Genomic DNA, 922,746 nt, shown 5'->3' with positions numbered 1-922,746 from the left:
GCGCCACTTATTACCAACTAATAAATATGTCTTGAAAAACAATAGAAAGGGTAAAGAGAATAGATGCGACATAACAGGAGGTAATTATTTATGAAAAATAATGTTATTGGAGTATATGAAAGTGAGCAGCAAGTGAAAGAAGTAGTTGAAGGTTTAAAAGAGAAAGGATATACTACTGAGGAAATTTCAGTTATTGCTAGAAATTCAAACAGGGATTCTGAAGTGACACAAGAAGTAAAACCTTCTACTAAGGATGGAGCTATTGCAGGTGCTGTAACAGGAGGTGCCATTGGTTTAGCTGGCGTACTAGTAGGGCTATCGACTGTATTGATACCTGGGTTCGGTGCTGTGTTGGCTGCAGGGCCAATTATGACAACTATAGGAGGAGCAGTAGTTGGAGCTAACTCTTCTGCTGGCGGATTAAAGCATGCACTCATGGAAATTGGAGTGACAGATGATGAAGCGGAACGCTACTCTTCTGATGTAGAAAACGGCAAAATACTGGTACTCATTCATCCAAAAGAGTGATTTTGTATAATAACTAGCAGAGATTCAGTGAAAAAATATGATAGCTTCCCCAATATGTAGATGGGAGCTGTGAACGAAAATATTAAACGATTCTATATGAGTTCCTATGTGAGTACTTTTACGATCATAGGGGCTCTTTTTATATGGTATAGACTTTTTAAAGCTCTTAGAGTTTGATTGTCGTAAACTCATATAGGATTGTAGTAACTTTTAAGTCGATTGTCGTAAACTACTGACCCATTGTCGTAAATCTATCTTGGATTGGTGAGACGAAAAGGAATTGTCGTAAATTTTGGGTTGATTGTAGTAAAGTATTGCTCGATTGTCGTAAACTACTGACTCATTGTCGTAAATCTTTCTAGGATTGGTGAGACGACAAGGGATTGTCGTAAACTTTGGGCTGATTGTCGTAAAGTATTGCCTGATTGTTGCAAACTGTTGACCCATTGTCGTAAATCTTTCTAGAATATAAGTCAGCAACCATGGGATTGTAGTAAATCTTGGGCTGATTGTCGTAAAGTATTGCTTGATTGTCGTAAACTACTTTCCCATTGTCGTAAATCTTTCTAGGATTGGTGAGACGATAAGGGATTGTCGTAAATTTCGGCTTGATTGTCGTAAAGAATTGCTTGATTGTTGTAAACTACTGACCCATTGTCGTAAATCTCTTTTAGGACGAGCTCGCCTCAGAGGGATTACAGTAATCTATGGCTCGATTGTCGTAAATTTTCGTGGGATTATAAAAATAGCGAGTAAGTAAACGATTAATCGCCCACTCACTCGCTATAATAAGACGTTACTCAGAAGACACGTTTTTCTCCGCTTCTTCTTTTCTTGCCTGTAATACACGATCTTCTATTTCCTTCGCTTTTGCTGCATCTTTTGCAGATTTCTTTTTAAACCATCGGAATAATAATACACAAAGGATAAATACCATGATAAATTCTAAGACTACTGGTATATACTCTGTTTTATCTTCTGGAAAGTATAAATACAAAAAGCCTAATGAAAGAAAGTTTAACAAAGCAAACACTTCCCTACTTTATTTTTGAATAACCTCTATGGACTGAATAAGGATATCCTCTACCGGCTTATCATTTTCACCAGTTTCCACTTTAGCTATTTCATTTACTACATCCATGCCCTCAATAACTTGCCCGAAGACTGTATGCTTTTGATCTAAATTTGGTGTTCCACCTTTTTCTTCATAAGCCTTCGCTACTTCCTCAGGCCACCCACCTTTAATAAGCTGTTCAGCCATACCTGCTTGTGGTGAAGCTTGTACAATAAAAAATTGGCTGCCGTTTGTATTTGGTCCCGCGTTGGCCATGGAAAGTGCACCATTAAAGTTGAATAGGTTCATCGTGAATTCATCCTCAAATGACTCACCATAAATACTCTCTCCACCTGCTCCAGTTCCAGTAGGGTCTCCACCTTGAATCATAAAGTCTTCAATGACCCGATGGAAGATAACACCCTCATAGTAGCCTTCTTCTGCTTTAGTTAAAAAGTTTTCCACCGTTTTCGGTGCTTCTTCTGGAAACAATTTAATTTTAATTGCTCCTAAAGAAGTGTTCATTTGGACTAAAGCTTCATTTTTCGCCACTTCTGTTGAAAGTTGCGGATATGTGATTAATTCGCCCTCTTGTTGGGTATCAGTAGTAACAGCAGATTCTTCTTTTGTTGTTTCTTTTTTATTGTCTTTTTCAGTCTCAGCTGAATCACTTCCACAAGCTGAAACGAAGAGCATAGTAAATAAACATAAAATAATTAATTTTTTCAACATAATCACCCCAAAACAGTTTATCATAATTAAACACACTTTTCAGTGACAAACTTTTAACATTCAACTTCCTTAGTCACTCGAAATGTTTTATAATCTAAATAAGAGTACGTGTCAAAAGAAAGAAGGGATTTTCAATGAGCGTACAAAAACGTAACTTTATTATTATGTGGTTCTCCATTTTCTTAGTATCTAGCACCATGACGATGATCATGCCTTTCCTTTCCCTATATATTAATACGATGGGTGATTTTACAGATGCCTACGTGCAAAAATGGTCTGGTCTAGTATTTGGAGCTACCTTTGTTTCTGCACTTATTATGTCTCCTATATGGGGGAGAATAGCTGACAAATATGGTTATAAGCCAATTTTAATCATAAATGGATTCGGAATTGCGCTCAGCGTACTTTTAATGGGATTCATAAATTCGGTAGAAGCATTCTTTGTTCTTCGATTGTTTATGGGTGTTGTAACTGGTTTTATTCCAACTTCACTGGCATTTATCAGCTCTCAGACAGCAAGGGATGTTGCAGGCAAGACCATGGGCACGTTACAAATGGGTAGTGTATCTGGTACATTATTCGGGCCTGTCATAGGCGGGTTTATGGCTGATACGTTTGGTTTTCAATACACATTTATTATTACAGCTACAGCAGTATCTATAGCTGCACTCCTAGTTATTATAGGGATTAGAGAACAACGTCGGGTTAAAGCGAAGGATGAGCATGAATATTCTAGAAAGACGGTCGTTTCTGGTATTTTTCATCATCGTCTAATACTTAATGTCCTAATGATTACGTCTTTAATACAAATAGGACTTTTTAGTATTCAGCCTCTTCTCTCCCTATATGTCTCCCATTTAACTGACTCCAGTGAAGTTGCTCTTTTAGCCGGCATAACCTTTAGTGCTACTGGTGTAGGTAGTCTTCTTTTCGCCAGAACATGGGGCAAGCTTGGAGACTCGATTGGCTATGAAAAGGTTCTATCTATGCTACTACTTATTGCTTTTGTGTTCATCGTTCCGCAAGCCTTTGTTACCGAGCTGTGGCAACTGATGGCTCTACGCTTCCTATTTGGGATTGCTTCAGGTGGTCTAATACCAGTGACTACTGCCTTGATTCGACGAGAAGCACCAATCGAAGTTCAAGGAGAGCTTATGGGATACAACACAAGCTTCCGCTTCTTAGGTAATATTATAGGTCCGATGTTTGGTGGATTTATTAGTGGGTTTATCGGTATATCCTCTGTTTTCTTCGTTACGGGTGCCCTATTCCTGATAGCTTTCTTCATACTCTATTTCGCCGGTAAGAAACCCGTCCAAGACTTTGAAGAAGTGCTTCATGAGGAAGAACTACACGCTAATACACAATAAGTGTAAGGCTTTCGACGCTAAATGGTCGAAAGCCTTTTTGTTTTATATAGTGATCCCGATTATCCTTCAAACGGCAAAGGTTGAGTTCCATTGACATCAGTAAATCCATATTTTTTTGCTAGTTCTGCCACCATTAGCGTTTCTCCAGAAAACTTAGATACTGTGGTGTCTGTTGCTAGAGCCAAAACAGCACGACCTACATATGCTGTTGTTTCTTTAGCTCCATCCTTGGGTCCAAAACCTGAATCTATCACTCTTTCCGTCCTCATCCAACCTGGGCAAACTGCAACGGCTGAAACATTGTATTCTTGTAATTCCTTTGCCATTCCTCGTGTCATTCGATTAATAGCATTCATAGCTAAGTCGTAATATAAATTACTAGAGATTTGGTCTTTTATAAAAAATGTGAGATTTACAATTAATCCTTTTTGGTGCTTTGTCATTAAAGGCACAGCGTATCGAGTAGTTAGTAAATAGGCTTGTGGCCCAGCAACCATCATAGCATCCCAATGTTCCAATGGGCGTTCCCAAAAATGCCGTCCATCCCCTGATGGTAGCGAGCTTTCGGATCCGCCAAATACACTATTAACTAAAATATCAATCCGACCCTGTTCCCTTCCAATTCTCTCAAATAGCTTTCTTACGTCACTACTACGCGTATGGTCACATTGTATCGCAATACCTTTACCCCCTCTTAAAGTGACACCGTCGGCAGTTTCCTCAATGGTTTCCGGACGGTTATCGGTTGTACTCCCCTTTACACTACGCCCTGTTACGTATACTGTTGCACCTGCACTGCCTAGTTGATAAGCAATCCCCCGACCCGCACCACGGGATGCTCCTGTAACAACAGCAATTTTTCCTTGTAATGGCTTCATATTTTACTGGCTCCTCTAACTGTACCTTTTAAAGTTTTTTACGATTCTCCCCCATAAATTTTAACATAAATATCCATTTCAAGAAGCAGTCTTACCATCCGTTAGTGTCTGCGCAGTGCATTTACGAATAATCAACCTTTTCTTTTACATAGACCCAATTTTACACTTCACACCTCATATTATTTGGTCGATAGAATAAGCATGGAATATGCTATTCTTTAAATAGATTACAAGAACTGGAGTGTAAAATGATGCGACAAGGTATAGGATTTTTAGTCATCTTGTTATGTTTTCCCATACTGTGGATTTTATATTCCTTTATCCATACAGAGGTGCTATCTGCAGCCTCCTTTAATTCGGATTTAGAACGTTCCATTCAACTATCAAATCCTACCATAACCTCCCCTGTAGTGCTCTTAGATAACAAAGGAAAACTATTCTCAGAGGATTATATCGAATGGAGAGAGCCTCTTTCTTTAGAAGAGATTCCCTTATTTGCTCAGGAACTCTTTCTTCAAAGTGAAGATGAAGAATTTTATCAGCATATCGGCTTCAATTTCACCGCTATTTTTAGGGCTGTCTTTGCAAATGCATCTGCCCAGCAAATGGAACAAGGAGGAAGTACTATTACTCAACAGCTTGTCCGCCTCCGCTATTTGTCTACTGAGAAAACGTATGAAAGAAAGCTAACGGAGTTACTATATGCGCATGAAATGGAAAAACAAACGAGCAAAGAGGATATTTTTACAAATTATTTAAACGAAATTTATTTCAGCAATCAAGTATATGGAATAGGAGCAGCCTCCACATTCTATTTTGGACGCTCAATCGATCAATTGAGTGAGGCAGAACTAGCTTTTATAAGTGCAATACCAAATAATCCAACCATTTATAATCCGCTCACCAATTTTGAAGCAACAAAAAATCGCCAGGAGCTTCTAATTGATGTCCTCGTTAAAAACGGTAGACTTACTGTCGAACGAGCAAATGAAATAAAACAAGCACCAATTAAATTAGTGACGAAAACGAAAAAGCAATTATATCCTGCATATAGCACGTTTGTGTTACATGAATTAGAAAGCCTTATTGCTCATAAAGAAGGCTTTAAGGACAAAATAGCAAATGCTCAAAATGAACAGCAAAGGCAATTTATTGAACATGAGCTAAAGACTCGTGTTGATGAGGTTATTTCCAATGGAATAACCGTGCATACTGCACTGGATCCTCTGAAGCAAGAAGATGATGAGCGGTATATTAATAGTCTATTAAGTAAAAAGTCGAATCTACAAGCTGCTTCTGTAGTTATTAACAATGATACAAGGGAGATAGTAAGTATTTATGGTGGGAAGGATTACAAGAAACTAGACTTCCATAGAGCCTATCAGGCAATTCGTCAGCCCGGCTCTGCCTTTAAGCCGCTACTAGTATACGCACCATTGTTTGAAACAACTACGTATACTCCCAATAGCTCTATAAACGCCGGAAAACTGTGCATAGGCTCTTATTGCCCGCAAAATTATGGTGGTGCAGTATATGATTATGTAACCATTCAAGAGGCATTTCGTTTAAGTCACAATACACCAGCTGTTAGATTATTAGATACAGTCGGCATTGAAAATGCTTTTGCGAGAATCTCTCCTTTTCAGTTTGAAAATATAGAGGAAAAAGATCACACGTATTCTGCTGCGCTAGGTGGATTAACAAAAGGGGTCACTGTGTTAGAAATGGCAGATGCCTATACTAGCTTTATCAATGGGACCTATAAGCCTGCACGTGCAATTCAGAAGGTCGCAGATAAAGAAGGAACTGTTTTATATGCTTGGGAGGATGATTTCCAAGAAGTATGGTCTTATAAAACAGCTCAAACAATGAGGGGCTTGCTTGCGCAGGTAGTAACAAACGGAACTGGAAAAGGGATTTCTGTCAATTCTTCCTATGTCGGTGCTAAAACAGGGACCACAAATGAGTATTATGATTACTGGCTAGCTGGCCTAACCGATACATATACTTCAGCAGTATGGATTGGTTATGATTTACCTAAAAATATGAAAAGCATAGAGTCCAACAAAATACACCATCGAATTTTTAATCGAATTATGGATAAAAAAAATTGAGAAGCCAATGTTGAGCTTCTCTTTTTTTTATACACTTTTTATGAAGTTCAATATTTTCAAGTATAAAACAGCTACCTCTTCTGGCGTTTCTCGATGTGTATGTGAAAGCCATTGCTCTATAAGACCTAATATGGCTGAAGCTGCAAATGCAGACAAATAATCTGTGGGAATCGTTGGATCGATAGATGACATTTCCGTTGTTTGATAATTTTCCTCGAATTGCTCTACAAAGAATTTTTTTAGTCTTAAATGAAAGCCAGAAGTATTATTTTTTGACAGTAAAACGATAAATTGGTCCACATGCATTTCGATATATCGGAATACTTCCATGGAAAAGCCTGCAACTTGTAATTGTTTCACCATTTCCACTTTATACTCGGAATCTATAGATGTAATATGTAGTCGGAGCCCTTCCAAAAGCTCTTCTTCTACTTTTTCGAGCAAGTCGTATTTATCAAGATAATGTAAATAAAAAGTTCCTCTGTTTATACAAGCACTATCTGTTATATCTTTTATCGATATCTTTGTAAATTCCTTTCCCTTTAATAGGGAAAGGAACGATTGTTGTATTTTTTTCTTTGTTTGCATATTCATCTTATCAAATACAGTATCCAAACCCTTGCCCCCTCGCGATACATCTATTTAAAGATTACATGTACACATCATTCAATATTTCCTAGGCAATATTTGTCGATTATAAAAATGGCAGACTTGCAATAATTCCATTATAAAGTTTAATAATTACATAAATAACTAACGCAAGAAACAAACTCCACACGATTATTTCAAACATAACCAGCCCCAACGTTCCAATGAGTGTCATCGAGTTGCTTAGCTTAAATACAACATATATAAAATAAATGAAAGCTGTAACTAAAAAGACAAGCATAAGAATTTGTATGGATTGAAAGCCGACAGCTGAAATAATTGCTCCACCTAGAAAAATGACATAGCCCCCTCGGGCCTGCGCCATCGTTTTCCCCTCATAATCCTTTGAAAAGAATAACATTCCGATCTCATGAATAGTCTCTGCAATTAATTTTAGGGCGGAAAAGAGCATGAAATAAATAAGGGCAAATACAATTAGAACGAACAGCTTTATCTCAAAATCAGTAAGAAATTCTTTCATTCCACTGTACACACCAATAACCTTAAACAATTCAATTGCTTTAAACATAGTGTAGGTAGAAAAGGTTAAACTAAACAAAATGATCGTAATTAACGGAAGAAAGCCAAACACATAAGGGTTTTTCATTGTTGCTCCTCTAATCTATAGGAAATTCTGATACTTAGTATGATATCGGATGGCATCTCATTTTCGCAAGAGCCTATCAAAATATTCTCCATAATTTAGAATAAGCGAATAATAATTTTCCATAAAAAACTGCAATACCTTTCCCCCTTCTATTTTTAAGTAAACCAACTTCTATTTACTGTCGCTTATATATAGGAAGGAAGTAATATGCCATGCAAACGCTTCATATTTGGAGTATAATTTTATTTATATACATAAATATATTGTTGGAAGGAGGATTCTCATGTCCATGATTTTTGCAATATTCTTGCCTATTATTTTGGCTGTTTTTATCCCTTTATTGTATAAAAAAGCAAAAAGAATCCATACTGGCTGGTTTGTTCTAATCGCACCTTTACTTTTAGTAGTTTTATATGCAATGTATATTCCTTCAGTAATGGATGGAAAAACTTTTTCAGAAGAAATGCCTTGGATTCCATCACTCGATATTTCGTTTGTCTCGTACATAGATGGCCTTAGCTTACTATTTTCTTTATTAATAACTGGGATAGGATCCCTCGTGGTTCTCTACTCTATCTTTTATTTAGATAAGGATAAAGAGAATCTAGGAAATTTTTACGTATACTTATTAATGTTTATGACAGCTATGCTTGGCGTTGTCCAATCTGACCACTTAATTGGGCTCTATTTTTTCTGGGAGCTAACTTCAATTTCATCATTCTTACTCATTGGCTACTGGTATACTCGCGATCGTTCTCGCTTCGGTGCATTGAAATCGATGATGATTACTGTATTTGGTGGATTGATGATGCTAGGTGGCTTCTTACTGTTAGGCATTATGGGAGAGACTTTCTCTATTAGGGAACTCATCTCACAAGCAGCTACTATTGCCGAGCATGATCTATTCGTCTGGGCGTTAGTGCTAATATTGCTTGGGGCATTTACAAAATCTGCTCAATTCCCTTTTTATGTTTGGCTTCCAGATGCTATGGAAGCACCAACACCTGTCAGTGCCTATCTACACTCAGCAACTATGGTTAAAGCAGGATTATATTTAGTTGCACGACTTACTCCTATTTTCGCACTTTCGGAGGTGTGGGTATGGTTAGTTACTGGTGTCGGTATCCTCACACTATTCTGGGGATCGTTCTTTGCAGTTAAACAGACTGATTTAAAAGCAATTTTGGCTTTTTCTACAGTAAGTCAGCTTGGTTTAATCATGTCGTTACTAGGAATTGGCTCTATTGCGTATCACGTTACAGGTGATTTAGTAACGACCTACACATTTGCTACATTTGCTGCCATCTTCCATCTGCTAAATCATGCAACCTTTAAAGGAAGTCTCTTTATGATTGCTGGAATTGTAGACCATGAAACCGGCACACGTGATATTCGTAAGCTTGGAGGGCTAATGAGTCTAATGCCAATTAGCTTTACGATTGCAATGATTGGTAGTCTTTCTATGGCCGGTATTCCCCTATTCAATGGATTTTTGAGTAAGGAAATGTTTTTAGATGCGACCCTGTCGTTACAGCATGTTGGTCTATATTCAATGGATACTTGGTGGATATTGATACCAGTCGTTGCTTGGATTGCAAGTGTCTTTACATTCGTTTACAGCCTGTACTTTGTCCTACACACGTTCCGCGGAAAGCATACACCTGAGTTGCTGCCGAAAAAAGCGCATGAGGCTCCTATCGGAATGCTTATTTCCCCTGGAATATTAGCAACACTTGTAATCGTGATATTTTTCATCCCAAATTTCTTTGGAAATACATTTATTAAGCCTGCGGTAGCAGTTATTCAACCGAGCACCTATGCTCTACCTTCTGACGTAGGATTCAAAATAAAAGCTTGGCATGGATTTGATTCGCCCGCGTTATATATGACGTTAGGAATATTCCTTGTCGGCTATCTTTTATACAGAACACTCCCTAAGTGGAGCGTTGCCTACTCGAAGATGCCAGCCAAGGTTACATTGAACGGCGTTTATGATTGGTTAATGATGCTTTCAGAGAGTGGTGCCAATCAAGTGTCCTCTTTATACATGAAAGGTTCCATCCGCTCCTACTTAATTTATATTTTTGGAGCAATTATCATTTTACTTGCAAGTACTATGTGGATAAAGGATGCATTTGTCATTAGCTTTGATAACTTGGCACCTATCAAGTTTTTTGAAGTACTGTTATCGTTATTAATTATTATTGGAACACTTACAATATTAATTACTAAGTCTAGACTTACAGCAATCATTGCATTGGGAGCTGTCGGATATACAGTGGCATTGTTTTTCATCATATTCAAGGCACCAGACCTAGCTCTTACTCAGCTAGTAATAGAAACAGTTTCTGTGGCATTGTTCCTTGGTGCATTCTATCACCTACCTAAATTAAACAAGCATGAAAAAGGTAAGGAAGATCGTAAATTCCGTTTAACTAACTTTCTAATAGCCCTTGGTGTTGGAATTATGGTTACCTTAATTGCTATTTCTGCACATTCTCAAAAACTCGTTCCTTCTATATCGGAGTACTACAAAAAGACCGTATATAGCGAGGCGGGAGGCGGGAATATAGTAAACGTAATTTTGGTAGATTATCGTGGTTTTGATACATTATTTGAAATTAGCGTACTTACTATTGCATCTCTAGGAATAATAGCAATGATCACACTGAGATTGGCAAAAAAGAAAGGAGAAAGAAAAGTTGAAAACAAATGATTTAATCATCCAAACAACAACAAAAGTAGTCTTTTTTATCATTTTTCTTTTCTCCATCCATATCTTTTTTGCAGGTCATTATACACCTGGTGGAGGCTTTGTCGGAGGTCTGTTAATGTCTAGCGCAATAGTCCTCCTTTTGCTGGCATTCGACTTAAAAACAGTCCAGGATATGCTTCCTTTAAATTATACCGTTGTCACTGCAGTTGGGCTTGTTATAGCCCTGGCTACCGCTGCAGGTTCTATTTTCTTTAATGTTCCATTCTTCACTCATGTATATGATTATTTCAACCTTCCTTTACTAGGGAAAACATCCATCCATACTGCTATGTTTTTTGACACAGGAGTATATTTGGTTGTTGTGGGTGTTACAATGACAATTATTCAAATGATAGGAGGAGATGAATAATGGAAATTATGATGTCCATTTTAATCGGCTTTCTATTTATGGCTGCTGTGTATTTAATCCTCTCACGAAGTTTAATTCGGATTATTATTGGAACAGGTTTACTGAGCCATGGAACCCATTTGCTTCTTTTAACAATGGGAGGCCTTGGAGGAAAATCTGCTCCTGTCTTAGCTGATGGAGTAACCGATTATGCCGACCCACTTCCACAAGCCTTAATATTAACGGCTATTGTAATAGCTTTCGGTGTTACAGCATTCTCACTAGTTTTAGCCTATAGAACGTATAAAGAAGTGGGAACGGACAATATGGAACTTATGAAAGGATCTGAAGACAATGATTAATCTATTATTATTCCCAGTCCTCATCCCTTTCTTGTTTGCGGCAATTCTTTTATTTTTCCCTAAAAGAATAAAAGCGCAGCGAACGGTCACTATTATTGGATTGCTGACGGCGCTAGTATCGGCCTTTACATTACTCTTTAAAGTAAAGACGGATGGTGTACAAACCCTTACCCTAGGTAGCTGGGCTCCACCATTTGGGATTACAATGGTTTCAGATATGTTTTCAGCTCTTTTAGTTACCTCTTCTCTTATCATCACTTTATTTGTTGTATGGTATAGCTTTACTTACATGGATGAAGCGAGAGAAAAGTCGTTTTACTATCCAGCGATCTTATTTATGTTAACAGGTGTTAACGGAGCATTTACAACAGGTGATATTTTTAACCTATTTGTATTTTTTGAAGTATTGTTAATGGCTTCGTATGTACTAATTGTGTTGGGTGGAGAAAAAGTACAATTAAAAGAATCTATTAAATACATAATAGTTAATATTGTCTCTTCGTCCTTATTCGTTATTACAGTAGGATACTTATATTCCGTAGTCGGGACATTAAACATGGCTGATATTTCCGTTAAATTGACCGAGATTGGCGAGGTAGGAATTGTAACACTAATCGCTGTATTATTCTTGATCGTATTCGGGATAAAGGGCGGTATTTTCCCTCTTTTCTTCTGGCTACCAGGCTCTTATGCAGCACCGCCAGTCCCTATACTTGCTTTGTTTGGCGCATTGCTTACTAAAGTCGGCGTATATGCTATCATGCGTACCTATACTTTGTTCTTTACAACCGACGTTGGATTCACTCATGAACTGCTCATGATACTCTCAATTGTTACGATCATCGTTGGATGTATAGGTGCACTTGCTTACTTTGATTTAAAGCAAATTATTATTTATAATATCGTCATTGCAGTAGGGGTCATCTTATTCGGGGCTTCTATTATGAACGAAAATGGAATGATTGGTTCTGTCTTTTATTTAATCCATGATATATTGATAAAAGGTGCTCTGTTCCTATTAATTGGCATTGTCATTAAAATTACAGGCACGTCCAATTTACGAAAAATGGGTGGATTGATGAAGAAATATCCACTTCTTGCTTGGAGTTATTTAATCGCAGCATTTGGTTTAGCTGGAATTCCTCCGTTAAGCGGCTTTATTGGTAAGATGTTAATCGTTCAAGGTGGCTTCGAAGGGGAATTATTATGGCAAAGTATTTTTATCCTACTTTCCAGTCTCATCGTATTACTATCCGCTATCCGGATTTTCATCTATGCATTCTGGGGTGAGCCAAAAGGCGAATCCTCTTACTTGGACGCTACATCCTATAATCGTTTATTAGTTCCAACAATAGCTCTAGTTGCTGTTACTGTTTTTTATGGCGTTGGAGCCGAATTCTTAGTGCCACTTATGACTGATGCATCCAATGTGTTATTAGATCCTTCCTTATATGTTGATGCTGTCTTTGAAGGGGTGAAATAATGGCTTTTCAGATTTTGTTAAATGTATTTATAGCCCTTACGTGGATGTTTCTATCCATATCGTTTAAACCTACTACTTTTATAGTAGGATATCTGCTCGGCTTGCTAATGCTTTTCATGCTTCGAAAATCCTTTAAGTCACGATTCTATATGGATCGTGTATGGGCTGTTATAAAATTAGCATTCTTATTTTTAAAGGAGCTAATACTTTCTAACTTCTCTGTTTTAAAATTAATCGTGAAGCCAGAAATGCCTATCCGTCCGGCAATCTTTGCGTTGGAAACAGTATTGACTGAAGACTGGGAAATAACCTTGCTGTCCAGCCTTATAACGTTAACACCTGGTACGGTAGTTATTGATGTTTCGGATGACAATAAAACGTTATATATACACTCTATTGAGTTTAGCAATATAGACGAAGCAGTGAACTCCATACGCGATACCTTTGAGAAAGCAATATTGGAGGTGAGTAGATCATGATAACTTTTTTATGGGTAATTGTCGTGCTTATCAGCGCTGCTTTACTAGGCTTCATTTATCGTCTTGTAAAGGGGCCTACTACTCCAGACCGAGTTATTGCCTTGGATGCAATTGGAGTTGGCCTGATCTCATTAATCGGTCTGATTTCAATCTTATTTGACACTCCATTCTTTTTAGAGGTCATCCTCTTATTGGCCGTACTTTCCTTCATTGGGACTGTAGCGTTTTCTAAGTTCACGGAGAAGGGAGAGATCATTCAACGTGACCGTAATAGCTAATATATTCATCGTAGGTACTATATCCTTTGGAACTATTTTCATCTTAGTGACCGCAATAGGCTTGTTTCGTTTACCAGATGTTTACACAAGAGCCCATGCTGCTTCCAAAAGTGCAACGCTCGGAGTGATGAGCATCTTAATAGGAGTGTTCCTTCACTTTTGGTTAATCGAAGGTACATTTAATTCGCGAATTTTACTTGGTATCTTATTTCTCTTCATTACTGGTCCAGTCGGAGGTCATATGATGGGAAGAGCCGCGTATTATTCTGGCGTGGAATGCTGTGACCTTACAGTGCGAGATGATTTAGAAGAAGTTGTGGAAGAGAAAAGAAAGAATATGAAGGTAAAAACAGATACGAACTAGCTTCGAATTATGCTTAACAAAAAGTGCAAGCAAAGTTGGTTAACGCTTTGCCTGCACTTTTTAGATTTTGTAAAACTTAGCTCCATCGCTCATCTTTTATATTCGAGGTGAAATACCTTCCATAAAAAAAAAGCTTTTGCAAAACGTGATCCTCCACGAATTGCAAAAGCTTTTTTATTTATACTAGTTAATAGTACGGGGAATATGGTGAACCATAGTAAGGATAAGGTTGGTATGGATAAGGTTGATATGGATATGGTTGTCTTGCACCAAATCCAATAATAGAAGAACCTAAAAGTCCTCCTACAAAGCCTCCTAATAGAGGAGCTCCAAATCCACCAAAGCCACCACCAAAACCTCCGTAACCTCCAAATCCACCTGGGCCACCTGGGCCACCTGGACCCCGTGGACCTCCTGGACCTCTTCCCCCATAACCACCGCGTTGATATCTAACCATAATGTCCCTCCTTTCAACACAGTGTATGCTATGTGGGATAAGTGTCCTGTGCGTTTATCCTACTCCTCGTCTGCCATTCTTTCAATAAGCGTTGCTAAAGTACGAACCATAACACCAGTACCGCCTTTTGGTCCAAAATCATATGCTGCTTTTGCATCGGATGTACCTGCAATATCTAAGTGAATCCATGGTGTATCTTCTACAAATTCTCCAACGAAACCACCACCGAAAATCATATGACCATCTCCTCCAGGGGAGTTGTTCAGATCTGCAACGTCACTTTTACGAATGCGTTTCTTATCATTTTCAGTTAACGGAAGTCTCCATACAAATTCTCCTGTTTCCAAAGAGGATTCCATAAAGGTTTCAAAGAATTCTTCATTATTAGTTAGTGCTCCAGTTTTATCGAATCCTAATGCGGTGATTACTCCACCTGTTAAAGTAGCCACATCGACGATATAATTAGCTCCTTGCTGTTTTGCATACGTTACTGCATCTGCAAGAACTAAACGTCCCTCTGCATCAGTATTAAGAATTTCAATTGTTTTTCCGCTCATAGAAGTAATAACATCATCTGGCTTAAATGCATTTCCAGAAATCATATTGTCCGTTGAAGCAATTACAGCTATAACGTTTTTATTTGGACGAAGCTCACCAATAATTTGCATAGCACCTAAAACTGCTGCTGCTCCACCCATATCGCCTTTCATGCCAACGATACCAGTTTTTGTTTTAATAGAGTAACCTCCTGTATCGAAAGTGATTCCTTTCCCTACAAGTGCTACTACATCATCCCAGTTATCTGTTGCTTGATATTTCAAAGCGATTAAACGTGGTTCTTCAACTGAGCCTTGGTTCACAGCCAATAAAGCTCCCATACCTAGCTCTTCTATTTCTTTCTTACCTAATATTTCTGTTTCAAAGCCATATGTCTCACCAAGCTCTCTTGCATACTCTCCTAGTTGTGTAGAAGTCAGCACATTCCCTGGTGTATTCACTAAAATTCTAGCTTCATTAACAGCATCCGCATAAATACTTCCTACTTCAAAGTAAGTTGCAGCTTCTTCTAAGTCAGTATCTGTTAAAAGCTCGATAGCTGGTAAATAATAATCCGGAACGTTAGAGGTTGTTTTATAGCCCTCATAAACAAAAGCTCCCATACCAATCCCCTCACCGGCTAAATAAGCTACATCAGCTTCTGTAGCGCTCTCAGAGGTAAATGATGGAACCCACACTGCAAGGGATTCAGGCTTGCTAGAAAGTAGCTCTTTCCCTACTAAACCAAATGCTTCTCGAATATTTTCTTGTGTTAACTTTTTACGATCTCCAAGCCCTACAAATAATATTCTTTTAACAGTTTCTTGACCTGCTATTGGGACTTTAACTATTTTTTTCGAGTCTGATGATATGTCACCACTTTTTATCCAATCAAGAATGTGATTTCCATACACATTTAATAATGCATCCCATTTCTCTGTATTTTCAGGATGCTTAGGAATTCCTACCACTAGTGTTTCGGATTGTACTTCTTCGAATGTTACATTGTTAGTGCTAATAATCATCATTTTTCCCCCTACATAATTTGGATACATTCTTATTATATAGCAACGAGAATGATTTTTCGAATAGTGAGAATATGTTATACTAAAAGTAACAAAGTTTTACAAGGAAGGCGGTGTCTGCTGTGGCAATTCTCCAAAATACTCCACTATTAGCTGCTCTTTTCTCCATCTTCTTTGCCCAGTTCGTGAAAATACCAATACATTTTCTGGTCACTAAAAAGATAGATTGGAAATTATTCACTTCTACAGGTGGAATGCCAAGCTCTCACTCGGCTGCTGTAACTTCATTGTGTACAGCTATTGCTTTTGAAACGGGATTAGACTCTACCCTTTTCGCAGTTGCTACAGTGTTCGCAGTTATAGTGATGTTTGATGCAACAGGTGTTAGATTTCAAGCCGGTCAGCAAGCCATCATTATCAATCAGATGCGTGTAGATTTTCAAACTTTTGTTAATCAGACAAAGGATTGGGGACACAAGAAGAGCGAGGAAAAGCTAGAAGAACTAAAAACTTTACTTGGACATAAGCCTATTGAAGTTTTTATGGGGGCATTAACCGGTATTTTAATATCCATAGTTATTTATACGGTTATTTTATAAGGCTATCAAGGTGAAAGTTGAATAAATTAAAGCTTTGTTAAAGTTATCGGTTGATTTTGACTAACAATTCTTTTTTATAGTGACTGTAAACATTATAAAAAGTCAAATGGCTATTAAGAACTTAAATAGTTGATGAATTGGGGTTGTTGACAGTTTTTCTACTTTATTTATGCGAGTAAGTTTATAAGCGCTTTATCGATGCTAAAGCTGTTCCCGTTTATTGATTGGAGCGCCAGACGGCGACTCCTACGGGATGAGTGAGACAGATAAGACATCACAACCACGCGCGTAAGCGATGGGTGATGGCTTATCGCTCACCCCGAGGAAAGCGTCCGGCTGGGGCGGAAATCAATTCTACTCTCTGATCTAAGATTTCTTTGCATCATAAATCAACCCTAACCTTTAACATAGCCTAAATTAAAATGAGCTGGGATATTTTCTCCAAGCTCATTTTTATTTGATTTCTTTTTTTAAAGGGTTTTATTTATAGATTTATCATTTAACTGAACTCATTTTTTTACTTATGAACCAGAATAATATAGTAAGAACAAGTAGTATGACAGGAGTTAAACCAACATATTTCCAAGCATTATTCGCCCCTAAAAAATAATATGCTATCGGTATGAATGTAAACGTACTAATTAATAAAAAGACCCAAGACCTTTTAACAAAACCAACTAATAAAGTTAAAATTGAAACAAATAATGAAAGTTGCCATAATAATAACATTTTCCCACTCCCATTTAACTTATTTGTTCTCAGCAATATAAACCTCATAAGAGGAAGCACACAATAGATAAGAGAATAACGATCTTCGTAGCTTTCCAAAGGAATAATAGAGTGGATATCGCTAAAGCTGAAACCTCTGCATATAACTAGGAAACTGTTTATGTATATTTATAAAAATCTTTTGTTAAACAGATTTAAGTAGAGTGGCTCTACAACAAAAAAAGACAGCCTAGATAGGCCATCTTTCTAAAACATCTGATATCCACTTTTACGTAGCATTTTAATTACAATTCCAGCTAGAATTGCACCGACAAAACCACTTGATAAAATAACGATATCTGCCATATGTAGTGACATGAATTTTTCTCCTAGCGCAGAGAAGGAAGAACCCGGTTTTGTAAAGTAATCAAAAATTCCGACCTCATCAATAATAAATATCACTATAAGTGGATAAAGAATAGCTACAAACCAAGACATTCTAAGCAACATATTTAATAGGAAGGCGATTCCAAAAAACATTACTAGAAATATTAAAACTGAAAGAATCATCTGTGTAATTGTAAAATTCATAGTCATTAACCTCCGTTACATCTTTAAATAGTTTACCTTAACGGAGGCAGGTATTCAATCCAGTTATCTCTTTTCACATTTTTGTCAAAAAGCCTTACTATTATTTCTTGCCAGTGCCCTGACAACAGCCACATGTTTCGGATCCTCCAAGCCTTAATTGAAAGTACCCTTCCCCTTTGCAATACGGACATGATTTTGAAGTTACTTCTTGTAATTTAGTCATTTTTAGCGCCTCCTCATTCATTTATTTATAATATTCAGATAATATATCACGTATTAATATATTTGTAAATGAACATCCTCTACTTTTTTAAATAAATGTGTCTAAATAATGAAATTATTCTAATTATTTAATTTATTACTAATTAAATCGTTTATATTTATTCCATTTTGACTGAAAAAAACCAACCATTGAAAATGAATATTAGGGTTTATATGCTTTTATTAATACAGCTAATTATTTTCGGCTTATTTAGCGGATGCTTTTTATGGGGGGAGCGTTAATTAAGCCATCACTCGTCACTTGCCCTACAATCATAAAAAAATGATTTTTCTTGTTTGATACGGCAGCTATTATATATCATTAACACATAATATTAATACGGCATAAAAAGCTATGCAAGCCCCTTATGCCGTATTAGTTTCAGCTTTTATTTTATGAATAATTTATAACTCGTATAACCAAATATATCTCCTGGATCTACACCATCTATAGTTGGAAAACCAACCTCTAAGGAAGCTGCTGCTAGCTCATGTAACATAACGGAGGCTGTCTCATCGAGCAATAAGTCTGTAGGATGAATCCACTTTGCTTCATAAAGCTCTGAAAGCTGTACCTGGATAATTGGCTCATCTGTTGTTGGTTCAAGAAGAAAAATAGCCATATTATCACTTATTTTTCCTTGCAATACACCACTTCTAAACCCGATCATATTGATGACTCTACAATTTACCGCTGTCTCCTCTAATACCTCTCTGAGCACAGCCTCGTCAACTGTTTCATTGCCATTTACAAAGCCAGCTGGAAGCGACCATTTACCTTCCAACCCACCGTATCGCTTGTTAACAACCAACCATTCACCTTTACTATTTAAAACTAACCCAGCTACTCCTAGCCATACGCTACCTCTTTTATCTCTAGACATTAAACCAACTCCCTTAAGATAAGTGTAAGCGCCAATTTCCTTCAAGACAAGAAAATGGGGAGAAAATTAAAGGGAAAGTTCTTGTTACGGTTATTTGTTAATGGGTCTCAATTATCTTGTTTTTTATTTGTTCTATTAAAACCAAAAACAGCAGAAGATTTTGCACTGGCATCTATCCCCTTCACCTTATTACAATGCACTAAAAGTTAAGCTTAAAACCTTTTATTATCCACCAAGTATAATTATAATTGGATGTGATTAAGCTGAAAACGCTTCTCCAAGCTTTTTTGTATTTTCCTCCACAAAAAAATCTCCCACTGAATAATTCAGTAGGAGATTTGGTTATATTAATATTATAGTTTGAATTTACCTTTTTTGATCATCAATGGAACTCCACCGATCATGTAAAGAGCACGGTTATCAATAACCTTTTTCATAATAGAAGCTTTTGTACCAGTTAGCTTTCTACCCATTACGTCACCAATTGCATCATGCTCACCTAGAGAACATACTGTTCCTTTAAGCTCAGGAACGAATTCTTTCGTATTTTCACCCTTCATAAGAGCTACGATATTTTGAGCTACTGTTACAGCTTGTTGCATAGCAATTTGAGCTGTTGGTGGGTATGGACGATTAATCTCTTCATTAATCATTAATGCACAGTCCCCAACGATGAATACATCTGGGAATCCAGGAGCACGCATATCTTTTTCTACTTTAACGCGAGCACGCATATTTTCGATACCAGAAGTTTCGATTAAACGGTTTCCACGGACACCTGCTGCCCAAACAACTGTTCCAGCTTTGATGAATTCAAATTCCTCTTCACCTTTTTTAATCTTAACGCCTTCAGGAGTTGCTTCTACTACTGGTGTTCCAATAGAGAATTCAATTCCTTTTGCTTCTAGTTGGCGAACAGCATATTCAACTAGCTCAGGATCGAATCCTGGTAAAACCATAGGTGCTGCTTCAACACAAACAACACGTACTTTTTCTTTTGGCACATCATATTCCGCACAAAGCTCAGGAATACGATTCCCTAACTCTCCTAAGAATTCGATACCAGAGAATCCAGCCCCACCTACAACGATTGTTAAACGAGCATCATCTCTTGTTTCTTCTGTAGACCATGTAGCAAATTGGTACTCGATATGGTCACGGATTTGACGAGCTGCATTTACGTTTGCAATAGATAAAGCATATTTATCTAAACCTGTAATTCCAAATGTTTCTCCTTCAAAGCCTAATCCAATCACAAGGTAATCATACGTGTATTCCCCAGCACTTGTTGCTACTTTTTTAGAGTTTACATCAATTCCTTCAACTGTAGCTTTTACGAATTGAACTTTTCCTTTATTGATAACGTCTTTAATATCGTAACGTACTTGATCTGGACTTAACGTACCAGCCGAAGCCTCATGTAACCAAGTTGATTCGTAATGATAATCGTTTTTATTTATTAAAATTATATCTGCTTCATCTGTACCTACTAATTTTTGAAGGTTTACTACAGTAGATAATCCACCGTAACCTGCTCCTAATACTAGAACTGTTGGTCTTTTCACGAAGATCGCAACCACCTTTTTTTATTTTTTATAACAACCGAATGATTCATAAATCTTGTTCATTCGTTTTTAGCTTGTCATTTTTCCGACAAATTTCACACTATACCTATTTTAGACCTTTTAGAATAGGATTTCAACACTATTTAACAACATTCTAAAGGTAGGAATATACAGATAATTGTTAGTATTTATTAAAAAGTTCAAATGCAAGTTTAACTAGCATGCAAATAAGGAAACTATTCAGTCCTTTTAGCTTTCTCCTTTTAAGAGCGTATATGCTTTTTATTTATAAAAAAGAACATTTTCTAATTCAAGAAAATGTTCTTTCATTTATTTAACAGCTTTCAGGTGTGCCTTCTTTTTTAGCAGTTCTAAACGATGAACCACAGCCACAGGAAGCAATTGCATTCGGGTTATCGATCGTAAAGCCTCCACCCATCAACGATTCTTTATAATCGATGACCGTTCCAGTAAGTATAGATGCATCTTCCTTGGAAACAATGATGTCTAGTCCATGCTGATGCAAAACTAAATCATCTTGGTTTTTCTCTTTTTCAAATCCCATACCATAGGAAAGTCCGCTACATCCACCACCGTTAACGGAAACACGTAGAAGTGAACCTTCCTCCTCATTGTGGACCATCATCTCTTTAACGCGGTAAGCTGCCGCTTCAGACAAATTAACTACTTCTGTCATGTAGATCACATTCCTTCCTTATGTATATATAATATCAATGTTTCCACTATCTATACAAGGAAAACTACTCGAAACTGACATCGCTTTCTACATATTTTTACAGTATAATAAAAGAAATAATAGGCTTCAAAGGGGAAAAAGTAATGGAAATACTTCCGTATTATCAAAAAGAGGTAGTATGCTTACACTGTAAGAATAAATTTAAGTCAACTAAAATTCGTTCGAAATTTATAAAGCTAGAAACCCATGATACAGACTTTCAACCAATCTACCAGAATAAAGAAATCAATCCATTACTTTATAATGTATTTGTATGTGAGCACTGTGGCTTTTCGTTTACAGATGATTTCACAAAATATTTTGCTCCAAGTGTAAAAAACGCGATCAAGGAGAACATAACCAAACAATGGACATCACGATCGTACGGCGGTGAAAGAACAATTCAAGAAGGGATCACTGCTTATAAGTTAGGAATATTATGTGCATCTTTAAAGAAAGAAAAATTTGTATCCATAGCCGGCTTAGCATTGCGAGTAGCTTGGCTCTACCGTATATTAGGACAACAAGATGAGGAAAAAAGATTTCTAGAAATAGCAAGAGATCGCTATATCGATTCATATTCTAGGGAGGATTATAGTGGAACCCAAATGTCTGAGATACGAGTTCTCTACATGATAGCAGAGCTATCTAGACGAATTGGAGCAAGAGATTTAGCTACACGTTATTTTTCGATGATCCTAGAAAAACAAAGCTCTTCTGTTGAACCTTCACTTATTGAGATGGCCAAGGAACGCTGGCAGGAAATGCGTACATAAAGAAAAAGAAGCCAGTTAGGCTTCTTTTTTCATATTTTTTTGGATTAAAATACTTGTTCTACTTCTACGATACCAGGTACTTCCTCTAGTAAAGCGCGTTCTATACCAGCTTTTAAAGTGATCGTAGAACTTGGGCAGCTTCCGCATGCTCCTAAAAGTCGTAGTTTTACAATGCCGTCTTCAACGTCAACAAGCTCGCAGTCCCCACCGTCTCGTAGTAAGAATGGGCGCAATTTATCTAAAACTTCTTGAACTTGTTCATTAATTGTATCAGTCATATAGATCGACTCCTTTCACTACAATCATTATAGAATAATTGCTGATTAAATGGAAGTGTTTACTTCCCGTAAAACATCTACGGTAAATAGTCTGCCCAAAGATGAATGAATATTACATACTGTGATCTCTGCATGACACTCATAGAATGGCTCCAGGTAGTTTTGAACGTCTAAAAATGAGCATTTGTCATCTCATTGAGTAAAAAGGCCATCAATTTATGCCATTTTTATTAACTTATGTCACTATCTTTACAACACTTATTTTAGAAAAATTGTACAATTTTGTATTTCGTTATAAAATGTCACTTAATGACATAGCAGGAGGGTAATTAATTGAAAAAATTACTATCGTTGACATTCATTTCAATCATGATGGTCGGTTGTTCAGATGAAAAAGACCTTGCGGATCACGAGAAAAAAATCGAAGCGCTGGAAAAAGAGAATCAAGAGCTAAAAGATAAACTAAGTGAGGACAGAGCTGACTACAACGGATTCCTACAGGAAACCGATAGAACGTCGAGGCGCTTCATGGATCTACTTGCAGCTGAGGATTTCGAAACGCTAAAAGCCGAGTTCCCGGTCAAGTTCGAAGTAAAGAACAATGCGATACACCTAGCGGAACCAGAGGGTAATCTACCGTTCGAGGTCGAACTGGCCAAGCAGTCGAAACACATCGGTTTCTTCAACAAATTTGATGACATGACCGAGATAAGCTATTACATGTATAACCCGCAGCACGACAGCAACAGTCTCGTCGTGTTCCATTACGACAAGGACAACCAATTGGAGTACGTCTCATTAGGTGGCAGATAGAATAAGAGAAGAAGTATCGTATATCCCTATCGCTCCTTATTGGGCTAGTAAATTAATCCAGTCCTGACTTTGCTCATGAAGCCTCCTATTAAAATGAAGAGGTGTGGACCTTTTGACAGCTTTTCAGTAACCCCTTTATAATGTAATGTGTAGGGGATAAGGATTAAACAGATAAAGGGGACAAGTAAATTATGGCACAAGAAAAGCTCACTGTAGAAGTTTACGGTGCCGATATAGTATGTGCAAGCTGTGTGAATGCACCTTCATCAAAGGACACATACGAATGGTTAGAAGCCGCTATCAGCAGAAAATTTCCAGAACATCAAATAACATTTTCATATATTGATATAGAGCAGCCTCTAGAAGATGAAAAACAACAATCGATTGCCAATCAAATTGCCAATGATGAGTTTTTTTATCCACTAATCATGATTAACGAGGAAGTAATAGGTGAAGGATATATTCAATTAAAGCCAGTATTCTCGGCTCTTGAAAAGTATGGGTATATAGCAAACTAAATAATCGCAAAAAGCTTAGTAACGTATTCTTTACGTTCCTAAGCTTTTTATTTTAACCGTTATGTCGTTTATACATCCATAGTAAGCCTGACTTCATTAATCTCGCAATGCGACCAGTAACTGAGATATCTGCCAAATAGGCAAATCCTTGTTTTTTCCCTAATGATCCCATGAAGCCTTTTAGTTTAATCTCTGGCATTTTCTCTGGAAGCGGTTGGCCCTTCCAGCGTGCTTGTAGAACCTTTACTATTTGTTCTGCCTGTTCTTCGGCAAGCTGAGCACTTGGTGCAAAAGGTAAAGAAGCGCAATCTCCCACTACAAATACATTTTCATAGCTTGGCAAATCGTGATATTGAGTTAGAATAATGCGTCCTGTCTTATCCTTTTCACCTGGTAAAGCTCGGACTGGTGCTGCAGGCTGAATACCAGCAGTCCACACTACTACATCCACAGGGATTATTTCATCATGATTGTATAATTTATTTGGCTCGACCTTCGTTATATTCGAGTTGCTAATAACGTCAACATCATTTGTATCAAACCATTTTTGCACAAAATTACTTAAGCGCTCAGGAAAGTCTCGTAATACACGAGGACTACGATCAAATAATTTAATCTTAAGGTCCGGTCTACTTTCGCGAAGTTCACTTGCAAGCTCGATTCCGCTTAAGCCTGCTCCAACAATACCTACTATAGATCCAGCTGGAAGTCCACCAATCTTATTATAAGTGTCTCTTGAACGTCCTATTGTTTGAATACTATAAGTGTATTCCTCTGCACCCGGAACGTTATGATATTTATCCTCACAGCCTAACCCAATGACTAAATCATTGTAAGGAACAGTTTGTTCTCCTTGTAGAATGACTTGCTTGTTTTCTACATCGATTTTCTCAACTTCCCCATAAACAATATTTAGTTTGTTACTGTCTGGAAAAGCAACTCTTATATTTTGGTCAGATGAAGTTCCTGCTGCTAAAGCATAGAATTCTGTTTTTAAGCTATGAAATGGCGTACGATCTATTAATGTTATTTCTACATCATCCGGTAAATTATTTGGCAATAGGCGTAATAATACGCGCATATTACCGTATCCACCACCTAATAAGACTAATTTTCGCATAAATATTCTCCCTTTTCTTTCAATGTCTCCTCAAATTATAAATGATTGTGACAGTTTTCACAATACAACTTCTCAATTGACCTTTTAAAAAAAATAGAGTAGCATGACGATGTAGTGAGGTGACAGCTATGAATCCAATGGTTGAATTTTGTATAAGCAACCTTGCAAATGGTTCACAAGAAGCTTTTGATATATTAGAACAAGATCCAGATTTAGACGTACTAGAATATGGCTGCCTCAGCTATTGTTCTCTATGCTCTGAAACGCTATTCGCCATCGTAAATGGGGATGTCGTCGAAGGTAATTCCTCTGAAGAATTAGTATCTAATATATACAAATATATTGAAGAAAATCCTTTGTTTTAAGAGCAGCCGCAAATCTGATTTTAAAATATTTTTTAACTAATAGAAAAAAAGGCACTCTTCTGTTCAAACGAACAGGAAGTGCCTTTTTTTCATTTTTTAATACTATTTATTTTATCCAATCATGTAAGGTTTCTAAGAAATGAGTCGGTTTTTTCAATAACATCTGTAGCTCTTCCGTACGATTGACACCTGTATTGACGTGAGCTGTATCAATGCCCATGTGTATCCCTGTAAGGATATCTGTTTGATAGTTGTCTCCGATCATAACCATCTCTTCTTTTTTAAAGCCATATTTTTTTTGAATAAACTCCAGCATAAATGGCTGTGGCTTTCCAGTAAAAATTGGCTCAACACCAGTAGAATGCTCTACTAATTTCGTGAATGCACCATTCCCAGGAAGATACCCTCTCTCGCTTGGAAACGCATGGTCACTATTAGTAGAAATAAATGCCGCTCCTGCTCTCACTGATAAACAAGCCTGCGCAAGCTTCTCATAATTGACCTGATGGTCTATTCCCATTACGACAACTTCCGCTAGCTCATCAGTCGTCTCAATCCCAACGGAGGCTAGAGCATCGCTTAGTCCCTCTTCCCCGATCATGAAAACACTTTTTGCAGGATAATGCTCTGCAATATAATTTGCTGCAGCAATACTAGAAGAAATGATTTGCTCCTCAGATGTTTGAATTTCCATCTTTGCGAGCTTCTGCTGTAATTGCTTTTGAGTCATCGATGAATTATTTGTTACAAAGAAAGGCTCGATTCCTTTATTTTGCAAATAATGAACAAAATCGACAGCTTCACGAATTGGTGTTTGTCCCTTATAAACAGTTCCATCTAAATCTAAAAAGTACCCTTTATAGGCGGACATCGGAGTCCTCCGGTAAAAATGCCGAAACGGGTCCAAGTTCGTTAATCAAATAATTTTCTACTCTTTCTGGGAACTGTTTTAAATAAGGAAGGTTTTCCACCAATACGCTTTCTAATTGCTTATGGTCAACGGAAAAGAAATGTCTTACAAGCTCTTTTCTCATTTCAATCACAGCTTTTAAAGGGGCATCCATTTCAGGTGTAATAACTTTTTCATCGGTTAAAATATCAATTATATCGTCATAGCCACCCGGATCTCTCATGATGAAGCCATCAATCATAGAATTACCTACATCTATAACAGACTCAATCATATTTTGTCCAACTCGCTCCAGGGCTAACTTGGTAATTTCATTTTCATTCCAGTCTTTATTGCCATCAATTAACACTAACAATTCTCTCATATGCTTTAGTGTCAGTGCTATACTTTTACGGTCCACAAAATACATGGTACAGCCTCCTAATTTCTTGTTTTCGTTGATATCTACTTCTATTCTATAGTACCATAATTGTTAGGTAAGGAAGGAGTGTCAAGGGTGGAGCGATTCTTTTTATATGATGATGTCGAAGATACAAAAACAAGGTTTGTTGGATTTACAGGCGAGTCTCAGCGTTACGACTTAGCGATCGTACAGAGCTCTCGATTTTTTGGAAAAGTTCTTGTAATGGATATACAATACAATCGGTCAGCCATCATAGGTTCAGATGATGTAGAAGAACCGGGCTACCTAGAGCATATTTTTAATAGATCCGAAGAGGAAGCATTAGAGCTTAGAGAATATTTAAGAGAATTACTGAGTTAATGATGTCCCTGACATAATCAGAAAAGTTCTCTGTACACGCTTGGGAGAAAGCATTTCTTAAATGGTTAAGTTATAATGCACAAAAAAATGAGCTGGAAGCTATGCTTCTATGCTCATTTTACTTATTTACCCCATCACGCTCACGATTGTTTAAGTCCCCTGTGTTCTATAATCAAATTTATCCCTATCAACCTCTAAATATTTTTCTTCAATCTTTAAAGTGTCTTCCTCTACCCACATAATGTCTAACGCTTTATCTACATAGTCATAATAAATCATTTCTTTCTTTTTCGTTTCATTGTTAATTATATCTACTCTTACATTTTTATAATCTATAAATCCAGACATATGATATACCTGTGCTTTAAAATCACCATTTGGAGATTGAAGAGTTTGACCAGGATGTCCCTGAGGCAAGAAATTAGGATTAACAATCCAACTACTCCAAAAAACAGCCGATACTGTGCCTAAAATACTCATAGAAACAAATACTTTTTTAGGAAAGCCTTTTGGTTTCTTGCGAATATATTTAATTGTAAATAGTGCTATTAAAAGCACGATAGTAAAAAGGGTAGAACCCAGTCCTATAAAAACGAATAGGTTAAAAAGCGTATTGTTCAATATTGAGCACCAACCTCATTAATAATAAGTCGTATATTTCCACCTAAGCACGGTTACCTATAGTTAATTCTAATCTTCTTTTGACTCAAAAGTATTTTCTATCTCATTCAAAAAGGTTAGGACAGCTATTTTCATCTGTTCGACACCAGGTTGTTCTACAGGAAAATGACCGGCTCCTTCTAAAATTACACATCTCTTCTTACATTTCAGTCGTTTATAAAAAGATTCACTTAATTTAAATGGCGTCATCGGATCTACTTCAGGATGGACAAGTAATATAGGACAAGCATCAAAATATTCAGGTTCAATAATTGGTTTCGCATTTAAAAAGGTTCTTAGAAATCGCAAAGGAATTTTTGTCCCCGCAGCTCGAGAATCTTGAATAATTAGTTTCGTCAGCTCATAATTATTTGTGATTAACTTCATTCTTGATACTTTAGAAACGGAGATCAGAAACGAATCTAATACAAGAGGGAAGCGATCCAACGTGAATTTACCTAGTCGGCTAATTAACTTATTGGGGGCAATTTGATCACGAACCCTCTGATTACTTGTATCTACAAAAGTCGTAACAATCAAACCTTTCACTTGCTTACTCATACTAGCCACATGATATGCTAGCATGCCTCCGATACTTGCCCCTAATAAAACAATTGGCTTACCGTCTCGATTGAATTCCTGTTTAATAAACTCTGAAATTATTTCTATCCAATCATAGTATTCCATAGATTTCACTGACTCGGTGTAACTAAGACCATAAGGAGGAAGGTCTAGAGATACAACATCATATCCATATGCTTGTAACATCAGAGCATAGGGAGCCAATAGTCGCCCGTTTCCACCTGCACCATGTAGTAAAACAACTTTAATGTTCGAATCCAAAGCAGTCATTCGATCTAGATGTATATGATAGTCATTCCAAACCCACCATTCTTCATCAGGTAGATTATTGTCATTTATACGCAACTCTTCAGGAAAAAATCTCTGATAATTCTTCCAATAAACTTCTGTTTCATTGTATGCTAAACGGTTAGTGTTTGAATTCACTCTCTTTCCTCCAAACAGTATTTTAATAGCGATTACTATTTCTCTTATATCATATTAACACACTAAATATTTCCAAACATAGATATGGAAAGATTATTGAGCATCTCAACTTGTTGTGTTTGAACCTTATCACCTTCATATGAGCGGAAATCATTTTTTCCTTTCAATTAGGTAATTGAAAGAGGTATAACCAAAAGAATAGAGAATTAATATTTATTACTGCTATATAGGAGGAAATAATAAAATGAGAGGACTTTTACTGGGAATCGTATGCTTAATAGGTATACTTGTTGGTTGCGCTGATCAGTCAGACACAGATCAAGCCAACGAAATTAACAAGCTTAAAAAGCAACTAGAACAACTTTCATTAGAAAAAGACACTCTAAAGGAGGAAAAAACCACACTGGAGCTGGCGATGAATGAAGAAGTGAATAAAGATTATTCTATGATTCTCGCAAAAGATATTGAAAAGTATCCTGTTGCACTTTATAAAACAACTAAAATCGACATCGATGGCGATGGTGAAGATGAAATAATTGAATTGCATGTAGATGCAGGAAAAATGGAGAACGGCCGTTATGCATGGGATGATGGGCAGAAGTGGTTGTTGGTCGTTAAAGACGGTGATAAAACCTATCCTCTTTTTGATGAATATGTTCAATTAGGCTATATAGATTTTAGTACAACCATTTTTGAAAGAAAACCATTAATCGTCATGATTAAAGCGCAGCACTCTGATAGAACTGTACAGAGTTTCAAATTTGATAAAGATGAACACGGATACTTGAAAGAAACATTTTATAAGAAAGAAAACACAAATAATCACTATAATGAGACCGCATCTTATGCCTTTTTTCAGGAAGCATTTCAATTCATAGACATGGCTTTTACAACTAACGCTTCCTTTATTCAAGAAAGTGAGAAAGATCTTCAAGATGAGGAAAAGAGATGGCTGGCCATCGGTCCAATGCTAGAGGATATTAGTAATGCAGAGAGATTGTTGGAGATGGCCACTGACCTAAATCCAAAGCTAAATGTCTCTTTAGCGGACTTAATCAGCTTACTTTACCAAATCGATAACAAGCCACCAACAACCGATCAGATGAATCAATTAAAATCAATACAAGGTGTGTTCAAGGAAATAGATTCAGCTAATTTAATCTTAGAAGAAGAGAATAGAATACACCCTGAGATTGTTGAAATGGTAGAAAAAGTTAATCTTATTCTTAAGAAAAATAACAGCGAAACTGAGTCTTGATAGCTTATTCTCTTTGCTCACCTCAAGAAGCTTGTTCTGCAGAAAGCCAAAGGGTATTATTATGACTCAGAACCCTACTTTTCATGATAACTCTACTACAGAAAAAAACCTTGAGCTAGATCATAACTGATCCTGCTCAAGGTTTTCTTGTTTATCTTTTACTAGCTCTAAAACTACTGGTTTTGGAGCCACACCTGTTTTTTTAACAAGGAAATAAGCACAGCCAAAATTGCAATACTCGTACAAATAATCCTTCATCGTACTAATTTTCGTATCGAATGTTGCCTTTTGGTTCCGATCCTCGAAAAATCCTTTTAGGCGAAGCTGACCATATCCCCAGTCTCCCATAATATAATCGTACTTTGTTAAAATCTCGCTGTAACGCTCCAAAAAAGCTTCCTCTTTAAACGCATCACGGTAATCTTCTATTACTTCATAAGTGAAGCCTTCTGCTATTATCATACATTCACCATCCATTAGCTATTACTCTTGAACAGCTAGTAATTCCTCACCTTGTTGCTGTCTTTGCTTCGCAGCTGCATTTACTTGCTCATCTGCATGATAGCTACTTCTAACAAGTGGGCCTGCCTCACAATGTGAAAAACCCTTACTCATTGCTATCTTACGCAGTTCTCCAAACTCAGCTGGAGAATAATATTTTTGAACCTTTAAATGTTTTTTCGTAGGCTGCAAATATTGACCAATTGTCATAATATCAACGTTATTTGCACGTAAATCATCCATAACCTCAATGATTTCTTCAAACGTTTCCCCTAAACCTAGCATTAACGAAGACTTTGTAGGAATGCTTGGCTGCATTTCCTTTGCACGCTTTAATAATTCTAAAGAACGGTCATATTGTGCACGTGCTCTAACTCTAGGAGTTAATCGACGTACCGTTTCAATATTATGATTCAGGATATCTGGCTTCGCATCCATAATGTTACGGATGTTTTGCTCAATGCCCCCCATATCCGATGGAAGCACTTCAATTGTAGTAAAAGGATTTTTTCTTCGAATTGCACGGATCGTTTCTGCAAAAACTTCTGATCCGCCATCTTTTAAGTCATCCCTTGCTACAGCCGTCACTACCGCATGCTTAAGATTCATAATAACAACTGAATCTGCCACACGTTCTGGCTCCGCTAAATCTAGTTCATTTGGAAGTCCAGTCTTTACTGCACAGAAGCGACATGCTCTTGTACAAACTGCGCCAAGAATCATAAATGTAGCAGTACGACGAGATCCCCAGCACTCATGAATATTAGGGCATCTTGCCTCTTCACACACAGTGTTTAAGTTGTTTTCGCGCATTAGTTTTTTTAAGCCTTTATAATCTTCATTCGTATTTAGCTTTATTTTGAGCCATTCAGGCTTGCGCTCATGCTGTTCTTTTGGTGGCTTACATGATGTCACGATTCCATCCCCCATTTCAAATAATCTGACTTCACTGTTGTCAATGTACCATATTATTTGAATTCAAACAACCTTCTAAAAAAGCTAAATAGAATGCTTGTTCCCACTTTTATTACTAAGGGTCCAAAACCCAAATAATAGAATGAGGATTCCTACTACTGTTATTAATCCTATCATGACAGAGCCTGTCAATCCTAATACTAAGTATCCGATTGCAGCTATGATTGCACTAATAATTGCGTAAGGCAGCTGTGTCATCACATGATCAATGACATTAACTCCAGCTCCCGTAGCTGACATGATCGTAGTGTCCGAAATCGGTGAACAATGGTCTCCGAAAACCGCCCCTGCCAATACTGCTGCTAATACTGGTAGCAATAGCTGCGGATCGATTGCCATGATAATACTTGCACCAATAGGAAGCAAGATACCAAACGAACCCCAGGAAGAACCTGTAGCAAAAGCCATAAATGCAGTCAACACAAACATTAAAACTGGTATGATACCTACCGGAACATTATTTTCCGTAACGATTGTAGCTAAAAATGCACCTGTTTCTAATGCCGTGATTAAGTAAGACAATGCCCATGCAAACACAAGAATCATAATAGCTGGAAGCATAGATTGAACACCTGTACGTAAAGCCTTCCACACGTAGCTCATATTAGCATCTGGGTTCACTTTGAATTGGCGCGCATACAACAGGAAGGATAAAATACTTGCTACCAATCCACCTATAAATAAGGACAAAGGAACATCTGTATTTTCAAAGATGACAAAAATATCTAAAATTCCTCCAGACAACTGATAGCCTGTCCAGAACATCAATCCTAACGTTACCACTACTAAAGAGATGATTGGAAGCAATAAATCGATCACTTTACCATACTGATTGTCTGGAAAATCTCCTTCCATATCTCCTGGGTTTGTTTTATTTGGATCAAATAATACTCCTGTTTCCTTCGCACGTTTTTCATGCTTTTTCATTTCAAACAGATCAAAATCTGTCCATGCGGCAAAGAACACCATCGCTAAAGTAGCTATAACATAGAAATTCATTGGTGCCATTGTGATAAAAGCTTCTAACGGAGTATATTCTGTCACAGCATGTGTTGTGAAAATAACACCTAGCTGGCTGATCAAAAATGCTCCCCAGCTAGAAACTGGTGAGATTACACATATCGGTGCTGATGTAGAATCGATGAAATAGGCTAGCTTTGCACGAGAAACCTTATGCGAATCCGTAATTGGTCTTGCAATTTGCCCTACTGCTAATGCATTAAAATAATCGTCCACAAAAATAATGATTCCTAAAAAGGCTGTTAATAGTTTAGAGCCTCTTTTCGTTTTAATTCGCTTAATCGCCCAATTAGCGAAAGCCGTGCTTCCTCCTGACAGGCTGACAAAAGCGGTAACTACACCTAACAAGAGAATGAACAATAAAATATAAATGTTATATACATTTAATCCCCCATCCCAAAAAGAGATTTTAAAGGAATTCCATAACATTAACAAAGATCCAACAGGGCTAAATTCCTCTACTAGTAAGGCTGCAGAAAGAATACCTGCTCCTAACGATAACAAGACCCTTTTTGTCAATAAAACCATGATGATTGCCAATAGCGGTGGCACTAACGAAAAAATTGTATTCTCCAAAACTGTTCCTCCTTGAAAATAGAAAAGCCAACCTATAGTATTTTATAGGTTGGCTTATACATGAAATTTTAGTTATAACACTTTGTTTCACTTTTGTAGCTCCCCATCTATATGTCCCCATATACATGACAGTGTTATTCTTGTTCAAAATAACCCCAACTAAGCATCCTTGACTAGACATACTTAGTTTCGGCAAAACTTCCTTTCTATTACGATCCTTGGAGTCACCCTCCCGTAACATACTATTAAGCAATGCGGCCTCTACCTATTTATTATTCATTTTTATCTATTCTAACAGTAATTTAAGAAAAATGAAGTTTTTTTAATCTTCCGGTAACGGTATAGGTACCTCCACCGATGGAGCAGCCGACCCATCCCCACCTGTATAAATGTGAGGAACCTGCCCTTGTACTAGACCCATGGCTACTGGTATATTCTGTTCCACTACACTCATTTTACTAGCAAGCGGGACGATGATTTGTACATTCACCTTAATGTGGATACTAATTTCTACATACGCATTATTAATACCGAACTCGGTAATAGTAGGCACCACATTTGACTGAACGTTTCCGATCACGTGGAATCGAATTGGTATTTTCGGACCAAGGTTACCGATCAAAGGTATATTCGTTGCTTGCCCCATCGGAACAAAAAATACGACTCCACCTTGGTCTTCCATTGTTTGCTTATCATACTCAATATCATCCAAGTAAGGAAGACTTGATAAATTCCCTTGTTCAGCCTGTTCTAAATGGGATTGTACTAAACTATTTGTATCAGATAGCACTCGGTTAATAATTTCTGTATTGAATTTGGTTGTGACCATATTTTTGCTATCCGAAGGAACCTCTTCAATAATATCGTTTACATCTAGAACATTTGCCGTACGCGAGTTAATCGCCTTACTTATTACCATAGATGCAATCTTGTTCGTTTGCACTTCAGCATATTGTAAGTAAGTGGGAGTTAGTTGCGCATTTATATAATAGAATACCCAAGCCACTGACAATAGAAAGCATGTTAAAAAGATGGCTAATTTGCGTTGAGTGCTAAAAAATATGAAACGCTTCTTCTTTTTGCGATAAAACAACGAAAAAACCTCCTCATTACTTTTATGTAACGAGGAGGTCTATTATGCCCTACATTTATGCTCTTCCTTTATTCCATACCATTTTATAACGTCCCGAATAGTTTCTGGCATAATATATTGTTTCTTCGCGGTCTTAAAAGAAGGAAAGAAAAATCCAAAAGTAAACATGTCTAGCGTCGCCAGCCGGTACGTATGATGTAACGTTAATGGCTCACCTTTAATCAAAAGCTGCCCATGCATATCTTGTTCAACCTGTTCAAATAAAATAGCCCCTAAATACTTACCACGAAATCCGAGACCCTTCACTTCTAAATTTGGCCATTTTTCGTTTTTCGAAAGCTCCATCACCTCTAGCAGCTCAGCTCCACTTAATGTAACGATACATGGATTAATGGGGTGAGGCAGGCATTGATGTAGATCCCAAGCAGTGACAGGTCCCTCCGGTAAATCCTTTAAGAAAATTCCTGCAGGGAACATGGCACAATCTGCATTCGTGTATGCTAGCAATGCCTTTCCAAAGAAATTCGCTAACTCAGACCCATTGAACCACTCTTTTTTTAACAAGGAATTGTTTGTAAAAACAGGATAAGATAGCTTTTCTTTACCGATTCGCTCCCAATTTCCCATCGTGTGTCCTGCATTTTGAGGGACTGGCAACGCGTCTGTAGGATAGACAACAGCCTGTTTAGAAACAACTCTTTTCATGGAATGGTCATATTCAAGACTCACATAGCCCACATACATCCCAAATTTCCCTGTAGCGGCCTGCAATGTATTCCCAACCATTTTCCCTTCCTCGAACAAATGATGCGTGTGTGCTCCTAAAATTAAGTCCAGAGACGGTATCAGCTCACATAGCTCTTCATCCTTAGACTTTCCTAAATGAGACATACAAATAAGGACATCGACATGAGGAGAAATCTGCTCAGCAACTGCCTGCAATCTAGGAAGAGGATCCTGCAATCTCCACCCAAGCTTTTCATAATAAACACGATAATCCGCAGTAGCAGCTATAATCCCAATTCGAATTCCAGAGGCCGTCTGATGAATTTTATAAGGCTTCACCCACCTAGGAATATTCCCTTCCAAATCCGTAAAATTGGAAACTATGACCTCGAATTTAGCCTGTTCATATAACGAATCCAATTCTTCGTGACTCAATGTGATTCCTTCATTGTTTCCAATCGTGGCATAATCATATTGGGCATCATTTAAGAGCTTCACGTTCCCCTTCCCAAGTGTTCCCTCTGTGTATATATTCGAGCGATCCACATGATCACCGATATCTAATATTAGAGAGGAATCGCTTGCATGCTTTTTACGTCTTTCAGAGAGAAAGTGATGGATAGACGGCCAATTTTCTAAATGACTATGTAAATCATTTGTATGATAAATATGAATGGTCTCTCTCAGCTTTCTCACCTCTTTTTTATGCGGGCTATCGCTCGCCTTTATTAAAATAGCCCATCTATAATAGATCTTATTCCTAGCAATAGCAGTACTATTCTAAGTGCTGTCACAAGCGTTTCCGAGTTTAGCTTTTTATTGAGCTTAGCACCTATCTTAGCGCCAATATAGGCAGCAGGGATGACAGGTATCGTATATAGCCATGGTACGTTTCCTAAAGAAATATGGGTTGCAGAATTGACGATCGACGTTAGAAATACCATGAACATAGAAGTTCCCACTGCCACATGAGGTGGAAACAGAAACAACAGAATCATGGCCGGCACAATCATCGAGCCTCCACCAATTCCAAACAACCCGGAAGCAAAACCTATAAAAAAGGTTAAAGCTAGTGCAAACCAGACTGGATATCCATATACATATGTATTTTCCCCATCCTCAAAGGTACGCTTCTTGCCATGCTTGACAAACCATTGAACGGGCTTCAAATATTTACGAACTAGTAAAAGAACGGATAAAATGACAAGCAATATACCAAAGTATAGGTTAAACGAAGGGAGATCTAATCCTTTGTTTACCCAAGCACCTAAAATGGTTCCCGGGATACTTCCTATAAAAAATATAAATCCACTTTTAAAATCCACCGTCTTAGACTTCATATAAGAAAGCGTAGAAGACAGACCAATAAAAATCATCATAACAACAGATAAACCTACAACACTCTGAGGCGTAATATTTGGAATCAAATCCAGCGTCGTACCAAGGAATAGCACGGCTGGTACTAAAATAACCCCGCCTCCTAATCCCACTAGTGCACCGATCGTCCCTGAAAAAAGCCCGCTCAGTACTAATAAAAACCATTCCATTTAAAAATCCCCTTCGAAAAGATTTAATTGCTTAGGCGCAAGTCCATCAAATTCTATATTAAGCATTTGCTGAAAGGCTTTAGCATTTTTAGCAGCATGACCACCAGAGTTATTATTGAATACAACAAGCACCTCGGAAGCCTGCTTAGATAAAACCTCACAAACTGACTGAATATAAGCAAGCTCCTGCTCATTATAATCATATAAATAGCGGACTTCTCTCCACTTTTCGTTGTTCCCTGGATTCTTCCACCCATAAAAGTTTCTCCCATGTAGACGGACCAACACTTTATCAGAAGTAGCAACCGGCACTACAGGAATGCTGCCTTCACCATTTTGTGGCTCATCGCAGACACTATGATGAAAATGATTATCCTTTAAAAATTGAAGAGTCGAATCCTTATACTCCGGAAGATACCAGGACTGGTGGCGAAACTCAATGACCACCTCAAAATCCTTTAGCTCCTCTCGAATTCTTCTCATATACTGCATATTATCCTTCTCACACTCAAACCAAGGTGGAAACTGAACAAGCACCATCGCAAGCTTCCCCGCATCCTTAAGCGGCCCAAGCATCTGACGATAGCTTTCAAACATTTCCTCTGGAGATTTAAAAGGATTCTCCCCTCTCAAATGCCCTGTCATCCCTTGATAGGCTTTCACGATAAACTGAAAATTATCAGGCGTCTCCCGAATCCACTTTTCTATATTTCGCTGCGGCTGAATGGCATAAAACGATGCATCCAACTCGACAATCGGAAAATGTGCACTATAATCCTGCAGCTTCTCCCTAGGCGAAGAAACATAAAGATCTGGATGATCCCCCCAACCAGTTAACCCAATTTTTATCATTAAACCACCTCTTCGTTATTACTAATTATCATATCATTTCCCTCATCAAACAGACAAAAAAATGAGTTGAGAGGAAGTGTTGCGGATAATTTCAAAAGTGTTGCGCTTTTCTCAGTAAGTGGTGCGGGTAATCACTAAAGTGTTGCACTAAATTTGAAAGTGTTGCGGGTATGGGTCTAACTGTTGCACTAAATTTAAGTGTTGCGTAAACGGCCTCAAGTGTTGCGTAAAAAAACATTGTGCGACCTAACTACGGACTTTAGCTTATTTATTTTTACCCCGTTAGCTCTATTTTGACACTTTCGCTTGTTCGCGGTAGTTAAAGCTCCATCGCAAAAGCCTTTCTTACAATCTCATAAAAATTAGCCTCTACTCTTCGACAGATGTATAAGTCCTCATGCCAAATCTCTACAATTGCCCACTCTTCATTTGTTAAAAATCCCATTGCATCTCCTGAGAATTTATCTCCAAATAATAATATGTTTTTGATTTCAGGATTTTCTTTTGCATCATAAATCTCATCGGCCTCTATTAACCCAGAATAGAACATAAAATAGCCATCTGAAACTGCTCCAAATCCCATTTCCATTAAAAAATCCTTATATTCCTGTGGAGCATCTTTTAAAAAGCCTACATATTTTTCATTGGAAATTCCTTTAAAACTATACTCTTTTGCTGCTTCCTTAAATTCCATGTATCTTCCCATTAAATTCTCCTAAAAAGAACTTTCTTACTACAGTTTATATAAACCTCGACATCTTTACCAATCACGAATAAAACACTTTTATTAGTACAAAATAAAACATGCACAAAATTAAAACCTAATATAAGAAATGAGGAATTTGATGTATTACTACAAAGAGGAACTAATAAATCCTATCATGCCAGACCGTCCGGATCCGGAAGCAGCTAAAGTTTTACAAGAAATACTAGGCGGCCATTATGGAGAAATGAGAACGATGATGCAGTACTTCTTTCAAAGCTCGAATTTCCGAGGTAAAGATACTCAATTTAGAGACTTGCTTCGTGGTGTTTTCTTGGAAGAAATTGCACATGTAGAGCTTGTACAGAATACAATAAATCAATTACTCAATGACTCAGGGCAATCTGCTGTTCCTGGTAATGCTGGGGTAGATGGAGCACCATTAAACGATGCTGTAAAAGATGCTAACCCGCACCATTTCATTATTGGAGCACAGGCATCCTTACCTGTTGATGCTGCAGGTAACCCTTGGAATGGATCCTGGGTATACTCGCACGGAAATCTAATCGCTGATTTACTCAATAACCTTGTCCTAGAGTCAACAGGCGTGCTTCAAAAAACACGTATTTATGAAATGAGCTCTAACAAAACCTTCAGAGAGACCCTAGCTTTTCTTATTGTTCGAGATAATGCTCACCAAAATGCATTTGCTAAAGCATTGGAAACATTAGGCGTGGATTGGGGCAAGCTATTCCCTGTTCCGAACTACGATATAAATAAATATCCGGAATGTAGAAAATATGTAGAGATGGGATATCATAATGCCCAATTCAATTTTAGATTAGACCCTACACGCATAGCTGAAATATTCCAAGGTCAGAGCCCAAGTCGAAATGACGGAACACTTTCCGTAGTTGACCCACCAAAAGGATTCCCAGTTCCAGTGATGCCTGATATGCCAAACGAACATAGTCCTGGCATTCAAGATATGAATAACTAAATAATTACGTCCTCCCTAGTTACTTATGTAATTAGGGAATTTTTATATTGTATTTAAATTAATAAAAAAAGCAAAGAAATCTTCAAGAGAGTAGAATTGATTTCCGCCCCAGCCGGACGCTTTCCACGGGGTGAGCGATAAGCCCTCACCCCGTAGGAGTCGCCGACTGGTGCTCCAATCAATAAATGGGAACAGCTTTAATGTATCGATAAGTGCTAATAAATTTTTTCGCATAAGCAGCACAGTTGAAAAACTGTCACCAACACCAATTTCATCATCTATTTATGTTCTTAATAGCATTTGAATGTTCCATTGTTAATGTTTACAGTCACTATAAAAAAAATTCTTAGTCAAAATCAACCATTAACTTTAACCTAGCCAAATTTAATAAAAAAAGAAGACGAACTATAAAGTTCGCCTTCTTCTAAAACAAATCGCCACAAACTTGAGACGACTAATTATTGAATTATTAACCGATAGAACCTTCCATTTCGAACTTGATTAGACGGTTCATTTCTACCGCATATTCCATTGGAAGTTCTTTTGTGAATGGTTCGATGAAGCCCATTACGATCATTTCAGTTGCTTCTTCTTCACTTAGACCACGACTCATCAAGTAGAATAATTGTTCCTCTGACACTTTAGAAACTTTCGCTTCATGCTCTAGAGAAATATTATCGTTCAAGATTTCGTTGTATGGAATTGTATCAGAAGTAGACTGATTATCCATGATTAACGTATCACACTCAATGTTAGCACGTGCTCCTGTTGCTTTACGTCCAAAGTGAACGATACCGCGGTATGTTACTTTACCACCTTGTTTAGAAATAGATTTCGAAACAATAGTAGAAGAAGTATTTGGAGCTAAATGCATCATTTTAGCACCAGCATCTTGGTGTTGTCCTTTACCAGCGATAGCGATAGAAAGTGTCATTCCACGTGCGCCTTCACCTTTAAGGATAACTGCTGGATATTTCATTGTAAGCTTAGAACCAATGTTACCATCAATCCATTCCATCGTTGCGTTAGCATCACAAACAGCACGTTTTGTAACTAAGTTATATACGTTGTTTGCCCAGTTTTGGATAGTAGTGTAACGGCAATAAGCATCTTTTTTGATAATAATTTCAACTACTGCACTGTGAAGTGAGTTCGTTGTGTAAACAGGAGCTGTACATCCTTCAACATAATGTACAGAAGCACCTTCATCAACAATGATCAGTGTACGTTCGAATTGACCCATATTTTCTGAGTTAATACGGAAGTATGCTTGAAGTGGAGTATCCACTTTTACGCCTGGTGGTACATAGATAAATGATCCGCCTGACCATACTGCAGAGTTAAGTGCAGAAAATTTGTTGTCAGAAGACGGGATTACTGTACCAAAGTGTTTTTTGAAAAGATCTTCGTTTTCACGTAGGGCAGAGTCAGTATCTTTAAATACGATTCCCAAGTCTTCAAGTTCTTGCTTCATGTTATGGTAAACAACCTCAGATTCATACTGTGCAGAAACACCAGCAAGGTATTTTTGTTCTGCTTCAGGGATACCTAATTTATCAAAAGTTGCTTTGATTTCCTCTGGTACTTCATCCCAAGATTTTTCAGTTTGTTCAGATGGTTTTACATAATATGTGATTTCATCGAAATTTAATGGCTCTAGATCTCCGCCCCATTGTGGCATTGCTTTAGAGTAGAAAATTTCTAATGCTTTTAATCGATAGTCTAACATCCATTGTGGTTCATTCTTCATACGGGAAATTTCTTCAACGATTTCTTTCGTTAAACCACGTTTTGAACGGAAAATGGATACGTCTTTATCGTGGAAGCCATATTTGTAATCACCAATTTCAGGCATTTTTTTTGCCATCGTATTTCCTCCGTTCTGATTTTATTTCTTTTCTTCTGAAACGCCTTTTTCCATTGCTTTCCATGCAAGAGTTGCACATTTGATACGTGCTGGAAATTTAGATACGCCGTTTAAAGCCTCGATATCTCCAAGGTCAATAGAATCGTCATATTCCTTTCCAAGCATCATATCAGAAAAGATTTGGGAAAGCTTAAGTGCTTCATCTATATTTTTACCTTTGATCGCTTGCGTCATCATAGATGCAGAAGACATAGAAATGGAACATCCTTCACCATCGAATTTTGCGTTTTGTACAACGCCATCCTCCACTTGAATAGTCAAGTGGATACGATCTCCACAGGTAGGGTTATTCATATCTATTGTCAATGCGCCATCCTCAATACTACCTTTATTGCGAGGATTTTTGTAATGATCCATAATTACTTGTCGATATAATTGATCTAAATTAGAAGACATCTCCAAAATACTCCTTAGCAGTGCGTAAGCCGGCAACGAGAAGATCTACATCCGCTTCAGAATTATAAATGTAGAAGCTTGCTCTAGCAGTTGCAGTAGCTTTTAACCACTTCATAAGTGGCTGCGCACAGTGATGTCCTGCACGAATAGCAATACCATTCATATCAAGGACTGTTGCAACATCGTGAGGATGTACTTCATCTAAATTAAAGGTAACGATTCCAGCTCGCTTCAATGGATCTTGAGGTCCGTAGATTGTTAAGCCTTCAATTGTAGACATTTTTTCCATGGCATAGGCAGCAAGCTCATGCTCATGCTTTTCGATTTCGGACAAGCCGATTTCTTCCAGAAAATCTATAGCAGCAGCTAAACCGATTGCTCCAGCAATGATTGGTGTTCCACCTTCAAACTTCCAAGGTAGCTCTTTCCATGTAGACTCTTGTAAGCCTACAAAGTCAATCATTTCTCCACCAAATTCAATTGGCTCCATTGCATCAAGTAAAGCCTCTTTCCCGTAAAGAACACCGATACCGGTTGGACCACACATTTTGTGCCCAGAAAAGGCTAGAAAATCACAATCTAACGCTTGTACATCGAGCTTCAAGTGAGGAGCAGCCTGTGCCCCGTCCACTACCATAACAGCTCCATGGTCATGTGCGATTTGAGTAATTTCTTTAATAGGATTCATCGTGCCTAATACATTAGAAACGTATACGACAGATACAATCTTAGTCTTATCTGTAATTGTTTCACGAACTTTTTCCAAAGATAATGTACCGTCTTCTTCTAAGTCGATATATTTAAGCGTCGCTCCCGTTATCTTCGCCAATTGCTGCCAAGGAATAATGTTAGAGTGATGCTCCATATACGTGATTACAATTTCGTCGCCTTCTTTTACGTTTGCAAGACCATAGCTTTGTGCCACTGTATTAATTGCAGTAGTAGTCCCACGAGTAAAGATAACTTCCTTCGACGATTTAGCATTTATAAATCCACGAACCTTCTCACGTGCGCCTTCATAGCTTTCCGTTGCACGGTTACCAAGTGTATGCACACCACGGTGAACGTTGGAATTATCAAATTCGTAATACTTCTTAATAGCTTCAATCACTTGAATCGGCTTTTGAGAAGTAGCACCGCTATCTAAATAGACCAGTGGATGACCATTAACTTCTTGATTTAAAATTGGAAAATAGCTTCGAATCTCTTTTGTATTGAGCATTAGCGAACTTTCCTTTCAATTACCTCCGTCAGCTGTTTCTTCACGCCTTCGATTGGTAGTTCATTAACTACTGGTGCAAGGAATCCATGAATTACTAGACGCTCTGCATTTTGTTTAGAAATACCACGACTCATCAAGTAGTACAGCTGAAGTGGGTCAACGCGACCAACCGATGCAGCATGACCTGCAGTTACATCGTCCTCGTCGATTAATAAAATCGGGTTAGCATCTCCGCGAGCTTTTTCGCTTAACATAAGAACACGAGATTCTTGTTCAGCGTTAGCTTTTGTAGCACCAAATTCAATTTTACCAACACCGTTGAAAATAGAAGATGCAGCATCCTTCATAACACCATGTTTAAGGATTTGTCCTTCCGTATGTTTACCCCAGTGAATAACTTTTGTTGTAAAGTTTTGTTTTTGAGTTCCACGACCTACAACAACCATTTTTACATGACCTTCTGAATTGTCCCCAACTAAATGAGTAACATTTTCAGAAATAGTATCACTATCGTTCATCATTCCAAGAGCCCATTCAATTACAGCATCACGGCTAGTTACTCCACGACGGTTAACATAAGTAGTAAATCCTTCTGCAAGAACGTCTACTGTACCGAAAGTAACTTTTGCATTATCCTTCACAATTACTTCAGAAACAATGTTAGCTAAACCGTTTGAATGTTCTACTGTAGACAAATAGTTTTCTACATAAGTCACTGAACTGTTTTCATCCGCCACAAGCAATGTGTGGTTGAATAAAGAAGCAGTTTCGTTGTCGTGTAGATAAATAACTTGAACAGGTTCTTCAATTACAACATTTTTCGGTACGTATACAAATACTCCACCGTTTAATAATGCAGCATGAAGTGCAGTTAATTTATGTTCATTAACTTTAACGCCATCTGTCATGAAATATTTTTGTACTAGCTCGCCGTGTTCGCGTGCAGCAGTATAAATATCAGTAATGATCACACCTTGTGCTTTTAAATTATCTGTTACTGATAAGTAAGCAGGTGTATTGTTGTGTTGAATATAAATATTTTTTTGCTCATCTGCATGAACAAGCGCCTTCACTTCTTCAGGAAGTTCATCCAATGAAGAGAATGTAGTGCTTTCTACAGTATGAGCAGGAAATTCAGTGAAATTCCAATTAGTAATTTTAGTTTTGTCTGGTGTTGGCATTGGAAGTGTTTCCACTTGACCTAAAGCAGAAAGACGAAGTTCCGTCATCCAGCTTGGTTCTTGGTGACCTTCTGAAAAGGAGCGAATATCCTGTTCGGTTAATGCCAATTTCGTTTCAACCGTCATGTCATGCGTCCCCTTTCTTATGCTTCTTGTCCAACTGTCTCGTCTTCAATTCCTAATTCTTCTTTAATCCAGTCATAACCTTGAGCTTCTAATTTTTGAGCTAGCTCAGGACCGCCAGATTTAACAACGCGACCTTGCATCATTACGTGTACATGGTCTGGAGTGATGTAGTTAAGTAAACGTTGGTAGTGAGTGATGATTAAGCTACCAAAGCCTTCTCCACGCATTTCATTGATTCCTTTAGATACAACTTTAAGTGCATCGATATCTAGACCAGAGTCAATTTCATCTAAAATAGCGAATTTAGGCTTAAGCATCATTAATTGAAGAATCTCGTTACGTTTTTTCTCTCCACCTGAGAATCCTTCATTTAAATAACGTTGTGCCATATCAAGATCCATTTCTAGGAATTCCATCTTGCTGTCTAATTCGCGGATGAATTTCATAAGAGAAATTTCATCGCCTTCTTCACGACGAGAATTGATAGCGGAACGCAAGAAGTCTGCATTAGTTACTCCAGTGATTTCACTTGGATATTGCATTGCAAGGAACAAACCAGCTTGAGCACGCTCGTCCACTTCCATTTCTAATACATCTTCACCATCTAATTCAACTGAACCAGAAGTAACTTCATATTTAGGATGACCCATGATAGCTGAAGCCAAAGTAGACTTACCAGTACCGTTTGGACCCATGATAGCGTGAATTTCATTTGTGTTAAGGGATAAATTAACACCTTTTAAGATCTCTTTACCGTCGATAGCGACGTGTAAATCCTTAATAACTAAAGTCGACATTTAATAACCTCCATTAAGTAACTAGAAATGTATAACCATTCTAATTTATTATCATTCTAATCTTAACTCAAACTGAAGTCCCTTGCAAATCTTTTGAAACACTTTCTTATTGATAATATATAACAATTATAAGAGAAAAATTAGGTTCATCCGCATGGTACTTTATGACACTATCATTTTCAATAAGATAACTCTAATTGAGAATGCATATCACTACGGCGATAGTGTTAACTAAAAAATCCATGCAGCCTAGACTGCATGGATTTTTGTCTTCTATTTAAATTAACCTCGGAAAGCACGAGCATCGAGCTTAGCTGCAAGCTGCATACTTTTTTCGTGATCTGCCTGACGACGTTTCTCAACTTTTGCTCTCAATGTTTGACTATTTCTTAATTCATCGTAACCGAAACCATGTACTCCTCTGAATGCGTGGTCCATCTGTTCTGTATAGGGTAACTCTCCCGAACTGATAATGAATCATTCCTTTCCTTTTTAATGTTTTCTATACTACACTACATACCACCTCATGTTAAGTTCAAACATCCTTTTTATTCTGAAAATTCATTTCGTAAATATTGAATTGATACATATGTCACACGAATCATTTTTTTCATTTCACGTAACATATCGGCGTAAAATAAAAGCCAGTCTACTATTTTAAATCCCCCCCTCATGCGCCTGAGAGGAATTAGCTTCCAGCTGATCGTTTTCGATAATTAGAAGTTTATTTAATTGGAAATAATTTAGGTGAAATTAAAAAGGGGAGAAATGAATCATTTTAAAAAAGTTTTGTGCAGGGAAGTTAATTCTTTCTTTTATACTGTGTAGTTTTATATTTTCCTAATTTTAAGAGGTTTGCTTTCCTTAATAGCCTCTTCACCTCATAGCGACTGTCTAAGAGTAAAAATTTTCTACAAGCTTTATTGGTCAGAAGGTCATCATATAGCCAAAAATAATGCTGAAGTGATTTTAGCGAAGCATATTTGTCAGCATACTGACAGCTTTTACAATACCAAATATTTTTAATTTTATTCATACCTACCTGTCCACAGCCTTCACAAGCTACGCCTGAGATTAAATCACTTACTTCTATTGAATAATGTTTCGTTAAGGGAAAGAATTCAAATGGGGAATTATGTTTTAAAATCAGATTTTTTACCTGATTAAGTTTAGAATCGGGTACTATAGTAGATTTATTTTGGAGATTTCGAAGGAATGAATAGACCTCATTCTTATAAAGAATGGTCGTATCATTGTTTGTAGCTTTAACATGGCTATTTTTAGAGGCAAAAACAATAGCGCCAAAGACTGGTATCGTAAGATTATGATGTGTAAAGAAATTAGACAATAAATAGGAATACTCATTTAACTGATTAACGGGGCAAGGGTACTTTTTAATCTCGCCATTATCTTTGGTTTGTATTAATTGAGAAGGATTCACTTTAAATTCGAGCGATCCAATAATGTTTTTTATTTCAAGAATAACTGCACCAAAAGGGGTTAGTAATAGAAAATCAATTTCAAATAACTTTTCCGTACGCAGCATTACCTTATGTAATAAGAAATAATTATAAGGTAAACGCATCCTCTCCAATTCTCTATAAACCATTTCCTCGCCATAATCACCTGCCATCGTTGTCTGTATTTCTGTGGCTAGCTTGGGATAAAACGGGTGCCTCAAAGGTAGTCGATTCAATAATAATCTCATTGCTTTCAGTTGTTCCGATTCCGCATATTTTTTGATAATCAATAGTCATCACCTCAATTTTAGATTAGCAAAATTACCTTAAGAAAGATACCATTAATTTGGTAATTAAACCTATTTGTGATGAAACATTTAAGAGAGTATATGTAGGTTTTTATGGGTTCGATCGAGGGATTAGTTTAACTGGTTTATGGGCGGTTCTGACGTTTATGGGCACTTTTCTTTCATTTATGGGTCAGTTTCAACTGGTTTATGGGCGCTTTCACACCCTTTATGGGACACTTTGCACTAGTTTACGGGCGATCCTCGCGTTTATGGGCGCTTTTCTTTCATTTATAGGTTAATTCCAACTGATTTATGGGCGCTTTCACACCCTTTATGGGACACTTTCCGCTAGCTTATGGGCGGTTCTCACGTTTATGGGCGCTTTTCTTTCATTTATGGGTCAGTTTCAACTGGTTTATGGGCGCTTTCACACCCTTTATGGGACACTTTCCGTTAGTTTACGGGCGGTTCTCACGTTTACGGGCTTTCTCCCCCTTAACCCACACCTCTCCCACCCCACAAAAAAAAAGCAAGCACACCAGGTGCTTGCTTCACTCTACAACTATATCAATTATTTCACCGGAACTACTGCTCCGCCCCATTCTTCTAAGATGAAATCTTGAATTTCTTTGGATTGTAGTGCTTCTACTAGTGCTTTGATGCGCTCGTCTTTTTCGTCACCTGCGTTTACCGCTACTAGGTTTACGTATGGAGATTCTGAGTCTTCAATTGCGATTGCATCCTCTAGTGGATTTAAGCCAGCATCGATTGCGTAGTTGGAGTTGATTAGCAATGCGTCGCCTTCATTGTTTTCATATAGCTGAACCATTAAAGCAGCTTCGTAGTTTGGATCGAATTCTAGGTTTTTCGGGTTGTCTATAATGTCATCAATTTCTGCTTTTGTTTTATCTATTCCCTCAGCAAGTGTAATTAGCCCTTCTGCTTCTAGCATTGCTAGCACACGGCCATGGTCAGCAACCGAATTACTCATTAGGATCGTTGCTCCTTCAGGAAGCTCTTCAATCGAATCATACTTTTGAGAGTAAAGACCAATCGGCTCGATATGGATGCCACCAGCATTTACGAAGTCATAGTCGAAATCATTCATTTGTGATTCTAGATAAGGAGCATGTTGAAAATAATTGGCATCTAGGTCGCCATTATTTAAGTCTTTATTTGGTAGTACGTAATCTTGGTACGTTTCAATTTGAAGCTCAATGCCTTGTTCTTCTAAAATAGGTACTACCTGCTCTAAAATTTCTGCGTGCGGTACGTTAGAGGCACCAACAACTAATTTGTCGCTATCCTCATCACCACAAGCAGCAAGCGTTAATGCACTAACAGATAATAAAACCCCAGCCAATAATTTTTTCATTTTCAATCTCTCCCTATCTTTTATCAATTTTTGTAGTAATAATATCGCCAATCCATTGTAGAATAAAGACGATGATTAATATTAAAATAGTAGCAATAAGCGTTACATCTCCGCGTCCACGTTGGAATCCATCTAAAAATGCTAGATTCCCAAGTCCTCCAGCTCCAATAATTCCCGCCATTGCTGTATAACCAACTAGTGATATACAAGTTACGGTAATACCAGATACTAAGGCTGGCATCGATTCTGGCAATAAAACCTTCCAAATGATTGTAGAGGTTTTAGCACCCATCGATTTAGCTGCCTCTAAAACACCCTTGTCGATTTCTCGTAGTGCGATTAAAACCATACGGGCATAAAATGGAGCCGCTCCAATTACTAATGCAGGGATGGCCGCATTCGGACCACGCATCGATCCCGTCAACAACGTTGTAAATGGTATCAACAAAATGATTAAAATAATAAACGGAATAGAACGGAAAATATTGACTACTCCACTGGTCAACCAGTTTGCTATTTTATTTGCCCATGCTTGGTGTGGGCTTGTCAAAAATAATAATAGTCCTAAAATTAGTCCAAAGATTGCTGTTAGGACTGTAGAAATTGCAGTCATATAAAGGGTTTCTATAGTGGCTTCCCACATTTTAGGCCAATCAACATTTGGAAATAACGATTCAATCATTGTTGATCACCTCAGTTTTAACTTTTTGCGAGTGGATAAATTGAATGGCATCTTCCACCGCTTGTTCATTTCCATCGATTTGCAGGATTAGTGTCCCGAACGCTCCACTTTTCGTGTGAGAGATATTCCCTTGGACAATGTTTACCTCTAAATCGAACTGTTTGATTAATCTCGAAAGAATTGGTTGCTCTGTAGTATCTCCAACGAAAACGAGCTTAACTAGCTTGCCGTTTGGATAAAGCTTAACTAGGTTTTGAATGGTTTGAATTGGCTCTTTAGAATCTGAAATTTGAGAAACGAAACGCTTTGTAATAGGCTGTTGTGGCTTTTGGAATACCTCAAGCACATCTCCCTCTTCTACAACTTGCCCATTTTCCATAACCGCTACTCGGTTACAGATCTTTTGAATAACTTGCATCTCATGGGTGATTAACACAATGGTTAATCCTAGTTTTTCATTAATGCTTACGAGCAAGTCTAAAATGGAGTCGGTTGTTTCAGGGTCAAGAGCTGATGTTGCCTCATCACAAAGCAATACCTCTGGACCATTAGCCAACGCTCTTGCAATTCCTACGCGTTGCTTTTGTCCTCCAGATAATTGAGATGGGTAAGAGTCTCCTCTTCCTTCCAATCCAACAAGGCTTAAAAGCTCCTCTACTCTAGCTTTTCTTTTTTCCTTTGGAACTCCTGCAATTTCTAATGGGAATGCTATATTTTCAGCGACTGTTCGCGACCATAGTAAATTGAAATGCTGGAAGATCATGCTTACTTTTTGACGAAAGCTTCGAAGCTTGTCCTCATTAATAGATGTAATTTCCTGGCCATTCACTGTAATATGACCGTCAGATGGCTTTTCTAGCCCATTCAACAAACGTATTAGCGTACTCTTGCCCGCTCCGCTGTATCCAATAATCCCGAAAATTTCTCCACGCTGTATGTCCAGATTTACACTATCAACTGCAACGATTTCTCCTTGCTTTGTAATAAATCTTTTCGAAACTTCTTTTAAACTAATCAAGTAAATCTGACCACCTTTCCTAATAAAAAACCCCTTCTGCAAAAGAGCAGAAGGGGTGTATGTTATCTATTTAAAATAACGTTCATCCATTCTCTCATTTCCCAAAGCTATAGCTTTGCGTGACTTGGCACCATTTCACTTTCATGACGGTTGCCGGGCTTCAAAGGGCACTTCCCTCCACCTCTCTTAATAAGAGCGACACTATTAAATTGTGTTTTCAACATAACGAATATTATCATAGGTTTCCATCTTCGTCAATAGCCTTTATTGTTTCCAATAAGTAAGGAACTGATTGAAAAGCATAGATTTTCTTTTCCACTTTCCCATGTTTTGTAATAAGAAGACAAGGGACGCTTTCAATTTCCTGTTCTATCGCCAAATCACCTAGAAAATTAATATTTGCCTGACCAATTGGATAGGTAACCATTTCTTTAATAACATTCATCATTTTACTTGCTACCTGACACGTTCCACACATAGGCGTATAGATATAAAACAAGGTAAGTGTTGAATTGTTTTTAGCGCTATCCCATTGTTCTCTAGTCCATTCATTCATACACATCATCCTAAGGTAAAAATTCTTTTTTCACCTTAATATTAACACGTTTTAATATAGATGCCAAAACCTTCGCCGGTGTGTTTGCTACTTCGCCATACGTCGGGTTCGTATACAAATGAATTGCCTCTGGATACTCCTTCCTAACGACCGATCGAATTTGTTCCCCGGATTTGTCTGCATCTAGAAAAGCATAAATCGGCAAGCCATCATAAGGGCTTAATAGCTCCTCCAATTTTACATCGGATATCGTTCCATTAGTACATATAATTTCTGGAGATTCATCGAGAAGGCTTAATAATTGCAGCTTATCAGACCTACCCTCAACGATAATAATTTTATCACTAAATACATGTGCCATTTAGCTTCTCTCCCAACTTATCCTTTCCTTTATTATATGAAAAAAACGCCGATTATTAACCGGCGTTTTCATTATTACTCTGCTATTAATTCTTCGTACTTTTCAGGAGATAATAAGCTGTCCACTTCTGATACGTCAGAAGGCTCAACCACGATCATCCATGCATTTTCATAAGGTGATTCATTAACAAATTCGGGGCTATCTTCTAGCTCAGTATTTACTTCTACTACTTTACCACTGATAGGTGCATATAATTCTGAAACAGTTTTTACGGATTCAACGCTACCAAAAGCGTCTCCTGCCTTGATCTCATCGCCAACTTGTGGAAGTTCAACGAATACGATATCTCCAAGTTCAGATTGTGCAAAATGAGTAATTCCAATACGGACATTTCCGTCCTCATTTTTTACCCATTCATGTTCAGCTGAGTACTTAAAATCTTTAGGTACGCTCATAAATAAACCCCTCTCAAATAATTAATCCATTCTATTTAATATTCACATATTTTCATAGTAAATACAAGGTGCTTTAAGAGGTTTTCCACATGTCTTCAAACTGCTCTTCTTTAAAACCAAGCGTTAGCTTATGTCCATTATATACAAGAGGTCGTTTAATCAATTTTCCATCCGAAGCAAGCAGCTCTAACTGCTCATCCTCCGACATTGTAGGAAGCTTGTCCTTCAATTGTAATTCACGATATTTTACGCCGCTAGTATTAAAGAATTTTTTCAGTTCATAATCGCCTTGTGCCACCATTTCCTTTAAAAGTTCCTTTGAAGGCGGTGCGTCAACGATATGATGGTTCTCAAATGGGATATCGTTATCTTTCAGCCATTTGCTTGCTTTGTTGCATGTACTACATTTTGGATATCCATAAAATTGGATTGTCATTTATATCTCACCTTTTTCTTTTTATCATAATAATATTTTGTTACTCATGCAAGAGAAAGAGAAGCAAAAACACTATTATATAAAAAGAGATGCTTCTAACAAGATTTCGACGATCTCTCAAACAGATTTATCGTGAATTTCCTTAAGCGGTGATATTTTTTCTCTGAACGATGATAAACAACGTCTAAGCAGTGATAATCTCATCCCCCCTTAAACAAAAAAGCCATCTGGAGTCCCAGATGGCCAATGCTGTTATTAAACTACAAATTTTTCAGCTTCGATTAGCTTAACGGAAGCTTCGCGTTTTTTCTCGATCACGTTGTATGGTGTGTAGCGAGTTAACTTGCGAAGTGCAGAAATCATCATACGTAAGTTATCGCCATCAACTGAAGCAATTAGTGTTTCTTTTGCTGCTGCTTCGATTTCATTGAAGGCTTCTTGGCAGAAGATTTGAGTGTAAAGAAGCTTTTGCGTTGCTTTTTCTTCTCCACTGCGTGCGATCGCTTTTTCTGTACGAAGTACTGCTGATTCCATTGCAAAGATGTTGTTCGCAATGTTTGCGATGTGTACAAGTACTTCTTGCTCTGCTTCTAATTTTGTCCCGAAACGTTGAGCAGCCATACCAGCAGCTAAAATACCGATTTTCTTAGCGTTTGCAACTAGCACTTTTTCTTGGGCTAATGCTTCATCGCCAACTTCCTCTGGCATCATCATTAATAGCTCTTCTTGCAGACCTTGTGCTTTTTGAAGAAGTGGTAATTCACCCTTCATTGCTTTTTTCAGGAATGTACCTGGAACGATTAAGCGGTTGATTTCATTTGTACCTTCGAAAATACGGTTAATACGTGAGTCGCGGTAAATGCGCTCTACTTCATATTCTTGCATAAAGCCGTACCCACCATGTAATTGAACCGCTTCGTCCGCGATGTAATCTAGAACCTCAGACCCTACTACTTTGTTAATAGAGCATTCAATCGCATACTCAGCAATTGCAGCTGCAATTTTTGTTCCGTCTTTTTGATCTTCTTCGCTCATTTGGCTCATGCGATCCTCAAAGTAACCAACTGTACGGTAAATTAAGCTTTCTGTTGCATATAGCTTAGACGCCATAGTTGCTAGCTTTTGCTTTGTTAAATTGAATGAAGAAATAGGCGTCTTAAATTGTTGGCGTTGATTAGAATAAGTAATTGCTAGCTCTAATGCACGTTTAGAACCACCAATCGTACCTACACCTAATTTGTAACGACCGATGTTCAGGATGTTGAATGCAATAATATGGCCACGGCCAATTTCCCCTAATAGGTTTTCAACAGGTACCTGTGCGTCTTCTAGGATCAACGTACGTGTAGAAGAAGATTTGATACCCATTTTCTTCTCTTCTGCACCTACAGATACTCCTGGGAATGTTCTTTCCACGATAAATGCAGAGAATTTGTCTCCGTCCACTTTTGCGTAAACAACGAATACGTCTGCAAAGCCTGCGTTAGTGATCCATTGCTTTTCACCATTAAGGACATAGTGAGTTCCTGCTTCATTTAATTTAGCTGTTGTTTTAGCTCCAAGTGCATCTGAACCTGAGCCTGGCTCTGTTAAAGCGTATGCAGAGATTTTTTCTCCTGACGCTGAGCTTGGAAGGTATTTTTTCTTTTGTTCTTCATTACCGAAAAGAACGATTGGAAGCGTACCGATTCCTACATGCGCTCCGTGAGTGATAGAGAATCCACCTGCTACTGATAGCTTTTCAGCGATTAATGCAGAAGAGATTTTGTCTAATCCTAGGCCATCATATGCCTCTGGAATATCAGCTGCTAAAAGACCTAAGTCACCAGCAGATTTCAATAAACGTACAGAGTGATCAAACTCATGATTTTCTAGGTTTTCCACAACAGGTAATACTTCGTTTTTAACATAGTCTTCTGCTGTTTTAGCAATCATTTTTTGCTCATCATTGAAATCCTCTGGTGTAAATACGCGGCTTGCCTCAATATCCTCTACTAAAAAGCTTCCACCTTTAATTGCATCTTGAACTTGTGTCATTTCCTTCTCCTCCTATTGTGTGTAAACGTTTGTTTAATTGATTGTGAAATGCGCCCTTCAATCAAAGCGCATTTCCCTCTTTAAATTAAAGAAGTTCAAATACTCCAGCTGCTCCCATGCCTCCACCAATACACATCGTCACAACACCGAATTGCTTCCCTTGTCTTCTAAGTTCGCTCATCATTTTTAGAGTTAAGATAGAACCTGTTGCTCCAAGTGGATGCCCTAGTGCGATAGCTCCACCATTTACATTTACTTTATCTAGATCGATACCTAAATGACGAACGACTTGGATGGATTGAGAAGCGAATGCTTCATTGATCTCCCATAGATCGATATCTTCAATAGATAGACCTGCAATTTTCAATGCTTTAGGTACCGCAACAATTGGTCCGATCCCCATTACGTCCGGAGCTACGCCGCCAACTGCGAATGAACGGAATTTTGCTATCGGCTTTAAGCCCTGTGCCTCTGCAACTTCACGATCCATCACTAATACTGCGCCTGCACCGTCCGAAGTTTGAGATGCATTACCTGCAGTTACAGAACCACGCACGTTGAATGCTGGACGTAATTTTGCAAGTGTTTCTACTGTTGTTCCTGGACGTACACCCTCATCCATTTCGAACATAAATTTTTTCGATTGCGCTTTGTTGTTTTCATCTACGAAATGCTTGATCACTTCAACCGGAACGATATCATCGTTAAATTTACCAGCTGCAATTGCCGCTGCAGCAAGCTGATGTGAACGAACAGCAAATGCATCCTGGTCTTCACGGCTCACATTATACTTATTCGCCACCTGCTCTGCTGTATGACCCATTCCCATATAATATTGAGGCGCTGTTTCTGCTAAATGAGCATTTGGTCGAATGACATTACCCATCATTGGAACCATACTCATAGACTCTACTCCTCCGGCAATAATTGCCTCGGAGTGACCTAGCATAATACGTTCAGCCGCATATGCGATGGATTGTAAGCCAGAGGAACAGAAACGATTGATTGTGATTGCTGGTGTTGTATCTGGAAGTCCAGCAAGTGCACCGATATTACGAGCTACGTTCATTCCTTGCTCTGCTTCTGGCATTGCACATCCTAAGATTAAATCATCTATTGGGCCATCGTATCCGCCCGCTCTTTTTAATGTCTCTTTTACTACCAATGCCCCGAAATCATCTGGGCGTACATTGGCTAGAGATCCTTTTTTCGCTTTACCAACTGGTGTTCTTGCACCTGCTACGATAACTGCTTCACGCATGAGTTCTCCTCCTTTTACCTAACGCAGTCTAGTTGCGTAATGGTTTACCTTTCACTAACATGTGCTGCATTCTTGCCTGAGATTTAGGATCTGCAACTAAGCTTAAGAAAGCTTCGCGCTCTAAGTTCAATAAATATTGCTCATCTACTAACGTACCGTATGGAACCTCTCCACCAGCAATCACATAGGCAAGCTTTTTAGCAATTTTCAAATCATGCTCACTAATATATCCTGATAAGAACATGCCTTCAGCTCCTAATAAAAGTGCTGCATATCCCGGGGATCCTACAACAGGTACCTTTTCACGAATCGGCGCCTTATAGCCTGCTTCTGCAAGAGCTAGTGCGGCTTGCTTCGCATCATAGATTAAGTGATCTGGGTTAACGCTAATGCCGTCAGCCATGCTTAAGAAATTGTTCTCACGTGCCTCTTCACCCGAAGTGGATACCTTAGCCATAGCGATTGTTTCAAAAACCTTGCTAGCTACATTTAAGTAATCTATTTGCACTCCGTTTGGAATTCCTTTTAGGTGTTTCATGTAAAGCTCTTTATTACCCCCACCACCAGGGATTAGACCAACGCCCGCTTCCACAAGTCCCATATATGTTTCAGAAGATGCCTGGATATGAGCTGCTGGTAGAGTAACCTCTGCTCCTCCGCCTAATGTCATTCCAAAAGGAGCAACTACTACTGGCTTCGAAGAATATTTAATTTTCATTGTCGCATTTTGGAATTGACGAACAACGAAATCAAGTTCAAAAATATTGTCATCTTGCGCTTCCATTAGAATCATGCCAAGGTTTGCTCCAACGCTGAAGTTTTTACCTTGGTTACTAATAACAAGACCCTTAAAGTTTTTCTCTACTTCATCGACAGCAAAGTTAATCATTTGAAGAATATCTAACCCAATAGAATTGGACTTAGAGTGGAATTCAAGCAATGCAATCCCGTCTCCTAAATCAATCAGGCTAGCTCCTGAATTCGACTTAATGACACCATGCTTTTTCTTGTAGCTTTTTAGGTTAATCATTTTTTCATTGACTGGTACCGCCTGGTAATCCGCTCCGTCAAAGAAGAACAATTCACCGTTATCTTCTTTATAGAAGGAATCGAATCCTTTATCTAATAAGGACTGAACGAAAGCAGGTATTTCATAGCCCTCTGACTGCATTTTTTCAACAGAGGTTTTTACTCCGATTGCATCCCAAATTTCAAACGGTCCTTGCTGCCAGCCGAAGCCCCATTTCATGGCATTGTCAATCGCAACGATATCATCTGCAATTTCACCGTGAAGCTGCGCTGAATAGACAAGCGTCGGACTTAAGATACTCCATAAAAGCTCTCCCGTGCGATCCTTTGCGTATGTTAACGTTTTCACTTTAGCCGCTAACCCTTTTTGCTGCTTCGCCATTTCCATAGATGGCGTTTTTAGCTTTTTCATTGGGCCGTATTCTAGTGTTTCTGGGTCAAGTTCTTTAATTTCTTTGCCTTCTTTTAAGAAGAAGCCTTGCCCTGTTTTAGCACCAAGCCACTTGTTTTCAAGCATTTTTTGCATGAAAGCGGGTACTTCAAAAACCTTTTGCTCTTCCCCTGTTGTTTGGTCATACACGTTCTTTGCTACGTGAGCAAATGTATCAAGACCTACTACATCAAGTGTACGGAACGTAGCAGACTTCGGACGGCCAATAAGTGGACCAGTAACAGAATCTACCTCTCCAACCGAGTAGCCTCTTGCTTGCATCTCACGAAGGGTTACAAGTAAACCGTATGTTCCAATTCGGTTGGCTATGAAGTTAGGCGTATCCTTTGCAAGAACAACACCTTTTCCAAGCACATCCTCACCAAAGGTTTGCATAAATTCTACTACTTCAGGAGCAGTTGTATTAGCAGGAATCACTTCTAGTAGCTTCAAATAACGAGGTGGATTGAAGAAATGAGTACCTAGGAAATGCTTGCCAAAGTCTTCTGATCTACCTTCTACCATTGCATTGATACTGATTCCTGATGTGTTAGAGCTTATAATTGTGCCTGGCTTACGAACTGCATCTATTTTGTCATATAAATTTTTCTTAATATCTAAGTTTTCTACTACTACTTCAATAATCCAGTCCACATCTTTTAGCTTTTCAAGATCATCCTCTAAATTCCCTGCCGTGATTAATTGCAGGTTCTTTTTCGATGTTAATGGTGCTGGTTTTTGCTTTAATAATTTCTGTACGGCAGTTTCCGCAAAACGATTACGTACGGAAGGATGCTCCAATGTAAGTCCTTTTGCTTCATCCTCTTTACTAACTTCTTTTGGTACGATATCCAGCAAAAGTGTTGGTATACCGATGTTTGCTAAGTGAGCTGCAATCCCAGATCCCATTACCCCTGAACCAAGTACAGCTGCTTTTTTAATTTGATATGTCACGTGCAAAGCCTCCCCTTCATCTTGAATGAACGCTCATTCATTTTAATTACAAAAAAAATAGAAGCAATCTCTATATCTATTATTCTAGTGCAATGTTTAAATTTTCGCAATAATAAAATGAATAATTTAATACATTTTTCTTTCTCCTATTTGGGAAACAGTGTAAACTGTAAGTATTATCATTGGAGGTATCTTATAATGAAAAAAATTACTACAACTGAGCAATTTAATGAAATCATTTCTGGTGATCAAGAGGTATTAGTAAAATTTGAAGCAGGCTGGTGTCCTGATTGTCGTCGCATGGAAATGTTTATCGATCCTATCATGGAAAAGTATAATAATTACGCATGGTATGAAGTAAATCGTGACGAGCTACCTGAAATCGCTGAAAAATATGAAGTAATGGGGATTCCTAGCCTACTTATATACCAAAACGGCGAGAAAAAAGCTCACCTGCATAGTGCAAATGCGAAAACACCGGACCAGGTAGAAGAATTTTTACAAGCGCAAACTAAATAGATACTATTTAGAACAGCTACATATAGGCATAATATTCAAAACTGAATAGTCTATACTTTCTTTAGAATAAGCCAAGGTAACCTTAGAAAGTATGAAAGGAAATAGGACTGCTCTTAACGACAGTCCTCTTCTACTTTCTTACCATAATAAGAAAAACAGAGGTGTTATATTTGTCGCAAGATAACGAAATTCTGGAATTAAAAGAGAAAGTCGCTTACTATGAACGAATTATAAAAGCAATGTCAACCCCAATCATTCCATCTATTGTGCCTAAAACAATTTTGATGCCGATTGCCGGCTATATGTATAAGGAACGGTTTGAAAATATTGAGACGGAAACACTACAATATATTGGCGAGCATAAAGAAGTAGAACACGCTATTTTCGATTTTACCGGGGTAACTGTGGAGCATATTGAGGAATTCGATTACAATGAATTGGCCATATCTATATCCCGACTGAATAGCTCTCTTCGTTTAATGGGAATCCGTCCAATCTATGTTGGCTTTAACCCAAAATTTATTCGAGAAATTGTCCATGCAGATCTACATGTTAATATCGAAACATATAAAAATTTCCGAGAAGCATTGAACCGCCTACTGCAAGAATCCAATAAAACAATCGCTTCTAAATAAAAAAAGGATTAGGGATTTCTCCTAAACCTTTTTTCTAGCGACAAAGGAAACGAGAAATTGTTCTCGCATCTCCCTTTGTCTTTTTTATCATGTTAACTTAAAAATTTGTCATACAAATTGGTGCTTTTCGTGGCTTAAACCAGTCATCTAAATCCTCTGGGCTACAACCCTTCACTACTACTTCACCATAGCTATCCAAATCCTTAATCGATACACAGCCCATCCACCATGCACTTAAATCTTGAATTCCTATTTCGATATTCACCTGACCGATATTCTCTCCAACTTTTTCAATATCCCATTCTCCACCCAAAAATGAAAGCTTATAAAAGCCTGACTGCTCCTCGATAAAGGTGTCCTCGACCTTCACAATAATTTCTGGTTGGCCGGCTGGCTTGCGAAGTGTTTGAAAATGCATTTGCTTAAAAAAGAGTGGAATATCTGAAATCCGATACATTAAACCCGATCCAGTGGTGGCCACCTCATGATAGACACTAGGTATTAAGTGATTAGAGTCATTTGGTGGATTGTTTAAGCTATAAACAAATGCGGGGTTGTTCGTTCCATATATGATTCGATCAACCTGGTCCTGCTGGGAATGAACCCATGCCTCTAGCTGCTTAAAGCCCTTCTGGCTACTCCATACCCACTCATGAATCATCATATTTTGATGCAGGAAGTGACTATCCTTCACTGGCTGAAGGCTAAAAGCCAAGGCCCCTATCAGCTTGCCGTCTTCTCGGACCCCTACATAACGAGATGCTGCATTTTTAATATGCTGACGCTCACTCCATGTCCGTTTGATCATACCATGATGCATTTGGGCAAAGTGGTTATATAAGACTGTAATTTCTTCTACATCTGTAGGAGATAACAGCTCTACCAAGTCCTTCTGTCCATTACTATTTAAAGCACCCGGTTTTATCCTAAACTCGTACTTTAATGGACCGTAGCCATAGCCCATTTTGCGGTAAAAACTAGAGCTAAAAGGATATAGAGCCACAAGAGCCACATTTTCCTTTCTTGCTTCTTGGTGAAAATGGTTCAACAGCTCAAATGCTACCTTTTCCTTCTTATGTAAAATATGTACTGCCACCATGCCTATCCCAAATAGACGTTGAAACTCACCATTAATATTACATTCAAAATCACTTCGTCGGTAGATTCCTACTAATTCTTCTTTCGCGTTAAAGCTTCCATAAAAAAGAATACCGTTTTCTTCCCTTTGCTCTCGTTTCAGTCTTTCCTCATATTCCTTCTTCTTTTCCTCTGACTGAATGCCCATTCCTGGATATGCCATAGACGCTAGGTCAGCTGCTGCCTCAAAATCCGTTTCCTCTAATACTCTAATCAAACCATCCATCCCCTTAGTAATTAAATTAGAATTGCTATTTATATAAAAAACACGAACAATAATTGATTTTAGCTACTGGAAACCGTTCTGCTAGCGACTGATACACAAGTCTAATTGCAACGCCTTGTCTATCATGCCGCATTCAATCAAATAATTGTTCGTGTTAAAAATGGAAAACGTTATTTAGGAAATTAACTTAATTTAATGCTTTTAGTAAAAACTTTTAGGGTAACATAAACGTACTGTATATAGTAACCAGAAAGGAGAATTAACTTGAAAATCCAATTGCCGGTTAAAGGCTTTTCCCAGTACGATGTTTCCATTAATCCAAAGCTACAATCTTCTGCATGTGGACCGGTCACAGTATATGTGCTCCTAAACTATCTTTTACCGAACCACTCCTACATTCCTAACGATTTGTATAAACATTTAAAAGGAACAAGAATCGGTCTATTTACATATCGATTTATTAGGCGATTAAAAAAGCTTCTTGGTCCTGGTTGGACAATCCAAAAATGCTCCATAGAGGAGTCCTTAGGTGAGCTGCAACAAGGTAGACCAGTGGCATTAAAGTTTGATAAATATTTTTCTTTTAAATGGAAACAGAAATTCTCTTTTTCCTATCACTGGGTACCATTAATTGGGTATGAAAAAAATAACGATGAACTCTATTTAATCGTTCATGATAATGGTGGAAGAGGACGAGAAAGTTCTATACGCAAGATAAAATATACAGAAAATGCCCCTATCCTCACATTTATTAAAGTTGTCCCACCGGCTTCTGTTTCCCTTGCAGCTGACGAGCTAAAATAGTGTAGCCATGCTCATATAAAAAATCGAATTTGTTCGTATCAATATTCGGTATGACTAAGTGATCGAGCTCCGCTTCAATTGGTACATCTCTACTGATGGTAGCAAGCTGCTTCGATAAGTGAAGCATTTCTAAATCAGCCTCAATTTTTGTTCGCTGTCCCTTTGTTAAGAGATGCAGTGAGTCTATTACCTTTTCAACTGAACCATAGGCTTGTATAAGCTGAAGAGCAGTTTTCGGTCCAATACCCTTCACACCTGCATAGCCATCACTGGAATCTCCCATAAAAGCCTTCACATCCGGGAACTGCAGTGGAGAGATACCGTATTCATCTGTGAATCTTTCATGATTATAGTAGTCATATATCGTAAAGCCCTTTTTCGTGAATGCAATTTCAGTAGAAGGATCTAAAAGCTGAAGTAAATCCTTATCGCCACTGACAATCGTGAAATGGGCTTCGTCTTTCCATTTATGTGTGATAGATGCAATCGTATCGTCTGCTTCCATTCCAACTATCCCAAAGTTTTGCCATCCTAAATGCTCCGACAGCTCCTGGGCCATATCAAATTGAGGAATCATCTCCTCTGCTGGCTTTGGCCGATTCGCTTTATACCCATCAAATAAATCATTTCTAAACGTTTTCATTCCTTTATCCCAGCAAACCGCCATATGAGTAGGGTTCATTAGCTCCTGTGCTGCCAATACATGACGAGCAAAGCCCTGTACTGCATTCGTTGGAATCCCCTTTTCATTTTTAAAATAGTTTCCTGACATAGCAGTTGCAAAGAAAGAACGGAATAATAATGCCATACCATCTATAACTAATACACGAGGTTTTTCCTGTGTCATATACATCATCCTTTAGTTTATTAAAAGCACCTAAACAAGCAGTTTAATACTTTTATCACATATTATTATAACATGGATTGAAAATAAAAATTAAGGGTATATAATTCTAAAAAACTCTTTGGAGGTACATATGAATCTACATAACGGGTCTCTTTATTGGCCAACTACAACAAAACCATTTACTCCAACATTCATTGAGCCTTTAGATATATACGATGTCGTTATTGTCGGTGGAGGAATGTCTGGCTCCTTAACTGCGCTATCGCTTGCGAATACAGGATTGAAGGTTGCAGTATTAGATAAACGTATGATGGGTACCGGCAGCACTAGTGCGAATACAGGATTACTTCAGTATTCAAATGACATTATGCTTCATGAACTAATTGACCAAATCGGCGAAAAGGATGCTGTTCGCTTTTATCAGCTCTGTTATGAAGCAATGGATGAATTAGAGCTTGTGGCTAAAAGTCTCGATGAGGATTCGGATTTTATACGACGCCCTAGCCTGTGTTTTGCTAGCGAAGAAAATGATGTCGAGAAGCTAAAGGCGGAATACATAACACTTCAAAAATATAACTTTCCTTGTGATTATTTAGGAAGAAACGAGATAGCCAAAAAATTTTCCTTTTCCAAGGATGGCGCCCTACTAACTTTAGGTGACGCAGAGGTTAACCCGTTAAAGTTTGTACAGGGGGTTCTTCGAAAAGCGGAAGAGCTAGACGTTCATCTATATCCATATACAGAAGTTATAAATGTGATAGATAGAGATGATGATCTGGAAGTTCGAACAACTGGAAAATCGTTCTATGCTAAAAAAGTTGTATATACGACTGGATATGAGGATGTCCCTGTTGGAAAACGTAGGGGAGCTGATATCAATCATTCTTATGTGTTCGTCAGCAATCCTATTAGTAATTTAAGTGGCTGGCATGAAAAAGCTTTAATATGGGAGACAAAGCGACCTTACTTATACGCTCGTACATGCAAAGAAGGTAGATTAATTATAGGTGGTATGGACAAAGACCAACCTGAGGCACCACAATCGGAAGAGCTGATGATGAAGAGAGTAGAAAATCTTCTTTTCCAAGCAAAAGAACTATTCCCCCAATACGATATAAGCATTGATTATGCATATGCTGCGACTTTTGGAGAATCTACTGATAATCTTCCATTCATTGGAGAACATCCAACGAAAGAAAATCATTATTACCTATTAGGTTATGGTGGAAACGGAACCGTTTATAGTATGCTCGGATCTCATATATTGAGAGATTTAATAACCGGTCATAAGAATGAGGATGCTGAGATTGTACAGTTGAATAGGCTAAGTAAAAGCAAAGAAGCGACTAATCAATAATTAGTCGCTCCAAACTTTAGATAAACACCAGGAATTGTGATGTTTTGTCTAAAGTTTTTTCTATTAAAGTAACGATATGTGCTCTCCTGGATCTTCAGCTCGCACTATTCTCGTTGAAAGTCTCCACTCTGCCCTCCAATCAAAAGTCGACTCCTTCTATTTGTGGGTCAAGCCTAGTAATTAGACTTTGCACGCAGAGAAAAAACCTTCTCCTAGCTAGGAATCAAAATCTTATCTCTAATTTGAAATCCAAAAAGCATTAATTTTTTGATTTGATTTTTGTTGTCTTTATTAACACGTACTAATATATTCCGTACTCTGTAGTTTGTTTGTGTAAAGCATAGTATCTTTTCTAGCTCCTCAGACTCCCACCCTTCTATAAATAGAGTTCCTTCAGATAGCTTTTCTTTATGATTTAGTTCATCAATATAAAGCGATGTTGAATTGATCCAAAAAGTGTTTTGGGGATTTCCAGAATGATAGCCCTCGAAACCTCGAAGGTAATTGAGAAGGAATCTTTGTCGGTTACCTGACCATATCTCTGTGTTAGAAATACTTTTAAAGTTACAATTGGGGGCTTTGATGTGGATATCGTTGAGCTCAGCAATAAGAATAGAATGCTTTTTCTTAAATGCCTTCTTCTTAGTAGGATTCAATTGTTTTCTTTCATATTTTGCTATATGACGCTTTTCCAGGATAAGACCAAGCTTACCCCTAAAATTTTTAGTTGAAAATAGGATAGACACAGTGCCTGGAGCATGTATGGGCATAGCCTCGCCAAGCAGCTTCTCAGCATGAAAAAGATCCTTTAGTTTTCCGTTTCCGTACTCCATGTATTTATCCAGCCACTGAAAACCATAAGAAAACGCTATTAATTCATTATTAAGATGTATTACCTTTGCGCTGACATGAGGCCGATCACCTTCAAACTTTTTCATAAAATCCAATCTATCGTTACTGGAGTGATTAAATTTGTCCATGTTTCCCTCTAATAAAGACTGCAATTGGTCAAATGTCACTACCTCTTCCTGTAGATCACCTATTGCCCTTAGCTTTACTTCCATCATTGGAGTTATAGCATGTAAAATTTCTACTGGATTATTTTTCTTTTCTATACATTTGTAGCTTCTAGCATTCATGTAATTCCTTAATTTTAGATGTGTATGATTGTCATAACTTAACGAATTAATCAAGAATACTGCCTGCTGCTTATCTAAAATAATTCCGTCCATCACAAACATAAGCACCCTATCTAAATCTCTCTTCTTTACTACGAAGTCTGTATAAGGACAGGATTGAATAGCTAATGTTTGCACAATTTTAACATTGTTCTTTTTACTCACTATAAAGGGAAAAAAAGCAATGACTTTCTGGTTTTCTCTAACACTATAAATCTCAATTTTCTTATCGTCTGAAAAATATCTCCACCAATTGTATATAAAATGAAATTCTAGAAATGGATTAGAATTTTGATTTGCTGCTAAAATAGTGGACCATTCTTTTTCATACAAACTAAGATGTTTAAATGACTTGATAAGGAATAGCTCCAAATAATACTCCTTTCTTTTATCATATAGTCGTTCTAGCAAAGAAGTCTTGTACTAAAAATTAGTTTATCCGCAAACGATTCTGTTCAAAGAATCCTCTCTAAAATAATATTAATAGGCAGGCTGTTTCATTCCTATTTGCTGCGAATTAAACAATATAGATTATACAAAGAAAAAGCCATCACTCCAGTAACTGAACTGGTAGCGTGGCTTTGTTCCACCTTTTATTCCCCATCACTATCAACCTCATGCGCTTCCTTCTCTTTCCCTCTTGGAGGTAGAAGTCTCATCTTCTCTAATACCCTTGGAAGGTTCATGGCGATAAACATGAGGAAAACTGTGAGTATTGCTAAATCATATGCGCCATAACCGATTGTTAATCCTACGCATGCGGTAATCCAAAGATTTGCTGCTGTTGTTAGACCTCGTTTCACGTTATCCTTATCCACCCAAATAACTCCTGCGCCTAGAAAGCCGATACCGCTAATAACTTGGGCTGCTAATCGCATGGGATCCATATAAGGCCCTTGGTTTAAGGTAGATAAGCTCATCGCCAGTGTAGAGCCGAGACATACTAAAATATGCGTACGAATCCCTGCAGGCTTGTGCTTAATAGCCCTCTCTAGTCCTATTAACAGACCTATGAATGTGGCTACTGCTAATCTTATATATAGATCATAATGTGAGTTAAATAATGATGTGACAAAGTCCAATGTGCATTCCACCCTTTAAAAGTTGTTCTTTTTACTATATATCTTTTAGAGCATCCTTATTTCCAGTAACAAATTTGAGATTTGTTCCCATCTACGTCGAACAGCTCAAAATAGGTGTTAAGGCCATCCTGCTGTATATCTGTGACCTTTACTCCTCGACTGGATAATGTTTTATGCGCTTCATCTATAGAAGAAGAGAAAAAGATTGGATATGTACTATTCCCTCCACCATTTGGCTCTCCCTTTTCAAGAGTTAAGGGTACACCACTTTCTCCAATTTTCAAAATGGCATAGTGTTCCTCCCTATACTGTTCCTCCAGTCCTAGCATCTCCTGATACCAGCTGCTTGCGGTATTAATATCCCGAACCTTTAAGCAGACCGTATCTATTCGTTCGATTATACTCATATGCTCCCTCCTATATAAACTGTACTCTTTCTTTTATTCGCTATCGGACGCTTAAGTCCTTTTTAAAGCTTACTCCCAATAATTCAGCATTAATTCAGTTGACCATTTTGGCTGCTTCACTTTCCCCTTCGGCAGAAATTCGCTCATTACGGGCTTAATGTCTAGCACTGGAGTCCCATCTATCGCATCTAACCCTTTGACAAAGATCGATGACCCGTCCCGTTCAATCAATTCAACCGTAGTAAGTCCGATTTTATTTGGTCGATTCTTACCTCGCTGCGCGAATATACCTACCTTCGGATAAGTCGTATTGTTTCTTGGATGCCTAGCAGTATATTGAACGTGATCGTCAGAAACTAGGTGAAACAAGAAAATGATTTCCACATGACTAAAAGCATCAATACCATCTAGACTGCTCTCGTCCCAATCATTGTTTAACCTGATTTCAGAAACTACCTCCCCCCAATAATCATCCTCTGGAGTTTTTCTAGTGTTATGTACTGTTCCAATAGAGCTAACGTGAAATGTATGCATAAATACGCCCCCTTTAAACAAGCATAGCAAACTATACATAAGTGATACATTACTAATTTGTTATGCGAGGTGATTGTTATTTTAAATGAGTCATTAAAGGATTATGACCAAATCTTGTGGAAATAAAATAGAATAAAGGGGGATTTATATGATTACAAAAGCAACGAAAGAGGATATGGAATTTATTCTTTCCCATGCAGTAAACTCTGCATCTGATGCAACGCAACTGGAGATTAGTGAAGAGAAGGCATTAGCCATGTTTCAAGGGGTTATAGATAAAGGAGGCTTCTACTTAGTGATTAAAGAAGAGGAAGCTATTCAAGGCTGGATCATGTTAGATGAAAATACAGACTATTTTACTGACAACAAGTATGGGTTTATATATGAAATTTATGTTCTCCCCGCCCATAGAGGAAAAGGGCTTTCTAAAATCCTCATTAATGAAGGAAACTCCTATTTTAAAGAACAAGGCTATGAAGCGGTCCGATTAAATGTGTTTGCCTCCAACTTTGCCAAAGAGATTTATAAGCAGGTTGGATTCCAAGAGGTTAATTGTATAATGGAAGTTAAATTATGACGTACTGTTAAACTATTTCACCTAAAGCTCCAAGCGATCCATGCTTGGAGCTTTTTGCATCTCACCGACTTACCATACTTGAGGCCGGGAATCTTTCTGCTCACTTTTCGGCTCACTCACCTTAAGTATGACATCCGTTTCAGCCCCTGGTCTTAGTAACAATTCATCCTCACGAACAATGTGATATTCTTGCCATTTTTATACAATTATAAAGAAATTACATCAAGAGCACTCATACACATTGTTTTCATTTAAAAGGAGGAGTCAAGTGTGTCATTGTTAACCAGGTGGGCATTTAGCAACAAAGCAGCAATAGCTGTATTGACCGTATTAGTTTTAGTAATTGGGGTGATTAGTTACTTTCGTTTGCCAATGGAGTTCTTACCTTCAGCGGATAATCCACAGGTCACCATTATAACAATGGGTTCAGGAACAGATGCAAAAACAATGGAAACTGAAGTAACAAGTCCGATTGAAAGCGCAATAAACGGTATAAATGGGAAGTCTTCCATCTATTCCAGAACTGGGGATGGATATTCACATGTAGACATTGTCTATGAATCTGGATATGATATGAAGCTGGCAAAACAGGAGGTACAAGAGGCTTTAGCACACATTTCCTTCCCTTCCGGTATAGCGAAGCCAGTAGTTTCCCAGCTGCATACGTCTATGATCCCTATTGTGAATATCGCTGTTACGTTTGAGGATGGACTTTCCACTGAAAATGTGGAGTTTGCAAGGAACAAGCTCATCTCACGCTATGAGCAAATCAAAGGGATTTCCAACGTAGATTTATACGGGGCACATGATACAACCATTTCGGTTCAATTGGATATGGAAAAAATGCAGGAGAATCAAATTCCCATTGAATCAGTATTAACTATACTTCAAGGACAAAATGTTGCGGTGTCTGTTGGAGAGAAGACGGTAAACGGTCAAGTCAGTAATATTAAGGTCATCGGCGATGTAACTAGCTTAGATAAGTTAAAGCAAATGACCATTGTACCTGAAGTAACACTGGAGGACATTGCTAATATTCAGGAAGCAACCGATTCAGCTTTTATGAGTCACTTTAATGGCAAGGATACACTGGATATTAGTATTACAAAGGATAGCACATCCAATGCAGTGACGATCAGCAAGGAAGTTGAAAAAGTAACAAAGGAATTAAACGAAAAGTATACGCAGCAAGAATCCGTCATTTATGTTTCTTCCTCGGACTTGGTTCAAAATTCTGTCCATACGATGATGAAGGAAGTTTTACTTGGAGCATTGTTTGCGACTATTGTGATCATGATATTCCTTCGTAACATTCGGTCTACCTTTATTACGATTATTTCGATTCCTCTATCGCTATGCCTGACCTTATTTTTGCTATCGCTATCTGGTGTGACATTAAACATATTGACGCTTGGTGGTGTCGCTGTTGCAGTTGGGAGATTAGTGGATGACAGCATAGTAGTCATAGAGAATATTTTTCGGAAGATGCAGTCCGAGAAGTTTAGTGTTCAAATGGTTGTGGATGCCACAAAGCAGGTTGGAGTTGCCATTACAGCCTCGACATTAACGACTGTAGCTGTTTTTCTTCCCATGAGCTTGTTAAATGGTTCCTTACAGGATTTTTTACTTCCCTTTGCTCTAACGGTTACCTATTCGCTGTTAGCCTCTCTATTAGTTGCTTTAACAGTGGTCCCTATCATGAGTGCTAGCTTATTGAAGAACACGAAGTTACCGGAGCATAAGGAGGCTACTCGTTTTCCAAAGCTTGTCACCTGGTCGTTGAATCATAAGTGGGTCATCTTTTTGATTTCCGCAGCATTATTTTTCGGTTCCATCGGCACATACTTTTTAATACCAAAAGGAGCAGTCAATAGTTCCTCTTCCGATTATATAACCGTCACGTTAACCTATCCAACGAGCACAACTGCCGAGGAAGTGCAGTCAAACATGATGGATATGGAATCTTATATTCTCGAAATGGATGAGGTAGAACATGTTTTTGCGCAAGTAGGTACTCCTTCGGAGGCAGCACAATATGGAGCGGTGGGCTCTTCAACGGAAGCTTACTTCAGTATCTTATTACATGATAAGAATGATATCCCAATAGTGATGGAGTCGATTGAAGGAAAAAGAGAAATGTTTGCAGGGGCCGCATTTGAAATGACAGAAGCCTCATTTATGATGGGTGGCTCCAGTACTAATATTAATATTGATTTAGTCGGAGAGAATATCGAAAGCTTAGAAAAGCTTGCGCCGACTATTCAAGAAAAAATTCAACCTATTACTGGCGTAAATAAAGTAACTACAAATCAAGATGAAAAGAAAACGGTCTACTCACTTATTGTTGACCCTTCCAAAGGTAATACAGAGCAAATTGCTCAACAATTAGGTGTAATGTTAAATAAAACACCGATCGGAACCATTAATATAGATGGCAAGGAAAAAGCAGTTATGCTCGAGCCACTGTTAAATATAGAAAAACCAAATGATTTAGAATCTATCCAGATCATGACTAACGAGGGAGCTGTTCCGGTAGCTTCTGTGGCAACCCTACAGTCTGAAAAGCTTGCCACTACCCTACTGCACAAGGATGGGGAAACCTATCTAAGAATTACTGCAGATGTCGATCCAGCTAGACTTTCTGAAATTGCTAGTGAAATAAACGTGGCGATATTCGGAAATGGTGAGGGTAAAAAAGGGATAGAAATATCAAAGGATATAGAAGTGTTTGTAGGTGGCTCTAGTAGTCAGCAGGCAGATGAATTTGAGGATCTCTTTTTAGTGATGCTCGTCTCCATTGGATTAGTATTTTTAATCATGGTGATAACCTTCAAATCCATTCGCACACCAATTGCAATTCTCTTCTCGCTACCATTAGCAGCAATTGGAGCTGTACTTGGAATCGTAATAAGTGGTATTTCCATTGATATAACTGCTCTACTTGGTGCACTTATGCTAATTGGAGTTGTTGTAACGAATGCTATTGTCTTGCTAGACAGAGTGAAGCAAAATGAACAGAAAATGACGATACGGGAATCATTGGTTGAAGCTGCCACCACTAGAATGCGACCAATTTTTATGACAGCCATCGCGACCATCTGTGCCATGCTCCCACTGTTACTAAAGCAAGCCGAGTCAGGTATCCTTGTATCACAAAGCCTTGCAATCGTTGTAATTGGAGGATTGGCAATGGCTACCCTACTAACCTTAATTGTAATTCCATGTATTTATGAGCTTCTCTACTTTAGAAAATCTAAAAAGCAAAGACTGGCTAATACTATGGATTGAGGAATGACTTGATTAAAAAAATTCTATAGTGAAACTAATGGCTTATCACTCCCTTGTCAGAGACGACAAGTTCGAGCGATAAGCCATCTATTGTTAATGCTATCCAAATACAACAAATGAATTTCTTTAATGATTTAATAATGTCAGTTTTAGTATGTTATTATTTTTTTAGCCTCTACCTCATATATCTCTACATCATAATGATAAGCTTCTGCAAAATAACGACCTTTTTCGATAAGTTCATCAGCAAATGATCTTTCTCCAGCTTCTGCAAATTGTACAGCATAATATAAGTAATCATTTGGATTAAACAACAGCTGTTCAAGTGGTTTAAAATATGTACTAGCTAAACTTACATCATTTACTTCTAAGGCCGCAGTAACTAGATATGGCAAAACGAAGGGGGAGTATGGATTTATGCTCGATTGATCTGCTAGCAGTTGCTCTCCCATTGTTATTACTTTTTCTGGGTCTAAATTTTTGTCCGCTATCATATTGATTTTATTTTTATTTAGGCGAAAGCTTTCATGATACGCCACATATTCTTCGTCAGTTACTGCCTCAAAAGCTGTGGCAAAATCACCAGACTCTTTATATGCCAAAATGACTTTAGTAATTACATCTTCCCCATAGGTTTCAATTAAGTCATAAATGGCATAAAAGCCTTGAAGATATATAGTATTTACATTTTCATTATGGTTTTCCTGTAATTTTTCAAATGGAAAAGTATCGAAATAATAGGAATATAAAACTGGGAAAGCTTGTTCCACTTGAAATGCAAAGTATTCCGATATTCCTTCTGTGAACCAGGCAGGTAATTCTTGAATAGATATTTCGTGCTCTCTTAAATATAAATCAAATAAAAAATGGCTATATTCATGAAGTGTTGTATATGATGCAAACTGCTCGTTTTCTCCATTGATTAAAATACTACCCATTTCATTTAAATACACTCCTGTATTTGTATCCATTCGTTCATGACCTTTATATCCAGGTAAAGTAACAAAAATAGGAAGTGAATCGTGCGATGTAAATTCCATTTTAAATAAATCTTGTGCTAATTGTCTTGTCGATGCTAACTGTTCTAAAACTGCTTGCGAATCATACAAAACTTGCGGGGATTTATAAATTGTTACGTCCCCAACTTGTGTTTTTACATAACTCTCATTAAATTTGAAAAAGTATTCAAAAGCTTTTTGTTGATTGAAGTAAAAATAAATGCTGACACTTATAGCTACTAACAAAAACAAAGTAATTATAGTTGAACCTCTTTTTCTCATATTGTACCTCCACTCATGTCATTATTTATCTAGTTTCCTTGTATCAACAATTCGCTTATCTTTTGGAAATTATAACATTAAATTCTTATCCTTTTTTATTTAAAAATAGATTAGGGTGAACTTCTAATTTATTTAATTAACGTAAGTAAACATATAATCTTACTAAAGGGGGAAATTAATATTGAGAATTACTATATATTTTATTACTTTCATAGGAATCATTTTATTATGTATACCGGGTTGTTCGAATGCTACAAAAGACGAAGTTCAAAATATAGAAGGTCAAAAAATAGAAGTTCAAAAGCGTGTTGGGGATGAAAATAAATACGAGGTTTTCAAAGATATCACGAATGACGAGGATGTTGAGAAAGTTAAAGAGATTATAGATATGATGGATTGGGAAAATGCAAAAGTAGAAATGGTACGTCCTCCCGATTACCGATTTTCTTTTCTAACTCCAAAAGCAAAAGGATTAGTTTATAGCCTGTGGATCAGCCCAAACTCTACAGTGGAAATTATTATTTACGGAGAACATAAGTATTCTCAACTAGACAAGAGTAAGTCAACAGAACTGATTGAAATCCTTTCTAGGGAGTGAAGCTACGAGAAAAGTATCTCTTACTGTGACTATACACATTTCAATTAATCCATTTTTCTAGAAACAATAAGAAAAGCGCAGTCACCTATGTCTGCCCCGACAGGCAAATGGGAAAATGCGAGGAGGCAGGTCCACAGCCACCGCAAACGCTCTTGTTTGCGACGAGCTTGCGCAGGAGCAGTATTTTCCCATTTGACCCCGAGGGGCAAGGTGCCGGAGCTAGACATCAATTTATCCACAGGTTCAGAATTTTATAATTTCCTAAACAATAAGAAAAGCCAGACCAGCTAAACTCGCTTGGTCTGGCTTTTATATTATTTGAACGAAATTAATTCAGCATCTAAGATTCCATCGCTGCCTATCATTTTAATAATTCCAACACCAGGAGCTAAGTAATAAGTGTAACCCGCGTAAGTCTTGAATATCACAACATTTTGGAATGTGCCTGCCTTTACTGTGACAGTGCTAGTTGTACTGATTACATTGATGTTATGGATTATACTCACATTTCCATCCCAGTCTATCTCTTTCGTTTGCTTTCCTTCAATTAAAGGATATTGTACATTAAATAGGCCCCAATCTGTATAATTTACACCAAATCCTATAGAAGAAACTCCCTCGTCAGAAGTATATTCGTTATACACATATCCACCGATTTCCTGGCCCGGTATAGTCAGAAGAGTGCGAGTTGCACCAAATTCATTTTCAACTTTTGTAATAAATTCTCTTTTTGTAGGCTCTGTAAAGCTTGGAGAATATGTTAGCTTCATACCTGCTTTTGGGGTAATTCCACCGTGTACTTCCTTGTTCAACAAGGCAAGCTTGCTTTTAGATGGTGTTTCGTATTTTAACTTTGTACTTTTTTGCACGAAGCTACTTGCACCTAATCCATATAAGCCGCCGTTTGACCCCTTATACGTATAAACTCTATATTCATCGCCCTTTTTAAGAGTGCGAACCTTGCTAAGTGATCCATTTGAACCGATTTTAACTAAATCCGTGTCTGCTAAAATGGTTACCTTACCAATTTGTCCTGCCTTTAATTCTGTTTTGCCCCACATAACCTTATGTGTAGCTGCTTCAGCAGATATGTTAACGGTCGCCGTAATTCCCAATGCCAACACACCTACTAATACTAATTTAATCATTTTTTTAATCATTTTTAATCTCTCCCTTTCCTCTCTACTCTAACATAATTACTGTAAAATAGTATTCATTATTGGATAAATAGGTAATAAAATGTATTCTAAAAATATTTTTGTATTTATTTAACATTAAATGTTAAAATAGACTTTCATCCTACCCGCAAATTTTTTAATGTATGGACTTTTTATCCATAAAAAAAGAACTGCCAATAAAGCAGCTCTCTTCCTAATTAACGTGATGGTTTTATTGGGGCACAGTCTGTACAGCTTTTCTGGTTACTCCCTTTAAACTTTGTTAAAGTCTTTTCAAAGACATTTCCACAGGAACATTTAAACTGTAATTTTTGAGAGAAACCTTTATATTCTGTCGACAGTAATTGACTGGTTGAATTCTTTTTCACATACTCACGGATTTCTTCAATCGTCCATCTTTTATTCATCATGACACCTCCGACATAGCTTCCGAATAGACATAAAGGAAGAAGCTTCGGAAACTTCCTTTCAACCGGGATCATCTGGTCCTAATCTACCTAAGGCTCCTATTATAGCATAGAACGTGCTTTCTTCACTACTTATACTAGCTCAAATACTGCCCCTTTTGGATGCAAGGAGACATAGCTTCCCTTCTCAGCCTCATAAGCAATCTCAACGCCATCCGTTAACTTCTTTTCCGTTAGCAATTTCCAAATAGAGTTATAAGCAATCTCGACATCTATTACATAGAATATACTCGTTCCTGTACCTGCTCCAATTTCTGATCCATATCCATAGCCGTTTCCAGAGTACATAAGTTCTTCTTCCACTATTTCTTCAACCATCAGGCTTTTATCCTCTGTCATCTCAAACTCTTCCTCGTTCTCTTCATTGTACCGGTATTGGATATAGACTTTCTTGAGATCCTTTTCTTCCACCAGCTGATAGCCTTGATTGGCCTTTTCTGCTGCTAGTCTTTTCATGAACTTTTTAGGGCTCTGCCAAAATCTCAGCTTATGCTCTTCTCCCTTACCTTCGATTCCAAGTGTGCCACTCACAATAGTAATTGGACTTCTAAATTGATATTCGAATATATTCCAAAATAGCGTTTTGTTACCCGACTTCTTAATCATTAAAATTTTCAATTGTACACATCCCCTTTGTATATAGTCGCCAAAACTATCCCCTTGTTTTTAATAGATTGATATCTTCTACATTCCTTTCATATAAGAAGATATCATTATTATCTATTAGCTTCTGCATTGAAATTACACGTCGAATTTTTTCAACTGCTATATCCAGATCATCTACCATGCAAAATATATTCACCATCTGATCGTCACCTATACCCACACCATCGGTAAATCCAACACCAGTTTCATCTAGTTCTTTTTCTATCAGCTTACAAAGCTCCATACTCGCATTTTGTAAATCTTCATGTGACCAACTTCCATTATTATAGATATGAATGATAAGCTCCTCTGGCCCCATGCTATCCACAAACCCTTGATTTCTTTTTTCCTCTACTAATCTTTCAAGACGCTTCTTACCGTTTTCAAAAAGTCCAAGCTGAATCTCTTCCTTATTCTTATTAACCCCAATGATTCCAGATTCCACATACAATTTCTTTCGATACACCCATGCCTTCCAATAATGGGTATCATTCGCACTCTTTTTATGTAGCTCAGCCATTCCTTAAACCTCCTCACAAAATAATAAATACACCTTATAACAATTATATCCTTTTTTTGCATTTGGTGATGTTATTTAAGAGAAATGGAGATGACACCATGATTTCCGTACTTACCAGTTTTGAGTTTTATGATTTATGGACGGGCCATACGGGTATGGGCCGTTTTCATTGCTTTATGGGACACTTCTGACCTATTTATGGGCACTTTTCACCCTCTTTATGGGACACTTCCAGCCTGGTTATGGGCGGTTTATTACTTTTACGGGCGCTTTTCTTTGGTTTATGGGACACTTTCAGGTAGTTTATGGGCGGTACTCACTGGTATGGGCGCTTTACATAACTTTATGGGACACTTCTGACCTATTTATGGGCACTTTTCACCCTCTTTATGGGACATTTCTTGCCTGGTTATGGGCGCTTTATTACTTTTACGGGCGCTTTTCTTTTGTTTATGGGACACCTTCAGGTAGTTTATGGGCTCAACTCAATAACCCCTTCCAAGAAAACCCTTTCCCTAGCTGCCACCAAAGCCTAAAGCGTCAACTTTCATCAACTAATCCTTTATGGTTTCCAACGCTTTTTTGAATAAATTTGTCACATTTACAATTGTGTAAAAGAACGTTCAAATCTTCTTGAAGAATTTGTGAAGTCCGGTTTTATTGTTCGTTTTTTTAAATGGAAGGTAATAAGATAGAGGCACAGAGAGAAATTCTTTGAACCAATACTAGTTATTTGAGCTTTTTATAATAGATTGGAAAGGAGTACAACAATGAAATTAAAATGGAAGTGGGCTCTTTTGACGATGGTTTTCACTATTGTCACTGTGTTAACAGGCTGTGAGCCATTACTTGTTTTAGATCCTAAAGGTCCACAGGCCGAAACACAGGCAAATGATATTATGCTATCTATTTTCCTGATGTCCGGGATCGTAATTGTCGTTTTAGCTATTTTAGTATTTGTGTTAATAAAATACCGTGCTTCTAAGCAAAGTGAGGATTATGAGCCACCTCATATAGAAGGAAATCCAATTGTGGAAGCAATTTGTGTCGGGGTTCCTATTTTAATCGTTATTTTTCTTTCCATCGTATCGGTAAGAAGTAACTATATCGTTGAGTCGACACCTCAAGGCTATGAGGATCAAGAGCCGTTAATCATTTATGCTTCTTCCTCCAACTGGAAATGGCATTTTAGTTATCCAGAACAAGATATCGAAACAGTTAACTACTTATATATCCCCGCTAATCGGGCGATTGAGTTTAAATTATATTCACATGGACCAATAACTAGCTTCTGGATTCCACAGCTAGGCGGACAAAAGTATGCAATGTCTGACATGGTTACTACCTTACACCTAGCAGCTGATGTGGAAGGCGAATTCATGGGAAGAAATGCGAACTTCAGTGGATCCGGATTTGCAGAAAACATCTTTGACGTTACCTCTATGTCTCATGCTGATTTTGAGGAATGGGTAGAGGAAGTACATGAAACTGCACCAGCACTTACAGAAGACAAGTTTGAAGAGTTATTAGAGCCAGGACATCTTGGACGCTCTACGTATACAGGAACACATTTAGAATTCTCCCCTGCTCCTAGTCACGACCATGATTCAGACGAAGAGGATGCAGATCACGAGCATCATGACATGGAGGAATCCGAGCATGAGAATCATGAACAAACGAATACCGATGAAGAATCCGAGCATTCTCATCATTAATAGAAGGTTTACCAGATTACTATAGTCCAAGCTATAGATTCCTGAAAGGAGAAACAAAAGTATGGATTTCTTTGATCGCTTTGCCGTACCACATCCAAGCTTTTTGATATATGCATCCATGGTCGGTATCGGCCTTACGATGCTTGCGATAGTTTTAGGTATTACCTACTTCAAGAAATGGGGATACCTGTGGCGCGAATGGATCACTACTGTAGACCATAAGCGTATTGGTATTATGTACTTGCTATCTGCATTACTAATGCTTTTCCGCGGAGGCGTAGACGCAATTATGATGCGCTATCAGCTTTCGGTGCCAGAAAACACATTTTTAGATTCACAGCATTACAATGAAGTCTTCTCCACGCACGGAGTAGTAATGATTTTATTCATGGCAATGCCGTTTATCATCTTTTTCTTTAACTACGTTATTCCATTACAAATCGGAGCTAGAGATGTTGCGTTTCCACGTTTAAATGCACTTAGCTTCTGGTTGTTCTTTATGGGTATGGGATTATTCAACATTTCCTTCATCGTAGGTGGATCACCTGATGCAGGATGGACTTCCTACTTCCCACTAGCAGGTAACGAGTTCAGTGCCTCTGTTGGTACGAACTACTATATGATCGCAATACAAATAGCTGGTCTGGGTACGTTAATGACTGGTATTAACTTTATTACAACGATACTGAAAATGAGAGCACCTGGTATGACACTAATGAAGATGCCAATGTTCACATGGTCAGCATTTATCGCTAACGTAATTATCGTGTTCGCTTTCCCTGTATTAACTGTATTACTTGCAATGGGAACGATGGACCGACTGTTTGGAACGAACTTCTTTACAACAGACAATGGTGGTATGGATATGCTCTGGGCCAACCTGTTCTGGGTTTGGGGACATCCAGAGGTTTACATCCTAATCCTGCCGGCATTCGGTATATTCAGTGAGATTATTTCCACCTTTGCACGACGCAATCTATACGGCTATAAGTCGATGGTTGCTTCTATGGTAGTGATCTCTCTTCTATCCTTTGTCGTTTGGGCCCATCACTTCTTTACAATGGGTCAAGGTCCACTGTCTAACAGTATCTTCTCCATCACAACGATGGCAATTGCTGTTCCAACAGGGGTCAAGATCTTTAACTGGCTATTCACCCTTTGGAAAGGGAAGATCGAGTTCACGACACCAATGCTTTACTCAATCATGTTCATTCCACTGTTCACACTAGGTGGAGTTACAGGAGTAATGCTTGCTATGTCAGCAGCCGACTATCAATATCATAATACGATGTTCTTAGTAGCCCATTTCCATAATGTAATTATTCCTGGTGTTGTTTACGCAATGCTAGCTGGTCTTACTTACTATTGGCCGAAAATATTCGGTTTCATGTTAAACGAGCGATTAGGAAAATGGACTGCTTGGTTAATGTCTATTGGATTCGTTCTTGCCTTCATCCCAATGTATATTACGGGATTAGACGGTCAAGCACGTCGTATGTACACATATTCAGAGTCAACAGGCTTTGGAATGTGGAATATGGTTTCGTTCATCGGAGCCGGTGTAATGGCAATTTCATTCGCGTTACTTGTTTACAATATCTACTGGAGCATCCGTTATGCTTCTCGCGATATCGGAGACGATCCATGGGATGCACGTTCACTTGAATGGGCTACTCACACTCCAGTACCTGAGTATAATTTCGCAGTTACACCACAAGTTGATTCAACACAAGCATTTTGGGATTCTAAGAAAAACGGCTATGAGTTATTCCAAGGAAAAGTTGAGAAAATTCACATGCCGAATAATAGCGGTTTACCATTTATCATGAGCTGTATCTTCTTCGTCTTTGGATTTGCGATGGTCTTCAGTATATGGCCACTTGCCATTGTTTCATTGATTGGTATTTTAGGCTGTCTAGCTTACCGTTCGTTTGAACAGGATCACGGAAGATATATTTCGGTAGAGGAAATCGAAGAAACGGAAAGAAAATTGCGAGGTGCTAAAAAATGAAGGTAGATAAGTCACTTCCACTAGAATACAGCACAGAAGAAAATAGCTTAAAAATATTAGGCTTTTGGATTTTCATCGGAGCGGAAATTATGCTTTTCGCAACACTTTTCGCCTCCTACTTCACCCTAGAGAACCGCGTAGGTAGCGGTCCCTCTGGTGCAGAAATTTTTGAAATAACACCAGTGTTAATCGAAACACTTTTACTTTTAACGAGTAGCTTTACAATCGGACTTGCTATTCATGCAATGCGATTGAATCGTACGAAAGCAACGATGACTTTCTTTGCGATCACTCTTCTTCTAGGAGCAGCGTTCCTTGGAGTAGAAATTTATGAGTTTATGCACTATGTGCATGTTGGAGCTGGACTTCAAACTAGTGCCTTCACTGCGATTTTATTGACGACGCTAGGAACACACGGCTTGCACGTAACATTCGGTTTGTTCTGGGGATTATTTATTCTCCTTCAAATCAAAAAACGTGGCTTGACTCCGGAAACGGCTAATAAGTCATTTATCTTCTCACTATATTGGCATTTCCTAGATGTGATTTGGATTTTCATCTTCAGCTTCATCTACTTGAAAGGAATGATGTAATATGAAAGAATTATTCCCTCTTAAACAAGTAATGGGCTTTGCGTTTTCATTAGTGCTTACAGCAGTAGCACTGTTGGTGTACTTCATGGATATGTCATTCGGAGTTGGAATGACCGTCTTACTACTAACAGCGTTTACACAGGCTGGCTTACAGCTTGTCGTATTCATGCATGCCGGTGAATCGGAAGACAAAAAATCCATTTACGTCAATGTGTATTATGGCTTGTTGCTCGCATTATTTACGATTTTAGGTACGTTACTCGTTATGGTGTGGGATATGTAATAAAAGAAAGAGCGTCTATTAGGCGCTCTTTTTTTATTTGTAAATTTTAAGTGTGGGAAAGGACCATAGGTAAGACAAAGATATAAGCGCTGATGACATAAATAGATCCTAGAAATAAATATCCAAGCTCCACTTTACTCATGAAAAAAAGGCATCTAGAGTGGATCCTCTAAATACCTTTACAAGCATCTCTTGTTTAGATACTCTCTTTTTTCAATTGTTTGGAGATCATTTCCTCTGAAGCAACCAATATCATGCCGATGATAAATGTGAAAACTGCTCCCATGACGATTCCGATACCAACGCCCATTACCGTGCTATATTCACTTACGAATGTTCCATATAAAAAGACAGCAATTCCTATAGTTAACAAGGCTGCACCTACAACTTTTGTAGCGTGTAACATTTTTACGTATGATTCCATTTGAAATACACCCCTCTTAACTATTATTATTCACCTCGTTCACATTTTTGTCAATACTTTTTGTCCGAAATGTGAACAAACTGGTTGTGAAGAAGGGTTTGGCTTTATTAATGAAAGAGTTAGTTTGAGGTTAGACTTCTAAATCATTGAATCGGTCGGTTTGTGCCGATAATCGGTCGGTTTTCCGAAATAATCGGACGGTTCTTCCCCATAATCGGTCGGTCCAGCACGATAATCGGTCGGTCCAGCCAGATAATCGGTCGGTCACCGAATGATATGCCCCCTAGCGTATGCATAAACAGAAAAAAACTCCCCAGTAAGCTACTGGAGAGTTCTCTTTATCATTTATTACTGTGCAGTCAATCCACCATCGATGACAAATTCAGAGCCTGTTGAGTAGCTTGCTTCGTCAGATGCTAGGAAAAGGACTAGGTTAGAAACCTCTTCTGATTGGGCTACGCGTTTAAGTGGAATGTGCTTAGCGAACTCTTTAATAAGCTCCACTGCATCTCCTTGGCTAACCATTGGTGTTTCGATGACGCCTGGATGCACTGAGTTCACGCGAATGCCAAGGTGAGCTAATTGTAGAGCTGCAGCTTTCGTCATACCACGTACTGCGAATTTAGTGTCTGTGTATCCAACTGCTCCGCCAACTAATCCGTTCATGGAAGAGATGTTCACGATTGAGCCACCACCAGCTTTTTCCATAGAAGGAACAACTGCCTTTGTTCCAAGGAATACGGATACTTGGTTGATGTCTACGATTTTACGGTAATCCGCTTCTGTCATTTCCATTAGAGGAGTGGACAGGCTAATACCTGCATTGTTAACTAAAATGTTAGCTGGGCCAAATGCTTTTTCTGTTTCCTCGATCACAGTTGTCCAGTCAGCTGCTTTTGTTACGTCTTGCTTGACGAACAATACGTTTTCTCCTAATTCTTTTGCTAGCGCTTGTCCGCCTTCTTCGTTTAGGTCAGTGAAAACAACCTTCGCGCCTTCTCTAACAAACGTACGTACGTGTGATTCACCCATTCCACGTGCTCCACCTGTAATAATAGCTACTTTATCTGTTAAACGTCCCATTATAAATTCCTCCAAGAATCATATTTTTTATTAATAAATGAAAACGATTACAATCCTATTATAGCCCTCTTTTCTTCAAAACCAAAGAGATGCTATAATGTCAAAAATACTGTATTAGTCTTAGCCATTTAACTAAGAAAATACCTTCACTAATGTAAATAACTACTGCTCAAGTTCAATATATACTACTTGAACGTACATGAGCAATGATATTAATCACACAGTATCTATTGAATCGTTCCCGTGCTTTTTAAGGAGACATCAACAGTCAAGTCAAATGGTAGGTTAGGATAAGCTTGCTTCCATTTATCAAATATGTCCTTCTCGTACAGCTGCATGGTTCTATATTTAAGTCCAAAGCCAAAAGGATCTAGCTCTTCTTTTTGTAACGTAGTAAATAGCTCTTTTAACCGCGTCTCTATTTCCTTGGTGGCTAGCTTACTATACTCATCTAGGTTTTCCACATTCAATCTCTTATTGGACTGGCTTACTACACCAGACATTTTAACATCGACCTTAATAGATGAAGGCTGATCATTTTTTTTAACTACTTTGTATTTCATGTTTACATCAATTAGATTCAGTACTAAATTTAATTCATCTGTTTCCAATTTGACACTGTAACCGCCTATATTATTGGCAAGGGCATTAAAATCACTAGTGAGGTTAGAGGATAAATGATATGAATCCTGTTTTTCCTTTACGATGATTGATTTATTTACAATCAGCTGAGTGCCTGACTCATTGGACTCGACGATTGGTAGAACCGCGTCAATACCTTCACTATAAAAGCTCCTTCTAAATTCATATAAGTACGTAGAGACAATATAAGGGCTTTCGGTGCCTACATTCCCAAAAAATTTAGAGAGAGGTGAAATGACTGCGGATTCGCCTTTAGGCTCCGTTCGTAGTATTTCCTCAGCAGTTGGTTTCGCTGCACCGACCCAGGCAATCGTTTGAATATCACCTCTTCTGAAAAGGTAGTCCATGAACTCCTTAATATCACCCTCTAAGAGCTTTTCATTGACGAGAATTATTTTAGTATGACCAAATTCAAGCGTCTTGTCGGTATGTGTTTCCAATATGCGGACAGCCTCTTCTATATTATCGCCTTCATGAACCAAATACTGATAGCTGGGCTCCTTTTCCTGCTGAATGGTCGAAACTGGGATAGCAAGCTTCAGTGTTACTTTATATTTACCTTCCTCTTTCTCGGAAGGATCAATCCCAATTCCTGTCACGAATATCCGATTATCGATATCTTTAAAACCACAGCCTGTAAGGAAGCAAGCCATCCCTAAAGTTGTTATAAGAAGTTTAATATTTAGCTTCATGTCTTTAACCTCCTCTTAGCGATGAGTAGACTGCCGATTAAAATACCATAAAAGATTGGGAGGATATTATAAAAAAAGAGGGTAAGCTTCAATAGCTCGTATTCGCTAATTTGCCTCGTTACAAGAATCCCGATTACTCCAAAAATAATAACAAGCACGTAGGAAGTCAGGTTTATTTCCTTCCATTTCAATCGTTTTATCTGAACAATACTTTCAAATAGCTTGAGAGAAACGTGCCAATGTATGAGCAGACTAATAAATGCCACCCCTAAAAAGACAATTAAAAAAATAAAGATGAGACGCTCAATTATTCCAAATTTCAAACGTACAGCATCACTCGTTGTCACCCAAGGGAAGGTGAAGTTTTCAATTTGCTCAAAGCCATTAAAGCCAATCGGAACAAAATACGTTGTAAAGAGAGTAAATACTCCAGCAAGTGCTAGGAGGAGCATATGTTTTAACCCAAACTTTTTGTTAAAATTCATATATTTATTAAAGATTGACAAATTTACTACACCAATAAAAATAAAGGCAGCTGCCGAAATTGCATTATAGCTTGGTAGCTCCTGAATATGGGTGGCGGCTACCTTGATATAATCCCATTCCAAACGAGGATCGGTATATACTTTCATGATTAAAAAGAAAATAATAGGTAGGAACATAACTAATACTATCTCGGTTGTATAAAGAACACTTTTTTCCTTCATCAGCATCCCAAAGGAAATGATAATTAGGAATGCAAGAGTCGTGATGACAATGGAGGTCTCCGAAGAAATAAACGTATTAAAAAGCAGGACATATGTGACAAGTGTTATTAGACCTGCCAGATACCAGGAAATTGCAAAGTAGAGTAACACCGGATAGTAAAACCATTTAGATGTACTTTTCTTTAGAATTTCAGGAAGGGACATATTCGGAAAGTGACGAAAAAGGTTTACAAGGACACTGACCAGAATCGGTCCAACAATGACGGCAATGACCATGGAAAGGATTACGCCATTTTTACTTTCTCCCATTAAAATCCTCGGGACAGACGCAATGATGTTGGTGACCATCGTGACAATGATGAAGTAATACAGATACCTATTCATTTTTTGTTGTCACCCCTATTTCCTTTTTCTCACCTTTCCAATACATTTTTAAGTAAGGCTCTCCAAAGCTTCGCTTGTTGGTTAAGAACATCAAAAGCCCTAGCGCTCCTAGTATGAGGCCTATCGTGCCGAAAAGCGTTGTATAGAAAATGAGCAAGTAACGACAGATCCGAATAGCGAAGCTCATCTCACTAATGGGAATAACAAAGCTGGTAATGGCAACCGCCGAGACGATGATAATCATAATGTTAGAGGTTAAGGCTGCCTCTGTAGCAGCAGTACCTAGAATTAAACCACCAACTGTGGTAGCTGTTGCACTGATTGCCTTAGGCAGACGCATACTTGCCTCTATTAGAAACTCCATAAATAGCAGCATGAAAATTACCTCGACAAAGGAGGGATAGGGAACTCCAAGCCTGCTCCCCGCTACCGTGAGGGCAAGCTCCGTTCGTAGGACATCTGGTGTATAGGACGTAACCGCTACATACATAGCAGGTAACACCAAACAAATAACTAAGCCCAAATATCGTAGCACCAACGTAAAGGTAGTAATCCAAAAGGTATGATAGCTATCCTCCATAGACACCATAAAGTCAAAAAATACAATAGGAGCTATTACTGCCTGTGGACTCCCATCAATCATCAGTACAACCTTTCCTGCTGCAAGATTATAGGTTATCCGATCAGGGCGCTCCGTCAATATTAACGTCGGAAAAAGAGAAACCTTAGAGCCATTCAACTGCAGCTGCAAATCTCCCGCTGATTGGATAAGTGGAGCTTCTAAGCTGTTTAATTTTTTCTTAATATTACGTAGAACAGACTTTTTCACTGTCTTCTCATCATACATAATCGAAACCTGTGGACGTGACTTTTCCTTCATATCATGCATTTCAATCATCAGGGTAGGCGCATGATACCGCTGTCTAATGATGTTCAGGTTTGTATCTAAATCCTCACTTAACGCTAACTGTGGACCATAAACAGTCGGCTCGATCAGAGTTTGCTGTACAGCATCTGAGTTGACCAGCTTAATATCCAGCAGATAAAACCGGTCCTCTATAGAAACGAGGACAGCACCTTTTGTCAGCTTGATCTGCAGCTCTTCTCCTGACGTCATCTCAACCTGCTCTGGTAGCGATTCGATATAGGACTGAAAGCTTTCATTAGATTTCATTTCAAAAAATGGCTTAATTACGATAGTGTGGAGTTTATTGCCGTCTACCACTGTCTTCAAATAAAAGAGGTAAACCTTGTTATCACCAATCTGCAAGGGCTTCAGCATGATATCACTAGAAGGCTCAAACTTTTTGGATAGCTCATCCATCAATGTAGGAGGATTTGATTTTGCCATGTTATCCAATCTGTTACACCTCCACGTTCATTTAGTACATTTAGGGTAACCGAGAAGAGACATTTTTAACCGTTGTACCAAGCCTTCAGCATCAAAAAAACACCCGTATGAAGCACTCTAATGCAAGAGTGCTCCATGAACGGATGTTTATCATTTAATAGATATCTGGTACAGCAGACAATTCGATTCCTGTCATAGTGGCAAAAGCCTTATTAAAGCTCTTTTCCTCTTCGGTTTTTATAAGAATTTCATTGATATTGCCAGGACCAAACTCATCTACAAGGTATTTAATCGTTAAGTGGGACTGAACATAGCCATTATACTTGGCGTTTTCATCACCATCTCCAAGTCCAGCTATTTTGGAATTAAGAGAGCTTAAACGAACTGCTTCCGCATCCAAAGGAGGTGTCTCCTTACCAACGTTACTAATATACTCCCCCACCCCTACAATGAACCAAGTAGGAATATAGCTAGCAGATAGCGATAGCTCATCCAATCTCTGGTTAATTACAAATTGCGTATAATCATGAATCACATTTTTGTATAGTAAATCAGCTGGTGCCATGTCTGGAAAGATTTCCTCTCGATCCGCTGGAAATATATTTACCGTATTATAATAAGGATTATCATTATTATTTATAAAATGACCTATGCCAAACAAATTAATCCGATCAGCTCTATTAGGAAAAATGATTAAATCGACCGAATCATTGAACTGTCCTAGTATTTCATTGTTGAGCTCAATCCCCCGCTCTAGTGCGACCTTCGTCGTTTGCAATAGCTCCGCATCAAAATCCATGTAGTAGATGGTCACATGCGCTACATCCACCTTTTGATAGTCCTTTAAAAATTCAGCTAACCTCTCTTTTTCCTTCTTATCCTGTATATAGCCTACAACTGCATTAGGGATTAATCCAAATAACGGCTGATGAATATAAAAAGCAACAAAACAAACGAAAATGAGATAGAGAACATATTTGCGCATCATCATTTAAAATCAGTCCTTTAAATTTTGGTACGTTGAAAGAGTTTTTTCCTCCAACCAACCTATAGCCGATGGTATCATGCCATCTATTATTCTATCAGCGCTCACCTTTGTCAATTTTTACAAATAAAAAAACCCCTATCTCAATGGAAACAGGAGTGTGATCTACGTTTATAAGTCGGCATTCTTTTGAACAGACTTTCTAAGAGAGATAGAATTCATCACGAACCATAGTATCCCAGCAATGAGGGGAACCATCACACTATCGAGCATCGATCTTCCCATTAAAATAGAGAGAAGACTCATCCCTACACAAAAGGCTATGGAGCTTAATAGATTCCGCTTTTTAGCAGCTTTTATCTCATCTTCTGTAAAGACATTTGCAAATTCAATGCCTGAAAATATGTACCTAGCTAAAGAATAAAATAAAAATACAGCAAAAGGGATCAGCAGTAAAAATAGAGGCTCCATGTCTGTAAATAGATAGACAGCAATCATAACAAAGGAAAGGATAAATTGAAGGATTGCCCCCTCTACTAATATCTTGGAAATCACCTTTTGTTTATATTCATCCGTCGAAAGCCATTGTAATATATGCATCTCTATTCCTCCCAAAATAAATCATTTAATGTTTGATCCAGCTCTTTCGCAATCGCAATACATAATTGTAACGTTGGATTATAATCCCCTTTTTCAATCAACCCCACTGTTTGACGAGTTACCCCAATTTTACTTGCTAGCTCAGATTGCGTTAAGCCCTTTTCCATCCGAGCAATTTTCATACGATTAACCATAAATGCCTCCGAGTTGAATGTAATGTATATCTGTCATTTGTAATTTATATGTTACATTTAGTAGTTTGGAATGTCAAGGTTATCCTGAGAAAGGAAGAGGTGATGAATTTATCCTTACTATTTCGAACATCATATTACTTTCCCTACAAAATAAAAGCCCCTTCAAGTCTATTCACCAATCATCTTCACCATCTAGAAATATCTACTTAGCACTTTTCCATTGTTCAGAGTCTAAATAAGCAAGTACAGCTTTTTCTATAAAGCTAGCAAAAGTATACAAATTGAATCACAATATATTATTGTTGGAAGTCAATACAGAGACTCAAAGTCTGAAGATACATTTGAATAAAATAGTAATTTAATATACACTTTCATTATCTTAATAAATGGGAGATGAACTCATGATGGCATCTATTGCACTAGAGGTTTTAAAAGGTTTAAAACAACAAAAACTTCGCAAGGGTTCAGTAGAATAACCCTTACTACTAACCCCTGCACTAAATTTGGGGGAAATAAAAATGATAAATCAATATAGTAAAAGGTTTCTAAAGGGAGACAAAGTCGCTTTACGTAAAATTACAAAAGAGGATTATCAAGATTACTTTGCAATGGAAGATTTAATGGAAAGTCGGTTACTAATGAATGATGAAATACCATTTCCACCTACAGAAAGAGACCATGAAAAATTCCTTAGTGAAATAAATCCTGAAAAGGATGAATATATATTTGGGATTGAACTTAAAGATGAAAAAATCTTTATTGGTACAATATCTGTTTACGCAGTGAATTGGAAAAACGGTACTTGTCACGTTGGTGTATCTATAGGAGCCGACTACCAAGGGAAGGGCTATGGAACCGACTCAATGAAAGTATTGATAGACTTTATTTTTAATTATATGAATTTAAATAAAGTGAAACTTCAAGTATTTAGTTATAACAAAAGAGCAATTGCTTCATATGAAAAATGCGGATTTTTCTTGGAAGGAACTTTAAGAGAAGAACTATTCAGGTTTGGAAGCTATCACGATATTTGTACTATGGGTATACTTAGAACAGATTGGAAAAATACTCAAGTCTAATTAATATAAGTTGTTCTTATTCAATTAACGAGTGCGTTGTCCCTACCGTCGAACGCGGATTTTTGTTTGTATGATGCTGATTGATTTGGATAGCTGGCGACAGATTTGATATATGATCTACCCCTGGCTTTTGGATGCCTTGGTAGCTTGTTGCCTATCATTGTTATTTAACCAATATAACATAAGGATACTCAGGTTTTCGTTACTGGTGTTATAGTGGAAGGTTACTGATTGCCAACAATAAAAAGAGAGTATTCAAACGACAATCGTTTAAATACTCTCTTCTATAGTTTAGAAATTACTTCCGAAAATTATCTATCACAACCAATGCCATCTCCATCACGATCAAGATGCTTACCATACCCTGGTTCTCCTTGATGAACTGGTGCGGCACCAGCTTCTCGAGCTTGCTTACAGTTTTTATAATATACATTAGTCGTTCGTTCTTTTTCCGCTCGGGCAGCCTCTTCTTGCTTACGTTGTTCCTCTGCTAAACGTTCTGCTTCTTCCTGTTTGCGTTGCTCTTCAGCTAGTCGATCTGCTTCTTCTTGTTTTCGTTGCTCTTCAGCTAAACGTTCTGCTTCTTCTTGTTTAGCCTTTTCCTCTGCTAAACGATTCGCTTCTTCTTGCTTGCGCTGCTCTTCAGCTAGTCGATCTGCTTCTTCTTGCTTTTGCTGCTCCTCTGCTAAACGCTCTGCTTCAGCATCTGTTTTATTGGATTGCTCATCAGCTGTTTTCGTATCTGGAGTAATAGCGTCTGTTTCTGTAGTGTCTTCTCCAAAAATCATTGCAAGAATGATTATAAAGCCGAATACATACATAAACGAGGCAACTGCTCTTTTCCACCACTTCCCACTGCGGAAGCCAAGCACCTTCTGATACCATTTTCTCTCTTTTGACTCGAAAGCTATTTTAGCATCCACTAAAAGCCCAACAAACTTCTTACCCGAGCTAGTTAAAACTAACTCTCCTTCTTCTCTGCTTATTACAGTTTTCATCGCAAACTGATCAACGACTGCATGAGAAAAGAACGTAAAAGGCCATCTATTCATTAAAGTTGCTGTTCGTTCCTTATCGTCATATTCATAAACTAAAATATCCGTATCTTCTACTAAAACAAAGTTGCCCTTTTTCTTTGTGCTTTGATAGTAGCCTTCCGCAATTAGCTTCGCATCTCTATGTTTTTCTCTTAGCAGTCTTTCTCCATTTTTCGCATGACCAAGATTATCACGCTTCATAACAAATGCTGTTATTTTCACGTTATTAGATCGCAAATCATTTAATCTATCTGCGTGTAAGAAATTATCAAAATTATGGGTAACTGTCGTAAGTACATTGGCTGATTTGTGATGGACAATATGCTCAAGGATTTCAATAAACTCCTTGCTGTCATCGTTAATTTTAATATCATCAAATATACGTGGCGTATACCCGATACTCAATTTTAATTGCCACTCATTTTTATCATTGCCATCTTTCTGAACACGAAAATCATTCACTTGATTATATGTATATACCGTATTTTCACTTCTAGAAAGAAATAGAATAGAGGTCGTTGTTAATACCAATACTCCCTTTACATCTCTACCACTTTTCTTATCAAACTCCGCCTCTATCACTTTTAAGACAGTATCCGTTGAATCTATAACGGTATGTCGTGCCTGCTCTAGAACTTTTCCATACACCGTCACTAAGGCTTTCTGACCTAATGTTGGTCGATTTCCTATCCACTTCTGCATACATGTACCTCCGTCTAAAATATCATTTTCTATTATAAACGGGTTTTCCAAATTCAGAGGTTTATGTAATTTTCAAATTTATTTAGACCCTTTGGCACAAACAAATTGTCCCTTACAGTAAATATTTCCTCTCCCTTTACCATTAATCTATCTAAAAAAATAATCACTATAAAATATTCTGAAATTTTAGATTCATAAAAATTATATGATAAAATTAAATAAAATTTATTCCATAAAAAGTAATAAAATTACATTTTTATCTTAGTCATATAAATGAAATATGTACAAAAATAAATAGATGAAGAGGTGTTGTGATGTTAATAACGGAAAAGAAAGAGCAAACGATTTTTGATCACGTGGGACATAAAATAACGACAGATAGAGAGATTGATATAGTTGCTAGATTAGAGGAACCATTAGTAGTGGTTTTAGGAAATATGTTAAGCCACGAAGAGTGCGATGAGCTAATCAGATTATCAATGGACCGAATGAAACGATCCAAAATTGGAGCGACACGCGAAGTAAATGAGCAGAGAACAAGCAGTGGTACGTTCATTGAAGAAAATGAAAACGCAATTGTTGCTAGAGTCGAAAAAAGAATCTCAGCTGTCATGAATATACCGATCGAACACGGAGAAGGCCTTCAAATCCTTCAGTATACCCCTGGTCAAGAGTATAAATCTCATTTTGATTTCTTTTCATCAACAAGCAAAGCAGCAAACAATAATAGAATCAGTACCCTCGTTATGTACTTAAACGATGTAGAGGAAGGCGGAGAAACCTTTTTTCCTAAGCTGAACTTTACCGTAACCCCTAAAAAAGGGATGGCAGTTTATTTCGAGTACTTCTATAACGATCAAACTTTAAATGAATTGACCCTACATGCGGGAGCACCAGTAATTAATGGTGAGAAGTGGGTTGCAACGCAGTGGATGAGGAAGCAGAAGGTTAGATGAGATTGGTTTGGCTGAAATGAAATTTTCATATTAAAAGGTGTGGTTAAGTGATTGGATAATCCTCACTTAACCACACCTTTTTAATAACGCTCTACTTAAGAATTAGCAATCTTATCAAACAATTCAATACTCCATATATTTTTGCAAATTTCTTTGTATAACTCTTGTCTTTCAATTAAATCAGCTTTGTTAAAATTGTGATGTGGTTTAAATAACAAATTGGTATTCTGTATAAATCGTAAAAACGAAGGATTATTGCTATAACAGTGAGAATTTAAAGATCTTGCCAATAGATTTTCACTATCATACTTCATAACTTTTTTACTGTATTCCATATCCTGATAACTTCTATTTTTATCTTTTGGCAAAATCAACAAACCGCCAAAGCGATTTCTAAAGGTTTTAAATTCTTCTTCTGTCTGAAATTCGCTTTGATAATTATCTTGAGTATAATCGTCTGCCCATATATGCTCAATATCGTAAGGATTCTTTTGCTGACGGTTAATATAGGTTGTAAAACTACTGTTAATCCCACAATTATATTCTACGTAGTAGGTCATTCTAGATAAAATATGAAGCATATATCTTCTTGTAAATTGATTCAGATAGAAGCTATCAATCCCTTCTAAAGATTGCTCCATTCCAGATATATAGTCTTTAAAAATAGTTACAAGTTCATCAACACTTTTTCTTCTAATTTTCTTTGTCAGATTAAATACGGTGTATTTTATAGAAGAATAATCCACTGTTCTAAAGTTAAATACTCGTATCGCTATGAACTGATCAATAAAACACGACACTAACTTTATCTTTTTATTGATAATTTCTGTTGTATCATCCTTATCAATCGATGCAAGTATGATTTGATACTGCAAGGTAAATCCTCTATCAGCATTGTGAAAAACATATTCGTATTCTTTATTAAAGTTATTGGAGTAATTCTTTAATCGAAGATAGATGTTAGAGAACAAATTAAATTCTTTTACAATGAAACGTTCAAAGTCTGAACTTTTTTCCAAATTTATAAGCAATTTATTTTCTCTAACCCATTTGTGAAAAGTTGTCCCGATAATTTCAAAATCCTTATTATCAGAATCCCTTTTCCCTTCCCTGATAGAATCAGCATACTGTGCTCTGAGCCAGCTTTTAATCAAGTCTGTATCTCCATCTTTGTCCATCTCTTTTAATGCCAAAACCCTTTCTTTCCATAAATCGTTTGCCTTATTTCTCACACTGTTGTCATTAATTTCAGAAAGTAAGTAGCCTTTAAGCATTTCCGTTGGAGTAAGTCTTAGGCCTCTATCGTTCATTGTAACAAAAATTCTATGAGCATCTTGTTCAGAAGTAGTTTTTATTTCAATGAAAACAAGTTTATCAATTACCCATTCAATGAAGACTGGCAGTACCTCTCCCTTAATTTCAACTGGAAAAAGTTCTTCAATATCTTTATACCGATTATATAGATTAATAACGCTCTCCGATGTTTCGTTAGTAATATCGTATGTTCCATTATCAAAAAATCCAGCTAAACAGGATTCTCGCTCTTCTACATTGATACAAAAGGTTTTCTGTCCATACATCTCCGAATAAATTAAGTTATCAATGTTCACTTTTGGATAAGTAGAGTTTTTCTGCAAATTATTTAGAAAGATAAGTAACAATGTCAATGAAGAAAGACGTTGCTGACCATCTATAATAGCATTATCATTGGTTAGGATGATAGGACCTAAAAAATAGCTCCCATATCGTATAACATCCCTTTGAGTGTCACCTTGCTGGTAAAACTCCAAGAATTCACCCGTTAAGTCTTCCATTAATTCTTCAATTTGTTTCCGTTCCCAATTATACTCACGCTGGTAATACTGGACCGTATATCGGTTGTTGAAAAGTGTACGGACTATAATTGCATTCCCTGTTATCTGTGTCATTTCTTTTTCTCCTTTAAACCAAGCTAACCTCATTGCAAACTCGACTAATTATCCTTTTCGCGAAATTTAAGATAAAAATATGGATTACATTACTCATCGATGCTTGAGAGTAGGGATATATTTTCACAAAAAATTTGATTCTCAAGTTATTACTATTTTACTGCACATACTTTACATATTAATAAGTAATTTAAGGATTTTAATCAATAACTAGGAAAACAGAATTATAAGCTTTCAATTATAATGTCTAACCCTCTAGCTATATCTGGATATAATTCGTGGCTACTCTTTGACTACGTTCTATTGAAACTCATTGAAACTAGATGATACAGACAAATAGAAAAAACTTGAATACCAAGGGTTTTGATACTGTATAAAATCATATGATTTCTTAGTATGAACGGTGTAAACGCTAAAATAAAATGGATAGCTTCTGCTAAATTACGAAGAGTGTGACGAACTCATCCGGTTGTCTAAAAACCGAATGAAACGATCCAAAATTGGAGCAACACGCGAAGTAAATGAGCAGAGAACAAGTAGTGTTACGTTCATCGAAGAAAATAAAAACACGATTGTTGCTAGAGTCGAAAAAAGAATCTCAGCTGTTATGAATATACCTATCGAACACAGAGAAGGCCTACAAATCCTTCAGTATACCCCTAGTCAAGAATATAAAGCCCATTTTGATTTCAGCAACAAGCAAAGCAACAAAGAATAATAGAATAAGTACGCTCGTCATGTACTTAAATGATGTAGAAGAAGGCGGAGAAACCTTTTTTCCTAAGCTGAATTTCACAGTAACACCTAAGAAAGGGATGGCCGTTTATTTCGAGTACTTCTATAACGATCAAACTTTAAATGAATTGACTTTGCATGGTGGAGCACCAGTGATTACTGGTGAGAAGTGGGTTGCTACTCAGTGGATGAGGAAGCAGAAGGTAAGATGAAAAAGAAAAAAGAACACACTGTTATTCTTTTGTAAAACAGTGTGTTTTTTTCTTTGAGTATAGCTCGCTTAGCAACCATTAACTCAACTATGTTATATCAGCTTCTTAAAAATTTTATTTACTCTTCCTTAAAATCTTAAAAGCAAGACCACCAGCTTTAGTACCTCCATAGATCTATCTATACAATGAAATATATTTCCTAACAAGTAATTAAGGATGTTGAACTCCTAACTTCTGAGGAATAATTCTCTATTCTAATTCTTTGCTTATTTTCTCAGCACGTTTATCGAAAAAAGCTTCATAATCATCATTCCAAATCCCATCCCCACTTAGATCTTCTATGAAATGGGTTTTCATTGTTTTAGGTTTGGGATTATGCAGAATCGAGTTTCGAAAAAACAAAAAAGCTTGCCGAAGCAAAAGGGGCAACCGTAAAAACTGAACTTGTTGACTTAAATGAAGCTCAGTGGAGAACTAATCATTGGGATTAAATTGTCTGTAGTTTTTGGACATTTCCCGAAAGAATTATGTATGCAAACACTTAGTGGAGTAAAGGAGGGAGTAAAACCAGGTGGATACTTTGTGACCGAAGTTTATTCACACTTTCAAATACCTTATAATAGTGGAGAACCACAAAAAGTGCAGGAGTTAGTTTAGATTTCGCGCCTCAGTTGGATTTATTAACTTGGTAACGAGCTTGCACCTCTTCTGGTGAGCAGTTTGAATATCGATGTAACTCCCTTGAAATAGTAGAAGGACTTCTTTTCAACCGTTCTGTAATTACCCGGATGGAACGTATGCAGACTATGGCGGATGGGGTCATATTGGATATTTTTATCAAGCTACAAATTGGCAAAATGATTTTGTTTGTTTTAGGCAGCCTGTTATCTAGATTGTACTTTCTTTTTCTGTACTGGATTCAGATGTTTACGGATCATTTGGGCAAGACGATGGAGCTAAACAATATTAAATTAGTATCATATCCTTTCTTCTTATTCTTCAAGAAAAAGCCAATTACTATGGATTTAATAGTAACTGGCTCTAATAAATTCTTTCGCTTTTGAAAAATCAATCGAATGGGATTTCATTCGACTCCATTAATTCTTTAAGCAACAACAGCTTTAGTTATATGTCTGGATCATAAGTACGATTATTACTATCGCCTTCATATACTTTTACAGGAACATTGTGAATGATATATGCCTGTTGGTCGATCTCCCAGTTCACATCTTTTTATATTTCATGTTCTTCTGACCATAACTGACCTCCTTGAATTATCATTACTAACTCCAGCGAAAACTGGAAATTGGATTGGTACCAAAAATTCAAACTTATCGTAAATCCTCTAGCAACAAATGCAGCCAACCTTCTTGATATGCAGCACGCTGATCGGTTTTCATTCTTTCAACAACCGTAGGCAAAATTTCTACCTTTTGCAATTTCAATAACCGCTCATTCGGTAGCAGTTCTTCAGACTTTCCTAGCATATAGCTTTTTTCATCCATATGCCAAAGCTCAGCGCGCCCTGGATAACGCTTCACAATTTTTTGCGCAATGTGTAACCCTTCCGGATCCAAATCCCCTGAATAATGCAGCACAACATCTTCGTCTTGCATGATTAAATCTAACAATCGCCAGCTTGCCATTCGAAGTTGACCATGTGTGCAAACGATCGGTGCATTCGGATTGAGATCCATTAATGTAGAAGCAACGCTTGAATTTTCAACAATCCATACATGCCGACCTACATTTGGTTCCACTCGGTTAACCTTCATGAGCTCACGCATCGGCATATTCAACGCGCTACAAGTCTCAACCGCTGCTTGCCAAACAGGATGTACCGTTTCACCTATATAGCCGTGGAAGCCTTGGCATGTGACAAAATTCCACAAGTCATCTTGGACAATTTGTAACTTCGCCAGTAAATCGACACGTTCCTCAGTCGTTCTCGGAAATGCCACTTCCTCATCGCTCAGACTAAAGGCAGCATGCACTAGCAGCTTACCTGCTAAAGTGTTCGTATCAAAGGCATGTGGATTTCCCGTCGTACGTTGTGCAAAAATCGGTAGCCGTTCAAATACATTTTCATCTAAACGCTGAAGGACAGCTTGTGCAACCCGCTCTATTTCTGGTAAAACACTTTCTTGCAACTGCCAAATAAAACGGCTATCCGAGGTGCGCTTTTCAATTTGCGCAAACCACCTCGGACAATCAACTAAAATATCACGCAACCGATCCACAAAGTCGGCTTCTGCTGTGTTTTTTTCTGCTAACGCCTGCTCCTTCGTCTGTAGCTTCTCCTTTAAAATTGCTTCCACAAGTTCTACTAATGAAATATTTGCAAAAGCTGATGTCGCTAACTGCTCTTCAAACTGCTTTAGAGACAACGAACCTTTTCTTGCTAGATGCACCAAGGGTACACCTAAAAAGCCAGCAATCTCCTCGATTTCTTCAGCAGTGAAATCCTTCAAAGAAATCGTTCCACGCATAGCACCTAGCGAATAATATTTTTTCTTGAACAATTGAAACAGCTTCACAAATGCTTTATGCTCAAATGCAGCTAATCTATTCAATTAACACACGTTCCTTACCATTCCACATATAATTTAAGACGGTTACGAAATCGGCATTTTTTGGTCGAACAAGCTCTGCAATTGCCAAGCTCGATACCGTATCATAATCCCCCCAAATGACCTGTGAGTTCATAATATAATTAAAGCCAAGCTGCTCCACTACCTCAAACATATCTCGAATATTTTGCTCATCGACACCTGCAAACGCTTCATCTAAAGAAATAATGTACGGTGCCATGTCATCCGCTTCCTTATATCGCGAATAAGCAGCTGTAAACAATGGGATATACATCGCCATCGCCTTCTCACCTCCACTAAACTTATAAAACGCATTGTTCGTCAGCTCTTTTTTCGTTTCGTTTTGGCGTGTATAAGACAGCACGAACGAGAACCACTTACGATAATCCAGCACTTCTTTTAGCACTTGATGCAATGTGTTCCCCTCATTACGTAAGCCAATGGTTTCCTTTGCGCTTTCAATACGCGAGCGGAAATGCTTCGTAATTTTTTGCAAATCGGTATCACTTAAAAAATTACTTTTACGTTGAAGAAGCTGCACAAGCTCCTTCGTATCCAGTTCATCCTCAGCCTCGGCTGTACGCGGCTTCCAGCTTACAGAGAAAATTAAACCAGAGGAATTATCCCGCTTGGCCATAATTTCATCCATCTGCTTGACCCACTGCTCTGCACGGGCAATACGCTGACGTAAAATACGACCAACAGAGTTAACAATAATATCCTCATATAACTCACGGTCCTGTTCATCTAAATAATGACGGCTCTCCTCTAAATCATTATTTAGCGCATGTTCAATCGTATAAGGGCTTACACGCTGCCCCCGATATTCTAACTCGATCATACGACGACCTTTCAATTGAATGAACGCTTCTAATCGTTCGTCATCCAACTCTGCAAGCTCTTCAAGCATTTCAGTTTCCTTTAAATAGCTGCTAACATGATATTCCGCTAAGTTATTCATTTCATCCTGGATAACTCTCGATAAACTCTCCTGCAGTTTGGAACGCTCCAGCTGCTGAAGCCTATCTTTTAATTGGCTAAAAATATCCTTCGCCACATGGCTATCTACTGGAACAAATTCTAAATCAAGCTCATTCTGCAATGCTCGCTGCCACTGCTGTAGCAGGAGCTGTGCAAATTTCACTTCTCTTGTAGAGCGCTCAAGCTCTACTTTCAGTCTTTCCATTTCCGATTCCTTACGTGGTAAATCAGTGCGGATTTTGTCATCTCGCTCTCTTAAACGCCTTAATACATCCTGCAACTGCGCAATTCGTTGCTGGATTTCATCCGCACCTTCAAGCTGAAGCTGTTGCTTTTGAGATTCGATTTCTGCCTCTTGCTTCGCCTGCTTGTTTTGAGATTCAATTAGCTCATCTTGATATTCCGCTAATGTATCCTCTAATTCCTCCAGTTGATGCTGTAATTCTTCCACTCTTGTTTTTGCATTCATTTGCTCAATTAATGTCCGGCGCAATTTATTGAATTCTTTGAGGTACTCATCCATTAATTGTAGTGCTTCGTTAATGGCTTCCTTTGTTTGAGCTATGTTTAGCATGTCCTGTGCTTGATGCAGCTTTTGACGCACTACTTTTAATTGCTGGCGCACTTCATTCCATTTGGCGTCGTTTTTCCTCCACTCTTCTTTTAACATACGTTGTAGAGTACTCGTCCCAAGCATTTCAGTATGAATATCATGAAGCGTTTGATCTGTTGGAATTGCCGCTTCCCATTCCTTCGTTACTTCAAAAGATTGCTTTAAATCTGCCAAATGCTGTTGCAGCTCTAGCAGTTCATTTTGCAATTGCGAAATGCTCTCCATTGTTATGGCAATTTGCTCCTGCTGATATCGTTTACGAGACGTTCGGCCGATGTACTTGGAAGGTCCTTGCTCTGGTGCATGCCCCTTCACAATTCCTAGATGGTAAAAGCCGCGCTCATCTACTGAAAATGCACCGTCGTTTTCATCAATCGGAATGCTGCGTAAAATTTCATCCACCAATCCAGGAGTAATTCCTTCTACCTCTACATCCGGCTGAAGGAAATCTGCTAATGTGTAGCCTAACAGCTGGGCATTGGGAATTAAAAGCGAATCCTCCTGTACCTCAAATACCTCGGAAGAAATGAGACTATCTAAAACACCTGTCGCTGAAAGCACCGCCTCCAGCCTCGCTTTTTGCTGGTCTGTCACATGCGCCTGATACTCCACTGCCGCATAAAACGGTACAAACGGAATTTCCTTCTCAGTAAGCTGCTGTCTGAATGCAATGGTCCCTTGCATACGCCCTGGCTCAGCCAGCTCCTCAGCACGTAATTTTTCAACCCGTTCCTCCAGCAGCCAAATGTCCTCGCGAATTTTCTGCTGAGCTTTTTCATTTTCTTTCCTTTCCGCCGTTAATTCACCGCGGTAGGTATTCAAACCACTATTTAAAATATTCATTGCCTCACGGTAAGTAGTCTTTTCATATAATTGATCTAAAATATGAGAGATTTGCTGTTGTTCCTCAGTCGAATAATCCAATTTCTCGTACTCTTGCATCCATGCAAAAATAGATGTTTTTAACTGATGTAACTCTTCATTAAACCAATGCTGTGCCTGGTCTAACTCCTTTTGCTTACTATCAATTTCTTTGCTAAATTCAGAGGATTTGCGCTCAAGCTCCTTATCTTGTTGCTGTAAGTGACTATGCTCTGTCACAAGCTTTTCCACTTGGCGCAGCTTCTCCCTATGTCCTGAGATTTCTCGCTCCCAATAGTCCAATTGCACAGAGTTTCGTGCCAAGCTATCTACATTTAAAGCATGAGCTGTAAAATCTGTATCTGTCGCTAAAGTAAGCATTTCCTGTAAGATTGCTCGCTGCTCTGCTTCCTTCATCTCTAGCTCTTCCTGTTTCTTGCGTTTATTATCTAACAAATGAATTCTTTTACTTTCAGCCGCATCCTTACGCTTTTGCTGTTTCTCGATATTTAAAACAACTCTTTCTAGTGACTGCTCGTTTTCCTTTAGCTTCTCCTGTAAATCCCATACTCGATGCTTCGAAAGAGAGATTCTTTCCTTTTCAGCTACTTCTAAATCTCGCTTTACGGTGATCTGCTCATCCGCCAGCTGCTGAGCCATTTGCGTCGCTTGGTTTAAATGCTGAGTCTGCTCTGCTTTTTTCGCTTCCACATCAGCTAAACGCTGCTCTGCCTTTACTACACGGTCCGCCCGCTCTGCTAAAATATACTCATTGTATGTTTTGTAGCGCTTCAAAATCTTTTGATTCGCCTCGAACTCTAGTGTCAGCTGCTCCAATTGCTGCTGCGTCTGGTCCATGCTCTCAATCGTATCCGATAAATGGCGCAATTCATCATCCGTTAAAGGTGGTAATGCTGACTCTAAAATTTCATAAATAACTGTCGGCTTAAAATCCTTTGATAACTTCGGAGCGCGCAACTGAATAAGCAGCTTCACTAAATCCTCATATGCCTCCATCGTTTCAAAGCCGAAAATATATTTATTCACAAGCTCTGCATATTCCTTTTGGGAATCAGTTACAACCCCACCGACCCCAATCCGATTTTGCAATTCCTTGTGTGAATACGGAATAATCTCTGTTTTATTGCGATGCGCTAAGTCAAAATCAAAGCCTATTCGGCGATTATCCGTAATAACGAAATACCACGACTTCAAATCCTTTTTGCGACGCGCCTGCATACCAATCCCGGTCGTCACGTACTGCTCTGTACCTTTCATTTTATATTCTATGAATAAATAGCCTGTACGCTCCTCGCGATTCGTAATTTCCTCTTCCCCAAGCAAATAATCGCTCATCTTACGGGCCTTTGAACCAAATGGATCTAAGCGGTCCGGTGTTTTTCGTCCATCTAACAGGACCGGAATAAAGCTTTGCATCGTCACCGATTTACCAGAGCCATTCGTCCCGCGCAAAAGCAGCTTCCCATCTTCAAATTCAAATGTTTCATCATCGTAATACCAAAAGTTTAGCAGCCCTGCTCGGTTTATTTGCCATTTGTTCATGCATATTCCTCCTTCTTATAATCTGATGGATATGCCCCTGCAAGTACACCAAGTAATGCATGAAGCTCAATAAACCCTTCCTCCAGAGAAGCCATACGCCAATTCACCATTTCCTCTACAACATCCTGGCGTACCCCAGCAATAGACTTTTCACGATATAGCTTCGCCCAGCCTTCACCAAACTCTTCTCGAAGTTCTTCTAAAATTCCATTTAACTGGCCTTCCGTCAACACAATATTGCCATTTTCCTGAGGTCTATACTCCTCTAAATGAGCATGTAAATAGTTAGAAAGCTGCAAAATAATATCCGTTACAGACTTCGTATTTGGAAATAGCTCATAGTATCTTTTGGGCTCTGTCACCGATAAAAAGGCCACATTTTTAAACACATGTAGCTTTAAATCACTATGCTTTTCAATGTCGTCACTAATGCGGTTGCGGTAATTTCGAATATAGGCGAAATCCTGGTCTTGACTGTCTCTTCTGAACATCGCAGGCGTTGTAAATAGCTGACGATATACTCGCTTTCGTCGCTCATCCTCATTTGTATATGTATGCTCCATGGACAATAGCTGCTGTGCATTTTCAACCGCTGTAAACTCCTCTGGGTGCACCCGCATAAAATAGCGACTATAAATCGTCACCTCATACAGTACTTCCTGTTCCTCATGATGATCAAAGTGCTGCACATCCCCATCTATCGTTTCGATTAAATGCAGATCAACAAGCACCTTCATCACCCGAATTAATGACTTACGATGCTGATAGAGCGTCCAGTCTAGTTCATCCAGCTCGTCGCTAATCGCACGAATTTCCTCACATAGCTCCGACAGCAAAAACTGCTCTTCGATACTCTTCTCTTCGATAAATGCAAGTGCATAGCAAAAAATCATATAATCCATCGGCGTCTGAAAATCTTGAATCCCCATCCAGCTTTCCGGGTGAATCGGTACCTTTTCAAGTTTTATAAAATGCTGGCGCACATGTATCTGTAATCCTAGTTTGTCATTCACATAACGCTGCAGCACTTTTTGCCGCTCACGAATCAGCTGATACATCACCGGCTCTTCTTTACGCAGCACCCAAAAATGATGCAATAAATAATCGAGTCCTTGTATCGCCTTCTCATCAAAACGCTCGTCCATCAGGCTTGTCCCTCCTCAACCAATTCAAAAATAACATCTTGCATATGTAAATCGCCATCTTGCGCTCGCATAACAACCTTTTCTTTTAACAGTTTCACACGCAGCAGCATACCAGATTCTGTCGTTACAAACCCTTCCTTATTCGTCCGCGCCTTTGACATCCAACTAAGCAATAGTTTACGCATAAAAGGTTCCACCCGCTCTAACTGTGAAAGCTGTACAAACCCATCTTTGAAATAATCTTTTACAGCCTGCTCCTGCTCCTGACGTTCCTTCAAATATAGTGCCCGCTGTTCTCGCTTCTTCTCTGTTTGTAATTCGGTGCCAGTTGCCTTTGTTTTTTCACGGTATTTACTCGTCCGCGGCTTAATCGTCACCTTCTCCGGCTGCTCGCTCCACGTATCCGCATGCAAATCATCCGTTGTATAGGTTTTTAACTGCACATGCTTCACCTGCATAGCTCCAAACACGATGGCCGAAACTTTATGGGCCTCCTCCATCGTTTCACACCCTTTAAACCACTTAGCTAAATGTAAATAATCGTTACGACGGCTTTTAAAATGATGCTGGCGTTCGCCTAGCCTTTGCACATAGCGCGTAATACGACGAATCATTTCATTCGTTTGCCACTGCAGCATTTCTAGCTCACTTTTTTGCCCCTCGATTTCTAAAAACCAGCGCTTCATCGAATAAAAATAAGCTGCATATTGCTCCATATATTCCTCATCCTTTTTGGACACATCCTCCAACCTCGGAATCGACTTTTCCTTAATAATGAGCAGCTTAAAAAACGGCTGCATCTTCGCATTCGTATGCTTATGCAGTAGCTCAATAATTTGAATGGAAGTACGCTGCAAAGACACGATAAAGTCACGCAAATAATTAGTAAACTGAGCCTTATATACAAGAAAAGCCTCCGTTTGCATTCGCTGATCTGTCTTTTCACTATTAATATAGGCGATATAATCGGCTGTGCTCGTACGAATCGTTTTAAAATAACGCAATAAATCCTCCCATACATGCATGCAAGCATCCGGTGTCATTGGTGGATTTTCTAGCTTTTGTAATACCTCTAGCAAACGTTCAAACTGCGAGCGTTCAAGTGACCCTTTGAAGGTGTCATCCACCTTACGCTCCAGCTCAATCAGCATCCGTTCAATTTCAATCGTATACGGCGTCGGTTGATAGCGAAAACGCTTCTTCTTATATTCCTCAATCGTGCGGGCATTTGTCATGTCCTGTCGTGCCGTTAAGTTATTCCACTTCACAAGCTGCGTCAACTGCTGATGCAACTGCTCCTCTTCATAATCAGCAAACTGCGGAATTGTACACAAATGCTGCAACACTTCCTCTGGTGTTATAAAATCCCGCATTTTCTCATGCTGCAAATAAAAATACCGGAGGATCGTTCGGTACTGTGCCGCTGACTGCGCCGTTAAATAAGATGCCTCTATAACTGCCTTCATCATGAAATTCATTTACCAACCTACTCTCCTATGTATTTGTATGTATAGTATCAAGTGCATAAACTATTAACTATTTAAATAAAGCCAATATATCATAAGGTGAATTTCCATTATAGTGGATGAATTGTAGCCCCTTCACTGGTTTATATAGAAAAAACCCTTGAGCAACAAGGGTTTTAAAACTAAATTATATTATAGTATATAGTCCAATGTGGAAGTCTAACATTTCCAAATTTCAAATACCTAACTAAACTCATTTTATAATAACTTGTCGTTCTAGGGAAGATGCTCCACCTGTTTTTTGGTAATAGAATAGCAAACTTTTTATAACAAATGCTAATCACTTTTATTTTGCTTTTATTCTTATGGCTTAGGAACCTAGATCACTACGCTGGTACACAAAGAAGGTTGATCTAATAAAAGAGTTTTTTTGAAGTATGTAACATTTTAATGTTTGGGAGAGTTCCTGTAAGTATTAATCACTATTTCCGATTTACACGTAAGTTTATTTAAATTTATTTACACAAACAGATATAATAAAACTTAAAGTAACTTTTATTAACGAAATAGCCCTAGCTAGGAGGATATATAAATGGGTGACATTAAATTTTTTAAAATAAATGGAGAAGATGTGTGGGAGTTGCGTGGTCATTCGGTTGCTTTAGAAAAATCACTACAGCACTTAATTGAGAAGCATCTAGAAGCATTTCTCGGTATAAAGTTTTTGGCTTCCGAGTATTCTACAGGTAAACGACACGGTGGAAGAATCGACACACACACTTGGTTTAGATGAAAATAACTCACCTGTCATTATCGAATATAAACGAGCTAGGAATGAAAAAGTGATTAACCAAGGTCTTTATTATTTAGATTGGCTACTGGACCTTAAGGCAGAATTTGAATTAATGACCTTAAGAAGATTCGGTCCTTCAATAGCAGAAAATATCGATTGGAGCAGCCCACGCCTATTATGTATAGCTGGTAATTTTACAAAGTTTGATGAACATGCCGTTCAACAGATCATCGGAACATCGAGCTTTATCAATACAAACACTATATTTATGGTTTCTTAATGTTAGACCTATGAATGCAACAACAGTGCAGACTGTCTATATTGATGATGAACCTGCTGGTATTACACACAAAACTAATAATAAAACATCCAAAACTGTTTCAGATTACGTAGCACAAGCAAATGAAACACTCACAGATCGCTTCGAGAATTTAAAAGCTTCTATGATTGCCTTAGGCGACGACGTACAAATGAAGACGTTAAAAAACTATTTCGCCTTCAAACGAATTAAAAACTTTGCCTGCGTTGAAGTCCATCTAAATTCCAATACCATACTACTGTATCTAAAGGTAGACCCTTCCACTATATCTCTAGAACCAGGCTTTACACGTGATGTATCTAATATTGGGCATTACGGTACTTGAGATTTAGAGATAAGGATTAATAAAGATGAAGACCTAGAGAAGGCGAAACACTTTATAGAGCAGTCTTATGATGTTAGTTTAAAAACTTCCTATTGAGTACGTTTGTACTCAATAGGAAGTTTTTCCCGTATAAAAGGAGATTAAAGTTTAGACGGATCTTTAAATTCTATAGAATATACTCAAACCAGTAAAATATTTAGAATAAATATTTTATTAAATCACACCCAACTCCCTCAACTGCTCTATCTTCTCATCAGACAGCCCCACCTGCTCCTTCAATATCTGAATCGTATGCTCTCCCTTATCGGGTCCCAATGTGCGTACTTCCCCAGGTGTAAGAGAAAACTTCGCTACGACGTTTGGTATTCGCATTTCTCCAAAGTCTTTATCAGGAACATGTATGAAGGATTCTCTATGCTGATAGTGAGGGTCTTCAAATAGCTGGGCAATGTTATACATTGGGCCTGCGATAGCACCACATTCGTCAAAGCGTGCAACTACCTCTTGTAATGTGTGCTTTCGAACCCAGTCTCCTATAATACCATCTAATTCTGCTACATACTGAACTCGTTGTTCATTGGTACAGAACTTTGGATCTGTAATTAGGTCCTCTCGTCCAATTGCTTTGAATATATTTTCGGTGATAGATTGTGAGGAGCCTGGTAGGGCGATCCATGTATTATCCTTTGTTAGATAGGCATTTCGTGGAGCTGTTTGTAGGCTGCTATTTCCGATAGGGACAGGAATTTTGTTTAATTGATCGTATGCGGTTATTTGGGGCTCCAGTAAGAGCATTAATAGCTCGTAATGATTGATATCAATCCGCTGCCCTTCTGATATACCATTCTTTATTTGCCCATATAGCGCAATCATGATGGAAAGTGCGCCAAATATACTGGAAACACCGTCTGCCAGTACCGTGCCGGTAAGGTAGGGTTGCCCCCCTTCTCCCCATTAATAGAGGTGAAGCCACTCATTGCCTCTACCACAGTACCAAATCCTGCTTTTTTGGCGTATGGTCCGGTTTGTCCAAAGCCTGAGGTACGAAGTAAGATGAGCTTTGGATTAGCCTCTTTCATTACTTCCCACGTTAAGCCCCATTTATCTAGTGTGCCTGGGCGGAAGACCCCTTATATTCAGATTAAATAAAATTGGATGAACCAATTTTCCAATATAAAAAGATTTGTGTCAATCCATACTTTTCAGTTAACTTAAAAGAATAATAAAAAAGATATTAAACAGGGTTTTACCTATGTTTAATATCTTCATATCTTCTATATTTTATATAAGACTGTGTATAGACGGCGGGAGTTGAACCACTAGTTCCTAAAAATGCTTTTAAACCAGCGTTTATAAGGGTGTATGGATGCTGCAAGAAATATTTGACTACGTTTTAGACTACGTTTGAATAAAAAATAACGTTGTGGGGGCAAAGTTTTTCTAGGTTTTTTTATTCCTATATAATAGAAGAAATTAGTTCCACACTTTCTAGAAGGATGAAACAACAATATATATCAGTGAACAAAGTCTGTGACTTTCATAAATGATAACTCTATTTATAAGTGACTAAGTTCTTTTACGTGCAAGAGTCATTAGCACAAAGGCAGAATAATATGAAAAAAAATTCAACTATCCCTTTAGTAAAAATAATTCACTGGGTTACGAGAGACATCTCAATCCGTACTGAGCTTTTAGTTCAATATCTTTTCTCCGGATGATTTCGATGTCTATACCCAGATTCACTTAATTCATCTTTCCCTATTTATTTCCTGTTTGTTAAAAGCATTCAGTTTTTCGGAGACTCCTTTGAAAGTTGATACCAAGTCATAGGGATAAATATCTAGGAAGTAAATATCCCCGTTCTGTTTGTAAAAGGCATTTTTCCTACAGGTTTTCTCGCAATAATCTTGGAAGAAAGAATCGGTTAAATTAGGATTGTACAATCCATAATATTCCATTATGAGAGGCTTATCTAGCTTTATATTATTGATTTTACTGATTACAAAGTCCGGAATATACGACTCATTATGTTCTTCATTCCAAAATTTATAAAATCGTTGGTTTCCTACATAAGTAATAGAAATCCCACATTCTCTTTTTAAATATTCATAAATCAAACATTCTTCATTGGAATCAAACACAACGCCATCGAAGGAGATACTTAATTTGAAATTTTCAGGTTGAAGACCCCACTGTGGAAATATATAGGACAACCATTCATAGTAGCTCCCATAGTGATCATATTCATGCAAACAACGGTTCAAACGATGTTCTCCAATTATTCTTAATGAGGAAACTGTAAAAATTTTAGGGATATCCCTGTTGATATTTAATTCGTTGATATTCAACCTGGTTTCAACAAACCATCGAAGATATTCATCTGCGTGTTGTTTCTCACTCCAAAAATCCCCTGGAACCAACCGGAATTCCCAATGTTTGAAGTTGTATTCTGAAAATACATCGTTTAAAATGTCGCATATATTATTTCCAAGAAGAAAATATGTGATTTTGTACCTTCGGATGTCATTGTAATTCAATTCAATGATATCTTCTCTGCTTTCCTTTTTTAGCAATTCCTTTATGATGTGAACAATGATTTCATTTCTCTTCACATGTGAGTCGTATATTTCTTGAGGCAATTTACTAATACGACCATCCAAATACATATGATACCATTCGATGGCTGTAAAGGTATTAAACATCTTTTCGAAATCTAGCGTAATTCCGTATTTTAACCTATATTTTGTAATGTTGGTGATTTTGTTTCTGCAATTAATGCAAGTGTAGTAGTTTATGTTCAAGTTGAAGTTTTCTTCTGTATATTCCTTTAACTCACCGCATTTAGGGCATGTGATTTTATTGTCTATTATATCACTTGCCATCACGACCTTCTTCTTAAATGTCAATTTCTCCTCTTTGATTTTCGTCCAGATAGCGTTACTGCTTCTGTCCAGCATTGCAGCCAATTCGTCGAGTGTTTTGTCTGGATTGTTTATCAAAACCTGTCTTTCATTCTCTGACCAGGGTCTGTTCATCAATCTGATATCTACCTTTAATGCACCGGCTTTATAAAGAATTTGACTATAATCCTTATGAGGGAATAATGGGAGGATTTCATTCATACTTAGCCCGTCGCACTCTTTTAGCATTCGTTCTTCATCTTCACTCCATACTTCCTCCCTGAAAAATCCCAGTGAATTTAATTTGTGTGAGATTTTGTTCTCATTGTATTTACCTTTAAAGAATTGATAGATTTCGCCAAGTTTTTTGCCTTCATTTCTTAAACGGATCAAATCCCTGACTTCTTCTTCCTCCCATCTCTGCCAACGGTTGATGTCCTTATAGATCCCCTCAGCATTAATAAAATTCAGGACCGTTTGTTGTGAGCAATTAAATGCCTCACCAATCTCCTTCAATGTCTTGTTTTGCTGAATGTACATTTCCGTGATTTTTCTTTTGTTCTTTAATAACTCTTTTTGTAAATTTCCTCTTAGTTCAATTCCGTGCTTCTTTATCCAATATCTAAGAGTTGACACACCGCAACCCAATTGGACGGCTAATTGGTTATAGGATAACTTTTCCACCTTTAACTTTTGAATCAAGAACTCCTTATTTTTGTATTTTTCCATAAAAACACCATCTTTCTCATTCAAAAGGACGTACATTAACTGCCGTAATTGAAGATCGTGAATAGCCATTTATTTCTTTAAACCATTTAAAAAGGGTACAAAATTAGATGAAAAAAATCCGATATAAAAAATATCGGACCAAAATAATTTATCATTTATATTATAAATAAAAATAAGTTAAATAACCACCCTATGCGGATAGCTATTACTTAATGAATTCCGGTCGTTATTTGTTTCTTTTAAATGTTGTGAATAGTCGCAGTTAAAGTAAACGGGTTCTTTAGTTAAAAATCGTTGGATTGCTCAGGCAGCTCTTATTCTTATTCTTATTCTTATTCAACTTCCGGGATAGAATTGTATAAAGAGATTAGTAAAGAACATATCCTCACTAATATATTTCTTCGTCAAGAACCGAGAAATAATTTACAGAAAGATGAAACTATTATTTCATACTAACCGTATATCCTAGATAGATTGCTATTTTCTTTTAATGAAAAAAATTCAGTTCCTTTGAGAAGATAGTCAATTAATAAAGGAGGTCATACGATGAGAAGGGAACAAAAAAATAAACAGAACACCTGGGAGGCAACTGAAATGAATTTAATAAAATGGTCATTACTCATTAAGTTAGGGGGTAATTTGCATGGCTAGATGTACGGCTCCAGTAAGGGGGCATCAATCAGCCAGTGCACGAGCCAACTGCCCAGCGTGCGGTGGGAGATACAGTAGCAACTATAGGTCGTACTCACCCCCATCTTATAGAAGTGGAGGCAGCTTAAGTAGTAGCGGAGGGTCCGGCAGCAGTGCAAAACCACGTTGGTCGGGAGCAGGTTCGTCTGTGGTGTACACGATTCAAGAAGTTAGGGCACTCACACCAATCCGTAACAGCGTCGAAAAGCTGGCTGAGCGAGATGATCTTGACCTTAGGGACGTCTTCCTCTGCCATGCTTGGGACGATCGGAAGGGAGTCGCCAAGGATCTGCACGACCTGCTTGAGGCACAAGGTGTCTCCGTCTGGTTCAGTGAAAAAGACGTTGGCCTCGGCGTGCCGCTACTTCGTGCAATAGACAAGGGGTTGGCGAAATCGCGAGTTGGGCTTGTGCTGGTGACCCCTGCGTTGCTAAGTCGCCTCCAAACAGAGGGTATTGCCGACAAAGAACTTTCGGTACTCCTCTCTGGCGAGCGTCTCATTCCGATTGTGCACGGCACTACGTATGAAGCTCTACGCGAAGTCAGTCCTTTGCTTGGTTCACGAAGTGGTCTGAGTACTGCCGAAGAACCGATAGAAGACGTCGTGACCAAACTTACAGAACTTGTCACCATTTGAGCTCTATTTTTCTATTCAATTTTGTTAATAAACTACTATATTTTAATTGAACAGAAAAAGCCTTCCGATATTTATAGTTGCTGGTAGGCTTTTTCTTTATTAGATTTACTTCTATTTATATACATGCTACCGGCAAAATTTAGGTGATTTGAGGTGCGGTAGTAGCATCATATCTATCTCTTTAAAAAAAGTAATCACCATTACTTTACACATCGCTAACCCCACCTATAACCTTCAGACTCCTCTATCCAATCAAACATCTTCTGTATAAAAAAAGCCTCGTTCAAATATGAACGAGACTAATTAACTCCTAACGCTTTAAACACTGCATCTATAGGATCTGCATAAAACACTGGTTGTACCTTTACTAGTAAGTCTGGTGGAACCGTCTGCAAATCCATTACAGATGCTGCTGGTATCAACACTTTTTTAGCACCAGCATCTACACATACTTGTAATGTATTCGCAAATTCTTCAACCTTTGCAATCGTTCCGCCAACAGTCATGTTTCCGATAATAACCATACTCTCTTGGACCGGTTTCTCTAGTGCTCCAGAGCATAAACCAATTAGTTCAGCTACAGCAAGTTCACTTGTAATACCAATCCCCTGCAGGTCACTTATGTGCATTAGGTAATCTTTAGTTTTTGTGCTGATTAAATTACTAATACTTTTGCTATTGGCAGTGAAATACCTGAAAGCAGTATCAAGACTTTCTTTAGCGTCTCTCGAGGATCCTAAGCCGGACCTATCAAACTTCCCAGTTCCACTTACAACTTGGTTCTCTAGCTTGTAAACACCTATCATACCCGTCTGACCGTGTCCTACCACGTACACATGGCCTGGTTTACCCATTCCTTCTGGTATGAGCTTTCCTCCACCTTGTTCTGGAACAGATACATATTCTTCGTTCAACGACTCTTTATCGATATACGAAAACATCACATCATAAAACTCCATGCCACCGATTTTCTTAAGCTGTTCCTTAACACGACGACGACCTTCAAGAGCATATTGTAAGATTTCCTCTACATCTTCTTTCGTGAATTCACCATTCGGATAAATGAGTTTTACCATACCAGAAACAGTCTTTCGAACTGCGACTGTATCTCGTTGATTCAAGTTGTTTCCAAGCTTGAAATAACGGTCTATTGAATCTGCATACTGTCGTTTACGCATTTCACGGAAAAATTCAGCAAGATAATCAACAATAAATCCATACTTATCAGTAAATAAATCAGGTCGCATCTTAGGAATTTCCCAACCAGGCATATAATAGTGCATACGATCAAAGAAAGCAGTGTCATTTGCCATTTCTGGTGGGAAGGGGGCGAATAGATGTGAAGTTTTCAATAATACATCTACACTTTGATTAATATTTCCGACAAACACCATAGAAGCCGAAGCATTTTTCTCTTCTTTGCCACGAGCGAAACTTCCCGATGCCATATAATCCTTCATAATTTGGATTCCGTCTTTATCTTTAAAGTGAATCCCTGCCACTTCATCAAAAGCCACGGTATCCCACATACCTACCAATCCTACCTTACGGGTAGTCATGTTATAAAAGAGATTAGCTACGGTAGATTGTCCACCTGAAACTAATATAGAATTCGGACTAATTTCTTTGTAAACATGCGATTTACCTGTACCACGAGGGCCGAGTTCACACATGTTGTAGTTATTTTCCACTAAAGGCACGAGTCTTAACAGCAGATGCCATTTCACACGTTCCTCTAATTGTGTTGGTTCCATTCCAGTTGAACGAATTAAAACATCAATCCACTCTTTTTTAGTGAACTGTTTTCGCCCTTCAAACACCTCTTCCATATCCATATTCGGCATTTGAATTGGTTGCAAACTACAGACACTAAAAGGATTCATTACCTTTGTTTCTTCATCATAAAAATAATCAATCTTGATCATGCACCAAATACCACCAACTAAGAGCTTATCGAACTCTTTCACTAAGTTAGAGGAAATAGGAACACCTTTTAATCCAAGATTAGAAAACTCTGCTTCATAAGTGTCAATCTTGGGATTCAAGGCCACTGTCACCTTATCAATAATTGAATATTGACCAAGCTCACGAATACGTGATTTAATTTTCTCTGCTTCATCTGGACGAACAAAATTATCAGAGAGAATCTTTTTAACACGGTCTACACCTTGTTGAATACTTTCTTCATCATCTGTGGCAGCATACATGCCAAGCAAGTATTCCAGCACATATATAGGCACGTTTGCCCCTTCTTTGATAAGTTTCGTCAAGTCTTTACGGACGACACGACCTGCAAATGCTTCATTCAGCTTTTTATCAAGATCAAGCGTCAACGTTTCTTCCACTCTCTCTTCCATGATTTCACCCCCTCAATTAAAAATCAAAATCGCTAACAATTCCTAAGTTAATTGTAAACGGTATTTTTTCAGTAATAACACCAGTTTCCATATCTTTAATTATTAAATAATACGTCTTGCTTCGATCATAAGATATGCTTTTCAAGACAAACTGAAGCTTAAATGTACGTTCTGCAGGATTATCATAAGAGCGATCCCCTATTATCGTTTCTTCGTTCGATAGTATATTTCCTTCATCATCGCCCATATAAATGAGAACTGTACGAGATACCATTTTTTCTTCTACTTTTTCTGTTTGGAAGAACTCTAAGTTAAAGATACTATTCGTAATTTTGCGTGTCGTGTTGGTCAGCCTAATGTCTACTTTTTGGATTGCTTGCGAACCTTTTTGACCTGCTCGTTTATTTTTAAAGGACAGCACTGGTACAACGATTTCCTGAAGGCTTGCACCACCGTGGACAAAGTTTACTCCAGAGCCTTGCATCCGATTGCGAATTGTTCCGTTTGGTACATAAGCTGTCAATTGTTGTTCGTTATCCACGATTGTTGACAAATCAATCGCAAGTTGCCCTGAGATCTCACGTTTTTCTTTTGAAAGTAAGTAGCGACGTTTCACTTCTATAACATCTATTGACTCCTTTTCAATCTTATCACTTTCTGGAAGCGTATCTCGTTGATAAAGAAAACCGTGATCTGCAGTAATGTATACATTTGTTCCACTCAAATCATCTCGAATGATTTTCACTAAGTCATACAACTGATTCAAGGCAGTTTCTACTGCATTAAAGGTGTATATCTCCGTAGATGCCTTATCACCCATCGCATCAATTGTATCGTGGTATAAGTAGATAAGTTTCTTTCCTTTAAACGTTTCACGTCTACCTGCTTTATTCATATCAAACACATCTTGAAAATGCATCACAACACTATCTTCCACATATGACTCGATAATCTTCTTACGACTTTCGAGTCCTGACGAGTCTCTGTCATTTACAAGTACACGTCCATTCTCATCAAAATCCAAGTTTCGATGTGGGAGGAGTGAAGCCATGCCTAGTTTTGTGACAGATGGCAACACACCAAGTTGCGTCTGTATATCACAAATCCCCATCGTTTCAGAATTCAATCGCTCAGCAAGTTCAACTCCTACTTCATATCGCATAGCATCTGAAATGATAACAAACGCACGCTCACCTCTACGGATATGCGGTGCAATGAAAGACGAATAGAAACTTTGTTGATTTTGCAGACCAGGAAGTGTCCAATTATTCATCATTTCACTTTTTACTGCCTGTGACCAGTGAGAGCTTAACTCACCCATATACCAATTTGTGTACATGTTTTCCACAAGTTCTTTTAACTTCTTCAATAACTCATGGTTACTTTCTTCATCGTATGCAACATAGAACTTACGATAATATGTATCCATTTTAGAGAACTCGTTTACATAAGCCTGATACAGATCAATAGCTTGCCCTTGTGGCATTCCTTTTTGATGCTCTTTATAAAATGCATGCATTTTCACCGTATAATAAAGTGCATTATAAACGGACGCATATTGCTCATAGTAATGTTTCGCACGTCTTAATTTAATCAGCTTCGAATATTCCTCATAATCTTCTAACTTCTCCATAAGGCTGTTCGCAATATAAATAATAATGGCTTTATCGATATATGAGAATGTATCTGCTTGTTTGAATTCTTCTAATGGAATAGATTGCATGATATTAGAAAGTTGAATTTCTTGTTCAACCATATCAGCATATTCATCAAACACAGAATAATCCGTTTTATGATGCATCCAGTGGTCAATAAATACTAATGCATTTGTTTTATTTCGCACTGCAATAAATTCTTTGACGGCCGTTAAAGAATTCTCACTAATGGAGTGACTTAATGCCGTCACAGTTAAATGCATAAATAAAGTCTTTAATGTCTTTGTTTCACGCTCATACCCGTATTTATTCGCAACATACTTCCAGAACACGATTATATCAAAATATTTATCCATATGTGATAAATACTTGTTATCACTATCATTCAGCGTATCCATCAGAACAGCCTTTAACACACCTTCAAAATCAGGTGTCTTCTCGTTACACAAAACACTCATTATTGCTAACTCGATTTTTTCTTCTGTAAAACCTTCTATACCGAGTGCCTGAAATTTTTTAAAACGTTCCTTATTATTGAAAAAACGCTCATATTTTTTAATTACAGCTCTAAGGGATGGGTCAATCTGAAGCTCACTCAAAATAAGCGATACCCGATCCGCAAAAAACGTCTTCGAATACAAAACTGTATCTGCCAACCAGTTATCCTCTACACCTAACTCCAAATTTGTATAGATTAAATAGGAAGAGATCGGATCTTCTACCTCCAACAAATGCTTCATGTAAAATTGGTTCTGATTAGATAATGTTTGGACTCTAACACCAGCAATCTTCAATTGCTCAATCTCTTCAATAAATTCTCCGTCCTTGTCCACCCAGAATACAATCTTTCGCTGTTCACCGTCTTTTAGCGGTTCATTAAAAATATCCTTTAGTGCGGATTCAATTTGACTAATATTCATTGACCTCACCTACTTTCATAAACCAATATTGCCCAAGCTCTCATTCATTTTCAGCAAGTAAAAAATCATATAGATAATGGAACGCAATTTGGTTCAAGTTCTGTCCTATTTCTTTAAATTTTTCAACAAAGTTCTCTAAATCTACGACAACATTATCAAATGTTTCTATATAGAAATGCGATACATACTTCGTATCAAAAGGATATCTGGAAAAATCCATGTTACCTTTCTTTTTTCCACCATCTTCTGTTTCAATTTTTAAAAATAGTTCCTTAATATAATTCTCCAGATTGCTTATCAACTCTTTGAAAGTTTTCTTTCGATCCTTATCCATCTCAAATTCATTAACTCTTGATTTAACTACATTAAGGATTTGCTGAATATCATGTCCGCCTTCTACTTTTTTATCATTATGGAGAAGTATATTAACTGTCCATCCAATTGCCTTCAAATACAATTCAATTGCATGGTTAGCATTAAAAAGGATAGGGTAGATTATGATATCTGCTTTTTTATCCCTATTATCTTCTAAAGCCTGTTCTGCTAATATAATAGAAGATTCCATAAAACCATCAGCTATGGTCAACATATTTTTAATAGGATTATGTTTTTCAATCCGCCAATTTATATAAGCATTTTTGTTAATGTCAATGTTATTTGAAAAAACATCTTCCATCTTTTCCCCTCTTTTCAATTGTTTAGATTTTCTTTATCTCGTAAGTTGAAACGAAGCAATTCAACATACGAATTGCCCCTCGTTGCAAAGTCAAATCTTCGCCACTAACCCATTAAACTTCTCATAATTCACTTTCACACCGTCATCCAAATCAATCTCAATCTGCATATCTGCCATATGATGCAACAGCTCGTCATAATCTTTCAACTCGTCGATTTTTTTATTGAGTGATTTCAATTCTTTTTTCGCATCGCTGATTTCCTTCGTTGTGGAATCCCCTTCAATGATGTCAAGCAAGTCCTTTTTCTCCGCATCCAAGCGAGTCTGAACCTCATGCAAATAGTCAGTCCTAATACGAGAAAGCGTCGTTTTGTCATAGCGATGCATATATATGAGACAATTAAACGCTTTTTCCTTGCCGGATGTAAACAGCCAGTAAATAGGACGCTTGCTATACACTTGTACATGATTTTTATAAAAATCATTCAAGAAGTAACGACGCAATACTTCCCTCGCTGTTTCATTCTTCTTCCGACCAACAGCATCCGCCACAAAATCAAGATTCTCTTGAAGCGTTTCTTCACTAAATGTGACACGAACGAAATCAACGAATCTTGTTACAATGTCATCTTCGAAATAAGTACCTGGCAAGATCGGAAGGATATTATCTTCATCTGCTGGGAATGTTTTATAACGTGAAATATCAAATTCACCACCTGCATAGATAAGCCCTTCTTCGTCAAGTGAATAACGGCCGAAAGAACACCCGACAGCGTAAGAGATGAAACTTTTGATGTCACGTTCTAAATCTGCTTTATGAATGGTGACATCTTTTTCTTCAACTTGAGGTGTAAGTTCGTTTTGTAAACCGTATATTTCAATTAGGATATGGTTAATTTCTTCTTCATTTAATTTGAGATTCCTAAACTGTTCCTCACTTGATTCTTTCCATTCATTGAATGCTAATTCAACTTTTGAAGAAAGTTTTTTTACGAAAGGATGTTTACCAAAATCCCATGATGTTTCTCTGGAATCCCATTCGTTCTTAGAAATCAAGATATTTTGACGAACAATATTGTTTAGTGTAGGTTGTATGTCTTGCTCAAACACAATAGGAATTTTAGAAATATATCCAGCTTCAAATCCTATAGTCGGCGAAAGTAATTGCAAAATATATTCTGTTACTTTAGAGTTCAGTATTCCTAATAATGTAGTATCATTTTCTTCATTTGTCGAATTTATGCAGGGCCCCTTGTTATTATATAAAAACCCTTCAGGTGAATACCTAAACGAGCTTTTCGAACTAATAACAGTCCATGAAATTCCAGGCACAAAACAATCCCTTAGATTTTGCGGACGGGAACGGAGCTTACCAAAATTATCTTTAAAATTTCTAATTTCCTCCCCGTCATTTTGCCAATTTACAACGAGGTCATTGTTACCATACCATTTCCTATAACTTCCTCCTTTGTTCATTGGAAACCATTTAATATTACTTAGTTTTGCTTCCTCTCTTGAACTCATATTGAAAGCTGTATTTTCTTTACTTACCTCAAACCATTCCCTCATAAATCTATCATTATCTCCAGTTGCTAAACCCAGTCTTGCACTTGCCACCTCTGAAACATTAGGTGTAGTTTTGAATAATTGGCCTATTCTATCACTCATCCAATAAGCTACAGGACTACCTGGGATATTACTAAAGTTTACTTGGTCAAATAAGTATCGATATGAAACAGAAGGATTTTGAACAGCTTTCACCACTTTTTCTTTCTTTTCACTTGCTGTTTTTTCTTTAATCAACCTTAAATAAGTTCCTTTGCTATCTGGAACTTCAGTATTTCGTAGTACAAACGCTGTCGATTGTACAACTTCCCCACCGATTTCCTCGAACGCTCTTGGGCCTAAGTGCAACATTGAGTCGATAAATTTGGTTTTAATAACTTTTTCCCGCAACTTCTCAAAACTAGATAAGAACATCCACGAATGTTGATTGATGGCCGCATAGAAACTGTTTTGTTTTAAATAGTGATTGACTTCCATGAATGAGGCAAACAGATCTGATTTCGAATCAGGATAGTTAATTCTTAAAAAATCGGACAATACTTTGTTCATACTTCCCGAACCCATGTAGGGTGGATTCATAATGACAATGTCGTATTGCTTCTTCATAATATTGGTCTGTTTAATTAGTTGTGGGAACAATGCTAATGCTCGCTCACGCTTTTCTGTTTGGAAAATATCTTCGACAGGTGATAATTTGATTTCATGAAGTCTATTTTCTAAAATAGATAAATCAGATTGCCTTACTTTAATAAGGGATCCGAATGTTTTGGCATTATTAAATTGGTCAATAAATGCTTTAGTATGCTCAAATTTAACACCATTACCTTGGCCCGCTACATATTCAATCTCATCTTCAGTCCATCCATTCGTTTCTTGCACAGATGCCAAATTAATCGTTAATCCATCTTTTTCGATACTTCTCAAGAAACGTCTATTATATTGTAATCCTTTCATGACAACTGAAAAGCTTGCCAATTGATAGGCTCGATCATCAATGTCTAATCCATATAAATTATTCTCGATGATAAGTCGGGGGATTTCTCTTTCCATGTAACCACATTTGCTATAAATCTCGTAGAGTACATCAAACATATACACAAGAATATGTCCACTCCCCATAGCAGGATCGAAACATTTGATGTCTTCCACGTTTATTTCTTTGTTTACATACTGAGCGATTTTATCTTGAAAGTCTTCTTGTTTGTTTTCCAAGTAAAACTCCCAGCCATCAAGCAAGTCACGATGTTCAGGGTGGGCTTCTACCCAGTAACGTCCGAGCGAATTCTGCACCATATATTGAACAATCCAATCGGGTGTAAAGAGCTGGGTAGCAAAAGGTATTTCTTCAGTTTTATATTTTGTTTTCGCTTTGAAAACACGGTCTTTTTCTTCGGCAATATAGTATTGATAAAGCCATCCAATTACCTCAATTTTTTCCCAGTTACCTTCAGGAATTTCCTCTATATTTGTCATCTGACGGACAAACGAATCCGTCCCAAGTAATCCCTCTGGAAAGAGAATTTCAGTATAGTCTTCAATTGTTTCAAACATAAATGGCAAGTAACGGTTCAAATCGTTACAATGCATTTTAATTAGATATTTGAACAGTTCATCCGTTTTGTTATTCACCTTTAAATCGTAAACATATTCTTTGTCTAACTCTAAATCCAACGATAATGCTTCTTTCATCATATCTGGTTCGGCACTGCCTGAATTTGAGGAAAGAACACGTACTTTAGTTGGCAAATAATCGTTGACTTCCATGTAACGAAGTGCGATAAAACGGTTGAACCACGTGTAGGATGTTTCTTCCATTACACGGTTAAAGCCTATTTCATTTATTCGGGCAATAAGTTTGTTACGTTGTCTTCTTTCTGTATCTAAAAGCTGTTTTCCGTCAATAAAGACGGCATCCGAACTTTCTATATTTGCTGTTTGAATGGATTCGGCTGTAATTCCAAGTTTTCGTGCTTGCAGTTCTACTCTTTCAAGCAATTCTTTTCTTGCACTTGTTGCAAAGTTTTTCAATGCTGTTTTATTCATAACCGTATCAGCCTCCTATTCTATAAATTCAATTTGTTTATTCGACTTGATGATTTTTTTCAATTTATTGGATAGTGTATTGATATATTGATCCACTTCTTCCTCAGTTGATAGTGTTTTAATAGTAACGAGTTCTGTTACTTTTACATTTTGTTTCTGAATAACAGATTCAATGATTGGTGGATCCACCACTTCTCCACCAGGTTTGTTTTTCTGCTCTTCCGCTTTCTTGCGTTGCCATTCAATGATTTCACGTCTAATTTCTATTTCTGTTCGTTCTTTGTAGCTTGTACTTTGTGAAATAGTCGCATCTACTTTGAAAATATCTGTAAAAGTATTTAAATTGGCTTTTAATTCATCATAGTAATCGTCTACACGCTGTTTCGTTGCTTTGGATACACCATATTGCTTCGCATGTAATGACAATTCGTCGTAGTCTGAATTTAATTTTTTGTGAGCATTTCCTTTTTTCTCTAATAAAACGAGATTGCTTTGTTCTTCTAATACATGAACTAGTTCAGGAATCTCTTTAATTTTTTTATATGGAACTGGATCACTAATAATTGAACGAAGTTGATCCATTGCTCCGACTACCTTTTGCACTGACAAGTATGCTTTATTTTCCTCATACTTGTTCAGTCCCGCCAACCCTTGGTCGAATATTTCTTTTTGATTAGTACCAAAGAAGCTTTTCACATACACAATATCTTCTTCCCAGTCCGCTAAATCATCTTCTAGCTCATTCAGCTTCATAAAGAAGGAAGCATTATCAAGTTTGTTATCGAATTGTCCAAAATACTCCAACCCTTTATCGAGTAAGCTTCTACCTGGATACTTTCTTCCTTCATAGCGTGCTTTATAAGCAACTATTTCTGCTATTTGTTTTTCAATCAATACTCGAATATCTTTAACAAGACCATCTTCATCATCCGATAAATCTGTTGTATTAAAGACCTCTTTACACACTCTTTTAGCTGTACGAATTAGAGATTCGTCTACTTTTACTCGCTTAATAATGATTCCTTTATCAGCTTCAGAGGTTTTAGCAAATATAGTGAGCAATTTGTTCGTATCTGTTTCTGGCTCCAGATATTCAGCATTGTAACGGATACGAATGCGTTGCTCTTTCAGTAATTCCGCAATTAGACCTGCGATGTCAAGTTGTTTCCACCCATATGGTTTGTCTTGGAAGCGATCATAGATAAGTTTTACTCTAACCTGTTTTTGGATTTGATCTTGTAAATCGATAAAATCAAAGATTTCTCTCTTAGCAAGTTCATTCGGATTGGTACCAAGTTTGTCGTCAAAAGAAATCTGATCTTTGTCTAAGGTTAAAATAGGAATCAATGCTCGTTCATTTTCCAGATGCTCGTTCACATAACCGAGTCTTGTATACACATTATCGACCAACTGTTTGAAAGAAGAATTGATTTTTTCCTTAACAGAAGAACCTTTGATATCCATTTTATCTCCATTGATAAAGAAAACTCCACCCTTAATAGCATCCTCCAGTAATTCACGCACTCTACGTCTACGTTCACGAACTTCTGCTTGCTTGTTGTTCAAGATATTTTGAATGTTTTCTGGAAGCTGTGTTATATTCTTTTTCTTTCGGAATTCTTCTATTCTTAATGCTTCTTCCATTTCCTCGACATATATCCCGTTTCCACCAAGCTTAATAAGCATTTCACCACTACCAGAAGTCATCATCATCATTTCCTGATCAGATTTTTGATAATGGTCAGATAATGGAGAAACGATGTTCAATCCAATACTTGATGTCTGATTGCCATAATTTTTTTCATCCATTTTTTGATTGTAGGAGAATGCATACTCTTTCGAATAATTGAATCTTTTATCATCAAACATGTCTTGGAAGATGTAGTTCGCCAATTCTCTTTTTACAATATCTTCATCTATGTTCATTTGTTTAATTTCTCGATTTATATCCTGTTCATCATCCGTTAAGAAAACAAAATAGTCCCCGTTTTTCTGAATCAGTGTTTGCGAAGTAAGTTTTCGTACAGCAACCTTTATTTTTTCTTTTAGCTGTAGTTTGTCTTCATCCATGTTTCTCACCATTAGTGTTGCGATATTGTCAATGTTCGAAGGTAATTCTTTAATATATTTAATCATGAACAATACTTTTAGTAAGTTGATGTTAAATTCATCGTTTTTTAATGCAGGATTTTCCTTTGCTCCCTCAATAACTCTTGAAATGGCAGGGTTAAGAAATTCTTTTATCGTATCGTAGAACGCATAGAACGGAATTAGCGTCCCTTCTTCAGCATCTTTATAGCTAAGTCCTGCTTCTTTAAATGCCGAAAGCATAGAGCGTTCCCCTTCAGATAAGTGCTTACCTGATGAACCATGTTTTCTCACTTGCTCGAAAACATTTTGCAGAAGTTTAAATTGATACGGAATGAATGGATATACATCCGCAAATTCATGTTCATTATCGTAACCCCTTAAATCCGCCGTACTTTCTCGGAAGCTAATGAGATTTTTCAAGATGGCACTCTTTTCAGGGAAGAGAACTTTTAGTTTGTCATTAACATGCGAATGCTTCTTCAAAATCCGCTTCTTGATTACTTCATCTACAGAAATAGAAGACAGTGATAGTCTTGTATCGAAGCGTCCTTGTATACGAGAGAAGTCATCACCTTTAACTTTTACAATAGAATCTATACTTTCCTGTGAAGTCACCATGATCCATACCTTACCGTGTGCATGTGTTCCAAGATCTTCCGCAAGTGTTTGCAAGTTAAGCATTAGATTACGGCTGTCACCGATATATTGACCTATTTCATCTACAAGGAAGACTAAGTGGAAATTCGAGCCTTTTTCATCAATGTATTCTTTTACGTCCTTGGAGAACTTCTCGATGCTAATTTCAAAGTTGTTCACACCATTTTCAAACCAATTTCTTGCCGATTCTTCCGACATATCTGTCACTTTCGTCAATGCTCCAATAACAAAATCTGCATCGAAATAGAAACTGTTGCGACGACTCTCCCATGATTCACCGGCTAATGCCTTAAATTCTGTTTTAAACGCTTCGTACACGCCTTGCTTGTCTAAATACTTCTCCATCTCTGCAACGCCTGGAATGTCCCCATAATAGCCTCTATGCTCGTAAAACACCTTCATGAAGACACGTAAAATTGCATCTTCTTTGGATTTATTGTCAAGGGAACTTTTGGAATCAATGTTGAACAAAATGACTTCTGTATCGACATCTGCAGTTCGCTTCATATTTGCATAGACAAGTGAATCCTGCACTTTGTTCTCAAAGAAATCAATCGGTTGCTTCCCTTTCACTTCCTTGTTCTCTAACAGGTAAGCGAGGATTTTGAGAAAGTGGGACTTACCCGATCCGAAGAACCCGCTAATCCAAACGCCCATTTTGTCTGTCTTGCCGTTAATTCCTTTTTGGTAATTATCATAGAACTTCGATAAGTGCTTATGTAGCTCTTGCGTCACAACATATTCATCAAGCTCTTGGTAAATGTCCTCTTCATTTGTTTGTGCAACTTTAATTACCCCACGTATATCACGTTCAATATCCTTTAAAAACATATCTTTCAGTATCATCTAAATTCCCCCTTTTCTCTAATCTACTAAACGAAATGCTCTATAGTAGTTGTCATCTTTGAATTTGCTAAACAATTGTAATGACTGTCCATCGTATTGCCCTGGGAAGAACATGATGACAGGCGTTTTATCCAATACTTCTTGTAGATTGTTAAGGATATTATGTGACCGTACGAATGGATACACCTTTCCTATTCCAGTAAGGAAGACAACATTATGATCTCCCATTTGTTCCTTTATTTTATGTAAAAAAACTTCTGGTTTAGCAAACGTCGTCATTGCTTTGAACAAAGCTTCTTTCCCTTGTCTTTCCTCCATGTCAAAAATACGATCAAAAATTCTCTTTTCTTTCGTGATATCGAGTAGAATTTTATATAAATCGAATTCAATAATTCGTCTGTTTGAACCTTCATAACTGAATTCTTTTTTGATGTGTTTTATATAATCCCTCACGACAAGTTCACCCTCTGGTTCGTAATCGAAGACATAAAAGCTGATCTCGTTTCCAAGTCCACGTCCTTCGATAAACTTGTCCTCTTTGATTTTTGGTATGATTTGATCCAGTCTTGCATTCAAATTTGCCATGTTGTCACCCCTCACTCACCCATTGCTCTTAAGTAACGGGTATCTCCTATATGTATTAAATGGTTTTTAATTTGCTCGTCGATAATCAAACGATTCAATTCCTTACCTCGTCGATCCTTTAGCATGCCACTTTCGAATAGCACTTGCAAAAATGCCCGCTTTAACTTCTCGGTATTAATAATACTCCAGCTTGCAACCTTGTCACTTTGTTCGGATTTAGCTGTAAAAAAGAGATTGATATCCTTCTTTTCAATTAAATAGTCGCTGTTTTGCAGTTTTTCACTAATCACTTCATTCATGAATTCGTAAAAGAGCAAATCCGTTTTCATGATGGCGTACAAATTAATGACTTTACCCACTTCAACTGATCCTTCCGTCAAAAGGGATGCTAATGTTGAATCAATCACTTTAGCTCTTCTCATTACAGATGGTAACGTTCGAGTAATTCTTCCTTTGTTCTCAAACTGGAATACGTTTTCATCAACTACTATGTTTCGAATTTCTTGGGTGGATAAACCCTTTTGTTGTAATTTAACAACTTGCTTTAGCTCGAACAGCAAATATGATGCACCGTTCAAACTTGAAGAATATTCTAATTCTATAACCATCTAATCCAACCTTTCACACAAGACTTAAAATCTATTTTATATCCAATATTCTTTCAACAATTGTTAATCGCCGTTTTCCACATTGCTGATGTATAACAGTTGTAAATTGATTGTTTTTCATCAGTTTATCCTGATTATTCAAATACATACTTTTTATTCCTTCTATCAATTCGTCTTCTTTAATTTCCTCTGACCAATACGCGTCAACAATGTGATTTAACGCAGTAGCCAAATCACGCTGAGTACGGTAAAAAAGCTTTACTTTCACAAACGTCACCTCGTATCTAATTTATACTTAGTTCTTATTTTACTGTTACTAGATAGCTAATACAATGGGCAACGGCAAACAGATTATTCTGACTTTTAAAAACGAATATCTCATTTTTTTCTGAGACTTAATAAAAATTCTTTTCCATTATTCTTTTTTAATTTCTATTCATTAGTGTAGTATTTTATAAACTTTATTCCTCTTTATTATTATTTTTTCATGTTTGCTTGGCTAATGGAGCCGCTCTCTTAACGGAACCGGGTTTCCTATTTATTGTTCCTAAATGCGAAGTTCCTCTTAAAGGAACCCGAAGAACCCTAGAATAGTACATAACTGTTAGTAAACCTTATTAAAAGCAGGGTCAGAGGGGGCATTTTCTTTGATATTCTTAATAATTATGTGATTAGTCAATTGGAATGGTGAAGAGTAATAAAAAAAGAGGGCAACCATTAATAGTCATCCTCTCGTTTATATTAGAAGCTACATGAATTAAACTCTTTTTCATCATCTAGTAAATGATATGACACATAATAGTGGATATTTCCTTCTCTCTCAAATAAATCTGCAGATATAATCTTGCAGTAGTTTCTGAGTGCATGTGAAATTGTATAACGGTAATCCTCTTTATACCATTTCTCTAAATACTCGCCTATCTCAGTATTATCATCAAGGTCAATCTCATCTTCTTCCAGTGAATTTGTTAAACTTTCTATGAAGTTCCCACTCACCTCATTGATAACTTCATCTATTTCTGCGTGTTTTTGTTTCATTTTAATTCCTCCTTTTCTTTGTTTTTTCATTATAATATAATTAATATTAATTTATATTCAAATTGTGTCGTACTACGTCTGACTAAGATATTTGGCGACTATGTTGGATAAATTAGCTTCGATGACTTTTTAGGAACATCACCAGAGGGGGTATTTTCTGTTATATTCCTGGCTATTATCTGATCAGCGTGCATCCATTATAAAAGTTTTTCAACTGGTGTTTTTCATGTTTTATTCAGACTAATTTACCTAATTAGAGAGTGTCTGAATTATATTTTCTCTAATGTTTTTAATGTTTTTTGTAATTTATAACGAACTTTTTGCACTTTCTGACCTTTTCGTCCAAACTTTTCTTACTTCCAGTACTTATTACGATAATTATTTGAACTATTTTTGATTAGACATTTATTTTTAAGACAACCTTCTTGTACTCCACCTAGATTTTCTTCTCAATTAAATGAATATGCTTAATCCAAAGTAGCTGAATGGTCGACCATTCCCCACTATTTACCTCTATTTCTTTCCTCTATTGTTTACTTCTATAATTCTACATTTTATCTGATTAAAATCAGTCTACTTTTCCCTTACTTTGCAAGTGCAAAGGGGTTCATTTATCCAGATTTTTCATGGGTTTCTTCTATAAAAATGAAATTAACTTAAGTGGTCCAGCTCCTTATCCAAACTTTATGTTGTTCTTTTTCTTCTTTTGGATATCTCTTTTTAAATGATTGCTCGGCTAGTTTTGGAGCAGCTCTATTAACCGAACCAAACTGAACTGAGCTTTCTATTTCTTTAACATTAATGGAATGAACGTAAATACCTTTTTCCTTAGCAAGTTTAATTTATAATTATAAAGTTAGAGATTTATTATGGATCTACGTCAATATCCTGGACATAAAAAAGTTAAGTCTCTGTCAGAACGGCATCCAATCATGGAGCGTCCTGTACCCAGCGAAACCAGTCAAGTGAAAGACCGTACTTGACAGCTTTCGCTGGGTACAGGAAATACAAGCCATGGATGTCGTCCTGAAAAAATGTGTAGGTAGGGGTAAATCTGGAAAACTAGATGCCTTTGCTCTCAAACCGCTTCTTTTCGGCATAAGTCCTCTAATTGTTGAGGTGTTAGATAGTTAATAGCTCCATGAATTCGTTTTCGGTTGTACCACGACTCGATATAATGGAATAGGGTCAATCGGGCTGTTTCAAAATTGATATAACTAGATTGATATACCTCTTCTTTTTTCAAAATCGCATGAAAAGACTCGATACATGCATTGTCATATGGGCATCCTTTACGACTGAAAGATTGTTTGAATTTTGCTTCTTTCACTGCTTTTTCAAAGTCTTCACTAGTATACTGGCTGCCTAAATCGGTATGTAAGATTAGTCCTTCTTCTGGTTGTTGAACATCGATTGCGTTCGCTAAAGCTTGTAAAACAAGTTCTGTTGTCATCGATTTGGAAAAGGAATAGCCAACAATTTTTTTCGTGTGTAAATCTAGGACGGAAGCTAAATAACACCAGCCGTCTCTTAATGTATGAATATACGTAATATCTGCAACCCATTTTTCATTAATGGTCGTCGTTTCAAAATTTTGTTCTAACAGGTTTTCACGTTCCACCACTTGTCCAGTGGAGGAAGTTGGTCGGTACTTCTTCACGATCGTTGATCGAATTCCAGCCTTTTTCATGATTCGCTGCACTCGATTTAAGCTGAAATCGACCTTTTCTTGGGTTAACAGATAATGAATTTTTGGTGCACCATAGCGACCTTTACTCTCCGCATGTATAGTTTGTATGCGTGCTAAAACCGCTTCGTTTTCCATGGCATACGAAGATTTTACTTTATGGAACGACTGGTAATACGTACTTCTTGGCACTTTTAGCACATCACACATCAATTGGATAGGAAAGTGTTCTTTCTCCTTTTCGATATGGTCAATAATCTCTTGGTCTGTTACTTTCTTGCGAATATGGTCATAGCCTTTTTTAGGATGTCTACCTCCTGTTGAAGCCGAAGGTTTTCCTTTTGGATTTCTGCGATTTGTGACGGTGTTAAACCCCCACTGTTTTCGATTGGGGAATGTGTTTTAATCCATTTATAAATAGTTACTTCAGAAATACCATATTCGCTACTGAGATTACTCACAGGTGTACCAGATCTGTGGAGTTCGACAATTGTTTGTTTAAATTCTTGGTTATACCGTTTTTGTTTCATTCCGGACACGTCCTCTCTATTTATAGGATAGAGACTTAACTAACTTGTGTCCATACATCCATACTAGCATCATTATATATGTTTTGTGGAATAGTTGAGTAATTGTTGTGTATCTTTTAAAAAACTGAATCCTTAGAAGCCTTTCTAAACTTAGAAGAACGATATTTATACATAACTGTTAGTAACCCTTATGCAATAGTTGTGTAAGATTTACTTAACTAATCACGCTTTTTAAAGTAAAGAATTGTTTATAACCTACGCTTTCTCTACATCGAACTACTTTCCTTAATCTTTTTAAGAAAATAGGATGAAAAATAGAGATTTTAGTGGAAAATAAAGTGCTAACTGCGTGTTAAAGAGAGATTTACTTCGAAAGCAAAATATGGGTACATCATCGGAGGGGGTATTTTCTGTTGTTTAGTTATAGTTATCTGATTATTCTTCTTGATCGAATGGGAAAGATGAAGAGTAACAATTTTAAAACTTGAATTATAGGGTGCTCTCGGTCGGGGGGTTATTAATGTTATTTACATAGGGAAATTATGCACGTCTTTTGGCGTATTCCGTCTGAACATAATTTAACCTCCAATGTTTTTGCTATTTTACACAGAATTACTGGAACTTTTAGCACTTTTTGACCTTTTTCCTCAAACTTTTTCTACTATTTCATACTGATGTGAATGTAGAAGTTTAAGACTGTGGTTAATATTACACCATATTATCAGGACACATAAGGAAATCATGTGACACTTACAAAAAGGGATTTATTATTTTGTTTCTCTGTAAATAGCCCCTAGTTATTTAGAGTTGGAGCGGAAAGGCATACCTCCTGTATAGTAAAGAAAAAATAAGAAAAACCCTCTTACTTTGTAAAATTAAAGATAAGTGAATGTATATTTTTATTATTAGAACAGTAACTTAACTTTAATGTCACACAGTATATGATAATTTGTACATCACTTATATTTTTGTGGTGTACTTTTTTATTTTGTAGACCTCTTAAATGACCTCATTTACTACCATAACAATAATCTGAAAATTGTTGAAAATACAACAACATTTAGTTACACTAAAAAAGAACGTATATTCTTAATTAATATTCTCTCTTAAAGGTGGTGTAGGTATTGAAAGAGTACACTGTTAAAGAGGTAGCTGATCTCTTAGGAAAACATGAAGAAACCATTAAACGTTGGATTCGATCAGGTAAGCTACCTAATTCATACAGGAATAGTGACAAAGAAGGTTGGAGGATTATTGAATTAGATTTATTGCAACTAAATCATGTCATCGCTATCAATATTCCTGAAAAAAAAAATGATAATAAGAAAAGTGTTTCTAATGAAACAGAATTAGTTAAATTAGCGTATCAGGCTGTTACTCTTAATTCACCTACAGATGAAATTCTATCTATCCTTTCTGTTGTAGGAATAAAAAGAACCTTAGATATACTGCTGATTATGCAACAATCAGTTACCAAGGTTAAAAACCCTGACGGGTTTATCCGTAAAGCCATTCGAGAAAATTGGAGCCCTACTTCAATGCCTATTAAACTGCCAAAAGAACAAAGTAAGCGATTTTATGAGCTAACTCAACAAGATAATGAACAAAAAACTATTGTGCAAAATCAACAATCAAGGGTTGTTCCTTTTTATAACTGGCTTGAAGAACGAGAATAATAAGTAGGTGTTGTCTATGTTTAAATATTGGTATGATTATTGTCCTGATAGTGTTAAAAGTCGATTTGAATTATTAGTTTTTGATAGACAAAACCAACCTTTTCTGCCATTAACGGAGCATTATCATGATTGTATTGGGAGAATTAGTAAAAGTTCTGCCCTTTCGTATGTTCAATGCCTTCTTCCTTTTTTCACATGGTTGGATCAATTTAGTAATTTTCAAGGAAAACAAGTTAAATGGGATGATTCACCTGACATTATACGAATGGCTGTTGAAGATTACCTTATGGATGAAATGGCTTGTAAAGTAAGAGAAAAAGATACTTTTCGATTTGTAAATCGAACAAATAAGAGTCCGAATACAGTTAATCGTTTTCTTTCAGCTTTAAAGTCATTCTATAGATCTCTAATTCATTTAAAGCAATATAGGTATTCAAATCCTCTAATAGATTCATATGCAATTTTAAATGACTATAAGAGTAATACCGAAGGTGTCAGAAAAGATAAACCTCGGATGCCATCAGAAGCAGGAACAGAGGATACCACAACGCATAGAAGATTAACGGATTCTTATTTCAAACTAATCAATGAAGAATGGCAACCTGAAATCATTGGCGATATTCACCTTCCTTATCAGGTTTATCAAGCAGGAAAAAAAGTAAATTGGTCATTAAGAGAAATAGTAATTGCTCGTCTACTTTTTGAAACAGGTGCAAGAGTATCCGAAGTTATTGAATTAACGATTGGGGACTATCGTTCTCGAAAATCATTTCAGGAAGCCAATACATTCAATAAGGGGAGTCATGGAAAAAGGGTGAAATTCCTTCGATTTAGCAAAGATACGGTCAAGTTACTTATGCAATATATCAATACAGAACGAAAGAAATTTGATGAATTACAACGTAATTTTAATACCTTGCCAGATGAAGCAACGATATTCCTTACTGAACTCGGCTCTCCATTAACTTATGAGTCATGGTATTACCATTGGGATAAGGCGATGAAAGAATGTGAGATTAAACTAAATCCACATAAAACAAGACATTGGTTTGTTACTTCAAGATTACGTGAAATCTATAATACTTCTACCACAGAAGCAGAGATCAAACAAAAGAAGAATGAATTGACTAAATACATTAAGTGGAAAGATGAAGAAACTATTAAAGTTTACGAGCATTTCTTTGACGAAGAAAGCCATCGTAAAGCCCATGATGGTATGTTGGAGAGCATGGCTCAACAAGAACAAGAATACTTGGAACAAAAGAAAAAGAAGCTTAAAAAGAAACCTAACTTAACAGTCATAGAAAATAACTTTGATGGGATTGAGGTAGATGACGAAATTCAAGAATTATTCGATGGATTGGAGTGATGACACTGACTGTATTAACAGATAAGCCACAATCACCATTTTATGAGCAATTAATGGGGCGAGTTGATGAACAACTTCTTTATTTGCATGATACAAGAGGAGCATTTTTTTTAGATAAAGTTCATGAAACAAACTTAAAATATTATACGAACCTAGTTATAGACAAACCTTGGAAGAATCATCTTTTGCTTTCGATTTTTGTATATGTTGACAGAAATTCAGATGTTAAAACAATAACAGATTTAATATATACAGTTAATGCAAGGTTAAGGAACTTGTTCGAAGCATTTCAATTAAGCAACATGGCAGAGTTTAATGTTGAAACAGATATGTATCAATACCTAAAAGGCTCAATCTTTCAAGAACATTCGGATGATATGAGAGCAAGTTTTTTATCACGGTATAGGTCAGTTTCCTATTTTACAAAGAAATGGATAACATCAAAATTAAACAGTGACCAACAATCATATTTTGATCAATACTTATTTCATATGCCATCTTACGATTCAAGTGATTTCTCTTTTACAAAATCATCTAAGGAGCAGGCTAAAAACACTCGAAAGAGTGAAACAGATGCCATCGTTCCTCTGCTTCCACAAATCCGAGCAGAAGGACATTTTCGTTGGAATCAATTAAATAGACTACGTCAAGCCTATTTAAAGGCATGTGAACAGGTTAAAACCACAAATTGTGAACTTCCCTTAGATTTTCACTATGACGAACCGGAACGGGTGGGAGAACGCTTTTATTTTCGCCTGTGGGACAAGTCTTCGTTTGTTTTGAATCACCAAGACCAGTTCCCTGCTTCGTCGTTAAAATCAGCGTATAAACGTACAGGTGCTTATTTAGAGGAAAACAATCAATGCTTCGTAGAGTTTATAAAAGCTGAACGAGCAATTGATGACGAGGAAGCCGAAGGTCTTTGGTTTCTGGAACTCTTTGAAAAAGGGGTTATTGGAAGTTGGAATCAAAATGCCAGTGATGAAGAAATAAAACAAAAACGTAAGTTGTTATATTCATGGGGATATGGAAAGGAAAGTTTAAGTGAGAATTCTAAACCTTTTGAGTCACAACATAAAGGGATACTTACATCAAGCACCTTTGTTTCTAGAAACAAACATAAAGCGGAAGGAACTTTGTTTACAGTAGAACCACTATATGCAGCTGCAACCTTCGGTTTATTAGCTGCAGACATTTTTACTACAACCGGTGCAAGGCTAAATGAATTATTGCAAATAAGTAATACAAGAGAGTGTATCCGAAAAGTTAAGGTTGAGGACAAATTAAAGTTTTCCTTTTACGCTATTCCAAAAGGTCGAGATGAAGTAGAACCTTTTTATATTAGTGAACAAACGATGAAGTTAATTCAATTGGTGGCAAAACTTTTGAAGGAGCATTATGGTACTAAAAAAATACCAAGTGTTAAATATCGTGGTGAACGAAGCCACCTATTTCCTGAACCTAAACCATATTTCTTCCAGTATCATAAACTATCTTTAAATAAATTTCCTGTTTGGACATGTCTACGCTTTTTACTTCATGGACTAAACTTCGAAACACAGGAAGGCAAGCCAGTTGTAATTAAAACACATTTATTACGCCACGCGTTCGCTACCGAAGCTGTTCAGCGACAAGGGCTACATATCGACATTGTAGCTAAGATTCTGCATCAACGTGATACAGGAGTTACAGAATATTATTCAGAACCTACACCAAGCCAAGTTGCTCAATCCGTCAGTGATTTGCACGATGTTATCTCGGATTATGTTGACTTAGATGAAGCTGTTTTGCGAAGTCCTGAAGAACTTGAAAAAGAACTGGAAGAATACAAACAACAAGTTGGAGTATTTAATAATGTTTTAGGTGGAACGTGTGTTACAGCTTTTGTATGTCCTACTAAAATGCAATGTTTAGGTTGCCAAGCCAAAATTCCACAACCTGAAAAGAAGCATGAATTAGAAGAAGTAATAGAACTATCAAAAGACATGGAGAAACGTTTCACTGCAATGAACTTGCCAGTAGAAGTCAAGAAAGCAAAGGCAATGCGTAAGCACGCACGAAATGAATTAAAAGAGATTGAACAGATTGAGAAATATAGGGAGGAAGAAAAGTATGAGCCACACATTAAATTCGACAAATGATAGGTCGTGGCTAAGAGAAAGTCATCAAAAACGTAGTAACCGTTCGGTTGAATTAGGTAAACAAGCGATTAATTTATTGATTAAGAATGGAGAATCAGTAACATACTCAAACGTAGCCAAAACATCAAAAGAAATTGATCCCGAAGGGAAAGGAATTCATTCCAATACTATAAGGACAAACGAACAGTTGTATGAATATTACAAGCTAAACAGCAAAACGTATAAGCAAAAAATTAGTGGTCAAAACAAAAAAACTAATTATAATGATACTACTGATGAAATTGATTTTCGGAAGATTAAACCTAATCGTAATTTGGAAAACACACATAGAAAATACATGAAGTTATCAAAAAAAGAACTCGTACACCGCTTGATCAATGCGGAAAAATATATTGTAGAAAATAATACAAAATGGGTGGCAAAACATTTTGAAATGTTTAAGTAGGTAATACCACCTCTAATTCATTGAAGCAGGTTAGTTTAACAAGAAATTAATGTAAAATTAGGTAGGGTTTTTAATTAATCTGAGGTTTTTTAAAGAATTAAAATAAATAAGGAAGTACTCATTATTTAGGGAACCTCCTTATTTTTATCAACTTTACTTTATCAAGCGTTAACTTTTTATTCTTAAACCTAATTTAAAATCTGTTCTATCTTTGGAAAATCCGGATTTTCCAAGAGGTCTTTACCACCATGCACTAGATATAAGTATAGATTACCGTCTGGAACAATCGTTGCTTTTAAAAGCTGACCAGTCTCCTTGGAGTAGAAATAACGGTCATTATTAGTCGTCGAAGTTAGAAATTTAAACCCATCGTAATCATTAAATAATTTGTCAAAGTAAATTTTATCAACTTTCATGAATATTATTGAATCTAATTTATCTTGATAAAAATAGAATCTCGCGATACCATTATAATCCAATATGAAGTCTGCGACACTGCCATCCTCGTAGTCACCTATTGTATAATTTTCACCTAAGCGTTCTATTACTTTTGATTCTGAGTCACCTAACGTTACACCATGAAGATGTAATAAACCTTGATCTTCGGAGAATGTAGGTTTGGTAAAATCCAGTTGTATTGCGGTTGCAGAATGTTGTTCATTTTCTATTAGTATTTGGTTGAAGACAAAGAGTATTGCACTTATTGTTAAAACAGCAGTGATCACTACAAATCGCCATTTATGTTTTGGTCTTCTAGAAGTATTTTCTATCTCATTAATTACGTTTCGCATTACACGTTGTTTATTTGTAGTTAAATCTTTGACTTCATTAGGAATATAGTTATTCATTTAAAAGTACCTCCCATTCTATTCCTTTCAGATGATTTCTTAATAGTTCTTTGCCTCGCCTTAATCTAGTTTTTACTGTCCCTTCTGGAATAGATAAAATATGTGCAACCTCCGTAATAGTCATTTCATTGAAATAAAAATAAATGAGAACTTCTCGCTGTTTTATGGGCAATGTAAGGATTGCTTCTCCAATTATTCCTTGCTCGTCTCTTCTGACCAATTCGTCTGATTTACTTTTATCAGCTGGCGAAAATAATTTGTTTTGTAATCGGACCTTTCTATAAGTCCAGCTCTTTAAATAATCTTTGCTTTTATTAATAGTCATTTTTGTTAAAAATGACTTTAACTCACCACGTTCTTCATAATGATGGTTATGATAAAATTTGATGAATACTTCTTGTACAATATCCTCAGCCGCTTGGAGGTCCTTCACGTAGTAATAAGCCAAACGTATTAAGGGCTCTGTATATTGAAACATTAATTCTTTTAGTTCATTAATATTTGACAAAACCACAACTCCTTTCTTTATATATTAAACGATTTCCAAATCACTAAAGTTTGGATTTTTCTAAAAATATTCGAGAAGGAAAAACTTAACAGAATTTACCCAGAAATATTGAATACTTGAAAATCAGGTGTTATAACGTAGTTACCTTCTTCAACTCCCATGAAAATTAAAAAACGCTCCAAATCTATATAATTGCAAAAAAAGACTCAGAAAAAGTTTTTTTAAAAAAAGGCTGAGCCTTCAGATTGGTTATATTAAGCTGAAAGTTAAAACAGGAACCAACTCCATTCTTGTTAGAATTAAGGCAGGCTGGTGCAATAACCAGAGTAGAATTAATCTCCCATGAGTGCTACTCGTATTGAGTGCGACAGTCTGTGATGCACCGTGATCGTTGGAGTCAGACTAACGGAAGGGCTCTAAGGCACCATAGTTCATCAACCTTCTTCGGCAGCCATACTAATCTATATCCGTTCTGAAACAATTTTTATCCTCTGCGGTGCAGCTTTTTTTTCTGCATGGATGGCTAACGGGGCATTAGTTGAAGAAGGAATTCTCCAGAATTTATAGAAGATATATATAAGTTAAAAAATAATACTTAAAGGGTGAGTAAATATTGGGTTCAAGAATAATGCACTTGGTAATTGCTAATAGAATTGCAGAGAGTCTATTAATAGAAGATAGAACTTCATTTTTACTTGGAGGCATTGCAGCAGATGCTGTTTCCACTAATAAAGACTTATCACATTTTTTTAAAGGTGAGGTACAAGATTATTCAAGAAGCGTTGATTATAAAGGGTTTTTGCATAAATATAGTTCACAAGTAGAAAATCTATATATTTTAGGATATTTTACACATTTAATCGCTGATGATATTTGGCTAAAAGGTTTTTATCTTCCTTGGTTGAAAAACAGGATGGAAGAAAATAAAAAAATACTTAATTTATATCATAATGATTTCCGATTACTTAATGGAAAATTATTAGAATACTATGGTTTTACCGATGAATTAAGAAAAACCCTTAGTAAGTTTCCTACAATCTTAGATTTGGAAGAAGTTAGGTCTGAAGAGGTAAAAAAATTCGTTCCTTATATTTTAAGCGATATGGAATATGATAAGGAAGTTATAAATGAAAAACTTGATGTTTTTACGTTTAATCAGATAGTTGGTTATATAGAGACATCAGTTGATATGGGTTTATCAAATATAAAACCTTTACTTACTTAATATCTTTTTAAATATAATTTTCAACGAATAAGATGTTTTACTAAAGGGTTGCTTTAGTTGAAGAAGCATATGGAAAAGCTGTTGTGGTAAACATTTTGTTGTTGTAGTAAATGAGGTCATATGTTGTACAAAAGGATAGATGTATACAGGTATATTCTCCTGTTCATCTATCCTTTCCTTTTAACCTATATAATGTGTGACATTACATTAAATTATTTAGTTATAGAGTCTTATAATTATTTATTTGACTTTTAATAAAACTGGTGACATAGAGAGGGTTTTTCTTGTAATGTTTGATTTCACTGTTATTGAGATTCGCCGCTCTTTTTAATTATAGCATAGTGAATTACCTAAAGGTTTACTCATTATTGTCTCCACTCTCCAGCAATACAATTGGCACACAGATACTCTATATTAGCATACTAATTTAAACTTATTTACTTTACAAATGGACAGTTTTGTTAGGGAGATATTCGCTTCTATGATAATCTTAAAAATATGTGGACTCACGTATGGGGTATTTTATGTTATATAATTTAAAGTTAGGCCAAACAGGAATGTGAGAGAGTTTAGAGTATGCAAGTATGAGAAACAAAATAGTGAGTTTTACTATCAAAAGGAGCTTTCGCCTGAATTTTAACTCCAATCTTTTTGCTCTTTTCTTCTGTTTTTCTTGAACATTTTGTACTTTCATACTTTTTTTTCATACTTTTTTTGAATTTAAGTGAATTTTAGTTAAATGCAAGTGTAAATATACTACAAACAATTTCAAATTAAAAGAGGAAACCGTTACGGATTCCTCAATTCGAAAAATTATAAAATCGTTTCTAAGTGATTCTTAGGCCTTTAAAATAGATTATCAATTCTGAAAGGGTTCCTGATTTTCAAATAGTAATTACCATTTACTTAATGTAGAACGCAGCAATACTAAGCAACTCATCCAAGTCATTCAATAAGGTCTGGGCCAATTCACTTCTTTTAGTTGAAGAAGATTTAGTTGTAATTTGCCATCTCTCTCTATTCATGGTTGGAGGTTCTAAAAAGAAGGTTAACGGTAAATTGAGAGATTCTGTTATTTTTCTCATATTTTCATGATAGTGATTATGTTTAGACATTTTGCCTTCTATAATAAAGTGTAAAGTAGATGCTGATATGCCAGATATTCTTGAAATTGATGTTAACGTATATCCCTTGCAACGAATATAAGATAACATGTTTTGTCCAATTTCTTTTCGAATTTGATAAGGATATAAAGTCAATTGAATACCTCCCTAATCTTTTATGATGCTTTTAATCTAATCCAAATTAGAAGTTGCCATTATGTAAAGGCATCTGGAAAAATTCTCTTTCATATTTTCTTCATCATTTGACCAATTCATTTCCCAATTTTGAAGGTCTTTATTAATCGTTTTGTCCAAAAAAGTCATTAGAACTTTAGCAAGTAAATAACTTTCACTTTCATCTTCAAAAATTCTTTTGGTTAACTCCGGAATACCCTTAATGAAATCCTTTCTTTCGATGTTAGTAATCATTACCATCCAAACTTTCATCATTTATAGGTAAAAATCTATATTGACCTTGTACAACTTCAGTAATAGGAAATATAAAGCAGTTAGCATTGACATCTTTATTTCTAGCTTTGAAAACCAAAACCACTTGTAGTATTGAATCATCTAGATTAAGTCCATAAAAACTGATTGTTGTAAGCTCTGTATTTAAGTTATCTCTTGTTATAGTACCTTCTAGGGTAAAATCATTAGAGATAAAGCTAAAACCTCTTTCAGAGGTTACTCTTAACGTGTTCAAAGAACTCTCTTGAGTTATCCAAAAATTTTTCGCTGGCCCTATCCACCCGTCAAATAACATTTGATCCTTTTGTAATAGTAAGAAATTGGACATTCTTAACTCCTTCAGTAAATGCCTATATACATCCTGGTCTATATAGGGAAACTCTATTACAACTGCTACGCCATAATCCTTTGCATCCCCCCCCCAATAAATCAAATTACTTTTTGTATAGACATCCATATTTACACTCCTTTTTTGACAATAAAAAAAGCCATTGACTATAGGTAACAAAATGTTTTTTTTTTTAAAACATCGTTACCCATAGTCAATGGACTTCAAGAATTATTGTTATGTTATTATTATATCGTAAAACTTTTATCAACATTATGCAAGGAGTTAAAAAAAGCCTTTATAATTAAAATTGTTAGAACTAATTTATAATTCAATCTTATTAGCAAAAGTATTACATTGTTTGCCTAGTTAGAATGTCGATTATGAGTCAATCATCGAACAGCCGAAATCTAAATTAAAATCGGCTTTATAATAGCTTATTGGAATCTTAACTATACTTTGAAGTTAAAACATAGTTGCTACTAGTTCGTTTCTTTAACCAAATTGCTTTTTCCATTGTTCTATTTTGGCTAACAACTCTTTGTTTCTTTTACTCAACCTTGAAGGGCTAGTGATTTTCGTAATTCTTTTTGAAGTTGGCAAATTCAGTTTTCCATCTTTTTTCATTCACTTTTCCTCCTATATTTTCTTTTCCTCTTCATTTATACGCATTACCATAGAATCCATTTACCCTTGATTTTCTATTACATTTGTAAACATGTTATGTCTAATAAACTTGGCAATTTATCAATCTTATAAGCTTGAGGAATAGTGATCGGGTTTAAATTTAATTCTTTGAAATTCTGAAGTCTCTTATTATACGCATCTTTTTTAATTGAGTCAGGGTAAAATTTATTTAACGGAGTATCTAAATTTCCTTTGGACACTTTTCCCAAAAAATGTTTCAATCGTCTCCTAACTGTTAAACTGTATTTGCTTGAACTTATCAACTCTTCCGCCAAATCATAACAATAAAAGTCCCCTGATGGGAATATTTGTAGTAAATACTTTTGAACATACTCTTGAAAGACATCTATCTTAAAAAAAGAATATAAACATTTAATTTCCCCAGTCCCTTTAACCCTATTATAAATATGCGGATTTTTTAAACGAATTTCAAATCTGATCATGTCACGTTCCCATTCCATCGGCTCTCTATTTTGGTATTTACAATGTTCATTTTTGTCATAAATAGTTGTCTGAATACTTTTACAGGAATGATAAATGGTAGTTTTGTAGTTATTTTGTTTTTTTAGTCGTTTGAAATTACTTTTAGTTTTATTATATAGAAGTAAATATAATTCTCTGTCAATGGCTTTAGGGACTTTTCTATCAATCCTATAATCTATTCTGATTAAATTATGATGGTCATAAAGTGATTCGTCCCCATACACCATTTTTAATGATAACTTTACAAAGCGTTTAATTCGCCAATAATCTGCTTCCACGATAAAACCACTATTTAATATTTTAGTTACATCAATAATTATACTACACCTATAAACACCATGTGATTTGTACTGTCTAGCAGAAATACCGATAAAATTGTTTAGTTTCATAATTTGGTTAAAGGACATCCATTTCCCGTGATTGCTATCTTTATGATATACATGTTCTGGTGTTAATTCTATGAATAAATGAGCTGTATGTATCATCATCTATTTCCCCCTCTTATTTTGTGTACAAATGCTAAAATCTACTGTATTATCAATGGTTTTAGAAATAAAAGTCGTCTTTATAAGAGCTATATTTATTTCTTTCAAAGAGGAGATCTTAGTCAATCATGAAAATTGCTAACTCTCTTCCATCGTCACCTCTACAAATGTTTAATTACATGATGCTATACAATACGTACTTAAATAATTCCATTCCTAAGAAAGTAGGAGAAGTAATACATAAAGTATTTCAACGAACTTCCTCTACTAAAGAATTTATTGGTTTATTTCTTAACAGCTAACATATTTTGAATAATTCTAGTAAAAGATGCTTAGCATATATTGTTCAATTAAAAAGGAGCGATTTATCGCAATTAATAAGGGGGATTTCGATGTTAGAAGAAAATCAGATAGTACGAACTTTGGGAGGAAACTTAAAAATAGCCAGAACAAAAAAAGGGATGTCAATCAAAGAACTAGCGGAAGCGATTGATGTTACAGCACCTTATTTGGTTCGTATAGAAAACAATCTCATTAATAATATTGGAATAATCACTTTCTCAAAAGTTTGTTATGCATTAGATTTATCAGATACACAAGTACTGGATATAATTAAATTCTTTAAATAGTTAGATTAATAACATAAACAAAAAGTAGCTTCTATTATATTAGAAGCTGCTTTTTGTTTATTTACATATTCTTTCGCTCCCTAAGGTACAAATATAAAGTTTATTGGTAATTGAGGTCAGACAGGGTACGACCGTTTTTTACACTTTCAAGGCTTGCTTTCCTTTATTCTTATATTGACCAAGTTGCTAGTACAGGGTCAAACAGGGTTCGCCCACTTTTTCTACTTACAAGACTTGCTTTCTTTTATTCTTGTAGTAGGGCCCAGTTGCTCGTACAGATTCAAACAGGCTTCAACAGCTTTTCTTACTTCTGGTGAATCAGTTCTTTTATTATAGATTCATGAATGAAATTTAGCATAAGATTACGCTGGTTGAATCGCACACCGTAAGAATTTAGATAAACCAAATATAAATTAAAAGGAGAGGTTTTAATGAATGGCATTGAAGATCACATAATCGAAAGTATTAACAAAATGGAAGAATTAATCATGAGTTTTGCAAACCAAAAGTCTCATTTTCCGAAAGATAACGAACCAATTAGAGAATGGATGACTCTAGCCGAAGCTGCTAAATATGCTGGTGTGTCTAATAATACTTTTTCAAAATTCAGGCTATTAGGGTTAAAAGTATCCCATGTAGAGGGCATCAAAAGAGTATCTCGGAAGGAAATTGATAATTTTTTAGAAAAAAATAGTTTTTAGATAATTGAGTTGGAGAGTAATCATCTATGGAGTAGTTTATATAACACAAAGAATCATTTATAATAACCCTAGAGGAATACCTCTCCTTTTATTTTTGTCCCCACAACAAATAGGAGGAATTGACATGGCAAAGAAAAAAGTATCACCTATCAAAAGCTACAAAATGAAAAATGGTGAGACACGATACAAGTTTCCAACATATTTAGGTGTTAATCCACTAACCGGTGAACAAATGCGTTCATCAAGGAGTGGCTTTAAAACACGTAGGGAAGCTGAGTTAGCATTAGCTCGCATTAAGCTAGAAGTTTCAAATGGCACATACCAACAACAACGTGCGGAAACATACCAAGAAGTATACGACTTGTGGGTAAAGCAATATGAAAAGACTGTAGAAGAAAGCACATATGTAAAAACTATTGGCCTTTTTAAAAATCATATTTTACCTAAAATGGGTAGTTATAAAATTGCAAAGATACATGTAGATGTATGTCAAAAACATGTGGATGAATGGGCAACGAAGTTAAAGAAGTATCGCATGTTAAAATCTTATGCTGCTAAAGTGCTAGACTTTGCAATTAAGCGGGACTATATACAAACGAATCCGTTTGCACTTGTAGACTTACCCACTAATACTTCTAAAAAGGCTAAAGGAGGAGATGAAGATAAAGTGGAAAACTTCTACACACGGGAGCAGCTTATTGAGTTCCTAGCATGCTTAGAACGTGATAGTAATCAAAAAGCGTATGTCCTTTTCCGCTTACTCGCTTTCAGTGGAATGCGTAGGGGCGAAGCCTTGGCTCTTACATGGAATGACCTAGACTTCACAACAAACGAATTACGCATTAACAAGGCTCTCTCACTTGGTAAAGATAACCGACTATATGTTAAATCTACGAAAACAGGTATTGCCCGTACAATTAAAATGGACGACAAGACAATGGCTATTTTAAAAGAGTGGAAGAAGAAGCAAAAACAAGATTATTTAATACTTGGCTTCAATACAATGCAACCAAAGCAACTTGTATTTAGTAATGAACGTAACGAACACATACAACTTACAAAAATTCGTAAATGGATTGTGCAAGTACAGGATAAATATAAGCTAGGCACAATCACAACGCATGGTTTACGCCATACACATTGTTCATTATTATTTGAAGCAGGTGCTAGTTTGAAGGAAGTACAAGATCGTTTAGGACATACTGATGTAAAAACCACAATGAACATTTATGCTCATGTTACCAAAGCAGCAAAAGAAGGAGCAATACAAAAGTTCGCAAACTATATTGAAATATAGTTTGTAGATAACAACGTTTTAAACTACGTTCGATTGATATTCATTAAAATTATATGAATATACAAAAAGAAAAAACCCTTGATTACCAAGGGTTTTGACGTTCATTGAAACTCAATGAAATTGATATATGGAGACGGCGGGATTTGAACCCGCGTCCAGAAACTCTAACACTTAAGCTTCTACGCGTGTATCTTACCTATTTGAAGTTTCGCGTAGCATTATGCCGATAAGCGGGCGTCCTGTACGCTAACTTGGAAATCTCTTGCTGACAGCTCAAGTGGCACTGCCAACTGTATCCCACTAAGAGTGAGCTCTACCTAGCCACATGGGCGATGGATAGATAAAGCAGATCCGAGCTTACGCTGCGAATGCTAAGTTGTTGTTTGTTTTGCCTGTTATTATAAGGTCCGTTTTTACAGAGCCGAGCCTCTGACGCGCAACTCAAGCTTAGACTATCCCTGTCGAATCCATAACGTCCCCGTTTATGGAATAATGTAAGCTTCGTTACATTGATAACTATACATCAAATTAGGTCAAAATTCAAGTGGTACGTACTTCCACTCCAGATAACGAGGAAGTGCCTTAGCGTTGTGCATCCTTGAATGCTCGTTCGATGTCTCGTTTTGCTTCTTTTTTCTTTAATGTGTCGCGCTTGTCGTAATCCTTTTTCCCTTTACCGATGCCGATTAGTACCTTCGCGTAGCCGTTCTTCAAGTACATCTTGAGCGGTACGATGGTGAAGCCCTCACGTTTTGTTTCGCCGATCAGCGAACTGATTTGCTTCTTGTGTAGCAATAGCTTGCGAGAACGCAGCGGATCGTGGTTGAAGCGGTTACCCTGCTCGTATGGGCTGATGTGCATGTTGGAGATCCACGCCTCGTTGTTGCGGATGCGCACGAATGCGTCCTTTAGCTGCACCTTCCCGTTACGAATGGATTTGATCTCGGTCCCTTGTAGGACGATACCCGCCTCGATTGTTTCCTCGATAAAATAGTCATGATTGGCCTTCTTGTTTTGTGCTAGTGGCTTGTCGTCATGCTTTTTTGCCATTCTATTCACCCCTGTCTAAAGCTAGGTGGAGCGACCTAGGCCGCTCCCTCTTTATTTTTTCTTTGGTCGCTTGCGTTTTTGAGATTTCTTCGCAACGCCCTCGTAGAATTTCTTTTTCTGATTTGGTCCTTTTTTCGGTCCTGGCTGTGATTTGTCTTTTCTATCCTTGCCAGAGCCTTTTTTCGATGCATGGATGACCTTAGGGCTTTCCTTACGCGTGCTACGGCCAAACGCTTTCTTCATGCCGACTACCTCGAAGTCGATGGCAGCTTCCTCTGGTTTTACGCCAGAGACTTTTACCGTCACCTCGTCACCGATACGGAACTGCTTACCAGAGCGCTCCCCGATCATCATCATTTGACGGTCGTCAAAGCGATAGTAGTCGTCTGTCATGTTCGTTACATGGACAAGACCCTCAATCGTATTTGGAAGCTCGATGAACATACCGAAGTTCGTAACTGAGCTCACGATACCCTCGAATTCCTCACCGATTTTATCAGCCATGTATTGCGCTTTTTTCAGTGCATCCGTGTCACGCTCTGCATCTACTGCGCGGCGCTCGCGTTTGGATGTATGCTCTGCGATGTCATCGATGATCGCACCCCAATGGTTAACCGTTGCGGATGAAACATCCCCATTCACTAAATACGTACGGATCAGACGGTGTACGATCAAGTCAGGGTAACGACGGATCGGAGAGGTGAAATGTGTATAGAACTCGGTCGATAAACCAAAGTGACCTAGACATTCTCCGTAATATTTTGCCTGCTGTAAAGAGCGAAGAAGCATCGTCGAGATAACTGGCTCCTCTGGCATTCCCTCGATGCTTTCAATGATTTCTTGAAGTGCTTTCGGGTGAATGTCATTGCCGGTTCCTTTTACAACTAAGCCGAAGTTCGTTAGGAAGCCGAAGAAACGCTGAAGCTTTTCTGGCTTAGGATCTTCATGGATACGGTAAATGAACGGCACATCCATCCATTTAAAGTGCTCTGCAACGGTTTCATTGGCAGCTAGCATGAATTCCTCGATTAGCTTCTCAGCCACCGTACGCTCGCGAATAGCGACCTCTGTTGGCCAGCCATCGTCATCTACTAAAATTTTAGCCTCTGGGAAGTCAAAATCGATTGCTCCGCGTTCCTCGCGTTTCTTTCTAAGCACTGCTGCAAGCTCTGCCATGTTCTCGAACATTGGCACAAGGTCCTTATAGCGCTCGATTAAGTCCTCATCTTTTTCTTCTAAAATTTTATAAACGTCTGAGTAAGTCATTCGCTCCGTTGTGCGGATCACACTTTGGAAAATCTCATGGGATGTCACCATACCAGAGCCGTTGATGATCATTTCACATGAAAGCGTTAAACGATCGACCTGTGGATTCAATGAACAAATACCATTCGATAGACGGTGTGGAATCATTGGAATAACACGGTCTGTTAAATACACACTCGTTCCGCGGTCATATGCCTCGCGGTCAAGCGCTGATCCCTCTGTTACATAGTGGCTTACGTCTGCAATATGTACGCCAAGCTTATATGTACCGTCAGGCAGCTTCGTTACGGTAACTGCATCATCCAAGTCCTTCGCGTCTGCTCCATCAATCGTCACAATCACTTCATCGCGAAGATCTCTGCGTCCTTCTAAATCACCTTCTGCGATTTGGTCCGGCACCGCTTCTGCTTGGTCGATTACCTCTTTCGGGAAGTCGATTGTGATTCCGTGCTTGTAGATAATCGATAGAATATCGACACCCGGATCATTTTTGTGACCAAGAATTTTCGTTACGATTCCTGTTGCAGACTTTCTTTCATTCGGCCAGTCCGTGATTTCTACGACTACCTTGTGACCGTCTACTGCACCTAATGTGTCGCCTTTAGCGACGAATACGTCCATTGGCACTTTCTTGTCATCCGGTATTACGAAGCCGAAGCCTTTATTGTCCTGGAACGTTCCGACAACCTGAGACATTCCACGCTGCGTGATTTTGATGATCGTACCTTCTCTGCGGTCTCCAGATGATTCCTTCGATACGCGTACAAGCACCTTGTCACCGTTTACTGCTCCGTTAATTTCCGTAGGGGGAATAAAAATATCATCCATTCCACTTTCCTCCGGTGTCACAAAGCCGAAGCCTTTTGCGTGACCGATGAAGCTCCCGACGATTAAATTCATGCGAGATGGGACACCATAACGATTAGATCGTGAACGGACAACTGCTCCAGCGTCCTCCATGGACACTAGCGTTTTGACTAGCTCCTTGAAGTCGTCGGCCTCGGTCATTTCAAAATGGTCCTCTAGCTCCTTCGTGGTCATCGGTTTATATTCTTCTGAATTCATTAATTCTAATAATTGTTCTTTCATATTTTCCATCTAAACATCCCTCCCTTTTCAGCGTGTGCGGAAATGGCCTATTTTACACATTCCAATCCAGCGATTCTAAAAAGTTTAATATATCTTCATGTAGCGTTTCCTTTTCTGGTCCTAGCGTAATAACGTGGCCAGATTCCTCGTACCAGTTCAGCTTTTTCTCTAGTGATTCTGACTGCTCGTAAATATAGTTCGCAGAGTTTATATCAATCACCGAGTCCTTTTTGCCCTGTGTCACGAGAAGCGGAGCATATATATGATCCACATGATCGCGGACCTCGTAGACGAATTCACGCAGCTCGCCCAATGTCTGCATCGGGTTTTGGCGAATCTTCTCTACTTCTTCTTCTATTTGCTCGTCGCTTTTACCTTCATATTTCTTGTATTCCTTGGCATATTTTATGACGCCCTCGAACATAACGTCCGTCGTTTTCATTGTCATCGGTGAGCACATCGTTACGATTCCCTTTACAGGCACTGTATACCCCAATTTCAACGAAAATACGCCTCCAAGCGATAATCCGGCTACCGCAATCTCGTCATAGCCAGCTGCCTTTAAGCGGTCGTATGCCTTCATGACGTCCTTCCACCAGTCTTTCGGACCTGTTTCGAGCAGCTCCTCTGGCGGCACACCGTGTCCCTTATAGTGCGGCGCAAGTGAGGTGTAGCCATTCTTTTCTAAAAAACGTCCAAGCATTCGAACGTCTGACGAATTTCCCGTGAATCCATGTAATAATAATACCGCTCGCTTTCCAGCCTCAAAGAAGAACGGTTTTGGTGTTGTGATGCGCATTCCAATAAAACCTCCTGTTTCCATCAACACTGCTATTTTACTAGTATATACCTTTCCCTTATTAATTTTATCTTATGTATGCCCAAATATAAAAGAAAACGCCTAACCATTTGAAAGTATGGTTAGGCGTATACATTCGTTTTTTAAAATTTAGTAACAGCTATCGTTAATACGAAGAATAATACAGCAAGCACGATAGTCGCTCTATGTAAGATCAAATCCATACCACGAGCTTTCTGTTTTCCAAAGAGTTGTTCAGCTCCCCCGGAGATGGCTCCTGATAGCCCAGCACTTTTCCCTGATTGTAATAATACTACTACGATCAAAGCAAGCGAGACGATGATTAATAATGTCATTAATAATGTATTCATTGTTACACCTCCCGATTAGAACATCACAACAATATAATTTTACCAAATTTAAATAGAACTGACAACAGTCTATCAACTTTAAAGTAGTTATCTAAATAATATCATATATTTTCTCATAATCTAGCGTTAAAATGAAATAAGAAAGATTTAATGGTTTATATTGTCAAATACATAGAGAATGGGAAAGATTAATCGTGAACAAAAAATTATTTGCTATGACAAGCATTATCCTAGTAGCGTTAATCGCTATCGTGTATTGGTTTACATTAAAGGAAGAAACGAGACTACCATCGGACAATTGGAGCAGAACCTTTTCTGTGGAAACTCCTGCACACAATTATTCCAGCTTTCAAGTTTTGAACGAGGAAAATGGCTATGTGATCACGCTTCGAAACTTCAAGGAGCAGGCTATTCTCTCCTGTGATTTAGATTTGAATTGTAAGGAGTCTCGTAACCTCGCTTTATCTAGCTCAAGCACGAATGTCTGGAGCAACGAGGCGGAATCTTATTTTATTAAAAATTATATGTTAATGCATGACGACACGGAAATCGCTCAGGACGTACAAAACTTCGTGAAATCTGGGGATGTGCTTGTCTATTGGACAAAGGACCACCAGCTAACCGTTTTGGATAACGGACAGGAGAAGTCTTACGAAGTGGCCGAGCCCATCTACGATGTAAAAATTATCGGGGATCACATATTGGCCATTACAAAGGAAAGCCAAGGAGATCGCTTCGCCGTCTATCATCTAGCAAACGAGCCGGTTCAGCTGTTCAAGCTAACGAGCACCGCAAGTCTAGTATCCTCTATTCAAATGATCGAGCAGTACCCAGGAGCATTCCTGCTGCTCATGGATACAACCATGGTTTCCGGTGGTGCGAAGACAAAGGTCATCCAACAAGCTGCCTTTGACCTGTCACCAAACCAAGCCATCCAGCTGTCGAAGCTATCGTTCCATCACGAGCAGGACGGTCGCACACTAGATGACATTACGCACGCCACGCTGTTTCAGCAGGACGGACAAACGCTAATCGCCTTTACCGCGACCCGTGCCGGCAATAAAAACCAAGTATTCCTCGGTGAGCTAGCTGGCGGTAAAGTGCTTGCCACCTCCTTAACGAAGGCAGGTACAAGATACGAGCGTCCAGTGATCCTCAATAAAGACGAGGTCGCTTTTCTAGAAATGAACGGCTCTCAAAGGGAATTAGTTTATACCTCCTCTGAACCTAGTAAAATAGAGGAAAGTAAACAAATCGCAAAAGAGGACTACAAGCAGGCAGCCTACACCCAGTTCAGCAAATCCTTTAACGGCTTAATGCTCGTCCTGTTCGGCTTCGCCTGGATCATCCTAGCCTTTGCGATCTCGTATATAAGTACAGCGGTTTTAAATCGTTTTAGATTTGAAAGAACGTATACGCTTGGATTTATCATTCATGTCGTATCTTTGTTGATATTACAGATTTTCTTCCTATATCGCTTCACGAAGGTCGAGACAACAATTGCGAACATCCCTTTCATTACAGAAAGCTGGCATTTCGTTGTTTTATTGATCGCCGGAAGCTTGCTGTCGACCGTACCATTACTTCTTGCCCGATATAAGCCGGAAGAAGATGATTACACGTATATGGTAATATACGCGACCTTTATGAATCTAGCCGTCCTATTTTTCTTGGTCGGACCTTATATATTTTAATAGAAAGAGAGCAGGAGTGGATTCCTGCTCTCTTTTACTTTGGATAGGCTACTATGACCTCTCCATCCTTTGAAATAGCCTGATAGGAAAAGGAATTCCAAGTACCTTTTACGTCTAATAAAACAAATTTCTTTTCATCGAATTCTATAAAAGAAATATTATTATATATCTTTCCATTAGCTGTTATCACTAAATCATCAATGAGAGGATCTTCTATGGACATGAGAAGAATGTACCCATTTTCATATCCGCTTGCTTGCCAAGGAATTAGGTCATCTGTTTCTGAAAGAATCTCACCCACACTTGCTATAACCCCTCTTTGCCCGGAGTAATTAATCATCTTCCATGTACCCATCCAATTTTGCTTTAGCCTAGCGACGACCGTGATAGAATGCGGAATCCTATAAAACGCTAACCACTCACCATCTTGCTGTATAATACCGTAAACCTCTTCCACGCTCGACGACCAATTTTTCGTGTTCCGCAAGACATCTTCCTCCGTGGGATCCTGGCTCCAATTGTAAATTACATAAACGATAAAGAAGGCAAATAAGGTACTCGCAATGAGAAGCTTTTTTATAGCTTTCACTCTCCTATTTATAACTCTAATTTGTTAAATAATACTAAATTAGCGTATGGAAGTATATAAGAGATTTTGATGAGGAGAGTGGGAGTGGGATTTACTCCGTATTTGGACGGGATTTAGGCTTTCCGCAAGGTTTGGCTTCATCTCCGCAAGGTTCTTCTCGGTCTCCGCAAGGTTTCAATTCATCTGTGCAAGGTTCCGCTCCGTCTCCGCAAGGTTCTCCAAGTTGCCGATGCATCCTCCCTTTTTGCGCAACACTTTGCCCCGTTTCTGCAACACTTCACCCCTTTGGCGCAACACTTACCTCATTTCCCGCAACACTTATATTTCCCGCAATACTTCCTCCCGTTCGCGCAACACTTTGCCCCATTTCTGCAACACTTCACTCCTTTGGCGCAACACTTACCTCATTTCCCGCAACTCTTTTATTTCCCGCAATACTTCCTCCGGTTCGCGCAACACTTTGCCCCATTACTGCAACACTTCGCTCCATTCGCGCAACACTTCCCCTATTCCTCGCAATACTTTCTCCCTCCTACTCTCCTGCTCCATACTCTCTTTTCCACAAAAAAACTCCTCAACACAAATGTGTTAAGGAGTTTTCACTAATCATTATTTTTTCAAGTTATAGAATGTATCTTTTCCTAGGTATTGAGCTGTGTTGTACAGTTGGTCCTCGATACGTAGAAGTTGGTTGTATTTTGCTACGCGGTCGGAGCGGGATGGTGCTCCTGTTTTGATTTGGCCAGCGTTTGTTGCTACTGCTAGGTCTGCGATTGTTACATCTTCAGACTCTCCTGAACGGTGGGAGATTACTGCTGTGTAGCCAGCGCGTTTTGCCATTTCGATTGCGTCGAATGTTTCTGTAAGTGTACCGATTTGGTTTACTTTCACAAGGATGGAGTTGCCTACGCCTTGCTCGATACCTTGTGCTAGTTTTTTCGTGTTTGTTACGAATAGATCGTCTCCAACTAGCTGCACTTTTTTGCCGATTCTATCTGTTAGAAGCTTGTGGCCAGACCAGTCGTTTTCGTCTAATCCGTCTTCGATTGAGATGATTGGGTATTTATTGCTAAGCTCTTCGTACCAATCTACCATTTCTTCTGAAGTTTTCACTACGCCTTCTCCAGTTAGGTGGTATTTGCCGTCTTCTTTGTTGAATAACTCAGAAGCTGCAACGTCCATTGCAAGAAGGACTTCTTCACCTGGTTTGTAGCCAGCTTTTTCGATGGCAGTCATGATAGTAGAAAGAGCTTCTTCGTTTGATTTTAAGTTTGGTGCGAATCCGCCTTCATCTCCAACAGCTGTGTTTAAGCCAGCATCTTTTAATACTGATTTTAAGCTATGGAAGATTTCAGCGCCCATGCGTAATGCGTGACGGAATGATTCTGCTCCTACTGGCATGATCATGAATTCTTGGATGTCTACGTTGTTGTCAGCATGCTCGCCGCCGTTTACGATATTCATCATCGGAACTGGAAGTTGCTTTGCGTTAAACCCGCCTAGGTATTGATATAAAGGTACATCTAAATAGTCTGCTGCAGCGTGTGCTACTGCGATAGAAACTCCTAGAATAGCGTTAGCTCCTAGGTTACCTTTGTTTTCTGTACCGTCTAGCTCGATCATGGCATGGTCGATTTCAACTTGGTCTAACACTGAGAAATTTTCTTCTAATTCTGCCGCGATTACGTTGTTCACGTTTTCTACCGCTTTTAATACACCTTTTCCAAGGTATCTTGATTTGTCGCCATCGCGAAGTTCTACCGCTTCGTATTCACCAGTAGATGCACCAGATGGTACGATTGCGCGGCCATATGCTCCGCTTTCTGTGAATACTTCTACTTCAACTGTTGGGTTCCCGCGTGAATCTAATACCTCACGAGCTTGAATTTGTGTAATAATTGGCATTTTCAACTCTCCGTTTCGATTAATGTTTTACCTGTCATTTCAGGCGGTGCTTCTATACCTAATAAGTGTAACATGGTTGGAGCCAAATCGGCTAAAATTCCATCTGTTCGAAGTGTTGCTCCTTTTTCGGTCACAATCACTGGAACAGGGTTGGTTGTGTGAGCAGTCATCGGATTCCCCTCGAGGGTCGTTACCTCATCTGAGTTCCCATGGTCTGCTGTAATGATGGCCTGGCCACCTTTTGCTAAAATAGCATCTACCACTTTGCCAAGGCAAGTATCCACTGCCTCGATTGCTTTTATAGTTGGCTCTAGCATACCGCTATGGCCGACCATATCTGGGTTAGCAAAGTTTAAGATGATTGCGTCGAATTTATCTAATGCAATTTCACCTAATAAAGCATCGGTTAGCTCGTAAGCACTCATTTCAGGCTTCAAATCATAGGTTGCCACTTTAGGAGAATTAATAAGAACTCGCTGTTCTCCAGGGAATGTCTCCTCACGGCCACCGCTCATAAAGAAGGTGACATGTGGATATTTTTCCGTTTCGGCAATACGTAGCTGTGTTTTATCACAAGCTGCCAGTACCTCACCGATCGTGTTCGATAAATCGACTGTTTCAAATACTACATCCGCGACCACGTCATCACTGTAATGTGTGAATGTCACTAATTTAAGATTTTTCGGATGCTTCTCGCTTAATGGGAAGCTATCGAATGAAGGTGTGTTAAGTGCCATCGATAATTGGATTGCACGGTCTGGTCGGAAATTAAAGAAGATGACCGCATCATTCGTATCAATTGTCGTAGCCGGCTGTCCATTTTCCTCGATGACAAATGGCAGGACAAATTCATCCGCAATATCTTCCTCGTACGATTTAAGAATCCCTTGCGTCGCGCTTTCCGCCGTTTTACCGACTCCATCAACCATTGCCTGATAAGCAAGGATGACACGCTCCCAGCGACGGTCACGATCCATTGCGTAGTAGCGTCCACTAATAGATGCAAACTTACCGATTCCGATTTCCTTCATTTGCTTCTCTGTTTCCGCAACATAAGCGACAGAAGTACGTGGTCCAACGTCACGGCCATCTAAAAAGCCATGTACAAGTACATCGTCTAGACCTTGCGCCTTAGCAAGCTTCAACAAAGCAAATAGATGAGAATAATGACTATGAACACCGCCATCTGATAGTAAGCCCATTAAATGCAGCTTACCACCTGTTTGCTTTACATGCTCAATTGCCGCTAACAGCTTTTGCTCTTGGAAAAATTCCCCGTCTCGAATCGATTTATGAATACGAGTCAGATTTTGATAGACGATTCTACCGGCACCGATATTTAAGTGACCAACCTCTGAGTTACCCATTTGTCCATCGGGTAGACCAACTGCCTCACCTGAAGCGATCAAGGTTGCATTCGGAAACTGGTTCCAGTAGCGATCGAAGTTTGGTTTTTTTGCATGAAACACGGCATTACCATACGTTTCGGGTCTTAGTCCGAAGCCGTCTAGAATAATGAGTGCAACTGGACTTTTAGGCATTTGCACCAGCCTCCAGTAATTTCACAAACGAATCTACCTGTAGGCTTGCCCCACCAACTAGTGCACCATCGATATCTTCCTTAGAAAGCAGCTCCACGATATTTTCAGGCTTCACGCTGCCGCCATATTGGATACGCACTGCGCTTGATACTTCTTCTCCAAAGCCATCTAAAATAGTCTCACGAATTGCACGACATACATCGTTTGCATCGTCAGCCGTGGCTGTCTTACCAGTTCCGATAGCCCAGATCGGCTCGTAGGCGATGATCGTGTTTTTCACTTGCTCCTCTGTTAAGCCTTCAAGAGCTGCTGTTGTTTGAGCGGAAACAATGCTTTCTGTTTCGTTGCTCTCACGCTGCTCCAATGACTCTCCAACACAAATGATTGGCGTCAAATTATATTCGAAGGCTGCCTTCGCTTTTTTATTGACGGATTCATCGGTTTCGTTGAAATATTGACGTCTTTCCGAGTGCCCAATCACGACATAGCTTACGCCGATATCTTGTAATTGGTGGCCGCTCACCTCACCAGTGAACGCACCTTCTTTTTCCTCATGCATGTTTTGTGCACCGATGGAAATGAAGGACCCCTTCGTCTCGTTCACTAATGACTCTAGGAATAAAGACGGAGCGCAGATTACGGCTTCTACATTCGTCGTGTCAATCTGTTTTTCTTTTAATTCGTTAGCAAATTGCTTTGCATCTGAAAGTGTTTTGTACATTTTCCAGTTTCCTGCGATTACTTGTTTACGCATAATAAAATCTCCTCCAATTACTTATCGTTTAGTGCCGATACGCCTGGTAAGTCCTTACCTTCCATAAACTCTAAGGAAGCTCCTCCACCAGTTGAGATATGGTCCATTTTATCTGCTACATCAAATTTTTCTACTGCAGCGGCTGAGTCTCCTCCGCCAATGATCGTATAGCCAGCAGTTTCTGCCATTGCAGTCGCAACACCCTTCGTTCCGTTTGCAAAAGCATCCATTTCAAACACACCCATTGGTCCGTTCCAAATGATCAGCTTGCTGTCTTTAATAACTTGATCGTACAGCTTAACTGTTTCAGGTCCGATGTCCAAGCCCATCCAGTCAGAAGGAATTTGGTCTACCGGCACGACCTTCGTGTTGGCATCCTTTGAAAACTCATCCGCAACGACTACATCGATCGGCAAATAGAAGTTCACACCTTTTTCCTTCGCCTTTTCAAGGAAGGACTTCGCTAGGTCGATTTTGTCTTCCTCTAAAAGAGAGGTTCCAATTTCATGGCCTTGCGCCTTCGTGAACGTGTAAGACAATCCACCACCGATTAGGATATTGTCTACCTTGTCCAATAAATGATCGATGACACCGATTTTATCCTTTACTTTCGCTCCACCAATGATCGCCGTGAAAGGTCGTTCAGGTGTGGATAAAGCCTTTCCTAGCACATCTAATTCCTTTTGCATCAAGAATCCAGATACTGCAGGTAAAAGCTTCGCAATACCTTCTGTTGTGGCATGCGCACGGTGAGCTGCACCGAATGCGTCATTGACATACACATCTGCTAACGAAGCAAAAGCTTTTGCTAGCTCTGGATCATTTTTCTCTTCTCCAGCGTGGAAGCGTACATTTTCTAATAAAACAATATCTCCCTCATTCATTGCTGAGATCGCTTGTTCTACTTGTTCTCCAATTGATTCATCTAATTTAGTTACAGGCTTATTCAATAGCTTAGCTAAATGCTCGCCAACCTTTGTCAAACGTAGCTCTTCCTTTACTTCCCCTTTTGGGCGACCCATATGGCTTGCAAGAATCACTTTCGCTCCTTGCTCGATTAAATATTGGATCGTAGGTAGTGCTGCACGAATACGAGTATCATCTGTAATGACACCGTCTTCTACTGGTACATTGAAGTCTACACGACAAAAGACGCGTTTCCCCTTTAACGTTACAGCGCTCATTGTTTGTTTTTCCTTCATGAAATAAGCCTCCTTATGTAATTGAATTGCCTACTAAAAAAAGAAGGAGCAAAAGGGGTAACCTTTGCTCCTTTACCCTCTTTTATTATAGAGGTTATTATACTTAAACGCTATCCAAACACTAATGTTTCTCGGTATCTAGCGAGAAATTATAACCCTTTTTTTGCCATTAATAATGCAAGGTCGATACAACGTGCAGAGTATCCTGATTCGTTGTCATACCAAGCTAATACTTTAACAAGGTTATCTTCTAATACCATTGTAGATTGACCATCTACTGTAGAAGAAGCAGTGTTGCCGTTATAGTCGATTGATACTAATGGAAGCTCGTTATATTCAAGAATTCCTTTTAGTTCATTTTCAGCAGCTTTACGAAGCACGCCGTTTAACTCTTCTACTGTTACTTCTTTGTCTAGCTCTGCTACAAAGTCAACTAGAGATACGTTTGGTGTTGGTACACGAACAGCCATACCATCTAATTTACCTTTTAGCTCAGGAAGAACCTTCGCCACTGCAGCTGCTGCTCCAGTTGTTGTAGGAATCATAGATTCAGATGCTGCACGAGCACGACGGTAGTCGCTATGTGGCAAGTCTAAGATACGTTGGTCATTTGTGAATGAGTGAATTGTTGTCATCATTCCGCGTTTGATACCGAAGTTATCTTGTAATACTTTTGCCACTGGTGACAAGCAGTTTGTTGTACAAGAAGCGTTTGATACTACGTGATCTGTTTCTGGGTTGTATCTATCTTCATTTACACCCATTACGAATGTTGGCATATTGTCTTTTGCTGGAGCAGAAAGAATAACTTTTTTAGCTCCTGCTTCGATATGCTTACCAGCTTTTTCAACTGTGCTGAATACGCCAGTAGATTCGATTACGATGTCTACTCCAAGGTCTTTCCAAGGCAGTACAGAAGGATCCTTTTCTGCGAATACTTGAATGTTTTTCCCGTTAACCACTAGGTATTCACCCTCTGAAGTGATGTCAGCATTTGAGATGCCGTGTACAGAATCATATTTTAATAAATGAGCAAGCATCGCTGCATCTGTTAAGTCATTGATTGCTACTACTTCTAAATCCTTTTGCTCTAATGCTTCTCTGAAAACTTTACGTCCGATACGTCCAAATCCGTTAATAGCTAATTTTACTGTCATTATAAAATTCCTCCTAAATGTTTTTTGGGATCACTTTCATCATTTCATTGGCCGCACCTTCATCTGTTACGAGAACAGTTTGCAATGGAGCCTGCTTGAAATAAGAAATAAGCGCGTTGGCTTTTTTTGCCCCGCCTGCGACTGCAAGCAGATGCTCTATATGCTGAAGCTGATTTAATTGAACACCGATTGTGCGAATATGGTGAACAGCTTCACCGTGATTGTTGAAATAATAGCCAAACGATTCACTGACTGCACCTCTACTTGTTAGAAGCTCAATCTCCTCGTCACTCGAATTTCTTCTCTTGGCCATCTCTAATGCATCGCCTATTCCATGAATAATGATGTTTGTCCTTTCATAAAGGTCCATCATTTCTTGGATAAAAGGCTCCTTCTTCATCGTCATATATGCCTCTTCGCTTAAGCGATCCGGTATATATAACGTCCGGTAGGTTCCATTCATCTTGCTAGCAAACAAAGACGCAATGGTATTTGCTTGTAGCCTGACATCCTTCCCTACCCCTCCTCTTGCCGCAATAAACAACAAATCCTTCCATCTGGACGATTCGGTCATGGCATGGGAGATGGATGCAATCGTTGATCCACCAGTAACTGCAACGATGTATTCATCCAGTAAAATACTCTCTAAATACTTTGCTGCCTCCTGGGATAAAAGCATAGATGTGTTAGTATCAGTATCTACATTTCCCGGAACAATAATCACATCTTTTATATTTAAATATTTCTTTAACATTAGCTCCATTTGTGATCGACCAGACCACATACGGACTACTTCTTTTAAATCTATTAAAACCTCATTGCCCTCTGCTGTAATAGCCGCTCCCTCACGAGAAACTTCTATTAAGCCTTTAGTCCTTAGAGCGTCCAATTCCTTACGAGTTTCACGCTCCGTTAAGTCTAGCTGTTCTCCAAGAACCCGACGGCCAATACCTCTGGTCAGCTGGATAGTTTGGAGAATACGATACCTCTTCTGAAGCAGCTCACTCATCTCTGGCATTAGCTTTAGCTGTGCACTTAGAAAAGAATCCATTTGTCACATCCCACGCTAGTGGTGACATATTTGTCCCACATGTATTAAAAATGTCCCATCTACTTAAAAAAAATTTAATTTCTATAATCATAATACTTTAATATATTCCAAATAGCAATATATGTGTTTGGAAGCATTATTTTTCTAATGCTTCCAGCAGTGTCACATAGTCGAGATTCCCGTACTGTATGATTTCTCCATGATATTCCACAACCGGAATCATGAGCATAAATTTTTCGTGCAGCTGATCATCTTCTTCTATATTATGCTCCACTATTTGAAATGGCACGTCCTCCTGCACCAGCTTCAGCATCATTCTTCCGTCCTCACATAAATGACAACCTGGTCTTGTATAGAAATGGACAATCATTTTCTGTGTCCCCCCATCGTTTAGCTTCTCTTATTATAAACTTTTAACCTATTAAAAGCGTGCCGAATGTTTTGCATACAAAATATTCCTTAAAAGGTAAAATAGAAGAGGATGTATTTCATTTTTAAAATACGAACTAATTAAAGAGAATAATGAAGTGTAAATGATGTTTTATGAGAATGTAGAGTTGATTTCCGCTCTAGGCGAACGCTTTCCGTGGGGTGAGCGATAAGCCATCACCCATCGCTTACGCGCGTGGTTGTGATGTCTTATCTGTCTCACTCATCCCACTGGTGTCGTCGCCTGCCGCTTCAATCAATAGAAAGAAAATGTTCGTGTTTGATTGGTGAAGGGCTATTCCACTAGGACTTTATTGGATAATTCACATTCTATTTAATAAAAGCGATACTTTTCATTTATTCGTTCGTCTATTGCACTAAGGGGGTCAGGAGATGGAAATGGAACAGCTATATAGAGATCACAGCGACCGGGTTTACAGCTATATTTACTTACTTGTCCGTCATAAAGAAAGTGCTGAGGACCTTACACAGGAAACCTTTTACAAAGCATTTAAAGGATTTAAAACGTTTGATAAGCAAGCATCGACTGCTACGTGGATCCTAAAAATTGCTCGCAATGTTACCTATGATTATTTCAGAAGAAAACGAGTGGTTCAATTTTTTTCATTTGAAAAGAATCATGATATAGAAACAAAGGGGCTTTCCCCAGAAAGTCACGTCGAACAAAAAGAAAAGCTGACACGGATGTATGATTCCTTGCGCCTGCTAAAGAAGGATTATCAAGAGGTAATCATCCTGCGAAAAATCCAGGAATGCTCCATCCAGGAAACTGCCTACATTCTCGGATGGACCGAGGCAAAGGTCAAGATGAAAATGATGCGTGCACTCGAGGCGCTAAAAAAGGAATTTCATCAAAAAGGGGGTTATGTAAATGGAACCGTCAAAGGAATTTGATGAGCTTTTTGAGGAAATGAAGCATGTTGAACGTTCTAATGAAGCAAGACGAAATACATGGCTAGCGATAAAGGAACGAATGGAAAAGAAAAAAAGTAGAATATTTCCCGCCATCCTTGCATTAGCAGCAATTGCCATCGCCTCCTTTTTCCTGTTCACAAATATGATTCCAGCAGAAACTGAGCAAACAGCACAACCTCTTACGAATGAGGAAGTGATTATGGCCGTCATTGAAAAAGAATATAATGGGCCGGATATGGAACTTGAAAGGTTACTAAGGGCATGGTTTGAACTGCAAAGTAAAACCCCTACAAAGAACCAGGATGAGTACAATAAGCTGCTACAATCGAAGGAAAGTACAGATTATACTAATTATTTTTACAAAAGCTTTGGTGATTATTTCACAAAAGATATGATGGAACAGGCTATTAGCACTGTAATGGTGTTCAAATATAATTCCCAATTAATAGACAGCAATTTAGACATGCAATTAGAGAAGGTCCAGATAACACAGGATAAGGATCATCCAACTATTTATCGAGCTACCGTGGAGGTTTCCTTGACAAACGATAAAGACCAGAAAATCTTTCACACGTTAAAAGAAGAATATATCTTTTCTAAAACAGAGCCTGGAAAAATAGGGAGATATAACTTAATGTTAGCTACAGATGGCAAACATCTATATGATATCATCCCAAATTTTGATGCCTATTTTAATAACAGGAAGCCAGTTATCGACGTTTCGTTCGATTCCATTTGCTTCAATGGAAGAACTGGCTCCAATCAAATAAACGGCTGTACAACTGACACAGTTCAAATAAATGAAATAATGGAATCCATTAACGATTTACCTATTCAAGAGGTTACCGAGGAGGAAAGCAGCTGGAGAGCTGAATTGTTGTCTCAAAGGAACAGCTATCAAATCTATTTAACAAACGAAGCAAATCAAGAAAAGACATTATACACGGTGACTCTATACGATGATGGCAAGCTAGTGTACGCTCCTGGCTTGGACATGGGGATTACTGGCGATATCACGATAGGCTCTCATCGAGATGTCTACAAGAAGGTTATTCAGATGCTTCAAACATTTAAAGAAGTAGACTAGCAGAGAAAATGATTCCTGATTGAAACGAGCTGGTTATGACTAGCTCGTTTTATCTTTGTTTTTCTTCCGATAAAAATAACGCCAAGTATAAAAAATCACCCAAAATGCTAAAAGAACAACAAACTGATAGTTTGTATCACTATAATTAACCATAAGGATTATTATAATAAATGTTGGTATAGCTAAATAACACCACATTCTTACTTCCTTGTTTTTAAAACTTAATTCAAACCGTTCACTCATAGACCCCAACCCTTTTGCCGCCTACCTTCACCAGCTGGCTAGTCTACCTGAGATTCCTAGCGTTTTAATTTACGACAATCACTCCATGGATTACTACAATCACTGCCTAGTTTACGACAATACCCTCGAAGATTACTACAATCCAATCCCATGGACTCTCTCTGATGAATTTTTACGACAATCACAGCGTAGTTTACTACAATACCTCATAACGAAAGATAATAGCCTTTATCTTCACAAAAAAAAATGAAAAAAACGATTCGTTTTCTTCATTTGTTTTTTATTTGATTGCCTCTTAGGCTCTACATTTTTTTGCTTTGCTGGAGAATTTGTGATTCTCCTGTACGTTCCCATTCTTCTACTGTTTCATATGCTTTTTCAGGAGAATATCCCTTTCCAACAAGAACTCCCATTAAAATAAACTCTTGAAGGATATGTGTCATATTAATTCCTCTTTCAACGTCTTCCATGCCTTCTTTAACCAGAAATTCTGTGTGCTTAACCCACTCATCTGGAGTCTTCCCATAATATTTTGTATTTCCATTTCCATGTTCCATCTCCATTGCATCCGCTTTAGTTTTATGAACTGTACCAAATGGGTGGTTTGGCGGGGCATAGATGGAATATAGTTTCAAAGGAACATTTCCGGTATTTGTAAGATTATGCCACGTTCCAGCGGGTATTACAATTGCTGTGTCATCGAATACACTCCATTGCAAATTTAGATTATCTTTACTGTTACCCATTTGAACTATTCCTTGACCTTGTTCAATACGTAGAAATTGATCCACCTCAGGGTGTATTTCCAAACCAATATCTTCCCCTACATTAAGGCTCATTAAAGTGACTTGCAAACGACTTCCTGTCCATAGTGCAGTACGAAACGTCTGATTTACTTTGGTTGCTTCATTAATATTAATAACAAAAGGGTTTGCTCCATAGTCTTTTAACACGTTCTCATAATAAGAATGGTGTGAACCAAATGCCACCTCATTCGGAACTGCCCAATAACCATGAGTGTTTCCGTAGATATACTGTGGAGAATTTGCATAATAAGGATATTGATACATATAAGGTGCATAATACATTTTTATCAATCCCTTCACTTCATTTTATTAATAATCCATCTTATGTGTGGTGGCAGCAGGGTATACTAAATGTTGTCATAAGAGAACAATTTGAGATTAAAAACGACGACAATTACTCCACGTTTTCCTACAATCAACGTTTCTTACTCCCCCTACCACTACCCCCAAAAGAGCAGCGTGTTCTAACGGATTCGTTTGATGAGAAGAAGACACGAGAACGTAATCAACGAGTAATAAACCAGAATGATCACAAACATGAGAAAAGAAAGTCATTCTTGCTGATGAAATGCTCTTGATTAGAAAACGTCAAAAATTTATTGAAGCTAGCTCTTCCATAAAGGTTAAAAACGGGATGCCGTTGAATATAATAATTTATCGTTTAACGATAGCTTTATTGCATTTTGAAACTCATACATTCCTTATTAAAATTTTCTGGTTGCTGTGAAACACAAGCTTAGATGAAAAGGGGAAACAAAATGAAAACAAAATGGCTTTTGAGTAGTAGTGCCGTAGTGATGGGCTTGTTGGGGTTGGCAGGAACCTTTGTTCCCGAAGAAATTTCAAATATATTAGAAATTGAACCCTCGCCCATTACTCTGATTCTTCTGCAAATCATTGGAGGACTATATTTAGGTTTTGCAATGCTGAACTGGTTTACACGTTCTTCCCTAATCGGCGGCATCTATAACAGACCTGTCGTATTGGGAAATCTGATACATTGCCTCGTTGTCTTTTTTGCCCTAATACGGCATCTGGCAGAGGATTTTCATTTCATATTTGTTATTTTGACATTAGTTTACCTTGGGTTTGCCATCTGGTTCACATTGGTGATGCGCTCGAATCCATTAAGAAATCAATCAAAAATGTCTGCCTAACATATATAAACGGGAATTTATATAGGGCGTCTCACTTTTTAAGTTCACCATGCGGAACTAGTCTTTTAAGCAATACAAAATATATTAAAACAATAAAAATTCCTACTTTATAAAAGAAGGAATTTTTATTGTTTATTCCATTATGAGAATCTAAGTGGAAGATTACTCGATATTTATGGGTCAAATTTTTTAAAATTGAGAAGGGTTATGAATTTAATATCATTGTTCCAGTGATTTCAAAACAATTTTCTTCCTCCAATTAACAAAATTATTAGCAGTGCAATTAGAAGAATTGTATCCCCATTTGCTTTGCTTTTTTACGTGCTCTCCCCGTGTACAGAGCCAGTTAATCTATTTCTCCCACCTTAATTTCTCTAAACCTTTAACACAAACTCTGCTTCGCCTTCGTTAATGTTGCCCGTTTTCTGGAAGCCGAGGCTTTCATAGAGCTTGATGGCTATTTCGTTTTCCGGCTCCGTTGATAAATAGATGGAATTGCAGCCGTCCAATTGCTTCATTTCATCCAGCACTAGCTCTACTGCTTTTCTGCCATAGCCTTTTCCTTGGCTTTTATGATCGATCATAAAGCGGCAGATCCAGTAGTTTGCAGTTTCTTCATCAAACCCGTACATGGCAAAGCCAATGAGCTTGTCCTCTGCTTCGACACCTTTTATAGTCCATCCAGTTTCATAGACTGATTGGGTGATGGATAATGCGTTGGAGGCAACAAATTTCTCTACTACGGTTCCTTTGCCATCCTCGTTAGTTGTTAGAAGGACTGTTTTCAGCCAGTTATCCTTATTTATTTCTACTAGTTTCATTCTGCTTCCCCGTTTCTTTTATTAATCTCTCTGCTTTTTTCTTTTACCATTTACCATTCTAGATAGGAGGAAGATGACTAAAAGGATAATGATTATGGTTGGGATAGAGATACTGTCCTGTAGGCTGTTACTCGTATAGGGCTGTGGCTTCGTTAGCCCCTCCGTAATACCGTAATGCTTGGAAACCTCATTGGACAATGCCTGATAGGTGGAGATTACAGCCTCATCGATTAGACCCTGGTTTAAATAAGGCATTGTATACCGATCGATTATCTGATCTATTTTGGCATCTGAAAGTGCTTTTTCCAAGTCACGGTCCACTGTAATCTCTACTGCCGGACCTCCTCCGTTAACCGGATCCGTCTCGATTAAAAATAGTAAGCCATTCTTATTTCGTACACTTCCTATTTGGTTTTCTCGAATGACGTCCATGTTAAACTCACTTGCCGACTGGTCTCCTACATGCTCGATAATCATCACAACTAGCTGAGCAGTCGTTCCTTTTTTTAATTTATCTCCCAGTATTTTTACTTCCTGCTTCGTTTCTTCTGTTAAAAAGTTCTCTTCATCTACTAAATAGGTATCCTTTGATATATCCCCAGCAGCCCCTGTACTTAAAGGAGAGAACAACAAAATAAGGAAGGTTATAACTAGCAGATGTATTGTTTTTTTCAACAGTGCCATTCCCCTTTCAGCCTGCAGTCTCATCATTTTTATTTTATTCTGATAAGTTAATTATATTATACATGAATTATGACTATTAGAAGTCCCTTTTACGAGTTTAATATAGGAAAAGAGTGGTAATGATATAGATTAGACAGTAAATAAAGGAGGTAAACAAATGGACCAAGTACATAACGAGGATTTAACACCAAAAGAAGCCATTGATGCACTGGAGAAGATTCAAGGAAAATTCCCTGGAGCGAGGCGCGCACACGCTAAGGGGGATATGTATGAGGCAACATTTCTTCCGAATGGGAATGCTGTACCCTATACGGTTGCACCCCATCTTCATAGAGAAGCAATTCCTGCTACTGCTCGTTTTTCCAATAGCCCCCCTAACCCTGCCTCCGTCGATTATCTTGTTCCTGCCAAAGGGCTCGCCGTTCAATTTCAGCTACCCGATGGAAGCTTCACCAATTTAGTGAGCTCTACTGTACCGATGTTCGTCACAAGCAGTCCTAGAGAGTTTATCGATATGATCGAAATATTTACGGATAAAAAAACTGGGATTAAAACGATTGACCGGGCCATTAATATGGTGGAGCTAGTTTCTAAAAAATATCCACATAGCAAAGAGGTCATTCAAATCATTAAGGAGCAGGCAAAGCAGCCACCAACGAGCTACGCTGAGCTTCACTACTATCCTATCCACGCCTTCTATTTCGTTAATAAAGACGGCGAACGCCAAGCAATCAAATACGAATGGGTCCCAGTTGATGAAACAAAAGATTCTACTCTAACAAGCAAATCGATTTCAGCCAACTATTTGACGGAGGAGCTAGACGACCGATTAAAACGGGGGCCAGTCCAGTTTGATCTGTTCATCCGCTTAGCAGAGGAAGGGGATAACCCAAACGATGCGACGGATATGTGGCCAGAAGATAGAAGAAAAGTGAATATAGGTCGTTTGGAAATTAGAAATAAAATACATCCTAAGGAAGACATTGTTTTCGACCCAACGATTGTTCCAAAGGGAATCGAGCTAACAGACGATCCCATACTACACTTTCGAAGTGGAGCATATGCTGAATCATATGAGAGGAGAAGTAAGAATGAATAAGAAAGCCCCAAACACATAGTAAATGAGCATAAAAAAACACTCGAACGAATTCGAGTGTTTCTAACTGTTATGGACGCCCCTGGAGGGAATCGAACCCCCATCTCAAGAACCGGAATCTTACGTCATATCCATTAAACTACAGGGGCAAGCGACCTTTCTATTATACAAATGGTATAGGAATAATTCAAGTAAACATTTCAAAGCTTAATATTTGACCTTCCTTGACCATTCCATGTATGATAAAGTTACAACTGAGGCAGAATTTCTCAGTACACACTAAAAAAACACTAACAATTACCTTGAAGGAGGCAATCCAGGATGAATTTAATCCCTACAGTTATTGAACAAACAAATCGCGGCGAGCGTGCGTATGACATTTATTCTAGATTATTAAAAGACCGCATCATCATGCTTGGTAGCGCGATTGATGACAACGTATCAAACTCGATCGTTGCCCAGCTTTTATTCCTAGAAGCAGAGGATCCAGAAAAAGATATCTCTATCTATATCAATAGCCCAGGCGGAAGTATTACAGCAGGTATGGCTATCTACGATACAATGCAATTCATTAAACCAGACGTACAAACTATTTGTATCGGTATGGCAGCATCAATGGGTGCTTTCTTACTTACAGCTGGAACAAAAGGCAAACGCTATGCACTTCCAAATGCTGAGGTTATGATTCACCAACCACTTGGTGGAGCTCAAGGGCAAGCAACGGAAATCGAGATTGCAGCAAAACGTATCTTATACCTACGCGACAAGCTAAACCAAATTATGGCTGAACGTACTGGTCAACCGATTGAAGTCGTTTCAAAAGACACAGATCGCGATAACTTCATGCCAGCAGAGCGTGCATTAGAATACGGTCTAATCGACCATATCATCTCACGCAGCGACATGAAAAAAGATGTAAAATAATATAATATAAATCCAAGGCGGTCATTCTCTGCCTTGGATTTTTTTATAAAAAGATGAAAGGTTGTGTTCCATTTGCTATATACAATAAGTTCTCTGTTAATCATATTGTCCTTAGTCATTTACATCGTAAGTCTACAAAGCAAAATAAAAAAATTAGAATCACAACAGGCCCTTCCGTTTAAAGGAGACAAAGCCTTAGAAAAACAAATCGTAGAGATGAATAATAATGACAGCAGCCAGGTTGAAATGGTCAAGCTTGTTCGGAATGAAACAGGCTTAGGACTAGTACCAGCAAAGAAATATGTAGATAAGGTGCTTAACCATATTTAATGTCATTCTACAAAAAAAAGCTGTTATCTAATCCAAGCGGACTAGATAACAGCTCTCTTTATTTATTCAGCATTAGAAATGAACTTAACTAATGATTCCACAGCTTCCTCTTCATCAGAGCCTTCAGCACTCAAAGTAACAGTAGCGCCCTTGCTAATCGCAAGGCTCATGATTCCCATGATACTTTTAGCGTTTACCTTTTTGTCATCTTTTTCAAGAAACACATCTGCTATAAAACGATTCGCTGCTTGTACAAATAAAGCTGCTTGTCTCGCTTGTAGTCCTGATTGTAATTTTACTTCGACCTGTTGTTCCGCCATAATCCTTAGCCCCATTTCTTTAAATTGATTCGCCTCTTCTTAAAGCATCTGCTATTTCATCCAGCTTACGCAAGCGATGGTTAACACCTGATTTACTTACAGTTCCAGTGGATACCATGTCGCCTAGCTCCTTTAGGGTTACATCCTGATACTCGACACGAAGACGGGCAATTTCTCGAAGCTTCTCAGGCAATTGATCCAGCCCGATTGCATTATCGATAAAACGGATGTTATCCACTTGTCGGATAGCTGCACTGATGGTTTTGTTCAAATTGGCCGTTTCACAGTTGACCAAGCGATTAACACTGTTCCGCATGTCTCGGATGATTCGCACATCCTCAAATTTTAAGAGGGCACGATGTGCTCCAGCGATGCTTAAAAAGTCAGAAATTTTTTCTGCTTCCTTTAAATATGCCACAAAACCTTTTTTACGTTCAATGGTTTTTGCATTTAATTCATAAAAGTTCATTAAATCGACTAATGCGTCGCTATGTGTTTTATATAAGGAGTAAATTTCTAAGTGATAAGAGGAAGTTTCTGGATTATTGACAGAGCCTCCTGCTAAGAAAGCTCCACGTAGGTAAGCTCTTTTACAGCAGTTCTTTTTGACAAGCTCCTGTGAAATCGAATACTCAAATTCAAAGCCTTCCTTCAAAATCATTAAATCCTCTAGTAGCCTCTTGGAGCCTTCTCTTACTCGGCAAATATAGACATTATTCTTTTTAAGACGCATCTTTTTACGAACAAGTACTTCCACATTCAGCTTATACAACGATTTGATCAACGTGTACAGCCTTCGGGCAATCGCCGCATTTTCGGTTTGAACATCCAAGCTAAGCATTTTGTTGCTAAAAGAAAGAGAACCATTCATACGGATGAGCGCTGAAAGCTCTGCCTTCGAACAGCAAGGCTCAGCCTCCTCCTGTGTCATCTCTTTTTTTGTTTCAGAAGCAAACGACATATAACGTTTCCCCCTTTCTTGCAGAGCCTCTCTATTGTTTGAATCCTTTTTGGCCTGCATATTCGTAAAGCCATTTCGCTACTTTTATCGCATCATGACGGACAGCGCCATTATATACGATGGAAATGTCCTTCTTAACGATTTCTATGTCTAGTGTTTCTAATTTCTCTATATCAATTTTAACGGGAGAAGCCTTCTCCTGCTTATATAAATACTGAACATTTTCAGGAATTTCCTCATTACTTATCAACAAAGAATCTATAAAGTTCTCGCCTACATGGTCGATCAATGCTTCTACATGATCATACGCCGTATAGTTATTCGTTTCTCCAGCTTGTGTCATCAGATTGCAAATGTACACTTTTTTAGCCTTCGAACGGATGACTGCCTTACGAATATCTTCGACTAAGAGATTAGGCAAAATACTAGTATAAAGGCTACCTGGTCCAATTGCTATAATATCCGCTTGGCGGATTAGGTTAATTGCCTCTGGCAGTGGCTTTACATCGTCAGGAGTAATAAATACCTTTTCTATCTTTTTCCCATAGTCCGGTATTTTAGATTCCCCTGTAACAATAGTTTTATCCTCAAATTGTGCATGGAGTGTGACTAGCTGATTGGCAGCAGGAAGCACTTTTCCATGAATATTTAAAACACGGCTCATTTCCGTGATTGCATGTGCGAAATCTCCTGTAATCGAGGTTAAAGCAGTAATCATTAGATTGCCTAAGGAATGTCCCTCGAGTTCGCTGGAATTAGTAAAGCGAAACTGAAACATTTCTTCTACGAGCGGCTCTACCTCTGATAAGGCTGCTAAGACGTTACGGATATCACCAGGTGGTGGAATATCATAATCATCTCTTAATCTACCGGAGCTCCCTCCGTCATCTGCAACTGTAACAATGGCAGTAATATCTAATGGAAGTTTTTTAAGTCCTCGAAGCAAGGTAGATAAGCCAGTACCACCACCAATGATGACTATTTTTTTACGGTGTTTTGTACGACCCATTAAGTCATTCCTTCCTGATAGTAACATCTCTATGAGTTATTACTGTTTCATCGTCTTCCTTAAAAACCTTACCGAAATATTCTGCTAGTGTTACAGAACGGTGCTGACCGCCCGTACAGCCAAAGGCAATAACAAGCTGCGTCTTGCCTTCTCGCTTGTATTGCGGAATCATAAAGGCAAACAAGTCTTTTAGTTTTTCGATAAGCGTCTTCGTATCTGCCCATTTTAAAACGTAGCTAGAAACCTCTTCATTTAGTCCTGATTTTAAGCGAAGCTCCTCGATATAATACGGATTTGGAAGAAAACGAACGTCAAAAACCAAATCTGCATCAATAGGAATTCCGTGCTTAAATCCAAAGGACATAACGTTCACTGTAAAGACCTGGCTTCCATTTGTCGAAAATTCCTCTTGAATTTTTTCTCGAAGCTCGCGTGGCTTCATCTTGGATGTATTATAAATAAATTGTGCTCTGCCTTTTAAGTCAGAAAGAAGCTCTCTTTCCTTTTTTATACCTTCTAATGGCAATCCTGCATTTGCTAACGGATGGGAGCGTCTAGTTTCCTTATATCTTCGGACAAGAACCTCATCCTGTGCATCCAAAAACAACACCTTTGGAGTTACCGAGGTTGCTTCTTGAAGCTGGTTAACGGAGTCAACGAGTGAATGAAACATTTTCCCTCCACGCAAATCCATTACCGCTGCTATATTTCGCGGTTGCTGATTTGACTCAATCATTAGCTTGATAAAAGTGCTTAGGAGCTCAGGAGGAAGATTGTCTATGCAATAATAGCCTAGGTCTTCAAAGCTTTGGATAGCTACTGTTTTTCCTGCTCCTGACATTCCAGTAATGATGACTACTTCTGTTTCTGGCTTCTGCTGAGTTTCCACTATCTATTTATCCTCCCATGAATGTTGAATAGTTTCACTGATTAATGCGAAATCTGGAGTATATACAAAAGTACCGTATTGCATACCCTTTTCCTTTACAGCAAACAATAGATTTGTTCGATCTCCCTCTGCCATCGGTAGATGTGCTAAATCTTCAACCGGGTGCCATTCGAGCACACCTTCTTTAGTTTCTTTATATGGAGTTCCTTCTATATCTGTGCCGATAAAGGTAAATAACATCCATTCATCTAGACGTTTCCCATCCTCTTCAATGAGCATTGTATAGATTCCCTTTAAATGTGGATTGATCGGTACAGTGTTTGTCTCTTCCGTAAACTCACGAACAGCAGAAATAAGAATAGATTCTCCTTCTTCCATTTTTCCGCCTGGTGCAACATACCAGTTTCTACGTGGTTTCTTTAATAACAAAACTTTGTCGTCTTTACAAATAAGTAAATTAGCGATTCTTTGCACGTATGGTCACTCCATCTGTCTGTAGTTACCTTATATTATACATGAATTTGCACAAAAAGAGGCTGCTTCACGATTTAAATCGCAAAACAGCCTGTTCAAATCTTGCATATATAAAAAGGGGGTCAATTTATATACTTTACTATACACTTAATATGTTTCAGAACAGTTACAGTTAAATTAAGATAAAATTAAATTAAATATTTGATGTGTTTTTATCTTTTAAATGCTCAATATAGTGCTGAGCTGATAAAGCTGCTACACTACCATCACCTGTTGCTGTGACAATTTGACGAAGCATTTTATCACGAACGTCCCCTGCCCCAAAGATACCAGGTACTGCTGTTTCCATTTTCTCGTTTGTAACGATATAACCATTTTCATTTAAGATGCCCAGGCTATGAAATGGTTTTGTAAGTGGTAGCATTCCAACATATACGAATACGCCGTCTGTTGAAAATTCTTTTTCGGAACCATCAACCGTAGACACTAAAGTAACGCTAGAAACCTTACCGTCTGTTCCGTGTATTTCTTTTAATGTTGTATTCCAAATAAAGTCTATTTTTTCGTTAGCAAAAGCTCGGTCCTGTAGAATTTTTTGAGCGCGAAGCTTATCTCTACGATGTACGATTGTTACCTTGTTCGCAAACTTAGTTAAGAAAGCACCCTCTTCAACTGCAGAGTCCCCGCCTCCAACAACTACTAGGTCTTTCCCTTTAAAGAAAGCACCATCACAAACTGCACAATAGCTTACGCCACGTCCACCAAGCTCTGTTTCGCCGGGAATACCCATTTTTTTGTACTCAGCTCCTGAAGAGATGATAACAGCTAACGCTTTATATTCTTTACCGCTTACTTTTACGGTTTTATAGTCTCCGTTATCGACTACTTCGGAAACGTCACCATATGCATATTCTGCACCAAATTTTTTCGCATGATCGAACATTTTAGTAGAAAGCTCAGGTCCTAAGATTGTTTCAAATCCTGGGTAGTTTTCTACCTCTTCTGTATTAGCCATTTGGCCGCCTGGAATTCCACGTTCAATCATTAGAGTGGAAAGGTTTGCACGGGAAGTATATACAGCTGCTGTCATACCTGCTGGGCCCGCTCCTATAATAATCACGTCATATATATTTTCAGTTGTCATCGATAATTCCTCCTACGTACTACATACCAACAATCTAACTAATTTTGTACCCTTCATCAACTAATATGCTTAGGAGTCAGAAAAAGGTAAGAATTGGATTAGCTCGTTGACATATTTCGTGAGCGTTGCTGTAGTGATTCCGTATTGCTCCGCATATTGTTTTTTCGTCACGTTTTTCATTCGTGAGGATACGAACATATACTCAGTCGCTGCTGCCAAAGCACGCGGATTTTTAAAGCCATACCCTTTTTCTAGCGCACGCTCTACTAGCACAAACCACATTTGTAATAACAGTGTCTCTGACTGCTCCAGTGACTTGTTGTTGTCATAAAGTAAATCCGTAGCTGCAATGGCTCTCAAAAATGCTTTTTCTGCCGGAGATTTCTCATCGAATTTATGCCCAAGAGAATTAGCTAAAAACAATTTCTCCATTGTAGTCAGTTCCTCCACTACAATCCACTTAGGGTGTGCGATAATTTCCTGGCGATGACGAGACTTCCCTAACAGATAGAAGCCAAAAATACGTTCACTAATATTTTTGTTTTCTAGCTTTTCTAAGATTAAATTCTTTTGTTCCTCGTTATTTGGCTCTACTAGCTCCTTCATTTGTGGGAGCCACGGCTCGAAGCCTGCTTTTTCCGGATCCAGCTTTAAAAGCGCTTTCCACGCATTACGCGCCACTTCCTCATGCCCTGCAAAATAAGCAGAATGCGAAAGCCAAAAATAGAAGCCTGGATCTGCTTCAAATCCTTTTCGTTGAATGCTTCTCAACCATTTGAAGGCTTGTTCATATTTCCCTATTAACGCAAAAGTTGCCCCTAATTTATAGCGATGCTCGATAAAATAAGGATTTATTTTAGATAAAAGAGCTGTGATTTCCTCAAGCTCCTCGTTATTTTTTTCATAGTAGTGAATAACAGCCAAGTTACATAATGCATGGATATTCCCTTGGTTCTCTCGTAATACCTGATGCAGTAATGCTTTAGCCTGTTCTTCCTCTCCTAAATAAAAATAAGCAAGCGCTAGGTTATTGAACGCTGCCCAAAAATCCGGATGGTCTGCAATGATCGATTCTAGCAGCTCAACTGCTTCTACAAATTTACCCTGCTCCATAAAGCGTCGGGCTTTTTCTTGAAGGAAAAGCGCCTCACTAGAGGGGGTATCCAGCTGAAGGTTTACGATATCCTCCTGCTCGGTGAAATCAATGATTTCCATTGCTTCCTCCATATATTCTCCGTTAACTTCCTTTTCTAAATAGATTTTGGCAAAGCGATTTGCCTCTATAAAGTTTCCCAAATGAGCGTTTACCTCAGCTAAAAAGAAAATGATATCTCCTTCGTTCGGATCTAGTGAATACGCGCTTCTCAATAGCTCATGAGCGTAATCATAGTTATCGAACTCCATTTGGAGGATCCCATATTGCAATAAGATCATTGGTTCGTCTGGGCTTAAATCAGTTGCTCGCTTTAAATATTTTTGTGCTTTTTGTAACTCATCTTTTTGAAGCTCATCTAATGCTTTTTTATAGTAATATTCGCCAGTCGGCAAAAATGAAATTATATTTTCTTTGTCTAGTTTCTTACTTCTTTTTTTATTCAAGATACTCCTCCGAAAAATAATAAGGAACGTTACGGAAACGCTCCTTATTAGTATATTTTCAGTATATCATAAAGTATTATTTTTTATCTGCTTTCGCTTCATGTCTTTTTTGTAACACCTGTAATAAATCATAGTAGCTGACTTTTTGGTTTTGCAATAAAACAAGCAAGTGATAAATGAGATCTGCAGCTTCCCATTTCAGCTCCTCTGCATCATTGTTCTTAGAGGCTATGATTACCTCTGAGGCTTCCTCCCCGACCTTCTTGCAAATTTTATCGACACCTTTTTCAAACAAATAAGTAGTATAAGCACCTTCTGGCATTGTTTGTTGACGTTCTTCGATTGTTTTAATCAATTTAGTCATTACATTATAGCCAGACGCCTCCTCGAATTGTTCTAGGCTCTTATGGAAGCATGTCTCTTCTCCCGTATGACAAGCAGGTCCACTAGGCAGCACCTCTAGTACGAGTGCATCGGAGTCACAGTCCGTTTGAATGGATACAACACGCTGAGTATTTCCAGACGTTTCACCTTTGTGCCAAAGCTCTTGTCTGCTTCGGCTAAAGAACCATGCCTCTCTCGTCTCCACTGTTTTTTCATATGCCTCTTCATTCATATATGCAAGCGTTAAAACCTCTCTTGTAACGGCATGCTGTACAATTACTGGGATTAGTCCTTTATCGTCAAATGTTAATGTAGCCATATTCTTACTCCCCTTCAAGGCTTGCTCAATTACTTATTGTTTGTAGCGCCTCTTTTAATGTAAAACGATTGTTGTATAACGCTTTTCCTGTGATTACTCCGCTAACGCTAGAAATTTTAGAGAGTTCCGCTACTGCCTCGATGTCTTCTAAGGAGCTGATTCCTCCCGAGACAATAATCGACAGTCCGGTTGCTTCTGCTAGCTCTTTGTTCGCCTTTAAGTTGGGACCTTGCAATGTTCCATCCGTCGCAATGTCTGTAAAAATAACGTGTTTCGCACCTTTTGAGGCAAAGTATTGCCCTACTTCAATGGCTGACTGGCTAGACGTTTCTAACCAGCCATGTGTTGCTACCATGCCGTCCTTCGCATCTAACCCAATGACGATTCGATCACCGCCATACTCTTGAATCAGATCGGCAACAAGCTCTGGCTGTGAAATGGCAAGACTACCTATAATGACACGATTGACCCCGTGATCAAGATAGTAGCTCACATCCTCGCTAGATCGTATTCCTCCGCCTATTTGAACGTTAACCGGTAGCTCTTTCGCAATACGGATGACCTCCTTGGCATGAATCTTTTCGCCATCCTTTGCCCCGTCTAGATCAACCAAATGAATCCAGGCTGCCCCTTCATCGACAAACTTTTTTGCCATATCAAATGGAGAGTCTCCATATATAGTTTCTTGTTCATAATCCCCTTGATACAGGCGTACACATTTACCGCCCTTCATATCGATTGCGGGATATACTTGTATTGAGCTCATGAAATTCCTCCTTATGTAAGTAGACCCTTTGTAGAAGGAACACCCTTCACTCGATCATCTATTGTAATGGCATCGTCGATCGCTCGAGCTAGTGCCTTGAAAATCGCTTCGATCATATGGTGGGTATTTGCTCCGTAATGTACGATGACATGGACGTTCATACGAGCCTCTAATGCAAATTTCCAAAGAAATTCGTGAACCAGCTCTGTATCAAAGTTCCCTACCTTTTGTGTCGGAAACTGTGCTCTGAACTCTAAATGAGGTCTGTTTGAAATGTCAATTACAACCTGGGCTAATGCATCATCCATTGGAACAAAAGCATTTCCATAGCGCTTGATACTCTTTTTGTCTCCTAGTGCCTCTTTTACTGCTTGCCCTAATACAATACCGATATCTTCCGTTGTGTGGTGGTCGTCTATATGTGTATCGCCATTTGCTTTAATCGTGGCATCGAACAGGCCATGCTTCGTAAACAGGTCCAGCATATGATCCATAAAAGGAACGCCAGTCTCAATATCCGCCTTGCCCTCTCCGTCCAGATTAATATCTACATAAACCTTTGTTTCATTTGTCATTCTATCTATTTTAGCAATTCGATTTGGTTTCATTTTGCATTCCCCTTCTCCCAGCTTCTTGATTCGACAGATCGAGCGTGTCCCTCTAATTGCTCGAGTCTAGCCAAACGAGCGATTTTAGGATATTGCTCCTGCCACATTTCCTCCGAATAATACACGACACTCGTTTTCTTTACAAAATCGTCTACATTTAAGCCACTCGAAAAACGAGCCGTACTGTTCGTTGGAAGCACATGGTTCGTACCGGCAAAATAGTCGCCGACTGGCTCACTGCTATATCGACCAATGAATATAGCTCCAGCGTGCTTGATCTGCTCACTCAGCTCTTTTGCATTTTCCGTAATAATTTCTAAATGCTCAGGGGCCAGCTCATTTGTTGCCTTGACCGCCTCTTGAAGTGATTGTGCCAAATAGATACGACCGTAGTTTTCTATAGAGGCCCGTGCAATTTCTTCACGAGGAAGCTGCTTTAGCTGTCTCTCTACTTCTATTGAAACCTGCTTGGCTAAACGCTCACTAGTGGTAATTAAAACCGAACTCGCAAAGGCATCATGCTCCGCCTGTGCCAATAAATCGGCTGCTACCTCATCTGCATAGGCAGTGTCATCGGCAATAATCGCTATTTCACTTGGCCCAGCAATCATATCGATTGCCACCTTGCCAAACACTTCTCGTTTCGCAAGTGCCACATAGCTGTTACCTGGTCCAGTTATTTTATCCACAGGTTGAATAGATTCTGTTCCGTAAGCCAGCGCCGCAATCGCTTGAGCGCCTCCTACCTTATAGATTTCTGTTATTCCAGCTATTTTTGCTGCGACTAGAACCGAAGCAGGAAGCCTGCCATCCTTAGAAGGCGGCGATACGATAACTACTCGAGTTACACCTGCGACAATGGCTGGAATAGCATTCATGAGTACGGACGATGGATATGCCGCTGTCCCACCTGGCACATATAAGCCGACTGCATCTAATGGTGAGATTCTATATTGAATATACGAGTTTTTTTCTAGAGCCAATTCAATATTTTGTCTCGCCTGCTTCTCATGAAATGTACGAATATTATTCGCTGCTTCCTTCAAATCCTCTATCAGCTGAGGATCAAAGCCGATGAAGGCCTCTTCGATCTCCTCTGGGGAAACTCTTAGGCTTGAAAGCTTCACTCCGTCCCACTTTTCCGTATAGGCGAGTAATGCTTGGTCTCCATTTGCTTGTACCTCTGAAATAACCTCTCGAACGGTTGTGAGGTGGTTCATATTAGCCTGCTCCACCGAACGCTGTAAGGAGATGGTTTCTGTTAGCTTTTCTATTTTCATCATGGTATTCCCTACCTTTTTTGAAGTTCTTTATTTAGCTTGGCAACGAACTCTCGAATCCGCTCACTTTTTACACGATAGCTTACAGGATTCACGATTAATCGAGAGGATATATCCACGATCCTTTCGTATTCGACTAAGCCGTTTTCTTTTAGTGTTTGTCCTGTCGACACGATATCCACGATCCGGTCGGCTAGGCCAATCATTGGAGCCAGCTCTATCGAACCGTTCAGCTCAATGATTTCCACCTGCTCCCCTTTTTCCTTATAGAAATTAGTAGCTATTGTTGGATATTTAGTTGCAACACGAGGGGCAATCTCATTCATCACCGTATTCGGCAGCCCCGCAGTTGCAATATAGCAATTACTAATATGTAAATCTAATAATTCATGCACATCTCGATGCTGCTCCAGTAAAACGTCCTTGCCAGCTATTCCAATATCAGCGACCCCGTGCTCGACGTAAACCGGGACATCCATTGGCTTCGCTAGGATGAACTGGATACGCTCATCCGGCGCTTCTACGATCAGCTTGCGAGAATCGCTAATTTCAGCTGGTAAATTAAACCCTGCTTCGACAAATAGTTGATAGGCTTCCTCAAAAATGCGCCCTTTCGGCATCGCAATCGTTAATTCATTCACCTGCAAAACCACCTTCTACTACCTTAATTATTTCCTGAAAGCTATATTGGTAGGCCTCTAAATCATGGACACTGCCCTCATATTGAAGCGTTACGCGCTCCCCAATACTACGTCTTGCCTCTGCTAGAACATTAGCTTTTAGGAAGGAGCCTTTATCAAATAAAATAAGTGTATGTTTTTCATTTTTCTCTTTTTTAGGGAGAACCTCTAGCAGCCGATCTACTCTTAATCCAAAGCCGGTTGCCCCTACATTTTGTTCAAATTGCTTAAATAGCTCGTCATACCTTCCACCATTTCCAAGAGGAAAGCCACTGCCAGCAGCATGTATCTCAAACAGCATGCCTGTGTAATAGCTCATATGGCTTGCTAATGAAAAGTCGAAGGAATAAACAGAGGGATCACTCAACTGAAGCTCTAATAGCTGCTGGAGCTGTATAATCTGATCTACTAAATATTGCTGCTCGTTTGTCAAAAGCTGTCTAAAATCTTCCACGGATTTCGCTGCCATCGTATGATCCACCAGCATAGTCAAATTCTCTTGTTGAAAAGCGGATAGCTCTAAGTCATCCAGCATTTTCATAAATCCTACAAAATTCTTTTCGACTAGGAGCATTCTTAGCGTTTCCACCTGCTCCGACTTGTTTGTATTATTTGAGAGAATAGCTGTCAAAAGCCCCGCGTGCCCAATCGTAATTTGAAAATGTTCCACGCCTAACGCTTTAATGAGCTCCACAGCCGTATAAATAATTTCACTGTCTCCGTAAGGACTAAAATCACCGATCAGCTCTAAGCCTAGCTGTTCAAATTCCGCTGGCCTTCCACCCTCCCGTTGCTGCGCACGAAATACATTGGCATAATACGCAAGGCGAAGTGGATTCTTTTCTTTTAATAGCTTGGATGCTGCTATTCTAGCGATAGGAGTCGTCATATCAGGTCGTAAAACGAGCATCTCTCCTTGGTTATCCACCAATTTAAATAATGAGGACTCATCAATTGCCGACGCCTTCCCAATCGTCTCAAAATACTCAACTGATGGTGTTTTTATAAAATCATATCCTTTGGTGCGAATAAACTCTCTCGCAACGGATCTTATGTATTCTTTTTGCTCATTAACCTCTGGGAACGAATCTCGCATACCAAGCGGCTTCTCAAACATTTGAATTTTACTCATTGTCCCACCCCTAATTCACTTCACTGTAGTAGAGTGCTAATATAATAAATTAAATAAATTTTATACTATTTCAGACTATTCGTCAACTTCATAAGCTTATAGATTTCAGAGCCCTTTTAATTCACTCAACCACTCCCCAGCAGGTTCAGCGTTTGGCGCAACAGTTAGCGGGTTATCTGCAACACTTTTGAATTTCGCGCAACACTTCTACCCGTTTCTGCAACACTTTAATTTCGTGCAACACTTAACTCGTTTTCCGCAACACTTTTGAATTTCGCGCAACACTTAACCCGTTTTCTGCAACACTTTGGATTTTCGCGCAACACTTCTACCCGTTTCCGCAACACTTTAATTTCGTGCAACACTTAACTCGTTTTCCACAACACTTTTGAATTTCGCGCAACACTTCTACCCGTTTCCGCAACACTTTAATTTCGCGCAACACTTAACTCGTTTTCCGCAACACTTTTGAATTTCGCGCAACACTTCTACCCGTTTCTGCAACACTTTCTATTTTGACGCAACACTTTGCCTCGTCCCGGACATTTTCACCGGATTCCTCCAAATACTTTTACTTATCCCCAGGGTTTCATTCATTTTAAATGTAAAATTCATCTAAATTTGGAACCTGCACTATTCTCAACCGTATTAAAGTAAAACCAAAGTTTAGTTTGGGTGATCTATATTCTTTTATTGTCCGGGGGGAAAACAAAATGATAGGCGAAATCTTCATCCTAGTAGTCTTAATGATACCGCTTTATGCCTTCTTTATTTGGACTTACAATTTTCCTGAAGAAAGCTTTTTATGGGGAAAACGCTGGATGTACGAAGAAGAACCTGAGGTTTCCCCAAAAGTTGTCCGCTATATGAAGTTTGTTTCCATTTTGGCTATGATTGGCACACCTATTGTTTTTATTAGGTATTTTTCAAATCAGTCAGTTTTTAGTCTTTTACTAATAATTTTAATAGGTGTTTTTTTAGCTGGTGCAATCATAATTTTTACAAGAGATTAGCTTAAAACTACAAAAAAACAGTTCCAATCTTACAATAAGTAAAATTGAAACTGTTTTTTATTATGCGGCCGGCTTTGCGCTGCCCTCTTTTTGTTTAAATATATCTTACTATTTGTTCAAGAGGAAGACGTGAAGATCCATAAGCAGGAGCTGCTGCTTCACCAATTGCAATAAGTAAAATAGGGATTTCATTTTGAGGTAAATTAAATTTCTCCGCAAATTTCACTTTGTCAAATCCGCCCATTGGAACTGTGTCATAGCCCATGTCCTTCGCTAATAGCATGATCTGCATGGATACAAGTCCTGCATCAAAATGAACAATATTTTTCATGACTTCTTCAGGAAGATTACCGTATAAAGAAAGTGAGCTTTCTATCATGAAATTAGCTATTTCTCTACTCATATAGCCCTTTTCAAAATTTGTATTATAAATTTTTTCTGTATTCTTGTACATTTCTAGGTCACCGAGTACAGCGATAATAGCCGATGATGTCTCTACTTGTTCTTGATTATTAGCGATTGGTCGCAATTCCTTTTTAACCTGCTGGTCCTCAATAACTAGAAAGCGCCATGGCTGCATATTACTTGAGGAAGGTGCAGTAATTGCTTTTTGTAACAAAGTTTGAAGATCCTCATGTGGAATAACGACATTTTCTTTATATTTACGAACTGATTTTCTTTCATGAATCAATTGGTCGATTGTTGTATGTGTTTTTTGCATATAAAAAACCCCTTTTCAAATTTTAATGATTTTTTTAGTTCGTGTTATCAATCAATTTCTTGACTAGTGTTTGAAGCTGTTGAATCTCTTGATCGGTAAATCCATTAAATAATTCGTCTATGAATTCATTTTTACCTAAATCACAGTCTTCCAAAGTAGCGATACCAGTTTCCGTGATTTGGACAATGACTTCTCTATTATTTTGCTTATTACGATTGCGAACGACAAAGTTTTTCTCTTCAAGTATTTTTAAATGTCTTGTGATTGCCCCTTGATCTATTTTCAACGTTTGCTGTAGCTCTATTTGGGAAAGCTGTGCGCGTTCAAATATGGTGTTCAGCATTTCATATCTAGTTAGGCTAATACCTGTCTTCTTTTCAAAGTTTTGAGCTATGCGCCTATCCAAACTTTTAAGCATAAGTAATGTTTGTTTTATTTCTTTAAAGGACTTAGCCATCTTTCCACTCCTAACAGACTGAACTCTTGACCAGTCAACTGTTGATTCGTCAATTATAATTTATTAAAATAATTAATCAAGTATTTTGATTCGCACAAAAAAACTGACGACCATGTTAGTTAGTAGCTAACAAATAGTCGTACAGTTTTAGTTCATACTTATTTTGCATTGCGCTCTAGCATTTCTTCCTTTGTATAGATAATGCGCATCGGATTGCCTCCAACAAAGCAGCCCTCTGGTACGTCCGCATTTACTAATGTTGCCGCAGAAATAATGGCATCGTTACCGATTGTTACTCCAGGCAAAATCGTAGAATTCGCACCTATTAAAACACGATCTCCGATAATAACATCACCAATTCGGTATTCATCGATTAAATATTCATGTGCTAAAATCGTTGTGTTATAGCCGATAATCGTATTGTTCCCCACTTTAATCCTTTCAGGGAACATCACATCGACCATGACCATTAAAGCAAAGGAGGTTTCTTTGCCGACCTCCATACGAAGAAAGGTACGGTAAAAAAAGTTTTTCCAGCTTAAGAAAGGAGAATATCTCGCAGCTTGAATAAAAATAAAGTTTTTAATGACCTTCCAAAACGGCACGGTATCGTATACATGCCAAAGTGAATTCGCACCTTTTACAGGAAATCTCTCGGTTTTCCTCATAGCAGCTGTCCTTTTTTAATAGAAAGTAAGTCATTTATATGATGGAGCATGTACGTTGGATTGTATGTGGACAAGAAATCCTCGCCTTTTATAGACCAAGCGACCCCGGCAGTGTCCACTCCAGCATTTTGTCCGCCCACTATATCATGAAAATTATCTCCTATCATAAGGGCATCCTCTTTTGAGACATTCAAATGCTCTAAAGCAAGTAATATTGGTTCTGGATCTGGCTTTGTACGAGAAACATCTTCCAATCCAACAATCGTGTCAAATAATGACTGACACCCCATCAGCTGAAGTCCTCTATCAATCATTTCTCTTCTTTTAGTCGAAACGATTGCTAGCTTATAGCCGTCATTCTTTAATTTATGAAGCGTTTCGACAACTCCATCGAATGGTGCAACCATTTGGTCATGATGCTCCAGGTTCCATTCTCTGTATGACAAAATGAGCGAATCAGTTTGCGTAGGATCAATCGCTTCACAGGTTTCCTGAAGGGACGGTCCTAAGAAAGGAATGACTGAGTCTCGATCATATTTCCCAGGAAATTTATCTCCTAAAATATGTAAATAACTTTCGATAATGAGCTCATTGGTATCTAATAACGTGCCATCAAAATCAAAAAGCAAAGCCTTGTATGTTACTTCGTTCATGTCGTAAGCACTTCCTTGGTTTTTTTCTGTTCTGATTTACGCCAAATATAAGCGACAATAATCGTCAAGACAAAAGCCGTGATTAGTCGAATGAGCAAGAGCGGTAAAATTGGGATACCTAATGGAACAAAGATTAACGTATCCTCCACGACCGCATGACAGGCTACTAGGAAGATAAAGGCTAATGTTGCATCTTTCTTACTAACGCCGTCCTCCTGAACTGCCTGTATCATTACTCCGGCTCCATAAGCTAAGCCGATAACAAGACCAGCAACTAGAGTCATAGATGCATTTGGCTGCACCCCAATTACTTTTGTGAATGGCGCCAGCTTCTCTGAAAACTTTTGTAAATAGTTTCGGTCTTTTAAGAATTGAATAATCACCATTAGTGGGATGACGATCAGCGCAAGCTGCAACACACCAAAGGTAGCCTTTTGAACACCAAGTAATATGATCTCAAGCCAGCCATCTGGTACACTTTGTGTAGCTGTAACTACTCCATACTTAGCCACTTCGCCTCCGCCCTGCCACACTAGGTTAATAATAACTGCAGAAATAATAGCGAGCCCAAAACGGACGAGTAATACGACCCACAGCTTCACTCCAACCTTTAGTGCCACTCCTGTTTCAATGAAAATATTGTGGGAGAACGATAACATCGTTGCTAATATAAATACTTCTTTTACAGTTAACTCTAATGACAAAATTCCTGCTATACCTGCATACAGATTTAAGGCATTACCTAAGACAAGAGGAATAGCCGCTTCCCCTCGCAAGCCAATCAAACCCATAAATGGTTCTATAAATTGTATAATCCACGGCAAAACAGGAGTATATTGCAAAATAACTACGATTAATGTAATTGGAAAGATAACCTTGCTTAATGTCCATGTTGTCTTTAGACCAGCGGACAATCCCCTTTTAAGAGTTCCCATTTCCATACCCGATCCCATCTTTCTTACTTATCTTGATAACGCACCACTGGCTTAACCATTTTTCTTCTATAAATAAATATAATAACTGCGACTGCAATCGTCACTAGTGACACTACTTGTGCAGTACGCAAATCTCCTATTAAATAAAGGCTATCCGTACGCATTCCCTCAATAAAGAAACGTCCCACCGAATACCAAGTTAAATAGAAGAGGAACATCTCTCCACGGCGAAGGTTTACCTTACGAAGCAGCAATAGAATAATGACACCAATCAGGTTCCAAACAGACTCATAAAGGAACGTTGGGTGATAATACTTTCCGTCGATATACATTTGCTCTATGATCCAATTAGGAAGGAATAGATTTTCTAAGAAGGTTCTTGTTACCTCTCCTCCATGTGCCTCCTGGTTCATAAAGTTACCCCAACGACCGACTAGCTGGCCGATTAGAATACTTGGAGCTAATATGTCCGTAACCTTCCAAAATGAGCTCTTTCTTTTTTTCGTAAAGAAGTAAGCGGTTAAAAACGATCCAATTAAGGCACCGTGAATCGCTATTCCACCCTCCCATATTTTTATAATATTCTCCGGGTGCTGACTATAGATATCCCATTTAAAAATTACATAGTAAATACGTGCACTAATAATAGCGATTGGAACGGCCCAAAGTAGTAAATCAGTTAAATAATCAGGGTGAAACCCTCTTTTTACCATTTCACGCTGCCCGACTATAAAAGCAAGCACAATTCCAAACGCAATAATTACTCCGTACCATCTTACTTCTAACGGCCCTAAGGAAAAAGCGACCGGGTCAATTGCTTGTAGAATATTCATAAAAGCTCCTTTCCACTATGTACATCATTTAAAATTCTCCATTTTGGCTTATTACATCATCTAGCCGCTTTGCAAAATCCTCCGCTGCATTTACACCCATTCTTTTCAATCGGTGATTCATAGCTGCAACCTCGATGATAACTGCCAAGTTTCGCCCAGGACGGACTGGCACTGTGAGTTTAGTCACTGCGGTGTTGATAATCTCCATCTTCTCTTCCTCGAGACCTAGTCTGTCATAGCTTTTCTTTTCATCCCAGATTTCTAGCTCAATCACAAGCGTAATTCGCTTATAGCTGCGAATGGCACTAGCGCCAAACAACGTCATAATATCTATTATACCTAATCCACGAATTTCCAAAAGATGCTCTATTAATTTTGGAGCACTTCCTACTAAAGTGTCCTCGCCCTCCTGCCTAATTTCCACGCAATCATCGGCTACTAATCGGTGGCCCCTCTTCACTAGTTCAAGTGCCGTTTCACTCTTACCTACACCACTTTTTCCTGTGATTAGTACACCTACTCCGTAAATATCAACCAATACTCCATGAACGGCAGTAGTCGGAGCTAGCATACTCTCCAAATAATTTGTCAGCAAGCTTGAGAATCTAGTGGTCGGCATACTAGTAGTAAGAACAGGGACTGATTTCTCGTTAGATGCTATAATTAGCTCATTAGGAACTTCCATGCCATGGGCAACAATAATAACTGGTGTGTCCTGTGCACAAAGCTTCGTCATCCGATCTGTTCTCTCTTTCGGCTTTAGTAATTCAAAAAAAGAAACCTCTGTTTTCCCCAATAGCTGAATTCGATCGGAAGGATAGTGCATAAAGTAACCAGCCATTTCTATACCAGGTCTTGAAATATCACTGATAGAAATGTGTCGTCCAATACCCTCTTGTCCGCTAACTAAGGACAAATTAAATTTCTCTTGTATATCTTTACTCGTCACATGAGACACATTTCCCACTCCTTTAACCTCTGATAAACTTAGTTCTTATTTTAGCATGAATAAACATTTAATTAGTATCCATTTATCTTTTCTCTACCTATTTATTAATTAAAAGGAGGAAGTTTAATGAAGATTATTTTAGATGCAGGTCATGGCCCTAACACCGCAGGAAAAAGAACGCCAGATGGAAAGATGAAGGAATATGAGTTTAACAGCACAGTCACGAGATTAATAAAGAAGGAGCTAGATCGCTTCGGAATAATAGTAATTTTTAGTCATTCTGACGAAAAAGATGTGCCTTTACGCGAACGAACCTCCCTTGCCAACAAATTAAAAGTGCAAGCATTTATCTCCATCCATGCTAATGCTTATGGTTCAAACTGGAACGATGTTAATGGTATAGAAACCTTCACTTACACAAAGCCTTCTGCCGATTCTGTCATACTTGCCAAGCATATTCAGGAATCTCTCTGCACCGCTGTGGAAAGGAAAGATCGAGGGGTTAAAAAGAAGGATCTAGCTGTTTTACGAGATACGAACATGCCAGCTGTTCTAGTGGAATGCGGATTCATGACTAACCAAGAGGAAGCAAGACTACTACAAACGGATGATTACCGTCTAAAATGTGCCACTGGAATTGCAACAGGCATAAAACTTTGGGTTAAAAAGTTTCAATTAGAAGAGGTATAGGGGGTGCTCCCTATACCTCTTTTTTGTTCAGCCTAAGTGCAACTCAGTAATGCTTTTTAAAATTTCTACTTATTGTTAGTTGGTTTCTAACAATAGAGATTAGCAATTGAGCATATGGAAAATTTATCTATACATGGAACCTATATTTACTTAGGTCGTATATAATTAAAAGACAGAGGGAGTGAAAGGTTTGAAGAAACTATTTGTATTAGGATTATTGGTCAGTTCGATTTTATCTGCCTGTAGTTCATCCACATTAAGCTTTAGTGAAATTGAAAATGTTCCGGATCATGTGCAAGACAAAGTCGATCCCAACTTAACCCTTCAATCCATCACCAATGATGCAGAAGGTAAATATATTATTTTTCATTCAAGCGGAAATGTTAAGTCAGACTTAGAAACAAAGGGAGATACTGTCACTATAAAGTTCAATGTAACTAATCTGGATGATGTTGTTAAGCAGCATACCTATTATTTTACATCAGACCCGAAGCATGATGTGTTAGATGTTACATTGAATGGTGAATCAATACCTTTTGATAATGCAACAATTGACTAAATCGAATATTTATTTTAGTTTATCCATGCCATTTAGGGTGTTCAACTATTAATCCCTGTATTTTGAATTCCTATTATAGTAATCATTCTTACCAAAGGGGGGTTAGATAAGTTGAATCAAGTAGTAGCAAAGATTATCTATTTTGTATTTACCATATTTATTTTCACCACACTTTGGAGACTTATGGGCTTATTTTGGAATGCTTTTGTGCCTTGGAATGTTCAAACCGATCTATTAACCATCTTTGTTGTAACTCCGGTGCTAATAGTTGTGTCGTTTATATTATCGAGCCTGTCCTTTAAGGTTATAAGAAGCACTAAATAATATTGCGGTTCCTAAAGTTATTATTGGACTAATATTACTTGATATAGAGCTTCCCAGTAGAAAATCTGTGCTTTGAAAGTTGTCTCATATATTCGTGACTTTAACCCTAAAAGGATTAATTTCCTGTAGTTTAGTGAAAGAATATCTTTAGTTAATTTTCCTTAAGAGGTGAGGGTGTTGGCGAAGGTAGACCAATTAACCTTCTAAAAAACACACATTGTATAGGAGGTTAATCAAATGAAATTTAATATAATTGATAGAGAGAATTGGGAGAGAAAAGAATACTTTGATCATTTTATTAGTCAACAATGTACTTTTAGCATAACAACAAATATTAACATCACAGCATTGCTAACACAGCTTCAGAATAAGGGATTTAAATTATATCCCGCATTTATTTACATGGTCACCCGTACAGTAAATTCGCATAAAGAATTTAGATTTAGCTTTAATGAGGAGGGAATCTTGGGATACTGGAATGAAATGATTCCAAGTTATACAATTTTCCATCAGGATAGCAAGACATTCTCAAGCATATGGACTGTGTTTTCTAATGAATTTAGTGCCTTTTATAAGAGCTGCCAAGAGGATATACAGCAATATACGAATGTTAAGAAACTGGAATCAAAAGATAATGTACCAACAAACAATTTTAATATATCAAGTATTCCATGGGTTTCTTTTACTGGTTTTAACCTTAATATGAATAATGACAACGACTATTTATTACCTATAATTACAGGTGGAAAATATTTTCACCAGAACGGTCAAACATTGTTGCCTATTACCCTACAAATTCATCATGCAGTTTGTGATGGATACCACGCAAGTCTATTTTTTGAGGAGTTACAGAAATTAGCTAATAATTGTCATGATTGGCTGCCTTAAAGATTAATAGTAAAAATGAATCCATTAAAAAAGACCAAATCCTAATCGATTTGGTCTTTCTTTTTTATGCTTCTGTTGTATATCTTACTACTACGGATCCTGTTTTAGCGTCTCCATATATTCTTAACGGCTCTTTTTCAGAGTCAACAACCTTTGTGAAAGCAACACGTTTATTGAGCACTTGCTCTGACTGATTTATTTGAGTTACATCTGTAAGCTGTACATCGATACGACCTAGCTGAGTAGTAGTCTCACCTTTTAAGGAAATATCTTTAGGCACATAGATTTCTACCGTGCCAGCTACAGCTGTCCCTTCAATTTTACGAGCCTCTTTGTCTTTCGTTGTTAAAATAACATGTCCACTAACGGATGAACCTTCAATTTCCTTCAGTTTACCATCTACATAAATGCGGCCATTCATTGTTTCTACTTCTACAGTATCACCTTCGACATGTTGAAGCTGAACAGAGCCATTTACTGTTTCTATATCTGCACGATGGAACTTACTGTTTTCTAATTCAACCTTACCATTTGTTGTTTTAATCTTGAATGTATTAGCCTCTAGATTTTGTGCTACAAAATCACCGTTAAACAAACGAGCAGAAATATGGTTATACTCTTTTTCTGGAACAAACAAAGCTACTTGTACGGAAATAGTTTTCATATCGCTATAAACGCGTAGCTTGTTTCCTTCAGTAGTAAATATAAACTCTTCTTGGAATCTCTTTCTTGCCTCTTCCTCTGTAGAGTTCTTAAAGGATTTGACTTTCACCGTAGCATGAGCAAATGGCTCCTCCGATGGAAAGATGTTCACTTTACCATTTGTAAGGTTAATCGAGATATCGTCAAATTGCACATCTTGTTTTACAAACTTCTCTTCAAAAGTAACAGGATCATTGAATTTCATTTCAAACTCGAAATCCTTCATTTTATCTACAGTCCCTTGCATGAACTGCATAAAACGATCTCCTACCATTGTAAAATCACGTTTTAAGTCCTCGATAAAATCTGCGCTACCTTGTTTGACTTGCTCTGTTTTTTTCTCTTCTTCAAACTTTTGAGTATTTACTTGGGGAGTTACAATTGTTGCTTGCTTACCTAGCTCTTCTAAAAGTGCCAGTGCTTCCTGTGCAGTAATCGTGCCGTTTTCAACCATATCCAAAATACGTTTACGCTCTTCTTGCATAGTTAAAGGCCTCCTCATAAATTTAAAAGTATATTACAAATATCTTCCTACTAGTTATACGTTCTGTGAGCCAAAAGGTTTCACTTACGTTTTTTTAGGCTTTAACTTTTTGTTGTTGCTTTATTAATGCCTTCTTCCATTCTTTTACGATCTCGCTCTAAAATAGGCTTTAAATAGTTTCCAGTATAAGAGCCTTTTGCTTCTGCAATTTTCTCGGGTGTCCCTGTTGCTAAAATGGTTCCGCCCTTGTCTCCACCCTCAGGCCCCAAATCGATTAAGTGATCTGCCGTCTTAATCACATCTAGGTTATGCTCAATCACTAAAACTGTGTCTCCATTTTCAACTAAGCGTTGTAACACGCCAAGCAGTCTCGCTATATCATCTACATGTAATCCAGTAGTTGGTTCGTCTAGAATATAAAATGACTTACCATTAGAACGCTTATGCAGCTCCGATGCTAGCTTCACTCGTTGTGCTTCTCCACCTGAAAGAGTAGTAGCTGGTTGTCCCAGCTCCATGTATCCCAAACCTACATCAAAGATTGTTTGGATCTTGCGACTTATTTTTGGATGATTTTCAAAGAATGCTAAAGCATCCTCAACCGTCATCTTCAAAATGTCTGCAATACTTTTTCCTTTATACAATACTTCAAGTGTTTCCCGGTTGTATCGTTTTCCATGACAAACCTCACAAGGTACATAGACATCTGGTAAAAAGTGCATCTCTATTTTGATAATACCGTCTCCGCGACAGGCTTCACAACGTCCACCTTTTATATTGAAGCTAAAGCGCCCCTTTTTATATCCTCGAATTTTCGCCTCGTTTGTTGAGGCAAAGAGATCTCTTATATCGTCAAATACCCCTGTATAAGTTGCAGGATTCGAACGAGGAGTGCGCCCAATAGGAGACTGATCGATTTCAATTACCTTATCAAGCATTTCAATTCCTTCTATTGTTTTATGTGCACCTGGCTTCGTTCTAGCTCGATTAATTTGATGTGCCAATGATTTATAAAGAATCTCATTCACCAATGTACTTTTTCCTGATCCGGATACCCCTGTGACTGCTGTAAATACTCCTAACGGGATATCGACACTCACATTCTTCAGGTTATTTTCAGTAGCACCTTTAATCTTGATATAACGACCATCTGGCTTTCTTCGTTCAATAGGTAGCGGAATATACTTTTTACCACTTAAGTATTGTCCAGTTAGTGAATTACTATCTTTCATTACTTCCTCTGGTGTTCCAGCTGCAACAATTTCCCCACCGTGGACACCAGCACCTGGTCCCACATCGATTAAATAGTCTGCTGCCATCATCGTGTCCTCATCGTGCTCAACTACGATTAACGTATTTCCTATATCTCTCATATCCTTGAGTGTTGCAACTAAGCGATCATTGTCCCTTTGGTGGAGACCAATAGAAGGCTCATCCAGAATATAAAGTACACCCGTAAGCCTTGAGCCTATTTGAGTTGCTAATCGAATGCGTTGAGCCTCACCCCCAGATAATGTTCCAGATGCGCGATTAAGCGTCAGGTAATTTAACCCTACATTATCAAGGAAGCTCAGACGTTCATCAATTTCTCTTAAAACTAGTCGAGCTATTTGCATATCCTTCTCTGATAGCTTTAATTCCTTAAAGAACTTATATGCTTCTTCGATGGAAAACTCAGATACTTGCCCGATATGCATAGAATCCACTTTTACGGCCATTGTTTCTTCTTTTAAACGATATCCCTTACAAGTAGGACAGTCATGCTCTGCCATATACTTTTCCATTTGTTCACGTGTGTAGTTGGAAGATGTATCTCTATAACGTCTTTCTATATTTGCAAGCACGCCTTCAAATTGAATTAGATTATCTCTCATTTGGCCGTATTCGTTTTGGTAACGGAAACGAATTTTGTCCTTACCCGAACCGTACATAATTTTGTTCCATTGATCAATTGGTAACTTTTCGACTGGTACATTCATTTTTATTTTGTAATGCTTGCACACTGCCTCTAGTAGCTTCGGATAATATTGAGAGCTAGTTGGCTGCCATGCGACAATGGCGCCTTCTTCTAAAGTTAAGCTTTTATCTGGAACGACTATATCCGGGTCAACCTCTAATTTGACACCTAATCCATCACAATCGTTACATGCACCAAATGGACTGTTAAATGAAAACATTCTAGGCTCTAGCTCTCCAATCGAAAAACCACAAATTGGACATGCATGATGCTCACTAAATAGCAGCTCCTCTTGCTCCATTACATCTATTAAAACTCGTCCATCTCCAAGTCTCAATGCGGATTCTAAGGAATCGCTTATTCGTGCAGCAATCCCTTCTTTTATAACAATTCGGTCGATGACTACTTCAATATTATGCTTCTTATTTTTGTCTAAAGTTATATCGTCATCTAAGTCTATTAAATCTCCATTAATGCGAACACGTACGTATCCTTGCTTTTTCATGTCCTCAAGCAATTTCACATGTGTCCCTTTGCGTCCAGAAACAATCGGGGCAAGAATTTGCATTTTTGTTCTTTCCGGATATTCAATGAGTCTATCAACCATTTGCTCGATTGTTTGGGAGGAAATCTCTATCCCATGTTTTGGACAAATCGGTTTCCCTACGCGAGCATATAATAATCGCATATAATCATAAATTTCCGTAACTGTTGCGACAGTAGATCTTGGATTCTTACTTGTTGTTTTTTGATCGATTGAAATAGCAGGAGACAGACCCTCTATAGAATCCACATCTGGCTTATCCATTTGGCCAAGAAATTGTCTTGCATAGGCTGACAAGGATTCGACATAACGTCTTTGCCCTTCCGCATAGATCGTATCAAAAGCTAATGATGACTTACCAGAACCAGATAAACCTGTCATGACGACAAGCTTATCTCTTGGTATTTTAATACTTATATCTTTTAAATTATTTGTTCGAGCACCTTGAATATTAATTTCTTGGTTTTTCACCAATCATCATCCTTCCAGCTTGAGCTCTAGAATTGCGTCACGTAATTCAGCAGCTCGTTCAAAGTTAAGCGCTTTTGCAGCATCTTTCATCTCTTTTTCGAGTTTGTCTAATAGTTTACCCTTTTCTTCCTTCGTTAAGACTTTTCCGCTAGTTAATTGCTGTACATAGCTTTCTTCGTCTTCCGCCACTTGAGAGGCTCGTATTACTTCTCTAATTTTCTTCTCAATCGTTTTAGGTGTGATGCCATGCTTTTCGTTATATTCCATTTGAATGGTACGACGACGCTTCGTTTCACTAATGGCCTTTGTCATAGAATCTGTCATTTTATCGGCATACATAATAACTTCACCGTTAGAGTTTCGGGCAGCTCGCCCAATAGTTTGTATTAATGAACGCTCTGAACGTAGGAAGCCTTCTTTATCCGCATCCAAAATAGCGACCAGTGAAACCTCAGGTAAGTCTAATCCTTCTCGCAATAGGTTAATTCCTATCAGGACATCATACGTTCCTAAACGAAGCTCTCGAATAATCTCAATTCGCTCTAATGTTTTTATCTCTGAGTGCAGATATTGTACTTTTATACCAATTTCCTTTAAGTAATCCGTTAAATCCTCGGACATTTTCTTTGTTAAGGTTGTTATTAAGACTCGTTCATTCTTAGCAGATCGTTCATATATTTCATTAATTAAATCATCTATTTGTCCTTCAATCGGCTTCACTGTAATAATAGGATCTAATAATCCCGTAGGTCGGATAATCTGCTCGACCATTTCTGGTGTATGCTCTAATTCGTATGGTCCCGGAGTTGCGGATACATAAATAGCCTGGTTCACATGCCCCTCAAATTCCTGGAAAGTGAGCGGACGGTTATCTAATGCAGAAGGTAACCGGAAACCATGATTTACTAGCACAGATTTCCGCGCCTGGTCTCCATTAAACATTCCTCTAACCTGTGGTAATGAAACGTGGCTTTCATCTACTACCAGTAAGAAGTCCTTCGGAAAATAATCTAATAATGTATAAGGGGTTGCCCCCGCTTGTCTTAATGTTAAGTGACGAGAGTAGTTTTCTATCCCTGAACAGAAGCCCATTTCCTCCATCATTTCTAAATCATAATTCGTTCGCTGCTCGAGTCTTTGAGCTTCTAATAATTTATCCTCACTACGAAGAATAGTGAGCTGCTCCTCTAGTTCCTGACGAATATTATTTATGGCTATTTTCATCTTTTCTTCTCGTGTTACGAAGTGGGATGCCGGGAAAATAGCTACATGATCTCGTTCACCCAATATTTCTCCTGTTAACGCATCCACTTCTCGAATCCGATCTATTTCATCACCAAAAAATTCTACCCTTAGACATCTCTCATCACGAGAGGCAGGGAAAATTTCCACTACATCTCCACGAACTCGAAATGTTCCACGAGTAAAATTAATATCGTTTCGTTCATATTGCACATCCACTAGCTTTCTTAATAGCTGGTTTCGATCGATTTCCATGCCAACTCTTAGTGACACAACCATTTCTTTATATTCCTCTGGATTTCCGAGTCCATAAATACAGGAAACAGAAGCGATAATAATGACATCCTTACGTTCGAATAATGAAGAAGTGGCTGAATGTCGCAATTTATCAATTTCTTCATTAATGCTAGAATCTTTTTCTATATACGTATCCGTTTGTGGCACATATGCCTCTGGTTGAAAGTAGTCATAATAGCTGACAAAGTATTCTACTGCATTGTTAGGAAAGAATTCCTTGAACTCACTATATAGCTGCCCTGCAAGTGTCTTGTTATGGGCCATGACAAGGGTTGGCTTATTGATTTGTTGGATTACGTTTGAAATAGTAAAGGTTTTACCAGTACCTGTGGCCCCTAGTAATGTTTGATGCTTTTTGCCCTCATTTACTCCTTTTACTAGCTCTTTTATTGCTTCTATTTGATCCCCTGCTGGCTCATACGGAGATTGTAAATCAAAAATTTGTTCCATATGTATGCCTCCCGTGTTCTTATTAAATTTAGTTTAACATAATCATTTTTCTAACACTATTAAAACGAACATACGTTTTTAAAATAAATTTTCAGAGTAGGTTCAACCTTTGTCATATCAATGACTTAGTAGTAAAAATCTCTTCCTATCTGTTACTACCCTCTTTTACAGAAAAAGCTACATTTTATCTTGCAACAATATAAGAATGTTAGTTTTTTAACATCAAAAGAATAGACTTTTTATCAAAACTAAAAGCAGTTCAAATTTCACTCATTGTAAAATTTGAACTGCTTTATTTTTATATTTTCTTCATAGCCGTTGTTTTTATTAAGTTCGCCGCCTTATCTCCGAACTACTTTTTTGAAAGACATTTACCCAAATTAAATGCAAAAAGTGAGATTGCATATCGCAATCTCACTTTTTGGGGGCATGATTAGATTATCTCAGCCCCATCCTCAACATATATTAACTATTAATTCCTCACGAATTCCCGGCCCATTAGCAACTTAATTTTTCAGATGAAGTAACACGTTCGTGTACTCGTTAAATGCTTCTTTATCCTTGCGATCCAATGCCTCGTCAATTAAACCCATTAGCCGAAAACTTCTCTGCTCCCGGTGGACAACATTTAAAAACATATCAAGATAAATCTCGTTTAACAACTTTTCTGCAGAGCTTTCTTTCCCTGTTTGTCCCATTGCTTTCATAAAATCTGTATATGAATATTGTTTGTCCATTTCAATCACCCCGATGCCTTTTTTATATTATATAAAAGCTTAAGGCTAGTTGCAATCATTTTGAGAAAATTTAGATTATACAGTAAATAGAAGTATTTTTTAATTTTTAGATACATTAGCTTGATTTATTTCCAAAATTAACTATAATTTAAATTATAATATACTAAGGAGTGAAATTTTCTGACTAATAAAATTGAAAATAAATCCCATCTTATCTCCTTCGAGACCGCGTTACTTCAACCTTCTGTAGTAAATAACAAAGTTTACACGAAAGTTACTAATTTTTCTGGTGAAACCTCCATGGTAAGTAAAAAGCCATACGAAATCGTTCGTTATTCCTGCTCCTTCTACGGTTCTTCCTTTCAACACGCAGTAAACCTTTCCCGAGAAACGATTGGCAACTATTTTAAGCTACCAATCATACTAGCTCATGACTTTGGATCACCTTGTATATGGATTCCGGTTCTTTCTCCAAAGTCAGATTTAAATATATGGTTTTCCTATCAGGCCATCGAAACTTTTTACCCAAATAAAAAGGGATCTACCGTTGTTCTTTCTAATGGGGATACCATTGATGTTCCTGTTTCGCCTAACACTATGAATCGTCAAGTGGCGTATGCCAACATATTAAGCACCCAATTCCTAAAACGAATGAGCCATCTTTTAAACAACGGATATGCCACCTCTAGACAAGCATCTATGCGTAAAAACATTCGCAACTGATTAGGTAATGGTTAAGTACATAGAAAGCAGTTCTTCTACGCGGTTACGAAGACGGACGTTCAGATAACGACGGTGCTCCTCGTATCCTCCATGAAAAAACACGTACTCTGTGAACATATCATCTCCTTCTCCTCTAATCACTTTCATACTATGCCTTCTCATGTAGACATGTGTGTCTTTTAGCTCTTTTTGAACTTGCTTTGCTGCTCCTTCTACGAGAGTCAAATAAGGTCTGTTTAATTTGAATGGGGCTTTTTCAATAATGGTTCGATCCTTTTCCAAGATGGTAAATACCATGGGAAGATAAATCATTTTTTCGAAATATGGAATTGCCTCTTCTGGTATTAAGGGCATCTTCATTCACCTTTCTTTTAAAAGAACATTTGTTCTTATATTTTACAACTTTTAAAAGAAAATGCAATGGAAAGAAAAGAACTTCAATCAAAAAACTGCCAATCCTAAGAATGGCAGTTTAATTACTGTGTTACTATGTCAGTTGCCCACTTACGAGCTTCCTTATAAAAATTATTAAGACTTGGAAAATCGATTTCTAGATTATTAGCTCCTTCGAGCATATCGTTCCAACGAACTTCATCATAGGCAATGGTTAAATCTAAGAAAGGCGTCATCTCTGTGCTGGACCCAACCAAAGTAGCCGCTACATCATCAGAAAGAGGTAACTCTTTAACTAGCTGATCCATCTTCTTATGTAAGATGGTGTCCATTAGAGAGAACATGCCTACTAATAAATATTCAGAGGAATTTGTCAGGTTTTTCTGTTTAGCAAGTAGCTCACAAAATTTCGCTCTAAATAAGGATGCTTCTACAATAGCTAGTCCATCCCCTTTGTAGTTTTGATGTACCTCTCGCAGTAACAAGACATGAAGCCAATGATTAATCTCCTCCAGCCCTAACATTAAAACACCCTGTTTAATCGAGCGAACCTTGGAACGTGGTCGAGCAACTGGAGAATTGACCATTTTTAACACTTTAAAGGTCAAGGAAACGTCTCTCTCTATTTCTAACGCAATTTCATCCATAGAAGCTTCTTCCTTGCGTAAAAGATTGATCAGTCTAATGTATTGCACTACGTTAGCAGGTATATCAGTGGCCTTAATAATTTCAGGCTTAGCAAAGAAGTAGCCTTGGAACAATTTATAGCCAGCAGATTTAGCTTCGTAAAAATCTTCTCGTGTTTCAACCTTTTCAGCTAGCAGTACAATATTGGGATAGTTGGTTTGGACAATTTTCTCGACCGATTTTCTCTCTTCCACTGTAGTGGCAAGAAAATCTATCTTAATAAAGCTAACTAAGCTAAACAGTTCATCATAATAGTCAACATTTTGTTTTAAAACAAAATCATCCAATGCAAGAAGAAAGCCCATTGCTTTTATTTGTCTAATTTGTTTAATAAGACGGGGAGTTATCGTAATATTTTCTAATATCTCTACCACTATCCTGTTAGATGGGAACTTTCTTAATACCGCCTTATCCAGAAGGTTTTCAGTGAAATTAATAAAGCATAGCTTATCGCCTGCAATTTCATTTATTCCTATGGTCAGAAATGAATGTGTCAGCACATCAATCGTTGCCATATCCGCATCCACGTCAGGGAAAGAATTGTCTTCATTATTCCTATAAAGCAATTCATATCCATATAATGACTCGTTCATATTAAAAATTGGCTGCCTTGCAATAAAAATCTCCATTTAATTTCCTCATGTTCTTAAGAAATGTAATTGATACTATTGTATCAAAGATAAGGATGAAAAACGACCTATTTTTTCCTTTGATGACAGGATTATCATAAAATGATATGTTTAATAGTGAAGAATTTTAGCGTATTAGGGGGAGATATAATGGAAACTATTACTTATGAACAACAGGGGAATATTGGAATTGTCACATTAAACCGACCTACAGCTTTGAACGCTTTCAACTATGAAATGTTATGTGAATTAGGAGAAATTGCAGAATCGATCCGTATCAATCCGGACATTAGAGTAGTAATCTTTACTGGATCTGGTGAAAAATCGTTTAGTGTCGGAGCAGATTTGAAAGAACGCCGAACGTTAACTGAACAAAGAGTCAAACGTAATATATATAAAATAGGTGAAGTATTCTCTTTAGTCGAAAGCTTACCTCAGCCAACGATTGCCATGTTAAATGGTTATGCGTTTGGCGGAGGGACAGAGCTAGCGCTTGCATGTGATTTCCGAATTGCAGCAGACGATATACAATTGGGACTAACCGAAACAAGCCTCGCAATTATCCCGGGCGCAGGAGGTACACAACGTTTACCTCGCCTCATTGGGGAATCCAAAGCTTTAGAGTTAATCTTAACTGCTAAACGATTAACGGCTCATGAAGCCTTTACGTATGGACTTTTAACTAAAATTGCGAGTCGAGAAACATTAAAGCAAGAAACGGAAAGCTTCGCAGCACTTATGTTAGCGAACGGACCAATTGCACTTCAACAAGCCAAGTTTGCTGTTAAACAAGGGATGAATGTGGACTTGCAAACTGGATTGCAAATTGAACGTAAGGCGTATGAGATTACGATTCCGACAGAGGATCGAGTAGAAGCATTAAATGCATTTAGTGAAAAAAGAAAACCTGTATTTAAAGGGAAATAATTTTAAAAGGAGGATGTTGTGAATAGTTCACGATCATCCTCCTTTTTAACCTTAGCTATGTTAATGCTAAAGGTGACTTATAATACACATAAACATGAGCTAGGATATTTTCTCCTCGCTCATTTTACTTTGATATTATTTTTGGCTTACGTACCTCGTTCGTGTACTCATTCCGCAATCGAGCGCTATTACCGAACGCTCATTAAATAGTTTTACTTGAAATGATGAAAGATTGCATTCTTTGGCATAAATTTTTTAAACATTATAATTTCTTTTTCAGAAGGATTTTCTATATTAATTTCAGAGCCCCAATGTGATGATTCAAAGAAACAATTACCATTATATTTCAAAAAAAGTGAAAACCATTTTATTTCTCCATTCTGACTTAAACTCTCTTGTAAAATGAAATTAATTATTTTTTTGTTTATATCCCCTTGAAAACAGACCATTTTCATAGGGTGCAAATCAATTTTTTCAAGATTAGTTTTCAAACTTAATTCTTCAATTGTTTCAACTTCTTCATTCCACACATGGAATTCTATAAAATTTGCAGATGTTATGAAATAATCAATTAAAGAAAACCAGTAATTATAACTTTGGAAATCAACATTACTTTCTGTTAAATTAATGTTGATAAATAAATTATTCTTCATCCAATCCCACCCCATTTACTAATGTCTACATAAGTAAAACATCTTTCTTCAACTATCCTGTGGCGCTACTATCCTGTTTTCTGATCCATCTAGAATTCTTTTTATATTTTGTCGATGAAGAATGATGATCGATACGCTTATTAATAGAGAAAGTCCTATGATAACTTTATCTTCAAATATTAGACTGTAAACAAATAAAGCTATACAAGCTAACATTGAACTTAGTGATACATACTTTGTTAATACCAAAGTTAGCACAAACACAAGAAAACCAACAAAAACACCTAAAGGGGTTAAAAATAAAAAAACTCCAGTTGCTGTCGCAACAGCTTTTCCACCTTTAAAACTAGCAAACACAGAAAATACGTGACCTAATATAGCTAATAAGCCACATACAATTGGATTAATAGTAGAACTTAGTATTAGGGGAAGAAAACAAGCAAGTGTGCCTTTTAATATATCAGCAATTGCAACAATTACTCCTGCTTTAATGCCTAAAACTCTGTAAGCATTAGTTGCACCAAGATTACCACTACCATAATCACGAATATCTTTCTTATATAATATTTTACCGACGATTAAAGCAAATGAAATGGAACCGATTAAATAACTTAAAATCAGAGTTAAAATGTTCAAAGTAATGTTATCTCCCCACTCAGTTTGTTATTTAAGTATTTCTCTTTGTTGTATACTTTTTCCTTCAAACCTTTCGGCTATGTTAATGCTAAAGGTGGACTTAAAATACATATAAAATGAGCTGGATATTTTCCAAGTTCATTTTTATTTGGTTCTTTTATTTTACTAAAGCCCACATTACAGAATATAGGTAATTTTAAACAATTTTACTCCATTTAAAATATGTTCAGTTAATAATTTCACCCTTGTTGTTGGCTAAATTTTTGCGCCATTTACTTCGCTCCGTTGTTGTCAGTTTCGCCCACTCAGTTTCTTCGCCAATAATTCTTAAAGGTTCTTGAGAACGATAAGATCGTGTTAAGTTACCCGGGAACTTTTTGTCAGTAACATTTGGGTCGTTTTCAAATTTACCTGTTGGTTCTATTCTATAAACCCGTTCTCTTCCTTCTCCTTTTGCTAATGCTGCTGCAAGTCCTGCACCATTGGCATTAGCAGTGAAATAAATGTGGTTCATTTTAAGCCCAGGTTTGTAATTTGAATTTCCACCCGCTGTCAGCAAATCACCAACCTGTATATCTGCCTTTGTCCCATGATAAAATGGTCCTTCATCAGAAGGTGTATCGTTATATGAGTTTGATAATTCATAATTTCTTTTTGCATTATCAAAATCACACAACTCCTCATAGCATTTGGCAATGTTTAAATATAACGTTGAGTATGCACTCTTAACATTATCATCATTTATATTTAGTGCACACTGTAAAGAGGTTTCCATCCATTTCAATTTCCCTGTAATACTCTTTTGTTTACGAGCCAAATGATATGCTGCAATAAACCTTTCATAGTCGTCTTTTGCTTCGTGCCATGCTTGATGAAACATGGTGGTTGCACCTTCAACATTTCCGCCATCTTCCATGTTCATTCCATTCATACAGAGTTTAATAACGACGTTGTTTTGGTCAAATTTTATACTCATCTAATCTTACCTCCCAATTAATGAAATAACATTTTTGAAATACATTTCTCCAAAACTCTTATTTAAACGACCATATCTTCTCATTAAAAACAACTTAATTTCCTTTGAACCTGTGTCTTGATTCGTCGCTGTTCTTAGACTTATTTCTATTTCCTTTTTACTGTAATTAACCAATATATTTTGAAATTCAGAATCGTGTAAGTGAGTGTCTTTTAATTTTCCGTAATTATTTATTGAAATAAATAGCCACTTTGAATCCCTTTCTTATAACATTCTCATATAAAAATATAGTACTTTTAACAAATTTTCTTATTCAACTAAACTAAACCGTTAGTTCAATAAGAAAAAAGGGTACCTATTACTTTTAAATTGTCTCAAACCATTCTATTGCATAACCAATACGATCTTCAACGAATTTATTTGTAACAAAATCAGCAACATTTTTCATTTTTTTGTTTGCGTCCCACCTCGTTTTACCGATTCCTACTAGCAACTTGATTTAAACAGACATAAAGTTCTCTCAATCTTACAACAACTGTAAGAGTAATTTGCAGTTTTTTTGTAGTAAGGTATTGCTAGGAATGAAAATGGGAGGCTATACAGATGAATGCTTCGAATAAATTACTTGAAGTGAAAGCAGTACGAAAAGTTTTTGGTGAGGGGCAAAATGAAACAATGGCATTAAAAGGCGTAACTTTTGATGTTTTACCAGGGGAATTTCTTGGCATTATGGGTGCGAGCGGTTCAGGCAAGACGACGCTACTAAATGTAATCGCCACAATGCAAAAGCCAACATCAGGGCAAATATTGCTAGACGGGCAAAATATTTCGTCGTTCAAAGGATCACAACTCGCAGCATATAGAGGCAATCAAATCGGATATTTATTTCAGCAATTTGAACTGATTGATAATTTAACGGCGAAAGAAAATATCATGTTGCCGTTAGCAATTCATGGAATTAATATAAAGGCACAAGAACAAGAGTTGCTGCAATTAGCAAAAATATTCGATATAGAAGAACTGCTAAATAAATTTCCGTCACAATTATCTGGAGGGCAAAAGCAACGGATTGCAGCAGCGAGAGCGCTAATTTCAAATCCTAGCATTGTGTTAGCGGATGAGCCGACTGGTGCGTTAGATACTAAAAACGCCAAGATTTTAATGAAGAAGCTGTCTGATCATAATCAAAAACAGGCATCTACTATTTTAATGGTGACGCATGATGCGAATGCGGCTAGCTACTGCTCAAGAATTTTGTTTATCCAAGACGGTGTCATTTTCCATGAACTACGTAGAAATGTACCGGGAGAATCTCAGGAGACATTTTATGAGCGAATCGTTATGGTGATGGCGCAACTTGCTGGAGGTAGTAGTAATGTTCTTTGAATTTGTGAAGCGTAATAGCCGCAAAATCCGGAAGGAAAACGGTGTGTATTTTGCATCGCTTGTCGTGTCAATTGTGGCGTTTTATGTGATTTTGTCACTAGGTGAGCAAGATGTCATGTTATATTTGAAGACGATTGAAAGCGATGCAGTCGAGCGATTGTTGTTATTAATTCCAGTGCTTTATGCAGTTTCATTATTGTTCGTATTCTTCCTCGTGTATTTTGCAAATCGCTACCAGCTTCAGCGTCGCAGTCATGAGTTCGGTTTGTATTTAATGATGGGGATGAAGCAAAGTAAGCTGTTTCTCATGATTACGGGCGAAACGATTTGGAACGGGATTGTGGCCCTGAGTATTGGTTTGCCGATTTCATTGTTTTTAACAGAGCTGATCAATTTAGCGACATCACGGTTAGTTGGCATGGGGATTATAGGTCATGCGTTCCGTATTTCATGGACAGGTATTGGCTTGACGATCTGTGGTTTCTTCCTTGTGCAACTGCTAGCGATGCTTATTTTAAGCTTTACAATGAGTCGAAAAGAGCCGATTGAATTACTTCATGAGGATAAGGAAAAGTCACAAACTACAATGACGCCTAAATGGGGAGCCGTGAGCTTACTATCTGGAGCGGCTTTATTATTCGGGACGATTTTTTTAAGCATCGCTTATGGTATGGCGATTTTATATTTACGAAATTTTGATTACCGCGTATTTGCGTTGATTTTGTTTGTTGGTGTGTGTGGGACATTTATTTTATTTCGTGGCTTAGGAAGTATGATTGGTGTTTATGTGAAGCAAAAAGGAAGTTCTTCGACAGGTTTATCGATATTTTCGGCGAGACAGCTACAAGAAAATGTATTGCATCAATGGAGTTCACTCGCTATATCATCCTTACTGATTCTAATGGCGATGGTCTGCTTCGCTTTTGGTACATCGACAGCGTTAATGAATAGCGCTGTAGCTAATCGAACTGTTGATTATACGTTTAATGGTAATGAAGATGAAATTAACCCTTTGATTAAATCCGATGAGCTAGCACCTTATGTTGATAGTTATTATGGGATGGAGTTACATAATTTCTACACACCTGCAGATGAATCAGTATTAAATTATTATTTTGCATGGACGGGCTTAATAGAAACAGTATCGAGTCAAGCTGATTCAGAGCCAAAAGAGATTTTATTAAACAACTTATCGATGCAGCACACGCCGTATTTTATTTCATTATCGAGCTATAACACGATGCTTGAGACAGCTGGAAAGAATCCAATTCAGTTAGCTGATAATGAAGTGGCCATGTATACAAGTGACGATACAGGAGCGCCATATGATATATTAAAAGACACATTGAAAAAAAATCCAACAGTCGAAATTGCGGAAAATGAATACACATTATTGCCGACGTTATATTCGGATCAAATTGTGGCAGATCGAGCTATTACGTTAATGTATTCGTTGATTGTACCTGATGCATTATATGAGCAATATTTTGACGCTGAGGAAACTTGGCTTTGGAATATGACGTTAAAAGACGAGTTCATTGAAGAAAAAGGGCTTATGCAGGCGATGCTTGAAGTCGATCAAGTACTTAATTCGACAGGCTTGCAATATGAGAGCTATCTTGCGAGCATGGGTAGACAGTTATTTTATACGGTAGCAAGCAGTTATACAACGTTTTATTTAGGCGTGATGTTTTTAATTATTGCTAATACTGTACTAGGTCTAAACTTTTTAATGCAGCAAATAAGCACGCGTAGTCGCTATCAAACATTAGCAATGCTCGGTGCAGATGTGGAATCAATTTGTAAATCTGCTCGCAAGCAAATTTGGTTATACTTCATCTTAGCTATTTCGGTCGCGTTGGTTAGTGGAATTTTTGGCATTTGGTCTTTATTAAAAGCAATGCCGGCTACTATTTTCAGTCTTCAAAATGGAATTATTATTGGTTTAGTAGTGCTATTATTTATTGTAATTGAAGTTGGCTATATTCGAATGATTCAACGAAAAAGTGATGAGGAAATCAGGAAGTTAAAAGAAATTGAGTAGAGGTGATGGTATGGCGAATATTGTCATTGTAGAGGATGACATTTTCCTCCGCGAAGAATTACAAAATATTTTACAAAAGGAGGGGTACTTTGTAGTAAGTATCTCTTCTTTTAATACACCTGTTGAAGATATCATCGCTGCCAAACCGGGGTTAGTATTGTTAGATTTAAATTTACCTAACTTATCAGGTTTTCAAATTTGTCGTACTTTGAAAATGAAAGGAATTGGTCCGATTCTAATTTTAACTGCTCGCAATCAGATACGAGATGAGTTGCATGCATTAGAGTTAGGAGCCGATGACTTTTTAACGAAGCCATGTCATCCGAAACGTCTCATTGCAAGAGTACAAAAGTTACAACAACTATATGCCAAAATGCCGATGCTTTTAAATTGGGGGAAATTCCAATTAGATGTGAAAACGAATGAATTATATATTGGTCACAATTCACTTTCATTATCTGAAAATGAAAGTGCCATTATGAAGCTTTTAATACAATATGCACCGGCTGTTGTGGAAAAGGAGAAACTTTTCCATGAATTGTGGGGAAGTAGTGAATTTGTGGACGAAAATATACTACAAGTAAACATGACCAGACTTCGTAAAACATTAGATAAAGTAGGCGTATCATCACAGATTAAAACGGTCAGAGGCGTTGGCTATCAATTGATAGAGGGTGAGTCCTCTTGAGGCAACTAAATTGGCTCCCTAGTTTACAGCAATCGCGGCAATGGATTTTGCTTCTATGTGTAAATAGCGGTTTTTTTATTTTTTTAGCCTGGGTTGCATATCCAGAGTCATTTAAATTATTAATATTGACGATGCTCATTTTTACTTTTGTAACCATTTTGATTGGTGTGCTTTTTACATGGAAAAAACAACGAAAGCAAAGAAACACATTTTATCAATTTTTAAGAGAGCCTTCCGCTGAGCATGAGGCTAAGTTGCTACAAGTTTTAGGTGACACACATAAGGAACCACTGCATGATTTGGCTAATCAATTACGTCATCTATCTGATGAATTACAAGGTGCAAAGTACCAGTCAAAAGAATATGAAACCTTTATCGAAAGCTGGGTGCATGAAATTAAAACACCACTATCGTTACTTCATTTTGTCTTACAAAATCGTCAAGATGAAATGTCCCCGTTGGTTTATCAACGGCTAAATCATGCAAATATAACGATTCATGATCACGTAGAACGCATATTATTTTATGCAAAGCTACAAGCTGCACATGTTGACTATAGCTTGAAAAAGGTCTCTATTGTGGAATGCTTTGAAGATGTATTACTAGAGCTACAATCGTTATTGGAAGAGCAGCATGTACTTGTTCATAGAGAGATAAAGGACATACCCGTTGTATCTGATGAAAGAGTGCTTCATTTTATTTTGATCCAATTACTTGTAAATGCAATTAAATATCGAAACGTAAATAGTGAAAGTTTCATTTGGATAGAAACAGGTTTTGACCATACAAAAGACAGCTATTATGTTAAAGTAGCTGACAATGGACTAGGCGTCTTACAATCAGATTTACCATTTATATTTGATAAAGGTTTTACAGGAGATGCTAGTAATCAAAAGCGGTCTACAGGGTTGGGATTGTTTTTAGTGAAAAAATTATGTGACAATCTGCAGATTGAAATTGAGGTTAAGTCAGAACACAAACGTGGTTTTACCATTCAGCTGCTTTTTCCGAAGGTTTAAAGGTTTTTCTGAAATCTTAATGAATGAGTAAGCAATGTCACCAAACCCTAGTTTAGAAATCTTTTATAAAAGTTCCCTTAACGCTACCTTAACTTTTAATACCTCACTTAATTAGCAATAATAAAAACAACCAAGGAAACTCATTCCTTAGCTGTTTCATAAAGCATTTTAACAAACTCATAGCTCCCACCATTAGTAGTCTGATTAAAAGTCTCAAGCTCTTTAAAGCCTATCTGTTTATACAACGCTATAGCTCGTTTGTTAAAGGTAGCTACGGATAAAGTAATGGCTGCCGGTTTGAACATACTTTGAGCAAACTGTAAGCCTGCCTTCAAGAAATCGATTCCTTTACCCTTACCCGTTAAATTTGGCTGCATTCCCAGTCCAATATCCATTACTTGAGGGGCTACGAAAGTAAAACTAAAGAAGCCTATCAGCTTCTCCTTCTCCATAACGACGTAGTATTCGTCCTTACGGCTTACCGGGTCTAGAAATTCCTCCAGGTCCTCCTCGTCTGCTTCCATATTATAAAAGGAATACGGCTCCTCGTAGTGCCAGTTATAAGCTATGTCCTCGGCCTGCTCCTGAGTCATCGGTTGAAGTATATAGCTCAAGCGCTTCCTCTCCTTTTCTCCAGTCTAAAAGAGTAAATAAGAAGATTTAATATACTCAACAGTGTAATAGCAAAAAACATATACAAAGAAGCTGGGTCACCTGATAAATTAAGCTCATCTACAATAATTCCTTCCAAAAATAAAAGTTGAGCACAAACTACAATAGAAATAATAGAGACAATAGAAATGGTGAAGGCTGTTATCCATTTTGGAGTTTTAAAGAGCACTACCGCTATAAGTAAAATTACAGCTAAAACTAGAAACGTTATAAAGACTGGTCTCATTAATGTGAACGTACTAAAAGCTTCAATACTGTACATTTGATCCCTCCAATAGAAAAAGAGTAAGGAAAAATAATAGAATGAATAGAATTACTGCACCCAGTACTTTTTGATTGTGATAATTTTTACCATCTTTTAATTTTTGTAGCAGTGTAATTATATTTAAAAATAACAGCACTCCAAGTGCGGGAATGATTAAAAGCCATATCATTTTTCTTTCCCCTCTTGTATTAACTTACTTACAAGCTCTTCCCTTCTCAAGTCCTTTCCCATAATGACATATGGTCCATCATTTGCAGAAGGAAAGAAATTTTCTTTTACCACTACCCATCCTGATTTTGCATATAAAGCTTGAGCTGCTAAATTACTAGCCTTGGTTGTTAATACAGACGTCTTCATCGAGCAATTGTTCACTAATTTTTCTAATAATCTTTTACCTAATCCATTCCCACGATAAGAGGGGTGAACTAATAGCTCTACAAATTCAAAGCAATCTGTTAACCATTCGTTTGCTTCTTCCACGGTTAGTTCCTGCTCCAGAAGTCCTCGGTAATACTGTCCATCCTCTGATTTATAACCATAGGCAAATCCAATGCATTCGTTGGTATCGGAATATGCTACAATTCCAAGAAAACCATCATAATTGGCATGCTTTTGTATTCTTTCGAAGAAGTCATCCTCTTCTTTTTGCCATACTGCTTGATAAAGCATAGCCATTTCTTCTGCTACATGGACGCTATGATCAAATTGCTTAATAATAATCATTCCTTTACCCCTCCTGTAAACTTTTCATTACACTATCTCCAAAGGTCCTTATGTCCGCAAGAAAATCATGGTTCTCTGGTGACCCATAGCTATTGACCATCCGAACTGCCACGATTTCGTGTTCAGGTACGACTAGCACTGCAACACCTGTGAATCCTAAAATTTGATACGAGCCACGCGGAACTAATTCTCCAAGCTCCGTTTTACTTGCCGGTAAATCCTTTACAAACCAAAGGAAACCATGCTGAGGCAAATCCTTATCAATTGTACTCGGACTTATAAGAGACGTAGATAGCTGAATAACTTCTTTTGGTATTACTTGCTTGTTATCTATGTATCCCCGCTTTAAATGAAGGTAACCCCAATAGGCTAAATCTCTTGCAGAAGTGAACATATTAATTTGATCGCCCTTTGTACTGTTTGTTGGTATTTGTTTTGGTTGGCCGGACGGATCAATGACCTCTGCAAGCTTAGGTTGAATTTCTGTGTACCAGTCACTCTCATTCAAGCTGAGTGGTCGAAATACTTTTTCTTTTAGTAAATCTGCTACTGTTTGGCCTGTTGCAACCTTTACTATTTGAGTAAGCAGGTTTATATTAACTTGTCTATAGGCCCAGCTCTCCCCTGGTAAAAACTCTCGAATAACTTTACCTTCTAGCTCCGTTAACCCATGCGTATGTGTCAATAAATGTCTAATTGTAGTTCCACGAAAAACTTCTTCCTCCAAATCCGCAATATATTTTGTCACTTCATCATCTATCGAATCGATATAACCATGATGCACCGCATATGCGACTGCAAATCCTATATAGCTTTTGCGAACAGATGCCACGTGAAACTGGGTATCCTCCTGTACTTCCCTAGCTTCTGGTCTGCTAGATTGAGTGCCCCAATATCTTTCTGCCACAATCTCATCTTTATGAATGACTATAACTGCCGCTCCAGTAGCATAGACGGAGTTATATGTATTTTTTACATGATCAATTACTGGATTAAATCTAGCCTGTATATTTTTATTCAGTTGCATTTTTTCACCCTCATTTCTTGAGCCTATTTTTTCTCCTCCCTAATTTATTCTTTGTCACTTACATAAAGTCCTTTATGGTAATCTTATAAGGAGGTGAGATAATGAAAAATAAACCAATTTATGTAGAGACTAGTATCTCTAGCGATATGGAAAAGGTATGGGAGGCATCTCAAAATCCCGAGCTACATGAACAATGGGATTTACGTTTTTCTTCTATCACCTATTTACCCAAAAAAGAAAATGAACCACAGCTATTTGAATATAAAACGAATATAGGATTTGGATTTAGTATTGCAGGTTGGGGGAAAAGTGTCGGTACCTTTCATGCGAAGGACAACTCTAGAACATCCTCACTGCATTTCGGTACTGCCCAAAAGATTTCTCCTATAAAAGAAGGCAAGGGATATTGGAAGTATGAGCCTGAGCAAGATGGCGTTAAATTTTTTACGCAGTATGATTACGATGTTCGTTTTGGAACACTTGGAAAAATGATAGATCGCGTCCTATTTCGCCCGATAATGGGATGGGCCACTGCTCTTAGCTTTGATGTATTTAAGAGGTGGCTTGAAAAGGGAGATACTCCCTCTAGTCAGTATGTACGATTCTTCAGTCACTGGCTTATTACCATTCTGTTCTTTTTTGTTTGGGTGTATCACGGCCTCGTTCCAAAATTACTATTGATGCATCCCGAGGAAGTATCAATGACCCAAGGCATGCTCCCCTTAACGGTGAACGAAGCTCAAAATATCGTATCAACAGCAGGCGTTATTGAAATAGTATTTGGTATTCTGTGGGTACTTTATAGTAATAAGCGAAGATTACTGAAAATCCAAGTCGTTGTTTTTCCATTACTTACACTCTCCACTTTAATAGGAGACGCCACCGTATTTGGTGATCCATTTAACCCCCTTACATTTAACTTAACGCTGTTTGTTCTATCCGTTATCGGATTGCTGGTTAGTAAAGACATTCCAACTGCCAAAAGCTGTAAGCGTTCAAGATAAGGAGTTTTTCATATGTCTATTTATAAAGAAATGCTTGGAGAACAATTCGAGCGACTGCAGCCAAAGCTCAAGCGGCGGTATACTATTTCTTCTGAAAAGGCCTTCCAGGCAACAGGAGTCATGACAAAAATAACTAGTGGTCCGAAATGGTTGTCACCTTTCTTTCGTATAGCCACTCGTTGGAAGTTATTATTTCCTGAGCAAGGAGAGAATGTACCATTTCAAATCGTAAACAAAGGGAAGCTTGGTCCAAATGGGGAGCAACAGGTCCACTGGGAAAGAACATTCTTCTTCCCAAACCAAACAAGGCATTTCAATGCGCTTATGAGCTTAGATCAGAGTAAGCGTGTAGTAAGGGACTATCTTGGGGAGCCGAGCTTGTTCTATTCTGAGCTCGTATTCATTGTCACAGAGGAAGGACATCTTCAAATTGAATCTAGTAAACAGCGTCTTGTATTAGGCAAGCTGGAAATCCCCTTACCAAGGCTGTTAAAAGGAAATGTTCTTGTTAAAGAGTGTTATGTAGAAAAGAAAGACGTATTTTCCATTCATGTGTTAATTACTAATCCTTTACTTGGTACATTATTCGAGTATAAAGGGGTGTTTCAAACAGATGACCTATAAAAGAATTGCAATCTCCCACACTATTTTATTTCTCATAGTTGCTGCTTTTAGCGTAGAGCCCTGGTATTTTCTTATGCTATCCGTAGCTCAGATATTATTTGTTCCACTCGTCTTAAAATTAGTTTTGAAAGATGATCATCTGATTTATTACTTTGTCATTCCAGCTGTGATAGCTGTTTCTATTTTACAGATTACCGAAGATTCAAGGATTGATTCCTTGCTCGCACTTATCTATCTACTTTTTACTTTTATCATTGCCATGGTTGGATTTAAACGTTTTATTAACAGAGGCTTCACCAATATAGAAGAGTTTGCGATTGATATGGGGATGATGTATTTATTCATCGGAGGACTTTGGTTTGTTGCTTCTGTTCTTGAAATAGATACAGGATTTACTCCTATTTTAACGTGGCTGACAGGAATTCACTTTCATTATTCTTCCTTTTTATTGCCTGTTTTTATAGGTTTTTTAGGGAGAGTTTATAAACCTGCCAGCTACCCTTGGCTTACAGCTATCATTTTAATATCTCCTTTAGTCGTTGCAATCGGAATCACTTTTTCTACACTTTTAGAATTTATATCCGTACTTTTATATATGATTGGCATATATGGTTCTATCGTTCTAGCTATTAAGGCAACATATAAAAACGGGTATCAGAAAAGCCTGATTGTTACTTCCTTTGGAGCTCTAGGTGTAACAATCCTGTTCTCCCTTTTGTATGCAACAGGGAATGCGTTTGGTATTTTTGGCGTAACGATAGATTTCATGCTTAAGTTTCATGGATTCTTTAATTGCCTAATATTTGCGTTCGTCGGTATTGTCGGCTGGTCCATTTGGACACCACCGGAACTTTATAAAAAGTTGCAGTTTCCTATTAGCAAGATCAAAGGTAAAGGAACTGTTGGTGAGAAAGTTTTAGGTGCCTATCACTTAAATAAAAACTATACGGGCTTAGTCGATGATATGAGCATTTTTGTAGATAAAGAGTCACTCCCTCCTATGATTAGTAATTTTTATGAGCAAACAATGCATTACCGACTATTTTCCACTGTTCATTGGCATGCTTGGTTCAAGCCTTTTGCCGCTTTATATAGATTGTTTAGTTCCAGGCTGCAGCAGCTGAATCTACCATTTACCTCTAGGGAGATGGAAATGACTGGAGATATAGTAGCTATCGAGGATGGACGTACCAATACAAGAGCTTGGATACGAAAAATTGAAACAAGCACCATCTTTGTTGCACTATATTCCATACATACTCGAGAAGAGAAAACCTTTATGAATATCTCCCTCCCTTTACCATGGTCGTCGATGGTTGGCGTATTAGCATTAGAAGAGCAAGAAGGAAAGCTTCTCTTAACTAGCAAAAGTACCTTAGGGTCTGATGCTGGGATTTACTTGGCCTTTAGAGGAACCATCTTTAAGCTTCCTTTGGAGGAGCAATTTCTTTTAGAGGAGAATAATGAAACTCTAACTGCCAAACATGAGATGCGTATTTTCAGTATTCCATTTTTGACGATTAATTATCGGATTTTTTTAAAGGAAGATTTGGAAACCTGAAAATAAAGGAATATAAAGATACGCATTCTAGAATTCTTACGAAACTGTGTAAAGACTTCAATAGCTTTTTACTTTTTTCTATAGCCCTTATAGATACTACTAGAGCAGAATAATTTCCTATAGCTGCATAGCCATAAAACCAACCCATAAAAAGGCCTGTAATAATATGATCGCGATGCTGATAAACACATAAATGAAAAGTCCTAGTGGCAAAGCTACAAGAGAAATATGTGAATTATTACACTTAAAGTAACGCGGCAGGTTAGTTGAAGAATGTTGTTTAACTTGTAAGAAAATCTTTTGTTTAAAAAAACAGTTTTAAGAAGGTGAAAGGTCTTGGAAAGAAAAGTTGAATTAAAACACTTTTTACTAGGTGGGTATACAATTGGTTTTGTGGTAGGATGCTTAACATCTCTTCTGTCAAAGATTAGCACTACCGTTAATCTCAGTTTTTCCTTTGAAAGTATTTTTTGTATTGTAGTAGTTTTACCAATAATTTATTGGATGTATCGTTATTCAGGAATGGTTTTCGATGACCAAACAATGAAAATGAAGTTGTTATATGCTTTTATATTACTATTAGGTTTTTCTTTCGGAATATTCTTTTTTGAATTACTTTTAAGTTAATAATTTGTCTCTAATAATAGAGTATTGTAAAAGTGCTTTTAAACAGAGAGAGCCCCTTTTTCTATTCAACTAACGAGGTGCTTTAGTAAAGATCATAGGGTTGCTTAGGCAACTCTTTTTACTTATTGAATTAAGGAGACAGTTTAGTTGAAGAGTGTTTTTAACTTGTGTTCAACAATCTTGCCATTTAACAGAAAAGGAAAGCTTAGAAAGTGAGCAATTGAAATCCACAATAAGGGGGACAATATGAAATTTTATCTTTCATCTTTTAAAATTGGAAACGAAGAACGGAAGCTAATCGAATTAACGAAAAATGGGAATAAAAAAGTAGCATATATCAATAATGCATTAGACTTTGCGACTGATTTAGAAAGAAAAAATAAAAGTGATGTTGCAGACGTAAGTGAACTGCAAAGAATAGGTTTCACAGTGGATATTTTAGATTTAAAAATGTACTTCCATAAACCCGAAGGATTGAAAGAAAAGCTTGATCAATACGATGTTATTTGGGTAAGAGGCGGCAATACTTTTATTCTTGCTCAAGCAATGAGATTAAGCGGTTTTGATGAAATCATTAAAAAGTATTTTAAAGACGGTGTTTGTCAATATAGTTGTCGCATTTAGCTAGTTTAGTATTTTAAAAATACATGTTCTTATAATCTTGTAACCCCTAATTCAGTCTAGGCTACCGCGCTGTGCTTGCTGGCCTGTTGATTGGAATGGAAAGGAAGAGCGTTCTTTCCATTCCAACCAACAGGGTAACGGGGGATTACGGTTTAACTAATACTTCTTTTTTAGCCTCATCCCGCATGGGATTAAGCGCTACTTGTTCATGTGGTGCCCAGTTTCTCGTTTTCCGAGCCCATCGCTCAGGATGCTTCTCTTTCGCAACTTCGTACACATCTTTTCGCCTTTCTAATATCGCCAAATGTGCTCCCGTATGGCACTGTACTGGCGTTACGTAATTGAGCCCACTGTGTAAGTGAACCTCATTGTACCAATGGACAAACTTTTGCGCCCATTGTCTTGCTTTTTCGAGTGTTTCAAAGCCTTTATGCGGGAAATCAGGTCGATATTTTAGCGTCCGAAACATCGCTTCTGAATACGGATTATCATTACTCACACGTGGTCTTGAAAAGGAACTTTGAATGCCCAGTTTCTCGAGTAACACTAGGAATGTCGCAGCTTTCATCGGGCTACCATTGTCCGAATGTAGAACAAGTGGCGTTCCTTGAATTTTTTCACTGATCACTGCTTTTTTCACGAGTGCTTCCGCATGTTTGGATTCTTCTGTTTCCCATACTTCCCAGCCGACTGCTTTTCTACTAAACAAATCTAGAATCAAATAGAGTCGATAAAATAAACCTTTCACGGGTCCACCCAACCAGGTAATATCCCATGTCCACACTTGATTGGGAGCCGTCGCAAGATGGCTTTCTGGGATTCTTCGCTGTGGCTTACCACTACGTCCCCGATGATTTTGCATCTTTTCTTCTTTTAATACACGATAAAAGGTGGATTCAGATGCAATATAAGTACCTTTATCTGCGAGCTTCGGAACGATTTGTGTTGGTGGTAAATCCGCGTAATCTGCTTGTTTCACAACGGTGATAATTTCGTCTCTTTCTTCTGGTGATAATTTATTTTTCGGTACGGGACGTTTTGTAAGTGGTCGCTGATCGACTTTCACTCCGCCATCGGATACCCAACGCTCATACGTACGTACGTTGATGTGTAGCTCCTGACAAGCCTTCGCTATTCGTGCACCATTTTGATTGGCTTCTTGTATTAATTTCACGGCTAGTGTGCGATTTGCCGGGTCAATCATTCGTCCTCGTCGTCCCCCCAAATCGCTTGGGCCTTTTTTCTTAGAAGTAGTAATGCCGCAGCTTCCGCCAACGCTTTCTCCTTCTTTTGTAAATCTTTTTCTAATGCTTTTGCACGTTTCTGTTCTTCTTTTAGTTGAACATTCAACTGCTTGGACTGATCAAATGCTTGCCCATTTGCCTGAAGGCAAACACTCTTCCATGCTTCAATCTGTTCCAGATACAAACCCTTTTTACGGCAATACTCCGCAAGCTCCAGTTCATTCATCGCAAATGTTTCCATCACGATTAAAAACTTATCTTGACTGTTCCATTTGTCGCTTGTTTGTCCATTACCTGGCGTTGCAGTTCCAGCTACGCGAGCTTGCTTTCGCCACTTATATAGCGTCACTTCTGAAATACCTTCCGCTTTGGAAATTTGCGAAACCGCTTCGTTGTTAGGTGGCATCATACGCTTCAAAATTTCTGCTTTTCGTTCTTGTGTGTAACGTGTTCCATTTTGTTTTGTCATTAACGATCGACCTCCGTGTATTTTACTTAATCATATCACGTTAGCCTCGTACGACTTCTATCCTAACAGAGGGGGGAAATCAATATGGTAAAGTTGAGTAATAGCTGTTTTAAGGAGGGTATTGCATTTGGGATTTGATGTTGTTTTATATAATCAAGAAGGTAGTGAGATTGGATTTTACGAATTAAGAGAAAGTCTACATAATGAAATATTTAATTCTAAGAAACTGTGGCGTAGTTATTTGGAACTCAGAAGATTAAGCGATTTTTATCTTACTAATGAGACTTTTTCAGGCGAGAGACTTTCCAACCTAATAACAGACCTTAATAATTACAAAGTATTTATTTCGATAAATAAAATCAACGAATATGAAGGATTTATAAAACAATTGTCCAGTTCGGAAATAGGCAAGGTACATATTGCTGGGGACTAAACTATATCTATTCTTGTTCAACTAACGGGTGCTTTAGTCAAATAGAGCAACGTCCCTTATGACGTTGCTCCTTTTGCATTTAAAAGTACTTCTGGTAATACTCTTTTCTTAACCTTCCGCTTAGCTGAGCATAGATCTTGGTGGTTTCACTCTTCTCATGCCCCATAAGACTTTGTATGACTTCAATAGGAGCTCCATTATTCATCAAATGAGTTGCGTAGCTGTGCCTAAGTTGGTGTGGATGAATTTCTTTATTAATTTCTGCACGATTGGAGATCCGCTTGATGATATATCTCATCTGGGCGACACTCATTTTATGCGGCTGTCTTGCTGTCACAAAGATAGCAGGATTATGGTCATTCCGACTTTCTATATAACGTTTAAGCCATATGTCACAACGTGTATTAAAATATACCTCCCTTTCCTTATCACCTTTACCTCGAACAATCGCCGATTGATTGGACCAATTAATATGGTTCTTTTCTAACGAAACTATTTCTCCAATTCGACAACCGGTAGAAAACATGAATTCAAAAATAGCTTTTTCCATTGGGGAATGACAGGATTCACGAAGGTGTTCGATCTCCCGTTCTGTTAAATACTTAGGTATCCGCTTCCCTACTTTGGGTTCTTTAATTTTGGAAGTTGGATTCTTACTAAGGTGTCCTTCTTCATGAGACCACCGAAAAAATGATTTCATAAAGCGAATACGATGTGCAAGACTGGCTGGTTTTAAATGCTTACCGGATACAGCAAGATACTCTTTTAGTTGATTTGTATCCAGCAATGCCATCTCTACATCTTTAAAATAACCAATTAATAGCAAAGACTGTAACTGGTAGGCCTTCAAGGTTTGTGGCGAAAAGCCCTCTATTCGCTTGTCCGCTTCAAACGAAGCCCATGCTTTTGACAGTAACAATGTTATTCCCCCTAAAATAGTAATATTAAAAGGATTATTGCCAACTTAATAGAATTATAGACAAAGGGTGTATTTTGACTAACGCCGCAGTTTATTTGAAGAAGTCATTTTTTGAAAGACGTCGAAGTAGTTAATATAGGGAGTATGGCAATAAACGGGAGTGGATTCAATTGAGACTATTCAGCTTGATACAATTATTAACGGCTATGATTGCGTTTGGTATTTATTTTTATTTTATTGAACCTGTTATTAAAGAGAATGTATGGTTCAAATTTTTGATATTTGCACTAGTTTTCTTTACTCTAAGTTATTTTTCCAAAAGGTTTGAAGGACATTTAAAATTTTTAGATAAACGGATTGATAATCAACTTAGTGTATGGATTGTAATTGGTTTAATTTTCATTCCTTTATTCATTATTTTTTGAACTAATGGGTGTTACTTCAAGAAGGAGTAAAGCCATTTTCTTATTGAACAAAAGGATATCAAGTACAGGGAGATAAAATGAAAAAAGTAATAAAGATTGTTCTTAACATAAGTTTCGTGTTTTATTTATTTGCATTAGTAGTTCTATTGTTCTTAGGCACTAGAGGCTTTTTATGGTCTGGTATAACAATGATAGAGTATATAAAGAACTCATCTAATTTTATACCCTTTAAAACTATAAATACATATATAAGGGCATTGTTTGACGGAAGTATGAATATAGATATACCTATTAAAAATCTCTTTGGTAACTTATTTATGTTTTTGCCAGCGGGGATTTACTTACCTTACTGCATAAGAAAGGCAAAAGAGATAAGTGTTTTTATAATTTCGTTGAGTATATTGCTAGTGGTAATTGAAGTAGTTCAAGTAGTTACTAGAAGAGGAAGTTTTGATATTGATGATTTTATTCTTAATATGCTTGGTGCTTTAATAGGATTTGGAATTTGGAAAACAAAGTTTGTTCAGAAACTGCTTAGATAGAACAGTAATTTTAACTAACGAATGCTTTAGTAAAAAATCGGACATCAAAATAAATAAGCATGGAGATACATTTCCCAGCTACCCCTTCATCATTTGAATGGGGGATTTGTTTTTAGCTGTTTATTCACTAAATGCCCCCAAACCAGCTTTGGTAGCATTTTAGGGGGGCGTAAGAATTTTGAAGATTTACTGCTATAAGAAAATCTAAACATAAAAAAACCTAATTTCTCGGTTTATAAGTGAGAAATTAGACTTTAGTTACTTCATTAAATCGCCCTATAATGGAAAATCAAGTGTGTTGTTTTAAATAAGATAGACCAACTATAATTTAAAAGTATAGCTCATTAATATCTATTCCTTTTCTTCTTGCTGAATATAATATTCTATCGCTTGTTCAAACCATTTTTGTTCATCTTCTGTAAAAGGAGATGGTGTCATATTATCAAATTCTTGAAAATCAGGTTCTCCTTCTATATTCGTATCAGCGAGTTTTTGCATCAAATCCTCATCAAAAAATGAAAAAACTCCTTCTATATAGTTCTTAATCATTCGCTGTACTTTCAGGTCCTCTACGGGTTTACCATATAATTGTTTCACTTCTTTAGACAATTGAGTAAACGTTTTATCTAAAGAGATTTTTTCTTCTTCCGATTTCTTTTCTAACTCTTCCATGATATCCGTTAACATATGACGATTGATCCATTCTTCTTGTATATGGTCAGTACGCATACCGTGAAGAAGGGTAAATAATAAGTTACTATCCACTGTTCCCTCTTCCTCCATTAACCTAATTACTCTATTAATAGATTTCATTGACTGTTCGATTTGTTTTTTCTCTTTTTCTAAAGCTTGAAGATGGAGAGACAAGCTTTCGTTTAAATCAACGGTAAAGCTTGTTTTATTTAATAAATTTTTTATTTCATCCAGACTATATCCTAGGAATTTTAAACTTAGAATTTTTTGTAAAATTATAATATCTGGATAATTGTAAATGCGATGCCCTGAAGAAGGATTCTTTTCTGGTCGTAATAAACCAACTTCATCATAGTAATGTAAAGTAGGAATAGGTATTCCTGTCTTTTCTGAAAACTCCCCAATGGAAAACTTGTTATTGTTATTCATCAAAATTCCTCCCAACAAAAGTATAAGTTCATTATAAAACCTCAAGTAACTTGAGGTTCAAGGGATAAATTTGAAATTGATATATTGTCACACTATTCCCGTTAATTCAACAATGCTGTACAATCTCAGTTATTGCATAAGATTTTGCATATTACTAATCGTTGTAAATCCACAAAAATCTGGCTAGAACCCAAAAAGGTAGCGTAATTTTTGCATTGATAACGCATTTAAGGAATTAAGTTCATAAAGTCATAGAAAAGATTGTGAAGTATTGTACTTAAACTAACGCGTGCATTAGCAAAATAATCCATCATTTATGGTCTATTTTTTATGTCCAAAACATTAAGTTGATTTCGGATATGGCTTGTGAAATGTTACACTTTTGAATTTCAAGCTCGTTTTTTCTATGAACTAAAAGGATATAAAGTTGTTGGTGAAATCAAAGATTATCCCCCTGGTAGTAGTTATTATACAATGGTTACTAGTCGGATGTTTTAGTAAAATAGGAAAACAAATTAAAAAGAGCTTGGAGAAAGTACCCAACTCATTTGTTATATGTATTTAAATCAACTTTAGCTTTAACATAACTTAAATATAAAAATATGAAATCAGATTGCCGATTTCACATTTTTATATTTATTGACTAGTTATTTCCCAATGGCTTAGTTTATCTAGGAGGAAGTTTTCTACATATATACACCATATTATCACTTTCGGAATCAAGCGGTGTGCCCTTCCAATCTTTATAGACATTTACAATTTCCAGGTTATGTTCTTTTAATAACCTCTCCATCTCTAAGGGATAGGTACATCGTAAGCTTATATTAGTTACCTTTTCATCAATTATTATTGCACTATGATCTTTGTATTTTCGAATGGTTGTGTAATGCTGGATTTGTTTTAACGAATCGTATCTACTAATTGTGTAGACATCTACCTCGTATTCTCCATCCATATAAGTTTTCCAATACTCCTCTGTTGCCGGTTGAAGAAGCTCCTCGGCAGAAGGAAATCTAGTATCAAATATAAAAATACCATCTTCCTGAAGATGTTGTTTTATAGAGGATAAAAGTTGATCCTGTGCCTCATTTGTATGGAAATGCTGTATGGAATTACCCACCATATAAATAAACGGACTTCTAATGCCTGCTTGGAAATTTGTACAATCCTGCTGCAGCCACTGTATATCCAAGTTAAGCTTTCCGGCTTTTTTAGCTGCCTGCTCCAACATTCCTTTATGAACATCAATACCGATTAATTGGTAGCCCTCTTTGGCTAATGGCAAGGTCAGCCTCCCAGTTCCACAGGCTAAGTCTATAATTGGACCATTTACTTTCCCTGTCCATTCTAGTAATAATGGAAGTTCCCCTACGTAATGATTATTTTCCTGGTCATAGGCTGCTGGATCATCATATTCCTCTAAATTATCTAGTTGAATGCGATTCGTCATACCAGTTCTCCTTCAACTTGAAGTAGCCAATTCTCTACCTTCTCTAGGTAGTGAGGATTTTCCCATGCGATGATTGTCTCAAGTTCCCCATGCTTTTCCATTTCCTCTTGTACAAATAGCTCTCCAAGGAAATAGCCAAATCTACTGTACCCAAAGGTATTTACTCCATTAATAGAAAACCAATCACGAGATATTTCGTTTCTAGACATTTTTCGATAGTCCTCTATAAATGCCTTTTTTATTTCTTTAACATTCTGTTGAGCAAAATTAAGCCATTCTGCGCCTTCATCATCGTAAGTAAAATAAACGGATTTCTTTAAATGAGGAATAATTCTTTCAGATAGGTACGTTGCAATTCCTTCCCTATATAACCAGTTGAATGGATGAGTCCATTGGGCAGTCGTCCAATCCATCCCGGCCCTGTCTGTTAAAATATTTTGTGCTGCATGACCAAACTCATGAGCAACGATTACCCTCAAATGATTTGGATCAGGCGAAAGCTTCTCTAACGCAAAGGTGATATTAGGAATTATTTGCTGGTACGTATATGCATTTGAACCATATCCTCCAACGATCAAATTGACCTGTATTGGAAAAGTAACATCGTATAATCGTTCATATTCGCGCACTACTTCTTCAATAATAGGTGTTATATTTTCATGCACTTGTTGGATTTCACGGAAGCTGCCAGGGTATTTCTCCATTGACTGGTTATGTCGTTCCTCGGTGTCTTTGCAATGACGAGGAAAATATTCTGTAAAAATTTCTGGGTACTTTTCATAATAGCTTCGTAAAAAGCTAATGGATGGGATGTAATTGTTTAAAAAGAAAGGCACTGTATCTATAATCTTCAATTTGCTTTCCCCCTTTAACTATTTACTACACTTAATAATTAATGTTGTCGGTATAAGTTGTGCTTTTTCAAAGGAGTACCACCTATTTACATGTCGCTCTAAATCCTTCTCTGCCATGTAGACCTCTTCTACAACCTCTTCAATTTTAAACCCAGCCTTTATAAGTCTATTAATATAAGTACTCACTTTAAATTGTTGCATGATTGCTTGTGTATCCCAAAAATCGTGGTCATACGGCCCTTCCTCTTGATAGGATTTGTTGAAGAGATACTTCCCTTCCTCATGCTTCACTCTGCTATGTAGAGGATGCTCCCAGCTGAATACAAAAATGCCTCCTACTTTTAAGTAAGAATAGATATTGGCTAATGTTTTGTCTAAATCAGTAGTCCATCCTAGTGCAAAAATCGAATAAACGATGTCAAAATAGTTTGATGGCAATCCAGGATTAGTTTCCATAGGAGATTGAATTAGTTTTACGGAAGATCCATAATCCTTCAATAATTCTTTTGCAGCAGATAGCTGGTTGTTTGATAAGTCAATTCCCCAAAGCTCTCCTGCTCCTCTCTTCGCCATATATTGTAGGGAATGACCACTGCCACAGCCGATATCTAAAACCTTCAAATCCTTTACTTCTCCTAATAGATTTAAATGTTCTTCACGCGGAGCCATTGGTCCATACTCGGGAAGAGGATTTCTACCATAAAAACGATTTGCAGACTTTTCCCAGCTTGTTTTGTTTATTTCTAATGTCTTGGTATTCATCTTGTTCCTCCAATAATTTACTCGTTCCACCGCTTTCCGTGGTTAATATTTATATTCGATTATTTATTCTTAAACTCCTTTATAAAACAAAAAACCTGACGCACGTTTTAACGTTGCGTCAGATTTTTTGATGCCGTACAAAATTATCTCTTCTTTTTCTTAGAAGTTTTTTTGTAATAATTTGTAGGCGAGTTTGTTGTAGAATTATCCGATGAAGCATTAGTTTGTGGATCTGCCACAATAATTTCCTCTTCTTCAGCAAATTCTGTTTCGTAGCTTAGATTTCTGTAATTTTGACTTTTCCCATCGCTGGTAGAAGTACTGCTTTCTTCGTCCTCTTGAGCAAACAGTAGTGGTATACAAGCAATCCCGCTTAAACCAACAAGTGCATACACAACACGAGCAAAGGCAGAAGTTTGTCCACCAAAAATAGATGCAACTAAGTCAAATTCAAAAAATCCGATTAAACCCCAGTTTAATGCACCAATGATAACTAATGCTAAAGCAATCCGAGATAGTACTGACACGGACCAACACCTCCTTCAATTTGTATAGGTGGAGCTAGGTAGTAAGAATGGAAGGAAAGTTCCTTCCACCCTGAATCTTTAGCGGCGATGTTCAACTAAATCGATTGCCCCCAACACAATATGCGCTAAGCCAAATCCGATAATCGAACTCGTGATTAATGGTGAAATGCTTCTATTGTTCCTAAGCGCTACTCCAGTTGTAGTTACGGCTGTCCCTAAAACTGTTGGTATTAACCCTTCGCGAATACTCTCCATTAAAAACACTCCTCTCATTAATTGCTGTGATTCCTTCCTATCTTTTGCAATATTCATCTGTTTATACTGCCGAGCAAATAGTACAAGAGCATGAAAATATCCTTTCTTTTAACAACTTTTATCAATAAATGAAATATTTATATGATATAATCAAACGAAATATTTTTTAGTCTACTCAAAATTAGTATTAACTGATTGAATCTTATCTTCAGTGGCATACTTTCCAATCTTTTATCAGATATATAAATCGTTGGATAATAAAAAAGAATTTTTTAAAAAAGAAGGCGAATAATATGTATGGAATAATTGCGTTATTTGATGATCAGTTAAATAAGCGGATTTTGAAACTTTGGCAAGAGTTAAAGGATGAATCTATTTCTTCCTATGCATTTGAGGTAAGTGATCGGAATCCACATATTACTATTGCAAGTTACAGCAAATTAGATATTAAATCTTTTGTAGATCGCTTAGATAGCTACTTAGCAGATAAAAAAAGTATTGAAATCACGTTTCCTTCTATTGGATCGTTTACGGGATCTGGTACACTTTTTTATACACCTGTTATTACAGAGGATCTTTTTCATTTTCACAACGACTTTCATACTTATTTTAAGGACTTTAATGACGCACAATCCTTGTATAATCCAGGACAATGGATTCCACACTGTACTATAGCAAATCGTTTATCCAACCAAAAATTATTAGAAGCTTTCCTCTATTGCACTACTCAAGCTCAGAACATAAAGGGATATATTAAAGAAATTGCTGTAATAGACACGTCTATCCCGACACAAGCCCCAGTAATTTTTTCAAAAAAACTTAAGTCCATATAAATACCGCTGAGAATCATCCCAGCGGTACTTATTATTCCTCTATGCTCTTTGGTTCATTCTGAATTAATTCATTATCCACATAAACTTTTCGACTTTGAAGGGCTATAGAAACTCCTTCTCGTTCTAAAATTTCCATAATACCAAAGTTAATATCCTCTTTCACTTTTAAAAACTCTGCCCAAACCGTTGTGTTCGTAAAGAAATATAAGAAAATGTCATAGCCATTTTCTTTAAATGCATCAAATTTCACAAAAATTGTTTCAGGATGGACACCTGTATGCTTGCTCACTAGCTGTTCAATTTCTTTTACTACAAGCTCTAATTTTTCCTTCGGCGTCTCTTGAGATACCCTTAGATTAAAGTTAATTTGCCTTTTCCCCATTTTACTCCAGTTGGTAATTGGTCCATTGGCAATCATGGCATTCGGAACAGTAACAATAGCTTGTGAAAAGGTACGGATTTTTGTACTACGAAAAGTAATTTCTTCAATCGTCCCCTCCACATCAGGAGTCAATATCCAGTCACCAATTCTAAAAGGCTTTTCTGTAATAATAACAAAGCCACCCAATAGATGAGAAAGCGCATCCTTTGCAGCAAAGGCGATTGCTACTCCACCTAAGCCTAGTCCCGCAACAAATCCACTCACGTTATAACCAAATTCCTCAGCAACTACGCTAATACTTATGACAACAATAATAACTCGCAATGCCTTTGAAAGAAAAGGAATGAGTATATCATCAATATCCAAATTATATCTGTTTCTCATTTTAGTGAAGAAAGTAGAGGAATCAGAGGACATATTGTATAATCCCCAGCTGATCAGAATAATATAGGAGACTCTTATAAGCACCAGAAATAATTTATTTGTTTCATCAAAATGTGGAAAGAAGCTAGCCGCCACATAAATTCCGACTATGATAAACATCCATTGAATAGGCTTTTCGAAGGACCGAAAAAGGTGAGTCAATGCATCAGTCGGTGTTTTATCACTTAGCTTGATCAATAGGTTAAATACATATTTCGAGAAAATTTTTCTCAAAATAAGGAAAACTAACAGTATGGCAATGGAAATACCAAGGTTCTTCCAAAAGACATACGACATAAAGATAGACAAATCCATAAAAAATACCTCCTAGCAAAATCAACACATATCATACCATAGAATTTTACTATCCTTTAATGATTTGCTGTCGTGGTTGTACATTGTATAAAGGTTTGCCTTTTACTACGAAAGTTAAACTTTGATATTTTGAAAGAAACTGAACTTGTAATATGTGGATAAAGAAACTTTTTTAAAAATTCCAATAATGTTATAATTTAGGTACAAATGGAGGTTTTAAATATGATAACCAAAATATTTGAATGGATTGGATTTATTATCGTCGGGGTTTCCATCTATGCTAATGCTATTATTCGTGCCGATGGTATTACGTCCGGAGCAGGTATCAATTTAAGTATCATCGGGATGATTACTGGTGTGATTCTTACTCTTACCTTTTTCTTAGTGAGGAAATTAAAGGTAACACAGAATATTTAATTACACGAGATGGGCAATCATTAAAGGGTCTGTATCTATGATACAGACCCTTATACTTTAGCAACATTCTTTTGTGCTGCTGCTTCTAATTAACTTGTGACAATATTGCTTTTGATGGCGTTTGATATTTCACATAGCCGCTAATGTTAGTTATAAAGAGGTCTCCACCCACACCATACTGCCCTCCATACTTCCTATCATATCTGTAGACTCGATATACTTCCCCTGGATTTAATATCCGTTGAAAGACGAGCTTGTCCCCTTCACGCTTCCAAAGGTTGATCTTTTTTGTAATTGTAACAAGTCCAATTTGCCCTTTCTTTAACTGCAAGCCTTTCCAAAAAACAGGTTTTTTAGGTATTATCTCTTCTTCCTTTATAGGTAAAATAGTTACAATACTTGCTTCCTTGCTTTTGTTTTTAGATTTATCCTCAGCAATGGCCGTAAATGTATCTCCTACACTCGGGGCTGAGATTGAGAGCTTGAAAATACCATTTTGATCAGCGAGAGTGTCTCCAATATTCCTAGACATTCGTTTGATTGTTACTTTTGCATGGGCTTCTGTTTTACCACTAATTTGCAATGACTCACTTGTCACATTGTCCAATATCGGCATAGCTGGTGGCGTTACATCTTGTACAGTCGTACTCAGATTAGTGCTCTCTCGTCCTTCTTCATTTTTGGAGTATATAATAATAGAAATACCCTCCTGAAGCTTCCCGGTGTAAACTTTAAAAGTCCCTTTGTCGCTGACTTTTTGGGTGAGTTCCTTAAATGACTCAGCTTCTCTTGAAGTAATATAGACAGTGGTATGGGGATCTGCAGTACCTGTAATGTATTCTGTTTGATCAGTAACACTTTCTATATCCGGTAAGGTTGGCTTTTCTGTTTTATAAATTGGCATAGTAATTACATTGCTCTTTACTCCCAGTTTGGACTCTGACCAAACCTGTAATTCCTTCAGGCCCTTAAGATTTGGAAGAGTAATCGTTAACCACCCCGAAGGTACAACCTCTGCAATTACCTTTCCATTACTCGCTATTACCACTTTATCTTCACCGTATGTATATACTTTCATCTTGTTTGTTTGCAGTGTAATATCCCCATCAATACTAGGGTCGTATGGTTTATAATGTTTGTTTAAAACAGTTAACAAAGTTGAATGGGTAAAATAAGGATCCGTTGCACCTTTAATAGAGTATGTAACAGTTGTACTCCCTGCTTTTTTTGCTAAAATATTTCCCTTTTTCGTTAATTCTGCTACCTCAGGGTCTGAAAAATTTACGGTCAAATTACTTGTCTTAATCTCATCTCGCCAATATTCATCACTAATCGAAACCTTTGATAAAATCGGCCCATCATATACATCGCCAATAGACATTTCTATTGGTTTTAGTTTACTTAACTCAAATTGAAAATATCCTATAAATTTTTTAGGATTTTGTTCATCAAAAACATCAATTAAATTATATCCCGAAAACAAGGATTGCAAAACTGGTAGCTTGGTCATTTCACTAATTGAATGAATATAGTTGGATTCCGCATAAATTGTCTCCAATGAAGGAAAAAGATTAGCATGCTCTCCTAGTATATTAATGTCAAAAATTATATTACCATCTATATCTAAATCTTTTAAGTATTGATAAGGTCGTTCTGTTTGTACTAGAGGTGATAAATCAGCAATCTCGTTTCCTCTAAGATTTAGTTTTTCAATCGAGGGAAATAGAACCGAAAGCTTCTCGGCCCCTTCAATCGAAGAAAGTTCATTTTGACTGATGTCTAAACTTTTTAGGTATACCATGGGTTCCTTGATCGCACTAAACAAGGAACTAGCATCCCTGTTTGATATCTTTAACTCCTCTAATCGTGACATATTATTAAGATAATCATAATTGGCTTCAATATTAAATAATCGAAGTGTCTTAAGCCTTGTTAGCTTTTTCAAATCATCTCCATTAATCATTTTAGGTTCATCACGAAAAGCAACGAGAGTTAATGCCTCTAAATTAGACAGAGACTGTAAAAAACGAGAGTCCCCATTAAAGTCCACAAATAATTTTTTCAACTGCGGTACATTTGTTAATGCCCCATAATCAGGAATTGAGACGTCATCTAAAGCCAATGACGTAAGCTGTTTCATCCTCTCAATTCCAGCCAGTGAAGTAACTTGACTTCCACTTAGTTGGAGCGTTTGTAGGTTTTTTAATAAAGAAATGGACTGTAACGGTTCATTATTAGTAGAGTTAATCACTAATTCCTTTAAGTTCGGCAGAGTTGCTAATGGAGAGAAATCATTTGAGTATGTACTATATAATTTTAAACTCTCTAGACTTTTGATATTGGCTAGTGGTGTAAGGTCAGCAATGCTTTGCCCACTTGCATGAGTGTTTTCAATATTTAACTGTTTAATATGTAAACCTTCCAGTCCCTCCAGACCTTTAAGAGTCCTGACCTCCCCAGCATATCCGTTCCCAAGTGTTAAGACTCCATTGTTGTTCTCTAAACACGTGGAAATACGATCGATGGTTGTATTCTCGTGAAATTGACTGTCGCATAAGTTAACATAAGTAGCTAACTTTTCTTGTAGTAGAGGATCCTCTAGTTGTATAACTTTGTTTCCATTTAAATCAGAAGCATATACTGGTGAATGTAAACCCAGTAAAAATAATGCAAAAAAAGTGGTTAAGATAGTATGCTTCATGTTAGAGTTCCTCCAAAATTTTATATATTCTCCTTATTATCTTAGAATAATATAAAAATAGATATAGTTTAAATTAGTTCTAAAGCACTGAATTAAATTTTAAAATTTCATCAATCGCTCTATCTCCTATTTCTGAATTTTGTTACAATATTCTCATTCCAATGTTAATATTTATTTATATAGGAGGAAGTTATACTTGATGGAGAAAAGTGAAAAAGAAATTCTATTGCTAAATAGCAACAAAGCCTTTGAATCTTTGCTTAAAATAATTGAATCTATACCGAGTAGAAAAAGGGGTACCTCCATTGAGACAAATGAAAGAGATAAGAACTTTCGTGATGTGTTAATGCATCTGTACGAATGGCATGTAATGCTGGAGAGATGGTATAGAGAAGGTATGGATGGAGACATTCCTTTCATGCCAGCACCTGGTTATAAATGGAATACTATCAAGCTACTAAATCTGCAAATTTGGGAAAACTATCAAGAAGTAACGTTAGCTCAGGCTATAAAAAAGGTGAGGTTAAGTCACAAAAGAATAATGGATTTAATTGAATCACATACCAATGAAGAAATTATGACGAAAAGATATTATAAATGGACGAAAACAAGTAACTTACACAGCTATTTTGCAGCAAATACTTCCAATCATTACAGCTGGGCAATTAAAAAATGTGAAACTATTGGAATGTCTATAGCCTGCTCATAAAGAAAGGTGAATTCAAATGAATTTAAAGCATTTTCTTTCTAGCGTTTCAATACCGTTTTCTATTATTCTATTTTTATTTATTGATGAATATATATACGACTTGCCTACTTTAATGGGAGCCTTATTGGGAGCCCTCTTTGTCGCTGTAGCTATTACAGTTATTCAATCTATATCTTTACTAGACAGAGAACTAAATAAATTTACCTATGGAACTTTATGGATAGTAACTTTGGTTTGTATACTAGGTTCATTTTATCTCTTTGATTTGTAATAATAGTATCGCTGTATGCCGTGATGTAACTTCCGTTTTTTTTCATCCCCAAAATAAAAAAGAAGGCAGTGAAACTATCACTCCATCTTTTTTATATTGCTTAATGATTAACAATTTCTAATACCTCTTCATGTATATTCACTGCATAGTTGTATAAACGCTCATTGATCTGTTCTTCTAAATTTCTATATTCTTCATCTGCTCTCTCCACTACAATTAGGTACTCCGCTTCTACTTTTTCAAAATCAGGATCCTCAAATCCACTATTTTCTATGGTTAAGTATCTCTTCAACATTTCTTCTAAATAGACCTTTTCGATTTTTGCATAATCCCCCGCACCAATCAGCTCCAGCATTTTAGTCAGTCGACTTACGTATTTTTGGATACCCAATCCTTGCATTGTTTCTGATAACCAATTGAGCAAGGCTTCATGGCCTCCACTTTCCATTTCACAAAAGTAACTAAATAAAATAAATATGTCATCCTTTTTTTCATTTTCGGTCGGAAAAGCATAGTTTACATAAGCAGCAGATAAAACAGCATTCCAAATATCATCATTCGTTTGTAACTCACTTCGATTTACTTTCATTTCTCAATCCCCTGACTGCAGTTCTAGCTAACCTATACGCTAACCTATACTCCTATATCGATTCTATCTATATTTCGAATAGCAAGATATGCAATAACTAAACCGATTAATGCCAGTGACAAAGGTATAACAAATATATCATTCAATGAAAATCCACCATTATTACTGGTAACTAGCACTACAATTAGAATAGATGTAATAATTGTAGTAGGTATGGAATATTTCTTCATACCAAAGTAAAGAGGAATTAGCGACATACCAGAAGCTGCAACTGCATACATCAATACACTAACACCATGTTCTTGAAGAAGCGAAGCCGTTAGCGTATCAGGAATTAGCTGATAGTTTACACTAACGAGGCAATAGACTGACGTAATAAATAGATTCGAAATAATGATCCATGTAAAAGTAAATATAAATACAATAGCAAGCTTTGCCGTTATTATTTTTTTCCTACTAATTGGATACATAAATAATGTTGTAATTGTTTTATTTTTGAATTCTCCTATGATTAACTTCGCTATTAATGTGGCAGCGAAGATGATAAAGGTTCCCCTCACAAATGAATCGATAACCGTTAAGACCTCCTGGTAATTTACAAAGTCCTGGTCACCTTCTACTTTAGATATATACGCTATTAGAAATATAAACCCGAGAATAACAAAATTAGCAATTACAGCGTTAACCGAATAGGAGCCCAGTTTAAACTTTTTCATCTCTAGCTTCATTAGCTTAAACATTTACTACACCCCCATTGACTAGCTTTAAGAAGTATTCCTCTAATGTACTTGTCTTTTTACTAATGGCCTCTATTTCAATATCGTGTTCATACAAAACCTTGGAAATCATTTGTGGTGTGAGCGTTGAATCGTATATACGAATACAATGATCGTCTACTAATTTAAAGTTAACTAAAAGTAACTTCTCACTTAGCAGGAAGGAAGTTTTCTGTATGTCTTGAACAACCAGCTCGATGTAGTCGGTTTGACTACGAGTTAATTGTGCAAGTGAAATTTCTTGAATGAGTTTCCCATTGTTGATGACTCCAATTGTATCCGCTAATTGCTCTATCTCTCCTAAAATATGGCTTGAAACAATAATGGTAATGCCATATTCCTTAGAAAGCATTCGAAATAAATCTCTCATTTCCTTTATACCTTGAGGGTCTAGCCCGTTTATTGGTTCATCTAAAATAAGCAATTCCGGCTTTGTGATAATTGCACGTGCAATACCCAGCCTTTGCTTCATCCCCAGAGAGAATTCTTTTACTCGCTTGTTTCCTGTGTTTACTAGACTAACCATATCTAATACTTGCTCTATTTCATTTTGATTATAATAACCCATGTAATCGCAATGAAGCTGAAGTGTTTCGCGTGCAGTCAGCTTATCATAAAAAATTGGATATTCAATTATGGATCCAATTCTTTTTAAGACCTCGAATGATTGATCGGTTAGCCTTTCGCCAAATATTTCTATTTCACCATTTGTCGGTTTTATAAGATTGGTTATCATTTTCATGACCGTTGTTTTACCTGCTCCATTAGGACCTAAAAACCCGTAAATTTCTCCCTTTTGAACATTCATATTAACAGAAGAAACGACTTCCTTACCTTCGAATACTTTTGTCAGATGATTTGTTTTCAATATATATGACATTGAATCCTCTCCCTCTTCGTTCTATTCTTAGTATAGAAAACGAACCTCTCTTTTTTATTACTTCCATCTTACGAATTTCTTAAGTTATGCTTTAAAAAGTAATTCGCTTCAGGGTTGCAGTAAAAATTGTCTTTTCATGAGGGATACTTGATAGATGAATAGAGCCTCCCATTATTTCAAGAAGCCGCTTTGTAATTGTTAGGCCTAATCCACTGCCTTGGAAATGTTTATTCCTAGAATCGTTCATCGTATATGTTCTTTCAAAAACCCAATCGATATGATACTCTTCGATTCCTTTTCCCTTATCCCAAATATCAATATAAATATTGGACTCATCGTATCTCAACGTTAACCCGATGTTTTTACCGTCTGCACCATAGGTTAATGCATTGGATAATAGATTGTTTAGAACTCTATCTATTGCCTCCTCATTACCAAATGCATATAAATTGTTTTCTGGTATCTCAATTTCAACATGCATGTGCTTTGCTGTTATCAGATCATAGAAGGATAAAATGTTCTTACGACATATTTCATTTATGTTTACCTTAGATAATGGGTATTGTTGGTCCCCTGCCTCAATTTTCGCCAAGTCAAAAAAGGTATGGATAATTTTAAGTACTTCATTTGTTTTAGTATGTAGTTTAACAAGGAGCTGTTGCCGTTCTTCTTCCTGTAGGGAGGGAGCAATTTCTAGCATTTCAATATATCCTAAAATGACAGTTAACGGCGTTTTCAAATCGTGTGAAACATTGGAAAGCATTTTTCGCATGGATTCTTCTAGCCTTGTATGAGTTGCAAGTATTTTTTGTTTTTCGTCTAATAACTCGTTAATTGTATTCAATAGTTGCCGGAGCTCATCATGCTCGGTATGTGCTAAAACTTTCTCTCCTGAATTCTCCTGGATGATGCCATGAAGCTTTTGGTGCGTATAGGCAATGCTAGAGGTGAGATTTCTTTTTTCTTTGTACTGGAAACCAATGAAGGCAAACAATAAAATAATAGTGGAAGATAAAAAGAGTACCATATTAAAAACCTTCCAGCTTATAGCCAATTCCCCACAAGGTTTTGATATACCTCGGGTTTGATGGTTCTTCTTCTATCTTCTCTCTAAGCCTTCTCATATGAACATTAATGATATTCTCATCCCCGTAGTATTCATCATCCCAAACCAACTGATAAATCTGCTGTTTAGTAAATACACGGTTTTGATTGGAAGCAAATAGTTTTAAGATAGCAAACTCTTTCGCAGTAAGCTTTATGTGTTCCTTTCCCTTCGTAACCATAAAGTTAGTAACATCTATCTTCAAATCCCCTATTTCAATTACATCCTCGTTTACTTGCTGCTCCCGTGAATATTGTGTTGCTCTTCTTATCGCAGCCTTTACTCTTGCAGATAGCTCGAGTAATGAAAAAGGCTTGACAAGATAATCATCAGCCCCTAAGCCCAGTCCTAATGCCTTATCCACATCGCTATCCTTTGCCGACATAATTAATATAGGCACAGCACTAGTTTCTCGAATGATCCTCAAAACTTCTAAGCCATCTAGCTTTGGCATCATAATATCTAAAATGATCAAGTCAAAGGCAGAGGATTGATTTTGCTTAACCGCTGCTTCTCCATTGTTCACACTCGTGATGATAAAGCCCTCACTTCTTAAATATTTCTCAACCATTTCACTAATGGATTCATCATCCTCGACCAATAAAATTCGTTTAGACATTTGTTCCACCTCATTTAGTCCATTTTCTTTTAATCATAGCTAATTTATGGAAGTAAATATATATAAAACTAATTTTTCTTACTGTTTATTTTAGGCTCTGTTAAAGGCTAGGGTTGGTTTTTTTCATGAAGCGATTTAGTTTGTGAAATGTTACACTTAAACTAACGCAGCAGGTTAGTTGAAGAATGTTGTTTAACTTGTAAGAAAATCTTTTGTTTAAAAAAACAGTTTTAAGAAGGTGAAAGGTCTTGGAAAGAAAAGTTGAATTAAAACACTTTTTACTAGGTGGGTATACAATTGGTTTTGTGGTAGGATGCTTAACATCTCTTCTGTCAAAGATTAGCACTACCGTTAATCTCAGTTTTTCCTTTGAAAGTATTTTTTGTATTGTAGTAGTTTTACCAATAATTTATTGGATGTATCGTTATTCAGGAATGGTTTTCGATGACCAAACAATGAAAATGAAGTTGTTATATGCTTTTATATTACTATTAGGTTTTTCTTTCGGAATATTCTTTTTTGAATTACTTTTAAGTTAATAATTTGTCTCTAATAATAGAGTATTGTAAAAGTGCTTTTAAACAGAGAGAGCCCCTTTTTCTATTCAACTAACGAGGTGCTTTAGTAAAGATCATAGGGTTGCTTAGGCAACTCTTTTTACTTATTGAATTAATGAGACAGTTTAGTTGAAGAGTGTTTTTAACTTGTGTTCAACAATCTTGCCATTTAACAGAAAAGGAAAGCTTAGAAAGTGAGCAATTGAAATCCACAATAAGGGGGACAATATGAAATTTTATCTTTCATCTTTTAAAATTGGAAACGAAGAACGGAAGCTAATCGAATTAACGAAAAATGGGAATAAAAAAGTAGCATATATCAATAATGCATTAGACTTTGCGACTGATTTAGAAAGAAAAAATAAAAGTGATGTTGCAGACGTAAGTGAACTGCAAAGAATAGGTTTCACAGTGGATATTTTAGATTTAAAAATGTACTTCCATAAACCCGAAGGATTGAAAGAAAAGCTTGATCAATACGATGTTATTTGGGTAAGAGGCGGCAATACTTTTATTCTTGCTCAAGCAATGAGATTAAGCGGTTTTGATGAAATCATTAAAAAGTATTTTAAAGATAAAAGAGATATTCTATATGGGGGATATAGTGCAGGTTGTTGTATTCTTGGACCAACTTTAAAAGGCATTCACTTAGCAGACGAACCTGAGCAGAAACCTTACGGTAATGAACATCAAACTATATGGGAGGGTTTATGCATTTTGGATTATGTAATTGCCCCACATTATAAATCAGACCACAAAGAATCTAACGATATGGACCGAGCAATTGATTTTATGATCGAGAATAAAATTCTATTTAAAGCATTGAGGGATGGAGAAGTAATCATAATTGAATAGACCTATCGCTGTTCTTATTAAACTAACGGGTGCTTTAGTAAAAAATCAATGTCAAAGCAAGATGAGCTGGGAGGAAATATCCTAGCTCATTTTTTATGTATATTTAAAATCAGCCTTTACCTTTAACATAGCTTTATGTTAATAAGCTGAGCAAATTTCCTTAAAAGCATTTTACAGATTAAACACGAACATTAACTATTTATTGATTGGAGTGACAGGTGAATGCTAATCGCTCACCCGGCGTAGGGTGTCCAGCTAGATGTAATTTAAACTATTATTAAAAAGCATATAAATTTCATTATTCTTTTTTCATTGTTCGTATTTGACTTAAAGCTAATTTCAAAATAAAGTAAAAAAATAATATAAATCGATCTATTGATTTGTTCCCTACTTTCTATATAATAAATTCTTGTGTTTCAAAAAAAGAAGAAAAGGATGGGGATAAATGAAAAGAACCCTTACAGCAGTTTTAGCATCCGCAATGCTATTATTATCTGCGTGCTCAGAGAACACAGATTCACAAGCGGAGGTTAACAAGGAAGTAGACACAAAAGCGTCAGCCGAAACTACTGTGGCAGTTAAACCAACTATGATTAAAGGCGAAGACTATGATGAAAACGGCGGTGCTGATGCCTATGCAGAAGCTGGCGATAACAAAGAGTCTCGTTATTTTAAAGCCCCTGATTTTTACAACATGAAATCAGATGATCAATTACTACTAATCGAAAATTTCCAAACGATGCAGCAAACAACGGAATGGTCTTGTGGACCTGCTACCGCATTAATGGTCGCTAACCATTTTGGCTTCACAGACATGACAGAAATGGATATTGCTGAGCAAATGAAAGCAATGACCGACTTGGACACTCCAGGAGCAAAGCCTGGTTCTGCAAACAACTTCCCAGAATACGGGACAGACGTTAGCCAGCTCCATAATTTCTTTACTAGTCTAGAGGGCTTTAAAGTGGTAGAGACAAGCTATAAAGTGAATTATGCAGCAAACGATCTAATTCAAGAAGCAGATGGTGCAACCGGAAATAATGTAGGAAACCTTCCTGCTACTTTCACATGGAACAGCTTATATGCTTCTGAAAATAGTGAGACTACTGAAGCATGGGTAACAGATGCTAAGGATAGCTACTTTGTTAAATGGTTAACTGGCCATCTTTCTAATGACCGACCAATTATGGTTGAGTGGGCAGATTGGGATGGACATTGGCAAGCCATTATTGGATATGATAATAATGGAACACCAGGTATTGGTGATGACATGCTTATCTTTGCAGACCCGTATGATACATCTGACCATTGGCAGGACGGATATTACTTCTATCCATTAGAAAGATGGTTCGGTATGTGGAACGATCGTAACATTGCACCAAAACCATTCCAATTACAGCCTTACATCGTTGTGGATTATACTAAATAGATTTAAAAGAGAGTCATGACATTGTCATAACTCTCTTTTTTTTGTTAATACTTAAAAAGTAATCACTAAACAGTTTCTAAAAATCTGTCGATTGCTTTCTACTCTCTAATTTCATATGATAATAAAGCAAACAATCAACACGTTGTTCAGTACTTTATTATAAAGGAGAATGTTAAGTGAATAAAAAATATATTTTTATGTTCGGTTCATTAATTATAGCTTTAGGATTGGTGATTGCAGCGCTAGTTACCGGTGACGATATAGTTACTTATCTAATGATATTCTTTTGCGTAGGTTTAGGTCTTGCTTTACTTCGTTTAGTAGTAAATGGAGCTATCAAAAAAATGAAGGGAAAAAGCATCTGGACGAAACTTCTCTTTTTTACCGTTCTCTTAGGTTTTGGTCTACCATTCCAAAACTGGTTCCGTAAAGACGTAATCTTTGCGATGGATTCTGATTACATTGTTCGATGCATCATCATCACTGTAATGGGAATTATCTTTATGACGTTCCTTTTTGGGATGCTGTTCACTAAGAAACGTCAGATGCAGGTTGAAGTAGATGTAGATAAGTAAGCAGGGAAAAGCACTTACTGCTTTCAGGAGATATTCTTATATAAAAAATAGCCCATCTTTTGCATATATAAATGTCAAAAAGGGGCTATTTTTTATAGGGCTTAAATTTAACGAATGTTTAGCTAAGCCAGTAAAAGTGCTTCTTACTCCTTAAACTCTATTAAATCTGCAATTATATACTGTTTTTCTACAAGCTCTTTATTGTCAGTCCATGAAACTGTAACTTTTGAATCCTCGAACGCTTTTTTAATGTCCTCTTCCGATAATCCTTTTGCATAAAAAACAACTTCTTGCTGATATTCTGCAAAATTTTCACTTGGATTATCTTGTTCACCCCCACTTCCATGCCAATATCGATCCACTCCATCTATACTATTCAACGTATTTCTCCAGTCTACATCAATTTCCATTTGACGATCTTTAACAGCGTTCGTATTTTCCATAAAAAATTTAAATTTTAATACTTTAAAGTCTTCTTGCTTTGGATCATTTAAATCCTTAGTGCCACCAACCCTACCATATCCCTCATCACTAATAGGGGAAATTATCGTTTCCACCTTTACTTGTGGTTCATTATTACAAGCAGTCGTTAGTAATAGAAGCAAGAAAACTAAGAACAATAAGCTATACCGTTTCATACTTTCCTCCTCGCAAAATAATTCAATAACTCTCTATACTATGTAAAAATAAGTCTAATAATAAATTAGCTTTTTATTTATAAACCTGATAGGCAATGAGTACGTTTAGAGTCACGTTTTATTTTCTTTTAGTTGCTTTAGTAAATAAATACATAGCGGATTTATATAGTCAGCCTTACAATAATCACTTAATAACAATCTATTAAGCCCTCTACTGTTAAATGGAATTGTTTCTACTCTTTTGAATTCTGGAAGTTCTCCTTTACTATATAATTCATTTTTATAATGTTTATGTATTTCTTTTACTTCTTGAGAAGTTAAATCAATGGTTACTCGATTTATTAAAACTAATGATTGGCCTCCACGTTTTATTAGCCATGGACTCAAAGGTGACAAACACATTATTTTAGTAAGGTTAATACCTAGCTCTTCTTGTATCTCTCTTATTATATTTTTGTGTATATTAATATGCCCTTCTTCTAAATCATTTTTGTCTAAGCCACCAGCAACTAATTGAATTCGATCCGGATTGGCTGTTCCTTCATTCATATGACCATAAACTAGATGTTGGTCCGAAGTAAGGACAAGTGTAGCAGGATAGACAACGGTGCAGTCGTACTCCGCTGATAACTCCATTTTCCTACTATAAAGAAAATGAGCATAGTCAGTGTGGATAAGGGTAATGAATAAATCATTTTCATCTTCTTGAATTTGATGAACAGTAAAGACCTCCCCTCTGCTAAAAGTATTTTGTCTGTTGATCGTTTCCCAGTATTGATTTACTTTTGACTTAATTTCGTCTGGTAAGTTTATTTCCTTTTCTAAGACACTGATTTTTATATTACTAGGTGACTTTTCTAAACTAATAGTGTTGGAAAATGTCATATGTTCCTCCTGATCATAATATTATTTCGTTCATCCGTATATTTGAGCTTCTTGATACAAACCGTTTTCATCAACATCTACTACTATCGTGTGACCCCAGAATAAGTCCCCGTCGTCATAGTACAATTCGGCATTTCCCTCACCAAAAATTAAAATCCCTTGTATATTAATTCGTTTTTTAAATTCATCCTTACTGATTATTTTGCCTTCATTCCATACTTCATTATGTAGTTTTAATAAATCCCCTGCTATTTTTTCTTTATACGATTCATTCTTTATTCTTATTTTCCCAAAAGTATTTTCGGCTAATTTAAATACTAGTTCTTTATCATATGACTCAGGAGAAATAGTTACATCTATAAAATAATCAGTCGCTATTTCCACTATTCCATGATAGTTTCCTCTCTCCTTGTCATAGACCAGCCCATCAAAATTCAATCCACTGTTCATATTTACACCCCTTTACAAATTGAGGATTGTTTACTTTCATTATTTCATCACCCTCTATAATTCTACAAAGCTAGTAAAATCCCTTTCTTTATAGCTATCCTTATTTAATCTAATTTGCTTTATCCAAACTATAGGTTTTGTAAATTTTTGTAAGGTGCCAATGTATTTGAAGTGTTACACTTAAACTAATAGTTCAGTTTGTGAATAAATTGCTCAGTAGTAGATGGGATGGATGAATCATTAATATAGATACTGATTCACTTATTCAAATTATAATTATTTGGGGACTGCCGGCTTTTATGGTTTTTAGAGGTTATTTAAAAATGAATACTGAAATAGTCCTTCCCTTCATACCCTTACAATTAACAACAAAAAAGCAAGCCCAATGTTTTGAGCTTGCTGTAGTCTGCTTTGCTTTTATTATTTCTTAAATCCTTATAAAACCTTCTCTAAAAACTCTTTTGCACGCTCTGACTTTGGAGAGCTAAAGAATTCGACAGGAGGGGTGTCTTCGACTAAAACTCCACCATCCAAAAATAAAATACGGTCTGCTACTTCTTTTGCGAAGTTCATCTCATGTGTCACGATGACCATTGTCATACCTGATTCTGCTAAGTCCTTCATAACAGCTAAAACCTCTTTTACCATCTCTGGGTCTAAGGCAGAAGTTGGCTCATCGAACAACATAACAGAAGGGTTCATTGCTAACGCACGGGCAATTGCTACACGCTGCTTTTGACCGCCTGATAAACGATTTGGATATTCCGAGCGTTTCTCAAAGAGTCCGACTTTATGTAAGAGGTCATCTGCAACAGCTATTGCCTCTTCCTTTGATTTTCCTTGAACATTCATTGGTGCATACGTTAAGTTTTCTAGTACCGTTTTGTGAGGAAATAAATAAAAATGTTGAAATACCATTCCTACATTTTCACGTACCTTCATAATATTAGTTTTTTTATCTGTTACAACATCATTGCCTATACTAATCACACCACTAGTAGGCTCCTCCAGTAAATTCAAGCAACGTAAAAAAGTAGACTTACCAGAACCAGAGGGCCCTATGATTGCAATTACTTCCTGTTCCTTAATTTCAGTGGATATGTTTTTTAAGACTTCATTTTTTCCAAATGATTTATATAATTTTTCTACTTTAATCACTTCTACTCATCCTCTTTTCTAGCTTTTTGCCAAGGAATGATAAAATAAGTGTAAGGATATAGTACATCACTCCAGCAATCATTAATGCCTCTAAGTAACGATAAGAAGATCCGCCCACGACGTATGCACGGCGCATAATGTCTAGTGCACCAATTACTGTTACAATCGCTGATTCCTTCGTTAATGTGATAAATTCATTCATAAGGGAAGGCATGATATTTTTCATCGCTTGAGGAAGAATAATATCCTTCATCATCTTCGAATAAGGTATACCCAAAGCTAAAGAAGCCTCTAACTGCCCCTTATCAACAGCATTAATCCCACCACGAATAATTTCAGAGATATAGGCACCTGAATTTAATCCAAATGCTATAATTGCTGCTGGCATCGGATCTACCGTAATATCAAAAAGCTGAGGAATCGCATAGTAAATAATCATTAATTGTAATACAAGGGGAGTTCCTCTGAAAATAGATGTATAAAAATCTGCTAATAGACGTAATACAGTTATTTTCCCTATTTTACATAGAGCTAACAAAATCCCTAAAATTAAACCTAAAATTGTGGCTCCCACAACTATTTGAAGTGTAACACCTATTCCTTTTGCAATATAAGGAATAGAGGGAACGACTGCAGAAAAATCTAACATATCGTTACCCTCCTTTCTATTCAAACTATTATATTTTTTATCTATATTATTCTGCTTCTACTACAAACCATTTTTCTCTAAGCTCGTCAATTTTTCCTTCTTCAATTAACTCATTAATAGCTTTATCAAACTTCTCTTTCAGCTCACTGCCTTCAGGGAAAACTGCTGCTTTAGTATCTATTTCTTCTACTACTATTGGGAAGTAAGTTAAATCTTTGTTACGCTGTGTATAATTTTCAGCTACTACATCCTCTATAACGGCTGCATCAAAACGCTTAGTCATTAGCTCTTGAATAACCTCTGGGATTAAGTTACGGCTCTCCACTTTCATGTCTACTGTTTCTGCTAATTCATTTGCTAGCTCTTCTTGAACAGATGAGATTTGAACCCCAACTGTTTTACCAGCTAAGTCTTCCACTGTTTTAATACCACTGTCTTTTTTAGTCACTACCATTTGTACTGTTTCGTTGTAAGGGATAGAAAAATCTACAACTTCATCGCGTTCTTCTGTTGGTGACATTCCTGCTAATACGAAGTCTAATTTACCTGCTTGTATCGCTGGGATTAATCCGTTGAAATCAATGTTTTCTACTTCAATCTTATATCCTAGCTTTTCAGCGATTAAATTGGATAGGTCAATATCAAAACCAATAATCTCTTCGCTCTTTGTTGGATCGATAAATTCAAATGGTGGATAGTCAGCTGAAGTCCCCATTTTTAATACTGGTAATTCCTCAGAAGGTGTAGAACCCGATCCAGCATCCTCTTTCGCATCGTCTTTAGTTCCACAAGCAGCTAGTAAAGCAATAATCATTGTTAGCATGATTAGAAATAACTTGTTTTTCATAATGTTTTACCCCTTTATCTCATTTATTTTTATTTCATTTGTATATCGAATAATTGCTTTTTCAAGCATTGTTAAGCCATCATCAATTTGTTCCTTTGTTACCGTTAATGGAGGTATCATACGGATTACTTCACCGACGTTTCCACAAAGATAGAAGAGCACGCCTTCTTCTAGTGCATAGTCAAGAATTTTCATCACGGCTTGTCCATCTGGCTCTCCAGTTTCTATATTAGAGATTTCGATACCAATCATTAAACCGACAGAACGGACATCGCTAATGATTGGATATTTTTCTTTTAGCACGTTTAACTTTTCAGTTGCATATGCTCCTACAACTTTAGAGTTTTCTACTAGGTTCTCTTCATGGAGAATTTCTAGTGTAGTTAAGGCAACTGAACAAGCAATGGGATTTCCACCGAATGTTGTCCCATGCATTCCTAATGGCCACTTCTTCATTAATTCCTTAGAAGCAACGGTTGCACTTAAAGGTAAACCAGACGCAATTCCCTTTGCAATGGCCATAATATCGGGAGTAACCTCGAAATATTGTGCAGCAAACCATTCTCCTGTTCTTCCGAAACCAGTTTGAACCTCATCAAATATTAATAAGATTCCATGCTCATCGCAAATTTCTCGAATTCGCTTCACCCATGATTTAGGAGGGATAATGTATCCACCCTCACCTAGTACTGGCTCTAAAATAACGCAAGCAACTTCTTCTGGAGTTACTTGGTGCTTAAAGAGTCTCTTAAAGTCTTTATCTAGCTGCTCTACACAATATACTTCTGGATCCATTCCCTCTGGACAGCTCTTCGCGTCTGCATAAGGAATCTGGTACGATAAATGAGATGGCTGTAAAAATTTTCGATACTTACTTTTAGACGTTGTGACACTTAGTGCACCAAGTGAACGACCGTGAAAGCAGCCCGTAAATGAAACAACATACGGTCTCTCTGTTACAAATTTCGCTAGCTTTAATGCTCCCTCGATAGCCTCTGTCCCACTATTGGCGAAAAAGAAACAGTCTAAATCTCCTGGTAACACTTCTCCAAGATTTTTGGAAAGCTGTAGAATCGATTCGTACATAATAACTCCTGAAGGCCCATGAACTAATTGATCCGCAGCATCTTTAATACTTTGAACTACTTTCGGATGACGGTGTCCGGTATTTGTAACGGCAATACCTGATGTAAAGTCTAAATATTTCTTTCCATCCGCTCCAAAATAGTAGCAGCCTTCCTCTTTAACTATTGGAATATTAGGATGATCCTTTGCCATACTCGGTGCTAAAAAATCTCCCATATTATTATATAAATTTAGCCAGTTATCCATCTTATTCACCCTTACTTTTCATCCACTATCAGATAGCTATTAATTTAGTAATCTGTTTTATTTCTAGCTAATGGATTTTTCTAATATTTATATAATATATGCCTTTATGTATAATTATACAATAGGTAATTTAGGGAAATTAAAAGTTTAAATTTCTCGAATTTTCAATTTAATGAATTTGGGCATTACTATAAGAAGAAAACATGAGGCGGATACATAATCAACCTAGTTTCAGGCACTTGAAATAGTACAGAGATTTTCTTTATATAGAGGGAAACACTATTGGTCCATAGCTAGTCTAGGGGACAGGCACGTGGGAGAGACTACTGGCTCAGACCACGTACCACAGGAAAGTGTCAGACGTAGCGGATAAACTGCGGCTATGAGGTAGACAAGAAAGCCCCGAAAATTTTTCGGGGCTCTACTCCTCATACCTTAAATATGCTCAGTAACTTCTCGGTTCAATAACCATTGCCCATTCCTCTCTTCCCAATCCTCTATTGTAAAGAATCGAGTCAGCTCTTGTCCGTTCTTTTCAATAATCATTTCATAAAACACAACGAATCTGTTAGGATCACGTTGTCTAATAATACGATGCTCAAATCTTTTCTTTGCACCCTGCAACGCTTCCACTGACTCTCTCATTCCCTGTATAGCTTCGGGACGGTCAAAGAATTCTGGTCTTTCCACATGACTATTAAAAAAAGTAACATAGTAATTATTAGTCATGATTTCAAGACCTGCAGTATCCCCTGAATACATCGCTACGTTCCATGCCTCAATGAAGTCATCGTGTGCTTTAGAAAATTGTTCAATAGACGTTTGAAATAGATCTGCCATCATATTCCCCCTATGATTTTGTATTCCATTCACGATTCAACATGCTGTAAAGAAGTGAATTTCTCCACCCATCTTTTAATAGGATATTCTCCCTTAATAATCCTTCTTGTTTCATACCAGCTTTTTTTAATACTCTTTCAGACGCACTATTTCTGGCATCGCAGGTAGCATAAATACGGTTAAGTTTTAAATCGTTAAATCCATAATCCATTAAAATATTGGCAACCTGGGTAGCTATACCCCTTCCCCAAAAATCTGGATGTATTATATAGCCCATTTCTCCACTTTTGTTGGACAGGTCAATATGAAATAATTCACCTGCTCCTATCATTTTGCAATTTTCTTTATCAATAACCGCAAACACGTACCTATTTCTTGTTTCCTTCTTGGTCTCTGCTAAAACTTCCTCTAAATAAGCTTTAGTGTCCTCGAAACTATTTGGTCCCCATGGTTGGTATTTACAAACTTCTTCTTTTGATGCATACGAATGAATATCTATCAGATAGTCATCTGTCATTTCAGTTAAGTATATGGTGCTATTTCCTGGTCCATTCTCCATTTTTGAAATCTCCTATTTCTATTACTCTTTCTTTATTTAATTCTCTTTAACCTACTGTTTTTCCTTTAATCAACCTAGCAGATTAGTCTTTTTGTGCATATGCTATTGTAACTAATTTAGGAGGTTGCTTCATGTCAAATAAATACCTAGATTTACTATCTTATTTTGGAATTGGAAGTGCGCATCCCGGAGGATTTGGATTAACACAATTTATATTAGGGAAAGAAAAAATTCAGGCAGCTCAGTCAGTATTAGATATAGGGTGCGGTACAGGAAAGACCTCCGCTTTCTTAGCTACAAAATATGGGTGCAAGGTAACTGCGGTCGATAATCATCCGATTATGATTGAGAAGGCGAGAGAAAGGTTTAAACCATTGGAGGCTGACGTTCGCCTAATCGAAGGAGATATTACGTGTCTACCATTAGAAAGCGACTCATTTGACGTTATTATTTCTGAATCGGTGCTTGTTTTTACGGATATTGCACTAGCGTTGAGGGAGGCTGCTCGTCTATTAAAAAAGGATGGAAAGCTACTGTTGATTGAAATGACGGGATCTTCCGATGCTTCGGAGGAAGTAAAGCATAAAGTGATGGAGCTTTATGGGATCCAACAACTGATGGATGAGGAAGAGTGGAAAGAAATTTTAAAAAAGGCTGGTTTTTCACATATAGAAGTTTTAGAAAACCCAGCCGATATGAACGCAGTAGAAATAGAAGACATGAATCCATCCAGTTATATTGACATGACACTATATGACGTCTGGGATGAGCATAATCAATTTTTAACTGATTTTGGAAACATGATAGGCTTTAGAATTTTTAAATGTCGGTTATAAACAAAGATTAAGTCTTCGGAGCAAAATCAGAACCGTCTATAATTTCCTTAGTTGGTTTCTGATATAATTCTCCCTTCGGAAATGGTCCGTGATTTTTTACGTAAGTATCGACTATTTGATAGCCAATATTGTAGCCTATCCACCTTGGAAAATAACTTCTTGGACGACCAAATAAAAATAGCTGATGATTTTTTACACCTTCTAACCCTAGGGATGGTATGAATCGGTGCTTCCATATCTCGGTAGCATCCGCGTAAGGATAAAGCGCTATCCATGGGGCTAGCAGCTTTTCCCCACACTCCTCTTTTACAGCATACTCTCCCAAGCCTTCAATAATCAAAGAGTCTGCCAATGTTGTTTGGGAAGGGGTAAGATCTAAGAAATTTAATCTGCATACGTGATTATATTCATGTACTAAGGTCGCCTTTATCTCTTCTTCTGAAAGGTCCTTCGATAAAAATAAAAATAATGCTTTTTTATAAGCAACACCATTTTTTACCGGTAAAGGCTCTCTTGCCTGACTTGTTCCTTTTAATTTTATTGGGAATATATAAATCGGAACTTTTGGACCACCCCACCGTTTTCGTAACCGTTTGTATTCGTTGTTTACTAATTCCCAAACCTTCCTTTTTTCTAGCTCGCCTACCGTATCGGATAAGCCTTCCCATTCATTTGGCTCAAATAAACCGTATTGTAAAAGCTCATAGTGCACAGCCTCTCTAGTTTCATTCGGGAAAACCTCCATTAGGGGTTCACATAGGATTTCCCCTTGCCGAAGATAGATTTCCTTCCCATCTTTCTTCTCGCATGCTTCTATAAATTGATATAACCATTTAGAGGTTCTAATGACAGCCAACATCTCATCCTTTTCTCTTTATTCTTTTATATGTTCGATTTGCTTGAAAACTTATGTCTATAGTACATAGACAATTGTCTACCGTGAAAACTTTCATACGGCATATGTTATAAAACATACTTGTATGTAATTTTTTGAGAGAGGGGGACAAAAAATGAGTCAGTCACAAGTGTATAATTTATGCTGTAAATATCATGGACAAAGAGTACGAATCACAGATAAACAAGGAAAAGTACATGTAGGAAGAATTACTAAAGTAGATCAAAACATGGTATGGATTCGTCCTGAGAACAACCTTGGAGGATATGGATTTGGTTTCTGGGGCTTCGGACCAGGCTTTGGTGTTGGTATTGCATTAGGTGCGATAACTGGTATCGCGTTAGCTGGTGCCTTTTTCTGGTAATACTTCTCGTTTGCATTTCTTTCTAAATGGGAATAGGCTCGGACCTATTCCTTTTTTCATTTTTGTCCGACTAGGATAGTTCTATGCTTACCTAACAAGCTCTCAACTACTTATATAAAAAGCACACCACAAAAGTGGTATGCCTTAATGTTATAGTATGCAATTGTCTAAATAAGTTACCTAGACAGCAGTAAATCCTCCATCAATTGGTACAACAGCACCATTTATATATTTTGCCTCACTCATCAACAGGAACGCCACTAATTCTGCAACTTCCTCTGGTTGTCCTAAGCGACGCTGTGGAATACCCGCAGAGACCGTTTTAAATAGCTCAGGATTCGCTTCTCTATATTGTTTCACCATAGGAGTTTCCGTTGACCCTGGTGCCACTGCGTTAATCTGAATACCTTGGCTTGCATATTCTGCTGCTATGGATTTCGTAATTCCTACGATACCATGCTTCGTTGCCGAGTAGCTCACGACACCATCCTGCCCTACTAATCCAGCAGTAGAGGAAGTATTCACGATGCTACCTCCGCCATTCTTAATCATTTCAGGTAGCACATAGTATAAACCGTATAAAGCGCCTCGAAGATTTATATCTACTACAAGGTCAATCTGTTCAATCGAATTGTCCAGGAATTTCTTACCTGGGCCAGAGATACCTGCATTGTTAAAGAACATATCCACTGATCCGAAGGTTTCCACTGTTTTTTCTACATACTTTTTAACCTCTTCAGCCTTCGTTACATCGGCTTTGATAAAGATGGCCTTAGCTCCTTTTTCTTCTACCAAACGAACCGTTTCATTTCCTTGCTCTTCCGAAACATCAATAATACTAATATTGATGCCTGACTCAGCTAATTTTAATGCAGCCGCTCTTCCTAGGCCGCCACCTCCACCTGTAATAATTGCTGTTTTAGTTGTATTCATTTAAATTGCTCCTTTCTTTCTATACTTGTCTATCCTTAATAATTCCCTATGTCATTGGAATAAAACATTATTTTGCGATAGAAAAAAACAGAAAAATTACTTTTAAATTCCACATATTTGTTACATTCAACTCAACATTCATATATAGTTAATAGATGGAATATTTAGTAATTTAAATTAATTTCATAATCCCTATTTTTATAGAAGAACACGAAGACTAAAGAGAAACCAATTAAAATCATATGCTATTCAAAGAGTAAAGTAGAATTGATTTTCGCTCTAGTCGGACGCTTTCCGTGGGGTGAGCGATAAGCCATCACCCATCGCTAACGCGCGTGGTTGTGATGTCTTATCTGTCTCACTCATCCCACTGGAGTCGCCGCCTGCCGCTACAATCAATACAGAGATATCGTTCGTGTTTAATTCTTGAAACGCTATTTATGAAATTAACTCATTTATTTAAATTTTAGAGGATTGAATTAAAATCTTTAAAAGAAATTCTTTGGACAATTTTTTGGGGGGCGGAGTTAAGTGGAATTTATATTACTATGGATTCTTGGTTTAATCATTTTGTACGTAGTCATTTATACAGCAGTGAGGGATGCCATAGAAAAGTCCGAGGTCGGTAAAATTATCATTAAAAGGTTTGGAACAAAAGATGAGCTAGTACCATTAAGTGATTTAGAAATTGAAAAGGAATTAGAAAACGAAGAAAGAAAATAAAGCTACGATTCTACCTAGAATAAAAGAGGTTTTACTGATTTTAAGGAGGGACACTAGATTTGGGTGACTCAGCTATTACTAGAACGCTAGAGATTGGTGGACTAACAAAATTTCAGCTTATTCAGAAACTCGAAAACCATTCCATTAGGATGAATGAATACGCAGAGAGGCTACTATCTGATGACAAATTTACCCCTTCTAAAACTACGTACAGTGTTACTACGGTTTCACTAACCGTCAGGGAACTTGGTTTTCCAGAAGGTGCCACTATGCCACAAATTTTTAAACGCGCGCATGATGTAGGTTTAGCTCTATGTCCGCTTGAGGTAGGTCCTTACCTAAGGTTAGAGTATCTTGACCAACCTGAAGGAAATACAAAAATTCAAGTCCCGCAACAAGCTCCTTCTGGTTCACTTACAATAGCGTCAGAAATAGTCAGTGAAGACGATAATTTTCCAAAAGGCTTTTACCTTAGAAACATCGATGGATTATTGTGGTTACGCGGATACATCGCAGATGATTTACACGTTTGGAATAATGAGGATCACTTTATTTTTTGTTGCCAATAAAAAGAGACCCCTAGTAGTAAAGGGGTCTCTAGAAAACTATTCTGTATGTCGAATGAGTTTTATCACCGTTTGTGAGATTTTATCACCGGTAGGTTGTTTTTTAGGATTGGATCACTTACCTCCTGCTTTTTCTAAGCCAAGGCTTGCTCTAAATCTTCTATTAAGTCCTCTACATCCTCGATGCCTACAGAAATGCGAACTAATCCATCGGTAATACCTAATTTTGCTCTTCGTTCACTCGGAATAGAAGCGTGAGTCATACGGGCAGGTACGGAGATTAAGCTTTCTACAGCTCCTAAGCTTTCTGCAAGTGTAAAGTATTTCAGCTTCGCCAACAGCTCATCTGCTTTTTCTGCACTTCCAACGTCAAAGGAGATCATTCCTCCAAATCCTGTAGCTTGTTTTTGCATCAGGTCGTGTCCTGGATGAGAAGAGAGCCCAGGATAAAATACTTTTCCGACTGCATCGTGATCATTTAAAAACTCTGCTATTCGTTGGGCACTTTCATTATGCTCTTCCATACGTAAGCCTAATGTTTTAATGCCTCGCATCAGCAGCCAGGAATCCTGCGGTCCGAGCACAGCACCAACGGAGTTTTGAACAAAATGCAGCTCACTCGCTAGCTCCTCGGAATTAACCACTGCAAGACCTGCTACTACGTCACTATGGCCTCCTAAATATTTTGTGGCACTATGCACGACGATATCTGCACCAAGTGCAATTGGTTGTTGGAAATAAGGAGTCATAAACGTGTTATCCACTATGGTTAAGAGTCCCTTTTCCTTTGCATATTTTGCTATAGCTTCTATGTCTGTTACCTTCAATAAAGGATTTGTTGGAGTCTCCAAGAAAATAGCCTTCGTATTTTCTTGAATAGCTGCCTCGACATTAGAAAGATCCCCTGTATCGACGAATGTAGAATCGATTCCAAAACGATTCAATACTTTAGAGATCACTCGGAATGTTCCGCCATACACATCGTCCGTTAATAGGACATGGTCACCCTTACTGAAGAGCATCATGATCGAGCTTGTCGCAGCCATTCCCGAAGAAAAGGCAAAGCCTGCTACTCCCCCCTCTAAATCACTGATTAATACTTCTAATGCATGTCGAGTCGGGTTACCTGTTCGTGAATACTCATACCCTTTAAATTTACCAACGGCTTCTTGCTTATACGTACTCACCTGGTAAATCGGTGTGGATACGGCACCTGTTGCTTCATCTCCAACGATTCCTGCATGAATAAGCTTTGTTTTTGCGCGCATTTATTTATTCCTCCTTGAATAATTCATATACCTTCTGGCTCAAATAGCGTTCACTAGAGTCCGGAAAGATGGTAACGATATGACTTCCCTCTAATGCCACCTCTGCTTCCTTCATTGCTGCGTAAAAGGCAGCACCTGAGGAGCTTCCCACCAGTAAGCCTTCTTTTTTGGAGAGTCTACGCAACTCTGCAAAGGCGTTCTCATCACTAACGGTATGAATGGCATTGAAGTAAGATGAGTCCATAAACTCCGGTAAAAACTCCATGCCTATTCCTTCGGTTGCATGAGAGCCAGCTTCTCCACCATTTAAAATGGAACCTACAGGCTCTACGATTACTGTTTTTATTTTTTTATTCCGTTCCTTTAAAAAGGTGGACGTGCCCATAAAGGTTCCACCCGAGCCAGCTCCAGCTACAAACACATCAATTTGTCCCTCTAAATCTCTCCATAGCTCTGGACCAAGTGTATGCTCATAAGTTTTTGGGTTAGCAGGGTTAGAAAATTGAGAGGGCGAAAAAGCACCTGGTGTGACTTTCACTAGCTCCTGCGCTTTCTTAATAGCCCCTTGCATACCTAATGCTGTGTCCGTATTAATAACTTCTGCACCCAGCGCTCGCATAAGGGTCTGCTTCTCGAGACTAAACTTTTGAGGAACTACAAACTTAACCTTATACCCCTTCCCAATTGCAGCCAGTGCAACACCAATTCCGGTATTCCCTGCTGTCGGCTCTATGATTGTCCCACCAGGAGTAAGCTTACCGGATTTCTCTGCATCCTCGATTAACGCTAGACCAAGACGATCCTTCACGCTACCACCTGGGTTTAGGTATTCAAGCTTTGCAAATATGCGGCAATTGTTAGGAATAGATATATTATTTATTTCTATTACGGGTGTATTTCCTATCAGTTCTTGCACGCTATTAAAAATATTCATTTATGCTTCCTCTTTATAAATTTGTCGCCATTCATCTTTTTTAGAAAGCATTTCAGAAGCAATTTCTTTTGCTCCCTCTAAACTATGGCTAGCTGCCCACCCGCACTGTACCTCATTACAAGCCGGTACCTCCGTTGCTTGCAGTACATCCTCTAACGTCTTTTCAAGAATGACAAGAATCTCATCATAATCCTCATGATTTATGACGGATAAGTAAAAACCAGTTTGGCAGCCCATTGGACTTAAATCTACGACTTGATCCGTATGGTTACGAATATTTTCAGCCATTAAGTGCTCCAGAGAGTGTAACCCTGGCATTTCCATATGTTCTTTGTTTGGTTGTTTAAATCTAATATCATATTTGTATATTTCATCGCCATGTTTTCCTTCTTTTGTTCCTGCTAAGCGTATAAATGGTGCTGCTACTTTTGTGTGATCAAGGTTAAAGCTTTCTACGTTCATTTTTTTCATTATAAATCGCTCCTTATTTTTTCGTTGCGTCCATAATCCAGACATAATCATTCATCTTCGAGAAATGTGCTTGAAATCCTGCTTCCTCGAATAATTCCGTTAGAATTGGAATCGTTGTATAGTATTCTCTTTCTAAATCGTCTGCTACGTTGTGAAAGTTTCTAGCTCTTTCTTTTTTTATCTGATCTTGCTTTGCTTCCTCTGTGATAAACGCAGTATCCGCAAATACTATCTTGCCGTTATGTTCGAGAAGTTCGGAATACAGCTTTAGAGCCTTTCCTTTTTCCTCATCCGTTAGATGATGAAATACAAAGGAACTAACAATTGTATCTATTTTTCCCTCTCCAATTTCAAATTGAAGTAAATCACCGTCTAGAATTTCCTTATCCGGAAATCGTTTTGCCGTCATTTCTCTCATTTTTTCATTTGGCTCGAAGCCAATTACACTTAAATCTTTTTCCACTAACAGTGCTGTTAAATTACCCGTCCCTGTACCAAACTCTATTATAGAAGTACCGGAAACTCGATTAACTACTTCATTTAAAATAGAATCATAGCCTTCAAAAACATCACGATATTCTGGGTCTTTTCCTGACACCGATGCGTCGTAGGACTCTGCCCAACCATCAAAAATATTTACAAATTCTCTACCCATTCGTCTAACCCCTTTTATGAAGTGTATTAAACCAAGTTGTTTACTTTGAATTAACACTTTTAGTTATATCATATTCAGCAGACTAATAAAAGGAAGATGTTACTATTTTTTTATTACCCTTTCTGGAAGGTAAAAAACAAAAAAAGAGCAAACCCTTTAAGGCTAGCTCCTGTTTATATCTCATTTGGTTATATGGTTCTGTTTAATTTTAATTCAAATGAAGGATTAGTTACGTATTCCTGATACACTACTTTACCCTCAAATTCCAAATAGACTTGATATCTCTTCCTGATTGCATCAGCCGTGATCATGCTAAGTACTTCATCCTTTGATACCCATAGTACTTCAGAGGTCTCCTCAGAAGTGCATAGCTCCCCACCAATTGGTTTACAAACAAAATCAAACATAACTTTAGTAGGGACGTCCGTAATGCCATCGTACCATTTATACATACCGGTATTTGAATAAACCCCTATTAAATAGGATACCTCTACGTCAATCCCGCTTTCTTCTTTTATTTCTCGCGTTAAACCATCTATCAGGTTTTCTCCCACCTCTATTTGGCCGCCTGGGTAAACCCACCCGCCATGCTCTGTTTTCACTAAAAGAATTTTTCCCTCTTCATTTTCTACGATACCGCCTGCTGCAGCGATATGAGTTGGCATTTTCATATATCTTCCCCCTTTATTAACTTTATGAATATTTTACCATTTTTATAAAGGGAAAAATATCGGAATTACAATCATCATGACTGCAAACATAATAAGCTGTAATGGGATCCCAGCCTTTACGAAGTCGAAAAATTTATAGCCCCCAGCCGTCATAACTAATGCATTGGTCGGCGATGCAACCGGAGTTGCAAAAGCCATTGATGACGATACCGCAATAGCGATTAAGAAAGTATATGGATTAGCTCCCATGCTAAGGGCTGCAGTCATGGCAATTGGTGCAAACAAAACTGCCGTAGCCGTGTTAGAGATAAATTGCCCAAATACCATGGTGATAAAATAGATTCCTGCCAAGACACCTAATGCCCCAAAGTCCCCTAGAAGATTGATAATGCCTTCCGATAAAATAACCATACCACCTGTCTTTTCTAATGCGGTGGCCATCGGAAGCATGGCGGCTATAAGTATGATACTTTCCCAGTTCATCTTTCCATAGGCATCATCCATGTTACGTAAGCATCCGGTCACAACCATTAACACCGCACCTATTAAAACAGAAATTACGGCAGGAAATATTTCGGAAATCATTAAAATAATCATTAATAACATAATAGCTCCAGCAATCGGCGCCTTACCACTAGCTGCCGCCATACTTGCATGCTCCTTTGGTTGGCCAATAACCACTACATCATTGGTAGCCTTTGCGAGGAGCTCAATCTCCTCCCATGCCCCTTGTACTAGTAGGGCATCCCCAAAGCGTAGACGGACATCTGCCATTTCACTTAATACATATTCCCCTTTGCGATTTACGCCAAGAATGTTTAAATTATATTTTTCGCGGAACTTAATACTCGCTATCGTTTCATTAATTAATGTGGAATGGGGAGTCAATAACACCTCCGCGATTCCAAGCTGTTTGGAAACTAATAAGTCCGGCATCGAATCATCGTCATCCACTTCTAACAAATAATCCTTTGCTAGCTCCTCTGTTCTCTTTAAGGAACCTTGAATATAAAGGACATCCTTTGCCTGGACTGTACTGAGAGGACCGGCCATCTCCTGGTACGTCATTGGTAACAGATTGATCCCCTCTGTGGATTTGCGGTCTATCTTCAAAATCGCTAGATGATACTTTGCCGGTAGCTTTAGATCGGTCAACTTCTTTCCAATCATTAAAGAATGCTCAGGAACCTTCAAGCGATGAAGATTTCCCCCAAGCTCATAATCAATCGCTAGCTGTTTAGGCGATAGCTTATGACCGGCACCAAAAGCATCTTTCTTTTTGCCATTTGGAAGAACTACATTTCTCGCGACAACAAAATATAAAATACCTACAATAATAGCAATTATACCAACCGGCGTAATTTCAAAAAATCCAAGCTTTTCATAGCCATTGTCTACTAGCACCTGGCTGACAATAAGGTTGGCAGGCGTTGCTATCAAGGTCAATAAGCCAGATAAACTGCTAATATAAGACAGTGGAATTAAATATTTGGACGGGCTGCTATTGATGCTAATTGCAATACTAATGACGATTGGCAGCATTAATGCAACCGTTCCTGTATTACTCATAAATGCACCAACACTACCCGTTATTATTAATAATAAAATAAATAGCTTTTGTTCACTTTTACCAGACCATTTAAGAAGGAGATTACCCGCAATTTGGGCAAGTCCAGTTCTTACAATGCCTGCTCCTACGACAAATAAACCAGCTATCATAATGACTACAGAGTTAGAAAACCCAACAAGCGCCTCGTTCGGCTCTAAAATGCCAGTAATAACAAAGGCTAAAAGTGCAAGCAATGCCACTAAGTCGGCTCGTATTCGATTACTTATAAATAAGACAATACTAATTGCCAATATACTAAAGGTTATTGCTAACTGCATATCTAAGTGAGCTCCTTCTTTTTTTGTCTCCTTTATTATATAAAATGTTTGGAAGAAGTACTCGTCATATGGTTAAAGGTTGTTACAAAGTCTTTAAGGTTCATCAAGTATGTATGAATCACAACCCTATCCCTTATTTACACTGTTGTAGCCTGCATGAATAGCATCCCAGTCATGCGGTCTAGCCATCCTCTTTTCTATGCTGTCTAACGGCTTAAATCCAAACTGTTCATATAAGGAGTGCGCATCCTTGGTAGCCAAGTGAAAATTTGTTCCCTTTAAGTTCGGATGCTCAACAATAACACTCATCAGCCATTTGCTTAAGCCCCTCCCCCTGTAATCAGGTAAAACAAATACATCTCCTAGCCATGAATGCCTCACTAAATCTGATACTACTCGAGCAAACCCTACCTGTCTGGCTGCACCAGATGTTGGATCTCCCTCATATATGCCATAGCACAATACAGAGTTATCTATGGAAGCCTCCACTAATACTCTTGTTACCCCTTTTAACCAATAGGATTCGTTCGTTAAATAATTATAAATCACATCGATATCTAGTAACCCCTTATCCGTACTTATATAAAACCCATTGTTTTCTAATAAAATATGATCATTCATAACCTAACCCCTTTTTTATTTAATATATCCTTTTTATATAAGAATTGAAATACTAATCTAAATTCTCAAAAAGTTATAGTTAGGCTGCTATTTTTCTTTTATAGTATGTATAAAGGAGTGGAAGCTTAATGACTTTACTAAAGAGACTAAAAAAGGGAGATAAAATTGGAATTTATTCACCTTCGTCACCAATTACCTATTCTTCCCCTACGCGTTTTGCACGCTCGAAGGCTTTTATTCAATCAAAGGGGTTTGAGATAGTAGAAGGAAGCTTGACAGGAAAACACGATCACTATAGATCAGGAAGTATAATGGCACGAGCAGAGGAACTAAATGAGCTGATCCGAAATCCTGATGTTCGATGTATCATGTCTACAATAGGTGGTACCAATTCCAATGCTATCCTCCCATATATAGACTATGAGGCGTTTAAAAAGGATCCCAAAATTGTAATCGGCTATTCGGATGCAACAGCAGTTCTATTAGCACTCTACGCCCAAACAGGAATACCAACCTTTTATGGTCCAGCACTCGTCCCTTCCTTTGGAGAGTTTGAGCCATTCGTCGATTATACATATGACTATTTCAATCAAATGCTAATCGAGGAGCAGCAAGCACCGTATGTCATCCCCACCCCTCCGTATTGGACAGATGAGATGGTAAACTGGGAGGTTAAAACGAAAGAAAAGGATCAGCGAGAAAATGAGTGGGTTTGTCTGAATAAGGGCATCGCTAAAGGCAGACTCATCGGCGGCAACCTTAACGCCATGTATGGTTTTTGGGGAAGCCCCTATATGCCAAGCATTAAAGCAGGCGATATCCTCCTAATCGAGGACACGATGAAATCTGCCTCTATCGTGGAAAAAAACTTCAATCTATTGAAGGTCAACGGTGTATTCAATCGAATTGGAGGTATAATCCTAGGCAAACACGAATTGTTCGATGACGAGGCAACCGGTAGGCAACCATACGAAATTCTACTAGAAACGATCGGCGATTTGAATATCCCTATCCTTGCAGATTTCGACTGCTGCCACACACATCCAATGCTAACGATGCCAATCGGCCGACAAATTAAGCTAGATGCTACGAGTAAAGAAGTTACGATAATGGAACAATGGATTAACTAGGAGTAATCCTCCTCGTGAAGGGGGCTCTTTTTTGTGGAAGGTGCTCTTATGGGGTAAGTGTTGCGCTAATAGTACGAAGTGTTGCGCTAATTCTGGAAGTGTTGCGGATATCCTATAAAGTGTTGCGCATATCGCAGCAAGTGTTGCACGAATGATAAGTGTTGCGAATATTGAGTGAAGTGTTGCGCTAATTCTGGAAGTGTTGCGGATATCCTATAAAGTGTTGCGCTAACCGAAGACGATACGAAATCTTGCGGAAATGAAGGAAAACCTTGCGCTAATCCTTCGCAACCTTGCAGAGACGAGGAAGAACCTTGCACAATTCACCCCAAACCTTGCAGATGGGGCGGAACCTTGCGCATATGCCAAATAGCGATGCAAATTGTGTGTTACCGACACAACTAATTTTCTTTAGCTCTGTTCAAGGCTACGATTTGTTTTTTGGGGTTAAGTGGCCCCTTTTGAAATGTTAATCTAACAGTTCCGGTTTACGTTAAGGAGGAATAGAAAGTTTGGAGGTGATATATTGAAAAAAGTGATTATAGCTTTATGTATAGTTGTATCGGGATTTATCATCTTTTTCGTACAAGAAGAATTTGGTGGGAACAAGACTGAAGATGGTATTGATAAGCTGTTTTCTGGTCAAATCTATGATCATGCAAAAGAGGAGTTTACTGTCCATGCAATGGGTTTATCCGGAGAAAAAGTTTTTACAGTGAGAATTGCAGAAGCACAGTATAAAGAACAAGCAAAGGAATACTTTAGAGACATTTTAAATTCTCACTATATGGAGAGCTATGGACTTGAGGTATTTGTTGATGATTTAACTTTAGAATAAAAAGTAAAAATAAATCAACAAAAAAATGAACTGGGAGAAAATATACCAGCTCATTTTTTTGTTTTACATCGACCTTTCCCTTTAATTCATCAATGGTTGTAGTGCTTCTTTAAGTTTTGAAGAGGCTTTGAATACTCCATGCACTTTTATGGAGCTAATTGTTTTTAGCGCTAGCTCTTGGTCTATGTCATTTGCTAGGATGAGCATACCAATCGTTTTAATAGATAGCGTTTTATTTTGCTTTGATAATTGCTCTAATGTATCTTTGTCGTAGTAGCTTACCCCCATCGTAAATGCTCTCATTGTCACTGCTTGATCGATTACTTGCGCATGTGTGTTTAGTTGGCTTCGAATAGAGGACTTGATGAAGTCCGTTCTGTTCGAATAAAAGCCTTGTTCTACGAGTAAGTCTACCTTTCCTAAATCCACTACGTTCATATTAATTGTTATTTTTTCTGTTTCCGCCATCTACATACCATCCCCTTACCATCTATTTTATATTTAAATATATATTACACACAATTTTCAGTCAATTAAAAAAGCACTAAATTCTCTCTTCAGTGCTTCTTTATATATTATTGTTCAGCTCAGGTAGAGGCTTCATTTTGTTCTTCCCATTCTTCTCTTAATAAGCCCATACGTATCGAATCATAGTAGACTCCATTATATAAACGGCATTTTCTCATGCGCGCTTCCATTTTCATACCTAACTTTTCTCCAACCTTGACCATTCGTTCGTTGCCGGACCAGGTTGTAAAGCCAACCCGTACAAGAGGCAGCTCCGTAAATAGATGATTGATCCACATTTTAAGTGCCTTTGTTCCAATTCCTGAATTCCATGATTTTGGGTCATAGATAAGAATTCCCATCTCTAGCCAAAGTGAGGCCTCATGCTCCCAGTAATAACAAAGTGCTCCAACTAATTCATCTTTATAATAGATTCCCCAAAAATCATCTTGGTTTATAAAATAATCTTTTTTTAAAATAAATTGCTCATAAGTCATGGAAGTGTAAGGCTCAAACGGGGCATCCCACTTTTTCCATTCTGGGGCTTCTTCTTTTAGGCTCAGTTCCCATAATCGATATAGTTCCTCTTCTTTTACCGGTCTTATATTAATGTCATTCACTTTCATGCCCCCTAACTTCCATGCATATAATTTTATCATACTATTCTTTCGAAAGAATATTTCCTATATAGTTTCTATTGTGGTAAAGTGTTATTTGTGAAAATTACATATATAAAAGGAAGTGCTACTCTCGTGGGTGGAAATCAACAATTACAACGAGGCTTGGAACAACGGCACATCACCTTAATGTCGTTAGGCGCTGCCATTGGAGTCGGACTATTTTTAGGCTCCGCAACAGCCATTCAATTAGCCGGACCAGCTATTCTGATCTCCTATATTATTGGAGGCCTAGCTATTTTCATTATTATGCGAGCACTAGGGGAAATGGCCGTCCATAACCCGGTATCCGGATCTTTTAGCAGGTATGCAAAGGATTATTTAGGATCGCTGGCAGGATATATAACTGGATGGAATTATTGGTTTTTATGGGTTGTCACCTGTATGGCCGAAATTACAGCAGTTGGAGTATACATGAAAATGTGGTTCCCTGATACGCCATCGTGGATTTGGGCTTTAGCTGCTTTGGTGATTATGACTCTAGTTAATTTGATTGCCGTAAAGGCTTACGGAGAATTTGAATTCTGGTTTGCTCTTATTAAAATTGTGGCAATCCTTGCAATGATATTCGTGGGACTTGGCGTTATTATTTTTGGAATAGGTAACGGCGGTGTAGCCGTTGGTATAAGCAATCTATGGACAAACGGTGGCTTTGCCCCGAATGGAATAACGGGTATATTCATGTCTCTACAAATGGTCATGTTTGCTTACTTAGGTGTTGAAATGATTGGAGTAACAGCTGGAGAAGCAAAGAATCCTAAGAAGGTTATTCCTAATGCCATCAACACAGTATTTTGGCGAATTTTATTGTTCTATGTGGGAGCTTTGTTCGTTATTATGTCGATTTATCCTTGGAATGAGGTTGGAGACAACGGTAGTCCATTTGTTTTAATGTTCGAGCAAATTGGTATTGGACCGGCTGCGGGTATTATTAACTTTGTTGTTCTTACCGCTGCGTTATCAAGCTGTAACAGCGGAATTTTCAGTACAGGGAGAATGCTCTTTAATTTAGCAGAGCAAAAACAAGCACCTGCTTCCTTTAAGCGAATCAGCGGTACTGGCGTTCCCTCAAAAGCTATTATTTTCTCTGCTGCACTATTATTGTTTGGCGTTTTACTAAACTACTTAGTACCGGAAAAGGTATTTATTTGGGTAACGAGCATCTCGACCTTCGGAGCAGTTTGGACATGGGGAATTATTCTAATGTCTCAATTAAAATTCCGAAAATCTTTAACTAAGGGAGAAGTTTCAAGACTTTCCTATAAGGCATTATTCTATCCCTACGGCTCGTATCTCGTGCTTGCCTTTTTAGTATTAGTGCTTGGTCTCATGGCTTATTTCCCTGATACAAGGGTCGCAGTAATAGTCGGTCCTATATGGATCATCGGCTTAGTATTTAGCTATTACAAAAATGGCTTTCATAAAAAGAAAAACCAGATCTAAATAAAGCCCTTCATTCTCTTAAAAAGGAGATGAAGGGCTTTTCTTAATGCTTAAATATACTTTTCAAACCATCCCGTAATTTGTTCGAGTCTCGTTTGCCGTAGATTTGGTAACCCGACACGCGATAAATTGTGATCTGCTTGCGGGAAACGTACAAAGCTTGTTTCTTTCCCCATTCCCTTTAAAGTAATATACAACTGTTGAGCTTGCTCTATTGGACAACGATAGTCGTTTTCACTATGCAAAATAAGTAACGGAGTTTCCACCTGAGACGCATATTTTAATGGAGATGCATCCCAAAGTTTATTAATATCCGTCATATCTCCACCAATTTGCCAAGGTGTGAAATAATATCCTATATCGGAAACGCCGTAAAAGCTAACCCAGTTAGAGATAGAGCGCTGGGTTACAGCTGCCTTAAAGCGATTTGTATGACCGACAATCCAGTTCGTCATAAAACCACCGTAGCTTCCTCCTGTTACTCCTAGACGATCATTATCAATCCAATCGTTTTCTGACAACACATAGTCAACGCCTGCCATAATGTCCTCATAGTCTCCACCACCATAGTCACCTCTTACGGCATCTACAAATTCTTGACTATACGAATGACTACCTCTTGGGTTTACATATAGCACTCCGTATCCCTTAGCCGCCAATAACTGTAGCTCATGGAAGAACGTGTTTGCATACATCGTATGGGGACCACCATGAATCTCTACAATTAGCGGGTATTTCTTTCCGTCCTCAAAACCAGCCGGCTTCATCAGCCACCCGTGAACATCCCAGTCCTTAGCTCCCTTATAAACAATCGCCTCTGGTTCGACAAGTTCTATTTCTTCCAAAAGCTGTTCATTGAATGAAGTTAGTGCTTTTCTCTCCCCAGTCGTCAAATTAAGCTTAAATAATTCCCCGGGAAATACTGAATTACTTATCGTGGCAAGTGCAAATGTGCCATCTTTCGCAACGTCATATCCATAAACATGCTCGTTTTCAGGTGTGGCTGGATAGATCTCTCCCTCTAAGGAAGCTACATAGAGGCGGACGTCACCCATAGTAGAGAGCTGAAAATATACATAGTTGTCTTTTGTCCAGGCTATACTTGGTGCACTTGCTCCTTGCTGTAAATCACCTCCGGAATAATCTCCGACTGGAGCATCAATTCCTTCTGTTAAGGCCTCTCTTACACCTGTTTGAACGTTATAAATATATACTTCATCGTGTGTTGCATTTTCATAAGTTCTATTTGATCCTACAAAAGCAACATAGTCATTTTCATGTGAAAAAGCAGCGCCTCCGAAATATCCCTCTTCATCTATTAATAAGCTCTCTTCCTTCGATTCCACATCTACTAAATACAAAGGTTGTTTAAATGAAAAGTCTTGGTTTTCTTCTCTATTTACTCCCATTACTATTTTCTTGCCATCATGTGAGACTGCCTGCAGGCTGTGCTGATGATTTCCCTCCGTAAACTGTACAGCTTCCTCTGTTTGTATATCGATTATTCCAATCTGTCTATACGTATCCTTTGGCAATAGCCCTACTCCGTCTGAATGATATTTCATCTTATCTACAACATATGCCTCGGGATGCTTGTTTTCTTCTTTTTCAGGGTCGTCTGTCCAGCTTTTCCCCTCTTTTAAAGGCGCGACAAACCAGATTTTTTTACTGCAAGGAGACCAGTGGAAGCTTGAGATTCCTTTTTCAAAAGTGGTTAGCTTCTTTGCTTCGCCACCCTTAGACGATAAAAGGAAGAGTTGGTTTTTGTCATCTCGACTAGACAAGAACGCTATGTATTTTCCATCCTTGGACCAACATGGTGATGATATACGTTCCTTCAGATGTGTCCACTGGGCCACCTCATCTGTCTCTAAATCTACATGATACAAATAAGAATAGTATTTATTATCCTTCTCATTCATTTCAGTTCTAATAAATAAGGCGTCCTTATTTGATGGAGAAATTACAGGATTTGTAATAGATTGCAGTTTAAATAAGTCCTTTGCTTCTAACCGTCTTTTAGTCATTATTTTTCCTCGCTTTCTTGTTGTCTTTCTTATTTCGACATTATAAATCATTTTCCTTTAATTCCCGAAAAAAAGAATGCTACATGAATATTTTCATATTTAACATTAAGCAAAGTTGATCTCTTCATAAGGCAAACGCATTTCAGGAGATGAGCAATAAACCGTCTTCCTACCCAAACACCCAATACTCTGCGGTTTACTCAATCCAACTAAATTTACGACAATGGGTCCGTGTTTTACTACAATCACACGCTACTTTAAGACAATCAATCCATAGATTACTACAATCGATCAGCAACTTACTCAATCCAACTACATTTACGACAATGGGTCCGTGTTTTACTACAATCCCGTGTTACTTTACGACAATCAATCCATAGATTACTACAATCGATTAGCAACTCTCTCGGTCCAACTAAATTTACGACAATGGGTCCGTGTTTTACTACAATCCCACGCTACTTTACGACAATCAATCCATAGATTACTACAATCAATCAGTATCTCTCTCGATTCAACTAGATTTACACATGTGCACTATATTTTAATTCCCACTAAAAAAACTGCCTCCCATTTCAGGAGGCAGTTTCTGTTATTTTGCTTTGGATGTTGGCTTCAATGTACGACGTAGTATTTTACCAGTCGTATTTTTTGGAAGCTCCTCTAAAAATTCTATGCTTTTTGGAATCTTATATTTTGCTAGTTTTTCAGCGCAATAATCATGAAGCTGCTCTTCCGTTAAGGATTCATCCTTTTTTACAACGAAGGCAAGTACTTCTTCTCCAAAGTTAGGGTCTGGAACGCCGATAACGGCTGCTTCCACGATACCAGGGTGCGCAAATAATACTTCCTCTACCTCGCGAGGATAAACATTATAGCCCCCGACAATGATCATATCCTTTTTACGGTCAACGATATAGAAATACCCTTCCTCGTCTTGACGAGCTAGGTCACCTGTATAAAGCCAGCCACCCCGAATAGCATTTTCCGTTTCTTCAGGCATCTTGTAATAGCCCTTCATGACGTTCGGTCCACGAACAATCAGTTCGCCAACCTCTCCTACCGGTACCTCTTCCCCTAGCTCATTCACTACTTTGTTTTCTACGTTAACTATAGAAGTTCCAATGGATCCTGCCTTGCGGTCACGATCTATTGGGTTAAAGCAAGTTACTGGAGAAGCCTCTGATAAACCATATCCTTCCGATATACGCACTTTAAATTTGTCTTCAAAGTTGTGCAATAAAGCAACCGGTAAGGAAGATCCTCCAGAAATCGCTAAACGAATCGTAGAGAAGTCTTCTACCTTTCCTTCTGGGAATTGGTATAGGAAGTTGAACATCGTTGGTACGCCAGCAAAGACAGTTGCCTCTTGCTCCTTAATAACATGGAACACTTCCTGTGGACTGAATCTAGGAACTAATAGAATAGTAGCTCCCATTAATAATGGTGCATTTACTACAACCGTCAATGCAAATACATGGAATACGGGAAGTGTCGCTATTACTCGGTCGTCTGTGCTGAAGTTTAAATACTCGGCAACGTCACGAGCGTTCGAGTAAATATTATTAAATGTCAGCATTGCTCCCTTAGGGTGTCCAGTAGTACCAGATGTGTATAGAATGACAGCTGTGTCATCTGAATGAACTTCCACATGAGGTACTGCTTCCACTGCTGTAGAAATCAAATATGTAAACGATTTCACCTTAGGCTTTAAGGTAGCTGGAAGAGCTGCAAGCTTGTCAGCTGTTGATGGATCGGTCTCACAGATAATATAGTTTTCTACTGTTGAAAAAACACCAGCTGCCTTTTCTACTAGTGGTATAAACGCATCTAAGGCAATAATAGCTTTAGCGTCACTGTTTTTCACGATGTAGCTAATTTCATCTGGTGTGTATATTGGATTAATCGGTACTGCGGTTGCACCTAAACGCATGGTTGCATAAAGAGAAATTAAGAAGTGTGGAGAATTTCCAAGTAGAAACCCTACATTATCCCCTTTTTCTACCCCTAATGAATGTAAAGCAGCCGCAAAGCGCTCTACCGACTGATTGAATTCTGCGTAAGTAGTGTCTTTTCCCATAAAATGATAAGCAATTTTGTCTGGATTTTTTAAGGCCCTTTGTTGAACGTGTGTCACTAAACTCATTTTTTACAGCTCCCATCTTTCTTGAATGAACAGTCATTCATAATCCCCAACTTAATTATATAAGAAAAGTTTTGACAATTCAATATAAAATGAAGGTTTGCACCATTTGCTTCCAAAGCAAAATGAGAGCAGAGTAATAACCCTGCCCCATTCTTTCATGCATATTTTATTCTTGAATATGGGCAATATATCTCCATCTTATTAAATAGAAATAGGACAGCTGGATAATGGTAAACACGATTAAAACTATTAGCATTTCTTTTGCTATGGAAACTGCAGCTAGATCCACCCAAAACGCCTGTAAAAATAAGAAGGAGAAGGTGCTATGAATCATTGCTAGTCCCCAAGGTAAAAAGAATTGCGGAATTAGCTGCCTATTAACGATTTTCACTAGCTCTCTATCTGTTACTCCCATTCTTCTCAGCACATCATATTGCTTCTTGTCTCTCTCCAAATCTGTGTATAGCTTGAAGTAAACAAAGCTACCTGCAGCTAGGATTAGTACTGCAGCAACTAATAGCCCCGTGAATAGAAGTAATGAGAAGGTCGCGCGAATAATGGAATAGTTCAACCCTGGGTTTACGTAATAAAAAGGATTGGAATTTATACCAGTAGAACTAACAGTTTCACTCATTAATTCGTCTAAACTAGTACCAATTTCTTTCGTACGGAGCCATTCAGAAATATGGAAGGCATAAAAGGTCATTCTCGATTGCTGGTCCTCATACCCTGCCAATGGTTCTGTTATTAATGAAAAGTCTTCATCACTAATAATGATTGTGCGATCTTTGATTGCTAGGGAAGGAAAAATTAACTTATTGTAAATATCCTGAATACGAAGAGGAATATTACTTTCCTCTAACACTGTCTGTTCATTTTCCACTCGGATACTTCCAAAGTCCTCTTCTGTATTGGGCACTAACAATGCCTGTCCCGGTAGCAAATCAACAAAAGGAAGTTTGAGTGCAAGTGCAAGGCTATTGACTTCTGATTCTCTAATGACGTTGACCGTCTCTCCTGTACTAGAGGACGTCTGCTTCTTCAGGTTAAATTTAACTAAATCATAAGAAAGCCCTTCATTCTGCAACTCCTTGGTTAGCTTCGTCACATGCTCTTGTTCATAGGGGTTATTCCAATCACTAGAGTAGAAAATACTTACAGGGTTTAACTCTCTAAACTGTGCGGTAAAGGAAGTAAACGAAGTAACGATTCCCACTGAAAGAAAGGCTATACAGGATACAATTGTTACAACGAAAAACATTTTGGCATTCTCTCGAATTTTAATCGATGCATCTGCGAAAGCGATTAACCGAAAAGACCGCCAATAAAGTTTTCTTTTGTTTCGAATGACCTGTAGCAGGTAGAGGATGCTGTCCGTATAAAAGTAATACGTTCCCCAAAATGCTAATGTCACAATGACGAAGCTAAGGGCAATATGCATTTGAAATGCCGAGAATATAACAAGTCCGTAGGCAGATAAAATGAGGACAAACCCCAGTAATGCTCTCCATTTTTTATATGCAGTCGGCTCCTCGTCATTACTATATCCTCTTAGAAGCTGGATGATATCTTTCTTACGTATAAAAACGACACTGCTAAAAGAAATCACGACAAACATCGTAACAAAAACGATGATTGTTAATGCAAATGGCTTCCAAGATACATACAAAGGAAGGCTATCGAGTAAAAAAAGCTCTCGGATAACCATAAAAAAGAACTTGGAAAATGAAAAGCCAAAGAATATGCCGACAGTAACAGATATAAGTCCTAATAGCATTGTTTCTATAAAAATCATCCGACCTAGCTGTTGCTTTTGCATCCCAAGATTCAGTAGTACGCCAAACTCATGCGACCTAGCCTGTATGAAGGCACTCATCGAATAAAATAAAAAAAACAATGTAAAAATGATTAATATAATCTCAGCAATCAGCATTCCACCAAATGCTATATCACGTAAAAACTGATCCTCAATCTTTGGATGAAACATTAACATCGTATAGACGAAGAACACCATAACAGAAAAGCTACTAGCTAGAAAAAAAGCTGCATATATCCTGCTGTTCCTTATGACATTATGATAAGCAAATTGTTGAAAGGTCATTTTACATTTCCACCTAACTTTCATCTTTCGAAAATTATCAAGGCATTCGCAAAGAGTTTAAATCGTTAACGTTTCCACCTAAGAGAGAAAGGACGTTTAATATTCTCTGGAAGAAGGTTTGTCTTCGATCATCCTTATAAATCTCGTTAAAGTACTCTCCATCCTTGATAAATAGCACTCGATCGCAATAACTTGCTGCTATCGGATCGTGAGTTACCATAACAATGGTCGTATTACTCATCTGATTAACTTGAGTTAATATTTCTAATACATCACGTGCTGATTTAGAATCTAGATTCCCGGTTGGCTCGTCCGCAAGAATAATAGACGGCCCATGTATCAAAGCTCTTCCTATCGCAGTTCTTTGCGCCTGACCACCAGAGATCTCTGCTGGTCTCTTTTCTAGAATATTCATTAGATCCAACGATTCCGCTATCTCAATGACTTTTTCCCTCATTGTCCCTACAGGCTGCCCATCTAAGGTTAAAGGGAGAATCATATTTTCCTCTACAGTAAGCGCTGGGAGAAGGTTGAAATCCTGAAATACGAATCCAAGCTGTCTTCTTCTAAATAAAGACAAATCATCCTTTTTCAGCTCCAGCGGGTTTAAGCCGTCTATAAAGAAATCCCCAGAGGTTGGTCGGTCAATAGTGGAAATTATATTCAGTAAAGTAGTTTTTCCACTTCCTGATGGACCCATTACTGCAAGGAACTCTCCCTTTTCCACTTCAAAGCTAAGCTGATTAATGGCAAGGTGAGCTATTTTTCCTTCATAAACCTTCGTTATATCATCAAGAACTAATATCGACATCCTTGTCATCCCTTTCCTTAGAATCTAACTTCTCAAATAGGATCGATATGGTCGTCCCTTCACCAAGTATCGACTTGATGCTCATCTTGTGACCTAAACGATTACAGATTTCCTGAGCTAAATATAATCCCATTCCAGTAGATTCCCCACTTTTACGTCCATTCTCGCCCGTAAAAAAGGCTTTGGTCACACGTTTTATATCAGAGGCCGGGATACCAATCCCTTCATCCCTCACACTCAATACTACTTTTTCGTCCTCTAAAGTAGTTTCAAAAAATATCTTTTTATTTTCCTTCATCGTGTATTTAACAGCATTTGTTATAAATTGAGCAATAACAAAACGGATCCATTTAGAATCCGTCGCGATTAAACAATCATCTTCCATTTCAATGACTGGATAAACTCGATGACTAATAAACAATCGCTTATTCTTAGAAACCTCTTCTGCCACAACTTGCCTTAAATTCACTTGTTCTATGTGCATATCTTCTTCAAAGGTATCAAGCCTGGCATTCATAAGTACGGCTTCTAATCCTCGCTTCAATCGATCCGTTTCCTCGAGAACACTTTTAGAGTCCATCTGTTCCCCATTTTGTCCCATCATTTCTAAAACAGAAATTGGAGTTTTCATTTGATGAACCCAGCTGTTCATAAATTGCAGATGCCTGTTTTGAGTTGCATATAAAAGCTGTACCTCTTTTTGATATAAACGATAGATGTGCTGCAAATAGGTCTCCACCTGTCTTACTTCGGGGGAGTATCCTTCTTTTTGCAAGACTACCTCTATTTTGTTTGGAACAGATAGTATTTTTTTATAAAACGACATTTTTTTTATAAAAAGCGTCCCTAAAAAGGTAAGTGTTAGGATGGTGCTAATGACGATTGAGTATACGGCAGTATCAACGTTTCGAAAGCCATCCAGCCAATAAAGGAGCATGATAAATAACACAAGGAAAATTTGAAATATGATAAAGATAGAATGTTCTTTTATAAATAAACGAAACATATCAGGATTCCTCCGAACTAAGGTTTAAGCGATAACCTGCTCCTCGTACCGTTTCAATGGTGGAGCTCACATGGTAATCCGCAAGCTTTTTACGGACTCTTGTCATGTTCACATTCAATGTGTTCTCATCAACAAAGGACTGGTCATCCCAGAGCTCTTCTAATAGTTGCTCCCGTGTCACTACTTTAGGATAGTTTCTTAACAATAATTCTAGTATGGTACACTCTTTCTTTTGAAGAGGTATTTCTTCCTTCCCGATATGTAGCTCCATCCGCTCCAAGAAAAGCTGAAGCTTTCCAGCTCGGACGATTCTCTCCTCCTGCTTTGCTGCGTACTCCCCATAAGTCCTTCTTAAATGGCTTCGTATTTTAGCTAGGACGATTTCATAATGGAAAGGCTTCGTAATAAAATCGTCTCCCCCATTTTCTAAAGCGAAAATCTGATCCATTTCACCTGATCTTGCCGAAACAAAAATAATCGGACAAGTCGTAAGCTGTCTTAATTGTCTACACCAATAATAGCCGTCATACGAAGGTAAATTCACATCAAGCAAAACAATGTGTGGATCAAAGGCTGTAAATTCCTCAATTATATGGTCAAAGTCTTCTATAGTATGTACTTCATAGTGATATTTTCTTAATGTATCTGCCAGTAGTGCTGCAATTTTCTTATCGTCTTCCACTACTAGCACTCGGTGTGTGTCCACAGTAATCCCCCTCGTATATTAGTAATAAGAGCTCTTTCCGATAGAATTTCCAGTTGATCCGGACAGCTGGAGGATCTGTTGGATTTCCTATAGGAAGTGGTCGCCTCTTGGCTCCCTCACCCTTTTTATGTTTTACCTGTTTGACCCCTGCTTTACCGAGGGAGCCAAAAAGGAAAAGTCTATTTTTAACATGACTAAATAAAGCTGACAGGTGCTTACCTGCTTATTTGAGTTGCCTAACTTCATATCGTTTGGACGAAGATTGGAGGATGCTCCATTTCAGTACTTCGTCCTTTTTTATTTCAATCTACTTTTCTCTCAGACCGTGCCCATGAGACAATGGAACGGACAAGGTTGACACAGGAAATAGCTTTTCCCCCTTGCGGGCACTTAGTGCACTGCTTAATAAGCCTGCTACCCATCGTTCATTATGGAAGGTCTAACCACTGGCTGCGACGCTGAGGAAGAAGAGAGTGTAGCGCTCATTTTGGTCTTCTTTCACTTTGATTGCTAATAACGAGGCAGACATCGATGATTCTGATGGGCACCCAGGTCTGAGACAATCTTGATTAATCCCACCTTAGGAGGTGATTGGCATGTCACAAATGCTAGTCGGTATCGACGTGAGTTTGCGCTCCCATCATGTCCATTTCATGCATGGAGAGGGACATACGCTCGCTGATTTTTCTGTTTCCAATGATACAGAAGGTGCGAACACCTTAATTCAAAAGCTTTTAGGAACAGCGGAAAAAAATCAGTGCGAACATATTAAAATTGGATTAGAAGCGACAGACCAGTATAGCTGGCACGTTGCTCATTATTTAAAGAATCAATTGCACAATTATGAACCAACGTTTCAAACAGCGGTTTATATGTTAAATGCACGTAAAGTATCTCGCTTTAAAAAGGGGTACGATACGTTACCGAAAAACGATCGAATTGACGCCTGGGTAATTGCGGATCATTTACGCTTTGGACGTCTGCCACATGAAATGCAAGAAACCTTACAATATGAAGCACTTCGTCGTTTAACACGTACCCGATTCCATCTAATGCATGAAGTTGCACGTAATAAAACCTACATGATGAACCAACTGTTTTTAAAGTTTAGTGGCCTACGCCAAGATAACCCGTTCTCGAATACATTCGGTACGACCAGTCTCGCTGTCATTGAAGAGCTAGATCCGGAAACCATTGCCGAGATGCCTTTAGAAGAACTGGTTGAGTTCTTACAGGAGAAAGGCAAAAAACGTTTTGCCGAGCCAGAAGAAATCGCTAAATATCTTCAAAAGCTTGCACGTAATTCCTTTCGATTAGACAAGGCCATGGCTGATCCCGTTAACATCTCACTATCCGTGATTTTAAGTACGATTCGCCATATGGAATCCCAAGTCAAACGTTTGGATAAGGAAATCGAGCGTATGATGAAAGGTTTCACCCAAACATTAACTTCCGTAAAAGGCATTGGACCCGTGTACGCAGCCGGCTTGCTCGCCGAAATTGGAGATATCAAGCGTTTTGATGACCACCACGCATTAGCGAAATATGCTGGACTCGTTTGGACACAGTATCAATCTGGCGAATTTGAAGCCGAAAATACTAGCCGGATGCGAACCGGCAATAAATACCTACGGTATTATCTTGTACAAGCAGCAGATGCGGTACGTAAATATGACACTGAATATAAAGCCTTTTATCAAAAGAAATACCAAGAAGTAACCAAGCACCAACATAAACGCGCTCTCGTCTTAACCGCTAGAAAACTAGTACGCCTCGTGCATTCGCTACTACGCACGAATCAGCTGTACATACCACCAGAAAGGAGAGACTGAGTTAACCAACTCACAACCTTTCACCCGTTAAATAACTTCCATTTTTTTCTTTTTTAAAAGCAGAAAAATGAGAGGTTTATTTGGTATGCGCAAAAAGTGTTCATTTGGAAAGTATCACTTAAGTAATTTCCAATTCATTTCTTTTTTTCGCTTGACATATTACCACTGGGCTTAAAAAGTTCTTCTCTTATCATATCAAATCTTTCTTTATTATTCTTCATACACCCAAAGAATTCATACCACAATCCTATTTTTTAAGCCTCTCCTATTGTGGTGGTGACATTTTAAAAATTTATTTTTCAAAGGATATTGTATTTATTCTCAGAATAATCTATTGTTTTATTGTTCGATACATTTTCTTATAAAGGAGGGTAATTTTTACTTATTTGCAAGAACCTCCTGAGGATTGTATGGAATTATTGTAGGGGAGAATAACATGATGAATAAAGGAGAGAGTGATGAGAATGTTCAAGGACTGGACTTTATTTGAAAAAGTTTGGTTGGGTGTATTTACGTTAGTTAATATTTATTTGTTTTTTGCTTGGAAGGATTCATTATTAGGTCTAATAAGCTCACTAACAGGTATGCTTTGTGTGGTATTGGTAGCAAAGGGGAAAATTAGTAATTATTATTTTGGTATTGTAAACACGTCTACTTATGCCTACATCACCTATACGTATGGATTATACGGGGAGTCTATGCTGAATGGACTGTTCTATTTTCCAATACAGTTTATCGGAATCTATTTATGGAGAAAAAACCTAACGAAAGTTCAGGCAATTGGCGAAGACGTCTCTGTAAAACGATTAGACAAAAAAGGATGGATGTATATAATTGTTATCTCTATTGTAGCGTCTATATCTTATGCCTACCTTTTAAATGCTATTGGTGGCCAACAGGTTCGATTAGATTCAGCTGCAGTTGTGTTATCTGTTCTAGCTCAAATATTGATGCTTAAACGTTATGCAGAGCAATGGGTGCTTTGGATCGCTGTCAATGGATTAACAATTGTCCTTTGGGTGATCACACTTACAAAAACGGGCGGAAATGACTGGTCAATGCTTGTTATGTGGTCGGCATTTTTAGTGAACTCTATTTACGGATATGTAAACTGGCTGAAAATGCACAGAGCGCAACATAATCTTGAAGGAGAAGCGTATGAACTACGGCCTTCCAATTAACGAGTATGATCCAAACTTAACATTTGGCTATTATGGAGGTAAGTTTCTACCTTTTCAAATGGGTCATCTCAGCTGTATTATAAAAGCTGCTTCGCTAGTAGATGTGTTGTTTGTAGTTGTAGGCTACGATGAAGCCTATGAGTAAGACCTGTGTCTAAACAGTAATTTTAAATGGGTGTCTCCTCGTCTAAGAGAGCGTTGGGTTACTAAAGCCACAAAAGATATGCCGAATGTTCGTGTGCTGTCTCACTATGAGCGTCGTTCAGACGGGTATATGACAGATCCATTAGTTAAGCAGGCCAATGAGGAATTGCTTCAAAAGCTTGGTGGAAAATTAGAATATGTGTTTAGTAGTGAAGCTGATTATGAAGATTATTTTAATATGTACTTTCCAGATAGTGAGCATATCCTTTTTGATAGACTGAGTACCCAATATCCTATCTCCGCAACAGAAATACGAGATAAAGGTGTCTATTCGTATTGGGAAATGCTACCTCCAGCTGTAAGGGAATCATACGTTAAAAGAATTTGCTTATGCGGAGTAGAGTCTACAGGCAAGTCAACGATGGCTAAGCTACTAGCTGCTCACTTTCAAACGAACCTTGTAGAAGAATACGGTAGAGCCTTCTACGATAACATCAATGGTTGTTTTGATATCGACATGCCGGAGGACTTCCATCAAATCGCTTTTGGACATAGCTATGCTATTTTGCAAGCAGTGCCTACAGCCAATAAAGTGCTCTTTATTGATACGGAGGAAACATACACCCAGTTTTTCCGAATAAAAAGTATCGGCGAAAAAAGCGCAGTTTTGAGCGAAATGATTAAGAGTCGAGTAAATCAAATAGATACTTACATTTACTTAGAACCTCATAATGAGTATGAAATGGATGGAACCAGACTTCCTGTCTCACAAAAACAGAGGTTACAGGACAATGAACAATTGAAAAGCTTATTTAATGAGTACGGTATTAGCCTTCACATAGTAGATGAGAATAACCGATCCCGTCGGTTAGAAAAGTGTATCACAATTGTATATGATTCTTTAAGACATGTTATTTAAACAAAATAAGCCTATATAGGAATGTCTCAGATTGGAGACATTCCTTTTTTAGTGAAGAACGTTTCTAAACTCCAATTTTCCAAACTTAAAATACCTTCCGCTGATATACAGATTGGCTAACCATCCAGGAAATTAGATAAATTATAATGCAGGTAGCTGCGCCACTAAGGTAAAGAGTTGTTGTCGACATGCTAGTTAGAAAATCTGTAATCGCAGTGAGATGTTTGGTCAGGAATTGAAAGACTGGCGGGATAACAACAGCTAAGAATAGAAATCCAACCATAACCACTGCACCTATATATCCGGGTTTTAAAATATAAAATAACGGAAAGGCTATTGCTGTGAAAATGAAGAATAATCCCATGGCGATAGATATATCCTTTATCAAAAAGTCATAACTAAATATATAAAAAATAATACTAGCTACTCCTATTGATACAATCATATATGCAATAGCGCCGATGTACTTTGCTGCCACAATCTCTTTTCTCGTATAAGGCAAAGAATTAAGAAGTATATTAGATTCTACTTGTTCATCGTAAATATATCCATTCAGTGGTATATACATGCTAGCCATCAGAAAAACAAAGGCTGGACTCATATGATCAGCAAATATTGCAAAGAACATAATAAACGGAATAAAAAGTAGTATCTGTGTTTTTTGAATAACTAAATCTTTTTTTATCAAATTATACATATTGCCCTATAGCTCCTTTCGTATAAAACATAATATCCTCCAAGGTAGCTTCTTCAATAACCACTTGAGCTCCTAATAATCTTTTTACTTCTTCTGCATTATTTGTTATTGCTTGAAATTCTGTCGAAGAACGTTCCATACTGATAAAACATTTTTCAATGTCTTGGTTGATTAGATTTGCACTTCCTTTTACTAATGCATAACGCTCCTGTATATTTCTTATCGACTCGTTGAAAAGAATCTTTCCTTTATGAATGAAAGTAATATTATCTGCGATTCTTTCTAAATCACTGGTTATATGGGTGGAGAAGAAGATAGTCCGCCTTCCATCTACCATCATATCTTTTAAAATATCCAGCAATTCTCTTCGAAAAACGGGATCTAAACCAGCTGTCGGCTCATCCATCATTATAAATTCAGCTTCATGAGATAGGGCTATTGCTAAAGAAGTTTTCATCAGCATTCCTTTGGAAAAGGTTTTAATAGCTTTGTTTAATGGGAGTTCAAACTTTCTAACATAATCATTAAATTGACTGTCACTCCAATTTTGATAAGCTGGGCCAATTATTTTACGGATATCTTTTAGATTCAAACTCTCGTAAAATACATTACTATCATAAACAAATCCTATGCGCTCTTTAATTTCCTTTTCATGATCGGCATAATCCTTACCAAATATTTTTATATTACCTGTATCTGGTTGTAAAAGATTCATTATTAGCTTCATGGTGGATGATTTCCCTGCCCCGTTCGCCCCTACAAATCCTGTTATTTTCCCTTGTTTAACATGTAAATTCATATTCTCTAAGGAGAAATCTTTAAAATATTTGCTGACATTTTTAAACTCTACTAAATTTTCTATTTTCCTCACCCCTTATTAAAATTAAAATGCGTGCTATCAAACTTTTCTTTGACACGATTTTTATTGCTCCTTAACTCATCCCTCTGGAGTCACCTCCTATCGCAATCAGCAGATAGAAATGTACATGTTTAAATGTTAAAAAGCTATTTATGAAATTAACTGAGCTAGAACCCCCTCCTGACATAGATAAAGCAAAAGAGTATATGTGATATATACACACTATATACTATATTAACGGTATGCACAATATTAAAATCTGATTTTTGTAAAAAAAAAGCTATGTGAAAGGGTAGGGTTTGGGATGATTTATGATGCAAAGAAATCTTAGATCAGAGAGTAGAATTGATTGTTCGCACCAGCCGGACGCTTTCCTCGGGGTGAGCGATAAGCCATCACCCATCGCTTACGCGCGTGGTTGTGATGTCTTATCTGTCTCACTCATCCCGTAGCATAGCTATCAAGTTAAGAAGTTTATAAAAACCCTCGAGGTTGGTATAGAAAACTAACCAACAGGAGGTGCTTCATATGAAAAGAACTGATTTAGACGAATGGAAACTCTTAATGGAACAATTGTATAAACTGTTTTCCCCGGATATGTTGGATAGTTGGGCCAAAGAATCAGGATGGATCAAACGAAAACGAAAGCTTGATGCGTATTCATTTCTCCACATTCTTCTTTATCATTGTGGAAACCTGGCTGGCAGTTCACTACGCGAGCTAAGCCTATCATTAGAAGAAACCTGCCATATTTCTATGACTCCAGAGGCAATAAACCAACGTTTAAATAAAGAATTAATTGTATTCCTAAAAAAGTGTTTGGAACATTTTATACAAATGAAGTTAAATTATCAGTTGCCGATCAGTGACGAGCTACAAAAATTTTGTGAGAGGATCCGTATAATAGATGCGACCATCCATTCCCTTCCTTCGGATTTGAAGGAGACTTTTCCTGGCGTCTATCGAGCCGAATTAAAATGCCAGCTGGAGTATGAATTCCTGACAGGACAGTTCTTGTTGGCTGACTGGAGGAACGGAAAAGAAAACGATTCCCTATACGGAAAGTATCGATTAGAGACGGTCTCACCTGGCGATTTGTTTATACAGGACTTGGGTTATTTTCATCTACCTACATTCAAAAAAATCGATGAGACAGGGGGCTATTTCGTCTCTAGAGTTCGACCAGATTGTTCTATCTATACAGGGAATCCAAACCCTCGATACCATGCCGATGGCAGGGTCGTCAAATCCTCTTTTTATCAGAAGGAATCTTTGGCAGAGCATCTGGAACAAATGGAGCGTGGCTCCATAAGGGAATGGGAGGAAGTCTTTGTCGGGTATGACTATAAATTCCCTACCCGTTTGATTTTGTATCGGCATACGGAGGAACAAGATAAAAGTGGTCAGTATAAACGTAAACATTCACGTTACCAAACAAAAGAACACGTAAGGGCGCTAGATGGGGCTACGATTATTATGACAAACCTTCCGGATATCATCCCAGCTGAGAAAGTGATGGACCTTTACCGATTGCGCTGGCAGATCGAGTTATTGTTTAAGGGATGGAAATCCAATTTCCCGACCACCTTTTATAAACAGATAAAGGAAGAACGTGTGCTATGTCATTTTTTCGCCCATTTATTATTGTTTCTAATCACAGCTACAACAACGTATCAGGCACGCTTATTCTTGCTAGAGCAATCTAGAATAGAGATAAGCATTCAAAAGGGTATCTCAGTTGCCCTACGCTTTATTCGCTTGATGTTTGAAAGCATAAAAAAATACACCAAGCTTACCAATGGGGTCCTGAAAAGGTTTCATGATGCTCTTTGTAAACATGCATTGAAAACAAAAGGGCCACCTGAAAAGGATCCATTGATTATACTCGGTGTAAACTATAGTTAGTATTCTATGCCCTGTATAGAAAGAAATTAAACTTACATTTTTTGGTTAAACTAAAAAGTGTTAATTTCATATGGTCTAATTTTCAAAAATACCAGTTCATATGAGAGTGAATGACGTAAATTTTTCTTAACTTGATAGCTATGTCATCCCGTAGGAGTCGCCGTCTGGCGCTCCAATCAATAAATGGGAACAGCTTTAGGATCGATAAAGCGCTAATCAATTTACTCGCATAAGCAAAGTTGAAAAACTGTCACCACCCCCAATTTCATCATCTATTTATGTTCTTAATAGCGATTTGAATGTTCCTTTTATATTTACAGTCGCTATAAAAAGAGTTGTTAGTAAAAATCAACCAATAACTTTAACAAAGCTAAAAAAAGACCTTAATATATTATTAAAGTCTTTAAAACATTATCTTTTAAACTCATTTTCATATTTCCTATTTTTACAGAAGAACACGAACGTTAAAAAGAAAATTATATGCATTTAGAATTGGTTTATGTTCATATCTCGGACGCTTTTTCGCGGTCATTTATAAATTTAACTATTTACCTTGCTTCTTTGGGCAGATTTCATATAATACATAATTTCATCTAAAGAGGCTTTCTCTATCACGACATGATCCTCAAAGACTTTTTGTACTTCTTCTGCATCTTTTGACAAAGCTTGAAATACCCCTTGAGAACGTTCTATGTCAATGAAATGTGCTTCTGTATCTCGGTCTAGTAAATCCGTGCTTCCTTTTACAACGACATATCGTTCCTGTAACTCATCTATGCGTTGGTTAAGAAGAATTTTCCCTTTATCAACTAATACAATATAATCAGCAAAACGTTCTAAATCGCTTGTCGTATGCGTTGAAAAAAATATACTCCTACCCTCATTTACCATAATTCCTTGAAAAATGTCTAGCAACTCTCTGCGAAACGTAGGATCTAATCCTGATGTCGGCTCATCCATAATAATTAATTCAGCATGATGAGATAAGGCAATAGCTATAGAAGCTTTCATTTTCATACCTTTAGAAAAATTTTTAAGAGATTTATTTAGAGGTAACTCAAATTGATTAACATACTGATTAAATTGTTGATCATCCCATGCTTTATAAGCGGGAGCAACTATTTTACTAATTTCTTTTAAATTCAGGGATTGATAAAATATATTGCTGTCGTATACGAAGCCTATACGGTTTTTAATTTCTTTCTCATGGCTGGCATAATTTTGTCCAAATACACTTACCTTTCCCTTATCCGGCTGTAAAAGATTCATCATTAACTTGATCATCGTCGATTTACCAGATCCATTCGGACCAATAAATCCTGTTGTGTATCCTTCTTTTATCTGTAAATCTACATTGTCGATAGTTAATGTCTCAAATTTTTTAGAAACCCCCTGGAACTCTATTACATTTCCCATTCCTCTCACTCCTCGTACAGCAGCTTTAATAAATCTTGTAATTCTTCATAAGATAACCCTGATTCTTTACTGTTGGAGATAACCGCACTTAATTGTTCTTCAATTACACGTAATTTTTTCTCTCGAATAACATCTAAATTTTGCTCCGCTATAAATGAACCTTTTCCAACAATTAAATATATGAAGCCTGCCTTTTCTAATTCTTCATATGCTCGTTTTGTAGTAATCACACTGACTCTTAAATCTTTGGCCAATTGTCTAATGGAAGGTAAAGCGGTTCCTTCCTTTAACTCACCTGACAAGATTTTAGTCTGAATTTGTTTGAAAATCTGTTCATAAATCGGTTCCTTTGAACTGTTAGATATAATGATTTGCATGCAGATACCTCCTTTACATCCATGTGTGTATCTATCGTAAACCCCTCGAAAATATTTTCGAAATATAGTTAAAATAAATTTTTATCTTTATCAATTAACTTAATATATTCATCAGTCCATACCTCTTTATATATTATATATATTCACTATATACTATACAACTACCGATTTCTTTAGCCCAGTCACTTAACGTCTAGCATTATAAAAAATCCCACTCCAAATTGGAATGGGATTTCATTTTATTTATTTCTATTTATTAGATCTTCTAATAATGCACTAATTTCCTTGCGTCTTGCTAGTGTCTCTTCCTTTAAAACTTCCAGCTGATATCCTTCATCCGTTGTTGTGATATTCACAATTTCTCCTTCGTTTAAAGTAATATCAAAAGTCGAAATTGGTAGTATCAATTGTTGCAATTCTTCTGGTGCTTCTAAAAAAACATACATACCTTCTTCAATACGATCAAGTGTATATTTTTTACTTAAGCTCACTTACCTTCACTCCCTGAGGATTTAATAGTTGTGCAGGGTCTCCTGAATTGTTCCAAACTTGAGCTCCTGATATTTTAATATATCCAGTACCAGTTTTTCCTTTAGATCCACTTGTTAAGGTTACTTTTTGGTTGGCTTTCAGAGAGTATGTTGGTAAAGTAAAACGCTGATTGCCTTCTACTGACACTATAACCCAATTTTTAAGATTAACCGTTGTGGTACCTGTATTCTCCAATACTACTTCTTCAGTTTGTAAGTTCTTACTTTTAATTACAACTTTTCCGTTAGACACGGGAGTAGTTGGTTTAACGGCTCCAGTTCCTGTTGTTGTTCCTGATCCAGTTGATGTCCCTGACCCTGTCGTTGTTCCTGTTGCTGTATATGTTTTACCTCCAACTGAATATGTTGTTCCGTTTGTTGTTACTGTTATTGTACCTGAAATAGCAGTATGGTATATTTTTGAACCAGATGAGGTTAAACGATTTACTATTGTTTTATTAGGATGACCATATGAATTACTTTCCCCATAAGAAAGAATGGTAACTGCTGGCTTCACAGCATTAATAAACGCAGCAGAGCTACTCGTATCTGAGCCGTGATGACCAGCTTTTAAAATTGTAGATTTTACATTATACTTGCTCATCATTTCTGATTCTATTCCTGTATCTGCATCACCTGTTAAAAGGAACGAAACTTGATTGTAAATTAGCTTTAAAACGATAGATGCGTCATTATTGTCACTTGCTTTTGCGTTTGCATGAAGTACATTAAATATCAAACCATCAAAAGAAATTACTTCACCTTTTGTCGCAGGTTTAAAAATAATGGACTTATCATTAGTTATTAACTGTATCATTTCTTTATACGTATTAGAAGTATGTGCTTTACCGCTATCTAAAAACGTGCCAATTTTAATATCAGATTTTAAAACCGATATTAGTCCACCTATATGATCTTCATCGGGGTGTGTAGCTACCACATAATCTAACTTTGATATACCTTGGGACTTGAGGAATTTCAGAACTGGATCATCTTTTGACTTTCCGCCACCGTCAATCAGCATACTTTTCCCGTTTGGTGACTGAATTAATATTGAATCTCCTTGACCGACATCAATGAAATGTACCTTCATTTCTTTGGCAGATAAAGCCTCTAATTGAGCTAGCTTTGATTTAGATGGTGTTTCATACTTAACTTTTGTGCTTTTTTGTATATAGCTTCCGCCACCTACACCATATAAGCCACCTTGCTCGCTCTTATATGTATACACACGGAATTCTTCGCCCTTTTTCAAATTACGTACGGTTGATAGTGAACCATTCTCTAACTTAACTAATCGTGTGTCCCCTAATATCGTAACCTTACCTATTTGTCCTTTTTTCAGCTCTGTTTTTCCCCACATAACTTTTGTTGCATTGCTTTGGGAAGTAGTTTGCTGTTCTAGTAATGCTAACTTACTTTTTGATGGTGTTTCATATTTCACTTTAGAAGTATCTTTTTGTATAAAGCTTCCGCCGCCTACACCGTAGAGACCGCTATGTTCGCTTTTATAACTATAGACACGGAACTCTTCACCTTTTGTTAATTTACGTACTTCTTTTAAAGTACCGTTTTCCATTTTTACGAGTTTCGTCTCTTTTAATATAGTAACCTTACCTATTTGTCCTAGCTTAAGCTCTGTTTTCCCCCACATAACTGGAGCGGCCTCAGCAGTTAATTGATTAGAGAAACCTAGACCTACAAATAAAAGTAATACTATAAATATTTTCATAAACTTATTAAACAAAATCATCAACTTCCTTCCATATATTATTATCCTACAAAAATAATAAAAATATGTCGATGGAAGTTTATTGAAACATGAAAAGTGAGGAGGCAGTTCCTCAGTCACCGCAGCTTTTAACCATTTGACCTCGAGGGGCAAGGCGGTGGAGCTAGACATTAATTTATCCACAGGTTTTAGAATTTTATAATTCTAAACAACAAAAAAATGGTATTCCCTTAGGAAACACCATTAAATTTAGTACTCATATTATCTTTCACATGCCCAGTTATCCTTATCTCTGTCATGCTTTGACGCATAAGCAGGATGCCCTTTTTTTACTCCTTGTGGATATACCTTGTTTAACTCCTTACAGTTTTGAAATTTTGTAGGAGCACCGGGTACAACCTCTATACCATTACCGTTTTCTGATTTTGCAGGTTTTGTCGGGACAGAAGTCTTCGGCGGATTCTCTAAAAGAGCTAATTTTGATTTGGAAGGAGTTTCGTATAGGACATTATTGTTTTTTTGAATATAAGATCCCCCACCAACCCCATATAATCCATTGTGTGTACTTTTATAGCTATATACACGATATTCATCGCCTTGATTCAGCTTTCTTATTGTTTGAAGGGATCCGTCCTCCCCTATCTTCACTAAAGTAGAATCTTTTACTATAGTCGCTTTACCAATTTGACCTAGCTTCAGTTCTGTTTTCCCCCACATGACTATACTTGCAGCTTCCATGCTTGTCCCATTCACAAAAACAAAACTAAACATCAATATCATTGCTATTAACAGCTTCTCTGACTTCTTTTTCATTTCCTCACTCCTACTACAATTACTTTTCTTATATATTTTACCACTTTATGTTTAATAAATGGTAAAAACGGGTAAAAGTTTCATTAGCGAAAAGATTTCATCAAAATGACAGTTATTACCCCTTGTACAATACAAACGTCACTTTGAAAACTTATATGTTATTCAGCAAAATTAAGATCCTCTTTATTTACATAAAAAAGATCATTCATGTATTTATTCCATATTAATAGTACCGATTTGTCGAAGTTATGAAAATACGTGACTTATACAGGGGCTTTTTGTTTTGAAATCATTTTGCTAATAAATTAGTAGAAAGGGTTGATTTTTATTTAATGACCTATTGCTGAGTTTAGGAGGTTGGAGTTGTATGTTGTATATAGAGGAAACCTCTCATCAAAATGTGAAGGTTTAATGTAATGCACCTATACGACTATATTAAAATAACAAATGACAAGGAGTTTAATAATAAAAAATTAATCGGATTTATTACGTTAGTAGTTTTGGCTGTATTTCTGACAGCATGTGGTGAAGATGAAACAACTAGAACGTTTGAGGCTGAGCAGAATGGCATTGCAACAACGTTAGAGTACACGGCTAAAGGTGATAAAGTTACAAAGCAAACAACAGAAAATGTTATCGAGTATGAACTAGCTGGTATTGAATCGAAAGAACAGGCGAAAGAACTTTTTGAGCCTATGACCGAACAATTCCAAAACATTGATGGAATAACACATAAACTTGAGTATGATGATACCAAGGCAATCGAATCCTTAGTAATAGATTATGAGGCTGTCGACTTTGATGAAATTATGGACCTGCCAGGTATGACCTTTAGCGAAGACCCTAAAAAAAATGGAATTAGTATGGAAAAATCAGCTGATATGCTAGTTAGTCAAGGCTTTAAGGAAGTAAAATAATGAATGATGAACGCATTTGGATCCTCCAGGTGCGTTTTTTTATCTTACTTATTTCAGATATAAAAAAAGTAAAAGGTATCATCGAAGTCCTCCCTAAACGGGTCTTTGATGTGCCTTTTAAACAAAAAAAAACAGCCCATTTAGATATGGACTGTTTACTCGGTACTATTCGAACAATTAATCAGTACATTAGCTGGATCAATTCCTCTTTCGTTATCCCACCAAAGTATTTTGGTACGTCTACTGATTCTAGAGCTTGTTCAATGGCTTCCTTGCTATAATTTTTGCCTACAAGCAGCACTTCAACCTCTTCCACTTCTCCTACTCCAAAGAAGTCTCCGAAAAATTTAACCTCTTCTATTACTCCCTTGTTCACTTCCAGACGAACGTCTACACTGCCCGTAGGGAATCGGTGGGAATGCTGGATATTAGATTTAGGCGATTTTCCATAGTTCCACTCCCATTTCTGATAACGCTCTTCAGATAGCTTGTGGATATTAGCCCAGTCTTCCTCCGTTAGTTCCCAATATTGAACCTTGTCTTCCCCTCCAAAAATAGAAGAAAGTATCGCTAAGCGGAATTCCTCTATCGTCATCGGCTTGTCCAGTAGATCTACTATATTTGTAACACGACTACGAATGGATTTGATTCCTTTTGACTCAATTTTGTCTTTTTTAACTTTTAATGCAGAAACAACGGCATCGATTTCAGTATCGAACATTAGTGTACCGTGACTGAACATTCTTCCACGAGTGGAGAACTGAGCATTACCAGAGATTTTTTTTCCTCCAGCTAATATATCATTTCTTCCAGATAGCTCTGCGTCTACCCCCATTTTCTGTAGTGCGTCTACAACTGGTTGGGTAAACTTTTTAAAGTTACGGAAGCTATCTCCATCGTCCTTCGTCAAGAAGCTGAAATTTAAATTACCAAGATCGTGATAAACTGCTCCTCCACCAGAAAGGCGACGTACTGGGATAATACCGTTTTGCTCTACAAAATCTGTATTAATTTCTTCAATTGTGTTTTGATTTCTCCCTATAATGATTGATGGCTGATTTATGTAAAACAGAAGAAATGAATCCTTCTCTACATCCATAGTATTGAGAGCATATTCTTCAATAGCTAAGTTAATGCGTGGATCCGTAATTCCTTTATTATCAATAAAAAACATGGGTATCACTCCTTTATTCCTATTTTAGCAAAAATCTATAGAAAGTGTTGACAAAACATTCTGTGTTATATTACAATGAATTCAATCGAAACAGTTATATAACAGATGGAGGTGGAATATATATGTTAGAAAACGTATTAGAATTTTTCCGTAACCTGCCCAAAAAGAAATGCGTAACATGCGGCGAACCAATTGAAGAGCAACATGAATGCTATGGGAACCACTGTGATAAATGCAACAACCTATAATTATTTAAAATTACCAGCTAGAAGCTCCCCTTCCTAGCTGGTTTTTTTGCGTATATGGATGAATGAGTTTAACCATAAATCATTTATTGTTACTAACCAAGTATTATGATAGGATTAGTAATAATAATTTTCAGAATTAATAAAATAAAAAGGGAGGATTCATAATGAAGTTTGGATTTTGGTTGCCTGTATTCGGTGGATGGTTACGAAATGTAACAGATGAGGATATGCCTGCAACGTTTGAATATGTAAAAGAGCTAGCACAAAATGCGGAAGACTGGGGTTATGATTTAACCTTAATAGCGGAATTAAATCTTAATGATATTAAAGGATTGGAGAGTCCCTCTTTAGATGCATGGTCAACTGCTGCGGCTATCGCAGCTGTAACGAAACGCATAGAAATTTTAACTGCGATTCGACCTGGCTTCCATAATCCTGCGTTAACGGCAAAAGCAGCAGCAAATATAGATCACATCAGCAACGGACGTTTTTCTCTCAATGTTGTATCTGCATGGTGGGAAGGGGAAGCAAGACAATATGGAGGTATCTTCACAGCACATGATGAACGATATGCACGGACAGAGGAGTTTATCCACATCTTAAAAGGATTATGGAAAGAAACACCTTTTACTTATACTGGCCAGTTCTATCAATATGAAAACACCTACTTGTCTCCGAAGCCAATTAACCAGCATATCCCCCTATATGCTGGTGGAGAAAGTGAAGCTGGGAAGCAAACAATTGCTAAAACTTGTGACTCCTATGTTATGCATGGCGGCACAGTCGAGGAAATTGCTGAAAAAATTAATGATATGAAAAATAGACGCCAATCGCTTGGGGAAAAACCATTAGAAACGTTTGGGATGTCTGCCTATATCATTTGTCGAGATACCGAGGAGGAAGTTCAACAAGAACTTGCTCGCATTACGGAAGTGAAAGAAGGTTCTCCTGGTTATGAGGGCTACAAGGATTTTGTTAGCAAATCTCATCTTAACGTGGAGGTGCAGCTTAAGGATTATTCCGTTTCCAACCGAGGATTACGGCCAGACTTAATAGGCACACCGGAACAACTTGCTAAAAAAATTATTTCGTTTGAGGAAGCTGGAGTAAATCTGTTAATCCTTCAGTTTTCCCCTCAGCACACGGAAATGAAGCGGTTTGCAGAGCAAGTGATGCCTCTAGTAGAAAAATTGAAAAAGGAAAAACAGGAAGTCTAACGGAACAATATGTACAAAATAAAGCTCCTCACATTTTACTTTTCGTAAAATGTGAGGAGCTTTAATAATTTTATATTAAGCTTCTTTTGTTTGTTTAGAATAGCGTTTTGTAAACAATAACATAAAGTATCCGAATGTTATTACTAAGCACACTACCATTACGCCAAGTAAGAAGCTATTATTAAACCAGAAATGACTTAAATCACCTGTAGAAATAGATGCTTTAAAGCTTTGGACTGAGTAAGTCATCGGTAACAATTTATTAAAGAATTGCAACGGTGCTGGTATTAGTTCTAATGGGAATGTACCAGCACTTGTTGTGAGTTGCAGAATTAGGACAATAATTGCAACAAATCTTCCTGGATCACCTAAAATCGAAACAAGCAGCTGTACTAATGCTAAGTATGTGAAGCTTGTAATGACTGCAGAAAGGATGAACAGTCCTACACTTTGAGTTTCAAGCTTTAAGACAAATAGTGCAACCGCAACTACAAACAGCGATTGAATAATTCCTACCACACTTAAAACCGTTATTTTACTAGCAAACCATTTGGCCCCACTTGTTGGAGCAATCGCTGGTTGAACAAATGGGAAGACAATTGAAATTAACAATGCACCGACAAATAACCCAAGTGATAAGAAATAAGGTGTGAAGCCTGTTCCATAGTTAGGTACCTCATTGACCCCTACGACATTAACATCTACAGGGGAAGCGACCATTTCGTAAGTAGATTCAGATGGTGTTACTTCGCCTGCCTGCTCACTTGCTTCTTTTAAGCTAGATTGCAAGGTTTCCGTTCCATCTGCCAATAATTGTGTACCTTCTACTAGTTTAGTAGAACCATCTGCTAATTCACCTGATTTCGTAGCTAGTGTACCAGTACCCTCTTTCAATTGAGATGAGCCGTTAGCTAGCTCGTTCAAGCCATTCACAAGGCTAGAGGATCCAGCATACGCCTGACTGATTCCAGCGTTGAATTCGTTCATTTTTTCATTTAGGGTAGTCGTACCACCAGCAAGATTAGATGAACCTTCTACTAATGCTGCTGAAGATGATGCTAATTGAGAAACACCCTGCTTTGCTTGTGAGTAACCTCCACTCAGCTGTTCTGCTCCACTTACTATTTGAGAAGTACCCGTAGTTAAATCCTGAGTTCCACCAGCTAATTGTTCTAAGCCTGTGGAAACTGAGGTACTACCAGCTTCTAGTTGCTTTAATGTCTCTGTAATAGCAGCCGACTGTTCTGGAGGTAAAGCAGCTGTTAACTGACCTAATTGTTGAGATAAGGCTTGGATACCAGCTGTTACATTAGCAGAGCCTTGAGCCAGTTGGTTTGTGCTGTCATTCAATTTGGAGCTACTCGCTTGAAGCTTAGCCAAGGAATCTAGCAGGCCTTTTTCCTTTTCGCTAAGTAATTGATAGCTTTCATTTAGTTTATCTACACCAGCTGTGTACTCTTTAATACCACTATTTAAAGCTGCGGCCCCTTCAGCCGTTTGACTAACGCCATTTGTAAGCTGAGAAGAACCATCCGCAAGTGTTCCCAGACCTTCATTTAAATCCTTAGATCCCGTAGCAGCTGTATTAATACCATCAACTACCTTATTAGTACCATCACTCAGCTCAATCGTGCTACTAGCTAATTGTTCTAAGTAGCCTTTTAGGTTAGAGGCACCATTATTAACTTCAGCTACGCCGTCTTTTAGCTGCCCTGCCCCATCAGAGGCTTCCGCAAATCCGTCACCTAGCTTCGTAATCGAATCAAAAAGCTGTTCTGCATAAGTTGCTGATACTTGCTCATTCACTTCTGCACGAATACGATCCATTGCTGTTTCACCTATTTGCGATGATAAGAAATTAAATCCTTCATTTGCTTTATAAGTGATGACCATTTTTTCTGGCTTCTCATCTAATAAAGTCGTTGCATGTTCAGAGAAGTTTTCTGGAATCTCAATTAATAAATAATAATCTTGGTTTAATAAACCGGCATCTGCCTCTTTTTCAGATACAGATACAAATTTAAATTGGCCACTTTCTCGTAGCTTATCTGTTAACTCCTTACCTAGGGAGAGCTCCGTTCCGTTGTACTCTGCTCCTTCGTCGGAGTTAACAACTGCTACAGGTAGATCACTTAAATTAGCATACGGATCCCAGAAAGCCCATAAGAACATCCCAGCATACATCACTGGAATAAATAAAACTGCAATTATTGAAATCAATAATTTTTTGTTTTTAAAAATACCTTTCCATTCCGATTTTATCATGTCGATTCCTCCTAATACTATATGACCGATATGTTCATTTAGTCACTTTTGACTAAAAAAATGAGTCTCAAATTGCGAGACTGCGAAAAATTGTATCCTGAAAGAAGTTAGCAATATCTTCTTCAGATAATGAATCATCGTGGGTTAAGTTCCAATCATTTACGAATGCAACATAAGCCTTTAATAATAAATATGCTACAAGCTCTGCATTTACCTGTCGGATTTCTCCCTTTTTAACATATTTATTGATTTTCTCACATATGAACGAAACAATAGCTTGCTCGACTTGGCCAATGACATGCTTTACTGCAGGAGTTTTCCATTGTTTTTCCTCATCAATTATTTTTGCATACAATTGATGTGTTTCACGGAACTCTAGCATCTTCATAAGCGCTGCATGAGCATTTTGCTGAAATGGAGCATCTTCTATAATGACATTAACAGCTTCCAGTTTCATTTCTTCAATCATATGAAGGACAATTTCTTGGAACAAGACTTCTTTGTTTTCAAAGAAATTATATATAGTTCCTTTTCCTACATTTGCAATCTTGGCTATTTGCTCCATAGTTGTTGCTTTATATCCGAAAAGAGAAAAGGATTTATTGGCAGCCATTAAAATTTCCTGTTTGCGGTCCATTTGGTTATCCCTCCTCATAAAAAAATGACCAGAAAACCATTTCGGTCAACTAGTCATTATAATACTCTCTATTGTTTATTTACGCAAGTAAAATTTAATGTTTTTCACTCATATGATCCATCGAGTTATCACTATCATCAGGTAACACTTTACTCATATCTGGTGTACCTACTGTAAGCTCTTGTTTAGGCATTACGTGCATATCTCTTGCGGTTGTATGAGCAAACATATAATAAACTCCGTCATGTTCAAAAGTAAAATCAGCTTCATACACACCATCTTCTGTAAGCTTACCCTCTACCATATGTCCTTCGTCACGAAGTCCTGATTCCCATACCTCGAACTCTACAGAATTTGCATCATTTACTGCTTCCCCATTTTGAGTAACTTTAGCGGAAAGCTTGATATCTTCGTTAATAGGTAACTCTTTAGGTGTTTGAATCTCTACCATAACCTCTTCTAATGTTCCTTGATGACTAGTACTTGAATGTGTTTCTTCCTTTTCACCACAGCCTACCAATGTTAAAGCTACAAGTAGTGCTAGTGAGATAATGACTTTTTTCATTCGAAAAATCCTCCCAGAATGGTAATGTAAAACTCCATATGCTTACTAAAAATACTCTAAAAGCCAATAACTTTTAGAGCATTTTATTAATCAGTTTGTTAAGCTTTTAAATGCTTCATCACTACGTCCGCCATAGCATCAATAAATTGAGGCTGGTCGTTTGGCATAGCAGGACGCACATAAGTAGCACCGATTTCATCACAAACCACTTTACATTCGTAATCGTTATCGTAAAGAACTTCTAAATGCTCTGAAACAAATCCTACTGGAGTATAAACGAATGTTGTGTAGCCTTTTTCTTTGTGTAAATCATGAGTCAAGTCTTGTACATCTGGTCCAATCCATGGTTCAGGAGTTTGACCAGCACTTTGCCAGCCTACTGCATAATTTTTTACACCAGCAGCCTCAGCGATTAAATCTGCTGTTTCTTTTAGTTGATCCTCATATGGATCTCCCAAAGTTTTAATTTTTTCAGGTAAAGAGTGAGCAGAAACGATTAAGCAGGCTTTTTCACGTTGCTCTTCTGACATTGCTGAAAATGCTTCACTTACTTTATTACTCCAATACTGGATGAACTTAGGCTCTGTATACCAGCTTTCTACAGAAGTTATTTTAAGGTTGCCTAGTTTATCAGCCTCTTCTTTGATACGTCCATTATATGATTTAATCGAGAATGTTGAGAAATGTGGAGCCAATACGATGGAAACGGCTTCCGTGATTCCATCCTTATGCATTTCTGCCACTGCATCCTCTAAGAAAGGTTCGATATGCTTTAAGCCAATATATAACTTAAATTCAATATCATCTTGTACTTCATTTAAACGTTCGCAAAGACCTTTTGCTTGGTTTTCTGTGATTTTAGCTAGCGGAGAAATTCCTCCAATTGCTTTATAGCGACCAGTTAAATCCTCTAATTGTTCTTCGCTTGGTTTACGACCATGACGAATATGCGTATAGTAACGTTCAATATCCGCTTCCTCATATGGAGTTCCATATGCCATTACTAATAATCCCATTGTTTTCTTCATTTTTGTCACCTCAAAAGTTATTTTAGTTAGATTTCGCTGCAATAAGTTCTCTACTATAATCATGGATAAACGAAGTTAAGCGTTTCAAAACATCCGGATCAACTTCTGGGAACACGCCGTGACCTAGATTGAAAATATGACTAGGGTGAGCTACACCTTGTTCAATAATCAATTTTGCACGTTTCTCAATTTCTGCCCAATCCCCAATTAAATAAGATGGATCCAAGTTACCCATTAGTGGTTTAGTTAATCCTTTTGCACGAGCTTCCTCAATGGATAGGCGCCAATCGATACCTACTACATCTACAGGTAGATCATGCCACTCCATTGCCAGGTGGCTAGCTCCTACACCAAAAGTGATTAACGGAACACCGGTTTCACGCAACTCAGAAAAAATGCGTGTCATAATAGGCTTGATGAAAATACGATAATCTTCTACATTTAATGCACCAACCCAAGAGTCAAAAATTTGGATGGCCTTAGCTCCAGCTTTAACTTGAGCTTTTATGTAAATAACAATCATATCAGCAAGCTTGTCCATTAAAGCAAACCATGCTTGTGGCTCAGATACCATAAATGATTTCGTTTTGTTATAGCTTCTAGATGGTCCGCCCTCAATCATGTAGCTTGCTAATGTGAATGGAGCACCTGCAAAACCAATTAGTGGAACATTTAATTGTTCTGTCGTTAATAATTTTATAGTATCTAAAACAAATGGTACGTGGTCTTCTGGAGAGAATTCTCCTAGTTTTTCCACATCTTGTACGGTACGTATTGGATTTGAAATGACTGGTCCAACACCAGATTTTATTTTTACGTCTACTCCGATTCCTACAAGTGGAGTTACAATGTCTTTATAAAGAATAGCCGCATCTACATTGTAGTTTTCTACTGGTAGACGTGTCACATACGCACAAAGCTCTGGCTCGTGGGTAATTTGTTCTAAAGAATATTTTTCTTTAATTTTTCTATATTCTGGTTGCGATCTTCCCGCTTGCCTCATATACCATACAGGTGTATGTTCCACTTTCTCACCGCGCGCTGCACGTAAAAGTGTGTCGTTAAAAGTAGTCATTTCATTTCCTGCCCTTCTTGATAACATGTTATTTTATACCTAAATACATTACATGATAATACTTTACTACATTGCCTGAAGAAAATCTTTTGAATTGCCTTTGATAACGATTACATTCCGTTTCCAATATACGCTTCAACTATAGACGTTTCTTGAATTAATGTATAGTTATAAACGGGAATTGTCATAAATTTGTCCTGATTTCAAACCATCCTGAAAAAAGGTTGTTTTTAAATTTGCAAATTAGGGGAAAATATAAATACAAAATATAAATTATACTGGAGGAAGTTTAATGAAATTATATATGACGTCCGGAACACCTGAGTTTATGCAGTCCATAAAAGATAAACACCCCAATGAAAATATATACATTTTACATGGAACAGGAAATTCAGTTCTCATTCATGAAACGACTGGTAAATCCGTCTTTCAAGTCCCTCGTATTTATGAAATTTTAGAATCTCGCGGCAGTTTTAATGAGAATGGATACTTTGTCCTTCACCACATCCCCGTATCAGATGAAGGTAAACCAATATTTGAACATCAATATACAAACCTTTCTCCAACTGTTGAATCTGAACCAGGCTTCATAGCTTTACGCGTTTTAAAACCTTTAAAATCAGATACTTATATTATCTTATCAGAATGGAATGGACCTAATAGCTATGAAATCTGGGAAAAGTCTGTTGCACTAGACTTCACCAGTGTCGCAGATAAGCAACAGTTATTTACAAGCGCCCCTTATATATCGACCTATCGTTCAAAAACAAAAGAGGAATAAGAATAGAGATTAATAAACAACGCTAAAACGCTCATAATCTGAGCGTTTTCTTATTTTTAATATGTACAAAAATTAAAATAATGATTCCTATTTTTGTAAAACACGAGCGTCATTAAGTTTTGCTAATCCAAGTTTTATGGTGGATTAATGGGACACTTCGGACCTGCTTATGGGCGCCTTCTTACTCTTAATGGGACACTTTCCACCTGGTTATGGGCGATTCACACCTTTACGGGGGGAATGTAAAATATTTTGTGTAAATGTATTACTATCTTTATTCTAAACACATACTTACTTTATCCGTTAAGGGGATAAGGCTCTGCTGAAGAGCAACCTGAGCACTTAACCGATGGCCAAAAAGGAGAGGGTTTTTCTCTCTCTTTTTCTTATCTTTTTGGTCTAAATAAAGCGTAAAACTTTTGGGTGTAGCGTAGCGGAGCCCAACACGACTGTACATGAACAAGGGATAATCCTACTAAATCCGCCCCTCAAAAATAATTTTGAATTGTCCCTCACACTCTAGCCATCCTGGAATAGGCTTATTCCATTTTTTTATGGCATCCATCGTGGCCAAATAAAGAATCTTCTTTAGTGAATTGTCCGTAGGATAGGCTGTTTTTGTCTTTGTTACCTTTCTCAGTTGGCGATGGAATCCTTCCACTGTATTGGTCGTATAAATGATTTTCCGTATCTCCGTCGGGTAGGAAAAGTAAGCTGTAAGCTCCAACCAATGTTCCTCCCAAGAACCAATAACCTTCGGATATTTATCTTTCCATGATGCCTTTACTTTTCCAAACTCAAGTTCAGCTTGCTCCAAAGTAGAAGCCTTGTATACCTTCTTTAAATCGGTCATAAACGGGTTTCGTTCCCTTGAAGGCACATACTTCATGGTATTTCGTAATTGATGGATCACACACAACTGAATATGCGTCTTTGGAAAGGTGCTCTGGATCGCTTCTGTAAAGCCAGAAAGTCCGTCCTTACACGCAATAAAGATATCTTCTACACCACGACTTTTAAGGTCTGTACAGACACCTAGCCAAAAGCTCGCGCTTTCATTTTCACCTACCCATATACCAAGGATATCCTTAATTCCATCGGAATTAATGCCGAGAACAGTATAAGCAGCTTTATTAATAATACGGTTCTCGTGCTTCACCTTGAAGTGGACCGCATCCAAATAAACAATTGGATACACACGGTCTAAAGGGCGGGAGTGCCATTCGAAAATCTGAGGTAAAATTTTATCTGTTACCTTACTAACCAAGCTAGGAGATACTTCGACACCATATATATCTTTCATATGTGACTCGATATCTCTTGTGGACATTCCTTTGGAATACAAAGCTAAAATCTGTTCTTCTAAGCCATTGATGGACGACTCGTAATTCTTCACGATTTGCGGTTCATATTCACCATTGCGGTCTCTAGGTATATTTAATTCTGTATTTCCAAACTTTGTTCGAATCACCTTTGAACGATAGCCATTTCTACTGTTTCCGGTATTATTTCCTGTCGGGCTATGTTTGGAGTAGCCAAGGTGGTCTTCGATTTCGGCCTCAAATACAAGCTGTAATGTTTCTTTAAAAAGATTTTTCATCATCTCGATGATGTCATCAACAGATTGACACTCTCTAGCTAAATCCTTGATTCTCATATTTTCGTAATTTTGCATAATGATCATCTCCTATAGGAAAGTTATGGTCATTTACACAAAATTTTATACGTTCTCTTTACGGGCGCTTTTCTTTGATTTATGGGACACTCCTAACCTGTTTATGGGCGCTTTCCTACACTTTATGGGACACTTTCCATCAACCTATGGGCGATTCTAGAGATAGTATAAAAAGTGGACACGTTAAAACACGACCCTCATACTTATAGAAAATAAAGGGAGCGTGTTTATTATGACAAGGACAAGTAGAGAAATGCGTGATTATCTGGTGAAATTGGTAATCGAAGATGGAAGAAAGGCAACCGAATTAGGATATGAACATGGGATCAAGCCGCAAAGAATTCGTGCCTGGGTAAGGGCCTACAACAAGAAGCAGGAGCTTTCAAATAATGAACAGCTCATCTCTTCTACAGAACTGAAAAGACGCATAGCAGAGCTAGAGAAGAACGAAAAAGAACTGAAGGAGGAAAATGAAATCTTAAAAAAGGCCATGCATGTCTTCGCCAAAGGCCACACGTGATATTTACGTTCATAGAGGAACATCAAAATGAGTTTCGCGTGGTGAAGATGTCTGAAGTTTTAAAGGTTTCAACTAGTGGTTATTACAAATGGTTGAGAGAAAAAGAGAAACGGAACAGAATTCAAGAGGAAAAAGAAGAAATCAACCAACTGATCCGAACCAGCTTCATTGAAAGTCATGGAACTTATGGCAGCCCGCGAATCGCAAAAGATTTGGAGGCGCAAGGTGTTCACGTGTGTGAGCGGACAATAGGGAAACGAATGAACGAGATGGGACTCCGTGCGACATCAGCGACCCCTTACGTGGTGACGACGGATTCCAATCACCAACATCCTATCTATCCAAATCTGCTTGAACGCAAATTCTTGGCGGAAGCACCTAATACCGTATGGGTAACAGATATAACGTATATCTGGACTATACAGGGGTGGTTATATTTGGCGAGCGTGATGGACCTTTTTTCACGAAAAATTATTGGCTGGAGTATTAGAGACAATATGAAAAAAGAATTACCCTTCGAAGCCCTCCAACAGGCAATTATGATAAGGGACCCAGGGGAAGGACTAATCCATCACTCGGACCGTGGATCGCAATATTGTTCGCAGGATTATACCGGGTTATTGACCGAAAGAGAAATGAAGGGCAGCATGAGTCGCAAGGGAGATCCTTATGACAATGCCTGTATCGAGTCGTTCCATGCGACGATCAAGAAAGAGTTGATCTACCGCCATAAATGGGAGACGCGTGAGCAAGCAATCAAAGCGGTTGGGCATTATATTGACCAATTCTATAATACGAGAAGAAGGCATTCCACGTTGGGTTATGTGAGTCCTGTAGACTTTGAACAAGCGTTCAATAAAAGTTGTCTTTTGGCTGCAGGGTGAGAAAATCAGAGATGGTGGAAATAGGATAGGTATGGTTGTGACCTATCCTGTTTTCACCATCCCAGCAAGCGACAGCGCGGTAGTGGAAGAAAAAAAGTTGTGAATTAATTTGTCTACTTTCTTTACAGAAGACCAATTCCCACGTTTACGGGCGCTTTTCTTTGATTTATGGGTCACTTCCATCCTGTTTATGGGCGCTTTCCATACTCTTTATGGGACACTTTCCGCCTGCCTACGGGCGATTCACACCTTTACGGGCGCTTTGCTTTGATTTATGGGACACTCCTAACCTGTTTATGGGCGCTTTCCTACACTTTATGGGACACTTTCCATCAACCTATGGGCGATTCCCACGTTTACGGGCGCTTTTCTTTGATTTATGGGTCACTTCCATCCTATTTATAGGCGCTTTCCATACTCTTTATGGGCCCCCCTACTTATAGACACAACTCCATACTTTGTTTCTCAAATAAAAAAACTGCAAACCACTCAATTTACTTGAGTGTATTTACAGTTTTTATTTCAACAATTAGATTTTACTCATTCGCAAAGTTAGTTCTGACACTACTAACACGGCTACTGGTACTAAGTATGTGATAGGAGAATTTCCGCCTTGGATTAGAACACCTATCAAAACAGCCACTGCTTGAATGAACTGAAGGATCCGAATCAAACGCGCAACTGATTGCTTTCTTGCGTCCTTTTCAATAGGAAACAAAAGATCCATTCTAAATTCATATCCTGACAATAGTGCATGCTTAATCTGAATAACTGTAGCAAAGGAAAGGGCAGCGGCAAATATGATGGATACGATTGGGAACGGAATGAATATAGCTCCGATGATCGCAAGTCCAGTTAAACGCAGCCACAAATAGAAAAAGTCATTCGTTCGGATGAAAGTCCTCATAACTAAGTAAAGCTGGGTATTTTTTTGTCCATATCTCGCCAGCTTATAAAATACATCCAACCATTTTCTTCTTTTGGTTGCTCCACGAATATGTGGAACGTCGGTAAAGTAATTAGCAAATCGGTAAAATCTCATCATACGAGATTGCTCAACTACAATAAAGTGTTCAAATGGAAATGGAACTTCTTTTTTCTTTTTCACCCATGCCATTGTATAAATAAATTGTACAATAGCCACTAAAATCACAAATAAATAGCTTCCATTCAATAGGAAATACAGTGCTACTAATACAAGTAGAAAGCGTAGAAAACGGTCTCCCCATACGCCTCTTCCATTAGCAGCCCATCGGAAGTTGAACTCTGTATGGATGCTCCAATACTTCAATACTAATAAAAATATCAATAAAGCAATAATTTCTTCTCTTGTACTACCAGCTACTCTTGTAAGTAAAGGAATTGCCACAACATATGCAGCCAAGGTGACTACGATTGAAGAGAAATAGGTCCAACGAAGTGCCAGTCGTAGATATTCCCCTAGCTTTGTTTCTAACGGCAAAAAATACACACTGTCTGCATTTTTTAACAGAGTAACAGGTGTGCTTAATGTAACTAAGATACTTAAGATAAACGCAACTACCAAATATGCGGGAAAATCCTTAGGAGCTGTGTTTAGCCATCCACTATACGTATAGCCTAGCGCGCCAATCGCAAATACGATAACAATAGCCAAATGACCAGAAACAATAAATTTCATGTATTTCTGAAGCTCATTTATATAGAAGACAAATCGCTTACTCCATACTTCACGCAAATTATTCATCTTGTTGTTCCTTTGTCATTTCGATGTAAAGATCATCTAATGTAGCATATGGCATGTTAAATGCTGCTCGTAAGTCCGTCATCGTTCCTTGTGCACGAATTTTCCCATTATGCAAAAGAAGTATGCGATCACAATATCGTTCAGCTGTTGATAGAATATGTGTCGACATGAGGACAGAAGCCCCCTCATCCTTTCTTGCTTTCATCTGATCCAGTAGTGATTGAATACCTAAAGGGTCCAGACCTACAAACGGTTCATCAATAATGTATAGGGATGGACTCACTAAAAATGCACACATAATCATCACTTTTTGACGCATTCCCTTAGAAAAATGAGTTGGAAACCAGTTTAATCGTTTTTCCATACGAAACTCTTTTAATAGGGAAGTTTTTCTTGCCTCAAATACATCCTTGTCCAAATTGTAGGCCATAGCCGTAAGCTCTAAATGTTCATTTAACGTTAACTCGTCATATAATACCGGCGTTTCTGGTATATAAGAAAAAGAAGAGCGATATAGTGCTGGGTCGTCCTTTAACGTCTTTCCGTTTAGTAGAATTTCCCCGTTTGCGGCATTCATTGTTCCAATAATATGCTTGATCGTTGTACTTTTCCCAGCACCATTCAGCCCGATTAAACCTACAAGCTCTCCTTTACCAATAGAAAAGTCCAAATCATGCAATACAGGCTTTCTTGTATATCCACCTGTTACATTTTTTACTTCTAGTACAGTCATTTCTACACCTCACTTCTTCTTTATTATAATTTTACCAAAGCCTGCCTTAAAAATCTTCTGTCATTTTATTTCTATCTCTCAAATTGTTAAAAAGAAAAACAAACTTGTCCTATTATATGTTAAACTCATCCTAATAATGAATAGGAGGTTTTTTCATGAGTAACTGTATTTTTTGTAAAATAATTGATGGCTCTATCCCTAGTGCTAAAATTTATGAGGATGAACATGTGTATGCTTTTATGGATATTATGCCTCTGACAAAGGGACATACGTTAATCATTCCTAAATCCCACAAGGAAAATGTATATGACTTAAGCGAAGAAGAGGCTAGCAATTTATTTAAGGTAGTTCCAAAAATTGCGTCTGCATTAAAGGATACGTTTGGACCTGTTGGGATGAACCTATTAAATAATAACGGTGCCCCTGCCGGACAAAGCGTTTTCCATTTTCATTTGCATTTTATCCCTCGCTACGATCAAACCGATGGGCTGAAGCTCACTTGGAATACGAAGGAAAAAACCTATTCATCCGAAATGATTCAGGACTTGGCAAAAGAACTGTCAAATAAATTATCTGCCAACTAATTGCTTTTAAAAGGAAAAAGATTTACAATCTATAATAAGTTTCTTGCTAACGATCACGAGGATACGTTAGGAGAACTAAACAGCCTGAGAAAAGTTGAGGAGAGATGAGAAATGAATACGAAGAATCTTGTACTAATGTCTTTACTAGTTGGTGTAGGAGCAGTGCTTTACATTATTATTCCCGGTATTAACGGGGGTATGAAGCCAGACTTCATGTTGACCATGATGTTTATTGGAATACTATTATTTCCCGAGGTCAAAAGTGTATTTTTACTAGGGTTCTCCACAGGAATAATTTCAGGATTATTTTCTACCTTCCCTGGTGGCTTTGTTCCAAATATAATTGATAAGACAATCACTGCATTTGTTTTCTTTGGTCTAGTTATTTTATTAAACAAATTAGCTAACAAATTGGCCGTAGCAGTCTTTTTAACTTGCGTTGGCACTTTAATATCAGGAACTGTTTTCCTATCCACCGCTATTTTCATATTTAATGCGGGCGCGGTATTTACAGAACTCTTCCTAATAGTCGTTTTACCAGCAATCCTTATAAATGGCATAGCATTTTTTATCATTTATCCGATTGTCGTAAAACTTGTAAGACGCTCTAATTTTAATACTGCACTTACCATTTAACACAAGAAAAGCGCAAGCGCCTATGTCTGCCCCGACAGGCAAATGGGGAAATGCGAGGAGGCAGTTCCTCAGCCACCGCAAACGCTCTTGTTTGCGACGAGCTTGCGCAGGAGCAGTATTTTCCCATTTGACCCCGAGGGGCAAGGCGGTGGAGCTAGACATTAATTTATCCACATGTCTATATTTATATAATTCCTAAACACTGAAAAAGCTTTCCTTTTATGAGGAAAGCTTTTTTTGTATTGAATATTATGTTTTAATAATGGAAAGGAAAGGAATAATATATACATATAAGGAGTGATTTGCATGAAAGTATCACAATTATTAATTGGTGTAGCTCTTGGAGCATTAACAGGTGCGACTACTGTACTTTTATCCACCCCTAAAAGTGGTCCAGAAGTTAGGGAAAATATTAAAGCGGTATCTGCTGACTACAAAGACAAGCTTTCCGATATTAACGATCAGCTACGAAAAGTGAAGGTATCGATACAAAGCTTAAAGGCAGAATCACAGGTTATGATTCCACGAACAGTCAAAGATGTGAAAGAAAGCGTTGAAAAGTGGCAAAGTGACACAGCCCCTCTCCAACAACAATTACAAAATGAGATTTCATCCATTCAAACAGCTATTGATGAGCTTGAACAAGCACTTCCTAAGAAAAAAGAAGTTATAGTTACTAACTAACCACCAGTATGCGTTTAGTCTTTTAGATTAAAGGCATACTTTTTTTAAACCTATAGATTTTTGAATGTTTCAATTATTCTAAAATATATCTATATGAATAGCTTGCTAGACTAACTATAGGTGTCTATACTTATCGATATAGGAAATTTTGTCTAACTGGACTAATGTTGAAATAAAATAAATTATTATAAAATTAATAATATTTTCAAATATTTTATTTCAATTTTCTTACTTTATTGCTATAATGTGTTAAGATTATATACCAGAAAGAAGGCATACGAGATGACTGATCAATTTTATACGATGAAGGAAGCAATGCTATATAGTCAGCGAATCGCTCAACTTTCCAAGGCTCTTTGGAAGGCAGTGGAAAAAGATTGGCAAACATGGATTAAGCCCTATGACCTTAATATTAATGAACACCATATTTTATGGATATCCTATCATTTAAAAGGTGCGACCATTTCAGATGTAGCTAAATTTGGAGTTATGCATGTTTCTACAGCCTTTAATTTCTCTAAGAAACTCGAGGAGCGTGGATTGCTTTCTTTCTCTAAACGAGACACAGACAAGCGCAACACTTATGTAGACGTTACGGAAAAAGGTCAACTACTTTTAGAGGAAATGTATGAGAATTACCACCAAACTCCTCATTCTGTTATTGAAGGGTCTCGTCCAATGAAAGATTTGTACGGCAGGTTTCCAGACTTCATGGATGTTATGGCAGTTATTCGCAATATTTATGGTGACGACTTCATGGAAATATTCGAGCGTTCTATTCAAAATATTGATGAGTCTTTCACAAAGGCAGAATAGCGTCATATCAGCAATGTAAGCGTTCTATAAATCTTTACAATTAATAAGCTTGTATTTTATATAGAAACATCGTATTGTATGTATCTGAAATATATTTTACTATATAGGAGATGCATCAATCTTGCATTGTTGGAAAACTATTAATGTCAAAAAACAATATGGTATGGAACGGCTATTTTTCCTATCTTCCATACTAGTTATGTCCGTTTTTTCAATTGTCTATGCTTTACAAGAAACTATTAATGACTCACATAAATCTGATGACTTCTTTTGGCTATTTGCGATTGGTATGATAATGGTATATCCACTTCACAAGTTGTTTCATTTTCTTCCGTTATTTACTATTCGTGATCATATAAAAGTAACTCTTAACAGACGTTATGGTTTTCTTCCGATAGTTTCCATAAAAGTCTGTGAACCAATAAATAAATATCAGTTTATATTTTCGTTGCTTTCACCTTTTATTTTTATAAACGCTGCTATTCTAATAGGTGCTCTTGTGGCGCCACATTTTGCTCATTATTTCATTATGCTATTAGCCTATCATTGCGGTATGTGCCTGATAGATTTGATCTATGTAAAGAATTTAAGTAAATCACCTAGAAGTGCTTTTGTCGAAGAAACAGACGCTGGTTATCAAATTTTAATCGTCGCTTCCCATCATTAGTAATATGTTACACTTGTAACTAATACCCCTAATTTGATATGCTTAGTGTACATGAAGGGAGTTTAGACATGATCATATTTACTTTAGTTCTATTCTCAGCATTTTACTTGCTACAAATTAATCGAATGACATATGCACTTGTGATGTCAAAAGAAATCCCAGAAGAAAAACATCCTAAGATTTTTAGAACCATTAATATATTAATTACGATTCTTCTTGTATCTTTCTATGTTGAGTTAGTTTACGCAGTTTAATAGAAAAATTGACCCAAATCATTTATATGATTGGGTCATTTCTTTTATTAGCCATACAGTGACTAAGAACACCTAAGTGTCCTTAGTCATTGATTACGTTAGTAGATGAAAGCAGCGCCAACGATAATCAAAAGAATAAACAGAACTACCAATAAAGCAAAACCTGAACCAGCACCAGCACCAGAGCCACCGCCGTAGTTGTATTGTCCACCCATTTAGAACACCTCCTCTTTCTAATTTATCTTATGCGGTGGTTTCCAAATATGGTGGGCAAATGCACGGGAACCATTTTTGTTTTTATTTCGTTTATGGTATAGTTACAGTTGCAGCAAGATGAAGTTAGGAGAGATTTTTATGAAAAAAACAGTTTTATCATTAACATTAGCAGCATCTGTTCTTGCATTAGGGGCTTGTAATGACAATGAATCTGCAGATAGCAGTAAAGTAATTGCATCCTCTAAAGTAGGCGACATTACACAAAATGATTTATATGAAGAAATGAAGGCTTCTATTGGAGATCAAGCTTTTCAACTTCTTATGATTGAAAAAGTATTAGACTCTAAGTACGATGTTACCGACAAACAAGTAGATGCTCAGCTAAAAGCAGATAAAGAACAACTTGGGGAAAACTTTGAAACATTGCTTGCACAACAAGGATACACAGAAGAATCCTACAAAAAGTATTTACGTCTTAACCTTCTACAAGAAGCTGCTCTTATTGAAGATGTAGAAGTTTCAGAAGATGAAATTAAGGCTGAATATGAAAATACGAAAAATGAAATTAATGCACGCCACGTGCTTGTAGAGGATGAAGAAACGGCTAAGAAAGTTAAAGCTGAATTAGAATCCGGAAAAGATTTTGCGGAAGTGGCAAAAGCTTATTCTACAGAACCAGCTGCACAACAAAGTGGTGGAGAATTAGGTTGGTTTGGTAAAGGTGCAATGGCTGCAGAATTTGAAGAAGCTGCATTTGCCTTAGAGCCTAACGTAATCAGTGAGCCAGTTCAATCTAGCTTTGGATTCCACGTTATCGAAGTTACGGACAAGCGTGAAGTTAAAGAGTCATATGATGACAAAAAAGCAGAGTTAGAGAAAAACTTGAAACTTGAAAAAGCAGATCAAGCTGCATTACTACCTAAAATTTCTAAATTGTTAAAAGATGCTAAAGTTGACATCAAAGATAAAGATTTAGAAAAAGCGTTGGATGAATTTTTAGCTGCAGGAGACGCTGCAGGTTCTACAGAGCAACCAGCAACTGAAGAAACTGAAAAATAATTAGATATATCCTATAATATAGGGGACCGTGACTCACGTCGCGGTCTTTTTTTGTCTCTATCCCATATAATTCTTTTCAAAAAAAACGTAAAGGTCAAATAGACCTTTACGTTTTTTCTAGCTATTCAAAAGTAGGTTTATAGAAGGAACGATTTTCTAATGGGAATAGACGCTCAGTGAATTCACCTGGATTTGTTTTTGCTAAAGCACGATTAAGCATATTCATCTTGGCATCGATATTATCAATATAGTGCAAGATCTCCGCTTCACGCACCATTGGACGCTTAGGACTGCCCCACTCTTCTTTACCATGATGTGAAAGCACCATATGCTGAAGGAGCATTATTTCTTCGCCTTCAATTTGAAGCTCTTCCGCTGCCTTTGATATTTCATTTACCATTATCGTAATATGCCCTAGAAGGTTACCTTCAATTGTATACGTAGTAGCGACAGGACCAGAAAGCTCTAAAACCTTCCCAATATCATGTAAGATGATCCCGGCATACAAAAGATCCTTGTTTAAAGTCGGATACAGCTCGCAAAGCGATTTCCCTAGCTTAAGCATGGAAACAACATGATCGATTAAACCAGAAGCATAATCATGATGATTTTTAGTAGCAGCTGGATATGTCATAAATGCAGTTTGATGCTTTTTCATTAAATGACGTGTTACTCGTTGTATCACAGGGTTTTTCATCTCGAAGAAAAATTGAAGTAACTCCTCCATCAATTCTTCTTTTGACTTTTCTGCTGATGGGACTAAGTCATTAATAGATATCGTCTCGTCTGATTTCACAGGTCGGATACTTTTTACTCGTAGCTGGAATTTCCCGCGATAGTCTTGGATTTCTCCACCGACACGCACTATTTGACTAGCTGCGTATTGCTTTTCATGCTCCTCATTCGTATCCCATAGCTTCGCTTCAATATCTCCACTTTTATCCTGCAATATTAGTGACATAAACGGTTTTCCAACGGTAGTGATACCTTTAGTTGATTGTTTAATCAGTAAGAAATGATCGACAGGATCTCCTACTCGTAGTTGTGTAATTCCCTTCATCTCAAAACCCCTCCACTTCCAACTTGTAATGTCGCTACATCTATTATATGAGCCTCATTCCAACTAAGACGCATATGCTCATGACACGTAAAATATAGTAATTGATGTTCATTTTGTAGCTCTTTCATTAATTGTACCACTTGTTTTAAGCGGTTTCGATCGAAATGTACAAATGGATCATCTAGAATAATAGGAAAAGCTACCCTATTCTTTAAGGAAACGGCTAATGCAATCCTTAATGCAATATATGCCTGCTCCTTCGTTGCCTGACTTAGCTCTGCTATTCGAAATCGTTCTCCACTAGGTTTAACGGCCTCGAATAATCCTTCGGGTGTAAACTCTAGCAGCTCGTAGGATTCGTTCGTTAAGATCCTAAAATAGCTTTTGGCTTTATCAAGTACGTCTGGCAGCCGTTCTTCTTTTAACTGCAATACTGTCTGCTTGATTGCTTCTGTTACCGTTTTATAAGCAGCCCATTTTTTTACTAACTCATACAGCTCTGATTTTTTCTCTTCTAATTGCTGTAGCTTTTGACTTTGTTCCTCATTCTCGAGTAAGCGACTCGTTTCATAAAGTAAGGTTGCTTTTTCTTCTAAAAGAATTTGACTTTTTTCTTTCATCGCCTCTAAAGTTTCTCTTGCTGTTACTTCAAAGCCTTCTTCAAAATCATTTATGTTTACTTTTCGATCGCCTAATTGCATTCTTACATGCTCTAATTCTTTTTCTAGCGCTGCTCTAGCTTGCGAAACTACATGTGCTTGGTAAAAATCACTTTCTGTTGAAACTCCCGCCTCCATAAACAGCGTAGTAATCTGCTGTTCCTGAGCACTTAATAACAATTCTAGCTCATTTAACTTTTCTTGAAGCTTTGTTATTTTACTAAGAGTAGTCTGCTCTTCTTCAAGCCGTTTCTTTTCTTTCAAATAAATTTCTCGGAGCTGATGAAATAAAATATCTTCTACTAACTGGGATTTCACTAAGGACTGTGCTCTGCGTTCCAAGTCCCTTAAATTTCTACTGACTTCCTCGAGCTTACCTTCCATCTGGTCAAGTTGGATTTGTTGATTTTGAATAAGTCTTAACCGGTTAAATAGCTCAGGCAGTAAGCTTGGGGATAATTCTTCATCAATTTGATAATTTCTTAAAAAGGCATAAATTTTATGCTTGCATTCCTTCTTTTGATGTTCAACTTCTGAAACTACACCTTCTAGATGCACAATTTGATCCTTAAGACTCCTTAATTCTTCCTCTAATAAATCTGTATATTGATGAGCCTCATTCTCTTTTTGAAGACCTTTGATAAGCAAGGTAAACCCGCCGTATATCCCAGCACTTATAATTACAGTAAGGAGCGCAATTAGCCAATTGGATGCAAGAACACTAAAGATTAACCCAATCATCAGTACAAATCCTACTAGTGAAAATAGAATACCTTTTGTGTTACTCTGACCCTTAGATGAATTACGTGAACGTTTAGATTCACGAAGCTGTTTTTCTAGCTGCTCGACATCCTGCATTTTCAGGTTTAGCAAACGTTCTTCTTGTTGAAATTGTTGATTAAGCTGCTCTTGTTGGTTAAGCATCGTCACCAGCCGGTCCTCCTGCTGGATCGATACATCAGCCGCCACAATATCATTTAAGCTGCTTTCCCAATCAATTCCAACTAGGCTAAGCTCTTGCATTTGCTGCTGGAGAATTTTACTATGCTCCTCTTCTAACTGGACTCGTTTTGCACGTAATTGATGCCATTGAGATTCCTGGCTTAAAAAATCTTGGATTTCCTCTAGAGTTTCTGGAGCTATTGCTTCACTACTATGAACCATTGACTGCAGCTCCTGCTTTAATTGTTCTACAGCTATTTGAGTATTGGTCTGCTTGTCCTTAATAGCCTCATATCGTCGAAGACCTTCCGGAGGAAATGAATGACTTGGTAGCTTATCCAATTTCTCTAAAAGCTCATTTTCCGCTATTTTTAACGGTTTTAATTGCTTCCAATGGGAATAATCCTGAAGTCGGTCCGCTAGCTCTTTCTCACGTTCTACCGATTCTTTTAAGATGCTTTCAATCTCATTTAAACGCTGGATGGAGGACTCGTACTTTTCCACTTGGTCCATTTCTGCCTTCCAAGCTGTTTCAAGCTGTCTTATCTCCTCCATTTTTTGATTGATGAGGGGCTTTCGCCCAGTAGGCTTATATAGCTCTCCCATTTCTTTTGCAAACTGCATTTCAACACTAGATAACGTGTCCATTCCTGTAGTTCCAGAAGAAAGTAAAGTACGTGTCAGCTCTTCCTCCGTCATTTTTTCAAATCCTTGCAGCTGAAGTAGAGAAAATGAAAAGATTGCCTCATAATCTGCTCGACTATAAGCATTCAATATTGCCGCAAGCTCCTTTTCTCCTCCTCGAGTACCATCCTCAAAATATAAGGTTACATCTCCACTTGCCTTCCCTTTTACTCTCTCGATGAAAACTCTACTGCCATCGTCCATTAGAATTTGTATTTTACCTCCATAGGTGGCATTACTTCTAGGCTCATATCTTAGCAGCTGTGAATTTCGTTGCGGGAAGCCAAAAAGGATGTGAAGTATAAATTGCTGAATCGTGGACTTCCCGGCTTCATTTTCTCCATAGAATACGTTAATCCCATCATGTACATTAACCTCTAGATTTTCATGTTTTCCAAAGCCATATATGTGGAGCTTTTCTATTTTCATACCCTCTACACTCCCCTCGATACAGCCTTGTTCAGTAATTGTTTTGATTCTTCTTTGACCTCTTCAATGAAATGCTCGTCAATGCTTGGTAGATATCGACTACCTTTTGGATGCTGATACAATTCTTTTACAGCAAGCTTCCATGCGGCGGAATCCCACCCTTCCCATATTTCTGAAAGTATAAGTGCTTCGTTTAACTGACTAGCTGGTAGGTTAATAGTTAAATCCTTGAGGAGAATAAATGGATTATGCTTGTCTAGAGATTCCTGAAAAATAGCTAGCCACTCCTCCCTCGATGAGGCATCAAGCATTTCAAAAGTTTCCTCTGAAATATCGGAAAGCGTAAGTTCTACTATGGCGTTTCCGTTTTGTTCCACATAATCCTTTAGCTCCTGCTCCACAAGGCTTATCAATTCATTGGCATGGATGATATGCTTGCAGGAAACCTCTAACTGATCGTATATAAACATGCTACATGGAACAAATTGTAGCTCTGTTTTATCTTTGGTTAGAGTTACATCATAGAACCCTTTCTTGCCTCTTTCATTTCGATGGCGGCTTTGAATATTACCTGGATAAACAATAGCAGGATCCATATGTAACACCTGTCGCTTATGTATATGTCCAAGCGCCCAGTAGTCATACCCCTTCCCGATTAAATCACTTTGACGAAACGGAGCATACACATCATGCTCTTTGTCTCCCTCTAAGCTCCCATGTAGCATTCCGATATGATAGCCCTGACCACTGGCATTCGGATAATAGGAATGCATCGCATCTCGGATATGACGCTCCTTATAGCTAAAGCCAGAAATATGGACTTGATTTCCTTGGACAGCAATCGTTTTAGTCTCTACATCCTGACCGAAGACCTGTACATTGTCAGGTAACTGGAAACGCACCCAGTTGCCACTCAAATGATCATGATTCCCATGACAAATGAAAACCGGTACCCCGACTTCTCGAAGAGCTTCCATTCCCCTTTGAAATAAATGCTGGGCTCGCAAGCTCCGATTTTCACCATCGTATATATCTCCGGCTATAAGGACAAAGTCTGGCTTAGTCGTAACTGCATACTGAATCATATTTTCAAAGGCATGAAATGTGCTTTCTCTGATTTCCTGCCATCTATTTTTAGGGATAGATGAAAGACCTTTAAAGGGACTGTCCAAATGTAAATCTGCCACATGTAAAAAACGAATAGCTGCCATCGTACTACACCTCACTAAAAATAGAATATTTGTTCTTATTTTATCATATAGAAAAGGCTATACACAAATAAATGTGTGATAGCCTTGTTTTTATTTCTTTTCCAATTGTATTTGTACAAGAGATGACACTAAACCAGTTATCCCTGCCGTTAACCCCGCCGGCAGGCTAAAGAGAAAGTAATACCACTGTCCTGTATATATCGAAATTCCTAAAAAAATTAATGGCATTCCGATTAAAGCAAATAAGGATGCCACTAGTGCCCATTTAGCCTTGGTCATGATTTATTCCTCCTTTTAGTTATTTTTATCTGCTACTGCAGCCCCTACCCCATAAGAGACTATGTGTACAACCCAAAGACCGGTCATTATGAAGAATGCAAGTCCTGGTCCCTCCACAATGATAATAATCATCCATGCTACTAATATTGCAGCAGTTGTGACTTTCCAGGAATAAGATCTTGCTGTTGAATGTACTTGATTGTACCTTTCATCAAACAGTCTTTTTTTCTTTCCGATTCTACGAAAAACAAAAAAAGTAATCCCCATAATTGCTATCGCCGTTGGTAACCCAATTAAAAACGTGAACCAATCAAATTCTCCATTCATTTAATCGTCCCCCTCGTAAATGAAAATGTCTTCTATATAACATTTGAATAACCTGGAAAGCTTAAACGCCAATTGAATAGATGGATTATACTTTCCTTTTTCTAAAGAAATGATAGTTTGCCGAGACACCTCCAGTTTTTCTGATAATTCATCCTGCGTCAATCCTAGTTCCATTCGCTTATCTCGAACATAATTTTTCACCAGTACCCTCCCTTTTGTAAAGCTAACTTTACGTAAAGTATACTTTACTTTCCAAAGCAATGTCAAGCTGACTTTACTTTTATTTTTTAATTTTTGTTGTATAATGAATTTTAAGAATACATAAGGGGTGTATGATATATGAAAGCATATAAATTCACAGCATTTGAACCAACTGGGGAACTGATCATTGAGGAAACATGGAATTACGAAAACGACGACGAGGCAAAAAAACAAGGCGAGGAAGCAATTAACGAAAAAGGCTATGGCAATAAAACACATCGCCTTGTAAATAGCTCCGGCAAGCTAATATTGTTTCATGTGTAATATAAAAAGGGACTTAGCACCGCTATAATTAACGGGCTAAGTCCTTTTTTATTGTTCAATCCAATTCCATGGTTTGATCTCTCCAAGCTTTGCGTTATGGATTCCTTCTATTTCCTTCAGTTTCAGCAGTTCCTTCACTGGTCCTGTTACAACTGCTCCATATACTTGAAATCCTTCTTTTTGAAGATAGTCATATCTCTCTTGAAGGTAAGCTGTTCCTAGTAATGTTTCCGCAAGGTTTCTATCTTCTTCGATCATTTTTCCCATATTTTTAAGCATGATTTCTTGGCTTTCTTTGACTGTTTCGGTGTTTAAATTAGTGGTCGAATATGTGATGTTAAAGTCTTCATCTACATGTTTAAATCCAGCTAACCCCCAAGGTTTTGCTAATGTTATATCGTTTTCACTGCCACTCCAGCCACCTTCAGTGAAGTTCTTTAACTCCCCCATATAAACCGGCATCCAAAGTACATCTACTTGATAATTGGAAACCAATTCTAGTAACTCCTCTGGAGAGTAATACCTGTTCGTTGAAAAGGCTAGTTGCGCAACATTTCCTTGATCAATGTGCTCTAACTGGTTCCAAACATCCGGCATCTCCGTTTCGTCTAGTTTCACATTTGTTACAGGATTATAGGGTAAAGAAAAAGGAAATTCTTTATGACTACTATAGGGAAAATACTCATTAACAGTAGTAGTAGTATAAGCGTCTATAAGAGGTTTTTTTAAGCTAATCTTTGTTATCGCAAACTCCTCTTTACCTATTATTTTTATTAAAGGAAATTCAATTTTTTGTGTTAAAAATGGGTTAATTTCATTCGTACCATCGAAAAAAATACTGGAGGTATAACCCGGATAGGTCCAATCAACCGCTAGTTTCTGATAAAATTCATTACGCTTACCTACATTGGTAGTATCATAAATAATTGAAACGCTTATCATATAAACAGCATATATAAGAAAAATCCCTAATAACACACGAATGACATTGAAGGATAATTTCCATGAAAAACGTTTTTTATGTTTTTGTACAATTGCTTTTGCTTTATCATCATTCCATTCCATCTTTTCCACTCCTATCAAAATCCTTGCCAAGTCGCTCTGCCAATTGTTTAAATCGTTGTCGTGCCCTATGTATCGTTACTTTAACTTGGTCTAGCGTAATCTCTAGCGTATCTGCAATCTCCTCATAGGAAAATTCCTCAAATTCTCTTAAATACAAAATGGTTCGGTAATTTTCTGGGAGCAGGAGGGATACATCCTTGATCTCATGGGAGCTTTCCTGAGTTAATAAATCCTCTTCCGGTATCCCATAAGGACTTACATATTCCTCTGAATTGGAGAGATAGTCATAGAGGGGAACCCACCTCCACCTCTTTCGCTTTCGCCATTCATCCATATATGTATTTCTAGCTACCTTATATAGCCAGCTTTTCACCTGTCCCCCCTCATATAAATCAAGGGAGAGTGTCGCTCTATAAAAGGTCTCCTGTACAAGCTCTTCTGCAATAGTATCTGAACCGGTTAGTTTAAGTAAATAAAAGTAGAGAGGCTTCGCATACGCCAAATAGACTGTTTCTAAATCATCTTGCCTTTGCTTCTTCATACCCTGCCTCCCTTCTAACCTAAAACGTTTGGATCTCTATATTGTTACAGTTTAAATTAAATTTTTGGGAAAATATATAGGAGGAGTAATGGGGAGAGCCACCTTTGTGGGGGGTGGCTTGTTGGTTTATGGGCGCTTTTTATTGATTTACGGGCGTTTTTCTGTTGGTTATGGGACACTTTGCATGAGGTTATGGGCGCCTGGCAAGTTTACGGGCTATTTTGATTAATTTATGGGCTATTTTCTGGTGCTTACGGGACACTCTCCTTCCCTTTATGGGACACTTTAGATGAAGTTATGGGCTCTTTCGAGGTTTATGGGCGCGTTCTATTGATTTGCGGGCGCTTCCCGATTGGTTATGGGACATTTTGCATGAGGTTATGGGCACTTTTCCACTTTTTATGTGACACTTCCCAAGCCTTTAGGTGAGATTTTTGAGATTTTAGGAGTGGTTTGCTGACTTAGTTGCGATTTCTATGGATTTAAGTGCACTTTCCACATTCTTAAATACACTTCCCCCTTTTTTTATAATGTTCCAAAACAAAACAGAGCCGAGGCGTACAACTACCTCGGCTCTCACTATCATTACTCCCCTTTAAAGGCAGGTTTACGCTTTTGCACGAATGCTTGTATGCCTTCTTGGTGGTCTGTGGTTTTACGCATTGCTGTTTGACCTTTTGCTTCGCCTCTTAAAATGGCTTGGAGTTCATTTATTTTAGACAGATGCAAGATTTCTTTAGAAGTAATCATGGCTGCTACAGGTGATGCTAACAGCTTTTGGGCATAGGCTGCTGCTGTTGCATGGCCTGCTCCATCTGGAGCTACCTCGTCTACTAGTCCTAATTTCTGTGCTTCCTTGCCGTTAAATAATTGCCCGCTCCACATAAGCTGCTTTGCCTTAGGTATCCCGACTCTTTCCTTTAAGAAGAAGTGACCCCCTCCATCAGGTATCAAGCCAATTCCGATGAAGTTCATTGCTAGCTTACTATTTTCTTCGGCGATAATAATATCGCAGCCTAATACCATACTAAAGCCAAGGCCAGCTGCCGCTCCATGTACGGAGGCAATCGTAATTTGAGGCAATGTATACAAGTTGGTTGCGATACGAGTTAAATAGTCCATGGCAGCTTCAATATCGAGTGGCTTTTCATCGCTGAGCATTGCTTTAATATCCCCGCCAGCTGAAAATGCGCGGCCTTCTCCTTTAATGATTAAAACCTGGACAGATTTATTTTCTCTTAGCTCATCAAGAATATCCGCTAATTCCTCCATCATCGTTTCATCCATAGCGTTCATTGAATTTGGTCTGTTTAAAGTTAGTGTGGCAATACGCCCCTCTTGTTCAAATAGTAAAGTTTTGTACATAATAAAATCCCCTTTGTGAATAGTCATTCATTTTAATAATTCGTCATTAATTACTTTAATCCTTCTTTTTAGCAAATAAAAAAAGCTCTAAGCAAGAAGCCTAGAGCTTTAAATCCATCTTAAATTCCTTCATACAAATCTTGAACTGGTTTTAGTAACACACGATTGATCTCTTCAATCATTTGGCTAAGTGCCATTTCAGATTGTAGCATGTGAAAGATTTTCTCGTTTGTTTGCGCAAGTTGTGCCGTTTTTTGTGCATATTCAATCTCTTCCCCAGAGATTTCTTCGCCCTTCATTTGCTTTTCTTGTAGGGAAAGCTGAATTTTACGGAAGCTTTGGAATAGAGCAAGTGCCTCTGGGTCTGCCTTTACTGATTCTACTGCTGCTTTCACGTTTGCGAATTCATCTGTTTGGCGTAGTGATGTCTCTAGTTTGTTAATGTCGTCATAAATGTTAATCATGTTTTGTATGCTCCTTTTTTTAGGCATCGAACTCGCCTTTTATTAGCTAGTTAGGAATACGATTAGACCTTGTATAATTCCTATAAGTCCCCCTAATACACCACCGAGAACAGTAATCATTTTGAATTCTCTTTTAGAGATTCCAAGTACGATATCCTCTAATCGTGCTACTGGGAATGAGTCAACCTGCTCTTTAACCATTTCTTCTAGCTTCATTTTACGCAATACTTCCTCTAATTTAGACTCCGCTTCAACAAAAGCAAAATTAGTTATTTTTGGTACCATTTGGGTCTCGACCCATTCAGAGGCACCAGGGAAGTAATGGTTTAAACTATAATTTAATCTATCTTCAATTGCAAGCTGCTCTCTTAAATATGCCTTGACGTTGACTACTAGTGGATCAAAATCAAAGCCTTCCATCATCTCAGCCAATGGTCGATCCTTAAGCTTCTCCCACTCGTTTTGGACAATGTTTTCGAGCATCACTTTTGTTCCAGGTGCCCGTAGAAACTTTAAAATTTCAGGCTGTACCTTGCCCACAAGTGAGTTGGAATCTCCCATAAACATTTGTATCATATTACCAAGTGTTCCTTTAGTAGAAAGGAAATCATCAATCAGCTTCTTAATTGTACTTTTACCTTCTTCTGATTGGAAAAATTCCTCACCCTTATGAAGAATATAAGAAACAATATCTCCAACCTTGCTATTGGCCTTTTCTTGCCAATCTAGTGGAGCAATTTGACGAATTGTTTCATTCTCTAACTTTGCTAATATACGATTGAACTGTATATCAACCTGTTCATCTATTTTTGCATTCACAAGAGATGGCACAGATTCAATTCCTGCAAGCTTCAACCAACCATGTACAGTTTTATCTGATTGTAATATATTTTTATTTAGCTGCTTTACAACAAAGTCATTAGCCTTACTCTTCATCGCATCATTAAAGTATTTCTTTTTAAAAATATCCGGGGTCAATAAATGCTTGATAACAGTTATTCCTAATTGTTTGGCAAGCTCATCCCGACGCTTAGGTATTAAACCTGGAGTAAACGGCACTCTCCATGATCCTATATACTTTGCTTCATGAGGTCTAAATAGCATTTTAATGGCGAGGTGATTTGTAACCGCTCCAATTGCTGCTCCGACGACTGCCATGAATATGATTGTCCATAAAAAACCCATCGTTCTCACCTTTTTCCTCTAGCTTCTAGATTATTATAGCAGAGGAGAGAGAAACACAAAAACAATTAGAGTGCATTGTACATCATCGAAAATCGAATGGCATGCTCTGTTTCATCATGCATCGCGCAAAAAAGAGGTGCATATGCTTGTTGAATCGGTATTTGGAGCAGCATTTCCTTATATACTTCTGCTGTCTCCAATTCATCCTTGACTGACTGCTTGACACAGGATTTTAAATCTTCACACGGGGGAACTTTTTGTAAGTTTTGAACAAAACTTCCTGTAAGCATATAATAGAGTTGTTGAAACATTTCATAATGGCTTTTTTCGTCCTCGTACACGTGCTCGATGAATTCTTGCCAGTATGGGTCGTCCGTCAGCTTATACATATCCATATAATGATGGTAATCGGCGTACTCATTTTTAATTGCTTGTTCCAGCTTTTCAATAAACAATTAGATGCTCCTTCGCTAGTCATTTATACTAGTATATGCGAGCAAATTCACTCACATGAAAGGTATGATTATATTGCTACAACATTTCAGCTTTAAGTCACTCTATGACAACAAACAGCTGCCCGGCTGGTCGGTTTCTTTCTTTTACAAGCAACAAAGATTTGCTGCGGAATACGAGCCGGATGGCACGATTAAGTGGCTTGGCGAAACTCCTCCAGACGAGGAAGCAGTCAAAAAAATGATTCATGAGCTTATGCTCTTCCATGTGTACGACTAAACAAGAAAGGTGAACGCTTAGTTTATGAATAAAAAATATATAATATCAATAGTCACATTAGTGCTAGCAGCTTTATTAACTGCTTGTGAAGAATCACCAGAAACTAGTACTGAGCTGGACAACCAGTCCCAAAATAGTGAAGTATCTCAAGACAAAAAATCAGTCTTGGATGAAAACAAAAGTACATCAAATGACACTCAAGAAAATTTAGTGCCTAAGGATTCTACCTTAAAAGAAGAGTACTCCATAAAATTAAACAACACTAAATTAGAGGCAGAAAAATTGAAGGCAACTGATTCTTCGACTTATGCGCTAAAAAAAGTGGAAGATGATAGATGGGAACTATGGGATAAACTGTTGAATGAAATATATGGTGAATTAAAGGAGCAATTGTCTCCAGAAGAAATGGAGCTATTGAGAGATAATCAACGACAATGGTTAAAAGATAGAGATGACCAATCATTAGAAGCTTCTCTAAAATTTAAAGGCGGTACGCAGGAGCATTTAGAATATGTAGCTTTTCTAGCTAATCTTACTGAAGAAAGATGCTATGAGTTAGTTGATCGTTATATGAAATAATTCAAGAATGTTAATTGATTAGAAAGCAAGGATAACTAAACCCAAGGTCAATTAAATGAATATATTGAGCAGAGATATTAAAGACAAAGAGTACATACATGGAATGTTTAATCTAGATAGAAAAAGAGCTTGGTTCTCCAAGCTCTTTTCCCAATACCTTGCCATCAATTTTCTAGCTGTTCAAAAACAGTCCCAATAAACATTTTACCAATATCCTTTATTGCGCGTTCGTCGATGTCGAATTTAGGATGATGATGTGGGTAGGTAGCTTTTAGTTCCTCGTTCCCTCCACCAATGATAAAATAAGCTCCCGGGATCTCGCGTTGATAATACGCATAGTCCTCGCTTCCGTTCATCGGTTTCCCTGGGATAATGTTATCAGCCCCTAGAACCTGACTAGCCACCTTCTCTACACGCTTTGTTTCAATAGGGTCGTTAAAGATAGATGGACAGTCCTTCACATATTTTAACTCAAACGTAGCGTCAGCAGCTTCGCAAGTGCTTTTAACTACTTGTTCTAGCTTCTGCTCGATTAGTGTGCGCACATCCTCGTCATAGGTTCTCACTGTCCCTTTTATATAGGCAGTGTCAGGTATCACATTAGTAGTGCTTCCACTTTGAAAAGAACCAACCGTAATTACCGCAGCCTTTAGTGGATCTACTCTTCTGCTAACAATTTGCTGTAGATTTAATACAACCTGGCTTCCCGTCACTAAAGCATCAATCGTTTCATGAGGAGATGCCCCGTGCCCCCCTTTACCATGGATTGTTATATAAAAATCATCCTGTGCAGAGGAAGCATAGCCTTCTATCACACTAAATGTCCCATAGGGCTGAAGAGACATCACATGTGAACCATAGATAACGTCCACACCATCTAAGCAACCGTCCTTAATCATATATTCAGCACCACCTGGAGTGGTCTCCTCGGCGAATTGATGGATGAACACTACAGTTCCTGGTACCTCGTCCTTGTGCTCACTTAATACCTTTGCCACCCCTAAAAGTGCAGACGTATGTAAATCGTGCCCACATGCATGCATAACTCCTGGAACTTTTGATTTGTATGCTACTTCCTTCTCATCCTGAATAGGAAGTGCATCAAAGTCTGCTCGAAGTGCGATGGTTTTCCCTGGTTTCCCACCCTTTAGGTAACCTAAAACACCTCTCCCTCCAACTTCCGTTCGAACCTCTAATCCTAAGTTCCTTAAGTAAGCAGCAATTTTTTTAGGCGTCTCCACCTCGTGATGAGAAAGCTCGGGATACATATGCAAATCTCTTCGGAAATCGACTAACTCGGGGTAAATCTCTTCTAATCTATTAAATAACTTTTCCATTGTAATCCTCCTAAATAACACAACTGTATCATGCTGGCCAAAAGAATAGATGAGCAATCGTCACAAAAACTGCTCCCATTATAAATTGTATCAAAATTAATGGCCACAACCAACGAACCCATTTTCCATAAGAGATCTTAGCCATGGCAAGAGCTGCTAATATTAGCCCACTTGTAGGTGCGATAATATTTGTGATTCCGTCTCCCATTTGATAAGCCAATACTGCCGTTTGTCTGCTTACTCCTAACAAATCAGATAAAGGAGCCATAATAGGCATAGTTAAAGCTGCCTGACCACTGCCTGATGTAACAATAAGATTAAGCAATGTTTGCATAACATACATACCGATCGCCGTTAAGCTAGAAGGAAACTTCTCAACTAAATTAGTAATTCCATACAGTATGGTGTCTATTGTATTACTATCGTTTAAAATAACTAATGCCCCATAGGCAAAGCCAACTACTAATGCCCCTACAACTATTTCTTCACAGCCTCGAACAAAGGATTTTGTAATCTCATTAAATTTCAGTCGATTAACCAATCCAATAACGATTGCCATGATTAAAAATAATGCTGAAATCTCTGTTATAAACCATCCAAATTTCAATACCCCAAATGCCATTCCAACCATTGTGACTACTAGAATCGCAATAATAACTCCTTGAGTTTTTGTGATAGTGTCCTGTTTCATCGCTTCGATATCAATATTTCTATTTTTATCTTCCTCATACATAATACTTTTGGTTGGGTCTTTCCTTATTTTATTGGCATATATCATTACATATGCAATAGATATTGTCATGAAAGCAATCCAAAAGCCAATGCGTGGACCCATGCCTGAAAAAATCGGAACCTCCGCGATTCCTTGAGCGACTCCAATCGTAAATGGATTCATAAAGGCTGCTGTAAATCCAGCTGAAACCCCAACAATAACCATGGCAGCCCCTACGATTGAATCAAATCCCATAACTATGGCAATCGGCACTAAAATCATGATGAAAGGTAGTGCTTCTTCAAACATTCCTACTGCTGCTCCAGCCACTCCAAAAAACATCATTACTACTGGAATAATGAGCATTTCTTTTCCTTTCATCTTAGTGGATAAGGAACCAAATGCACCTTCTATCGCCTTTGACTCTCTAAATAGATTGAATGAACCGGCTACCATAAAAATAAAGAATATAATTGGGGCAGCTTCGACCATTCCTTTATGTATAGCATTAAAAATATCTAAGAAGCCTGCAGGACTAGAGTCGATGGTTTGATAGGAGCCGTCGACTACAATCGTACGACCGTCTTCATTCTCTATACGATCATATTGTCCGGCTGGAATAATATAAGTTAACACAGCCATAATGATGACAACCGTAAATAAAATTACGAATGGATGTGGCGCTTCTCTTAACTTTTTCTTTTTTGCTGATGCTTCCTTCAATACTGTTGTCATTCTAGCTTTCTCCTTTACTTTACATAAATTAGTCCCCTCAATAAACTTCTTTTTTCATCCTCTCTCTATATGAGTACTTTCTAAAGTTATAGACAATTAAGAATATATAGTCTAATACTTTTAACAAACTTTACTATAAACGAAATTAACATTCAATACAGAATTGAAAAAATATTATATTTATATATTTTTTTAGCGAAACAATTGCTAGCTTAGAAAACTGCTTATCTTATCGAATAAAAGTTAAAAAGAAATGATATTAGAGGTGGAGTATAACTAGTCAAAAAATTAAAAGAGGTGAAATCAGCAACTTGATTTCACCTCTTTGCTTTTTTAACGCTAGCGTATTGAGGATTTTTGTCTCAGCCACTTTAATTCTATACACTGTCTAGCTTTTTCCTACCAAAGACCAAAAAGAAATACGTAGAGGCAATCAAGTACAATACTCCTGTAATTGTAAATGTATAAGCATAGCCCCAATAGAACCCAAAGGTCATTACAAGACCGGTAGATATAGCCCCTGTACTTGCCCATCCCACATTAAACACCATCTGATTGACCGAATTCGCAAGCCCTTTATATTTATCCTGAACTAACTCCATGGCTATGGCACTCTGAATTGGATTACCCGCATTCATCAGCGCCTGTCGCATTAGGAAGGCAATGGATGCAATTACAAGAGAGTTCGTATAGCCAGTTATAAAAAGGAACGGGATAGATAACAGCTGAAAAATAACGAGCGCCTTCACCTTTCCTACTCGCTTAACTAAAGCAGGGCCTAATAACATCGCCACCGCTGTCATAGCCGATCCAAGGGATAAAATAAGTCCTACATATGAATTCGAAGCATCAAAACGATTAGAAAAATATAAGTTTAAATAAGGAATTACTAGACCAGAGCCAGTACCTATTAATAAATTTGCAAAGCCAAATAGAATGATGATCTTCACATTTTTTCGGAAGCTGCTTGGCTCAGGTGTTCTTTTATCATCTTGATTATCCAATGATGTAGCTCTAGTTCCTACCTGATTTAATTTAGCAAGTGGCAGGAGACCAAGTGTAAATATCGTAGCTCCAAGAATTAACACATATTTGATGGCGTCCTCTACAGATAGACCACCTAATGCATGCAGTAAATCAGCTAAGACCCCGCCCCCTAGACTCCCTACTACCCCGGCTAGAGTCATAAGTGAAAAATGAATACTAAATAGATGCATCCGTTCACTGGCGGTTGAATTCTCAGCTAAAAAAGGTATTCCTGATACTTGAACAAGCGCCATAAAGAGGCCCGTAAAAAAAGCAGCATACACTAAAGACTGCTCGCTAACCATCAAACTTCTATAAAATAATGTACCTGCTGCGACAGCTGCCCCTATCATAATAATTTTCTTTCTTCCAAAACGGTCACTAAGAAACCCGGCAGGCACTAACATGATTGCAGAAGCCAAGGAGGTCATCGCGATTATTTTACCGTTTAACGTTTCCGGAAATCCAAGCTCCTTAATGTATAAATTGTACATTACAGAAAAAACACCCATGCCTATTTGAATAAGAACATTAGCCAGCATAAACATACGAATATTACGATTAAAGGAAACTACTTTCTTTTTCCACTCTACAAACCAAGGAATCATATACAACCTCTTCCTATTACTTCGTTACACTAAATATACGAGTTCCGACAGAAAATTACAATCGCTTAAATTAAATTTTTCGAAATTTTTTATAGAAGAAAGAATTTACAAATGAACTCTTTCTATTAGCTATGTTCAAAGCTCAAGGTTGTTTTAAGACAAAAAAATGAGCTAGGATTTTTCTCCAGGCTCATTTAAATTTGATTTCCTTTTTATTAAAGCTCTTGTTAGCCATCCATGTATTCAAAATCAGCGCTACACCACAGAGGATGAAAATGTTTATAGAACGGGTATAGCATACTACGGTTGGGAGAGGAAGGTCGATCAACTATGGTGCCATAGAGCCCATCCGTTAGTCTTATTCTAATAGAAGCCACTCTTTGAAAAACTCAGTATGATCTTCTTGATGGTACTCATTGAAGAATTCTACAAAGGTCTCAGTATCCACATATTGATATTTAAATTCATTAAAATAAGCGGATAAAAATTTAATTGTTTCTTCGTGTCCGCCTCTCTCTTTAAAGAAATCTCGTAAAATTGCAGGAATTTTCCCATATAGCACTGGACCAAGATCCGTACCAAACTCCGTAACTGGAATATTAGCAATTTCCTGCTGAGTATTTCTTTCAGCAAAAATATTTATTTCATTAAATCCTAATTGTTCGCCCAATTCACTGGAATCATATCTTAATGTACGGTATGTCCCCTCCAATAGTGCCGTTAAACTCTCATCTAACCAGGATTCTTCATAAGGATCACTGGAAACCATGAAATAAAACCATTGATGCGCAATTTCATGAATTAATACTCTTTCATGTCTCCCTGGATCAGCCCATACTTCTACAATATTTGGGTATTCCATTCCTGAATCGTTTGCAACAACATCTAACTCTTTAGTCGGGTTATCCCCAATATTTTTTTCCATAAATAAAAACGCTCTTTGAGCATCCATAATCATTAGGTGTAAAGTATCTGGAACATCATAGGGATAAAAGTATCTGATCGTTGTATCATTTGCTTTAAGTGTCTCACTAATCCATTCTTCCGGATCTAAAAATGCTATATAAAAATCTTTAATATTTGCTCCTTGTGTCTTACCACTAATGGTAGGCTTAGGTTCACCATCTTCTCCTGAGCTAGCAACTAAGTATTCTCTAGCTAACTCATAAGTAATCTCATAGTCTCCATACCCTGTATCATAGAATTCACCCACATGGTAATAAGGATGTAAATCCCATTTGTTCGTATACCTACCTAGCATTGGATACCATAATGCTAAATAGATATTGTTGTGTATTCTCGACAGTCGTTGCCCTTTAACTGGCGGCTTTAAGAAATATTCTACTGTTAATATCGTTTTTTCACCTGGTTGTACATCAGATTTTGGAGTTACATAAAGCATGGTATCGTTCAATTTATATGATAATTCTTCGCCATCTTTATTTCTAATAGAAGAAATCTCTGCTTCTCCTATAGATGAAAGCATAAAGTATTTATTCTCTAGCGTCGTAACATTCGGGATAAAATAAAAACCGATATCCTCCCATACACTTTTGGATTCATTCGTAACTTCAATCTCCGCAGATATGTGAAAACGTAAGTCCTCCGCCTGGTGGATATCTATTTTGTAATTTCCCCTAGAACCTTGGAGTACTGAAATAGATTCCTCTTTTACTTTTTTAGCAGTTGGTTTTTCTTCTGCTTTCACTTCTGGTTCTACTATATCTATTTTAGATTCTTTCTCTAATATAAAGTAACTTCCAACCCCTAAAATGACTGCAGCCGTACAAATAGCAATGAATGCTTTAGTTTTCACTATCTCATCTCCTTTTCTCTACATTCTATCTATTTCAAAAATATCCTTCCTTTATTTTGTAAATTAGTTGAGTCTTTTAACAGATGTGTGGAGAAAAATGCACACACCAACTCGTTTTTCAAGAAAATTATCTATCTTTTATCTCTAGAAAAGGGAAAATCCCCTTATGCTTATGCATTAGGGGAAACTCCGGCTTGTAGCTTATACATTTGTTCGTAGCGACCTTGTAGCTGCAGCAACTCGTCATGTGTGCCACTCTCTACAATCTCACCCCGGTCTAGAACTAGAATACGGTCTGCATTTTTAATAGTAGAAAGTCTATGTGCAATGATGAAGGTTGTTCTACCTTTCTTTAATACATCCATCGCATGCTGGATAATTTCTTCTGTCTCGGTATCTATGTTAGATGTCGCTTCATCCAATATAAGAATGGCCGGGTCGAAGGCAAGCGCTCTTGCAAAGGATACTAGCTGTCTTTGACCAGAAGAGAGCGTGCTTCCCTTTTCAATTACTGGTTCATCTAATCCTTTTTCGAGGTTTTTTAGTACACGTTCTCCACCTACTGCTTCTAATGCGGCCTCTACTTTTTCTCGTGAAATTCTAGGATCATTTAAACTAACATTTGTTTCAATGGTTCCAGAGAAAAGATATGGATCCTGCAATACAATTCCCATATGATTACGAATGGTTTGCCTTGGAAGGGACGTGATATCTATTCCATCTATTAAAATCTTCCCCTCCGTTGGGTCATAGAATCGGAATAACAAGTTCATAATGGAACTTTTCCCAGAGCCTGTATGCCCCACTAGGGCAACCGTTTCTCCTTTATTTGCAACAAAGTTTAAGCTCTTCAAGACAAAGTCATCACCTTTGTAGGCAAACGACACGTCTTTAAACTCCACGTTTCCTTCGTATCTTTCCATTCGTTTGTCTTCTACCTGTTCCCCTTTTTCATTCAACAATTCAAATACTCTACTTCCAGCTACCAATGAGCGTTCTAGCTGAGAGAACTGATTAACTATCCCCGTAATTGGATTGAACAATCTCGTCGTATAATCCACAAAGGCATAAAGCAATCCAGCAGAGATGATTGCTCCCGGCTCCATGGACTGACTACCAAACACTAAAATAAATAGAGCAAACATGATGGATCTTAGCACCTGTACTAAGTTAAAGGAGGTAGCAGAATCTAATTTTAAAAGCTTACGCTGATAACTGTAATGCTCTTCATTCATCTCCTCAAATTCTTGGTCCATTTGTTTTTCCCGTTTAAACGCTTGAATGATTGACATTCCTTGAATTGATTCATTTAACATGGCGTTCATATCTGCAATCTTTGTTCGCACAATATGATTATATTGAGATGCATATTTTCGATAAGCTAGCATCCATATATATACGATCGGAATGACGAATAAAGCGATTGCTGCCATTTTAACGTCTAAAATAAACATTGCTATATAGACCCCAGTAATAGAAATGATACTGGTTGCAAACTGTGAAAGTACTTGAACATATAGATTACGGATTGCTTCCGTATCATTTGTCACACGAGCAACTACCTTACCGGCAGGCAGGTTATCAAAATACTGTATAGGCAAAGTTTGTATATGCTGAAAAACATCATTTCGGAGCTTCTGAACAACACGATTTGCTCCAACCTGTAGGTTTATAAACATAAAATATCTAAAAACCGCTGTTACAATACTTAGACCAAAGAATACTGCAAGGAGCATTAATATCGGCTCCAGATCAATGGCACCATCTGTAATGTGTTCATCAAGAATTTGTTTTGCGATAAATGGTCCTGTCAAATCGGCAATTACAGCAATCGTTAAAAAGATTAGACCAAGAATAATTGGCTTTTTATAAAATAACGCATAATGGTAGAGTCGTTTTCCAGTACTCATGACGACACCCCCTCAAGCTGTTGACGATCATATTGTTCCTTGTACCAGCCATTTTGCTTTAGAAGTTCCTCATGCGTACCTTGTTCTACAATGATTCCTTCATCTAAAACGATGATTTGGTCGGCATGCTGAATGCCTGACAAGCGATGCGTCGTAATAATTGTTGTCTTCCCACTGCGTTCGTTTTGTATATTTTCGATAATTTTTGCCTCTGTTTTAGCATCTACCGCAGAAAGGGAGTCATCTAAAAGAAGAATTTCTGGATTTTTGATAAGCGCTCGAGCAATCGATACCCTTTGCTTCTGACCCCCAGATAGGGAAACCCCTTTCTCCCCTACTAACGTTTCTAATCCCATTGGTAGATTCATTAAATCCTGTTGAAAATGTGCTAAACGAAGTGCTTCCTCTAATTCTTCTTCTGTAGCATTTTCTTTTCCTAGAAGGATATTTTGGCGTATGGTTCTAGAAAACAACACATGATCCTGAGGCACATACCCAATCCATTCTAATACTTGATCCTTTGTTTGCTCTGATATTGGGATATCTCCAATCGTCAGTTGACCTGCTCCAATTGGATACTCCTTTAACAGCTGCTTAATAAAGGTCGTTTTTCCAGACCCAGTTTTACCTACAATGCCAAGCGTCTGCCCTTTTTGTAGGTTTACTCGGATATTTTCTAAATTTTTCACTTGTGATAAAGGATATTGAAATCCAACATCATCAAAACCGATGGACATTACATCCTTCAAATTCACTGGAGCAGTCGGGTCCTTCACATCTGCATCGTACTCAAGCGTTTCCTGTACACGGTCAAGCGAAGCATTCCCGCGTTGCATAACGTTGATCAGTTCCCCAATAGCGAACATTGGCCAAATAGCCATACCTAGATAAACGTTAAATGTAATTAGGTTTCCTACCGTCATCTCACCCTTAGAAACTAAAAAAGCTCCATAACCAAGTGCCACGACATAACTAATACCTGTTCCTATTTTTGTGATAGGACCAAACAAGGCGTCAATTCGTTCTACAACCATGTTTTTTTGATAAACCTCTTCACTCATATCTGCAAAGTTCTTCTCATCAGCACGTTCCTGAACGTACGCACGAATTACTCTTACACCAGCTATAGATTCTAAAACACGATCATTTAAATCCCCAAATGCATCTTGGGCTACCATATACTTTTCATGAATGATTTTACCTAAATATTGCATTATAATTGCGAGAACTGGTATAGGTAACAGTGCAAAAAAAGTAAGCTTCCATGAAATAAGAAAACCCATTGCTAGAATCAAAGCTAACATATACATAGTCGAATCTATTAAGGTCATAATCCCAAAGCCAGCAGTAGTTGCAACTGCATTCAAATCATTTGTTGCACGAGCCATTAAGTCACCAGTACGATTTTTCTCGTAAAAAGTCGGTGTCATACTTAAAAATTTTCGATTCAGCTTCGTGCGTAAAATGCGCTCAATAGAAATAGACCCACCAAATAATTGATATTGCCAAATAAAATTTAAAATATATCCCACTATAATAATTCCTACAAAATATAATACATACTCCATTAATAGGTCGCTATTCATATTTCCTAGCGTAATTGTATCGATTGCCCTTCCTACTAGCCATGGAGGAAAAATCTCAAATGCACTTGCAATAATTAGTACACCAACTGCAACAGTGTACCTTTTCCAATGATCCTTAAAAAACCACTTTAACTTAAATAATACTGAAAACATTCCATTGTCCCTCTTTTCTTTCCTTTACATTTACCAACTATCCGCCTTCAAGAGATTCCTTTATTAAAATTTGCTTAGCTCGTTGAATAATCATACCCAACTCTCCTCCTTTGTTTTTTCACCAAAATTTGGAAATAATAGAACGCAAAAAAGCGCATTACCCATGATACGGTAATGCACTTTAAAATAGACATAGTAATTCTTATGCTATTAAACAGTCATTTAGCGTCTAATGGTAGGTATGAACGAGCTATTAAATTATTTGCGATAACTTTAAAACGAATCATTATTCATACCTCCATTTCTAAATTATTTAGTGTCACTTAATATTATCTCAATAAAAGTTTAGTTGTCAATACATTTTGAAGAAATAGACAATTAAATTATTCCAAAAATTCGTGCTTTTACATTTAAGAACGAACAAATAGATGGAAATGAAGTTTAAATGCTCTTCACTCTAGTCGGACGCTTTTTCACGGGGGGAGTGATAAGCCATCACCCGCCGTATACGTGCGCAGTTATGACGTTAACATGTAGCTTTTCGAGTTTAAAACGTACATTACTATTTTAAAATTAAATTAAATGAAAAAGATAACCTAAAACTGCACTTAACAGTACAACCTTGTAAGGAGCCCATTTGAAAACAAATAATACCGTGAAAGTAATTAAAACGATGATGAAATCCGATGATTCTTTAACTGAACTTGTAAAAACTGGGTCATATAACGCGGCTAGAAGGATTCCTACTACACCTGCATTAACTCCCTTTAAGGCATTCTGAATCCCTTTTTTCGATCGTATAGCTGACCAAAATGGTAGTATTCCAATTACCATTAGAAATGAGGGCAAAAATATGGCAAAGGTAGCTACTAAAGCTCCTGGAATACCAGCTGTTGCATGACCTAAGAAGCTAGCTAACGTAAACAATGGACCTGGGACCGCTTGAGCAGCACCATACCCAGCTAAAAATACATCAGGGGAAAGTGCTACCTCTCGCTGAAGCATGGGCAGTACAACATGTCCTCCTCCAAAAACTAAAGAACCGACACGATAATAAATATCAAAAATTAAGTAGTAGGTTGAATTTATAAATGGCTTCAATAACGGTAAAAAAATAAGAAGTCCAAAAAACAAGATCCAAGCAATAATACTTGTTGTTTTTCCAAAAGGAAGCCTAATATTTGGAGCAGGTTCATTTTCATCTGAACGAAAATATATAAATCCAAACAATCCAGCTGCAATCAATATGCTAAATTGACCAGCTATTGATGGAATAAGCAACGTTAATATAGCACATGCTATTGCAATAGTAATTCTAATACGGTCTTGTGCTAGTGTCTTTTGCATCCCTAACAGAGCATGAGCAACAATGGCAACTGCAACGATTTTCAATCCCTGTAGCCACCCACTGTCAAATGAGTTGGTAGATATCAAAAACGCTGAAAACAATACAAGCAGTATAATGGAAGGAAGAGTAAACCCTAAAAATGATATGACCCCTCCAATTATTCCACCTCTTAGTATGCCGATGGCAATGCCCACTTGAGATGAGGCTGGTCCCGGTAGGAATTGACAAATTGCCACAATGTCAGCATATAACTTTTCGTCTAGCCATTTTCTTTTCTGCACATACTCTTCTCGGAAATAAGCCAAATGAGCAGCGGGTCCACCAAAAGAAGTTAACCCTAATTTCGTTGAAGCACTTGCTATTTCAATATATTTTTTCACTATTTTTCCATACCCCCTAGTTCATTAAAATTATCTAACAAATAGGAAAACTATATCTCAAGATTACAGGGGGAAATATGAAGTCGCAACCTAAAGAATAAAGATTTGTAATTTCTTTTTATATATTTTATTATTAAACCTAGAAACTATTTTTTTAGAAAACAGGAGGTGTACACTTTGTTCTACCCCCCATTTGGGTTAGGGACAAAGTAATTATTTGGACATAGCCATACGGTTGACAGCTTTTGCTGTCTTAATCGCTTTCACTGCATTTTTTGTTGCAAGTGAATTTGCAATAGTAAAAGTAAGAACAACAAGAATCGATCAGCTTTTAGCTGAAGGAAACAAAAAAGCTATTAATGCTAAGAAGGTTGTTTCCAATTTGGACGAATATCTATCTGCCTGTCAGTTAGGTATTACAATCACCGCTTTAGGATTAGGGTGGTTGGGAGAACCAACTATAGAAAGAATCTTACATCCAGCATTTGAGTATTTTGAGCTTCCAGAAAGTGTTTCTTCTTTACTTTCATTTATCATTGCGTTCTCATTAGTAACATATATACATGTAGTAGTTGGAGAATTAACCCCTAAAACATTTGCTATTCAACGATCTGAACAGATTACATTGGCAGTTGCTAAGCCACTAGTCATATTTGACAAAATTATGTATCCGGTAATCCATGGTATGAATGGATCGGCACGTTTCTTAGCGACCAAGGTGTTTGGATTAGAGCCTGTTTCAGAATCAGAAGTAGCCCATTCCGAGGAAGAATTACGAATGATTCTTTCGGACAGTTTTAAGGGTGGAGAAATCAATCAAGCAGAGTATAAGTATGTAAACAAAATTTTCGAATTTGATGATCGTATCGCAAAAGAAATTATGGTTCCTAGAACTGAAATTACTTCCATCGATAAGGATTTAACCCTTAGTGAGGTTTTTGAAGTCGTAGGTGTCGAACAGTTTACAAGATATCCTGTAACTGATGGAGATAAAGACCATATTATAGGACTTGTTAATATGAAAAATCTTTTAACTGCCTTTATACGAGATCCTGCTAACGCCACTACTCCGGTAGCTGACTACATGCAGCCAATTATTCGAGTAATTGAAAACATGCCTATCGCTGATTTATTACTTAAAATTCAACGTGAACGTATTCACATGGCCATCTTAATGGATGAATACGGAGGAACTTCTGGTCTTGTCACGATTGAAGATATCATCGAGGAAATCGTAGGCGATATTCGCGACGAGTTTGACACAGATGAGCTGCCTGAGGTTCAAAAGGTTGCTGAAAACCATTATATTATTGACGCTAAGATGTTAATCGAAAGCTTAAATGACTTACTAAATATTAATATTGATGAAGAAGATATCGATACTATTGGTGGGTGGTTTATGACAAAAAGCTACGATGTGGTCAGTGGTGAAAAGCTCCTAGAACAAGGTTACGAATTTACTGTCAAAGAAATCGACGGTCATCACATTCAATATCTAGAAGTTGTCAAAGTTCCGGAAGATCAAGAGGATGAGGAACTAAAAGAATCCATAGATGAATAATTAATACATCATACTTAAATATAATCGATATAGAAAACGACTCTCTTTTTAGGAGGGCACTGAAAAACTAACGAGTTTTAAAATCTAATTGGTTTTTCAACCAAAAATAAGGCACTTTCTGTTCAATTCGAACGGAAAGTGCCTTATTTCATTGTCTATTTCTTACTCTTTTTCATTTAGTAGTTTCATGATTCGTTTCAGGTTGACAGCGAATATCGTTGTGGCACCTTGTATTTCCATGCCAAATAAACCCGCTGATTTTGCCGTTTTATAGCCGTGCGGATTTTTAATCTCACTATTTTTCGCCTCAATTTTATAGCGTTTTTTGGCTAGTTCTTTGAAGGCCTCAGTTTCTTGGAAGGCCGCTTGTTCTTCATGTTCATTTGATTTCAATGAGATGCTATACGTTTTACTTTTCGCACCTTCTATATAGCAGCCTTCACGCATTGGACAAACTTTACATTTTTCGATGTCAAAATAAAAGGTGATTTTTTGATTTTGATTTTCATTTTTCTTTCCAGTCCGTGCTTTTCGAATCGCCATGTGCCCGACTGGGCACACAAACATACCGGCATCTTTATTAAAATCAAATGCAATTTTTCTTTGACCGTTACCATTTGTGATAACGGGATTTAATTTTGAAATTAATTGAAGTTCTTCCGATTTGGCGTATTGTAAATTATCTTTGCCTGAATAAGCCGTGTCTCCAATGATCGTCTCGATGTCCATCCCTGTCCCTTTACTTTTCTCTACTAATTCTTGAAGATATTGACCATCACTTTTTTCACCAGTTGTTACAATCGCGGCTGTGATAATTCGTTCATCACTCATCGCGATATGCGTTTTGAATCCAAAGAAAGCCGAGTCTGCCGATTTATGTCCGACACGCGCATCAGGATCTTTTGAATGACCCAACTGTGTATCGTAATCATCGATGACTTCTTTTAAGACATTTAATTTTTCTTTCACAGCGGGGATTTGTGCTACTTTTGATTGTGTTTCGACGACTTCCACAACTCGGCGGCAATAATCCAATTCCTCCGTCACTTCATTTGAAGTTGGCTTTTTAGGAAACTTTCCGACCATCTCTTCCTCGAGTTGGTAAACCGTTTTACGCACATTTTTTGATTTTTCTTGTAAAAACTCTTTTGGTGATTTTTGATTATAACGAGCTTTTGTGTGAGTTGCATCGACAATAACGGTTTTACTGGTGATAAGCCCTTTTTCCAACGCAATTTCAACCGTCTTTCCAATGAGTAAATCTAATAGATTCATGTCTTGGAGACGAAGGCGGCGAAATTTTGTAAGAGAACTGGAATCAATGACTTCTTCTTCTGGTGACATATCTAGAAAATATTTAAACGACATATCGAATTTTGAACGCTCTACGAGATCGGCATCTGATAGGTCATGTATGGCTTTCAACAGTAAATATTTGAACATACGAATAGGTGGAATCGCATTTCTACCATTATCCAAACAATATTTTGATTTTAATTCGTCTAAGATAAATGAAAAATCGACGAGCTCGTTGATTTGGCGAAGCATATTATCTTTTGGGATAACTAAATCATACAAACTTATATAAGGGCTCAAATTTAGTGTTTCTTGTTTGGAAATCATGGTTGCGTCACCTCTAGTTAGTTTTACTCATTATACTATGATAAGAGGATGTAAGATAAAGAAAAAGCGATTGCGTGAACAGGTTCACGCAATCGCTTTAGTAATTTCATTGACTTTTTCAGTGCCCTCCTTTTTAGAGGGTCGTTTTTTTGCAATTAGTTAAATTTCTCTGAAACAATATACTCCCAATCTTCTCTTAAATCTGTCGACAATGGTTGAATTTTCAATCAAAAGCATGAGAGTAGCGCATTATTTATAGTGATACAATTCAATTACAAGATATATCAGAACAAGCAAAATAAATAATATTTTTTAAGAGAAGAGGGATTATTTTGGATAAATATGTTTGTAAGACATGCGGAGTTCAGTATGAAAATTCTTTAGAGAAACCAAATGAATGTATAATTTGCAGTGAAGAAAGACAATTTATTAGTTCTAATGGACAAAATTGGACCACATTAGAATCTATGATTAAAGAAGGCCAATACAAAAATACTATTAATATCGAAGAAGAAGGACTATACAGCATAAACACTTGTCCCAGTTTTGGAATTGGTCAAACAGCCTATTTGATACAAGACAAGAATTTTAATTTATTGTGGGATTGTATTTCTTATATTGATGAAAAAACGATTAGCAAAATAGAAGACTTAGGTGGAATTGATGCAATAGCTTTATCTCATCCACATTACTACTCTAGCCAAGTAGAATGGGCTGAAGCCTTTAACGCTCCAATTTACATTCATGAAGATGACCAAGAATGGGTTATGAGACCAAGTGAGCGAATAGTTTTTTGGTCTGGTGAGTCACTTGAATTAAAAGAAGGAATCATCCTTCATAGAATTGGTGGCCATTTTAAAGGTGGAACAGTTTTAGAATGGAAAAATGGAGATAACCAAAGCGGGATTTTAATGACTGGGGATATCATTCGTGTCGTAGCTGACCTTTCATGGGTAAGCTTTATGTACAGTTATCCAAACTTTATCCCCCTTCCAGAAACGACTGTAGAAAGGATTTCCACTAGGATAAAAGAATTGAAGTTTGCGCGTTTATATGATGCCTTTCATCGTGTCATTAAAGAAGAGGCCAAGCAAAATGTACTAAGATCTGCCACCCGTTATATGGAAGCACTACATGGAACCTTATTTAATTCATAGTGCAACTGAAATGAGACGTTTTTGCATCGGGCAGAAACGTTTTTCTATCGAACAATTGTATAGTAAGGAGGAGAAAATATCATGAAACATGCTTTAGTAGTCGGTGGAACTGGGATGCTATCCAGAGTCTCCCTCTGGTTATTAGATCAGGGGTATCATGTTTCGATTATCGCTAGGAATCCCAAACGCATGAAAGATTTAATAGAACAAACAGACTTAAATAATCATATAACTCCACTTCTTCTTAACTATAACAATAATGCTGAATTACAAAAGAAGGTGCATACAACAATTAGTGAAAACGGTGGGATTGATATTGTGGTAGCTTGGATACACTCGACTGCTCCAGAGGCACTTAAAATAATTGCAGCGGAGGTTTCCATTAGTAAAAGTAGGTGGGATTTAATTCATATTTTAGGGAGTAGCTCGGATTTAAAAAAAGTTAAACGAGAAGCTATACTGCCTAAAAATTGTTCCTATCATCAAGTTCAATTGGGATTTTTCATAGAAGGTAACCATTCAAGGTGGTTAACACACAAGGAAATTTCAGATGGAGTAATTGAGGCTATTGAGAAAAGAAAAAAAATATTAACTATTGGTCAAATAGACTCTCAGGAAAAGCCACTATAAAACAATAAAAGTAGACATTTTTCAGCCTTGAAATAAATGTATTAGGTTATCGTTTTTAAAATTCAATTTATTGCTACTTTAAAAGGAGTACTAAAATGACAGTACTCCTTTCTATTTTTATAATGTTATTGGATATCTATTGCCCACTCGACTCTGTTAGGCCATGCTTTACTGCGTATAGTGCTGCCTGAGTTCGATCCTGGACGTGTAGCTTACCAAATATATTCGAAATATGAGTTTTTACGGTCTTTTCTGTGACAAATAAAGACGAGGCTATCTCTCTGTTACTTTTGCCTTTTGTAAGCTCTGACAGTACATCCTGCTCCCTAGGGGTTAATGGATATTCCTCATGTGGAAGCACTTCTTTCGGCTCGTTTTCTCTTTCCATCTGACTAGTTGCCTCAGGATGAATAGTGTTTTCTCCACGCATAATTTTTCTTATACAGTCAGCTAAGTCGTCCGGCTCAATATCCTTTAGCTGATACCCTGCTGCTCCCGCCTTTAAAGCTGGGATGACATGATCTCGATCCGAGAAGCTTGTTAGCATCAGAATTTGAATATCAGGATATTCTGCTTTTATCCTTTTGGTTGCTTGTATTCCATCCATCTCTGGCATAACTAAATCCATTAAAATAATGTCTGGCTTTAAAGCCTCGGTCAGTTCTACAGCTTCTTTTCCATTAGTTGCTTCTCCGACGATATCCATATCCTTCTGTGTTTTCAAAAAAAACATTAAACCTCTGCGAACAACATGGTGATCATCAGCTATTAATACTCTTATCATTTCAATCCCCCCTAGTAAGGTAATCTTACTAATATCTCTGTCCCTTTGTTGACTTCTGTCACCCAGTCCACTGTACCACCAATCGAGTTTGCTCGATCCTTCATGCTTTGCAGACCTATTGAAGGAAGTGATTTTAAATCCTTCATGTGAAAACCACAGCCCTCATCTTTTACAACTAAAAGCACATCGGTTGTTGTGACTGTCATATAAATTTCTGCCTTAAGCACTCCAGAATGTTTGCGTATATTGTTTAGTGCCTCTTGCGTTATGCGGAACAAAGTCTCTTCTACCTTTGCCGGAAGTTGGATTACTCCTTTTACCTTTATGCTTAGGGATAATCCAAGAATATCTCCGTATCCCTTTAACCCTTCTATAATTCCAGTTTCTAGACCCTTAGGGCGCAGTTGCCAAATAAGTGCTCTCATCTCGGTTAGTGCTTCCTGAGTTAAATATTGAATCTCTTTAAAGGTATCCTTTACTTCGACTTGGTCTGTCATTTCAACGCCGCCTCGAGCAGTCAAGGTAACTGAAAAAAGCAACTGATTTACAGAGTCATGCAAATCGCGAGCAAGTCTATTCCTCTCTTGAACAAGCGCCACCTGCTGCTCTTGCTTAGTCAATAATATTCTTTTAATCGCTGATCCAATTTGAAATGCAACAGATTCTAATAAGGCTAACTCACCTTCATCAAAACGGACAGTATTCGCTGTAGCTACATTTAACAAACCAAAGCGTTCCTGCCCAGATTGTAAAGGTACTGTAGCATGATGTGTGATTCCCTCTTCATTTACATCTTTTTTATGAGCATTTTCTATTCGCTGACATTCTATTATGTTAGAAGCCTTTTGTAATTCTCCATTTCTATATCGAGACACGCACCAACAGCCACCCTTTTGCAAGTGTCGGCAATCATTTTTTTCAAGTGACTTGGGAAGGTTTTCATGCACAATTAGCTCCTGCTTCCCTTTTTCATTAATGAAAAAAATCCATCCAGTCTCAAAAATAGTTCCCTCTAAAAGCTTACGAAGTGCTCCCTGTAGCATTTGTTCCATATCTGTTTCTTCGTTGATTAGCTCTGCTATTTCTTTCAATAGCTCTATATTGGAAAGTTCCTTCGATTGCATTATAACTCCTCCATCTAACCTACCTGTTATATTCATCTTATCATGTATAAGGTCTACATATAAATAACAGAAGCATCATACTTTTGACTGACAGTATAAAATTCGAACCCTACTTGTAATAAATAAAGCGCTATGTTAAAGAGTAGGGTTGGTTTTGCATTGTGAAATGTTACACTTAAACTAAAGTCGCAGATTAGGTGAAGAAGAAATTTTATAAACCTATTAGTATTGAAGCAAAATCGAAACTTCTCGATTGATGACAACGTCTTAGGATAAAATGGAAAATTTGTATAGATTTCAAATATGAATTGTTTTATGGAGAGGGTTTAAAAAATGAGTAAGATAATAAAACTTTTAATTATGTTTTTTGTAGTAACTATTTTGTCTGGCATAGTATTTATGTATCAGGGATTAAACCCAAAGTTAGGTAGTATACAAGTGGATGAGGATAATGAAGAAGGTATTTATGTTTCACCAGATGGAGAGAAAAGAATAACGGTTTATTTTAACGGAGGGCTAATATTCCATAACGATGTAACATATGTCGGTGTGCTTGAAGATAGTAAATCGGATTTGAAAAAGAACATTTTTTTAGTGGCTCCAAATGTTAAAGAAGTTCGATGGATAAATTATGGAACGATTGTTGTTAATGGTATAGAAATTGATATTGATGATACTTATGACTTTAGGAATGAATAAATTGTAGAAATATAATGTTCTTATTCAACTAACGGGTGCTTTACTTCAATTAGGAGTAGAGCCTTTTTACTAACGGGCAGGTCGGGTGAATAAGATAAGGGATAAGGATTAAATTTAAACAGTGTAAAGAGGGTGAAAAATGAAAAGACCTTTAGGAGTATTTTTTATTAGTTATTTTTACATTTTCGGTGCAGTTGTATTGATTTTCACAGCCGTATTTATTAATCCAGATGCAGAGGAATTTGGCATAGCAGATAGGTTTGGTTTACCAAACTTTCCAGAACAGCCATTTAGGATTATATTGGCAGTTGTTTCCCTTGTCATCATAAATGGTTATATGCGTTTAAAAAGATGGGGATTTTGGTTAATGATTTTATATTCATTTGGATTTGGTCTAATAAGCTATATTCTATTATTCTCAAATAATCAACAACCGTTTATTGGTAATTTTATTTGGTCAGTAATCGTCTTAATTTATACACTTTATGTTAGAAAGTCCTTTTTTCATGTAGAAAAGAGTTTTTAAGTCACTGAATATGCTTAACTGGTGAAAATCCATACCAATAATTCAGTACTTTGTGACGCATTGTACTTAAACTGACGGGTACTTTAGTAAAAAATAATATTAAATTAACATGGGCCGGGAGAAAATATTCTAGCTCATTTTTTTATGTGTATCTAAAATCAACCTTGATCTTTAACATAGCCTTAATAAAAAAAGTACTCAAGAGTATCCTTGAATACGATTAAACTTTTATCATATTTAACATTCATATAGTAAGTCCTATTCTACACCTTTAGTGAATAGCTGATTTATAATTGAACATCAGATTTCATCTTTTTCTTTTTAATAATTCCAATACAACCAACTACGACCATTAGAAGCGCAATTATTTCGAACAGGACGAATGCTCTTCCTGCCAATCCGCTTTCGAATATGTTCTCATACATAAATGCATACACAACAGTGAATATTGGTGCAAATATAACAGCTAAATAAATGCCCCATATTATTAAGTTAAATGTCCAAGATCGTTTAAAAGTAAGAATGAAAGTTAGTATCCCAAAAACTAGCACCAAAACGAACAAAGAAGTTAACATTTAAACAACACTCCTATAGCCAAATTTGACATTATACATAATAAGCCAAAACAAAATTTCAGCTAAACCGTCTTTGCACTTATATTATACCAATAATATACAATTATTACTTTAAATTACTGATTATAATATTACCTTAAATACAACTAAAATAATCCATAGACCATGCTCTTTTTAAATCCTTCTTTATATTATGAAAGACGCTGAAAAAATTTCAGCGCCTCTTCTCTATTCTAAATATTGATTTAAATTGCCCGTAAAGGATTCTTTGATCGCTTCCAGCTTTTTCTGGCTTTCTTCTGCTGAATCACTTGTTACTCCAAAATAATATTTGATTTTTGGCTCTGTTCCACTAGGTCGTACACATACCCAAGAACCATCTGCCAAGAAGTATTTTAATACATTGGAAGAAGGCAACAATATCTTCTCTTGCTCTCTGCCATCCGTAAATGTTCGTACAGATGATAAATAATCTTCCTGTGAAAGCACTTCGATACCTGCAACTTCTGTTATAGGATTCACTCTGATTTGCTCCAGCAGGTTAGCAATCGCCTTTGCTCCACTAACGCCTTTTTTCGTAACGGACACTAAGCCTTCTAGATAATAGCCATGTCTTTCATATAGACTGTTCAAGACATCTACTAATGTCAGCCCCTTCTGTTTATAGTAGGCAGCTGCTTCGACTAATGCCAAGACACTTTGAATTGCATCCTTATCTCTTGCAAAGTCCTTTACTAAATAGCCATAGCTTTCCTCATAACCAAAAAGAAACTCATATTCATTTGTTTCCTCGTAGTGTTTAATTTTCTCACCGATAAATTTAAAACCTGTTAGCACGTCCTCCGTACTTGCGCCGTGGTATTCTGCTATTACTCTGCCTAAATCGGACGTGACAATTGTTTTAAACACTCGACCTTTTGCTGGCATCGTCCCTTTTTCCTTACGCATCATTAATAAGTACTCTATTAAAATAGCCCCGGTTTGATTGCCAGTCAGGAGTTTATAGCCACTGTTTGTCTTAACCGCCGCTCCTACTCGGTCACCATCTGGATCTACTGCTATTAAAATATCAGCTTCATGCTGCTCTCCATATCGGATAGCATATTCAAAGGCACTTTCCTCTTCTGGATTAGGAGACACAACCGTTGGAAACTCTCCATTTGGCTCCATTTGCTCGTCCACGTAAAAGATATGCTGATAGCCTGCTTCGGTCAAAATACGCTTTGTAGTTTTACCTGAAGCTCCGTGTAATGGGGTAAAAACTACTTTTAGATCTGTTTTTAATGCTAGTTCGGGATTTTCTTGAACTGTTTTTAACGCATCTATGTATGAGGAATCCATGCTCTCATCTAAATAAACGATTAGATCCTCATCCATTTCATTATTTTTAATAGATAGTGCGTCTCCCGCTTTTTTAACATATTCAATAACAGTATCTGCATCCTGTAAATTTAACTGGGCGCCGTCTTGCCCGTATACTTTATAACCATTGTATTCAGGTGGGTTATGACTAGCTGTAATAACAATCCCCATATATGCATTAAGCCTTCTCACTGAAAAAGAAAGCTGTGGAGTTGTTCTAGGCTCACGATAAATATAAGCCTTAATACCAGCAGCAGCTAGCGTGTTCGCTGCCTCCTGTGCAAACTCTGGAGAAAATCTTCGACTATCATAAGCAATAACTACACCACGATTCATCGCGTCCTTACCAGCAGCCTTGATATATTCTGCTAGACCCGTCGTTGCTTTGCGAACCGTATAATTGTTTATACGGTTCGTGCCAGCTCCTATTTCTCCTCGCATACCACCAGTTCCAAATTCCAAATCTCTGTAAAAGGCATCCTCTTGTCTTTTTTCATCGGCGGCTAAAAGCTTAAGGTCGTCTTTCCATACAGCTTCCATATCATTTACGCTATTCCATTGTTCGAAGAGTTTTTTATAGGACATATATCTCTACTCCATCCATCATTTTTTATAATCTATACTGTATACATCATGTCGACGGTCTTTTAAATGTTTAACTGTACCATCTTGACGCTGTCTTCTTAAAATTTCTAAATCCACATCTCCGATTAATACCATTTCCACGTTAGGCTCTGTTTCTCCAACGATTCCGTCACGAGCAAATTCAAAATCAGAAGGGGCAAAGATTGCTGATTGAGCATATTGGATATCCATATTCTCAGTTTGAGGTAAATTCCCTACAGTCCCAGAGATTACCGTATAGATTTGATTTTCGACAGCACGAGCCTGAGCACAATATCGAACTCTTAAATAGCCTTGGCGATCTTCTGTACAAAATGGAGTGAAAATAATATTTGCTCCCATATCTGTTGCAATTCTTGCAAGCTCTGGAAATTCGATGTCATAGCATATTTGGATGGCAATCTTACCACAGTCTGTATCAAAAACTTTAACAGAGTCTCCTGCACTGATCCCCCACCATTTTCTTTCGTTAGGAGTTATATGAATTTTATATTGCTTATCAATAGATCCATCACGATGGAACAAGTAAGCAATATTATATATTTCCTCATTTTCTTCCTCTACGAAATGGGAACCCGCAATAATGTTAATGTTATATCGTACAGCAAGATCAGAGAATAGCTCCATATATTGAGGAGTGTACTCTGTTAGCTTACGTACAGCCTGGCTTGGAGATTGTTCATCTAAAAATGACATAAGCTGTGTTGTAAAAATTTCTGGGAATACCACAAAGTCTGATTGCGCGTCTGAAGCAACGTCTACAAAGTACTCACATTGGTTAGCGAATTCCTCAAAAGAATTAATCTTTCGCATCATATATTGAACTGCACAAATTCGTACCGGGTAGCTTGTTTTAAAGTGTCGCTTAGACAATGGAATATAATCGACGTTATTCCATTCCATTAATGTTGCATATTTTGCAGAGGCAACGTCATCTGGTAAATAATTTGGATTAATACGCATTAGCGTAAAGCCATTCATAAGCTGGAATGTTAGAACTGGATCATAGATTTTATGTCGAGATACGGCAGTTACGTATTCACGTGGTGACATTTCATCGGCATGCTTGTGATAATTAGGTACACGTCCACCAATAATGATTGATTTTAAATTGAATTGGCGTGCAATGTCCTTTCTACCTTCGTAAAGTCTTTGTCCAACTTTCATTCGGCGATACTTAGGATGTACCATCACTTCAATCCCATATAGATTATATCCATCTGGATTATGATTGGTGATATACCCTTTATCAGTCACGTCAGACCAAGAATGGCGATCATCGTACTCATCAAAGTTAATAATAAGACTTGAACAGGAGCCAATTACCTTGCCGTCTAATTCGGCAACCAATTGTCCCTCTGGAAATATGGTCAAGTGACTTTTTAATTGTTCAACCTTCCAAGGGTCCATACCTGGGAAACATAAACGTGAAATTTCTAAAATCGAATCTATATCTGAGAAAGTCATTTCTCTAATAATCATACTTTTTTCAAACTGTGATAAATCAAATTCTTCTGACATTATACCGCTCCTCTTTTTAGTACTAACTTTCATTATATAACTCTTTTGTTCACATATAAAATATTTTACATGCCCTCTTTTAACGCTTATAATTCTATTTGAGTTCAAAGCATTTTAAAGGAGCATAACTATGACTAAGAAAATCGAAAATATTATGTTATTCATGTGGTCCGTTGCATTTGTAGCGACTCTGGGTTCCTTGTATTTCTCTGAGATACGGCAATACGAGCCATGCGAGTTATGCTGGTATCAGCGCATTCTCATGTATCCTCTTGTGATCATACTTGGGATAGCTATAGCACAAAAAAATGCAAAGATAGCTGTTACTACTCTTATATTTTCTACAATAGGACTATGCTTCTCTATTTATCATTATAGTCTACAAAAGCTGGCTTTTTTACAGGACGTAGCCCCTGCTTGCGGTAGAGTTCCTTGTACTGGTGAATATATAAATGTATTCGGATTTATCACTATCCCATTCTTAGCTTTAATAGCGTTTCTTTTAATCGCAATTAGTAGCTTAGTTATTTTGAAGAGTCTCAAGGAGGACAAGTAACATGAAGAAAGTTGCCATAATCGGCGGAGTAATAATATTAGTTTTTGTATTAATTTTTGTATTAAACAGTCAAAAAAATAAAAATGCTTTAGAGAATAATCCTTATGATACCGATAATCTAAAGCAATCCACTATTGACTTACTTGATGATCCAAATTACCAAAATATTATTTTACCAAAGGATCTAGATAATAAAATTAAAAAAGGGGAAACCTTTACAGTTTATTTCTTCAGTCCTGAATGCTCACATTGTAAGGAAATGACGCCAAGATTGACGCCACTTGCCGAGGAAAACAATGTAGAGATTTTAAAATATAATGTTTTAGAGTATGAACAAGGATGGGATGATTTCCAAATCGAAGGTACACCTACCTTAATTCATTTTGAAAATGGTAAAGAAGTGGCTCGCATGCCTAATGCTCAGCCAAATGAAAATATTCAAGCATTTTTTGATCAAGTTGTATTAAAATAAAGAAAAAGGTCATGTCTCATTGACATGACTTTTTTTAAAGGAGAGAGATTATGCAACATATACTTACTTATACGATTCAAGAGGATGATCTGACAATCGACCAGCTGCTCCAAACTAAATCGAAGCTCGGCAAGAAACTTATACATGAGCTCCGAATGCAAAAAGCTGTGACCGATCAAGACGGGGAACTATTACAATGGAAATTACCACAGCAGAAGGGCAACGTTTTGACTTTCAAATGGGAAGGAGAATCCTCCAGCTATTTACCATCTGACCGAATCCCTTTATATATTGCCTATGAGGACGAGTATTTACTCATCGCCTCTAAGCCACGCGGAGTAGCGACTCACCCTAACGAGCAAGGTCAAAACCATACATTGATGAATACAGTTACCCATTACTTGCAGAGCAAGGGACATTCCTACGGCGAGCATATCCATCGCATCGACGAAGGCACAAAAGGGCTAGTAGTAGTAGCGAAGAATCCAATCGTAAAAGGCATGCTAGACCGAATGATTGAACAAAAAGAAATTGTCCGTACGTATGAAGCGATTGTAGAAGGTCAAATGAAGAGTAATCATGGTACCGTTCGTGCAGCTATTGGAAGCGACCGACACCATCCTACTAGAAGACGTGTATCTCCTTCTGGACAGCTGGCAATTACCCATTATGAGGTAGTCGGCCGACATGACCAATTTACAAAGGTGCATGCTATTTTAGAAACGGGTCGTACGCATCAAATTCGAGTACATTTAGCACATTTAGGTCACCCAATTGTTGGAGATGATTTGTATGGAGCAAAAAGATCACCTACTAAAACATATGAATTACATGCCTTTAAAGTTCAATTCAAGCATCCGATTACTGGAGAAGTAATTATCGCTGAGGATAAGCGATGAACGATTGTCCTTTTTGTCACCTCGACTTAATTGATAATCAAAAGGTTGTTCTTGAAAATGAAAATTGTATGTTTATTCAAGTACCACAGGAAATCCTTATAGGCTCTGGACTTATAATTCCACGGGCACATCGAGAAACAGTTTTTGAATTAACCGAACAGGAATGGACTGCAACGAAATATCTACTTAAAGAAGCAAAAGACTATATAGACAAGCTATACAATCCTGATGGCTACAACATTGGTTGGAATTGCAACTCAATTGGTGGTCAACATATTATGCACGCTCATTTACATATCATCCCTCGTTATGTAGATGAGCCATATGCTGGAAAAGGTATCCGCCATTGGCTAAAGAGTCCTGAAAATAAAAGAGCTCAAACTAAAAACATCGATTAAATCGATGTTTTTTTTGTCATAGAAAAGTAAGATTAACTGTTGCCATATAAATCGGAGTAAAAACTTCATTTTAGTGCAGTAATTACTGGCTCATATTTTGAAACGATGTCTACTCTATGTTCGATACAAGATAACGAATAATGAGTAATTGTTCCATTTGGAAAATACGAACCTAAAGATGTGTCCTCTTGTAAGAAACGAAAGAAATTAGATTTTTTATAAATTCCAAAGGATTCCCCCTCGTACTCTTCTTCATCATTCCATTTAGTATAATCATCATAAATAACGTAATAGGATATATAGTTTTTAAAATCAATCTGTAACCTTGTAACATTACTATCTGGGTGGGGATAAATAAGTAAATCAGTTGGATTGGCACTTTTATTTACTATTATTCTAAGCTGAATTCCATCTATTCGAGGTTCTGAAATACTTTCAAATGAAATATGGTATCCTTTTTCTTTTGTTAACTCCTCAAAAGACATAACACATCTCCCCTTTAAAAACATTATAAAATCAATTTATACTCCAATAGATTCTGGTACTTTCATCGCAATAAAAACCTTCTAGATTACAGGATGTAACTATTTCATTTATTGTATTTTTATCTGAACATAGCATTGAAAAATGACTATCCCAATGGGTGGTTAACAATATACTATGATCATGAGTAAAGAGGTTTATAGGATGGATAGGAAAAGTGTCGCAATTGGTAACTAAATCGTCAACATACTCTAATTTTCGTTCTGTACCAAATTCATCTCCATACCAAATCCAATCATGTCCCTGTTTTTTTATACTCTCCAATACACCTGATATTAACGTTTCTGGGAAACATCCCTCTGCTGGAGCAATAATTTCTTCTTGCTCACATACATCTAGAATAGCCTTAGCTATTTTTTCATTTTTATAGGTTTGGTTTAGCCCTGAAATAGAAGTTCTTAATCCAATATCTAATTGTTGATAGTTATCAATACTAGAAAGCTTTAAAAACTGGCTCCAAGTAAGGATCTCACAATGTTTCATAATGTCGGTTATACTTGGATATGTATCTGGCTCAAAGAGTTCATATTTAATTGTTTTTGGTTTAATAAAAGGATGAAAAAAGAGAAAAACTTCTTCAAATATTCCCTTATAAAATTCCTTAATAGGTATACCATCAGGGGAACAAACAGCATATCTATCTGGCTTCGGTAAAATTCTCTCTTTTGTCATAAAAAATCCCTCCTTCGGTCGCAGAATCATTTCCATTAAAAGCACCATACATACCTTCTATAAATAATTAAGATTCCCTTCAAAATTAAGATTAAAAGTTTTAGAAAATTAGTTATATTTAGTGTAATATTACACTAAATATATTATTCTCTAAATTAACTAAGGAGGCATGAGTTTTGAAAAAATGGCACTTTCTTTTGTGGGTATTAATAATAATTGCAACCCTATTAGGCTTATTCGGACAAGCTTTAGCCTATTATGTAGATGAAAATATGGCTAATAACGTCCCACCGGTATATTACTTGACCATCATAACGGTGATTAGTATCATCCTATACTTAGCTACACCTTTATTAGTATATTTGATGCTAGTATGGATGTATGGACACAAGTTAGTTAAGTCTCTATCCTATAAATAGAGAGGACGTGTCCGGAATGAAACAAAAACGGTATAACCAAGAATTTAAACAAACAATTGTCGAACTCCACAGATCTGGTACACCTGTGAGTAATCTCAGTAGCGAATATGGTATTTCTGAAGTAACTATTTATAAATGGATTAAAACACATTCCCCAATCGAAAACAGTGGGGGTTTAACACCGTCACAAATCGCAGAAATCCAAAAGGAAAACCTTCGGCTTCAACAGGAGGTAGACATCCTAAAAAAGGCTATGACCATATTCGCAAGAAAGTAACAGACCAAGAGATTATTGACCATATCGAAAAGGAGAAAGAACACTTTCCTATCCAATTGATGTGTGATGTGCTAAAAGTGCCAAGAAGTACGTATTACCAGTCGTTCCATAAAGTAAAATCTTCGTATGCCATGGAAAACGAAGCGGTTTTAGCACGCATACAAACTATACATGCGGAGAGTAAAGGTCGCTATGGTGCACCAAAAATTCATTATCTGTTAACCCAAGAAAAGGTCGATTTCAGCTTAAATCGAGTGCAGCGAATCATGAAAAAGGCTGGAATTCGATCAACGATCGTGAAGAAGTACCGACCAACTTCCTCCACTGGACAAGTGGTGGAACGTGAAAACCTGTTAGAACAAAATTTTGAAACGACGACCATTAATGAAAAATGGGTTGCAGATATTACGTATATTCATACATTAAGAGACGGCTGGTGTTATTTAGCTTCCGTCCTAGATTTACACACGAAAAAAATTGTTGGCTATTCCTTTTCCAAATCGATGACAACAGAACTTGTTTTACAAGCTTTAGCGAACGCAATCGATGTTCAACAACCAGAAGAAGGACTAATCTTACATACCGATTTAGGCAGCCAGTATACTAGTGAAGACTTTGAAAAAGCAGTGAAAGAAGCAAAATTCAAACAATCTTTCAGTCGTAAAGGATGCCCATATGACAATGCATGTATCGAGTCTTTTCATGCGATTTTGAAAAAAGAAGAGGTATATCAATCTAGTTATATCAATTTTGAAACAGCCCGATTGACCCTATTCCATTATATCGAGTCGTGGTACAACCGAAAACGAATTCATGGAGCTATTAACTATCTAACACCTCAACAATTAGAGGACTTATGCCGAAAAGAAGCGGTTTGAGAGCAAAGGCATCTAGTTTTCCAGATTTACCCCTACCTACACATTTTTTCAGGACGACATCCATGGCTTGTATTTCCTGTACCCAGCGAAAGCTGTCAAGTACGGTCTTTCACTTGACTGGTTTCGCTGGGTACAGGACGCTCCATGATTGGATGCCGTTCTGACAGAGACTTAACTTTTTTATGTCCAGGATATTGACGTAGATCCAATTTGTTAGTTAAGGTTAAAAAAATAGATAAACAGTTTAATGATGTATACATTTTAGGTGTTGCCATGATTGGCCTCATCGTATCCTTGTGGTCAGTATTTGTTTGTTTAATGTGGTGGGGCTAAAGGAAGGCTGTTTGCTTCGAAGAAAGTAAATATATTCGTTATACCTTTTGAGTTATCCTATATGAAACTTTCCTTTAATTTATAAACTTTAACAAGCAGTTTCCATGAATTTTTTGAATAAAATAATGTCTAATGGGTAATATTAGAATAAACCCCCTTTATTGACGCTGTATCCCTTTTACTTCCTATTCTTTCACTGGGAAAAATTCATACATGTTATAACAGCGAATAAAAAATGGTCGTTACTGAAATCCCCTCAGTAACGACCATTTTTTTCTATTTATTAAAAGCTAAAATTATCTGGATCTGCTCCAGTTCGCTCATTTAAATTGAGTGCATCAATATTTTTCACATCTTCGAATGATAATTCAAAGTCAAACGCATCGAAATTTCCATGGATTCTTTCCGGAGTAATAGACTTTGGAATAACAATTAAGTCATGCTGTAAATGCCAGCGGATAATCACCTGCGCGGTAGATTTCCCATACTTAGCACTGATGCGAGCCAACGTAGGCTCCTCTAATAATCTACCTCTAGCTAGCGGTGACCAAGACGTAACTGCAATGTCCTCGGACGCACAGTACTCTCGAAGATCATACTGTGTCAGTCTAGGATGGCACTCTATCTGATTGACCATAGGCTTTATATTAGCTTTAGCAGCAATTGCCTCTAAATGGTGCTGATTATGATTAGATACGCCTGTTGCTCGAATAAGCTTCTCCTCGTAAAGACGTTCAATTGCACGATATGTATCTATATAACTCTCAGCAACTGGCCAATGAGTTAAGTATAGATCTACATAATCCATACCTAATAGCTCTAAAGACTTTTCAAAGGCTCTTAACGTCTGATCATAGCCTTGATCAGTATTCCAAACCTTAGTAGTTACAAAAATCTCTTTGCGTGAGATTCCAGAAGCACGAACAGCTTCCCCCACTTCTTTTTCATTTGCATATAAGGAAGCCGTATCAATATGACGATAACCTGATTCTAAAGCATGCGTAATTGCCTTACGAGCAACCTCCGGCTCTGTCATCTTATATACCCCTAATCCAATACGTGGCATCTCAACTCCATTAGCCAATCTCTTTGTTGAATTCTCAAGTAATTCCATTAAACTCATCCTTCCCTTTTATAGAAATGCGCAGGCGCCTATCACTGCCCCGACAGGCAAACTCAAAAAAAACGACTGAAGAATCAGTCGTCTTTCCGCTTCTTCATAATTGTAGCACTATCTGATTGAGCAGGGTCTGATACACGGTTATCTTCTTCTAGCTCTTGGTTATCTCTCATGCGTTCCATTTGCTTGCCTAATGTTTTTACCTCGTCCATATTTGTTGCCATTGAGCCGTTCTCTGGACCATTTTTCAAATTATCCATTTAAAAAATCACTCCTTTTTATCTATCCTAGTAGAATCACACGTTACATGCAACTTTGACACTTTCTATTTCAGACATAATTTCGTTTTATTGTATCGTTTCATTTTTTTACAAATTAGGTTATACTAAGATTTAGAATATATAGAGGAGGCGCTTAAGTATGAAACTAATCCTTATTCTTGGCGTTTGTGTTGCGTTTCTTACTGCAATTTTCACTGCAGGATACGACGACAAACCAGGTGCATCTGAGAAATAATAATTATTCAACATAAAAACGGACGAGTCTGAATAAGACTTCGTCCGTTTTTTTTTAATGTAAGTTTGGATAATCCTGTTGACGCAAAGCCTCATAAATAAGAATTGCTGCAGTGTTCGAGAGATTCAATGAACGAATATTGTCATTCATCGGTATTCTAAGTGCGCGGTCTGGATGTGCGTCGATAAATTCACGAGGAAGTCCCTTCGTCTCACGTCCAAATATAAAGAAATGATTCTTCTCTGAATCACTAAAATCAAATGTAGTATGTGGCTTCGCACCAAATTTAGTGATCAGGTAATATTCAGCTCCAGGGTGAGCTGCGAAAAATTCATCTAACCCATCATAATAGGTGATGTCCACATGCTCCCAATAATCTAATCCTGCACGCTTTAGCATTTTATCGTCTGTAGAAAAGCCTAATGGTCGGATAAGATGAAGCTTAGCGCCTGTACCTGCACACGTTCTAGCAATATTTCCTGTGTTTGCAGGAATTTCTGGTTGATATAACACGACATTAATACTCAATGATTCCACTTCCTAATTTTCAATTGTATAAAACGCAAGACCCTTGCGAATCTCTTCTAAAACCTGTTCTTCTTGCTCTGTTTTTTCTGCTTCCTTTAATGCAAGCAAGCCTTCCTCTGTATTAATTTTGCCTAATGCCCATGCTGCTGTTCCTCTTATTACAGGTCTTGCATCGTGTAGCATTAGTTCGATCAGCGTGGGAACTGCTGCCTCTTCTTTAAAATGTGCCAATGCAATGATTGCATTCCGTTGAATTGGATTTTTTCCTCTCCATGAACCAGACATATGACCATACGTTTCTTTAAAGGTCCGATTAGTCATGCCTAGTAACGGTAACAATAACGGCTTCACTAGCTCCGGGTCAGGCTTGAATGATTCCTGATGAAGATTAGCCTTGCCTTTATTTTTTGGACAGACGGTTTGGCATGTATCACAGCCATATATCCGATTCCCTATCTTCGCTCGGAACTCATCAGGCACCATCGTTTTAGTTTGGGTGATAAAGGCGATACATCGTTGTGCATTCAGCTGACCACCTTCTATTAAAGCACCAGTAGGGCAGACGTCTAAGCAAAGCCTACAATCCCCACACTGATCCTCCATTTGTTCACTTGGGGCAAAAGGAATAGAGGTAATCATTTCTCCCAAGTAAACATAAGATCCAAATTCCGGGGTGATGATTGAACAATTTTTTGCACTCCAGCCAATCCCAGAACGTTCGGCAACTGCACGGTCTGAAAGCTCACCAGTATCGACCATTGAACGCAGCCTAGCGTCTGGTATGTGCGTTAAAATATATAATTCTAGCTGAGCGAGCTTTTCTCTTAAAACTGTATGGTAATCCATTCCCCAGGATGCTCTAGCAAATATTCCTCGTCTAGCTCCCTTTACACTTTGGGGTGCATCCTTCATCTTAGAGGGATAAGCAATAGCTATCGAGATAATGCTCTGTGCCTCCTCCAGTAAAAGCTGAGGATTTGTTCTTTTATCAAGATCCGGCTCTTCAAATCCGGAAGCATACCCTAACTCCTGCTGACGAATTAATCGATTCTTCAATTCATGAAATGGAGAAACAGTGGTAAAACCAATTTTATCAATTCCAATGGATGCAGCGTATTCTATGAGGTTCTGTTGATGCTGGTTTATATTCACTAGAGTTCTCCTTTCTGTATGGTACAATGAAGAAAATATATACAAGGATGGTTTAAAATGTTTGTAAAATTAGATACTTCTCTATTACAAATAGAGCCTACTTTTAAAATTGGCCTTATTTATTATAACAAAATTATTGTATCATCTTCCCCTCAAATGCTTAAGGGACGCCTCCAATTATTTCAAGAACAGCTTTTTTTCGAATTAGAGGAAAAAGCAGTTAATGATTTTGATGGGATAAAGGAATGGCGAGGTCTTTGGAAAAAGCTTGGAGCAGACCCTAACCGTTATCGCCCTTCTATGGAAGCAATGTACAGAAGGATTGCAAAACAAAATTATATCACACCTATGCATTCTGCTGTAGATTTAAATAACTTCTTCTCTATGCGCTATGAGATTCCTCTTGGAATATATAATTTGGATGAGATTAAAGAGGATATCTTTATCACCGTAGGCAATGCAGAAACAAATTATCTTGGATTGAATGGTAGAGAAAATAATTTACACGGGATTTTAACACTTCAAGATGAAGTAGGTGCATTCGGAAGTCCATTCGTCGATTCTAAACGGACGGCAGTTACTGAAAGTACAACGAATGCTATACAAGCAGTATATCTACGTCCTTCTATGAGTCAGGAAGAAGCGGCAAAATTATTAGAATCTATGGGTCAAATGTTCACTCAAGTGCACGGTGGAGAAGCCACAAGTGTTGTATTAGACAATAACCAAGTAGAATGGAGGATATAAATTATGGCACCAATACTTCTTGCAGAGGCAGTAAAACTAAAGAGTATTTTATTGAAGAGAGTTCAGGAACTGGAAATAGAAATGATGCGTGTTGGTTTTACAGTAATTGAGAAGGGGACTACTCCTGCTCCTTCTATTAGAACTGTGAGCGCAATCGATTTAGAAATGAATGATATCCGCTCGGATATCCGAAAGCTTGATCGACTTATATACGAGGCTAACTTAAATAATACAGTTACATATAAGGAAGTTGACCTCACCATCGTGGAGGCAATTGAAATGGCTACTCAGCTACGTGCCCAGGCAAGAGTATATAAACAGTTAGGAAGCCATGAAAAGCAAAGAATCCAATTCAGCGGCTACGGCGAAGGAACCACTTATGTAGAGGTTGCCTTATATGAGCCAGAAGAATATCGAAAAAAAGCGTTAGATTTTGAAAAGGATGCAAATAAATTATCTGGGCTGATTAATGCGAAAAACTACGCTGTTACTATTGCCTTTGATGATGAAAAATATGCTTAATTTATATCCTTGGTAAGGTGAGACTCCTTGCCAAGGCATAGCAGGAGGTCATTACAATTTAACTGATGGCAAACCAATGACCATTTACTATTTACTTTGTGACTAATAACTAATGACTAACCATTGCAACGGCAATTGACAAACTTTAGTATTACCGGATCTCCTGCTATGAAAAACGCTCCTCTCCATTTTTGGAGGGAGCGTTTTTGCTTAGTTAATTTTCAAAGACCTGTGTTTGTTCTCCGTCTATTTCAAGGTACCAGGAACCTTCTTTAGGAAATTTGATTTCTCCCTCGTAATGGAATAATCTTTGTCCGTTAGCTGCGTCAATCACAGGGTTTTGGTCATTTTGAAAGCTACTCTTCTGTACAATTTCATCTCCATTTGAATTTACTAAAAGAACCTCTATACTTTCCTTTTCCCCAATAGAGCTTTCTATAATTACATTAGTAGTTTCGCCAATTTGAATCTCCTTAGGTGAATCTAGCAACACGTAATGTTCGGACTTTGGAAAAGGTGGAAGAACCTCTATCCTAAATTCCTCAAACAATTCTTCCTCCACGTAAAAGGAAACTTGCCACTCTCCCTCTGTAGTAAAGGCTGGGAAGCTTGTTAAAATATGAGCATCCTCACTATATAAACCGGCGGCTAATACCCCCTCTGACAATAAAAGCTTCTCTCCATAACTGTTTATCGCCTCTACCTTATATTCCTTCCCAACTAAAGATTCAGGATCACTCCAATAGTAGAGCATAAGTTTTGCTCCTCGACGAGTATCCTCTGCAACGAAATTGTCAGGCCCTAGTATTCCAATTTTCCCTTCTATCCCTATTACATTTTGTGGCGAATCTTGTAAAGGAAATGAAGTAGCGAAAGGTGCGTCTAATGTAACGGCTTTTGGTGACTCATTATTTAAATCATATGTTTTTCCCTTATAAGCCACCGAAAAATTGATATCTTTGCTTGCCTCTAATAATTTTTGTAGTTCCGCTTCGGAATAATTTGCATATAAAGATTCAAATGTAATTGTGTAATCATATCTATCCTTATTCGGATTTGAATTATAGCTTGCCCTATTTCCAATACCGTAACTATCCTTTAAGAAAAGATATTTATTTTCCGCTCGAAACTCCATAGAATGCCAAACATCTATTGGTATAAGCTCTTTAGACGTTAAAGATAACTCCGTCCTAACTGCATGGAGCTTATCCCCTGATGCATTCATTGTAATCTCCGTGTTTTTAATGTCTTCTATTTGCAGATCAAGACTTTTTATATATTCCTGCTCCGTCAACGAGCCCATGCCTACTTCTGTTTCTTTCGTTAAATCTGGGTTGTACATGGGGCTTGCTAAATAAGCAACCATTAAAAGGCAGGCCGTTGCTATAACTACAGATAGAGGTTTTAGAAACCTTAATCGGTTTGATTTTGAAGCATTTCGAATGCTGTAAATCACTTTTCTCTTTTCTTCTTTAGCAAGAGAATGCTTCGGAAGATTTCGCAACTGTTCCTCCAGATCATCGTGTTCTCGCTTCATACTCAAATCCCTCCTTTTCCAAAATGCTCTTCAGTTTCTTTAGCGAACGGTGATAAAGAACATTCACATGGTTTTCATTGGATTCTAGGATTTCTGCTACTTGTTTAGAGGTCAATTCAAGTATCGACTTTAAAATAATTACCTCTTTGTTTTTCGCTGGCAATTTATTTATAGCTAGGTATAATTCTTGATTCATCTCACCAAGTAAAACAGTATGATCTAATCCCTCTATCTGTTTTTCATCTCGCAAAACGTATTTTATTCGATTCCAAATATTATTCTTTCTAGCCCGGTCAACCACTATATTCTTTGCGATGGTTATTAACCATGTTTTTGGATGTGCCCCTTCGTTAAAGTAGGCAACCTTCTTCAATCCACGAAGAAAAGTTTCCTGCACCAGGTCCTGAACATCCATAGAGCCCGTATAGTAAATGAGGAAGCTGGTCACATCCCGCTCATATAACTCAAACCACTCCTCGATTAGCTGCCTTTCCAAGTGATCCCCCCTATCTCCCTACTACTTCATTAGACGTTTTACTTTCCTTAATCTTACAAGACTTTGGAAAATAAAAAAATCAGCCATTGTAGAAACAATGACTGATTTATGTGTTCCATATTTAATTAGTATGATCTTGCAAACCACACCGTGTATTTCGATTCTTTTCCACAATTAATACAAGTTGATTTTTCAGCTGGTGGATTGAATGGAATATTACGTGTTGTGAATTTTGTTTCTTCTTTTACGTGCTCCTCACAAGCATCGTCTCCACACCATCCAGCAAGGATCCATCCAGGGATTTCTCCTTTTTCCGTAGAGTCATCTAAATGCTGTTTTAGCTGATCCATGGAATCGACATGAGTATGAGAGTTTGCATCACGGAATGCGCGCGCTTTTTCTAATAAACGAGTTTGCATTGTGTTTATCTCTTCTTCCACACGCTCCACAATAACATTTATATCAACTGATTCTTTCTCATCTAAATCGCGAGCCTTCATAAGCACTTGATTGTTTTCTAAATCACGTGGTCCTAATTCAACGCGAACTGGCACACCTTTAAGCTCCCACTCATTAAATTTATAGCCAGGTGATTGATCAGAATCGTCTAAACGAACTCGGATACCTTTTGCTTTTAATGCAGCAAAGATTTCATCTAGTTTTTCCATTATTGCTGGGTTCTTTTTCCATGGCCCGACTGGTATTAAAACAACTTGTGTCGGTGCAATACGTGGTGGCAGCACAAGACCTTGCTCATCACCATGAACCATGATCACAGATCCGATTAATCGAGTAGAAGTTCCCCAAGAAGTCGTATGCACATGCTGGTGCTTGTTTTCTTTATTCAAATATTTGATATCGAATGCTTCAGCGAATTTAGTTCCAAGGTAATGAGAAGTTCCAGCTTGAACCGCTTTTCCATCCTTCATCATAGCTTCGATGGAATAAGTATCTACTGCCCCTGCAAAGCGTTCAGATGGAGTTTTTTGACCGTCATATACAGGAATAGCTAAAAGTCCCTCTACTACCTCTTTATAAATATTTAGCATTTGCATTGTTTCTTGACGAGCTTCTTCTTCATCCACATGAGCTGTATGGCCCTCTTGCCATAAAAACTCAGAGGTACGAATGAAAGGAAGTGTTTTCTTTTCCCAACGGAATACGTTAGCCCATTGGTTGATCAGTACAGGTAGGTCACGATAGCTTTTAATCCAATCAGAATACAGATGACCAATCATTGTTTCAGAGGTTGGACGAAGCGCTAAACGCTCCTCTAGTTTTTCACCTGCAGCCTCTGTAACCCATGGAAGCTCTGGTGAGAAGCCTTCAATATGATCCTTTTCCTTTTGGAAAAATGATTCAGGAATTAGCATTGGAAAATAAGCGTTACGGTGTCCTGTCTCTTTAAAGCGTTGGTTCATCTCTGCTTGGATATGCTCCCAGATTTCGTAGCCGTCCGGTTTAAATGCAATACATCCACGTACTGGTGTATAATCCATTAAATCAGCTTTTTGGATTGTGTCGATATACCATTTAGTAAAATCGTTTTGTTGTTGGTTAGTCATTACTTTTCCTCCTTAAAATATAAAAAAGCACAAAGCTGTCCTTCGAAAAGGACGTCCTTGTGCTTGAATAGACGTGGTACCACCTTAGTTTAGCTTAAAATAAGTTTTAAGCCCTCTAAACGTTTGATAACGATAACGAATCGGTTATGTTTGCATAACATCTCCGTGGTAGGTTTCAACAAGAAGGGGTGATATAGCTCTCAGCAAACGCTATATTTTCTGTTTCACAATTCTTATTTACTTGATCACATCGTAGATTGTATATTACTAATAATATACCAAAAGGAACGTATTAATACAACGTACTTCTTTTATACCAATTAATTTAAACAATCAGAATAAAAATACATTATACTTATATTATGGTAAAGACAAAACAAGATAGGGGAAGATTACATGAATGATTTAAAAAGTTCCTTTAACGAATGTACATATTATTTATCCGGTCATAGAAATCGAGATATCTCCGTCTTAAAGGATGCATTGAAGGATGTTTCTGAGGACCAATTTAGCGATATCTATGGAAACGGGCCTATTATAGAAGATTTTCAGAAGAAGATGGCTAAACTTTTAGGTAAGGGAACTTCTGCATTTTTCCCCAGTGGAACAATGGCTCAGCAAATTGCATTACGTATTTGGTGCGATGAGAAGCAGCTTAACCAGGTTGCCTATCACCCTTTATGTCATTTAGAAATACACGAGATGGATGGTTTAAAAGAATTACACCAGATTAAAACGATCCTGCTTGCAGACAAGGATCGAGTAATTGAGCTAGAAGACGTAAAAAACCTTAAAGAGGACATAGCATGTCTTCTATTGGAGCTACCCCAAAGAGAAATTGGTGGCCAGCTTCCTAGCTTTGAAACGTTAGAACAGATTTCAGCCTATTGCCGTGAAAAAGGTATAAAGCTTCATTTAGACGGAGCACGACTTTTAGAAGTATTACCATACTATAATAAAACAGCCACTGAGGTTTGCGACCTATTTGATAGTGTTTATGTATCTTTTTATAAAGGAATTGGCGGTATTGCGGGAGCTATTCTAGCCGGTGACGAGGATTTCATAGAGAAATCTAAAGTTTGGAGAAAGCGTTATGGTGGAACACTTATAAGCTTGTACCCTTATATTCTATCAGCAGATTATTATTTTGATAAGCGAGCACACAAAATGGAGCAATACTACCAAAATTCTGTAGAGCTAGCACAGCTATTTAATGATTGTAAGGATATTTACACTGTACCAGAAATACCCGTTTCCAATATGTTTCATGTCCATTTTAATCGTTCCCAAGAGGAAATGACAGCTATTCTTAGCAAAGCCCAGCTTGATAACCGCATAGGGATATCTAGCTATTTAAGTGAGCTGGATGGGGATAAATGTCAAATTGAAATAAGTATTGGAGATTCTTATCTAGAAATTCCAAAAGAACAACTAGAACAATTATTTTTGAATTTAAATGAAAAAATGAAATAAAATAAAAGACTCTTAACGTCTCGTTAAGAGTCTTTTATTGCTGTTGCTGATACTGTTCACTTTTAAGTTCTTCATATATATGGTTTGCCTTGCTTTGCGCTTCTGTTTTAGAAGTTGCGTGTACCTCAATAATTTTCCCTTCGATAATAAAGTTATATGTTTTAATCATTTTAATTCCTCGCCTTTCTTTTTTTGATTCTAATAATGTTATTCCCTATTGTAGAAAAATAAAACTTCTTAATAATGGAAATTACAAATGTTTATTGGAACAGTAAAAAGTTCATAATTACTGGGCTTACATAAAAAAGGTGGCTCTCCTTTATGAGCCACCCAACAACCCTATTACCCACTCCTTCACATCCACAAGTCGGTTGGATGGTGGTCTTTTTGTCTCACCCGAAACGATTAGGGGAACAACGGAATCTACCCGATGGAGGGAGCCATGTGCACCGCCACCAGCATGATCATGACTATGTTTTTCAATAAATTCGTAAGAAGGCTTTGCATCTACTATGATAACTTTTCCGGTTTGGGAGTGGAGTGCGCCGTAGAGCCGAGCTAGCGCATCAGGATATGTGTGATAGCGTAAAGTTCCTTGCTCATCTTTTATATCTAGAGTAGCCAAATCTCCCTCTAATTGCCATGACTGCTTGTATTCATCTATATAAGATCCATTTGGTGAGAAGGTGAGTTCTTTGTCGTTTGAGCTTATAACATGATTCGTTTGTTCATCGCTCCATGCAATAAAACCAATTCGTTCATCCTTTTTTAAGCTTTCTACTACATCAGAAAAAGAGATTTTTTTATCATTTAAATAGATGTAGGCCATTCGTTCATTCACTGCGATGGCTAGCTGTGCATTTTCTTTTCCTCTTTCTAAGAAGGTGTAACCCTTTAACAATTTATTTAAATCAATCAAAGCCGTTTCCTTTTCTTCCTTAACTGCAGATTGACCACTATCACCCAGGACTACCCATGTTACCTCCTCTACTGCATCTTCCCAAGAGCCAAAACTATTCAACAGCTCTTGCAGTGCTTGGTCAGCCTTCTCAATCCCAGATCTATCACCAGGACCATTTTTGTGTATCGAAGCATCCGCATCAGGAAGGTAGGCTAGTGTAAAGGATGGAAGTTTCCTTTGTTCAATTAGATACGTCAGTTCATGAGAAGTAAACTCATTATTTACCCCCATCCTCTTCCAGATATATTTATATTGATCGTTCGCTGGATTATATTGAGATAAGCCACCGAGTGACAGAAGCATTGGACCATTCACCTTTATATCTTTTGGTAATATATCTGCTAAAGAAAGAAGCTTAGGTACATGTAAATCCTGTTTAAAGCTTCCCCGGTATAATAGACCATTAATAGAAGCTGTGTGTATTTGAGCACTTGCCAATTGTTCATGAATTGTTAGAACTTCTTTACTTAAATGGGTTTCATTCAGATGGATAACACTATCAGCCACTACATTTTTAACCCCATTGTCCCATATCTCCGCGATTCCACTTCCATAACTAACCATGCGCGCCTCATCTTTTTTAAACCAAATCAACCCGGGGATTTTATGCTGATTTGCATATGTTCCGGTCAACAAGGTGCTATCAATAGTAACGGACATTGTTGGATAAGAACTAATAAATTCTGGATAAAAATCACCATTCTTTATTAAAAAGGAGAATGCAGGTGCCTCTCCCTCTTTTATCGCCTTTTGCAATGGTTCTGCCATTAATGAATCGACAACAATAAGAACTACCGGCTTTTTAGTAGCTTCGATCTTTACTTCATTAAACTTTTTAGTTGGAGATATTGAAATAGCTAATATAAGTCCTCCACATACAACAAGCAATATAACTAATATGATCAGTACTGTTTTCTTCACTTATAGTCACCTATCTTCCATTCATAGTGTTAGTATGGTGATTTCCAAATGAATACATGCTTATTGAAACCCATTTATTAAATCAAATTCAAAAGTGCCTTAATGGGAAAACTACATCAACTACCTTTTTATACATCCTTGCCATTGCTTTGCTCATCTTCTTTTTCGTTTTTTGCGCCTTCTTCACGGCTATCTTCCTTTTCACTCAAAGCCCTGACAAAAAATGCAGTAGGCAGCAAAAAACCAATGCCAGACTGGATAAGTGCAAAAAATCGAGCTTCCCCCACGGGTACCAAGGAGGGCACTGAAAAACTTACGTTTTTATAATAATTTTGTTTTTGAAAATTAAAAAAGGGTACTTTTTGTTCAAACTGAACAGAAAATACCCTTTTTCATTGCCTTATTCTTGCTCTCATTCGTTAAGTAACTTTAGGATTCGCTTCAAGTTGACCGCAAATATGGTTGTGGCTCCTTGTATTTCCATGCCAAAAAGACCCGTGCTAATCGCTGTATCGTAGCCGTGTCCACTCTTTAATTCACTATTCTTTGCCTCGATTTTATATCGCTCTTTGGCAAGCTGTTTAAATTCTTCGGTATTCTGAAATGCCTCTTGTTCAAGGTGCTCTGTCGATTTGATTGTGACACAATATGTTTTAGATTTCGATCCTTCTTTGTAACACCCAACTCTGAAAGGGCATATTTTACATTTTTCAACATCAAAATTATATTTGATTTGAGGGTTACGGTTGTCATCTGTATTTCTTTTTTTTATAGTTTTTCCTTTTGCTAAATGACCCGCTGGACAAACATATAAATTAGCGTCTTTATTAAATTCAAATAAATCTTCTTTTCTACGGTGGCCATTTGTAATCAGCGGATGTAATTTTGAAATGAGTTGGACCTTATTTGTCTTGGTATATATTAAATTGTCTTTACTAGAATATGCTGTATCTCCAAGCACCTTCTCTATTTTCATACCTGTACGTTGGCTTTTTTCAATTAAATCTATTAAATGTTGTCCATCACCTTGTTCACCAGTTGTTACAATCGCTGCTGTAATAATTCGTTCATCGCTCATCGCTATATGAGTTTTATAACCAAAGAAAGATGTATCTGCTGATTTATGTCCGACACGTGCATCGGTATCGCTTGAATAATTCAGATGAAATAGTGTGTCTTCTACGATTTCTTTTAATGTATTTAAACGTTCTTTCACGGCAGGCACTTGCGCTATTTGTGGCTCTTTCTCTATCACTTCAATGACTTTTTTACAGTAAGTCACTTCATCTGACACTTCGTTAGAAGTCGGTTTTTCTGGAAACTTCTCTTTCATAGATTCATCTATTTTATAGACCGCTTTTCGGGCATTCTTTGATTTTTCTTGTAAGAATTCTTTGGGCGATTTTTGATTGTAACGTGCTTTCGTATGCGTTGCGTCCACAATGATTGTTTTACTTTTGATGATTTCTTTTTCAAGTGCGATTTCAACGGTTTTCCCAATTAACATATCTAACAAATCTACATCTTGTAAACGAAGTCGACGAAATTTTGTAAGTGAACTTGGTTCAATGACCTCATCCTCTGGAGCCATTCCTAAGAAGTATTTAAATGACATATCATATTTTGAACGTTCCACTAAATCCACATCGGACACATCATGAATTGCTTTTAATAATAAATACTTAAACATACGAATGGGTGAAATCGCTTTACGACCATGATCCAAACAATATTTTGATTGAAGTTCTTCTAAAATAAACGAAAAATCAACAAGTTCATTGATTTGACGAAGCATATTGTCTTTTGGAATTATTAAATCATATAACGCCATGTATGGACTTAAGTTCAGCGTTTCTTGGTTTGAAATCATTGTGAGCACCCCTGCATTTACTTTTCTTTAGTATAGCAAGAAAATAATTTTTCGGTCTGAGTACATTTTAAAAAATTCTATAACAGGTAGAAAAGTGGATTGGATTGGAGTGCAGAGCGGTGACTCCTAGGGGATTAGCGGCCACGGCGAGCACCCGGACTGAGCGCAGCGAGGGAGAAGGCTTGCCGGGCCGCCCCCTGGAAAGCATCCGCTCGGAACGGAAAGACATGGATTCAGAAAATAGTAGAAGATGAACAGAACCTGCATTCATACTCTACATCTAAACGTTTTAAAGGCACTTTTTCAGTGCCCTCGCTTCGTTCCTGCGGGGCTTTCAGCTCGAGCTGTTCCCCCAGGAGTCGCCACCTCCCTTCAAACAACAAGAATTGAAAGGTTTCTTACAAGAAATTGTGCGGATCTTAAAAATGAAGTAAAAACATGAAATCGAGTTTCCGTTTCATTTTTTTTAATTCACTACTAAATTTTAACCTGAATAGCTAGGTTTTTAATTTGGATATAGTTTTGAACGGCTAAATGACTTTTTTCTCGTCCAATCCCACTCTTCTTATATCCACCGAAAGGCATTTGCACGCCTCCAGCTGCTCCATACGTGTTGATAAAAACTTGACCCGCTTCGATACGAGCAGCTACATAATGAGCCACGTCAATATCCTTTGACCACACTCCAGCAACAAGACCATATTCAGTTTCGTTTGCTAGCTCAATTGCTTCTTCAACTGAATGAAAGCGGACAACGCTCAATACTGGCCCAAATATTTCCTCCTGAACATAGCTCTCTTCATGACTAGTTGCTTCGATAATTGTAGGGGAAATATAATATCCATTCTCATAGTCTCTTACCTCTACACCCTTCCCTCCAACTAGCACATTGCCTTGCTTACTTGCTTCACTTAAAATATTTAAAATACGTTCGTGTTGCTTTTGGTTAATGATTGGCCCGACATCTGCATTAATGGATGCTGGTCCTATGGATAGCTCTCCAAACCTGACAACAAGCTGCTCTAGTAGCTCATCAGCGATCGTGTCCTGCACTAGCAGGCGTGAGCCTGCAGAGCACGTTTGACCCGCATTTTGCGTAATGGAATTGACAATGGCAGGAATTGCACGATCCAAATCGGCATCCTGGAACACAATGTTGGGTGATTTACCACCTAACTCCAGCGTTACAGGTACAATGTTCGCTGCTGCAGATTGCATGACCGATATTCCCGTCTGTACAGATCCGGTAAAAGTGATTTGGTTGATTCCTTTATGTGAGCTTAATGCTGCCCCAACCTCAGCCCCATATCCAGTTAAATGCTGAAAAACTCCCTTTGGAAGCTTTTCATGAAACCATTTTGCTAGAAAATTTGTGGACAAAGGAGTATCCTCTGAGCTTTTTACAATTACTACATTTCCGGTTGCAAGTGCTGCTCCTACACTTCGCGCAGTAATTTGAATCGGGTAATTCCAAGGGACAATATGTACTGTTACGCCGATAGGCTCCACTACTGTTACATTCAATAAATTCTCTTCAATTGGAATTGTATCACCGAACACTTTATCAGCAATACCTCCGTAAAACTCGAAGTATCGGGCTGCTGCTTCTACATCGGCTCGGGCTTGATTCATCGGTTTTCCAACGTCCAGAGATTCAAGCGCTGCAAGTTCCTCTGCATGTAATCTTATGTAGCCAGCTAGCTCCACTAATAATTGTCCTCTTTGAAAAGGCTTGAAGGCCTTCCATTCTTTGCTCTTCAATGCCAGTCTTGCTGCTGCCACAGCCTCGTCCACATGCGTTTCATTACCACGAACGATTTGAGCTATTACGTCACTTGTAGCAGGATCCCGTACATCAATCCACTGGTTGCCACTGACCCACTCTCCATTAATTAGCATATTAATTTTTTCCATAAAAAGCTTCCACCTCCTTTAAATATTCCTACCACCGTCCACATGAATCACTGAACCTGTAATGATTTGAGCCGCATCGGACAATAGATGCACAACTGTTGCAGAAATGTCAGACGGTTTAATCAATCTACCTAAAGGAACACTTTCTGCAAAGATATCTTTATTCAGCACTACTTCCCCTTTTTGAGAAGAAAACTGTCCTAGCATTTGAGTATCAGCAGGACCAGGATGTATTACATTTACTCGTACGTTATAAGAAGCAGCTTCTAACGCAAGCGCCTTAGAGAATGCCTCGACAGCTCCTTTTGATGCTACATAGCTTTGAAGACCTGGTCGTGGTCGCGTGACAGAAACTGACCCAATGTTGATAATCGATCCATTTTTAGCCTCCCTCATGTAGCGTATTGCTTCCTTACATGTTAAGAAAGTCGCTGTTGCATTGATATTGATAAGCCTATGCCATTCGGTTAGTTCTACATCTACTATTGACTTAGCAGCCTGTGCAATTCCAGCGATGTTCACTAAGCCATCTATTCTATGAAACTCATCATTTATCTCTTTAAACATGGACTGTATACTATTTTCATTTAACAGATCAACCTGTTTCACTCGTAAATTTGTATGTTCCACCCCACCTACAGCATCGGTGTTAATATCTAAAGCAACCACAATTGCACCTTTCTCTAATAAATCTTGAACTACTTGAAGGCCCATTCCTCCACCAGCGCCTGTTACTACGATTACTTTGTTTTCAACTACACCCATTTCTCATCTCTCCTATGCGTAAGATTTAATGTGTTTCATAATTTCCTCAGTAAACTCCGTAGTATTAGCATTCCCGCCTAAGTCAGGGGTTCTAACTTTACCTTCCACTAATGTTTCCTCAATTCCGTCCACGATTACGTTAGCTAGATCTGAGTAGCCTAAATGCTCCAGCATTAAAGAAGTGCTCCATATTTGAGCAATCGGATTGGCTATCCCCTTACCTGCGATGTCTGGAGCAGAGCCATGAATGGCCTCGAACATAGACGGATACTGTTTTTCTGGATTGATATTCCCTGATGGAGTGATACCTAGACCACCTGAAATTGCCGCTCCTAGATCCGTTAATATATCTCCAAATAAATTACTACCTACAACTACATCAAAAATTTCCGGCTTAGATACGAAGAAAGCAACAAGTGCATCGATATGATAGAATTTTGCTTCTATCTCTGGGTAGCCTGCTCCAATTTCCTTTGCTATTTCGTCCCAAAAAGGCATCGAAAAGTTAATAGCATTAGATTTAGTTGCAACCGATAAATGTTTTGAACCTCTTTTTTGCGCAAGCTCATATGCGTATTTGATCACTCGCTCACTACCCATGCGTGTAAACACACTATTTTGAACAACAACTTCATAAGGAGTTCCCGCATGCAAGCGACCTCCACTGTTTGAATACTCACCCTCTGTATTTTCTCGGACAACAACAAAATCTATGTCCTCCACACCCTTGCCGACTAAGGGGCTTTGAATTCCTTTCAATAGCTTGATTGGTCTTAGATTAATATATTGTTGAAACGCTCGCCTAATCGGTAAGATTAACTCCCATACCGAGATATGGTCAGGCACTTTAGGATCACCTACTGCCCCAAACAAAATTGCCTCATAGTCTTTTAATATAGACAGCCCATCTTCCGGCATCATTTTACCGTGCTTTAAATAGTAGTCACAATTCCATTCATAAGGATTAACCTCAAAAGTGACACCACCATGTATATCTTCTACAAGCTGAAGCACTCTTTGGGCCTGAGTCATCACCTCTGGTCCTATACCGTCTCCTGGAATACAAGCAATTTTATGTATCATAATTAAATTCCCCACCTCTATTTCTACTAAATTAATAAGATTATATTATCATTTAAATAATAGTCTGGTAAAGTTTTTAACAAATAATTTAAAATTATCAAATAATTTTAAATCTGATTTATTAACGACTTCATTGAGATCAGTGGGATAGATCAGGATATTACAACATCTTAGAAAAGCCTTAAGTATAAATAAAATATGTTCTTCATAGAAACTGATGGGATAAAATTAATAATTAAAATAATCAAAAAATTATAAAAATTAGTTGTTTATATATTAAAATATAATATAATCAATATTATATTATGACACCAACAGGTGAATAAGGAGGAAAGAAATGAAAACGCTTCAATCAATTAGTAACTTTGCAGGTAAGTATTTTGCCTTTATCGTAATCTTGTTTTCCGTACTAGCATTTATGGCACCAAGTATGTTCACCATGTTTTCTGCATACATAACGATTTTACTCGGTATTGTCATGTTTGGAATGGGGCTAACGCTTAAAGCCTCTGATTTTAAACTCGTTTTTACAAATCCTATCCCTGTATTAATAGGGCTGGTTGCTCAATTTTCCATTATGCCAGCAATTGCTTTCGTAATAGCATATCTATTAAATCTTCCGCCACAACTTGCAGCAGGATTGGTATTACTCGGAAGTGTTCCTGGAGGCACCTCATCTAACGTCATGGTCTTCCTAGCAAAAGGAAATGTCCCCTTATCTATTACCATGACAAGTGTTTCTACATTACTTGCACCCGTGATGACTCCCTTGCTACTGCTCATATTTGCCGGGCAATGGCTTCCAGTTGATCCGATGTCCATGTTTATGTCTATTATCCAAGTTATTATCATACCTATTATTTTAGGGTTAGTCGTAAGCAAGTTTCTACCGATTGTTACAGAAAAAAGCATTCCGATTCTACCACTCGTTTCAATAGTAGCTATCACTATTATTATTTCTGCGATCATTGCTGGTAATAAAGAGAATATTGCAACAGCTGGAGTTTTAGTATTTGTTGCTGTGTTACTGCATAATGCATTTGGTTTACTTCTCGGTTACTTTGCAGCAAAACTATTTAAATTATCTAAGCAGGACCAGCGTGCAATATCTATCGAAGTAGGTATGCAAAACGCTGGATTAGGAGTGTCATTGGCTAATAGTTACTTCTCTCCATTAGCTGCGTTGCCAAGTGCATTTTCTTCTGCTTGGCAGGTTATTACCGGTACATTCCTTGCAACCTATTGGGCAAAGCGCGAAATTAAAAATAAAAATACATCTGCTTCAGACAAACCATTGGAAGTAAAACGTGTAGAAGAATTCTAGTTTAGCGTAGTGGATAGTAGAGCTTGCCGACAGCTATAAACTATTTCATAATTCAAGGGAATGTTAGATAGAAAGATTTAATAAAATAGATAGTTGATTATTAATTAGCAAACAAATACTTAAGTAGAATCGAGTGAAAAAAATATGAGACCGATCTTACTTTTCTTATTGCTAATGATCTGTTTTGGACAAATTGCCTCCGGTTTATATATGCGACACAAGAATAGAAGAACACATGGCATAATTTTTATTAGTGCGGGTATAGTAGGCATTGCAATTGGTTTAACGTATCACTTTTTCTTCACCTAACCGTTATCAAAATACGGCAATTTGAAAAAACAGACCAAGAAGAATTATTCTTTTTGGTCTGTTTTTTAGTTTCGATTAATTTTTCATATTACATAGCGCTTGGGCGTAAATCTGCTGGTAGTGGATTTTGGTATCCATCTCCCACTTGCTTTAATAATTCTTTTTTTGCATCGTCAATCAGCTGTGGATTATCAAACAAATCTACTGCAGTTGCAGCTAATACTTTACTCGCATAGATCAATCCTTTATGTGCTAATGATGTTTTCCCCTGAGATACGAGCTGCCATGTGTGTAACGGTGTTCCCGCTACAAAACAAGTCGTGAAAAACTGAGCAGTTGGCACAATCCAGCTGACATCCCCTACATCGGTCGAGCCCTGCATGACCTCACGATTTTTCACATAAGGAATAATTTCCGTAAAGAATGGAGAATCTGCCGAATAAAACTCTTCCGAAACTGTATATGCAGAAAGCTTTTCTGCATCAATTACCGCAGCCTCGACTTCTTCAGAAGTAATAGTTTTAGCCATCGCCTTAGCGTATTCCATTTCCTCATCGTTATAGGTAGGTAATCCAAATTGCTGAAGCTTTTCATCCATCAAAACATTCAATGTATGGTTAGGAATATAATTAGAGCAGGCTTTATTAAATTTCACCGTGAGCTTTGTACCCGTCATTAACGCGGCACCTTCCGCAATATTAACAACTCGCTGATAGATTGCTTCTACATCTTTTAACTGGGGAGCTCGGATTAAATATAACACTTCTGCATCTGACTGAACGACATTAGGGGACGCCCCTCCAGAATTGGTAATTGCATAATGTACCTTTGCCTCGGAAATAATATGCTCTCTTAAATAGTTAACCCCTACATTCATTAGCTCAACAGCATCTAACGCACTTCTCCCTAAGTGTGGAGAGTTAGCCGCATGAGCCGCCTTTCCTTCAAACGAGAAATAAACCTGATAATTCGCAAGCGAAGAAAAAGAAAAGATTCCCGTATACGAATTTGGATGCCAGGTAAGGGCAGCGTCAATCCCGTCAAAGACGCCGTCTCTGACCATATACGTTTTACCCGACCCGCCTTCTTCTCCAGGGCAACCAAAATATTTGATGGTACCAGTAACTTTGCCTTGTTCGATCAAATCCTTCACCGCAAGAGCAGCAGCTATCCCTGCCGTACCTAAAAGATTATGTCCACAGCCATGTCCATTACCATTTTCAATAATCGGCTCTCTGACTGGACTTCCAGCTCTTTGGCTTAAACCGGACAACGCATCGAATTCACCTAAAATACCAATATTCGGCCCACCTTGCCCAAAGGTAGCGGTAAAGGCAGTCTCAATATCGCCGACGCCTCTCTCCACTATGAAGCCCTTTTCCTCTAAAAAGTTACTCAATATCTTAAAAGATTCGAACTCCTGAAATCTTGTTTCTGGAATATCCCATATACGATCACTTAGTTGGATAATTTCCTCTTCGTATGATTCTATTAGACTAGTTATTTGATCTTCTATTTTAATCATTAGCACTCACCTTTCATGTTGATAAATTTGTTCGATCGTAGCTAACCAAGTTTGCAATGCAATAGGTAGCACCGCTTCATCGATATCAAATCTTTCATGATGATGACCAGCTGCTAGTGTTGTTCCGAAAATGGAATAGGTAGATAAACCACCATTCTGTTGGACTCGTTCCATCATGAATGTCGCATCCTCTGATCCAGCAGCAAAATTAGCTGTAGGTATAACTTCATTTACACCAGCAACTTCCTTCGCTGCCTTAATCACAAGTTCCGCCAATTCATTGGAGGAAGAGCATGTTCTTGCCTCACCTACAATTTCATAGGAAAGGTTTGCCCCGTGCATTTTAGCTGCCCCTTCCAATACGGAAATAGCCTGCTCATGCACATAGGTATGCACCACACTGTTTTCTCCACGTGTCTCAAGCTTTAACGATGCATGAGAGGGAATAATATTCCGCCCATCCCCGGCTATGCACGTACCAACATTAATACGGGAAGCCCCACCGCTATGCCGCGAAATGGAGTGAAGTCCGAGAATGGCAGAGGCTGCTGCTAATAATGCATTCGTACCCTTTTCAGGCTCAGCACCTGCGTGAGCAGCCTTTCCGGTGAAGGTTGCATCTATTTTAGATGTAGCTAAAAACCCATTGGAACCTCCAATTACCGTGCCTAAAGGTGATCCTGTACCGACATGCATGCTGAGAAAGTAATCGACGTCATCTACTACACCAGCATCGACCATGGACTTTGCTCCTCGCACTCCTTCCTCTGCTGGCTGGAATATAATCTTGATAATCCCTTCTATATTCTCTTTATTTTGCGAGAGAATAGTAGCCAGCCCTAAACCTATCGAGCTATGAGCATCGTGACCACAAGCATGCATCCTGCCTTCATATTCAGATGCAAACTCTTCCTCTATCGGTAGATGAGTAGTCTCTTTTGATTCTAAAATATCTAAAGCATCCATATCGAAACGAAAACCAATTGTCGGCCCTGGCTTGGAGCCTTGTATAGTTCCTACAACCCCAGTATATCCACCGACCATTTTTTCTAAGTATTCGATATGTCCCCCGTTTTTCACGGCACTTTCATAAACCTTCGTTAGGATTTCCTCTGATGGTATGCCCATACGATTCTCTGATACTACTTCTCTACCTACCTGCACTTGAAAACCAAGATTTTTCAGCTCATTTGCTATAATGGAAGCGGTTCGAAACTCTGTCCACCCTACCTCTGGATATTGATGGAAGCTTCTTCTCCATACCTTCATTTGTTCTAATGAATTCGAAGGAATTGTAAATAAACTCAAGTACGTTCACTCCTTAATTCATTTAATTTAAATACAAGGATACTCCTGGCCCGATTGGAATTCCGAAAAATGCAAAAACTAACATTAGAGCAACCCAAACGATTAGGAAAACAATAGTATACGGAAGCATTAGTGACATAAGCGTACCAATACCTGCTTTTTTATCGTAAAGGTGCATGAATGATAAGATAATCGCAAAATAAGGATTCAACGGTGTCACCATATTCGTAGAGGACTCTCCAATACGATAAGCTAGTTGGATAAATGCGGGATGATACCCTAGCAGCATAAAAATCGGGATAAATACGGGACCAACTAATGCCCATAGAGCCGAGCCACTAATGATAAACAAACTTAAAAATGCTACTAAAATTACAAATAACACGATAACAAAAATATTTGTCATATTGAACTTTGTTAATAGATCTGCGCAATTTACAGCTAACCAAATAGCTATATTCGACCAGTTAAAATAGGCAACAAACTGAGCAATCATAAAGATTAAAACGATATAGCCAGACAAGCTTCCTATCGCCTCTGTCATTATTTTTGGAACATCAGCTGTAGACTGAATTTTTTTTGTCGTAACTCCGTAGACAATACCTACCGTTACAAAGAACAAGAACAAAACAGGAACAATCCCTGATAAAAATGGTGAACGTAAAATAGTGCCATCTTCATTTAAAAGTGGAGAGTTAGGAATCAGCATACCAATAACTACAATTGCAATAAATATAATGGCTGCTATTAACGTATTTCGTAATCCTTTCTTTTCCAAAGGGCTAATATCTTTTGAGAACGCTTGTTGCTTCCCTGTATATGTACCAAGTCTAGGCTCAACATACTTTTCAGTAATAATGGTCCCTACGGCTGCAAGTAAGAACGTAGAGACACTCATAAAGAACCAGTTATCTAGCGGTGTTACGATTACATCTGGGTTAATACCCTTAGCAATTTCCGTAGAAATACCAGAAAGTAATGCATCCGTTCCTGCGATTAGTATATTTGCTGTAAAACCAATTCCTGTACTAGCTACACCAACTGCTAAACCTGCTAGTGGATGTCTGCCTAGAGATAGAAAAACTAGAGCCGCTAAAGGTGGAATTACTACAAATGCAGCGTCTGAAGCGATATTTCCTAAAATACCAATAAAGAACACGGTAAACGTAATAATTTTAGTAGGTGTTTTTACAATGGCACGCTTCATAAGCATTTCCAATAAACCTACTTTTTCCGCTAATCCGATTCCTAACATAATTGTTAGTACGAGACCAAGCGGTGCAAAACTAGTGAAATTGGTCAGAGTATTAGCTAGTATAAACTGGAGACCTTCGCCCGAGAGAATACTCTTAACTGCAACTGTTTCCTCGGTATTCGGGTGGATAACCTCTGCACCAACTAAATTTAAAATTGCTGAAACAATCATTAATGCCAAAGTTAGATAGAAAAAGAGAATAAATGGATCTGGCAGCTTATTTCCTATCCGTTCAACTAAAGAAAGAAACTTGGAAAATTTACCGTTATCTTTCATTTCAACACTGTTAGTTGTAATAATAATCACCCCTTTTTTTATTAAAAGACACTTTTTGTACCTGTCTTTAAAGAATAGGGTAAACTATAATTAGACAAAATTCAACAAATTTTTAGAAAAAGGAGAACATTATAAATATGCCTCGCATTTTAATATTGACTACCGAGAATTCACTAGAATGGGTTAAGCAGGTAGAAACACTACCAGTAGAACCATGTGAGTATAGTTTTATGGTGTACCAATCATTAGAGCATTTAAAGGATATTTTTTTAGAGCAGATTCGATTAGTCGACGGAGTTCTATTTAGCGGACAAATCCCACACTTTTTTGTCCAGCAGCACTTCCCCGATATTGACATTCCGATGTTACATTTTGATGTTACGCAAACGGACTTCTATCGTGCATTATCTGAATATATGTATACAAACCGAGACTTTCAGATGAAACGTTGCTTGATAGACTTTTTATATGAGGAAAATAACTATCTTGGAGTGAAGGAATGGACGGAGAAAGAGGACTTCCCTTATATCTTTGATGCAACCATGCAGTCCTATGCAGATCACCAGGTATATGAAAAAATGACGAACTACCATGTGAAGCTTTGGAAGGAAGGGAAAATAGATGTTAGCATGACACGACTGAGTCGCCTTCCTGACATACTGAAGCCGTATGGAATAAATTTAATTTTAGTTGTACCTTCCCAAAGAAGCATGGTCGAAAAAGTAGATGAGCTCTTAAAAGAAATTCAAATACTCCAGCTAATTGAAAATCAAGTAGTCATAGCACATTTAGAGCTATCTATAACACGGGAAAATTTTAGAGATTTGGAATATAAACAAATGTCCTTATACAAAGCAATCCTAGACTTTAGCCGAGGAAATAATATGAAATTTATCATTCATCAAAATACGTTTTTCTATGAAGTTATAACGAATTACTGCGACTTCAAACTAATAACAAGTGACATGGAGAGCTGCAAACTAGTCAGCTACCTTTCAGCCGAGCTACCATTTGTAGTGAAAATTGGATGGGGAATTGGCAATTCTATTCAAGCAGCACAGTTAAACGCAGAAAAAGCGGCTCACTTATGTACAACTTCGGAAACACAGTCCTATATATTAACAAAAGAGGCAAAGCTCATTGGACCTCTTGGAAGCGAAGACTATATTCAAGTAGATACTCAGTACGATTCTGCAACAGAAAAGCTAAGCGCTAAGCTAAACACGACGTCCCTTCAGCTGAAGAAAATAATCGCAGTAATGAACAAGCTTCAAACAAACATCCTGTCAGCGGAGGACCTAAGTATTCACTTGGGTATTACCGAAAGAGCAGCCAATCGTATTCTGAAAAAGCTAGAGGAAAAAGGGGCGGCAAAGGTTACGACACAGCAGCAAAAAAAACTAAGAGGACGACCCAAAAAAGTATATCAGCTTTATTTAGAGGAGGTATAAACGTAGGCAGCCAATCATTACAAAATTGGCTGCCTACTTTTAATTTATCTCTACATATGTACTGGAAATCTGCTTATACATGATGATAGGTTCTTTTTCTATGTTGTAAGATGTAAATCCTAATTCAGTATAGTACGGTGATATACTGGTTAAGTTATCGATTACGTGATGACGGCTATTCGAAATTAAAATCAATTCAACATTTAATAATGATAATTGATCCTCCAGCTTTTCATAAATGGCAATGCTAAGCTCCTTTTCATCCCAAGGTTCTTTGAGATTCAATGTATGAAAAACAGCTACGATACTATTGATCTTATCTACTTCACAAAATTTTTCTAAACTTATTAGAGAGTACGATAGCTTATCAGACAAGCAATCTGCTTCTCCACAAAGATCTAGATAAGAGGTTTTTACTGGATTAAACAAATGTAAGGAGGCTTCGCCTATTAGAATTGGATCGTCATGAGAATCTTTATAGATGAAACACTGGGCAAGAACTCTAAAGAACGATGTACCCTCCTCAACTGCAAGTTTAAAGTCGACATAAACGTTAGCTACGTCCATTCTATTCCCTCCATATATTCAAACCATTTTACATCAAAATATTATTTCATTTTTACCAATAATTTGATTCAACACGTATATAAACAATTGTAATAGATAGATTGTATCATTAATATAGGTTTAAAGAACTATATATTAATATAAAAAAGCGACTGATTATGGAGTAAACAGCCGTTTTATTAAGGAGAAACTATTTTTCTATTTAATTACATTTTGTTTGGAAATTTCAAATCAAATAAGTCTACCTTCTCACTTAACATACTAAATAAATTCATTGTTGTGTGTAATCGCTCCTGCTGCTTCAACAACGTATACTTAGAAACAGCTACTTCCACGCTTATTTTGTCATAAAACGTAAGCTTGCATAAACCCCTTCCCTGGTTCTCTATTTGAAACAAATGATTAAATATCCAAATACATTCTAAGTCCTTATAAGATCTTGTTGGAAAAGCACCGATTTTTTCAGCTATTAAAATTGGTGACTTGTTTGCATAATTCATCATTTTCTTAGTTGCTTCCATTCGACCTTCTAATGTAGAAGCATGGCGAATACATGCTAAATTCAGTAGTTGATTGACGGATAAGGAAGATCTGAAAACTCCATGTGTTGTAGTGATAATGGATTTATATCCCCCACAAAATGCTGATTGAATCATAAGTGTATATCTCGTTATCAATAAAGAATCGTTATACAGCAGTTTTTTCACTCCCCTGTTTCCCCTTAAATAAATAATACTAAATACCCTCCTCTTTGTATAGTCTGAATTAACTGAATAATTGTAATTATTAATATAATATGGATTTTAATTTATTTTGTCGTATTTCATTAAAATTTTGCAAAACAAATATAACGTATGTATGTCAATTCTTCATATTTCCACATTCGAATATCGCGAGACTTCTCGTTATGCTATGGAATACCTAGGAAAAAAATAGTCATGCATGATGGAATGGAAATTATATGGAGCGTTTTGAAGATATTTTAGATGACTATAAGCCAATGATCTCTGCCTGCATAAGAAAATTAAATATTTATAAAAACCACGATACCTTTAAACAGGCTGGATTTATCGCACTATGGAAAGCTTGGTTAAAGTATGATGCTACCAAAGGTGACTTTACTCCCTTTGCTTATCGGACGATCTATGGAGCATTACTCGATGAATTAAAAAAAGAACATCTCAACGAAGAACGTTTTCAAGTTATAGAAGAAGAACAATTGAGCAACCTACTAGAGAATGACAAGCTCCCCACTATTGAACATGACCAATTGTCCAATGCTATAAAACAATTATCGGTCGACGAAAAAGAATTATTACGCTGGCTATTTGTGGAGGAGACCTCTCTCAAACAAGCTGCTACAAGGTATGGAATAACTGTTTCTGGAATTAAAAAGAGACGAGAACGACTACTATGTAAAATGAGGAGCTTGATGGGTAGAGGATAATTTTATTTGGGAGGTGTTTGGTTAAGATTTGAAGTGGGTATTATTTAAGTAAGACTCAAAAGGGAGTGATAAGAATGTCAAAAGTTAACAAGCAAGCATTACTCATCGGAAGCGTCGCAGCCTTCGCCATTACTTATTTATATAAAACAGAAAATCGTAGTAAAGCTAAGGTCGCTTTAAAAAATACGAAAGCAAAAATGGATTCTTATATGGACTCACGCAAAAATTCACCAACATATGTGACGAAAACAGGGTTTTCTGATCCTGGGGATCCAGATGATAACCGTATGATTGAAGAAGGTGCAATGACAAGTATTCAATACTTCAATGCTAATGCCCAAGATAAAAAAGGGAAAAACAACTACCCAAAATCACATAAAAAACAAACACCTGTTACAGAGGAATCACTAGAAGAATCCAACAATGATTCTCCAGCGAAACAAGAAAACACAAAAAGAATGAATCCATAGTAATCAGAAGCCTGTACTTAGAGTACAGGTTTTTTCCTTGAATGGAGTTCCAATTAAATGCAAAAATAATTATTTTCTATTAAACTAAAATGGTAATTGTATGCAAAATATAGGAGAGATGGGAGTAATGCTAGAATGAATTATATTACCTTAAATAATGGTTTGAAAATGCCCCAGCTTGGATTTGGAGTTTGGCAAGTACCAAGTGAAGAAGCTACGAAAGCAGTTTCTAAAGCAATTGAAGCTGGATATCGTTCCATTGATACAGCAATGATTTATAAAAACGAAGAAGGCGTCGGTGAGGCATTAAAAAATGCCGATGTAGCTCGCGAAGATTTATTTATCACTACAAAGGTTTGGAATAGCGACCAAGGCTACGAAAATACCTTACGCGCATATGAAGAAAGCCTGGAACGTCTAGGTCTTGACTATGTTGACTTATATTTAATTCACTGGCCAACCCCTCAATTTGATAGTTATGTTGAAACATATAAAGCGATGGAAAAGCTATACAAAGATGGACGAGTAAAGGCGATCGGTGTTTGCAATTTTGAAATAGAACATTTAGAGCGCATTTTAGAGGAATGTGAAATCCCACCGGTATTAAACCAAGTAGAATGTCATCCTTACTTAGATCAAAGTAAACTAAAGGAATTCTGTGCCAAGCATAATATTTTTGTAGAAGCATGGAGTCCTCTAGACCAAGGTGGCGAGGTCCTGCAAGATTCCATCATTCAAAAAATTGCAGACACGCATGGCAAATCACCAGCACAAACCGTTTTACGCTGGCATTTACAAAACAACACCATCGTAATCCCAAAATCAGTTACTCCATCGAGAATCGAAGAAAACTTCCAGGTGTTTGATTTTGAATTAACTAACGATGAAATGGAACAAATCAAAACCCTTAACAAGGATCGACGTAAAGGATCCCATCCAAACGAGATGAATGTTCGATAAAAATTAGAGTCCACTTCCTAAAGGAAGTGGCTTTTATTGTTTAGGAAATTTTATGACTCTGAACCTATGGATAAATTGATGTCTAGCTCCAGCCCCTTGCCCCTCGGGGTCAAATGGTTAAAAGCTCCGGTGGCTGAGGAACTGCCTCCTCGCTTTTCTCCATTTGCCTGTCGGGGCAGACATAGGCGCTTGCGCTTTTCTAGATGTCTAGCTCCAGCTCCTTGCCCCTCGGGGTCAAATGGTTAAAAGCTCCGGTGGCTGAGGAACTGCCTCCTCGCTTTTCTCCATTTGCCTGTCGGGGCAGACATAGGCGCTTGCGCTTTTCTAGATGTCTAGCTCCAGCTCCTTGCCCCTCGGGGTCAAATGGATAAAAGCTCCGGTGGCTGAGGAACTGCCTCCTCACTTTTCCCCATTTGCCTGTCGGGGCAGGAATAGGCGGTTGCGCTTTTCTTGTTTACAGTAGTTCACTGTTAGCTATTATCTCAATGCCGTTCAATGCCTGGGTAGCTAGCCTGTCTGCCTCACTATTTTCCTTGCGAGGCACTGCCTCGTACGTAGGATTGATCCCAAGTTTTTTCATCTTCGCTTCGATGCGATCGGCCCAGCCCGATAGACTCGGCTCAATAACTGCCCACTCCCCACTCAATTGATTAATAACAACCTGCGAGTCACCAATAAACGTCACAGGCAAATGGTGAACACCAAGCAGCTCCAATTCCTTCAAACACATATGTAGTGCAGCATACTCCGCCTCATTATTAGATATTAAATGTGCGGAAGGAGCATTACTCCGAAGGCGATAAGCCTTACCACTCTGCTCATAATAAATCACACACCCCATACCCGACATCTTTGTTTGAATATCAAAGCCTCCATCAAAGTAAACACGCACATTATGAGGCTCCGTTTCAATACTTTTTAGGTAGCTCTTTAACTCCTTTAAAAGCCACGAGCTATCATACTGATCAATAAAATCCATCTGCTTTACTCTACCTGTTTTCTGAATATCTTCTGCAATAAGGAGTGCTTTAGCAACAGGCATTTCATCTGACCGAAAAAACGTCTCTGCCCCTCTAGGCGTTGTATAAGTCCACTCAATACGAATCTTCATCCAAATCTCCCCCAGATTACACCAATATTTCCTTCGAATAATTACAACTAGTTTACCCATTTCATAAAGCTTTATGTTCCGTTTAGGAAAGTTTATAGATATTTATATAGAAGGAACTCATTTATCCGTTTGCTAAGTGAGTATTTGATATGCAAGAATAGGCTTGCAGTTCTTGCCGACCTTCCACTCCAGCCAAATTTACGACAATGAGCAGCTAGTTTACTACAATCCAGCATTACTTTACGACAATCAACCCGTAAATTACTACAATCCCTCGACCGTTCTCCTACTCGAGGCAAATTTACGACAATAGGCAGCTAGTTTACGACAATCCTGCATTACTTTACGACAATCAACCCGTAAATTACTACAATCCCTCGACCGCTCTTCTACTCCAGCCAAATTTACGACAATGAGCAGCTAGTTTACTACAATCCTGCATCACTTTACGACAATCAACCCGTAAATTACTACAATCCTCGACCGCTCTCCTACTCCAGCCAAATTTACGACAATAGGCAGCTAGTTTACTACAATCCAGCATTACTTTACGACAATCAACCCGTAAATTACTACAATCCCTCGACCGTTCTCCTACTCCAGCCAAATTTACGACAATGAGCAGCTAGTTTACTACAATCCTGCATTACTTTACGACAATCAACCCGTAAATTACTACAATCCCTTACCCGCTCTCCTACTTGAGGCAAATTTACGACAATGAGCAGATAGTTTACTACAATCCTGCATTACTTTACGACAATCAACCCGTAAATTACTACAATCCCGAGCCAGCTCTCCTACTCCAGTCAAATTTACGACAATGAGCAGATAGTTTACTACAATCCTGCATTACTTTACGACAATCAACCCGTAAATTACTACAATCCCTTGCCCGCTCTCCTACTCGAGGCAAATTTACGACAATAGGCAGCTAGTTTACGACAATCAGCTATTTCTTTACGTCAAATCCCTCGCAAACATTCTCTTTTCCAATCAAATTCCTCTTCCAAACTAAAAAACAGGTTGTCCGAAGATGTGGATCTTCAAACACCCTGTTTTCTATAAGCTTAGTGGTTCAACCTTGGCTTTACATAACCAAAGCGGTGGAATAGTACCTCTCCTGCAATTTCTATGTAAGTTTTGGCTTGGTTTGGAGAGCAATACATAGCTCCCTTCTCTACAAATGGTTCTTTATCGTCCGAATGATTATAGTCCATGACAATTACTATATTTTTGCGATCCTCTTGTAGTTTATTTATCATGTACTGTGTAAAGGACGTTTTACCCAAAATGATATTTACTTTTAGCACTTCATCACCTCGTTTGTAAAAAGAATAGTATTACTTTATATTCTATAAGAAGAAAACTGAAAAGATTGTCGAAACTAGGCGAGAATCCATATTTTTTTTCATTAATTTATAAAAAATAAAAGCTATTCCCCGGGAAATATATCGAAGAATAGCCTTTATTGATTATTTTAAAGAATCTCGAAGAATTGTTCCATCCAATTTCGAGGCTTTCACACTGTATTCTAGCTGGTCTTGATTGACTATGCCAGAGGTCGAAGTAATAACAAAAACGGATGCATCAAAACTAAAGTTGTCATCTCTTGAAACAAAATCAACGATCTTTAAAGTATCTTCATCCACATAATCTACACGCACTTCCACTGAACTGCCAAACCCATCATTTATAGTGATCGTCCCCGAAATCTTTGTCTTAAAGGCGTGATTAAATGAAGGATTTATAAATTGGAAATCAAGCGTATCCATTATAGAAATTCCTTTGGAGCCTTCGTCATGGTAAGTGATAGATGTTGAGGCAAAAGCTCCCTCCTTTATCGTAGCATTGGCCTGATCCACCGATCCTGTGCCATCGATACCATCCTGTCCGGGACCATACTGATACGCAACAAAGGTATTTTCTATGTTTTGAAGCAAACTAACGGTTCCAACTGTCCAATTTCCTTCCTTGTCCACAGTTACCATACCAACATAAGCACTATTACGATAAACCTTCACTTTATTTCCTGGTTCAGCTGTTCCACTTATCTCGTAATATGAGCCATCAAAAGTAACAGATGATTTAACAGGGTTCTTAATGGTAACAGGGGCATAACGAGTGATATCCGAAATAATATTCCACGTTGATATATCCTTTGGATGAAGATTATACCCAACCGTCAGCATATCTCCCTCAGTCAAAGCTGCTACAAATTCATCTACAGAAACAATCTGTCCATGAATAAAAAATAAGTCATTCGTATCCCATTTGTATTTAATCCCGTTAACTACTATGAAATTTGAATTCTTATGAATAGGTGCATTTTCCAGCTTTAAATTGTATTCTCCTGCATTAGGTTGAAGCTGGTGGAAATAAGTAATTGCAGCTTTTTTACTTGTTTGATTGCCATCAAGCTTTTGAATGGTTGGTTGCACGCTCGTTGCCTCACTTGAAGAAGCCTTTACCGTAAAAACGACATGACCGTTCTGGTCCGCATAATGGCTCCATTCCTGACTTCCAGTATTAACCTGACCATTAAAGGAAGTAATAATAGCTGTCGTAGCTTCTCCATTAGGTTGAGCCAGGTTTATTTTTACTCGGCCGTTATAAGGTGAACCATCGCCATTTGTAAACTTCGCAATATACACACGAGTATCCGTCGTTTCAAGGTATTGATCTTTTAAATCCGTTAATGAAATACCTGATGTGTCCTCAACTGAAGGTGTCGTAAATTGCACGGAATGCCCTTTCCATCTCAGGGTGTAGTCCGTAGCTGATTCTAATTCTGAAGTTGATAATTTAATAGACTTTCGATCATCTGAAAGCTTGGCCTGCTGAATTATTTCCCCCGGAATAATAAACTGACCAGGTTCTAAATGATTAACATTTTGATCCATTGCTTTTGACAATTTCAAGGTTACTGTATGTTTGCCTTCAGGTGTTGCAAAAAGAGGTAACATAGGAATGGCATCCTCTACAGCCTCGTATTTGTTTACTAGCTTGGAGTGAAATCTATGGTTGTTCTCGAAATCGGTTAAGTATTGATGAGCCTTCATCAGCTCTAAATCAGCTTCTATGTATTTATTTTCCTTCAAAAGTTGTTCTGCCTTTTTTATATGCATATGTACGGTTACATCGTATCGAATACTTTGTATGAGATGTTCAAAGGTGGGCTTTACTGAGTTTCGTATTCCGTCTCTAGTGGACTGCCCATAGACTCGATCCAGCAGCTTGGCTTGCTTACGATACTCTTCCGAGGCCACGTGGTAGGCAGTTTCTATATCATCTAAATTTCCAGAGGATATTGCTTGTTGAACATTCGACGTTAGGACTTTTATTTTTTCACTTGAAGTAATTGCATCTATGTATGCCTGTGCTCGCTTTACTTGGACCTTTGCGTCAACCAGTGATGCCTGTACACTTAATCGCTTAGAGCTCGAGAGACTCGCAGCCGCTTTTTCTGCTGCTTCTATGTATTTTTTAGCTGTATTATATTCTTCATATGGCTTTGTTTTGAAATCTGCGAACCCTTCTACAGAAATGGCCCACTTTAAAATGGTGCTTGCATTTTGTGCATTTATTACAAGCTGATTCACATTTGCTGCAGCGTCAGCTTGGGTCAATGGCGTAGCTGCTATAATTGCTGAGGCTGCTACGGAAATTTTGAACATTTTAGACTTTCGCATATGGAGCTCCCTTCCTTTTATATTAATCATAACATGTAAATTAAGGTAAAAATATTACTAAATTTAGGTAATTTTTAATTATTTATTTAAATATTTACCAAACAGATACACATAAAAATGTCCCATCAACTCAATGATGGGACAGAATTAGGCTACTCAACAGAGATGACAGTTAGATTATCTTTTTTAGGAGGCTCAACTGGAAGCGTATCTCCTGGTTTTGGATTAGCTGGCGTTTCGACTACATCTGGTTTATCACCCTTTAATAATTTTAGCTTAGCTTTCGATGGAGTTTCGTACTTAATAGATATATCCTTTTTCACGAAGTTCCCTCCTCCTACACCATAAAGACCATTGTGGGCACCAATATAGCGATATACGCGGTATTCCTCACCCTTTTTCAAGCTTCGTACCTTTGTTAAAGATTGATCAGCCTCTAGTTTCCAAAGCGTTGTATCGGATTGGACCGTTACTTTTCCAATTTGACCAACCTTTAGCTCTGTTTTTCCCCACATTACTTTTTTCTCGACTTCAGCATAAGCACTATTAACAAAAATAAAAGAAAGTGTAATCACAAACAACACCATAAACTTTTTAATATTCATTAGCACTATCCCCCACATTAATTTCAGAATATTATATCTACTAATAGAATACCATATTTAAAGAAAAATAGAAAAACACTCATTCTAACATTTGAGAAGTGTGACAGGTGCCTGGCACCTGTCACACTTCTCAAATGTTAGTCCTATTTAGCCACGACTTTATCCATACATGCTTACCCTCCAAAGTACATGCAACTTTATAACCATATACTTATTTAAAATAAAATTATTTTTCATTTTTTCAATAAAAAGCTCTTTTATTAAGAAATAAGTCCTGATATAATGTAATGAATCAAACATAAGGGAGTATTTTATACCATGAAAATAATTAGAACTATCGTACTACTTTTCGTTGCTTCTATAACTTTATTTGGAGGTATAGCTTCCGCTAACGCTACTAAAAACAGTGTCTTTATAACTAGTGAAGGTGGAAGTAATCTTAATTTTGGGCCACCAAAAGTCTTGAAAAATTCACCTTTTATAAAATTCCCAAAAGAAATTATAAAAGAGAAAAAAGATTTCGCTTGGACACAATCTTTCACCGTTCTCCCTTCCACAACCAGCATAAGCGTAGAACTGCCCTTTAAATTCTCTAACGAAGAATATATAACCCTTTACAAGGATTCTTCTGAAAAGAAATTTAATGCAGGACATATTTTCAATAAAAAAAATGAGTCTCTCGGATTGTTTTTTATCTCCACCGAAAAAATTCAAAATAAATTACATTTGACTACAAATGTTCGAGATAAGAACATACTAGAATTGAAAATAGAAACAAAGAAACTTTTAGAACCAGTATCTATTACCATTGAAGTTACTAGTCCCGATATTAACACCTACTTCGATAATAATGACTGGATTAAAAGAGGTAATCTACATTCTGTCAGTATGAAGCCTAGCTCTTACTTATTAACATCAGCAAATTATGAAATATCAACATTAAAAAGGTTAGATGCCTGGAACAAACTTGTTGAGATACATAATACTAATGAAAAATGGAGTAATATTGAAGGATTACAAAATCAATTTGATTGCCATTTTAATTTCGCAAAAACTAAAGGAGAGTGGAACTTAGAGCCTGCCAGAAGAAATGTGGGATACTTCTCTACTGTTATGTCCTCCTGTAATCCTAGTGCTAAATAAATTGTCTAAACCTTTTTTACTCACATACAAATTTCGACGAAATATTAAAAACATTTTCGCTATAGTATACATATAAACTTTAAAAGGAGCATAAAATATGCAGCATATGGAATTCATCAATTTACTTGACACCGTCATAGGACCCCGCATTATTTTTCATCACATGGAATGCGAAATATGTGGATTTGATTTAATCCACTACCAAGATCCTGAAACTAGAAAACAAAATGGAATGGCATGTGAACAATGCAATTATGTAAAGAAGTATGAAATTATTAGATAGTACCAATTTATCCCCCAGATAGTAACCACTTTCAAAAGTGTACCTATTTGGGGGCTTTTTATTTTCTCTCTCAATAGCACTTATAATAACTCTTAAATCCGAATGATGACTTTATCCACATCAAAAAGATGACTACGGCTAATTGCCGAAGTCATCTTTTTATAGCTACTACTCTGTCTTTTAAATTATTTAATAGAGTACTTGCCAAATCCATCTGTACCCTCACCGATGAACTGGATATTTCCATCAGTAGGAATTATTTTTGCTGCGTTTTTAGAGGATTCAAACATGATTTTCGCAGTTGCTGGAAGTGGTGCAAATTTCCAGTTTCCATCTGCCGAAGGATCGATAGTTTTCTTCTCTAAAATGTAGTCAATGATTGCTTGACGGTTTTCATCCGGATATACTTCCGTTTCTGTTGCATTACGTACGCCTGGGAATGTTCCATTTGCACGGTAGTTGTTAGTTGCTACGATGAATTGTTGTTTTAAGTCGATTGGTTTGCCGTCGAATTGCAGGTTCACAATACGAGAAGCATCCTTATTCACAAGGTTACCATCTGGATCGTATTTTGCTGGTTTTGTTACATCAATTTCATAAGTTACTCCGTCAATTACATCATAGTTATATGAGCGGAAATCTGTATTGATTAGCTGTTGTTCTCCAGTTTTACTTGCATCAATTTGGTTGAATTGTCCAGCAGACATTTCTAGCCATTCTTTCACATCTGCACCTGTTATTTTAACTATAGAAACTGTATTGTCATACAAGTATAGGTCTGCAATGTTTTTAATCGCCAGCTCGCCCGTAGGGATATATGTGTAATACTCTGAGTCGCTTCTTGTTCCTGCTTTAAATGGAGCACCTGCTGAAAGCACTGGAAGGTTCTCATTAGCTGTTCCTTTAAGCTTCGCTTTTACATATGCCGTTTGTGCATCTGTTACGATTTGGATAGATGGGTCGTCTTGCACTTGTGAGAAATAGCTATGGATATCAGCTGTAGTTGCACCAACTGCTTGTCGTACATAATTGATAGTTCCCTCATGCGCTTCTTTCACTGCTTTTACAATGGTTTGATTCACATCTGAATCATCTTTTGCAATTGTACGGACTTCAGCTTTAGAAGAAGAAACCTTCCAGCCGTCTCCAGCTTTTTCAAGAGTAAGGTCAATTACACCTAAATGGCTACCGAATTTACCAGGCATAACAACGGGTACACCGTTTATAGTTCCTTTATCGATGTCTACATTAGTTAGAGAAGCATCTACTTTACCTGGGAACACTTGGTGCGCATGTCCAGTGATAATTGCATTTACATCCTTCACTTTAGTTAGCAAATACGTTACGTCTTCTTCGCCTACCTCATGAGTTGTATCACCTAAACCTGAGTGAGAAAGAACTACAACTACATCTGCTCCAGCTTTTTTCATTTCTGGAACGACTTTTTCAATAGCTTGAACGGAATCATCAACTGTTACTTTACCTGTTAGATGAGATTTATCCCATTTAAGGATTTGTGGAGGAACAATACCAGTTACCCCAACTTTTACAGTTGTTTTATTTCCAGCTGCATCAACCACTTCTTTGTCCATTAAAACATAAGGAGTGTATGCTAATTTGCCAGAAGCCACATCACGAACGTTCGCATTTACGAAAGGAAAATTTGCATCATCCATTACTTCGTCTAAAAACTCAAGACCGTAGTTAAACTCATGATTTCCAAGAGTTGCTCCATCATAATCTAGTAGCTCCATAGCAGTAATTGAAGGATGCTCTTCTCCGTCCACTAATTTATCAACAGAAGATTTATAAGAGCCAAGTGGAGTTCCTTGTATAGCATCACCATTGTCGAATAGTAACGAGTTGCTATTTTCTTTACGTGCATTTTCAATAAGTGTAGCTGTTTTAGCAAGACCTAAGCTGTTAGAAGCTGTGTCTTTATAATAATCATAGTTTACGATATTAGTGTGAATATCAGAAGTTCCTAGGATACGTAAAGAAACAGTCTCTTTCCCTACTTTATCGTCTATCTTCTGATTGTATAAGTCTCTTAAGAATTGCTTAAATCCTGGGAATGCATTGGAAGCTGGTACCTTATCAATTAGTGGGTAAACTTTAAGAAGGACATCCTTTGCTTCTTCTAATCTACCAGCTTGCGTTAATTTGTCTGCTTCCACTATTCCCATGAAAATAGTTACTGGGATTTGTAACTCGTCACGTTTAGCATTAGCTGGATCTTTATATTCCTTTAACAATAAATCACGTGCAGCTTTACCAGAAAAACGATACAAAATAGCTGTTCTAGATTTTAATTGAGCAGATAACGCATGGTAAGACTTTTCAACTTGGAATACATTTTTAGAAGCTTCTGCCTCTTCAATATCCTCCATAATCGGATTCAAATATTTATCTGCATAATTATAAGCATCAATATAAGGGATAATTCCTCTTGTTACTTTTTCATTATACAAAGCGTCTAACTCTTTCAGCATTGCAGCTTTATTTTTAGCGTTAGATTTAGTAATAGCTGTTTTTGCTTTGGCATAACTTGCTTTGGCCTTGTTTAAAGCAGGATATAATTCTTTACTAGTAGCGATTTTACCTTTTTGAGCTGGCACAACGTAAGCATACGCCGCATTTTTCATGTCCATTCGTGCTTGGTCGACAATTTGTTGTGTCGAACTACTCGCAAAAGTTACATTGGCTGATGCAAACAAAGACGTGGCAAGTGCAGCTGCAACTACCGATTTTTTTATAGAATCCTTTTTCACAATCCCACTCCTATTTCTAATTTCATTTATTTTCTAACTAGTATACCTATTTTTAAAACATAGAATAATTAAGCACTTCTTAAAGATAATGAATTATCATCACTAAAACAATACGCACTTTACAAAGATTTTATAAAATAAATCTAAATACACAAAAGACATCCAAATTATTAGTAAATAAATATCTATTTTTACTGTACTCTATAGGTGTCTATTAATACAGGTGCCTGGCACCTGTATTAATAGACACCTATATTTCATTTCCTCAATCTGAACACAAAGTGCTTCATTTTGACCTAAAAGCAACTCATTACACTCCTTAAAATCTCCTTGTAAGATATCGTAAGAGAGTCCATGAATCGAGAAGATCCCAATAGGCAGCCCAGAAAAACAGCACGTTCCTTTGATCCCCAATAACTACACGAATACCATTCTTTTTTAACCTAAATGCTAACGACTCTAAAGAAACCATTCACCACTATCGACGTGCACTAATCTAAATGAGAAAACTCAGCAAATTGACAGCAGTAAATAACAGTTTCCCTCAACTATATCCGGACAAAAAAATAATAGGAAAAGCTCTCCTTATATGTGTGTGGTATTCGGAATCTCTAACAAAACACTATCACGTTAAAGACATTAAAAAGCCTATCTCATCCATTAGAGATGAAATAGGCTTAAATCTTTTCTACTTAATTGTTATTTTTTCCAATACTCTCTTCTACTTCACCACAAACTTAACTAACACACTCTCCGTCAAAGGCTTTTCGTCTTTCCCCTTTAACTTGTTCGTAATCATTAGCTCGTAGGAACCTGGTTTATATCCACCTTTTGGAGCGAAAACTTCGACTTGCTTTCCGTTGGCCTTGGACACGGCTTTATCAACTGGTATTGCCATTGACCCATCCTTCATGACAAAAATGGATTGATTCAAACTTGCATTGTCGACATCCTTGCTTAACGTAATTGTCCATTTTTTATCAGAGGCTACAGGTATATTTTTCTCCATTACCCTGCCCCATCCAAGTGGTAGCTCAGGCAGCGTTTTTAAGAAAAATTGGTCAGCAATTACTTGGTAGCCAGCTTCGTTTGGGTGAATATCCTTTGGATTTTCTAAATAGACCGTTCCCTTTGCATCAAACGCTGGCGCCACATTAACAAAATGCACACCTTCACTTTCTGCAATAGATGCAATTCGATTATTTACAATATTGAATGCCATTTGTAGCTGTTGTCTCGTAGCAATATCCGTCATATGTGGAAACGGAAAAAAGTAGCCGAACAAATAGATTTCGGCATCTGGGTTAATAGCCTTTACTTGTTTAACCGCAGTCGTCAGATTCTCCGACACCTTACTCAATATTAAAGTTGCTGCAGTGAGATCAACATTTACACTTTCATCCTTGGGGTCATAGAAGACTTGGATAAAGTCATTTGCACCACTGACAATTGTTACAAGCTCTGCTTCCTTTAAAGCCTTTTGAACATCTTCTCGCTTAAGCTTTTCTAGCAGTCCTTCCGTCGTTTCACCGGATTTAGCAAATTCCTTCGTAAAGGAGCCTAAACGTCCTTCCTTCTCAAGCTTCTCGCTAATTATGTCTGTAAATCCACGCCCAACTCTTTCTCCATATGGCGTTTGACCACTAGCGATGGAATCTCCTAACGCCACGTAATCTATTTTGTCATTCGTCGCAAAAGCTGCTGGCATATTTACACTAAAGACAAACAAACATAAAACCAATAATATTTGTACCTTTTGTTTCACTATTTTTCCCCCTTCTACGAAACTCTATATCTTATCTTATTCCCTAAATCACATCAAAAAACCTTTAGGTAAATAAAAAAAGTACAAGCTCCATAAAAATCAAATAGCAAAACAAATATTATTACAGGTGCCAGGCACCTGTAATAATATTCCTATAATAATCCTATTTGCTTTTCCAAAGGTCCAAAACTAATCAAACCGCAAAGCCTCACTAGGATTCATACGAGCAGCCTTCCAGGCAGGATAAATGCCGAACAGGCTACCGATGCCAAAGGATGTATACAACGCAAGCTTAACCGCCCATAAAGGAAGCACCAAGGCAAAGATATCCACATTATTGTTCCAAAACTCTATAAACAAATATCCAAGGCCAATCCCGGCAGCTCCACCGATCACACATAGCAGCAACGTTTCGAAGAAGAACTGCATTAAAATTTCGAAGGTTGTTGCACCTAGTGCCTTTCTTATACCAATTTCCTTCGTTCTTTCTCGGACAGACATCACCATGACATTCATGATTCCCATACCGCTGATCACTAAGGCCGTGGCAGTAATCCCGAACAACATCACCTGCAATATAGAAGTAACCTTTCCTAAAGCTCCGAGCATTTGCTCCTGCTTCACCACACTGAAATCTATTTCTGTATGGTTCGTCATGATGGCACTAAACACTTGCTCGTCCACCTGATCGACGGCGTCCACACTGGAAGCCTCCACAATCATCTTCGTTAAGTTCTTCATATCTGTATTCTCAAGAGCCGTCTGAATCGGAATAACCACATTATTATCTGTACTAGACCCTAGCGTGGCGTTTGGGGCGAGCACTCCAATTACCTCATACGTTTCTTCATTTATCGTAACAGTTTGTCCGACTAATGAAGGCTCTTCCGCAGATGCGGTCTCTCCTAGGAGCTTATTCATGATTCGCTTCCACCATGGATCGGGTTCCACTTTTTCCTCCGAAGGCATCCCTCCGCCCTCAGCAGGAACTTCCTTATTTCCAAGCAATGCCTCGTGAATATTGTTACCAAGCACAATGACCTTAGCCTTCCCATCCTGCTCCTCTTGTGTAAAAAATCTTCCTTCTGACAGCTCGGCATGCTGCACTCTCAGAAATTGATCCGTTGTGCCAACCATAGCCGACTGAGCACTCTTTTCATCATATTTCACTACATTGATTGTTTCTAAAATAGGAGTTACCGTTTTGACATCCTCCACATCTGCCACCACTTCTGCATCTGCATATGTAAGCGTACTTGGTACACTAGTCAATCCGCTAAGTAAATCCTTCTCCCCGTTTGTAGTATCGAGTAGTCTACCAGGCATGACAAGAATTTGTTCTGCTCCTAGGCTCCCCATCTGCTTCATCAGCGTGTCTTTTACCCCTATAGCAATCGCAGATAACACAATGACTGCAAACATCCCAATGATCACCCCAGTCATCGCCGATAACACGCGAAGCCGATTCGACCATAAACCAAAGCAGGCCAATTTAAATGATGTAAATAGCTTCATATAAGCACCCCATTCTGCAATGTTAAAATGCGCTGTGCTCGAGAAGCTACTTCCATGTCATGCGTGATGATAATAAGGGTTGCTCCTTTTTCATGTACTCGATCAAATAAGTTCAAAATACTTTTCGTTGTTTCCTCATCCAAGCTCCCTGTCGGCTCATCGGCAAGTATAAGCGAAGGCTCATTGACCAAGGCCCTTGCAATAGCGACACGTTGCTTTTCACCACCCGATAATTGGTCTGGCTTGTAGTTTTTCTTATCTAAAATACCCATCTCTTCTAACATAGCAAGAACGCGAGCTTTCTTTCGTTTTAGCCTTTTTCTCCCGTATGTTAAGGGGAGTAACACATTTTGATATACAGACAAGTTGGGGATTAGCTGAAAATGCTGAAAGACAAATCCTATTTCCTCATTCCGTAGCTTTGCCCGACGAGCTTTACCCATTTTATGTACTGACTTTCCAGCTAACACATAGCTTCCTTTATCTAACAAGTCCAGAGTTCCTAACAAATTGAGCATCGTGCTCTTCCCTGAACCGGACTTCCCCATGATTGCCACGTACTCTCCCTGCTCCACACGAAGATCCATCCCGCGCAATACTTCCATCTGCTTTGTCCCTGAACGATATTTTTTTCGCACATCTCGGAGTTCGATCATTTCGCATTCCTCATTTCTTACATCCTCAAGTGTCCTCATTCCCCTCCATAATACGACAAATCAAATCAAATGCCTCCAGAAAGTGGGTAAAATGCCTCTATTCTACCACAACCAAAAAAGAGGTACATGAGATTCTGACTGTCTTGCACAGAGCATGAATCTATCTTTCTAACCGTTTTCCCTTATTTCCCTCTCTTTCCGACAAACAATCCACCGTCGAATAAAAATCGTTCTTTTTAATTGAAAATAGAGTTCAATTTCTATGAATAAAAGATTACAAATAGACCTAACCTTTAGTATGTTCCTCCTAAAAAAAACGTTCATAATAGAACACGCTCCCTCCATATAATCTATTAACAGGAAATAGTCGAAATCAAATCCAAATTTCTGCCGGCTTTCGACGAATAATATGGTTTTAACTTGCTATATTGATACAAAAGCAGAGGGAGATGTAGAATATGCAGTCCGATTTTAATCAGCTGTTAGACAACGTCATTGGTCCTCGTCTCATTTTTCATGTCATGGAGTGTTACATTTGTGGGTACGATGAAATTTACTATCAGCACCCCGATACCCAAGAACAAATAGGCCACGCTTGTGAAGGGTGCAATTATGTGAAACCCTTCAGCTTCCAAAATGAACATTCATAAACAAAAAAAGACCACGTAAAAGTTTAGCTTTTACATGGTCTTATTTTGTTTAGTTAAAAACTAGTATAAATACGACATCCAAGGCACCATTATTAACGGTGACTGGAAGATTAAATGACTTGCCTTTTAATTCGGATAGCACTTTTGCATCTGCAGGAAACAAAGTCTTTAATTCATTCATAGCTGCCTCTGACAATGGATCGTTTCCATTCACCTTAGACACACCTAAGCTACTAATGAGGGTCGGATAAAATCCTTTACTCAAAAAGTCTAACATACTGATATCTTCCTGAACTGTTATCGTTATAGAATTGGACGTGCTAGATGATAAAAGAACATTTTTTTGGCTAGCATTTACTGCCTTCACGAAGCCTTCCACCTTTGCATCAAGTACCTGCTGTTCTGTGGACTGGTTAGGAAGTCCTTCCACTACCGCTTTAATTTTAGCTACTTCAGCCAATAGAATAGGCGAATACTTACTTGTTTTCGGTAGCCCTTCCATTAAGGCATTTATTTCTGCATATACTTTTAAAGCTTCCGATTGTTTCCCAGCTGTATATAAGCTTTTTAAATCTACTAATTTCATATAAATGGTGACTGGTAGCATTAGTTCGTCACGTTTAGCATCAGCTGGCTTTTTATACTTTTCTAATAGTAAATCACGTGCAGCTTTACCAGAAAAGCGATATAAAATAGAGGATCGATCCTTTAACTGATACGAAAGCTTATGATATCCAGCAGCTACTCCTGCAAAATCACTCTTTGCTTCCGCTTGGTTAATTTCCCTCATTAGAGGTTCTATATACTTCGTTGCGTAATTATACGCATCTATATAAGAAACTAATCCCTTAGTTACTTTTTCATTGTAAATGGCATCCATTTCCTTCAGTGTGCCTTCTATCTCGCCTGCCGATAATTTGGATGAGGTGACGACACTTTTTGTGATCTCATATTTTTTCTTCACACTATTTAACGAAGCATAGAGCGAGTCACTAGGGATTAAATTCCCTTCAAGCGCCGGAGATACGTATAGTGTAGTCGCCTTCTGTAAATCACCTTTCACCGTGGCCACCGATTGCTCCACTGAAAATGATTTTCCATACGCAATTGGTGAAAAGGCTAAAACCGAACTTGTTAATAAGGCTACCGCTGTTGCTGTCTTCCATCCTTTATTCCTCAAAACTATTCCTCCTATTGAATTGCTCAGTTTTTTATTTCAATTCTTAGTGCATTATTTAAAAAATCATTAATATACTATACTTTATCAAGTATCCCCCCTACCTACTTTAAGAAACCATTTCTCATTCGCAAAAATCCCTTAAAAACACATACCACTTAAGCTTATACGAAATGATTTTCAGAAAATATTGAGGAATGTTAATTATTTTAATTTTTTGAATAAAAAGTTGTAGATTAATAGTATAATAGATTTACAAGGAGACTAGTTAATTATTCTTATGTTTTCCAAAGTATAAGCAACCCATGAAGGTAAAAGAGGATGCAAATGGTCTGGTTGAGTTCCAAAACAACGGTACCAAAAGCTACAGCAGAAGCATTAGATAGAGAAAGATTATATGAATTACTTCAAAAAAGCCATTCTAAGAGAATCACCATTCTTCAAGCACCAGCAGGCTACGGTAAAACAACGCTATTAAGCCAATGGTTTAACCAAACAAATGACACCGTTACATGGATTTCTCTGAATACATCTGACAATGATCCGATACGATTTTGGAAATATGTTATTCATACGACATCTAATATTACGGAAAGTAACATGTATAACACGCTCGCCTCATTGTTCCAATCACAGGATCCTTCCACGTTAGAATTTTTGATTGATTCTTTCTTAAACGAAATGAGTTTAATGGAACGTCCCATCAGTATTGTGTTGGAAGACTATCATCTAATTGACAATAAAGTGATTCATCAAATGCTTACCCAACTAATCGAATATCTACCTGACAACGTACACGTCTACGTAACTAGTCGTGAGAATCTCCCCCTTCCAATCGCCAAGTGGCGAGTTAAATCCTGGCTCAATGAGATAAGCATGGAACAACTGTGCTTTACATTTGAGGAAATTGAACAATTTTACGAAAAGAAAAACCTCGAAGAGAAGCTACTACATCATGTATTAAACACCACAGAAGGCTGGCCAGCCGGCATCCAATTAACGAGTATTTCAATGAGGACCAACTCCAACAATGCATTAACATTAGACAAGATGAACCCTTTACAGCCCTTGATCACTGATTTTTTATTGCAAGAGATACTAGATACACTTCCGTCATCTATTCAAGATTTTCTTCTGAAGACTTCTTTTTTACAATCTTTAGAACCGGAAATTTGTAATAGCCTAACGAACCGAAGTGATAGCTATGCAATGCTTATAGAACTAGAAAACAAGGGAATTTTCACTGTTCGTTTAAACAATGCCCAACCGATGTTTCGTTACCATCATTTATTTGTAGAAGCTTTACAAATTGAACTTAAAAATCGTTATCCAAAGGAATTTGTTTCATCCATCATCTTGGAAACCGCGAAGCTGCTTTACTTAAAAGGTGATATCAACAGTGCGATTGACTTGGCCTTACAGGAAGGCGCCTTTACACTAGCGGAGTCGTGGATAACAGAACATTTAGTAGAAATATTTAAGAATGGAGAAACCTCCACTTTTTTAGGTTGGATTCAAACTTTAAGAAGAAACGATTACCCTGTTAATTATGAAATATTAGTGATGTACACCATTACCTTAATATCTGCCCTTCAACTAGAAGAGGCTGGTCTAATCATTTATGAGTTAGAGCTAAAGCAACAATTAGAACAATGGATGGATAAAGAGGAGAACAAAGGAATAGCTGATATTTTCACAACACTGCAAGTATATGCGCTTATTAGCATGGGGACAGGGATTGAAAAAGCGATAGAAATAATTCAAAGGCAAGTAGACCAAGGTTATGTTAGTTCTAGGTGGGATGGAATACCGATTAGGTTTAACTTATTTGAACATAAGCTTACTCGAACTAGCATTGGATCCAAGGGTAGATTTATGTCGTTAGAAAAAGCTATTCCGTTTGCAAAGTTATTCCGTGAAACTGAATTTAAGGAAAAAAATATGACTCTCTTTAGCTACGGGGCTTCAGCAGAAACATTGTATGAAAGAAATTATATCGATGCTGCCATTGGAGAATTAGAAATCGCTTTAAAGTATGGTCATAGTCTAAAAGATCCTGGATTATTTATTCCCATGTACGTTTTAAAGGCTCAAATTTATGCCTTAAATAAAAACTTCGTAGCAGCTCATGCATTATTAGATAACGTATTAGATTCATTAAGTGATAAGCATTGGCGTAATATTTTACTCACGATGAAAGCTCGTTGCTTTTTATTAGAAGGAAATACGTTAAGAGCAGAAGCAGAGCTACGAAAAGCGGAATCGAGACAACCTTTTTGGTTACTCGTCCATGCTAGATTATTACTAGCAACAGCAAAGGTAGAAGAAGCCTTAAAGACTGTAATCCAAGTGAAAACTAAAGCAATAGAGGAAGATCAAGTATCCACAATCGTAGAAGCTTCCTTGTTAGAAGCAATTTGTGAAATGGAAATGGACCATAAGGACAGCGCCTTGAACGCATTGCATGAAGCTTTGAGCTACGGCTCTACTTATGATTACGTCCGAACCTTCCTAGATGAGGAGGGTAGTATAAAATTATTAAAAGCCTATATCAAAGAACGACAAAAACATAAAAAGACCAGCTGGAATTCGGTACCGTTAAGCTATGTAAAACAGCTCATAGAAAGCAGCAGCCAAGCGGAGAGCAGCATACTAGACCAACTAACACCTCGAGAGCTGGAAGTTTTCCAACTACTTGTAGATGGTGCAACCAACAAGGAAATCGCACAAAAACTATTTCTATCCGAAGGAACCATACGCGTTTACCTAACAACGATATACAGCAAGCTAGGCGTGAAATCAAGAGCCAAAGCAATCCTGCTATACAACCAAAAATTCTTATAAACACAAGAAAAGCGGAATCGCCTGTCTCTGTCCCGACAGGCAAATGGGAAAAAGCGAGGAGGCAGTTCCTCAGCCACCGGAGCTTTTATCCATTTGACCCCGAGGGGCAAGGCGATGAAGCTGGACATCAAGAAAAGCGGAATCGCCTGTCACTGCCCCGACAGGCAAATGGGAAAAAGCGAGGAGGCAGTTCCTCAGCCACCGGAGCTTTTATCCATTTGACCCCGAGGGGCAAGGCGATGAAGCTAGACAAGAAAAGCTCCCTAATATGGGAGCTTTTTCGTATTAAAAAGATTATCGTACGCCTGGGCGTATTGTGTCTGACACTGGGACACACACAACTTCCCCCGAAACCCGCCTATCTCCATGTTCCATCCAAATGAATTGTGCCTGACACAGGGACACGAACTAAGCCTCCCGCAGTTCCCCGGTCTCTTCCTGCTTCTCCTTTTTAAAGAAAAAGCCGATGATTGCACCAATCAGACCAGTAACAATCCACCCTGCTCCGTTTGAAAACAACGGGATAAAGCCAAATACATTGTTAAGCGTTTCCACCGCGATGTTCGCATCTTTTAATGCATCCATGATAGCAACTATACTTACCCCGATAATAGTACCAACATATACCGCACGTGAACCCTTGAACCAGCTATCCGTAAAAATCAAGATAATTAGTGCAATAGCAATTGGGTACAGCAGCATTAATATTGGTGAAGCCATAGTCAAGATTTTAGTTAATCCGAAGTTAGTAATAATTAAGCTCCCTAGCGAGAAGATGATTAACCATTTCTTATACGACACCTTCGGAATAATCCGCTCAAAGTATTCTGCTACAGCAGCTAAACAAGCTACATTCGTCGTAATACCAGTTAATAAAATAACAATCCCAATTAAATAAATCCCAATTTGACCAAACAGCGCTTGTGAAGCAAGTGCAATCAGCTCTCCGCCGTTTGTTGTATAGCCTACTGCATCTACACTAGTTGCCCCTATCCAAGACATCGATACCTGCAGAAGAACTAGTCCAACCACAGTAACAAGACCCGCCTTGATAAACACCTTGGATACTTCCTTTTTAGAGCGAATACCCAAAGCATCAATTGATTTTATAAAGATCCCACCAAAGACAAACGCTGCTAACACGTCCATCGTAAAGTACCCTTGGGTGAACCCCTTTAAAAATGCATCACTGGCAGTTTCGTAGCCCATTCCATCCACAGGTCCATGTACTGAGCCCATCGGAGTGAAAATAGATTTAGCGACGATGATCACTAAAAGCGTTGCAAAGACAGGTGTGATTAACTTGCCTAATCGATCAACAAATTTAGTAGTCTCCCATGATAGGTAAACCGTCAAAGCGATAAAAATGATAGAAAAGACAAGTAGAAATAAACCTATCATACTATTGTCTGTAATCAGCTGTTTAATAGCAATCTCATAAACTACCGAGGTAGTCCTGGGTATAACATAGATCGGTCCAAGCGTTAAAAACAGCAAAACCGAGAAAACAACAGCAAACTTAGGGGAAACCCTACTTGCCAGCTTTTCCACAGTTCCTCCACCTTTAGTTAGTGCAATTATTGCTAGTAAAACTAAGCCTACTCCAGTTACTAAGAATCCTGCCATGGCAATCGGTGTATTGGTTCCTGCCTGTTGCCCTAGAACTGGAGCAAAAATCACATTACCAGCTCCTAAGAACATGGCAAATAACATAAACCCAATGGCTACAATTTGAAAAAACGATAATTTCTTTTCCATTTTTTTGCCCCCTTTAAATAAAAACCTTCTCTAAATCGCAAAGCCCTCCGCATAAATATCTGCTTCCTGAAGAATAAATCTGTGCTCTCCAGTAATCCAAGCAGACCCCTTGATAGCTGGGATAATAGCATCTATTTCTGCGATTTTTGTTTTACCTAATACCTTTCCTTCAAAAGTTGAACCAATAATACTTTCTTGAATAATGGAGGCTCCTGGTTCTAATTCGAGGGCAGCCATTTTAGCGCACGTTCCAGTTCCACAAGGTGAGCGATCAATCTGTCCGTCTCCAAATACAACTACATTTTTATAATGATTGTCACTAATCTTATTCGTAATTTCGATCAAATCCACCGTTCGGATGTTTGGAATAGTCGGGTGCTCAATATTGATATGGTGATTGATATAATCCCTTGCCTCAGTAGCAAGCTCTAATATTCTTTGTTTGTCCGATAGGTCAATATTGACCCCTATATCAGAGGAATTGATTATCCCAAAAAAACTTCCTCCAAATGCAATATCTACTGATACATCTCCTATGTCATTTAACTTGATAGATAATCCTTTATGTAAGATAAACGCAGGGACATTCGTAAATTCGATACTCTCCACCTGATCTCCCTTAAAATACGCTCTGCATTCTATAACTCCAGAAGGCGTATCTACATAGATAAGCTCTTTTTTAGGAATAATCCCTTTAGTTAAACACATCGTAACGGTGCCTATAGTACCATGACCACACATGTTCAAATAGGAGCCACTGTCCATGAAAATTATTCCTATATCACATTTTTCATTACATGGTTCAGTTAAAATGGAGCCAAACATATCTTTATGCCCTCTTGGCTCGTTCATCAATAGCTTGCGAAGGTGGTCGTAATTTTCTTTGACATACTCCTTTTTCTCCATCATCGTCTCTCCAACAATATCTGGAAAACCGTTGACAACTATACGCGTTGCCTCTCCCATCGTATGTGTATCGATTGTTTCTAAACTTAAAATATACTGATCCATACTTGTCCTCACTTTCTATTAATTTCTTCTTTAACTTAAAACATATAATATTTAATATGTTTTGAAAAGTATATTGCATTCATATAATTTTATTTTTTTATTATTTTCTAATAATAAACCCCGTCATATAGGGATTTACGCTAAAATATATTTATATTAAAAAAAGATAAATTTATCACAATATTAAAATATATGTTATAATGCTTGAGAAATTGATTGATGAACATGAGGGAGAGATATTAGATGGCATTACGTGACTTTTTTATCGCTTTATCTGAAAACCGTACACTCAACAGTGCAGCTCAAAAATATGGTTTAAAAATGGGTGCACAAAGTGTTGTTGCAGGAACTAATATTCAAGAAACGATTGAGAGCATTAAAGAACTAAACCAACAGGGAATCTCCTGTACGGTTGATAATTTAGGTGAGTTCGTGTTCGAAAAATCAGAGGCTACTGCTGCTAAGAAGCAAATCTTAGAGGTTATTACCGCAATACATGAACATGGTGTGGATGCACATATCTCTTTAAAACCTTCACAGCTAGGACTAGATATAGATCGAGATTTTTGTTATGAAAATCTAAAAGAAATCGTTGCCTTGGCGGACGAATACGATATTTTCGTCAACTTCGATATGGAAGACTATGGCCGTTTGTATCCTTCCTTTGAGCTAATGGAGGAACTAAGCGAACAGCACGATAATATTGGTACAGTAATTCAAGCCTACTTCCATGAATCAGTTGAAAATATTGAGAAATATAAAAACTATCGTTTAAGAATCGTTAAAGGTGCTTATAAAGAGCCAGCTAACATCGCATATCAGGATAAAGCAGAGATTGATCGTAAGTTTATCCAATTGATCGAGTATCATTTGCTAAACGGCAAGTTCACCTCCATTGCGACTCACGACCATAACGTGATTGATCATGTGAAGCAATTTGTTAAAATCAATGATATCCCTAACGATAAATTCGAGTTCCAAATGCTTTACGGCTTCCGCAAGGACATGCAGCTTCAACTAGCAAAAGAAGGATACAACTTCTGTACATACGTACCTTTTGGTAGTGACTGGTATGGATACTTCATGCGCCGTCTAGCAGAACGCCCACAAAACTTAGCACTTGTCACCAAACAAGTATTCAATAAAAAAACAAACACCGTTATTGGACTAGCAGCAGCTGCATTCCTTGCTGGTCGCTTAACAAAACGTAAATAATAAAAACCTGGACCTCCTTTATATGGGTCCAGGTTTTTTAATTGTAGGATAGGGTGGATTGTTGTGAAGTTAACTTTGACCGGTGAGCAGTTTTGGAATTGTCGTAATCTTCGGGGCGATTGTCGTAAACTTGAGCTTGATTGTAGTAATACGAGCGCTCATTGTTGTAAAAGTGCTTTGACTGGTGAGCCGGTTTAGGGATTGTCGTAATCTTTGGGTCGATTGTCATAAACTTGAGCTTGATTGTAGTAATCCGGGCGCTCATTGTCGTAAAAGTCACTTTGACCGGTGAGCAGTTTTGGGATTGTCGTAATCTTCGGGGCGATTGTCGTAAACCTGAGCTTGATTGTAGTAATCCGGGCGCTCATTGTCGCATTCAGGAGTGGAATTATCGTAATCTAAGCCATGATTGTCGTAAACCACCTAAAATTAGATGTTAACCTTGGCCAACTCGAACTACTCATGCAAATTCATTGATGTCGCGAAAATTTCCAGTAACTAAAAGACTGGACCCCCTGTTTGAAGGGGTCCAGTCTTTTACTATGGCTTATGAAGCTTTCGGAAGAGCTAAAGAACCAGCTTCTCCCCATATTAACTCCACCCATTCTGGATGGTCGATAAATGGATTACGATTCCCCTGCCACTCTTGGATAACATTGTTTCGGTTAAGTTCAAATTCATCTACTGGATCTTGCTCATGCCACTCTAGCAAAACAGAAAGCTTGCCATGAAAAGGAGCTGAGCCATTGTTTAGTTTTTCATTTAGCTCTAAATCTACTCGATCTCCTGCTTCATACCGTGTAGCCATATAAAAAAGAATACGAGCAACGTCACCCTTTACTCTATCTGGTGGCTCAAAGGAATTTTTCGTCTTATAGCAGCCATCACAGCCGCTAACTGGCGACCCGCCATTATCAAAGTCTAGGTTCCCTCTAGCACTATTCACTTGAACGTCCGTGGGACGAAGGTGATGGATGTCTGTTCCAGGACCTTTACTTGTACCAAAATTCCCATGAGACTTAGCCCACGTATGCTCGCGGTTCCACTGTCCTACATTTCCTCCGTTGGCAGTTTTAGAGCGGGATTTCCCGGAATAAAACAAGATCACATTATTTTTATTTTTCGGGTCCTCATCTGTTTCCCGTAATGCATCCCAAGCCTGAGAATAGCTAAGCTGAGTATGGTCATCAATAATCTCATGAAGGGCAGCTTTTAGCGCAGCACCTTCTTTACCAAGAGCATCCTTATAATAATTATCTGTCGGCGAGCCTGCTGCTGAGACAACTACACTGAATTGCGTAGTTACTTCTTTATCGCCGTCTGATCCAGTAACTCCTACAATGTACGTACCCGCTTCCAGATCAAGAGTTAATACTGACCCTTTGATCGTTCCTAATGTGGACGTAAACGTCAGCTCATCCGCATCTGGATCAGAGAAGTAATCCATCAAATTAATGGACTTTGATTGTCCTACCTTTAGGTTCATCGCAGGTATATTTGTAGCCGCTGGCGCTTTTGGGGTAGGAGCAGGCATCGGAGTTGGAATAATAATATCCATTCCCGCTTTTTTCGATACCTCTGTCACCTTATCGATAAGCTCCTTCACCATAGGTAAATCACTAGGAGAAGGTAAACGAATAACTAACGGCTTAATAGATTCTAATATTTTAATAGCTTCTTCCTTTTTCCCTGCTGCAAGTAGCTTATCCGCTTCCTTCACTTTCATGTAAATAGTGACAGGTATCATCAGCTGATCTCGTTTTTGATTTGCAGGCTCCTTATATTGGTCTAGTAATAGATCTCTAGCTGCCTTCCCAGAAAAACGGTAAAGGATAACTGTTCTACTTTTAAGCTGGACAGAAAGCTTATGATAAAGAGCCTCAACCTTTTCCCAGTCCTTAGTACTCTCTGCCTTTTTTATGTCCGCCATTATAGAGTTTAAGTACTTGTCTGTGTAATTATAAGCATCAATATAAGGTAGTATTCCTTTAGAAATACGTTCCTCGTATAAAGCATCTAAATCTTTTAATAAAGCATCCCTGTTACTAACGTTAGCTTTTTGTATAGCACTTCTCGCTTTTTGATAATTCATCTTCGCTAAATTTAATGCTGGATACAACTCTGCGCTAGTTGCAACAGTACCGTTTTGTGCAGGAACTACATATGAATATGCAGCCTCCTTCATGTCTTTTCTTGCCTGATCCACAATAGATTGTAGTGAACCGTTTGCATACCCTACATTGCTTGAAGCCAGTATAGACGTGATGAGTAAGACTGCCATGACAAATTTCTTCATCTTGTTGTTCATGATATCCCTCCATTTTTTATAATAAATAAATAGGCAATTCCTCACTTAAACTATTTTTACAATAAATAGAAATAAAAAAATATTAATGTCAATTCTTACCATAGCACGAAAAATCGTTAAATACAATTATGAAAATATTAAAATTTTGTAATAATCTAATTTCTTTTTATTAGTGGAGCAAATGTGTTAAATATTTTGTAGTTTATAAAATCTAAAGACTATAAAATAGCGTTTAATGCTAAGTAAATAAGATCTCGGAATGCTTATAAATAATAAAGGGAAATTTTTAATAGACTATGCAACCAGAAAAGAAATTTTTTGGGGAAAGGAAGCTTTACTTAAACAAATTTTGAGCAACCGGGAGATAGGAATGGGATTGTAGTAATCTATGAATTGATTGTCCTAAAATACTTGATCATTGTCGTTAATTAGCCCTTCATTGTCGTAAACTAGAGCTTGATTGTCATAAAACACAAAAAATCTGTCTCCTCAGGTGTACTCACCTAACAAGACAGCTCAATTTTCCATTCAGTTCTTCCAATAAAATTTCCAAGCTTGTTCTGGAACCCTACACAAACTAATAATTAGCACGAAGGACACAATCCCGGCCACTAACGAAAGTATCATATAGCTAGTTTGAGCCGCAATCACACCAGACAAGCCGCCACCCGAAACACCAGCGAGCGCCACCCACACGTCAATCGACCCTTGTCTTTTCGCTCGAGTGGCAGGTACGGTGGAATCTACAATCAAAGCAGTACTGCTGATCAATCCGAAATTCCAGCCTAGCCCAAGTAAAGCAAGCGCCACAATAAGCATTCCTAAAGAGTCACCTGGTGCAAATGCTGCCACTAACCCTGCAGCCAGCAGTGTAAATCCAGAAGCTACCGCAATCGCCACACGACCAAAACGGTCAACTAGTATCCCAGTAACAAGTGAGGGTAAATACATCGCAGCCACATGAAAGCCAATGACAAGACCGACTGCGTTCAAGTCATGTCCATGATGCCTCATGTGCACGGGAGTCATTGTCATAATGGAAACCATCACGACCTGAGTGATGACCATAACGGCAGCCCCGATGAAAATACCTCTCCTATCCTCTACTTCCTCTTCTACACTTGAAGTATCCTGTTCCACCTGCTTATTAATAGCAGTCGAAATCACTAACGGATCTGGTCGCAATAAAACCCAAAGAATTGTTCCAGCCAATAAATAGGCAGCTGCCGCCAATATAAATGGCCCGGCAAGAGATGGAACCCCTATAGACTCAGCAAACCTTCCCATAACCCCTACTAAATTTGGACCCGCAAATGCCCCTAATGTGGTCGATACCATCGCAATACTAATGGCAGTACCTCGCTGCTTGGCAGTGGCTAAATCCGTTCCTGCATATCTAGCCTGCAAGTTTGTCGCTGATCCTGCACCATATATTAACAAGGAGGCAAACAGTAAGATGATACTGTCAGTCATAGCAGCAGCAACTACCCCAATGGCACCAATACCACCGACGATAAATCCGCCGGACAAGCCGTACCTCCTACCATAACGCTGTGACATCCTACCAACCATTAACGCCGCTCCTGCTGACCCTAACGTGAACAGGGCAGTAGGTATACCTGCATAGCTATCTGTCCCTAGCATATCCTGAGCAATCAAAGCCCCGACTGTTATTCCAGCTGCCAATCCTGCTCCTCCAAAAACCTGTGACAAAACGACTATCCACAATGTTCTTTTATATAGTCGCTGGATTTCTTCTGGAGAATCTATGTATCTCTGAATATCAATTTTTCCCTGTGAAATAAAAGCCACCCCCAAATCTATGCTTTTGAACTCCTCCGCAAACCCTTTAGCCAACTATATATTATGATTCCAACAAATGCGCCAGTACTATCGATCAATACATCCTTCACCTGCGCTCCTCGACCAGGGACAAACAGCTGATGAAGCTCATCACTAATCGCATAAACAATGCAAATAGCTAAAGCAAATACGATACTTTTCTTACCTTGAATCTCACTTAACCGGAACGCTCGGACAACCAATATTCCCAATACAAAATAAATAAGAAAATGTGCATTCTTTCGTACGAAATGATGTAAATGATCAACAAATAAATCCGACTCCGGAGCAACAGCTTCCACCACTGATAAAATTACCTCTGTTACCCCTGTACTTAATTCCTTTGAATCATCAGCTGGCTGACTGGAGAAAAAGAAGATTAACCCCATCCATAAAACCACTGCTAAATACGACCAAATTTTCGACATATAACCTCACCTTTAAAGCTTTTCTTATCAAAAAAGCAACTAAAGCTATAGCTCCAGCTGCTATTAAACATTACATATTTTTATAAACGCCTGTCCGAAGCAAGGCTTGCTTTAACGAACTGAATGTAGAAATCTTACCGAAGTCTAGTCCTAGCTGGACAGAGGTATGTGCCACCTCTGGGCGAATACCCGAAATATATGGACGAATTCCTAGTAAGCTTAAAACCTCCATAAACTTATACAGCTCATTGGCAACCATTGTATCTATTATAGAAACTCCGGAAATATCAATAAACAGCTTGTCTAACCCAAGCTCTATACACTTTTGTGGAATCTCATCACTTAGAGATTTTGCGCGATATGTATCCACGTCCCCAACGATTGGCAAGACACCAACCTTTTCTAGTATAGGTATGATAGGACTGCTCAATTCACGTATTAGCATTTGTTGAGCATTAAGCCGAGTCGTAAACAGATAATAATAGCGTTTAGAGAATTCAAAGATTAATCGGTCAAAGGATTGATTATAAATGGCGCTCCACTTTAAAACATCTTTAGTTGTAATACCTCCTGCTTGACCTTGAACAAAACGTTCTACATAGCTCCAAATAATCTCTCTCGTCTTGTTAAGTGCCTCGATCACATTATGAATTGCTATATTATTTTCTACTCTATTTTTTGCGACTGTTTCAGCCCATGTCTCTAATAGCTCGGAAAATGTTTTCTCATCCAATAAGGAAGTGGCAACTGTCCTAATCGTCAATGCATTCTGTTCCTTCAACAGTTCATCTATTGAAGGGTTAGGATTATTTGAATAAAAAGGATCAGTAAAATTTCTTTTTTCCTCTAGCCACTGCTGGGAAATATGTGGAGAATTTTCAATCAAATAATTGTAAAGTTGTTCATTAATTGAAGACAAGTGATCTCCTTCTTTCTTTCTAAACAATAGTAACTCTATTATAAATGTTTCAGTAAGAAAAAGGTATTTTATTCTATTTTTAATTAAAAAAAGCAACCGAAGTGAAACTCCGGCTGCTAAAATATATTTATTTTGAAAATCTTCCTGCAAAGTCCATTGTGCTACATTTTTCCAATGGAAGTTTAACACTCTTACCTTCTGCAGCTGATTTATAAATAGCTAACACTAGCTCAAGTGCATTTCTACCGTCCACTGCTGTTACATAAGGATCTCTATCGTTTTTAATAGCTTCGATTACGTCTGTATATAGTGGGTTGTGTCCAAATCCATAAACGGATGGTGGATTTTCGTAATATTTAGCTTTTACTTCTTCTGAGTTATCTTTGTCATCAGCGAACATCCACTCTTCAATGATGTTAACAGACTTACCACCGATTTTAACGGTACCTTCTTCACCGAACACATATAGTGTTTCTTCTAGGTTTTTAGGGAAGATATTCGTTGTGCCTTCGATAATTCCGTAGCTACCATTTTTAAAGCGAACTAGAGCCATACCAAGGTCTTCTGCTTCGATGAAGCCGTGCATAAGGTTATCCGTCATTCCAACAACCTCTACGATTTCGTCGCCCATCATCCAACGTAACAAGTCAATATTATGTATACATTGGTTCATCAACGCGCCGCCATCTTGCTCCCAAGTTCCGCGCCATGGAGCTTGTGTATAGTAATCTTCCCCACGGTTCCAACGGATATGAGCAGTACCGTGAAGTAATCGACCAAAGCGACCTTCTTCAACAGCTTCTCTCATTTTTTGAACAGACTTGTTAAAGCGGTTTTGGTGACAAGCACTTACTTTAACATTTTTCTCTTTAGCTAAAGCGATGATTTGATCTGCTTCTTCTAAAGATAATGCGATTGGCTTCTCGATAATTAAATTGCTGCCATGCTCGATACAATCTAAAGCGATTTGTGCATGCTTTCCGCTTTCTGTACAAATCCCGATTAGCTCAGGAGATTCCTGCTGAAGCATTTCCTTGTAATCCGTATATTTCTTCACTGTTTCTGGAAGCTCAAACATGGAAATTGTTGCATCCATTTTGCTCTCGTCCACATCACATAACGCCACAATATTTAAATTATTTTCTATAGCTGCAGCAACATGATTAGGAGAGATTCGTCCACACCCGATAATTGCATATTTTAAACTCACTTACGTGTTCCTCCTTTGGAATATCCAAAATCTATATGCTCTTATGTTATCCAAACACTTAAAGTTATACTCTTAGTGAATATCCTCACATAAAGCCTACACTATTATATCATATTCCATTCTATAGTTTTATCAACTAAAAGTGTTTTAGAAAAAACAATACTAATGGTTGAACAAGTACTTCGATAGAAGAAGTTAATCTATCCATATTTCATAAGTGAGAATACGAAAATACATAAAACACAAAACAACCTAGACTTACGATTGTTCATAAAAAAATTACAAATATCCTGAATCTCGAAGGTCAAACAATTTCAGTCTTTTTGTTCGGCCAGGGAGAAAGCAGGAAAATTTACACCAAATTATGTGACAGACGATAAGTAATCCGTTATTGGATACTAACGGGTAATCAGACATTCAATAGCTTTATAAATTTGCAACCTTTTGCGAAGGACTATAAAGTAGAGGAATATATTGCTCTTGACCTGTTGTCACTTCTAGTTTACGAATGCACCCTTTAAAGAAATGAGCCACATTTCTACGTTTAAATAATTTTTTAACCGCTTTGTTAAATCTATCAAGCTCAAAAGATATTTCTTCTCCAGTACAGTTAGGGGCAGTCAATGTTGAAAATATTTCCCTCAATTTATTTCACTTCTCCCTTTAATTAGAGAAAAAGTTGAAACTTTTTACTTTTATTTGCGTAAATAATTTTAAAAAGGAGGACGAAAATGGATTTCATAGTAAATTTTGTCATTATAACATTATTTATTTTTCCAGTTATCGCTCTAATTCACGAATTAGGTCATGCATTTTTTTTGAAATTATTCGGAGGGGCAGTAAAGGAGTTTGCAATCGGAAATGGCAATGTATTGTGGAAGAAAAATGTTTTTTTCATTAAAACTGCTTATTTCGCCGGCGGTCGGGTTGTCCCTGAGAACATCGAAATACTAAGCAAAAACAAAAAAATGTTCTTTTACCTCGGTGGGGTTCTCTTTAATTTACTATCTGCTTTGACACTTCATTTTTTAACTGGATATGAATTCTTTGTCTTCCGAAACTATTTGGATAGTTTTATTTTTGTATCGTATCTAAATGTTATTATTAATCTTATTCCACTTGTTACAGTTATAGGGCCAACTGATGGTAAACAAATAATTGATTTATCTCGGAAAGTAATAAATTAGCTTTTTTCTTCCATGAACATATTTTAGGGTGCCTTGTTATATACACACATTAAAAGCCGATAAAAAAGAGATTAACTCTTTCTATCGGCTTTTCCAATTAGTTAAAATCATACATCCTACCTTTAATCAGATAAGCCGTACTTTCTGCTATGTTGGTGATGTGGTCGGCTGTGCGTTCTAAGAAACGGTTGATGAATAGGAGCTGGACTAGCTGGGCTGTGTCCTCGGGATGCTCACTTAAATATTGAATGAGATTTTGGTAATTAGCTCTACTGTTCGCATCGACTAGGTCATCCAGGTCGGCTACTTCCTTCGCAAGGGCAATATCTTCATCAACAAACGACTTCAACGATTTTTGTAGCATAGTAATGGAAACCGTCTTCATCGGGTCAAGCTTTGTCATGTGTAACAGCGATGGGCGCTCTCCTATTTTAATGGTTGCCTTGGAGATGTTAACTGCAAAGTCAGCGATGCGCTCAATGTCGCTTGATATTTTCAGCACGCCAATGATTCGGCGTAGGTCACGAGCAAGCGGCTGTTCTTTAGAGATAAACCAAATAGCCATTTGGTTTATTTCCTTTTCCATGTCATCGATCGTATTGTCTTTTTCAATTGTCTTTAAAGCAAGCTCGATGTCCTGTGTTTCTAATGCTTGATAGGAGCATTCTAGCTGCTCCTCTGTGATTCTCACCATTTCAGCTAGCTTGTTTTCTAGCTCTTGCATGTTATTTTCAAAGTTTTCGCGTATCATTTTCCTTCTCCCCTCTTATTATCCGAAACGACCAGTAATATAATCTTCTGTTCGAGAGTCACTTGGTGTTGAAAAGATAATGTCAGTTTGATCGTACTCGATGACTTCTCCATTTAAGAAAAATGCTGTTTTATCAGAGATTCTAGCTGCCTGCTGCATATTATGTGTCACGATCACAATCGTGTAATCTTTTTTCATTTGTGTGATAAGCTCTTCTACCTTAAGCGTTGAAATTGGATCTAGTGCAGAAGTTGGCTCGTCCATTAAAATGACATCTGGCTTCATGGCAATCGCACGAGCGATACACACACGCTGCTGCTGTCCACCGGAAAGTCCTAAAGCAGACGTTTTTAATCTGTCCTTCACTTCATCCCAAATCGCAGCCCCACGAAGACTTTCTTCCACGATTTCATTTAAAGCCTTCTTGCTTTTAATGCCTTGCATACGTGGTCCATAAGCTACGTTGTCATAAATACTCATCGGGAACAGGTTCGGCTTTTGGAAAACCATTCCTACCTTTGTACGAAGCTTGATAACGTCCTGACTTGCATATATATCTTCCTCATCAATAACAATTCTCCCAGTGATTTTCACGCCATCAATTAAATCATTCATACGATTTAACGTACGTAGAAATGTAGATTTACCACAGCCGGAGGGGCCAATCAATGCGGTTACTTCTTTCTCCTGGATACCTAAGGAAACACCATATAACGCCTGCTTCTCCCCGTAGAATAAATTCAGGTCATACACATTAATTTTTGATTGCTCAGTAGTTGTAATTGCACCAGAGCTTTCAGCGGTAGATTTAGAAAGTATTTTCTTCATATTGGTCTCCTTCGTTTAATGATTTGCCTTATTGAATTTCTTCGATATATAAGTTGCAGACAAGTTAAGGACTAAGATGATCACGATCAGGACAATACCAATGGCTGCTGCCAATTCAATATTTCCCGTCTCCTGTGTAACTAAGTAAGAATGTACCGTTAACGTACGTGCTGAAGAGAAAATACTATCCGGCATCGCAGCAACTGTTCCTGCTGTTAAGAAGATCGCTGCCGACTCTCCCACAATTCGTCCGATGGAAAGAATAATACCTGACAATATCCCTGGCATCGCACTTGGCAAAATAATTTTATAAAGTGTTTGCAGCTTCGTTGTCCCGAGTGCTAGAGAGCCTTCTCGATACGTGTTAGGTACCGTTTTTAATGCCTCTTCCGTCGTCCGGATAATGACTGGTAAAACGATAATCGTTAATGTCAGGGATGCCGCAATAATAGACATACCAAGCTTTAACGTTGCCACAAAGAATACCGCACCAAACAATCCATAAATAATAGAAGGAATCCCTGTTAAACTTTCAGTTGCATAGCGAATAATTTTCACTAGTCGACCTTGCTTTGCATACTCGTGTAAATACACGGCTGCTAATATACCAATTGGTGTAGCAATAGCGAGTGAGATAAGAATCGAATAAATCGTCGTGACGATCATCGGCCAAATCCCTCCTCCTTCAGTAGGAGAATAATCGCCGAATATAAAATCGAAACTGATTAATCGAAAGCCTTTATAGAAAATATAGCCAACAATCACAACTAGAATAGCAACCGATATAAAAGCCGAAAACCATAAGAGACCGCGTAAAATATTATCCTTTACTTTATTCATATTAGTTGCCTCCTCTTGCTGTAATTCTGGCTAGTACGAAATTTAAAATTAGAATGAAGGAGAATAAAACGATCCCCGTTGCAAATAACATTTCCTGATGAGTTCCGAACGCATATCCCATCTCTAAAGCAATATTCGTAGTCAACGGTCGAACACTGTCTGTAAGACTTGTAGGGATAATCAAGCTGTTCCCCGCAACCAATATAACCGCCATCGTCTCTCCGATAGCTCGTCCTAATCCAAGAACGATCGCTGCCATGATTCCAGACTTTGCAGCAGGAACAATTACTTTAAAAATTGTCCCGATATGAGATACACCAAGCGCTAAAGAGCCCTCTGTATATGCCTTAGGTACAGCACGTATCGATGTCTCAGCTACCGTTACAATCGTAGGCAGCATCATAATGGCTAACACAAGAATGACAGCTAACAAGCTTTGCCCTCTCGCCAGTCCAAAGTTGTCCTGTAAAAAAGGAACGATGATTGCCAGTCCAAATACCCCGTACAATACAGAAGGGATACCAGCTAAAAGCTGAATAGCCGGAGAAATTAATTTAGCTAGCCACTTAGGTGCAATCTCTGCTAAGAAAATCGCCGTGAACAAGCCAATTGGAACTCCAATAATTAATGCACCAATTGTCGCGAATAGAGAAGCCACGATCATTGGAAAAATACCGAATTTATCCTCACTTGGAACCCAGTCCGAGCCGAAAATAAAATCTATAAAGCTATAGCCCTCTGCTATAAACGGATAGGATCCTTTATAAAATACAAAACCTACTATTAACGCTAAACTGATGACCGATAATAAGGCGCAAGCAAGGAAAACCTTTGCAGATAAACCTTCTAGAAAATACTTGCGTTTGTTCGCTTTTTCTATTTCAACGGTTTGCTTCTCGAATGGTGGTGTAGTCACGCAAGTTCCTCCCATTATGTAATTTCACAGATTTTATTGAAGAATAGGGATAGCTCCTGCCTCCGAAACTATTTGCTGTCCTTCAGGATTTAAAATATAATCGATAAATTGCTGCCCAGCAGCTGTTAACTCGCCTTCCTTATAAACGAATAAGAACGGTCTTGAAAGACTGTACTTCTCGTCCAGCACGTTTTGTGCGGTCGGCTCTACGCCATTAATCTTCATCGGGTAGATCGTTTCATCGATATATTCAAAGGAGATAAAACCAACTGCGTGCTTATTTGTTGCCACTGTTGTCTTGATATTACCGTTCCCACTAGCAACAATCGCATTTCGAATCAATTCCCCAGAGGAATAGCCGACAATTTCTTGAAACGCATCGCGAGAACCAGAGCCGTCCTCACGCGAAACAACCACGATCTCTAAGTCTTCTCCGCCAAGCTCTTTCCAGTTCTTCACCTCACCAGTGAAAATCTGCTTTACCTGTTCCATCGTTAAGTTCTCTACCTTATTCGATGGATGTGTCACAATAACAATCCCATCATAGGCAATGATAATTTCTTCTAACTGAGCCGCTTCCTCATCCTTTAAATCGCGAGAGCTCATCCCAATTTCCGAAACACCATTTGTTGCATTGGTAATCCCAGCTGACGACCCAATCTGGTTAACCTCTATTTTGACCGATTCTGTTTCCTCATACTTCATCGCCAGCTTCTCTGTCAAAGGTCCCACCGAAGTAGACCCTGAAATCGAGATTGTCTGCTTATCGCCACTATCCTGCCCTGAATCATTACCTCCACAGCCAGCTAACAACGCAATCGGAATAACGAGAGAAACAATCGCTTTTTTAAATAACATGGACAACCTCCAAAAGTTATAGACTTCTATCTACTCTCCATCATAAGGCTAATTTCTTAACGTTCTATTAAGTGAATGTAAAGGTATTGTAAACTTTCTAAAAATGAATTAAATATATTGTGAATTTAATGAAAAATTAGTAAAAATATATGGTGTGAATAGAGAGATATGGGAACGGTTAAAAGCAAACGAAGGGAAGCGCACGTAAACCTGGGGAAAGCACACCTAAATAGGAGTGACATGTCACCTAACTAGGGATGTGCACATAAAACTGTAAAAGTGTCACCTAAACGAGGAGATTCCGCACCTAAACAGGAGCTAGATGTCACCTTAAATTGTGAATGTGTCACCTAAACTAGAGATTTACACATAAAACTTTCAAAGTGACACCTAAACCAATTGAAAATGCACCTAAACAGGAGCTAGATGTCACCTAAAATTGTGAATGTGTCACCTAAACTGAAGATGTGCACATAAAACTCTAGCAAGTGATACCTAAATAAGAGGTAACCGCACCTAAATAGGAGCTATCTGTCACCTAAAATTGTGAATGTGTCACCTAAACTAGGGTTGCGCACATAAAACTTTCAAAGTGACACCTAAATTAGGAATCATCGCACCTAAACAGGAGCTATCTGTCACCTTAAATTGTGACAGTGGTACATAACAGTTAAGAAGTGTCCCATTTAACACCTGAAAGTGCCCATAAATATACTAAGAGTGCACCATAAATGAAAGATAAACGCCCATAAACCGCAAAAGTGCCCATTAGAAGTCCAAAAGTGTCCCATTAACTATGCGGAAAGCGCCCATTAATCAAGTAGAAATGTCCCATAAAATGAAGAAAGTGACCCATTAACTAAATCGACCACACAAAAATCAAAAAATGTCCCATTAACCAAGGAGAAAGCGCCCATTAATCCAGTTGTTTTGTTACAAAAAGTCTATTACGCTAAAAGCACAAATAAACAGGAATCAATCATAAAGCTGTTTCGCGTAGTTTGGTCTTCAACTAGTGGTCATATGTATAATAGAAGGAGGACAAAATTCAACTCAATAAAAAAGCCGATGTAAGAGAATGATTCTCTTTCATCGACTTATTGTTGCTTATAGCTTGCCGAGCTCATCTATAAAAGCGGGTCGTCTTGCATACTGTGTGTTCAATTGCTGGATTAGCTCTGCTTGTTTTTCCTCACCAGCATACTTTTTGTATTTCTTGATTATTCTACATACGCCTTTGTAACGCTTTCTGTCCGTGGCTGATTTAGCCGAGGAATGTATATAATTTTGATACATTTCTATGACGTCCTCTGGGTATTCTTGTGCCAGTTGATCAGCATAGTTTTCTAGGTATAATAGATTTCCCTTAACATAATGCAATAACTCCTCTAAATCGTTTTCTTCGAGGATAATTTTCAAGTATACTTCCCTTGCATTCCACCCTTCGGAAACTTTTAATTCATTGATTAGAGAATTATAAAATGTGTCATCTTGGGCAAGCTCTTTTAACTCTTTATAATATTCAAAGTCACCGGACAGCAATAGCTCTTTTGCAAGCTTCTTCTGCTCTTCTTGAAGTGAAAGCTCTTTATAGGCTACGTATCGCTCCTTCTTCCAATGTATCACTAAACCTCGGAGCTTTTGGTCCTGCTTTTCTCCCTCCAAAGCAAGCTCTATCACTCGCTCATAATTTTTCTTCTCCATATGCTGATTTATCAATAGCTGTCGAAAGAATTTATAATGTATATTTCCTTCAATAAAAGAAGCCTTTTCCTCGTCAGAATCGTATTTTACTATTAAATTCCATAATAACTGAAGAAGACTTTCCTTATAATAATTCGAGTACGCATCGTCTGACTCCTCTTTTATCATCTTTTCCAATTTGTCTCTATACTTATTCCTCAAGACTTCTATATCCGCAAACTCCTCGCAGATTTCTAATATATTCAATTTAAAATTGGCCCATCCATCAAATATGCTTCGATCCACATGCTTCATTAGTTTATTAAATATGTCTATTCGTAATTTCACGTCTAAAGGATCGCAATCCATTGCTCGCTCGCCAATAAGCCCTAATGTTTCGTCTATAAGTGACCCTATATCTCCGTCCGAATCATCTGCATATTGGAGTGCCTTCATACCTTCATCTAGCACGAGTAATCCAATATTAATAGCTATTAATGTATCTTCCGTTTTTTTAATCTTCTCCAACAGTTCTTCGAAGTCCATTACAAATGCATAAGCATTTCGACGAGAGATATAGCCTTCTCTACCTTTATGCTCTTTAACAATAGAAGAAAGTAACTTTTTACACTGATCTAACAAATTAGTTTCATTCGTTTTTGCATATTTAAAAACCAACTTTTCCCCAAACTTTGAATCCTGTTCTACCATTTCCATTAATATTTCCACCAAATTGTCTTTAGATAAATCATTCAATACCTCAAAGACAGCGGGCTTTTTCTTCCCCACCATTTCACCTTCATATTCAGCTTCCATTAGTTTAAAATAAACAGCAGCCTCATGCTTGCAAATAGGTCCAAAATCGTAAGGACAATCGCATGCCGAATAAGTTATATTACCTGTTTCGTCTACTTTGACAATAACTTCATAATCTTCACTGCCTTGTACTATAAAATTATCCTCGTTATAGCTCTTCATAACCCGATTTTCCCTATAATAGTTAAAGCCTCGCTGTAATATTTCTTGGTTTAATCTTTCTTGAAAGTTATTTAGATTCATTAGTAAGGCTCCTTTTTATTAGTCTAATTAAAACAAATCATACCAATAAATTGCTCTCAAAAATAGTTATGAAAGCTAGATCATTAATTACATTTCCTACGTTTTTTCCCAAAACTTTAGGGTATAACTAACAACGATGAACAATTATTTGGAGGTGCTGGAATTAGTGGAAGAGCAAACGATATCTATTGTAAAACAGTCACTGAATGCACTATTGGAGAACGAGACATTTTTGCCAGAGTTACAGGGTGAAATGCGGACAAAGGCATTTACTTCGCTGAATGCCATTCTATCAACGCCGAATCAGATACATAAGTCCTTCCTGCGTGTCCCGCTTGAAAGTGGAGAGGTCGTTCGGATTCCTTCTTATCGTGTACATCATAATGATGCGCTTGGTCCGTATAAGGGTGGGATTCGTTTTCATGAGTCGGTGAATGAAGAAGAAGTTATTAACTTAGCGTTTTTGATGACGTTAAAAAACGCTTTGCATGATGTTCCATTTGGGGGAGGAAAAGGCGGAATCGTTATCAATCCTAAAAACTTCACCGATAAGGAGCTACATCGTATTTGTACGAAATACGTTCGTTATTTTAATCATGTACTTGGTCCTGACCGTGATATTCCAGCACCAGATGTTGGTTCCGGTGAACGTGAAATGGATTGGATGATGGCAGAGTACAAAAAGATTAACCAAGGGCAGCCTTATCTCGGTAGCTTTACGGGAAAAAGTGTCGCCAATGGAGGGTCTTTAGGACGACGTGAGGCAACTGGTAAAGGTGTTTATTTCACCTTCCGCTATATGCTAAGCAATTATGCCAAGGAGCACGGGCAAACGTTAGCAGGCTCCGATAATCCTTACGCTAAAACGTTAATGGAATACGCCAACCGACCACTAAGTGTAGCCGTTCAAGGGTTTGGTAACGTTGGCTCAGTCACTGCACTCGAGGCAGCTAAATGCGAACACTTACAAAATAAAGTCGTTGCTGTAAGCGATAGAAATGTAACACTCTTTAATAAAGAAGGCTTAGATATCCAGTCACTTGTCCAATTCTCTGCCGGGAATAAAGGTGACCTACCAACGTCAGAGGAACAACTAAAAGAAGCTGGAGTCACAGCGACTATCTTGAGTAGAGAAGAAATTCTAACAATGGATGTTGATGTTTTATTCCTGGCTGCCTTAGAAAATCAGTTAAACACAACGAATAAAGCCGAGATCAAGGCCCGGATTATTGTAGAAGGTGCAAATGCCCCAACGACAAAGGATGCAGATCTATACTTGAGCCAAAAGGGTGTCATCATCATCCCCGACATTTTAGCAAATGCCGGCGGGGTAATCGTGTCCTACCTAGAATGGCTGCAAGGTCGTGAAACACAATTCTACTCGGAAGAAGAAGTCTACAACCAACTTCTCGATAAAATGAAGCATACGATGGACACGCTACTTCCTCTATACTTCAGTGATCCGTTGCCACTTCGTCAAAACTGCTTTATCCATGCGGTAATACGATTATCTACTGTGCTGTATAGACAAGGGAAGCTATATTAAAAAAAGGATGGGGCGATGTAAGTCACTCCATCCTAAAAAAGAAAAAAGCGTAATCCAAATTTCGGATTACGCTTTTTCTTTCCCTATACAACCGGGAATACACTCGGAAAATTCACTTATATGTTGCGTTGTAAATTGTAACTGACAATTCGTCTGTTAATGAACCAGACATTTAGGTGCACTTAAAACAAAAAACTTTTCTTTCACTTGCTAAAATACGCTGAATCGAAACTAAATATATCGGTTCCCGACGAGAGTACCTTTCGTCAGTAAAGCAAATCTTCCGCCAAGGCTGTGCAAATCATCCTTCGGAGTTTCTTGTAAACACATTGTTTACCAGTCCTTTCCTTCGGTAGTTCCGCCTTGTACTATTTATATACCCCGCCGGAAAATACTTAAACATCTTTTATTAGCTGAGCAATTATTTCTGACACAAGGACAGACATACAGAAAAAAGCGTAATCCAAATTTCGGATTACGCTTCTTCTTTCCCTATAAAGGGAATACACTCGGAAAATTCACTTTATGTTGCGTTGTAAATCGTAACTGACAATCCGTCTGTTAATGAACCAGACATTTAGGTGCACTTAAAACAAAAAACTTTTCTTTCACTTGCAAAAACAATACACTGAATCGAAACCTAAATATATCGGTTCCCGACGAGAGTACCTTTCGTCAGTAAAGCAAATCTTCCGCCAAGGCTGTGCAAATCATCCTTTGGAGTTTCTTGTAAACACATTGTTTACCAGTCCTTTCCTTCGGTAGTTCCGCCTTGTACTATTAATATACCCCGCTAAAAAATCATTAAACATCTTTTATCAATATTTATTTAAAATTTTTTTATTCAAATTGGAAGACCGCTTTATCTCGCTTAAAGAAAATGCTTAAACACCGCTACTCTCTAGCGTTTGAATATTAAAGTCTGTGGTACGAAATATGTAGAAATTATTTAAAAATCAATTATCAGAATAGTGTCTGACACAGGGACACCTACAACAGTTTGTGCATGGAAATAGCAGATGAAGTAAACCCCAGCTTTGAATATAGTCGATAAGCATGCTCATTATTTCCGAATACGCTCAAGGCAATTGAATCTATTCCACGCCCTCTTACTCTATCTTGTAATTCCTCTAAGGCTTTTGTTGCGTAACCCTTTTGCCTGTATGCTTCTTTAATATAAAGGTGGTAAAGATAGGCGCGATTAATTTCCATATTTATACTAAACCAGATTATTCCTACTTCCTTAGCTATTACAGGATCATAAAGGTTGTATAAAAATTGTCCCTCGGTGGATAAACCATCTGGAAGCAAATCCTTCATCATCATTTCTGATTCTTCCATAGCTTTATCTATCGGAAGATTATAGTTGTCCGAAATATCTTTCGCATAATCCGGTATCATAAAACTTAAGTAGTTATTAAATTCATGGTCATTCATTTCTCTAAGCTTAATCATATATATATTCTCCTTTACTTCTATACTTTGATATTGTTCATACATGCCCCTCCTAACATCCTTCGTTATTCATTCGCAATAGACACGAAAAAATCCTGCTTTTTATAGTTTCGCCGCTTTTCCTATTTACATAAAAAAAAAGCCACTCACTAATGAGCGACCTCTAATTAATCCTTCTTAAATAGCAATCAGTCTCCTTGGGCCTACACGCTTCCGAGGGTTAAATACATGACTGCTCACTGCCGGTTATGTATAACAAAGGGATGCAATTACCGAGAATTGTAGTTAATTGTCAGAATAGTGTCTGACACAGGGACACACCAGCATCCCCTACCCACCAGTTCCCGACAACCTCGACACCGTTTCAGCCAACAAAAAGCACCTTTCCGTCAGTGATTCTATTTCGAGATATTCTCCTTCATTGTGCAGCTTTCCACCGATTGGTCCTACACCGTCAATGGTGGCTACGCCTAGGTGAGATGGAAAGGATGCATCTGATCCTCCACCGGTATGAGAATCGGTTACTTTTAGGCCAAAGGAGTTTCCGACTTCCTTCACGATTTCTAGGAGTTTCTGATTCTTATCATCAAGCTCCATTGGTGGACGGGTGATGCCGCCTTCTAGGTCGATTGTGGTTCCTGGTACATCTGGTACGGAGCAAATATTTTCGATTTGCTTAGCAATTTCTAAGCTTTGCTCATCACTTTCGATGCGTACATCTACATATCCAGTGGCGCTGTCTGGGATCATATTTACCGCGTCTCCGCCTTCCACTATCCCTACACTTACTGATATCCCTTGTTCATGGTCAGTTAAATGATTGAGCTTTATCGTTTTATATGCAAGCTCTTCAATAGCACTTCTGCCTTCTTCTGGCGCTACTCCGGAGTGTGCAGATCTTCCATGTACATGTAGCGTATATCTGCCGCCCCCTCTTCGTGAGGACACAATCGATCCATCCTTACGGGCAGGCTCCATCACCAAGGCATATTTAACATCCTTTGAAATTTCCTCAATGAGTTCCCTTGATGTTGGAGAACCTATTTCCTCATCACTATTTAAAATAATGATGACATTTTTCAAAGCAGCATCGTGTTTCTCGTACAAATACTTCATAGCATACAATAAGGTTACCTGACTTGCCTTCATATCCGCTACTCCTGGACCAAATGCAAGGCCATCTTTAATGGTAAACGGTCTTTCTGCTGCCGTTCCAATTGGAAACACCGTATCCATATGAGCGATTAGCAGTATTTCAGGCTTCAAGGCTTCTTTATGTTTGATGACAATGTTATTACCAAATTCCTCATTTTCTTTAATTTCAATAGAGAGGTCCATTTGTTTATATTCATCTATTAGGATTTCCCCTATTTTATCTACTCCCGTTTTACACGTTGAACCACTATCTATATTCACTAGCTTTTCTATGAGCTCAAGCATGGGCTCAAGGTTTCTCCTCAGATAGTCCATCACGCATCTACCTTCACTTTCTCTTCATTGATAATTCCTTTACCATTTTCAAGCGGGAAATGACAAGCTACAAATTGACCTGACGCTTTTTCCTCAAATACAGGCTCCGTTTTACTGCATATGTCCTGAGCATAAGGGCATCTTGTATGGAAATTACAGCCAGGTGGTGGATTTGCCGGACTCGGGATGTCGCCTTCTAAAAGCTGTCTTCCCTCGATGTTCCGTTGAGTGGGATCGGGAACTGGCACAGCGGACAATAAACCCTCTGTATAAGGATGCATAGGATGTAAAAACAACTTTTCCTTTGTCGTCAGCTCCACGATTTTACCAAGATACATCACGGCAATTCTGTCACTGATATGCTTTACTGCCGGCAATCCATGTCCAATAAAAATGAACGTTAGATTGAGTTCCTTTTGTAGCTTAGCCAGTAAGTTTAATATTTGGGACTGAATCGATACATCTAGTGCCGAAACCGGCTCATCACATATGATGAGCTTGGGATTTAAGGAAATAGCACGAGCAATTCCAATTCGTTGTCTTTGCCCTCCACTAAATTCATGTGGATATCGATTGACATAAGCACGATTCAAACCAACTAGGTCCATCAGCTCCATTACTCGTTCAGTGAGCTCTTTTTTATGGAGAGATTTATGAGTTCTTAAAGGCTCAGCTATCAAATCAAACACGCGCATACGTGGATTCAAGGATGAGAAAGGGTCTTGAAATACCATTTGGATATCGGCTCGTTTCTTTCTTAACACCTCTCCTTTTAGCTTCGTCAAATCTTCTCCCTCAAATAAAATTTCTCCTTCCGTGGCATCCAATAGCTGACCTATCAGGTTCCCAGTAGTCGACTTCCCACATCCTGACTCTCCAACTATCCCTAGTGTTTCTCCCTCGTCTACATAAAAGTCCAAGCCGTCGACTGCATAAAGAAACTGTTTTTTTCTTTTTAAGAAACCTTCAGATATATCAAAAGCTTTTTTCAGCCCTTTAACTTCCAGCAAATGATTTTGTTTCATACAAATCAACCACCTTTTCTTCATGGAGCCAGCATCTGACCTTGTGATTTGTCAGAATTTCTTCAAGCTTTGGTTGAGCCTCAGCACATTTTTGCATGGCGTATGGACAGCGATCCATAAACCGACAACCAGTTGGATAATTTAACGGACTTGGGACAGTACCCGGTATAGAGGTTAGTTCATCCTTTAATTCATGGATTTTAGGAGTACTATCCATCAGACCTTTCGTGTATGGGTGTCTAGGTTCTCTAAACAATGTAAATACATCCGTTTCTTCTACTACCTGACCTGCATACATCACTACTACACGATCTGCCATTTCAGCCACGACGCCCAAGTCATGGGTGATTAGCAAAATAGATGTATCAAACTCCGTGATTAAGCCCTTCATCAATTTAAGAATTTGAGCCTGAATCGTTACATCTAGAGCAGTAGTTGGTTCATCTGCAATCAACAATTCCGGATTGCAGGAGAGTGCCATCGCAATCATGACACGCTGTCTCATCCCTCCACTTAAGGAATGGGGAAAGGAGTCAATGACCTTCTCAGCCCTTGGTATTCCAACCTTTTTCAGCATTTCAATACTTATCTGACGTGCTTCCTTCTTATTCTTCTTTTGGTGCAGCATAATCGATTCTGCCATTTGATTTCCTATTGTGAAAACAGGGTTCAAGGAAGTAAGAGGCTCTTGGAAAATCATCGCAATTTCATTACCACGAAGATGACGCATCTCTTTCATCGAGATTGGTACAATATCTCTTCCTTTAAACAAAATTTGTCCATCTTCAATTCTTCCTGGCGATTCGATTAAACGCATAATGGATAGAGATGTTACGCTCTTCCCTGAGCCCGATTCACCTACTATCGCTACTGTTTCGCCTTTATTTATCCTTATAGAAACGTCATCGACTGAGGGAACAACCCCATTTTCAGTATGGAAATAAGTTTTGAGGTTTTTTACATTCAGTACTTCTTCCGCCATTGGGATTCCTCCTTTAGATTACTTTTTGATAGAGCGTGGATCAAGAACATCTCTTAACCAATCACCCAAGAATATGATTCCAAGCACTGTTACCGTAATGGCTAGACCCGGAAAAGTTGCCAGCCACCAGCTAGTCGCTAAATAATCTCTTCCGTCACTCAAAATAGATCCCCATGAAACAGTAGGTGGTTGAACACCAAGTCCCAAAAAGCTAAGTGACGCTTCTAGAATGATCGTTGTTGCCACACTTAACGTGGAAATTACGATAAAAGAGGAAATAACATTTGGCAATAAATGACGAGTAATTATCTTATGGTTTTTCACTCCAATGGAACGAGCAGCTCTTACGAAATCACGTTCCTTTATAGTTAACACTTCTCCACGAACAAGCCGTGCATAATTTACCCAGTTCGTAGCACCGAGAACGAAGATAAGCGTAATCACACTAGGGCCAAAAACACTAAGTATTACTAGCGCAAAAAGAATAGTAGGGATTGCAAGGAAGGAGTCTACAAGGCGCATCAGTACATTGTCGATAAAACCTCCGTAATACCCTGCGATTAAACCAATCGTCACACCGATAATTCCGGCAACAACTACAGATGTAATACCTACTAATAAAGAAATTTGAGAACCATATATAATTCGACTAAGAATATCTCTACCAAGATTATCCGTTCCCAATAGATTTGCAGTACTACCACCCTCCATCCAGAAAGGAGGCTTTAGCATATTAGCTGCATTTATAGCAGCAGGATCATGCGGTGCTAGTAATGGCGCAAGAATGGACACTATACCAACAAATAATACGATAAAGAATCCTACGGTACCTGTCTTGCTTCTAAGTAGTAATCTACTCCACCTTTTAAAAGAAGAGGGTTTGTTTTGTGTAATGCTTACTGTCTGTGATTGGGTCAACTTAACTTCCCCCCTAGCTATATTTAATCCGCGGATCTAATAGTCGGTAAAGAATATCTGCTACTAGATTCATAAGAATTACGAGTATTGCGATAACAAAAACACTGGCTTGAACAATTGCCATATCACGTGTATTTACTGCCTGTATTAATAGTTGACCTAAACCCGGCCACGAAAATACAGTTTCAGTTATCAATGCGCCACCTACCACAGTAGAGGTTTGCAGTGCAGTAATTGTGATAACCGGAATAAGTGAGTTTCGGAAAGCATGCTTATAAACTACGATTCTATCCTTTAAACCTTTACTCTTTGCTGTTCGTACGTAATCCTGGTTTAAGGTTTCAATCATGCTCGACCGGATGAGTCTCGTCATTTCCGCCGCTATCCCAGTAGCAAGAGTGATGGCAGGGAGAACCAAGTGCATAAGCGTCCCTCTCCCTGAAACAGGGAAGAAGCTTAACGTAACGGAAAATAATAAAACTAGCATGATCCCTAGCCAAAAGTTAGGCATCGCTTTCCCTAATACCGCCGCTCCTGTCGCCACTAAGTCTAGACTAGAGTTTTGTTTTGTAGCTGACCAAATACCAAGTGGAATCGAAACAACAATTGCTATTAGAAGTGCTGCAATACCTAGTTCAAGTGTTGCGGGGAGACGCTCTAAGACGATGGACATCGCATCCTGCCCATAACGATACGATTCTCCAAAGTCACCTTGTACAAGATTCATAATGTATGTAGTGTATTGAACGATAAAGGATTCATTTAAGCCTAAGGATTCTCTTAATAGCTCTACATCTTCCTGAGAAGCGTCATCTGGTAGCATTAATGCCACTGGATCTCCTGCTATAAAGACTAGTGCAAAGACAATAAATGAAATGATTAATAATACGGGTATTATTTGTAGTATTCGCCTAACGAAGTAATTGTTCATTAATTGTCACCTCACACATATTTTGAAATGATTTGTAGACTGAATTAATTTCATAGTCCTTTTTATCTATTTAGAATAAGAAAGTAGTATGGATTTCCGCTTCAGGTGGACGCTTTCCGCGGGGGGAGCGATAAGCCATCACCCACAGCACAACAAGCGCGGTTGCGATGTCTTATCTGTCTCACTCATCCCACTGGAGTCGCCACCTTCCGCTACAATCCATACGAAGATAATGGTCATGTCTAATCAGTTAAACATTATTTTAAGAAATTGAATTAACTATTAATTTCATAGTTTTTCCTATAAAAATATCCTTTTAAAATAAGAAAGTAGTATGGATTTCCGCTTCAGGTGGGCGCTTTCCGCGGGGGGAGCGATAAGCCATCACCCATCGCTTACGCGCGTGGTTGTGATGTCTTATCTGTCTCACTCATCCCGCTGGAGTCGCCACCTTCCGCTACAATCTTCTATGAACTTGAACAAACCAACTAAATTTTCTACCTATATAGTAAAGGAAGGAAGAGCAAGCTCTCCCTACCAATCACCATATTTACTTTTTATTGATAGATTCTACGTAAATGATTTCATCCATTGTAGGAGTATAATCAATTGCATCACTTACACCTACGTTAATAGATTCTTGGTGTAATACGATATGAGCCGTGTCTTCAGCTAATAAATGCTGTGCTTTAATATATTGTTCTGCTCTTTCTTCTGGGTCCATATTTTGAGCAGCTGCTGCTAATAGTTCTTCTACCTCTTCGTTATGATAATCAATTTGACCTTTGAATCTCTCATAGTTATACCAATCTAATGCGTTCGCAGCGTCAAACATAGAGTTACCTAGAGCTAGTAAATAAGCATCCTTATTTTTTCCTGAATTACGAAGTTCAACGAAATTACTCCACTCCATGAATTCTACGTTTGCTTTTACCCCAATTGCACTCCACATTCCCGCAACCATCTCCGCTATTTCAGCATCTTGTAAATAACGCCCTTTTGGAGAATGGAAGGTCATTTCAAAACCATCTGGATATCCTGCTTCTGCCAATAATTTCTTTGCTTCTTCCACGTCATAGTTATACGTGTCATAAAGATCTTCTGCAAAACCAAAGTTCCCTGGTGCGACACGTGTAATCGTTGGTATACCTGCTCCATTTAACAGGTTATCGGTTATCGCCTTGTTATCAATAGCCAAGTCCAAAGCTTTTCTAACTCTAGGATCAGAGGTTGGATATCCTTCTGTTGAACGTACAAATATCATCATCGTTCGGTTAGAGGTACCTTGAGATAAATGCGTACCCTCGTTTTCATCAATACGTTTCCACTCACTTGGTGGCATGTTTGTTGCAATATCCACTCCACCTGTTAATAGCTCAGATACACGTGTAGAGTTTTCTGGAATGACACGGAATACAACCTCATCCCATTCTTCATTTTTACCGTCAAAATAATCATCATAGACTTCTAGCACGATACGATCGTCACGTACCCACTTCGAAAATTTAAATGGTCCTGTCCCAACTGGATTTTCCAAGAAGTGATCCATTCCGTTTTCTTCAATATATTCAGAAGGAAGGATACTAGAAGCAATCCTTGAAATTCTATTTAATAAAGCCGGGTCTGGCTCATTTGTAACGATACGTAACGTTAAGTCATCCACAACTTGTACCTCTTTAATAGAGTTATAGTTTATGTGGTCTAATAACGTGGAATCATGCGCAACACGTTCAAGTGAGAATTTAACATCCTCCGAATCTAACGCCTCGCCGTTATGGAAAGTAACTCCTTCTTTTAATTTCACTTCCCAAGTCTTATCGTCTATTTTTTCGTACCCCTCTGCTAAGTCTGGTAAAATCTCGCCAGTCTCATTATCACGCTTAAAAAGATAGTTAAACATATTCACGTGAATTGCTTCTGTAGAAGTATTAACATGGTTATGAACGTCAAATGTTACCATGTCCGTTCCCATCGCAATCGTCAATGTCCTGTCGTCCTCTTTTTTGGTCGTAGAAGTAGATGAATCATCTCCACTACAAGCTACCAGCAATCCTACTGTCAAAAGTACAGAACTTGCTAATCCTACCCATTTCCTCATAGTCATTCCCCTTTATATATATAATTTCATTGAACCTATACTTATTATTCGTTCGTATTACTCTCTATGTAATCAAGAGCGAACTGGGCCAATAAAGCCGAGCCATATGGCAGCGCATCTTCATCAATATCGAATTTCGGATGGTGATTGGGATAGATACAATCCTTCGTCTCATTGTAAGTACCTAATCGGAAGAAGATCCCTGGCACCTTCTCAGCATAGTAAGCAAAGTCCTCTCCTCCCATGCTCGGATTAATAATCGATAATGTATCGGCTCCCAATATTTTTTCAGCAACTGAATCTAATAATGGAATCAATCGATTATCATTTTTCACGGAAGGATAGCCAAATTGATAATCGAACTTATAAGTAGCCCCCATCCCTTCGCAAACGCCTTTAATATATTGCTCCATTCTTTTGGAAATGACCTCTCGCAGTGAAGGATCTAACACTCTAACCGTTCCTTCGAGTCGAACGGACGGTGCGATGACATTTCGTTTAAAGCCACCTTCAATTTTCCCTATTGTCAAAACAGCTGGCTTTAAAGGATCAATTGAACGGCTCACAATTTGTTGTAATGAAGAGATTACTTCCGCTGCCACCGTTATGGAGTCGATAGACATATGTGGATGAGCCGCATGTCCCCCCTCTCCAATCACTTCTATATCAAAAGAATCCGCACATGCCATTGCGACATCTTTCGCAACCGTTATAAAACCTGTATGTGCTGTAGGATGTACATGCAAGCCAGCAATCACAGCCACATCGGGATTTTGAAGAACCCCTTCCTGAACCATATGTAAGGCGCCTGCTAACCCTTCCTCTGCTGGTTGAAATATCAACTTGATATTTCCCTTTGTCGGTCTATGCTTGCTTAGTATTTTCGCTGCTCCCAGCAGCATCGAAGTATGGGCATCATGTCCGCATAAATGTGCAACACCAGGAACCGACGAGGCGTATGAGACAGATTTCTCATCTTGTATAGGAAGTGCATCCATGTCTGCTCTTAATGCAACTGTCGGACCTGGCTCAGTGCCTCTTAGAAGAGCCACAATTCCAGTTTTCGCAACCGGTGCTTGAATCTCATAACCAAGATCCTTTAAGTTTTCTAAAACAAACTTGGAAGTTTCATATTCTTCAAATGATAGTTCTGGATTCACGTGAAGATGTCTGCGCCACTGTATTAAATTATCCTTTATGTCTAAGGCTTCCTTAAGTAAGACGTTCTCTTCTACTACTGTTTCTTTCATGTAATCCTCCTCTTCACTATATTTCGGCATAATATTATGAAATAATTCTATTTTCTGACTATTATTTTTATATTAGTTTAGATAATTTCTTTAGTCAAGAATAGTTTTCCATTTTATGGTCTAGTTATCTTTCCTTTTGTTGTATTCTCCATTAATCCTCAAACACCGCCAGCGGCAATACTGCACTAACGATATATTGTCCTGCGTCTACAATCTCTGAGATTTTTAAATCCACGCAAAGGCTAGACAATAAATATGCATCCCTTGGCTCCATTTCATATGTAGTTGAAATGTGGTCTACCATCGCGAGAAGCGCATCCTGAGAAGCCTTCATCAAATCCGGACCAACACCAGTGGTACCGAAGAACCCCTTATGGTTCACCTTAGGAGTAAGCTCACCACTCGTTAAAAACTGAGGTGAAGGAATCGTTTTACCTTTAATAAGGTTGAACTTTAAGGTAGCGGTCATCGGGCACTCTAATGCGGAAACACAAACCTCCCCGTCTCCTTGCGCTGCATGGGCATCTCCGCAGCTAAACAACGCTCCTGCCACTTGCACTGGTAGATATAGCTTCGTTCCAATCGTCAGCTGGCGAACGTCCATATTCCCTCCAAACGTTCCTGGAGGCATAATCGGCTGACCACTAGCATCCTTAGGACTAACTCCCATCGTCCCTAAAAACGGCTCGATTGGAATTTTAATATCCTCTCGGAAATGAATAAACTCACCGTCGGTCAAATCAAAGGTTCTTAAATACGCATCTGGAAACTTCTCTGGCAGCAACCCTAGTCCAGGCAAAATAGCCGTCCAGCCCCAGCTTCCTGTCTCTAAATTTACAATTTCCACCTCAAGCGTATCTTCAGGCTCTGCCCCCTCGATGGCCACTGGACCAGCAAGTGGATACACCTTGTCCCAATCTAAGCTAGCAATAGATTCAGTAGTAGAATCAATCGAAAACTGGTTGTCAGTGACCTCTCTCGTCTTAAATATAACCGTGTCTCCACTCTCAATCGTCAGGACCGGCTTAGGATCCTTCTCCCAAGCATAGTGAACAACCTCCTCCGGAAAATGATGGATTTTTGCTGTTTGAACGTTCATAGTCTTCCTCCTTATCAATCTATCTATATAAAAAGGCTATCATAATTTCGATATAATTTAAATGAATATATTAAATTTTCTGTTAAATAAAAATACAGTTCAAGAATAAACACTACTTAATATCTTCTTCCACCAGCTCACGAGATTCTAAACAGTACTGGCAATACGCTTGATTAGTCTTTTCCATAGGAGGAGGTAGCAAATCTTTTAAGAGGTTTCTATCAAGAAATCGAGGAGATTCTTTAATTTCGTGGAAATAAAAGGGATAGGAGCTATAAGGGTAGGTTTCTAATCGATCAACCATAGGCTTTTTAGTATCAATTGGATTACGATGAATATAACTGCTCACCACAAGCAAACCTTTTCGAGATCTCACCTCTTTTGCAAAATATCGCTTCTGATAAATTCTGCCAACATGATTATAACGCTTAGAATAAGAATCACTATACCTTCTATTAATAAGAGCCATAATCTTACTAAGCTGATCCTTAGTCGGTTTAATTAAAATATGATAATGATTACTCATAAAACAATACGCAAGAACCGTAAATGGATACCTATCATACACATGCAAAAGAGCACGCATAAGCTCCACCATATCCTCGTGCGACTTAAAAATAGCCTCACGATTATTACCTCGCATAATTACATGATAATACGAATGGGGATTAAAATTTCTTCTCCTTGTCATTTCACCTCACCCAACCACACCAAGCAAGCACCGACAAAAGAGAATTGCGGGAAAAAAAATATACAGATAGAAAAGAGTCACGCGAGGTATTAACCATACTAAGAAAAATCGAGGGGGAAAGTAAACCACTAAACTGCATATCAGTATCTCTGCCAAATAAATTTCTAACCACTTATAGTCATCCCTACTTCCTAATAAATTTATTCTACAAACCCATTATAAACTATCAATACCTAGTTTCCAAAATATTAAATCTACTTTTGGTAGAAGTAATCCAGGGACTCGCCTTTGTAGAGAATTGTGTCCCACACAGGGACAAACACAATTCTACCAGAACCCCACCTACCACAGGGTTCACCAAAAAGAATTGTGTGTCACACAGGGATGAAGTCAAACCTTCCGAACTGTAGAGAATTGTGTCTGAAACAGGGATCGAGTCACCCTTCCGAATTGTAGAGAATTGTGTCTGACACAGGGACAAACACAATTCCACCAGAACCCCATCTACCACAGGACTCACCAAAAAGAATTGTGTCTGACACAGGGATCGGTTCATCCTTCCGAATTGTAGAGAATTGTGTCCCACACAGGGACAAACACAATTCCACCAGAACCGCACCTACCATAGGGCTCACCAAAAAGAATTGTGTCTGACACAGGGATGCAGTCAATCTTCCGAATTGCAGTCAATCTTCCGAATTGTAGAGAATTGTGTCTCACACAGGGACAAACACAATTCCACCAGAACCCCATCTACCACAGGTCTCACCAAAAAGAATTGTGTCTGACACAGGGACACGCACAACTTTCCGAATGGGACGCGCACAACAAAAACAGCACACAACACCACGCCCCCCAAACACTACCCCCCAAGCCACCCCCGGACCTCCGCACTCAACCCAGGCCAGTCCTCACGCTCCACAAACTCTTTCCGCACAAGGGCACTACCGGCTCCAACGGAAACTGCCCCGGCGTCCAAATACGATTTCACTGTTTCCTTCGTAATCCCGCCAGTCGTCAGAATATCAATATGACCAAGTGGCCCCTTCACGTCCTTGATAAACCCTGGACCAAGTGTAGATGCTGGGAACAGCTTGACCATGGCTGCTCCTGCCTGATCTGCCAGAACCATTTCGCTTGGTGTAAACACCCCAGGTATAAAAGGAACATTTTTCTCTACGGCGTAGGCCAACACGTCAGAATTGAAATTTGGTGCTACAAGAAACTGTGCTCCTGCATCCATAGCACGATCACAATCTGCTATCGTCAGAACTGTTCCCGCTCCAACAAGCAGCTTCCCCGAAAAACGATCCAACGCTTCCCGGATCATTGCTTCTGCGTTCTCGCTATCCATCGTAATTTCTACTGCTCTGATTCCACCCTCATATAGCGCCTGTATGATACCAGCACTCTTCTCATAAGGAATCTTTCTAAGTACAGGTATAATAGGACAATCCTTTAACTGGTCCAAGACACTCACAAGCCTCTCCCCCCTCACTCATCGTTGAACTTCTACAAAACTAGGGTCAATCTGGTTTTCATACGGGTACCCTTCTGCATCACCAGGTACGGTTAGAGCAAACGAAGCTACACGGTTAGCTAGCTTCACAGATTCCGCTACTGGATAGCCTCGCAGCATCCCTGATAAAAAACCTGCTGCAAAGCCGTCGCCAGCACCAATCGGATCGACTACCTTTTCTACTACAAACCCTTCCACATACCCTGATTCACTCGTAGTCCCATAGTAAGCGCCACTTTTCCCCAACTTCACTACTACCGTTTTCGTCACGTCAGACAAAAACGCTTTAGCAATAGCTTCTGGTTCCGACTCTCCAGTGAGCATAGTTCCTTCTTCAATACCCGGCAAGACTACATCACATTTACTAGCTATATCTCTAAGTACTGGGGCAGCCTCTTCCTTTGTCCACAGCTTCAAACGAATATTTGGGTCAAAGACTACCTGCACCCCATGTTTTCTAGCAATATCGATACTATGATGTACGGCTTCTAGACAGGAGGCACTGAGGGCAGGAGTAATACCTGTTATATGTAAGTACTTCGCCTGCTTGATGTAATCCTCACGTATATCGTTAGGCGTCAACTTTGAAGCTGCAGAGCCTTTTCGGTAATAATAAACCTTAGGCTCGCCTTCCATCTTTCTTTCCTTAAAGAAGACAGCAGTAGGACAATCACTTAGAAACTTTACTTGTGACGTGTCTACTCCTTCTCCTCGAATCGTGTTCCTGACATAGATCCCAAAGTCATCCTGCCCTAACAACGAAATCCATCCTACCTGATGACCAAGTCGAGAAAGGGCGATTGCTACGTTAGATTCAGCGCCGCCAATCGTCTTGTTAAACTTCGCTGCATATGTCATGGAGCCTACGGATTCAGGTGTAAATAAAACCATTGACTCGCCTATCGTCACTACATCCATCATTACTACCCCCTACACTCCAGAATAAGCCATAAACCCACCATCTACTGGTACAGTTATTCCCGTTACAAACCCAGACATTTTTTCATCTGCAAGCCATAACAGTGTTCCAAGTAAGTCCTCTGGTTTCCCAAAACGACGCATCGGCGTATGAGTAATGATCTTGTTCGAGCGCTCCGTTAAAGAGCCGTCCTCATTCGTTAATAAGTTTTTATTTTGCTCGGTTAAAAAGAACCCTGGTGCAATCGCATTCACGCGAATACCTGCATCCGCAAAATGGACCGCTAACCATTTAGTTAAATTCTCAATGCCAGCCTTTGCCGCACTATAGGCAGGAACCTTCGTCATTGGAGACGGTGCGCTCATCGAGGACATATTAATAACTGTCGCGTGTTCTTTATTAATCATATCGGCAGCAAATACTTGAGTCGGCAGCAATGTCCCCATTATATTAAGGTCGAATACAAACCCAAAACCTTCTTTTGTTAAATCAAAAAATGTTTGAATAGAATCATCCTGCAAATCATCTTTTGCAAAAATCTCCTTCGTTGTAATTCCTTTAGGATGATTACCGCCAGCTCCGTTGATTAAAATGTCACAAAAACCAAACGCCTCGTTTACCTGTTTCTTCGCTTCCATAATCGATTCCTTATCTAATACATCACAAGAAAGCGCAAGTGCCTCCCCGCCTCCACTACGAATATCCTCTGCAACCGCTTCTCCTTTTTCTAGCGTCCGGTTTAAGATCGCCACCTTCGCACCCTGGCGTCCCATTTCTCTTGCCATCGCACTACATAACACGCCACTGCCGCCTGTAATGACGACCACCTTACCCGATAGATTCTCATGTACCTCAAGCATTTTCTTCACCTCCAGTAGATTTCAAGGCATCCCACAGACCCCATAAGTACATGACGCCAAGGGCACGGTCGTATAAGCCGTAGCCTGGTCTTCCTACCTCGCCCCATATATCTCTCCCATGGTCTGGCCGTATATAGCCTGTATAGCCGATATCGCGGAAAGCTTTCATCACACCTACCATATCAACAGAACCTTCAGACATTTTATGAGATGTCTCGATAAAGTCTCCATTCTCATAACGCTTTAAATTACGTACATGCGCGAAGTGAATTCGGTCACCATATGTACGAATAATAGCTGGTAAATCATTTGTCGGATTTGCCCCTAAAGAGCCACTGCAGAAGGTCAGACCATTAGAAGGGCTGTCTACTAATCCTAGTAATCTACCAAGATTCTCTTCATTCACAATAATTCTAGGAAGCCCGAAAACCGGCCATGGTGGATCATCCGGATGAATAGCTAGCTTAATTCCACATGTTTCAGCAGCAGGAACAACCGCCTCTAGGAAATACTTTAAATTCTCCCACAGCTTATCTTCATTTACTTCCTTATACGCAGCCAATATTTCCTTCAACTGCTCCAATCTTTCTGGCTCCCAGCCTGGAAGCGTAAAACTGCTGTCCTGTAATACTCGATTCACCAGCTCCGTAGGTTCTATACCTTCGATCAGCTGCTTTTCATAGAACAATGCAGTCGAGCCATCCTCTAGTTCCTTTTTTAAATCCGTTCGAATCCAATCAAACACGGGCATAAAATTATAGCAAATGACCTTTACTCCTACCTTTGCCAGCTCCTGCATCGTTTCTATATAATGCTCTATATATTGATCGCGAGTCGGCAAGCCTAGCTTTATATCTTCATGGATGTTCACACTTTCTACTACCTCTATGTGCAAGCCATGAGACTCTATCTTCTGCTGCTCCGCTTTTATCTCCTCAATGGACCATCTTTCCCCCGCTGCCACATGATGCAACGACCATACAATGCCCTTGACACCAGGGATCTGTCGAATATGCTCTAACTTCACATGATCATTTTCTTCACCAAACCACCTAAAAACCATTTCCATTTATATCACCTAACAATCCTTATATTTCTAAATAGTTTTGAACATTGTTATAGCAAATATCTTTTACAATCTGACCTAATAATTCAAAGTCTGGTGGATATTCGCCTGCTTCCACCCAATCCCCGATCAAGTCACATAAAATTCTTCGGAAATATTCATGACGGATATAGGAAAGAAAGCTTCTGGAATCAGTCAGCATCCCGATAAAGCGTGCTAATAATCCTGTGTTAGAAAGCACCTTCAATTGCTCCAGCATGCCGTCCCGTTGATCTCCAAACCACCAGGCAGTTCCAAACTGAATTTTCCCAGGCACATCCCCTTGGAAATTCCCAACCATAGTTCCTACCATATAATTGTCTCTTGGATTTAAGTTATAGATAATCGTTTTCGGCAGCTCATCCGTATAATCTAAAGCATTCAATAGATTAGACAAATCGGAAGCATAGGAAAAATCATTGATCGAATCAAAGCCGGTATTAGGTCCTGCAATCCCTAGCATCCTTTTGTTATTGTTGCGAATAGCCCCTATATGCAGCTGCATCGCCCAGCCTTGTTGAGCGTACATCCTCCCAAGCTCGATCATTGTTGCTGTTTTAAACTGAACAATTTCCTCATCAGTTAACACGTCATTATTTAGTCCCTTTTGAAAAATAGTCTCTATATCAGCTTGCTGAAAATCTCTATAAAAAGAACTGTCGAGCCCATGGTCTGACAAGCGACAGCCAGCCTCATGGAAAAATGCAACTCGTTTATGTAACCCGGATAAAAAATCGTCAAAGGTACGGACGTTCTCCCCACTTGCCTTCTCTAGCTTTTCAACCCACTCCGAAAAAGTATCCAGTTCTATTCCAAGCGCACCATCTGGTCGAAAGGTTGGAAGCACCTTTACCGGAAAGCTATCATCCATTTGGATTGCCTTATGATATTGCAAATCGTCTATTGGATCGTCTGTTGTGCAAATCACTTGCACATTCGACTTTTGAATAAGGGAACGTGCCGTGAACTCTTTCGTTTGTAAAAGCTTGTTGCAATGCGCCCAAATCTCATCAGCCGTTTCCTTGTTCAGCAACTTTTCTAACCCGAAATACCGTTTTAATTCTAATGAAGTCCAATGATACAACGGATTACCGAGTGTATAAGGAACAGTAGCTGCCCACTTTTCAAACTTTTCCTTGTCGGTTGCATCACCTGTTATAAAGCGCTCCTCTATTCCATTTGCTCGAAGTGCCCTCCACTTATAATGGTCGCCCTCCAGCCAAATCTCATATAAATTTGCAAAAGCTTTATCCTCTGCTATTTCCTTTGCAGATAGATGACAATGATAATCGATGATTGGCATATCCTTCGCATACTCGTGATATAGCTTTTGAGCTGTCTCTGTTTTCAATAAAAACTGCTCATCCATAAATGCTTTCATACGTATCCTCCCTTAGTCCATTAGCATTCCACCGTTAGCCTCCACTATTTCTCCTACTAGATAGCTAGAATAATCGGATGCTAGAAACAGCGCTACCCCTGCAATATCGTCTGGTGTTCCCGTTCTTCCCAATGGAATTTGTGCCGTCATCTTATCCATTAGCTCCTGAGAAGAGTATCTTTCATGGAATGGCGTTTCAATAACTCCAGGGGCAATGCCATTGACACGAATATTGTATTCTAGCAGCTCCTTGGCAAGCCCCCTAGTCAATGTGCTCACTGCGCCTTTCGCCGATGCATAGGCCACCGCACCACCGCCTCCTCCATTTCTCGCTGCAATAGAGGTTATATTAATGATATTTCCATTTGCAGATTTCTTTAGAAGCGGAAGGGCTGCCTTTGTCACATGAAAGACAGAGGATACATTAATATCAAAGATGTTATTCCATGTGTCATGATCGAGATCTTCTATTTTAGAACGCTTTACCATCGTTCCTGCATTGTTGACTAAAACGTCTAGACGTCCAAACCGAGCATTTATTTGCTCCACCATTTCCTGTATGTGAAGAGGCTTTGTCACATCGCCAGTCACTAGTAAAGCCTCTGCTCCCGATGCCTGCACGGCGCTCAATGTTTCCTTTGCTGCGTCTACATTCGAATTGCCATGAACCACTAGCTTTGCCCCAGCCTCCGCAAACGCTTTAGCAATAGAGCTGCCAATTCCCGTGCTGCTACCTGTCACCCAAACAACCTTGTCTGTAAATGAAAACATGAGATACCCTCCAAACATATTATTCTCTTACATAAACAGATCTGGTAAGAACATGACAATAGAAGGAACAAAGGTTAATAAAAGAACCAATGCGAATACACCTAATATAAAAGGAATCGACTCTTTTATATAATCCTCTAATGGCACCTTCATAATCGAGGTTGTCGTATACATCGTGACACCAACTGGTGGAGTCATTCCTCCAAACGTAACGATTGTCATCATCAAGATCCCAAAATGTACCGGGTCCACTCCTACTTGCTGAACAATTGGTAGGAAAATAGGCGTCAGTAACAGAACCAATACCGTAGACTCGATGAACATTCCCGCAATAACAAGGAAGAGTAATATTAAAATGATCATCAGATGTTCGTTTGTCGTGATCCCTATTAAAAAGTCAGCCGCATTTTGTGGTAAGCGATCGTATGTAATTAAGAAACCTAGAATAGAAGAAACGGAAATTATTAATAGAATAGAAGCATTGTCTGTCACCGATTGGGAAAGTGCCTCTTTGAAATTTTTCCAGTTTAACTCCTTGTAAATAAAGAAACCAACGATTAACGCATAAACAACTGCAAAAGCACCTGCTTCTGAGGCAGTAAATATACCAAAGCGAATTCCTACTACTAAAATGACTGGGAACATAAGCGCCCAAATACTTTCTTTTAAGGTAATCATAATCTCTTTAAAAGTTGCTCTTTTTTGAACGATGTTGCTGTCATAATTACGTTTTCTTGCTATCACATAAGAAATGACCATCAGACATGTCATCATTAAAAAGCCTGGGATAATCCCTGCCAAAAACAGTTTTCCAATAGACACTTGCCCAACATAGCCATAGAGAATCAGACCAATACTCGGTGGAATAGTAGCAGTGATCAACGAACTAATCGCTATAACGGAAGCAGAATATCCACCTGAATAGCCACGTGCAATCATTTGATGACCAAGTATACGGCTCTGCATGGCTGCATCTGCATTGGCTGAACCAGATACTCCTCCCATCACTGTACTAAGCACAATGGATACATGCGCTAGACTCCCCTTCAAATGCCCAGTTAACGCATTGGAAAACCGAATTAGACGCTCTGTAATCCCTGATGCATTCATCAGATTCCCAGCCAGTATAAAGAAAGGGACAGCTAAAAGCGGAAAGGATTGGGTCCCTGCTACCATTCGCTGTGTTGTTATTTCAATAGGTAAGTCGGAGCCTATTAAAAAGTACATGAGACTCCCAATACCTATAGCAAAAGCAACAGGCATATTGAGCAGAAGTAAAATAAAAAATACAATAGCAACTACTAACAAGTGATTCCCTCCCTATGATTTCAGCTCGTTTGATGTAGATTTAAACCCGCTCACTTCATCTTTTAACTGACCCAGAATAGTTAGGATCATCAACACACTTCCAACGGGGACAGCAGACGTAATAAAAGAGTAGCTCAACGGAAGATTACTGATTTGACGCGCTGAATTCTCCATACTTAATTGGAAACCATACTTTGTTAAAAAAACTAAAAAAGCTAGGACGAGCAATTTAGTAAACACCTCAATGACATTCCTTACTTTTTGAGGCATGGCCTTCACAACTACATCTACGGTAATGTGTTTTCGCTCTCTTAACGTTCGGTTGGCCCCCAAGAAGATAGCCCAAACAAACAGCAATTGAGCAAATTCAACCGACCATGAGAGGGGCCAGCCAGCCCACCTCATAACCGCTGCTAAAAAGACGAAGAACACAATTCCAATCATTAAAAAGTTTGTCAGGAAGTTTTCAAACCTCACATATACTCCTGCAACTCTATTGATCATTGCAATCACTACTTTCCTAGAATATTGTTCACTTCATCCTTCAAATCTGCATAGCCATCTATCTTTTCATACACAACCTCTGTCGCTTTTTTAAATGCTTCGAGATCTACTTCGTTAATCTCCACGCCAGCCGCTTTCATCTTTTCTTCAAAGTCAGCTAGCTGTCCGATTGTATTTTCAGAAGCTTCTTCTCCAGCCTTTTGAGCCTCTTCATAAATGATTGCCTGATAGTCCTCTGGTAGCTCAGCCATCCAATCAGCTCCAGCTACAATGCCAGTGATTAACTGGAAATGACCAGTCTTTGCAATATACTTCACAACCTCGTGTAAGTTAGCTCCATACGACGCTGGATGCTGTGCCTCAGCACCATCGATAACCCCTTGTTGAATCCCTGGGTATACCTCGGAGAATGCCATACCAGCAGGACTAGCTCCCATTGCAGAAATGGTTTCTGTCCATACAGTAGCTCCCGGTGTTCTAATTTTTAAGCCCTTCAAATCAGATGGCTTCTCGATTTTTTTGTTCGTTAAAAAGTGACGATCTCCCTGATACCAGTTAAACGATAAAATTTGTAAATTATGTTCACTCGCAAGCTTCTCTTCCCATCCTTTAAATAGGTCTGACTGAGCTACCTTGTTTGCCTCATCATAGCTGTCTACAATATACGGAGCCGAAAGAATACCGATTTCCGGAACCATTTCCGCTAAACGACCGGAGTCTACTAGCACAGCTACATTCGCTCCTACCTTCGCTTGCTCCAATACATCGCTATCATCGCCAAGTGAACCATTCCCATAAATTTCAACGATGACTTTATCATCTGTTCTTTCTGCAACGCGATCTTTAAAAGCTTCTATACCTTGATAAATTGGGTCAGTTGAAGCCAATGCAGTATTAATCTTGAGTGTATAAACCTTATCCGCACTAGCCGTCGTCTTACCATCGTTCCCATCCGAGCATGCTGCAAGCAATGTGCACACCATGAAAACCAAACTTAATAGTAAATACTTTTTCCCTTTCATTGAAAAGCCCCCTTGTTTTTTGAATAAAGCGCTTACATTTCCCTTTAAAAAAAATTACTTAAAATAATCCGGATATTCCTCTTTTAATGAATCAAGTTCAAAGCGTAATTTCCTTAAGTGCTCTCCCATCGCCTCATCTGCAAGCTGAGGATCCCCATTCTCTATTGCGTTAGCAATCACCATATGCTGAGACAAAATTTGCTCCCAATTATAGTTAGCTGCCAGGCTCAACATTCTAATTCTATTAAGATGGGAATTAAAATTTTGGAGCACGGACCAGATTCTCGGCTTTTCTGCACCAATCGAAATAATATAGTGGAATTCCTCATCCAGCTCGAAAAGCTTCGTATAGTTTTTTTCTTCTATACAATACCGCTGCCTCTGTAAATTTTCTCTCAAAGAAACAAAGTCCACGTTTTCTGGACGCTCCGCAGCAAGCTTAGCCGATGCACGTTCTAGCAACTCTCGAATAAAACGAACCTCTTCCACATGCTCTAAGTCTATTAAAGAGATAAACGTGCCACGCTGAGGGTAAACCTCCAGCAGCTCCTCCTGCGCAAGCTTCACAAACGCTTCTCTAACAGGCGTACGGCTGACACTAAGCAACTCCGAAATCTCTTTTTCCGAGACACTCTGCCCCGGTTTCAAATCTAATTTAATGATGCTTTCCTTTAACGTCTCATACACATGATCTCGAGTAGAGACATTCTTTCTCTTATTAAAATTATCTGCTAGCAGAATACTCACCCCTTTACTAAAGTCATATTACCATAATTGTATACTTGTATGGTAGTATATATTTTAACATTCAGAAAAATAGTTATATTTTAACTTAATAGTTTATTATCATTAGTACTTTTGTGATAACACACCCGATTTTTGCTAATAAAATCACAAGGACAAATAAAAAAAGCATCTTATAATCAAGATGCTCCGAAAATTTGTTGATCGTATGTCCTTTGAATTGTAGCGAATTGTGTGTAACACAGGGACAAACAAAATCCCCCGAAAAGCCCACCTATCACAGGGCTCACCCAAAAGAATTGTGTCTGACACAGGGATGAAGTCAAACCTTCGAATTGTAGCGAATTGTGTGCGACACAGGGACAAACACAATTCCACAAAAAATCACCTCTGACAAGGGTTCACCTAAAAGAATTGTGTCTGACACAGGGATGACGTCACCCCTCCGAATTGTAGCGAATTGTGTGTAACACAGGGACAAACACAATTCCACAAAAAACCCACCTACACAAGGGTTCACCCAAAAGAATTGTGTCTGACACAGGGACGCACGCTATCCCCCAAACCCATAAATCATCCCAGCAAGAACCCCATAAACAATCAGCAACCCAAAGGCAGCCAACACTCCAAGCCAGCTAGTACCCCCACGCAGTTGAAGCTCTGACTGCACGAATTCCTCACTGCCATGTTGCTGCTCCGTGACTCTCTTAATCTCCTTATTCGCATGCATCAGATATAAGTAGTTTCCTAAAAAACCACAGATGACCCCTACTGTAATTCCTATGGTCGAATCTACCCCAAAATCGATCCCACTCAAGACAATGATCAGATCATATAAAAGAAAAAGACCTAGTATGATTAAAATATACGCATACATTTTCCGATAGCCTAGCCAAAAGAACGAAAGGAAAAAAGCTGCCCAATTCCAGGATAGCCCCTGATTCCACTTTCGGGAATAATACTCCCATTTGCTAGCTCCTACAAATGCCCCATGTAACGACTCATCTAACTCCGGATATTTCTTATCCATCTATGTATTCCTCCTTTTTTATCTGAAGTGCTCTATTGTATGGATATTACACTTTGTCTATGTCTATTTTAAATATTGTATAAACCTAAAAATCTATCAATACGATTTTATTGATGCTATATGGTATATTACTTAGTCTATGAACAATTAAGTTAATTGGGAGGCCATGTAGGGGAGAGTAATTTGAAGAAGTATTTTATTGTAGTTCTATAGTTCAACCAAAAGAAGCAGTTTAACTACTCGTTAAAGGAGGTCTGCTCCTTTGGTTCAACTACAAGCATGTTAAAATTCCTTAATAGTAACTTCTGATTGTTCCTTTATAATAGCAGTCATTTCCTCAATCCACTCTATACACCTATTAGGCAGATAAGGAAATGGATGTCTTGGATAGTTTCTCGTTTTATGCCAGTATGCCTTTGGTACTTTACCATTCAAGTCCAATCCACTCAACGGTAAAAAACCATGTTCTTCCGCAAGTCGCTTAGCTTCAGGTCTAGATCCCCAACCATACAACACATGCTCCACTAAAGTAGTCATTTCAATAAATTCTTTTATATTATTAGCATAACGCGAATTTGGAACATTTTGGAGCTCGCATATTTTAAGCAATCGCAGGAACTCAAAGGAATCTCCCTCACACATATCCGATAGATTAACAATTATTAGTTCATCCCAATCCATACGTTCCATTAATCGCATAAGCTGATATTGCGTTTTATCCGGAATACTTTCCTGCCATCCATCTTTTGATTCTTCTCTCGGTAGGCAGCTCCCAGGGTTTTGCATAACAATTAACGCATTAGCTTTTCTATTACTTAAATCATCTGGGATGGTTGCTCCCTTTCTTATAATTCTTGCCTCTGGCCTAGTAATAACCTGGTGTATCTCAAATTGCCTATACTCAAATTTAGCCATGACGATAAATTGTTCATTTAATACCATTCTACTTAACATAGACTCCTCCTTAGCAAAAATATCAGTCTAATTAAGTAATTCTATATACACTTAAAAATACCTTTAAATACCTTTTATTATTTTATATTTAATTTATATTTCATCTTCTTTTGCTTAACTTACACAAAATATGATTGACCACCAAGGACTTTCGTTTTATACTTTTATTGGTAGAACTATTTCTTTTTACCTTTTATCAGAAAAACACAAAACTATTTTACTATGTATTTTCATGAAAAAGGTTTTTATATTTATATTGTATTAATTAATAATGATATACGGATATAATGATATTTTTTATCCTATAAATAATAGAAATAAAAGACACTTTCTTAGTAATCTTTAATGAATACTATTAAATATTTAAGAATTCTACCGAAGTTAAAGGGAGTAAAAGAATATGATGTTATGAGGTGTAGTAATTGTTGTCAGACTTTAGCACTAAGTTAGACGAGGAGATAGGACCAAGAAAAATTCTGCATATAAAAGAGTGTGAGATTTGTGGTTATAATGAGTTTTATTTTATAGATCCTGAAACAAATAAACAAATTGGTATGGCTTGTGAGGGGTGTAACTATATAAAACGGTTTGATTTTAACTCTAAAAAATAAGTTTAAAAGAAGCAGCTTAACCTGCTAATAAAAATACTGCTTCTTTCTTCCATTATATTATTTAATCATGAACATTTTATCTATTAATTCTTTAACCATCTTATGATATATCTCTATTTATACTCTTCCTTCAAAAATTGTTACTCAATGTTTTTATCGGAAACTCCTTCTTTAAATAATTCCATAATGTCTATAAAATCTTTTCACTCTATCATCTCTAAGTAAGGGTCTATGCACCTGCAATAAATTCACATCACTAAAATTATTTCCTTCTAGAACAGAAAATCCTTCATTAGTAATAACGATATCCCACCCCACATATTTAATATATGGATAGATAGAGGCTGCATTTAGTATACTTTCTTTCATTTCATTCCATTTCGGAACTAACTTTCCTTCAATTTGTGACTTTGTTTCAGGATGTTCACTATACCATTGTAGTTTCCCATTTTTAGGATATGAAACACCCTTGCCTAGCTCACCAGTCTCTAAATCAATTTCTGCACTTAATCCTCCCTGCGTCCAATTGTCAGCAGGTATAGATGTTAAATTCCCCATTCTTTGGACAGCTATAGGTATAAAAGGTTTGTTCGTAAGAGGATCTATCATAGTTAAAATTCTAATCGTATTCGTTGTCTTCGGATAAAAGTCTTTACTAAAATTACTTTGTTCAACAAACTCATTAACTATATAATTATTTAGCTTGGAAGTTACTTTTTCGAGTCCAGCTTCATCTATCTGCGTTCCATTTAGAAAGTAATTTCCTTCTGTCTTCTTCAAAACAAGTATCCCATAACCTCCACCGTTACGTATTGGTTTAATAACGCATGCTGAATGTCTGTCTAAGTATTTTAAAATTTTCATAGGAGAATCAATCTTTTCTACTTCTTCCAAACATAAAAACTTCCCTGCTTCAATTAAACTCAAATTCTTAGGAACGTTGATATATTGCTTATACATGGATTCAAATACTAGCTTTTCATCTAAAACAAAACTATATGGGCTATTTAAATATCTTGTATTTAGTCTTTGTATATCAGATAAGTATTCTTGAGGATTATTTTCCTTAAAATTATAAATTATTTCTGACTCACTTAAGAAACCTAACCTCGAGTTAGAAATTTTTTTGCTAACTCCTTTATTAACGGATGATTTTAAGTTTTTTCTAATAAACGTCCGATAAATATTCGCCTGACGATATACATTCATAGCCTTATCTTTTATCATGAAAGCACTTCCACCTTTTTGTATAAAAATAGTAACCACTTTATATCTGAAAAACTCTCAGGTATAGAAAAGCAGTCGAGTTATTACATCGACTGCTCATAATTTTAGTTCATAAATTCTTTGATTACTTTGCAAACTTGTTCGATCTCTTCCTCACTCAAATAAGGATGCATTGGTAATGATAGTACTGTATCACATAACTCATTGGTCACCGGACAATCATTCTCATTATAACCAAGGTCTTTAAATGCTTCTTGTTTATGCATCGGTTTGACGTAATAGACCATGCTTGGGATATTTTCTTCTTTTAGCTTGGTTTGAAGATTATCTCTTTCTGCTTTGTTCTTAAGTTTAATCGTGTATTGAGCAAAGCTAGAAATATAGCCTTCTGGCATATAAGGAATTTCAACGACATCCTTTAAGCGTTCATTGTAATGACCAGCTACTCGATTGACATCTGTAACCTCATGATTAGCAAAGGCCTTTAGTTTCACTTGAAGGATGGCAGCCTGAATGGTATCTAACCTCGAGTTCACACCAATTCTAACATTGTCATATTTATTACTACCTTTTCCGTGTACTTTTAGGGATCTCAACAATTCTGCTAAATTATCGTCATCCGTAAAGATAGCCCCTCCATCACCATAGCCTCCTAATGGTTTCGCGGGAAAGAACGATGTAGTTGCCGCATCACCAAAACTACATGCCCGTTTACCGCCAATGTTACCACCAAAGCCTTGAGCTCCATCTTCCAGTACTAATAACTTATATTTTTGTGCAATCTTTTCGATTTCAGGATAATCGGCTGGAAGTCCAAATAGATCGACAGGAATGATGACTTTAGGAGTTAATTTTCCTTCCTCAATTGTTTGAACGATTGCTTGTTCTAATTTTTGGGTGTCTATATTAAATGTGTTTCTGTCTACATCGACAAAAATGGGAGTTGCTCCAACAAATGAAACTACTTCACCTGTTGAAAAGAAAGTAAAGTCAGGTAAAAAGACTGCATCTCCCTCTTTAATACCCCATGCCATTAATACAAGAGATAACGCCTCTGTTCCATTAGCACATGTAATAGTATGCTTTACTCCTGTATAATTTGATAATTGTTCTTCTAATTCTTTTACTTCATTGCCTCCAATGAAGTTCGTGTTAGTTAAAACCTTCTGTATAGCCGAATCAATTTCATTTTTGTATGTTTCATATTGAGTTTTTAAATCTCTAAATTCCATGATAACCCAGCTTTCTATACTTTTTAGTTAATTAAACTATAGAGTTTCTGATAGTACTCCGTTAGAAAGATTATATTCTCTTTCACATTCACTACATTTCAATTGTTCCTTTAGCACATGACCACACTCACAGACCCAGCCTTTTTGTTTGGCAGGTACCCCTGCCATCAAAGCATGGTCTGGAACATCCTTAGTTACTACAGCACCTGAAGCAATCATGGCCCAACGACCAATTGAATTACCACAAACGATTGTTGCATTTGCTCCGATGGATGCTCCGTATTTTACTAGCGTCTTTTTATATCCTTCAGTCCCTTTAGGATACTTACTTCTAGGAGTTAAATCATTTGTAAAAACCATAGATGGTCCGCAAAAGACGTAATCCTCTAACACTACTCCTTCATATATGGAGACATTATTTTGGATTTTCACGCCATTACCTATTTGAACGTTATTAGAAATATTTACATTTTGACCAATAGAACACTTTTCACCGATTCTTGCACCTTTTTGGATATGGCTAAAATGCCAAATTTTCGTATCAGAACCTATTTCCACACCTTCGTCTACGTAGCTGCTTTCATGTACAAAAAAATTCATGAACAAACCTCCGTCCTATCTTGCAGACTATAACAATTCCACATTATCTCTATTAGTAATTGATTTCATTGCGTTCTTCGTATCAAAAATGGATTTTGAATGTTTCTGAACAAATTCATAATCAACAGTTGAGTGAGCGGTTGTTATAATTACTAAATCTGCACTACCTAATAATTCTGCAGTTAACTCAGGTTCTCCTTTTTTCACTATTCCATTCTCGCGATATTCAGGAACAAAAGGATCAAAGTACACTACATCTGCTCCTTCTTTCTCTAATTCTTCAATTACTCGAATAGCAGGACTTTCTCTGAAGTCTTCTATATCTTGTTTATAAGCAACACCTAAAACTAAAACTCTAGAACCATTCATTGGTTTTTTATCTCTATTCAATATTTTACTTGCTCGCTCTGTACAATATTCAGGCATACGATCATTAACCATCATGGAAGATTCAATCATAGATGTATGGAATCCAAATTCACGTGCTTTCCAAGATAAATAGTAAGGGTCAAGAGGAATACAATGTCCACCTAATCCTGGACCTGGATAAAATGCTTGGAAACCATAAGGCTTTGACTTAGCTGCGTCTATTACTTCCCATAGATTGATTCCCATTTTATTACTTAACATTGCAAGCTCATTAATAAGCCCAATATTAACGTTTCTATATGTATTTTCCAGAATTTTTTCCATTTCAGCTATTGCTGGAGAGGAAACAGTTATTACTTCTCCTTGTAAAACAGCACGGTACATTTCTGCAATTACTTCTGTAGCCTCTTCACCAATAGCACCAACAACTTTAGGTGTATTATTTGTTTTATAGACTAAATTCCCTGGATCTACACGTTCTGGAGAAAACCCTAAGTAGAAATCAGTTCCACACACTAAGCCCGAACCTTCTTCTAAAATTGGTTTAATTAATTCCTCTGTTGTCCCAGGGTAAGTTGTAGATTCAAGGACTACCATCGTCTCTTTTGTAAGATACTTCGCTATTTCTTTTGAAGAGCTCTCAAGATAACTCACATCTGGTTGTTGATATTCATCTAAAGGAGTTGGCACACAAATAGCGATGAAGTCTACTTCTTTAATAAAGCTGAAGTCTATAGTTGCTGACAGCAAACCACTCTCGACTATACTTGATAATTCTGTCTCGACTACATCCCCAATATAATTTTGCCCTTTATTAACCATATCTACTTTTTCTTGTTGTACATCAAAGCCTATTGTTTTAAAGCCAGCTTTCGCTTTTTCAACCGCTAATGGAAGTCCAACATATCCTAGTCCGATTACACCTACTGTTATTTGTTTATTTTCAATTTTATTTAATATTTTTGTTTTCATCTTATATGTCCTACTTTCTTCTATCGTTTTTATTTTTATGTAAATTATTAAGTGCCAAATTAGGAAAGCCTGGTGAACAGGACTTACCCCCCTTTGGAACCTTTCACTGTTTGGCTTCTTCGATAATTAAGCATAAATACACCTAACTGCATAATTAGTTTAAATACTGCAGCTACGAGAACGCCAAATGTAAATCCTTTTAATCCATCAATTTTATAAAAGTAGAACGCCGCTGCAACATATACGAACAAATGAAGACCACTCATGTAAATTTGCCAGCTAATTTTGTTAAATCGAAGGTTGAAGGGCTGAACTACTGTAGACAGTACACTTATAATGGCTGTAGCTGTAGTTATATAAACTAGCTCTAACGACTCTTCGGCCCAATCATTATAGAAAAATCCTAAGAAGTACGGGCTAATCCAAATAGTAGTGATATAGCCTACCGCACCTAATACTAAAGAAACACTAAACATTTTCACTACTTTTTTTATGCTTATATTATCTACTTTAACTAAATAACTTAAAATGACAGAGTTTACTGGGTTAATCATCATCGATATAATTTTCCCCAAAATAGTAGAGCTATAATATATAGCAACACTCACAGGTCCAAGCAAAGGTAGTAAAATTAATTTGTCCGCATAGGAAAAAACATTTTTCAATAGGTTTGCGATATACAATGATACCCCATTTGAAGCTGTATCCTTAAATAATGTAGATAATTTATACTTTTCCTTATGTAAGCTAGTATGACGGATAATATAGATTAAGCTAAATAACAATCCTACGAAATAGATAATCTGCCAGTATTCTAAATACAAAAATATGATTGAACCTATTAAATAACCTACACTCATATATATGTTATTTAAAAGAATCCCCTTATAATTCAATACCAACCGGAAAGTTACTACTAAATATTCCTTCCAAATAGACCCAACCGTGATCAAACATAATAATAGGTAATCCAGAATACTTAAGCTAGAATCGATATAAAAGGAAATAATGATAATTAGAAGAATACTTATAAAAGAAGACCCTACTAATAGAGGATTAAAATCTCCTTCTAAGTTTTCGTTTTTATATTCTTTGTCCCTCAATAAACGAATATTATTCAATACATTCCCTAGTGGAAAACTGACAACGGTAAACACACTAATCAAGGTTATTATTAACCCGTATTCTTCCCCTCCTAGTGCCCTGGCGATTAAAGGATAGGAAACTAGCTGAAGAATAAGCAGTGGTAATGCAGCTGATATAATATTTAGCAGGGAATCCACGAGAAATTGTTTTTTTTTCATGTTAATCTCTCACCGTTTTCTATATTTAGTTTGATAAGCAACCCTAATAAAATCCAAAACTTGATATCTGTAATATAGGAACTACTTATCATCAAATGGATGAACCCTAAACATATCCAAATAATTATTAAATAATAATTATTTAAATTTTGGGATAAGAGACTTCTTATTAATAAAAACAAGATAATCAAAATTGCTATTCCTCCAGCGATTACGCCAAAGTTAACAACTATCTCAAGAAAGAAATTATGTGCATATCCTCCCTCTTTACCAATAATTCGACGATCTGCTCCTAAACCAAGTCCTAGGAAGGGATTGTTCATTACAGCTTTTATAAGATTTTCATATATGTAATCTCTTCCACTTAGATGAACTTCCCCGCTCAAAAATAATTTTATACTTCTACTATTGATGTCGTATTTGTTTAATATTTCATAAAGCATATTAAATAACTTATCTAAGTTTAGACTTATAAAAACTAAACCTACAACTACTAAAAGATTGTAAAATACTTTGGAATAGGAAACCTGAAAGATTAAACGAATCATTTTTAATGCAATGAACACAACAATACATAATATGGCGCCCCGAGAACCAAGGGCTAGTATTACAAAAATAGAGATTAGAGAAAAAAGTAGTGCCCTATTTGAATATTTATTTATTAGGCTATCTAAAAATAGAATAGCTGGGAGTAGCATATAATAGGATAGAGCCATACTATAAGACCCGGCACTAGCATTTCCAGTAACAATGATGATTCCTAGTAATGCACCAAAAAAGAAAACTAGATAGCTCGCCTTAACCATAACTCTTTTAAAAACATCTAAATCTCTTAGGCTCATTGTATATATGAACGCGGGCAAGCACATACCAAACAATGGAAAAATTAATTGTTTTAAGTAGAGATGATTCTGTGGGAAAAACAGATAATTTATAAGGAAAATTAGAATAGCAACAAAATATACTCCGATAAACTTCCCTAAACTTCTTTTTAACACAGCAGGTAGTGCATACAAAAATAATACTCCAACCATTATTTTAGAAAACAGTTGTATTCCTGAGCCGATACCCGTACCAATAAGATTAAAATAAATCAGAAGAAAATATTGAATAGTCAGGACTATAAAGGACGCCATTATTGCTATGCTTATTTTTTGATCATCTGATTTATTTTTTACCATAAATTATTCACATTCCTCTTATCGTTTGGATTCATTCTTTAATGCTTTAGCATACACATCATCATATTGAGTCAACAATCTATCCCAATTAAAGATGTCTACTAACTCCAAGCAATTTTTAGATATATCCTCATAATTTTTCATGATATCTATTATTCGATCCGCTATCATAGTAGGGTCGTGAGCATCCACGTGATATCCAACTTTCCCTTCATCAAATTGACCATCAAATCCTTGTCCCTTTGAATAAATTAGCGGTAAGCCTTGACTCATTGCTTCTGGATACACGAGCCCAAAAGTTTCAGTTAAAGAGGGCATAATAAAAATATCATTGGAACGATATATTTCTATTAACCTCTCTTTTGGCAGTGGCTTTAAATAATTTACGAACGAAAACTTCATTAGCTCTTCAAATACCTGCTCATTACTAATTTTCCCAACAACAGTAAAATTAACGTTAAAGCCCCTACCTTGTAAAGTTTCTAATGCTTTTGCCGAGGTTAAAAGATTCTTATTATTGTTTACAGCCCCTACGAAAACAGCATTTATGCACAGAGGTTGAGATAGACTTTTTGGCTTCCCTAAATTATTAAACCAAAATTCATCTATACCATTAGGAATAATGATAGACTTTTTGATTATCGTTTCTCTATCTTTCTGTGGGATATACTTTTCCATCACAATATTTTTATACGGATCAGATAGAAAAATAATAGATTCAGCTTCCTTTAATATTTCAACACCTAGTTTACGAAGAAAAACTCTTTTTTTGAAAAACTGATTTACGTCTGTATTTCTAACTGCTACTACATATGGGATGCCGAAATTTTTCTTTGTCTGTAAAGCAATATACCCATTAGAGAAAAGAGTATGTGCATGGGCTATTGAATATTTCTGTATTTCGAAATTTTTTACTAAATCCCTATAGATTTTCTGATGCTTCACATAAAACAAGTAACGATCGAATTTATGATGATTTTTTCTAACGGTTGTATAATCTCCTAGCTGCAAGTGAGATAAATCCGTAGTAAAAGGAGTGGGGACATAAACATCAATAGGAATGCCATTTTTTACTTGGCGATCGTAAATATTTTTATAAAGCATTCCGCCACCGTAATATGAATTTATATGTAAAATTTGCATATTTACTCCCTCCTTATTTACTCCTCAAAATGAAAACATTTTATTAGCTTTCAATAATAATATTCTCTAATTTGTCAGTTAACGTTTTAAAATCATATTCCTGTATGGTAGATAAGGAGTTAAGACAATACTGATTGTATTCTTGGTCATCCATATGATAAAATTCTAAAATCCCTTGAACTAAAGCGTCCACTGAGCCACCCTTTACGGTTTTCCCGCAATTATATTTAGTTAGAATATCGTAGCCGTTTTCCATATTAGATAAGGTAGGTTTTCCAGATGCCAGATAGTCAAAGAGCTTGTTTAGACTCAGACCATACTTATACAATGGGATATGTTTTCCAGTGAAAACGTTTAAATTAGACTTACTTAAAATGTTTGGGATTAGTTTTTTATCTACCTTACCTTTAAAAACGATATTAGTTAATCCTTTACTAACTGTATACTGCTCTAACTTTTCTCTTTGACTACCGTTACCAAATAAGATGAATTGAATATCATGAATACCTTTTCTTTGTATTTCCTCTGCTGCTTTAATTAAATAAGTTAATTCGTTAGCAACACCCATGGTGCCTGTATAAAGAATTTTAAATGTAGAAGGATCATCTAGATGCTCATCAGAGTATATGAGCTCTTTTTTGTTTGTATTGTACTCTTCTAAATCAACACCATTATTAATGTACCTAACCTTTGATGAGTCCAGTCCAATTTCCTCAACGTAATCCTTTCCTCCTGGAATAGTAAAAATAAGCTTGTCTGCTTTCTTGTATAACCATTTTTCACCCTTATACAAAAGCTTTGCCACAAAGCTATTCTTTTTTAGAGTTCCGTACTGGACAATTGTCTCTGGCCATAAATCTCTAATCTCACAAATACATGGGACATTAAATTTTTTAGCTATTTTAATCCCCGCTAGTAGAGTTAGTGGGTGCACACTAGAAGCTATGATTACATCTGGTTTACCATACTTTTTACTATACTGCTTACTAGAGGGGAAAAGGTTTCGGTAAAAGTTCCACATATTTTGTAGACGTTCTATCCCATTTTTATATCTAGTAGTCTTCACAAAGACATACGGTATTTTCTCTACTGACTTTAATTCGTAACTTCCATTTTGTATTGGTATATAAGAATCACTATTATGTTTAGTACTAGCACAAAAAATAGTAGGCTCATAACCTTTGTTTATAAGATTTTTAGCAAACCAATAATGTCGCCCACCCTTATTAAAGAATGTACCGTGAGCATAATGATTGAAAATCCATACTGTTTTTTTTTGCATTGTCATGTCCTCTTCTGTTCGTTGTAATTATTTTATTTTTTCTGGAATTTTATAATTACATATAGTGTTCTTAAATTTACCTGAAGATAAAACAGGGATTTCATTTACATACATCACTTCTACGAGGGCATCTTCACCTAAAATTTTCTTAAATGAATCTACAAAATCATCTTTCATATAAATACCCTCTGCTCCATTAACCTTTAAAATATAGTAATTTTTATCCTCTTGAATAAATTGCCATTGTTTTAACTGCTTATATTTTTTCATATGTACACTTATAGTATGAGGAGTTAGAACATTTCCTTGCGTATCATATACCATATCAATTCTTCTTCCTTGAATGCTTCTTAAAGTAAAGATATTTTGACGATCTAAATCATCTGATATTGCAAGATCTCCTGTGTCATAGCGTATAACAGGCATCGCATGATTATATAAATCTGTGACCACTATTCTACCTAGCTCGCCCGGTTTAGCTGGTTCATCACTATCTAACCTTAATAATTCAATATGGTAGCTTGCACGATTTACTTTAAATACTTTGTCGTTAGATTTTGTCTGTGCTAAAATGCCATTTTCCTGATTGGAGTATCTATCAATAATAGGGCAACCAAAAATCTTCTCTAGCTTTTCTCTCGTTTCTTCCTTTAATAACGAGGAACTAGAAAAGATAACCTTTAAATTATACATATCCGGAGTGTCACCTTTGTTATATATATAATTACTTAGAATTTCATAGGAAGAAGCATAAGCTAAACAACTATTAATTTGTTTATCCTTTTTTAATGTATCTCTAATACTCTCTAATGCCTCTTCATCTAATCGTAATACGTCGACAGGAACTAGATTTTGTTTAAGCTTTTCTAATTTAGTCTTCTTTTCTGGCCAAGCTTTAAAGTACATATATTTTTGACCAAGTGTCTGTCCTTCTATTTCATTAAAATAGATTACCTCTGCCATCGTTCTTTCACGTTTTGCTTTGTCTTGGTTGACAGTAAAGGGTGTACCAGTAGAACCGCTAGTGGACATTTGATGAAATACATTATTCAAATGTATTTCAGATTGAAAGGATGAATACATTTCTTTATAATGTTTTTTTGTGACAACAGGTAAATCATTAAAGTTGGATGATTTAAAGGAATTATAGAAAGGAACGGTATTACAAGCATGACTACAAATGGACAGTAGTTGTTTGTTATTCGAAGTATTACTTTCCATTATTTGTTTTATATGTTGATAGTGTTGTTTAATCGTTTTACCTTTTAATGCATCTACTCCCCAAAACACAGTTCCTCTAAGAGTCTTTCTTGCCATTATAATCACCCTTCATTTAATTCGCTTCTTATTTATATCTATTTTTTATTAGCCGGTACACCCAAATATAAACCATTAGGACTCGTATTTTTGGTTACGACTGCACCAGCCCCAACTATTACATTTTCTTCGACAGTCAACCCTTGCAAAATAGTGGATCCAGTTCCTATCATTGAGCAATCCATTAAAGTGACATTCCCTGATATTCTACTGCCAGGCATAACTGTTACGAAGTTTCGCATGTCTATATCATGCCCCATGGTCGTACCTATATTAATGTGGCAATGACTTCCAATTCGACAATCTGGATTTATCACCACACCAGCACAAATAACATTACCTTCTCCCATTTGAATATAATTACTTACTATAGCGCTTGGATGAACTAGGTTTAACCAATTAACTGCTGTTAGTTTCGTTTCTAACAATTTTCTCACTTTCCAATTAGCTATAGCAATTACACCAAAAACTTGATTCTCCTCTGAATATTCTCTTAGATAGTCAGTATTTCCGAGAATTTCATAACCCATTACTTTACTACCAACAAGACTTTCATTATCATCAATCAGGCCCATAAGCTTATATTTATTTTCATTCTTGTTTAGTTTTTCAACAATTTCTATAACCTGCTTGCTAAAACCACCACTACCTATTATAAAAACCTTTTTCATATGTATCCCTCAAATTCAAATATGGGTCATTTTGGATTATTACTGGTTCCTTGAAATCTATTGTTCTTTTTAGTATTGTCGAAGTTTATACCTTCTTTTACAAATACTTTTTTTATAGTCAAAAATAGAATCTTTACATCCTCTAGAAAGGATATATTATCAACATACTTAACATCTAACTCAAATTTTTCTTCCCAACTAAGTGAATTTCGACCACTCACCTGAGCAAGACCAGACAAACCTGGTCGGACATTATGCCTTTTTCTTTGCTCTTCATTATAAAATTTTAGATATTCTACTAATAGAGGGCGAGGACCAATAAAGGACATATCTCCTTTTAATATATTTAATAGCTCTGGTAATTCATCAATCGAAGTAGAACGCAGGAGCTTTCCGAAACGCGTGAGTCTTACATGATCAGGTAATGGCTCTCCATGTTCATCTCTTTGATCTGTCATCGTTCTAAATTTATACATTGTAAAAATCTTTTCATTTAAGCCCGGTCTATTTTGTTTAAATAAAATTGGGCTCCCTAATTTATTTTTTACAAAAACTGCTACAACTAACAACAAAGGACTAAGAATGATAAGCATCGTAAGGGAAACGATAAAATCTAATGGTCTTTTAATGAGTTTTTTATACATCCCATCTTTTTGCCTCATGATTTATGCCTCCCATATTCCCTTAATAGTCTTAGTAACTCTCTCTAGTTCGGAATCTGTCATCTTCGAGTCAGATGGTAAGCAAACTCCATTATTAAATAAGTCTTCTGATACATGATTACCGATGTAGTCATACTTCTCGAAAAATGGTTGTAGATGCATTGGCTTCCAGACTGGTCTTGATTCTATATTTTCTTTTTCGAGAGCTTGCATTATATCAATAGGTCTTATTTTACCGTTCAACGTTATAACGCTTAACCAATAGTTTGGTCTATCCCATTCGTTATTAGGCATAAATTCAATACCCTCTAGATTCCCAAGCTCCCGTTTATAAAAATTATATATGTAGTTTTTCTTGTCTACTCTCTTATCCAAAACTTTTAGCTGGCCTCTACCTATTCCAGCAACCACGTTGCTCATTCGATAATTGTAACCAAGCTCACTATGCTGATAGTGTCTAGCTTGATCTCTAGACTGTGTGGCCCAAAATCTTGCTTTTTCGATTCTTTCTACATTGTTAGACACCAACATACCTCCACCTGAAGTGGTGATAATTTTATTTCCATTAAAAGAAAATATACCGTAATCTCCAAAAGTTCCTGTATGCTGACCTTTATAATATGTTCCGAGAGACTCAGCAGCATCTTCTATTAAAGTAACCTTATACTTTTTACAAAGCGCAACTATTTTATCCATATCGGCTGATAAACCATACAAGTGAACAACTATAACAGCTTTCACTTGAGGGAACTTTTCAAAAGCCTCTTCTAAAGCTTTTGGACACATATTCCACGTTTCATAGTCACTATCTATAAAGACAGGTGTAGCATTTTGATAAATAATAGGATTGGCCGTTGCAGAAAAAGTTAGGGTTGGACAAAATACAATATCCCCCGCCCCCACTTCAGCTGCTTTAAGCGCTAGGTGTAGTGCAGCAGTTCCAGCTGATAGAGCTGCTGCTGCCTTTGATCCTACCTTTAGAGCAAGCTCTTTTTCAAATTCATTTACGTTTTTACCTAATGGAGCTATCCAGTTAGTATCAAAAGCTTCTTTCACATATTGCATTTCATATCCTTCCTCACTCATATGAGGGGATGAAAGGAAAATTCTTTCTTTCATTTACTAGACTTCCTTCCTATTTAAATAGCATGGTTAGAAATTATAATAATTTCATTTTGAATCTTAATTAAAGTTAGTTTAACGTATCAAACTTTTTCCTTAATTTGTGAGTCGACAAACTTATGATTTGCCAATCCTATTAATGTTTCTTTTAGCGTTACATTATTCATATGAGGAAGCTTCTCCATCACATATTTTAGCTCAGATTGACTGATTGGATTCGCCTTACCTATATGGATTTTCGGAAATACAAACCTACTTTGAATTTCATTTTCACTTAAGAGTTCCTCATATAATTTCTCCCCTGGTCTTATACCTGAAAACTCTATACCTATCTCGTCTTCTCTGTACCCAGAAAGTTTTATTAAATTTTTTGCAAGGTCAACTATTTTAACCGGCTCTCCCATATCTAAAACAAATACCTCACCCCCGCTTGCTAAGCTACCTGCTTGAAGAACAAGTCTTGAAGCTTCGGGTATTGTCATAAAATATCTTGTCATTTCTGGATCCGTAACTGTTATTGGTCCACCAATAGCTATTTGCTTTTTGAAAAGTGGTACTACACTTCCACGTGAACCAAGAACATTACCAAAACGAACCGCAGCAAATTTAGTTTTGCTTTCTTTTGCAAGATTTTGAACCACCATTTCTGCAAAGCGTTTTGTCGCCCCCATGATATTTGGTGGGTTTACTGCTTTATCAGTAGAAATCATAACGAAGTATTCTACTCCGAATACATCAGCTGCCTCAGCAACATTCTTCGTACCAAATATATTGTTCTTTACAGCCTCCATTGGATTATATTCCATCAATGGAACATGCTTATGCGCAGCTGCATGATAAATTACATCCGGTTTATATTCGGATACAATGTCAAAAATACGACCTCGATCCTGAACGTCTGCAATAATTGGTATTAATTTTGTATCTCTTGAAACCTTTTGTCTAAGTTCCATGTCTATAGTATAAATAGAATTTTCTCCGTGCCCGAGTAGAATTACTGCCTTTGGATTAAACCTAGCCACCTGTCTACAAATCTCTGAACCAATAGAGCCACCCGCTCCTGTCACAAGTATTGTTTTATTTGTTAGTTTTGAAGAAATTATTTCTAAGTCTAACTCTACTTCGTCTCGACCAAGCAAGTCTTCAATCTTTACATCTCTTATTTCATTGATCGATACCTTTCCAGTTAGCAAGTCCTCTATCAGAGGCATCGTTTGTGTACGTATACCAGTATCTAGACATTGTTGTAAAAGCCTTGCCCGTCTGGTCTTTTCCATTGAAGGTATAGCAATTATGATATGCTCAATGTTTTGATCCAACACAACATCCTCTATTATGTCTGTACCTCCCAACACCCTCATATTAAAGATGTCCAATCCCTTTTTAGCTAAATCATCATCTAAAAAAGCTATTGGTTGAAGTGGTGAGTTTGTATTCTTTAACAATTGTCGAGCAATCATTGTTCCAGCTGCCCCAGCTCCAATTATAAGTGTCCTTTTTTTTGACCCTTTAGAATTCTTCTCACTTATGAACGTATCCCTTAGCACTCTCCAGGATAATCTAGTACCTCCTATGAGCAACATATGCAACATCCAAGTAACAAATAGTGCTCTACCAAGTACTCCTCCCGTTACAATTGCTTGGATAAGAGCAACAATCAATATAGAGAAAGTTACAGCCTTGAATATCGACAATAATTCCTTCACGGATGCATACTCCCATACCTTCCGATACAGCCCGTAATACATTGCAAAACTGTGATGCGCTACAAATATCGCAAGCGAACTAATCAATAACAATACATCCGTAAATGGATTATCGATCGGATGTAGCAGAAAGTAGCCAATGTATATTGAAAACAACACTATACAAGAATCGACTAATATCAGCATCGACATTCTTCGCTTTAATGACATCGTGTCACTCTCCTATTCTTTTCCTATGTAAGCTATTTCTTTTACTTATGTATAATTCCATTCCAGCTGGTCACAATTATAGCACTTTAGATATAAATTTGTTGTAATTTTATTGTAATGCAATTGAAATATAACTGTTATCTAGGTATTTCTTACTTTTAATTCAGTCAAATAAATCCCTGTTTGTTTACTTATAAATCCATTTTTAAAATTATTTATTACTGCATTTCGTAATAAAATTAAATTACCTAAATACATATTTGCACTCGATAGTTCATTTGATTCTAAATTTTTTTAGAATATTTATACGTTTACTTTACGGAAAATAAGGGTATTATCATTAGTATTTTAATAGAATAAATTGGTTACTGATTTCAATTACTTACAGACCGGAAAATATTAACAACGTGTTCCTATAAAAAAAACGAGCAAAAAGTCAAATCGAGTTGACTTTTTGCTCGCTTTTTAAAAGGCCACATTATAAATGAATATACCTTCATACTTTTAAATTAGCCGATAAAACTCCACCATTTTTTAGAGCTTGGTGGCTCTATTGGTTCTAAAATAATGACTTCTTTATTTTCGATAATTCTAGCGTTATTTTCTAAAAAGATATCTACTGTATCCTGTTTTTTATGTTTCTCCAAATAACATAGACCCGCATCAAATAAAAAAGGCCTAGTTTTCCTACTATGTACATCAGAACCATACGTATGGATCAGATTACAATCTATTAGTTGCATGGAGGTTTTTTGAATACTTTTTCCAAAGTGTCCAGCTAAGCTGCCTGCGGTTATCTGAGAGATCGCTCCATGAGTTATAAGTTTTAGCAGTCTACTCGGTTTTTCTGCAATAGCCTTGTTTCTTTCCGGATGTGCAATAACCGGTACTTTCCCCAAACCTAGTAATTCTTGAATAATAGCTATAGTATAGTTAGGGACATTTGATGAAGGCAGCTCTAACAAAACATATTTCGAGTTGGCTAAGGTCAATGCCTTCCCCTCTTTTATTTGTTCTACAATTGAGTCTCCAATTCTTATCTCTTGTCCTAAATGTAAATTTATTTGCAAATCTAATTTTGCTAATTCCTCCTTAACATTATTGTATTTCTCTATCACTAGGTCTTTCCTTACGTTATATTGGGGGTGGTAAGCATGTGGTGTCACAACAATATCCGTAATTCCTTCTTTCTCTGCTTGATGTAAAAGACCAAGCGATTCTACCATAGACGCAGGACCGTCATCAACTCCCGGAAGTATATGTCCGTGGATATCTACCATAATCTAACCTCCATTTTTTAATAGAAAAATGAGTGATTAGGACAATTCCCAATCACTCTTCAACTCCATAATATTGATAGTAATAATGATCTTTTTGAAGTACATAATTATTTAATACTACTCCCAAAATATTAGCCTTTGAAGCAATCAATGCTTCCTTGGCTTTTAACAATGCATCCTTTTGTGTTTTCCCTGCACTTAATACAATAACTGTCCCATCGCATAAATTAGATAATATTTGTGCATCAGTAACCGACAATACCGGAGGAGCGTCGAAAATAATCATATCGTATTTTTCTTTCAAATCTCCAATTATCTTTTCCATCCTATTAGAACCTAGCAATTCTGCTGGATTCGGAGGTATTGGACCACAAGTTACAATATCTAGATTTTCTATTTCATGATGCTTAATCACTCCCTCTAGATGAGCTTGACCTGTAAGTAAATTGGAGAGACCTGAAGTATTAGTCAGATGAAAGGTATAATGGACTGTCGGCTTACGCATATCCCCATCAATTAAAAGCACTCGCTTTCCTTCCTGAGCAAAAACCACTGCACTATTTGCAGCCACTGTAGATTTCCCCTCACTAGGAGAGGCAGAAGTAAACAGCATAGTTTTCGTTTCCCTATCAGGCATAGAAAAATTGATATTTGTTCGAAGCGTTTTAAATTGTTCGGAAACGATTGCTTTCGAATTGGCTGTGGTAATTAGCTTTCTAGCAGCAGTCAATAAAGTTTTATTTTTCTTTTTATTATTGGACATTTCACAACCTCTTTCGTCTATCGATTACTTCTAGTTTGGTGCTTTGAAGATCTTTTTCGGAAATATTACTAATTAAACCTAAAACAGGTAATTGTAATAGTTCCTCTATATCTTCCTCTGTTTTGACAGTTGTATCTAGATACTCTAATAAAAATGCCAGTCCTACCCCTAGCATCATTCCAATTACCGCTGCTATGGCCATATTCAACATCGGATCAGGCTTAACTGGAGTAGGATTATCCCCAAGAACAGCAGGGGTTAATACACTAACATTGTTTACTTGCATGAGCGTTTTTATTTGTGCTTGGAAAACCTCTGCAGTTTTGTTTGCAATATCAACTGCTTTTTGAGGATCAGGATCCTGAACTGTAATATTAACTACTTGCGAATCCTCTGCATTGCTTACTGTAATCTTATTGGTTAAGGCTGCAGCAGTAGTATTTAATTCCAATTCATCAATCACTAGTGACAAGATTGCTGGACTTTTGATGATTACATTATATGTATTAATAAGTTGAAGATTCGTTTCAATATCTTGTGAGCTAAACGAATTCACTTCTGTTTTTTCTTGACTCACTAAAATCTGTGTTGATGATTGGTATATAGGGGTTAAAACAACATAGCTTACGATTGCACTAATAGCTAAGGCAATTATCGTCAATATAACAATTAATGATAATCGTTTCTTAATTGTTTTAAAAATATCTTGAATTGTTATTGTTTCTTTCATTCAAATTGATAACTCCTTCTATCTTTTTATTACTAATTTAGGTACTGCTAAAAAGTTTCTATTATTCTATCATATACAGACTTGAGATAACTACTAATATCATTTCCCCAAAATAATGGGATTTACCAAATTACTAATGGTCTCTTTTAACTTCCTACCACTCTTTTCATTATGCTATCTCGTCGTGCTTTCTTTTTCGCTTCATATTCTTCTTCCATAGCTTTAGCTTCAGCCTTGTCAAAGCCATTTGCTGCTAAATCCTTTTCTACCGCACCTAAAACTGCATCAAATACTTTGTCAGTATTACTTTCCAAATCCTTAGCAGCAGCCATATACTTGTTGTAAAAGTAACCAAGATCGATCTTTTCACCGTTAGCCTGCTTCTCTACGTATTCTTTTTTAGCTCTAACAATTAATGCGTTTACTTTAACATCCGCTTGTTCCTCTAATCCTTCTAGAGCTGGTCTATACTTTTCCTTTATTGTAGTTACCGTCATTTCATTGGAGGCAGTAGTGCTCCCAGTACTAGCATCTGTTTCAGAAGACTTATTAGTATCATTCTTTACATTATTAGAATTGGAGCTCTCACCATTGCCATTCTTAGTTTCACTGTTTCCATCAGCAACAGCTTCGCTACCACTCTCTCCATTTGTAGATATCCCCTCTTCTTCTACTACTTCACCGTTCTCATCCATAAAAATAGTACCACCGCCCGGTAAATCTACTTTATATGGTTCTTTTTCTACAATCTGTTTTACTTCCTCGTCTGCAACATCATATTCTTTAAATTTAAACATATACAGTAAGTAACTGCCGCCTGCAATAATTAGAACAAGGACAATAATAGCAAAAATTTTAAATTTCCTCATAATAAATCCCTCCCAAAAAGTAACCTTAGTTTAGCATGATAAATATTTTAATAGTACATAAAGTAGCAACATTATGTATAAAAACCCACCACTTTTTATACGTGGTGGGTCTAATAGATTAGCAACTTATTTAAAAGTAATGGTAAAATCCACATTCATCGGCACACCATTGTTTACTGTTAAAGGAAGTGAAACTGTCTTTCCTTTTACATCATCCAATGAATCTGCTCCGGGAACCTGTGCTTTAATGTAAGCTAGTCCCTCTGGTGAAAGAGGAGTGAAACCATTAACATGAGTTACACCTAATTGACTAACCACATTATTAAATAGATCTACCCCTAAATAATTCGCTATATCCTCTGGTTTTGCATCTGCTTTCACTGCAACAGATATAGCATTGAGTCCAGTTGATTCAATTGTAGCAATATTACTTTGAGCAGCATTTAGAGTAGTCACTAAGTTAGCAATTTTAGAGTTAAGTATCTCTTGCTGAATAGGGTTAGCTGTATTATCAATTGCATTTTTGACTTTAGCAACCTCCTCTAACAAAGCCGCTATAAACGGATTACTCGTTGCAGATGGCAGGCTACTTAATAGAGCATTAATTTCATTGTACGAAGCTTGAGCCTCTTCAAGTTTACCTGCATTTAAAAAATCCTTGATTTTGACAATTTCCATATAAATCGTCACAGGGATCATTAGCTCTGCTCTTTTAGCATCAGCTGGCTTTTTATATTGCTCTAATAATAAATCGCGAGCCGCTTTACCGGAAAATCTATATAAAATAGCTGTTCTACCTTTTAATTGGTAGGATAATTTATGATATTCTTTTTCAACTGCGGCAAAATCATTCCTAGATTGAGCACTAGTAATATTATTCATAATCGGATCGAGATATTTTGTCGCATAATTATAAGCATCAATATATGGAACTAATCCTTTTGAAACTTTTTCATTGTAGAGCGCATCTAAGTCTCTTAGATAACTTTGCTTTTGAGAAGAAGAATAAGTAGATGAATTTATCAGATTCCTAGTTTGCTGATAATTCTTCTTTGCACTATTTAGCGACGAGTATAACGCTTGACTTGTTACTAATTTGTTTTCTAAAGCTGGATAGACATAATGTGTAGTGCTGCGATTCAATTCAGCTTTTGTTGCCTCAAAGGATCGATTCACCTTCGATGTATCCCCATAAGCAATGGATGAAAATGATAGAACTGAAGATGTTAACAATACTGCTGCTGCTGTTTGTTTCCAAAATCTCCTTGTCATATTACTCCTCCTCTTAACTAATAGTAAAATTTCGTTGAGAATTACCAATATATTTCAACAACTTCATCCTACTATCCGTTTCGACAAAATTCAAACAAAAACTCCATAATTTCACAATTTTAATACCATTTATATGTACAATTAATTATTTTTTAGTCCTTTTATCCTTATTTTAAAATTCATTTATAGGGTTAATTTTACTTCTATATGATTAGGATATATAAATTTAATTTTAGTAATTAGTAGGATATGTAATTTTAAAAGGCCATGTTAAAGGGTAGGGTTGATTTATAATGCAAAGAAAACTTTAAATCAGAGAGTAGAATTGATCTTTCGCACCAGCCAGACGCTTTTTTGCGGGGGGGGGGAGGGGAGCCATCACTCATCGCTATCGCGCGTGGTTGCGTTGGCTTATCTTTCTCACTCATCCCGTAGGAGTCGCCTTCTGGGCTCCAATCAATAAATAGGAACATCTTTGTTGCATCGATAAATTGCTTATAAATTTACTCGCATAAACAGAGTTCCTTTCTTGATGTTTACAGTTACTATAAAAAAAGAATTATTAGTCAAAATCCACCAATAACTTTAACAAGCTTTTTAAAATTATTTTACTTTAACTTTTAGGGATAAAAAACATTCCTTTTTACCAATTTAAACCATATAATTGAAGAGGTTGTAAAACTTGAGAGGAGCAATATTTTGAAAAAACTCACCATGATCATCACCTTGTTTATTTTGCTGTTGTCTACCTTCACTACCGCCTCTGCCGCTGCATTGTTCAAGGATGTGGATGACTCCCATCCAGACAAAGCCGCCTACGATTTTCTAGCTACAAAGGGTCTTATCGTCACTAACGCCACTAGTAATTTTGGAGTCACCAAGGAAATAACTCGATTAGAGGCTGCCGAGCTACTTGTCGAAGCATTGGATATAGATACAGCCAAGCAATTTGATGTGCTCATTTCCGATTTCGATCGAGACCATCCTAGTTATCCGATCGTAGCTGCTGTAGTTGAAAAAGGAATCATGAGTCTCGATGGAGATCATGCATTTAATAGGGACCAGCCATTTTCTCGTGGCGAGGCTGCCGTCTTTTTAGTTCAAGGCTTTGGTTTGACTGGAACGGTTTCGAAGACTTTTCAAGACGTGCTACCGGGTTATTGGGTATCGGATGCTATCAAAACTCTTCAATCCCACAACATTATAAGCTCGACTACCGACAATACATTTCGACCACTCGAAAATGTGACAAAAGGAGATTTCGTCGTTTGGTTAGCTCGCAGTATGGAGCCAAGTTTACGTAAGGTAACTGCTCCACCAGCCCAGCCCGTCCCTCCTGCAAAATCTTGCGAGAAGCCAAGTAATAAGAAAATAGTGAAGGTAAATGTGCAGGTAACCTCCCTTTGGAAGACGCCAAACGCATATCGTGCAGTAGATAAGCCGTCTATTTCTGCTCCAGTGGATATCCATAAATGGACAAAAAATATGAGCATCAAGGAAAAATGGTGGCTAGTAAATAAAGTTGATACCCAAGCATTGTTTGGTGATGAGGTAACGATTTTAAAGAAGAGTGGCAACTGGGTCAAAATCGCCATCAAGGATCAATATGTCCCTCACCAAAAGGAAGGCTATCCAGGATGGGTTCCAAAATCACATATTTATGAAACTACAAAGGATTATTCCGATTGTGCCATTGCCGTTGTAAATGCAAAAAGCACAACACTCTATAGCGACACAGCTAAAAAGAATAAATACATCAGCATTAGCTACTCTACTATCCTTCCAGTAGTAAAAGAGGAAGGCGATTGGCTACATGTACAGACTCCTCAAAATGGTGTGAAGTATATGCATAAGAAAGATGCAAAGGTTTTCAAAAACTACAAATCTATTCCGAAGCCGACTCAAAAGAATATCGTCAACAGCGCTAAAATGTTTCTAAACCTCCCATACTTATGGGCTGGTACTTCTTCTTACGGCTATGATTGCTCAGGTATCATCTACTCTGTTTACAAAAACCACGGAATCATCATTCCAAGGGATTCCTTTGTTCAAGCAACAAAAGGAAAAGCCGTAAAAAAAGCTAACCTGCAGCCGGGAGATCTAGTATTCTTTGCTGGTAACCGTGGCAAAGGAAAGGTATATCATGTAGGGCTATATGTGGGCGACGGTAAAATGCTTCACGCCCCTAGCTCATCCTCCAAAGTAAGAATTGAGTCGATGAATACTGGGACTTTTAAAACAAATTATGCAGGTGCACGGAGATATTTGGATTAATAATTAACACTTTTAGACCCTTCACTTTTGTGGAGGGTTTTTTATGTTTTTCAATCTTTCGCTATGATATTACCTTCCCCTCTAGTGACAGGCTGTTTTTCAGCAAAATACGCACATCTCGCTAAGAAGAGTAGTCAAAAATCTACAAAATATACTATATTCCGATTATATATCCCATTAAATTTATTATTTTAAAATACTAAAAAGAGCACTCCAATTGGAGTGCTCTTTTTATCCGATTATGGCTTGTACCTTAACATTACTCAGTATATTAATTGAAAAACTCTTAACAAAACTCAGTTTTAGTAAATTAAAAACTATTTTAATATTAGTAAGTACTTAAGAAATAGCAATGTTTTATTTATCATTCATTTGCCATTTTGTACTCTTAGAAATTCTTAAAAACCATTTTTATGAATTCACTTCTCATTGAGGAGGGGCAACTAATCAGGGCATTTTTTATTGTTTTCATAATTTTATTATGCAGTTGTAATAGTGACCCGGTCAGCAATAATCCAATAACTAAGGAAGAGGTAAAAGAAATATATGAAAAGGAAGAAGAGATGAGAATTATAAAACATCCAACAGAACCAACAATCGTAGAAATTCCCCATGAGGATCATCACACTGTAAATGGTTGGGAAGTTACCTTTCGTGATGAATTTGATCAGGATCACGTCTCTGCTTCTAAATGGAATCTCTTAAATACTGGTTACAAAGCACATGGTAGATTACATCACTACTTACCAGAACAAGTAACCTCCGATTCTGGTGTTCTAAAGCTAGAGGTTAGCGATTCCCCCTATCAAAGCTATCCTTATCGCTCCGGAGCTGTGACGACACAAGGCTTACACGAGCAAATGTATGGAAAGTTTGAAATAAGGGCTAAATTCCCAAAAGGTCAAGGGCTATTCCCTGCGATCTGGCTGCTCCCCACTGACCATTCTTCTTATCCAGAAATTGACATAGTGGAAATGCTAGGCCAATTGCCAAATGAACTTTGGCATGTCGCTCACCAGGAGGAAGGTAATCGAGCATTTCATCTGAACGAACAAATAGATGGGTCTGAGTGGCATACCTATACGCTCGATTGGTCACCGGATGAGCTGATTTTTTATATTGACGGTGAAATAACCTTTCGAACAAGCAATATCTCTCATACAAGCATGTATCTACTAATGAACGTGACAGTGGGTGGTACTTGGGTTGGTGACCCGAACGCAACAACGCAATTTCCAGCCTATATGGAAGTGGATTACGTAAGAATTTATTTAAAATAATAAAATAGAGAAAGAAGGATTTATTTGGATTTACTATCTATTGGCTTAATCATAATTTTTATACTTTATTTGCTCCTACAATTAAAGTATATATACAGCTCTCTGAACACAACTAAAACGAAGCTTCTTATTTTGCCAGAGAAAAAGATTTCTGTGTTAATACCAGCTTACAATGAAGAGCTCGTTTTGAAACAATGCTTAGATAGCTGGTTTAGGTTAGATTATACGAGTAAAGAGGCCATATTTATAAATGATGGGTCGACGGATGCCACCTTACACGTATTACAGGAAATGCTCGATTTAGAAGTGACGCCTAGAGACTCTACTATCCTCTTTAATACAGTGGGCATTAAAAATGTTTACCTAAGTAAAAAATATCCTGATATTCTAGTTGTGGATCAGTATAACGGCGGGAAATCAGCAGCCTTAAACACAGGAATATCTATAGCGACTGGTGAAATTGTCATCACCTTGGATGCTGACTCTATATTAGAAAAGAATAGCTTAAACAAGATCAATGAAGCATTTGTTGATCCAAAGGTGATAGCCGGTGGCGGGATGGTCCACGTCGGACAGCAAATAAATAAACAGGGCCTTATTCATTACACTAAAAACTGGATTATAAAGTATCAGGTTTCTGGTTATCTTTCATCCTTTTACGTAAGGAAGGTCACACAAGCGAAACTAAATGTGTTAAATGTAGTGTCTGGGGCCTTCGGGGCATTTAGAAGAGATGTCCTTCAACAAATTGGTGGTTATCGGGATACGCTTGGTGAGGATATGGAGATTACCTTCCGACTTCAAAAATATATGCACAAAAGAAATTTGGGAGAAAAAATGATTTTTATACCGGAGGCTGTCTGTTACACAGAGGTCCCAGAGAATTTTGCATCCCTTATGCATCAGCGTATTCGCTGGCAAAAAGGATTCATCGATTGCATAAATCTATACAAGAAAGACTTTTTCATCAATTTGGGTAAGAAATTTTCTAGCTTTCTCTTATTTGAATCCATCACTCTTAGTATAGTGGGGACAGTAGCACTGGTCATATTCCCAATCTCCATCGTACTCGGAAACGTATCCGGCATTACATTTCTGTTGATGGCTATCGCTTGGTTAAGCGAATTTATACTACGTTTAGTGGCAGTTCAAAGAGCAGGATATTACGGCTATAAATTTTCTATTTTACACTGGCTTCGTATCATCCTCTTCACAATGTGGGAATCTATCACCTATCGCTTTTTGGATACCTTTTTCTTTACTTACGGTACTATTTTATACTTTTTCGGAAGCAGAACGAATTGGAACAAGCTGACTAGAAGCGGTGCAGTACATTTTGAAGACATCGAGCCTGCAAAGGTAATTGCCCAATAAACTAAAGTGATAGATAAATAAACTTAGACTGTAGATAATGAGGCGATTGCAATTAGAGAGATATTCACTGTAATTAGTATGATTGGATTAATTATCATGGGGTTGCTCGTGTTCGAGCCTTTTCGTACCGAGCCTCCCTTACCTGCTGTAATGGTAAACAACACAAAAGTTGCTACTTCACAAGGTTCCTATTGTTGGAGTGGAATTTTGTCTACTAAATGTGTAAACCCAAACTATCATCCATTAGATTCGCCTACCTCGGTTTCCCCAGGCGAGGAAATTAACATAGATTTTTGGAAAAAACCAATTGAAGAATCCTTGACGGTGGAGCAATTGCTCGGCGAAAATAATGTCGTTCCAATTCCGATAAAAGACCATATGATTGAAGCTCCAAAGGAAAAAGGGGTCTACGTCTACTGGATGACTGCTACGTGGAACAAAGGAGACGGCAACTATGCTTTTTCAGTTATCGTTGAATGAATAGAAAGAATCCATTCTAAAAATAAAATGGATTCTTGCCACTTCTATTCGTTTACACTTGTCGGTGTTGCTTCCTTTACGATAATGACACCATCATAAGCTTCATTTGGCACCATTTCGATTGTGTAGAACATCTTCAAAAACTTGTACCAGTAACGGAAGTCATCCCCGATATTAGCCATCTTTTGTTTCTTCGATATAATATCCTTTAAAACCTCCGACTCTCCTGCTTTTTCAAAATCCACATAGAAAATATTGGACTCTACCTTGCTAAAGGCATCGGTTAAGTCATTGTTGTTTTTTACTTTATAGTCTTTACGCTCTCCACTGCCATTTTTGGACTGAAACTTGCTCTTGGTGAAGTCCGTTCCAATTGCAAAATACGCTTCTCCATATTGCTCGTCTAAATAATGTCCCATCGATTTGTAGCCAGCTAACGATGCGGACGTTTTTTCCACATGTCCGTTATGGCCATTAAAGAAAACCTTCTCGTTGCCACGGGCTGTCTCGAACTCCATGATCCATTGTAAGTTTTGTGCCAAGTATTCATCTCGCAGCTGCATATAATCCTTTTCATTTAAGAATAGCTGAGTACGCTGCCTCATGATTTGAGCGTATTGTAGCGCAAGAGAGTGAGCTTCTTTATTTGTTTTCTCTATATAAGCTGCTTCGTTAGATTGTAAATCTTGAATAATCTCTTCTACTGTTTGATTGATATCATTTAATTGATCAGTTGTTAGTTCACGCATGTTCTCATTAGAAACGTGCTCCAGCTTTGATTCATAATTCTTGAAGGCATTCTCGTTAACCGTTTGGTAAAAGTCCAGCACACCTTTTTTGCTATAGTCATAGCGCTGCATGTCGTTTCCGTAAAAGTATAGCTTTTCTTCCTCGTTTGCGATTGCGTTGTAATCATGCATCCATTGTACGAGATTGACCATTTGCTCTGTTTTATAAATTGCGTAGTCCAGCGTGTTTACCGCTTCTTCGGCTGTGCCCGTTCCATTTAAGATGAAATCGTTTATTTGCTGGCCGCCACCAAAGTCACCCTCGATGACAAATACACGAACGTTTTCTTGTTTGATTAGCGATTCAAATACATCTTTTTTCAGCTCTTGAAACTCCACATTCCCATGTGTCGCTTCCCCTAAGCCGATGACCTTCACACCGTCTGGGATATTGATCGCTTCTACGGTTGAAATAAATGATTCTGCATTATCGGCTGCTTTACTGCTGCACCCTGTCAATAAAACTGCAAGCAAGATAACCATAACTACTATAAAATTCCGTTCCATTTTTTATACCGCCTTCCTTTGAAAATAGATATATCCTCCAATGAAGAATAATAAAAAGCTTCCGCCAACTACCGTTAATAATTGCTCCCATGGAACGAAGAACGTATCACTCGTGTCCCCTCCGATATACATCATCAAAAATGGCTGAGCCCACGGATAGAAGGACCCTAAACGCTCAGAGTTTACAATTAGTATCGTAGGCAATGTTAAAATCACATTAACGGCAAAGGGCGCTGCAAAGCTTTTGAACATGATGGCCATCCATAGCTGTAATGCGACTAACGGCAAGGTTGCCACCCATCCCCCGACTAAGCTTTTCCATACAATTTGCATGGGGAATGGATCGGTGAACCCCTGCATGATACCAACTACGTAAAGGGAGGAGAAAAATAATAATTGAATGACTAGCACTAGCAATAGTAACAATATATACTTCGCCGCAAATACTTTTCCTCTTGTCACTGGCAATGCCAGCAGCTGTTTCCAGCCCCCCGCCTGATGCTCATATCTACAAATCACACTTGCTAAAACTCCAGTTAACAGAGGTAAAAATAGTAGGCCATACGTAAAATTCATCGTCAGCAAGGGCAGATACCATTCATTTACACGGTCATCTGACAAACCGTTAGTCAATCCAAGAAAAATACCAACAAGGGGCACGGTCAAAATCATGAACAAAATTTTGGAATGTCTAAACTTAAACCATTCTGATTGTAAAATCGAGAGCATTTATTTCACGTCCCTTCTCATAAAGTCGAGCATTCCTGCGATATACAATACAAGCCCTACCCCAACTCCAAGCAGGGCATTAATGATTGGCTCATCCCACTCGTTCATCAAAGATGGCCACTTCCAAATCATCCAGTCCGGTAAAAAGAAGGCCGAATAGGCAAAAATGACACCTAGCACTCCTGTTGTAATGGGAATACCTTGGTTTTGACTGACGGACGCAATCCATAACTGTAGCGCTAGTACTGGCAAAGCTGCCAAATAAGGATAAAAGCTATATTTCAAAAGCTCCAAGTAAGGAATGTCATCTCCCAAGTTCAGAAAAATGCCATATACTAAAGAAAATATTCCTACAAGCAATGAGGATACAAATAGCAGGCTTGCGAGAACCGTGAACTTCGATAAATACACGCCCATTTTGGAGACCGGCAATGAAATCAGCTGCTTCCAAGCATTCGTCTCATTTTCTATACTTGCTATAAATGAAGTTAAAATAGCGATTCCTAATACAAGTGCTAATGGGGTAAGCGAGTGTACGTTTGCTAAATAATAGCCCCAATCATCGTCACTTTGCTTTAGTAAATAATCTTTCCGAACGCCGTAGTTGACCATTTGCAGCGCAATCACTCCGAACGGCCCTAAAAATGCTAGGAACCATAACCCTTTTCGTTTGATCTTCAAAAAGTCTGCCTTTATTAGTTTTCCAATCATACAAACTGCTCCTCTGCGGTCATTTGAAGGAACGTATCTTCTAGCGATCTTTTTTCCTCTTCCACACGGTAAATGGAGTAGCCTCCGTGCACGAGGGTCTTGATTGCCTTCGCTACTTTTTCATCAGAATGCTCGGACAGTAGGATAACCCCTTCCTGCCATTCTGCTTTTATGCCGTTCCCTAATAACGAACGCCATGCCTGCTCACTATTGCTCACCTTCAGTAAAATTTTTTGCTTGGCATGCATGCGGAGAGCCTCGATGGAATCCTGGTAAATCATTTTTCCTTTTGTCACGATTCCAACGGTCGTCGCCATTTGGTCGATCTCGGATAATAAATGACTGGAGATTAGAATAGTCATCCCAGTTTCAGCGGGAAGCTGTTTGATCAGATTGCGAATTTCGATAATGCCGGATGGGTCTAATCCGTTTGTTGGCTCATCTAGGATTAAAAGCTCCGGACTGTTCAATAGGGAAGCCGCTATTCCTAAGCGTTGTTTCATTCCTAGCGAGAATCCTTTAACCTTTTTATTGGCTACTTCGGATAATCGGACAATTTCTAATACCTCATGGATTCTTGATTTCGGTACCCCTAGGATCTTCCGTAATGCCTCTAAGTTTTCATATGCCGTTAAATGGGGATAGTACGACGGGTTCTCTACTAGAGATCCTACTCTTTTTAAAATGTTGATGCGCTCTTTATGTAAATCCTTTTCAAAGATTTGAATTGTGCCGGACGACGCCTTCATCAGCCCTAGCAGCATACGGATGGTCGTTGTCTTCCCTGCTCCATTCGGTCCTAAAAACCCGTAAATCTCTCCTTTACGTATTTTCATATTCAGCCCTTCTACGGCTACTTCCTTTCCAAAACGCTTCGATAAATTGTTTGTTTGTACTACATATTCCATTTCCCTCACCTCTATTTCTATGTTAGAGATGTAAGGTTAAAAGAACGTAAGGGTAAAGGTTAAATTTTGTTTAAAAAATGGCGGTGGAAATGGGGTGCTGTACAATGGGAGCATGTTATATCGAAAGTATTTGAATATTTAGGTTGTGTTAAAATACATTATATAGAAATAAACGTTACAGGTAGAAAGGGGTGTTGAATGATGACTGTCGATATGTATATTGCTTTAATCTTTTTATTACTGGTTATCTATGTTTTGCTGCAGTACTTCATTAGACAGAAATATAACATTAGTACTCCTCTAAGGTTCTTTGTAAATACTACACACAAATGGATAGAAATAATCTTAATTGTTTTAGGCAGTGTTCTCTTTGTTCTTTTTTGGATTATGGAGGATTGGGTATTCGTCTATTTACTAATGGCTGTCACTCTTGTTATATTGTGTCACCGTGCTTTTGTATCATATAAATACGAACGAGAAGAAAGACAATATATGATCACCCTTGTCGATCTTGGAACCTTTTGCATACTCTTTAGTATAGTAATAGTTGGCTATATCTGAACAAAGGTCACGACTAAAACGCATAGACGTAATAATCTATGCGTTTTTCGGTTACTTATTCAGTTATATTTATTACCATACACCATTACTTGTATTTCTTCTATTTGACCTTCGTTGACTGACCGATTATTCGAGATAACCGACCGATTATTCGAGGAAACCGACCGATTATTGACCGAACCGACCGATTATGAGCAAAAACCGACCGATTTCAATTAAAAAGGCCACCATGGTAGGCTATCACCCTTGTAGATTCTGGTACCTAGAGTGTTAACAAGATCACGATTGTACAGTCTGAAATATGCAGAATAAAACGCATAGACGTAAGGATCTATGCGTTTTTCGGTTACTTATTCAGTTATTCTCCTACACCATTACTTGTATTTTTTCAATTTGATAGTCGTTCCATTTTCACTAGACTCCATGTCCCAGTCCAGCTTCATGCCCTTCACCATCATATCGACGATGGACAATCCGATTCCTGCTCCAGCTTCATCGGATTCGTTTTTCATGCCTTTTCCTCTGTCGGAAATAACAATAGCATCGTATTGGTCGGTAGTTTCCGTTTTGACGCAAACATAAGCCCCATTTTTTGCATGTCGAAGCACGTTTTGCAATAAATTATCTAGTATGCTCCCTAACCAAATCGGGTCGATCCTCCAGTTATTTTGTTCAAAAGGGACCAAGTGGACGTCCACTTCAAACCCTTCCTTTTCGAATACAGGATACCATAAAGCTAGACATTCCTTTACATAGCGGACAACGTCCATTTCCTTCGATTCAAATTTATATTTACTCGCCATGAGTAGCGTGTAAGACATCAGATTTTCAATGAGCCTGTCCACATTCACAACCGAGGACTCGAGCGATTGGATCGCTTTCTTTCCTTCGTCTGATAAATCCTCTTTTGCAATCGAATACGCTTGAGCTCTTATTTTCGTTAACGGAGTTCGCAAATCATGAGACAGATTGGCGATCAGCTCTCGACGTAGCTGCTCCTCCTTCTGTTCGCGTTGCTTGCTCTCCCTTAACTCGCCTACCATTTGATTGAATGTCTTTTCAAGCTGTCCGATTTCGTCCTTCTTTTTCACCGGAATCCCAATTGGCAGCCCGTCTACATCCCGTATTTCCATTGCCTCCTGTAAATGCAATAACCGCTTTCGAATGCTTCTAAAGAATAGAAAGGACATGAATAAGAACAGGAAAATGATAACCATAACACCTGTTATGAAAATGAGTCCATATCTGTCATACATATTGGCAAGTGGCGGATCAAACTCGGACCTTGGCAGCTCGAGTACAACGAAGCCGTTCGTCTCATCTTGTTCAACAAACGCAATAACCGTAAAAGGGTTCCCTCCATAACGCTGTTTGATAAACTTTGCAGTATAGGCGGGCGACCACTCAGTAGGGAGTTGCTCCTGTACGTCCTTTTGGCTCGCAAGCTTCCCTTGTCCATCCACCCAAAACATGGATGCTCGCGGATACTGCTCCTTCCAACGGTCAAACACCTGTTGAACGGATTCGGTCGTGGCGTTTTGCATTGCGTTTGCTTCCTGATGCCATTTGTCCTCTACTGCACTTTCCTCAACCGCACCTTTATTTTGCGTTACCCCAGAATTATAGGAAACACCAAACACAAACAAGGCAATAATCAAGTATGCAGCCTGAACGATAAACATCGCTAACAAAATCAGTAGCATATACTTCGCTAGTAAGGATTGGAATAATCTCTTCATAGTTTTACCCTATATCCGATGCCACGAATGGTCTCAATAATGGTCGGCTTTGCCGGATTCCGCTCAATTCTTTCACGCAAATAACGTATATGAACCATCAGCGTCTTATCCCCCTCCATGTATTGCTCTCCCCAAACTCCCTCATACAGCTGTTCCTTCGTTAGGATTTGATTGAGATGACGAATAAAAAATTGTAGCAGATGATACTGCTTTCCAGTTAACTGGATTTCTTCATTCGTCTCATTGTCCACGATGCGCATATCCTTAGTATGTATGGTCAGATGCTGAAGCTTCAATACATCGTCATTCTTTTGGTATCTCCGTAATAGGACCTCGACCCGAGCAGCCAGCTCATCCGGATGAAACGGCTTCGTCAAATAATCATCCGCAAAATGAAGCCCCTCTATCTTATCCTCCACCGCCGTCCGAGCCGAAAGCATTAATATAGGCAGGTCCCCCTTCTCCTTCTTCATCCGCCTTCCAATCGAAAAGCCATCCAGCCCTGGAATCATCACATCCAAAATAGCAAGATCCACCTGCGAAACGTACTTTTCCGCATCCTCCCCAGACTTCAGCCACGTCACCTCATATCCTCTTTCCGTTAAATCCTTCGTCACCCAAGTGCCTATATCTATTTCGTCTTCTATGTATAAAATGTGTGTCATGGTCGTCCTCCTCATTGGGATTGTCTCTTGAAGAGCATCACTTTTAGTAGTAACACTTTAGTTGAAGAGCTTCTTTTCGTGTTTGCTCGAATTGTAGTAAAGTAATGCTGGATTGTAGTAAATTAGACGCTCATTGTAGTAATCTAGCTGCCTATTGTCGTAAAATATGCCGGGATTGGCGTAAATCGGGCTCGACTTGGAGAGCTGGGATTTGATTGTAGTAAAATATCGCTTGATTGTTGTAAGCTAAGTGGCCATTGTCGTAAATTTTGCCTTGATTGTCGTAAATCGGGCTCTACTTGGAGAGCTGGGAGGGAATGTAAAATATTTTGTGTAAATGTATTACTATCTTTATTCTAAACACATACTTACTTTATCCGTTAAGGGGATAAGGCTCTGCTGAAGAGCAACCTGAGCACTTAACCGATGGCCAAAAAGGAGAGGGTTTTTCTCTCTCTTTTTCTTATCTTTTTGGTCTAAATAAAGCGTAAAACTTTTGGGTGTAGCGTAGCGGAGCCCAACACGACTGTACATGAACAAGGGATAATCCTACTAAATCCGCCCCTCAAAAATAATTTTGAATTGTCCCTCACACTCTAGCCATCCTGGAATAGGCTTATTCCATTTTTTTATGGCATCCATCGTGGCCAAATAAAGAATCTTCTTTAGTGAATTGTCCGTAGGATAGGCTGTTTTTGTCTTTGTTACCTTTCTCAGTTGGCGATGGAATCCTTCCACTGTATTGGTCGTATAAATGATTTTCCGTATCTCCGTCGGGTAGGAAAAGTAAGCTGTAAGCTCCAACCAATGTTCCTCCCAAGAACCAATAACCTTCGGATATTTATCTTTCCATGATGCCTTTACTTTTCCAAACTCAAGTTCAGCTTGCTCCAAAGTAGAAGCCTTGTATACCTTCTTTAAATCGGTCATAAACGGGTTTCGTTCCCTTGAAGGCACATACTTCATGGTATTTCGTAATTGATGGATCACACACAACTGAATATGCGTCTTTGGAAAGGTGCTCTGGATCGCTTCTGTAAAGCCAGAAAGTCCGTCCTTACACGCAATAAAGATATCTTCTACACCACGACTTTTAAGGTCTGTACAGACACCTAGCCAAAAGCTCGCGCTTTCATTTTCACCTACCCATATACCAAGGATATCCTTAATTCCATCGGAATTAATGCCGAGAACAGTATAAGCAGCTTTATTAATAATACGGTTCTCGTGCTTCACCTTGAAGTGGACCGCATCCAAATAAACAATTGGATACACACGGTCTAAAGGGCGGGAGTGCCATTCGAAAATCTGAGGTAAAATTTTATCTGTTACCTTACTAACCAAGCTAGGAGATACTTCGACACCATATATATCTTTCATATGTGACTCGATATCTCTTGTGGACATTCCTTTGGAATACAAAGCTAAAATCTGTTCTTCTAAGCCATTGATGGACGACTCGTAATTCTTCACGATTTGCGGTTCATATTCACCATTGCGGTCTCTAGGTATATTTAATTCTGTATTTCCAAACTTTGTTCGAATCACCTTTGAACGATAGCCATTTCTACTGTTTCCGGTATTATTTCCTGTCGGGCTATGTTTGGAGTAGCCAAGGTGGTCTTCGATTTCGGCCTCAAATACAAGCTGTAATGTTTCTTTAAAAAGATTTTTCATCATCTCGATGATGTCATCAACAGATTGACACTCTCTAGCTAAATCCTTGATTCTCATATTTTCGTAATTTTGCATAATGATCATCTCCTATAGGAAAGTTATGGTCATTTACACAAAATTTTATACGTTCTCAGCTGGGATTTGATTGTAGTAAAATATCGCTTGATTGTTGTAATCTAAGTGGCCATTGTTGTAAATTTTGCCTTGATTGTCGTAAATCGGGCTCGACTTGGAGAGCTGGGACTTGATTGTAGTAGAATACCGCTTGATTGTTGTAATCTAAGTGGCCATTGTCGTAAATTTTGCTTTGATTGTCGTAAATCAGGCTCCACTTGGCGAGCTGGAATTTGATTATAGTAAAATATCGCTTGATTGTTGTATTCTAAGTGGCCATTGTCGTAAATATTGCCTTGATTGGCGTAAATCGGGCTCCATTTGGAGGACCCTACTGGATTGCGATTGTCCTCAATAAAGAAATTATATCATGAAAATTTCCTATGTAATATTTTCAAGTTAAGGATTTTTCTTGTAGCATAAAAAAACTCCCCACCAGTGTTTGGTGAGGAGTTTTTCATTTATCCATTATCCTTGTTGAGTTAACTGGATGTTCCAGTTAGTAAAGTCAGGAGATTCTTTTTTGAATACATTTTTTGGGAAACTTAGGCTTATTGGTCGGGCTTGGCGAGAGCCAACTACAAACTGCTCGAGTGGAAAGCCTAATTGTGCTACTAAATCTCCTGAAGCATCAAACAATTGCAACGGCAGGTTGCTGATTGTGATTTCCTCTTCGAAAGCATTACGTACTATAACGAAAACATTTACGCTTTCTTCTGCTTCTTCAAGATTAAAGGCAGAAACTGAAATCTCGTTTTGTGTCACTGGTTCCATCCCAGCTAAAGAAGTTTCAAGTGATGACACTTGCTCTTCCGATAATCCATTAGACCAGTTTTCATCTAATTGTAAAGAAAAGTCAGATACAGCTGGCTCTTGGATTTCAAATAATACTTCGAATTCCATTTTATCTTTAATTTCATCATCTGAAACGAGCAATGATTCACTATCAAACTCGAAGATCCATGGACGTGCTCTCAACGAATTCAATACACCAAAGTATTCCATGTTGAAATCCTTACGTGCTAATTCTTTTCCATCTAAATCTCTAACTACTAATCTAATGTCTTGTAGATTTAATTTTTTTTGTAGGGAATGGCGAATGATTGCAGTCATAATAAATCCATCGTTGTTTTTGTGTAATGCTACACCGTGGATATTAATTTGATTTGGATCTAGACCCTTTAACTTGTTGTGATAATATTGAAAAACATAGCGTTCTTGTTGGTCTAGCTCCCAATTTTCACTGAATTCTAATAATGTCTTTAATCTATTGGATGTCTTTGGTTGATTTGTCTTAAACATGAAAACATTCCTTTCAAATATCCGAACTTTATAGACATTATATCACAAATACTACTATGATAATACTAGGTCATTCCTCGTATTCTATTAAGTAGTAGTGAAGGGATATTTATGTAATATATTATTCTATAAATGAAAATAGATATTTTAATATTTAGAAATGGGGTACTAGGAAAATAAATACGTCACCACTTGATAATGTTGCATTCAGTTAATAGATGGTGACACTTTCAAAGCCCTTTTGGCGACTCCCACTATTCACTTCATGGCGTACCCTCATTTTCTTCATACATATGCTTCTCCAGCTCTCTTCGAATCTCGTCTGGGATTACCTCGCTTTTATTCTCTTGTACATTGTAATTTACGTAAATGGTGGTGGCTTGGACAGTTAGCTTTCCTTCCTGCCAGATTTCCTCGTATAGCTCGAGGCTGGAGTTGCCGATTCGTTTGATCCAACATTTGATTTCTACTTGTTTTCCGTAATAGATTTGCGCTTTATATTCTACAGTTGTTTTTAGGATAATCATCTTCCAGTTTTGAAAGCTTAAATCCGGGTTGAAGAAGGTAAATAATTGGTTTCTGCCACCCTCTAGCCAAATAGGAATGGTGGTGTTGTTGATATGCCCTACTCCATCGGTTTCTGAGACTCTTGGTTCTATTATAGTTTGGAACATTTCTTCCTCTCCCCTCCTTCCTTTATTTCCACAAGGGTATTTATAATCCTTCTTTTTCTGGGAGAAACGATATAGAATAGACCTAAAAGGAGGTTTTGTCTTGGTATCATCAAAAGACGTTGCAAAGCATGCGGGTGTTTCCCAAACGACAGTATCTCGTGTTTTAAATACACCGGAGTTAGTTAAGAAGCCCACACTTGAAAAAGTAATGAAGGCGATTGATGAGTTAAACTATATGCCGAATCTTCATGCGCGCTCACTAGTTCAAAATAAGACCGGTTCGATTGCCCTTCTATCAGGACCGCTACATAACCCATTTTTTGTGGACAGTACTACTGCTATCGTCAATTATGCCAATGAGATGGGATATCGTGTAAGCGTACAGTTTGTAAACGATGAAAAGCTTAGTGAAGCGTATGCGACTGCATTTGAGCATAAGATTGACGGCATTATTTTATCTTGTATTTTATTGGATGACCCTATTTTTGATAAGCTCAAGCGGATGAACATTCCTTTTATCACCTATAACCGCAAGCATAAAAACAATGAGTATTTTGTGGAAATCGATAATTTTCAAGCTGGTTATTTAGCAGTCAAGCATATGGTGGAGCTGGGCCATACAAGGATTGCTTGGGTTGGTGGCCCATTGTCTGTAAGTACCTTCCGTAATCGTTATCTTGGTTACAAGAAGGCTATGGAGGATTTTGAACTACATGTATCTGAGAGGTATATTTTTAATACGGATACTTCCAAACAGGATATTGCCTTGGCTTTTGAAAAGCTGAAGAATTTAGAAAATCGTCCTACTGCGATTTGCGGGGGCTCGGATTCGCTCGCGTTGTTTTTAATGGACGAAGCTTTTCAGCACGGGCTATCAATCCCAAATGACTTGAGTATTATAGGAATTGATAACGTGGATATGAGTATGCACGGGTCGATTCAGCTTACAACAGTGGGTAGCATCTCTGAAGAGAATCTAGGATTTTTAGCTATTCAGGAATTAATAGAAATGATTGAAAATAAAAAAAATAGTTGCACACAAATTACGGAGTCTGTTAAAGTATTTAAAAGAAGCACGACGAGAGCACTTAAAACAAACTAATGAAGCCAGGTTTGTTTTATTTTTTCTCTAACAATGAATACGTAACCATTTTACTTTCCAATAAAATGGTTACGTATTCAAAAGGGGTTTTATGTAAGGGGTTACATTAAAAATTGGGAGGAGATTTAGTTTATGTTATGGAAAAACCGAAAGTATGGAGAGGAATCCCCATACATACCAGCGGGCCCTTTTAAGATCCGCTTACCTTTTATTCACTACCGTTTTGAATGGCCAGATTATGTGCAAGGCTTGCTCATGTGTGCAGTCGACTTATCTGCTATTCCACTTTTAATCGAGTTGCTGGGAATGCCATTTGAGGTTGCTATGGCAATCGTATTACTAAACGGAATCTTTTATTTGTTACATCATTTACTTGGTGACCCAGCAGTTCCGGGATGGATTACTCCAGCTATACCGCTGATTATGCTTTATTGCCAGCAGTTCCCTGAAGGTGCAGAACGGGTTCATGCCTTGATTGCCTTCCAGATGACGCTAGGGATTCTTTCCTTGCTGCTCGGTTCAACCGGTCTCGCATCTAAGGTTGTTAAGCTAATCCCACCTGCCATTAAATCAGGGGTTATCCTTGGGGCAGGTTTTGCAGCTGTTATCTCTGTTTTCCAAATCGGAGGAAGATTTGAAACCTTCCCATGGACGATCACAATTGCAATCGGCATAGCTTTCTATCTATTATTCTCTAACCATTTTGCTACTTTCCAAAATAGAAATCCGTTTTGGGGGACGATTGCTAAGCTCGGGATATTCCCTGTAATTATTTTGGCGGTGGTCATCGCGCCGATTTTTGGAGAAGCACCATGGCCAACACTTCAATGGGGCTTTTCAACACCTGATTTTGTCACACTGTGGAACGAATATACAATATTTGGTTTAGGGTTCCCACCACTGATGATGTTCCTAACTGGTTTACCAACAGTGCTAGCAGCGTATATCGTGTTGTTCGGAGATGTGCTACAAACGAAAGCTTTAGTGGAAGAAGGGGCTGCGGCACGTCCTGATGAAAAAGTAGAATACAATCCTAGTCGTGCTCACTTGATATTTGGAATTCGTAATAGTGCGATGAGTATTTTAGGTCCAGACGTAACGATGTGTGGTCCATTATGGTCAGCTATGCAGGTAGTGATGATCGAACGTTTTAAAAAAGGACGAAAAGCAATGGATTCGATCTTTGGCGGAGTTGGCTCCTTCCGTTGGGGTACTAATACTGGTTTACTATTACTTCCAATTGTTAGTTTAGTAGAACCAATTTTAGGGGTAGCTTTGGCTTTAACTTTACTCATTCAAGGGTATGTTAGTGTTAAGGTCGGTATTTTAGAATCACGCAGTCAACGTGATTTAGGTATCGCTGGTATTATTGGTGCCGTGCTTTGCATAAAGGGTGCTGCTTGGGCGTTTGCTGTAGGAATCATTCTTTGTTTATTAATCTACGGTAAGCATTTCTTTAGAGGTGAGGTCGACAACACCTTCATGAAGGATCAGAAGGCGGACTAAACATATATGGCATCCTCGCATGGTAAAATAGTGTTACAACTGTAACGAATGAAAGGATGATCGACATGGAAAAAAACTATTATGTAAACGGTGAATGGAGAACTTCTGAAAGATTTGCGGAGCTTTACTCCCCACATACAAAAGAGCTAATCGCGAAAATTCCTCAGGCGACTCGTGAGGAAGTGGATGAAGCAATTGAAGTGGCACACGGTGCACGAGAAAAAATGGCGGCTTTAACAGCATTCGAGCGCTCAGCTATTTTGGAGCAAATTGCTCAGCTGTTCGCCGTACATCGTGAAGAGGCTGCAAAAATTATTTCATTAGAGGCCGCAAAGCCACTGAAATATGCGTATGGGGAAATTGACCGTACGATTGAAACGTATAAGTTTGCTGCCGAGGAAGCGAAGCGTTTAACTGGAGAGATGATTCCAATGGACGCTGCAAAAAACGGCGCGGATCGATTTGGCTATACGATCGAGGAGCCGATCGGTGTCATCGGTGCCATCACTCCGTTCAACTTCCCACAAAATTTAGTAGCTCATAAAGTGGGACCTGCGATTGCAGCCGGGAATACGATCGTGTTGAAGCCTGCGTCTCAGACTCCACTTTCTGCTTTATTTTTAGCAGAATTGATTGAACAAACGGCTCTTCCAAAAGGCGCTTTTAACGTCGTAACTGGTAGCGGTCGTGAGGTTGGCGATGCTTTAGTCGAAAGCGACAAGGTGAAGATGATTACGTTCACTGGTAGTCCTGCTGTAGGTAAAGGAATCCGCAACAAGGCTGGCTTGAAGAAGGTTGCACTGGAGCTTGGCTCTAATGCTGGTTTGATTATCGATAAAAATGTAGATCTTGCTAACGTCGTACAAAAGTGTGTGATGGGTGCCTTCTCTAATCAAGGCCAAGTGTGCATCTCCTTGCAGCGTACGTATGTAATGGATGAGATTTTCGATGAGTTTATTGAACAATTTAGTGAGATGACAAAAAAGCTTGTCGTGGGTAGTCCCTTCGATCCAGCTACAGATATATCCGCAATGATTGCTGCTACAGAATCGGAACGTGCTCTAGAGTGGGTTGAGGAAGCAGTTGGCCATGGCGCAGAAATTATTACTGGTGGGAAGATTGAAGACGATGTATTCCAGCCTACCATTTTGAAAAATGTGAATGCAATTTCCAAGGTTTCTTGTCAGGAGGTATTCGCACCGATTGTTGGCGTAAGTCGCATTTCTTCTATTGAAGAAGGAATTGAAGCGATCAATGATTCCAGCTTCGGTCTACAGGCCGGCATTTTCACAAATGATATTAAGACAGCCTTTAAAGCGGCTAAGCTTCTAGAGGTTGGTGGTGTCATGATCAATGACATTCCTACGTATCGTGTGGACCAAATGCCATACGGCGGTGTAAAGGATAGCGGTACCGGTAAGGAAGGTATCAAATACGCGATCCACGAAATGACGGAAACGAAGCTTGTGGTTTGGAATAATCAATAAGGAGTGAGCAGTATGTCAGAAAAAATTACGTTCACACCAATCAGCTACACAGGATGGGATGCACTATCCCATCTACTAGCTGAAGTGGAACGATTTAAAGTAAAGAAAATACTGATTGTCACCGATCCATTTTTAAAGGAAATCGGTTTAACGAATCAAGTATCGGAGCCACTAGAGTCGGCAGGTTACACGGTTGATATCTATACAGAAGTCGTGCCCGAGCCACCTTTAGCTATTGGCGAAAAGCTAGTTTCCTACACTCGTGAGCATGCCTTTGACATGGTCATCGGTGTCGGTGGCGGCAGTGCGCTCGATTTATCGAAGCTTGCAGGAGTTCTAGCTTCTCATGAAGGAAATGTAGCTGATTACTTGAACTTAACTGGCTCAAAGCAGATTACTCATAAAGGATTACCGACGATTTTAATCCCTACTACATCTGGAACAGGCTCAGAGGTTACGAATATATCGGTGCTATCTTTAGAGACTACTAAGGATGTTGTGACGCATGATTATTTATTGGCAGATGTCGCTATTGTCGATCCTGCGTTAACGGTTTCATTACCTCCTAAGGTTACTGCTGCTACTGGCGTTGATGCACTAACTCATGCAGTTGAGGCGTATATCTCGAAAAATGCAAGTCCTGTTTCCGATGCGTTAGCTTTACAGGCCATTCGTCTAATCAGCAATTCCATTCGTACCGCTGTATCGAACGGTGAAGACAAACAAGCTCGTACCGATATGAGTTACGGCAGCTATCTAGCCGGCCTTGCCTTCTTCAACGCAGGAGTTGCTGGTGTGCATGCACTCGCGTATCCGCTAGGCGGCCAGTTCCATATCGCCCACGGAGATTCCAACGCCGTCCTGCTCCCTTATGTTATGGGCTACATACGCAAAAGCTGCGATAAACGCATGAAAGATATATACGAAGCAATGGGCTTCAGCTCTAGTAATCTATCTCAGGAGGAAGCATCCTATAAATGCGTCGCTGAGCTAAAGAGATTAGTAGAAGACGTAGGAATCCCTTCTACCCTACAAGGGTTCGAGATTCCAGAAAACGCCTTAGAAAGCTTGACGGAAGACGCAACAAAACAGAAGCGCATTTTGGCTCGCAGTCCATTGGAGTTAGGTGAAAAAGAGATTGTTGCAATTTATCGAGCAGCTTTTGATGGAGAGATTGTGGAGTAGATTTGTTTTGGTTAGTCCCTGTGTCGGTTGGTGGCATGGGGATTTTTTGTGGAGCAAGGGGTTTTCCCTTTTGTGCAAGGTTTTCGTCCGTCTCTGCAAGGTTCTTTCCCGTCTCTGCAAGGTTCTACCTCGTCTCCGCAAGGTTCTGCCGTTTCTGCAAGGTTATCCTCCGTCTCTACAAGGTTCTCTTCCATCTCTGCAAGGTTCTTCTCCGTCTCTGCAAGGTTCTCCTCTATCTCTGCAAGGTTCTCTCCCGTTTCCGCAAGGTTCCCCCGTCTCTGCAAGGTTCTTTCCCGTCTCTGCAAGGTTATCCCTCATCTCTGCAAGGTTTTCTCCCATCTCTGCAAGGTTCTCTCCCGTTTCCGCAAGGTTTTCTCCCGTCTCCGCAAGGTTCACTCCCATCTCTGCAAGGCTCTACCGTCTCTGCAAGGTTCTCCTCCTTCTCCGCAAGGTTCACTCTCATCTCTGCAAGGTTCACTCCCGTTTCCGCAAGGTTCTACCGTCCCATATTAAAAACACTCATACGGGATTTCCGAATGAGTGTTAGATCCATTATTTTAGTAAGTCAATATATCGACTGTACACGTATCCTTTTTTACCTTTGTAGGAAATGACATACCAGCCTTTTTCATTGCCCAACACTTCTACTTCTTTGTTTTTAGCAATGGTTCCTAGCACTTTTCCGCTGTTTGCTGCTTGAGCACGAACATTCAAATGGTAAGCTGTTACTTTTCCTTTTGGTGTTGCTGGTTTAACTGGTTTAGCTTTATCCTTCGGTGTTTCAGGTTTAGCCGGCTTATCTTTCGGTGCTTCTGGTTTAACTGGTTTATCTTTGTCCTTTGGTGGTTCTGGTTTATTCAATGCTTTCGCTAAAGCTAAATAGAATTCACCTGTTGTTTTTACTTTTGCAAATTGGGCGGAGTCCACTTTAGCTTTTGCTGATAGCTCCTTTATTTCCTGCTGTGTAATTACATCCTTTACATTGATGGATGCGATATTCGTGTACTTTCCATCTTCCGTTGTAGGTACAGTTAGAATTCCTTTATTGACTAGTTCTACAACGGCTTTTCGTGCTGGAGATTTTGTATCTACACCGACGATTTTCCAGTTGTTTTGAATGGTTGGTTTATATTCGCCTTTCATCTCGTCCTTTAAGTATCTAATGGCAAGATTGCGAATGGTACCGCCAGTTTCACCATAGGCACTTTCATCCTTGGAGGACCAGGTCATATTAAACTTACGCCCTTCTAACGCTTGTCCTTTAGATAGAAGAAAGTCCATTCTATATGCATTCATCCCTAAAGTTAATTGATCCTCTGCTTTAATCGGAGTTCCGTCTAGCTTTCTAAGGTTTTTAATACGTTTTCCCGGTGCCTCGGATAAGTCGATATCGTATTTCACATTACCGAAGAAGTCATTCGTGCTATATTTGGAAGCACGGCGAGTTTTGTCAAAGCTTACTGTCACGTCACCATCACGCGTACTATTGAAATAGCCAACTGCCCATTCCATATAATCCATTAAATCTTTTCCTGTAACTTCATAGACAGAAACTTCTCCACCAGCAAACTGATAGTTGTAAGCAATGTCTTTTTTCTTGATAGGTCCAACATTTAAGGACGCTTTGTCATTATCTATCTGATGAGCTACCACATCTGCATTACTATAATGAAGCATCACCTCATGGAAAAAGTCCGACAAAGGTGTTTCTTGGACTTGTACTGCTGGGATACCCTCTATTTCATTAGGAGGAACAAGGTTTGTCCCTTTTAATTGTGCGACCACGACATTTGCGTCTGCTCGCGCGAACTCATGGTAAGGCTGCAATAATTTTTCCAGCTCTTCATCCGACTTAACAGTAGTTCCGTCTGCCGCTTTCACTGGAATTGTGGAAGCACCCTTATCCTTTAGTGTTAACTTTTCCCCATCCTTGGAGAAGGTTAAATCAATTCTTGAAATATGTGTACCATATTTTGCAGGCTCTGTAATTACAACGCCATTTACATTTTCATTGTTAATCAATACATGGTTATGCCCTGCAAAAATACCAGCTAGCTCTGGCACTGCATTTGCAATGTCCATTACTCCTGTTCCAGGATTACCGTTTTCATTTTCAAGACCCATATGTAAAAGACCAATCATTACATCTACTTTACCTTCTAGCTCTTTCACTGCTTTTTTCGTTTCCTCTACAGGATCCTTGACGACTAGACCCTCTAGATGATCCGTACCTTTTTCATATTGAGTTATTAATGGAGTGACCATCCCTATTACTCCAACCTTTACTCCATCACGCTCGATAATAGTATAGGCAGGCAAAAAACGTTCCCCATTTTCCTTGTATACATTACCTGCAAGTCTAGGTCCTTTGAATTGACTAGAAACCTTGTCTAACACATCTAAACCAAAGTTAAATTCATGGTTACCAAAAGTCCATGCCTCATAGCCCATCGCATTAATCGCTTGAGTCATAGGAGATAATGGTTGATCATTAAATAGCTCTGCAGAATTGTCCTGTATTAAATCACCATTATCCAATAAAATGGTGTTTGGATTCTCTGCTCGCACTTGCTTGATAATGGTATATAACTGCGTTAGACTCCCGCTTACATTCGGACCATCTATCGCATAATCCCATGGCATAAATCGCCCATGAATATCTGAAGTTGCAAGAAGGGTAATATTAATATCCTTCTCTTCTGCATGTACAGGAAGTTGTTTTAGAAACATTCCATTCCCTAATAATAAAACCACAACTAAAAAACTTGCTACAATCCTTTTCCCACTAAACAAATTTTCTCCCCCTTGATTAAAGTTCATTTTTTATAACTTCATTATTATATCATTCGGAATAATCGTAATAATACTATTTTTCTTATAAAATTTAACTTTTTTTATTCGAAAACACGAACAATCAGTATAAAAAACCAAATTTTATATGCCTTTATATTAATTTTCTAACATCTAAACTACCCTAAAAACACCACTCAAGACTAGCTTGAATAGTGTTTTTATCTTACAATCCCTTATTAATCTCCTCAATAATCCTCACAATCTCAGCTGTTTCCTCTAACGAAACAGCACCCACCCCTGTCTCAAAAAACTCTACTATATGCTCGACCAAGCCAGCGTAAAAAGGTTTCTCTTCTTCCCATAGCTTCAATGTCTGTACATCATCCGCGGAGTGTAATACTGCTCCAAAACGGCCATGCCATTCGGTTTCTCCTCGAATGATGAGATGTCGACCATCCTTGTAGGTCAGATGAACATGGTGGCAATCAGCCTTTTGCTCTACCTGTACCTTCTCCACGCCTGTCCCAAACAGTGTGACCGCCATTTCGACTAGATGGATACCGTACCAGAAGTATCCGATTAGCTGCTCCTGCATGGGGGTTGGTCCGTAGAAATAGCCACTGCTCCAGTCTACTGACCCTTGGACCGCCATAACCGACTCTGAAAAACGTAAGGCAGAGGAGCTCATGACCGGTGTTCCATGATTTTTGCTCAGTCTAATCACCTCTGCCATTTCCTTGCTGCTCATGACGACTGGCTTATCGATAAACACCGGCTTACCATAAGGCACAATTTCCTTGAACCAGTCTAGATGATTGCGCCCATCGACTGTCCCTATAATGACGGCGTCTACCTCACCCATTAATTCCTCAACTGTATCTACCTCTGCTACCCCGTATTTCTTGATGACAATTTGATAGAAGTCAGTAAATCTGCTTGAGCTAATTGCTAAATCCTCCGAGAATGTCGGGATAACATGGGTGATGGTTGCTCCTTGTACATGATGGGGATCATCTTGGTTATTTAGTAATCTGGTGAATATTTCACTATGTGAAGTGTCTAGTCCTATCAATCCTATTTTCATAGAGTCCCTCCTAGCTTTCGGTTGTTACGAGTGCGAATACTTGTCTTGGTCTACCGCGCTTTGAAATTTTCTCCATCCCGATAATTTTGATGAGCTCCGCGTCCAGCCACGATTGGATAATTCGGTGGGCGCTTCTTGGTGTAATACCTAAAATAGAAGAAAGCTCATGCGCCGTGAATTCATTTTCCTTCTTTCGCTTGATGACTGCCATTGTCTTTTGGATGTTTGCTGCACTCATGCCGATATGCTCTGCTTTACTTATTAACAGCTGATCCGTCACTGTGAGTGGATATTTCATCGGGACAATCAAGTCGATTGGTCCAAAGACGCTGCGATCCTCGCGAACGATAAAGCAGCAGCCCCCTCCATGCTCCTGTGCCTGAATGAGTGCCACCCTTGCATGCGATCCTGCCTCGAGCGCTGAAAAACCGAAGCCGACTCCTATTGATAAAGACACCTCCAGCTTTTTCTTCATCTCATCGACAATTGGCAAGTATTTATAGCCCTCTGTAATCCGCTCGAAAATCCCTCGATTCGTGATAAATACATACTCACTGCTGCTAAGCGCAATCAGATAGCCATTTATTTGATCGGCAAATTGAAGAAGCATACGGTGTATGGCATGATTTCGAGTATGTACCTGCTGCTCGGACATAAATTCACTCGCATCACTGGAATTTTCGATAAAGATTCGACCTACTATTATTTGCATCTCTTTTTGCTTTCGTTGATTGGTTGCAAGCAGCATACGTTCAATTGCCACAATAATGTCCTGGTCCGTAGGCTTTAGCCATTCGTTTATAATATTCATCTCGGATAGCTGCTCACTAACTAGCTTGAGACTAGTAATGACAACCGTATTAGGTATCTCCTCAACATTCTGTAGATGGAAATTCACCACGTCATCTTTGTTTTCCATATAGACGATTTCTTGGAAATTTTGATACGTAAACGTTTCCTCTAAATTACTTTTAATGAGCTCCATGTAGTTGTCTTGTATGCCGTCCAAGCTAATGTTCATGAAATTTTGCTTCCTCTTTAGCTTGTACAGAGACTGATAGAGTCCTGCTCCCTTCAGTGGAATATAGAAGGCAGGTGTTTCGATTGGTATTTCTTCCTTTGCAACTAAATAAGGGATTCTTCCCGAATAAAACAAGCAATCCACCTTGTCCAACAGCTCAGTTGTCAGCTTCCTTGCATCTTTTATTTCATCGGATAAACGGAAAATCGGTTGGATATTCGGAAAAAGTCCAAAGCATCTAACCATCGTCTCACGAATCCATTGCGGTCCTATTACTCCCACCTTTATGTTTGTCTCCATACCTCTCCCCCCTTTGAAATAGAAGAAAAGACACACCTAATCGATGTGCCTCCATTACTTAACCGTTTACTACACTTTCCTTTTCCAAAAAAGCCTTTACAAATGTATCGTCGTTCAGCTCTGGATACGCGTAGTACACACGATCGATTTCCTCTAGCTGGCCCTCGCTCAATACCTCGTGATCCATCAGGCACCAGTTCCCTTGCATAAGCCCCTGTCTTCTGAGCACTTCATTGATACCCGCAATACTTCCCTTAAAGTCGTTCCTCGAATCAAAGAATGCTGCATTGGCATCCGTGACGTGCTGGGCAATGCTGAACCACTTTGGATCAATCTGACCCTGTGCCCTCGCTTCTTTTATTTGCTCAAAAAGCTCCACTGCCTTATGTGTCCATACAGACCAGTGACCTAGCAAGCCGCCGACGATTTGCTTGTCATTATAATTGGTGAACAAATCCACTACGATGTTGTCGTCATTGCCGGTATAAAGCGCAATCTCGTCTCTTCTCGGAGAGGCGTTCACTGCGCGAATCACATCTAACGTTAAATAACGGTCAAACGGAGCCATTTTAATACCGAATACATTGTCGATTGCAGCGAACTGCTCCCAAAATTCATAGCTGAATACCCGTCCACCTACAGCTGGCTGCAGATAAAAGCCGAACACTGGAATAATAGCAGCGACCTCTTTCGTACGTTCAACTAGTTCTTTTTCGGAATATTCATTTAATCCACCGTTACTTAATAGTACCATATCATAGCCAAAACTTTTAGCGATTTCTGCCTCTTTTACCGCCTGCTCTGTTTTACCACAAGCACCCGCGATTTTAAGGAATGGACGATTCAGCTTTGCGTTGTTGATTTCCTCCATCGCAAGCTTTAATACCGTTTCATACAAATCAAACTGAGGATCTCGAATCTCAAATTGTGTGGTATGCACACCAACCGCGACCCCGCCAACACCTGCCTCCAAGTAATATCGAGTTAAACGGCGTTGTGCCTCTTCGTCGAGTTTTTTGTCTTGCGTGATTGCAAGTGGATGCGCCGGAATGAACGCCCCGTCATGTAAATGCTGTTTTAACTCCTCTTTCATTTAAAACTCACCCTTCCTCTCCTGGAAGTGAGTCGGCTTATTGATCGTTTCTCCGTCATTCGCGACCCAGTCTGCAATCCATTCGATCATTTCACGGATCGATACACGCGGGTAGCCGAACAGCTGGTGAGCCTTGCTCGCATTGTTTAGCAGCGCATTTTCCTGCTCAGAGCCTACAAATACTGGCTTCTTATCAAACAAACGCCCAAACTCATTTGCCAGCCATCGAACAGAAAGCGTCTCCGGACCAGTGACGTTGATAACGGTTGGAGGCGAGCTCGCGTGAAGCAACGAACGGATCGCATACTCATTCGCATCCCCTTGCCAGATGACATTGACATGCCCCATCGATAGATCCAGCGGCTTTTCATTATAAACCGACTTCGCGATTTCCAATAAAACCCCGTAACGCATATCGATTGCGTAGTTTAAGCGGAAAATCGCAAGTGGCGTATTGTCCCTTTCTGAGAAATATGTAAACACACGCTCTCTTCCTAAAGAGGATTGACCATACTCTCCAACCGGTGCAACCTGGTGGTTCTCATCGCAGCCGCTCCCAATCACAGGCACTAACGGATACACATTTCCCGTAGAGAATGACACAATATTAGAGCCCTTAAAATGCTCTGCCACTCGACCAGGCAGATAGGTGTTCATCGCCCATGTGAAATGCTCGTTGCCAGTCGTCCCGAATTTATTGCCAGCCATGTAAATAATGTTCTTTTCAACAGGCAGCTTCTTTAGTTCGTCCTCGTTCAATAGATCACAGGCAATCGTTTCAACCCCTGCACTTTCTAGCTCATCCTGCAGCGTGCCATTTGAAAAACGTGAAACTCCAATCACTTTTTTATCTAAGCCGGCCTCATCAATCGCGCGCTTCGCCATCACAGCAAGCGTCGGTCCCATCTTCCCACCAATACCTAAAATCATAATATTCCCGTCTAGCTTCACCATGTCATCAATCAATGCAGCGGACGGCTGCGTCATCAAATTCTCTAACTCTTCAACTGTTTTCATAATTTCCCCCATTCCTTTTTAAGAAAAAAAGATATTGTTTGCGTTGTTATATGCTAGATAAATTAATACAAGTAACCCTATTATGCCGAGTGAATTGCTGAGCCATTTGTTTTTCAGCTCCCCCATCACTCGCTTGTCATTCGCTACGACTAAAATGGCAATCGCAATAAACGGAACAACAAATATCGTAACCGCCTGCGCAAAAACAATTAAATTGAGCGGTGCAGACCCAAACACAATTCCAATAACTGAGCCAAATAAAATCACTAATATAATGAAAAGCTTTACCTTCATATTAGAAAGGTTATTCCCTACCCCAAATCCATCCGCAAGCAGTGACCCACCAATCGTCGCATTCCCCATCAAGGACGAAAACGAAGCCCCAAACAGCCCAAGCATAAACACAACCGTCGACCAGCTACCAAACAACGGCTCGAGCGCCAAGCCCATTTCCGACGCATCATTCACAACCAGCCCTTGTGGTTTGAGAATAGTTGCTGCAGTGATCATGATGAGGAAGGAAATAAATCCAAGCAGAAAAATGCCTAAGAAAGACTCTCTCTTCCCACTAACAGCATCCCTCAAAGTCCAGCCTTTTTCCTTAACCAAATAAGACTGATAGAGCGCCCCAACTATCGAAAAGCTAGTAGCAAACAAAGCTATAATCAATCCCATACTTCCATCTGGAATAACAGGAACAAACCCTTGAAATATGGCACTAATAGAAGGCTTAACAACAATCACTGTAATTAGAAATGCCAATAGCATCAGCACCACTAGCACAAGCATCAGTTTCTCTAAAATCTGATAAAACTGCTTCGCAAATAAAAGCCCAATCGAAATAAGCGTAAACACGATAATCCAAATGGTCGGATCCATATTAGTTACCGTTGAAATAGCTATCCCAGTCCCAATTGCATTCCCTGCCTGAAACGAAGCCGTAACTAAAAACGCACCTATCCCAATAAGCAGCCCAGACCAGAAACCCCACTTCTCCTTCATCACACCAATGAAGCTACTCTTGGCTGCAATCCCAATTCTTGTGCTCATCTCGGTATACACCATCATCAGCACAACAGCCAACACCAACGTCCAAACAAGCTGTGCCCCATAAATCGCACCAATCTTAGAAGACAATGTCACACTTCCTGGCCCAAGCACCAAAGCAGAAGTAATTAATGCTGGCCCCAAATAGCTAAAAATACTCTTTCTTCCAGCCTTCGCGTTACCAGCAACCCCAATCTTTGCCCCTTCATTCATTGAAATCCCCCTTCTACTGATTTTTCTGAATTATATGTTTTTATATTAACGTATAATGATATTTAATGACATGACGTTAATAGGACTGTAAATAAAAAAGAAGCAGTCAGTGGGATGCTGGCTACTTCTTAGGTTGGATTGAATTGTGTGGGAGTTGTGTGTGACACAGGGACACACACAACTCTCTCTGCAACAGCTGCGGATTTTTATGTCATTTAATGACATGAAGTTAATAGGACTGTAAATAAAAAAGCAGCCACAGTGGTTGCTGGCTACTTTTTAGGTTGAAATTAAATTGTGTGGGAGTTGTGTGTGACACAGGGACACACAACTCTCTCTGCAACACTTAATCACTTTCGCGCAACACTTTACGTTGTCCTTGCTACATGCATACCTACTCTCTTTATTCAACACTTTGAACTACTTTGCTTTACGCTACAAAGGGAAAAATTTCATCCTAGCGGTGATAAATCCCCGTGAACGGTGATATTTTCAAAAACTCTCTCAAATTCAAATATGCAAGCGGTCACCAAGTACGAAGCGAATTGTGTGGGAATTGTGCCTGACACAGGGACAGACACACAGGGACAGACACAATTGTATCTACCGGAAACCTACCACTAACTATATAACCAGAAATAATTGAAATTATACAAATAAATAGTACTAAAACACCATGAATTTTTACCTATTTATGATATTATTGTGATATATTAAAATTTTCAAAATACTATATATAACAAATGGAGGAAAATCTCAATGCAAAGAGCACCTTTCTCGTTTAATCTTCAAAAGGTTCATCAGTTAAACTTAAAAATTACATGTTTCTTGGTCATACTGGTCTTACTTCCCATACTCTCTAATCATGGTTTTGTAGATTCAAAAAAATATATGATTACCGGTGTCATTGTTATTGCGTTGGCATGCTTAAATTATTTTTTGAAGCTCCCCCATTTGATGAAGGCAATTTTATTTGCAACCTTAAATGGAACAGTAGTATTTGCCTTATTTATACTAGATGGCTATGGAATAACCAAGCATTACTTACTTTTCATAACAATTGTGATGGCAGCCGTTTATTTTGAACGAAAAGTATTAATTGTCTATGGGCTTATTTTTAACGTTTATCTCATATTACTTTACGTTTTAGTGCCCGATAAATTTTTAGGCGTAAACAACACGTTCGCTTATTTCCTAACCACATTCTTTATTTTTAACGGAATTTTATATATGTTAAATAAATTAAATGAGTGGGGTGGCGAATTAGTTACCGAATCGCAAAAGGGTGAGCTAGAGGCAAATAAGCTACTAGAAGAAACAAAGCAATTAGTAATAATGATCGAAAAAAGCGCTCATACATTAGAAGCGGAAACAGGAGAAGTCAAAAATACATCAAATTCGTTAGCCTCTGTGAGTAATACAATTTTAGACTCCACACAACAAATTGCCGAGTCTATTCAAAGTGAGGCAGAAATGATTTTTGCAATGCATAATGTAATGCATGATTCGAAATCAGAGCTTTCGCAAACTGTGGAATTATCCCAAGAGGCAATGGAACATTCACAAAAAGTAAACGAGCAATTATCAAGAAATACGCAAAGTGTGGAACAGGTGACGAAGCACATGGGTGTATTAAGCGATTCCATGAGTATGACGGTTACTACAATGGATGAATTACAACATAGCTTACAGAGGGTGAATGATTTACTAGAGGGCATTAAAAGCGTTGCTGACCAAACGAACTTATTGGCACTGAATGCAGCTATCGAAGCAGCTCGTGCAGGTGAACATGGGAAAGGCTTTGCAGTAGTGGCAGATGAGGTTAGAAAGTTAGCAGAAGAAAGTGCAGTAACAGCATCTAAAATTACAGAAGTTACAACCCTGCTTTTCACCAAATCAGCTGCTGCTCAAGAGCAATCACTTCATGGACAAACAGCAGCTATGGAAGGACACAAATTATTAGCTAATATATCAGCAGCATTTAACAACGTCAAGGTATCAAGTGACATTTCACATACAAATGTGAAGCAGAGTGTACTGGCAATCGATAAAGTGAATGATCAGTTCACACAATTATTAGGGGAAGTTGATATGCTTTCGGCAGCATCCCAGCAAAACAGTGCAGCAACAGAAGAGATTGTTTCTTCCATCTTTGAAGAAAATAAATTACTAGAATCCATTGGTGAAGTAACAGCAAAACTTCATACATTAAGCCATGAACTAATAACGCTAACAAAATAAGCCTTCAGACAGCATTTCAAATTCTTTTGGAATGCTGTTTTTTTGTTGAAACCGGTACTAAGCTTTTCTGTTCGTTAGTAATGTGAAAGTAAAAAATAAGCCGAACAATAATTGAAATTGACGGCTTACATTTATTAATTAAACTACGGTCTCTTTTCAACAAACAACAAAATTAATGTTGCCAATGGACCTAATATAAGAGAAAGGAAAAACCAATTTAATCCCGTTCTATTCTTTCCTTGTGCAAGGCCAGCATTTATCAACGCCAATGTCCCCCAGCCTACGAAGTATTGATTATCCATCATCTGCACCCCCTATTATTGCAATCCTTTTACATAGTGTGGCATTACCCTATATCTCTAACTTTTATGAACAATCTTCTAGCTGATTTAAAGCGAGTACAACTGCTGGTAGGGACACATTCCTTCTGCAATGAATTGTGTCTGACACAGGGACAGACACAATTCCTTTTCACAACTCTCGCATATCAAATCCTTCCATAAGCGTATGAATGATCTGTGCTTCTTCTTCGCTTTTTGCTGTTATGACAGCTGATTTAGGATAAGGTTTTGGAGGAATTTGATCCATTGCAAGTAAGTAGAGTGCTAAAGGGTTCAGCTTTGCTAGTTTCTCCATTATAGGCTCTAATTCCTTTTCACTTAGCGGCTTACCTTGGGATTTACGCAACATTTTCTTCGTTTGGAAGCTTAAGAATTCGTAGGTTGCATCATCAGGATCCGGGTACATCGCTAAAACTGCCTCCGCTTCTTCCGGTGATCCGAGGTGTAGCATGGTGCTTACTAACAAGTATCGGGCACCTTGATTATCATTTGGGTTTAGCTCCATTACTTGTAGGAACTGATCCAGCGCAGCCTCGAAATTACCAAGCTCAAATTCCCAAACTCCATATGCAAACAGGGCACGTAAATATGGACGATTAGGCACGTAACCCCACGCCACATCAAATGATGAATCGAACTGTTTGTAAGCTTCTTTAATGGCTTTTTTATAAAAATCTCTTGCAACTTTTTCAGTTTTTGCTAATTCGGCCTGGTGCAGTAGGACATCTGGATTGTTCGCATCTGATAATTTAGCAATCTTCCAATAATTATTTCGAAGCTGCTCTGTTTCTGCAAAATAACCTTCATATGCGTTTAATTGAGCCTTTTCCAAATTATTTTTAGGTTTATAAGGTTTATTCATCAATTGAGATACTAATCCTTGCATCTCTTCTTCACTTTCAATTTCAACACTATTCATGTGCATCAGTAACTCCCAGTTTCGATATTCAGACAGACGAGGATATGTTCCTACCTCAAATCCAAAATTCCCCGATCTTTGACTTACGCTCGTTTCTTCTTCCAACTCTTCCCCAACAGTAAAATAGAATTCCTCTATTTCTTCAAAGTACTTTTTGACAGTAGAAGGGGAGACATCAAACATTTCAGCAATATCTTTGTTCGTCCAATCAACATTAAAGCTAAGATACTCATTCGCAAAACGTATAGCCCCCGCAACAACAGCTTCTTTTTTTCTTGGATTCGGGGAATAAGCCATTAAGTATGCAGCCAAAAGAGGTGTAAGCAACTCATCAGTCAGTTCATTTTCCTCTAAAAATTCTTCTAATATTTCTAGTATTTCTAGATGTGCAGGTGAAATCTCAGGCTCAACGTCCTCACCTTCATGTAGAATCTCAAAGCATTCCAAAAGTTGTTCTTTAAGAAATTCTTGAGGTTTTAGCTTACTCTTTTTAGCAAGTTCCCTAATTCTTTTCATTTCTCCATCAAGCATATCTTGAATAATAAGAACGCCAGTAGCAACACTTATTCCGTTAGAGCCTTTTCGATGGTCAGGAAATACTACCCCCATGATATATGACATCATGTCAAGATCTATTCCCTTTAATCTTTCCATTTCATGAACAATTCCACTGACCATATCCTGCACCAGTACCATTTCATCTTTAACGTTCGTCACTTTCCCAATAAGTATAATAGGACTTGTCCACTCTTTCAGTACTTCCGTGACAGATGCTCTCGATGACTTTTTCATTTGTTTCTCTATATAGCTTTTCCATTGTTCTTCTTTCTTTATTAATAAATAATAGTCTAATGCAAGTAGCTCGATTTGCTCCTCATCCCAAATACCTCTTAACCTGGAAGCCCATGTGTTCATCATCATATTTAACTCGAACATATCTTTTTGTTGTGGATACTCGGCGTAATAGGATTCTACTATTTGCCGTAATTCATCCTCCACCACTTTTTCAATCGACACTACATCCTTCGCGCCGTGGCATTTCTTATACTTTTTCCCGCTCCCACACGGGCAAGGATCATTGCGACCTACCGTCATCGAAATCACACCTTTTTCTTTTTATCATAACAAAGTTTATAGACTCAGGTCGATGCTTACCATGTATTAAAGATAAAATCCCTAGATTACTAGTATTAATAGCCAGGTTTCTCCTTGGCTACTTTATTAAAATGAATTGTGTCTGACACAGGGATAGACACAACTCTCTCAGGGATATAGATTTCATCAACCGGTGATATATTTCTACGAACGGTGATATATTTAAAAATTCCTCCAAGTCGGTATCAAATATCCAAATGGCCCCCAGTACGAAGCTAATTGTGTGGAAGTTGTGTGTGACACAGGGACAGACACAACGCTCCCTACCAAAAAAAGAAGCAGCAAGACGGTTACACGTCTGCTGCTTCTTTTTAACTTTCTTAACTAGCAAGTTTTTCTTCTATCGTAGAAGTAGGGACTTCAGGAAGTAGGAACAATTCGCTATTAACCGATTCAATGCCCAATTTCCCTTGTTCAGAAACTACTACGCTAATAGTAATTGTCTGCTTACCATACTTAACAGTGATTATTGTTTCTCCAATATCTTTTGCTCTTACTAGTCCACTAGTGACAGAGGCTACATTTTTGTTATCTGTAGTGTACTTAGCAGCTACCGTTACATCTCTTTCTGTTGTTTGCCCATCTGCTGATGTCGTAACTTCTGTAATAGTTAGCTGTGATTCTTTGCCTGGCTTTAATACCACTTGCGTTTTATCAGCTTTAATAGTTACGACTGGTTCTGTAACAGATACATTTACTGTTTGCTCATTTTTACCATATCCAACAGTTATAATCGTATCTCCTGCAGATTTTGCTTTTATTAAACCACCGCTAACTGAAACGACTGTACCATCTGCTACTTTATATTTTGCAGAAGATGTTACGTCTCTTTCTGTTGTTTCCCCATCTGCCGTTGTTGTTACTTCTTTAACAGTCAGCTGAGCTTCTTTTCCTTTTTCTAAATTTACTTGGTTATTGTCTACACTTAGTGTGATTTTTGGTTCAATGACCGTCACATTTACTGTAAGTTCGTTTTTGCCGTACGTAATTTTAATTGTAGTATTTCCTGCTGCTTTTCCTCTTACCAAACCATTAGTTACCGTAGCAACTTTAGTATCTGCTACTTTATATTTTGCAGATGCAGAAACATTTTTTTCTGTTGTTTTTCCATCTGCTGTTGTTGTAATTTCCTTCACTTTTAATTGCACTTCTTTTCCTGACCCTAGACTAACTTCTGTTTTATCAACAGTTAATGTTACTTCTGGCTCGGTAACTGATACATTTACAGTTAATTCATTTTTACCGTATTTTACTGTAATGGTTGTAGTGCCCGCACCTTTAGCCTTGATTAAGCCACCGCTTACCGTTGCCACTTTGTTATTGGCAGTTTTATACGTTGCAAAGCTTGTTACATCAACCTCTTTTGTTTTTCCATCTGCTGAAGTTGTTACTTGTTTGATCTTCAGTTGAGATTCCTTGCCTGGTTCCAGATTAACCTCTGATTTGTTTGTAGTCAGAGTGATGATTGGTTCTGTAACTGTGACATTTACCTTTAATTCATTTTTACCATACTTAACTGTGATTGTTGTTTCTCCTGCACTTTTCGCTATTACTAAGCCATTGCTAACAGAAGCTACATTACCGTTTGCTACTTGATACGTTGCAGATTTTGTTACATCCTTCTGCTTTGTTTTTCCGTCAGCACCTGTTGTAACTTCTTTAATAACTAGTTGTGATTCTTTGCCTGGCTCTAGATCGATTTGTGTTTTGTTTGTTGTCAATATCACTCCTGGCTCTGTAACTGTAACATTCACATTTAACTCATTTTTACCGTATTTAACTGCAATCGTTGTACTTCCTGGATTTTTAGCAATTACTAATCCTTCTTTCGCAGAAACCACTTTATTGTCCGCAACTTTATACGTAGCAGCCTTCGTTACGTCAACTGTTTTTGTTTTTCCGTCTGCTCCTGTAGTTACTTCTTTAATCGTTAGTCGAGCTTCTTTTCCTGGCTCTAAATTAAGCTCAGTTTTGTTAGCAGTCAATGTCACGACTGGTTCTATTACATTTACATTAATAGTCAGCTCGTTTTTACCATACTTAACGGTAATTGTTGTACTTCCTGCATTTTTAGCTGTAATCAAACCATTCTTAACAGTAACAACTTTAGTATCTGCTACCTTGTATGTTGCAGCCTTCGTTACATCTTGTTGTTTTGTTTTACCATCAGCAGTTGTTGTTACCTCTTTAATATTCAATTGGAATTCTTTTTTAGGCTCCAAATCAACTTGCGTTTTGTTTGCAACAAGCTTTACTCCTGGAACAATAACCACTGAATCTTTGACAGTAACTTCTACAGTCACTGTATTTGTACCATGAGTAATAGTGATTGTTGTAGATCCTTTAGCAACAGCTGTTACTAGTCCTTTGGAAACTTTTACTACACCTTCATCCGCTACTGTGTAAGTAGCTTCTGCAGTTACATCCTTATCAGTTGCTGTTCCTTCTGCTGGAGTAGAAGTTTCTGTTACTGTAACCTGAGCTGTTTTTCCAGTTTCTAAATCAAGTTTAGATGGATTAACAGCTAGTGTTACTACTGGTTCTGGTTCTGGATCAGGATTGTTATTTTCATAGATTAATGCTTCTCCTACATTACCTGCAGCATCTTGGACAACTACTTTGATAGAGTTAGTTCCTGTTGCCACTGGGAATGTGAATGACCCGTCCTGTGCTAAATTGAATTTTACAGGCGCAGCAGGTACACCGTTCACCGTTGCAACATAGGTTGCATTTAATTTTGTATTCAAATCATATTCTAATCCGTATAAATATAATTCTTCGTTATACGTAATATACTTGTCCGTTACTTTCCCGGTTGCCACTCCGTCCTTCACAGAGCCAGCGATTGCTGGTTTGGTCGTCTTAACAACGATAGGGCCTACATAATCACCAATGATTGCTCCTGTTGTTGTTTGACCAGTAAAGTCAATTGTGTACAGACCGTCTGGAATAGTTGTTGCAGGTGCAGTACCCCAAGGTTTGTACTCACCAGTAATCGGTAGCGTCCATTTACCTGCTGCAAGTGAAGTACCTGCATGTAAATAACCGATGTAACCGTCTCCATACTCCCCGCCTTCAGGGTTCATAATATCCCAAAGTTCGATATAGTTTGTTGTCACAGGACCAGTTAATGTGAATGAAAGGTTAGCTGTGTCCTTCACACCATCTCCATTAAAGGAAAGGTCTGTTTCTGTAATAGACATATCTTTAATTTCTGTAGCAGGTGCTGTAACAGTAGAAAAGTCTGCAGCAAATGGTAATGAAACCTCTGAACCTCCACCGTTAATACGGATATAACCTAGAATTTCAGATCCCTTTGGTGCTGTTGCTACTTTAGAAGCAGTCAACGTGACATTTAACAACTGCTCACCTGCTAATGTAAATGTCGGTTTATCAACCGTAACTTTAGCATCCGCAAATGTCTTTGTAACATCTACAGCTACATTATAGTTTCCACCTGTATTCTTTAAATCTTTTACTAGAATTTGTTTTGTAACAGAAAGGTTTTTGTCCTTCAAAGATTGCGGACCAAATGTGACCGTCCCTTTCAAGTTTTCAACAACTGCTCCACTTCCATCTAATACAGCTGTGTCAATTGCATAAGCAAGTACATTTGGATGAGCAGCGGCATACGCATCTACACGGCCAGCGCCTTGTGAAAACACATCAAATTTAGTCTTGTCTAGAATTTTAGCTGTATTGGAAAGAGCAACCTTTACATCGAAAGCATTCCATGTTGGATTTGCTTGTTTAACAAGAGCTGCAATCCCTGCGATATGAGGAGTTGCCATAGACGTTCCTGTTTTACGATCATAAGCTTCACCATACACAGCTTCCGGGAAGTCTGTTTTGTACATAGGTATTGTAGACATAATGTTTGTACCAGGTGCACTCACATCAGGCTTAATATCAAAGTTAGGAGTGGAAGGCCCACGTGAGCTTGAGCTGTTCACTTCATCCCCAGTAGTTTGTTCAGATCCAAAGTTCCCGAATGAAACTTTCCCTGTTCCGTTTACTAACGCTGCACGAATTGCGTCCCCGTCTGTTTGAGACATATCAAACGTTGGGATAAAGTCAAAAGAGTCTCCTAAGAATGTTCCAGAGGCATTTGGTGCATTGGTACCTCCCGCAAAGTTATGAATAATTGCTCCCTTCGCCCCGTTTTGCTTTGCATATGCAATTTTATCGACAAATGCAATCCCACCACGAGAAACAAGAACAACTTTACCTTGAACATCTAGTCCATTGTAATCTTTTGCTTCCCCATTTCCAGGTACAGCAACTAAATCAAATTCACCTTGAAGCTGAGTAGAAACATCTGTACCAAAAGTTGTGCCCATCAGTTGTAATTGCTTTGTTAAATTATATTCACCAACCGTAACGTTCACTTGTCCATTATGCATTGTTTCTGGATTAGTAGTGTTACCAACAGCAATTCCTAATCGAGCAGTAGCAGGAGTTCCCATAGTCCCACGGTTAGGACCTGAATTTCCTGTAGCAATTACGGAAATAGTACCTGCCATCATTGCATTATTAATCGCAAAAGATCCACTATCTGTTTCAGAGTTAGCTCCCCCACCAAGAGAAAGGTTAATAACATCCATTTTTTCCACTACCGCAGTATCAATAGCTTTAATGATACCTGAAGTAGATCCACTTCCGTAGGCACCTAATACACGGTAAGCATATAAATCTACTTTTGGTGCAATTCCCTTGATTCCAAACTCATTAGCCCCGATCGCTGCGATTGTACCAGCAACATGTGTACCATGAGATGTATAGAATGAGCTTCCATTTGCATTAAATTCAGGAGTTCCAGCAGGACGTTCGGAAGGTAAAGTTTCCGACGCATCATTGTCTGCACGAGGTCTTGTATACGTAGATGAATTAGGTATGAAATTCTTTCCACCCTTGTAGATGTTAGCAAACTCTGGATGGTCTGCATCAATACCCGTATCTAGTACTGCAACCTTAATGCCTTGTCCTTCTATTCCTTCATTCCAAAGTCTTTCAATGCCAAGAAATGAAATGCTTGTATTCATCTTTGCATCTATTTTTCCCTCTTTTTTAATAGAAGAGGAATTAACAGTTTTCGTTTTTTGAGGTGCTTCCGATGCATAAACGATTGCATCTGGCTCTACTAGCGTTACACCCTTGACTTCTAATAGTTTTGGTAGGTCTTCCGCTTTAACTACAGCTGCAAAGCCATTCAAAACCGTATCAAATGTATATCCTTGCTTCATTGTTATCTTTTTAAGGTTAATCTCTTTTTTTACAGCTGTTTGTTGAGCTTTTACATTACTTCTAATTTTATTTTCTTGGGCAGCAGAGAATGATTTTCCCTTTAACTCGCTAATCCCCTTTTCTAGAGCAACTGGTTTTTCGGATAAATGTATAATAACAGCAACTTCCTGATTACCCGAAAGCTTTTGTAAATCTTTGTGCAGCTTTGGTCCATTAAGCGATAAACTTACTTGTTCTGCAATTGCCGCCTTTAGCTCCATTGTACTTTCACTTGGAATGTTTGGCTTGAACTGCTTTTTCTCTCCATTTGCAGATGCAGTCATCATTGGACTGAACATCGTTAAGACCATAGCTAGTACCAAAAACACTTTAAAAAACTTATAAACTAGTTTTTTCTTCACTTAGTTTCCCCCTATTAAGTACAAATGTTATTTCCTCTATAGCGTATTTGTGACAATCGTTCAGCTAATGTCTTTTAATAAGGATCGCACCCTTCCTATTAAAATAAGTATCAAATGTATAATTTAATACCTACCAATCTATGTGCTTGCCTCTATTTATATGATTTAGAATATGAAAAATTAGTTATCTTTATTTGAAAATTTTACATATGAGTTTTGAATTTAGTATGACGTGGGGATAAGAAAACGATCACTTTTTTGCATTATTGACAAGCAATTGGCATAGCTTTACCAGAGGCAACTTGGATAAATGTAATACATTTTTGTAGCTTTGATATAGGAACTTGTATCTAAATTTTTGTCCTACCTTGAGCAGTGTTATATGCGTTGCATGTCATGAAGTAATTACTGCATTCTTCTTCACCTCCCATCAACTCTGTACAAAAATCTTGAGCATTATTATTTTTGTTTTTCATTGTTACTACATCTAGTTGCTTCTCTTGCCTACTGCAGTTTTTGGTTTAGGCCAATCCTGACAGGAACTTTCGCTTAAATGCCATGCGTCAACAGTAAATCTTTATTCCTAATACCCCTATTAAAATATACAAATATTTCAAGAATAAATAAATCACATTATTCCGACAATTAACTTCATTTTCATTCTCTTCTTGGAAAATCCCTCTACATTCGATTGTTCTCGACAGCAACCTATGTATTATTCTGTAAAAAAAGCGAGGAAAGTTTTTTATAAGACTGGTAATTTTATAGCCTCTATTAGATAATATGAACACGAAAAATCAATTTTTAAATAAAGGCTGCTCAAATGGGTATATACAAAAAAGCAGCCTGGCATATACCGGCTGCTTCCTTTTTTAATGAATGGTGTGGAAATTGTGTGTGACACAGGGACATACACTAATCGATAATCTCTTTATCTGTCGTTAATTGCTCAATATTTAATATATACATCTCACCATCTATAACTTTTACGGTGTATCCCTTTGTTTTCTTATAAATGTAATTATCTTCATCCGAGTAAAAATAAAATACTTCGGCTGTTTTTACATAGAGTGTTTGGGCATCTACTGCCTCTACTCCCGTAGCTGTATTAGACTGAAACTGATACTTGTAATAGCCATCGATTTTACCGTGGTTTTCTATTTCCTTCATATAAATAGTTTGCGCTTCACTTCCTGCCGGAAAAAAGGATGATATATAGGAGTAATCTGCATAATTTAAAGCATATTCAAATTCATTCCTAAATGAATCAATATACTCTGCAGCCGTTTCAGCATACATGTCTACAAGCTGTTTCTTTTCTTCTGTTGCTAGTTGATTTGCACGGTCAATTTGTAGCTTTTCTTGTACATGCGCGAATTCAATATGAGTATTGTCTGACGTAACCTTAACAGGTGTTCCCTTTAGGACGTTTCCATCCGATCCTTTTATTTCTGCCGAAAGCTGGATAGTACCATCAAAAGGAAATGGTCCAATAGTATTTGTGTCTTTTATTAATTTTTCTGTAGTTATGTTATTAATCGATAATACTGCCTCTTCTACATCGGATGTAAGGGATACCATCCCGGCTTCTAGTGGAGGAATAAATCTGTATGTATTATCTCCCTCTCCTATTACCGCCATATCACCTGAATCCTCAATCACTGCATATTCACTTGGTACAGTAGCTTTCCAAGCGTAAGTACCTGGCAAAAATTTACCTAGACTTTTAACCTCTCCTTGCTTACCTGAAACATCTAACTCTCTTACTGCTAGAGAAGTTTTATCTAAAGGTAGCTCTACATGAACCTCAATCGGTTTTAGATTGAATGATATGCGGTCATACAACCCAAAAAGGATGGAGTCATTTGTGACAGACAAGAATTTATTACCAATGGAGTCATCTATTATATTGGATAATTCATCATTTTCTAGAATAGTTACTTCTTCAAGGAGTTTTTCACGTAAGCCCTCCCATCCCTCAGTCTCTACATACGAATAAAAACCCTCTGGATCACTCACTACTTCATCTGAAAACGTAAAATAAGATAAAAATTCTTCCTTCTCACCTTTTAAAAATGCTTTGTTCATCTCTGCAAGATGCCTGGATGCATCATACTTCCATTGTAAAAAGTAGTGTCCTCCAATTAACGCAACGGCGATCACTAGAACAGAAGCATAACTTAACCTACGCCTTTTGCGTTGCCTTGATGTCAATTCCTTCTTCAATGGTTGAGTCATTTCTGCTGATTCGAGCTTTGCACCACAATTTAAACAAAATCTCTCTTCCCCACTTATAAGTGTTCCGCAGTTTATACAGTTCTTCACTCATTTCCCCTCCTATACAAGAAGCAGCCAATACGACGTACTGACTGCCCTAAAAATATGCCTTATTTAAATTTCCTTTGTAGAGACTAGCTGGTGCACAAGCCAACGATTATCCACTTTTTTTACAAGGGTAACTGTATTGTATTTCTTATCCTGCTGACTGTCTGGATAATAAATTGTAAACGCTTCAGTCGTCGTTACCTCATATGTATTATTGCCTTTATCAACTACATTCGTTACGACTGAAGATATATAGTCTTCCTTAATTCCTTTTTTCTCTAACTCAAAAATATAATCAATAGATTCCTGTAGCTTAGGGCCATCCTTTGACAAATAATCCTCGACAAACTCGATATTTCGATTATTGATAGCAGCTACCCCGTAGTAGGCATAATCCTCCATGAAATCTTGTAGCTCTTCTTTCATAAAAGCAATCTTCTCTGTTTGAAAACTTTCCTTATTAGGCTCATAAATTGTTTCTGAACCTAAAAGTGTTTCAGTAGAGACGATATCTGACCAAGTATTTTGCACAGAGTGTACATTCCACTTATTATCTTTTGAATCATAGCTAAGATGAACCTTATTTTTGTAAATCTCATTTTGTAAATTTGGTGCTTCCTCCAATGAATATAATGATTCTTCAAAGCTATAAGCCACATCTAGAGATATAATAGCCTCATTCTCCACTAAACCAATAGAGTTCCAATTGATGTCTAATTGTTTAAGCTTACCCTTGAAATACCGTTGATTATCAATTAAGTAATCAATTTCTCCTTCTTGAAAATCCTTTTTAAAATTCGTAGATGCAGTTGTCAATACAGTTGTTGTTTTACTTGCTTTCGCATTTGCAATTTCTTCTCCTAGCGTTAGCAAGGTAGAAGATATAAGTTCTCTTTGTTTTCCAGAAACAGGAGCTACTTGCACTTCAAGATAGCTTCTATCGACCGGAAATGCTGCTGTAGTCGTTTCTCCCCATGGAAGCTGGGCAATTACCTTTGCTTTTATACCCCCATCTAGCAACAGTGGTCCAAATGAATCTGTAACACCGTTCTCATTTACTGGATACGAATTGTCATTGATCACAATTTGAAGTTCCTTCATCATCATAGCATCATAATTATCCACCGCTATTACGGCATGCGAAACTGGTAAGTTAGATTCCAAAAAGCTAGGATTAGATATATCACTTGTCAAGTAAAGCTCTTGTTTACTAGAAGAGTTACCAAAATTGTTATTTAAATTGGTTGACACAGTATAAATTCCCGGAGTTAGCGGACCAAAAATAACCCCGTCACTATCTTGCTTCATTGGAGCTTCCATTTGGTTAAACTCGAAGTGGAGTCCTTCAAAAATCTCTCCCGTATAAACAAACTGATCCTTGAGTTTAATGTGATACTGTTGGAATACACCTAAGAATTTCCCACTAGGTTCAATCGACGTTAATGGGTCAATTATATTTTTCCCATCTTTTTTCACTAAGGAAAGCAATGCTTTAGCTTCCCCTTTTTTAATAGAAGAACCATCCTCATGAACAGTTAACTCTATTAATCTATCTACCTTTTCTTCAGATAAGGCTTCCGTATAACGCTTTATAGTGGATTTCTCTGAATAGTAGTTCGATGCCCATAGAGAAAATCCAACAAGTATAACCATTACTGCACCAATCATACTTCTTATAACTATCTGTTTCTTTGTTGTTATTATTTTCTTTTCTTGTTGATCCGAAAATCTTGTACCACAATTTGTACAAGCAAAATCATTATTTTCTATTTTATGACCACATTCTTGGCAAAACCTGTCCATACGAACCCTCTTTCAAATATATGTCTAATAGTCTGTAAAGTAATTTAAATATTGACCGATTGTTGAATCTGCAATGACAGAAATAAAGATGCTGTAAAGAATACAAACAAGAACGATATATAGAAGATATCCATAATAGGAATCAATGCCCTTCGGACTATTAGAAAGTAACCTTGACATAATATAAAGTGGAATGACTATAAGAATTATTAGGAAAGAAATGACCAAAATAATATTTCCATATAAATATGACTTGATTAACATTAAAAACAATCCAAATAAGGATAGTAAAATAACGGATAAAATATGTGCTCCATAATAACTGATTAACTCTTTCCAAGAGTCGCCGGATCCAAATGCCTTACCTACGATGAACATACTTAATAGAACGATAAATACGGTAAATAAAATAAAAAAGACTATACTGCTAAAAATAGATAAGAAAGATGGACCTACATATTCATTTTCAAATAAACTACCTACACTCCCAAAAATGGATGATGTGATACTTTGAACAAATCCATATATCGCTAACCCTATGATAGCTGCAAGGATGACTATTGAAATCATTCCATTTATAAATTCTTTATTCCCAGCAATAAAGACTTTTGATGGGTTTTTAACAAAATTAAGAAAAAAAGACCAATAAGCTTTTGATTGTGCCTTCACTTTTTCTACATGTACGCTTGGTTGTACCTGTGGAGCGACTGGTTGTGAAAAGGAAGGTCCTTCCTGACTGACTGTTTCCGTAGTAGCTGATACTTGTTCACTGGAGACTGATACCCCCAATAATGAACCGCATTTCCCACAAAATTTTCCCGTTTCTTGGCTTGTGCCACACTCTAAACAATTTTTCATTTTTTCCTCCTAGACTTTTCATAAAAGCTCACTTAAGAACCATCTATTAACATGTCTTTAGATATAGTTTTAAAGTTACCGATAAAACCATTAACATATAAAAATGGAAAACTTAAGTAATTCTATATAACTATATCATATTTTGTCTGGATATGAAGAACAATGTTTTAGTTTGTTGAAAAATAATGAATTTTAGTTTAAAAATGTTATCACCTTATATTTCATTGAAGAAAAATAAATAACTCTGCGAACATAAAAAAACTCCAAAGATTATTCTCTTTGGAGGCGTTGATCTTTTAGTATTTAGTTATTATTAATTTAGAAGGTATATTTATATCGAATTCATAGGAATTCGTTACACCACCCACTGCGACCACTTCTAAAGGACCTTGTAAGCCTGATTCTTTTCCTTCTTGCAGAATATCTCCAGCTAACTTATCATCTACGGTTGCTCCAATTTTTACTTTGAACCCGTTAGTAGTTTTAGAGAATAAGTTACCGTTCTTATTGTTACTGTATTGAATGGTTGTTCCATCTTCATCTTTTAGGGTAATATACGAAGAATTAGCTATTACTGCGTTGTCTCTGAATACAAAAGAATTCGCACGAGATATCGGTGCAATAGTAAACTCTATTTCTTCATTAGTGATATCTTTATCTGGTGTTTTCCCCTCAGATACTGATTGTAGATTAAAAGGCCCTTCAATTACTCTAAATAACATTCCACTATTAAAAGTTGGAGTTGTTTTACCAGCCGGCTGTTGAATTATATAAAAATCATTTATACCATTTTGTTCAATATTCGTTCTATATTTCCATGTTCCAGCAGAGCCTATTTTCACTTTACCAAGGAGAGCTCCAGTATTCTTAAAGAAAAATACTTCATAGTTCGGCTGACCTGTCCCTGACAATTCAATTTGATTACCTATCATGCGGTAGCCAGAGGAAGTTTTATACCCAAATTTAGTATCCAATAGTAACGGTACTGAGTAGTGATTTACTGATATATTGAAAGAAGATGATGAATTTGTTTGATAATTCCCGTTAACAATATCTTCAATATTTAACGCAGCTTTAAAAGTATCTAAAGATACCGCTACATCTTCATTTTTATAAGTATCTGTGTAACCCTTCAAAATATATTTGAAGCCGTCTGAGGTTACAAAGTAATTATTAGCATTATCTATATAGCGAACTGCTTTATTTGATATAGTACCTGTTTTTGCAGGTGCATAGAAGTTTAAAGTAGGTGATGTTTGTGTGTCAGCCACTCTATTATTTTCTAATCTATTAAAGGTGATTACTTTATCTAATGCTGGCGTATTTGCGTTGCTCGCTGTAAAGGTAACGTTAATAGTACCATTTTTATCAGGCATTACATTCACACTTTTAGATCCGGTAATGTTATTTTCTATCCCGTTAATCGTAAGTATTTTTAATCCAGTGGGGATATCAACTTTAACTGTACTATATCCATAACCAGAAAAAGTGCCTGTTAATGCTAGTACTTCTGAAGTGTCTCTATGTTGAATTGTAGAATTACCCATTTGAATAGGAATGATGGTTCCTGGTGCAATGAAGCTAGCGGTACTTCCTTTATACTTTACTGAATACTTCACACTTGGAGTTTGAGCTGATGTGGTTAAGGTTACCGTTAATCCATCTCTACTTAAAGTGGCATTCGTAATTAACAAAGAATTATCGACAGTAAATTCGGAAGTTTGTACTGATGGAATAGCTCTATTCAACTTTAAATTAAGTGTTGTATTATCTATTCTAGTAATGGAGGTAATTTCGATAGGTAAAGCATTTGTCACGGATGTTAAGCTACTTTGAAGTCTACTTTCCCATTTTAGAGCATTGGCATCTAATATCGCTTGAGCTTCATATATTTTTCTAGCTGCTTCTGCTTGTTTAGATAATCTAATATCTTCAGCGGCTCCTTTAGTGAGCATATGAACCGTTACATCATTTTTCAGTTCATTAATCAGCTTCTCAGCAGGACCCTTAACTACGTTTCGAATTCTATCTCGAGTAGATTGTCCATACACTCTGTCTAATAAAATTGTTTGCTTACGAAACTCTGCAGTCATTTCATGATATGTTTTTTCCACTAAATCAAGATTATTTGCTGAAACGGCTGCCGAAAGTGCAATGGTTTTTTCATTAATTTTTGTACTCGCAGTAATTGCATCTAAGTATCCTTGCGCTCTTTTTAATTGTGTTTTTGCTTCAGTCAATCTAAGATCATACTTCAATTGGTCAGAAAAGCTTAGCTTTTTTATTTCTTTCTCAGCATTTGCGATAGCAGCTTTCGCTTCATTAAATTGACTCCATGGCTGAGTGACCCCATCAGCCGAACCTTCTATTGAGATTGCCCATTTTAAAACAGTACTTGAATTTTGGACATTCGTCATTAATTGGTCAATGTTACTAGCTGCGTTTGCTTGGTGTGGTGCGATTGAAACAATTGCTGATGCTGCTAATGCGGTAGCTACAGCAATTTTTTTAGTTTTGTTGTTCATGACATTTCTCCCCTTTACAACTCAATATTTTGAAAAATGATATTACTTAATCAATTTAATTATATAGTTTTTTTAGAATTTTAACATATAAGTTACTAAAAAATTTATTTTATTATGTAGTTTAACAATGAGTTATTGAAACTTACTCACCATTAGATAATAAGTGTTATAAATTTTTATGAAAATATATTTCATATTAATTAATATAGCACTAACAATTCGCTTAATACTTAACTTTTTACAGGACATAAATCTCTATAAGTAACGAAAATCATATGCGTTATACTTCATCACTTTCGTTTTATTATTAATGCCCTCCAGAAAGCCATTCGAATAACCAAAACTAAAACTATTTATTATCTCAGTTTGCCAGTTTTTAAAGGTTTGAATAGCTTTTATAAAGGCTGGAATTTCACTCTCCTCTACCTTACGGTAAAAAGCTTCTAATTCTTTTTGGCTATGTTAAAGGTAAAGGTTGATTTATAGTGGAATGGTATAGTCTGAACAAGAAATATTTGATAATACTGTTAAGAACGAGAATAATACACTTAAACTTACTTTGAGGTGTATAAGATGCCCATATTAGTTGATATCGCTAATTTAATTGATTATCCGACTGAACAAAAATAGTATATTTCAATTAACCCTGCTAATAGTTTGTCAATATTTTTCATATAAAAGATTAATAATCTCATGATATACTAAAAAAGCACATGCCAAATAACCTTTCTCTAAATTCATTTTGGAAGTTTTTGGTAAGTTGGTATAAATACAGTTTCTATGCTATATCATGGAAAGTGGTTTGGTTTTTTAGTAAGGAATAAATCCAGAGTAAGAGCTTATTTACACAGGCATTAATCGCTATTCCAAAGGGTTTTCCTTCTTCTCGTTTCTTGTCGTTTTTTATGCGCAATTGTAGGAAAACCCCAACAAATATTATAAACCAAAATTTTTTCATTTTATTTTTGCAGGAATATGCTTAAAATCTTATTAAAAATAATTTTTGAATGATTAAGAAAAACTCCCTTAGACTTATGTCTAAGGGAGTCAATTTATTTATAAAGTCTATTAGTCTAATGTAATATCTTTAGATTGAGATACATTCCAAGTCAAGTTGTCTTGGTTTGTTATGCCAGTTACAGCATGTAAATAATGGTTTGATCCGCCAGTTTGAGTAACTAATACACTATTAAATTTATCATTAGGAGTTACAACACCGCTGATATAGAATTTAGTTTTAGTTAAATCAGTAGCAACTGGTTTTACAGAATAGACAATAATATCGCCTTCTGAGTCTTTAACTGAAATTGTAGCATTTGCTGCAATTTTTAATTGGTTATTTGTTAAAGCTGCATTAATTGGCGTTAATGTAATAACGTCATAAAGACTAATTCTATTATCTGCTACTGCAGAGAAGTCTGTGTTTCCATCTGCTAATTCTAGACCATTTGTATCAGCAGTAAAGTACTGTTTCCAGATTGTTTTAGTTACAACTGGAGCTGTTACTGTTGCTGTACCTACTGGACGAGTAGTTACCGTAAAATCATTTTTACCTGCATTATCGTCAGTTAAATTTAAAGAGTTAACAACCCAAGAACCATTTGAAGCTACAGTAGTTGATGCTACAGGTGTACCTGTTGCAACAGTACCTTTGTAAACTTCAATGATATGTCCAGGTTGGCTAGTTCCTTCAAGACGAGTTGCGTTTGTATCAACTGTTAATACAGATTTAGAAGGATTTGTTACTTTTAATGCTGCATCTGCAGTAACATCTGTATTTATAACAAAGTTAGAGATACCAGCTTTATTATATTCATTAGCAGCGTTAACAGCGTAATTAAACGTTACAACATCATCTTTTGATAATGCTTTTAAGAAATCTGCTTGAGTAACTTCAACGTTTTTGAAAAAGAATTTATCGTTTGAATCAAAGTTGTATTTTTTATCATTTAAGTAAATGAAACCATTCTTTTCATCAACGATAACTGTAGTAGCAGCACCTGAATAATCTCCAGTTGCCAACTCCCAGAATGTTACTGTTGGAGCAAATTTCTTAGAACCATCTTCTACTCGAGTAATCTGAGGTAGTACTGTAGTAGTAGTAGTTGTAGCACCATCTGCAACAACAAATGTTACTTTACCATTAACTGCATCAGCTACATAAGTTGCTACAGCTGTACCTGTAAGATTTACACCATTTACAGATTTGATTACAGCATCAGAAGTAGTTATTGCTGCTTCATCTTCATCTAAAAGATCAATTTTAACTTTACCAGTGTAAAGTGTACCATCTGCTTTAGTTACATTTACCGTATATGAACGTTCTCCACCAGAATCTAAGTTTGCAGCATCAGTTTCAACAACATTTAAAGTTGTATCTGAAGCAGCTACTGGAGTTTTGAAAGATTTACCTGTCGCTACCCCTTGGTAAGAAAGTGCATATTCAGTGTTAGTTTTTTGTTCAGTAGTTGTTAAAGTAACCGTTTTACCGTCTGCAGCAACAGTCGCTGATTGAACGATTAAACCATTAGAGAATGTAAATTGCCCTGCTGGAAGCACAGCATATCCAGGTTGGATTTTAGTAGAAAATTTAAGAGTTACCTCATTTTTATTATTACTAGTAACAGTTAGAACCGTTAACGGAATAGAAGCTTCTACATCAGATACTGATTTTTGAAGAGCTGTCTCCCATTTAAGTACATTTGCATCAAGAATAGCTTGTGCATCTGTTAGGTTTTTAGCTGCTTCTTCAAATTTACCAGCTTTAGCATTTGATGCTGCTGATTTTGCAAGCATATTAACAGTTACTTCATTTTTTACGTCTGCAACTAATTTTTCGATAGATGGTTTAACTTTATTACGGATTTCATCACGTGTAGATTGTCCGTATACGCGGTCTAAAAGAGCTGCTTGTTTACGGTACTCAGCAGTTGCTGTGTGGTAAGCTGCTTCTACTTTTTCAATATCGTTAGTTTTAATAGCAGCATCTAAGCCCGCTGTTAAAGATTTAATTTTTTCACTTGAAGTGATTGCATCGATGTAAGCTCCAGCACGTTTAACTTGTAGTTTTGGTTCAACAAGTTTAGCGTCTGTGCTTAATTTTTCAGATCCTGAAAGTTTTGCTGCAGCTTTTTCTGCATTAGCAATTGCTTTTTTAGCTGCATTGTAGTGATCGTATGGACGATCTACAAAGTTAGCAGAACCCTCTACTGAAATAGCCCATTTAAGAACTGTACCTGCATTTTGTGCGTCTGTGATTAATTGATTTACGTTTGTTGCTGCATCTGCTTGTTGAGCTGGTGCTGCTGCAACGAATGCTGAAGCTGCTACTGCAGTTGAAGCTGCAATTTTAATAGCTTTTTTCTTCATAAACTTGTGATCTCCCTTCGCTTGTGTGTTGCTTTTTTTGTAGTGTGTAAATGCGGTCGCCTGATCGCGTCCATTATCATCACCCTAACAATATATGAGTATACCCAACTCTTATACTAAAATCAACCAATAATATAGAAAGTTTACCAGTTTTTTTAAAGAATGATGTTATGAAAGCACCAGTGACTTCATTACACTTTCCATAATACAGTAACATTACCATTTATGCTAGTCTTTTTTAGAATTTTTTCTTTTTACAATATAGTTTGATAGATTTCTGTTGCCTACCATTTATTAGGATAAGTCTGATTAAAAAAATAATTTTATATTTTTTATAAAAAGGCGTGCATTTTTCCAAATATATGTTATGATGTTCAGTATAGAAGGTTACTTATAAATGTGTAACGCCGTAAACTTGTTTGTACATTAATTAGTGTGCAGCCTTCTACTTCCTTCGTTTTATCGCTCAAGAAAAGAAGCATCTGATCTTCGGATGCTTCTTTTCTTATTTTACCGGACAATATATAATTTCCAATCTATAAAGAAGCATCGACCCGTTTTTTGGTCGATGCTTTTCTATTTTCTGGTTATCTTTTTGTGCTATGACCTTTTGTGTTTTTCTTGATTTAAACCATTTTTAACCAAAACTCTTCTATTAGATTAATAATTATATGACTTAATGGAGGTGGTTTAATAGATATTAATTAATTACTTATAATGGAAAGTAGGTCTCTTAATCTGCTGTAATATAGCTCTTTTTCTTGTAAAACACCTGTAAAATACTTGAAATAGTAGGATGTTAGACTTAGTATGAAAGATTTATCAATTTGGTAAGATTCCAAACGATATTGCTATATTTATATAGTAACCGCCTTTATATTTAGTAATTATTACAAGAGCCAGGCACCTGTAATGCTATTGAAATCTAGCTTTTCTTCTATATAAAGAAGGCAAAACAAAAAGAACCCTCTCCAGTAGAGAGTAGTCCATGTTTGTGAATAGCGATTCGCTGAGCGCTTTAATTCAAGGTTATTTAGTTTAAGATTGTACGTAATATTTCTACTGCTTGATCGATTTCGTCACGAGTTACTGTTAATGGTGGCAGGAGACGAATGACGTTTGGTCCTGCTCCTACTAATAGCAGTCCAGCTTTTTCGGCTTTGATTATGTATGGTGCCGTTTCGTCTTCGCAGACGAGTCCTAGTAATAAGCCGGCACCAACTACTTTATAGGATGGCAATACCTCCGTCAGTCTATGCACTAGATACTCAGATTTTTTTTTGACCTCGATTAAAAATTCCGATTCAAATACGTTTTGTAGTACTGCTTGAGCGACGGTGACAGCCAGTGGGTTCCCTCCGAACGTCGTACCATGTGTTCCTGGACTGAATGTTTCTCCTAGTTCACTTGTTCCTAGCATGGCGCCGATTGGAAAACCACCACCAAGTCCTTTTGCTAGTGTCATGATATCTGGCTTTAAAACGGTTTGCTCGTAGGCGTAGCGTGTACCTGTTCGGCTGATGCCTGTTTGGACCTCATCTACAATCAGTAGGATTCCCTTTGATTCACATATATTAGAGATTGCTTCGGCGAATTCAGGGGTAACTGCGTTGACTCCCCCTTCTCCTTGGATAACCTCCAGCATGATTGCACCGACCTCTTCATCGATAGAAGCCTCTAGCTGCTCCACATTATTGAATGGCACAGTTTTAAATGTCTCTAGTACTGGACCGAAGCCTTGGCGTACTTTTTCCTGACCAGTTGCGGACATTGCTCCAAACGTTCTGCCGTGGAAAGAGTTCTCGAAGGTAATGATCGTGTGCTTGCCTGTATGCTTACGAGCTAGCTTGATGGCAGCTTCGTTTGCCTCGGCTCCACTATTGCAGAAAAAAGCATGTGCAAAGTGAGTTTCTTCTATTAAAGTGCTAGCAAGCTGCTCCTGCTTTTTACTTTCAAATAAATTCGATGTGTGCCAAAGCTTTTCGCTTTGCTCTTGGATTGCTTTTACAATGGCAGGGTGCGCATGCCCTAGGCTGAGCACCGCTATGCCACTAGTGAAATCCAAGTATTTTTTGCCCTGATCATCGGTGACGATTGTGCCCTTTCCTTCTATTAAATGTACGGGGCGTCGGGCGTAGTTTGGAAAAAGAGAACTCATGCATAAACCTCCTGATGAACTATCGTTGTGCCGTTTAGCTTTTCATCTACAATTTTGACGGACGGAATACCTTCTTTTAGGCAGTCCATAGCTGCAGTCACCTTAGGAATCATTCCGCCATATATGTCTTCGGATGCTATCCATTCCTTGATAGAGGACGTTTGCACGACCTCTTGGACTTCTCCGTTGATCTTAATACCTTGTGTGTCTGTTACGAGTAGTAGGCAATCTGCTTTGATTGCTAAAGCGATTTTACTTGCTACTGTGTCTGCATTTATATTGAGTGGTGTTGCATCTTGTAGGCAGCCAATACAGGAAATGACAGGTGTGATGCCATTTACTAATAGTGTTTCAAGGATCGGCGTGTTCACCTTTTTAATATCTCCGACGAAGCCGTAAGTCTCCTTGTCTAAGAAGTCACATTCGAGTAGATTGCCATCATAGCCGCTTAAGCCTACAGCTGCAATCCCGTTTTGATTGAGCTGGAGTACTAGAGCTGGATTGACCTTGCCAACGAGTGTGCATTGGACAATGTCTACCGCTTCCTCGGAAGTTACTCGGAAGCCATTAATAGTAGTGGAAGCTACTGTATTGTCTGCTAGTGCTTTGTTGATTGCCGGACCACCACCGTGGACGATGATGATTTCATTGCCCTCAGCTTTCAGCTTTTTGAAGTTCGTGAAAAATTGCTCATTTAACCCTTCGAGCATACTGCCACCAAGCTTGATAACGATGCGGTCAGGAACGATAGGTTGCATTGATTTGAACGTAGTCATAAGTCAAATCACACCCCCATGCAGTTCCTTGGCCTTTCCCTTGGTTCAGTTCAATCAAAAATTTCACTTCTGCCTGCTTCAAATAAAGCATCGTCACTTCTTCAGAGAATGGGACAGGTTCCCCATTTTCTACAACCGGCGTTGGACCGATTGAAATCTTAATAGCGTTCGGATCTATCGTTGCACCACTGTAACCAACAGCACAAATCAATCTTCCCCAGTTAGCATCACTGCCGAAAACCGCAGTTTTAACTAGCGGTGAGCCCACGACTGTCTTAGCAATTTTACGCGCCTCCTCATCGTTAACCGCACCCTTAACTTCAACTTCAATCAGTTTGGTAGCTCCTTCTCCGTCTTTCGCAATCATTTTAGCTAAATCCAATGCAACTGTATGAAGCGTTTGGACGAAGTTATCCCAGTCTGGATGAAGTGGAGTCAATGGATCGTTTTCCGCTAAGCCGTTTGCCATCACGACTACCATGTCGTTCGTGGATGTGTCCCCGTCTACGGTTATGGAATTGAAAGTAACATCTGTGATGGATTTTAGTGCATCCTGCAGATGGTTTGATTCGATATTGGCGTCCGTTGTGATGAAGGCAAACATCGTCGCCATGTTAGGCTCGATCATGCCGGACCCCTTAGCGGTTCCTGCAATGATTACTTCCTTTCCGTCGATAAGGGTTTTATAGGAAGTATCCTTCGTAACTGTATCTGTCGTCATGATTGCCTGAGAGAAATTGATGGCTCCTTCTAGCTCATCGATTGGCTCGAGGTGTTTGATTCCCGCTAGAACCGGCTCCATTTTCATCATTTCACCAATAACGCCAGTGGAGGCAACTCCGACTAGATTGGGGTTAATCCCAAGCTTTTCCGCTGTTTTTTCCTGCATCGTGTAGGCATCGATTAAGCCTTGCTTTCCTGTGCAGGAGTTTGCGATTCCTGAATTCACTATAAGTGCTTGCATTTTCTGTGTGGTGTATACAACTTCCTTCGTGACGATAAGTGGAGCACCCTGGACTGCATTCGTCGTGAAAACCCCAGCAACGCTAGCGGGCACCTCACTTGTGAGTAGGGCTAAGTCTTTTTTCTTGTGCTTAACGCCGCAGTGGATGCCGGTCGCCTTGAAACCTTTTGGTGAAGCGATGTTTTTGTAGGTGATGCGCTTCATCGTCATTGTTTCTGTCAACATGGGGTTTCCTCCTTTAAATGAATAATGGAACGAGCGATAATCCGGTCGTTTGGTTGAGATTGAATTGAACGTTCATGTTTTGAATAGCCTGCCCGGCTGCGCCCTTGACTAGGTTGTCGATGACCGAGACGATTGTTGCTCGGTTCGTGCGCGGATCTACTTTTACGTGAATATCGCAATAGTTAGAGCCATACACTTGGTTTGTGCCGAATTTGCTGGCTTCTTTTATAATTCGTACGAATGGATGGTTTACGTATGTTTCTTGTAAAGTGTTTACTAGGTCTGCTTCTGTGACGCCATCGTTTACCGGTGCGTAGCTTGTTGCCAGGATCCCTCTTGTCATTGGAACAAGATGCGTCGTGAACGTGATTGGCGCTGACTGATTAGCAAACATTTGAATGGCCTGCTCGATTTCTGGAATATGCTGATGCTTGTGCAACTTATATATTGCCGTGTTTTCATTTGTTTCACTGTAATGTGTCATTTGGCTCGGCTTGTTGCCTGCTCCAGAGATACCACTTTTAGCATCAATAACGAGATGACTTGCGTCGATTAGGTTCTCTTTAATAAGAGGTAGCAAGGAAAGCAGGACGGCTGTAGGATAGCATCCGGGGTTTGCGATCAACTGGGCTTCTGCGATAGCGGCTGTGTTCCATTCCGTTAACCCGTATACGCTTTGTTCAACCGCATCCGCCGGAGCCGGTGATTTTTTATACCATTGCTCGTATGCAGCTAGATCCTTTAGACGAAAATCACCTGATAGATCAATCAGCTTCGGCTTTTTGCCGATAAGTGCTGGTAGTAGATTGGATGAGACCCCTGAGGGAGTGCTCGTAAACAATACATCGTACTCTGCTAATCTATCAGACTCAATTTCTAAAAGTGGTTGGTCATGAATATTCATTAAATGTGAATATTTATCCGAAAAATGTATACCCTGTTCGGATGAAGAGAACAGATCAACGACTTCCACTTCAGGATGATTATGTAAGAAACGAACTAACTCAAGCCCACCGTACCCTGTTGCTCCAATAATACCTACCTTCATGCACTCACCTCTTACCATTTGTTAGCAATATTATAACTATGTATAAATATAAAGTCAATTGTATTTTTATTTGTTTTTAGTAGTTTTTATGGGTGAATTATTATATACATATTGTTACAGGTGCCTGGCACCAGTAACACCTTCGTTATTGACAAAAGCCAATCTAGTTGGAGTGTTTCCACTTAGATTGGCTAGTTTGTACAGATAATAGGTTGTGGAGTTTTGTTACAGGTGCCAGGCACCTGTAACAAAACAAAACTCATAAAAAAACAAGTCTGTACTAATTATTGTGCATAGTCTCCGGTGTAGTTGACTAAGGAGCATTCGATGACGCCTTCTATGTCCCCTATGGTTTTCATGAAGGCTGTGTTGTCGTCATTTAGATTGATTTCTACTGTTTGTTCGGTGAAGTTGTTGCGGACGGATTTGGATTTGAGTTTAGCTCCTAAGCTTTTTAGCTCTGCACGGATCTGATAGGTTGCGTCGTCTGTGTACCTTATGACTAGTAAATATGCTTGGTGCCTTACTTTCTTTTTGGAAAGCCATGCGATGGTGATACCAAATGCTAGGGAACCTATAATCGCTAATGGGTACATTTTTGCTCCTGTTGCAATTCCTGCAGCTATCGCCCAAAACATATAGACAATATCTAAAGGATCTTTTACGGCTGTTCTGAAACGGACTATGCTTAGTGCCCCTACCATTCCGAGCGATAGAATAATGTTAGTACTAATTGTCATGATAATTAGAGAGGTAATCATCGTCATTAAAACAAAAGAGACATTGTAGTTATAGCTATATACGACGCCTCGAAAAAATTTCTTATATATCCAGTAGATGAACATACCAATAACAAAGGAACAGGCTAGGCCTAAAAAAATATCAATATAGGAAACACTACGAAATGATTCGAGATGAAGAACGCTCTTTTTTATAACGTCTTGAAAATTTACGGTATCATTCATCATTCTACTCCTCGGCTACTTATTTTAAGTGATATAAAATTCTACATTCGTCTGAGCGGAAAAAAGCCTGCTCGAGCTATGCTAGTGGAAATTATTCTTAATTTTTACTACTTAAAATGCAAAAAGTTTACTTCTCTACAAATGACATATTTGGAAATAGCGGATCGGACGAATCTTTCTGGCTGTACTAGCTGGCGGATGTTGTCCGAGAGAAAATGATCGAATTTCACTTCTAAAATGGTTTGCTCCGGGTGTAGAGGCTCCTCTAAAATGATATTAGGGTCAAATAGATCGACCGTGTTAACGCCTGCTGCAAGTCTTTTGTCGAATGTTATCCGCACATTTCCTGGCTCGTACACATATGCCTCACGAATATAATCTACGATGACGTTTGCTCTAAATCCTCGGTATTTCAATGCCATGTAAAAATCCTTTAACAGTGCATTGTCCTTATTCGCAAGTACGTCTACTTCGCCAGCTAGAATTGCCTCATATTCTCGTAGTGAAAGAGGTGCAGATTCTTTACATATGAAATCACCATACTTGCTCTTTCTTTCCAGGCTGATTTTTTCATTGCTTTCGTTGTAAATTCGTATACGGTACTTCTCTCTATTAAAAACTCCATTGTTTTTATCGTAGAGGGAGTGATTATGGATCCCATCAAAATATAAGCTCCGTATTCCATAACCATTAGGACTGATTGAATTTTTATCAAGTGAAAGAATCGATGATACCTTCTGTCGAAGGGCCAGATAGTCGAATACGTTTAAATAGTACTTCATCTCATGTCGAAATCTTTTGTTTGCAATTGCCATTAGTCCACCTCGAATTCTCTAAACCCAAAATACTCATTTCCTTCTGGATCTATATACATTTCAAAAGAGCTCTGAACGTTCCCTTTTGAATCTGAAGCTGTTACCTCCCAAAAGTAAAGTCCATCTTCTGGTTTTTTCATTGTATAAAAGTTTTCACGAATTTTATCTTTTACTTCTACAATTTCTGTAAAATTGGGGTCTTTTGCTACAGTAACTTTATAGAAGATGTCATCCATTTGGAGGTCATATGATATTTGCCAGGAGAACAACAGCTCTGAGTTTGTCGTTTCTACTTCATTCATAAAAAAGGGCTTCGGCTTTTCAAGGTCTTCTATATATCTTTGCATGGATTTTGAAGGTGTTTCCTTTATCTTCTGTAATTCATCCTCAAAACGAGTATTGGGTACAGGTAGAAACTGAATATCAGGATTACGGTATAAAAAAGGCTTTATTAAATCAGCATACTCATTTATTTGCTTTTCCACTGTTTCTTCGTTAATGATTTCCGAAAGCTCCTCCAGCTTGTCAGTAAGCTGCTGAACGTTCTTTTCTGTCCGAAAATATCTATTATGCAAGAGACTTCCCCAGTAATTACTAATACCTGCCTGGTAAGGTCTTATATAATTTTTTTCTCTTTGGTATTCCCACGCTCCGTCATAATCCCAAGGGAGTATGTACCATTTCTCCGAGTTCAAAGGGGAATATAAATAGAAATTGTTAGCATCTGTATCCATATTGTCCATTAGTATATTCACTGCGGTCCAGGTTAAGAAATTGTCCAAGTCAAAATGCTTCTCCACTGTTTCCTCTATTGGGATATTCATATTGTTTATGTCATTTAACATATCGATTAATTTGTCATGCTCTTCCCTGCCCTTAATCTCTAATATTGTTTCAAATGCTTTTTTATCATAGGTAGGGTCATTCTGTGATTTAATTTGCTGAGCATATCGACCGAATTCGAAGAAATTAACCTTATAAAGTTGACCATTAGGGTCAAGCCAATGGTTTTTTAAAAACATCTCATTTGGCTGCTCTACGTGTGTATATAAACCATGGTCCTCATACTTTGCTTGTTCTCCAGCTGTTAGGTCCTTTACATAAAGATGAACAAATTGCGTTCGGAGGCTCGTTAAATTCGTTATATTTTCCATTACATCGAAGCTTAATTTATTTCTCAGCCGACTCGGATCCAATATGTGTTTGTTCAAATTGATAATACGCTGGTTTTGCCACAAACCAGCGTTATCATAAAGCTTAATCTTATAAGACTTTTGCGCAGCATATCTTGCGGTGTTCCCTCTTAGGCTTATGTTGGCGTTTGCCTCAACTGCTCCGTGACCGAACATGCCTTCCTTTGAGCCTGCCCCGTCTTCTGTTCCCTCAGCAAAAATAACCTCTAATTTTTCTTCACTATATCGGTCCTCTAGTCTATTTAAACTGTACCAATCTAATGCTTCCTCTTTAGGCTTATCTTCAGGTAAGACTGTGATATACAACGACTTAATCGAGCTATCTACATCTCTTTCATATAGCCGCTTATCCTCCACCAACTTTGAATCCTTTGTGTTGTCCTGCACAATAGCTGGAGTTTCCTGAACAACGTTCTCTTCTTGTTCGCTCTTACTCTCTGTACAACCAGCTAAAATAATCGAAGCAATTAGCAGCATCGTTATAATACCTTTCGAGGCTTTAAGCTTCTTTTTCTGTGTGGTTATTGGCTGGGAACAAAACGTGTAATAGTATAGGTTAGAAAGCATATAGAGTAGTCGAGCGATTGCTACGACAAGGGTTACAAACGCAGCGATGAATATACCGAGTCCATCAATACCCATATTCATGGATACATACGTAAGGATTGCATTAGAGAAAAATAATAAAGCGCTGATCCACAACACTCCCTTACGGTCATCAAAATACATGAGCGCGTGGATTACAATAAAGGCAATAATATAGAAAAAATAACCTAGACATAAGAAGATAAACAAATCTAGCTGCTCCATAGAAAATCCTATCCTTGGTAGATAGATTAAACCTAATGCAATGGACAGAGCTGTAAATACAAGCTGTACCTCTACTACAAATCCAATCCTTAAAAACAATACATTTTGCATTTCTTTTTTCGCTATTTGAATACTGTTAAATGTTCCACCGTCTATAATATTTTTATAAAAGTTTAAGAATTTCTCATAAAAATCCGTTTCTACGATAACTACAAACATCACCAGGGATGGTACCACTGTTAGATACGCATAAAACACAGGTAAATCATAAAAGGGCATTAACCGAAATCGATCGGCAACCAATAGATGATTTCCTGAAAAAAACCAATAGATCATATTATGAACGTATACGCTCGCATATAAAAAGATTCCACTCAAAAAGACGGAAGGAAACTTTTGGAAGTAACGGAGAAAGGAAAAGTAACTGTTCTCTTCGTCTCTTGGAAACACCTGCTCAAAATGGTACATAGTCATTCCTACAAAAATCGCAAAGCCGATGTCCATTCCTATCAATGCAATAGTGGTGAGGTTAATCTCCGTTAAGGTAAACAGCAAATAACTGATCGCCATGGAAGTAAGGATGGCAATTGTAAAGCTTCTCACAATACGCTTGTAATCCTTCAAAGCAGAGAGATAAATCCCCTGCACCCATATAATGACTAGCTCGATAAAAAATAAGTAGGCAGCTATTTTAAAGGCCAAGCCTGCTGAAACCCCATAAAGAAACACTCCTGCAATCATCCCTGCAAACGGTAAGATAATAATAAGTGCTCCGTAAAAGGAAGAAATGATTTTCTTCAGCTTCCGTTCATAAATACTATCCGCTATGAATCTAGTTAATACCATCGCTAATCCAGATGTCACTAGAATAGAAAAAATAAAGCAGTAGGTCATCGTTGAGATGAACAATTCATTGTCAAATGGTTTACCACCATTCTTCGTGATCATGTTTTGCTGTATAAATACTAAAACAATACAAAGAATCATTGGTCCAATCGTCGTAAAGGAGGAATATCCATAGGCTTTTAAATTTTGGACAATGCCTTCCTCTTTGAACAGCTTTCTAAGCTCAAAGCCTATGCCTGCCATGCCACTCCTCCTACTGACAAATAAAGTTCCCTATAACCTGTGATGAAACTACTTCGCTTGTAGTTATTTTTCACACGATTAAAACCATTGCTTCCCATTGTTTCTCTCAGTTTTTTATCGTTACAAAGCTGAAGAATATAGCTGGCTATTTCCTCATAATTCATGACGGATGCTATAAAACCAGCCTGACCATAGTTATCTCCCTTACTGCCTAATATTAGCTCCTTACATCCCCCTACATTCGTTGCGACGAATGGCTTCTTACTTGCCAAGCCCTCCAATATAGCCAATGGCTGCCCCTCACTAATACTGGTTAACAGAAGAATATCCATTTTCCCTACATACTCTTTTACGTCTACCATTCCTGTAAAGATAATTCGTTTAATCCCTAAAGTGTTTACCATCTGGAGGCATTCCCTATAATACATGTCATCCTCGTCGGTTGGTCCCATGATAAATAATTCTACATTGGATATTTCTTTTTCTATTAATCCAAAGCTTTGAATCATTGTCTTGATATCTTTAATAGGTACTAAACGAACTATTGCGCCAATACGCAGGACATCTTCATCTTCTGCTCCTTGTAAGTCACTATAGCTAGATATTTCCACTCCATTCGGTATGATGACTATTTTCTCTTCTGGACACCCCAGCTCTACTTCAATTTCCTTATTTCGATCGAACAAAGTAATTACCTGGTCGGCTGCCTCGTAAATGGAATTAGATAATGTATAGAAATAATTAATCCATAAGTCTTTAAAGTACCCCTTTACCCAGTCCGCTTTTATAATTTCTTCTTCTCGCTCTCTCGAATAAATACCATGCTCCGTGAGCAGAAGCGGCTTTTGATGCACATGCTTCGCTAAAGTTCCAACCACTCCAGCGTAGCCGGTTGATACTGCGTGATAGACGTCCGCCTCTGGCATATCATGACGAATCGTTAAGAACAAAGGTAGAATCATAGACCTCACTGTCCAAAATAACTCCGTAAAGGGTACCCTGCTATATGTCTCCCCTGCTAAGAATTCGATTAGGTCGAAGTAATCCTTGCTTGAAAGGAACTCACCAACATTCTCAAATTTTTTGCTCCTTAGAAGGTCAAATAGTTCACTCCAGTTTATGTCCTTACTGCCAGTTATAAGTGCCACAAGATTATTCTTTTCCTTATCCGTAAGCTTATATCTTCTTCCCCAATTCTTTTCTTCGTATAAATACTCGTCTAGGAAGATTTCTTTCACCTCAATTAAATTAGCTGGAAGTGTGTACCTATATTTTCCCTTTTGCTTTGTTTCTGCTCCAATAGCATAAATGATAAATTCATGCTCCGGCATTTCTGTGACTAGACTATGAATCCAGCTTGATACCCCTCCGTTTACATAAGGATATGACCCTTCGGCTATCAGACATATTTTCACGCTCAAGCTTCCTCCAGTTCTATTTTGAAATTAGCAGCTTTGGCAGTAACTAAATAGGTGTTTTCATCGATAGTTAAAACAGTACAGTTGGTTAAGCCCTTTATGTTACTTGTCGTCCTAAATACATAAAAGGATTCTGAACGATAATTGGTCACGTGACCCTCTATCGCATATTCACTATGACTCCAAGTAACATGGGAGTAGATACTCTTCGCCATATCCAAAGCAGCCTCAGTTGCAGGCAAAGCCCGAACCCATGGATACGTATGCTGAACCCGACTCATATACTCATTAAAAAGCTCATAATTTTGTTCCCATCCCATGTTGTTGCTTCGGTCTTCACTAATAACGTCATCTGGATGAACAAAGTGAGAAAATACACCGACTCCAGTCATTGTATTCGCCTCTGCCCAACGATCATAAACCTTCTCATAATAGCCAGAGGTTGCTCGTGGCATCTCGATAATCCCATCATCCGCTACTTCGAATTCCTGGACATAGGCCACTCCCTCTCCATCCTGAGGGTATAAGGAAGAGATAACCGTTAAATCCTTCCATGCTAGCTTCAAGGCTTCTCTCCCCTCCACTGACAGCGTGTTGGATGGAGGAACATAGGAGGTAACTGTGTACTGAGGAAAAGCATTTTTAGTATAGGTAACAAGCTCTTGAATGGATTTGAACATGTCAGATTTCTTTTTCCATTCCTTATAGCCGTAAACTTTAGAAACCTCTTTATCCATTACTAACGATTGATGATTATAGCCGTGGAATCCTAATTCCCCTCCGCTATCTATTAACTCACGTCCATAAGATATTAAGTAATGAGTATCCTTGTCGTCTATATTATCGAAGGGAGGCTCTACTCTATCGTTATATGTTTCAATGATGGCTCCGGTATATTTTAAATCGTAGTCTCTAGCAGTTTTCAACATATCTGGCCACCAAATTTCCTGATAAAAAGATGGGATATCCTTCTTATATTCGTCATAAATAACCTGCGTAGTACCTCTAACAATTGGTGCAGGGAAGTCATCGATGAAAAATACTTTTAGATTAAAAATTGGATAGATGAAATTGGGCTCTAGCAAGCTTAATGCACCTACAAAAAAGCCGCGGTTTATCTTCTCCTGGAGTAAGGTTCCATTGAAACTCATAAATGCCCCTTCCCCATAATTCGATTTCCATAACAGTGGAATGTCCTGATAACTTTTCGCTAATAATTCTGCCTCATCAGCTAGCGCTATACTTAAGGATGTATTAGTAATAAATTCATCATCGATTATGAGATCTTTCTCTCCTATCAACACGTTAGAAGTTAGTTTTATTCCCTTCGTGTTTATATAATCGTGAAAAGAAGTGACTCCAACTTTACGGTACAAAATTTGATAATGATCATCAGGCTCTAGGACCGACATGAAAAGAATATATCCACCTTGATGAACATACTGCTCCACATTTTCTATATCTCCTAAATGTCCTATTTTGTCTGTCGCGAGAATCACCACTTTACAATTGCTTAACTCTTCCAATCTTTCCTCCACATTTACTTCTAAAGTCTTCATTTTCATATATTCCAAAGATTGTATCGCATTAGCTTTTAATCTATTACTGTAGGCATCGGCCTTATCATAGAAAACACAATAAGCGTCCCCACTTGTAATAGGCTGTTGTTCACCAAAGCCGTTTTTCATAATCTCTTTCTTTTCCTCTATCAAGCTTTGATTTTGTTGAAATTGTAAGACAAACTTGGAATGGGCGAATTGAAGGAGTAAACCAAATAATAAGACTAGTATTAAAATGATATATATTTTTTTAGAGAAGTTCCCTGTTAGCTTCATGTTCAAATCCTTCCGACCAATACCTTACGATAGTAAGTCCTCTATTTGAAAATTGGATAGTTGAATTTTTTAATCGATTCAATGTTTCTTGTAGCTTAATAGAAGATTTAGTAGTGTAAAATAATTCAATGAAACAAATATAAGGTTCTTCAGAGGCTGGAAACTTCTTCTGATATTGTTTACATGTAGTTTCTGCTGCTAAATATTCCTTCATCTCTACCTCTGCTCTAAACTTTTCCTTATATATGTGTTCCTCTGATACGTTATGAAGTATCAACTGTTCTAACACTTCGATATATAAATACTTATATTTCTTTAGGGTCTGTTCATCTAAAAAGCCACTGTTCATATAGGACTTGATAGCATTGGTGTACGATATAGCATTTGCGACATCTTGTTTATTACTATGATAGGCATCCGAAAGCTCCATAATGGCGATGGATAGCTTTCGCTTCACTTCCATTACTGCGGTAACAGCATAATGTGAAGTTTCAGGATCCTCATTTAGCACGGCTGTTTTTATAACCTCCATATACTCCAGTGGATTTTCCTTTAATACGTTAATCATCGCTTTTCTTCTAGCAGTATAATTACTGATTACTAATGCGTCCTCTATTGGAACAATATTCAATTCTTTTTCTTTATCTATTTTTTCTTGGCTTAATAATATTTCCAAGGCTATATCCTCATTCATCTGATTAATATAGCTATCTAGCTCATCTCCCTTGTTTACTATCGCCCTTTTTGGCCACTGAATGGGCAAAAGCCACCCGATAACAGGTAGAAAACTGACAACTATGATCTTCAGTATCCATTCCTTTACGTTTCTCTGTGTGATGAAAAATAAAATGATAGCCGATAATATAAGGTAAATTACATAGACGTACATCATTTAAAGCTCTCCTTCTACTAGCTTTAATACAATGCCTTTTTCACTTAGCCTGGATACTAGTTGCTCACCTGCTTGCTTAGAAGTATTAGCAAGCAAAACTAGTAGATGATGCTCGTTGCTCTCTCCTATATAATCTGTTTCATCAATTTCTTTGGATATTTCTGTGACATCATGAATGAAGGTTTCCTCATTTATCATTCCTTCTAACAGAAGATATGGTATTTGAAATTTGGTATATGCTTCTCTTTTCGTTTGAAGAATTTTTTGGAAGACAGATTCCTTTAATACTGGACTCTGCGCCAGAAAATGTTCTTGCTCAGACAGGCTTTGAAAGTGTAGCGCCCTAACTAGTGCAGCTTCTATCAATTCTGTAATAATTTTAAATAGGTTTTCATGATAAAGTGAAATATGCTCGAATTCTAAGTCATCAATTGTAATAAGTGCTATTTTTTCTTCACCATTTGACAGGCAGGCAGCCATTAAAGGGGCATTGGGGAGGAGTGTTTTATTCACAAAAATACTTTTCTTGTTTGCTATTTGCTGAACATAATCATCTTCTACCTTCAGAGTTGCAGAAGATTTAAAGGAGCCTGAATCTGCTACTAATTTGTAGGAGGCATTGTCATTCGAAAACTTATATATAGACACTTTTTTTACCTTCATCATTTTTTGCAGCACATCTATACTGTTCAAATAAATACGTTCAGGGTCTAGGGTATCTAACTCTTTCAGGAGATAATGTATTTTTCCAAGTCCGTCTCCTGTATTGAGCACGCGCAATTGCAGCTCTTTTTTTACTTCTCTCATCTCTGCATGCATGTCACTTAAAAAAGAATAGCGATCTTCATGCTCCTCCAGTTTACTTTTTTGTTCTTTTAATAGGTTGTTCTTTCGTTCAATTGAGTAGCCTACAATAAGCCCTATGGATAGAAAGAGTGCCACTTGTAAGAGGAAAGAGGTATCGTACGTAAGGGAGATCAATTCTCTACCTTCAAGTATTTTTTCAAAGATGAGGAGTCCAATAGAAAGGCACACAGCTATAATAGACTGCCTGTTCCCATAAATCACACCTATAATTAATATATAAAATAAGGCAAAGTCTACTATATTCAAGACGCTCACTTGGTTTGCTAGAGTTAACCAAGCAATCACAGAGAATACCAGCACATTTTCTATATAGGGCTGAAATTGTTTGAAGAGGCTAGGAGCTTTTTTGGAAGAAGTAACTGTTTTTTCGGACGTCTGTTTCGTTTTTTTATCCTTGATCCACTCATATGTCTGCTCCAAACCCCGTTTCATACTAAACATTGGGCTCCAGTCTAAATCGTTTACTACCTTTTCATTTGATAGAGAGGAACGCTGAATGTCTCCTTCCTTGGCAGCAGTGTAGGCAACCTCTGTTTCTCCATGAAGCTCCTCCATCAAACCGACCAACTCATTTATGCTTATTTCACTATTCGTGGACAAGTTGTAAATTCCACTTAAATTAGAGTTTGACGTCCGATAAATGGCGTCTGCAACATCGCCTACATAGATGAAATCTCGTGTTTGTTCTCCATCTCCATAAATATCCAAATATTTACCTTCCGTTATTCTCTCTAAGAAAGTAGAGATGACTCCACCTTCTCCTGTATTGCCTTGACGAGGCCCATACACATTAGAGAATCGAAAGACGACACTTTCATAGCTATATAGTTCTCGCCATTTTTCACAATATGATTCTCCTAACCACTTACTCATACCATAAGGAGAGATAGGATTACACCTATTAGTTTCCTGTAAGGGAAGCTGTTCATTAGCCCCATAAACTGCAGCAGACGACGCAAAAATAAATTTCCCTACTTTATACTTGTGAGATAGGGATAATATATTCACTAAACCTACTGCATTAATTTCTGTATCTCGTTTTGGATCTAAAATAGATTTCATTACACTAACCTGGGCTGCCAAATGAATGACCACATCGAAGTGATACGAACGAAAAATTTCTTCACATTTTTTATCTTCCACAGAAACGATATAACTCTTATGCTTGAACTTGATATGTTCTTTATTTCCGGTAGATAAATCATCCAAGATAAATACATCATAGCCTTCTTTAAAATATCGGTCGGCTACATGAGAACCGATAAAGCCATATCCACCTGTTATTAAAACTCTCAAATAAATAACATCCCTCTCCATCAAATTGTAGAAGATCATTTACCACCAACGTAAGTTTTTAAAGAAAGCTGTTACTGGTGCAAAGAAAAAAGGTTTCTCTTCAAATGAATGAATAGTGTTGTTAAGATAAATATTACTCATTGCGTCGTCCCCTAAGTTTTGGAGGTATTCATCTTTTTCCTTGCTGTATATTAGATTATTTAAAATTTGGTTTTCTTTTGTATTCCATTGCAACGTTATTTCTCCATAGCCTTCATCTGACTGGTCATTAAACATGAGAACATTGCTCACTATGTTATTGTTGCTCGAACCTCCATTGTTTTTTTCTGCCCCTCCCGCAATTATTCCGGCTCCATTATTGGAGTAAATAATATTATTTTTCACATCAATCTCACTAGACGTTTTTCCTTCCTTCTCGCTTGCTAGCTCAATTCCGAAATCATTGTAAGCTACTATATTATTTACAATAGTAAGCTGAGTAGAACCATCTGCATAAATTCCACCAGCTGAATATTCTTTGTATGATACATTTCTTTTAGAGCTATTTTTATAGACTTTATTGTTTGCGATGATTCCATCTCTCGCTTGATCTACGCAGTCGTCTGTTTCACAAGCATTGTAAAACCCTGCAACATCAATTCCAATGTTGTTATTATGATGGATTTCATTGTGCGTAATAGCGAACTGTTGTATATTCCCACTAAAGGTAAGTGCCTCACTGCTTCCGAGTTTCAGATGGTGAATCTCATTGTTATTAACCGTAATGCTACTCATAGCGTTGGAGGTATTCCCATAAATGAGAATGCCATGCGCATTTCCTTTTCGAGATTTATTTTCAATATGGTGAATGTTATTATCGGAAAGATGAATATTGCTACTTCCGCCTTTTACCAGTATTCCGACCGGATATCGATTCTGTTTTCTCGTTTTTAGGTTTCTTAACTCAAATCCTTCAATTCGGATATAACTTGCATTATCTATATAAAAGAAGGCTCTCTTAGCTGATGTTACTGTTAATTTTTTGCCTTCCAGAATGGCCACCTCTCCTGGAAATGATTGAAAAGTGATATTCCCAAGATTTTTAGAGCCTGATTTTGTTATATGAATGAATTCGGAGTAGACCCCTCCTCGTACAAACACCGTATCACCGGGTTCAAGCACCTTTGCAGCATGCTGTATTGTCTTCCACGGTTTCTTTTTAGTACCAGGATTAGCATCTTTACCTTTTGGAGAAACATAGTAATTTTTTTCACTCGAGTTTTCTGCCAACGCTACTGAATTAATTTGGACAAAAAATATTATGGATAAAAATGTAATAATTGTTACCTTTATACTATTTGGAATCATGTGATAAACCTCCTAGGCTAATATTCATTGTATGAAAAACGAATTCAATTATGCCAAACTCTTTTAATTATTTCGAAGCATATTAAAAAAGTTTCCTTATTAAGGAAACAGTGTTAATAAAGGAAATGGAATGGTTCGAATTTAACCTCAAAAAAGCAGGAATCCTGATCTAACAGCGTTTCTGCTTTTTTTGTGGCTATTATATTAGGATAGAGAAATGGAAGGGGCTTGGGATTTATTTGGTATTTGGAACCGACCGATTATTCGGGAAAACCGACCGATTCTGTTACTGAACCAACCGATTATCGAAAAAAACCGACCGCTTCTCCATTTATACGAAAAAAAATGCCTCGTCTAATAAGACAAAGCATTTTTAATGTGGCCCATGAGTCTACACATACTTACAGCAAAGTAGAAGCTCATGGCCTATGGTTGTTATTCTTGTCTCTATGGTGGTTGCCTTGATTGTTGCCATTGTGATGATTGTTTTTCGGTTTGTCGTGCCCTTTATTATTGTCTTTTGGACCTACACCTTTGTGATCGTTCCTGGATGGGTGTTGTTTTTCATCCTTGTGTTTACGGTCGTTCGAGTGTTTCGGCTTGTCTTTTGACTGGTTATGGTTTAGTTTGTTTTCGGGATTATGAGTTTTATTTTTTGATGCATTTTCATGTTTGTTTGGTTGTTCCTTTTTCTCTTTCTCCGGCTTCTGGGTGGCAGCTGGAGATGGAGCTGGAACGACTGGTTTTTGCTTTTCTACACTGTTTTTTTGTTTTTCATCTACACTGGATTTTTTTTGTTGCTTTGCACTGGAATTATTTTGTTGTTCTACACTGGTTTTATTTTGTTTATCTACACTGGAATTGTTTTGTTGTTCTACACTGCTTTTGTTTTCTTTAACTGGTTGTTGTTCTTTTTGTTTGTACTTTTGAATCGATGTGTTATTTTCGTTTGCTTTTTTGCGTTCTTCTGCAGAGCTTTCTGTTACATTAATATGTTGCTTTGGTTGTACTGCCTTTACTTCTTTTACCGCTTCGTTTACTTGAGCTTTTACTTCTTGATTGGTTTCATTCTCATAAACGGTTGTGATTACTAATTCATCCTGAGCTGCTCCTACCTGCTTGACTGCGTGGACTAAGACAGCAGCAAGAGCTAGGTCCTCCCAATTATTAATATCGATAGGAGTGTCTTCATCGAGAGAACGGAGTGAAATAACCTGCCCGTCCTCATCTACACCGATTTCGACAGCATGCTCACCTTCTAATTGTACGTAAGCATAAGCACTCGTTTGCTGAGGGATCAAAGATGCGACACAAAATATGAGAACAATTGCCGCGACAAGTATTGGGGCTAGAATTTTAGGCTTTATTTGTGTCAGTAAAAATGGAGCTTTTGCTTCTAGCAATTGAAATTCTGCTTCGGATCCGATCATTGGGTCATCAACCAATGGGGTACCGCGCAGAAATTCGCCCTCACTTGTGAGAAAGACATAGTAATCATCTTTCTTCTCACAGACAACGCCTCGAAAGTTGCGCATCATATGATTTCTCCCTTCACATAATCTTTTATATAAACGAAGTCACTGTTGAGTAGCAGTACGACGGCAATCATATATTTGCGATGCCGTTCCAACGTTTTTCGCGATACATCTACCAGTGCTTCGATATTCTTGAGCGGAAGCTTTTTATGCTGGATAAAGGACTCGTAAAGCTCTTCGGATTCGGAAATAATTTGTGCCACTAGAAAGGCAGTTTTCCGTGTATCCTTGTGCTTTGGTGCTGAAGCCGTCAACTCATCAAATGACAAGTTATAAGTTGCTAGCAGCTCCCCATAACGGACCAGTTCCTCTCTTCTTGCTTCCGCTCGCTGTTCTTCTGTGTATGATTCAATGGATTGCTCGTTCCATATATAATGCTGCTCGTCTATTCTATCCTCGGTAGTCCCCGTTTGGAGTAGAAGCACCTTTTCCTTGCGGGTAGCTTCCTTTCGAATAAAGTCAACAAGTCGCCTTTTTATAATAAGATGTGCAAGTGTTTGTAAGGATGCATTTTCCTCAGGATTGAATGCAAGGACCGCTTCATGAAATCCATTAAGCGCGATGCTATATTCTTCATCCTGTTCATCGATTGGCCGCTTGCAAATGTAAGCTGCCGTTTTCTTTATAAAGGAGGTATTGGCTAAGAGGAGGTCATTGATTGCCTCCTCATCGCCAGCCATTGTCCCAAATTCTAGCTTTCTTTTATTCTGTTTTGATTTGAAGAGGCCATGAATGATGGACAAAAGCATATATACCCTCCGTTCCCATTAGTTCCGTATAAACCTGTATTGTATCTGTCTATCCGGGAAATGAAAAGCGGTATTCTGAAATATGATTAATTTCTATCATTTTTTCCTTGCCCATGATGACCATGTTTGTGGTCATGCTTGTTATGGTGATCTTTATGTTTTTGATGCTTATCATGTTTTGGTTGTTGATTGTGCTTTGGTCCCTTGTGATGACGGTTTTCATCTTTACCATTAGGATGCTTTGGTTTCTGTTCAGCTTTCTTTTGTTCCTGAGCTGCTTTTTTTGCAGCCAATTCAGCGGCTTTAGCTTTTTTCGCTGCTTCTATTTCTGCTTGCTTTGCAGCTTTTGCTGCTTCGCGTTCTGCCTTTTCTTGCGCTCTTTTTGCTTCGGCCGCAGCTTTTGCTGCTTCCTTAGCTGCTTTTTCTTCAGCCTTTTTCTTTTCTAACTCTGCTTTTTTCTTATCTCTGTCTGCTTTGTCTTTGTCTTTATCCTTAATTGGAGGAACAATGACTGGTGGTGTATTTTCTTTAGGGTCCTCTTGTTTAGCTAAATAATTTTGCAGCTCCGTAACTACAGTTTTTACTTGAGCGATAATTGCTGCTTTTTTGTCTGCATTAGGTGCTTGCTGATAATCTTTGAATAACACGATTAATCGATCGATTGCAGCCGTAAGCTCTGGAGCTTTCTTTTGGTAGATATCTTTTTGAGTCGTTTCATACTCTGCAATAACTCGATTAATCACGTTCAAGATTGCTGCTTTTGCGTCATCATTACTAGCAGTTTCATATGCCTTCACCAATCCAACTAGCTTTTCGGTTGCCAATTCCACGGGAAGATCCTTGTTTGTAGTCGTTTGTTCAGTTGCTGCAGTCGTTGATGTTGCTGCAACCGCTTGAGTCGGCGTTACCTGTGCTGTCTCAGAAGCTGACGATGTTTCCTGTGTGTTTTTGTTTACGTCATTAATGTTTACGGTGTCGTAATTACTGTTCGCCCAAGCATAGCCTGCGCCTGATACTGTCAAAGTTGCCACTAATAGAGCAGCACCAGTCTTCTTCCAATTCTGCATATAATCACCTCGTATAAATTTTTGTCCAAGTAATACCCGGACACCTAGTTATTCGAAGGCTCACTCATTTTTGTGGGGGTCGCTAGCAAACTTTTTATATTTTTTTAGTTTGTTTTATTACAGGTGCCTGGCACTTGTCATAATGTTTTAAATACATTACGGGTGCCAGGCACCTGTAATACTCACGCAACAATGAAAAAGCAGCTACCGAATATCAGGCAGCTGCTTTTTTCTTTTTATGCTTTTTCCATAGATCCTCTGCTGCTCCTGAGCCGAGTATTACCCCGGCTATGATGAAGATTAGGCTGGCCAGATGATTCCACCCTAGCACTTCGTTTAAGAAAATGGCAGAGAATACTAATGAGAAAATAGTGTTTAGGTTCATGAATATCGCTGATTTAGTTGCACCCGCTTGACCTATCGAGTAGTTGTATAGCATGTGACCAACTGCTGTGCCTAGGATCGCAGAGGCAAAGAAAATCAACCAGAATACTGGATCTACTTCTGTAAATTGAACAATTGCTCCTGGCTCCTGTATAAAGCTGATAATCATTAATATAAATGAGCCGATTACAAGCATATATGCTGTCAGCAGTCTTGGATCCAATGTTCTTGCAGCCTTACTTATCACCATATAGCTCATGACCTGTGCAAGTATAGCAAGGAATACAAAGAAGTCTCCGATGGCAGAGCCCCCTAAGTCACCACCGCCTACTACAGAAAGGCTTACCCCAATTATCCCTAATACCAGACCTAGCCATTGAATCAAAGAAGGAAAATACCTTAGGATAAATGCTCCTGCTATCGCTGTAAGCATTGGCCCTGTCCCTAGGATCAGTGCTCCGTGTGTTCCACTTGTAACCGAGAGCCCTATATTCAGGAAATAGTGATGGATTACTACGTTAGTCAAAGACCCTATCGCAATATATTTCCATTCCTGCTTCGAAGGCTTTCGAATCATTTTCATTTTCCATAAAATAAGAAAAACTGTAACACCAGCTGTAAAAATACGGAAGGCGGTCAGGGTTACTGGGGATACCTCTGCGATCAAATATTTAAGCATCGGAAGATTAGCGCCCCATATTAACATAACGAGTACGAGTATACCGTAAATTTTCCACTGGTTGTTCATATAGTTATTCGCCTTACTTTCAATTTAGATTAATCTTTAGTATAGCGAAGTAATATTAATATGTTAAGTATTAGTAATCGTTTTTGATAGATTAAGATAGCAATCAAACCCAAGCATCGATCGGACGAGAAAAATTTACGACAATCCGAGGGTAGTTTCCTACAATCCATAGCTACTTTACTACAATCAAACCCAAGCCGCGCTGGCCACCCCAGATTTACAACAATCCAGCTATAAATTACTACAATCACCCAATAAATTATTACAGGTGCCAGGCACTTGTAATAATCCCGCAACGGGTCAACCACTTTTAATCAAAAAAAAGAGGATGTATGCGCTCACCTAGTGAACATACATCCTCTTTTTAATAGAATACCATTATTTATAGGTAAGGTATTTAACGTAATCCTTCCAGCTAACTGCCTTGATGCTCGTCCATGACGGTGTCTCCAACGGGAACGGTAGGAAGGCTGGGGCCATCTCTGCTTTTGGTTTATCGTCTAGGACGATCATGCCATTTTCAAGTCCTGTTGATACGACAGCATGCTTGTTTAAATGGAATGGAGTATTTACTGCAGTTCGTGTAATCTTCCCTTCAGGAGTTAACAAGTAAAGCTCGGCTTGTTCCCTTGTCGGGTTTAAAAGCCATTCTCTTTTTATCGTTACTGCGTTCTCTGCTTGTTCTGTTGTAATGGCAGAGTTCATGTTTGCGGCGAACGGTAGCTGTTCTGGCTGCTCGTTTAGTTGGATCATTACCTCGTAAAGTGGCTCCTCTGATTGCGCGTCATATTGTTTATATGCCGAAAGCCAAGGAGAGCCATTTGCAGGGACTTGTGTGATTGTTGCAATCGTTCCCTCTGCCATAGATTCGCTATGTGAAGAATAATTTCGTACGAGCATTCCTGCTTCTAGCTTATGCCATTCCTTCTCAGGCACGAAGGTAAGCAATGATTTCTCTACGGAATATATCTCGATAAAGTATTTACCGTCTTTATTCTCAATCGACCCAACGGTTCCTGCGATTGGGCTAATCAGTGACATTGCCCCTGGCTCCTGGTTTAGCTGAGCTTCCATGATCTGTAGCTGACGGTCTACCTCCGCAAGCTTTTGTTTTGCTGCTCCGATAGCCTGTGAATAGCTTCCGTCTTGAGAAAGCTGAACATCCACCTGGACATTGACATCTGTTACCTCATCACTCGTATTACTAGTAGCTGTGTCTGTATCTGTGTAAGACCCTTCTGTATTCGATCTTTCATACTCTAGGTCACTTATAATTTGATTTAACTGCATCTGTTCCTGTCTATAGGCCTGTACCTCGGTTTCCCATATGCCTCGTTGCTCTTCAGCAAAATCTGGCTTTAGCTGAGCCAGTTCGGTATCAGCACCTATTTCTTCACCTTCTGAGACCGCTAAATTACTTACTCGTTCCACATCGACAGTCACCGTGACTGCATCGGTCGGTACTACAACCGATTCTTTTTCTAGCTCCTTGGAATATGTATTCGTTTGAACAGTTTCATGATCCTTTAAGTAGTACGTTCTCGCAATCTCACTATTTTCCTCGAACAGCAGAATTGCGTTTGCTGCTATAAACGTAGAAACAATAATAGAAACTCCTATTACTAACCATTTATTCATACGGCTTGCCCCCCTTCAATCCATGTTTCAATAGGAAGAACTTCAAAGCCTGCCACAAGTAATGCCAATACTATAGGAATTGCTATTAAGATAATGATTAGATTTCGAGTAGACAATTCTGTGTAGTTACGCAGGAACTGAAACTGAATCGCAATGATTAAGCCAGTAATTAGACTTAATTCATTAAAGAAGTAAACAAAGAAATCATTATCTAAAAACACCGCTGCTAGTGGTCCAAACGATAGTACTGAAAAGTCTGTTGTATAACCAACGATTGCGTATATAACAAAGACAAATGCCTTTTCCAATAAAAGAAGTCCGACTACAAATAATTGAAGCACTGCAACTTTAGATAAGTCTACGCTCGTTAGCTTATGAAGCACGTAAGAAATGAGGAAAAAATAAAATGCCATGTAAACAAGCGACCAAAGAATAGCTCCAATTAAGGAGACAATTCTAGCAATAATATAGGTTTCACCAAATCCCTTTGCAAATAAAGTCGTAAGTCCTTCTGTGTGCATCCCCCAGATATCGCGAAGTGCAAAAAGAAGCACGCCTAACAAAGCGACCATCCATACACGTCCCTTAAAATCGCGCACTGTCGCATCCTTTAATGAATTCGCCAAGTCTTGCTGATGGAAAAGATATTTCCAAAATCTAAATTCAAAAAACACCAAGTGTTCCCCCTCTTATTGTTGAACAGTTACCTCGACGTAAGCACCTTGTTCCATCTGAATGTCTTTCGAAGATTGGAAGGTAGGGTGGATCAGTAGTAAGTAGGCTGCTCCTTTTTCTAGTTTTGTCGGTATTGCTTTAATTTGATTGGTAGATTTTTGTTCTACTTTCAAAGGGATTTTCTTGGTATCACCTAATGCGATCAATTCGATTCCCTCTTTTTTATTCAGCTGAACAGCTTCTGAAAATGTAACCGTGAATTGTTTTGTCTGCGCTACATTTTCTAGTTTAGATAATCGTTTATAAGATGGATAACTTTCTAAAATCGTATCTAAATGGGCCTTTTCAAGCTCCATTCCCTCTTTGGTCACCACCTGTGGCTGCACCCCTGTTTTATTCACAACAGTGCCTTTAGGTCCTGCAAATTCGGCCACCGTCAGTTTTAGATAAGACCCATCCGACAATGGATAAAACGACTGCATGGAGCCCTTTCCATAAGTTCGTTGTCCGTAAAGAGTAGCTGATTTGTGATCTAATAGTGCAGCCGCAGTCATTTCAGATGCACTCGCACTATAGCCATTGATCAGTACCTTTGTGTTATTAGGAAATAAATCCTTTTGCGGTATCGATTTTACTAAACCTACCTGATTTTTTAGCATTAGCATATACGCATGAGGACTATTTGGAAATAAACCAATTAGCTCCTCCGCAGTGTTTACGTAGCCCCCGCCATTATTGCGCAGATCTAAAATATAAGAGGTCGCACCTTTCTTTGCAAGTCGCTCCTTTGCTGCAATGACTAAGGAAGCGCCATCCTCTGAAAAGGAGTTGATGCTTATATAGCCAACGTTTCCATATAACATTTCAGTAGAAACAACTGGAACCTGAAAGCTTTTTCTTGTTAATATGTATGACTGTTTTTGTCCTGTAATCTTTAACACTTCTATGTTAACCTTTGTACCGGCTTTTCCTGTGATCAGTGAGGAAGCCTGCTGCACAGACATGCGCTCCGTAGAATTCCCATCCACAGAAAGAATAATGTCTCCCGGCTCAATGCCAGCCTCCTTTGCTGGAGCACCGTCAAACGTGCTCACTATTTGGATGCCTTTTTCATGTTCTTCAATTGAGATCCCGATACCAGTGGGTTTATTGTTTATCGAATCTGTGTATCTTTCAAACTCTTCCTTTGTAAAGTAGGTAGAGTACGGATCTAACTGCCCCACTATGGATTCAATGGAGTCCAGTTCTGTTATGTTAGATTGGAGCTCTCCCTTGTAATATTCCTTGACCAGTTGCCTGACTTCATCAATTGGAGCTGCCCATGTGTACATAGGTGCAAGTAATAATGTTAATAGGAATACGAATGTAGTTAATCCCGAGACCTTCCTCATACCTTTTTCCCTCTTTCTATAATCTATAAACCTATCTTAACGTAAAAAATTGTGAAATGCTAAAGCTTCTTGTATATATTTGGTTACAAAGCTTCTATTTCAGAACAAAGTAGATGGCAAAATAAGAAAAGCGTAACCGCCTATCTCTGCCCCGACAGGCAAATGGAGAAATGCGAGGAGGCAGCTCCTCAGCCACCGGAGCTTTTATCCATTTGACCCCGAGGGGCAAGGCGGTGGAGCTAGACATCAAGAAAAGCGCAACCGCCTATCTCTGCCCCGACAGGCAAATGGAGAAATGCGAGGAGGCAGCTCCTCAGCCACCGGAGCTTTTATCCATTTGACCCCGAGGGGCAAGGCGGTGGAGCTAGACATCAAGAAAAGCGCAACCGCCTATCTCTGCCCCGACAGGCAAATGGAGAAATGCGAGGAGGCAGTTCCTCAGCCACCGGAGCTTTTATCCATTTGACCCGAGGGGCAAGGCGGTGGAGCTAGACATAAATTTACCCACAGGTTCAGAATTTTATAATTTCCAGTACAAAAAAACAACCGTGAACAATGTGTCACGATTGTTTGTGCGAATTTAATAGCTGCAGCACAGATTGAGCCTGTTGCATATGCATGCTTAGTACGTATTGACTGGCCTGCATTAGTATATTAGCTTTCACTAATGCCATCATTTCCTTTGCCATATCTACGTCACGTATACGAGATTCCGCTGCAGTTAAGTTTTCTTCCATGTTAACCGCGTTATTGTAGGCGTGCTCCAATCGATTCGAGTATGCCCCCATCCGAGATCTTTCCCGAGAAACCTTGTTAATAGCATCGTCTAACCCACCGATTGAATCTTCTGCATCAGCTCTTGAGGAAATCGACAGATCATTCAAGCCAAGGCTTCCTCCTGACATATCTCCAAAGAGGAGCTCAATAGACTGTCCTGCATTTGCCCCTGCCTGAATGTTAATGGAGGTGTTAGTGCCATCAAGCATGGTTTTCGTATTGAAATTAGTATCCTTGGAGATTCTAGTAACCTCTTTTTTCAATTCCTCAAACTCAATATTAAGTAAGCTGCGATCCTCATCCGTTAAAGTATCGGTCGCAGCCTGCACTCCTAACTCACGCATACGTTGGAGTATAGCATGTGTCTCATTAAGTGCTCCCTCAGCTGTTTGCAACAACGAAATACCATCCTGAATATTACGAGCCGCCTGACCAAGACCTCTAATCTGCGCCCTCATCTTCTCCGAAATAGCAAGACCAGCCGGGTCATCCGCAGCTCGGTTAATCCGATAACCAGAGGAAAGACGTTCCATCGACCGATTAGCAACCGACCAATGCTGATTCATATTACGAAGAATAGATAACCCCATCGCATTCCACTTACCTAGCATCCCCTAACCCCCCATTCACTCTACTAACCTTTATATCGACCCACCCTCCTAGAATATCAACAAAAAAAAAAGAAAAGCGCAACCGCCTATCTCTGCCCCGACAGGCAAATGGAGAAAAGCGAGGAGGCAGCTCCTCAGCCACCGGAGCTTTTATCCATTTGACCCCGAGGGGCAAAGCGGTGGAGCTAGACATCCAGAAAAGCGCAACCGCCTATCTCTGCCCCGACAGGCAAATGGAGAAAAGCGAGGAGGCGGTTCCTCAGCCACCGGAGCTTTTATCCATTTGACCCCGAGGGGCAAGGCGGTGTAGCTAGCCAACAATTGATACTATGAAATTAACGCCTTCCTAAACAACAAAAATATTTTTAAAACACTGTCTAACCTCCTAAACATTGGGTATATATTACACATGCATTGCAGATTTATTGCAGGTGCCAGGCACCCGTAACAACAAACAACATCAACAATAACGAGCAGGAGGTTTATGTATATGGCTAAGTTGGGTTTTAATTGGGAGGATATTTTGTTTGGAATAGTAGGTTCAAGTTCATTTGTTATTCTTTTTCATTTGTTTTCATCCTTTCAGTAATTTAGCCATAAAAAAACACCTTAGCAGCAGATAAACTTTTGCAAGGTGTTTTCAAGGTATGAAATTAGTCGACATGATGTCCTCCGTACGTGTCTTTGTATTGTTGTAGTTCTCTAAATAGAGTTGCATCTTTATGGAGTAAGGCATAATCTATCATTCTATCAAAATTTTCTTTTTCTAAATGGTCTATAATTTCCTGTGTTCCTTCTAATAGCATCGAGCTAGACTCGTCTACATTGTTTGCATTAATAATGGTTTGAAGGTGTACATGAATATCAGAGACTAATAGGAGTTGGTATAGAGGAAGTCGAATAAAACGATTTCCTTTTTGGAAGACAAATACTTCGGACAGGTTCTCGACTTGTAACGAGTTAGCGTTAACTATGATCTCTTTTCCTTCTACAGGTATGAAGTCAAAAAGCTCATCGTCCTTACGCAAGGAAAAGTATTGATAGGCGAAGACCAGCTTGATCCTATCCCCTTCCAGCTGAGTATAAAAAGGCTTCATTAATTGTACAAGTAACATTCCATCCCCTCCTATCCTTTTTGAATTTTCTGATTTATTGTAGTATATCATAATATCTTTTTTTCGTGTAGTGTATTTAGCCAAAAAAGCGAACGCTAAATGCATTCGCTATTAAAATATTTCTATTTAATTTACAATGCACTCTCTATCTTCCTTTTTCCTCTAGGGCATATAAAAAAACCATATCTTTCGGCACTATATTCTACTAAAATAGCATCAAAAATCCTTTGTAGGACTTCCTCTCTTGATACCTCTTTCACACAATTTATATAGAACAGAAGCATATTTCGGTTAAAGTCCAGCTGAAGATCATAGATGCTGAAATATTCCGAGACGATTAAAGGTATATGCCTCATATCTTTTTTAGGACTTTCTACAATGTATTGTACATTTTGCTTTTTTACTCCAATTAGCTTCACATGATTTAAACCATTCTTCGAATAACCATCTAAAGAATCAAACAACAAAGGGATAAATACTTGGATTCTTTCTACTACTTTCCTCTCCTCTCTTAAGTAAATCGTCCTATAATACTTTTATACTGTATTACATCAAAATAATTACATTAATCTCCAATTTGGCGATTTTTAATCTAACCTTCTCTCTTTTCGTTATTCTTGTGGCATTGTAGAGGAGGAATTATATGGCCTTTTACGAGCATATCCGAGCGTACCGTGAACAATTAGATATTACACAAATGGAAGCTGCGAAAAGAATGGGCATTGATCATTCTGCTTTGTCTAAGTACGAAAAAGGTGATTTAGCAATCCCTATCACCTTACTGGGAACAATCCAGGAGGTTTATGCCATACCTAAGGATGATTTTTTACATATGCTGATGGGCAAGCCTTCTAAAAGTAAGAACCCTGGGCTAGAGGCGCGAGAAAGCCGAGCAAGATACTTAGAGTCCTTTTACGAGGAAAACATCGCACCACTACAGCATCTGAAAGAGTTCCGTGAGTTAGTGATGGATATTAAATCACATTCTAACGACGACAAAGAGCTCAAGCGGTATATAAAGAAATTAAAAACAGAGTAAGGTCCTCACTTTCTTCAATACTAGTGAGGCTTTTTATTTTGCTTTTTTTCCTCGGAAACAGTTTTGCTCTCCCTTTGGCTTTTATTCGAGCAGGTTTAAACGTATAATGGAAGGAAAGCCTTTTTTATTAGGAGAGATTTGTTTGAACCTAACTTCGTATCAAAAATTAGCTCGTCATTATAAAGAATATATAGATACATCGATGAGAAATATAGAAGAGAAATTAAATCCGACAGTCACAGAAGATGAGGAACTCGTAAGAAGAGCAACCTTTTTTGTACGTAATGGTGCGGTATCCATATCAAATTATTCCCTATCCGAAAACCGGGTAGATTTTGTTATCCGAGATGTAACGAATATTGAGGTTAAATATTTGCCGATGGTAGACCTCATTCATTGTCCTTGCCAAATGCAAAAGCCATGTAGACATATTGTTGCAGCCGTTTTTTATCTATATCAACAAAACTTTTCCTTATCGGATTGGGTTTCTAATTGGAAATCCAACTCGGAGCATCTACAACTATCGTTACTTTCCAATGAAAGAAATCCGAAAAACTGGGATTTAATTATCGATAATTTTTTCCGAAAGTTTATCTCAAGTTACCCGCCAACAAGCTTCTATTTGTTAGAATTTGCAATCCATGACCTTGAAGCTCAGGTTCGAAAATCTCGACCATTTGAGCGAGAATGGCAACCTATTTTTGATGTGTATGTCAAGCTAGGTATTCTGCAACGTGCCTGGTTTTATTTTAATGAATATGCCGAAACTAATATGCGCAACCGAGTGTATCAGTTTTTAACAAACTATACGGAGGATTTAGATGAGAGTCTGTCCCAGCTAGCTGCAAAACCTAGAATGTTCGCAGCAGATCCGTTTTACGATCGAATGATGGAAATTATACGTTCCTTTTACTATGAGGAGGAAGGGCTGATCTATTACCGAAAGCACATATACTTGGCTTTCTGGGATGCCCTAGTAACGGATAAGGCTACTCGTATGCAAGAGGTTAAATACCTGCAGGAGCTTACTATAGAAGAAGATGGACTCATGTTAAATATGGTGCTGCCATATTTCTATCTTACCCTGTCTATGATTGATGAGCTTTTGGAAGCAGCGGAGAATATGGATAGAAACCAACTACTAGAGTGGGTAGAGGTTAGTGAAAAGGCTCTACATGCGTCCAACAAGGATTTAGTAAATGAGCTGAGTAGAAAGCTATTGCCTCATATCTCCTATTATTTAACGGAAGTCATTCAACATCCAGCAAAGGTTATGCTCATTAGAAGACTGCAAATACTATTCAACCAAGTGGACTTAACAACAGAGGAACTGGAAAAGCTATATTTATCTTTTGGTTTATACGGGATCCAGGCATACTCCAGTTTACTAATCGAACAGAAGCGGTATAAAGAATGGATGGCGCTTCACCAGGCTACCAACTCTTCACTAGAGTATACGGAGTCCTGTGGTTTAGCGGTTGTAAGAGAGGAGGCTCCTGAAGTACTTCTTCCACTTTATCATCATTATGCCATGCGTTATATCCAAGAAAAAAACAGATACAGCTACAAGCAAGCTGTTCGCGTTTGGAAGAAAATGAAACAGGTGGCGAAGAAAGCAAACGAAATTGACTATTGGAATGCTTACGTAGAAAGTGTTCGTGAAAAGTATCGCCGACTTCGCGCCTTGCAACAAGAAATAGAGAAAGGAAACCTGCCATTATGAATAAGCCTTTATCTATTACAAAAGAATTTTCTCTGTATATCGAACAAGCAGCAAATGGAAGCTTTCTTTTATCTACAAATGCAGCTTCTATTCAAGAATGGGTGGAGGCTCTCTACTTAAATCATCGTGAAAGCTTTTTTGGACTCAATGCACAAATTGAGGATAACGTATTAGTAGCTTCTCCAGTAGAGGTAATGGAGATTTTTTCTTCCGAAGGGCATCCCTTTATCACCTTTTCTGCGGCAAATGAGTCTGCTCAAGAATGGCTAACGACGTTTAAAGAAGCTGGAGGCGTTTGGAGTTCACCTGACCTTTGGAACACAGTCGAGCTAAAGGAGAATAACTTAGAGGTTTTGGCTCCGCTTGAAGAACGAGGAAAGCAGCTTGTCCAGCATGCCATTCAGCAGAAGCTGTTTCAGGCCGGGCTGACGATGGAGGATTTACCTGCCTTAATACCTTTCTTCCAGCAGGGCGGCTGGCCGATAAAGTCCCAATCGACTCATCCGAATCTATTGGTTGCCTTACGTCTATCCGAGCCAGATGAAGCAGATGACACTTGGTTAATAGAGACAGTTGTTCGCGGTAAGAAAAGCAGTGTCTATTGGACGCCTGCCTATCGTAAAAAGACATCACCTATTAAGGAAGCACTGCCAGACAAATGGAGAGATCATAGCACCTACATCGAGGAAACTCAGGATAAAATATTTTCCCTTGTTTCCTCCATTGATGCTGTAGAATTATCTACCTTTTTCTCTTCACCGTTAACTGATGAAGAAGTGCGTGTTTTTTTACGTGATGATTTGATCAAATTACAGGCCCTTGGGTTTGAGGTTGTCCTTCCGAGCTGGCTGAAGAGCCTCAAGGAATCCAAAATGAAGGTAAAAACAATCGCAAAGACTGCTAATACGTATAAGACAGCTGCAGGTTTAAATGAAATTCTTCAGTTTAACTGGAACTTTTCTTTAAACGGTCACGAAATTTCTGCAGATGAATTTCAAAAAATGGTCAATGAAAACCGTTCTTATATTCAAGCAGGAAACGAATGGTTCCGAATTGATGCTGCTTGGATGCAACAAATCCGAAAGTTGATGAAGCAGTCCGAGGATGAAAATTGGACGGTTAAGGAGCTATTGTTCCGTGAGATTCCTGAAGAAATTGCTTTAGCCATTGATGATGACGAGCAGTCCGATGAGGATCCACTATTTCAATTTGAAATGCAGCAATCTCTTAAGGTGTTAATGGAACAACTTTCAGAGAAAAAAGGTTATCCTACGGTTGATGTCTCATCCAACCTATTAACCTCACTACGCCCATATCAGCAGCTAGGATTAGACTGGCTTGTCTTTATGCGCAATGAAAAGTTTGGTGCCTGTCTTGCAGATGACATGGGGCTTGGAAAAACTGTTCAATTAATCGCCTATCTGCTCCATGTTCATGAAAGCGGTGAACAAAAGACACCATCTTTAATTATTTGTCCGACCTCTGTTCTTGGAAACTGGCAGAAGGAGCTTGCTAAATTTGCTCCATCGTTAACTGTTCAAACTCATTATGGGACAGCACGAACACGGGAAATAGACAAAGAAGCAGATGTTGTCATTACCACTTTCGGTACTGCAATGCAGGACATTGAAGCATTACAGGAAATCGAATGGTCTAGTATTACACTCGATGAGGCTCAGAATATAAAGAACATGCATACCAAACAATCACGTGCCATTCGTAAGCTAATTGGTAAGCATCATATCGCTTTAACTGGAACACCGGTTGAAAACAGACTATCCGAGCTATGGTCCATCTTCGACTTTATCCACAAGGGATATTTAGGCTCTTTCCGTAAGTTCCAGGAAAACTATATAGCACCAATTGAGCGAGATAATTCGGACTCTGTGAAGCATAAGCTACGTGTCAAAATCCAGCCCTTCCTACTTAGAAGAACGAAGCAGGATCCTGAATTATTGCTTAACCTACCAGAAAAGCTGGAGCAGCGAGAATACTGTGGCCTCACAACCGAGCAAGCGGCTTTGTATGAGTCTCTCATACAAGAAACGGTCAGTAAGTTGGATACGCTTTCCGGCTTTGAGAAAAAAGGACTCATCTTAAAAATGCTTAGTAAGTTAAAGCAACTATGTAACCACCCTGCACTATACTTGAAGGAGCCTTTTGATGACGCAGATGACATGCTTGAACGCTCTGAAAAGCTAGCACGAATTGTGACTCTGGCTGGTGAAATCGCTGCCCGAGGCGAGCAATGTCTCATCTTCACCCAATACATTGGAATGGGCCATTTACTACAGCATTGCTTGACGGAGCTGTTCCAAATTGACGCTCCTTTCCTAACAGGAAGTATGCCAAAAAATCAGCGTGACCATTTAGTTGAAGCATTTCAGGCCAAGGAGTTCCCAGTTTTCCTTCTATCATTGAAGGCAGGGGGAACAGGACTGAATCTTACAGCTGCTAGCCATGTCCTTCATGCTGATCGCTGGTGGAATCCTGCGGTTGAAAACCAAGCGACAGATAGAGCTTATCGAATCGGACAAACGAATTTTGTTCATGTTCATAAGTTTATAACAATTGGTACCATTGAAGAAAAAATTGATAAGCTACTTGAAGAGAAGCAGGCATTGTCTGAGGAACTGATTCATTCTAGTCAATGGATCACGGAAATGTCAGATGCAGACTTGAAGGATTTACTCACCCTTTCCATTTAAATTTTTTAGCAAAAACCTGGCCAGCGATTGGTCAGGTTTTTTCTCTCTTGTATCATTTGATTTGGTTGCGGCCATTCAAATTTTTACACTGGAAGTTTTTTTATTTGTTCTGCTGGAAATTCAAAATCACTTTCTACTTGCTTATTTTCTTCTTTACTTTGTTCTGTTTCGTCACGATTTTTGGTAGCTAAAAATCGGATATCCTCCACTATAACCTCCGTAACGAATACTCTTATGCCCTCTCCTTTTTCATAAGATCTCGTATTTAAGCGGCCAGTAATTCCTACCAAGGAGCCCTTTCCACAGTACTTCACAGTTGTTTCAGCTAGTTTCCCCCAAATCGTGCAAAGGACAAAATTTGCTTCTTCGCTCTTATAGCCCTTGCTTACAGCAACTACAAATCCTGTTTGTACTCTCCCCTCGGATAAGTGTTTCAGCTGTGGAGCCTTCGTCATTCTTCCAATTATCGAAACTGTATTCAATCTGTCACCTCCTTTATTAGCCATATCATAAGCTTTACAAGCATAATTGGCAAAGTCGCATTTTAGCGTTTTGGGGCGTTATTCCAGACTAAAATTTAAAATTGAAAACCTCTTTTTCGACAACCCCTTTCTCCCTCTCATTCTTAAAAATCAAAAATAGAAATTTGCTAGTTTCATAATTATTTTTTTCCATAGAATCGCTATGCTATAATGGAGAATAATTAGCCAGACTAAAGGTGGATTGTCTATGAAAACTTTTAAAATGATTTCCGTATCCCTTATTCGTAATAATGAAGAACTGCCGATTCTTTTAGAGGATGGTATTGTGATTAACCAAGAGAATACCAGTCGATCTTGGATTTTAGAGTTATTTATCGACCAAAAACATGAGGATTTCTTTAATGAATTAAAAGCATCGAATGAATTGTTTAACGCAAAGGTTGTCATCTCTTACCCGGAAAATGAACCAGCTCATTTTGAAGTAGCGACATACTCCGTGAAAAAAATTGGTGATCACCTTTCCGTCCTGCTTCGTGGAACGTTAAAGCGTGTACGTAGAAAATATGCCGAATCATTACTGGCAGAGCTAATTGAGGATGGGTTAATCGGAGAAGAATTATTAACCCAATTTGAAAAGGACATGAAAACTAGACCTTCCTTAAAGAAAGATAAAGAAAGCTGACTCCAACTGGAATCAGCTTTTCTTTATGTGAAGAATTTCTTTATCGGTCATTGCCATCAACAGTAGGTTCTTCTACCCATGTTCCTTTATCTCTGTCTAGAGTTGAATTACCATTACCATTGTTTCCACCCATTGTACCGTTATTATCATCGTTATTTATACCACGGTTGCCATCATAATCGCCACTACGTCCGTTACCTTCGTTCATACCATCAGTTGTGCCAGTACCAGCTCCACCGCCATTACCTCCAACACCGTTACCAGTATCTCCACCTGGTGAAGGGGTGATCACACGATTACCATTGTTTAACTCTCCCATTGGTGTTTCGTTGTTTGATGGTACTGCTTCATCGTTATTACATCCAACCAATAAAAACGAACATAATGCAATAGTAGGAACAGCTTTTTTCCACATAAAAAAATTCCTCCTTTCTTGATATCGTCATCACATCTTCATGTGACTTACGATAGGTTATCCAAGAGAAGAAGGAACTATCCTATGGCATTATTACCTCTTTTTTCAACAAAAATGAAATTGTATATACTTATCTAGAGGTGAAATAATACGATTAAATGTTATTTTGAACAGGTCCTAGTGCAAACAGGATATCTGTTTCACAAACAAGCTCGCCATCTACTGTCGCAATACCGTGGCCTTTACCCATCGGCCCGCGAAGCTTAGTCAGCTCCACTTCAAGTTTCAGTTGATCGCCTGGCTTCACTTGGCGTTTGAAACGACAGTTATCTATTCCTGTAAAGAAAGCGAGTCTTCCTTTGTTTTCAGGAATTTGTAATACTGCCACTGCTCCAACTTGGGCTAGCGCTTCCACAATAAGAACGCCTGGCATTACCGGATATCCAGGAAAGTGACCATTAAAGAATTCTTCATTAATCGTTACATTTTTTAATCCTACCGCTCTTTTACCCTCTTCTATTTCCAAAATACGATCTACCATTAAAAATGGATATCGATGAGGTAGAATAGCTTGTATTTGCTCCGTTGTTAGCATGGAATCGCCCTCCAATTATTTACCGTCTTTAATGTCAAATATATGCTGGTACGTTTCCCATTTGAGCGCATCCTTTGGCTCGCCTTCGCCTATTACTCCGTAGCCGACCATAAGTCCAGCAGCTACTGCCACTGCTATAAGAGCCGCAACAATTAGGATACGCAACCAAATTGGAAACATACGAATTTGAACCCATTTAGTTTGTTTCGTTTGTTCTGTTGATTCATTTACTGGTTCTTTCTTATTTGCTTGCCCTTGTGCTTTTTCTAGCCTACGTTGTTGTCTGCTAGAAGATTTTACTTCTTCTGTCATACAAATTACTCCTTACTAGCGTATCCCATTAATTAAGCCCATCATTTGATCTGCAATGGAAATGGAACGTGCACTAAACTGATACTGCCGTTGAGTGGTCATTAAGTCTGTCATCTCTTTGGAAACATCCACATTAGACATTTCTAACACTTGGTTGCTCAAGGAAATTTCTCCTCTGGCCGCTCCTTGTAAATCTACCATAACATCCTCAGCATTTGCACCTAACTCATCTAAATTCTCTGGTATAACAATATACGCAGCAGACAAGTGTTCCATGAATTGAGGCTTTTGCAGTACAGAAACCGCTAATTCTCTTTGATCAGTTGTGCCATCTGGATACTCTGCTACTAAGACTCCGGATTCATTGACAGAGAATCTGGAAACACCTTCTCGTAAGGTAATCGCTTGTCCTTGTGCGTCGGCAACTGGATATCCTTCCCCGTTAACGAGCATCAGCTGACCATTCTCTACCGGAGAAACATAAAACGCTCCTTGACGAGTATAAGCTGTTTTTTCACCATTTTGGCCGTCTGGCATAATTACCTGAAAATATTGCTTAGGCTCCTGGAAAGCAAAATCTAGGTCTCTACCAGTAGATTGGATACTCCCTTGCTTCCAATTCATCTGCGACTGAGCAAGCGCTGCTCCCACCCCGTAACGAATACCTACAGGTGACTGTCTGTCGGCTTTATCTAACTTATCATTGTTAAATTGCTGATACAGTAATTCCTGAAACTTAACTTCTTTTGATTTATAACCATGCGTATTAGAATTGGAAAGGTTATTCCCTATAATATCTAATTGGTTTTGTAATTGGGACATCGTGTTGGTTGCTGTAATCATAGTACGTAGCATTTACCGCACCTCCTTCATTAGTTAAACTCGGCCAACCTCGTTGACTGTTTTTTGCATACTTTGATCATATGCTTGAAGTATTTTTTGATTTGCCTCAAACGTTCTATACGCAGACATGAGTTCTGTCATGGTCTTTGCAGTGTCCACGTTAGATCCTTCAATATAGCCCTGCTGCATCGCAAAGCTTACTTCTCCATTGTCATATGCGGAAGGTAGCTCATTGCCATCTTCGGTTCTAAATAAACCATTGTCTTGTTTAACTAAACGATCAGGTGTTGCTGCAAATGAAACACCAATTTGAGAAACTGACTCGTTATCCACATAAATCTGTCCATCATCGCCTACGCGGAAGTCATCATTTTGCATTTGAATGCGTTGTCCGGAAGAATTTAATACATATAACCCTTGAGCATTCGTCAGAAAGCCTGCTGCGTCTAATGTAAAGTTACCGTTTCTAGTGTATGCCTCTCCACCTGCAGGATGCTCGAGTCGGAAAAATAATGCACCTGCTTTTCCTGATTCAGCATCCACTGGAAGCCCACCATCTATTAAAGCAAGATCTGTATTCAAATCCGTTTGCTTTAGTTGTCCTTGTGTTTGCAAGGCAACAATCTCAGACATATACACGCCTGTACTAATTCCACCAACTGTAGAAAGAGATTTTCCGCTTATCGGATTCTCTGTTGGAATTTTAGTCGGCCCTAAACGTGACATTAACATATCAGGAAACGAACGAATAGTTGATTGGTCTGCTTTAAAGCCTGGTGTATTCGCATTTGCCATATTATTGGTTAATAGCTCGGTTCTTCGCTGTTGGGCAATCATTCCGGATGCTACTGTATTAAATCCTCGAAACATGATAAAGCCTCCACTCTTATCTTCTACTTATTTTATCGATATTATCAAGCATAATTCCAGTGCCAATAGCAACACAATCCATCGGTCTTTCTGCAGTAAACACAGGAACCTTCAATTCTTCCATCAATAAAGTATCCATTCCATGCAATAATGCTCCACCACCGGTAATAATTACGCCACGGTCAATAATATCTGCAGATAGCTCTGGTGGAGTCTTTTCTAGCACATTTTTAGCCGATTGTACAATAACCGATACAGACTCTCTAAGTGCATGTTCAATTTCATCGGACTTGATCATAATCGTTCTTGGTAAACCACTTACCATGTCCCGTCCGCGAATATCCATTTCCTCATGACGACTGTCTGGAAAAACTGTTCCTACCGCAATTTTAATATTTTCTGCAGTTCGTTCTCCGATCAGCAGCTTGTACTCTTTTTTAATATATTGAAGAATATCATTATCAAAAACGTCTCCAGCAACCTTAATGGATTCAGAAGTAACAATATCACCCATAGAAAGTACCGCGATATCAGTAGTTCCACCACCAATATCCACAACCATATTCCCGCTAGGTTGGAAGATATCCATGCCTGCTCCAATCGCAGCAACCTTTGGCTCCTCTTCTAAATAAACCTTTTTCCCACCAGACTTTTCTGCTGCTTCGCGAATTGCCTTTTGTTCAACACTTGTAATGTTTGTAGGACAGCATATTAAAATACGAGGCTTCGATAAAAAGCCTTTTACATTTAATTTATTGATAAAATGCTTAAGCATCGCTTCTGTCACATCAAAATCAGCAATTACTCCATCTTTTAATGGACGAATCGCTACAATATTTCCTGGGGTCCTACCTAGCATTTGTCGAGCTTCTTCTCCAACTGCTAGTACTTTATTCGTATTTCTATCTAAAGCAACCACGGAAGGCTCGTTTAATACAATTCCTTTGCCCTTCACGTGAATTAACACATTTGCTGTCCCTAAATCAATTCCTATATCTTTTGCAAACATTACTAGTGTTTCCCCTTCCTCACTAAAACTTTTATATGTAAACTCCGTAATGTATCTAACATCTAATTTTATCATAGTTTTGTCAGAATAACAGTTTTTTTAAATAGCATTTTGGACAAAAAAGTATAAAAAAATAGAAATTTTTGACGAATTAGAAACTATTATCACTATTCCTGTCTAGGTAAGTGTTCTTACTCTTATATCGGGACTTTAGGTTTAAATTAAATAGGGGGCTCTTTATTTATAAAAAAGTTACATATAGGGGAGTTGTGTCTGTCCCTGTGTCACACACAATTTCCACACAATTCGCTTCGTGACTGGGGGATCGCTTGCATAGTTGATATCTAGTGGAAAGCGGTTTTGAAAATATCACTGTTTGCAAGGATTTGGGTCTGTCCCTGTGTCACACACAATTCCCACACAATTGGCTTCGTACTGGGGGTGCTCACATAAGTTGATTTCAATTGGAAAACGGTTTTGAAAATATCACCGCTCGCAGGGATTTATTCCGCAAAGCAAAGCAATTCAAAGTGTTGCGGGAAATCCAAAAGTGTTGCGCCTTTTGATCAAAGTGTGCGTTTGGGTCTGTCCCTGTGTCACACACAATTTCCACACAATTCGCTTCGTACTGGGAGACCGCTTGCATAATTGATATCGATTGGAAAGGGTTTTTGAAAATATCACCGCTCACAGGGATTTATTCCGCAAAGTAAATCAGCTCAAAGTGTTGCGGGAAATCCAAAAGTGTTGCGCCTTTTGATCACAGTGTTGCGCTAGCCACTTAGAGTGTTGCAGTTGCGGAAACTGCTCTGCAACGTAATTGTAGTATGCGTAAGTTTACATATGAATATGTTATATTCGTCAATTGAGCAAAATAAAAAGCACCTCAATTAGCTAGCTACTGAAGTACTTTAGAAAATACGTGATTAATCCAGTAATAGTTTGGTCGTTTGCGTAAATCTTTATTTTGAATTACATAACTATCACTTGTTTTTTCACTGAAAACTATTATATTTTCATCGAGAAATAAGTACACTTTTTGCGAGTAATTTGATTTAGGAGCAATTATATAATCCGCATCGAGGACGGGATATCTTTCGTCTGATTTAATTAGCTTTATATCCTCGAATAACCTCACTAAATCATTCTGTTTATCCTCTGAAATTTGAATGGGTATTATTTTTCCATCTTTTATCTTTTGAACGGATATTGCTGCCTCTTTACTAATGTAATTTTCTTCTAAAACGTCTCCTACTGTAAGTTCCTTGGAAAAATAATTGTATAGAAGAATGCCTGCGAATAACAATATCAATATCACGCCTCCAATAAAAATATTATTCCTTTTCAACTCCACACCCCTTTCAAATATCTTACCTTTCACTTACTAATTTTGGAAAGTATATTTTCCTTTTTCGTATGTATAATCTTTTTTTATCCAACCATACTACCGTTACATAGAAGAAAAGCGTAATCGCCTGTCACTGCCCCGACAGGCAAATGGAGAAAAGTGAGGAGGCAGTTCCTCAGCCACCGGAGCTTTTATCCATTTGACCCCGAGGGGCAAGGCGGTGGAGCTAGACATCAATTTATCCACAGAATCAGAACTTTATAATTTCCTACCAATAAGAAAAGGCCGTGAAATAGTTCATTTCACGACCTTACCTATCATCTTTTTTGGTCTTCCATTTCTGTTTCGTAGCTTCTCCGCCTCGCAGATGCCTGACTGACTTATGGTAGGCAAGAATTTCCTTGACCTCCTTAGCCAGGACTGGATCTACCAGATGAAGTCTTTCCGTTAAGTCTTTGTGTACGGTGCTTTTGGAATGACCTGTTTTGCTCGCGATGGCGCGAACTGTTTTCTTTGTTTCAATTACCATTTCACCCAATCGTATGCATCTATGACGAATCGTTTCGTGCACCAACTCTTCCTTTCGTTAGTAAAGGAACTTTTCACCATTTTATGCATACGAGTGGGCTATTATGAATTAAAATGCTAGTAATGATTCCGGGTTAACAAGGACTCCATTTTCAAGTACTTCAAATTGAAGGTGGATACCTGCAGTAGGATTCCATTCATTTTCAGCTGCAGTTCCAAGAGCTTGGCCTTGTTCAACCTCGTCTCCTGCTTTTACTAGAATGCCAGCGACAGAACGATATTTTGTTTGCATACCATTTGCATGAGAGATTACGATTTCGTCTCCTAGGAATGGGTCTACGTTTACTGCTTCCACTTTACCGCTTAATGCTGCTACAACTTCAAATGGCTCATTGTTCATCGTTAAAGATACACCAGTGCTCGCTACGTAAGTTTGGTCAAACACAAGCAATGATTTCTCACGAGTTGCTTCGTCTGCCTCTAAATCATAATAGTGCTGTACAATTTCCACGTTATCTAGCATAGCTTCCTTAAAAGGATATTTCATAGATTCCGCTTTTGCATTCGTTTCAATTGCAACTTTGTCTGGATTACTTGCGTCTGTCCATTCTGATTCTTCTGCAGAATCATCGCTGACATACACATTATAACCCCAAATCATTCCGACAAACGCTACCGAAAAACCTGCATATACTAGTGGCCAAAACCAAGGTTTTTTCGGGTTCTTACTCTTCTGCTGAGAAGGCTTTTTAGATTGTTCTTCTCTCATTTTCATCACCTCTAATTGCATTGTTGGCATATTAAGGAGATTTTAAACATGGAGAAAAACTTTTTATTTTTGTTCCTGTATAGTAATGCAATAATATGTCATGTGCTTTTTTGGAATCGTTTGCTAGAACCTCGGCACCGTATTGGCTCATCCCTACTCCGTGCCCGTAACCAGTAGTTTCCACTATCACTTTATCATTTTGAAAAGCTATCTTGAAATCAGTAGAAGGCAAGCCAAGTAATGTTCTAACCTCTCTGCCTGTCCAGCTTTTCCCGTTCATTTCGATAGTCTTTACTCGATTTGAATCAGTATGTGCTATTTTCACATTGCCTACGATATTATTAGACCATTTGATCTTAAACGCGTCCGCCCACTCTTTATGAGTGAACTCAAACGTTTGTTGCACCTTCTTTGAATACTCTTCTTCCTTCTGACTTGGTACGGATACCAAATAAGGTATTGCATATCCACTATAGTTCTCAGCGCTTTCTGTTTGACCATTGCTCGTAGAAAAGAACATCGCAGTTATTAGCTGATCCTGATAGACAATAATTTCACCTTCTGTAGAAGCTACGACTCGTTGAAGCTTGTCCTCGTATTCCTTAAAGGAGTCCCCCCAGCGTTTTTTCCTTTCTTCTGGACCTACATACACTTGCTTTTGTACTGTCTTATCAATTGACTTTGATCCATAATCAGTTTCTCTTAAAACGTAGGTTCTCGCAGCAATCGACTGTGCTTTTAATGCTTCTTCATGGAATGTGATTGGCATTTCTGCAGCAACTACCCCTAACACATACGTTTCAAGAGGAATTTTCTCCTTTACCCCTTTCACCTCAATTAGTATTGGACAGTCAACTTCAATTTCAGGTACGACTTCTGGTACAGCCTTTTCTTTCACTTTGTCTTTAATCATAAGAAAAGGCAAAATCATTAGACCGATGCAAAGGATTATTAAGAGAATGTATTGTTTCATAGGATTACTATATGCAGTACAAAACTATCTCATGACGGACAAGCTTCTATGCATCTTCCTAAAAGAATAGTAGTCTACTAGATAAATACCCATTTAAACGCATTTTAAGGGGTATAGAACCCATTTTTTATAAATAGTTGAGGGAAAATATCTTAAAAGTATTACTCTTCTCAAAACGGCTTAAAATACTAATTAGGAAATTAAACAAGTGTTCCTTATGCTTTATACACTTAAAAGCATTTTAGCTAACGAAGGAATAGATTGCTCTTCTATTCATAAAACAGCTCGCGAAGATACAATTTCGCGAGCTACCCGCTATTCGTTAGTGAAATCCTTGCTTACTTTCTATTGCCCGTAAAACCACTCCTGATTTAATGTAAAAAAATCCACAAAAAAAGCACAATGCAGGAATAAATGCATTGTGCCTTTCATATGATTAAACGAGCTGAGCCGCTTTTTCGGTATTTTCTGTTCCAATACGCTCAATGTCAGCACCTAAAGCAGCTAACTTTTTGTCAAAATTAACATAACCGCGATCTAAATGATAAAGCTGTGTTACTCGAGTTACGCCCTCAGCCACTAAACCTGCAATAATTAGAGCTGCAGCTGCACGAAGATCCGTAGCCGCCACCTCTGCACCTTGTAGGTTAGATGGAGAATCCATCATCACAGAACGTCCCTCAATTTTCATATTACCATTCATACGTCTAAATTCTTCTACGTGCATAAAACGGTTTTCAAAAACTGTTTCTGTAATAATACCTGTACCGTGAGCTGTCATCATCAATGCCATCATTTGTGATTGCATATCTGTTGGGAATCCAGGGTGTGGCATTGTTTTAACATCCACTGATTTTAAGTTTCCATTAGAGCGCACACGAAGACCTTGGCCCTCTTCTTTAATCTCAATGCCCATTTCCTGCATTTTAGAAATAAGAGCTGTCATATGCTCTGGTACAGCATTTTCAATTAATACATCGCCTTTTGTAATTGCTGCAGCAACCATAAAAGTTCCTGCTTCAATACGGTCCGGAATAATGTGATGCTCAGTACCGTGTAATTCTTCTACACCCTCGATACGGATTGTATCTGTACCTGCACCTTTAACTTTACCGCCCATTTCATTGATAAAGTTTGCTAAATCAACAATTTCTGGTTCTTTCGCAGCGTTTTCAATAACTGTAATTCCTTCAGCTAGAGCTGCTGCAGTCATGATGTTTTCTGTCGCTCCAACACTTGGTACGTCTAGATAGATTTTAGCACCTTTTAAACGTCCAGTTGTTTTAGCTTCGACAAATCCATGTCCAAATGAAATTTCTGCACCCATTGCTTCAAAGCCTTTTAAATGTTGGTCAATTGGTCTAGAGCCAATAGCACAACCACCTGGTAATGCAACTCGAGCAAAACCATTACGAGCAAGAATTGGTCCCATTACAAGAATGGATGCTCTCATTTTACGCACATACTCAAACTGTGCTTCACTTGATAATTTTTGTTGAGAGTCAATTATTACTTCGTTTAGTTCGGGGCTATATGAAATTTCTGTATTTAAACTTTTTAGTACTTCATTTATCGTCAAAACATCTGCAAGTGTTGGTACATCTTTAATTACGTTCTTACCCTTTGTCGCGAGTAGAGCTGCTGCTAATACAGGTAATACTGCATTTTTAGCACCTTCGACCCGTACGTTACCTGTTAACCTTTGGCCGCCTTTAACAACAATTTTATCCACTTAGTTCCCTCCGCGTTCATAATCCTCTTTAGCTGATATATAAAAGAAAAATATGTATGGTGTTGTTTATTATTTCAAAACAATATCATCATACAACGTATTTCGACTATATACAAGCACCGAAAACCCTATTTTCATGTCCTCTTTTGGTAAATTTTCTTAGTCTATTATACGTAGTACCCAGTCTTTTCGTGTAGATATTTATAAATTACCCTACATGTTTTGTAATAAACATCTTCGACAGCATATTTCCCAGGAAATATGAGGAGATTCTACATGCTCATACAAACTTGTCCATAATTTGCATGAGCATGTAGGATCTTCTACTAAAATAAGTACTGTAACTGGTTAGACCAGGAAGTTAAATTTAAGAAAAAGTTTGCTACTGTAGAACCTAACATAATGCTTGCCAAAATAAAGAAAAGCTGGGCTTGAAATACATGATTCTTTTTAATAAATTTGTCCACCATAAGAGCTTGTAAAGCATAAAACGAAATACCAATAAAAAAGATATTTGCAAGAATGGCAATTAATGCTTGCTCTGAATTTAAAAGACCCATATTTCCCCTCCACTTTAGCTAAATCTTTCGTTTTTATACTTCTAAGAAGAATATTCATCAAATTCTTCCATGTTTTCATTTGATCAAAAATGTAAATAATACATGTATAGTCTATAAAAAAGTATAAATGATCAAAAGACTAACTACCTGTTCATTTAATAGCCGAGAAAGATTACAGTTCCAATTAGTCAATCAAAATTCTTACTGAAATACTATCCTGCCTTCTAAATAAACATTTCTTTTTATACCTTATTTTATGACGAATAATCTGTATTATCCACTGGAGTTCGTAAATTATAGCTGATTTGCAAGAAAAAAAACGGACAGAAATAAATCTGCCCGTTTTATGTTTCGTCCAAATTAAATGTTACCCTCATAAACGTTGATACGATTCATCGCACGCTTCAAAGCAAGTTCAGCACGAACATAGTCTGTCGTGTCTTGTTTACTTTGAAGTAGTGATTCTGCACGTTTCATCGCTTCTTTTGCACGAGCTACATCAATTGTATCGGCAACCTCAGCAGATTGAGCTAAAATCGTTACCTTTTCAGGACGTACTTCAACAAATCCACCACTTACTGATACATATTGAGATTTACCATCTTTTTTCAATTTAACTGCACCAATACGAAGAGGTGCAACCATTGGAATATGGCCAGGTAAAATACCAATTTCACCCGATGCTGTATTAGCGATAATCATGTCTACTTCAGAATCGTATACCGGGCCGTCGGGAGTGACAATATTGACTATAAGTGTCTTCATATTTTTACCTCCTGGTCCGATTTATTATACTTCTACGCCCATGCTTTTCGCTTTTTCAACAACTTCTTCAATGCGTCCAACTAGACGGAATGCATCCTCTGGTAAATGGTCATATTTCCCTTCAAGAATCTGTTTGAATCCTGCAACAGTTTCTTTAACTGGAACGTAAGAACCTTTTTGACCTGTAAATTGTTCTGCAACATGGAAGTTTTGAGATAGGTAGAACTGAATACGACGAGCACGGTTAACTACAAGCTTGTCTTCGTCTCCTAATTCATCCATACCTAAGATTGCGATGATATCTTGAAGCTCTCTATAACGTTGTAACGTATATTGCACTTGACGTGCTACTTCGTAATGCTCTTGACCAACTACTTCTGGTGAAAGTGCACGTGAAGAAGAAGCTAAAGGATCAACCGCTGGGTAGATACCCATCTCAGATAATTTACGCTCTAAGTTTGTTGTCGCATCTAAGTGAGCGAAAGTTGTAGCTGGAGCTGGATCCGTATAGTCATCGGCTGGTACATAAATCGCTTGGATAGATGTTACAGAACCAGTGTTAGTTGACGTGATACGCTCTTGTAATTGACCCATTTCTGTAGCAAGTGTTGGTTGGTAACCAGCTGCTGATGGCATACGACCTAAAAGGGCTGATACCTCAGAACCTGCTTGTGTGAAACGGAAGATATTATCGATGAATAGAAGTACGTCTGCACCTTGCTCATCACGGAAATATTCAGCCATTGTTAAACCAGTCAAGGCAACACGCATACGTGCTCCAGGTGGCTCGTTCATTTGTCCAAATACCATTGCTGTTTTCTTGATAACGCCTGAATCGCTCATCTCATGGAATAAGTCATTTCCTTCACGCGTACGCTCTCCAACACCAGCGAATACCGAGATACCGCCATGCTCTTGAGCAATGTTATTGATAAGTTCTTGGATAAGAACTGTTTTCCCTACTCCGGCGCCACCGAATAGACCGATTTTACCACCTTTGATATATGGAGCTAAAAGGTCTACTACTTTAATACCTGTTTCAAGAATTTCAACTTCTGTTGAAAGGTTTTCAAATGTTGGTGCTTGACGGTGAATTGGATCACGACGCTCTGTAGTAGGAATTTCTTCTCCTAAGTCAATAATATCACCAAGAACGTTGAATACACGTCCTAGAGTTACATTACCAACTGGAACAGAAATTGCTGCACCTGCATCTATTACCTCTGCACCACGTTTAAGTCCATCAGTAGATGACATCGCAATTGTGCGAACAGAATCATCACCTAAGTGTAAAGCTACTTCTAACGTTAACGTAGTAGGAGCTTCGTTTGGACGTTCAATAGCTACAGTTAATGCATTATAGATAGCTGGTAAGTGGCCGTTGTCAAACTTTACGTCAACAACTGGACCCATTACTTGTAGTACTTGTCCTTTGTTCACTACTGTTCCCTCCTGTCTTACTTTCTTCCTATTCTAGAGCCGATGCTCCGCCGACGATTTCCGTAATCTCTTGCGTAATCGCTGCTTGACGTGCTCGGTTATATACTAATGTTAAGTTACTAATCAAATCAGATGCGTTATCTGTTGCAGATTTCATCGCAGACATACGCGAAGCATGTTCACTTGCTTTACCGTCGAGTAATGCACCGAAAATTAGGCTTTCTGCATATTGAGGAAGTAACACTTCAAGGATTGCTTCACTTGAAGGCTCGAACTCATATGAAGCAGTTGTAGCTGCGCCAGTTTCTTGTGCAATATCCGTAAGTGGCAGTACCTTTTTCTCTGTAACTTCACTAGAGATGGCACTGACAAAGTGGTTATAGTACATATAAAGTTCATCATATGTACCATCCGTGAACATACCAACAGCTTTGCGAGCAATTTCTTTAATATCAGAAAAAGCTGGTTGGTCAGGTAAACCGATAACTTCTCCGATTACATTAGAACCACGTTTTACGAAGAAGTCACGTCCCATACGACCAATTGCTAAAACAACATACTCATCCTTCGATGCATGACGACTAGCGATTGCATTTGCAACTGCACGTATAACGTTACTGTTGTATGCTCCTGCTAACCCACGATCAGAAGTGATGACAAGATATGCAGTCTTTTTTACAGGACGGTTTATTAACATTGGATGTCCGCTGTCACTCGTACCTGAAGCAATTGCACCTACTACCTCTTGAATTTTACCCATGTAAGGAACATATGCTTTCGCATTTTCCTCCGCACGGTTCAACTTAGAAGCAGAAACCATTTGCATAGCTTTTGTGATTTGACTCGTTTTCTTAGTTGACGTAATTTTATTTTTAATGTCGCGTAAAGATGCCACTGGTATTTCACCACCTTATTGTTTTTTTCACTTAGACAAAGATATTATTCAGATTTAGCAAAAGTTTTTTTGAATGCAGAAATTGCATTGTTTAAATCCTCTTCTGAAGGAAGATCTTTTGTCGTGCGAATATGATCTAAAACGTTTGTGTGGTTTGTATCTAACCAGCTGCTAAGCTCTGCTTCAAAGCGAGAGATATCTTTAACTGGAACATCATCTAAATGACCGCGAGTAAGAGCGTATAAAATAATAACTTGTTTTTCTACTTTAATAGGAGAGTTCAAGTCTTGTTTTAGTACTTCTACTGTACGAACACCGCGATTAAGTTTCGCTTGTGTTGCAGCATCTAAATCTGATCCAAATTGAGAGAATGCTTCAAGCTCACGGTATGCAGCTAAGTCAAGACGAAGTGTACCCGCAACTTTTTTCATTGCTTTAATTTGAGCTGATCCACCAACACGGGATACTGATAAACCAGCGTTGATAGCTGGACGTACACCAGAGAAGAATAAATCAGATTGTAAGAAAATTTGACCATCCGTAATTGAGATTACGTTTGTTGGAATGTAAGCAGAGATATCCCCAGCTTGTGTTTCAACGAATGGTAATGCAGTGATTGAACCTGCACCTAATGTTTCGTTTAACTTCGCAGCACGCTCAAGTAGACGGCTGTGTAAGTAGAATACATCCCCTGGATATGCTTCACGACCTGGAGGACGTTTAAGAAGTAATGAAAGCTCACGGTATGCAGCCGCTTGTTTAGATAAATCATCATAAACGATTAATACGTGCTTACCATCGAACATAAATTCTTCTGCCATAGTTACACCAGCATAAGGAGCTAAGTATAATAATGGAGCTGGAGCAGATGCAGATGCAGTTACAACGATTGTGTAATCTAAAGCACCTTTTTTACGAAGTGTTTCTACTACGTTACGAACAGTCGATTCTTTTTGACCGATAGCAACATAGATACAAATCATATCTTGGTCTGCTTGGTTAAGGATAGTATCAATCGCAACAGATGTTTTACCTGTTTGGCGGTCACCGATGATTAACTCACGTTGACCACGTCCGATTGGTACAAGAGCGTCAATCGCTTTAATACCTGTTTGAAGTGGTTCATGTACAGATTTACGTGCCATAACCCCTTGTGCAGGACTTTCGATTGGACGTGATTTTGTTGTTGCAATAGGGCCTTGTCCGTCAAGTGGTTGACCAAGTGGATTTACTACACGGCCAATCAATTCTTTACCAACAGGAACTTCCATAATACGGCCTGTACGACGTACTTCATCGCCTTCTTTGATGTCTGTGTATGGCCCAAGGATAACGATACCAACGTTATTCGCTTCCAAGTTTTGTGCCATACCTAATACACCAGTCGAGAATTCTAAAAGCTCTCCAGCCATGACGTTGTCGAGGCCATGAGCACGCGCGATACCGTCACCAATTGTAATAACCGTACCAACGTCGCTAACTTTCATCTCAGATTCATAATTCTCAATCTGCTGTTTAATCAAGACACTGATTTCTTCAGCTTTGATGCTCATGTATGTCACCTCTCATAATTCATAATATTAACCGATCAAGTTACGTTTTAAGCGATCTAATTTTGTACTTAGAGTGCTGTCGTAAATGCGGTTTCCGATTTGAACGCGGATACCACCAATAATAGATGGATCAACGATGTTTTGAATACGTAATGATTGTTTACCTACGTTTTTAGCAAATACAGAAGAAACATTTGCACGTTCTACCTCTGTTAGCTCACGAGTTGTATAAACCTTTGCATCTGCAACACCTTGTGCTTCATTAGAAAGGGTCATAAACTCTTCAATGATGTTTGTAACTTCGCTTAATCTTTTCTTGTCAATAAGCACTAGAAGTGTATTGATGACGATTGGATTAGCGTTTGAGAAAATTTGACGTACTAGCTCTTTTTTCTTATCTATAGAAAGCTTAGGAGATGTAAACAATGTTTTCAAATCTTTATTGCCTTTCCAGACTACATTAAGCTCACGTAAATCATTTTCTACTGCTTGAATTTCGTTTTTTTGTTGTGCTAGATCGAACAAAGCGATGGCATAGCGTTTTGCTACAGTTGAATTACTCAATTAACTTCGCCTGCCTTCGCAATCGTTGCCTCGATTAGCGCACGGTTATCTTCTTCCGACACTTCTTTTTCAAGAACTTTAGCTGCTGCAAGTACAGATAGTGAAACGACTTCTTGTCGTACCGCTGCAATCGCTCTTTCTTTTTCTGTATCGATTTCACGGATAGCAGATTCTTTCAAACGCGCAGCTTCAGAGCGAGCAGTTGTGATAATTTCTTCACGTGATGCTTCCCCTTGCTTCTTCGCATTTTCTACAATCGCTAACGCTTCTGTGCGTGCTTCTTTTAGTAAGTCACGTTGTTCTTCAAGTAGACGCTGAGATTCTTGACGGCTAGTTTCAGCTGCTTCGATTTCGCTCGCGATCAACTCTTCACGCTGTGTCATGATTCCCATTAAAGGACCCCAAGCCACTTTCTTCAATAGGATCATCAATAAGATGAAGAAGAATAATGTAGCTGCGATATCCCAAACATTTAACCCATTATGAGTATCACCAGCACCAAGTACTAGGTATTCAAAAGACACGATTGTTTCACTCCTTTCAAACGCTATTAAGAGATCTTGCTTCTATAATGTTTAAACTTGTGTTTATTATTTTCTAATTCATGTTTTTTCATAAAGAGAATGGCGGAGTTAGTTTCCGCCATTATAGACCTAAATATAAATACTATTGGTTTAATACGATAAACGCGATAACTACTGCGATAATCGGCACGGCTTCAACTAACGCTACCCCGATGAACATAACTGTTTGTAAAGCTCCACGTGCTTCTGGTTGACGAGCGATACCTTCTACTGTTTTTGAAACGATTAGACCATTACCAATACCTGCACCAAGTGCACCTAAACCAACTGCTATAGCTGCTGCTAAAAGACCAACTGAACCTACCATTGTTTAATTTCCTCCTTGGAATGTTGTTTTTTTTTATTTTCTGCCTAGTTTCCTAAACAGTTATATTAATGGTCTGCTGACACTTTATGTGACATATAAACCATTGTTAACATAACGAAAATGAATGCTTGGATTCCACCGATAAAGATAGAGAACCCTTGCCAAGCCATTGCCGGAACGATTGCTCCGAAAAAGCCAAAAATACTAGATGTTGCTAAACCTGCGATTAAGCCTAACAATACTTCCCCCGCATAGATATTACCGTAAAGACGTAGACCGAGTGTCAACGTATTTGCGAATTCTTCTATAACTTTTAATGGGAATAATAGTGGCATTGGCTTCAAGTACGTATCAATATTGTACTGTTTGAAACCTTTCATCTTAATACCGTAATAGTGAGTTAAAACGATAATCATCACTGATAGTGTCATAGCAACTGTTGGATCTGCTGTCGGTGATTTCCACCAAAGCACTCCGTCATACGTAATTGCAAACGGTAGACCTAATAGGTTGGCTATTGCGATAAACATGATTAATGTAATTCCAAGAATATGGAATCTTCCGCCTGTTTTCCAGTCGAAATTACTCTTAATAATTCCTTTCACGAAGTCCATTATCCACTCCATGAAATTTTGCATCCCAGTTGGTTTAAGCTTTAAGCTTCTCGTTGCAAAAAATGCAATTAAGAAAACGATCAGAGAAGTTACAAACAACATAAGGATGTTTGACCAGTTCCCCGTCATACCCCAAAGCACAAATTCTGGATTTGAGTGTCCCACGATTCTTTCACCTCTCTTTCACATACTCATGGCTGATTTCTAACTAACAAAATTCGTTCTACTATAAGTAGAACATAGGGAATCATTAATCCGATAACCGTACTAATTAGATGAATATCATCTGGGAAAATAAGTGCAATTGCAACTGCAGCAATACCTGAGGCAAATCGAAAACTTGTCCCTAAGCCTGCTCGTCCCTTTTCACCTAACATCACACGATCAAATTTTTCCATTCTTCGTACTAGTATCCAGAAATTATACAGACCGAATAAGGAACCTACTGCTAAGCCCGCAAAAATAGCAGGATATGGCGTAAATGCCCATCCAAGAACACATATCGCAAGCAAAAAAAATATGTACTTTTTTTGCCTCGTAAAAATACGTTGCATTTCTAGCATTGGTCTAATCTCCTGAATCATATTTTCGAATGGTAGCGATTCTCGCTGCTCTAGTCATAAGACCTGGCATAGACAAATCACTAAAAGATTGGAGTGGTTCCAAAAGTATGATCAATTCACTAAAACGTGAACGTATCTTCTATAGAACCTACAAGCTGTGAGAGAATCGCTGAAAATAGAGCTATCTCTTGTAACGGACGTCAAATGACGCATAAAAGTGTACTCACGTTTCCCCTAATATAAGTAAAAACTGTGAATCTAGTAGAAAGTTGATACATCAAGTGTTTCACGCATGAAACCCCTATCATGATTTATCCTTTGTAAGCATACAATAGGGGCTATTTGATGTCAATTGCTATCAGTGAAAAACTTCACGTAGATGACTAGATTGACAATTTATCGACAAATTTAAAAGAAAATTTCGCAACTTTTTCAAAACAAGAGTTTTCACCGTAAAAATACTTCTCTTATTTAGCACACGTTACCATCTTACCATACATTTATGCAGCAGGTTGACCCTCCATCTGAAACTGGAAAGCCAACTTACTGCAAGCATTACCTAATTATCCTAATTTTACTCTCGATAGAGAAAATGCCGTATTTTACTTTGTTCCGAATAAACGGTCTCCAGCATCTCCAAGACCAGGAACTATATAACCGTGGTCGTTTAGCTTTTCATCTAATGCAGCAATATAAATATCAACGTCTGGGTGAGCATCTTGAAGTGCTTTTACACCTTCAGGAGCAGCGATTAGACACATAAACTTAATGCTCATTGCACCACGCTTTTTCAGAGAGTTAACTGCTTCTATGGCAGAACCGCCAGTTGCAAGCATTGGATCTACTAGGATAAAGTCACGATCAGCAACATCCGCTGGAAGCTTAACGTAATATTCAACCGGTTTTAATGTTTCTGGATCACGATAAAGTCCGATATGTCCCACTTTTGCAGCTGGAATAAGATTTAACATACCATCGATCATGCCTATACCCGCACGAAGAATTGGAACTAGTCCTAATTTCTTTCCTGCAATTACTTTCGATTTTGTAACCTGAACAGGAGTTTCTACTTCCACCTCTTCTAAAGGTAAGTCACGTGTAATTTCAAAGGCCATTAATGTCGCTACCTCATCTACTAATTCACGGAACTCTTTCGTACCAGTTTTCACATCACGGATATATGTAAGTTTATGTTGAATCAGTGGATGATCAAATACGTATACTTTTGCCATATTACATCTCTCCTTCTTGTTTTTTTTCATCTTTGCCATTATAACAAAAACGGTAGTAATCATACTAGTAATCATAGGGACTTAATATTGCGTCTATTTCATTTAAACGAACGATTTCTGTCGGTTACATTAACATAAGCGATACTTTACACAAATACATCCGTTTGCAGACTGAAGCTACCGTCAAGACAGTTACTTTGAATAGTATGTCCGACTTCCATTGAGATCTTCAGTTAAAAAGAGACATTATTTGTTCTGCCTTCATTTATTAAGTACCAATAAAGCTGAATGCCATAATGAAAGGAGGCTTATGACACAGTCATAGGCCTCCCACACAACAGTTAGTTATATAGAGGGAATTGATCAGTTAGAGCTTGCACTCTTTCTTTTGCTTCAGCAATTACTGTAGCATCCTCATGATTCTTTAATAGCTTAGCAATAATAGAAGCAATTTCTTTCATTTCTTCTTCTTTGAAGCCACGTGAAGTTACCGCTGGTGTTCCTACACGAACTCCTGAAGTAATGAATGGGCTAGAAGTATCGAAAGGAATTGTATTTTTGTTAGCAGTAATTCCTACTTCATCTAGTACATGCTCTGCAACTTTACCAGTTAAGCCTAGTGCAGAAACATCTAATAGCATAACGTGGTTATCCGTACCGCCAGAAACAATACGAACTCCTTCTGCTGTTAAGCTGTCAGCTAGTACCTTAGCATTTGCAACTACTTGCTGTTGATATTCTTTAAACTCAGGTTGAAGTGCTTCACCGAACGCAACCGCTTTTGCAGCAATTACATGCATTAATGGACCGCCTTGGATACCTGGGAAAATAGTTTTATCAATTTTCTTAGCGAATTCCTCAGTAGTTAAAATCAATCCACCACGTGGTCCACGTAACGTTTTGTGCGTTGTAGAAGTCACAAAATGAGCGTGTGGTACTGGGTTTGGATGAAGACCTGCAGCTACTAAACCTGCTATATGAGCCATATCTACGAATAAGTATGCTCCAATTTCATCCGCAATTTCACGGAATTTAGCGAAGTCAATTGTACGTGAATATGCACTTGCACCAGCAACAATCATTTTAGGCTTGTGTTCTAGAGCGATAGAGCGAATTTCCTCGTAATCTATCATTTCTGTTTCTTTGTTTACACCATACTCAATGAAATTATATTGAATTCCACTAAAGTTTACAGGAGAACCATGCGTTAAATGCCCGCCGTGTGACAAGTTCATCCCTAAAATAGTGTCACCAGGCTGTAAAGCTGTCATATAAACGGCCATATTAGCCTGAGAACCAGAATGTGGTTGCACATTTGCATGCTCTGCTCCAAAAATTTCTTTTAAGCGATCGCGAGCAATATTCTCTACTACGTCTACATGCTCACAGCCACCGTAATAGCGTTTACCAGGATAGCCCTCTGCATATTTATTTGTCAGAACAGAACCCTGTGCTTCCATTACAGCTTCTGAAACAAAGTTTTCTGATGCAATAAGTTCGATGTTTGATTGTTGACGTTTTTTCTCTGATAACATTGCCTCAAATACTGCTGGATCTTGTGATTGAATCTTTTTCACTTCTAGTTCCTCCTCTAAATTCATCCGTAAAATGCTCGTAGCCCGCCAATAAGTTTCGGTCGAGTATTAGCGATCGTTATAATCGCTTCCCCTACCATTTTGGTGGATACACGTATCGGTACAGCAACTGGTTGCAGCTGCATGCCAATCATGGTTTGACCAATATCAAGTCCTGCTTTAGCCTGCACATGTTCCACCACTACAGGCTCCTGAAATTGGGTATATGCGTAGGCAGACATAGAGCCTCCTGCACGAACAACTGGAATAACTGAAACCTCCGGCAGTCTATATAGCTGCTGTGTGGCTCTTTCCATTGTTAATGCACGATTGATATGTTCACAGCCTTGAAAGGCCAGAAGTATTTTATTGCGCTCGGCAAATGCTCGAATCGGTTCAAATAAAACCTCTGCTACCTCTAACCCACCGGCAGTTCCTATCTTTTTCCCTATTACTTCAGAGGTAGAGCATCCTACAACGAACAAATCATTTTCATGAAACGTTATTTGCTGCTCCACTTCCAGGAGAAGCTGTTCCATTTGCTGTTGCCACAAATTTTTTGCTTCCATCTGAAATCCCTCTATTCCATGTTATTTTTCTAAAGCTGAAATTTTTTCAATACGGCGTTCGTGACGACCGCCTTCAAATTCTTGAGCTAACCAAGTTGCCACGATTTCTCGTGCAAGGCCTGGACCAATTACTCGCTCTCCCATTGCAAGAACGTTAGAGTCATTATGACAACGTGTTGCTTTAGCAGAAAAAACATCATGCACTAAAGCACAACGAATTCCTTTAATCTTGTTGGCAGCGATGGACATTCCAATACCTGTCCCACAAATTAAAATTCCACGATCATACTCTCCACTTGCTACACCTTCTGTTACCGGTGCTGCATAGTCAGGGTAATCGACAGAATCATTTGTCTGTGGACCAAAGTCCTTATAGGAAAGTCCGAGTTCTTCAAGCTGTTGAATAATTTCTTTACGAAGGTTATTGCCTCCGTGATCAGAAGAAATTGCAATTTTCATCTTGTTCCCTCTTTTCTGTTTAGTACTCAAATTCATCATACCATCTTTTTGAGCAAAAAAATACAACTCAAATCGTTTGAGCTGTATCCGTTTTTGACATATTCATTTTATAACATTATCGGGCAGTACGGTCAAACTGAGAGATCACCTGGAACAAATCCTCGGACTGACGTTTTAAGTCTTCTGTTAAAATATCAACCTGTTCAATAGAGCGAGCTTGTTCATCCGTAGCACTTCTTACTTCCTCTGCTCCTGCTGAAGTTTCCTCTGCAATCGCTGCCACATCCTGAGATTGTCGAGCAGTGCTTTCTATATTAGAAAGCTGTTTTTCTACAAGAGAAGAAATCTCTACTACTGATTCAGCCATTTCATGAACTTTTGTCGACATGCCTTCTACTGCAGCATTCGTTTCAGATACACGTTTGGCTTCCCCAACTGCAAAGCTTACCTGGTTCGTCATCTGTTGAACTACTGTTTGAACATCACTTTGTATCGCTAGAATAAGAGTAGAAATACCTTGTACCGCCTTCGCACTTTCATCTGCAAGTTTACGTACTTCCTCTGCTACTACTGCGAAACCTTTACCATGCTCTCCTGCACGTGCAGCTTCTATAGAAGCATTCAGTGCCAGCAGATTAGTTTGTGCTGCTATGTCTCCAACTAACTGAATAATACTTTCAACCTTGCTGGCATTCTCTTCTAACTGATGAACATTCCCTAAAGCAGATTCACTGCCAGAGGCAATTTTTTGTATACCACTCACTAAAGATTGTATGACCTTAGTAGTTTCTGATAGCTCGGTAATCATTTCTTTTGACTGTACAGAAGATTTTTCAGCACGCTTATTTACCTCCGAAGCAAGTACTCTAACATCCTCTACTGACTCAGCTGTTTCTTGCACAGCCATAGCGGATTGCTCTGCTCCTTCGGAAATTTGAGCTATAGTAGAGGCGATTGCCTCTGCCTGATCAGATGCAACGGAAGCTTCTTCTGCAAGCTTTTGTACACTGTTGTTTGTTTTATCAAAGTTTTCTTCTATTCCTTGGACCATTTCACGAAGATTTTCTAACATCGTTTGGAAGGCAATAGCTACGGATTGAATCTCATCTTTAGAGTTTGGAACTTCTACATCCACGCCAATTTTACCTTCTGAAGCAAGTGTTGCAACCTTCTCCAAGTTAAACAGAGGCTTGATGATTAATCCACTGAAAAAGTAAGCAAGAAGGCCTGACCAGAATATACCTAAAGCATATGTAAGAATTTCAAATGGAAGGGCTCCTATATTTATATCCATCGTCTGTAAATAAGGTTGTACATAATTGATAAACAATGCACTTGTTGAATACGTAATTAATGCAAGAACCGTTACAAAAAGCACTATCTTCTTTTGAAATCCAAAGGCGTGCTTCTTTCTTTTCTCTTTCATCCCTTTTCCCCCTGTAGTCTCTTCACTAATCCCTCTGTTAGTTCACTAAGCTCTTCATAAGTCCGTTCATATATACCTAAGTTTCCTCCAAAAGGATCCATTACATCCTGTATATCGTCCGGAGTTGCGAATTCTTTATACATATAAATCTTAGAAATTGCTTCGGGAAAAGCAAAAATCAGAGCTTGTTTATGGGCAGCAGTCATCGTTAAAATTAAATCTGCCCACTCAACTATAGACGGCTGTAGGGAGGAGGATTTATGGGTAAAAGGAATGTTGTTGTCCATTAGAACTTTTTGACTATTTAGAGACATATTTTCTCCATCCATTGCATAAATACCTGCTGACTTCACATTTACATTATCTAAGTTCTTTGCTTTTAAAATTGCCTCTGCCATCGGACTTCTACAAGTATTTCCTGTACAGACAAATAAAATATTCATACTAGATCATTCCTTTATGTTAGTGTGTATAGGCTGTTTATTTTGTTATATATTTTGAAGAGTAAGCAAACCCATGACTAGTAAAACTCCACCGGCCAGTTTCATAATCATACCTCTGTTCATCACAGTGCTTTTATATATAATTTTCTGTGCAACAATTACTCCAACAAAAGCGAAGATGCCTGCACTTAGAATAAAAATGAACTTTTCTACTTGGAGCATACCAAAGGAAATACTGACGGAGAAGGTATCTAGACTCGCTACTATAGCCAAGATATACGGTGGCATCATCGGTATTTCTTTTGGAGATTTTGATAATACCATTTGAAGACCTACCAAGGTTAGCAGAACTCCTGATAAATAAGGGCTTGCCTGCTGTAAATAGGTTTGTACCAAAACACCTGCATAATAACCTATTAAGGGGAAGAGCATATGTAAGGATGCAACCCAAGCAGCTAGAGTCAAAACCTGTTTTCTATATGATACAAGAGAAAATAAGATAAGTACATCTACCGACATTAAGAATCCTGCTAATATTTCTGTCCACAAAAAAATCTCTCCCGTCTATTTGCATAATTAAATGTATGCAAATGGACCGGAGAGAATACAAAATATAGACAACCTTTTTTAACTTGTTTTACTTTTCGAAAAACCATTTACCATCTGCAGCTTTTTCTAAACGATTCATAATTGCTGCTCCAACGCCATCCTTTTTGAAAACAGGGGCAAGCACGATATCTGCATCTGTATCGTCGCAGCTTCTAAGTGCCTCATATAACAAATGAGCAGCTTCTTTTACTTGTTCGTTGTTACCAAGTGAAAAATAATAGTTGGCATCTACTACTTTCAATTGATCCGTTGCAATGAGGGCAGCCTTTTTATCTTCCTTATGTATACTAGCGATAGCTTCTTGTATCGATTGTACAGATGCCTCTATTAAATAGACAGGTGCATTCGGGGCATAGTGAGCATATTTCATGCCAGGTGCTCTTGGAGCTTCTGATTTATCTACAAGCTTTGTTTCATTGACCTTGCCAATAACTTGTTCAAGCATTTCCTTTGTTACTCCACCTGGTCGTAGAATAGTTGGAATCTCGCTAGTACAGTCAAGCACCGTCGATTCAAGTCCCATCCCAGTTGCTCCGCCATCTATTATAGCAGGGATTCTACCATTTAAATCCTTGTGCACGTGTCTTGCTTTAGTTGGGCTAGGTTTTCCACTTCGGTTTGCGCTCGGAGCAGCAACCGGAAGTTTTAGTTCACGTAAAAGTTTTAAAGCTACAGGATGATTAGGCATTCTTACCCCGACAGTATTCAAGCCTGCGCTAACATTGGAAGCCAAAACAGTTTCCTTCAGCGGAAGTATTAACGTTAATGGTCCAGGCCAAAATGCATCCATACATAGCTGAGCCTTTTCCGGGATGTGAGAGATAAAATCACTAATTTCATCCTTAGATCCAATATGCACAATAAGAGGATTATCCTGGGGTCTGCCTTTTGCTTCAAAAATTTTCGCTACCGCTTTTTCATTCGTTGCGATGGCCCCTAAGCCGTAAACAGTTTCCGTTGGGAAAGCTACCACTTCACCCGAATGTAATAATTGGACGGCCTCTGTATAACTTATTTCTTCTGTGGATAAGTTACCCACAGATAAAATTTTTGTATTCATACGTAACTTCTCCTTTTTTAGAACCTTATCCACAAAATGTTAATAACTTTCAGACAATTGTGGAAAACTATGTGGAAAATTTCTTTTTTAACCATTCCCAAACAAAGAATTTAGGCTTTTCTTCTTTTACTTCTTCTTTATAGCATGCTTTAGGAAATAGACCGCACCACCAATTATCTCCTCTTCCACTACCGATAGAAACTACAATTGCCTCCACCTGCGTCTGAGCTGCAATTCCACTTTCCCATTCCTTTGGCGGAAAGATCGTTTGACCTTGTGTGATTGTCATCTTCTCCTGCAAGCTACTGGATAGACTCACAACTGTTTTCTCTAGTTCTATTATTGTAGCGTCCGGATCCTTTTCATAATTTACTAAGATTGGCGCTATTTTTTCCTGTACTTCCATTTTCACCTGCTGATCATAAGCGGTGTTGCTGTTAGCAACTAATCGAAAGCGCATCGCCTCCGTTTGTTCCGCATTATGAATAAAAACAAATAAAATCGTTTGAATAACCAATAGCATCCATACAAAGAGAATAACTGCATCTATTTTTTGTCCTACTTTACTTGCTCTTTTTATCTCGTAATCTGGTAACATGTAACATTCCTCCCTTAGGAACATTGTTACCAATAGATTCATATCTTATTCAGCATTTGTACAAAAAACAAAACGATTTTTTCCATTAATGTCTTGAATAACCTCTACATTCCCTTTAGGAAAGGCTTTTTGAAGCATTCCAGCAACAGCTGGCCCCTGCTCATAGCCAATCTCAAAACCTATTAAACTAGTTGAATTCATCAAGGAAGGAAGCTGCTCTGATAATTTACGATAAAGTAAAAGACCATCCTCATCTGCAAATAAAGCCAAATGTGGTTCATAATCGATCACGGTATCTGATAAGCTTGGCGCCTCTGAATGTGCAATATAAGGTGGATTCGATAAAACAATATCCCACTTTTCATGTGATATAGGCTCTGCCAAATCTCCTTGCTTAAAGTCGATAAGTGCGGACAGTCTCTCCGCATTTTTTGTAGCCACCTGTAATGCTTTCTCGGATATATCTGTAGCCGTCACCTTGGCGTTTGGTACTTCCTTTTGAATAGTAATAGCAATGGCCCCACTTCCTGTGCCAATATCGGCAACATATAATGGGTTTTTATCCTTAAATAGGAGCGGCACACGCTTTCTTACCTCTTCTATTAATTCCTCCGTTTCAGGTCGCGGAATTAAAACAGACTCGTTCACTAAAAATTCTCGATCATAAAAGGTTTCCTGACCAATAATATATTGATATGGTCTACCGGTTGCATGCTCCTCTACATAACTCCAGAAAGTATTAAAAGAATCAGTTGATATCTCCTCATACATGGTCATCATAAGCTCAGAGTAATTTTTTCCTAGGACAAATTGAAAAATATAACGAGCTACTTCTTTTTCACGGTTATTTTCCTCTAAAAAAGAAGAAGCCCGGTTCAGGGCCTCATAAATGGTCTTAGACATTTGTATCATTCATTCTTTCTAGCTTTTCAGCTTGATCCTCTAAAATCAGTGCATCCACTACTTCATTTAGCTTACCTTCTAAAATTTGGTCTAGCTTTTGAATAGTTAAACCAATACGATGGTCAGTCACGCGATTTTGTGGATAATTGTATGTGCGAATTCGTTCCGAACGGTCACCAGTACCAACCGCTGATTTACGGACAGCATCATACTCTGCTTGCGCTTCTTGACGGAACTTATCCGCTACACGTGCACGAAGAATTTTCATCGCTTTTTCTCTGTTTTTAATCTGAGATTTTTCATCCTGCATGGAAACTGTGATCCCTGTAGGTAAATGGGTCATACGAACAGCTGACATAGTTGTGTTAACCGATTGACCACCAGCACCTGATGATGCAAAAGTATCTACACGAACTTCTTTTTCGTGAATCTCTACGTCTACCTCTTCCGCTTCTGGAAGAACTGCTACTGTTGCAGTGGATGTATGAATACGGCCGCCTGACTCAGTTTCTGGAACACGTTGCACGCGGTGTGCACCATTTTCGTATTTCATCTTCGAATAGGCATTATTCCCATTAATCATGAAGATTATTTCTTTATATCCGCCTAAACCAGTTGGATTCGATTCCATAACCTCGATTTTCCAGCCTTGTGTTTCCGCAAATCTGCTGTACATACGGAAAAGATTTCCTGCAAATAAGGCTGCCTCATCTCCACCCGCAGCTCCACGAATCTCCATAATAACGTTTTTGTCATCATTCGGATCTTTCGGGATCAACAAAATACGTAAACGCTCTTCTAGCTCAGCAATCTGACCTTCTAGCTCGTTCACTTCTTCCTTTACCATTTCACGCATATCTGCATCTAGCTTCTCATCAAGCATTTGCTTTGCATCCTGGTATTGGCTTTTAACATCCTTATATTCTCTATACGCATCCACTGTCGCCTGTAGATTCGATTGTTCTTTTGAATACTCTCTTAGCTTGTTCGTATCATTCACTACATCTGGATCACTAAGCAATTCATTTAAATTATTATAACGGTCTTCTACCGATTGTAATCGATCAAACATCGTGCTCACCTCGTTCATTTATATGTCTAATAGTACTATTATAAAGAAAAAGCAGAGTCCTTGCTACTTTTTCTATTTTAAAGAGCCTTTATGCTAATGAAAGAATATATACCTATTCTATTCAGTAAAGGGCTCGCGAAGATACAATTTCGCTCGCCCTCCGCTACTTTACGGATTGATAGCTCAACTGCACAGGTGGGAACCGTTTGTTCAAAGTTTTGCTTCGTCTCCGAACTTGTTTTCGGCTTTCTGCAAGGTTCTTGCCCATTTCCGCAAGGTTTATCCTCGTCTCTGCAAGGTTCTCGCTCATTTCCGCAAGGTTAGTCCCTGTCTCTGCAAGGTTCATCGCCATCTCTGCAAGGTTCGGCTTCGTCTCCGCAAGGTTTTTGGCTTTCTGCAAGGTTCTTGCTCATTTCCGCAAGGTTAGTCCTTGTCTCTGCAAGGTTCATCACCATCTCTGCAACGTTCGGCTTCGTCTACTCAAGGTTTTTGGCTTTCTGCAAAGTTCTTGCTCATTTCCGCAAGGTTATTCCCTGTCTCTGCAAGGTTCATCGCCATCTCTGCAACGTTCGGCTTCGTCTCCGCAAGGTTTTTGGCTTTCTGCAAGGTTCTTGCTCATTTCCGCAAGGTTTATGCCCGTCTCCGCAACGTTCTTCGCCATCTCTGCAAGGTTTCGCTTCTTCTCTGCAAGGTTCTCTATATTGTATTAGAAATACCTACTCGTTCACTGAGTAAGCGGTGGATTGGAGTGGCATTTGCGGCAAACTGGATAATAGGAGTCATTTCCACCGATTTGAATTTGTTCTCCTGTATATACTGGTTGACCGCTCTCATCCACTCGTAAGTTCATGATTGCTTTGCGATGGCAGAACCAGCATATCGTTTTCATTTCTTCGATTTTATCCGCATAGATCAGCATATATTTACTGCCCTCGAACATTTCGTTTTGGAAGTCATTCTTTAAGCCAAAGCCCATGACAGGGATATTTAGTTCATCTACAATTTGTGTAAGCTGAAGAACATGCTCTTTTTTTAAGAATTGCACCTCATCGATTAACACACAATATGGTTTCGGATCTATTTCTTTTACTACTTCATATAGGTTCGTTTCATCATAAATTGCAGTGGCCTTTCTCTTCAAACCAATTCGGCTAGAGACGTGTCCCACCTCATCACGAGTATCAATACCAGGTGTGAAAATAACGACTGGTTTGTTTTGTTCTTCATAATTATGTGCTACCTTTAGAATTTCTATTGATTTTCCACTGTTCATCGCGCCGTGCTTAAAAAATAGTTGAGCCATGATATATCTCCTTACTTATCGACTATGTATTTTGCTTCTATCTATTTATATCATACGGGTGTATTCCCCGAAACTATTTTAAAGGAATTGTCACAAGAAAAGCAGAAGCGCCTATCTCTGCCCCGACAGGCAAATGGGGAAAAGCGAGGAGGCATTTTCTCAGCCACCGGAGCTTTTATCCATTTGACCCCGAGGGGCATGGCGGTGGAGCTAGACATCAAGAAAAGCGCAACCGCCTATCTCTGCCCCGACAGGCAAATGGGGAAAAACGAGGAGGCATTTTCTCAGCCACCGGAGCTTTTATCCATTTGACCCCGAGGGGCAAGGCTGCTTGCGCTAGACACTATCCACAGATTGAGAATTTTATAATTTCCTAAACTATAAACAAAAATACCTGCAAAGCACTAAGTGCTCTGCAGGTATTTTGTTATTAGTCTTGAGTTTCTTCTTTAATTCCGTATTTTTTGTTGAAGCGATCAACACGGCCATCCGCAGCTGCGAATTTTTGACGTCCAGTATAGAATGGGTGACATTCGTTACAGAACTCGACTTTAATGTCTGATTTTACAGAACCAGTTGTGAATGTGTTACCACATGAACATGATACTGTTGCTTCTTTGTAATCGGGATGAATTCCTGCTTTCATCTCTATCTCTCCTCTCGCCCTGAACCATCTGGAACAGAGTTGGTTATGAAACTGATACCTTACACGATCCGATTGATGTCAATCGCATATGTAGCAGAAATGTATAAACTTACGTTTCATATAATAACATGTCTTCACGTTCTAGACAAGTCATTAGTTTTTGTTTAATGACTTACCTTAGAAGTTATTTTAGGAACGTGGAGTGTCTGTACAAAGTGTTTTCGTCTATATACGCTAAGGACTAAGCCTATTAAGAAAGCATTGAGTACGGTTGGCATAAATCCGTAGCTAAAAAACGGTAGTGATATCGATACAATTGGAACTAACCCAACTGTCATTCCAACGGCATAGATGAATTGTGTCGAAAAAATTGTAATACATCCTGTAATGATTAATCTTCCGAAGGAGTCCTTCACTGAAGAAGTATTGTGTAAAAAGCGCACAATCACTAAGCTTAGTATTATAAATATTCCAATCGCCATAGCTAAACCATAGGATTGAATGAGATGTCCAAAAACTAAATCTGTATGTGCTTCTGGAAGTTTATAGGTCGTTCCTGCTCCAAACCATTTAGCTCCTTGAAGTAAATCTGTAAGCAATACATTCATATATCCTGCACCTTCAGCATAACTTGCTGGATTAAAGAAGCCCAGTAGACGTGCTATCTGGTATTTTGCAATACTTCCATTTTGATAGCTGAACCACGTAAATATGATGAAGCTAATGATTAAAGCTGCCACAGCTCCAAAAACTATACTTTTTTGTTTTTTAGAAAACTTACTTTTCATGAATAATACTCCAACAAGAGCTCCGTATATTAATAAAATTGACAAGTCCGCATTAAAGCTAAATAAAATAAATGAAATTCCTACTAGTACAGTCGCTTTCCATAAGGCAAAGTTCTGTTTAGAAAACAATGCTGCCCAGGCAATACAGTAAAGTGGGATCGACATCCAAACCTTTAAACTAATAAATCCAACTTGGATCATTACTTTTCCGTTTATTTGTGCATTGTAAAAACTATATAAAAATATTATAAATAAGGAGGCAATGCCGAAAAAAACATAACCCAATTGTGCAAACTTTCGATAATCCAAAAACATTAATCCAAGAGCAACGCCAAAGCCTAAGATAATATGAATTACATGATTAGATAAAAACGCAGGAATCATATGACCATATCTGTACTCATAATGTGGCTGATTCAAAGCTATAATTGGCAAAAAGCTCAGTAATAATATTCCAATTAGTAAGGAGAGAAGCAGCCAATCTATTCTAGGCTTGTGGATTTCATTTAATGATTTACCGAGCACGGTAGGACTGCCCATTTCGGAAGCAGCTTTACCCTCTGCCTCCTTTTCCGTATATCCTTTTGTCATCCAAGACATCTTCGAGTGTTCCATATGATTAGCTAGCTCAGCTTCCACATAACTTTTTGCCTCTTTAGAGCGAATATGTGCAATAACTGACTGTAAATATTCTTTAATGCTCATCTGTAGTCACCTCGTGAAATAACTGCCTTAGTGAGAAACGAGTTGCTGTAGAAGAATGCTTTTTCTGTAATAGCTTATGTCCTTTTTTCGATAATCTATAATACTTTTCTCCTTCAGTCCAAAAGGATTCTAGCTCACCGTTTTGTTCCGCCAGATGAAGTGAGGTATATACAGCTCCTTCATTACATCTAATAGATTTTTCTCCTCTTACATGCAGAAGCTCTACTAACTCACTACCCGTCTTAGATTCTACTAAAAGAGGTAAAATCTCTTCTGTTAAAGCAGCTGGAGAGAGTTGTTTAATTTGGTCATTTACTTTTTGATGTACCTCTGAAAATTGCAGATGCTCAAATGTAGTACTTTTCATAGCTTTTTTTAAGCCCTTCAATCGTTCTTCCACTCAGACCCCTCCAATATATTCTTTAATAGAAGTTTTCCTTTGCGCAGCCTCGTCTTAATGGTGTTTTCATTAAGCTGCAAAACGGCTGCTGCTTCCCTCATGGTCAGTTCTTCAAAATAAGCTAAGTAAATTACTTCACGATATTTAATAGGTAAGCTCATGACTGCCGCTGCAAGCGATGCATCCTCATCTTGCTGGACAATGATTTGTTCTACACTTGAAGACAATGTAGCTCTATTTAGAAACGTATCTTCTGTTATCCTAACATTTTGGTTATACCAGCTTTTTAAATAGTCCTTGGCATGATTGATGGCAATGCGCCATAACCATGTTTTAATAGATGATCGGCCTCTATAACTCGGTAACCCTTTGTAGCACTTCACAAAAATCTCTTGTGTTAAATCCTCAGCAATCGTTTCGTTATGTACGTAAGCATAGACTAGCTGCAATATATCCTGACCATGTGTACTCATCAGTTCATCGATGAGCTGCTCATAATTCTCGGATTTAGTATCCCCCATTAGCATTCGCTCCACCGTTGTCCCCCCTTTTGCACATTAGACGAGTGTGCAGTTAGAAAAGTTTTCATTTATGAAATCATTATTTAAAAACATCAAAAAAGGAGACTCAGGACTGTTGTCTTGAGTCTCCATTTAAAGTTATTAGTTCAATTATAGTGACACTTTACCACTACGATGTGCTTTCATTTCCTCACTCAATTGCTCGAAGAAACCTTCGTTCGTTTTCGTTAAGCGTAGTTTTTTCAAGAAACGCTCTCCAAAATCGGAAGAATCAGAGAAAGTTTTGCGAATAGCCCATAGTTTATCCAATTGGTCTTTAGGAATTAACAATTCTTCTTTTCTTGTTCCTGAACGACGGATGTCAATGGCCGGGAAGATACGGCGCTCTGCTAGACTACGGTCTAGGTGAAGCTCTAGGTTTCCTGTACCTTTGAATTCTTCGTAAATAACTTCATCCATTCGTGATCCAGTATCAACTAAAGCAGTGGCTAAAATAGTTAAGCTTCCACCCTCTTCGATATTACGCGCAGCACCGAAGAAGCGTTTTGGACGATGGAATGCAGCAGGGTCAATACCACCTGATAAAGTACGTCCACTTGGCGGTATTACAAGATTGTAAGCACGTGCTAAACGAGTGATAGAATCCATTAGGATAATAACATCACGCTTATGCTCTACAAGGCGCATAGCTCTTTCCAAGACAAGCTCTGCTACCTTAACGTGATTTTCTGGTACCTCATCAAATGTGGAGCTTACTACATCAGCTTTTACAGAACGCTCGATGTCTGTTACTTCCTCCGGGCGCTCATCTATTAATAATACAATTAGCTCTGCATTTGGATGGTTCGTAGTAATAGCATTAGCAATTTCTTTTATTAATAAAGTTTTACCAGCCTTTGGTGGAGCAACAATTAAACCACGCTGACCATAACCTACTGGAGCTACTAAATCCATAATTCTAGTAGATAGCTTCTCTGGAACAGTTTCCAATTTAATATGGCGATCTGGATACAAAGGTGTTAGTCCTGGGAAATGAACTCGCTCTTTAGCAATTTCAGGATCTTCTCCATTTACTAGCTCTACATGCAGAAGACCGTAATAACGTTCGCTTTCCTTTGGTGGTCGTACTTTCCCTGTTACTTTGTCTCCGTTACGCAAATCAAATCTTCTAATTTGTGACGCGGAAATATAAATATCTTCGGAGCTAGGAGAATAGTTAATCGGTCGTAGGAAGCCAAAGCCCTCCTGCTGAATGATCTCTAAAACACCTTCCATAAAGAAAAAGCCTTCTTGCTCTGCACGAGATTTTAAGATTGCAAAAATAAGTTCTTTTTTTGATAATTTACTATAAGCAGCTATTTTATACTTGCGCGCAAGAGTATAGAGCTCTTTTAAGGTCATATTCTCTAGCTCATTGATCGTTGTTTGTGTCATTAGCACGCACCACTCTTTACTATATTTTGTTGTTTACTTATTGAAACTGGATAAAAGGAAAGAAGTTTTATTAGAGGATACCCGATAGAGAACTATCGGGTATACAAAGAAGTTTAGTTTTATAGTACTAAATTCGGTTTTTTGTTTAAGCTGTGACGGCCTTCTACGAAACGAATAGTTCCGGATTTGGCGCGCATTACGATAGAATGCGTGGAACCAAAAGCGCCTTTGAACTGCACTCCACGTAGGAGCTCTCCATCAGTAACTCCAGTTGCTGCAAAGATGGCATCATCGCCTTTTACAAGGTCAGTCATACGCAATACCTTGGAAACATCTAGTCCCATCTTTTTACATCTTTCAAGTTCTGCCTCATCCTGAGGAACAAGCTTCCCTTGAATTTCTCCACCTAAGCATTTTAATCCAACTGCTGAGATAACTCCTTCTGGAGCTCCTCCCATGCCGAATAAAATATCAACACCAGTATTATCAAAAGCAGTGTTAATCGCCCCAGCTACATCGCCATCGGTAATTAGCTTGATGCGAGCGCCTGCTGCTCTAATTTCTTCGATAATTTTTTCATGGCGCTGACGACCTAAGATAGTCGCAACAACGTCTTCAATATCTTTGTTTTTTGCACGAGCAACAGCACGTAAATTATCAAGTACAGACGCATTTATGTCCACTTGGCCAACGGATTCAGGTCCTACTGCCAGTTTTTCCATATACATATCTGGTGCATGAAGTAAATTTCCGCGATCTGCAATTGCTAGAACTGCCAATGCATTCCAGCCACCAGAAGCTACAATATTAGTACCTTCTAAAGGGTCTACTGCTACATCTACTTGAGGACCTCCTGTGCCATGGCCAAGCTTTTCTCCGATATATAGCATCGGTGCCTCGTCCATTTCACCTTCCCCAATTACTACAACACCCTCCATAGGGATAGTGTCAAATACTGTACGCATTGCAGTAGTTGCTGCATCATCTGCTTCATTTTTTAATCCTCGTCCCATCCAGCGAGCAGATGCAATAGCGGCTGCTTCAGTCACTCGGACTAATTCCATTGATAAACTACGTTCCATTTCGTTTGTGCCTCCCGTATTACGGATTGTATATAAATACATACGAATTTGTTTCTTCCGATATCATTGTAGCATATTTGTCAAATAAGAAAAGCGCAATCGCCTATGTCTGCCCCGACAGGCAAATGGAGAAAAGCGAGGAGGCAGCTCTTCCGCCACCGCAGCTTTTATCCATTTGACCCCGAGGGGCAAGGCGATGGAGCTAGACAGATAGAAAAGCGCAATCGCCTGTTCTGACCCGACAGGCAAATGGAGAAAAGCGAGGAGGCATCTCTTCAGCCACCGGAGCTTTTATCCATTTGACCCCGAGGGGCAAGGCGATGGAGCTAGACAATAAGAAAAGCGCAATCGCCTGTCTCTCGATCGACAGAAATCACCTAAGTTATGTCTAGTTTCTAAAAAAATGGAGAAAATACCCTCCATTTTTCTAGCTATTATTTTGTTCGATTTCCAGTACTTCCACTCTTCTAATATCTGCCCCTATACCTTGTAGCTTCTCGATTAATGAGCTATATCCTCGGTCTATATGGTAGATATCTTGAATTTCGGTTTCACCGTCTGCTATTAAGCCTGCCAGTACCAGAGCAGCCCCTGCGCGAAGATCACTCGCTCGAACGGTTGCAGCCTCTAGCTTAACAGGTCCAGTTAGCACAGCAGTTCTACCATCTACTCTTCCATTTGCATTCATGCGGCGTAACTCATCAATATGTTTAAACCGCGCTGAATAAATAGAATCAGTAATGACCGAAGTTCCGGTAGCTTGTGTCAATAAAACAGAAAAAGGTTGCTGAAGATCCGTGGCAAATCCAGGATAAACAAGTGTCTTAACGTCAACAGCTTGTAAATTTGTCGTTTTAGGAATAAATACCTTCTCTTCAAACTCTTCTACAGCTACTCCCATTTCTCGAAGCTTTGCAGTTAAAGCTTCCACGTGAAATGGAATGACATTATCAATGGTTACTCCATCACCGGCAAGTGCAGCCATAATCATAAAAGTGCCAGCCTCTATACGGTCCGGAATAATCGTGTGCTTTGTACCGTGCAGCTCTTCTACCCCATCAATACGAATCACGTTTGTTCCTGCACCTTTAATATTAGCTCCCATATTTGAAAGTAACGTTGCCACATCAATGATTTCTGGCTCTTTTGCAGCGTTTTCGATAATAGTTCTACCTTTTGCTAGGACGGCAGCAAGCATGATGTTAATTGTGGCGCCCACACTTACAACATCTAGATATATTTTTGATCCAACTAGCTCGTCTGCTCTCAAATAGATTGCTCCGTGCTCATTGCTCACTTCTGCACCTAACGCTTCAAACCCTTTAATATGCTGGTCAATTGGTCGAGGGCCTAAATGACAGCCGCCCGGCAGCCCAATAGCTGCTTTTTTGAATTTCCCTAGCATAACACCCATTAAGTAATAAGATGCTCGTAACTTTTTAATATTACCATTAGGCATAGGCATATCTACAACATTTGTCGGATCTATCACCATAGTCCCCTCAGAGAAGGTTACTTTTGCACCAACCTCTTCTAAAATTTCCTTTAGGGTGAAAACATCCAATATTTCAGGTAAGCCTTCTATTGTAACGGGAGAATTAGCCATCAACGAAGCGGGAATAAGAGCTACTGCACTATTTTTTGCCCCACTTACTTTAATCGTGCCACGGAGGGTGTTTCCTCCTTTTATTTTATAAACTTCCATACCGTTCTCCTTCGTGTTGGTTACTCGCTTTTTCTATTGTTCCAATCCGCTAGGAAACCTTCAATTCCTTTATCAGTTAAAGGATGATTGAATAATTGTTTTAAAACTTTAAATGGAGTAGTAGAGATATGTGCACCATTTAATGCTGCATCCGTAATATGCTGTGGATGTCTGATTGAGGCAGCGATGATTTCTGTGTCAATGTTATGGATAGAGAATATAGTTGAGATTTTAGCAATCAATTCCATACCATCATGGCCAATATCATCTAAACGTCCTAAGAAAGGAGAAACATATGTAGCACCAGCACGCGCTGCCATTAGTGCTTGGTTTGCACTGAAGATTAAAGTTACGTTAGTTTTAATACCTTCTGCACGGAAAACCGAACATGCTTTTAAGCCTTCTGGTGTCATCGGAAGCTTAACTGTGATGTTTGGTGCAATTGCAGCTAGCTCTCTACCTTCTTTAATCATACCTTCTGCATCTAAAGCTATAACCTCTGCACTTACTGAACCATCTACTAAAGCTGTGATTTCACGTAAACGATCGTGAAAAGAAATATTTTCTTTTGCTACTAAAGATGGATTTGTAGTAACACCTGAGATTACTCCCCATGAGTGTGCTTCTTTTATTTCGTCAAAGTTTGCTGTATCGATAAAAAATTTCATATTAATAATATCCTCCTCTTGATGGAAAAACAGGAGAAGTCCCTCTTGTCACTCTACTTAAGAGCCAAAGAGCACTTCTCCTTTATAGCTATTTATATTACTTATGCTTTATTAGAACTTCCGAATTCACGCATTTTTCCAATCACAGTTGCTTTTATTGCATCACGTGCTGGGATTAAATACTTACGTGGATCGTATTGTTCTTCGTTAGCTGCTAGGTATTCACGAATTGCTTTTGTTGCAGCAATTTGGTTTTCTGTATTTACATTAATTTTAGCTGTACCTAATGAAATAGCTCTTGTAATGTCTTTTGTTGGAATACCAGTTCCGCCATGTAGTACTAACGGTAAATCAGCTAACTTAGAAATTTCTTCCATTTCCTCAAAACCTAAGTTTGGTTCACCTTTATACGGACCATGAACGGATCCAAGAGCAGGTGCAAGACAGTCAATTGCAGTGCGTTTTACAAGCTCTGCACATTCTGCTGGGTCGGCATAAATAACGCCATCTGCTATTACATCGTCTTCTTGACCGCCAACAGTCCCTAGCTCTGCTTCTACGGAAACACTGTGAGCATGAGCATACTCTACCACTTTTGAAGTAATTTCTACATTTTCTTCGAAAGGATGGTGTGATGCGTCAATCATGACAGAAGTAAATCCAGCATCAATTGCAGCCTTACATTTATCAAAGCTTGAACCATGATCTAAATGAATTGCTACCGGAACTGTAATATTATAGTCCGCCATTAATCCCTTAACCATATGTACAACTGTTGTAAATCCGCCCATGTATTTTGCAGCGCCTTCAGAAACACCTAGAATAACTGGTGACTTTTCTTCTTCAGCTGCTTGTAAAATAGCCTGCGTGAATTCCAAGTTATTAATGTTGAATTGTCCAACTGCATAGCCTTCTTTTTTACCTTTTTCAAGCATTTCTTTCATAGAAACTAAAGCCATTTAAAAGGACCTCCTATATTTTAATTGGTACATCGCAAATAATTAATCAAATGCTTAAGCAGGACACACCTCTAAACGTTCCACATAATAAAATACCCTATATTTTGTCCAAATAAACTGTTTAGAGTTAGCCTACTCATTTCCTACACAATCATAACAAAAACAGGCGATGTTTTCCACTGCCTGCTCATACCCTCATTATTTTAGTAAATTGTTCACAGCATCCCTTACTTCAAAAATATCAAAGGGCTTTGTAAAATAGAGAGATGCGCCTAAGCCCATCGCCTCTTGTATGAGATTTAACTCACCATAAGCGGTCATCATCATCACTGGTAATTCAGGTGATTGTTCTTTTATTTTTTTTAAAATTTGAATCCCATCCATACCTGGTATTTTCATGTCCAATAATACACCAGCAATCGGCTTTTCTTCTAATTGCTTCAATGCCTCATAACCATTTGATGCTAGGCTAATCTCGTACCCTTCTTGAGCGAAAACTTCTTTTAAGAGCATCCGTATCCCAAGTTGATCATCTACAATTAGTAACTGTTTCATGAAGGAAGACCCCTTTTTACCGTATTTTCTAGTAATGTAATATTCGCTACAAACATTCCTCTTTCCTCCTTTTTCCGTTGAAAATATTATGATAAAAAGGATAAAATCTCCTAATAATAGACACATTTTTTATGATTGCTATACAAGTTACTACAATGATTATCCAAATTCTTATATAATAATTTAGAGGTGAAAAGAATGAAAATGTTAACAACACAACTTTCCGGGCTGCTCCAAAGAATTGCTAGCTCCGAGGAAGAAAGCATAGAAGAAACTGCTCGCCTCCTTGCACAAGCGGCTGCAGGGGAAGGGAAAATCTATTTTGCAACGTTTGATGAAATGCATAGCATTGCGATAAATGCACAGTATGCTACTGAGCCATTTCCAAAAATGGAAAGATGGAGTCCTGATGTAGAGTTTACTAGCGCAGACAGAGTTTGGATCATTACTCGCTCCGCTCTTAATGATGAGGCAATTTCGCTCGCTAAAAGCTTAAGTGAGCAGTTTATCCCTTTTGGCGTTTTAACTAGCGAGCCGGCTGGGGACGATAATTTGTTATTTGATCTTGCATATACATATATATCCTTAAAGATTTCTAAAGGACTACTTCCTGCTGAAGATGGCTCTAGAGTAGTTTTCCCACACGCACTCGCTGGATTGTTCGTATATGAAGCTGTTAAATTACAAATCGACGAAATACTTAAAAGTGAGGAATAAATATTAGGTATAAAGCTAGCTGCCAAAAGCTAGCTTTTTTTAATGAGAAAAATATACAAACATTATTCACTAGAATTAGTGCCTGCCTCGTGACTTTAACGGTTGTTTGTTTCTGAAAGAAACTTTCTTCCTTCCGCTAGTTCGCTCTGACTAGTTTTACGACAATAGAACGGTATTTTACTACAATCACCCGCTACTTTACGACAATGAGCCCACTTTTTACTACAATCCCTTGCCTGCTAACTCGCTCTCACCAAAAAAACCTTTATGAATAGTAGACTTATTATCTTACATCAAAGTTTCATATGTAATTGGAATATTTGAAATTTATATGTTTTATAATAGAATTTCTACTTGGCGCTTCCTTCCCTACCTCACTAATCCTATTATAACCTATACTGTATAATAATTACATTACTGTTTATGTGAAAGATTATCACTTTTATGTACAAAAAAAGCATCGAACATTTTACAAAAGAGTAAAGTGCTCGATGCTGTCTTTTCATTTTTCTATCTTCAATTATTCTCCAACAGAAGCTTTAATGAATTCACGGAATAATGGTTGTGGACGCTGCGGGCGAGACACAAACTCCGGATGGAACTGAGATGCTACGAAGAAAGGATGCTCAGGAAGCTCAACGATTTCGATTAAACGACCATTTGGGCTTGTCCCAGAGAACATAAATCCAGCAGCCTCGAATTGCTCACGGAACTCATTGTTGAATTCATAGCGGTGACGGTGACGCTCATATACAAGCTCTTCACCGTAGGCTTCTTGTGCTTTAGAGCCAGGTGTTAGTTTACATGGATATAATCCTAGACGAAGTGTACCACCAAGGTCCTCTACGTCTTTTTGTTCTGGCAATAGATCAATAATAGAGTGTGGTGTGCTTGGATCTAACTCAGTTGAGTGTGCTCCTTCTAGGTTTAACACGTTACGAGCATATTCAACTGTTGCTAATTGCATACCTAGGCAGATTCCGAAGAAAGGTACTTTGTTTTCTCGCGCAAATTTAATCGCTGCAATTTTACCTTCTACCCCGCGATCTCCAAATCCACCAGGAACAAGGATACCATCTACGTCAGAAAGAATTTCAGCAACATTTTCATTGCTTACGTGCTCTGCGTTTACCCATTTAATCTCTACATCTGCATCAAATGCATATCCTGCATGTTTCATTGCTTCTACAACAGAAATGTATGCATCTTGAAGCTCTACGTATTTACCTACTAGACCAATACGAACTTTTTTCGATAATGATTTTACTTGATCTACTAATCCTATCCAGTCCGTCATATCTGCTTCTGGCGTAGTAAGCTGGAAGTGATCTACAACGATTTGGTCTAAATGCTGAGCTTGTAGGTTTAAAGGAATTTCATATAAAGAATCAGCATCGATACATTCAATTACTTCTTCTGGTTTGATATCACAGAATAACGCGATTTTATCTTTCATATCTTGTGGTACAGGCATTTCAGAGCGAACAACAATGACATTTGGTTGAATACCTAAGCTTCTAAGCTCTTTAACACTGTGCTGAGTTGGTTTTGTTTTCATCTCACCAGCAGCTTTGATAAATGGTACTAGCGTACAGTGGATGTACATGACATTATTACTTCCAACATCGCGCTTCATTTGGCGGATTGTTTCTAGGAAAGGAAGTGATTCTATATCTCCTACCGTTCCACCAATCTCCGTAATCACGATGTCCGCTTGAGTTTCTCTCGCAGCAAGGAATAATCTTTCTTTTATTTCATTTGTAATATGAGGAATGACTTGTACAGTTCCGCCGTTATAATCTCCACGACGTTCTTTTCTTAAAACGGACGAATACACTTTACCTGTTGTGATATTAGAGTATTTGTTCAGATTGATGTCGATGAAACGCTCATAGTGACCTAAGTCTAAGTCTGTTTCTGCACCATCGTCTGTTACGAAAACTTCCCCATGTTGATATGGACTCATTGTTCCAGGGTCTAGATTGATGTAAGGATCGAATTTTTGAATAGTTACTTTCAATCCTCTATTTTTTAATAAACGTCCAAGAGACGCAGCTGTAATACCTTTACCAAGCGAAGATACAACCCCACCAGTAACAAAAATAAATTTAGTCATTGTCGTTCCTCCTATTTATCGTGTTCCAATAATAAAAAGCGCTCCTCCTGCTGGTTTTAGCAGGGGAGCGCGTATGCACATGAGTATGTCTCTTCAAAAAGAGCCCAATAAAATCTTATAGCGTTTGCTAGTAGAAGTCAAGAATTATTCTTCTTCGTCTAATTCTTCATCATCATCTAGATCTTCATCATCAATGATTTCAAAGTCTTCATCGTCTTCGTCGATTAAATCTTCCTCGATTACGTCTACTTCATCAATTTCCGCTTCCACGAAATCGATTGCTACTACATCATCGTCATCGTCGTCATCATCGTCATCGTCGTCATCTTCAATAAATTCATCGAATTCTTCTTCAAAGATAATTTCATCCTCATCCAAATCATCCAAATCGTCTAAATCATCTACTGCTTTTGTTTTCTTCTTACGTACTTTTACAGTTGGAGCAGTTTCTTCTTCAATTTGTTCCACTGGATACCACTCTCTAAGGCCCCATTGGTTTTCAGCAATTGCTAGGAAACGTCCATCAATATTCATGTCTGTATAGAATTGTGGCTTACGATCTGCCATCTCTTCATCTGTAAAGCCGTTCAACTTTTGAATCTCATCAAATAATTCTGTTAATGTTAAAGAATTTTTCTTGTCTTCTAGTATGGCAAATCCAAGATCTATTAGTGATTCTTCTTGTAATTGTGCTGTTGTCATTTCACGAAAATTCAAATCGTGCACGTCCTTTCTATGTCCGCTTGCATACTTTCCATTATATACAAACAATTAAGTTATATGCTACATTCATTTATTCTTTTTGAAAAGAGATATTTTCCTACCAACTATAGAAAATAAATAAAAAGAAAGCAAGAGTAACGGTATGGAAGCGAGTCTTTTATTATACAACCAAACTGTCGTTAAAAGGAGAACAATTATAACCATAATTTGAACAGGCTTTTTCATCACACTTCTCCTCTACGACTTTATATATACATTATACAAAAAATATAATAAAAAAGTGCCTCTAATATACATAGAGACACTAATATTTTTACATATTTCTTCGATATTGACCGCCGACCTCATAAAGAGCATTAGTAATTTGACCTAAGCTAGCAATTTGGACTGTGCTCATGAGCTCTTCAAAGATATTGCCACCACTCATTGCAACTTGCTTCAAGCGCTCTAAAGCATGCTCCACTTTAGCTTCATGCTTAGCTTGGAAGTCTCTTAAATTATTTATTTGAGTTTCTTTTTCCTCTTTGGATGCACGGGCAAGTTCCATATTGTCTATATCATCTTCAGAAGCAGGGTTTGGATTTAAGTAGGTGTTAACTCCTATAATCGGAAGTTCCCCTGTATGCTTCTTCATCTCATAATACATAGACTCTTCTTGAATTTTGCCACGCTGATACTGAGTTTCCATGGCTCCAAGAACACCACCACGGTCATTGATCCGATCAAATTCCATTAGAACTGCTTCTTCTACAAGGTCAGTCAGCTCTTCCACTACATAGGAGCCTTGTAAAGAGTTTTCGTTTTTCGATAAACCATGCTCTTTTGTAATAATCATCTGGATAGCCATGGCACGACGTACAGATTCCTCTGTAGGAGTGGTGATTGCCTCGTCATACGCGTTTGTATGGAGCGAGTTACAGTTATCCTGCAATGCCATCAAGGCCTGAAGCGTTGTACGTATATCATTGAAATCTATCTCTTGGGCATGAAGACTTCTTCCCGATGTTTGTACATGGTACTTTAACTTCTGGCTTCTCTCATTTGCCCCATACTTTTCACGCATAACCACAGCCCATATACGACGGGCAACGCGACCAATCACCGTATATTCTGGATCTAGCCCGTTTGAGAAGAAGAATGATAGATTAGGTGCAAATTCATCAATATTCATCCCACGGCTTAAATAATACTCTACATACGTAAAACCGTTTGCCATCGTAAATGCCAGCTGGGAAATAGGATTTGCCCCTGCCTCTGCAATATGGTAACCAGAAATAGAAACAGAATAGTAATTTCTAACCTTATGGTCAATAAAGTATTGTTGGATGTCCCCCATCATTCGAAGTGCGAATTCTGTCGAAAAGATACACGTATTCTGTCCTTGATCTTCTTTTAGGATGTCTGCCTGCACGGTACCTCGAACGACTTGCAATGTTGCTTCCTTCACATGAGTGAATTCTTCTACCGTCAATGTTCTACCTAGCTCTTCTTCCTTTAGGCGTACCTGCTGGTCAATTGACGTGTTCATAAACATTGCTAAAATAATCGGAGCTGGACCGTTGATGGTCATCGACACAGACGTGGATGGCGCACATAAGTCAAAGCCAGCATATAGCTTTTTCATATCCTCTAATGTACAAATGCTAACACCAGATTCCCCGACCTTGCCGTAAATATCTGGACGATAATCAGGATCTTCTCCGTAAAGCGTTACGGAGTCAAACGCTGTAGACAATCGCTTTGCGTCGTCATCCTTAGATAAATAATGGAAACGACGGTTAGTACGCTCTGGAGTTCCTTCTCCTGCAAACTGACGCTTAGGGTCCTCTCCTTCTCTACGGAAAGGGAACACCCCTGCAGTATAAGGGAACGATCCTGGTACATTCTCTTTATAAACCCATTTCAAAATCTCCCCGTAATCGACAAATTTCGGTAGAGCGACTTTTGGGATTTTCAAGCCAGACAAGCTTTCCGTACGTAGAATTGTACGAATTTCTTTATCCCGAATTTTTGTGACAAACTCATCGCCTGCATACGCATCTTTTAGTGCCTGCCAGTTGTCTAGAATACGTTTTGATTCTGCCGTTAATTCATCTTTAATGCCCTCGGCTAGAGATTCTAATGATTGAATTAAAGCATCGTCTGCTGTTTTTTTCTTAACCTCATCAATTGCACCCTCTAGTTGGAACAATCGTCTTGCAAACTCTACCTGCTCTTGAGACTTGTTATGATAGCCTCTAACTGTGTCCGTAATTTCACGAAGGTAGTACCTGCGATCGTTAGGGATAATGACATTTTGCTTTTGCGTTTTCACAAACTGATCATAAGATGTTGCCCAATCTGTGCCCAATTTTTTATTCAGCGTATCGATTAACGCTGCAAATAATGAGTTAGTGCCTTTGTCATTGAACTGGCTAGCAATTGTACCGTAAACTGGCATTTTGTCCAGCTCCACATCCCATAGCTCCCGGCTGCGTTGATACTGCTTTTGCACCTGTCTTAATGCATCCTCAGAGCCTTTTCGTTCGAATTTATTGATAACGATTAAGTCTGCATAGTCAATCATATCAATTTTTTCTAGTTGAGACGGTGCTCCAAACTCACTAGTCATGACATACATAGAGAGGTCAGAAACATTCGTAATTTCGGCATCCCCTTGACCGATTCCACTTGTCTCTACAACAATCAGATCATAGCCGGCAACCTTCACAACATCTAATACATCTGCAATTGCGCCTGATAATTCTGTCCGTGATCCACGAGTAGCTAAGCTTCTCATAAATACTCGTTTATTGAAAATAGCATTCATACGGATACGGTCTCCAAGCAGAGCCCCACCAGTTTTTTGCTTTGTAGGGTCAATCGATAAAACTGCTATCTTTTTATCTGGCAATTCCTGAAGAAAGCGACGGATCAATTCATCCGTTAAGGAGCTTTTCCCTGCACCACCTGTACCCGTGATTCCTAGCACCGGAGTATTCTTAGACAGGCCTTGTGCCAGCTCAAGCATACTCTTTGTTTCGGAATCCTTGGTGTGATGTGCCTCTTCTGCTAGTGTAATCAGATGAGCGAGTACCTCCGGATTTTCAGTTGTAACTTTCTCGATTGTTTCTTTTGCTCCTGAAGGATCTGTTGGAACGTCGCACTCCATTAGCATTTTGTTGATCATCCCTTGCAGTCCTAGCTTTCGACCGTCTTCAGGTGAAAATATTCCGGAAATACCATATTCCTGCAGCTCTTTAATTTCTTTTGGGATAATTACTCCACCGCCACCACCATATATACGAATATGAGGTGCTCCCCTATCGGCAAGTAAGTCCTTCATATATTTAAAATACTCGACATGTCCTCCTTGATAGGAAGAGATGGCAATCCCTTGAACATCCTCTTGTATAGCAGCATTAACAACCTCTTCAACCGAACGATTGTGGCCTAGGTGGATCACCTCTGCTCCGCTCGCCTGTAAAATGCGGCGCATAATATTGATGGATGCATCATGACCGTCAAAAAGACTCGACGCCGTTACAAAACGAACATGATTTTTTGGACGATATACTTCTACCTTAGACATGTTGTTCCTCCTTGTTTGTGTGAACATTTATTCCAAACCCTGGACTAATTTAAAGAACGTCCTTCGCTTTACCCATCCCACTGAGTAATAACTGCACTTGTAGATCTGTAAATTGCTCGATGGTAAATTCCTTGCGCAAGGCCCATCTTCTAAATGCCCACATTTGCCCTTGGACAGCCAAGGTATGAGCATAGAGTTTAGCCTGCTCCGCAGTTAGCTTCAGCTCCCCAGCCTCCATACAGCCAACCATGATTTTATGGAAGATATCCACCATTTCTAGCTCTTTCGTTAATACATATTCGAGTGCTTTTTTTGGTAACGATTTGGATTCCTGGTACATGACGACAAACTCATCCGACATATCATCTATCACCCCATAATAGTGATATATCGCATTTTTCAAATCCTCCATCGTCGTGCCTTTTTCAGGCTGAAATTCTGAAAGCCTTCCATGAACCTCATGATAAATACTATCGCAAACTAAATAGAGTACATCCTCTTTGGTGCGGATATATTCATAAAGCGTGCCTATACTAAAGCCCGCTTCCTTCGCAATCTCTCTTGTAGTAGTACGGTGAAAGCCCTTTTGTTTGAATAAAGTGACAGCTGCTCGAATCATTTGCTGACGTCTTTTTTCAATTAAGTTTCCGTCCTTTACAGAGGTCAATACTTCGTGTTTTTTGTCCATGTTACTTAGTAAGCATACGAGAGATAACAAGACGTTGAATTTCTTGTGTACCCTCATAAATTTGAGTTATTTTAGCATCACGCATAAAACGTTCCACTGGATAGTCCTTCGTATACCCGTATCCACCATATACCTGCACTGCTTCTGTTGTAACTTTCATAGCTGTATCTCCAGCCATTAGCTTAGCCATTGCAGATTCCTTCCCGTAGGAAAGTCCATTAGACTCTAACCAAGCTGCTTGATAAGTAAGTAATCGTGAAGCTTCAATCGATGTGGCCATGTCTGCTAGCTTAAAGGAAACACCTTGGTTTGCAGCGATTGGCTTACCAAACTGTACGCGCTCTTTTGCATAGCTAACGGAAGCATCCAAAGCACCTTGAGCAATACCAACCGCTTGAGCAGCGATACCGTTACGACCGCCATCTAACGTTTTCATAGCGATGATGAATCCTTCGCCTTCTTGACCTAATAGATTTTCCTTAGGCACACGGCAGTTTTCAAAGATGATTTCTGTTGTAGGCGATGAACGAATTCCTAGCTTTTTCTCTTTTTTCCCAACTGAGAATCCTTCAAATCCAGCTTCTACGATAAATGCACTTGTTCCTTTATGCTTAGATTCTGGATCTGTAACAGCAAACACTACATAAATGTCTGCAATCCCACCGTTTGTAATAAATATTTTAGAGCCATTTAGCACATAATGATCTCCATCTAATTTAGCAGTTGTTCTCATGCCACCTGCATCGGAACCAGACCCTGCTTCTGTTAGTCCGTAACCACCAATTTTTGTTCCTTCTGCCATTGGACGAAGATATTTTTGCTTTTGCTCTTCATTTCCATATTTGAATATTGGCCATCCAGCTAAAGATGTGTGTGCAGAAAGCGTTACTCCTGTAGATGCACAAACTCGTGACAGCTCTTCTACTGCGATACAGTAAGCTAAATAATCCGATCCAATTCCGCCGTACTCTTCAGGCCACGGAATTCCTGTTAGTCCAAGCTCTGCCATTTTGTCGAAAATTTCACGATCAAAACGCTCCTCTTCATCACGTTCAGCAGCTGTTGGTGCTACTTCATTCACAGCAAAGTCACGTACCATTTTACGAATCATTTCATGCTCTTCTGTTAGTTGAAAATTCATTTGTACATTCCGCCTTTTTGTCGTATTTATTTTTGTCTGCTATATTCGTTCTCTCTTAATTCATCAAATGCTTACTAATAACGATTCGTTGGATTTCACTTGTACCCTCGTAAATTTCGGTAATCTTTGCATCTCGGAAGTAGCGTTCTACTGGATAATCCTCTGTGTATCCATAGCCGCCAAATACTTGAACCGCCTCAATTGCTACGTCTACCGCTGTTTTAGAAGCGAATAGCTTAGCCATCGACGCTTCTTTCCCACAAGGAAGCCCTCTATCTCGCATATTGGCTGCTCGGTAAACTAGTAATCTAGCTGCCTCAACTGCTGTTCCCATGTCTGCAAGCTTGAACCCGACTCCTTGGTTTGCAGCAATTGGCTTACCAAATTGGACGCGTTCCTTTGCATATCCTACCGCTGCTTCGAAAGCAGCTTCGCCTATACCTAGAGCTTGAGTTGCAATTCCAATACGTCCCGTGTTTAAGTTGGCCATAGCAATTTTAAAGCCCTCGCCCTCTTCTCCAAGAAGGTTTTCTACTGGAATTTTCATATCCTCGAAGGTGATTTGGACTGTTCTCGATCCATGCAAGCCCATCTTGTGTTCGTCTTTTCCAATGATAAATCCTGGTGTGTCTTTCTCCACGATAAAGGCGGAGATTCCGCGAGAGCCCTGCGAAGCATCCGTCGAAGCAAATACGATGTAAACATCTGCCTCTCCACCATTTGTAATAAACACCTTGGATCCATTCAGCACATAATGATCGTCTTTTTTGACTGCTTTCGTTTTAAGAGCACCTGCATCTGACCCAGCAGATGGCTCTGTTAAGCAAAATGCTCCAAGATACTCGCCAGATGCAAGCTTTGGGATGTACTTCTGTTTTTGTTCTTCATTACCAAAGTAAAGAATTGGGTTCGTCCCTACGGATGTATGTACGGAAAGGATAACCCCTACAACCGCACTTACCTTGGATAATTCATGGATGGCAATCACATAGCTAGTAAAGTCCATCTCCGATCCACCGTACTTCTCTGGTATCGTGATCCCCATTAAACCTAGCTCACCCATTTTTTTTATAATTTCACGAGGGAACTCCCCTTGCTCCATCCGTTCAATAAAAGGCTCTATTTCGGCTTTTGCAAAATCACGAACCATGCTGCGCATCATTAGCTGCTCTTCAGTGAATGTTAACTCCATTAATAAATCCCCTTTGTTGGTTATTCGTAAATATAGAAGCCTCTTCCAGTTTTCTTCCCTAGCCATCCAGCCTTCACGTATTTACGCAATAACGGACATGGTCTATACTTGCTGTCACCAAATCCTTCATGAAGCACTTCCATGATATACAAGCAAGTATCTAAACCGATGAAGTCTGCTAGCTGTAGAGGTCCCATTGGATGATTCATGCCCATCTTCATGACATCATCGATTGCTTCTTTCGTTGCTACCCCTTCGTATAATGTATAAATTGCCTCATTGATCATTGGCATTAATACACGGTTTGCAACAAATCCTGGGAAGTCATTTACTTCAACAGGAACCTTACTTAACTTTTTCGTCATTTCCTCAATCGCTGCATAAACTTCATCATTCGTTGCAAGTCCTCTAATAATTTCAACGAGCTTCATCACGGGAACTGGATTCATAAAATGCATGCCAATTACTTGTTCTGGACGATTGGTAGCTGCTGCAATTTCTGTTATTGGAAGTGATGACGTATTCGTTGCTAAAATAGCATGAGCTGGTGCAATAGCATCTAGTTGTTTAAAAATAGATTGTTTGATTTCCATGTTTTCTACAGCTGCTTCGATGACAAGATCTACATCATTTGCATCGTTAATTGATAGTGACTTACTGATTTTATTTAAAACCGCTTGTTTGTCGTCCTCGGTCATTCTTCCCTTTTCTACATTTCTAGAAAGATTTTTGGAGATTGTTTGAAAGCCTCGCTCAAAGAATTTTTCTTCTCTGTCATTTAGCTTCACTTCATAGCCTGCCTGTGCGCAGACTTGTGCAATCCCAGAACCCATTTGCCCTGCGCCTATTACCATTACCTTTTGAATGTTCATGCTAGATTTCCCCCTGTTTTTGGAACTTCAATCATGATGGCATCTCCTTGGCCTCCACCTGAACAGATGGCAGCTATTCCGATGCCTCCCCCTCTACGCTTCAATTCATACGCAAGCGTAAGTATAATTCGTGCACCAGATGCTCCAATTGGATGACCTAATGCAACAGCCCCACCGTTCACGTTCACTTTGTCCTCTGATAAACCAGCAATTTGACTGCTCACTAACGCAACTGCCGCAAAAGCCTCGTTAATTTCAAACAAATCAATGTCTTCAATAGATTTCCCTGTTTTCTCAAGTAGCTTGTTAATAACAAGTCCTGGAGTTTGTGGAAAGTTTTCTGGCTCAATTGCAATGGCAGTGTGGCTAACTATATATGCTAGTGGCTCTTTTCCAAGCTCTTTTGCTTTATCTTCATTTGTCAGTACAAGTGCACAAGCACCATCATTTACCCCAGGTGCATTTCCAGCTGTAATAGTGCCCTCTTTACCAAATGCAGGTTTCAGCTTAGCAAGTGATTCAACAGAAGTATCCGTCCGAGGAGCCTCATCCTGAGTCACAACAATCGGATCACCTTTCCGTTGGGGAATCTCAACCGGAACAATTTCTTCTGCAAATATTCCAGATTCAATCGCTTTCAACGCACGGCTGTGACTTCTGTATGACCATTCATCTTGTTTTTCACGTGATAACTCAAACGTCTCAGCAGTCGAATTTCCGTAAGTTCCCATATGAACACGCTTCGGATGGAATGAACAAGAAAGACCATCGTAAATCATTCCGTCGACCATTTGGCCATCGCCCATTCTTAAACCAAATCTACCTTTCGGCAAATAGTATGGAGCGTTGGACATAGATTCCATTCCCCCAGCTACGATTACCTCTTCGTCCCCTAAACGAATAATTTGGTCTGCCATCGTTACGCTTCGCATCCCAGAAGCACATACTTTGTTAATCGTTTCTGTTTGAACATTCCAAGGAATTCCAGCCTTGTTAGCTGCCTGTCTAGAAGGAATTTGACCTTGCCCGGCTTGTAGGACCGTTCCCATAATTACTTCATCCACTTGTTCAGGATTTACACCTGCTTTTACAAGTGCTTCCTTTATAGCAACTCCTCCCAAATCGGAAGCTGTTAAGTTACTAAGTGCTCCACCGAACTTACCAAAAGCTGTACGTGCCCCATCCAAAATTACTGTTTTCGTCAATACAGTCACCCCTTTGATTTGTATACGCTTTCAAGATTATTTAAATAAAATAGCACTGACTGAACGCTCGCTCGATTAATAATGTTAAGAAAAGGGAGTATTTCCACTCCCTTCCTCATTAGTTTAAGTTTACTTAAAGTAATTTGTGATTGCAATTATTATTGAACATTCTGTTCTTCGTTAACCTCTTCTATTTCAGTCACTGACTCACCGAAGATGGATTTTTCTAGAAGCTCAGCAATATCATATGTTCCTACTGTATCTTCTACTTCTTTCGCTTTCGTACCATCTGACAGCATCGTTAAGCAGTACGGACATCCAGAAGAAATAACGGTTGGTTTTACTTCTAACGCTTGTTCTGTACGAGCAACGTTTACGCGGTTACCAACATGCTCCTCCATCCACATCAAGCCTCCACCAGCGCCACAGCACATCCCGTTTTCACGGTTACGCGCCATTTCTACTAGCTGAACTCCTGGGATCGATTTTAATATTTCACGAGGTGCATCATACACATCGTTATAACGTCCCAAGTAGCAAGAATCATGGAAGGTAATTGTTTCATTTACCGCATGCTTAGGTTTTAAGCGACCCGCCATTACTAAATCATATAGTAACTCTGTATGATGAAGAACTTCTCCATTCCAACCAAAATCACCGTATTCATTTTTGAAAATATTATATGCATGAGGATCGATTGTAACAATCTTCGTTATCTCTGCTTTTTCAAATTCTTTAATATTTGCTGCAGCTAATTCTTGGAACATAAATTCGTTTCCTAGACGTCGCGGTGTGTCTCCAGAATTCTTTTCCTTGTTACCTAAAATTGCGAATTTCACTCCTGCTTCATTCATCAGATGAGCAAACGATAAAGCAATTTTTTGAGAACGGTTGTCGAAGGATCCCATAGACCCAACCCAGAATAGATATTCAATTTCTTCCCCAGCTTTAGAAGCTTCTTTTACAGTAGGAATATGAAGATCTGGGCGAGCATCTCTCCAGTTTTCTTTCTCTTTACGGTTAAGACCCCAAGGATTGCCTTGACGTTCAATGTTTGTCATTGCACGTTGTGCATCCGGGTTTACTTTGCCTTCTGTCATTACTAAATAACGGCGAAGGTCTATAATTTTATCTACATGCTCGTTCATAACTGGACATTGGTCCTCACAGTTACGGCAAGTTGTACAAGCCCAAATCTCTTCCTCAGTGATTACATCACCGATTAATGAAGGACTGTAAATATCTTCAATGACTGCACCTTCTGCACCAGCTGCCATCGCTAGTTGATTTCCTTTTGTTCCTTGGAATGCTAATGAAGGTACCCATGGTTTTTGTTTCGTTTCTACTGCTCCAGTAAATGTTAAGTGATCACGAAGCTTCACGATTAAGTCCATTGGAGAAAGCATTTTACCAGTTCCTGTCGCTGGACACATATTCGTACAACGACCACATTCTACACACGCGTAGAAGTCTATCATCTGTGCTTGTGTAAAGTCTTGGACGCGACCGACACCGAAGACTGGCATTTCCTCTTCATCCGCTTCCTCGTCCTCTTCTTCTTCAAAATTAATAGGACGTAGTCTACCTACTTTATCTAGACGGTGAAAATATACGTTTGCAGGTCCAGTAATTAAATGGAAATGCTTAGATTGTGGTATATAAACTAAGAATGATAATAGGAACAATAAGTGAATCCACCACATAACAAAGAATACAGTGATTGCGGCTGCCTCAGGTATCCCTTGGAAAACGGTTGCAACAGCAGATGCTACAGGCTCACTCCAGGTTGCCTCATGTCCATGCCAAATCATTCCCATACCGTTACCGACTAATACAGACACCATTAGTCCACCGATGAAAATCAGTACTAGGCCATTTTTCCATCCACGTTTTAAACGAACTAGCTTTTCTACGTAACGGCGGTAGAATGCCCAGATTACTGCTACTAAAATAACTAATGTTACGATTTCTTGGAAGAATGTAAATGCTGGATATAGTGGTCCTAGCGGTAAATGTGAATCAGGTGCTAGTCCCTTCCAGATAAAATCAATTGCTCCAAATTGTACTAAGATAAATCCATAAAAGAACATGACGTGAATAGATCCACTCTTCTTGTCTTTTAATAATTTCTTTTGCCCAAATACATACACCCAGATTTTGCGAAGTCTTTCCTTCACATTATCTTCAAACTCAACTTTTTTCCCCAATTTAATGTATGCGTATCTCGTTCGTAGTAGATATACAAATAGATATACCGCATACAGTACAACACCTATGAATAACACCCAGTTTGCGATTAACAATGGATTCATTCCTTTTCCCCCTCTAAGATGTGCCTAATTACTAATAGAATAACATTATAATAGAATTATATGAATTAATACAATATTAAAACTGAATGAGCATTCAGTCAATAGGGAAATATATATTCTTTTCAAAAATGTTATTTTTTTAAAATAATTTAATCTTCTAGGCTTTGCGTTAAAGTATTATATTAAATGCAGATGGTATTTAGGAATTATAGATATAAATTTAATAATGAAACTCGCATTGTTAAGTAGATTTAGAAATCACAGATTTTCGCTTTCGGCGGGCGCTTTCCTGGGGGCACGGATCGAGCCTGTAGTCTCTCCCTCGTGCTGTTCCCCCAGGAGTCGCCGCCTGTCGCTTCAATCATATAGGATGGGGAAAGGATTTTAGATATTGGGATCGAGTTTTACATAAATGATTAATAATAACCTTCACATCTAAGTAGATTTAGAAATCACAGATTTTCGCTTTCGGCGGGCGCTTTCCTGGGGGCACGGATCGAGCCTGTAGTCTCTCCCTCGTGCTGTTCCCCCAGGAGTCGCCGCCTGTCGCTTCAATCACCAAGCATGCTGCAATATTAGAGAGTAGTAATGTGACCTAAACTCGCAAAGCGCCCATAAAAGGTATAATGTGTCCCATCATCTTATAAGAAACGTCCCATAAACCTAGAAGAAGTGACCCATAAAAGTCTTGAGATGGCCCATAAACTCGCAAAGCGCCCATTAAAGGTATAATGTGTCCCATAATCTTATAAGAAATGTCCCATAAATCTAGAAGAAGTGACCCGTAAAAGTCTTGAGATGGCCCATAAACTCAGAAAGCGCCCGTAAAAGTCTTTAATGTGTCCCATAACCTTATAAGAAACGTCCCATAAATCTAGAAGTAGTGACCCATAAAAGTCTTGAGATGGCCCATAAACTCAGAAAGCGCCCGTAAAAGTCTTTAATGTGTCCCATAACCTTATAAGAAACGTCCCATAAACCTAGAAGTAGTGACCCATAAAAGTCTTGATATGGCCCATAAACTCGGAAAGCGCCCGTAAAAGTCTTTAATGTGTCCCATAACCTTATAAGAAACGTCCCATAAACCTAGAAGAAGTGACCCATAAAAGTCTTGAGATGGCCCATAAACTCTCAAAGCGCCCATTAAAGTTATACTGTGTCCCATAATCTTATAAGAAACGTCCCATAAATCTAGAAGAAGTGACCCATAAAAGTCTTGAGATGGCCCATAACCTCACAAAACCTCCCCATAAAAGAGGACCCCCCTCACATTAATCAGATTTAATCTTAATGGTGTATTACTTATAGGCGCTACTCCGAATATAACGCTTTAGATAACCTAACCTATTAAGCATCTTAGCAATGCTAATCGGCGTCATTATCAAGGTGAAATGATCATGATTAGTAATCAATACTAAATGGAAGGATGTGTTCCAATGGATCGAGCAATTATTTTTGATATGGATGGCACGTTGTTTCAAACAAACCTAATATTAGAGCCTGCTCTTGAGGCTACTTTTGAGCAACTGCGAAATAAAGGCCTGTGGAGCGGCGAAACTCCGATTGACACATACAGAGAGATTATGGGGGTACCTTTACCCGTTGTTTGGGAAACTTTATGTCCAGCTCATAGCGATGCAGTTCGTGAGGAGAGTAATCAATTGTTTCAAATGGCTCTTATCGAACAGATTCAAAACGATCGAGGTGCATTATATGAGGGTGTAGAATCTACTCTAGCGGACCTTGCAAAGGATTTTCCCATGTATATTGCAAGTAATGGACAAACTGCCTATCTAGAGGCAATTATGGAGCATTACACTCTAAATAGGTGGATAAAAGATATGTATAGCATTGATTTAGTTGAATCTGGGAATAAATCTGAATTAGTGTCGTTAGTCATGAAAGAGAATGGAGTAAAGCGAGGGTATGTAGTTGGGGACCGTTCCTCAGATATTAAGGCTGCTTCAGATAACAATCTACTCTCTATTGGTGTACGGTTTGATTTTTCACAGGAAGCTGAGCTGATCCATGCGGATTATATTCTTGATAGCTTTTCTAATATCCATCAGGTGTTAAAAAAAACTAGCCTTTCTCAGAAATAACTCCCATCTTTTTAAAGCGGAATCGATTAGCCACTAAAACTTATCTTTTCCTAATTTGAAAAAAGCATCGAGTCTCACTCGATGCTTTCTATGCCAATCCTTTAGATGTCGCTAAGTGGACTTGATTCCACAACACTATTTCTTCACTGGATTGTGGCTTTGAGTAATAATATCCTTGTACAACCGGCTTGATGCAAGTGTTTCGTAGGAACTCTATTTGCTCCTTCGTTTCTACGCCTTCAAACACAATCGTTAGTTTTAGCGATTGACCAAGCCCAATCATTGCTTCCAGTATGGATGAATCCTTTTCTGATGTCGGAATTTCATCTATAAAAGACTTGTCTATCTTTAACGTGGAAATAGGCATTTTTTTTAAATAGGACAAAGAAGAAACACCTGTGCCAAAATCATCTAAAGCTACGGATAGCCCTTCCTTTCGAAAAGCGATGACAGCTTGGATTGCTTTTTCTATGTTTCTGACAAAGCTCGTTTCCGTTATTTCAAGCTCCAGCTGAGAGGCTAACACCTCATAATTCCGCATATTAGCTTGGAGTACTTGGAGAAGTTTTGGTGAGGTTACATAGTCTCCAGGTATATTAATAGAAAGTTGCCCAAAAGAGATCCCCTCTTCCCTCCAACTTGCGATTTGTTTACAGACTTCCTCAATTATCCAGTCCGTAACTCTCTCCATTCGATTATGTGCTTCGAGTATAGGAATAAACAAGGCCGGGGATAGTAACCCATGAATGGGGTGGTTCCATCTGAGTAAGGTTTCTAACCCTTCCACCTGATTCCCTTTAAGAGAAACTTTCGGCTGATAGACTAAGAACAGTTCCCCCATCTTAATGGCACGACCAATTCCATCCACTATCTCACGCTCAAAAGCATGTGTGTGAATTGCTGGATCAAAGAATATTACCTCATTTTCAAACTTAGTAGAGGAGTGGCGGATAACAGCTAAAGCGTTAGCATACAAGGTTGCTGCCTCGGTTTTATTGTTAGCTTCTGCAACTGCACAAACGGAAGAAAGATATATTTTTTCCCCATCAATAAAGAATGGCGTTTGTAGATATTCAGAAATTCTCTGCATAGCTTCTTTTACATGTGAGCTTTCCTTAACATCCTTCATCAAAAAAGCGAAGCGGTTCTCTTCAATTCTATATAGTTCAGAGGATGGAGGTCGCATTGTTTGAAATCTTTGAGCTGTTAGCTTAATCACTTCATCAACGAATTGATAACTATATTCTTTATTGAGCTCCTCTAATCCATGAAGCTGCCATATGATTAAGTACTCCGGAAATAAATGCTTTCGAAGATCTTGCTCAAATAGTCGCCGGTTTGGTAGTTTTGTAAAGGAATCAAAAAAATTCGTGTGGTACGCCACATAACGATCTATTTGACCCAATAAAAAAAGTATACCAAGCAGTAACGCCATTCCTGCAGTGACAATGATAACTAAACCACCTATATTCCCCATGTCATGTGCTAGTGCGTGTGCATGAAAATCACTAGGCACATAAAAAGTGACTGCTGACATACCCGTATAATGCATACTAGACACTGCTAAACCCATAATTAGAGCAGTTGATAATTGAATCCAACGATTTTTCATATAAAGTTGCAGGTTTGAAAAAATATAGACGGCTAACATCGAGATTGCCACTGATATACCAATAGAAACTATAAATATTAAGTAGTTATAAGAATAAAAGATATCCATTTTCATGGCATACATTCCCATATAATGCATAGTAGAGATACCAGCTCCCATCGAAACTCCAGCTAGGATATAAACCCAAAGCCCTCTTTTCGGCAGGTTAGATAAATAAAAGGCAATAAACGATGCTACCATTGCTGGCACAATAGATAAAACAGTCAGTGTAACATTGTATGTCATATGGACAGGCAAGGAGAATGCACTCATCCCAACAAAATGCATAGACCATATTCCAAATCCCATAGCAATAGAAGCAAACATTAACCATAGATTTCGATGAAAAAACCCAATCCTTTGCGCTCTTCCATTCATCGTCAAGGCTGAATATGAGGCTATTACGGCTATTAAAATGGACAATATAACAACAGAAGTAGCATAGTCACCTTGAATGACGACCATATCCTCTTCCAAATAATTTTCAAACATTCAATTGATCTCCTTTTACATTTTCGTGTCTATAAACGTAAAATCCATGTTTCTATAGTAATCACCCTCCTTTTATCGGCAGTGAGTACTAGAAATTAACTCATCTTGAAGCTCTACGGAAACTTTCTTTTGAAGGTGATACCGGTCTCTTAATATACCTCAATTGGGAGTGATAAAGATACCAAAATCGTAAGACGAGAAAAATAGCTTCATTTCCATTAGATTTTACGAGTTGTACCATCCAGTAAGACTTGGCTATACAAGTAATATAATATTCTTTTAAGGGGGAGATTATATGTCTTTAAAGATTGGAGATATAGTTAGGTTTGAAAGAACTTTTACATTAAATGATGTGGAATTATTTATAAAGATCTCAGGGGATGAAGGTATTCATCATATGTATCTCAGGGGTAATATTATAATCACTAAAAAAAGCAGTCTGTTCCAACTAGGAAATGGACTGCTTTTTATAAGGCTAAGTAAGCTAAATGATTGCTTGAAAGTATTCGCCAAAGTATAGTTTTGCTTCCTGCTGTCTCTCCCTATTAATACCTACTAGTACCGTCGTTGCTGGACCTGCAGATTTTTGGACTTCCCAGCCTTTCATATCGCACTCGAGCTTTAGTTGCTTACATTCATCTGCTATTCCTTTAGAGCCGACCGGCCAAACAGCATGAACCAATCCAGACCTCATTGCCTCCCAAACTTTTTTTAAGTCTGCGATTTTGTCTGCTTCTTTAATAACCTCTTCCCCTACACATGGCTTTCCGTAGGCATACCATTGAACATCTTGATCGTGTTTTAGCTGTTGCTGACCAAGCATCGTAATAGCCACGGCTGATTGCATGGTTTCTATATTCGTTTCGCTGCTACCTGTAATGGTTGGACATTCCTCTGCAATCTCATTAAACAATTTCTTTATTCCTTTTATATACTTGTTCCAGCTGTCATTCCCTGAAAAATTATGAACCACTATCGTTTGTGGGTACGCGCTAGCTGCCCACTGCTCCAAGATAGAGACTCGAGCGGCAAAGTAGGCTACTGCCTCATCTGATATAGACACCACATCGTTTTCCTTTTCACCTATCGCTGCCGAATTATCCGTGGTTAGTACTATTCCATTTGGCAATAATATAGCATTACGCATGTGTCTTCACTCGTTCGATTACCTTTTCAACAACAGGAGAAACAATCATAGCAATGGAAGCATTAAGTATAGTTGCCAGCGTGATACCCGGTAAAGCACCTATGAAGAACGCAGGTGAAATAATCCAGTAGAAAGGTAAAGTGGCTAGCACACTATTTGCAAAGATAAAGAAAACCCATTTCCAAAAGTGATATCCCTTTTGATGGAGCTTTGTAAAAACAAATAGAATGACAAACATCTCCAGGGCTATGATGATATGTAATGGACCTAGTGGGAACCCAGCTGATAAGGAAGAGACTAAATGACCTACTAAAGAAGCCGCTCCTGCATACATTGGCGGTAAAAAAAGAGCGGAAATAAGTGCAGGCACTGTATCTAGTGCCGCACTTCCAATCCCCACTGGAATCTTGATCAACGCTCCAATTGCACAAAGAGCTGCGAACATGGCTGCAAGTGTTAATAGTCGAAGCTTCATATAGATTACTCCCCTTCTTTTTTCTCGCTTCCAACGTTTTTAAACACTTTTGCGCTTCTTACGTATTCAACATCACTTACGTTTTCCCGCACGTTTGCCACACGAGCTGCTGCAAATAAATAATCCGATAAACGATTTAAGTAACGCTGTACAACGGAAGGTACATCCTCTTGCGTTTTAGATAACGTCACAGTTAATCGCTCTGCACGACGTGTAATAGTACGCGCAATATGAAGCGTCGCCGCAGCTGGAGTTCCTCCCGGAAGGATAAATCGCTCTAATACTGGGCCTTCTTCTACTAATACATCAATGCGTTTTTCCATTGCCTCGATTGCCTCATCTGTCATTTTATAGATTCTGCGATTAGATACGTTTGCTAGATCTCCACCACAGTCAAATAGCTCGTGCTGAATCGTTTCCAAATCCTCTAGAAGATCTGCAAATTTGGTTGGGTCTAGCTCTGTCACTGCTTTTCCTATAAATGAGTTTACTTCGTCAATTGTTCCGTATGCCTCTACTCGAATATCGTCTTTATCTGTTCTGCCTCCGATTAATCCTGTTTGTCCCTTGTCACCTGTTTTAGTGTAAATTTTCATTGTGAACATCTCCCTTTATAGTTTGTGGAATACCATACCAAATACGTGTAACACTCTCTGCAACAGCAAAAAGCTGCTGATAAAATCTTCCCACATCATCCCTAAGCTTCCGCATACTAGCCTCCATCGGAACAATCCCTCTTCCAATTTCAGTAGCAATCACATAAACCTCTTTTTCCGCATCCCATTTCTTTAAATGCGTAAACCATATATTTAGCTGATCTTGTTGTAGGGTCTCAAATCCTGTTATCACCAGTATTTCTTTATCGAGAAATAATGTAGTAGGAAGTTCTTCACCTGCATCAATCCATTGAACATGACGTCCAGCTAGCTTTTTTTCTACAAAAGCTCTTTTTCCATTAAATGCTCCACCGAATATGACGTGCAATGCTTTCCCTCCAGTACTTCTTGTCTATCTTTCCAACACAGTGTATACATGCTTCCATGGGGCACATCCCAATCCCAAAACTTTTTAGAGTCATTTACAAATTTACTTAACAATGCTCGAATAGGCCCACCGTGAGTAATTATAATTGGATGATTAGAGCTAGTTATAACATCACAAAACCCACTTGTTACCCTTACTTCTAGCTGTCGTAGAGATTCCCCTCCTGGTGGGGCAATACATTCATAATCGTCTAGCCACGCCTGGTACTTTGCTTCATGCTTCAATTCCTCGTATGTTTTTTCTTCCCAGCTACCAAAGGAGCACTCTCTGAGATTAGTACTTTCAATATATGGAATATCTCCAAAAATTATATTGGCAGTCTGGCGGCATCGAAGTAAATCACTCCCAAACACTTCTGTAGCTTTCCCTATTTTTCGGACGGTCTTAAGATCAGAAATAATGGGCTCATCCGTCCAACCAATATATCTTTTGTTAACATTCCCTTTCGTCGGAAGATGTCTTATGAGAGTAACAGTAAAAAAGTCATCCATAAAATAACCTCCGTCAGCTCTAGGCTGGCACCGAGTAAGTCACCCGTAATGCCCCCGAAATTCTTTAACGTCCAGCTACGATATACACAGCTAAATACGACTAACACACTTAAGATTGTAATCGCAATAAGCCAATACGTCGTTAGACCAATTAAACAAATGGCTATAAACAATGAGCATGCTGTTAACGATAATAGTAGTGGAATATGAATCCTTTGCTTAAAGAAATGGGCCAGACCGCTCTCTTTAGCATTTACTGTAGTACTAAATAGCGCCACAAGAACTATGCGTGATAAGACAGGAATAATCACTATAAATATCCAATGAAAACTTTCAGAAGACAACACCTCGGCTATGATGATTACTTTACCTACAATCAGCAAAACAATAGCGATCACACCAAAAGCACCAACTCGAGGGTCATCTAAAATTTCCATTCGCTTTTTTAAATCTCTATAGGAAAAAAAAGCATCTGAAGTATCGATAAAGCCGTCCATATGGAGTCCTCCTGACAGTAGGATTCCCAGACTGACAATCACAAATGCAGTCATTAAGGGGCTCCATTCAAAATAGAGAGCCAAACTAGCGACTGCTCCAATGCCAACTCCTACCAAAGGAAAAAAAGTATACATCCCAGTTATTTCTCTTTTTTCCATCGGCAGATTTTTTTTAACCGGAATAATGGTAAAGAATTGAAGTGCCAATAACAGGCTATTCATCATTCCACCTCATTTCCACTGATGTCCTAATCCATACTCCATTTCGTATGCAACATCGGCTTTAGCAACTAACTTTTGATGAATACGACCAATCCACTGCTGATAGAGAAGCACACTTTCATAGCTAGAAAGTTGTTCATCTAGTACTTCATTGGATACAACGACCATGACCTTTACCTTTTCTAACAATCGGTCGATTGTTTCAAATAGCCTCTTTTCCACCTTTTCCATGTCACTAACATAAAGCTCGTTTGCTAGCCAAGTCGTGACACAGTCCCAAAGGATTCCATCTGTTTCCTTGATTGCTGGCACTAGTTTCTCCAAATATCTCGGTTGCTCAATCGTAATCCAGTTTACCGGATAATTTTCCCGATCTCTTTGGTGATGTGCAATTCTTTGTTCCATTTCTCTGTCTGTTGCTACACCTGAAGCAACGTATATATTACGAGGAGCCTGCTCGTTCATCAGGTATTGCTCCGCAAAGTGGCTTTTCCCACTCCGCACTCCCCCTGTTATAAAGACAAGCTTTCCTCGAACCATGTGGTCAACTCCTTTTTCAAGTACTGCATGTCATCTTCTTTCTTCATCCCTACTCTAAACCAATTACCATCTAGTCCTTTAAAGTTTTCCGTATGTCGGAGCACGCAGCCTTTAGCTAGTAAATATTCAAAAAAATCCTTCGACTGAACAGGGTCGGGAAGCTGAAAGCAAAGAAAATTTGTTTGAGATGGTAGCACTCTACAATTAAGCCCCTCTAAAAATTGGGTGAAGTCCGTTCGTGCCTTTCGCGCAAAATGAATAGCATGCTGTCTATACTCCTCTTCCTTGAAGCACTGTGCACCAATCGTAGTTGCCAATGCATTACTATTCCAGTGAGGCAGCCTTGAACGAATATCATCTATTGTTGCTTTCCCCGCTACTGCATAGCCGAGTCGTAGCCCTGGAATTGCATACATCTTAGTCATTGAACGGACAACGATAACATTAGGAAAATCACTTAAATACGGAATAAAAGATTCCTGTTCCTCTATAAAATCTAAGAAAGCCTCATCCAATACTAAATCACAATCATGCCTTTTTGCAGCAGTCGCTATCTGTATGATTTCCTCTAAGGGTACCAGATAGCCTGTAGGATTATTTGGTCTGCATATATACAGAACATCTGCGTTTTCTACGGCACTAAGCACCTCATTCATCGGCAGCGAACTTATTGCTATAATCTCCTTGATTACTACCCCATATGGTCTGATCGTAGCCTCGTATTCAGAGAATGTCGGATGAATTATCACTACTTTTTTATGCTGATAGCGAATGGCAATGCTTGCAAATATCTCAGCTGCACCATTGCCAATGAGTATTTGTTTTAAACTCACATCATGATACATTGCAGCCGCGCTTAAGAATGGCTCTCCATAGGGATCTGGGTATTTCGTTATTAGATTTGCATAGGATTCCCACTGCTCCCTCACAAAATTGGGGGGACCTAGTGGATTCACATTTTCGCTAAAATCAATGACCATCTCAGGTATTGGAATGTTTAGACGTTGATATAATTGGTGAGCATTTGCTCCGTGGCTAGGTAACGACAAGTATTAAACCTCCTATCCCCGTCATTCCAAGCCAGAAAAGAAAGACGGCTGTGTGTAAATGGGAAATCGCTCCTAATATATGTCTCGCACTTAAAGGAACCTTACGAATTCCCATCAATGCACGATTGGAAGCGACTCCTTTATATGTATTTCTTCCGCCTAACTGTATGCCTAATTGATAGGCAGTGGCTGCTTCTAAAAAGCCACTATTGGGACTCGGATGCTTCTTAGCATCCATCCACCAGCCCTTCATTCTCTCCTTCAAGGGAATGGCTGCTTCCTTTCTTCCTCCCAGCATAATGGCCAACCCAGTTAATCGACTCGGGATATAATTCGCAACATCATCTAACTTTGCTGCTGTATAACCAAACTCCTCGAACTGTTCATTTTTATAGCCAACCATGGAATCTAAAGTATTGATTGCTTTATATGCCCACAGACCAGGAGCGCCAAATAAGAAGGCAAAAAATAGAGGTGCAGTAACTCCATCACTTATATTCTCAGAGACGGTTTCTACTACCCCTCTAGTTATTTCCTCCTCGTCCAAATATTCCGTGTCTCTTCCTACAATCCATGAAAGCTTAACCCTTGCATTAGGTAAATCCCCCTCTATCAAAGGCTTGTATACATCCATTGCAGCGTTCTTCAAGCTTTTTTGGGCGAGGCCAGAAGCAATAAGTATACTTTCTAGCGCAATTCCTAAAACAATTTGAATAGAATAAGCAACGGTTACAAGCACTAGAGCAACGCTAAATGATATGCCCACTATAACTAGGACTAGGATCAGCCCTTTAAGCTTCCTCTTACTACCTTTGTTTAATTGCTTGGTTAGCCATGAAATAAGCGTACCGATCCAACGGACTGGATGAGGCCAATTAGGAGGATCTCCTATTAATCGATCTAGCAGAAGACCAATTGCTATTGCTATCATATGAGATGCCATCTTACACCCATCCCTTTGCCTTTTTGTATATCTGAATAGCCTCCACTGTACATTCAAATACACCTTGCCCAATCTTTTTACCGATCTCTGTTATAGGACCTGCGTATTCAATAGGAGTGCCTTTTTGTGTAGCAGCAATTAGGACGCTATCTGTCGAGGTACCGGTCGCAAGTGTACCAGTTCTTGAATCCCTCACTTGTTCATGAGCCATCGCTTTCGTTTTAGCCTCCGTTGCAGTGATAACTGATTGAATAAATGCCTCCTCTGCTAGCTCACCATTAATAACAATCCATGTATTGATCGTACCTACAGAAGGAAACATTTCAACCTCATGCGCTCTAGAGACATCCACTGCATTTCCAACCCCCGCAGTTACCATTACGACTAGATTACCAAGAGGTGTTTTGTACTCTTTTATGATAGCGTCCGTAGTTTTGACCGCTGTCATCATACCTACCGTATCTGCCTCTGATAATCCTTCGGTAGCAAGGTATTCTATCATTTCCTCCTGAACGTTATCACAATGGTAGCTCGCATCCACTCTTCGATTGACAAAGTTTCTATACCAGCCACTTCCTGCATTAATGACTGCAGATGACCACGTCTTTAATTGATTTTCTGCTCGGAAGAGAACATAATCATCCGTTACTTGAAAATTGGACACTGTAATTGGTTTATCGTCTTGTTTTTCCTTTACGTCTGGCAAAATGGTTATTTGTGGTTTAGGACGTTCTGGATGAGGACTAGTGCTAACTCTGGCTTCATAAACCGTTTCCACTAAACTCTTTTTTACTACCTCATGCGGTTCTCCAATTACTTTAATCCTCCCTTGGTCCATCAATAAAAGCCTGTCACAGTAAAGCGATGCAAGGTTAATATCATGAAAAATGCTTATAACCGTAATACCATTCTCAATTGCTTGTGTCTTAATCGTATCTAGAAGTTGTTTTTGATGAGCAATATCCAAGTGATTGGTCGGCTCATCTAACAGCAATATGGGAGCCTGCTGAGCCAATGCCTGTGCTACAAACACCCGCTGCTGTTCTCCTCCTGATAGAAGCTCTAGTAAATGCTTTTCATATTTGTCGATAGCAGTTAGCCTCATTGCTTCCTGTGTCGCTACCTCGTCCTCTTGCGACCATGTTGAAAACCAGCCCGACTGGTGAGGGTAACGACCGAGTGAAACCGTATCTCGAACGGTATGTGAAAAAGCTTGATTGTGCAGCTGCGGCAAAACGGCCAGCCTTTTCGCAAGCTCCTTTGAGGAATAGGATTTTAGTTGCTTACCTTCAATCATTACTTCTCCTGATGCAGGGGTAAGTATGCCACTCATCAATTTTAAAAGGGTAGATTTCCCGCTGCCATTTGGACCTAATATTCCTAGCATCTCTCCTTTAGATACCTGGAAGGATACGTCATGCACGACTAGTTTTTGATTGTAACCACCAGAAATGTTTTTGATCTCTAGCATGCTATGCAGCTCCTTTTTTACGTTGTCGGAAGAAGATAAATGCAAATACTGGTGCGCCAATAAAGGCAGTGATGACACCTATTGGAAGCTCTGTTGGAGATATAATGGTACGTGACACAAGATCACAAATGATTAATAACGAAGCTCCGTTTATGAAGCTTAAGGGAAGTACATGCCTGTTATCGGAGCCAAATAGCAGCCTCGTCATATGAGGAACAACCAACCCCACGAATCCAATCGTACCGGATACAGCTACAGCCGTCCCAGTAAGCATAGACCCACCTATTAGTATCATCATTTTACGTTTCTTCACTTCCACACCTAAATGCTGTGCTCGTTCTTCTCCAAACAGCATTGCATTTAGCTCCCTACGGTTTAACCATAATAAAAGTGAACCAATTATTATAAAAGGTAATGCCATTTGAACATAGCTCCAGCCACGCATAGAGACGCTTCCAAGGAGCCAACCAATTATTTGCCTTAGCTCTTCCCCTGTTAATGCAATCATTAAGGAAATAACAGAGCCGAGAAACGAGCTAAAGATAATACCTGTTAAAATAATCGTTTCCATTTTCATCGCTCGATCAACAAGCTTCGCGAAGGTGATTACGGTGAGCATCGTTGCAAGAGCTCCTAACATACTGAAAACAGGCAAGGTGAACATTCCTAAAAAAGGTACTGATATTCCAAAAAAGAGTGTAGTCACTGCACCAACCGATGCTCCGGACGACACTCCCAATGTATAAGGATCGGCTAGCGGATTTTTAAGCAGACTTTGAAAAGCTGCTCCCGCTATTGCCAGGGATGCTCCGACTAATCCTGCGAGTATAACTCGCGGCATGCGAATCTTCCAGACGATATTTGTTGCAATCGCATCTGTACCCGTATCCCATAAAGTACTGATCGGTACCTTTACAGATCCGACCGACACACCTAGCCAAATGGCTACGATTAACGTAGCCAGTGACAAGGTATAACCGATCATTGATTTACTCACTAAATGCCTCCGGATAAATAGCCTTAGCCACTTCCTCTAGGCCTTCTACTAAACGTGGACCTGGACGACTCGTTGCATCCTCATCCACTTGTACCACCTCATCGTTTTGAATGGCAGTCACTGTGTCAAAGCCATCACGCTGCTTCACCTTTTCTACAATTCCTTCCACGTAGTCATAGGTGATTAACATTACATCTGGGTTACGGCTTACTATTTCCTCTGGGTTAACTTGAAACCAGCCATCTTGATCAGCCATAATGTTTTCTGCATTGACCATCGTTAAAATTTCTTGCATAAATGTCCCATTACCAGGAGTATAGATTTCTGGTACATCGGAAGTTTCTACGAATACTGTTTTCTTTGTCTCTACTTTTGCAACTTTTTCTTGAATTTCGTCAACCTTTGCCTTCATATCCTCTATAACGGCTTGTGCTTCCTCATATTTCCCCGTTGCTCGGCCAATTTGTTCAATAGTTGTATAGGTTAAGTTAAAATCCTTTGCATCCTGTACCACAAATACCTTTACACCAGCATCTCGAAGCTGCTGTAATCCTGCCTCTGCCATTGAAACAATGGATTCATGAGCGAATACAATATCCGGACTTAAAGAGATAATTTTTTCAATGTTAAATTCCATCCCGCCAATTTTTTCTTTATCTAACGCTTCCTTTGGATAGCTTTCGTAATCATTAACACCGATAATTTCCTCATTTAGTCCCAAAGCAAATAGAATCTCCGTGTTACTTGGAATCATGGATACGATTGATTTCGGAGCTTCCTCTAGCGTAATTTCTTGTCCTACTGCATCCGTCAGTGTAAGTGGGAATGCCGTTTCTGAGTTACCAATTTCCTGGCTACTTTCTTTTTCTGTTGGAAGTGTCTCTTGCTCATTACAACCACCTAAAATCAGCAAGGTCATTCCAATAATTAACCACAGTTTCTTCATCCTTTATTCCTCCTAAATATAGACAACAAAAAATCCCCCATCCTAGGATGAGAGATAGATAGGTATAAATCAGCCACGAAAAACCGAAAGCGGACCTACACCAGACCTATCCGCGTAGGTAATGGGTGTGTACGTAAAGGCAGGTTTTCTGGCTTATGATGCATATGCATCACTTACAGTGGCGGGACCGCGCTGGACTTTAACCAGCTTCCCTTTTAACTCTAGTAACCGATAACTAGAGCACCTTTAAGCAAATGTTATTCTATTGTTTCTTGCATTTATTATACCTTATATTTAGATGTTGTCGAGTTGAAGTCGGTATTTGAAAAAGCATACATTTTATACATTTCAACAATACGAACGATTAATAAAGAATATTGAAGTTTATATGCTTTTAAATGTGGAAAGTAGAATTGATTTCCGCTCTGGCGGACGCTTTCCGCGAGGGGAGCGATAAGCCCTCACCCATCGCTAACGCGCGTGGTTGTGATGTCTTATCTGTCTCCTTCCTCCCGCTGGAGTCGCCTCCTGCCACTTCAATCAATAATTAGAAAAGGTTCATGGTTGATTGGTAAAGACTTCTTTATAATATATAAAACACGACAACTTTAACCTTAAAAAAGCTTAATATAGTAGTTTTTCATCGCGATTTCTTGTTTTCATCATTTTTTTTATCAATCGTTTCTCTTACTTCTTTTAGTATTTTTTTCGTTGCTTTTGATTGTTCTCGTGCCGTTTTCAGGATATTTGGTTTATTTTCTTCTTTCCATCCAGTCAAAGAACACCCTCTCTTAGTTGTGTGCAACTGAAATTCGCTCCATCTTCTTAATATATCTAAAAACAAAGGGAATAATTGAATCAAAACATTTTGAGATAAATAATAATATAAAAAAACTTTTACTGAAATGAGCTTTAATCCATTACTACTTTTTTTACCTGCTATTAATAAAAATCACAGTACACAATCCACTCTTGTTTGTCTTGATTATAGAAAAAATAGAAGCTACCACTGTCTACTATGTTGAATTGTGCTTTCGCATCAGAGCTTATTTGTAAGACAAATGGATATTCTTCACCATATGAAACTCCACTCTGTGTATAAGAGGGGTATCCACCGATCTTATGCATAGGATAGATATCCTCCACGATATCATCGTAATATTCAATATCCTCATCCAATTCAAGATGTAAAATCTCATCTTGGACTTCCGTTTCTATATCCTCAGAATCCCAGGCAGGAGTGTCGTTATTAACCAGCTTTGGAATTAACGGAAAAGACCTCATCCTCACAGATTGGTTGTTTATTTTTAGTAATCCATTGAGGTTTGTATAGCAATTGATCATAAAAAAAGGCGCTAGGTTATCATCATTTAAATGATCATATACATTAAAGTCCATATAAATGGTGATTAGTTGAATATTTTTTAATTCCTCCGGTACGTAAGGGAGATCGTTTAAAAAAATGGTGCATAAAGGCTCAAACTGTGAAGGGATATTTTCTTCTTTTCCCCACAAGACCTTTCCAATCCAGCTCTCTCCTAATTCTTCCGTTGGTCGATAACCACCCGTCTCAAAAATGGTAGCTTGCTTAAATAGTACTTCTTTTAATTGAGCAATGTTCATATAAATCCCCTCCTAAGCTAAGTAAGACTTCCAATCGTAATCTTCTATTTTATAAAAGATACCACGGTCGTTTTTTTCGTATGCACATAGAGGTGGCTCATCAATAAAAGATAGAACAGAGTCATCTATATTTAAAATTACACCTATGGATATATACTGGAAATTATCAGAATTACTTAAAAATCTATCATCTTCGTAACCAGTTAAAACAGACCAACCAGAATCTTGAGCATCTTTTGGATCATCTTTTAACATAAAATTAAATTCATCTCTCTCTAAAACATCGTTGCTTACAATTATTTTCGTATCAAAGTAATAATCCCATTTAGAAGATTTTGGATCATTATACTCAGTGTCACATATATGATCTGCACGAAATGAAATTTCTTGTCCAATTTTTAATTCGCTTATATTGATTGGGTCGTTTGAAAGAACTCCCTTAAAGTTTTCCATATCCCTATGGGTAATTTTCACCCACATTCTTTCACCTGCATACCCGTCTCCTCTAGTCTCGCATTCGAAAATTAATTTGACCCGATCTCCTATTCTTAAAATATCAATTACTTCCTGGCTAGGAATATAAAAAGTATAGGGCGCTTCTTTATTTCTCTTATAAACACTCTCTAAGTACCATGACATTATATTTACCCCTTGAACTGTTTCGACATAATTTTTATGAGTCTTTCATCACTTTAATTTTTTTGGCAACTATCTTCCCTTCGATTTCCTCAGTCCAGACTTTCACTTCTTGACCTTCTATTAGACTCTTAGAAGTCTTTATTTTCCCAACTATTTCAGTGTTATCTGTGAAATGGACTTTAGGAGTAAAATGCTCGTATTCAGGGTTAATTTCAAGAGGATATAATATAAATTTACTTTCGGTTAAGTCCCCTATCTTACCATGATAATCAGCTCTACTAAAAAGGAAAAAAGCAAGAACAGCTATAATTATTATAGTCATTCCAATAATTAAGCCTCTACTTTTCATTTGTTATGTTCCAATCGTGCAATTGCTTCTTGTAGAAGTCTTTGTAGAACAGATGCGAAGGCTGCAATTCCAAGAGAAGCAAAAATCATGCCTAGTCCGATGCCTATGATTCCAGGCGCATCATCCTTATCTGCCATAAGAAAGAATATTGGCATACCTAAAACGTATAAAGAGCTAATAGCTAATCCACAGTATTTTATCTTCTCCAAGGCTCTTACTGAAGGTTCAGAGAAGGTATTATGATGACCTATATAATTTAAAAGCTTTAGTGCTTGGTATAGAGCAAAGTAAAAAGGAATAGCTGTTGCATACAAATCGATATAAACTAGATATTTTAGATAAGAATGGTCAGGATATAGTTCCGCTGCAAAGCCTGCTATTTCAGGCACTAAAAAGATACATAACGCGAGAACCGGGATTCCCATTAAAATGACGGCCAACTTTAAAAATAAAATAATAGCTTTTTCCATAAAAGCACCTCACTCATTCATTGTCTACATAATATTACATATTTGATTGTTTTAGAATAAATACTATTGTAAATAAAATATATTAATACTCTAGGATTATAAAGGAACCAGAATAAAATTCTGAAAGTTTTTAAATGTCTTTATTCCTGTAAGAGATCCATTTGCTGCATTTAGCACTTTGTCTACATTATAGAATTAAAGATTTTAAACTAATTTCGTCTTTTAAAAGGCAATGTGGACTGATCTCACATTTGAAAATTTCAAAAAATATTTATAATTACTTACACAAGTTACTCTTGAAAACATACTAAAAATAGGCATTTCCTCTAAGAAAGTGTGTAACAAAAAGAGCTGGACAAGGTTATTATAATGTGAAAAGATTGAATTGTAAGAATAATCGGCCGATTTTCTTCCTAAGTATTTTGTTTTCTAAAAAAATAAAATTTGATACGGAGGAATATACTTTATGAAGAAATTTAAAATATTATTGTTAAGTTTTGTAATTGCTTTAAGTTTTGGATTCACAGCCCAAGCAGAAAATGTACGAGCCACTGAAAGTAAAGAAACAAAAGTTGATGTAGCTTCAGAACAAATTTTTGTTTCAAGAACGGTTCGTTTTACTAGAGATCAATCTATGTGGGTAACTGAAACTAGAAATGGTAAAACGTATTCTGGGTATATTTATAATAGAGGTTTTGCAGACGGCTCTGGAAACTACTCATTTTTCTCAGGATATATTAGAACAGGTCCCCATGCACCATTATCACTTGAACTTGAAAAATAGGAAGATAGAGTAGTTAAAATAAAGGCTTTGTTAGAAATCATCCCTTTACGTAGTTGTTTAACTCTGCAGTTCTCTGTAAGTTTCACTATTTAAAGGGATGTTTTCTTTTTCTAGAAATTATACTCCATTATACAAGCATATAATCATACATAAAGAGGAAGTGGGCCAATCTACGTCTGTTTTTCAGGGAGGAACTCATGAAAGAAGTTATAAGTTTCGTTATGAAAGGAATCTTAAAAAGTAAATACATATTATTGGTACCTTTTATTATCATTCTATTTATCGTTTCTTTGATGACTATTAATAGTAATGAATCTGGAACAACTCAACAGGAGCTACAAGACACATTTAATGATCGCAAGGAAACCATTAATTTTATCATTGGTAGCCTATTAAATAAAAAAAAGGATTTAGGCTTACCTGAAGAACAACAACTAGCACTAGACAGTTTACTCCTCCAAGAAGTGTATTTAAAAGAAATATCAACTAAGCTGGCTCGAGGAGATTTAGATATTTCCAACGAAAACCTCGCCTACTTAAAAGCATATAGTGAGTATGAAAGCTATGACTTTATAAGTTATATTAATCCTCAGGTTTTAAAAGTTGAGCAACAAAAAGCAGCCGCATTATCGAAACAAGGCCTACCTTTTACGGAACAAGAGACCCCTTTTAATACAGCACTATTTTCTAAGCAGTTATTCCAGCTATTATTCAGTCCCTTTACTGCATTTCTATTTTTTCTCATCTTCATTTATAAAATTATTTCTGATGAACAGAATCGAACATTCGAGTTCTTTAAAGTTAACTCACTTTCAAATACTGCAATCTATTACGGGTACCTCATACCTTTTTTAATGCTTGCCATTGTATATACGATTTTAGCAGGATTCTTTTCCTTATTGCCGCCTCTTTTAACTGGAAATTTAGAGACGATACACTATCCAATAGATATGCTTATTGGTACAGAAACAGTTATGGTGCCATTATGGAAATGGCTACTCTTCCTTCCAATTGGTTGGGCAATTTTTGTGGCACTTATGCTGACGATTGCAATATGTTTGTTTAAACAGCGGCTTTCATTTAGTGTACTTTTAGCAATCATTGCCGTCACGGTCGTGTGTGGTTATATTTATTCTGTTCTATTTGGATTTCATATGTTTAATCCTATCCATCTAATTGTTTCTTATGAGATGCATTTACTACCAACCAATCGTTTTGTAACGTATTTAACTGGAATGCTCCTCTTGCTCATTCTATGTTTACTAGCATGCTTTCCGGTATTTAAATCGAAGAATGTGGTATTCACCTCCCCCCTCCCTGCTTATGCTCGCAAGCGGTTTTATCCGAAACTCGAGGGGAGGATGCAGTTACTTCAATTTGAACATATTAAAAAGAAGCGCAAAGGTCATGTGTTGCTTACCATTATTCTGTTAACTGGGATTATCGGTAGTACATTTATTATCGTCAATCAAACCTATCAAAAGCTGCCAACCATATACTTGAATGTTATGGAAGATTTACAAAACCTCCTTATTGAAGAACAAGTACAGTGGAAAGTCCATGAAGAGGATTTTAATAGAGAAGTTGAAGCGAATCGCATTTCGGAGGATTCAGGAGACGGGACGACAGACTTTCCCGAGGAAAACCCATTCACCATGATGATTAGACACGCTGAAAACGAATACAACGTATTGGATGAGTTAAAATATAATATTGGTTCGAAAGATTTCGCTCAAAAATATAATGAAATTACGAAGCCCGACCAATCCTATAGAGAATTAGATTCAACCATGTGGAATGTTACTGTAATGGCTTCTGAGGAGCAACAGCATATATTAGATAAGAAAAATATTACACCATGGCCGATCGGGTATCAGTGGATTTCTCATTTCAATGATCCTAGTTATGCTTTAGGTAACGAACACTACACCTTACTAAAATCATCTCAAGAAAGAAACACGAAATATGGAAATAGTAGCTTGTTCACTATGTATAAATTTTTAGATTGGAATATAATGTTGGTGGTCTTATGTGTGTTTATACTTCTGCTATGGACATGTATTTCCGTGGAACAGCGACCAACATCATCCATTCATTTTTTGACTACCAAGCCGATTACTTTCCAATCTATCTATGCAAGCAAATGGATTTACAATCTCTTAATTGCTTATGTGGCAATTCTAATTAGCGGGGGCATTACATTTATTGTCAGTTCAATTATAGGTGGCTTCGGTGAACCAGACTATCCGATTTTAGTCTATGCTCTTGAAAACACGAACCAAAACACGTTTTTTTCTCCTGTCGAGAATAGTTATTTTTACTTTGAGAGTTTACTAGTGTTACTCGTTAAAAGTGGATTTCTTATCGTTGCCCAAATCTTCTTTCTGAATAGCTTATTTAGTTTAATTGGGAGATGGATTAAAAACTATTATGTTTCTTTAGTTATCACATTATTAGTTTCCGTATTGGGTTATTACTTCGCAAATCAATACATTACTACTTCCTTTATGTATCTTAATCCATTTGTTTATTTTGATACATGGAACATTGTAGATGGCTGGAAATCGGTATTAGCGAGCTCGTCCGCCGTCAATTTCCGTAATGGATCGATGATTCTGTTGCTTAGTGGTTTATCATTGTTCCTAATAGGCTTCATACCAAGAAGGAAGAGGGTGTCATGATGTCAGTATTAGAAGTTCGCCAGCTCAGAAAAAAGTATGGAAAAAAACTTGTTTTGCGCGATATTTCATTTGAGATTCATGAAGGTGACGTTATCGGTCTAGTAGGCCCAAATGGAGCAGGTAAATCCACTCTTTTACGATCCATTCTGGCAATTGAAGAGTTTGAATATGGAACGGTGAAGGTCAAAAACATCTCTAATCAGAGTCCTGACTTTTATAAATACATTACCTTTTTACCGAGCGATAACTATTTATATATGCAGCTAACTGGATTCGACCATTTAGCATTTGTTGCAAACATCTATAGGTTGGAGAAAACGGCAATTGAAGAAGTTATTGAGCAAATTGGAATCCGATCCTATGTCGACCAGCCCGTAAAATCCTACTCGTACGGGATGAGACAGCATTTACTTATTGCATTATGCATTCTAACAAAGCCTTCTGTCATTTTAATGGATGAACCTTTTAATGGACTGGACCCTACAAGTACGATCGAATTGAAGGAGCTGATTCGCACGTTACATGCGCAAGGAATTAGCTTTCTCATTTCCACACATAACCTGGATATTTTGGAGGATCTGACGAAAAAAATATGGTTTATCAAAGACGGAACATTGTTTAAAGACGACAAAACATTAGTAGTAAATCTCCCTTATCAAATTGAAGTTTTAGTTCCCAAGGATACCGTGTTAGAAAAGCTGATGACCGACAGTCCATTACCTTATCAGGTGTGGGAAAACCGAATTATTACAGATCAAAATCATGATGTAGGAGAATATTTGGAGTGGCTACTAAAGAATAAAGTACAAATTCTATCCGTCAACCAAAGGAAGCCTAATCTGGAGGAAAGGTATAAGCATTTTTACGAGGTGTAGCCCACTTTCATCAAATGAGCTAGCTTTAAAAAGGGCTCTGTTAAAGGCTAGGGTTGATTTATGATGTACTCTAAATCGGCAAGTAGAATTGATTTCCGCGCCAACCGGACGCTTTTTCGCGGGGCGAGCGATAAGCCATCACCCATCGCTTACGCGCGTGGCTGTGATGACTTATCTTTCTCCCGCCTGTCGCTGGAGTCGCCGCCTCTCACTTCAATCAATAATTAGAAAAGGTTCGTGTTTTTAAAGTAAAAAATATAATAACAAACTATATGCTTATTTCTTAAATCTTTTTGATAGGGATATTTAAAGGAATAAAGAATTGGATCATCGGTAAAGTAAAATTAAGGGTTACCTTAATGGGATGGCTTGAGCCATCGACTATTAATAGTTACGAGAATGTTACGTAAGGGGTGATAGGATGATTTGGATTAAACTTTTGTTATATATATCGATTATATTTGTTATAAATATAATCGTTAGCTTTCTATTGAGTTATTCATTTAGAATCAAAAAAGAAAAAAGATCTTTTTTTTCGTACAATCATGTAAACGAATTACATAAAAAAATGGACTGGACTTTCAGATTTGTTTTTATGATGATATTGATCGTTGTGAATATTTTAGTAATAATAGAAGATTATTCAATACAACTCTATATTTATACTTCACTTTTCTACGCTGTGTTAGATTTTATCGTACGAGCATTTTTTGAATATAAATATTCCAATAATCCTAAACAATCTATTCTGACGATTAGCAATGGAATAGTATTTTCACTTGGACTTCTAATAGTATCTGATTACTTGTTAGATTATCTCGGCTAAGGTATGAATACTTGAGCTGCCGAATTCACGTTTTTATTATCAAATTACAAAAAAGGCATTAAGAAGCGAATTCTTAATGCCTTTAAAGGTTTATTTTACATTTTTTCTGGTGCAGAAACTCCAATTAATTTTAATGCATTTGCAATCGTTTGACGTGCAGATGTCACTAATGCTAGACGTGCCTCTGAAAGTGGCATGTTGTCCGCATTTAATACTTTGTCTGCATTGTAGAAGCTATGGAATGTTGCAGCAAGCTCTTGAATATAAGTTGCAACACGGTGAGGGGCACGAAGTTTTGCAGCGTCTGCCACTACTTGTGGGAAGTCACCAATTTTTTTCAATAGATCTAATTCTTTTTCGCTTTGCAATACATCCAAGGAGTCAGTAGAAGCCTTCATACCTTGTGTTTCTGCTGAGCGTAAAATAGAGCAAATACGAGCATGTGCGTATTGTGCATAATATACTGGGTTTTCATTTGATTGTGAAACAGCTAAATCTAAATCGAAGTCCATGTGAGAATCGCCTGAACGCATACCGAAGAAGTAACGTACTGCGTCTAGTCCTACTTCTTCTACAAGCTCACGCATCGTTACAGCCTTACCTGTACGCTTACTCATCTTCATCTTTTCGCCGTCTTTATATAACTGAACCATTTGAATAACCGATACTTCTAGTTTTTCACGGTTATATCCAAGTGCTTCAAACGCAGCTTTCATACGTGGGATATATCCGTGATGGTCTGCTCCCCAAATATTAATGAGCTGATCGAAGCCACGAGCTAGCTTATTCTCATGGTAAGCGATGTCTGGTAATAAGTATGTGAATGAGCCATCACTTTTAATAAGCACGCGGTCTTTATCATCTCCGAAGGTAGTAGAGCGTAACCAAGTTGCCCCCTCTTCTTCAAAAATATGACCATTTTCACGTAATTTGTTTAACGCAATATCAATTTTACCGCCTTCATATAAGGAAGTTTCAGAGAACCAGTTATCAAAGTTAACACGGAAGTCTGCTAAATCCTTTTGAAGCTTCGCCAATTCTACCTTCAAACCGTGAGTACGGAATGCTTGGAAACGCTCCTCATCAGACATATGAACAAATTTGTCTCCATGCTCTTTTGCAATGTCAGCAGCAATATCAATAATATCTTGACCACGATATCCATCTTCAGGCATTTCCTTTTCCATACCTAATGCTTCAAAATAACGCACTTCAATAGAAACGGCTAAGTTATTGATTTGATTTCCTGCATCGTTTATATAATATTCACGAGAAACATCGTAGCCAGCAAAGTCTAATACGTTACATAAGGAATCTCCAACAGAAGCACCTCGTGCATGTCCTAAATGTAAATCACCTGTTGGGTTGGCAGAAACGAATTCTACTTGAATTTTTTCGTTACCACCAGATGTTGTGCGGCCGTAATTTTCTTTTTCTGTTAGTACTGCCTTCACCACGTCTTGTAGGTAATCTTTACGTACCGTGATGTTCATGAAGCCTGGTCCAGCAATGTCTACTTTCTCCATCATTGTTCCGTCCATATTAAGGTTTTCAATAATTGCCTCTGCGATTTGACGAGGGTTTTTCTTCGCAATTTTAGTTAATTGCATAGCAATGTTTGTTGCATAGTCACCATTCGCTTTATCTTTTGGTGTCTCAAGATGAACTGATGGCAGTTGCTCCTCGGTTACAAGTTCTGCTTTAAGGATTGCTTGCTGCAAAGCTTCCTTAATGGATTGTTGGACTTTTTCTACTGCATTCATTTTATTCCGCCTCCGTATATGTTAGTTCTAATTTATATGTACCGACCACTTCTTCGTCCACTATAAGCTCATAATGTACTAGGAATTGACCATCTGTGAATTGCAATTTCTTTGTATTGGTTGTAATCATGAATGTGCCGTAGCCTGTGTCATAGCTACCGGTCTGCTGTTCTCCTCTTTGAAATGGCAGGCGCATTTTGACACCACCACTTCTAAGTATTAGCGCAGATTCAGCATTAAGTTTTACAGTTGTTCGAACTAACTTTTCGTTCTGTACTTCTTCATAAACTAAATAAGGCTGCTCTCCCTTTAAGGTTAGAACGCCAGATGTATGAATATCAAAAGATTCTTTTTTAGACTTCGGGTGTTGGATTGTTGATCGTAAACGAACAGCAACTTCTTTTTTTAATAGTTCAGACATGGACTTCATCCTTTAAAGCATTTTATAATAATTTATTTATGTAAAAATATAACCTTCATATTATAGCTTAAATTTCATCTAAGTTACAACTAATCGTAAAATACACTTTTTTCTAAAAAAAAAAGCTTGTTTAAATACACCAAAAAGAGTGTGGAGATCATCACTAAGCTTTTCTTATTTATCTCTGTTAGAGGATATGGTTTATTTTTCGAGAGGTGGTCTTGTTTATGAATTTACACATAAACGATTGAAGCAGTTTAGTTCTGTTTAGTTGATACAAGGGATTTATAATGGATGCTTGTACTAGCCTAAAATGATGCTTGTCAAACGGTTTACCGCCGTATGTAAGGTTTCTTTTCCCTCTACACATGCCATTGCAACTCCATAAATGCCCCAACTCCAGAATGTAGCAAGAAAATAATGTTCTTCTTTTATACCGTGCTCTTTATCTAATAATGTATGTAGATTTTCCGTCAAGCGCTGTTTTATTTCATAGTCCATTTTCGGTTTAAATTCTTTAACTGCTCGTTGACAATGTAAGGCTAAATTTGTCTGAGAACTTATAATAGCTTGTAGGGACATAATAATCGTTTGTTCGTCGATCACTTCTTGTAATGCTACTTCTTTAAAAATTTCTTTCGTGAGAACCTCTTTTTGAATCACATCGATTAAATCGTATTTATCCATAAAATGATAGTAAAACGTTGAACGGTTAATCTTTGCTTCTTGTGTAATATCAGAAATAGAAATATCACTAAAATCTTTTTGTTTAATTAGTTTCAAAAAACCATTCATGATATTTTGTCTTGTCCGTTGGATCCGTGGATCTTGTTTTTTCATTCGAACCTACCTTCTCGAAACTGTATTATTTTGATCGCTTGATCAATTAAATGAATGACTAAATTATAACAGAAAAATTTCTGGGAAAAAAAATAAGCAATTCGTGGTCCAATAAAACAGACCACAAATTGCAATATATAGATAATAAATGATTAGAATTTTTTTGCTAATTGCTTTGCACGCTCAATGCCTGCTAGTTTAATTTCCTCAGCTTTATCTCGCATTGCATCATGACCCTCAATAAATAAACCTTCAAATTCAGAAATACCCATGACGGCCATCAATTGTTTTAAATAGCGATTGCCTAGCTCTAAGTCTGCTAAAGGATGACCTTCTGAATAAAAATCACCTCGTGCTTGAATGTGAAGCACTTTCTTACCTCGAAGTAAGCCTACAGAACCTTTTTCTGTATATCTAAACGTTTTACCAGGCACTGCTACGGCATCAATGTATGCTTTCAGTACTGCTGGGAATAAGTAATTCCACAATGGGGTTACGAATATCATTTTATCTGCTGAAACAAATTGATTAACAATTTCGTTTAGGCGACTCACTTTCGCTACTTCCTCTTTAGAAAGAGCATCCATGGGTTGTCCTGCACGAAGTTTTCCCCAACCACTGAACACATCTGCATCTAAATTCGGGATTTCTTCCTTAAATAAATCTACAGTCACAATTTCATCTTTTGGATTTGTTGCTGTATATGCTTCAATAAATGCCTTTCCTGCTGCCATACTAAATGAATGATTTTCATCATTTGGGTTTGCTGTAATAAATAATAACTTAGTCATAATTTTTTCCCTCTAATTCTATAAGATTTACAACATCTGTTGTATGTTTAGTATAAAATGTTTTATTAGCTATACAAACCAACAGTTTTATCGAATTGTTGCAAATCCAACATTCGGCTCATATTGATCGAAAAAAGAATAATCTAATTAATTCTTCCAAAATACATAAAGGCCCCTAGAACTTTACTGTACGTAAAGTTCTAGGGGCCTTAGTAATTCTATTACATTTTCTGCAGCAGTGACGATTGTTTCACTTTAACTGCTCGTCGCAGAACCATAGTGACTGCTTACTACTTTATCCAGCCTAAGATCATTTCTCTCAGCAACTTCGACGCGGTATTGGCTGTTTGGCTTCCGCCTCACTTCGTTCAGCTCCGCAGAACATTAGAGACCACTTTCTATTTAACCCATCCTAGTAGCATTTCGCGTAGTAGTTTCGACGCTGTGTTTGCGGTTTGCTCCGACTGATCATAGATTGGGGCTACTTCTACTAGGTCGAAGCCTACTACGTTGACACCTGAGTTTGCGATTGCGTGGATGGAGGCTAGTAGTTCGCGACTTGTGATTCCTCCGCAGTCTACTGTTCCTGTACCAGGTGCATGTGCTGGGTCTAGTACATCGATGTCAATTGTCACATAAACAGGGCGTCCCTCAAGTGTTGGAAGTACCTTTTTCAAAGGCTCCAGCACTTCGAACTTAGCAATTTGCATGCCATTTTCTTTTGCCCAATCGAATTCTTCCTTCATTCCAGAACGAATTCCAAATGAGTAGACGTTTTTAGGTCCTATATGCTCTGCAATTTTACGGATTGGAGTGGAATGAGATAATGGCTCTCCCTCGTATTCCACACGCAGATCTGTATGGGCATCCATGTGAATGATCGCCAGGTTATCGTATTTGTTCGATACAGCCTTCATTACTGGCCAAGAGACTAAATGCTCTCCACCCATGCCGACCGGAATTTTTCCGTCCTGCAAAAGTTGGCGGATGAACCCTTCAATTAAGTCTAGACTTTTCGCTGCATTTCCAAATGGAAGTGGAATATCTCCTGCATCAAAATAGTTTACATCATCTAGTTCTCTATCAAGATATGGAGAATATTCCTCTAGACCAATAGATACTTCACGAATACGCTGGGGACCAAAACGAGATCCAGGACGATAACTTACTGTCCAATCCATCGGCATTCCATAAATGACTGCCTGTGCTTCATCATAATTTTGCTTGCTTTTAATAAAAACATTACCTGAGTATGCTTCATCGAATCTCATTGGCTTACTCTCCTGCAAGGTCTTTCACAAATTTCGGTAAAACGAATGCCGCTTTGTGAAGTTCTTTTGTGTAATACTTCGTGTCTATATCGAAGAATTGCTCATCTGGAACTTGTAGTGGATCATATTTTTTAGATCCAATTGTAAAGCACCATAAACCACTTGGATACGTTGGGATATTAGCCAAATACATATTTGTAATTGGGAATATTTCCTTCACATCTTTTTGTACTTGGCGGATTAAATCCGCTTTAAACCAAGGGTTGTCCGATTGTGCAACAAACAAACCGTCTTCTTTTAATGCTTTGGAGATTCCAGCATAAAAGCCCTTCGTAAATAGGTTTACTGCTGGTCCTACTGGTTCTGTTGAGTCTACCATAATGACATCGTACTCATTTTCAGATTCAGCAATATGCATAAACCCGTCTCCCACCTGGACGTCTACTCTTGGGTTTTCTAATTCACAAGCAATCTCTGGTAAATATTTTTTTGAGTACTCAATTACTTTTCCATCTATATCAACTAATGTCGCTTTTTTAACCTTCGGATGCTTCATAATCTCACGAATTACTCCACCGTCTCCCCCACCAACTACTAATACATTTTCTGGGTTAGGGTGCGTGAATAAAGGAACGTGTGCAACCATTTCATGATAAACAAACTCGTCCTTTTGGGAAGTCATAACCATGCCATCTAAAAAGAGCATGTTACCCCATTCCTCTGTTTCAGCCATTTCCAACAGTTGAAAATCCGTTTGTTCTGTATGAAGTGTGCGTTTCACCTTCATTGTGATGCCAAAGTTCTCGGTTTGCTTCTCTGTAAACCAAAATCCAGCCATTTATCTATCTCCTTCCAATATATGATTCTTTTACTTTACCTAAAAAGTAAATACAAAGAAAGTATAGTGGTTTTTGGCAAAAGTGCAATAGTTTTTTAATTCTCGGTTTAATTTGTTTCTATAGTTCTCATACTGTTAAAAACACAGGTGAGAACGGGGTTGATTTTTTGAAGCGCGCGCAATATAAAAAGAAGACTACTCGAAATAAAAGATTAAAAAGAGTTCTCCTAATAGGAATAGCTGCTAGCTGTGCATTTTTAAGTGCCATAGTCACTCTTCGAATATATGCGCAAATAGTTGGCGCACCGATTATTCAGGTTCCAATTTCCTCTGTATATTTAGACAATCAAGGTAACGTCATAGGAGATCGTTTTAATGAGCAGCGTAGGTACTGGATATCACTAGATGAAATGTCTCCCTTCATTCCACAAGCAACTATTTCCGTGGAGGACCAGGAGTTTTACGAGCATAATGGTTTTGATTACTCTCGAATTGCTTCCGCTCTTCTAAAGGACGTAAAGGCAGGAAAAAAAGTTGAAGGTGCCAGCACTATTACTCAGCAATATGCACGTAATGTGTTTTTAACCCACGATAAAACATGGACAAGAAAAATAAATGAAGCATTGTATGCTTATCGCTTAGAAATATTTTATGAAAAGGATGAGCTTCTAGAGGGTTATTTGAACACTGTTTATTTTGGACATGGGATGTACGGAGTAGAGGCTGCAAGTCAGTATTATTTTGGGAAAAGTGCTAAGTCTTTAACTTTAGGAGAATCCGCTCTTTTAATGGGTATTCCAAAAGGACCTACCCACTATTCTCCAATTGTGAACGAAGAAAAGGCCGTTAATCGGCAAAAGCTAATATTACAATTAATGAACAATCAGCAATTCATTACTTCGGAACAAAAGGAACGTGCTAACCTAGAGCATTTAGCTCTAAAGACAGAAGAATCAAGAGTAGCCAAAAAGACAGCACCTTATTTCTTAGAGGAAGTTTGGAAGGAAGCTACAAAAATAGTGGAGAGCAAAGGCCGTCGCATCGAAGAAGGTGGGTGGACGATTACTACTACGTTAAATAAACAGCATCAGCAGGTAGCAGAGGAAACTATTGAAAAGTGGATGCCTAAAGGGGAACTGCAAATTGGTTTCGTCAGTATGGAGCCCAAAACAGGTTATATAACAGCTATGGTTGGAGGAAGAAGCTTTACCGAAAGTCCCTTTAACCGAGTTACACAAGCAAAAAGACAAACTGGATCAACAATCAAGCCTTTACTGTTTGCAGCAGCACTAGAGAATGGCTTCTCACCCCTTACTTACTTAAAAAGTGAACGAACGATATTCACCTATGACAATGGACGAAGAGAATACGAGCCTAAAAACGTAAATGGAGAGTTTGCTAATCATCCAATCTCCATGGCGCAGGCCTTAGCAATCTCCGACAATATATATGCAGTGAAAACATTGGAGCATATAGGCTATAAACCATTTGAACAACTGGTGGAGCGATTTAATATCAACATGAAGGTCGATCAAACACCTGCTACCGCGTTAGGTACACCAGAGGCTTCCTTACTAGATATGACGAAGGCATACAATACGATATCAGATAAAGGAATCCAAATGAAACCAACGTATATTACGAAAATCTCAGACAATGAGGGCAAAGTTATATATGACATCAGTGAGGAGAAAAGAAAAGGCAAGAAAGTATTGTTAGAAGAAGATGCTTTCTTATTATCACATTTGATGACTGGAACTTTTGATCCTACGTTTAATGATTACTCTCCTGCTACCGGTATTAGTATACGCGCAAAGCAAACACGTCCTTACGCAGCTAAATCGGGAACAACGAATACAGACCAGTACCTGATAGGATTCTCACCACAGCTAACTACTGGAGTTTGGAATGGCTATGACCAAGGCAAGGCAGTGAGTGATGCAGAAGCGAAGCAGGTAACGAAGCAAGTATGGATTGAATTCATGGAGCAAGTGCATCGTGGACTACCTGAGGAGCCATTTATCGCTCCTGCAGGTGTACGCGGAGTTATCGTAGATATCGAAACAGGAGGACTCGCAACTTCTGATTGTGAAAAGCAGCGTCTTGTTTATCTGAAAGAAAAAGATATTCCAACTAAGCTTTGTACAGATCCACGACTAAAACAGCACACATTCGAGGATTTATCGGAACAACAAAAAGAAGATGAATCCTGGTCCATCTTCCCTTTCAACTTCTTTGGAAACTAAGCATTTAAAACAGTTAAAAGGCTGGGTCAAGACTATCTTCTAAATAAAATGGAGTTGTTTTCCGTTTCGGCGGACGCCTGCCGCTACAATCAATCATATAAATTGTTCGTGTTTTAATTGGTAAATTGCTATTTATGAAATTGATAACTTTAAAAAATTGAGCTAGGGAGAATAATTTCAAGCTCAATTTACTTTTATATTGTTTTTACCGAAAACCAGTTAGTTTTTTCATTTAACTTTTGAAACCGTGAATCGGCAACTTGATTTTACGGTTTTATTTCTTTTTAAAGCTGCTAATTTCTTGTAAGACATCTATCCATTCCTATTGTTTGGAGTGGAGGCGGCGACTCCTGGGGGAATAGCTCGAGCTGAAAGCCCCGCAGGAGCAAAGCGACGAGGAGATTGAAGCCGTGCCCCCGGAAAGCGTCCGCCATAACGGAAAACAACTAGATTTTATTTTGAGATCTTTAAATTTTTCGTGTTTTCCATAAGAATAGCAGTAATTATGAAATTGATTCTGCATTATTAACAATCTCTACATTTTAACATAGCCTAAAATTTAAAAGGCCTTTCATCTCCCTAAAGAGACGAAAAGCCTTTTCTTAGTATAATTTTCTGTTTAAAGTTGGAATGATTTGGATTGGGTTTCACAAATCTTCCAGCCCATCTCATACTCATTTAACTAAGTGTCCTAGCATTACTGTGAAGTAAGCTTTAAGTAAATTGTACTTTCTTTTTTCAATTAATTCAACCGTCTAATCGGACTATGTTGTAATTAATTCACTCAAAAGTTATTTTAATATGATATTTCTAAATCTTGATGCAGCTTTTGTTCGCTTTGTTCCCACATTTGAGGATTGTGAGATTGTAAAAATTCCTTCAAGATTTCTTTTGAACGATCGTCCATAAAATCAACTAAAATTTGACGCTTCATAGACTTATCCATTCGATTGACATGGTCAGCTAAAATCTTATAACCACGTCGCTTCTCTCGATTTACTACCATCTCACAGGCAGCTACGCCGGCGTAATAAGGACCATCCTGCTTGTAATCGATTGTTACCCAAACTAACCAATATGGCTTCCCTCCAGCAGAATCTTCCCGATTGGTAGTAAATTTAATACCTCTTTCCGTATCGCTTCTTGCATGCATTGCCCCAATTTCAACTTTGGCAGTGCCTTCTTCTATATCGATAATGACTGGAGAAACGTTCTCAAGTGAAAGAGAACCGATCCCATATCCCTTGTGACCATCAGTTGGATCGTTTTTAATAATGGTAAATCCTACTTTTTGTTTCGGTTTTTCTTCATTTGTCATGCGTATGCTCCTTTTCTTCTGTTATGATGTTAAGTATACTGATTATTTCTACAAAGGAGGTAACAAAATGCCATATGTAACAGTAAAAATGTTAGAAGGCCGTTCAGATGAACAAAAAAGAGAGCTAGTGGAAAAGGTTACTGCAGTAGTTGCAGAAACGACTAAAGCTCCAGTTGAGAATGTTGTTGTATTTATCGAAGAAATGCCTAAAAACCACTATGCGGTAGCTGGAACACTTCTTAGCGATAAATAAAGTAAGCCAAAGCTATTCCTAGTGAATAGCTTTTTCATTCATCAAGTTCATCACAAACGAAAAAGCTTCCTCGATTTCCTCATCACTGTAATTCAACTTTCCTTTTACAACACGTACTTTTTCAATTTGTTCTTCCTTTGGAAAGTTCTCAAAATAAAGCAATGTAGATACTAGCTCTAAAAACCGTGAGCTTTTCTCCTTCATTTGTTTAATGCAGGAATTTAATGCGGCACTAGGTTCTGCGATCTGAGCCATTTGAGTAAAGTGTTCCCCTGCATCGGTCATTTGATATTTATATTGGACGTAAGAGCCTTTATCCTGACGCTCCTCCTGCAAAAAACCCATATTACAAAGTTCCTCTATACGTAAGGTTAGCTCTTCAGAGTATGGGCCATATATATGGAAATCATATTTCTCTTTATATGGAAATTGTAGTTTCTTTGCGATATAGACCATTTTTTGTAATTTTTTTCTTCCCGTGATCCCGTCTGCTGCTCCGATAAATTGTACAATTTTTGCATGTTCCTCTAACAATACAAACCCACCTCTATTTTAGTAAATCAAGTATTTGTTTCTTCAAAGCCTTCTTCTTGCCGTCTGCAGTCAAAAAGTCCTCTGGAAAGTATAATTTATGATCTGTTCGTCGCTTACCCGAAATAGCTTCTACCACTTCCGATTGGCGAGAAAGTTCACGTATTTCTCCATTTGGCATTTGCAGGTGTATCGGGATACGCTCTCCCTCTTCTCCTGGTCTATAAAAATCGTAAGGCAAGTCTGATGACGAATCAAACACCAAATAATATTCTGGATCAATTCCAACTCGCTTAAAAAGCTGCTCTAATTCCTTCATTTTCACATAGTCTTTTGCCAAGTCAAATTCAATATATTGAAATAGCTTACGGTTAACAAAACGATTACATAAATCAGACAAAATGGCATCCTTTTCATTCATCCATAGCTGAAAATACGTTAACAATACCCCTTCATCTAATGCCAAATAATCATTAAGAGTAAAGGTCTTGTCAAAAAACCGAACAAAATGAGTAGGCTGCTGCTCGAAGGCATATCCGTTTTCACTCAACGCTTTTGCTCTATGCAAAATTTTCGTAAGAATGACTTCTGCACTTCGTGAAACTGGGTGGAAATATACTTGCCAATACATTTGGTAGCGGCTCATAATATAATCCTCTACCGCGTGCATCCCAGTAGATTTAATAACTACCTGGTCATCGAGCGGTCTCATCACTCGTAAAATACGTTCCATATCAAAATGACCATAGCTTACCCCAGTAAAATAAGCATCTCTTTGTAAATAATCCATACGGTCTGCATCTATTTGGCTTGAAATAAGACTTACCACTTGCTTGTTAGGATAAGTTTTCCCTATTACATCGGCAACTTTTTGAGGAAAATCAGGACTGACTCTTTTAAGTACCTCATTAACCTCTGTATCTCCAAGTAAGATTTGCTTTGTAAATTCCTCATGATCCAATCCAAATACATTTTCAAAGGCATGAGAAAATGGTCCATGTCCCAAATCGTGTAGCAATGCTGCACATAATACTACCAGTCTTTCAGAGGGGTCCCATTCTGGTCTTCCTTCAAAACTATCATCTACGATTCGACGGACGATTTCATATACACCTAACGAGTGATTAAATCTGCTATGTTCTGCCCCATGAAAGACTAGATAAGTAGTACCCAGCTGTTTAATGCGACGAAGCCGTTGAAATTCTTTTGCCCCAATCACGTCCCAAATCACTTGATCTCGAACATGTATATATCGATGGACTGGATCCTTAAATACTTTTTCTTCTGCTAGCTTTTGCGTAGCATAGCTCATATCTCACCCTCCATGTCTCTTAAAAATGTAGCTCACTTCCTATTAACTATAAAGTATAAAGAAAAAAGCCGCTTATGGAAAGGCGGCAATAGTTCGTTACATATAGGATAACCTTCTTGCAAGGAATGTCTATTATTATGATTCCAGCTTGGCGCGTACTTTCTCCATTAATTCGTCCTCAGTTAAAGCTGCCACTGGACGATTATTTATAAAAGCAAACGTCTTTTTACGCCCTGGACCGCAGTAGGACTGACATTCTTTAATCTCAACCTCTGCCTCTGGATCGATTGCTTTTAGCTTTGGAATTAATGTTTTTAAATTAACGGCCTGACACTCATCGCAAACTCGAAAATGGTTTGCCATAGTACACAACCCTTTCTATAAATAGATATTGTCTACACGTCATTGTATCTTAAAGTTTATATTGCTATCAAGTGTAAATTACGTGAATAAAAGAGCGATATGTTGTCCATGATGTTAATAGAACAACGAAACTATGAACATGGTAGGAGGACAAACATGGTAAAAATCAGACAAGACGCATGGATGAGAGAAAACGATGAATTGTTAGCTGAATTGGTGTTAAGACACGTTCGTGAAGGTAGCACCCAGTTAAACGCTTTTGAGGAAGCTGGTGACGAGTTAAACCGTACTGCAGCTGCTTGTGGATTTAGATGGAATGCAGTAGTTCGCCATCAATATGAAACAGAGCTAAAAGAAGCAAAGAAAGAACGCAAAGAAAAGCTTCGTATTTTAGGAAAAGATTACAGACGTAGAGGAAATGGAATCTACCTAGCGAAACCTCAGGAAGAGGGAGAACGCACTCAATCTATTCCGGTTTCTGCATTATCGATAGATATAATCATTGCTTATCTAGTACGACTGCAGCATAGTGATTCAGATATTTCTAGATATCGTCATATGGCAACGATCTCAAATGAAAAGATTCGTAAGTTAGAAAGCGAGCTTGCCAAACTCGAAAAAGAAAATGCTGCTATTAAACAAGATTACGAGCAATTCGTACAAATCATGAACCGTGCCCGTCGACTAGTAACATTAAACGACGAAGAAATGCCAGCAGTGCCAGTATTTCAAATGGAGAAAAACGGCAACCTAGTAACAAAAGAACCACCAACCGTTTAATGGATTGGTGGTTTTTTTTGATTATATCAGCATTTCGTTGCAGTTAGATAGACATACTCAATGTGCGCAATAAAACTTTTTTATGCGTATGGCTTGGTTATCCTTCTAGCATTTTTTGATTTCGTTTTAGTACTCTTTCTAAGTAGAATCGATAAAGTTCCGCTTCTTCCTGCATAAGTGATTGAGAGACCACTTGCTCGGACCTTTGATGTAGTAGTTGTTGAATTCGAATGACTACATCCTGCACTGTAAAGGTCGCTTGCAGCAGCTCATTAAGTGAAGCCATGACCTCAGGTTTTATACTAGGGTAACTAAACTTAGTATCCTCTCCCTGAACCCCTACTTCATAAAATTCTTGAATAAGGCGGGCTCTTTCGCTTCCGCTTCCTTCAACGCAAAGGTACACCTGGACAGCTATGCCTTGTCTCAATCTTCGTTGAGAGATCCCAGCAAATTTTTTGCCTCCAATACTTAAATCATAGGATCCGGGACAATATGAGCCTACTATTTCATAAGCTTCTATTTTTCCCTGAGCCTCTGGGAAAAGTTGCTGGACATAAGCCAACATAACCTCGTAGCCAGTAGGTATGTCTATGGAATTTTCCTTTTCAGACAACACGATTGATATATTTAGGACACCCTCATCTAATACAACCGCAAGTCCTCCTGAATTTCGAACGATAGGATTGTAGCCTCGCGTACGTAAGAAATCTTGAGCCTCTTCTACAAAAGGTAATCTATGATCCTGAATCCCCATTACTACTGTTTGATCATGTACCCACGTTCTTACGGTTGCTGGGGACTGCCCCTGACCGACTACATGACAAAGTAAATCGTCAGCTGCAAAGGATTCCAATGCAGAGCGGCTTTTTCCGCTAAGTGACTGATCCCAAAAACGCCATGTTTGTTGCTCCAATAAAACATCTATTTCTGACATCCCTATTCTCCTTAATCTAGTGCTTGAGCTGCTGTAATATAAGCAAGCTTGTATACATCCTCTGCATTGCAGCCTCGTGATAAGTCATTTACTGGGGCATTTAATCCCTGCAGTATCGGCCCAATTGCTTCAAATCCTCCAAGACGCTCTGCTATTTTATATCCTATATTGCCTGACTCCAACGAAGGAAAAACAAAAACATTTGCATCTCCTCTCACTGTGGCACCTGGTGCTTTTTTATCCGCAATGGACGGAACAATACTTGCATCGAATTGAAGCTCTCCTTCTATCACTAGCTGAGGTACTCGTTCTCTTGCAAGCCTTGTTGCTTGGACGACTTTGTCCGTCTCCTCCGATTTTGCGGAACCTTTAGTAGAAAAAGATAGCATTGCCACCTTTGGCTCTATACCAAATGCAGCAGCTGTCTTAGCTCCCTCCACTGCAATTTCTGCTAAGTCATCACTTGTCGGAGCAATTGTAATGGCACAGTCGGCAAAAATATAGCGTGTATCATTCTTTACCATTAGAAATGCCCCACTAGTCTTAGTAATTCCAGGCTTGGTTTTGATAATTTGTAAGGCCGGTCGCACAGTTTCTGCCGTTGTATGTGCTGCTCCACTTACTAGCCCGTCCGCTTTTTTTGTATAAACAAGCATTGTGCCAAAATAGTTAACATCCTTTAATATTTCTCTTGCCTCTTCTATAGTCACTTTACCATTGCGTCTTTCCACAAAAGCATTTACTAGTTCGTCCATATGTTCATAGGTTGCGGGGTTCAACACCTGTAAGCCACTTGGAATATCCCTCTCATTTCCTATGACAATAGGCTGAATTACTCCCTCTTCCTGCAATTTTAATGCTGCCTCAATTATTCTTGGATCGTTTCCCTCTGGTAATATAATGGTTACATTTTTACTTTGCAGCTTGCCTTTTATTTCTGTAAATAAATCAGCCATAATAACGCCCCCATCAGGATATATTTGTACATTAAGCATACACGAGTTTGTCACAGATTGTCATGTAAAAGTGGGGCTAAAAGGGGAATTCTAAAAGCTGGTATGGTAAACTAAATATGCGAAATATTTATTAAAGGGAGTGTCTTATATAATGAATGAAGCAGCTATTACATTAGATGGTTGGTACGTTTTACATGATTTCCGCCAAATGGATTGGGCATCATGGAAACAAGTAGATCCTGAACTTCGTAAACAAGCAACAGATGAGTTCGTTGCCTTTTTAGATGAATTACAACAAGCAGACGATACAAAAACTGGAGCTCACGCTTTCTATACTATTGTGGGCCAAAAAGCAGACTTTATGTTAATGACGTTACGTCCAACTATGGATGAATTGCAAGAGCTAGAAGCGAGATTCAACAAGTTAACAATTGCTGACTTTACGATTCCTGCATATTCATACGTATCAGTAGTAGAATTATCTAACTACCTGTCTGGTGAGTCAAATGAAGATCCATATCAAAATCCACATGTGCGCTCACGTCTATATCCACAACTTCAACGCTCTCAATACGTTTGCTTCTACCCAATGGACAAGCGTCGTGATGGCAACGATAACTGGTATATGCTTCCTATGGAGCAACGCAAAGAGTTAATGCGTAGCCATGGAATGATTGGTCGCAGCTATGCAGGAAAAGTGAAACAGATTATCTCAGGTTCTGTCGGCTTTGACGATTTTGAATGGGGAGTAACTTTATTCTCAGATGATGTACTTCAATTTAAAAAATTAGTATATGAAATGCGCTTTGATGAAGTAAGCGCTCGCTATGGCGAGTTCGGTTCGTTCTTCGTTGGTACTATTTTAGAAGGCGAAAAACGCTCTACATTTTTCAATCTTTAATATAAATATATAAAAGGCTGCCTTTTGGTAGTCTCAGACTGTAGCACAAACCCCATGAATTTTGGTGTTTGCCTACAGTCTTTTTCTTTAAGATGGAGATAAAGCTTGTTAAAGTTGCTTCCCTCGCTGCGCTCAGTCCAGGGTCTTCAGCTCGCGCTATTACCGCTGGAGTCGCCACTCCGCGCTCCAATCAACAATAATGTTTCTTATTAAATGACGGAGAGGCAAACCGTGGGCTACTCAGTCTATATCACAGACTTAACCTGGATTACCCGGAAAAGGGGAAGAAATCGAAATCGTTTCTACACCTTTTGTCTAAAATCTGAGACTGCCTTTGGGTAGTCTTTTTTATATGCAAAATTTGTCATGATAGGTCATTTCTTAACATAGTTTAATGTAGGAGGTGATGCATTGGCGGTAGTTCGTGCGACTTCGAAAGACATCGATCTACTAGCAAGGCTAATGCGAGCAGAAGCAGAGGGCGAAGGCGAACTAGGAATGCTAATGGTTGGTAATGTAGGTGTAAATCGAGTTCGTACAGCTTGTTTAGATTTTACAGATATACGAAACCTCGAGCAAATGGTTTTTCAACGTCCCGGTGGCTTTGAGGCAACTACTAAGCCATACTTTTACCAGCGTGCAAGAGATAGTGATCTAAAACTAGCACAACGTGTAGTTAACGGTGAGCGTTTTCATCCTGCTACCAGATCATTATGGTTTTTTGATCCTGGCGAGAGTACTCCATGTCCAGCACAATGGTATGGTCAATGGAATACCGGACGCTTTAAAGCACACTGTTTCTTTTCGCCTACCGAAGAAGAATGTCCAGAGATTTAAAAAAAGAGAGGATGTATAAATGGTTCAGTATTATTGGTATCCAGGTGGCTATCCAAACCAACAGTACTCGCAAGGGCAACAGGTTCCGGGGCAACAACCGCCCCAACAGCAATATACTCCTGGGATCCAAATACCTGCCGGTGGACGGTCAGCAGAAGAATCCTATGTGGAGAACATTTTAAGAGCCAACAAAGGAAAATTAGGAACTTTTTATTTTACTTTTGAAAACAATGCAACACGAAACAATGTAGTCCTGAACGGATATGTAGAGGCTGCTGGACGCGATCATGTGATTATTAGTGATCAAAATGGGAAACGATACTTAATGTTAATGATTTACTTTGATTATGCGACGTTCGATGAAGAAATAAATTACTATTAACCATAGGCAAGGCTTATTCTTTAAGGAGTAAGCCTTTTTCCTGTTACACTAGCACTGTTCCCAGAAACTCTGCTTCCTCTTCAAACATATAATGCAGATTTTTTATCATTAGACTGAACAAAGTAAAACGTGAAATGGAGTTTTCTAATTTCACGTTTTTAAATTGAACTACTAGATATGTCCCAAGTCTATTTTAATTTGACATGTTTTTTACTAAATGGCTAAGAGTTCAAGTAATACGATGCTCCTAAATAGCTAGTTTCTATCATTCTCATTCTTTTTATGATTACTTATCGTACGTTTAAGACTTTCTTTTTGCCTTTTAGCTATTTCACGAGGTGTCATATTTAAAAAAGCTTTAACATTTTTAATATCTTTATTTTCTTGCATGTTATTTCGACTTTCATTATTGGCCGCCACGAACGACCCCCATCCAGAGTAAGTAGTGCCAATCCCAGAAGAGTTGTATTCAAATTCTATTTGAATATTTCCGATTTTTTCAATTTGCTTCATATATTTTTTATGGTTTACACCCATGTACCAAGCATAGCCATATACTTTTGCATCAAGTATTTCTGAGATAGTGAGTTTTTCGTTGTTATTCATAAACGTTTTTACAATAAAATTTGTTCCGAACTGATCGCTACCTTTAAGATTTTCTAAAACTACTGCTCCAGAGTAGCTCCCATCATCTAATAAGATAGATAGTACATCTCCTTTTTCAAAAAGAGCAGGTTTAAATCTTACCTGTTTAGGTTTTTTAGGTTTCTCTTTGGGAGTAGATAATTTGGTTAGAAATGATAAAAGTGCTTTTTCTCTTTTTTTTATGTCTTGGTTGGAAGCTCCAAGTTCTCTCCAACATTTTATATCGCTACCGCTTTCTATTATCTCCTTAATCTTTTTATAAAGTTTATCATTTTGCATGCCGCATTCCCAAGCTGCAAACCCTGCTGCAAAATATAGATTGTGCAAAGAATCCTCGTCTTCTTTAAACTCATTTTCATACGTTTCGATAACTTTATATATTACAGTTTCAATAGGTACCCCTTTATTAAATTCGTCCATTATGTCCTCATATATATCTGCATATTTATCATTTGATGATATTGCGGTACCCCAAGTCCCCATTATAACCCCCCTTATATTTCCCATTTTATTGAATTTACCTTGTTAGTTTGAGTTTAACATTTAACTGACCAAACCACCTCATGAATAAAAAAAGCGCACTCCAGTTAAAATCCAGAGCTCGCTTTTAAAATGATTAATTTGCATATTTTACGGCTGCTACGATTAGCATTACCCAGCCGATTAGGAATGCTACTCCACCGATTGGTGTGATTGCTCCTAAAATACTAATACCCGTTAAGCTAAGTACGTACAGACTTCCGGAGAAAATAACGATACCTGCTAGGATTAAATAGCCCGCTACGTTTAACTGTGATACTGGTCCTAATAGTTTACTGCTCATTAAAATACCAATGGCAACTAATGCAAGCGCATGAAACATTTGATATTGAACCGCTGTTTCCCAAGTCGCTAAATACTTGTCAGCCACTCGACCTTCTAATAAATGTGCTCCGAATGCTCCAAGGGCTACGGATAAGAAGCCATTAATAGCACCTGCGATGATAAAAAATTTCAAGCTGTTCCCTACTTTCTATTATTAAAAATCAAATAATGACTCTCCGTTTGCATCGTCTTCCTTCAAGGGTGCAGAAGGGACAGTTAAGGTTGCTGCCTTAACGGAGGGCGTTTGAAGTACTGTTGGACTTTCTGTTTGTGGCACAGTTAGAGCTACGTCACATAAAGCCTTTATAGCCGCTAAACTTTCCCGGATGGATTGTTCCCCCGATGCAGTCTTTGCCTCTTGAAGCTGTTTTTCTATTTGCATTAAAATCTGTCTGTTCGAAATCACTTGTTATGCCCCTCCAGTTGCTTTGGTTCAAATTTTAAGCACTCCACGCCTGAGGATCTTTTGACTAACGCAGAAGGAAGCTCCCTTGTTTTAAATTGGTAAGCCCTACAGCCACGTGGATGATTCGCATCCCAGGTAGTAAAAAAATGTCGACACTTAAAACAATTTACAGCCAATTTTTCTCCCTACTTTCTATCGTTATCCTAGCATAATTAGAGGCAAAAATCGATTGGCTTTTCATTCATGGACACTAACTGTTCATTTATTTGAGAGTAGGGTCTGCTTCCCAAGAATCCTCGATGAGCACTTAGAGGACTTGGGTGAGTTGATTGGATAATGTAGTGTTTGGTCGTGTCGATCAGCTTTAACTTAGCTTGTGCAGGCTTACCCCATAAAACAAAAATAATTGGCTTTTCACGTTCAGATAGCTTCTGTATAACGGTATCTGTGAAGCGCTCCCAGCCCATGCCTTTATGCGAGTTTGCCTCACCTGCTCTGACAGTTAAAACCGTATTTAACAACAAGACACCCTGCTTCGCCCATTTTTCTAGATAACCGTGTGAAGGGATTGGACATCCTAAATCATCTTCTAGCTCCTTGAACATGTTACGCAAGCTTGGTGGAATTTTAACTCCTGGCTTTACTGAAAAGCTTAAGCCATGGGCCTGTCCTGGGCCATGATAGGGATCTTGCCCAAGTATAACCACCTTTACAGCATCATATGGCGTTGATCGAAACGCACTTCCCACCTCTTCTCGTGGTGGATAGATCGTGTGCTCAGCAAATTCCTGATCTAGAAAGGACTGTAACTCCTTAAAGTAAGGCTTATCCCATTCTGCACCTAATAATTCTTTCCAATTTGGCATTTAATCACTCCTTAAACTCCACTTGCACGTCATATTCAATGAGCTGGAACATTTCCTGTACGGATTTTACGGCATTTTCTTCTGCAAGCTCCAGAATACCTTGTCCGGTAGATTCTTCAATCATCATTTCTTTGGCGGTTGCAGCTAGTTCATAGGCTTCTTCTATGTCTGCCTTTTCACGAAATAATCCTTCATACGAAAATACCTCTACTTGGTCAAACAGTATTTCAGGTCCTCCTAAAAATTCTGGTTTAGGCAATGTTAAAACAGCAGTCTTGTTTTCTTCATTAACCTTAATATCTGATTCGGTTACCTCTGAAAAATTAACCCCTGCCTTCACGGATCCTGGAACTACGACTAAAAGCTGCCTTTTGGTTCCTGGTAAGTCTAGTCCAATCTCTTTTCCAAATACTGCATTATCTTGTCGTTCTATAATTACTTTCGTATACGCTTGCGCAGTTGATAACTCATTAAGACCTTGTACTCTTTCAACAAAGGAACCCTTGGATTCCGTAAAGGTACTACCTTGGATCGCCCAGAATGCTGCAAATGGCAATGCTGCAATTAGTAAGAATGCTAAGACTGAGATGAGCAAGATTGTTTTAAATTTGAATCTAGATAAAAATAATGGCATCCTCCAGAGGTTTAACCCTCCTCGCCTAGGAGAATCTTCTACGATGGTAGCAGCACTTTCCTCATTTTGAGCTTTCAATTCTTTTAATAGCTTTTCCATTTCTCGAATCTTGTCATCTTGTTTCATCCTCATCCCTCTCCTTCTATTAAACTACTACGTTTACAGTATCGAAAAGTTTCCCTATTAACAACTATTCCGCCCAATGATACGATGGTAAAAAGGGGAATTGCATATGGCAAATTTTGAATTTCGAGAAAAACTAAAAAAACTGGAGAATGCAGCTGTAAAAAACGATGTTCCACCAAAGGCAACGAGTATGGGTTTCGGTTGCTTTTTACTAGGAACTATATTTTTTATAGGAATCCTTGTTTACTTAACTATCTCACTTTATATAAATAACATTTATATTGGCGGGACGATAACTCTTTTCGTTTCAATCACATTTGCTTTTATAGTGTTCAAGCTTTGGACTGCTCCAAAGCTGCCGTAATTGAATTTTCATATCTATCTGATACAATTAATGAAATAACTTTCACGCAAAAGGAGAACTTTTACATGTCTATTAAAAAAACATTAACAATTGCAGGTTCTGATACTTCTGGCGGCGCTGGTATACAAGCAGACTTAAAAACATTCCAAGAGCATGGAACCTATGGTATGAATGTTCTCACTGTCATCGCTACAATGGACCCGGATAATAATTGGAGTCACCATGTGTTTTCCCTTCCTGTGGATGAAATTAAACGTCAAGCAAAAACGGCTTTATCCACTAATGTAGATGCTATTAAAACTGGAATGCTAAGTACCGAGGATATTATCGAAGCAGCAGGTAAAATTATTGAAGAGTCTGGTGTAACTAGTATCGTAATCGATCCTGTCATGGTATGTAAGGGCGAGGATGAGGTATTGAACCCTGGTACTGTAGACTCCATGATCACTCATTTATTGCCACGTGCACTTGTTGTTACTCCAAATCTATTTGAAGCTGGTCAGCTTTCAGGACTGGGAATACTTAAATCAATCGAAGATATGAAGGCAGCTGCCGAAAAAATTCATGAGCTTGGGGCGAAAAACGTAGTGATTAAGGGCGGTAAACAATTGGCCCACGATAAAGCAGTCGACCTTTTCTATGATGGACAAACTCATACATTATTAGAAACAGAAAAAACGGAAACGACTTACAACCATGGTGCTGGCTGTACATTTGCTGCTGCAATTACAGCAAACCTAGCAAATGGTCTTTCTGTTGCTGAGTCTGTACTTGAGGCTAAAGAATTTGTTTCCTCTGCAATCGCTCACGGCTGGAAGTTAAACCAATACGTAGGACCTGTACTTCACGGCGCTAAAGGAAAATTCGGTGCTCCAGAAGTGACAACAACTACAGTCTAATAAACCCCTTACTCGCAAAGTCTAACAGGGCTTTGCGAGTTTTTACTTGTATAGTAAATTGCCATCAGAACGGTGGCTCAATCATTCGCTTGCTGAACTATTTTTCATTATACTATTAACAGACAGTATGCTAGGAGGCAATGAAAGTATGGAAATAGTGAATAAGGAACAATTACAAGAGCTATTAAATAGCTTTGCAAATGAAGATGTATACATTCATTTAGAAACAACAAATGGTGCTTATGCCACTCATTTCAACGAAAACGTATTTAATGCTGGTGCATTTATTCGCAATGTGGTGATTCGCTACGAGCTTGGTAAGGTAGCTGGAGAAGCTCCTCATCGTGTAGGTTTAAAGCTCCCTCATGGATGGGTATATGCTCAAGGTATTACACATTATGAATTAGATGAGCATGGTAGATTATTAATGGCTGGTCACGATCAAAGTGGAAAGCTTGCAGTCGCACTTGAAATTAGCAAAACACCGTTTACATATTAAGGAGGAAGAAAAATGACTTTACCAATGGAACGATCTGTGTTGGTCGTATTCCCTCACCCAGATGACGAGGCTTTTGGAGTTTCTGGAACAATAGCTACTTATGTAAAACAAGGAATCCCTGTTACATACGCATGCTTGACCTTAGGGGAAATGGGTCGCAATCTTGGAAACCCTCCTTTTGCAACTCGCGAGACACTGCCACAAGTTCGCAAGCAAGAGCTGCTAGCCTCTGCAAAAGCAATGGGCGTTACCGATTTAAGAATGATGGGTCTTCGTGACAAAACAGTAGAATTTGAAGATGATGAAAAAATGGTCCAAATGATGAAGGATTTAATCGCTGATACGAACCCTTCTTTAGTTATTACCTTCTATCCTAACTATGCTGTGCATCCTGACCATGACGCGACCGGTAGAGCAATGATTCGTGCAGTACGAAGAATGCCAAAGGATCAACGTCCAAAGGTATACGCACTAGCTTTTTCCAATGATTCGAAAGAGGTGTTAGGAGAACCAGACATCATCCATAACATTTCTGAATCGAGTGAAGAAAAAATGGGTTCTATGCGTGCCCACATTTCTCAAACAGCTTGGATGCTTGAAGAAATGGAAAAACGTCTAGCTGACGGAGAACCAGAAGCAGAAAACTGGTTACACTTTGAACGCTTCTACACATACGATTTTAATAAAGATTTCGAATAATAGAACATTGCTCATAGCTATAGACTTAGCTTCTCTAATGAATTATCATGTGTAAAACATCTATTTCATGCATAATTATTCAAAAAGAAAGTTGGCCTTCACTTGAAAAAATTCAGCTTATTTACTTGGCTTCTCTTTCTTCTCCCTTCTATAGCTGGTGTCATCCTTTTCATGATCCCGTTACCAATCGGAGGAGAAATAAAGATTCCTATCGCATGGTTTGCAAGTCTATTATCTGGTGTACTTGAACCTATTGTTCATTGGATTGCTTTAATCACCTTATTCCTTGCGGCTATTGGTTCTCTAATATTTTTATTTATACCAAAGAACGAATCATTTATTAACAATCTTTTTAAGGTTTCTATATTTTGGACAATCACAAGAGTTGTCGGTGCAATTTTTTCTGTCTTAATCATTTTCCAAATTGGTCCAGAGGCTATTTGGAGCGAGGATACGGGAGGACTTTTGTTAGCTCCTGATGGGTTGGTTTCCTTCCTATTTACGATTTTCCTATTCGCGGGACTACTCCTTCCCCTTCTTTTAAATTTCGGATTACTGGAGTTTTTCGGCACGATGATGGTTAAAATCATGCGCCCTCTATTTAAGCTCCCAGGACGCTCAGCAGTTGATGCACTTACATCCTGGGTTGGAGATGGAACAATTGGGGTCTTGTTGACTAGTAGACAATATGAAGAGGGCTATTACACGAAAAAAGAAGCAGCTATTATTGGTTCTACTTTTTCCGTTGTATCTATTACCTTCTGTATCGTCGTATTGGAACAAGTCGGTTTAGAGAAATACTTTGCTCCCTATTACTTAACTGTTCTGCTATGTGGTGTTGTCCTGGCATTTATCATGCCTCGTATTTATCCTTTAGCTGGCAAAGAAGATGTGCATATTGATGGACGCCCATTAGACTTGGATGCAGAGAAATTCCCTGAGAATTATAATGCAGTTACACACGGTTTAGAAAACGCATTAAACACCGCTAATAAAAACCGGTCTATTACAAAGTTCTTCTCAGATGGAATTAAGAATGTTATCGATATGTATATTGGTGTTGCTCCAGTAGTATTAGCATTTGGAACTATTGCATTAATGCTTGCAGAGTATACTCCTTTCTTCACCATCTTAGGTAAACCATTTGAGCCATTGCTTCTATTATTCGGTATACCTGAAGCTGCTGAGGCTGCACAAACAATGGTAGTCGGCTTTGCCGATATGTTCCTGCCTACTATTTTAGGTGCATCAATTGACTCTGAGCTTACAAGATTCTTTATAGCAACTATGTCAGTTACTCAGTTGATCTACATGTCTGAGGTTGGCGGATTATTACTCGGCTCTAAAATACCGGTTAATTTCAAAGACTTAATCGTTATTTTCTTATTACGTACGCTGATTTCATTCCCAATCATAGCAGCAGTTGCACATATACTATTTTAAAAGGAAAACGCTTGGAAAACTCCAAGCGTTTTTTCTATAGTATTAGAAATCAACTAACGAAGGTCACCATAGTTATTAAGATAAAAGCAATACTAAAGAAAATAGCTCTTATTTTAATGGAACGCCTAACTAACTCCTCATCTACTCGAGGATCTTCAAGGTAGGCTTTTTTATTTGATAAACTAATAGCCTTTGTGGGATTCCTATATTGCCATATAGTAATTACATAGAAAGAAATCACTATTATTACAAATAGAACAATTTTAAACATGAAGCCCTCCCTTTACAACATAATAAGTTCTTCGTTTAGTTCTACATTTACACGAAAATTCCTTTTAAAAAAGCGGTTGAGACATTTCTCTCCTCCAAATAAAAAGACTCGAAAAATCTACGACCTGGTAAAATTTTCGAGGCTTCTATTTAAATTTTTGTAATTGTTTTCCGTTACAGCGGACGCTTTCCGGGGGCACGGCTTCAATCTCCTCGTCGCTTTGCTCCTGCGGGGCTTTCAGCTCGCGCTATTCCCCCAGGAGTCGCCGCTTCCTCTCCAAACAAATAGAATGAAAGAATTTCCAAATAAGCTGACTAAAAAAAAACGTGAAATCAAGTTTCTGATCTCACGTTTATGAATTAGTGTGGTAAGAAAATTAATTGAAATGCAAATAGGACAGCGAAGATATAAAGCATGATATTAACCTTTTTCGCTTCCCCTTTAATTACTTTCAACAGTGGATAAACGATAAATCCAAAAGCAATACCTGTTGAAATGCTTGATGTAAGAGGCATGATTAAAATAATCAAGAAAGCTGGGAATGCTTCGTCAAATTTACTCCACTCAATCTCTTTTACAGATCCAATCATCAAGGCGCCAACGATAATTAAGGTTGGCGAGGTAATAGCTGCAACACTGGACAGCGCACCTACTAAAGGTCCGAAGAATGATGCAACGATGAATAGCACAGCTACAGTTAAGCTAGTTAAACCAGTACGACCACCAACAGCTACACCTGAGGAAGACTCAACAAATGCTGTTGTTGGACTAGTTCCGAACATTGATCCAACAGTAGTAGCTACTGAATCTGCTAATAGCGCTTGGCGTGCTCGTGGAAGCTTATCATCTTTCATCAAGCCAGCTTGCTTAGCGACACCAACCATCGTACCTGTTGTATCGAACAGCGTAACTAAAATAAAGGAAAATACTACTCCATATAAACCGTAAGAAATAACCTGTCCAATTGCCTCTATTGGATTCCAAATTAAAATACCTTCTGGTAAGTGAGGAAGAGCTACCACTTTTTCAATCTGTAATTGATTGGTAAGCGCAGCTACAATACCAGTAACGACCATACCGATAAATAATGCACCATTTATATTACGCACCATCAAAATGACTGTGAATATTAAACCAAATAACGTCAGCAAAACACCTGGAGAAGTTAAATCCCCTAACATCACCAAATTGCTATCACTAGCAACAACTACCTTTGACATACGTAAGCCTAAAAAAGCAATAAATAAACCGATTCCTGCAGTAATGGCATACTTCAAATTAGAGGGAATCGCGGTAATTAACTTTTCACGTAAAGGTGTTAAAGATAAAATAATAAAAATTATACCCGCTACAAAAACAGCTGCAAATGCTGTTAGATAATCAATTTTACCATCTGATGCTAATACAACTGCATAAGTGAAATATGCGTTTAATCCCATACCGGGAGCTATAGCTATTGGATAATTGGCGCAAATTGCCATCCATAATGTACCGATAACAGCAGAAATAATAGTTGCCATAAATACTTGGTCTAGTGGTACACCTGCATCCGATAAAATAATTGGATTTACCACTACAATATATACCATAGTAAGGAATGTGGTCATTCCTGCAATAAGCTCAGTCTTCACATTGGTACCGTGTTCCTTCAAACGAAACATCTTATTACCTTCTTCCTTAAACACGAACGATTTTAACAACATTAATCATATTATTCGTTTTTCAGATAAATTTCAACCCTTTTAGTTAAATTTATTATTCTCTAAAAACTTTGTTAAAGATTTGGTATGAAATATATTCTACTTAGTATTGCATTAAAAGGCGTGTTTTATGAATAAATGAGAATGTTTCGAGGAAAAAATTAAGCCATACACATAAAAAAACAGGCCCTTTTATAAGGAGCCTGCAGTTTTTTTTATTTTTAATGTTTGTAGCATATCTTTTGTCATTGCGTCTAAATCATATTTATAGGAGAAGCCCCATTCTTCTTTAGCTGCTGTCGCATCAATATTATCTGGCCAGCTGTTAGCAATTGCTTGGCGAACTGGATCCACATCATAGCTCATCTGGAAGTTTGGTATTTCCTTTCGGATAGAAGCTGCAATTTGTTCTGGTTCAAAGCTCATTGCCGTTACATTAAATGCATTACGATGGATTAACTTAGATGGATCTGCCTCCATTAAATCGACAATTGCTTGAAGTGCATCCGGCATATACATCATATCCATAAATGTTCCTTCTGCGATATAAGAAGTGTAAGCTCCATCCTCTAATGCTTTATAGTAAATGTCTACTGCATAGTCAGTTGTTCCCCCGCCTGGTAATGTCTCGTTGGAGATCAAACCTGGGAAACGTACTCCTCTAGTATCCAATCCAAATTTATGGAAGTAATAATCACATAACAATTCTCCAGACACTTTGTTTACTCCATACATCGTTGTTGGACGCTGCAATGTATCCTGAGGCGTGTCTTTCTTAGGAGTCGATGGCCCAAAAGCGCCTATAGAACTCGGTGTAAAGAATTGCATTCCTAGCTCACGTGAAGCTTCCAAAGCATTTACTAGACCACCCATATTTAAATTCCATGCTAAAAGTGGTTTCGCTTCTGCTGTTGCAGAAAGTAATGCAGCCATATGAACCATTGTATCTGCTTGGAATTCCTTCGCGAGCTGATGCATTTTTTCACCATCTGTTACATCTAGGATATCAAACGGGCCACTTTCCGTTACTGGTGAAACTATATGTCTGATATCTGTTGCCAAAATATTATTTGAACCATATTCTTTTCGTAATTTCGTCACTAGCTCCGAGCCAATTTGTCCTAATGCTCCGGTAACCATTATTTTTTTCATCTTTATTTCTCCCTTTCAAAAACAATTGTATTTTTGGGAAGTACATTATATTAATAAAATACCTTGATATGACTATGTTTGTCAGGAATTAATTATATCGTGTTCATTCGTGAAATACAACCATATACATTTTCAATTTTTGGTATAATGATTAGATTAGGAGGTATTTATGAAAATAATAAAGTACGCACTCATCTTTGTATTAGGAGTAATATTGGCAACAGCAATGATGTTTCTAGAGCTACCATTCTGGTTCATTTATTTATCAGTTGTAGTAATTTATTTACTTTTGTTAGTGGCTCCACAAATGTATACCGTTTATAAATCCAAGGACCTAAATAAAATAGAACAATACTTGGAAAAGAATAAACGAAAACCCATATTTGCTTACCCTCTAGCTTTAAAAACTGGTGATCAAGAACAAATTGTTCGTTCCATAGAGGAGATTTTGAAAAGACATAAACAACCCTATATGCAGGAAGTATATAAAACAATGTTGGCACTTTTTGAAAACAACGTCTCCAAATTTGAGCAGCTAGCCAAACAAATAAGCAAAGAACCACTTCGCACTTATTACATAGCATACGCAGAAGCACTTAAAGGAAACTTTGACGAGGCCACTACTCTAAAAAATCAACTGCCAAAAGAATGGATGCAGCACGCAATTGCAGCTGTCATAGCAAAACAACAAGGCAACATCGATCTCTTTGAGAAAGAAGTAGACAAATCCATCGACCTAGCAACAGGCGTTCAAAAATATAGTCTCTATTACTCTTTTCAATTAAGTTATTGAGTGAGTTGTTGACTGAGTGTTTGAGTGAAGTGTTGATCGACCGATTATTCGGGGAAACCGACCGATTATGGACCAGAACCAACCGATTATTTGAGAAAACCGACCGATTTTTGAACCGAACCGACCGATTATGAATAAAAACCGACCGATTCCAATAAAAAAAGCCCGCCTTGGCGGGTTTTCATCTGTTTAGGTGACTCTTTCTCCGTTTTATGTAGCAATTCTCACTCATTTAGGTGCACCTCGCTTTTATTTATGTTCACTTTTTTAGGTTTACGGGCGCCTTCCGCTCATTTATGGGACACTTTTTGGTGTTTACGGGCTCTTACACTCTTTATGGGACACTCTCATCCTTTTATGGGTCACTTCTAACCTATTTATGGGCGCCTTTTGCTCATTTATGGGACACTTTTTGGTGTTTACGGGCTCTTCCACTCTTTATGGGACACTCTCATCCTTTTATGGGATACTTCTAACCTATTTACGGGCGCCTCTCGCTCATTTATGGGACACTTTTTGGAGTTTACGGGCGCCTCTACTTTTTATGGGACACTCTCATCCTTTTATGGGACACTTCTAACCTATTTATGGGCGCCTCTCTCTCATTTATGGGACACTTTTTGAAGTTTACGGGCGCCTCCACTCTTTATGGGGTATTTTCTTCTTTTTATAGGACACTTCTAACCTATTTACGGGCGCATTCCGCATGTTTATGGGCGGTTCAACATTCCCCCCCTAGCTCCATTCCCCTATGACTTGCCCAGTCTTTTATTCCAATTGCCACCTCACCCCACAAAAAAAGCTACCAAATCAATTGGTAGCGGTTATTCGTTCTTATTTAATTACGCCTAGCTCTTTTCCTACTTTTTCATAGGTAGCGATGGCTTCGTCTAGCATTTCTTTTGTATGGGCTGCTGTTGGCATGTTGCGCACTCGGCCGGTTCCTTTTGGTACTGTTGGGAACACGATAGATTTCGCGTAGACACCTTCTTCAAACAGTCGTTTAGAGAATTGTTGCGTTAGCTTTTCGTCTCCGATGATGCATGGAGTGATTGGTGTTTCAGAGTCACCGATGTTAAATCCAAGCTTCGATAGGCCAGCTTTAAGGTAGTCTCCATTTTCCCATAGCTTGTCATGAAGCTCTGTAGAATCGATAATCATTTGGACTGCTGCAGTGATTGCTGCTACATCGCCAGGTGGTAAGGCTGTAGAAAATAGGAATGGACGTGAACGAACTTTTAACCAGTCGATTAAGTCCTTCTTCCCTGCAACGTATCCGCCAACTACTCCGATTGCTTTGGAAAGAGTACCGATTTGGAAATCAATTTCTTTTTCTAGTCCAAAGTGCTTCACTGTACCTTTACCCTTACCTGTCACACCAGAGCCATGTGCATCATCCACATAGGTGATTAGGTCAAACTCTTTTGCTATTTCTACGATTTCTGGAAGCTTCGCGATGTCACCATCCATAGAAAACACACCATCTGTAATGACCATTACTTTATTGTACTGGCCTGATTCTGTTGCTTCCTTTGCTTTCTTGCGAAGATCCTCCATGTCGGAGTGATTGAATGGAATGATTTTGGCTTTAGATAGACGACAGCCATCGATAATAGATGCATGGTTTAATTGGTCAGATAGAATCGCGTCATTTTTATCCATTACGGCAGATATAGCAGCCATATTACAGTTAAAACCAGATTGATAAGAGATTGCTGCTTCTGTCCCCTTGAATTCAGCAAGCTTTTCTTCTAGCTTTACGTGTAGATCTAGCGTTCCGTTAATCGTACGTACCGCTCCTGCTCCAACACCATATTTATCTATCGTTTCTTTTGCAATACGCTTCAACTCATCATTTGTAGCTAGTCCCAGGTAATTGTTTGAGGATAGATTGATTAGCTCGTTACCGCCAACTATAATTGTTGGTCCGTTCGCTCCCTCTACTGGATCGATTTCGTTATATAGACCTTGACTCTTTAGTTGCTCTAGGTTTTCTGTCAGAAAACTATTTAATACATTAGACAAGTTCATCTTCCTTTCACACAAATATTCCACTTTATTTTACCATTGTTGTAGAAGAAAGACTAAGATATGTCCCTTTGAAAAATCAGAGCTCCCCGCAAATAAAGAAAAGCGAGTAGGAAACCCTACTCACTCAACTGTTTCTAGCATTCTATCGTGAATCTCTCTCCATTTTTCCTCATCTATTGCAGAGTCGTAAAGCGATTTAATAAGCTTCGCCTCTGCAAAATAGGTACTGATGTAATCCGTAGCAAGCTCCATTTCACTCGTATAAGCCTCTCGAATTTTCGTCAATTCCTCTTCACTCCATTTTGTTTGGTCAATATATGGGAAGAAATCAACAATGTCATCACCCTCGCGTTCTGGATCGTAGACATGAGGACTTGTTGCATCAACAATGCTCAATTGAAGCTCTGGAACCACAACCCCGTCAATACTATTTGCATCGAGTCCGCACCAAATGTATTGAACATCTAGTCCGTGCGATTTCGCTTCTTCTCCAAACTTTTTCATAAAGGAGGACTTTCCGCTCCCTGGCAGTCCCTTTATATACAAGCGGGTTTTTAAATTTTTGGAAATGGAAGCAAACGTATCTTTTGCTCCTAAAGGTGTGAGCGAACCCATTAAACGATGAGTCAGCTTAGGGTTTTTTTGAAGCTTTACGAATCCTATATGCTTCTTTTGAAGTTCCTCTAATAAAGAATTAATGCCCTTCCAATCCATCCCCGGCTGGATGAGCTGCTCCCAATCATCATGGATGAGCTTAGCTCTGGATAGTGCTTGCAAGCCCTTCGCTAGCCAAGCCTCTCCCTCAAGGTGCTTATCACGGACAACTAGTCCCACATCACGAAGTCTGTCCGGTTGATAGGCGTCATAGTAAGTTACCCATTCATGACCAGTCCCATAGAAGAAGGGATCAATAGTATTTGTTTGAAGATAAAGTGTTTTTGTATCCACAATATAAACAGCCTCTACTGCGTCCTCATCTAGCGGATCTAAAAACCATTCCATATCATTGCCTCTCCGTATCGCTGCGTATCCAATTTCCTTTAACGTATCTGAGAGTCTAGAACTTGCTGGCCCTTTAAAAAAATATACCTTTTTTGCTTCCTGAATGATCTCCTTATAGAAGTTTTTAACACCTTGTCCTGTATAAGATTTGCCCATAAAGTGCGTAATTGTTCCGTTCAAATAGTCATCCTTTCTATGGTTCATTCAATAGATAATGTATGCTCCGCTAATTTAAAATATGAAAAAGCGCTGAGAATCATATATGCTTCTCAGCGCTTTTGTTCATGAAGGGTAGTGTATAGCCACTTATCTTTTGTAAATATTTTTGTGAGGCGGGTAATGTGTAATGCACGAGCTGGCCAAGACCAAACGCAATAAGGATAGTCCCAATCCCCACCGGTCCACCAAGCAGCCAACCGGCAATAGCTACGATAACTTCAATACCTGTCCGCACCTTCTTTAAGCTCCAGCCTGTCTTGTCCATTATAAAAAGCATTAAAGAATCCCTTGGTCCAGCGCCAAGATTCGGTGATACATAAATCCCGATCCCGATGCTCATAACTATTACCCCTAATATAAATATCACTGCCTGACCCAAGAATTCTGTCGGATTAGGCAAAAGCCAATTAAACATATCGATGAATGATCCTACAAACAAGATATTAAGCCATGTACCTAATGCAGGAATTTTTTTAGTGCTGATCATTGTAATGAAAACAATTATAATGCCTGTCAAAATAGCCCATGTACCAATGGATAACCCTAAATGATTAAAAAGACCAACGTGTAAAACATCCCAAGGTCCTATACCAAACAAGTAGCCTTTAATAGTCATCGAAATTCCTAATGACATAATCGTTATGCCCACTATAAAAAAGGCCCAACGCAAACCAAGTTCCTTCATAATTCAGTCCTACTTTCCTTTAACGAAAAAACCATTCTCAACTAAACAGTTGGAATGGAATCATTTCTAACTATATCTATTATAATCGCTTGAAGGAAGAATGCTAGTCCATTTTGGAATTGGTAATTAAAGCCGTTTTGCCATTCGTCATGTGAAGTAAGTCAGCTAGTGTCACCTTCACCTGAAGCCCTATCCTGCCTCCACTAACAATGATATAGTCATTATTTTCTGCGCTACTGTCCACAATGGTTGGAAATAACTTTTTCATTCCGATAGGAGAGCAGCCTCCTCTTATGTATCCAGTCGTCGGGAGGAGATCCTTTAGATGTAGCAGCTCCACCTTTTTCTCTCCAACCTCCCTTGCCACTCTTTTGAGATGTAACTCCTGGTCCACAGGGATAATGCAGACATAATATTTGTTTGGTCCGGCTGTCACAAGTAGTGTTTTATACACGACAAAAACGGGGTAGCCTATTTTATTTGCTACAGTTACCCCATCCACTTGATCGCCAGTCAGCTCATATTCAATTAATTCAAATGGTATTTTTTGCTGCTCCAGCATGCGGACAGCATTGGTTTTTTGTTTTTTAGCCATTCTATTACTCCTATGCTATCTGGAAAAAGCTCGGTTGTTGATCAGAAAAGCCATACATTTTTAAATGAACCTGATAAGAATATTTGGCAATTGCCTGCTCCTTTAACCGCTTCGCTTGTAGATTTTGCAAATCATCCTCCAAAACCTTTGGTGTTTGAAAATCTACCTGCATAGAGCGATTAAACACTTCAGACTCTATATCCTTTTGTCGTTGAACCTCAATCTTGATTTGTCTATTCGCCATTTCATTTAACGTAAGCTGGGCTTGCTCTTGTCTAATTTTCGAGGTTGCACTTGCAGCGACCAATAAATGCTGTGGCGTTGCAGGTGTTTCTGCAAGTGCTTGACTGCGAACCTTTTCCAATAGTTCTATTGTCTTTTCAGGTGTCGGTCCTCCTATGCTTTGTATGGGAATACCCGGCCCCTTAATATCCATTATAGATTGCTTTTCCATTTGCTGAAACTCACGAATAGCAGCAGAAAGCTCTGGTGTGTCTTTCTCTTTTTCTTTATTCCCCAGTAAAAGTTCTTCTAAATCATTTAAAGAGGGAGTTTTTGGTAGGAAATACTCTGCGTGCCTTCTATATGCCTGACCTGCATCTTTACGTTGTACTGTCTTTATACTAGCCGTAAAGTTAGACATCCCATTGCCAGTCGCTTTAACTAAGCTCATCCTAATCACCATCCCTTCCGTACCTTATTGTTCTTTATAGTTTAACTAATTTGTCAAAATAATTAAATAACCTTTAGTCATAAGTTGATATGAGGCATAATAATCAATTAAAAATTTATGTATTTTTCTATCAATTAGTATAAAATACCTAATTTTACGAATAAAAATAAGACAGCTATAAAAAGATATAGCTGTCTGGTAATTTTACCTTTTTTTACGCGATCATTTGACGACAAATTTCAGCACATTTACGACAAGATTCTGCACATTTCTGACAGTGTTCATGATCGTGTTTGGCACACTCTTCACCACATGCATCACAAATTTGAGCACAAAGCTTACAAATTTCCTGCACAAACGGGCTATTTCTTGTCATAGCCTGGACTGCATATGCACAAATATCTGCACATTCACGATCTAAACGTATGCAACCTGCCATCATTTTTACATGATCTTCCTTGAGACAAGCGTCATAACAATGATTGCAAGCCTCTAGGCATTCTAAACACGCCTTTATACATTCTTCATACTTTGTATTCATCATTAGCCCTCCTCAAGTTTTGCGTAACTTTTATTATTTTTCCCTAACAGTTAAGATTTAAACAATAGAGCTTTCGGTCACTTAGCTTCTGATAGTTCATCCTCTGTAACCCATTTATGATTCTTAACCTCAGTATCATCGGTAGTCGAAACGTAATCAATCATGTAAACTGTCGTGTCCTCAGACGATTCAATGATAGCCTCTGCTCCGTCCATTCCCTCCATGTGTTTAGCATTTAGTATCACATTAGAGCCAACTATTCCCTTGCCATCCGTAGCTTCTAATTCCTCATGTATTACCCATTTATGGTTCTCTACTTTTTTCCCATCCGTTGTAGACTCGTAAGTAACCGCATATACAGTTGTATCGAAGGCACCAACAATAGTAGCCTCTGCACCGTTCATGCCTTCCATATGATCTGCTTCTATTATGGCCTTGCTTCCTACTTCAAATTTAGGGTTCTCCGCCTCAGCCAAGCCCTCCGGAATTACTCCACCGTCGTCCATATGATCCATATGAGCATGCTCCTGCTCTGTATTCGTGTCTTTTGCAGCTTCCTTACTATCATCACCACAGCCTGCCAGTAAAAATAATGAGCATAATCCTGTTATAGCTATCTTCTTCATCTATCTCGCTCCTCTTTATGCATCGTCTATATTAAATAGTATTTTTCTTATGTAAAGAAAACGACCGCCACTCAGCAGCCGTTTTCCTTATTACTCTATTTATCCAATTTAACGCGTTGTAAACGTAAAGCGTTCAAAACTACCGAAACAGAACTAAATGCCATGGCTGCTCCAGCAACCCATGGTGCGAGCAAACCGACTGCTGCGATTGGGATACCTAATACATTATAGGCAAATGCCCAGAATAGATTTTGCTTAATATTTCTCATTGTTTTGCGACTCATTATAATAGCATCCGCAATACTGTTTAAATCTCCGCGAATTAATGTAATATCAGCTGCCTCCATGGCTACATCTGTTCCTGTGCCAATCGCCATTCCTATATTGGCAACTGCTAATGCAGGTGCATCATTGATGCCGTCTCCAACCATCGCTACTTTTTTCCCCAAGGATTGCAGTTTTTTAATTTCCTCTGCCTTACCTTCAGGAAGCACCTCCGCTATAACATGGTCAATTCCAGCCTGTTTTCCTATTGCCGCAGCTGTTAGCTGATTATCACCTGTGATCATCATGACCTCAATGTTCATATCCTTCAATCGTTGAATTGCCTGAATGGAAGATTCCTTAATGGTGTCAGCAACAGCTATCATACCAGCGTATTTTCCATCTATACTTGCGAGCATAGCTGTCTTTCCTTGTGCCTCTAGTTCCTCCATTTGATTAAGAATGGCCGCTATTTGGACATTGTTTTGATTCATTAATTTTTTAGTCCCAACCAGTACTTCCTGATCATTGATCATTGCTTTTACACCGAAACCAGGAATTGCCTCGAAAGATGTGACTTGCTGCAGCGTTATTTCACGTCCTTTTATGCCATCCACAATCGCCTCTGCCAGAGGATGTTCAGACTGTTTTTCAGCAGCCCCGATATATGAAAGAAAGTCGAGTTCTTTTATTCCCTCTGCCACCATTACATCTGTTAGCTTTGGCTTCCCATAAGTGACTGTGCCAGTTTTATCTACAACTACCGTGTCAATATGGTGTGTCGTTTCTAAATGTTCGCCACCCTTAAACAATATTCCAAACTCTGCAGCCCGGCCAGAGCCAGCCATTATCGAAGTTGGTGTTGCAAGGCCTAACGCACATGGACAAGCTATGACGAGAACTGCTATTAACGCTTCCAGTGCTGGCGTAATTTCTCCGGGATCGACGAGGAGGAACCAAATGAGAAATGTAACAATTGCAATTCCTACTACAATGGGAACGAAAATCCCCGAGATTTTATCTGCCAAACGCTGAATAGGAGCTTTTGATCCTTGAGCGTCCTCTACTACTTTAATAATTTGAGCAAGCGCGGTGTCTCTTCCAATTTTTGTTGCCTGCATTTGAATGGATCCGTTTTTATTGATAGTTGACCCAAACAATGAAGCTCCAGGTACTTTATCAACAGGTATACTCTCTCCGGTTAGCATGGATTCATCAACTGCACTATTTCCATCTACTACTATTCCATCGACCGGAATTTTCTCCCCTGGCTTCACAAGGATCGTATCACCTACTAGCACTTCCTCAATGGGAATCATTAACTCAGAGCCATCTCTTAGTACCAATGCAGTTTTCGCTTGAAGACCCATTAATTTTTTGATGGCCTCTGATGAACGTCCCTTCGCCTTCGCTTCGAATAATTTCCCTAATAAAATAAGCGTAATCAGGACCGCACTTGTTTCAAAGTAAAGCTGAGCCGAATGGTGTTCACCGACCGTTATAATAGCTTGATAAACACTATAAAAATAAGCCGCCGATGTACCTAACACGACAAGGACATCCATATTAGCACTACCATTTTTCAATGCTTTGTAAGCACTAATATAAAACTGTCCCCCAATGATAAATTGAACAGGTGTTGCTAGTGCCATTTGCACCCACGGATTCATCAAAAATTCAGGTACATATAGAAACGTTGTAAAAGAAAAATGACCGACCATCGTCCATAGAAGTGGTAAGGAAAAGATCGCTGCAATAATAAACTTTGTCTTTTGCTTCTTGATTGCTTCCTCTCGGTAGTCAACCGTCTCTTTATCCTGAGATTTTATAATTGCCCCATACCCTAGCTTTTCTACCTTTTCGATAATGTCATTTACCGTAAGATTGGAAGGGTTAAATTCTACAGTTGCTCGCTCCAGCGCTAGGTTCACATTGGCAGAGCTTACACCTTCTAATCTATTTAAACCTTTTTCAATACGGGCTGAGCATGCTGCACAAGTCATGCCGGTAATAGCAAATTCTTTTTTTTCTTTCACCACACCATAACCAAGTGCCTCAATTTTTTTCTCAAAGTCTTCCTCTGTCACTTTCTCCGGGTCATATTTAATGACAGATTTCTCTAGTGCCAAATTAACATTAGCTTCTTCTACACCGTCCATTTTGTTAATAACCTTTTCAATTCTCGCGGAGCATGCTGCACAGGTCATACCTGTTATCTTGTAGCTGGTCTGCTTTATGTTGTTATCCATTTTCATTACCTCTCCTCACATACGGCTAGGGGGTATATTCAGATTAAATAAAGAGAGTGCTAATTAGCACCCTATCTATTATTGAACGTCGTAGCCTTGCTCATCGATCGCATCTTTAATTTTAGCTAGAGTAACTTTATCTTCTTCATAGGAAACATCTACTTTGCCCGATTCCAAATAGACTTTTACTTGCTCTACGCCATCAAGATTACCTACACTCGTTTCTACTGACTTAACGCAATGTCCACATGACATACCTTTAACTTCTAATGTAACTTGATTTAACATTTCCATTCCTCCTATTTTCTCATTAGTTTTTGAATCGTCACAAGTAATTCATCTAATACTTCTTCATCGCCTTCTGCTAGCCTTTCAGCTACGCAGCCTTTTAAATGCCCTTGCAAAAGAACTTTAGCGACACTATTTAAAGCCGACTGAGTTGCCGACAGCTGAGTGATAATATCATCACAATAGATATCCTTCTCAACCATCCCTTTAATACCCCGGATTTGACCTTCCACCCGATTCAGTCTATTGGTTAAATCTTTTTTTACATGATCAGGATGGTGACTTTTCCTACAGGACAAATCAGTTGGTAATATTGTATTTTCCTCTATTACATTGTCCAAGTAACCAACCTCCTATTCTTATTTACAGTATATGATACCCTTTAGGGGTATGCAAATGAAATGATTTTAAATTTTCGAGAATAATAAATTCAAGTCGGATGAATAAAATGAAATAGAATAGTTCATGCTTCTAAAAAAGAAAAAGGAGAACAAAATGATAAACTTAAACGATTTTTATGTAGACATCCTTAATGACCTAGTAAAACAATTTAATGAACTCATACCTGAAAATGCACCTTATTCCTATTCCTCACAAGATGTTATTGAATTACTTATCATTCGCGAACATGTAAATAGCGAACTGAAATGACTAGACCTTGAAGAAGGTCTTTTTTGTGTTTTAATGAGCACTTTTTTTGTACAAAAAATGAGCTGGTCAAATATGATCCAACTCATCTTTTGTAGTTATTTATCGAATTTTATACCTTTTAATAAATCCGCAAATGCATTATTAATCGGTTCTTCTTCTTTATTTTGCTTTTTCAAGTACTGCTGCACTGATTTTTTATCTACTTTACCGCCGCCTTCTTTTTTGCGACGAGCCTCAAAAGCAGATAGCTTCTCACGGTGACCACATTTACATACGAAGATTTGACCATCACCTTCCCCGCGAAGCTCTAACTTTTTCTTACATTGTGGGCAACGAGCGTTAGTCACGCGTGCCACATTTTTACGGTGACCACATTCCCGATCTTGACACACAAGCATTTTACCTTTTTTGCCGTTCACTTCAAGCATAGGTTTTCCACAGTCAGGACAAGTTTTAGTGGATATATTGTCGTGCTTATATTTTTTATTACTGCCTTTAATATCAGAAACGATTTCTTTCGTATAGTTCTTCATTTCGGCTATGAAAACTTCTTTTTTCAATTTCCCTTTAGCGATTGCTTCCAGCTTTTGCTCCCACTCACCAGTTAACGTCGGAGATTTTAACTCTTCAGGTACTAGGTCAAGCAGCTGACGGCCTTTTGATGTAATATGAATATCTTTCCCACGCTTCTCAATTAAAAATGAGTTGAATAGCTTATCAATGATATCCGCACGAGTTGCAACTGTCCCTAGTCCACCGGTGGATTTTAACGTGTCCGCGAGCTGTTTATCCTGCGTTTCCATATATTTTGTAGGGTTTTCCATTGCAGTTAGTAACGTAGCTTCATTGAAACGTGCAGGTGATTTTGTTTGACCCGACGTTTGAGCTATTAACTTAACATGTAAAGAATCTCCCTTTTCGATGCGTGGTAAAATCTGTTCCTTTAAATCCTCCGTTGACTCATCTTCCATATGATTTTGATAAACTTCTTTCCAACCACTCACTAATATCGTTTTTCCTCTAGCAACAAAGTTCTCGTCACCAATTTTCGCACGCAACGTTAATTGTTCGTACTCAAATGCAGGGAACATCACCGCTAGGAAACGTTTTACAACTAAATCATAAATTTTACGTTCCTTATCATTGAAGGCAGAGAAGTTTACATAACCTTCCGTTGGTATAATTGCATGGTGATCCGATACCTTGCTGTCATCTACAAATGATTTAGAGGACTTGATAGGCTTGCTTAAGATTTTATTTGCTAATGGTCGATACTCACCCACCGCGCAGGCTTTCAAACGTTCTGGGAGAGTGCTCACAATATCGGATGAGATGAAACGTGAATCTGTACGTGGATAAGTTAATACCTTGTGTTGCTCATACAGCTTTTGCATGATATTCAACGTATCTTTTGCAGAGTAGCCAAAGATTTTATTGGCATCACGTTGCAGCTCAGTTAAATCATACAGGCCAGGGGCGAATGACTTCTTCGGCTTTTTCTCAATTTCTGTTACGGTAGCGTTACCTTTACCAAGCTTTTTCACGATCGCGTCTACTTTTTCTTTTTCAAAGCTACGACCATTTCCTTTTGCATCCTGCCAAGTAAGCTTTAAATTATCTACTGTTTGCGCTTCAATTCCATAGTAGGTTTGCGCTTTGAAATGCTTGATCTCATCCTCACGCTTTGCAATAATCGCCACTACTGGAGTCTGAACTCGTCCACAATTAAGCTGTGCATTAAATTTGGTAGATAGTGCACGGCTGGCATTAAGCCCAATGTACCAATCTGCCTCAGAACGGGCTACTGCAGAAGCATAAAGGTTTTCATATGCTTTACCTGGTTTTAAGTTTGCAAAGCCATCCTTGATCGCTTTATCTGTTACGGATGAAATCCAAAGACGTTTAACCGGCTTATTCACCTTTGCTTTAGCGATAATCCAGCGCGCAACTAGCTCGCCTTCTCGTCCAGCATCGGTAGCAATAATAATCTCATTAATATCACCACGTGTAAGCTGCGATTTAACAGCATTATATTGTTTACCTGATTGTTTAATCACAGACAGTTTAAGGCTTTCTGGTAACATCGGTAAATCTTCTAAATTCCATGTTTTATATTTAACATCATAGCTTTCTGGGTCTGCTAATGTTACGAGGTGCCCTAGAGCCCAAGTCACTACATAATCTTTACCCTCTATATAGCCATTTCCTTTTTTATCACATTTAAGTACTCTTGCAATATCTCTTGCCACAGATGGTTTTTCTGCTAATACTAAGCGTTTTGCCATTCCAAACATCCTTTCGTAAATCCCTATGAATAATATAGCATAGGTTTTCGTTAGATTCAGTTAGCAGCGCAAGATATGATCACACTTTACTCTTACGTTACTTAGTTTTATCATCGTTCGCACAGATTTATCACCGCTTAGCTTAACCTGACCCACAATAAAGGGATAATCCACCCGAACAGGTTGTGATTATCCCTTGTTTACATATTTATTGGATTAAACTAGCTTTTGTCCACAGTTCGGACAGAAGTTGGCACCAGTTGTTTTTTGTCCGCAGTTTGGACAGAAGTTTGGCATTTGACCATTGCTTGAGTTTCCACTGCTCGATTGGTTATTTTGTGATGAAGACTGGCTTTGACCTTGGCTCGGGTTACTTTGGTTCATGTTTTTCATCATTTCATTTGCCATGTTCATACCCATCATCATTCCTGCCATGTCTGAAGCCGTGCCTGATCCAGAAAGCTTTCCAGAGGCCATTGCATCTGTAACAGAAACCTGCTGATATTTAGAGAGATCTCCAATCATGCCATGAGAAGCATTTTTGGTAATCATATCTTGAATCTCCTTAGGATAATTGAAGCTCATAATATGGAAGCCAGTGATTTTCATCCCCATATCCATGATTTGCATGTCTAAATCGTCTTTAATACCGCTAGCTATATCTGAGGCATTAGCCTGAAGGTTGAACATATCCTTGCCTTCTTTGCTAATCCATTTCATTAATAGCTGATCTAAAACAGAGGTAATACGAATTTTAATGTCCTCTACTAGATAGCTTGTGCGAACACCAGCAATCTTGTCGATTAGGGCCATGTAGTCATTTACTTTAAAGTTGAATGTTCCGTTCGCTCGAATAGGCATTCCACCTGGCATCTGAGGCGTTGGAATATTAATTGGATTCTGTGTTCCCCATTTTACAGTAAATTCCTTCGTATTGACGAAAAGAACCTCCACGCGCATCCCACTATTAAATCCAAATCTAAACCCTTTTAATGTAGAAAGAAACGGTATGATTTGAGACTCAATATCATATTCGCCGTCGTCCTCGAAGACTCCTTCGATGCGTCCACCATTGAAAAACACAGCGTCCTGACCAGGTCGAATGATTAGCTTACTCCCTTTCTTAATTTCTTCATTGCTCCACTTCCAAAAAATCATATCTTCTCTGAATTCTCGCCATTCCACCACATCTGAAAATTGGTTTCTAAAAAAAGACATATCCTCATTCCCTTCATGATTAAGTAAGCTTTAACTGTTAAAATTTCCCGCTACTTCCGCTAAATGATCTACCACCACTTGTAACTCCGCCACCACTGCTTCCTCCACCATTATTATTGTTCGTAGGCTTCTTTACTTTGGAAACCGTTTGATTGACGAAGACATCACGCTTACTGTTTATTCTTGAATTATTTTCTTCAAAGTAGGTTCTACTATTTACTGTTACCCTACCTCCCGAGTTAAATGCCATCATACCAACAATTATACCGCCAAGAGCTAGAGAAGCTCCAAGCTGGAACCACCATTTGAAAAGGATACTTTCAGGATTTACACCAGGATTATATTCCATATATTTATCCGCGGTAAGGATAAAATCACTAAATGCTTCGTAATAGTTTCCCACTGATAGGGAAGGAGTTATTTTATCTCTGAGTAGATCCATTCTTTGATCATCAAGGTATTCCTTAGCTTTATCGAAGCCCCTTAATACAACATCTCTGCTGGCCATATCTATGCCTACAATGGCAGCACTGCCATTGTGCTTTCCGTAGCCAATTCCTGTTCGATCTGCAAAGTCTTCTACGTAAGTATCTAGACCCTTATCATCTGCTCCATCAGTTGTAAGGAATACAAAATCTGTTTCGTTTTTCTCGCTATATTCGGATGACAGTTTCTCTAGTGCTTCTATCTCGCTAGCAGATAATAGCCCTGCCTCATCAAAAACGCGTTGCTTTGTGTCGGCTGCTTCGGTTAGTCCTATAGGAAGCAATAAAAGGAATAGTGCAATGAATAAAATAGAATACTTTTTCACCATAGAACACCACCAACTGCAAAGGAAATGCCCTTCAGTATAATAAAGGACGCGGCAGCTATACCACTAAACCAGCCAGCAACCTTGCCCATACTAAGCGGTGGCTTTCCTACTACTTTTCCTGTCTGGCCATTCATAGCAAAAATATGCTCTTTATTGCCAAAATCATAATAAACCATCCAAACTGGTAAAAGGACATAGTGTGCCGTTTTCTTATTTGTATTAATTTGTTTATTTTTATATTGAACGGAGAAGTAACCAGCAACTGAAGAGATAATATAACTGTCTATGTATGGCTGCACCTTCGTTTTGACTCTAGAGAATAGTTCCTGGTCTGTATAATTGTATTTTTCCGCAATATAGCCTGCTAAATAAGGAGTTTTAAAATCCTTTAAATTGCTGTAATCATACGGCTCCAGCTTATCCATTAGCTCATCGTCCAGCTTTTCAGATGCATCAACAGGTACCTTTACATACCTAAGATCTAAATCTCGATATACATCATAGAACTTAGTTTCCGTATAAATATAGTCACCTCTTGTATAGGTTCTCACCTTTGTACCAACTGCATCGACTTTTGCCTTTGTATCTAAATCATACAGCCAAAAGGGCACATAGATCCCGGTGATTCCTTTTACTCTGTCCGCAGTCATAAATCCAGCAGGTGTTAGCCGACCGTTCTTACACCATTTACGAAATGCTTCCATCGCCTGTTCCTTATTAATGGTAAAGGGAATAACCTTAGCAGGAGCAAGATCACCGGACAATCTGTCCCCTAATACTACAGCCGCTCCACAAAAACTGCAGCTAGTGGCTGTCGTATCTGCCTCCGTGATAATAACAGCTCCACAGTTGTTGCAATTGTATTGCTTTGCTTCGTCCTCCTCAAATGTCGTCGTAATATATTCATCTGAGAAGTCCTCTATGTTATCCTTTCTACCACAGCTATTACAGGACAACATACCTGAAGTGCTGTCAAATTCCATATCAGATCCACAGTTTGGACATTTATAATGGATAACCATCTTTTCGCTCCTCGCCTTTTCGTACTATTTTTTAAATAGGCTGCAGCGTATGCCACAGCCTATTTATTATGTCTACTCTATTCTTCTTTCGTTTGTAGCTGTTCCTTTAAAGCTGCCAGCTCATCATCTACGTTTAATTGAGCCTTCAGTGCAGAAAGTTCGTTTTCCACATTTGAATCTGTATCATACTTAGAAGCAAGATCCTCAATGTTTTCACCTGTGCCTTTGTTTAGCTCAGCCATTGCATTTGCTTCATCTAGCTCCTGGTTTATTCTAGCTTCCATTTTATCAAATGCAGACATTGAACGAGTTGCCCCTCCTACGGAAGTTGCAAATTCGTTGACCCTCTTCTGAGTCTTGGCTACAGAAGCTTTTCCTTTAAGAATGGATCTTCTAGATTCCAGTTCTCCAATATCCTCTACTAGCTTATCGTGCATTTGTCTCATTTGAACCGTATTCGCGGAGGCTAATTCTTTTGCCGTTTTTAAATCGGTTTCCTTCGCCGTGCATTCTGCCTTTTTGCTCAGGAATTTCCTTGCATCCTCTTCATTACCTGCTTCTAATGCCTTTATTGCATACTTTTGCATATTTGCGATATCTTTTTGACACTCCTCTAGCTCGCGTGTCGCACGTTTTTCAGCAGCCATAATTGTTGCTGTTTCAGATTTTACTTTACCAAGATCTCTATTTAGGTCGCGTAAGTATTGGTCAATCATTTTTTCTGGATCCTCTGCCTTATCCAATAAAGCATTGATGTTACTCGACATAATGTCACGGAATCTTCTTAAAATTTCCATTATGCACTCTCCCTTATCGTTTTATATTATAGTTTAACAATTGGATATAACTCCTACAACTGTAAGGGATTTCTGTTCTTATCACCATTTTAAATTGGAGCTATTTTAAGCTACCTTACCTATGAGTTATATCTTTTATACGAGAAAATGCAACCAAAGGTTTCATCCTATTTACAAATATAAAAAACCACTGAAGTTAAAAGTAACTTCAGTGGTTGAGAATTTTTTTACCTATTAGTAAGTAGTCCAACCGCCATCAGCTGTTACTACTACACCATTGATGAAGCTAGCATCTTCAGAGCCTAAGAAGATAGCAAGTTTTGCGATTTCTTCAGGTTGTCCAGCACGTGGGTTTAATGGCATACCTAGCTGTTGTTTTCCAGCTCCGTATGGGCTCACGTTGTTCATAGTGGAAGAGATATTTGTTATTACTGCACCTGGTGCAATTCCGTTACAACGGATTCCTTTGTCAGCAAACATGAATGCTGTGTTTTTAGTTAAACCAACAACTGCATGCTTAGAAGCTGTATAAGCTGCCCCAGCACGTCCTCCATAAAGACCACCAGCAGAAATGTTGTTAACAATTACACCGCTTCCTTGTTTTAAGAAAAGGTCAGTTGCAATACGCATTGTTTTCATTGTTGCTGTAGTATTCACTGCAAATACCATATCCCAGCGTGCATCTGAAATTTCATTTACTGGCTCCATGCCATCCATAATTCCAGCGTTATTTACAAGGATATCTAGCTTGCCATACGTTTTAACCGTTTCATCAAATAAACGAGTAAGATCGTCATCCTTAGTTACATTTGTGTCAATTGCAAATGCAGTTCCACCATTAGCTATGATTGCTTCTGCAACCGCTTTCGCACCTTCTAAATTCATGTCCGATACGACAACTTTTGCACCTTCTGCTGCATAGCCTTCTGCGATTGCTTTACCCATACCGGATGCTGCTCCAGTTACGATAGCTACTTTGTCTTGTAATTTCATGATTTTTTCCTCCTTTAAGGATATTTTATTGTACACCTGTTCATTTAAAATTATACTTAATCTAACTACTTTTCACAAACAACACAAAATCTAAAAATGTACATTATAGGACGAAATCCAAAAATATGTTTATTATCATTTGGAGGAAAATAATGAAAACTGATTTACGGATTATAAAAACACAAGAAAGCCTGCGAAATGCACTTCTAATACTACTTAAAACTAAACCGTTAGAATCCATTAATATTGCTGAGCTTTGTCGGTGTGCCAAAATTAATAGAGGCACCTTTTACCTTCACTATCAAAATGTACATGGTGTTTTTGAAAGCTATTTCGAGGAAATCATAGACGATTTAAGAAAGTCTTACGAAGAGCCATATCATCAAACTGACTTTAATATACAAAATTTAAAATCCGATATGATTATTATCTTTCATCACGTAAAAAGGTATGAAGGGTTTTACCAAATCATTTTTGATGAAGCCAATCCCGTTAAGTACTATTACAAGTTATTTCACGCGATCCGAAAAATGATGAAGGAAATGACGATGAATTCCATCGACTACCTTCCAGATGAAAAAATGGAGTATTTTGTTAGCTACCAAACCAACGCCATTATGGGTATTTTAGTGGAATGGCATAGCAATCAATTTGCTACCTCTCCTGACGAGCTAAACGAGTATCTCTACTCTTTTTCCAATTCACTCAACTGGTTCCCGAATAAGCAAGGGGATGCAAACTAAATCATGCATGGGCTAAGAATTAGGAAAACTCGTTAAGCGGTGATAAATTCTGATCAACGGTGATAAGCCTCGCAACACTCCATACAAAAAAACGTCTGAGCGATAAACTCAGACGTTTTTTTATAAAATAATGAGTAGCCAAATATAGAGACCTACCAGCGTTATAAAAAGGGTTGGTACAGTAAGAACGATTCCTACTTTAAAGTAGGTGCCCCAGGAAACTTTTACTCCTTTTCTAGAGAGCACATGCAGCCATATCAATGTGGCAAGCGACCCAATTGGAGTAATTTTTGGTCCAAGATCAGAGCCTATAACGTTAGCATAAATAAGAGCTTCACGCATAATTCCAGTTGTGGATGTTTCCGCAATGGCTAACGCATCAATCATGACTGTCGGAAGGTTATTCATTACTGAAGAAAGTATAGCAGCTATAAAGCCCATCGATATTGTTCCAACAAAAAGACCCTGGTCTGCTGCTGACTGTATCACATCCGCTAAAATCGACGTCATCCCGACGTTTTGTAGTCCGTAGACAACAACGTACATTCCAATTGAAAAGAAAACAATATTCCAAGGTGCTCCCTTAATAATTTTACCGGTTTCAATTGAAGGGCTTCTTCTAGCCATAATTAAGAAGAAAATCGAAATAACTCCCACTACAAAGGAAACAGGTACTCCAATAAATTCGCTAGAGAAGTAGCCTATCAGTAAGATCGCTAATACATACCAGGATAGCTTGAACATTTTCACATCTTTTACTGCTTCCATCGGACTCTTCAAATCAGCGGTGTCATAATTTTTGGGAATACTTTTTCGGAAGAATAAATAAAGCACGAGGATACTAGCTACCAATGAAAATAAGTTAGGCACAATCATTCTGGATGCATACTCTACAAATCCAATTCCGAAAAAGTCAGCAGATACAATGTTGACTAGATTACTTATGACAAATGGAAGTGACGTAGTATCTGCGATAAATCCGCTCGCCATGATAAACGGAAAAACCATTTTTTCATTGAAGTTCAAGTTGCGTACCATCGCTAGAACAATTGGAGTTAAAATTAGTGCAGCTCCGTCATTGGCAAACAAAGCGGAAACTACCGCACCTAAAACAGTTACAAATATAAACATACGGACTCCATTACCTTTTGCAGCTCTCGCTACATGGAGTGCAGACCATTCAAAGAATCCTATTTCATCTAAGATTAAAGAAATGATGATGATTCCTATAAAGGCAAGAGTCGCATTCCATACGATACTTGTCACATCGAGTACATCCTGTAAATCAACTACTCCAACTAGAAGGGCTACTACCGCCCCCCCGCATGCAGACCAGCCGATGGACAAATTTCTAGGCTGTAAAATAACTAATGCGAGAGTGATAATAAAAATGATAATTGCTAATACAGTTGAAACCATAAAAACCCTCCACTACGAACGAATCAAATAATATTACTATAATCGGTTGAGTGGATATAGTAAATAGGTGTTTGCTAAAGTTAAATTAAAATTTAGAGCAAGAATGAGAATGTTTATAAAATATATCTCACTTGTAAATAAGACTCTGCTAAAGGAAAGCTGATTAACCACATTGGATATTTATTTAATTTAAATATAGGGCTATAAACAACTGGGATTTGTATGTGCTTTAGAGAAAGTCATATGGAGGAGGAATATAAAGATGGCAAACCATGAGAACGAAGAAATTCTAACAGGAGGAAACGTCACGAATGTTTATCGTTCGGGAGATAGTGTTCGTAGAGAATTAAAGCCTTATAGCCATAAAATTCACAAGTTATTAAAGCATTTAGAGAACAAAGGTTACAGTTATGCACCAAAGTTTTTAGGAATCGATGAAAAAGGAAGAGAAATATTATCTTTTATAGAAGGTGAAGCTGGCAACTATCCTTTAAAAGAATACATGTGGTCTAATGACGTTTTAGAGGAAATAGCGAAGATGCTCCGACTTTATCACGATTGTGTGAATGACTTTTCAATTGAAGAAGGTTGGAGTTCAATAGATAATACCCCAAAGCCATTTGAAGTAATCTGCCATAATGATTTTGCAATCTACAACATTATATTTAATCGCAAGAGACCAGTAGGCATTATTGATTTTGATGTAGCTGCTCCTGGTCCAAAATTGTGGGATATAGCCTATACTCTTTATACTTGCGTCCCTCTAAGTAGAGTATATCATTCTGAAACAGGTGAAGCTGTTGCTTATAACTCCTTACAGCATGCCAGCCGTATAAAACAAAGAGTTAAATTGTTTTTTGAATCCTACGGTGGAGAGTTAGATGAGGGATATTTGGAGATGGTATTGCTACGGTTAGAAGGTTTGTGTAAAACCATTCAAAGAAAAGCCAATGAAGGTGACATTGCTTTTCAAAAGATGATAGATGAAGGCCATGTTGAGCATTATCAAAACGATATAACATTTATTCGTGAACATGGACATGAGTGGGCTCAAGGAGAGCTTTGGGATGAGTTAAAAATTCCTTTCCAAAATGAATAGACAGAAAAAATGAGCCTGGAACAAATTCTCCAAGCTCATTTGACTATTGTTTTTCATTTTATCTGAATCGATGCGGAGCCCTTTAAATAATTTGGATAAGCATAAAACGGCAGCTTTATTGGGTTGATCATATTCCCTTCTAGCTGAATTTCGGCATATTGGTATTCTTCGTAATGCCAACTTGATTGAGAAGTTATATCTACTATGTCTCCATTAGCGTTCTCTCCCTGTGAGAACAATGAATAAGTATGTTTTTCTTTCATCGGTTTATATCTCAGCTCCAAACCTTCCGATACAATTTTCGTAACTTCTATTTTTTCAAAAGATGGCTGATTTAAAACTTCCTTTTTATCAAAATCAATCAATAGGTAGCTTTCCTCTTTCGGCAGTACCTGCACCTTATCAAACTTTAAATATAGCTCCTTTGGCTCCTTAAAATAGTTACTTTGCAGAAAATAAGTCTTCTCTATATCTTCAACTCCGCCAAAGCCGGTGGCACCATTTCTTATAGAGCTCCATTCTTCTCCTTTTTCATCCTCCAGTCGTAAGTCCTCAAATTGAAGAAATAACATATCGTTGCCTTCGTCAAAGCGCATCGTAAGAGCTACTCGAAGTGGGTAAACTTTTATTTCTTTTATGAAGACTCTCTGCCTATCTATCACTACTTCCTTATTTACCTCATATACTTTACCGCTCATTAAATCATTTTTAATCGTAAATGGAACTTCAAAGTTTGTATTGTTTCCTCCTTCTTCTATATCAAAATTAATTGTAAAATTTTTTGTATCAAATTTCTCTATCTCACTAAAGGTAAAACTAAATTTGTCTACTTTTCGATTATCTTCTTTTTGATTGGGAGAATTGTAACTTATTGAACCGGTTAGTTCTTTATCACCATTAAATAACTTTATATCGGTATATTCTATATTTTCTATCGACCTGGATGCCTCGAGCGTATAAAAAATCTCCGCTCCAGTCTCGTCTATAATTACTCCATCTAACGTGAAAGTAATATGATCCTTCGTCTGACTAATACCAACTGGCTCATAGTATTGGTTTTCGATGATTGCTTCAAGACCTTTATCAAACTCAGGCTGAAGTACATGAACAAATCGTTCTAGTCCTGGGATTGATGCTACTGCACTTGCAAAGGCAGGTGAAACACGTATAGAAGTCACAAATGAAATCATCAGTATTGCTGCCACTGCAAGCGCCCAAATCGTTTGTTTCTGTTTACGCTTTTTTGCCTTTGCTTTTCGCAGACCATCTAGAATGGCATTATCTATTGATTCATCAGGGATAGTAATCTCCTCTAACCGTTTCTTCGATTTGTTTATCATCTCTTCCTCTCGCTCATACATGATCGGTCCCTCCTTTCTCCGTCAGAAAATCCCTTAATGATTTAAGTGCTTTATGGAGCCTCGATTTTACAGTACCTTCAGGTATACTTTCTATTTCAGCAATTTCTTTAATCTTAGAGTCTTGATAGTATTTCATATAAATGAGCTGCTGTTCCTTCTCTGACAAGGTCGAGATTGCTTCCTCTATGTCTAAGTAGGAGCTATTCTCGTCATACCTTTGCTCCTGAAGAAAATCGCTAGACAGGAATCGTTTGTTTTTCTTTAACTGTGTTTGGCAGTAATTAATCATGATTCGGACCAGCCAGGTTTTTATATAGTTTGGTTCCTTTACGGTATGTATTTTTTGATAGGCTCGAAACGTGACTTCCTGCATTGCCTCTATCGCATCATGCTCGTTTTTTAAAAAAGCATATGCTGTACGATAAAGAGCAGCCTTATGCTTCTGCATTAATTGCAAAAAAGCCTGCTCATCTCTTTGTATCGCTTTCTTTGCAATTTCTAACTCCTCCACATGGACACCCCTTTTTAGCTTTCTTCTATACATTAGACACACGAACACAGAAAAAGTTCATCGAAAACATTATTTTTTTCTGAAAATTAGCTGAGTAGGTAAATGAAAATGAGCATAAAAAAAGACTATAAACAACTTTGAAAGATTGTTTACAGTCTAGGGTCTGTCTTCCCCATTACTAGAGCATAGGGAAAGCAATTAATTTATTCGAATCGTTGCCTCTTTTGTTAGGCTGTTGCTCATATCTGCATATAAAACAAATACGCGAGCAAGTTCCTTTAATCGAGCATGGACATCCTTATCAATGATTTTGTTGTTTTCATCAAAGTGACTAGTTTGCGTGTACACGTAGTTTGGAGTAACTAAGCATTTAAAATAATCTAGAATAGGCTTCAACTGGTTTTCTACCACTAGATGATGCTGGAATGTACCTCCGTTAGCTACGATGGAAACCGGCTTGTAACGCATAGATTTTGGATGCAAGAAGTCGAAGGTATTTTTTAATACGCCTGGAATAGATCCTTGAAAAATAGGCGTCGCAAAAATAAACCCGTCTGCTTGATCAAATTTACTAACCAATAGCTTCATGTCATCGTTATATTGTTGAAATGGTCGCCCGTCCACAAATTGATGCTCATAATTAGAAAGCTTGATGATTTCCAATGTATAGTCTTTATTGATTTCTTCTATATATTCTTTCACTTGTTCTAATAATACACCTGTTTTTGTTCCGATAATTGTTCCGTCTACCAATAGAATTTTCACCTTAACAGAACCTCCTTTTTCCGTTCTTATTATATCAAAAAAATAGCTCCATTTTAGTAGAAAAGTTCCTGTTTGATGAAGTTCATCCTTTTGACTGAAATAGCTCCCTTCTGGGCTACACCCAGTTTTATCCCTGTAAATACGGGATTACCTAGTTTAATGCAGTATATGCACTTCTTGCATGAACGACAATAGCATCTTTCTTACTAATCCTTTTTTTCCTTATCAACAAAAATACCTTCTCTTTTCTCCCAATTAAAAAGGTCTTCTCTAGAAATAGGCTGTTCTTCCTTCACTTCGATTTGTTTAGCATTTAAAATATCTATGTTTTGATAAATATTCACCTTATTCCTCTGACCATGAAGGGCGTAATGATACATAGCAAAGGCAAGCTGGTGTCCTTCGACTGCCCTCATCTTTTTAAAGGGACCTGTCAGCACTGGGTTTAACACTTTAAATAAACCTTCGGATAGACGTTCACCTAATCTGAATTCCTCTCTCCCACCGATTATTAGAGATGGCTTAAAAATGGAGAGACTCGGCATATTTAGTGCTATTAACTCTTCCTCTAGTTTGCCCTTTACCTGACTATAGAAAAAAGGAGACTTTTTGTTTGATCCGACCGCAGAAATTACATGAAAATTAGGTACACCTCTCTTTTTTGCTAGGGAAGCAATTTGTAGAGGGTACTCAAAATCCACTTTTTGAAAATTTTCTTTCGACTTAGCTTTTTTTATCGTAGTCCCTAAACAACAAAACAAGTCATCTGCAATTTCTAGATCCTTTTCCTCCAGTTGCTCAAAATCCTTTACCCTTACGTCAAGCTTTGGATGATTAAAATCAGGTTTCCTTCTAGCAATAATTGAAATTGCTGTATATTCATCACTCTCACAGAGCTGCTTTACTAAAAATTGACCTGTAAAGCCCGTCGCTCCAACTACTATAGCTGTTCTTTTAGTCACTTTTATACCTCCTCTTAAATGTAGTCATCACTTTCCTAGCCAAATTGTCATATCCCCCTGCCCGTCCCCATACAATAGAAGGAATATGTCTGAAAGGAAGATGATGAAATTTGAAACTTGCTTATTTATTAAACACGCTGCCTCATCGTGGATTGTATCCTGCCGATCGTGCAAATAGCCTTCTTTCTGCAATGGAGATGAAGGAAAACAAAGTTTTTGTTCCTTCTACTAATACAAGCCTCATTTACTACTTAGAAAAAAAGCAGATTAAACCTTTCTTGTATAAAACAAATGCTCAATTAGTAGCAGAGATGGACTCCTTCCAGCCGGATTGTATCATTCACGATAGTGGTAATTCTGAGAAAGACCTCATTAAAAGATTAAAAAAGGATAACCGATGCCTGGTTCATTTTGATGATCATGGAGATGGCGGATTACTTGCTGATATTGTCTTTCAAGCACTCTATGAAACTCCTAAAGAAATTTCCAAGGAGAATTATGTATATGGGCCAACTGGCTACATTCCCGTACACAAGATCGTTTATAAAAATAATAACATGCCGGACTTACCTCCGCATATAGTGGTCGCTTTTCCACATGAGGATCCCGAAAACTTAACGTACCGAACACTTCGGCATCTAGTACAGCTCCATATTCCATTGCGCATCAGTGTACTTGTAAATGATCAATATAAGCATGATGTAACGGAGCTAAAACGTTTCGCTCTCACAAGGAAATCTATCGGCATTATTAAAACGAATGAACCGGAAATTTATATTCCATTAAGCGATATCGTGATTAGCTCGGGATCCTATGTGCCTTATTTAGTTTCACAATTCCAGGTACCATGTATTGTCCTATGTGCGCATGAGGAAGAGGTTAACTACGGTTTTCCTACTGAGAAGCATGGTTTTACAAATCTGGGACTCGGAAGAAAGATAAAACAATCCTACTTGCAAAATGCAATAATGGAAATCATTCTCCACGAGAATCGCAAAAATGCCTACAAATATAAACAAAAGCAACTAGATTTTAGCAATCACCTTACAGATGTAGTGGAACTCATAGAACAATTGATAGTCTCCAAAAAAGAGGAAGAAGAAATTGCGCATTAAGTTAATTTTTGTGCTACAATGGAGCAAAAAGCTGAAGGTGAACATTCATGACAAAACAACAGCTGCAGACACAAATCGCTGAGTTAAAAATGGACTATATTCGATTACAAGGTGACATGGAAAAGCTTGAATCAAATGGACATCCTACTCAAGTCGAGAATGCTGAGCGTAGACTAGCACAAATGGAAGAAGACCTTGCTAAACTAAACAAACAGCTCGCTGAACTGTAAAACGTATTTTTTCTGTTTGCAGACAGGACATAGTTAACAGATGGACGCCTATCCCCTGGAAAGGCTGAAGCATGGTGACTTGACCTGCCTGCATTTCTGCAGAACATATGCAGAAGAAAATGTCTTTGCGATGCTTTTTTAAGCAAAGATACAGAGAAAATAATCGTTTTATCAGTTTTGCGAGCTTTCTTTTTGGAGGAAAAAATCATATGTTAAACGTAGTAAATTTGGGACATACATTCGGTGATCGTACATTATTTAAAGAGGTTTCATTTCGCTTAGTTGAGGGTGAACACGTAGGACTAGTTGGGGCAAATGGTGTTGGAAAATCAACATTGATGAGCATTTTAACGGGAGAGATTATATATGACGAGGGTCGAGTAGAATGGCTTCCAGGTACGCATTATGGATATTTAGATCAGCATACACGCTTACAGCCAGGGCGTTCCATGTTCGATACACTTCGTGATGCCTTCTTACCTCTTTATAAAAAGGAAGAAGAGCTTAACGAGATTATTGGAAAAATGGGTGATGCTACACCTGAAGAGCTTGAAGTGTTACTCGAACAAATGGCAGAAATTCAAGATGCACTGGATGCTGGAGACTTCTATTCACTAGATATGAAGATCGAAGAGGTTGCTAGAGGACTTGGTCTAGATGCAATCGGACTAGACCGTCCAGTAGAGGCATTATCTGGTGGTCAGCGTACAAAGGTTTTACTTGCCAAGCTTTTATTGGAAAAGCCAAAAGTTCTTTTACTAGATGAGCCTACTAACTATTTAGATGAAGAGCATGTAAATTGGTTATCCAACTATCTTAAAAACTATCCACATGCATTCTTATTAATTTCTCATGATACAGAATTCATGAATGGAATTGTAGATGTCATTTTCCATTTAGAATTCTCGAAGCTAACACGCTACACAGCTTCCTATGAAAAATTCTTAGAGCTTGCGGAGCTAAATAAAAGACAGCATCTGGACGCTTATGAAAAACAACAGGATTTCATCAAAAAACAAGAGGAATTCATCGCTAAAAACAAAGCACGCTACTCTACAACTGGACGGGCTAAGTCTCGCCAAAAACAATTGGATCGCATTGAGCGTATTGACCGTCCTGAGACTGCAGCGAAGCCAGAGTTCGGCTTTAAGGAGTCTCGTAGCTCTGGGCGTTATGTCATTGAAGCGGAGCATTTAGAGATTGGTTACGACAAGGCACTTCTTCCCCCTTTAACGTTTACGATAGAGCGCGGAGAGAAAATTGCCCTTGTAGGGATGAATGGTATTGGTAAATCTACCTTACTAAAAACCATGCTAGGGAAAATCCCTCCAATTGGTGGAAAAGTAATCCGAGGCGACTTCCTCTTCCCTTCTTACTTTGAACAAGAAGTAAAAGCTGGTAACATTACACCAATTGAGTCTGTATGGGAAACTTATCCAAGCATGGAGCAAAGCCAGGTTCGAGCAGCATTGGCACGCACCGGACTTAAAAGTGAACACATTACTCGCCCTCTTTCCAGTTTAAGTGGTGGTGAGCAAGCGAAGGTTCGTTTATGTAAGCTAATGATGGAAGAAAGTAATTGGCTAATTTTCGATGAGCCAACTAACCATTTAGATATTCATGCAAAAGAAGAGTTGAAACGTGCAATGAAGGAATTCAAAGGCACAATTGTTCTTGTCAGCCATGAGCCTGAATTTTATGAGGGCTTAGCGACAAAGGTTTGGAACGTTGAAGAATGGTTCTCTACAGGGAAAGAAATTATTGAAGAGTAAAACTTTAACCTGATAAACATTAAAAAGCTGATCGTGAGAAGTATCGCGATCAGCTTTTTTGCATATTCTTTTGACTGGAAACGTTAGTTATCTCCCATATCGACAGTTAACTCTAAGTCTATCTCTTTTTTCATAGCATGCCACTTTGCTTGATATTTGGCTTTTGGAATCCCAAGATTTTGTTCATAACGGCACATCCAACAAGAACAATGAACCTTGCCTTTGTTAAACTTACCTCTTACGGGCAGAAATTTTTCTTCGTTGTCGTCCCAATTAAAAACGTTTCTTACGATTCCTATCTTTTTTTGAATGGCTCGCTCTCGCTGATGGCGAGTGTAAGATTTCGAACGATTTTTCATATTGTATCAGCTCCCTTGAGAAACCCGAGCTTGCAAGTTGCTTCAAGGAATGGCAATAGCGCACCCTACAAGCTCGGCATGTAGCTGAACAATTGGATTATATAATTCATAGTGTCTTACCCCTCTATTTTTTTTACAATAATAGCATATCTCAAAGCAGAACACTAACAGCTATTTCTATAACATATTGCATAGAAATTTTTTTGTTCATCGTGTATAAAGTTATAAAAGAGATTATTATTTAAGGAGATTAATACAGTGAAAACCAATGCTCTATTTTATAAAATACAAAAAAGAACTGTGACCACTAAGGACTATGTGAATTGGTCCCATAACTTATTAGCAAACGATATATCATCATCATCCGTAAATATAGTTTCTTCCATCTCATATAATGAGAGTATTTTCGAAGTGGAAGTTTATTTCAAAAGGGCTTTACAAGAGTTATCAATACAAGCACCAACCATTGAAACATGTACAAGAGATTATTTAGGTCATTTAGCAGCTAAAATACTAGAGGCTAATAGTCATTCTGCGATATTTGATTTGGCTTACATGATGTATCGGATTATTGCATCTGATTTAGAGTATCCGGACGATTTGATGGAGTGGTATGAGGTAAGTGAGCTCATCGATCAGCTGCGCTATAGCGTTGAACCTACTGAGCTTAATGAAGAAGAAGTAATATCAAGGATTAAAATTGAGGCTAGCAATTATCCCGTTGAGCAAAATGTTCATACTTCCCAATCTACTAACAAAGACTAATTAAAATAGAAAAACGAACTTGGGTTTGCTATTCCAAGCTCTTTGCCTTTTTATAAATATAACGTACGTGTCTTATCATTCTTCCCATTGGAGTCGCAGCCTACTGCTACAATCGGCACAAATAAAAAGTTCATAATAATCACCGCTTTTGTCATCGATTTCATTCAATTGAATTTATTGCCTAACTAAAAAATACTAAAACGTGAAACCTTCATCAAGATTTCACGTCCTTATTTATACATATTTTACGCAAAAGCTAATGATTCTTTTGCTAGATCGTCATTCATAATCATTTCTTTTAGACGTTGTTTTGCTCGGAATAAGCGTGATTTTACAGTTCCTATAGACACTTTCATAACCTCTGCAATTTCATTTAGTGAAAATTGATGTACATAGAAATACATGACAGTCTTTTGATAAATAGCATCTAGTTCAGAAATCTTAGTGCGGACAATTTCACAAACGTCTTCTTTTTCTAGCTGCTCCTCTACTGATAAAACATCTGAAGCAATGAGGTCCAGCAATGAAATATCTAACTGATCAGGTTGATTTGCAACGTATTTACTGCGTCTTACTTGCTTACGGTAACGGTCGCGGAATGTATTCATACAAATAGTTGTTAACCATGCTTTTACGTGGTCTACTTCCTTCATATAAGACTCGTACCTTACAACTTTCATCCATACCTCTTGCATTAAATCTTCTGCTTCTACAGGGTTTTTAGTCAGTTTCAGACATAGGTAGTATATGTAACGGTTATATTCTTCATATATATTCTCAATTGTAATTTGCATTTTTAATATCCTCCGGTTGGCTTTTCTTATAACTATATAATGCCAAATCCTAACCTTACCCTCCATCGGATTCTCTTTCAGAAAAATTACAAACGTGTAAGAAACAAGAAAGGTATCATGTAGTAAAGTACGCATCAACCAACCTGCACTATCTACTAGCGGCCAAAGCCAACCACTAACTTCCTAGGAGGAATATAATTTTGGAAAATGGAAAATTAATAACTTGGGAACCAATACAAAACAATCCATTTGACCGTTTTAAAGAACCAATGGACTTAGTATCCATGCATTATGATTTTGAAAAATTCGAATTAACATTCGCAACATGTACACTCAACAACCCTGTACAGGAATTTAAATTCACATATAAGCAAGACGAGAATTATTTTTATCCAGTTCGTCATTTTCGCATTTTGGAAGAACATATAAGATCGGATTTGGAAAACCTTTTTGGTGAAATTTACAAGGAAAGGAAAGACGCTGGTTTGCCAAATCACTTGTACGATTCTACTTTTTACAAAGTAGAAAATTCAAGTTTTGAATCCTGGTATAAAAGTATTGACGGTAGTCTTCCGTTACCAGAAGATTCTACTCTTGAACATCACTTATATGTAACAGGCAATCATTTTATTGATGTATTAAGTGAAGTACAACCCACAATTACTAAAATAAAATAGATAATATAACCACTGTATACTTTTAGTTCGATCTATTGCATTGTCTTCTATAAAAAACCAATTAAAAATGGCACCTAAATAAAAAAACACAAGAGAATTTAATCCTCTTGTGTTTCGGTAGTATCTTCCTCTGAATCCTTTGTAATCGTTACTCGTACAATTCTATTGCGATCCATTTCGTTTATTTCTATATACAGGTTTTCAAAACGGAACTTTTCATTTTCTTCTGGTACATGACCGAGCTGTTCTAAAACGAGACCACCTATTGTATCATTTTCTGTTTCAATAGAAAGCTCGAACATTTCATTTAGGTCTTCAATTTCAAAACGTCCGGAGCATACCAGATGGTTTTGCGATTGTTCAAACAGAAGGATTTCTTCATCCTCATCCGTCTCATCCTCAATTTCTTGGCCAATCATTTCTTCTATTAAATCTTCATGCGTAACAATACCAAGTGTACCCCCGTATTCATCTAAAACGATGGCCATATGCTTCTTCTTGTTGAGCATCAACTTAAATACTTTTTCTACACTTAATGTTTGTACGACAAACAATGGTTCTTTATCAACAATTTCCTCTAGCGTAAGTGACGGTTCTATAGACCATTCTATTAGCATTCTCGAATAGAACATCCCAACAATCGTGTCTAAGCTCTCTTCATATATAGGATAGCGCGTATATGAGTGTTCTAAAATGATATCTCTTACTTCTTCGTAAGTAGCTTCTATTGGGATACCTACCACGTCTGTTCTATGTGTACAAAGAACATCCGAGACATCCTTATTTGGAAAGTCCAGAATTCCTCTAATTCTCTCCGACTCCTCTACCTCAAACGTACCATCACTTGAAGCAAGATCCACCATGGAAAGCAATTCTTCCTTCGTAATCATGGTTTCTTTTACTGCCCCATTAGATCCTATTCTGATGAGCATATTTGTAAATTCTGAAATCAAGATAGTAATAGGACGAAGAATTGCGACTAAGAAACGTATAAATGGTGCTACTATGTAAACAATCGTTTCAGAAAATGTTGCTGCAATGGTTTTCGGCAATACCTCACAAAATAATATTATAAATGCTGCCACAACTACAACGGACCAACCAATATGCCAATCATAGTGGTCTGCTATTAATATAGCTAATAACGTCATAGATGTATTAGCTACCGTGTTACCAATGAGAATCGTTATAATCATTCGGTCCGGCTTCATTAGCTGGGCAAGTAATTTAACTGCAGCAACCTCCCCTTGCTCTGCTTTCAGCTGGACCTTTGTCCTATTTACTGTCATTAAGGCTGTTTCACTTCCGGAAAGGAAAAAGGAAGCTACAATGGAAACAGCTAAAAGTACAAATTCTATGTACAATTTAAAATCCTCCTATTTATTCACGTTCATATATTTTAATTATAAATATAGCATACCGCGATTTAAGTTGTCACAAAATTAACACAACTACAAAAAACTAAGCGTAAGACTTTCCAAAGAAAAGGAATACTCTATCATTATACTCTATAATTATTTTTCCATGCCAATTAATGACCAAAAAATCCCTCTCTATTCTAGTAATTTAAAATTTCTAGTATAGAGAGGGATTAAAGGCTAAGGAGAATCATGCATATATAGTTGCACCTAGATACACAAATGAAAGGCTTCCTATTCAAGTTACTTGTCTTTTAAATCGAAAAGTTACATAACCCAAAATGGTTAGAATAATGCCTAAGGCCAGAGAAATATATAAACCTGTATTAAATGTAAAACCAGAATTAAATGTACGGGTAGCTATTTCTCCAGTGATAATTCTATGGATATCTGTATATACAAAAGGATTAAATTCAGAAGAAAGAAAGTTCATCCCAATATAAGTGATCGCCCCTGACAAAACCATGGAAAGGCTCGCATTTTTGGTCAAAAGGGCAAGTAAGAAATAGAGCGAGTACATAAAGAAGGAAAAAACGATTAAGAATAATAGGACCTTCCAAAAATACTCTTGGAATTCTATAAAGTGAAACTGGTCTTCTCTAGGATTCAAGGAGTTACCAAAAATACTTGTTGATTTTGTACCTTCATATACAAGGATCGGATTTTTCAAACTACCTAGCCCATTGGTGAAGAGGCTACAAACTAATGGGATTGCTAACATAAGGAGAGAAAAAATAAGTAGATATATGTATCCACTAATATATTTTGTGAAAAATAGTTTCAAGCTAGAATAAGGTAACACTCTATAGAAATTCAGGCCCCTCTTCTTTTTGGTTGATTCGGATGCAATGCTGTTTCCAAAAATAAAACAACCAATCAATACAACTGCAGGGATAAAAAACAGCTGAATAAGTTGAACTAAAAAGGAAAAGCCTTCTCGACCATACCTTTTGGTCATAGTTAGATACTGTTCCAAAGACGTCCCAGTAAAATCATCATAGATTGTCGCAAGAAGAGGCTGAGTTGTCGTGTTTTGAACAAAAGGCTTACTGTTGATATCCTTCAGTAGCTTTAATTCCTCGTAAGTGGCTCTTAATGTAAAATGAGAGACCAATTGTTCCTCAATGCCGTATGTTGCAGCCTCTGGATCTTCCACAAATATCTGTAAACTATCAATATCTTTTTCATGTAAGAACATCCAATCTTCTTGCTCATAGGCTTCTATCATTTTTTCATAGTTTGTAATCGACTCTAAATAGCGACTAATAAATGAATCCATCTCTTCCGCTTTGGCGGTATCTCCTGCCTCGATAGCCTTGTCTTTTTCTGCTCTAGATTCATTTGCGAAATTTGTAAACATCTCAGGATAACTTTCTAGCCTGGTTATATTTCCTTCGTGAACCTCTTCGGCCACCGCATAATTAAAAATATAAAGACCAACGGCAGCTAGAAAGGAGAGGAAAATAGAAATTAATGTCGTCTTCTTTTTAAGTACCTTTTTAGACTCAAATAAAAATCCTCTCATCTAAGTTCCTCTCCTTTTACTCATATATATAGCAACCAGGATTAAAAGGATGGATACTCCTAATAAGAGACTTGCTCCAAAAAGTACCTGAGTTTTATGATTCAATACAGCGAGATCAATCATACCGTATGTAAATGGGTTTACCTGATAGACAAAACCATTCACCAATACGATGTAGTTCCCAATGTGTAAAAAGATGATAAGCAAATAACTTATGATTGTATTCCTTACTAAAAAACCCGTTAGAGTGATTAAGGCGACGGAAAAAATCATATAGACGAAACTATAGGAAAACGCTTCTCGGAGGTAATTGCCGGATGTAAGAAAATTTCCTTCGGTTGTAGTCAATGGATAAGAAAAACCATTTTCCATGTTGTCAGTAAATAGATAAGGAAGTAAAAAAGAAGTCAAAAACACGATGGACATCCAAAGTACACCTAATACAAAAAAGCTAACGAACTTATTCATTAAATAATAGGGTCTCGACAAGGGTAAAACATATACCATTTGTATATTTTTCTCCTCAAACTCTCTCGTAATGGATGTCCCAAGAATCAATAAGAGAACCAAAAATCCAAAAGGATTTAATAGGAGAGCAACTACATTTTTCATAAAGAGGGATGTCTGAATAGAAAGGTTTAAATCCTCCTTTGGCAGTCCTTCCTTTAACAGCTCTTCATTGAGCGAAATTGTATCCAACATGTCTGACTTACTCTGTCTGAAGTCGCCATTCATATCTTGATAAGCGATTGCAGATTGATAGACTTTAATTTCTGTTGCCAGCTCTACTTCCCATTTTTTATCTTGTACAGCTTGAATGAGTTCATTTATTTCATCATATAAGTTTAGGGCAGCATTTAATTTGTTCTCTGCTTCTGGATCTGAGGCTGTTTCTAGTTCCTGTCTGTTTCGTTCGATTTCCTGAAACACATTGCCTCTATGTTCGGAGAATTGTTGTACCTTATTGGCTGCCACCAAATCTTGCTGAAGAACATTTCGAGTATATAATCCACAAATAAATAACACAGTTAATAGAATGAAGATGATAAATGCCTTTGCATGGAGTATCTTCTTGATCTCAAATAGGAATATTTTCACATTGAGCTCCTCACAGTCCAAATAATTCTTCATAATGTTTTTCTGAACCGGTTATTTCCTTTTCGATGTCGTAGATTTCTATTTGATGTTCCTGAAGAATGCTTAACACTGTGGATAAGGGCTGCTCTTTTAACTCAAATTTAAGCTTATCCTGCTGTTCGCTTACTAAAAAACCATTTTTAATAAGACAGGACTTCCCTTTTTGAGAATCCGACAAAGTGAGAAAATAGGTAATGGATTCGTGTTCTGCCATATTGACTTGGAGTATTTTTTTGTCTTTTAAAAAAAGGATTTGTTTGGTGACACGATCTATTTCCGCAAGATTATGGGAGGAAAGAATAATAGTCGTACCCTTCTCTGCCAACTCTAGTAAAATCTTTCGCATGAGAATGGCACTTGTCGGATCTAAACCATTTAATGGCTCGTCCAATAATAATAGCTTGGGCTTATTCACCAAAGCCATAGCTAGCAATAGGTGCTGCTTCATACCAAGAGAGTAATTCCCCACTACCTTTTTCACATAATTGGTCATGCCCACATATTCCGTTACTTCATTTATTCGGGTTTTACTTATTTTATTAACCTCGCATACGTATTTTAAGTGATCATAGCCCGTTAAATATTCAAACAGAACAGAGTTGTCTTGAAGATAAGCTACCTCTTTGAACACTTTAAAATTTTTATTTGATTTACCGACCAATTCTACACTTCCTGAATTAGCGGAAAGTATGTTAGTAATAACATTTAAGAAAGTAGTTTTACCGACTCCATTTGGCCCAACCAAAGCCCAGATTCCCGGCGAATCGATGGTTAAACTAATATCATCTAGTATTTTTTGTTTCTTATAGCTTTTTGAAAGATTTTTAATCGCTAATCTAGGCAAGTTTTCAATCCTCCTCCATAAATTACAGAATATTCCTTATTTTTAATCAATATAACATTATAAACTATATTTTTCAAATAAAGGTATGACATATATTTTTACGTTATAAAAAAAGTCAAAACCCTATTAAATAAGGGCTTTGACTTTTATGTTCTGTGCTGGTTAAAAATGATAATCATCTTCCGAAATGACTATTTCCTTCGGGTCATATGGTTCAATGTGAACAAACGTTACGGCCTCACTGTTAAGAGATTGTATATGTTGTTCAATTTTATTAGAAATATCATGTGATCGACGAACATTTAAGTTCGGATTAACACTAATGGTTATATCAATTAGCATCATACCACCATGCTGACGGCCTCGAATTTCAGTAATTTCACGTACTTGTGGCATTCTTTCTATATCTGCACGGATTTTAGCTAAAAATTTACTGTCAAAGCCATCTGTTAACAAATAAACAGCCTCTTTAAATATATCAATTGCAGTTTTAATAATTATAATACCGATGATAAAAGCTGTTATCGTATCAATAATAGGGAAGCCAATTATTGCTGCTACAATCCCAACAGCCGTTCCGATACTTACAAAAGCATCGGACCTATTATCATAAGCAGCGGCCTTTACGGCTGTACTTTTAATCCTTTCAGCCAAATTATAGTTATATTTGTAGACGCCAAACATAATAACTGCACTTATTAGGGCGACAAAGATTGTTAGTATGTCGGGGGTTACTTCCACAGGATTAGTCATACTCTTTACCGCAGATATCAATACCTCGATTCCAACGTATATCATAATAAAGGAAGCAATTAGCGAGGCTATTGTTTCGGCACGAAAGTGGCCGTATCGGTGGTCATCATCTGGTGGTCGCTGTGAAATACGTAACCCGATTAACACTGCAACAGAAGCAATGATGTCTGTCGTATTATTAAGACCATCTGCCCTTAAGGCTTCTGAATTTCCTAGATATCCTGCTGTTAGTTTAAAAATACTTAGGACAATATAAGTCACTATCGATAAGTAAGCACCTTTTTCACCGGCGCGCAAGTTTGTGTAAAGCTCCAAAATGTTTCCCCTCCGCAACTTCCCTTAAAACACGAAAGAGGCTACCCATTGCCTAAACTGGCAATTGGGTAACCTCTATACTGAGTTTTTTTATTATATCATTCATTTGATCTTAAAGAAAGATTTACACCGAACAGGTTAGTAATTTAACTATTCACTATTCTCGCTTATATATTGATTCTATTTCAAAAAGTCTAATCTCTATTCCTCCACTTGTACGATGACATTAACTACCGATGCATCATGGTCTTTGATACGTAGTGGTGCGGTGAAGGCAGAAATAAGTCTTTTGCCTATTAAAGGTTCAGGGTTAATGTCTTCGTAAATAAGCATGGTCGGTTCTTTGTACCTTTCATGGTCTAAGAAAGCATGGTGTACGAAATAGCCATTCTCTTTTGCTTCTGTTAAGTTTTCAATGCTTAGCGTATCAATAGCGACTGCTTTACAGTTCGGCAATTTTGTCCGAATATATTCGGCTGCTTCTGGTGAGACAGTCGGAAAGTTATTAGCATATTTTTCAAAGTCAGTTCCGCGGTGTTTCCAGTTTCCTGTATTAAAGATAAGAATATCAGCAGTCTTAAGATCTTCATATTTTTCAAGTAGCTCAATTGTTATAAAACCATTAGGACCAACTGGACAATCAATTAATAGTGGATTTTCGTAAATGAAGTCTTCAATTGGAATAGCATCTATCCCCTTCCCATTATTTAAATGGTGATATGGTGCATCTACATGGGTACCAGCATGAAGATACATGCTAAGAACGCTACCGTTCCAATCATCCCCTTTTTCCAAACGCTCTCTTGGCTCTAATTTAACTTCTGGTAAACCGGGATAAACAGGCATCCCTTCATAGATTGGATAACCTATTTCAACATATTTCTTCATTCCTATCCACTCCCTCTATAATTTTAATTTTTGTTTATTGTAATAGCCTATCTTCTATATGAGTTAACCATATTTCTATTAGTATTCTTTATACATAAGCTAAATACCTTTATAATTTAGATAGAGATTATTTCGTTAATCTCTATTTAACAAACTTTTCTAATGATTTAGTTACCTTGAAATTGTGATATACTATTTTTACTAAACTATCTTTGGAAAGAAGGATAAATCTATGAGCCAAATAACTAATTTAGATAACTATTTTGCAGAAAAAAGAGAACAACATTTAGAAGAATTAAAAAAATTCCTTAGCATACCAAGTATTTCTTCCTTATCAGTGCACAAAGCAGATATGCAAAAAGGTGCAGAATGGCTTGCAGACTCCTTTAAACAAGTAGGACTAGAAAATATTGTAATTGATGAAACGAAAGGTCATCCCGTAGTATATGCTGACTGGCTACATGCGGAAGACAAGCCAACGGTACTGATCTATGGACATTATGATGTTCAGCCCGTAGATCCATTAAACCTTTGGGAATCAGAGCCATTCAAGCCTGAGGTACGTGATAATAAGCTATATGCTCGTGGTGCAAGTGACGATAAAGGACAAGTATTCATGCATGTGAAGGCAGTTGAAGCGCTTCTTGAATTAGAGGGTTCTCTACCTGTTAATGTGAAATTCCTTATCGAGGGTGAGGAAGAGGTTGGAAGTCCTAATCTAGAAGAATACATTGAAAATAACAAAGATAAGCTTGCAGCAGACGTCATTGTTATTTCTGATACAGGAATGCAAGGACCTGGACAACCTGCTGTTTGTTACGGTCTACGCGGTTTATGTGGTGTTCAAATTGATGTAAAAGGTGCTAAAGGAGACTTGCATTCTGGACTTTACGGTGGTGGAGTACAAAACTCTATCCACGCTTTAGTATCTATTCTAGAGTCTTTCCGTAATGCTGAGGGTACAATTGAAGTGGAAGGCTTCTATGACAACGTTCGTCCTTTATTGGAAGAAGAACGTGAAGCATATGCTGCACTTGGTTTCAGTGAGGATGAATTGAAACAAGAAGTAGGTGTCGATGAGTTATTTGGAGAAAAGGGTTATACACATCTAGAACGAGTTTGGGCTCGTCCAACTCTTGAAATCAACGGAGTATTTGGTGGTTTCTCTGGGGAAGGCATTAAAACGGTTTTACCAAGCGAGGCAGGAGCTAAGATTACTTGTCGCTTAGTACCAGACCAAGATCCAGATGAAATAGTTGAAAAGCTGAAAGCTCATATTGATCAGCATAAGCCAGCTGGCGTAACAGTAACAGTTACTGAATTTGATAAAGGTAAACCTTTCATCACTCCTTTCGACCATCCAGCTATTCAAGCTGCAGGACGTAGCTATGAAAAAGTTTACGCTGTACCAACTGCCTATACACGCGGTGGCGGATCTATCCCAATCGTAGCAGCGTTTGATGAAATTCTTGGACTACCGGTAGTGTTGATGGGCTTTGGCTTATCTACAGAAAACTTCCATGCACCTAATGAGCATTTCCATCTAGAAAATTTTGATAAAGGATTACGAGTTATTGGTGATTACTATAATGAGCTCGCTAGCCTATCAAAAGACGAATTAAAAAAATAAACCATGAAAAGCACATGAATTCGTTCTGAGTTCATGTGCTTTTGTCATCAAATTACTGTATAATTTTTTCAACAAAAACTTAAAAATGAAAGGAGACTTTAATGAAAGAACAAGCTTTAAAGTTACTAGCTAGAAAAATTGTGACCACCCTCATCACTGCCATGCTTTTTGCTTTAAGCTTTTCTTCTTATGGCCTGATTGGTAACGATTCTCTTTCACCATATGATCGTGGTGAAGAATTTATTGGCTGGGCTTCTCTATTTTTTTACTACGGTGGTATCATCATTTTTATATACGGGACAGCCGTTTCTATTGTTTTAGAATTAATGCTAAGAAAAATATTACCCAAGTATAATTGGTTATATATTTTATTTCATGGCTTATTTGGTGGTATTTTCTTATTCCAGGATCTAGACATACTATTTTTAGGAATAGTTCCGGCCTTCCTATACGGCCTAGTGGATAGATGGCTATACACTCAAAATATGGATGGTCGCCATATTAAATTCGGACTTCTTATTCCGGTTGCCCTTACTCTAATACTATGGGGAAGTTTCTCCCTTTCATCTGAAACTCGGCCCCCTTTTACTAGTGAAGACGCGATTGAACGTGCAACATCTGGAGAAGATACTATTTCTAGTAACTTTCCAAAGGATAAAAAGAAATGGAATGGGGAAATTGAAGGCTTTCAGGTATCTAGAAAGTCCTCTGCAAGAAATAGAGGTGATCATGAGTATATTGTTACCTTCACAGAAAGCTGGGAAAAGGGGTATTTGAACGGAACTTACAAAATTCATTATATAGTTGATCGAAACACAGTATCTCTTCATAGTGAAAGCGGCCCAGTTCCCCCCTACTATAAAAAATAAGGCAAGCAACATCAGGGATTCCCCTCTTTTTGCTTGCCTTTTGCATTTTATTTTTGATTTCCAAAGAATGTTACAACTTCATCAATACTTTTACGTGGTTTTGGTTGAGGTGCTTCATTGTAATAACCGACCTGGAACATGCTGATAATACGTTCTCCAGATTGAACTCCTAAAGCTTCACGGAACTTAGGATTGTCTAGGAATCCTGGTGTCTTCCAGCATGATCCAATACCCTTTTCCCAAGCTAGAAGTTGGATGTTCTGCACAAGCATACTAGCTGCTGCATAATCCTCTAAACGTTCCTTTTGACGTGCATCTTCCGGAACAATGACAAATAGGTATGCTCCAGGATTTTTAAATTTCTGCATTTGCTTCTCTAGAGCATCCTCTGAAAGCTCTTTCCATTTCGGAATGCCAAATTCTTTTAACAGCTCATGTAATTCTGTTAAACCTTCCTCGCCACATGCTGCGATAAAACGCCATGGCTGTCTCATCTGATGATTTGGAGCCCAAAGAGCATCCTCCATAATAGATACTAATGTATCTCGATCAACTAGCTCTCCATTAAACAATTTAATAGATCTTCTTTGGATAATTGCGTCACGTACTGATAATGATTGTTCCGTCATATTAACACCCTCTTAATTGTCAGTCTTTTTTATCCTTCTAATCATACCAATTTCTATGAAACTTTAAAAGTCTTCAGTTACTACTAGAATTATGTATGCAGCACGTATACTTAGTGTAAAATATAGTATAAATAGGAAACAATACAAATGTTATTTTGAGGTGATCTGTTGGTTCTCTACTGGATTTTCAGCTATTTTGTCGGCAACATTCTTACAGCCTGGTGGATTGGCAAATGGAAGAAAACTGATCTTCGGCACATGAGAAGTGGGAACCTCGGTGCTAGAAATGCAGGCGCTGTACTAGGTAAGACTGCCTTCATCTTAACCTTTCTTGGAGATGCTTTAAAAGGGGTTCTCGTACTTTATATTGGACATTATTTAGATTTTTCGATTTTGGTTATTTCGATTGCAGCATTCTTCGTCATCATAGGGCACCTATATCCTATTTGGTTAAAAGGAAAAGGAGGCAAAGGAATAGCTACGTTCATTGGGGTATCATTAGCACTTAATCCATTTTTATTTGGAATACTAGCTATTATTTTTTTATTTTTCTTAGGTCTTTCCAGAAGTGCAACCTTAAGCATGATTTTCGCCTTCAGTGCATATGGTGTTTTATGCTTAGTTATACCTGAATACCGAGAGCTTGCCCCCTTATCTCTAGCTATTGCCATTATTCTTTTCCGTCATCGGTTTGATATAGTTGATTCCTGGAATGAACGTTGGTGGAGCAAGTCAAAAGAAACTAACAACTAGTCAATATAACACTTACATTTGAATATGCTACATTATTATCGTAAATATATATAGATAGGATGTACAGAATGATTCCACATAAAATTGCATGGGTTATTGATAGCAGCGCATATATAAATAATTATTTACAAGAACATCCCGATGTCTTTATAGTTCCGATTAATATACATTTCGGTACGGAGCAGTTTGTAGATGGTGTAGACTTAACGTCTGAGCAGTTATACGAACGAATTCGTAATGGTGCGGATTCTATAAAAACCTCCCAGCCATCAGCAGGTGAGTTTGCTCAGCTTTACTCGAAATTAAGTAAAGAATACGAATCCATCATCGCCATACATGTATCAAATAGTTTAAGCGGTACCCTTTCATCGTCTGTTGCTGGAGCACAAATTGCTCAAGTGCAAGTAGATTGTATAGACTCCCTATCACTATCTGCTGGAATTACTGGTTTAGTTGAAAAGGGTATTAAACTACAACATGAGGGACTGCCTTATACCGAAATAGTGGAACACCTAAAATCAGATGCTACTAAGTTTAAAAACTATATCTTAATCGGTAATCTTACTCAGCTATATAAAGGTGGACGTTTAAGTAGTGCCCAATTTTACTTAGGAAGTCTCTTAAAAATAAAACCAGTTATTCAAATAAATAATATGGGTCAGCTACAGGAGCTAGATAAGGTACGCTCCCATAAAAGAGCGATTCAATATTTAGTGGATAAAGTTGTAGACTCTGTTGAAAATGATGGTATCAAAACTGTTTATATTATGCATGCCAACGCTCTTGGGCAAGCGGAAAGCTTAAAAGAAACTATTTTGCTATCTTGTCCGAATTTAGATGTAACCATAGGTGAGATAAGCACCTCTCTTGCAGTACATGCAGGTGAGGATACAATTGCAGTCCTATGGTATTTGCCTTAAGTAAGAAAGACATTTTAAATATCAATGCTCCCGAGTAGGTTCGGGAGCTTTTATTGTTCTGGTATGCGTAATTTACTTAAAAATCATCCTTTACATGAAAGAATACATACTTCGTATTAGGGGTGTACGCATAGGAATCCTGATATTCCCAATATCTATTTCTACTGTTGTTTGTATGAGCATTCACGTACGGCACCCCGTCTTCAACCCTTGTAACAATCGTAGAATGATCCCACCTTCCATCCCCTTGGAAATCATAAAAGATTAAATCTCCTAGTGTTAGCTGGCTTGCGGAATTAACCTGTGTTGCCTGCAATCCAATAGTAGATCCAGCTAAGTACCACCGTAACGAATGGGGTGTCGTCCAGCTTAAGCTCCATGAATTATTACTTAACCACCACCCTTTTTCCCTATTTGGCTGCCCTCTCATAGGGGCCCCACCTGCCAATAAACATTGTGAAATATAATTTGTACAATCCACATCAAATATAGGGAAATTAGGATTATAGCTATTCCACCATTGATCCGCATATTGAATGGCAGCGTTTCTATTATATTTTGCCATTTTTACCACCTCCTCCTATCTTGTTTATATGTATTTAAGAAGAATATATGCTAGTATGAAGTTAACTGAACAATCTTTTATCTTTTATTCTATATTTTTGGGAAAGGAAGTTGGCTGATGCGACAACATGCAGAAAAGGAAATCTTAGTGCCGACTTTGCTCTGCGATGATAAGGGAAATTTAAATCCGAAGGCAATTGGATTCGCTAGAAGACCTATAATTGAAAGTAATCTTAAAGGTCACTATATGCGAAAGAAAAAATGGAATTATTGGTGCATCTTTGGAGATGAAGTCCTATTTTCAGTAACTATTAGTCATTTAGATTATGCTGCTGTCTGTTTTGTTTATTTCCTAAATTATGAGACGCAACGCTTTGTCGAAAGAACGGTAACTATTCCTTTAGGTACAAAGGTGAAAATGCCAACTAATGTACTGGAAAGCGTTCGATTACAGTCTGAGGAAATGTCCATTCAGCTCCTATATCTTCAAAATGAAACTCATATGACAGTTACAGTTCCAGATTTTGATGGAGAAGTTTTGCATGCTGATTTGGTTATTTCTCATCCACCAGATGAGGATTCTTTAAATGTGGTTATTCCATGGAATCGAACTCAATTCCAATTTACTGCGAAGCATCACCTCCTTCCTGCTAAGGGCTTTGTGAAGATGGGTAGTTCCTCTTATTCCTTTCAAGGCGAAGATAACTTTGCAGTACTAGACTATGGAAGAGGCGTTTGGCCTCGCGAGGCAATTTGGAACTGGGGCTTTGCATCTCAACGTGTAGGGGCAAGAAAAATTGGGCTTAACTTTGGAGGTAAATGGACGGATGGCACTGGGATGACAGAAAATGCTGTTATTGTAGACGGTCATTTGTCAAAGATTCATGAGGATTTAGTGTTTCAGTATCAAAATGCTGATTTCATGGTCCCTTGGAAAATTAAGACTAAGTTTTCTAAAGACGTTGATCTCACCTTCACTCCTTTCTTCCATCGAGTAGCGAAGACAGATGTTAAGTTGGTTTCCTCGGAAGTAAATCAGATGATGGGGTATTATAATGGCAAGATTCATTTAGAAGACGGAACAATTCTAACGATCCAGCAGATGTTAGGATGTATTGAGGAGCACAAGGCTAAATGGTAAAAAGGCTACCCAGTTAGGGAAGCCTTTTTTTGTGGAATGTTGTGCCTTCTCCTATTCTCCAGGTTAGGTGACACTTTTCTAGGTTTAGGTGTGGCTCCCCCAGTTAGGTGTTAATTGCTAACCTTTAGGTGGCATTCTTCACCTTTTAGGTGCACTTTTCATTCCATCTATGTGACACTTTTCTAAGTTTAGGTGCGATTCCACCAGTTAGGTGTTAATTGCTAACCTTTAGGTGGCATTCTTCACTTTTTAGGTGCACTTTTTATTCCATCTAGGTGACACTTTTCTAGGTTTAGGTGCGATTCCACCAGTTAGGTGTTAATTGCTAACCTTTAGGTGGCATTCTCCACCTTTTAGGTGCACTTTTCATTCTATTAACGTGACACTTCTCTACCATCCCTTGTCTTGGACAGTCATAGGGTCTTTAAATAAGCTGTTTTTGCATTTGTTTGTTCTTTTCCTTAAACATGTCGTTATGAGAGGATACCATGGCAAAGCTATGTGCATCTGGTTCAATGAATTGTTTCGCTCGGTTTACCGCATTTGCTGCATCTTGGAAAGTACCTGCAATTAAGTGTAGTTTTCCTGGATGAGCTAATATGTCTCCAGCTGCGTAAATACCTGGAACAGACGTCTCACTTTTACTGGTGCCGGCTACGTAATATTCATCCTTCACTGCTATATTTACCGTACTTTTTTCAATCAACTCTGCATCTCGTTCATAGCCATGATTGATAATGACTTCATCCACTTCAAGATAAGTAATTTCCCCTGTTTCATTGTTTGAAAGGGCTACCTGTTCAATAATGTCACGGTTATTAGAAGCGATCAGCTTAGTGATAGATGTATTGAATAAGCAGGTTACTGAGCTATTCATCAATTGAGTTATTTGAGCTTCATGTCCATTTAACGCATCCTTGCGGTAAGTAACAAATACTTTTTTGGCAATTGGCTCCAGTTCGTTTGCCCAATCAATCGCAGAGTTCCCTCCACCTGAGATGACGACGGTTTTATCCTTAAAGCGACGAATAGATTTGATCGTATAGTTTAGGTTACTAACCTCAAAGCGATCTGCTCCACGTATGTCTAGTTTAAGAGGGTTTAGGATTCCCCCCCCGATTGCAAGGATAATGGTTTTGGAATAATGAATTTCTCCAGAAGCTGTAGTTAAACAAAAGACATTGTTATCCTTACTAATTGCTTCTACCTTTTCGTTTAATACTACTTCCGGATTAAATGTTAACCCCTGCTCTACTAGCTGATGGATTAATCGTTCACCCGAGATTGGAGGCTGTCCCCCCACATCCCATATCATTTTTTCTGGATAAACATGAACTTTACCACCTAGCTGGGGTTGGAATTCAATAATCTTTGTTTTCATTTCTCGTAATCCACTATAAAAAGCAGAATATAAGCCTGCTGGGCCACCACCAATTATCGTTACATCAAATATATCACGCATACTGTAATCCCCTTTGAAATTTATTGTTGACTTCTGCCCAAAAATTCCATATGCTTTCTTTATGATAATGATAATCGTTTTCATTTATTTTATCAACTGTTAGTTTGGAGGTTTTTAAATGGTTCGCCTTTATACGGAAGATTTGTCTATAGGCTATGGAGAAAAACTTATTGTGAAGGAGCTATCTATACAAATTCCTGACCAAAAAATTACAACAATTATTGGCCCTAATGGCTGTGGCAAATCCACCCTTCTAAAAGCAATTACGCGGATTATTCCACACCAATCAGGATCTATATTGTTAGATGGGAAAACAGTTTCAAGAGAAAACACAAAAGTGCTTGCTAAGAAGATGGCGATTCTCCCCCAAACTCCGGAAAGTGCAAGTGGACTTTCAGTTGGTGAACTAGTATCCTATGGTCGTTTCCCCTACCAAAGCGGTTTTGGACGTCTCACCAAAAGAGATTATGAGGTAATAGATTGGGCAATGGAAGTGACTGGAACCCTTGGGTTTAAATATCTACCAGTAGATTCCCTTTCAGGAGGACAGCGTCAAAGAGTCTGGATTGCTATGGCGCTTGCACAGGAAACGGAAATCATCTTTTTAGATGAACCAACCACCTATCTCGATATGGCCCACCAATTAGAAGTACTAGAGCTTTTACAGAAGTTAAATGTTCAAGAAAAAAGAACTATTGTTATGGTTTTACATGATTTAAACCAAGCTGCACGCTTTGCTGATTATATTATTGCTCTCAAAGATGGCCATATTATTAAGGCTGGTAATTGCAAGGAAGTCATCACAAAAGAAATTTTAAGAGATGTCTTTCAAATTGATGCTGAAATAGGCTTGGATCCGAGGACAGAAAAACCAATGTGCATTACATATAACCTACTAAAGGGAGAATATAAAAAATGAAAAAGCTTCTTATACCAATATTGTTTTTACTTATCTTATTAATGAGCGCTTGTAATAATGACGAAACAAATGGAACAGCTAATGAAAATCCCAAAGAGTCTACTACTATTACATATAATTCAGAGGAAGGTCCGATTGAAGTTCCTGCTGATCCGAAACGTGTTGTGGTGGTATCTACCTATGCGGGGAATGTAGCCGCACTCGGAGTAAACCTTGTTGGGGTTGATGCTTGGTCGAAATCTAATCCTCAGTTTGATAAGTATTTCGCAGATGTAGAAGAGGTTTCAGAGGATAACCTAGAAAAAATTATTGAGCTAGACCCGGATTTAATCATTGGACTTTCCACTGCTAAAAATTTAGACAAATTAAAAGAGATTGCTCCAACTGTTACGTTTACGTATGGAAAAGTAGATTACCTTACTCAACATTTAGAAATTGGAAAACTATTAAATAAAGAAAAAGAAGCTCAGGAATGGATAGATGATTTTAAGAAACGTGCACAAACAGCAGGTGAAGAAATTAAAACCAAAATAGGTGATGATGCAACTGTCTCTGTTATCGAGAATTTTGACAAGCAATTATATGTATTTGGTGATAACTGGGGTAGAGGAACAGAAATTATCTATCAGGAAATGAAGCTAGCAATGCCTGAAAAAGTAAAGGAAATGGCTTTAAAAGATGGGTTTTATGCTTTATCGCTCGAAGTATTGCCTGAATATGCAGGAGATTACATTATTTTCAGTAAAGCAGGGACACAGGATAACTCCTTCCAAGAAACTGATGTATACAAAAATATTCCTGCCGTAAAAGAAGATCGAGTTTTTGAGGCTGTTGCTGAAGAATTCTACTTCAATGACCCAATTTCTTTAGACTATCAACTAGCGTTCTTTAAGGAAAATTTTTTAAACAGTAAATAGTGTACTGGAGGGATTCATATTGGAATTCCTCCTTCTTCATGTCAGAAAGGAACTAAAATATGAACTCTTCTCTGCATTTTAGTATTAAATTAATAATAAGCTGCTTCCTGCTTATCATTATGTTTGGCTTTGCTATCATCTTTGGAGCTGCAGAAACTAGCATTGTAGATGTGTGGAAAGCAATTTTTACATCCCAAAACAACGATTCAATAAATATTATTCGAGAAATACGTCTTCCTCGTGAGGTGGCTGCAATTATAGTAGGTTCAGCCTTGGCTATATCGGGAGCTATCATGCAAGGGATGACAAGAAACCCTTTAGCCGATCCTGGTCTACTTGGTCTAACCTCTGGGGCAAATGCAGCTTTAGCTGTAACTCTTGCCTTCTTACCGGCTACCAACTATTTAGGTATTACATTTGCTTGCTTTGTTGGTTCTGCGTTAGGGGCTATATTAGTTTTTAGTATAGGGGCTGCTAAAAAAGGCGGATTCTCTCCTTTGCGCATCGTTCTTGCAGGAGCTGCCGTCTCAGCCTTTTTATATGCCGTTGCAGATGGAATCGGTATATATTTTAAAATATCAAAGGATGTTTCTATGTGGACCTCCGGTGGTTTAATTGGTACATCGTGGAGTCAGCTACAGGTCATTGCTCCATTTGTTATAGCAGGCGTTATTGTTTCACTTTTACTATCTAGACAGCTTACTATTTTAAGCTTGAATGAAGAGGTAGCAGTTGGATTAGGGCAAAGAATTTTTTTAGTGAAGACCATTCTATTTTTAGTAGTTATCTTATTAACCGGCGCATCCGTAGCATTAGTTGGTAACATGGCTTTTGTTGGTCTGATGGTTCCTCACATCGTTCGGGCCATTGTCGGCACTGACTATCGATTTATTATCCCTATGTCCGCTATTTTAGGAGCTATATTAATGCTTTTAGCTGACACTATCGGTCGTACGATTAATATTCCATATGAAACCCCTGTGGCGGCAATCATTGCAATAATGGGTCTACCATTCTTTTTATTGATTGTTCGAAAAGGAGGGAAAATATTTCAATGATTCATCCCAAAGTTATAAAAAAACAACGTATATTATTTGTTAGCTTTCTAGTTTTAATTTTAGTGACTGCTTTCGTGAGTGCGGGAATTGGCTATTCTTCTCTATCCTTTGACCGCTTGATTCCAACTATATTAGGAGATGGCTCCTTTAAGGAAGAGTTTGTACTATTTTCTATCAGGCTCCCACGAATTATTATTACCTTACTTGCAGGCATGGCTCTTGCTTTATCAGGAGCTATACTCCAGGGGATTACTCGAAACGATTTAGCCGATCCTGGGATAATTGGTATCAATTCTGGAGCAGGTGTAGCAATTGCTTTGTTTTTTTTATTTTTCCCTATAGATCCTGGTTCATTTATTTACCTTTTACCTATTGTGGCATTTTTAGGAGCTTTACTTACAGCATTTCTAATCTATATCTTTTCCTATAATCGCGAAGTTGGACTCCAGCCAGTACGTTTAGTATTAATAGGTGTGGGCTTTTCCATGGCGCTTTCAGGCTTAATGATTGTTCTCATTTCTTCTGCTGATACTAAAAAAGTTGATTTTATAGCCAATTGGTTAGCAGGAAACATTTGGGGCGCGGACTGGCCCTTTATTTTAGCCTTACTACCTTGGTTGATCGTACTGGTTCCTTTTACCATGTATCGAGCAAACCGGTTAAATCTATTAGGACTCAGTGAGCCAGTGGCGATTGGTGTTGGAGTTTCCATTGAAAAAGAACGTATAGCCTTCTTAATAGTGGCAGTAGCTTTAGCAGCAGCTGCAGTTAGTGTTACGGGTGGTATTGCATTTATTGGTTTAATGGCTCCCCATATCGCGAAATCGCTAGTAGGTCCAAGACATCAGCTATTTTTACCAATTGCAATCCTATTAGGCGGCTGGTTATTGTTACTAGCTGATACAGTCGGACGAAATATACTTGAGCCTAGCGGGATACCAACCGGTATTGTAGTTTCCCTTATTGGTGCTCCTTACTTTATGTATCTATTGCTAAAAAAATAAGCGATATTTTGTTTAAGGCATGTGTCTATACACGGATAGATTCCCATTTAAATTCCAATAAGAAAGTAATTAAAAAATGGTTGATATCCTTTAAAAAAGTACTTAAGTAAAAGCTTAAGTACTTTTTTGTATGGAAGAATAAAATCAGAGAATAAAGCTAAAATAACAAGGACATTTTTCTAATTCTATAAAAAGGAGTAAATAGTATGAAAAATCAGTTTTTGAAGTCAACCGTATTGTTAATGGCCCTTGTTTTGATTGCCTCTCCATTAACTACAGAAGCGCAAGAAAACGTACCCCAAGAACAATGTGTTAGCCAAGCTGCATGTCAGCTGAAAGGAGACATAAGAAAGCTATGGACTGATCACGTCATGTGGACGAGACTTTATATTGTAAGTACGTTGGAAGGTCTTGACGATCAAGAAAAGGTGTTAGCAAGGTTATTAGAGAATCAGGAAGACATAGGGAATGCTTTCAAGCCGTATTATGGTGAAGCACCAGGCAATAAATTGACCGAGCTGTTAAAGGACCATATCCTCCTTGCCGGAAAAGTTGTCGATGCGGCAAAAAGCGGTAACAATGCTAATTTTGAAAGATACAATAAAGAATGGTATAAAAACGCAGACGATATAGCTGATTTCCTTAGCAAAGCCAATCCCAATTTGCCTAATGAAGAATTAAAAGAATTTTTGGAAATGCATTTAGAATTGATTACGGAGGATGTAAAGGCAAGATTGGCAAAGGATTGGGATTCAAGTATTATTGCTTTAGATAAAGGGATAGATCATATCCTCAAGCTTGCTGATACACTTTCAAATGGAGTCGTAAAACAATTCCCTAACAAATTTTAAAATAGTGTTGGACTACCAGGTTGGTAATAAACCAACTGAAATCACCTGAAGAAGAGCCCATTTTGTTCATTTTTTAAAATGGACTCTTTTAATTATCATAAAATACAGTTTATCAATGTATTTTCGATAAAATTTCATAGCTACATCAGCTTCGTTAATAGAATTAAATACTGTAACACCTGTCAGTTCACGACCTACTTCTTTATTCCGCTTTCCTATTTATTAGGAAAAGTACAAGCAAAGAATAGACGAGGTGCAGTAGTAAATGAAAGTTCATATAAAAAAGAAAGTGTGATTTTTTACTTTCACACTTTCCTTTTACTACTTCCCACTATTTAAGTAGTCTAGCATTTTCTTTGGGTAGTCAGTAAAAATGGCATCGATCCCAATCTCTTCTAACATGTCCACATAAGCTTCATCATTTACTGTGAAAACACGTACCTTTTTCCCGCTTGCTACTGCGTCATGACCCATCTTTCTTATAACCGTTGGGAAAAACGCATGTAACGCATCTGCTCCTACTAAATCTGCATATTTGTGAGGAGCAATCATTACTTCCATAAATAAAATGGCTGTTTCTATATTTGGTGCCTTCCTTTTAAAACTTTGAATTACCTCGTGATTAAAGGATGAAACGACGACACGATTTGTGAGCCGGTAATCTTGGAGCATTTCAATTACCTTGTCCTCCATCCCTTCATAAGGGAATATATCTGATTTCAATTCAATGTTTATATGATGATGAGTATCTTTAAACACATATAATACTTCTCTTAAGGTTGGTATTTTTTCTCCTCTACACTTTTGAGAATACCAAGCTCCAAAGTCATACGCTTCTAACTGGGAAAGAGTCATATCTTTGATAAAGCCTTGTCCATTAGAAGTACGATCAATTTTTTCATCATGAATGACGACAAGTTCTCCATCCTTTGTCATATGAACATCAAATTCTACTCCGAATATAGGTAAAGCCGCCGCTGCTTTAAATGCTGAGATTGTGTTTTCTGGATGAGTTCCAGCCGAGCCTCTGTGTGCATAAATTTTCATGGTATGCCCCCCTCATATAGATACATTAAGTATATCTTCACGTAGAATATAATGGAAATGAATTTTCTAAAAATTTCAAGAAAAGCGTAATCGCCTGTCTCTGCCCCGACAGGCAAATGGAGAAAAGCGAGGAGGCAGCTCCTCAGCCACCGCAGTTTTTATCCATTTGACCCCGAGGGGCAAGGCGATGGAGCTAGACATCAAGAAAAGCGCAAGCGCCTATGTCTGCCCCGACAGGCAAATGGGAAAAAGCGAGGAGGCAGTTCCTCAGCCACCGGAGCTTTTATCCATTTGACCCCGAGGGGCAAGGCGGTGGAGCTAGACATCAATTTATCCACAGGTTCAGAACTTTATAATTTCTTAACAATAAAAAAATCGTGATATCGACTACTATCACGATGAGGTCTACTAATAGCCACGGCTAAAGGAAACTAGAAAATGGTTCTTTACTTATGTTTTGACGGAATAGAGTTCCGTCTGGGGATTGCTATGTATTTGTGCTTGGGTGGTCGTGTCTTCTTTAAAATCATCCACTGTAACGTAAGTTGAATTTTTTGTTTTACATGGGTAATACGCATAGAATGTAACCTTTTGTCTGAATTCTTCATTGTTACATGTTGATCGTTTAACCCCAATAAGATCGCTCCTTTACGATTGAATGTTTCTACATTCATCTTATAAAGATATTATGAAAATAATATAGGCGTTATGTTTAGAGTTTGTAAATGTTTTCTTGTTACATATTTTTATGAAGATGTAAAAGCCGTCAATTGTGAAATCTTATACTTAACTAATAAAAAAAGATTGTAGAAAATCTCAAGTGTCTCTTGAGGTTATCTACAATCTAAATATTTCCGTCTTTACTTAACTAAATACAAAATATTTATCTAGTCAACTTACTGCAACACGTCATTTTTTCTATAAAACAACGTATTAGCTACTGTTTGGAAGCCTTGTTTTTCGTAAATAGAGAAGGCAATATCATTGTCGGTTTCTACGTCCAAATAGACTTGTGTCTTTCCAAGTTTATAAGCTTCATGCTTACACCAGCTCAATAATGCCTTGGCTACTCCCTTGCCCTGCGCCTCTTTATGCACACCTAAGCCAGTTATCCAAAGCTGATCTTCATTTTCTACAATGGTAGTTGTGCCTAAAACCTTTCCTTCTTGCTTAGCAAGCATTAGCTTGCGGTTCGGTGTTTGCAGGTTAAAGGCAATCATTTCCTGTGCCTCTTCTGCTGTATCCCCAAAAGCATTTTCTAGAACTTCTATTAGCTCTTCACCTTCATTTTGAAAAGGCGTCACTTCAAATGGACTATCCACTTGTATTGAATCTGCATTAGCAACCATCGTAATTTCGGAAAGCTCGTATGAATAACCCCGAGTTGCCAGCATATATTGTCCCGTCTTTGCAACGCTTGCAACTAACGCTATATCTCTAGAGGCTCCTCTTAGCTCTAAATTTCTTTGTAGTTCTTGCAGCAGTTTTCCTCCAATACCTAATTTGCGGGCACTTGGAAGAACTACAGCGCTCCATTCGTAATCTAAAGTAGCTAATCTATCAACAGCAGTTAATACTCCAACCAATTGATCCGATTCGTCGCTATATGCTAAAATACAAAATCCCTTTAAGAAATAATCTGTTAGCTCTGATGTATTTAATAAATGATTGTAATCAATTAAATCGACATGAGCAGCTTCCTCTATTAAGTTTTCCATCTCTTCCCGTGTTTCCATATCAATTGGAATCGACACTGTCATGACTGATATGTCCAAGTCCATACTTCCCTTCTAAATCTTTGAATTCATAAGCATACTATAAAAACGACCTTGCGCATTTATAAGATCCTCTTGTGAACCTGATTCTATCAGCTTTCCATTTTCCATGACAAATATTAAGTCTGCTTTTCTTACCGTATTTAATCGGTGCGCAATCACAAAGCTTGTTCTGCCTTCCATTAATCTCTCAAGAGCCTCTTGTATTTTCAATTCCGTAACTGTATCAATACTTGAGGTTGCCTCATCCAACAGCAAAATTGCTGAATCTGCGACTAATGCTCGTGCAATAGAAAGTAGCTGTTTTTGACCTTGACTGATTTCTCCACCGTCCGCCGAAAGAATTGTATCATATCCATTTGGAAGCTTGGCAATAAACTCATGAGCATTTGCTTCTTTAGCAGCCTGGATAATCTCTTCATCTGTAGCATTAAGTTTTCCATAACGAATATTTTCTTTTACGCTCATTTCAAAAAGGAAAGGGTCCTGCAATACAAAAGCCGTTTGGCTACGTAACGTATAGCGAGGCATTTGGTCGATTGCGATACCATCAATTATAATTTTCCCTTCATTTGTCTCGTAGAAGCGGGCTAACAGCTGCATAATAGTTGTTTTCCCTGCTCCGGTGGCTCCAACTAGCGCTGCTGTCTTTCCTGCCTCTACATGAAAGGAAACTTTTTCAATCGTAGGCTTTTCATCTTTTGTATTGTATTTAAAAGTTACATTCTCAAAAGTTACATTACCCTTCAATTTCAAATCTTTATTCTCCATTACTGTATCCTGCTCTTCTGGCTCATCAATAATAGCAAAAACACGCTCCGCACCAGCAATTGCAGAAAGTACAGTGTTGAATTGATTGGCTAAATCGTTTAGAGGTCTTGTAAATTGGCGGGCATACTCTGTAAAAATAACTATCTCCCCGATTGAAACATATCCGTGGTATGCAAGGACACCCCCAGCAGCGGCAACTAATGTAAAACTTGTATTGTTCAGCAGGTTCATTACTTTAGGTATGAATCCTGAGTATGTAAGCGCCCAAAACCCTGTTCTTTTCAAGCGTTCACTTTTTAAAGCAAAATCCTCTAGCATCCGCTGCTCCTGTGAAAAGGCTTTGACGATTCGCTGGCCAGAGATTGTTTCTTCAATCATCCCATTCAATTCTCCAACCGCCTGCTGCTGCTCCTTAAATAATTTGGATGTTCGCTTAGTAATCCATTTCATCGCAAAGAACATCACTGGAACAATAATTAGCGTAACCAAGGTTAGTAATGGACTCAACATAAGCATCACCACAGTTGTTCCTACTAATGTTAGTAAACTAGAAAACACTTGGATAAAGGAAGAGTTTAAGGTTTGGCTGACATTTTCAATATCATTTGTCATTCGACTCATCAGCTCACCGTGCTGACGCTTATCAAAAAAAGAAACAGGTAGCTTTTGAAGCTTATTGAATAGTATAGTTCGTAGACGATAAATAGTTTGTTGCGCTACACCAATCATCCAATAACTTTGTAAGTACATAGAAATAGATAAGAATATATAAACAACAATTAGAATGCCTATTAAGCGTGCTAAGCCTTCAAAAACACTTACTGTAATATATTCATCAATAATTCTCCCTACTAAATAAGGGCCTAACAAGGATAATGCAGAACTTACTACTACTAATAGCAGGACAACGATTAGTAAAAATCGTTGTTCATCTACTAGCTTCCATAACCTGCTAAGTACTCCTTTCCAATCAGATACCTTTTCTACTTTCTTTTTGTTATTTTTCTTCAAATCTTCCTTTGTAATAACGGGTTCATAGCCAAAAGGTTTACGAATGAAGCTCATCTTGTTCGTCCACCTCCTGTTGCGATTCTGCAATCTCTCTGTACAGCGAAGATTTTTTCATAAGCTCCTCATGCGTACCATATGCCGATACCTCTCCATTCTCTAAAAGAAGAATTTGATCTGCTCCTTTAGCAGTTCTAATTTTTTGAGTAATTACGAGCATAGTGGCATTTTCTCCTTCTAATGCTTCCCACAATGCATTTTCTGTAGCAATATCCAATGCACTAGTACTATCATCTAATAGTAAAATTTCTGGTTTACGTACTAAGGCCCGCGCAATAGAAAGTCTTTGCTTTTGCCCTCCAGACAGATTAACGCCTTTTTGACCAACTCTAGTGTTGTATTGCTCTGGGAAGCGTTCAATCGAATTGTGTATCTGCGCTTGCTTTGCAGCTTCCCTCAATAGATCCTCCGTAGCAGTGGAGTCTCCCCATCCAAGGTTTTCCTCTATACTACCGGTAAAGAGAATAGATTGCTGAGGGACTAACCCAATCACCTGTCTAAGTTCTTTTAATGGCCATTCCTGTACTTCTTTTTCATTGATAAGAATTCGGCCTTCTGTTGCATCAAAGAAGCGAGGAATTAGATTTAGCAGGGTCGTTTTTCCCGAGCCAGTGGCTCCCATAATGGCAAGTTTAGATCCTGGTTCAACAGTAAAGGAAACGTTTTGAAGTACTGGTGCGTTCGTTCCTGGATATGTAAAGGAAACGTTTTGAAATTCTAGCTTACCAATAGTAGAAAGATGCTCAGTCATTCCACCTTCAAAATTTTCTATCCCTTCATTCACCAGCAGTACCTCCTCCATCCGTTCTGAAGAAGCTTTTGCTCGGGAAAAGAATATAATGATGAAAGAAAACATAGAGAATGCACCTGTCATTCGCATAGCGTAATTGACGATCGCTACTAACTCTCCAATTTGTGCTCCACCCGTTTGGATTTCCTTAGCGCCAAACCAGAGAACTGCCATTAAGCTTATATTCATAACAAATAGCAAGACTGGGAGGATCAATTCCATAATTCTAAAGGCCTTCACATTATCCACCTTTAAAATGTTAGCTACCTTTCCAAAACGACTTGCTTCAAAATCTCCTCTTAAATAAGCTTTAATCAATCTTACCGCTTGTAAGTTTTCTTGGATTTTACGTGTTACATTATCTACACTTTTTTGTACCTTAGAGAACAAGGTCAGTCCTTTTCTGCTCATAAAATAAAGAAAAATTAATAGAAAAGGAGCACCAATTACTAGATATAGCGCAAGCTTTGGATGAACAATGAAAGACATGATAATACTTCCTATTACTAACAACGGTGCTCTAAGCATAATCCGAAGACCCATAAAGATAAGATTCTGAGTAATAGTAACATCACTTGTTAATCTAGTAATTAAACTAGAAGTCGGAAACTTTAAGAAAGTAGTCATTGTAAAAGATTGAACTTTTCTAAACAAAGCCTGTCGAATATCAAAGCCATAGCTCTGTACAGCATGCGAAGCTATAAAAGTATTGATGATACCAGCTAAAAAGGCAACGAAAGAAAGCCCTAGCATAATACTTCCCCAGAAAATAATAGATGATTGATCCCTTCCAACAATTCCTTCATCTATAATAACTGCAATTAACAGTGGCTGAATGAGCTCTACGGACAACTCAATCAACATAAAAAGTAAAGCTGTTACTACAAGCCATTTATAAGGCTTTAAATAAGAAAATATGGTCTTCACATAAAACACTCCTAAATTCTTCGTCACTCGAACTAATTACTGTAAAACCTATTATGCCACATCCCTACTATAATAAATAGAAAAAAATTAATAATCTGTTTATTTTAAAGATAGGGTATTGTAATACCCTAATGTTAGATTTATTTCTTCTTTTTAAAACGATCCCACTTAAGATCACCTGCTACTGAGAGCCAAGTCACAAATACTAGCATGACTAATACCCCTGTATACTGCCAGCCTCCTAATATTTGCCCAAACCAAAATACCGAGATAATCATTGCTGTCAAAGGCTCTATGCTGGATAAAATACTCGTTTCTACCGCTGTTATGTATTTCATACTTGATAGGAACATAACAAAAGCAATCGTCCCCATTAAAACTATAAGTACTACAAATATGATGATAGGATAACTCACCAATTCGCTCCATTCATTACTATTCCAAACTTGAGAGAGTAATGCTAAAACAATACCTCCAATAAGCATTCCCCACCCTACTACAACTAGTACCCCCCACTCCTTCATAAGTCTTGCTGGATATACCGTGTATATAGAAAAGGTAACTCCCAGCAGCAGTCCCCAAAACAATGCTTCATTACTTATTAAAAGCTGGTTTATGTTCGCATTAGTCAGCAATAAAAATAAGCCTAGCAATGTTCCTATTATTCCAACCACCTGGTATTTCGGAGGAAATGTCTTACCCTTCCAGGAAACGTATATGATGATGTAAATAGGGCCAAGAAATTGAAGCAGGGTTGCTATAGATGCATTACTGGCTTCAATCGCAGCTATAAAAGTATATTGCACTCCGAGCATCCCCAGTAAGGCGAAGATAAACAATTGCTTCAACCAGACGGGTTCTTTCCATATAACAAATACCTTTTTCTTTTGAAATTTTAAAAATACTAAAATACTAGTCCCTGCAACAATTAGCCTTACAGTTAAGAAAAATGGCACACTTAGTTCACTATTATGCAGGACCCACTCCATCATGGGACCTGTGGCACCCCAAAGAACAGACCCGATAATTATTAAAATTATTCCCTTTGACCTTTTCATATTGATTTCCTCCTTTATAACTCAAATATTTAGTAGGTATTTTAGTCTATATTTAATTATTTTGTGAATATATTGTTCTATGCTAATGACTATATTATCTATATTCTGTATAATTACTATTAGATAATTTTTATGGGGGACTGACGATGTATCTGCAGGAAAAACAACTGGATTTAAGTGAAGCTGTGTTAAATCATATACCATACCCAACCTTTCTAACAGATGAGGATGGTCATATCGTTTGGTGGAGCCAAGAAGCAGAAAAGCACTTTGGATATACTTCCGAAGAAGTAAAGGGTTCAAATTTACCGTTTTTTAATGATTATACTCATGGTCACCTTATTGCCAAATGGGACAAAATTATCGCGAAAGAAGAACCAATTCGCATTAATTCAGTAACATTGTATAAAAAAGATAAACAATTATTAAAAACATCGCTTATACTAAAATCCCTAACTATTCATGATATAACGTACGTCTTATTCCAATTTGATACCGATCAAATAAAAAGTTCAGATCAAACAGCATCATTTGAACTTGAAATCTTGAAGAAAGCTTTATCCCATAGTTTTATGGTTCTCTACCTTGATAAGGAAGGATTGATCATGCACGCAAACGATCTTTTTCTTAAAAAGAGTAATTGGACCCCTAAAAGAATCGTGGGTAAATCCTTTTGGCAGCTCTTTCCTAACACGTCTGAGCATATTGCCGTAGCAGATGGAATAATGAACTCGATTCAAAAAGGCAGTACTTATCAAGGTACAGTAGAAAAAATGACTAAAGACGGGCTCAGCTATTGGGTCGACCTTATAGCCATTCCAATTACGGATATTGAAAATAATACGCTTTACTATATTCTTTTGGAAGAAGAAGTTACAGAAAAAAAATTACTACAAACCCGCCTAGAAGAAATTGCTTATGTAGATGCAGAAACAGGTCTGATGAGTAGACATCGTTTAGAACAAGTTGTTAACGAGCATATCGAGGAACAAAAGAACTTTTCATTTGTTTTTATAAGCATCAACCAATTTTATACGTTAAAAGAAATACTAGATGTTGAAACAGAATCCTTCCTAATGATAGAGCTAACAAAAAGATTAAAAATCTACTTTGAAGATTCTATTATAGCTCGAGCGGGCAGAGATGACTTTGCCGTAATCACTCCACTAAGCGATTGGTATATTGAAGGTTTCATACATTTCTTAAAACAAAACCCAATTTATGTGGAGAACAAGGTTATTCCAATAACCGTAAGTGGAGCAATCACTAGATTCCCTGAAGACCAACAGACCTATTTACATCTATTAAAAGCAACAAATACAACGCTTCAAAAAGTAAAATTAGAGGGCGGGGGAATCATTTCATCCCTTTCTCAATCGGATCATCATAAGCTTACCAGATCCCTACAAATTGAAAAAAGATTAATAGAAGCACTCAACCATAATGACTTTCATGTTATGTATTTACCTCAACGTGAAGTGACTTCTGGGAAAGTTACTTCCGTAGAAGCTTTAGTTCGTTGGGAAGATGAAGTTCTTGGAGTTATTAACCCAGATGAATTAATCCCAATAGCAGAGGAAACCGGACTTATAAATGAAATAGGTATGTTTATGCTAGAAAAATCCTGCGAACAAGCTGCAATCTGGCAAGAAAAAGGCTTATCCGTTAAGGTAAGCTATAACTCTTCCATAAGAGAATTTAGAGATAAAAATATGGTCAAAGCGATACGTGCTGCGTTAAAAAAATATAATTGTTCCCCAGAATTATTACAATTAGAGTTTACAGAGAAGTTTGCCTTGGAAGCTGAGGCAGAAAAAAATATTGTGAAGCAAATGCAGACGCTCCATCAAGAAGGAATAACTTTTGCATTAGACGATTTTGGTACGGGCTATGCTTCCTTAAGATATTTACAGTTGCTACCAATAGGCAAACTGAAAATAGATAAATCTTTTGTAAATTCCATCATGCAACAAGAAAAACTTCAGCAACTGATCCAAGGTTTAATCCATTTTGGACAGTCTCTTGGCGTGAAGGTTGTTGCAGAAGGCGTAGAATCTAAGGAACAATATAATGCACTAAAGGATATGGGTTGTGATGCAGTTCAGGGCTACTATATTAGCGAACCAATTACTGCAGATCAAGTTGAAAAGTTAATTAGATCTACAGAAAATGTATAATAGTAAATATAAAAAAGAGGTCTTGAATTGCTCAGGACCTCTTCTTCTATAGTATAGCAACATAGATAATTACACCTTAACCTTATTATATGGATCGTCATACGCTCCCCTACTTACAGCTCTATAAGCATTCCAGAGGTAGCTAGATCAATATTTTCATTTCCTTCATTTCTAGCACTTTTCAGTAGGTTTTCTAAATCTCCGTAGTGTGGAAGATGTGTTAAGATCACTTTTTTTGCTTTAGATTGACTAGCTAGAAGTCCTGCCTCCTTTGAATTCATATGTCCAGATGAACTTCCATCCATATCCTCATATAAACTACTTTCTACAATTAGTAAATCAGCTTCCTCAGCAAAATCAATTAGCTCCTTCATATAACTTGTATCAGATGTATACACTATTTTTGTATGTTCACTTTCAATTTTAATACTATAAGTTTCGACTGGATGGATATTCCTCAAGAAGGTGAAAGTAAAGGGACCAATATGTATCTCACTTTTTTCATTAAATGAGGTGAATTTAGAGTACTCTACTTCCTCCACTCTTCTTTTTATATCCTCATCATTAGGTCCGTATATTTGTAAATGCTCATTTGCTCTACCAATCTTCGTGTTAACTAATCTGGAGAACAAATAAGCACCAATGTCACTACTATGATCATAATGATAATGAGACAGCATGACGTGGTTTATATCATTCAAGTTGATATACTTTTGAACTTCCATTAATACTCCACTTCCACAGTCTACTAGCACAGAAAAATCGTCTTGTTCAATCAGATAGCCTGAGCAAGGTCCATTTTCTTTTGGATATCCTCCCCACATTCCAATTACCCTACATCTCATATGAAGCTCCTCCATTCTTTTTCTTCCTATACTTTTTCGTCACTTCTCCTCCCACTTCCTCTTTTATAAAAGGCTATGTTAAAGGTCAGGGTTGATTTAGGATGCTCTCAAAATCGGATAGTAGAATTGATTTCCACGCCAGCCGGACGCTTTCCGTGGGGTGAGCGTTAAGCCATCACCCGTCGCTTACGCGCGCGGTTGTGATGTCTTAACTGTCTCACTCATCCCACAGCATAGCTATCAAGTTAAGAAAAATTTACGTCATTCACTCTCATATGAACTGGTATTTTTGAAAATTAGACCATATGAAATTAACACTTTTTGGTTTAACCAAAAAATGTAAGTTTAATTTCTTTCTATACAGGGCATAGAATACTAACTGTAATTTGCACCGAGTATAATCAATGGATCCTTTTCAGGTGGCCCTTTTGTTTTCAATGCATGTTTACAAAGAGCACCATGAAACCTTTTCAGTACCCCATTGGTAAGCTTGGTGTATTTTTTTATGCTTTCAAACATCAAGCGAATAAAGCGTAGTGCAACTGAGATGCCCTTTTGAATGCTTATCTCTATTCTAGATTTCTCTAGCAAGAATAAACGTGCCTGATAAGTTGTTGTAGTTGTGATTAGAAACAATAATAAATGAGCGAAAAAATGACATAGGACACGTTCTTCCTTTATCTGTTTATAAAAAGTGGTCGGGAAATTAGATTTCCATCCTTTAAACAATAACTCGATCTGCCAGCGCAATCGGTAAAGGTCCATCACTTTCTCAGCTGGGATAGTATCCGGGAGGTTTGTCATAATAATCGTCGCCCCATCTAGCGCTCTTACGTGCTCCTTTGTCTGGTAACGTGAATGTTTACGTTTATACTGATCACTTTTATCTTGTTCCTCTGTATGGCGATACAAAATTAAACGGGTAGGGAATTTATAGTCATACCCCACATAAACTTCCTCCCATTCCCTTACGGAGCCACGCTCCATTTGTTCCAGGTGCTCTGCCAAAGATTCCTTCTGATAAAAAGAGGATTTGACGACCCTGCCATCGGCATGGTAACGAGGGTTGGGATTCCCTGTATAGATAGAACAATCTGGTCGAACTCTAGAGACGAAATAGCCCCCGGACTCATCAATTTTTTGGAAGGTGGGTAGATGGAAATAACCCAAGTCTTGTAGAAATAAATCGCCAGGTGAGACCGTCTCTAATCGATTCTTCCCATATAGAGAATCGTTTTCCTTTCCGTTCATCCAGTCAGCCAATATGAACTGTCCTGTCAGGAATTCATACTCCAGTTGGCATTTTAATTCGGCTCGATAGACGCCAGGAAAAGTCTCCTTCAAATCCGAAGGAAGGGAATGGATGGTCGCGTCTATTATACGGATCCTCTCACAAAATTTTCGTAGTTCGTCACTGATCGGCAACTGATAATTTAACTCCACTTGTATAAAATGTTCCAAACACTTTTTTAGAAATACGATTAATTCTTTATTTAAACGTTGGTTTATTGCCTCTGGAGTCATAGAAATATGACAGGTTTCTTCTAATGACAGGCTGAGCTCGCGTAGCGAACTGCCGGCCAGGTTTCCGCAATGATAAAGAAGGATGTGGAGAAATGAATACGCATCAAGCTTTCGTTTTCGTTTGATCCATCCTGATTCTTTGGCCCAACAATCCAACTTATCTGGGGAAAATAGTTTATACAATTGTTCCATTAAGAGTTTCCATTCGTCTAAATCTGTTTTTTTCATGTGAAGCACCTCCTGTTGGTTAGTTTTCTATACCAACCTCGAGGGTTTTTATAAACTTCTTAACTTGATAGCTATGTCATCCCACAGGAGTCGCCGTCTGGCGCTCCAATCAATAAATGGAGTAGGGCTGTATTTCAATAACCTCTATTTATAAAATACTCGCATAAATAATACCGGAAAACTGACTCCAACCACACCCTATAATCTATTTATGTTCTAAATAGCCATTTAAATTGTACAGTCAGTATAAAAACGCAATGTCTAGCCAAAATCAACCAATAACTTTAACAATTCTTTATAAAAAAGCAGCTCCCAAATATATAATTTCGGGAGCTGCTTTATGGAACCTACCTAAAGAAATACTGCTAGGTTGATTTATGATGCAAAGAAATCTGAAAATCTGAAAATAGAATTGATTTCCGTGCCAGTCGGACGCTTTTCACGGGTGAGCGATAAGCCATCACCCATTGCTAACGCTTGGTTTTGATGTCTTATCTGTCTCCCTCATTCCACTGGAATCGCCGTCTGTCGTTCCAATCAATAAACGGAGAACACATTTATTCCATCCAAAAAACTTTAGTTATGAAGTTAACTCACATAAAAAAAGCAGGAAAACTAACTCCATCCCATTTCATATTTACAAGATTTTTTAAACAAAATTAACCAATAAACATTAACAAAGTTAAAAATAATTAGGATTAACTGCTCCCTCACAAAATGAGCAGGAATTACTTGTTCAGCATAGGCTTCTTCTTCCTCAAAGTCTGTAGCCATATCTGCGTTATGATTTCAGCGAACACAAGCCCCATTGCAACCGCTCCGGAAATCATTAAGGCAAGCGCAGCGTATTCTACTGCTGTTCCATAATCCTCCTCGACTACATTTCTCATTGCATTATAAGCAGAACCACCTGGAACAAGCGGTATAATACCCGCAACACTAAATATAATCATTGGCATTTTAAATTTCTTTGCCATTATATGAGCAACAAATGCAATAGAGAATGCACCCGCAAAGGTAGACACAATGGGATCATCGTTGTAATATCTCATCATGGAGAATACAAGCCAACCAACCATACCAACTAATCCACAGTAGATGAGGGATTTTTTCGGTGCATTAAAAATCACCCCAAATGCAGCAGCAGCAATAAAGCTTATGATACCTTGTAGAACAAAAGTCATCTCGATTCCTCCTTATAACGATAATATAAACGCCACTCCTGCTCCAATAGCGAAAGCAGTTAGAAAAGCTTCTGCTCCCTTGGATAGTCCCGACATAAAATGCCCTGCCATTAAGTCTCTGACTGCGTTTGTTATAAGCAAACCTGGAACTAGAGGCATTACCGAGCCAATAATAATTTTGTCAATTTCAACGCCATATCCATACCGAACGGAAAGTGTGGCAATCATACTAATGATAAGTGCAGCAAAAAATTCGGCAAAGAATTTCACTCTTGTTTTTCTCTCCAGTAAATCAGCAACAGCAAAGCCTATTCCACCAGCAAGCATGGCGTGTGGTACATCTATTAATGACGCACCAAATAACCATAGAAACGCACCTGATGCAACAGCAGACGCTGCTATACGAATCCAAAAAGCAATCATTTTATGTTCTTCATCTATTCTTTTTAATTCTTTATGCGCTTCTTCTAAGCTTATTTCTGCCGTGGCCAATTTACGAGAAACGGCATTTACGAGAGCAATCTTTTCCAAATCTGTTGTTCTATTATTCACTCTAACTAATCGCGTTGGAAGATTGTCTTTTCCACTAAAGAGGATTCCAGTTGGGGTAACGAAACTTTGGGATTGGGTTAAATGCTGCGATAAGGCCATTCGGTCCATCGTATCCTCTGCTCGATATGTCTCTGCCCCACTTTCCATCATCAATTTGCCTGCAAGTAAACAGCACTCTACCGCTAGCTCATAATCCGTGTTCAATGCCGCTCACCTTCCTTTTTCTTCATATATCATTGTATATATAATTTCCCTTTTAAGAAATGTTTAATCTAATATAACATTTACCTGTGTTATTTTCATAAAGTAGCCTCTTCTTTTAATTGGTGACTTACTTAGTTTCCTAAATAGAAAAAAGCGTTAGATTGACTAATGTCGACCTAACACTTCAAAACCTATACAAACTCAAAGAAATTTGATATTGTCTTCCGTCTTTTTTATTTACATATATACCCAAGAATTAGCCAATTTCCACTACAAGAGCTTCGCTTTCCACGGGCACGGCCTCAGCCTTCTCCCCCGCTTCGCTCAGTCCTGGTGCTTCGGCTCGCGCTGTTCCCGTGGGAGTCTTCGCGCCTTCCGCTCCAATCCGACTTGTATCGGCTCTAAAGAAGAAATGCACTTTTGAATTTCATAATACTCCGAGGCGATGCGACCATTGTGAATAAAAAACAATTCAATGAACTTGATCGAACAACTATAAATGCAAGCATTGCTTACTTTTGCTTCCATAAATTATGTTATTTTATGAAGGAGCCACCTTCTGAAAATTTATAAAAGATTTAGTAGGAAAGAACACCCGTTTCTTTGAATGTATCCATTTGATAGCTTTTCATTTCCTTCATCCCAATTGTATAGATGAAGTTGTTCGCGTAAATAACTCTATGAATCATGGTCCCCCATTCCTCATATTGCTGGCCTTGGCTCTCTTTGTTAAGCAAGCTTGCCTGCAGAGTTATTCCTTTCTCTGGTGTTATTTCATAGATGAATGCCCCATCCTGTTTATAGCTACTATATTCCTGACCTTCTTCTTTTTCATAAATAGTCACTGGGAAACCATAGAGATTCTTTTCATTATGTTGGAACAAGGCATGGTGATCATATTGAATAGGAGAATAAGTTCCTTGTCCTCCAATCACCTCTGTATCTACTTCCTTAGGGCTATCAAAGTCACTAACATCAAATAAAGAGATTTTCATACCTTCCGTTTGTATAATAGGCACCTTACTACCAACAGGTACTATAGATGAAGTTTCGTAACCAAAGCCGATTAAATGCTTTTCCCCTAGAGGGTGTAAATAATTACTAAACCCAGGAATCTTTAATTCACCTAGCACTTTTGGGTTAGTAGGATTGGCAACATCAATCACAAACAATGGGTCCGTTTCTCTAAATGTCACCATGTATGCTTTGTCCCCCATAAACCTTGCCGAATAAATTCTTTCTTCCTTTGCTAATCCTGTAATAGACCCTACCATGTTCATTGTTTCATCTAAAATGAATAGATTATTCTCGGAGGGATTATTTTGATCCCAAAGGTTTCCTGTCGTGGTAACTGTTCTAAAGTAACCGTTATGCTCATCCATCGAAAATTGGTTAAGAATTGTTCCGGTTAACGTAGCAGATCCTACAAAATCAACTATCGTATCTTTAATCGAAAATTTATATACCATTGTATCCAATTGCCCTGGTCCCCATAACCTTTTACTCATAGTAGTAGCCTCGTCATTCTTATAAATGGCAGAAGTTAGAAACAGGCTTTCCGTGGACATATATAATTCCTGGCTACCTCCAAGAAAGCTCCTTGTTTTAACCTCGTTCACTAATGGTTCCGAAATGTTTAGAGCTGTAATAACGGTGTAGTTACCATCCAATGAATCAGGTAATATCGATATGTGCTCATAATCCAACGGTTGAGCTTCTTTGTCAGTCTTTGAATCATACGTAAATGGTCTTAACTCCATATCATCATTTTCTTCCATCGCCCAATATCTAGGCATAATAGTAGAAACGATATAAAGCATATTTCCCTTTAAACGAACCCCATTCGTATATCCCTCAGAGGCTAGCTCCCTGATCAGCTTAGGAGCTTTAGGATTAGAAATATCATAAAGAAAAACCCCTGTCATACTTTCCCAATCAGGCTCTATTCGTGGTGCCGAATCTGTAGCTTCCAATGTATGGTACATGTTCTTTTGTCCAATCACTAATAACAGTTCTTCTTTTAATAATAGCTGACTTGGATAAAAGGATTCTGTAAATTGGATTTTACTTTCTTGCTTCATATTAGAAGGATTTTCAATATTATTTATAACAACTTTGTTCTCACTAATTACAAACACATGGGAACCGTTTGTCTGAACAATATCCGCCTCTTCCACTCCTTTTACCTGGTTATTAGTCGTGGAGTAGTCTGCAGCTCCACTAGATTTGTCTTCTGCTACAGACATTTCCATGGTTTCTTCCGTGACTACATTTTCTCTTGTACTCATAACCAGCTTAAAATAATTCTCTAGCTCTCCTCGAGACTGTACCACTGGGAGGCTTTCTTGCACCTCAAATGTGTATTTGCCTTTTCCTAGACTAAACTTTTCATCGACATGGAGTGTATACTTTCCGTTTGATAGTCCGGATATTTCAAGGGACTTCCCATTGTTTTTCAGCTGAAAGTCTGCCTCTATCCTAGCATTCTTATCATCGGTTACATACACCTCTCCTTTTTCCAATACATCTTTACTTACACCCTTTGAAAATTCTGCTCTAAAAACCTGATTGGATAACACAAAGCTTTGTGCCAATACTTTTTGATTGGAAAAATAAACCCAAGCCGAACCCGCTGTTAGACAAAGGGCAATAGCTATAAATGTCACGATCCACTTTCTCATTTTCAACTTCCTTTCTTTTACATTAATTAATATATTAGACCGTTTTTCTGGTTATTAGTTACAGGTCATGTTTTAGTATTTTTTGTCGAAAAATGTTAATTAAAATATAGAGAATTTTCTCTCTTTCCTATAACATAGATTAATAGGGGATGTAAAAAAACAAAGGGGGAAATAAATTGAAAGCGTTAACAAGATTTTCAAACACTTTAATGGTCAGATTCTTACCTGATCCATACATATTTGTTGCAATACTTACTCTACTTGTATTTTTACTAGGGGTGTTCTTAACTGATTCCACACCATTGGAAATGGCAACCTACTGGGGAGATGGTTTTTGGGGTTTACTATCGTTCACTATGCAAATGGTTGTTGTTCTCTTGGCAGGTCATGTATTAGCAAGCAGCCCGTTTTTTAAAAAAGTATTAAGTTCCTTAGCAGGAATAGCTAAGACACCTGGTTCAGCTATTCTATTAGTTTCCGTTGTTTCTTTAATCGGATGCTGGATTAACTGGGGTTTTGGTTTAGTAATTGGTGCTCTTTTTGCAAAGGAAATTGCCAAGCAGGTTAAAAATGTAGATTACCGCCTATTAATTGCTAGTGCTTATTCAGGGTTTATCATATGGCATGGTGGCCTCGCAGGTTCGATACCACTTTCTATTGCAACCGAGGGACATCCATTTGCTGATATCATGGGAGTCGTTCCAACTTCTGAAACATTATTTACACCGTACAATTTAATTATTGTTATTGCACTATTTATCTCCGTACCTCTTTTAAACAGATGGATGATGCCAAGTAAGGAGGATACTTTCTCGATAGACCCAGCTTTGTTAGAAGAGGAAAAGGTTGAGGAAAAATCAATTGAAAAGCCTACTCCTGCGCAAAGACTGGAAGGAAGCTATATCTTGACCGGTTTAATCGGACTACTTGGTTTAGTTTATTTAGTTAACCACTTTGTAACAAAAGGTTTTGACTTAAACTTAAATATCGTTAACTTGATCTTCGTAACACTTGGCATTATCTGTCACGGCACACCAAAAAACTTTTTAATAGCTGTTAAAAATGCTGCTAGTACAGTTGGGGACATTGTTATTCAATTTCCTTTTTATGCAGGGATCATGGGCATGATGGTTGCTTCTGGTTTAGCTGGAGTTGTTTCTGAGGCATTTATTAGTATATCGAATGAGCACACGTTCTATTTGTTTACTTTTTATGCTGCAGGGATAGTTAACTTCTTTATTCCTTCTGGTGGAGGACAATGGACTGTGCAGGCACCAATTATGTTGGAAGCTGCATCTGCACTTAATCTGAGTTATGCAAAAACAGCTATGGCTATTGCATGGGGAGATGCTTGGACGAACATGATTCAACCTTTCTGGGCATTGCCAGCACTTGCTATCGCAGGTCTAAAGGCAAAAGATATCATGGGCTACTGTGTATTCGTTTTGTTATTAAGTGGTGTCATTATTAGTATCGGCTTGTTCTTTTTCTAAATAAATTTTATTATACATTCCCTGAAATATGAAAGAGAACCCTTCTCATAAAGGGGGGTCTCCTTCTTTAGAAAAACGCAATAATATAGACGCAAATGATGCTGGGACATAACTAGAGAATAATTAGAAAACGTGAAATCGACAAATTGATTTCATGTTTTTTATTTTCATAAAAAATATTCTGTATAAAATAATTATTCTATTAATGGAATGATTTACATGAGATATCTCGAATGATAAACTTTAGGAACCATTTAATATCGGATTGCAAAGTTTGATGCATCCTTTACTTTGGATTAAATGTAACGGGAGTAGCTGCCAATAATATATACCTATTTTAAAATTTGTGTCTGTCTATAAAATGACGTACAAAATTATGATAGGAGTGTAATAATGATTGAATTAGACACAGAAAGATTAAGATTAATTCCACTAAGTGCAGAAAATCTAAGATTACTAATTGATAATCCACAGAAAATGGAACTAAGGTTATCTTTAAACGATTCAGACAGATTTCTTAGTCCAGAACTTAAACAAGCTATGGAAATAAGACTTTCAAAGTTGTTAGGTGATGAGGAAAATTATGTATGGTATACCAATTGGTTAATCGTGTCGAAAGACAAAAACTGTAGTGTTGGAGGAATAATGATAAAAGGTCTTCCTAATGAAAATGGTGAAGTAGTAATAGGTTACTATACTCTCCCTGAATTTCAAGGTAACGGCTATATGACGGAAACCATTAATAATTTGAAAAACTGGTTGTTAAATCAGCCCGATGTTATGTTTGTTATTGCTGATACAGATAAAGATAATATTCCATCACACAGGGTTTTAGAAAAATCAGGGGCGAAAATGTATAAAGAAACAGATGAATTATACTTTTGGAGATTTGTCTGAGATTAATCACTGAATAAGAGTCATCATTTTATTATGGTGTCTTGTTTTTCTGTATAGGTACAATGTTACTCCAGAGAGTGCAAATCCTTCTTCAACTGACTGGTACTTTAATGAAAGATCGTTGAGCTGCTTAGGTAGCTTTTTTTCTTATTGAACTAATCTATTTGTTGTTTGAAATGGAAGCGGCGACTCCTGGGGGAACAAGCGAGCGCAAAAGCCCCGCAGGAGCAAAGCGACGAGGAGATTGAAGCCGTGCCCCCGGAAAGCGTCCGCTGGAACGGAAAACAACTTCAGGAATTTAAATAGAAGCCTCAAAAACTTTACCAGATTGTAAAATTTTCAAGGTTTATTATTTGGAGGAGATTTTTGTCCCAAAATCTTCTTAATATCCGCCCCAAAAACTATACTCATATTTATCAAAATCCATCCTATGCTTCAAAAATGGTTGGAAGAAATTTATTTGATTTTTATTTACACTAAAAGAGCCAATCACTGGATGTTCTTGGGTCAAATCGAAAATCCTCTGATACTCATTTAGTGGAACATTTTTAAGTTCCTCTTCACCGACAATTATTTTCGTTTCATCCCCAATCTCACTCCATTGAATTTGCCTTGTAGTCTCTTCTTCAGAGAAATAATATGGTGACGCACATTGTTCAACAAACAATCCATTGTTGGAGGCAAACTCGATAGCGGAAAGACAATTTACTTTGGACCCAATATACATATAGTAATCCCAACCAAAATGTACAAAGAAATTGTTCTTACTATATAATTGACACCATATAAAATTTCTCAAAATCATTTTGCAAATTAAGCGTATATCGTTTTTGTTTACCAGTGCATCTTCTTTAAGAACCAGTGTTTCAAATTCTTTTTCGTATAAAGGAGATGTCGTATCTTCTTCTGAAATAGTGTATTCTAACTGTAAAATTCGCAATGAATCAAGGCTAGTTTCCTCTATAAACTTGATTGCTGAATCAATATAAGCAGCCTCAACTTGGAGATATTCATTCAAAGTGAATTCATTTCCGTCAATGGTCTTTCCGATTTCAGAAGGACAAGTCCATTCCTCCCTTAACGTATAGTAACCATTTTCATCCCTAAATTCAGGGTTGTACTTTGTGACTCTCCACTGAAAATCTATGTAATTACTCAACCAATCTCCCCCTTCACCTAGCTTGTATCTATGCTTTTCTTACTTGTATCTTAACGTTAATTTTCATTCATTATTAAGAGGGTTTCAACCTAAAACTTATATACATCAAAAAGACAGACCAGTAAATAACTAAATGGTCTGCCTTAATAGTATATTGTTGAGGATAACCTAATCCCCTTTTTTGTTATTCTTCAAAAGGCCATTTTGGAAGCATTTTGTTCAATTTTTTATCTTCTCGATAACCTAGCACATATTCCGCTTGCATAACGGTATGGATTTCTCTTGTTCCTTCATAAATGACAGGAGCCTTTGAATTCCTTAAGTAACGAGCTACCGGGTATTCATCTGAATATCCATAAGCACCGTGGATTTGAACCGCATCATCTGCAGCTTTATTTGCAAAATCACAAGCTTGCCATTTTGCCAAGGAGGTCTCTCGTGTATTCCGGACTCCTTTGTTCTTTAGCTCACCAACACGATAAACTAGCAGGCGACTCATTTGAAGGCCGGCTTCCATCTTAGCGATCATTTGCTGTACAAGCTGGTGCCGTCCAATTTCCTTACCAAAGGTTTCACGCTCTTTAGCATACTTAACACTCGCTTCAAGACAAGCAAGTGAAAGACCTGCTGCTCCAGCAGCTACAGTAAATCTACCATTATCTAAAGCCGACATAGCAATTTTAAAACCTTCGCCTTCTTCTCCTAATAGATTTTCCTTTGGAACTTTCATATTTTCAAAGAAAATTTCACCGGTATTCCCCGATTTTATGCCATACTTTCCTTTAATCGCTTTAGAGGAAAAGCCCGGCATTGTGCGCTCAACAATGAATGCACTGATCCCGTGGTGTTTTTTAGCCTTGTCCGTATAAGCAAAAACTATAAAATGATCAGCCGCATCACATAAAGAAATCCATGTTTTTTGTCCATTTAAAATATAATGATCTCCTTCTGCAACGGCAACTGTCGACATCGCTGCTACATCTGAACCTGCTCCAGGCTCAGTCAGTCCAAACGCACCGATTTTTTCTCCCTTAGCTTGAGGCTCCAGGTATTTTTTCTTTTGCTCCTCAGTACCCCATTGTAGTATGGTCATGGAGTTTAAGCCTGTATGAACGGAGACAGCCGTTCGAAAAGCGGTGTCTCCTCTTTCTAGCTCTTCACAAACTATAGCAAGAGAATTATAGTCCATGCCACTTCCGCCATACTGCTCTGGAATACATACTCCCATTAATCCTAAGCTAGCAAGTCTCTCCCAAATGATAGGGTCAAATGCCCCTTTTGCCTCCCACTCTGCAATGTGAGGAATAATCTCGTTATCAACAAATTGTCTTACTGTTTTTCGTAGAAGCACCTGCTCCTCAGAGAATTCAAAATTCAAACTGTTTCACCTCTTGTTACATATTCTTTTATCTCAACGCCTCTAGCAGACATTTCCTTAATATATAATTCACCTGGTACAATTAGCTCCGGTGTAGACACGCCTGGTTTTGTAATAACACCATTGCCAATCATTTGTGCAACAACTGAAATGGTATTTGCAGTGGCACGAGCCATAGCAGTTTCACCAGATAAAGGATCCTTTTGAGTTGCCATTTCATACGTGTAAATTGTTTCATTTCCATCCTTTTCACCTTTAACGATAACTCTTAGTAGCACTGCGTCCTCTTTATCGCCTAGGAGAAGGGACGGTGTCAGCACTTCTTTCAGGACCTCTCGAACGTTTACAATATTTCCTCCAGCGTTGACTGTTTTATTTTTATCCGTAAGACCTAAATCTACCAACAGCTTAAATTTCTCTGCATGGCCTTTATAGCGAATTGTCTTATATTCTAATGTTTGAACGTCAGGAAATGATTTAGTTAGAGTGGACGTCCCCCCTGCTGTATGGAACGCTTCCAGTTCCTCATATCCGTCAAACTGGATTGGCTCAACCTCTGTTAAAGAGTCTATTTCCTCTAATTGACCATTTCTTATTACATGAGAAGGATCGGTATAGTGATCAAATACTCCTTCTAAAGAAAACACGATATTATATTTGAATATCCCTTCTGGTTCTACAGGTATTCCTCCAACATACAGGTGAATATCTGTCACTTCATCTAATTTACTAGCACCATAGCCTGCAAGAATATTGATCATCCCCGGAGCTACTCCTAAGTCTGGAATAATCGTTACCCCTTTCGCTTGCGCCTTTTCATCTAACGAAAGCACAGCATCTGTAGCACCTCCAATATGACCACCAAGGTCAATAGAGTGCACTCCTACTTCGACTGCGGTTCTAGCCACTTTCTCATTGAATGAGTAAAACAGTGCATTGATCACGACATCTGCCTTTTTCATCACTTCTATTAAGTTGGCATCGTCATTTGCATCTAGCCTTAAAACCTCAATCTTAGAGTTTTGCATTTTTTCCTTAAACATATTGGCCTGCCCAACGTCCAAATCACATAAATATACTTTCTCCACATTTGGACTCAAGATTAAATCTCTTGCTGCTTCCTTCCCCATTAAACCTGCACCTAATACAGCTACCTTCATATCGACTTCCCCCTTATTCTGTGTCTATTTGAGCTCTTTGTAGCTTCCCGCTGTAATCTATATAAATACTCTTCCACTCTGTATAAACATCTAGCGCCGCAACTCCAGAATCTCTGTGGCCATTCCCTGTACCCTTTGTTCCTCCAAACGGAAGATGTATCTCAGCACCCGTTGTTCCAGCATTAACATAGACAATCCCCGTATCTAAATCTCGTTGAGCTCTAAATATTTTATTGATATCTCTAGAGAAAATAGAACTGGACAACCCGAATTTCACTCCATTGTTTACTTCTATTGCTTCTTCCAATGATTCCACTTCAATTAATGAAACAACCGGTCCGAAGATTTCTTCTTGAGCAATTCTCATATCTGGTTTCACATCTGTAAAAAGAGTGGGAGCATAGTAATTTCCTTTAGCTAAATCCCCATCTTGAAGGATATTACCACCTACAACAAGGTTAGCCCCCTCCTCTTTTCCAATTTGAATGTAGGAGTGGATTTTCTCTAATGCATCCTTGTTAATAACTGGACCAACCTTGACTGTTTCGTCCATTCCGTCACCAATTGTTAACTTCTCCATTCTTTCTAGAAGCATTTTTTCCAGTTCCTTCTTCACATCTTTATGCACAATCACTCGACTACATGCTGTGCAGCGCTGTCCAGCTGTACCAAAGGCACTCCAAAGAATTCCGTCTACTGCAAGATTTAAATCTGCATCCTCCATAACGATGACAGCATTTTTTCCGCCCATTTCTAAGGAAACCTTCTTTATGTGCTTTCCGCCAAGCTCAGCTACCTTACTTCCCGTATCTGTTGAGCCAGTAAACGAAATAACCTTTACATCTTTATGCTCAATCATTGCAGTTCCCACCTCTGATCCGGAACCAAATACGACGTTTGCCACGCCACTTGGCAGACCAACCTCTTCAAATATTTTAGCCATCTCAAACGCCATCATTGGTGTCTCTGTAGCAGGCTTCCAAATAAATGCGTTGCCCGCAACTAAAGCTGGAAACGACTTCCACGTAGCAATAGCCACTGGGAAATTCCATGGTGTAATCAGTCCAACAACACCAATTGGTGCACGAACACTCATAGCAAACTTGTCTGCAAGCTCAGAAGGGGTCGTTTCTCCAAAAAGTCTTCTTCCTTCACCTGCCATATAAAAGGCCATATCAATTCCTTCCTGTACTTCTCCACGACCTTCTTCTATCACCTTCCCCATCTCTTTTGTCAGTACTTGAGCTAGGTGTTCTTTCCTTTCTTTCATCAGTCTACCAATTTCATATAAATAGTCCGCTCGTTTTGGAGCCGGAACTAATGCCCATTTCTTTTGTGCCTGCACTGCAGCCTCTACTGCAGCGTCTACATCCTCTTTTGTAGACATCCTTACTTCTGCTAGTTGCTCACCGTTTGCTGGATTTAAAACAGCAGTGTATGAAGCCTCTCCCTCTTGCCATTTTCCGTTAATAAAATTTGTTAGTTTCATATCCTTACCTCTCTCTCTTAAAATTGAAAACGTTTACATATATAATAAATTCTATAATTACTAATAAAACCCTTTAAAAAATTTAAAAATTAAGAAAAATTTAATAAAAGTTCCTTTATAAAACTGAACTACAATGCAGGATAACAATAAACTACGAATACAAAAGCCTATAAGTAGCTTCGACATGTCGTAATGAAGGTGTTGCTCTATAAAAAAACAGGAACCTTTTATTTTATCATTCGTATAGTTATTTAATTACACCGAGGAGGAAAAAAGAATGAATAATCATGAAATAGATTACAAGTTGTATGGGGACGATATGCAGTTTGTTGAAATTGAACTGGATCCACAGGAAACGGTTGTAGCTGAGGCTGGCAGCTTAATGATGATGGAGGATGGCATTTCTATGGAAACTATCTTTGGAGATGGCTCCGGGGGTAGTGGCGGTGGGATTATGGGTAAGTTAATGGGCGCAGGGAAACGGTTAATAACAGGTGAGAGTCTGTTTATGACTACTTTTACTAACGTAGGTAGCGGTAAAAAACACGTTTCCTTCGCCTCCCCTTATCCGGGAAAAATAATCCCAATGGATTTAAGCGAGTATAGAGGAAAAATTATTTGCCAAAAGGATGCATTTTTGGCCGCAGCTAAAGGAGTTTCCGTTGGAGTTGAATTCCAACGTAAGTTAGGTACTGGATTCTTTGGCGGTGAAGGATTCATCATGCAAAAGCTCGAAGGAGACGGTCTAGCATTTGTTCATGCTGGAGGAACGATACACCAAAAAGTTTTACGACCTGGGGAAGTATTACGAGTGGACACGGGTTGCCTAGTAGCTATGACTTCAGATGTTGACTATAACATTGAGATGGTTAAAGGAGTTAAAACAGCTCTATTTGGCGGTGAAGGATTATTCTTCGCAACTCTACGTGGCCCTGGAACAGTATGGATTCAATCCCTTCCATTTAGCCGTTTAGCGAGTCGAGTGTTTGCTGCTGCTCCCCAAACACCAGGTGGAGGATCTAAAGGAGAAGGAAGTATAACTGGTGGCCTTTTTGACCTTTTAGGCGGGAAATAATAGAAGTCTATCTTTACAGACTGAAGACTAACTCCAAGAGTTTTGTCTTCAGTTCTTTTTATATCCAAAAACTAGAAAGCTCGTCTATTTAATATCACACGCACTAGACCCTTTCAGTACCCTGCTCCCTCGGTAGACCTATTTCTGTTCTTACTAGAGAACCCCTAGCAAATTGCTCAACAGTCTTAGTCCCCCCCTCATATACTAGTTTATAAGAACAGCTGTGTAGTTCGTTCTCATAAATAAGAAAAGGAGGGTGTAAAATGGTTAATAACGCAGGCTTATGGATAGGGCTTCTTGGTATCGTGCTAGCAATTGTAGGCTTTTTCTTCTACCCAATTTGGCTAGGTTTAGCTGCTATTGTTTTAGGATTTGTAGCATTGTATCACTACAAGCAGCTTATTGTAGGATGGCTTTCCATTATTTTAGGTGTAATTGTGCTCATACTTTATTTTTTCTTCTAAGCTATTGTTGATAATTATTGAAAAAGGCAACTGGATCGTAGAAACCAGGTGCCTTTTTTATATGCAGAAATAATAATTGGATACTTACATACGTTACCAGTAAAAGAGATAGTGTAAAAATTAATCTGGATATTGTTCCATCGCTTCAAGAAAATTTGGAATTTCATAGAGGCTAGGATCAGAATTCGATAGATAGAGATGTAGCTCCTGGTTAGGAGTTTGTGTTGTTGCTTTTATTATGTTATTCGTCTTTTTCGAGTAGATAAAACGAATCTTATCGTCTTCACTAGAAGCAGAAACAAATTTAAATCCTTCATAGCCATTAAATAATCGATCAAAGTAGTCTTTATCAACTTTTGTTAGTGCTACTGATATTAGTTTATCTTCGTAAAAAGAGAAGCTCGCTTGCTTACCATAATCTAAAACGAAGTCGGAGCCACCTCCATCCACTCGACCGATTAGATAATTATTACCAAAGCGTTCAATTACTTCTGATGATGAGTCACCCAATGTTACTCCATTAAGGTGAAGGTGACCTTGCTCCTCGAAGATTGTTGGATTAACTAAATCTATTTTAATGCTTGATGGAGAATGGCGTTGATTATTAAGTTTCTTTTCTATCCTATATAGATATTCAGCATTTAGGTAATTCGGATCGTTATAGGACAAGGATAATTGTAATTTCCCTTCAGAAGTCCCCGTTATGGCTTCTATTATTTGTTTTGTCTCATTCGAGTAGAAATAATGACCATCATAGTCTGTATAAATAAATGTGAAAAATTTAAATCCATCGTAATCTTTAAATACTTGGTTGAAATAGTTTTTATCTACATTCATGAAAACTGCTGAATTCAATTTATCATCATCGAAGTAGAATTTGGCCTGACCGTCGTAGTCCATGATGAGGTCTGCTTTGCTATCTTCCTCTTGTATAATTGAATAATTTTCGCCTAAGACCCCTATAACCTTTTTATGAGAGTCACCTAACGTTATACCCTGCAGATAAAGGATTCCTCGTTCCTCTATGAATGAAGGCTTTGTTAAATCAAAACGTTGCTCTGATGTAGCCTGTAGCTTGTTTGAGGGCAGTTCATTTTTAATATTTAAGATAAAAAGGATTGTACACATTAGTAAAACAAAAGAAACCGCAACAAATCGCCATTGATGTTTTGGTCGTTTCGAGTTGTTTTCAATCTCACTTACTACATTTTGCATCACCCGTTGTTTACTTTCGGTTAAATCTCGCATTTTAGTTGGGATAAATTTATTCATTTAATAGCGCCTCCCATTCTATTCCTTTCAGTCGATTTCTTAATAGGTCTCTTCCACGACTTAACCGAGTTTTTACTGTACTTTCAGGAATGGATAATAAATGTGCTACTTCCGAAATTGTCATTTCATTAAAATAAAAGTGTATGAGAACTTCCCTATGTTTTAAGGGCAGTTCAAGAATTGCATCCCCAATAATGGCTTCTTCATCTTTTTTCACGAATTCGTCCACATTTTGTTTGCCTGTTGTTGAGAAGATTTTGCTCTGTATGCGAACTTTCCGATAGGTACAACTTTTTAAATAGTCTTTGCTTTTATTAACAGTCATCTTCATTAAATAAGCTTTTAGCTCACCACGTTCTTCATAATAATTCTGATGATAAAACTTGATGAAAACTTCTTGTACAATATCTTCTGCCGCTTGAAGATCCTTTACATAACCATAAGCTAAACGTATTAAAGGCTCTGTATATTGAAACATCAATTCTCTTAGTTCATAAACAGTCAACAAAATCGCAAGCTCCTCTCTCTATATAGTAAACGATTCCCAAACACCCAAAGTTTGAATTTTTCTAAAAATATTTCAAATAGCCGAAGAGGACACGTGGGTCTTTGTAAGCTTATATATTTGAAGGAGGATAATAGCTTGATCGAAAAAGATTTGTTAATGTTTAGTCTCCGTAATACACTCGTATCTTTTAGGACAAAATATAGCTTATCCTATGTGAAAAAAAATAGGATTTAATCGGTGGATATTAGTAGAAAAATAATCAGCAACAAATTGGGATGTGAAGCTACTGAGATACAATCTTGTACATAATATTCAGAAATATGTTGACATTCAGAAATAAACAATGATATCCTCAAGTAGTTAGATATTCAAATTAGAAATGGAGGTACGGAAAATGACTACATTTAAAACTTCAAAAAATATTCGTATAGTGATTTCGTGCCCAACCGCTAATTATTTTATTTGTAAATAATTAATACTGACGGCATGTTATGCCGTTTTTTTCTATGAGCACACGCTTATGTAAAGAAGCGTGTGCTCTTTTTTGTGCATTTTTAAAAACTTTGGTGTTTTCACGCATTGCGTGTTGCATATATAAACAAAATAATAAGAAAAGGAGTGCTGGTGATGATGATCATGGAACAGCGAAGAAAGTTATTAAAAAAGGAATCTCTCGAAAGTGGATAGCAATGGTTGGGGAGAGAAAACCCCAGTCGACTAAAATGATGCTATTGGTTTAATCGGAAAAATAATAAATGAAGGAGGAAAAGAAATGATGATATCAAAAAAGAGTGATAAGCAGATTAATAAATTTGTAGGTAAAAATAAATTGGAGTTGCCAACACACTATTTAAGTAAAAGTGGCTAACAGGAATGGTGCTAGCCACACCTTAACAATATAATTGGACTTCTCCTTAAGGAGAAAAATAATGATTACGATTAATGATATAGAATATGCAAAGCAACGGATGGCTGACTTGGAAAAGGAAGTAAGACAATCTAAATTAGGACATAACTACCTATCTAGAAAAAAGAAAGTCCGAAAACCTTTTTTGAAAAGAGTCTTGAGTTCTTTTACACGCGTAAATTTAAAAGGCTCTGTTAAAAGCTAGAGTTGATTTTTCATGAGCTTAGTTTTTTTTGAAATGTTACGCCTAAACTAACTGTTGCGTTAGTCAAAGACAATATTAAAGGAACATGAGCTAGGAAAAAATATTCTAGCTCAATTTTAAAAATAAAGTTAACAAAAAAGGCATACCCGCTTACACGAGTATGCCTTTTAATATTATTTATTTACCTGCTTTAAAAGCCTCTAAGTACTCATTTACCTTAGCAGCATCTGCCTTAAGCTCGTTACCCGTTTCTACAAGAGGACTTACAGTTGATACTGCTTTTTTCTTGTTTCCTTGGTAATAGTTAATGATTTCATCCTGGTTGATCGAGTACAGAATCGCTTTACGTAAAGATTCGCTTTCTGATACATCACGACCTTTTGTATTAAATAGCAGATAACTTACAGCATTGCTATCGTTTTTCTGAAGAGTTAGCTTGCTATCATCTTCTACTAATTTGTATTTTGTTTCAGGAACTCCATTAAATATATGAATCTCTCCGTTGCGAAGAGCCGATAGCGCGCTATCTGCATCTGCAATGAAACGAACGGTTACGTTTGCAATCTTCGGCTCGTTTTCAGTTCCTTGCATATAAGCTGGGTTTTTTACGAATACTGCCTCATAATCATTTTTGTGGGATAAGATGTAAGGCCCACTAGCATATAACGTATTATTGTAAGAAGCACCTTCCGTTACTGTATTTTGATCCCCGTAAGGAATATCTTTGTTTACATCGAAGGTAGCAACATCGTAAGTGTTGATGCTCTCTACTTGTTTTTTAGACACAATCCCTGCAGATTGATGAGCCAAATAATTTAAAACTTGTGGGAATGGATTAGTCGTTGTAATTTTAACTACTTGGTATTTCCCTTTAGCTGCATCTGCTTGTGTTTTATCTGTCACTAGCTCTGAAATTGCTGTATCCACATTATTTTCTAAAGCTTCCTTCACTGTAATATCACTGCCAGATTGCTTCACATCAAGCTCTGAAAGATCTGATACGATTTCAATCTTTTCCATGCTTTCGTGTAAGCTATATGTGCGATGGTCTGGAACTGATTTGCTGTCTTTTGCACGGTTCATCGAGAATACGACATCCTCTGCCCCTACGCGTTCTCCCGTATCAACTGCTTTTTTATCTGTTACTGCTGCAAAGTTAATATCATCTCTTAGTAAGAAGTAATAATCTTTATTGCCATCTGCGATTGCATGGTTCAATGAAAGAGAACCGTCGGAAACTACTTTATCATCGTCTGTTAAGTTAACTAAACGAACGTACATATTTGTATTTAGTGTATTAATAGAACCATCATTTCCTTTAATAGGATCTAATGAAGTTAAGGATGCCATTCCCTGTTGCATGATCAGTGGTGCAGAATCTCTTTTAGAAGCATCTACAAAGTCAATTGTTTCCCAAGCGATTGCACGAGATTTAGCCAATCTCACAGTATCCGCATTCAATACTTCTTTATTTACTCCTTGCGCTTTAAAAGAATTATATAACGGTGCAATATATGCTTTTTCTAGGACTAAAAGATCCTCGAACTCTTTATATGTTTTTGTGTACTCTTCCGGTGTTTCTGTGCTAGCCTCTTCAATCAGCTCATCGATTTTTTTGTCAGACATAATGCTGTTATCACCGTCTGTTTTAAAAAGCGCACGTACTGCATAGTCGGGGTTACCCGTTACAGTCGTCCAGCTAGATAAAGCTAAATCATAGTTTCCTGCATCTTTTTGCGCAGTGAAGCTACCGTAGTCTGGTTGAATATTTAATTTCACATCGAAGCCATTTTTGATTAACTGGTCACGTACAATATTCATGTCCGCTTCCCCAGTGCTCATCCCTAACAGCTCAATTACTACCTTACCCTGCTCTGTTTTAGAATCAGATTTGTCTGTTGCTTTATCTACGTCTGATTTTGTGTTTACACAACCTGCCAATATTAAAACTAGCGTTAACAATAAAGCCAATAATGCTTTTGTATTCTTCATTACTTTTTCCTCCTTGTTGAGCTTGCTTTAATCCATTCTCGGATCAAATGCATCTCTAAGTCCATCGCCTAAAAAGTTAAAAGATAATACGAGACCTATAATTGCAAGGCCAGGTATAATCGCCAAATAGGAATTAGACTCTAAATAAGTACTACCTATTTTTAAAATATTGCCCCATTCAGGTATATGTGGCTCTACTCCAAGACCTAAGAAGCTCAAGCTACTCGTTGCAATTACTGCTGTACCTATTGTAAGTGTAGCTTTGACAATCATAGGTGCAAGGGAATTTGGAACAATTTGCTTAAAGATGATCGATAGATTGGAAGCCCCTAAAGCCCGGGCAGAATCTACATATTCGTAATTCGAGACCATCATCACATTCGCTCGCATTGTTCGAGCATATGTCGGAATAGAACCAACACTCAAAGCTAGTATAAGATTCGTAGTATTTGCTCCGAATGCTGCAATAATTGCAATGGCAAGTAATATCCCTGGAATTGCGTACAAAATATCAAGCAAACGCATAATGATGTTATCTGTACGTTTGCTGTAATATCCAGCCAATGCTCCTAATGCCCCTCCCACTATGAATGGTATTAACGTAGAAGCAAAGCCTACAATTAGAGAAATTCTCGCCCCGAAGATAATTCGAGAAAATACATCTCTGCCATAATTATCTGTACCGAACGGATATTCCAAGCTTGGCGACTGAAGCAGTGCCTCATAGTTATTCTCTACTGCCATATCATAGTCAAAAGTAAAACGGCTAGACACTGATAACGCGAACATAAGAACGATAAAGAACATTCCTAGTATAGCTGTAGAATTACGAGTGATTTTATCCCACATTGTGTTCCACTTCACTATTCGTGACAGACTGTTACTACGCGTTTTAATGATTAAGCTAACGCCAAGCAGTAAGTTGAAAATATTACCTGTCAACGAAGTGATAATTAATACAATCGCTAAGCCTTGCATCCACCCAGGCGCGCCTTCATCACTGACATACCTAGCTACAGCCACCAAAGTAAACACTTGGATAATTAAAATGACGAGTAAAGCACCCATTGCGGGTAAAAAAGTGTCCGACACATAGGGTTTAAAGAGATTTAATGCAGAAATAACTAGAATAAACAGCTGGGTGAAAATCATCCAAATGCTGAATGTGTATTCTGGTGTTTTCTTCTCCTTGATCAAATTAAAACCGAATGATGCTATGAAGATATTACCAGTTAATAGAGCGGTTACTTGGACATAGCCAAGCCTTCTAGTAGCATTTTTTAAATGCCCTAAACTCAAAAGCTCTCGCTTCATTCTCCAGATTATAAAATACTGAATCGCTGTAAAAAATGCATATATAGCTGAAACACTACTAGCAATTGGCTTTAACGTACCCATATCAAAATTAAAGCTATTAAACAATAAAACTATTGTCAGTAGAAGAGATAATACTCCAGCAAAGTTTGCCTGAGTATATTCTCGTGACAGCTTTAGTGCATGTTGTTTTTTAGATACCACTTTTACACCTACTTCTTACAGTTGCTTCATCTTAGATTTTATACGCGGATCAAAAAATGCATATAAAATGTCGATGAGCACGTTCACTAAGGAAATGGTTATTGCAATATAAATAACTCCACCCATAATGGCTGGGATATCGGGTATAAACTGTTTGTCGACAATATAACTCCCAATACCACTAATATTGAATACTTTCTCTGTAACAGCTGCTCCACCTAGCATTCCACCAAACAGTAGACCGATAACCGTAATGATTGGAATCATTGCATTTCCTATTGCATGCTTCCAAAGCACTTGGCGTTGGTTTAAGCCTTTTGCTTTTGCAGTAATTATATAATCCTCATTTATAATTTCTAATACGGATGAACGTGTCATTCTCGCTACCGAAGCAGTAAGACCTGTTCCGAGCACAACTACAGGCATAATAATCGACAAATAGTTTTGAGGACTATAGGTTGCAGGAAGCCATTGTAGCTTAATAGAAAAGTTCAAGATGAAGATAAGCCCTTGCCAAAAGTTAGGGATGGACAAGCCGATCAAAGCAATGAACATAAAGGAATAATCTAAGAACGAGTTTTGTCTTGTTGCAGATATGATTCCTACTGGGATCGCGATCACTACAGCCATCACTAAAGAAAAGATAGCAATCATTAGCGTAACTGGAAACTTGTTTGCAATACTTGTAGCGACATCTTCATTTCCCGTAAAGGATGCTCCTAAATCAAATGTTACGATACCTTTTACCGAATTCCATAACTGATGTAAATAAGGTAAGTCTAACCCGTGCATTTGGTTGAATGCAGCAATCTGATCCTTCGTTGCACTTTCCCCTAAAAGATTGGCAGCTGGATCAAATGGTGACAGGTATAAAATAGTAAATACTAGAATGGAAACACCCGTTATCACAAAGACACTCATAATAAGTCTCTCAAAAATAAATTTACTGAACGCATTACTATATATACCTAACAAAAGGTACATCAGTAAGCCTGGTATAAATGAAATAATGAGAAATGTTGTATTTTCTAACAGACTTTGAAAATAGGATGTATAAGTAAGAGGCTTCGTGCCTTTTAACTGATGTATTTCTTCCATTTCAGTAGATACAAGCTTTTCTATTCGATCTTCTACTAGTTTATTTACTTCCGCCGTCATTTTTTCTTTATTAATTTTTTCATTAAAAAAGGCATGCTTTCGTTCATATTGTTCCTTATACTCTTCGTACAGTTCCTCTCGCACTCCCCTTGTCTCAAGTGCAGACTTTAAATCACTTTTTAAGGAAGAATGAGGATCCTTCTGTTTTTTTAAGTAAAAGAGTATAAAAGTAATGACATGAACCGGCAAACCAAGTAAAAATAACAAAATACTATAGAAGGAATGATGTTGTAGTCTTCCGTAGGTAAAACTAAATGCGTTGGAAGAAAGTTTTCTTCCCATACTAAATCCCCCCTCTCCATATTGTATAAATCCGAGTGGTATAGTATAGTATAGATTCGAACTACCATTAAGTCAACGCAAATTATTTAGTCTATTTAGAGTAGGGTTAAATGCGCCACTAATGTGCGTGTTTAGTCTTCTTTTTTGTAGAAACCGCTCATATTACTTTAAATATACGCTCTCTAACAACAGAGCATGAATCATAAACAATACGAAGATTTCATTCAGATAGGTGGTTTTCATGGAAACTATTTTAAAAGTAGAGGATTTACAGATTTCCTTTTTAACAAATGACAATGAATTCGAGGCTGTTCGAGGTGTTAGCTTTGAGGTTAAAAAAGGAGAAACATTGGGCATAGTCGGAGAATCTGGAAGTGGAAAAAGTGTCACGGCCCGTTCCATTATGCGCCTTTTACCTTCTCCTCCTTCCTTCATGAAAAATGGTTCCATTGAGTTTTTAGGGGAACAACTCCACACAAAGACAGAGAAGGAAATGGAAGCTATTAGAGGAAGAGATATCAGTATGATTTTTCAGGATCCAATGACCTCTTTAAATCCAACCATTCGTATCGGCGTTCAAATAGCAGAAAGCCTTATTAAGCACCAAAAGCTCTCGAAAAAAGAGGGAAAGGCACAAGCTATTGAGATACTCAAGCTTGTAGGAATTAAAAATAGTGAAGAACGTTATAACCAATATCCGCATGAGTTTTCTGGTGGTATGCGTCAAAGAGTTATGATTGCCATTGCTTTAGCATGTAAGCCTACTCTACTTATTGCAGATGAGCCAACTACTGCGTTAGACGTGACCATTCAAGCTCAAATACTAAATTTAATGAAGGATATGCAGAAGCGCTTTGGGACCTCTATTATTTTAATTACTCATGACCTTGGAGTTGTCGCTGGAATGTGTGACCGTGTAGCTGTGATGAAAAATGGAGAAATCGTTGAAACAGGAACTACCGAAGAAATTTTTGCTAACCCAAAGCATGACTATACGAAAAAACTATTAAATGCCTTACCTCGTTTAGACGAGAAGAAAAAGCCGAAGAAACTTCCTCTTCGTTCTATTGGATTAGAAAATGGAAAGCCACTGCTGGAAGTTAAATCTTTAAAACAACATTTTCAAGTAAGTCGCGGGAATGTCTTAAAAGCGGTTGACGATATTAGCTTCTTTATAAAGCCCGGGGAAACTCTTGGTCTTGTAGGAGAATCAGGCTCAGGTAAATCTACTACCGGTCGGACGATTCTTCGATTGCATGAGCCTACAGATGGAGATGTGCTATATCAAGGAATGGCCATTAATCGTTTAAGTAAAAATGAGCTTAAAACGATGCGTCGGCATATGCAAATCATCTTCCAGGACCCCTACTCTTCCTTAAACCCTCGTTTAAAGGTGCTAGACATTATTGGGCAGGCATTAGATATTCATCGTCTGAGCAAAAATGCAGAGGAGAGAAAGAAGCGGGTAGAGGAATTACTAGAATTGGTAGGCTTAGAGCCCTCGCATGCATTACGTTATCCACATGAGTTCTCTGGTGGACAGCGACAACGTATAGGTATCGCTCGAGCACTTGCGGTTGAGCCTGATTTTATCGTCTGTGACGAACCTCTATCGGCTTTAGATGTTTCTATACAAGCACAGATTGTAGAGCTTTTGGAGGATTTACAGCACAGACTAGGCCTGACATACTTATTTATCGCACATGACCTGTCCATGGTAAAACATATAAGTGATCGCGTTGCTGTCATGTATTCTGGAAAAATTGTAGAGCTAGCAGAAAGTGAGGAGCTTTATACTAATCCACAGCATCCGTACACTAAGTCTCTCTTAGCAGCCATTCCAATCCCTGACCCAAAAGTAGAGGCCAAGAAAAAGCGTGTGCTCATGGAAGAGTCTAATGTTACTGACAAGTATCAATTAAAGAATTCTGAGCTGGTAGAGGTATCCGACGGTCACTGGGTAGCTATCCCTAAGTAAGGTAGCCCTTGAAATTGTTTAAAGCCCATGTTAAACTTATTTTTATTATATTTAGATAATTTAATATTTTATTTCTTATCAAGAGAGACGGAGGGATTGGCCCTATGATGTCTCAGCAACCAGCCTTTTAGGTGTGGTGCTAAATCCAATAGACATTAAGTCTTGAAGATAAGAAGAATGACTTCAATATATATTGAGGGTTCTCTTCTTATGAAGCGAGCCCTCTTTTTATTTGATTTTATAGACAGTAGTAATCGCAACATAATATAAATAGAAGGTAGGAATTTAATATGACAAATCAATTACTTGTAAAAGCACCTTTCAAAGCAGATCACGTTGGAAGCTTCCTGAGACCGGAACGTTTAAAGCAAGCAAGGGCTCAATTTGAACAAAAAGAAATTTCCCAAGAGCAGCTAACTCAAGTGGAAAATGAAGAGATTATTAAACTCATAGAAAAACAGAAGGAAGCTGGATTACTTTCTATCACAGATGGAGAATTTCGTCGAAAATGGTGGCATTTCGATTTTTTAAGCGGACTAGATGGCGTGGAATTTTATGAAACCGATCAAGGACTATCATTTAAAGGGGTGCAAACAAAAGCTCATGGTATTAAGGTGACAGGAAAGATTGGCTTTAGTACCCATTACATGATTGAGCATTTCAAGTTTTTAAAAGAAGCAGCTGGGGATGCTGTTGTAAAATTTACTATTCCTAGTCCGAACATGCTTTATTACCGAGCTGCAATTGAGGAAGGTGTGTATAACAATGATGAGGAATTATTTTCTGACTTAATCACAGCTTATCAAGGGTTTATCCAGGCAATTTACGATGAGGGCTGTCTTTATCTTCAGATTGATGATACTTCATGGGCTACCTCCTTTTCCGAGGAAGGCCTCGCTTCCTTAAAGGACAGGGGGTTATCGCTAGAGCAAGCCTTATCCCTTTCTGCAAGGGCTATTAATGAGTCTATTTCTAAAAGACCAGCCGATATGCTAGTGACCATGCATATTTGTCGGGGAAATTTCCGATCCACTTATATTACAAGCGGAAGCTATGAGTTAGTATCAGAAACTATATTCGGTGGATTACATGTGGATGGTTTATTTTTAGAATTTGACGATGAGCGCTCTGGTGGTTTCGAGCCTTTACGACATGTTAATCGAAAGGATTTAAATATTGTCCTAGGGCTGATTACGTCTAAGCATGGAGACCTAGAGGAAGAAGAATTAGTTAAAGCTCGCATCGAAGATGCTACTAAATATGTACCAAAAGAACAGCTTTGCTTGAGTCCTCAATGTGGATTTTCTTCTACTGAGGAAGGAAACATATTAACTGAAGAGGAACAATGGGCAAAAATTCGCCATGTAGTCCAAATAGCAAAGGATGTCTGGAACTGACTTACCCACATGTGAATAACGTTAGTAGAAATGTTTTTACATTTGCCTGTAAGGGTATCTATTTAAATAAGATATCAGTTCTATATGGGAGGAATGTATGATGAGTAAAGTTTATGAATATACAACAGATGATGTCGTAGAAGAAACCGGTAATTATACGTGTGAGTCTGGTAGTACTAGAACTTTAGAAAAAGGTTCGAAGTTCCCTTCCTGTCCCGACACGGAAGTAGTTACGTATTGGAAACGCTCTGAAAGTCATACCCACAGCTCAGGGCAGGAAGTATTAACATCCGGTCGCTATGTGGATGAAGATGGAGATGAAGCTTTTCTAGAGGCTGGCTCTACTTTTCCAAACTGCCCAAAAGCAGGAACCCCTACTACATGGTCCCATGCAGGATAACTAAGTTGCTGATACTTGTCTTATTTTAGAGACAGGTATCAGTTTTTATTTTAATAAACAAACAGCGAGCAAGTATAAAAGATAAGCCATCATGGCTGCTTGGATTTCTGTGGTGGTGGCTTACCGAAATAAGAAATCTTAGTTCTTTAAATCGTCTATGGACCTTTGCACCTTGTCTTCTTGTTCTTGTCGATATTTCCTTCTAGCTTCCTCTGAGACTAACATAGACTCATTAATCCCATTTTTTACTCCCCACTTGATAATAAAATATAAAAGTATAGATAAACCTATTATCCATAAAAGCAATTGTCCCGTTGTCATTTTTAAAATCCCCCTTATTTATTGCGTACAACTACTAAATAGCTTGTGTTCACTACCAGCAAGACTAAGCACATTACTGCTATAGAAAAAATTTGCGATTGCTCGCTAAAGTAAGAAAATGCAACAGCTAAACTAATACCAGTGAGCATAAACAGGTTGAATAATCGATGCGATTTATAAAGTCCTTGTAAGGTCACGTACTTCTCCCCATCATCCATAGAGTCCATAAGCCGTTGCTCATAGTCCTTTGATTGGATGCTCGGAAGGTTTCTTTCTGGATAACTTGTCTTTATAAAATTTGCACTAAACATCGGAATGGTCCAGCTAGCTATGAACAAAAGTATAAAACCAATTTGTAAAATTGTATTGTTTGTCATTAGAATAGAAACTGCAACCGCTAATATAGATAAGACCTGTGAAATATTAGCAGCTATACCCAAATCAGCGACCTTTTTGTATTTGTACTCTTCCATTAAATCCTCTTGTTCCCCATCAAATGTTTGGGAATTAACTATTTTTATCTTCCTTATAAACACAAGACCGATTACTAAAAGAGTTAGAATCATAGCCAAAACAATATATAAAATCAGATTTACAGGATGGTCCCATGCCTCGCGACCCTGATCTTTGCCCATCATGATAGCATAGGTGATCGTAAAACCAGCTACCCCTCCGAGCAGTAAACTAACAATTGTTGTGAACATCTTTTTCATTATTCTTCCTCCCCTATTAAAAAGACATTTTCTACAGGCTCATTAAAAATTCTAGCTATACGTACAGCTATTAATATAGAAGGCATATATTCTTCTCGCTCTATTAAGCTAATAGTTTGCCTAGAAATCCTAGCTAACTTAGCTAGTTCAGTCTGATTGAGTCCATCTCTTGCTCTTAACTCCTTTAAACGGCTTTTCACCATTCCCCGCCTCCTCTCTTCCAATATATACAATTATAGTCATTTTGACAACTATAATTGTCAAAATGACTATAAAAAATGTCAATTAATTCAAATGTGTTTTTGTCTACAATTCTTTTGCAATTTCTTTTAGTTTATTCAAAACAAGCGCTTCCTCATTTGCCACCTGTGCTGTGGCAACAACACCAGCCTCTCATTAGACGATGTGCTTAATGTAAGTAACCACGGTTTCTTGTATGTATAAGAAGAACAGCCACCCAGCAATCCCTAGCAAAATGGAAACAAAAAGATGCAACGAATTTTGTAATGCCAGATATACAATCAGTAGCATTACAGCGGTGGCTGGGAATCCCCAAAGCACTCCTAAAGCGAACTTGCTCAGCGTAGAGGATTGCTCTCCTTGAACATACAACCAAACAATACTAAGTAAGCTCACTAAAGGCAATGCTGCAATAATACCTCCATAGGTGGGAAATCTCCTCGAAATCTCCGTTACCATAGCTATGATAATAGCGGATATAATAACCTTCATTAAAATGTACATTTTTTTGCTACCTCACTTAAGGTTTGAAATGCTTTTTCAATTATTATTTTTTCTTCCTGCGATAGTTGATCTAAGACTTTCGATAATTTTTGATCATCCAGACTTGTGTTTCGATATAAAACATCGGATCCTAATCCGGTCAATCGAAGAATAACTCTTCTCTGGTCCTCTCCACTTCTCTCTTTAACAATGTAATTTTTCTCAATTAGCCTTTTGACATGTTCTGATGCAGTGTTATGTGAAATCTTTAAAACCTTTGCTACTTCATTAATTCCAGCATCCGAATGTTTATCCAGAAGTTGAAGTATTCGTACTGCTTGATGAGTTATTTTATCCACATGTGGATAATGTAAATAAAAATAAATGTCAGTCCAATACTGATTTAGTTGATTTAATTGTATACTCATTTTTTATCCCCCGTTTTTATATCGTATAATACGATATAATTTTAACATAACCATAAAACTATTTCAGAAAAAAGATTCCACAAATGATATAGTTATATATATTACGGATACCGGACTAGTTTTTTGTTTTTTGTCTTTGTTCTGTTTTTGCTTTGTCTTGTTTTTTTTGTTTTTGTTTGTTTATGTTACAAGTGCCTGGCACCTGTAATATTTGAAGATATGTTAAGGGGTGGGTTTGGATGGATTTATTGCTGATTATTTTGCCGGTTTTTATTATCTTTTTTATTGGTTTTATAGGACAGAGGTTGATAGGGTTTGATATTAAATCTATTTCTTCAGCTGCGCTTTATCTTATGTCTCCTTTCTTAGCATTTCGTACTTTTTATACGCATGAGTTGTCGATTGATTATGTATATATTCTAGGAGCATGTCTCCTTTTAACCTTTTGCTTATTGGGAGTCGTGTGGCTTTCTTCGCTTTTTATGCAGACTACTCGTCCTCAGTTAGCAGCATTAATTTTAGGGAGTGTTTTTCCTAATAGCGGGAACTACGGAGCACCAGTTGTTCTCTTTGCTTTAGGGGCTGTTGGATTTGATTATGCTGTTGTGATAATGGTTTTCCACGGTTTGATCATGAACACCATTGGAATCTTTTTTGCCTCTTTAGGTGGAGAGGAGAAAGCTACCTGGCAGCAGGCTGTACATAAGGTTTTAAGAATGCCATTAGTTTATGCATCCTTACTGGGAGTTCTCCTTCAAGTGCTACATGTGACTGTGCCTCAGTCCGTAATGGAAGGTGTGGGACTAGCTGCAGATGCTTCTATTCCGACCGTCATGCTTGTGCTCGGTATGCAATTGGCAGTAATCTCAAGAAAAAAAGTTGCATATCGATTTGTTACGACAGCAACGGTTGTTCGAATGTTTGTTTCACCTTTACTGGCAGCAGCCATTATGTTTTTTCTACCGCTAAATGACTTACTTAAAACGGTTTTTATCATTCAAGCTGCCATGCCAACAGCTGCAAACACCACGATGCTTTCTTTACAATTTGGAACTGAACCAGATTTAGTATCCTTTACAACCTTTATAACTACTATTCTCAGTATCCTTACCATTCCATTCGTTTTATTTTTTCTCGGAATTTAATATCTAAAGCTTTTCTAAAGCCCGTTTACCGACTACCTTTCTTAGGTGGTCTTTTTTTGTAAAAGTATCTAAAGGATCGAGAATGTTACAGGTGCCAGGCACCTGTAACATTTTTTATGTCCCTTGCCTTGCCGAGACGCTGCAGTGGTTATTAAAAATGTTTTTTGGGTTGTCCTTCTAGTCTTATTTTATGTTTTTTTACATAGGTTGGTTTGAAGGAGTGATTAAAGATGGAAAATTGGCAGTTTCGGGGTAGTTATAAGCCATACGTTTCTCCACGGGATCCTTGCCCCCCTATTTTAGTTAGAAAGTTTGTGCTTCCTCCACAGCTATTTACTAATTTTCAACAACCTGGATTACCGCAAAATACACCAGCAGATGCATTAATGCAAGGCTCTTTATGGCCACAGTTTGTCGATGGATTTTATAGGGAGGAGGGAATATCATGACATCAAGCGATCACCAATGGAATCTATTAAAACAAGTCCAGCAAATGGATTTTGTTGTCGTAGAGCTGACTCTCTACACCGATACACATCCAGATGATTTAGATGCTTTGGAGCAATGGCGTATGGCTATAAAAAATGCAGCTGCAGTAAGGAAGAAATATGAAGCTCAGTATGGTCCGCTTTCATTAATGACTACTCCCTCCAAGCAAGCATTAGATGTTGGCTGGCGCTGGAACTCTACTCCATGGCCATGGCAAATTTGAAAGGAGAAAACTAATGTGGGTTTATGAGAAAAAGCTGCTTTATCCTGTAGAAGTTACGACATGCAACCCAATGCTTGCTAGATATCTTATGGAACAGTACGGTGGAGCCGATGGAGAGCTCGCAGCTGCTTTGCGCTATATGAACCAGCGATACACGGTTCCTGATAAAGTAATTGGAATTCTTACCGACATTTCAACAGAAGAGTTTTCTCACCTAGAAATGCTTGCTACTATGATTTATAAATTAACAAAGGATGCAACTCCTGAGCAATTAGAAAAAGCTGGCCTTGGACCTCATTTTGTTAATCATGGGCACTCTTTATTCTATGAAAATGCTGGTGGTGTTCCTTTTACCGCTACTTACATTCAATCAAAAGGTGATCCAATTGCAGACTTATATGAGGATATTGCCGCAGAAGAAAAAGCACGCGCGACATACCAATGGTTAATCGACATTTGTGATGATCCAGGTGTAAGTGATGCACTTCGTTTCCTTAGAGAAAGGGAAAATATTCACTCCTTAAGATTTAGAGAATCGGTGGAATTACTTATAGAAGATAGAGATCAGAAAAAAATATTCTAAATAGAAATGCTTGGTGACTAGTCAAATCTAGTTCCCAAGCATTTTTTTAGATTGCGGAATGATTACAGGAGCCAGGCACCTGTAATCATTCTGTAATCATCGCGCCAGTAGTCATCTTGCATTTAATGGGAGTGTTTGGTCTGGTATATTCTTATTTGCTAGGGCAACAATAACTTAAATAATACTTCCGCCAAATATGCTACAAGGAGGAATATAAATGAAGTCACTTGTCATTAAAATTGGAGTAGTATTCCTTGTGCTTTTTGGCATTGGTTATACTACCTCCGCCATGGATAAGGGGCGACCTTATTACGAAGAGAAGGGCTATGTTATGTGGGAGATAAAAACAGATGAGAAGGTGATCGCCCTTACCTTTGATGATGGTCCTCATCCTACATATACACCGCAGGTTTTAGATTTATTAAAAAAATATGATGCAAAAGCAACTTTTTTTGTTATTGGCGAAAGAGTTGAGAAGTATCCAGAGGTTGTTTCTAGAATGGGGACAGATGAACATGAGATCGCCAACCATACGTATACACATCCACTAACCATTTCCCCAGCTAAGCTAAAGGAAGAATTAGAAAAGACAAATGATATAGTTCATAAAATAACAGGAACCTACCCCATTTTTTATCGGCCAGTAGGTGGCCAGTATAATGACAAAATTATTAACACTGCGATTGATGAAGGTTATAAAGTAATTATGTGGTCTTGGCATCAGGATACAGAGGATTGGAAAAGACCAGGTACAAAGAAAATTGTTAAAAAAGTATTATCAGGTGTGAAGCCAGGCAACATTGTTTTATTCCACGATTCTGGAGGGGACCGTTCTCAAACTATTAAAGCACTGGAAGAAATACTTCCTGAGCTTCAGCGGCAGGGATATCAGTTTGTAACTGTCTCAGAGCTTATTGAAATACATTCAATGTCTTTGCATCCATAAGTGTCTATAGTATGGGTAAGGATGTTTTTTTTACTCCTTCATCCACGTAAAAAGCTTGAACCATTAGAATCCCTAACGGTTCAAGCTTTCATTATTTCTACTTATTCTTTTTATCCTTTTCAAACAAGACAATTAAAGCCGGTAATAAAATACCTCGAATTAAGAAGGTATCGAGAATAATACCTACCGCAACAATGAAGCCGAATACGAACAATAATTGAATTGGCTGAGTCATTAAGACAGCAAATGTAGCTGCCAATAAAATCCCGGCAGAGGAAATTACTCCTCCTGTATGAGAAACTGCAATTTGAACAGCATCCTTTACTGAATGCTTTTGACGTTCCTCCATAAAACGAGATATTAAAATGATATTATAGTCTATACCAAGCGCAACGAGGAACACAAAGGAATACAAAGGAACTCGATTACTGATAGTATCAATATCAAAGAATAAGTTAGATAAGAACATCCCTAAGCCTAATGCAGCTAAGAATGATAAAAGAATGGTTCCCATCATGTAAATAGGCATTTTAATAGACTTTGTCAACACGATTAATAGAATGAAGATCAAGATCGTTTCTAATACAACGATAATGATTAAATCACGATCATTAACTGCTCGATCATCCACTTGAGCAGCTGTCTCACCTGCAAAATAAAGATCGCCACTAGCATCCGATGCAGAAATGATATCCTCTTTCTCTTCTATCATTTTCTCGAGAGCATCCATTGATTCAGTAGAATATGGACTGTCCTTAAAGGTTAATTGGTATTGCACTGCTAACCCATCCTCTGATACACCAGTAGGACGTACTGAGTTTACAAGTTCTTGATTTTGAAGCTGCTCCAAAATACTTGCTTGAACTTCCTCCGTTACTTCTTCCTCTGATTCAAAAAGAACAGTTGTTGGGGCTAAATCACCTTTCGCAAACTCTTCCTCTATAATCTCATAGCCCATACGTGATGGCATATCCTCTGGGAAGGACTTCATCGTATCGAACTCATACTTAAGGTTAAACATATTCAAAGCAGATCCCACTAAAATAACGAGTATGATTAGAGCCGCTACAATTGGTTTCCCTACAACGAATGAACCAATTTTGCTCCATAGTTTACTGACCTTCTCTTCTCCTTCACCGTACTTAGGAATGCGTGGCCAGAACGACTTGCGACCAAATAATGTGAACAATGCAGGTATTAATGTTACAGAAGCAAACATAATAACAAACATCGTAGTACCAAAGATTGGAGCGAAGTTTCTATAATCTCCGAAGCTCGCAAAGAACAATACTAGCATTGCTGCAAGAACAGTACCGCCTGCAAAGAATACAGGTATTCCTGTTTCTCTCATTGCCCACTTCATCGAATCGAACTTACTCTCATAATTCTTCAGTTCCTCACGATAACGAGAGAAAACAAATAAAGAATAATCAATGGTAGCTGCAAACAATAGAATAGACATAATAGATAATGACTGAGCTGCTAAATCTAGACCTCCTGCTCCGAGAATACCTAACAATTGATTAACTACCTGATATACAATCCCTGCAGCCAATAATGGAATAATTGCTAATAAAGGAGATCGATAAATGACGATTAATAGAATTAAAATGATACCAACAGTAGCTAAAATCAATACTAAATCTGCTCTTTCAAACAAATTAGTCGTGTCTACCGCAATACCAGCTGGGCCAGTAATATAAACATCTGCTCCCGTATCTTCCAAAACTATATCTCTTATTTCTTCTAGTGATTTTTCTAATTCAGCAGTTTCTAAAGAGGTTATAAAATTTAACGGAACAACGGCTGTCTTTTGGTCTTCTGAGAAGAAACCAGCTAGAGCTTGAGGTGGCAGGCTGCTAAAAGGAACAACTTCCTTTACACCTTTAATATTTGCTGCACTTACTTTATCTAATGCTTCTCCAAGGGCAGTTACATCAATTTCTGAATCCTTGGATTGTAGTACTAAAATAGCTGGAAGACTTTCTGCATCCTTAAAGTGCTCGTCAATATGCTTTTGAGCCACTACGGATTGGACATCCTCAGGAAGAGACGTGACGCTTGATACTTTATGGTCCCCCGCTCCAGGTGCAAATATTGTTAGTAAGACCGTAATCGCTATCCATGCACCGATTGTAATCCACATACCCTTTTTAGTGGCTACAAAATCAGTGACACTTCCTAATAACTTTTTCAACAATTCCACTCCCTACTCGGTTTATTAAGTGACACTAGTGTCACTTTGGATAAAAAAACATATTACTTTTTCATTATCCTTTTCTATCATTTTCCTGTCAATGAATCGACCTTGAACATTCCACTGCTCAAGATTTCCTTTATAGAAGCCACCCACTCGCCTTCAGGAATATGAAAGTGGTTGGGAATCGCAATAATTTGAAAGATCATCCCAAGTAAAACTGCTGTAGGCAAATGCTCCTTAATAAGACCTTCTCTTCTCCCTAGCTCAATAAACCCTTCAAATTGCTGGTACATACTAATATAGTATTCGCTTATTCTAGATTTATTATTCAATGCCCGTTTTGTCGTCGGTGCAGGAATTTGACCTATGATATCCAATACCTCGTAAATATTATTATGCGCAAAAATAAAATCAATCAGCTCATTAAACTGAGTTTGGAAATCAGCACTTTTATTCAACTTATCAAAATCCGATAAAAACCTAGCCATCTCATACATCAGAAACTCAGAAATTAACTCATCTTTATTATCATAATATTTATAGAGACTTCCTCTTGAAACACCCAGACGTGAAGCCAGCTTACTAAACGTAAAAGCCTCATAGCCATCATGAATAATTAATTCCTTTGTTTCCTTAAACAAATGCTCATCAGTAAATTTTCTTTCACGAGCCATATCCAACACCTCACTATCCCACTCATTATATTACAAAAACCAACCTACACAAAATGACAGCAACGTTACGAGTGCCAGGCACCTGTAACATTGCTGTCATTGTTTTATTTGTGGTTTGTTATAGCAGTTGCTATTTGGTCAATAGAAGGTACGGTGCTCGCTTTATTGTCTTCTGTAAGGACCGTGAATATGAGTAGCTCTCCGTCCTTTGTTTTCGCATAGCCTGCAAGTGCTTTAATGTTTTTAAGACTTCCGGTTTTCGCCATTACGTTTCCAGCAGCTGGTGCTGTTCCTAGTCTGTGGCGCAGTGTACCACCAACGTAGCGATCTTTAGATCCAGCGATAGGCAGACTCTTATAATAGGTGTTGTACCAAGGCTCTTTTCTGATTACATACAATAATTGTGAAAGCTCTCTTGATGTAATTTTGTTGGAGTAGGATAGTCCAGAAGCATCCTCGAACTTCCATTGGGAAGTGTCTATACCAACAGAGAAAGCATAATCTCGCATGACTTGAAGTCCTGCATCCCAGCTTCCTTCACCATAAACCTTTTTTCCCATTTCCTTCGCTAAAATCTCAGCGTGTACATTGTTGCTCAGCTTCATGAATGGAATGATTAAATCCTTTAAAGGTTGTGACTTTCTTGAAAGGAGGGTCTTAGCGGTAGCTGGTGTTTTCCCTTTCACTAATTTACTAGACTTCCCAAGGGTAATCCCCTTCTCTGCTAAGGATTTTTTGAAAATGTCCAGTGCATACATCGTTGGATCTGTGACGGCAATCCATTCCTTGGATCCAGAAGTTCCTATAGGAGAGTTACCAGTAATAATCACTTTGTTTGTTCCAACCTCACGAGTGATTTTCAACGTGTTTTTACTTCCTTTAGGGACTGTCTTAGATTTATTGACTACCTTTAGTACATTTGTATTCGGAGATAGCGTTACTCTGGCTGCTTTTCCATTGCTTGTCGGTTTAGCTTCCACAATGACAGACCCTGCATCAAAATCTCCATTTGGAGATAAGGTCAATGCCGAAATAGGGGCTGCATAATAATAAGGAACGTCCTCCGCCATAATCCCCGAGGACAACCCAACGCTGTCATACCATGTATCATCTCCAATTAGGTTACCTGATATATGCTTAATACCTTGTTTGGATAGTCCTGTGGCAAAATTGTCAAAATGGCTTTTTAATAAAGTCGGATCCCCTTGCCCTTTAAGATAGAGATTACCATTCAAGGTACCCTTACTTACCTTTCCATTCGTTAATACAGCAGTAGAAAACCGGAAATCCTCTCCCAAAGTTTCTAACGCTGTAGCTCCGGTCAATAGCTTTAAGGACGATGCAGGAGTAATCCCTTTATTTCCATTGCGTTCATAGATGATTTCTCCTGTAGAAGCCTTGCGAACTGTAATACTGGAAGTTGCATTTTTCATTCGATTGTCTGCCATTATTGTATTTAATTTATTCGTTAAACTAGTATAGGTTGAAGCAGCCTCAACCGATGAAATGGACGGAGTAGGTACAAATATAGCGCTTCCTGTTAAGATGATAGCTACTAATGTAATAAGTACTTTTCTGCAAGCCTTCAATTCTCTACCTCCAAATTATCTATTTTTTGTTAGTTTAACATGAAATAGTAAAATAATAAGTTCAAAATGTATATATTTCTAAAAACCTGTCTTTTTTCCTACTACAAAATAAAACGAGGTGTAAAGTCACTGACCTTATCACCTCTTCTAACTTTCTACTTTAAAGGTTTCAAAGCATTTGTTTGCTCTAAGTAAATAAACGCATCATATCTTTCACTTATTTTAGAAGGAACGTAATTACCATAGGCCTCAAAAGAGGGATTATAAACGACTCCTATGGCTCGATGACCTATCCACTCATTGAACAGAGCACGATTATCTTTATTAAAGAGTAATAGCTTGTCTCCACCTCCAGCATCGTGGAGCACATCCTCCCACGAATCCTTCCTCGCTGGAGGAACTTTTTCTCTTTTGTAGGGGGTGTCCCATTCATCTGCAGCTATGACTGTTCCTGAATGAGTACCAAAGCCTAACGCAAATACATTGTCTCTTCTATTTTGAAGACGAAGGATTTGTCCAACATTCAACATACCTGCATCCTTCATATCTGTAGCTGACGCATCACCAATATGCGTATTATGCTCCCAAATAATGATTTTTGCATCTTTTCCATGGTAATCCATTATTTCATTAATGGCCTCTACCATATGCTCATCTCGGACATTCCATGACAGATCATCACTTCGAACCATTGCTCGGTAATATTCCTCTGCATTTTGGGCCACTAAAGCGTTTATCTTCAAATTTAAGTCATTTTCTCCTTCGTCTTTAAAGTTATCCTCGTGTTCTCTGATGGACTTGATAAGCTTTGATACCTCTTCTATACAAGCCTCTGAAATGTCTAACGTGGAAAGTGCGTATGTTTCCGGATGTCGATTAAATGGTTCAAAGCAAGAAATAGCTCTTTGTGCAAATTGTAATTCCGTTCCGTTTGGATCGGTTTCCTTTAAATATCGAATGACCTCATCCAAAGATTCCCATAGGCTATATACATCGATTCCATAAAAGCCAATTTTATCTTCCTTATGGCCATAATAGTCCTTTAACCATGTAGAAAATTCAGCAATTTCTTCATTGGCCCACATCCAGGTTGGCCAACGCTCAAATGCAGCCTTAAGCATTTCTTTAGCATCCGAGTACTTACTATAACCCTTTATGAATCGATTAATGTGCTGTGTGGATGGCCAATCTCCCTCAACCGCTATTAAAGTAAAACCCTTTTCCTTTATTAATCTTTTCGAAATTTCAGCTCTTACCTTATAAAACTCCGAGGTACCATGACTCGCCTCGCCAAGTAAAACAATGTTAGCTCCCCCAATTGCTTCTAATAAAGGATTTAAATCTTCATCCGTGGACATCGGCAACGCAAATTGCTGAATAGACTCCTTTAATTTCTTCAATAATTGCACTCCTCTCATATAAAGTTTGAGTAATCTAAATTATTTTTATTCTATTTTATATGCCGAGATAGAAATTAACCAAATATATGGTATGATATTGTAAATTAAATGCGATGAAGAGAAGAGTAAGTAATTTAAAGTCTTCCAAAAGAGAGTCCTGGTAGCTGAAAAGGGATGAAGAAGGAATTACTGAAACAAGCCTCTGAGCTTCACATAGGACTCGTATAAAACGGGGTATGATGTGACGGGTGCTCCTGTTATAGAGCTAAAGTATAAGCATTTTCTATGCCGTACTTGAAAAGGCTCCTTTGGTGACAATGGGGCAAACTGGGGTGGCACCACGACATGTTAATCTCGTCCCCAAGACAATCGTCTTGGGGGTGGGATTTTTTTATTTGTAGTAATAAACATGTCGGGAGGAATATAAATGAATAAGCGGAAAGTTAGAGCTCTTTATTTAGGTGTAGTCGGACTAGCTAACATTGGAGGGTGGATTTATTTACTTGCCCTTAATCTAATTATTTTGGACAAAACAGGGTCTGTATTAGCTGTAACTGGATTATATATAATTAAACCCTTCGCTAGTATGTTAATTGGACCTTGGGCTGGAAGTATGATTGACCGTGTTTCTACTAAGCATTTGATGATATTTTTAGATATTATCCGGGCTATTCTCGTAGGCTCTCTGCTTTTTGTAGATTCCTTATGGGTTATCTATTTGCTGGTGTTATTTATACAAATGGCAGGTGCCATATTTGAAACAAGCTCATTTACTTATATGACTTTATTGTTACCAGAAGAGGATCGAAACAAGTTTAATGCTGTGTTAACCTTTGTTCATTCGGGAGCCTTTGTGACAGGACCTTTTCTGGCAGGTATATTATTTATGCTTGCACCACTTGAATTTTCATTAGTAATAAATGTATTAATCTTTATTTGCTGCGGTATATGGACTATATTCCTGCCTAATATACTTAATACGATCCCTGAGGTGAAAAAACACCTCCACGTAAAGGAGGTGCGAGAAGATTGGTATGCTGTTTGGAACTTCAGTAAAAAATACTTGTCCTTTTTCTTCATTTATATGACCTTCCAAGGGACGATGCTAGTAACTGCAGCATTAGATTCCACAGAAGTTGCTTTTGCAAAGGAAGTGCTCTTATTGACGGATGCTGCCTATGGATCCCTTGTTAGTATAGCTGGACTGGGATTTTTATTAGGCGCAATATGTACAAATTTGTTGGTAAGGTTTCTATCAGCTAAAGCAATGATGGGTGTAGGGACATTTTTTGTAGCAAGTGGATATTTTATTTATAGTCTCTCAACTTCCTATTTTGCAGCAAGTATTGGGTTTTTCGCATTATCATTCAGTCTTTCCATCGCCAATACTGGTTTTATGACATATATCCAATCACGAATTCATTCTAATATGATGGGACGCATCACTAGTTTATATGAGATGATTTCTAGTTTTGTTCAAATAGTAGCAGTCCTTCTATTCGGACTAGTTGCTAGCTGGGTATCCGTCAAAGTAGTGGTCCTAGGCGGCTCCATTCTCATGCTACTTGGTTCATGTTATTTAATCCTTATTACATGGAGAATATCTAAAACAAGAGGTTTTGAAGCCCTTTGACTATTTACTTTTTTCACACGCAAAGGCTAATACAACAGGAATTCTTTGTCTTCGTTTAAATTCTTCTTCACTAGAAAAGTGTTGACGTTTTGGATTACCTTCACGCAATTCTAAAATAGTAAAGCCATTGTCTCGTAATGCTGTAAAGTATTGCTCAATTGTACGGTGAAATTTTACGACTATGTGATCGATCCAAGGTTCTTCTCTTTCTCCATCTAGAAAATAATTGTCCACTATCCAATTCTCACGTTTCTCTCCAGATTGCTTGCTTAAAAAGGAAGAAGTCGTGAGAGGATGCTGGACACTAAATATGAATTTACCATTATCCTTTAAACTTTTATGTATAGAGTCGAATAGCTGATTTATATCAGACACATAATGTATAGCAAACCTAGAAGTCACTATGTCATACGCTTTGTCTGGGTAAGGATATGACTCCATTGTATCCATAATCACCTTGCCATTTAACGTCTTTAAATTCGCTTTGGCTGCTTCCACCATTTTTTCGGAGCCTTCCACACCTATATATTCAGTAGCTCCATTCTGTATCAAATCCTTACCAAATGAGCCATCACCACAACCTAAATCTAGTATGGAATTACCAGTAATATCTCCTAGCATTTCAAAAATCATCGGTCCTTCAATCGCATTATTCGGGCTGTCCGAACGTTCTCTCCTCTTAAAGTAATTCGTGAAAAATTGTTCTTGGTTGTAGGCGTTAAATCCTTTATGTGACATTAAATAACCTCCATTTAGTTATAGTAATATAGCGATGCATCAAAGTGTTGAGAATAGGCAAAGAATGATACCATAAAAGAATAAAATATCAGCACTTCGAGTTAGAAAGAACAGGTGAGTTATGAAAAAAAAGAAAACTACTCTCTCCAAAAAACAATGGATCTTAATCGGTGGATTTCTGTTCCTTATATTCTTTTTCTCAATAAACCAAGACCTAATTAGTATCCTTTTAGATGGAGATGTAGATAAAGCCAAAACATTTCTAGATAAAAATATTGCTTATGCATTATTTTTTATGGCATTGGTCATGGTGATACAAAACTCTTTTACTGTTTTTCCGCTAATATTAGTAATTACTATAAATATTGCATTGTTTGGTTTTGTAAATGGCTTTTTATGGAGTTGGTTTACTAGTGTTCTCGCTTCTATTATCGTTTTTTATGGCGTTCGCTACATATTCCAAAGCATGATTATTCATAAGTTTGATGCAAAAGTAATCGAAAAAGTAGATGCAAATGGCTTTGCTTACGTATTCCAAGCAAGACTCTTTCCTTTCGTCCCAACTAGCCTCGTAAATATTTTAGCTGGACTTAGTACAATCCGAATTTTGCCTTTTACAGTTGCTACTACTATTGGCAACTTCATATACTTCTTTATCCTCGCATTAATCCCTGCTGGCATCTTATCCTCTGATTTAGATGAATATTTGATTCTAAGCATTATTTTTGTGACTATTGCTCTTTATTACGTTATAAAACTCATCAAACATAAACGTAAGCCTGTTTCGGATTCTGAAAATGTAAAATAACTTAGCCACCAATATATATGCATCACTTGAGGATGGTCCCTCCTATTTCCTGAGACCATCCTCTTATTTATTTTCCTTGTGCTGCAATAGAAACTGCTTTATTACAAAGCCGAGACAAAAATGGCTCTCCCGTGAGATAGGGTCACCACACAATGTATCATGGGCTATCACGACCCAGCTTCTTTTCCAGGATCCTTCTTCAGCAGTTAATAAGAGAGGTTCCTTCTGGAATTTGCTTAATTGTTCAAAAGATAAGTTATCTATACTTACATATTCTTCAATCTTTCGAAAGCACAATATTAATTGGTTGCAAACTTTCTTTGAATTCCTCTTTTTGCTGAGTTGAGTTAAACATGAACATTAGAATGTCCTCCATTTTATAACCTTTAAACCGTGGAAATATACATATTCCAATAAGCTTCAAGCTGCTTTTCCTGGAAGATGGTTAAGCTACTCATACTAAGTATCTCTTCTTTTAAGACCTGAACCTTGTCTTGCTGCTTTATGTTATAAAAACTCTTACCAAGTTCAACTCGTAATCTATTTTTTACCGATAAATTGCCAAAAGGATCGAAATAAGAGTCAATCCTAGATTTATCTTTTACACCTGTGTAGGTAAATCGTTGGTAGTAATTTAACCCCTTCTCTAGCTCAATATATCTTTTAATAGCTTCGGTATCAGTGATTGTTCCCTTTAAAAGCTCTAGCTTAACTTCTAACAGCTTTACTTCACTTGTATACTCATGTTCTCTTAACGTATCTAGATTTTCTTCTACCCATTTCATATCTATTTCATGATTAGCCTGCAAACCTAGTATATTAAAGGAACATACTGCGTAAGCGTCTTTAATTTCTTTGTGCTGACTAATTTCCTCATTAGTTGGATAACCAAATTTAGATGGCTGTATAATTTCCATGAAAGAGTTATTGGATAATATACTTTCAATATCTATCTTGTGCTTATACTCAACTATGATTAGTATAGTCTTTCCTGGATGACTCTCAGCAATTGACTTAATACTCATCGCTTGCATATATGTTCTATACTGAAATAATCGTCTCGCAAAATCTTTTTCCCCTGATGATTTCGTTTGTATCCATTCATTATTTTGTTTTATAACTTCTTTGCGTTCTGAGTAAAAGAAATCTTCCTGTAAATTAGAGAAAAAAGCGAATTTCTTGAGGGAGTTTTCTCCTCTAAAAAAGGCTGGCTGATCACTATCATTTATACCGTATGCTAATAGTTGATCATTCGAAGATGCATTCCAATCAAACGGAAAAATAGGTACGCCTTTTTGAAGCGCATAAGGTAATATTATTTCTTTTTGCTCGTAAGCATATTCCTGTAGATCCATACGCGCATATTTTTCAGGGGTTCTTTGAATCCCTATTAAATCTGGATTTACTCTATCAAAAAATGCGCGATAAACGGCAGGTTGACAATCTCTTGAAACGAGCTGATAAGCATGATTTACCCCTAATATGATTAAATTAGATTTCAATGAGCCCTACCTCCTTCACAATTACATTACTTAAATATTCAGTAAATTTTTGGAATATACTTATTTTAACATGTTTTTGTTAACTATTTAGATTCAATTTATTTTATTTTTTATAAGTGTAGATTTTCCTTTTCCAACCATTTGCTATAATAAAAAAGAAGGAAAAATCCAATCAAATATAGGAGATTATAGCTATGAAACTTGCCATAATTACAGATATCCATGGAAATGAACTTGCCTTAAAGGCAGTTTTAGAGGAAATTGATAGACAACAGGATATTGATGAGATTTGGTGCCTTGGTGATATGATTGCCATGGGTCCTGATACGAACGAAGTATTAGATTTATTATTTTCTCGACCAGAGATCCAAATGATTACAGGCAACCATGATGAAGCCATACTTTCGCTCAAAAAAGGGGAGGGTCATCCGGAAAGCTATAGCCATACGTTCGAACATCATTCATGGATTGCTAATCAGTTAAGCCAGAAAAATGTTGAAAGACTTACAAGCCTCCCACGTGTACTGGAAAAAAATTTAAATGGTATTCGTATACTCGGCATCCATTATCATATCGAAGAAGAAAAAAGATGTGCTCATATTAAGGACGAACCTTTTCATAGTATCTTAGAAGGCACTTTAGAAAATATGGAGAAAATGTATTCTACCTATCCCGCAGATATTATCTGCTTTGGTCACCATCATCCACAGCATCTTTTTTCAAATGAAAAACAAATCTACTTAAACCCTGGTGCTTTGGGGGTGTCAAAAGATACTACAGCTCCTTTTGCAATTATAGATGCTTCCTCTAAAGAACCATCTATATTAATCCGTCATGTAAAATATAATAAAAAAGCCTTTCTGAAAAAGTTTGAGGAATTAGAGGTTCCTCAAAGAGAAATTCTATTTAAGTTGTTTTATGTGAATCAATAAATATTAACTATACGGAAAGACCTTAATCTCCTGAACTACTGTTTAGGGGATTTTTATATATATCATTTTATTATTAAAAAATGACAATAAAATGATTAACTTTTGTTATATATCACTTTAAAGTAATAAAGTGTATTGACCCTATTCTGAATAGTTTTTATAATTAACACCAATCTGTAAGGATGGAGGAAAGAGAAATGAAAGAATTTATGAGTAAATTACTCACTGGGATGAGCATTGGAATTGTTGTAGCTCTCATACCAAATGCTTTACTTGGAGAGATATTAAAACTATTAATACCACATTTTCCGTTTTTACAGCCATTATTTGATATAACCGTTTACTTAATGAGTATGCTTTCTATTTTAATCGGGATTATGGTAGGTATTACTTTCAAACTAACCCCTATTCAGACAGCTAGCGTTGGGTTAGCAGCAATGGTAGGTAGTGGGGCAGTCATGAAAACTGCTGACGGTCTTTTTGCATTGAATGGGATCGGGGTTGTTCTTAATACAGGAGTTACGGCAGCTTTAGCAGTATTATTTGTGACAATGATTGGAGATAAACTAAAAGCCTATGCAATTCTTCTCATACCAACACTTACTATTATGATTCCAGGAATGGTCGGTTATCTTTTATTGCCATTCATGAAGAAGTCTACTGGCTTATTAGGAGAAGGAATTGCTTATTTGACTACCTTACAGCCGGTAGTGATGGGCGCAGTAATTGCTGTGGCATTCTGTCTAATTATTTTATCGCCTATTTCGACGGTCGGTGTTGCGACTGTTATCATGCTCTCTGGAGTCGGTTCAGGTGCAGCCAACTTAGGGATAGTGGCAACCGGGGTCGGATTGGCAATTGCAAGCTACAAAGCAAATAATTTAGGGACTGCATTAGCACATGTACTCGGTTCCCCTAAAATCCAAATGCGTAACTTTTTTATGAAGCCAAAAATTGTTTTTCCGATGGTTATTAGTGCCGCCATATTGGGAGGATTAGCAGGTGTCTTAAATATACAGGGTACTCCCATGAGTGCAGGCTTTGGCCTATCTGGTCTCGTAGGTCCACTAAATTATATTAATCTAGCCGAAGGAGGTTGGAACCTTAAGAATATAACTATTATGCTTAGTACCTTTCTTATTCTTCCGATTGCATTAAATGTAGGATTGATATACTTATTCTCACGTAAACTTAAAATGATTAAATCCCAGGATTACAAGCTCGATTTTGAATAAGTGAGTTTGCGATGAATAAGACGCTGGTAAATAACTAGTCAGTAATTTAAAAGACGTGAAATCAATATAAGATTTCACGTCTTTTAAAATAGAAGTAACGCGAGGAAGAGTTGATTTCCGCTACGAACGGACGCTTTCCGCGGGCACGGCTTCAGCCGCTTCCCTCGCTGCGCTCAGTCCAGGGTCTTCAGCTCGCGCTGTTCCCGCTGGAGTCGCCGTTCTTCGCTTCAATCAACGGAGCCTCCTGTAAAATGAATGAGGTAGGGATATGATGACGAAAAATCAAACCAATGAACTCGAACAATTAGAAATCTTGACTATTAAACAGTTGGTACCACAAGACCATCTTGTTCGTAAGTTAGATGCGGCAATTAATTTTTCCTTTATCTACCCCCTGGTTGAAAACCTTTATTCGACAATAGGGAGACCTAGTATCGACACAGGTAGGACGCCAAGTCGTTGTTGCCGCTGATGAGCCTACAAGACACCAGCTATTGCGAATTTCCTTTTAGAGAATCATATCCTTCCTGCACTTCCGTACAAACGACCAATGACAAAAGAAGACTTCTTTCTTTTGCTGCCTTAAATCTTAAGAAGTTGGCCAGCTGGACCTGGAAAACGCCAAAAATGGCGTAAAACAAACAAAATCGAGAGCTGAGTTAGCTCTTTTTCCAGAAATGTAAACTGTGATAATAGCAAAAGGGTTGGAAATCGTTTTTCCACCCCTTTTGTCTACACTCTGAGACGTGAAATCAATAAGGTTTCACGTCTTTACTAAATTATTTATATCGACCAAATAGATCTTGTACGATGGTATAAGACTCTTTTAAGCGCTCTTCGTATTCAGGTAAATCCCACTTATCCCAAGTATAGCTGCTTAGCTTTGGTAAAACACTTGTTTCCATGGAGGGAAACGTATCCTGAAGAATGTCTTGCTCATTCAGTAACAAGGCACCTACAAATATTTCATCTACAAACTTGCTTGCCTCTATTCCGTCCTTGTATAAATCCCCCATGAACTCTTTTTGACTAGGGTCTTTGGCACGTAGTAATAGCCAAGGAATTCTAAGCTCGATTTTACCATCGGCTATGTAATAATCCGCTAGTGAATTATAATCACTAGCTTCTGGATTTCCATTTCCCCGTTTTAGCTTTCCTGCTTCATAGGATTCAAAGGGAAGCGTTGTTTTTTGTTGCGGCAAGTATAGTTCCTTATTTAAGGCATATTGCTCTTTTACAAATTTCCCGCTATCCAAAGAAGGAGTTGCTGGCTTTGGCTTTAGTAAGTTTAATACATGACCATATTGATAGGAGAAAAAGTCGTAATATTGATCCACTAGTAAACGAGATTCACTTTGCTTTAAATTTACTATAAAGTCTATCCCGTTCGTAAAAGATATATTAGGCAAGCCTTCAAACTTAGTATTTCCTTGATTCGGAACGACATCTAGAAGAAACATAGGGTATCCTGTAAATGACGTATCATAATCTAATCTTATATATAAATATCTTTCATCATGGTCTACATATAAAGATCGTATACTTCCGTCTTTCTTTTCATAGATAGGCTTCCCCTTCCATTCCTCTGTTTTCCCATCGACTCTAATCTTATGGCGATCAAAGCTCAATAGACCAAACTGTTGCTCATTAGTTTGCGCATTGGACCAGTAAGGGCGTCTATCTGGATTATCATAGTCCACGGTATTCCACGTACGCTTAAACCATTCATCTTGCCAGGTGAAAACTAAGCCTCCTAAGAGCTTTTCTGCCATAATATCTTCAAATAGACGGCTAATTATTTTACCCTGCTCCTCTTCGGAATGAAAACCTTGATTCCAACCAAATGGATTTTTATGCGTTAGCCCCCTAGAACCTGGCACTCCAAATTCCGCAATTAGTATTGGCATACGATGCACCTCGTGTAGCTCTTTTAAGTAAGCAGCATAGCTATTAAATTCTCCACGGTGATCTACAAATTTTTGATAGGACTCCTCATAATTAAAGAAGTCAGGATAATAGGGGTAGACATGGTAGGAAGCGAATTGCTCAGTTAGCTTCATTTCATTTTTTGTGTAGATGACGTTAGGATCTACACCTACCAGATCCTCCTGTTCAGCTGGCTCTGCGGGATGCTCTAAAATATCCGTTGTCACCCAGTTGGTAAAGCTCATTGGTCTTACCCAGTTATAGCTCTCTTTTTCATACTTAACGATAGTATCCATTTGCTCTGCCAACCAATATTCAAAGGGCCTTGCCCCCTTCGTCTCAAAATATGTACCGTCATACTCTCCTATGGAGCTGTGCTTTTCATTTGTATTTAGTACCATGTAAGGGTACCATTCGATGCCTAGAACCCATCCTGCGATATACTCAGACACATCAGCGTTGTAAACACCCGAAGCATGCCCTGGCCTTTCTTTGACTATTTTGTTTCCATGGATAACATCGACAATTGTCTTCATTTCCGTTTGAAAATCTTTCAAATTTTCTTCCTCAAAAGCGTCTAATGATTCCTCCAGCTTTTCTTCATTGATCCAAACGCCATGAAGAACATAAATTTTATTTTCCTGTTCCTCGTTATAGCGTTTCAAGGCATTATAAAAGCCGGGAGGATGTAATGTATAAACGCGCACCATGTTAGCGTGCATCTCCCCTATTTGTTTGAACCAGCGATAATATTCTTCCTCGGTAATAGCTGCTTCACCGGGAAAATAGCCTGGTTTTCCCATGCCGATGTTTACCCCTTTAATGGTTAAGGGCTTCCACTGGTCATTCTCATACACTTCAAATGTTTCGCCTTTTACTCTAGCGTTATAGCCCAAGCCATCTTCCATGTTGGTCCCCTCACTTGTATGGAAGTCTTCCAATATTACCTTCATCATAGGAGCATACGTAGACCAGTAAAAAGCATTATCAGCAAATCTCTCAGCAAATTGATAGATGTTTGCTAGCCCCTTCAGCTGATAAAAAGCAGGAACCTTTGCTATATCATTGAAATCACCTGCAAAATAATAACTAGATGAATTTGACTGTTCTCTTGCCAAAACTGCAGCAAATTCTGTTGGGATTGAATACTCCTCAAGTAAACTCTTACCCGCCTCTGTTATATCCCATTGATAATTAGCTAAAACCTTTGTTCCCTCTTGCGGCACTACTATGTCAAACCAATATTTGTAATCCGCACTTTTCTCGAGATCAAATTTGGCTTTTCCATCCTTCGTAAAGGATACTTGAATTCCTTTTTCGCCAAAATGCTGATCACTTTCTAAAACAATGACATCATTTTTGTCGTTTACTAACACAAATCCTTCTCCGGTGTAGCTCCAATCTTCTACAGAGTCAATCACCCGATTTGGAATCTCTTCATTGCTAGTTGGATCCAAATCTTCAAAATATCTTCCTGTCCAGCCAGTCCACTGGAGTCCTAAATAATTTTCCACACTCTCTCTAACTGGAGGTTCAGTAGGATAGGCAAAAGTATTAAATTCCGCGATTAACAAGCTTTTGTCTCGATCATTTAATCTCTTTAGAATATTGTTCCACTCTTCTTTCTCCAGTCCGCCATAAGCTTCGCTACTACCCTCATGAACACCGTAAGTATCAGCCAAGTAAATGACATCATAATTCGAATAGTCATCAGGCAATGCCCGTATTTTTTCCTTATTATTTGGCGTAAACCCAAAGTAATCGGATGATGCATCATATGCTTCATCACCATTCGTATATTTTAAATGATTGAGTAACCAAGTGAGTCCTAAATGCTCTCGGTAAGAATCATCTGATACTGTCTTATCAATAATGGCTATACTCACCTTTTCATTTGGTTCTAAAAACCACAGCATAATTGGTAGAAGTAAAATACAGAGGATAGCAATACAAACTAAATAAAATCGTTTCATCTCCACTATCCTTTCTGCGATAAGCCTTTACGCTTCATAGTTCCCCATACGTTTTTACCTAGTATAAAATGGAGCAGCCCTTCACATCTCCAAAATAACGTTAACGGCTTGTACCAAAATATTTCCGAAAGGGATACAATGATTAACCTAAATACATCTCGAACTTTCGGGAATGCATTTGTACTCCATGCTTCTAATAATATGGATAACGCTGAAAAAATGGCTCCATAAACAACAAATAACAGCGCAAGAAGTATAGCAATCTCGTAATAGATATCTCCTAAAAAGAATGCAATAACAATATAAATATATCCTCCCAATTCAATAACAGGTCCCAAGCATTCTACAATCCAGAAGTAAGGAAAAGAAATCATACCGATTCCTCCGTACTTTGGATTAAAGGTCATTTTTCTATGCTTCCATAAGCTTGTTATTAACCCCTGGTGCCATCTTCTTCTTTGCTTCCTTAACGTTGATAGGTCTTGAGGAGCCTCCGTCCAGCAAACCGGATCAGGCACAAATTCAATGCGTTTCTTTAATTTTTTTTCTTTAAGTAGGCGGTGAATTTTAACGACCAGCTCCATATCTTCTCCAATATTATGCTTGGAATATCCACCCGCCTCTATGACCCATTGCTTGGAGAAAACGCTAAAGGCTCCAGATATAATCAGTACTAAATTAAATTTACTAAGTGCAATTCTTCCCATAAGAAAAGCTCTTAAATATTCTACAACCTGCATCACAACTAAGAAGTTATTCGATAGACCAGTTTTAAATATAGATCCTAATTGAATATCTGATCCATTTGCTATTCGAATATTACCTCCCGTTGCGATAACTTCACCGTTAGATAAAATAATAGGTTTCATCACCCGAAGCAAAGAAGTCTCTTCTAGGATAGAATCTCCATCAATAGAGCAAAAGTAAGGGTATCTCGAGACATTAATGCCTGCATTTAAAGCGTCAGCCTTTCCTCCATTTTTTTTATTTACCAACAGTAAGTTGGGGTGTATAACTGATTGATAAATATCGATTATAGGCTCTGTAGACAGCTGATCTCGTATAATTTTTGTTATCTTTTTCATTTTAAATTGTTCAATTACCTTCTGCTGAGTGGCATCGGTAGACCCATCATTTACTACAATTAATTCTGTTTGTGGATATCGCAGACTTAAAAGAGAATGGATGCTATCAATCACACCTGCTTCTTCGTTGTAAGCTGGGACAATAATCGAGACGGGCTTTGAATAAATCACATCTATATAATCATCGTCTAATTCATCCTTATCGAGTTTGGATTGCTTTTTTAGCTGATGGAAAGCCATGAAAAGCATAATACTATACGTTAAAATAACGATGACCATATAAAACAATATGATTCCGGCAAAAAACAAAAGTATATAATCTAAAATATTGGCTAAGCCCATTATGGTTTAAGTCCTTTCCCTAGTGCCTCATTGGCCATATCAATTGCATACCGATCACTTGAATGCTCTATATACTCTTCTAGGCTAGTCCTGCCGCTTTTATCCCTCATCATTGTTTTAGCAGCCTGAGAGCGGACCCACCACGATTCATCCTCTAAAAGTATTTCTAAATGAGGGAGCGTATAAGAAAGTGGTAAAAGCTGAAACAATTTAGCTACCATTAGCCTTTCCTCCCAAACTGGAGATTTCACAAAAGCTAAATAATTTTCTGGATTATTAATAAATCCAATCTCATAGATCGCCCTAAGGGATTTTATTCGAATCTCAATATCCTCTTGCTGTAGTTGTACTTCTAGATGAGGCAAATACTCTATATCTCTTTTAAGCCCCAAGGTATCAATTAAGGCATAGCGGCATGTTTTAGGTAAATCTGTAATTTTATCGGTTAAGGTATCCAAAAGCTCTGCCGGAAGATTTAAAAGTAGTTTTTTATACTCATATTCTGACAGTTGAACATTACTGATCAGGATATGCTGTAAAAATAAATTCTTATTAAATAGCGAATAGATTTTCAAAAGCTGAAAGTATTCTTCTCTTGAAATCCTCTTTTTCCCGAGCTTTTCGCAATCTTTTTCAAGAGAATCAATCTTGAAATCTTCTATATGAAACATAGCATTCATTCGTTTACTCCAGCTTTTACTTTGCAGAAGATTCAAATAGAAGTCCTTTAAGTATTCATTAGAAAATTGACTAATTTTCTCTTGAATGGATTCGTTAGAGAGATTCTTTAAGTAGGTCGAAAATATTACTTCTATGCCTATTATCTCTTCTCTACTTTTAGGAATGACCTCCGGATTAAAGGGTACCCCTTCTATTAAGTAGCAACGCCAATTCTCTTCATGCTTGCTGACATAAGATGCTATTTTCGCTTTTATCTTTACTTCTTTGACTCTCTTTATAATTAAGTAAAGACCGATAGAAACGAGTAACAATGTTAATAGACAGATCAGTAGGAGGACAAATTTAATGGAAATTTGAATCATAGCCATAACCTTTCGAAAGTCCTTCTTATCTGTGCCTCAAAAAGTCTAATATTAAATGGTTTTATCAAATACTCATCTACTCCTATTTCGTAGGCATAGAGCATGTCCTCCTCCGATTTCTTCTTGGTCATCATGTACGTTATAAAGCGTTGTTCATTAGGGAGCTGTTTAACCATATGCAAAACTTCGAGCCCATTTTTTCTAGGTAAAATATCGTTCATAATGATGATATGTGTATGGCTAGAACGATACCAATTAGATGCTAAAAAATCATACCCATTAGAGAAAGCTTTTATCTCTAATTCGAACATATCAACATTCATATTTTCCATGGAAGAACTTAGGACATTCCGAAATATTTCATTTTCCTCTAGAATACTAACCTTAATTTTTTCTATGTCTTTTTCTTTAAATTGTGATATGTATGTTACTTCAAAGGGACTTCCAGTACTAACGACCTCATCTATAGCTCTGTTTCCAACCTCTAATAATTCCTCAAACTCTACGCGATTGTTCCCTATCTCTATAATAGTTGCCGATAGAGTCAGAGAAGAGACAATGTTAGTGTCTGCAAACAACCTATTAAGAAAGGCTTGCGCTTCCTCCTCGCCACTTTGGGATAGTATGATACACCATTTATGAGGCTCCTTAAGCTCAAAAAGAAAATCAGTTTTTCTAATTTTGCTTCCAAGATAGGATGTTAAATCCTCTTGCTGAAATCCTAACCTTTTAAAAGAAGCCGATAAAAAAACAGCAGTAATTGTCGTACGAGAGCGAACAACATTTGCTTTTAAAACGTTAAAAAAATCTTTTATTTGATCAAAGGCTTGTTTAGAGTCATACTCGCCGTTATGTATAGTTAAGCTCATTTTAATCCCCCTAACTTTTTCCATTATTTTATTTTTGTTTACAAATAATATAATTTTACCATTTATATACCCAATTTATAGAAGATTAGACAATTTAAAATTTTCAATTGAGTAATTTCTCACAAATGTTATTTAATGATTATATTTAGTAGTCCAAAAGACCTCACAAACTTTATTATTGATACAGCTTGCGAGTAGAAAAGAGTATCGTTCTCAAATAGCGATAGATTAAGATAGTCCAAAATTTGGGGATATGATTTTTATGCAGATACAATTCGATTGTGGTATTACTTTGGTGGTTATTCTGAAGGTTCAGGTACACTATATGATTTATCCAATAATGACCTAGAAACAGATATTGAGGAAGCCTTAAAAAATGTACTTAAATAATTGATTAACAAGTATAACCTTCGAGATGTGAAAAAAAGTGACTGGGGAATAAAGATTTCGGAATATATGAACAAAAAAACATGTACGAATCAAAAGATAAACTAATTGAACTGTGTAAAATTGTGAGCAGTTAAATTGATTAAGATGATTTTTTTGAACTGTATAGTTGTTGGGCCGAAGAAGAAAGTATATCTTGCCTCCATTCAAAAATCCCACTAGTCGTTTTGGCGTCGACGAATGGGACCTCTATTTCAAATTATTTTAATGGAATCCAAATTTCTGAATAGCAATCTGGACTGAATGGATCATCCTCTGTATACCTTTCGAACTCTGGAGTTCCTGCATGTTGATATCCGTTAGCAGGGAACCATTCAGAGAAAATTTGTTTCCAAACTTTTGTCATTGCATCAGGCATTGGACCATGTACTTCAAAAACACCCCATTTAGAAGCTGGAAGTTCGATTACTTCAAATCCTTCTTTAACGTCACCTGCATATTCTGTAGCAACCCAATAGTCAATTTTCTCATGAGGTTTTTCTACACAAATACCGAGCATTCCTTTAATTTGTCCATTATTAATTTGTACTAGCTTGTCAGTAGTGCCATCCCCATTTAATTCATCCCACATTTTAGGAATTCCGATTAAATTTCCCTCATTCTCAAGTAAAAATTCTTTTTTTATACCTATTGCTTGAAAGCCTTCACGTTCTACGATTTGATATTTCATTGGTTCTGCCCCTTTCAATCTCACCTCTATCACGAGGCGGTTATATGATTTGATCTTGCCAATATTTTTTCTAGCGTCACTTGGTGAAACCTCATGCTGACGCCTAAAGGCTTTTGAAAAAGCCTCGGGAGTATCATAGCCGTACTTAAATGCAAGGTCGATAATCTTACTGTCTGTTCTTTTTAACTCATCTGCTGCCAAAGTCAATCTTCTCCGTCGAATATATTCACCTACTGAGGTTTCTGTTAATAATCCAAATGCTCGTTGAAAATTGTATGCAGAAGAGTTTGCTTCCTTTGCAATGCCCTCTATCGAAATTTCTTCTAATAAGTTTTCTTCGATAAAGTTAATTGCTTTTTGTAACGATTCTAACCAAGTTGACATGCTATTTCCTCCTTATTTAAATAGTAAATTTATTTCACTTTAAATACCTGTCTTTAAATGCTCTGTTCTGTCAGAATTTATTTCTATAAATAATTTTATCTTTTAATTCACCAAAATAAAGGGGCATCCTAAAAGTTACAGGGAACTAAAACTCTTAAGTAATGTGGAATAAAGAATCTACTTGCTTTTCACTGGGAGGCAATGCGCGCTGTTTTAGCAGGAATCCCACAAAGATTGCAAAATGCAGCGTTCGAAATCCTTCAATCATGCGCTGGTAGAATTCGATGGGGCGTTTAATGAGTGGAATAGAAGAATTGATAAAAAAGATGCACGTAAAGTAATGGGGGCTTTAGTAAAAAACAATAATAAAAGGCTATGTTAAAGGTTATGGTTGATTTAGGATGCAAAGAAATATTAAATCAGAGAGTAGAATTGATTTCCGCCCCAGCCGGACGCTTTCCTCGGGGTGAGCGATAAGCCATCACCCATCGCTAGCGCGCGTGGTTGTGATGTCTTATCTGTCTCACTCATCCCGTAGCATAGCTATCAAGTTAAGAAAAATTTACGTCATTCACTCTCATATGAACTGGTATTTTTGAAAATTAGACCATATGAAATTAACACTTTTTGGTTTAACCAAAAAATGTAAGTTTAATTTCTTTCTATACAGGGCATAGAATACTAACTGTAATTTGCACCGAGTATAATCAATGGATCCTTTTCAGGTGGCCCTTTTGTTTTCAATGCATGTTTACAAAGAGCACCATGAAACCTTTTCAGTACCCCATTGGTAAGCTTGGTGTATTTTTTTATGCTTTCAAACATCAAGCGAATAAAGCGTAGTGCAACTGAGATGCCCTTTTGAATGCTTATCTCTATTCTAGATTTCTCTAGCAAGAATAAACGTGCCTGATAAGTTGTTGTAGTTGTGATTAGAAACAATAATAAATGAGCGAAAAAATGACATAGGACACGTTCTTCCTTTATCTGTTTATAAAAAGTGGTCGGGAAATTAGATTTCCATCCTTTAAACAATAACTCGATCTGCCAGCGCAATCGGTAAAGGTCCATCACTTTCTCAGCTGGGATAGTATCCGGGAGGTTTGTCATAATAATCGTCGCCCCATCTAGCGCTCTTACGTGCTCCTTTGTCTGGTAACGTGAATGTTTACGTTTATACTGATCACTTTTATCTTGTTCCTCTGTATGGCGATACAAAATTAAACGGGTAGGGAATTTATAGTCATACCCCACATAAACTTCCTCCCATTCCCTTACGGAGCCACGCTCCATTTGTTCCAGGTGCTCTGCCAAAGATTCCTTCTGATAAAAAGAGGATTTGACGACCCTGCCATCGGCATGGTAACGAGGGTTGGGATTCCCTGTATAGATAGAACAATCTGGTCGAACTCTAGAGACGAAATAGCCCCCGGACTCATCAATTTTTTGGAAGGTGGGTAGATGGAAATAACCCAAGTCTTGTAGAAATAAATCGCCAGGTGAGACCGTCTCTAATCGATTCTTCCCATATAGAGAATCGTTTTCCTTTCCGTTCATCCAGTCAGCCAATATGAACTGTCCTGTCAGGAATTCATACTCCAGTTGGCATTTTAATTCGGCTCGATAGACGCCAGGAAAAGTCTCCTTCAAATCCGAAGGAAGGGAATGGATGGTCGCGTCTATTATACGGATCCTCTCACAAAATTTTCGTAGTTCGTCACTGATCGGCAACTGATAATTTAACTCCACTTGTATAAAATGTTCCAAACACTTTTTTAGAAATACAATTAATTCTTTATTTAAACGTTGGTTTATTGCCTCTGGAGTCATAGAAATATGACAGGTTTCTTCTAATGACAGGCTGAGCTCGCGTAGCGAACTGCCGGCCAGGTTTCCGCAATGATAAAGAAGGATGTGGAGAAATGAATACGCATCAAGCTTTCGTTTTCGTTTGATCCATCCTGATTCTTTGGCCCAACAATCCAACTTATCTGGGGAAAATAGTTTATACAATTGTTCCATTAAGAGTTTCCATTCGTCTAAATCTGTTTTTTTCATGTGAAGCACCTCCTGTTGGTTAGTTTTCTATACCAACCTCGAGGGTTTTTATAAACTTCTTAACTTGATAGCTATGTCATCCCGTAGGAGTCGCCGTCTGGCGCTCCAATCAATAAATGGGAACAGCTTTAATGCAACGATAAGTGCTAATAAATATACTCGCATAAACAAAGCCGAAAAACTGTACCCAATCCCAATTTCATCATCTATTTATGTTCTTAATAGCCATTTGAAAGTTCCTTTGTGTATGCTTACAGTCACTATAAAAAAGAATGGTTAGTCAAAATCAACCAATAACTTTAACAAAGCTTAATAAAAAAATGAGTCAGGAAAAAAATATCCTAACTCATTTTTATGTGTATTGTATAACTAACTTTACCTTTAACATATCGTATTTATTTCTTCCCTAGCCATCGAATACTTATTTATAAAATTCTTTAGGAATAGCCCCGACAAAGCGACGGTGGTATAGTAAAGGATTTTTTTCCTCATTCTTTATATCCTTAACTTCTCCTATTAATATAGTATGGTCTCCAGCGTCTACTTGTTTAAATAATGTACATTCTAAAACAGAAAGACTATTTGCTAATATCGGCTGATTTAATTCGGATGCTCGCCATTCACAGCCAGAAAAACGATCTTCCACTCGGCTGGCGAACAAATTACAAAGGTCACTTTGATCCTCTGCTAATATGTTCACTACAAACTTGTCCGCTTTTAAAAACTCTTCATATAAGAACGCTTTTTTATCAATAGACCAGAGAACAAGTAATGGATCCAAAGAGACAGAGGCAAAGGAGTTAACAGTCATTCCCATCGGCTTACCTTGTTGATCTAAAGCAGTTACCACGGTTACTCCTGTCGGGTAATTTCCCATTGCAGTCTTAAAACTTTCTATTCGTTTAGATTGGTTTTCCATCCGGCAACTTCCATTCTATTTTTCTTTCATCATAACAAATACCATTTATTGTTTCACATAATACGTTTTGTATTTAGTTTAAATTTATTCAGGACGGGTAAAGTATGAAGGAGAACAAATACTGGAGGGATTTTATATGACAGTCAAATTAACTGTAGAAAATGCCGTACAGGCTAAGCAAGAAATCGAACGATTAGAAACTCAAGGGTACCATAAAGACCATATTCATATTTTTGCACATTCAAAAGATCGTGCAGACGACGTAAATGACGCATTAGATACTTCTGATGTTGGAGTGAAGGAGATGGGATTCCTTCAATCAATGAAGAATATGTTCTCTTCACGTGGAGATGAACTACGAGCTAAAATGAGCGGTGCAGGATTAACCACTCAAGAAGCAGAAGCTGCAGAAAAAGAATTAGATCAAGGTAAATTAGTAATTATTGCTCATGATCCTAAATAAGAAGTAGAAACAGCCCCTTGTTAGACAAGGGGCTGTTTTTTAGTGTTCCAATATTGTATGAGCATTACAAAAACTACATAAATCACAGGAACTATGGCTGTAAATGTTACAAGTCCACTCCATCCAAGTCGCTCCCATAGCGGTCCTAATAAGGTGCTTCCCACCCCTACCCCTATATAGTAGGAAACGAGATATAGACTGGAGGCACTCCCTTTATGATGACTCGCTTCTCTACTAACGGAGGACGCAGCCAAGGAATGGGCTGTAAAAAACCCTAAGCACACTACACATAAGCCAACTACAATCATCCAAACTGAACTACTGTTTGTAAGTAAAATACCCATACTCAGCATAAAAACTCCAGATATGAGGACCTTTCTTTGTCCTATTTTTCCTGCCATCCAGCTGGCTAACGGGGAGCCAATTACCCCAAGCCCATATGCGAAAAATATATTTGAAACAGCATCAATTGAAAGTGAAAAAGGTGAATTAGTCAGATGGAATGGTATATATGTCCAAATTCCAGTAAAAGAAAGCTGAAGCACAATTCCCAATCCGAACATTAACAGCAGGGAAGGATTTTTAAAATGATAAGCAAAGCCATCTAGATCATTTCTAAAGCTCGCTTCCTGAGGCTGGAAATTTCTTGAGTTAGGTAAAGTAACCAACACTAATATAAAAACAAATATGCCACTAACCGCTAAAATATAAAAAGCTATTTCCCAAGAGAAATGCTCTGTTGCATAACCTGTCACGACGCGCCCTATCATTCCTCCTAAAGCATTACAGGATATATATAGGGCGGTTGCTACACTCAAAAATTTCCTATCTATTTCCTCACTTATATAGGCTAATGCTGCAGCTGGCACTCCAGCAAGTAGGAAGCCCTGGATAAATCGTAAAATAATAATCCACACAAAATTATCCGAAAGAGTCATAAGAAAAAAAGGTATCACCGAGCCAATTATAGAAAATCTAACGAAATTAGTTCTGCCAATCCGATCAGAGAAAAAACCTAAAACGATTAAACCAATTATAAGACCAACTGTTGTTAAGGACATCATCATACTAGAGTAAGAAACCTTAACGTCAAACTCCTTCGTAAACATCGGAAGTATTGGTTGAACTGAATACATAGAACCGAATATAAACATGGACGCTAAGCCCAGGCTCCCTACTATTCTCCAAAATTGAAAATCTCTAATAGAATATCCTTTAAAATTACTTGAATCACTCAATATTATCCCATTCTTTCAGGAAGCTTCAAAAATAGCTGAAGCAACAAAAACCCCAACTTTTTCTTAATCAAAACCCCCCACTACCATTCCCTCAAGTGAGTAGTCAATCCTAGCTCCATATTAATTTTCATAATTATAGCAAAATTCATTAGGTTAATGTTAAAGAATATCAACAACCTCAATTAAACTTTCTCCCAACTGAAAATTTAAGATACGTTAGCCCTTTGTATTTTACTCCAATTTAATGCACAATAAATATATGAATCTTGAAGAGGTGAAAATGTGAAACCAGTCATACTCGCTGAGAAGCCAAGTCAAGCGAAGGCATATGCAGACGCTTTTTCAGTAAAACGCCATGAAGGCTATATTGAAATTCTCCCCTCACCTATCTTTCCCGAAGGAGCTTTTATTACTTGGGGAATTGGGCATCTAGTAGAATTGAAGGAACCTAAAGCATACGATCCTAAGTGGAATAGATGGTCACTCGCTAGCCTTCCGATATTACCTGAACGCTATGAATTTCAAGTAGCTAAAGGGAAAGCAAAGCAATTTACGATAGTGAAAAAACTCATCAAATCTACCGATACAGTCATTAATGCATGCGATGTTGACCGCGAAGGCTCTAATATCTTTTATAGTATTTATAACCAAACAGGCGCTAGAGGGAAAACGATTAAACGTTTATGGATTAACTCACTAGAAGTAGATGAAGTTCGTAAAGGTTTTACTAACCTGCAGAACAATCAAAAGGACTTACTCATGTATGAAGAGGCAAAAGCTAGACAAATCAGTGATTGGCTTGTTGGTATGAATGCTTCTCGCCTATACTCCCTTTTATTAAAAGAACAAGGCATACAAGACGTATTTCCCATAGGACGCGTTCAATCCCCTACACTATATTTGATTTATCAGCGTCATATGGAGATCGAGAACTTTGTTTCAGAGCCCTTTTATGAAATAGAAGCATTATTTACTGCAGAGCATGGAAGCTATAAGGGAAAAGCAAAAGCAAAAGAGCCTAAAAGGGAAATTATTCGAGCGCTTTTAGCTAAGCATGATATTCAGCCTAATTCGCCAGGTGTGATTACCTCTGTAGTAAAACAGGACAAGAGAATTCCACCGCCACAGCTACATTCATTATCGACATTACAGGCTACAGCTAATAGATTGTGGAAAATCAGTCCAGCAGATGTGTTAAAAACGATGCAGGGACTATATGAAAAAAAGTTAGTCACTTATCCTAGAACTGATTCTCGTCACATTACTCCAAATGAGTTTGCTTATATCGTCGGACAAGTGGAGGAGTACCAAAAACTAATCAATAAACCGTTCCCAATAGCCTCTCGCTCTCCAAAAAAACGTTATGTGGATAGCTCAAAGGTACAGGAGCATTATGCTATTATCCCAACTAAAAAGATTCCATCTCAATCTGTACTTGCCAGACTGTCACCGATAGAGAGAAATCTTTACGAGGAAATTATTCGTACGACGCTCGGGATGTTTCATACGGACTATCTTTATACAGAAACAAAGGTTACCACTGAGGTAAACGGATTGCTATTCTTTACAACCGGCAAAACAGAGGTCGACAAAGGCTGGAAGGCTCTTTTTATTCAGTCATCTAATGAAAAGGAAAAAGAAGAACCAACGCTTCCTCCTTTAACCGAGCAGGAATCAGTAGCAAGTAAGATTGAAATTAAAGAAGGCAAGACAACTCCTCCAAAACCATATACAGAGGGTCAATTAATCGCAATGATGAAAACCTGCGGTAAGCTAATAGAAGATAAAGATGAAACGGAGATTTTAAAGGAAGTAGAAGGTCTAGGAACCGAGGCCACGAGAAGTGGGATTATTGAAACCTTAAAAAGACATAACTATATAAAGGTAACCAAAAATATTGTTTCTATTACTGATAAAGGGCGTGTTCTTTGTCAGGCTATTGAAGGAAACCTTCTCTCCAGCCCTTCTATGACTGCTAAATGGGAAAACTATCTACGGAAAATAGGAAATGGTGAAGGCTCTCAAGATCGTTTTCTTGGTAGCATAGCTAAGTTTATCTATAGCCTGATTAATGAAACACCTACCCAACTTAAAACCAAAAACATTACGATCAAGCTTCCTCCAAGAGAACCAAGTTCGAAATATGCAAAGTTTAAGCAGGAACCGATTGCTCCATGCCCTAAATGTGGACAAGGCTCCATTGTAGCACGTAAAAATTTTTACGGCTGTACCAATTATAAAAATGGGTGTACTCAAACATTTAATGGATTTTTCTTAAAGAAAAAAATTACGCCTAGTCAAATCAAGCTGCTTTGTACAAAAGGAATAACAAACACTATCAAGGGGTTTGAAGCTGAAAATGGTCAAAAGTTTGATGCAAAGCTTGCTCTAGAAGAAGGCAAAGTAAAACTAGAGTTTAAATAACCCAAATTGTTTACATGTTAAAGAGTGAAAGGAACCGAGCCATTTACCTCGATTCCTTTCGCTTTTTCTTTTATTCAAATGGATAGGCGTACGCTGTCTCACCCAGACGTCCTTTTGTAGTAACGGCTTGAGATAAGGAGTTTACAATCGCCTCCTCTGTCACTTCTGCTGCAGCTTGGAACAGATCATTCATGACAGCATGATCATCCCTTAGGACACTCCTTGGTTCCACGCTGTTTTCAGAGACATGTGGTATTTTATGAGCAGTTGAAAATGCAATAACAATATCGCCACTTCCATTGCTAAAGTGACTCCCTGTCCTTCCTAAGCCAATACCACAACGCTTGGCCACTCGCTTGAGCTGACTATTTCCTAGAGGTACATCTGTTGCTAAAACAATTATTATGGAGCCATCTGCAGGTGTAGGATACGACGGCACGGAACTATCATCCTTTGCTTTATACCGTTCTGCCTGGAACTCTTCTTTCTTTCCAAAGTTACTTACCACCATGCACCCAATGGTATAGGCGGTATCGCTTGATGTATCATACACTATCCTGGAGGATGATCCTATCCCTCCTTTGTGACCGAAACAAATCATTCCTTTACCAGCTCCAACTGCTCCTTCTATAGAAGCCTCTGAAGTAGCATTTTGGATTGCCTCTATTGCATGTTTAGGTTCTACTGGAAGTTCACGTATAGAATTTAGCCTACCATCGTTACACTCTCCGACCACAATATTAATTGTCCCAGTAGAGACCCCGATATCGGGATTTTCTTTTAGCATATACGCCAAAGTACCTTGAGTGACCGCTGGGACGCCAAATGTATTGGTGAGCATAATAGGAGCCTCAATCACCCCTAACTCATCCACCTGCACTAGACCAGTTGTTTTACCAAAGCCATTTAATATATAGCTAGCTCCTACAACTTTTTGATGAAATAGGTTTTCGCCATGTGGAAGTATAGCAGTGACTCCTGTACAAGCATGCTCACCCTCTTGAAGTTGATGATTTAGCGTTACATGGCCCACTTGGACACCCTCTACATCTGTAATACAATTTTTGGGGCCCACTGGTAACTTTCCGATTGTCACACCACGTTGTCGTATTTTCATTTGCTTCATATTTTATCCCCTTATTTTAGCTACTTCCATCCACCTATTTTGATAAGCAGATTTTATGAACTCAGGTTTTTCTCCATATATTTGAATGATATCCTTAATCTCTTCTGCCCAATAGGTTTCGTTTTGATTAATGGCCAGACTAGGATAACCTGATCCCCTTTGCAAATAGTCGGAGCTTGCAACTAAATACCATTTTTCATCTTCCATTGGAATCTCTTTTAAATAGATAGTTTTAATATGTTTGCCATCGTGCTCAATTTTTAGTCCAGACACGTGTAATCTGCCCACAAATCTCCCCCTAAAACCTGGGCCTCGACCTTCGGCTAAGCAAACCTGGGCATCTAAGGATGATTGCAGTGCTTCCTGAATATGTTTTCCTTGAATCTCAAAAAGAGTAGGATTCAAGGGAGAAGGACAAATTTCTATTAGTTTTTTTCTAGACATCTCATGGAAGATACCTGCATTACAAATACCACTGTTAATAAGTCCAATGTCTGCCTTTAGCATATCCTTCAATCCATCAGCAATCAGATTACTAATAGGATTCTCCTCCACTACATCGTGCCAAAGAGGATTCCCTAAGGTATATAGCGGTTGACTTAATACGTTAACTGCCTTTGTTTTATTCACTTTTAAAACTGAAATAACCTGAGGGTCCTCTTGTATTTCTTTCGTTGATATAGTCTGTGAGTGGATTAGGTCGACCTTTCCTCTTGTCACTTCTATTTCAACTATTCCTAGGTACTCCCCATAGTTACCAGCACTATTCATAATCGTATTATTAATTAACTTCGCTTCTGTGAATAGTTTATGGTCATGAGCTGATATGATAATATCAATTTCCTCTATTTCATTGGCTAACGGTTCATCTGCAAATGTGCCCACGTGGCTTAACAGAATACATACGTCATATTTCCCTTTGTTTCTTTGAATCTCTTCCTTGATAGCAACCGTATAATCATTCATGTAGAGGCCAAGACCCTCGTTAAACACTCCCATATCAGGGGAAGAGCCTGTAATGAGGAGACGCAAACCGTTCTTTTCTAGAATCGTACTCTTACATACTCCCTTTATAGCTGTTAAATCTTTTTTCACTAAATTGTTACTTATAAAAGGAATTGAGCTATTACTAGCCATATGTTCTAGCGTATCGACTCCGTTGAACATTTCGTTGTTACCGATTGTAATTGCATCATAACCACCAGCCTCTAGCAGCTCGAGGGCCGCTATCCCCCTAGTCCCCTGTAGCTCGATGCTTTTAAAATCTGCAAAATCTCCTCCATCTAATACAATCGTATTTTCATCTCGATGCTTTCGAATTAAAGAAACGATCTTTTTATAATTATCAAATTGACTATGTATATCATTCGTATGTAAGATTTTTAATCTTGTCATGAGCTATGTCTCCCCCTAATTATTCTCCTATCATATCATATTCTAATAATTCCATTAACTCTAATATTTTCAAAATTTAAGCGTATTCCAATGTAATTAGGGAATAATTTTTACATAAGACTATTTAGGAGGTAATCAAATGGAAGTATTAAAAGTAAACGGTGAGTTAGATAAAAAAAAAACTAGCTATTAGCATTCTAGTACCTGTTATAGGAGGCTCTATTACAGGCTGGTTAGCCAATCGTAATGCACAAAAAAAATACAAAAAGCTTAAACAGCCTTCCTTCGCTCCCCCTGCTCCTGTCTTCCCTATAGTATGGACGTCCTTATACGCAATGATGGGACTAGCCAAATATCGAGCTGATCAAAAAGTTCAACAAGGGGATAAGGAATCACCTGCAATTCCTCTCTATGACTTACAGCTAGGTTTAAATTTCTTATGGTCTTTCTTGTTTTTCCGTTGGGGTCTTAGAGGAACAGCACTTATTGAAATGACCATTTTATTAGGTGCCATAGCCATGACAGCATATGAATTCCAAAAGAAAGATACTACTGCCGGCGCATTAATGGTACCGTACATCGGATGGGTAACCTTTGCCTTAGGATTAAACTTTGCAGTATGGAAGTTAAATAAATAAATTGAGAACACCAGATTTTGTAATCTGGTGTTTTTTAACCTATTGTTTTGATACAATTAATGTAAATTAATAAAATATATAGGTTTATATAAGTCTTAAAAATTATGATGACGTTGCGAAATATCATATTAAAACAGTTTAATTAGGATAAAAATTAAAGGCTAATTTTCAACTTACCGAATATATTTTTAATAGTACAAAATGTATAGTGGGGGGATAAATGGTGTTACATAACCAGAACGAGAGATTTTCAAAGATTGACACAGAACGTTTAAATATTGTTGATAAGTCTGGAAAAGTAAGACTTTCCTTGTTTAATGATGATAATATTCCACCGGCTATAATGGATGGGGTAGATATTCTTCCAGGTCACAGGAAAAATGATCCTATTTCAGGCTTAATGTTTTATAATGCAGAGGGTGATGAATGCGGCGGCTTAATTTATGGGAATGAAGTTAAGGAAAATGGAGATTACAGTGCCTTTGCTTCACTTACCTTTGACCAATATAAACAGGACCAAGTTGTACAAATGAGGTATGTAGGCGAAAACGGGAATCATAATTATGGGTTTGCCATTTTTGATAGACCAAATAAAAATCTTGGAGAAATGATAAAGAGAACTAATCAAATTGAGAAATCGGATCTTACAACTATAGAAAAAGAAGAAGCAATAGAGAAAGAGTATGCGGGGAGTGTTCAACGAGCATATATGGGTAAAGCCGAAAATGGAGATATTTCGGTACAACTAATGGATAGCAAAGGGAATTCACGCATAAGAATGGTTGTTGACGAAAACGATATACCTAAATTAGAGTTCCTTGATGAAAAAGGGAAAGTTACATATAAACTCCCACCTGATTAAGTGGGATGCACTTCCAGTAACCTTTGCCTTAGGATTAAACTTTGCAGTATGGAAATTAAATAAATAAATTGAGAACCCCAAATTGTATAAACAAATCTGGGGTTGTTTGTTCATTTGTTTTGATATACTTAATGGAATAGATAAACACATTAGGGAGTGACAATATGAAAAATATAAAACTAACAACGATGGAAGCAGTTTTACTAGAATCCTTACGAAGTAATGGCGTATCCAACCAGGAATTACTAGATTGTTTAGATGGTCGTTCCTGGGAGGAGACTTTTTCTACCGAATATGAAACATTACTTAATATTTACAACCAAGATAAACAACAATTTATTGAGCTCTTGGAAAATGGTTACTCCGTCAAATTTATATTACTTTTAATGGTTTAAGGAACTTACTTAAAATGAAATTCAACAAACTAGAGGAACAGGACTATAAAATTGTCGATAATACGTTTGAATTATTAGAGCTTAACCCCCAACAATTAAGTACTCTAAGACAGCTTCTTTCTATTAACTGGGTAGTAGAAGAGCATGAGCGAGAAGGATTAGATACTGACTCGATTCTAGTTAAATTAAAGCCTGTTGTGGTGCCTGAATAATTAGAAATAAGGGACTCCAAGAATAGGTATATTTATGGAATTTTTAACCAGAATATTTAGCGGAGTGCAGACTTTGTTTCCAATATTTTAAATAAGTGGTTTATAAAGGGTGGAAAAGGTCAGTTAGACGAATTTTTTTCACTTTAAAATACGTAATAAACCATTGGTATGACTACATTTTAAGAGGGAGTCGCCGTCTGTCGCTACAATCAATAAATGGAATCTGCTTTCATTCGTCTATAAAGCTCTATTTATATTAAAAAAATCGCATAAACAAAGTTGGAAAAAGGGTTTCAACCAAATTACTTAATCTATTTATGTTTTTAATAGTCATTTTCTAATTACTATAGTTGGTTGCTTGATGTAGTTTCAACTCCAGGTCAGCCCACATATACTCTTTTGTTTTTTCATCCCAATTGAATATTAAAGCCATATATTCAATAATCTCTAGCTTCCATTTTTGTACAGAAGAAACGTTAAATAAGATGCTTCCTGTCCTTCTTAATAAATAATCTACTGGAGTTATAACCATCTCATGCTCTATAGCATAATGAAGAGTTAGTTTAATAACCAATGGTAAATTTGTTTCTTTCAAAACCTTGTCTGCTAGTCGTAAAATTCCATCCGTGTTACTACCATACATTGCAGCCAGCTTAACTGCCTCTTTATTGGTTAAGCCAAGATCTACTAAGTCTTTTGCTTTCTTTGCTGTATAACTAGCATAGTCCATTAAATTATCAAATTCTCCGCCAGATAGTTTTAAATTCTTGGTAATAGAATGGCCAACTATAATATCTTCATTCTTCAAATCCTTACATAATATATCAGTAATAGTCTCGGCCATTTTTCGGTATCCAGTCAACTTTCCCCCTGCAATCGTTATAAGACCAGTTGCAGATGTCCAAATCTCATCCTTCCTTGAAATTTCAGAAGGCCCCTTTCCTTCCTCTCGAATCAATGGTCTAACTCCTGCCCAGCTAGACTCAATGTCATCTATCGTTACTTTTATATCAGGGAACATAAAATGAATACTTTGAATTAAATATTCTTGATCGCTCTTTTCAATACACGGATTAACTAAATCACCCTCAAAAATAGTATCTGTTGTCCCAACATACGTTTTACCATCTCTAGGAATAGCAAATACCATTCTTCCATCAGGTGTATCAAAGTAAACGGACTGTCTTAATGGAAATCGCTGCTGATCTATTACTATATGAATACCCTTTGTATGCAACAAACCTTTACCTGCTATTTTTTTATCTAAACTAATTACTTTTTCAACCCAAGGTCCTGATGCATTAACTATTTTTCTCCCGAAAATATTTATTTTAGTTTCTGAAAATTGATCTATCACAGTTATTCCACGAATCTTTCCATCATCCGTATAAATCATCTTCTCTGCTTTTACATAATTAAGTAAGTCTGCTCCTTTTTCAAATGCCTTTTTTGCAACTTCTATCGTAAGCCTTGCATCATCAGTTCTATATTCAACATAATACCCTCCACCTAATAAACTTTCTTGCTTAAGTAAGGGTTCTTTTTGAATAGTCTCATTCCTATTTAACATTTTTCTTCTTTCATGTCTTTTAACTCCTGCTAAAAAGTCATATACCAATAATCCGACAGAAGTCGAATATTTTCCAAATGTCCCTTTTTTATAGATAGGTAATAGCATCCACTCTGGATGAGTAACATGAGGGGCATTTAAATAAACAATTTCTCTTTCCTTACCAACATCAGCAACCATTTTTACTTCTAACTGTTTTAGGTATCGAAGACCGCCATGGACTAATTTGGTTGACCTACTGGAAGTTCCTGCAGCAAAATCCTGCATCTCTACTACTAATACCTTTAAACCCCTCGTGACACAATCTAAAGCTACTCCAGTTCCAGTAATGCCTCCGCCAATAACTATGACGTCATATGTAGTTCCCTCAAGGGTTGATAATAGTACGTTTCTTTCTTCATATGAAAATTTCTTCATTTTTATCTCCTTCACATTAAAAAGACCATTACAATAAACTTGCCCTAGGCAAGTATTGTAATGGTCTTCTCTGAATTCTCTGACCAATTTTATATTATTTAGAAAAATTTAAATATGATATAATCATAATAACCAAAAGATAGAAAAGGTGAGCACTTATGAGTTTAGTAGACATGGTAGAGTCCCAAATAATTGCTGCAGTGACTAATGAGCAGGATTTAAAGCAAGCAATTACCAGTAAGGCGAATATTGTCTTTCTTCTTACTGGAAATCTGATGACAGCAGGCGAACACATAAATAAAATAAAGCAGGCAAACAAATACGTTTTCATTCACTTAGATTTCATAGATGGCATTTCTAGCTCAAAAACGGCTTTAACCTTCGTAGCAGATCAATGGAAACCGACTGGTATTATTACTACAAAGAGCCATGTAGTAAAGTTGGCTAAAGAAGTAGGACTAATGACAATCCAACGTATTTTTTTGCTCGATCGTAATGCAGTTACTAAAGGAATAGAAATGGTTAATTCCTGTCGTCCAGATGCTGTAGAAGTGATGCCTGGTATTATGCCAAAGGTAATTGACCAGCTTTGTACAAGTCTTACTTTCCCTATAATAGCTGGTGGCCTTATAGATAACATTTCAGAGGTACATCAAGCCTTAGAAAATGGAGCTTTAGCAATTTCCGCTGGAGTACCGGAGATGTGGAATTTTAATTTATAAAGAAAGTATATTCCTTACACTCTCTAAAATATATTTAGGTTTATGTTCAGGATTTTCTAACATGGTTGGTGTTGTAATTCCTGTCATAACTAAAACAGATTGCATCCCAGCATCATTTCCCATTTTTATATCAGTTTCTAATCGATCACCAATCATAAAACAATTGCAAGCTTCCATCTGCAAAACGTTATTTAGTACATAATCTGCCATAAGTGCGGACGGTTTTCCCGTGATGATTTTGATCGGCTCTCCTGTTGCTCCTTCTAGAGCACCGATCATTGCTCCACAGTCAGGTATTTCCCCTCCACTAACGGGACAGGTTCGGTCAGGATTCGTAGCTATAATTTTTGCTCCATTTCTCCACGCTTGATATGCCTGGTTTAGCTTGTCGTAATTAAACTCCCTGTCCCATCCTAAAACGACATGGGAAGCTTTAGCGGAGAAATCCGCTAATTTTATGTTTCCTTCCCTAAGTTCTTCAAATAGTGGTGCTTCTCCAATTGCATATACCGAGTCTTCTGGTTTCATAACCTTTTTTAAATACAGAGCAGTAATATAATTTGAGTTAATAACTTCCTCTAATCTCACTTCAATGTCTAAAGCTTTTAACTTTTCTACATAATCTTTTCTACTTGCAATAGATTTGTTTGTAAGAAATACTACTTTGTCCCCTCTTTCCTTCAAACTTTTAATAGCCTCTGGGACTCCAGGGATTATCTCATTATCAATATAAATAGTTCCATCTAAATCAAAAATATATCCATTCAAATTTTTCACTCCAATAACCTATAACTGTTGTTTTCTTGATAAGAAGTTAGCTACACCTTGTAGTAGAAGCACAAGTACAATAAGAACAATCGACATCGCTGCAGCTGAGTAATACTCAGCACGAAGAATATTTTGGAATATAGCTAAGCTCATTGGTGCCCATTCAGGAGGAGCCAGTAGTATGGATACGCTCGCCTCTTTAATTACGGTTATAAATACTAAAACGGATCCAGCAGCTATTCCAGGGAGCATAAGCGGTCCAACTATAGTTATAGCAGCAGTTAAAGGTGTTGCTCCAAGATTGATAGCGGCCTCCTCAATGTCCTGCTTAATTGCTCTCATCGCTCCCATAGTAGACCTAACCATATAGGGCAGTCTTCGGATCGTATAGGCAATGATTAGTAGAACGGCAGTACCAGTTAACTGCAATGGAGCTGTGTTAAATGTTTGAATCAAAGCTATCCCAAATGCAATACCAGGGACAACTAAAGGTATTGATGCCATGAAATCTAACTTAGATGAATTCTGTCTTACTACAAAGTAAGATACAAAGGTTGCTATGATAACACTTAATACAAGTGCTCCGGTCGCTAGCATAATACTGTTTTGTATATTCCCCATAGAGGTTGAAAAAATTGTTTTATAGTGATTAAGGGTATAACCGTTAGGCAGTAAATCTTTTCCCCAAGTAGTAGCAACAGATTGTAATGCTACAGATAACATAGCGAAAAGAGGGATTAAAACTACTAAAAAAGAGTAACCCGACAGTAATCTTGTTAATAATTTATTTTCTATTAATTTTTGTTTTTTTGGTTTACCAGAAACAGAACCATAATTTCTACTTTTCGTAAATAGGTGTTGAAGCCAGAAAAAGAATGCTGCAACAATGACCATGACTACTGTTAAAATAGCAGCACCACCCCAGTTGAAGAAGCCGGCTATTTCTCGATAAGCCTCTACTACCAAAAGGTTTAACTCTTTCGGAGCTAGCACAATCGGGGTTCCAAAATCTGAAAAACTCACCGTAAAAATTAATAATGCACTAGAAATAATGCCTGGTAGTGCTAATGGGAAAGTTACAAAGACAAATGTGAACCAATTCTTTGCTCCTAAGTTTTGCGAAGCTTCTTCTAAACTAATGTCGCTTATTTTAAAAGCGGCAACTAATGGCCACAATGCGTAAGGGAAGAAGAAAAACACTTGTACCATGACTACTCCTGTCATAGAATACGGGTCGATTAACATTCCTTCTCCACCTAATAGGTTGTATATTTCAGTTACCCAACCCGCTCTGCCAAACATTATAATAAAAGCATAAGCAGATATAAAAGTAGGTACGATTAACGGAATTGTACATAATGCGGAAATTGTCTTTTTAAAGGGCATTTTAGTCCGTGCGATCCCATAGGCCATAGGAATGCAAAGGGTAATGACAATAACTGTTACTAAAAAACCTAAATATAAACTATTTTTTAAGGCATCTAAATACCCAGAGTTTGTAAAAATCTTTTTATAGTTCTCTAACGACGATCCTTTTAACTTTTCAATAGTTGAACTAAAAATTGAAGGGTCTGTTATAGAACCCAAAATATTTATTGGCTGTCCTGTGAAGCTTACAAGAAACACTGAAAATAATGGTAGTAGCATGAAAAGGCCAAAAAAAACGTATATAAATATTTTTACTACTGACAAGCCACTGAAATTTTTTAATGACTTCTTCATATCAATAGCACCCTTTCAAACTCTACTGTTAGCTTTACTTCTCTTCCTTCTTCGAATATATTAGCACCTGTAGAATAAGTTGTATCCACGATTAATTGATATTCTCCAACCTTGACATCGTAGCGAACAATCGACCCTAAATAAGTTGACATAATCACCTTTCCAACTACAACATTCGTTGTTGAAGAATCTACTAAACTATGAACAGGCTCTACCATTACGTGTTCCGGACGTATAATAATATCTACCTCTTCCTTAGCAGACTTATTGGAGGATTTCAATTGAAAACCATCTCCACTAACAATAAGCAAGCCATTTTCTTCCCCTATAACTTTCCCCTTTAATATATTGGAAGTACCAACAAAGTCAGCTATAAAAGGTGTAGATGGATTACTATATAAATCTGTTGGTGTTCCAATTTGCACGATTTCCCCTTTGTCCATCACTGCAATTCGATCGGCCATACTCATCGCCTCTTCTTGGTCGTGTGTAACAAAAATAGTTGTGATTCCTAAATCCTGTTGTATGGATCTAATCGTATTCCTCATCGAGTGACGTAGCTTTTGATCAAGATTTGAAAGTGGCTCATCCATCAATAACACGGCTGGCTCCATCACCAATGCCCTAGCCAGGGCAACCCTTTGCTGTTGCCCCCCAGAAAGCTCACTAGTTAGACGATTCGCATATTTATCTAACTCAACGTATTGTAGAATTTTCATCACTTTCTCATGTATTGCTTTTGGTGTCTTTCCTAATCTTTTATTCAATAACCGGGCGTAAATCCCTAACTGTTTAACAGGATTACTAGAGTTTAGCTCTTTAATATTTAAACTGTAGGCAACATTGTCAAATACATTCATATGAGGAAATAATGCATAGCTTTGAAAAACCATGCCACAATTCCGCTTATTTGCAGGAATGTTCTCTACTTCATTGTCCCCTATGTAAATTTTTCCTGAAGTAGGGCTTTCAAAACCGGCAATACATCTCATAGTGGTCGTTTTCCCACATCCCGAAGGACCAAGAAGAGCGAAAAACTCGCCCTCCTTGATTTCAAGGTTAATATCATGAAGTGCAGTAACGTCCCCAAATTTTTTCGTGATGTTACTAATTTTTACTGATCCCATTTATATTCACCCTTATTTATTGAAATTTATCTTTCCATTCGTTTCTTACTCTGTCGTAGTTTTCGTTAACCCAATCTATATCTAAATCTACCGCTACCTCTTTAACTTTTTCTAAATTCAATGGTGTTTTAGATTCTACATTCGGATTAATTGGGATATGATACCAGTCTGCCATAATTTGCTGAGCATCCTCTGATAACAAGAAGTCAATAAATTTCTTACCGCCTTCAGCATTGGGACCTCCTTCTATTAAGGAAGCTGGGTTTACAAGAACTGGTGTCTGATCAGGAACAATGAAGTCTACACTTTCTCCCTTACTTTTTTGTTCATAAGCCATAAAGTCAAAGCCAATACCAATATGAGCTTCTCCCATCGCTACCCCCTTAGTTGGGGCGGAACCAGAGTCTGGCATAGAGTTAGATTGCTTAACTAATTGCTCAAAGTACTTCCAAGCCTCATCCTCACCCTTTCTCATCATTTGGTCCATAACCATTAATGTTGCAGTCCCAGAAGCTGCTGGATTAGGAAATTGAATTTTTCCTTCCCACTTAGGATCTAACAGATCTTCCCACGTTTTTGGCGCTTCTTCCTCAGTTACTAACTCCGTATTATATGAAAACCCTAGAACGAAAATTTCGATTCCAACATACTTTCCATCTTCATGCTTCATCTTAATGCCATCTTCAACTATGTCCCAATCTGCTGCAAAATCTGGAATATATTCTGCCAAAATACCACGCTCTACAGCTGCTTCAAAAGGTAGTATTCCTCCTCCTCCATACCATACATCAGCTTTTGGATTATCTTTTTCTGCTAGCATTTGATTCACAAGAACGTTGGTGCCAGCGTATTGAACATCAACTTTATCACCGTGAACTTCTTCATATTTAGCTGCTAATTCTTTAGTAAAATCAGGTGTTTCAGGAGAATAAAGAGTTATTCGTCCTCCTCCACTTCCTCCTTCACTTGAATCGTCCCCTGCACAACCAGCTAAAATACTTCCCGCAAGCAACATACTTGCAACTAGCCCCGTCATTTTCATCACCTTAAATCCCCCTTTGTTGTGTTAATGGCAAAAAAATAAAGATGAACGCCAAATGTAAGCCTTTTCAAAAAGGCTTACATTTAGGCTTTCATCTCATCGTCTCTGCCTAGTTATTTAACTAATTTAAATTATACAATAAATTCTGATGATTACAACTATTAAAATTCGAAATAGATAAATATAGTACAATACTATTTAATTATTCCACGTGAGTTCTAAAGATTCTTTATTACCATTTAACAATAATCCTTTTATACCCCTTACTTTTCCTCAATCACTACTTCTCTCCTGTTTTTAATAAAAAAACTAAAAATTTATGGAAATTAAATAATTTTGCAATAATCCTCTGCTATACTCCTTTTGAACTTAAAATATTTTCCTAGGAGTGAATGTATGATAAAAAGAGTGAGCGATAAAAGTGCAGTTAGCAAGATATTCCTTTCGCTACTGTTAATTGTTTCCATGGTTATTCCTTTTCTCTCTGTATCCAAAGTCGAAGCTGCTGAACCTATTTCTGTAGCGGAAGCTATCTCTAATAACACTGGTAATGCAACTGTTCAAGGATATATAGTAGGTACCGCATCCTCTGGAAGTTCTTACGACCAAGAAGCTCCTTTTACTGTAGCAACCAATATTGGCTTAGCTGATTCTCCGGAAGAGACTGATCCAGCTAATATTCTCCCAGTACAACTTCCGACCGGTACTGTACGTTCTGGACTAAATTTAGTAGACAATCCAAGCTTGTTCCAAAGTGAAGTTACGGTAACAGGAACTTTGGCTGCCTATTTCTCAGTTCCTGGCATGAGAAGCGCAAGTGCCTATACTATAATTTCTGAAGGAGAGACCCCGCCGACTGACGTTGAAATAGTGGACAATATTGCAGAAGCGCGAGCTATTACAGACCAAAATAAAGTGATACGTGTGACTGGAACCGTGACAACTGGTCTTGGCTATTGGGGAGGTAAAGCTTTCTATATTCAAGATGAAACTGGTGGTCTCTATGCATATACTAGCTCTGCTGATTTAGAACCAGGGGATATCGTTGAATTAGAAGGAAAGGTTAGCCCATATAGTGGAGAGCTGCAAATTCAGCCTACTACTATAAAAAAGCTCTCTTCTGGTAACCCTTTACCGTCTGTTCAAGAAATAACACCTGCGGGAGTCAATGAACAGACACAAGGAGAAAGAATACTATTAAATAATGTAACGATTTCTAATTTAACAGCGGTTAATGATTTCGGAACTTTTGAATTCACTGCCACACACGAAAACGGTGAATCGATCATTATTCGCAATGATAATCGCAACGGTCTTGATTATGAAACCTTTACTAAGCAATATAAAAATGGTGATCTAATTAATGTATCAGGTATTGGATCCATTTTTAACACTACTTACCAAGTTAAAACACTTGGTTTAGAAAGCTTTGAGCAAGTAAACAAGCCTGCCGTGTATCCAAATATTTACCCCGGAACTGTCTCTGAAGGAACAGAAATTACATTAACAACTCCTTGGGATAATGCAAGTATTTATTACACACTAGATGGCTCTGCCCCAACGGTATTAAGTACAAAATATACCGAACCAATTACATTAACAAAAGATACAACGATTAAAGCAATCGCAATTGGAGACACTACCTCTGAAATTTTTACATTTACGTATAACGTTTTAAAAACACAGAACCTTTCTATTCGTGATATCCAAGGACAAGGTCACTTTTCTGATTATGAAGGTGCGACTGTACAAAATGTTACTGGTGTAGTAACACACTTGTATAATTCAGCTAATTTTGTTATTCAGGATATCAACCCAGATGATAACCACCATACATCTGAAGCAATTATTGTTAATAAAAGCTCTAATGGTTTAAAGGTTGGCGACTTAGTGACAGTTGCCGGGACAGTAGAGGAATGGTATTACGATGGCTATTCTGACATGAAAGCAAATGACCTACCAATCACTAGAATCAGAGCTACTGAAACACTTAAAACAGGAACTGCAGAGCTACCAGAACCATTAGTAATCGGAGAGGATATTCATCCTCCGACAGAGCTTATTGATAACGATGGTCTGACTTCCTTCGATCCTTTTGAGGATGGAATAGACTTTTGGGAATCCGTGGAGTTAATGCGCCTAGCTGTGCCAAATGCAAAAGTCGTTGGACCTCAAGATTATGGTGAAATTGTGGTCGTGGCTGGCAACTCGGTTAATACTACATTTAATGCTCTAGGTGGTATTAATATTTCTGCTGATGACTATAACCCTGAAAGAATTACAGTATTAATCGATAATGAGAACTATGATGCAAAATCTGGTGATTATTTTACAGAGGAGATTGTCGGAGTCATGGGCTTTGGTTTTGGAAACTTTAAGCTATGGACTGATGAGGAATCGCTCCCACCTATCACTCGTGTTGAAAAACCTATTACGATAACAGAAATCGTTCCAAGCGAAGAGAAGCTGACGGTCGCTGCTTATAATATAGAGAACTTCTCCGCTAACATCGAAAGCACACCAAACGAGAAGGTTGTAAAAATTGCACGATCATTTGTTGAAAATATGAAATCCCCAGATATTATTACATTAGTAGAAGTTCAAGATAACGACGGTCCTACTGACTCTGGAAATTCCGATGCTTCTGCGAGCTATGAGCGGTTAATTGCTGCCATTGTGGAGGAAGGCGGACCTGCGTATGCATGGACGGATATTGCACCTGAATATAATCGTGATGGTGGACAACCTGGGGGAAATATTCGAGTTGGCTACCTATACAACCCGGAAAGGGTAACACTTTCTGAGGGTACGAAAGGAAGTTCAACTGATTCGGTTGCTTGGGATGAGGGAGGAAATCTCACTTTAAATCCTGGACGTATTTTAGACTTACCTTTGGAAAATACCCGTAAGCCCCTTGCTGCACAATTTGAGTTCCAAGGTGAAAAAGTAGTTGTAATCGGTGCTCACTTAAATTCTAAGGGTGGAGATCAACCTTTATTCGGGAAAAACCAGCCACCTTTGTTAGGTTCAGAGGCTGAGCGAATCGAGATTGCGACTATGATTAACAATTTCGTAAAAGCAGGACAAGCAAAAGACCCTAACTTGAAGGTGATAGTGGCCGGAGATATGAATGACTTTGAATTTACTCCTGCATTAGCAGCTTTAAAGGGTGGAATATTAACTAATATGGTAGAGAAGGTTCCTGCAGGTGAACGATTCTCCTATTACTATCAAGGGAACAACCAAGTCTTAGACCATATTTTAATAACAAATAATTTAGTAGAAAAAACAGCAGTGGATATGATTCATATCAACGCTAACTATATGGATATTCATGGACGTGCTTCTGACCATGACCCAATTATTATTCAAGTTGACTTGAAGGAACAAGAGTCACCACCATCTCTGCCTAAAATCCTTAATCTAAAAGTGGATAAAAAGCATATTAAAATAGATGTTAATAAATCATCAACATTTAAGCTTACAGCTATGTTAAATAACAAAGGGAAGAAAAATTCTACTATTGATGTAACTGCAGATGCAGAATATAGTGGCTATGATAAAAATATCATTTCTGTAAATGAAGGAGTAATTACGGCTAAATCTGCCGGAAGCACTACCATTAAAGCTACTTATAGTAACAAATCTGTTACTATTAAAGTAACTGTACAAGCAGCAAAAAAGTGATACCCATTCACAAAAGAATCCTATCCCTTTTCAAAGGTGATAGGATTCTTTTATGTTTATTCATGGTCTAAAAATTTCCCGTGGCTTGGTTTGGCAATTCGTTTAAATTCACTAACTAATAAATGAAGATTGCTTTTAAGTATTTCACCGCGCATTGGAAGTCCGTGACCAGTTACCGCTATATCAGGCTTCAAGGAATCTAGAAGTTTTACGGAGTATTCTGCATCCTCCCAATTTGTTGTCAAATAACGAGGGGGTCCACTTATTTCTTGTTCTTGTGTAAACACCTTGTATAAATACTCTTGTTTGACCGTAACAAATGCATCACCGGCGATCAATAGTCCATCTTCTTTTCTAAATAGCGAAACATGCCCTGGGGAATGACCTGGAGTATGAAACCACTTAAAACCTGGCATAAAAGGAACAGAGCCATCCTCTGGTAAGATGTGTACATGATCTCCCAGGTCTATTGCTTTAACAGGAAACATCCCAGACATTTTGGAAACCATTCCTCCTTCTACGGAAGTATCCGGATCTGGGTAATCCTGCGCTCCCGTTAAAAAAGGAAGTTCCAGTGGATGAGCATATACAGGGACATTCCACTTTTCAACTAGCTCTTTAATAGCTCCTACATGATCAAAATGTCCATGTGTTAAGATGATCGCCCTTGGTTTTTTATTCTCACCAAAACGTTCCTCCACTATCTCTATAATCTTATCAGCAGACTTAGGCATTCCAGCGTCTACTAAAACGAAATCATCTGTACCTGGCTTCCCTACTAAACAAACGTTTACAATTTGAATGGTGTAACAAAAGACATCTGGTAGAATCTCTAAACCTACACCACTACCAACAGATGTCGTCGGTATATACTTATAATCGTCTCCGTAAGATATCGAATTGTCCATAATATTTAATCCCCTTCCATTATTATCTTAGTTTCTCTTCCCTCCTCAAATTTATACTTTATTATCGTTTACACTTTTACCGACCATTTTAAACCTTCTATCTCTTTATTTTGTATAAATACCATAAAGTCTCTGCAATAGTCTCGATATATAGCTTCTCTTCTTACATTAATATTTTCCTACGGGGAAACAATAATCCAACCTCTCTCCCAATGATTAAAGAATAATTTAGTGTACGTATAAAAAAACAAAGGATGGCTTTTATAATCATCCTTTGTTTTCATCATAATATTTAATGTTTAACTAACCTTAAAAAATCCTGCTCTCCAACTATTTCTAAAGGAATCCCCTTTTGGATTAAGTCCTCAGCTTTTTGCATTTTGGAGCTTTTTACACCCTCTACATACTTCATAAGCGCTTGATCTCCAACTACTAAAAAGTTTGTATCTATGTCTACGGCCCCTTTACAGGTAGCTCCACGGTCAGCAGCATATTTAGCTGCATTCGATCTTGTCATAGAATCCATTTTCCCTGTAAAAACAATATTTGCACCATAAAATGGATGACGAGTATTTTTCTCAATATTGTCTGGAACTATAAAAGGAAGGGCCATGTCTTCCTTGCTCTTTTTTACTCTGGAAGGGGCTTTCTTAGTATCAAGGGAACTATTAACTTTGATCTTGTGTAAAAGAGACATTTCTTTTAATGAGCTCGTTCTTGTTTTTTTCATTGCTTCGATTGTAATTAATGCTGCAGCTCTTGCATCCTCCAATGCATCATGATGTTTGAATTGGATACTTAAATAGTTGGCTATTGTGGATAGTTTATGGTTGTACAAATCCGGCCATATTTTTTTAGCAATTCTATAAGAACAAGCATATTGGAATTGAGGTTGTTCTTCGTAGCATCTATTAACCGATTCTTTTAGTACGCCAATATCGAAACTTGCATTATGGGCTATAATCGTTTGTTGATCTATATAAGGTTTTAGCTGCGGCCAAAACTCTTGAAATGTCGGTGCATCCTGAACCATGTAATCTGTAATTCCATGAATTTTTGTATTGTAATAATTAAACTCACTAAGTGGATTAATAAGCGTTTGAACTTCTTCTATTATTTCACCATTTCTTACTACTACAATTCCAACTGAACAAGCACTAGTTCGTAAACTATTGGCAGTTTCAAAATCTATTGCAACAAAATCCATGTTTACCACCTCTAATTTTTCGTATGCTACCATTATCTCATACTAGTAGCTTCAGACATAGAAAAACCCTCTAAATAGAGGGGATTTCAATGTTTAATATAATCTATTGACTGGTGAATGTTCATCTAGTTTTTTTTGACGTTCTAGTTTTTCTTCCTGTTGCTGTTGATTAACTCTTCGTTCTTCCTCATTCAGTTCCGCCTGATCGTCTCCAAAAGCTGCTGGACCTAAATTTGGATCTGAACCTGGAGACTGCGACCCATAAGATTTTTCTTCTACAGTTATACTCTCCTCAATGGTAGGACGCTTGTTCTGTACTAACTTGTCCTCTTGCATGGTATGTCCTACATGATTCTCATCTCTTACAAGCAATGGGTCTGTAGCAAAGGTTTCTCCTCTAACAAATTTATCCTGTGGCTCATCTAAACGGCCATCCGTTTCGTTCACCATATTATTTGTAGAGGGAGTAAAGCCACTTTCCTTAGCATAATCTGAGATTGGTGCTTCTCCTTCTGTAAATCGATTTTGCACTACATCTGTTCCTACTGTATCTGTATAATCAGTGGTTGCAGCTGCCTCATCATTCGCGCTAGCTCCTAGGGAATCCCCTTCAGGCACAGCGTCTGTATATAATACAATACTTCCTGAAGCTACCTCTTTTGCATATTGTTCTGCTTCCTCTTCAGTTAAGTCTAGCTTTTTTAGTCCCTCTACAATTGCAGATTCTCCTGTAAACCACGATTTAAATTTGTCTATGAATGTGCCAGCTTCGTGCGTGGTTACATCCGAATAGCGATTTAACGCATTCAAGTGAGTACTCTCTGATGAAATTACATGAATATCACTCTCTTCATATCCCTGTTTTTGCAGATGTTCTAATTTTTCGTACATATCTTCCTCAGTCCGAGCAATTTCAATCTTTCTGTTTGAATTTAAGTTCATGTGTATTCCTCCTGTTTTTTTAGTTTTTATTTAATGTGTTATTGCTTGAATACCCACGTTACAAACTTTCTAACCTCCCCCTCTATTTTTTAACATTAATTTAATATTTTACATATTATATTAATCACGTTATTTCTAATTCTCTACACACGTTCAATCAAGAAAGAACAAGATAATATTGATTTCCGCTTTTACAAATACCTTCTGAAGAGTAGCCTCATTCCACTGGTAAAATTAATTAATTGTTTTTAAAATAAAAAAGGTATCGGAGTTAATCTCCCGATACCTTTTCTCACATTCATAAACAAAATTTATTTATTATCTCTATACTCAATTTCTTGACCATCCTCGTAAAGAATCTCTAGGTCAAATTCAGTATAGTCACTGATCCCAAATGCTGTATTAACTTTCTCTATTACTTCTTCCTTAGTCATATCTTTTGTTAAAGCTAAGTCAGTAAAGATTGGCTTTAAGAATTCGTAAGCTTCATCTCCGTGAAGTTTTTGAGAGTCTAGTGAATTCACATACTCTGCTTCCACTCCGTTTGTTTCCACTTCAAAGGAAGCTTCTACTGCATCTCGCTGTTCAGCAGTATCAATATCTAAATCAAAAGAAGTAAAACCAAACTCGCTTTCTGCTGCTTCAGTGGTAGGCGGATCGCTTACCTCCTCCTTGTCTCCACATGCCCCTAAAAGAAGAGCCGATGATAAAAAAACGCTACTTAGTATTTTACCTTTAGTACTAATCATATATAAGTCACTCCTTACTAATTTATTACTATTACTATTACTAGCATTGTCTAGAAAATGATTTCTTAAACATTAGTAAGAATTATCCTGGATATCGTTTATCTGTTGCGGAAGTATTTTTAGTCTTACTATGGTTACTTTCATCTTTTACTTTTTGATTTAATTCCTCCATAGGAATGGGATCTACATTTTTCATCGCTTCATCTCTATCAAAAATACTTTCCTTTTCAGTGTCTAGAAGATCAGGATTGTCTAATATACGTCCAGGAATATCTTGTTTTTCTGAATCCTTATGGTTTACGTTATGGTCATTTACATTCTTTTTGTCCATTTTTATCCACTCCTTCTTCGTTTATTTATGTATATCCTTTTTGACAATCACTAAACATTTTCGACAAGTTTCGCCAGGATAACTGAACTAAAAGACCTAACCGTATATATTTAGCACTATTTTTACAAAATAGGGGTTTTTTTTATTTTTTTCATCAAAGCATGAAATAATCTTGTAAGAATCATACTCCTTTAGATTTATCACGATTTTCTTTGCAAAAACAATCATAAATACCTAAGCCTTTATCAATCAAATCCAAGACTATGAAATTACTAAAAAAACAAATTAGTGCGACATATCGATTATTTTCCTTCCATATCCTCTATTTACACGTCTCACGTATACTCTCTCACTCTATTTTAAATGTTCTGAATATATGGTAAGTTCTAGTAGATATATTAAACATATTTAAGAGGAGGAAAAGGGATTGGGAATTAAGAAAAAAACTACTATTCTAGCTGTGGTAACATCGCTAATGTTTAGCTCTGCATCATTAGGATTAGCAAGTCCTGTAGCTGCAAAACAGATAGAAAAATCTATCACCAATACTCAAGTGCAGAAAACACCAAGAGTACCAGAAAGGCTACGAGTTCCAGAGAATCCTAGCGAAAAGGTGCGAATCATTGTGGAACTGGAAAAGGCTCCAGCCATTGAGACAGCAACCAAAAAAGGGGTTTTATACAAGAACCTATCGAAATCTGAAAGAAAATCAGTTGAATCTGCTATTGAAACTGATCAACGTAATGTAAAAGACAAAGTTAAAAGAGTTTCAAAAAACATACAATATAAAGAAGAGTTTACTGCAATATTTAATGGATTCTCTGCTGAAGTAGATGCTAGAGACGTTGCAGGGATTGGCCTAATTGATGGTGTCAAAAGAGTCTATGAATCTACAGAATATGACCGCCCCAAAATAACACCTCAAATGGTGCATTCTAAGGAACTTGTACAAGCCCAATTGGCTTGGGAGAAATATTCCTTTAAGGGTGAAGGTATGGTTGTTGGTGTCATCGATACAGGAATAGATCCTAACCACCGCGATATGGTCCTATCGGATGAAAATACGGGAGAGATTACTTCTGCAGAAGTAAATGCGTTATTAAATGACGGATCTATTGAACCTGGTTTATTTTTCACTCCAAAGGTTCCATTCGGTTATAACTATATGGATGAAAACACAGAGATTCGAGACATTGGTCCTGATGCTTCCATGCACGGAATGCACGTATCCGGTACAGTAGGTGCTAACGGAGATGAAGAAAATGGCGGTATTAAGGGGGTTGCCCCAGAAGTGCAGCTTCTTGCACTGAAGGTATTTGGTAACGACCCATTATTCCCTTCTACGTATGGAGACGTTTATGTAAAGGCAATGGATGATGCAATTAAACTTGGTGCGGACGCGTTAAACATGTCCCTTGGTTCAACTGCAGGATTTGTAAATAGTGAAAGCCCAGAACAGCAAGCCGTAACTCGCGCGCAAAATAATGGACTACTTGTAGCTATTTCTGCCGGTAATTCTGACATGTTTGGCTCAGGCACTTGGTATCCATATGCTTCTAACCAAGATTATGGTTTAACAGGTTCCCCTTCTGTTTCAGAAGATTCATTTGGAGTAGCTTCCTATGAGAATGATTCAATAACTGCTTCTAGCTTCCAATATGCTTTTGATGGAACTGATGCTGGACGAGCAATGTTCTTACTGGCAAATGATAAGGAGCCTGCTGATTTACCTGGCGATTCCTATGAGGTTGTTGAAGCTGGATTAGGTACACCAGAGGAGTTTGCTAGTAAAGATGTAGCGGGTAAATTTGCTTTAGTTTCTCGTGGCAGCATCTCATTTGTCGAAAAGGGCTTAAATGCACAAGAAGCTGGCGCGGTTGGAGTTATTGTATATAACAATGCTGCAGGAACTATTAATATGGCTTCTGACCCTGCGATTCGTATTCCATTTATGTCTGCTTTACAAGCTGACGGACTAGCTATCAAAGCTGGAATTGATGCTGGTCAAACAGTAACTGTTTCATTTGATGGCAAATATATTGATACACCAAACCCTACTAAAGGTAAAATGAGTTCATTTACTTCTTGGGGTCCAACTCCTAACTTAGATTTTAAACCAGAGATTACTGCTCCAGGTGGCAATATTTTCTCTACATTGAACGATAATAATTACGGATTAATGAGTGGTACATCCATGGCAGCTCCACACGTTGCAGGTGGTACCGCATTAGTATTAGAGCGTGTAAATGAAGAATTTGGACTAACTGGCGCAGAACGTGTTCAATTCGCTAAAAATCTAATGATGAATACAGCTAAACCAATTGAGTTAAAAGCTGGTGAATACGTATCTCCTCGTCGTCAAGGTGCTGGAATTATGCAACTTGCTAATGCTTTAGAAACGGATGTCGTAGTTACCAATAGTGCAACTGGTGAAGCTAAAGTAGCATTAAAAGAAATCAGTGGAAATCAATTTAACTTCTCTTTAAAAGCTAAGAACTATAGCAATGAAGCAAAAACTTATAATGTAGATGTACAATTACAAGTAGACCGTCCAGTTAACGCTGGAGCTAACTACGTAACGATTCCAAATAACGAAACTTATGGTTCTTATGTTTTAGAAGAATCAGATGCTGACGTGTCAGCACCTACGACTGTCACAGTTCCTGCAAATGGAGAAACTACTATTCAGGTATCAGTAGACGCTTCTAACTCTGAGTGGTTAAAGCAATACTTCTCTAATGGTTACTTCATCGATGGATTCGTGCGTTTAGTCGATCCTTCTGAAGAAACTTCTGGAAATGTGCCATTAACTGTTCCATTCTTTGGTTTTAATGGATCTTGGGATGATGCTTCTATTTTTGATGAATTCCTTTGGGAAGATTTAACGTACTGGGGATTCCAAGGGTTAGCTGACGATAAAGGGAACTTTATCAATGGGTCTACTTTGAATGAAGAGTTTGATCCTACTAAATTTGCTTTCTCCCCTAACGGAGATGGAACTTTAGACAAAGTAATTCCTGTATATTCACTAATGCGTAACGTCAAGGATCTTCAAATTAATGTGTTAGATGCAAATGGGAAAAAATTACGTACCATTCGCACGGAAAAATATTTAAGAAAACACTATATTTCTACTAACGCATATACATTCTCAAATGCTAATGCTTGGGACGGTATGATTAACGGTAAACCTGCTGCAGATGGGCAATATAAGATTCAGCTACGTGGAGTTATCGATTATGCAGGTGCTGAGTGGCAAACTATTGAGTACCCTATTATCTTAGATACAAAAGCTCCTACAGCTGAAATTGCATTTGACTTAGAAACAAAAACACTTACTGTAGCTAATGCAAGCGATCAAGGTGTTGGAATTGATCGTATTGAAGTGTACTTGAATGATGAAGAAATTACAGAAGCAGCAACACTTGAAAGCTATGTAATAGAACAGGCTAAAGCTGGAGATAAGGTAACCGTTAAAGTATGGGATATCGCTGGTAACTCAACAGTAGAAGAAATTATTGTAGAGGAAGCACCTGAAACGGAACCGGCTCCAGAAAAAGAAACAAAAGAACCTGTAATCTACATCCAATCACCTGAGTTTTTCGGTTACTATCAAACAGGTGAAGTGTTAGTTCAAGGTACAGTGGAAGACGATTCTAAAATTAAATCATTAAAGATCAATGGAGTACCAGCTAGTTCATTTGACGGTAAAGCATTCTCTCATACGCTATCCTTTAAAGACGGGGTACAAAGTGTGAACGTAGAAGCTATAGACGAATTTGATAATAAAATGGCTATTACTCGCAAAATTATTGTAGATAGTAAAAAACCGACTGTAGAAGCAGTTAAAAAATCTCTTCCAAAAGGTAAATTAGATGCGGATGCAGAAAATCCTGTCATCCAAGTTAAGGTTGGAGATAACTTTGATGAAGTTCGCCTATATCTAAATGATAGCGAAGTCTTCTATCGACCAGTTTCGTCACCATATGCAATGAATGGCTATAGCGAAACGATTGACGTAGAACTACCTTTAGAGCCAGGTAAAAATGAATTTGTTTTAAAAGTAGTAGATTTAGTAGGCCATGAAACTACCCAAACTATAACAGTAGAAAAGAAAGAGAATGGTAAGGGCAATGGAAATGGAAATGGAAATGGAAATGGAAATGGAAATGGTAATGGTAACGGGAACGGCAATGGAAATGGCAATGGCAATGGTAAAGGAAATGGAAAGAAGTAGTTCTTCCTAGTCTCTAGTCCTTAAGGCTTTCACAAACCTTCCCACACAAGAAAAGCGCAACCGCCTATCCCTGCCCCGACAGGCAAATGGAGAAAAGCGAGGAGGCAGTTCCTCAGCCACCGGAGCTTTCATCCATTTGACCCCGAGGGGCAAGGCGGTGGAGCTAGACATCCAGAAAAGCGCAACCGCCTATCCCTGCCCCGACAGGCAAATGGGAAAAAGCGAGGAGGCAGTTCCTCAGCCACCGGAGCTTTTATCCATTTGACCTCGAGGGGCAAGGCGGTGGAGCTAGACATCCAGAAAAGCGCAACCGCCTATCCCTGCCCCGACAGGCAAATGGGAAAAAGCGAGGAGGCAGTTCCTCAGCCACCGGAGCTTTTATCCATTTGACCTCGAGGGGCAAGGCGGTGGAGCTAGACATCAATTTATCCATAGGTTTAGAACTTTACAGTTTCCTAAACAACAAAAAAACTCCGAAAATTTACAGTTCGTAAATTTTCGGAGCTTTATTGTTTTCACCTTCAATAGAATCCGTATTTACTCAATACAAGTAAATGAAAAGGCTATATATGTTCTACATTCTTATCTTATTAAATAGAGATAAAGCTAGAAATGCTGATTTTCGCTGCCGAGTGTACGCTTCCGTGGGCACAATCAATAAATACCTGATAAATTATTAATATCCATCCCGGTTGCACTTTTAAAACCTTCATCAAAGTCACCTTTAATTTGTGTTTGAATGAGTATTTCATTAATAATCTCATTATCAAATTTATTAATTAGGTATCTAATAGTTAAATACGATTGTAAATATACATCGTACTCAGGATTAGTACGATAGCGATCCCATTGTGTATATGTCGATAGTTGGTTTACAGGTAAAATTTTAGCATCTATATTGTAGTGATCCTGATCGTCACTACCAATATACTCTGCGACACCTTCAAAAAACCAGTATGGAATCTCTTTCTTAGGTATTTCTAGTTCAGTTAATTTCTGCTCCAATACATTATGAGTATATTCATGTATTATATTTTTATTATATAACCAAACCATTGGCGGTATATTATTAAGGATAGCTTCTCGATCTTCGGGCTAAATTCCCAGCATGTTCATACTATCAGCATTAAGTCCTATAGCATAGTCTAAATTGGAAAAACTCTCTATTTGACTATTGTTTTCAAATAGAACTACGTCGTAGGGTTTATTATAACTACCAATAAATTTTTCATTTAAAATAATACCTCGTTCGAGTGCAGTTTTGGTTGCTGGTAATAACTCTTTGTCTAATTCTAAATAATATATATTTAAATGCTTGTACTCCGTTTTATTATATTCTTTTAATAATTCTTCTTTTTTTCTAGCTATTTCCTCCCCTTCTTCCCTTTCTATCGCCGTTAAGGCAGACACCAGCTGAGGCATGGTTTCTTTATACTTGATTACCGCTGTTCTAATAAATAATAGAAAGACAATTAGTAATACTAGTAGTACTAATATGTAGAATGTTTTTTTTGACAAGGTATATCCACTCTTTCTATTTTTTTATTATATTCCTATTGCACTAATTCATTTTCAATTCTATTTTCCCGAGTACTTTATAACATTTGGTTGTAAAACATACCAATAATTTTGGTCTTCAATTTTTTTGATATTACTGTTATTTAAAAAGTTGTAATACATTTCTTTAGATTTCTCTAGACCATTACTTTCTTCATAAAGTTGACCAGAGAGGTAAGAATAAAAAAAATTTTGATTGTAATTACTATTTTCGATAATGCTATCAAGAGCACTTAATTTTGAAAATAATTACTTTCTAAATATAATCCATGTATATTATATTATTTTGTTGTTTAGAAAGCTGTAACCGTCAAGTAGAATTGAACACTTTTTGCTAATTTAGAGTGAACACTTTTGCTTAAAACAAATTCTGTCGGTTTTTCATCCGATAACTGTCTCCATTCATGTGTATTACCTCCACACGATGTAAAAGACGATCTAAAATAGCCGTAGTAATTCCTTCATCTCCCATTAATTCTCCCCATTGATCTGGACTCTTATTAGAAGTTAAGATGATGGAACTTTGTTCATAAAGATGATTGATCATTTGGAAGAACAGATTGGCCTCGCGTTGGTCCATCGCCATATACATCAAATCATCAATAATAACTAAATCAGAAGCTCTTAATCGTTTCATCTGTACCTGTGATTTATGCGCAAACTCCTCCGTTTTCAGTAGTTGAATTAATTCTCCCATTGTCACAAAGTAAACTTGATAACCTTTGTTAATCGCCTCGATGCCTAAGCCTACGGCTAAGTGTGTTTTTCCCACTCCTGGAGGACCTAATAAGATCAAATTATACTGTTGCTCCAGCCAATTTATTTCTTGTAGTTGAGTAAGTTGGCGTTCACTTAAAGAATTTTGTGCTTCAATACTAAATTCCAACAGAGTTTTCTGATAAGGGAACCGTGCCCATTTCAACCGTCTTTCCACACTCTTAGCTTCTCTTTTCTTCAATTCAAAGTGGGTAATGGCCTCTAGGAACTCTAAATAGGTCCATGAGGATTTCTCAGCTTCGCGAAGGAGCTGTGGAAGCTCCTCGGCTGTTTCGGCTAAGCGTAATAGTTTGAACTGGCTCTGAATTTCTTTTACCGTATGATTCATGAAAGTTCGCCTCCTAAAATGCTTGTGTACGTACTTAAAGGACGTGTTCCAACTGGTATATCTACTTTATGAATCAGCCGTTTCTCCTGTTCTAAGGAAAGTAATGGTTCCTGTTGAGATTGTTTTTTTAGGTAAAGTACAACGTCTTTAAAATCATTCGCACTATACAAATTTTCATTGATGCATTTCTCCAGCGCCTTATCTAACCAAGTGGAATCGTTTATTGAAACCGAACGGAAAATTTCTAAATGATCTCGACGATAACGTGGGTATTTCTCGAGCACTTTCTCTATGTACGCCTTCGCTTTTTCTTCCTCTTCAAATGTCGATAAAAGCCCCTTTTTTAAAGCCTCGATACCTTTAGATCGATCCCTACTATGATTTCTATTCTTAATAAGAATACCCTTCTCCTTGCTGATTGTATGTTTGGCAATGACTTCACGATTCTTACTACTTCTGATAACCAACTGCTTGTTATTGGAGCCTTTTACTTCAAGGAACACCTGATTATTTCCTTTTGTTTTGTAAGTACCTATCGGTACGGAGTATCGATTAGACTCAAATCTGACTGTGTTGTCCTTCATTACATTTCTTGTTATACTAGACTCATTCATACTTTCTATTGAAAGTAAGCTAGAGACCGGTTGTAAGTGTTGCTTTTCGAGGAGAAACACTTCTGCGGGTCTTTTTTTCGTTGTGTTATGCACATTGTGATTCCCAGTTCGTTCGAGCCATTGAAGTGCTCGTTCATTCCAGTCATCAATATCTTTAAAAACTCGACTATCTGCGAAGTTTCCTTTGATAAATTTAACGACATTTTCAATCATTCCTTTTGATTCAGGGTCTGCCTTACGACATAAATGAACCCTGAAATTCCGTTCTTTCACATACGATTGAAAATCGGTAGTCAGAATTAAATCACCAGCGTTCTCGCTAACCGAAAGTAAATGATCCTGATCGTATACAATTTCGTTAGGCATTCCCCCATAAAAGTGAAAGGCGTTTTCATGGCAGCGAATCGCATCTCTTGTTGTAAATGGTCGATCTTGCCATTCCATGTATTTGTGGCGTGAATGCGCCAAAACAAACGCGATAAAGTAAAGTTTTATTTCTCTTTTACTTACCGTTTTCTGCTTTGTTTCTCCCCAATCAACCTGCATCTGTTTTCCCATAGGCTGTTGTTGTATTGCCTCATACTGCCTTGTTTGTTTCGTCTTTTCAATTTGATATTTCTCTCTGACTTCTTGAACATATAATCGAACAGTACTGTCTCCAATCTCTAGGCTTGGAAACTTTTCTAATAACCAATCTTTAATCTGAGCTGCACTTAGGTGTGGATATTCCTCCAACCAGGCAACTATCCAATCTAGATGCTCATCTAATTTCTTCTTCCTTGTTTTACCTTCTTCAAATTGTTGTATCGCCTCTTCAAAGCTCATCTCCAAATATTTATACACTGTCGTTCTAGATACTTTAAACTGATTTGCAATTTGAGAAACTGTTAAGTTTCTTTTGGCTAGTTGATGAATTTCTAAATAAAGCACTAATTTTCCCTCCACTTGTCTGACCCCCAATAAACGAATATATATAGTTTACTGAAAATCTATTAGATTAGCGAAAGTGTTCAATGTTATTTAGCAGCAACTGTCCATTTTATTTTAGCGTTTACAAAAGCTTACTTTGATATTTTGTTAATAGATTTTCTAACTGCTTTTTATCTTTATTTAAAACGTGCTACTGATCAAAATGACATTCATCTAATACATCTTTGGCAACTATTCCATACGATGGAAAACTCTAAAAGGATTATAAACATGTTAATTGATTTCATAAGTTATGACACGCTTGAATCAGAACTTATTATTTTCCCAGCAGGCGATGTTGACTTTTGCTACCTTACACCTTAAGAAGCTAATCCGTTGAAAATAGATAAAACAAAAAAAGGGTTGGAAATCGAAATGGTTTCCAACCCTTTTGCTTACAGTCTGAGGCTATGTAGATTCTAGATAGCCTTTACCTATTTATATTTATACTACTTTTTCTTCGTAATACGCTAATAACTCATTATAGTATTTGTTTAAAGAAGATGTTGAAACTTCAAATGTCTCGGCAATTTCTTTAACCGTTAAGTCTAATGGCTCAAAGAAACCTTTATCTTGTCCAAATCTTATGGCACCTGCAGCTATTGCTACTTCTTTTCTAGCATTAGGCTGTTGCTCAAATAAATAATCTTCTACAGCTTCTATCAATTTAGTATAGTCACGTTGATTTTTTTCTAGAAAATCCATCGCTTGCTGAAGTACCCCTGCTTCAAAGAAGGTATACTCTCCACCCTGATAGCCATTTTTACCAAGGGCAACCCAAAGTTTCAAGCCATTTTCTTTAAGGAATTCTTTGTCTGTTGTATCCTTGCCTGATTTAAATTCTTTCGTAAACTCCTCAAATACTACCTTATGATCCGTAGGGAAAAACACAAGACTTGAAACAGCCAAGTAATGGTTGTCTCCTTGGCCATCCGGCAATATAAAGCAATATATATGCATGCCAGTCGGAACCGGCTTATCATTTTCTCTTCTGAGTAAGATTACTTCATTGGTCAATATATGCTTGACAGTTAAATACTCCGCCTCCACAACCGTTACCTCTCCAACAAAAGCACTTGGCTCATTCCAGCTATCTAACACCTTCAACGTCGAAGGGCGAGCTATTTTCTTATGTTGCTTTTCTAAATAACCTGTCCAAATATCTAAACGTTGGTGAAAGAAGAATTCATCCATTGCTATTGCTTCTATCATTTCCTGCTCCATAAAGCCTTTTAAGGATTTAATCCACGTTGCAGCATAATCTCCAAAAGCTGTATAATCTTTTCTTTCTGGATATTCATCATAGAACGTCTGTAGCACTCGTTCTAATTCTTCCGTTTTAACTTCCTCTATAGAAATAGTCTGTTTAGACTCACAGCATTTTTTATATTTTTTCCCACTACCACATGGACAAGGATCATTTCGTCCTATCATTTAAAACACTTCCTTCTTATATGCTAAGTGCTTATTTTAACACGAATTTCATCCTAAATTAAGTTCTCCCCACAATAAGCAATGAAATAGTTAAATGGAACGTTTAAACTCGGTTTAAAAAGCTATTTGTTTAGGTAACAAAATAACAAATAAGGTCCCCTCGTTTATATTGCTTGTCACTTCTATTTTGCCTTTATGCAATTCAACAATTTCTTTTACAATCGCGAGACCTAGACCTGAGCCTTCCTTTGTTCTAGATGAATCTATACGGTAGAATCTCTCAAAGATTTGATCTATCTCTTCTTCCTTCATACCAATTCCGCTGTCTTGGAAGGAAATCCTTACATAGTCACTACCGTCTATCACTTTAATAGAGATTTCACCTTCTGCTACATTATATTTAATAGCATTCGTTAGCACGTTATCCCATACGTTTTCCAGTAGATCTATATCTCCATAATACATAACTGGTTCCATCTCATAAGAAAGATCCATATTCTGCTCTTCTATTCGCCATCTATACTTGTAAATGACCTTCTTAAGCTGTTCATCTAATCTAAAATCAGATTTCCTTACTGGTCTTGCAGATTGATCCAGAGATGTTAACAACAAAAGTTGCTTGGTCAGATTGGATAATCTTTTTGCCTCCTGATCAATCACCTGAATATAATCTTCTCTTTCCTCCTTACTAAGGTCGGTCGATTTTAAAAGGTCTGCGTACCCTTGTATATTCAAAAGAGGCGATTGGAAATCATGGGACACATTACTTATAAATGCCTTTCTTGCCTCATCATTAAGCTCAAGCTGTTTAACCATGTTAGAGAAATTTCTAGCTAGCTGTCCAAGCTCATCGTTACGGGTAATATCTAATTCCACTCGATAATTCTCCACCATTACATGTTTGGTTGCATCATTCAATTGCTTAATTGGTTTAACAAGCTGCTTAGCCAGTAATAACATAGAAGTAAGAATTATTACCGCAAGTGCGAGTAGGAAGCCTAATAGCAATAAATGCATATCAGAGAACAGTAGCTGGTTATTTGGACGAATAAATAAACCGTAAACTATACCTTCATGCTCGAAAGGAATACCAACAGTATTTCTAACACTATTTGCATAATGATTAAAGATAAAAAACTTACCTTGATAATCACGCATCCCATGATAAATATTTCCATTTAATACTTCCAAACGAATTTCTTCTGGTAGCTCAGTATCTTGGAATGGTTCACCATAAGAATATTCTTCTTCATTTTCATTAATGACATATGCCTGATAGCCCAACTTAGTTATGGATTCTAGATAGTTATTGAAGCCCCCTCCATGCATTTTTTCTAAGACGGAAGTAATTTCTATAGCCACTCCAACGTTTTTCTCATCATTCTTTTCTTTAATTTGTATATTATAAACGATACTTACAATTAGAAAACCAGCTAGAATACTAATCCCAATAATAAACAAAGTGGCTAAAGTATATTGTCTATACAAGGATCTCATGGTTCTATCACATCCAGCTTATAACCAAGACCGCGTACTGTCTGAATCTCTATCCGAGCCTTCGCTTTCTCTAATCGTTGTCTTAAACGCTTAATATGTGTATTTAATGTTTGGTCATCTCCTTCATAATCGTAACCCCACACTTTTTCCATTAAACTAGTTCTTGTGAAAACTTGTTCTGGCTTAGAGGATAATACACTTAAAAGCTCGAACTCCTTTAAAGGCAGTAAGAGGGTTTGTTTGCCTACGGTGACCTCATGGGTAGAGCGATTAATAGTTACGTTACCAATTACCATAATTGGCTTAAAGGTCTTGTCCAGTCTACGTAATATAACTGCAATTCTATAAAGTAATTCCTTTGGCTCAAAAGGTTTTACTAAATAGTCATCTGAGCCTGCTAAAAAGCCTTGCTCCTTATCTTCTAATGCTCCTTTAGCAGTCAATAAAATTACCGGGATATCATATTCTTCACTTAAAATTCTCGTCAAAGCAAAGCCATCCATCCCCGGCATCATTACATCTACTACAGCTAAATCTGCCCAACCATCCTTTAATAAAGTGAGGGCCTCTTCTCCATTTTTAGCTGTCATTACTTCATAACCTGCCCTCTTTAAATGAATCATAACTAATGTCTGTATATTTACATCATCATCTACTACCAGGATATTCATGGATCTACGCCACCTTCTTTAATGCCTGTTTTAAAAGAGGGTGTTTTGTAAGTTACCTTACGAAACACCCTCTAATTGTTTTAAGTTATTATAACAGCTTACAACTTGCCTGTCGGGGCAGAGATAGGCGCCTTCGCTTTTCTTGGTGTCTAGCTCCGGCGCCTTGCCCCTCGGGGTCAAATGGATAATAGCTCCGGTGGCTGAGGAACTGCCTCCTCGCTTTTCTCCATTTGCCTGTCGGGGCAGACATAGGCGCTTGCGCTTTTCTTGGTGTCTAGCTTCGGCGCCTTGCCCCTCGGGGTCAAATGGATAATAGCTCCGGTGGCTGAGGAACTGCCTCCTCGCTTTTCTCCATTTGCCTGTCGGGGCAGACATAGGCGCTTGCGCTTTTCTTGGTGTCTAGCTTCGGCGCCTTGCCCCTCGGGGTCAAATGGATAATAGCTCCGGTGGCTGAGGAACTGCCTCCTCGCTTTTCTCCATTTGCCTGTCGGGGCAGACATAGGCGCTTGCGCTTTTCTATATTACTTCTTATCTTTTTCGAATAGGAGTATTAGAGCTGGTAGAAGCATTCCGCGAACTAGGAATGTGTCTATAATGATCCCTATTGATACGATGAAGCCAAAGACGAATAGATCTGCTATTGGCATTGTTGTCAGTGCTGCAAACGTTGCCGCAAGAATGATACCAGCTGAAGAAATTACTCCACCTGTATTACGGATCGCTATTTCCAGAGCATCTTTTACCTTGTAGTTTTTACGTTCTTCTATGAACCTGGAGACTAAAATTATATTGTAATCGATCCCAAGTGCAACTAAGAAGATGAAGGAATAAACTGGAACTCGCGTGCTTATTGCCTCGTAACCAAATAACACATCTACAAGGAAAATCCCTAATCCTAATGCTGATAAATAGGAAAGAAGAATAGTTGCCATCATGTATAGAGGCATTTTCCATGATCGAGTCAAAACAAATAATAGAACTACTATTAATAATGTTTCCAATAACACTATCTTATAGATATCACTGCTGTTAGTTTCCCGCTCGTCTACAAGCTTAGCTGTAGTGCCAGCAAAATGAATATCTCCATCAATTTGTGCAGCCTTGAGTATATCCTTACCACTTGTGCGCATATCACCCATATGATCAATTGCTTCAGTCGAATAAGGATTGATATCAAATGCTAGACTATATTTTACTAAGGATTGTTCTTCATTAGCGTTAGTTAACCGCACAGAAGCTACATTCTCTTGCTCCTCAAGTAAGACTCTTAAGTCTTCTACTTGATCATCTGAAAGGTTTGAATTACTTTCTACTAAAATAGACGTAGGAGCAAGCTCACCTTTGTCAAAGTTAGATTCAACTATTTCATAACCCTCACGAGAAGGTAGGTCTTCTGGGAATGACTTAACGGTATCGAATTCAAATTTTAGATTAAACATATTTAATGCAGTGATAACCATCAATACAAAGACAAGACCACCTGTCAAAAATGGTTTGTTAACAACAAATTTAGCAACTGGCCCCCATATGCCATGTTTTACTTCTTTTTGATCTCCATACTTTGGTACTTTTGGCCAAAATGCTTTGCGACCAAACAAAGTAAATAAGGCAGGCACTAATGTAATGGAAGCAATCATAATAATAAATACAGCTGTCCCAAAAATTGGTGCAAAGTTTTGATAATCACGGAAATCAGCAAAGAATAGAACAAGCATAGCAGCTAGGACTGTTCCTCCAGCGAAGAATACTGGCTCACCAGTAGCACGCATCGCATATTTCATTGCCTCATATTTACTTTCATAATGATTCAACTCTTCACGATAACGTGAGAATACGAATAACGAATAATCAATTACAGCTGCAAACAATAAAATACTCATAATCGAAGTAGTAGAGTTATTAATTTCTAACCCACCTGCTCCCAAAAGAGCAATCGTTTGGTTTGCTACCTGATAAACGATAACAGTTGCTAACAATGGGATAAATGCCAGCAATGGTGATCTATAAATAACTATTAATAATATTAAAATAATAACTATAGTAGCAAGTAACAATTGGATATCTGCCTGTTCAAATAGCTTTACAGTATCTCCTGCAATACCCGCAGGACCAGTAATATAGAATTGTGTATCCCCAGTGCTTTTAGCTATGTCATTTCCAATCTTTGAAGCCTCATCATTAATCTCGGCATATTGATCATTTCCTAATCCAGCCTCAAGATTCATAGGCACAATCATAGTTGAACGGTTCTCAGAGATAAAAGATACTAGTGCTTGTTCTGGTAATGAAGCAATATCAACGATGGTGTCAATCCCATCAATATTTGCTTGTTGAATACCTTCAAGAATATTTTTTACACTTTCAACATTTACTTCTCCATCCTCGTTATGAAAAACTAGGATTCCAGGGGTCCCTTGATCATTAGGGAAGTATTTATCTAATTTTTCACTGGCAATTATAGAAGCTGCATCGTCAGGTAAAGATTGAAAATTAGTTACCTTATACTCTCCAAGTTGTGGCCCAGCACTTAGTCCAATCATGAGGACTAACCAAGCAATAATGGTAATCCACATGCCTCGTTTAGTTGAGACCCAGTCAGTAATTGGGTGTAATAGTTTTTTCATATGAGCGTTTTTCCTCCTTCAAAATTTCTATCAAATAGTTAGTTTACAGAAGGTATATGAACTCTCTATGAACTTTCCTTTTACTTTTATATTCTTTCTAATCAAATTTGAAATATTCAAGTCAAAGTAAATTTACCACTTGTGGAAAAGATATTTAATCATTAAACTGAGGTTTTGAGAGGAGAGATAATAATGGAAAAAACTTGGAGTATACGATTAATTCGTTTTGCAGCATTATTTGGACTGATTGGAACTTATATTGGTTCGCATATGGCGGGTCAGATGGACTACTCACTAAGACCAATCCACGCTCACATACTTTTAGTAGGATGGTTATCTGTCTTTGCATGGGGGATTTTTTATCAAGTATTTACAGTCAAACATAAATGGATGGTAACTGTACAAAGTATTAGTGCCATGATAGGCGCATTAGGATTAACATTGGGCATGTGGATGTATAATCTAAATCCCTTTGACTTAAATGAAACATTGGTTATGGTCTTCTTTATCGTAGGGGGAACTGTTTTACTTTTTGCATTCTTTATGTTCTTAGTTATCACCTTCTTTACCGAAAAATCAAGTAAAGCATAATTTAGATTATTATATAGAAAAGGCCCTTACAAAATAAGGGCCTTTTATTATTGGGCTGTATAACCACCATCTAAAACGATTGCCTGGCCTGTCATTCCTTTAGCAGATTCACTTGCCACGTACAAAGCTAAGTCTGTAATTTCTTGAACGTCTAATAATCTTCTTTGGGGAACTAGGGGATACAATACTTCTTCCAGTACCTGTTCCACTTTGATATTTCTCGTTCTAGCTAAATCTTCAAATTGGTTGCGTACAAGCAATGTATCCACATAGCCTGGACATATTGCATTCACTGTAATTCCATCAGCTGCAGCCTCTAATGCGGCAACCTTTGTTAACCCAATCACCCCATGCTTAGCCGAATTATAGGCGGCTTTTCCTGCAAATCCTATCAAGCCGTTTATAGAAGCCATATTAATGATTCGGCCAAATTGTTGCTTTTTCATGTGTGGTAATGCATATTTCATAGCTACAAAAGGAGCTGTTAGCATTATTTTTATTAATAGCTCGAACTTTTCTGTCGGGAAATCTTCTATTAATGAAACATGCTGCATACCTGCATTATTTATCAATATATCTATTCTTCCAAAGGAATCTACTGTAGATTCAATGGCGTTCTTTATGTCCTCTTCTTTCGTTACATCACAGACAATACCCTTTACTTGCCCATTTAGAGTGGAGACAGCCTCATCTAATGCCACTTTATTCAAATCTGAAATAACTACTCTTGCTCCTGCCTCTAAAAATGCCTTAGCGACATCATAGCCAATTCCTCTAGCAGCCCCAGTTATAAATACTACTTTACCCTTCAATTGAATTCCTCCAATCTTAAATTGCAGTCCATCCACCATCAACCTTTAAAGTTTCTCCAGTCACGAAATTCGCCAAATCAGAGGCTAAATACAACACGGCTCCAGAAATGTCCTTTGGCTGCGAAAGTCCCTTTAAGAGAATTCTATTTTCGACATCTCTTTTAAAATCTTCATCCTCAAACATTTTGGCAGTTAACTCTGTTTCTATAAAGGTAGGTGCCACAGCGTTAACGTTAATACCAAGCTTAGCCCATTCAACTGCCAAAGCCTTTGTTAGTTGAACTAGACCACCTTTACTAGAACAATATGCTGCTCTATTGTAATATCCTACAAAGGCCATTTGAGAGGCTATATTTATAATTTTACCATTTCTTTGTTTACTCATAAATTTAGCCGCTGCCTGGCTTGTAAAGAATGCAGACTTTAAATTTAAATCTAAGACAGTATCCCAGTCATTCTCCGTTACTTCTAATGCAGGCTTTGCAATATTAACTCCTGCATTATTGATAAGTACATCAATTGTTCCAAACTCTTTTACTGTCGTCTCTATTAAATTATTAATGTTCTCCAACTTACTTAAATCGCCTTGAACAGAGATGCATCGATCGTTATAGCCTTGTAGTTCTTTCAGCGTTTCCTCTAATGCTATACCTTCTCGTCCGGAAATCACCACATTAGCTTTTAGCTTAGCAAATGTAAGGGCTATATCTTTCCCTATTCCTTTGCTACCCCCTGTTACAATTACAGTTTTATGCTCTAATTCAGAAAAGAAGTTATTCATCGCTACCTCCTAAATTCATGTCTCCCTTAAGAAAATGAATTAACATCTGTTCACGTTCTACATTTTTAAGCTGAGAAAATTGCTCGTCCCATGTATAGAAGCCTTCTCCACTTTTGTCTCCAAGCTTATGCTCTTCCACTAACTGTGTAAGCACTCTACCGGATTTTTGATCGGTGCTCAAGTCCTCAAAAAGATAATTTGAAATAGCAGAAAAAACATCAAGACCTCCCATATCCGCAGTCATTAAAGGGCCTGTTACCGGAAGACGACGCCCAATACTATATGTTACCGCTGCATCGATGTCCTCTTTAGTTGCTACCCCTGCATCAAGTAGGGATTGTGCTTCCCGAAATAACGCGTACTGTAAGCGATTCCCTATAAATCCTGGAATCTCTCTGTTTAATAAAACCGGTTTCTTCTTCATATGCTGAAGTACTTGCATAGCTCGCTGAACCGTACCGTTATCTGTCTTTTCACCCTTTACTACTTCAACCAAAGGAATTAGATGACCGGGATTCCAAAAGTGTGTAACAACAAAACGATTAGGATGATCCATTCCCTCTGCCAATAAACTTGGCATAAAGCCAGATGTATTGCTTGCTATAATAACATCCTTACCCACTAGGGCCTCTAATTTTTTATACATATTTTTTTTAAGATCTAGTACTTCAGGTATTACTTCAATAATAAAGGTTGTCTCTTTTACAACCTCTTCTAGAGATAGAGATAACTTAATGAGGTCCATAATGCGTGCTGCTTCCTTTTCATCAAACAAACCATTATCCTTCATTACTTTTATTTTATTTTGAAGGCCTTTTTTAGCAATCTCCAGATCTTGCTCATTAACTCCATATACTTTTACATGCAACCCTGCCCATGCTGCGGATAAAGCAATGGAGTGTCCCATTGTTCCACACCCTAGAATTGATACATTTTCCATTTTTTCACACCCCTAATTTTCTTTAATAACTAATACCCAACAAACGACTGTACTTCTGTTTGTTGGGTATTGTAATTATATCCCTATGCCAAAAGAGAAAAGAATGACAGCTAATATTACACCTAGAATCGGCACAACAACTGTTAAAGCTCCAAAGGCCGGATAAGCATCCTTATGTGTTTCCCCACAGATTGAACGAATAGTCGTAACTACATAGCCCCCTTGAGGTAAAGAGTCTAGAGAGCCAGAAGAAATCGCAACCGTTCTGTGAAGTGCTTCTGCATTTACACCTAAATCTAAATAATGTGGTGCTAATAGAGGTAAGGCGATAGCCTGTCCACCTGAAGACGAACCCGTTAAACCAGCTATAACAGCCACGGCTAATGCTCCACCAATTAGTGGACTACCTGGTATACCAGTCATTACATCAACTGCTGATTCGAACGCGGGAGTAACCTTTACTACACCACCAAAGCCTACAACTGCGGCAGTATTAGCAATGGCAATAACAGCACCCATTGCTCCTTCAGCAACTGCACCACCGAAATTTTGAAAATACTTTCTGTTAATCAGATAGGTAGCAATAATACCACCGGTCAATGCAAGGATTAATGCCGAAGTTTCCAATTCCTTATGTAAGACAAATGAAATGATAAGTACTACACCTAACGGAATCATACTTAGTAGCGGGTTCGGAAGTTCTTTACGAGAAACCTCTTTTACATCAGTTTCCCTACTTACAAACTTCTCACCATTATCCATTGCTTTCTTAATCATCTTTTTCAGCCACCAATAACCAAATGCCATCATGAAGACAGCTACAATAATGCTGACTTCCCACCCTGCATAAGGAGATGTTTTTAAGAATGGGATAGGAATCCAGTTTTGAATTTCTGGTGAACCCGCTGATGTCATCGTAAAGGTTGTAGAACCAAAACCAAGGGCGGCTGGTATGAACCGTCTTGGCAAATCTGCTTGCTTAAATAAACTCAAAGCCATTGGATATACAGAGAAGGCTACTACAAATAAACTTACTCCCCCATAAGTTAAAACTGCACAGGCAATTACAACAGCTAGCGCTGCACGCTTAATACCAATTTTACTAACAATCCATTGGGACACGCTATCTGCTGCACCACTATCCTCCATGACTTTACCAAAAATGGCACCTGCTAAGAACATTAACCACCAAGAAGCTATGAAGCTAGTAAAGCCTCCCATATAATTTGTTAAGAAATTGTCCGCACCTTTTTCTACAAGCTGCGGAAACAATGGAAGTCCATTCAATACACCAACGAACAGAGCTGTGAGTGGTGCGGCAATTAGAAGGTTCATCCCCTTCATAGTTAAATAAATCAATAAAGCTAGACCACCAAATAATCCTATGAAACCTAACATTCTTTCTCCCCCTTAACCCCTAAGAACTATTTATTTACCGTATCGTCTTACTCTTAATAACGCCTGTTCAGCATGGCCAGCAAAGTTTTCAAGTTGACATAAACGTGCTGCATATTCCCCAATATAGGCACTTGCCTCCGGTGTTACCTTTTGATAGGTTACTGTTTTAATAAATTTGCCTACCCATAAGCCGCCTGTATACCTTGCCGCACCCTTAGTTGGAAGTGTATGATTTGTACCAATAACTTTATCTCCATAGGCAACATTCGTTTCTGGCCCTAAGAAAAGGCAGCCATAGTTCGTCATATTTTCTAAGAAGTAATTAGGATCTTCCGTCAAAATTTCCACATGCTCAAATGCTAAACGATCAGCCTCTACTCTAGCTTCTTCAATAGAATCTACTAATAGAATTTGTCCATAGTCTTCCCATGAGACTCTCGCTACATCGGCCGTAGGTAAAGTTTGTAATTGACGCTCAATCTCTATTAACGTTTCCTCTGCCAATTTTTCTGAAGTAGTTATTAAAGCTCCTGGAGAAGTTGGACCATGTTCTCCTTGTCCTAGAATATCTGTAGCAACCATTTCTGCATCTGCTGTATGGTCCGCTACAACTAAGGTTTCAGTCGGACCAGCAAACAAGTCAATACCAACGCGGCCATAGAGCTGACGCTTTGCCTCTGCTACAAATGCATTACCAGGGCCAACAATCATATCTACCGGTTGAATAGTCTGTGTCCCAATTGCCATTGCAGCCATTGCCTGAATACCACCTAGCAAATAGATTTCATCTGCCCCTGCCAACGACATAGCAGCAATAGTAGCATAAGGGATTTCTCCATTAATCGGAGGGGTGCATGCAATTACTCTTTTTACTCCAGCAACTTTTGCAGTTAACACACTCATATGCGCTGAGGCAACCATTGGATATCGTCCGCCAGGTATATAACAGCCTACGCTATTTACTGGGATATTTTTATGTCCTAAAATTACTCCTGGAATATTTTCTACTTCTACATCATGTAATGAAGCTAGTTGGGCTTCTGCAAACTCACGAATATTCTTTTGAGCAAACTTTATATCCTCAATTACCTCTGTTGGTACTTGTGCTACCATTTCTTCAATTTGTTTTGTTGTTAGACGAAATGATTCAGGTGACCATTTATCAAATTTCTCTGATAATTCACGAACCGCTTGATCCCCTCTAGATTCCACATTCTGTAACGCTTCTGAAACTATTTGAGATACCTTTAAATCATTAGCGCTTACTTCTTCTTGTGACTTACCAGCTTTTATTAATTTAACCATTTGTAGTTCCTCCCCTTTGTATGAAAACGCATTCAAAATAATTCACTTCATTTTTGCATACGTATGCAAAAAATATATACAAGTAAGATTATTCTAATTACATTAATTAGTCAACAATTTTGTGTCGATTTTCGTACAATTAACCTTCCATCAATCTCTATATTCTGTGTCTGACCAGAGTATTCGCTGATTTCGGCGGTTAAATAGTCAACTGTTACGTTTACCATTTCATTTATTGGCTGCTCCCAAGTAGTTAAACTATAAGAAGGCCAAGCGGACATCTCAATATTGTCGAATCCCACCACCTTCACTTCATCCGGAACAGATATATGATGTTTTTTTAAGGAATCCATCACTCCTAGAGCCATAATATCATTCGCCACGAATATCGCTTCAGGTACTTTTCCCTGAGAAACTACTTCCTCGATTGTTTTATACCCACCCTCATAAGTAAAATCAGAAATGTATTTTTTATATTTCACTTTATTTTCTTTTAATACCGTTACAAAGCCTTTTTCTCTCTCTATACTTGTCGATGTGTTTTCATTGCCAGAAATATAAATCATATTAGAGCAACCTGCCTCCAATAAGTACTGTGCAATTTGTTTACTCGCCTCTAAGTTGTTACAGCAGACAGAATAAAACTTATTACCATCAATCTTTCTATTAAACAAAGCTAAAGGAATTCTGTTATTAAATAGATCCTCGTTAGCTTGCAAAGACAACGTGGCATCCGTAATAATGACACCTGCCACATTATAGTTAAGTAATATATCAATATCCTCCTGTTGAATCTCATCGTTATTTGTATATACAAATAAAATGCTATAGCCCAACTTTTTAAATGCAGTTGTAAATTGCTTTAATACCTGTGGATAAAAAGGATTCTGGACCCCCTTCATAACTAAACCAATTATTTTTGTTCTATTTGTAATTAAACTACGCGCAAATTCATTCGGTCTATAACCTAATTCCTTAGCAGCAGCTAATACCTTCTCACGAGTTTTTTGAGACACAGTCGCCCCTTTAAAATAAACACGTGAGACAGAGGATTGAGAAACGCCAGCAAGCTTCGCAACGTCCTTAGCAGTAACTCCTTGATTCATCTTACTCACTACCTTCATAAAAGTTTAATTATTTCAAACTATACAATAATATTGTTTTTTTGGAAATAATAAACACTAATCTCTGCTAAAAGATTAGTGTTTACCAACAGCTTTAATCTTCACCTTTCTTCCCCTTAAACAACAACGATCCTCCAACTAGAAAAACACCACTAAAAAGAAATACGCCTGCCATTCCAACAGAGCCTCCAATTACCCCAAAAAAAGCTGGTGCTATGAGCTGAAATAAGCGATTTATAGTTATTCGTAGTCCTAAAACTTCCCCTGTCCGTTCTGGTGGAGATGCATTATAAGTCGTTGTCATGGAGATTGGCTGTCCGCACCCTAAACCTAATCCCATCATAATAGCAAGAAATGCAATTACAATAACGGAGCTTGTCAAAGGCAACAATAAAAAGGCAATCCCTGCGACAAATATGGATACGAATAGGATAAATTCTCTCTTATATATTTCTAAAAGCTTTGGTAACACAAAACGTACAAACATGGTTGCCAATCCCTGAAGAGCTATGATCCAACCTATTGTAGACGTAGACAAGTTCATTTGCTTTCCTAGTAACGGAAAGTAGGCAACAAAGATATCTTTTGAATAAAGAACTAAGGCACTGGAGAACAATGCCCTTCTTATTAACGGGCTTTCCAATAGCTTGATAGAGTCAATCATTTTAGTTGGCTTTCTATGTATTTGTTGCTCTGCCTTAGGGATTTTTAAAGAGAAGATAATACCAGCTAATCCTATCCCCACGCATACTATATAAACAATTTGAAAGGATATATGTTCAGATAAGTATCCACCCATTAGAGGACCTACTACAGCTCCAAAAGCAACACACAAACTGAACATACTGAAATAATAATCTCTATTTTTCTTAGTCGTTTGGTGACCTAACTGATTTTGTAACGCAATAGGTATACTTATATTCCCTATCCCTAACAGTAACTGACTTGCAAACAATGACCATATAGTAGAAAAAACAGCTGGTACAATCATTCCGGCTATAAGGCTAACAAACCCAATAACAATAGGGAGCCTATCTCCTATTTTATCTATTATTTTGCCTGCATGAATCGAAAATATTAATGGTAAAAAGGCAAACGTAGAGGTTAAAATACCAATAATCCAAATAGAAGCCCCATATTCATCCGCTGAAAGTGTAATGACAGGTCTAGTTGCGTTTACAACAGTATGAAATAAGAATATTAATAGTAAGACTCCTTTTAGATTCATATATCTCCCTCCATCCCATTATGTATAGTTCAATATTATATCAATACATAAGCCACTATGTTTAAAAGAATATAGACCATTTGTTCATAAGCTTGGCTATAATAATGGTAGTCATACAATACATAAACCATTTTATGGTTACAAAAGGGGCAGAAGAATATGAAGGAATTAACAGAGGAAATTTTAGAGTTCAACAAAAAAAGAGGTTGGGTTCGCAATACCGATGCTCGTAGTCTCGCGATCTCTATATCTTTAGAAGCTAGTGAACTATTAGAGCATTTTCAATGGCGTACCCCAGAAGAAGCTATAGCAAACGACAAACAAGGCATTGAAGAAGAAGCGGCAGATGTTCTAATCTACCTCCTACAACTGGCAAACCTATTAGACATAGATTTAAAGGAAGCAGCAAAAAAGAAAATAAAAAAGAATGCTATAAAATATCCTTTACCTAACAAATAATGAATTGGGGGTGGGATAAACTCTCCTCAGAATAAATAGCCTTGAAAATTCTACGATTTGGTATAGTTTTGAGGGTCTTATATTATTTTTTTCTGTAGTAATTTTCTGTTATGGCGTACGTTTTACAGGGGCACAGCTTTCAGCTGACGTACGCTCCCCCCTTTGAGTCTCCGCCTCCTCTCCAAATAATAAGAATTAGAAAGTCGGCTGACTTTAATAAGAAATAAAAAGGTGATATCAAGTCGCTGATTTCACCTTCTTTTAATTTATAGACTAGTTATGTACCAGCCTCCATTTTTAAATAATCCTACTCGTTAAATGTTGCGATTATTTCTTGAACTAGCGACCAAATCTCATAGTTATAATCCGGATCTACTACATACCAATACTGTATATCCCTTATAAAAGCGTGTTTTTCTTCTAAGGAAGAATCTTGAATAAATCGACGCATTCTTAATAACTCTTCTGTATCACTTATCCGACTATCCAAAAATCTATATCTTTCCCCACCGTTTTTCCCTATAACCCCTAATCCATCATAAGTTTCAATTACTATTTTATTTTTCCTTTTCTGCTTCGCTGAAGAAAAATTTGATATAACATCTACCTTTTCAGCCATGGGAAAGATACTTTTTAACTTCGCGAAAACTTTTTCTTGTTTCATTTCCCATGAGCTTGGAAGTTCGTCCATATATTCACTTACTATTACCTTTTCCTGTTCTTTAGTTGAATACAGACTTAATTGTTCGATCAATTCAGCATGAGGAACCGAAAATACTAGATTTATAAATTCCTCGAAACTGTTCGTCAAGTAACGAATAGGAGGATCGTTAGTAGGGGAAACACATACAATAGAGGCTCTCATTAAATCTTCAATTTGTTGAAAGTCAGTTAAAAAACCGAAGTGAATTCCACCCCCTCCAGTTTCCGCAAAGGGTATTAAGTCAGGCGGTGTGATGGAATATGGAGAAAGTTCCGTAGCTGGTCTAAATCCGATCATATCTAACGATAAATCTTCCTTGTTAAGGTTCTCCTCTAGTTGAATGAGTTGTAAGATTTCTTTCGGGATCAGGTACTTTCCATAAACTTCTTTTAACTCTTCAGACATAATCTGTGCTCCCTCAACATAATATTTATTAGCTATATATTCTCCAAACTTAACAAAATACCTTTTCTAATGTTTTTGCTCTATTAAACAACACAAATTGGAGGAATTTAAATGAAACCTACAAACGTTTTACTAGCATTAGCCACAATAACTCTATTACAAACCCCATTTATCCCAATAACAGAGGCAGCCACAACAGGGAATATAAAGAGTAACCAAACCGTTATTCAAAAGGATCAGCTAACAGACAAAATAGCTGTGGACCTAGCTGCTAAATATGAGGAGGCCTATCTGTTTGTAAGTAGTGGAGGAGGCTATAAGAATAGAGAATATGATACTTTTCTATATAATGACTTAGCCTATCGTTATCTATCAAGTAACATTAATACCAAGGCAAAGCTCATGAAATATTTAACTGAGGTTATGACATCGCAGGCAGCAGAACACTTTATAAATGACTTAGAGATTTTAGAACATAAAGGAAAGCTCGCTCAAAAAGAAGCTGACATAGGTTCTCTAGAGGAATGGAAAAAAGCTACAGCAGAGGTTATAAAAAAGGATAAGGATAAGGTTCAATATCGATTAACCGTACCTATTGGTGAGCCTTCAGAAAAAATAATGTACAGCGTAGAATATCAATTAGTTGAAAACATAGGTTGGCGTGTTAGTAAGAGACCAGTGGTTGACCTAGATATTCCAGACAAAATAAACCCTGTTCATATTTTGTTTACCAATTTATTATCGAGCCCACAAGTTGCTCAAAAGCAACTATTACCGACTTCTTATTTTGAAGTAAACGAGTTTAAGAAAGGGCTCAAAAAAGTAGATCTATCAAAGATTAAAGAAATAGATAGAGGCTCACACCACGTGGAGTATATTGCTACAATTTTTGTAGAGCTTGAAAAGGACTACAAAGGACCTCTAGTTTCTGGGGAAAATAAAATGTATTTTATTGTTCAGCCCAATGGATATATGGATTTTAAAATTCATCAGGTAGGTCAAATAGAAATGTATTGATATTATATTTCCTACTTTTAAAAAGACAGCAAATCAAAGTTGATTTGCTGTCTTTTTACTTTATTCTTATTTAGCTTTTATCAACCCCTGAGACCCGCTATCAGTCATTGGCAACTTACACTTTCCTTATTTATCTTGCAAATCTATTTCAATCTTTACGTTTTCATCCTCAATCCAAGAAGGATAATAATCTAAGGCCAATCTAACTTGTTTACTATTTGGTGGAATTTGAAATTCAAATTTTGTTTTCCCACCTGGGAGATCTGTAAAAGAGCTGGTCACATATTGAGTGCTTGGATAATAGGGACTGTCGTCATACTTAAATGTATACTCCTCTTCCCTTTCATTTGTTATTTTTGGAAAATAAACGAACTCTTTGTTTCTATCTGCATCGATAACAAAGCTAACTTGATTGTTTTCAATTTTTAAATCTGAGAAGATAGAATCCTTTGGCTGCTTTATAAACTTAGATAAATTTGTATCAATGAGTAAATAAGCCTCGTCTTTATCGATTGCTGCTACTTTTCCAAACTTTAATGTCAACTTTTTGGGGCTATAAAAATAAAAGCTATCAGGCACGGAAACCGTAAATTTGTTTTGCTCCCAATAATAGCTATCAGCGTGCGTGGACCATTCTCTGCCTTTTTCATCTACCAATCGGATATTATTAAATGCACCATATAAAAGCTTTTTGGTATTACTTGGTTTTGCCTCTAAAAATAATTTCATTCCCGTCGGATCTACTACAATAAATTTTATTTCTACTATTTGCCCTTCTATCTCTACTTCCTTATTCACGGTAAAAGTTTTGCTCTCCAAGTTATTTATTTTCTCGTAGGAAAAGGGTATTTTAAAGTTTTCAATTTTATCTCCATTGATAATTCCTATTTCTAATCTATGGCCTTCAGAAGGCAGACTTGACTTATACCTAGATTCTATACGATGACTAGAGCTGAAAGCCTTCAATCCCTTTTCTGTAGCTAAAGGATAAAAGCTATTACGGATTTCCATACTATATTCATATGGCGATCTTTTATTTGACTTCACTCGCCAATATTTATATCCTAATTCACTCAAATCCTTTTCCTTCGATTCCACGGTATAAAAAATAACCATCCCTTTCTCATCAACAATCACTCCATCCAACGTAACCGTAATTCCGTGTTCGGTTTGGGATACATTTACCGGTTGATAGATGTCATGTTCTACTGCTGCTACAAGACCCTTGTCATTTTGAATAAGAGCTACTACTCTATCCAAGCCAGGAATCGCTGACACTTTGTTGGCAAAGGCTGGAGAAACGTTTACCGAGGTTACAAATGCTATGAATAAAATGGCTGCCATAGCAATGGACAATATACTGCGCTTCGCAATCATTCTCTTCCTTTTTTTCTCTTGTTTTGCTTTTTCAAAACCCTTCCTAACGGACATTTGTACCCTATCCACTGGAACATCTACCTGGTTGATTACATATTTTCTTGTCTCCAATTTTTGTTTTTCCTCTTCAAACACGCTTCATCTCCCCTTTCCCTTCAAATTGATGTCGTAATGAGCGGAGTGCCTTATGTAGTCTAGTTTTAATCGTCCCTTCTGGTGTCTTCCACATGATTGCAATATCTTTAATTTTGATGTCTTCAAAGTATTTGAGATGGAGTAGCTCTCTTTCGTAGTCAGTCAGATGTTTAAGTGCCTCTTCTATTTCTAGAAAGGTAAAATTCTCCTCTACTCCAATTAAGTGTAGTAAGTCATCCTCAACTAATTCACGCTTACTTTTTCGAATTTCATCCTGGCAATAGTTCATCATGATGCGGGTTACCCATGTTTTAAAATAAGCCGGCTCTTTCAGTTTCCCTATATGTTTAAAGGCTCTATAGGTAACTTCTTGCACAGCCTCCAATGCATCCTCTTCATTTTTTAAAAAGGATATAGCAGTCCTATATAATGCTTCCTGATGCACATGCATCAAGTCCAAAAAAGCTTCCTCATTCCCCTTTATCGCTCTTTTTACTAATAACAGTTGTTCGCTCAAACCATCACCCCATTTCTACGTCCCTATTAATTAGACAGACTAATTGAAAAAAAGTTTTACATTTTTATTGTAAACGTACTTTAATATGTTTTCGTGTAAAATTCATTTCATTTAATTTGTTCTACTATAAAAATTTTTACATTATAGGAATTAAGTGTTTCTACTCAAAATATACTTAGTAGGAAGGCTATTTTTATATTTTTTTTGGTTTTTTTTACGAAAAATCAGTAAATTATTAATTTTATTATGCTTAACTTAAGATATTAATGTGAAAATGGGGTATACTTAATAGTAATGAGTTTGTGGATTTGTAAAGGAGGCACTACTTTATGTCAGTCGCTAGTGAAGCATCACAAGTAAATCTTGATTTTTTAATCAACGAATTAGGTCTACAACAAGTTTCTAATACTTCCGTGTTTCGTAAAGGAAATATTTTTGTCATTTCGCCATCGGTTCAAAATAAATCAAACACGTTTGAGCTAGGTGAATCACTTATGAAAAAGTTTAACCCTGAAACAGATGATGGATATTTACTCATACGTCTAAAAGAAAAATTCCTTATGTGTAAGTTACATCCCTTCCAACGTAAAATGATGACTTCGGATACCGAAAAAAGCACGAAAAGTAAGCCATCTTTTTGGAAGTTCCATGTAATAGAATCCATCATCCCACGTATTGAAAATAGCGGTGATAGAGAGCTAACGTTTAAAATCCAAGCTCCTACCAATAAGCAGCTAATTTCTTTTTTTAATAAAGAAAGCCTATAGTAAAAACCAGATCTAGCTTATAGATCTGGTTTTTATTTACTTTCATTTTATTAAATTTTCCAAATAATTAAATAAAAACTTGAATACCCTTCGATTTAAAGATAATATAAATTTATAATCTTAAGGTGAGATGAGGTATTAAATTGGAGCTTATTACCGTTAATTTTCTATTCAATTTATCCTTAATTATCATCTTGTTTTTCCTTTGTTTCACTAACTTAAGAAAACCTGGTAGCTTGCTTAAAAGAAAAAAAACCTCTTTAATATTTTTTGTTATTACATTACTTCTGTGCTATTTGTTTTCCTATCATTTAACGGATGAATTAATGTTAGATTTACGAATTGTCCCTTTACTTATAGGAAGCCTCTATTTTAGGTTGAGTCCAATTTTGGGCGCAATCGTCATTTTACTAAGAGGTCTACATGGAATAGATTTAGGTTTCTATATGACTCTTACGATCAATGGCATACTAAGTATTGCATTATGGATAGTATCTCCTTATTTTATGCGATTAAAATCTAAATATCGTATAATTTGTTCCTCCTTTTTAGCTCTTATGATGAGCCTTTTTATATTATTAGTTGTACTAAACACTAGTGGGAGCGCACATACTTTAGATTTATATATAGCATATATAGTTATACCACCACTTGGCATTGCCATTATTACATATATTATTGAAGCCTTTGAAAAAATTAATACCCAAAGGAAGCTTTTAATAAAAGTAGAAAAAAAAGAAGCCGTAGAACAAATGGGTGCGGCTATATCACATGAAATTAGAAATCCTTTAACTTCAGCAATTGGATTTGTCGAATTATTAACTAGAGAACCGCTAGATTCTGAAAAAAGCAAGCAATACCTTGCTATTTTAAAAGACGAACTTGATTTGGCTGAGAAAATTATTCAAGATTATTTAACCTACTCTAAGCCTATAACGGAACATACAAAAGAATTGAATATTCAAGAGGAACTCCCTATTGTTCTAAAGCTTTTACAACCATTAGCCAATTATTATTCAGTTAAGATTGTCTCTGATTTATCGTCTACTAGTTTAATAGACGGAGATCGTGCAAAGTTCCAGCACACATTCATAAATATCATTAAAAATAATATAGTTTCCTTAACAGATGGAGGCGTTATATCTATCACAACTAAGGAGACTAAAACCAAAATTCTTATTACAATAACTAGTCCTACCACAGAAAATCAAATGGAATCTAAAGTACTAGACACATCCATTGATTTCGGTATTATAAGAAACATAAAAGGTACTGTTCGAACGAAGAGAACCGAACAGGAAACTACTTATTACTTTACCTTCCGCAAACAAAAAACTTCATATATATTCTGGTAAAGTTTTAATTCACATTCAATCTTTCTGAAAAGAGGTAATACTATGGAGCTGACGCTACATTTTTTTTTCAACCTATCTCTTTTAATAGTATTACTTTTTTTCAGCTTGATTTGGCTTGAAAATACGAAAAAGGTACAATTCATTGCGACGCTGTATTGTTTCGCCAGCCTCATAATTTGCTTCGGATTTAGCTATCCTTTATCTGAAAATATCTTATTGGACTTAAGAAATATTCCTTTTGTAATTGGTGCGCTTTATATTGGTCTAGGTCCATACCTAGGTCTAACAGCAATTATTATTAGAGCCTTTTTTGGAATAGATTTAGGATTTTGGGTAGCAGTATCTTATTATGCAATTTTCTCTCTTATTTTATGGAAGATACACCCTTGGTTTTTGGGAAAAAATAGAGAACAACGAATTTGGATAGCAATAGGCTTTATTTATATCGTAGGAATTTATCAAACCACTCCTTTACTTTTTATGTTAGATGGTTATGACATACTTGATGTAAGTTTTGCATTTTTATTTTTACAACCTTTAGGAGTAGGGATGATCACCTACTTTTTAGAGGAGGTTGATAAATTTACAATCTACAGACAGCAACTTGTAACTTTAGAAAGGCAAGGAGTTGTGGAAAAGATGGGTGCCGCTATCTCTCATGAAATACGCAATCCATTGACTGCTGCTATAGGTTTTGTCCAACTTTTACATAACGACTCAATTTCAGCAGACACAAAAAGGCAGTATTTATCTATCGTTAAAAGTGAGCTTCAGTCAGCTGAAAGAGTTATTCAAGATTATCTTACAATTTCTAAAGTTGATCCAGAAACTGAAAACACTATTCTCATCAACAAGGCATTAAATCAAGTCATACAAATGCTTATACCACTGGCACAAAATAGGACCGTTGAAATAATTACAGATTTCACAGAGGAATCCATAATTATGGGTGATAGTCAAAAATTTCATCAAAGCTTAGTTAATATTATGAAGAATGGAATAGAATCTATGTCTTCAGGAGGAATTTTAACTGTGGGGACAGAAGCTACGCCTACGAACGTCGTCATCACGATCAAAGATACTGGTTCAGGAATGACTGATGAGCAATTAAGTCGTTTAGGAGAGCCGTATTACTCTACAAAAGGGAACCAAGGAACTGGTCTTGGTATATTGGTTGTTTTTAGCGTTATCCGTGCAATGAATGGAAATATTCATGTAGAGTCCGAGGTAGGCGTTGGAACTACCTTCGAATTAAATTTTAGATCGTCGTTAGCTTACATTCCACCTGTAGTGGAACAAGAGAAAGGAAAAATGATTTCTAAATAAGTTTTATTCCCAGGAGTAAAATTACCTTTTCTTCTCATCTTAATAAAGAGAAAATTTTAGAAAGGGAGTATCACATCATGGGTAGAGACGACAAAAAGGGAAGTAGTAATAACACTGGTTCCTTACCTCAGACACCAAAGAATATGAAGATTAAGCCTAAGGATGTCCGAGAAGAATTTGCTCGAGAATTTGCAGAACTAAGACATTCCTCTAGAAAAAATAAATAGTATGATAAGCAGGAGGACTGGATATTCATGTCCTCCTTAAATTATTTTCTAGTGAAGTACACCTGTACTTAAAATAGACATATCAACCTCAATATCCCACTTCATTTTACTTATAGTTTTACGGGTAAGCTCGGTATCCCACTTAACTCGCTGATGTCGACGTACGTTTTCTGTCAATCCAATGGGATCGACCTCTAATTTTTGCATTTCTTCTAAGAAATCATTGATTTTTTTTTCTAAATCCTTCTCTGCATCTTTTTCTAATCTTTCCATGATTTCCGGGTCTTTAAAGGAAGCACTTTTACCTTTATACTCTGACATCGTTCCCTCTATCTTAAGTATAATTTTTAATCTTGGGGATTCTAAGCTTTTATTACTTATAATTTTTACGCTGTTATCAATGAAATCAAGTAAGAGTGTATCTCCTCCCCCTACCTTTAAGGTAAAAGGAGATAATTTTTTCTTCCCCTGTATTGCTTGAATATATAAAGCATCATCTGGGTGAAGTACGTTTTCCATATGATCCCCTTTAAATAAGGCGACACCAGTTAACTCCAACTTTTTCCCTTTAAGTTCAATTACAGGCATAATTGAATCTATATTAGGATTAGTTTGTGTATACATCAAGTCATGTATATTAGTATTTGGGTTAAATGCTAAGTTTACACTTGGCTGGAGCAGGTCAGTGACATAGTTTATGACGCTTGCCTTGTCCGTATAGTCCTGTCGCATTAACTCCTCAGCGCTACCTTTTACAATAGCTAGCAAAACCTCATTGCCTACTTGTGTGTTTCGGTATAAATGCTTGATTACTTCTTCAACCTTTCCACTAGTAGCAAATTCCTCACTAAATAAAATGACACGTAATTGATTTAGAACTACTTTTTTCTCTGTTTTTTTCTCAATGTCAACCATTCCTGTTGTGACTAATTCAGTTGTAGTTGTATAAATTTGTGTTCTTTCATTAGCATACTTGGATTTTTGAGGAATGGCTGCAGTTAGTTTATAAGTTCCTTCTCCCTCATAGTCAAATCCGAGAACTCCTACCATATCAATACCTTCAATCGGCACCTTCTTTTCATTCAAATTGCAGCCCGTCAAAAAAATCATTCCTATTAATAATATTAAAATGATTTTTTTACTCATGATTCCACCTGCTTTTTTTAATGAAGTGAAGGGCAATTAAAATAATTGGCCACAGTAATAATCCATAACCAATTCTATAACTTACAATAAAAGCCCTCTCTAAATTTTCATGAGAAAGCGGTAGCGTGAGGATTACGAAAATGGTGGTAGCTATTATATAAACGTGGGAACTTTTTCTTTTGGATATAATAGAATTTACACCTTTCATAGAAGCCCAGATATATCCTGACACAGATGAAAGCACTAAAAATACCCACAAGGTAATACCAAAAATATCTATTCTCTCCACAAAAGAAAATCCCCCTGCTTTAAATAGATGTAAAACAGAGTACTGAACATTGCTTAGCTGCCATTCAGAAAAATACATGACACTTACCAGGGTAGTCAAGAAGAACAAAGATACACTAATCCAAATACCTATTAATGCATGCTTAAACGCTTTTTGTTTATTAATAATATAAGGAAAGAATATTAATATTACCTCATATCCGAATACAGTATTAAAGCCTTGGTCAAATGCCACAAAAAAATCATTCCAACTATGATTAAACAAAGGGAAAACATGGCTTATATCGCCTTTATTTATAGACCATTTTAAAAAGTAAACCATCGGTATTGTAATAAAAAATGCCATTATACAAAATCTAGCAACATTTTTTATACCACCATTAACGATATACAATACCAATAGCAAAACTAAAATAAGAGGTATGCTTGTCGTTTGTTCTTGGAGAGCCGTGCTTTGAATCAGCTGTACATAATTGCTGACCTTTGCAGTTGCAAGTAAAATTAACTGAATGACTATAAAGGCGTTAATACACTTCCCTAAAGACTTACCTAATATTTCTTCATTAATCTCAAACAAGTTTTTTGCATGATATTTTGAACATATCCAGATCATTGGCCATAGAGATATACTTGCAATTACTCCAAATAGAATTGGCATCAAAGCCTGGCTGTATCCTAGACTACTCAATCTTTCAGGCAGTGACAGAACTCCTGTACCAAACATAATACTCTGTACCAAAAAAATGACATGATAGCCTTTTAAACTCTCTTTATTAGCACTCAGGTATGTTCACCTACCTATATACTTCGTTTTTTGGAACGAGAAATGCCGCTTTTCCGCTTTAAGAAAGATATTGGAAAACGTACAACACTATCCATCAAGTCAGACACCCTTCTCGGTATAACGGGTGACATAAATGGCGTACCGAGGGATTTTACTCTTAATAAGTGGGCAATTAGCCATGCAAATGCGAGCATTTGACCAAACAAACCAAAGATACCAGCTGAAAGTATAAAGACATAACGAATAGTCCTGCTCGTATTACTCATATGGAAAACCGGTGGAAGGAAGGACAACAGAGCAGAAGTAGCCACAATAACGATTAAAATATTACTGACAAGGCCAGCTTCAACTGCTGCAGTACCAATAACAATCCCTCCAACAATCCCTATCGTTTGGCCAATTTTCGCTGGCATCCTGGCTCCTGCTTCTTTTAATACCTCTACAATTAGTTCAATAAATAACACCTCAAAGAGAGGAGAAAAAGACACTTTCATTCTAGATTCTTGAAGATTTAAAAGGAGCTCATAAGGAAGCACCTCCTGGTGAAAGGTTAATGCGGAAATATAAGTTGGAGTAATCATAATGGTTAAGAAAAAACCAAAAAATCGAAGAGATCTAACTAAGCTAGCAGATGGCCAGCGATTATAATAATCCTCCGCACTAATGAACATTTCTAAAAAGGAGGTTGGGCATACAAGAGCTGCTTGACTGTTATCCATTAAAATAACTATTCTGCCATCTGCAAGGTAATGTGATGTGGTATCCGGTTTTACAGTCATATAATATTGAGGAAATAGTGAATAGGGATTATCTTCTATTAATTGCATAAGAGTAGAAATATCAAAGAACTTTGGATAATCAAGCTTGGTTAAACGACTCTTTAATTGCTCGAGAGATGTTCTATCTACTAAATCATCTATATATATAATAGTGATTTTCGTATTAGAAACGCTTCCTATTGTTAAGTCTTCATTTTTAAGCATGGGATTAACTATTCGTCTTTTAACAAGCGAAAGATTTGTCTGTATGGATTCAGTAAATACATCTTGAGGGCCAATGAATGTACTCTCCATCTCTGAAGTAGTTACTTCCCGCTCCTTTACACTATACGTATGTATACTTAACAGTCGGTTTGTCTCATGGAAGTATAATAACGTTTCACCAGTAGCAAGTTTTTGTGTAATCTCATCAATATTGGAGGGGTTCATATGTTCTGCCACCTGATGTATTTGGTGAATATAATTTGCTAAAGGAATTAAAACCATTATTTCTAAAGTTTTGCTATCTGTTAAGGATTGAGAAAAAATAATCGTAACAATGCCTTCGTTAGTTGGGATATTTTTATATAAAACGTCATTATTATCTTTAGTAATCTCTTTATAATACCTAATCCTTTTTTCAACCAAAGCATTCGTCGATGTGGTACCATCCATAAAATATGCAAGCATCGGCTTTTTTACTAATTTCATCTTTGTTATAAGAATCACTTGCCCTTCCTATAGATTTGATTAGTTTGTCCATTTATATTTTATGTATGCAAGTGAATCTATTGGATTCTTTACTAGCATATAAAAACACTCAAAACTTTGTCGTTTTGAGTGTTTTAGAGTTTAAAATTCAACTATTTCTGGACCTTCGCCTTTTGTATTCATAACTCTAACTTGTGTTGGAGTAATTTTCAAAATGATTAAATCCGGATCATCTGGACCTTTAAACCATCCTTTTAAAGCATCATTCCAAACCTTTTCTTTCATCGATTCGTCATCCGATTCCTCGACCTTCCCTTCAATTTCCAGGAAGGAATCACCTAATCCTTTTCCATCGTACCCTAGGAGGATGTGTGTGTATGGGTTAAGTTCAATTTCTTCTACTTTATGCGTTTTCTTACTTGTTGCGGTATAGAGGATAAAGTCGTCATTAAAGAAGGTCATATATCGGGAATGCGGTTTATTTTGCTGCACTGTCGCCATAGTACCAATCATATTACTATTTAATATTTTTAGTGCTTGTTCTTTTGCATTAGTCATATCAATCTCTCCTTCCCTTATTGTCTTTATTATTCCTTTTTGGTAAATAAACTAAACATTCTTAAATGCTATTACCAGGTTTTCAAAAATCGAGTGGTTGATTCTCTTCCCTTTTGCAATAAATCTAGCTTAGAATCATAATCTAATTCAAATTGGGTAGCATTATATTCATCTGCCGGTATAAATATTATATTTCGTTCAATCTTTCGTGATATATATCTTGTATCATGAGCGTCCTTCATTGTTGTAAATAAGCTTTCAAATAAGTCGAGTCCATTTTTTATTTTTTTTGGTTGCGGCTCTTCAATATTTGCGCTAAGTCGGATACCTAAAACTGGTCTCTCTTTTAACCCATTTTCAAATATCCACATTGGGAAGTTACTCAGCACACCGCCATCAACCACCACTACGTCTCCAATATTCGATTTTAATTTGATTGGTTCAAAGAAAAAGGGTATTCCACAGCTCATCCGCAAGGCCCTACTTACTAAAAAAGTATCTGGTTCGATTCCATAATTTTTTAAGTCATCTGGTAGGACAATCATCTTTCCATTAGTTAAATCTGAGGCAACTAGCTTTAACGAGCCTGGAGGTAGATCTCCAAAAGTATAAATACCTTTATAAGCCAATTTCTCTAAAAACCAATCCTCCAATGCCTTTCCTTGATACAAGCCTAAACCCCAATATAAATTTAACCACTTTGTAAACGGAAGTGGAATTACTGTCTTCCGTGGATCCAATAGCTTTTGGAAGTTTTGACTCATCATTAGCTCTTCCATTTCTCTGCCGTTATAGCCTGCAGCTATAAAGCAGGCAAGTATTGCTCCTGCACTAGTTCCCGCCACACGCTTTAGACGATATCCTTTCTCTTCCAAAACTTGATATGCCCCAACTAGGCCAATCCCCTTCATCCCACCACCTGAAAATATCCCATCTATATACATACTGCACCCTTCTCTCTAAAAAAGTTGTTATATCACTCTAAGAGAGAAGCAATCGAATTAGAACATATATCGACAAATAAGATGAACAAAAATGTTGATATGTATATATATGGAATAGAGGTGGTTACCATAAAGTGATTAATTATTTGTTTGAATTATTTTTTGTTTCCTTTTGTTGGCTGTTATTGTGTTTTTTTGCTTCTGTATTCTGCCCTATCACACCCATATCATTTGGACTGATGTCATATCCATAACCATACTCTTCACGATCTAACTTATTTTTATGATTTTTCTTTTTATCATTCATGAGATTTCACCTCCATGAGAATAAGTTGTACTATTAAATAGTTATTATGCTTAAAATAAGTTGAGAAAATAAAAGAAGGACCGTTGTGACATACGCCATAACAATCCTTCTTTTATTAGTATTTTTGACCTTCTATATACGATATTAACTACTTATTATTTTTATTTTCTTCTTTCCCACCTGGCTTGGTAATATCTTTCTTATCCGCATTGTTCTTATCTGTCTCTTTAAAATCGTCAGGATTCAAATTAGAATTGTATTCCATATCATTATCCTTCTTATCTTTACCCACCAATTTCACCTCCTATTTTTAATAGGTATGCTATTTGTTAGTTTTTCTTTCAATTGCTGCTTCTACAAATTTTCTAAACAACTTTTGTGAAGGCTCATCACCAACTAGAGCAAATTCTTCAGGATGCCATTGGAATCCATAGATAAATGAATGATTTTCACTTTCTACTGCTTCTACTATACCGTCTGGTGCACTAGCCACTACTTTCAACCCATCTCCAAGCTTATTTACGCCTTGATGATGAAATGAATTTACCTTAAATTCCTCTTCTTGTAACATTTGATATACCTTACTTTTACTATCTAGCTTAACCGGATGTGATCTGTGCGTTCTTATTGAATTTTGCCTATGCTGTAAAGTATATTCTTCTCTTTGCTCATGAATAGACTGGTGTAAAGATCCACCCATCACTATATTAAGCATATGCAAGCCTCTACAAGTCCCAATATATGGCTTGTCTAACTCTAGAAATTTTTGCACAAGTGCAAATTCCATTTTATCAAGTCGTGGAGTAATTCGTTGCAAGTGAAGATGTGGCAACTCACCATAATAAGAAGGATCAATATCTTCTCCTCCAGTTATAATCAACCCGTCTATTTGCTGACATAACTGGTCTATATCTTTATCAGGAATGAGTGGTATAAGTAAAGGAATACCTCCTGCTTGTAGAACTGTATCTGAATATACTGAAGACAAGTAATAACTTTTATCATCTTTAACTTCAGCAGTAATACCTATTATTGGTTTCATATTAGATTCCCCATTTTTTTAAATTTCATGCTCTATATTAATACCCTTGTTTGAATTTGCTAAACTTGTGTCAGTCTTTTTATCTAATGTTTGTCTTTATTTCATCTGGGAATACATTTATTAGAGATCAATAAAGGAGGACTCAACATGAGTAATGACAAATTCGAAAAAATGGAAGAAAATATCAAAGGACAAACACAGAATCGTCAACCAGGTTTTGAAAATGAAATGAGTCCAAAACCTATTTATGATGATGAGAATTATAAAGGTTCTGAAAAGCTAAAAGGAAAAGTCGCTTTAATCACAGGAGGAGATAGCGGTATTGGTAAAGCAGTTGCAATTGCTTATGCAAAAGAAGGTGCAAACGTCGCTATTGCGTATTTAGATGAACATGAGGATGCAAAAGAAACAGTAAAGCTAGTTGAAAACTATGGAGTTAAAGCAAAAAGTTTTGCTGTAGATATTAGCGATGACGAAAACTGCGAAAAGTTAATAGAGCAGGTTATTGAGGAATTTGGCCAGTTAAATGTTTTAGTAAACAACGCAGGAAAACAGTTCCCAACGATGAATTTCTTAGAGATTACTCCAGATCAATTACAGGAAACTTTCTCTACTAACATATACTCTATGTTCTATCTAACACAGGCTGCTCTTCCGCATATGTCTAAGGGGGACACAATTGTAAATACATCATCAGTGACAGCATACCGAGGTTCTGCTGAGTTAATCGATTACTCGGCAACAAAAGGAGCAATCACTTCCTTCACACGCTCCTTAGCATTAAATCTAGTTGAAAAAGGTATACGTGTAAATGCCGTCGCACCTGGGCCAATATGGACCCCACTTATTCCAGCAACTTTTGATGCCGAGAAGGTAGAAAATCATGCTGAAAGCAATCCAACTGGCAGAAGAGGTCAGCCATCAGAAAATGCACCTGCCTATGTCTTCTTAGCATCTAATGACTCCACGTATATTACAGGACAAACTATTCATGTTGATGGTGGAGACTTCGTAGGTTCATAAAATTATATAAAATTTAAAGAGGATGATCGTTTATATTCACGATCATCCTCTTTTTCATATTAAAGTATTTACATAAGGCTCTTTGAAACTTTTTTTCCATCATAAGTATAGAGCACTGGTTTTTTCTCGACAAAGGTTTCCATATGAATAGAACGCCCCCACAGCTGGTAGATATATGGAAGCACATGCTCCAAATAATGCGCATCTAATTCCACACCTTCATAATTGTGCTTTAGATGCAACTCCCCGTTTCTAGAGAAATCACCATTTTCTACTACAATGTAGGGGTAGCCACCATTTTCACGGCTCGCTATTATTTCATCTCTGACATTCTCATAATCCTTATCAGTTATTTCATAGTTCCCATTTTTCTTTTCAAATAAGTAAAGGTCCTCTTGTTTAACTAACTCTTTTGTCAAATAATTTCTGATAAAGGAAATATCAGACTCTATTTCCCGTACTTCAAACAACTTTTCTCTCCCTAGCCCTGGTTCAATTCCAATTCTTCTCATTTCAGCTGTAGGGGAGTCATACCTTTTCTCTATATCCTCAAAAATTTTGAGTCCTAAATAATACGGATTTATGGACGTCTTGGAAGGTTGCACAACATTTGCATTTAACTTGGCAAATTCAATGGTTTCATCTGAAGTCAAATCCATTTCTCGGAGAATTCGCTGATGCCAAAAAGTTGCCCATCCCTCATTCATAATTTTTGTTTCGAGCTGCGGCCAAAAATAAAGCATCTCTTCCCGCATCATCGTTAAGATATCACGTTGCCAATCTTCAAGCTCCCGACTATACTCCTCTATAAATAATAGCAAATCTTTTTCTGGTCTGGGCGGGAACTTTTTTCGATAAGGCTGAACCAACTTATTTTTTTTCTTTTCGTCTAAATCCCATAAATCATCATACTCACTTTTTCTTTTTTCCTCTATTTCTTCTTCCTCTAAGTCATAACTAGGAAGCTTAGGACGGACAATCGAAGAATCAATATGTTCTTGAATAGCTAATACTGCGTCTAAAAATTGTTCTACCTCTTCTTTTCCATGAACCATTTCATAGTGTGCAATTCTCTCGGCAGTGGCAGTCATGCTTTCTACCATATCTCTCCGTGTGTTAGAGAAGCGAACATTATTCTTGAAAAAATCACAATGCGCAAGTACATGAGCAATAATTAGCTTGTTCTGAATAAGGCTATTCGTATCTAATAGAAATGCATAACAAGGGTTCGAATTGATCACTAGCTCATAGATTTGACTAAGCCCAAAATCGTATTGCATCTTCATTTTATGAAATTGCTTCCCAAAGCTCCAGTGTGCGAAACGAGTTGGCATCCCATATGCGCCGAATGTATAAATAATGTCTGCAGGACATATTTCGTATCTCATAGGGAATGTATCCAATCCAAAACCAGATGCAATCTCAGTTATTTCGGCAATTGCATATTGTAGTTTTGTGTCCATCACTTTACTCCCTTTTTAAAAATACTTTTTAACGCAGCATATACATCTTTATTGTTTCTAATTACGTGGTGTCTAAATTTTGGATTTTCTATTGTCTTATATGTGTTCATCAAAGTGGAATAACGATTGTGCTCATTAACTTCCCCATACCCAAATATTTGAGATACCTTCATTAATTCGTTAACTAGTTTCATACATTTTTCATTATCACTAGTCATATTTTCTCCATCTGAAAAATGAACTGGATAAATATTATACCGAGAAGGTGGATACTTTTCCTGTATTAACTCTAATGCCTTCTGATAAGCAGAGGAACATATGGTACCTCCACTCTCCCCCTTTGTAAAGAACGCTTCCTCAGTAACTACCTTTGCTTCTGTATGGTGAGCAATAAATTCAATATCTAATGCTTCGTATTCCATTCGTAAAAATCTAACCATCCAAAAAAAGAAGCTACGTGCACAATACTTTTCAAAAACTCCCATTGAACCACTTGTATCCATCATAGCGAGAACGACTGCTTTTGATTCGCGCTTAACAACTTCATCCCAAGTTTTAAAGCGCAAATCATCCTGATGAATAGGTGCAATTGCCGCTTCTCCCTTAAGAGCATTTCTCTTAATAGCTGTAATTAATGTCCTTTTCTTATCAATATTACCCATAAGACCTTTTTTCCGAATATCATTAAACTCAATATGCTCGGTTACTATTTCGGATTTTTCTTTATCCTCTAGACTAGGTAGCTCCATGTCACTAAAAAGAGCATTTTCAATCTCTTCCATGGAAACCTCTGCCTCATAGTAATCTTGCCCTGCCTTGTCTCCAGCTTGCTTACCAGTTCCTGTGGCCTTTCCTTCCCCAGGCCCCTTAGCGACAACATCACCTATCTGACTGTCTCCCTTACCCTGGCCAACATGCTTAGAAGAGTCGTAGTTATATCTTATTTTATATTCATCCAGGGATCTAATAGGGATTTTTATAACGTCTCGTCCATTTGACATGATAATACTTTCATCACTTATTAAGTCTGGTAAGTTGTTTCTTATTGCTTCCTTGACCTTTTCCGTGTGGCGTTGCTGATCTTGATGTCCTTTGCGATGGAGTGACCAATTCTCTTGTGAAATAACGAAGGGATTTTTCTCTTTTTCATTCAACCTCAACACCTACCTATTTTTTATCATATGCCGGTGCAACAAAGTTATTGCCAAAGTTTCAAGAAAAGCGCAGGCGCCTATCTCTGCCCCGACAGGCAAATGGAGAAAAGCGAGGAGGCAGCTCCTCAGCCACCACAGCTTTTATCCATTTGACCCCGAGGGGCAAGGCACCGGAGCTAGACAATCAGAAAAGCGCAGGCGCCTATCTCTGCCCCGACAGGCAAATGGGGAAAAGCGAGGAGGCAGCTCCTCAGCCACCGGAGCTTTTATCCATTTAACCCCGAGGGGCAAGGCGCCGGAGCTAGACAATCAGAAAAGCGCAGGCGCCTATCTCTGCCCCGACAGGCAAATGGGGAAAAGCGAGGAGGCAGCTCCTCAGCCACCGGAGCTTTTATCCATTTGACCCCGAGGATAGTTACAATCCAAATTAGTATAAAAAAAACAAGACCAATGAAACATATTAGTCTTGTTTTTTCATGGCTTTATCGATTAAGAAGACTTCCTACATAACGTAATAATTCATTGGCTGAAGTAGAATTATATCCGTGTTCATCAATCAATCTAGCAACTACTTCGTTTATCTTTTTCAAATGAGCTTCATCTGGCGTTTTCGTAGATGTAGTAATTTTCACTACATCTTTTAAATCAGCAAATAGTTTCTTTTGAATTGCTTCTCTTAGGCGTTCATGGGAATTATATTCGAAACGCTTCCCTTTTCTTGCATAGGCTGAAAGGCGAATTAATATCTCTTCTCGGAATCCTTTTTTTGCATTTTCAGATATGCCTATTTGTTCTTCTATGGAGCGCATTAATTTTTCATCTGGGTTCATCTCTTCGCCAGTTAATGGATCTCTCATTTTGTTCTTGTTACAAAATGCTTCAACATTGTCCAAATAATTATTCATTAGCGTTATTGCCGACTCCTCATATGAGTAAACAAAAGCCTTCTGAACTTCTTTTTTAGCAATCTCATCGTATTCTTTTCGTGCAATAGCAATATAGTTTAAATACTTTTCTCGATCCTCTTCAGAAATAGAAGCATGCTGATCAAGACCTTCTTTTAACGCACGTAAAACGTCTAATGCATTTATAGAAGGGATTTCTTTTCTTATAATGGCGGAGGAAATGCGATTAATCACATATCGCGGATCAATTCCATGCATTCCTTCCGTAGTAAATTCTTTTTTAAGCTCTTCAACATCAATTTCATTAAAACCTTCAATGTTTTCCCCATCATACAACTTCATTTTCTTCACTATATCGATTCCTTGTTTCTTTGGATCCTCTAATCTTGTGAGTATAGAGAATATAGCTGCCGCCCTTAAGGCATGGGGAGCGATATGGACATGGTTCATATCACTTTCTTTAATCATCTTTTCATAAATTCGTTCTTCCTGGCTAACCTTCAAGTTATAAGGAATTGGCATTACAATAATACGTGAATGTAGCGCCTCATTCTTTTTATTAGAGATAAACGAACGATATTCCGTTTCATTGGTATGGGCTACAATCAGCTCATCTGCACTGATAAGCGCGAAACGACCAGCTTTGAAATTACCCTCCTGCGTTAGAGATAGTAGATGCCACAGGAATTTTTCATCCAGCTTCAGCATCTCCTGAAATTCCATCATTCCTCTATTAGCCTTATTTAGCTCCCCATCAAATCTATATGCTCTTGGATCAGATTCAGACCCAAACTCAGCAATTGTTGAAAAGTCAATGCTTCCAGTTAAATCAGCGATATCTTGAGATTTTGGATCAGATGGAGTAAAAGTACCTATCCCTACCCTTTTGTCCTCTGAAAAGAAAATCCTCTCCACTAAGACATCTTCTACTTTACCGCCATACTCCTGCTCCAGCCTCATCGAGTTCAGAGGTGATAGACTACCTTCTATTCGAATTCCGTATTCCTCAAAAAAGTCTTCTCGAAGATGAGTTGGGATTAAATGAAGCGGATCCTCATGCATAGGGCACCCTTTAATAGCATAGACAGCACCCTTATCAGTTCTTGAATATTCCTCAAAACCTCTCTTCAACAATGTAACAATAGTAGATTTACCACCACTCACGGGACCCATCAACAATAAAATTCTTTTCCGAACATCTAAACGCTTTGCTGCCGGATGGAAATACTCTTCTACCAGACGCTCTAACGCTTCGTCTAAACCAAACATTTCCTGTTCAAAAAACTTATAGCTTTTCTTTCCATTTTCATCCGAATGCCCCGCACTTTTAATCATGCTGTATACTCTTGCATGTGCAGTTTGAGCAACTTCTGGTCTTTCTTTCAGAATCTCCAAGTATTCCCTGAACGTACCTTCCCATTTCAGCTGGTTTTCCGCTTCTCGATAACCTTTAACCTTACTTAAGATATCCATGTTTCCCTCCATTCAGGGGCATCTTTTATACATAATATGACGGGAAGGAATTAATGATACATATAACTTTGTAGTTGTCTCTTATTTGTTTATACCTATCGCTATTTCATCTCCTTAAATTTTTTCTATTGAATGAAGGTCATTATTTATCTTTCCTTCTTTTTCTTATAAACCAAATACTCAAAAAGGAAACAATACCTATCACTAATAAGACTGGTAAATTGCCTAATAGAAACACTATAATCCCCGATCCAATCATTAATAGCGCATTCACACTTTGAACAAATTGCTTCTTTGTCTTCTCCCATGTGTTTAATTCCTTATTTTCAATACTTGGTACGATTACGCGATCCTCATAAAAGTTCAGCTCTATTGTGGAAAAGGAAGTTTGATTATCCAAATATTTAATCTTCCCAACTATTACTTCTATTTCTTCTTGTACTTTTGCCAAGTCAGCTGAAATCTTTAAAAGATCCTCCGTTTTTTCTGCACTTTCCATAAATACTAGCAATCGAGCTTCTACTGCTCTTTTTGATTTTAATCGGGACTCTAAGTCTACATACTGCTCTGTTACGTCTTCCCCCGTTATATTCCTCTCTAATACCTTAGTTACCTGTCCTTCAGCTTCTGATAAAAAAGTCTCAAAATGCTCCTCAGGTACTCTGACAACCATACGTCCATGACTACGAGAATCACTTTCTTGAAAAATATTAGATTCTACAATATATCCGTTATATTTACTTACTTTTTCTGTGATTTTTTCTTGAGCTACCGTTAGTTCTTTGACGTTTGCACTAATATTAGCCTTATGAATAATTTTCCTTTGAGAAATAGTTGGGTTCGTTGTACTTTCCTCTGCTGCAGTAATACTCTCTTCCTTTGAAGAATCCTCTGCCTCACCGATATCATTTGAATACTCTACATCCTTCATAGACTCTGTTACAGCTGCCTTTTCCTCGTCTTGTGCACTGCAGCCAGCTAAAAATATAATAGCTATAAATACTAGAATAATATTAAGTCTAGACACTTCTAAAAACCCCCTTTGTTTTAAATAATAGACGTTTGTGAAGAAACTTCGTTACAACCCTCCCGTTTAGCACACTATCAAGACACTCTACTAGCATATGAGAAATTTTTACTTTTCTTCTAAAAAAGCTTAATAAAATGGAATATTCCGATAGAATATAAGAAAAGCGCAGGCGCCTATTCCTGCCCCGACAGGCAAATGGGGAAAAGCGAGGAGGCAGCTCCTCAGCCACCGCAAACGCTCTTGTTTGCGACGAGCTTGCGCAGGAGCAGCTTTTATCCATTTGACCCCGAGGGGCAAGGCGCCGGAGCTAGACACCAAGAAAAGCGCAGGCGCCTATTCCTGCCCCGAAAGGCAAATGGGGAAAGCGAGGAGGCAGCTCCTCAGCCACCGGAGCTTTTTTCCATTTGACCCCGACGGAGCTAGACATCAAGAAAAGCGCAGGCGCCTATCTCTGACCCGACAGGCAAATGGGTACAATATGAAAGCTATAAAAAAAGTGGGAGTGGAGAATATGATTCACTTAAAAGGATATGGCCTTACATTGGAACAATTGAGAGCCATTCTTTATAAAGACGAGAAAATAACATTAGATAGAGAGGCTATAAAAGCTGTTCAAAACAGTAGAAGAGCCGTAGAGAAAATTGTTAGTAGCGGAGAAATCGTGTATGGAATTAATACGGGCTTTGGAAAATTTAGCGATGTAAGTATAAACGAGAAGGATGTTCATGCACTTCAACTACATTTGATACGTTCTCATGCTTGTGGGGTTGGAACTCCTTTTGAAGAGTTAGTTTCAAGAGCTATGGTCGTTCTACGTTTGAATGCTCTGATGAAGGGTTTTTCAGGCATACGACTCGAGGTATTAGAAAGACTGGCATATATGATAAACCACCATATCCATCCTGTAATACCTTCCCAAGGCTCTTTAGGTGCATCTGGAGATTTAGCACCTCTATCACATTTAGCTCTTGTATTAATTGGCGAAGGATTTGTTTGGGAAGCTAACAAGCATGTTCCTGCTGCAAATGTATGGAGTGAACATGGACTACAGCCAATTGTACTTGAAGCTAAGGAAGGGTTAGCCTTAATAAATGGAACTCAGGCAATGACTGCTCAAGGAGTGATTAACTGGCTAGAAGCTGAGACTCTTGCGTATCAAAGCGAGTGGATTGCTGCAATGACAATGGAAGCCCTCCATGGGATTACAGACGCCTTTCACCCTTCTATCCATGAAGCACGAGGTTACCTGGAGCAAATAGACGTCGCTAAACGAATGCTGTACTGGTTGGAAGGAAGTCAACTAGTCACTAAACAAGGGGAACAGCGAGTGCAGGATGCCTATTCCATAAGATGCATACCTCAAATACACGGAGCCACATGGCAAGTGCTTTCCTATGTAAAAGAAAAACTTGAGATAGAAATGAATGCAGCCACGGATAATCCATTAATCGTAGAAGACGGAAATATAGTTGTTTCAGGGGGGAACTTTCACGGTCAACCAATAGCCTTTGCGATGGATTTCTTAAAGGTAGGAATGGCCGAGCTTGCTAACGTTTCCGAACGTCGGGTAGAAAGACTCGTGAACCCACAATTAAATGTTGGTCTCCCGCCATTTTTAAGCCCAGAGCCTGGCCTACAATCAGGAGCAATGATTTTACAATACACTGCCGCTAGTTTAGTATCTGAAAATAAAACACTGGCTCACCCAGCATCTGTCGACTCTATCCCATCCTCCGGAAACCAAGAGGACCATGTCAGCATGGGAACCATTGGGGCTAGACATGCCTATCAAATCATTCAAAATGCCCGTGGGGTAATCGCTATCGAGGCTATTTGTGCAGTACAAGGAGTCGAGTATCGTAATGAGTTGCTGATGGCTCCAAAACTGCTTAAAAAGTGGCAGGAGATCCGTACATTTATTCCCTCCATAACTGAAGATCGGGTCTTTAGCAAGGATATCGAGTTAATGCAAAATTATTTGAGGACTTGAATATCTCTTAAGTGCGCTCTTCCTTTGTTTTAACAGTTTGCTTCTACTTGGAGGAGTGTATAGGCTACACCAAGGAAACCCCTGCTTCCTCTATACACTTTTTCATAATGTATATAACCATTCATTTTTGGTTATCCATCTTACGAATCAACTCATATAATAAGAAATAATATATCGGGAGTTGATTTTTTGACACTTTGGATTGATGTATCAGTCACAAAACGTCAGTTGAAGCTTTATGACGGAAGCAAACTGTTAAAAACATACCCTATTGCAGTAGGAAAAGTCTTAACCCCTACTCCAACAGGTAATTATATGATTATAAATAAGGAGGTAGATCCAGGAGGTCCATATGGGGCATTGTGGATGGGATTATCTAAGCCTCATTATGGTATACACGGGACAAACGATCCAAGCTCAATAGGAAAAGAAGTATCACTTGGTTGTATAAGAATGTACAACAATGACGTTATAGAATTATCCTCCCAGGTACCTTTGCAGACAAATGTTTACATCCACAAGTAATGGTTCTTATAGCTCTCGCTAATAATTCTAAATTTGTTAGATTGCCTCTGTATAACTGAAATTACACATTATAGAATAGATTTAAAATTCTCCACACCAAGTATCCCATTTCACCTGCATATATCACTCTCCAAACTCGTGATCAACTCCATACAACCGCTCTTTCTACTTTCTAACCTTATAGTTAATATCACTTCTTCTCATAATTTTTTCTATCTTATACACTATATTGCTTATCCTTTTATAAATTTTTTAATAATAAGGCGATGCGTACCCATCCTACTTTATACAATAGCTTTCAACTAAATTTTAGGTGTTTATTTCCTTCTTCCAGAGGTATGTATTATTTAAGATAAATTCTTTAATGAAAAACTATAAGGCACGGAGGTAACAAATATGTTTACTGAAAAAAATAAAGCAAAAATCGGAGCAGCTACATTCATCTCTTTAGGTCTACTTGGAGACACCAATTATGCTTTAGACCATGATGACAATCAAGTTGACGACAAGGAAGAACAAGAAAAAGAAGAATTTTAATTAAATTTTTAAAAAATTTAATTATTTTATGTTTAAGCACATATTTTAACGGGTATTGATAAAAGGAAATATTTTGTTTTTCCATGTAATTAAGTAAAAAGAAAACTAAAAATTTATTAGATAGTAGGAAAAAAAATTATCATATAACATATGCGTTAAAGGAGCAGCTTAGATGTTAAAAATGATTTTTATTCCAAAAAGGTTTCGACAAAATTCGCCTTTTTCATTCTTTGTGGATAAGTTTACACACAGAATTCACACTAGATAAATATGATTTTGACAAACATGTAAACAACTTATTAACATCTTATACCCATATACTGTGGATAAAAAGAACGATTGTTCTTAATAGTACTTTTTGGTAAAGTAATGTTAATAACAATTATTTAATCTTAAAGCCCTTTCACATATAAGAACATTTAACTATTAGGAGGAAATGAAATGAGTAAAATGTCGGATGATCTATTATTAGAATCATATTTTACTGCTAAGGAACTTAACCTTTGCCCTGACTTTTTAGCTTTATTGAAAAGTGAGATACAACGTCGCTCTCTTCAAGTTGAACTATAATCTTTTATATAAATGAAACTTTCTTTCCATTCTTTCGTAAATAGTATAAGGTAATACTGTAAGTCTAATCTAATAACTATTTTACGGAGGGTTTTAAATTTTGAAGAAAATTCTAGTCGCACTACTTACTATCACGCTTGTTTTTTCTTCAGTGGGCAATTTTGTCTTTCAAGACGATATAACTGCTGAAGCTAAGAAATACAAGTCAGGAAAAAAAGGTTTTAATTCTAATAATAATTCAAATGACAATACGAATAATTCCAATACGAATTCTAATATTCAAAAAGATAAAGATAATTCTACAACAGCTACAAATAAATCATCTAACACAAACTCCAAAGGTGGATTTACGGCTGGTGGATTGATGAAAGGTCTTTTCATAGGTGGTCTCGCTGGATTACTCTTTGGTAGTCTTTTTGCAAACATGGGTATACTTGGTTCCATATTAGGTTTCTTAATTAATGCTGCTGCTATCGCAGTAATTGTTATTCTTATCCTTAAGATCATCAACATCTTTAAAGACAAGAAAAAGAAAGAGGAACCACATACATGGAAAAACTAGTAGTACCGGAACAAAATATTATTAATGCTATTTGCGTTCACTTTGGTCGTAAAGTCAATGCTAACCCGGAAGCAGTTGAAGTGGAGTTAATGTATGATGACGAAACTGGTTTTTCCGCTGAGGCATATGTAAATAATCAACAGTATAATTTAAGTACTCTAGACATTATTGAATCTTTACGCCAAACAATGTTAGAATTTTTAAACCTAGATCCTATCTCTACCGGTATAGAGCTTGTATTAGATGAAAAAGAAGGAATAATTGCAGTTGTAAGTTAAAAAAAGGTAACGAAGAATTTTCTTCGTTACCTTTTTTCTTACTTTTTTAGGCTATGTTAAAGGGTAGGGTTGATTTATAATGCAAAGAAATCTTTAAATCAGAGAGTAGAATTGATTTTTCGCACCAGCCGGACGCTTTTTCGCGGGGTGAGCGATAAGCCATCACCCATCGCTTACGCGCGTGGTTGTGATGTCTTATCTGTCTCACTCATCCCTGCTTATGTCGCCGTCTGGCGCTCCAATTCAATACATGGAAACAGCTTGAGCATCGATAAAGCGCAAATAATTTACTCGTATCAACAAAGCTTAAAACTGTCCCCAACCTCAATTTTATAATCTATTTATGTTCTTAATAGCCATTTGAATGTTCCTAAAGAATTATTAGTCAAAATCCACCAATAACTTTAACAAAGCTTTTTTTATGAGAAAGTATTCGGTATTACAAAACATAATTCAAAAACAAAAAACCGATGGCATAAAGCCACCGGTCTCAATTTAATTATTTTTGAAAACCGCTCATTTGTCCTTGAGCTTGAGCTACTAAACGCTTAGTAATTTCTCCGCCAACGGATCCGTTAGCACGCGCTGTAGATTCTCCTCCAAGTTGTACTCCAAATTCTTGAGCGATTTCATATTTCATTTGGTCAAGAGCTTGTTTAACACCTGGTACAAGTAGTTTGTTGTTGTTGTTTGACATTTCTCTCACCTCCTTGTGAGATTATATTGTGCCAAATCTTTTGATATATACAAGAAATAAAATTTTAGACAAAAAACTTTTTCAAACCTTTTAACTGCATTGTTCTAATGATTATGGTTATCCTTTATATCAAAACCAAAATTTTAAATGAAATATTTTAGGCTCCTTAAACTTTAGCTCGTTAATATTCACCTATTTCCTACTTCTTACATAATCTGAAGGGAAAGCTTAAAGGAGTGAATATTTATTGATTAAAGTGCACCCAGTTGACATTGACGGAAACACATTTATAGCTGTTTCAGTTGAGCTTCCAAAAACGACTTTGCTAACCGTTTCCAATGACAAAGGTTACATTATGTGTGGAGCATTAGATGTTGGCTTGCTCAATGAAAAGTTAAAAGATAGGAACATAATTGCAGGCAGAGCTGTAGGAGTAAAAACAATTGAACAGCTTATAAATGCTCCGCTGGAATCAGTTACTTTAGAGGCAGAGAAATTAGGTATTGAGACTGGAATGATTGGAAGAGAAGCATTACTAAGAATGCTTTAAAGCTGCCCTTCCAGCAAAAAGTAAAAGCCATATCTTAAACTTCTCCTTAATTTCAGCACTCTTTAGGACATCATATCTAATACATGTACTTGTAAGAGGATGACCGTGTTTTTATGATCATCCTCCTTTTAGTTAGTATGTAGTTAAATTATATAAGTATTTATTTTTCAAGGTTTTTGATAAAAGGAAAACACTGATAACAAATAATCATAATTCCATAAGCGCTATTATTCATTCCAAGTTTCTACATGCTCAATAGGAACCTCAGCTGCCTTTACCCTCCACCTGATGCTTGATGCTACATCTAATACATGAGTGTTCTCTTTAATCGTAAACTTTTCTCCATTATTAAAGTAAAAGCTGTAATAAGGAAGTTCCTCAGATTTTTCGTCTACCATATAATAGGAAACCTTATTTAACTCTTCCCACTGATAAATTTCTTTTTCTGTTGAAAACATTTTTCTATAAGAAATTTGGTCCTCATTAAGTGAAATATATGACAAGGAAGCATAATAAAACGTTACCACGCTTAAAGCAAAAGCAATTAATGCGGTTGGAATAGAGATCTTCCAACTTTTTAATAACCCCAGAAGAACAAAACACAAAGCAAACGTAAAAACACTTATCCCCAATACCCAATAATTAATAGATGGTACATAAGTAAGCCATGAGTTTCTATCATAATAGATAGTATCGGCTACAATATTTGGCATTAATAAAATATAAATTGGTGAAAATAAAACCACGCATGCAGCAATTACTAAAAAAATATGTTTTATATTATATTCTCTTCTCATACCTATCCCCTTTGTTTACATAATTTGCTATTACCTAATATTATCATATTTTACCGAATGTTATGAATATTTTTAAAAACAAAAAAGTCAGTGAGATATCTCACTGACTTTTTGTGTTAAATATTTCTTAGTTCTCTTCTGTTTCTTTTACAGGCTCCTCTAATTCAGCTGGTTTTTCTACCGCTGGCTGTGAAGAGGTTGGAGCATCAACATTAATAAACAATTTACCTGCTGCTTTTTGACGTGTTTCATTTCCAAAGCCATCAATTGCTATTACTTCGATTACTGCTCCATTTGCTACTGTATCTGCTGGCACTGTCCAATAACCAACATAATGGCCATTACCAGTTTCCATCATTGGTAATTCTGTAGCATTTTGTACATCTCCAACATTTGTAAGTGGCATATGAATAACAAATGTAGGTTTTAAACCAGGCTCACTGTCAAATTCAATTTTAACACTACGGCCAGTTTTAAGATTTAAATCTGTTGCTGGTTTTAGGTTAGAGATTTCTGGAGCAATGGAGTCAGTAGTAACCTTAATTGTCTTAGTTTCTACATTTCCTGCTGCATCCTTCGCCTCTACAGTAATTTCATTTAATCCTTCTTCTAAAAGGATACGTTTAGAGAATTTGCCGTTAGTTACTGTTGCTGGTTGTCCATTTACATGAACATATTCCAAATTAGCATCTGCAATAGTACCTTCTACAGTAACACTTTCACGATTTGTTTTTTCTCCATCAACTGGTTTTGTAATAGTTAATTCAGGCTTTTGAGTGTCTAAAGTAACTGTTACTGGTGCAGACTCTCCAGTTTCACGACCATCTAAAGTAGATACAACTGTAAATTCATTTTCACCTTCTGTTAATACTGCATCAAGTGCGAATTTACCGTCATTACCAACCTCAGTAGATCCTACTACTTCACCATTTTGCTTCAACTCTATAGTTGTAGTTGGTGACGCAGATCCTTCTATTGTAATGTTTTCTTCGTTAGTCACTAAACCTTGTTCAGGTGAAGTGATAACTGGACCTACAACCTCGTAGCTTACACGAGCTCGGATCATATAGTTACCCTCAGCAGCAGGTGCAGGAGTCCATGCACCTGAAACTCCTTGGTAGCTTCTACCAGCATTTGGTCCATCTTCATCTGTAGCTAGACCTGGAGTGTTAGGGTTTGCAAATGTTTGGCGATACACCATATGGAAGTCTCCATTTACAACGATGTTGTGTTCCGTTAAGTCAACAACCGTCCAATCACCATTACGTAATGCTGTTGCATTAACAGGACCAGCAATCATTTTCCCTGGTGCTCCATCAATACCACTTGCATCCCAAACTTCTACTGCGAATGCTGTTCCACCTGGTACTGGCCATTCTGTTGTCCAGAATTTAAATACTCCATCTGTTACAATTCCACTTTCCTTACCTTCAGGAAGTGACATTTTTACAGACCATGCATTTCCAGCTGCGTTAAATGCTCTTGCATTTTCTGCAGTTCCATCATCGTAACCAATTTCCCCACCTGGATAAGTGTAAAAAGGTTCTAAAGCAATATCTTTTGTAATTGGCTCACCGTCAATTGTTACAGGAACTTCTTGACCATGGTAGCCACGAGCGATAACTTTTAACGTGTACTCTCCTACATATGCAGTAATCTCATAGTTACCATTTTCATCAGTAACGACTGGTGAGATATTTGCATCCTCTACTAGAAGAATAGTTGCTCCAGCAATTCCTTCTCCTGTAGAAGCATCTGTAATTGTACCGCTAATCGTATTTTGTTCAACTTCATCTAAAGTAAAGTTTGCAGTTGCTGTTTCATCTGCTTCAATCACTACTGATTTTTCTTCAGACTCGAAACCATAAGCTTCTGCTTTTACTGTAAATGTACCTGCAGCATGGGTCATGGAATATGAACCATCGGCCGGGTTTGTATATACAGAGCGATTTGTTTCAAGTACGCTCACTTGAGCACCAAGTGGGAGCAATGTAGGAGCATTTGTATCTTCCACTACTGGAGGTGCCGCTTTTAGTTCAGGTAAAACAGGCTTAATTTTATTTGGATCTACCGGTGCTTTTTTCACATCGATATCTTTTTGGTTATCATTTCCTTTACCACCTGTGATAGCTGTGTTGCCTTTGTTGTTGCCTTTTCCTTTTGAAACAGTACCAGTTTGAGAAACATCCGTTAAAGCTACGTCATCAATATACCAACCGTCTCTTTGTACACTTCCATCAGAAAATGCATTAAATCCAAGATAGATACGTTGACCCGCATATTCAGAAAGGTCTACCTCTACATCTCCCCATGCTGTAGATATTCCTGTAACCCTTAGCAACTGTGTCCAGTTTACTTGGTCAGTAGAAACAACGATATGTCCATAATCCCAAGCTGTACCAGATGAAGCTTGTTCAAAATTATGCCACTGCTTGAACTGAAGATATGAATTTCCTTCTGGCAAATCAATTGGAGGTGCCACAAGTGTTGCGTTCATATTATTTGCATACTGACCTTTTAGATTAGTAGCATATACTTTTTCTCCAGAGGCAGCATTTCCAGGACCAGATGTTGGTACACCCCACTCCCAGCTGTTTTGGTTTCCAAAAGAATACCATCCAGTTGGTTGTGCTTCAAAATCCTCTGTGTACCCCACTGTAATACCTGGTTTTACTTGTACCGTGTATTCTTCACTAGTTACTTCATTGTTACCAAAATCTGTTGCAGTCCAAGTGTATTTAAAGGAAGTGCCTGTGATTAGATCTCCAGGGACCACTACTGTATATACTCCAGACTTAAAATCACCAGATGAACGACCTGCTTCGATTTCTTGCCAAGCTCCATTTTCATCTTGGTAGTTTAAAACTACAGAAGATACGCTGATATCATCTGTTACATTTGCAGTTAATGTTAATGCCATACCTTCGTACGTTTCAGCAGGAGCAGAGTGCTCAAGTACAGGCGCTGCGTTGTCTTCGCCTTCTTTAGTAACTTGCCCTTTTAAAGAACCAAGTCCAGTTAAAATAGAAGTTACAGCTGCTTCAGCATCTACTAGACCATATCCATAGCCATGGTTTGGTACTTCTGTATATTGGGTATCTGTTAAAGGAATGGCTGTATTTAATAGTATCTCTTCCAGTTGATCTACTGTAAGATTTGAATTTACTTGCTTGAGTAATGCAACTACACCAGATACAGCTGGTCCTGCCATAGAAGTTCCATTCCAACCACCTTCATACCCTCCACCAGGGACAGAAGAACGAATGTTTACTCCAGGAGCTGAAATGTCAGGCTTAATTTCAGCATATGGTGATGGACCGCGAAGAGAGAAGCTTCCAACTATATTGTTAATATCCGTCGCTCCAGTTGCGAAAGACTCAGGATAGTTTGATGGTGCCGCTACAGAACCAGGTCCACCAGGGTTAGTAAATGTAGTATTCCCTGCAGAAAATTCTGGGAAAATTTCAGCAGCACGCCAGTTAATGACAACATCGCGGTACCACTCATCTAATCCTGCTCCGCCACCCCATGAGTTATTGACAACATCTGGAGCTAAATCTACTCGTGTATTTCCACTTGCATCAGTTGGAGCTAATATCCATTGTGCAGCTTCTAGTAGATCTGTGTCAGACCCACCTGATGCTGTAAATGCTTTAACAGCAATATACTTAGCACCTGGAGCAACACCAATTTGGTTAGAACCGTTTGGCTCACTACCTACCATAGTTCCTGTTACGTGCGTTCCATGGTCTTGATCATCGAATGGCGTTGGACTTGCTGAAGAAGTCGCATCAAACCAGTTAAAGTCATGAGTGACTTGTCCTGTAGCCTTGTTATAACCACGATATTTTTCTTTAAGAGCAGGGTGATCCCATTGAACGCCAGTATCTATACTCGCAACTACAGTTCCTGATCCATCAATACCCATTTCCCAAGTTTGTGGAGCCTTAACTCGATCAATATTCCATTCTACATTTGCGACCTCTGCTTTAGGTGCTACTGCATCTTTTGTTTTAGTAACAAACAGTTGTCGTGTCTCATTGGGAAGTATCTTTTCTACCTCAGGAAAAGTAGCTATTTTTTCAGCAATTTCTTTTGTCGTTGTTACAGACATCCCATTTACGATATAATAAGATTCTAAATCGCTAGCATTTCCTTTGGAAACTTCTTGTTCAAGAAACTCCATCACAGTTTCTTGTGATTCCATGGAAGTGGTTTTTAGTTCTGACACAACTGCTGACCTCTGAATCAGCTTTGTGTTATGAGCTGAAAGATTTTTCGACTCGGCATTTTTTCTAGCCTCTGAAGCTACTTTTGCCGAGTCAGCCTTTTCTTTAAACTTTATCAAGAAAGTAACCTTTTCATCTTCTTTAAAGTCTTCTAGTAATCTACTGCTCATTTTATCCTTGACAGAAATACTGTTCGGACTTGAATCTCGCAATGACTGGTGCAATTTGCTGTTCGCTTCTGCACTAACTACATTGGGAGCGATCAGTGAAAATGTCATAAGTAAAGTTGCTGCGATACTGACGGCCTTGTTTCGTTTAGTTCGTCTACTGCTCCTACTCAACTTTCATTCCTCCTCTGATTTTAGCTGGATCTTTTACTCCTACTAATCTAGGTTCTTTACCACATAGGAAACACAAAAACACCCTTTCCCCCTTTCCTAATTGTAAGTTTAGGTAAACAGATTCCATGGTGTCTGAACAAAAGCTCTTGATGTATTTACAACTATATACTATAATTCAAAGGATTTTTGTCGAATTTTGACGCTAACTAGTTCAAATATTCCAATTTGATTGTATACGCCTACTTTACGCTTATTTTTTATAGGTATTTAGATATTTTCGGGAGAGACAAAATTTTTAAAAAAATTCTTAAACCCTTTATTCTCAAAGGACAAGGTTATTTTAAAATTTCAGTAAGAATTAGTTTATTCTGAAAAATGAATAAATTAACCTAAATAGAGATCTTTTTTATTGCTTAATCACTCCATTTAATACCTTCTAGGTATATATACTTTTCATTATTAAATTAAAAAAGGGCATAGTATGAAAGGTTTCTTATGCGTTTTAATTATTTACAACGATTATTAAGAACCATTTTTTAATCATTACTTAATACCCAACACAAATTAATGTTTAACTATTTTTCTAAACAACTCTTTTTGCGTGAATAGTGCCTTTTAAACATTTCCACTATTTTGCAGAGAATCCGACATTTTAAAAAAACACAAAAAAGGAAGCAAATGGAGTTATTTGCTTCCTTACACATTATTCCTTATAGGGATTTACAAGTGGCCATATACGGACCTTCTTCCTCTTAGAAAAATGAAGAATAGGTGCATTGTTTTCTACAAAAATAGATTGATGAGATAACATTGTATTCAAATTAAAATCTGCTTCAGCTATTTGCAATTGCCATGGCTCATGTAAAATGTCACACCGTTTGACTTCTTCACTTCCATTTACCGTGTATAGACAATAGCGTTCAGCCATCCATTCGTCAAATGAACCTTTTTGTGGATAATAAGGATCTGAAATTGGCCTATAGCTACAATTTAAAAGAGCTCCACTATCATCTAATCTTTTACTATCATAATTTACAAAATCCTCTTTATAACTGACATTCATATCGGCTACTACGTAAGGCAAATGATATAAGGTTCTTGCTCCACTCACCGCCAGTAAATTGGTGGTATCCATGCTTATGAAATACACACCTGGCTTACCATCTACTGAGACGTACGTTCTTACATTAAGTTCAGGAAAAGCTGATATTCCAGGAATCGGTGGTACTGCCTTCATCCTGCTTTTGGTAATTTGGAAAGGAACAATGCCAATCCATCCCACACCATCAAAAGAATCAATTGTTAAGGCCTCTGGGACTAAGCTTCGTAGTTTATCCATTTTAATCGGGTAGTGTGCAAATAAGAGATCGTTCCAAGTTTGTTGCATTACCCAAGGCAGGCTTGGAAGCGGCCACTGACGGTGACTGTCATCCCAACCGCCTTCTTTTATTTTTGAGTGATATTTCATACTTTAATCACCTCATTAAACATTTATTATTCTGTATAAGTACCCTGCTGAGTTTAAATTATTCGTGATTTAGGGTATCAATTTACTTAGTGCCTAATTACTCCAATCAATATACTTATCTTGTTTTATTTTTAATATAAAAAAAGCCCCACTTCTTCAACAGTGGGGCCCGATTTTTTATATAAAATCGGATGAGAAAGACGAAGGGAGATCTTCTTCAGCTATCAACTGTTTCTCATACCAATATTATACCCATTATGAGCATTTTTATTTACTAGTAATTAATTACATTTAGTAATTAATATGGAATAAAAGGGTTTGAAATTACTTTATGTGTAATTATTATCCTTCGAATAACAAATACCTACCTACAATATTCCTTTTTTATCCAATAAAATAATATTTTTGTTTATCTTTAAAACTTTAGTCAAGTATTTTAACTTTCACTGATTGACGACCCCAGTTAATCGCATCATTATAAGAAGGCATGTAAACATCTATCTTATTTCCTTTTATTGCGCCTCCAATATCTCCAGCAATGGCTTCCCCATAACCTTCAACCCAAACTTTGGAACCAAGAGGTATAACAGTAGGATCTACTGCAACCACTTTTTGATTGGGGTTCGCATTTAAGTCAATCCCCGTAGAAGTAATTCCTGAACAGCCTTCACAGGAAGCAGTGTATGCAGTAGCGGTTACGGTTAATTCTTTTACATCCGTTGATGCTGCTGGTTTACTAGGTGCTGAGCTATTAGCTGAACTCTGAGATGCACTCACTTGTGGCTGCACCTTATCTCCACTAACGACTAGCTTATCACCGGGGTGTATTAAGTCATCTATAAGTTGGTTACTTGTCATTAGTTCGGTAACGCTCATCCCATGCATAAGCGCAACACCATAGAGAGTGTCTCCCGAAACAACTGTATAAGTTCCTGTAGATTCCTCCACCTGTAATTGTTGTGATGGGTATATAATTGTTGAATCTAGATCGTTCCATACTTGTATATTTTCTATACTGACGTTATTCTCTTGTGAAATTGACCAAAGAGTGTCACCTTTTTCTACCGTGTGAACACTTGATGCAGAAGCTTGTCCTGCTGTTCCTACTGATAGTGCCGCAATAGCAGTTAGTGCTACAATGTGTTTTTTCATAAAATGAATTTCCTCCTTTTCACTAACGACCCCTAGCTTAACATGTTAAGATGACAAAGGTATTTCAGGATAGTGTTAGGGAGATAATAAATTTATGACAGAAAAAAACAGCATGTTACAAATGACTACTCGCTGAAATCTTTCTAAAAATTTTAATTGTTCCTTCATATTCATTTGCTGTCGATGACATATTTCCCCTTTATTGCTTTTCTTTATCTAACACAAAAAACACCCTTACCATCTCTGGTAAGAGTGTCTATATATCTTGCTATAAAATTCTTATTAGGAAGCCGCCTTTGCCGTATCTTATATGAAAGTTTTAAACCACCACTCCTCAAAGTGGGTGTTCGCAGATACCTTCTTTGCATGTCTTCATTGTCTAAAAGAGAATGAAGCTTGTCATTCCGGCTCTATATAAAACTCCCTGTTACAGCATAAAGGTTAAAACTTAATATTCATACGCACAATGCAGCTTGTATTCATATATTAAACCTTTTGTACTCATATTTCAAGTGAAATTAATTCTTATCTTACCAATTAATAGACAACATTTATGTATAATAGATGTACAAGTTGCAATCAGTAAGGATGTGAGTAAGATGCCTGATGATCGAAAAAAGGAAAAATGGGAAGAGGATATTGATGATGAAGAATTGCAGCAATTAGTTTTGGAGGCACAAGCTGAGGCACTGCTCAAAGCTAAAGAGGAAAAAAACCTTCCTACACGAAAGCGCCCATTTCCAAAGTGGATCTTTTACTTGATGGCATTGGTCTTATTTATTAATACTTTTGGTATTATCTTGCAGGTTTACTCCATTCCGGCTATTGAATTCGTCAAAACATCAGCTCGCCTATCAGCTCAGGAGAATATAGCAGAGTATAAGAAATCGGTTGTAGTTGTTCTCACAGACGATAGTAAAGGCACTGGATTTTCCATTTCAGAAAACGGGATCATTCTAACCAATTATCATGTAATTGAAGACAAAAATAATATAACTGTCGGCTTCCCTGATGATGGGCGATTTCGAGCTGATTTGATAGAATCCTATCCCGAAATTGACTTAGCCGTTTTGCAAGTCTCCAGCAATGAAGACTTCCCGTATTTAACCTTAGCTGAGCAAATGGAAGCTAAGCAAGGAGATCCTATCATCTTTATCGGCAATCCATTGCGCTTTACAGGGATAGCCAATGAGGGAACATTAATAGAACCCTACCAATTAAGTGATTGGGATGTACCTATCATGATGATGGAGGCACCTGTGTACAGAGGCAATAGTGGAAGTCCGGTATTTAATCAAGAAGGACTTGTTATTGGTATTGTTTTTGCTACCCTGGAGCATGAAAGCCATGGTAAGGTTGGTTTGTTTGTACCTATAGAGGAATATTACAAGGCTACAACTAAATAGGTTAAGTTAGATCAGCTGATTATCATCCGGCCCACGACATAATGCAATGACTAGTGATAATTAAGTCATTTGCAAAGAGCTCTACAGACAATAATAACGCCCCCAGAATTTTACGGTTTGTAAAACTCTGGGGGCATCTTCAGTTTTTTTATAATGATTATAAAAATTTCTCTCTCCAACGCAGTCGTTCTTTTTCATTTAACTGCGTTTCTAGTGCTTCGTCCCATTGATCGGTCAGCGTATTCCATACTCTTGCGAAAAACAGGTCCTCCTGCTCATTATAGACAATGTATTCTAAGCACGGGATATCATCAATGTACATTTCAGTAGACGAGATAATTTCGGAGATGATTATTAATTCCTCTCCTTCATGATCTTCCATGTTAGATTGATGTAGAGCGTCTAACAGAATTGCTTGTTCTATAGCCAGCTTTTTTTCATCTTTAGCGTATCTATACACCTGGAGCAGCTCCTCACCTTCTGAGGCAGGCTTTATATCTCCGGTTAAAAAATTATTATGGGTAGGACTAAACAGTATATGATGTGTCCCAGGATCCTGCTCCTCTTCGAAGATTCCCTGTTCTAGTTGTTGTTTACCTTTTGCCGTTAGTACAATATTAGCTTCTCTTTTTTCTATTAAACCTGACTTTCTCATAACCTCTATTAAATCATCGATGAATAGCTGCTCCACCATCAACAATTCACTAAGCTGGGCCGAGGTGTTAATATTCGTTTTTTGAAAGGAGATTAACATCATTTTCATCAGTACGTCCATTTTTGTACGCTTCACTCGTTTATATTCCACTTCAATTGTATGGACTGGAACACACCAATTTAGTGATTCCATTATTTTCACCTTAGAATTTTGGTAAATTTCTTTTTCTAAGCGTTTTTGTAATGATTGCATCTTTAAACTCCTATGCGACTCCCTTGTCCAATCACTTCTGGATTACGAAAGCCTTCCTTCTGTTTTACTATTGTTTTTAAACGACCATACATTTCTCTGGAGCTTTTTTGCTTAGCTCGTTTCGTAAACATTTCCACACTGCCTACTATGACTAGCAGCTCTCTAGCACGAGATAATGCTACATTCAGTCGACGATAATCATTAGCAAATCCAATGTCTCCACTCTTGTCCTGGTTGTTACGTACCATGCTCAAAAGGATGACGTCCATTTCCATTCCTTGAAACTTGTCTACCGTTCCAGTTCTAAAATGCAAATGCTTTAAGTTCATTTCCTGTTGAATGAGTCGATCAATTCTTTTTACTTGTTCACCATAGAAGCTAATAACTCCAATGCTTTTCTTTTCATGTTGCTCCATTCTTCCCTCTTGCTTAGCTTTCTCTGTAGCTTTGTCCAAGTCAATGAGAATCTTTCTAATTGAATCGAGCTCAGCTTGATTGAATCTACTCTTACCGTCCTTCATACGTTCTTCAAAGTATCGTTTTTCATTAGGCATATCAACCCATAGAAGATGGTCGGTTCTTTTGACAATCTCAGAATCTAATAAATGGTCCCTCATCGCATCAGAATCGGTTAGGCCACATTGTAACCTGTAGTTCTCTTCCTCATAAAACGGCGTAATAGTTTCCATAATACTCTCATGCATTCGATATTGAATCGCTAGCATTGTTTTATTGCTCTTAGGTAAATTTTTGAAGAGACGTTCGAAAAGAGACTCTTTGAGCAACTTTTTCAACTCTTCTTTTTCTTCGAAGCTATCGCTTTCTTCAAGAATAGCCTGAAGCGTTTCATCTAACGTATCCTCTCCAACTAATGGAGGAAGCTGATGATGATCACCTACTAGAATAATCTTCTTTCCTTTTAACATCGGCAACAAGAGTTCTGGTGGTGTAGCTTTGGATACCTCGTCAATGATGACAACATCGAAGGTTGGATAATTCTCCATAAATTCTTTTCTAGCAGATGCAACACAAGTAGTCCCAATCACATTCGCATGACGCACATATAGCTTTCTTATCTCATCTAAGTCATGATCGTTAGCTTCCTGTAAAAGAGAAAACCATTCCGTTTGAAGAGCTTGAGTTATAGGTAGGCGCTCTAATTCAATGTGTATCTGCGCACTTTCTTGTTCTAATGCTGTGTAGCTCTCTTCCAATTTCTTTAACGCATTTTCTGGATTTTGGAGTATGATTTCATCTAAAATCCTTAAGCGCTTTTCCTGGTCTAGACCTTCTGCATTTACCATCTTAGCTTCTTGTTCATTTTTTTGTAGAATATCTTCTTTCTCCTGAAGTTGAGTTTTAAGCTTCTCTAATTCAGCCTTTTTGTGGCCTAACTTCGCACTGTAAACAGATACTTTCTCCATTGTTTCATCCAGAGCAGCTCTCTTTTTTTGTTTATCTAATAAGCTGGTTTCAAGAGTCTCTTGTGTTGGAAGGCCTTCAAAGTCACCAGATTCAGCGGAAATGTCCTTAATTTGTTTCTCTAAATTGGTAAGTTGGTGTTTCTGATTTGTCCCAACAATTAATAACTCTCTTGTTTGGTTATTAATAGCTTTGAACCCGTTTTCCAATTCAGTGGCTACTTGGGCCTTGATAGCCTGATACTTGGTAATGGAATTGCTCTTAGACAGTTGAATGCTTGCTTGTTGCTTTAAAACAAATTTCTCTCTTACATAAAGACCCTCTAGCAGAATAGCTAATTTCTCAGTAGTCAGCTCTTCTTCATCTGAAGTCATAATATGCTTTAATCTGTTCATAAATTGGTGAATTTCTTTAACCGTGTAGTTGGAATCAAAAACGACACCACTTCTGCCCATATTGCTTTTGACTGACTCTACAGGGTACTTATGTTTTTTTAGTAGTTTTTCTATAAATGCTATGGCCGAGCTCAATCGAGCATTTAACTCCTGCCAATCACTTGAGGACTTTATGCTTTCAATTAACAAATCCAACTCTTCCATCTGGCGGTTAACAAGAAATGATGGAACAATCCCACATAGCTTTAGACGCTCCTTCAGTTCATCCACCTTACGGATTGTTTGGATTTCTTTTTTAAGAGCTTCTAATGCCCCTAATTTTTTTTGAAGTTTTTGATGTTGTTCTCTCGTGTTTTCTATTTCTTGTTGAGCTTTTTGTAAAGAACGTACTGATTTTTGATACAATATCTGATCTTGGATACTATCCAATTTCTTCGTTAGCTGCTCCGTTTGTTCTGTTAATTGATCTATTGAAGGATTAGCTTCCAGGAACTGCTCCATAGCCTTTATATCCTGAGCTAGTTGTTGAACTGCAGGACCAATACTTTGAATAGTGAGTTCAATTTCCTCACGTTCCTTTTTTAATGAAACTAAGGATTTTTTTAATGCTCTTATTTGTTGACTACGTTCATCATACTCGGTCTGTGCTATGACTTTCTTTTCAATAGCTTCTATTAAACGTTGCTTTTCTTCATCAAGACTCTTTGTCTCTAGGACAATATTATTCAATCTGTCTTTTAGTAGGTTTTCTTGAGAAGCATGATGCTCTATTACATCGGAAAGTGTTGCAAGCGTCTGTTCCTTCCAATACTGCCCCACATTTTCTTCTATAAATCTTTTCCCTTCTTCTTCTATGCTCTCCGTTCTACCAAACCGTAATATACGAATTTCTTTGTTAGATAGTAACCTACTAAGGGCATTATCTACCGCTAAGTTTGACTGAGAGGCTACAAGGGTGCGAAGTCCAGCTTTAGCATTCTGCTGACATATTTCGGAAATAACAGTTGTTTTACCCGTGCCTGGGGGACCCTGAATAACATATAAGTCTTCTGCAGACATAGCACCAACGACTGCCTCCTGTTGAAATTCATTAAGCCTATTATGGAATTCCAGTTCCTTTTGTTTATTCGTAATTCTAATTGTAGGACGATCTTCAAATAGAATTTTTTCTAGGTTGGCATTTGCTGCTAAGCCATTCTGAAGATCCTCAAAACCTTTTCGTAGTCGACGTATTTGACTAAGGGTTGCAAAATTACTAAAAACCACTTCCTTAGCTTTAGGGTTCAAACTATTTTTCCTTGCCATTTCCCTAATCCTTGGTCTTAGCTCTATTTCAATCGTGTTTTTATTCCTATTTGCTTTTAATACATCCCCAATGTCATTTTGGTAACCCTTGAAGCTAATGCTAAGCCCTCTTATTTTATTCCATTCGTTACCGTTAACTTCACAGCCTACTAATGACATCCTACTAAAATCTTCGTTAAATATAAGTTTAGAAAAGCTTGCAGTTATATCTGCAATATCCGCATTTCGTTCCTGTATTTTTAAATAACCTTCCCAGCTTGATATCCGCTTCTTCACGTACTCAGAGCGTTCCTCTGCTACAGGTAACTCTCGTATCTTTGTATGTAACTGTATCGGTAACCCAGCACCGTTATTTTTTGATGTAACGAATGATAGGTTAACTGGTAGCCTTCTATTTGTCTGCACCGGCACTCGAGAACCCCGTACATGAAATCCGGTTGCAAGAAACCCATTGTTCTGTAGTACACAGTCCATTATTGCTACCTTGCCATCCAGTTTTTCAGTAAGCTGCAAGTTCTCTATGTTGTCAAAGTATAAGGAAAGCGAGATATTTCCTTGTGCATTAACCGGACGTTTCTCAATGTAAACTTGAAACGATTTTTGTATATTAAAAAAGTCGTGTTCATCAGCTGACCACTCCTGTATTCCTTTGCGAGCATTATTAGTCATCATTAAATTGCAGCGCATTGTTTTTTCTAGAGTTGAAACATTACTCATGAACAGACCTCCTTTTAGATTTTTTAGTCCAACTTTTATATGTTAGCATTTTTTAAGGATTTCTTAAATTATCAATTACTATTTTGATTTGGTTAAATTTAGAAATCGTAATTTTTTTAGGCTATGTTAAAGGGTAGGATTGATTTATGATGCAAAGAAATCTTAGATTCAGAGAGTAGAATTGATTTTTCGCACCAGCCGGACGCTTTCCTCGGGGTGAGCGATAAGCCATCACCCATCGCTTGCGCGCGTGGTTGTGATGTCTTATCTGTCTCACTCATCCCGTAGGAGTCGCCGTCTGGCGCTCCAATCAATAAATGGGAACAGCTTTCATGCATCTATAGGTACTTATAAATTTACTCGCATAAACAAAGCCGAAAAACTGTACCCAATCCCAATTTCATAATCTATTTATAATCTTAATAGTCATTTGAATGTCCCTTTTATAATGTTTACAGTCAATATAAAAAAGAATTGTTAGTCAAAATCAACCAATAACTTTAACAAAGTTTTTTTTAATACACTTTACTTACTTTATCCGTCCTAGTCATCCCAACACCCTACAACAATATTCCATAAATTAAAGACCCTCACGCCCATTATAGTGCATCGTTCATCTCGCTACACACGTCGACAAGCAAAATATTTTTGAAAAGGTATAGTTGTATTATATTAATATAATTTTCTAAATAATTACAATATTATAATTTTTTGTTTGTAATTTTTATTATTTTTCCCTATTATTAAAATACAGTTTTCTAACTTAATATTCAGAAAGCTAGTAAAGTTGAAGGAGGAAGGAAAATGCCAAAGAAAGCTGGAAGTGTATTAAACCCTGCTAGTCCTCAAAAAACCTCTAAAAAAGTGAAAAAAAGCGGAAAGGAACCACCACTTTACAACTATGAGGCTATTGCACACAGCCCTGAATTTGTTGCCTTAAAAAAGAAGAAAAGAAATTTTATCGTTCCAATAACGATTTTCTTTCTGCTATTTTATATTTCTTTACCAATTTTAACGTCTTATACAACTATATTAAACAAGCCAGCAATTGGAGATATAACTTGGGTTTGGGTTTTTGCTCTTGCTCAATTCATCATGACTTGGACCTTATGTATGATCTATGTTCGTAAAGCAGAGGGGTTTGATAAGGATGCGGAAGAAATAATCGAAAAGGAAAAGGCAGGTGATTATGTATGAATGGCATGAGTACAGTCGGTCTTATATTTTTTGTAGGAATCGTAGCATTAACTCTATTTGTCACATACATTGCGTCCAAACGAACTAACTCTGCTAGTGAATTTTACACTGCCGGTGGAGGTTTGTCTGGCTGGCAAAATGGGATAGCCATCGCAGGAGATTACCTTTCTGCTGCATCATTCCTCGGAATTGCCGGAGCTATCGCACTTTTTGGTTTTGATGGTTTTTTCTATAGTATAGGTTACTTAGTAGCATATTTAGTTGTACTTTACATCGTAGCAGAGCCTCTAAGAAATTTGGGGAAATATACGCTAGCCGATATGATTAATGCACGCTTTAACCAAAAGAAAGTACGTGGAGCTGCCGCGATTAGCACTATTACAATCGTTTTGTTCTATATGATTGCACAGCTTGTGGGTGCAGGTGCACTAATACAACTATTACTAGGCATTGATTACTGGATTGCTGTACTAATCGTAGGAACAATGATGACCATCTATGTTCTTTGGGGTGGAATGGCTGCAACGAGCTGGGTACAGATCATTAAGGCTGTATTGTTAATGATTGGGACAGTCCTTATCTCGTTTTTAGTATTATGGAAATTCAACTTTAATATCCTTGGTATGTTCACTGAGATGAAAACGGTTACAGAGCAAGGAGAAAACTTCTTAAATCCTGGAGTAAAGTATACGAATGGCTTGGACACAATTTCTATGATGATCGCCTTAGTATTAGGTACAGCAGGCTTACCTCATATTCTTATGCGATTCTTCACAGTAAAAGATGCTAAAACTGCCCGCTCTTCTGTGGTGTATGCAACATGGATTGTAGGTATCTTCTATGTTCTTACTATTTTCCTAGGTTTCGGAGCTGCTTACTTTGTAGGAGCTAGCGACATTATGTCTGCAAACTCAGCAGGAAACATGGCAGCACCATTACTAGCGCAGGCACTAGGAGGGGATATCCTCATGTCTTTCGTATCTGCTGTTGCCTTCGCCACTATATTAGCAGTAGTAGCAGGACTAGTGCTATCAGGTGCATCTGCATTTGCCCATGATATTTATGGACAAATCATAAAGAAAGGAAAAGCAACTGAAAAACAGCAAATGAGAGCGGCTCGTTTTGCTTCTGTTGGGGTTTCACTTCTATCTATTGTTTTAGCCTTAGGAGCACAAACGATGAATGTTGCGTTCTTGGTTTCACTAGCATTCTGTATCGCTGCAAGTGCTAATTTACCGGTGATCATCTACACCATCTATTGGAAAAGGTTCAATACCACTGGAGCTATGACAGCAATTGTCACCGGGCTAGTTACTGCTCTAGTATTAGTTTCCTTAAGTCCAAACCTTTGGGGAACAGATGGCACTCATTTATTTAATGGTACAGCTCTTTTCCCATTAACTAACCCTGCGATTTTTTCAGTACCTGCTGGGTTCTTGGGTGGCTATATAGGCACATTAATAGGAGCAAGAGCAGATCAGAAGAAATATGCAGAGGTCGATGTCAAAGCAAATATCGGGTTAAAATAAGAAAAAGGCGAAGAGAATTACCTCTTCGCCTTTTTTATTTAGCTGTATCAGGAAATACACGTTGTACTGTATCTGTAAACTCATCAAAGAATCCTTCAACCGGCTCCCCTGCTTTAATCTTTGTTCCGTACTCTTCCATACGGCCAACAAAATCAGGATCCAAAGATACATACACGTTCTCAAAATTTAAATTACCTTTACCTTCTTTAGCTTTTTCAGATATACGAGTTTTTAACTCATCGTTATCTTCTGTTCCTTCTTTCGCTTTAACAGCAACATATGCATTTGTATCCGTCACTAACACATGAGCAACATCTACTTCATCCAATTCTGCAATTTTTGCAGCCACGTCATCTGCTACATCAACCTTTTGATCTCCGTTTGTAGAAACGTCTTTTCCTTCTTCTTCACCAATTTCTCCATCGTTCCCAGTATCAACTGTTGCATTAGGATCCATATTCCCATCTTGAGTTGTATCCGTTGTCGTATCTGTTGTTTTATCATCCTTAGCATCATCATTTCCACATGCTGTTAAGAACCCTATTATAAGAATAGCGATTAATATCTTCATCTTTTTTATCATTTTATTTTCTCCTTTTCAATAAATTATTACAGTCGTATGATGTGAGTTCTGTAAGAAAATATGCACCAAAATAAAAAATAGATTATTTAAATAATTTAAAATAGACTTTCTATTATCTGTTATAATTTTTAGAAGTAATTGTTAATTAAAAATATATAAAAGAGGTGTTTTTAAGATGACTAATGATTTATTTCGAAGATTAGAAGAAGGTTTTAATGACATGGTAACAATTAGAAGGTATTTACATATGCATCCTGAGGTATCCTTTCAAGAGACTAACACTGCCAAATATATTCAAAACTTTTACTTACAACTTGGTATACCTTTTGACGCCAATGTGGGCGGAAATGGTGTTGTCGCAAGAGTTAAAGGGGCACGCCCTGGGAAAACGGTTGCTTTGCGTGCAGACTTTGATGCACTACCCATTCAAGATGAGAAGGAAGTTCCGTATAAATCTACAGTACCTGGTGTAATGCACGCCTGTGGACATGATGGACATACTGCTACACTGCTCATTCTTGCCCGTACTATACATGAGTTAAAAGATGAACTGAGCGGAGAATACGTATTTATACATCAGCATGCGGAGGAATATGCACCAGGTGGCGCAAAACCAATGATAGAAGCTGGCTGCTTACATGACGTAGATGTAATTTTTGGTACCCATTTATGGTCTCAAACTCCCCTTCACACAATTGCCTATCGCTCCGGCCCAATTATGGCTGCAGCAGATCGTTTTATCATCAAAATTCAAGGGCGCGGTGGTCATGGCGCTAATCCTCATGACACAAAAGATGCCATTTTGGCTGCTTCACAACTAGTAGTTAATTTGCAGCAAATTGTCTCAAGAAGAGTCAATCCGGTAGAGTCGGCTGTTCTTTCTGTCGGTTCATTTGTTGCCGACAATGCATTTAACATTATCGCTGATTCGGTTAAATTGAGCGGAACCATTAGAACATTTACTCCTGCTGTAAGAGATTTAATGGAGAATGAGTTACGACGCGTGTTAGACGGAACTTGTCTGACTGCAGACTGTACCTATACACTCACATATGAAAGAGGATACCCTCCAGTCATTAACCATAAAGAAGAAACAGAATATCTTGCTGAAATAGCAAGACAAATCCCAGATGTCAAAGAGGTACAGGAATCGGAGCTTTTAATGATTGGTGAGGATTATGGCTATTATCTCGAACAAATTCCAGGGACGTTTTTCTTCACCGGAGCTATGCCTGATGGAGATGTCTACCCACATCATAGCCCGATGTTTGATTTTGATGAAAAGGCCATGCTAACAGCAGCTAAAACGTTAGGGCATGCCGCTATTCTCTATCAAAAGAAATAAAGCTCGGATGAAGCAACAAGTGACTCACACTTAACTTCTGCGTGGCTCTGCTGAAAACTTCAGGAGAAAGCAGATACCGAATTTAAATTGTCACAGTCTTTGTTCTGATATCGGCTTATATATTTCCAATTTCCCATGTAAACCGTTAAAATATATTAGTATGAATAACGATAAAAATTTTATTACTTAATGAAACTATTTAAGCGGTAGTTACGTAAAATTAATTAAATAAAGAAATTTGGGGAGGTTTATCAATGGCTATTAATCTTGTAAAAGGACAAAAAATTGATCTTACTAAAGGTAGGTCTTCTTTAAAAAGTGTCATGGTTGGACTTGGATGGGATCCAGTAAGTCAAAAAAGCGGTGGGTTTTTAGGTAGTCTTTTTGGCGGTGGTTCTAGTGGCGCTGCTATAGACTGTGACGCTTCAGTTCTACTTTTAAACGAAAATGGAAAGTTATCTTCCAAACAACAATTAATATATTTTGGAAACAAAACTTCTAACAATGGCAGCGTGGTACATATGGGTGACAACCGTACCGGAGATGGTGACGGAGACGATGAGGTAATTAACGTAAACCTTAAATCAGTTGCAAGTTCTGTTCATAGACTTTTATTTGTCGTTAATATTTACCAAGCAAAACAACGAAAACAAGATTTTGGCTTGATAAAAAATGCATTTATTCGTTTAGTGGACAACGATACAAGACAAGAATTAGTACATTATAATCTTTCTGATAATTATTCTGGGAAAACTTCACTTTTCCTTGGGGAACTATATCGCGATGGTGAAGAGTGGAAATTCTCGGCTATTGGAGAAGGTACAGCAGACACTGATATTTCATCTATAGCAAACAAATACTTATAAGGAGTGGGATATAAACATGGCTATTAATTTATCTAAAGGACAAAAGGTAGACTTAACTAAAGGTAATCCAGGGTTAACAAACATTATTGTAGGTCTAGGCTGGGATACAAACAAATATGACGGCAGAAACGACTTCGACCTTGACTCTTCCGTTTTCTTATTAAATAGCAGTGGAAAATGTGCATCTGAGGCTGATTTTATTTTTTATAACAATACTTCAGGTAGTAATGGAGCAGTTGTTCATACAGGAGATAATCGCACAGGCGAAGGCGATGGCGATGATGAGCAAGTTAATATAAACCTTGCAAACGTTACAAGTTCTATTGAAAAAATTGCTTTTAGCATTACTATTCACGATGCAGAAGCTAGAGGTCAAAACTTTGGTCAAGTAAATAATTCATACGTACGAATTATCAATGCAGACACTCAGGAAGAACTAATTCGCTACGATTTAGGAGAAGATTTCTCAATTGAAACAGCAGTAGTTGTAGGTGAATTGTATCGCCACAATAACGAGTGGAAATTTAATGCAATTGGTAGCGGCTACCAAGGTGGATTAGGAGCTTTAGTTTCTGACTTTGGCTTAAACTAGTTAAATCTTTTCTAAAGCAAGGGTTTTCTCCTTGCTTTTTTTTTACAAAGAGTATATTTAATAGAACTTGGGTGACCTATAGCCCCTTCTTCTTTCAAGGAGTGATTACCATCAGACATTTTAAGGGTTTAAGTGAAAATGAAGTGAATAATTTTTTTCATCTACCTCCTAAAGAATTTTCAAAAACGACAGACAAGCTAAAATTGGGGATTGCTATGGGTGCCACTTTATATATTCCTGGCCTAATGAGTAATTTTTCTTCAAAATTAATCAAGAGATCTTTTGAAAATCTTACTAGTGTAATTATGTGTTTAGAGGATTCTATTTCAGATAACGCGCTAACAGAAGCCGAAAACAATGTAGTAGAACAACTGCACACCTTAGCTGAAGCGATCAGCGCAAATGCTACCCTACAGTATGATTTGCCCCTCCTATTTATAAGAATTCGAAGCGTAGACCAGTTACAGAGAATTGCTAGTCAGTTAGGAAATGATTTAGACCTTATCACGGGTATAGTCTTCCCTAAATGTAATTCTACTAATGCTAATGATTTCTTTTCATGCTTGGATTCCTTAAACCAAGCAAGATCCGTTACGCTATATGGTTTGCCTATTATTGAATCAAAAGAGATTATTTTTAAAGAGTCTCGACAAGAGGAGCTCCAAAAGCTTTATAAGATTTTCTTGAATTACGAACGTCTCATATTAACCATTAGAGTTGGGGCAACAGACTTCTCTAGCCTTTTTAGCCTTAGACGGCCATATAATAGAACTGTTTACGAGCTACAATTAATTGGAGATTGTTTAACAGAAATTCTAAACACGTTTAGACGCTATGAGGATAACTTTATAATTTCAGGTCCTGTATTTGAATACTTTGATGATAAAAGTAAGGACATCTTATGGGAAGAAGTTCAACTAGACCTTTTGAATGGATTTTACGGTAAAACGTGCATTCATCCAAGCCAAGTAGATATCGTTAATGCTGTCTATCCTGTTTCTAAGGAGACGTTTGACGACGCTAGCATGATCGTTGGAAACAGATATGGAAATAATGGAATTTTAAGTAGCCCTTCAAAAAATAAAATGAATGAGGTTAAACCTCATTATAGTTGGGCTTTAAAAATACTGGCGCAAGCAGAAATATATGGGGTGCTAAATGAAAATGTTACCACACACGACTTTATCGGCTACATCAAGAACATATAATTTACATGGAAATTTAAAGCTAACCATTGATGTTCAAAATAATCCATACAACCTTAATCCAGATAAGCTTTTTGAAATGGGAGTAAGAATAAATAAAAAAAGACAATTTCTCTTTATTAGTCGCCTGCTCGGGAAACACCTACCAGTAGACCCTTCTCTTTCACTAGGAACTGGGACTGTTCTTGCTTCTATGTTAATGGAAAATGAAGGTTTACCTGCTCATCCACAGTTAATGGAAATTATTCAAATGATTGATTCCGGCCAGTCAGACCGCACGCTTAGCCTTAGCTCTTTAAAATATAAGGTTAAATTACCGACTAATACTGTCTTTATAGGCTTCGCAGAAACTGCCACCGGTTTAGGTCATGCTGTTTTTAATCATTTCGATGAGGCTCAGTATATTCATACTACGCGTGAAGAAATCATCAATCTCTCCCCTTCTTTTGTTTTTGAAGAAGAGCATTCTCATGCTACCTCTCACCGAGTATATGCTTCAGAGAACGTGTTAAAGGAAGCGGAAACGATTGTACTTATCGATGATGAAATAACCTCTGGTCTCACACTTTCCAATTTAATTATATCCTTAAACGAAAAGTTCCCAAAAAAGCAGTTTAAAATATTGTCTATTCTGGATTGGAGAAGTGTAGAAAATATAAACAACTTTACTGACTTAATGAAACAAAATGGGATTCATGCCGAAATAATTCCCATTCTTTCTGGTCAATTCACTCTACACAATACAGCTACCATCAAAGAGGAAGTCATACCTTATCTAAAAGGGGGTGAAGAAGTTCATGTGTCTTTAGAAGATGACATCCCCTCTCAGTGCACCACTCCCTATTTTAGCGAACATGCAATTTATAGCACTCTCACTGGTAGATTTGGCCTGACGAGTGAAAGCCATGCAGCAATGGACGACTGGATACATAAATTACTTGAGAAGCTGAAATTAGATAGGGATAAACCAACGCTTGTAATAGGCATAGGAGAAAACATATATATTCCAAGCCGTATTGCTCTCGCACTAGGTAAACATACCAAGATCCAAACAACGACTAGAAGCCCAATCTTTGCAAAAAAAGAAGAACACTATCCAATTAAAAGTAAGTGTAAATTTATTTTGCCTGATTCAAATGGTGTTGAACAATACTTATATAACGTTGCAGAACATGAATTTGAACAAATCTTAGTAGTAGCAGAGTCTGTAAAAAATAAAGAAACCTGGTCTCCTTTACTAAGCTATTTGCACAGCAAAGGATCGGTCACATGGTTATCCCTTACATCGCCAGCTAACAGAGGGGGATTAGAGGATGCTTAAGACTGATCACTTAGTTAAAACTAGTTACTCACCAGAAGACATTACCTTCTTACTAAAGGATATGTCCAAAATTCAAATTGAATCGAACATAGATAATCGAGAAAAGGCATTTTCTTTAGGGCATCATTACTCTGAGTCCTTACCTATAGAATATCGACCCTCTCCAGAGTATCTACGTTTATACAATCAGGCTATGAACCAGCTTTCTAGCTATATAGCTCAATTAGTAGGCATTGTCACTAGACGCGTCCACAAATATGCAGGAACGGATCAAGTCGTCATCATTTCCTTGGCACGCGCAGGAAGCCCAGTAGGAATTTTAATGAGAAGATATGCTCGTACTTTTTTAGGCTTAGACTGGCCACATTTTAGCGTATCCATCTTAAGAGGAAAAGGGATTGACGAAAATGCTATAAAAACAGTGCGTGATTTATACCCGAACCATCATTTACAATTTGTAGATGGTTGGACAGGAAAAGGTGCCATTCAAAAAGAGTTGACCAAATCCGTTCAACAATTGAATGAACAAGGTCTTCACTTAAACGATGACCTTGCAGTCCTTTCCGATCCTGGTGGATGTGCAACGTTATATAGCACAAGAGAAGATATTCTAATACCTAATGCCTTTTTAAATTCTACAGTATCTGGCTTAATCAGTAGAACTATTCTAAATAACGCCTATCAGTCACCAGAGGATTTTCATGGGGCCAAGTATTACGCGGAGCTTGAGGATGAGGATGTGTCCAACTCTTTTGTCGATCAAATAACTGCTCATTTTTCTGCTGAAGAGGAAAATACCCTAAAGCAGTTCAATGAATTCCCTATTAAGAACGAAAGAACCTGGTCAGGCATGCAGGTAGCTCAAGAAATCGCACACAAATATTACAAAAACTCTGACCTCACCAAAGTAAAGCCTAGTATTGGGGAAACGACTAGAACGTTATTAAGAAGGAAACCTCATAAAATTCTCTTAAGAGATGAAAATGAGGAAGCTGTTAAGCATATTTTAAGCTTATGCCAAGAAAAAAATATACCTATTGAAATAATCCCTGACCTTTATTACCGTGCTATTGGGCTTATAGAATCGGAGGAATTAATATGACTATTCTATTTGCGAGTGATTTAGATCGAACACTCATATATAGTAAAAAATCTAGAGGTCTCGAAGTAAGTGAACAAGATCTAGCCATAGTAGAGTGGCGTGAGAACAATCCGACAGCATTCATGACCAAGGAAGGACTAGAAATTTTTAAAGAACTCTCCTCTTCCATTGAATTTTTGCCGGTCACAACTAGAACTAGTAAACAATATGAACGTTTGTTTAGATTGTATAATCCTCAGGAGAAGCCAACATACTCCATTGTTTCCAATGGAGCTGTAATATTAGAAAATGGTAAACCTATTCCGGAATGGTCTGATAAAATAGAGGTACAGCTTGAGAACGACTGTACCTCTGTCTCTCACGTACTATCACAGATTGAACCTTATATTCAAAGAGGCTCCGTCTTAAAATCCTTACAGGCAGAGAACTGGTTTGTGTATATGATTATAGATGAGGAGAGATTTACAGTTGAGGACTTGGAAGACCTATCCCAACTCTTTTACAAGCAAGGCTTTACCTTGTCTAAACAAGGAAGAAAGTTGTACGTAATGCCTAATTGTATTAACAAATCTCTCGCTCTTGAGTTTGTAGCTGATCGAGTAGAGGCAGAAACAGTAATTGCAGCAGGTGATTCATTATTAGACTTAGATATGGTTTTGAGTGCTGATTACGGTTTCATCCCTCAGCATGGAGAAGTTATATTAAATAATTCGCACCTCCCATCTCACGTCCAAGTAACCGATCAAACTGGTGTATTGGCAGGTGAGGAAATAATAAAAAAAGTTCATAATATTTGTTATAATATGTATTAACAGGAGGTAAAACCCATGGTGAAGTTAAATCCAATAAGGATGCAGTCGTGGGATTCATCTAACATTGGGAAATGGCTAAAAAACTCTTTAGAAGACCCTAGCATAGTGACAGTCGATCAAGATAGCCTGACATATCCCCAGTTATTATGCCAATTTATTGGTGTTTCTATGGATGAAGATGAGTATTTTACTATTTTGCATACACAATTAAATGATTCTGATGGTAAGCTGATTAATCTTACTAATTCTCTTAATAAAAATATTGCACCTGATAAACTACGTGCTATTAATCAGCTTTTTGAAATACATCGCCAGGAAAAAGGACTGTCTCCGAATCGAATGGTTGCCTTTTTGGAAGGTCATTTTTTACTCCCAAAACTCAATGATACCGATTTAAATAGACGTATAAGGATTGTTTTAATCGATTTATTAAAACAGCTCCAATCTAACTATGTTGAAGGGACACAGCACCATGAGTATCGACGGATAACGATTGATATGATTAAATGGATATTCAATCATGTCGAGCCTGTTTTAGAAAAATTAGACTTTCAAACTGGTCTGCCCGGCTTCCTCTGGTACGGTGATGCTACTCCTAGTGAGAGATGGTTTCTAAAGTTTTTAGGAGCTTATGGATTTCATATCGTCATATTTAATCCCTGCGATGAATCCTGGCCAATGCAAATGCTTGGAATAGATGAGGAACATTCCTTTAAATTTCCCAAAATAGCAAGCAAGCCAAGTGAATTTCCAAATGAGATGCCTAAAATTGCTGGTACAGTTGCTTTTAGAGCTACTCAAGAAATAAATGAACTCTTGCATCACGATGATTCAGGTCTTTATAAGCCTTTTCAATTTAAATCATATTCCATAAATTCCTTAAGGTTAAAAACCACCGAGGATGAAGCATTCTTAATAGCTAAAGAACGTGCTATGATTCGGCCTCACTTTCAAGTAAGCAGTCAGCAAGTAACTATTCCCGTCGTTTTTGCTAAATACATGGGAATAGACCGCAATCGAAAGCGTTTTTGGAACAACGTGCATTCCTTAACCTCTCGAGAGGATACCCATGTGATTCGTCAATTCCCATTTACTAAGGAACAAAAGGCAAATCCAGTTTTTCATTATCGAAATGCTTTAAACTCTGACGGAATGTTAGATCCTGAGATTATGAAATCTTCTAATTGGTGGTCTTATGGTAAGCTACCTTCAGGTACACAAACAGCGATAGGTGAAGCCATTGCTAAGCATGTGCGTGATCCCATTCTTATTCCTCAGGGAAACGAAACACATGAGGAATTACAATTATATGCATTCTCTCAATCCATGTTTATACCTGATTTTGTTATACGTCTGTTTCAAACGTTTGATTACCCTCAATTTGTTCCAACTATCTTCCTTTATAACGAAGAAAAGGGACCCGAGTTGAGTAGAGCAGATGCAAACGCTCTATGCATCATGCATCATCTTGGTTTAGATATTATATTGGTAAATCCGCAAGGACATTTGGATATAGAAAAATGGGTTCAAGAAGGAATGTTTGATCTGCACTGGATGGATGATAGATCCTTCAATGAGCCTTTTAAAGAAGAGAATGTAGTAAGTAAGATTTTTAAAAAATTTAGATGATATAGGGGTTGAAGTAGTTTGGAACTAGAAAAATTAGAAATGGACCAAAAGGAACAGCTTTTAGAGGAAAGCAATGAACTCAAAACACAATTGAAGAGAGATCCTCAGGTTTTACAATTGGTTGCGAAAATTGATCCTAAGAACCAAGTAGAGTTGTTAGAGTTTGGTCGCGAGCCAGCAAACGAAATCTCTGCTTTTACAGGAAGAATTTTAAACACAATAAAATCTAGTAGTATGGAAGAATCCAGCGAGCTTTTAAAACAGCTTGGTAAAATTATGGATAAGTTCGATAAAAAAGATTTTGTAGAAAAGCCATCTCTATTGAGCAAGGTGTTCAAAAAGGGTGAGAAGCTAATTGAAAAGCTCTTCAATAAGTATCAAACAATGGGGAAAGAAATAGACAAAGTCTTCATTGAAATTACGAAATATGAAAAAGAGATGAAAGCTTCTACTCAAACGTTAGAAGAACTCTACGATAAAAACTTCACTTATTTCATGGAGCTAGAGAAATATATTGTTGCAGGTGAATTAAAGCTTAACCAGTTACGCCAGCAGCTCCCTGCCCTACAGGAAAAAGCAGAGAGAGGCGATCAGCTTGTTTTAATGGATTTAAATTCCCTTCAAAATGCCGTTGAGCTACTAGATCAAAGAATTTATGACTTAGAAATGGCTAAACAAGTTGCCTATCAGTCTGCCCCTCAAATCCGAATGCTGCAACGAGGTAATACCAAGCTTATAGGGAAGATTAACTCTGCATTTGTGACTACCATTCCTATATTTAAAACTGGTCTAATCAATGCTATTTCTGCCAAACGACAAAACTTGGTTGCCCAATCGATGAGTGAATTAGACCGTCGAACAAACGAAATGCTGTTAAGAAATGCGAATGACATTTCTAGGCAAAGTGTAGATATCGCCAGAATGTCAGGTCAGCCTAGTATTAAAATTGAAACGATTGAGCAAACGTGGGAAACGATTATGCGTGGGATGAACGAAACAAAGGCGATTGAAGATGAAAACCGTAAAATGAGAGAACAAGGTCGTCTTCGATTAGAAGAGCTTCAAAAGAAATATGAAGATGGTCAAAGAAAATAAAACACTTACTCAGTACTCACTAATTTAAAGGAGGAATTGAAATGTCAGTTATTAACCTATCTAAAGGACAAAAGATTGATCTTACAAAAACGAATCCTGGATTAACAAAAATTATGGTTGGATTAGGTTGGGATACAAATCGCTATAGTGGTGGTCATGACTTTGATTTAGACGCCTCTGCTTTCTTAGTTGATTCAAATGGAAAGGCACTAAGCGATAAAAGTTTCATCTTCTATAACAATCTTCAAAGTGAGGATGGCTCAGTTGTTCATACTGGAGATAATCGCACAGGTGATGGCGATGGTGACGATGAGCAATTGTTAGTGAACCTTCAACAAGTCCCTAGCGGTGTGCATAGAGTAGTTTTTACCGTTACTATTCATGATGCAGAGGCTAGGAATCAGAACTTTGGTCAGGTTTCTAATGCCTTTATCCGGATTGTAAATGACGAGACGCATGAAGAAATAGTTCGATACGATTTGGGAGAGGACTTTTCCATTGAAACGGCACTTGTTGTTGGTGAGATATACAGACACGGAAATGAGTGGAAGTTTAACGCAATTGGGAGCGGTTTCCAAGGTGGCTTAGCCTCTTTAATAACGGAATTTGGTCTTAGCTAAGCAATTTAATAAGTGCATGACAAGCTTACAAGAAAGATTGAACTTTATATCTCAAGCCCGCACAGTAAAGGAAATCTCTCGAGTTCATATGAAACTTGGGAGATTTCTATTTTGAGCAATTAATTTCCTGATATATATGTTTAGATGTCTACTTTGCATACTAATCTACCACAGTTCCAGAAAGAGATTCATGAGAAAGGAGTTCAACTATGCTGAAAGATTTATCTTCCCTCTTTCCTTCCTATCACAAATTTTCAGAATACCCAAACAACACAGATAAGGACGTTCATACTTTTCATGATCCTTCTAGTAATCAGTGGATACAAATAAAGAAGAATGAAGTATCCTCTCGGGACTTTTCGCTACTCTCTTCTTTCTACACAGTAGTAGATTTAACATTGCCTTCTGATTACTCACTTTCTGAAAGGTGGAATCGTTTTCTTCAAGGCTCTGGTGAGCTACCTATTGAGGCAGGCAAGAAAATTCGTATTATACAGCTTGTGATAAAGAGTAATAGCTTTCAAAATACAGACTTGGCCAAGGCCGTTCAATTATTTTTCGAGGATGCTGTGCAACTTGTTTTCGTAGCCCCCAACAATGCCTTACTGATTGAACAAAAGTCTACATATACTCAGTCTCCAGAGGACCTGGCTTCCTTTATCTCAGCTTTAGAAAGTGATTTTTTTATAAAAGCCCAGCTCTTTATCGGGAAGTTCTATCCTGTAGATGAACAAACACCTTCACGTTATGCTTTAGAAAGAGAATGGTTTTCTAATGGAATAGGCAACTATTTTCCTGGACGAATTTATACACTCGAAAGCATATTTCCGACCATCCTAACCAATGAAATGTCGGAAAGCTTGAGACAAATCATTCACCACGAAGTGTTAATTCCAATTGAATTTGACACGGAGCTACTGCAAACCGTCCGTGCATTTTTCGAAAATGGCTTCAACGCCTCTATCACTTCAAAAAAATTACATATTCACCGGAATACACTTCATTATAGATTGTCAAAATTTCAGGAAATCACAGGTATATCAGTCCGTGACTTTGGCGGAGCACTCATTGTTTATTGTGCTAGCTTGCTCGTAAACTATGAATAACAACATGCACAATATATTTCTAAAAACCTTGTGCATATCATCTATATAAGCCATTAATCTCTATTGTTAAACTTAATGTATGGAAAAAACAATTTGGGGGGATTTACAATGGAAAAAATGGTTCTCGAAAATATTTATAAGATATATGATGATACTTCTACTGCAGTTTCAGACTTTAACTTACACGTACAAGACAAAGAATTTATCGTTTTAGTTGGGCCATCTGGTTGCGGTAAATCGACAACACTTCGTATGATTGCAGGCCTAGAGGAAATTTCTAAAGGTGAGCTTCGTATCGAGGGTAAGCTTATGAATAATGTGGCTCCTAAAGATCGCGACATCGCAATGGTGTTCCAAAACTACGCACTTTATCCGCATATGTCTGTCTATGATAATATGGCTTTCGGGTTAAAACTAAGAAAATTCCCTAAAGCTGATATTGACAAGCGAGTGAAGAATGCAGCTGAAATTCTAGGTCTTGAGCCACTTCTAAATAGAAAACCAAAAGCTTTGTCTGGCGGTCAGCGTCAGCGTGTGGCATTAGGACGTGCAATCGTCCGTGATGCTAAGCTGTTCTTAATGGATGAGCCATTATCTAATCTAGATGCCAAATTACGTGTACAAATGCGTGCTGAAATTATTAAGCTTCACCACCGACTTAAAACAACTACTGTATACGTTACCCATGACCAAACAGAGGCAATGACAATGGCTTCACGTTTAGTAGTTATGAAGGACGGCCTTATTCAACAGGTCGGTACACCGAAAGACGTGTATGAAAACCCAGAAAATGTTTTCGTTGGAGGCTTTATTGGATCACCTGCCATGAACTTCTTCCAAGGGCAAGTAAAAGACGGTTACTTTGTAGCCGGCGAGAATAAGATTAAATTATCTCCAGAAAAGGCTTCTCTTCTAAATGGGCAAGGCTACAACGGTAAAGATATTATTTTCGGAATCCGTCCAGAGCATATTTCTGCCGACCCAGAGGATCTGACTAGAACACCAGAATCCGTAGTGAACGCACATGTAGATGTATGTGAATTAACAGGTGCTGAGTTCATGGTGTACTCCACTCTAGGAGAACAGCAATACGTTGCTCGAATTAATGCAGATTCTCTTTTAGAAACAGGGCAAAACATACAGCTTACATTTGATATGTCTAAGGCTCACTTCTTTGACAAGGAAACAGAAAGCCGCATACGATAATATAAATTTGCCCACAGCCCATTAAAGGGTTGTGGGCTTTTATAATGCTATGCTGTAGAAAATATCAGTAAAAAAAGTGCTATGTTTAGCACTTTTTTCACCCACCTATGAATATGTTTTCCAGATTTTATTCCTTAATGATAAACTCTTCCGATAACGGGACCATATTCTCCTTTATCTTCTTCCCTTCCCACGCAGTTACTTTTAATTGATACCCCTTAATGTTTTTAGGCATCTTAAGCTTTGTCGACATTTTCATCGTCTTACCTTTTGGGATTGTTCTTGAGCTTTGATCTTGATCAACTACTTTTCCATTCTCATCAAGTAACTCCATTAATACTAAAATATCTTGATTTTTATTTTTAGTATTTATAACCTCTATGGCAGCTGTAATCTTTTTCTCCTTCGTAAGCTTTTGTATTTCCTTTCCTTTTTCATCTTGGAATTTCACATTCACTTCCATTGCATATTCCGGAATCTCTGCTTGTTGCTCCCATTGAATACTATATGTTTTCTTTGACTTACCATCTGGAGCAGTGACTGAAATAATAGTTACTTGTCCTTCGTCTTTTATATCTATATTCGCTTCTGTCTGATTTGCTATAGCTTGTAAGCTCGATCTTTCTTGTTCCGGTAAACTATATTGGCTTTTCCCTGGTGAAAAATTAGAAATAGTCTTTCCGCCAATTAAAATAGATTTTAGTGTAGCGTCTGTTTCAGGTACTGCAATCATTTGTAGCTTGTTGCCTTGTGCGTAATAAATGCTTCCGTTCATCCCTACCGTCATATTATTCATAAAGCGATCTACGATAACTTTATGTGACAAGGTTTCTGGATCAATAGCAACTAACTTTCGAGAAAGTGTCGTATAAAGCATTCCATCTGGTGCCCATTCTAGTCGGTAAGGTAGCCACTTACTGCTATTATATAAGCTTGGATGAATGGTTTTACTCTTAACCACTTCCTTCGTTTCTGGATCCATCGCAAATATTGTCCCATCAACTATGCCCCATAGGTTACCATCAGGTCCAAATGAGATCTCACCAATCATTCTTGGAGTTTCATCTATTCCAGGAATAGCAGGGGTAAATTCTTCTATTTTTTTGGAAGTAGCTACATCCCATACAAATATCTTAGCCTCTTTTGCTTTTGGGTCCAAGCCTAGTCCGCCCCAAATGGATGTGCTGCCATATAGCTTTCCGTCCTTATAGGCTAATCCAATAATACTTTGATCTTCTACTACATTTCTATATTGTGACCATTTACCGGTGTCTTCATCGAATATGGCTAGAACTCCACCTAATACCCCGTAATCTGGTACCGTACCAACGAATAGCTTATTATCTCCCGATGTAAGTGTAAAAGGTCTATCTTGATGATCAGTAATATCATATTCTAGCTTAGGGTTACTATTTAAATCTATCTCCTTGTTCGGATCATAGCTATAAATCATCGCTCCTACATATGTTCCATAATATACTTTGTCATTTAGAAAACCGATGCCTTCTGGTTGGGCAAAGGAAGGTATATTCACTTCCCTTTCATTCGTAAATGGGTTATATATACTTAGTCCACGCTGATAGCCACCCATATATAATTTTCCATCTTGTCCAGCTTCTAGCGCCTGAATCTCTACGGATTGTGAGGCAATATTCATGTCAATAAACGTTATTTCATTTTTTATTGGCTCATATAATATATATTCACCATACTGTGTAATCATCGCAAGAACTGTCTCTCCATTGCTTAATGTTATCCATTCCATATCTTTAACTCGTACTGTGTCTGGTAATAAAGGAATACCTTCAATCTCTTTTGTTTCATTTTCACTAAAATCGTACTGATACAATTTCTTTTCAAACTTAAAGTAAATTAAATTGTTATTGTGTGGAGAAGGGTCTGAAATCATATTGCTATAACTAAATTGATTAATCACTTCATGCGTCTCTCTATCAAGAACTAGCATAGTTACTGAACCAGCGGAAACAAACAGCTTATCATTTACGATAAAAATATTTTCGATCATGCCATCTGTACCTGTTTGGCCTTCAATTATTATTTCTTCTTTTTCTCCTGTAGATCTATCAATCTTGATCAAATGCTTTTTAGTACCTACTCCGACGTAAATAGAGTCATCACTTACTCCAATTCCTCTCGCATATTGCTGACCTTCCTTTGCAGTACCAAAGTTACGGAAAGCACCGCTTTCTATGTCATATTCGAATACAGCTGCATGAGGATAAGTGGACCCATAAATCTTCCCATCAGCGGTACCTTCTAAATCCCACACCCAGTTATCAGATGGATTGACCCCTAATTCTTCTACTTTCTTCTCCTCTGGTAAATATCGATAAAGCTTACCATCACCTGTTCCTGCAAAATACACATTTTGATCGGAACCAATTGTGATTGCCCATAAAGCCTCTGTTCCTTCTATTACTTTAGAAAATTTAAGCTCTCCTGTTTCAGCATTTAAAACAGAAAATGTTCCCGGAAGGCCATTAGAATGATAATATACTTCATTTTCTCCTAGGCTATTTTTTTGAATAACTGCTGCTTGTCCTAACTGCACGTTAACCATTTCACCTAAATCGACTGGAGAAGCATATTCTCTTTCTAATGGAATGTCTTCTACTGCTTGCTCCCAAGTAACATCATCAAAGTAAGCCTCTGTTAAGCTAATTACGCCAGAGTAGAAGGCTAGCCTTGCATATGCTGCATTCGCAGGAACCTCAGTAAAGACTTTTAGTTCTGTCCAATTGTCTTTAGGTAAGTTTCCAAATAACTCTGTTTTGACATTGTTAGTGAGCTTTCTATTGTCTTTGTCGTAATAGTGCACCTCATACACAATATTATGAGTTTGCTTTACCACATTTGTCATGACCTTTGCAGTATAGGATTTACCAGGAGTGACCGATACTCTGTCACTAAATATCCTACTACCTGCTTTGTCCGATTCGTCTTTAAAGTGTAGGCTATGACTCCCCTCGTGAGAAATAGTGTTGGTAATAACTGCTGGAGTACTACTGTTATTTTCCATCGACCATCCTGGTATAGTAGAAGGGTCATTATTTACCTCTTCAAATCCAGGGTTTCGTATCTCACTTGAAGCTTCCTCCGCATGAGATATGGATAATGGCGTAAAGTTTCCTAACGCCACGCTTGTACAAAGAACCGTAATCATTACAATTTTAAAGAATTCTCTCATTTATTTTTCCTCCTATTTATATAGTTATTAGTACTAGTCTTAAGAATAGTTTTTGCTATGATTAGTGAGGGTTGTCGACTTTGAATGAGTCTAAAATCGAGTACTTCTTTCTTCTGTAAACGCTATTTCAATTTGTACCTGCTAAATCCTTTAAATAAATCCCATATCCTTTCCAAATATCAAAATCTAGTTTTTTATAGAAGTCTACTAATATCGTCCAATCGATAATAATAGTTTCGACTTTTCTTTCCTGTAATAGAACCATTGCCGCCTCTACAATTCCTAATCCATATCCTTGCTTTTGTTCGCTCGAATCTACTCCGAGGGGTCCAATCCCTCCAACCTTAGTTGTAAAGGAAGGACTCCAATAAACATTCTGCGCAATTGTTGGGGATTCTTCATCATTGATTCGACAAAAGCCAATGATCCGTCCATTCTTTTTGAGTACTACAAACTCTCTTCCACTTCCATTCGATTCAAAATATTTAATCGCCTCGTATTCCCATCTGCCAGGAAAAGACTTGTTTAAAAAGGTAAGTAACTCTTCCTTTTCATCCGGTTGTAAGATTGAATAAGACACTGTCTTGTCTTCGGGCATGGAATAGTTCTTACTTAGATGATTAATCAAGTCATATGTGTCGATTCTTTTCACATAGCCCTTCTTTTCAACCCACTGTTGTGTCTCCCCAAATTGTAGAGGCACTCCGGAGAAATAATGAAAAGGATCTCCGCCTAACTGAACCTCCTCTATACCATGATCTTTTAAAGTTTCTTCGGCCTTATTAAGTAACTTTGTCCCTAACCCTTTATTCCGGTAATTTGTGTCAACCAAGATTACCTGAACCCACCCCCTTTTAGAATCCATTTTTATATCTACGTTCTCCTGCCATTTTTTAGCTACAATAAACCCTATTATGTTATTTTGGTCGTCTACCGCCATGGCACAACCATCTTCTAGGACATTCTTGTCTTCCAAACTATTTTGGTTAAAAAGTTCTTGACGCATTGGATATTCTTCTCCCAATTCTTTGTTCCAGAGCTCAACCACTTCCGCTAGTCTACTAACATCCCAAGGTATGGTTTTCATTTCACGTCATCCTTTCTACTATTGTCCGAATGTCTCTTGCATACGTTTAATAGGGTCATCCTTCATGTCGCTACTCCATTCAACTACCTGGCTTACTTTCATCAGTTCTTGTTTTAGTTCCTGATAATCTATTTCTTGGACAGATGTATTATGCTTAATAGCTAAATTGGCTGCAACACTTGCAGATTGTCCAAGAATCATGAATACTGGCTCCATTCGTATAGATCCAAAAGCAATGTGAGAACTGGATAAACAAACTGGAACAAGCAAATTAGTACACTCCTCTACTTTTGGACGTATGGAGCGGTAGGATATCTCAAATGGAGAAATCGGGACCTGCACATCTCCCTCATTTACACATCTTCCATCAATCACCACACGTCGGCAGTTATGAGAATCCATATGGAAGGAAGCCAATCCAATTGGGTCTTCAACAAAGGATTGTCCAAGACAGTTATGGTCTGTCATGACGTAATCTGATATCATTCTTCTTGCTTCTCGGATGTATAATTGATGCGGCCAATGTCCCGTTTCCATAAATTCGTCCTTTGGTAGCCCCCAAGATGCTACTTCCTCACGGATTGACTGTGGGACTCGTTCATCATTAGATAAAAAATAGAGCATCCCAAGATCATAATTTACGTGGTCCTGAAAAATTTCCTCTCGTCTTTCGTAGCTACCCTCTGGCCATTCATAATTCTTACCAATATTATCAGTGGAGATTGCACCGTGGTTATTTAAATCCGATTTGTCATTTGGGAGTGGAGTATGTAGCTTCATAGCATCCCACACGCCCGACTTAATATAGCGTAATAAAAGCTCATAACGCTGAGGTTCATAGTTAGGGGGTTTTGGAAAAGAAATTCGATTTTTAGGGTTATTTGTTAAACAAATTCGAAAGTTATAGGCTTGAATCCGATGATCCCCCTGTCCCTGGTATCCTAGAGACTCTTTACTATCTACACTTATACCTGGTAATAGTCCACTGTCCTCCTGACCCTCTATCTTATACGGGTCAATCCACTTCTCAAATTTATGATGTGGTGCACCAAATTGAACGCCATTATAGATTTCCTTATAAGTGGCATTCGACTCTCTACCTACAAAATAGGAAACGTCCGCTAGCGCAAGTAAGTCTCCCTCATAGCTACAATCCATAAAGATTTTACCTTTAAATCTATTACCACTCTCCATAATGATTTCATTTATTTTCCCATCCTCTTTAAGGACTTTTTGTAAATGCTCATTAAGAAATACAGGAATATCGTACTTATCCATCCATGAGGCAAATATAGATTGTGCAGCCTTAGGTTCGAATCTCCATTGTTTTTCCTTATGGTAGTATTTAGCTACCTCTTCGTAAAACTCCTTAGCAAGTCCACCAATTGCCTTTTCAGCACCAAGATCTGTTGCTCCTAACCCACTGGCAGTCATTCCCCCGATATTTCGGCTAAATTCTACTACTGCAACAGTCAATCCGTTTCGACGAGCCTGAACAGCTGCCGTCAAGCCAGCGGGAGTTGCACCGTAGATGATTAGGTCTTTCTCCACAATTTTAGATTCTTTATTTTTTGGTGTAGGCTTGTAATAGTAAAGTTTTTTAAAATTCATTCGCTTCCCTCCTTCTCTTATTTCTCGTTCCATTCTTTTAGAGTTCTTGCAGCTACTGTTTTTAAAAAATAGAAGTATATGTTGGCTAATTCTGTTGGTGTATAAGATTGAGGAACATCTTTCGATTGAGTAGAGAGCAGCCTTTCTGTCTCTTCAAAATCCGTCTGACCAAGATGCTTACCGATCTCGTTTAGAAAGCATACAACCCCCTGCCGTTCTGCCGTATCTGTAATCTTTTCTGGATCGACGACTCTAGCTGGAAATAGTGGTACATTCCATTTAGTATGAGGAGAGATTATTTCTTCTAAAAAGAGAAATGCTTCTTTAATCTGTGTCGAATCAGAAGCATAGATCTGAAAATATTGTTCTAGAGACTCACTTAAACTCTGTCCCCAAACAAGCTTCGTATATATATAATTATTAAAATGTTGGGCCCACATCCATGGGTAACTTTTGTCTAATTCCGTAGAGTGGTCTTTCACATGTGGCGGGACAATGAGATTTAAAATTCCCGCTACGTTTTGACGTCGATAATCCCTTACGTCTTCATCAATTCTTTTTGCCAGAGGTGGGAATAGCTCACTTAGCATGAAATGGTCGCTATAATATTCTAAAACGGTTAGATTTCTACCATTCTGTGTGGCTCCCGCGTTCCAATCCTTTAATGAATGATTAGCTCTTTGCTGATTAATCTCCTGTGATTCTATACTTTCTGCGTAATTTCTTCCCCAGTATGCAAATAGAATATCAACTTCTGACGAGATATTCGTGTTATTGTCGCGTTCTAGCATGCTCCACGAAAGTCCAGCGTTGTAGACTATATGCTCTACCTCTACCTGCAGCCCACTTCTCTTTAAGTATTTATTTAAATTTTCAGTAAATAAAATGTAACTCGACATAAAGTCACTGGCGTTTTTCTCTCCAATACCAACATCCTCTGGCCATAAGGATATTCTAGAAATCACCTCATTCTCTTTACAAATGGCTACAATTTTTTGGATGACCTTCTCCTGTATTATCTTATCTCTTGTAAAGAATTGAATATTTTCTTGCTTAGCACTCTGAATACCTATCTCGTTTAATAAAAATTGAAGTGAATGGCCGCCTAATGTTACCTTTACTCCTCTTTTTTTTAAGGTCGGAGCTACATACCTTTTTACTTTTTCCCATAAAAAGAAAGTAAAAAAATATTCATTATGGCCATTCTTTACTCCCCAATCTATTAACGAGTTAATAAATGTTGAGTTATCAATGGTTTCAATAATATTTCCTCTTCTTTGAAAAGTAGGATTAAAGGTAGAAAGCTCTTCTTGCTCTTGAAGCGGCGCTTGAAATATTTCTTCTTGGTCCAACTGAGTCCATCTGTAGCCTAAAACCATTTCACAATACTTATAAACTCCATATAAAACAGAGCGTGGCTCCTCCCCAATAATCCATGTATGATGACCTTGTTTTACTATGGCAAAGCCATCTAGGTTTAATTCCACAGATAGCTTGGAATTAATCGATAATGATTGGTATCGTTCTCTCGTAATTAATAAAATTTGATGATCATCGCTATCTTTAAAGCATTCAACAAGTTGCAAGGAGCCTTCGATACCGGCTTTTTCTAACAGCCTTTTTAACTCTCCTCCTGCAAATAGAATTGGCTCTTGTTTGCTAAAGTAAGTAATCAAATTCATAATATCACTGCCTTTTAGATTAATATCTTGATTTCTAGCTACAGTAAAAGGCCCATGTTCTTCTAGACACGTGCCTGTAGAATTCTATAATTTAATTGGTTGCTTTAATTTACTAGACTCATATGCAGCCAAGGCAACTTCAAGCGACTTTAAACCATCATAGCCAGTAACCGATGGCTCTCTTCCTTCTTTTACACATTGAACAAAATCTTGTACTAACCCAAAATCCATATCATTTCCATAGAAAACGTGTTCAAGAGATTTTTCTCCACTAACAAACATACGGAAATGCTCCTTGAAGGCATCTACCTTAACTATTTGCTTGGTACCAATTACTTCAATCGTTGCATCACCCCAAGTGGGATATTGAGCAAATCTTGACCAGCTAGGATCATGAGAAGCAATTACACCGTTTGCAAATTCTAACGTAAGCAGACCCGCATCATCTATTGCAATATCATGATAATAGGAGTCAACTATAGCAGACACTTCTGAAACTTCCTGCCCTATATACCAACGCATTATATCTACCATATGTACCGTATGATCTAGCACTGCTCCTCCTCCAGCCGCTTCTTCTTCTATAAACCAACCACCAGGGTTTTGTCCTCTATTAGTGGTACGAAAAGCAATAATCTCTCCTAGCTCTCCTTTATCAATTAACTCTTTTAAATGGCGGATTGGAGTACTAAATCTTACGGGGTAAGCTATTTGCAAAATGACCGACTGCTCTTTACATACTTCAATCATTTCCTTTGCATCCTCTATATTAGTAGCAATTGGCTTTTCACATAAAATATGCTTTTTAGCCTTAGCTGCATTGATTACCATCTCTTTATGTCGATTATTTTCGCTACAAACGATCACTGCATCCATGTCTAAGGAGAGAAATTCCTCTTGATTGTTAAAATAGGGCGCACCAAACAAAGCAGCTGCCTGTTGCCCTCTCTCTGCCGACTCATCAAAGATACCAACAATCTGCACGTCTTTCATTTTTGTTAGAGCGTTCGCGTAACTGTTTGCATGCATATGAGCAAAACTCATCATACCTATTTTCATATAAGTGTACCTCCAGCTATGAAATCCCGATAGAATTTCACTTTTTCAATCAGTACAGCATCTACCTTTTTTGCAGAGCGCAATACATCATCTGCATTGTATTGTAATGGAAGAAGCTGACCGTTCAACTCCTCACTATCAAATTCAACAATACGCTTCATTCCACTCCATTCCACTTCAACTCGTTCCACATTTGCAATCGTAAATTCGACATGGGCCATGGCTCCACTTTCAAAACGGATCATGAGAATCATATGACTTATACCAGAATCTCGCTTAGACCTTTTTATTTGTCTCACTATAGGTTCACCAAATAATAAGGAAAGTACATAGAGGTCTCCTGCCATAACATCTAGGTTATACTCTCTTACCATTCTTCGAAAACGAAATACGCCATTTGCCTTGCTGCCATTCTCTATTACTTCTTTTATTTTTTTGTAGAAAGGATAACACTCTAATTCAAAATATACCTTGGCGTCACTATCCTCATTCACATAACTAAGTAAGTCTGCTGGAATGAAAATATTATATCCACTTTTCTCTAGAGCTCTTAAGTTTTTCTCTGTAGCGTCCATAACAAACGAGCCTTGTTCACCGTTAATCTCCACTAGCTTTTCAACAGACTGAAGCCTACTTGCCTGTCCTAGCTCCACTTCAGTAAAATCACCTAAAATAATACTCATGATTAATCACTCCTCAATTCAACAGCTTTCTAAGTCGACGCACGGCCTCTTCGTTAGCAAGCTTCGCATCCTCAAAGCCTTCATATTCAATAGAAAGCCAACCCTGGTAATCCTGTTTTTTAAGTCCTTCCACGATATAAGTTAAATCTACTTTCCCGTCACCTGGGATCACCCCGATTAGCTCTTTTCCTTCCGTTGAACGAAAGCCTTTTACGGTTTCATGAACTTCCTTCTCTCTGAAATCCTTAAAGTGAACATGAGCTATTTCAGTCTTAAGCCGGTCAAATGCCTTCGTAGGTTCTTCGTGGACTAATAAAAAATTCCCCGTATCAAAGGTAGATTTCACATATGGACTGTTGACTGCTTTAATAATTTCCTGAATCTGCTGACTTTTTCCCGCTAAAAGACCATGATTTTCAATAGCCAACACTATCTTTTCCTGTTCAGCTACCTTTGCACTTTCCTTCAAGCCCTCGATGATCCAATCAAAACAATCTTCATAGATAAGGCCCTCTCTAATATCTCCACAAAAAACACGAACTGTATTAGCATCCAAAGCCTTGGCGACACGAATGCCTTCTACTACTTTCTCAACTTCCGCTTTTCGTTCTGTCTTGTTTTGATGAACAAAGTTATTTGTAATATCATAAGCTGATACTTCTAGATTGGTTTTGTGCAGTTTCTCGACAACTTTCTGTATCTCTTCATCCTTGTTAACAGGATTTTGCCAGTAAATATCTAAAAGCTCTACGCCATCCAAAGAAATATTTTTGGCATAATTAATGAAATCTGAAACTGACCAATTCTCTCCTCGAAGAGTGGAGGCTAAGCTATACATACTTATACTAACTTTCATTTGTTCCCCTCCTATCTATCCCTTCAGCTCCAATACTTTCTGACAAAAGCTAACTTCTTTTCTTCATGAAAAGGGTTAACCTCATGTGCATATTGAGGGTAGACTTCTATTTCCTTACTTTTTGTTTGTAAATGGTTATAGGCTGCAAAGACAGTTGATGGTGGTGTTACAGAATCCTCTAATCCAATAGACATTAGGGTCGGACAATTAATCGATTCACAGAAATGGACACAATCAATATAGCCAAGTGTATTCATCAATGTTTCATAGCTGTCATATTGTGGGTCTGTATACTTGAAATAGTTGATAAATTCCATGTACGGCCCAGCCAAAGACACCTCTAAGGCTCTTTCAAAATTTGCGAGGAATGGATAATCAGAGACTACTAGTTCTATCCTTCGATCCAATCCTGCAATTGCTAAGGCTAAGCCCCCTCCTTGAGAGCTTCCTACAACGCCTAGTTTTGTTGGGTTAAAAAGAGCCTCCGGTGAATTAATCCATTCAAGCTGTAATAGTAAATCCTTAAGCACATTCGTATAATAATAATTATCTGGATCATGGATACCATTTAGCATCCAACCAAGACTTCTACTTCCATTATTGTATTTAGCGTAGTCCGGTGAGCTTCCTTGCGCTCGAACATCAAAGGCATACACAGCTATCCCCATAGAAATCCACTTTAAATAGTCTAAGGGCAGTCCACGGCTACCTGTATATCCATGGATATTTAATATAACAGGACATCGTTCAACACCTTTAGGCTTAATAGCCCATCCTTTTAATGGTGTCCCATCCCAGCTTTCGAACACCAAATCTGCTACCTCCATAGTGGGAATCACGTAATCCTTCCAAACAACTGTGACATTTGGTTGGATATTGCTTATTTTCTTCTTTTGTCCTTCCCAAAACACCTGAAAGTCTACCGGCTTATGAATAAGCTTTGGCTGGTATTCCTTTAAATGGTTTAAAGAATAGTCTCCAATTTGTCTACCCAAATCGATTTAGCTCCTCCTTTCTAAGCAAACTTTGTCCTTACAAATAAACTTCTTTACCTGTTTGAGCAGATTCATAAATAGCATTCAACATTTTCATTACTTCGACCCCATCTTCAACAGGTGCAACAGGTGATTTCCCATCTAAGCAGCATTCTACAAAATGGTTTATCTCATTAGTAAAAGAGCCTGCAAAGTCAAAGCTTTTGTTGTCAACCTGCGGAAGAATATTTAAGATCGTATCGTTCTGCTCCGTCACAATAATTAGCTCTGGTTCTATTTCAGCTCCTCCTTTGTCTCCAAACAATTTAACACTTACTTGATCCTCTTTTGCCTGAAGCGTAAAGCTTACATCTACCGCCAAAGATGCACCGTTTTCAAAACGAATTAATCCATTTGCTAAATCTTCCACGTTATTTAAAGAAGAGTCGTAGTCAGCTGCCTTGTAAAAGGAAAGATTTTTGACATTACTTCGATTACCGAGTTTGGAATACGTGTTGCCACTGACAGAAACTGGTCTAGGCCTCCCCATCAAAAACCAGCAAAGATCTATCATGTGAACGCCTAAATCCATAAGGGCTCCTCCCCCAGATTTAGATTTATCACTAAACCAGCCACCTGGATTTCCTAGCCTTCTTAAACAAGATGCTTTTGCATAATAGATTTCCCCCAAATAATCCTGGTCGATGAATTGTTTTAAGATATTAGAGTTGTTACCATGTCTTCTAACAAATCCGACGAGTAAAACTTTACCGGACTTTACTACTGCAGCCTCGACTGCCAACGCCTCTTCGACCGTCATGCATAAGGGCTTTTCCACTAATACATGCTTCCCTGCTTCCAGTGCAGCAATAGCAATTTCAGCATGTGTATTGTTCCATGTACAAATGCTTACTGCATCTACGTCTTTGTTAGCTAATAGATCTTTATAGTTGGTATACATATGAGTAACACCATATTGATGGCCACATTCCGTAAGTCTTTGTTCATTTTGATCGCATAATGCCACTAGCTCCACCCGGTTATGTAGAATATAAGGGGTAATATGAAATTGTGAAATAGAGCCTCCACCAATCACGCCAACCTTCAACATTAACATGCTCCTCTCCAGTTATAAAACTACTTCCTAACGAAAACGTATTAGCTTCGTCAGGGTTTTAGATTTCTTGTCAGTCAAATCTTTATATGCAGCTGGCGCCTGATCTATGTTCACTTCTTCCGTTATAAATGAATTAATCTTAATACGCTTTTCATTCACTAATCTTAAATATTCAGCTACATTTCTTCCCTCTGTCCAACGCACATATCCATAAGGATAATCCACTGCCTGCTTTTCATAGACAGGATCATATCTCCCTGGTCCACCTGCTCTAGAGATGAGAATTTGAGCTTCCTTCCCAAACATTAACTCTCGTGGAAAGTCCGGCTCAATATCTCCTACAATAACGACCTTTCCTTGGTTGCGTATCCACTCCAAGCTTTGACCAGTAAGCGTTGACCGTTTGCCTCCCGCACAAAGCAATACAGCGTCTGCTCCTCGGTTGAATGTACGTACATTAATCTCTTCTTTCATGTCCTCTAAATTCGAAAAGGAGGTAATTCCTGATTCTTCTTTTAACATAGCTCCTCTTTCAGCTTGTACATCGTATGCAAGAACATCATAGGCAGCAGCATGAGCTATCTTTGCAATCATCTGCCCTAACAATCCAAGCCCAACAATCACCACTGTTTCTCCAAATGCTAATTTCGCTTTTCGAAGTGCATGAATAGCTATTGCTCCGATTCCAGCGAGGGCAGCTTCTTTTGGATCCATACCATTTGGAACCTTGGCACATAAGGTGGTTGGTACACATAAATACTCAGAATGCCCCACGTAGGGTGCACCGTAGCAAGCAACTATATCTCCTTCTTGAAAATCAGTGATTCCGTTCCCGCATTCCTCAACAATACCAACAGCACTATACCCTAATGAAATCTCTCGGGAATTGCTCGCTGATATTAAACTCAACTCAGTTCCGGGAGATATAGCGCTATACAACGTTTTGATCATAAGATAGGAAGGTAAAATATCCATTTTAGGCCTTTCTTCTATATAAACCATTTGATCTTTAGCAATAACTGACTTCACTTCAATCGCTCCTTACATCAAAACCTATTTGGTTAGAATTCATCATTTCAAACCTGACATTTGAATTCCCTCTGTAAAATATCGTTGGAAGAATAGGAAAATAAGAAAAGTCGGTATAAAAGAAACTGCTGAACCTGCCATTTCTATCCCAAAGTTTCCTTCCTTCCCTAACATCGAAGCCAAGCCAAGTGTTACTGGGAACATTTTTTCCTGAGTTAAATAAATTAGTGGCTGAAATAAATCGTTCCAGTTGGAGATAAAGGCAAAAGTTCCAACTGTAGCGACTACCGGAATAGAGAGAGGTAAAATAACTTTAAAGAATATCTGTAAATCATTTGCCCCGTCTATATATGCAGCCTCTTCTAAATCATTTGGTATTCCCTGTAGAAACTGTCTTACTAGGAAAACCCCCATAATTCCCCAGAGCTCTGGAACAATAAGCGCCCAATAGGTATTGATCCATCCAAAGTCAGAGAACATAATATATTTTGGTATGATCAACAATTGTTGAGGAATCATAATAACCCCCATAAACACCCAAAATATAACCTCTCTCCCAAAGAATTTTTTCTTTGCGAAAATATAACCTAGGATTGCACAAAAAATCATCTGACTAGCTACGGGTATCACAGTAATAACAACGGAGTTAAAAATCCACCGGAGAAATTGGCCATCTCTCATAATATAAAAGTAGTTTTTTAGAGTTGGTTCATCTGGAATCCAAAAAAGCGGGTCTAATTGTGCATATTCTACATTTTTAAAAGACCCTAAAATCATAATGATAAAGGGCATTAGAAAACAAAAACCCAATATAAACAAAGCAACATAGGAAATTACCTTTTTCAAACACTTTCATCCCCTTCTAGTAGAGATTAGACTCTTTCCCTAAAAATCTTCTTTGTAAGAGCGAGATCATTAGGATGATGAAGAATAGCACATAGGAAAGTACTGCAGCATAGCTTAAATTCAGGCTAGTAAAGCCTTGATTGTATAAGTAATAAACAATAGTCGTTGTTGCATAGTTTGGTCCTCCACCTGTTAGCAAGTAAGCTGAGTCAAAAATTTGGAACGACCCAATAGTAGTAGTGATCGCTACATAAAAATGAATAGGCTTCAATAGAGGAAAAGTTACTTTCCAAAAGATTTTACTTGTCGATGCGCCATCCATTTTAGCCGCCTCATATAGCCCCTTGTCTATCGATTGGAGACCAGCGAAGTAATAAATCATAGTGCTCCCGGCAACCTTAAAGACACTTAATGCGGCTAAAACAGGTAAAGCCTGACTAGAATCAGATAAGAATAGCTGAGGCTCAATACCGATGAGCCCTATTAGATAGTTAATCATTCCTTCCTCTGTCCCTCTGAATAACCATCCCCATATGCCAGCGATAATTACAAAAGATGTGACAACAGGTAAAAAGAAAATCCCTTTAAAAAATCCAGCCATCTTAACACCCGAATTAATAATTAAGGCTAGTATTAAGCCCACTGCCATTGTCGGGACAATATAATAAACTGAAAACATCACTGTATTCCATAAGGCCTTCCACGCAATACTATCGCTTAAAAAGTATTTCCAATGCTTAAGCCCTACAAATTCTGGATCACCAATTACCTTCCAATCCATGAATGTTAAATAAAAGCTTAAAAGGAATGGGTACACTTGGAAAATAGCAAAATGTATTAAGATCGGAATAAGAAAAATATAGACGATTGCATTACGATCCCATTGTCTTTTTAATCTAGCCCTTAGCGTCATCCCATTTTTCTTGGACGCTAAAGGTTTACCTATTGTATTTACCAGTGTAAACACCCTTTCATATGTAGATTAATCATATAGAGAGCTTGATCTGTCAAAGACCAAACTCCCTATTAGATTTACTTTACTTTTCCTTTAATTGCTTCAGCAGCTGCATCAGCAGCCTCTTTTGGAGTTTTCTTGCCTTCCATCATCGTTTGAAGCTCCGCTTGAATCAAAGGCATAATGTTGCGTCCCTCTGGGTGTATAACTCCTGGTAAAGCAAACTCAGTATAAGTCGCTAGCTGAGCTAAATATTTTTGCTCTTCAAAGATATCCTTTGCAGATTCACGCGTTGGAATATACTGAGTAACCTGATTAAATTTACGTTGGTTTTCAGCATTCGTCATAACTTTTACAAATTCAGCTGCTGCATCTGGATTCTCAGAGTTAATAGGCACTACGAACATACCAGTAGTTCCATACGTAACTTGTTTTTTGTTCTTTAAAGGTGGTGCAATAACAAATTCAAATGTGTCTTTACTTAACATACGGCTAATAGATGCTCCAGATCCTTGGACAGAAAGCAGTTTACCACCGTCCCATAAAGCATCATGCTCTAATGCGGTAATAGAATCCTTTGGAATCCACTCGTTTTTATACATTTTGTTGATAAACTCGAACGCTTCTACACCAGCATCACTGTTAATCTTTACTTCATTGTCTGCTGTAAGTACTTCTCCACCAGCCTGCCAAAGATATGGATATAATGTACCGTTCATAGAACCTCCACCTTGGAAGCTAGATGCGTAATACCCTTTTGCTTTTGCTTTTTCTGCCCATTTCTCAAACTCTTCCCATGTTGCTGGCAGTTTGGATGGATCTTCACCGATTTCCTTGATAATATCTACATTGTAAAGGAAGGTATAAGCTTCTTGTAGAATAGGTAAACCGTATACTTTATCCTTCCATGTAGTGGAAACTAGAGCACTTTCAACAAAGTCCTCCATATCGTTGTCCTTTAAATATGGGCTAAGATCCGTTAGCATCCCTGCTTCGGCATATTGTGGCATTTGGTCAGGGATAGCATAAAATACATCCGGACCATTGTTAGCAGCTAAAGCAGTAAGAACCTTTTGGTCACGATTTGCCCAAGGAATTTGCTCAAAGTTGACCTTTACTCCTGTAGCCTCTTCGTAAGAAGCAATAATTTCATCCCACATTTTACCTTCAACTTCCTGATCCCCTGTATACGGATGTGCCCAAACAGTTATTTCTCCTGAAAAACCATCCTTTCCAGCTTCTCCAGACGTTTCTATTTTTTCCCCTGCCTCATCATCACTACAAGCTACCATTAAGGCACTAAATACTAACAATATTAAAAATAACCACAGCTTTTTCATATATTTACCCCTTCCCCTTTTTAAAATATGTTGTTTGGATTAATAACTGTTGCTTAATTACTAAATCCCTCCTCCTAATAAACTGCTCTGGCTCGTTCTTTCTCCGTAACGTCTCCAACATTCACAGATATAAATTGTAAAAACTTCGAGTACATTTTTAAGAAAGCGCTATCAAGTTCAAATTATAAAACTATTTACTTTCTTAATAGCCTAAAATATACTGAAATTACAAAATAATAAGTTAACTTTTATTTATCTTATATGATTAACAATAAAGAGACAATGTCTATAAATAGTCTTTAATTAATAGACTTCTGTTTGAGAGGAGAAAATGAAGCTGAACTGGGATAATTTTAATAAAGTTGCATATTGGATGTTGTCACTAATTTACTTGAATTTATTGTGGATTATGTTCACTGTTTTAGGCTTAGGGATTTTAGGTCTATTCCCTTCCACTGTCGCATTATTTGGGGTTGTAAGATTGATGATCATGAAGGAAGGCAAAGAACCATTTAAAGTCTTTCAATCTTTTTGGAGAATCTTTAAAAAAGACTTCTGGAAAGCAAATAGTTTTGGCTTATTTTTTGCTTTCATTTGTTATTTTTTAATTTTTGACTTTCAATTTGTTCAATTAAGTAATGGCCAATTTAATTTTTTATTACCTGCTCTATTTTTCATCCTAATCTCTAGTATTCTTACACTACTATTTTTCTTTCCTGTTTATGTTCATTTTGAGCTAAAATACTTTCAATACATAAAACAGTCGTTTCTCATTGCTATTACGTCTCCCTTAGAGCTTTTTGGCATCTTAGCAAGTACATTAGCTATGTACTTTTTTCTAACATTTTTACCTGGAGCCATACCACTTTTCTCAGGAAGCCTTCTAGCCTATGCAATAACCGTTTTAAGTTTTAGAGCCTTTAGAAGAATTGAGCAAAAACAAAAAGTACAACAAGAAAAACCATTAGTTAGTAAAGACATGTTGGTTGAGGACCTGAAATCTTAAAAAAGAGAGCGGGATCTATTCTTTAGATCACGCTCTCTTTTCTTGTTACTTTAGCTTTCCTTCAATAGCTTTGGCTGCTGCATCTGCCGCTTCTTTAGGAGTTTTCTTACCTTCTAAGTTCTGCTTGTATTAACGGCATAATACTACGCCCTTCCGGATGAATGACTCCTGACTGTGTAAACTCCGTGTAAGAAGCTAATTGGGCGAGATATTTTTGATCGTCATAAATATCTTTTGCTGACTCTCTAGTAGGAATGAATTGAGTTTCTCTATTAAATTTCCTTTGGTTTTCAGCATTTGTAATTACTTTAATAAACTCTGCAGCTGCATCCTTATTATCTGAATTTACCGGAACAACAAACATGCCAGTGGTACCATAGGTAGCTTGTTTTTTATTCTTTAATGGCGGAGCAATGACAAACTCAAAAGTCTCTTTTTCTAGCATTCTACTTACTGATTTTCCTGCTCCTTGAATAGATAACAGTTTTCCGCTATCCCATAAGGCATCATGGTCTAAGGCAGTAATCGAATCCTGCGGAATCCAACCATTACTATATAATTTGTTAATAAATTCAAATGCCTCTACGCCACTTTCATTATTAATCATTACTTTATTGTCTTCCGTTAGTATTTCACCGCCAGCCTGCCATAAATAAGGATACAGAGTACCATTCATTGAGCCTCCTCCTTGGAAGCTAGAAGCATAATAACCTTTTTCTTTAGCTTTAGCTGCCCATTCTTCAAACTCTTCCCACGTAGTTGGAAGCTTGGAAGGATCTTCCCCAATCGCTTTCACAACTTCAACGTTGTACATAAAGGTTTCGACTGATTGTAATATCGGCACACCATACATTTTCCCCTTCCACTTAGTTGGAACCAGGGAGCTTTCCACAAAATCGTCCATATCGTTGTTTTCCATGTAAGGGCTAAGGTCAACTAGCATTCCCGCTTCAGCATATTGAGGCATTTGGTCAGGGATGGCATAAAATACATCTGGACCATTATTTGCTGCAAGTGCAGTCAATATTTTTTGATCTCGATTAGCCCAAGGAATTTGTTGGAAGTTAACCTTCACACCAGAGGCATCTTCATAAGAAGCGATTAACTCCTTCCACATTTCCCCTTCCTTATCCTGATTGTCCGTGTACGGATGAGCCCATACAGTTATTTCCCCTTTACTTTGAGAATCCGTTGTTCCAGTATCATCACTACAACCAACCATCAGTAACCCACTTACCAGCAATAAAAAAAATAACTTTTTCAATTGACCTACCCCTTCGATTTGTTTTCTAGCTGCTCTTCTCTTTTCGATTCTGCTTCTAGTTCACCCCTTTCGAAATAATAAGGACTTTTTTCCAATTATGTAAAATGTAAATCATTTAGTTACTTAATAGTATATGACTGATATGAAAGAGACAATGTCGTAATATAGTCTCTAATTTTCTACACAATGGGTATTTTTTTATTTTGTGTGCCAAATAGCTGTCGTCATGTTGTTTAAATTTCATATATGTTGTAAGATTCATTAGTTATATTAAAATAAAGAATCTTACAACATAAGGCTCGGTGAATGATAGATGAATACAAAAGCTTTTTTTCTCGCAATTATGACTGTAGCTATCTGGGGATCTTCTTTTGCAGCGATTAGTGCAAGTTTAAATGGAGGCTTTCCTCCGGGTCACTTATCTTTATATAGATTTTTGATAGCCTCACTTATTTTTGCTGTTGTTGCATTCTGGCCAGGAAGTAAATTTAAACTTCCTGAGAAAAGTGACATATGGAAAATATTAATATTAGGGTGGATTGGTATTAGCCTCTACCATGTTTGCGTGACATTTGGACAAATGACCATTTCTGCAGGGACGGCAGGTATGCTTATCGGTTCTGCACCAATTGTTACCACTGTGATGGCTGTCGTTATATTAAATGAACGACTAGGAAAAGTAGGTTGGGTAGGATTAGGGTTTGGATTTGTTGGAATAATACTTATCGCTTTAGGGACTGGAGACTCATCCTTTGATATCTCTCCGGGAGTATTCCTAGTTCTAACTGCAGCCATTGCCACTTCTATTTTTTTCGTATATCAAAAGCCTTTATTTAAGAAATATAGCGCTATTGAGCTTACTGCTTACTTTACTTGGGCTGGTACTGTACCATTTCTCTTTTTTTCACCTGGACTATTCGATACTCTTCAAAACGCAACTGTAGAAGCAAATCTATCTGCAATTTACATTGGTATATTTCCTACAGCATTAGCCTACCTTACTTGGGCAATAGCGTTATCTAAGAGCAATGCCAGCTCTATTTCCAATACATTATACGCAGAGCCAGTTGTTGCTATAATTATTACTTGGATTTGGCTTCATGAGCTTCCTTCTCCACTTTCTATTGTTGGTGGGACCATTGCAATAAGCAGCTTATTACTCGTTAACTTGTATGGAAAGAAACAGCGGCTTACCTTAAAGCAAGAAAATACAGCCAAAAATCACATATGAAAAAAGGTACCCATGAAGACTATGCTTCATTTGGGTACCTTTTTACTTTTATCTATACGATGGTATTCAGACAGTTGGGTTACACGGACATTCTTCGTATTCAATTCATGGTAGATGCCTCTACTATCCCAAAAGGAAATAAACTGATCCCTTTCATTTCGGATCAGACTTTCCGCTTCCTCCAATGATTCTAAGTGAATAAACCTTCTTATATAGTGGTTTTCATCAAAGAAGTAAGTGATCTTAAATTCTTTCATCTTTAGTCTCCTATTATTGCTTGCTTTTTACATTGGCCATTATAACCTTACTATGTGGAAGACTTGGTATACTTACCATGCTATAGCTTAAATCCTGATTTGGAAGGTCGTACTCTAGCTTATTTGCAAGATATTGAAGGCTCACCTTCATTACTTCAATAGTTACCCATTCTCCTGCACAGCGATGACCCATATTGAAATCTCCACCACCTTGAGGTATAAAGCTAAATGGGCTCTCGTCCCACTGTGCAAAACGATCGGGATTGAAAATTTCTGGGTTGTCCCATAGATGAGGATCATGGTTGGTTCCATACAAGTCTAATAACGTTAAGGTTCCTTCTTCAAATTGAAAATCGTTCCAGATAAAGTCTTTTTTCACTCTAGCGATTGTCGCAGGGAAAAAAGGATAAAATCTTCTGACCTCCTGTACAAACATTTGAAGGAATTCGTCTTCTTTTAAAAGTTTCGGTTTATTTTCAGGATATTGATGCACGGCCAAGCCGGTGAAGGTAATATAAACGGAGATTGCTACAATTGGTCTAATAATATTCAACACTTCTACAGCAACTATTTCTTTATCTAATAGCTTGCCATCTATGTCCTTATGAAAGGAAAAACTGTTGAGAGCAGTTCCCTCTGGTGGCTGTAGCTCGCTATTTCTTACTTGTTCCACCAGCTCTCCAATCCAATCCTCTAATTCTTTTCTAGCGTGCCTTCCCATCCAATGTTCAGGTCCTAGCGCAGAAGCAGACTCAAATAATTTAGTCAGCTGCTCTGTACGTTTTTTTACTTCGCCCTCATTTAAAGGCACCCCTGCCCATTCACATGCCAGCTTACATAATAATTCTCTCGATTCATCATATAGAACGACTTGGTCTTTCTGTTCCCATTCTCTACTTTTGATATCCCAATTTTTTTGAGTAAGACGGTTTAAACGCTCTAGATGATTTGGCGTCATGATAGACATGAACATCCCTTTTCTATTTCTATGCTCTTCCTCGTCCAATCCTTGAACTCCGCCTACTCCAAATAGTGTCTTTTGAAGTCTTTTTGGAGCTGCTCCCGTTCTTATGAACTTATCGTTATCATAGAAAAGCTTAGCCGCCTCTTCGCCACCCATACAGATCGCCTTCTGCCCCAGCAATCTTGTTTCAAAGATATTAGATGCAAAGCTTTTACGTCTATTCGCTAAAAACATATACCCCTCACGTAACAACGTGAGACTATGATCTAGACCCTCTTCCTTTGGCATCTGCCTTGAATTAGTCATTTAACCATCTCCTTATTTACTTATATTGTTTGTTTACTTTTCCCTTTTTAATCTGGTTAAAACAAGAAAAGCGCAATCGCCTATGTCTGCCCCGACAGGCAAATGGGAAAAAGCGAGGAGGCAGTTCCTCAGCCACCGGAGCTTTTATCCATTTGACCCGAGGGGCAAGGCGATGAAGCTAGACATCAAGAAAAGCGCAATCGCCTATGTCTGCCCCGACAGGCAAATGGGAAAAAGCGAGGAGGGAGCTCCTCAGCCACCGGAGCTTTTATCCATTTGACCCGAGGGGCAAGGCGATGGAGCTAGACATCAAGAAAAGCGGAATCGCCTATCACTGCCCAGACAGGCAAATGGAGAAAAGCGAGGAGGCAGTTCCTCAGCCACCGGTACTTTTATCCATTTGACCCCGAGGGGCAAGGCGTTCCACAGGTTCAGAACTTTATAATTTCCTAAACAACTAGAAAAGCTCTTTGCACTATCTTTTATCTTTAAATAAAGCATATGATAGAATGTATTTACTACAAGAAGGAAGGAAGTAGCTACTATGAAGTCACCTTTTACATATAAATATATAGCACCGACCACTAAAGGAAATGACCAGCCATCCCTTTTCTTATTTCATGGCATGGGCAGTAACGAAGAGGATTTGCTCCAGCTTGTAAAGGAATTTGAGGGAAGCCACCATATATTTAGTTTGCGTGGACCAATTGTATTTAACCCTGGATATGCATTTTTTACGATTGAGGAAGAGGGACGACCAGAAAGACAGGTTTTTGATAAGGTAGTAACTTACCTACACCAGTTTATTGCAGAGGCCGTACAGGAATATAGCTTAGATCAAAGTAAAATAAGTTTAGTCGGCTTTAGTCAGGGCGCTGTATTGGCACAGACAATAGCTCTTACTATGGGCGATGTAATAAAAGGAGTAGCTGCCCTAAGCGGTTATTTACCTGATTTTGTGAAAGAGGAATATAGAAAGCACCCTGTCGATCATTTGACTATGTTCATTTCGCACGGGGAATATGATTACGTAATTCCATCTCACTGGGGATTAGAAAGTAAAAATTATTTTGAGGAACTAGGAGCTAATGTTACATATAAAACATACGAGGACGGTCACGGAGTTGTTCCGGAAAATCAGCTTGATTTAGTTAATTTTATAAAACAATTGTAGAATAATCGTTTTTTTGCACATATATCAATCTCAATTGAAAAATGAAATTTATTCTTATTTAAAATGTTTGAGGAGATACTATATATCTTCCTCAAACATTTTTTTGATACTATATATATGTTTAACTTCCATAAATAATGGTTACATGAGGATGCTTTTTCAAACAGCTTGCCGGAAAATCCTCGGAGATGCCTTGTTCCTTAATGCGATTCAAAGTCTCTATTTTATTTTCACCAAAGGCTAATAACACAATCTGCTTAGCCATCATAATTGTTTCAATACCCATTGTAATGGCTAGCTCTGGGACTGATTTTCCTTCTGGAAAGTATTTAGCATTATCCTGTTTTGTTTTATCTGCAAGCTCGACAACATGTGTTCTTGACTGAAAAGACGTACCTGGCTCATTAAACCCAATGTGTCCATTAACACCAATCCCCAATAATTGAAGATCAATTCCGCCTTTTTGTTCAATCTGCTGCTCATAACGGGCACATTCCTTCTCTAAATTCGTTGCTAAGCCATCTGGAAGATAAACATTTTCTCTTGGAATGTTTACATGGTTAAATAGATGCTCCTGCATATATTTATGGTAGCTTGTAGCTTCCTCCGACCCGACCCCTACATATTCATCCAGGTTAAACGTACTTGCTTCTTCAAAAGAAATATCACCTTTTATGTAGCATTGCACCAATTCTTTATAAAAGCCTATCGGAGTACCTCCTGTTGCCAATCCTAATACACTATGTGGCTTTTCTCTTAATTGCTTTTCAAAAATAGTAGCTGCCATTTTACTCATTTCTTCGTAAGTTTTAACTTCCAACCATGTTATATTACCTTTGCTCATTAGAATAACTCAGCCTTCCTTTACAAAAAGTATATTGTATTTCAAAGGAGTTATTTAGCAATACAATGTCGGCATCCTTCCCAACTGCTAAACTCCCTTTTCGATCATCTATCCCTAATCTTTTTGCTGCATTTGTTGAGGTTATTTTGACTAACTCATGAAGCGGTAAATCAGTTAAATCTCGGATTTTCCGTACACCCTCATTCATTTTTAGCACACTTCCAGCTAATGTACCCGTTTTTAATGTAGCAGTTCGACCAACCACCTTGACCTCCTGATCGCCAAGTGAATAGTTTCCATCGGGAAGCCCTTTTGCTCGCATTGAATCAGTAATGAGGATGAGTCTATCCGGCCCAATCACCTTAAATACTAATCGAAGCATATCGTCTGATAAATGGATACCATCCGCAATAACTTCACAGAAAAGCATTTCATTCATGAATCCTGCTCCAACCATCCCAATTTCTCGATGGTGAACACCTGTCATAGCATTGGTAAAATGCGTTAGGTGTGTTAACCCATTTTGTACTGCATTATTAATGTCTTGATAGGATGCCTTCGAATGACCTGCGGAAGAAATAACTCCTTTCTCTTTTAAATATTGGATCATCTCAAAAGCTTCGTCGAGCTCAGGAGCCAATGTAACCACCTTCAAATTGCTTAGTTGTTCTCCAAACCAACTATTTAAACGATCAATGGAAGGCTTTTGTATATGCTGAACCGGCTGAGCCCCTGCCTGCTCGGGATGTATAAATGGCCCCTCCAAATGAAAGCCAAGCATCTCTGCTCCCTGATTTTCTATACCCTCCTCCAGGAATTGAGTGTTTACTTCTATCGATTGTTTAATTCGCTCTGATGAATGAGTAATAGTCGTTGCTAAAAAAGAAGTTGTTCCTTCTTGAGGCAAGTATTCGGCAATCTCTTTAGTAGCCTTGAGCTCTCCATCCATAAAATCAGCGCCAGCAGCGCCATGAATATGGATATCTATAAAACCAGGCATTGCAACATATCCCATACCATCAATGACTTCTCCAGTAAACTCTTCCATTGTACCTTCAGATATAGATGCTATCTTTCCATCAACAATTAAAATCTCCCCATCGATTATTTGGCCATCCTCTAAGCACATTTGAACGTTTTGAATACGGTAATTACTCATAGGCACACCTTCCTATAAAATAGATTTATTTTTAAATAAATTTAATATTTCTAAATAATCATATAATATAAACGTATAAAATTATACCCTTAAATTCTATGAAATAGATTAACGATTCCTACAAAGGGGTATTTCTTAAGTTGATTCGTTCAAAACTTTTAAAATGAGTAGGAATTACAACTTCAAAAATGAGGTTATTAAAATTATTATTTAAATAATGTAAGCACCCCATCCGCTTTTATTGTATGATAATTAAAAATAAGGAGGAATATTATGCCATTCTTACACTCTCCAAAATACCATCCGTCTATAGATGAAGTAATCATCCAAACCTTAAAAAGTGAAGGCGTTAAAAATGAAGTAATTGAAGACAAGTTAGTAGAAATGTCTAAAATAGAAGCTATGGATCGGTATTTTAGTTCTAAAGAAGTAGAGGTAACTACCGAGTCTATCTCCCATTTTATATCCCATGCTTTTTACATAGATTTAGACAAAGCATACTTGTTAGACATAGAAACTGCTGAAAACCTGAAAGAGCCTACTCCAAAGGCAGCCATTACATGGCACCTGGAAACTCAACAGCAAGATTGGACTGGAGAGCAGATTCGCATTCTCCTAAAAAACCTATTTGGTATAAATACAAATGGACTTGCATTTTTAGAAAACAAGAAAATCTCTTTATATTCTAAGAAGCAATGGATTCTAAAACAGGACCATGATTTGTTTATTGTTTCTACTGGGGTAAAAGATATAGACGTTTACATTTTAGCAACTGATTATTTTAAACAAAAGACTGGATTAGATGGCTTACCAGAGAATTTACATGAAAAGCTAAATGAGCTGGGATTCAGTTATAATCAAGAAAAAATGTGCTACTATTTCTGCACAGAAGACGGACAATCAGTAGAAGATTCATTTAAAGGCCAGGTCCTAAATAGTTTGATAGAAGTAGCCCGGACGAAATATAAACACTTATAAAATACAAGTGCTTTGCCGTATGACGAAGCGAATATAAAAAAACTCCTATCTCGCAAACACTGAGATAGGAGCTTTTATATTAATTATTTTCCAAAGGATGATAGAAATTTAACTCGATCGCCCATTGGAGGGATACTATTATCTACCAATGAAATCTCTAATACAGCTGGGCCATTCATCTGCAGGAGACTGTTTATAACTTCCTCATTCAAGTCTCCCATTTCCTCTATACGAACACTAGGTATGTTCATAACTGCTGCCATCGCTGCAATGTTAATCGGCTCTTGCGCAAAGGTTGGATGAACCCTTTTGTATTGCAGATTGTGCCCGTGGTAAACCATGCCTAAGCGAGCATTGTTCATCACAACAAAGAGCACAGGAATATTGTATTCCTTAGCAGTCAATATTTCCATTCCATGCATAAAGAAACACCCATCACCGGTAATGGCTACTGTAGGACGATCTGGTTCAGCAAGCTTAGCTCCTATCGCAGACCCTATACCACTACCCATAGCTCCAAAATGGACATTTATATCAAATGTACTGTATTCAAGGACATCCATGTCATGTATAACGTAAGCCATAAATTCTCCAATATCTATTGTGTATCGGGTAGATGAAGGGAGGTACGACTGTAACTGAAGTAACACATTCTTAGTAGTATAATCTTCATGACTTTGGACATTATCTTTTCTATTAAAGGCCATTTCTTTCCTTGTTATTCCAAGAGCTTTAAGCTCTTCTATTAATGCAGAAAGGCTCAATTGAATATCACCCAGGATAGGAATATCGATCGGATACTTGCGATTAAAGACGGTTTCATCAAAATCCATTTGAACCGTAAAGCGCCCATCAGTCAGGCTACCATTATAGTTATTAGTAGCTGTTTCTCCAAGACTAGAACCGATGATTAATAGAGATTTTCCATCTCCGTCATTTATAAGACTTGTAGCTTGTTCTGTAGCAGCAAATCCAAAAACTCCTGCAGACAATGGATGATCTTGACGAACAAAGCCCTTTGCGACAGGCGTTGTCATAATCGGCCACTCGAGCATCTCTGCCAATTCAAATAATAGGTCGACTGAATTTCTAACCCCTTGACCTACAAATATATAACCACTTTTTCTTTCGACTAACTCTTTAGCTGCCTGTTTAATCATGTCGAGATTCGGTATAACTTCTTCCCTTACCAAAATAGTAGGAATCTCTTCGTTACCACACGGACCTTGTTGAACATCAATAGGCATAGCTATATGTACTGGACCAGGAACACCGGAAACTGCTATTTTGGTAGCCTTAATAATTTCCTTTAATAAATCCTTTGAGTCTCTCACTGTTACACTATACTTCGTGACAGAATGATAAATCGGATCCGCATCAAGCTCCTGCGATGCATTCAAGCCCTCTGTACTTACTGGCACAGCTCCCGTTAAAAATAAAATTGGCAAGTGCTCTCTCATTGCATTAGCTGCACCGGTGACTAAATTAGTACCTCCAGGACCGCTACTTCCAATACATACACTCAGCTGATCCGAGTATTTCGCATAGGCTGCAGCCATATAGGAGGCAGCACCCTCATGCTTAGTAATTATGGGAGTAATCTCCGGCATATCATATAATTCATCAAAAAATGCATTTACAGAGCCTGCAGGTATTCCAAAAACGTGTTGTACTCCAATCCCCTTTAAATATTCCAACACAGAACGAACAGCTTTCATCCCATTTCCCCCTATTAAATTAAATATTTATCTTTCAATGCACCCGCTTTTAAAGGAACACTAAAGTAATAACCTTGCATTAAATAGCAGCCCTTTGACAAAAGAAAATCTAATTGCTCCTTTGTTTCGACACCTTCAGCGATTACATTGAGCATGAGATTTTCTGCTAGTGTAATGATTGTATTAGTAATAGCTGAATTACTATCATCATCTTCTCTAATATCTTGAATGAACGATTTGTCTATTTTCAAAGCATCAATTGGAAAGTTTTTAAGATAGCCTAGCGAAGAATATCCTGTTCCAAAATCATCTATCGCTATCTTTACACCAATCTCTTTAAGTTGCTCCATCATTTCAACGGTCAAATCTTTATTTTTGATGATTTGATTTTCCGTCAATTCTAAGTGCAAGAATTCTGGAGCTAGCTCTATGTCAGATAAAACTCTCTGCACCATTTCTACTAAATCATTTTCTTCAAATTGTCTGCTGGATAAGTTTACCGAGACACTCATAAAGTCATTTCCTTCTTTATGCCACTCTTTCAACTGCTTACAGGCATTCTCTAGTACCCATTCTCCAATCGGCACAATTAGCCCTGTATCCTCTGCAATTGGTATAAAATCTGCAGGAGAAATCATCCCTTTTGTTGGGTGTATCCATCTTAAAAGAGCTTCCACTCCTATTATGTCGTTCGTCCTACTATCAATTTGTGGCTGATAATATACATCTAATTCGTTCCGATCAAGCGCCTTATATAGAGCATTTTCTAGCTGAATGCTTTCTAATGACCTGGTATTCATCTCCTGTTCAAAGAAGTGATAGCCTGTACCTGATTTTTCCTTGGATTTGTACATGGCCGCGTCTGCATTTTTTATCAGTACTTCCACATCCACGCCATCTTTAGGAAACATGCTTATCCCTATGCTTGTCTTAATATAAATTTCATTTCCCATTAATGAAAAAGGTTGCGAGAATATATCGGAAATCTGCTCTACAGCATCGAGCACGTCCTTTTTAGATTGAATATTAGGCAAAACAACAGTAAACTCGTCTCCCCCTTGTCGAGATGCAATCGCATCTGTCGGGATTACTATTTGAAGACGGTTTGCCACTTCTCTAAGCAACAAGTCGCCATAGCTATGTCCTAAACTATCATTTACTAATTTAAAGCGATCTAAGTCTAAGTATAAAATTGCTCCTTGTTGCTCCTTGTCTTCTAGTATTTTTTTTAACTTATCATTTAACAAGACTCTGTTTGGAAGATCCGTCAAACTATCGTAATAAGCCAAGTATCTAATCTCTTCCTCCATTTTCTTCCTTTCAGTAATGTCTTTGAACGTTACAACTTGCCCAATAACATTCCCATCTTCTACAATCGAGGAAAGAACATATTCTACAGCTAAATTTGTTTTATCTTTCTTACAAAACATTTGCACGGTTTCTCCAAAGGATGAATGTTCAGTCTCTTCGCAAATAACACTAGAAGATAACGTACCGATCAGCTCTCCCTTTTCATAACCTAGCATCTTTTCACTAGCTGGATTACAAAACGTGATTCTCCCGCACAAATCTATACCAAAAATCCCTTCACCTGCAGAGTTTAAGATCAATTCTTTCTCATTACTAAGATGCTGCAGCTCGTGAACAACTCTTTCCAGCTCTGTATTTTTTACACGGATTTCCGAGGTTCTCTCTTCTATAATGGTTTCCTGCTTGTCCATAAAAAGCATATTAGAAAGACTAGCTGCAGTTGCGTCCACAATGGATTGCGCTAAAAGAATATCAGACTCGGAATAGTTTATTTCTTCGTCATCTAAATTTACTACAGCAATTACCCCTAGTACTTCCCCCATCGTCACTAATGGCCACAGATACATTCCCCTTATACCAAACGTTCTACAGGCATCGTGATTGGGACGATCATCTACAAAAACATTAGGTATCATAATTGCTTTTTTAGTCTGAATGACTTCTTGAATTACGAGATCATTTTCATCTACTTCTAAGTTTTCATGGGTTCTTATCCATTCTTCTTCAGTCCAATCACTATTTTGACTGAGACTTGCTGGCTTTATATTCTTATCAGCCATAGGATCCAATAAATGAACGCCAATATTATAGTTGCCCAATACTTTACCCACATAGAAGAAGCACCGATCAATTACTTCCTGCATGGTTGAACACATAGATAGCTCTCGAGTATGATCTAGAAGTAATTGCTTCTCCGCTATTAGGTTCTCTTTTCTAGTAAGATTGGTAGCATTTTGAATAGCAACCCCAGCCATATTCACATAGGCCTCTACGGTTTGAATTTCATCCTCCGTCAGGTTCATCGGCGTACCGTAATCGAACAAGAAAACTAGTCCAAAAAGCTCGTTTTCAAAAGAGATAGGAAGAGCTAATAAAGATTTTATCTGGAAAGCTTTCACATTCCTTGGGTCTGGTCTAGTATCTTTTGATGTATCTGGTATATATATAGTTTTTTGCGTTTCTATTACTTCTTTAGCAAGCAAGTCATATTCCGTCTCAATCAAATGCATATCTAACGTAAAACCATTAATATATTCGGGTTTCCCTACGAACCCCCTAAATTGTCCATCCTGCTGTGGCAAATAAATTCCTACAGAATCACATTGAACAATTTCCTCAGATATAGCCTTGATGACTTGCTCCAATACCTCTCTAAGATCTAGCTTAGTATTGATCAGCTTTGTTATATGGGCTAGACGAGAATATCTCGTTTGCTCTCTCACTATAAAGTACCTCCATTTTTAATAATCTATAAATCTTTAATATAGATTAATTAATATCTATATTAACACCTTTTTTTGTAAATAAATCTAGTATTTTAGATATGTTTATATAATAAACAAAAAATAATCATTTTTATATCTTTTTTATCAAAGAGATAATTTTAACTATTAATACTTTCCCTTTTTTCATTAAATTTAAACTAAAAATATAGAACTTAATGCCTATATTATTAAAATATTTTTATAGGAGTCCTGACTTCCTCGCCAATCAACGAGTATAGAGAATTTTTTATTCGAAATCAGTTTCCTTTAAAAAAAGCAAAGACGTGAAATCAAGTTTCTGATTTCACGTCTTTAATTGAGACTAGTAATGTTCCAACCTTATAGTAAGCTAGTTTACCAAACCATTCGCTGTTTACGTCCAGCTCCTTTATTATCTCTATAACCTTTTTCTTTGCCAATGCCTAAATAATGTTCCTTAACTTCTGTGTTTGATAATAGACTCGCAGCATCACCCTGTAAAACTACTCTACCATTTTCCATTATATATCCGTAGTCAGCTATCGATAGGGCAATATTGGCATTCTGTTCTACAACTAAGATGGAAGTACCTTCCTCTTCATTTATCTGTTTTATATTTTGAAATATTTCCTTGACCAGTAAGGGTGCTATTCCTAACGATGGTTCATCTAATAGCAGTAGCTTTGGCTTTGCCATGATTCCTCTTCCTATTGCGAGCATTTGCTGCTCTCCCCCCGAAAGGAAACCCGCTTTACGGGAAGCTAAAGGTTTTAGCTTTGGAAAATACCCATAGATTTTCTCTATATCTTTTTTTATATTAGAACGGTCCTTTCGAGTGAATGCCCCAGCTGTTAGATTCTCCTCAACCGTTAAGTCCTTAAAAACTCGTCTACCCTCCATGCATAAGAAAATGCCTTTCCTTACAATCACATCAGTTGTTAGTCCCTTCAATGACTTGCCTTCAAATTCAATCGTTCCATCAGTTAGCTGTCCATCTTCCGCATAAAGTAAACCTGAAATCGCTTTAAGCGTCGTAGACTTCCCTGCACCGTTACTGCCTAAAAGAGCTACGATGTCTCCATTCGGAACATTAAGAGTCGTTCCCTTTAAAGCTAAAATAATTTTTGAGTATACTGCTTCTACATTATTTACCTTTAGCATGCCAGCTCCTCATTTCCACTTTAGTCCTTATAGCTAAAGTAATCTGTTAAAGGCTCCCATTTGCCGCCCTTCACTATGCCTAGACGAGTCTGCTCCGTGCCTGTATGGTTGTCTGCACTGAAGCTTACCGGTGCTCCAAGTCCGCCAAGGTCAAAGTTATTTAAAGATTCAAGACCTGATCTAATCTCTTCTCCTGTAATATCACCGTCCGGATGTTTTTTAGCCGCTTCTTCTATACCAGCAACCATAATTTTAGCAGCCGACCATCCTTGGATAAATTTCTGATTGATATCTTCTAGTGTTTTTCCCTCACCTTTTAAATATTCCTCTACCTCAGCCATTCCTGGTTGATCCTCGTATGGTAAAGCATGCGATAGAATACCAATATAGCCCTCCGCTACATCTTCCCCTACTATTGTAATAACTCCTTCACCAGAGGCCCAGTTTAACCCTATAAATTGGGTATCTATGTTCAGTGTATTAGCATCTCTAAGAATTGTAGCTGTTGCGCCCCAAGTTTCTTGGATAATTGCATAATCTGGATTTTTCTTCTCCATATTCAATAACTGAGATTGTGCTTCGGTAGCCTGCACATCAACAATTTGCTCATCTACAACCTTAATACCAATTTCAGCCGCGTACGCTTTAATATCCTCGATTGGAGAACGCCCAAACGCTGTATCGTTATACAATAATGCTACCGTTGGATCAGAGCCTTTATGGTTATCCTTAATCCACTTTAATACAGTTCTCCCTTGATCGGAGTATGAAGCAGCCACCAAAAAGTTATAAGGACTCTCCTCTAAGTTTTTTAGATTCTCAGAATACGATGCAGAGAAAAAAGGAAGCTTATCGCTAGCCACTTGCTGACGTAATGCCTCTGTGTCTCCCGTTCCCCAGCCAAGTACAGCAGCAACTTTTTCTTTATCTCGCAGCTCTTGGTAAATCTTTTGGGCTTCTGGAATAGAATAAGCGTAGTCCTTTCCATTCAAAACCAAATCTACGCCTTCTATTTCTCCTTTATCTTTAGCATATTTGAAATACGCTTTTTCTCCCTCTGCGTAAGGTGTTCCAACGTCTCCAGTACCGCCAGTTATATCATATAGTCCACCAACAACCACTTTTCTCGAGCCATCACTGCCTTCAGATGTACCTTCCTCTGAACAAGCCCCTAGTAATAACACGAAAAGAATCCCCAATATTTTGTATACAAAATTATTTTTTCTCAACTTCATCAACACTCCCCTTGTTTCTAATAGAAAACGAAAACTAGTTAATAAGAAAACGGCCAAAGCTTAAAGTACTTCTTAAAATTGAGCCAAATATGTGCGAGTCCTCCTGGTTCAAAGATTAAAAATAAAATAATGACAGCTCCAAAAACAAAATCCTTAAAAGCTGAAAACAACTGATAGAAGTCTGGCATAAAAGCTGCCAAAACATCAACGAAGGAACCTAGCAGTACAGGTAACAATGTTATAAAAGCTGCTCCTAGAATAGAACCAAATACACTTCCTAAGCCACCTATCAAAATCATTGCTAGGTACTCGATAGATACATGAAAGTTGTATAGTTCTGGACTCACAATCATTGTGTAATGTGCGAGTAAAGCTCCAGATATACCGACAAAGAACGAGCTTATAACAAATGCCATTACCTTATATTTAAATAGATTGATCCCCATTATTTGTGCAGCTATATCTCTGTCTCGGACAGCCAAAAAGGCTCTTCCAGTTCTTGTTCTCAATAGATTAGTAGCATACAAGACGGTAAGTAACAAAATAATGACACATAAATAATAATATTGTGTATTACTCGTTAAAGAAACGTCTCCAACCTTTGGACGATTCAATACCATTCCAGCAGTACCACCTGTTAAACTATCCCATCGACTAATGACAAATAAAATGATAACTTGCGCAGCTAAAGTAGCAATAGCCAAGTACAAACCCTTTAGTCTCAGGGAAGGAACACCGAACAAGCCCCCTATTAAAGCTGTAACGATTCCAGCCAACGGTAAAGAAATCCAGAAGCTTAATCCATAGGTGGAAGTTAGAATTGCTGATGTATATCCACCTACACCTAAAAAGGCGCCGACTCCAATCGATATTTGCCCAGTAAAACCCGTCAGTATGTTAAGTCCGATTGCCCCAATCGCTGAAATAGAACAGAGGGTAAGAAGACCAATCCAATAATTAGTAGTAACTAATGGCAGCAAGAGGACCATGGCTACTATTAATAAACCTTTAATCTTGCCAGAGGTTGTTCCAAACATTTTTGCATCGTCTAAATAAGAAATTTTATAATTACCACTTTCTCTAACAAACAGATTCCTCATAGGTTCACACCCTCTCAATTGTTCTACTACCAAATAGTCCGTATGGTTTTAACATTAAGATGAGTAAAACCACTATGAATGGAACAACCTCCTTTAAGCCTCCTCCTACAAATGGATCTATATATCCACCTGCCATGTTTTGGAGAATACCAATTATAAATCCACCTACGATTGCTCCAAGAACACTATCCAATCCACCTAAAATTACGACCGGCAGAACTGTCAAACCAATTGCAGACATCGTAGGACTTAAACCGTTGATATTCCCTAGCAATATCCCGCCTACCGCTGCTACAACAGCAGCAATAGTCCAAGTTGCTGCATAAACATACTTCACACTGATCCCCATTGACATCGCAGCCTGACGATCATCTGCCACTGCTCGCATAGCAATCCCCATTTTTGAAAACTTGAACAGCAACAAGAATATGGTGAGCAATGTTATGACAATTACAAAAGACCAAAGATATACAGGACTAATAATAATTCCTGATATATTTATAGGAGTTGTTGGGAATATTTTAGGAAACATTCTTGTTTGGTGACCCCAAATCATATGAACGGCTCCCCCTAGTAAGCTAGAAAGTCCAATTGTCGCCATAATAACAGATACTACTGGTGCATTTTGAATAGGGCGGATAACTAATCTTTCCACGATTAACCCCAAAATGGCACTGAATATAAGGGTAATTAACAAGGCAATAAAGAAAGGGATACGGTAAGCAGTCATCAAAACTAAACAAATATAGGGGCCAACAATAACAAACTCTCCATTTGCCAAATTTAGTGCACCACTTGCCCGATAAATTAATACAAACCCTAATGCCACTAGACCATAGATACTACCTACTACCACTCCCGTGACAAGCATTTGAAGAAAGAATGTCATAACGTCACCTCCTGCTCTCTATTTAGTTGAACCACTCTTACGTTATCCATCTCACTCGACCCTACAGAAATACTTTCTCTTTCTGTATACATCCCGTCAATCAACACTCTGTAACGATCTTCTATGAAATTTCTTCTTATTTTATAGGTTCTGGTGAGCTCTCCTTCTTCTGTTGAAAATGGTCTGTGTAAAAGTGTGAATTTCTCTACCCTTGCAAAGGAAGGTAAATCTTTCATTAACAATGACACCTGTTGTTCCAAAAACTCTATCACTTGATTGTTTTTAGCCAGCTCTTCATAATCTGTGTAAGCAATTCTTTGTTTGTCTGCCCATCTCCCCATACTGTTCCAGTTCATATTGATCATTGCAGTTACATATGGTTTATTTTGACCAAAGCAAACTGCCTCTAAAATGTAAGGGTTCGATTTTAACTTGTTTTCTATCAGTCTCGGATAAATAACTTGGCCATTTTCGGCAATAATAATATCCTCTAATCTATCTAGCACGTAAAGATGTCCGTCATCCTCCAAGTGACCACAATCACCTAAGGAAATCCATCCATCCCCATCATGCGTACTTTCTCCACCTATATAATTTGTAGCAACAGCTGAATTTTTAATGTATACTGCTCCATCTTCTCCAATCTTAGCTAGTGTATTTGGTAATGCTTTTCCTGAGCTTCCGGCTCTTACGTCTTTGTCTCTTTGAACAAAAGCTATACCAGCAACCTCAGTCCCTCCATAGGTTTGTTTTAGATTTACTCCAATACTGTGATAAAAGTAAAAAGCTTCCGGATGCAAAGCAGCTCCTGCAACATAAGCTCTTTTAACTCTCGCTAAACCTAAATGATCACGAATGGCACTAAAAACAATAATATCTCCTAATACATACATTGCTTTGTCTACGAAATTGATTGGCTCTTTGTTCAATTCTGCATGGGCAGCCTTGTCCCCAAATTTCTTGAAAAAATTATAAATTGTTTTTTTAAACTTACTTGCTCCCTCTATCCTGTTCGTAAAACTAGACATGATAGATTGATAAACTCTAGGTGGAGCCAGCAATGTATGTGGATCTATTTCCCGAAGATCGCCTAAAACTGTATGTGGGCGTTCGGGGAAGTTAACAACCATCCCTTTAATTAAAGGAGTTACTATCCCTAAAATTTGCTCATGAATCCAAGCGAAAGGTAAAAAAGAAAAATAATCTTCCTTTGTTTTCACGTTATCAATAGTAAGTAGACCTTCAGCCGCATCAATTAGGTTAGCATGCGTTAAAATGACACCTTTTGGCATCCCTGATGTTGCTGCACTATAGGCAATAATTGCAGGGTCATTTTCCAAAACCTCTTCAGGTGGATCAACAAGGAACTTTGCCTTATCTCGCAACAATAATATGCCGTCTGATAGTAAATCCTCAAAGTCTACTAGTTTTGGATGCTTATAATGCCTCATCCCTTGCTTGTTACAAAATATGATTTGCTCAACTAATGGTATTTGCTCTTCAATCCCCAACAATTTATCTACCTGCTCTTGATTATCAACTAATACGATTCTGGCCTTACAGTCATTTAGATAAAAAACAATTTGTTCAGGTAATGATTCTGGATAGATCCCTACCGTTATACCGCCTAAACTTTGTGCAGCAAGTTGGGTATAAACCCATTCTTGCCGATTATCGGCTATAATTGCTAGCCTTTCCCCCTTATAAAAATCAAAATATTCAGATAATACAATAGATAATTGATTTACCTTTTTACTGTATTCCCCCCAAGTAACCTCATGCCAAATCCCTAGCTGTTTTTGCCTGAGAGCAACCTCTTGCTCATGATTAGCAGACCTTTCCGCTAAAAGAGTGGGTAATGTTTTGTGATCCATTTTAATTTCCCCTTCCTAAATAACGGCTTCTTCCCCAATATAGGCCTTTATAACAGCTGGATTTTCTTGAATTTCTGCTGGGGTTCCAAAACCAATAAGTCTACCAAAATCTAATACAGCTATATGTTCCGATAAATTCATAACAACCCCTAAGTCGTGCTCGATCAAGACTACCGTCATATTCATCGTCTCATGCATCTCTACTATAAAATGTGACATTTCATCTTTTTCCGCTTTGTTCATCCCAGCCATTGGTTCATCCAATAAGATAAGTTCAGGGTTTAAAGCAAGCGCCCTTCCCACCTCGACTCTCTTCTGTAAACCGTAAGGCAGCGTACCGACAGGAGTATGACGGATATCTTGAAGCTCTAAAAATTCAATTACTTCTTCTACCTTCTGTCTGTGCGCAATTTCTTCTTTTGCAGCCTTTCCAACATACATTCCTCCGCTAATCGGTCCGGAATTCATCAATGTATGTCTTCCAAGCTTTAGGTTGTCTAGCACAGACATATGGGCAAATAACGCTATATTTTGGAATGCACGAGCAATCCCTAAAGCTGTGCGATTATAGGGTTTCATATTTATGATTTCATGACCTTTATACAAAATGGAGCCACCAGTCGGTTGATAGAGACCACTAATACAATTCAGCATACTAGTTTTTCCAGCTCCATTTGGACCTATTAACGAAAAAATCTCTCCTTTGTTAATATGGTAGCTGACATCTTCTAGTGCCTTTACCCCTCCAAATTGTAAAGAGACATTTTTTATCTCTAATATAGGATCCAATATGGATACCCCCTTTTAGTTAAGCGTTTACAAGTAAGCTTTTGTTGAATATTACTTTACAAACAATAACTTTGTCAATGAATTTTATGCGACTTTATTCCTAATAATTTGTCGTTAAGTGTTTGAAAATGTACGAAAATGTTGAAACCAAAAGTCTCTATAGCGCTACTATTGTATATCCCAAAAAGAAAACCTCCTATGGCTAGTTCCATAGGAGGTTGTAGTAAATTCATTATTCGACAAATAATTTTTATTTTTTGTAGAACGGTTTTGTTATGTCAAAGATCACTGTTTATAAAAACATTCCTGCTATTGCAGCACTAAGTAATGATGCAAGCGCTCCTGCAATAACTGCCTTAAACCCTAATCTTGCAATGTCTGGTCTCCGGTTTGGAGCTAGGGAACCTAATCCACCTAACAATATTGCCATTGAGCTTAAATTTGCAAAGCCACATAGAGCAAAACTTACGACAAGATTGGTTTTAGCAGAAAGGTTCCCCATATCATCGGTAAAAGCTTTATAAGCAACAAATTCATTCAAAACTAGCTTTTGACCAATGAAGGATCCAGCCGCCACTGCTTCTGACCAAGGTACTCCAATTACAAAAGCCAATGGAGAGAATATAAAGCCTAATATCCCTTCTATCGTTATCTCACCATAGCCAAAGAGTCCTCCAATCCCTCCAATTAAACCATTCAAAAGAGCAATTAAGGCGATGAATGCCAATAACATAGCTCCTACATTGACTGCAAGCTTCATCCCGTCTGCTGCACCTCTTGCAGCAGCATCAATTACATTGACGTTTGAATCATCTTTTTCCATCTTGAAATCGGTGTCTTCCACAGTCTCCGTCTCAGGAAACATTAGCTTAGCCATGATCAAACCTGCTGGCGCAGCCATGAAGCTAGCGGCAAGCAAATATTCCAGTGGCACCCCTAACAAAGAATATCCTACTAAAATGGATCCTGAAACCGATGCAAGTCCGCCTGTCATCACAGCAAAAAGCTCTGAGTTAGTCATCTTTGCAATAAAGGGGCGAACAACTAGAGGAGCCTCTGTTTGTCCCACAAAAATGTTTGCTGCAGCAGATACAGACTCTGCCCTACTAGTTCCTAAAAGCTTGGAAAGTCCTCCTCCAATAATCTTTATTAAGAACTGCATGATGCCCAAGTAATACAAAACTGAAATTAAAGCTGAGAAAAAAATGATGATAGTTAACACCTGTATAACAAAGATGCTCCCAAACTCATCCACATCGGACAATGAGCCAAATAAGAAAGATATCCCCTCATTGGCATACCCAGTTAAATTTTGAACTCCTTCTGAAAGCTTTAGTAATGCCCAGCGTCCCAAATCCCACTTCAATACCATAAATGCAAATGCAATCTGTATAACTAAACCAATCAGTATGGTTCGTAAATTTATCGACTTTTTAGCATTGGAAAGGAGAAAAGCAATCCCGATTACAACAATAACTCCACCAATTCCCCAAAGTATATTCATGTCAAAACACCTTCTTTTTATGTATAATTCGCCTTTTAAAATCAGACATATTGTAACTATTCCCTAATATCCTTGAAAGAAACGGAAAAATATAGCTCTAATCTGGGCAATAAATATACACAAAAAATCGAAACCTTAGGTAAGATTTCGATAGATGGATTTTCTTTAGTTATAGTAAGGCACCCTCACCTACTAGTAGGCTTCATCTGAAGATATTCTTTTTAAATAAATAATCATAGGAAATATCAATAAACATATATTCATTCTCGTTGATTGGTACAGAGAAGGTTCTTATCATTTCGCCTGTTTGAATATCGCTATAAATATCAGAGAACACACCACTTTGATCATTTCTCATCTTAATAATTGTTTTTAGAAAGTATGGGCGCCAGCTCCAGTTTTTGTTAATGGCGTCTTCTTCAACCTCCCAATGCGAATCAATTCGAACAATATTGGGCGAGGTCTGGAAGCCTTCCTCGTCACAAATATAAAGACGGAATGAGTATTCACTTAGCTCTTCAGCTAGTTTCAATAAATCTTCTACTTCCTCGCTAGAAGATTTAATAGCTTGAACTTTTTTCTCTAGATTAACTTGTAATTCCTTCAATGCCTTGTAATTCTCTTCTAATATCCGTTTTTCTGTTGCAATAAATTGACGACATCTATCCTTAAAGCTTTTCTTTAATTGATTTCGTGGGATCAGCCCTGTGCCTGCTTCAGCTAAATATTTCCCTTGATAGTATCGGCCACTATTTTTCCAGGCAAATTGAAGCTGGTGAACTGTATCAATACCCTCAAAAAGCATATTTGCTCCAATTTTACGCGCCGATGAACTAAGTGATGTAAAAAGGTCATTCTGTGCTCCCCAGGATTCATAGCTTAACTGCTCTATATTTACCTTAAGGATATTAGGTGCTAGCATTTGTATATAATCGAGATGACTCTCTGAGCCTAATTGGTTAATCGCTATTTTTATTCCATAGGTTTTAAAGTAACGTACTATATTATTTAACTGATGAAAATCCCCTTTAAAGTTATGCTCGGAAATAACTATAACAATTCGGGAAAGCTCTTCCTCGGGGATATATTGTTTTATAATATCAAAAAAACCTTCGCCATAATCTAGCACTAGTAAATTGGCGTTGCACGGAAGATATATATCAAAGTTTTTTGGCTGGTCTACAAGCTCCCCTAAAGCAATATGAAGAATTCTTTGTTCGACCTCAACTCTATACTCCTCTGGTACCTCTTCATCATAAGCAAACGCGTTTAAGTTTATAAGCTTTTCATCATGCAGTAATTTTCCAGAAACCTCATAGGCGACTACAATATGCTCGTCTGCACTAAAAATAGGCTGAAAATAAGCTTGCAAGTTATCTAAGTTCGTTAGAATATCAATTGCATCCATCCTGAACCCTCCTTACCTATATATACATGATAAGTTGTAAAAAGGTATTATGCAAATGGATATTACGTATTTTTATACACAATATTAATTATTTATTAGTATTGAAACTTAACTGTGACTCTAGCTATTATCGTAATTACACCTTGTTCTATTGGGGTTGCTCCTGTAGATGATTCCATTAACATCGCTCTATATGGTACGATCGGACTTCCTTCTTTTTCTTCCACTACCTCTATAACTTGTGGTGAAACTGAAAGCCTCATTGTTTCTGCTATTGTATTTGACTTTAATTGTGCATTTATTAAAGCCTTACTAAGAGCTCTTTGATAATAGGCATCTTCGTTTTCTAATCTGAATTCAAGAGAAGAAATTCGATTTGCACCATTTCTGACTGCTGTATCAATCACTTTTCCTACCATGCTTACATCAGGTATTTTTACCGAAATGGCATTAGTCACTTCATATCCCCTGAAAACCTGTTTTCCATCTACAAAATCGTAACGCGGAAAAATATTATATGCAGCTGTTTGTATATTTTCTCTTGGTATACCTAGCTCTAGTATGGATTGAATGACCTGATTCATAATTGCTGCATTTCTTTGCTGGGCTTCCTCCACCTCGCTGCCTTCCGTTGTAACTTCGATTTGTAACAACGCATAATTCGGTGGTACAGTAATTGAGCCTTCCCCATTAACGGAAATAGTCCGAATGAGAGGCCAAGGATGTAACGCATTTAAATACATAAGATCCCCTTCCAAATTGCATATATAGATAGCATATGCTTGCCAGCCAAAAAACTTGTTTAAAATAATAATTTAACTGTAGGAGCACTCTAAAAAGGTTTTTACTATATCGGTGTAAATAGCAGGCTGATCTTCATGCACTAAATGCCCTGCAAAGGGGATAACAGCAACGTGAATATGTTTGTTTTCTTTCGGATAAATGGTTGCCCCTACAGTTTCATGCACATTTATTTCCCCAACTATGTATAGGACCGGGAACTCGAAGTGATACATAGCTAACATATCTTCAAAAGGATACCAATCCTCTTTTTTCCCCAAGTGAATAAACCTTCTCCAATCAGATGAATGTAGCTCATTGAAATAGTTTATAAAATCATTGTTCCATAAAATCTGTCCCTGAGTTTTTACATCCTGCATATGCAAATCCAGCCAGTTGTCCGGTTTAACTGGCATCATGCCTGAAACAGTGAGTGTTTGAATTCGCTCCGGAAAAAGTCTAGCAAATTGTACAGCTACAATTGCACCCAGTGAGCATCCAACCAAATGAATCTTTTTCAGCTGATAATGATTGATGGTTTCCAATAAATCCTTCGCGGAATCTAAAAAGAAGTTTTCAATATCATCAGAAGGCGACTGACTATGTCCCCTTAAATCTGGGGCAAACACTTGATAGCTATCTTTGAAAAAGTCCTGCTGATAATGAAAATCTGTATTTCCAGTTTGTAGGCCTGTATGCAAAAATAAGAGTGGTTCACCTCTCCCCTGAATGGATGTATGTAAAATCATTTAATCACCTCTTCTTCGTTATTTATATGCTCCAGTCTATTTAAAAACCTGATGATACGCTTGTCCTTTTCAATGGTTAGTAAATGAATTCCAGTGTCTCCCGTAGGGAAAATATAGTCACTGTTAACTGGCAATTGTAGAAACGCCTTAATAAGGATAGAGATCAAGCCGCCGTGTGACACAATTGCTACTCTTTGATAATCCTTGTATTCTTCTATTATTTTGTGAAGGATGTATTCTGCTCTGTAACGAAACGCTAACTCGGATTCTCCAGCTTCAATTGGTATATAAATTGGTCTTCCTTCTTTAGGTAGAGGGTATTTTATAGCTGCTTCTCCTCGAGGTAAACCCGCGAGCACTCCGTTATTAAACTCCATTAAGTCAGACTCCTCATACAGCTCACAGCCTATATTACTTTGTAGAATAGTCGCAGTGCTCTTTGCACGGCTTAGAGGACTACACAATATAACGTTTGGTGGAAAATGACCCTTCACGTATGTAGCCATCTTACTAGCTTGTTCAATACCTAACTCAGTTAAAGGAAAGTTCGCTCTACCTTCATGCACACCTAACAGATCAGCTTCCGATTCTCCATGTCTAATAATTAATAACTCCACTCAAATCACTCCAAATATTGGAAAGTATATAAATAATTATACTCGAATGAAGATCTTCCAGAAAAGAATAATAAGATTTTCCCTGAAAATAATTTACTATTTCAGCACGGGATGTTTATTTTGATTTATTTCGGGGAATTTCTTAGCCAAGGAGGCGATAGATATGCCGTGGAGTAAAAATGATTATCCAGCTTCAATGAAAAATCTTGAGCCGGATGTTCGAGAAAAGGCAATTGAAATTGCGAATGCATTATTAAGAGACGATACTGATGAAGGAAGAGCAATAGCTATTGCAACAGCCCAGGCAAGAAAGGCAGTAAATGGAGACGATAATGACCGCCCAAAATATGAAGTAAAGGCTCGTTCGGAAGATTGGGTACTGCTAAAAGAAAATGGGGAAAGAGCTATTTTCTCTGAGGGTACAAAAGATGCTTTGCTTGAAAAGGCAAAGCCTTACGTCAATGACCATAATGGAATTCTTTCTATATATCAGGAAGATGGGGAGTTAGACAGTACCTTATATGAATAGGAAGAAGACAAAAAGAACTTCAAGGACCTGAAGTACTTTTTGTCTTTCTCTCCTGTATTTACATTGTAATTTAGAAAAATATTATTCTATATCACTAATTAAAAAGGTGGATATTTCCGGGAAAACAGATAACACCACTATTAACAAAATCATAATTATTGCATATGGAATTACCCCTTTAACAATTTCATCTATCCTATTAGTTCTATCTATTCCCTTTAAAACAAATAAATTCAAACCAACTGGAGGAGAAATAAGAGCAAGCTCCATGTTTATAACCATAATAATAGCAAACCAAATTGGGTCAAATCCTAATGCCATTATTATTGGATATAAGATAGGCAAAGTGATTACCAAAATAGATATTGTCTCCAAAAACATACCTAATATTAGCAAAACTATGTTGATTAATATAAATATAATCCATGGCGAAATCTCTTGGCTTGTAGCATAATTTGTAATGGTTTGAGGAATATTTAAAATTGTCATTATGTAGCCAAGTAACATAGCTCCAACAATGATAAATAGAATCATTGCATTAGTTTTTACAGTTTCAATTATTATTTTTTTGAAATTTGCAAGCGTTAGATTTTTATAGATAAACAACGAAATTGCAAAACTAACCATTACACCTACTGCTGCAGCTTCCGTAGGAGTAAAAATACCAGTGTAAATTCCCCCTATTACAATTGCTGGTAATAACAAGCCCCAAATAGCAGTTTTAGTACCTTCCATTCTTTCGGCCCAAGTAGCTGGTTTATCTTTGATATGACGTGTTTGATATGAAGCAAAAATCATAAAAGATATAGTTAGTATTATACCCGGGACAATTCCAGCTATAAACAGCTTACCAATTGACTCACCAGTTACTGAGCCATAAATAATCATCGGAACACTGGGTGGTATTAAAATTCCCAGAGTACCACCAGCAGCTAGCATACCAAGTACGTGTCTCTTATTATATCCTCTCTTTACCATCTCTGGTAAAGCTACCGAGCCTACCGTTACTGCAGTGGCAACACTCGAACCTGATATAGCTGCAAAAATTGCACAACAAAAGAGTGTAGCAATTGCAAGTCCTCCCGGTAAGTGACGAAACCATCTGCTGGCCATTTCATATAAGTCTCTACCTACGCCACTTACTAGCAAAACTTGACTCATTAATACATACATAGGCAAAGCAGTTAAGGAAAAATCATCGAGAGCTTTGTAAGAGATAATTGGCACTTGCATAAATGCAAAAGTCCCACCATTAAATATATACATTCCCACTACAGCGAGTAATGAAAGAGCAAATGCTACAGGTAAGCCCAAGAGTAAAAATGTTCCTAGTCCACCAATAAAGAAAATGTTCAAATATGTTCCCCTCCCCTGTGAATATCACCATCTATTATCTGCAAGATAAAGGCTATGCACATCAAGGCGCCTCCCACAGGTAAAAACAACTCCGGCAGGTACATTGGTATCCTTAATAAAGAGGAAGAGGTAATCCCTAATTCAAAAGTATTCAGCACATGATGGAATCCATAATACGTAAAAATAATACTAAATACTAAGCCCATAGCATTTGATAGATAAGCAAGTACTTTCTTAAACTTATCGTTAACATTATTAATCAAGAGGTCTACAGTAATGTGAGAATAAGTTCTCACTGCATAAGCGCTCGCCAAGAAACAACTTCCAATAATAGAATATGTGGATAGTTCAGTTGCCCAAATGGTAGGACTGTTAAATAACCATCGAGAAATTACTTCATAGAATGTCATAAATGTTGTTAACACTATTAACAAACCTGCCGTATATGCCCCTATTTTTATCAGCTTATCGGAGAGTTCATAAATTGCTTTCATAAGTTCCCCCCCTTATTGAACCAAGTCTAAAAGTTCATTACCTGCTTCACCAGTATTATTTAAAAATGCATCCCAAGCAGGTTTAGCTGCTTCTTTCCATTCCTCTAAGTCCTCTTCGGGAACTTTATATACCTCCATGCCTCTGTCTTCAAGTTCTTTAGCTGTTTTTTCATCTTCAGATTTCGCTTTATCACGGATCCATTTTTCAGTTTCCTGAGCAGTTTCAGTTAGTAAGTTTTGCGTTTCTACAGGAAGGTCGTCCCAAAACTTTTTATTAACAGCTAGAATAAATTCAAGATAGGCGTAATTGTTAATAGTTAAGTATTTTGTTACCTCGTCATATTTTCTTTGAACCATGGCAGTTGTGCCAGACGTTGCTCCGTCAACTGTGTTACGTTGTAAGGCCATGTACACTTCTCCCCCACCCATAAATACCGGCGAAGCGCCATAAGCCTTTATCATTTCAGAAGGAATATCCCCTATGCTTCTAATTTTTAGCCCTTTAAAATCTTCTGGAGATTTTAAAGGACGTTTATTATTTGCAAATTGAGCAAATCCATAGTCAGCAAACATGAGCACCTTTGCACCTTTATCTTCCATAGCAGTACGAAGCTTGTCCCCAAATTCACCATTTAGAGCCTCTCCTGTTTTTTCATAGTCATTAAAGACATAAGGCACGTCAAATACTCCCATTACAGGTACTGTACTTGCCCAAAGAGTTGAAGAATTTACTCCCATCTCTACACCACCAGTTAATATAGACTGGTTCATCTCTTTATCAGTTAATAACTGACCAGATGGATATACTTGCATTTTTATAGCACCACCTGATTTTTCCATAACATCTTTTGCAAATTGTTCAATACCTATTGCCACATGATGATCTGCAGGCAAATTATAGGCTAAGCGAATTGTAGTTTCTTCAAATCCTTTTACATCTGAACTGACTGCCTTAGTTTCTCCATCACTAGAACTACATGCCGATAATAGTAAAGTTACTATAGTGATAAAAGAAAGAGTTTTCCACAGTTTTTTCATTTTATTTCCTCCCTAATAATATTTCTCTCAATATGCCTAATACGTCCCAAAGGGTTCTTCGAAGATAAATTTGCAGCAAAATCTGCTGCATTTATTAATTCATTTAAATCTAAGCCTGTACTAATGTTCATTCGATGAAATAAGTAAACTAAATCTTCTGTTGCTAAATTACCTGCAGCGCCTGGGGCAAAGGGACATCCACCAATTCCAGAAACCGCTGTTTCAAAAATGCGAATACCCGCTTCATAAGCACTGTAGGCGTTTGCCAATCCAAGACCCCTTGTGTCGTGTAAATGAATTGCTACAGCTGTATCACCTACAATACCCAAGACTTCCTCACTTAGGGCTTTTACCTGGTTAGGTGTTGCAATACCTATCGTATCTGCAATAGTAATCCGATCTACACCAATTTCCTTTACTCTTTCCACTAATTCAACAACTTTTGATTTATCCACATCTCCTTCATAAGGACAACCAAAACTAACAGCAATTGAAAAATTAGTCTTAATTCCCGCTTGTTTAGCTTCCTGTTTAATTAATTTAAATTGCTTCAAACTCTCTTCAATCGTGAAGCCAATATTTTTTTGATTAAATGTCTCTGTTGCTGAACTGACCCAGTTTATTTCTGAGAGGTTGAATTCTTTCAGTCGTTGAAATCCCTTATAGTTCGGGACCAATGCAATTGCTTCAAAACTTCCTAATTTTGCTGATTCTTGGACAACCAATTCTGCATCCGCCATCTGGGGAACTTTTTTAGGATGAACAAATGAAGTAATTTCAATAGAGCTAACCCTTGCTTTTAGTAATCTATTAATCAATTCAACTTTTTCTTTAACCGATATAATTTTAGAGTCGTTTTGTAGTCCATCACGAGGACTGACGTCAATAATTTTCACATCGGTCATATTAAATCACTCCCTTTTCTTTAAATGTTTTGAACTCTTCCACTGACATATTTAAAAATTTAGTATAAATTTCTTCGTTATGCTCCCCTAGTTTAGGTCCACTCCACTCAATTTTCCCAGGAGTTTCAGAGAGCTTGGGTACAATTCCAGGCATTAAAACCTGTGCGCCATTTTGTATTTCAATTTTTTGTAACATATCGCGAGCAATGTATTGCTCATCCTCAATAATCTCCTTGATTCCATAAATCGGTCCTACCGGAACAGATGCATTATCGAGAATATGTTGCACTTCTTTTAATGGAAGCTGCCTTGTCCATTCTTCAATAGCACCATCAATAAACTCTACATTATCTGCGCGTCCTTGATTAGTTGAATACAAAGTGTTGGTTGCTATGTCTTCTCTACCAATAGCTTTCATTAATCTCTGAAAAATTTTGTCCCCATTTCCCCCTATGACTATGTGCTTTCCATCTTTGCACATGTATGTATTGGAAGGTGCTATTCCCGGAAGTGTACTACCTGTTCTCTCTCTAACAACGCCTGTTAAATCGTATTCTGGTAAAATTCCCTCTAGTAAACTAAAAACAGACTCATAGAGAGCTACATCAACTAGTTGCCCATTCTTTAAAGGGTGATTATCCCTAGCTCTGAGCGACATAAGAGTACCAATTACAGCATATAATCCAGCTATCAAGTCCCCTAAAGCTATCCCTACTCTGACTGGAGGTAAATCTGGATAACCAGTTAAGTACCTCAAACCTCCAATTGCTTCGGCAACACTTCCAAATCCAGCCTTTTCTTTATACGGTCCGGTCTGACCGTACCCAGAGATTCGCGTCATAATAATTGATTTATTTATTTCTTTAAGGTCTTCATAGCCTAACCCCCATCTTTCTAGAGTTCCTGGTTTAAAGTTCTCAAGAACGACATCCACTTTGCCCACAAGATCCCGAACTATATCCTGTCCTTCAGACTCACGCAAATTTACGGTAATCGACTTTTTATTTCTTGATTGTACGTACCACCAAACGGAAGTATCCTCGTGCATCACCCGCCAACTTCTTAAAGGGTCACCATTTTTAGGTTCTTCTACTTTTATTACTTCTGCACCAAACTCCGCAAACAATTTCCCCGCAAATGGAGCAGCCACTAAATTGCCTAATTCCAATACTTTAATTCCTTCTAACGGTTTTTTTGACGACAATTATTTCACCTCTTTTTTTCTACATAATTCCATAAATAAATTGTAATCGCTTTCAATATGGATTTTCATATACTTACGAGCACCTTCGCTATCTTGATCTACAATGGCTTGAAATATTTTTTGATGTTCTATATAAGCTTGTTCAACATGAAAAGGATTTTCCTCTATTATGGACTTTCTATAAAAACCATTAATACCTCTTAGGTGAGAAACCATACTAATCAGCCATTGGTTATTGCTAGCTTGAACAATTGCCTCGTGAAAATTCAAAAGCTCATCGTCTTTACTAGTTGAACCGGCTTCAAGATTTTTACCTTTAAGCAACGCAGCCCTTATCGTCTCTAATTGTTCTGATGACCTTCTCTTCGCGGCATAAAAAGATGAAAGCGGTTCCATTTCTACGCGACATTCATACATATGTTGAAAATCTTGCATAGTGGGTTTTACTACTGTAACTCCTCCTGTTTTTTTTACTTTCAGAAGTCCATCTTTCTCAAGCATTCTAATTGATTCTCTAATTGGGCTCCTACTAACTTCTAAATCGTTAGATATCTTCTCTTCTATTAATCTTTCACCCGGTCTTAACTTTCCCGTCATTATTTGATTTTTCAAGTAGTTATAAACTTGGGTCTTTAAATTCGGATTTTTTTTTATACCTGTCGACAACATTACCCCTCCCGTTTTAATTGTAGACTGTATACAACTTACATATTTTAAAGAATAATCAAAAAACTTTAAATAGTCAATATATTTTTTAGCGTTAAATGAATTATTATATTTAGCTATTTATTTATAACCGATTAGCCAAATAAAACAACAAACCTTTATTTCAATATTTTGTGGTAGATGGAGAAATCACAACAAACGCAATAAACAGAAAGTCTTATCGGACGATACTTTGGAAATATATACTGATAAAAAATTTTATTAATTACTATTAATCCAATAGCAATTATAAACTTTGAACATCCTTCTTCATTATTACTTTTACCTTAATGGTTTTTGTTTTATTGATTTATTGATTTAAAAAGGGCTATTTTAGGGAGATGAGTGAGACAGATAAGACAACACTAACGCACGGAAGCGATGGTAGTGGCTTATCGCTCACCACACGGAAAGCGCCAGATTATCACTAATCTTTTATTCTCTTAATTTTCATAGTTAGTTGCTCCCTCACTATCTCCCCTAATGCATTTACGGTATCAAATGAATCACCTGGAAACTCTGCACGGACAAAATCTACCTTTAGCTCCTCACTAACAAGTTGGGCATCTCTCCCGATTTCAAAATATGACTCCATGTCTGCCACCACAGATAAAAGCTCACATGTTACGAATCCGCGAGCTCCCTGCTCTACTAGTGATCGAATGATATCCTTCACATCTGGGCCAAGCCATCCGACCTTATTACTGGCACTGCGATAAGACAACATCCAGTTAGATATACCTGCTTCACTCGCAACTGCCTGAGCCATTGCTTGAAATTGTTCAATATATTTCTCATTTCCTTCAGGATTAAGCGGCTGGCTATGAACCGTAAATAATACAAATGCACTTTCTTGCACATGTGTGGGAAGCCATCTAAAGGCACGTCTCACTCGATCGCCATACACGGAAATAATAGCTGGATGCGTGTTCCAATTTTTTATATGAATAAGTTCTTTATTAACTCCTGATTTTGCAAGAATATCCTCTACCTCTTTTTGGTACACTCCGGCGCCAGTTGGTGAAAATATAGGGTTAACTGAAAAAGTAACAATTGTCTCCACTTGGTCATCTAACATTCTTTGGAGTGTCTCTTCTAAAAATGGAGAAGTGTGCTTGTAGGCATTGTATACTTTGATTGCTTTTAAGGGGCTGTTCAATAATTTTTCTAGACCTTGAGCAATCCGCGCGGTATGTGCACCTAATGGGTCATTCGATCCAAACGCACGATATCTTTTTACAAAGTCCTCAATCATCTTTGTGGTTACTTCTTTCCCATGTATGAGGTGGGCAAAAAATTCAGGCAAATCATCTATCGATTTTGGAGCTCCATACGCATAAAAAATAATACCAATCATTGTGCTATCAACTCCCATCTAATTCAACACCCTTGGCAAACTACACGCCAGAAATCCACTAACCAAAAAAAGAAAAGGCTAGTCGCTTTTGGCTAACCTTATTATATGAATCATTTTCGATGTTGTTTGTGACTCGCATAATCGCTTTCTATTCCCTTTTTCCAAGATTTATTTATTTTTGCTCCATTACGATAGGAGGAAACCACATCACTAACTGATTCATAATTTAAGCGCGTTCCTTCTTTATCCGCGTAGTATTTAACAGCAAACTCCTCTGCAATTCCAAAGTTAGCAGCAGTTGCAATTGCATCAATATTAGCACCGAGGAATATGAATTCCCAACCGTATTTCTCCTTCTGACGTGAAATCATTGAGCGAATTTTTTCATAATTGTACTCACAGCTTGAATTTTCCATCCCATCTGTTGTAATAACAAAGAGCACTCTATTGGCACGCTCTTCGTAGCTTGTTCTCTTTTGTGTATTTCCTATTTTCTGTATAGATGATCCAATGGCATCAAGTAACGCAGTCATTCCACCAACTTGATAGTCTCTATCCGTCATGAACGAAACACCCTTTATATTTATCCGGTCATGTAATAATTCATAGTCATCACTAAATAACACCGTTGTAACTATAGCCTCTCCCTTCTCCTTTTTCTGTTTATCAAGCATCGCATTAAATCCTCCTATCGTATCTGTCTCTAATCCAGCCATTGAACCGCTCTTATCCAAGATAAATACTAACTCCGTTACATTCTTCTGCATTAGGTTAACCCCCATTTGTTTTTTGTTTACAAATGAATAATATCAATTGAGACAATGTAAAAGGTCGCTTGAAAAGCGACAATTATCTATTCCACATATTGGCTATTATTTTTTTAAGCAAAATAATTGTCATATTTACTTTTCCAATGTAATATAATCCTATCAGTTTAGTAAGAATTAAAGAGAAGGCGGGATAAACGTGATACAAATGCTCATTACAGGTTTATTTTGTGGGGCGTTATTAGGATTCGTCATGCAACGAGGAAGATTTTGTTTGACTGGCGGTTTCCGTGATATGTACTTAACAAAAGACAATCGCATGTTTTATGCGTTATTAATAGCAATTGCCGTACAAAGTGTCGGTGTGTATACATTAATAGAGTTAGGCGTGTTTGAATTTAATGCCGGTACTCTACCATTAGTTGCAATAATTATAGGATCATTTATTTTTGGTATTGGTATTGTGTTAGCAGGTGGTTGTGCGACAGGGACGTGGTACCGTGCAGGTGAAGGCTTAATCGGGAGCTGGATTGCCTTAGCAGGATATATGCTAATGGCTGCTATTATGAAAACTGGGGTATTAGTACCTTTAAACAATAAAATAAGTTCTTCTCAGCTACCATCTAACTCCATTCCAGAAACACTTGGAATTAACGTATGGATTTTAATAGGTATTCTAGTAGCAGTAGTAGGATGGATCGTTTATAAAGAAGTTACAAAACCAAAAGTTTTTATCCCATCTTTAAAGCCAAAAAGAACTGGATTGGCACATATTTTATTTGAAAAACGCTGGCACCCATTTGTAACTGCAGTTTTAATCGGGGCTATTGCAGTGTTAGCTTGGCCGTTAAGCGTTGCTACAGGACGTATTGGTGGTCTAGGAATTACCACTCCATCAGCTAATATCCTTCAATACTTAACAACAGGAGACACAGCATTTATCAATTGGGGTGTATTTTTAGTCCTTGGTATTTTCATTGGATCATTTATCGCAGCAAAAGCTAGCCGTGAGTTCCGTTTCAGAATGCCAGATGTTAAAACTGGTATTAATAGCTTTGTTGGTGGTAATTTAATGGGCTTCGGTGCTAGTTTAGCAGGCGGATGCTCAATTGGGAATGGTTTAGTAATGACTGCCATGATGACTTGGCAGGGCTGGATTGCTCTAGCATTTATGATTTTAGGTACATGGACGGCTGTATACTTCGTTTTTGTCCGTGGACGTAAAAAGAATAAAGCAATGAAAGCAAGTGTCAAAACTGCATAAAAAAGGAGAGATTTTGAAATGAAACAAGTATTAGAAGTTATGGGTATGGTTTGTCCGTTCCCTTTAGTAGAAGCAAAAGAGGCTATCGCAGAAATGAGCTCAGGTGACGAGCTTGTAATTGAATTTGACTGTACGCAAGCAACTGAAAGCATCCCTCGCTGGGCAGCAGAAGAGGGTCATACAATCACGAACTACGAGCAGCTAAGTGATGCGGCTTGGACAATTACTGTTCAAAAGAAATAATGAAATGGGACGATCCAGACATCAGTCAGGGTCGTCCCTTCTTTGTCTATGCACCTAATAATGCTTGGCCAAAGCTAAACAAAGCCTCATTTATCTCGAATATATTATAGTTTTCCTGTTGGATAAAATATTCAATAATCACATCAAATTTATGGCTTCTAGACAAGGTATAACCCGCCTTTTCTAGTAACTCGTTTGTTTCCTGTAAATTTAACTGTAGACCAATAGCGAAGGCTACTACCGTTTTTTTTAACGGAGTATAGTCCTTGTTATTTCTTATTTTCGAAAAAAGTCGACGGTCCATATTAGACCTTTTGTAAACTTCTACATCCGTCATTCCCTTTTCATCTATAAGGCGTAGAAGCCTTTCAGAGAATGATTCATCCATATGTTCTATCATTTCCTGTAAATCCTGGCTAGATTGCAACACCATCGAATCCTCTAGCTCATATGCCTCTCTTCTATTTGTGCCGAAACTTATGTCCATTTCCTCGACATAGTGCTCATCAATAAATTCCTGAATAGACCTAAACAGTTTCTCACTTAGTTTAAAGGCTTTTTTATCATACACAACAATATAAACAAGCATTTCATGAATCAAGAGGAACGAACTTATCGTAGAAATAGCTACCTGTAGAGCTTGCTCCTTTGGATATCCATAAATACCAGAAGAGATTAATGGAAACGCTACTGTCTCACAGCCATGAGATAACGCCAAATTTAACGAGTTTTTATAGCAATCCTTCAACTGCTCCTCTTCTTTATGAGAACCCCCTCTCCATACCGGTCCTACTGTATGAATAATATATTTTGCCCTTAGTTGATACGCGTCCGTTATGACAGCTTCACCTGTGGGACAATTGCCAATCTTATTACACGCCTCTTGTAGCTCACCGGATCCCGCACCTTGAAAGATTGCTCCACACACACCGCCTCCCCTTTGAAGATCTCGGTTAGCGGCATTTACAATAGCATCTACCTGCATTTTCGTAATATCATTTCGAACAATTTCTAAAGGCATTCTACTTATCCCCTTCCCCTCGCACTTAATATCTATTAACTTAAATAATAGACAATACTTGGCAGATTGAACAGTAGTCCATTTCCATAATGAGCCTGTCTCTTATGTTAAAATTACACAAGAGGGGGTTTATAACATGCAGCAGCTAAAATTTGAACCATCTTGGAATAAAGCAGTGGCAGCCAAGGATAGAGAACAAATTGAACATATTTTTCGAACAACCAAAAACCATGTAAACAAAGATATTCTTTTCTCTCCTATCCGAGTTGCAATTAATCATAAAAAAGAATTTCTCGCCACTGTCCTGATCCATAATTTCACCAGCCAGGAGCTAGCCTTTAACAACACTAGATTAGTCTATACGATGGAGAATGAGCTAGTGGCTGAACATGTATTTACGGTACCAGCGCTTACACTTCCTCCTGAAACAAGTATGCCTTGGACCTTTATATTTCCAACTCATAATTATGTTGAAGAAATACCTTCACTAGAAGGAAATCTACGTATAGAAGGACCAAAATCCACTTGAAAATATAACGCTATTTAAACCTTACCCAGCGTAAAGTTTAAATAGCGTTATTTTTTAATCAAAACTCCTATCGATAGACGCTTAAGAGCATCAAAATGGACCAAACAGATCCTCGTAACCCTTTACATAATATGACATGCTACCCTTCTCGTCTACGTCTGTTATTTCTAATTCAATTACTACCTTTTTAGTGTTGAAGGAGCCTAAGTAAAGCAAAGACTCTTCTACTAACGAGGAATTATTTAAAGGATATTCAAAGTATAAACTTCGGTCATTTCCCGTTTCTTTGATTCGCGGAGTGTATAAAATTTCACTTTCTCCTGGAGCTAGACTTGAAATTCTACCCAAATCCTGTGGCACTACTGTAAAATAATAAGTTAATTCATGACAACTTTTTATATGCACGTCTTGCAGCATATTCCGAGCAGCCATAACAAAGCTTCATTTTCTTTCCCTCTGGACTTTGAAACAAACGATAAGGACCTGCTTTTCTATGACAAATGGAACATTTAGTTTTGAATATGCTAAACATATTATCTCCCCTAAAATAGTAATCTATCTCTGTATATCTCATTTACATTGTTCTATCCCTATTTCAAACTCAATCATAATTTTTTTGATATTACTTACCTAAATAATCCATCAACCCCATAGCGCAAACCCTTAAATCACCATGGATATATGGATAGACTTCATGATTATCTGGAATCTCTTGCCCTCTTAAATGATCCTTCACTAATGCCTCGAGTCTATTGGCTAGTTCCCTATGGTCTTTATGCTCTCTTTGGACGTCTTTAGCCGTTTCAACGAAAAGCGGAAGCCATTCTGAAACCTGTGCTAGAGCTGCAGCGGCATTATCAGTCACTCCAAAGTGACCATAGTAAATGTAACTTAGGCCCATCTGTTGGAATCGCTCTATAGCTTTTTGCATTGCCTTTGGATCGAATTGGTTAGGGGAGGTGGAAGGCAGCACTAAATCTACGCCATCTTTGGCCAACTGCTCGTAGCGGACCCCCACCGTATCCCCAGCAAACATCCCGTTACTAATTGGATCATGAATACCAAAATGATGATTGGCATGACCAGGTGTATCTAAAAAGGTCAAAGTACAAGCTTCTCCAATTTTTAATGTTTCTCCATCAGCCTTTGTTAAGAGTCTTTCCTCTGGTATCGCTACGATAGGATCAAACAAGTCATCAAAATTTGAGCCGTATACAGCTATTGCACCTGCTATAAGACGCTCTGGATTTGCTAAATGTCTAGCACCCTTAGGATGTACCACTACTGTTGCATTAGGGCATTGCTGGAGAAGCAGACCTGCTCCACCGGCATGGTCTAAATGGATATGGGTCAAAATAATGTATTTAACATCTGCTAAGGAGAAGCCAAGTTTTTGTAAGCCTTCTTTCACATGTTTTACAGAGGGGCTTGGTCCAGTCTCTACTATAGTCAATTCATCTTCCTGAATTACATATGTACCTGTTCTTTCATTTAACCCCATATCCAAAATGTCTATTAAAGATATTCTCTCGTTTAACCGAAGTGGATATTTATTCATTTTATTACCTCCTTTTTTCTATCAGTCATTCATCGCGGATACTAATGGCCACATCCGAACCTCTATACTTTTGGAAAAATGCAAGATTGGCAAATTATCCTCTACTTGTATCCCCTGCTCGGACAGCATAGTATTTACCTGAAACTCTGCCTCTGCTTGTTGCAACGGCCATTGGGGATGAAGAATATCACAACGGAGCGGATCCCCTTTTTTGCTTAACGTATATAAGCAGTAGCGCTCTGTGAGCCATTCTTCAAAGCTTCCTCTCTCTGCATAGAATATTTCTGATGTAGGACGGTATCTACATTCCAATCTGGCATCCACTCCTTGTCGACGCTTACTTTTATAATCGATAAATGATTCACTTTTTGATACATTCATCTCAGCATGCACGTATGGTAAACGGTATACAGTTTGAGCTACCTTTACCGCAAATAAATTTTCCGCATCCAGACTAAAGAAGAATACCCCTGGTTTCCCATTGATTGTGACATAAGTTCGAACATTCAATTCTGCAAAACTGTCTGTGCCTGGTACCCTCGGCGTCCCTCGTAGCCTAATATTTGTCATATGGAAGGGAACGATACCAATCCATCCTTTTCCATTATACGTATCCAAAGGAAGTGCTTTTGGTACAATTTCTCTTAACACTTTTATATCGATAGGGTAATGTGCAAATAACAGATCATTCCATGTCTGAGTCATTGTCCATGGCAGTTTAGGTAATGGCCAAGACCTGTGACTAGCATCCCACTTATCTTTTTTGGCTTCCATAGCTCTCCTCCTCTTTTCGTAAAACTTCTATTACCTCCATAGGTTTTCTTAACTTTGGAAATTCTGAAATTTCTTTAGGGGCACTTGAAGGCAAAAACCATGTAGCCTGGTATGGCCTCATTCCTACCTCACTTGCTCCCCTCAGTTCCTCGGAGCCGCCATCTCCGATAAATAAACATTGCTTAGGATTTACATTCAAGTTGTTGCAGGCAGTTAGATAAATTGCTTGATTCGGCTTACGCTCTTTGACTTGATAAGAGAACACCACGTCGTCAAAATAAGAGGGCAACACACAATTAAACCAACCTTCTATCTCCTCTGATGTACAGTTACTTATAAGACCAATTTTTATATTCATAGCTTTCAGATTTTCTAGCATGCCTATAATAGTTTCATCGATATGCTTAAAGGCTACCGACTTAACGAATGCCCTGTCATTATGTATTAGTTGGATGGCCTGTTCATCAATAGGTAAACCTGCCTCCTTCAATATCTCTCTCAAAACGCTTGGGTGATCAGGATAAGTTCCATCCATTCTGTCATTAACTCTCGCATGCCATCCCCTTTTATAAATCGACTCCTTCAAACCAAGTGGTTCTACAGAATAACTTGCTTTCCTTTTTCCCATTTCCCATTCCGTGATCAGTGTCTCATACAAATCAAATAACACAGCCTGAATCACATAGCTTTCCTCCCCCTAATGCGTCATAGATAATCTTCTACAATTAACAAGTAAAAACCTTCCTTTGATGAGATTTCAAGCCAATTATTTTGATTTTGAAGAGCATTCCTTTAGGGTATATGTATAGGTGACTTAATATAAGGGAGATGTTATTTAATGGAAAATACTTCTATGTTCGATGCATACACTTTACCATCAGGGGTTACATTAAAAAATCGAATTTTAATGGCTCCCATGACTACTTATTCTTCAGAGAAAAATGGTGATGTCTCAGAAGATGAACTGATATACTATGCTCGACGTGCTAAGAGTGGGATTGGTGCAGTTATCACCGCTTGCGCTTATGCAGAGCCACTTGGTGCTGGGTTTGAGTATTCAATAGGTGCTGAATCGGATGAGAGAATACCTAGCCTCAAGAAACTGGCTAGTGCTATTAAAGATAATGGAGCAAAAGCCATCCTTCAGATTTTTCACGCTGGACGACAATCGAATTCGAGGGTGTTAAACGGCGAACAACCAGTATCTGCAAGTGCTGTTGCAGCACCTCGCGACAATGCAGAAGTACCACGAGAAATGACAGAGGAAGAGATTGAAAAGACTATTGCCTCTTTTAAAGAAGCAACCCGTAGAGCCATTGAAGCAGGCTTCGACGGAGTAGAAATACATGGGGCGAACACTTACTTAATTCACCAGTTCTTCTCTCCACATTCCAATCGTAGAACTGACAAATGGGGTGGGAACCTAGAGAAGCGTATGACATTTCCGTTGGCAATTGTAGATGCGGTTCAAACTGCTGCTAAGCAGTATACAAAGGAGCCATTTATAATAGGCTATCGCTTTTCTCCAGAGGAATATCAGGATCCAGGATTCACAATGGATGATACATTAAAGCTTTTACGTGTATTGGCTGAGAAAGACCTTGATTATCTTCACGTGTCTCTCGGGCACTTCTTTGGATCTTCTAATAGAGACGAAAGTGATACTACACCACGTATTGAACTTATTCAGGAGGCGGTCGGCGACAAGGTACCTGTGATTGGTGTTGGAACTTTGGAATCTAGAGAAGACATTGAAAAAGCATTACACGTTACACCTCTTGTTGCAATTGGGCGCGCATTAGTAACTGACCCCGAGTGGTTTTCTAAAATGGAAAAAGGAGAGGACGACTCCATCTTTCCAGCTGTTTATGTAAGCAAAAAAGAGGAGTTAGATATCCCTAATCCATTATGGGATAAAATCATGCAAGTGAAGGGTTGGTTTAAAGTAGCCGACTAATATATATAAAAATGGCTCCGGAGATTAAATCTCTGGAGCCATTTTTCACTTCATATAAAACAGACCGCCATTGATAATTTCTATTCCCACACGAGCTGCATACTGTTCCTCAAGAGCCTTTTTTTCCATCTCATAGCATTCAGGCTTGTCATCCACACCGTCGTAGAAATACTCCAGAACTTCCAGACTCCTCCGTAAACGTTCCTTTGCCTCTTCAGCCCAAGTATGATCGTCATTAGCAATTACTCCATCAATTAGAGCATCTAGACGCTCTAAGCCACGTAAAGGCTTTATAATATAAGGCAGGTTAAAAACATTGTCAGGCATAGCCACATCGAAGCTAATCTCTTTTATCGATTCATGGAAATCCTCTCGAACAATTCCTGTCATTAGGTTTATCCCTAGAGAATAGAACATTTCCTTCGTTTGATCACTATAATAGGTCACCTTGTAGTTGACCCCAAGCCATGGAGTAAAGATCACTTGCGTATCACTTTTAACTTTTTCGTACATATGGACGAAGGAGCCAAGGTCTTGCACAGCCTTGAACATTTGACTAAGCCTGTTGGAGCCAAAGTGAATAACCTCTCCCTTGACGTCTTCCTTTAGCTTTGTTTTATCTGTTATAAAGGTAAGCTGCATTGGACTTGGCTCAGTGCCAGTTGCTTCTACATACTGCCAATAATACGGACGGTTCATCAGCTTTTTATCCATCTCTTCTGTCAATTGGACAACAACGTAATGGTCGTTTTCGCTTAGAATAGGACAATTATTTTCTTTAAAAAATTGAAGTAAAAAGTCGTGAACTTGTTTTGGGTACATGCATACCCTCCTTCCCTACCCTGTTTGTACTATATTGTTTTTTTATAGGTCGTTAATATATCGTCCAGTTCACCGACTACTTTTTCAAATACATCGATTTTCGTGTACAGCAGATCTAGAATATGCTGCTCAATAGTTTCCTGAATAGCTAAATTATAAATATGGACATCATGCTCCTGCCCTAACCTATGGACACGCCCTATTCGTTGCTCCAGCTTCATCGGGTTCCACGGAAGATCGTAGTTAATTACATGGTGACAAAACTGAAGGTTAATCCCTTCTCCACCCGATTCAGTAGCTATTAACACCTGTGCCTGCTCCTTGAACAAGTGCTTCATCCAATCACGCTTGTTCTTATTGAACTTCCCGTTGAATAAAACGCTCGTAATTCCTTTTGTACTTAAATACCATTGCAGATAAATTTGGCTTGCACGATATTCTGTAAAAATAATGACCTTGTCATCTGCCTCAGCAATAATCTCGTAAGCCTTCTCCGCCTTCGAGTTTACCTCTAAAGACATGAGCTTTTCCATCAAGTTTTGTACATAAGTAATTTCTTCTTGATTCGTACACTTTTCAACCATGTTGTTAAGCGTCAAACAAGTTGCTTCCTTGCTGCTACACATTTCTTTTTGAAGTGTAATCATAGAAAAAGCACCAGAAAAGACGGAGGAAATATTTTTTAAATCAGAAATCATTTCATAGACTTCCTTTTCCTCTTTCGTAAATTCAATTGGAATGATTTTCACCTGACGAGTTGTCCACTCAATCCCAGTATCCTGCCTTCTATTTCTTACCATTACCTGATTGACGAGCTCTCTTAAATACTCATCATGCTCTAAGCTATGCTTACTTGCAGAAAACGACTCCTGAAATGTCTCGTAATTACCCAAATGACCTGGCTTCAATAAAGAAACAAGATAGAATAATTCAAATACATCATTTTGAACAGGTGTAGCTGTTAACAACAAGCAGAATTTCTTTTTCAACCCCTGGACGAATTCATATATTTTCGTTTTATGGTTTTTCAGCTTATGTGCCTCATCAATGATGATCATGTCATAATTTTGAGCATATATAAGCTCTTTATGCGGACTTTTTTTAGCTGTATCCATGCTCATGATGACAATGTCATTGTGGTCAAGGGAGTAACTCTTTTTGTATGGAATGGCAGGTATATGAAATTTAAAATTCATTTCCTCCACCCATTGATTAATCAAGGAAGCAGGGGCAAGTATCAAAGCTTTTTTTACTAGTCCTCGCACCATATACTCTTTTAATATCAAGCCTGCTTCAATCGTTTTACCAAGACCTACCTCATCCGCTAAGATTGCCTTTCCATTCATCCGCTCGATCACTGTCCGAGCAACCTCTAATTGGTGGTTTAATGCTTGAAGATTTGGTAAATACTTTGGAGACTGAAGTCCCGTAAACTCTGTAATCAAATTATTTTTTACTATGTCATAACTCATATTATAAAGATTCCAATTATCCCATGGCTCTTCATTTTCTAATCTTTTTGTAAAGCCTTCCTTCCAGGAAGACGATCTTTCAATCAACATAAAAAAACACCTCACAGCAAATCATTTTTCTTAGATTGCCCAAATGTGAGGTGTGTATGATTTTTTTGAAGAATATTACTATAAAAAGAATTTTCCAATGAACCTTTAAAGTATACAAGTCTTCGTAATTCCTCATAAATGTGTAGTGGGACCGTCCGATTATTGTCTGAAACCGACCGCATATTTGTGCCGACCGACCGATTATTGACCAGAACCGTCCGATTATTTGTGCTGACCGACCGATTTCCGTCGAAAACCGACCGATTATTAGATTTAATCGTTTGCTCGATATTAATGGAACGTTAAAATGACTTTTCGTAAAGATTGCTACCTGACTTTCTAATTTGCTTGTTGTAGAAGAATGTTTCATAGAGGAACACAACCAAAGATAGGTTAAAATGTCTTCTATCAGAAAAAAGAGGTTGCATATTTTTTTTAGACATGGTATATTATATCTTGTCTTGTTGCTTTAGAAGTAACATTTTACGGAGGAATACCCAAGTTCGGCTGAAGGGATCGGTCTTGAAAACCGACAGGCGGGTCATACCGCGCGGGGGTTCGAATCCCTCTTCCTCCTCCATTTTATATTTAGATTGTTTGTAAATATAAAATATAGTAAACTAGTTTATATATTATTGTCGCGGGGTGGAGCAGTTCGGTAGCTCGTCGGGCTCATAACCCGAAGGTCACAGGTTCAAATCCTGTCCCCGCAACCAAATGGTCCCGTGGTGTAGCGGTTAACATGCCTGCCTGTCACGCAGGAGATCGCCGGTTCGATCCCGGTCGGGACCGCCATTTTTTTGTAAGCAAGCAGTTCCTATGCAACTAAGTGATATAACAAACATATTTTGTGTTATACTTAACTGACTATGAGACACTAAGCTTGATTTACTTAATGAGATTTAGGCTCAGTAGCTCAGTCGGTAGAGCAAAGGACTGAAAATCCTTGTGTCGGCGGTTCGATTCCGTCCTGAGCCACCATTTATATTAATATGCGGGTGTAGTTTAGTGGTAAAACCTCAGCCTTCCAAGCTGATGATGAGAGTTCGATTCTCTTCACCCGCTTCATATGAAAAAGACCTATTGATGCAAAGATTAATAGGTCTTTTTTTGCGCATTTTTATTCTCTATTCATCTTAGGAATAAAAAGACCAGATTGGGATAAGATAGTAGAAGAAAATGATGAGAGGCGGTAATGACTATGACTACAGAATGGTTTGACAGAGTAACAGAGGAACTACAGGATCATTTGAATTCGATCTGCGAGCAATATGACCAAGTCGGCCATATGAATATTAATCGTGCCTCTAAGCATCCTAGAATTGAATTTTTTGTTGCTAGTACGGATGAGGAAGAACGAGACTATTTTTGCACTATACTTTTTGACCCTTATAATGAAGAATTTTATGTGGAAAGCTTTGACGTCCAGTTGAACCAGCCAACCAGAATAATGTTAGATGATATTACGGATATAATAGAAGCAGTTCATGAAAGCTTCCACGAGTTTCTTGAAGACGATAGTGATATTGAGTGGGTCTATATGGATGATGAAGATGGACTTGACGATTACGTTATCGATGATGATGATGACGATGACGATGACGACGAAATTATGTTAGAGGAAATTGATGTAGAATGGGAAACTCCTGAAATCACTGCATTTTTAATAGATGATAAAATGGAAGTAACATATCAATTCGGAATAGACAGTGCCAATGGTGATGGTGTTCTTCGTAGAAGAAACCGCAGCTGGACTGATACTGAACAAGAGCTAGTGGACGAGAGTACTTTTACATTTACTAAGGATGAGGCAAGTACTATTATAGCTATGATTGCCAGTCATATGGATAAAATGGTCGGATACGATGATATTATAGATATCTAAATTTTATATACATCTTCAATGGAGCAATCCCATTGAAGATGTATTATTTTTATTTTAGTCTGCTAAATAACCCCAAAGGAATAAACAGTTTTAGATGTGTACGTTTTCCCTGCTTGTAGAATTACAGAACGCAAATGAGGGTGATGGATTGAGTCTGGGGGACCTTGTGTTTCTAAGCATACACCTAAATGATTTCTTAACCTCTTTCCTCTCATATTTTCCGTGCTGTTTAAATTATTTCCTGTATAGACGATGACGGACGATTCCGTTGTCTCCACTGTTAGCTTTCGACCACTTTTCTCTTCCATTAAAACGATTCTGTTATTTTTATTTTCATCCAATAAAAAGGGGTGATCATATCCATAACCAACAAGTACATTTTGAGGGTGTCCGGAATGTACCCCATCCGCAATTTTACGGCTCTCCCGAAAATCAAATACAGAGCCATCTACAGGTACTAACTTTCCCGTTGGTAGAAACTCTTTATTTAGCTCCAAGTATGTAGGACTATCCAAAGTTAATTCATGGTTTAATATATCTCTTCTCAGATTACCACTAAGGTTAAAGTAGGAATGATTTGTTACATTTACTAAAGTATCCTTGTCAGAAATACCGCTATAACTAATAGATATCTCGTCTCTATTATTAGAAATTGTATAGGCTACCTTCATGCTCAAATTCCCTGGGTAACCTTCTTCCCCGTCCTTGCTTAAGTAAGTAAACTCAATTGTTGTTTCCTCTGCGCCTTCCAACACAGTAGCATCCCATAATACATGACTGAACCCTTTGTGTCCTCCATGTAAGTGATTGCTTTTTTCATTCGTTGTAACATGGTAGACATTCTCCCCTAAGCGAAAGGCTCCTCCTTTAATACGGCCAGCAGCTCGACCGACAACAGCTCCTAAGTATATGCTATTCTTACCGTATTCTTCTAAGGAATCGTACCCTAATACTACATTTTCATACTGGCCTCTTCTGTCGGCCGCTAATACTTCAGTAATCACACACCCATAATTCATACAAGACACTTCAAAACCATTTTTATTTTTTACTGTAAATAACGTAACTTGCTTGTCATCTATAACTCCAAACTTTCTCTCTTTGACTAGCAATTCCTTATCCCCTTTCACACAATAATTTATAAGAGCCCCAACTAGATAGTTGAGACTCGGGATATGACATCCTTTAATGACGAAACTCTAATAGCTCTCTATTCAGATCCTTCGTTTGAACATAAACCTTTTGATAAATAGCAAATAATTTCTTATATTTTTCCACATTTTCTTTATTAGGAGTAAACTCTTTATCCTCCTTCAAAAACTTATCTGCACAATCGTTTAACGAATTAAACCATCCACATCCATAAGCAGCCAACATAGCAGCTCCCATTCCAGGACCCTGTTCACTAGTTAACCGAACAATCTTAGCATCAAAAATGTCTGCTTGGATTTGAAGCCACTCATCATTTTGAGCACCGCCACCAATGGACACCACAGTATCTATCGACTTCCCATTTCGGCGAAATATTTCAATGGATTCGTGCAACGAAAATGTTATTCCCTCTAGTACAGCACGGGTAAAATCCTTACGTTCATGTGAACTGTCCATCCCAATGAAACTAGCACGAACAGTTGCATCGGCATAAGGAGTTCTTTCTCCAACTAAGTATGGGGTAAATAACAATCCATTAGAACCAACTGGAACAGAGCCTACCTCAGACAATAATTCTTCGAACGTTTCTTCCTTCGCAAAAACCTCTTTAAACCAACTCAAGCTATGGCCAGCTGAAAGAGTTACACCCATTGTATAAAAGGCATCTGGTGCACCGTGATTAAAGTAATGAACCTTTCCTGCAAAATCCTTGTTCGGTGTGGATTCGTAGGATAAAACAACACCAGACGTGCCTATACTGCAAAGGGTCTCACCGTCCTTTAATATCCCTGAACCAATTGCTCCACAGGCATTATCAGCTCCTCCTGCGAAAACACGAGTAGTGTTGGAAAGACCAGTAGCCTTCGCTATCTCAAAGGATACCGTACCAACTTCCTGATATGACTCCACAAGTGGCGGACACATGCTAGGATCTAAGTCTAGTAAGGCACATATCTCCAAGCTCCATTCCTTCTTACTTACATCCAAGAGAAGTGTTCCCGCAGCATCTGAGTAATCCATGTGAAGTTGACCAGTTAGTTTATATCTTAGGTAGTCCTTCGGAAGCAAAAACGTCTTCGCTTTCTTATAGATGGTTGGCTCATGAGCTTTAATCCATAATATTTTAGGAAGAGTAAAGCCTTCTAATGCAGGGTTTTTAGTTATTTCAAGCAACTTTTCCTTGCCAACCAAATCATAGATTTGTTCACATTGTGCTGTAGTACGAGTATCATTCCATAGAATTGCAGGACGCAATACTTCGTTAACCTCATCTAACAGAACGAGCCCGTGCATCTGACCGGAAAAACTGATTCCTTCTATGTCATCGACATCACCGGAGAAGCTCTTCAACAGCTCCTCTAATCCGAGCAGTGTCTGATCCACCCAGTGCTGAGGGTTTTGTTCGCTATAACCCGTTTTCTCTTGTATTAACGGATACGATTTAGATACACTTTGAACAACTAACCCATTCTGATCGACGAGTAGTATTTTAACCGCACTTGTTCCTAAATCTATTCCAATAACATATTTCATAGTCTCAGCCCTCCTACCATTTGCAGGGTTATTATTTATACGCCTGTAACAAATACTGATTGATCGTGGCTTTAATCTGCTCTAAGCGACCGGAAGTCTGTTTAATTTCTTGTAGTCCTAAAGCATATTCTTCGAGCTTATGAAAGTTAGTTTTCCCTTCCACTATTTCTAAGCCAATACCGTCTTGATACGTTTTATAGCGATCTTTCACTACATTTTCTAGTACTCTATCATCTATTAGATTTTGAGCCACTCGTAATCCTACAGCAAAGGCATCCATCCCAGCGATATGTGCATGGAACAAGTCCTCCGGTTCAAATGATGCTCTTCTTACTTTTGCATCAAAGTTTAAACCGCCCTTACCCAGACCACCATTTTGTAAAATCTCATACATCGCAAGGGTTGTAGTCCATAGGTCTGTCGGGAATTCATCTGTATCCCAGCCAAGAAGTGGATTACCTTGGTTGGCATCAACAGAACCGAGCATATTATTAATCCGTGCATAATGAAGCTCATGCTCAAAAGTATGACCAGCAAGTGTGGCATGGTTCGCTTCAATATTGAATTTAAATGATTTTTCTAGGCCATAGCTTTGTAAAAACGCATGGGCAGTCGCTACATCATAATCATATTGGTGAGTGGATGGCTCCTTTGGCTTTGGCTCTATTAGAAATTGTGCCTCAAAGCCAATTTCCTTGGCGTAGTCAACAGCCATATGATAAAAGCGAGCTAGATTA

At 37.8% G+C, this 922,746-nt stretch carries 853 protein-coding genes, 6 tRNA genes, 2 other RNA genes, 11 pseudogenes, 4 riboswitches and 2 other annotated features (1 of these 878 running past the window's edge); of the genes and pseudogenes, 255 read left to right on the top strand and 617 right to left on the bottom strand.

All coding sequences use genetic code 11. The annotated features are described in order from the left end of the window. The first annotated feature begins 90 nt into the window (after positions 1-90). Positions 91-528: a general stress protein gene (locus MKY09_RS05860; RefSeq protein WP_251556601.1), complete on the top strand. Its 438-nt coding sequence runs from the start codon at positions 91-93 to the stop codon at positions 526-528. A gap of 796 nt (positions 529-1,324) precedes the next feature. Here MKY09_RS05860 and MKY09_RS05855 read toward each other — a convergent pair. Next, positions 1,325-1,552 (bottom strand): hypothetical protein, encoded by a 228-nt coding sequence (locus MKY09_RS05855; protein WP_342567843.1) that lies wholly within the window; start codon positions 1,550-1,552, stop codon positions 1,325-1,327. Positions 1,553-1,570: 18 nt separating this feature from the next. Beyond that, positions 1,571-2,314, bottom strand: coding sequence for a peptidylprolyl isomerase (locus MKY09_RS05850; RefSeq protein WP_342567842.1), 744 nt, complete (start codon positions 2,312-2,314; stop codon positions 1,571-1,573). 134 nt (positions 2,315-2,448) lie between these two features. Here MKY09_RS05850 and MKY09_RS05845 point away from each other — a divergent pair, with 134 nt between their 5' ends. Continuing rightward, positions 2,449-3,684 (top strand): MFS transporter, encoded by a 1,236-nt coding sequence (locus MKY09_RS05845; protein ID WP_169359670.1) that lies wholly within the window; start codon positions 2,449-2,451, stop codon positions 3,682-3,684. 59 nt (positions 3,685-3,743) lie between these two features. Here MKY09_RS05845 and MKY09_RS05840 read toward each other — a convergent pair whose 3' ends face one another. Continuing rightward, the gene (locus tag MKY09_RS05840) at positions 3,744-4,562 is read right to left on the bottom strand and encodes an SDR family NAD(P)-dependent oxidoreductase (protein ID WP_342567841.1); all 819 of its coding nucleotides are present in this window, start codon (positions 4,560-4,562) and stop codon (positions 3,744-3,746) included. Positions 4,563-4,810: 248 nt separating this feature from the next. On the opposite strand from MKY09_RS05840, the gene MKY09_RS05835 reads away from it, so the two are divergent. Then, complete coding sequence (locus tag MKY09_RS05835; protein WP_342567840.1) at positions 4,811-6,676, top strand: transglycosylase domain-containing protein; 1,866 nt, start codon at positions 4,811-4,813, stop codon at positions 6,674-6,676. Positions 6,677-6,703: 27 nt separating this feature from the next. Here the strand turns inward: MKY09_RS05835 and MKY09_RS05830 are convergent, their stop codons facing one another. Next, the gene (locus MKY09_RS05830; protein ID WP_342567839.1) at positions 6,704-7,291 is read right to left on the bottom strand and encodes a TetR/AcrR family transcriptional regulator C-terminal domain-containing protein; all 588 of its coding nucleotides are present in this window, start codon (positions 7,289-7,291) and stop codon (positions 6,704-6,706) included. Between the two features lie 79 nt (positions 7,292-7,370). After that, positions 7,371-7,931 carry a DUF5366 family protein gene (locus MKY09_RS05825; protein ID WP_169359667.1) on the bottom strand — a complete coding sequence of 187 codons (561 nt, stop codon included), beginning with the start codon at positions 7,929-7,931 and terminating at the stop codon, positions 7,371-7,373. A 283-nt stretch (positions 7,932-8,214) separates the two neighbouring features. Here MKY09_RS05825 and MKY09_RS05820 point away from each other — a divergent pair, with 283 nt between their 5' ends. From MKY09_RS05820 to mnhG, 7 genes are read left to right on the top strand one after another with little or no spacing between them, the layout of a single operon-like run. Beyond that, on the top strand, positions 8,215-10,647 hold the full coding sequence (locus MKY09_RS05820; RefSeq protein ID WP_342567838.1) for a Na+/H+ antiporter subunit A: 2,433 nt from the start codon (positions 8,215-8,217) through the stop codon (positions 10,645-10,647). Then, a complete protein-coding gene (locus MKY09_RS05815; RefSeq protein ID WP_298473797.1) occupies positions 10,634-11,056 on the top strand; it encodes a Na(+)/H(+) antiporter subunit B in 423 nt (140 codons plus the stop codon). Before MKY09_RS05820 ends, MKY09_RS05815 begins: the two co-directional genes overlap by 14 nt. Then, positions 11,056-11,397: a Na(+)/H(+) antiporter subunit C gene (locus MKY09_RS05810; protein ID WP_169359664.1), complete on the top strand. Its 342-nt coding sequence runs from the start codon at positions 11,056-11,058 to the stop codon at positions 11,395-11,397. The genes MKY09_RS05815 and MKY09_RS05810 overlap by 1 nt, the downstream gene beginning before the upstream one ends. Further along, entirely contained in the window at positions 11,390-12,880 is a 1,491-nt protein-coding gene (locus tag MKY09_RS05805; RefSeq protein ID WP_342567837.1) for a Na+/H+ antiporter subunit D, read from the top strand. The genes MKY09_RS05810 and MKY09_RS05805 overlap by 8 nt, the downstream gene beginning before the upstream one ends. Then, positions 12,880-13,359 carry a Na+/H+ antiporter subunit E gene (locus tag MKY09_RS05800; RefSeq protein WP_298473804.1) on the top strand — a complete coding sequence of 160 codons (480 nt, stop codon included), beginning with the start codon at positions 12,880-12,882 and terminating at the stop codon, positions 13,357-13,359. The genes MKY09_RS05805 and MKY09_RS05800 overlap by 1 nt, the downstream gene beginning before the upstream one ends. Continuing rightward, the gene (locus tag MKY09_RS05795; RefSeq protein ID WP_298473808.1) at positions 13,356-13,637 is read left to right on the top strand and encodes a Na(+)/H(+) antiporter subunit F1; all 282 of its coding nucleotides are present in this window, start codon (positions 13,356-13,358) and stop codon (positions 13,635-13,637) included. Before MKY09_RS05800 ends, MKY09_RS05795 begins: the two co-directional genes overlap by 4 nt. Continuing rightward, entirely contained in the window at positions 13,621-14,001 is a 381-nt protein-coding gene (gene mnhG / locus MKY09_RS05790) for a monovalent cation/H(+) antiporter subunit G (protein ID WP_298473809.1), read from the top strand. The genes MKY09_RS05795 and mnhG overlap by 17 nt, the downstream gene beginning before the upstream one ends. Before the next feature lie 187 nt (positions 14,002-14,188). Here the strand turns inward: mnhG and MKY09_RS05785 are convergent, their stop codons facing one another. Both MKY09_RS05785 and MKY09_RS05780 read right to left on the bottom strand, forming a co-directional pair. Then, a complete protein-coding gene (locus MKY09_RS05785) occupies positions 14,189-14,458 on the bottom strand; it encodes a hypothetical protein (RefSeq protein ID WP_342567836.1) in 270 nt (89 codons plus the stop codon). 59 nt (positions 14,459-14,517) lie between these two features. Continuing rightward, on the bottom strand, positions 14,518-16,020 hold the full coding sequence (locus MKY09_RS05780) for a leucyl aminopeptidase (RefSeq protein ID WP_342568218.1): 1,503 nt from the start codon (positions 16,018-16,020) through the stop codon (positions 14,518-14,520). A 122-nt stretch (positions 16,021-16,142) separates the two neighbouring features. Between MKY09_RS05780 and MKY09_RS05775 the strand changes: the two genes are divergently transcribed. Further along, complete coding sequence (locus tag MKY09_RS05775) at positions 16,143-16,619, top strand: divergent PAP2 family protein (RefSeq protein WP_169359658.1); 477 nt, start codon at positions 16,143-16,145, stop codon at positions 16,617-16,619. Positions 16,620-17,594: 975 nt separating this feature from the next. Here the strand turns inward: MKY09_RS05775 and MKY09_RS05770 are convergent. The 5 genes from MKY09_RS05770 to MKY09_RS05750 form a co-directional block, all read right to left on the bottom strand. After that, positions 17,595-17,924: a YuiB family protein gene (locus MKY09_RS05770; protein WP_298468768.1), complete on the bottom strand. Its 330-nt coding sequence runs from the start codon at positions 17,922-17,924 to the stop codon at positions 17,595-17,597. Between the two features lie 94 nt (positions 17,925-18,018). After that, on the bottom strand, positions 18,019-18,141 hold the full coding sequence (locus MKY09_RS05765; RefSeq protein WP_169359656.1) for a YuiA family protein: 123 nt from the start codon (positions 18,139-18,141) through the stop codon (positions 18,019-18,021). A 427-nt stretch (positions 18,142-18,568) separates the two neighbouring features. Then, positions 18,569-19,063, bottom strand: a complete 495-nt coding sequence (locus tag MKY09_RS05760) for an NUDIX domain-containing protein (RefSeq protein WP_298468772.1) — start codon at positions 19,061-19,063, stop codon at positions 18,569-18,571. Positions 19,064-19,416: 353 nt separating this feature from the next. Then, positions 19,417-20,628, bottom strand: coding sequence for an NAD(P)/FAD-dependent oxidoreductase (locus MKY09_RS05755; RefSeq protein WP_342567835.1), 1,212 nt, complete (start codon positions 20,626-20,628; stop codon positions 19,417-19,419). Positions 20,629-20,962: 334 nt separating this feature from the next. Then, positions 20,963-21,325 (bottom strand): iron-sulfur cluster assembly accessory protein, encoded by a 363-nt coding sequence (locus tag MKY09_RS05750; protein WP_169359652.1) that lies wholly within the window; start codon positions 21,323-21,325, stop codon positions 20,963-20,965. A gap of 143 nt (positions 21,326-21,468) precedes the next feature. Between MKY09_RS05750 and MKY09_RS05745 the strand changes: the two genes are divergently transcribed. Then, the gene (locus tag MKY09_RS05745) at positions 21,469-22,140 is read left to right on the top strand and encodes a DUF2225 domain-containing protein (RefSeq protein ID WP_342567834.1); all 672 of its coding nucleotides are present in this window, start codon (positions 21,469-21,471) and stop codon (positions 22,138-22,140) included. Positions 22,141-22,184: 44 nt separating this feature from the next. On the opposite strand, the gene MKY09_RS05740 is transcribed toward MKY09_RS05745, so the two are convergent. Further along, positions 22,185-22,418: a NifU family protein gene (locus tag MKY09_RS05740; RefSeq protein WP_144538629.1), complete on the bottom strand. Its 234-nt coding sequence runs from the start codon at positions 22,416-22,418 to the stop codon at positions 22,185-22,187. Between the two features lie 333 nt (positions 22,419-22,751). On the opposite strand from MKY09_RS05740, the gene MKY09_RS05735 reads away from it, so the two are divergent. Both MKY09_RS05735 and MKY09_RS05730 read left to right on the top strand, forming a co-directional pair. Further along, positions 22,752-23,231 (top strand): hypothetical protein, encoded by a 480-nt coding sequence (locus MKY09_RS05735; protein WP_342567833.1) that lies wholly within the window; start codon positions 22,752-22,754, stop codon positions 23,229-23,231. A 191-nt stretch (positions 23,232-23,422) separates the two neighbouring features. Beyond that, positions 23,423-23,749 (top strand): YuzD family protein, encoded by a 327-nt coding sequence (locus MKY09_RS05730; RefSeq protein ID WP_169359649.1) that lies wholly within the window; start codon positions 23,423-23,425, stop codon positions 23,747-23,749. 52 nt (positions 23,750-23,801) lie between these two features. Here MKY09_RS05730 and MKY09_RS05725 read toward each other — a convergent pair whose 3' ends face one another. Continuing rightward, on the bottom strand, positions 23,802-24,869 hold the full coding sequence (locus MKY09_RS05725; RefSeq protein ID WP_298468796.1) for an NAD(P)/FAD-dependent oxidoreductase: 1,068 nt from the start codon (positions 24,867-24,869) through the stop codon (positions 23,802-23,804). 128 nt (positions 24,870-24,997) lie between these two features. Between MKY09_RS05725 and MKY09_RS05720 the strand changes: the two genes are divergently transcribed. Next, the gene (locus MKY09_RS05720; protein WP_251556618.1) at positions 24,998-25,234 is read left to right on the top strand and encodes a YuzB family protein; all 237 of its coding nucleotides are present in this window, start codon (positions 24,998-25,000) and stop codon (positions 25,232-25,234) included. 106 nt (positions 25,235-25,340) lie between these two features. Here the strand turns inward: MKY09_RS05720 and MKY09_RS05715 are convergent, their stop codons facing one another. Both MKY09_RS05715 and MKY09_RS05710 read right to left on the bottom strand, forming a co-directional pair. Next, entirely contained in the window at positions 25,341-26,105 is a 765-nt protein-coding gene (locus MKY09_RS05715) for a TIGR01457 family HAD-type hydrolase (RefSeq protein ID WP_298468799.1), read from the bottom strand. Then, complete coding sequence (locus MKY09_RS05710) at positions 26,092-26,553, bottom strand: DUF86 domain-containing protein (protein ID WP_169359645.1); 462 nt, start codon at positions 26,551-26,553, stop codon at positions 26,092-26,094. The genes MKY09_RS05715 and MKY09_RS05710 overlap by 14 nt, the downstream gene beginning before the upstream one ends. A gap of 87 nt (positions 26,554-26,640) precedes the next feature. On the opposite strand from MKY09_RS05710, the gene MKY09_RS05705 reads away from it, so the two are divergent. Next, positions 26,641-26,907, top strand: coding sequence for a DUF3055 domain-containing protein (locus MKY09_RS05705; protein WP_169359644.1), 267 nt, complete (start codon positions 26,641-26,643; stop codon positions 26,905-26,907). A 150-nt stretch (positions 26,908-27,057) separates the two neighbouring features. Here the strand turns inward: MKY09_RS05705 and MKY09_RS05700 are convergent, their stop codons facing one another. Together MKY09_RS05700 and MKY09_RS05695 are read right to left on the bottom strand one after the other, a co-directional pair. Further along, complete coding sequence (locus MKY09_RS05700; protein ID WP_298468803.1) at positions 27,058-27,528, bottom strand: DUF5412 family protein; 471 nt, start codon at positions 27,526-27,528, stop codon at positions 27,058-27,060. Between the two features lie 69 nt (positions 27,529-27,597). After that, entirely contained in the window at positions 27,598-28,575 is a 978-nt protein-coding gene (locus MKY09_RS05695; RefSeq protein ID WP_342567832.1) for an alpha/beta hydrolase, read from the bottom strand. A gap of 244 nt (positions 28,576-28,819) precedes the next feature. On the opposite strand from MKY09_RS05695, the gene MKY09_RS05690 reads away from it, so the two are divergent. Next, positions 28,820-29,833, top strand: a complete 1,014-nt coding sequence (locus MKY09_RS05690; RefSeq protein ID WP_342567831.1) for a hypothetical protein — start codon at positions 28,820-28,822, stop codon at positions 29,831-29,833. A gap of 120 nt (positions 29,834-29,953) precedes the next feature. Here the strand turns inward: MKY09_RS05690 and MKY09_RS05685 are convergent, their stop codons facing one another. From MKY09_RS05685 to MKY09_RS05650, 8 genes are all read right to left on the bottom strand, one after another. After that, on the bottom strand, positions 29,954-30,295 hold the full coding sequence (locus MKY09_RS05685; RefSeq protein ID WP_169359687.1) for a YutD family protein: 342 nt from the start codon (positions 30,293-30,295) through the stop codon (positions 29,954-29,956). A gap of 21 nt (positions 30,296-30,316) precedes the next feature. Continuing rightward, entirely contained in the window at positions 30,317-31,264 is a 948-nt protein-coding gene (lipA, locus tag MKY09_RS05680) for a lipoyl synthase (protein WP_298468811.1), read from the bottom strand. A 69-nt stretch (positions 31,265-31,333) separates the two neighbouring features. Next, on the bottom strand, positions 31,334-32,905 hold the full coding sequence (locus MKY09_RS05675) for a Na+/H+ antiporter NhaC family protein (protein ID WP_342567830.1): 1,572 nt from the start codon (positions 32,903-32,905) through the stop codon (positions 31,334-31,336). Between the two features lie 88 nt (positions 32,906-32,993). Beyond that, a riboswitch (Lysine riboswitch) is annotated at positions 32,994-33,177 on the bottom strand. Between the two features lie 50 nt (positions 33,178-33,227). Continuing rightward, on the bottom strand, positions 33,228-33,998 hold the full coding sequence (yunB, locus tag MKY09_RS05670; protein WP_285841733.1) for a sporulation protein YunB: 771 nt from the start codon (positions 33,996-33,998) through the stop codon (positions 33,228-33,230). Between the two features lie 42 nt (positions 33,999-34,040). Continuing rightward, positions 34,041-35,420, bottom strand: coding sequence for a bifunctional UDP-sugar hydrolase/5'-nucleotidase (locus MKY09_RS05665; protein ID WP_342567829.1), 1,380 nt, complete (start codon positions 35,418-35,420; stop codon positions 34,041-34,043). Positions 35,421-35,452: 32 nt separating this feature from the next. Further along, complete coding sequence (locus MKY09_RS05660; RefSeq protein ID WP_342567828.1) at positions 35,453-36,271, bottom strand: sulfite exporter TauE/SafE family protein; 819 nt, start codon at positions 36,269-36,271, stop codon at positions 35,453-35,455. Further along, positions 36,272-37,123 (bottom strand): DUF72 domain-containing protein, encoded by an 852-nt coding sequence (locus tag MKY09_RS05655; RefSeq protein WP_342567827.1) that lies wholly within the window; start codon positions 37,121-37,123, stop codon positions 36,272-36,274. Positions 37,124-37,442: 319 nt separating this feature from the next. Beyond that, positions 37,443-37,829 (bottom strand): SMI1/KNR4 family protein, encoded by a 387-nt coding sequence (locus MKY09_RS05650; RefSeq protein WP_298468827.1) that lies wholly within the window; start codon positions 37,827-37,829, stop codon positions 37,443-37,445. Between the two features lie 139 nt (positions 37,830-37,968). Here MKY09_RS05650 and MKY09_RS05645 point away from each other — a divergent pair, with 139 nt between their 5' ends. Beyond that, positions 37,969-38,826 (top strand): manganese catalase family protein, encoded by an 858-nt coding sequence (locus MKY09_RS05645; RefSeq protein WP_342567826.1) that lies wholly within the window; start codon positions 37,969-37,971, stop codon positions 38,824-38,826. Positions 38,827-39,295: 469 nt separating this feature from the next. Here MKY09_RS05645 and sufB read toward each other — a convergent pair whose 3' ends face one another. The 16 genes from sufB to MKY09_RS05565 form a co-directional block, all read right to left on the bottom strand. Continuing rightward, positions 39,296-40,693: a Fe-S cluster assembly protein SufB gene (gene sufB / locus MKY09_RS05640; protein WP_169359633.1), complete on the bottom strand. Its 1,398-nt coding sequence runs from the start codon at positions 40,691-40,693 to the stop codon at positions 39,296-39,298. 21 nt (positions 40,694-40,714) lie between these two features. Further along, positions 40,715-41,149, bottom strand: a complete 435-nt coding sequence (gene sufU / locus MKY09_RS05635; RefSeq protein ID WP_169359632.1) for a Fe-S cluster assembly sulfur transfer protein SufU — start codon at positions 41,147-41,149, stop codon at positions 40,715-40,717. After that, a complete protein-coding gene (locus MKY09_RS05630) occupies positions 41,139-42,371 on the bottom strand; it encodes a cysteine desulfurase (protein ID WP_251556643.1) in 1,233 nt (410 codons plus the stop codon). Before MKY09_RS05630 ends, sufU begins: the two co-directional genes overlap by 11 nt. Beyond that, positions 42,371-43,678, bottom strand: a complete 1,308-nt coding sequence (sufD, locus tag MKY09_RS05625; RefSeq protein WP_298468835.1) for a Fe-S cluster assembly protein SufD — start codon at positions 43,676-43,678, stop codon at positions 42,371-42,373. The genes MKY09_RS05630 and sufD overlap by 1 nt, the downstream gene beginning before the upstream one ends. A 17-nt stretch (positions 43,679-43,695) precedes the next feature. Next, positions 43,696-44,475, bottom strand: coding sequence for a Fe-S cluster assembly ATPase SufC (gene sufC, locus MKY09_RS05620; protein WP_169359629.1), 780 nt, complete (start codon positions 44,473-44,475; stop codon positions 43,696-43,698). An 802-nt stretch (positions 44,476-45,277) separates the two neighbouring features. After that, positions 45,278-46,225 (bottom strand): nuclease-related domain-containing protein, encoded by a 948-nt coding sequence (locus MKY09_RS05615; RefSeq protein ID WP_342567825.1) that lies wholly within the window; start codon positions 46,223-46,225, stop codon positions 45,278-45,280. A gap of 571 nt (positions 46,226-46,796) precedes the next feature. Continuing rightward, a complete protein-coding gene (locus tag MKY09_RS05610) occupies positions 46,797-47,600 on the bottom strand; it encodes a MetQ/NlpA family ABC transporter substrate-binding protein (RefSeq protein WP_342559747.1) in 804 nt (267 codons plus the stop codon). A 13-nt stretch (positions 47,601-47,613) separates the two neighbouring features. After that, entirely contained in the window at positions 47,614-48,282 is a 669-nt protein-coding gene (locus MKY09_RS05605) for a methionine ABC transporter permease (RefSeq protein WP_342559748.1), read from the bottom strand. Next, complete coding sequence (locus MKY09_RS05600) at positions 48,275-49,300, bottom strand: methionine ABC transporter ATP-binding protein (protein ID WP_342567824.1); 1,026 nt, start codon at positions 49,298-49,300, stop codon at positions 48,275-48,277. Before MKY09_RS05600 ends, MKY09_RS05605 begins: the two co-directional genes overlap by 8 nt. Positions 49,301-49,391: 91 nt before the next feature. After that, positions 49,392-49,496: riboswitch (SAM riboswitch) on the bottom strand. Positions 49,497-49,535: 39 nt separating this feature from the next. After that, positions 49,536-49,856 carry a thioredoxin family protein gene (locus tag MKY09_RS05595; protein ID WP_169359623.1) on the bottom strand — a complete coding sequence of 107 codons (321 nt, stop codon included), beginning with the start codon at positions 49,854-49,856 and terminating at the stop codon, positions 49,536-49,538. Positions 49,857-49,866: 10 nt separating this feature from the next. Next, the gene (locus MKY09_RS05590; RefSeq protein ID WP_169359622.1) at positions 49,867-50,217 is read right to left on the bottom strand and encodes a toprim domain-containing protein; all 351 of its coding nucleotides are present in this window, start codon (positions 50,215-50,217) and stop codon (positions 49,867-49,869) included. Positions 50,218-50,291: 74 nt separating this feature from the next. Beyond that, positions 50,292-50,672 carry a glycine cleavage system protein GcvH gene (gene gcvH / locus MKY09_RS05585; RefSeq protein ID WP_169359621.1) on the bottom strand — a complete coding sequence of 127 codons (381 nt, stop codon included), beginning with the start codon at positions 50,670-50,672 and terminating at the stop codon, positions 50,292-50,294. A 73-nt stretch (positions 50,673-50,745) separates the two neighbouring features. Beyond that, positions 50,746-51,108 (bottom strand): arsenate reductase family protein, encoded by a 363-nt coding sequence (locus MKY09_RS05580; RefSeq protein ID WP_251556211.1) that lies wholly within the window; start codon positions 51,106-51,108, stop codon positions 50,746-50,748. Between the two features lie 255 nt (positions 51,109-51,363). Beyond that, a complete protein-coding gene (locus MKY09_RS05575; RefSeq protein ID WP_342567823.1) occupies positions 51,364-53,145 on the bottom strand; it encodes an acyl-CoA dehydrogenase family protein in 1,782 nt (593 codons plus the stop codon). Positions 53,146-53,230: 85 nt separating this feature from the next. Continuing rightward, positions 53,231-54,406: an acetyl-CoA C-acetyltransferase gene (locus tag MKY09_RS05570; protein WP_169359618.1), complete on the bottom strand. Its 1,176-nt coding sequence runs from the start codon at positions 54,404-54,406 to the stop codon at positions 53,231-53,233. A gap of 28 nt (positions 54,407-54,434) precedes the next feature. Beyond that, complete coding sequence (locus MKY09_RS05565; RefSeq protein WP_342567822.1) at positions 54,435-56,819, bottom strand: 3-hydroxyacyl-CoA dehydrogenase/enoyl-CoA hydratase family protein; 2,385 nt, start codon at positions 56,817-56,819, stop codon at positions 54,435-54,437. A 198-nt stretch (positions 56,820-57,017) separates the two neighbouring features. Here MKY09_RS05565 and MKY09_RS05560 point away from each other — a divergent pair, with 198 nt between their 5' ends. After that, a complete protein-coding gene (locus MKY09_RS05560; protein ID WP_169359616.1) occupies positions 57,018-57,338 on the top strand; it encodes a thioredoxin family protein in 321 nt (106 codons plus the stop codon). A gap of 170 nt (positions 57,339-57,508) precedes the next feature. Further along, a complete protein-coding gene (locus tag MKY09_RS05555; protein ID WP_342567821.1) occupies positions 57,509-57,973 on the top strand; it encodes an STAS domain-containing protein in 465 nt (154 codons plus the stop codon). Between the two features lie 97 nt (positions 57,974-58,070). Here MKY09_RS05555 and MKY09_RS05550 read toward each other — a convergent pair whose 3' ends face one another. Next, positions 58,071-59,327 carry a GNAT family N-acetyltransferase gene (locus MKY09_RS05550; protein ID WP_342567820.1) on the bottom strand — a complete coding sequence of 419 codons (1,257 nt, stop codon included), beginning with the start codon at positions 59,325-59,327 and terminating at the stop codon, positions 58,071-58,073. A 273-nt stretch (positions 59,328-59,600) separates the two neighbouring features. Here MKY09_RS05550 and MKY09_RS05545 point away from each other — a divergent pair, with 273 nt between their 5' ends. After that, the gene (locus MKY09_RS05545; RefSeq protein ID WP_342567819.1) at positions 59,601-60,140 is read left to right on the top strand and encodes a C39 family peptidase; all 540 of its coding nucleotides are present in this window, start codon (positions 59,601-59,603) and stop codon (positions 60,138-60,140) included. Here the strand turns inward: MKY09_RS05545 and MKY09_RS05540 are convergent. Then, a complete protein-coding gene (locus MKY09_RS05540) occupies positions 60,088-60,987 on the bottom strand; it encodes a 5'-3' exonuclease (protein WP_169359612.1) in 900 nt (299 codons plus the stop codon). The genes MKY09_RS05545 and MKY09_RS05540 overlap by 53 nt on opposite strands. A 130-nt stretch (positions 60,988-61,117) precedes the next feature. Here MKY09_RS05540 and MKY09_RS05535 point away from each other — a divergent pair, with 130 nt between their 5' ends. Next, positions 61,118-62,344: an FAD-dependent oxidoreductase gene (locus MKY09_RS05535; RefSeq protein ID WP_342567818.1), complete on the top strand. Its 1,227-nt coding sequence runs from the start codon at positions 61,118-61,120 to the stop codon at positions 62,342-62,344. Positions 62,345-62,556: 212 nt separating this feature from the next. Here the strand turns inward: MKY09_RS05535 and MKY09_RS05530 are convergent, their stop codons facing one another. The 4 genes from MKY09_RS05530 to MKY09_RS05515 form a co-directional block, all read right to left on the bottom strand. Continuing rightward, on the bottom strand, positions 62,557-63,894 hold the full coding sequence (locus MKY09_RS05530) for a hypothetical protein (protein ID WP_342567817.1): 1,338 nt from the start codon (positions 63,892-63,894) through the stop codon (positions 62,557-62,559). 221 nt (positions 63,895-64,115) lie between these two features. Continuing rightward, a complete protein-coding gene (locus MKY09_RS05525) occupies positions 64,116-64,604 on the bottom strand; it encodes an MgtC/SapB family protein (RefSeq protein ID WP_169359609.1) in 489 nt (162 codons plus the stop codon). A 56-nt stretch (positions 64,605-64,660) separates the two neighbouring features. Further along, complete coding sequence (locus tag MKY09_RS05520) at positions 64,661-65,011, bottom strand: VOC family protein (RefSeq protein ID WP_342567816.1); 351 nt, start codon at positions 65,009-65,011, stop codon at positions 64,661-64,663. 69 nt (positions 65,012-65,080) lie between these two features. Beyond that, the gene (locus tag MKY09_RS05515; RefSeq protein WP_342567815.1) at positions 65,081-65,545 is read right to left on the bottom strand and encodes an SAM-dependent methyltransferase; all 465 of its coding nucleotides are present in this window, start codon (positions 65,543-65,545) and stop codon (positions 65,081-65,083) included. Positions 65,546-65,693: 148 nt separating this feature from the next. Between MKY09_RS05515 and MKY09_RS05510 the strand changes: the two genes are divergently transcribed. Together MKY09_RS05510 and MKY09_RS05505 are read left to right on the top strand one after the other, a co-directional pair. Further along, positions 65,694-66,122 carry a GNAT family N-acetyltransferase gene (locus MKY09_RS05510; protein ID WP_342567814.1) on the top strand — a complete coding sequence of 143 codons (429 nt, stop codon included), beginning with the start codon at positions 65,694-65,696 and terminating at the stop codon, positions 66,120-66,122. A gap of 270 nt (positions 66,123-66,392) precedes the next feature. Then, positions 66,393-69,410 carry an efflux RND transporter permease subunit gene (locus tag MKY09_RS05505; RefSeq protein WP_342567813.1) on the top strand — a complete coding sequence of 1,006 codons (3,018 nt, stop codon included), beginning with the start codon at positions 66,393-66,395 and terminating at the stop codon, positions 69,408-69,410. Positions 69,411-69,559: 149 nt separating this feature from the next. Here MKY09_RS05505 and MKY09_RS05500 read toward each other — a convergent pair whose 3' ends face one another. Then, positions 69,560-70,690 (bottom strand): hypothetical protein, encoded by a 1,131-nt coding sequence (locus MKY09_RS05500; RefSeq protein WP_342567812.1) that lies wholly within the window; start codon positions 70,688-70,690, stop codon positions 69,560-69,562. Between the two features lie 181 nt (positions 70,691-70,871). Between MKY09_RS05500 and MKY09_RS05495 the strand changes: the two genes are divergently transcribed. Further along, entirely contained in the window at positions 70,872-71,288 is a 417-nt protein-coding gene (locus tag MKY09_RS05495; RefSeq protein ID WP_342567811.1) for a hypothetical protein, read from the top strand. Between the two features lie 314 nt (positions 71,289-71,602). On the opposite strand, the gene MKY09_RS05490 is transcribed toward MKY09_RS05495, so the two are convergent. From MKY09_RS05490 to MKY09_RS05475, 4 genes are all read right to left on the bottom strand, one after another. Next, positions 71,603-72,448 (bottom strand): hypothetical protein, encoded by an 846-nt coding sequence (locus MKY09_RS05490; protein ID WP_342567810.1) that lies wholly within the window; start codon positions 72,446-72,448, stop codon positions 71,603-71,605. Between the two features lie 215 nt (positions 72,449-72,663). Next, entirely contained in the window at positions 72,664-72,873 is a 210-nt protein-coding gene (locus tag MKY09_RS05485; protein WP_342567809.1) for a hypothetical protein, read from the bottom strand. A 132-nt stretch (positions 72,874-73,005) separates the two neighbouring features. Beyond that, on the bottom strand, positions 73,006-73,551 hold the full coding sequence (locus MKY09_RS05480; protein ID WP_298468880.1) for a hypothetical protein: 546 nt from the start codon (positions 73,549-73,551) through the stop codon (positions 73,006-73,008). Between the two features lie 34 nt (positions 73,552-73,585). After that, the gene (locus tag MKY09_RS05475) at positions 73,586-74,098 is read right to left on the bottom strand and encodes a hypothetical protein (protein WP_342567808.1); all 513 of its coding nucleotides are present in this window, start codon (positions 74,096-74,098) and stop codon (positions 73,586-73,588) included. 770 nt (positions 74,099-74,868) lie between these two features. Between MKY09_RS05475 and qoxA the strand changes: the two genes are divergently transcribed. From qoxA to qoxD, 4 genes are all read left to right on the top strand, one after another. Then, the gene (gene qoxA / locus MKY09_RS05470; protein ID WP_342567807.1) at positions 74,869-75,813 is read left to right on the top strand and encodes a cytochrome aa3 quinol oxidase subunit II; all 945 of its coding nucleotides are present in this window, start codon (positions 74,869-74,871) and stop codon (positions 75,811-75,813) included. A gap of 61 nt (positions 75,814-75,874) precedes the next feature. Next, on the top strand, positions 75,875-77,824 hold the full coding sequence (qoxB, locus tag MKY09_RS05465) for a cytochrome aa3 quinol oxidase subunit I (RefSeq protein WP_169359918.1): 1,950 nt from the start codon (positions 75,875-75,877) through the stop codon (positions 77,822-77,824). Beyond that, entirely contained in the window at positions 77,821-78,417 is a 597-nt protein-coding gene (gene qoxC / locus MKY09_RS05460) for a cytochrome aa3 quinol oxidase subunit III (RefSeq protein WP_169359919.1), read from the top strand. Before qoxB ends, qoxC begins: the two co-directional genes overlap by 4 nt. 1 nt (position 78,418) lies before the next feature. Then, positions 78,419-78,700: a cytochrome aa3 quinol oxidase subunit IV gene (qoxD, locus tag MKY09_RS05455; RefSeq protein WP_169359920.1), complete on the top strand. Its 282-nt coding sequence runs from the start codon at positions 78,419-78,421 to the stop codon at positions 78,698-78,700. Between the two features lie 196 nt (positions 78,701-78,896). Here the strand turns inward: qoxD and MKY09_RS05450 are convergent, their stop codons facing one another. From MKY09_RS05450 to MKY09_RS05410, 9 genes are all read right to left on the bottom strand, one after another. After that, a complete protein-coding gene (locus tag MKY09_RS05450) occupies positions 78,897-79,124 on the bottom strand; it encodes a hypothetical protein (protein WP_298468891.1) in 228 nt (75 codons plus the stop codon). Positions 79,125-79,254: 130 nt separating this feature from the next. Next, on the bottom strand, positions 79,255-79,392 hold the full coding sequence (locus MKY09_RS05445; RefSeq protein WP_342567806.1) for a hypothetical protein: 138 nt from the start codon (positions 79,390-79,392) through the stop codon (positions 79,255-79,257). Positions 79,393-79,472: 80 nt separating this feature from the next. Continuing rightward, entirely contained in the window at positions 79,473-80,207 is a 735-nt protein-coding gene (locus MKY09_RS05440; protein WP_342567805.1) for a glucose 1-dehydrogenase, read from the bottom strand. Between the two features lie 227 nt (positions 80,208-80,434). Then, a complete protein-coding gene (locus MKY09_RS05435; RefSeq protein ID WP_342567804.1) occupies positions 80,435-81,541 on the bottom strand; it encodes a Ger(x)C family spore germination protein in 1,107 nt (368 codons plus the stop codon). After that, on the bottom strand, positions 81,538-82,632 hold the full coding sequence (locus MKY09_RS05430; RefSeq protein WP_342567803.1) for a GerAB/ArcD/ProY family transporter: 1,095 nt from the start codon (positions 82,630-82,632) through the stop codon (positions 81,538-81,540). Before MKY09_RS05430 ends, MKY09_RS05435 begins: the two co-directional genes overlap by 4 nt. Further along, positions 82,625-83,983, bottom strand: a complete 1,359-nt coding sequence (locus tag MKY09_RS05425) for a spore germination protein (RefSeq protein ID WP_342568217.1) — start codon at positions 83,981-83,983, stop codon at positions 82,625-82,627. The genes MKY09_RS05430 and MKY09_RS05425 overlap by 8 nt, the downstream gene beginning before the upstream one ends. Positions 83,984-84,137: 154 nt before the next feature. Beyond that, positions 84,138-84,974 (bottom strand): hypothetical protein, encoded by an 837-nt coding sequence (locus tag MKY09_RS05420; RefSeq protein WP_342567802.1) that lies wholly within the window; start codon positions 84,972-84,974, stop codon positions 84,138-84,140. A gap of 165 nt (positions 84,975-85,139) precedes the next feature. Continuing rightward, on the bottom strand, positions 85,140-85,568 hold the full coding sequence (locus tag MKY09_RS05415) for a hypothetical protein (RefSeq protein WP_342567801.1): 429 nt from the start codon (positions 85,566-85,568) through the stop codon (positions 85,140-85,142). 2 nt (positions 85,569-85,570) lie between these two features. Continuing rightward, positions 85,571-85,762 carry a helix-turn-helix transcriptional regulator gene (locus MKY09_RS05410; RefSeq protein ID WP_342567800.1) on the bottom strand — a complete coding sequence of 64 codons (192 nt, stop codon included), beginning with the start codon at positions 85,760-85,762 and terminating at the stop codon, positions 85,571-85,573. A gap of 518 nt (positions 85,763-86,280) precedes the next feature. Between MKY09_RS05410 and MKY09_RS05405 the strand changes: the two genes are divergently transcribed. After that, positions 86,281-86,841, top strand: a complete 561-nt coding sequence (locus MKY09_RS05405) for a GNAT family protein (RefSeq protein ID WP_342567799.1) — start codon at positions 86,281-86,283, stop codon at positions 86,839-86,841. 311 nt (positions 86,842-87,152) lie between these two features. Here MKY09_RS05405 and MKY09_RS05400 read toward each other — a convergent pair whose 3' ends face one another. Beyond that, entirely contained in the window at positions 87,153-88,580 is a 1,428-nt protein-coding gene (locus tag MKY09_RS05400) for an excalibur calcium-binding domain-containing protein (RefSeq protein WP_342567798.1), read from the bottom strand. A 314-nt stretch (positions 88,581-88,894) separates the two neighbouring features. Here MKY09_RS05400 and MKY09_RS05395 point away from each other — a divergent pair, with 314 nt between their 5' ends. Further along, positions 88,895-89,536, top strand: a complete 642-nt coding sequence (locus tag MKY09_RS05395; protein ID WP_342567797.1) for a 2OG-Fe(II) oxygenase — start codon at positions 88,895-88,897, stop codon at positions 89,534-89,536. Positions 89,537-89,631: 95 nt separating this feature from the next. On the opposite strand, the gene MKY09_RS05390 is transcribed toward MKY09_RS05395, so the two are convergent. Further along, entirely contained in the window at positions 89,632-91,464 is a 1,833-nt protein-coding gene (locus tag MKY09_RS05390) for a DUF262 domain-containing protein (RefSeq protein WP_342567796.1), read from the bottom strand. A gap of 433 nt (positions 91,465-91,897) precedes the next feature. Between MKY09_RS05390 and MKY09_RS05385 the strand changes: the two are divergent. Together MKY09_RS05385 and MKY09_RS05380 are read left to right on the top strand one after the other, a co-directional pair. Beyond that, positions 91,898-92,411, top strand: a pseudogene (locus MKY09_RS05385) (2OG-Fe(II) oxygenase); the annotation flags it as partial. Positions 92,412-92,779: 368 nt separating this feature from the next. After that, positions 92,780-93,047: pseudogene (locus MKY09_RS05380) on the top strand (class I SAM-dependent methyltransferase); the annotation flags it as partial. 31 nt (positions 93,048-93,078) lie between these two features. Here MKY09_RS05380 and MKY09_RS05375 read toward each other — a convergent pair. Then, a complete protein-coding gene (locus MKY09_RS05375; RefSeq protein WP_342567795.1) occupies positions 93,079-93,234 on the bottom strand; it encodes a helix-turn-helix domain-containing protein in 156 nt (51 codons plus the stop codon). Between MKY09_RS05375 and MKY09_RS05370 the strand changes: the two genes are divergently transcribed. Next, complete coding sequence (locus MKY09_RS05370; RefSeq protein ID WP_342568273.1) at positions 93,209-93,475, top strand: hypothetical protein; 267 nt, start codon at positions 93,209-93,211, stop codon at positions 93,473-93,475. The two genes, MKY09_RS05375 and MKY09_RS05370, sit on opposite strands and share 26 nt — an antisense overlap. 267 nt (positions 93,476-93,742) lie before the next feature. Here the strand turns inward: MKY09_RS05370 and MKY09_RS05365 are convergent, their stop codons facing one another. The 4 genes from MKY09_RS05365 to MKY09_RS05350 are packed head-to-tail and all read right to left on the bottom strand — an operon-like array spanning position 93,743 to position 101,643. Beyond that, the gene (locus tag MKY09_RS05365) at positions 93,743-94,984 is read right to left on the bottom strand and encodes a TIGR02679 domain-containing protein (RefSeq protein ID WP_342567794.1); all 1,242 of its coding nucleotides are present in this window, start codon (positions 94,982-94,984) and stop codon (positions 93,743-93,745) included. After that, positions 94,977-99,020, bottom strand: coding sequence for a TIGR02680 family protein (locus MKY09_RS05360; protein ID WP_342567793.1), 4,044 nt, complete (start codon positions 99,018-99,020; stop codon positions 94,977-94,979). The genes MKY09_RS05365 and MKY09_RS05360 overlap by 8 nt, the downstream gene beginning before the upstream one ends. After that, on the bottom strand, positions 99,017-100,165 hold the full coding sequence (locus MKY09_RS05355; protein ID WP_342567792.1) for a TIGR02678 family protein: 1,149 nt from the start codon (positions 100,163-100,165) through the stop codon (positions 99,017-99,019). Before MKY09_RS05355 ends, MKY09_RS05360 begins: the two co-directional genes overlap by 4 nt. Beyond that, positions 100,165-101,643: a TIGR02677 family protein gene (locus tag MKY09_RS05350; protein ID WP_342567791.1), complete on the bottom strand. Its 1,479-nt coding sequence runs from the start codon at positions 101,641-101,643 to the stop codon at positions 100,165-100,167. The genes MKY09_RS05355 and MKY09_RS05350 overlap by 1 nt, the downstream gene beginning before the upstream one ends. A gap of 580 nt (positions 101,644-102,223) precedes the next feature. Here MKY09_RS05350 and MKY09_RS05345 point away from each other — a divergent pair. Genes MKY09_RS05345 through MKY09_RS05335 form a run of 3 tightly spaced genes read left to right on the top strand, consistent with a single transcriptional unit; the run spans position 102,224 to position 103,068 of the window. Then, on the top strand, positions 102,224-102,424 hold the full coding sequence (locus tag MKY09_RS05345; RefSeq protein WP_342567790.1) for a hypothetical protein: 201 nt from the start codon (positions 102,224-102,226) through the stop codon (positions 102,422-102,424). Then, on the top strand, positions 102,390-102,704 hold the full coding sequence (locus MKY09_RS05340) for a hypothetical protein (protein WP_342567789.1): 315 nt from the start codon (positions 102,390-102,392) through the stop codon (positions 102,702-102,704). The genes MKY09_RS05345 and MKY09_RS05340 overlap by 35 nt, the downstream gene beginning before the upstream one ends. 10 nt (positions 102,705-102,714) lie before the next feature. Continuing rightward, entirely contained in the window at positions 102,715-103,068 is a 354-nt protein-coding gene (locus MKY09_RS05335; RefSeq protein WP_342567788.1) for a DUF5655 domain-containing protein, read from the top strand. Between the two features lie 213 nt (positions 103,069-103,281). Here the strand turns inward: MKY09_RS05335 and MKY09_RS05330 are convergent. Both MKY09_RS05330 and MKY09_RS05325 read right to left on the bottom strand, forming a co-directional pair. Next, positions 103,282-104,147 (bottom strand): annotated as a pseudogene (locus MKY09_RS05330) (CoA transferase). Positions 104,148-104,816: 669 nt separating this feature from the next. Beyond that, on the bottom strand, positions 104,817-106,697 hold the full coding sequence (locus MKY09_RS05325; protein ID WP_342567787.1) for a hypothetical protein: 1,881 nt from the start codon (positions 106,695-106,697) through the stop codon (positions 104,817-104,819). Positions 106,698-107,340: 643 nt separating this feature from the next. On the opposite strand from MKY09_RS05325, the gene MKY09_RS05320 reads away from it, so the two are divergent. Continuing rightward, positions 107,341-108,024: a toll/interleukin-1 receptor domain-containing protein gene (locus tag MKY09_RS05320; protein ID WP_342567786.1), complete on the top strand. Its 684-nt coding sequence runs from the start codon at positions 107,341-107,343 to the stop codon at positions 108,022-108,024. Positions 108,025-108,323: 299 nt separating this feature from the next. Here the strand turns inward: MKY09_RS05320 and brxL are convergent, their stop codons facing one another. The 10 genes from brxL to MKY09_RS05270 all read right to left on the bottom strand — a co-directional run bounded on the left by brxL (position 108,324) and on the right by MKY09_RS05270 (position 125,283). After that, a complete protein-coding gene (gene brxL, locus MKY09_RS05315; protein WP_342567785.1) occupies positions 108,324-110,381 on the bottom strand; it encodes a protease Lon-related BREX system protein BrxL in 2,058 nt (685 codons plus the stop codon). 16 nt (positions 110,382-110,397) lie between these two features. Next, positions 110,398-112,956 carry a BREX-1 system phosphatase PglZ type A gene (gene pglZ / locus MKY09_RS05310; protein WP_342567784.1) on the bottom strand — a complete coding sequence of 853 codons (2,559 nt, stop codon included), beginning with the start codon at positions 112,954-112,956 and terminating at the stop codon, positions 110,398-110,400. Positions 112,957-112,996: 40 nt separating this feature from the next. Continuing rightward, on the bottom strand, positions 112,997-113,632 hold the full coding sequence (locus MKY09_RS05305; RefSeq protein WP_342567783.1) for a hypothetical protein: 636 nt from the start codon (positions 113,630-113,632) through the stop codon (positions 112,997-112,999). A 90-nt stretch (positions 113,633-113,722) separates the two neighbouring features. Further along, a complete protein-coding gene (pglX, locus tag MKY09_RS05300) occupies positions 113,723-117,241 on the bottom strand; it encodes a BREX-1 system adenine-specific DNA-methyltransferase PglX (protein WP_342567782.1) in 3,519 nt (1,172 codons plus the stop codon). 15 nt (positions 117,242-117,256) lie between these two features. Beyond that, positions 117,257-120,835 carry a BREX system P-loop protein BrxC gene (brxC, locus tag MKY09_RS05295; protein WP_342567781.1) on the bottom strand — a complete coding sequence of 1,193 codons (3,579 nt, stop codon included), beginning with the start codon at positions 120,833-120,835 and terminating at the stop codon, positions 117,257-117,259. Between the two features lie 18 nt (positions 120,836-120,853). Further along, positions 120,854-121,420 (bottom strand): DUF1788 domain-containing protein, encoded by a 567-nt coding sequence (locus MKY09_RS05290; protein WP_342567780.1) that lies wholly within the window; start codon positions 121,418-121,420, stop codon positions 120,854-120,856. Between the two features lie 11 nt (positions 121,421-121,431). Next, a complete protein-coding gene (locus tag MKY09_RS05285; RefSeq protein WP_342567779.1) occupies positions 121,432-122,028 on the bottom strand; it encodes a DUF1819 family protein in 597 nt (198 codons plus the stop codon). Between the two features lie 31 nt (positions 122,029-122,059). Then, entirely contained in the window at positions 122,060-122,296 is a 237-nt protein-coding gene (locus tag MKY09_RS05280; protein WP_342567778.1) for a TIGR04540 family protein, read from the bottom strand. Positions 122,297-122,769: 473 nt separating this feature from the next. Beyond that, entirely contained in the window at positions 122,770-123,066 is a 297-nt protein-coding gene (locus MKY09_RS05275) for a hypothetical protein (RefSeq protein ID WP_342567777.1), read from the bottom strand. A gap of 1,078 nt (positions 123,067-124,144) precedes the next feature. Beyond that, positions 124,145-125,283, bottom strand: a protein-coding gene (locus MKY09_RS05270; RefSeq protein WP_169361557.1) for an IS3 family transposase whose coding sequence is annotated in 2 segments (ribosomal slippage) — positions 124,145-125,058 and positions 125,058-125,283 — 1,140 coding nt in all. Because the reading frame shifts where the segments join, the coding sequence is not laid out codon by codon here. A gap of 1,124 nt (positions 125,284-126,407) precedes the next feature. Here MKY09_RS05270 and MKY09_RS05265 point away from each other — a divergent pair. Genes MKY09_RS05265 through MKY09_RS05250 form a run of 4 tightly spaced genes read left to right on the top strand, consistent with a single transcriptional unit; the run spans position 126,408 to position 130,914 of the window. After that, on the top strand, positions 126,408-126,959 hold the full coding sequence (locus MKY09_RS05265; protein WP_342567776.1) for a helix-turn-helix domain-containing protein: 552 nt from the start codon (positions 126,408-126,410) through the stop codon (positions 126,957-126,959). Between the two features lie 16 nt (positions 126,960-126,975). Beyond that, positions 126,976-128,328, top strand: a complete 1,353-nt coding sequence (locus MKY09_RS05260) for a site-specific integrase (protein WP_342567775.1) — start codon at positions 126,976-126,978, stop codon at positions 128,326-128,328. Beyond that, positions 128,328-130,469: a site-specific integrase gene (locus MKY09_RS05255; protein WP_342567774.1), complete on the top strand. Its 2,142-nt coding sequence runs from the start codon at positions 128,328-128,330 to the stop codon at positions 130,467-130,469. Before MKY09_RS05260 ends, MKY09_RS05255 begins: the two co-directional genes overlap by 1 nt. Next, positions 130,441-130,914, top strand: coding sequence for a hypothetical protein (locus tag MKY09_RS05250; protein ID WP_342567773.1), 474 nt, complete (start codon positions 130,441-130,443; stop codon positions 130,912-130,914). The genes MKY09_RS05255 and MKY09_RS05250 overlap by 29 nt, the downstream gene beginning before the upstream one ends. A gap of 188 nt (positions 130,915-131,102) precedes the next feature. On the opposite strand, the gene MKY09_RS05245 is transcribed toward MKY09_RS05250, so the two are convergent. Then, positions 131,103-131,762 (bottom strand): hypothetical protein, encoded by a 660-nt coding sequence (locus MKY09_RS05245; protein WP_342567772.1) that lies wholly within the window; start codon positions 131,760-131,762, stop codon positions 131,103-131,105. After that, positions 131,755-132,276, bottom strand: coding sequence for a sigma-70 family RNA polymerase sigma factor (locus MKY09_RS05240; protein WP_342567771.1), 522 nt, complete (start codon positions 132,274-132,276; stop codon positions 131,755-131,757). Before MKY09_RS05240 ends, MKY09_RS05245 begins: the two co-directional genes overlap by 8 nt. 607 nt (positions 132,277-132,883) lie before the next feature. Here MKY09_RS05240 and MKY09_RS05235 point away from each other — a divergent pair. Continuing rightward, positions 132,884-133,495 carry a zinc dependent phospholipase C family protein gene (locus MKY09_RS05235; protein WP_342567770.1) on the top strand — a complete coding sequence of 204 codons (612 nt, stop codon included), beginning with the start codon at positions 132,884-132,886 and terminating at the stop codon, positions 133,493-133,495. A gap of 902 nt (positions 133,496-134,397) precedes the next feature. Here the strand turns inward: MKY09_RS05235 and MKY09_RS05230 are convergent. The 5 genes from MKY09_RS05230 to MKY09_RS05210 form a co-directional block, all read right to left on the bottom strand. Next, positions 134,398-134,754: an XRE family transcriptional regulator gene (locus MKY09_RS05230; protein ID WP_342567769.1), complete on the bottom strand. Its 357-nt coding sequence runs from the start codon at positions 134,752-134,754 to the stop codon at positions 134,398-134,400. A gap of 36 nt (positions 134,755-134,790) precedes the next feature. Further along, positions 134,791-135,033 (bottom strand): hypothetical protein, encoded by a 243-nt coding sequence (locus MKY09_RS05225; RefSeq protein ID WP_342567768.1) that lies wholly within the window; start codon positions 135,031-135,033, stop codon positions 134,791-134,793. Then, positions 135,017-135,523: a hypothetical protein gene (locus MKY09_RS05220; RefSeq protein ID WP_342567767.1), complete on the bottom strand. Its 507-nt coding sequence runs from the start codon at positions 135,521-135,523 to the stop codon at positions 135,017-135,019. The genes MKY09_RS05225 and MKY09_RS05220 overlap by 17 nt, the downstream gene beginning before the upstream one ends. Positions 135,524-135,889: 366 nt before the next feature. After that, entirely contained in the window at positions 135,890-136,021 is a 132-nt protein-coding gene (locus MKY09_RS05215; protein WP_342567766.1) for a hypothetical protein, read from the bottom strand. A gap of 77 nt (positions 136,022-136,098) precedes the next feature. Continuing rightward, on the bottom strand, positions 136,099-137,052 hold the full coding sequence (locus MKY09_RS05210) for a hypothetical protein (RefSeq protein WP_342567765.1): 954 nt from the start codon (positions 137,050-137,052) through the stop codon (positions 136,099-136,101). 125 nt (positions 137,053-137,177) lie between these two features. On the opposite strand from MKY09_RS05210, the gene MKY09_RS05205 reads away from it, so the two are divergent. From MKY09_RS05205 to MKY09_RS05190, 4 genes are all read left to right on the top strand, one after another. After that, on the top strand, positions 137,178-137,351 hold the full coding sequence (locus MKY09_RS05205; RefSeq protein WP_342567764.1) for a hypothetical protein: 174 nt from the start codon (positions 137,178-137,180) through the stop codon (positions 137,349-137,351). Between the two features lie 90 nt (positions 137,352-137,441). Further along, a complete protein-coding gene (locus MKY09_RS05200) occupies positions 137,442-137,678 on the top strand; it encodes a helix-turn-helix transcriptional regulator (protein WP_342567763.1) in 237 nt (78 codons plus the stop codon). Positions 137,679-138,109: 431 nt separating this feature from the next. Then, the gene (locus tag MKY09_RS05195; RefSeq protein ID WP_342567762.1) at positions 138,110-138,379 is read left to right on the top strand and encodes a helix-turn-helix domain-containing protein; all 270 of its coding nucleotides are present in this window, start codon (positions 138,110-138,112) and stop codon (positions 138,377-138,379) included. Between the two features lie 124 nt (positions 138,380-138,503). After that, positions 138,504-139,676, top strand: a complete 1,173-nt coding sequence (locus tag MKY09_RS05190) for a tyrosine-type recombinase/integrase (protein ID WP_342567761.1) — start codon at positions 138,504-138,506, stop codon at positions 139,674-139,676. Between the two features lie 125 nt (positions 139,677-139,801). Here MKY09_RS05190 and ssrA read toward each other — a convergent pair. The 5 genes from ssrA to secG all read right to left on the bottom strand — a co-directional run bounded on the left by ssrA (position 139,802) and on the right by secG (position 144,251). Beyond that, positions 139,802-140,156, bottom strand: a transfer-messenger RNA (tmRNA) gene (ssrA, locus tag MKY09_RS05185). A gap of 102 nt (positions 140,157-140,258) precedes the next feature. After that, complete coding sequence (gene smpB / locus MKY09_RS05180) at positions 140,259-140,726, bottom strand: SsrA-binding protein SmpB (protein WP_169359955.1); 468 nt, start codon at positions 140,724-140,726, stop codon at positions 140,259-140,261. A gap of 51 nt (positions 140,727-140,777) precedes the next feature. Further along, the gene (gene rnr, locus MKY09_RS05175) at positions 140,778-143,090 is read right to left on the bottom strand and encodes a ribonuclease R (RefSeq protein ID WP_342559816.1); all 2,313 of its coding nucleotides are present in this window, start codon (positions 143,088-143,090) and stop codon (positions 140,778-140,780) included. A gap of 43 nt (positions 143,091-143,133) precedes the next feature. Beyond that, positions 143,134-143,880, bottom strand: coding sequence for a carboxylesterase (locus tag MKY09_RS05170; RefSeq protein WP_298469003.1), 747 nt, complete (start codon positions 143,878-143,880; stop codon positions 143,134-143,136). A 143-nt stretch (positions 143,881-144,023) separates the two neighbouring features. Continuing rightward, the gene (secG, locus tag MKY09_RS05165; protein WP_169359958.1) at positions 144,024-144,251 is read right to left on the bottom strand and encodes a preprotein translocase subunit SecG; all 228 of its coding nucleotides are present in this window, start codon (positions 144,249-144,251) and stop codon (positions 144,024-144,026) included. Positions 144,252-144,445: 194 nt separating this feature from the next. On the opposite strand from secG, the gene MKY09_RS05160 reads away from it, so the two are divergent. After that, positions 144,446-145,945 (top strand): hypothetical protein, encoded by a 1,500-nt coding sequence (locus MKY09_RS05160; protein WP_342567760.1) that lies wholly within the window; start codon positions 144,446-144,448, stop codon positions 145,943-145,945. Positions 145,946-145,979: 34 nt separating this feature from the next. On the opposite strand, the gene MKY09_RS05155 is transcribed toward MKY09_RS05160, so the two are convergent. The 9 genes from MKY09_RS05155 to MKY09_RS05115 form a co-directional block, all read right to left on the bottom strand. Continuing rightward, a complete protein-coding gene (locus MKY09_RS05155; RefSeq protein ID WP_342567759.1) occupies positions 145,980-146,432 on the bottom strand; it encodes a hypothetical protein in 453 nt (150 codons plus the stop codon). A gap of 193 nt (positions 146,433-146,625) precedes the next feature. After that, complete coding sequence (locus tag MKY09_RS05150) at positions 146,626-146,769, bottom strand: hypothetical protein (protein WP_342567758.1); 144 nt, start codon at positions 146,767-146,769, stop codon at positions 146,626-146,628. Between the two features lie 374 nt (positions 146,770-147,143). Beyond that, entirely contained in the window at positions 147,144-148,439 is a 1,296-nt protein-coding gene (gene eno, locus MKY09_RS05145) for a phosphopyruvate hydratase (RefSeq protein WP_342567757.1), read from the bottom strand. Positions 148,440-148,441: 2 nt separating this feature from the next. Further along, positions 148,442-149,980, bottom strand: coding sequence for a 2,3-bisphosphoglycerate-independent phosphoglycerate mutase (gpmI, locus tag MKY09_RS05140; RefSeq protein WP_342567756.1), 1,539 nt, complete (start codon positions 149,978-149,980; stop codon positions 148,442-148,444). Continuing rightward, entirely contained in the window at positions 149,973-150,734 is a 762-nt protein-coding gene (gene tpiA, locus MKY09_RS05135; RefSeq protein WP_342567755.1) for a triose-phosphate isomerase, read from the bottom strand. Before tpiA ends, gpmI begins: the two co-directional genes overlap by 8 nt. A gap of 17 nt (positions 150,735-150,751) precedes the next feature. After that, on the bottom strand, positions 150,752-151,936 hold the full coding sequence (locus MKY09_RS05130; RefSeq protein ID WP_342567754.1) for a phosphoglycerate kinase: 1,185 nt from the start codon (positions 151,934-151,936) through the stop codon (positions 150,752-150,754). Between the two features lie 149 nt (positions 151,937-152,085). Beyond that, positions 152,086-153,093, bottom strand: coding sequence for a type I glyceraldehyde-3-phosphate dehydrogenase (gene gap, locus MKY09_RS05125; protein ID WP_342567753.1), 1,008 nt, complete (start codon positions 153,091-153,093; stop codon positions 152,086-152,088). A 13-nt stretch (positions 153,094-153,106) separates the two neighbouring features. Next, positions 153,107-154,144: a sugar-binding domain-containing protein gene (locus tag MKY09_RS05120; RefSeq protein ID WP_298469026.1), complete on the bottom strand. Its 1,038-nt coding sequence runs from the start codon at positions 154,142-154,144 to the stop codon at positions 153,107-153,109. 136 nt (positions 154,145-154,280) lie between these two features. Further along, positions 154,281-154,514 carry a glutaredoxin family protein gene (locus MKY09_RS05115; RefSeq protein WP_298469029.1) on the bottom strand — a complete coding sequence of 78 codons (234 nt, stop codon included), beginning with the start codon at positions 154,512-154,514 and terminating at the stop codon, positions 154,281-154,283. Positions 154,515-154,966: 452 nt separating this feature from the next. On the opposite strand from MKY09_RS05115, the gene MKY09_RS05110 reads away from it, so the two are divergent. Further along, entirely contained in the window at positions 154,967-155,488 is a 522-nt protein-coding gene (locus MKY09_RS05110) for an RNA polymerase sigma factor (RefSeq protein ID WP_169359699.1), read from the top strand. Then, the gene (locus tag MKY09_RS05105; RefSeq protein ID WP_169359700.1) at positions 155,466-156,596 is read left to right on the top strand and encodes a hypothetical protein; all 1,131 of its coding nucleotides are present in this window, start codon (positions 155,466-155,468) and stop codon (positions 156,594-156,596) included. The genes MKY09_RS05110 and MKY09_RS05105 overlap by 23 nt, the downstream gene beginning before the upstream one ends. 545 nt (positions 156,597-157,141) lie before the next feature. Here MKY09_RS05105 and MKY09_RS05100 read toward each other — a convergent pair. Beyond that, the gene (locus MKY09_RS05100; RefSeq protein WP_342568216.1) at positions 157,142-157,927 is read right to left on the bottom strand and encodes a cupin domain-containing protein; all 786 of its coding nucleotides are present in this window, start codon (positions 157,925-157,927) and stop codon (positions 157,142-157,144) included. A 476-nt stretch (positions 157,928-158,403) separates the two neighbouring features. On the opposite strand from MKY09_RS05100, the gene MKY09_RS05095 reads away from it, so the two are divergent. Beyond that, entirely contained in the window at positions 158,404-158,802 is a 399-nt protein-coding gene (locus MKY09_RS05095; RefSeq protein WP_342567752.1) for a multidrug DMT transporter permease, read from the top strand. A gap of 374 nt (positions 158,803-159,176) precedes the next feature. Here the strand turns inward: MKY09_RS05095 and MKY09_RS05090 are convergent, their stop codons facing one another. Together MKY09_RS05090 and MKY09_RS05085 are read right to left on the bottom strand one after the other, a co-directional pair. Beyond that, positions 159,177-159,623, bottom strand: a complete 447-nt coding sequence (locus tag MKY09_RS05090) for a GNAT family N-acetyltransferase (protein WP_342567751.1) — start codon at positions 159,621-159,623, stop codon at positions 159,177-159,179. A 21-nt stretch (positions 159,624-159,644) separates the two neighbouring features. Then, a complete protein-coding gene (locus MKY09_RS05085) occupies positions 159,645-160,298 on the bottom strand; it encodes a TPM domain-containing protein (protein WP_342567750.1) in 654 nt (217 codons plus the stop codon). Positions 160,299-160,464: 166 nt separating this feature from the next. Here MKY09_RS05085 and MKY09_RS05080 point away from each other — a divergent pair, with 166 nt between their 5' ends. Then, positions 160,465-161,406: a catalase family peroxidase gene (locus MKY09_RS05080; RefSeq protein ID WP_342567749.1), complete on the top strand. Its 942-nt coding sequence runs from the start codon at positions 160,465-160,467 to the stop codon at positions 161,404-161,406. Positions 161,407-161,480: 74 nt separating this feature from the next. Here MKY09_RS05080 and MKY09_RS05075 read toward each other — a convergent pair. Continuing rightward, positions 161,481-161,552, bottom strand: a tRNA-Arg gene (locus MKY09_RS05075). A 172-nt stretch (positions 161,553-161,724) separates the two neighbouring features. Between MKY09_RS05075 and clpP the strand changes: the two genes are divergently transcribed. Together clpP and MKY09_RS05065 are read left to right on the top strand one after the other, a co-directional pair. Continuing rightward, complete coding sequence (gene clpP / locus MKY09_RS05070) at positions 161,725-162,327, top strand: ATP-dependent Clp endopeptidase proteolytic subunit ClpP (protein WP_169359705.1); 603 nt, start codon at positions 161,725-161,727, stop codon at positions 162,325-162,327. A gap of 72 nt (positions 162,328-162,399) precedes the next feature. Then, positions 162,400-162,657, top strand: coding sequence for a ribosomal protein L7/L12 (locus MKY09_RS05065; protein ID WP_169359706.1), 258 nt, complete (start codon positions 162,400-162,402; stop codon positions 162,655-162,657). A gap of 62 nt (positions 162,658-162,719) precedes the next feature. Here the strand turns inward: MKY09_RS05065 and MKY09_RS05060 are convergent, their stop codons facing one another. The 13 genes from MKY09_RS05060 to MKY09_RS05000 form a co-directional block, all read right to left on the bottom strand. Then, a complete protein-coding gene (locus MKY09_RS05060) occupies positions 162,720-162,977 on the bottom strand; it encodes an HPr family phosphocarrier protein (protein WP_298469050.1) in 258 nt (85 codons plus the stop codon). Between the two features lie 19 nt (positions 162,978-162,996). After that, the gene (whiA, locus tag MKY09_RS05055; RefSeq protein WP_342567748.1) at positions 162,997-163,938 is read right to left on the bottom strand and encodes a DNA-binding protein WhiA; all 942 of its coding nucleotides are present in this window, start codon (positions 163,936-163,938) and stop codon (positions 162,997-162,999) included. A gap of 31 nt (positions 163,939-163,969) precedes the next feature. Then, complete coding sequence (locus MKY09_RS05050) at positions 163,970-164,947, bottom strand: YvcK family protein (protein ID WP_342567747.1); 978 nt, start codon at positions 164,945-164,947, stop codon at positions 163,970-163,972. 4 nt (positions 164,948-164,951) lie between these two features. Beyond that, positions 164,952-165,839: an RNase adapter RapZ gene (gene rapZ, locus MKY09_RS05045; RefSeq protein ID WP_169359766.1), complete on the bottom strand. Its 888-nt coding sequence runs from the start codon at positions 165,837-165,839 to the stop codon at positions 164,952-164,954. Further along, complete coding sequence (locus tag MKY09_RS05040) at positions 165,840-166,310, bottom strand: 8-oxo-dGTP diphosphatase (RefSeq protein WP_169359710.1); 471 nt, start codon at positions 166,308-166,310, stop codon at positions 165,840-165,842. A gap of 193 nt (positions 166,311-166,503) precedes the next feature. Beyond that, positions 166,504-167,454 (bottom strand): thioredoxin-disulfide reductase, encoded by a 951-nt coding sequence (trxB, locus tag MKY09_RS05035; protein WP_169359711.1) that lies wholly within the window; start codon positions 167,452-167,454, stop codon positions 166,504-166,506. Between the two features lie 69 nt (positions 167,455-167,523). Beyond that, positions 167,524-169,053: a tetratricopeptide repeat protein gene (locus MKY09_RS05030; RefSeq protein WP_342567746.1), complete on the bottom strand. Its 1,530-nt coding sequence runs from the start codon at positions 169,051-169,053 to the stop codon at positions 167,524-167,526. Positions 169,054-169,129: 76 nt separating this feature from the next. Next, entirely contained in the window at positions 169,130-169,756 is a 627-nt protein-coding gene (gene hisIE, locus MKY09_RS05025; protein ID WP_342567745.1) for a bifunctional phosphoribosyl-AMP cyclohydrolase/phosphoribosyl-ATP diphosphatase HisIE, read from the bottom strand. A 25-nt stretch (positions 169,757-169,781) separates the two neighbouring features. Then, entirely contained in the window at positions 169,782-170,522 is a 741-nt protein-coding gene (gene hisA / locus MKY09_RS05020; protein WP_298469063.1) for a 1-(5-phosphoribosyl)-5-[(5-phosphoribosylamino)methylideneamino]imidazole-4-carboxamide isomerase, read from the bottom strand. 11 nt (positions 170,523-170,533) lie between these two features. Then, positions 170,534-171,130, bottom strand: a complete 597-nt coding sequence (gene hisB, locus MKY09_RS05015) for an imidazoleglycerol-phosphate dehydratase HisB (RefSeq protein ID WP_298469066.1) — start codon at positions 171,128-171,130, stop codon at positions 170,534-170,536. Then, entirely contained in the window at positions 171,127-172,410 is a 1,284-nt protein-coding gene (hisD, locus tag MKY09_RS05010; RefSeq protein ID WP_342568215.1) for a histidinol dehydrogenase, read from the bottom strand. Before hisD (MKY09_RS05010) ends, hisB begins: the two co-directional genes overlap by 4 nt. An 11-nt stretch (positions 172,411-172,421) precedes the next feature. Then, a complete protein-coding gene (hisG, locus tag MKY09_RS05005; RefSeq protein WP_169359716.1) occupies positions 172,422-173,051 on the bottom strand; it encodes an ATP phosphoribosyltransferase in 630 nt (209 codons plus the stop codon). After that, entirely contained in the window at positions 173,044-174,222 is a 1,179-nt protein-coding gene (locus MKY09_RS05000) for an ATP phosphoribosyltransferase regulatory subunit (protein WP_342567744.1), read from the bottom strand. The genes hisG and MKY09_RS05000 overlap by 8 nt, the downstream gene beginning before the upstream one ends. Positions 174,223-174,935: 713 nt before the next feature. Here MKY09_RS05000 and MKY09_RS04995 point away from each other — a divergent pair. Further along, positions 174,936-175,235 (top strand): hypothetical protein, encoded by a 300-nt coding sequence (locus MKY09_RS04995; protein ID WP_342567743.1) that lies wholly within the window; start codon positions 174,936-174,938, stop codon positions 175,233-175,235. Positions 175,236-175,329: 94 nt separating this feature from the next. Here the strand turns inward: MKY09_RS04995 and MKY09_RS04990 are convergent, their stop codons facing one another. The 7 genes from MKY09_RS04990 to hprK all read right to left on the bottom strand — a co-directional run bounded on the left by MKY09_RS04990 (position 175,330) and on the right by hprK (position 180,460). Further along, entirely contained in the window at positions 175,330-175,956 is a 627-nt protein-coding gene (locus MKY09_RS04990) for a nitroreductase family protein (RefSeq protein WP_342567742.1), read from the bottom strand. A gap of 34 nt (positions 175,957-175,990) precedes the next feature. Further along, positions 175,991-176,413 (bottom strand): MarR family transcriptional regulator, encoded by a 423-nt coding sequence (locus MKY09_RS04985; protein WP_169359719.1) that lies wholly within the window; start codon positions 176,411-176,413, stop codon positions 175,991-175,993. Positions 176,414-176,571: 158 nt separating this feature from the next. Further along, on the bottom strand, positions 176,572-177,081 hold the full coding sequence (locus MKY09_RS04980) for an acyltransferase (protein WP_169359720.1): 510 nt from the start codon (positions 177,079-177,081) through the stop codon (positions 176,572-176,574). Continuing rightward, the gene (gene ppaX / locus MKY09_RS04975) at positions 177,078-177,734 is read right to left on the bottom strand and encodes a pyrophosphatase PpaX (protein ID WP_298469083.1); all 657 of its coding nucleotides are present in this window, start codon (positions 177,732-177,734) and stop codon (positions 177,078-177,080) included. Before ppaX ends, MKY09_RS04980 begins: the two co-directional genes overlap by 4 nt. Next, positions 177,731-178,669, bottom strand: a complete 939-nt coding sequence (locus tag MKY09_RS04970) for a nucleoside recognition domain-containing protein (RefSeq protein ID WP_342568214.1) — start codon at positions 178,667-178,669, stop codon at positions 177,731-177,733. The genes ppaX and MKY09_RS04970 overlap by 4 nt, the downstream gene beginning before the upstream one ends. A gap of 23 nt (positions 178,670-178,692) precedes the next feature. Beyond that, positions 178,693-179,502, bottom strand: a complete 810-nt coding sequence (gene lgt, locus MKY09_RS04965; RefSeq protein WP_342567741.1) for a prolipoprotein diacylglyceryl transferase — start codon at positions 179,500-179,502, stop codon at positions 178,693-178,695. 28 nt (positions 179,503-179,530) lie between these two features. Continuing rightward, entirely contained in the window at positions 179,531-180,460 is a 930-nt protein-coding gene (gene hprK, locus MKY09_RS04960) for an HPr(Ser) kinase/phosphatase (protein WP_169359723.1), read from the bottom strand. 117 nt (positions 180,461-180,577) lie between these two features. Between hprK and MKY09_RS04955 the strand changes: the two genes are divergently transcribed. The 4 genes from MKY09_RS04955 to catA all read left to right on the top strand — a co-directional run bounded on the left by MKY09_RS04955 (position 180,578) and on the right by catA (position 182,912). After that, on the top strand, positions 180,578-181,141 hold the full coding sequence (locus MKY09_RS04955; RefSeq protein WP_251555795.1) for an N-acetylmuramoyl-L-alanine amidase: 564 nt from the start codon (positions 180,578-180,580) through the stop codon (positions 181,139-181,141). A gap of 190 nt (positions 181,142-181,331) precedes the next feature. Further along, positions 181,332-181,700 (top strand): peptidylprolyl isomerase, encoded by a 369-nt coding sequence (locus tag MKY09_RS04950; RefSeq protein WP_342567740.1) that lies wholly within the window; start codon positions 181,332-181,334, stop codon positions 181,698-181,700. Positions 181,701-181,811: 111 nt separating this feature from the next. Next, on the top strand, positions 181,812-182,024 hold the full coding sequence (locus MKY09_RS04945) for a hypothetical protein (RefSeq protein WP_342567739.1): 213 nt from the start codon (positions 181,812-181,814) through the stop codon (positions 182,022-182,024). Between the two features lie 237 nt (positions 182,025-182,261). Next, positions 182,262-182,912 carry a type A chloramphenicol O-acetyltransferase gene (gene catA / locus MKY09_RS04940; protein ID WP_169359726.1) on the top strand — a complete coding sequence of 217 codons (651 nt, stop codon included), beginning with the start codon at positions 182,262-182,264 and terminating at the stop codon, positions 182,910-182,912. Positions 182,913-182,976: 64 nt separating this feature from the next. Here the strand turns inward: catA and MKY09_RS04935 are convergent, their stop codons facing one another. From MKY09_RS04935 to MKY09_RS04920, 4 genes are all read right to left on the bottom strand, one after another. Further along, on the bottom strand, positions 182,977-184,098 hold the full coding sequence (locus MKY09_RS04935) for a DUF4097 family beta strand repeat-containing protein (RefSeq protein WP_169359727.1): 1,122 nt from the start codon (positions 184,096-184,098) through the stop codon (positions 182,977-182,979). A 101-nt stretch (positions 184,099-184,199) separates the two neighbouring features. Beyond that, entirely contained in the window at positions 184,200-187,070 is a 2,871-nt protein-coding gene (uvrA, locus tag MKY09_RS04930; RefSeq protein WP_169359728.1) for an excinuclease ABC subunit UvrA, read from the bottom strand. Positions 187,071-187,076: 6 nt separating this feature from the next. Continuing rightward, positions 187,077-189,059, bottom strand: coding sequence for an excinuclease ABC subunit UvrB (uvrB, locus tag MKY09_RS04925; protein ID WP_298469097.1), 1,983 nt, complete (start codon positions 189,057-189,059; stop codon positions 187,077-187,079). A 506-nt stretch (positions 189,060-189,565) separates the two neighbouring features. Further along, a complete protein-coding gene (locus MKY09_RS04920; RefSeq protein WP_169359730.1) occupies positions 189,566-189,796 on the bottom strand; it encodes an IDEAL domain-containing protein in 231 nt (76 codons plus the stop codon). 180 nt (positions 189,797-189,976) lie between these two features. Between MKY09_RS04920 and MKY09_RS04915 the strand changes: the two genes are divergently transcribed. Continuing rightward, positions 189,977-190,519 (top strand): competence protein ComK, encoded by a 543-nt coding sequence (locus MKY09_RS04915; protein ID WP_169359769.1) that lies wholly within the window; start codon positions 189,977-189,979, stop codon positions 190,517-190,519. Here MKY09_RS04915 and MKY09_RS04910 read toward each other — a convergent pair whose 3' ends face one another. After that, the gene (locus MKY09_RS04910) at positions 190,520-190,873 is read right to left on the bottom strand and encodes a hypothetical protein (RefSeq protein WP_169359731.1); all 354 of its coding nucleotides are present in this window, start codon (positions 190,871-190,873) and stop codon (positions 190,520-190,522) included. A gap of 122 nt (positions 190,874-190,995) precedes the next feature. After that, positions 190,996-192,228: an HDOD domain-containing protein gene (locus tag MKY09_RS04905; RefSeq protein WP_342567738.1), complete on the bottom strand. Its 1,233-nt coding sequence runs from the start codon at positions 192,226-192,228 to the stop codon at positions 190,996-190,998. Between the two features lie 150 nt (positions 192,229-192,378). On the opposite strand from MKY09_RS04905, the gene MKY09_RS04900 reads away from it, so the two are divergent. Beyond that, a complete protein-coding gene (locus MKY09_RS04900) occupies positions 192,379-193,155 on the top strand; it encodes an enoyl-CoA hydratase-related protein (RefSeq protein ID WP_298469103.1) in 777 nt (258 codons plus the stop codon). Between the two features lie 212 nt (positions 193,156-193,367). On the opposite strand, the gene MKY09_RS04895 is transcribed toward MKY09_RS04900, so the two are convergent. The 3 genes from MKY09_RS04895 to arr all read right to left on the bottom strand — a co-directional run bounded on the left by MKY09_RS04895 (position 193,368) and on the right by arr (position 195,420). Further along, complete coding sequence (locus tag MKY09_RS04895) at positions 193,368-193,808, bottom strand: hypothetical protein (protein ID WP_298469105.1); 441 nt, start codon at positions 193,806-193,808, stop codon at positions 193,368-193,370. Between the two features lie 48 nt (positions 193,809-193,856). Continuing rightward, complete coding sequence (gene plsY, locus MKY09_RS04890) at positions 193,857-194,444, bottom strand: glycerol-3-phosphate 1-O-acyltransferase PlsY (protein WP_169359735.1); 588 nt, start codon at positions 194,442-194,444, stop codon at positions 193,857-193,859. A gap of 226 nt (positions 194,445-194,670) precedes the next feature. Next, positions 194,671-195,420 carry an NAD(+)--rifampin ADP-ribosyltransferase gene (gene arr / locus MKY09_RS04885; RefSeq protein ID WP_342567737.1) on the bottom strand — a complete coding sequence of 250 codons (750 nt, stop codon included), beginning with the start codon at positions 195,418-195,420 and terminating at the stop codon, positions 194,671-194,673. A 603-nt stretch (positions 195,421-196,023) separates the two neighbouring features. Between arr and MKY09_RS04880 the strand changes: the two genes are divergently transcribed. The 4 genes from MKY09_RS04880 to MKY09_RS04865 are packed head-to-tail and all read left to right on the top strand — an operon-like array spanning position 196,024 to position 200,557. Beyond that, the gene (locus tag MKY09_RS04880; protein ID WP_298469109.1) at positions 196,024-196,806 is read left to right on the top strand and encodes an ABC transporter ATP-binding protein; all 783 of its coding nucleotides are present in this window, start codon (positions 196,024-196,026) and stop codon (positions 196,804-196,806) included. Beyond that, positions 196,796-198,850, top strand: a complete 2,055-nt coding sequence (locus MKY09_RS04875) for an ABC transporter permease (protein WP_342567736.1) — start codon at positions 196,796-196,798, stop codon at positions 198,848-198,850. Before MKY09_RS04880 ends, MKY09_RS04875 begins: the two co-directional genes overlap by 11 nt. Further along, positions 198,843-199,538: a response regulator transcription factor gene (locus tag MKY09_RS04870; protein WP_342567735.1), complete on the top strand. Its 696-nt coding sequence runs from the start codon at positions 198,843-198,845 to the stop codon at positions 199,536-199,538. Before MKY09_RS04875 ends, MKY09_RS04870 begins: the two co-directional genes overlap by 8 nt. After that, positions 199,535-200,557 carry a HAMP domain-containing sensor histidine kinase gene (locus MKY09_RS04865; protein ID WP_342567734.1) on the top strand — a complete coding sequence of 341 codons (1,023 nt, stop codon included), beginning with the start codon at positions 199,535-199,537 and terminating at the stop codon, positions 200,555-200,557. Before MKY09_RS04870 ends, MKY09_RS04865 begins: the two co-directional genes overlap by 4 nt. Before the next feature lie 140 nt (positions 200,558-200,697). Here MKY09_RS04865 and MKY09_RS04860 read toward each other — a convergent pair whose 3' ends face one another. From MKY09_RS04860 to MKY09_RS04840, 5 genes are read right to left on the bottom strand one after another with little or no spacing between them, the layout of a single operon-like run. Beyond that, complete coding sequence (locus MKY09_RS04860) at positions 200,698-201,171, bottom strand: GNAT family N-acetyltransferase (RefSeq protein ID WP_342567733.1); 474 nt, start codon at positions 201,169-201,171, stop codon at positions 200,698-200,700. Beyond that, entirely contained in the window at positions 201,168-201,491 is a 324-nt protein-coding gene (locus MKY09_RS04855; protein WP_342567732.1) for a hypothetical protein, read from the bottom strand. The genes MKY09_RS04860 and MKY09_RS04855 overlap by 4 nt, the downstream gene beginning before the upstream one ends. Beyond that, positions 201,478-201,663, bottom strand: coding sequence for a hypothetical protein (locus MKY09_RS04850; protein WP_342567731.1), 186 nt, complete (start codon positions 201,661-201,663; stop codon positions 201,478-201,480). The genes MKY09_RS04855 and MKY09_RS04850 overlap by 14 nt, the downstream gene beginning before the upstream one ends. Continuing rightward, the gene (locus tag MKY09_RS04845) at positions 201,660-202,217 is read right to left on the bottom strand and encodes a GNAT family N-acetyltransferase (protein ID WP_342567730.1); all 558 of its coding nucleotides are present in this window, start codon (positions 202,215-202,217) and stop codon (positions 201,660-201,662) included. Before MKY09_RS04845 ends, MKY09_RS04850 begins: the two co-directional genes overlap by 4 nt. A 4-nt stretch (positions 202,218-202,221) precedes the next feature. Further along, on the bottom strand, positions 202,222-203,244 hold the full coding sequence (locus tag MKY09_RS04840) for a serine hydrolase domain-containing protein (protein WP_342567729.1): 1,023 nt from the start codon (positions 203,242-203,244) through the stop codon (positions 202,222-202,224). Between the two features lie 101 nt (positions 203,245-203,345). Here MKY09_RS04840 and MKY09_RS04835 point away from each other — a divergent pair, with 101 nt between their 5' ends. The 4 genes from MKY09_RS04835 to MKY09_RS04820 all read left to right on the top strand — a co-directional run bounded on the left by MKY09_RS04835 (position 203,346) and on the right by MKY09_RS04820 (position 207,684). Then, positions 203,346-204,248, top strand: coding sequence for a DoxX-like family protein (locus MKY09_RS04835; protein ID WP_342567728.1), 903 nt, complete (start codon positions 203,346-203,348; stop codon positions 204,246-204,248). 12 nt (positions 204,249-204,260) lie between these two features. Next, the gene (locus MKY09_RS04830; protein ID WP_342567727.1) at positions 204,261-204,872 is read left to right on the top strand and encodes a DUF4166 domain-containing protein; all 612 of its coding nucleotides are present in this window, start codon (positions 204,261-204,263) and stop codon (positions 204,870-204,872) included. Then, on the top strand, positions 204,862-206,433 hold the full coding sequence (locus MKY09_RS04825) for a YndJ family protein (RefSeq protein ID WP_342567726.1): 1,572 nt from the start codon (positions 204,862-204,864) through the stop codon (positions 206,431-206,433). The genes MKY09_RS04830 and MKY09_RS04825 overlap by 11 nt, the downstream gene beginning before the upstream one ends. An 873-nt stretch (positions 206,434-207,306) precedes the next feature. Beyond that, positions 207,307-207,684 (top strand): Type 1 glutamine amidotransferase-like domain-containing protein, encoded by a 378-nt coding sequence (locus tag MKY09_RS04820; protein WP_342567725.1) that lies wholly within the window; start codon positions 207,307-207,309, stop codon positions 207,682-207,684. A 145-nt stretch (positions 207,685-207,829) separates the two neighbouring features. Here MKY09_RS04820 and MKY09_RS04815 read toward each other — a convergent pair. Then, positions 207,830-209,397: pseudogene (locus MKY09_RS04815) on the bottom strand (IS3 family transposase). A gap of 127 nt (positions 209,398-209,524) precedes the next feature. Here MKY09_RS04815 and MKY09_RS04810 point away from each other — a divergent pair. Further along, positions 209,525-209,830, top strand: coding sequence for a hypothetical protein (locus MKY09_RS04810; RefSeq protein ID WP_342567724.1), 306 nt, complete (start codon positions 209,525-209,527; stop codon positions 209,828-209,830). Positions 209,831-209,909: 79 nt separating this feature from the next. Here MKY09_RS04810 and xerA read toward each other — a convergent pair whose 3' ends face one another. Continuing rightward, positions 209,910-210,749 carry a site-specific tyrosine recombinase/integron integrase gene (gene xerA / locus MKY09_RS04805; RefSeq protein ID WP_342567723.1) on the bottom strand — a complete coding sequence of 280 codons (840 nt, stop codon included), beginning with the start codon at positions 210,747-210,749 and terminating at the stop codon, positions 209,910-209,912. Between the two features lie 502 nt (positions 210,750-211,251). On the opposite strand from xerA, the gene MKY09_RS04800 reads away from it, so the two are divergent. Continuing rightward, on the top strand, positions 211,252-211,716 hold the full coding sequence (locus MKY09_RS04800; RefSeq protein ID WP_169360224.1) for a VanZ family protein: 465 nt from the start codon (positions 211,252-211,254) through the stop codon (positions 211,714-211,716). A 351-nt stretch (positions 211,717-212,067) separates the two neighbouring features. On the opposite strand, the gene MKY09_RS04795 is transcribed toward MKY09_RS04800, so the two are convergent. Further along, positions 212,068-212,838, bottom strand: a complete 771-nt coding sequence (locus MKY09_RS04795) for a MerR family transcriptional regulator (RefSeq protein WP_342567722.1) — start codon at positions 212,836-212,838, stop codon at positions 212,068-212,070. 378 nt (positions 212,839-213,216) lie between these two features. Between MKY09_RS04795 and MKY09_RS04790 the strand changes: the two are divergent. Continuing rightward, positions 213,217-213,336: pseudogene (locus MKY09_RS04790) on the top strand (GNAT family N-acetyltransferase); the annotation flags it as partial. 169 nt (positions 213,337-213,505) lie between these two features. On the opposite strand, the gene MKY09_RS04785 reads toward MKY09_RS04790, so the two are convergent. From MKY09_RS04785 to MKY09_RS04765, 5 genes are all read right to left on the bottom strand, one after another. Further along, positions 213,506-214,288 (bottom strand): class I SAM-dependent methyltransferase, encoded by a 783-nt coding sequence (locus tag MKY09_RS04785; RefSeq protein WP_342567721.1) that lies wholly within the window; start codon positions 214,286-214,288, stop codon positions 213,506-213,508. Next, on the bottom strand, positions 214,285-215,142 hold the full coding sequence (locus tag MKY09_RS04780) for a DUF5700 domain-containing putative Zn-dependent protease (protein ID WP_342567720.1): 858 nt from the start codon (positions 215,140-215,142) through the stop codon (positions 214,285-214,287). Before MKY09_RS04780 ends, MKY09_RS04785 begins: the two co-directional genes overlap by 4 nt. 18 nt (positions 215,143-215,160) lie before the next feature. After that, positions 215,161-215,904: a class I SAM-dependent methyltransferase gene (locus MKY09_RS04775; RefSeq protein WP_342567719.1), complete on the bottom strand. Its 744-nt coding sequence runs from the start codon at positions 215,902-215,904 to the stop codon at positions 215,161-215,163. Between the two features lie 143 nt (positions 215,905-216,047). After that, positions 216,048-216,431, bottom strand: a complete 384-nt coding sequence (locus tag MKY09_RS04770; protein WP_251555836.1) for a DUF378 domain-containing protein — start codon at positions 216,429-216,431, stop codon at positions 216,048-216,050. A gap of 78 nt (positions 216,432-216,509) precedes the next feature. Next, complete coding sequence (locus tag MKY09_RS04765; RefSeq protein WP_144539033.1) at positions 216,510-216,686, bottom strand: asparagine synthase; 177 nt, start codon at positions 216,684-216,686, stop codon at positions 216,510-216,512. A 293-nt stretch (positions 216,687-216,979) separates the two neighbouring features. Between MKY09_RS04765 and MKY09_RS04760 the strand changes: the two genes are divergently transcribed. After that, positions 216,980-217,519, top strand: coding sequence for a 2'-5' RNA ligase family protein (locus MKY09_RS04760; protein ID WP_342567718.1), 540 nt, complete (start codon positions 216,980-216,982; stop codon positions 217,517-217,519). Between the two features lie 31 nt (positions 217,520-217,550). Here MKY09_RS04760 and MKY09_RS04755 read toward each other — a convergent pair whose 3' ends face one another. Then, positions 217,551-218,639: a mechanosensitive ion channel family protein gene (locus tag MKY09_RS04755; RefSeq protein WP_251555841.1), complete on the bottom strand. Its 1,089-nt coding sequence runs from the start codon at positions 218,637-218,639 to the stop codon at positions 217,551-217,553. A 222-nt stretch (positions 218,640-218,861) separates the two neighbouring features. Here MKY09_RS04755 and MKY09_RS04750 point away from each other — a divergent pair, with 222 nt between their 5' ends. Continuing rightward, positions 218,862-219,056, top strand: coding sequence for a hypothetical protein (locus tag MKY09_RS04750; protein ID WP_251555842.1), 195 nt, complete (start codon positions 218,862-218,864; stop codon positions 219,054-219,056). Positions 219,057-219,141: 85 nt separating this feature from the next. Here the strand turns inward: MKY09_RS04750 and MKY09_RS04745 are convergent, their stop codons facing one another. After that, the gene (locus tag MKY09_RS04745) at positions 219,142-221,757 is read right to left on the bottom strand and encodes an Ig-like domain-containing protein (protein WP_342567717.1); all 2,616 of its coding nucleotides are present in this window, start codon (positions 221,755-221,757) and stop codon (positions 219,142-219,144) included. Positions 221,758-221,953: 196 nt separating this feature from the next. On the opposite strand from MKY09_RS04745, the gene MKY09_RS04740 reads away from it, so the two are divergent. Beyond that, entirely contained in the window at positions 221,954-222,466 is a 513-nt protein-coding gene (locus MKY09_RS04740) for a ClbS/DfsB family four-helix bundle protein (RefSeq protein ID WP_251555848.1), read from the top strand. Between the two features lie 16 nt (positions 222,467-222,482). Further along, positions 222,483-222,737 (top strand): hypothetical protein, encoded by a 255-nt coding sequence (locus tag MKY09_RS04735; RefSeq protein ID WP_169359759.1) that lies wholly within the window; start codon positions 222,483-222,485, stop codon positions 222,735-222,737. A gap of 100 nt (positions 222,738-222,837) precedes the next feature. Here MKY09_RS04735 and MKY09_RS04730 read toward each other — a convergent pair whose 3' ends face one another. From MKY09_RS04730 to MKY09_RS04710, 5 genes are all read right to left on the bottom strand, one after another. Further along, positions 222,838-223,326, bottom strand: coding sequence for a hypothetical protein (locus MKY09_RS04730; RefSeq protein WP_342567716.1), 489 nt, complete (start codon positions 223,324-223,326; stop codon positions 222,838-222,840). A gap of 44 nt (positions 223,327-223,370) precedes the next feature. Further along, complete coding sequence (locus tag MKY09_RS04725) at positions 223,371-224,066, bottom strand: ABC transporter permease (RefSeq protein ID WP_342567715.1); 696 nt, start codon at positions 224,064-224,066, stop codon at positions 223,371-223,373. Beyond that, a complete protein-coding gene (locus tag MKY09_RS04720) occupies positions 224,059-224,982 on the bottom strand; it encodes an ABC transporter ATP-binding protein (protein ID WP_342567714.1) in 924 nt (307 codons plus the stop codon). Before MKY09_RS04720 ends, MKY09_RS04725 begins: the two co-directional genes overlap by 8 nt. Positions 224,983-225,073: 91 nt before the next feature. Next, positions 225,074-226,009 carry a sensor histidine kinase gene (locus MKY09_RS04715; protein WP_342567713.1) on the bottom strand — a complete coding sequence of 312 codons (936 nt, stop codon included), beginning with the start codon at positions 226,007-226,009 and terminating at the stop codon, positions 225,074-225,076. 1 nt (position 226,010) lies between these two features. After that, entirely contained in the window at positions 226,011-226,706 is a 696-nt protein-coding gene (locus tag MKY09_RS04710; RefSeq protein ID WP_342567712.1) for a response regulator transcription factor, read from the bottom strand. A 785-nt stretch (positions 226,707-227,491) separates the two neighbouring features. Between MKY09_RS04710 and MKY09_RS04705 the strand changes: the two genes are divergently transcribed. The 3 genes from MKY09_RS04705 to MKY09_RS04695 all read left to right on the top strand — a co-directional run bounded on the left by MKY09_RS04705 (position 227,492) and on the right by MKY09_RS04695 (position 230,122). Continuing rightward, positions 227,492-228,118: a Type 1 glutamine amidotransferase-like domain-containing protein gene (locus tag MKY09_RS04705; RefSeq protein ID WP_342567711.1), complete on the top strand. Its 627-nt coding sequence runs from the start codon at positions 227,492-227,494 to the stop codon at positions 228,116-228,118. A 445-nt stretch (positions 228,119-228,563) separates the two neighbouring features. Next, on the top strand, positions 228,564-229,547 hold the full coding sequence (locus MKY09_RS04700) for a papain-like cysteine protease family protein (RefSeq protein WP_342567710.1): 984 nt from the start codon (positions 228,564-228,566) through the stop codon (positions 229,545-229,547). 176 nt (positions 229,548-229,723) lie between these two features. Next, positions 229,724-230,122: an MFS transporter permease gene (locus MKY09_RS04695; protein ID WP_342567709.1), complete on the top strand. Its 399-nt coding sequence runs from the start codon at positions 229,724-229,726 to the stop codon at positions 230,120-230,122. Positions 230,123-230,265: 143 nt separating this feature from the next. Here MKY09_RS04695 and MKY09_RS04690 read toward each other — a convergent pair whose 3' ends face one another. The 9 genes from MKY09_RS04690 to MKY09_RS04650 all read right to left on the bottom strand — a co-directional run bounded on the left by MKY09_RS04690 (position 230,266) and on the right by MKY09_RS04650 (position 237,480). Further along, positions 230,266-230,760: a hypothetical protein gene (locus tag MKY09_RS04690; protein WP_342567708.1), complete on the bottom strand. Its 495-nt coding sequence runs from the start codon at positions 230,758-230,760 to the stop codon at positions 230,266-230,268. A gap of 111 nt (positions 230,761-230,871) precedes the next feature. Continuing rightward, the gene (locus MKY09_RS04685) at positions 230,872-231,645 is read right to left on the bottom strand and encodes a hypothetical protein (RefSeq protein ID WP_342567707.1); all 774 of its coding nucleotides are present in this window, start codon (positions 231,643-231,645) and stop codon (positions 230,872-230,874) included. Positions 231,646-231,675: 30 nt separating this feature from the next. Next, on the bottom strand, positions 231,676-232,095 hold the full coding sequence (locus MKY09_RS04680) for a DUF2262 domain-containing protein (protein WP_342567706.1): 420 nt from the start codon (positions 232,093-232,095) through the stop codon (positions 231,676-231,678). 435 nt (positions 232,096-232,530) lie between these two features. Continuing rightward, the gene (locus tag MKY09_RS04675; protein WP_169360232.1) at positions 232,531-233,253 is read right to left on the bottom strand and encodes an amino acid ABC transporter ATP-binding protein; all 723 of its coding nucleotides are present in this window, start codon (positions 233,251-233,253) and stop codon (positions 232,531-232,533) included. Continuing rightward, entirely contained in the window at positions 233,246-233,902 is a 657-nt protein-coding gene (locus MKY09_RS04670; protein WP_169360233.1) for an amino acid ABC transporter permease, read from the bottom strand. The genes MKY09_RS04675 and MKY09_RS04670 overlap by 8 nt, the downstream gene beginning before the upstream one ends. A gap of 46 nt (positions 233,903-233,948) precedes the next feature. Then, on the bottom strand, positions 233,949-234,749 hold the full coding sequence (locus MKY09_RS04665; RefSeq protein WP_169360234.1) for a transporter substrate-binding domain-containing protein: 801 nt from the start codon (positions 234,747-234,749) through the stop codon (positions 233,949-233,951). A gap of 6 nt (positions 234,750-234,755) precedes the next feature. Further along, complete coding sequence (locus tag MKY09_RS04660) at positions 234,756-236,081, bottom strand: aspartate aminotransferase family protein (protein ID WP_169360235.1); 1,326 nt, start codon at positions 236,079-236,081, stop codon at positions 234,756-234,758. Between the two features lie 435 nt (positions 236,082-236,516). Further along, entirely contained in the window at positions 236,517-236,921 is a 405-nt protein-coding gene (locus MKY09_RS04655; protein ID WP_169360236.1) for a hypothetical protein, read from the bottom strand. A 10-nt stretch (positions 236,922-236,931) separates the two neighbouring features. After that, on the bottom strand, positions 236,932-237,480 hold the full coding sequence (locus tag MKY09_RS04650) for a GNAT family protein (RefSeq protein ID WP_342567705.1): 549 nt from the start codon (positions 237,478-237,480) through the stop codon (positions 236,932-236,934). Positions 237,481-237,611: 131 nt separating this feature from the next. Here MKY09_RS04650 and MKY09_RS04645 point away from each other — a divergent pair, with 131 nt between their 5' ends. Beyond that, the gene (locus MKY09_RS04645; protein WP_342567704.1) at positions 237,612-238,316 is read left to right on the top strand and encodes a class I SAM-dependent methyltransferase; all 705 of its coding nucleotides are present in this window, start codon (positions 237,612-237,614) and stop codon (positions 238,314-238,316) included. Between the two features lie 7 nt (positions 238,317-238,323). Here MKY09_RS04645 and MKY09_RS04640 read toward each other — a convergent pair whose 3' ends face one another. Then, on the bottom strand, positions 238,324-239,175 hold the full coding sequence (locus MKY09_RS04640) for a DUF2268 domain-containing putative Zn-dependent protease (RefSeq protein WP_342567703.1): 852 nt from the start codon (positions 239,173-239,175) through the stop codon (positions 238,324-238,326). A gap of 151 nt (positions 239,176-239,326) precedes the next feature. On the opposite strand from MKY09_RS04640, the gene MKY09_RS04635 reads away from it, so the two are divergent. Further along, entirely contained in the window at positions 239,327-239,575 is a 249-nt protein-coding gene (locus MKY09_RS04635) for a hypothetical protein (protein ID WP_298470716.1), read from the top strand. Between the two features lie 180 nt (positions 239,576-239,755). Here the strand turns inward: MKY09_RS04635 and MKY09_RS04630 are convergent, their stop codons facing one another. Beyond that, the gene (locus MKY09_RS04630) at positions 239,756-240,508 is read right to left on the bottom strand and encodes an SDR family NAD(P)-dependent oxidoreductase (protein WP_342567702.1); all 753 of its coding nucleotides are present in this window, start codon (positions 240,506-240,508) and stop codon (positions 239,756-239,758) included. A 531-nt stretch (positions 240,509-241,039) separates the two neighbouring features. Here MKY09_RS04630 and MKY09_RS04625 point away from each other — a divergent pair. Next, positions 241,040-241,231: a hypothetical protein gene (locus MKY09_RS04625; RefSeq protein WP_342567701.1), complete on the top strand. Its 192-nt coding sequence runs from the start codon at positions 241,040-241,042 to the stop codon at positions 241,229-241,231. A 59-nt stretch (positions 241,232-241,290) separates the two neighbouring features. Then, entirely contained in the window at positions 241,291-241,800 is a 510-nt protein-coding gene (locus MKY09_RS04620) for a helicase (protein WP_342567700.1), read from the top strand. Between the two features lie 131 nt (positions 241,801-241,931). Here the strand turns inward: MKY09_RS04620 and MKY09_RS04615 are convergent, their stop codons facing one another. The 7 genes from MKY09_RS04615 to MKY09_RS04585 form a co-directional block, all read right to left on the bottom strand. Beyond that, a complete protein-coding gene (locus MKY09_RS04615) occupies positions 241,932-243,065 on the bottom strand; it encodes a bifunctional cystathionine gamma-lyase/homocysteine desulfhydrase (protein ID WP_342567699.1) in 1,134 nt (377 codons plus the stop codon). Positions 243,066-243,069: 4 nt separating this feature from the next. After that, a complete protein-coding gene (locus MKY09_RS04610) occupies positions 243,070-243,999 on the bottom strand; it encodes a cysteine synthase family protein (RefSeq protein ID WP_251556873.1) in 930 nt (309 codons plus the stop codon). Continuing rightward, a complete protein-coding gene (locus MKY09_RS04605) occupies positions 244,000-244,470 on the bottom strand; it encodes an S-ribosylhomocysteine lyase (RefSeq protein WP_169360242.1) in 471 nt (156 codons plus the stop codon). It lies immediately after the preceding gene. Positions 244,471-244,483: 13 nt separating this feature from the next. Next, positions 244,484-245,125 carry a class I SAM-dependent methyltransferase gene (locus tag MKY09_RS04600; RefSeq protein WP_342567698.1) on the bottom strand — a complete coding sequence of 214 codons (642 nt, stop codon included), beginning with the start codon at positions 245,123-245,125 and terminating at the stop codon, positions 244,484-244,486. Between the two features lie 188 nt (positions 245,126-245,313). Then, on the bottom strand, positions 245,314-245,796 hold the full coding sequence (locus MKY09_RS04595; RefSeq protein ID WP_169360244.1) for an NUDIX hydrolase: 483 nt from the start codon (positions 245,794-245,796) through the stop codon (positions 245,314-245,316). 42 nt (positions 245,797-245,838) lie between these two features. Then, entirely contained in the window at positions 245,839-247,683 is a 1,845-nt protein-coding gene (locus MKY09_RS04590; protein WP_298470701.1) for an SLC13 family permease, read from the bottom strand. Between the two features lie 126 nt (positions 247,684-247,809). Next, on the bottom strand, positions 247,810-248,304 hold the full coding sequence (locus MKY09_RS04585) for a GNAT family N-acetyltransferase (protein WP_298470699.1): 495 nt from the start codon (positions 248,302-248,304) through the stop codon (positions 247,810-247,812). A gap of 128 nt (positions 248,305-248,432) precedes the next feature. On the opposite strand from MKY09_RS04585, the gene MKY09_RS04580 reads away from it, so the two are divergent. Beyond that, entirely contained in the window at positions 248,433-249,434 is a 1,002-nt protein-coding gene (locus tag MKY09_RS04580; protein ID WP_342567697.1) for a S66 peptidase family protein, read from the top strand. Between the two features lie 526 nt (positions 249,435-249,960). Then, positions 249,961-250,272: a hypothetical protein gene (locus MKY09_RS04575; RefSeq protein WP_342567696.1), complete on the top strand. Its 312-nt coding sequence runs from the start codon at positions 249,961-249,963 to the stop codon at positions 250,270-250,272. 81 nt (positions 250,273-250,353) lie between these two features. On the opposite strand, the gene MKY09_RS04570 is transcribed toward MKY09_RS04575, so the two are convergent. Both MKY09_RS04570 and MKY09_RS04565 read right to left on the bottom strand, forming a co-directional pair. After that, the gene (locus MKY09_RS04570; RefSeq protein ID WP_251556862.1) at positions 250,354-250,740 is read right to left on the bottom strand and encodes a CopG family transcriptional regulator; all 387 of its coding nucleotides are present in this window, start codon (positions 250,738-250,740) and stop codon (positions 250,354-250,356) included. 119 nt (positions 250,741-250,859) lie between these two features. Then, on the bottom strand, positions 250,860-251,405 hold the full coding sequence (locus MKY09_RS04565) for a GNAT family protein (protein ID WP_169360249.1): 546 nt from the start codon (positions 251,403-251,405) through the stop codon (positions 250,860-250,862). Between the two features lie 126 nt (positions 251,406-251,531). Between MKY09_RS04565 and MKY09_RS04560 the strand changes: the two genes are divergently transcribed. Next, positions 251,532-252,899 (top strand): amino acid permease, encoded by a 1,368-nt coding sequence (locus tag MKY09_RS04560; RefSeq protein WP_169360250.1) that lies wholly within the window; start codon positions 251,532-251,534, stop codon positions 252,897-252,899. Between the two features lie 50 nt (positions 252,900-252,949). Here the strand turns inward: MKY09_RS04560 and MKY09_RS04555 are convergent, their stop codons facing one another. The 6 genes from MKY09_RS04555 to MKY09_RS04530 form a co-directional block, all read right to left on the bottom strand. Beyond that, a complete protein-coding gene (locus MKY09_RS04555; protein ID WP_342567695.1) occupies positions 252,950-254,926 on the bottom strand; it encodes a S9 family peptidase in 1,977 nt (658 codons plus the stop codon). A gap of 592 nt (positions 254,927-255,518) precedes the next feature. Next, positions 255,519-257,072 (bottom strand): fatty acid--CoA ligase family protein, encoded by a 1,554-nt coding sequence (locus tag MKY09_RS04550; RefSeq protein ID WP_169360252.1) that lies wholly within the window; start codon positions 257,070-257,072, stop codon positions 255,519-255,521. A gap of 166 nt (positions 257,073-257,238) precedes the next feature. Then, entirely contained in the window at positions 257,239-259,173 is a 1,935-nt protein-coding gene (locus MKY09_RS04545; RefSeq protein WP_169360253.1) for an ABC transporter permease, read from the bottom strand. Between the two features lie 37 nt (positions 259,174-259,210). Beyond that, on the bottom strand, positions 259,211-259,984 hold the full coding sequence (locus tag MKY09_RS04540) for an ABC transporter ATP-binding protein (RefSeq protein ID WP_169360254.1): 774 nt from the start codon (positions 259,982-259,984) through the stop codon (positions 259,211-259,213). Further along, positions 259,965-260,990, bottom strand: coding sequence for a sensor histidine kinase (locus MKY09_RS04535; RefSeq protein WP_251556854.1), 1,026 nt, complete (start codon positions 260,988-260,990; stop codon positions 259,965-259,967). The genes MKY09_RS04540 and MKY09_RS04535 overlap by 20 nt, the downstream gene beginning before the upstream one ends. A 1-nt stretch (position 260,991) precedes the next feature. Beyond that, positions 260,992-261,696 carry a response regulator transcription factor gene (locus MKY09_RS04530; RefSeq protein ID WP_169360256.1) on the bottom strand — a complete coding sequence of 235 codons (705 nt, stop codon included), beginning with the start codon at positions 261,694-261,696 and terminating at the stop codon, positions 260,992-260,994. A gap of 596 nt (positions 261,697-262,292) precedes the next feature. Between MKY09_RS04530 and MKY09_RS04525 the strand changes: the two genes are divergently transcribed. From MKY09_RS04525 to MKY09_RS04510, 4 genes are all read left to right on the top strand, one after another. Continuing rightward, the gene (locus tag MKY09_RS04525) at positions 262,293-263,528 is read left to right on the top strand and encodes an IS110 family transposase (protein ID WP_251557253.1); all 1,236 of its coding nucleotides are present in this window, start codon (positions 262,293-262,295) and stop codon (positions 263,526-263,528) included. A gap of 458 nt (positions 263,529-263,986) precedes the next feature. Continuing rightward, a complete protein-coding gene (pnuC, locus tag MKY09_RS04520; RefSeq protein ID WP_342567694.1) occupies positions 263,987-264,709 on the top strand; it encodes a nicotinamide riboside transporter PnuC in 723 nt (240 codons plus the stop codon). Then, a complete protein-coding gene (locus MKY09_RS04515) occupies positions 264,687-264,854 on the top strand; it encodes a hypothetical protein (protein WP_342567693.1) in 168 nt (55 codons plus the stop codon). The genes pnuC and MKY09_RS04515 overlap by 23 nt, the downstream gene beginning before the upstream one ends. A 78-nt stretch (positions 264,855-264,932) precedes the next feature. Continuing rightward, positions 264,933-265,772 carry an AAA family ATPase gene (locus MKY09_RS04510; protein WP_342567692.1) on the top strand — a complete coding sequence of 280 codons (840 nt, stop codon included), beginning with the start codon at positions 264,933-264,935 and terminating at the stop codon, positions 265,770-265,772. A gap of 85 nt (positions 265,773-265,857) precedes the next feature. Here MKY09_RS04510 and MKY09_RS04505 read toward each other — a convergent pair whose 3' ends face one another. Further along, positions 265,858-266,469, bottom strand: coding sequence for an ABC-2 transporter permease (locus tag MKY09_RS04505; protein WP_340882505.1), 612 nt, complete (start codon positions 266,467-266,469; stop codon positions 265,858-265,860). Beyond that, a complete protein-coding gene (locus MKY09_RS04500) occupies positions 266,462-267,331 on the bottom strand; it encodes an ABC transporter ATP-binding protein (protein WP_342568213.1) in 870 nt (289 codons plus the stop codon). Before MKY09_RS04500 ends, MKY09_RS04505 begins: the two co-directional genes overlap by 8 nt. A 525-nt stretch (positions 267,332-267,856) precedes the next feature. On the opposite strand from MKY09_RS04500, the gene MKY09_RS04495 reads away from it, so the two are divergent. Continuing rightward, positions 267,857-269,233, top strand: coding sequence for an IS4 family transposase (locus MKY09_RS04495; RefSeq protein WP_169358974.1), 1,377 nt, complete (start codon positions 267,857-267,859; stop codon positions 269,231-269,233). A gap of 540 nt (positions 269,234-269,773) precedes the next feature. On the opposite strand, the gene MKY09_RS04490 is transcribed toward MKY09_RS04495, so the two are convergent. The 5 genes from MKY09_RS04490 to MKY09_RS04470 all read right to left on the bottom strand — a co-directional run bounded on the left by MKY09_RS04490 (position 269,774) and on the right by MKY09_RS04470 (position 274,101). Further along, positions 269,774-270,649, bottom strand: a complete 876-nt coding sequence (locus MKY09_RS04490) for an ABC transporter ATP-binding protein (RefSeq protein ID WP_298467144.1) — start codon at positions 270,647-270,649, stop codon at positions 269,774-269,776. Between the two features lie 5 nt (positions 270,650-270,654). Further along, on the bottom strand, positions 270,655-271,026 hold the full coding sequence (locus MKY09_RS04485; protein WP_298467147.1) for a GntR family transcriptional regulator: 372 nt from the start codon (positions 271,024-271,026) through the stop codon (positions 270,655-270,657). Positions 271,027-271,265: 239 nt separating this feature from the next. Further along, complete coding sequence (locus tag MKY09_RS04480; protein WP_298467150.1) at positions 271,266-271,517, bottom strand: DUF3006 family protein; 252 nt, start codon at positions 271,515-271,517, stop codon at positions 271,266-271,268. Continuing rightward, positions 271,504-273,309 (bottom strand): MBL fold metallo-hydrolase, encoded by a 1,806-nt coding sequence (locus MKY09_RS04475; RefSeq protein ID WP_342567691.1) that lies wholly within the window; start codon positions 273,307-273,309, stop codon positions 271,504-271,506. The genes MKY09_RS04480 and MKY09_RS04475 overlap by 14 nt, the downstream gene beginning before the upstream one ends. Before the next feature lie 240 nt (positions 273,310-273,549). Continuing rightward, a complete protein-coding gene (locus MKY09_RS04470; RefSeq protein ID WP_169360265.1) occupies positions 273,550-274,101 on the bottom strand; it encodes an excalibur calcium-binding domain-containing protein in 552 nt (183 codons plus the stop codon). A 416-nt stretch (positions 274,102-274,517) separates the two neighbouring features. Between MKY09_RS04470 and MKY09_RS04465 the strand changes: the two genes are divergently transcribed. Continuing rightward, a complete protein-coding gene (locus tag MKY09_RS04465) occupies positions 274,518-275,018 on the top strand; it encodes a DUF1307 domain-containing protein (RefSeq protein WP_342567690.1) in 501 nt (166 codons plus the stop codon). Between the two features lie 181 nt (positions 275,019-275,199). On the opposite strand, the gene MKY09_RS04460 is transcribed toward MKY09_RS04465, so the two are convergent. After that, complete coding sequence (locus MKY09_RS04460) at positions 275,200-276,192, bottom strand: lipoate--protein ligase (protein ID WP_251556839.1); 993 nt, start codon at positions 276,190-276,192, stop codon at positions 275,200-275,202. A gap of 122 nt (positions 276,193-276,314) precedes the next feature. Between MKY09_RS04460 and yhfH the strand changes: the two genes are divergently transcribed. Together yhfH and MKY09_RS04450 are read left to right on the top strand one after the other, a co-directional pair. After that, a complete protein-coding gene (gene yhfH, locus MKY09_RS04455; protein ID WP_169360268.1) occupies positions 276,315-276,440 on the top strand; it encodes a protein YhfH in 126 nt (41 codons plus the stop codon). Positions 276,441-276,604: 164 nt separating this feature from the next. After that, positions 276,605-277,657 (top strand): LLM class flavin-dependent oxidoreductase, encoded by a 1,053-nt coding sequence (locus tag MKY09_RS04450; RefSeq protein WP_342567689.1) that lies wholly within the window; start codon positions 276,605-276,607, stop codon positions 277,655-277,657. Positions 277,658-277,732: 75 nt separating this feature from the next. On the opposite strand, the gene MKY09_RS04445 is transcribed toward MKY09_RS04450, so the two are convergent. The 5 genes from MKY09_RS04445 to hemE form a co-directional block, all read right to left on the bottom strand. Beyond that, positions 277,733-279,922, bottom strand: coding sequence for a YhgE/Pip domain-containing protein (locus MKY09_RS04445; RefSeq protein WP_342567688.1), 2,190 nt, complete (start codon positions 279,920-279,922; stop codon positions 277,733-277,735). A gap of 67 nt (positions 279,923-279,989) precedes the next feature. Beyond that, positions 279,990-280,559 carry a TetR/AcrR family transcriptional regulator gene (locus MKY09_RS04440; RefSeq protein ID WP_298467175.1) on the bottom strand — a complete coding sequence of 190 codons (570 nt, stop codon included), beginning with the start codon at positions 280,557-280,559 and terminating at the stop codon, positions 279,990-279,992. A gap of 94 nt (positions 280,560-280,653) precedes the next feature. After that, positions 280,654-281,124 carry a FixH family protein gene (locus tag MKY09_RS04435; RefSeq protein ID WP_340882477.1) on the bottom strand — a complete coding sequence of 157 codons (471 nt, stop codon included), beginning with the start codon at positions 281,122-281,124 and terminating at the stop codon, positions 280,654-280,656. Between the two features lie 98 nt (positions 281,125-281,222). Continuing rightward, positions 281,223-282,152, bottom strand: a complete 930-nt coding sequence (hemH, locus tag MKY09_RS04430) for a ferrochelatase (protein ID WP_340882475.1) — start codon at positions 282,150-282,152, stop codon at positions 281,223-281,225. A gap of 22 nt (positions 282,153-282,174) precedes the next feature. Beyond that, positions 282,175-283,227, bottom strand: a complete 1,053-nt coding sequence (hemE, locus tag MKY09_RS04425; protein WP_251556829.1) for a uroporphyrinogen decarboxylase — start codon at positions 283,225-283,227, stop codon at positions 282,175-282,177. A 292-nt stretch (positions 283,228-283,519) separates the two neighbouring features. Between hemE and MKY09_RS04420 the strand changes: the two genes are divergently transcribed. Further along, positions 283,520-284,008: an antibiotic biosynthesis monooxygenase gene (locus tag MKY09_RS04420; RefSeq protein WP_169360274.1), complete on the top strand. Its 489-nt coding sequence runs from the start codon at positions 283,520-283,522 to the stop codon at positions 284,006-284,008. A gap of 475 nt (positions 284,009-284,483) precedes the next feature. On the opposite strand, the gene MKY09_RS04415 is transcribed toward MKY09_RS04420, so the two are convergent. Continuing rightward, positions 284,484-285,683, bottom strand: coding sequence for an IS256 family transposase (locus MKY09_RS04415; protein ID WP_169361554.1), 1,200 nt, complete (start codon positions 285,681-285,683; stop codon positions 284,484-284,486). A gap of 232 nt (positions 285,684-285,915) precedes the next feature. On the opposite strand from MKY09_RS04415, the gene MKY09_RS04410 reads away from it, so the two are divergent. Further along, entirely contained in the window at positions 285,916-286,203 is a 288-nt protein-coding gene (locus MKY09_RS04410) for a transposase (protein WP_342566628.1), read from the top strand. Beyond that, on the top strand, positions 286,200-287,087 hold the full coding sequence (locus MKY09_RS04405) for an IS3 family transposase (protein WP_340883316.1): 888 nt from the start codon (positions 286,200-286,202) through the stop codon (positions 287,085-287,087). The genes MKY09_RS04410 and MKY09_RS04405 overlap by 4 nt, the downstream gene beginning before the upstream one ends. A 529-nt stretch (positions 287,088-287,616) precedes the next feature. Here the strand turns inward: MKY09_RS04405 and MKY09_RS04400 are convergent. Further along, a complete protein-coding gene (locus tag MKY09_RS04400; protein ID WP_342567687.1) occupies positions 287,617-288,813 on the bottom strand; it encodes an ABC transporter permease in 1,197 nt (398 codons plus the stop codon). Beyond that, on the bottom strand, positions 288,806-289,546 hold the full coding sequence (locus MKY09_RS04395; RefSeq protein ID WP_169361379.1) for an ABC transporter ATP-binding protein: 741 nt from the start codon (positions 289,544-289,546) through the stop codon (positions 288,806-288,808). The genes MKY09_RS04400 and MKY09_RS04395 overlap by 8 nt, the downstream gene beginning before the upstream one ends. 155 nt (positions 289,547-289,701) lie before the next feature. Between MKY09_RS04395 and MKY09_RS04390 the strand changes: the two genes are divergently transcribed. The 6 genes from MKY09_RS04390 to MKY09_RS04365 all read left to right on the top strand — a co-directional run bounded on the left by MKY09_RS04390 (position 289,702) and on the right by MKY09_RS04365 (position 293,187). Continuing rightward, the gene (locus tag MKY09_RS04390; protein WP_298467197.1) at positions 289,702-290,130 is read left to right on the top strand and encodes an HIT family protein; all 429 of its coding nucleotides are present in this window, start codon (positions 289,702-289,704) and stop codon (positions 290,128-290,130) included. 111 nt (positions 290,131-290,241) lie between these two features. Beyond that, entirely contained in the window at positions 290,242-290,766 is a 525-nt protein-coding gene (locus MKY09_RS04385; protein ID WP_342567686.1) for a tryptophan transporter, read from the top strand. A 306-nt stretch (positions 290,767-291,072) separates the two neighbouring features. Further along, a complete protein-coding gene (locus MKY09_RS04380; RefSeq protein WP_169361382.1) occupies positions 291,073-291,450 on the top strand; it encodes a YtxH domain-containing protein in 378 nt (125 codons plus the stop codon). A gap of 282 nt (positions 291,451-291,732) precedes the next feature. Further along, entirely contained in the window at positions 291,733-292,266 is a 534-nt protein-coding gene (locus MKY09_RS04375) for an HTH-type transcriptional regulator Hpr (RefSeq protein WP_169361383.1), read from the top strand. A 121-nt stretch (positions 292,267-292,387) separates the two neighbouring features. After that, positions 292,388-292,933 carry a DUF3267 domain-containing protein gene (locus MKY09_RS04370; protein ID WP_169361384.1) on the top strand — a complete coding sequence of 182 codons (546 nt, stop codon included), beginning with the start codon at positions 292,388-292,390 and terminating at the stop codon, positions 292,931-292,933. A gap of 68 nt (positions 292,934-293,001) precedes the next feature. Further along, positions 293,002-293,187, top strand: coding sequence for a hypothetical protein (locus MKY09_RS04365; RefSeq protein WP_090570160.1), 186 nt, complete (start codon positions 293,002-293,004; stop codon positions 293,185-293,187). Positions 293,188-293,285: 98 nt separating this feature from the next. Here MKY09_RS04365 and MKY09_RS04360 read toward each other — a convergent pair whose 3' ends face one another. After that, positions 293,286-293,402, bottom strand: a complete 117-nt coding sequence (locus MKY09_RS04360; RefSeq protein WP_169361385.1) for a YjcZ family sporulation protein — start codon at positions 293,400-293,402, stop codon at positions 293,286-293,288. Positions 293,403-293,541: 139 nt separating this feature from the next. Here MKY09_RS04360 and MKY09_RS04355 point away from each other — a divergent pair, with 139 nt between their 5' ends. Next, positions 293,542-294,462 carry a peptidylprolyl isomerase gene (locus MKY09_RS04355; protein WP_342567685.1) on the top strand — a complete coding sequence of 307 codons (921 nt, stop codon included), beginning with the start codon at positions 293,542-293,544 and terminating at the stop codon, positions 294,460-294,462. Positions 294,463-294,583: 121 nt separating this feature from the next. Here MKY09_RS04355 and yhaM read toward each other — a convergent pair whose 3' ends face one another. The 6 genes from yhaM to MKY09_RS04325 form a co-directional block, all read right to left on the bottom strand. Further along, positions 294,584-295,522, bottom strand: a complete 939-nt coding sequence (gene yhaM, locus MKY09_RS04350) for a 3'-5' exoribonuclease YhaM (protein WP_251556655.1) — start codon at positions 295,520-295,522, stop codon at positions 294,584-294,586. After that, a complete protein-coding gene (locus tag MKY09_RS04345) occupies positions 295,519-298,236 on the bottom strand; it encodes an AAA family ATPase (protein WP_342567684.1) in 2,718 nt (905 codons plus the stop codon). The genes yhaM and MKY09_RS04345 overlap by 4 nt, the downstream gene beginning before the upstream one ends. A 5-nt stretch (positions 298,237-298,241) precedes the next feature. After that, on the bottom strand, positions 298,242-299,447 hold the full coding sequence (locus MKY09_RS04340) for a DNA repair exonuclease (protein ID WP_342567683.1): 1,206 nt from the start codon (positions 299,445-299,447) through the stop codon (positions 298,242-298,244). 90 nt (positions 299,448-299,537) lie between these two features. Next, positions 299,538-299,726: a hypothetical protein gene (locus MKY09_RS04335; protein WP_298473853.1), complete on the bottom strand. Its 189-nt coding sequence runs from the start codon at positions 299,724-299,726 to the stop codon at positions 299,538-299,540. Between the two features lie 15 nt (positions 299,727-299,741). After that, on the bottom strand, positions 299,742-300,053 hold the full coding sequence (locus tag MKY09_RS04330) for a hypothetical protein (protein ID WP_298473855.1): 312 nt from the start codon (positions 300,051-300,053) through the stop codon (positions 299,742-299,744). Then, the gene (locus tag MKY09_RS04325) at positions 300,054-300,254 is read right to left on the bottom strand and encodes a helix-turn-helix transcriptional regulator (RefSeq protein ID WP_169361391.1); all 201 of its coding nucleotides are present in this window, start codon (positions 300,252-300,254) and stop codon (positions 300,054-300,056) included. A 138-nt stretch (positions 300,255-300,392) separates the two neighbouring features. Here MKY09_RS04325 and MKY09_RS04320 point away from each other — a divergent pair, with 138 nt between their 5' ends. Then, entirely contained in the window at positions 300,393-300,578 is a 186-nt protein-coding gene (locus MKY09_RS04320) for a YhzD family protein (RefSeq protein ID WP_342567682.1), read from the top strand. 48 nt (positions 300,579-300,626) lie between these two features. Here the strand turns inward: MKY09_RS04320 and MKY09_RS04315 are convergent, their stop codons facing one another. From MKY09_RS04315 to MKY09_RS04290, 6 genes are all read right to left on the bottom strand, one after another. Further along, entirely contained in the window at positions 300,627-301,643 is a 1,017-nt protein-coding gene (locus MKY09_RS04315) for an anti sigma factor C-terminal domain-containing protein (protein ID WP_342567681.1), read from the bottom strand. Continuing rightward, complete coding sequence (locus MKY09_RS04310) at positions 301,630-302,184, bottom strand: sigma-70 family RNA polymerase sigma factor (protein WP_342567680.1); 555 nt, start codon at positions 302,182-302,184, stop codon at positions 301,630-301,632. The genes MKY09_RS04315 and MKY09_RS04310 overlap by 14 nt, the downstream gene beginning before the upstream one ends. Positions 302,185-302,769: 585 nt before the next feature. Further along, positions 302,770-303,549 (bottom strand): enoyl-CoA hydratase, encoded by a 780-nt coding sequence (locus MKY09_RS04305; RefSeq protein ID WP_342567679.1) that lies wholly within the window; start codon positions 303,547-303,549, stop codon positions 302,770-302,772. A gap of 119 nt (positions 303,550-303,668) precedes the next feature. Further along, positions 303,669-304,013 (bottom strand): YlbF family regulator, encoded by a 345-nt coding sequence (locus tag MKY09_RS04300; RefSeq protein WP_251556671.1) that lies wholly within the window; start codon positions 304,011-304,013, stop codon positions 303,669-303,671. A 42-nt stretch (positions 304,014-304,055) separates the two neighbouring features. Beyond that, on the bottom strand, positions 304,056-305,198 hold the full coding sequence (locus MKY09_RS04295) for a DUF445 family protein (RefSeq protein ID WP_342567678.1): 1,143 nt from the start codon (positions 305,196-305,198) through the stop codon (positions 304,056-304,058). Positions 305,199-305,263: 65 nt separating this feature from the next. Next, the gene (locus MKY09_RS04290; RefSeq protein WP_169360625.1) at positions 305,264-305,653 is read right to left on the bottom strand and encodes a ferritin-like domain-containing protein; all 390 of its coding nucleotides are present in this window, start codon (positions 305,651-305,653) and stop codon (positions 305,264-305,266) included. 73 nt (positions 305,654-305,726) lie between these two features. Between MKY09_RS04290 and MKY09_RS04285 the strand changes: the two genes are divergently transcribed. Next, a complete protein-coding gene (locus MKY09_RS04285; protein ID WP_169360626.1) occupies positions 305,727-305,930 on the top strand; it encodes a YheE family protein in 204 nt (67 codons plus the stop codon). A gap of 24 nt (positions 305,931-305,954) precedes the next feature. Beyond that, positions 305,955-306,509, top strand: coding sequence for a lysozyme inhibitor LprI family protein (locus MKY09_RS04280; RefSeq protein ID WP_342567677.1), 555 nt, complete (start codon positions 305,955-305,957; stop codon positions 306,507-306,509). Positions 306,510-306,673: 164 nt separating this feature from the next. Here MKY09_RS04280 and MKY09_RS04275 read toward each other — a convergent pair whose 3' ends face one another. The 7 genes from MKY09_RS04275 to chrA all read right to left on the bottom strand — a co-directional run bounded on the left by MKY09_RS04275 (position 306,674) and on the right by chrA (position 318,123). Further along, a complete protein-coding gene (locus MKY09_RS04275; protein ID WP_298473885.1) occupies positions 306,674-307,846 on the bottom strand; it encodes a M20 family metallopeptidase in 1,173 nt (390 codons plus the stop codon). A gap of 28 nt (positions 307,847-307,874) precedes the next feature. Then, positions 307,875-309,293: an AbgT family transporter gene (locus tag MKY09_RS04270; RefSeq protein ID WP_342567676.1), complete on the bottom strand. Its 1,419-nt coding sequence runs from the start codon at positions 309,291-309,293 to the stop codon at positions 307,875-307,877. A gap of 377 nt (positions 309,294-309,670) precedes the next feature. Further along, a complete protein-coding gene (locus MKY09_RS04265) occupies positions 309,671-310,927 on the bottom strand; it encodes an MFS transporter (RefSeq protein WP_342567675.1) in 1,257 nt (418 codons plus the stop codon). A gap of 358 nt (positions 310,928-311,285) precedes the next feature. After that, a complete protein-coding gene (locus tag MKY09_RS04260) occupies positions 311,286-312,743 on the bottom strand; it encodes a M1 family aminopeptidase (protein WP_342567674.1) in 1,458 nt (485 codons plus the stop codon). A 170-nt stretch (positions 312,744-312,913) separates the two neighbouring features. Then, the gene (locus tag MKY09_RS04255; RefSeq protein WP_342567673.1) at positions 312,914-314,653 is read right to left on the bottom strand and encodes an ABC transporter ATP-binding protein; all 1,740 of its coding nucleotides are present in this window, start codon (positions 314,651-314,653) and stop codon (positions 312,914-312,916) included. Continuing rightward, positions 314,650-316,392, bottom strand: coding sequence for an ABC transporter ATP-binding protein (locus MKY09_RS04250; protein WP_342567672.1), 1,743 nt, complete (start codon positions 316,390-316,392; stop codon positions 314,650-314,652). Before MKY09_RS04250 ends, MKY09_RS04255 begins: the two co-directional genes overlap by 4 nt. Before the next feature lie 573 nt (positions 316,393-316,965). Further along, positions 316,966-318,123: a chromate efflux transporter gene (gene chrA / locus MKY09_RS04245; protein WP_342568212.1), complete on the bottom strand. Its 1,158-nt coding sequence runs from the start codon at positions 318,121-318,123 to the stop codon at positions 316,966-316,968. 214 nt (positions 318,124-318,337) lie between these two features. Here chrA and MKY09_RS04240 point away from each other — a divergent pair, with 214 nt between their 5' ends. Continuing rightward, entirely contained in the window at positions 318,338-319,681 is a 1,344-nt protein-coding gene (locus MKY09_RS04240) for a hemolysin family protein (RefSeq protein WP_251556684.1), read from the top strand. Positions 319,682-319,843: 162 nt separating this feature from the next. Here MKY09_RS04240 and MKY09_RS04235 read toward each other — a convergent pair whose 3' ends face one another. Next, positions 319,844-321,304, bottom strand: a complete 1,461-nt coding sequence (locus MKY09_RS04235; protein ID WP_251557259.1) for an IS1182 family transposase — start codon at positions 321,302-321,304, stop codon at positions 319,844-319,846. Between the two features lie 329 nt (positions 321,305-321,633). Between MKY09_RS04235 and MKY09_RS04230 the strand changes: the two genes are divergently transcribed. Then, a complete protein-coding gene (locus MKY09_RS04230) occupies positions 321,634-322,461 on the top strand; it encodes a hypothetical protein (protein ID WP_342568211.1) in 828 nt (275 codons plus the stop codon). Positions 322,462-322,542: 81 nt separating this feature from the next. Beyond that, entirely contained in the window at positions 322,543-323,091 is a 549-nt protein-coding gene (locus MKY09_RS04225) for a short-chain dehydrogenase (RefSeq protein ID WP_342567671.1), read from the top strand. A gap of 136 nt (positions 323,092-323,227) precedes the next feature. Here MKY09_RS04225 and MKY09_RS04220 read toward each other — a convergent pair whose 3' ends face one another. Both MKY09_RS04220 and MKY09_RS04215 read right to left on the bottom strand, forming a co-directional pair. Then, positions 323,228-323,875 carry a response regulator transcription factor gene (locus MKY09_RS04220; RefSeq protein ID WP_251556688.1) on the bottom strand — a complete coding sequence of 216 codons (648 nt, stop codon included), beginning with the start codon at positions 323,873-323,875 and terminating at the stop codon, positions 323,228-323,230. Positions 323,876-323,886: 11 nt separating this feature from the next. Further along, a complete protein-coding gene (locus tag MKY09_RS04215) occupies positions 323,887-324,999 on the bottom strand; it encodes a GAF domain-containing sensor histidine kinase (RefSeq protein WP_342567670.1) in 1,113 nt (370 codons plus the stop codon). Between the two features lie 333 nt (positions 325,000-325,332). Between MKY09_RS04215 and MKY09_RS04210 the strand changes: the two genes are divergently transcribed. Together MKY09_RS04210 and MKY09_RS04205 are read left to right on the top strand one after the other, a co-directional pair. Continuing rightward, a complete protein-coding gene (locus MKY09_RS04210) occupies positions 325,333-325,698 on the top strand; it encodes a DUF5412 family protein (RefSeq protein ID WP_342567669.1) in 366 nt (121 codons plus the stop codon). A 139-nt stretch (positions 325,699-325,837) separates the two neighbouring features. Next, complete coding sequence (locus tag MKY09_RS04205) at positions 325,838-326,224, top strand: hypothetical protein (protein ID WP_169360639.1); 387 nt, start codon at positions 325,838-325,840, stop codon at positions 326,222-326,224. A 287-nt stretch (positions 326,225-326,511) separates the two neighbouring features. Here MKY09_RS04205 and MKY09_RS04200 read toward each other — a convergent pair whose 3' ends face one another. The 3 genes from MKY09_RS04200 to MKY09_RS04190 all read right to left on the bottom strand — a co-directional run bounded on the left by MKY09_RS04200 (position 326,512) and on the right by MKY09_RS04190 (position 330,306). Then, positions 326,512-326,799, bottom strand: a complete 288-nt coding sequence (locus tag MKY09_RS04200) for a hypothetical protein (RefSeq protein ID WP_342567668.1) — start codon at positions 326,797-326,799, stop codon at positions 326,512-326,514. A gap of 228 nt (positions 326,800-327,027) precedes the next feature. After that, entirely contained in the window at positions 327,028-328,746 is a 1,719-nt protein-coding gene (locus MKY09_RS04195; RefSeq protein ID WP_342567667.1) for a phospho-sugar mutase, read from the bottom strand. 18 nt (positions 328,747-328,764) lie between these two features. Beyond that, complete coding sequence (locus tag MKY09_RS04190; RefSeq protein WP_169360642.1) at positions 328,765-330,306, bottom strand: carbon-nitrogen hydrolase family protein; 1,542 nt, start codon at positions 330,304-330,306, stop codon at positions 328,765-328,767. A 130-nt stretch (positions 330,307-330,436) separates the two neighbouring features. On the opposite strand from MKY09_RS04190, the gene MKY09_RS04185 reads away from it, so the two are divergent. Genes MKY09_RS04185 through MKY09_RS04170 form a run of 4 tightly spaced genes read left to right on the top strand, consistent with a single transcriptional unit; the run spans position 330,437 to position 332,631 of the window. Next, complete coding sequence (locus MKY09_RS04185) at positions 330,437-330,862, top strand: disulfide oxidoreductase (protein ID WP_251556695.1); 426 nt, start codon at positions 330,437-330,439, stop codon at positions 330,860-330,862. A gap of 1 nt (position 330,863) precedes the next feature. Continuing rightward, positions 330,864-331,334 (top strand): thioredoxin family protein, encoded by a 471-nt coding sequence (locus MKY09_RS04180; RefSeq protein WP_251556696.1) that lies wholly within the window; start codon positions 330,864-330,866, stop codon positions 331,332-331,334. Positions 331,335-331,384: 50 nt separating this feature from the next. Beyond that, positions 331,385-332,233, top strand: a complete 849-nt coding sequence (locus MKY09_RS04175) for an RluA family pseudouridine synthase (RefSeq protein ID WP_342567666.1) — start codon at positions 331,385-331,387, stop codon at positions 332,231-332,233. Then, positions 332,230-332,631 carry an HIT family protein gene (locus MKY09_RS04170; protein ID WP_169360646.1) on the top strand — a complete coding sequence of 134 codons (402 nt, stop codon included), beginning with the start codon at positions 332,230-332,232 and terminating at the stop codon, positions 332,629-332,631. Before MKY09_RS04175 ends, MKY09_RS04170 begins: the two co-directional genes overlap by 4 nt. Positions 332,632-332,696: 65 nt before the next feature. On the opposite strand, the gene MKY09_RS04165 is transcribed toward MKY09_RS04170, so the two are convergent. Both MKY09_RS04165 and MKY09_RS04160 read right to left on the bottom strand, forming a co-directional pair. After that, positions 332,697-333,116, bottom strand: a complete 420-nt coding sequence (locus MKY09_RS04165) for a hypothetical protein (protein WP_169360647.1) — start codon at positions 333,114-333,116, stop codon at positions 332,697-332,699. A gap of 31 nt (positions 333,117-333,147) precedes the next feature. After that, the gene (locus MKY09_RS04160) at positions 333,148-333,846 is read right to left on the bottom strand and encodes a DUF2711 family protein (RefSeq protein ID WP_169360648.1); all 699 of its coding nucleotides are present in this window, start codon (positions 333,844-333,846) and stop codon (positions 333,148-333,150) included. A gap of 176 nt (positions 333,847-334,022) precedes the next feature. On the opposite strand from MKY09_RS04160, the gene MKY09_RS04155 reads away from it, so the two are divergent. Together MKY09_RS04155 and MKY09_RS04150 are read left to right on the top strand one after the other, a co-directional pair. Beyond that, the gene (locus MKY09_RS04155) at positions 334,023-334,265 is read left to right on the top strand and encodes a hypothetical protein (RefSeq protein ID WP_342567665.1); all 243 of its coding nucleotides are present in this window, start codon (positions 334,023-334,025) and stop codon (positions 334,263-334,265) included. Between the two features lie 16 nt (positions 334,266-334,281). After that, positions 334,282-335,420, top strand: a protein-coding gene (locus MKY09_RS04150) for an IS3 family transposase (protein WP_169361557.1) whose coding sequence is annotated in 2 segments (ribosomal slippage) — positions 334,282-334,507 and positions 334,507-335,420 — 1,140 coding nt in all. Because the reading frame shifts where the segments join, the coding sequence is not laid out codon by codon here. Between the two features lie 616 nt (positions 335,421-336,036). Here the strand turns inward: MKY09_RS04150 and MKY09_RS04145 are convergent. The 4 genes from MKY09_RS04145 to queG all read right to left on the bottom strand — a co-directional run bounded on the left by MKY09_RS04145 (position 336,037) and on the right by queG (position 339,069). Continuing rightward, entirely contained in the window at positions 336,037-336,867 is an 831-nt protein-coding gene (locus tag MKY09_RS04145) for an aldo/keto reductase (RefSeq protein ID WP_342567664.1), read from the bottom strand. A gap of 83 nt (positions 336,868-336,950) precedes the next feature. Continuing rightward, the gene (locus tag MKY09_RS04140) at positions 336,951-337,133 is read right to left on the bottom strand and encodes a hypothetical protein (RefSeq protein WP_144541921.1); all 183 of its coding nucleotides are present in this window, start codon (positions 337,131-337,133) and stop codon (positions 336,951-336,953) included. A 310-nt stretch (positions 337,134-337,443) separates the two neighbouring features. Continuing rightward, on the bottom strand, positions 337,444-337,917 hold the full coding sequence (gene trmL / locus MKY09_RS04135) for a tRNA (uridine(34)/cytosine(34)/5-carboxymethylaminomethyluridine(34)-2'-O)-methyltransferase TrmL (RefSeq protein WP_169360651.1): 474 nt from the start codon (positions 337,915-337,917) through the stop codon (positions 337,444-337,446). A 12-nt stretch (positions 337,918-337,929) separates the two neighbouring features. Beyond that, on the bottom strand, positions 337,930-339,069 hold the full coding sequence (queG, locus tag MKY09_RS04130) for a tRNA epoxyqueuosine(34) reductase QueG (protein WP_169360652.1): 1,140 nt from the start codon (positions 339,067-339,069) through the stop codon (positions 337,930-337,932). 57 nt (positions 339,070-339,126) lie between these two features. Here queG and MKY09_RS04125 point away from each other — a divergent pair, with 57 nt between their 5' ends. Continuing rightward, on the top strand, positions 339,127-339,816 hold the full coding sequence (locus MKY09_RS04125; protein ID WP_169360653.1) for a phenylalanine--tRNA ligase beta subunit-related protein: 690 nt from the start codon (positions 339,127-339,129) through the stop codon (positions 339,814-339,816). A gap of 3 nt (positions 339,817-339,819) precedes the next feature. After that, positions 339,820-340,338 (top strand): hypothetical protein, encoded by a 519-nt coding sequence (locus MKY09_RS04120; protein WP_169360654.1) that lies wholly within the window; start codon positions 339,820-339,822, stop codon positions 340,336-340,338. Positions 340,339-340,552: 214 nt separating this feature from the next. Here the strand turns inward: MKY09_RS04120 and MKY09_RS04115 are convergent, their stop codons facing one another. The 3 genes from MKY09_RS04115 to proS all read right to left on the bottom strand — a co-directional run bounded on the left by MKY09_RS04115 (position 340,553) and on the right by proS (position 343,936). Then, a complete protein-coding gene (locus MKY09_RS04115) occupies positions 340,553-341,875 on the bottom strand; it encodes a hypothetical protein (protein ID WP_342567663.1) in 1,323 nt (440 codons plus the stop codon). After that, positions 341,856-342,371, bottom strand: coding sequence for an RNA polymerase sigma factor (locus tag MKY09_RS04110; RefSeq protein ID WP_340882373.1), 516 nt, complete (start codon positions 342,369-342,371; stop codon positions 341,856-341,858). Before MKY09_RS04110 ends, MKY09_RS04115 begins: the two co-directional genes overlap by 20 nt. A 125-nt stretch (positions 342,372-342,496) precedes the next feature. Further along, the gene (gene proS / locus MKY09_RS04105) at positions 342,497-343,936 is read right to left on the bottom strand and encodes a proline--tRNA ligase (RefSeq protein WP_342567662.1); all 1,440 of its coding nucleotides are present in this window, start codon (positions 343,934-343,936) and stop codon (positions 342,497-342,499) included. A 44-nt stretch (positions 343,937-343,980) separates the two neighbouring features. Next, positions 343,981-344,199: a binding site (T-box leader), on the bottom strand. A gap of 133 nt (positions 344,200-344,332) precedes the next feature. Here proS and MKY09_RS04100 point away from each other — a divergent pair. Next, a complete protein-coding gene (locus MKY09_RS04100; RefSeq protein WP_342567661.1) occupies positions 344,333-345,409 on the top strand; it encodes an aminotransferase class I/II-fold pyridoxal phosphate-dependent enzyme in 1,077 nt (358 codons plus the stop codon). Between the two features lie 34 nt (positions 345,410-345,443). Here the strand turns inward: MKY09_RS04100 and MKY09_RS04095 are convergent, their stop codons facing one another. The 6 genes from MKY09_RS04095 to MKY09_RS04070 all read right to left on the bottom strand — a co-directional run bounded on the left by MKY09_RS04095 (position 345,444) and on the right by MKY09_RS04070 (position 352,923). Then, positions 345,444-345,578: a hypothetical protein gene (locus tag MKY09_RS04095; protein WP_277347124.1), complete on the bottom strand. Its 135-nt coding sequence runs from the start codon at positions 345,576-345,578 to the stop codon at positions 345,444-345,446. Between the two features lie 150 nt (positions 345,579-345,728). Continuing rightward, complete coding sequence (locus MKY09_RS04090; RefSeq protein ID WP_342567660.1) at positions 345,729-347,291, bottom strand: alkaline phosphatase family protein; 1,563 nt, start codon at positions 347,289-347,291, stop codon at positions 345,729-345,731. A 412-nt stretch (positions 347,292-347,703) separates the two neighbouring features. Next, complete coding sequence (locus MKY09_RS04085; RefSeq protein ID WP_251557258.1) at positions 347,704-349,161, bottom strand: IS1182 family transposase; 1,458 nt, start codon at positions 349,159-349,161, stop codon at positions 347,704-347,706. 477 nt (positions 349,162-349,638) lie between these two features. Next, positions 349,639-351,075, bottom strand: a complete 1,437-nt coding sequence (locus MKY09_RS04080; protein WP_342560366.1) for an aldehyde dehydrogenase family protein — start codon at positions 351,073-351,075, stop codon at positions 349,639-349,641. Between the two features lie 18 nt (positions 351,076-351,093). Continuing rightward, entirely contained in the window at positions 351,094-351,840 is a 747-nt protein-coding gene (locus MKY09_RS04075) for an SDR family oxidoreductase (RefSeq protein ID WP_169361517.1), read from the bottom strand. 12 nt (positions 351,841-351,852) lie between these two features. Further along, positions 351,853-352,923 (bottom strand): tartrate dehydrogenase, encoded by a 1,071-nt coding sequence (locus tag MKY09_RS04070; protein WP_342567659.1) that lies wholly within the window; start codon positions 352,921-352,923, stop codon positions 351,853-351,855. Positions 352,924-353,260: 337 nt separating this feature from the next. Here MKY09_RS04070 and MKY09_RS04065 point away from each other — a divergent pair, with 337 nt between their 5' ends. Continuing rightward, positions 353,261-354,247, top strand: coding sequence for a bile acid:sodium symporter family protein (locus MKY09_RS04065; RefSeq protein ID WP_169361436.1), 987 nt, complete (start codon positions 353,261-353,263; stop codon positions 354,245-354,247). Positions 354,248-354,644: 397 nt separating this feature from the next. Here the strand turns inward: MKY09_RS04065 and MKY09_RS04060 are convergent, their stop codons facing one another. The 3 genes from MKY09_RS04060 to MKY09_RS04050 are packed head-to-tail and all read right to left on the bottom strand — an operon-like array spanning position 354,645 to position 358,950. Then, the gene (locus MKY09_RS04060) at positions 354,645-356,081 is read right to left on the bottom strand and encodes a M20 family metallopeptidase (RefSeq protein WP_342567658.1); all 1,437 of its coding nucleotides are present in this window, start codon (positions 356,079-356,081) and stop codon (positions 354,645-354,647) included. A 6-nt stretch (positions 356,082-356,087) separates the two neighbouring features. Beyond that, on the bottom strand, positions 356,088-357,389 hold the full coding sequence (locus MKY09_RS04055; RefSeq protein ID WP_342567657.1) for an amidohydrolase: 1,302 nt from the start codon (positions 357,387-357,389) through the stop codon (positions 356,088-356,090). A gap of 22 nt (positions 357,390-357,411) precedes the next feature. Further along, entirely contained in the window at positions 357,412-358,950 is a 1,539-nt protein-coding gene (locus tag MKY09_RS04050) for an AbgT family transporter (protein ID WP_342567656.1), read from the bottom strand. Between the two features lie 107 nt (positions 358,951-359,057). Here MKY09_RS04050 and MKY09_RS04045 point away from each other — a divergent pair, with 107 nt between their 5' ends. Continuing rightward, a complete protein-coding gene (locus MKY09_RS04045) occupies positions 359,058-360,371 on the top strand; it encodes a hypothetical protein (protein ID WP_342567655.1) in 1,314 nt (437 codons plus the stop codon). A gap of 39 nt (positions 360,372-360,410) precedes the next feature. Here the strand turns inward: MKY09_RS04045 and MKY09_RS04040 are convergent, their stop codons facing one another. Both MKY09_RS04040 and MKY09_RS04035 read right to left on the bottom strand, forming a co-directional pair. Continuing rightward, complete coding sequence (locus tag MKY09_RS04040) at positions 360,411-360,938, bottom strand: hypothetical protein (protein ID WP_169361439.1); 528 nt, start codon at positions 360,936-360,938, stop codon at positions 360,411-360,413. 206 nt (positions 360,939-361,144) lie between these two features. Then, positions 361,145-361,645, bottom strand: coding sequence for a competence protein ComK (locus MKY09_RS04035; RefSeq protein WP_169361440.1), 501 nt, complete (start codon positions 361,643-361,645; stop codon positions 361,145-361,147). Positions 361,646-361,899: 254 nt separating this feature from the next. On the opposite strand from MKY09_RS04035, the gene MKY09_RS04030 reads away from it, so the two are divergent. The 3 genes from MKY09_RS04030 (at position 361,900) to MKY09_RS04020 (ending at position 363,815) form a co-directional block, all read left to right on the top strand. Beyond that, on the top strand, positions 361,900-362,385 hold the full coding sequence (locus MKY09_RS04030; RefSeq protein ID WP_169361441.1) for a sigma-70 family RNA polymerase sigma factor: 486 nt from the start codon (positions 361,900-361,902) through the stop codon (positions 362,383-362,385). Between the two features lie 74 nt (positions 362,386-362,459). Then, positions 362,460-362,855 (top strand): hypothetical protein, encoded by a 396-nt coding sequence (locus tag MKY09_RS04025; protein ID WP_169361442.1) that lies wholly within the window; start codon positions 362,460-362,462, stop codon positions 362,853-362,855. A gap of 135 nt (positions 362,856-362,990) precedes the next feature. Continuing rightward, positions 362,991-363,815: an aldo/keto reductase gene (locus MKY09_RS04020; protein WP_169361443.1), complete on the top strand. Its 825-nt coding sequence runs from the start codon at positions 362,991-362,993 to the stop codon at positions 363,813-363,815. Between the two features lie 454 nt (positions 363,816-364,269). Here MKY09_RS04020 and MKY09_RS04015 read toward each other — a convergent pair whose 3' ends face one another. The 4 genes from MKY09_RS04015 to MKY09_RS04000 form a co-directional block, all read right to left on the bottom strand. Beyond that, positions 364,270-364,926: a ribonuclease H family protein gene (locus tag MKY09_RS04015; protein ID WP_342567654.1), complete on the bottom strand. Its 657-nt coding sequence runs from the start codon at positions 364,924-364,926 to the stop codon at positions 364,270-364,272. Between the two features lie 1,070 nt (positions 364,927-365,996). Next, positions 365,997-366,239 (bottom strand): hypothetical protein, encoded by a 243-nt coding sequence (locus MKY09_RS04010; RefSeq protein ID WP_169361226.1) that lies wholly within the window; start codon positions 366,237-366,239, stop codon positions 365,997-365,999. Between the two features lie 162 nt (positions 366,240-366,401). Continuing rightward, positions 366,402-368,618, bottom strand: a complete 2,217-nt coding sequence (locus tag MKY09_RS04005; protein ID WP_342567653.1) for a hypothetical protein — start codon at positions 368,616-368,618, stop codon at positions 366,402-366,404. Between the two features lie 152 nt (positions 368,619-368,770). After that, positions 368,771-369,223, bottom strand: a complete 453-nt coding sequence (locus MKY09_RS04000; RefSeq protein ID WP_342567652.1) for a VCBS domain-containing protein — start codon at positions 369,221-369,223, stop codon at positions 368,771-368,773. 318 nt (positions 369,224-369,541) lie between these two features. On the opposite strand from MKY09_RS04000, the gene MKY09_RS03995 reads away from it, so the two are divergent. Further along, positions 369,542-370,366 carry a DUF2599 domain-containing protein gene (locus MKY09_RS03995; protein WP_342567651.1) on the top strand — a complete coding sequence of 275 codons (825 nt, stop codon included), beginning with the start codon at positions 369,542-369,544 and terminating at the stop codon, positions 370,364-370,366. A 468-nt stretch (positions 370,367-370,834) separates the two neighbouring features. Here the strand turns inward: MKY09_RS03995 and MKY09_RS03990 are convergent, their stop codons facing one another. From MKY09_RS03990 to MKY09_RS03970, 5 genes are all read right to left on the bottom strand, one after another. Beyond that, positions 370,835-373,420 carry a bifunctional 2',3'-cyclic-nucleotide 2'-phosphodiesterase/3'-nucleotidase gene (locus MKY09_RS03990; RefSeq protein ID WP_342567650.1) on the bottom strand — a complete coding sequence of 862 codons (2,586 nt, stop codon included), beginning with the start codon at positions 373,418-373,420 and terminating at the stop codon, positions 370,835-370,837. Between the two features lie 721 nt (positions 373,421-374,141). Next, positions 374,142-375,185 carry a GDSL-type esterase/lipase family protein gene (locus MKY09_RS03985; protein ID WP_342567649.1) on the bottom strand — a complete coding sequence of 348 codons (1,044 nt, stop codon included), beginning with the start codon at positions 375,183-375,185 and terminating at the stop codon, positions 374,142-374,144. 189 nt (positions 375,186-375,374) lie between these two features. Next, a complete protein-coding gene (locus tag MKY09_RS03980) occupies positions 375,375-376,700 on the bottom strand; it encodes an ABC transporter permease (RefSeq protein WP_342567648.1) in 1,326 nt (441 codons plus the stop codon). Continuing rightward, positions 376,697-377,356, bottom strand: a complete 660-nt coding sequence (locus MKY09_RS03975; protein WP_251552654.1) for an ABC transporter ATP-binding protein — start codon at positions 377,354-377,356, stop codon at positions 376,697-376,699. The genes MKY09_RS03980 and MKY09_RS03975 overlap by 4 nt, the downstream gene beginning before the upstream one ends. Positions 377,357-378,055: 699 nt before the next feature. Then, positions 378,056-379,186, bottom strand: a complete 1,131-nt coding sequence (locus MKY09_RS03970; protein ID WP_342567647.1) for a hypothetical protein — start codon at positions 379,184-379,186, stop codon at positions 378,056-378,058. A 324-nt stretch (positions 379,187-379,510) separates the two neighbouring features. On the opposite strand from MKY09_RS03970, the gene MKY09_RS03965 reads away from it, so the two are divergent. Beyond that, positions 379,511-382,027 carry a LuxR C-terminal-related transcriptional regulator gene (locus tag MKY09_RS03965; RefSeq protein ID WP_342567646.1) on the top strand — a complete coding sequence of 839 codons (2,517 nt, stop codon included), beginning with the start codon at positions 379,511-379,513 and terminating at the stop codon, positions 382,025-382,027. A 408-nt stretch (positions 382,028-382,435) separates the two neighbouring features. On the opposite strand, the gene brnQ is transcribed toward MKY09_RS03965, so the two are convergent. Together brnQ and MKY09_RS03955 are read right to left on the bottom strand one after the other, a co-directional pair. Then, positions 382,436-383,785: a branched-chain amino acid transport system II carrier protein gene (gene brnQ / locus MKY09_RS03960; RefSeq protein ID WP_342567645.1), complete on the bottom strand. Its 1,350-nt coding sequence runs from the start codon at positions 383,783-383,785 to the stop codon at positions 382,436-382,438. Between the two features lie 30 nt (positions 383,786-383,815). Then, positions 383,816-384,796, bottom strand: coding sequence for a proline racemase family protein (locus MKY09_RS03955; RefSeq protein ID WP_342567644.1), 981 nt, complete (start codon positions 384,794-384,796; stop codon positions 383,816-383,818). A gap of 243 nt (positions 384,797-385,039) precedes the next feature. Here MKY09_RS03955 and MKY09_RS03950 point away from each other — a divergent pair, with 243 nt between their 5' ends. Beyond that, on the top strand, positions 385,040-386,011 hold the full coding sequence (locus tag MKY09_RS03950; RefSeq protein WP_251552649.1) for a proline dehydrogenase family protein: 972 nt from the start codon (positions 385,040-385,042) through the stop codon (positions 386,009-386,011). A gap of 547 nt (positions 386,012-386,558) precedes the next feature. On the opposite strand, the pseudogene MKY09_RS03945 reads toward MKY09_RS03950, so the two are convergent. The 7 genes and pseudogenes from MKY09_RS03945 to MKY09_RS03915 form a co-directional block, all read right to left on the bottom strand. Further along, positions 386,559-387,287 (bottom strand): annotated as a pseudogene (locus MKY09_RS03945) (endonuclease); the annotation flags it as partial. A gap of 504 nt (positions 387,288-387,791) precedes the next feature. Beyond that, positions 387,792-388,196, bottom strand: a pseudogene (locus MKY09_RS03940) (S-layer protein); the annotation flags it as partial. 651 nt (positions 388,197-388,847) lie between these two features. Then, positions 388,848-390,143: an MFS transporter gene (locus MKY09_RS03935; protein WP_342568210.1), complete on the bottom strand. Its 1,296-nt coding sequence runs from the start codon at positions 390,141-390,143 to the stop codon at positions 388,848-388,850. Then, on the bottom strand, positions 390,140-390,589 hold the full coding sequence (locus MKY09_RS03930) for a VanZ family protein (RefSeq protein ID WP_298470512.1): 450 nt from the start codon (positions 390,587-390,589) through the stop codon (positions 390,140-390,142). Before MKY09_RS03930 ends, MKY09_RS03935 begins: the two co-directional genes overlap by 4 nt. A 70-nt stretch (positions 390,590-390,659) precedes the next feature. Next, the gene (locus MKY09_RS03925; RefSeq protein ID WP_342567643.1) at positions 390,660-391,508 is read right to left on the bottom strand and encodes an STAS domain-containing protein; all 849 of its coding nucleotides are present in this window, start codon (positions 391,506-391,508) and stop codon (positions 390,660-390,662) included. A 127-nt stretch (positions 391,509-391,635) separates the two neighbouring features. Then, a complete protein-coding gene (locus tag MKY09_RS03920; RefSeq protein ID WP_298470510.1) occupies positions 391,636-392,718 on the bottom strand; it encodes a Gfo/Idh/MocA family oxidoreductase in 1,083 nt (360 codons plus the stop codon). A 426-nt stretch (positions 392,719-393,144) separates the two neighbouring features. Next, positions 393,145-393,363, bottom strand: a complete 219-nt coding sequence (locus MKY09_RS03915) for a protein rep (RefSeq protein ID WP_342567642.1) — start codon at positions 393,361-393,363, stop codon at positions 393,145-393,147. 86 nt (positions 393,364-393,449) lie between these two features. Here MKY09_RS03915 and MKY09_RS03910 point away from each other — a divergent pair, with 86 nt between their 5' ends. Continuing rightward, positions 393,450-393,905: a site-2 protease family protein gene (locus MKY09_RS03910; RefSeq protein ID WP_251552644.1), complete on the top strand. Its 456-nt coding sequence runs from the start codon at positions 393,450-393,452 to the stop codon at positions 393,903-393,905. Between the two features lie 97 nt (positions 393,906-394,002). Here MKY09_RS03910 and phoU read toward each other — a convergent pair whose 3' ends face one another. The 6 genes from phoU to MKY09_RS03880 form a co-directional block, all read right to left on the bottom strand. Further along, positions 394,003-394,656 carry a phosphate signaling complex protein PhoU gene (phoU, locus tag MKY09_RS03905; RefSeq protein WP_342567641.1) on the bottom strand — a complete coding sequence of 218 codons (654 nt, stop codon included), beginning with the start codon at positions 394,654-394,656 and terminating at the stop codon, positions 394,003-394,005. A gap of 18 nt (positions 394,657-394,674) precedes the next feature. Beyond that, positions 394,675-395,484, bottom strand: coding sequence for a phosphate ABC transporter ATP-binding protein PstB (gene pstB / locus MKY09_RS03900; RefSeq protein WP_342567640.1), 810 nt, complete (start codon positions 395,482-395,484; stop codon positions 394,675-394,677). A 15-nt stretch (positions 395,485-395,499) separates the two neighbouring features. After that, complete coding sequence (pstA, locus tag MKY09_RS03895; RefSeq protein ID WP_342567639.1) at positions 395,500-396,324, bottom strand: phosphate ABC transporter permease PstA; 825 nt, start codon at positions 396,322-396,324, stop codon at positions 395,500-395,502. A 1-nt stretch (position 396,325) separates the two neighbouring features. Continuing rightward, positions 396,326-397,240 (bottom strand): phosphate ABC transporter permease subunit PstC, encoded by a 915-nt coding sequence (gene pstC, locus MKY09_RS03890; protein ID WP_251552639.1) that lies wholly within the window; start codon positions 397,238-397,240, stop codon positions 396,326-396,328. 33 nt (positions 397,241-397,273) lie between these two features. Continuing rightward, on the bottom strand, positions 397,274-398,098 hold the full coding sequence (locus MKY09_RS03885) for a phosphate ABC transporter substrate-binding protein (protein ID WP_342567638.1): 825 nt from the start codon (positions 398,096-398,098) through the stop codon (positions 397,274-397,276). A 1,107-nt stretch (positions 398,099-399,205) separates the two neighbouring features. Continuing rightward, positions 399,206-400,840 (bottom strand): hypothetical protein, encoded by a 1,635-nt coding sequence (locus MKY09_RS03880; protein ID WP_342567637.1) that lies wholly within the window; start codon positions 400,838-400,840, stop codon positions 399,206-399,208. 166 nt (positions 400,841-401,006) lie between these two features. Between MKY09_RS03880 and MKY09_RS03875 the strand changes: the two genes are divergently transcribed. Next, complete coding sequence (locus MKY09_RS03875; RefSeq protein WP_342568209.1) at positions 401,007-402,386, top strand: Glu/Leu/Phe/Val dehydrogenase; 1,380 nt, start codon at positions 401,007-401,009, stop codon at positions 402,384-402,386. 990 nt (positions 402,387-403,376) lie between these two features. Here MKY09_RS03875 and MKY09_RS03870 read toward each other — a convergent pair. The 40 genes from MKY09_RS03870 to MKY09_RS03675 all read right to left on the bottom strand — a co-directional run bounded on the left by MKY09_RS03870 (position 403,377) and on the right by MKY09_RS03675 (position 446,945). Beyond that, complete coding sequence (locus MKY09_RS03870; protein ID WP_342567636.1) at positions 403,377-403,841, bottom strand: GNAT family N-acetyltransferase; 465 nt, start codon at positions 403,839-403,841, stop codon at positions 403,377-403,379. 330 nt (positions 403,842-404,171) lie between these two features. Next, complete coding sequence (locus MKY09_RS03865; RefSeq protein ID WP_340885107.1) at positions 404,172-405,281, bottom strand: M20 family metallopeptidase; 1,110 nt, start codon at positions 405,279-405,281, stop codon at positions 404,172-404,174. Between the two features lie 29 nt (positions 405,282-405,310). After that, entirely contained in the window at positions 405,311-406,336 is a 1,026-nt protein-coding gene (locus tag MKY09_RS03860) for an oligopeptide/dipeptide ABC transporter ATP-binding protein (RefSeq protein ID WP_340885109.1), read from the bottom strand. After that, positions 406,308-407,318, bottom strand: coding sequence for an ABC transporter ATP-binding protein (locus MKY09_RS03855; RefSeq protein WP_340885111.1), 1,011 nt, complete (start codon positions 407,316-407,318; stop codon positions 406,308-406,310). Before MKY09_RS03855 ends, MKY09_RS03860 begins: the two co-directional genes overlap by 29 nt. An 18-nt stretch (positions 407,319-407,336) precedes the next feature. After that, complete coding sequence (locus MKY09_RS03850; protein WP_340885113.1) at positions 407,337-408,236, bottom strand: ABC transporter permease; 900 nt, start codon at positions 408,234-408,236, stop codon at positions 407,337-407,339. Positions 408,237-408,249: 13 nt separating this feature from the next. Continuing rightward, positions 408,250-409,167 carry an ABC transporter permease gene (locus MKY09_RS03845; RefSeq protein WP_340885115.1) on the bottom strand — a complete coding sequence of 306 codons (918 nt, stop codon included), beginning with the start codon at positions 409,165-409,167 and terminating at the stop codon, positions 408,250-408,252. A gap of 550 nt (positions 409,168-409,717) precedes the next feature. Next, positions 409,718-411,265 (bottom strand): ABC transporter substrate-binding protein, encoded by a 1,548-nt coding sequence (locus MKY09_RS03840; protein ID WP_340885118.1) that lies wholly within the window; start codon positions 411,263-411,265, stop codon positions 409,718-409,720. 44 nt (positions 411,266-411,309) lie between these two features. Next, entirely contained in the window at positions 411,310-412,515 is a 1,206-nt protein-coding gene (locus MKY09_RS03835) for an amidohydrolase (protein ID WP_340885121.1), read from the bottom strand. 151 nt (positions 412,516-412,666) lie between these two features. Beyond that, positions 412,667-413,614, bottom strand: a complete 948-nt coding sequence (locus MKY09_RS03830; RefSeq protein WP_342567635.1) for an acetamidase/formamidase family protein — start codon at positions 413,612-413,614, stop codon at positions 412,667-412,669. A gap of 112 nt (positions 413,615-413,726) precedes the next feature. Next, positions 413,727-414,305 (bottom strand): transposase, encoded by a 579-nt coding sequence (locus MKY09_RS03825; protein ID WP_342567634.1) that lies wholly within the window; start codon positions 414,303-414,305, stop codon positions 413,727-413,729. An 862-nt stretch (positions 414,306-415,167) separates the two neighbouring features. After that, positions 415,168-415,785: a bifunctional 4-hydroxy-2-oxoglutarate aldolase/2-dehydro-3-deoxy-phosphogluconate aldolase gene (locus MKY09_RS03820; protein WP_342567633.1), complete on the bottom strand. Its 618-nt coding sequence runs from the start codon at positions 415,783-415,785 to the stop codon at positions 415,168-415,170. Positions 415,786-415,803: 18 nt separating this feature from the next. Beyond that, positions 415,804-416,745, bottom strand: a complete 942-nt coding sequence (locus MKY09_RS03815; RefSeq protein WP_342567632.1) for a sugar kinase — start codon at positions 416,743-416,745, stop codon at positions 415,804-415,806. A 9-nt stretch (positions 416,746-416,754) separates the two neighbouring features. Beyond that, positions 416,755-417,603 (bottom strand): SDR family oxidoreductase, encoded by an 849-nt coding sequence (locus MKY09_RS03810; RefSeq protein ID WP_342567631.1) that lies wholly within the window; start codon positions 417,601-417,603, stop codon positions 416,755-416,757. Further along, complete coding sequence (gene uxuA / locus MKY09_RS03805; RefSeq protein ID WP_342567630.1) at positions 417,596-418,672, bottom strand: mannonate dehydratase; 1,077 nt, start codon at positions 418,670-418,672, stop codon at positions 417,596-417,598. The genes MKY09_RS03810 and uxuA overlap by 8 nt, the downstream gene beginning before the upstream one ends. A 19-nt stretch (positions 418,673-418,691) precedes the next feature. Further along, entirely contained in the window at positions 418,692-420,089 is a 1,398-nt protein-coding gene (gene uxaC / locus MKY09_RS03800; protein ID WP_342567629.1) for a glucuronate isomerase, read from the bottom strand. A 12-nt stretch (positions 420,090-420,101) separates the two neighbouring features. Further along, positions 420,102-420,860, bottom strand: coding sequence for a glucose 1-dehydrogenase (locus MKY09_RS03795; RefSeq protein WP_342567628.1), 759 nt, complete (start codon positions 420,858-420,860; stop codon positions 420,102-420,104). A 27-nt stretch (positions 420,861-420,887) separates the two neighbouring features. Continuing rightward, a complete protein-coding gene (locus MKY09_RS03790) occupies positions 420,888-422,168 on the bottom strand; it encodes a TRAP transporter large permease (protein ID WP_342567627.1) in 1,281 nt (426 codons plus the stop codon). A 12-nt stretch (positions 422,169-422,180) separates the two neighbouring features. Beyond that, positions 422,181-422,672: a TRAP transporter small permease gene (locus tag MKY09_RS03785; protein WP_342567626.1), complete on the bottom strand. Its 492-nt coding sequence runs from the start codon at positions 422,670-422,672 to the stop codon at positions 422,181-422,183. A gap of 8 nt (positions 422,673-422,680) precedes the next feature. Next, positions 422,681-423,694, bottom strand: coding sequence for a C4-dicarboxylate TRAP transporter substrate-binding protein (locus MKY09_RS03780; RefSeq protein WP_342567625.1), 1,014 nt, complete (start codon positions 423,692-423,694; stop codon positions 422,681-422,683). Between the two features lie 54 nt (positions 423,695-423,748). Next, entirely contained in the window at positions 423,749-424,441 is a 693-nt protein-coding gene (locus MKY09_RS03775; RefSeq protein WP_340885155.1) for a GntR family transcriptional regulator, read from the bottom strand. Between the two features lie 550 nt (positions 424,442-424,991). Next, complete coding sequence (locus MKY09_RS03770; protein ID WP_342567624.1) at positions 424,992-425,468, bottom strand: DUF2628 domain-containing protein; 477 nt, start codon at positions 425,466-425,468, stop codon at positions 424,992-424,994. 282 nt (positions 425,469-425,750) lie between these two features. Next, complete coding sequence (locus tag MKY09_RS03765) at positions 425,751-426,422, bottom strand: hypothetical protein (protein WP_342560340.1); 672 nt, start codon at positions 426,420-426,422, stop codon at positions 425,751-425,753. A gap of 782 nt (positions 426,423-427,204) precedes the next feature. Next, positions 427,205-428,260 carry a sugar-transfer associated ATP-grasp domain-containing protein gene (locus MKY09_RS03760; protein ID WP_342567623.1) on the bottom strand — a complete coding sequence of 352 codons (1,056 nt, stop codon included), beginning with the start codon at positions 428,258-428,260 and terminating at the stop codon, positions 427,205-427,207. Between the two features lie 104 nt (positions 428,261-428,364). Next, positions 428,365-429,492, bottom strand: a complete 1,128-nt coding sequence (locus MKY09_RS03755; RefSeq protein ID WP_340885163.1) for a DegT/DnrJ/EryC1/StrS family aminotransferase — start codon at positions 429,490-429,492, stop codon at positions 428,365-428,367. 36 nt (positions 429,493-429,528) lie between these two features. After that, the gene (locus MKY09_RS03750; protein WP_340885166.1) at positions 429,529-430,092 is read right to left on the bottom strand and encodes a DapH/DapD/GlmU-related protein; all 564 of its coding nucleotides are present in this window, start codon (positions 430,090-430,092) and stop codon (positions 429,529-429,531) included. 27 nt (positions 430,093-430,119) lie between these two features. Next, positions 430,120-431,433: a nucleotide sugar dehydrogenase gene (locus MKY09_RS03745; RefSeq protein WP_340885167.1), complete on the bottom strand. Its 1,314-nt coding sequence runs from the start codon at positions 431,431-431,433 to the stop codon at positions 430,120-430,122. A gap of 83 nt (positions 431,434-431,516) precedes the next feature. Continuing rightward, positions 431,517-432,737, bottom strand: a complete 1,221-nt coding sequence (locus MKY09_RS03740) for a hypothetical protein (protein WP_342567622.1) — start codon at positions 432,735-432,737, stop codon at positions 431,517-431,519. Further along, a complete protein-coding gene (locus MKY09_RS03735) occupies positions 432,734-433,918 on the bottom strand; it encodes an O-antigen ligase family protein (RefSeq protein ID WP_340885171.1) in 1,185 nt (394 codons plus the stop codon). Before MKY09_RS03735 ends, MKY09_RS03740 begins: the two co-directional genes overlap by 4 nt. 18 nt (positions 433,919-433,936) lie before the next feature. Next, positions 433,937-435,061 (bottom strand): glycosyltransferase family 4 protein, encoded by a 1,125-nt coding sequence (locus MKY09_RS03730; RefSeq protein WP_340885173.1) that lies wholly within the window; start codon positions 435,059-435,061, stop codon positions 433,937-433,939. A gap of 43 nt (positions 435,062-435,104) precedes the next feature. Next, positions 435,105-436,343: a glycosyltransferase family 4 protein gene (locus tag MKY09_RS03725; protein ID WP_340885177.1), complete on the bottom strand. Its 1,239-nt coding sequence runs from the start codon at positions 436,341-436,343 to the stop codon at positions 435,105-435,107. Positions 436,344-436,370: 27 nt separating this feature from the next. Continuing rightward, entirely contained in the window at positions 436,371-437,660 is a 1,290-nt protein-coding gene (locus tag MKY09_RS03720; RefSeq protein WP_340885179.1) for a hypothetical protein, read from the bottom strand. Positions 437,661-437,698: 38 nt separating this feature from the next. Then, complete coding sequence (locus MKY09_RS03715) at positions 437,699-438,331, bottom strand: acetyltransferase (RefSeq protein WP_340885181.1); 633 nt, start codon at positions 438,329-438,331, stop codon at positions 437,699-437,701. Positions 438,332-438,357: 26 nt separating this feature from the next. Beyond that, positions 438,358-438,996 (bottom strand): sugar transferase, encoded by a 639-nt coding sequence (locus MKY09_RS03710; protein WP_340886086.1) that lies wholly within the window; start codon positions 438,994-438,996, stop codon positions 438,358-438,360. Next, positions 438,997-440,112, bottom strand: coding sequence for an aminotransferase class I/II-fold pyridoxal phosphate-dependent enzyme (locus MKY09_RS03705; RefSeq protein ID WP_340885184.1), 1,116 nt, complete (start codon positions 440,110-440,112; stop codon positions 438,997-438,999). Positions 440,113-440,198: 86 nt separating this feature from the next. Beyond that, on the bottom strand, positions 440,199-442,031 hold the full coding sequence (locus MKY09_RS03700; RefSeq protein ID WP_340885186.1) for a nucleoside-diphosphate sugar epimerase/dehydratase: 1,833 nt from the start codon (positions 442,029-442,031) through the stop codon (positions 440,199-440,201). A 509-nt stretch (positions 442,032-442,540) separates the two neighbouring features. Beyond that, positions 442,541-443,311: a CpsB/CapC family capsule biosynthesis tyrosine phosphatase gene (locus MKY09_RS03695; RefSeq protein ID WP_342567621.1), complete on the bottom strand. Its 771-nt coding sequence runs from the start codon at positions 443,309-443,311 to the stop codon at positions 442,541-442,543. Between the two features lie 52 nt (positions 443,312-443,363). After that, positions 443,364-444,074: a CpsD/CapB family tyrosine-protein kinase gene (locus MKY09_RS03690; protein WP_340885190.1), complete on the bottom strand. Its 711-nt coding sequence runs from the start codon at positions 444,072-444,074 to the stop codon at positions 443,364-443,366. Position 444,075: 1 nt separating this feature from the next. Next, entirely contained in the window at positions 444,076-444,804 is a 729-nt protein-coding gene (locus tag MKY09_RS03685; protein ID WP_340885193.1) for a Wzz/FepE/Etk N-terminal domain-containing protein, read from the bottom strand. Between the two features lie 146 nt (positions 444,805-444,950). After that, positions 444,951-445,673: a hypothetical protein gene (locus tag MKY09_RS03680; RefSeq protein ID WP_340885195.1), complete on the bottom strand. Its 723-nt coding sequence runs from the start codon at positions 445,671-445,673 to the stop codon at positions 444,951-444,953. A gap of 126 nt (positions 445,674-445,799) precedes the next feature. Continuing rightward, positions 445,800-446,945 (bottom strand): hypothetical protein, encoded by a 1,146-nt coding sequence (locus tag MKY09_RS03675; protein WP_340885197.1) that lies wholly within the window; start codon positions 446,943-446,945, stop codon positions 445,800-445,802. 699 nt (positions 446,946-447,644) lie between these two features. Here MKY09_RS03675 and MKY09_RS03670 point away from each other — a divergent pair. The 4 genes from MKY09_RS03670 to MKY09_RS03655 all read left to right on the top strand — a co-directional run bounded on the left by MKY09_RS03670 (position 447,645) and on the right by MKY09_RS03655 (position 452,353). Next, positions 447,645-449,219, top strand: coding sequence for an NlpC/P60 family protein (locus MKY09_RS03670; RefSeq protein WP_342567620.1), 1,575 nt, complete (start codon positions 447,645-447,647; stop codon positions 449,217-449,219). A 413-nt stretch (positions 449,220-449,632) separates the two neighbouring features. Beyond that, positions 449,633-450,499, top strand: coding sequence for a glycoside hydrolase family 16 protein (locus tag MKY09_RS03665; protein WP_342567619.1), 867 nt, complete (start codon positions 449,633-449,635; stop codon positions 450,497-450,499). 24 nt (positions 450,500-450,523) lie between these two features. Further along, a complete protein-coding gene (locus tag MKY09_RS03660; RefSeq protein ID WP_342567618.1) occupies positions 450,524-451,873 on the top strand; it encodes a glycosyltransferase family 2 protein in 1,350 nt (449 codons plus the stop codon). Between the two features lie 207 nt (positions 451,874-452,080). After that, positions 452,081-452,353: a hypothetical protein gene (locus MKY09_RS03655; protein ID WP_342567617.1), complete on the top strand. Its 273-nt coding sequence runs from the start codon at positions 452,081-452,083 to the stop codon at positions 452,351-452,353. Between the two features lie 44 nt (positions 452,354-452,397). On the opposite strand, the gene MKY09_RS03650 is transcribed toward MKY09_RS03655, so the two are convergent. Genes MKY09_RS03650 through MKY09_RS03635 form a run of 4 tightly spaced genes read right to left on the bottom strand, consistent with a single transcriptional unit; the run spans position 452,398 to position 455,996 of the window. Then, complete coding sequence (locus MKY09_RS03650; RefSeq protein WP_342567616.1) at positions 452,398-453,648, bottom strand: erythromycin esterase family protein; 1,251 nt, start codon at positions 453,646-453,648, stop codon at positions 452,398-452,400. Between the two features lie 3 nt (positions 453,649-453,651). Then, positions 453,652-454,377, bottom strand: a complete 726-nt coding sequence (locus tag MKY09_RS03645; RefSeq protein WP_342567615.1) for an ABC transporter permease — start codon at positions 454,375-454,377, stop codon at positions 453,652-453,654. Next, entirely contained in the window at positions 454,378-455,088 is a 711-nt protein-coding gene (locus tag MKY09_RS03640; protein ID WP_342567614.1) for an ABC transporter permease, read from the bottom strand. Beyond that, entirely contained in the window at positions 455,085-455,996 is a 912-nt protein-coding gene (locus tag MKY09_RS03635) for an ABC transporter ATP-binding protein (protein ID WP_342567613.1), read from the bottom strand. Before MKY09_RS03635 ends, MKY09_RS03640 begins: the two co-directional genes overlap by 4 nt. 198 nt (positions 455,997-456,194) lie before the next feature. Here MKY09_RS03635 and MKY09_RS03630 point away from each other — a divergent pair, with 198 nt between their 5' ends. Then, positions 456,195-456,557: a DUF4181 domain-containing protein gene (locus tag MKY09_RS03630; RefSeq protein ID WP_342567612.1), complete on the top strand. Its 363-nt coding sequence runs from the start codon at positions 456,195-456,197 to the stop codon at positions 456,555-456,557. Between the two features lie 374 nt (positions 456,558-456,931). On the opposite strand, the gene MKY09_RS03625 is transcribed toward MKY09_RS03630, so the two are convergent. The 5 genes from MKY09_RS03625 to MKY09_RS03605 form a co-directional block, all read right to left on the bottom strand. Next, positions 456,932-458,296 carry a HAMP domain-containing sensor histidine kinase gene (locus tag MKY09_RS03625; RefSeq protein WP_342567611.1) on the bottom strand — a complete coding sequence of 455 codons (1,365 nt, stop codon included), beginning with the start codon at positions 458,294-458,296 and terminating at the stop codon, positions 456,932-456,934. Further along, entirely contained in the window at positions 458,293-458,961 is a 669-nt protein-coding gene (locus MKY09_RS03620) for a response regulator transcription factor (protein ID WP_342567610.1), read from the bottom strand. Before MKY09_RS03620 ends, MKY09_RS03625 begins: the two co-directional genes overlap by 4 nt. Before the next feature lie 552 nt (positions 458,962-459,513). After that, a complete protein-coding gene (locus MKY09_RS03615; RefSeq protein ID WP_169361554.1) occupies positions 459,514-460,713 on the bottom strand; it encodes an IS256 family transposase in 1,200 nt (399 codons plus the stop codon). 507 nt (positions 460,714-461,220) lie between these two features. Beyond that, positions 461,221-462,054 (bottom strand): SLAP domain-containing protein, encoded by an 834-nt coding sequence (locus MKY09_RS03610; protein ID WP_342567609.1) that lies wholly within the window; start codon positions 462,052-462,054, stop codon positions 461,221-461,223. 263 nt (positions 462,055-462,317) lie between these two features. Then, positions 462,318-462,728 (bottom strand): thioesterase family protein, encoded by a 411-nt coding sequence (locus tag MKY09_RS03605; protein ID WP_342567608.1) that lies wholly within the window; start codon positions 462,726-462,728, stop codon positions 462,318-462,320. 100 nt (positions 462,729-462,828) lie between these two features. Between MKY09_RS03605 and MKY09_RS03600 the strand changes: the two genes are divergently transcribed. The 4 genes from MKY09_RS03600 (at position 462,829) to MKY09_RS03585 (ending at position 468,008) form a co-directional block, all read left to right on the top strand. After that, positions 462,829-463,830 (top strand): LacI family DNA-binding transcriptional regulator, encoded by a 1,002-nt coding sequence (locus MKY09_RS03600; protein ID WP_342567607.1) that lies wholly within the window; start codon positions 462,829-462,831, stop codon positions 463,828-463,830. 132 nt (positions 463,831-463,962) lie between these two features. After that, entirely contained in the window at positions 463,963-465,336 is a 1,374-nt protein-coding gene (locus MKY09_RS03595) for a hypothetical protein (protein WP_342567606.1), read from the top strand. A gap of 65 nt (positions 465,337-465,401) precedes the next feature. Next, complete coding sequence (locus MKY09_RS03590) at positions 465,402-466,823, top strand: aldehyde dehydrogenase family protein (RefSeq protein ID WP_342567605.1); 1,422 nt, start codon at positions 465,402-465,404, stop codon at positions 466,821-466,823. 12 nt (positions 466,824-466,835) lie between these two features. Further along, positions 466,836-468,008 carry an iron-containing alcohol dehydrogenase gene (locus MKY09_RS03585; RefSeq protein ID WP_342567604.1) on the top strand — a complete coding sequence of 391 codons (1,173 nt, stop codon included), beginning with the start codon at positions 466,836-466,838 and terminating at the stop codon, positions 468,006-468,008. A 162-nt stretch (positions 468,009-468,170) separates the two neighbouring features. Here the strand turns inward: MKY09_RS03585 and MKY09_RS03580 are convergent, their stop codons facing one another. The 7 genes from MKY09_RS03580 to MKY09_RS03550 all read right to left on the bottom strand — a co-directional run bounded on the left by MKY09_RS03580 (position 468,171) and on the right by MKY09_RS03550 (position 476,576). After that, the gene (locus tag MKY09_RS03580) at positions 468,171-468,404 is read right to left on the bottom strand and encodes a hypothetical protein (RefSeq protein WP_342567603.1); all 234 of its coding nucleotides are present in this window, start codon (positions 468,402-468,404) and stop codon (positions 468,171-468,173) included. Positions 468,405-468,560: 156 nt separating this feature from the next. Next, positions 468,561-470,828: a 5'-nucleotidase C-terminal domain-containing protein gene (locus MKY09_RS03575; RefSeq protein WP_342567602.1), complete on the bottom strand. Its 2,268-nt coding sequence runs from the start codon at positions 470,826-470,828 to the stop codon at positions 468,561-468,563. A gap of 196 nt (positions 470,829-471,024) precedes the next feature. Further along, positions 471,025-471,885, bottom strand: coding sequence for a Gfo/Idh/MocA family oxidoreductase (locus MKY09_RS03570; protein ID WP_342567601.1), 861 nt, complete (start codon positions 471,883-471,885; stop codon positions 471,025-471,027). Positions 471,886-471,895: 10 nt separating this feature from the next. Then, positions 471,896-473,206: a hypothetical protein gene (locus MKY09_RS03565; RefSeq protein ID WP_342567600.1), complete on the bottom strand. Its 1,311-nt coding sequence runs from the start codon at positions 473,204-473,206 to the stop codon at positions 471,896-471,898. Positions 473,207-473,264: 58 nt separating this feature from the next. Next, complete coding sequence (locus MKY09_RS03560; protein ID WP_342567599.1) at positions 473,265-474,299, bottom strand: dihydrodipicolinate synthase family protein; 1,035 nt, start codon at positions 474,297-474,299, stop codon at positions 473,265-473,267. Beyond that, entirely contained in the window at positions 474,300-475,316 is a 1,017-nt protein-coding gene (locus tag MKY09_RS03555) for an NAD(P)-dependent oxidoreductase (RefSeq protein WP_342567598.1), read from the bottom strand. A gap of 18 nt (positions 475,317-475,334) precedes the next feature. Further along, positions 475,335-476,576, bottom strand: coding sequence for an Nramp family divalent metal transporter (locus MKY09_RS03550; protein ID WP_342567597.1), 1,242 nt, complete (start codon positions 476,574-476,576; stop codon positions 475,335-475,337). A gap of 759 nt (positions 476,577-477,335) precedes the next feature. Between MKY09_RS03550 and MKY09_RS03545 the strand changes: the two genes are divergently transcribed. Beyond that, entirely contained in the window at positions 477,336-478,817 is a 1,482-nt protein-coding gene (locus MKY09_RS03545; protein ID WP_340885259.1) for a methyl-accepting chemotaxis protein, read from the top strand. Positions 478,818-478,960: 143 nt separating this feature from the next. Here the strand turns inward: MKY09_RS03545 and MKY09_RS03540 are convergent, their stop codons facing one another. The 32 genes and pseudogenes from MKY09_RS03540 to MKY09_RS03385 form a co-directional block, all read right to left on the bottom strand. Beyond that, positions 478,961-479,122 carry a hypothetical protein gene (locus MKY09_RS03540; RefSeq protein ID WP_340886096.1) on the bottom strand — a complete coding sequence of 54 codons (162 nt, stop codon included), beginning with the start codon at positions 479,120-479,122 and terminating at the stop codon, positions 478,961-478,963. A gap of 166 nt (positions 479,123-479,288) precedes the next feature. Then, positions 479,289-481,172, bottom strand: coding sequence for an SEC-C metal-binding domain-containing protein (locus MKY09_RS03535; protein ID WP_340885261.1), 1,884 nt, complete (start codon positions 481,170-481,172; stop codon positions 479,289-479,291). Between the two features lie 380 nt (positions 481,173-481,552). Beyond that, positions 481,553-486,877: a S8 family serine peptidase gene (locus MKY09_RS03530; RefSeq protein ID WP_342567596.1), complete on the bottom strand. Its 5,325-nt coding sequence runs from the start codon at positions 486,875-486,877 to the stop codon at positions 481,553-481,555. A gap of 915 nt (positions 486,878-487,792) precedes the next feature. Then, a complete protein-coding gene (locus tag MKY09_RS03525; RefSeq protein WP_342567595.1) occupies positions 487,793-489,202 on the bottom strand; it encodes a hypothetical protein in 1,410 nt (469 codons plus the stop codon). Between the two features lie 66 nt (positions 489,203-489,268). Next, positions 489,269-491,005 (bottom strand): hypothetical protein, encoded by a 1,737-nt coding sequence (locus tag MKY09_RS03520; protein WP_342567594.1) that lies wholly within the window; start codon positions 491,003-491,005, stop codon positions 489,269-489,271. 24 nt (positions 491,006-491,029) lie between these two features. Then, a complete protein-coding gene (locus tag MKY09_RS03515) occupies positions 491,030-491,863 on the bottom strand; it encodes a hypothetical protein (protein WP_342567593.1) in 834 nt (277 codons plus the stop codon). 296 nt (positions 491,864-492,159) lie between these two features. After that, entirely contained in the window at positions 492,160-494,388 is a 2,229-nt protein-coding gene (locus MKY09_RS03510) for a hypothetical protein (protein WP_342567592.1), read from the bottom strand. Positions 494,389-494,652: 264 nt separating this feature from the next. Next, positions 494,653-494,844, bottom strand: a pseudogene (locus MKY09_RS03505) (transposase); the annotation flags it as partial. Between the two features lie 322 nt (positions 494,845-495,166). After that, positions 495,167-495,304 (bottom strand): annotated as a pseudogene (locus MKY09_RS03500) (IS110 family transposase); the annotation flags it as partial. 152 nt (positions 495,305-495,456) lie between these two features. Continuing rightward, complete coding sequence (locus MKY09_RS03495) at positions 495,457-497,757, bottom strand: hypothetical protein (protein ID WP_342567591.1); 2,301 nt, start codon at positions 497,755-497,757, stop codon at positions 495,457-495,459. Between the two features lie 1,033 nt (positions 497,758-498,790). Continuing rightward, positions 498,791-499,915, bottom strand: a complete 1,125-nt coding sequence (locus tag MKY09_RS03490; RefSeq protein WP_342567590.1) for an acetylornithine transaminase — start codon at positions 499,913-499,915, stop codon at positions 498,791-498,793. Next, positions 499,912-500,691, bottom strand: a complete 780-nt coding sequence (gene argB / locus MKY09_RS03485; RefSeq protein ID WP_342567589.1) for an acetylglutamate kinase — start codon at positions 500,689-500,691, stop codon at positions 499,912-499,914. The genes MKY09_RS03490 and argB overlap by 4 nt, the downstream gene beginning before the upstream one ends. After that, a complete protein-coding gene (gene argJ, locus MKY09_RS03480) occupies positions 500,654-501,880 on the bottom strand; it encodes a bifunctional glutamate N-acetyltransferase/amino-acid acetyltransferase ArgJ (protein WP_342567588.1) in 1,227 nt (408 codons plus the stop codon). The genes argB and argJ overlap by 38 nt, the downstream gene beginning before the upstream one ends. A gap of 13 nt (positions 501,881-501,893) precedes the next feature. Beyond that, positions 501,894-502,928 (bottom strand): N-acetyl-gamma-glutamyl-phosphate reductase, encoded by a 1,035-nt coding sequence (gene argC, locus MKY09_RS03475; protein WP_342567587.1) that lies wholly within the window; start codon positions 502,926-502,928, stop codon positions 501,894-501,896. Positions 502,929-503,212: 284 nt separating this feature from the next. After that, positions 503,213-503,893 (bottom strand): DUF4956 domain-containing protein, encoded by a 681-nt coding sequence (locus MKY09_RS03470; protein ID WP_342567586.1) that lies wholly within the window; start codon positions 503,891-503,893, stop codon positions 503,213-503,215. Positions 503,894-504,000: 107 nt separating this feature from the next. After that, complete coding sequence (locus tag MKY09_RS03465; RefSeq protein ID WP_342567585.1) at positions 504,001-504,708, bottom strand: polyphosphate polymerase domain-containing protein; 708 nt, start codon at positions 504,706-504,708, stop codon at positions 504,001-504,003. Then, positions 504,708-507,800, bottom strand: coding sequence for an exopolysaccharide Pel transporter PelG (pelG, locus tag MKY09_RS03460; protein ID WP_342567584.1), 3,093 nt, complete (start codon positions 507,798-507,800; stop codon positions 504,708-504,710). The genes MKY09_RS03465 and pelG overlap by 1 nt, the downstream gene beginning before the upstream one ends. Beyond that, entirely contained in the window at positions 507,788-509,215 is a 1,428-nt protein-coding gene (gene pelF, locus MKY09_RS03455; RefSeq protein ID WP_342567583.1) for a GT4 family glycosyltransferase PelF, read from the bottom strand. Before pelF ends, pelG begins: the two co-directional genes overlap by 13 nt. 2 nt (positions 509,216-509,217) lie before the next feature. Beyond that, on the bottom strand, positions 509,218-511,053 hold the full coding sequence (locus tag MKY09_RS03450) for a DUF2194 domain-containing protein (protein ID WP_342567582.1): 1,836 nt from the start codon (positions 511,051-511,053) through the stop codon (positions 509,218-509,220). Beyond that, entirely contained in the window at positions 511,028-511,945 is a 918-nt protein-coding gene (locus MKY09_RS03445; RefSeq protein ID WP_342567581.1) for a hypothetical protein, read from the bottom strand. Before MKY09_RS03445 ends, MKY09_RS03450 begins: the two co-directional genes overlap by 26 nt. Then, positions 511,946-514,108 carry an NAD-dependent epimerase/dehydratase family protein gene (locus MKY09_RS03440; protein ID WP_342567580.1) on the bottom strand — a complete coding sequence of 721 codons (2,163 nt, stop codon included), beginning with the start codon at positions 514,106-514,108 and terminating at the stop codon, positions 511,946-511,948. It lies immediately after the preceding gene. 39 nt (positions 514,109-514,147) lie between these two features. Beyond that, positions 514,148-515,455, bottom strand: a complete 1,308-nt coding sequence (locus MKY09_RS03435) for a right-handed parallel beta-helix repeat-containing protein (RefSeq protein WP_342567579.1) — start codon at positions 515,453-515,455, stop codon at positions 514,148-514,150. Between the two features lie 419 nt (positions 515,456-515,874). After that, positions 515,875-516,993: a hypothetical protein gene (locus MKY09_RS03430; RefSeq protein ID WP_342567578.1), complete on the bottom strand. Its 1,119-nt coding sequence runs from the start codon at positions 516,991-516,993 to the stop codon at positions 515,875-515,877. Next, on the bottom strand, positions 516,990-517,739 hold the full coding sequence (gene sigI, locus MKY09_RS03425) for an RNA polymerase sigma-I factor (protein ID WP_342567577.1): 750 nt from the start codon (positions 517,737-517,739) through the stop codon (positions 516,990-516,992). Before sigI ends, MKY09_RS03430 begins: the two co-directional genes overlap by 4 nt. A gap of 86 nt (positions 517,740-517,825) precedes the next feature. Further along, positions 517,826-518,806: a hypothetical protein gene (locus MKY09_RS03420; protein ID WP_342567576.1), complete on the bottom strand. Its 981-nt coding sequence runs from the start codon at positions 518,804-518,806 to the stop codon at positions 517,826-517,828. A 214-nt stretch (positions 518,807-519,020) separates the two neighbouring features. After that, positions 519,021-519,938: a DMT family transporter gene (locus tag MKY09_RS03415; protein ID WP_169359498.1), complete on the bottom strand. Its 918-nt coding sequence runs from the start codon at positions 519,936-519,938 to the stop codon at positions 519,021-519,023. A 378-nt stretch (positions 519,939-520,316) separates the two neighbouring features. Then, the gene (locus tag MKY09_RS03410; protein WP_342567575.1) at positions 520,317-521,576 is read right to left on the bottom strand and encodes a hypothetical protein; all 1,260 of its coding nucleotides are present in this window, start codon (positions 521,574-521,576) and stop codon (positions 520,317-520,319) included. Beyond that, complete coding sequence (locus MKY09_RS03405) at positions 521,573-522,250, bottom strand: hypothetical protein (RefSeq protein ID WP_342567574.1); 678 nt, start codon at positions 522,248-522,250, stop codon at positions 521,573-521,575. Before MKY09_RS03405 ends, MKY09_RS03410 begins: the two co-directional genes overlap by 4 nt. A 15-nt stretch (positions 522,251-522,265) precedes the next feature. Then, a complete protein-coding gene (locus tag MKY09_RS03400; RefSeq protein ID WP_342567573.1) occupies positions 522,266-523,642 on the bottom strand; it encodes a S41 family peptidase in 1,377 nt (458 codons plus the stop codon). 560 nt (positions 523,643-524,202) lie between these two features. Then, a complete protein-coding gene (locus MKY09_RS03395) occupies positions 524,203-525,030 on the bottom strand; it encodes a flagellin (RefSeq protein WP_342567572.1) in 828 nt (275 codons plus the stop codon). A gap of 653 nt (positions 525,031-525,683) precedes the next feature. Then, positions 525,684-526,145 (bottom strand): transcriptional regulator, encoded by a 462-nt coding sequence (locus tag MKY09_RS03390; RefSeq protein ID WP_169359493.1) that lies wholly within the window; start codon positions 526,143-526,145, stop codon positions 525,684-525,686. Between the two features lie 131 nt (positions 526,146-526,276). Beyond that, entirely contained in the window at positions 526,277-526,612 is a 336-nt protein-coding gene (locus MKY09_RS03385; RefSeq protein ID WP_342567571.1) for a hypothetical protein, read from the bottom strand. Between the two features lie 176 nt (positions 526,613-526,788). On the opposite strand from MKY09_RS03385, the gene MKY09_RS03380 reads away from it, so the two are divergent. The 3 genes from MKY09_RS03380 (at position 526,789) to MKY09_RS03370 (ending at position 531,615) form a co-directional block, all read left to right on the top strand. After that, a complete protein-coding gene (locus tag MKY09_RS03380; protein WP_169359492.1) occupies positions 526,789-527,184 on the top strand; it encodes a helix-turn-helix transcriptional regulator in 396 nt (131 codons plus the stop codon). Positions 527,185-527,326: 142 nt separating this feature from the next. Further along, entirely contained in the window at positions 527,327-528,907 is a 1,581-nt protein-coding gene (locus MKY09_RS03375) for a hypothetical protein (protein WP_342567570.1), read from the top strand. Next, the gene (locus MKY09_RS03370) at positions 528,904-531,615 is read left to right on the top strand and encodes a DEAD/DEAH box helicase (RefSeq protein WP_342567569.1); all 2,712 of its coding nucleotides are present in this window, start codon (positions 528,904-528,906) and stop codon (positions 531,613-531,615) included. The genes MKY09_RS03375 and MKY09_RS03370 overlap by 4 nt, the downstream gene beginning before the upstream one ends. An 83-nt stretch (positions 531,616-531,698) precedes the next feature. Here MKY09_RS03370 and ssb read toward each other — a convergent pair whose 3' ends face one another. Next, positions 531,699-532,097, bottom strand: a complete 399-nt coding sequence (gene ssb / locus MKY09_RS03365; RefSeq protein ID WP_169359489.1) for a single-stranded DNA-binding protein — start codon at positions 532,095-532,097, stop codon at positions 531,699-531,701. Positions 532,098-532,344: 247 nt separating this feature from the next. On the opposite strand from ssb, the gene MKY09_RS03360 reads away from it, so the two are divergent. After that, on the top strand, positions 532,345-532,779 hold the full coding sequence (locus tag MKY09_RS03360; RefSeq protein ID WP_169359488.1) for a YwpF family protein: 435 nt from the start codon (positions 532,345-532,347) through the stop codon (positions 532,777-532,779). Positions 532,780-532,819: 40 nt separating this feature from the next. Here MKY09_RS03360 and MKY09_RS03355 read toward each other — a convergent pair whose 3' ends face one another. From MKY09_RS03355 to MKY09_RS03140, 44 genes are all read right to left on the bottom strand, one after another. Continuing rightward, a complete protein-coding gene (locus MKY09_RS03355) occupies positions 532,820-533,194 on the bottom strand; it encodes a hypothetical protein (RefSeq protein ID WP_342567568.1) in 375 nt (124 codons plus the stop codon). A 154-nt stretch (positions 533,195-533,348) separates the two neighbouring features. Next, entirely contained in the window at positions 533,349-533,789 is a 441-nt protein-coding gene (gene fabZ / locus MKY09_RS03350) for a 3-hydroxyacyl-ACP dehydratase FabZ (RefSeq protein ID WP_340885333.1), read from the bottom strand. A 15-nt stretch (positions 533,790-533,804) separates the two neighbouring features. Next, entirely contained in the window at positions 533,805-534,101 is a 297-nt protein-coding gene (locus MKY09_RS03345; RefSeq protein ID WP_298471502.1) for a DNA-directed RNA polymerase subunit beta, read from the bottom strand. A 15-nt stretch (positions 534,102-534,116) separates the two neighbouring features. Next, positions 534,117-534,956 carry a flagellar hook-basal body protein gene (locus MKY09_RS03340; protein WP_298471505.1) on the bottom strand — a complete coding sequence of 280 codons (840 nt, stop codon included), beginning with the start codon at positions 534,954-534,956 and terminating at the stop codon, positions 534,117-534,119. Positions 534,957-534,977: 21 nt separating this feature from the next. Beyond that, a complete protein-coding gene (locus tag MKY09_RS03335; RefSeq protein ID WP_169359483.1) occupies positions 534,978-535,814 on the bottom strand; it encodes a flagellar hook-basal body protein in 837 nt (278 codons plus the stop codon). A 16-nt stretch (positions 535,815-535,830) separates the two neighbouring features. Beyond that, entirely contained in the window at positions 535,831-536,823 is a 993-nt protein-coding gene (locus tag MKY09_RS03330) for a rod shape-determining protein (RefSeq protein ID WP_169359482.1), read from the bottom strand. Positions 536,824-537,721: 898 nt separating this feature from the next. Next, the gene (locus tag MKY09_RS03325; protein ID WP_342567567.1) at positions 537,722-538,135 is read right to left on the bottom strand and encodes a hypothetical protein; all 414 of its coding nucleotides are present in this window, start codon (positions 538,133-538,135) and stop codon (positions 537,722-537,724) included. Positions 538,136-538,481: 346 nt separating this feature from the next. After that, positions 538,482-538,742: a sporulation transcriptional regulator SpoIIID gene (locus MKY09_RS03320; protein WP_340885352.1), complete on the bottom strand. Its 261-nt coding sequence runs from the start codon at positions 538,740-538,742 to the stop codon at positions 538,482-538,484. A 66-nt stretch (positions 538,743-538,808) separates the two neighbouring features. Next, entirely contained in the window at positions 538,809-539,468 is a 660-nt protein-coding gene (locus tag MKY09_RS03315; RefSeq protein ID WP_169359479.1) for a M23 family metallopeptidase, read from the bottom strand. 31 nt (positions 539,469-539,499) lie between these two features. After that, entirely contained in the window at positions 539,500-540,441 is a 942-nt protein-coding gene (gene spoIID, locus MKY09_RS03310) for a stage II sporulation protein D (protein WP_342567566.1), read from the bottom strand. Positions 540,442-540,877: 436 nt separating this feature from the next. Then, complete coding sequence (murA, locus tag MKY09_RS03305; RefSeq protein WP_251552410.1) at positions 540,878-542,173, bottom strand: UDP-N-acetylglucosamine 1-carboxyvinyltransferase; 1,296 nt, start codon at positions 542,171-542,173, stop codon at positions 540,878-540,880. Between the two features lie 326 nt (positions 542,174-542,499). Next, positions 542,500-542,733 (bottom strand): DUF1146 family protein, encoded by a 234-nt coding sequence (locus MKY09_RS03300; protein ID WP_169359477.1) that lies wholly within the window; start codon positions 542,731-542,733, stop codon positions 542,500-542,502. Between the two features lie 360 nt (positions 542,734-543,093). Continuing rightward, the gene (locus MKY09_RS03295) at positions 543,094-543,498 is read right to left on the bottom strand and encodes a F0F1 ATP synthase subunit epsilon (RefSeq protein ID WP_169359476.1); all 405 of its coding nucleotides are present in this window, start codon (positions 543,496-543,498) and stop codon (positions 543,094-543,096) included. A 24-nt stretch (positions 543,499-543,522) separates the two neighbouring features. Then, complete coding sequence (atpD, locus tag MKY09_RS03290) at positions 543,523-544,938, bottom strand: F0F1 ATP synthase subunit beta (protein ID WP_169359475.1); 1,416 nt, start codon at positions 544,936-544,938, stop codon at positions 543,523-543,525. A gap of 28 nt (positions 544,939-544,966) precedes the next feature. Further along, positions 544,967-545,833, bottom strand: a complete 867-nt coding sequence (locus MKY09_RS03285) for a F0F1 ATP synthase subunit gamma (protein ID WP_169359474.1) — start codon at positions 545,831-545,833, stop codon at positions 544,967-544,969. A gap of 44 nt (positions 545,834-545,877) precedes the next feature. After that, complete coding sequence (gene atpA / locus MKY09_RS03280) at positions 545,878-547,386, bottom strand: F0F1 ATP synthase subunit alpha (RefSeq protein ID WP_169359473.1); 1,509 nt, start codon at positions 547,384-547,386, stop codon at positions 545,878-545,880. A gap of 27 nt (positions 547,387-547,413) precedes the next feature. Further along, positions 547,414-547,950: a F0F1 ATP synthase subunit delta gene (locus MKY09_RS03275; protein WP_251552381.1), complete on the bottom strand. Its 537-nt coding sequence runs from the start codon at positions 547,948-547,950 to the stop codon at positions 547,414-547,416. Beyond that, positions 547,947-548,474 carry a F0F1 ATP synthase subunit B gene (gene atpF, locus MKY09_RS03270; RefSeq protein ID WP_169359471.1) on the bottom strand — a complete coding sequence of 176 codons (528 nt, stop codon included), beginning with the start codon at positions 548,472-548,474 and terminating at the stop codon, positions 547,947-547,949. Before atpF ends, MKY09_RS03275 begins: the two co-directional genes overlap by 4 nt. A 142-nt stretch (positions 548,475-548,616) precedes the next feature. Beyond that, the gene (atpE, locus tag MKY09_RS03265; RefSeq protein WP_144540512.1) at positions 548,617-548,841 is read right to left on the bottom strand and encodes a F0F1 ATP synthase subunit C; all 225 of its coding nucleotides are present in this window, start codon (positions 548,839-548,841) and stop codon (positions 548,617-548,619) included. 65 nt (positions 548,842-548,906) lie between these two features. Beyond that, positions 548,907-549,620, bottom strand: coding sequence for a F0F1 ATP synthase subunit A (atpB, locus tag MKY09_RS03260; protein WP_169359470.1), 714 nt, complete (start codon positions 549,618-549,620; stop codon positions 548,907-548,909). A gap of 26 nt (positions 549,621-549,646) precedes the next feature. Beyond that, the gene (locus tag MKY09_RS03255) at positions 549,647-550,018 is read right to left on the bottom strand and encodes an ATP synthase subunit I (protein WP_169359469.1); all 372 of its coding nucleotides are present in this window, start codon (positions 550,016-550,018) and stop codon (positions 549,647-549,649) included. Between the two features lie 602 nt (positions 550,019-550,620). Next, complete coding sequence (gene upp, locus MKY09_RS03250) at positions 550,621-551,250, bottom strand: uracil phosphoribosyltransferase (RefSeq protein WP_169359468.1); 630 nt, start codon at positions 551,248-551,250, stop codon at positions 550,621-550,623. Between the two features lie 341 nt (positions 551,251-551,591). Then, positions 551,592-552,851 (bottom strand): serine hydroxymethyltransferase, encoded by a 1,260-nt coding sequence (gene glyA / locus MKY09_RS03245; protein WP_205964045.1) that lies wholly within the window; start codon positions 552,849-552,851, stop codon positions 551,592-551,594. Continuing rightward, entirely contained in the window at positions 552,848-553,393 is a 546-nt protein-coding gene (locus MKY09_RS03240) for a TIGR01440 family protein (RefSeq protein ID WP_342567565.1), read from the bottom strand. The genes glyA and MKY09_RS03240 overlap by 4 nt, the downstream gene beginning before the upstream one ends. A 21-nt stretch (positions 553,394-553,414) precedes the next feature. Beyond that, on the bottom strand, positions 553,415-553,852 hold the full coding sequence (gene rpiB, locus MKY09_RS03235; protein ID WP_298471536.1) for a ribose 5-phosphate isomerase B: 438 nt from the start codon (positions 553,850-553,852) through the stop codon (positions 553,415-553,417). Between the two features lie 115 nt (positions 553,853-553,967). Continuing rightward, positions 553,968-555,278 (bottom strand): HAMP domain-containing methyl-accepting chemotaxis protein, encoded by a 1,311-nt coding sequence (locus MKY09_RS03230; protein WP_298471538.1) that lies wholly within the window; start codon positions 555,276-555,278, stop codon positions 553,968-553,970. Beyond that, entirely contained in the window at positions 555,275-555,721 is a 447-nt protein-coding gene (locus MKY09_RS03225) for a low molecular weight protein arginine phosphatase (RefSeq protein ID WP_342567564.1), read from the bottom strand. Before MKY09_RS03225 ends, MKY09_RS03230 begins: the two co-directional genes overlap by 4 nt. Before the next feature lie 45 nt (positions 555,722-555,766). After that, complete coding sequence (locus MKY09_RS03220; RefSeq protein WP_342567563.1) at positions 555,767-556,270, bottom strand: manganese efflux pump; 504 nt, start codon at positions 556,268-556,270, stop codon at positions 555,767-555,769. Positions 556,271-556,358: 88 nt separating this feature from the next. Next, the gene (locus tag MKY09_RS03215) at positions 556,359-557,390 is read right to left on the bottom strand and encodes an L-threonylcarbamoyladenylate synthase (protein ID WP_342567562.1); all 1,032 of its coding nucleotides are present in this window, start codon (positions 557,388-557,390) and stop codon (positions 556,359-556,361) included. Positions 557,391-557,457: 67 nt separating this feature from the next. Further along, positions 557,458-557,988: a stage II sporulation protein R gene (locus MKY09_RS03210; RefSeq protein WP_342567561.1), complete on the bottom strand. Its 531-nt coding sequence runs from the start codon at positions 557,986-557,988 to the stop codon at positions 557,458-557,460. Positions 557,989-558,033: 45 nt separating this feature from the next. Further along, positions 558,034-558,891 carry a peptide chain release factor N(5)-glutamine methyltransferase gene (gene prmC / locus MKY09_RS03205; RefSeq protein ID WP_342567560.1) on the bottom strand — a complete coding sequence of 286 codons (858 nt, stop codon included), beginning with the start codon at positions 558,889-558,891 and terminating at the stop codon, positions 558,034-558,036. After that, positions 558,884-559,963 carry a peptide chain release factor 1 gene (prfA, locus tag MKY09_RS03200; protein ID WP_169359458.1) on the bottom strand — a complete coding sequence of 360 codons (1,080 nt, stop codon included), beginning with the start codon at positions 559,961-559,963 and terminating at the stop codon, positions 558,884-558,886. Before prfA ends, prmC begins: the two co-directional genes overlap by 8 nt. A 480-nt stretch (positions 559,964-560,443) precedes the next feature. Continuing rightward, entirely contained in the window at positions 560,444-560,569 is a 126-nt protein-coding gene (locus MKY09_RS03195; RefSeq protein WP_342567559.1) for a hypothetical protein, read from the bottom strand. Between the two features lie 118 nt (positions 560,570-560,687). Then, complete coding sequence (locus MKY09_RS03190) at positions 560,688-561,266, bottom strand: thymidine kinase (protein ID WP_169359456.1); 579 nt, start codon at positions 561,264-561,266, stop codon at positions 560,688-560,690. Positions 561,267-561,696: 430 nt separating this feature from the next. Next, the gene (rpmE, locus tag MKY09_RS03185; RefSeq protein ID WP_169359455.1) at positions 561,697-561,912 is read right to left on the bottom strand and encodes a 50S ribosomal protein L31; all 216 of its coding nucleotides are present in this window, start codon (positions 561,910-561,912) and stop codon (positions 561,697-561,699) included. 164 nt (positions 561,913-562,076) lie between these two features. After that, positions 562,077-563,405, bottom strand: a complete 1,329-nt coding sequence (locus tag MKY09_RS03180; RefSeq protein ID WP_342567558.1) for an FtsW/RodA/SpoVE family cell cycle protein — start codon at positions 563,403-563,405, stop codon at positions 562,077-562,079. Continuing rightward, positions 563,395-563,805 (bottom strand): helix-turn-helix transcriptional regulator, encoded by a 411-nt coding sequence (locus MKY09_RS03175; RefSeq protein ID WP_251552326.1) that lies wholly within the window; start codon positions 563,803-563,805, stop codon positions 563,395-563,397. The genes MKY09_RS03180 and MKY09_RS03175 overlap by 11 nt, the downstream gene beginning before the upstream one ends. Beyond that, a complete protein-coding gene (locus MKY09_RS03170) occupies positions 563,790-564,332 on the bottom strand; it encodes a sigma-70 family RNA polymerase sigma factor (protein WP_342568208.1) in 543 nt (180 codons plus the stop codon). Before MKY09_RS03170 ends, MKY09_RS03175 begins: the two co-directional genes overlap by 16 nt. 144 nt (positions 564,333-564,476) lie before the next feature. Next, the gene (gene rho, locus MKY09_RS03165) at positions 564,477-565,760 is read right to left on the bottom strand and encodes a transcription termination factor Rho (RefSeq protein ID WP_169359451.1); all 1,284 of its coding nucleotides are present in this window, start codon (positions 565,758-565,760) and stop codon (positions 564,477-564,479) included. A gap of 119 nt (positions 565,761-565,879) precedes the next feature. Then, entirely contained in the window at positions 565,880-566,842 is a 963-nt protein-coding gene (gene glpX, locus MKY09_RS03160) for a class II fructose-bisphosphatase (protein WP_340885410.1), read from the bottom strand. A gap of 427 nt (positions 566,843-567,269) precedes the next feature. Continuing rightward, positions 567,270-568,547, bottom strand: coding sequence for a UDP-N-acetylglucosamine 1-carboxyvinyltransferase (locus tag MKY09_RS03155; RefSeq protein ID WP_169359449.1), 1,278 nt, complete (start codon positions 568,545-568,547; stop codon positions 567,270-567,272). Positions 568,548-568,567: 20 nt separating this feature from the next. Then, complete coding sequence (fsa, locus tag MKY09_RS03150; RefSeq protein WP_169359448.1) at positions 568,568-569,215, bottom strand: fructose-6-phosphate aldolase; 648 nt, start codon at positions 569,213-569,215, stop codon at positions 568,568-568,570. A gap of 101 nt (positions 569,216-569,316) precedes the next feature. Further along, a complete protein-coding gene (locus MKY09_RS03145; RefSeq protein WP_169359447.1) occupies positions 569,317-570,174 on the bottom strand; it encodes a class II fructose-bisphosphate aldolase in 858 nt (285 codons plus the stop codon). Between the two features lie 198 nt (positions 570,175-570,372). Continuing rightward, entirely contained in the window at positions 570,373-570,729 is a 357-nt protein-coding gene (locus MKY09_RS03140) for a response regulator (RefSeq protein WP_169359446.1), read from the bottom strand. Positions 570,730-570,927: 198 nt separating this feature from the next. Here MKY09_RS03140 and MKY09_RS03135 point away from each other — a divergent pair, with 198 nt between their 5' ends. Further along, positions 570,928-571,446, top strand: coding sequence for a DUF2529 family protein (locus MKY09_RS03135; RefSeq protein ID WP_169359445.1), 519 nt, complete (start codon positions 570,928-570,930; stop codon positions 571,444-571,446). A gap of 520 nt (positions 571,447-571,966) precedes the next feature. Here the strand turns inward: MKY09_RS03135 and MKY09_RS03130 are convergent. The 9 genes from MKY09_RS03130 to MKY09_RS03090 all read right to left on the bottom strand — a co-directional run bounded on the left by MKY09_RS03130 (position 571,967) and on the right by MKY09_RS03090 (position 585,266). Next, entirely contained in the window at positions 571,967-573,562 is a 1,596-nt protein-coding gene (locus tag MKY09_RS03130) for a CTP synthase (protein WP_169359444.1), read from the bottom strand. 144 nt (positions 573,563-573,706) lie between these two features. Then, complete coding sequence (gene rpoE / locus MKY09_RS03125; protein WP_298468203.1) at positions 573,707-574,279, bottom strand: DNA-directed RNA polymerase subunit delta; 573 nt, start codon at positions 574,277-574,279, stop codon at positions 573,707-573,709. Positions 574,280-574,598: 319 nt separating this feature from the next. Continuing rightward, positions 574,599-577,856, bottom strand: a complete 3,258-nt coding sequence (icmF, locus tag MKY09_RS03120) for a fused isobutyryl-CoA mutase/GTPase IcmF (RefSeq protein ID WP_342567557.1) — start codon at positions 577,854-577,856, stop codon at positions 574,599-574,601. A gap of 49 nt (positions 577,857-577,905) precedes the next feature. Further along, positions 577,906-578,544: a TetR/AcrR family transcriptional regulator gene (locus tag MKY09_RS03115; protein ID WP_298468197.1), complete on the bottom strand. Its 639-nt coding sequence runs from the start codon at positions 578,542-578,544 to the stop codon at positions 577,906-577,908. 1 nt (position 578,545) lies between these two features. Further along, positions 578,546-579,685, bottom strand: coding sequence for an acyl-CoA dehydrogenase (locus MKY09_RS03110; RefSeq protein WP_169359441.1), 1,140 nt, complete (start codon positions 579,683-579,685; stop codon positions 578,546-578,548). 55 nt (positions 579,686-579,740) lie between these two features. Beyond that, a complete protein-coding gene (locus MKY09_RS03105; RefSeq protein WP_342567556.1) occupies positions 579,741-580,877 on the bottom strand; it encodes an acyl-CoA dehydrogenase in 1,137 nt (378 codons plus the stop codon). A gap of 20 nt (positions 580,878-580,897) precedes the next feature. Further along, positions 580,898-581,749, bottom strand: a complete 852-nt coding sequence (locus tag MKY09_RS03100; RefSeq protein ID WP_298468189.1) for a 3-hydroxybutyryl-CoA dehydrogenase — start codon at positions 581,747-581,749, stop codon at positions 580,898-580,900. Continuing rightward, positions 581,746-582,954, bottom strand: a complete 1,209-nt coding sequence (locus tag MKY09_RS03095; RefSeq protein ID WP_342567555.1) for an acetyl-CoA C-acetyltransferase — start codon at positions 582,952-582,954, stop codon at positions 581,746-581,748. Before MKY09_RS03095 ends, MKY09_RS03100 begins: the two co-directional genes overlap by 4 nt. A gap of 158 nt (positions 582,955-583,112) precedes the next feature. Next, positions 583,113-585,266, bottom strand: coding sequence for a (Fe-S)-binding protein (locus MKY09_RS03090; RefSeq protein ID WP_169359437.1), 2,154 nt, complete (start codon positions 585,264-585,266; stop codon positions 583,113-583,115). A 1,436-nt stretch (positions 585,267-586,702) separates the two neighbouring features. On the opposite strand from MKY09_RS03090, the gene MKY09_RS03085 reads away from it, so the two are divergent. Next, complete coding sequence (locus tag MKY09_RS03085; RefSeq protein WP_342567554.1) at positions 586,703-587,368, top strand: HAD hydrolase-like protein; 666 nt, start codon at positions 586,703-586,705, stop codon at positions 587,366-587,368. Between the two features lie 88 nt (positions 587,369-587,456). On the opposite strand, the gene MKY09_RS03080 is transcribed toward MKY09_RS03085, so the two are convergent. Next, on the bottom strand, positions 587,457-589,511 hold the full coding sequence (locus MKY09_RS03080; protein WP_342567553.1) for an EAL domain-containing protein: 2,055 nt from the start codon (positions 589,509-589,511) through the stop codon (positions 587,457-587,459). 295 nt (positions 589,512-589,806) lie between these two features. Between MKY09_RS03080 and MKY09_RS03075 the strand changes: the two are divergent. Further along, a pseudogene (locus tag MKY09_RS03075) lies at positions 589,807-589,908 on the top strand (enoyl-CoA hydratase); the annotation flags it as partial. An 87-nt stretch (positions 589,909-589,995) separates the two neighbouring features. Here the strand turns inward: MKY09_RS03075 and MKY09_RS03070 are convergent. The 17 genes from MKY09_RS03070 to MKY09_RS02990 all read right to left on the bottom strand — a co-directional run bounded on the left by MKY09_RS03070 (position 589,996) and on the right by MKY09_RS02990 (position 602,414). Continuing rightward, positions 589,996-590,658, bottom strand: coding sequence for a hypothetical protein (locus tag MKY09_RS03070; protein WP_342567552.1), 663 nt, complete (start codon positions 590,656-590,658; stop codon positions 589,996-589,998). Next, on the bottom strand, positions 590,651-591,133 hold the full coding sequence (locus MKY09_RS03065; RefSeq protein ID WP_251552263.1) for an ECF transporter S component: 483 nt from the start codon (positions 591,131-591,133) through the stop codon (positions 590,651-590,653). Before MKY09_RS03065 ends, MKY09_RS03070 begins: the two co-directional genes overlap by 8 nt. Positions 591,134-591,138: 5 nt before the next feature. Next, the gene (locus tag MKY09_RS03060) at positions 591,139-591,729 is read right to left on the bottom strand and encodes a cob(I)yrinic acid a,c-diamide adenosyltransferase (RefSeq protein WP_169361189.1); all 591 of its coding nucleotides are present in this window, start codon (positions 591,727-591,729) and stop codon (positions 591,139-591,141) included. Then, entirely contained in the window at positions 591,713-592,117 is a 405-nt protein-coding gene (locus tag MKY09_RS03055) for a bifunctional adenosylcobinamide kinase/adenosylcobinamide-phosphate guanylyltransferase (RefSeq protein WP_342567551.1), read from the bottom strand. The genes MKY09_RS03060 and MKY09_RS03055 overlap by 17 nt, the downstream gene beginning before the upstream one ends. After that, positions 592,069-592,668, bottom strand: a complete 600-nt coding sequence (locus tag MKY09_RS03050) for a histidine phosphatase family protein (RefSeq protein ID WP_169361187.1) — start codon at positions 592,666-592,668, stop codon at positions 592,069-592,071. Before MKY09_RS03050 ends, MKY09_RS03055 begins: the two co-directional genes overlap by 49 nt. Continuing rightward, a complete protein-coding gene (gene cobS, locus MKY09_RS03045; protein WP_342567550.1) occupies positions 592,638-593,390 on the bottom strand; it encodes an adenosylcobinamide-GDP ribazoletransferase in 753 nt (250 codons plus the stop codon). The genes MKY09_RS03050 and cobS overlap by 31 nt, the downstream gene beginning before the upstream one ends. Before the next feature lie 6 nt (positions 593,391-593,396). Further along, entirely contained in the window at positions 593,397-593,927 is a 531-nt protein-coding gene (locus tag MKY09_RS03040; protein ID WP_251552249.1) for a bifunctional adenosylcobinamide kinase/adenosylcobinamide-phosphate guanylyltransferase, read from the bottom strand. Next, positions 593,900-594,976, bottom strand: coding sequence for an aminotransferase class I/II-fold pyridoxal phosphate-dependent enzyme (locus tag MKY09_RS03035; RefSeq protein ID WP_342567549.1), 1,077 nt, complete (start codon positions 594,974-594,976; stop codon positions 593,900-593,902). Before MKY09_RS03035 ends, MKY09_RS03040 begins: the two co-directional genes overlap by 28 nt. Continuing rightward, on the bottom strand, positions 594,963-595,919 hold the full coding sequence (gene cbiB / locus MKY09_RS03030; protein ID WP_342567548.1) for an adenosylcobinamide-phosphate synthase CbiB: 957 nt from the start codon (positions 595,917-595,919) through the stop codon (positions 594,963-594,965). The genes MKY09_RS03035 and cbiB overlap by 14 nt, the downstream gene beginning before the upstream one ends. A gap of 1 nt (position 595,920) precedes the next feature. Beyond that, positions 595,921-597,390 carry a heme ABC transporter ATP-binding protein gene (locus MKY09_RS03025; protein WP_342567547.1) on the bottom strand — a complete coding sequence of 490 codons (1,470 nt, stop codon included), beginning with the start codon at positions 597,388-597,390 and terminating at the stop codon, positions 595,921-595,923. A 1-nt stretch (position 597,391) separates the two neighbouring features. Beyond that, positions 597,392-598,387, bottom strand: coding sequence for an iron ABC transporter permease (locus tag MKY09_RS03020; protein WP_342567546.1), 996 nt, complete (start codon positions 598,385-598,387; stop codon positions 597,392-597,394). Further along, entirely contained in the window at positions 598,380-599,333 is a 954-nt protein-coding gene (locus tag MKY09_RS03015) for an ABC transporter substrate-binding protein (RefSeq protein ID WP_298468146.1), read from the bottom strand. Before MKY09_RS03015 ends, MKY09_RS03020 begins: the two co-directional genes overlap by 8 nt. Before the next feature lie 120 nt (positions 599,334-599,453). After that, positions 599,454-599,596: riboswitch (cobalamin riboswitch) on the bottom strand. 377 nt (positions 599,597-599,973) lie between these two features. Then, positions 599,974-600,111 carry a hypothetical protein gene (locus MKY09_RS03010; RefSeq protein WP_342567545.1) on the bottom strand — a complete coding sequence of 46 codons (138 nt, stop codon included), beginning with the start codon at positions 600,109-600,111 and terminating at the stop codon, positions 599,974-599,976. A 164-nt stretch (positions 600,112-600,275) separates the two neighbouring features. Further along, complete coding sequence (locus MKY09_RS03005; protein WP_342567544.1) at positions 600,276-600,956, bottom strand: DUF1963 domain-containing protein; 681 nt, start codon at positions 600,954-600,956, stop codon at positions 600,276-600,278. Between the two features lie 12 nt (positions 600,957-600,968). Next, on the bottom strand, positions 600,969-601,595 hold the full coding sequence (locus tag MKY09_RS03000) for a DUF2185 domain-containing protein (protein ID WP_342567543.1): 627 nt from the start codon (positions 601,593-601,595) through the stop codon (positions 600,969-600,971). 34 nt (positions 601,596-601,629) lie between these two features. Next, positions 601,630-601,944 (bottom strand): hypothetical protein, encoded by a 315-nt coding sequence (locus MKY09_RS02995; protein WP_342567542.1) that lies wholly within the window; start codon positions 601,942-601,944, stop codon positions 601,630-601,632. Next, positions 601,941-602,414: a DUF2975 domain-containing protein gene (locus tag MKY09_RS02990; RefSeq protein WP_342567541.1), complete on the bottom strand. Its 474-nt coding sequence runs from the start codon at positions 602,412-602,414 to the stop codon at positions 601,941-601,943. The genes MKY09_RS02995 and MKY09_RS02990 overlap by 4 nt, the downstream gene beginning before the upstream one ends. 466 nt (positions 602,415-602,880) lie before the next feature. On the opposite strand from MKY09_RS02990, the gene MKY09_RS02985 reads away from it, so the two are divergent. The 4 genes from MKY09_RS02985 to MKY09_RS02970 all read left to right on the top strand — a co-directional run bounded on the left by MKY09_RS02985 (position 602,881) and on the right by MKY09_RS02970 (position 607,580). Next, positions 602,881-603,198 carry a hypothetical protein gene (locus tag MKY09_RS02985; RefSeq protein ID WP_298468129.1) on the top strand — a complete coding sequence of 106 codons (318 nt, stop codon included), beginning with the start codon at positions 602,881-602,883 and terminating at the stop codon, positions 603,196-603,198. Positions 603,199-603,395: 197 nt separating this feature from the next. Next, positions 603,396-605,879: a hypothetical protein gene (locus tag MKY09_RS02980; protein ID WP_342567540.1), complete on the top strand. Its 2,484-nt coding sequence runs from the start codon at positions 603,396-603,398 to the stop codon at positions 605,877-605,879. Next, positions 605,876-606,754, top strand: a complete 879-nt coding sequence (locus MKY09_RS02975) for an ABC transporter ATP-binding protein (protein ID WP_342567539.1) — start codon at positions 605,876-605,878, stop codon at positions 606,752-606,754. The genes MKY09_RS02980 and MKY09_RS02975 overlap by 4 nt, the downstream gene beginning before the upstream one ends. Positions 606,755-607,175: 421 nt before the next feature. Then, complete coding sequence (locus MKY09_RS02970; RefSeq protein ID WP_298468119.1) at positions 607,176-607,580, top strand: DUF4181 domain-containing protein; 405 nt, start codon at positions 607,176-607,178, stop codon at positions 607,578-607,580. A 95-nt stretch (positions 607,581-607,675) separates the two neighbouring features. Here MKY09_RS02970 and argS read toward each other — a convergent pair whose 3' ends face one another. The 6 genes from argS to speE all read right to left on the bottom strand — a co-directional run bounded on the left by argS (position 607,676) and on the right by speE (position 613,504). Next, on the bottom strand, positions 607,676-609,343 hold the full coding sequence (gene argS, locus MKY09_RS02965; RefSeq protein ID WP_342567538.1) for an arginine--tRNA ligase: 1,668 nt from the start codon (positions 609,341-609,343) through the stop codon (positions 607,676-607,678). Between the two features lies 1 nt (position 609,344). Next, entirely contained in the window at positions 609,345-609,764 is a 420-nt protein-coding gene (locus tag MKY09_RS02960; protein WP_340885507.1) for a DUF1934 domain-containing protein, read from the bottom strand. Between the two features lie 303 nt (positions 609,765-610,067). After that, on the bottom strand, positions 610,068-610,604 hold the full coding sequence (locus MKY09_RS02955) for a TetR family transcriptional regulator (RefSeq protein ID WP_298468111.1): 537 nt from the start codon (positions 610,602-610,604) through the stop codon (positions 610,068-610,070). A gap of 152 nt (positions 610,605-610,756) precedes the next feature. Beyond that, positions 610,757-611,395 carry an FMN-dependent NADH-azoreductase gene (locus tag MKY09_RS02950; protein ID WP_298468108.1) on the bottom strand — a complete coding sequence of 213 codons (639 nt, stop codon included), beginning with the start codon at positions 611,393-611,395 and terminating at the stop codon, positions 610,757-610,759. 398 nt (positions 611,396-611,793) lie between these two features. Beyond that, positions 611,794-612,666 carry an agmatinase gene (gene speB / locus MKY09_RS02945; RefSeq protein ID WP_298468104.1) on the bottom strand — a complete coding sequence of 291 codons (873 nt, stop codon included), beginning with the start codon at positions 612,664-612,666 and terminating at the stop codon, positions 611,794-611,796. Between the two features lie 4 nt (positions 612,667-612,670). Then, entirely contained in the window at positions 612,671-613,504 is an 834-nt protein-coding gene (gene speE / locus MKY09_RS02940; RefSeq protein WP_169361405.1) for a spermidine synthase, read from the bottom strand. A 167-nt stretch (positions 613,505-613,671) separates the two neighbouring features. Between speE and MKY09_RS02935 the strand changes: the two genes are divergently transcribed. Further along, positions 613,672-615,750, top strand: a complete 2,079-nt coding sequence (locus MKY09_RS02935; RefSeq protein WP_169361404.1) for a PBP1A family penicillin-binding protein — start codon at positions 613,672-613,674, stop codon at positions 615,748-615,750. A gap of 796 nt (positions 615,751-616,546) precedes the next feature. Here the strand turns inward: MKY09_RS02935 and MKY09_RS02930 are convergent. After that, positions 616,547-617,068: a YwhD family protein gene (locus MKY09_RS02930; RefSeq protein WP_169361403.1), complete on the bottom strand. Its 522-nt coding sequence runs from the start codon at positions 617,066-617,068 to the stop codon at positions 616,547-616,549. A gap of 67 nt (positions 617,069-617,135) precedes the next feature. On the opposite strand from MKY09_RS02930, the gene MKY09_RS02925 reads away from it, so the two are divergent. After that, the gene (locus MKY09_RS02925; protein WP_169361402.1) at positions 617,136-617,321 is read left to right on the top strand and encodes a 2-hydroxymuconate tautomerase; all 186 of its coding nucleotides are present in this window, start codon (positions 617,136-617,138) and stop codon (positions 617,319-617,321) included. A gap of 18 nt (positions 617,322-617,339) precedes the next feature. Here the strand turns inward: MKY09_RS02925 and MKY09_RS02920 are convergent, their stop codons facing one another. From MKY09_RS02920 to MKY09_RS02910, 3 genes are all read right to left on the bottom strand, one after another. Next, a complete protein-coding gene (locus MKY09_RS02920) occupies positions 617,340-617,855 on the bottom strand; it encodes a YwgA family protein (RefSeq protein WP_169361401.1) in 516 nt (171 codons plus the stop codon). Between the two features lie 13 nt (positions 617,856-617,868). Continuing rightward, positions 617,869-619,164 carry an HD domain-containing protein gene (locus tag MKY09_RS02915; RefSeq protein WP_251557139.1) on the bottom strand — a complete coding sequence of 432 codons (1,296 nt, stop codon included), beginning with the start codon at positions 619,162-619,164 and terminating at the stop codon, positions 617,869-617,871. A gap of 135 nt (positions 619,165-619,299) precedes the next feature. Continuing rightward, positions 619,300-619,527 (bottom strand): DUF1450 domain-containing protein, encoded by a 228-nt coding sequence (locus tag MKY09_RS02910; RefSeq protein ID WP_144539789.1) that lies wholly within the window; start codon positions 619,525-619,527, stop codon positions 619,300-619,302. Between the two features lie 156 nt (positions 619,528-619,683). On the opposite strand from MKY09_RS02910, the gene MKY09_RS02905 reads away from it, so the two are divergent. Further along, complete coding sequence (locus MKY09_RS02905) at positions 619,684-620,307, top strand: RsfA family transcriptional regulator (protein ID WP_169361399.1); 624 nt, start codon at positions 619,684-619,686, stop codon at positions 620,305-620,307. A gap of 97 nt (positions 620,308-620,404) precedes the next feature. Here MKY09_RS02905 and MKY09_RS02900 read toward each other — a convergent pair whose 3' ends face one another. Continuing rightward, positions 620,405-621,235, bottom strand: coding sequence for a lipoate--protein ligase family protein (locus MKY09_RS02900; RefSeq protein ID WP_169361408.1), 831 nt, complete (start codon positions 621,233-621,235; stop codon positions 620,405-620,407). A gap of 20 nt (positions 621,236-621,255) precedes the next feature. After that, complete coding sequence (gene pta, locus MKY09_RS02895; protein WP_342567537.1) at positions 621,256-622,200, bottom strand: phosphate acetyltransferase; 945 nt, start codon at positions 622,198-622,200, stop codon at positions 621,256-621,258. A gap of 151 nt (positions 622,201-622,351) precedes the next feature. On the opposite strand from pta, the gene hemQ reads away from it, so the two are divergent. The 3 genes from hemQ (at position 622,352) to gerQ (ending at position 624,320) form a co-directional block, all read left to right on the top strand. Next, on the top strand, positions 622,352-623,101 hold the full coding sequence (hemQ, locus tag MKY09_RS02890) for a hydrogen peroxide-dependent heme synthase (protein ID WP_342567536.1): 750 nt from the start codon (positions 622,352-622,354) through the stop codon (positions 623,099-623,101). Positions 623,102-623,512: 411 nt separating this feature from the next. Then, positions 623,513-623,938, top strand: a complete 426-nt coding sequence (locus tag MKY09_RS02885) for a cell wall hydrolase (RefSeq protein WP_251557142.1) — start codon at positions 623,513-623,515, stop codon at positions 623,936-623,938. A gap of 19 nt (positions 623,939-623,957) precedes the next feature. After that, on the top strand, positions 623,958-624,320 hold the full coding sequence (gerQ, locus tag MKY09_RS02880) for a spore coat protein GerQ (RefSeq protein WP_251557143.1): 363 nt from the start codon (positions 623,958-623,960) through the stop codon (positions 624,318-624,320). A 255-nt stretch (positions 624,321-624,575) separates the two neighbouring features. Here the strand turns inward: gerQ and MKY09_RS02875 are convergent, their stop codons facing one another. From MKY09_RS02875 to MKY09_RS02850, 6 genes are all read right to left on the bottom strand, one after another. Next, on the bottom strand, positions 624,576-625,448 hold the full coding sequence (locus MKY09_RS02875) for a hypothetical protein (protein ID WP_342567535.1): 873 nt from the start codon (positions 625,446-625,448) through the stop codon (positions 624,576-624,578). Between the two features lie 133 nt (positions 625,449-625,581). Then, positions 625,582-625,962: a DUF423 domain-containing protein gene (locus MKY09_RS02870; protein ID WP_169361458.1), complete on the bottom strand. Its 381-nt coding sequence runs from the start codon at positions 625,960-625,962 to the stop codon at positions 625,582-625,584. Positions 625,963-625,983: 21 nt separating this feature from the next. Next, complete coding sequence (locus MKY09_RS02865; RefSeq protein ID WP_342567534.1) at positions 625,984-626,235, bottom strand: YwdI family protein; 252 nt, start codon at positions 626,233-626,235, stop codon at positions 625,984-625,986. Then, complete coding sequence (locus tag MKY09_RS02860; protein WP_169361456.1) at positions 626,232-626,411, bottom strand: uracil-DNA glycosylase; 180 nt, start codon at positions 626,409-626,411, stop codon at positions 626,232-626,234. Before MKY09_RS02860 ends, MKY09_RS02865 begins: the two co-directional genes overlap by 4 nt. Positions 626,412-626,447: 36 nt before the next feature. Next, positions 626,448-627,101 carry a uracil-DNA glycosylase gene (gene ung, locus MKY09_RS02855; protein ID WP_342567533.1) on the bottom strand — a complete coding sequence of 218 codons (654 nt, stop codon included), beginning with the start codon at positions 627,099-627,101 and terminating at the stop codon, positions 626,448-626,450. A gap of 4 nt (positions 627,102-627,105) precedes the next feature. Further along, positions 627,106-627,861: a DUF4230 domain-containing protein gene (locus MKY09_RS02850; protein WP_251557148.1), complete on the bottom strand. Its 756-nt coding sequence runs from the start codon at positions 627,859-627,861 to the stop codon at positions 627,106-627,108. Positions 627,862-627,967: 106 nt separating this feature from the next. Between MKY09_RS02850 and MKY09_RS02845 the strand changes: the two genes are divergently transcribed. From MKY09_RS02845 to MKY09_RS02825, 5 genes are all read left to right on the top strand, one after another. Then, positions 627,968-628,225: a hypothetical protein gene (locus tag MKY09_RS02845; protein ID WP_169361454.1), complete on the top strand. Its 258-nt coding sequence runs from the start codon at positions 627,968-627,970 to the stop codon at positions 628,223-628,225. A 65-nt stretch (positions 628,226-628,290) separates the two neighbouring features. Continuing rightward, complete coding sequence (gene thiD, locus MKY09_RS02840) at positions 628,291-629,124, top strand: bifunctional hydroxymethylpyrimidine kinase/phosphomethylpyrimidine kinase (protein WP_298468062.1); 834 nt, start codon at positions 628,291-628,293, stop codon at positions 629,122-629,124. A 148-nt stretch (positions 629,125-629,272) separates the two neighbouring features. Then, positions 629,273-629,623 carry a YojF family protein gene (locus MKY09_RS02835; RefSeq protein WP_251557154.1) on the top strand — a complete coding sequence of 117 codons (351 nt, stop codon included), beginning with the start codon at positions 629,273-629,275 and terminating at the stop codon, positions 629,621-629,623. A gap of 12 nt (positions 629,624-629,635) precedes the next feature. Beyond that, the gene (gene bshB2, locus MKY09_RS02830) at positions 629,636-630,322 is read left to right on the top strand and encodes a bacillithiol biosynthesis deacetylase BshB2 (RefSeq protein ID WP_342567532.1); all 687 of its coding nucleotides are present in this window, start codon (positions 629,636-629,638) and stop codon (positions 630,320-630,322) included. A gap of 102 nt (positions 630,323-630,424) precedes the next feature. Continuing rightward, positions 630,425-631,765 (top strand): YjiH family protein, encoded by a 1,341-nt coding sequence (locus MKY09_RS02825; RefSeq protein WP_342567531.1) that lies wholly within the window; start codon positions 630,425-630,427, stop codon positions 631,763-631,765. Between the two features lie 630 nt (positions 631,766-632,395). On the opposite strand, the gene MKY09_RS02820 is transcribed toward MKY09_RS02825, so the two are convergent. Next, complete coding sequence (locus MKY09_RS02820; protein WP_342567530.1) at positions 632,396-633,697, bottom strand: NCS2 family permease; 1,302 nt, start codon at positions 633,695-633,697, stop codon at positions 632,396-632,398. A 231-nt stretch (positions 633,698-633,928) separates the two neighbouring features. Then, the gene (locus tag MKY09_RS02815; protein WP_342567529.1) at positions 633,929-634,888 is read right to left on the bottom strand and encodes an L-threonine 3-dehydrogenase; all 960 of its coding nucleotides are present in this window, start codon (positions 634,886-634,888) and stop codon (positions 633,929-633,931) included. A gap of 169 nt (positions 634,889-635,057) precedes the next feature. On the opposite strand from MKY09_RS02815, the gene MKY09_RS02810 reads away from it, so the two are divergent. Then, a complete protein-coding gene (locus MKY09_RS02810; RefSeq protein WP_342567528.1) occupies positions 635,058-635,681 on the top strand; it encodes a hypothetical protein in 624 nt (207 codons plus the stop codon). Positions 635,682-636,515: 834 nt separating this feature from the next. On the opposite strand, the gene MKY09_RS02805 is transcribed toward MKY09_RS02810, so the two are convergent. The 10 genes from MKY09_RS02805 to MKY09_RS02760 all read right to left on the bottom strand — a co-directional run bounded on the left by MKY09_RS02805 (position 636,516) and on the right by MKY09_RS02760 (position 645,195). Further along, positions 636,516-637,706, bottom strand: coding sequence for a glycine C-acetyltransferase (locus MKY09_RS02805; RefSeq protein WP_342567527.1), 1,191 nt, complete (start codon positions 637,704-637,706; stop codon positions 636,516-636,518). Positions 637,707-637,832: 126 nt separating this feature from the next. Then, positions 637,833-638,894: a hypothetical protein gene (locus tag MKY09_RS02800; RefSeq protein WP_342567526.1), complete on the bottom strand. Its 1,062-nt coding sequence runs from the start codon at positions 638,892-638,894 to the stop codon at positions 637,833-637,835. Positions 638,895-638,970: 76 nt separating this feature from the next. Continuing rightward, positions 638,971-639,618, bottom strand: coding sequence for a YitT family protein (locus tag MKY09_RS02795; RefSeq protein WP_342567525.1), 648 nt, complete (start codon positions 639,616-639,618; stop codon positions 638,971-638,973). A gap of 103 nt (positions 639,619-639,721) precedes the next feature. Then, a complete protein-coding gene (gene ybaK, locus MKY09_RS02790; RefSeq protein WP_342567524.1) occupies positions 639,722-640,213 on the bottom strand; it encodes a Cys-tRNA(Pro) deacylase in 492 nt (163 codons plus the stop codon). A gap of 10 nt (positions 640,214-640,223) precedes the next feature. After that, positions 640,224-640,886: a hypothetical protein gene (locus MKY09_RS02785; protein ID WP_342567523.1), complete on the bottom strand. Its 663-nt coding sequence runs from the start codon at positions 640,884-640,886 to the stop codon at positions 640,224-640,226. 214 nt (positions 640,887-641,100) lie between these two features. Then, a complete protein-coding gene (locus tag MKY09_RS02780) occupies positions 641,101-641,427 on the bottom strand; it encodes a four-helix bundle copper-binding protein (protein ID WP_342568207.1) in 327 nt (108 codons plus the stop codon). Between the two features lie 77 nt (positions 641,428-641,504). After that, positions 641,505-642,053: a YdhK family protein gene (locus MKY09_RS02775; RefSeq protein ID WP_251553488.1), complete on the bottom strand. Its 549-nt coding sequence runs from the start codon at positions 642,051-642,053 to the stop codon at positions 641,505-641,507. A gap of 95 nt (positions 642,054-642,148) precedes the next feature. Further along, a complete protein-coding gene (locus tag MKY09_RS02770; protein WP_298473721.1) occupies positions 642,149-644,566 on the bottom strand; it encodes a heavy metal translocating P-type ATPase in 2,418 nt (805 codons plus the stop codon). Between the two features lie 78 nt (positions 644,567-644,644). After that, on the bottom strand, positions 644,645-644,854 hold the full coding sequence (gene copZ / locus MKY09_RS02765) for a copper chaperone CopZ (RefSeq protein ID WP_298473718.1): 210 nt from the start codon (positions 644,852-644,854) through the stop codon (positions 644,645-644,647). Between the two features lie 11 nt (positions 644,855-644,865). Next, on the bottom strand, positions 644,866-645,195 hold the full coding sequence (locus tag MKY09_RS02760; RefSeq protein ID WP_342567522.1) for a metal-sensing transcriptional repressor: 330 nt from the start codon (positions 645,193-645,195) through the stop codon (positions 644,866-644,868). A gap of 154 nt (positions 645,196-645,349) precedes the next feature. Between MKY09_RS02760 and MKY09_RS02755 the strand changes: the two genes are divergently transcribed. Continuing rightward, positions 645,350-645,505, top strand: coding sequence for a hypothetical protein (locus MKY09_RS02755; RefSeq protein ID WP_169360863.1), 156 nt, complete (start codon positions 645,350-645,352; stop codon positions 645,503-645,505). Positions 645,506-645,600: 95 nt separating this feature from the next. Here the strand turns inward: MKY09_RS02755 and MKY09_RS02750 are convergent, their stop codons facing one another. The 6 genes from MKY09_RS02750 to MKY09_RS02725 form a co-directional block, all read right to left on the bottom strand. Next, complete coding sequence (locus MKY09_RS02750) at positions 645,601-647,790, bottom strand: DNA topoisomerase III (protein WP_342567521.1); 2,190 nt, start codon at positions 647,788-647,790, stop codon at positions 645,601-645,603. A gap of 216 nt (positions 647,791-648,006) precedes the next feature. Continuing rightward, positions 648,007-649,008, bottom strand: a complete 1,002-nt coding sequence (locus MKY09_RS02745) for an SPFH domain-containing protein (protein ID WP_342567520.1) — start codon at positions 649,006-649,008, stop codon at positions 648,007-648,009. 37 nt (positions 649,009-649,045) lie between these two features. Further along, entirely contained in the window at positions 649,046-649,822 is a 777-nt protein-coding gene (locus MKY09_RS02740) for a TPM domain-containing protein (protein WP_342567519.1), read from the bottom strand. Then, positions 649,816-650,844 carry a TFIIB-type zinc ribbon-containing protein gene (locus MKY09_RS02735; RefSeq protein ID WP_342567518.1) on the bottom strand — a complete coding sequence of 343 codons (1,029 nt, stop codon included), beginning with the start codon at positions 650,842-650,844 and terminating at the stop codon, positions 649,816-649,818. Before MKY09_RS02735 ends, MKY09_RS02740 begins: the two co-directional genes overlap by 7 nt. A gap of 77 nt (positions 650,845-650,921) precedes the next feature. Beyond that, a complete protein-coding gene (locus MKY09_RS02730; protein ID WP_298473700.1) occupies positions 650,922-651,641 on the bottom strand; it encodes a PspA/IM30 family protein in 720 nt (239 codons plus the stop codon). A 234-nt stretch (positions 651,642-651,875) separates the two neighbouring features. Beyond that, on the bottom strand, positions 651,876-652,634 hold the full coding sequence (locus MKY09_RS02725) for a glucose 1-dehydrogenase (RefSeq protein ID WP_169360857.1): 759 nt from the start codon (positions 652,632-652,634) through the stop codon (positions 651,876-651,878). 152 nt (positions 652,635-652,786) lie between these two features. Here MKY09_RS02725 and MKY09_RS02720 point away from each other — a divergent pair, with 152 nt between their 5' ends. Further along, positions 652,787-653,377, top strand: coding sequence for a TetR/AcrR family transcriptional regulator (locus MKY09_RS02720; RefSeq protein ID WP_169360856.1), 591 nt, complete (start codon positions 652,787-652,789; stop codon positions 653,375-653,377). Between the two features lie 120 nt (positions 653,378-653,497). Here MKY09_RS02720 and MKY09_RS02715 read toward each other — a convergent pair whose 3' ends face one another. After that, positions 653,498-654,796 carry an arsenic transporter gene (locus tag MKY09_RS02715; RefSeq protein WP_342567517.1) on the bottom strand — a complete coding sequence of 433 codons (1,299 nt, stop codon included), beginning with the start codon at positions 654,794-654,796 and terminating at the stop codon, positions 653,498-653,500. 262 nt (positions 654,797-655,058) lie between these two features. On the opposite strand from MKY09_RS02715, the gene MKY09_RS02710 reads away from it, so the two are divergent. After that, positions 655,059-655,895, top strand: coding sequence for a phosphotransferase (locus tag MKY09_RS02710; RefSeq protein WP_298473691.1), 837 nt, complete (start codon positions 655,059-655,061; stop codon positions 655,893-655,895). 53 nt (positions 655,896-655,948) lie between these two features. Here MKY09_RS02710 and MKY09_RS02705 read toward each other — a convergent pair whose 3' ends face one another. From MKY09_RS02705 to MKY09_RS02690, 4 genes are all read right to left on the bottom strand, one after another. Beyond that, a complete protein-coding gene (locus tag MKY09_RS02705) occupies positions 655,949-657,256 on the bottom strand; it encodes a DUF4179 domain-containing protein (protein WP_298473689.1) in 1,308 nt (435 codons plus the stop codon). Continuing rightward, a complete protein-coding gene (locus MKY09_RS02700) occupies positions 657,249-657,767 on the bottom strand; it encodes a sigma-70 family RNA polymerase sigma factor (protein WP_298473686.1) in 519 nt (172 codons plus the stop codon). Before MKY09_RS02700 ends, MKY09_RS02705 begins: the two co-directional genes overlap by 8 nt. Positions 657,768-657,965: 198 nt before the next feature. Further along, a complete protein-coding gene (locus MKY09_RS02695) occupies positions 657,966-658,532 on the bottom strand; it encodes an NADPH-dependent FMN reductase (RefSeq protein WP_169360854.1) in 567 nt (188 codons plus the stop codon). Positions 658,533-658,738: 206 nt separating this feature from the next. Then, positions 658,739-659,494 carry an oxidoreductase gene (locus MKY09_RS02690; RefSeq protein WP_342567516.1) on the bottom strand — a complete coding sequence of 252 codons (756 nt, stop codon included), beginning with the start codon at positions 659,492-659,494 and terminating at the stop codon, positions 658,739-658,741. Positions 659,495-659,604: 110 nt separating this feature from the next. Here MKY09_RS02690 and MKY09_RS02685 point away from each other — a divergent pair, with 110 nt between their 5' ends. From MKY09_RS02685 to MKY09_RS02675, 3 genes are all read left to right on the top strand, one after another. After that, positions 659,605-660,609, top strand: coding sequence for a hypothetical protein (locus MKY09_RS02685; protein WP_342567515.1), 1,005 nt, complete (start codon positions 659,605-659,607; stop codon positions 660,607-660,609). A 47-nt stretch (positions 660,610-660,656) separates the two neighbouring features. After that, positions 660,657-660,839 carry an SE1832 family protein gene (locus MKY09_RS02680; protein WP_169360851.1) on the top strand — a complete coding sequence of 61 codons (183 nt, stop codon included), beginning with the start codon at positions 660,657-660,659 and terminating at the stop codon, positions 660,837-660,839. Between the two features lie 209 nt (positions 660,840-661,048). Next, on the top strand, positions 661,049-662,611 hold the full coding sequence (locus tag MKY09_RS02675; RefSeq protein WP_169360850.1) for an ABC-F family ATP-binding cassette domain-containing protein: 1,563 nt from the start codon (positions 661,049-661,051) through the stop codon (positions 662,609-662,611). An 83-nt stretch (positions 662,612-662,694) separates the two neighbouring features. On the opposite strand, the gene MKY09_RS02670 is transcribed toward MKY09_RS02675, so the two are convergent. Next, entirely contained in the window at positions 662,695-662,970 is a 276-nt protein-coding gene (locus MKY09_RS02670; protein ID WP_298473675.1) for a hypothetical protein, read from the bottom strand. 258 nt (positions 662,971-663,228) lie between these two features. Here MKY09_RS02670 and MKY09_RS02665 point away from each other — a divergent pair, with 258 nt between their 5' ends. Then, positions 663,229-663,735, top strand: a complete 507-nt coding sequence (locus MKY09_RS02665) for a hypothetical protein (protein ID WP_342567514.1) — start codon at positions 663,229-663,231, stop codon at positions 663,733-663,735. A gap of 245 nt (positions 663,736-663,980) precedes the next feature. Here the strand turns inward: MKY09_RS02665 and MKY09_RS02660 are convergent, their stop codons facing one another. Continuing rightward, positions 663,981-664,529, bottom strand: coding sequence for an RNA polymerase sigma factor (locus MKY09_RS02660; RefSeq protein WP_169360847.1), 549 nt, complete (start codon positions 664,527-664,529; stop codon positions 663,981-663,983). A 200-nt stretch (positions 664,530-664,729) separates the two neighbouring features. On the opposite strand from MKY09_RS02660, the gene MKY09_RS02655 reads away from it, so the two are divergent. Beyond that, positions 664,730-665,206, top strand: a complete 477-nt coding sequence (locus MKY09_RS02655) for a hypothetical protein (protein WP_342567513.1) — start codon at positions 664,730-664,732, stop codon at positions 665,204-665,206. Positions 665,207-665,304: 98 nt separating this feature from the next. Here the strand turns inward: MKY09_RS02655 and MKY09_RS02650 are convergent, their stop codons facing one another. From MKY09_RS02650 to MKY09_RS02625, 6 genes are all read right to left on the bottom strand, one after another. Beyond that, positions 665,305-666,570 carry a CNNM domain-containing protein gene (locus MKY09_RS02650; protein WP_240949787.1) on the bottom strand — a complete coding sequence of 422 codons (1,266 nt, stop codon included), beginning with the start codon at positions 666,568-666,570 and terminating at the stop codon, positions 665,305-665,307. 292 nt (positions 666,571-666,862) lie between these two features. Further along, a complete protein-coding gene (locus tag MKY09_RS02645) occupies positions 666,863-668,149 on the bottom strand; it encodes an ABC transporter permease (protein ID WP_342567512.1) in 1,287 nt (428 codons plus the stop codon). After that, positions 668,150-669,247, bottom strand: a complete 1,098-nt coding sequence (locus MKY09_RS02640; RefSeq protein ID WP_342567511.1) for an ABC transporter permease subunit — start codon at positions 669,245-669,247, stop codon at positions 668,150-668,152. Between the two features lie 10 nt (positions 669,248-669,257). After that, complete coding sequence (locus tag MKY09_RS02635; protein ID WP_342567510.1) at positions 669,258-670,130, bottom strand: ABC transporter ATP-binding protein; 873 nt, start codon at positions 670,128-670,130, stop codon at positions 669,258-669,260. A 162-nt stretch (positions 670,131-670,292) separates the two neighbouring features. Beyond that, positions 670,293-671,198 carry a cation diffusion facilitator family transporter gene (locus MKY09_RS02630; protein ID WP_342567509.1) on the bottom strand — a complete coding sequence of 302 codons (906 nt, stop codon included), beginning with the start codon at positions 671,196-671,198 and terminating at the stop codon, positions 670,293-670,295. A gap of 201 nt (positions 671,199-671,399) precedes the next feature. Further along, positions 671,400-672,086, bottom strand: coding sequence for a cyclase family protein (locus tag MKY09_RS02625; protein ID WP_251553507.1), 687 nt, complete (start codon positions 672,084-672,086; stop codon positions 671,400-671,402). 232 nt (positions 672,087-672,318) lie between these two features. Between MKY09_RS02625 and MKY09_RS02620 the strand changes: the two genes are divergently transcribed. Both MKY09_RS02620 and MKY09_RS02615 read left to right on the top strand, forming a co-directional pair. Continuing rightward, the gene (locus tag MKY09_RS02620; RefSeq protein WP_342567508.1) at positions 672,319-673,716 is read left to right on the top strand and encodes a dipeptidase; all 1,398 of its coding nucleotides are present in this window, start codon (positions 672,319-672,321) and stop codon (positions 673,714-673,716) included. 101 nt (positions 673,717-673,817) lie between these two features. Beyond that, entirely contained in the window at positions 673,818-674,585 is a 768-nt protein-coding gene (locus MKY09_RS02615) for a hypothetical protein (protein ID WP_342567507.1), read from the top strand. Between the two features lie 47 nt (positions 674,586-674,632). Here the strand turns inward: MKY09_RS02615 and MKY09_RS02610 are convergent, their stop codons facing one another. Next, the gene (locus MKY09_RS02610; RefSeq protein WP_342567506.1) at positions 674,633-675,214 is read right to left on the bottom strand and encodes a nitroreductase; all 582 of its coding nucleotides are present in this window, start codon (positions 675,212-675,214) and stop codon (positions 674,633-674,635) included. 168 nt (positions 675,215-675,382) lie between these two features. Between MKY09_RS02610 and MKY09_RS02605 the strand changes: the two genes are divergently transcribed. After that, positions 675,383-675,967: a glycerol-3-phosphate acyltransferase gene (locus MKY09_RS02605; protein WP_342567505.1), complete on the top strand. Its 585-nt coding sequence runs from the start codon at positions 675,383-675,385 to the stop codon at positions 675,965-675,967. 68 nt (positions 675,968-676,035) lie between these two features. Then, positions 676,036-676,887, top strand: coding sequence for a DegV family protein (locus MKY09_RS02600; RefSeq protein ID WP_342567504.1), 852 nt, complete (start codon positions 676,036-676,038; stop codon positions 676,885-676,887). 76 nt (positions 676,888-676,963) lie between these two features. Here MKY09_RS02600 and MKY09_RS02595 read toward each other — a convergent pair whose 3' ends face one another. Beyond that, positions 676,964-677,452 (bottom strand): amidase domain-containing protein, encoded by a 489-nt coding sequence (locus MKY09_RS02595; RefSeq protein ID WP_298473643.1) that lies wholly within the window; start codon positions 677,450-677,452, stop codon positions 676,964-676,966. 117 nt (positions 677,453-677,569) lie between these two features. On the opposite strand from MKY09_RS02595, the gene MKY09_RS02590 reads away from it, so the two are divergent. Then, positions 677,570-678,592, top strand: a complete 1,023-nt coding sequence (locus MKY09_RS02590) for a DUF2804 domain-containing protein (protein WP_342567503.1) — start codon at positions 677,570-677,572, stop codon at positions 678,590-678,592. 424 nt (positions 678,593-679,016) lie between these two features. Here MKY09_RS02590 and MKY09_RS02585 read toward each other — a convergent pair whose 3' ends face one another. Further along, positions 679,017-680,054: an NAD(P)/FAD-dependent oxidoreductase gene (locus MKY09_RS02585; RefSeq protein WP_298473640.1), complete on the bottom strand. Its 1,038-nt coding sequence runs from the start codon at positions 680,052-680,054 to the stop codon at positions 679,017-679,019. A 118-nt stretch (positions 680,055-680,172) separates the two neighbouring features. Between MKY09_RS02585 and MKY09_RS02580 the strand changes: the two genes are divergently transcribed. From MKY09_RS02580 to MKY09_RS02560, 5 genes are all read left to right on the top strand, one after another. Then, on the top strand, positions 680,173-680,973 hold the full coding sequence (locus MKY09_RS02580) for an ABC transporter ATP-binding protein (RefSeq protein ID WP_169361511.1): 801 nt from the start codon (positions 680,173-680,175) through the stop codon (positions 680,971-680,973). Then, on the top strand, positions 680,970-681,890 hold the full coding sequence (locus MKY09_RS02575; RefSeq protein ID WP_298473636.1) for an iron-hydroxamate ABC transporter substrate-binding protein: 921 nt from the start codon (positions 680,970-680,972) through the stop codon (positions 681,888-681,890). Before MKY09_RS02580 ends, MKY09_RS02575 begins: the two co-directional genes overlap by 4 nt. A gap of 59 nt (positions 681,891-681,949) precedes the next feature. Then, complete coding sequence (locus MKY09_RS02570) at positions 681,950-682,948, top strand: iron ABC transporter permease (RefSeq protein WP_298473633.1); 999 nt, start codon at positions 681,950-681,952, stop codon at positions 682,946-682,948. After that, positions 682,945-683,952 carry an iron ABC transporter permease gene (locus MKY09_RS02565; protein ID WP_298473630.1) on the top strand — a complete coding sequence of 336 codons (1,008 nt, stop codon included), beginning with the start codon at positions 682,945-682,947 and terminating at the stop codon, positions 683,950-683,952. The genes MKY09_RS02570 and MKY09_RS02565 overlap by 4 nt, the downstream gene beginning before the upstream one ends. Positions 683,953-684,158: 206 nt before the next feature. After that, a complete protein-coding gene (locus MKY09_RS02560) occupies positions 684,159-684,803 on the top strand; it encodes a glycosyltransferase (protein WP_298473627.1) in 645 nt (214 codons plus the stop codon). Positions 684,804-685,124: 321 nt separating this feature from the next. Here MKY09_RS02560 and MKY09_RS02555 read toward each other — a convergent pair whose 3' ends face one another. The 5 genes from MKY09_RS02555 to MKY09_RS02535 all read right to left on the bottom strand — a co-directional run bounded on the left by MKY09_RS02555 (position 685,125) and on the right by MKY09_RS02535 (position 692,239). Then, on the bottom strand, positions 685,125-685,850 hold the full coding sequence (locus MKY09_RS02555) for a glycerophosphodiester phosphodiesterase (RefSeq protein WP_298473625.1): 726 nt from the start codon (positions 685,848-685,850) through the stop codon (positions 685,125-685,127). An 896-nt stretch (positions 685,851-686,746) separates the two neighbouring features. Further along, complete coding sequence (locus MKY09_RS02550) at positions 686,747-687,625, bottom strand: GNAT family N-acetyltransferase (protein ID WP_298468000.1); 879 nt, start codon at positions 687,623-687,625, stop codon at positions 686,747-686,749. A 15-nt stretch (positions 687,626-687,640) separates the two neighbouring features. Continuing rightward, positions 687,641-689,461, bottom strand: coding sequence for an ABC transporter ATP-binding protein (locus tag MKY09_RS02545; RefSeq protein WP_342567502.1), 1,821 nt, complete (start codon positions 689,459-689,461; stop codon positions 687,641-687,643). Further along, positions 689,445-691,181: an ABC transporter ATP-binding protein gene (locus tag MKY09_RS02540; RefSeq protein ID WP_342567501.1), complete on the bottom strand. Its 1,737-nt coding sequence runs from the start codon at positions 691,179-691,181 to the stop codon at positions 689,445-689,447. The genes MKY09_RS02545 and MKY09_RS02540 overlap by 17 nt, the downstream gene beginning before the upstream one ends. 140 nt (positions 691,182-691,321) lie before the next feature. Next, a complete protein-coding gene (locus MKY09_RS02535; protein ID WP_298468006.1) occupies positions 691,322-692,239 on the bottom strand; it encodes an EamA family transporter in 918 nt (305 codons plus the stop codon). A 146-nt stretch (positions 692,240-692,385) separates the two neighbouring features. On the opposite strand from MKY09_RS02535, the gene MKY09_RS02530 reads away from it, so the two are divergent. Beyond that, complete coding sequence (locus MKY09_RS02530) at positions 692,386-694,416, top strand: EAL domain-containing protein (RefSeq protein WP_298468009.1); 2,031 nt, start codon at positions 692,386-692,388, stop codon at positions 694,414-694,416. 113 nt (positions 694,417-694,529) lie between these two features. On the opposite strand, the gene MKY09_RS02525 is transcribed toward MKY09_RS02530, so the two are convergent. The 5 genes from MKY09_RS02525 to MKY09_RS02505 all read right to left on the bottom strand — a co-directional run bounded on the left by MKY09_RS02525 (position 694,530) and on the right by MKY09_RS02505 (position 701,634). Continuing rightward, positions 694,530-695,261, bottom strand: a complete 732-nt coding sequence (locus MKY09_RS02525) for an MBL fold metallo-hydrolase (RefSeq protein ID WP_342567500.1) — start codon at positions 695,259-695,261, stop codon at positions 694,530-694,532. Positions 695,262-695,636: 375 nt separating this feature from the next. Continuing rightward, positions 695,637-697,013 (bottom strand): IS4 family transposase, encoded by a 1,377-nt coding sequence (locus MKY09_RS02520; protein WP_169360310.1) that lies wholly within the window; start codon positions 697,011-697,013, stop codon positions 695,637-695,639. Between the two features lie 728 nt (positions 697,014-697,741). Continuing rightward, positions 697,742-698,197 (bottom strand): threonine/serine exporter family protein, encoded by a 456-nt coding sequence (locus MKY09_RS02515; protein ID WP_342567499.1) that lies wholly within the window; start codon positions 698,195-698,197, stop codon positions 697,742-697,744. Positions 698,198-698,209: 12 nt separating this feature from the next. Beyond that, complete coding sequence (locus tag MKY09_RS02510) at positions 698,210-698,953, bottom strand: threonine/serine exporter family protein (protein ID WP_298468019.1); 744 nt, start codon at positions 698,951-698,953, stop codon at positions 698,210-698,212. A gap of 578 nt (positions 698,954-699,531) precedes the next feature. After that, positions 699,532-701,634 carry a beta-propeller domain-containing protein gene (locus MKY09_RS02505; RefSeq protein ID WP_342567498.1) on the bottom strand — a complete coding sequence of 701 codons (2,103 nt, stop codon included), beginning with the start codon at positions 701,632-701,634 and terminating at the stop codon, positions 699,532-699,534. Positions 701,635-701,810: 176 nt separating this feature from the next. Between MKY09_RS02505 and MKY09_RS02500 the strand changes: the two genes are divergently transcribed. Next, a complete protein-coding gene (locus MKY09_RS02500) occupies positions 701,811-703,127 on the top strand; it encodes a short-chain fatty acid transporter (protein WP_342567497.1) in 1,317 nt (438 codons plus the stop codon). 393 nt (positions 703,128-703,520) lie between these two features. Beyond that, a complete protein-coding gene (locus MKY09_RS02495) occupies positions 703,521-704,024 on the top strand; it encodes a GNAT family N-acetyltransferase (RefSeq protein WP_169359017.1) in 504 nt (167 codons plus the stop codon). Between the two features lie 382 nt (positions 704,025-704,406). On the opposite strand, the gene MKY09_RS02490 is transcribed toward MKY09_RS02495, so the two are convergent. From MKY09_RS02490 to MKY09_RS02475, 4 genes are all read right to left on the bottom strand, one after another. Further along, the gene (locus tag MKY09_RS02490; RefSeq protein WP_342567496.1) at positions 704,407-705,183 is read right to left on the bottom strand and encodes a hypothetical protein; all 777 of its coding nucleotides are present in this window, start codon (positions 705,181-705,183) and stop codon (positions 704,407-704,409) included. 184 nt (positions 705,184-705,367) lie between these two features. Beyond that, positions 705,368-706,561 (bottom strand): acyl-CoA dehydrogenase family protein, encoded by a 1,194-nt coding sequence (locus MKY09_RS02485; RefSeq protein ID WP_342567495.1) that lies wholly within the window; start codon positions 706,559-706,561, stop codon positions 705,368-705,370. Beyond that, a complete protein-coding gene (locus tag MKY09_RS02480) occupies positions 706,558-707,721 on the bottom strand; it encodes a saccharopine dehydrogenase C-terminal domain-containing protein (protein ID WP_342567494.1) in 1,164 nt (387 codons plus the stop codon). The genes MKY09_RS02485 and MKY09_RS02480 overlap by 4 nt, the downstream gene beginning before the upstream one ends. A 13-nt stretch (positions 707,722-707,734) precedes the next feature. Beyond that, a complete protein-coding gene (locus MKY09_RS02475) occupies positions 707,735-709,210 on the bottom strand; it encodes an aldehyde dehydrogenase family protein (protein ID WP_342567493.1) in 1,476 nt (491 codons plus the stop codon). A 277-nt stretch (positions 709,211-709,487) separates the two neighbouring features. On the opposite strand from MKY09_RS02475, the gene MKY09_RS02470 reads away from it, so the two are divergent. Both MKY09_RS02470 and MKY09_RS02465 read left to right on the top strand, forming a co-directional pair. Further along, complete coding sequence (locus MKY09_RS02470; protein ID WP_169359022.1) at positions 709,488-710,285, top strand: TIGR00266 family protein; 798 nt, start codon at positions 709,488-709,490, stop codon at positions 710,283-710,285. A gap of 263 nt (positions 710,286-710,548) precedes the next feature. After that, entirely contained in the window at positions 710,549-710,749 is a 201-nt protein-coding gene (locus MKY09_RS02465; protein WP_169359023.1) for a C4-dicarboxylate ABC transporter, read from the top strand. 120 nt (positions 710,750-710,869) lie between these two features. Here the strand turns inward: MKY09_RS02465 and MKY09_RS02460 are convergent, their stop codons facing one another. Together MKY09_RS02460 and MKY09_RS02455 are read right to left on the bottom strand one after the other, a co-directional pair. After that, positions 710,870-712,021, bottom strand: coding sequence for a hypothetical protein (locus tag MKY09_RS02460; RefSeq protein ID WP_342567492.1), 1,152 nt, complete (start codon positions 712,019-712,021; stop codon positions 710,870-710,872). Then, the gene (locus tag MKY09_RS02455; protein ID WP_342567491.1) at positions 712,014-712,529 is read right to left on the bottom strand and encodes a sigma-70 family RNA polymerase sigma factor; all 516 of its coding nucleotides are present in this window, start codon (positions 712,527-712,529) and stop codon (positions 712,014-712,016) included. Before MKY09_RS02455 ends, MKY09_RS02460 begins: the two co-directional genes overlap by 8 nt. 929 nt (positions 712,530-713,458) lie before the next feature. Here MKY09_RS02455 and MKY09_RS02450 point away from each other — a divergent pair. After that, positions 713,459-713,641 (top strand): hypothetical protein, encoded by a 183-nt coding sequence (locus MKY09_RS02450; protein ID WP_342567490.1) that lies wholly within the window; start codon positions 713,459-713,461, stop codon positions 713,639-713,641. Positions 713,642-713,818: 177 nt separating this feature from the next. Here MKY09_RS02450 and MKY09_RS02445 read toward each other — a convergent pair whose 3' ends face one another. The 3 genes from MKY09_RS02445 to MKY09_RS02435 are packed head-to-tail and all read right to left on the bottom strand — an operon-like array spanning position 713,819 to position 718,591. Then, a complete protein-coding gene (locus MKY09_RS02445; RefSeq protein ID WP_251553529.1) occupies positions 713,819-715,633 on the bottom strand; it encodes an ABC transporter substrate-binding protein in 1,815 nt (604 codons plus the stop codon). A 27-nt stretch (positions 715,634-715,660) separates the two neighbouring features. After that, positions 715,661-717,151 (bottom strand): ABC transporter permease, encoded by a 1,491-nt coding sequence (locus MKY09_RS02440; protein ID WP_251553530.1) that lies wholly within the window; start codon positions 717,149-717,151, stop codon positions 715,661-715,663. Positions 717,152-717,166: 15 nt separating this feature from the next. Then, positions 717,167-718,591 (bottom strand): ABC transporter permease subunit, encoded by a 1,425-nt coding sequence (locus MKY09_RS02435; protein ID WP_342567489.1) that lies wholly within the window; start codon positions 718,589-718,591, stop codon positions 717,167-717,169. Between the two features lie 241 nt (positions 718,592-718,832). Here MKY09_RS02435 and MKY09_RS02430 point away from each other — a divergent pair, with 241 nt between their 5' ends. The 3 genes from MKY09_RS02430 to MKY09_RS02420 all read left to right on the top strand — a co-directional run bounded on the left by MKY09_RS02430 (position 718,833) and on the right by MKY09_RS02420 (position 722,366). Continuing rightward, positions 718,833-720,569 (top strand): ABC transporter ATP-binding protein, encoded by a 1,737-nt coding sequence (locus MKY09_RS02430; RefSeq protein ID WP_342567488.1) that lies wholly within the window; start codon positions 718,833-718,835, stop codon positions 720,567-720,569. Between the two features lie 72 nt (positions 720,570-720,641). Then, a riboswitch (SAM riboswitch) is annotated at positions 720,642-720,744 on the top strand. A gap of 115 nt (positions 720,745-720,859) precedes the next feature. After that, positions 720,860-721,966 (top strand): 5-methyltetrahydropteroyltriglutamate--homocysteine S-methyltransferase, encoded by a 1,107-nt coding sequence (locus MKY09_RS02425; protein WP_342567487.1) that lies wholly within the window; start codon positions 720,860-720,862, stop codon positions 721,964-721,966. A gap of 97 nt (positions 721,967-722,063) precedes the next feature. Next, a complete protein-coding gene (locus tag MKY09_RS02420) occupies positions 722,064-722,366 on the top strand; it encodes a hypothetical protein (protein WP_342567486.1) in 303 nt (100 codons plus the stop codon). A gap of 138 nt (positions 722,367-722,504) precedes the next feature. Here the strand turns inward: MKY09_RS02420 and MKY09_RS02415 are convergent, their stop codons facing one another. From MKY09_RS02415 to MKY09_RS02395, 5 genes are all read right to left on the bottom strand, one after another. Then, the gene (locus MKY09_RS02415) at positions 722,505-722,687 is read right to left on the bottom strand and encodes a DUF6019 family protein (RefSeq protein WP_251553534.1); all 183 of its coding nucleotides are present in this window, start codon (positions 722,685-722,687) and stop codon (positions 722,505-722,507) included. A 14-nt stretch (positions 722,688-722,701) separates the two neighbouring features. Further along, on the bottom strand, positions 722,702-723,400 hold the full coding sequence (locus tag MKY09_RS02410; protein ID WP_251553535.1) for a DUF3169 family protein: 699 nt from the start codon (positions 723,398-723,400) through the stop codon (positions 722,702-722,704). Then, complete coding sequence (locus MKY09_RS02405; RefSeq protein WP_251553623.1) at positions 723,400-723,600, bottom strand: helix-turn-helix transcriptional regulator; 201 nt, start codon at positions 723,598-723,600, stop codon at positions 723,400-723,402. Before MKY09_RS02405 ends, MKY09_RS02410 begins: the two co-directional genes overlap by 1 nt. Positions 723,601-723,796: 196 nt before the next feature. Beyond that, entirely contained in the window at positions 723,797-724,144 is a 348-nt protein-coding gene (locus MKY09_RS02400) for a DUF3147 family protein (protein WP_169359036.1), read from the bottom strand. Continuing rightward, positions 724,132-724,551, bottom strand: coding sequence for a MarR family winged helix-turn-helix transcriptional regulator (locus MKY09_RS02395; protein ID WP_342567485.1), 420 nt, complete (start codon positions 724,549-724,551; stop codon positions 724,132-724,134). The genes MKY09_RS02400 and MKY09_RS02395 overlap by 13 nt, the downstream gene beginning before the upstream one ends. 239 nt (positions 724,552-724,790) lie before the next feature. On the opposite strand from MKY09_RS02395, the gene MKY09_RS02390 reads away from it, so the two are divergent. From MKY09_RS02390 to MKY09_RS02370, 5 genes are all read left to right on the top strand, one after another. Then, positions 724,791-725,696, top strand: a complete 906-nt coding sequence (locus MKY09_RS02390) for an AEC family transporter (protein ID WP_342567484.1) — start codon at positions 724,791-724,793, stop codon at positions 725,694-725,696. A 230-nt stretch (positions 725,697-725,926) separates the two neighbouring features. Further along, a complete protein-coding gene (locus MKY09_RS02385; RefSeq protein WP_169359038.1) occupies positions 725,927-726,145 on the top strand; it encodes a hypothetical protein in 219 nt (72 codons plus the stop codon). Continuing rightward, positions 726,142-726,408, top strand: coding sequence for a spore coat protein CotJB (locus tag MKY09_RS02380; RefSeq protein ID WP_169359039.1), 267 nt, complete (start codon positions 726,142-726,144; stop codon positions 726,406-726,408). Before MKY09_RS02385 ends, MKY09_RS02380 begins: the two co-directional genes overlap by 4 nt. 13 nt (positions 726,409-726,421) lie before the next feature. Next, positions 726,422-726,991: a manganese catalase family protein gene (locus tag MKY09_RS02375; protein ID WP_298466861.1), complete on the top strand. Its 570-nt coding sequence runs from the start codon at positions 726,422-726,424 to the stop codon at positions 726,989-726,991. 217 nt (positions 726,992-727,208) lie between these two features. Further along, on the top strand, positions 727,209-727,937 hold the full coding sequence (locus MKY09_RS02370) for a polysaccharide deacetylase family protein (protein WP_342567483.1): 729 nt from the start codon (positions 727,209-727,211) through the stop codon (positions 727,935-727,937). Positions 727,938-728,034: 97 nt separating this feature from the next. On the opposite strand, the gene MKY09_RS02365 is transcribed toward MKY09_RS02370, so the two are convergent. The 4 genes from MKY09_RS02365 to MKY09_RS02350 all read right to left on the bottom strand — a co-directional run bounded on the left by MKY09_RS02365 (position 728,035) and on the right by MKY09_RS02350 (position 733,800). Next, on the bottom strand, positions 728,035-730,134 hold the full coding sequence (locus MKY09_RS02365) for an MMPL family transporter (protein WP_342567482.1): 2,100 nt from the start codon (positions 730,132-730,134) through the stop codon (positions 728,035-728,037). Between the two features lie 86 nt (positions 730,135-730,220). Continuing rightward, entirely contained in the window at positions 730,221-730,811 is a 591-nt protein-coding gene (locus MKY09_RS02360) for a TetR/AcrR family transcriptional regulator (protein WP_342567481.1), read from the bottom strand. Positions 730,812-730,915: 104 nt separating this feature from the next. Further along, entirely contained in the window at positions 730,916-732,400 is a 1,485-nt protein-coding gene (dacB, locus tag MKY09_RS02355) for a D-alanyl-D-alanine carboxypeptidase/D-alanyl-D-alanine-endopeptidase (protein ID WP_342567480.1), read from the bottom strand. 155 nt (positions 732,401-732,555) lie between these two features. After that, positions 732,556-733,800, bottom strand: coding sequence for an erythromycin esterase family protein (locus MKY09_RS02350; RefSeq protein WP_342567479.1), 1,245 nt, complete (start codon positions 733,798-733,800; stop codon positions 732,556-732,558). Positions 733,801-733,904: 104 nt separating this feature from the next. Beyond that, positions 733,905-734,165 (top strand) — a binding site (T-box leader). 62 nt (positions 734,166-734,227) lie between these two features. On the opposite strand from MKY09_RS02350, the gene MKY09_RS02345 reads away from it, so the two are divergent. Then, the gene (locus MKY09_RS02345) at positions 734,228-735,433 is read left to right on the top strand and encodes an MFS transporter (RefSeq protein ID WP_342567478.1); all 1,206 of its coding nucleotides are present in this window, start codon (positions 734,228-734,230) and stop codon (positions 735,431-735,433) included. Here the strand turns inward: MKY09_RS02345 and MKY09_RS02340 are convergent, their stop codons facing one another. Further along, positions 735,434-736,171: a methyltransferase domain-containing protein gene (locus MKY09_RS02340; protein WP_342567477.1), complete on the bottom strand. Its 738-nt coding sequence runs from the start codon at positions 736,169-736,171 to the stop codon at positions 735,434-735,436. It abuts the gene before it with no gap. A 121-nt stretch (positions 736,172-736,292) separates the two neighbouring features. Here MKY09_RS02340 and MKY09_RS02335 point away from each other — a divergent pair, with 121 nt between their 5' ends. Further along, a complete protein-coding gene (locus MKY09_RS02335; RefSeq protein ID WP_342567476.1) occupies positions 736,293-736,979 on the top strand; it encodes a VTT domain-containing protein in 687 nt (228 codons plus the stop codon). 386 nt (positions 736,980-737,365) lie between these two features. Here the strand turns inward: MKY09_RS02335 and MKY09_RS02330 are convergent, their stop codons facing one another. After that, positions 737,366-738,481, bottom strand: a complete 1,116-nt coding sequence (locus tag MKY09_RS02330) for a hypothetical protein (protein ID WP_342567475.1) — start codon at positions 738,479-738,481, stop codon at positions 737,366-737,368. A 194-nt stretch (positions 738,482-738,675) separates the two neighbouring features. Here MKY09_RS02330 and MKY09_RS02325 point away from each other — a divergent pair, with 194 nt between their 5' ends. The 3 genes and pseudogenes from MKY09_RS02325 to MKY09_RS02315 form a co-directional block, all read left to right on the top strand. Further along, positions 738,676-739,413 carry a metallophosphoesterase family protein gene (locus MKY09_RS02325; protein WP_342567474.1) on the top strand — a complete coding sequence of 246 codons (738 nt, stop codon included), beginning with the start codon at positions 738,676-738,678 and terminating at the stop codon, positions 739,411-739,413. A 197-nt stretch (positions 739,414-739,610) separates the two neighbouring features. After that, complete coding sequence (locus tag MKY09_RS02320) at positions 739,611-740,648, top strand: PTS sugar transporter subunit IIC (protein ID WP_342567473.1); 1,038 nt, start codon at positions 739,611-739,613, stop codon at positions 740,646-740,648. Positions 740,649-740,916: 268 nt separating this feature from the next. After that, positions 740,917-741,087 (top strand): annotated as a pseudogene (locus tag MKY09_RS02315) (IS5/IS1182 family transposase); the annotation flags it as partial. A 340-nt stretch (positions 741,088-741,427) separates the two neighbouring features. Here the strand turns inward: MKY09_RS02315 and MKY09_RS02310 are convergent. The 7 genes from MKY09_RS02310 to MKY09_RS02280 all read right to left on the bottom strand — a co-directional run bounded on the left by MKY09_RS02310 (position 741,428) and on the right by MKY09_RS02280 (position 752,364). Further along, positions 741,428-744,547, bottom strand: a complete 3,120-nt coding sequence (locus MKY09_RS02310; RefSeq protein ID WP_342567472.1) for a hypothetical protein — start codon at positions 744,545-744,547, stop codon at positions 741,428-741,430. A 5-nt stretch (positions 744,548-744,552) separates the two neighbouring features. Next, positions 744,553-745,974 carry a glycosyltransferase gene (locus tag MKY09_RS02305; RefSeq protein ID WP_342567471.1) on the bottom strand — a complete coding sequence of 474 codons (1,422 nt, stop codon included), beginning with the start codon at positions 745,972-745,974 and terminating at the stop codon, positions 744,553-744,555. Continuing rightward, positions 745,974-747,023: a HEAT repeat domain-containing protein gene (locus tag MKY09_RS02300; protein WP_342567470.1), complete on the bottom strand. Its 1,050-nt coding sequence runs from the start codon at positions 747,021-747,023 to the stop codon at positions 745,974-745,976. Before MKY09_RS02300 ends, MKY09_RS02305 begins: the two co-directional genes overlap by 1 nt. Next, a complete protein-coding gene (locus MKY09_RS02295; protein ID WP_342567469.1) occupies positions 747,014-747,886 on the bottom strand; it encodes a response regulator in 873 nt (290 codons plus the stop codon). The genes MKY09_RS02300 and MKY09_RS02295 overlap by 10 nt, the downstream gene beginning before the upstream one ends. Positions 747,887-748,532: 646 nt before the next feature. Continuing rightward, positions 748,533-749,387, bottom strand: a complete 855-nt coding sequence (locus tag MKY09_RS02290) for a GyrI-like domain-containing protein (protein WP_342567468.1) — start codon at positions 749,385-749,387, stop codon at positions 748,533-748,535. Positions 749,388-750,068: 681 nt separating this feature from the next. Next, positions 750,069-751,445, bottom strand: coding sequence for an IS4 family transposase (locus MKY09_RS02285; RefSeq protein WP_169360310.1), 1,377 nt, complete (start codon positions 751,443-751,445; stop codon positions 750,069-750,071). Between the two features lie 421 nt (positions 751,446-751,866). Beyond that, the gene (locus tag MKY09_RS02280; RefSeq protein WP_169359057.1) at positions 751,867-752,364 is read right to left on the bottom strand and encodes a flavin reductase family protein; all 498 of its coding nucleotides are present in this window, start codon (positions 752,362-752,364) and stop codon (positions 751,867-751,869) included. A 136-nt stretch (positions 752,365-752,500) separates the two neighbouring features. Between MKY09_RS02280 and MKY09_RS02275 the strand changes: the two genes are divergently transcribed. Then, a complete protein-coding gene (locus MKY09_RS02275) occupies positions 752,501-752,827 on the top strand; it encodes a general stress protein (protein WP_169359058.1) in 327 nt (108 codons plus the stop codon). Positions 752,828-752,847: 20 nt separating this feature from the next. Here MKY09_RS02275 and MKY09_RS02270 read toward each other — a convergent pair whose 3' ends face one another. Beyond that, a complete protein-coding gene (locus MKY09_RS02270; protein ID WP_342567467.1) occupies positions 752,848-754,065 on the bottom strand; it encodes an MFS transporter in 1,218 nt (405 codons plus the stop codon). A 282-nt stretch (positions 754,066-754,347) separates the two neighbouring features. Here MKY09_RS02270 and MKY09_RS02265 point away from each other — a divergent pair, with 282 nt between their 5' ends. Then, positions 754,348-756,489: a DNA topoisomerase 3 gene (locus MKY09_RS02265; RefSeq protein WP_342567466.1), complete on the top strand. Its 2,142-nt coding sequence runs from the start codon at positions 754,348-754,350 to the stop codon at positions 756,487-756,489. Positions 756,490-756,559: 70 nt separating this feature from the next. Here the strand turns inward: MKY09_RS02265 and MKY09_RS02260 are convergent, their stop codons facing one another. Both MKY09_RS02260 and MKY09_RS02255 read right to left on the bottom strand, forming a co-directional pair. Further along, positions 756,560-757,606, bottom strand: coding sequence for a P1 family peptidase (locus MKY09_RS02260; RefSeq protein WP_342568206.1), 1,047 nt, complete (start codon positions 757,604-757,606; stop codon positions 756,560-756,562). Positions 757,607-757,618: 12 nt separating this feature from the next. Beyond that, positions 757,619-759,010 carry a 5'-nucleotidase C-terminal domain-containing protein gene (locus MKY09_RS02255; RefSeq protein ID WP_342567465.1) on the bottom strand — a complete coding sequence of 464 codons (1,392 nt, stop codon included), beginning with the start codon at positions 759,008-759,010 and terminating at the stop codon, positions 757,619-757,621. A gap of 170 nt (positions 759,011-759,180) precedes the next feature. Between MKY09_RS02255 and MKY09_RS02250 the strand changes: the two genes are divergently transcribed. From MKY09_RS02250 to MKY09_RS02235, 4 genes are all read left to right on the top strand, one after another. Next, entirely contained in the window at positions 759,181-759,648 is a 468-nt protein-coding gene (locus MKY09_RS02250; RefSeq protein WP_342568205.1) for a TspO/MBR family protein, read from the top strand. A gap of 220 nt (positions 759,649-759,868) precedes the next feature. After that, positions 759,869-760,510, top strand: a complete 642-nt coding sequence (locus MKY09_RS02245; protein ID WP_169359069.1) for a hypothetical protein — start codon at positions 759,869-759,871, stop codon at positions 760,508-760,510. A gap of 164 nt (positions 760,511-760,674) precedes the next feature. Continuing rightward, positions 760,675-760,905, top strand: coding sequence for a hypothetical protein (locus MKY09_RS02240; RefSeq protein WP_342567464.1), 231 nt, complete (start codon positions 760,675-760,677; stop codon positions 760,903-760,905). A gap of 14 nt (positions 760,906-760,919) precedes the next feature. After that, on the top strand, positions 760,920-761,117 hold the full coding sequence (locus MKY09_RS02235; protein ID WP_342567463.1) for a hypothetical protein: 198 nt from the start codon (positions 760,920-760,922) through the stop codon (positions 761,115-761,117). A 337-nt stretch (positions 761,118-761,454) separates the two neighbouring features. On the opposite strand, the gene MKY09_RS02230 is transcribed toward MKY09_RS02235, so the two are convergent. After that, positions 761,455-763,104: a glycerol-3-phosphate dehydrogenase/oxidase gene (locus MKY09_RS02230; RefSeq protein WP_342567462.1), complete on the bottom strand. Its 1,650-nt coding sequence runs from the start codon at positions 763,102-763,104 to the stop codon at positions 761,455-761,457. A gap of 158 nt (positions 763,105-763,262) precedes the next feature. On the opposite strand from MKY09_RS02230, the gene MKY09_RS02225 reads away from it, so the two are divergent. Then, a complete protein-coding gene (locus MKY09_RS02225) occupies positions 763,263-763,826 on the top strand; it encodes a glycerol-3-phosphate responsive antiterminator (protein ID WP_251553557.1) in 564 nt (187 codons plus the stop codon). On the opposite strand, the gene MKY09_RS02220 is transcribed toward MKY09_RS02225, so the two are convergent. From MKY09_RS02220 to MKY09_RS02205, 4 genes are read right to left on the bottom strand one after another with little or no spacing between them, the layout of a single operon-like run. Then, a complete protein-coding gene (locus tag MKY09_RS02220; RefSeq protein ID WP_342567461.1) occupies positions 763,821-764,603 on the bottom strand; it encodes an HAD-IIA family hydrolase in 783 nt (260 codons plus the stop codon). The genes MKY09_RS02225 and MKY09_RS02220 overlap by 6 nt on opposite strands. A gap of 9 nt (positions 764,604-764,612) precedes the next feature. Continuing rightward, the gene (locus MKY09_RS02215) at positions 764,613-766,316 is read right to left on the bottom strand and encodes an iron ABC transporter permease (protein WP_251553559.1); all 1,704 of its coding nucleotides are present in this window, start codon (positions 766,314-766,316) and stop codon (positions 764,613-764,615) included. After that, positions 766,313-767,443, bottom strand: coding sequence for an ABC transporter ATP-binding protein (locus MKY09_RS02210; protein WP_251553560.1), 1,131 nt, complete (start codon positions 767,441-767,443; stop codon positions 766,313-766,315). Before MKY09_RS02210 ends, MKY09_RS02215 begins: the two co-directional genes overlap by 4 nt. 16 nt (positions 767,444-767,459) lie before the next feature. Next, complete coding sequence (locus MKY09_RS02205) at positions 767,460-768,485, bottom strand: extracellular solute-binding protein (RefSeq protein WP_251553627.1); 1,026 nt, start codon at positions 768,483-768,485, stop codon at positions 767,460-767,462. Positions 768,486-768,881: 396 nt separating this feature from the next. On the opposite strand from MKY09_RS02205, the gene MKY09_RS02200 reads away from it, so the two are divergent. Beyond that, positions 768,882-772,172: a DUF6359 domain-containing protein gene (locus tag MKY09_RS02200; RefSeq protein WP_342567460.1), complete on the top strand. Its 3,291-nt coding sequence runs from the start codon at positions 768,882-768,884 to the stop codon at positions 772,170-772,172. Positions 772,173-772,228: 56 nt separating this feature from the next. Here MKY09_RS02200 and MKY09_RS02195 read toward each other — a convergent pair whose 3' ends face one another. The 5 genes from MKY09_RS02195 to MKY09_RS02175 form a co-directional block, all read right to left on the bottom strand. Then, positions 772,229-773,080, bottom strand: a complete 852-nt coding sequence (locus MKY09_RS02195) for an MBL fold metallo-hydrolase (RefSeq protein ID WP_169359071.1) — start codon at positions 773,078-773,080, stop codon at positions 772,229-772,231. A gap of 292 nt (positions 773,081-773,372) precedes the next feature. Continuing rightward, the gene (locus MKY09_RS02190; RefSeq protein WP_342567459.1) at positions 773,373-774,287 is read right to left on the bottom strand and encodes an exonuclease domain-containing protein; all 915 of its coding nucleotides are present in this window, start codon (positions 774,285-774,287) and stop codon (positions 773,373-773,375) included. A 93-nt stretch (positions 774,288-774,380) separates the two neighbouring features. Further along, positions 774,381-775,229 (bottom strand): general stress protein, encoded by an 849-nt coding sequence (locus MKY09_RS02185; RefSeq protein ID WP_169359073.1) that lies wholly within the window; start codon positions 775,227-775,229, stop codon positions 774,381-774,383. Positions 775,230-775,540: 311 nt separating this feature from the next. After that, positions 775,541-775,978: a YusW family protein gene (locus MKY09_RS02180; protein WP_251553564.1), complete on the bottom strand. Its 438-nt coding sequence runs from the start codon at positions 775,976-775,978 to the stop codon at positions 775,541-775,543. 82 nt (positions 775,979-776,060) lie between these two features. Then, positions 776,061-776,309 carry a hypothetical protein gene (locus tag MKY09_RS02175; RefSeq protein WP_205964018.1) on the bottom strand — a complete coding sequence of 83 codons (249 nt, stop codon included), beginning with the start codon at positions 776,307-776,309 and terminating at the stop codon, positions 776,061-776,063. A gap of 427 nt (positions 776,310-776,736) precedes the next feature. Between MKY09_RS02175 and MKY09_RS02170 the strand changes: the two genes are divergently transcribed. Next, a complete protein-coding gene (locus MKY09_RS02170) occupies positions 776,737-780,546 on the top strand; it encodes a S8 family serine peptidase (protein WP_342567458.1) in 3,810 nt (1,269 codons plus the stop codon). A 654-nt stretch (positions 780,547-781,200) separates the two neighbouring features. Here MKY09_RS02170 and MKY09_RS02165 read toward each other — a convergent pair. The 8 genes from MKY09_RS02165 to MKY09_RS02130 form a co-directional block, all read right to left on the bottom strand. Continuing rightward, positions 781,201-781,602: a collagenase gene (locus MKY09_RS02165; RefSeq protein WP_342567457.1), complete on the bottom strand. Its 402-nt coding sequence runs from the start codon at positions 781,600-781,602 to the stop codon at positions 781,201-781,203. 39 nt (positions 781,603-781,641) lie between these two features. Beyond that, positions 781,642-782,064, bottom strand: coding sequence for a hypothetical protein (locus MKY09_RS02160; protein ID WP_342567456.1), 423 nt, complete (start codon positions 782,062-782,064; stop codon positions 781,642-781,644). Between the two features lie 397 nt (positions 782,065-782,461). Further along, positions 782,462-783,208, bottom strand: a complete 747-nt coding sequence (gene istB / locus MKY09_RS02155; protein ID WP_169361551.1) for an IS21-like element helper ATPase IstB — start codon at positions 783,206-783,208, stop codon at positions 782,462-782,464. Beyond that, positions 783,205-784,752, bottom strand: a complete 1,548-nt coding sequence (gene istA / locus MKY09_RS02150) for an IS21 family transposase (RefSeq protein ID WP_342568204.1) — start codon at positions 784,750-784,752, stop codon at positions 783,205-783,207. The genes istB and istA overlap by 4 nt, the downstream gene beginning before the upstream one ends. 483 nt (positions 784,753-785,235) lie before the next feature. Further along, positions 785,236-786,225: an SEC-C metal-binding domain-containing protein gene (locus MKY09_RS02145; protein ID WP_342567455.1), complete on the bottom strand. Its 990-nt coding sequence runs from the start codon at positions 786,223-786,225 to the stop codon at positions 785,236-785,238. A gap of 114 nt (positions 786,226-786,339) precedes the next feature. Next, positions 786,340-787,722 carry a HAMP domain-containing sensor histidine kinase gene (locus MKY09_RS02140; protein WP_342567454.1) on the bottom strand — a complete coding sequence of 461 codons (1,383 nt, stop codon included), beginning with the start codon at positions 787,720-787,722 and terminating at the stop codon, positions 786,340-786,342. Next, on the bottom strand, positions 787,719-788,393 hold the full coding sequence (locus MKY09_RS02135; RefSeq protein ID WP_342567453.1) for a response regulator transcription factor: 675 nt from the start codon (positions 788,391-788,393) through the stop codon (positions 787,719-787,721). The genes MKY09_RS02140 and MKY09_RS02135 overlap by 4 nt, the downstream gene beginning before the upstream one ends. Before the next feature lie 521 nt (positions 788,394-788,914). Beyond that, entirely contained in the window at positions 788,915-791,017 is a 2,103-nt protein-coding gene (locus MKY09_RS02130; RefSeq protein WP_298471072.1) for an MMPL family transporter, read from the bottom strand. A gap of 192 nt (positions 791,018-791,209) precedes the next feature. Here MKY09_RS02130 and MKY09_RS02125 point away from each other — a divergent pair, with 192 nt between their 5' ends. After that, a complete protein-coding gene (locus MKY09_RS02125; RefSeq protein WP_169359081.1) occupies positions 791,210-791,608 on the top strand; it encodes a hypothetical protein in 399 nt (132 codons plus the stop codon). Between the two features lie 47 nt (positions 791,609-791,655). On the opposite strand, the gene MKY09_RS02120 is transcribed toward MKY09_RS02125, so the two are convergent. The 7 genes from MKY09_RS02120 to MKY09_RS02090 all read right to left on the bottom strand — a co-directional run bounded on the left by MKY09_RS02120 (position 791,656) and on the right by MKY09_RS02090 (position 799,196). Then, a complete protein-coding gene (locus MKY09_RS02120; RefSeq protein ID WP_342567452.1) occupies positions 791,656-792,420 on the bottom strand; it encodes a 3-hydroxybutyrate dehydrogenase in 765 nt (254 codons plus the stop codon). A gap of 16 nt (positions 792,421-792,436) precedes the next feature. Next, positions 792,437-793,201, bottom strand: coding sequence for a 3-oxoacyl-ACP reductase family protein (locus MKY09_RS02115; protein WP_298471076.1), 765 nt, complete (start codon positions 793,199-793,201; stop codon positions 792,437-792,439). After that, positions 793,194-794,141: a 3-hydroxyacyl-CoA dehydrogenase NAD-binding domain-containing protein gene (locus MKY09_RS02110; RefSeq protein WP_342567451.1), complete on the bottom strand. Its 948-nt coding sequence runs from the start codon at positions 794,139-794,141 to the stop codon at positions 793,194-793,196. Before MKY09_RS02110 ends, MKY09_RS02115 begins: the two co-directional genes overlap by 8 nt. A gap of 75 nt (positions 794,142-794,216) precedes the next feature. Continuing rightward, positions 794,217-795,539 carry an SLC13 family permease gene (locus MKY09_RS02105; protein WP_342567450.1) on the bottom strand — a complete coding sequence of 441 codons (1,323 nt, stop codon included), beginning with the start codon at positions 795,537-795,539 and terminating at the stop codon, positions 794,217-794,219. A 30-nt stretch (positions 795,540-795,569) separates the two neighbouring features. Next, entirely contained in the window at positions 795,570-796,844 is a 1,275-nt protein-coding gene (hisD, locus tag MKY09_RS02100; protein WP_342567449.1) for a histidinol dehydrogenase, read from the bottom strand. A 110-nt stretch (positions 796,845-796,954) separates the two neighbouring features. Then, a complete protein-coding gene (locus MKY09_RS02095; RefSeq protein WP_342567448.1) occupies positions 796,955-797,950 on the bottom strand; it encodes a LacI family DNA-binding transcriptional regulator in 996 nt (331 codons plus the stop codon). A gap of 112 nt (positions 797,951-798,062) precedes the next feature. After that, positions 798,063-799,196, bottom strand: a complete 1,134-nt coding sequence (locus tag MKY09_RS02090) for an MFS transporter (RefSeq protein ID WP_342567447.1) — start codon at positions 799,194-799,196, stop codon at positions 798,063-798,065. Between the two features lie 129 nt (positions 799,197-799,325). Between MKY09_RS02090 and MKY09_RS02085 the strand changes: the two genes are divergently transcribed. Next, complete coding sequence (locus MKY09_RS02085; RefSeq protein ID WP_342568203.1) at positions 799,326-799,655, top strand: MazG-like family protein; 330 nt, start codon at positions 799,326-799,328, stop codon at positions 799,653-799,655. A gap of 307 nt (positions 799,656-799,962) precedes the next feature. On the opposite strand, the gene MKY09_RS02080 is transcribed toward MKY09_RS02085, so the two are convergent. Beyond that, positions 799,963-800,763, bottom strand: coding sequence for a hypothetical protein (locus tag MKY09_RS02080; protein WP_298471087.1), 801 nt, complete (start codon positions 800,761-800,763; stop codon positions 799,963-799,965). Between the two features lie 111 nt (positions 800,764-800,874). Between MKY09_RS02080 and MKY09_RS02075 the strand changes: the two genes are divergently transcribed. Beyond that, entirely contained in the window at positions 800,875-801,780 is a 906-nt protein-coding gene (locus MKY09_RS02075) for a DL-endopeptidase inhibitor IseA family protein (protein ID WP_298471089.1), read from the top strand. Between the two features lie 126 nt (positions 801,781-801,906). On the opposite strand, the gene MKY09_RS02070 is transcribed toward MKY09_RS02075, so the two are convergent. Both MKY09_RS02070 and MKY09_RS02065 read right to left on the bottom strand, forming a co-directional pair. Beyond that, complete coding sequence (locus MKY09_RS02070) at positions 801,907-803,292, bottom strand: DUF4179 domain-containing protein (RefSeq protein ID WP_298471091.1); 1,386 nt, start codon at positions 803,290-803,292, stop codon at positions 801,907-801,909. Beyond that, on the bottom strand, positions 803,285-803,809 hold the full coding sequence (locus MKY09_RS02065) for a sigma-70 family RNA polymerase sigma factor (protein WP_342567446.1): 525 nt from the start codon (positions 803,807-803,809) through the stop codon (positions 803,285-803,287). Before MKY09_RS02065 ends, MKY09_RS02070 begins: the two co-directional genes overlap by 8 nt. A gap of 329 nt (positions 803,810-804,138) precedes the next feature. Here MKY09_RS02065 and MKY09_RS02060 point away from each other — a divergent pair, with 329 nt between their 5' ends. The 4 genes from MKY09_RS02060 to MKY09_RS02045 all read left to right on the top strand — a co-directional run bounded on the left by MKY09_RS02060 (position 804,139) and on the right by MKY09_RS02045 (position 807,484). After that, positions 804,139-804,576 carry a hypothetical protein gene (locus MKY09_RS02060; RefSeq protein ID WP_298471094.1) on the top strand — a complete coding sequence of 146 codons (438 nt, stop codon included), beginning with the start codon at positions 804,139-804,141 and terminating at the stop codon, positions 804,574-804,576. A 377-nt stretch (positions 804,577-804,953) separates the two neighbouring features. Continuing rightward, the gene (locus tag MKY09_RS02055) at positions 804,954-805,931 is read left to right on the top strand and encodes a HAMP domain-containing sensor histidine kinase (RefSeq protein ID WP_342567445.1); all 978 of its coding nucleotides are present in this window, start codon (positions 804,954-804,956) and stop codon (positions 805,929-805,931) included. 42 nt (positions 805,932-805,973) lie between these two features. Continuing rightward, entirely contained in the window at positions 805,974-807,257 is a 1,284-nt protein-coding gene (locus tag MKY09_RS02050) for a HAMP domain-containing sensor histidine kinase (protein ID WP_342567444.1), read from the top strand. Positions 807,258-807,334: 77 nt separating this feature from the next. After that, positions 807,335-807,484 carry a YfhD family protein gene (locus MKY09_RS02045; RefSeq protein WP_169359095.1) on the top strand — a complete coding sequence of 50 codons (150 nt, stop codon included), beginning with the start codon at positions 807,335-807,337 and terminating at the stop codon, positions 807,482-807,484. 48 nt (positions 807,485-807,532) lie between these two features. Here the strand turns inward: MKY09_RS02045 and MKY09_RS02040 are convergent, their stop codons facing one another. From MKY09_RS02040 to MKY09_RS02005, 8 genes are all read right to left on the bottom strand, one after another. Next, positions 807,533-808,630: a Ger(x)C family spore germination protein gene (locus MKY09_RS02040; RefSeq protein ID WP_298471100.1), complete on the bottom strand. Its 1,098-nt coding sequence runs from the start codon at positions 808,628-808,630 to the stop codon at positions 807,533-807,535. Next, positions 808,623-809,663: a GerAB/ArcD/ProY family transporter gene (locus tag MKY09_RS02035; protein ID WP_342568202.1), complete on the bottom strand. Its 1,041-nt coding sequence runs from the start codon at positions 809,661-809,663 to the stop codon at positions 808,623-808,625. The genes MKY09_RS02040 and MKY09_RS02035 overlap by 8 nt, the downstream gene beginning before the upstream one ends. 53 nt (positions 809,664-809,716) lie before the next feature. Then, complete coding sequence (locus MKY09_RS02030; protein ID WP_342567443.1) at positions 809,717-811,189, bottom strand: spore germination protein; 1,473 nt, start codon at positions 811,187-811,189, stop codon at positions 809,717-809,719. Positions 811,190-811,312: 123 nt separating this feature from the next. Continuing rightward, a complete protein-coding gene (locus MKY09_RS02025) occupies positions 811,313-811,729 on the bottom strand; it encodes a pyridoxamine 5'-phosphate oxidase family protein (RefSeq protein WP_298471104.1) in 417 nt (138 codons plus the stop codon). A gap of 71 nt (positions 811,730-811,800) precedes the next feature. Further along, positions 811,801-812,673, bottom strand: coding sequence for a patatin-like phospholipase family protein (locus MKY09_RS02020; protein ID WP_342567442.1), 873 nt, complete (start codon positions 812,671-812,673; stop codon positions 811,801-811,803). 142 nt (positions 812,674-812,815) lie between these two features. After that, on the bottom strand, positions 812,816-812,980 hold the full coding sequence (locus MKY09_RS02015) for a hypothetical protein (protein WP_169359100.1): 165 nt from the start codon (positions 812,978-812,980) through the stop codon (positions 812,816-812,818). Between the two features lie 148 nt (positions 812,981-813,128). Next, a complete protein-coding gene (locus MKY09_RS02010) occupies positions 813,129-813,272 on the bottom strand; it encodes a hypothetical protein (RefSeq protein ID WP_298471108.1) in 144 nt (47 codons plus the stop codon). A 30-nt stretch (positions 813,273-813,302) separates the two neighbouring features. Further along, positions 813,303-814,022 carry a gamma-glutamyl-gamma-aminobutyrate hydrolase family protein gene (locus MKY09_RS02005; protein WP_342567441.1) on the bottom strand — a complete coding sequence of 240 codons (720 nt, stop codon included), beginning with the start codon at positions 814,020-814,022 and terminating at the stop codon, positions 813,303-813,305. 147 nt (positions 814,023-814,169) lie between these two features. Here MKY09_RS02005 and MKY09_RS02000 point away from each other — a divergent pair, with 147 nt between their 5' ends. Beyond that, a complete protein-coding gene (locus tag MKY09_RS02000; RefSeq protein WP_169359103.1) occupies positions 814,170-815,045 on the top strand; it encodes an SDR family oxidoreductase in 876 nt (291 codons plus the stop codon). Between the two features lie 68 nt (positions 815,046-815,113). Here MKY09_RS02000 and MKY09_RS01995 read toward each other — a convergent pair whose 3' ends face one another. The 4 genes from MKY09_RS01995 to MKY09_RS01980 form a co-directional block, all read right to left on the bottom strand. Beyond that, entirely contained in the window at positions 815,114-816,508 is a 1,395-nt protein-coding gene (locus MKY09_RS01995) for a SpoVR family protein (protein ID WP_169359104.1), read from the bottom strand. Continuing rightward, positions 816,508-817,662, bottom strand: coding sequence for a sporulation protein YhbH (gene yhbH / locus MKY09_RS01990; RefSeq protein WP_342567440.1), 1,155 nt, complete (start codon positions 817,660-817,662; stop codon positions 816,508-816,510). The genes MKY09_RS01995 and yhbH overlap by 1 nt, the downstream gene beginning before the upstream one ends. A gap of 482 nt (positions 817,663-818,144) precedes the next feature. After that, on the bottom strand, positions 818,145-820,040 hold the full coding sequence (locus tag MKY09_RS01985) for a PrkA family serine protein kinase (RefSeq protein WP_169360167.1): 1,896 nt from the start codon (positions 820,038-820,040) through the stop codon (positions 818,145-818,147). A gap of 142 nt (positions 820,041-820,182) precedes the next feature. Next, positions 820,183-821,067: a DUF4349 domain-containing protein gene (locus MKY09_RS01980; RefSeq protein WP_342567439.1), complete on the bottom strand. Its 885-nt coding sequence runs from the start codon at positions 821,065-821,067 to the stop codon at positions 820,183-820,185. A gap of 514 nt (positions 821,068-821,581) precedes the next feature. Between MKY09_RS01980 and hutH the strand changes: the two genes are divergently transcribed. From hutH to MKY09_RS01950, 6 genes are all read left to right on the top strand, one after another. Continuing rightward, positions 821,582-823,060 carry a histidine ammonia-lyase gene (gene hutH, locus MKY09_RS01975; RefSeq protein ID WP_342567438.1) on the top strand — a complete coding sequence of 493 codons (1,479 nt, stop codon included), beginning with the start codon at positions 821,582-821,584 and terminating at the stop codon, positions 823,058-823,060. A 189-nt stretch (positions 823,061-823,249) separates the two neighbouring features. Then, entirely contained in the window at positions 823,250-823,585 is a 336-nt protein-coding gene (locus MKY09_RS01970) for a L,D-transpeptidase (RefSeq protein WP_169360169.1), read from the top strand. Between the two features lie 396 nt (positions 823,586-823,981). Further along, the gene (locus MKY09_RS01965; RefSeq protein ID WP_298470878.1) at positions 823,982-824,122 is read left to right on the top strand and encodes a hypothetical protein; all 141 of its coding nucleotides are present in this window, start codon (positions 823,982-823,984) and stop codon (positions 824,120-824,122) included. A gap of 441 nt (positions 824,123-824,563) precedes the next feature. Continuing rightward, positions 824,564-824,692 carry a sporulation histidine kinase inhibitor Sda gene (locus MKY09_RS01960; protein WP_169360171.1) on the top strand — a complete coding sequence of 43 codons (129 nt, stop codon included), beginning with the start codon at positions 824,564-824,566 and terminating at the stop codon, positions 824,690-824,692. A 100-nt stretch (positions 824,693-824,792) separates the two neighbouring features. After that, on the top strand, positions 824,793-825,254 hold the full coding sequence (locus tag MKY09_RS01955; RefSeq protein ID WP_251553602.1) for a hypothetical protein: 462 nt from the start codon (positions 824,793-824,795) through the stop codon (positions 825,252-825,254). Further along, on the top strand, positions 825,242-825,532 hold the full coding sequence (locus MKY09_RS01950) for a DUF2653 family protein (protein WP_342567437.1): 291 nt from the start codon (positions 825,242-825,244) through the stop codon (positions 825,530-825,532). Before MKY09_RS01955 ends, MKY09_RS01950 begins: the two co-directional genes overlap by 13 nt. Before the next feature lie 499 nt (positions 825,533-826,031). Here MKY09_RS01950 and MKY09_RS01945 read toward each other — a convergent pair whose 3' ends face one another. Next, a complete protein-coding gene (locus MKY09_RS01945; RefSeq protein ID WP_169360174.1) occupies positions 826,032-826,229 on the bottom strand; it encodes an alpha/beta-type small acid-soluble spore protein in 198 nt (65 codons plus the stop codon). A gap of 247 nt (positions 826,230-826,476) precedes the next feature. Here MKY09_RS01945 and MKY09_RS01940 point away from each other — a divergent pair, with 247 nt between their 5' ends. Continuing rightward, positions 826,477-826,779 (top strand): DUF1805 domain-containing protein, encoded by a 303-nt coding sequence (locus MKY09_RS01940; RefSeq protein ID WP_169360175.1) that lies wholly within the window; start codon positions 826,477-826,479, stop codon positions 826,777-826,779. A 227-nt stretch (positions 826,780-827,006) separates the two neighbouring features. Here the strand turns inward: MKY09_RS01940 and MKY09_RS01935 are convergent, their stop codons facing one another. The 5 genes from MKY09_RS01935 to ssrS all read right to left on the bottom strand — a co-directional run bounded on the left by MKY09_RS01935 (position 827,007) and on the right by ssrS (position 835,244). Then, complete coding sequence (locus tag MKY09_RS01935; RefSeq protein ID WP_169360176.1) at positions 827,007-827,576, bottom strand: hypothetical protein; 570 nt, start codon at positions 827,574-827,576, stop codon at positions 827,007-827,009. Between the two features lie 127 nt (positions 827,577-827,703). Beyond that, complete coding sequence (locus tag MKY09_RS01930; RefSeq protein WP_342568201.1) at positions 827,704-832,083, bottom strand: S8 family serine peptidase; 4,380 nt, start codon at positions 832,081-832,083, stop codon at positions 827,704-827,706. Positions 832,084-832,849: 766 nt separating this feature from the next. Continuing rightward, a complete protein-coding gene (locus tag MKY09_RS01925; RefSeq protein WP_342567436.1) occupies positions 832,850-833,614 on the bottom strand; it encodes a DUF2071 domain-containing protein in 765 nt (254 codons plus the stop codon). A gap of 423 nt (positions 833,615-834,037) precedes the next feature. Continuing rightward, the gene (locus tag MKY09_RS01920) at positions 834,038-834,766 is read right to left on the bottom strand and encodes a LysM peptidoglycan-binding domain-containing protein (protein ID WP_342567435.1); all 729 of its coding nucleotides are present in this window, start codon (positions 834,764-834,766) and stop codon (positions 834,038-834,040) included. A 283-nt stretch (positions 834,767-835,049) separates the two neighbouring features. Further along, a non-coding RNA gene (gene ssrS / locus MKY09_RS01915) (6S RNA) lies at positions 835,050-835,244 on the bottom strand. Positions 835,245-835,365: 121 nt separating this feature from the next. Between ssrS and MKY09_RS01910 the strand changes: the two genes are divergently transcribed. Beyond that, a complete protein-coding gene (locus MKY09_RS01910) occupies positions 835,366-836,172 on the top strand; it encodes a serine protease (protein WP_342567434.1) in 807 nt (268 codons plus the stop codon). A 157-nt stretch (positions 836,173-836,329) separates the two neighbouring features. On the opposite strand, the gene MKY09_RS01905 is transcribed toward MKY09_RS01910, so the two are convergent. Both MKY09_RS01905 and MKY09_RS01900 read right to left on the bottom strand, forming a co-directional pair. Continuing rightward, positions 836,330-837,079 (bottom strand): hypothetical protein, encoded by a 750-nt coding sequence (locus MKY09_RS01905; RefSeq protein WP_342567433.1) that lies wholly within the window; start codon positions 837,077-837,079, stop codon positions 836,330-836,332. 2 nt (positions 837,080-837,081) lie between these two features. After that, the gene (locus tag MKY09_RS01900; protein WP_342567432.1) at positions 837,082-840,918 is read right to left on the bottom strand and encodes an AAA domain-containing protein; all 3,837 of its coding nucleotides are present in this window, start codon (positions 840,916-840,918) and stop codon (positions 837,082-837,084) included. A gap of 804 nt (positions 840,919-841,722) precedes the next feature. Here MKY09_RS01900 and MKY09_RS01895 point away from each other — a divergent pair. After that, complete coding sequence (locus tag MKY09_RS01895; protein ID WP_169360182.1) at positions 841,723-842,115, top strand: DUF485 domain-containing protein; 393 nt, start codon at positions 841,723-841,725, stop codon at positions 842,113-842,115. Positions 842,116-842,120: 5 nt separating this feature from the next. Further along, positions 842,121-843,644 (top strand): sodium/solute symporter, encoded by a 1,524-nt coding sequence (locus tag MKY09_RS01890; protein ID WP_342568200.1) that lies wholly within the window; start codon positions 842,121-842,123, stop codon positions 843,642-843,644. A 34-nt stretch (positions 843,645-843,678) separates the two neighbouring features. Here MKY09_RS01890 and MKY09_RS01885 read toward each other — a convergent pair whose 3' ends face one another. Then, positions 843,679-844,227 (bottom strand): YhcN/YlaJ family sporulation lipoprotein, encoded by a 549-nt coding sequence (locus tag MKY09_RS01885; protein WP_251556375.1) that lies wholly within the window; start codon positions 844,225-844,227, stop codon positions 843,679-843,681. Between the two features lie 175 nt (positions 844,228-844,402). Between MKY09_RS01885 and MKY09_RS01880 the strand changes: the two genes are divergently transcribed. From MKY09_RS01880 to ugpC, 12 genes are all read left to right on the top strand, one after another. Continuing rightward, positions 844,403-845,572, top strand: a complete 1,170-nt coding sequence (locus MKY09_RS01880; protein ID WP_251556373.1) for a M20 family metallopeptidase — start codon at positions 844,403-844,405, stop codon at positions 845,570-845,572. Positions 845,573-845,826: 254 nt separating this feature from the next. Then, the gene (locus MKY09_RS01875) at positions 845,827-846,438 is read left to right on the top strand and encodes a TerD family protein (protein WP_169360185.1); all 612 of its coding nucleotides are present in this window, start codon (positions 845,827-845,829) and stop codon (positions 846,436-846,438) included. 16 nt (positions 846,439-846,454) lie between these two features. Beyond that, the gene (locus tag MKY09_RS01870; RefSeq protein WP_169360186.1) at positions 846,455-847,030 is read left to right on the top strand and encodes a TerD family protein; all 576 of its coding nucleotides are present in this window, start codon (positions 846,455-846,457) and stop codon (positions 847,028-847,030) included. A gap of 143 nt (positions 847,031-847,173) precedes the next feature. Beyond that, entirely contained in the window at positions 847,174-848,238 is a 1,065-nt protein-coding gene (locus MKY09_RS01865) for an HpcH/HpaI aldolase/citrate lyase family protein (protein WP_342567431.1), read from the top strand. Further along, positions 848,189-849,556 carry a phosphoribosyltransferase family protein gene (locus tag MKY09_RS01860; RefSeq protein WP_342567430.1) on the top strand — a complete coding sequence of 456 codons (1,368 nt, stop codon included), beginning with the start codon at positions 848,189-848,191 and terminating at the stop codon, positions 849,554-849,556. Before MKY09_RS01865 ends, MKY09_RS01860 begins: the two co-directional genes overlap by 50 nt. Beyond that, the gene (locus tag MKY09_RS01855) at positions 849,549-850,658 is read left to right on the top strand and encodes a cysteine protease StiP domain-containing protein (RefSeq protein ID WP_251556370.1); all 1,110 of its coding nucleotides are present in this window, start codon (positions 849,549-849,551) and stop codon (positions 850,656-850,658) included. The genes MKY09_RS01860 and MKY09_RS01855 overlap by 8 nt, the downstream gene beginning before the upstream one ends. Then, positions 850,655-851,470: an HAD hydrolase family protein gene (locus MKY09_RS01850; RefSeq protein ID WP_169360189.1), complete on the top strand. Its 816-nt coding sequence runs from the start codon at positions 850,655-850,657 to the stop codon at positions 851,468-851,470. The genes MKY09_RS01855 and MKY09_RS01850 overlap by 4 nt, the downstream gene beginning before the upstream one ends. 15 nt (positions 851,471-851,485) lie before the next feature. Continuing rightward, complete coding sequence (locus MKY09_RS01845; RefSeq protein WP_251556367.1) at positions 851,486-853,099, top strand: YceG family protein; 1,614 nt, start codon at positions 851,486-851,488, stop codon at positions 853,097-853,099. A gap of 39 nt (positions 853,100-853,138) precedes the next feature. Further along, positions 853,139-854,194, top strand: a complete 1,056-nt coding sequence (locus tag MKY09_RS01840; RefSeq protein WP_342568199.1) for a toxic anion resistance protein — start codon at positions 853,139-853,141, stop codon at positions 854,192-854,194. Positions 854,195-854,235: 41 nt separating this feature from the next. Continuing rightward, positions 854,236-854,814, top strand: coding sequence for a TerD family protein (locus MKY09_RS01835; protein ID WP_169360191.1), 579 nt, complete (start codon positions 854,236-854,238; stop codon positions 854,812-854,814). Positions 854,815-855,023: 209 nt separating this feature from the next. After that, positions 855,024-855,920, top strand: coding sequence for a helix-turn-helix domain-containing protein (locus MKY09_RS01830; RefSeq protein ID WP_298467746.1), 897 nt, complete (start codon positions 855,024-855,026; stop codon positions 855,918-855,920). 108 nt (positions 855,921-856,028) lie between these two features. Next, positions 856,029-857,126: a sn-glycerol-3-phosphate ABC transporter ATP-binding protein UgpC gene (ugpC, locus tag MKY09_RS01825; protein WP_169360193.1), complete on the top strand. Its 1,098-nt coding sequence runs from the start codon at positions 856,029-856,031 to the stop codon at positions 857,124-857,126. Positions 857,127-857,253: 127 nt separating this feature from the next. Here the strand turns inward: ugpC and MKY09_RS01820 are convergent, their stop codons facing one another. The 13 genes from MKY09_RS01820 to MKY09_RS01760 form a co-directional block, all read right to left on the bottom strand. Then, entirely contained in the window at positions 857,254-860,334 is a 3,081-nt protein-coding gene (locus MKY09_RS01820) for a carbohydrate binding domain-containing protein (RefSeq protein WP_342567429.1), read from the bottom strand. 127 nt (positions 860,335-860,461) lie between these two features. Next, positions 860,462-861,421: a GNAT family N-acetyltransferase gene (locus MKY09_RS01815; protein ID WP_342567428.1), complete on the bottom strand. Its 960-nt coding sequence runs from the start codon at positions 861,419-861,421 to the stop codon at positions 860,462-860,464. Between the two features lie 18 nt (positions 861,422-861,439). Continuing rightward, the gene (locus tag MKY09_RS01810) at positions 861,440-863,032 is read right to left on the bottom strand and encodes an FAD-dependent oxidoreductase (protein WP_169360196.1); all 1,593 of its coding nucleotides are present in this window, start codon (positions 863,030-863,032) and stop codon (positions 861,440-861,442) included. Positions 863,033-863,049: 17 nt separating this feature from the next. Then, positions 863,050-864,714 carry an alpha-glucuronidase family glycosyl hydrolase gene (locus MKY09_RS01805; protein WP_342567427.1) on the bottom strand — a complete coding sequence of 555 codons (1,665 nt, stop codon included), beginning with the start codon at positions 864,712-864,714 and terminating at the stop codon, positions 863,050-863,052. 84 nt (positions 864,715-864,798) lie between these two features. Continuing rightward, the gene (locus tag MKY09_RS01800) at positions 864,799-865,773 is read right to left on the bottom strand and encodes a Gfo/Idh/MocA family oxidoreductase (protein ID WP_169360198.1); all 975 of its coding nucleotides are present in this window, start codon (positions 865,771-865,773) and stop codon (positions 864,799-864,801) included. Continuing rightward, on the bottom strand, positions 865,770-866,456 hold the full coding sequence (locus MKY09_RS01795; RefSeq protein ID WP_342567426.1) for a hypothetical protein: 687 nt from the start codon (positions 866,454-866,456) through the stop codon (positions 865,770-865,772). Before MKY09_RS01795 ends, MKY09_RS01800 begins: the two co-directional genes overlap by 4 nt. Before the next feature lie 13 nt (positions 866,457-866,469). Next, on the bottom strand, positions 866,470-867,312 hold the full coding sequence (locus tag MKY09_RS01790) for a sugar phosphate isomerase/epimerase family protein (protein WP_342567425.1): 843 nt from the start codon (positions 867,310-867,312) through the stop codon (positions 866,470-866,472). A gap of 23 nt (positions 867,313-867,335) precedes the next feature. Further along, complete coding sequence (locus MKY09_RS01785) at positions 867,336-868,307, bottom strand: alpha/beta fold hydrolase (protein ID WP_342567424.1); 972 nt, start codon at positions 868,305-868,307, stop codon at positions 867,336-867,338. Positions 868,308-868,344: 37 nt separating this feature from the next. Beyond that, on the bottom strand, positions 868,345-869,397 hold the full coding sequence (locus MKY09_RS01780) for a Gfo/Idh/MocA family oxidoreductase (RefSeq protein WP_298467728.1): 1,053 nt from the start codon (positions 869,395-869,397) through the stop codon (positions 868,345-868,347). 33 nt (positions 869,398-869,430) lie between these two features. Then, positions 869,431-870,432 carry a zinc-binding alcohol dehydrogenase gene (locus MKY09_RS01775; protein WP_298467727.1) on the bottom strand — a complete coding sequence of 334 codons (1,002 nt, stop codon included), beginning with the start codon at positions 870,430-870,432 and terminating at the stop codon, positions 869,431-869,433. Between the two features lie 42 nt (positions 870,433-870,474). Further along, positions 870,475-871,278 (bottom strand): carbohydrate ABC transporter permease, encoded by an 804-nt coding sequence (locus tag MKY09_RS01770; protein ID WP_169360204.1) that lies wholly within the window; start codon positions 871,276-871,278, stop codon positions 870,475-870,477. Positions 871,279-871,294: 16 nt separating this feature from the next. Next, positions 871,295-872,191: a sugar ABC transporter permease gene (locus MKY09_RS01765; protein ID WP_169360205.1), complete on the bottom strand. Its 897-nt coding sequence runs from the start codon at positions 872,189-872,191 to the stop codon at positions 871,295-871,297. A gap of 119 nt (positions 872,192-872,310) precedes the next feature. Further along, positions 872,311-873,573 carry a sugar ABC transporter substrate-binding protein gene (locus tag MKY09_RS01760; RefSeq protein WP_342567423.1) on the bottom strand — a complete coding sequence of 421 codons (1,263 nt, stop codon included), beginning with the start codon at positions 873,571-873,573 and terminating at the stop codon, positions 872,311-872,313. 331 nt (positions 873,574-873,904) lie between these two features. Here MKY09_RS01760 and MKY09_RS01755 point away from each other — a divergent pair, with 331 nt between their 5' ends. Beyond that, positions 873,905-874,579, top strand: a complete 675-nt coding sequence (locus MKY09_RS01755) for a DUF624 domain-containing protein (RefSeq protein ID WP_251556357.1) — start codon at positions 873,905-873,907, stop codon at positions 874,577-874,579. A gap of 106 nt (positions 874,580-874,685) precedes the next feature. On the opposite strand, the gene MKY09_RS01750 is transcribed toward MKY09_RS01755, so the two are convergent. After that, positions 874,686-875,843: a sugar ABC transporter substrate-binding protein gene (locus MKY09_RS01750; RefSeq protein ID WP_342567422.1), complete on the bottom strand. Its 1,158-nt coding sequence runs from the start codon at positions 875,841-875,843 to the stop codon at positions 874,686-874,688. 313 nt (positions 875,844-876,156) lie between these two features. Here MKY09_RS01750 and MKY09_RS01745 point away from each other — a divergent pair, with 313 nt between their 5' ends. Then, positions 876,157-877,074, top strand: a complete 918-nt coding sequence (locus tag MKY09_RS01745) for a DMT family transporter (RefSeq protein WP_298467718.1) — start codon at positions 876,157-876,159, stop codon at positions 877,072-877,074. A gap of 26 nt (positions 877,075-877,100) precedes the next feature. On the opposite strand, the gene MKY09_RS01740 is transcribed toward MKY09_RS01745, so the two are convergent. Both MKY09_RS01740 and MKY09_RS01735 read right to left on the bottom strand, forming a co-directional pair. After that, positions 877,101-877,331, bottom strand: coding sequence for a hypothetical protein (locus tag MKY09_RS01740; RefSeq protein ID WP_251556353.1), 231 nt, complete (start codon positions 877,329-877,331; stop codon positions 877,101-877,103). A 13-nt stretch (positions 877,332-877,344) separates the two neighbouring features. Beyond that, the gene (locus MKY09_RS01735) at positions 877,345-878,601 is read right to left on the bottom strand and encodes a cytochrome P450 (RefSeq protein ID WP_298467712.1); all 1,257 of its coding nucleotides are present in this window, start codon (positions 878,599-878,601) and stop codon (positions 877,345-877,347) included. A gap of 544 nt (positions 878,602-879,145) precedes the next feature. Between MKY09_RS01735 and MKY09_RS01730 the strand changes: the two genes are divergently transcribed. Then, positions 879,146-879,775 (top strand): dienelactone hydrolase family protein, encoded by a 630-nt coding sequence (locus MKY09_RS01730; protein WP_298470759.1) that lies wholly within the window; start codon positions 879,146-879,148, stop codon positions 879,773-879,775. 121 nt (positions 879,776-879,896) lie between these two features. Here the strand turns inward: MKY09_RS01730 and nagB are convergent, their stop codons facing one another. Both nagB and nagA read right to left on the bottom strand, forming a co-directional pair. After that, the gene (gene nagB / locus MKY09_RS01725) at positions 879,897-880,604 is read right to left on the bottom strand and encodes a glucosamine-6-phosphate deaminase (RefSeq protein ID WP_298470761.1); all 708 of its coding nucleotides are present in this window, start codon (positions 880,602-880,604) and stop codon (positions 879,897-879,899) included. Between the two features lies 1 nt (position 880,605). Next, on the bottom strand, positions 880,606-881,778 hold the full coding sequence (gene nagA, locus MKY09_RS01720) for an N-acetylglucosamine-6-phosphate deacetylase (protein ID WP_298470757.1): 1,173 nt from the start codon (positions 881,776-881,778) through the stop codon (positions 880,606-880,608). Between the two features lie 273 nt (positions 881,779-882,051). On the opposite strand from nagA, the gene MKY09_RS01715 reads away from it, so the two are divergent. Further along, positions 882,052-882,756 carry a hypothetical protein gene (locus MKY09_RS01715; RefSeq protein ID WP_342567421.1) on the top strand — a complete coding sequence of 235 codons (705 nt, stop codon included), beginning with the start codon at positions 882,052-882,054 and terminating at the stop codon, positions 882,754-882,756. Between the two features lie 83 nt (positions 882,757-882,839). Here the strand turns inward: MKY09_RS01715 and MKY09_RS01710 are convergent, their stop codons facing one another. From MKY09_RS01710 to MKY09_RS01650, 13 genes are all read right to left on the bottom strand, one after another. Beyond that, a complete protein-coding gene (locus tag MKY09_RS01710; RefSeq protein ID WP_342567420.1) occupies positions 882,840-884,474 on the bottom strand; it encodes a thiamine pyrophosphate-binding protein in 1,635 nt (544 codons plus the stop codon). Between the two features lie 14 nt (positions 884,475-884,488). Then, on the bottom strand, positions 884,489-887,230 hold the full coding sequence (locus MKY09_RS01705) for an EAL domain-containing protein (RefSeq protein WP_342568198.1): 2,742 nt from the start codon (positions 887,228-887,230) through the stop codon (positions 884,489-884,491). A 393-nt stretch (positions 887,231-887,623) separates the two neighbouring features. Continuing rightward, positions 887,624-888,409 carry an ABC transporter ATP-binding protein gene (locus tag MKY09_RS01700; protein ID WP_298472209.1) on the bottom strand — a complete coding sequence of 262 codons (786 nt, stop codon included), beginning with the start codon at positions 888,407-888,409 and terminating at the stop codon, positions 887,624-887,626. A 20-nt stretch (positions 888,410-888,429) separates the two neighbouring features. Then, positions 888,430-889,644, bottom strand: a complete 1,215-nt coding sequence (locus tag MKY09_RS01695; RefSeq protein WP_169360038.1) for an ABC transporter substrate-binding protein — start codon at positions 889,642-889,644, stop codon at positions 888,430-888,432. Between the two features lie 38 nt (positions 889,645-889,682). Then, entirely contained in the window at positions 889,683-890,744 is a 1,062-nt protein-coding gene (locus MKY09_RS01690; protein ID WP_298472206.1) for a branched-chain amino acid ABC transporter permease, read from the bottom strand. A 4-nt stretch (positions 890,745-890,748) separates the two neighbouring features. Further along, positions 890,749-891,633, bottom strand: a complete 885-nt coding sequence (locus tag MKY09_RS01685) for a branched-chain amino acid ABC transporter permease (protein ID WP_298472205.1) — start codon at positions 891,631-891,633, stop codon at positions 890,749-890,751. Beyond that, the gene (locus MKY09_RS01680) at positions 891,630-893,507 is read right to left on the bottom strand and encodes an AMP-binding protein (RefSeq protein WP_342567419.1); all 1,878 of its coding nucleotides are present in this window, start codon (positions 893,505-893,507) and stop codon (positions 891,630-891,632) included. The genes MKY09_RS01685 and MKY09_RS01680 overlap by 4 nt, the downstream gene beginning before the upstream one ends. A gap of 15 nt (positions 893,508-893,522) precedes the next feature. Further along, positions 893,523-894,296, bottom strand: coding sequence for an ABC transporter ATP-binding protein (locus tag MKY09_RS01675; RefSeq protein WP_298472201.1), 774 nt, complete (start codon positions 894,294-894,296; stop codon positions 893,523-893,525). Between the two features lie 292 nt (positions 894,297-894,588). Then, positions 894,589-895,800 carry a NupC/NupG family nucleoside CNT transporter gene (locus tag MKY09_RS01670; RefSeq protein ID WP_342567418.1) on the bottom strand — a complete coding sequence of 404 codons (1,212 nt, stop codon included), beginning with the start codon at positions 895,798-895,800 and terminating at the stop codon, positions 894,589-894,591. 202 nt (positions 895,801-896,002) lie between these two features. Beyond that, positions 896,003-897,208: an EAL-associated domain-containing protein gene (locus MKY09_RS01665; protein WP_169360043.1), complete on the bottom strand. Its 1,206-nt coding sequence runs from the start codon at positions 897,206-897,208 to the stop codon at positions 896,003-896,005. Positions 897,209-897,303: 95 nt separating this feature from the next. Continuing rightward, positions 897,304-897,951 (bottom strand): SIMPL domain-containing protein, encoded by a 648-nt coding sequence (locus tag MKY09_RS01660; protein WP_298472195.1) that lies wholly within the window; start codon positions 897,949-897,951, stop codon positions 897,304-897,306. A gap of 72 nt (positions 897,952-898,023) precedes the next feature. Beyond that, a complete protein-coding gene (locus MKY09_RS01655) occupies positions 898,024-898,737 on the bottom strand; it encodes an alpha/beta hydrolase (RefSeq protein ID WP_342567417.1) in 714 nt (237 codons plus the stop codon). Then, positions 898,734-899,354: a histidine phosphatase family protein gene (locus MKY09_RS01650; protein WP_342567416.1), complete on the bottom strand. Its 621-nt coding sequence runs from the start codon at positions 899,352-899,354 to the stop codon at positions 898,734-898,736. Before MKY09_RS01650 ends, MKY09_RS01655 begins: the two co-directional genes overlap by 4 nt. A 163-nt stretch (positions 899,355-899,517) precedes the next feature. Between MKY09_RS01650 and MKY09_RS01645 the strand changes: the two genes are divergently transcribed. Further along, complete coding sequence (locus MKY09_RS01645) at positions 899,518-899,883, top strand: hypothetical protein (protein WP_298472189.1); 366 nt, start codon at positions 899,518-899,520, stop codon at positions 899,881-899,883. An 81-nt stretch (positions 899,884-899,964) separates the two neighbouring features. Here the strand turns inward: MKY09_RS01645 and MKY09_RS01640 are convergent, their stop codons facing one another. The 8 genes from MKY09_RS01640 to MKY09_RS01605 form a co-directional block, all read right to left on the bottom strand. Beyond that, positions 899,965-901,239 (bottom strand): TRAP transporter large permease, encoded by a 1,275-nt coding sequence (locus MKY09_RS01640; protein WP_298472187.1) that lies wholly within the window; start codon positions 901,237-901,239, stop codon positions 899,965-899,967. Next, positions 901,236-901,733 carry a TRAP transporter small permease gene (locus tag MKY09_RS01635; protein WP_298472185.1) on the bottom strand — a complete coding sequence of 166 codons (498 nt, stop codon included), beginning with the start codon at positions 901,731-901,733 and terminating at the stop codon, positions 901,236-901,238. Before MKY09_RS01635 ends, MKY09_RS01640 begins: the two co-directional genes overlap by 4 nt. A 12-nt stretch (positions 901,734-901,745) precedes the next feature. Beyond that, on the bottom strand, positions 901,746-902,771 hold the full coding sequence (locus tag MKY09_RS01630; RefSeq protein WP_298472182.1) for a DctP family TRAP transporter solute-binding subunit: 1,026 nt from the start codon (positions 902,769-902,771) through the stop codon (positions 901,746-901,748). Next, positions 902,768-903,676 carry a hydroxymethylglutaryl-CoA lyase gene (locus MKY09_RS01625; RefSeq protein ID WP_298472180.1) on the bottom strand — a complete coding sequence of 303 codons (909 nt, stop codon included), beginning with the start codon at positions 903,674-903,676 and terminating at the stop codon, positions 902,768-902,770. Before MKY09_RS01625 ends, MKY09_RS01630 begins: the two co-directional genes overlap by 4 nt. A gap of 1 nt (position 903,677) precedes the next feature. After that, the gene (locus MKY09_RS01620; protein ID WP_342567415.1) at positions 903,678-904,880 is read right to left on the bottom strand and encodes a CoA transferase; all 1,203 of its coding nucleotides are present in this window, start codon (positions 904,878-904,880) and stop codon (positions 903,678-903,680) included. Continuing rightward, positions 904,881-905,549 carry a GntR family transcriptional regulator gene (locus MKY09_RS01615; RefSeq protein WP_342567414.1) on the bottom strand — a complete coding sequence of 223 codons (669 nt, stop codon included), beginning with the start codon at positions 905,547-905,549 and terminating at the stop codon, positions 904,881-904,883. It abuts the gene before it with no gap. A 463-nt stretch (positions 905,550-906,012) separates the two neighbouring features. After that, entirely contained in the window at positions 906,013-906,942 is a 930-nt protein-coding gene (hemH, locus tag MKY09_RS01610) for a ferrochelatase (protein ID WP_342567413.1), read from the bottom strand. 110 nt (positions 906,943-907,052) lie between these two features. Continuing rightward, a complete protein-coding gene (locus MKY09_RS01605) occupies positions 907,053-907,709 on the bottom strand; it encodes a hypothetical protein (protein WP_342567412.1) in 657 nt (218 codons plus the stop codon). A 208-nt stretch (positions 907,710-907,917) separates the two neighbouring features. Between MKY09_RS01605 and MKY09_RS01600 the strand changes: the two genes are divergently transcribed. Further along, complete coding sequence (locus tag MKY09_RS01600) at positions 907,918-908,973, top strand: YeeE/YedE family protein (protein WP_169360088.1); 1,056 nt, start codon at positions 907,918-907,920, stop codon at positions 908,971-908,973. Between the two features lie 18 nt (positions 908,974-908,991). Beyond that, positions 908,992-909,216: a sulfurtransferase TusA family protein gene (locus MKY09_RS01595; protein WP_169360055.1), complete on the top strand. Its 225-nt coding sequence runs from the start codon at positions 908,992-908,994 to the stop codon at positions 909,214-909,216. Positions 909,217-909,262: 46 nt separating this feature from the next. On the opposite strand, the gene MKY09_RS01590 is transcribed toward MKY09_RS01595, so the two are convergent. After that, entirely contained in the window at positions 909,263-910,237 is a 975-nt protein-coding gene (locus MKY09_RS01590; RefSeq protein ID WP_342567411.1) for a macro domain-containing protein, read from the bottom strand. A gap of 136 nt (positions 910,238-910,373) precedes the next feature. On the opposite strand from MKY09_RS01590, the gene MKY09_RS01585 reads away from it, so the two are divergent. After that, on the top strand, positions 910,374-910,766 hold the full coding sequence (locus tag MKY09_RS01585) for an SLAP domain-containing protein (RefSeq protein ID WP_251556448.1): 393 nt from the start codon (positions 910,374-910,376) through the stop codon (positions 910,764-910,766). A gap of 90 nt (positions 910,767-910,856) precedes the next feature. Here the strand turns inward: MKY09_RS01585 and MKY09_RS01580 are convergent, their stop codons facing one another. The 4 genes from MKY09_RS01580 to MKY09_RS01565 all read right to left on the bottom strand — a co-directional run bounded on the left by MKY09_RS01580 (position 910,857) and on the right by MKY09_RS01565 (position 913,780). Continuing rightward, on the bottom strand, positions 910,857-911,198 hold the full coding sequence (locus tag MKY09_RS01580) for a hypothetical protein (protein ID WP_342567410.1): 342 nt from the start codon (positions 911,196-911,198) through the stop codon (positions 910,857-910,859). A 190-nt stretch (positions 911,199-911,388) separates the two neighbouring features. Further along, positions 911,389-912,324 (bottom strand): MBL fold metallo-hydrolase, encoded by a 936-nt coding sequence (locus MKY09_RS01575; RefSeq protein ID WP_342567409.1) that lies wholly within the window; start codon positions 912,322-912,324, stop codon positions 911,389-911,391. Between the two features lie 21 nt (positions 912,325-912,345). Then, positions 912,346-913,098 (bottom strand): DUF2071 domain-containing protein, encoded by a 753-nt coding sequence (locus tag MKY09_RS01570; protein WP_342567408.1) that lies wholly within the window; start codon positions 913,096-913,098, stop codon positions 912,346-912,348. Further along, on the bottom strand, positions 913,079-913,780 hold the full coding sequence (locus tag MKY09_RS01565) for an HAD-IA family hydrolase (RefSeq protein ID WP_342567407.1): 702 nt from the start codon (positions 913,778-913,780) through the stop codon (positions 913,079-913,081). Before MKY09_RS01565 ends, MKY09_RS01570 begins: the two co-directional genes overlap by 20 nt. A gap of 156 nt (positions 913,781-913,936) precedes the next feature. Here MKY09_RS01565 and MKY09_RS01560 point away from each other — a divergent pair, with 156 nt between their 5' ends. Further along, positions 913,937-915,055 (top strand): NADH-dependent flavin oxidoreductase, encoded by a 1,119-nt coding sequence (locus MKY09_RS01560; protein WP_342567406.1) that lies wholly within the window; start codon positions 913,937-913,939, stop codon positions 915,053-915,055. 45 nt (positions 915,056-915,100) lie between these two features. On the opposite strand, the gene MKY09_RS01555 is transcribed toward MKY09_RS01560, so the two are convergent. Together MKY09_RS01555 and MKY09_RS01550 are read right to left on the bottom strand one after the other, a co-directional pair. Beyond that, entirely contained in the window at positions 915,101-915,877 is a 777-nt protein-coding gene (locus MKY09_RS01555) for a YqhG family protein (RefSeq protein ID WP_342567405.1), read from the bottom strand. Positions 915,878-915,906: 29 nt separating this feature from the next. Continuing rightward, positions 915,907-917,439, bottom strand: coding sequence for an SNF2-related protein (locus tag MKY09_RS01550; RefSeq protein ID WP_342567404.1), 1,533 nt, complete (start codon positions 917,437-917,439; stop codon positions 915,907-915,909). 487 nt (positions 917,440-917,926) lie between these two features. Here MKY09_RS01550 and MKY09_RS01545 point away from each other — a divergent pair. The 6 genes from MKY09_RS01545 to MKY09_RS01520 all read left to right on the top strand — a co-directional run bounded on the left by MKY09_RS01545 (position 917,927) and on the right by MKY09_RS01520 (position 919,324). After that, positions 917,927-918,019: transfer RNA gene (locus tag MKY09_RS01545), tRNA-Ser, on the top strand. A 59-nt stretch (positions 918,020-918,078) separates the two neighbouring features. Further along, positions 918,079-918,155: transfer RNA gene (locus tag MKY09_RS01540), tRNA-Met, on the top strand. Between the two features lie 3 nt (positions 918,156-918,158). Beyond that, a tRNA-Asp gene (locus tag MKY09_RS01535) sits at positions 918,159-918,234 on the top strand. A 110-nt stretch (positions 918,235-918,344) separates the two neighbouring features. Next, positions 918,345-918,420: transfer RNA gene (locus tag MKY09_RS01530), tRNA-Phe, on the top strand. A gap of 13 nt (positions 918,421-918,433) precedes the next feature. Continuing rightward, positions 918,434-918,504, top strand: a tRNA-Gly gene (locus tag MKY09_RS01525). A gap of 136 nt (positions 918,505-918,640) precedes the next feature. Next, positions 918,641-919,324: a hypothetical protein gene (locus MKY09_RS01520; RefSeq protein ID WP_342567403.1), complete on the top strand. Its 684-nt coding sequence runs from the start codon at positions 918,641-918,643 to the stop codon at positions 919,322-919,324. A 62-nt stretch (positions 919,325-919,386) separates the two neighbouring features. Here MKY09_RS01520 and MKY09_RS01515 read toward each other — a convergent pair whose 3' ends face one another. From MKY09_RS01515 to xylA, 3 genes are all read right to left on the bottom strand, one after another. Next, on the bottom strand, positions 919,387-920,436 hold the full coding sequence (locus MKY09_RS01515; RefSeq protein WP_342567402.1) for an aldose epimerase family protein: 1,050 nt from the start codon (positions 920,434-920,436) through the stop codon (positions 919,387-919,389). Between the two features lie 73 nt (positions 920,437-920,509). Beyond that, entirely contained in the window at positions 920,510-922,009 is a 1,500-nt protein-coding gene (gene xylB, locus MKY09_RS01510; protein ID WP_342567401.1) for a xylulokinase, read from the bottom strand. A 31-nt stretch (positions 922,010-922,040) separates the two neighbouring features. Continuing rightward, on the bottom strand, positions 922,041-922,746 hold the 3' portion of the coding sequence (gene xylA / locus MKY09_RS01505; RefSeq protein ID WP_251556433.1) for a xylose isomerase. It continues 614 nt past the right edge of the window; the window shows 706 of its 1,320 coding nt (coding positions 615-1,320); its start codon lies beyond the right edge, outside the window — the gene reads right to left on this strand; the stop codon is at positions 922,041-922,043.

The organism is Psychrobacillus sp. FSL K6-4046 (genome assembly GCF_038624605.1).
Taxonomy (GTDB): domain Bacteria; phylum Bacillota; class Bacilli; order Bacillales_A; family Planococcaceae; genus Psychrobacillus.
Note: the sequence above shows the minus strand (reverse complement) of the source record. Positions and strands in the feature narration are given on the sequence as shown.

Excerpts from the sequence above, each read along its gene's own strand:
- MKY09_RS05860 (WP_251556601.1), top strand. The coding sequence starts at position 91 with ATGAAAAATAATGTTATTGGAGTATATGAAAGTGAGCAGCAAGTGAAA.
- MKY09_RS05850 (WP_342567842.1), bottom strand. The coding sequence starts at position 2,314 with ATGTTGAAAAAATTAATTATTTTATGTTTATTTACTATGCTCTTCGTT.
- MKY09_RS05845 (WP_169359670.1), top strand. The coding sequence starts at position 2,449 with ATGAGCGTACAAAAACGTAACTTTATTATTATGTGGTTCTCCATTTTC.
- MKY09_RS05840 (WP_342567841.1), bottom strand. The coding sequence starts at position 4,562 with ATGAAGCCATTACAAGGAAAAATTGCTGTTGTTACAGGAGCATCCCGT.
- MKY09_RS05835 (WP_342567840.1), top strand. The coding sequence starts at position 4,811 with ATGATGCGACAAGGTATAGGATTTTTAGTCATCTTGTTATGTTTTCCC.
- MKY09_RS05825 (WP_169359667.1), bottom strand. The coding sequence starts at position 7,931 with ATGAAAAACCCTTATGTGTTTGGCTTTCTTCCGTTAATTACGATCATT.
- MKY09_RS05820 (WP_342567838.1), top strand. The coding sequence starts at position 8,215 with ATGTCCATGATTTTTGCAATATTCTTGCCTATTATTTTGGCTGTTTTT.
- MKY09_RS05810 (WP_169359664.1), top strand. The coding sequence starts at position 11,056 with ATGGAAATTATGATGTCCATTTTAATCGGCTTTCTATTTATGGCTGCT.
- MKY09_RS05805 (WP_342567837.1), top strand. The coding sequence starts at position 11,390 with ATGATTAATCTATTATTATTCCCAGTCCTCATCCCTTTCTTGTTTGCG.
- MKY09_RS05800 (WP_298473804.1), top strand. The coding sequence starts at position 12,880 with ATGGCTTTTCAGATTTTGTTAAATGTATTTATAGCCCTTACGTGGATG.
- MKY09_RS05795 (WP_298473808.1), top strand. The coding sequence starts at position 13,356 with ATGATAACTTTTTTATGGGTAATTGTCGTGCTTATCAGCGCTGCTTTA.
- MKY09_RS05785 (WP_342567836.1), bottom strand. The coding sequence starts at position 14,458 with ATGGTTAGATATCAACGCGGTGGTTATGGGGGAAGAGGTCCAGGAGGT.
- MKY09_RS05780 (WP_342568218.1), bottom strand. The coding sequence starts at position 16,020 with ATGATTATTAGCACTAACAATGTAACATTCGAAGAAGTACAATCCGAA.
- MKY09_RS05770 (WP_298468768.1), bottom strand. The coding sequence starts at position 17,924 with ATGACTATGAATTTTACAATTACACAGATGATTCTTTCAGTTTTAATA.
- MKY09_RS05765 (WP_169359656.1), bottom strand. The coding sequence starts at position 18,141 with ATGACTAAATTACAAGAAGTAACTTCAAAATCATGTCCGTATTGCAAA.
- MKY09_RS05760 (WP_298468772.1), bottom strand. The coding sequence starts at position 19,063 with ATGTCTAGAGATAAAAGAGGTAGCGTATGGCTAGGAGTAGCTGGGTTA.
- MKY09_RS05750 (WP_169359652.1), bottom strand. The coding sequence starts at position 21,325 with ATGACAGAAGTAGTTAATTTGTCTGAAGCGGCAGCTTACCGCGTTAAA.
- MKY09_RS05745 (WP_342567834.1), top strand. The coding sequence starts at position 21,469 with ATGGAAATACTTCCGTATTATCAAAAAGAGGTAGTATGCTTACACTGT.
- MKY09_RS05740 (WP_144538629.1), bottom strand. The coding sequence starts at position 22,418 with ATGACTGATACAATTAATGAACAAGTTCAAGAAGTTTTAGATAAATTG.
- MKY09_RS05730 (WP_169359649.1), top strand. The coding sequence starts at position 23,423 with ATGGCACAAGAAAAGCTCACTGTAGAAGTTTACGGTGCCGATATAGTA.
- MKY09_RS05725 (WP_298468796.1), bottom strand. The coding sequence starts at position 24,869 with ATGCGAAAATTAGTCTTATTAGGTGGTGGATACGGTAATATGCGCGTA.
- MKY09_RS05720 (WP_251556618.1), top strand. The coding sequence starts at position 24,998 with ATGAATCCAATGGTTGAATTTTGTATAAGCAACCTTGCAAATGGTTCA.
- MKY09_RS05715 (WP_298468799.1), bottom strand. The coding sequence starts at position 26,105 with ATGTCCGCCTATAAAGGGTACTTTTTAGATTTAGATGGAACTGTTTAT.
- MKY09_RS05710 (WP_169359645.1), bottom strand. The coding sequence starts at position 26,553 with ATGTATTTTGTGGACCGTAAAAGTATAGCACTGACACTAAAGCATATG.
- MKY09_RS05690 (WP_342567831.1), top strand. The coding sequence starts at position 28,820 with ATGAGAGGACTTTTACTGGGAATCGTATGCTTAATAGGTATACTTGTT.
- MKY09_RS05685 (WP_169359687.1), bottom strand. The coding sequence starts at position 30,295 with ATGATAATAGCAGAAGGCTTCACTTATGAAGTAATAGAAGATTACCGT.
- lipA (WP_298468811.1), bottom strand. The coding sequence starts at position 31,264 with ATGGGGGATGGAATCGTGACATCATGTAAGCCACCAAAAGAACAGCAT.
- MKY09_RS05660 (WP_342567828.1), bottom strand. The coding sequence starts at position 36,271 with ATGGAATGGTTTTTATTAGTACTGAGCGGGCTTTTTTCAGGGACGATC.
- MKY09_RS05655 (WP_342567827.1), bottom strand. The coding sequence starts at position 37,123 with ATGATAAAAATTGGGTTAACTGGTTGGGGGGATCATCCAGATCTTTAT.
- MKY09_RS05650 (WP_298468827.1), bottom strand. The coding sequence starts at position 37,829 with ATGGGAAGATACATGGAATTTAAGGAAGCAGCAAAAGAGTATAGTTTT.
- MKY09_RS05645 (WP_342567826.1), top strand. The coding sequence starts at position 37,969 with ATGTATTACTACAAAGAGGAACTAATAAATCCTATCATGCCAGACCGT.
- sufB (WP_169359633.1), bottom strand. The coding sequence starts at position 40,693 with ATGGCAAAAAAAATGCCTGAAATTGGTGATTACAAATATGGCTTCCAC.
- sufU (WP_169359632.1), bottom strand. The coding sequence starts at position 41,149 with ATGTCTTCTAATTTAGATCAATTATATCGACAAGTAATTATGGATCAT.
- MKY09_RS05630 (WP_251556643.1), bottom strand. The coding sequence starts at position 42,371 with ATGCTCAATACAAAAGAGATTCGAAGCTATTTTCCAATTTTAAATCAA.
- sufD (WP_298468835.1), bottom strand. The coding sequence starts at position 43,678 with ATGACGGTTGAAACGAAATTGGCATTAACCGAACAGGATATTCGCTCC.
- sufC (WP_169359629.1), bottom strand. The coding sequence starts at position 44,475 with ATGTCGACTTTAGTTATTAAGGATTTACACGTCGCTATCGACGGTAAA.
- MKY09_RS05610 (WP_342559747.1), bottom strand. The coding sequence starts at position 47,600 with ATGAAAAAATTATTGGCTGGGGTTTTATTATCTGTTAGTGCATTAACG.
- MKY09_RS05605 (WP_342559748.1), bottom strand. The coding sequence starts at position 48,282 with ATGATTGAATCGTTATTTCCAAATGTTGATTGGCCTAAAATGTGGGAA.
- MKY09_RS05595 (WP_169359623.1), bottom strand. The coding sequence starts at position 49,856 with ATGAATGAATGGACTAGAGAACAATGGGATAGCGCTAAAAACAATTCA.
- MKY09_RS05590 (WP_169359622.1), bottom strand. The coding sequence starts at position 50,217 with ATGGCACATGTATTTAGTGATAAAATTATTATCGTTGAGGGTAGGTCT.
- gcvH (WP_169359621.1), bottom strand. The coding sequence starts at position 50,672 with ATGAGCGTACCTAAAGATTTTAAGTACTCAGCTGAACATGAATGGGTA.
- MKY09_RS05580 (WP_251556211.1), bottom strand. The coding sequence starts at position 51,108 with ATGACAATCCAATTTTATGGATATCCAAAATGTAGTACATGCAACAAA.
- MKY09_RS05575 (WP_342567823.1), bottom strand. The coding sequence starts at position 53,145 with ATGACACAAGTTCAAGATGCAATTAAAGGTGGAAGCTTTTTAGTAGAG.
- MKY09_RS05570 (WP_169359618.1), bottom strand. The coding sequence starts at position 54,406 with ATGCGTGAAGCAGTTATCGTAGCAGGTGCAAGAACACCAGTTGGTAAA.
- MKY09_RS05560 (WP_169359616.1), top strand. The coding sequence starts at position 57,018 with ATGAAAAAAATTACTACAACTGAGCAATTTAATGAAATCATTTCTGGT.
- MKY09_RS05540 (WP_169359612.1), bottom strand. The coding sequence starts at position 60,987 with ATGACACAGGAAAAACCTCGTGTATTAGTTATAGATGGTATGGCATTA.
- MKY09_RS05535 (WP_342567818.1), top strand. The coding sequence starts at position 61,118 with ATGAATCTACATAACGGGTCTCTTTATTGGCCAACTACAACAAAACCA.
- MKY09_RS05520 (WP_342567816.1), bottom strand. The coding sequence starts at position 65,011 with ATGAGTATAATCGAACGAATAGATACGGTCTGCTTAAAGGTTCGGGAT.
- MKY09_RS05515 (WP_342567815.1), bottom strand. The coding sequence starts at position 65,545 with ATGCATACATTTCACGTTAGCTCTATTGGAACAGTACATAACACTAGA.
- MKY09_RS05510 (WP_342567814.1), top strand. The coding sequence starts at position 65,694 with ATGATTACAAAAGCAACGAAAGAGGATATGGAATTTATTCTTTCCCAT.
- MKY09_RS05500 (WP_342567812.1), bottom strand. The coding sequence starts at position 70,690 with ATGAGAAAAAGAGGTTCAACTATAATTACTTTGTTTTTGTTAGTAGCT.
- MKY09_RS05490 (WP_342567810.1), bottom strand. The coding sequence starts at position 72,448 with ATGATTAAAAAAATGATTAAATTAGTATTAGTAGGTGTGTTGGCATTG.
- MKY09_RS05485 (WP_342567809.1), bottom strand. The coding sequence starts at position 72,873 with ATGAATAAAAGATGGACGATTGAAGAAATCCGTGAGTATGTGAAAAAG.
- MKY09_RS05475 (WP_342567808.1), bottom strand. The coding sequence starts at position 74,098 with ATGGCTGAGCTACATAAAAAGAGTGCGAATGATACCCATTATTGGAAG.
- qoxA (WP_342567807.1), top strand. The coding sequence starts at position 74,869 with ATGAAATTAAAATGGAAGTGGGCTCTTTTGACGATGGTTTTCACTATT.
- qoxB (WP_169359918.1), top strand. The coding sequence starts at position 75,875 with ATGGATTTCTTTGATCGCTTTGCCGTACCACATCCAAGCTTTTTGATA.
- qoxC (WP_169359919.1), top strand. The coding sequence starts at position 77,821 with ATGAAGGTAGATAAGTCACTTCCACTAGAATACAGCACAGAAGAAAAT.
- qoxD (WP_169359920.1), top strand. The coding sequence starts at position 78,419 with ATGAAAGAATTATTCCCTCTTAAACAAGTAATGGGCTTTGCGTTTTCA.
- MKY09_RS05450 (WP_298468891.1), bottom strand. The coding sequence starts at position 79,124 with ATGGAATCATACGTAAAAATGTTACACGCTACAAAAGTTGTAGGTGCA.
- MKY09_RS05440 (WP_342567805.1), bottom strand. The coding sequence starts at position 80,207 with ATGGGACGTTTAACAGATAAAGTAGCTATTATTACAGGTGGAGCACGT.
- MKY09_RS05435 (WP_342567804.1), bottom strand. The coding sequence starts at position 81,541 with ATGAAGCTAAATATTAAACTTCTTATAACAACTTTAGGGATGGCTTGC.
- MKY09_RS05430 (WP_342567803.1), bottom strand. The coding sequence starts at position 82,632 with ATGAATAGGTATCTGTATTACTTCATCATTGTCACGATGGTCACCAAC.
- MKY09_RS05425 (WP_342568217.1), bottom strand. The coding sequence starts at position 83,983 with ATGGCAAAATCAAATCCTCCTACATTGATGGATGAGCTATCCAAAAAG.
- MKY09_RS05420 (WP_342567802.1), bottom strand. The coding sequence starts at position 84,974 with ATGATGATGCGCAAATATGTTCTCTATCTCATTTTCGTTTGTTTTGTT.
- MKY09_RS05415 (WP_342567801.1), bottom strand. The coding sequence starts at position 85,568 with ATGCATATATTACAATGGCTTTCGACGGATGAATATAAACAAAAGGTG.
- MKY09_RS05410 (WP_342567800.1), bottom strand. The coding sequence starts at position 85,762 with ATGGTTAATCGTATGAAAATTGCTCGGATGGAAAAGGGCTTAACGCAA.
- MKY09_RS05405 (WP_342567799.1), top strand. The coding sequence starts at position 86,281 with ATGATAAATCAATATAGTAAAAGGTTTCTAAAGGGAGACAAAGTCGCT.
- MKY09_RS05400 (WP_342567798.1), bottom strand. The coding sequence starts at position 88,580 with ATGCAGAAGTGGATAGGAAATCGACCAACATTAGGTCAGAAAGCCTTA.
- MKY09_RS05395 (WP_342567797.1), top strand. The coding sequence starts at position 88,895 with ATGTTAATAACGGAAAAGAAAGAGCAAACGATTTTTGATCACGTGGGA.
- MKY09_RS05390 (WP_342567796.1), bottom strand. The coding sequence starts at position 91,464 with ATGACACAGATAACAGGGAATGCAATTATAGTCCGTACACTTTTCAAC.
- MKY09_RS05370 (WP_342568273.1), top strand. The coding sequence starts at position 93,209 with ATGCAGACTATGGCGGATGGGGTCATATTGGATATTTTTATCAAGCTA.
- MKY09_RS05375 (WP_342567795.1), bottom strand. The coding sequence starts at position 93,234 with ATGACCCCATCCGCCATAGTCTGCATACGTTCCATCCGGGTAATTACA.
- MKY09_RS05360 (WP_342567793.1), bottom strand. The coding sequence starts at position 99,020 with ATGAACAAATGGCAAATAAACCGAGCAGGGCTGCTAAACTTTTGGTAT.
- MKY09_RS05355 (WP_342567792.1), bottom strand. The coding sequence starts at position 100,165 with ATGGACGAGCGTTTTGATGAGAAGGCGATACAAGGACTCGATTATTTA.
- MKY09_RS05350 (WP_342567791.1), bottom strand. The coding sequence starts at position 101,643 with ATGAATTTCATGATGAAGGCAGTTATAGAGGCATCTTATTTAACGGCG.
- MKY09_RS05345 (WP_342567790.1), top strand. The coding sequence starts at position 102,224 with ATGGGTGACATTAAATTTTTTAAAATAAATGGAGAAGATGTGTGGGAG.
- MKY09_RS05335 (WP_342567788.1), top strand. The coding sequence starts at position 102,715 with ATGAATGCAACAACAGTGCAGACTGTCTATATTGATGATGAACCTGCT.
- MKY09_RS05325 (WP_342567787.1), bottom strand. The coding sequence starts at position 106,697 with ATGGAAAAATACAAAAATAAGGAGTTCTTGATTCAAAAGTTAAAGGTG.
- MKY09_RS05320 (WP_342567786.1), top strand. The coding sequence starts at position 107,341 with ATGGCTAGATGTACGGCTCCAGTAAGGGGGCATCAATCAGCCAGTGCA.
- brxL (WP_342567785.1), bottom strand. The coding sequence starts at position 110,381 with ATGGAAGAGAGAGTGGAAGAAACGTTGACGCTTGATCTTGATAAAAAG.
- pglZ (WP_342567784.1), bottom strand. The coding sequence starts at position 112,956 with ATGAATATTAGTCAAATTGAATCCGCACTAAAGGATATTTTTAATGAA.
- MKY09_RS05305 (WP_342567783.1), bottom strand. The coding sequence starts at position 113,632 with ATGGAAGATGTTTTTTCAAATAACATTGACATTAACAAAAATGCTTAT.
- pglX (WP_342567782.1), bottom strand. The coding sequence starts at position 117,241 with ATGAATAAAACAGCATTGAAAAACTTTGCAACAAGTGCAAGAAAAGAA.
- brxC (WP_342567781.1), bottom strand. The coding sequence starts at position 120,835 with ATGATACTGAAAGATATGTTTTTAAAGGATATTGAACGTGATATACGT.
- MKY09_RS05290 (WP_342567780.1), bottom strand. The coding sequence starts at position 121,420 with ATGGCAAATTTGAATGCAAGACTGGATCAAATCATACCAAAAATCAAA.
- MKY09_RS05285 (WP_342567779.1), bottom strand. The coding sequence starts at position 122,028 with ATGGTTATAGAATTAGAATATTCTTCAAGTTTGAACGGTGCATCATAT.
- MKY09_RS05275 (WP_342567777.1), bottom strand. The coding sequence starts at position 123,066 with ATGAAACAAAAACACGCAGAAATAGATGAAGTTATCAATGAGGTGAGT.
- MKY09_RS05260 (WP_342567775.1), top strand. The coding sequence starts at position 126,976 with ATGTTTAAATATTGGTATGATTATTGTCCTGATAGTGTTAAAAGTCGA.
- MKY09_RS05255 (WP_342567774.1), top strand. The coding sequence starts at position 128,328 with ATGACACTGACTGTATTAACAGATAAGCCACAATCACCATTTTATGAG.
- MKY09_RS05250 (WP_342567773.1), top strand. The coding sequence starts at position 130,441 with ATGAGCCACACATTAAATTCGACAAATGATAGGTCGTGGCTAAGAGAA.
- MKY09_RS05245 (WP_342567772.1), bottom strand. The coding sequence starts at position 131,762 with ATGAATAACTATATTCCTAATGAAGTCAAAGATTTAACTACAAATAAA.
- MKY09_RS05225 (WP_342567768.1), bottom strand. The coding sequence starts at position 135,033 with ATGGTAATGATTACTAACATCGAAAGAAAGGATTTCATTAAGGGTATT.
- MKY09_RS05220 (WP_342567767.1), bottom strand. The coding sequence starts at position 135,523 with ATGGATGTCTATACAAAAAGTAATTTGATTTATTGGGGGGGGGATGCA.
- MKY09_RS05215 (WP_342567766.1), bottom strand. The coding sequence starts at position 136,021 with ATGAAAAAAGATGGAAAACTGAATTTGCCAACTTCAAAAAGAATTACG.
- MKY09_RS05210 (WP_342567765.1), bottom strand. The coding sequence starts at position 137,052 with ATGATGATACATACAGCTCATTTATTCATAGAATTAACACCAGAACAT.
- MKY09_RS05205 (WP_342567764.1), top strand. The coding sequence starts at position 137,178 with ATGAAAATTGCTAACTCTCTTCCATCGTCACCTCTACAAATGTTTAAT.
- MKY09_RS05200 (WP_342567763.1), top strand. The coding sequence starts at position 137,442 with ATGTTAGAAGAAAATCAGATAGTACGAACTTTGGGAGGAAACTTAAAA.
- MKY09_RS05195 (WP_342567762.1), top strand. The coding sequence starts at position 138,110 with ATGAATGGCATTGAAGATCACATAATCGAAAGTATTAACAAAATGGAA.
- MKY09_RS05190 (WP_342567761.1), top strand. The coding sequence starts at position 138,504 with ATGGCAAAGAAAAAAGTATCACCTATCAAAAGCTACAAAATGAAAAAT.
- smpB (WP_169359955.1), bottom strand. The coding sequence starts at position 140,726 with ATGGCAAAAAAGCATGACGACAAGCCACTAGCACAAAACAAGAAGGCC.
- rnr (WP_342559816.1), bottom strand. The coding sequence starts at position 143,090 with ATGGAAAATATGAAAGAACAATTATTAGAATTAATGAATTCAGAAGAA.
- MKY09_RS05170 (WP_298469003.1), bottom strand. The coding sequence starts at position 143,880 with ATGCGCATCACAACACCAAAACCGTTCTTCTTTGAGGCTGGAAAGCGA.
- secG (WP_169359958.1), bottom strand. The coding sequence starts at position 144,251 with ATGAATACATTATTAATGACATTATTAATCATCGTCTCGCTTGCTTTG.
- MKY09_RS05150 (WP_342567758.1), bottom strand. The coding sequence starts at position 146,769 with ATGCATCGGCAACTTGGAGAACCTTGCGGAGACGGAGCGGAACCTTGC.
- eno (WP_342567757.1), bottom strand. The coding sequence starts at position 148,439 with ATGCCAATTATTACACAAATTCAAGCTCGTGAGGTATTAGATTCACGC.
- gpmI (WP_342567756.1), bottom strand. The coding sequence starts at position 149,980 with ATGCCTAAAAGTCCAGTTGCACTCATTATTCTAGACGGCTTCGGACTA.
- tpiA (WP_342567755.1), bottom strand. The coding sequence starts at position 150,734 with ATGCGTAAACAAGTAATCGCAGGAAACTGGAAAATGTACAAAACACTT.
- MKY09_RS05130 (WP_342567754.1), bottom strand. The coding sequence starts at position 151,936 with ATGAAGGAAAAACAAACAATGAGCGCTGTAACGTTAAAGGGGAAACGC.
- gap (WP_342567753.1), bottom strand. The coding sequence starts at position 153,093 with ATGACAGTAAAATTAGCTATTAACGGATTTGGACGTATCGGACGTAAA.
- MKY09_RS05120 (WP_298469026.1), bottom strand. The coding sequence starts at position 154,144 with ATGGATTCTTTTCTAAGTGCACAGCTAAAGCTAATGCCAGAGATGAGT.
- MKY09_RS05115 (WP_298469029.1), bottom strand. The coding sequence starts at position 154,514 with ATGATTGTCCATTTCTATACAAGACCAGGTTGTCATTTATGTGAGGAC.
- MKY09_RS05110 (WP_169359699.1), top strand. The coding sequence starts at position 154,967 with ATGGAAATGGAACAGCTATATAGAGATCACAGCGACCGGGTTTACAGC.
- MKY09_RS05105 (WP_169359700.1), top strand. The coding sequence starts at position 155,466 with ATGGAACCGTCAAAGGAATTTGATGAGCTTTTTGAGGAAATGAAGCAT.
- MKY09_RS05100 (WP_342568216.1), bottom strand. The coding sequence starts at position 157,927 with ATGTATTATGCACCTTATATGTATCAATATCCTTATTATGCAAATTCT.
- MKY09_RS05095 (WP_342567752.1), top strand. The coding sequence starts at position 158,404 with ATGAAAACAAAATGGCTTTTGAGTAGTAGTGCCGTAGTGATGGGCTTG.
- MKY09_RS05090 (WP_342567751.1), bottom strand. The coding sequence starts at position 159,623 with ATGAAACTAGTAGAAATAAATAAGGATAACTGGCTGAAAACAGTCCTT.
- MKY09_RS05080 (WP_342567749.1), top strand. The coding sequence starts at position 160,465 with ATGGACCAAGTACATAACGAGGATTTAACACCAAAAGAAGCCATTGAT.
- clpP (WP_169359705.1), top strand. The coding sequence starts at position 161,725 with ATGAATTTAATCCCTACAGTTATTGAACAAACAAATCGCGGCGAGCGT.
- MKY09_RS05060 (WP_298469050.1), bottom strand. The coding sequence starts at position 162,977 with ATGGCGGAACAACAGGTCGAAGTAAAATTACAATCAGGACTACAAGCG.
- whiA (WP_342567748.1), bottom strand. The coding sequence starts at position 163,938 with ATGTCGTTTGCTTCTGAAACAAAAAAAGAGATGACACAGGAGGAGGCT.
- MKY09_RS05050 (WP_342567747.1), bottom strand. The coding sequence starts at position 164,947 with ATGGGTCGTACAAAACACCGTAAAAAAATAGTCATCATTGGTGGTGGT.
- trxB (WP_169359711.1), bottom strand. The coding sequence starts at position 167,454 with ATGACAACTGAAAATATATATGACGTGATTATTATAGGAGCGGGCCCA.
- hisIE (WP_342567745.1), bottom strand. The coding sequence starts at position 169,756 with ATGGCTACATTAACATTTGACGATAAAGGACTAATCCCAGTAATTGTA.
- hisA (WP_298469063.1), bottom strand. The coding sequence starts at position 170,522 with ATGAGCTCAATACAAGTATATCCCGCAATCGATATGAAGGGCGGTAAA.
- hisB (WP_298469066.1), bottom strand. The coding sequence starts at position 171,130 with ATGAAACCAAATCGAATTGCTAAAATAGATAGAATGACAAATGAAACA.
- hisD (WP_342568215.1), bottom strand. The coding sequence starts at position 172,410 with ATGAAAATAGAAAAGCTAACAGAAACCATCTCCTTACAGCGTTCGGTG.
- MKY09_RS05000 (WP_342567744.1), bottom strand. The coding sequence starts at position 174,222 with ATGAGTAAAATTCAAATGTTTGAGAAGCCGCTTGGTATGCGAGATTCG.
- MKY09_RS04995 (WP_342567743.1), top strand. The coding sequence starts at position 174,936 with ATGATAGGCGAAATCTTCATCCTAGTAGTCTTAATGATACCGCTTTAT.
- MKY09_RS04990 (WP_342567742.1), bottom strand. The coding sequence starts at position 175,956 with ATGCAAAAAACACATACAACAATCGACCAATTGATTCATGAAAGAAAA.
- MKY09_RS04985 (WP_169359719.1), bottom strand. The coding sequence starts at position 176,413 with ATGGCTAAGTCCTTTAAAGAAATAAAACAAACATTACTTATGCTTAAA.
- MKY09_RS04980 (WP_169359720.1), bottom strand. The coding sequence starts at position 177,081 with ATGAGGAAAACCGAGAGATTTCCTGTAAAAGGTGCGAATTCACTTTGG.
- ppaX (WP_298469083.1), bottom strand. The coding sequence starts at position 177,734 with ATGAACGAAGTAACATACAAGGCTTTGCTTTTTGATTTTGATGGCACG.
- MKY09_RS04970 (WP_342568214.1), bottom strand. The coding sequence starts at position 178,669 with ATGGGAACTCTTAAAAGGGGATTGTCCGCTGGTCTAAAGACAACATGG.
- lgt (WP_342567741.1), bottom strand. The coding sequence starts at position 179,502 with ATGAATATTCTACAAGCAATTGACCCGGTCGCTTTTTCCTTAGGGCCG.
- MKY09_RS04955 (WP_251555795.1), top strand. The coding sequence starts at position 180,578 with ATGAAGATTATTTTAGATGCAGGTCATGGCCCTAACACCGCAGGAAAA.
- catA (WP_169359726.1), top strand. The coding sequence starts at position 182,262 with ATGAAATTTAATATAATTGATAGAGAGAATTGGGAGAGAAAAGAATAC.
- MKY09_RS04935 (WP_169359727.1), bottom strand. The coding sequence starts at position 184,098 with ATGCAAGAAGAGCGTAAACGTATTTTGGATATGGTTGAAAACGGCACG.
- uvrB (WP_298469097.1), bottom strand. The coding sequence starts at position 189,059 with ATGGAACAAATTTTTGATTTACAATCTCCGTATGAGCCAGCAGGGGAT.
- MKY09_RS04920 (WP_169359730.1), bottom strand. The coding sequence starts at position 189,796 with ATGGACAAACAATATTCATATACAGATTTTATGAAAGCAATGGGACAA.
- MKY09_RS04910 (WP_169359731.1), bottom strand. The coding sequence starts at position 190,873 with ATGCCCTTAATACCAGAAGAGGCAATTCCATATTTCGAAAAAATGATT.
- MKY09_RS04905 (WP_342567738.1), bottom strand. The coding sequence starts at position 192,228 with ATGGAGATTTTTATTGCAAGGCAGCCAATTTTTAATATGAACGAGTCA.
- MKY09_RS04900 (WP_298469103.1), top strand. The coding sequence starts at position 192,379 with ATGGAAACTATTACTTATGAACAACAGGGGAATATTGGAATTGTCACA.
- MKY09_RS04895 (WP_298469105.1), bottom strand. The coding sequence starts at position 193,808 with ATGAAGAATAATTTATTTATCAACATTAATTTAACAGAAAGTAATGTT.
- arr (WP_342567737.1), bottom strand. The coding sequence starts at position 195,420 with ATGAGTATAAAATTTGACCAAAACAACGTCGTTATTAAACTCTGTATG.
- MKY09_RS04880 (WP_298469109.1), top strand. The coding sequence starts at position 196,024 with ATGAATGCTTCGAATAAATTACTTGAAGTGAAAGCAGTACGAAAAGTT.
- MKY09_RS04875 (WP_342567736.1), top strand. The coding sequence starts at position 196,796 with ATGTTCTTTGAATTTGTGAAGCGTAATAGCCGCAAAATCCGGAAGGAA.
- MKY09_RS04855 (WP_342567732.1), bottom strand. The coding sequence starts at position 201,491 with ATGTACAGTATTGAAGCTTTTAGTACGTTCACATTAATGAGACCAGTC.
- MKY09_RS04850 (WP_342567731.1), bottom strand. The coding sequence starts at position 201,663 with ATGATATGGCTTTTAATCATTCCCGCACTTGGAGTGCTGTTATTTTTA.
- MKY09_RS04845 (WP_342567730.1), bottom strand. The coding sequence starts at position 202,217 with ATGATTATTATTAAGCAATTTGATCATAGCGTCCATGTAGCAGAAGAA.
- MKY09_RS04840 (WP_342567729.1), bottom strand. The coding sequence starts at position 203,244 with ATGCAACTGAATAAAAATATACAGGCTAGATTTAATCCAGTAATTGAT.
- MKY09_RS04835 (WP_342567728.1), top strand. The coding sequence starts at position 203,346 with ATGAAAAATAAACCAATTTATGTAGAGACTAGTATCTCTAGCGATATG.
- MKY09_RS04830 (WP_342567727.1), top strand. The coding sequence starts at position 204,261 with ATGTCTATTTATAAAGAAATGCTTGGAGAACAATTCGAGCGACTGCAG.
- MKY09_RS04825 (WP_342567726.1), top strand. The coding sequence starts at position 204,862 with ATGACCTATAAAAGAATTGCAATCTCCCACACTATTTTATTTCTCATA.
- MKY09_RS04820 (WP_342567725.1), top strand. The coding sequence starts at position 207,307 with ATGAAATTTTATCTTTCATCTTTTAAAATTGGAAACGAAGAACGGAAG.
- MKY09_RS04800 (WP_169360224.1), top strand. The coding sequence starts at position 211,252 with ATGAAAAAAGTAATAAAGATTGTTCTTAACATAAGTTTCGTGTTTTAT.
- MKY09_RS04795 (WP_342567722.1), bottom strand. The coding sequence starts at position 212,838 with ATGAATAACAATAACAAGTTTTCCATTGGGGAGTTTTCAGAAAAGACA.
- MKY09_RS04785 (WP_342567721.1), bottom strand. The coding sequence starts at position 214,288 with ATGACGAATCGCATTCAACTAGATAATTTAGAGGAATATGATGATCCA.
- MKY09_RS04775 (WP_342567719.1), bottom strand. The coding sequence starts at position 215,904 with ATGAATACCAAGACATTAGAAATAAACAAAACAAGCTGGGAAAAGTCT.
- MKY09_RS04765 (WP_144539033.1), bottom strand. The coding sequence starts at position 216,686 with ATGGAGAGTATTCGCGAAGGGTTAATACCAACAGTTTTAGGGACAGCC.
- MKY09_RS04760 (WP_342567718.1), top strand. The coding sequence starts at position 216,980 with ATGTATGGAATAATTGCGTTATTTGATGATCAGTTAAATAAGCGGATT.
- MKY09_RS04755 (WP_251555841.1), bottom strand. The coding sequence starts at position 218,639 with ATGGATTTGTCTATCTTTATGTCGTATGTCTTTTGGAAGAACCTTGGT.
- MKY09_RS04750 (WP_251555842.1), top strand. The coding sequence starts at position 218,862 with ATGATAACCAAAATATTTGAATGGATTGGATTTATTATCGTCGGGGTT.
- MKY09_RS04745 (WP_342567717.1), bottom strand. The coding sequence starts at position 221,757 with ATGAAGCATACTATCTTAACCACTTTTTTTGCATTATTTTTACTGGGT.
- MKY09_RS04735 (WP_169359759.1), top strand. The coding sequence starts at position 222,483 with ATGAATTTAAAGCATTTTCTTTCTAGCGTTTCAATACCGTTTTCTATT.
- MKY09_RS04730 (WP_342567716.1), bottom strand. The coding sequence starts at position 223,326 with ATGAAAGTAAATCGAAGTGAGTTACAAACGAATGATGATATTTGGAAT.
- MKY09_RS04725 (WP_342567715.1), bottom strand. The coding sequence starts at position 224,066 with ATGTTTAAGCTAATGAAGCTAGAGATGAAAAAGTTTAAACTGGGCTCC.
- MKY09_RS04720 (WP_342567714.1), bottom strand. The coding sequence starts at position 224,982 with ATGTCATATATATTGAAAACAAATCATCTGACAAAAGTATTCGAAGGT.
- MKY09_RS04715 (WP_342567713.1), bottom strand. The coding sequence starts at position 226,009 with ATGGTACTCTTTTTATCTTCCACTATTATTTTATTGTTTGCCTTCATT.
- MKY09_RS04710 (WP_342567712.1), bottom strand. The coding sequence starts at position 226,706 with ATGTCTAAACGAATTTTATTGGTCGAGGATGATGAATCCATTAGTGAA.
- MKY09_RS04705 (WP_342567711.1), top strand. The coding sequence starts at position 227,492 with ATGAAATTTTATCTTTCATCTTTTAAAATTGGAAACGAAGAACGGAAG.
- MKY09_RS04700 (WP_342567710.1), top strand. The coding sequence starts at position 228,564 with ATGAAAAGAACCCTTACAGCAGTTTTAGCATCCGCAATGCTATTATTA.
- MKY09_RS04690 (WP_342567708.1), bottom strand. The coding sequence starts at position 230,760 with ATGAAACGGTATAGCTTATTGTTCTTAGTTTTCTTGCTTCTATTACTA.
- MKY09_RS04685 (WP_342567707.1), bottom strand. The coding sequence starts at position 231,645 with ATGACATTTTCCAACACTATTAGTTTAGAAAAGTCACCTAGTAATATA.
- MKY09_RS04680 (WP_342567706.1), bottom strand. The coding sequence starts at position 232,095 with ATGAACAGTGGATTGAATTTTGATGGGCTGGTCTATGACAAGGAGAGA.
- MKY09_RS04670 (WP_169360233.1), bottom strand. The coding sequence starts at position 233,902 with ATGTTAGATTTTTCTGCAGTCGTTCCCTCTATTCCTTATATTGCAAAA.
- MKY09_RS04665 (WP_169360234.1), bottom strand. The coding sequence starts at position 234,749 with ATGAAAAACAAGTTATTTCTAATCATGCTAACAATGATTATTGCTTTA.
- MKY09_RS04660 (WP_169360235.1), bottom strand. The coding sequence starts at position 236,081 with ATGGATAACTGGCTAAATTTATATAATAATATGGGAGATTTTTTAGCA.
- MKY09_RS04655 (WP_169360236.1), bottom strand. The coding sequence starts at position 236,921 with ATGGCAGATCTATTTCAAACGTCTATTGAACAATTTTCTAAAGCACAC.
- MKY09_RS04650 (WP_342567705.1), bottom strand. The coding sequence starts at position 237,480 with ATGGAGAATGGACCAGGAAATAGCACCATATACTTAACTGAAATGACA.
- MKY09_RS04645 (WP_342567704.1), top strand. The coding sequence starts at position 237,612 with ATGTCAAATAAATACCTAGATTTACTATCTTATTTTGGAATTGGAAGT.
- MKY09_RS04640 (WP_342567703.1), bottom strand. The coding sequence starts at position 239,175 with ATGTTGGCTGTCATTAGAACCTCTAAATGGTTATATCAATTTATAGAA.
- MKY09_RS04635 (WP_298470716.1), top strand. The coding sequence starts at position 239,327 with ATGAGTCAGTCACAAGTGTATAATTTATGCTGTAAATATCATGGACAA.
- MKY09_RS04630 (WP_342567702.1), bottom strand. The coding sequence starts at position 240,508 with ATGAATACAACTAAAACAGCAATTATTACAGGTGGAGGTGGCGGCCTA.
- MKY09_RS04615 (WP_342567699.1), bottom strand. The coding sequence starts at position 243,065 with ATGCGCGCAAAAACAAAGCTTATTCATGCAGGAATCGTTGGAGATGAA.
- MKY09_RS04610 (WP_251556873.1), bottom strand. The coding sequence starts at position 243,999 with ATGAATATTTTTAATAGCGTGCAAGAACTGATAGGAAATACACCCGTA.
- MKY09_RS04605 (WP_169360242.1), bottom strand. The coding sequence starts at position 244,470 with ATGAAAAAAATGAACGTAGAAAGCTTTAACCTTGATCACACAAAAGTA.
- MKY09_RS04600 (WP_342567698.1), bottom strand. The coding sequence starts at position 245,125 with ATGGGTAGAGAATTTGTAAATATTTTTGATGGTTGGGCAGAGTCCTAC.
- MKY09_RS04595 (WP_169360244.1), bottom strand. The coding sequence starts at position 245,796 with ATGAAAATGCCAACTCATATCGCTGCAGCAGGCGGTATCGTAGAAAAT.
- MKY09_RS04590 (WP_298470701.1), bottom strand. The coding sequence starts at position 247,683 with ATGCAGTTAGCAATAACCTTTAGTATATTGGCAATTAGTATTGTCTTA.
- MKY09_RS04585 (WP_298470699.1), bottom strand. The coding sequence starts at position 248,304 with ATGAATGATCATATTTTATTAGAAAACAATGGGTTTTATATAAGTACG.
- MKY09_RS04580 (WP_342567697.1), top strand. The coding sequence starts at position 248,433 with ATGACTTTACTAAAGAGACTAAAAAAGGGAGATAAAATTGGAATTTAT.
- MKY09_RS04570 (WP_251556862.1), bottom strand. The coding sequence starts at position 250,740 with ATGGCGGAAACAGAAAAAATAACAATTAATATGAACGTAGTGGATTTA.
- MKY09_RS04565 (WP_169360249.1), bottom strand. The coding sequence starts at position 251,405 with ATGAAAGTGAATGACATTAATATAAGACCGGTAAAAGAAGAGGAACTA.
- MKY09_RS04555 (WP_342567695.1), bottom strand. The coding sequence starts at position 254,926 with ATGACTAAAAGACGGTTAGAAGCAAAGGACTTATTTAAACTGCAATCT.
- MKY09_RS04550 (WP_169360252.1), bottom strand. The coding sequence starts at position 257,072 with ATGAGTTTAGTGACACACGTTCAACAAAGGGCCTTAAAAAATCCAGAC.
- MKY09_RS04545 (WP_169360253.1), bottom strand. The coding sequence starts at position 259,173 with ATGACCTTTCAACAATTTGCTTATCATAATGTCATAAGGAACAGCAGG.
- MKY09_RS04540 (WP_169360254.1), bottom strand. The coding sequence starts at position 259,984 with ATGTCGATATTAGTTCTTGATGATATAACGAAGGTTTATGAAGGAAAA.
- MKY09_RS04535 (WP_251556854.1), bottom strand. The coding sequence starts at position 260,990 with ATGTTTCGTTTATTTATAAAAGAACATTCTATCTTTATCATATTTCAA.
- MKY09_RS04525 (WP_251557253.1), top strand. The coding sequence starts at position 262,293 with ATGTCACAAATGCTAGTCGGTATCGACGTGAGTTTGCGCTCCCATCAT.
- pnuC (WP_342567694.1), top strand. The coding sequence starts at position 263,987 with ATGAGAATGTTCAAGGACTGGACTTTATTTGAAAAAGTTTGGTTGGGT.
- MKY09_RS04515 (WP_342567693.1), top strand. The coding sequence starts at position 264,687 with ATGAACTACGGCCTTCCAATTAACGAGTATGATCCAAACTTAACATTT.
- MKY09_RS04510 (WP_342567692.1), top strand. The coding sequence starts at position 264,933 with ATGCCGAATGTTCGTGTGCTGTCTCACTATGAGCGTCGTTCAGACGGG.
- MKY09_RS04505 (WP_340882505.1), bottom strand. The coding sequence starts at position 266,469 with ATGTATAATTTGATAAAAAAAGATTTAGTTATTCAAAAAACACAGATA.
- MKY09_RS04495 (WP_169358974.1), top strand. The coding sequence starts at position 267,857 with ATGAAAAGAACTGATTTAGACGAATGGAAACTCTTAATGGAACAATTG.
- MKY09_RS04490 (WP_298467144.1), bottom strand. The coding sequence starts at position 270,649 with ATGGGAAATGTAATAGAGTTCCAGGGGGTTTCTAAAAAATTTGAGACA.
- MKY09_RS04485 (WP_298467147.1), bottom strand. The coding sequence starts at position 271,026 with ATGCAAATCATTATATCTAACAGTTCAAAGGAACCGATTTATGAACAG.
- MKY09_RS04475 (WP_342567691.1), bottom strand. The coding sequence starts at position 273,309 with ATGATTTTGTTTAATAAGTTTATGAAAATATTTATAGTATTACTTTTA.
- MKY09_RS04470 (WP_169360265.1), bottom strand. The coding sequence starts at position 274,101 with ATGAAAAAGAAGTCAGAGAAGCTGTTAATAGCAATGATATTGATGTTT.
- MKY09_RS04465 (WP_342567690.1), top strand. The coding sequence starts at position 274,518 with ATGCACCTATACGACTATATTAAAATAACAAATGACAAGGAGTTTAAT.
- MKY09_RS04460 (WP_251556839.1), bottom strand. The coding sequence starts at position 276,192 with ATGTTTTTTATTGATAATAAAGGAATTACGGATCCACGCATTAACTTA.
- yhfH (WP_169360268.1), top strand. The coding sequence starts at position 276,315 with ATGTTAGAAAACGTATTAGAATTTTTCCGTAACCTGCCCAAAAAGAAA.
- MKY09_RS04450 (WP_342567689.1), top strand. The coding sequence starts at position 276,605 with ATGAAGTTTGGATTTTGGTTGCCTGTATTCGGTGGATGGTTACGAAAT.
- MKY09_RS04445 (WP_342567688.1), bottom strand. The coding sequence starts at position 279,922 with ATGATAAAATCGGAATGGAAAGGTATTTTTAAAAACAAAAAATTATTG.
- MKY09_RS04440 (WP_298467175.1), bottom strand. The coding sequence starts at position 280,559 with ATGGACCGCAAACAGGAAATTTTAATGGCTGCCAATAAATCCTTTTCT.
- MKY09_RS04435 (WP_340882477.1), bottom strand. The coding sequence starts at position 281,124 with ATGAAAAAAGTCATTATCTCACTAGCACTACTTGTAGCTTTAACATTG.
- hemH (WP_340882475.1), bottom strand. The coding sequence starts at position 282,152 with ATGAAGAAAACAATGGGATTATTAGTAATGGCATATGGAACTCCATAT.
- hemE (WP_251556829.1), bottom strand. The coding sequence starts at position 283,227 with ATGACTACTTTTAACGACACACTTTTACGTGCAGCGCGCGGTGAGAAA.
- MKY09_RS04420 (WP_169360274.1), top strand. The coding sequence starts at position 283,520 with ATGAAATTATATATGACGTCCGGAACACCTGAGTTTATGCAGTCCATA.
- MKY09_RS04415 (WP_169361554.1), bottom strand. The coding sequence starts at position 285,683 with ATGCAAAATTACGAAAATATGAGAATCAAGGATTTAGCTAGAGAGTGT.
- MKY09_RS04410 (WP_342566628.1), top strand. The coding sequence starts at position 285,916 with ATGACAAGGACAAGTAGAGAAATGCGTGATTATCTGGTGAAATTGGTA.
- MKY09_RS04400 (WP_342567687.1), bottom strand. The coding sequence starts at position 288,813 with ATGAATAATTTGCGTGAAGTATGGAGTAAGCGATTTGTCTTCTATATA.
- MKY09_RS04395 (WP_169361379.1), bottom strand. The coding sequence starts at position 289,546 with ATGACTGTACTAGAAGTAAAAAATGTAACAGGTGGATATACAAGAAAG.
- MKY09_RS04390 (WP_298467197.1), top strand. The coding sequence starts at position 289,702 with ATGAGTAACTGTATTTTTTGTAAAATAATTGATGGCTCTATCCCTAGT.
- MKY09_RS04385 (WP_342567686.1), top strand. The coding sequence starts at position 290,242 with ATGAATACGAAGAATCTTGTACTAATGTCTTTACTAGTTGGTGTAGGA.
- MKY09_RS04380 (WP_169361382.1), top strand. The coding sequence starts at position 291,073 with ATGAAAGTATCACAATTATTAATTGGTGTAGCTCTTGGAGCATTAACA.
- MKY09_RS04375 (WP_169361383.1), top strand. The coding sequence starts at position 291,733 with ATGACTGATCAATTTTATACGATGAAGGAAGCAATGCTATATAGTCAG.
- MKY09_RS04365 (WP_090570160.1), top strand. The coding sequence starts at position 293,002 with ATGATCATATTTACTTTAGTTCTATTCTCAGCATTTTACTTGCTACAA.
- MKY09_RS04360 (WP_169361385.1), bottom strand. The coding sequence starts at position 293,402 with ATGGGTGGACAATACAACTACGGCGGTGGCTCTGGTGCTGGTGCTGGT.
- MKY09_RS04355 (WP_342567685.1), top strand. The coding sequence starts at position 293,542 with ATGAAAAAAACAGTTTTATCATTAACATTAGCAGCATCTGTTCTTGCA.
- yhaM (WP_251556655.1), bottom strand. The coding sequence starts at position 295,522 with ATGAAGGGAATTACACAACTACGAGTAGGAGATCCTGTCGATCATTTC.
- MKY09_RS04345 (WP_342567684.1), bottom strand. The coding sequence starts at position 298,236 with ATGAAAATAGAAAAGCTCCACATATATGGCTTTGGAAAACATGAAAAT.
- MKY09_RS04340 (WP_342567683.1), bottom strand. The coding sequence starts at position 299,447 with ATGGCAGCTATTCGTTTTTTACATGTGGCAGATTTACATTTGGACAGT.
- MKY09_RS04335 (WP_298473853.1), bottom strand. The coding sequence starts at position 299,726 with ATGACCAAGGCTAAATGGGCACTAGTGGCATCCTTATTTGCTTTAATC.
- MKY09_RS04330 (WP_298473855.1), bottom strand. The coding sequence starts at position 300,053 with ATGAATGGAGAATTTGATTGGTTCACGTTTTTAATTGGGTTACCAACG.
- MKY09_RS04320 (WP_342567682.1), top strand. The coding sequence starts at position 300,393 with ATGAAAGCATATAAATTCACAGCATTTGAACCAACTGGGGAACTGATC.
- MKY09_RS04315 (WP_342567681.1), bottom strand. The coding sequence starts at position 301,643 with ATGGAATGGAATGATGATAAAGCAAAAGCAATTGTACAAAAACATAAA.
- MKY09_RS04310 (WP_342567680.1), bottom strand. The coding sequence starts at position 302,184 with ATGAAGAAGCAAAGGCAAGATGATTTAGAAACAGTCTATTTGGCGTAT.
- MKY09_RS04305 (WP_342567679.1), bottom strand. The coding sequence starts at position 303,549 with ATGTACAAAACTTTACTATTTGAACAAGAGGGGCGTATTGCCACACTA.
- MKY09_RS04300 (WP_251556671.1), bottom strand. The coding sequence starts at position 304,013 with ATGATTAACATTTATGACGACATTAACAAACTAGAGACATCACTACGC.
- MKY09_RS04295 (WP_342567678.1), bottom strand. The coding sequence starts at position 305,198 with ATGGGTTTTTTATGGACAATCATATTCATGGCAGTCGTCGGAGCAGCA.
- MKY09_RS04280 (WP_342567677.1), top strand. The coding sequence starts at position 305,955 with ATGAATAAAAAATATATAATATCAATAGTCACATTAGTGCTAGCAGCT.
- MKY09_RS04275 (WP_298473885.1), bottom strand. The coding sequence starts at position 307,846 with ATGGAAAAGTTATTTAATAGATTAGAAGAGATTTACCCCGAGTTAGTC.
- MKY09_RS04270 (WP_342567676.1), bottom strand. The coding sequence starts at position 309,293 with ATGACAACAGTATTGAAGGAAGCATCAGCAAAAAAGAAAAAGTTAAGA.
- MKY09_RS04265 (WP_342567675.1), bottom strand. The coding sequence starts at position 310,927 with ATGATTCCTTGGTTTGTAGAGTGGAAAAAGAAAGTAGTTTCCTTTAAT.
- MKY09_RS04255 (WP_342567673.1), bottom strand. The coding sequence starts at position 314,653 with ATGAGTACTGGAAAACGACTCTACCATTATGCGTTATTTTATAAAAAG.
- MKY09_RS04250 (WP_342567672.1), bottom strand. The coding sequence starts at position 316,392 with ATGTTTTCAGTATTATTTAAGTTAAAGTGGTTTTTTAAGGATCATTGG.
- MKY09_RS04235 (WP_251557259.1), bottom strand. The coding sequence starts at position 321,304 with ATGATTTCCAAACAAGAAACACTAAATTTGAGCCCTTATATAAGTTTG.
- MKY09_RS04225 (WP_342567671.1), top strand. The coding sequence starts at position 322,543 with ATGAAACATGCTTTAGTAGTCGGTGGAACTGGGATGCTATCCAGAGTC.
- MKY09_RS04220 (WP_251556688.1), bottom strand. The coding sequence starts at position 323,875 with ATGATAAGAGTATTAATAGCTGATGATCACCATGTTGTTCGCAGAGGT.
- MKY09_RS04215 (WP_342567670.1), bottom strand. The coding sequence starts at position 324,999 with ATGCAATCGAAGGAACTTTCCAATATAGAGCTATTGAAAGAAATAGCA.
- MKY09_RS04210 (WP_342567669.1), top strand. The coding sequence starts at position 325,333 with ATGAGTAAGATAATAAAACTTTTAATTATGTTTTTTGTAGTAACTATT.
- MKY09_RS04205 (WP_169360639.1), top strand. The coding sequence starts at position 325,838 with ATGAAAAGACCTTTAGGAGTATTTTTTATTAGTTATTTTTACATTTTC.
- MKY09_RS04200 (WP_342567668.1), bottom strand. The coding sequence starts at position 326,799 with ATGTTAACTTCTTTGTTCGTTTTGGTGCTAGTTTTTGGGATACTAACT.
- MKY09_RS04195 (WP_342567667.1), bottom strand. The coding sequence starts at position 328,746 with ATGTCCTATAAAAAACTCTTCGAACAATGGAATAGCGTAAATGATATG.
- MKY09_RS04190 (WP_169360642.1), bottom strand. The coding sequence starts at position 330,306 with ATGTCAGAAGAATTTGATTTATCACAGTTTGAAAAAAGTATGATTATT.
- MKY09_RS04185 (WP_251556695.1), top strand. The coding sequence starts at position 330,437 with ATGACTAAGAAAATCGAAAATATTATGTTATTCATGTGGTCCGTTGCA.
- MKY09_RS04180 (WP_251556696.1), top strand. The coding sequence starts at position 330,864 with ATGAAGAAAGTTGCCATAATCGGCGGAGTAATAATATTAGTTTTTGTA.
- MKY09_RS04175 (WP_342567666.1), top strand. The coding sequence starts at position 331,385 with ATGCAACATATACTTACTTATACGATTCAAGAGGATGATCTGACAATC.
- MKY09_RS04170 (WP_169360646.1), top strand. The coding sequence starts at position 332,230 with ATGAACGATTGTCCTTTTTGTCACCTCGACTTAATTGATAATCAAAAG.
- MKY09_RS04165 (WP_169360647.1), bottom strand. The coding sequence starts at position 333,116 with ATGTCTTTTGAGGAGTTAACAAAAGAAAAAGGATACCATATTTCATTT.
- MKY09_RS04160 (WP_169360648.1), bottom strand. The coding sequence starts at position 333,846 with ATGACAAAAGAGAGAATTTTACCGAAGCCAGATAGATATGCTGTTTGT.
- MKY09_RS04145 (WP_342567664.1), bottom strand. The coding sequence starts at position 336,867 with ATGGAATTACTTGAGAATTCAACAAAGAGATTGGCTAATGGAGTTGAG.
- MKY09_RS04140 (WP_144541921.1), bottom strand. The coding sequence starts at position 337,133 with ATGGATAATTTGAAAAATGGTCCAGAGAACGGCTCAATGGCAACAAAT.
- MKY09_RS04125 (WP_169360653.1), top strand. The coding sequence starts at position 339,127 with ATGTTTGTAAAATTAGATACTTCTCTATTACAAATAGAGCCTACTTTT.
- MKY09_RS04120 (WP_169360654.1), top strand. The coding sequence starts at position 339,820 with ATGGCACCAATACTTCTTGCAGAGGCAGTAAAACTAAAGAGTATTTTA.
- MKY09_RS04115 (WP_342567663.1), bottom strand. The coding sequence starts at position 341,875 with ATGAAGCGAGAACACGATGATCTGGAGGAACAGTTGCGAAATCTTCCG.
- proS (WP_342567662.1), bottom strand. The coding sequence starts at position 343,936 with ATGACTAACCAACAACAAAACGATTTTACTAAATGGTATATCGACACA.
- MKY09_RS04100 (WP_342567661.1), top strand. The coding sequence starts at position 344,333 with ATGAATGATTTAAAAAGTTCCTTTAACGAATGTACATATTATTTATCC.
- MKY09_RS04095 (WP_277347124.1), bottom strand. The coding sequence starts at position 345,578 with ATGATTAAAACATATAACTTTATTATCGAAGGGAAAATTATTGAGGTA.
- MKY09_RS04085 (WP_251557258.1), bottom strand. The coding sequence starts at position 349,161 with ATGATTTCAAACCAAGAAACGCTGAACTTAAGTCCATACATGGCGTTA.
- MKY09_RS04080 (WP_342560366.1), bottom strand. The coding sequence starts at position 351,075 with ATGGAAAAAATTAATATGCTAATTAATGGAGAGTGGGTCAGTGGCAAC.
- MKY09_RS04075 (WP_169361517.1), bottom strand. The coding sequence starts at position 351,840 with ATGGGTGTAGTTGAAAACAAAGTAATCGTAGTAACAGGCGCTGGTGGA.
- MKY09_RS04070 (WP_342567659.1), bottom strand. The coding sequence starts at position 352,923 with ATGATACATAAAATTGCTTGTATTCCAGGAGACGGTATAGGACCAGAG.
- MKY09_RS04065 (WP_169361436.1), top strand. The coding sequence starts at position 353,261 with ATGAAAACGCTTCAATCAATTAGTAACTTTGCAGGTAAGTATTTTGCC.
- MKY09_RS04060 (WP_342567658.1), bottom strand. The coding sequence starts at position 356,081 with ATGATTAAAATAGAAGATCAAATAACTAGTCTAATAGAATCATACGAA.
- MKY09_RS04045 (WP_342567655.1), top strand. The coding sequence starts at position 359,058 with ATGCCTCGCATTTTAATATTGACTACCGAGAATTCACTAGAATGGGTT.
- MKY09_RS04040 (WP_169361439.1), bottom strand. The coding sequence starts at position 360,938 with ATGGACGTAGCTAACGTTTATGTCGACTTTAAACTTGCAGTTGAGGAG.
- MKY09_RS04030 (WP_169361441.1), top strand. The coding sequence starts at position 361,900 with ATGGAGCGTTTTGAAGATATTTTAGATGACTATAAGCCAATGATCTCT.
- MKY09_RS04025 (WP_169361442.1), top strand. The coding sequence starts at position 362,460 with ATGTCAAAAGTTAACAAGCAAGCATTACTCATCGGAAGCGTCGCAGCC.
- MKY09_RS04020 (WP_169361443.1), top strand. The coding sequence starts at position 362,991 with ATGAATTATATTACCTTAAATAATGGTTTGAAAATGCCCCAGCTTGGA.
- MKY09_RS04015 (WP_342567654.1), bottom strand. The coding sequence starts at position 364,926 with ATGAAGATTCGTATTGAGTGGACTTATACAACGCCTAGAGGGGCAGAG.
- MKY09_RS04005 (WP_342567653.1), bottom strand. The coding sequence starts at position 368,618 with ATGCGAAAGTCTAAAATGTTCAAAATTTCCGTAGCAGCCTCAGCAATT.
- MKY09_RS04000 (WP_342567652.1), bottom strand. The coding sequence starts at position 369,223 with ATGAATATTAAAAAGTTTATGGTGTTGTTTGTGATTACACTTTCTTTT.
- MKY09_RS03995 (WP_342567651.1), top strand. The coding sequence starts at position 369,542 with ATGAAAATAATTAGAACTATCGTACTACTTTTCGTTGCTTCTATAACT.
- MKY09_RS03980 (WP_342567648.1), bottom strand. The coding sequence starts at position 376,700 with ATGAAGCTATTTACATCATTTAAATTGGCCTGCTTTGGTTTATGGTCG.
- MKY09_RS03975 (WP_251552654.1), bottom strand. The coding sequence starts at position 377,356 with ATGATCGAACTCCGAGATGTGCGAAAAAAATATCGTTCAGGGACAAAG.
- MKY09_RS03965 (WP_342567646.1), top strand. The coding sequence starts at position 379,511 with ATGGTCTGGTTGAGTTCCAAAACAACGGTACCAAAAGCTACAGCAGAA.
- brnQ (WP_342567645.1), bottom strand. The coding sequence starts at position 383,785 with ATGGAAAAGAAATTATCGTTTTTTCAAATTGTAGCCATTGGGTTTATG.
- MKY09_RS03955 (WP_342567644.1), bottom strand. The coding sequence starts at position 384,796 with ATGGATCAGTATATTTTAAGTTTAGAAACAATCGATACACATACGATG.
- MKY09_RS03950 (WP_251552649.1), top strand. The coding sequence starts at position 385,040 with ATGGCATTACGTGACTTTTTTATCGCTTTATCTGAAAACCGTACACTC.
- MKY09_RS03930 (WP_298470512.1), bottom strand. The coding sequence starts at position 390,589 with ATGTCGAAAATTTGGTCGTATTTAGCAGTGGTTTTATGGATGGGGTTA.
- MKY09_RS03910 (WP_251552644.1), top strand. The coding sequence starts at position 393,450 with ATGGATTTCATAGTAAATTTTGTCATTATAACATTATTTATTTTTCCA.
- phoU (WP_342567641.1), bottom strand. The coding sequence starts at position 394,656 with ATGATACGCGAAAACTTTGAAAATAACATGCAAGAGCTAGAAAACAAG.
- pstB (WP_342567640.1), bottom strand. The coding sequence starts at position 395,484 with ATGAAGAAAATACTTTCTAAATCTACCGCTGAAAGCTCTGGTGCAATT.
- pstA (WP_342567639.1), bottom strand. The coding sequence starts at position 396,324 with ATGAATAAAGTAAAGGATAATATTTTACGCGGTCTCTTATGGTTTTCG.
- MKY09_RS03885 (WP_342567638.1), bottom strand. The coding sequence starts at position 398,098 with ATGTTATTTAAAAAAGCGATTGTTTCTCTCGTTATTCCGATTGCGTTG.
- MKY09_RS03880 (WP_342567637.1), bottom strand. The coding sequence starts at position 400,840 with ATGAATCTAAATAACTTTCAAGAAAGATTAAACCAAGAAATATTACAG.
- MKY09_RS03870 (WP_342567636.1), bottom strand. The coding sequence starts at position 403,841 with ATGATTAAGCTTAGAGAAATGAATGACCATGAATTTAATAACTACTTA.
- MKY09_RS03865 (WP_340885107.1), bottom strand. The coding sequence starts at position 405,281 with ATGCTTGAGCTCATAGAAAAGCTAGTGAATATAGATAGTGGTTCAACG.
- MKY09_RS03860 (WP_340885109.1), bottom strand. The coding sequence starts at position 406,336 with ATGAAACAAAATCATTTGCTGGAAGTTAAAGGGCTGAAAAAAGCTTTT.
- MKY09_RS03855 (WP_340885111.1), bottom strand. The coding sequence starts at position 407,318 with ATGGCGGAAGAAGTACTGAATGTAAAAAACCTCAAAACTTATTTCCAT.
- MKY09_RS03845 (WP_340885115.1), bottom strand. The coding sequence starts at position 409,167 with ATGAACAATTACTTCGTTAGGCGAATACTACAAATAATACCCGTATTA.
- MKY09_RS03840 (WP_340885118.1), bottom strand. The coding sequence starts at position 411,265 with ATGAGGAAATGGGTAGGATTAGCAAGTTCTGTACTTTTGACAGTAGGA.
- MKY09_RS03835 (WP_340885121.1), bottom strand. The coding sequence starts at position 412,515 with ATGAAAGAAACAGTAGTAGAAGAGAACGTCTTACTTAAGGAAGCCTTA.
- MKY09_RS03830 (WP_342567635.1), bottom strand. The coding sequence starts at position 413,614 with ATGAACGTTCAAACAGCAAAAATCCATCATTTTCCGGAGGAGGTTGTT.
- MKY09_RS03825 (WP_342567634.1), bottom strand. The coding sequence starts at position 414,305 with ATGACAAGGAGAAGAAATTTTAATCCCCATTCGTATTATCATGTAATT.
- MKY09_RS03815 (WP_342567632.1), bottom strand. The coding sequence starts at position 416,745 with ATGATGGATGTAGTGACGATAGGCGAGTCAATGGTTTTATTTACACCT.
- MKY09_RS03810 (WP_342567631.1), bottom strand. The coding sequence starts at position 417,603 with ATGCTTGAGGTACATGAGAATCTATCGGGTAAGGTGGTCGTCATTACA.
- uxuA (WP_342567630.1), bottom strand. The coding sequence starts at position 418,672 with ATGGAAATGGTTTTTAGGTGGTTTGGTGAAGAAAATGATCATGTGAAG.
- uxaC (WP_342567629.1), bottom strand. The coding sequence starts at position 420,089 with ATGAAAGCATTTATGGATGAGCAGTTTTTATTGAAAACAGAGACAGCT.
- MKY09_RS03795 (WP_342567628.1), bottom strand. The coding sequence starts at position 420,860 with ATGTTTTCATTTACAGACAAGGTTGTTTGGGTGACAGGTAGCAGCACG.
- MKY09_RS03785 (WP_342567626.1), bottom strand. The coding sequence starts at position 422,672 with ATGATCAATAGAGTTGCAGGAGTATATGTGAGGTTTGAAAACTTCCTG.
- MKY09_RS03780 (WP_342567625.1), bottom strand. The coding sequence starts at position 423,694 with ATGAAAGGGAAAAAGTATTTACTATTAAGTTTGGTTTTCATGGTGTGC.
- MKY09_RS03770 (WP_342567624.1), bottom strand. The coding sequence starts at position 425,468 with ATGGATAAGAAATATCCGGAGTTAGATGAGTCGTTACATGGGGCATTT.
- MKY09_RS03765 (WP_342560340.1), bottom strand. The coding sequence starts at position 426,422 with ATGTTAAGTAGAATGGTATTAAATGAACAATTTATCGTCATGGCTAAA.
- MKY09_RS03760 (WP_342567623.1), bottom strand. The coding sequence starts at position 428,260 with ATGATAAAAGATAAGGCTATGAATGTATATCGTCAGGCGAATATTTAT.
- MKY09_RS03755 (WP_340885163.1), bottom strand. The coding sequence starts at position 429,492 with ATGGAATTTAGAGATTTAAAAACTCAATATGAAACATACAAAAATGAA.
- MKY09_RS03750 (WP_340885166.1), bottom strand. The coding sequence starts at position 430,092 with ATGAATTTTTTTGTACATGAAAGCAGCTACGTAGACGAAGGTGTGGAA.
- MKY09_RS03745 (WP_340885167.1), bottom strand. The coding sequence starts at position 431,433 with ATGAAAACAAAAATATTAAATAAAATTGAAAATAAACAAATAACAGTA.
- MKY09_RS03740 (WP_342567622.1), bottom strand. The coding sequence starts at position 432,737 with ATGAAAAAAAAACAATTTCTCGTGGATTCCCTGCTAAATATTATATCA.
- MKY09_RS03735 (WP_340885171.1), bottom strand. The coding sequence starts at position 433,918 with ATGGTAAAAAATAAATCAGATGATCAAAAAATAAGCATAGCAATAATG.
- MKY09_RS03730 (WP_340885173.1), bottom strand. The coding sequence starts at position 435,061 with ATGCAAATTTTACATATAAATTCATATTACGGTGGCGGAATGCTTTAT.
- MKY09_RS03725 (WP_340885177.1), bottom strand. The coding sequence starts at position 436,343 with ATGCAAAAAAAAACAGTATGGATTTTCAATCATTATGCTCACGGTACA.
- MKY09_RS03720 (WP_340885179.1), bottom strand. The coding sequence starts at position 437,660 with ATGGCAAGAAAGACTCTTAGAGGAACTGTGTTTTGGGGAGTAGATGCA.
- MKY09_RS03715 (WP_340885181.1), bottom strand. The coding sequence starts at position 438,331 with ATGAAAAAGGTTTTTATAATAGGTAGTGGTGGTTTTAGCAAGCAGGTT.
- MKY09_RS03705 (WP_340885184.1), bottom strand. The coding sequence starts at position 440,112 with ATGAAAGAAAGAATTTTCCTTTCATCCCCTCATATGAGTGAGGAAGGA.
- MKY09_RS03700 (WP_340885186.1), bottom strand. The coding sequence starts at position 442,031 with ATGTCATTAAAGCGAAGAATGTCGATGCTGATATTAGTCGATTCTTGT.
- MKY09_RS03695 (WP_342567621.1), bottom strand. The coding sequence starts at position 443,311 with ATGGTAGATATCCACGGACATATACTTCCGGGAGTTGATGACGGTCCT.
- MKY09_RS03690 (WP_340885190.1), bottom strand. The coding sequence starts at position 444,074 with ATGTCCAATAATAAAAAGAAAAATAAAACTTTATTGACTGCTGCTAGA.
- MKY09_RS03685 (WP_340885193.1), bottom strand. The coding sequence starts at position 444,804 with ATGAAAGAAACAATAACAATTCAAGATATTTTTAAAACAATTAAGAAA.
- MKY09_RS03680 (WP_340885195.1), bottom strand. The coding sequence starts at position 445,673 with ATGAGGAAATTTAAAATTTTTGCTATTATTGTCCTTGTTCTAATTATT.
- MKY09_RS03675 (WP_340885197.1), bottom strand. The coding sequence starts at position 446,945 with ATGACAAGGAGATTTTGGAAACAAACAGCAGCAGCAGTATTGTTAACA.
- MKY09_RS03665 (WP_342567619.1), top strand. The coding sequence starts at position 449,633 with ATGAATTCACTTCTCATTGAGGAGGGGCAACTAATCAGGGCATTTTTT.
- MKY09_RS03650 (WP_342567616.1), bottom strand. The coding sequence starts at position 453,648 with ATGGAACGGAATTTTATAGTAGTTATGGTTATCTTGCTTGCAGTTTTA.
- MKY09_RS03645 (WP_342567615.1), bottom strand. The coding sequence starts at position 454,377 with ATGCTCTCGATTTTACAATCAGAATGGTTTAAGTTTAGACATTCCAAA.
- MKY09_RS03640 (WP_342567614.1), bottom strand. The coding sequence starts at position 455,088 with ATGATTGGAAAACTAATAAAGGCAGACTTTTTGAAGATCAAACGAAAA.
- MKY09_RS03635 (WP_342567613.1), bottom strand. The coding sequence starts at position 455,996 with ATGGAATATGTAGTACAAACAAACAATTTATCGAAGCGTTTTGGAAAG.
- MKY09_RS03630 (WP_342567612.1), top strand. The coding sequence starts at position 456,195 with ATGATGACTGTCGATATGTATATTGCTTTAATCTTTTTATTACTGGTT.
- MKY09_RS03625 (WP_342567611.1), bottom strand. The coding sequence starts at position 458,296 with ATGAAGAGATTATTCCAATCCTTACTAGCGAAGTATATGCTACTGATT.
- MKY09_RS03620 (WP_342567610.1), bottom strand. The coding sequence starts at position 458,961 with ATGACACACATTTTATACATAGAAGACGAAATAGATATAGGCACTTGG.
- MKY09_RS03615 (WP_169361554.1), bottom strand. The coding sequence starts at position 460,713 with ATGCAAAATTACGAAAATATGAGAATCAAGGATTTAGCTAGAGAGTGT.
- MKY09_RS03610 (WP_342567609.1), bottom strand. The coding sequence starts at position 462,054 with ATGTTTAAGACAAATCAACCAAAGACATCCAATAGATTAAAGACATTA.
- MKY09_RS03605 (WP_342567608.1), bottom strand. The coding sequence starts at position 462,728 with ATGTTCCAAACTATAATAGAACCAAGAGTCTCAGAAACCGATGGAGTA.
- MKY09_RS03595 (WP_342567606.1), top strand. The coding sequence starts at position 463,963 with ATGTTATGGAAAAACCGAAAGTATGGAGAGGAATCCCCATACATACCA.
- MKY09_RS03590 (WP_342567605.1), top strand. The coding sequence starts at position 465,402 with ATGGAAAAAAACTATTATGTAAACGGTGAATGGAGAACTTCTGAAAGA.
- MKY09_RS03585 (WP_342567604.1), top strand. The coding sequence starts at position 466,836 with ATGTCAGAAAAAATTACGTTCACACCAATCAGCTACACAGGATGGGAT.
- MKY09_RS03575 (WP_342567602.1), bottom strand. The coding sequence starts at position 470,828 with ATGAACTTTAATCAAGGGGGAGAAAATTTGTTTAGTGGGAAAAGGATT.
- MKY09_RS03570 (WP_342567601.1), bottom strand. The coding sequence starts at position 471,885 with ATGAAAATAGGATTGATAGGACTAGACACTTCACATAGTGAAATATTC.
- MKY09_RS03565 (WP_342567600.1), bottom strand. The coding sequence starts at position 473,206 with ATGGAGACAAACATAAAGGTGGGAGTAATAGGACCGCAATGGATTCGT.
- MKY09_RS03560 (WP_342567599.1), bottom strand. The coding sequence starts at position 474,299 with ATGAAAGAGGAGTTAAAACAGCATTTACATGACGGGGCGTTCATTCCG.
- MKY09_RS03555 (WP_342567598.1), bottom strand. The coding sequence starts at position 475,316 with ATGAAAACAGTTGAAGAGTTAGAGAATTTGATGACGCAGCCGTCCGCT.
- MKY09_RS03550 (WP_342567597.1), bottom strand. The coding sequence starts at position 476,576 with ATGAATGAAGGGGCAAAGATTGGGGTTGCTGGTAACGCGAAGGCTGGA.
- MKY09_RS03545 (WP_340885259.1), top strand. The coding sequence starts at position 477,336 with ATGCAAAGAGCACCTTTCTCGTTTAATCTTCAAAAGGTTCATCAGTTA.
- MKY09_RS03540 (WP_340886096.1), bottom strand. The coding sequence starts at position 479,122 with ATGATGGATAATCAATACTTCGTAGGCTGGGGGACATTGGCGTTGATA.
- MKY09_RS03535 (WP_340885261.1), bottom strand. The coding sequence starts at position 481,172 with ATGACGGTAGGTCGCAATGATCCTTGCCCGTGTGGGAGCGGGAAAAAG.
- MKY09_RS03520 (WP_342567594.1), bottom strand. The coding sequence starts at position 491,005 with ATGGACAGGTTTTGCCAAGAATGTGGTCATAAAATAGAAAATAATGAT.
- MKY09_RS03515 (WP_342567593.1), bottom strand. The coding sequence starts at position 491,863 with ATGAAAAATTGTTTAGAGTGTGGCACAAGCCAAGAAACGGGAAAATTT.
- MKY09_RS03510 (WP_342567592.1), bottom strand. The coding sequence starts at position 494,388 with ATGAACAACAAAACTAAAAAAATTGCTGTAGCTACCGCATTAGCAGCA.
- MKY09_RS03495 (WP_342567591.1), bottom strand. The coding sequence starts at position 497,757 with ATGAAGAAAAAAGCTATTAAAATTGCAGCTTCAACTGCAGTAGCAGCT.
- MKY09_RS03490 (WP_342567590.1), bottom strand. The coding sequence starts at position 499,915 with ATGAGTTCTCTTTTTCCAAACTACGCCCGACGCCCCGTACATTTAATA.
- argB (WP_342567589.1), bottom strand. The coding sequence starts at position 500,691 with ATGACTACGTTCAAATCAATGCAACCTATCGTTCCTGACCGCATCGTT.
- argJ (WP_342567588.1), bottom strand. The coding sequence starts at position 501,880 with ATGTTGACAGAAACAATGACGATGAAGCGCATCACCTACAAAAACATC.
- argC (WP_342567587.1), bottom strand. The coding sequence starts at position 502,928 with ATGAAGGTAGGTATTATTGGAGCAACAGGGTACGGTGGGCTTGAGTTA.
- MKY09_RS03470 (WP_342567586.1), bottom strand. The coding sequence starts at position 503,893 with ATGAATGATACCGTAAATTTTCAAGACGTTATAAAAAAGAGCGTTCTT.
- MKY09_RS03465 (WP_342567585.1), bottom strand. The coding sequence starts at position 504,708 with ATGGCAATTGCAAACAAAAGATTTCGACATGAGATGAAGTACTATTTA.
- pelG (WP_342567584.1), bottom strand. The coding sequence starts at position 507,800 with ATGGCAGGCATAGGCTTTGAGCTTAGAAAGCTGTTCAAAGAGGAAGGC.
- MKY09_RS03450 (WP_342567582.1), bottom strand. The coding sequence starts at position 511,053 with ATGAAGCTAACAGGGAACTTCTCTAAAAAAATATATATCATTTTAATA.
- MKY09_RS03445 (WP_342567581.1), bottom strand. The coding sequence starts at position 511,945 with ATGATGTACGTCTATGTAATTTACCTTATATTATCGGCTATCATTTTA.
- MKY09_RS03435 (WP_342567579.1), bottom strand. The coding sequence starts at position 515,455 with ATGATTCCAAATAGTATAAAGGTAACAATTATTACATTTTTATCCATA.
- MKY09_RS03430 (WP_342567578.1), bottom strand. The coding sequence starts at position 516,993 with ATGATGCGCAACTTTCGAGGCGTTGTCTGTGAGAAGAAAGATGATTAC.
- sigI (WP_342567577.1), bottom strand. The coding sequence starts at position 517,739 with ATGCTTTTGTCCATCATTCATGGCCTCTTCAAATCAAAACAGAATAAA.
- MKY09_RS03420 (WP_342567576.1), bottom strand. The coding sequence starts at position 518,806 with ATGCAGAATTGGAAGAAGACTGGTGCTGCTCTATTAGTGGCAACTTTG.
- MKY09_RS03415 (WP_169359498.1), bottom strand. The coding sequence starts at position 519,938 with ATGAACAACCAGTGGAAAATTTACGGTATACTCGTACTCGTTATGTTA.
- MKY09_RS03410 (WP_342567575.1), bottom strand. The coding sequence starts at position 521,576 with ATGAATAAATGGTTAGTAATAGGAGTTTCTATTATTGTTTCTACGTTT.
- MKY09_RS03400 (WP_342567573.1), bottom strand. The coding sequence starts at position 523,642 with ATGAGGAAGGTCTCGGGATTAACTACATTCGTATTCCTATTAACATTA.
- MKY09_RS03395 (WP_342567572.1), bottom strand. The coding sequence starts at position 525,030 with ATGCTAGGTAAGTGGAATGCGATGGGGTTATCTATTCTTCGTAATATG.
- MKY09_RS03390 (WP_169359493.1), bottom strand. The coding sequence starts at position 526,145 with ATGTTACTTGTACAATTAATGAAGCCTTTTTATACTCAGCTGGAAGGG.
- MKY09_RS03380 (WP_169359492.1), top strand. The coding sequence starts at position 526,789 with ATGGCCTTTTACGAGCATATCCGAGCGTACCGTGAACAATTAGATATT.
- MKY09_RS03370 (WP_342567569.1), top strand. The coding sequence starts at position 528,904 with ATGAATAAGCCTTTATCTATTACAAAAGAATTTTCTCTGTATATCGAA.
- MKY09_RS03360 (WP_169359488.1), top strand. The coding sequence starts at position 532,345 with ATGAAAACTTTTAAAATGATTTCCGTATCCCTTATTCGTAATAATGAA.
- MKY09_RS03355 (WP_342567568.1), bottom strand. The coding sequence starts at position 533,194 with ATGTGGAAAAAAGCTGTTCCTACTATTGCATTATGTTCGTTTTTATTG.
- fabZ (WP_340885333.1), bottom strand. The coding sequence starts at position 533,789 with ATGCTAACAACGGAGCAAATACAAGCTATTCTACCTCATCGATATCCA.
- MKY09_RS03345 (WP_298471502.1), bottom strand. The coding sequence starts at position 534,101 with ATGACAGAAGAAGTAAAATCTTCTAGCAGACAACAACGTAGGCTAGAA.
- MKY09_RS03340 (WP_298471505.1), bottom strand. The coding sequence starts at position 534,956 with ATGCTACGTACTATGATTACAGCAACCAACACGATGTCCCAATTACAA.
- MKY09_RS03335 (WP_169359483.1), bottom strand. The coding sequence starts at position 535,814 with ATGTTTCGAGGATTTAATACAGTAGCATCCGGAATGATTGCCCAACAG.
- MKY09_RS03330 (WP_169359482.1), bottom strand. The coding sequence starts at position 536,823 with ATGTTTGCAAAAGATATAGGAATTGATTTAGGGACAGCAAATGTGTTA.
- MKY09_RS03315 (WP_169359479.1), bottom strand. The coding sequence starts at position 539,468 with ATGAGAGAAGAACAATCTAAAAAGCCTTCTCAGCAGAAGAGTAAGAAC.
- spoIID (WP_342567566.1), bottom strand. The coding sequence starts at position 540,441 with ATGAAACAATACATTCTCTTAATAATCCTTTGCATCGGTCTAATGATT.
- MKY09_RS03300 (WP_169359477.1), bottom strand. The coding sequence starts at position 542,733 with ATGGGTCTTTTAAATTCAGAGCAAGCATTAATTGCCATTCTTGCAAAT.
- MKY09_RS03295 (WP_169359476.1), bottom strand. The coding sequence starts at position 543,498 with ATGAAGACACTTATAGTCAATATTGTCACTCCCGACGGCCCGGTATAC.
- atpA (WP_169359473.1), bottom strand. The coding sequence starts at position 547,386 with ATGAGCATCAAAGCTGAAGAAATCAGTGTCTTGATTAAACAGCAGATT.
- atpE (WP_144540512.1), bottom strand. The coding sequence starts at position 548,841 with ATGGTAGGTTCAGTTGGTCTTTTAGCAGCAGCTATAGCAGTTGGTTTA.
- MKY09_RS03255 (WP_169359469.1), bottom strand. The coding sequence starts at position 550,018 with ATGCTAGAAATGCAACGTATTTTTACGAGGCAAAAAAAGTACATATTT.
- upp (WP_169359468.1), bottom strand. The coding sequence starts at position 551,250 with ATGGCAAAAGTATACGTATTTGATCATCCACTGATTCAACATAAACTT.
- glyA (WP_205964045.1), bottom strand. The coding sequence starts at position 552,851 with ATGAATTTAGAGGAGGAACTAGAAGTGAAAAAGATTCAATCACAAGAT.
- MKY09_RS03240 (WP_342567565.1), bottom strand. The coding sequence starts at position 553,393 with ATGGAAGCAAAAAATTTGTGGCAACAGCAAATGGAACAGCTTCTCCTG.
- rpiB (WP_298471536.1), bottom strand. The coding sequence starts at position 553,852 with ATGAAAATTGCAATTTCTTCTGATCACGGAGGCAATAACCTTCGTAAA.
- MKY09_RS03230 (WP_298471538.1), bottom strand. The coding sequence starts at position 555,278 with ATGAAAGAGAAAAGAAAGAAGCACGCCTTTGGATTTCAAAAGAAGATA.
- MKY09_RS03225 (WP_342567564.1), bottom strand. The coding sequence starts at position 555,721 with ATGAATATTTTATTTGTCTGTACAGGAAATACTTGTAGAAGTCCGATG.
- MKY09_RS03215 (WP_342567562.1), bottom strand. The coding sequence starts at position 557,390 with ATGAATACAAAAATTTTATCTGTGGGTAACTTATCCACAGAAGAAATA.
- MKY09_RS03210 (WP_342567561.1), bottom strand. The coding sequence starts at position 557,988 with ATGTTACCAGATTACGAGATAAAAAGAGCAAGTAAAGTAGGACAAAAA.
- prmC (WP_342567560.1), bottom strand. The coding sequence starts at position 558,891 with ATGTCTAAGACCATTTATGAGGCCCTGAACCGGGCTTCTTCTTTTTTA.
- prfA (WP_169359458.1), bottom strand. The coding sequence starts at position 559,963 with ATGTTTGATCGATTACAATCGGTAGAAGACCGTTATAATAATTTAAAT.
- MKY09_RS03190 (WP_169359456.1), bottom strand. The coding sequence starts at position 561,266 with ATGGCTCAACTATTTTTTAAGCACGGCGCGATGAACAGTGGAAAATCA.
- rpmE (WP_169359455.1), bottom strand. The coding sequence starts at position 561,912 with ATGAAAGCAGGAATTCATCCCGATTACAAAGAAGCAACAGTATCATGT.
- MKY09_RS03180 (WP_342567558.1), bottom strand. The coding sequence starts at position 563,405 with ATGAGCATTAAAGAATATTTACAGTCAGTTATTGCACATATTCGCTCT.
- MKY09_RS03170 (WP_342568208.1), bottom strand. The coding sequence starts at position 564,332 with ATGCTAATGGGGGATACTAAATCCGAGAATTATGAGCAGCTCATCGAT.
- rho (WP_169359451.1), bottom strand. The coding sequence starts at position 565,760 with ATGACACAAACAACGATCAATGAGCTAGAGAATATGACCTTAAAAGAG.
- glpX (WP_340885410.1), bottom strand. The coding sequence starts at position 566,842 with ATGGAACGTAGTTTATCAATGGAATTAGTCCGAGTGACTGAAGCAGCC.
- MKY09_RS03155 (WP_169359449.1), bottom strand. The coding sequence starts at position 568,547 with ATGGAAGTTTATAAAATAAAAGGAGGAAACACCCTCCGTGGCACGATT.
- fsa (WP_169359448.1), bottom strand. The coding sequence starts at position 569,215 with ATGAAATTTTTTATCGATACAGCAAACTTTGACGAAATAAAAGAAGCA.
- MKY09_RS03145 (WP_169359447.1), bottom strand. The coding sequence starts at position 570,174 with ATGGCTTTAGTTTCTATGAAAGAAATGCTTGAAAAAGGTAAAAAAGAA.
- MKY09_RS03140 (WP_169359446.1), bottom strand. The coding sequence starts at position 570,729 with ATGAAACAGTTACTAATTGTAGATGATCAACTTGGGATACGGATGCTC.
- MKY09_RS03135 (WP_169359445.1), top strand. The coding sequence starts at position 570,928 with ATGAAAATGTTAACAACACAACTTTCCGGGCTGCTCCAAAGAATTGCT.
- MKY09_RS03130 (WP_169359444.1), bottom strand. The coding sequence starts at position 573,562 with ATGACTAAATTTATTTTTGTTACTGGTGGGGTTGTATCTTCGCTTGGT.
- icmF (WP_342567557.1), bottom strand. The coding sequence starts at position 577,856 with ATGTCTAAGGTAGAAGTATATCGTCCAAAAAATCATGTTCGTTTTGTA.
- MKY09_RS03115 (WP_298468197.1), bottom strand. The coding sequence starts at position 578,544 with ATGGACAAAAAACACGAAGTATTGACCTCTGTAAAGGACGGAAACTTA.
- MKY09_RS03110 (WP_169359441.1), bottom strand. The coding sequence starts at position 579,685 with ATGAATTTTCAACTAACAGAAGAGCATGAAATGATTCGTAAAATGGTA.
- MKY09_RS03105 (WP_342567556.1), bottom strand. The coding sequence starts at position 580,877 with ATGGAGTTAACATTCACTGAAGAGCAGCTAATGATGCGCAGCATGGTT.
- MKY09_RS03100 (WP_298468189.1), bottom strand. The coding sequence starts at position 581,749 with ATGAACATTCAAAAGGTAATGGTAATAGGCGCAGGGCAAATGGGTTCT.
- MKY09_RS03090 (WP_169359437.1), bottom strand. The coding sequence starts at position 585,266 with ATGAATCCATTGTTAATCGCAAACTGGGTGTTATTCATAGGTGTTGTA.
- MKY09_RS03085 (WP_342567554.1), top strand. The coding sequence starts at position 586,703 with ATGGATCGAGCAATTATTTTTGATATGGATGGCACGTTGTTTCAAACA.
- MKY09_RS03080 (WP_342567553.1), bottom strand. The coding sequence starts at position 589,511 with ATGTTTGAAAATTATTTGGAAGAGGATATGGTCGTCATTCAAGGTGAC.
- MKY09_RS03070 (WP_342567552.1), bottom strand. The coding sequence starts at position 590,658 with ATGCGTAATGCTATATTATTGCCAAATGGAATAGTACTAACCACGGAT.
- MKY09_RS03065 (WP_251552263.1), bottom strand. The coding sequence starts at position 591,133 with ATGAAGCTTCGACTATTAACACTTGCAGCCATGTTCGCAGCTCTTTGT.
- MKY09_RS03060 (WP_169361189.1), bottom strand. The coding sequence starts at position 591,729 with ATGAAAATTTACACTAAAACAGGTGACAAGGGACAAACAGGATTAATC.
- MKY09_RS03050 (WP_169361187.1), bottom strand. The coding sequence starts at position 592,668 with ATGGATGACTTTTTTACTGTTACTCTCATAAGACATCTTCCGACGAAA.
- cobS (WP_342567550.1), bottom strand. The coding sequence starts at position 593,390 with ATGATGAATAGCCTGTTATTGGCACTTCAATTCTTTACCATTATTCCG.
- MKY09_RS03040 (WP_251552249.1), bottom strand. The coding sequence starts at position 593,927 with ATGGTTCGAGGAAAGCTTGTCTTTATAACAGGGGGAGTGCGGAGTGGG.
- cbiB (WP_342567548.1), bottom strand. The coding sequence starts at position 595,919 with ATGGCATCTCATATGATAGCAATAGCAATTGGTCTTCTGCTAGATCGA.
- MKY09_RS03025 (WP_342567547.1), bottom strand. The coding sequence starts at position 597,390 with ATGCTAGAGATCAAAAACATTTCTGGTGGTTACAATCAAAAACTAGTC.
- MKY09_RS03015 (WP_298468146.1), bottom strand. The coding sequence starts at position 599,333 with ATGAAGAAACTGTGGTTAATTATTGGAATGACCTTGCTGATTTTAGGT.
- MKY09_RS03005 (WP_342567544.1), bottom strand. The coding sequence starts at position 600,956 with ATGAACATTGCTCAATTAAAAGAAGTACTATTTAAGCAAGCTACCATT.
- MKY09_RS03000 (WP_342567543.1), bottom strand. The coding sequence starts at position 601,595 with ATGTCATGGTACTTAGAGAGTGTTTATAAGAGAAATAAAGAAGCGCCC.
- MKY09_RS02995 (WP_342567542.1), bottom strand. The coding sequence starts at position 601,944 with ATGAAAAGTAGAGGCTTAATTATTGGAATGACTATAATAATTATAGCT.
- MKY09_RS02990 (WP_342567541.1), bottom strand. The coding sequence starts at position 602,414 with ATGGAAAAAGCTATTATTTTATTTTTAAAGTTGGCCGTCATTTTAATG.
- MKY09_RS02985 (WP_298468129.1), top strand. The coding sequence starts at position 602,881 with ATGAAGAAATTTAAAATATTATTGTTAAGTTTTGTAATTGCTTTAAGT.
- MKY09_RS02980 (WP_342567540.1), top strand. The coding sequence starts at position 603,396 with ATGAAAGAAGTTATAAGTTTCGTTATGAAAGGAATCTTAAAAAGTAAA.
- MKY09_RS02975 (WP_342567539.1), top strand. The coding sequence starts at position 605,876 with ATGATGTCAGTATTAGAAGTTCGCCAGCTCAGAAAAAAGTATGGAAAA.
- MKY09_RS02970 (WP_298468119.1), top strand. The coding sequence starts at position 607,176 with ATGATTTGGATTAAACTTTTGTTATATATATCGATTATATTTGTTATA.
- argS (WP_342567538.1), bottom strand. The coding sequence starts at position 609,343 with ATGAATGCAGTAGAAAAAGTCCAACAATCCATTAAGGAAGCTTTGCAG.
- MKY09_RS02960 (WP_340885507.1), bottom strand. The coding sequence starts at position 609,764 with ATGTCTGAACTATTAAAAAAAGAAGTTGCTGTTCGTTTACGATCAACA.
- MKY09_RS02955 (WP_298468111.1), bottom strand. The coding sequence starts at position 610,604 with ATGAAAAAACAAGATCCACGGATCCAACGGACAAGACAAAATATCATG.
- MKY09_RS02950 (WP_298468108.1), bottom strand. The coding sequence starts at position 611,395 with ATGACTAAGTTATTATTTATTACAGCAAACCCAAATGATGAAAATCAT.
- speB (WP_298468104.1), bottom strand. The coding sequence starts at position 612,666 with ATGAGATTCGATGAAGCATACTCAGGTAATGTTTTTATTAAAAGCAAG.
- speE (WP_169361405.1), bottom strand. The coding sequence starts at position 613,504 with ATGGCTGGATTTTGGTTTACAGAGAAGCAAACCGAGAACTTTGGCATC.
- MKY09_RS02930 (WP_169361403.1), bottom strand. The coding sequence starts at position 617,068 with ATGACAAATGAAGAAAAACCGAAACAAAAAGTAGGATTTACCATTATT.
- MKY09_RS02925 (WP_169361402.1), top strand. The coding sequence starts at position 617,136 with ATGCCATATGTAACAGTAAAAATGTTAGAAGGCCGTTCAGATGAACAA.
- MKY09_RS02915 (WP_251557139.1), bottom strand. The coding sequence starts at position 619,164 with ATGAGCTATGCTACGCAAAAGCTAGCAGAAGAAAAAGTATTTAAGGAT.
- MKY09_RS02910 (WP_144539789.1), bottom strand. The coding sequence starts at position 619,527 with ATGGCAAACCATTTTCGAGTTTGCGATGAGTGTCAGGCCGTTAATTTA.
- MKY09_RS02905 (WP_169361399.1), top strand. The coding sequence starts at position 619,684 with ATGGTAAAAATCAGACAAGACGCATGGATGAGAGAAAACGATGAATTG.
- pta (WP_342567537.1), bottom strand. The coding sequence starts at position 622,200 with ATGGCTGATTTATTTACAGAAATAAAAGGCAAGCTGCAAAGTAAAAAT.
- hemQ (WP_342567536.1), top strand. The coding sequence starts at position 622,352 with ATGAATGAAGCAGCTATTACATTAGATGGTTGGTACGTTTTACATGAT.
- gerQ (WP_251557143.1), top strand. The coding sequence starts at position 623,958 with ATGGTTCAGTATTATTGGTATCCAGGTGGCTATCCAAACCAACAGTAC.
- MKY09_RS02875 (WP_342567535.1), bottom strand. The coding sequence starts at position 625,448 with ATGGGGACTTGGGGTACCGCAATATCATCAAATGATAAATATGCAGAT.
- ung (WP_342567533.1), bottom strand. The coding sequence starts at position 627,101 with ATGCCAAATTGGAAAGAATTATTAGGTGCAGAATGGGATAAGCCTTAC.
- MKY09_RS02850 (WP_251557148.1), bottom strand. The coding sequence starts at position 627,861 with ATGAAACAAGATGACAAGATTCGAGAAATGGAAAAGCTATTAAAAGAA.
- MKY09_RS02845 (WP_169361454.1), top strand. The coding sequence starts at position 627,968 with ATGGCAAATTTTGAATTTCGAGAAAAACTAAAAAAACTGGAGAATGCA.
- thiD (WP_298468062.1), top strand. The coding sequence starts at position 628,291 with ATGTCTATTAAAAAAACATTAACAATTGCAGGTTCTGATACTTCTGGC.
- MKY09_RS02835 (WP_251557154.1), top strand. The coding sequence starts at position 629,273 with ATGGAAATAGTGAATAAGGAACAATTACAAGAGCTATTAAATAGCTTT.
- bshB2 (WP_342567532.1), top strand. The coding sequence starts at position 629,636 with ATGACTTTACCAATGGAACGATCTGTGTTGGTCGTATTCCCTCACCCA.
- MKY09_RS02820 (WP_342567530.1), bottom strand. The coding sequence starts at position 633,697 with ATGTTTCGTTTGAAGGAACACGGTACCAATGTGAAGACTGAGCTTATT.
- MKY09_RS02815 (WP_342567529.1), bottom strand. The coding sequence starts at position 634,888 with ATGAAAAAAATAATGGTTACCGGAGCATTAGGACAAATTGGCTCGGAG.
- MKY09_RS02810 (WP_342567528.1), top strand. The coding sequence starts at position 635,058 with ATGAAAATAATAAAGTACGCACTCATCTTTGTATTAGGAGTAATATTG.
- MKY09_RS02795 (WP_342567525.1), bottom strand. The coding sequence starts at position 639,618 with ATGAAGGAACTTGGTTTGCGTTGGGCCTTTTTTATAGTGGGCATAACG.
- ybaK (WP_342567524.1), bottom strand. The coding sequence starts at position 640,213 with ATGGCTAAAAAACAAAAAACCAATGCTGTCCGCATGCTGGAGCAGCAA.
- MKY09_RS02785 (WP_342567523.1), bottom strand. The coding sequence starts at position 640,886 with ATGAGCTTAGTTAAAGCGACTGGCAATGGGATGTCTAACTTTACGGCT.
- MKY09_RS02780 (WP_342568207.1), bottom strand. The coding sequence starts at position 641,427 with ATGAATACAAAGTATGAAGAATGTATAAAGGCGTGTTTAGAATGCCTA.
- MKY09_RS02775 (WP_251553488.1), bottom strand. The coding sequence starts at position 642,053 with ATGAAGAAGATAGCTATAACAGGATTATGCTCATTATTTTTACTGGCA.
- MKY09_RS02770 (WP_298473721.1), bottom strand. The coding sequence starts at position 644,566 with ATGGATAACAACATAAAGCAGACCAGCTACAAGATAACAGGTATGACC.
- copZ (WP_298473718.1), bottom strand. The coding sequence starts at position 644,854 with ATGTTAAATCAAGTTACATTAGAAGTTAAAGGTATGTCATGTGGACAT.
- MKY09_RS02755 (WP_169360863.1), top strand. The coding sequence starts at position 645,350 with ATGATAAACTTAAACGATTTTTATGTAGACATCCTTAATGACCTAGTA.
- MKY09_RS02750 (WP_342567521.1), bottom strand. The coding sequence starts at position 647,790 with ATGGCAAAACGCTTAGTATTAGCAGAAAAACCATCTGTGGCAAGAGAT.
- MKY09_RS02745 (WP_342567520.1), bottom strand. The coding sequence starts at position 649,008 with ATGTCTTTTTTTAGAAACCAATTTTCAGATGTGGTGGAATGGCGAGAA.
- MKY09_RS02740 (WP_342567519.1), bottom strand. The coding sequence starts at position 649,822 with ATGGTGAAAAAGTATTCTATTTTATTCATTGCACTATTCCTTTTATTG.
- MKY09_RS02735 (WP_342567518.1), bottom strand. The coding sequence starts at position 650,844 with ATGGTTATCCATTATAAATGTCCAAACTGTGGATCTGATATGGAATTT.
- MKY09_RS02730 (WP_298473700.1), bottom strand. The coding sequence starts at position 651,641 with ATGGAAATTTTAAGAAGATTCCGTGACATTATGTCGAGTAACATCAAT.
- MKY09_RS02725 (WP_169360857.1), bottom strand. The coding sequence starts at position 652,634 with ATGAAATTACAAGACAAAGTAGCTATCGTAACTGGAGCAGCATCCGGT.
- MKY09_RS02720 (WP_169360856.1), top strand. The coding sequence starts at position 652,787 with ATGAAAACTGATTTACGGATTATAAAAACACAAGAAAGCCTGCGAAAT.
- MKY09_RS02715 (WP_342567517.1), bottom strand. The coding sequence starts at position 654,796 with ATGGTTTCAACTGTATTAGCAATTATCATTTTTATTATCACTCTCGCA.
- MKY09_RS02710 (WP_298473691.1), top strand. The coding sequence starts at position 655,059 with ATGGCAAACCATGAGAACGAAGAAATTCTAACAGGAGGAAACGTCACG.
- MKY09_RS02705 (WP_298473689.1), bottom strand. The coding sequence starts at position 657,256 with ATGTATGAGCGAGAGGAAGAGATGATAAACAAATCGAAGAAACGGTTA.
- MKY09_RS02680 (WP_169360851.1), top strand. The coding sequence starts at position 660,657 with ATGACAAAACAACAGCTGCAGACACAAATCGCTGAGTTAAAAATGGAC.
- MKY09_RS02675 (WP_169360850.1), top strand. The coding sequence starts at position 661,049 with ATGTTAAACGTAGTAAATTTGGGACATACATTCGGTGATCGTACATTA.
- MKY09_RS02670 (WP_298473675.1), bottom strand. The coding sequence starts at position 662,970 with ATGAAAAATCGTTCGAAATCTTACACTCGCCATCAGCGAGAGCGAGCC.
- MKY09_RS02660 (WP_169360847.1), bottom strand. The coding sequence starts at position 664,529 with ATGCAAATTACAATTGAGAATATATATGAAGAATATAACCGTTACATA.
- MKY09_RS02645 (WP_342567512.1), bottom strand. The coding sequence starts at position 668,149 with ATGAGAGGATTTTTATTTGAGTCTAAAAAGGTACTTAAAAAGAAGACG.
- MKY09_RS02625 (WP_251553507.1), bottom strand. The coding sequence starts at position 672,086 with ATGAAGAAATATGTTGAAATAGGTTATCCAATCTATGAAGGGATGCCT.
- MKY09_RS02620 (WP_342567508.1), top strand. The coding sequence starts at position 672,319 with ATGAGCCAAATAACTAATTTAGATAACTATTTTGCAGAAAAAAGAGAA.
- MKY09_RS02615 (WP_342567507.1), top strand. The coding sequence starts at position 673,818 with ATGAAAGAACAAGCTTTAAAGTTACTAGCTAGAAAAATTGTGACCACC.
- MKY09_RS02610 (WP_342567506.1), bottom strand. The coding sequence starts at position 675,214 with ATGACGGAACAATCATTATCAGTACGTGACGCAATTATCCAAAGAAGA.
- MKY09_RS02600 (WP_342567504.1), top strand. The coding sequence starts at position 676,036 with ATGATTCCACATAAAATTGCATGGGTTATTGATAGCAGCGCATATATA.
- MKY09_RS02595 (WP_298473643.1), bottom strand. The coding sequence starts at position 677,452 with ATGGCAAAATATAATAGAAACGCTGCCATTCAATATGCGGATCAATGG.
- MKY09_RS02590 (WP_342567503.1), top strand. The coding sequence starts at position 677,570 with ATGCGACAACATGCAGAAAAGGAAATCTTAGTGCCGACTTTGCTCTGC.
- MKY09_RS02585 (WP_298473640.1), bottom strand. The coding sequence starts at position 680,054 with ATGCGTGATATATTTGATGTAACGATAATTGGTGGTGGCCCAGCAGGC.
- MKY09_RS02580 (WP_169361511.1), top strand. The coding sequence starts at position 680,173 with ATGGTTCGCCTTTATACGGAAGATTTGTCTATAGGCTATGGAGAAAAA.
- MKY09_RS02575 (WP_298473636.1), top strand. The coding sequence starts at position 680,970 with ATGAAAAAGCTTCTTATACCAATATTGTTTTTACTTATCTTATTAATG.
- MKY09_RS02570 (WP_298473633.1), top strand. The coding sequence starts at position 681,950 with ATGAACTCTTCTCTGCATTTTAGTATTAAATTAATAATAAGCTGCTTC.
- MKY09_RS02565 (WP_298473630.1), top strand. The coding sequence starts at position 682,945 with ATGATTCATCCCAAAGTTATAAAAAAACAACGTATATTATTTGTTAGC.
- MKY09_RS02560 (WP_298473627.1), top strand. The coding sequence starts at position 684,159 with ATGAAAAATCAGTTTTTGAAGTCAACCGTATTGTTAATGGCCCTTGTT.
- MKY09_RS02555 (WP_298473625.1), bottom strand. The coding sequence starts at position 685,850 with ATGAAAATTTATGCACACAGAGGCTCGGCTGGAACTCATCCAGAAAAC.
- MKY09_RS02545 (WP_342567502.1), bottom strand. The coding sequence starts at position 689,461 with ATGAGCTTCATTCGTAAACCTTTTGGCTATGAACCCGTTATTACAAAG.
- MKY09_RS02535 (WP_298468006.1), bottom strand. The coding sequence starts at position 692,239 with ATGAAAAGGTCAAAGGGAATAATTTTAATAATTATCGGGTCTGTTCTT.
- MKY09_RS02530 (WP_298468009.1), top strand. The coding sequence starts at position 692,386 with ATGTATCTGCAGGAAAAACAACTGGATTTAAGTGAAGCTGTGTTAAAT.
- MKY09_RS02525 (WP_342567500.1), bottom strand. The coding sequence starts at position 695,261 with ATGAGATGTAGGGTAATTGGAATGTGGGGAGGATATCCAAAAGAAAAT.
- MKY09_RS02520 (WP_169360310.1), bottom strand. The coding sequence starts at position 697,013 with ATGAAAAAAACAGATTTAGACGAATGGAAACTCTTAATGGAACAATTG.
- MKY09_RS02515 (WP_342567499.1), bottom strand. The coding sequence starts at position 698,197 with ATGACTTTTGTTCTACAAGGTATCATAAGCTTTATTGCTGCTGCTGCA.
- MKY09_RS02505 (WP_342567498.1), bottom strand. The coding sequence starts at position 701,634 with ATGAGAAAGTGGATCGTGACATTTATAGCTATTGCCCTTTGTCTAACA.
- MKY09_RS02495 (WP_169359017.1), top strand. The coding sequence starts at position 703,521 with ATGATTGAATTAGACACAGAAAGATTAAGATTAATTCCACTAAGTGCA.
- MKY09_RS02480 (WP_342567494.1), bottom strand. The coding sequence starts at position 707,721 with ATGAAGGTAGCTGTATTAGGTGCAGGTTTAATGGGGAAGGAAGCAGCA.
- MKY09_RS02475 (WP_342567493.1), bottom strand. The coding sequence starts at position 709,210 with ATGAAACTAACAAATTTTATTAACGGAAAATGGCAAGAGGGAGAGGCT.
- MKY09_RS02470 (WP_169359022.1), top strand. The coding sequence starts at position 709,488 with ATGAATAATCATGAAATAGATTACAAGTTGTATGGGGACGATATGCAG.
- MKY09_RS02465 (WP_169359023.1), top strand. The coding sequence starts at position 710,549 with ATGGTTAATAACGCAGGCTTATGGATAGGGCTTCTTGGTATCGTGCTA.
- MKY09_RS02460 (WP_342567492.1), bottom strand. The coding sequence starts at position 712,021 with ATGAATAAATTTATCCCAACTAAAATGCGAGATTTAACCGAAAGTAAA.
- MKY09_RS02450 (WP_342567490.1), top strand. The coding sequence starts at position 713,459 with ATGATTACGATTAATGATATAGAATATGCAAAGCAACGGATGGCTGAC.
- MKY09_RS02445 (WP_251553529.1), bottom strand. The coding sequence starts at position 715,633 with ATGAAGAATACAAAAGCATTATTGGCTTTATTGTTAACGCTAGTTTTA.
- MKY09_RS02435 (WP_342567489.1), bottom strand. The coding sequence starts at position 718,591 with ATGGGAAGAAAACTTTCTTCCAACGCATTTAGTTTTACCTACGGAAGA.
- MKY09_RS02430 (WP_342567488.1), top strand. The coding sequence starts at position 718,833 with ATGGAAACTATTTTAAAAGTAGAGGATTTACAGATTTCCTTTTTAACA.
- MKY09_RS02425 (WP_342567487.1), top strand. The coding sequence starts at position 720,860 with ATGACAAATCAATTACTTGTAAAAGCACCTTTCAAAGCAGATCACGTT.
- MKY09_RS02420 (WP_342567486.1), top strand. The coding sequence starts at position 722,064 with ATGATGAGTAAAGTTTATGAATATACAACAGATGATGTCGTAGAAGAA.
- MKY09_RS02415 (WP_251553534.1), bottom strand. The coding sequence starts at position 722,687 with ATGACAACGGGACAATTGCTTTTATGGATAATAGGTTTATCTATACTT.
- MKY09_RS02410 (WP_251553535.1), bottom strand. The coding sequence starts at position 723,400 with ATGAAAAAGATGTTCACAACAATTGTTAGTTTACTGCTCGGAGGGGTA.
- MKY09_RS02400 (WP_169359036.1), bottom strand. The coding sequence starts at position 724,144 with ATGTACATTTTAATGAAGGTTATTATATCCGCTATTATCATAGCTATG.
- MKY09_RS02395 (WP_342567485.1), bottom strand. The coding sequence starts at position 724,551 with ATGAGTATACAATTAAATCAACTAAATCAGTATTGGACTGACATTTAT.
- MKY09_RS02390 (WP_342567484.1), top strand. The coding sequence starts at position 724,791 with ATGGATTTATTGCTGATTATTTTGCCGGTTTTTATTATCTTTTTTATT.
- MKY09_RS02385 (WP_169359038.1), top strand. The coding sequence starts at position 725,927 with ATGGAAAATTGGCAGTTTCGGGGTAGTTATAAGCCATACGTTTCTCCA.
- MKY09_RS02380 (WP_169359039.1), top strand. The coding sequence starts at position 726,142 with ATGACATCAAGCGATCACCAATGGAATCTATTAAAACAAGTCCAGCAA.
- MKY09_RS02375 (WP_298466861.1), top strand. The coding sequence starts at position 726,422 with ATGTGGGTTTATGAGAAAAAGCTGCTTTATCCTGTAGAAGTTACGACA.
- MKY09_RS02370 (WP_342567483.1), top strand. The coding sequence starts at position 727,209 with ATGAAGTCACTTGTCATTAAAATTGGAGTAGTATTCCTTGTGCTTTTT.
- MKY09_RS02360 (WP_342567481.1), bottom strand. The coding sequence starts at position 730,811 with ATGGCTCGTGAAAGAAAATTTACTGATGAGCATTTGTTTAAGGAAACA.
- MKY09_RS02345 (WP_342567478.1), top strand. The coding sequence starts at position 734,228 with ATGAATAAGCGGAAAGTTAGAGCTCTTTATTTAGGTGTAGTCGGACTA.
- MKY09_RS02340 (WP_342567477.1), bottom strand. The coding sequence starts at position 736,171 with ATGTCACATAAAGGATTTAACGCCTACAACCAAGAACAATTTTTCACG.
- MKY09_RS02335 (WP_342567476.1), top strand. The coding sequence starts at position 736,293 with ATGAAAAAAAAGAAAACTACTCTCTCCAAAAAACAATGGATCTTAATC.
- MKY09_RS02325 (WP_342567474.1), top strand. The coding sequence starts at position 738,676 with ATGAAACTTGCCATAATTACAGATATCCATGGAAATGAACTTGCCTTA.
- MKY09_RS02320 (WP_342567473.1), top strand. The coding sequence starts at position 739,611 with ATGAAAGAATTTATGAGTAAATTACTCACTGGGATGAGCATTGGAATT.
- MKY09_RS02310 (WP_342567472.1), bottom strand. The coding sequence starts at position 744,547 with ATGAAACGATTTTATTTAGTTTGTATTGCTATCCTCTGTATTTTACTT.
- MKY09_RS02305 (WP_342567471.1), bottom strand. The coding sequence starts at position 745,974 with ATGGGCTTAGCCAATATTTTAGATTATATACTTTTGTTTTTTGCCGGA.
- MKY09_RS02300 (WP_342567470.1), bottom strand. The coding sequence starts at position 747,023 with ATGGCTATGATTCAAATTTCCATTAAATTTGTCCTCCTACTGATCTGT.
- MKY09_RS02295 (WP_342567469.1), bottom strand. The coding sequence starts at position 747,886 with ATGAGCTTAACTATACATAACGGCGAGTATGACTCTAAACAAGCCTTT.
- MKY09_RS02290 (WP_342567468.1), bottom strand. The coding sequence starts at position 749,387 with ATGTCAACTTGGTTAGAATCGTTACAAAAAGCAATTAACTTTATCGAA.
- MKY09_RS02285 (WP_169360310.1), bottom strand. The coding sequence starts at position 751,445 with ATGAAAAAAACAGATTTAGACGAATGGAAACTCTTAATGGAACAATTG.
- MKY09_RS02280 (WP_169359057.1), bottom strand. The coding sequence starts at position 752,364 with ATGGAAAACCAATCTAAACGAATAGAAAGTTTTAAGACTGCAATGGGA.
- MKY09_RS02275 (WP_169359058.1), top strand. The coding sequence starts at position 752,501 with ATGACAGTCAAATTAACTGTAGAAAATGCCGTACAGGCTAAGCAAGAA.
- MKY09_RS02260 (WP_342568206.1), bottom strand. The coding sequence starts at position 757,606 with ATGAAAATACGACAACGTGGTGTGACAATCGGAAAGTTACCAGTGGGC.
- MKY09_RS02255 (WP_342567465.1), bottom strand. The coding sequence starts at position 759,010 with ATGACAAGATTAAAAATCTTACATACGAATGATATACATAGTCAATTT.
- MKY09_RS02245 (WP_169359069.1), top strand. The coding sequence starts at position 759,869 with ATGGTGTTACATAACCAGAACGAGAGATTTTCAAAGATTGACACAGAA.
- MKY09_RS02240 (WP_342567464.1), top strand. The coding sequence starts at position 760,675 with ATGAAAAATATAAAACTAACAACGATGGAAGCAGTTTTACTAGAATCC.
- MKY09_RS02235 (WP_342567463.1), top strand. The coding sequence starts at position 760,920 with ATGAAATTCAACAAACTAGAGGAACAGGACTATAAAATTGTCGATAAT.
- MKY09_RS02230 (WP_342567462.1), bottom strand. The coding sequence starts at position 763,104 with ATGAAGAAATTTTCATATGAAGAAAGAAACGTACTATTATCAACCCTT.
- MKY09_RS02225 (WP_251553557.1), top strand. The coding sequence starts at position 763,263 with ATGAGTTTAGTAGACATGGTAGAGTCCCAAATAATTGCTGCAGTGACT.
- MKY09_RS02215 (WP_251553559.1), bottom strand. The coding sequence starts at position 766,316 with ATGAAGAAGTCATTAAAAAATTTCAGTGGCTTGTCAGTAGTAAAAATA.
- MKY09_RS02210 (WP_251553560.1), bottom strand. The coding sequence starts at position 767,443 with ATGGGATCAGTAAAAATTAGTAACATCACGAAAAAATTTGGGGACGTT.
- MKY09_RS02205 (WP_251553627.1), bottom strand. The coding sequence starts at position 768,485 with ATGAAAATGACGGGGCTAGTTGCAAGTATGTTGCTTGCGGGAAGTATT.
- MKY09_RS02200 (WP_342567460.1), top strand. The coding sequence starts at position 768,882 with ATGATAAAAAGAGTGAGCGATAAAAGTGCAGTTAGCAAGATATTCCTT.
- MKY09_RS02195 (WP_169359071.1), bottom strand. The coding sequence starts at position 773,080 with ATGGACAATTCGATATCTTACGGAGACGATTATAAGTATATACCGACG.
- MKY09_RS02190 (WP_342567459.1), bottom strand. The coding sequence starts at position 774,287 with ATGGATTTTGTTGCAATAGATTTTGAAACTGCCAATAGTTTACGAACT.
- MKY09_RS02185 (WP_169359073.1), bottom strand. The coding sequence starts at position 775,229 with ATGAACTTAAATTCAAACAGAAAGATTGAAATTGCTCGGACTGAGGAA.
- MKY09_RS02180 (WP_251553564.1), bottom strand. The coding sequence starts at position 775,978 with ATGATTAGTACTAAAGGTAAAATACTAAGTAGCGTTTTTTTATCATCG.
- MKY09_RS02175 (WP_205964018.1), bottom strand. The coding sequence starts at position 776,309 with ATGGACAAAAAGAATGTAAATGACCATAACGTAAACCATAAGGATTCA.
- MKY09_RS02165 (WP_342567457.1), bottom strand. The coding sequence starts at position 781,602 with ATGGTTTGGTTATATAATAAAAATATAATACATGAATATACTCATAAT.
- istB (WP_169361551.1), bottom strand. The coding sequence starts at position 783,208 with ATGAATCATACGGTAAAAGAAATTCAGAGCCAGTTCAAACTATTACGC.
- MKY09_RS02145 (WP_342567455.1), bottom strand. The coding sequence starts at position 786,225 with ATGATAGGACGAAATGATCCTTGTCCATGTGGTAGTGGGAAAAAATAT.
- MKY09_RS02140 (WP_342567454.1), bottom strand. The coding sequence starts at position 787,722 with ATGAGATCCTTGTATAGACAATATACTTTAGCCACTTTGTTTATTATT.
- MKY09_RS02135 (WP_342567453.1), bottom strand. The coding sequence starts at position 788,393 with ATGAATATCCTGGTAGTAGATGATGATGTAAATATACAGACATTAGTT.
- MKY09_RS02130 (WP_298471072.1), bottom strand. The coding sequence starts at position 791,017 with ATGAAAAAACTATTACACCCAATTACTGACTGGGTCTCAACTAAACGA.
- MKY09_RS02125 (WP_169359081.1), top strand. The coding sequence starts at position 791,210 with ATGGAAAAAACTTGGAGTATACGATTAATTCGTTTTGCAGCATTATTT.
- MKY09_RS02115 (WP_298471076.1), bottom strand. The coding sequence starts at position 793,201 with ATGAATAACTTCTTTTCTGAATTAGAGCATAAAACTGTAATTGTAACA.
- MKY09_RS02110 (WP_342567451.1), bottom strand. The coding sequence starts at position 794,141 with ATGGAAAATGTATCAATTCTAGGGTGTGGAACAATGGGACACTCCATT.
- MKY09_RS02105 (WP_342567450.1), bottom strand. The coding sequence starts at position 795,539 with ATGTTAGGTTTCATAGGATTATTTGGTGGTCTAGCTTTATTGATTTAT.
- hisD (WP_342567449.1), bottom strand. The coding sequence starts at position 796,844 with ATGGTTAAATTAATAAAAGCTGGTAAGTCACAAGAAGAAGTAAGCGCT.
- MKY09_RS02095 (WP_342567448.1), bottom strand. The coding sequence starts at position 797,950 with ATGAATCAAGGAGTTACTGCTAAGGACGTTGCGAAGCTTGCTGGCGTT.
- MKY09_RS02090 (WP_342567447.1), bottom strand. The coding sequence starts at position 799,196 with ATGAATCTAAAAGGAGTCTTACTATTAATATTCTTATTTCATACTGTT.
- MKY09_RS02080 (WP_298471087.1), bottom strand. The coding sequence starts at position 800,763 with ATGTCTGAAGAGTTAAAAGAAGTTTATGGAAAGTACCTGATCCCGAAA.
- MKY09_RS02075 (WP_298471089.1), top strand. The coding sequence starts at position 800,875 with ATGAAACCTACAAACGTTTTACTAGCATTAGCCACAATAACTCTATTA.
- MKY09_RS02060 (WP_298471094.1), top strand. The coding sequence starts at position 804,139 with ATGTCAGTCGCTAGTGAAGCATCACAAGTAAATCTTGATTTTTTAATC.
- MKY09_RS02050 (WP_342567444.1), top strand. The coding sequence starts at position 805,974 with ATGGAGCTGACGCTACATTTTTTTTTCAACCTATCTCTTTTAATAGTA.
- MKY09_RS02045 (WP_169359095.1), top strand. The coding sequence starts at position 807,335 with ATGGGTAGAGACGACAAAAAGGGAAGTAGTAATAACACTGGTTCCTTA.
- MKY09_RS02040 (WP_298471100.1), bottom strand. The coding sequence starts at position 808,630 with ATGAGTAAAAAAATCATTTTAATATTATTAATAGGAATGATTTTTTTG.
- MKY09_RS02025 (WP_298471104.1), bottom strand. The coding sequence starts at position 811,729 with ATGACTAATGCAAAAGAACAAGCACTAAAAATATTAAATAGTAATATG.
- MKY09_RS02020 (WP_342567442.1), bottom strand. The coding sequence starts at position 812,673 with ATGTATATAGATGGGATATTTTCAGGTGGTGGGATGAAGGGGATTGGC.
- MKY09_RS02015 (WP_169359100.1), bottom strand. The coding sequence starts at position 812,980 with ATGAATGATAAAAAGAAAAATCATAAAAATAAGTTAGATCGTGAAGAG.
- MKY09_RS02005 (WP_342567441.1), bottom strand. The coding sequence starts at position 814,022 with ATGAAACCAATAATAGGTATTACTGCTGAAGTTAAAGATGATAAAAGT.
- MKY09_RS02000 (WP_169359103.1), top strand. The coding sequence starts at position 814,170 with ATGAGTAATGACAAATTCGAAAAAATGGAAGAAAATATCAAAGGACAA.
- MKY09_RS01995 (WP_169359104.1), bottom strand. The coding sequence starts at position 816,508 with ATGGACACAAAACTACAATATGCAATTGCCGAAATAACTGAGATTGCA.
- MKY09_RS01985 (WP_169360167.1), bottom strand. The coding sequence starts at position 820,040 with ATGGATATCTTAAGTAAGGTTAAAGGTTATCGAGAAGCGGAAAACCAG.
- hutH (WP_342567438.1), top strand. The coding sequence starts at position 821,582 with ATGATTCACTTAAAAGGATATGGCCTTACATTGGAACAATTGAGAGCC.
- MKY09_RS01965 (WP_298470878.1), top strand. The coding sequence starts at position 823,982 with ATGTTTACTGAAAAAAATAAAGCAAAAATCGGAGCAGCTACATTCATC.
- MKY09_RS01960 (WP_169360171.1), top strand. The coding sequence starts at position 824,564 with ATGAGTAAAATGTCGGATGATCTATTATTAGAATCATATTTTACTGCT.
- MKY09_RS01950 (WP_342567437.1), top strand. The coding sequence starts at position 825,242 with ATGGAAAAACTAGTAGTACCGGAACAAAATATTATTAATGCTATTTGC.
- MKY09_RS01945 (WP_169360174.1), bottom strand. The coding sequence starts at position 826,229 with ATGTCAAACAACAACAACAAACTACTTGTACCAGGTGTTAAACAAGCT.
- MKY09_RS01935 (WP_169360176.1), bottom strand. The coding sequence starts at position 827,576 with ATGAGAAGAGAATATAATATAAAACATATTTTTTTAGTAATTGCTGCA.
- MKY09_RS01930 (WP_342568201.1), bottom strand. The coding sequence starts at position 832,083 with ATGACATTTTCACTGATCGCTCCCAATGTAGTTAGTGCAGAAGCGAAC.
- MKY09_RS01925 (WP_342567436.1), bottom strand. The coding sequence starts at position 833,614 with ATGAAATATCACTCAAAAATAAAAGAAGGCGGTTGGGATGACAGTCAC.
- MKY09_RS01920 (WP_342567435.1), bottom strand. The coding sequence starts at position 834,766 with ATGAAAAAACACATTGTAGCACTAACTGCTATTGCGGCACTATCAGTA.
- MKY09_RS01910 (WP_342567434.1), top strand. The coding sequence starts at position 835,366 with ATGCCTGATGATCGAAAAAAGGAAAAATGGGAAGAGGATATTGATGAT.
- MKY09_RS01905 (WP_342567433.1), bottom strand. The coding sequence starts at position 837,079 with ATGCAATCATTACAAAAACGCTTAGAAAAAGAAATTTACCAAAATTCT.
- MKY09_RS01900 (WP_342567432.1), bottom strand. The coding sequence starts at position 840,918 with ATGAGTAATGTTTCAACTCTAGAAAAAACAATGCGCTGCAATTTAATG.
- MKY09_RS01895 (WP_169360182.1), top strand. The coding sequence starts at position 841,723 with ATGCCAAAGAAAGCTGGAAGTGTATTAAACCCTGCTAGTCCTCAAAAA.
- MKY09_RS01890 (WP_342568200.1), top strand. The coding sequence starts at position 842,121 with ATGAGTACAGTCGGTCTTATATTTTTTGTAGGAATCGTAGCATTAACT.
- MKY09_RS01885 (WP_251556375.1), bottom strand. The coding sequence starts at position 844,227 with ATGATAAAAAAGATGAAGATATTAATCGCTATTCTTATAATAGGGTTC.
- MKY09_RS01880 (WP_251556373.1), top strand. The coding sequence starts at position 844,403 with ATGACTAATGATTTATTTCGAAGATTAGAAGAAGGTTTTAATGACATG.
- MKY09_RS01875 (WP_169360185.1), top strand. The coding sequence starts at position 845,827 with ATGGCTATTAATCTTGTAAAAGGACAAAAAATTGATCTTACTAAAGGT.
- MKY09_RS01870 (WP_169360186.1), top strand. The coding sequence starts at position 846,455 with ATGGCTATTAATTTATCTAAAGGACAAAAGGTAGACTTAACTAAAGGT.
- MKY09_RS01860 (WP_342567430.1), top strand. The coding sequence starts at position 848,189 with ATGAAAATGTTACCACACACGACTTTATCGGCTACATCAAGAACATAT.
- MKY09_RS01855 (WP_251556370.1), top strand. The coding sequence starts at position 849,549 with ATGCTTAAGACTGATCACTTAGTTAAAACTAGTTACTCACCAGAAGAC.
- MKY09_RS01850 (WP_169360189.1), top strand. The coding sequence starts at position 850,655 with ATGACTATTCTATTTGCGAGTGATTTAGATCGAACACTCATATATAGT.
- MKY09_RS01845 (WP_251556367.1), top strand. The coding sequence starts at position 851,486 with ATGGTGAAGTTAAATCCAATAAGGATGCAGTCGTGGGATTCATCTAAC.
- MKY09_RS01840 (WP_342568199.1), top strand. The coding sequence starts at position 853,139 with ATGGACCAAAAGGAACAGCTTTTAGAGGAAAGCAATGAACTCAAAACA.
- MKY09_RS01835 (WP_169360191.1), top strand. The coding sequence starts at position 854,236 with ATGTCAGTTATTAACCTATCTAAAGGACAAAAGATTGATCTTACAAAA.
- MKY09_RS01830 (WP_298467746.1), top strand. The coding sequence starts at position 855,024 with ATGCTGAAAGATTTATCTTCCCTCTTTCCTTCCTATCACAAATTTTCA.
- ugpC (WP_169360193.1), top strand. The coding sequence starts at position 856,029 with ATGGAAAAAATGGTTCTCGAAAATATTTATAAGATATATGATGATACT.
- MKY09_RS01820 (WP_342567429.1), bottom strand. The coding sequence starts at position 860,334 with ATGAGAGAATTCTTTAAAATTGTAATGATTACGGTTCTTTGTACAAGC.
- MKY09_RS01815 (WP_342567428.1), bottom strand. The coding sequence starts at position 861,421 with ATGAAAACCATACCTTGGGATGTTAGTAGACTAGCGGAAGTGGTTGAG.
- MKY09_RS01810 (WP_169360196.1), bottom strand. The coding sequence starts at position 863,032 with ATGAATTTTAAAAAACTTTACTATTACAAGCCTACACCAAAAAATAAA.
- MKY09_RS01805 (WP_342567427.1), bottom strand. The coding sequence starts at position 864,714 with ATGAATTTGATTACTTACTTTAGCAAACAAGAGCCAATTCTATTTGCA.
- MKY09_RS01800 (WP_169360198.1), bottom strand. The coding sequence starts at position 865,773 with ATGAAAATAGGTATGATGAGTTTTGCTCATATGCATGCAAACAGTTAC.
- MKY09_RS01795 (WP_342567426.1), bottom strand. The coding sequence starts at position 866,456 with ATGAGTATTATTTTAGGTGATTTTACTGAAGTGGAGCTAGGACAGGCA.
- MKY09_RS01790 (WP_342567425.1), bottom strand. The coding sequence starts at position 867,312 with ATGAAAGTTAGTATAAGTATGTATAGCTTAGCCTCCACTCTTCGAGGA.
- MKY09_RS01780 (WP_298467728.1), bottom strand. The coding sequence starts at position 869,397 with ATGTTGAAGGTTGGCGTGATTGGTGGAGGCTCTATTTCACAATTTCAT.
- MKY09_RS01765 (WP_169360205.1), bottom strand. The coding sequence starts at position 872,191 with ATGACGCTAAGGGCTAGATTAAAAAGACAATGGGATCGTAATGCAATC.
- MKY09_RS01760 (WP_342567423.1), bottom strand. The coding sequence starts at position 873,573 with ATGAAAAAGCTGTGGTTATTTTTAATATTGTTAGTATTTAGTGCCTTA.
- MKY09_RS01755 (WP_251556357.1), top strand. The coding sequence starts at position 873,905 with ATGAAGCTGAACTGGGATAATTTTAATAAAGTTGCATATTGGATGTTG.
- MKY09_RS01745 (WP_298467718.1), top strand. The coding sequence starts at position 876,157 with ATGAATACAAAAGCTTTTTTTCTCGCAATTATGACTGTAGCTATCTGG.
- MKY09_RS01740 (WP_251556353.1), bottom strand. The coding sequence starts at position 877,331 with ATGAAAGAATTTAAGATCACTTACTTCTTTGATGAAAACCACTATATA.
- MKY09_RS01735 (WP_298467712.1), bottom strand. The coding sequence starts at position 878,601 with ATGACTAATTCAAGGCAGATGCCAAAGGAAGAGGGTCTAGATCATAGT.
- MKY09_RS01730 (WP_298470759.1), top strand. The coding sequence starts at position 879,146 with ATGAAGTCACCTTTTACATATAAATATATAGCACCGACCACTAAAGGA.
- nagA (WP_298470757.1), bottom strand. The coding sequence starts at position 881,778 with ATGAGTAATTACCGTATTCAAAACGTTCAAATGTGCTTAGAGGATGGC.
- MKY09_RS01715 (WP_342567421.1), top strand. The coding sequence starts at position 882,052 with ATGCCATTCTTACACTCTCCAAAATACCATCCGTCTATAGATGAAGTA.
- MKY09_RS01710 (WP_342567420.1), bottom strand. The coding sequence starts at position 884,474 with ATGAAAGCTGTTCGTTCTGTGTTGGAATATTTAAAGGGGATTGGAGTA.
- MKY09_RS01700 (WP_298472209.1), bottom strand. The coding sequence starts at position 888,409 with ATGCTAAAGGTAAATAATGTAGAAGCAGTATACTCAAAAATTATTTTA.
- MKY09_RS01695 (WP_169360038.1), bottom strand. The coding sequence starts at position 889,644 with ATGAAGTTGAGAAAAAATAATTTTGTATACAAAATATTGGGGATTCTT.
- MKY09_RS01690 (WP_298472206.1), bottom strand. The coding sequence starts at position 890,744 with ATGAGGAATCTGTTTGTTAGAGAAAGTGGTAATTATAAAATTTCTTAT.
- MKY09_RS01685 (WP_298472205.1), bottom strand. The coding sequence starts at position 891,633 with ATGACATTCTTTCTTCAAATGCTTGTCACGGGAGTGGTAGTAGGTAGT.
- MKY09_RS01680 (WP_342567419.1), bottom strand. The coding sequence starts at position 893,507 with ATGGATCACAAAACATTACCCACTCTTTTAGCGGAAAGGTCTGCTAAT.
- MKY09_RS01670 (WP_342567418.1), bottom strand. The coding sequence starts at position 895,800 with ATGAATATACTTTGGGGAATTGGTGGAGTTATTGTTGTAATCGGGATT.
- MKY09_RS01665 (WP_169360043.1), bottom strand. The coding sequence starts at position 897,208 with ATGGATGCAATTGATATTCTAACGAACTTAGATAACTTGCAAGCTTAT.
- MKY09_RS01660 (WP_298472195.1), bottom strand. The coding sequence starts at position 897,951 with ATGTATTTAAATGCGTTACATCCTTGGCCTCTCATTCGGACTATTTCC.
- MKY09_RS01655 (WP_342567417.1), bottom strand. The coding sequence starts at position 898,737 with ATGATTTTACATACATCCATTCAGGGGAGAGGTGAACCACTCTTATTT.
- MKY09_RS01645 (WP_298472189.1), top strand. The coding sequence starts at position 899,518 with ATGCCGTGGAGTAAAAATGATTATCCAGCTTCAATGAAAAATCTTGAG.
- MKY09_RS01635 (WP_298472185.1), bottom strand. The coding sequence starts at position 901,733 with ATGAAAGCAATTTATGAACTCTCCGATAAGCTGATAAAAATAGGGGCA.
- MKY09_RS01630 (WP_298472182.1), bottom strand. The coding sequence starts at position 902,771 with ATGAAAAAACTGTGGAAAACTCTTTCTTTTATCACTATAGTAACTTTA.
- MKY09_RS01625 (WP_298472180.1), bottom strand. The coding sequence starts at position 903,676 with ATGACCGATGTGAAAATTATTGACGTCAGTCCTCGTGATGGACTACAA.
- MKY09_RS01615 (WP_342567414.1), bottom strand. The coding sequence starts at position 905,549 with ATGTTGTCGACAGGTATAAAAAAAAATCCGAATTTAAAGACCCAAGTT.
- hemH (WP_342567413.1), bottom strand. The coding sequence starts at position 906,942 with ATGATTGGTATTATTTTTTATGCGTATGGAGCTCCAAAATCGATAGAT.
- MKY09_RS01605 (WP_342567412.1), bottom strand. The coding sequence starts at position 907,709 with ATGCAGAAGAATGTAACGGAGTTAGTATTTATCTTGGATAAGAGCGGT.
- MKY09_RS01600 (WP_169360088.1), top strand. The coding sequence starts at position 907,918 with ATGCTCATTACAGGTTTATTTTGTGGGGCGTTATTAGGATTCGTCATG.
- MKY09_RS01595 (WP_169360055.1), top strand. The coding sequence starts at position 908,992 with ATGAAACAAGTATTAGAAGTTATGGGTATGGTTTGTCCGTTCCCTTTA.
- MKY09_RS01590 (WP_342567411.1), bottom strand. The coding sequence starts at position 910,237 with ATGCCTTTAGAAATTGTTCGAAATGATATTACGAAAATGCAGGTAGAT.
- MKY09_RS01585 (WP_251556448.1), top strand. The coding sequence starts at position 910,374 with ATGCAGCAGCTAAAATTTGAACCATCTTGGAATAAAGCAGTGGCAGCC.
- MKY09_RS01580 (WP_342567410.1), bottom strand. The coding sequence starts at position 911,198 with ATGGCTGCTCGGAATATGCTGCAAGACGTGCATATAAAAAGTTGTCAT.
- MKY09_RS01575 (WP_342567409.1), bottom strand. The coding sequence starts at position 912,324 with ATGAATAAATATCCACTTCGGTTAAACGAGAGAATATCTTTAATAGAC.
- MKY09_RS01570 (WP_342567408.1), bottom strand. The coding sequence starts at position 913,098 with ATGGAAGCCAAAAAAGATAAGTGGGATGCTAGTCACAGGTCTTGGCCA.
- MKY09_RS01560 (WP_342567406.1), top strand. The coding sequence starts at position 913,937 with ATGGAAAATACTTCTATGTTCGATGCATACACTTTACCATCAGGGGTT.
- MKY09_RS01555 (WP_342567405.1), bottom strand. The coding sequence starts at position 915,877 with ATGTACCCAAAACAAGTTCACGACTTTTTACTTCAATTTTTTAAAGAA.
- MKY09_RS01550 (WP_342567404.1), bottom strand. The coding sequence starts at position 917,439 with ATGTTGATTGAAAGATCGTCTTCCTGGAAGGAAGGCTTTACAAAAAGA.
- MKY09_RS01520 (WP_342567403.1), top strand. The coding sequence starts at position 918,641 with ATGACTACAGAATGGTTTGACAGAGTAACAGAGGAACTACAGGATCAT.
- xylB (WP_342567401.1), bottom strand. The coding sequence starts at position 922,009 with ATGAAATATGTTATTGGAATAGATTTAGGAACAAGTGCGGTTAAAATA.